The 769,298-nt window shown below is 66.9% G+C and carries 742 protein-coding genes, 16 tRNA genes, 5 pseudogenes and 1 riboswitch; of the genes and pseudogenes, 425 read left to right on the top strand and 338 right to left on the bottom strand.

Going from position 1 to position 769,298, the window contains the following annotated elements:
• The 5 genes from L8951_RS03785 to L8951_RS03765 form a co-directional block, all read left to right on the top strand.
• A partial coding sequence (locus L8951_RS03785; RefSeq protein WP_244381659.1) for a type I secretion C-terminal target domain-containing protein occupies positions 1-2,497 on the top strand: 2,497 nt, incomplete at its 5' end.
• A gap of 63 nt (positions 2,498-2,560) precedes the next feature.
• A complete protein-coding gene (locus L8951_RS03780) occupies positions 2,561-3,973 on the top strand; it encodes a TolC family protein (protein WP_244381658.1) in 1,413 nt (470 codons plus the stop codon).
• A gap of 18 nt (positions 3,974-3,991) precedes the next feature.
• Complete coding sequence (locus L8951_RS03775; RefSeq protein ID WP_244381657.1) at positions 3,992-6,172, top strand: type I secretion system permease/ATPase; 2,181 nt, start codon at positions 3,992-3,994, stop codon at positions 6,170-6,172.
• Positions 6,169-7,209 (top strand): cell wall hydrolase, encoded by a 1,041-nt coding sequence (locus L8951_RS03770; protein ID WP_244381656.1) that lies wholly within the window; start codon positions 6,169-6,171, stop codon positions 7,207-7,209. Before L8951_RS03775 ends, L8951_RS03770 begins: the two co-directional genes overlap by 4 nt.
• Positions 7,209-8,498, top strand: a complete 1,290-nt coding sequence (locus tag L8951_RS03765) for an HlyD family type I secretion periplasmic adaptor subunit (RefSeq protein ID WP_244381655.1) — start codon at positions 7,209-7,211, stop codon at positions 8,496-8,498. The genes L8951_RS03770 and L8951_RS03765 overlap by 1 nt, the downstream gene beginning before the upstream one ends.
• 3 nt (positions 8,499-8,501) lie before the next feature.
• On the opposite strand, the gene L8951_RS03760 is transcribed toward L8951_RS03765, so the two are convergent.
• The gene (locus tag L8951_RS03760) at positions 8,502-9,383 is read right to left on the bottom strand and encodes a transglutaminase-like cysteine peptidase (protein ID WP_244381654.1); all 882 of its coding nucleotides are present in this window, start codon (positions 9,381-9,383) and stop codon (positions 8,502-8,504) included.
• Positions 9,384-9,454: 71 nt separating this feature from the next.
• Positions 9,455-10,225, bottom strand: a complete 771-nt coding sequence (locus L8951_RS03755) for an alpha/beta fold hydrolase (protein ID WP_244381653.1) — start codon at positions 10,223-10,225, stop codon at positions 9,455-9,457.
• A gap of 81 nt (positions 10,226-10,306) precedes the next feature.
• Between L8951_RS03755 and L8951_RS03750 the strand changes: the two genes are divergently transcribed.
• The 3 genes from L8951_RS03750 to L8951_RS03740 all read left to right on the top strand — a co-directional run bounded on the left by L8951_RS03750 (position 10,307) and on the right by L8951_RS03740 (position 12,252).
• Positions 10,307-10,846: a (2Fe-2S)-binding protein gene (locus L8951_RS03750; protein ID WP_244381652.1), complete on the top strand. Its 540-nt coding sequence runs from the start codon at positions 10,307-10,309 to the stop codon at positions 10,844-10,846.
• A gap of 12 nt (positions 10,847-10,858) precedes the next feature.
• Positions 10,859-11,890, top strand: coding sequence for an RcnB family protein (locus L8951_RS03745; protein WP_244381651.1), 1,032 nt, complete (start codon positions 10,859-10,861; stop codon positions 11,888-11,890).
• Positions 11,891-12,024: 134 nt separating this feature from the next.
• On the top strand, positions 12,025-12,252 hold the full coding sequence (locus L8951_RS03740) for a hypothetical protein (RefSeq protein ID WP_244381650.1): 228 nt from the start codon (positions 12,025-12,027) through the stop codon (positions 12,250-12,252).
• A 54-nt stretch (positions 12,253-12,306) separates the two neighbouring features.
• Here the strand turns inward: L8951_RS03740 and L8951_RS03735 are convergent, their stop codons facing one another.
• Positions 12,307-13,905, bottom strand: a complete 1,599-nt coding sequence (locus tag L8951_RS03735; RefSeq protein WP_244381649.1) for a lysine--tRNA ligase — start codon at positions 13,903-13,905, stop codon at positions 12,307-12,309.
• A gap of 101 nt (positions 13,906-14,006) precedes the next feature.
• Here L8951_RS03735 and L8951_RS03730 point away from each other — a divergent pair, with 101 nt between their 5' ends.
• Positions 14,007-14,225: a hypothetical protein gene (locus L8951_RS03730; RefSeq protein WP_244381648.1), complete on the top strand. Its 219-nt coding sequence runs from the start codon at positions 14,007-14,009 to the stop codon at positions 14,223-14,225.
• On the opposite strand, the gene L8951_RS03725 is transcribed toward L8951_RS03730, so the two are convergent.
• Positions 14,222-14,779 (bottom strand): phosphoribosyltransferase, encoded by a 558-nt coding sequence (locus L8951_RS03725; RefSeq protein WP_244381647.1) that lies wholly within the window; start codon positions 14,777-14,779, stop codon positions 14,222-14,224. The two genes, L8951_RS03730 and L8951_RS03725, sit on opposite strands and share 4 nt — an antisense overlap.
• A 10-nt stretch (positions 14,780-14,789) precedes the next feature.
• Positions 14,790-15,812 (bottom strand): adenosine deaminase, encoded by a 1,023-nt coding sequence (locus L8951_RS03720; RefSeq protein WP_244381646.1) that lies wholly within the window; start codon positions 15,810-15,812, stop codon positions 14,790-14,792.
• On the opposite strand from L8951_RS03720, the gene L8951_RS03715 reads away from it, so the two are divergent.
• Both L8951_RS03715 and L8951_RS03710 read left to right on the top strand, forming a co-directional pair.
• Entirely contained in the window at positions 15,769-18,591 is a 2,823-nt protein-coding gene (locus tag L8951_RS03715) for an ATP-dependent DNA helicase (protein ID WP_407696376.1), read from the top strand. The genes L8951_RS03720 and L8951_RS03715 overlap by 44 nt on opposite strands.
• On the top strand, positions 18,584-19,090 hold the full coding sequence (locus L8951_RS03710; protein ID WP_244381644.1) for a SixA phosphatase family protein: 507 nt from the start codon (positions 18,584-18,586) through the stop codon (positions 19,088-19,090). The genes L8951_RS03715 and L8951_RS03710 overlap by 8 nt, the downstream gene beginning before the upstream one ends.
• Before the next feature lie 3 nt (positions 19,091-19,093).
• Here the strand turns inward: L8951_RS03710 and L8951_RS03705 are convergent, their stop codons facing one another.
• From L8951_RS03705 to L8951_RS03675, 7 genes are all read right to left on the bottom strand, one after another.
• Positions 19,094-19,408 carry a MerR family transcriptional regulator gene (locus L8951_RS03705; protein ID WP_244381643.1) on the bottom strand — a complete coding sequence of 105 codons (315 nt, stop codon included), beginning with the start codon at positions 19,406-19,408 and terminating at the stop codon, positions 19,094-19,096.
• Between the two features lie 4 nt (positions 19,409-19,412).
• The gene (locus L8951_RS03700) at positions 19,413-19,745 is read right to left on the bottom strand and encodes an integration host factor subunit alpha (protein WP_244381642.1); all 333 of its coding nucleotides are present in this window, start codon (positions 19,743-19,745) and stop codon (positions 19,413-19,415) included.
• Between the two features lie 128 nt (positions 19,746-19,873).
• The gene (locus L8951_RS03695; RefSeq protein ID WP_244381641.1) at positions 19,874-20,833 is read right to left on the bottom strand and encodes a beta-ketoacyl-ACP synthase III; all 960 of its coding nucleotides are present in this window, start codon (positions 20,831-20,833) and stop codon (positions 19,874-19,876) included.
• Positions 20,833-21,855 (bottom strand): phosphate acyltransferase PlsX, encoded by a 1,023-nt coding sequence (gene plsX / locus L8951_RS03690; RefSeq protein ID WP_407696388.1) that lies wholly within the window; start codon positions 21,853-21,855, stop codon positions 20,833-20,835. Before plsX ends, L8951_RS03695 begins: the two co-directional genes overlap by 1 nt.
• A 57-nt stretch (positions 21,856-21,912) precedes the next feature.
• Positions 21,913-22,092, bottom strand: a complete 180-nt coding sequence (rpmF, locus tag L8951_RS03685; protein ID WP_244381639.1) for a 50S ribosomal protein L32 — start codon at positions 22,090-22,092, stop codon at positions 21,913-21,915.
• Between the two features lie 134 nt (positions 22,093-22,226).
• Entirely contained in the window at positions 22,227-22,898 is a 672-nt protein-coding gene (locus tag L8951_RS03680; protein ID WP_244381638.1) for an MBL fold metallo-hydrolase, read from the bottom strand.
• A gap of 10 nt (positions 22,899-22,908) precedes the next feature.
• Positions 22,909-24,150 carry a dipeptidase gene (locus tag L8951_RS03675; protein WP_244381637.1) on the bottom strand — a complete coding sequence of 414 codons (1,242 nt, stop codon included), beginning with the start codon at positions 24,148-24,150 and terminating at the stop codon, positions 22,909-22,911.
• A 96-nt stretch (positions 24,151-24,246) separates the two neighbouring features.
• Between L8951_RS03675 and pabB the strand changes: the two genes are divergently transcribed.
• Complete coding sequence (gene pabB, locus L8951_RS03670; RefSeq protein WP_244381636.1) at positions 24,247-26,007, top strand: aminodeoxychorismate synthase component I; 1,761 nt, start codon at positions 24,247-24,249, stop codon at positions 26,005-26,007.
• Here the strand turns inward: pabB and pdeM are convergent.
• The 5 genes from pdeM to L8951_RS03645 are packed head-to-tail and all read right to left on the bottom strand — an operon-like array spanning position 25,996 to position 30,097.
• A complete protein-coding gene (gene pdeM, locus L8951_RS03665) occupies positions 25,996-26,658 on the bottom strand; it encodes a ligase-associated DNA damage response endonuclease PdeM (RefSeq protein WP_244381635.1) in 663 nt (220 codons plus the stop codon). The genes pabB and pdeM overlap by 12 nt on opposite strands.
• Positions 26,659-26,666: 8 nt before the next feature.
• Positions 26,667-27,143: a hypothetical protein gene (locus tag L8951_RS03660; protein WP_244381634.1), complete on the bottom strand. Its 477-nt coding sequence runs from the start codon at positions 27,141-27,143 to the stop codon at positions 26,667-26,669.
• Positions 27,144-27,175: 32 nt separating this feature from the next.
• Entirely contained in the window at positions 27,176-27,466 is a 291-nt protein-coding gene (locus L8951_RS03655; protein ID WP_244381633.1) for a hypothetical protein, read from the bottom strand.
• A 37-nt stretch (positions 27,467-27,503) separates the two neighbouring features.
• Positions 27,504-29,918, bottom strand: coding sequence for a ligase-associated DNA damage response DEXH box helicase (locus L8951_RS03650; RefSeq protein WP_244381685.1), 2,415 nt, complete (start codon positions 29,916-29,918; stop codon positions 27,504-27,506).
• A complete protein-coding gene (locus tag L8951_RS03645) occupies positions 29,915-30,097 on the bottom strand; it encodes a hypothetical protein (protein WP_244381632.1) in 183 nt (60 codons plus the stop codon). Before L8951_RS03645 ends, L8951_RS03650 begins: the two co-directional genes overlap by 4 nt.
• 76 nt (positions 30,098-30,173) lie before the next feature.
• On the opposite strand from L8951_RS03645, the gene L8951_RS03640 reads away from it, so the two are divergent.
• A complete protein-coding gene (locus L8951_RS03640) occupies positions 30,174-31,172 on the top strand; it encodes a ligase-associated DNA damage response exonuclease (RefSeq protein ID WP_244381631.1) in 999 nt (332 codons plus the stop codon).
• Between the two features lie 75 nt (positions 31,173-31,247).
• Here the strand turns inward: L8951_RS03640 and pgmG are convergent, their stop codons facing one another.
• Positions 31,248-32,615 carry a phosphoglucomutase/phosphomannomutase PgmG gene (pgmG, locus tag L8951_RS03635; RefSeq protein ID WP_244381630.1) on the bottom strand — a complete coding sequence of 456 codons (1,368 nt, stop codon included), beginning with the start codon at positions 32,613-32,615 and terminating at the stop codon, positions 31,248-31,250.
• Between the two features lie 8 nt (positions 32,616-32,623).
• Positions 32,624-33,415: a division plane positioning ATPase MipZ gene (locus tag L8951_RS03630; protein WP_244381629.1), complete on the bottom strand. Its 792-nt coding sequence runs from the start codon at positions 33,413-33,415 to the stop codon at positions 32,624-32,626.
• A gap of 60 nt (positions 33,416-33,475) precedes the next feature.
• Here L8951_RS03630 and panC point away from each other — a divergent pair, with 60 nt between their 5' ends.
• Both panC and L8951_RS03620 read left to right on the top strand, forming a co-directional pair.
• Entirely contained in the window at positions 33,476-34,309 is an 834-nt protein-coding gene (gene panC, locus L8951_RS03625; RefSeq protein WP_244381628.1) for a pantoate--beta-alanine ligase, read from the top strand.
• A gap of 110 nt (positions 34,310-34,419) precedes the next feature.
• Positions 34,420-34,731, top strand: coding sequence for an SEL1-like repeat protein (locus tag L8951_RS03620; protein ID WP_244381627.1), 312 nt, complete (start codon positions 34,420-34,422; stop codon positions 34,729-34,731).
• A gap of 84 nt (positions 34,732-34,815) precedes the next feature.
• On the opposite strand, the gene pal is transcribed toward L8951_RS03620, so the two are convergent.
• From pal to ruvA, 10 genes are all read right to left on the bottom strand, one after another.
• Entirely contained in the window at positions 34,816-35,325 is a 510-nt protein-coding gene (gene pal / locus L8951_RS03615) for a peptidoglycan-associated lipoprotein Pal (protein WP_244381626.1), read from the bottom strand.
• 18 nt (positions 35,326-35,343) lie between these two features.
• Complete coding sequence (gene tolB, locus L8951_RS03610) at positions 35,344-36,672, bottom strand: Tol-Pal system beta propeller repeat protein TolB (protein ID WP_244381625.1); 1,329 nt, start codon at positions 36,670-36,672, stop codon at positions 35,344-35,346.
• 11 nt (positions 36,673-36,683) lie between these two features.
• Positions 36,684-37,454 (bottom strand): hypothetical protein, encoded by a 771-nt coding sequence (locus L8951_RS03605; RefSeq protein WP_244381624.1) that lies wholly within the window; start codon positions 37,452-37,454, stop codon positions 36,684-36,686.
• On the bottom strand, positions 37,451-37,906 hold the full coding sequence (locus L8951_RS03600) for an ExbD/TolR family protein (protein WP_244381623.1): 456 nt from the start codon (positions 37,904-37,906) through the stop codon (positions 37,451-37,453). Before L8951_RS03600 ends, L8951_RS03605 begins: the two co-directional genes overlap by 4 nt.
• A complete protein-coding gene (gene tolQ, locus L8951_RS03595) occupies positions 37,907-38,563 on the bottom strand; it encodes a protein TolQ (RefSeq protein ID WP_244381622.1) in 657 nt (218 codons plus the stop codon).
• 29 nt (positions 38,564-38,592) lie between these two features.
• Positions 38,593-39,045: a YbgC/FadM family acyl-CoA thioesterase gene (locus L8951_RS03590; protein ID WP_244381621.1), complete on the bottom strand. Its 453-nt coding sequence runs from the start codon at positions 39,043-39,045 to the stop codon at positions 38,593-38,595.
• A gap of 69 nt (positions 39,046-39,114) precedes the next feature.
• Entirely contained in the window at positions 39,115-40,266 is a 1,152-nt protein-coding gene (locus L8951_RS03585) for a DUF3089 domain-containing protein (RefSeq protein ID WP_244381620.1), read from the bottom strand.
• Entirely contained in the window at positions 40,267-41,307 is a 1,041-nt protein-coding gene (ruvB, locus tag L8951_RS03580) for a Holliday junction branch migration DNA helicase RuvB (RefSeq protein ID WP_244381619.1), read from the bottom strand.
• Positions 41,307-41,885 carry a TonB family protein gene (locus L8951_RS03575; RefSeq protein WP_244381618.1) on the bottom strand — a complete coding sequence of 193 codons (579 nt, stop codon included), beginning with the start codon at positions 41,883-41,885 and terminating at the stop codon, positions 41,307-41,309. The genes ruvB and L8951_RS03575 overlap by 1 nt, the downstream gene beginning before the upstream one ends.
• Positions 41,886-42,005: 120 nt before the next feature.
• Complete coding sequence (gene ruvA, locus L8951_RS03570; protein ID WP_244381617.1) at positions 42,006-42,605, bottom strand: Holliday junction branch migration protein RuvA; 600 nt, start codon at positions 42,603-42,605, stop codon at positions 42,006-42,008.
• Between the two features lie 105 nt (positions 42,606-42,710).
• Between ruvA and L8951_RS03565 the strand changes: the two genes are divergently transcribed.
• Entirely contained in the window at positions 42,711-43,682 is a 972-nt protein-coding gene (locus L8951_RS03565; RefSeq protein WP_244381616.1) for a YncE family protein, read from the top strand.
• A 3-nt stretch (positions 43,683-43,685) separates the two neighbouring features.
• Here L8951_RS03565 and ruvC read toward each other — a convergent pair whose 3' ends face one another.
• The 5 genes from ruvC to L8951_RS03540 form a co-directional block, all read right to left on the bottom strand.
• The gene (gene ruvC, locus L8951_RS03560) at positions 43,686-44,174 is read right to left on the bottom strand and encodes a crossover junction endodeoxyribonuclease RuvC (RefSeq protein ID WP_244381615.1); all 489 of its coding nucleotides are present in this window, start codon (positions 44,172-44,174) and stop codon (positions 43,686-43,688) included.
• Positions 44,175-44,212: 38 nt separating this feature from the next.
• Positions 44,213-44,965: a YebC/PmpR family DNA-binding transcriptional regulator gene (locus L8951_RS03555; RefSeq protein ID WP_244381614.1), complete on the bottom strand. Its 753-nt coding sequence runs from the start codon at positions 44,963-44,965 to the stop codon at positions 44,213-44,215.
• Positions 44,966-45,067: 102 nt separating this feature from the next.
• Positions 45,068-45,310 carry a hypothetical protein gene (locus L8951_RS03550; protein ID WP_244381613.1) on the bottom strand — a complete coding sequence of 81 codons (243 nt, stop codon included), beginning with the start codon at positions 45,308-45,310 and terminating at the stop codon, positions 45,068-45,070.
• A gap of 66 nt (positions 45,311-45,376) precedes the next feature.
• Positions 45,377-45,697: a heavy metal-binding domain-containing protein gene (locus tag L8951_RS03545; RefSeq protein ID WP_244381612.1), complete on the bottom strand. Its 321-nt coding sequence runs from the start codon at positions 45,695-45,697 to the stop codon at positions 45,377-45,379.
• A gap of 88 nt (positions 45,698-45,785) precedes the next feature.
• On the bottom strand, positions 45,786-46,028 hold the full coding sequence (locus L8951_RS03540) for a DUF2312 domain-containing protein (RefSeq protein ID WP_244381611.1): 243 nt from the start codon (positions 46,026-46,028) through the stop codon (positions 45,786-45,788).
• 149 nt (positions 46,029-46,177) lie between these two features.
• Here L8951_RS03540 and pyk point away from each other — a divergent pair, with 149 nt between their 5' ends.
• The 11 genes from pyk (at position 46,178) to L8951_RS03485 (ending at position 59,575) form a co-directional block, all read left to right on the top strand.
• On the top strand, positions 46,178-47,635 hold the full coding sequence (gene pyk / locus L8951_RS03535) for a pyruvate kinase (RefSeq protein ID WP_244381610.1): 1,458 nt from the start codon (positions 46,178-46,180) through the stop codon (positions 47,633-47,635).
• A 77-nt stretch (positions 47,636-47,712) separates the two neighbouring features.
• Entirely contained in the window at positions 47,713-49,245 is a 1,533-nt protein-coding gene (locus L8951_RS03530) for an acyl-CoA carboxylase subunit beta (protein ID WP_244381609.1), read from the top strand.
• A 201-nt stretch (positions 49,246-49,446) separates the two neighbouring features.
• On the top strand, positions 49,447-51,534 hold the full coding sequence (locus L8951_RS03525) for a S9 family peptidase (RefSeq protein ID WP_244381608.1): 2,088 nt from the start codon (positions 49,447-49,449) through the stop codon (positions 51,532-51,534).
• Between the two features lie 77 nt (positions 51,535-51,611).
• Complete coding sequence (mce, locus tag L8951_RS03520) at positions 51,612-52,031, top strand: methylmalonyl-CoA epimerase (RefSeq protein WP_244381684.1); 420 nt, start codon at positions 51,612-51,614, stop codon at positions 52,029-52,031.
• A 69-nt stretch (positions 52,032-52,100) separates the two neighbouring features.
• The gene (locus L8951_RS03515; protein WP_244381607.1) at positions 52,101-52,616 is read left to right on the top strand and encodes a methanogen output domain 1-containing protein; all 516 of its coding nucleotides are present in this window, start codon (positions 52,101-52,103) and stop codon (positions 52,614-52,616) included.
• Entirely contained in the window at positions 52,609-53,655 is a 1,047-nt protein-coding gene (locus L8951_RS03510; protein ID WP_244381683.1) for a sensor histidine kinase, read from the top strand. The genes L8951_RS03515 and L8951_RS03510 overlap by 8 nt, the downstream gene beginning before the upstream one ends.
• A complete protein-coding gene (locus tag L8951_RS03505; protein WP_244381606.1) occupies positions 53,652-53,894 on the top strand; it encodes a hypothetical protein in 243 nt (80 codons plus the stop codon). Before L8951_RS03510 ends, L8951_RS03505 begins: the two co-directional genes overlap by 4 nt.
• Before the next feature lie 37 nt (positions 53,895-53,931).
• A complete protein-coding gene (gene scpA / locus L8951_RS03500; RefSeq protein WP_244381605.1) occupies positions 53,932-56,058 on the top strand; it encodes a methylmalonyl-CoA mutase in 2,127 nt (708 codons plus the stop codon).
• 82 nt (positions 56,059-56,140) lie between these two features.
• Entirely contained in the window at positions 56,141-56,587 is a 447-nt protein-coding gene (locus L8951_RS03495) for a hypothetical protein (RefSeq protein ID WP_244381604.1), read from the top strand.
• A gap of 83 nt (positions 56,588-56,670) precedes the next feature.
• Positions 56,671-57,513, top strand: coding sequence for an alpha/beta hydrolase (locus L8951_RS03490; protein ID WP_244381603.1), 843 nt, complete (start codon positions 56,671-56,673; stop codon positions 57,511-57,513).
• Between the two features lie 55 nt (positions 57,514-57,568).
• Complete coding sequence (locus L8951_RS03485) at positions 57,569-59,575, top strand: acetyl-CoA carboxylase biotin carboxylase subunit (RefSeq protein ID WP_244381602.1); 2,007 nt, start codon at positions 57,569-57,571, stop codon at positions 59,573-59,575.
• Here the strand turns inward: L8951_RS03485 and L8951_RS03480 are convergent.
• Complete coding sequence (locus L8951_RS03480; protein WP_244381601.1) at positions 59,542-60,273, bottom strand: CPBP family intramembrane glutamic endopeptidase; 732 nt, start codon at positions 60,271-60,273, stop codon at positions 59,542-59,544. The two genes, L8951_RS03485 and L8951_RS03480, sit on opposite strands and share 34 nt — an antisense overlap.
• A 121-nt stretch (positions 60,274-60,394) precedes the next feature.
• Here L8951_RS03480 and putP point away from each other — a divergent pair, with 121 nt between their 5' ends.
• The 8 genes from putP (at position 60,395) to L8951_RS03440 (ending at position 67,045) form a co-directional block, all read left to right on the top strand.
• On the top strand, positions 60,395-61,867 hold the full coding sequence (gene putP / locus L8951_RS03475) for a sodium/proline symporter PutP (RefSeq protein ID WP_244381600.1): 1,473 nt from the start codon (positions 60,395-60,397) through the stop codon (positions 61,865-61,867).
• 64 nt (positions 61,868-61,931) lie between these two features.
• On the top strand, positions 61,932-62,471 hold the full coding sequence (locus tag L8951_RS03470; RefSeq protein ID WP_244381599.1) for a hypothetical protein: 540 nt from the start codon (positions 61,932-61,934) through the stop codon (positions 62,469-62,471).
• Between the two features lie 69 nt (positions 62,472-62,540).
• Positions 62,541-63,644 (top strand): S-(hydroxymethyl)glutathione dehydrogenase/class III alcohol dehydrogenase, encoded by a 1,104-nt coding sequence (locus L8951_RS03465; RefSeq protein WP_244381598.1) that lies wholly within the window; start codon positions 62,541-62,543, stop codon positions 63,642-63,644.
• Positions 63,645-63,656: 12 nt separating this feature from the next.
• Positions 63,657-64,043 carry a VOC family protein gene (locus tag L8951_RS03460; protein ID WP_244381597.1) on the top strand — a complete coding sequence of 129 codons (387 nt, stop codon included), beginning with the start codon at positions 63,657-63,659 and terminating at the stop codon, positions 64,041-64,043.
• Positions 64,040-64,891 (top strand): S-formylglutathione hydrolase, encoded by an 852-nt coding sequence (fghA, locus tag L8951_RS03455; RefSeq protein ID WP_244381596.1) that lies wholly within the window; start codon positions 64,040-64,042, stop codon positions 64,889-64,891. The genes L8951_RS03460 and fghA overlap by 4 nt, the downstream gene beginning before the upstream one ends.
• The gene (locus tag L8951_RS03450) at positions 64,888-65,715 is read left to right on the top strand and encodes a universal stress protein (RefSeq protein WP_244381595.1); all 828 of its coding nucleotides are present in this window, start codon (positions 64,888-64,890) and stop codon (positions 65,713-65,715) included. The genes fghA and L8951_RS03450 overlap by 4 nt, the downstream gene beginning before the upstream one ends.
• Positions 65,716-65,724: 9 nt before the next feature.
• Positions 65,725-66,084 (top strand): cupin domain-containing protein, encoded by a 360-nt coding sequence (locus tag L8951_RS03445; RefSeq protein WP_244381594.1) that lies wholly within the window; start codon positions 65,725-65,727, stop codon positions 66,082-66,084.
• Positions 66,085-66,175: 91 nt separating this feature from the next.
• Positions 66,176-67,045, top strand: coding sequence for a phosphatase PAP2 family protein (locus tag L8951_RS03440; RefSeq protein ID WP_244381593.1), 870 nt, complete (start codon positions 66,176-66,178; stop codon positions 67,043-67,045).
• A gap of 430 nt (positions 67,046-67,475) precedes the next feature.
• Here the strand turns inward: L8951_RS03440 and L8951_RS03435 are convergent, their stop codons facing one another.
• From L8951_RS03435 to glpX, 6 genes are all read right to left on the bottom strand, one after another.
• A complete protein-coding gene (locus L8951_RS03435; protein WP_244381592.1) occupies positions 67,476-67,619 on the bottom strand; it encodes a hypothetical protein in 144 nt (47 codons plus the stop codon).
• A 585-nt stretch (positions 67,620-68,204) separates the two neighbouring features.
• Positions 68,205-68,280, bottom strand: a tRNA-Glu gene (locus L8951_RS03430).
• 65 nt (positions 68,281-68,345) lie between these two features.
• The gene (gene recJ / locus L8951_RS03425; RefSeq protein WP_244381591.1) at positions 68,346-70,094 is read right to left on the bottom strand and encodes a single-stranded-DNA-specific exonuclease RecJ; all 1,749 of its coding nucleotides are present in this window, start codon (positions 70,092-70,094) and stop codon (positions 68,346-68,348) included.
• The gene (locus tag L8951_RS03420; protein ID WP_244381590.1) at positions 70,091-71,737 is read right to left on the bottom strand and encodes a PH domain-containing protein; all 1,647 of its coding nucleotides are present in this window, start codon (positions 71,735-71,737) and stop codon (positions 70,091-70,093) included. Before L8951_RS03420 ends, recJ begins: the two co-directional genes overlap by 4 nt.
• The gene (locus L8951_RS03415; RefSeq protein ID WP_244381589.1) at positions 71,734-72,270 is read right to left on the bottom strand and encodes a PH domain-containing protein; all 537 of its coding nucleotides are present in this window, start codon (positions 72,268-72,270) and stop codon (positions 71,734-71,736) included. Before L8951_RS03415 ends, L8951_RS03420 begins: the two co-directional genes overlap by 4 nt.
• Before the next feature lie 63 nt (positions 72,271-72,333).
• Complete coding sequence (gene glpX / locus L8951_RS03410) at positions 72,334-73,311, bottom strand: class II fructose-bisphosphatase (protein WP_244381588.1); 978 nt, start codon at positions 73,309-73,311, stop codon at positions 72,334-72,336.
• Between the two features lie 117 nt (positions 73,312-73,428).
• Between glpX and L8951_RS03405 the strand changes: the two genes are divergently transcribed.
• Positions 73,429-73,686 (top strand): hypothetical protein, encoded by a 258-nt coding sequence (locus tag L8951_RS03405; RefSeq protein ID WP_244381587.1) that lies wholly within the window; start codon positions 73,429-73,431, stop codon positions 73,684-73,686.
• Here L8951_RS03405 and L8951_RS03400 read toward each other — a convergent pair.
• The 4 genes from L8951_RS03400 to L8951_RS03385 all read right to left on the bottom strand — a co-directional run bounded on the left by L8951_RS03400 (position 73,683) and on the right by L8951_RS03385 (position 76,809).
• Positions 73,683-74,162, bottom strand: coding sequence for a DUF2721 domain-containing protein (locus L8951_RS03400; RefSeq protein WP_244381586.1), 480 nt, complete (start codon positions 74,160-74,162; stop codon positions 73,683-73,685). The two genes, L8951_RS03405 and L8951_RS03400, sit on opposite strands and share 4 nt — an antisense overlap.
• A 32-nt stretch (positions 74,163-74,194) precedes the next feature.
• The gene (locus L8951_RS03395) at positions 74,195-74,782 is read right to left on the bottom strand and encodes a L,D-transpeptidase family protein (RefSeq protein ID WP_244381585.1); all 588 of its coding nucleotides are present in this window, start codon (positions 74,780-74,782) and stop codon (positions 74,195-74,197) included.
• Between the two features lie 163 nt (positions 74,783-74,945).
• Complete coding sequence (locus L8951_RS03390) at positions 74,946-76,118, bottom strand: LL-diaminopimelate aminotransferase (RefSeq protein WP_244381584.1); 1,173 nt, start codon at positions 76,116-76,118, stop codon at positions 74,946-74,948.
• A 55-nt stretch (positions 76,119-76,173) separates the two neighbouring features.
• Positions 76,174-76,809, bottom strand: coding sequence for a trimeric intracellular cation channel family protein (locus L8951_RS03385; protein ID WP_244381583.1), 636 nt, complete (start codon positions 76,807-76,809; stop codon positions 76,174-76,176).
• A 69-nt stretch (positions 76,810-76,878) separates the two neighbouring features.
• On the opposite strand from L8951_RS03385, the gene L8951_RS03380 reads away from it, so the two are divergent.
• Positions 76,879-78,585, top strand: a complete 1,707-nt coding sequence (locus L8951_RS03380) for a PHA/PHB synthase family protein (protein ID WP_244381582.1) — start codon at positions 76,879-76,881, stop codon at positions 78,583-78,585.
• Between the two features lie 37 nt (positions 78,586-78,622).
• Here L8951_RS03380 and L8951_RS03375 read toward each other — a convergent pair whose 3' ends face one another.
• Complete coding sequence (locus L8951_RS03375; RefSeq protein WP_244381581.1) at positions 78,623-78,844, bottom strand: hypothetical protein; 222 nt, start codon at positions 78,842-78,844, stop codon at positions 78,623-78,625.
• Positions 78,845-78,881: 37 nt separating this feature from the next.
• Complete coding sequence (gene rarD / locus L8951_RS03370) at positions 78,882-79,781, bottom strand: EamA family transporter RarD (RefSeq protein WP_244381580.1); 900 nt, start codon at positions 79,779-79,781, stop codon at positions 78,882-78,884.
• A 114-nt stretch (positions 79,782-79,895) separates the two neighbouring features.
• Between rarD and L8951_RS03365 the strand changes: the two genes are divergently transcribed.
• The 5 genes from L8951_RS03365 to L8951_RS03345 are packed head-to-tail and all read left to right on the top strand — an operon-like array spanning position 79,896 to position 83,061.
• Positions 79,896-80,258: a ribose-phosphate pyrophosphokinase gene (locus L8951_RS03365; RefSeq protein ID WP_244381579.1), complete on the top strand. Its 363-nt coding sequence runs from the start codon at positions 79,896-79,898 to the stop codon at positions 80,256-80,258.
• A 10-nt stretch (positions 80,259-80,268) separates the two neighbouring features.
• Positions 80,269-81,456, top strand: coding sequence for an RluA family pseudouridine synthase (locus L8951_RS03360; protein ID WP_244381578.1), 1,188 nt, complete (start codon positions 80,269-80,271; stop codon positions 81,454-81,456).
• Positions 81,453-82,151 carry an HAD-IA family hydrolase gene (locus L8951_RS03355; RefSeq protein ID WP_244381577.1) on the top strand — a complete coding sequence of 233 codons (699 nt, stop codon included), beginning with the start codon at positions 81,453-81,455 and terminating at the stop codon, positions 82,149-82,151. The genes L8951_RS03360 and L8951_RS03355 overlap by 4 nt, the downstream gene beginning before the upstream one ends.
• Complete coding sequence (locus L8951_RS03350) at positions 82,148-82,375, top strand: hypothetical protein (protein ID WP_244381576.1); 228 nt, start codon at positions 82,148-82,150, stop codon at positions 82,373-82,375. The genes L8951_RS03355 and L8951_RS03350 overlap by 4 nt, the downstream gene beginning before the upstream one ends.
• Entirely contained in the window at positions 82,372-83,061 is a 690-nt protein-coding gene (locus L8951_RS03345) for an ATP12 family chaperone protein (RefSeq protein ID WP_244381575.1), read from the top strand. The genes L8951_RS03350 and L8951_RS03345 overlap by 4 nt, the downstream gene beginning before the upstream one ends.
• A 13-nt stretch (positions 83,062-83,074) precedes the next feature.
• On the opposite strand, the gene gmk is transcribed toward L8951_RS03345, so the two are convergent.
• Both gmk and L8951_RS03335 read right to left on the bottom strand, forming a co-directional pair.
• Positions 83,075-83,707 (bottom strand): guanylate kinase, encoded by a 633-nt coding sequence (gene gmk / locus L8951_RS03340; RefSeq protein ID WP_244381574.1) that lies wholly within the window; start codon positions 83,705-83,707, stop codon positions 83,075-83,077.
• Positions 83,708-83,873: 166 nt separating this feature from the next.
• A complete protein-coding gene (locus L8951_RS03335) occupies positions 83,874-84,146 on the bottom strand; it encodes a hypothetical protein (protein WP_244381573.1) in 273 nt (90 codons plus the stop codon).
• On the opposite strand from L8951_RS03335, the gene L8951_RS03330 reads away from it, so the two are divergent.
• The 3 genes from L8951_RS03330 (at position 84,130) to murA (ending at position 86,402) form a co-directional block, all read left to right on the top strand.
• Complete coding sequence (locus L8951_RS03330) at positions 84,130-84,597, top strand: phasin family protein (RefSeq protein WP_244381572.1); 468 nt, start codon at positions 84,130-84,132, stop codon at positions 84,595-84,597. The genes L8951_RS03335 and L8951_RS03330 overlap by 17 nt on opposite strands.
• 129 nt (positions 84,598-84,726) lie before the next feature.
• Positions 84,727-85,074, top strand: a complete 348-nt coding sequence (gene clpS, locus L8951_RS03325) for an ATP-dependent Clp protease adapter ClpS (RefSeq protein WP_244381571.1) — start codon at positions 84,727-84,729, stop codon at positions 85,072-85,074.
• A gap of 44 nt (positions 85,075-85,118) precedes the next feature.
• Positions 85,119-86,402, top strand: coding sequence for a UDP-N-acetylglucosamine 1-carboxyvinyltransferase (gene murA, locus L8951_RS03320; RefSeq protein ID WP_244381570.1), 1,284 nt, complete (start codon positions 85,119-85,121; stop codon positions 86,400-86,402).
• Here murA and L8951_RS03315 read toward each other — a convergent pair.
• The 3 genes from L8951_RS03315 to L8951_RS03305 are packed head-to-tail and all read right to left on the bottom strand — an operon-like array spanning position 86,399 to position 92,325.
• Positions 86,399-87,667, bottom strand: a complete 1,269-nt coding sequence (locus L8951_RS03315) for a DUF445 domain-containing protein (RefSeq protein WP_244381569.1) — start codon at positions 87,665-87,667, stop codon at positions 86,399-86,401. The genes murA and L8951_RS03315 overlap by 4 nt on opposite strands.
• A gap of 42 nt (positions 87,668-87,709) precedes the next feature.
• A complete protein-coding gene (locus L8951_RS11605) occupies positions 87,710-91,132 on the bottom strand; it encodes an efflux RND transporter permease subunit (protein ID WP_244381568.1) in 3,423 nt (1,140 codons plus the stop codon).
• Between the two features lie 11 nt (positions 91,133-91,143).
• Positions 91,144-92,325 carry an efflux RND transporter periplasmic adaptor subunit gene (locus L8951_RS03305; RefSeq protein WP_244381567.1) on the bottom strand — a complete coding sequence of 394 codons (1,182 nt, stop codon included), beginning with the start codon at positions 92,323-92,325 and terminating at the stop codon, positions 91,144-91,146.
• Between the two features lie 217 nt (positions 92,326-92,542).
• Here L8951_RS03305 and L8951_RS03300 point away from each other — a divergent pair, with 217 nt between their 5' ends.
• Complete coding sequence (locus L8951_RS03300; protein ID WP_244381566.1) at positions 92,543-92,803, top strand: GlsB/YeaQ/YmgE family stress response membrane protein; 261 nt, start codon at positions 92,543-92,545, stop codon at positions 92,801-92,803.
• Positions 92,804-92,892: 89 nt separating this feature from the next.
• The gene (locus tag L8951_RS03295) at positions 92,893-93,636 is read left to right on the top strand and encodes an SIMPL domain-containing protein (RefSeq protein ID WP_244381565.1); all 744 of its coding nucleotides are present in this window, start codon (positions 92,893-92,895) and stop codon (positions 93,634-93,636) included.
• Between the two features lie 106 nt (positions 93,637-93,742).
• Here L8951_RS03295 and L8951_RS03290 read toward each other — a convergent pair whose 3' ends face one another.
• The 3 genes from L8951_RS03290 to L8951_RS03280 all read right to left on the bottom strand — a co-directional run bounded on the left by L8951_RS03290 (position 93,743) and on the right by L8951_RS03280 (position 94,800).
• The gene (locus tag L8951_RS03290; protein ID WP_244381564.1) at positions 93,743-94,015 is read right to left on the bottom strand and encodes a GlsB/YeaQ/YmgE family stress response membrane protein; all 273 of its coding nucleotides are present in this window, start codon (positions 94,013-94,015) and stop codon (positions 93,743-93,745) included.
• A gap of 194 nt (positions 94,016-94,209) precedes the next feature.
• Positions 94,210-94,509: a CtrA inhibitor SciP gene (gene sciP / locus L8951_RS03285; protein WP_244381563.1), complete on the bottom strand. Its 300-nt coding sequence runs from the start codon at positions 94,507-94,509 to the stop codon at positions 94,210-94,212.
• Between the two features lie 93 nt (positions 94,510-94,602).
• On the bottom strand, positions 94,603-94,800 hold the full coding sequence (locus tag L8951_RS03280) for a hypothetical protein (protein WP_244381562.1): 198 nt from the start codon (positions 94,798-94,800) through the stop codon (positions 94,603-94,605).
• A gap of 75 nt (positions 94,801-94,875) precedes the next feature.
• Between L8951_RS03280 and mnmA the strand changes: the two genes are divergently transcribed.
• On the top strand, positions 94,876-95,982 hold the full coding sequence (gene mnmA / locus L8951_RS03275; RefSeq protein ID WP_244381561.1) for a tRNA 2-thiouridine(34) synthase MnmA: 1,107 nt from the start codon (positions 94,876-94,878) through the stop codon (positions 95,980-95,982).
• On the opposite strand, the gene L8951_RS03270 is transcribed toward mnmA, so the two are convergent.
• The 4 genes from L8951_RS03270 to pdxH all read right to left on the bottom strand — a co-directional run bounded on the left by L8951_RS03270 (position 95,979) and on the right by pdxH (position 99,152).
• Positions 95,979-96,629: a hypothetical protein gene (locus L8951_RS03270; protein WP_244381560.1), complete on the bottom strand. Its 651-nt coding sequence runs from the start codon at positions 96,627-96,629 to the stop codon at positions 95,979-95,981. The genes mnmA and L8951_RS03270 overlap by 4 nt on opposite strands.
• Before the next feature lie 164 nt (positions 96,630-96,793).
• Positions 96,794-97,606 carry a PhzF family phenazine biosynthesis protein gene (locus L8951_RS03265; protein WP_244381559.1) on the bottom strand — a complete coding sequence of 271 codons (813 nt, stop codon included), beginning with the start codon at positions 97,604-97,606 and terminating at the stop codon, positions 96,794-96,796.
• Positions 97,603-98,577, bottom strand: a complete 975-nt coding sequence (locus L8951_RS03260; protein WP_244381558.1) for a cation diffusion facilitator family transporter — start codon at positions 98,575-98,577, stop codon at positions 97,603-97,605. Before L8951_RS03260 ends, L8951_RS03265 begins: the two co-directional genes overlap by 4 nt.
• Positions 98,574-99,152, bottom strand: coding sequence for a pyridoxamine 5'-phosphate oxidase (gene pdxH, locus L8951_RS03255; RefSeq protein ID WP_244381557.1), 579 nt, complete (start codon positions 99,150-99,152; stop codon positions 98,574-98,576). The genes L8951_RS03260 and pdxH overlap by 4 nt, the downstream gene beginning before the upstream one ends.
• A 69-nt stretch (positions 99,153-99,221) precedes the next feature.
• Between pdxH and L8951_RS03250 the strand changes: the two genes are divergently transcribed.
• The 5 genes from L8951_RS03250 (at position 99,222) to L8951_RS03230 (ending at position 102,736) form a co-directional block, all read left to right on the top strand.
• Positions 99,222-100,181 carry a DnaJ C-terminal domain-containing protein gene (locus L8951_RS03250; RefSeq protein ID WP_244381556.1) on the top strand — a complete coding sequence of 320 codons (960 nt, stop codon included), beginning with the start codon at positions 99,222-99,224 and terminating at the stop codon, positions 100,179-100,181.
• Between the two features lie 94 nt (positions 100,182-100,275).
• Complete coding sequence (locus tag L8951_RS03245) at positions 100,276-101,220, top strand: YihY/virulence factor BrkB family protein (RefSeq protein ID WP_244381555.1); 945 nt, start codon at positions 100,276-100,278, stop codon at positions 101,218-101,220.
• A complete protein-coding gene (gene fabI, locus L8951_RS03240) occupies positions 101,217-102,020 on the top strand; it encodes an enoyl-ACP reductase FabI (protein WP_244381554.1) in 804 nt (267 codons plus the stop codon). The genes L8951_RS03245 and fabI overlap by 4 nt, the downstream gene beginning before the upstream one ends.
• A gap of 96 nt (positions 102,021-102,116) precedes the next feature.
• A complete protein-coding gene (locus L8951_RS03235; protein ID WP_244381553.1) occupies positions 102,117-102,386 on the top strand; it encodes an acylphosphatase in 270 nt (89 codons plus the stop codon).
• Positions 102,383-102,736, top strand: coding sequence for a YkvA family protein (locus L8951_RS03230; RefSeq protein WP_244381552.1), 354 nt, complete (start codon positions 102,383-102,385; stop codon positions 102,734-102,736). Before L8951_RS03235 ends, L8951_RS03230 begins: the two co-directional genes overlap by 4 nt.
• Here the strand turns inward: L8951_RS03230 and L8951_RS03225 are convergent.
• Positions 102,733-103,470: a class I SAM-dependent methyltransferase gene (locus L8951_RS03225; protein ID WP_244381551.1), complete on the bottom strand. Its 738-nt coding sequence runs from the start codon at positions 103,468-103,470 to the stop codon at positions 102,733-102,735. The two genes, L8951_RS03230 and L8951_RS03225, sit on opposite strands and share 4 nt — an antisense overlap.
• Positions 103,467-104,756 (bottom strand): adenylosuccinate synthase, encoded by a 1,290-nt coding sequence (locus L8951_RS03220; protein ID WP_244381550.1) that lies wholly within the window; start codon positions 104,754-104,756, stop codon positions 103,467-103,469. Before L8951_RS03220 ends, L8951_RS03225 begins: the two co-directional genes overlap by 4 nt.
• A gap of 125 nt (positions 104,757-104,881) precedes the next feature.
• On the opposite strand from L8951_RS03220, the gene L8951_RS03215 reads away from it, so the two are divergent.
• Entirely contained in the window at positions 104,882-105,703 is an 822-nt protein-coding gene (locus L8951_RS03215) for an aldo/keto reductase (RefSeq protein ID WP_244381549.1), read from the top strand.
• A 44-nt stretch (positions 105,704-105,747) separates the two neighbouring features.
• Here L8951_RS03215 and serA read toward each other — a convergent pair whose 3' ends face one another.
• Both serA and L8951_RS03205 read right to left on the bottom strand, forming a co-directional pair.
• On the bottom strand, positions 105,748-107,334 hold the full coding sequence (serA, locus tag L8951_RS03210; RefSeq protein ID WP_244381548.1) for a phosphoglycerate dehydrogenase: 1,587 nt from the start codon (positions 107,332-107,334) through the stop codon (positions 105,748-105,750).
• Between the two features lie 96 nt (positions 107,335-107,430).
• Entirely contained in the window at positions 107,431-108,546 is a 1,116-nt protein-coding gene (locus L8951_RS03205; RefSeq protein WP_244381547.1) for a phosphoserine transaminase, read from the bottom strand.
• Between the two features lie 450 nt (positions 108,547-108,996).
• On the opposite strand from L8951_RS03205, the gene L8951_RS03200 reads away from it, so the two are divergent.
• The 3 genes from L8951_RS03200 (at position 108,997) to xth (ending at position 110,998) form a co-directional block, all read left to right on the top strand.
• Complete coding sequence (locus tag L8951_RS03200; RefSeq protein ID WP_244381546.1) at positions 108,997-109,827, top strand: M23 family metallopeptidase; 831 nt, start codon at positions 108,997-108,999, stop codon at positions 109,825-109,827.
• A gap of 68 nt (positions 109,828-109,895) precedes the next feature.
• Entirely contained in the window at positions 109,896-110,219 is a 324-nt protein-coding gene (locus L8951_RS03195; RefSeq protein ID WP_244381545.1) for a HesB/IscA family protein, read from the top strand.
• On the top strand, positions 110,219-110,998 hold the full coding sequence (gene xth, locus L8951_RS03190; RefSeq protein WP_244381544.1) for an exodeoxyribonuclease III: 780 nt from the start codon (positions 110,219-110,221) through the stop codon (positions 110,996-110,998). The genes L8951_RS03195 and xth overlap by 1 nt, the downstream gene beginning before the upstream one ends.
• Before the next feature lie 25 nt (positions 110,999-111,023).
• Here xth and L8951_RS03185 read toward each other — a convergent pair whose 3' ends face one another.
• The gene (locus L8951_RS03185) at positions 111,024-112,160 is read right to left on the bottom strand and encodes an N-acetyltransferase (RefSeq protein ID WP_244381543.1); all 1,137 of its coding nucleotides are present in this window, start codon (positions 112,158-112,160) and stop codon (positions 111,024-111,026) included.
• A 139-nt stretch (positions 112,161-112,299) separates the two neighbouring features.
• Here L8951_RS03185 and L8951_RS03180 point away from each other — a divergent pair, with 139 nt between their 5' ends.
• Positions 112,300-113,424, top strand: a complete 1,125-nt coding sequence (locus L8951_RS03180; RefSeq protein ID WP_244381542.1) for a fatty acid desaturase family protein — start codon at positions 112,300-112,302, stop codon at positions 113,422-113,424.
• Between the two features lie 13 nt (positions 113,425-113,437).
• Here the strand turns inward: L8951_RS03180 and lptG are convergent, their stop codons facing one another.
• Together lptG and L8951_RS03170 are read right to left on the bottom strand one after the other, a co-directional pair.
• A complete protein-coding gene (gene lptG / locus L8951_RS03175; RefSeq protein WP_244381682.1) occupies positions 113,438-114,532 on the bottom strand; it encodes an LPS export ABC transporter permease LptG in 1,095 nt (364 codons plus the stop codon).
• Positions 114,532-115,773 (bottom strand): LptF/LptG family permease, encoded by a 1,242-nt coding sequence (locus L8951_RS03170; RefSeq protein WP_244381541.1) that lies wholly within the window; start codon positions 115,771-115,773, stop codon positions 114,532-114,534. The genes lptG and L8951_RS03170 overlap by 1 nt, the downstream gene beginning before the upstream one ends.
• A gap of 125 nt (positions 115,774-115,898) precedes the next feature.
• Here L8951_RS03170 and L8951_RS03165 point away from each other — a divergent pair, with 125 nt between their 5' ends.
• Positions 115,899-116,411 (top strand): DUF2141 domain-containing protein, encoded by a 513-nt coding sequence (locus L8951_RS03165; protein ID WP_244381540.1) that lies wholly within the window; start codon positions 115,899-115,901, stop codon positions 116,409-116,411.
• Between the two features lie 16 nt (positions 116,412-116,427).
• Here L8951_RS03165 and L8951_RS03160 read toward each other — a convergent pair whose 3' ends face one another.
• The 6 genes from L8951_RS03160 to L8951_RS03135 form a co-directional block, all read right to left on the bottom strand.
• Positions 116,428-118,401, bottom strand: a complete 1,974-nt coding sequence (locus L8951_RS03160; RefSeq protein ID WP_244381539.1) for an ATP-binding protein — start codon at positions 118,399-118,401, stop codon at positions 116,428-116,430.
• Positions 118,402-118,439: 38 nt separating this feature from the next.
• The gene (gene spt, locus L8951_RS03155; protein ID WP_244381538.1) at positions 118,440-119,681 is read right to left on the bottom strand and encodes a serine palmitoyltransferase; all 1,242 of its coding nucleotides are present in this window, start codon (positions 119,679-119,681) and stop codon (positions 118,440-118,442) included.
• On the bottom strand, positions 119,678-119,920 hold the full coding sequence (locus L8951_RS03150; protein WP_244381537.1) for an acyl carrier protein: 243 nt from the start codon (positions 119,918-119,920) through the stop codon (positions 119,678-119,680). The genes spt and L8951_RS03150 overlap by 4 nt, the downstream gene beginning before the upstream one ends.
• A gap of 49 nt (positions 119,921-119,969) precedes the next feature.
• Positions 119,970-120,899, bottom strand: a complete 930-nt coding sequence (locus L8951_RS03145) for an NAD-dependent epimerase/dehydratase family protein (protein ID WP_244381536.1) — start codon at positions 120,897-120,899, stop codon at positions 119,970-119,972.
• Positions 120,896-121,963, bottom strand: a complete 1,068-nt coding sequence (gene obgE / locus L8951_RS03140) for a GTPase ObgE (RefSeq protein ID WP_244381535.1) — start codon at positions 121,961-121,963, stop codon at positions 120,896-120,898. Before obgE ends, L8951_RS03145 begins: the two co-directional genes overlap by 4 nt.
• A 164-nt stretch (positions 121,964-122,127) precedes the next feature.
• Positions 122,128-122,703 carry a TetR/AcrR family transcriptional regulator gene (locus tag L8951_RS03135; protein WP_244381534.1) on the bottom strand — a complete coding sequence of 192 codons (576 nt, stop codon included), beginning with the start codon at positions 122,701-122,703 and terminating at the stop codon, positions 122,128-122,130.
• A 66-nt stretch (positions 122,704-122,769) separates the two neighbouring features.
• Between L8951_RS03135 and L8951_RS03130 the strand changes: the two genes are divergently transcribed.
• On the top strand, positions 122,770-123,645 hold the full coding sequence (locus L8951_RS03130) for a metal-dependent hydrolase (protein WP_244381533.1): 876 nt from the start codon (positions 122,770-122,772) through the stop codon (positions 123,643-123,645).
• An 82-nt stretch (positions 123,646-123,727) separates the two neighbouring features.
• On the opposite strand, the gene L8951_RS03125 is transcribed toward L8951_RS03130, so the two are convergent.
• The 5 genes from L8951_RS03125 to L8951_RS03105 form a co-directional block, all read right to left on the bottom strand.
• Positions 123,728-124,264: a GNAT family N-acetyltransferase gene (locus L8951_RS03125; RefSeq protein WP_244381532.1), complete on the bottom strand. Its 537-nt coding sequence runs from the start codon at positions 124,262-124,264 to the stop codon at positions 123,728-123,730.
• A 184-nt stretch (positions 124,265-124,448) separates the two neighbouring features.
• On the bottom strand, positions 124,449-124,718 hold the full coding sequence (gene rpmA / locus L8951_RS03120; RefSeq protein WP_244381531.1) for a 50S ribosomal protein L27: 270 nt from the start codon (positions 124,716-124,718) through the stop codon (positions 124,449-124,451).
• A 2-nt stretch (positions 124,719-124,720) separates the two neighbouring features.
• A complete protein-coding gene (gene rplU, locus L8951_RS03115; protein WP_244381681.1) occupies positions 124,721-125,191 on the bottom strand; it encodes a 50S ribosomal protein L21 in 471 nt (156 codons plus the stop codon).
• Between the two features lie 139 nt (positions 125,192-125,330).
• Positions 125,331-125,666 (bottom strand): heat shock protein HspQ, encoded by a 336-nt coding sequence (gene hspQ / locus L8951_RS03110; protein ID WP_244381530.1) that lies wholly within the window; start codon positions 125,664-125,666, stop codon positions 125,331-125,333.
• Positions 125,667-125,749: 83 nt separating this feature from the next.
• Positions 125,750-126,442, bottom strand: a complete 693-nt coding sequence (locus L8951_RS03105; protein WP_244381529.1) for an SDR family NAD(P)-dependent oxidoreductase — start codon at positions 126,440-126,442, stop codon at positions 125,750-125,752.
• A gap of 126 nt (positions 126,443-126,568) precedes the next feature.
• On the opposite strand from L8951_RS03105, the gene L8951_RS03100 reads away from it, so the two are divergent.
• The 14 genes from L8951_RS03100 (at position 126,569) to L8951_RS03030 (ending at position 146,809) form a co-directional block, all read left to right on the top strand.
• Positions 126,569-126,658 (top strand) — tRNA-Ser (locus tag L8951_RS03100).
• 452 nt (positions 126,659-127,110) lie between these two features.
• Entirely contained in the window at positions 127,111-127,935 is an 825-nt protein-coding gene (locus L8951_RS03095; RefSeq protein ID WP_265535893.1) for an outer membrane protein, read from the top strand.
• A 215-nt stretch (positions 127,936-128,150) separates the two neighbouring features.
• Positions 128,151-129,668, top strand: a complete 1,518-nt coding sequence (locus L8951_RS03085; protein WP_244381528.1) for a tetratricopeptide repeat protein — start codon at positions 128,151-128,153, stop codon at positions 129,666-129,668.
• 24 nt (positions 129,669-129,692) lie between these two features.
• Positions 129,693-131,642 (top strand): asparagine synthase (glutamine-hydrolyzing), encoded by a 1,950-nt coding sequence (gene asnB, locus L8951_RS03080; RefSeq protein ID WP_244381527.1) that lies wholly within the window; start codon positions 129,693-129,695, stop codon positions 131,640-131,642.
• Complete coding sequence (locus tag L8951_RS03075) at positions 131,639-134,683, top strand: glycosyltransferase (protein ID WP_244381526.1); 3,045 nt, start codon at positions 131,639-131,641, stop codon at positions 134,681-134,683. The genes asnB and L8951_RS03075 overlap by 4 nt, the downstream gene beginning before the upstream one ends.
• A gap of 2 nt (positions 134,684-134,685) precedes the next feature.
• A complete protein-coding gene (locus tag L8951_RS03070; RefSeq protein ID WP_244381525.1) occupies positions 134,686-135,903 on the top strand; it encodes a hypothetical protein in 1,218 nt (405 codons plus the stop codon).
• Positions 135,904-135,911: 8 nt separating this feature from the next.
• On the top strand, positions 135,912-137,747 hold the full coding sequence (locus L8951_RS03065; protein ID WP_244381524.1) for a hypothetical protein: 1,836 nt from the start codon (positions 135,912-135,914) through the stop codon (positions 137,745-137,747).
• Between the two features lie 173 nt (positions 137,748-137,920).
• A complete protein-coding gene (locus L8951_RS03060; RefSeq protein WP_244381523.1) occupies positions 137,921-139,915 on the top strand; it encodes a glycosyltransferase in 1,995 nt (664 codons plus the stop codon).
• 53 nt (positions 139,916-139,968) lie between these two features.
• On the top strand, positions 139,969-141,027 hold the full coding sequence (locus L8951_RS03055) for a polysaccharide biosynthesis/export family protein (RefSeq protein ID WP_244381522.1): 1,059 nt from the start codon (positions 139,969-139,971) through the stop codon (positions 141,025-141,027).
• Positions 141,024-141,857: an ABC transporter permease gene (locus tag L8951_RS03050; RefSeq protein WP_244381521.1), complete on the top strand. Its 834-nt coding sequence runs from the start codon at positions 141,024-141,026 to the stop codon at positions 141,855-141,857. Before L8951_RS03055 ends, L8951_RS03050 begins: the two co-directional genes overlap by 4 nt.
• Entirely contained in the window at positions 141,854-142,552 is a 699-nt protein-coding gene (locus tag L8951_RS03045; protein WP_244381520.1) for an ABC transporter ATP-binding protein, read from the top strand. Before L8951_RS03050 ends, L8951_RS03045 begins: the two co-directional genes overlap by 4 nt.
• 20 nt (positions 142,553-142,572) lie before the next feature.
• Positions 142,573-143,862, top strand: coding sequence for a KpsE/RkpR family capsule polysaccharide export protein (locus L8951_RS03040; protein WP_244381519.1), 1,290 nt, complete (start codon positions 142,573-142,575; stop codon positions 143,860-143,862).
• 5 nt (positions 143,863-143,867) lie between these two features.
• Entirely contained in the window at positions 143,868-145,682 is a 1,815-nt protein-coding gene (locus L8951_RS03035; RefSeq protein WP_244381518.1) for a tetratricopeptide repeat protein, read from the top strand.
• Positions 145,682-146,809 carry a glycosyltransferase family 4 protein gene (locus L8951_RS03030; RefSeq protein ID WP_244381517.1) on the top strand — a complete coding sequence of 376 codons (1,128 nt, stop codon included), beginning with the start codon at positions 145,682-145,684 and terminating at the stop codon, positions 146,807-146,809. The genes L8951_RS03035 and L8951_RS03030 overlap by 1 nt, the downstream gene beginning before the upstream one ends.
• A 20-nt stretch (positions 146,810-146,829) precedes the next feature.
• Here the strand turns inward: L8951_RS03030 and L8951_RS03025 are convergent, their stop codons facing one another.
• Positions 146,830-148,077 (bottom strand): pectate lyase family protein, encoded by a 1,248-nt coding sequence (locus tag L8951_RS03025; protein ID WP_244381516.1) that lies wholly within the window; start codon positions 148,075-148,077, stop codon positions 146,830-146,832.
• Between the two features lie 150 nt (positions 148,078-148,227).
• Here L8951_RS03025 and L8951_RS03020 point away from each other — a divergent pair, with 150 nt between their 5' ends.
• The 9 genes from L8951_RS03020 (at position 148,228) to eda (ending at position 158,937) form a co-directional block, all read left to right on the top strand.
• Positions 148,228-149,409: an autotransporter outer membrane beta-barrel domain-containing protein gene (locus L8951_RS03020; RefSeq protein ID WP_244381515.1), complete on the top strand. Its 1,182-nt coding sequence runs from the start codon at positions 148,228-148,230 to the stop codon at positions 149,407-149,409.
• A 190-nt stretch (positions 149,410-149,599) separates the two neighbouring features.
• Positions 149,600-150,508 (top strand): sulfate adenylyltransferase subunit CysD, encoded by a 909-nt coding sequence (cysD, locus tag L8951_RS03015; RefSeq protein WP_244381514.1) that lies wholly within the window; start codon positions 149,600-149,602, stop codon positions 150,506-150,508.
• Positions 150,508-152,442 carry a sulfate adenylyltransferase subunit CysN gene (cysN, locus tag L8951_RS03010; protein WP_244381513.1) on the top strand — a complete coding sequence of 645 codons (1,935 nt, stop codon included), beginning with the start codon at positions 150,508-150,510 and terminating at the stop codon, positions 152,440-152,442. The genes cysD and cysN overlap by 1 nt, the downstream gene beginning before the upstream one ends.
• 30 nt (positions 152,443-152,472) lie before the next feature.
• A complete protein-coding gene (locus tag L8951_RS11475; protein WP_265535895.1) occupies positions 152,473-153,207 on the top strand; it encodes a TonB family protein in 735 nt (244 codons plus the stop codon).
• A gap of 181 nt (positions 153,208-153,388) precedes the next feature.
• Positions 153,389-154,843, top strand: coding sequence for a glucose-6-phosphate dehydrogenase (gene zwf, locus L8951_RS03000; protein WP_265535896.1), 1,455 nt, complete (start codon positions 153,389-153,391; stop codon positions 154,841-154,843).
• The gene (gene pgl, locus L8951_RS02995; protein ID WP_244381511.1) at positions 154,836-155,537 is read left to right on the top strand and encodes a 6-phosphogluconolactonase; all 702 of its coding nucleotides are present in this window, start codon (positions 154,836-154,838) and stop codon (positions 155,535-155,537) included. Before zwf ends, pgl begins: the two co-directional genes overlap by 8 nt.
• Positions 155,538-155,546: 9 nt before the next feature.
• A complete protein-coding gene (gene edd / locus L8951_RS02990) occupies positions 155,547-157,355 on the top strand; it encodes a phosphogluconate dehydratase (RefSeq protein WP_244381510.1) in 1,809 nt (602 codons plus the stop codon).
• Positions 157,352-158,326, top strand: a complete 975-nt coding sequence (locus L8951_RS02985) for a glucokinase (protein ID WP_244381509.1) — start codon at positions 157,352-157,354, stop codon at positions 158,324-158,326. The genes edd and L8951_RS02985 overlap by 4 nt, the downstream gene beginning before the upstream one ends.
• Positions 158,323-158,937 carry a bifunctional 4-hydroxy-2-oxoglutarate aldolase/2-dehydro-3-deoxy-phosphogluconate aldolase gene (gene eda / locus L8951_RS02980; RefSeq protein ID WP_244381508.1) on the top strand — a complete coding sequence of 205 codons (615 nt, stop codon included), beginning with the start codon at positions 158,323-158,325 and terminating at the stop codon, positions 158,935-158,937. Before L8951_RS02985 ends, eda begins: the two co-directional genes overlap by 4 nt.
• 22 nt (positions 158,938-158,959) lie before the next feature.
• On the opposite strand, the gene L8951_RS02975 is transcribed toward eda, so the two are convergent.
• The 9 genes from L8951_RS02975 to L8951_RS02935 form a co-directional block, all read right to left on the bottom strand.
• Positions 158,960-160,534 (bottom strand): MFS transporter, encoded by a 1,575-nt coding sequence (locus tag L8951_RS02975; RefSeq protein ID WP_244381507.1) that lies wholly within the window; start codon positions 160,532-160,534, stop codon positions 158,960-158,962.
• An 84-nt stretch (positions 160,535-160,618) separates the two neighbouring features.
• On the bottom strand, positions 160,619-161,671 hold the full coding sequence (locus L8951_RS02970; RefSeq protein ID WP_244381506.1) for an NAD(P)-dependent alcohol dehydrogenase: 1,053 nt from the start codon (positions 161,669-161,671) through the stop codon (positions 160,619-160,621).
• 91 nt (positions 161,672-161,762) lie between these two features.
• Positions 161,763-162,605, bottom strand: coding sequence for an HpcH/HpaI aldolase/citrate lyase family protein (locus L8951_RS02965; RefSeq protein ID WP_244381505.1), 843 nt, complete (start codon positions 162,603-162,605; stop codon positions 161,763-161,765).
• Entirely contained in the window at positions 162,605-163,054 is a 450-nt protein-coding gene (locus L8951_RS02960) for a MaoC family dehydratase (RefSeq protein WP_244381504.1), read from the bottom strand. The genes L8951_RS02965 and L8951_RS02960 overlap by 1 nt, the downstream gene beginning before the upstream one ends.
• Before the next feature lie 16 nt (positions 163,055-163,070).
• Entirely contained in the window at positions 163,071-163,373 is a 303-nt protein-coding gene (locus L8951_RS02955) for a hypothetical protein (RefSeq protein WP_244381503.1), read from the bottom strand.
• A 25-nt stretch (positions 163,374-163,398) separates the two neighbouring features.
• Positions 163,399-165,720 carry a transketolase family protein gene (locus tag L8951_RS02950; protein WP_244381502.1) on the bottom strand — a complete coding sequence of 774 codons (2,322 nt, stop codon included), beginning with the start codon at positions 165,718-165,720 and terminating at the stop codon, positions 163,399-163,401.
• Positions 165,721-165,730: 10 nt separating this feature from the next.
• The gene (locus L8951_RS02945; RefSeq protein WP_244381501.1) at positions 165,731-166,678 is read right to left on the bottom strand and encodes a calcium/sodium antiporter; all 948 of its coding nucleotides are present in this window, start codon (positions 166,676-166,678) and stop codon (positions 165,731-165,733) included.
• A 58-nt stretch (positions 166,679-166,736) separates the two neighbouring features.
• Positions 166,737-167,885, bottom strand: coding sequence for a GGDEF domain-containing protein (locus tag L8951_RS11600; protein WP_244381500.1), 1,149 nt, complete (start codon positions 167,883-167,885; stop codon positions 166,737-166,739).
• Positions 167,886-167,943: 58 nt separating this feature from the next.
• Positions 167,944-168,354, bottom strand: coding sequence for a winged helix-turn-helix transcriptional regulator (locus L8951_RS02935; protein WP_244381499.1), 411 nt, complete (start codon positions 168,352-168,354; stop codon positions 167,944-167,946).
• 110 nt (positions 168,355-168,464) lie between these two features.
• On the opposite strand from L8951_RS02935, the gene L8951_RS02930 reads away from it, so the two are divergent.
• Positions 168,465-169,022 carry an FMN-dependent NADH-azoreductase gene (locus L8951_RS02930; protein ID WP_244381498.1) on the top strand — a complete coding sequence of 186 codons (558 nt, stop codon included), beginning with the start codon at positions 168,465-168,467 and terminating at the stop codon, positions 169,020-169,022.
• Here the strand turns inward: L8951_RS02930 and L8951_RS02925 are convergent.
• The 7 genes and pseudogenes from L8951_RS02925 to L8951_RS02900 form a co-directional block, all read right to left on the bottom strand.
• A complete protein-coding gene (locus L8951_RS02925; RefSeq protein ID WP_244381497.1) occupies positions 169,019-169,783 on the bottom strand; it encodes a response regulator in 765 nt (254 codons plus the stop codon). The two genes, L8951_RS02930 and L8951_RS02925, sit on opposite strands and share 4 nt — an antisense overlap.
• A 493-nt stretch (positions 169,784-170,276) precedes the next feature.
• Positions 170,277-170,591 (bottom strand): annotated as a pseudogene (locus L8951_RS11705) (GAF domain-containing protein); the annotation flags it as partial.
• A gap of 243 nt (positions 170,592-170,834) precedes the next feature.
• Positions 170,835-171,638, bottom strand: coding sequence for a hypothetical protein (locus L8951_RS11700; protein WP_407696379.1), 804 nt, complete (start codon positions 171,636-171,638; stop codon positions 170,835-170,837).
• Entirely contained in the window at positions 171,638-172,909 is a 1,272-nt protein-coding gene (locus tag L8951_RS02915; protein WP_244381495.1) for a dihydrolipoamide acetyltransferase family protein, read from the bottom strand. The genes L8951_RS11700 and L8951_RS02915 overlap by 1 nt, the downstream gene beginning before the upstream one ends.
• The gene (locus L8951_RS02910; RefSeq protein WP_244381679.1) at positions 172,909-173,913 is read right to left on the bottom strand and encodes an alpha-ketoacid dehydrogenase subunit beta; all 1,005 of its coding nucleotides are present in this window, start codon (positions 173,911-173,913) and stop codon (positions 172,909-172,911) included. Before L8951_RS02910 ends, L8951_RS02915 begins: the two co-directional genes overlap by 1 nt.
• 8 nt (positions 173,914-173,921) lie before the next feature.
• Positions 173,922-175,181, bottom strand: a complete 1,260-nt coding sequence (locus L8951_RS02905; RefSeq protein WP_244381494.1) for a 3-methyl-2-oxobutanoate dehydrogenase (2-methylpropanoyl-transferring) subunit alpha — start codon at positions 175,179-175,181, stop codon at positions 173,922-173,924.
• 144 nt (positions 175,182-175,325) lie between these two features.
• Positions 175,326-178,634: an amidohydrolase family protein gene (locus L8951_RS02900; RefSeq protein ID WP_244381493.1), complete on the bottom strand. Its 3,309-nt coding sequence runs from the start codon at positions 178,632-178,634 to the stop codon at positions 175,326-175,328.
• Between the two features lie 117 nt (positions 178,635-178,751).
• On the opposite strand from L8951_RS02900, the gene L8951_RS02895 reads away from it, so the two are divergent.
• Positions 178,752-179,024: a DUF3297 family protein gene (locus L8951_RS02895; protein WP_244381492.1), complete on the top strand. Its 273-nt coding sequence runs from the start codon at positions 178,752-178,754 to the stop codon at positions 179,022-179,024.
• 60 nt (positions 179,025-179,084) lie between these two features.
• Here L8951_RS02895 and L8951_RS02890 read toward each other — a convergent pair whose 3' ends face one another.
• Positions 179,085-179,333: a hypothetical protein gene (locus L8951_RS02890; protein ID WP_244381491.1), complete on the bottom strand. Its 249-nt coding sequence runs from the start codon at positions 179,331-179,333 to the stop codon at positions 179,085-179,087.
• Between the two features lie 244 nt (positions 179,334-179,577).
• Here L8951_RS02890 and L8951_RS11465 point away from each other — a divergent pair, with 244 nt between their 5' ends.
• The 5 genes from L8951_RS11465 (at position 179,578) to L8951_RS02870 (ending at position 183,514) form a co-directional block, all read left to right on the top strand.
• Positions 179,578-179,712 (top strand): hypothetical protein, encoded by a 135-nt coding sequence (locus L8951_RS11465; RefSeq protein WP_265535899.1) that lies wholly within the window; start codon positions 179,578-179,580, stop codon positions 179,710-179,712.
• Positions 179,705-180,520 carry a PspA/IM30 family protein gene (locus L8951_RS02885; protein ID WP_244381490.1) on the top strand — a complete coding sequence of 272 codons (816 nt, stop codon included), beginning with the start codon at positions 179,705-179,707 and terminating at the stop codon, positions 180,518-180,520. Before L8951_RS11465 ends, L8951_RS02885 begins: the two co-directional genes overlap by 8 nt.
• A complete protein-coding gene (locus L8951_RS02880) occupies positions 180,517-180,975 on the top strand; it encodes a PspC domain-containing protein (RefSeq protein WP_244381489.1) in 459 nt (152 codons plus the stop codon). Before L8951_RS02885 ends, L8951_RS02880 begins: the two co-directional genes overlap by 4 nt.
• Positions 180,975-181,205, top strand: a complete 231-nt coding sequence (locus L8951_RS02875; RefSeq protein ID WP_244381488.1) for a hypothetical protein — start codon at positions 180,975-180,977, stop codon at positions 181,203-181,205. The genes L8951_RS02880 and L8951_RS02875 overlap by 1 nt, the downstream gene beginning before the upstream one ends.
• A 179-nt stretch (positions 181,206-181,384) precedes the next feature.
• A complete protein-coding gene (locus L8951_RS02870; RefSeq protein WP_244381487.1) occupies positions 181,385-183,514 on the top strand; it encodes a TonB-dependent receptor in 2,130 nt (709 codons plus the stop codon).
• Positions 183,515-183,625: 111 nt separating this feature from the next.
• On the opposite strand, the gene L8951_RS02865 is transcribed toward L8951_RS02870, so the two are convergent.
• The 3 genes from L8951_RS02865 to L8951_RS02855 all read right to left on the bottom strand — a co-directional run bounded on the left by L8951_RS02865 (position 183,626) and on the right by L8951_RS02855 (position 185,888).
• Positions 183,626-183,698: transfer RNA gene (locus L8951_RS02865), tRNA-Thr, on the bottom strand.
• Positions 183,699-183,719: 21 nt separating this feature from the next.
• Positions 183,720-184,571 carry a hypothetical protein gene (locus L8951_RS02860; protein WP_244381486.1) on the bottom strand — a complete coding sequence of 284 codons (852 nt, stop codon included), beginning with the start codon at positions 184,569-184,571 and terminating at the stop codon, positions 183,720-183,722.
• A gap of 3 nt (positions 184,572-184,574) precedes the next feature.
• Complete coding sequence (locus L8951_RS02855) at positions 184,575-185,888, bottom strand: mechanosensitive ion channel (RefSeq protein ID WP_244381485.1); 1,314 nt, start codon at positions 185,886-185,888, stop codon at positions 184,575-184,577.
• Positions 185,889-186,046: 158 nt separating this feature from the next.
• Between L8951_RS02855 and L8951_RS02850 the strand changes: the two genes are divergently transcribed.
• Positions 186,047-186,226 (top strand): hypothetical protein, encoded by a 180-nt coding sequence (locus L8951_RS02850; RefSeq protein WP_244381484.1) that lies wholly within the window; start codon positions 186,047-186,049, stop codon positions 186,224-186,226.
• A gap of 3 nt (positions 186,227-186,229) precedes the next feature.
• Here the strand turns inward: L8951_RS02850 and L8951_RS02845 are convergent, their stop codons facing one another.
• Positions 186,230-187,564 (bottom strand): replication-associated recombination protein A, encoded by a 1,335-nt coding sequence (locus tag L8951_RS02845; RefSeq protein WP_244381483.1) that lies wholly within the window; start codon positions 187,562-187,564, stop codon positions 186,230-186,232.
• A complete protein-coding gene (locus tag L8951_RS02840; RefSeq protein WP_244381482.1) occupies positions 187,557-188,708 on the bottom strand; it encodes a glycosyltransferase family 4 protein in 1,152 nt (383 codons plus the stop codon). Before L8951_RS02840 ends, L8951_RS02845 begins: the two co-directional genes overlap by 8 nt.
• A 79-nt stretch (positions 188,709-188,787) precedes the next feature.
• Between L8951_RS02840 and L8951_RS02835 the strand changes: the two genes are divergently transcribed.
• Positions 188,788-189,138: a hypothetical protein gene (locus tag L8951_RS02835; RefSeq protein ID WP_244381481.1), complete on the top strand. Its 351-nt coding sequence runs from the start codon at positions 188,788-188,790 to the stop codon at positions 189,136-189,138.
• Here the strand turns inward: L8951_RS02835 and L8951_RS02830 are convergent.
• From L8951_RS02830 to L8951_RS02815, 4 genes are all read right to left on the bottom strand, one after another.
• A complete protein-coding gene (locus L8951_RS02830) occupies positions 189,135-190,064 on the bottom strand; it encodes a phytoene/squalene synthase family protein (protein ID WP_244381480.1) in 930 nt (309 codons plus the stop codon). The genes L8951_RS02835 and L8951_RS02830 overlap by 4 nt on opposite strands.
• Entirely contained in the window at positions 190,061-191,524 is a 1,464-nt protein-coding gene (locus L8951_RS02825; RefSeq protein ID WP_244381479.1) for a phytoene desaturase, read from the bottom strand. Before L8951_RS02825 ends, L8951_RS02830 begins: the two co-directional genes overlap by 4 nt.
• On the bottom strand, positions 191,521-192,672 hold the full coding sequence (gene crtY / locus L8951_RS02820; RefSeq protein ID WP_244381478.1) for a lycopene beta-cyclase CrtY: 1,152 nt from the start codon (positions 192,670-192,672) through the stop codon (positions 191,521-191,523). Before crtY ends, L8951_RS02825 begins: the two co-directional genes overlap by 4 nt.
• A 73-nt stretch (positions 192,673-192,745) precedes the next feature.
• A complete protein-coding gene (locus tag L8951_RS02815; RefSeq protein WP_244381477.1) occupies positions 192,746-193,807 on the bottom strand; it encodes a S1C family serine protease in 1,062 nt (353 codons plus the stop codon).
• 165 nt (positions 193,808-193,972) lie between these two features.
• On the opposite strand from L8951_RS02815, the gene L8951_RS02810 reads away from it, so the two are divergent.
• The 3 genes from L8951_RS02810 (at position 193,973) to L8951_RS02800 (ending at position 196,177) form a co-directional block, all read left to right on the top strand.
• The gene (locus tag L8951_RS02810) at positions 193,973-194,791 is read left to right on the top strand and encodes a sterol desaturase family protein (RefSeq protein ID WP_244381476.1); all 819 of its coding nucleotides are present in this window, start codon (positions 193,973-193,975) and stop codon (positions 194,789-194,791) included.
• Positions 194,721-195,170 carry a DUF2141 domain-containing protein gene (locus L8951_RS02805; protein ID WP_244381475.1) on the top strand — a complete coding sequence of 150 codons (450 nt, stop codon included), beginning with the start codon at positions 194,721-194,723 and terminating at the stop codon, positions 195,168-195,170. Before L8951_RS02810 ends, L8951_RS02805 begins: the two co-directional genes overlap by 71 nt.
• A 92-nt stretch (positions 195,171-195,262) precedes the next feature.
• Complete coding sequence (locus L8951_RS02800; RefSeq protein WP_244381474.1) at positions 195,263-196,177, top strand: mechanosensitive ion channel family protein; 915 nt, start codon at positions 195,263-195,265, stop codon at positions 196,175-196,177.
• Here L8951_RS02800 and wecB read toward each other — a convergent pair.
• The 6 genes from wecB to L8951_RS02770 all read right to left on the bottom strand — a co-directional run bounded on the left by wecB (position 196,134) and on the right by L8951_RS02770 (position 203,177).
• Complete coding sequence (wecB, locus tag L8951_RS02795) at positions 196,134-197,246, bottom strand: non-hydrolyzing UDP-N-acetylglucosamine 2-epimerase (RefSeq protein ID WP_265535926.1); 1,113 nt, start codon at positions 197,244-197,246, stop codon at positions 196,134-196,136. The two genes, L8951_RS02800 and wecB, sit on opposite strands and share 44 nt — an antisense overlap.
• A gap of 85 nt (positions 197,247-197,331) precedes the next feature.
• Positions 197,332-197,613, bottom strand: a complete 282-nt coding sequence (locus L8951_RS02790) for an NADH dehydrogenase ubiquinone Fe-S protein 4 (RefSeq protein WP_244381472.1) — start codon at positions 197,611-197,613, stop codon at positions 197,332-197,334.
• 32 nt (positions 197,614-197,645) lie between these two features.
• Positions 197,646-200,078 carry an ATP-dependent helicase HrpB gene (gene hrpB / locus L8951_RS02785; RefSeq protein WP_244381471.1) on the bottom strand — a complete coding sequence of 811 codons (2,433 nt, stop codon included), beginning with the start codon at positions 200,076-200,078 and terminating at the stop codon, positions 197,646-197,648.
• A 9-nt stretch (positions 200,079-200,087) separates the two neighbouring features.
• A complete protein-coding gene (locus L8951_RS02780) occupies positions 200,088-201,104 on the bottom strand; it encodes a polyprenyl synthetase family protein (protein ID WP_244381470.1) in 1,017 nt (338 codons plus the stop codon).
• 11 nt (positions 201,105-201,115) lie between these two features.
• Entirely contained in the window at positions 201,116-202,435 is a 1,320-nt protein-coding gene (locus L8951_RS02775; RefSeq protein ID WP_244381678.1) for a sensor histidine kinase, read from the bottom strand.
• A gap of 64 nt (positions 202,436-202,499) precedes the next feature.
• The gene (locus tag L8951_RS02770) at positions 202,500-203,177 is read right to left on the bottom strand and encodes a response regulator (RefSeq protein WP_244381469.1); all 678 of its coding nucleotides are present in this window, start codon (positions 203,175-203,177) and stop codon (positions 202,500-202,502) included.
• Positions 203,178-203,288: 111 nt separating this feature from the next.
• On the opposite strand from L8951_RS02770, the gene L8951_RS02765 reads away from it, so the two are divergent.
• Positions 203,289-203,921 carry a TetR/AcrR family transcriptional regulator gene (locus L8951_RS02765; RefSeq protein WP_244381468.1) on the top strand — a complete coding sequence of 211 codons (633 nt, stop codon included), beginning with the start codon at positions 203,289-203,291 and terminating at the stop codon, positions 203,919-203,921.
• Here L8951_RS02765 and L8951_RS02760 read toward each other — a convergent pair.
• Together L8951_RS02760 and L8951_RS02755 are read right to left on the bottom strand one after the other, a co-directional pair.
• The gene (locus tag L8951_RS02760; protein ID WP_244381467.1) at positions 203,893-204,615 is read right to left on the bottom strand and encodes a CPBP family intramembrane glutamic endopeptidase; all 723 of its coding nucleotides are present in this window, start codon (positions 204,613-204,615) and stop codon (positions 203,893-203,895) included. The genes L8951_RS02765 and L8951_RS02760 overlap by 29 nt on opposite strands.
• Positions 204,616-204,763: 148 nt before the next feature.
• A complete protein-coding gene (locus tag L8951_RS02755) occupies positions 204,764-205,042 on the bottom strand; it encodes a PepSY domain-containing protein (RefSeq protein ID WP_244381466.1) in 279 nt (92 codons plus the stop codon).
• Between the two features lie 169 nt (positions 205,043-205,211).
• Between L8951_RS02755 and L8951_RS02750 the strand changes: the two genes are divergently transcribed.
• Positions 205,212-206,996, top strand: coding sequence for an ABC-F family ATP-binding cassette domain-containing protein (locus tag L8951_RS02750; protein WP_244381465.1), 1,785 nt, complete (start codon positions 205,212-205,214; stop codon positions 206,994-206,996).
• Here L8951_RS02750 and prsR read toward each other — a convergent pair.
• Positions 206,993-208,363 (bottom strand): PEP-CTERM-box response regulator transcription factor, encoded by a 1,371-nt coding sequence (gene prsR / locus L8951_RS02745; RefSeq protein WP_244381464.1) that lies wholly within the window; start codon positions 208,361-208,363, stop codon positions 206,993-206,995. The two genes, L8951_RS02750 and prsR, sit on opposite strands and share 4 nt — an antisense overlap.
• The gene (gene prsK / locus L8951_RS02740; protein WP_244381463.1) at positions 208,360-210,444 is read right to left on the bottom strand and encodes an XrtA/PEP-CTERM system histidine kinase PrsK; all 2,085 of its coding nucleotides are present in this window, start codon (positions 210,442-210,444) and stop codon (positions 208,360-208,362) included. The genes prsR and prsK overlap by 4 nt, the downstream gene beginning before the upstream one ends.
• A gap of 77 nt (positions 210,445-210,521) precedes the next feature.
• Here prsK and L8951_RS02735 point away from each other — a divergent pair, with 77 nt between their 5' ends.
• Positions 210,522-211,436 carry an aldo/keto reductase gene (locus L8951_RS02735; protein ID WP_244381462.1) on the top strand — a complete coding sequence of 305 codons (915 nt, stop codon included), beginning with the start codon at positions 210,522-210,524 and terminating at the stop codon, positions 211,434-211,436.
• Here the strand turns inward: L8951_RS02735 and L8951_RS02730 are convergent.
• The 4 genes from L8951_RS02730 to L8951_RS02715 are packed head-to-tail and all read right to left on the bottom strand — an operon-like array spanning position 211,433 to position 214,966.
• Positions 211,433-212,206 (bottom strand): TonB family protein, encoded by a 774-nt coding sequence (locus L8951_RS02730; RefSeq protein WP_244381461.1) that lies wholly within the window; start codon positions 212,204-212,206, stop codon positions 211,433-211,435. The two genes, L8951_RS02735 and L8951_RS02730, sit on opposite strands and share 4 nt — an antisense overlap.
• A gap of 3 nt (positions 212,207-212,209) precedes the next feature.
• The gene (locus L8951_RS02725) at positions 212,210-213,532 is read right to left on the bottom strand and encodes a M20 metallopeptidase family protein (protein WP_244381460.1); all 1,323 of its coding nucleotides are present in this window, start codon (positions 213,530-213,532) and stop codon (positions 212,210-212,212) included.
• A 4-nt stretch (positions 213,533-213,536) separates the two neighbouring features.
• On the bottom strand, positions 213,537-214,166 hold the full coding sequence (locus L8951_RS02720; protein WP_244381459.1) for a DUF4893 domain-containing protein: 630 nt from the start codon (positions 214,164-214,166) through the stop codon (positions 213,537-213,539).
• A gap of 11 nt (positions 214,167-214,177) precedes the next feature.
• Entirely contained in the window at positions 214,178-214,966 is a 789-nt protein-coding gene (locus L8951_RS02715) for a 3-hydroxybutyrate dehydrogenase (RefSeq protein WP_244381458.1), read from the bottom strand.
• A 103-nt stretch (positions 214,967-215,069) separates the two neighbouring features.
• On the opposite strand from L8951_RS02715, the gene ypfJ reads away from it, so the two are divergent.
• The 3 genes from ypfJ to L8951_RS02700 are packed head-to-tail and all read left to right on the top strand — an operon-like array spanning position 215,070 to position 217,451.
• Positions 215,070-215,936 carry a KPN_02809 family neutral zinc metallopeptidase gene (gene ypfJ / locus L8951_RS02710; protein WP_244381457.1) on the top strand — a complete coding sequence of 289 codons (867 nt, stop codon included), beginning with the start codon at positions 215,070-215,072 and terminating at the stop codon, positions 215,934-215,936.
• Positions 215,937-215,988: 52 nt separating this feature from the next.
• Positions 215,989-216,984: an endonuclease/exonuclease/phosphatase family protein gene (locus L8951_RS02705; protein ID WP_244381456.1), complete on the top strand. Its 996-nt coding sequence runs from the start codon at positions 215,989-215,991 to the stop codon at positions 216,982-216,984.
• Positions 216,985-216,995: 11 nt separating this feature from the next.
• Positions 216,996-217,451: an SRPBCC family protein gene (locus L8951_RS02700; RefSeq protein WP_244381455.1), complete on the top strand. Its 456-nt coding sequence runs from the start codon at positions 216,996-216,998 to the stop codon at positions 217,449-217,451.
• Here L8951_RS02700 and L8951_RS02695 read toward each other — a convergent pair.
• On the bottom strand, positions 217,448-218,272 hold the full coding sequence (locus tag L8951_RS02695) for a patatin-like phospholipase family protein (RefSeq protein ID WP_244381454.1): 825 nt from the start codon (positions 218,270-218,272) through the stop codon (positions 217,448-217,450). The genes L8951_RS02700 and L8951_RS02695 overlap by 4 nt on opposite strands.
• A 110-nt stretch (positions 218,273-218,382) precedes the next feature.
• On the opposite strand from L8951_RS02695, the gene L8951_RS02690 reads away from it, so the two are divergent.
• Positions 218,383-218,964, top strand: coding sequence for a hypothetical protein (locus tag L8951_RS02690; RefSeq protein ID WP_244381453.1), 582 nt, complete (start codon positions 218,383-218,385; stop codon positions 218,962-218,964).
• On the opposite strand, the gene L8951_RS02685 is transcribed toward L8951_RS02690, so the two are convergent.
• The gene (locus L8951_RS02685) at positions 218,961-219,959 is read right to left on the bottom strand and encodes an NADP-dependent oxidoreductase (protein WP_244381452.1); all 999 of its coding nucleotides are present in this window, start codon (positions 219,957-219,959) and stop codon (positions 218,961-218,963) included. The two genes, L8951_RS02690 and L8951_RS02685, sit on opposite strands and share 4 nt — an antisense overlap.
• A 128-nt stretch (positions 219,960-220,087) precedes the next feature.
• Positions 220,088-220,987, bottom strand: a complete 900-nt coding sequence (locus L8951_RS02680; RefSeq protein WP_244381451.1) for an SWFGD domain-containing protein — start codon at positions 220,985-220,987, stop codon at positions 220,088-220,090.
• Between the two features lie 185 nt (positions 220,988-221,172).
• Between L8951_RS02680 and L8951_RS02675 the strand changes: the two genes are divergently transcribed.
• Positions 221,173-221,248 (top strand) — tRNA-Ala (locus tag L8951_RS02675).
• 93 nt (positions 221,249-221,341) lie between these two features.
• Here the strand turns inward: L8951_RS02675 and L8951_RS02670 are convergent.
• The 8 genes from L8951_RS02670 to L8951_RS02635 all read right to left on the bottom strand — a co-directional run bounded on the left by L8951_RS02670 (position 221,342) and on the right by L8951_RS02635 (position 231,707).
• Complete coding sequence (locus tag L8951_RS02670; RefSeq protein ID WP_244381450.1) at positions 221,342-222,187, bottom strand: universal stress protein; 846 nt, start codon at positions 222,185-222,187, stop codon at positions 221,342-221,344.
• Between the two features lie 12 nt (positions 222,188-222,199).
• A complete protein-coding gene (locus L8951_RS02665) occupies positions 222,200-223,681 on the bottom strand; it encodes a SulP family inorganic anion transporter (RefSeq protein WP_244381449.1) in 1,482 nt (493 codons plus the stop codon).
• 161 nt (positions 223,682-223,842) lie between these two features.
• Positions 223,843-226,821, bottom strand: coding sequence for a YfaP family protein (locus L8951_RS11460; protein WP_265535903.1), 2,979 nt, complete (start codon positions 226,819-226,821; stop codon positions 223,843-223,845).
• Between the two features lie 79 nt (positions 226,822-226,900).
• Positions 226,901-227,329 (bottom strand): DUF411 domain-containing protein, encoded by a 429-nt coding sequence (locus tag L8951_RS02655; RefSeq protein WP_244381448.1) that lies wholly within the window; start codon positions 227,327-227,329, stop codon positions 226,901-226,903.
• Positions 227,330-227,446: 117 nt separating this feature from the next.
• Positions 227,447-229,771 (bottom strand): polyribonucleotide nucleotidyltransferase, encoded by a 2,325-nt coding sequence (gene pnp, locus L8951_RS02650; RefSeq protein WP_244381447.1) that lies wholly within the window; start codon positions 229,769-229,771, stop codon positions 227,447-227,449.
• 168 nt (positions 229,772-229,939) lie between these two features.
• Positions 229,940-230,209: a 30S ribosomal protein S15 gene (rpsO, locus tag L8951_RS02645; protein ID WP_244381446.1), complete on the bottom strand. Its 270-nt coding sequence runs from the start codon at positions 230,207-230,209 to the stop codon at positions 229,940-229,942.
• 20 nt (positions 230,210-230,229) lie between these two features.
• Positions 230,230-231,114 (bottom strand): tRNA pseudouridine(55) synthase TruB, encoded by an 885-nt coding sequence (gene truB, locus L8951_RS02640; protein WP_244381445.1) that lies wholly within the window; start codon positions 231,112-231,114, stop codon positions 230,230-230,232.
• Positions 231,114-231,707, bottom strand: coding sequence for a thymidine kinase (locus tag L8951_RS02635; RefSeq protein ID WP_244381444.1), 594 nt, complete (start codon positions 231,705-231,707; stop codon positions 231,114-231,116). Before L8951_RS02635 ends, truB begins: the two co-directional genes overlap by 1 nt.
• Before the next feature lie 57 nt (positions 231,708-231,764).
• Between L8951_RS02635 and L8951_RS02630 the strand changes: the two genes are divergently transcribed.
• Positions 231,765-232,328 (top strand): YceI family protein, encoded by a 564-nt coding sequence (locus L8951_RS02630; RefSeq protein WP_244381443.1) that lies wholly within the window; start codon positions 231,765-231,767, stop codon positions 232,326-232,328.
• On the opposite strand, the gene L8951_RS02625 is transcribed toward L8951_RS02630, so the two are convergent.
• The 6 genes from L8951_RS02625 to rimP all read right to left on the bottom strand — a co-directional run bounded on the left by L8951_RS02625 (position 232,325) and on the right by rimP (position 238,769).
• A complete protein-coding gene (locus L8951_RS02625) occupies positions 232,325-232,873 on the bottom strand; it encodes a GNAT family N-acetyltransferase (protein WP_244381442.1) in 549 nt (182 codons plus the stop codon). The two genes, L8951_RS02630 and L8951_RS02625, sit on opposite strands and share 4 nt — an antisense overlap.
• Complete coding sequence (gene rbfA, locus L8951_RS02620) at positions 232,870-233,292, bottom strand: 30S ribosome-binding factor RbfA (RefSeq protein WP_265535904.1); 423 nt, start codon at positions 233,290-233,292, stop codon at positions 232,870-232,872. The genes L8951_RS02625 and rbfA overlap by 4 nt, the downstream gene beginning before the upstream one ends.
• A 98-nt stretch (positions 233,293-233,390) precedes the next feature.
• Positions 233,391-235,889, bottom strand: coding sequence for a translation initiation factor IF-2 (infB, locus tag L8951_RS02615; RefSeq protein WP_244381441.1), 2,499 nt, complete (start codon positions 235,887-235,889; stop codon positions 233,391-233,393).
• Between the two features lies 1 nt (position 235,890).
• Positions 235,891-236,601, bottom strand: coding sequence for a DUF448 domain-containing protein (locus L8951_RS02610; protein WP_244381440.1), 711 nt, complete (start codon positions 236,599-236,601; stop codon positions 235,891-235,893).
• Positions 236,588-238,237 carry a transcription termination factor NusA gene (nusA, locus tag L8951_RS02605; protein ID WP_244381439.1) on the bottom strand — a complete coding sequence of 550 codons (1,650 nt, stop codon included), beginning with the start codon at positions 238,235-238,237 and terminating at the stop codon, positions 236,588-236,590. The genes L8951_RS02610 and nusA overlap by 14 nt, the downstream gene beginning before the upstream one ends.
• On the bottom strand, positions 238,230-238,769 hold the full coding sequence (rimP, locus tag L8951_RS02600) for a ribosome maturation protein RimP (protein WP_244381438.1): 540 nt from the start codon (positions 238,767-238,769) through the stop codon (positions 238,230-238,232). Before rimP ends, nusA begins: the two co-directional genes overlap by 8 nt.
• 189 nt (positions 238,770-238,958) lie before the next feature.
• Here rimP and L8951_RS02595 point away from each other — a divergent pair, with 189 nt between their 5' ends.
• Positions 238,959-240,188, top strand: coding sequence for a PQQ-dependent sugar dehydrogenase (locus L8951_RS02595; protein ID WP_244381437.1), 1,230 nt, complete (start codon positions 238,959-238,961; stop codon positions 240,186-240,188).
• A gap of 66 nt (positions 240,189-240,254) precedes the next feature.
• Here L8951_RS02595 and L8951_RS02590 read toward each other — a convergent pair whose 3' ends face one another.
• The 3 genes from L8951_RS02590 to trmB all read right to left on the bottom strand — a co-directional run bounded on the left by L8951_RS02590 (position 240,255) and on the right by trmB (position 242,778).
• Positions 240,255-240,911, bottom strand: coding sequence for a peroxiredoxin (locus tag L8951_RS02590; RefSeq protein WP_244381436.1), 657 nt, complete (start codon positions 240,909-240,911; stop codon positions 240,255-240,257).
• A gap of 12 nt (positions 240,912-240,923) precedes the next feature.
• Complete coding sequence (locus tag L8951_RS02585; protein ID WP_244381435.1) at positions 240,924-241,964, bottom strand: cysteine synthase A; 1,041 nt, start codon at positions 241,962-241,964, stop codon at positions 240,924-240,926.
• Positions 241,965-242,070: 106 nt separating this feature from the next.
• Complete coding sequence (gene trmB / locus L8951_RS02580; protein WP_244381434.1) at positions 242,071-242,778, bottom strand: tRNA (guanine(46)-N(7))-methyltransferase TrmB; 708 nt, start codon at positions 242,776-242,778, stop codon at positions 242,071-242,073.
• A 182-nt stretch (positions 242,779-242,960) separates the two neighbouring features.
• Here trmB and L8951_RS02575 point away from each other — a divergent pair, with 182 nt between their 5' ends.
• On the top strand, positions 242,961-244,091 hold the full coding sequence (locus L8951_RS02575; RefSeq protein WP_244381433.1) for a GGDEF domain-containing protein: 1,131 nt from the start codon (positions 242,961-242,963) through the stop codon (positions 244,089-244,091).
• 11 nt (positions 244,092-244,102) lie between these two features.
• Here L8951_RS02575 and metK read toward each other — a convergent pair whose 3' ends face one another.
• The 21 genes from metK to L8951_RS02470 form a co-directional block, all read right to left on the bottom strand.
• A complete protein-coding gene (metK, locus tag L8951_RS02570; protein WP_244381432.1) occupies positions 244,103-245,317 on the bottom strand; it encodes a methionine adenosyltransferase in 1,215 nt (404 codons plus the stop codon).
• Between the two features lie 41 nt (positions 245,318-245,358).
• Positions 245,359-246,981 (bottom strand): apolipoprotein N-acyltransferase, encoded by a 1,623-nt coding sequence (lnt, locus tag L8951_RS02565; RefSeq protein ID WP_244381431.1) that lies wholly within the window; start codon positions 246,979-246,981, stop codon positions 245,359-245,361.
• Positions 246,981-247,865: a hemolysin family protein gene (locus tag L8951_RS02560; protein ID WP_244381430.1), complete on the bottom strand. Its 885-nt coding sequence runs from the start codon at positions 247,863-247,865 to the stop codon at positions 246,981-246,983. Before L8951_RS02560 ends, lnt begins: the two co-directional genes overlap by 1 nt.
• Positions 247,846-248,367: an rRNA maturation RNase YbeY gene (gene ybeY, locus L8951_RS02555; RefSeq protein WP_244381429.1), complete on the bottom strand. Its 522-nt coding sequence runs from the start codon at positions 248,365-248,367 to the stop codon at positions 247,846-247,848. The genes L8951_RS02560 and ybeY overlap by 20 nt, the downstream gene beginning before the upstream one ends.
• On the bottom strand, positions 248,364-249,359 hold the full coding sequence (locus L8951_RS02550) for a PhoH family protein (RefSeq protein ID WP_244381428.1): 996 nt from the start codon (positions 249,357-249,359) through the stop codon (positions 248,364-248,366). Before L8951_RS02550 ends, ybeY begins: the two co-directional genes overlap by 4 nt.
• On the bottom strand, positions 249,359-250,687 hold the full coding sequence (miaB, locus tag L8951_RS02545; protein WP_244381427.1) for a tRNA (N6-isopentenyl adenosine(37)-C2)-methylthiotransferase MiaB: 1,329 nt from the start codon (positions 250,685-250,687) through the stop codon (positions 249,359-249,361). The genes L8951_RS02550 and miaB overlap by 1 nt, the downstream gene beginning before the upstream one ends.
• Complete coding sequence (locus tag L8951_RS02540; RefSeq protein WP_244381426.1) at positions 250,684-251,466, bottom strand: lysophospholipid acyltransferase family protein; 783 nt, start codon at positions 251,464-251,466, stop codon at positions 250,684-250,686. The genes miaB and L8951_RS02540 overlap by 4 nt, the downstream gene beginning before the upstream one ends.
• Positions 251,429-251,860: a Fur family transcriptional regulator gene (locus tag L8951_RS02535; protein WP_244381425.1), complete on the bottom strand. Its 432-nt coding sequence runs from the start codon at positions 251,858-251,860 to the stop codon at positions 251,429-251,431. Before L8951_RS02535 ends, L8951_RS02540 begins: the two co-directional genes overlap by 38 nt.
• Before the next feature lie 85 nt (positions 251,861-251,945).
• The gene (locus L8951_RS02530; RefSeq protein ID WP_244381424.1) at positions 251,946-252,368 is read right to left on the bottom strand and encodes a Ros/MucR family transcriptional regulator; all 423 of its coding nucleotides are present in this window, start codon (positions 252,366-252,368) and stop codon (positions 251,946-251,948) included.
• Positions 252,369-252,469: 101 nt separating this feature from the next.
• Complete coding sequence (locus tag L8951_RS02525; RefSeq protein WP_244381423.1) at positions 252,470-252,955, bottom strand: GNAT family N-acetyltransferase; 486 nt, start codon at positions 252,953-252,955, stop codon at positions 252,470-252,472.
• Positions 252,956-252,957: 2 nt separating this feature from the next.
• On the bottom strand, positions 252,958-253,566 hold the full coding sequence (tsaB, locus tag L8951_RS02520) for a tRNA (adenosine(37)-N6)-threonylcarbamoyltransferase complex dimerization subunit type 1 TsaB (RefSeq protein ID WP_244381676.1): 609 nt from the start codon (positions 253,564-253,566) through the stop codon (positions 252,958-252,960).
• 105 nt (positions 253,567-253,671) lie between these two features.
• Complete coding sequence (locus tag L8951_RS02515) at positions 253,672-254,250, bottom strand: NifU family protein (protein ID WP_244381675.1); 579 nt, start codon at positions 254,248-254,250, stop codon at positions 253,672-253,674.
• A 31-nt stretch (positions 254,251-254,281) separates the two neighbouring features.
• Positions 254,282-255,184, bottom strand: a complete 903-nt coding sequence (mmsB, locus tag L8951_RS02510) for a 3-hydroxyisobutyrate dehydrogenase (RefSeq protein ID WP_244381422.1) — start codon at positions 255,182-255,184, stop codon at positions 254,282-254,284.
• A 10-nt stretch (positions 255,185-255,194) separates the two neighbouring features.
• Positions 255,195-255,665, bottom strand: coding sequence for a hypothetical protein (locus L8951_RS02505; protein WP_244381421.1), 471 nt, complete (start codon positions 255,663-255,665; stop codon positions 255,195-255,197).
• The gene (locus L8951_RS02500) at positions 255,662-256,438 is read right to left on the bottom strand and encodes an enoyl-CoA hydratase (RefSeq protein ID WP_244381420.1); all 777 of its coding nucleotides are present in this window, start codon (positions 256,436-256,438) and stop codon (positions 255,662-255,664) included. The genes L8951_RS02505 and L8951_RS02500 overlap by 4 nt, the downstream gene beginning before the upstream one ends.
• Complete coding sequence (locus tag L8951_RS02495; protein WP_244381419.1) at positions 256,435-257,493, bottom strand: enoyl-CoA hydratase/isomerase family protein; 1,059 nt, start codon at positions 257,491-257,493, stop codon at positions 256,435-256,437. Before L8951_RS02495 ends, L8951_RS02500 begins: the two co-directional genes overlap by 4 nt.
• A 1-nt stretch (position 257,494) precedes the next feature.
• Positions 257,495-258,637, bottom strand: a complete 1,143-nt coding sequence (locus L8951_RS02490; RefSeq protein ID WP_244381418.1) for an acyl-CoA dehydrogenase family protein — start codon at positions 258,635-258,637, stop codon at positions 257,495-257,497.
• A 41-nt stretch (positions 258,638-258,678) separates the two neighbouring features.
• Positions 258,679-259,107, bottom strand: a complete 429-nt coding sequence (locus L8951_RS02485; protein WP_244381417.1) for a hypothetical protein — start codon at positions 259,105-259,107, stop codon at positions 258,679-258,681.
• Entirely contained in the window at positions 259,104-259,487 is a 384-nt protein-coding gene (locus L8951_RS02480; RefSeq protein ID WP_244381416.1) for a RidA family protein, read from the bottom strand. Before L8951_RS02480 ends, L8951_RS02485 begins: the two co-directional genes overlap by 4 nt.
• The gene (locus L8951_RS02475) at positions 259,484-259,936 is read right to left on the bottom strand and encodes a hypothetical protein (RefSeq protein WP_244381415.1); all 453 of its coding nucleotides are present in this window, start codon (positions 259,934-259,936) and stop codon (positions 259,484-259,486) included. The genes L8951_RS02480 and L8951_RS02475 overlap by 4 nt, the downstream gene beginning before the upstream one ends.
• 47 nt (positions 259,937-259,983) lie before the next feature.
• Positions 259,984-261,483 carry a CoA-acylating methylmalonate-semialdehyde dehydrogenase gene (locus L8951_RS02470; protein WP_244381414.1) on the bottom strand — a complete coding sequence of 500 codons (1,500 nt, stop codon included), beginning with the start codon at positions 261,481-261,483 and terminating at the stop codon, positions 259,984-259,986.
• A 306-nt stretch (positions 261,484-261,789) separates the two neighbouring features.
• On the opposite strand from L8951_RS02470, the gene L8951_RS02465 reads away from it, so the two are divergent.
• The 5 genes from L8951_RS02465 (at position 261,790) to L8951_RS02445 (ending at position 267,572) form a co-directional block, all read left to right on the top strand.
• Positions 261,790-262,926, top strand: a complete 1,137-nt coding sequence (locus tag L8951_RS02465; RefSeq protein ID WP_244381413.1) for a S8 family serine peptidase — start codon at positions 261,790-261,792, stop codon at positions 262,924-262,926.
• A 102-nt stretch (positions 262,927-263,028) separates the two neighbouring features.
• Positions 263,029-264,414 (top strand): M20/M25/M40 family metallo-hydrolase, encoded by a 1,386-nt coding sequence (locus L8951_RS02460; protein ID WP_244381412.1) that lies wholly within the window; start codon positions 263,029-263,031, stop codon positions 264,412-264,414.
• Between the two features lie 42 nt (positions 264,415-264,456).
• The gene (gene rnr, locus L8951_RS02455) at positions 264,457-266,709 is read left to right on the top strand and encodes a ribonuclease R (protein ID WP_244381411.1); all 2,253 of its coding nucleotides are present in this window, start codon (positions 264,457-264,459) and stop codon (positions 266,707-266,709) included.
• Between the two features lie 55 nt (positions 266,710-266,764).
• A complete protein-coding gene (locus L8951_RS02450) occupies positions 266,765-266,941 on the top strand; it encodes a YegP family protein (RefSeq protein WP_244381410.1) in 177 nt (58 codons plus the stop codon).
• A 109-nt stretch (positions 266,942-267,050) separates the two neighbouring features.
• The gene (locus L8951_RS02445; RefSeq protein WP_244381409.1) at positions 267,051-267,572 is read left to right on the top strand and encodes a redoxin domain-containing protein; all 522 of its coding nucleotides are present in this window, start codon (positions 267,051-267,053) and stop codon (positions 267,570-267,572) included.
• Between the two features lie 123 nt (positions 267,573-267,695).
• Here L8951_RS02445 and dcd read toward each other — a convergent pair whose 3' ends face one another.
• Entirely contained in the window at positions 267,696-268,250 is a 555-nt protein-coding gene (gene dcd / locus L8951_RS02440; protein WP_244381408.1) for a dCTP deaminase, read from the bottom strand.
• Between the two features lie 170 nt (positions 268,251-268,420).
• Here dcd and L8951_RS02435 point away from each other — a divergent pair, with 170 nt between their 5' ends.
• Positions 268,421-269,920, top strand: coding sequence for a replicative DNA helicase (locus L8951_RS02435; protein ID WP_244381407.1), 1,500 nt, complete (start codon positions 268,421-268,423; stop codon positions 269,918-269,920).
• Between the two features lie 3 nt (positions 269,921-269,923).
• On the opposite strand, the gene astD is transcribed toward L8951_RS02435, so the two are convergent.
• Positions 269,924-271,345, bottom strand: coding sequence for a succinylglutamate-semialdehyde dehydrogenase (gene astD / locus L8951_RS02430; RefSeq protein WP_244381406.1), 1,422 nt, complete (start codon positions 271,343-271,345; stop codon positions 269,924-269,926).
• A 45-nt stretch (positions 271,346-271,390) separates the two neighbouring features.
• Positions 271,391-272,785 carry a protein adenylyltransferase SelO family protein gene (locus tag L8951_RS02425; RefSeq protein WP_244381405.1) on the bottom strand — a complete coding sequence of 465 codons (1,395 nt, stop codon included), beginning with the start codon at positions 272,783-272,785 and terminating at the stop codon, positions 271,391-271,393.
• 37 nt (positions 272,786-272,822) lie between these two features.
• On the opposite strand from L8951_RS02425, the gene L8951_RS02420 reads away from it, so the two are divergent.
• Positions 272,823-273,695, top strand: a complete 873-nt coding sequence (locus L8951_RS02420) for an alpha/beta fold hydrolase (RefSeq protein ID WP_244381404.1) — start codon at positions 272,823-272,825, stop codon at positions 273,693-273,695.
• A 48-nt stretch (positions 273,696-273,743) separates the two neighbouring features.
• Here L8951_RS02420 and L8951_RS02415 read toward each other — a convergent pair whose 3' ends face one another.
• Positions 273,744-274,346 (bottom strand): SCO family protein, encoded by a 603-nt coding sequence (locus L8951_RS02415; RefSeq protein WP_244381403.1) that lies wholly within the window; start codon positions 274,344-274,346, stop codon positions 273,744-273,746.
• Positions 274,346-274,783 carry a copper chaperone PCu(A)C gene (locus L8951_RS02410; protein ID WP_244381402.1) on the bottom strand — a complete coding sequence of 146 codons (438 nt, stop codon included), beginning with the start codon at positions 274,781-274,783 and terminating at the stop codon, positions 274,346-274,348. Before L8951_RS02410 ends, L8951_RS02415 begins: the two co-directional genes overlap by 1 nt.
• Positions 274,784-274,988: 205 nt before the next feature.
• On the opposite strand from L8951_RS02410, the gene L8951_RS02405 reads away from it, so the two are divergent.
• On the top strand, positions 274,989-276,140 hold the full coding sequence (locus tag L8951_RS02405; RefSeq protein ID WP_244381401.1) for a GGDEF domain-containing protein: 1,152 nt from the start codon (positions 274,989-274,991) through the stop codon (positions 276,138-276,140).
• A gap of 281 nt (positions 276,141-276,421) precedes the next feature.
• Here L8951_RS02405 and L8951_RS02400 read toward each other — a convergent pair.
• Positions 276,422-276,495, bottom strand: a tRNA-Cys gene (locus tag L8951_RS02400).
• A 145-nt stretch (positions 276,496-276,640) separates the two neighbouring features.
• On the opposite strand from L8951_RS02400, the gene L8951_RS02395 reads away from it, so the two are divergent.
• The 8 genes from L8951_RS02395 to L8951_RS02360 all read left to right on the top strand — a co-directional run bounded on the left by L8951_RS02395 (position 276,641) and on the right by L8951_RS02360 (position 286,959).
• The gene (locus L8951_RS02395; RefSeq protein WP_244381400.1) at positions 276,641-277,288 is read left to right on the top strand and encodes a protein-L-isoaspartate O-methyltransferase family protein; all 648 of its coding nucleotides are present in this window, start codon (positions 276,641-276,643) and stop codon (positions 277,286-277,288) included.
• A 23-nt stretch (positions 277,289-277,311) separates the two neighbouring features.
• Positions 277,312-278,772, top strand: coding sequence for a TolC family outer membrane protein (locus L8951_RS02390; RefSeq protein ID WP_244381399.1), 1,461 nt, complete (start codon positions 277,312-277,314; stop codon positions 278,770-278,772).
• Between the two features lie 42 nt (positions 278,773-278,814).
• Entirely contained in the window at positions 278,815-279,237 is a 423-nt protein-coding gene (locus L8951_RS02385) for a DUF2497 domain-containing protein (protein WP_244381398.1), read from the top strand.
• A 110-nt stretch (positions 279,238-279,347) separates the two neighbouring features.
• Entirely contained in the window at positions 279,348-281,408 is a 2,061-nt protein-coding gene (locus tag L8951_RS02380; protein ID WP_244381397.1) for a S9 family peptidase, read from the top strand.
• A gap of 55 nt (positions 281,409-281,463) precedes the next feature.
• On the top strand, positions 281,464-284,148 hold the full coding sequence (locus L8951_RS02375; protein ID WP_244381396.1) for a valine--tRNA ligase: 2,685 nt from the start codon (positions 281,464-281,466) through the stop codon (positions 284,146-284,148).
• Positions 284,145-285,125 (top strand): porphobilinogen synthase, encoded by a 981-nt coding sequence (gene hemB / locus L8951_RS02370; RefSeq protein ID WP_265535906.1) that lies wholly within the window; start codon positions 284,145-284,147, stop codon positions 285,123-285,125. Before L8951_RS02375 ends, hemB begins: the two co-directional genes overlap by 4 nt.
• A complete protein-coding gene (locus L8951_RS02365) occupies positions 285,122-286,384 on the top strand; it encodes an APC family permease (protein WP_244381394.1) in 1,263 nt (420 codons plus the stop codon). Before hemB ends, L8951_RS02365 begins: the two co-directional genes overlap by 4 nt.
• The gene (locus L8951_RS02360) at positions 286,381-286,959 is read left to right on the top strand and encodes a GNAT family N-acetyltransferase (protein WP_244381393.1); all 579 of its coding nucleotides are present in this window, start codon (positions 286,381-286,383) and stop codon (positions 286,957-286,959) included. Before L8951_RS02365 ends, L8951_RS02360 begins: the two co-directional genes overlap by 4 nt.
• Before the next feature lie 3 nt (positions 286,960-286,962).
• On the opposite strand, the gene L8951_RS02355 is transcribed toward L8951_RS02360, so the two are convergent.
• Positions 286,963-287,457 (bottom strand): hypothetical protein, encoded by a 495-nt coding sequence (locus L8951_RS02355; RefSeq protein WP_244381392.1) that lies wholly within the window; start codon positions 287,455-287,457, stop codon positions 286,963-286,965.
• 107 nt (positions 287,458-287,564) lie between these two features.
• On the opposite strand from L8951_RS02355, the gene L8951_RS02350 reads away from it, so the two are divergent.
• A tRNA-Arg gene (locus L8951_RS02350) sits at positions 287,565-287,641 on the top strand.
• Positions 287,642-287,719: 78 nt separating this feature from the next.
• Here L8951_RS02350 and L8951_RS02345 read toward each other — a convergent pair.
• From L8951_RS02345 to L8951_RS02320, 6 genes are all read right to left on the bottom strand, one after another.
• Positions 287,720-287,896: a hypothetical protein gene (locus tag L8951_RS02345; RefSeq protein ID WP_244381391.1), complete on the bottom strand. Its 177-nt coding sequence runs from the start codon at positions 287,894-287,896 to the stop codon at positions 287,720-287,722.
• A 183-nt stretch (positions 287,897-288,079) separates the two neighbouring features.
• Positions 288,080-288,421: a hypothetical protein gene (locus tag L8951_RS11595; protein WP_322597126.1), complete on the bottom strand. Its 342-nt coding sequence runs from the start codon at positions 288,419-288,421 to the stop codon at positions 288,080-288,082.
• Positions 288,422-288,498: 77 nt separating this feature from the next.
• Positions 288,499-289,758: an N-succinylarginine dihydrolase gene (locus L8951_RS02335; protein WP_244381390.1), complete on the bottom strand. Its 1,260-nt coding sequence runs from the start codon at positions 289,756-289,758 to the stop codon at positions 288,499-288,501.
• On the bottom strand, positions 289,755-290,771 hold the full coding sequence (locus L8951_RS02330; RefSeq protein WP_244381389.1) for an arginine N-succinyltransferase: 1,017 nt from the start codon (positions 290,769-290,771) through the stop codon (positions 289,755-289,757). Before L8951_RS02330 ends, L8951_RS02335 begins: the two co-directional genes overlap by 4 nt.
• A complete protein-coding gene (locus L8951_RS02325) occupies positions 290,768-291,979 on the bottom strand; it encodes a hydrolase (protein WP_244381388.1) in 1,212 nt (403 codons plus the stop codon). The genes L8951_RS02330 and L8951_RS02325 overlap by 4 nt, the downstream gene beginning before the upstream one ends.
• 10 nt (positions 291,980-291,989) lie before the next feature.
• Entirely contained in the window at positions 291,990-292,472 is a 483-nt protein-coding gene (locus tag L8951_RS02320) for an RNA pyrophosphohydrolase (RefSeq protein WP_244381387.1), read from the bottom strand.
• Positions 292,473-292,555: 83 nt separating this feature from the next.
• Between L8951_RS02320 and L8951_RS02315 the strand changes: the two genes are divergently transcribed.
• From L8951_RS02315 to L8951_RS02290, 6 genes are all read left to right on the top strand, one after another.
• Entirely contained in the window at positions 292,556-294,418 is a 1,863-nt protein-coding gene (locus tag L8951_RS02315) for a 2-oxoacid:acceptor oxidoreductase subunit alpha (RefSeq protein WP_244381386.1), read from the top strand.
• A gap of 110 nt (positions 294,419-294,528) precedes the next feature.
• On the top strand, positions 294,529-295,539 hold the full coding sequence (locus L8951_RS02310; RefSeq protein WP_244381385.1) for a 2-oxoacid:ferredoxin oxidoreductase subunit beta: 1,011 nt from the start codon (positions 294,529-294,531) through the stop codon (positions 295,537-295,539).
• Positions 295,540-295,555: 16 nt separating this feature from the next.
• Positions 295,556-296,470 carry a metal-dependent hydrolase gene (locus L8951_RS02305; RefSeq protein WP_244381384.1) on the top strand — a complete coding sequence of 305 codons (915 nt, stop codon included), beginning with the start codon at positions 295,556-295,558 and terminating at the stop codon, positions 296,468-296,470.
• Positions 296,467-297,852 carry a cryptochrome/photolyase family protein gene (locus L8951_RS02300; protein ID WP_244381383.1) on the top strand — a complete coding sequence of 462 codons (1,386 nt, stop codon included), beginning with the start codon at positions 296,467-296,469 and terminating at the stop codon, positions 297,850-297,852. Before L8951_RS02305 ends, L8951_RS02300 begins: the two co-directional genes overlap by 4 nt.
• Positions 297,853-297,855: 3 nt before the next feature.
• Positions 297,856-299,103, top strand: a complete 1,248-nt coding sequence (locus L8951_RS02295; RefSeq protein WP_244381382.1) for an SAM-dependent methyltransferase — start codon at positions 297,856-297,858, stop codon at positions 299,101-299,103.
• Positions 299,100-299,720 (top strand): protein-L-isoaspartate(D-aspartate) O-methyltransferase, encoded by a 621-nt coding sequence (locus tag L8951_RS02290; RefSeq protein ID WP_244381381.1) that lies wholly within the window; start codon positions 299,100-299,102, stop codon positions 299,718-299,720. Before L8951_RS02295 ends, L8951_RS02290 begins: the two co-directional genes overlap by 4 nt.
• Here L8951_RS02290 and L8951_RS02285 read toward each other — a convergent pair.
• Both L8951_RS02285 and purF read right to left on the bottom strand, forming a co-directional pair.
• On the bottom strand, positions 299,717-300,424 hold the full coding sequence (locus L8951_RS02285; RefSeq protein ID WP_244381380.1) for an SDR family NAD(P)-dependent oxidoreductase: 708 nt from the start codon (positions 300,422-300,424) through the stop codon (positions 299,717-299,719). The genes L8951_RS02290 and L8951_RS02285 overlap by 4 nt on opposite strands.
• 6 nt (positions 300,425-300,430) lie before the next feature.
• Positions 300,431-301,876 (bottom strand): amidophosphoribosyltransferase, encoded by a 1,446-nt coding sequence (gene purF, locus L8951_RS02280; protein WP_244381379.1) that lies wholly within the window; start codon positions 301,874-301,876, stop codon positions 300,431-300,433.
• Positions 301,877-302,009: 133 nt separating this feature from the next.
• On the opposite strand from purF, the gene L8951_RS02275 reads away from it, so the two are divergent.
• The 4 genes from L8951_RS02275 (at position 302,010) to L8951_RS02260 (ending at position 304,945) form a co-directional block, all read left to right on the top strand.
• Positions 302,010-302,255: a DUF7218 family protein gene (locus tag L8951_RS02275; protein WP_244381378.1), complete on the top strand. Its 246-nt coding sequence runs from the start codon at positions 302,010-302,012 to the stop codon at positions 302,253-302,255.
• Between the two features lie 2 nt (positions 302,256-302,257).
• Entirely contained in the window at positions 302,258-302,686 is a 429-nt protein-coding gene (locus tag L8951_RS02270) for a hypothetical protein (RefSeq protein WP_244381377.1), read from the top strand.
• A gap of 67 nt (positions 302,687-302,753) precedes the next feature.
• Positions 302,754-303,146 carry a MerR family transcriptional regulator gene (locus L8951_RS02265; RefSeq protein WP_244381376.1) on the top strand — a complete coding sequence of 131 codons (393 nt, stop codon included), beginning with the start codon at positions 302,754-302,756 and terminating at the stop codon, positions 303,144-303,146.
• Positions 303,147-303,148: 2 nt separating this feature from the next.
• Positions 303,149-304,945, top strand: coding sequence for an acyl-CoA dehydrogenase C-terminal domain-containing protein (locus tag L8951_RS02260; RefSeq protein ID WP_244381375.1), 1,797 nt, complete (start codon positions 303,149-303,151; stop codon positions 304,943-304,945).
• Between the two features lie 67 nt (positions 304,946-305,012).
• On the opposite strand, the gene L8951_RS02255 is transcribed toward L8951_RS02260, so the two are convergent.
• Both L8951_RS02255 and L8951_RS02250 read right to left on the bottom strand, forming a co-directional pair.
• Positions 305,013-307,688 carry an EAL domain-containing protein gene (locus L8951_RS02255; protein ID WP_244381374.1) on the bottom strand — a complete coding sequence of 892 codons (2,676 nt, stop codon included), beginning with the start codon at positions 307,686-307,688 and terminating at the stop codon, positions 305,013-305,015.
• A 205-nt stretch (positions 307,689-307,893) separates the two neighbouring features.
• Positions 307,894-309,141 (bottom strand): MFS transporter, encoded by a 1,248-nt coding sequence (locus L8951_RS02250; protein ID WP_244381373.1) that lies wholly within the window; start codon positions 309,139-309,141, stop codon positions 307,894-307,896.
• Positions 309,142-309,207: 66 nt separating this feature from the next.
• On the opposite strand from L8951_RS02250, the gene radA reads away from it, so the two are divergent.
• The 5 genes from radA to L8951_RS02225 are packed head-to-tail and all read left to right on the top strand — an operon-like array spanning position 309,208 to position 314,670.
• On the top strand, positions 309,208-310,575 hold the full coding sequence (radA, locus tag L8951_RS02245) for a DNA repair protein RadA (protein WP_244381372.1): 1,368 nt from the start codon (positions 309,208-309,210) through the stop codon (positions 310,573-310,575).
• Positions 310,576-310,614: 39 nt separating this feature from the next.
• Complete coding sequence (locus L8951_RS02240) at positions 310,615-311,121, top strand: CvpA family protein (RefSeq protein WP_244381371.1); 507 nt, start codon at positions 310,615-310,617, stop codon at positions 311,119-311,121.
• The gene (gene cysS / locus L8951_RS02235) at positions 311,118-312,434 is read left to right on the top strand and encodes a cysteine--tRNA ligase (protein WP_244381370.1); all 1,317 of its coding nucleotides are present in this window, start codon (positions 311,118-311,120) and stop codon (positions 312,432-312,434) included. Before L8951_RS02240 ends, cysS begins: the two co-directional genes overlap by 4 nt.
• Positions 312,419-312,847, top strand: coding sequence for an iron-sulfur cluster assembly scaffold protein (locus L8951_RS02230; RefSeq protein ID WP_244381369.1), 429 nt, complete (start codon positions 312,419-312,421; stop codon positions 312,845-312,847). The genes cysS and L8951_RS02230 overlap by 16 nt, the downstream gene beginning before the upstream one ends.
• The gene (locus tag L8951_RS02225; RefSeq protein ID WP_244381368.1) at positions 312,847-314,670 is read left to right on the top strand and encodes a monovalent cation:proton antiporter-2 (CPA2) family protein; all 1,824 of its coding nucleotides are present in this window, start codon (positions 312,847-312,849) and stop codon (positions 314,668-314,670) included. Before L8951_RS02230 ends, L8951_RS02225 begins: the two co-directional genes overlap by 1 nt.
• On the opposite strand, the gene aroB is transcribed toward L8951_RS02225, so the two are convergent.
• Entirely contained in the window at positions 314,644-315,723 is a 1,080-nt protein-coding gene (gene aroB, locus L8951_RS02220; protein ID WP_244381367.1) for a 3-dehydroquinate synthase, read from the bottom strand. The genes L8951_RS02225 and aroB overlap by 27 nt on opposite strands.
• Positions 315,720-316,259 carry a shikimate kinase gene (locus L8951_RS02215; protein WP_244381366.1) on the bottom strand — a complete coding sequence of 180 codons (540 nt, stop codon included), beginning with the start codon at positions 316,257-316,259 and terminating at the stop codon, positions 315,720-315,722. Before L8951_RS02215 ends, aroB begins: the two co-directional genes overlap by 4 nt.
• Before the next feature lie 48 nt (positions 316,260-316,307).
• On the opposite strand from L8951_RS02215, the gene L8951_RS02210 reads away from it, so the two are divergent.
• The 5 genes from L8951_RS02210 (at position 316,308) to L8951_RS02190 (ending at position 321,716) form a co-directional block, all read left to right on the top strand.
• On the top strand, positions 316,308-316,472 hold the full coding sequence (locus tag L8951_RS02210; protein WP_244381365.1) for a hypothetical protein: 165 nt from the start codon (positions 316,308-316,310) through the stop codon (positions 316,470-316,472).
• The gene (locus tag L8951_RS02205; protein ID WP_244381364.1) at positions 316,456-318,264 is read left to right on the top strand and encodes a hypothetical protein; all 1,809 of its coding nucleotides are present in this window, start codon (positions 316,456-316,458) and stop codon (positions 318,262-318,264) included. The genes L8951_RS02210 and L8951_RS02205 overlap by 17 nt, the downstream gene beginning before the upstream one ends.
• Positions 318,261-319,154: a tyrosine recombinase gene (locus L8951_RS02200; RefSeq protein WP_407696383.1), complete on the top strand. Its 894-nt coding sequence runs from the start codon at positions 318,261-318,263 to the stop codon at positions 319,152-319,154. The genes L8951_RS02205 and L8951_RS02200 overlap by 4 nt, the downstream gene beginning before the upstream one ends.
• A 37-nt stretch (positions 319,155-319,191) precedes the next feature.
• Positions 319,192-320,133, top strand: a complete 942-nt coding sequence (locus L8951_RS02195) for an acetyl-CoA carboxylase carboxyltransferase subunit alpha (RefSeq protein WP_244381673.1) — start codon at positions 319,192-319,194, stop codon at positions 320,131-320,133.
• 113 nt (positions 320,134-320,246) lie between these two features.
• Entirely contained in the window at positions 320,247-321,716 is a 1,470-nt protein-coding gene (locus L8951_RS02190; protein WP_244381363.1) for a M48 family metalloprotease, read from the top strand.
• A 53-nt stretch (positions 321,717-321,769) separates the two neighbouring features.
• Here the strand turns inward: L8951_RS02190 and L8951_RS02185 are convergent, their stop codons facing one another.
• Positions 321,770-321,949: a Flp family type IVb pilin gene (locus L8951_RS02185; protein WP_407696384.1), complete on the bottom strand. Its 180-nt coding sequence runs from the start codon at positions 321,947-321,949 to the stop codon at positions 321,770-321,772.
• An 86-nt stretch (positions 321,950-322,035) separates the two neighbouring features.
• Complete coding sequence (locus tag L8951_RS02180; RefSeq protein WP_244381362.1) at positions 322,036-322,827, bottom strand: methyltransferase domain-containing protein; 792 nt, start codon at positions 322,825-322,827, stop codon at positions 322,036-322,038.
• Between the two features lie 167 nt (positions 322,828-322,994).
• Here L8951_RS02180 and L8951_RS02175 point away from each other — a divergent pair, with 167 nt between their 5' ends.
• From L8951_RS02175 to L8951_RS02130, 10 genes and pseudogenes are all read left to right on the top strand, one after another.
• Positions 322,995-323,579: a ComF family protein gene (locus L8951_RS02175; RefSeq protein ID WP_244381361.1), complete on the top strand. Its 585-nt coding sequence runs from the start codon at positions 322,995-322,997 to the stop codon at positions 323,577-323,579.
• Between the two features lie 39 nt (positions 323,580-323,618).
• The gene (gene grxC / locus L8951_RS02170) at positions 323,619-323,876 is read left to right on the top strand and encodes a glutaredoxin 3 (protein ID WP_244381360.1); all 258 of its coding nucleotides are present in this window, start codon (positions 323,619-323,621) and stop codon (positions 323,874-323,876) included.
• Positions 323,877-323,880: 4 nt separating this feature from the next.
• Positions 323,881-324,705, top strand: coding sequence for a carbon-nitrogen hydrolase family protein (locus tag L8951_RS02165; protein WP_244381359.1), 825 nt, complete (start codon positions 323,881-323,883; stop codon positions 324,703-324,705).
• A 33-nt stretch (positions 324,706-324,738) separates the two neighbouring features.
• Positions 324,739-324,815, top strand: a tRNA-Arg gene (locus L8951_RS02160).
• A gap of 70 nt (positions 324,816-324,885) precedes the next feature.
• Positions 324,886-325,500, top strand: coding sequence for a GTP cyclohydrolase I FolE (folE, locus tag L8951_RS02155; protein ID WP_244381358.1), 615 nt, complete (start codon positions 324,886-324,888; stop codon positions 325,498-325,500).
• 47 nt (positions 325,501-325,547) lie between these two features.
• Positions 325,548-327,083, top strand: coding sequence for a PAS domain-containing protein (locus L8951_RS02150; protein WP_244381357.1), 1,536 nt, complete (start codon positions 325,548-325,550; stop codon positions 327,081-327,083).
• A 182-nt stretch (positions 327,084-327,265) separates the two neighbouring features.
• A pseudogene (locus L8951_RS11695) lies at positions 327,266-327,706 on the top strand (DUF2793 domain-containing protein); the annotation flags it as partial.
• A 102-nt stretch (positions 327,707-327,808) separates the two neighbouring features.
• Positions 327,809-328,669, top strand: coding sequence for an outer membrane protein (locus L8951_RS02145; protein WP_265535907.1), 861 nt, complete (start codon positions 327,809-327,811; stop codon positions 328,667-328,669).
• A 121-nt stretch (positions 328,670-328,790) separates the two neighbouring features.
• A complete protein-coding gene (locus L8951_RS02135) occupies positions 328,791-329,264 on the top strand; it encodes an OmpA family protein (protein WP_244381356.1) in 474 nt (157 codons plus the stop codon).
• 36 nt (positions 329,265-329,300) lie between these two features.
• Entirely contained in the window at positions 329,301-329,879 is a 579-nt protein-coding gene (locus tag L8951_RS02130) for a superoxide dismutase family protein (protein WP_244381355.1), read from the top strand.
• 54 nt (positions 329,880-329,933) lie between these two features.
• On the opposite strand, the gene uvrA is transcribed toward L8951_RS02130, so the two are convergent.
• Positions 329,934-332,870: an excinuclease ABC subunit UvrA gene (uvrA, locus tag L8951_RS02125; protein WP_244381354.1), complete on the bottom strand. Its 2,937-nt coding sequence runs from the start codon at positions 332,868-332,870 to the stop codon at positions 329,934-329,936.
• A gap of 102 nt (positions 332,871-332,972) precedes the next feature.
• Positions 332,973-333,506: an RNA 2',3'-cyclic phosphodiesterase gene (thpR, locus tag L8951_RS02120; RefSeq protein WP_244381353.1), complete on the bottom strand. Its 534-nt coding sequence runs from the start codon at positions 333,504-333,506 to the stop codon at positions 332,973-332,975.
• Positions 333,507-333,639: 133 nt separating this feature from the next.
• Here thpR and L8951_RS02115 point away from each other — a divergent pair, with 133 nt between their 5' ends.
• Positions 333,640-334,383 (top strand): Bax inhibitor-1/YccA family protein, encoded by a 744-nt coding sequence (locus L8951_RS02115; RefSeq protein ID WP_244381352.1) that lies wholly within the window; start codon positions 333,640-333,642, stop codon positions 334,381-334,383.
• 85 nt (positions 334,384-334,468) lie between these two features.
• Here the strand turns inward: L8951_RS02115 and L8951_RS02110 are convergent, their stop codons facing one another.
• The 4 genes from L8951_RS02110 to L8951_RS02095 all read right to left on the bottom strand — a co-directional run bounded on the left by L8951_RS02110 (position 334,469) and on the right by L8951_RS02095 (position 339,495).
• Positions 334,469-335,098, bottom strand: a complete 630-nt coding sequence (locus L8951_RS02110; RefSeq protein WP_244381351.1) for a glutathione S-transferase family protein — start codon at positions 335,096-335,098, stop codon at positions 334,469-334,471.
• Between the two features lie 27 nt (positions 335,099-335,125).
• On the bottom strand, positions 335,126-336,778 hold the full coding sequence (locus tag L8951_RS02105; RefSeq protein WP_244381350.1) for a M28 family peptidase: 1,653 nt from the start codon (positions 336,776-336,778) through the stop codon (positions 335,126-335,128).
• A 78-nt stretch (positions 336,779-336,856) separates the two neighbouring features.
• Complete coding sequence (clpA, locus tag L8951_RS02100) at positions 336,857-339,226, bottom strand: ATP-dependent Clp protease ATP-binding subunit ClpA (RefSeq protein ID WP_244381349.1); 2,370 nt, start codon at positions 339,224-339,226, stop codon at positions 336,857-336,859.
• 74 nt (positions 339,227-339,300) lie between these two features.
• Positions 339,301-339,495: a DUF1192 domain-containing protein gene (locus tag L8951_RS02095; protein ID WP_244381348.1), complete on the bottom strand. Its 195-nt coding sequence runs from the start codon at positions 339,493-339,495 to the stop codon at positions 339,301-339,303.
• A gap of 68 nt (positions 339,496-339,563) precedes the next feature.
• On the opposite strand from L8951_RS02095, the gene L8951_RS02090 reads away from it, so the two are divergent.
• From L8951_RS02090 to queA, 7 genes are all read left to right on the top strand, one after another.
• On the top strand, positions 339,564-340,553 hold the full coding sequence (locus L8951_RS02090; RefSeq protein ID WP_244381347.1) for an NAD(P)H-quinone oxidoreductase: 990 nt from the start codon (positions 339,564-339,566) through the stop codon (positions 340,551-340,553).
• Between the two features lie 95 nt (positions 340,554-340,648).
• The gene (locus L8951_RS02085; RefSeq protein WP_244381346.1) at positions 340,649-341,359 is read left to right on the top strand and encodes a DUF1013 domain-containing protein; all 711 of its coding nucleotides are present in this window, start codon (positions 340,649-340,651) and stop codon (positions 341,357-341,359) included.
• A gap of 32 nt (positions 341,360-341,391) precedes the next feature.
• Positions 341,392-341,643, top strand: coding sequence for an exodeoxyribonuclease VII small subunit (locus L8951_RS02080; protein ID WP_244381345.1), 252 nt, complete (start codon positions 341,392-341,394; stop codon positions 341,641-341,643).
• A 4-nt stretch (positions 341,644-341,647) separates the two neighbouring features.
• A complete protein-coding gene (locus L8951_RS02075) occupies positions 341,648-342,550 on the top strand; it encodes a polyprenyl synthetase family protein (protein ID WP_244381344.1) in 903 nt (300 codons plus the stop codon).
• A 2-nt stretch (positions 342,551-342,552) separates the two neighbouring features.
• The gene (gene coaD, locus L8951_RS02070) at positions 342,553-343,044 is read left to right on the top strand and encodes a pantetheine-phosphate adenylyltransferase (RefSeq protein ID WP_244381343.1); all 492 of its coding nucleotides are present in this window, start codon (positions 342,553-342,555) and stop codon (positions 343,042-343,044) included.
• Between the two features lie 91 nt (positions 343,045-343,135).
• On the top strand, positions 343,136-343,798 hold the full coding sequence (locus tag L8951_RS02065) for a peptidylprolyl isomerase (RefSeq protein ID WP_244381342.1): 663 nt from the start codon (positions 343,136-343,138) through the stop codon (positions 343,796-343,798).
• A complete protein-coding gene (gene queA, locus L8951_RS02060) occupies positions 343,798-344,829 on the top strand; it encodes a tRNA preQ1(34) S-adenosylmethionine ribosyltransferase-isomerase QueA (RefSeq protein WP_244381341.1) in 1,032 nt (343 codons plus the stop codon). Before L8951_RS02065 ends, queA begins: the two co-directional genes overlap by 1 nt.
• A gap of 3 nt (positions 344,830-344,832) precedes the next feature.
• On the opposite strand, the gene lysM is transcribed toward queA, so the two are convergent.
• Positions 344,833-345,288 carry a peptidoglycan-binding protein LysM gene (lysM, locus tag L8951_RS02055; protein WP_244381671.1) on the bottom strand — a complete coding sequence of 152 codons (456 nt, stop codon included), beginning with the start codon at positions 345,286-345,288 and terminating at the stop codon, positions 344,833-344,835.
• A 107-nt stretch (positions 345,289-345,395) separates the two neighbouring features.
• Between lysM and L8951_RS02050 the strand changes: the two genes are divergently transcribed.
• The 3 genes from L8951_RS02050 to L8951_RS02040 are packed head-to-tail and all read left to right on the top strand — an operon-like array spanning position 345,396 to position 348,995.
• A complete protein-coding gene (locus tag L8951_RS02050; RefSeq protein WP_244381340.1) occupies positions 345,396-346,316 on the top strand; it encodes a DUF481 domain-containing protein in 921 nt (306 codons plus the stop codon).
• Between the two features lie 36 nt (positions 346,317-346,352).
• Positions 346,353-347,483 (top strand): tRNA guanosine(34) transglycosylase Tgt, encoded by a 1,131-nt coding sequence (tgt, locus tag L8951_RS02045; protein WP_244381339.1) that lies wholly within the window; start codon positions 346,353-346,355, stop codon positions 347,481-347,483.
• A 36-nt stretch (positions 347,484-347,519) separates the two neighbouring features.
• A complete protein-coding gene (locus tag L8951_RS02040) occupies positions 347,520-348,995 on the top strand; it encodes an ArnT family glycosyltransferase (RefSeq protein WP_244381338.1) in 1,476 nt (491 codons plus the stop codon).
• 66 nt (positions 348,996-349,061) lie between these two features.
• On the opposite strand, the gene L8951_RS02035 is transcribed toward L8951_RS02040, so the two are convergent.
• Both L8951_RS02035 and L8951_RS02030 read right to left on the bottom strand, forming a co-directional pair.
• Positions 349,062-350,447: a DEAD/DEAH box helicase gene (locus L8951_RS02035; RefSeq protein WP_244381337.1), complete on the bottom strand. Its 1,386-nt coding sequence runs from the start codon at positions 350,445-350,447 to the stop codon at positions 349,062-349,064.
• A 114-nt stretch (positions 350,448-350,561) separates the two neighbouring features.
• Positions 350,562-351,017, bottom strand: a complete 456-nt coding sequence (locus tag L8951_RS02030; protein WP_244381336.1) for a hypothetical protein — start codon at positions 351,015-351,017, stop codon at positions 350,562-350,564.
• A 196-nt stretch (positions 351,018-351,213) separates the two neighbouring features.
• Between L8951_RS02030 and L8951_RS02025 the strand changes: the two genes are divergently transcribed.
• Positions 351,214-352,002 (top strand): SapC family protein, encoded by a 789-nt coding sequence (locus L8951_RS02025; RefSeq protein WP_244381335.1) that lies wholly within the window; start codon positions 351,214-351,216, stop codon positions 352,000-352,002.
• An 80-nt stretch (positions 352,003-352,082) separates the two neighbouring features.
• Here L8951_RS02025 and L8951_RS02020 read toward each other — a convergent pair whose 3' ends face one another.
• The gene (locus tag L8951_RS02020) at positions 352,083-352,958 is read right to left on the bottom strand and encodes an N-formylglutamate amidohydrolase (RefSeq protein ID WP_244381334.1); all 876 of its coding nucleotides are present in this window, start codon (positions 352,956-352,958) and stop codon (positions 352,083-352,085) included.
• Between the two features lie 60 nt (positions 352,959-353,018).
• Here L8951_RS02020 and cpdR point away from each other — a divergent pair, with 60 nt between their 5' ends.
• The 6 genes from cpdR (at position 353,019) to L8951_RS01990 (ending at position 356,348) form a co-directional block, all read left to right on the top strand.
• Entirely contained in the window at positions 353,019-353,396 is a 378-nt protein-coding gene (gene cpdR, locus L8951_RS02015) for a cell cycle two-component system response regulator CpdR (RefSeq protein ID WP_244381333.1), read from the top strand.
• Positions 353,397-353,538: 142 nt separating this feature from the next.
• Positions 353,539-353,613, top strand: a tRNA-Val gene (locus L8951_RS02010).
• A gap of 143 nt (positions 353,614-353,756) precedes the next feature.
• A complete protein-coding gene (locus L8951_RS02005; RefSeq protein ID WP_244381332.1) occupies positions 353,757-354,692 on the top strand; it encodes an MBL fold metallo-hydrolase in 936 nt (311 codons plus the stop codon).
• An 11-nt stretch (positions 354,693-354,703) separates the two neighbouring features.
• Positions 354,704-355,150 (top strand): YeeE/YedE family protein, encoded by a 447-nt coding sequence (locus L8951_RS02000; RefSeq protein ID WP_244381331.1) that lies wholly within the window; start codon positions 354,704-354,706, stop codon positions 355,148-355,150.
• Positions 355,150-355,566 carry a DUF6691 family protein gene (locus L8951_RS01995; RefSeq protein ID WP_244381330.1) on the top strand — a complete coding sequence of 139 codons (417 nt, stop codon included), beginning with the start codon at positions 355,150-355,152 and terminating at the stop codon, positions 355,564-355,566. The genes L8951_RS02000 and L8951_RS01995 overlap by 1 nt, the downstream gene beginning before the upstream one ends.
• 5 nt (positions 355,567-355,571) lie before the next feature.
• Positions 355,572-356,348 carry a sulfite exporter TauE/SafE family protein gene (locus L8951_RS01990; protein ID WP_244381329.1) on the top strand — a complete coding sequence of 259 codons (777 nt, stop codon included), beginning with the start codon at positions 355,572-355,574 and terminating at the stop codon, positions 356,346-356,348.
• Here the strand turns inward: L8951_RS01990 and L8951_RS01985 are convergent, their stop codons facing one another.
• The 9 genes from L8951_RS01985 to L8951_RS01945 all read right to left on the bottom strand — a co-directional run bounded on the left by L8951_RS01985 (position 356,349) and on the right by L8951_RS01945 (position 364,532).
• Positions 356,349-356,729: a response regulator gene (locus L8951_RS01985; RefSeq protein WP_244381328.1), complete on the bottom strand. Its 381-nt coding sequence runs from the start codon at positions 356,727-356,729 to the stop codon at positions 356,349-356,351. It lies immediately after the preceding gene.
• Positions 356,730-356,816: 87 nt separating this feature from the next.
• A complete protein-coding gene (locus L8951_RS11590; RefSeq protein WP_244381327.1) occupies positions 356,817-357,143 on the bottom strand; it encodes a TraR/DksA family transcriptional regulator in 327 nt (108 codons plus the stop codon).
• Positions 357,144-357,146: 3 nt separating this feature from the next.
• The gene (locus tag L8951_RS01975; protein ID WP_244381326.1) at positions 357,147-357,974 is read right to left on the bottom strand and encodes a class I SAM-dependent methyltransferase; all 828 of its coding nucleotides are present in this window, start codon (positions 357,972-357,974) and stop codon (positions 357,147-357,149) included.
• Between the two features lie 145 nt (positions 357,975-358,119).
• Positions 358,120-359,631 carry a TadA family conjugal transfer-associated ATPase gene (locus L8951_RS01970; protein ID WP_244381325.1) on the bottom strand — a complete coding sequence of 504 codons (1,512 nt, stop codon included), beginning with the start codon at positions 359,629-359,631 and terminating at the stop codon, positions 358,120-358,122.
• Between the two features lie 159 nt (positions 359,632-359,790).
• The gene (locus L8951_RS01965; protein ID WP_244381324.1) at positions 359,791-360,048 is read right to left on the bottom strand and encodes an ATP synthase F1 subunit epsilon; all 258 of its coding nucleotides are present in this window, start codon (positions 360,046-360,048) and stop codon (positions 359,791-359,793) included.
• A 4-nt stretch (positions 360,049-360,052) separates the two neighbouring features.
• Complete coding sequence (atpD, locus tag L8951_RS01960) at positions 360,053-361,525, bottom strand: F0F1 ATP synthase subunit beta (RefSeq protein ID WP_244381323.1); 1,473 nt, start codon at positions 361,523-361,525, stop codon at positions 360,053-360,055.
• Between the two features lie 19 nt (positions 361,526-361,544).
• Positions 361,545-362,426, bottom strand: coding sequence for a F0F1 ATP synthase subunit gamma (locus tag L8951_RS01955; RefSeq protein WP_244381322.1), 882 nt, complete (start codon positions 362,424-362,426; stop codon positions 361,545-361,547).
• Positions 362,427-362,436: 10 nt separating this feature from the next.
• Positions 362,437-363,966 (bottom strand): F0F1 ATP synthase subunit alpha, encoded by a 1,530-nt coding sequence (gene atpA / locus L8951_RS01950; RefSeq protein WP_244381321.1) that lies wholly within the window; start codon positions 363,964-363,966, stop codon positions 362,437-362,439.
• Between the two features lie 20 nt (positions 363,967-363,986).
• A complete protein-coding gene (locus tag L8951_RS01945) occupies positions 363,987-364,532 on the bottom strand; it encodes a F0F1 ATP synthase subunit delta (protein WP_244381320.1) in 546 nt (181 codons plus the stop codon).
• 471 nt (positions 364,533-365,003) lie between these two features.
• On the opposite strand from L8951_RS01945, the pseudogene L8951_RS11690 reads away from it, so the two are divergent.
• Both L8951_RS11690 and L8951_RS01935 read left to right on the top strand, forming a co-directional pair.
• Positions 365,004-365,288, top strand: a pseudogene (locus L8951_RS11690) (methylated-DNA--[protein]-cysteine S-methyltransferase); the annotation flags it as partial.
• Between the two features lie 49 nt (positions 365,289-365,337).
• Positions 365,338-366,567 carry a sulfotransferase family protein gene (locus L8951_RS01935; RefSeq protein ID WP_244381319.1) on the top strand — a complete coding sequence of 410 codons (1,230 nt, stop codon included), beginning with the start codon at positions 365,338-365,340 and terminating at the stop codon, positions 366,565-366,567.
• Here the strand turns inward: L8951_RS01935 and L8951_RS01930 are convergent.
• Genes L8951_RS01930 through purC form a run of 3 tightly spaced genes read right to left on the bottom strand, consistent with a single transcriptional unit; the run spans position 366,564 to position 371,109 of the window.
• Positions 366,564-368,114 (bottom strand): cryptochrome/photolyase family protein, encoded by a 1,551-nt coding sequence (locus L8951_RS01930; RefSeq protein ID WP_244381318.1) that lies wholly within the window; start codon positions 368,112-368,114, stop codon positions 366,564-366,566. The two genes, L8951_RS01935 and L8951_RS01930, sit on opposite strands and share 4 nt — an antisense overlap.
• Before the next feature lie 39 nt (positions 368,115-368,153).
• Positions 368,154-370,313 (bottom strand): primosomal protein N', encoded by a 2,160-nt coding sequence (locus tag L8951_RS01925; protein ID WP_244381317.1) that lies wholly within the window; start codon positions 370,311-370,313, stop codon positions 368,154-368,156.
• Positions 370,314-370,317: 4 nt separating this feature from the next.
• The gene (gene purC, locus L8951_RS01920) at positions 370,318-371,109 is read right to left on the bottom strand and encodes a phosphoribosylaminoimidazolesuccinocarboxamide synthase (protein ID WP_244381316.1); all 792 of its coding nucleotides are present in this window, start codon (positions 371,107-371,109) and stop codon (positions 370,318-370,320) included.
• Between the two features lie 314 nt (positions 371,110-371,423).
• Here purC and L8951_RS01915 point away from each other — a divergent pair, with 314 nt between their 5' ends.
• The 7 genes from L8951_RS01915 (at position 371,424) to L8951_RS01885 (ending at position 377,998) form a co-directional block, all read left to right on the top strand.
• Positions 371,424-371,924 carry a DUF2939 domain-containing protein gene (locus tag L8951_RS01915; protein WP_244381315.1) on the top strand — a complete coding sequence of 167 codons (501 nt, stop codon included), beginning with the start codon at positions 371,424-371,426 and terminating at the stop codon, positions 371,922-371,924.
• Between the two features lie 228 nt (positions 371,925-372,152).
• Positions 372,153-374,417 (top strand): DNA topoisomerase IV subunit A, encoded by a 2,265-nt coding sequence (parC, locus tag L8951_RS01910; RefSeq protein ID WP_244381314.1) that lies wholly within the window; start codon positions 372,153-372,155, stop codon positions 374,415-374,417.
• Between the two features lie 83 nt (positions 374,418-374,500).
• Positions 374,501-376,288 (top strand): putative bifunctional diguanylate cyclase/phosphodiesterase, encoded by a 1,788-nt coding sequence (locus L8951_RS01905; RefSeq protein WP_244381313.1) that lies wholly within the window; start codon positions 374,501-374,503, stop codon positions 376,286-376,288.
• Entirely contained in the window at positions 376,278-376,559 is a 282-nt protein-coding gene (locus L8951_RS01900) for a PilZ domain-containing protein (protein ID WP_244381312.1), read from the top strand. The genes L8951_RS01905 and L8951_RS01900 overlap by 11 nt, the downstream gene beginning before the upstream one ends.
• A 53-nt stretch (positions 376,560-376,612) precedes the next feature.
• A complete protein-coding gene (locus L8951_RS01895) occupies positions 376,613-376,936 on the top strand; it encodes a PilZ domain-containing protein (RefSeq protein WP_244381311.1) in 324 nt (107 codons plus the stop codon).
• Between the two features lie 94 nt (positions 376,937-377,030).
• The gene (locus L8951_RS01890) at positions 377,031-377,627 is read left to right on the top strand and encodes an RNA polymerase sigma factor (protein ID WP_244381310.1); all 597 of its coding nucleotides are present in this window, start codon (positions 377,031-377,033) and stop codon (positions 377,625-377,627) included.
• Positions 377,624-377,998 (top strand): DUF6768 family protein, encoded by a 375-nt coding sequence (locus L8951_RS01885; RefSeq protein WP_244381309.1) that lies wholly within the window; start codon positions 377,624-377,626, stop codon positions 377,996-377,998. Before L8951_RS01890 ends, L8951_RS01885 begins: the two co-directional genes overlap by 4 nt.
• Here L8951_RS01885 and L8951_RS01880 read toward each other — a convergent pair.
• Genes L8951_RS01880 through L8951_RS01870 form a run of 3 tightly spaced genes read right to left on the bottom strand, consistent with a single transcriptional unit; the run spans position 377,995 to position 380,350 of the window.
• A complete protein-coding gene (locus L8951_RS01880) occupies positions 377,995-379,212 on the bottom strand; it encodes a CCA tRNA nucleotidyltransferase (RefSeq protein ID WP_244381308.1) in 1,218 nt (405 codons plus the stop codon). The two genes, L8951_RS01885 and L8951_RS01880, sit on opposite strands and share 4 nt — an antisense overlap.
• Complete coding sequence (locus L8951_RS01875) at positions 379,209-379,790, bottom strand: CoA pyrophosphatase (RefSeq protein WP_244381307.1); 582 nt, start codon at positions 379,788-379,790, stop codon at positions 379,209-379,211. Before L8951_RS01875 ends, L8951_RS01880 begins: the two co-directional genes overlap by 4 nt.
• On the bottom strand, positions 379,787-380,350 hold the full coding sequence (locus L8951_RS01870; RefSeq protein WP_244381306.1) for a DUF1285 domain-containing protein: 564 nt from the start codon (positions 380,348-380,350) through the stop codon (positions 379,787-379,789). The genes L8951_RS01875 and L8951_RS01870 overlap by 4 nt, the downstream gene beginning before the upstream one ends.
• A 104-nt stretch (positions 380,351-380,454) precedes the next feature.
• Between L8951_RS01870 and L8951_RS01865 the strand changes: the two genes are divergently transcribed.
• From L8951_RS01865 to L8951_RS01840, 6 genes are all read left to right on the top strand, one after another.
• Positions 380,455-381,177 carry an SDR family oxidoreductase gene (locus L8951_RS01865; protein WP_244381305.1) on the top strand — a complete coding sequence of 241 codons (723 nt, stop codon included), beginning with the start codon at positions 380,455-380,457 and terminating at the stop codon, positions 381,175-381,177.
• On the top strand, positions 381,174-381,581 hold the full coding sequence (locus L8951_RS01860) for a dihydroneopterin aldolase (RefSeq protein ID WP_244381304.1): 408 nt from the start codon (positions 381,174-381,176) through the stop codon (positions 381,579-381,581). Before L8951_RS01865 ends, L8951_RS01860 begins: the two co-directional genes overlap by 4 nt.
• A 193-nt stretch (positions 381,582-381,774) precedes the next feature.
• Positions 381,775-382,458 carry an energy transducer TonB gene (locus tag L8951_RS01855; RefSeq protein WP_244381303.1) on the top strand — a complete coding sequence of 228 codons (684 nt, stop codon included), beginning with the start codon at positions 381,775-381,777 and terminating at the stop codon, positions 382,456-382,458.
• 42 nt (positions 382,459-382,500) lie between these two features.
• Positions 382,501-383,304, top strand: a complete 804-nt coding sequence (locus L8951_RS01850; protein ID WP_244381302.1) for a MotA/TolQ/ExbB proton channel family protein — start codon at positions 382,501-382,503, stop codon at positions 383,302-383,304.
• 115 nt (positions 383,305-383,419) lie between these two features.
• Positions 383,420-383,911, top strand: coding sequence for an ExbD/TolR family protein (locus L8951_RS01845; protein ID WP_244381301.1), 492 nt, complete (start codon positions 383,420-383,422; stop codon positions 383,909-383,911).
• Between the two features lie 18 nt (positions 383,912-383,929).
• Complete coding sequence (locus L8951_RS01840; protein WP_244381300.1) at positions 383,930-384,361, top strand: ExbD/TolR family protein; 432 nt, start codon at positions 383,930-383,932, stop codon at positions 384,359-384,361.
• Between the two features lie 337 nt (positions 384,362-384,698).
• Here the strand turns inward: L8951_RS01840 and L8951_RS01835 are convergent, their stop codons facing one another.
• From L8951_RS01835 to L8951_RS01825, 3 genes are all read right to left on the bottom strand, one after another.
• On the bottom strand, positions 384,699-386,414 hold the full coding sequence (locus L8951_RS01835) for a cytochrome c biogenesis protein DipZ (protein ID WP_244381299.1): 1,716 nt from the start codon (positions 386,412-386,414) through the stop codon (positions 384,699-384,701).
• Positions 386,414-386,902, bottom strand: a complete 489-nt coding sequence (gene msrB, locus L8951_RS01830; protein WP_407696389.1) for a peptide-methionine (R)-S-oxide reductase MsrB — start codon at positions 386,900-386,902, stop codon at positions 386,414-386,416. The genes L8951_RS01835 and msrB overlap by 1 nt, the downstream gene beginning before the upstream one ends.
• A gap of 81 nt (positions 386,903-386,983) precedes the next feature.
• A complete protein-coding gene (locus L8951_RS01825; protein WP_244381297.1) occupies positions 386,984-388,750 on the bottom strand; it encodes an ABC transporter transmembrane domain-containing protein in 1,767 nt (588 codons plus the stop codon).
• 139 nt (positions 388,751-388,889) lie between these two features.
• On the opposite strand from L8951_RS01825, the gene L8951_RS01820 reads away from it, so the two are divergent.
• Positions 388,890-390,119, top strand: a complete 1,230-nt coding sequence (locus L8951_RS01820) for a polyhydroxyalkanoate depolymerase (protein ID WP_244381296.1) — start codon at positions 388,890-388,892, stop codon at positions 390,117-390,119.
• Positions 390,120-390,191: 72 nt separating this feature from the next.
• A complete protein-coding gene (locus tag L8951_RS01815; RefSeq protein ID WP_244381295.1) occupies positions 390,192-391,184 on the top strand; it encodes a hypothetical protein in 993 nt (330 codons plus the stop codon).
• On the opposite strand, the gene L8951_RS01810 is transcribed toward L8951_RS01815, so the two are convergent.
• Positions 391,181-391,780, bottom strand: a complete 600-nt coding sequence (locus L8951_RS01810; protein WP_244381294.1) for a DUF4126 domain-containing protein — start codon at positions 391,778-391,780, stop codon at positions 391,181-391,183. The two genes, L8951_RS01815 and L8951_RS01810, sit on opposite strands and share 4 nt — an antisense overlap.
• 151 nt (positions 391,781-391,931) lie before the next feature.
• Here L8951_RS01810 and L8951_RS01805 point away from each other — a divergent pair, with 151 nt between their 5' ends.
• Positions 391,932-393,215, top strand: a complete 1,284-nt coding sequence (locus L8951_RS01805; RefSeq protein WP_244381293.1) for a metal-dependent hydrolase family protein — start codon at positions 391,932-391,934, stop codon at positions 393,213-393,215.
• 250 nt (positions 393,216-393,465) lie between these two features.
• Here the strand turns inward: L8951_RS01805 and L8951_RS01800 are convergent, their stop codons facing one another.
• The 4 genes from L8951_RS01800 to L8951_RS01785 all read right to left on the bottom strand — a co-directional run bounded on the left by L8951_RS01800 (position 393,466) and on the right by L8951_RS01785 (position 397,701).
• The gene (locus L8951_RS01800; RefSeq protein WP_244381292.1) at positions 393,466-394,647 is read right to left on the bottom strand and encodes an acetyl-CoA C-acyltransferase; all 1,182 of its coding nucleotides are present in this window, start codon (positions 394,645-394,647) and stop codon (positions 393,466-393,468) included.
• An 11-nt stretch (positions 394,648-394,658) separates the two neighbouring features.
• The gene (locus tag L8951_RS01795; RefSeq protein WP_244381291.1) at positions 394,659-395,114 is read right to left on the bottom strand and encodes a MaoC family dehydratase; all 456 of its coding nucleotides are present in this window, start codon (positions 395,112-395,114) and stop codon (positions 394,659-394,661) included.
• Positions 395,115-395,292: 178 nt separating this feature from the next.
• Positions 395,293-396,621 (bottom strand): mechanosensitive ion channel family protein, encoded by a 1,329-nt coding sequence (locus tag L8951_RS01790; RefSeq protein ID WP_244381290.1) that lies wholly within the window; start codon positions 396,619-396,621, stop codon positions 395,293-395,295.
• A gap of 39 nt (positions 396,622-396,660) precedes the next feature.
• Positions 396,661-397,701, bottom strand: coding sequence for a DNA topoisomerase IB (locus tag L8951_RS01785; RefSeq protein ID WP_244381289.1), 1,041 nt, complete (start codon positions 397,699-397,701; stop codon positions 396,661-396,663).
• 71 nt (positions 397,702-397,772) lie between these two features.
• On the opposite strand from L8951_RS01785, the gene L8951_RS01780 reads away from it, so the two are divergent.
• The 4 genes from L8951_RS01780 (at position 397,773) to L8951_RS01765 (ending at position 405,125) form a co-directional block, all read left to right on the top strand.
• Positions 397,773-398,318: a DJ-1/PfpI/YhbO family deglycase/protease gene (locus L8951_RS01780; protein WP_244381288.1), complete on the top strand. Its 546-nt coding sequence runs from the start codon at positions 397,773-397,775 to the stop codon at positions 398,316-398,318.
• Positions 398,319-398,573: 255 nt separating this feature from the next.
• Entirely contained in the window at positions 398,574-398,783 is a 210-nt protein-coding gene (locus L8951_RS01775) for a hypothetical protein (protein ID WP_244381287.1), read from the top strand.
• 94 nt (positions 398,784-398,877) lie between these two features.
• Positions 398,878-400,920 carry an autotransporter assembly complex protein TamA gene (locus L8951_RS01770; RefSeq protein ID WP_244381286.1) on the top strand — a complete coding sequence of 681 codons (2,043 nt, stop codon included), beginning with the start codon at positions 398,878-398,880 and terminating at the stop codon, positions 400,918-400,920.
• The gene (locus tag L8951_RS01765; RefSeq protein WP_244381285.1) at positions 400,920-405,125 is read left to right on the top strand and encodes a translocation/assembly module TamB domain-containing protein; all 4,206 of its coding nucleotides are present in this window, start codon (positions 400,920-400,922) and stop codon (positions 405,123-405,125) included. The genes L8951_RS01770 and L8951_RS01765 overlap by 1 nt, the downstream gene beginning before the upstream one ends.
• A 66-nt stretch (positions 405,126-405,191) precedes the next feature.
• Here L8951_RS01765 and L8951_RS01760 read toward each other — a convergent pair whose 3' ends face one another.
• From L8951_RS01760 to map, 6 genes are all read right to left on the bottom strand, one after another.
• The gene (locus tag L8951_RS01760; RefSeq protein ID WP_244381284.1) at positions 405,192-406,148 is read right to left on the bottom strand and encodes a PilZ domain-containing protein; all 957 of its coding nucleotides are present in this window, start codon (positions 406,146-406,148) and stop codon (positions 405,192-405,194) included.
• A 148-nt stretch (positions 406,149-406,296) separates the two neighbouring features.
• Entirely contained in the window at positions 406,297-407,706 is a 1,410-nt protein-coding gene (gene glnA / locus L8951_RS01755; protein ID WP_244381283.1) for a type I glutamate--ammonia ligase, read from the bottom strand.
• A gap of 93 nt (positions 407,707-407,799) precedes the next feature.
• Positions 407,800-408,195, bottom strand: a complete 396-nt coding sequence (locus tag L8951_RS01750) for a hypothetical protein (protein WP_244381282.1) — start codon at positions 408,193-408,195, stop codon at positions 407,800-407,802.
• A 3-nt stretch (positions 408,196-408,198) separates the two neighbouring features.
• Positions 408,199-408,417: a helix-turn-helix domain-containing protein gene (locus L8951_RS01745; RefSeq protein WP_244381281.1), complete on the bottom strand. Its 219-nt coding sequence runs from the start codon at positions 408,415-408,417 to the stop codon at positions 408,199-408,201.
• Between the two features lie 9 nt (positions 408,418-408,426).
• Positions 408,427-408,765 carry a P-II family nitrogen regulator gene (locus tag L8951_RS01740; RefSeq protein WP_244381280.1) on the bottom strand — a complete coding sequence of 113 codons (339 nt, stop codon included), beginning with the start codon at positions 408,763-408,765 and terminating at the stop codon, positions 408,427-408,429.
• Positions 408,766-408,788: 23 nt separating this feature from the next.
• Positions 408,789-409,616, bottom strand: a complete 828-nt coding sequence (gene map, locus L8951_RS01735; protein ID WP_244381279.1) for a type I methionyl aminopeptidase — start codon at positions 409,614-409,616, stop codon at positions 408,789-408,791.
• A 61-nt stretch (positions 409,617-409,677) separates the two neighbouring features.
• Between map and L8951_RS01730 the strand changes: the two genes are divergently transcribed.
• Together L8951_RS01730 and L8951_RS01725 are read left to right on the top strand one after the other, a co-directional pair.
• The gene (locus L8951_RS01730; RefSeq protein ID WP_244381278.1) at positions 409,678-410,154 is read left to right on the top strand and encodes a GFA family protein; all 477 of its coding nucleotides are present in this window, start codon (positions 409,678-409,680) and stop codon (positions 410,152-410,154) included.
• Between the two features lie 50 nt (positions 410,155-410,204).
• The gene (locus L8951_RS01725) at positions 410,205-410,960 is read left to right on the top strand and encodes a competence/damage-inducible protein A (protein WP_244381277.1); all 756 of its coding nucleotides are present in this window, start codon (positions 410,205-410,207) and stop codon (positions 410,958-410,960) included.
• A gap of 25 nt (positions 410,961-410,985) precedes the next feature.
• Here the strand turns inward: L8951_RS01725 and L8951_RS01720 are convergent, their stop codons facing one another.
• Positions 410,986-411,309: a hypothetical protein gene (locus tag L8951_RS01720; protein WP_244381276.1), complete on the bottom strand. Its 324-nt coding sequence runs from the start codon at positions 411,307-411,309 to the stop codon at positions 410,986-410,988.
• 44 nt (positions 411,310-411,353) lie between these two features.
• On the opposite strand from L8951_RS01720, the gene L8951_RS01715 reads away from it, so the two are divergent.
• Both L8951_RS01715 and L8951_RS01710 read left to right on the top strand, forming a co-directional pair.
• Positions 411,354-413,312 (top strand): cation:proton antiporter, encoded by a 1,959-nt coding sequence (locus L8951_RS01715; RefSeq protein ID WP_244381275.1) that lies wholly within the window; start codon positions 411,354-411,356, stop codon positions 413,310-413,312.
• A complete protein-coding gene (locus L8951_RS01710) occupies positions 413,309-413,944 on the top strand; it encodes an OmpA family protein (RefSeq protein ID WP_244381274.1) in 636 nt (211 codons plus the stop codon). Before L8951_RS01715 ends, L8951_RS01710 begins: the two co-directional genes overlap by 4 nt.
• A gap of 35 nt (positions 413,945-413,979) precedes the next feature.
• Here the strand turns inward: L8951_RS01710 and L8951_RS01705 are convergent.
• Positions 413,980-414,053, bottom strand: a tRNA-Gly gene (locus tag L8951_RS01705).
• A 248-nt stretch (positions 414,054-414,301) separates the two neighbouring features.
• Between L8951_RS01705 and L8951_RS11685 the strand changes: the two genes are divergently transcribed.
• A complete protein-coding gene (locus tag L8951_RS11685; RefSeq protein ID WP_407696390.1) occupies positions 414,302-414,589 on the top strand; it encodes a universal stress protein in 288 nt (95 codons plus the stop codon).
• A 7-nt stretch (positions 414,590-414,596) separates the two neighbouring features.
• Here the strand turns inward: L8951_RS11685 and L8951_RS01700 are convergent, their stop codons facing one another.
• The 5 genes from L8951_RS01700 to L8951_RS01680 all read right to left on the bottom strand — a co-directional run bounded on the left by L8951_RS01700 (position 414,597) and on the right by L8951_RS01680 (position 421,816).
• Positions 414,597-416,309, bottom strand: a complete 1,713-nt coding sequence (locus L8951_RS01700; protein WP_244381273.1) for a cation:proton antiporter domain-containing protein — start codon at positions 416,307-416,309, stop codon at positions 414,597-414,599.
• 7 nt (positions 416,310-416,316) lie between these two features.
• On the bottom strand, positions 416,317-416,757 hold the full coding sequence (locus tag L8951_RS01695; RefSeq protein WP_244381272.1) for a universal stress protein: 441 nt from the start codon (positions 416,755-416,757) through the stop codon (positions 416,317-416,319).
• Between the two features lie 196 nt (positions 416,758-416,953).
• Positions 416,954-418,471, bottom strand: a complete 1,518-nt coding sequence (locus L8951_RS01690) for a PAS domain S-box protein (protein ID WP_244381271.1) — start codon at positions 418,469-418,471, stop codon at positions 416,954-416,956.
• Positions 418,472-418,570: 99 nt separating this feature from the next.
• The gene (locus L8951_RS01685; RefSeq protein ID WP_244381270.1) at positions 418,571-420,730 is read right to left on the bottom strand and encodes an amylo-alpha-1,6-glucosidase; all 2,160 of its coding nucleotides are present in this window, start codon (positions 420,728-420,730) and stop codon (positions 418,571-418,573) included.
• A 21-nt stretch (positions 420,731-420,751) separates the two neighbouring features.
• On the bottom strand, positions 420,752-421,816 hold the full coding sequence (locus L8951_RS01680; RefSeq protein ID WP_244381269.1) for a glycosyltransferase family 4 protein: 1,065 nt from the start codon (positions 421,814-421,816) through the stop codon (positions 420,752-420,754).
• A gap of 767 nt (positions 421,817-422,583) precedes the next feature.
• Here L8951_RS01680 and L8951_RS11445 point away from each other — a divergent pair.
• Both L8951_RS11445 and L8951_RS01675 read left to right on the top strand, forming a co-directional pair.
• Positions 422,584-422,811, top strand: a complete 228-nt coding sequence (locus L8951_RS11445) for a GDCCVxC domain-containing (seleno)protein (protein WP_279614674.1) — start codon at positions 422,584-422,586, stop codon at positions 422,809-422,811.
• Between the two features lie 57 nt (positions 422,812-422,868).
• Positions 422,869-423,198 (top strand): hypothetical protein, encoded by a 330-nt coding sequence (locus tag L8951_RS01675; protein ID WP_244381268.1) that lies wholly within the window; start codon positions 422,869-422,871, stop codon positions 423,196-423,198.
• A gap of 647 nt (positions 423,199-423,845) precedes the next feature.
• On the opposite strand, the gene L8951_RS01670 is transcribed toward L8951_RS01675, so the two are convergent.
• Together L8951_RS01670 and L8951_RS01665 are read right to left on the bottom strand one after the other, a co-directional pair.
• Entirely contained in the window at positions 423,846-424,034 is a 189-nt protein-coding gene (locus L8951_RS01670) for a DUF3008 family protein (protein WP_244381267.1), read from the bottom strand.
• 35 nt (positions 424,035-424,069) lie between these two features.
• On the bottom strand, positions 424,070-424,939 hold the full coding sequence (locus L8951_RS01665; protein WP_244381266.1) for an SDR family oxidoreductase: 870 nt from the start codon (positions 424,937-424,939) through the stop codon (positions 424,070-424,072).
• Between L8951_RS01665 and L8951_RS01660 the strand changes: the two genes are divergently transcribed.
• Both L8951_RS01660 and L8951_RS01655 read left to right on the top strand, forming a co-directional pair.
• Complete coding sequence (locus tag L8951_RS01660; RefSeq protein ID WP_244381265.1) at positions 424,938-425,552, top strand: MgtC/SapB family protein; 615 nt, start codon at positions 424,938-424,940, stop codon at positions 425,550-425,552. The genes L8951_RS01665 and L8951_RS01660 overlap by 2 nt on opposite strands.
• Before the next feature lie 244 nt (positions 425,553-425,796).
• Positions 425,797-426,177, top strand: a complete 381-nt coding sequence (locus tag L8951_RS01655) for a DUF6616 family protein (protein WP_244381264.1) — start codon at positions 425,797-425,799, stop codon at positions 426,175-426,177.
• A 156-nt stretch (positions 426,178-426,333) separates the two neighbouring features.
• On the opposite strand, the gene L8951_RS01650 is transcribed toward L8951_RS01655, so the two are convergent.
• A complete protein-coding gene (locus L8951_RS01650) occupies positions 426,334-426,966 on the bottom strand; it encodes a tyrosine-type recombinase/integrase (protein ID WP_244381263.1) in 633 nt (210 codons plus the stop codon).
• A gap of 676 nt (positions 426,967-427,642) precedes the next feature.
• On the opposite strand from L8951_RS01650, the gene L8951_RS01645 reads away from it, so the two are divergent.
• From L8951_RS01645 to L8951_RS01625, 5 genes are all read left to right on the top strand, one after another.
• A complete protein-coding gene (locus tag L8951_RS01645; RefSeq protein ID WP_244381262.1) occupies positions 427,643-428,281 on the top strand; it encodes a hypothetical protein in 639 nt (212 codons plus the stop codon).
• 76 nt (positions 428,282-428,357) lie between these two features.
• Positions 428,358-429,263 carry a porin family protein gene (locus L8951_RS01640; protein WP_244381261.1) on the top strand — a complete coding sequence of 302 codons (906 nt, stop codon included), beginning with the start codon at positions 428,358-428,360 and terminating at the stop codon, positions 429,261-429,263.
• 193 nt (positions 429,264-429,456) lie between these two features.
• Entirely contained in the window at positions 429,457-430,923 is a 1,467-nt protein-coding gene (locus L8951_RS01635; protein ID WP_244381260.1) for a S8 family serine peptidase, read from the top strand.
• Positions 430,924-430,989: 66 nt separating this feature from the next.
• Positions 430,990-431,544, top strand: a complete 555-nt coding sequence (locus L8951_RS01630) for an RNA polymerase sigma factor (protein ID WP_244381259.1) — start codon at positions 430,990-430,992, stop codon at positions 431,542-431,544.
• On the top strand, positions 431,541-432,302 hold the full coding sequence (locus L8951_RS01625; protein ID WP_244381258.1) for a hypothetical protein: 762 nt from the start codon (positions 431,541-431,543) through the stop codon (positions 432,300-432,302). The genes L8951_RS01630 and L8951_RS01625 overlap by 4 nt, the downstream gene beginning before the upstream one ends.
• A gap of 256 nt (positions 432,303-432,558) precedes the next feature.
• On the opposite strand, the gene L8951_RS01620 is transcribed toward L8951_RS01625, so the two are convergent.
• A tRNA-Gly gene (locus L8951_RS01620) sits at positions 432,559-432,630 on the bottom strand.
• Between the two features lie 306 nt (positions 432,631-432,936).
• Between L8951_RS01620 and L8951_RS01615 the strand changes: the two genes are divergently transcribed.
• Both L8951_RS01615 and L8951_RS01610 read left to right on the top strand, forming a co-directional pair.
• Entirely contained in the window at positions 432,937-436,050 is a 3,114-nt protein-coding gene (locus L8951_RS01615; RefSeq protein ID WP_244381257.1) for an ATP-binding protein, read from the top strand.
• Positions 436,047-438,071 (top strand): response regulator, encoded by a 2,025-nt coding sequence (locus tag L8951_RS01610; RefSeq protein WP_244381256.1) that lies wholly within the window; start codon positions 436,047-436,049, stop codon positions 438,069-438,071. The genes L8951_RS01615 and L8951_RS01610 overlap by 4 nt, the downstream gene beginning before the upstream one ends.
• Positions 438,072-438,074: 3 nt before the next feature.
• Here L8951_RS01610 and L8951_RS01605 read toward each other — a convergent pair whose 3' ends face one another.
• Complete coding sequence (locus L8951_RS01605) at positions 438,075-439,469, bottom strand: WecB/TagA/CpsF family glycosyltransferase (RefSeq protein WP_244381255.1); 1,395 nt, start codon at positions 439,467-439,469, stop codon at positions 438,075-438,077.
• A gap of 280 nt (positions 439,470-439,749) precedes the next feature.
• Here L8951_RS01605 and L8951_RS01600 point away from each other — a divergent pair, with 280 nt between their 5' ends.
• From L8951_RS01600 to L8951_RS01585, 4 genes are read left to right on the top strand one after another with little or no spacing between them, the layout of a single operon-like run.
• Positions 439,750-441,045 (top strand): oligosaccharide flippase family protein, encoded by a 1,296-nt coding sequence (locus L8951_RS01600; protein ID WP_244381254.1) that lies wholly within the window; start codon positions 439,750-439,752, stop codon positions 441,043-441,045.
• Positions 441,042-441,971: a glycosyltransferase family 2 protein gene (locus L8951_RS01595; protein WP_244381253.1), complete on the top strand. Its 930-nt coding sequence runs from the start codon at positions 441,042-441,044 to the stop codon at positions 441,969-441,971. The genes L8951_RS01600 and L8951_RS01595 overlap by 4 nt, the downstream gene beginning before the upstream one ends.
• A 23-nt stretch (positions 441,972-441,994) precedes the next feature.
• Positions 441,995-442,984, top strand: coding sequence for a glycosyltransferase family 2 protein (locus L8951_RS01590; protein ID WP_244381252.1), 990 nt, complete (start codon positions 441,995-441,997; stop codon positions 442,982-442,984).
• Complete coding sequence (locus L8951_RS01585) at positions 442,975-443,958, top strand: glycosyltransferase family 4 protein (RefSeq protein WP_244381251.1); 984 nt, start codon at positions 442,975-442,977, stop codon at positions 443,956-443,958. The genes L8951_RS01590 and L8951_RS01585 overlap by 10 nt, the downstream gene beginning before the upstream one ends.
• A 49-nt stretch (positions 443,959-444,007) precedes the next feature.
• On the opposite strand, the gene L8951_RS01580 is transcribed toward L8951_RS01585, so the two are convergent.
• From L8951_RS01580 to L8951_RS01570, 3 genes are read right to left on the bottom strand one after another with little or no spacing between them, the layout of a single operon-like run.
• The gene (locus tag L8951_RS01580) at positions 444,008-445,291 is read right to left on the bottom strand and encodes an O-antigen ligase domain-containing protein (protein ID WP_244381250.1); all 1,284 of its coding nucleotides are present in this window, start codon (positions 445,289-445,291) and stop codon (positions 444,008-444,010) included.
• Positions 445,246-446,652: a GumC domain-containing protein gene (locus L8951_RS01575; RefSeq protein ID WP_244381249.1), complete on the bottom strand. Its 1,407-nt coding sequence runs from the start codon at positions 446,650-446,652 to the stop codon at positions 445,246-445,248. Before L8951_RS01575 ends, L8951_RS01580 begins: the two co-directional genes overlap by 46 nt.
• Positions 446,652-447,875, bottom strand: a complete 1,224-nt coding sequence (locus L8951_RS01570) for a polysaccharide biosynthesis/export family protein (RefSeq protein WP_244381248.1) — start codon at positions 447,873-447,875, stop codon at positions 446,652-446,654. Before L8951_RS01570 ends, L8951_RS01575 begins: the two co-directional genes overlap by 1 nt.
• A 290-nt stretch (positions 447,876-448,165) precedes the next feature.
• Here L8951_RS01570 and L8951_RS01565 point away from each other — a divergent pair, with 290 nt between their 5' ends.
• From L8951_RS01565 to L8951_RS01530, 8 genes are all read left to right on the top strand, one after another.
• On the top strand, positions 448,166-448,702 hold the full coding sequence (locus tag L8951_RS01565; protein ID WP_244381247.1) for a heme NO-binding domain-containing protein: 537 nt from the start codon (positions 448,166-448,168) through the stop codon (positions 448,700-448,702).
• A gap of 1 nt (position 448,703) precedes the next feature.
• Entirely contained in the window at positions 448,704-450,140 is a 1,437-nt protein-coding gene (locus tag L8951_RS01560; RefSeq protein WP_244381246.1) for a sigma-54-dependent transcriptional regulator, read from the top strand.
• 36 nt (positions 450,141-450,176) lie between these two features.
• A complete protein-coding gene (gene galE, locus L8951_RS01555) occupies positions 450,177-451,208 on the top strand; it encodes a UDP-glucose 4-epimerase GalE (RefSeq protein WP_244381245.1) in 1,032 nt (343 codons plus the stop codon).
• 326 nt (positions 451,209-451,534) lie between these two features.
• Complete coding sequence (locus tag L8951_RS01550; protein WP_244381244.1) at positions 451,535-452,437, top strand: OmpA family protein; 903 nt, start codon at positions 451,535-451,537, stop codon at positions 452,435-452,437.
• 259 nt (positions 452,438-452,696) lie between these two features.
• Complete coding sequence (locus L8951_RS01545; RefSeq protein ID WP_244381243.1) at positions 452,697-455,747, top strand: GAF domain-containing protein; 3,051 nt, start codon at positions 452,697-452,699, stop codon at positions 455,745-455,747.
• Between the two features lie 43 nt (positions 455,748-455,790).
• Positions 455,791-456,768: a calcium/sodium antiporter gene (locus L8951_RS01540; protein WP_244381242.1), complete on the top strand. Its 978-nt coding sequence runs from the start codon at positions 455,791-455,793 to the stop codon at positions 456,766-456,768.
• Between the two features lie 84 nt (positions 456,769-456,852).
• On the top strand, positions 456,853-458,844 hold the full coding sequence (locus L8951_RS01535; protein WP_244381241.1) for a BCCT family transporter: 1,992 nt from the start codon (positions 456,853-456,855) through the stop codon (positions 458,842-458,844).
• A 30-nt stretch (positions 458,845-458,874) separates the two neighbouring features.
• On the top strand, positions 458,875-460,125 hold the full coding sequence (locus tag L8951_RS01530) for an MFS transporter (protein WP_322597127.1): 1,251 nt from the start codon (positions 458,875-458,877) through the stop codon (positions 460,123-460,125).
• Here the strand turns inward: L8951_RS01530 and L8951_RS01525 are convergent.
• Complete coding sequence (locus L8951_RS01525; RefSeq protein WP_244381239.1) at positions 460,122-461,129, bottom strand: sensor histidine kinase; 1,008 nt, start codon at positions 461,127-461,129, stop codon at positions 460,122-460,124. The genes L8951_RS01530 and L8951_RS01525 overlap by 4 nt on opposite strands.
• A gap of 279 nt (positions 461,130-461,408) precedes the next feature.
• Between L8951_RS01525 and L8951_RS01520 the strand changes: the two genes are divergently transcribed.
• From L8951_RS01520 to gntA, 11 genes are all read left to right on the top strand, one after another.
• Positions 461,409-464,495: an EAL domain-containing protein gene (locus L8951_RS01520; protein ID WP_244381238.1), complete on the top strand. Its 3,087-nt coding sequence runs from the start codon at positions 461,409-461,411 to the stop codon at positions 464,493-464,495.
• Between the two features lie 167 nt (positions 464,496-464,662).
• The gene (locus tag L8951_RS01515; protein ID WP_244381237.1) at positions 464,663-466,969 is read left to right on the top strand and encodes a bifunctional salicylyl-CoA 5-hydroxylase/oxidoreductase; all 2,307 of its coding nucleotides are present in this window, start codon (positions 464,663-464,665) and stop codon (positions 466,967-466,969) included.
• Positions 466,966-467,715 carry an SDR family NAD(P)-dependent oxidoreductase gene (locus L8951_RS01510; protein ID WP_244381236.1) on the top strand — a complete coding sequence of 250 codons (750 nt, stop codon included), beginning with the start codon at positions 466,966-466,968 and terminating at the stop codon, positions 467,713-467,715. The genes L8951_RS01515 and L8951_RS01510 overlap by 4 nt, the downstream gene beginning before the upstream one ends.
• Complete coding sequence (locus L8951_RS01505) at positions 467,712-468,521, top strand: enoyl-CoA hydratase family protein (RefSeq protein WP_244381235.1); 810 nt, start codon at positions 467,712-467,714, stop codon at positions 468,519-468,521. Before L8951_RS01510 ends, L8951_RS01505 begins: the two co-directional genes overlap by 4 nt.
• A gap of 3 nt (positions 468,522-468,524) precedes the next feature.
• On the top strand, positions 468,525-469,676 hold the full coding sequence (locus L8951_RS01500; RefSeq protein ID WP_244381234.1) for an acyl-CoA dehydrogenase family protein: 1,152 nt from the start codon (positions 468,525-468,527) through the stop codon (positions 469,674-469,676).
• Positions 469,676-470,095, top strand: a complete 420-nt coding sequence (locus L8951_RS01495) for an acyl-CoA thioesterase (RefSeq protein WP_244381233.1) — start codon at positions 469,676-469,678, stop codon at positions 470,093-470,095. Before L8951_RS01500 ends, L8951_RS01495 begins: the two co-directional genes overlap by 1 nt.
• Complete coding sequence (locus L8951_RS01490) at positions 470,092-470,487, top strand: RidA family protein (RefSeq protein ID WP_244381232.1); 396 nt, start codon at positions 470,092-470,094, stop codon at positions 470,485-470,487. The genes L8951_RS01495 and L8951_RS01490 overlap by 4 nt, the downstream gene beginning before the upstream one ends.
• Complete coding sequence (locus tag L8951_RS01485; protein WP_244381231.1) at positions 470,484-472,076, top strand: AMP-binding protein; 1,593 nt, start codon at positions 470,484-470,486, stop codon at positions 472,074-472,076. Before L8951_RS01490 ends, L8951_RS01485 begins: the two co-directional genes overlap by 4 nt.
• A 313-nt stretch (positions 472,077-472,389) precedes the next feature.
• Positions 472,390-473,247, top strand: a complete 858-nt coding sequence (locus L8951_RS01480; protein WP_244381230.1) for a DUF2391 family protein — start codon at positions 472,390-472,392, stop codon at positions 473,245-473,247.
• Complete coding sequence (locus tag L8951_RS01475; RefSeq protein ID WP_244381229.1) at positions 473,244-473,774, top strand: hypothetical protein; 531 nt, start codon at positions 473,244-473,246, stop codon at positions 473,772-473,774. The genes L8951_RS01480 and L8951_RS01475 overlap by 4 nt, the downstream gene beginning before the upstream one ends.
• Entirely contained in the window at positions 473,761-474,510 is a 750-nt protein-coding gene (gene gntA / locus L8951_RS01470) for a guanitoxin biosynthesis heme-dependent pre-guanitoxin N-hydroxylase GntA (RefSeq protein WP_244381228.1), read from the top strand. The genes L8951_RS01475 and gntA overlap by 14 nt, the downstream gene beginning before the upstream one ends.
• Positions 474,511-474,600: 90 nt before the next feature.
• Here gntA and L8951_RS01465 read toward each other — a convergent pair whose 3' ends face one another.
• Positions 474,601-475,098: a YciE/YciF ferroxidase family protein gene (locus L8951_RS01465; protein WP_244381227.1), complete on the bottom strand. Its 498-nt coding sequence runs from the start codon at positions 475,096-475,098 to the stop codon at positions 474,601-474,603.
• Between the two features lie 261 nt (positions 475,099-475,359).
• On the opposite strand from L8951_RS01465, the gene L8951_RS01460 reads away from it, so the two are divergent.
• Entirely contained in the window at positions 475,360-475,974 is a 615-nt protein-coding gene (locus tag L8951_RS01460; protein ID WP_244381226.1) for a DUF421 domain-containing protein, read from the top strand.
• Positions 475,971-476,558 (top strand): DUF1989 domain-containing protein, encoded by a 588-nt coding sequence (locus L8951_RS01455; RefSeq protein ID WP_244381225.1) that lies wholly within the window; start codon positions 475,971-475,973, stop codon positions 476,556-476,558. The genes L8951_RS01460 and L8951_RS01455 overlap by 4 nt, the downstream gene beginning before the upstream one ends.
• Before the next feature lie 78 nt (positions 476,559-476,636).
• Here the strand turns inward: L8951_RS01455 and L8951_RS01450 are convergent, their stop codons facing one another.
• The gene (locus tag L8951_RS01450) at positions 476,637-476,924 is read right to left on the bottom strand and encodes a GNAT family N-acetyltransferase (protein WP_244381224.1); all 288 of its coding nucleotides are present in this window, start codon (positions 476,922-476,924) and stop codon (positions 476,637-476,639) included.
• A 20-nt stretch (positions 476,925-476,944) separates the two neighbouring features.
• Positions 476,945-477,634 (bottom strand): queuosine precursor transporter, encoded by a 690-nt coding sequence (locus tag L8951_RS01445; RefSeq protein ID WP_244381223.1) that lies wholly within the window; start codon positions 477,632-477,634, stop codon positions 476,945-476,947.
• Between the two features lie 139 nt (positions 477,635-477,773).
• On the opposite strand from L8951_RS01445, the gene L8951_RS01440 reads away from it, so the two are divergent.
• Genes L8951_RS01440 through L8951_RS01420 form a run of 5 tightly spaced genes read left to right on the top strand, consistent with a single transcriptional unit; the run spans position 477,774 to position 482,496 of the window.
• Complete coding sequence (locus tag L8951_RS01440) at positions 477,774-478,766, top strand: adenosine kinase (RefSeq protein ID WP_244381222.1); 993 nt, start codon at positions 477,774-477,776, stop codon at positions 478,764-478,766.
• Positions 478,763-479,347: an LOG family protein gene (locus L8951_RS01435; RefSeq protein ID WP_244381221.1), complete on the top strand. Its 585-nt coding sequence runs from the start codon at positions 478,763-478,765 to the stop codon at positions 479,345-479,347. Before L8951_RS01440 ends, L8951_RS01435 begins: the two co-directional genes overlap by 4 nt.
• 43 nt (positions 479,348-479,390) lie before the next feature.
• A complete protein-coding gene (locus tag L8951_RS01430; protein ID WP_279614696.1) occupies positions 479,391-480,680 on the top strand; it encodes a NupC/NupG family nucleoside CNT transporter in 1,290 nt (429 codons plus the stop codon).
• 46 nt (positions 480,681-480,726) lie between these two features.
• Complete coding sequence (locus L8951_RS01425) at positions 480,727-481,668, top strand: isopenicillin N synthase family dioxygenase (protein WP_244381219.1); 942 nt, start codon at positions 480,727-480,729, stop codon at positions 481,666-481,668.
• A 39-nt stretch (positions 481,669-481,707) separates the two neighbouring features.
• On the top strand, positions 481,708-482,496 hold the full coding sequence (locus L8951_RS01420) for an acyl-CoA thioesterase (RefSeq protein WP_244381218.1): 789 nt from the start codon (positions 481,708-481,710) through the stop codon (positions 482,494-482,496).
• Here L8951_RS01420 and L8951_RS01415 read toward each other — a convergent pair.
• Together L8951_RS01415 and L8951_RS01410 are read right to left on the bottom strand one after the other, a co-directional pair.
• On the bottom strand, positions 482,493-483,275 hold the full coding sequence (locus L8951_RS01415) for an SDR family NAD(P)-dependent oxidoreductase (RefSeq protein WP_244381217.1): 783 nt from the start codon (positions 483,273-483,275) through the stop codon (positions 482,493-482,495). The two genes, L8951_RS01420 and L8951_RS01415, sit on opposite strands and share 4 nt — an antisense overlap.
• Positions 483,276-483,319: 44 nt before the next feature.
• A complete protein-coding gene (locus tag L8951_RS01410) occupies positions 483,320-483,763 on the bottom strand; it encodes a cytidine deaminase (protein WP_244381216.1) in 444 nt (147 codons plus the stop codon).
• Between the two features lie 49 nt (positions 483,764-483,812).
• On the opposite strand from L8951_RS01410, the gene L8951_RS01405 reads away from it, so the two are divergent.
• Entirely contained in the window at positions 483,813-485,543 is a 1,731-nt protein-coding gene (locus L8951_RS01405; protein ID WP_244381215.1) for a bifunctional metallophosphatase/5'-nucleotidase, read from the top strand.
• A gap of 6 nt (positions 485,544-485,549) precedes the next feature.
• Here the strand turns inward: L8951_RS01405 and L8951_RS01400 are convergent, their stop codons facing one another.
• From L8951_RS01400 to L8951_RS01370, 7 genes are all read right to left on the bottom strand, one after another.
• Positions 485,550-487,001, bottom strand: coding sequence for an AMP nucleosidase (locus L8951_RS01400; protein WP_244381214.1), 1,452 nt, complete (start codon positions 486,999-487,001; stop codon positions 485,550-485,552).
• 82 nt (positions 487,002-487,083) lie between these two features.
• Entirely contained in the window at positions 487,084-487,464 is a 381-nt protein-coding gene (locus L8951_RS01395) for a hypothetical protein (RefSeq protein ID WP_244381213.1), read from the bottom strand.
• 107 nt (positions 487,465-487,571) lie between these two features.
• Complete coding sequence (locus L8951_RS01390; RefSeq protein ID WP_244381212.1) at positions 487,572-488,966, bottom strand: serine hydrolase domain-containing protein; 1,395 nt, start codon at positions 488,964-488,966, stop codon at positions 487,572-487,574.
• Between the two features lie 126 nt (positions 488,967-489,092).
• The gene (rpsI, locus tag L8951_RS01385) at positions 489,093-489,650 is read right to left on the bottom strand and encodes a 30S ribosomal protein S9 (RefSeq protein WP_244381211.1); all 558 of its coding nucleotides are present in this window, start codon (positions 489,648-489,650) and stop codon (positions 489,093-489,095) included.
• Complete coding sequence (gene rplM, locus L8951_RS01380; protein WP_244381210.1) at positions 489,650-490,129, bottom strand: 50S ribosomal protein L13; 480 nt, start codon at positions 490,127-490,129, stop codon at positions 489,650-489,652. The genes rpsI and rplM overlap by 1 nt, the downstream gene beginning before the upstream one ends.
• Before the next feature lie 147 nt (positions 490,130-490,276).
• Entirely contained in the window at positions 490,277-490,624 is a 348-nt protein-coding gene (gene cutA / locus L8951_RS01375) for a divalent-cation tolerance protein CutA (RefSeq protein WP_244381209.1), read from the bottom strand.
• Positions 490,621-491,667 carry a COX15/CtaA family protein gene (locus tag L8951_RS01370; protein ID WP_244381208.1) on the bottom strand — a complete coding sequence of 349 codons (1,047 nt, stop codon included), beginning with the start codon at positions 491,665-491,667 and terminating at the stop codon, positions 490,621-490,623. Before L8951_RS01370 ends, cutA begins: the two co-directional genes overlap by 4 nt.
• Before the next feature lie 131 nt (positions 491,668-491,798).
• Between L8951_RS01370 and L8951_RS01365 the strand changes: the two genes are divergently transcribed.
• From L8951_RS01365 to L8951_RS01300, 14 genes are all read left to right on the top strand, one after another.
• Positions 491,799-492,167: a MerC domain-containing protein gene (locus L8951_RS01365; protein WP_244381207.1), complete on the top strand. Its 369-nt coding sequence runs from the start codon at positions 491,799-491,801 to the stop codon at positions 492,165-492,167.
• A 72-nt stretch (positions 492,168-492,239) separates the two neighbouring features.
• Positions 492,240-492,707 (top strand): Fur family transcriptional regulator, encoded by a 468-nt coding sequence (locus L8951_RS01360; protein WP_244381206.1) that lies wholly within the window; start codon positions 492,240-492,242, stop codon positions 492,705-492,707.
• An 82-nt stretch (positions 492,708-492,789) separates the two neighbouring features.
• A complete protein-coding gene (gene dxs / locus L8951_RS01355) occupies positions 492,790-494,712 on the top strand; it encodes a 1-deoxy-D-xylulose-5-phosphate synthase (RefSeq protein ID WP_244381205.1) in 1,923 nt (640 codons plus the stop codon).
• The gene (locus L8951_RS01350) at positions 494,709-495,092 is read left to right on the top strand and encodes a diacylglycerol kinase (RefSeq protein WP_341848502.1); all 384 of its coding nucleotides are present in this window, start codon (positions 494,709-494,711) and stop codon (positions 495,090-495,092) included. The genes dxs and L8951_RS01350 overlap by 4 nt, the downstream gene beginning before the upstream one ends.
• A gap of 13 nt (positions 495,093-495,105) precedes the next feature.
• Positions 495,106-495,705, top strand: coding sequence for a hypothetical protein (locus tag L8951_RS01345; protein WP_244381204.1), 600 nt, complete (start codon positions 495,106-495,108; stop codon positions 495,703-495,705).
• A 40-nt stretch (positions 495,706-495,745) separates the two neighbouring features.
• Entirely contained in the window at positions 495,746-496,486 is a 741-nt protein-coding gene (locus L8951_RS01340) for a TlyA family RNA methyltransferase (RefSeq protein ID WP_244381203.1), read from the top strand.
• Positions 496,483-496,992: a TspO/MBR family protein gene (locus L8951_RS01335; protein ID WP_244381202.1), complete on the top strand. Its 510-nt coding sequence runs from the start codon at positions 496,483-496,485 to the stop codon at positions 496,990-496,992. The genes L8951_RS01340 and L8951_RS01335 overlap by 4 nt, the downstream gene beginning before the upstream one ends.
• Before the next feature lie 16 nt (positions 496,993-497,008).
• Positions 497,009-497,299, top strand: coding sequence for an accessory factor UbiK family protein (locus L8951_RS01330; protein ID WP_244381201.1), 291 nt, complete (start codon positions 497,009-497,011; stop codon positions 497,297-497,299).
• Between the two features lie 2 nt (positions 497,300-497,301).
• Positions 497,302-497,808, top strand: a complete 507-nt coding sequence (locus L8951_RS01325; RefSeq protein WP_407696385.1) for a type III secretion system chaperone family protein — start codon at positions 497,302-497,304, stop codon at positions 497,806-497,808.
• Positions 497,805-498,620, top strand: a complete 816-nt coding sequence (locus L8951_RS01320; RefSeq protein ID WP_244381200.1) for a pyrroline-5-carboxylate reductase family protein — start codon at positions 497,805-497,807, stop codon at positions 498,618-498,620. The genes L8951_RS01325 and L8951_RS01320 overlap by 4 nt, the downstream gene beginning before the upstream one ends.
• A gap of 64 nt (positions 498,621-498,684) precedes the next feature.
• Positions 498,685-499,557 carry a branched-chain amino acid aminotransferase gene (locus L8951_RS01315; RefSeq protein WP_244381199.1) on the top strand — a complete coding sequence of 291 codons (873 nt, stop codon included), beginning with the start codon at positions 498,685-498,687 and terminating at the stop codon, positions 499,555-499,557.
• Positions 499,558-499,694: 137 nt separating this feature from the next.
• Positions 499,695-502,046, top strand: coding sequence for a putative bifunctional diguanylate cyclase/phosphodiesterase (locus L8951_RS01310; protein WP_244381198.1), 2,352 nt, complete (start codon positions 499,695-499,697; stop codon positions 502,044-502,046).
• A gap of 67 nt (positions 502,047-502,113) precedes the next feature.
• Positions 502,114-502,188 (top strand) — tRNA-Gln (locus L8951_RS01305).
• 103 nt (positions 502,189-502,291) lie between these two features.
• On the top strand, positions 502,292-504,280 hold the full coding sequence (locus tag L8951_RS01300; RefSeq protein WP_244381197.1) for a tyrosine-type recombinase/integrase: 1,989 nt from the start codon (positions 502,292-502,294) through the stop codon (positions 504,278-504,280).
• A gap of 139 nt (positions 504,281-504,419) precedes the next feature.
• Here L8951_RS01300 and L8951_RS01295 read toward each other — a convergent pair whose 3' ends face one another.
• From L8951_RS01295 to L8951_RS01280, 4 genes are read right to left on the bottom strand one after another with little or no spacing between them, the layout of a single operon-like run.
• Complete coding sequence (locus tag L8951_RS01295) at positions 504,420-505,364, bottom strand: ImmA/IrrE family metallo-endopeptidase (RefSeq protein WP_244381196.1); 945 nt, start codon at positions 505,362-505,364, stop codon at positions 504,420-504,422.
• A 25-nt stretch (positions 505,365-505,389) separates the two neighbouring features.
• Positions 505,390-505,830 carry a helix-turn-helix domain-containing protein gene (locus L8951_RS01290; RefSeq protein WP_244381195.1) on the bottom strand — a complete coding sequence of 147 codons (441 nt, stop codon included), beginning with the start codon at positions 505,828-505,830 and terminating at the stop codon, positions 505,390-505,392.
• A gap of 32 nt (positions 505,831-505,862) precedes the next feature.
• The gene (locus L8951_RS01285) at positions 505,863-506,477 is read right to left on the bottom strand and encodes a GNAT family N-acetyltransferase (RefSeq protein WP_244381194.1); all 615 of its coding nucleotides are present in this window, start codon (positions 506,475-506,477) and stop codon (positions 505,863-505,865) included.
• 23 nt (positions 506,478-506,500) lie between these two features.
• Positions 506,501-506,713 carry a transcriptional regulator gene (locus L8951_RS01280; RefSeq protein ID WP_244381193.1) on the bottom strand — a complete coding sequence of 71 codons (213 nt, stop codon included), beginning with the start codon at positions 506,711-506,713 and terminating at the stop codon, positions 506,501-506,503.
• A gap of 155 nt (positions 506,714-506,868) precedes the next feature.
• Here L8951_RS01280 and L8951_RS01275 point away from each other — a divergent pair, with 155 nt between their 5' ends.
• From L8951_RS01275 to L8951_RS01265, 3 genes are read left to right on the top strand one after another with little or no spacing between them, the layout of a single operon-like run.
• Positions 506,869-507,123, top strand: coding sequence for a multiubiquitin domain-containing protein (locus tag L8951_RS01275; protein ID WP_244381192.1), 255 nt, complete (start codon positions 506,869-506,871; stop codon positions 507,121-507,123).
• Positions 507,098-508,291 carry a ThiF family adenylyltransferase gene (locus L8951_RS01270; RefSeq protein ID WP_244381191.1) on the top strand — a complete coding sequence of 398 codons (1,194 nt, stop codon included), beginning with the start codon at positions 507,098-507,100 and terminating at the stop codon, positions 508,289-508,291. Before L8951_RS01275 ends, L8951_RS01270 begins: the two co-directional genes overlap by 26 nt.
• Positions 508,281-508,676, top strand: a complete 396-nt coding sequence (locus L8951_RS01265; RefSeq protein ID WP_244381190.1) for a ubiquitination-like system serine protease family protein — start codon at positions 508,281-508,283, stop codon at positions 508,674-508,676. Before L8951_RS01270 ends, L8951_RS01265 begins: the two co-directional genes overlap by 11 nt.
• Before the next feature lie 656 nt (positions 508,677-509,332).
• Here the strand turns inward: L8951_RS01265 and L8951_RS01260 are convergent.
• Positions 509,333-509,947 carry a hypothetical protein gene (locus L8951_RS01260; RefSeq protein WP_244381189.1) on the bottom strand — a complete coding sequence of 205 codons (615 nt, stop codon included), beginning with the start codon at positions 509,945-509,947 and terminating at the stop codon, positions 509,333-509,335.
• A gap of 145 nt (positions 509,948-510,092) precedes the next feature.
• Here L8951_RS01260 and L8951_RS01255 point away from each other — a divergent pair, with 145 nt between their 5' ends.
• The 6 genes from L8951_RS01255 to L8951_RS01230 all read left to right on the top strand — a co-directional run bounded on the left by L8951_RS01255 (position 510,093) and on the right by L8951_RS01230 (position 515,909).
• Complete coding sequence (locus tag L8951_RS01255; RefSeq protein WP_244381188.1) at positions 510,093-510,725, top strand: hypothetical protein; 633 nt, start codon at positions 510,093-510,095, stop codon at positions 510,723-510,725.
• 127 nt (positions 510,726-510,852) lie between these two features.
• Positions 510,853-512,205: an ankyrin repeat domain-containing protein gene (locus tag L8951_RS01250; protein WP_244381187.1), complete on the top strand. Its 1,353-nt coding sequence runs from the start codon at positions 510,853-510,855 to the stop codon at positions 512,203-512,205.
• Positions 512,206-512,277: 72 nt separating this feature from the next.
• Positions 512,278-513,249 carry a hypothetical protein gene (locus L8951_RS01245; RefSeq protein WP_244381186.1) on the top strand — a complete coding sequence of 324 codons (972 nt, stop codon included), beginning with the start codon at positions 512,278-512,280 and terminating at the stop codon, positions 513,247-513,249.
• Positions 513,250-513,315: 66 nt separating this feature from the next.
• Positions 513,316-514,719 carry an ankyrin repeat domain-containing protein gene (locus tag L8951_RS01240; RefSeq protein WP_244381185.1) on the top strand — a complete coding sequence of 468 codons (1,404 nt, stop codon included), beginning with the start codon at positions 513,316-513,318 and terminating at the stop codon, positions 514,717-514,719.
• 61 nt (positions 514,720-514,780) lie between these two features.
• Positions 514,781-515,728, top strand: coding sequence for a tetratricopeptide repeat protein (locus L8951_RS01235; RefSeq protein ID WP_244381184.1), 948 nt, complete (start codon positions 514,781-514,783; stop codon positions 515,726-515,728).
• Positions 515,729-515,735: 7 nt separating this feature from the next.
• Positions 515,736-515,909 carry a hypothetical protein gene (locus L8951_RS01230; RefSeq protein ID WP_244381183.1) on the top strand — a complete coding sequence of 58 codons (174 nt, stop codon included), beginning with the start codon at positions 515,736-515,738 and terminating at the stop codon, positions 515,907-515,909.
• A gap of 191 nt (positions 515,910-516,100) precedes the next feature.
• Here L8951_RS01230 and L8951_RS01225 read toward each other — a convergent pair whose 3' ends face one another.
• Positions 516,101-516,472: a BLUF domain-containing protein gene (locus L8951_RS01225; RefSeq protein ID WP_244381182.1), complete on the bottom strand. Its 372-nt coding sequence runs from the start codon at positions 516,470-516,472 to the stop codon at positions 516,101-516,103.
• Positions 516,473-516,733: 261 nt separating this feature from the next.
• Here L8951_RS01225 and L8951_RS01220 point away from each other — a divergent pair, with 261 nt between their 5' ends.
• The 6 genes from L8951_RS01220 (at position 516,734) to L8951_RS01195 (ending at position 524,260) form a co-directional block, all read left to right on the top strand.
• Complete coding sequence (locus L8951_RS01220) at positions 516,734-517,792, top strand: 3'-5' exonuclease (RefSeq protein ID WP_244381181.1); 1,059 nt, start codon at positions 516,734-516,736, stop codon at positions 517,790-517,792.
• A 461-nt stretch (positions 517,793-518,253) separates the two neighbouring features.
• Positions 518,254-521,091 carry a MobA/MobL family protein gene (locus L8951_RS01215; RefSeq protein ID WP_244381180.1) on the top strand — a complete coding sequence of 946 codons (2,838 nt, stop codon included), beginning with the start codon at positions 518,254-518,256 and terminating at the stop codon, positions 521,089-521,091.
• Between the two features lie 145 nt (positions 521,092-521,236).
• Positions 521,237-521,773 (top strand): hypothetical protein, encoded by a 537-nt coding sequence (locus L8951_RS01210; RefSeq protein ID WP_244381179.1) that lies wholly within the window; start codon positions 521,237-521,239, stop codon positions 521,771-521,773.
• On the top strand, positions 521,773-522,363 hold the full coding sequence (locus tag L8951_RS01205; protein ID WP_244381178.1) for a MobA/MobL family protein: 591 nt from the start codon (positions 521,773-521,775) through the stop codon (positions 522,361-522,363). Before L8951_RS01210 ends, L8951_RS01205 begins: the two co-directional genes overlap by 1 nt.
• 414 nt (positions 522,364-522,777) lie before the next feature.
• Entirely contained in the window at positions 522,778-523,245 is a 468-nt protein-coding gene (locus L8951_RS01200) for an MASE1 domain-containing protein (protein WP_244381177.1), read from the top strand.
• A 25-nt stretch (positions 523,246-523,270) separates the two neighbouring features.
• Complete coding sequence (locus L8951_RS01195; RefSeq protein WP_244381176.1) at positions 523,271-524,260, top strand: hypothetical protein; 990 nt, start codon at positions 523,271-523,273, stop codon at positions 524,258-524,260.
• A 455-nt stretch (positions 524,261-524,715) separates the two neighbouring features.
• Here L8951_RS01195 and L8951_RS01190 read toward each other — a convergent pair whose 3' ends face one another.
• Positions 524,716-525,309 (bottom strand): hypothetical protein, encoded by a 594-nt coding sequence (locus L8951_RS01190; RefSeq protein ID WP_244381175.1) that lies wholly within the window; start codon positions 525,307-525,309, stop codon positions 524,716-524,718.
• A gap of 163 nt (positions 525,310-525,472) precedes the next feature.
• Between L8951_RS01190 and L8951_RS01185 the strand changes: the two genes are divergently transcribed.
• Positions 525,473-528,532, top strand: a complete 3,060-nt coding sequence (locus tag L8951_RS01185) for an ankyrin repeat domain-containing protein (RefSeq protein WP_244381174.1) — start codon at positions 525,473-525,475, stop codon at positions 528,530-528,532.
• 198 nt (positions 528,533-528,730) lie between these two features.
• Here the strand turns inward: L8951_RS01185 and L8951_RS01180 are convergent, their stop codons facing one another.
• Positions 528,731-529,630 carry a hypothetical protein gene (locus tag L8951_RS01180; RefSeq protein WP_244381173.1) on the bottom strand — a complete coding sequence of 300 codons (900 nt, stop codon included), beginning with the start codon at positions 529,628-529,630 and terminating at the stop codon, positions 528,731-528,733.
• Positions 529,631-529,686: 56 nt separating this feature from the next.
• Between L8951_RS01180 and L8951_RS11680 the strand changes: the two genes are divergently transcribed.
• Positions 529,687-529,908, top strand: a complete 222-nt coding sequence (locus tag L8951_RS11680; protein ID WP_425262469.1) for a 7TM domain-containing protein — start codon at positions 529,687-529,689, stop codon at positions 529,906-529,908.
• A gap of 237 nt (positions 529,909-530,145) precedes the next feature.
• Here L8951_RS11680 and L8951_RS01175 read toward each other — a convergent pair whose 3' ends face one another.
• On the bottom strand, positions 530,146-532,146 hold the full coding sequence (locus L8951_RS01175) for a putative bifunctional diguanylate cyclase/phosphodiesterase (RefSeq protein WP_244381172.1): 2,001 nt from the start codon (positions 532,144-532,146) through the stop codon (positions 530,146-530,148).
• Positions 532,147-532,627: 481 nt separating this feature from the next.
• On the opposite strand from L8951_RS01175, the gene L8951_RS01170 reads away from it, so the two are divergent.
• Complete coding sequence (locus L8951_RS01170) at positions 532,628-534,427, top strand: GGDEF domain-containing protein (protein WP_244381171.1); 1,800 nt, start codon at positions 532,628-532,630, stop codon at positions 534,425-534,427.
• Positions 534,428-534,777: 350 nt separating this feature from the next.
• On the opposite strand, the gene L8951_RS01165 is transcribed toward L8951_RS01170, so the two are convergent.
• Positions 534,778-535,149 carry a BLUF domain-containing protein gene (locus tag L8951_RS01165; RefSeq protein ID WP_244381170.1) on the bottom strand — a complete coding sequence of 124 codons (372 nt, stop codon included), beginning with the start codon at positions 535,147-535,149 and terminating at the stop codon, positions 534,778-534,780.
• A gap of 403 nt (positions 535,150-535,552) precedes the next feature.
• On the opposite strand from L8951_RS01165, the gene L8951_RS01160 reads away from it, so the two are divergent.
• From L8951_RS01160 to L8951_RS01150, 3 genes are all read left to right on the top strand, one after another.
• On the top strand, positions 535,553-535,771 hold the full coding sequence (locus L8951_RS01160) for a hypothetical protein (protein WP_244381169.1): 219 nt from the start codon (positions 535,553-535,555) through the stop codon (positions 535,769-535,771).
• 172 nt (positions 535,772-535,943) lie between these two features.
• A complete protein-coding gene (locus L8951_RS01155; protein ID WP_244381168.1) occupies positions 535,944-537,203 on the top strand; it encodes a glycosyltransferase family 2 protein in 1,260 nt (419 codons plus the stop codon).
• Positions 537,200-538,105 carry a hypothetical protein gene (locus tag L8951_RS01150; RefSeq protein WP_244381167.1) on the top strand — a complete coding sequence of 302 codons (906 nt, stop codon included), beginning with the start codon at positions 537,200-537,202 and terminating at the stop codon, positions 538,103-538,105. The genes L8951_RS01155 and L8951_RS01150 overlap by 4 nt, the downstream gene beginning before the upstream one ends.
• Before the next feature lie 529 nt (positions 538,106-538,634).
• Here L8951_RS01150 and L8951_RS01145 read toward each other — a convergent pair.
• The 6 genes from L8951_RS01145 to L8951_RS01120 form a co-directional block, all read right to left on the bottom strand.
• Positions 538,635-539,045, bottom strand: a complete 411-nt coding sequence (locus L8951_RS01145) for a hypothetical protein (protein WP_244381166.1) — start codon at positions 539,043-539,045, stop codon at positions 538,635-538,637.
• A 136-nt stretch (positions 539,046-539,181) separates the two neighbouring features.
• The gene (locus tag L8951_RS01140; RefSeq protein ID WP_244381165.1) at positions 539,182-539,724 is read right to left on the bottom strand and encodes a hypothetical protein; all 543 of its coding nucleotides are present in this window, start codon (positions 539,722-539,724) and stop codon (positions 539,182-539,184) included.
• A 126-nt stretch (positions 539,725-539,850) separates the two neighbouring features.
• Positions 539,851-540,957 (bottom strand): hypothetical protein, encoded by a 1,107-nt coding sequence (locus L8951_RS01135; protein WP_244381164.1) that lies wholly within the window; start codon positions 540,955-540,957, stop codon positions 539,851-539,853.
• A gap of 2 nt (positions 540,958-540,959) precedes the next feature.
• Positions 540,960-543,134 carry a GumC family protein gene (locus L8951_RS01130; protein ID WP_244381163.1) on the bottom strand — a complete coding sequence of 725 codons (2,175 nt, stop codon included), beginning with the start codon at positions 543,132-543,134 and terminating at the stop codon, positions 540,960-540,962.
• Positions 543,135-543,140: 6 nt separating this feature from the next.
• Entirely contained in the window at positions 543,141-543,848 is a 708-nt protein-coding gene (locus L8951_RS01125; RefSeq protein WP_244381162.1) for a polysaccharide biosynthesis/export family protein, read from the bottom strand.
• A gap of 83 nt (positions 543,849-543,931) precedes the next feature.
• A complete protein-coding gene (locus tag L8951_RS01120) occupies positions 543,932-545,299 on the bottom strand; it encodes an O-antigen ligase family protein (protein ID WP_244381161.1) in 1,368 nt (455 codons plus the stop codon).
• Positions 545,300-545,754: 455 nt separating this feature from the next.
• Between L8951_RS01120 and L8951_RS01115 the strand changes: the two genes are divergently transcribed.
• The 15 genes from L8951_RS01115 to rfbA all read left to right on the top strand — a co-directional run bounded on the left by L8951_RS01115 (position 545,755) and on the right by rfbA (position 561,002).
• On the top strand, positions 545,755-546,915 hold the full coding sequence (locus L8951_RS01115; protein ID WP_244381160.1) for an exopolysaccharide biosynthesis polyprenyl glycosylphosphotransferase: 1,161 nt from the start codon (positions 545,755-545,757) through the stop codon (positions 546,913-546,915).
• Position 546,916: 1 nt separating this feature from the next.
• Positions 546,917-547,471, top strand: coding sequence for a transcription termination/antitermination protein NusG (nusG, locus tag L8951_RS01110; protein ID WP_244381159.1), 555 nt, complete (start codon positions 546,917-546,919; stop codon positions 547,469-547,471).
• Between the two features lie 151 nt (positions 547,472-547,622).
• Complete coding sequence (locus L8951_RS01105; protein WP_244381158.1) at positions 547,623-547,988, top strand: MarR family EPS-associated transcriptional regulator; 366 nt, start codon at positions 547,623-547,625, stop codon at positions 547,986-547,988.
• 175 nt (positions 547,989-548,163) lie between these two features.
• On the top strand, positions 548,164-549,483 hold the full coding sequence (locus L8951_RS01100; RefSeq protein ID WP_244381157.1) for an MATE family efflux transporter: 1,320 nt from the start codon (positions 548,164-548,166) through the stop codon (positions 549,481-549,483).
• 11 nt (positions 549,484-549,494) lie between these two features.
• Positions 549,495-550,313 (top strand): phosphotransferase, encoded by an 819-nt coding sequence (locus L8951_RS01095; RefSeq protein WP_244381156.1) that lies wholly within the window; start codon positions 549,495-549,497, stop codon positions 550,311-550,313.
• Positions 550,314-550,393: 80 nt separating this feature from the next.
• Entirely contained in the window at positions 550,394-551,431 is a 1,038-nt protein-coding gene (locus L8951_RS11585) for a glycosyltransferase (protein WP_341848501.1), read from the top strand.
• Positions 551,432-551,535: 104 nt separating this feature from the next.
• Complete coding sequence (locus L8951_RS01085) at positions 551,536-552,873, top strand: nucleoside/nucleotide kinase family protein (RefSeq protein ID WP_244381155.1); 1,338 nt, start codon at positions 551,536-551,538, stop codon at positions 552,871-552,873.
• A gap of 443 nt (positions 552,874-553,316) precedes the next feature.
• Positions 553,317-554,054: a glycosyltransferase family 4 protein gene (locus tag L8951_RS01080; protein ID WP_244381154.1), complete on the top strand. Its 738-nt coding sequence runs from the start codon at positions 553,317-553,319 to the stop codon at positions 554,052-554,054.
• A 106-nt stretch (positions 554,055-554,160) separates the two neighbouring features.
• Positions 554,161-555,435, top strand: coding sequence for an O-antigen ligase family protein (locus tag L8951_RS11580; RefSeq protein WP_244381153.1), 1,275 nt, complete (start codon positions 554,161-554,163; stop codon positions 555,433-555,435).
• A 282-nt stretch (positions 555,436-555,717) separates the two neighbouring features.
• Entirely contained in the window at positions 555,718-556,545 is an 828-nt protein-coding gene (locus tag L8951_RS01070; RefSeq protein ID WP_244381152.1) for a glycosyltransferase family 4 protein, read from the top strand.
• Positions 556,546-556,557: 12 nt separating this feature from the next.
• Positions 556,558-557,634 (top strand): DUF1972 domain-containing protein, encoded by a 1,077-nt coding sequence (locus tag L8951_RS01065; protein WP_244381151.1) that lies wholly within the window; start codon positions 556,558-556,560, stop codon positions 557,632-557,634.
• A 20-nt stretch (positions 557,635-557,654) separates the two neighbouring features.
• Entirely contained in the window at positions 557,655-558,224 is a 570-nt protein-coding gene (gene rfbC / locus L8951_RS01060; protein WP_244381150.1) for a dTDP-4-dehydrorhamnose 3,5-epimerase, read from the top strand.
• The gene (rfbB, locus tag L8951_RS01055) at positions 558,221-559,282 is read left to right on the top strand and encodes a dTDP-glucose 4,6-dehydratase (protein ID WP_244381149.1); all 1,062 of its coding nucleotides are present in this window, start codon (positions 558,221-558,223) and stop codon (positions 559,280-559,282) included. Before rfbC ends, rfbB begins: the two co-directional genes overlap by 4 nt.
• On the top strand, positions 559,279-560,127 hold the full coding sequence (rfbD, locus tag L8951_RS01050) for a dTDP-4-dehydrorhamnose reductase (protein WP_244381148.1): 849 nt from the start codon (positions 559,279-559,281) through the stop codon (positions 560,125-560,127). The genes rfbB and rfbD overlap by 4 nt, the downstream gene beginning before the upstream one ends.
• On the top strand, positions 560,127-561,002 hold the full coding sequence (gene rfbA, locus L8951_RS01045) for a glucose-1-phosphate thymidylyltransferase RfbA (protein WP_244381147.1): 876 nt from the start codon (positions 560,127-560,129) through the stop codon (positions 561,000-561,002). Before rfbD ends, rfbA begins: the two co-directional genes overlap by 1 nt.
• Positions 561,003-561,375: 373 nt before the next feature.
• Here rfbA and L8951_RS01040 read toward each other — a convergent pair whose 3' ends face one another.
• Both L8951_RS01040 and L8951_RS01035 read right to left on the bottom strand, forming a co-directional pair.
• Positions 561,376-562,050: a tyrosine-type recombinase/integrase gene (locus L8951_RS01040; RefSeq protein WP_244381145.1), complete on the bottom strand. Its 675-nt coding sequence runs from the start codon at positions 562,048-562,050 to the stop codon at positions 561,376-561,378.
• Positions 562,051-562,059: 9 nt separating this feature from the next.
• On the bottom strand, positions 562,060-562,314 hold the full coding sequence (locus tag L8951_RS01035) for a hypothetical protein (protein ID WP_244381143.1): 255 nt from the start codon (positions 562,312-562,314) through the stop codon (positions 562,060-562,062).
• A gap of 305 nt (positions 562,315-562,619) precedes the next feature.
• Between L8951_RS01035 and L8951_RS01030 the strand changes: the two genes are divergently transcribed.
• Positions 562,620-562,976, top strand: a complete 357-nt coding sequence (locus L8951_RS01030) for a VanZ family protein (protein WP_244381142.1) — start codon at positions 562,620-562,622, stop codon at positions 562,974-562,976.
• Between the two features lie 38 nt (positions 562,977-563,014).
• Here L8951_RS01030 and L8951_RS01025 read toward each other — a convergent pair whose 3' ends face one another.
• The 3 genes from L8951_RS01025 to L8951_RS01015 all read right to left on the bottom strand — a co-directional run bounded on the left by L8951_RS01025 (position 563,015) and on the right by L8951_RS01015 (position 566,438).
• The gene (locus L8951_RS01025) at positions 563,015-563,689 is read right to left on the bottom strand and encodes a DUF5681 domain-containing protein (RefSeq protein WP_244381141.1); all 675 of its coding nucleotides are present in this window, start codon (positions 563,687-563,689) and stop codon (positions 563,015-563,017) included.
• A gap of 350 nt (positions 563,690-564,039) precedes the next feature.
• A complete protein-coding gene (locus tag L8951_RS01020) occupies positions 564,040-565,971 on the bottom strand; it encodes an EAL domain-containing protein (RefSeq protein WP_244381140.1) in 1,932 nt (643 codons plus the stop codon).
• Between the two features lie 155 nt (positions 565,972-566,126).
• The gene (locus L8951_RS01015) at positions 566,127-566,438 is read right to left on the bottom strand and encodes a hypothetical protein (protein WP_244381139.1); all 312 of its coding nucleotides are present in this window, start codon (positions 566,436-566,438) and stop codon (positions 566,127-566,129) included.
• Between the two features lie 278 nt (positions 566,439-566,716).
• Here L8951_RS01015 and L8951_RS01010 point away from each other — a divergent pair, with 278 nt between their 5' ends.
• From L8951_RS01010 to L8951_RS00990, 5 genes are all read left to right on the top strand, one after another.
• On the top strand, positions 566,717-567,262 hold the full coding sequence (locus tag L8951_RS01010; RefSeq protein WP_244381138.1) for a hypothetical protein: 546 nt from the start codon (positions 566,717-566,719) through the stop codon (positions 567,260-567,262).
• A 48-nt stretch (positions 567,263-567,310) separates the two neighbouring features.
• Positions 567,311-567,790, top strand: coding sequence for a hypothetical protein (locus tag L8951_RS01005; protein WP_244381137.1), 480 nt, complete (start codon positions 567,311-567,313; stop codon positions 567,788-567,790).
• Positions 567,791-567,792: 2 nt separating this feature from the next.
• On the top strand, positions 567,793-570,213 hold the full coding sequence (locus L8951_RS01000; protein ID WP_244381136.1) for a TcfC E-set like domain-containing protein: 2,421 nt from the start codon (positions 567,793-567,795) through the stop codon (positions 570,211-570,213).
• A complete protein-coding gene (locus L8951_RS00995) occupies positions 570,204-570,899 on the top strand; it encodes a fimbrial biogenesis chaperone (RefSeq protein WP_244381135.1) in 696 nt (231 codons plus the stop codon). Before L8951_RS01000 ends, L8951_RS00995 begins: the two co-directional genes overlap by 10 nt.
• Positions 570,900-571,086: 187 nt before the next feature.
• Complete coding sequence (locus tag L8951_RS00990; protein WP_244381134.1) at positions 571,087-571,695, top strand: response regulator transcription factor; 609 nt, start codon at positions 571,087-571,089, stop codon at positions 571,693-571,695.
• Here the strand turns inward: L8951_RS00990 and L8951_RS00985 are convergent.
• From L8951_RS00985 to L8951_RS00950, 9 genes are all read right to left on the bottom strand, one after another.
• Positions 571,692-572,144, bottom strand: a complete 453-nt coding sequence (locus L8951_RS00985; RefSeq protein WP_244381133.1) for a hypothetical protein — start codon at positions 572,142-572,144, stop codon at positions 571,692-571,694. The genes L8951_RS00990 and L8951_RS00985 overlap by 4 nt on opposite strands.
• 106 nt (positions 572,145-572,250) lie before the next feature.
• Positions 572,251-572,964 (bottom strand): sigma-70 family RNA polymerase sigma factor, encoded by a 714-nt coding sequence (locus tag L8951_RS00980; RefSeq protein ID WP_244381132.1) that lies wholly within the window; start codon positions 572,962-572,964, stop codon positions 572,251-572,253.
• Positions 572,961-575,063, bottom strand: coding sequence for a flagellar biosynthesis protein FlhA (locus tag L8951_RS00975; protein ID WP_244381131.1), 2,103 nt, complete (start codon positions 575,061-575,063; stop codon positions 572,961-572,963). The genes L8951_RS00980 and L8951_RS00975 overlap by 4 nt, the downstream gene beginning before the upstream one ends.
• Before the next feature lie 26 nt (positions 575,064-575,089).
• On the bottom strand, positions 575,090-575,908 hold the full coding sequence (locus tag L8951_RS00970) for a transglycosylase SLT domain-containing protein (protein ID WP_244381130.1): 819 nt from the start codon (positions 575,906-575,908) through the stop codon (positions 575,090-575,092).
• An 87-nt stretch (positions 575,909-575,995) separates the two neighbouring features.
• A complete protein-coding gene (locus L8951_RS00965) occupies positions 575,996-576,322 on the bottom strand; it encodes a hypothetical protein (protein ID WP_244381129.1) in 327 nt (108 codons plus the stop codon).
• Between the two features lies 1 nt (position 576,323).
• Complete coding sequence (gene flgM, locus L8951_RS00960) at positions 576,324-576,611, bottom strand: flagellar biosynthesis anti-sigma factor FlgM (RefSeq protein WP_244381128.1); 288 nt, start codon at positions 576,609-576,611, stop codon at positions 576,324-576,326.
• Between the two features lie 88 nt (positions 576,612-576,699).
• Positions 576,700-577,089, bottom strand: a complete 390-nt coding sequence (locus L8951_RS11675; protein ID WP_425262468.1) for a flagella basal body P-ring formation protein FlgA — start codon at positions 577,087-577,089, stop codon at positions 576,700-576,702.
• 147 nt (positions 577,090-577,236) lie between these two features.
• Positions 577,237-577,644, bottom strand: a complete 408-nt coding sequence (locus tag L8951_RS00955; protein WP_244381127.1) for a hypothetical protein — start codon at positions 577,642-577,644, stop codon at positions 577,237-577,239.
• Positions 577,644-578,324, bottom strand: coding sequence for a MotA/TolQ/ExbB proton channel family protein (locus L8951_RS00950; protein ID WP_244381125.1), 681 nt, complete (start codon positions 578,322-578,324; stop codon positions 577,644-577,646). The genes L8951_RS00955 and L8951_RS00950 overlap by 1 nt, the downstream gene beginning before the upstream one ends.
• Positions 578,325-578,476: 152 nt before the next feature.
• Here L8951_RS00950 and flgB point away from each other — a divergent pair, with 152 nt between their 5' ends.
• The 13 genes from flgB to L8951_RS00885 are packed head-to-tail and all read left to right on the top strand — an operon-like array spanning position 578,477 to position 587,931.
• Positions 578,477-578,824: a flagellar basal body rod protein FlgB gene (gene flgB / locus L8951_RS00945; RefSeq protein WP_244381124.1), complete on the top strand. Its 348-nt coding sequence runs from the start codon at positions 578,477-578,479 to the stop codon at positions 578,822-578,824.
• Positions 578,821-579,231 carry a flagellar basal body rod protein FlgC gene (gene flgC, locus L8951_RS00940; RefSeq protein ID WP_244381123.1) on the top strand — a complete coding sequence of 137 codons (411 nt, stop codon included), beginning with the start codon at positions 578,821-578,823 and terminating at the stop codon, positions 579,229-579,231. The genes flgB and flgC overlap by 4 nt, the downstream gene beginning before the upstream one ends.
• Complete coding sequence (locus L8951_RS00935; RefSeq protein WP_244381122.1) at positions 579,228-579,491, top strand: flagellar hook assembly protein FlgD; 264 nt, start codon at positions 579,228-579,230, stop codon at positions 579,489-579,491. The genes flgC and L8951_RS00935 overlap by 4 nt, the downstream gene beginning before the upstream one ends.
• A gap of 16 nt (positions 579,492-579,507) precedes the next feature.
• Complete coding sequence (locus L8951_RS00930) at positions 579,508-580,320, top strand: flagellar hook-basal body complex protein (RefSeq protein ID WP_244381121.1); 813 nt, start codon at positions 579,508-579,510, stop codon at positions 580,318-580,320.
• Between the two features lie 9 nt (positions 580,321-580,329).
• Positions 580,330-581,070 (top strand): flagellar basal body rod protein FlgF, encoded by a 741-nt coding sequence (locus L8951_RS00925; RefSeq protein ID WP_244381120.1) that lies wholly within the window; start codon positions 580,330-580,332, stop codon positions 581,068-581,070.
• Positions 581,071-581,084: 14 nt separating this feature from the next.
• Positions 581,085-581,873 (top strand): flagellar basal-body rod protein FlgG, encoded by a 789-nt coding sequence (flgG, locus tag L8951_RS00920; RefSeq protein WP_244381119.1) that lies wholly within the window; start codon positions 581,085-581,087, stop codon positions 581,871-581,873.
• A gap of 2 nt (positions 581,874-581,875) precedes the next feature.
• On the top strand, positions 581,876-582,532 hold the full coding sequence (locus L8951_RS00915) for a flagellar basal body L-ring protein FlgH (protein ID WP_244381118.1): 657 nt from the start codon (positions 581,876-581,878) through the stop codon (positions 582,530-582,532).
• A complete protein-coding gene (locus tag L8951_RS00910; RefSeq protein ID WP_244381117.1) occupies positions 582,532-583,635 on the top strand; it encodes a flagellar basal body P-ring protein FlgI in 1,104 nt (367 codons plus the stop codon). The genes L8951_RS00915 and L8951_RS00910 overlap by 1 nt, the downstream gene beginning before the upstream one ends.
• Complete coding sequence (locus L8951_RS00905) at positions 583,635-583,943, top strand: rod-binding protein (RefSeq protein ID WP_244381116.1); 309 nt, start codon at positions 583,635-583,637, stop codon at positions 583,941-583,943. Before L8951_RS00910 ends, L8951_RS00905 begins: the two co-directional genes overlap by 1 nt.
• 3 nt (positions 583,944-583,946) lie before the next feature.
• Positions 583,947-585,284: a flagellar hook-associated protein FlgK gene (gene flgK, locus L8951_RS00900; protein WP_244381115.1), complete on the top strand. Its 1,338-nt coding sequence runs from the start codon at positions 583,947-583,949 to the stop codon at positions 585,282-585,284.
• 3 nt (positions 585,285-585,287) lie between these two features.
• Positions 585,288-586,199 carry a flagellar hook-associated protein FlgL gene (gene flgL / locus L8951_RS00895; protein WP_244381114.1) on the top strand — a complete coding sequence of 304 codons (912 nt, stop codon included), beginning with the start codon at positions 585,288-585,290 and terminating at the stop codon, positions 586,197-586,199.
• Positions 586,200-586,225: 26 nt separating this feature from the next.
• On the top strand, positions 586,226-587,089 hold the full coding sequence (gene motA / locus L8951_RS00890; RefSeq protein ID WP_244381112.1) for a flagellar motor stator protein MotA: 864 nt from the start codon (positions 586,226-586,228) through the stop codon (positions 587,087-587,089).
• A gap of 5 nt (positions 587,090-587,094) precedes the next feature.
• Complete coding sequence (locus tag L8951_RS00885; RefSeq protein ID WP_244381111.1) at positions 587,095-587,931, top strand: flagellar motor protein MotB; 837 nt, start codon at positions 587,095-587,097, stop codon at positions 587,929-587,931.
• Positions 587,932-588,755: 824 nt separating this feature from the next.
• On the opposite strand, the gene L8951_RS00880 is transcribed toward L8951_RS00885, so the two are convergent.
• On the bottom strand, positions 588,756-589,583 hold the full coding sequence (locus L8951_RS00880; RefSeq protein WP_244381110.1) for a flagellin N-terminal helical domain-containing protein: 828 nt from the start codon (positions 589,581-589,583) through the stop codon (positions 588,756-588,758).
• 239 nt (positions 589,584-589,822) lie between these two features.
• On the opposite strand from L8951_RS00880, the gene L8951_RS00875 reads away from it, so the two are divergent.
• The 20 genes from L8951_RS00875 to L8951_RS11670 all read left to right on the top strand — a co-directional run bounded on the left by L8951_RS00875 (position 589,823) and on the right by L8951_RS11670 (position 606,283).
• On the top strand, positions 589,823-591,106 hold the full coding sequence (locus L8951_RS00875; protein ID WP_244381109.1) for a sigma-54 interaction domain-containing protein: 1,284 nt from the start codon (positions 589,823-589,825) through the stop codon (positions 591,104-591,106).
• Positions 591,103-591,459: a flagellar hook-basal body complex protein FliE gene (fliE, locus tag L8951_RS00870; RefSeq protein WP_244381107.1), complete on the top strand. Its 357-nt coding sequence runs from the start codon at positions 591,103-591,105 to the stop codon at positions 591,457-591,459. Before L8951_RS00875 ends, fliE begins: the two co-directional genes overlap by 4 nt.
• 4 nt (positions 591,460-591,463) lie before the next feature.
• Positions 591,464-593,101, top strand: a complete 1,638-nt coding sequence (fliF, locus tag L8951_RS00865; RefSeq protein WP_244381106.1) for a flagellar basal-body MS-ring/collar protein FliF — start codon at positions 591,464-591,466, stop codon at positions 593,099-593,101.
• Positions 593,101-594,129, top strand: coding sequence for a flagellar motor switch protein FliG (locus tag L8951_RS00860; RefSeq protein WP_244381105.1), 1,029 nt, complete (start codon positions 593,101-593,103; stop codon positions 594,127-594,129). The genes fliF and L8951_RS00860 overlap by 1 nt, the downstream gene beginning before the upstream one ends.
• On the top strand, positions 594,116-594,682 hold the full coding sequence (locus L8951_RS00855; protein WP_244381667.1) for a FliH/SctL family protein: 567 nt from the start codon (positions 594,116-594,118) through the stop codon (positions 594,680-594,682). The genes L8951_RS00860 and L8951_RS00855 overlap by 14 nt, the downstream gene beginning before the upstream one ends.
• Before the next feature lies 1 nt (position 594,683).
• Positions 594,684-596,021 carry a FliI/YscN family ATPase gene (locus L8951_RS00850; RefSeq protein WP_244381104.1) on the top strand — a complete coding sequence of 446 codons (1,338 nt, stop codon included), beginning with the start codon at positions 594,684-594,686 and terminating at the stop codon, positions 596,019-596,021.
• Positions 596,008-596,400 carry a hypothetical protein gene (locus L8951_RS00845; protein ID WP_244381103.1) on the top strand — a complete coding sequence of 131 codons (393 nt, stop codon included), beginning with the start codon at positions 596,008-596,010 and terminating at the stop codon, positions 596,398-596,400. The genes L8951_RS00850 and L8951_RS00845 overlap by 14 nt, the downstream gene beginning before the upstream one ends.
• A 128-nt stretch (positions 596,401-596,528) precedes the next feature.
• A complete protein-coding gene (locus tag L8951_RS00840; RefSeq protein ID WP_244381102.1) occupies positions 596,529-597,743 on the top strand; it encodes a hypothetical protein in 1,215 nt (404 codons plus the stop codon).
• Between the two features lie 21 nt (positions 597,744-597,764).
• Complete coding sequence (locus tag L8951_RS00835; RefSeq protein WP_244381100.1) at positions 597,765-598,331, top strand: flagellar basal body-associated FliL family protein; 567 nt, start codon at positions 597,765-597,767, stop codon at positions 598,329-598,331.
• Positions 598,328-599,206: a FliM/FliN family flagellar motor C-terminal domain-containing protein gene (locus tag L8951_RS00830; RefSeq protein ID WP_244381099.1), complete on the top strand. Its 879-nt coding sequence runs from the start codon at positions 598,328-598,330 to the stop codon at positions 599,204-599,206. The genes L8951_RS00835 and L8951_RS00830 overlap by 4 nt, the downstream gene beginning before the upstream one ends.
• A gap of 10 nt (positions 599,207-599,216) precedes the next feature.
• Positions 599,217-599,528, top strand: coding sequence for a flagellar motor switch protein FliN (gene fliN, locus L8951_RS00825; RefSeq protein WP_244381098.1), 312 nt, complete (start codon positions 599,217-599,219; stop codon positions 599,526-599,528).
• Positions 599,528-599,806, top strand: coding sequence for a flagellar biogenesis protein (locus tag L8951_RS00820; RefSeq protein ID WP_244381097.1), 279 nt, complete (start codon positions 599,528-599,530; stop codon positions 599,804-599,806). The genes fliN and L8951_RS00820 overlap by 1 nt, the downstream gene beginning before the upstream one ends.
• A complete protein-coding gene (gene fliP, locus L8951_RS00815) occupies positions 599,803-600,558 on the top strand; it encodes a flagellar type III secretion system pore protein FliP (RefSeq protein ID WP_244381096.1) in 756 nt (251 codons plus the stop codon). The genes L8951_RS00820 and fliP overlap by 4 nt, the downstream gene beginning before the upstream one ends.
• Before the next feature lie 4 nt (positions 600,559-600,562).
• On the top strand, positions 600,563-600,832 hold the full coding sequence (locus L8951_RS00810; protein WP_244381095.1) for a flagellar biosynthetic protein FliQ: 270 nt from the start codon (positions 600,563-600,565) through the stop codon (positions 600,830-600,832).
• Positions 600,832-601,617: a flagellar biosynthetic protein FliR gene (gene fliR, locus L8951_RS00805; protein ID WP_244381094.1), complete on the top strand. Its 786-nt coding sequence runs from the start codon at positions 600,832-600,834 to the stop codon at positions 601,615-601,617. The genes L8951_RS00810 and fliR overlap by 1 nt, the downstream gene beginning before the upstream one ends.
• Positions 601,614-602,744 (top strand): EscU/YscU/HrcU family type III secretion system export apparatus switch protein, encoded by a 1,131-nt coding sequence (locus tag L8951_RS00800; RefSeq protein ID WP_244381093.1) that lies wholly within the window; start codon positions 601,614-601,616, stop codon positions 602,742-602,744. Before fliR ends, L8951_RS00800 begins: the two co-directional genes overlap by 4 nt.
• Positions 602,745-602,774: 30 nt before the next feature.
• Entirely contained in the window at positions 602,775-604,187 is a 1,413-nt protein-coding gene (fliD, locus tag L8951_RS00795; RefSeq protein ID WP_244381092.1) for a flagellar filament capping protein FliD, read from the top strand.
• Positions 604,180-604,581: a flagellar export chaperone FliS gene (locus tag L8951_RS00790; RefSeq protein ID WP_244381091.1), complete on the top strand. Its 402-nt coding sequence runs from the start codon at positions 604,180-604,182 to the stop codon at positions 604,579-604,581. Before fliD ends, L8951_RS00790 begins: the two co-directional genes overlap by 8 nt.
• A 46-nt stretch (positions 604,582-604,627) precedes the next feature.
• On the top strand, positions 604,628-605,263 hold the full coding sequence (locus L8951_RS00785; RefSeq protein ID WP_244381089.1) for a PilZ domain-containing protein: 636 nt from the start codon (positions 604,628-604,630) through the stop codon (positions 605,261-605,263).
• A gap of 102 nt (positions 605,264-605,365) precedes the next feature.
• Entirely contained in the window at positions 605,366-606,283 is a 918-nt protein-coding gene (locus L8951_RS11670) for an arginine deiminase-related protein (protein ID WP_425262467.1), read from the top strand.
• A gap of 444 nt (positions 606,284-606,727) precedes the next feature.
• Here L8951_RS11670 and L8951_RS11665 read toward each other — a convergent pair.
• Positions 606,728-607,153, bottom strand: a pseudogene (locus L8951_RS11665) (PAS domain-containing protein); the annotation flags it as partial.
• 170 nt (positions 607,154-607,323) lie between these two features.
• Here L8951_RS11665 and L8951_RS00770 point away from each other — a divergent pair.
• Entirely contained in the window at positions 607,324-608,511 is a 1,188-nt protein-coding gene (locus L8951_RS00770; protein WP_244381087.1) for a CaiB/BaiF CoA transferase family protein, read from the top strand.
• Here L8951_RS00770 and L8951_RS00765 read toward each other — a convergent pair.
• Positions 608,508-609,314: an EAL domain-containing protein gene (locus L8951_RS00765; protein ID WP_244381085.1), complete on the bottom strand. Its 807-nt coding sequence runs from the start codon at positions 609,312-609,314 to the stop codon at positions 608,508-608,510. The two genes, L8951_RS00770 and L8951_RS00765, sit on opposite strands and share 4 nt — an antisense overlap.
• Positions 609,311-609,703 carry a response regulator gene (locus tag L8951_RS00760; protein ID WP_244381081.1) on the bottom strand — a complete coding sequence of 131 codons (393 nt, stop codon included), beginning with the start codon at positions 609,701-609,703 and terminating at the stop codon, positions 609,311-609,313. Before L8951_RS00760 ends, L8951_RS00765 begins: the two co-directional genes overlap by 4 nt.
• A gap of 145 nt (positions 609,704-609,848) precedes the next feature.
• Here L8951_RS00760 and L8951_RS00755 point away from each other — a divergent pair, with 145 nt between their 5' ends.
• Complete coding sequence (locus L8951_RS00755) at positions 609,849-610,556, top strand: PilZ domain-containing protein (protein ID WP_244381080.1); 708 nt, start codon at positions 609,849-609,851, stop codon at positions 610,554-610,556.
• A 70-nt stretch (positions 610,557-610,626) separates the two neighbouring features.
• Positions 610,627-611,178 carry a peptide-methionine (S)-S-oxide reductase MsrA gene (msrA, locus tag L8951_RS00750; RefSeq protein WP_244381079.1) on the top strand — a complete coding sequence of 184 codons (552 nt, stop codon included), beginning with the start codon at positions 610,627-610,629 and terminating at the stop codon, positions 611,176-611,178.
• Here the strand turns inward: msrA and L8951_RS00745 are convergent.
• A complete protein-coding gene (locus L8951_RS00745) occupies positions 611,150-612,076 on the bottom strand; it encodes an L-threonylcarbamoyladenylate synthase (protein WP_244381078.1) in 927 nt (308 codons plus the stop codon). The two genes, msrA and L8951_RS00745, sit on opposite strands and share 29 nt — an antisense overlap.
• Positions 612,077-612,120: 44 nt before the next feature.
• Between L8951_RS00745 and L8951_RS00740 the strand changes: the two genes are divergently transcribed.
• The gene (locus L8951_RS00740; RefSeq protein ID WP_244381077.1) at positions 612,121-613,800 is read left to right on the top strand and encodes an acyl-CoA dehydrogenase family protein; all 1,680 of its coding nucleotides are present in this window, start codon (positions 612,121-612,123) and stop codon (positions 613,798-613,800) included.
• Here L8951_RS00740 and L8951_RS00735 read toward each other — a convergent pair.
• Positions 613,797-614,147: a GntR family transcriptional regulator gene (locus L8951_RS00735; RefSeq protein ID WP_244381076.1), complete on the bottom strand. Its 351-nt coding sequence runs from the start codon at positions 614,145-614,147 to the stop codon at positions 613,797-613,799. The two genes, L8951_RS00740 and L8951_RS00735, sit on opposite strands and share 4 nt — an antisense overlap.
• Before the next feature lie 50 nt (positions 614,148-614,197).
• Positions 614,198-614,761 carry a nitroreductase family protein gene (locus L8951_RS00730; protein WP_244381075.1) on the bottom strand — a complete coding sequence of 188 codons (564 nt, stop codon included), beginning with the start codon at positions 614,759-614,761 and terminating at the stop codon, positions 614,198-614,200.
• A 140-nt stretch (positions 614,762-614,901) separates the two neighbouring features.
• Between L8951_RS00730 and L8951_RS00725 the strand changes: the two genes are divergently transcribed.
• The 4 genes from L8951_RS00725 to L8951_RS00710 all read left to right on the top strand — a co-directional run bounded on the left by L8951_RS00725 (position 614,902) and on the right by L8951_RS00710 (position 620,029).
• On the top strand, positions 614,902-616,554 hold the full coding sequence (locus L8951_RS00725; protein WP_244381666.1) for a peptide MFS transporter: 1,653 nt from the start codon (positions 614,902-614,904) through the stop codon (positions 616,552-616,554).
• A 108-nt stretch (positions 616,555-616,662) separates the two neighbouring features.
• The gene (locus L8951_RS00720) at positions 616,663-618,051 is read left to right on the top strand and encodes an amidohydrolase (protein ID WP_244381074.1); all 1,389 of its coding nucleotides are present in this window, start codon (positions 616,663-616,665) and stop codon (positions 618,049-618,051) included.
• A complete protein-coding gene (locus L8951_RS00715) occupies positions 618,048-619,352 on the top strand; it encodes an amidohydrolase family protein (protein WP_244381072.1) in 1,305 nt (434 codons plus the stop codon). The genes L8951_RS00720 and L8951_RS00715 overlap by 4 nt, the downstream gene beginning before the upstream one ends.
• Complete coding sequence (locus L8951_RS00710; protein WP_244381071.1) at positions 619,349-620,029, top strand: NnrU family protein; 681 nt, start codon at positions 619,349-619,351, stop codon at positions 620,027-620,029. Before L8951_RS00715 ends, L8951_RS00710 begins: the two co-directional genes overlap by 4 nt.
• Here the strand turns inward: L8951_RS00710 and L8951_RS00705 are convergent.
• A complete protein-coding gene (locus L8951_RS00705) occupies positions 619,998-621,407 on the bottom strand; it encodes an alanine/glycine:cation symporter family protein (RefSeq protein WP_244381070.1) in 1,410 nt (469 codons plus the stop codon). The two genes, L8951_RS00710 and L8951_RS00705, sit on opposite strands and share 32 nt — an antisense overlap.
• Before the next feature lie 123 nt (positions 621,408-621,530).
• Between L8951_RS00705 and glmM the strand changes: the two genes are divergently transcribed.
• From glmM to folP, 5 genes are all read left to right on the top strand, one after another.
• Positions 621,531-622,868 (top strand): phosphoglucosamine mutase, encoded by a 1,338-nt coding sequence (glmM, locus tag L8951_RS00700; protein WP_244381069.1) that lies wholly within the window; start codon positions 621,531-621,533, stop codon positions 622,866-622,868.
• Entirely contained in the window at positions 622,865-624,079 is a 1,215-nt protein-coding gene (gene thiD, locus L8951_RS00695; RefSeq protein ID WP_244381068.1) for a bifunctional hydroxymethylpyrimidine kinase/phosphomethylpyrimidine kinase, read from the top strand. The genes glmM and thiD overlap by 4 nt, the downstream gene beginning before the upstream one ends.
• Before the next feature lie 39 nt (positions 624,080-624,118).
• Entirely contained in the window at positions 624,119-624,715 is a 597-nt protein-coding gene (locus L8951_RS00690) for a ribonuclease HII (RefSeq protein WP_244381067.1), read from the top strand.
• 184 nt (positions 624,716-624,899) lie between these two features.
• Positions 624,900-626,048: a site-specific DNA-methyltransferase gene (locus L8951_RS00685; protein ID WP_279614672.1), complete on the top strand. Its 1,149-nt coding sequence runs from the start codon at positions 624,900-624,902 to the stop codon at positions 626,046-626,048.
• 3 nt (positions 626,049-626,051) lie between these two features.
• The gene (gene folP, locus L8951_RS00680; protein ID WP_244381066.1) at positions 626,052-627,134 is read left to right on the top strand and encodes a dihydropteroate synthase; all 1,083 of its coding nucleotides are present in this window, start codon (positions 626,052-626,054) and stop codon (positions 627,132-627,134) included.
• Here folP and L8951_RS00675 read toward each other — a convergent pair.
• Both L8951_RS00675 and L8951_RS00670 read right to left on the bottom strand, forming a co-directional pair.
• Positions 627,131-627,826 carry an SDR family NAD(P)-dependent oxidoreductase gene (locus L8951_RS00675; protein ID WP_244381065.1) on the bottom strand — a complete coding sequence of 232 codons (696 nt, stop codon included), beginning with the start codon at positions 627,824-627,826 and terminating at the stop codon, positions 627,131-627,133. The genes folP and L8951_RS00675 overlap by 4 nt on opposite strands.
• A gap of 20 nt (positions 627,827-627,846) precedes the next feature.
• On the bottom strand, positions 627,847-629,283 hold the full coding sequence (locus tag L8951_RS00670) for a sigma-54-dependent transcriptional regulator (RefSeq protein WP_244381064.1): 1,437 nt from the start codon (positions 629,281-629,283) through the stop codon (positions 627,847-627,849).
• Between the two features lie 143 nt (positions 629,284-629,426).
• Here L8951_RS00670 and L8951_RS00665 point away from each other — a divergent pair, with 143 nt between their 5' ends.
• Positions 629,427-629,573: an aa3-type cytochrome c oxidase subunit IV gene (locus L8951_RS00665; RefSeq protein WP_244381062.1), complete on the top strand. Its 147-nt coding sequence runs from the start codon at positions 629,427-629,429 to the stop codon at positions 629,571-629,573.
• Positions 629,570-630,733 carry an NAD(P) transhydrogenase subunit alpha gene (locus tag L8951_RS00660; protein ID WP_244381061.1) on the top strand — a complete coding sequence of 388 codons (1,164 nt, stop codon included), beginning with the start codon at positions 629,570-629,572 and terminating at the stop codon, positions 630,731-630,733. Before L8951_RS00665 ends, L8951_RS00660 begins: the two co-directional genes overlap by 4 nt.
• Positions 630,734-631,328: 595 nt before the next feature.
• Here the strand turns inward: L8951_RS00660 and L8951_RS00655 are convergent.
• Positions 631,329-633,626 carry an EAL domain-containing protein gene (locus L8951_RS00655; protein WP_244381060.1) on the bottom strand — a complete coding sequence of 766 codons (2,298 nt, stop codon included), beginning with the start codon at positions 633,624-633,626 and terminating at the stop codon, positions 631,329-631,331.
• Between the two features lie 189 nt (positions 633,627-633,815).
• Between L8951_RS00655 and L8951_RS00650 the strand changes: the two genes are divergently transcribed.
• The 7 genes from L8951_RS00650 (at position 633,816) to apaG (ending at position 640,546) form a co-directional block, all read left to right on the top strand.
• The gene (locus L8951_RS00650; protein WP_244381059.1) at positions 633,816-634,103 is read left to right on the top strand and encodes a proton-translocating transhydrogenase family protein; all 288 of its coding nucleotides are present in this window, start codon (positions 633,816-633,818) and stop codon (positions 634,101-634,103) included.
• Entirely contained in the window at positions 634,100-635,557 is a 1,458-nt protein-coding gene (locus tag L8951_RS00645) for an NAD(P)(+) transhydrogenase (Re/Si-specific) subunit beta (RefSeq protein ID WP_244381058.1), read from the top strand. Before L8951_RS00650 ends, L8951_RS00645 begins: the two co-directional genes overlap by 4 nt.
• 163 nt (positions 635,558-635,720) lie before the next feature.
• On the top strand, positions 635,721-636,437 hold the full coding sequence (locus L8951_RS00640) for an aspartate/glutamate racemase family protein (protein ID WP_244381057.1): 717 nt from the start codon (positions 635,721-635,723) through the stop codon (positions 636,435-636,437).
• 59 nt (positions 636,438-636,496) lie between these two features.
• The gene (locus tag L8951_RS00635) at positions 636,497-637,405 is read left to right on the top strand and encodes a glycoside hydrolase family 16 protein (protein WP_244381056.1); all 909 of its coding nucleotides are present in this window, start codon (positions 636,497-636,499) and stop codon (positions 637,403-637,405) included.
• Positions 637,406-637,445: 40 nt separating this feature from the next.
• Positions 637,446-639,383, top strand: a complete 1,938-nt coding sequence (gene uvrC, locus L8951_RS00630) for an excinuclease ABC subunit UvrC (protein ID WP_244381055.1) — start codon at positions 637,446-637,448, stop codon at positions 639,381-639,383.
• A complete protein-coding gene (gene recO / locus L8951_RS00625) occupies positions 639,380-640,117 on the top strand; it encodes a DNA repair protein RecO (protein WP_244381054.1) in 738 nt (245 codons plus the stop codon). Before uvrC ends, recO begins: the two co-directional genes overlap by 4 nt.
• Before the next feature lie 9 nt (positions 640,118-640,126).
• Positions 640,127-640,546, top strand: coding sequence for a Co2+/Mg2+ efflux protein ApaG (gene apaG / locus L8951_RS00620; protein WP_244381052.1), 420 nt, complete (start codon positions 640,127-640,129; stop codon positions 640,544-640,546).
• A 4-nt stretch (positions 640,547-640,550) separates the two neighbouring features.
• Here apaG and L8951_RS00615 read toward each other — a convergent pair whose 3' ends face one another.
• Positions 640,551-641,855 (bottom strand): UDP-glucose dehydrogenase family protein, encoded by a 1,305-nt coding sequence (locus tag L8951_RS00615; protein ID WP_244381051.1) that lies wholly within the window; start codon positions 641,853-641,855, stop codon positions 640,551-640,553.
• 135 nt (positions 641,856-641,990) lie between these two features.
• Between L8951_RS00615 and L8951_RS00610 the strand changes: the two genes are divergently transcribed.
• Positions 641,991-642,731, top strand: a complete 741-nt coding sequence (locus L8951_RS00610; protein WP_244381050.1) for a metallophosphoesterase family protein — start codon at positions 641,991-641,993, stop codon at positions 642,729-642,731.
• A gap of 1 nt (position 642,732) precedes the next feature.
• Here L8951_RS00610 and surE read toward each other — a convergent pair whose 3' ends face one another.
• Positions 642,733-643,497: a 5'/3'-nucleotidase SurE gene (gene surE / locus L8951_RS00605; RefSeq protein ID WP_244381049.1), complete on the bottom strand. Its 765-nt coding sequence runs from the start codon at positions 643,495-643,497 to the stop codon at positions 642,733-642,735.
• Between the two features lie 282 nt (positions 643,498-643,779).
• Here surE and dksA point away from each other — a divergent pair, with 282 nt between their 5' ends.
• Entirely contained in the window at positions 643,780-644,247 is a 468-nt protein-coding gene (dksA, locus tag L8951_RS00600) for an RNA polymerase-binding protein DksA (RefSeq protein ID WP_407696386.1), read from the top strand.
• Positions 644,248-644,327: 80 nt separating this feature from the next.
• Here dksA and L8951_RS00595 read toward each other — a convergent pair whose 3' ends face one another.
• Complete coding sequence (locus L8951_RS00595; RefSeq protein ID WP_244381047.1) at positions 644,328-644,483, bottom strand: YdcH family protein; 156 nt, start codon at positions 644,481-644,483, stop codon at positions 644,328-644,330.
• A gap of 163 nt (positions 644,484-644,646) precedes the next feature.
• On the opposite strand from L8951_RS00595, the gene L8951_RS00590 reads away from it, so the two are divergent.
• Positions 644,647-644,844 carry a YdcH family protein gene (locus tag L8951_RS00590; RefSeq protein ID WP_244381046.1) on the top strand — a complete coding sequence of 66 codons (198 nt, stop codon included), beginning with the start codon at positions 644,647-644,649 and terminating at the stop codon, positions 644,842-644,844.
• Positions 644,845-644,935: 91 nt separating this feature from the next.
• A complete protein-coding gene (locus L8951_RS00585) occupies positions 644,936-645,424 on the top strand; it encodes a DUF1465 family protein (protein WP_244381044.1) in 489 nt (162 codons plus the stop codon).
• 7 nt (positions 645,425-645,431) lie between these two features.
• On the opposite strand, the gene L8951_RS00580 is transcribed toward L8951_RS00585, so the two are convergent.
• Genes L8951_RS00580 through L8951_RS00570 form a run of 3 tightly spaced genes read right to left on the bottom strand, consistent with a single transcriptional unit; the run spans position 645,432 to position 647,811 of the window.
• A complete protein-coding gene (locus L8951_RS00580; RefSeq protein WP_244381042.1) occupies positions 645,432-645,869 on the bottom strand; it encodes a cupin domain-containing protein in 438 nt (145 codons plus the stop codon).
• Positions 645,862-646,806, bottom strand: a complete 945-nt coding sequence (locus L8951_RS00575) for an NAD(P)H-dependent flavin oxidoreductase (RefSeq protein WP_244381040.1) — start codon at positions 646,804-646,806, stop codon at positions 645,862-645,864. Before L8951_RS00575 ends, L8951_RS00580 begins: the two co-directional genes overlap by 8 nt.
• Positions 646,807-646,815: 9 nt before the next feature.
• Complete coding sequence (locus L8951_RS00570) at positions 646,816-647,811, bottom strand: NAD-dependent epimerase/dehydratase family protein (protein WP_244381039.1); 996 nt, start codon at positions 647,809-647,811, stop codon at positions 646,816-646,818.
• Between the two features lie 80 nt (positions 647,812-647,891).
• On the opposite strand from L8951_RS00570, the gene L8951_RS00565 reads away from it, so the two are divergent.
• On the top strand, positions 647,892-648,902 hold the full coding sequence (locus L8951_RS00565) for a mechanosensitive ion channel family protein (RefSeq protein ID WP_244381038.1): 1,011 nt from the start codon (positions 647,892-647,894) through the stop codon (positions 648,900-648,902).
• 60 nt (positions 648,903-648,962) lie between these two features.
• Here the strand turns inward: L8951_RS00565 and L8951_RS00560 are convergent, their stop codons facing one another.
• Positions 648,963-651,329, bottom strand: a complete 2,367-nt coding sequence (locus tag L8951_RS00560; RefSeq protein ID WP_244381037.1) for a DUF305 domain-containing protein — start codon at positions 651,327-651,329, stop codon at positions 648,963-648,965.
• A 111-nt stretch (positions 651,330-651,440) separates the two neighbouring features.
• Positions 651,441-652,646, bottom strand: a complete 1,206-nt coding sequence (locus L8951_RS00555; protein ID WP_244381036.1) for an SDR family oxidoreductase — start codon at positions 652,644-652,646, stop codon at positions 651,441-651,443.
• A gap of 110 nt (positions 652,647-652,756) precedes the next feature.
• On the opposite strand from L8951_RS00555, the gene tviB reads away from it, so the two are divergent.
• From tviB to L8951_RS00530, 5 genes are all read left to right on the top strand, one after another.
• Positions 652,757-654,034, top strand: coding sequence for a Vi polysaccharide biosynthesis UDP-N-acetylglucosamine C-6 dehydrogenase TviB (gene tviB / locus L8951_RS00550; protein WP_244381034.1), 1,278 nt, complete (start codon positions 652,757-652,759; stop codon positions 654,032-654,034).
• 449 nt (positions 654,035-654,483) lie between these two features.
• Entirely contained in the window at positions 654,484-657,504 is a 3,021-nt protein-coding gene (locus tag L8951_RS00545) for a S8 family peptidase (RefSeq protein ID WP_244381032.1), read from the top strand.
• A gap of 102 nt (positions 657,505-657,606) precedes the next feature.
• The gene (locus tag L8951_RS00540) at positions 657,607-660,165 is read left to right on the top strand and encodes an EAL domain-containing protein (protein WP_244381031.1); all 2,559 of its coding nucleotides are present in this window, start codon (positions 657,607-657,609) and stop codon (positions 660,163-660,165) included.
• Between the two features lie 463 nt (positions 660,166-660,628).
• Positions 660,629-660,862 (top strand): hypothetical protein, encoded by a 234-nt coding sequence (locus L8951_RS00535; protein ID WP_244381030.1) that lies wholly within the window; start codon positions 660,629-660,631, stop codon positions 660,860-660,862.
• Position 660,863: 1 nt separating this feature from the next.
• The gene (locus tag L8951_RS00530; RefSeq protein WP_244381029.1) at positions 660,864-661,859 is read left to right on the top strand and encodes a sensor domain-containing diguanylate cyclase; all 996 of its coding nucleotides are present in this window, start codon (positions 660,864-660,866) and stop codon (positions 661,857-661,859) included.
• 222 nt (positions 661,860-662,081) lie between these two features.
• On the opposite strand, the gene L8951_RS00525 is transcribed toward L8951_RS00530, so the two are convergent.
• On the bottom strand, positions 662,082-662,714 hold the full coding sequence (locus L8951_RS00525) for a hypothetical protein (RefSeq protein ID WP_244381027.1): 633 nt from the start codon (positions 662,712-662,714) through the stop codon (positions 662,082-662,084).
• A gap of 188 nt (positions 662,715-662,902) precedes the next feature.
• Here L8951_RS00525 and L8951_RS00520 point away from each other — a divergent pair, with 188 nt between their 5' ends.
• The gene (locus L8951_RS00520; RefSeq protein WP_244381026.1) at positions 662,903-663,709 is read left to right on the top strand and encodes an alpha/beta hydrolase; all 807 of its coding nucleotides are present in this window, start codon (positions 662,903-662,905) and stop codon (positions 663,707-663,709) included.
• A gap of 34 nt (positions 663,710-663,743) precedes the next feature.
• On the opposite strand, the gene L8951_RS00515 is transcribed toward L8951_RS00520, so the two are convergent.
• Both L8951_RS00515 and L8951_RS00510 read right to left on the bottom strand, forming a co-directional pair.
• On the bottom strand, positions 663,744-664,829 hold the full coding sequence (locus L8951_RS00515) for a copper resistance protein B (protein ID WP_244381025.1): 1,086 nt from the start codon (positions 664,827-664,829) through the stop codon (positions 663,744-663,746).
• The gene (locus tag L8951_RS00510; protein ID WP_244381024.1) at positions 664,829-666,541 is read right to left on the bottom strand and encodes a copper resistance system multicopper oxidase; all 1,713 of its coding nucleotides are present in this window, start codon (positions 666,539-666,541) and stop codon (positions 664,829-664,831) included. Before L8951_RS00510 ends, L8951_RS00515 begins: the two co-directional genes overlap by 1 nt.
• 68 nt (positions 666,542-666,609) lie before the next feature.
• On the opposite strand from L8951_RS00510, the gene L8951_RS00505 reads away from it, so the two are divergent.
• Together L8951_RS00505 and L8951_RS00500 are read left to right on the top strand one after the other, a co-directional pair.
• Positions 666,610-666,882 (top strand): metal-sensitive transcriptional regulator, encoded by a 273-nt coding sequence (locus tag L8951_RS00505; protein WP_244381023.1) that lies wholly within the window; start codon positions 666,610-666,612, stop codon positions 666,880-666,882.
• Positions 666,883-666,920: 38 nt separating this feature from the next.
• On the top strand, positions 666,921-667,493 hold the full coding sequence (locus tag L8951_RS00500) for a DUF2231 domain-containing protein (RefSeq protein ID WP_322597136.1): 573 nt from the start codon (positions 666,921-666,923) through the stop codon (positions 667,491-667,493).
• A gap of 9 nt (positions 667,494-667,502) precedes the next feature.
• On the opposite strand, the gene L8951_RS00495 is transcribed toward L8951_RS00500, so the two are convergent.
• The 7 genes from L8951_RS00495 to L8951_RS00465 all read right to left on the bottom strand — a co-directional run bounded on the left by L8951_RS00495 (position 667,503) and on the right by L8951_RS00465 (position 674,086).
• On the bottom strand, positions 667,503-668,123 hold the full coding sequence (locus tag L8951_RS00495) for a DUF305 domain-containing protein (RefSeq protein ID WP_244381021.1): 621 nt from the start codon (positions 668,121-668,123) through the stop codon (positions 667,503-667,505).
• 196 nt (positions 668,124-668,319) lie between these two features.
• Positions 668,320-668,395, bottom strand: a tRNA-Lys gene (locus tag L8951_RS00490).
• Between the two features lie 111 nt (positions 668,396-668,506).
• The gene (rodA, locus tag L8951_RS00485) at positions 668,507-669,634 is read right to left on the bottom strand and encodes a rod shape-determining protein RodA (protein ID WP_244381020.1); all 1,128 of its coding nucleotides are present in this window, start codon (positions 669,632-669,634) and stop codon (positions 668,507-668,509) included.
• Positions 669,634-671,568, bottom strand: coding sequence for a penicillin-binding protein 2 (gene mrdA / locus L8951_RS00480; protein ID WP_244381018.1), 1,935 nt, complete (start codon positions 671,566-671,568; stop codon positions 669,634-669,636). Before mrdA ends, rodA begins: the two co-directional genes overlap by 1 nt.
• 9 nt (positions 671,569-671,577) lie before the next feature.
• A complete protein-coding gene (gene mreD / locus L8951_RS00475; protein WP_244381016.1) occupies positions 671,578-672,117 on the bottom strand; it encodes a rod shape-determining protein MreD in 540 nt (179 codons plus the stop codon).
• The gene (locus L8951_RS00470) at positions 672,117-673,028 is read right to left on the bottom strand and encodes a rod shape-determining protein MreC (protein ID WP_244381014.1); all 912 of its coding nucleotides are present in this window, start codon (positions 673,026-673,028) and stop codon (positions 672,117-672,119) included. Before L8951_RS00470 ends, mreD begins: the two co-directional genes overlap by 1 nt.
• Positions 673,029-673,042: 14 nt before the next feature.
• Positions 673,043-674,086 (bottom strand): rod shape-determining protein, encoded by a 1,044-nt coding sequence (locus L8951_RS00465; protein ID WP_244381012.1) that lies wholly within the window; start codon positions 674,084-674,086, stop codon positions 673,043-673,045.
• A 154-nt stretch (positions 674,087-674,240) separates the two neighbouring features.
• Here L8951_RS00465 and mutL point away from each other — a divergent pair, with 154 nt between their 5' ends.
• The 3 genes from mutL (at position 674,241) to L8951_RS00450 (ending at position 677,145) form a co-directional block, all read left to right on the top strand.
• Positions 674,241-676,067, top strand: coding sequence for a DNA mismatch repair endonuclease MutL (gene mutL, locus L8951_RS00460; RefSeq protein WP_244381011.1), 1,827 nt, complete (start codon positions 674,241-674,243; stop codon positions 676,065-676,067).
• 163 nt (positions 676,068-676,230) lie between these two features.
• The gene (locus L8951_RS00455; RefSeq protein ID WP_244381010.1) at positions 676,231-676,833 is read left to right on the top strand and encodes an outer membrane beta-barrel protein; all 603 of its coding nucleotides are present in this window, start codon (positions 676,231-676,233) and stop codon (positions 676,831-676,833) included.
• 111 nt (positions 676,834-676,944) lie between these two features.
• Positions 676,945-677,145 (top strand): hypothetical protein, encoded by a 201-nt coding sequence (locus tag L8951_RS00450; protein WP_244381009.1) that lies wholly within the window; start codon positions 676,945-676,947, stop codon positions 677,143-677,145.
• Here the strand turns inward: L8951_RS00450 and ilvC are convergent.
• Together ilvC and miaA are read right to left on the bottom strand one after the other, a co-directional pair.
• On the bottom strand, positions 677,094-678,092 hold the full coding sequence (gene ilvC, locus L8951_RS00445) for a ketol-acid reductoisomerase (protein WP_244381007.1): 999 nt from the start codon (positions 678,090-678,092) through the stop codon (positions 677,094-677,096). The genes L8951_RS00450 and ilvC overlap by 52 nt on opposite strands.
• A gap of 9 nt (positions 678,093-678,101) precedes the next feature.
• Positions 678,102-679,031: a tRNA (adenosine(37)-N6)-dimethylallyltransferase MiaA gene (gene miaA, locus L8951_RS00440; protein ID WP_244381005.1), complete on the bottom strand. Its 930-nt coding sequence runs from the start codon at positions 679,029-679,031 to the stop codon at positions 678,102-678,104.
• Here miaA and serB point away from each other — a divergent pair.
• Positions 679,024-679,872 carry a phosphoserine phosphatase SerB gene (serB, locus tag L8951_RS00435; protein ID WP_244381004.1) on the top strand — a complete coding sequence of 283 codons (849 nt, stop codon included), beginning with the start codon at positions 679,024-679,026 and terminating at the stop codon, positions 679,870-679,872. The genes miaA and serB overlap by 8 nt on opposite strands.
• A 6-nt stretch (positions 679,873-679,878) precedes the next feature.
• Here the strand turns inward: serB and L8951_RS00430 are convergent, their stop codons facing one another.
• A complete protein-coding gene (locus L8951_RS00430; RefSeq protein WP_244381003.1) occupies positions 679,879-680,889 on the bottom strand; it encodes an SPOR domain-containing protein in 1,011 nt (336 codons plus the stop codon).
• Between the two features lie 186 nt (positions 680,890-681,075).
• On the opposite strand from L8951_RS00430, the gene L8951_RS00425 reads away from it, so the two are divergent.
• From L8951_RS00425 to L8951_RS00415, 3 genes are read left to right on the top strand one after another with little or no spacing between them, the layout of a single operon-like run.
• Positions 681,076-681,807 carry a ParA family protein gene (locus tag L8951_RS00425; RefSeq protein ID WP_244381002.1) on the top strand — a complete coding sequence of 244 codons (732 nt, stop codon included), beginning with the start codon at positions 681,076-681,078 and terminating at the stop codon, positions 681,805-681,807.
• Between the two features lie 21 nt (positions 681,808-681,828).
• Positions 681,829-683,190, top strand: coding sequence for a hypothetical protein (locus tag L8951_RS00420; protein ID WP_244381686.1), 1,362 nt, complete (start codon positions 681,829-681,831; stop codon positions 683,188-683,190).
• A gap of 29 nt (positions 683,191-683,219) precedes the next feature.
• Positions 683,220-684,698 (top strand): SPOR domain-containing protein, encoded by a 1,479-nt coding sequence (locus L8951_RS00415; protein ID WP_244381000.1) that lies wholly within the window; start codon positions 683,220-683,222, stop codon positions 684,696-684,698.
• 69 nt (positions 684,699-684,767) lie between these two features.
• Here the strand turns inward: L8951_RS00415 and L8951_RS00410 are convergent, their stop codons facing one another.
• From L8951_RS00410 to L8951_RS00400, 3 genes are read right to left on the bottom strand one after another with little or no spacing between them, the layout of a single operon-like run.
• Positions 684,768-685,670: an aspartate carbamoyltransferase catalytic subunit gene (locus tag L8951_RS00410; RefSeq protein ID WP_244380995.1), complete on the bottom strand. Its 903-nt coding sequence runs from the start codon at positions 685,668-685,670 to the stop codon at positions 684,768-684,770.
• An 11-nt stretch (positions 685,671-685,681) separates the two neighbouring features.
• A complete protein-coding gene (gene ruvX, locus L8951_RS00405; RefSeq protein ID WP_244380994.1) occupies positions 685,682-686,152 on the bottom strand; it encodes a Holliday junction resolvase RuvX in 471 nt (156 codons plus the stop codon).
• Positions 686,149-687,342, bottom strand: coding sequence for a DUF3089 domain-containing protein (locus L8951_RS00400; RefSeq protein WP_244380992.1), 1,194 nt, complete (start codon positions 687,340-687,342; stop codon positions 686,149-686,151). The genes ruvX and L8951_RS00400 overlap by 4 nt, the downstream gene beginning before the upstream one ends.
• 77 nt (positions 687,343-687,419) lie before the next feature.
• On the opposite strand from L8951_RS00400, the gene gatC reads away from it, so the two are divergent.
• The 14 genes from gatC to L8951_RS00330 all read left to right on the top strand — a co-directional run bounded on the left by gatC (position 687,420) and on the right by L8951_RS00330 (position 701,585).
• Positions 687,420-687,722 carry an Asp-tRNA(Asn)/Glu-tRNA(Gln) amidotransferase subunit GatC gene (gene gatC, locus L8951_RS00395; RefSeq protein WP_244380991.1) on the top strand — a complete coding sequence of 101 codons (303 nt, stop codon included), beginning with the start codon at positions 687,420-687,422 and terminating at the stop codon, positions 687,720-687,722.
• A complete protein-coding gene (gene gatA / locus L8951_RS00390) occupies positions 687,722-689,206 on the top strand; it encodes an Asp-tRNA(Asn)/Glu-tRNA(Gln) amidotransferase subunit GatA (RefSeq protein ID WP_244380990.1) in 1,485 nt (494 codons plus the stop codon). Before gatC ends, gatA begins: the two co-directional genes overlap by 1 nt.
• Positions 689,203-690,669, top strand: a complete 1,467-nt coding sequence (gene gatB / locus L8951_RS00385; protein WP_407696387.1) for an Asp-tRNA(Asn)/Glu-tRNA(Gln) amidotransferase subunit GatB — start codon at positions 689,203-689,205, stop codon at positions 690,667-690,669. The genes gatA and gatB overlap by 4 nt, the downstream gene beginning before the upstream one ends.
• A gap of 10 nt (positions 690,670-690,679) precedes the next feature.
• Positions 690,680-692,335 carry an alkaline phosphatase family protein gene (locus L8951_RS00380; RefSeq protein WP_244380988.1) on the top strand — a complete coding sequence of 552 codons (1,656 nt, stop codon included), beginning with the start codon at positions 690,680-690,682 and terminating at the stop codon, positions 692,333-692,335.
• 275 nt (positions 692,336-692,610) lie between these two features.
• Positions 692,611-692,695, top strand: a tRNA-Leu gene (locus tag L8951_RS00375).
• Between the two features lie 61 nt (positions 692,696-692,756).
• Positions 692,757-694,325 (top strand): trigger factor, encoded by a 1,569-nt coding sequence (gene tig, locus L8951_RS00370; RefSeq protein WP_244380987.1) that lies wholly within the window; start codon positions 692,757-692,759, stop codon positions 694,323-694,325.
• A 3-nt stretch (positions 694,326-694,328) separates the two neighbouring features.
• Positions 694,329-695,291 carry a glycosyltransferase gene (locus tag L8951_RS00365; protein WP_244380986.1) on the top strand — a complete coding sequence of 321 codons (963 nt, stop codon included), beginning with the start codon at positions 694,329-694,331 and terminating at the stop codon, positions 695,289-695,291.
• Between the two features lie 53 nt (positions 695,292-695,344).
• Positions 695,345-696,007, top strand: a complete 663-nt coding sequence (locus tag L8951_RS00360; protein WP_244380985.1) for an ATP-dependent Clp protease proteolytic subunit — start codon at positions 695,345-695,347, stop codon at positions 696,005-696,007.
• A gap of 88 nt (positions 696,008-696,095) precedes the next feature.
• Positions 696,096-696,503, top strand: a complete 408-nt coding sequence (locus L8951_RS00355) for a J domain-containing protein (protein WP_244380984.1) — start codon at positions 696,096-696,098, stop codon at positions 696,501-696,503.
• Between the two features lie 215 nt (positions 696,504-696,718).
• Positions 696,719-698,002, top strand: a complete 1,284-nt coding sequence (gene clpX, locus L8951_RS00350; protein ID WP_244380983.1) for an ATP-dependent Clp protease ATP-binding subunit ClpX — start codon at positions 696,719-696,721, stop codon at positions 698,000-698,002.
• Positions 698,003-698,015: 13 nt separating this feature from the next.
• Complete coding sequence (locus tag L8951_RS00345; RefSeq protein ID WP_244380982.1) at positions 698,016-698,561, top strand: CPBP family intramembrane glutamic endopeptidase; 546 nt, start codon at positions 698,016-698,018, stop codon at positions 698,559-698,561.
• 49 nt (positions 698,562-698,610) lie between these two features.
• On the top strand, positions 698,611-701,013 hold the full coding sequence (gene lon / locus L8951_RS00340) for an endopeptidase La (protein WP_244380981.1): 2,403 nt from the start codon (positions 698,611-698,613) through the stop codon (positions 701,011-701,013).
• A gap of 148 nt (positions 701,014-701,161) precedes the next feature.
• Positions 701,162-701,437 (top strand): HU family DNA-binding protein, encoded by a 276-nt coding sequence (locus L8951_RS00335; RefSeq protein WP_244380980.1) that lies wholly within the window; start codon positions 701,162-701,164, stop codon positions 701,435-701,437.
• A gap of 73 nt (positions 701,438-701,510) precedes the next feature.
• Positions 701,511-701,585: transfer RNA gene (locus tag L8951_RS00330), tRNA-Val, on the top strand.
• Positions 701,586-701,865: 280 nt separating this feature from the next.
• Here the strand turns inward: L8951_RS00330 and L8951_RS00325 are convergent.
• Positions 701,866-702,570 (bottom strand): Crp/Fnr family transcriptional regulator, encoded by a 705-nt coding sequence (locus tag L8951_RS00325; RefSeq protein ID WP_244380979.1) that lies wholly within the window; start codon positions 702,568-702,570, stop codon positions 701,866-701,868.
• A 249-nt stretch (positions 702,571-702,819) separates the two neighbouring features.
• Here L8951_RS00325 and L8951_RS00320 point away from each other — a divergent pair.
• The 9 genes from L8951_RS00320 (at position 702,820) to L8951_RS00280 (ending at position 708,807) form a co-directional block, all read left to right on the top strand.
• Positions 702,820-702,896, top strand: a tRNA-His gene (locus L8951_RS00320).
• Between the two features lie 40 nt (positions 702,897-702,936).
• On the top strand, positions 702,937-703,989 hold the full coding sequence (locus tag L8951_RS00315) for a Glu/Leu/Phe/Val family dehydrogenase (RefSeq protein WP_244380978.1): 1,053 nt from the start codon (positions 702,937-702,939) through the stop codon (positions 703,987-703,989).
• 39 nt (positions 703,990-704,028) lie between these two features.
• Positions 704,029-704,763, top strand: coding sequence for a heme ABC transporter permease CcmC (gene ccmC, locus L8951_RS00310; RefSeq protein WP_244380977.1), 735 nt, complete (start codon positions 704,029-704,031; stop codon positions 704,761-704,763).
• Complete coding sequence (gene ccmD, locus L8951_RS00305) at positions 704,760-704,900, top strand: heme exporter protein CcmD (protein ID WP_244380976.1); 141 nt, start codon at positions 704,760-704,762, stop codon at positions 704,898-704,900. Before ccmC ends, ccmD begins: the two co-directional genes overlap by 4 nt.
• Entirely contained in the window at positions 704,897-705,346 is a 450-nt protein-coding gene (gene ccmE / locus L8951_RS00300; RefSeq protein WP_244380975.1) for a cytochrome c maturation protein CcmE, read from the top strand. The genes ccmD and ccmE overlap by 4 nt, the downstream gene beginning before the upstream one ends.
• Entirely contained in the window at positions 705,343-707,283 is a 1,941-nt protein-coding gene (locus L8951_RS00295) for a heme lyase CcmF/NrfE family subunit (RefSeq protein ID WP_244380974.1), read from the top strand. The genes ccmE and L8951_RS00295 overlap by 4 nt, the downstream gene beginning before the upstream one ends.
• Positions 707,277-707,795, top strand: a complete 519-nt coding sequence (locus L8951_RS00290; RefSeq protein ID WP_244380973.1) for a redoxin family protein — start codon at positions 707,277-707,279, stop codon at positions 707,793-707,795. The genes L8951_RS00295 and L8951_RS00290 overlap by 7 nt, the downstream gene beginning before the upstream one ends.
• The gene (locus L8951_RS00285; RefSeq protein ID WP_244380972.1) at positions 707,792-708,175 is read left to right on the top strand and encodes a cytochrome c-type biogenesis protein CcmH; all 384 of its coding nucleotides are present in this window, start codon (positions 707,792-707,794) and stop codon (positions 708,173-708,175) included. The genes L8951_RS00290 and L8951_RS00285 overlap by 4 nt, the downstream gene beginning before the upstream one ends.
• A complete protein-coding gene (locus L8951_RS00280; protein ID WP_244380971.1) occupies positions 708,172-708,807 on the top strand; it encodes a tetratricopeptide repeat protein in 636 nt (211 codons plus the stop codon). Before L8951_RS00285 ends, L8951_RS00280 begins: the two co-directional genes overlap by 4 nt.
• On the opposite strand, the gene ald is transcribed toward L8951_RS00280, so the two are convergent.
• The gene (gene ald / locus L8951_RS00275) at positions 708,786-709,895 is read right to left on the bottom strand and encodes an alanine dehydrogenase (protein ID WP_244381663.1); all 1,110 of its coding nucleotides are present in this window, start codon (positions 709,893-709,895) and stop codon (positions 708,786-708,788) included. The genes L8951_RS00280 and ald overlap by 22 nt on opposite strands.
• Before the next feature lie 77 nt (positions 709,896-709,972).
• Between ald and L8951_RS00270 the strand changes: the two genes are divergently transcribed.
• Together L8951_RS00270 and L8951_RS00265 are read left to right on the top strand one after the other, a co-directional pair.
• Positions 709,973-710,635 carry a PRC-barrel domain-containing protein gene (locus tag L8951_RS00270; protein ID WP_244380970.1) on the top strand — a complete coding sequence of 221 codons (663 nt, stop codon included), beginning with the start codon at positions 709,973-709,975 and terminating at the stop codon, positions 710,633-710,635.
• Positions 710,632-711,150 carry a 2'-5' RNA ligase family protein gene (locus L8951_RS00265; RefSeq protein WP_244380969.1) on the top strand — a complete coding sequence of 173 codons (519 nt, stop codon included), beginning with the start codon at positions 710,632-710,634 and terminating at the stop codon, positions 711,148-711,150. Before L8951_RS00270 ends, L8951_RS00265 begins: the two co-directional genes overlap by 4 nt.
• Here the strand turns inward: L8951_RS00265 and L8951_RS00260 are convergent, their stop codons facing one another.
• The gene (locus tag L8951_RS00260; protein ID WP_244380968.1) at positions 711,151-711,564 is read right to left on the bottom strand and encodes a DUF3775 domain-containing protein; all 414 of its coding nucleotides are present in this window, start codon (positions 711,562-711,564) and stop codon (positions 711,151-711,153) included.
• 140 nt (positions 711,565-711,704) lie between these two features.
• On the opposite strand from L8951_RS00260, the gene L8951_RS00255 reads away from it, so the two are divergent.
• Positions 711,705-711,781 (top strand) — tRNA-Met (locus L8951_RS00255).
• Here L8951_RS00255 and L8951_RS11660 read toward each other — a convergent pair.
• Positions 711,738-712,097 carry a VanZ family protein gene (locus L8951_RS11660; RefSeq protein ID WP_425262466.1) on the bottom strand — a complete coding sequence of 120 codons (360 nt, stop codon included), beginning with the start codon at positions 712,095-712,097 and terminating at the stop codon, positions 711,738-711,740. The genes L8951_RS00255 and L8951_RS11660 overlap by 44 nt on opposite strands.
• Positions 712,098-712,553: 456 nt before the next feature.
• Between L8951_RS11660 and L8951_RS00250 the strand changes: the two genes are divergently transcribed.
• Positions 712,554-714,074 (top strand): hypothetical protein, encoded by a 1,521-nt coding sequence (locus L8951_RS00250; RefSeq protein ID WP_244380967.1) that lies wholly within the window; start codon positions 712,554-712,556, stop codon positions 714,072-714,074.
• A 38-nt stretch (positions 714,075-714,112) separates the two neighbouring features.
• On the opposite strand, the gene proB is transcribed toward L8951_RS00250, so the two are convergent.
• Positions 714,113-715,270, bottom strand: a complete 1,158-nt coding sequence (gene proB / locus L8951_RS00245; RefSeq protein WP_244380966.1) for a glutamate 5-kinase — start codon at positions 715,268-715,270, stop codon at positions 714,113-714,115.
• A gap of 279 nt (positions 715,271-715,549) precedes the next feature.
• Here proB and L8951_RS00240 point away from each other — a divergent pair, with 279 nt between their 5' ends.
• Together L8951_RS00240 and L8951_RS00235 are read left to right on the top strand one after the other, a co-directional pair.
• Complete coding sequence (locus tag L8951_RS00240; RefSeq protein ID WP_244380965.1) at positions 715,550-716,329, top strand: pyrroline-5-carboxylate reductase family protein; 780 nt, start codon at positions 715,550-715,552, stop codon at positions 716,327-716,329.
• 53 nt (positions 716,330-716,382) lie between these two features.
• Positions 716,383-717,654, top strand: a complete 1,272-nt coding sequence (locus L8951_RS00235) for a glutamate-5-semialdehyde dehydrogenase (RefSeq protein ID WP_244381662.1) — start codon at positions 716,383-716,385, stop codon at positions 717,652-717,654.
• Positions 717,655-717,843: 189 nt separating this feature from the next.
• On the opposite strand, the gene L8951_RS00230 is transcribed toward L8951_RS00235, so the two are convergent.
• Positions 717,844-718,473, bottom strand: coding sequence for a GNAT family N-acetyltransferase (locus tag L8951_RS00230; protein ID WP_244380964.1), 630 nt, complete (start codon positions 718,471-718,473; stop codon positions 717,844-717,846).
• Positions 718,474-718,850: 377 nt separating this feature from the next.
• On the opposite strand from L8951_RS00230, the gene L8951_RS00225 reads away from it, so the two are divergent.
• The gene (locus L8951_RS00225; RefSeq protein WP_244380963.1) at positions 718,851-720,458 is read left to right on the top strand and encodes a winged helix-turn-helix domain-containing protein; all 1,608 of its coding nucleotides are present in this window, start codon (positions 718,851-718,853) and stop codon (positions 720,456-720,458) included.
• On the opposite strand, the gene L8951_RS00220 is transcribed toward L8951_RS00225, so the two are convergent.
• From L8951_RS00220 to L8951_RS00205, 4 genes are all read right to left on the bottom strand, one after another.
• Positions 720,445-721,149: a TfuA domain-containing protein gene (locus L8951_RS00220; RefSeq protein WP_244380962.1), complete on the bottom strand. Its 705-nt coding sequence runs from the start codon at positions 721,147-721,149 to the stop codon at positions 720,445-720,447. The two genes, L8951_RS00225 and L8951_RS00220, sit on opposite strands and share 14 nt — an antisense overlap.
• Positions 721,146-722,273: a YcaO-like family protein gene (locus L8951_RS00215; RefSeq protein WP_244380961.1), complete on the bottom strand. Its 1,128-nt coding sequence runs from the start codon at positions 722,271-722,273 to the stop codon at positions 721,146-721,148. The genes L8951_RS00220 and L8951_RS00215 overlap by 4 nt, the downstream gene beginning before the upstream one ends.
• Before the next feature lie 12 nt (positions 722,274-722,285).
• A complete protein-coding gene (locus tag L8951_RS00210; protein WP_244380960.1) occupies positions 722,286-722,555 on the bottom strand; it encodes a hypothetical protein in 270 nt (89 codons plus the stop codon).
• 82 nt (positions 722,556-722,637) lie between these two features.
• Entirely contained in the window at positions 722,638-723,006 is a 369-nt protein-coding gene (locus tag L8951_RS00205; RefSeq protein WP_244380959.1) for a DUF1622 domain-containing protein, read from the bottom strand.
• Between the two features lie 311 nt (positions 723,007-723,317).
• On the opposite strand from L8951_RS00205, the gene proS reads away from it, so the two are divergent.
• From proS to dnaE, 5 genes are read left to right on the top strand one after another with little or no spacing between them, the layout of a single operon-like run.
• Positions 723,318-724,637: a proline--tRNA ligase gene (proS, locus tag L8951_RS00200; protein WP_244380958.1), complete on the top strand. Its 1,320-nt coding sequence runs from the start codon at positions 723,318-723,320 to the stop codon at positions 724,635-724,637.
• On the top strand, positions 724,634-725,884 hold the full coding sequence (locus L8951_RS00195) for a lipoprotein-releasing ABC transporter permease subunit (protein ID WP_244380957.1): 1,251 nt from the start codon (positions 724,634-724,636) through the stop codon (positions 725,882-725,884). Before proS ends, L8951_RS00195 begins: the two co-directional genes overlap by 4 nt.
• A complete protein-coding gene (locus L8951_RS00190; protein ID WP_244380956.1) occupies positions 725,877-726,566 on the top strand; it encodes an ABC transporter ATP-binding protein in 690 nt (229 codons plus the stop codon). Before L8951_RS00195 ends, L8951_RS00190 begins: the two co-directional genes overlap by 8 nt.
• Before the next feature lie 11 nt (positions 726,567-726,577).
• Positions 726,578-727,096 carry a hypothetical protein gene (locus L8951_RS00185; RefSeq protein WP_244380955.1) on the top strand — a complete coding sequence of 173 codons (519 nt, stop codon included), beginning with the start codon at positions 726,578-726,580 and terminating at the stop codon, positions 727,094-727,096.
• 60 nt (positions 727,097-727,156) lie between these two features.
• Positions 727,157-730,624 (top strand): DNA polymerase III subunit alpha, encoded by a 3,468-nt coding sequence (dnaE, locus tag L8951_RS00180; RefSeq protein ID WP_244380954.1) that lies wholly within the window; start codon positions 727,157-727,159, stop codon positions 730,622-730,624.
• Between the two features lie 215 nt (positions 730,625-730,839).
• Here dnaE and mtgA read toward each other — a convergent pair.
• A pseudogene (mtgA, locus tag L8951_RS00175) lies at positions 730,840-731,508 on the bottom strand (monofunctional biosynthetic peptidoglycan transglycosylase); the annotation flags it as partial.
• A gap of 52 nt (positions 731,509-731,560) precedes the next feature.
• On the opposite strand from mtgA, the gene alaS reads away from it, so the two are divergent.
• Positions 731,561-734,215, top strand: a complete 2,655-nt coding sequence (gene alaS / locus L8951_RS00170) for an alanine--tRNA ligase (RefSeq protein ID WP_244380953.1) — start codon at positions 731,561-731,563, stop codon at positions 734,213-734,215.
• A 7-nt stretch (positions 734,216-734,222) separates the two neighbouring features.
• On the opposite strand, the gene L8951_RS00165 is transcribed toward alaS, so the two are convergent.
• The 3 genes from L8951_RS00165 to L8951_RS00155 all read right to left on the bottom strand — a co-directional run bounded on the left by L8951_RS00165 (position 734,223) and on the right by L8951_RS00155 (position 738,986).
• Complete coding sequence (locus tag L8951_RS00165; protein ID WP_244380952.1) at positions 734,223-735,974, bottom strand: cation:proton antiporter domain-containing protein; 1,752 nt, start codon at positions 735,972-735,974, stop codon at positions 734,223-734,225.
• A 152-nt stretch (positions 735,975-736,126) separates the two neighbouring features.
• Positions 736,127-737,737: a bifunctional GNAT family N-acetyltransferase/carbon-nitrogen hydrolase family protein gene (locus L8951_RS00160; RefSeq protein ID WP_244380951.1), complete on the bottom strand. Its 1,611-nt coding sequence runs from the start codon at positions 737,735-737,737 to the stop codon at positions 736,127-736,129.
• Between the two features lie 28 nt (positions 737,738-737,765).
• Positions 737,766-738,986, bottom strand: coding sequence for an NADP-dependent isocitrate dehydrogenase (locus L8951_RS00155; protein ID WP_244380950.1), 1,221 nt, complete (start codon positions 738,984-738,986; stop codon positions 737,766-737,768).
• 136 nt (positions 738,987-739,122) lie between these two features.
• On the opposite strand from L8951_RS00155, the gene L8951_RS00150 reads away from it, so the two are divergent.
• Complete coding sequence (locus tag L8951_RS00150) at positions 739,123-739,866, top strand: phosphatidylserine decarboxylase (protein ID WP_244380949.1); 744 nt, start codon at positions 739,123-739,125, stop codon at positions 739,864-739,866.
• A complete protein-coding gene (locus L8951_RS00145; protein ID WP_265535921.1) occupies positions 739,863-740,675 on the top strand; it encodes a CDP-alcohol phosphatidyltransferase family protein in 813 nt (270 codons plus the stop codon). The genes L8951_RS00150 and L8951_RS00145 overlap by 4 nt, the downstream gene beginning before the upstream one ends.
• Here the strand turns inward: L8951_RS00145 and L8951_RS00140 are convergent.
• Entirely contained in the window at positions 740,623-740,829 is a 207-nt protein-coding gene (locus L8951_RS00140) for a hypothetical protein (RefSeq protein ID WP_244380948.1), read from the bottom strand. The two genes, L8951_RS00145 and L8951_RS00140, sit on opposite strands and share 53 nt — an antisense overlap.
• Positions 740,830-741,075: 246 nt before the next feature.
• Between L8951_RS00140 and rpsB the strand changes: the two genes are divergently transcribed.
• The 11 genes from rpsB to fabZ all read left to right on the top strand — a co-directional run bounded on the left by rpsB (position 741,076) and on the right by fabZ (position 751,726).
• The gene (gene rpsB, locus L8951_RS00135; protein WP_244380947.1) at positions 741,076-741,828 is read left to right on the top strand and encodes a 30S ribosomal protein S2; all 753 of its coding nucleotides are present in this window, start codon (positions 741,076-741,078) and stop codon (positions 741,826-741,828) included.
• 111 nt (positions 741,829-741,939) lie between these two features.
• Positions 741,940-742,860 (top strand): translation elongation factor Ts, encoded by a 921-nt coding sequence (gene tsf / locus L8951_RS00130; RefSeq protein ID WP_244380946.1) that lies wholly within the window; start codon positions 741,940-741,942, stop codon positions 742,858-742,860.
• A gap of 136 nt (positions 742,861-742,996) precedes the next feature.
• Complete coding sequence (gene pyrH, locus L8951_RS00125; RefSeq protein WP_244380945.1) at positions 742,997-743,719, top strand: UMP kinase; 723 nt, start codon at positions 742,997-742,999, stop codon at positions 743,717-743,719.
• 3 nt (positions 743,720-743,722) lie between these two features.
• A complete protein-coding gene (gene frr / locus L8951_RS00120; RefSeq protein WP_244380944.1) occupies positions 743,723-744,280 on the top strand; it encodes a ribosome recycling factor in 558 nt (185 codons plus the stop codon).
• A gap of 74 nt (positions 744,281-744,354) precedes the next feature.
• The gene (gene uppS / locus L8951_RS00115) at positions 744,355-745,023 is read left to right on the top strand and encodes a polyprenyl diphosphate synthase (RefSeq protein ID WP_244381660.1); all 669 of its coding nucleotides are present in this window, start codon (positions 744,355-744,357) and stop codon (positions 745,021-745,023) included.
• Positions 745,020-745,652, top strand: coding sequence for a phosphatidate cytidylyltransferase (locus tag L8951_RS00110; protein ID WP_244380943.1), 633 nt, complete (start codon positions 745,020-745,022; stop codon positions 745,650-745,652). The genes uppS and L8951_RS00110 overlap by 4 nt, the downstream gene beginning before the upstream one ends.
• On the top strand, positions 745,649-746,806 hold the full coding sequence (locus L8951_RS00105) for a 1-deoxy-D-xylulose-5-phosphate reductoisomerase (RefSeq protein ID WP_244380942.1): 1,158 nt from the start codon (positions 745,649-745,651) through the stop codon (positions 746,804-746,806). The genes L8951_RS00110 and L8951_RS00105 overlap by 4 nt, the downstream gene beginning before the upstream one ends.
• Complete coding sequence (rseP, locus tag L8951_RS00100) at positions 746,803-747,921, top strand: RIP metalloprotease RseP (RefSeq protein ID WP_244380941.1); 1,119 nt, start codon at positions 746,803-746,805, stop codon at positions 747,919-747,921. Before L8951_RS00105 ends, rseP begins: the two co-directional genes overlap by 4 nt.
• Positions 747,922-748,017: 96 nt before the next feature.
• Complete coding sequence (bamA, locus tag L8951_RS00095) at positions 748,018-750,639, top strand: outer membrane protein assembly factor BamA (protein WP_244380940.1); 2,622 nt, start codon at positions 748,018-748,020, stop codon at positions 750,637-750,639.
• Positions 750,639-751,241, top strand: coding sequence for an OmpH family outer membrane protein (locus L8951_RS00090; RefSeq protein ID WP_244380939.1), 603 nt, complete (start codon positions 750,639-750,641; stop codon positions 751,239-751,241). Before bamA ends, L8951_RS00090 begins: the two co-directional genes overlap by 1 nt.
• 5 nt (positions 751,242-751,246) lie before the next feature.
• Positions 751,247-751,726 (top strand): 3-hydroxyacyl-ACP dehydratase FabZ, encoded by a 480-nt coding sequence (gene fabZ / locus L8951_RS00085; protein ID WP_244380938.1) that lies wholly within the window; start codon positions 751,247-751,249, stop codon positions 751,724-751,726.
• Here fabZ and L8951_RS00080 read toward each other — a convergent pair.
• Genes L8951_RS00080 through L8951_RS00065 form a run of 4 tightly spaced genes read right to left on the bottom strand, consistent with a single transcriptional unit; the run spans position 751,723 to position 755,984 of the window.
• The gene (locus tag L8951_RS00080; protein ID WP_244380937.1) at positions 751,723-752,421 is read right to left on the bottom strand and encodes an ATP-binding cassette domain-containing protein; all 699 of its coding nucleotides are present in this window, start codon (positions 752,419-752,421) and stop codon (positions 751,723-751,725) included. The two genes, fabZ and L8951_RS00080, sit on opposite strands and share 4 nt — an antisense overlap.
• Positions 752,418-753,362: a FecCD family ABC transporter permease gene (locus L8951_RS00075; RefSeq protein WP_244380936.1), complete on the bottom strand. Its 945-nt coding sequence runs from the start codon at positions 753,360-753,362 to the stop codon at positions 752,418-752,420. The genes L8951_RS00080 and L8951_RS00075 overlap by 4 nt, the downstream gene beginning before the upstream one ends.
• Entirely contained in the window at positions 753,359-754,096 is a 738-nt protein-coding gene (locus L8951_RS00070; RefSeq protein ID WP_244380935.1) for an ABC transporter substrate-binding protein, read from the bottom strand. Before L8951_RS00070 ends, L8951_RS00075 begins: the two co-directional genes overlap by 4 nt.
• Positions 754,080-755,984, bottom strand: a complete 1,905-nt coding sequence (locus L8951_RS00065; RefSeq protein ID WP_244380934.1) for a TonB-dependent receptor — start codon at positions 755,982-755,984, stop codon at positions 754,080-754,082. The genes L8951_RS00070 and L8951_RS00065 overlap by 17 nt, the downstream gene beginning before the upstream one ends.
• 101 nt (positions 755,985-756,085) lie before the next feature.
• Positions 756,086-756,228: riboswitch (cobalamin riboswitch) on the bottom strand.
• Between the two features lie 102 nt (positions 756,229-756,330).
• On the opposite strand from L8951_RS00065, the gene rpmE reads away from it, so the two are divergent.
• Positions 756,331-756,561 carry a 50S ribosomal protein L31 gene (rpmE, locus tag L8951_RS00060; protein WP_244380933.1) on the top strand — a complete coding sequence of 77 codons (231 nt, stop codon included), beginning with the start codon at positions 756,331-756,333 and terminating at the stop codon, positions 756,559-756,561.
• Positions 756,562-756,573: 12 nt separating this feature from the next.
• Positions 756,574-757,131 (top strand): GNAT family N-acetyltransferase, encoded by a 558-nt coding sequence (locus tag L8951_RS00055; RefSeq protein ID WP_244380932.1) that lies wholly within the window; start codon positions 756,574-756,576, stop codon positions 757,129-757,131.
• Positions 757,132-757,133: 2 nt separating this feature from the next.
• On the opposite strand, the gene L8951_RS00050 is transcribed toward L8951_RS00055, so the two are convergent.
• The 3 genes from L8951_RS00050 to L8951_RS00040 are packed head-to-tail and all read right to left on the bottom strand — an operon-like array spanning position 757,134 to position 760,879.
• On the bottom strand, positions 757,134-759,059 hold the full coding sequence (locus L8951_RS00050; RefSeq protein ID WP_244380931.1) for a DUF2207 domain-containing protein: 1,926 nt from the start codon (positions 759,057-759,059) through the stop codon (positions 757,134-757,136).
• 4 nt (positions 759,060-759,063) lie between these two features.
• Positions 759,064-759,624 (bottom strand): LemA family protein, encoded by a 561-nt coding sequence (locus tag L8951_RS00045; RefSeq protein WP_244380930.1) that lies wholly within the window; start codon positions 759,622-759,624, stop codon positions 759,064-759,066.
• Positions 759,625-759,676: 52 nt separating this feature from the next.
• On the bottom strand, positions 759,677-760,879 hold the full coding sequence (locus L8951_RS00040; protein ID WP_244380929.1) for an acyl-CoA dehydrogenase: 1,203 nt from the start codon (positions 760,877-760,879) through the stop codon (positions 759,677-759,679).
• Between the two features lie 65 nt (positions 760,880-760,944).
• Here L8951_RS00040 and otsB point away from each other — a divergent pair, with 65 nt between their 5' ends.
• From otsB to L8951_RS00025, 3 genes are read left to right on the top strand one after another with little or no spacing between them, the layout of a single operon-like run.
• On the top strand, positions 760,945-761,709 hold the full coding sequence (gene otsB / locus L8951_RS00035) for a trehalose-phosphatase (protein ID WP_244380928.1): 765 nt from the start codon (positions 760,945-760,947) through the stop codon (positions 761,707-761,709).
• The gene (locus L8951_RS00030) at positions 761,706-763,508 is read left to right on the top strand and encodes a glycoside hydrolase family 15 protein (RefSeq protein WP_244380927.1); all 1,803 of its coding nucleotides are present in this window, start codon (positions 761,706-761,708) and stop codon (positions 763,506-763,508) included. Before otsB ends, L8951_RS00030 begins: the two co-directional genes overlap by 4 nt.
• Positions 763,505-764,881 carry an alpha,alpha-trehalose-phosphate synthase (UDP-forming) gene (locus L8951_RS00025; protein ID WP_244380926.1) on the top strand — a complete coding sequence of 459 codons (1,377 nt, stop codon included), beginning with the start codon at positions 763,505-763,507 and terminating at the stop codon, positions 764,879-764,881. The genes L8951_RS00030 and L8951_RS00025 overlap by 4 nt, the downstream gene beginning before the upstream one ends.
• A 6-nt stretch (positions 764,882-764,887) precedes the next feature.
• On the opposite strand, the gene L8951_RS00020 is transcribed toward L8951_RS00025, so the two are convergent.
• The 4 genes from L8951_RS00020 to L8951_RS00005 all read right to left on the bottom strand — a co-directional run.
• Positions 764,888-766,270 carry an HlyD family type I secretion periplasmic adaptor subunit gene (locus tag L8951_RS00020; protein ID WP_244380925.1) on the bottom strand — a complete coding sequence of 461 codons (1,383 nt, stop codon included), beginning with the start codon at positions 766,268-766,270 and terminating at the stop codon, positions 764,888-764,890.
• Positions 766,267-768,036, bottom strand: a complete 1,770-nt coding sequence (locus tag L8951_RS00015; protein ID WP_244380924.1) for a type I secretion system permease/ATPase — start codon at positions 768,034-768,036, stop codon at positions 766,267-766,269. The genes L8951_RS00020 and L8951_RS00015 overlap by 4 nt, the downstream gene beginning before the upstream one ends.
• The gene (locus L8951_RS00010) at positions 768,026-768,328 is read right to left on the bottom strand and encodes a response regulator transcription factor (protein ID WP_244380923.1); all 303 of its coding nucleotides are present in this window, start codon (positions 768,326-768,328) and stop codon (positions 768,026-768,028) included. The genes L8951_RS00015 and L8951_RS00010 overlap by 11 nt, the downstream gene beginning before the upstream one ends.
• Positions 768,329-768,668: 340 nt before the next feature.
• The coding region (locus L8951_RS00005) for a hypothetical protein (RefSeq protein ID WP_244380922.1) at positions 768,669-769,298 on the bottom strand (630 nt) is incomplete at its 5' end.

Raw genomic sequence — 769,298 nt, 5'->3', positions numbered from 1 at the left:
CTCCGACGCCGACGGCGACAGCGTCGTCGCCGCAGACGGGGCGTTCGAGATCACCGTCGACGACGATACGCCGGTGGGCTTCACCCCCGACGCGATCGCCGCGCTCGACGGCGACACCGCGCCGATCACCGCCGACCTCAACCTCCAGATGGGGGCGGACGGGCTGCGCTCGGTCGACGGGCTGGTGTTCGACATCGTCGACAACACCATCGCCACCGACAAGGACGGCAATATCCTGCGCGTCGGCGATGATCCGATCTACCTGTCGGGCGACGGCACCAACCAGATCGTCGGGTCGACCGCCCCCGACGGCGGGGGCACGATCGCCTTCACCGTCACGCTCAACAGCGACGGGACCTATACCTTCGACGTCGAGGCGCTGATCAGCAACGGCACCGCCACCAGCTTCACCGACCTCACCTCGACCAAGGCGGGCAACGTGAGCTACGCGGCGATCGGGGCCAACAACTCGTCCAACAACGACGGCAATATCGATGTCATCGTGTCTGCGGTGAACGAGAGCGGCGGGGCCGCGACGGTCAACACCAACGTCGACCAGATCGGCGCCGACTCGCAGTCGATCGAGGCGGGTTACGTGGTCCGTTTCGACCTCGTCGAGAACGCGACCTCCCCGGGCAGCCCGCCGAGCGGGTTCGACTTCACCAGCTACGAGGGCACCGACCGGTTCGAGCAGGAGATCCCGCAGGTCAACGGCAACCCGAACAGCACCATCGCGATCCGCGTCGGGGCGCTGTACGAGAAAGTGCAGGACCAGACCTTCTCCTACGACCTCGACAATCTCGCCGATGCGAACGAGGTGATCCGCCCGATCACGTCGGTCACGATCTACGACTTTGCCAAGGCGGGCAATTCGAAGGTCTTCGTCGCCGAATTTACGGTCAGCGATCCGGGCAACGACACCCCGGTGAGCGTCAACGGCGGCCAGTATTTCGTCACCTTCCACGATGACGGGACGGTCACCATCAGCGGGCTCGGGGCGCGCGACGAATATGCGATCGAGACCGCCGAGAACTTCAACTCGGTGGTGGTCGAGGCCGATGCCGGCAACACGACAAGCTTCGACCTCGGCATCTTCACCCTCGGTCGCGAGAGCGCGGGGATCCCGATCGACCAGGACTTCGACGTGATCGCCACCGATGCCGACGGCGACAGCGTCACCGGCACGATCGAGACCACCATCGTCCAGCAGTTCGCGGGCAACCAGGTCGGCACCAACGGCGATGACGTCCTGGTCGGGAACGGCGACGGCGACTCGATCGCGGGCAATGCCGGCAACGACACCATCAGCGGCCTTGCCGGCGACGACTTCCTCTACGGGGGTGCCGGTAACGACATCATCTCGGGCGGCAGCGGCAACGACGTGATCCGCGGCGGCAACGGCGATGACACGGTCACCGGCGGGACGGGCGACGACACCTTCATCATGTCGAACAGCTCGGTCACCGACGGCAGCGCCGATGCGATCACCGATTATAACAACACGAGCGAGAGCGACGTCATCGACCTCAGCCTGCTGCTCAACGTCGCGGGCGGCACCGACCTCTACGCCGAGGGCTATGTCCGCTATCTCGACGACGGCACGCTGCAGGTCGACGTCGATGGCGGCGGCAACGACTGGGTGACCGTGGCGACGGTGGAATCGAGCCCGGGGGTCCACCCCGCCTCGGTCGATGTCGTGGTCGACAGCCAGGGGGGCAGCCCGGTCAACATCGTGGCCGAACCCGCGCCGCTGTCGCTGTCGCTGAGCGCCGCGCTCAACGCGCCGACGCTGACCCTCGCCGACAATGACCAGGCGGGCGAGACCTCCAAGTCGCTGATGATGGGCTCGGCGGTCGCGATCGGCTTCGGGCTCGCGGCGATGGGCCCGAGCGTCACCGTCGGTGCCGCCGCCCGGTCCGACCAGCCGGACGACGGCGCGATCATGGCGCCGCGGATCGACAGCATGATGGTGCGCGACAACGCCGCGCCGAGCCTCGAGGCGGCAAACGGCCCGCAGGTCGAGAGCAAGGTGGCGATCACCGCCGAGCCGAGCGGCACGGTGGCGGGGACCGACTGGGATATCGGCACGCTCGAAGGCCCGCAGGACGCGGCCACGGCGAGCGCCCCGATGGTCGCCGACAAGGCGCCGCTCCCGACCCCCGACGTCGCCGCTACCTTCGAGGGCGCCGACCTCGTGATGCCCGGCGGCGATGCGCTGGCGGTGCTCGCGCTGGCGCACGGCAAGGGGGCGCCCGATCTCGCGGCGGTCCTCGGCGACGCGCTTGTCGGCGGCGAGGGCAGCGACCCGCTCGAGACCGCGCTGGCGGCGCTCGGGCAGGGCGAGACTGCGCTCGATCAACTGGCCCAGTTGCCGGCCAATGATGCTGTTTCGCTTTGGGACAGCATGAATTTTGGTGGATTTACCGCCGAAATTACCACAAATACGGATGCTGAAGCACTGATGCTTCAACCCGATGCGGGGCTGGCCAACGGCTAGTCCCGCCCGGGCGGGGCGCCCCGGACCGGCGCCCTGCATGCGATGACCAGAGAGGGGCAAGACATGAAGAAGCACTTGATCACCGTTGCATCGGTCACCATGGCCGCGATCCTCGGCAGCCCGGCGCAGGGTGCCGACCTGCGCGAGGCGATCGCCTATGCGTTGCAGACGAGCCCGGAAATCCGCCAGGCGGTGCACAATCGAGAAGCGACCATGTACGAGCGCAAGCAGGCCGAAGGGCTCTACTTTCCGCGCATCTCGGTCGAGGCTTCGGCGGGGATCCGCGAACTCAGGAACCCGACCCGCCGCTCGCTCGGCATCGCCGACGACACGCTCTACCCGCGCGACGTCGCGCTGACCGTCGACCAGCTGTTGTTCGACAGCGGCGCGCGCGAGGCCGAGATCCGCCACCAGGAGGCGCGCACCGATGCCGCCGCGGCCCGGATCGAGGAACGCTCCGAATTCATCGCGCTCAACATCAGCCGCGCCTATATCGACTATCTGCTCCAACAGCGGCTGGTCGCCATCGCGCAGGACAATGCGCTGTTCCACCAGGGGCTGGTCGACGACCTCCAGGCGGGGGTCGACGCGGGCTCGATCTCGATCGCCGACCTGCAGCAGTCGCAGGAACGGCTCCAGTCGGCGCAGGCGCGGGTGGTCGAGGCGCAGGAGGAACTCGACCTCGCCGCGATCAGCTTCGAGCGGCTCGCGGGCATGCCGATCGGCAACGTGGCGATGCCGCCCGACCTGTCGAACGCGATGCCCGAGAGCCTCGGCGCCGCGATCGAGCTGGCGCGGATGGACAATCCGCTGGTCGAGGAAGCGGTTGCCGACTATGCCGCCGCGCGCGAACTGATCAAGAAGGCGAAGGGCGAGATGGGCCCGCGCTTCAATCTCGAGGGCCGCGCGCGCTACGGCGAGGATATCGACGGGTTCGACGGGATCACCGAGGATTACCAGGCGCGCGGGGTGGTGCGCTGGGACGTCTTCACCGGCGGCACCAACGCCTATAACGTGCGCGAACAGCAGTCGCGCGCCGACGAGGTCCACGCCCGCCTGTTCGAAAAGCAGCGCGATGCCGAGGAACTGGCGCGCGCGGCCTGGTCGCGGCTCGCCAACCAGGGACGGCTGGCCGAGGAGCTTGCCGAGCAGAGCCGGATCACCGACGAACTGCTGCTGTCCTATCGCGAACAGTTCAACGTGGGTCGGCGCTCGCTGCTCGACGTGCTCGACGCGCAGAACACGCGCTACAACGTGCAGGCGCAGCTCGAGACCGCGCAGCTGGCGCAGCTCTACGCCCAGTATCGCGTGCTCGCCGCCGTCAACCGCCTCGTCGAGGCGATGGGGGTCGACATGGCGCGCCCGGCCTACCAGGCCGATCGTGACCTCTACTGGACCAACACGGTTCCCGCGTCGGATCGCGCCGAGGACAGCTTGCGCTACCCGGTGATGGGACCGCCGGTCGCCGAAGAATAGACATGAATGGGACGGGGTATGAGTTTTGCGGCATGGCTAACCGATGAGCAGTCCCACGCGCTCGACCCCGTCCTAGACTGTCTTGCCCATGTCGCCCGGATGGGCGACCGCCCGAGTTCGCCGGTCCTGCTTCGCGCGGGGCTGGCGCTCGACGAACAGGGGCTGCTGCCCTTCCACCAGATCGAACCCGCGCTCGAGCAGGCCGGGATGCGCGGCACCCCGGTCGAGCATCGCGCGCTGCGCCGGTGGCGCGCCGAGGCGCTGCCCGCGATCCTCGAGCTGGCCGGGGGGCGCGCCGCGGTGCTGCTCGAGCTCGAGGGGAGCCAAGCGCTCGTTTACGCCCCGGGGATCGAGGAGCCGCTGTGGATCGAGCGCGGCGAACTGGCCGCGGCGATGACCGGGCGCGCGGTCGAGGTCGAACCCGACCCGACCCGCGAGCGGGAGGGCGAACGCCCGTGGGACAAGGCGAGCAAGCGCCACTGGTTCTGGTCCGAGGTGTGGAAGGCGCGCAAGGATTTCCGCCCGGTGCTGCTGGCGGCGATGGTGATCAATCTGCTCGCGCTCGCGGTGCCGCTGTTCACCATGAACGTCTACGACCGGGTCATCCCCAACGAGGCCGTCTCGTCGCTGTGGGTGCTCGCCGCCGGGGTCGGGCTCGCGCTCGGGTTCGACTATGCGCTCCGGCTCGCCCGCTCGCGGCTGGTCGACGAGATCGGCCGCAAGCTCGACGCACGCTATTCGCAGCGCATCTTCGAGAAGGTCATGAACCTGCCGCTGGCCGAGCGGAAGGGCTCGACCGGCGCCTTCGCCCGCCGGGTCTCCGAATATGAGCAGGTGCGCGACTTCTTCGCCTCGACCAGCGTCGTGCTGCTCGTCGACATCGCCTTCATGGGGATCTTCCTGGTCTTCATCGCGCTGCTCGCGGGCTGGCTCGTGTTCGTGCCGATCACGCTGATCGCGCTCATGCTCGTCGTCGGGCTGTCGCTGCAAAAGGCGATGGGCCGGACCGCGCTCGATGCGCAGGCCGACGCCTCGCTCCAGCACAGCGTGCTGGTCGAGGCGATCGGCGGCGCCGAGACGCTCAAGGCGGCGCGCGCCGAAGGGCAGATGCTCGGGCGCTGGCGCCGGTTCGCCACCATGTCGGCGACCACGCAGGAGCGGATGCGCCGCCTCACCGCGATCGCCACCAACCTCGCCGCGGTGACCCAGCAGGCGATGAGCGTCGCGCTGATCATCGGCGGCTTCTACCTGTTCCACGCGGGCGACATCACGATGGGGGCGATCATCGCGATCGTCATGATCGCGGGCCGCGCGATGGCCCCCGTCGGGCAGTTCGCGCTCCTTATGACCCGCGCCAAGCAGGCGGCCGCGACGCTCGACAGCCTGCAGGAAATGATGGAGGCGCCCGACGAGCGCGCCGCCGCGAGCCGCTCGATCGTGCCCGAGGTGCGCGAAGGGGTGGTGGCGATGGACCGCCTCTCGTTCCGCTACCCGGGCGCCGCGGTCGACAGCCTGTCCGAGGTCTCGCTGCGGATCGAACCGGGCGAGCGGATCGGCATCATCGGCCGCGTGGCGAGCGGCAAGTCGACCTTCGGGCGGGTGCTGTGCGGGCTCTATCCGCCCAGCGAGGGGGTGATGAGCGTCGACGGGCTCGACAGCCGCCAGTTCCACCCGCACCAGCTGCGCGAGGCCTTCCGCTATGTCGGGCAGGATGCCGAGCTGTTCTCGGGCACGGTGCGCGACAACCTCCTTCTCGGCGCGGCGCGCGCGAGCGACGAGCAGCTGATCGACGCGGTGCGCCGCGCAGGCGCCGACCTGTTCCTCGCGCAGGGCGCGGCGGGGTTCGACCTCGCGGTGGGCGAGCGCGGCGGGGCGCTGTCGGGCGGGCAGCGCTCGCTGCTGGTGCTCGCGCGCGCGTTGGTGTCCGACTGCAAGCTGCTCTACCTCGACGAGCCGACCGGCGCGATGGACACGCAGACCGAGCGCTATTTCATCGCCAAGCTCAAGGATGCGCTGCGCCCCGAGCAGACGCTGCTCGTCTCGACCCACCGCCACCAGATGCTCTCACTCGTCGACCGGCTGCTGGTCATCGACCAGGGGCGGATCATCGCCGATGGCGCGCGCGACGAGGTGCTCGCCAGCCTCGGGGCGGCCGCCGAAAAGGCGGGCGCGCCGACGGACGGGAAGGGCGCCGCGTGAGCGCGCTCAACGCCTCTGCGCGCGTCCGCGTCGCGTTCGCGCTGCTGGCGCTGCTCGCGCTGACGATCGGCATCGCGTTCCTCCTGCCGCTCGGCGCGACTGCGCCTGCGAGCACGACCGCCCGCGCGCAAGTCGTCGCGCCGCTGCCCGCCCCCGAAGCGGTGATCGAGGCGGCGACGGGTGCGGCGGTCACCGACCTGCGCGCGCTCGGCCAGAGCGCCGAGGTGATCAACGCCGCGATGCCCTTTGCCGCCGGTCCCAAGCCGGTCGCGGCCAGCTTCGCCACGATCGCGCCGGGCTCGCTGTCCTACGAGCGCGCACACCTGTGCCTCACGCAGGCGGTCTATTACGAAGCCGGCTTCGAGCCGCTCGCGGGGCGGCGCGCGGTCGCGCAGGTGGTGCTCAACCGGGTGCGCCACCCGGCCTTCCCGGCGAGCGTGTGCGGGGTCGTCTACGAGGGGGCCAAGGCCCCCGTCTGCCAGTTCAGCTTCACCTGCGACGGCGCGCTCGACCGCCGACCCGCGGCGGGGGCCTGGGCCGCGGCCGAGGCGGTCGCCGCCGAGGCGCTCGCGGGGCGGGTCGAGCCCAGCGTCGGGATGGCGACCCATTATCACGCCCATTATGTCGCGCCGCGCTGGGCGCCGATGCTCGACAAGGTGGCCAAGCTGGGGGCGCACATCTTCTACCGCTGGCCGGGGGGCTGGGGACGCCCCGCCGCGTTCCGCGACGCCTATCGCGGCGAGCCGGTCTCGATCGCCTCGCTGCGCCGTCGCGCGCCCCCCGCCGGCAGTGCAGCCGAGAGCGCGCTGGCCGAGCGCGCCCCGCCCGCGCCCAAGCCCTTCCCGACGCGCGAGGAGGATCCGACCATCCGCCGCGCCGCCAACGACGTCGGCGGGCTCGTCGACGTCACCAAGGGCTGGCGTCCGAGCCTGCCCGACCCGGTGCGCCGCGCGGACTTGGGGGCGAGCGCGCGCGTCGCGCACAACCAGACCGCGCGCGCGCTGGCGCCCGCAACGACCAGCGAGGGGCAGCCCTGATGAACGCCTTTTCCTTCATCGACCGCGATCGCGCCGCCGCCGGCCCGCCACGCAGCGCCGCGCGGACCACCATCCTGCTCATCGCCGGGGCCTTTGCCGCCTTCCTCCTGTGGGCGGGCCTCATTGCCGAGGTCGACGAGGTCACGCGCGGGCCGGGGCAGGTCATCCCCTCCTCGAAGGTGCAGCTGATCCAGGCCTCCGAGCCCGCGATCGTGGAGGAGCTGCTGGTACGCTCGGGCGAGCGGGTCGAGGCGGGGCAGTTGCTGGCGCGGCTCGACGATACGCAGAGCGCCAGCGCGCTCGGCGAGATCGCCGCCGAGACGCGCAGCCTCGAAGCGCGCGAGGCCCGGCTGCGCGCCGAGGGCACCGGCGCCGCGCTCGGCTGCGAGGGGGCCGACTGCCAGATCGAGAGCGAGGTCATCCGCGCGCGGCGTTCGGCGCTGAACAGCCGCGTCGCCGCGCTCAACGCGCAGGCGCGGCAGGCGCAGGCCGACGCGCAGGAAGCCAGCGCCACCATCTCGAGCCTGACCTCGAGCCTGCGGCTGGCTCGCGAGAATGTCGGGCGGCTCGAACCGCTCGCGGCGCGCGGGATCGTGCCCCAGACCGACCTTGCCGACGCGCGCCGCGAGGTGATCGATCTCGAGGGGCGCATCGCCGCCGCGCGCGAACAGCGCAGCCGCGCGCAGGCGGCGGTCGCCGAGGCCAATGCACAGGCCGCCGAAGCGCGCGCCGATTTCCGGCAGCAGGCGCTCGACGAGCGCAGCCAGGTCGCGAGCCGGATCGCGGTCAATCGCGAGAGCCTGCGCGGCGCCGAGGGGCGGCTCGCGCGGACCGAGCTGCGATCGCCTGTCGACGGGGTCGTCAACAACCTCGCGGTGACGACCATCGGCGGCTTCGTCCAGGCCGGCGAGAGCGTGATGGAAGTGGTGCCGGTCGGCGACAAGCTGCTCGTCGAGACCCGCGTCAAGCCGTCGGACATCGCCTTCGTCGCGGTCGGCGACAAGGCGCTGGTGACGGTCACCGCCTACGACTTCTCGATCTACGGGGGGCTCGACGGCAAGGTGGTCGAGATCAGCGCCGACAGCATCTACGACGAGGTCGAACGCGAGGCCTATTTCAACGTCATCGTCGAGACCGAGCAGGCCTATCTCGAAAGCGGGGCGACGCAATTGCCGATCACCCCGGGGATGATGACCGACACGCAGATCATCACCGGGCGCAAGAGCGTGCTCGCCTACCTGCTCAAGCCGTTCAACAAGGCGCGCTCCGAGGCGCTGCGCGAACGCTAGCGCCTAGTTGGCGGCGACCGCCGCGACCCGGACCGGGTGGAAGCGCGGCGCCGGGGCAGGCGCGCGCTGGTAGCCGTGGACCCACGCCTTGCCCGCCGAATAGCTGAACACCGGCTTGTAGTCGCGCACCGCGTCCGAATCGAGGACCCGGTCGGTGCCGTTGTCGAGCACGAGGAAGCGGTCCTCGTGGCGCACGACCAGCACCGCGTGGTCGGCGCGGCGGACGAGGTCCTTGAGCACGACGAGATAGAGGTCCTCGTCGGCAACCCCCGCGGCGCGCAGCATCTGCATCTTGGCGATCGCATAATCCTCGCAATCGCCCCGACGCGACCCGAGCGTCTCCGCCGCCGCGTTCCAGCGGTCGGCCGCCCCGTGCTGGCGCGCATCGTCGGTGAAGCTGACCTGCGCATTGACGAAGGCGTTGATGCCGTGGATCGCCGCGAGGCGATCCGCCGCGGCGTAGCGGCGGGCGACGGCGTGGGCGGCGCCGAGGTCGCGGCGGGCGAACACGCGGGCGAACTGCTCGTCGAACGCGGTGGTTGAGACCGCGAGCGCGGTCGACCCGAAGACGTCGGGGCGGTCGGCATGGGCGGGGCGAAGCCGCGGCGCGACGCGGTGGGCGGGGCGCAACCCGCCGAGCGTCGGCGTCGACGCCGCCAGCGCGGCGGCGGCCAGCACGGGCAGCCCCGCCTGCTGGCTGCGGATCGCGGCGAGCGCGGTAGGGGCACCGAGGCTAGCGCCGGCCTGCGTCGCGCTCGGCGCGGCGAGCACCAGCCGCGGCGGCGGCGCGTTGCGGTCCACGCTCATGCTCGCGGCCAGCGCGGGGCTGGCGCCGAGGAGCGCGGCGAGCGCGGGAAGCAGGAAGCGGGGGGCACGGTTGATCATGCCGCCCAACCTGCCGGGGCAAGGCGAATATCTGGCTAAACGTTAAGGTTAAGAACGCGGTAAGCTTGGGATTATGTGTCCAGTTCGGCGAGGAAATCCTCCACCAGCGCGTTGAACTCGCCGGGGCGCTCGGCATTGGCGAGGTGCCCCGCGCCCGCGATGTCGGCGCGGCGGGCGGTGGGGAGGAGCGCGGCCAGCGCATCGGACAAAGCGGGCGGGGTGACCGCATCCTCGCTCCCGCACAGGACCAGCGCGGGGTGGGGGATCCGCGGCGCCGCCTCGCGCAGGTCGGCGCACCAGACCGCGCGCGCGCCGAGCCGGTAGGCGGCGGGGTCGATCGCGGCCATCGTCTCGATGACCTCCTCGCGCAGCCCGGGCGGGGGGTCGCTGCCGAGCAGGTGGTCGACCCGCGCCGCGGCGAGCGCGGCCATGCCGATCGTCGAGGCTGCCTCGACCGAGCGGTCGTAGATCGCCGTCCCGTCGGGATGGCGCGCGAAACTGTCGGCGATGACCAGGCCGGCCACCCGTGCGGGCGCGTGGCGGGCCATCTCGAGCGCGATGATCCCGCCGAGCGACAGCCCGCAGACATGCGCGCGCTCGATCTCGAGCCGGTCGAGCAGGTCGACCATCGCCTCGGCATAGTCGGTACGCGTCGCATCGGCCACGAAGGCGCTGTCGCCATAGCCCGGATAGTCGGCGGCGATCGCCCCGCGGCGCGGCCCGAAATGCGCTAGCTGCGGCGCCCAGACGCGCTTGTCGGACCCCACCCCGTGCAGGAACAGGACCGGCAGGCGGGCGCCGTTCAGCGACCCGCCGGTGATCGCGCCAATGCGTTGCGACATCGTCTTCCCCCTCGCTGGTCCGCGCAGCATGGGCATCACGCCAGTGCTTGTCACCCCGCGCCGAGGACCTAGGGTCGGTTCATGACCCAAATGACCGTCAATGGCCAGCCGATGGCCTTTTCGCTCGATCCGGCCACCCCGCTGCTCGAGGCGCTGCGCGAGGCCGCCAACCTGACCGGGACCAAGCGCGGGTGCGACGACGGCGGCTGCCACGCCTGCACCGTGCTCGTCGACGGGGTGGCGGTGCGCGCCTGCGCGCTGAGCATCGCGCGCGCCGAGGGGGCGGTGGTGACCACGATCGAGGGGCTGCCGCCGAGCCACCCGCTGTTCGCGGCGTGGCGCGCCGAACAGCCCAGCATGTGCGGCTTTTGCGATCCCGGCTTCCTCGTCGCGCTCGCCGGGCTGTTGCAGGTGAACACGGCGCCCAGCGAGGAGGAACTGGCGATGCTCCCCAACCGGTGCGCCTGCGGCGCGGGGCCGCGGATCCTGCGCGCGGCGAGGGCCGCCGCCGCGGCGCTGCGCGCGGCCGCGACGCCCGATGAAGCCCGCCCTACGAGCGCGTTCAGCTTAGGGTCACGCGTTAGCGCGGATACGGAAATGGAAAGTAACCGTAACGACTGAGAGGAGCGTCCCATGCGCACCGCTTTGACCTTGACGATCGCCATGGTGCTCGCAGTGCCGACCGCCGCGCAGGCGAGCGGCACGGGTGCCCATGGCGCCGCCGCGCTCGGCGCCGGCACCGAGGCGCAACCCGAACTGAGCCGCGAGGACCGCCGCGAGGCCCGCCAGAAGATGCAGCGGGCCCAGCGCGAACGCCGCCAGGAAGCGCGCCGCGAGGCGCGATCGGAACCCCGCGCGGCAACGCGCGAGGACATCGGCCGCCGTCCCGGCGCGCGCCAGCACAACGAACGGCGCTTCGACAACGAGCGTGCCAACCGGGCGCTCGAGCGCGCGGCGCGACGGGTCGAGCGGGCCGAGACGCGCGAACGCGCCGCCGACCGCCGGCTCGAGCGCGCGCAGCGGGTCGAGCGCCGCACCGACCGCCGCGCCGAGGAGGGGCGCCGCGCCGATCGCCGGGCCGAGCGCCGCGCCGATCGCCGGGCCGAGCGCCGCGCCGATCGCAACCTCGACCGTGCCCGCGCGGCCGAACGCCGCAGCGATCGCAACCTCGATCGCGCGCAGCGGATCGAGCGGCGCCTCGACGACCGGCTCGACCGCGTCGACAACCGCAGCGCGCATTCGCGCGAGCGCTATCGTGATGGCCAGGACCGCTATCGTGACGGGCGCGAGCGCCGCGCGCGCGAGGCGCGGCGCGATGCCGATCGCTATGTCCGCTACGACGGGCGCGACTATCGCCGCTGGCACCGCCACCACTGGCGCGGCGACCGCCGCTACGACTGGCGCCGCTATCGCGATCGCAACCGCTCGACCTTCCGGCTCGGCTTCTATTACGACCCGTTCGGCTGGCGCTATCACCGCTATGCGGTCGGCTACCGGCTGCGCCCCGCTTTCTATGCGAGCCGCTACTGGATCAGCGATCCGTGGCGCTACCGCCTGCCCCCCGTCTACGGGCCCTATCGCTGGGTGCGCTATTATGACGATGCGCTGCTCGTCGACATCTACTCGGGCGAAGTGGTCGACGTGATCTACGACTTCTTCTGGTAGCGCGTCAGTCACGCACCGGTCGTCACCGCAAGGAGGGCGCCCTCGTCGCACGGGGGCGCCCTTGGCGTGCCGGGGGCGGGGGAACGCGACTCGCCGGCCATGCTTTGGTGGGGCAAAGCAAGGAGGATTTTCCCATGGCCGATGTGAACAGCAACCCCGCGCAGGGCAACAACGGCGGTCCCTCGATCGCCTCGACCGGACCGCAGGACCAGGTCAACCGCCCCGACAGCCAGAAGGGGGACGCCGCCAACCCGATCGGGGCCTACGACCATGCCGAGAAGGCGCGCGGCGCGCCCGACGTCGAGCAGTCGGGCGGCCGGCAGCCGAGCGACCCGGTGCAACGCGCCGACGAAGAGGAATAGCGCCGCCGACACGGCGCGCGATCATCGGGCCCGCTCGACCGAGCGGGCCCTTTTTCATGCCGCGGCGGCGAGCGCCTCGGCGATGAGCTTGCGGGTCTCCGCGATCCCGTAGAGCGCGATGAAGCTCCCCATCCGCGGCCCCTGCGGCGAACCGAGCAGCGTCTCGTAGAGCGCCTGGAACCAGTGGCGCAGGCTCTCGAAGGGGAAGGCCTTGCCGACCTCGAAGACGATGTTCTGGATGTCCTCGGCGGGGGTGCCCGGATCGAGCGCGGCGAGCTGCTCGTCGAGCTTGCGCAGCGCGTCGACCTCGTGACCGACGGGCGCGCGGCGCTGCAGCCCCGGCACGACGAAGTCGCGGGCATAGTTGACCGCGAGGCCGATGAGACGGTCGAGTTCGGGATCGCTCTCGGGGGTGGCGCCGGGGGCGTAGCGGTTGACGAATTTCCACGCCACCGCCTTGTCCTGCAGCCCGGGCAGGCTGACGAGGTTGAGGAGCAGCCCGTAGGTCAGCGGCAGCGCCTTGTCGGGCACCGCGCCATTGTGGATGTGGTGCACCGGGTTGCCCAGCTTCTTGTCGAGCGGCTGTTCGGGGTAATTGCCGCGGAACTGCCAATATTCGTCGACCGCGCGCGGGACCAGCCCGAGGTGGAGGTTCTTCGCCTTGCGCGGCTCGCGGTAGATGTAGAAGGCGAGGCTCTCCTCGCTGCCGTAGGTCAGCCAGTCCTCGATCGACAGCCCGTTGCCCTTCGACTTGGAGATCTTCTCGCCCTTCTCGTCGAGGAACATCTCGTAGATGAGCCCCTCGGGCTTGCGGCCACCGAGCACCTTGGCGATGCGCCCCGACTGGACGCCGCTGTCGGTGAGGTCCTTGCCGTACATCTCGTAATCGACCCCGAGCGCGACCCAGCGCATCGCCCAGTCGACCTTCCACTGGCACTTGGACCGGCCGCCCAGCGCCGACTGCTCGACGCGGCTGCCGTCCTCGTCGGTGAAGGCGATCATGCCGCTGTCGGCATCGAGGATCTCGACCGGCACCTGCAGCACGCGGCCCGTCGCCGGCGAGATGGGAAGGATGGGCGAATAGGTGGCGCGGCGCTCCTCGCGCAGCGTCGGCAGCATGATGTCGAGGATCGCCTGGTTGCGCCGGAGCACGGTGCGCAGCGCCTCGTCGAAGGCGCCCGAATTATATTTGTCGCTCGCGGCGGCGAATTCGTAGTCGAAGCCATATCGGTCGAGGAAGCGCTGCAACAGCGCGTTGTTGTGCGCGGCGAAGCTGTCATGCTCGCTGTCGAACGGATTGGGGATGCGGCTGAGCGGCTTGCCCAGATTGTCGGCGAGCAGCTCGGGATTGGGGACGTTATCGGGGACCTTCCTCAGCCCGTCCATGTCGTCGGAAAAGGCGATCAGCCGGGTCTTCCCGTCCTCGGGCCGCCAGCCCATCAGCGCCTCGAAGGCGCGGCGCACCATGGTGGTGCGCAGCACCTCGGTGAAGGTGCCGATATGCGGCAGCCCCGAGGGGCCGTAGCCGGTCTCGAACACCACCGGGCGCCCGGGGTCGCCGTCGGCGAAGCGTTTGGCGAGGCGCTTGGCTTCCTCGAAGGGCCAGGCCTTGGAATTGCGGGCGGCGGCGGCAAGCGTCTGGGGATCGGTCATGGCTGAGGCGGTTATCGCCATTTGTGCGTCGCATCAACCACTTGGGGAACCGTACGCCGCGACGCGCGTCTCCTGATCTCCAATGGAGAAAGGTTCGGACGATGAACAGTTCGATGGTCTATTTCCTCGGTTTCCTCCTCGTGATCGCCGGGCTCGCCTATGGGGCCATCATGCTGGGGGTCCCCTCGCTGTGGGTCGGCATCGGCGCGCTGGTGCTGGTCGGCATCGCGCTGATGAGCACGGTGACCAACACCAAGCGCCCGAGCGCGGCCGACGGCGAGGTCACCCGCACCACCACCACGGTGACCGAGGAAGCCTAGTCGCGCCCGAGGATGGTCGCCGCCTGCGGCTTGTGGGCGGCGATCTCCTCCTCGCTCAGCCCGCAGATCTCGTGCGGGAAGACGAGCCAGTCGTCGCATTCGTGGACATAGAAGTCGGGCACCAGCGCGGTCTGGTTGCGCCGCGGCTTGTAATAGACCGTCGCGATCCGCGTCTCGCGCGGCATGTTGTGGCGGCACCGCGCCTTCAGTTCGGCGAGGAAGGCCTCGATCGAGCGACCGCTGTCGAACACGTCGTCGATTACCAGCAGGCGGTGCTCGGGGTCGAGGTTGTCAATGAGATAGCCCAGCGCGAAGACGCGCACCTCGCGGTCCTGCTGGTCGATCCCCGAATAAGACGAGGTGCGGATCGCGATATGGTCGACCTCGTGCCCGTGGAAGGCGAGCAGTTCCTGCACCGCGATCCCGACCGGGGCGCCGCCGCGCCAGATCCCCACGAGGTGGGTCGGGCGAAAGTCGCTGTCGAGGATCGCGCGCGCCAGCTTGAAGCTGTCGGCGAGCAGCTGGTCGGCGTTGATCCAGATCTTGTCGGTCATGACCCGTCCCTCACAGGGCGTCGATCGCGGCGAGGTGCCGCGCGCGTTCGGCGGGCGCGAGCAGCGAGCCCTCGATGGCGTTGCGCCCGAGCTGCAGGATCTCCTCGCGCGAGAGGTCGAGCGCGTCGGCCACGGCATGGTAATTGTCGGCGATATAGCCGCCGAAATAGGCCGGGTCGTCGCTGTTGACGGTGGCCTTGAGCCCCTTGTCGAGCATCGTCTTGAGCGGGCTGTCGGCGATGTCGTCGATCACGCACAGCTTGAGGTTGGAGAAGGGGCAGACGGTGAGCACCAGCCCCTCGCGCGCGATCCGCTCGGTCAGCGCCGCATCTTCGAGCGCGCGGTTGCCATGGTCGAGCCGCTTGACCCCAAGCAGGTCTAGCGCCTCGCGGACATAGGCGGGGGGGCCTTCCTCGCCCGCGTGCGCTGTGGGAAACAGCCCCATCGCGCGCGCCTCGGCGAAGACGCGCTCGAACTTGGAGGGCGGATGGCCGACCTCCGAACTGTCGAGCCCGACGCCGTCGAGGCGATCGAGCCACGGACGCGCCTGTTCGAGCGTGGCGAACGCGCTTTCCTCGTCGAGATGGCGCAGGAAGCACATGATCAACCGGTGACTGATGCCCAGCCGCCGTTGGCCCTCGTCGAGCCCGCTGGTGATCCCCTTCATCACCGTGTCGAAGGCGATCCCGCGCTCGGTGTGCCCCTGCGGGTCGAAGAAGATCTCGGCATGCACCACCCCGTCGGCGTGGACGCGCTCGAGATAGGCCAGCGTGAGGTCGTGGAAATCGCGCTCGGTGCGCAGGACGCTCATGCCCTGGTAGTAGATGTCGAGGAAATCCTGCAGGTTGGAGAAGTCATAGGCCGCGCGCACCGCCTCGACGCTGTCGTAGGGGATCTCCACCCCGTTGCGCTTGGCGAGCTCGAACAGGAGCTCGGGTTCGAGCGAACCCTCGATATGGAGGTGGAGTTCGGCCTTGGGGAGCGCATCGATGAGCGCGCGGCGCTCGGCGGGGGAAAAGCGGGGCTGGGTCATGGCGCGCGAGGCTGGCGCAAGCGATCGCCGCGGTCAATCGCGCCGCCGCCATGTTGCCCTTTCGTTCGCCTCGCGGCATCAGGGGCAAGTGAGCCTCGTTCCCGACCTCCCCGCGCTCCACGCGACCCATGCCGGCATCTGGATCGCCGCGGCGGGCGAGGTGCGCTCGGTCGGTCGCGGGGAGGCGATCGCGCGCGCCGCCGAGAGCCCGCACCTGCTCCTCAACGCGCCGATGATCGGTGGGCGGCTCGGCACCCCCGACCTGTCGGGGCTCGACCTGCTCGAACTGTTCGCCTTCGTCCATCCCGCGCGCTTCGCCGTGCCGACCGTGTCGGGGCTGGCGCGCGCGGTCGGGCTCGCCCCGCCCGAGGAGGAGGATGCCGCGGCGCTGCTCCTCCCCGCGATCGCGCAACGGTTGCTCGAAACCATGCAGGCGGACGACTGGGCCGAGCGCGAGGGGGCGTGGACGGTCAACCGGGCGCTGGCGCGGGCCGGTTGGCCCTGGGCGCCGCTCGCGGGGGCGCGGCTGCCGACCCCTGGCAGGATGGAGCGCAGCCTCTTCACCCGCCTGCCCGAATGGGACGAAGGCGCGGGGGTCAGCCCGCCGCGCACCGTGCATGTCGACGAGGACGAGGCGTTGAAGCGGCTCGATACCTTTACCGGCAAGGGCGCCGAGCGGCGCGAGGGGCAGCGCGCGATGGCCACCGCCGTCGCCCCCGTCTTCGCCCCGCGCCGCGCCGAGCGCGAACCCAATCTGCTGCTCGCCAACGCGGGCACCGGGATCGGCAAGACGCTCGCCTATCTCGCGCCCTCGACGCTGTGGGCGGAGAAATCGGGCGGGACGGTGTGGGTGTCGACCTATACCAAGGCGCTGCAACGCCAGCTCGATGCCGAGGGGGCGCGGATCGAGCCCGACCCCGAACGCCGCAAGCGCCGCATCGTCGTGCGCAAGGGGCGCGAGAATTATTGCTGCCTGCTCAACCTCGAGGATGCGATGCAGGGCGGCTTTGCCGGGCGCGCGGCGGTGCTGGCGCAACTGGTGGCGCGCTGGGCGGCCTATACCAAGGATGGCGACATGGTCGGCGGCGATTTGCCCGGCTGGCTGCCGAGCCTGTTCCGCCGCGCCGGCGCCACCGCGCTCACCGACCGGCGCGGCGAATGCGTCTATGCGGGCTGCGCGCATTACCGCAAATGCTTCATCGAGCGCGCCGAACGCGCCGGGCGCGAGGCCGACCTCGTGATCGCCAACCATGCGCTGGTGCTGATCGGCGCCGCGCGCGGGCGCGAGGGCGGCCCGAGCCGGATCGTCTTCGACGAGGGACACCATCTGTTCGACGCCGCCGATTCGACCTTCGCCGCCGCGCTCACCGGGCGCGAGGCGATCGAACTGCGGCGCTGGATCATCGGCCCCGAGGGCAAGCACCGCGGGCGGCGGCGGGGGCTGCAGGCGCGGTTGATGGACCTTGCCAGCTACGACGAGGCGGGCAACGAGGCGATCGCCCAGATCGTCACCGCCGCGCAGGCATTGAATTCGGACGGCTGGCTCGGGCGCATGCAGGAGGGCGACCCGTGGGGGCCGCTCGAGAAGTTTTTCGCCGCGATCCGGGCGATGACCTATGCGCGGGCCAAGGCGCAGGACGCGGGCTACGGGCTCGAGACCGAGCTCGCCGACCCCGACCCCCCGCTGGTCGAGGCCGCGGCGAGCGCGCTCGAGGCGATGGAGGCGCTCGCGCAGCCGATGGCGGCGCTGTCGCGGCGCCTCGAAGCGGTGCTCGAGGACGCCCCCGACTGGCTTGACAGCCAGGCGCGCGCGCGGGTCGAGGGGGCGATCAACTCGCTCGGCTGGCGGCGCGAGCAGGTCGCGGGGTGGAGCGCCATGCTGGCGCGGATCGGCGGGCCCGCCGATCCCGATTTCGTCGACTGGCTCGCCTGCCACCGCGTCGAGGGGCGTGACTATGACATCGGCATGCACCGCCACTGGCTCGACCCCACGCGCCCGCTCGCCAAGGCGGTGATCGAACCCTCGCACGCGGTGGTCGTGACCTCGGCCACGCTCAAGACCGGGGGCGATTGGGACGAGGCCGAGGCGCGCACCGGCGCGGCGCACCTCGAGCATCCGATCCGCCATTTCGAGGCGGCGAGCCCGTTCGATTATGCGGGGCAGACGCAGGTGCTGGTGGTCAACGACCTCGGGCGCGACAACCTGCCCGCGCTGGCGGGCGCCTATGCCCGGCTGATCGAGGCGGCGGGGGGCGGCACGCTCGGGTTGTTCACCGCGATCAAGCGGCTGCGCAGCGTCCATGCCCGGATCGCCGACCGGCTGGCGCGCGCGGGGCTGCCGCTGTTCGCCCAGCATGTCGACCCGATCGACACGGGCACGCTGATCGACATGTTCCGCGACGACCCCAAGGCGAGCCTGCTCGGCACCGACGCGCTGCGCGACGGGGTCGACGTGCCCGGTGATTCGCTGCGGCTGGTGGTGATGGAACGCATTCCCTGGCCGCGCCCCACCGTGCTGCACGGCGCGCGGCGGCTGGCGGGCGGGGGAACGGCCTATGACGACCAGGTGGTGCGCGCCAAGCTCGCGCAGGCCTACGGGCGGCTCGTGCGGCGCGCGGGCGACGGCGGCCATTTCGTGCTCCTCTCGGCGGCCAGCCCGTCACGGCTGATGACCGCCTTCCCCGAGGGCGTGAGCGTCGAGCGCGTCCCGCTCGAGGAAGCGGTGGCACGGGTCGGCGACCGCCGCGCGGTCGCACAGGGCGCGCGCACCGATGCCTGACCTGCTCCTCCTGCGGCACGCCAAGTCGGACTGGCACAGCGCGGCGCGGCGCGATCTCGACCGCCCGCTCAACCCGCGGGGGCGCGCGGCGGCGCGCGCGATCGGCGCGCACCTCGCCACCCTCGCGCCGATCGACGAGGTCTGGGCGAGCCCCGCGACGCGGGTCGCCGAGACGCTCGAGGAGGTGCGCGCCAGCTGCCCCGCGCTGCCCCGGCCCGAGGTCGTGCCCGCGCTCTACGGGGCCGACCCGGCGACGCTGCTCGAGCTCGCGGCGCACGCGCGCGCGCCGCGCCTCCTGCTGGTCGGGCACAATCCGTCGATGCAGGCGCTCGCCGCGCTGCTGACGCGCGGGGACGAGGGGCCGCTGCGCGACCGGCTGGCCGACAAATATCCGACCGCGGCGCTCGCCGAAATCCGGCTCGAGGCGGACTGGTCGGCGCTGGGCCCGCGGGCCGCGGGCCGGCTGGTGCGCTTCGTGCGCCCGCGCGACCTGGGCTAGCCCCTAGTCCTCGAGCGCGCGCGCGAGCCGGTCGCGCACCGCGCGCAGGCGGTCGAGATCGGCGGGCGGCGCGGCCGGCCCGCGCAGCGCCTTCTTGGCCCCCGCCATCGTATAGCCCTCGCGATTGAGCAGCCGATCGATCCGCCGCGCGAGGTCGACGTCGGCGGGGCGGTAATAGCGGCGGTTGCCCGCGCGCTTGAGCGGCTTGAGCTGGGGGAACTTGGTTTCCCAGTAGCGCAGCACGTGCTGCGCGACCCCGAGTTCCTCGGACAATTCGCCGATGGTGCGGAAGGCGGCAGGATCCTTCGCGCTGGCCAAGACGCTATCCGGCGACCCGGTCGCGCATGATCTGGCTGGCGCGGAAGGTCATCACGCGGCGCGGCGCGATCGGCACCTCGACCCCGGTCTTGGGGTTGCGACCGATGCGCTCGCCCTTGTCGCGCAGGATGAAGCTGCCGAAGCCCGAGATCTTGACGTTCTCGCCGTTCGACAGCGCTTCGCACATGTGCGCGAGCAGCCGTTCGACCACCGAGGCCGATTCGGCGCGGCTCAGCCCCAGCTTGACGTGGACGACATCGGCAAGGTCGGCGCGCGTGAGCGTCCCGGCCTCGTCGGTCACGTGGTTCTGGCTGCGTGCTAGTCCGGCGTCCGCCATCGATCTACTCCCGCCCCTCGCGGCACCGCCCCCTGCGACGATGCGAATAATTCGTTACGCATCAGGCCCGATTGGCAGGATGCGTGCGAATCCTTGCCTAATTTTCAAGCAAGTTCAAGGGCAAAGCGTCAATAACGCAGCGCCGCGGCACCCCAGGTCAGCCCGCCGCCCATCGCCTCGAGGAGGACGAGGTCGCCGCGCTGGATCCGCCCGTCGCGGACCGCCACGTCGAACGCCAGCGGCACCGAGGCGGCCGAGGTATTGGCGTGGCGGTCGACCGTGACCACCACCTTGTCGGCGTCGAGCCCGAGCTTCTTGGCGGTGGCATCGAGGATCCGCGCATTGGCCTGGTGCGGCACCACCCAGTCGACTGCGGCGGGGGTGAGGCCCGCCGCCTCGAGCGTCTCGCCGAGGACATCGGCGAGGTTCTTGACCGCATGGCGGAACACCTCGCGTCCGCGCATGCGCAGGTGGCCGACGGTCTGCGTCGTCGACGGTCCGCCGTCGACGTAGAGGAGGTCGTGGTGCTGCCCCGCGGCGTGGAGCTTGGCGGCGAGGATGCCCTGCCCGTCGGTCTCCTCGGCCTCGAGCAGCATCGCGCCCGCCCCGTCGCCGAACAGCACGCAGGTGGCGCGGTCCTCCCAGTCGAGGATGCGGCTGAAGGTCTCGGCGCCGATCACCAGCGCGCGCTTGCCCATGCCGGTGCGCAGCAGCGAGTCGGCCACGCTGATCGCGTAGAGGAAGCCGGTGCACACGGCGGCGACGTCGAAGGCGACGCAGTCCTCGATGCCGAGCGCGGCCTGCACCTTCGTGGCGGTGGCGGGGAAGGTTTCGTCGGGCGTCGCGGTGGCAAGGACGATGATGTCGACGCCCGACGCCTCGACCCCCGCCGCCTCGAGCGCGCGGCGCGCGGCATCGGTGGCGAGCGAAGCGGTGGTCTCGGTGTCGTCGGCGATATAGCGCTGGCGGATGCCGGTGCGCTCGATGATCCACTCGTCCGAAGTGTCGACCGTCTCGGCCAGCTCGTGATTGCTGACGCAGCGCCGTGGCAGCGCGCTGCCCGAACCCTTGACGACCGAACGGATCATTATTTGGCGGCCTCGTTGAGCTTGTCGAGCGTGTGACTGCGGAAGGTCTCGAGATCGTCCGCGATCTTCTTGGTGATGTCGTTGCGCACCATCGAGCCGGCGACGCCGATCGCGTTGGCCACCCCCTTGGCGCTGGCCCCGCCGTGCGACTTGACGACGATGCCGTTCAACCCGAGGAAAACCGCGCCATTATGGTTGTTGGGGTCGAGGTGCACCTTGAGCAGCCGCATCGCCGGTTTGGAGATGAGGAACCCCATCCGGCTGCGCAGCGAGGACTTGAAGGCGCTGCGCAGGAGGTCGGTGACGAAGCGCGCGGTGCCCTCGGCGGTCTTCAGGGCGATATTGCCCGAGAAGCCGTCGGTGACGACCACGTCGACATCGCCGCGCGCCAGCTTGTCGCCCTCGGTGAAGCCTTCGAAATGGAAGGGCAGATAGTCGGCCTCGCGCAGCAGCTGCGCGGCATCCTTGAGCTCCTCGGTGCCCTTGAGCTCCTCGGTACCGATGTTGAGCAGGCGCACGCGCGGGCGCTGGTTGTCCATCACGGTGCGCGCATAGGCGGCGCCCATCACCGCGAACTGGACGAGGTTCTGCGCGTCGCACTCGGTATTGGCCCCGAGGTCGAGCATGACGAGGTCGTCGTCGCGCACGGTCGGCAGGAGCGCCGACAGCGCGGGGCGGTCGATCCCCTCCATCGTGCGCAGCGCGAGCTTGGCGATCGCCATCAGCGCGCCCGTGTTCCCGCCCGACACGGCGGCATGGGCGCGACCGTCCTTCACCGCGCGCACCGCCTCGCCCATCGAAGTGCCCTTCGACTTGCGAATCGCCTGGCTCGGCTTGGTGTGGCCTTCGATCACGCCATCGCAGCGATGGATCGTCGAGACCGCCGCCAGCCGGTCGTACTTCCTGAGCTCGGCGGCGATCCGGTCCTCGTCGCCGTACAGGTCGAAGCGCAAGTCGCGATCGCGCCGCCGGGCGAGGGCGGCGCCCTCGACCATCACCGACGGCCCGACGTCGCCGCCCATGGCGTCGATCGCGATCCGTGGGTTGGCGGTCACCGCTAGCTGCGCCTCGTCCGAGACTTAGTCTTCGGGCGCGACGATTTCGCGGCCGTTATAGTGACCACAGGCGTCGCACAGGTTGTGCGGACGCTTGAGTTCGCCGCAGTTCGGGCATTCCTGGAACGCGGCGGGGGTCAGCGCGTGGTGGCTGCGACGCATGCCCTTCTTGGAGGGCGTAGTTTTTCTCTTCGGGACGGCCATGACGGCACCTTCATCTATGGGGTCTTAAAGTAAACAGCGACCCACCGCGTCCCGATGAATGCGGACGCCGGGAGGTCGCTCGTGGCGGCTCCTATAGCGAAACTGCCCGAGGATGCAAGGCCCGCGCGCATGCCTCAGCCACGCGCGAGCACGGCATCGCCGACGAAGGGATTGGTGGCGCGTTCGTGCCCGAAGGTGCTCATCGGCCCGTGACCGGGCACGAAGGCGGTGTCGTCGCCCAGCGGCCAGAGCTTGGTGGTGATCGCGTCGATGAGGTGCTGGTGGTTGCCGCGCGGGAAATCGGTGCGCCCCATCGAGCCCTTGAACAGCACGTCGCCGACGATCGCCAGCTTCGATTCGGCGTTGTGGAAGACGACATGGCCCGGCGTGTGGCCGGGGCAGTGGTAGACGTCGAATTTCAATTCGCCGACGGTGACCTCGTCGCCGTCATCGAGCCAGCGGTCGCTCTCGAAGCTGTGCCCCGGGATGCCATATCTGGCGCCATCCTCGGGCAGCCGGTCGATCCAAAACTTGTCGTCGACATGCGGGCCCTCGATCGGCACGCCAAGCTCGTCGGCGAGCACCCGCGCCTGCCCGCAATGGTCGATATGGCCGTGGGTGAGGAGGATCTTCTCCACCTCGACCCCGGTCTGGCGAATCGCCGCCTTCAACTTGTCGAGATCGCCGCCCGGGTCGCTGAGCGCGGCCTTGTTGGTCCGCGTGCACCAGAGCAGCGTGCAATTCTGCTGCAGCGGCGTCACCGGGATGATCGCGGCCTTGAGCGGGGGCAGGGGGGTGTCGGTCATGGCGCGCTGGCTAGTCCGCGAGCGGCGCCTTGTCGAGCGCGGGGGGCGCATCGCGCATCGCCGCCGCCACCATTTCGGCCTCCAGCATGACGCGCAGCACGTTGCCGCCCGCGAGCTTGGCGAGATTGTCGTCGGACCAGCCGCGCCGCGCCAGCTCGGCCAACAGGTCGGGATAATCGTCGACCGAATCGAGCCCCTCGACGGTCATCGAGATACCGTCGAAGTCGCCGCCGATGCCGATATGGTCGTGCCCCGCCACGCGCGCGACATGGTCGATATGGTCGGCGACGTCCGCGAGCGTGGCCTTGGGTGCGGGGTTGGCCTCCTGCCACGCTTCCCAGGCGGCGCGCGCCTCGGGCCGGGGTTCGCCGTCGATCGGGGGGTAGAGCGCTTCGAGGCGCTCCTGCTCGGCGCTGCGCGCCTCGCTCCACGCCTTGACCTCGGCGCTGACGAACTGGGGGACGAAGGTGACCATCACCACCCCGCCATTGCCGGGCAGGCGGGCGAGCACGTCGTCGGGCACGTTGCGGACATGATCGGTCACCCCGCGCGCCGAGGAATGGCTGAAGATGACGGGCGCGCGCGTCACGTCGAGCACGTCGTGCATCGCCTCGGCGGTGACATGGCTGAGGTCGACGAGCATGCCGATGCGGTTCATCTCGGCGATGACGGTGCGCCCGAAATCGGACAGGCCGCCGTGGACCGGATCGTCGGTCGCGCTGTCGGCCCAGCCGGTGGTGCGGCTGTGGGTCAGCGTCATGTAGATGGCGCCGAGCCGCTTGAACTGGCGCAGCGCGGCGAGGTTGCCGCCGATCTGGTGGCCGCCCTCGATCCCCGCCATCGCGGCGATGCGCCCGTCGGCGAAGACCTCGACCAGTTCGCTGGCGTCATGCGCCCAGCCCAGCGTGTGCGGATAGGAGCGGACCATGCGGTCGACGATGTCGATCTGCTCGATGGTGGTGCGGATGGCTTCGTCGCCGGTGGTCGCGGCTGGGATGTAGACCGACCACATCTGCGCGCCCACCTGCCCCTCGCGCAGGCGTTCAAGGTCGGTCATGAAGGGGGTGCCGGCCTCGATGTCGTCGACCGCGCCGTCGGCGGCGCGGGCGAGCGCGTAGGGCAGGTCGTTGTGCCCGTCGATCATCGGGGTCTGTGCCAGCACGCGCGACACGCGCGCCTCGATGTCCGGGTCGGGCGTCGCGGCGGCGGGCTGGGTCGCGGCGAGCGCGGCGGCGAGAGTGAAGGTCAGCATCGAAAACAATCTCCTTTGCCCCTTTCGTGCCGCAGGCGGGGGCGCTGCGTAAAGGCCATCTTTACGCGAGCCCGCGTGCCGTTCATTGCATGGCCCATGCGGATCCTGTTCGACGATGCCCGCCCGGGCGGCGAGGCGACGAGCCTCCTGTTCGAGCAGCCCGCCGCGATCGTTCGCGCCGATAGCGAGGCCGAGGTGCGCGGCGCGCTCGACGCGCTTCGCGCCGCGCTGGCGGCGGGGCAGCATGTCGCGGGCTATCTCGCCTACGAAGCGGGGTTCGCGCTCGACCCCGCGCTCGAGGGGCAGGCGCGCGCGGGCGAGGGGCCGCTACTTCTATTCGGCGTTTTCGAGGCGCCGCGCCGGGTGAACCGCGCCGCCTTGCTCGCCGGGGCGGGCGAGGCGCGGGTCGACCCGCCGCGGCCGCTGGTCACGCGGGCCGCCTATCTCGAGGCGGTGCGCGCGGTGCACGAGGCGCTGCATGCGGGCGACTATTACCAGGCCAACCTCACCTTCCCCTGCGACCTGGGGGTGACGGGCGACCCGTTCGCGCTCTACGCGCGGCTCGCCGCGGCGGGAGGGGGCGGCTGGGGGGGCGTGCTCGAGCATGACGCGGGGGCGCTCGTCTCGCTCTCGCCCGAACAGTTCTTCCGGCTCGAGGACGGGGTGCTCACCGCGCGCCCGATGAAGGGCACCGCGCCGCGCCGCGCCGATCCCGCCGCCGATGCCGCCGAGGCCGCCGCGCTGGCGCGCGATGCCAAGCAGCGCGCCGAGAACCTCATGATCGTCGACCTCCTGCGCAACGACCTGGCGCGGGTGGCCGAGACCGGGACGGTCGATGTGCCCGAGCTGTTCAGCGTCGAGACCTATCCCACGGTGCACCAGATGACGAGCCGGGTGACGGCGCGCCTGCGCCCCCGATTCGACGCGGTCGACGTACTCGAGAAGCTGTTCCCCTGCGGCTCGGTGACGGGCGCCCCCAAGATCGCGGCGATGCAGGCGCTGGTTAACCTCGAGCCGCATCCGCGCGGCGCCTATACCGGCTCGATGGGCTGGATCGCCCCGCCCGGCGCCGAAGGCGCACCGGGTAACGCCGCGTTTAACGTCTTAATCAGGACAATCGAGATTGTAGCGCAAAGGTCACGCGCGCGGCTCGGTTTGGGTTCGGGGCTTGTGGTCGATTCGGCGGGCGGCAATGAATGGCGCGAGTGTTTGCTTAAGGGACAGTTCGTGACCAGCGTTGCCGATCCTTTCGATCTCATCGAGACCATGGCCTACGACCCCATCGACGGCATCGTCGATCTCGAGCGCCACCTTGCCCGGCTCAAGGGCACGGCGGCCGACCTCGGCTTCGTCTTCGACCGCCACGATGCGCGCAACGAGTTGCAGGCCGCCACCTTCGGCCACCGCCGGCCCGCCTTCGTGCGACTGCTCGCGGCGCGGGGCGGGGGCGTGGCGATCGAGCTGCTGCCCCTGCCCGACAGTCCCGAGGAGCCGGTCAGCGTCCAGGTCAAGCCGCTCCCCGTCGACCCCGACGACCGACGACTCCGGCACAAGACCAGCGACCGCGCCTTTTACGACGAGGCGCGCGACCCCGCGATCGCCTTCGAGACCATCTTCGAGCGCCCCGACGGCCAGCTGACCGAGGGCAGCTTCACCAACATCTTCGTCGAGAGGGAGGGAAAGCTGGTGACCCCGCCCGCCGCATTGGGGCTGCTGCCCGGGGTGCTGCGCCAGCGGCTGATCGAGGAGGGCCGCGCGGTCGAGGGGCACCTCACCCGCGCCGACCTCGAGGGGGGGTTATTTATCGGCAATTCGGTGCGCGGGCTGGTCGCCGCGCGGCTCGTCTCAGGCGGCTAGCGGGAAGCGCAGCACGCGGTCCGAGACCGGCACCAGCGCCGCCGCGCCGCGCCCCATCGCGCGCAGGATCGCGGGATGATCGGCGTCGAGCCCGCCGGTCAGCGCCCCGTAGGCGGGCAGGATCATCTTCTTTTCGGTCGCCACGAAACAGCGCCGCGACACGCGCCGTCCGCGCGCCTTGATCCGCAGCTTGGGATGGAAGTGCCCCGACAGTTCGGGGCGCGGCTCGTGCGCCTCGGCCTCGTGCCGCAGCACCAGCCCGTCGACGATGCTTTCGACCACCACCTCGCCGCCGCAATGGTCGATCATCCCGGCGTCGTGGTTGCCGGTGATCCAAACCCAGCGCACCGCCTGCGTCAGCGCGGTGAGCTTGGCGCGCGCGTCCTGCGGCAACCGGTCGCAGCCGAAGCGGTCGTGGAAGCTGTCGCCAAGGCAATAGACCGCGCGCGCGCCCGACAGCGCGACATCCTCGGCCACCGCGTCGATCGTCGCCTCGCTGTCATAGGGCGGGAGCATCTGCCCGAAGCGCGCGAACCAGCTCGCCTTTTCAAGATGCAGGTCGGCGATCAGCAGCGCCTCGTGCGCCTCCCAGTAGAGCGCGCCCGAGGGGAGCACGGCGAAGTTTCGGGAGGCGAACGAAAGGGGAACCATGGGCCCTCCTAACCAGCGCCGTCGATTCCCTCCAAATGCTTTGTGACATGCTCGCGCAGCGCGCGCGCATCGTGCAGCGCATTGTGCGGCACCGCGCTGTTGGTGGCGGTCGAGAAGCCGGTCATGTCGAGCAGCCGCAGGGTGAAGGGGGGCACGCGCACCATCACCCCCGGCCCGGTCACCAGCAGCCGCGCGAAATGGGCGAGGTCCTCGGGCCAGTCGGCGCAAATCTCTGGGGCCGCGTCATGGGCGAGATAATGCGCCAGCGCATGGGCGGCGTCGCCCGGCGACATCGGCGCTTCCTTCAAGCCCTCGGGGACATGGTGGAGATAGGGGATGACGTTGCGCCCGACCCAGTCGCTTTGCGCCTCGGCGGGCGCGAGGATGACATAGAATTCCTCGTCGCCCTCGTCCTCGGGGACGAGCGCGAGGCTGAGGAGGCGGCCGCCGAAGCCGTCATATTCGGTGTCGAGGAAATAGCGCATGTCCCCGCCATGGGGCGCGCGCGGCCACCTGTCTAGGCGGGGGGCTCGAAGGCGGGGCGCTCGGGGCAGGGCGCGTTGGCCTCGATCGCCTCCTCGCACTCGCGTTCCCAGCGGGTCAGCGCGCGGCCGTATTGCGCTTCCGCCTCGCGCATCTTTCGCCCGCGCCGCTGGTCGGCCTCGGCCTGGCTAGTGGTGGCGAGATCGACCGTCTTGGCGGCTACCTTGACGGGCAGGGTGGCGACCCCGACGGCGGTCTCGGCGACATCGACGACGATGCAGCCCGAGAGCGCGAAGGCGACGGCGGGGAAAATGAGGATACGCATGATGGGGCGGGTATAGCGGGCGAAGCTTAAGCGGGGCCTAATCGATCCGCATCGCGGCGTCGATCAGTGCCTGTTCGGCCTCGACCAGCAGCGCCTCGTCGGCGGCCCCGCCGGGCGCCTGTTCGCGCCCGATCACCACCATCAGCGGCACCGCCAGCGGGGTGACGCGTTCGGCCTCGACGTGGACCATCGTGGCGGCGGCGCGCTCGACGAGGCGAGCGAGCCGCCCGAGCTCGGTCATCCGCGCCTTGGCGTCCTCCCACGCCGCGCGCATCAGCAGGTGGTCGGGCTCGTAGCGCTTCAAGACGTCGTAGATGAGGTCGGTGGAAAAGCTCACCTGCTTGCCCGTCTTGCGCTGGCCCGGATGCTGGCGCTCGACCAGCCCGCCGATCACCGCGACCTCGCGGAAGGCGCGCTTGAGGAGGTGCGATTCCTCGACCCACTGGCGAAATTCGTCCTCGAGGATGTCGGCGGAGAAGAGCGCGCGCGGATCGGTGACGGGGGCGAGCGAGGAGACCGCGAGCGCATAGTCGTTGGCGACCCAGTTGAGGGGTTTGAGCCCCGCGCGCTCCATCCGGTTGGTGATCAGCATGCCGAGCGACTGGTGCGCGTTCCAGCCGTCGAAGCTGTAGGCGACGAGATAATGCCGCCCCTCGTGGGGGAAGGTCTCGACCAGCAGTTCGTGCGGCTCGGGCAGGATCGAGCGGCGCGACTGGACGTCGAGCCATTCGCGCACGTCGTCGGGAAAACGCGTCCATTGGGTTCGGTCGGCGAGGAACCCGCGCACGCGCGCGGCTAGGTGCGTCGACATGCTCATCCGCTGCCCGCCGTAGCTGACGATGCGCCCGTCCTTCTTCGAAGCGCGCACGATGATGTCGGCATCCTTGAACCCCTCGACCTCGAGGCTGAGCCCCGAGAAGAAGAAGGCATCGCCGATGGTGAGCGTCGAGCCGAAGCCCTCCTCGACGCGACCGATCTTGCGCCCGTTCCTGAACCGCACGTCCATCATCACATTGTCGACGATGACCCCCGCGTTGAGCCGGTGCTTCTGCGCCACCGCCGGCTTGGTGATGCGCCACAGGCCGGGCTCCTGTTCGACCAGCCGGCGATACTTGTCATAGGCCTTGAGCGCGTAGCCGCCGGTCGCATTGAGCTGGAGGATCGCCTCCCATTCCTCGTCCCTGAGCCCCGCATAGGGCGCCGCCGAGCGCACCTCGGCGAGCAGCTCGTCCGAGCGGAAGGGGCCCGCGCAGGCCACCCCCATGACGTGCTGCGCGAGCACGTCGAGCGCGCCCGGGCGGAATTGTTCGGGGTCGAGCTCGCCATCGTCGATCGCATCGAGACAGGCGCGCGCCTCGAGATATTCGAAGCGGTTGCCGGGCACGATCATGCCCTTCGACGGCTCGTTCAACCGGTGGTTGGCGCGCCCGACGCGCTGGAGCAGGCGCGAGGAGCCCTTGGGGGCACCCATCTGCGCGACCAGGTCGACATTGCCCCAGTCCAATCCCATGTCGAGCGAGGCGGTGGCGACGAGCCCGCGCAGTCGCCCCTCGGCCATCGCCAGTTCGACCTTGCGCCGCGCCTCGCGGCTCAGACTGCCGTGGTGGACGCCGATGGGGAGCTGCTTGTCGTTGGCGCTCCACAGGTCCTGGAAGATGAGTTCGCAAAGGGACCGCGTGTTGCAGAAGATGATGCTGGCGCCGTGTTGGTCGATCAGGTCGAGCACCTGGCTCGCGGCATAGCGCCCCGAGTGACCCGACCAGGGGACCCGCTCCTCGGGGGTGAGGATCGACAGATCGGCGGGCGCCCCAGGTTCGCCCTCGACAAGGCGCACCGCGTCGATGTCGCCATCGGGGGCGAGCCAGGCGCGATAGGCGTCGGGATCGGCGATGGTGGCGCTCAGCCCGACGCGGCGCATCCCGGGCGAAAGCTTTTGCAGCCGCGCCATCGCGAGGCTGAGGAGGTCGCCGCGCTTTTCCTTGGCGAAGGCGTGGACTTCATCGACGATTATCGTGCGGAGCCCCCCGAACAGCCGGTCGGCGTCAGGATAGCTGAGCAGGAGCGACAGGCTCTCGGGCGTGGTCAGCAGCATCTGCGGCGGCCTCGAGCGCTGGCGCTGCTTCCGGTTCGACGGCGTGTCGCCCGAGCGCGTCTCGACGCGGATCGGCAGCCCCATCTCCTCGATCGGGGTCAAGAGGTTGCGCTGGACATCGACCGCGAGGGCCTTGAGCGGCGAGATATAGAGCGTGTGCAGCCCCTCGCTCGGCGTCTCGATCAGGTCGACGAGGCTGGGGAGGAACCCCGCCAGCGTCTTGCCCGCCCCGGTCGCGGCGACGAGCAGCGCATGGCGCTCGTCGCGCGCCGCCTTGAGCATGCCCGCCTGGTGGTCGCGCAGCCGCCAGCCGCGCTGCGCGAACCAGTCGTCGATGACCGCGGGAAGGCTGGCGCTCAGGCGTCGCCCTCGCGCTTCTCGGCGGCCTCATGCTCCTCCTCGTAGAGCTCGCGGGTGGCGCGTTCGGAGCGCTCCACGGGGATGTCGCTATCCTTGTTCTTCTTGATCACGAACAGGTAGATGACGAACAGCGCGGCGACGCCGATGATGGTGACGAGGCCCCATTGCAGTTCGGGCATGGCGGGTTCCTTTCGGGCTTGGTCCTTTGCGTAGGCGCCGGAACGAACCGACGGTCTCACCCACTATAACCCCGCAATGCCCCGCTTGGGTTCCTGGATCGAGCCGCACCCGGAAGGGATCTACGTGAAGCCGGCCGATGCATGGGTCGATCCCATGCAACCCAAGGCGCGCGCCCTCGTCACCCATGGCCATGCCGACCATGCGCGCTCGGGCCATGGCGCGGTCTGGGCGACCCCCGAGACGCTGGCGATCATGGGGGTGCGGTACGGCCCGCAGACCGAAAAGCCCGTCGCCTATGGCGAGACGGTGCGGCTCGGCGAGGTCGAGGTCAGCTTCGTGCCCGCGGGCCATGTCCTCGGCTCGGCGCAGATCGTGCTTGAGCATGCGGGCGAGCGGGTGGTGGTGTCGGGCGACTACAAGCGCCGCCCCGACCCGACCTGCGAACCCTTCGTGGTCACCCCGTGCGACATCTTCATCACCGAGGCGACCTTCGGGCTGCCCGTCTTCCGCCATCCCGATACCGGCGCCGAGGTCGACCGCGCGATCGCGCGTCTCCACGCCGAGCCCGGGCGCTGCGTGCTGGTCGGCGCCTATGCGCTCGGCAAGGCGCAACGGGTGGTCAAGGAAATGCGGCTGCGCGGCCACGCCGACCCGATCTATTACCATGGCGCGATGGAGCGGTTGTGCCGGCTCTACGAGGAGCTCGGGGTCGACCTTGGCGAGCTGCGCCCCGCCACCGGGGCCTCGAAGGACGAATTGCGCGACCGCATCATCATCTGCCCGCCGGGCCAGTTGAACGACCGCTGGGCGCGGCGGCTGCCCGACCCGGTGACCGCGATGGCGTCGGGCTGGATGCGGGTGCGCCAGCGCGCGCGGCAGCGCAATGTCGAGCTGCCGCTGGTGATTTCCGACCATGCCGACTGGGACGAGCTGACCACCACCATCCGCGAGGTCGCCCCGCGCGAGGTATGGATCACCCACGGGCGCGAGGACGCGCTCAAGCATTGGTGCGAGACGCGGCAGATCAAGGCGCGCGAACTGCGGCTGCTGGGGCGCGAGGAGGAGAATGAATAGCGGCCGGGCGCGCCGGCGGCCGCCCTTGACGGGACGCGGTCGCGGTGGCGTGGCGCTGCCGCGATCCGCTCCTCTTTAAGAGCGGCTGACCCCCAGCTTGCCGAGTTCGGCGTCGATCTGCGCGACCAGCCGGTCGAGCCCGGGTTGGTCGCTCGCCTCGGCGCGCGCGGCGAGGACGTCCTGCGTGTTCGAGGCGCGCAACAGCCACCAGCCGTCGGCGGTGGTCACCCGCGCCCCGTCGGTGTCGTCGATCTCGGCGCCGTCGGCGCGCAGGTTGGCGAGCAGCCGGTCGACCACCGCGAACTTGTCCTTGTCACCGACCGCGAACCGCATTTCGGGGGTCGCCACCGTCTGCGGCATCGCGTCGACCAGCGCGGCGAGGCTGCGCCCCGAGCCGTGCACCGCCTCGATCAACCGGACCGCGGCATAGAGCGCGTCGTCGAACCCGTACCAGCGATGCTTGAAGAAGATATGCCCGCTCATCTCGCCCGCCAGCGGGGCGCCGGTCTCGCGCATCTTGGCCTTGATGAGGCTGTGCCCGGTCTTCCACATCAGCGGCGCGCCGCCGAGCTGCTCGATCCGCTCGAAGAAGGTCTTGGAGGCCTTGACGTCGGCGATCACCGTCGCGCCCGGCGCTTCGGCGAGCACCGGGCCGGCGAGCAGCATCAGGATCTGGTCGCCCCAGACGACGCGGCCCTTGCCGTCGACCGCGCCGATGCGGTCGCCGTCGCCGTCGAAGGCAATCCCGAAATCGAGCCCCTTCTCGGCGACCAGCGCCTTGAGGTCGGCGAGATTCTTCTCGACCGTCGGATCGGGATGGTGGTGGGGAAAGCGCCCGTCGACCTCGGTGTAGAGCGTGTGGTGCTCGCCGGGCAGCCGCTCGACCAGTCGCTCAAGCGCGGGGCCGGCCGCGCCGTTGCCCGCATCCCAGCCGATACGGAAGCTGCCGCCGCGAAAATCGGCGACGAGCCGGTCGACATAGGCCTCTAGGATATCGGTCTCGCGATACCCGCCCTTGCCCTCGCTCCAGTCGCCCGACGCCGCGATGCGCCCGAGCTCGGCGATCGCCTCGCCATGCACCGAGGCCTCGCCGAGCAACATCTTGAAGCCGTTATAGTCGGCCGGGTTGTGGCTGCCGGTGACCTGGATGCCGGCATCGACCCCGAGCGTGGCGGCGGCGAAATAGAGCATCGGCGAGGGGCCCATGCCGACGTCGACGACGTCGAGCCCGCCCGCGCGCAGCCCCGCGATCAGCGCCTTTTGCAGCCGCGGGCTATGCTCGCGCCCGTCGCGCCCGACCGCCACGCTCTTGGCGTCGCGCGCGCGCGCCATCGTCGCGAAGGCGCGGCCGAGCGCGGTGGCGTCGGCCTCCTCGAGCGTCTCGCCCACCACCCCCCTGATGTCATATTGGCGCAGGATCGAGGGGGCGAACTGGTGGCTCATGAAGGCTCCTAGCTGGCTGCGGCGATCGGTTGGGCCGCGGGGTCGGGCAGGTCGAGACTGGCAACCATTTCGCGCAATTCCTGCCGCGCCGCAATATGGCCCAGCCCGACCTCGGGCAGGTGCTTGAAATCGAGCAGCGTGAGGCCCTTGGGGAACAGCTCGCGGAAGATCACGCGTTCGCCGAGCCCCGGGATGGTGCGGAAACCCACCCGCTTGGACAGTTGCGACAAGGCGGCAGTGACGCGCGTCTTGTTGTGGCTGTCGATATGCTGGAGCCGGTTGCGGAGCACCACCCAGTCGACGCTGCGCCCCAGTTCCTTGGCGCGGCGCTGGCGCGACTGCCAGATGAGGTCGGCGTAGAAGCTGGGGCGCGCCACCTCGTAGGTCTCGGGATCGACCTGCCCGATGAGGTCGAGGTCGACGAAGCTGTCGTTGATCGGGGTGACCAGCGTGTCGGCGAAGAGGATCGCGGTGCGCGCGAATTCGTCGTCGCGACCCGGCGTGTCGATGACGACGAAATCGTTGTGCGCGGCGAGCCGGGTCAGCGCGGCGTCGAAGGCGGCCTCGCTGCGGTCGGCGAGCACTTCGTGCTGGACCATCGGCAGGGCCGCGCCGAGCCGCCCCGCGGTGGTCGCGCGATTCTCGAGATAGCGGTCGAGCGTGCGCTGGCGCTGGTCGAGGTCGAGCGCGCCGACCCGCGCGCCCGCGGCGGCGAGCGCGATGGCGGTATGCACCGCGGTGGTCGACTTGCCCGTCCCCCCCTTCTCGTTGGCGAAGACGATGAAATGCGGCTGGCCCATTGGCTCCCTGCCCCCTAGGTAATTCTCTCGAGCGAGATTCTAGTCCAAGGGACAAGTCCTGTGCAAATCATTAAGGGCAAGAAGGAGTTGGCGGGCGCGATCGCGGGGCTGCGCGCCGCCGGGCGGCTGGCGCTGGTGCCGACGATGGGCGCGCTCCACGACGGGCATCTCGCGCTCGTGCGCGAGGCGCGCCGCCGCGCCGACAGCGTGCTCGCCTCGATCTTCGTCAACCCGCTGCAGTTCAACGATGCGGGCGACCTCGATCGCTATCCGCGCGACGAGGCGGGCGATGCCGCCAAGCTCGAGGCGGCGGGTTGTGAGGCGGTGTGGCTGCCCACGCCGGGCGACCTCTACCCGCCCGGGTTCGCCACCAGCGTCCATGTGGCGGGCATCACCGAGCGCTGGGAGGGCGCGCATCGGCCGGGTCATTTCGACGGGGTGGCAACGGTCGTCACCAAGCTCTTCACCAACGTGCGCCCCGATATCGCGCTGTTTGGCGAGAAGGACTGGCAGCAGCTGGCGCTGATCCGGCGGATGACCCGCGACCTCGACCTCGGGGTCGAGATCGTCGGGCTGCCCACGGTGCGCGATGCCGACGGGCTCGCGCTGTCCTCGCGCAACGCATTGTTGTCGCCGGCAGAGCGCGCGGTGGCACCGACCCTCAACCGCACGCTCGACGCCATGCGCACGGCGATCCGGGAGGGGCAGTCGGTCGCGGCGGCCGAGCAAGCGGCGCGCGACGCGCTGGCCGCGGCGGGGTTCGGGCCGATCGACTATGTCGCCCATGTCGATGCCGACAGCCTCGAGCCGCTGGCGCAGGCCGGCGACAACAGTCGGATCATCGCCGCCGCCACGCTCGGCAAGGTGCGACTCATCGACAATCGGGCGGGCTGATCGATCCGTTGCGGACATGGTGTGCGCCGCGTTAACCATTTGTCAGGACCGAATCGCGATCACTGTAAGCATCGACGGGGCAAACGCCCGCAGCAACAGGGATCAAGATCATGGCCATCAGCCAAGCGAGTGCCGATTTCCTCACCAAGAGCCGCATCGCCGATGCGATGCACGGCGACGTGGACGCCTTGTTCGAACTGGGTGTCGCCTATTCGACCGGTCGCGGCGGCTGCGCGGTCGACCTCATCGAGGCGCACAAGTGGTTCAACCTCGCCGCCTTGAACGGTGACAAGCGCTCGCAGCAGTGTCGCGCCGAAATCTCGGTCGAGATGACCGCGCGCGAGATCGCCGACGCGCAGAAGGCGGCGCGCGCCTTCCTCGCGATGGGCGGGGCCGGCGCCGCGGGGCGCTACGCCGCCTAAACGCAAGGCGGGGCGGCATCGCTGCCACCCCGCCCGCGCGGTTGCTTGGGTCCGGCTCGGCTCGAGGCCGACCGGGGACGGATATCAGCGAACGATCACCGTCACGGCGCGCCGGTTCTGCGCCCAGGCCTGTTCGTTCGACCCGAGCGCCACCGGGCGCTCCTTGCCCCAGCTGACCACCGTCAGGCGGTTGTTGGGGACCCCCATCGAGGCGAGATAGTCGCGCGCCGCATTGGCGCGCCGTTCGCCCAGCGCGAGGTTGTATTCGCGCGTGCCGCGCTCGTCGGCATGGCCCTCGATCGAGGCATTGACGGTGGGATTGTCGATCAGCCAGCGCGCCTGCGCCTCGAGCGTGGCGCGAGCGTCCATCTCGAGATTGTACTGGTCGGTGGCGAAGTAGATCGTGTCCGACCCCGCCGCCGCGATCATCGCGGCCTGCGCGTTGGGCAGTTCGATGAGGTCGACATCGTCGTCGGCGACCGTGGTCGAGGGCGCGTCATAGGCGGTCTCTGAGGGCGCGATGACAGCGTCGTCCTTGGTGCCGCAGGCGGCGAGCACGAGGGTCGCCGCGGAAATGAACAGCAACTTCTTCATTGGATAACTCCTTCGTCCCTAGTCTTGAAGGGGCGACCAGCTGGGATCGGAACCTCCCAGCGGGGTCGGCATCACACGCGCCCGGCCACCATTGACCGGGACTGCGTAGAGGGTGGCGTTCCCCGAACCGCGCTCGGTCCGGTGGAACATGACGAACTGGCCGTTGGGGGCCCAGCTGGGGCCCTCGTCCTGCCAGGCCGAGGTGAGCAGGCGTTCGCCCCCGCCCGTGGGGGCCATGACGCCGATGCGGAACTGGCCGCCACCGATCTTGGTGAAGGCGATGAGGTTGCCGAGCGGGCTCCACGTCGGGCTGGCATATTGCCCCCCGCCGAAGCTGATCCGCCGCTGGTCGGAGCCGTCGGCGTTCATGACGTAGAGCTGCTGCGAGCCCGAGCGGTCGCTCTCGAACACGATCCGGCGGCCGTCGGGCGAGAAGCTCGGGCTGGTGTCGACCCCGGGCATGGTGGTGAGGCGTCGCGGGGTGCCCCCGTCGGCGGCGACGACATAGATGTCGGTATTGCCCCCTTCGGCCATCGAGAAGACGATCTGGCGCCCGTCGGGCGAATATGAGGGGGCAAAGGTGAAGGCGGTGCCGGGCACCAGCAGCCGCGAGCGGCCGGTGGCAAGATCGTAGACGTAGGAACGCGGGCGGCGGCCCTTGTAGCTCATGTAGACGAGCTGGTCGCCGCGCGGGGAGAAGCGCGGGGTGAGGACGGTTTCCTGCCCCTCGGTCAGGTAGCGATGGTTCTGCCCGTCCGAATCCATCACCGCGATCCGCTTGACGCGATTGTCCTTCGGACCCGTCTCGGCGACGTAGACGATCCTTGTGTCGAGGAAGGGCGCCTCGCCCGAGAGGCGCGAATAGACGGTGTCGGCGCACTTGTGCGCGGCGCGGCGCCAGTCGGCCGGATCGACCGCATAGCCCTGCCGGACCAGTTCGCGCCCGGTCACCGTGTCGAACAGGTAGCAGGCGAGCGTGAGCCGCCCGTTGGCGCCATATTCGACATAGCCCGCGACCAGCGCCGAGGCGCCGCTTCGCTGCCAGTCGGGAAAGATCGGATTGGTCACCTCGCTGTCGCGCAACCGGCGCAGGCCGACCGGGCCGATCGGGGTGATCACCCCGGTCGAGCGCAGGTCGGAGGCGATCACCAGCGCGACATTGTTGGCCACCGTGTCGATGTTGCCGATCGGGGTCGTCACCGGCCCGCGCGCGGCCATCTGCGGCACCGCGACGGGCTGCGCCGCCTGCTGGCCGCCGACGACGTCGACGGTGAGCCGGTCGTCCTCCTGCGCCTGCGCCACGCCCGGGACGAACAGCGCCAGCATCGTCAGCAATTTGCGCAGCATCAAGCCTCTCCTCATGGCAATTTGTAGGTCATGTCGAAATCCTTCCAGCGGTCGTAGAATTCCTCCGGAAGGCCGGTTAGCGGGGAACAGCCCTGATAGGCGGCGATGGCAAGGTCCTTCACGCGCTGTTCGTAACGTTGGTTGTCGGCGGTGACGCCGGTCGTACCCGTGACGCGCGGGGGACGGATAAGGTTGCCGCGGCGGTCGAGCCGCAGGTTGAGCGTGACCACGATCTCGTTGGCCCCGGGGCCGGGATCGATCTGGCGGTTGGCGCAGGGCTGGATCTGCCGCCGGATCGACTGGACGATGCCGGCCTGCGCCTGCGCGCTGAAGGCCGGCGCCGATGGCGCCGCGGTCTCGGCCGGCCCGGTGCGGCTGTTGCCCTCGCGCACCCCGGCAAGCAGGTCATCGCCGAGGCGCCCGGTCGCGCGCGGCCGCGGGCGCGGGCGCTCTCGCGGTGTCGCGGGTGCGGGGGTCGCGCGCTCGCGCGGCGGGGTCGGGCGGGGCTCGGCGCGCGGCGGTTCGGGCGCGGCCTCGGGCTCGGGCGGGGGCGGGATCGCCTCGTCGATCGGGTCGGGGGTCGTCGCCTGCGGGGCCTCCTGCGGCACCTGGCTCGGCGCGGCCGCCTCGAGGCCGACGTCGTCGACGAACTCGACGAACACCGCGGGCGGCTCGGCAGGGATGGGGTGCCGCGCGAGGTTGAGGCTGAGCGCCGCGACCAGCGCGACATGGAGCCCGAGCGCCATGCCGTTGCCGGCCCATTCGGCGCGGTCGAGCCTCACTCCGCCCCCTCTCCGACCGAGACCAGCGCGACGCGGTTGAGCCCGGCGGCGTTGAGTTCGCCCACCACCCGCATGACGCGGCCGTAATCGAGGCGGCGATCGGCGCGCAGGTAGATGCGGCGCCCCTCGGGCGGGGCGGGTTCCTCGGCGATCGCGGCGAGCCGGTCGGCCAGCGCGTCCTCGGGCACCACGAGGTCATCGATGCTGATCACCCCGTCGCGGTCGATCGACAGCTGCACCGGCTCGGCGCTCTGGTCGAGCGTCTCGGCGCGGCTCTCGGGCAGGTCGACCGCGACCCCGGCGACGAGCAGCGGGGCGGTGACCATGAAGATGATGAGCAGGACGAGCATGACGTCGACGAACGGGGTGACGTTGATCTCCGCCATCGGCGCGCGGCGCGCGCGTCGGCCGCGCCGCCGGCCGCGACCGCCCGAGGCCAGCCCCATCGCCATTCAGGCGCGCTCCAGCTGGCGGCTCAGCGTGGCCTGGAAGCGGTCGGAGAAGCGCGTCAGCTCGTTCTCGAAGGCGTCGAGCCGGTGGGTCAGCCGGTTGTAGGCGATGACCGCGGGGATCGCGGCGAACAGCCCGATCGCGGTGGCGAACAGCGCCTCGGCAATCCCCGGCGCGACGACCGCGAGGCTGGTGTTGTTGGCGCCGGCGATCGCGGTGAAGCTGCGCATGATGCCCCAGACCGTGCCGAACAGCCCGACGAAGGGGGCGACCGAACCGATGGTGGCGAGGATGTTGAGCCGGTCGGACAGCTTCTCCAGCTCGCCCGCCATCGCATCCTCGGCGGCGACCGCGATCCGGTCGCGCGCGGCGGCGCGGTCGGCGAGCCCGGCGCGGGTCGAGCGATGATATTCCTCGACCCCCGCGCGCAGGATCCGCGCGGTGGCATTGCCATCGGCGCGGTGCGCGTCGACGAAGCCGTCGATGTCCTTGGCCTTCCAGAAGGCCTCGGCGGTGCGCCGCGCCTTCACGCGCGCACGCGTAAGCCGCGCCGAATGGGTGAAGATGATCCCCCAGGTCCAGATCGAGGCCAGCAGCAGCCCGACCATCACGACCTTCACGACGATGTCGGCCTGCAGGAACAGGGTCAGCGGGCTCATCAGATGTTCGTTGGCAGCAACCCCAGCAATCACGTGTTCATCCCCTCTTCGGCGACGGCCTTGAACTTTTCCACCCAGTCGGCGGGCTGGCGGCGTGGCCGGCCCTCGGGGGTCAGAAGCGCAGCCGTCACCTGCGCCTCGGCGAGAATGGCATCCGCGCGCCTTACGCGTTGCTGAATGGAACAGCTGGCGGCGCGAACTTTCGTGACCCGGCTCTCGACGACGAGTTCGTCGTCGAGTTTCGCGGGGCGCTTCCAGCGGATGTCCATCGCGGTCACCGCATAGGCGCCGAACCCCTCGTCATGCGCGCCGCGCTGATCGATCCCGACCCGCGCCAGCATGTCCGAGCGGGCGCGCTCGAAATAGCGCAGGTAGTTGGCGTGATAGACGATCCCCGACAGGTCGGTGTCCTCGAAATAGACGCGGACGGGGAAGGAGTGGAGCGTGCCGTCGAAGCGGCCCGTGGGCGGGGTCAGGATCATTACGGCCCCAATAGCGCAGCCTTTTGGCGCTGCAAAGCAGGGTTGGCGGGGTCGTGGGTGGAGCGGCCGCTATCTGCGACCGGCGGCGCTCGCCTGCTGCTGTCGACCCAGCCGATCGACGAGGCGGATGAGCTCGTCCTGCGCGATCGCGATGTCGGCGAGATGCTTGCCCCAGCCGGGGAAGAAGAAGCCCCCCATGCCGGGTTCGCCGCCGATGCGGTCGGTGCGGCTGTCGCCCGCCCCGCGCGCGGTGGCGCGCACCTCGAGATAGCCGCGCCGGCCCGCCGAGATGCAGCGCGCCTCGACGAGGTCGTCGCTGGTGGCGAAGGGACCGGGCGGCGGCCCCTCGGCGCTCCAGCGGATGGGGCCGCCCTTCACCGGGTAGCGCGACCTGGCGAACCAGAAGCCGTCGAGGCTCGTCCAGCCGCCGTCGGCGGGCCGGTCGGCGGGCACCGTGCAAAGGGGCCGCAGCCCGGTCACCTGCGAATAGCCGAACAGCGCGCCGGCGCCGGGGGCATCGCCCGCGCCGAAGGTCGACCAGCTCATCACGCATCCGGTCTGGGCCGCGCTGGTGCAGCCGGGCACCGACGTGAAGCTGCCGCCGACGACCTCGCCCTCGGGCACCATGATGTTCCAGCCGGGCAGGATCGCGCGCAGCAGGAGGTCCTGCGCGTCCGATCCTTCGATCTCCTCGCGGATCAGCTGCTCGAGCATGATCGAGCCCTGGCTGTGGCCGATGAGGACGAAGGGGCGGCCCTTGTTGTGGGTCTTGAGATATTCGCGAAAGGCGGCGCGCACGTCGCCATAGGCGATCGCGCCATAGGGGGTCATGTCGGCGCCGGTGGCGGCGAGCGCGATCGCGGTGACGGTCATCTGCCGATAGACGGGGGCGAAGGGACGACAAACGCTCGCAAAACGCGCGAACTGCTGCTGCGCGAACAGGATCTCTTCGGAGCGCGAGGGAGTCATGTCGCTGTTCATCCCGCTGTCGCGGCTGACGGTGGGATAGACGTAGAAGCAATCCACCGGCGCCCGCGGATCGGGCAGGGTGGTGACCGGGTTGCCCCAGCCCGAGGGGCGCAGCTCGTGCGCGGTCACGGGCCAGGCGCAGACGTCCTCGCGCCCGGGCAGGCACAGCCAGTTGGCGGGGTCGCGATAGTCGGGAGGGACGGGAACGGCCTGCGCGGCGGCCAGCACGGCGGCGGCAAGGGCGAGGCTCATCTACTTTTCTCCGTCGAACAAGCCGTCCTGCGCGTTGGCGGTGCGGGGCGGCGTGAGGCCGAGATGCTGCCAGCCGCGGCCGTTCAGCACGCGCCCTCTTGCGGTACGCGCGATGAGGCCAAGCTGAATGAGATAGGGCTCGATCACGTCCTCGATCGTGTCGCGCGGTTCGGACAAGCCCGCCGCGAGTGTCTCCACCCCCACGGGACCGCCGCCATAAAGGTCGGCGATCATGGTGAGGTAGCGGCGGTCCATCGCGTCGAGGCCGAGCGCGTCGATCTCGAGCCGGGTCAGCGCGCGGTCGGCGCAGGGGGCATCGATGCTCTCCGCGCCCTCGGCCTGCGCGAAATCGCGCACCCGGCGCAGGAGGCGCCCGGCCACCCGAGGGGTGCCGCGCGAGCGCTTGGCGATTTCATGCGCACCGTCGGGGGCGAGCGGGGCATCGAGCAGGCGGGCGGCGCGGGAGACCACTTGTTCAAGCTCGCTCACCTCGTAGAAATTGAGCCGCACGGGGATGCCGAAGCGATCGCGCAGCGGGGTGGCGAGGAGGCCCTGCCGGGTGGTGGCGCCGACGAGCGTGAAGGGGGGCAGGTCGATGCGCACCGAACGCGCGCTCGGGCCTTCGCCGACCATGATGTCGAGCGCGCGGTCCTCCATCGCGGGGTAGAGGATTTCCTCGACCGCGGGATTGAGGCGGTGGATCTCGTCGATGAAGAGGACATCCCCCTCCTCGAGGTTGGTCAGCAGCGCGGCAAGATCGCCCGACTTGGCGATGACGGGGCCCGAGGTCGAACGAAAGCCGACGCCCAGTTCGCGCGCGATGATCCCGGCGAGCGTGGTCTTGCCGAGCCCCGGCGGGCCGAAGAAGAGGACATGGTCGAGCGCATCGCCGCGCTTCTTGGCGGCATCGATGAAGATGCGAAGATTTTCGCGCGCCCCCTTCTGGCCGACGAATTCGTCGAGGCTCTTGGGCCGCAGCGCGGCGTCGGCGTCTTCGGGGCGACGCTCGGGCGTGGTGAGGCGGTCGGGGTCGGTGGCCATCAGTCCGCGGTGACTGCGGTGGTCAGGAAACTTGCGTCGGGGCGCGCGCGGCACCGCTCGATCGAGGTCGCGAAATGGGCGCCGAACGCCTTGTATCGCGCCGCCTGCTTCTGCGGCGATCCGTGATCGATCGTGCCGATCAGGAGGAGCCCGCTCAGCATGCGATAGATGCTGCTGTTCCTGGGCGTGTTCTGGTCCGAGAGAGACTGCCACCATGTGAGGTCGCGTGTGGCTTGCCGACAGCTATACTCTCGGATGTTGTCCTGATCGAAGGGCAGGTAATCGACCTCGATATCGACGATATCGCCCACCTCGCTGCCCCGGACCGAGCCACCTTCCAGATCCGCCAATGTCGCGGCATCCAGCAGGTCCGACCCACTCGATTTCGCCACGCGAAGGTCGTTAAGCTGTCCTCCTTCGGCAATGCGCGAGCGAACGGTCAGGCGCCCGTAGTGGCCCAGCACCATCGCTTCCTCCGGCCGTGCGGCAATGAACTCCATGGTTCGGTTCACCGCTTCAGGCGCAGGAGGCTGCGCTTGGACGGCCGTCAGCAGAAGGAGGAGATTGGCAATCGTCATGGGTGTTCCGGTGCTAGGGCCTCGCGGCGTCGTGTTCTCGTAGGTTAGCGCCTGTTCAGGGTCACCGCGAGGGGTAAGTTTGCGCCTGTTCGCCCGCGATCGAGCTGCCTGTGGTGGCGGCTACTTCGCCGCCTTCTTGAGCGCGACGCGGACGAGGGCGTCGAGGGTGGCGTCCTCGCCGACCTCTTCCTGCGCGGCGGCGACGGCCTTGGCGGCGACGGCGGGCTTGAAGCCGAGGTTGGCGAGCGCGCTGAGCGCGTCCTTGGCGGTGCCGCCCTTGGGGGCGACGTTCGCGCCGGCGGCGGGGATGCCGGCGAAGCCCTCGAACTTGCCCGCGAGCTCGTTGCAGATGCGCGCGGCGAGCTTGGGGCCGACGCCGTTGGCGCGCGCGATCATCGCCTTGTCGCCATTGGCGATCGCGCTGCCGAGCTCGTCGGGGCCGAGCGTCGAGAGGATCGCGAGCGCGACGCGGCCGCCCACCCCCTGCACCCCGGTCAGCGCGTGGAAGCTGGCCTTTTCCGCCGCGCTCTTGAAGCCGTAGAGCGTCATCGCATCCTCGCGCACCTGCATCTCGGTGAGGAGCATGACCTCGCCGCCGACCTGCCCCACGGCATCGAGCGTGCGGGTCGAGACATGGACGAGATAGCCAACCCCGCCGACGTCGAGGACGAGGGTGTCGGGGCCGATTTCGGCGAGGGTTCCGGTGAGACGCGCGATCATTCGTCGGACTGTGGCGACCGCCTGCCCGTCTGTCGAGGGGTTGGTGACGGGCACGGCGCGGGGGGCGTAGAAGGGGGCGCGACCCTGTTATCGAAGGACGCGATCATGCGCAGCCTCTTCCTCGCCACGCTCATCCTGTTCACCGCCTGCAACACGACCGGCGAACCGCTGCGCTACGGCACCAGCGCCGACACGCTCGTGGTCGGCAACAAGGACGAGAACAGCGTCAGCTTCATCGACCTCGACAACGGCACCGAGGTGGCGCGGATCGCGACCGGCGCGATGCCCCACGAGGTCGCTGCCTCGCCCGACCGCGAAACGGTCGCGGTGGTGCATTATGGCGCGAGCGCGGTCGAGCTGTTCGCGGTCGACGCGCCCGCCTCGCTGCGCACGATCGCGCTGGGCGACAATGCCGCGCCGCACGGCATCGCGTGGACGCGCGATGACCGGCTGGTCATCACGACCGAGCGCAGCGGCACGCTGTCGATCGTCGATCTTGCCGATGACAGCGTGGCGGCGATCCCGACCGGGCAGGAGGTCAGCCACATGGTCGCGCTGTCGCCCGACGAGGCCACCGCCTTCGTCAGCAACATGGGGTCTGGCACGGTCAGCGTGATCGACCTCGAGCGCGGCGAGACACGGCGCGACATCGCGGTGGGCGAGACCCCCGAGGGGCTCGCGGTCTCGCCCGACGGGCGCACCCTGTGGGTCGCCGACCGCGCGCGCGATACGCTGATCGCCTATGAGATCGGCAGCTATCGCGAGGTGCGGCGCTACGCCACCGGCGGCTTTCCCATCCGCGTCGCGGTGAGCCCCGATGGCCGCCGCGTGCTGACCTCGGACTATGCCGACGGCGCGCTGACCTTGATCGAGGATGGCGATGCCCCGCGCAGCATCCCGGTATCGGGCAGCCGCAAGGCGGGGCAGGTGACGATCCTGTTCGCCGAGGACAGCCGCCATGTGTTCGTCGCCGAGACGGGGCGCGCGACGGTCGCGCTGGTCGATCTCGACACGGGCAAGGTGGTGCGGCGGTTCAACGCGGGTGCGGGCGCCGACGGACTGGCGCTCGCCGACTAGGGCTCAGCCCAGGCCGCGGGCGCTGCTCGCGGCATGGTGGGCGTGGGTGATGGCGACGGCGAGCGCGTCGGCGGCGTCGGCGCCGGCGATGCGGGTGCCGGGGAGCAGAACCCTGACCATCGCGTGGACCTGCTCCTTGCCGGCGCCGCCGGTGCCGACCACCGCCTTCTTGATCACGCTCGGGGCATATTCGCCGATGGTGATGCCGCGGCTGGCGGCGATGCACAGCAGCGCGCCGCGCGCCTGCGCGAGCTTGAGCGTCGAGCGCGGGTTCTTGTTGACGAAGATCTCCTCCGCCGCCGCGCCTTGCGGCCGGTGATCGGCGATCAGCGCCTCGAGCTGCGCGGCGAGGTGCGAGAGCCGCTGCGCGAGTGGCTCACTGGGGTCGGTCTTCAAGTGGCCGTTGGCGAGGTGGCGCAGGCGATTGCCCTGCGCCTCGATCAGCCCCCAGCCGGTGGTGCCGAGGCCCGGATCGATCCCGAGGATCCTCACGGCACGCTTGCCAAGGTCGGCTGGGGGACCTGCACCCGTCAGTCGGCCTGGCCGAGCCGCTCCAGTTCGGCGTCGGAGAAGGTGTAATTGCCCCACACCGTCTGGACGTCGTCGTCATCCTCGAGCGCGTCGATCAGCTTGACCAGCGTATCGGCATCCTTGCCCGAAACCTCGGTTTCCATATGCGGGCGCCAGGCGAGCTTGGCGGTCTCGGGTTCGCCGAGCACCTTCTCGAGCGCGCTGGCGACCTCATGCAGCTGGTCGGCCTCGGTCCAGATGGTGTGCGTTTCCTCGTCCGACTGGATGTCGTCGGCGCCCGCTTCCATCGCCGCCTCGAGCACCTTTTCCTCCGACAGCTCGTCGGCCTTATACTCGATCAGGCCGAGCCGGTCGAAGCTGTGCGCGACCGCGCCCGAGGAGCCCAGGTTGCCGCCATTCTTCGACAGGATGGTGCGCACGCTGGTGGCGGTGCGGTTGCGGTTGTCGGACAGCGTCTCGATGATCAGCGCGACGCCCGCGGGGCCATAGCCCTCGTAGCGGATTTCCTCATAATCGTCGCCTTCGGCGGCCGAGGCCTTGTCGATCGCCTTCTTGATATTGTCCTTGGGCATCGACTGCTTGAGCGCGGTGTTGACCGCGAGGCGCAGGCGCGGGTTCATGTCGGGATCGGGCAGCCCCATCTTGGCCGCGACGGTGATCTCGCGGCTCAATTTGGAGAAAAGCGCCGAGCGCTTCTTGTCCTGCGCGCCCTTGCGATGCTTGATGTTGGCGAATTTGCTATGGCCGGCCATGATATCCTCGAAAACTGGCAATTTTCGAGGGCCCCGCCGCGGCGAAACCCCCGATTGATCTGATGAATCGATGGGGCCTTATAGCAACTGGGGAGCGGCTTTCTAGGCGGGAGGTCGCAGCGGCGCGACGGTGCCCCCTTGCGGCTGGCCCTTGGTGCGGCCGAGCGACCAGTTGGCCTGGAGCCGGACCTGCGGATTGGGCACCGACCAGATCTCGCCGCCCTCGTCCATGCCGACCACCCAGAGCAGGTGGTGCTCGGCGCCATAATCGATGACCGCAAACGCCTGCCCGGGGCCGCGGTCGACGACGTGCATGGGGATGGGGGGATCGAGGCGCGTGAACATGGAGCGGTCAACCCGCGCGCGCGACCGGTCGTTCCCGACCGCGCGCCGAAGCCTTGCGCGGCCTGCTCAGCCGAGCTTGACCGCGGTGCCGCTGGCGGTGACCATCAGCATCGAGCCATTCTGCCCGAGCACCTCGTAATCGAGGTCGATACCGATCACCGCGTCGGCGCCGAGTTCGCTCGCCTCGCCCTGCAGTTCGGCGAGCGCCTGCCGGCGCGCCTGGTCGAGCGCCTTTTCATAGGCGCCCGAGCGCCCGCCGACGATGTCGCGGATGCCCGCGAACAGGTCCTTGAAGATGTTGGCGCCGATGATGACCTCGCCATGGACGATGCCGAGATAGGTCGAGATGTCGCGGTTCTGGATGGTCGCGGTGGTGGTCAGGATCATGGAAAACGGCTCCCCGGTTTGTCAGCTGGTCGGAGGACCAACACCGGGGAGCCGTCAATGTTTCCGACCCGAAACGGGAAGCGGCGGGCTACGCCATGCCAAGCGCGGCGCGGTAGGTTTCGAGCAGCGCGTCCTGCTCGTCGAGCTGGTGCTTCTCCATCTTGCGCATGCGGACGATGGCGCGCATCGTCTTGGTGTCGTAGCCGTTGGCCTTGGCCTCGGCATAGACGTCCTTGATGTCGTCGGCGATCGCCTTCTTTTCCTCTTCGAGGCGTTCGATCCGTTCGATGAGCAGGCGAAGCTGGTCGGCTGCGATGGCGCCGTCGGCCATGGTGCGATTCTCCTATGTGGGGGTGAATAATTCTCGGCTCCCGGTTAGGCGCTGGGGCGTTCGGGCTCAAGCCGGTTGCGATAAAATTCGGGCGCGCTATGGCACGCGGGCAACGTATTGATCAGCCAAAGGAAGACGAGGGCGCGCCGATGAGCGAGATGATGAAACCCCGCGGTCGCAAGGTGAAGATCCTCACCACGCTTGGGCCCGCCTCCGACAGCCCGGAGATGATCGAGCGGCTGATGCGCGCGGGCGCCGATGCCTTCCGCATCAACATGAGCCACGGCGAGCAGGCCGACAAGGCGGCGCTGGTCCGGCACATCCGCGCGCTCGAGAAGACGCTGAAGCGCCCGACCACCATCCTGTTCGACCTGCAGGGTCCCAAGCTGCGCGTCGGCGCCTTCGCGGGCGGCAAGGCCAGGCTCGAGAAGGGCGATACCTTCACGCTCGACCGCGATCCCGCGCCGGGCGACGCGACCCGAGTCTGCCTGCCCCATCCCGAACTGTTCGAGGCGATCACCGCGGGCTCGCTGCTGCTGATCGACGATGGCAAGATGCGGCTCAAGGTCACCGAGGCGCATGACGACCGCATCGTCACCGAAGTGCGCGTGTCGGGCACGATCCGCGATCGCAAGGGCGTCAACGTCCCCGACGTGCTGATCCCCATTCCCGCGCTGACCGAGAAGGACCGCTCGGACCTCGACTTCGCATTGGAGCAGGGGGCCGACTGGATCGCCTTGAGCTTCGTCCAGCGCCCCGCCGACGTCGAGGAGGCGCGCGAACTGGTCAAGGGGCGCGCCGCGATCCTCGCCAAGATCGAGAAGCCGCAGGCGGTCGACAGCCTCGATGCAATCCTCGAGGCGGCCGATGCGGTGATGGTGGCGCGCGGCGACCTCGGGGTCGAACTGCCGCCCGAACAGGTGCCGGTGGTGCAGAACAAGATCGTCGCCACCGCGCGCCAGCACGGCAAGCCGGTGGTGGTCGCCACCCAGATGCTCGAGAGCATGATCCAGAGCCCGACCCCGACCCGCGCCGAGGTCAACGACGTCGCCGACGCCATCTACGACGGCGCCGATGCGGTGATGCTGTCGGCCGAGAGCGCGGCGGGCGACTATCCGGTGCAGGCGGTCAAGATGATGGACCGGATCGGTCATGCGGTCGAAGCCGACGAGCGTTATGGCGACCGTGTCCACTTCACCGAGACCGCCCCCGAGGCGACCACCGCCGACGCGCTCGCCGAGAGCGCGCGCGGCATCGCGCGCACGGTCAGCGCCAAGGCGATGGCCTGCTACACCTCCTCGGGTTCGACCGCGCGGCGGATCGCGCGCGAGCGCCCCAACGTGCCGATCATGGTGATGACCGCGAGCCAGCATGTCGCGCGCCGCCTCGGGCTGCTGTGGGGGACCTATGCGGTGCACACGCGCGACGTCTCGAGCTTCGAGGAGATGGTCGGCAAGGCCAAGCGCATGGCGCTGCGCCATTCGATCGCGGGCGGCGGTGACCGCCTCCTCATCATGGCCGGCGTGCCCTTCGGCGTGTCGGGCTCGACCAACGTCGTCCACATCGTCAAGCTGGTCGGCGACGAGCTCGAGAATTACGGGCTGTAAGGCCGCGTTCGCCGCTCCAGGCAATTGACCATCGCTGCTCTCTTGTGCCACCCGCGCTGGCCAAGGAGAGAGACGTCATGGGCACCACGATCGAGGAACTGGAACGCCGTCGCCATGCCGCGCGCATGGGGGGCGGGCAGAAGCGCATCGACGCGCAGCACAAGAAGGGCCGCCTGACCGCGCGCGAACGCCTCACCGTGCTCCTCGACGAGGATTCGTTCGAAGAACTCGACATGTTCGTGGAGCATAATTGCACCGACTTCGGGATGGACGAGGTGCATTATCCGGGCGACGGGGTGGTGACCGGCTCGGGCACCATCAACGGGCGCCTCACCTATGTCTTCGCGCAGGATTTCACCGTGCTCGGCGGCTCGCTGTCGGAGCGGCACGCCGAGAAGATCTGCAAGATCATGGACGCGGCGATGAAGGTCGGCGCGCCGGTGATCGGCCTCAACGATTCCGGCGGCGCGCGCATTCAGGAGGGCGTCGCCAGCCTCGGTGGCTATGCCGAGGTGTTCCAGCGCAACGTGCTCGCCAGCGGCGTCGTGCCCCAGCTCAGCGTGATCATGGGGCCGTGCGCGGGCGGGGCGGTCTATTCGCCCGCCATGACTGACTTCATCTTCATGGTCGAGGATACGAGCTACATGTTCGTCACCGGCCCCGATGTCGTGAAGACCGTGACCAACGAGGAAGTCACGCAGGAAGAGCTGGGCGGGGCGATCACGCATACGCAGAAATCGGGCGTCGCCGATGCGGCGTTCGAGAATGACATCGACGCGCTGCTCGCGACGCGCGAGTTCTTCTCCTACCTGCCCTCGTCCAATCGCGACGAGGTGCCGCAGGTGCCGACCGACGATCCGTGGGACCGGCTCGAGGAGAGCCTCGACAGCGTCATCCCCGCATCGGCCAACCAGCCCTACGACATGCACGAGGTGATCAAGAAGGTCGCCGACGAGGGGCGCTTCTTCGAGATCCAGCCCAAGCATGCCGCCAATATCATCGTCGGTTTCTGCCGCATCGAGGGGCGTACCGTGGGGGTGGTCGCCAACCAGCCGATGGTGCTGGCGGGCGTGCTCGACATCAATTCGTCGAAGAAGGCGGCGCGCTTCGTGCGCTTCTGCGATGCGTTCGAGATCCCGCTGCTGACCTTCGTCGACGTGCCGGGCTTCCTGCCAGGGGTGGGGCAGGAGCATAATGGCATCATCAAGCATGGCGCCAAGCTGCTGTTCGCCTATGCCGAGGCGACGGTGCCCAAGATCACGGTGATCACCCGCAAGGCCTATGGCGGGGCCTATGACGTGATGGCGTCCAAGCATCTGCGCGGCGACCTCAACTATGCCTGGCCCTCGGCCGAGATCGCGGTGATGGGCGCCAAGGGCGCGGTCGAGATCATCTTCCGCAAGGATCGCGACAACCCCGACAAGATCGCCGAGAAGACGGCCGAATATGAAGAGCGCTTCGCCAATCCCTTCGTGGCGGCGAGCAAGGGGTTCATCGACGAGGTGATCATGCCGCATTCGACCCGCAAGCGGGTGGCGCTGGGCCTGCGTAAGCTGCGCGACAAGCAGCTCGAGAACCCGTGGAAGAAGCACGACAACATCCCGCTGTAGCGCGGGCTGGGGGGTGGCGCCGCAGGCGCTGATGCTCGCCGCGCTGAGCGCTTACTCCCGCCGGGGGGCTGTCCGCGGTGGTCTGATCGCGCTGGGCGATGGTAGGCCGTGCCAGCTGTCATAGCCCCGTAGCACACCACTGGACAGGTCATTGACGCGGGTTTAGCGTGGCTCCCGATCAACGAAGGGGAGTCTCGGGACATGTCACCTTTTTCCAAGCTTTTGACGACGGTCGCGGCGGCGGGGCTGCTGGGCGGCTGCACCACCCACGAGGCCGAGCCGGTCGCAATGGCGCCCGCCACCACCGCGCAGGAGACGGCGATGTATGACGTCAACCAGTATCCGCTGATCGAGCGCGCGGCGCTGTTCGGCAATCCCGAACGCGCGCAAGGGCGGATCAGCCCCGATGGGCAGTGGGTCAGCTGGCTCGCCCCCGACGAGGGGGTGATGAACGTGTGGGTCGCGCCGATGGGCGACATGGGGGCGGCGAGGGTGGTCACCGACGACCGCCACCGCGGTATCTCCAACCACCAGTGGACCGTCGACAGCAAGTATCTGCTTTACCTGAAGGACAATGACGGCGACGAGAACAACCATGTCTTCGCGGTCGACCCGGCCACGGGGGCGACGCGCGACCTGACGCCCTACGAGGGGGCAAGCGCGCAGTTGCAGGGGGTGAGCCGCGACCGCCCGGGGGTGATCCTCGTCGGCCTGAACGACCGCAATCCGCAGCTGCACGATCTGTACGAGATCGACCTCGAGACCGGCGAGCGCACGCTCGTGCTCGAGAACCCGGGCTATGCGGGCATCGTCAGCGACAATCTCTATCGCCCGCGCATGGCGGCCGCGATGCAGCCCGACGGCAGCCTCAACATCGTCTGGCTCAAGGACGACCTGAGCCCCGGCGAGCTCTTCGCCTCGGTGCCTTCGGAGGACGTGCTCAACACCAACATCACGGGCTTCAGCCGCGACAACAATGTCGTCTACATGACCGACAGCCGCGGGCGCGACATCGCCGCGCTGACCGCGATCGACCTGACCAGCGGCGAGGCCGAGGTGATCGCGACCGGCAGCAAGGCCGACATTAACGGCATCTTCTCCGACCTCGAGACCTATGCGCCGATCGCTTATTCGAGCAACTACCTCAAGAACGAGTGGACCGCGCTGACCCCCGAGGCGCAGGCCGAGCTTGATTTCCTCCAGTCCAACCTGGCGGGCGAGATCGCGGTGACCAGCCGCACCGACGATGATCGCTACTGGGTGGTGCACCAGAGCGCGGCCGAGGCGCCGGGGGTCTACCACCTCTACGATCGCGAGACCGACACGCTGACCGAATGGTTCGGGACCCGCCCGGCGCTCGCCGACGCGCCGCTGCAGCCGATGCACCCGCTCGAGCTCAAGGCGCGCGACGGGCGCACGCTCGTGTCCTACCTCACGCTGCCCCCCGGCAGCGATGCCGACGGCGATGCGCGCCCCGAAGCCGCGGTGCCGATGCTGCTGTGGGTCCATGGCGGGCCGTGGGCGCGCGACAGCTACGGCTACAACACCATCCACCAGTGGATGGCCAATCGCGGCTATGCGGTGCTGAGCGTCAACTATCGCGGCTCGACCGGCTTCGGGAAGGAGCATGTCAACGCCGCGGTCGGCGAGTTCGCGGGCAAGATGCACGACGACCTCATCGACGCGGTCGACTGGGCGATCGCCGAGGGGATCACCGAGCCCGACAGCGTGGCCATCGGTGGCGGCAGCTATGGCGGCTATGCCACGCTGACCGGGGTCGCCTTCACCCCCGACCGCTTCGCCTGCGGGGTCGATATCGTCGGCCCCTCGAGCCTCGTCACGCTGATCGAGAGCTTCCCCGAATATTGGAAGCCGTTCCTCGCCGGCACCTGGTTCCGCTATGTCGGCGATCCGAGCGACCCCGAACAGCGCAAGGACCTGCTCGCGCGGTCGGCGATCAGCCGGGTCGACGACATCTCGGTGCCGCTGCTGATCGGGCAGGGGGGCAACGACCCGCGCGTGACCAAGCAGGAAGCCGACAATCTCGCCGCCGCGATGCAGGCCAAGGGCTTGCCGGTGACCTACATCAACTTCCCCGACGAGGGCCACGGCTTCCAGAAGCCCGAGAACCGGCTGGCCTTCTTCGCGGCGATGGAAGGGTTCCTCCAGACCTGCCTGGGCGGACGGGCGCAGCCGATCGGCGATGCCTTCGAGGGCAGCTCGGCCGAGATCATCGCCGGCGCCGAATATGTCGACGGGCTCGATGCGGTGGCGGGCGGTCGCGAATAATCGCGCCGCTGCTTGACGAGAAGGGCGGCGCCGGGCGATTCCGGCGCCGCCTTTTTCTTGGCCAAGGGAGAATGATGGTGAAACTGGGACGGCTCAACCATGTCGGGGTGGCGACGCCCTCGATCGAGAAGAGCATCGCGCATTACGAGGCGACGATGGGGGCGAGCGTCACGATGGAGCCCTTCGACCTGCCCGCGCAGGGGGTGAAGGTGTGCTTCGTCGATACCCCCAATTCGCAGATCGAGCTGATCGAGCCGCTCGGCGATAATTCGCCGGTGATGAAGTTCCTCGAGAAGAACCCCCTGGGTGGCCAGCATCACGTCTGCTTCGAGGTGCCCGACATCGAGGCCGCGCGCGCGCATTTCGAGGGCATCGGCAAGCGCATCCTCGGCCCGACCCGCACCGGGGCGCACGGGACGCCGATTTTCTTCCTGCATCCCAGGGACATGGAAGGGGTGCTCACCGAGATCATGGAAAGTCCCAAACAGCGGCATTAGCTTGCCAAGCGGCGACAATGCGCGCATGGCCGGCGTCGGGGGGACCGCCGTCGCTGGAAGGGGTGTCAAATGGCGATCCAAGAGCTTGACCTGCCGCTCGAACGCGATCTCTTCTTTCGCCAGATCATCCGCGCGCTCGCGGGGTCGCTCGAGGAGACGGTGGGTCTCGACGAGGCGTCGGGCTATGTCGCGCTGGTCGGCGCCGAAATCGGGCGCTGGATCGAGCAATGCTATGTCGAGGCGGCGGGCAAGACGCGGTTCGAGCCCGCCGAGCTGGCCGAGATCCTCGTCGATCTCAAACGCCGCATCGGCGGCGACTTCTACGTCGAGGAAGTGGCGCACGACCGGATCGTGCTGGGCAATCGTCGCTGCCCGTTCGGCGAGCTGGTCAAGGGGCGACCCTCGCTGTGCCAGATGACCAACAATGTGTTCGGGCGAATCGCGGGTGACCAAGTCGGCTATGCCAAGGTCGATATCCTGAAGGCGATCGCGCTCGGGGACGATTGCTGCCGCGTGGTCATCCACCTGCGTCCCGACCCCGATGCCGCGGTCGCGGGCAGCGAGTTCTTCCGTGTTGATGGCTAACCGCGCGGGGCCCCCTGCCGGGATCGAGACGCGGGTCCTCGATCGGTTCGATGAAGCAGTGGTGGTGATCGACCAGGCCGGGCGGCTGGCCTATGCCAATCGCGCCGCGCTGGCGCGCTTCGGGCTGGCGGGCGAGGGCGCCGTGCTGGCCGACTGGTGCGCCGAGCCCGACGCCGCGCTCGATCGCCTGCGGCGGCTCGCCGGCAGCGGGGTGCGCCAGCCGCTCAACCTCACGCTCAAGACCGGCGAGGTCGCCAAGTTCCGCGGCACCGGGCTGCTGGTTGACCCCGAACGCCCCCCCGCGCTCCTCCTCGTGGCCGATCGCCAGCGCGATGCGGGGTTCGAGAAACTGCGCCAGCTGGTCGAACGGCTCGACATCGAACTGACCGATCGGGCCCGGCTGCTGGTCAAGCTCGAGGAGACGCTCGAGCGCGAGACCAAGCTGCGGATCGAACTGGCGCATCGGGTGAAGAACAACCTCGCGCTGCTGGTCGCGCTGATCAACCTGCGCCGTCGCGACGCGCCGTCCCCCGAACTGGCCGACTTCCTGACTGCGCTCGAAGGGCGGATCATGGCGATGGCGGCGGTGCAGGAGCTGGCCGAGGGCGACGACGGGGTCGACAGCGCCCGCGCCGACCTGTTGATCGAGGCGCTCTGCACCCATTTGCGCCAGTCGATCATGCCCGACAACGTGACGCTCGAGGCCCGACTCGAGCCGATGCTGCTGGGGTTGCGCGACGCCCAGTCGATCGCGCTGCTCGCCAACGAATTGCTGACCAACGCGCTCAAGCATGCGTTTGGCGGGGTCGCCGCGCCGCGGCTCGAGATCGCGCTCGAGAGCGACGGGGACCAGCTGCTGCTGACCGTCGCCGACAATGGCCCGGGGTTCGAACGCGACGACGCGCGGCAGGGCACCGGTAGCCGCCTCATCGACAGTTTCGCGCGCCAGCTGCGGGGCGAGTTGCGCTGCGACAGCGGCGTGCACGGCACGCGCTGGCAGCTGCGGATGCGCCGCGCGCAGGGGCAGGGGCAGGGATGATCGGCGAAGGTCGCCCCGAGGAAGTGCTGGTCGGCATCGTCGCGGGGGTGCTCGCGCTGCTGGTCGGCACGCGGCTGCGTACCGCGCTGCGCGAGGGCGTGATCCCGCTCTACAAGGTGCGCAAGACCCGCGCCGAACTGGGGCCGGCGCGCTTCGGCGCGCTGGTCGCGATCAACGCGGGCGCGATGCTGCTGCTCGCGTGGATCGCGCTCGACCTCGTCTGGTTGCAACGCGGCTGATTGCGCGAGGCGGGGGTTTGGCGCTAGGGAGCGCGCCATGACCGACAAAAGCGCCTGGGAAGAGAAAGCCGCCAAGGAAGCGCGCGGCAAGGACCTCACCGTCACGACCCCCGAGGGGATCGAGCTGAAGACCGTCTACGGCCCCGCCGACGCGCCGGACCGCGATCCGGGGTTTCCCGGGCTGCCGCCCTATACGCGCGGGCCCTATGCGACCATGTATGCGGGGCGGCCGTGGACGATCCGCCAATATGCGGGCTTCTCGACCGCCGAGGAATCGAACGCCTTCTACCGCCGCAACCTCGCGGCGGGGCAGAAGGGGCTCTCGGTCGCCTTCGACCTTGCCACCCACCGCGGCTATGACAGCGACCATGAACGCGTCGCCGGCGATGTCGGCAAGGCGGGGGTGGCGATCGACACCGTCGAGGACATGAAGCTGCTGTTCGACGGCATCCCCCTCGACGAGATGAGCGTCAGCATGACGATGAACGGCGCGGTGCTGCCGGTGATGGCCTTCTACATCGTCGCGGGCGAGGAGCAGGGGGTCGAGCGCAAGCAACTGTCGGGGACCATCCAGAACGACATCCTCAAGGAGTTCATGGTCCGCAACACCTATATCTATCCGCCCGCGCCGAGCATGCGGATCGTGTCGGACATCATCGGTTACACCAGCCGCGAAATGCCGCGCTTCAACTCGATCTCGATCTCGGGCTACCACATGCACGAGGCGGGCGCGACGGCGGTGCAGGAGCTCGCCTATACGCTCGCCGACGGGGTCGAATATGCGCGCACCGCGATGAACGCGGGGATGGACCTCGACAGCTTCGCGCCGCGCCTGTCCTTCTTCTTCGGCATCGGCATGAACTTCTTCATGGAAGTCGCCAAGCTGCGCGCCGCGCGCACGCTGTGGGCCGAGCTGATGACCGACCTCGGGGCGAAGAGCGAGAAGTCCAAGCTGCTCCGTACCCATTGCCAGACGTCGGGCGTCTCGCTGACCGAGCAGGACCCCTACAACAATATCGTGCGCACCACGATCGAGGCGATGGCGGCGACGCTGGGGGGCACGCAGTCGCTCCACACCAACAGCTTCGACGAGGCGATCGCGCTGCCGACCGATTTCTCGGCGCGGATCGCGCGCAACACGCAGCTGATCCTCGCCGAGGAAAGCGGGATCACCGCGGTCGCCGATCCGCTCGGCGGCTCCTATTATGTCGAGGCGCTCACCGCCGAGCTGGTCGAGAAGGCCAAGGAGCTGATCGCCGAGGTCGAGCAGGCGGGCGGCATGACCAAGGCGGTCGCCGACGGGCTGCCCAAGCGGCATATCGAGGAAGCGGCGGCGATGCGCGCGGCGAAGGTCGACACGGGCGAGACGGTGATCGTCGGGGTCAACCGCTACCGGCTCGAGGACGAGCCCGAGATCGACATCCTCGACATCGACAATGCCAAGGTTCGCGCCAGCCAGATCGCGCGGATCAACGCGGTGAAGGCGAGCCGTGACGAGGCGAAGGTTTCGGCGGCGCTGCAAGCGCTCGAGGAAGGCGCGAGGGGCGACGGCAACCTGCTCGAACTGTCGGTCGAAGCAGCGCGCGCGCGCGCGACGTTGGGCGAGATCAGCCAGGCGCTGGAGAATGTCTTCGGGCGCTACGACACCAGCCCCACGCCGGTCAGCGGCATCTACGGCCAGCGCGCCGACAAGGCGTGGACGCTGGCCAAGGAAGGCACGGGCGCGGTCGAGCAGCGGCTCGGACGCGCGCCCAAGATGCTCGTCGCCAAGATGGGGCAGGACGGGCACGACCGCGGCGCGAACCTCGTCAGCTCGGCGTTCGGCGACCTCGGGTTCGAGATCGTCGCGGGGCCGCTGTTCCAGACCCCGCTGGAGGCGGCGAGGCTGGCGGTCGAGGAGGGGGTCGACGTGGTCGGCGCCTCGAGCCTCGCGGCGGGGCACAAGACGCTGATCCCCGAGCTGATCGGGCACTTGAAGGACATGGGGCGCGGCGACATCAAGGTCGTCGCGGGCGGGGTCATCCCGCCGCAGGACTATGCCTTCCTGCGCGAGAAGGGCGTGCAGGCGATCTTCGGGCCGGGCACCAACCTTGCCGATGCCGCGCGCGACGTGCTGAGCCTGTTGGGGCACAACATGCCGCCGGTCGACGAGGCCGCCGAGTGAGCGGCGGGCGGCCGCGGCTGCCCGACTCCCCTTAACCTGCGTTAACTGCTATGTGACTCGGCTCCAACAGGGGAGTTGAGACATGAAAGCCATTTGCTGTGCGGCCGCGCTGGCGGCCCTGTGCGTTCCTGCCACCGCGATCGCGCAAGACGCGCCGCAACCCGAACGGATGGGCGATGAGGTCGGCTGGGCGCGGGTCAGCTATGTCAAGTTCCATGCGGGCAAGCGCGAGCGCGGGCTCGAGATCATTCGCGATTATTTCGCCAAGGCCGACCGCATGACCGGCAACGACAGCGGGGTCCATGGCATCCACTTCAATTCGGGCGAGTGGGACGCGATGTACGTCTTCCCGATGAAGGGCGGGCCCAGCGACATGACGTGGCTGACCAGCCCCGAGGACATCGCGTGGATGGGCAAGATGGCCGAACTGGCCGGCGGCATGGAGGCCGCGGAGGCCATCCTCGGCGAATGGGACAGCCTCGTGGCGCGCGAGGAAACCGACATCGGGCATTACCACCCCGACTACTGAGCCGGGGCGATCGGTCGCGCCGGGCGCGGCGTGGACAGGCCCCTGCCGGGCGCCTGCCCATCCCGCTAGCCCGGAGCCTTGCCATGATCCTCGCCGCCCTTCTCGCGCTCGGCCAGCCGCAGCCGCAGCCGCAGCCGCAGCCGCTGGTCGTAGGCGAACAGCATCTCGTCGAGGCGCTCGGCGCGCGGCGCGAGGTCAATGTCGTCCTGCCCCGCGGCTACGACGAGGAGCCCGACCGGCGCTGGCCGGTGGTCTACCTGCTCGACGGTGGGGTGGCGCAGGACATCATGCTCGGGTTGGGGATCCTGCGCTGGAACGCGATGTGGGGACGCAGCGAGGAGGCGATCCTCGTCGCCCTCGAGACCCGCGACCGGCAGCGCGAAATGCTCGCCCCGACCCAGGTCGCCGAGGAGGCCGGGCGCTGGCCGACCGCCGGCGAGAGCGCGCGCTTTCGCGACTGGATCGGGCGCGAGGTGATGCCGATGGTCGCGGCCGCCTATCGCACCGACGGGCGCGACCTGCTCGTCGACGAGAGCGCCGCGGGCCATTTCGTGGTCGAAAGCTGGCTCGAGGCGCCCGCGATGTTCGATGGCTATGCCGCCATCTCGCCCAGCCTCTGGTGGAACGACCAGGCGCTGAGCCGCCGTATCGCCGCGACCCCGACCCCGCCGGTTCGCCCACCGCTCTATCTCAGCCTTGCCGACGAGGGCGGGGCGTTCGAGGCGGCGGTGCTGCGGGTGGCGGGCAGCCTCGATGCGGCGCAGCCCCATTGCTTTTCCGACCGCCGCGCCGAGCTTGGCCACGGCACCAGCCTCCACGGACTGCTACCCGAGGCGCTCCAGTATCTGCTGCCGACCGGGGCCGACTGGCTCGACGATTACGGGATGACGCTCCGCTGCGAGCGCGGCGACCCCGCCTTGCCCTGAGCCGCGCGGCGCGGCATAGGCGGTCGGTCAGTTGAGAGGCCCCTTAGGAGACCGCATGTTCAAGAAGATCCTGATCGCCAATCGCGGCGAGATCGCCTGCCGGGTGATGCGCACCGCGAAAAAGATGGGGATTGCCACGGTCGCGGTCTATTCGGACGCCGATGCCAAGGCGCCCCATGTCACGATGGCCGACGAGGCAGTGCATATCGGTCCCGCGGCGGCGGCCGAGAGCTATCTCGTCGCCGACAAGATCATCGAGGCCTGCAAGGCGACCGGCGCCGAGGCGGTCCATCCGGGCTACGGCTTCCTCAGCGAGCGCGCCTCCTTCGTCAAGGCGCTCGACGAGGCGGGCATCGCCTTCATCGGCCCGCCGGCGGGTGCGATCGCGGCGATGGGCGACAAAATCGAGAGCAAGAAGCTGGCGCGCGAGGCGGGGGTCAATGTCGTCCCCGGCTATCTCGGCGAGATCGCCGACACCGAAGAGGCGGTGAAGATCGCCGCCGACATCGGCTATCCGGTGATGATGAAGGCGAGCGCCGGCGGTGGCGGCAAGGGCATGCGCCTCGCCTATGGCGAGAAGGACGTGCGCGAGGGCTTCGAGGCGACCAAGCGCGAGGGTTTGAACAGCTTTGGCGACGACCGCGTCTTCATCGAGAAGTTCATCGAGGAACCGCGCCACATCGAAGTCCAGGTGCTCGGCGACAAGCATGGCAACATTGTCTACCTCGGCGAACGCGAATGCTCGATCCAGCGGCGCCACCAGAAGGTGATCGAGGAAGCGCCCTCGCCCTTCGTGACACCCGAGATGCGCAAGGCGATGGGCGAGCAGGCGGTCGCGCTGGCAAGAGCGGTGGACTACCATAGCGCGGGCACGGTCGAGCTGATCGTCTCGGGCAAGGACACGACCGGCGAGAGCTTCTACTTCCTCGAGATGAATACCCGCCTCCAGGTCGAGCATCCGGTCACCGAGGAGATCACCGGGGTCGACCTCGTCGAGCAGATGATCCGCGTCGCGGCTGGCGAAAAGCTGCCCTTCGCGCAAGACGACATCAGCTACAATGGCTGGGCGATCGAGGCGCGCGTTTATGCAGAGGACCCCTATCGCGGCTTCCTCCCCTCGACCGGGCGGCTGACGACCTATGCGCCGCCCGCCGAGGAGCGCGACGGCGACGCGGTGATCCGCGTCGACGACGGCGTCGCGGAGGGCGGCGAAGTCAGCATGTTCTACGACCCGATGATCGCCAAGCTGATCACCCATGGCGCGACCCGCGAGGAGGCGATCGAACTCGCGGTCGAGGCGCTCGACGCGTTCGAGATCGACGGGCTGGCCGACAATATCGATTTCCTCTCGGCGCTCCTCCAGCACGAGCGCTTCCGCTCGGGCGCGCTGACCACGGGGTTCATCGCCGAGGAATATCCCGACGGGTTCGCGGGCGCGCCGACCGATGCCGCGCTGCGCACCGATCTCGTCGCGATCGCCGCGATCGTGGGCATGACCCATGCCACGCGGATGAGCCTGATCGACGGCCAGCTCGGCGAGCCCGTCTTCCCCGCGATGGAGCAGGCGGTGCTGCTCGACGGCGAACGCCATGACGTGACGGTCGACCCGCAGGACGGCGAGACGCTGGTCAGCGTTGGCGAGGAGACGATCGAGGTCATCGCCGATTTCACCCCCGGCCAGCGGCTGCTCGTCGCGCAATGCGACGATCGCCGCCGCATCGTGCAGGTCGCGCAGCAGGGGCGCGGCTTCAATCTGGTGACCCGCGGCGCGCAGCACCATGCGCGGGTGCTGCCCCGCCACGTCGCCGACCTAATGGTGCACATGCCCGAAAAGGTGGCGCCCGACCTGTCGCGCTTCCTGATGGCGCCGATGCCGGGGCTGCTGACCAAGCTCCACGTCGGCGCGGGCGACCATGTCGAGGCGGGCCAGCCGCTCGCGGTGGTCGAGGCGATGAAGATGGAGAATATCCTGCGCGCCGAGAAGGCGGGGACGGTCAAGGTCACCCCCGTCGCCGAGGGCGCGAGCCTTCAGGTCGACGAGGTGATCGTCGAGTTCGAATAGCCGGGCGAGGGCGCGGCGGCGAACCAGCCGCGCCGCGCCACTATCGCCGCGACCGCGAGCCCCCCGACGACCAGCGCATAGCGGTCGAACAGCAGGCGCTCGGCCGCCGCCGGCATGACCGCCGCCTGCGCGATGGCTGCGTTGATGCTGCCATGGACGAGCGCGGCAAGGCCGATGCCGCCGCCATGGCGTGCATAGGCCAGCACGAGGAGGACCGACAGCCCGACCGCCAGCAGCAGGAGCCCGGGGAGCATCACCAGCTTGGGGCCGTGCCAAGCCCCCCAGATCAGTCCGGTCGCGAGGCCCGCCACGATCGGGCGATGGCGCGTCAGCAGCCGGTCGGCGAGCCAGCCGCGCCAGCCGATCTCCTCGGGCAGCGCGATGAAGACGGTCTGGATCAACAGCGCGATGACGAACGCGCCCGGGTCGACCGGCGCCCCGAGGGCAGCGGCGAGACCGAGCGCGGCCACCGGCACCGTGAGCCACCACCAGCGCACCGTACCGGCGCGCTCGCGCAGCCAGTCCGCGAGGCTCCCGCGCTCGCGGCGGACCATCCACAAGGCGGCGAGCGCGGGGCCGAGGACCGCGATATGGTTGACCCCGCCCGATCGGCCGAGCGGCGGATGCAGCGCGATGGCCCCGAAGACGAGCCCGTAGGACAGGAAGAAGGCGAGCAGGACGAAACGCACGATGGTCATGGGCGGGGCGCTAGCCGCTTACGGCCGCCGCCGCCAGCGCGATGGCAGGCGGCGCGGCGGCAAAGGGGGACCGGAAGGCGCGGGTTTACGCGGCGGTCGCACATCCCTAGCTTCCGCGACCATGCAGACAGGAACGCTCATTTCGCTCTTCGCCTATTTCGCGGGGATGATCGCCATCGGCCTGTGGGCCTATCGCAAGTCGACCGATACCAGCGAGGGCTATCTCCTCGCGGGGCGCAACCTGCCCCCCGCGGTGGCGGCGCTCTCGGCGGGCGCCTCGGACATGTCGGGCTGGCTCCTCCTCGGCTTGCCCGGCGCGCTCTATGCGGCGGGGCTGGTCGAGGCGTGGATCGGGATCGGGCTGTTCCTCGGCGCGCTGGTGAACTGGATCCTCGTCGCGCCCCGGCTGCGCCAGCAGACCGAGGCCTATGGCAATGCGCTGACCATCCCCGAATTCCTCGCCAACCGCTTTCCCGGCAAGGCGGTGGCGTTGCGGGTGACGAGCGCGCTGATCATCGTCACTTTCTTCTCGGTCTATACCGCCGCGGGGCTGGTCGGCGGGGGCAAGCTGTTCGAGACCAGCTTCGCCGGGCTGCTGCCCGGGCTGGGCCTGAGCGACTATATGACCGGGATCTGGATCACCGCGCTGGTGGTGCTCGCCTATACCATGGTTGGGGGCTTCCTCGCGGTCAGCCTGACCGACTTCGTGCAGGGGCTGATCATGGTCACCGCGCTCGTCGTCATGCCGCTGGTGGTGATGTTCGGGTCCGGCGGCGAGGGGGGCGGGTCGATCGCCGAGGTGCCGGTCGAGGGCTTCCTCGACATGACCAAGGGGCTGACCCTGCTCGGCTTCATCAGCCTGATGGCCTGGGGACTCGGCTATTTCGGCCAGCCGCACATCATCGTGCGCTTCATGGCGATCGACACCGTGGCCAGGGTGAAGACCGCGCGCAACATCGGCATGAGCTGGATGGGGGTGGCGCTCGCCGGCTCGATCGGGATCGGCATTGCCGGGCGCGCCTATGTCGAGCGCAACGCGCTGGTGGTCGATGACCCCGAGACGATCTTCATCGTCCTCGCCAACCTGCTCTTCCACCCGCTGATCACGGGCTTCCTGCTGGCCGCGCTGCTGGCGGCGATCATGTCGACCATTTCCTCGCAGCTGCTCGTCGCGTCCTCCTCGCTCACCGAGGATTTCTACAAGCTGTTTCTGCGGAAGGAGGCGTCCGAGCGCGAGAGCGTCAACGTCGGGCGCGTCTGCGTCGCGCTGGTCGCGCTGGTCGCGATCGTCATCGCCAGCGATCCCGACAGCCAGGTGCTCGGCCTCGTCGCCAACGCCTGGGCCGGCTTCGGCGCCGCCTTCGGGCCGCTCATCATCCTGTCGCTGACGTGGCGGCGGATGACGGGGGCGGGCGCGCTGGCCGGGCTGGTCACCGGGGCGGCGGTCGTCATGGCGTGGATCGCCTTCGATGTCGGGATCGTCTACGAGATCGTGCCCGGGTTCATCGCCGCGTGGATCGCGATCTGGGCGGTCAGCCGCGCCACCGGACGCGAGGGGGAGGCCCCGGGGCTGCGGGCGAGCGAAGCCGCCTGACCCTCGCGCCGGGCGCGCGCATCGGCTATAATGCGCGCGCATCCGACCCGAGGGAGGAACCGCCATGACCGTTGCGATCGCACTCGCGCTGCTGGTCCTGGCGCCGCAGGCGCAGCAGCAGCAGAGCGACATGGAATTTCTCGGCGAGCGGGCGCGCACGAGCGCGCTGCTCGAGATCGAGGGCGAGGGCGAAGGGCGCATCCGCCTGCGCTTCCCGTGGGACGAGACCGCGCCGCAGCGGCTCTCGCTGCCCGCCGCGACATCGCCGCGCGGCGCCGCGGAGACCCGGCTGCCCGTGATCCTGCGCCATCGCGAGCGCGCGGCGAGCGCGACCGCGACCTGCGGTCCCGCTGCCACGCGCGAGGCGGCGACGCACAACAAGTGCCTCGACAGCCTGCGCCCGGCGCTGGCGCCCGATGCGGCCGCGGCGCGCGACTATCTCGACGCGCGGTGCGCGCTCGGGGCGGGGCTGGGCGCGGTGCGCCTGAGCGTGGGCGACACGGTGATCCTCGACCTGCCGCGCGCGCGGCTGGCGTGCGACGATGAGGGGTTCACGCTGCTCGGCCCCGCCGGTTCGGCGAGCCGGCTGCGGATCGAGCGCTAGCCCCGCTGGCGGCGGCGCGGCCGAGCCGCTAGAAGGCGGGCTCCAGCGCCAGCAGGGGAATCAAGCGCCATGAAGACACGAGCCGCCGTCGCCTTTGCGGAAAAGCAGCCGCTCGAGATCGTCGAGGTCGATCTCGAGGGCCCGAGGGAGGGCGAGGTGCTGGTCGAGATCATGGCGACGGGGATCTGCCACACCGACGCCTATACGCTGGGCGGTCACGACAGCGAGGGGCTGTTCCCGACCATTCTCGGGCACGAGGGCGCGGGGATCGTGCGCGAGGTGGGGGCGGGCGTCAGCTCGGTCGCGCCCGACGACCATGTCATCCCGCTCTACACCCCCGAATGCCGCCAGTGCAAAATGTGCCTGTCGGGCAAGACCAACCTGTGCAGCGCGATCCGCGAGACGCAGGGCAAGGGGCTGATGCCCGACGGCACCAGCCGCTTTTCCTACAAGGGCGAAACCATCTTCCACTACATGGGCTGCTCGACCTTCTCGAACTTCACCGTGCTGCCCGAGATCGCGGTGGCGAAGATTCGCAAGGACGCGCCCTTCCAGTCGGCCTGCTATGTCGGTTGCGGGGTCACCACCGGGGTCGGCGCGGTGGTCAACACCGCCGCGGTCAAGCCGGGCGACAATGTCGTCGTGTTCGGGCTCGGCGGGATCGGCCTCAACGTCATCCAAGGCGCGCGGATGGCGGGCGCCGACCGCATCGTCGGGGTCGATATCAACCCCGACAAGGCGGGCTGGGGCGAGCAGTTCGGCATGACCGACTTCATCGACGCGCGCGAGGGCGGGGTGGTCGAGAAGATCGTCGCGATGCTCGACGGCGGCGCCGATTACAGCTTCGATTGCACCGGCAATGTCGAGGTGATGCGGCAGGCATTGGAATGCTGTCACAAGGGCTGGGGCACCTCGATCATCATCGGGGTCGCCGAGGCCGGCAAGGAGATCGCCACCCGCCCGTTCCAGCTGGTAACCGGGCGCAACTGGCGCGGCACCGCCTTCGGCGGGGCGAAGGGACGAACCGACGTGCCGCGGATCGTCGACTGGTATATGGACGGCAAGATCGCGATCGACCCGATGATCACCCACGTCCTCTCGCTCGACGAGATCAATCGCGGGTTCGAGCTCATGCACGAGGGCAAGTCGATCCGCTCGGTCGTGGTCTACTGAGGAGAAAAGACAATGTTCAGCCATGTGATGGTCGGCGCCGACGACCTCGACCGTTCCAGAGCCTTCTATGACGCGCTCTTCTCGGCGATCGGGGGCAAGCCCGGGATCACCGACGAGAAGGGGCGCACCAGCTGGCTCCACAAGGGCGCGGTCTTCATGCTCGGCAAGCCGCTCGACGGCGGGCCCGCGAGCTGCGGCAACGGCATGACGATCGGCTTTGCCTGCGACAGCAAGGAGCAGGTCGACGCGTGGCACGAGGCCGGGGTGGGCGCGGGCGGCACTGCGGTGGAAGACCCGCCCGGCATCCGCGCCAACCCGTTCGGCGAACTCTACCTCGCCTATCTGCGCGATCCCGCCGGCAACAAGCTGTGCGGGCTCTACCGGGTGCCGCGCAAGTGACCCTCGAGACGGTCGACGGCTGGGTCAGCCATGGCGGACGCCAGGGGGTGTATCGCCACGCCAGCACCTCGACCGGGACCGACATGACCTTTTCGGTCTTCGTGCCGCCGCACCGCGAGGGCACGCGGCTGCCGGTCCTCTATTACCTGTCGGGGCTGACCTGCACCCACGCCAACGTCACCGAGAAGGGCGAGTATCGCGCCGCCTGCGCCGCGCAGGGCATCGTCTTCGTCGCCCCCGACACCAGCCCGCGCGGCGAGGGCGTCCCCGACGACAGCGCGGGGCATTGGGACTTCGGCCTCGGCGCGGGCTTCTATGTCGACGCCACGCAGCCGCCCTATGCGCGCAACTATCGCATGTGGAACTATGTCAGCGAGGAGCTGCCCGCGCTGGTGGCCGAGCATTTCCCGGTCGATCCTCATGCCAGCTCGATCATGGGGCATTCGATGGGCGGCCATGGCGCGCTGGTCGCGGCGCTGCGCGAGCCGGGCAAGTGGCGGTCGGTCTCGGCGTTCGCGCCGATCGCCAACCCGATGGCCGCGCCGTGGGGGAAAAAGGCGTTCGAGCTCTATTTGGGCGAGGACGAGGCCGACTGGCGCGCCTATGACGCGGTCGCGCTGATCGAGGACGGGGCGCGGCGCGGCGAGATCCTGGTCGATGTCGGCACCGAGGACCCGTTCCTTCACGAGCAGCTCTGCCCCGAGGCGCTCGAGGCGGCTTGCGGCGGCGCCGGCATCCCCCTTAACCTGCGCCGCCAGTCGGGGTACGACCACAGCTATTATTTCATCTCCAGCTTCATGGCCGACCATGTCGGCTGGCACGCCGATCGCTTGAAAGGAACCCAATGAAAACCATCCTCCTCCACGTCCAGGCCGACCCGATGGTGAACAAGCGGGTCGAGGCCGCGCTGGCCATCGCGCGGGCGGTGGGGGCGCATCTCGAAGTGCTCCACGTCACCTCGGAGGATGCCGCGGCGGTGTTCCAGAGCTTCGGGGGGATCGACCCCGACCGCTCGGGCCAGCGCGCCTTCGACGCGGCCGAAAAGGCGCTCGAGGAGGCGGTCAAGAAGGAGCTGTCGAACGAGGATGTCGGCTGGGACTACCAGCGGGTGACCGGCTCGACCGCCGGCTCGATCGTCGCCAAGGCGGCGCTTGCCGATCTCATCGTGGCCGGGCGCGTGCCGCGCAACGGCGACAGCAAGGGGGCAGCGCTGACCGTGCTCGGCGATGTGCTGATGAATTCGGCCTCGCCCGTGTTCCTTCGCGGCGATGACCAGGATTGCTTCGACCCCAAGGGCGTGGCGGTGATCGGCTGGGACGGCAGCTTCGAGGTCGCCAACGCGGTGCGCGGGGGGATGGACCTGATCGCGCAGGCGAGCGAGGTGCATGTCGTGCGCGTGACCGAGCGCGGCGAGGCGTCCGAAAACGGGCTCTACCCGGTGACCGACGTGCTCGAATATCTCAGCCGCAACGGGGTGACGAGCGAATATCACTGCATCGACGAGGTCGATGGCAAGGTCTCGCGCGCGCTGCTCGATTTCGCCGAGGACAAGGGCGCGGGGCTGCTCGTGGTGGGGGGCTATGGACGCTCGCGCCTCGGCGAGAAGCTGTTCGGCGGCACCACCCACAGCCTGCTCAAGGGCTGCCCGATCGCGCTGATGGTCGCGCATTAGGAGGCGCATATGAGCCTGCTCATCGCGCTGTTGTCGGCCCCGCCCGCGCCGCTGCCCGACCCGCTCGCGGCGGGGTGGCAGGGCGCGCCGGTGTGCGAGGTGCTGCACGAGGATGCCCGGCAGCGGGTCCTGCGCTGTCGCTTCGCCCCGGGGGTCGGGCACGAGCGGCACTTCCACGCCCCCCATTTCGGCTATGCGCTGTCGGGCGGGCGGATGCGGTTGACCGATGCCTCGGGCAGTCGCGAGGTGGAGCTGGCGACGGGCAGCCATTTCGCGAGCGAGGGCACCGAGTGGCACGAGGTGCTCAACGTCGGCGAAACGGAGGTCGCCTACCTCATCATCGAGCCCCGCGACCGCGCCGAGCGCTGAGCCCGCGGGCGAGCGCGCCACTGCCGGCTTTTGCGATCGCGGGCGAACTGTGGCAGCATCGCTCCCGCGTTCCGCTGGCGACGGGGGAAGAATGCGCGTCTGGCTACCGATTGCGATCCTGTGCATCGCGCCGAACCTGATCCTCGGCTGGGACCATTTCGGGGTTGGCGGGATGCTGTTCTGGATCGGGATCGCCTGCCTCGCGATCGCGCCGTTCACGCTCTATTGTTACCTGCGGCTCGAGACCCTGCGACCGGTGTTCACGGTCGCCGTCCTGTCCTTCATGGCGGGGCTGGGCATGTCGGCCTACAACGGCGTGAAGATGACCATCAACGAGCGCGGCATGTGGGCCGACCGGCTGCTCGCCGATCTCGATGCGCTGCTCTTCTTCGGCGACCCGTGGCCCTACGTCAGCTGGCTCCATTTTCCCGACTGGCATTTCGTCTATCACTGGGCGTGGGGATTGTTCATCTGCTTCGCCCTGTTCAAGGCGCGCGAGGACGTGCGCGCGATCAGCGGCTGGTTCATCCTGTGGGGGCTGGTGGCGCCGGTGGTGCAGTTCCTCGTGCCCGCGGCGGGGCCGGTGTTCTACGACGACCTCGGGCTCGGCGACCGTTTCGCGGCGATCCCCGAGCCGGTTTATGCCGACTATCTGTGGGCGCTCTACACCAGCCAGGGAACGGCGGTCGGTGGCGGCATATCCGCGATGCCGAGCATGCATATCGCCGCGGTGACCTGGGCCGCGATCATGCTGCGCCACTGGACGGCATGGGCGTTCGCCTTCGCGATCCTCGTGCTGTCGGTGGTGACCGGCTGGCATTATGCGGTCGACGGGCTGGTCGGCGGGGCGCTGGCCTGGGCGGTGATGGCGCTGGTCAAGCGGGTCCGGCTCCCCGGCACCGGCGCGACCAGCGCGCGCCCCATCGGCGATCGCGCCGGGGCGGCGGGGGCAAGGTTGTAAGGGGAGCAAAAGACACCGACGGATGGTGACCCCTACGGGCCTCGAACCCGTGTTTTCGCCGTGGAATTAGAATGTGCTTCGTTTTCAAAGCCCATTCCCTCCCCCCCCCCCAAAGCGCGAATTCTGTCCCGTTCCGTTTCAAGGGGTTAGCGCCCCGGGGGGAACCTGTGAGGCGCACCCCCCTGTAGAGTGGAGCGGCCCGTGTGGGTTGCGCGCGCATCTCGCCCGGGGATGCCGGGTGCGTCCCATGGACGAGCCGCGTCAGGCTTGGGAAAAGGGATCTGCTTCATTTTGCACCCACGCGCGAAACGCGGCGCCATAAAAAGATATAGCGCGCACCTGTGAAGGCGCCCGCGTCATCATGGATTTCTGATGGAACTCGAAGTCTGACTCCCAGAAGGATGCGCTGTGCTCGTCAAAATTTCGCGCTCTAACGGTCGAGCAGCACCGCCGCACCTTCGGGAGCGCTGAGCAGCAGCGCGGCGCCGGCGAGGATGAAAAGCAGCGCGAGCACCATCGCCCCGGCGAGCGCGAGAGTCCGCCGCCTCGTGGTTTTGATCGGTTGATATTTCATGGTTCGGGTTCCCGATACGCTGAAAGCCGAGTGGGGCGAGGGTTAGAGCTCAAGCGTCAAAAGTAAAGAGCAGGAGGACTTTCGTCGAAATTAAAAGCTCCCCTATAATGTCACTGGCTTGAGAAACATTGGTCGTCAGCAACTCTGTTTGGAACGAAACTACTTGTCAAAACAGATCAACAAAGACATACGGCGGCCCGATTTTTCCTTCGACGGCCGCAGGTCGCGGTACCATCGTTAAGCGGGTGGCGGAAAAGGGGTATATCAACGATCTGTGGCAGTACCTAGACTAGTGCGGTGACCAGTTTTACCTCTAGGGAAGGGCGCGTTTCTGGTTGGGATGACCGGTTCACACGACGAGGCGCGACCGCGAGGTCCTGCCAGTTCGTTCTTGTCTAGAAACCCGGCAGTTCCGCTGTCCTTTATGTTTGGCGCGGCGGTCGGCGGGGCGCTGGCCTGGGCGGTGGTGGCGCTGGTCAAGCGGGTCCGGCTCCCCGGCACAGGTGTGACCAGCGCGCGCCCCATCGGCGATCGCGCCGGGGCGGCGGGGGCAAGGTTGTAAGGGGAGCAAAAGACACCGACGGATGGTGACCCCTACGGGACTCGAACCCGTGTTTTCGCCGTGAAAGGGCGACGTCCTAGACCGCTAGACGAAGGGGCCACACCGTCGGTGTGGGGGCGCATCTATAAGCGGGCGCGGGACACGTCAAGCGCCTTTTGCAGCATTTATGCGTAGGCCGCATCCTCGAGGTGCATTTCGGCGGCATCGCCCCCGGTCCACTCGTCGCGTTTGAGCACCCCGGCGAGCCAGAAGCGCTGGTCGGGACGCGCGCCCAGCAATGCCTGCCCCCATTCGCGGTCGGCGGCGCGAAAGGCGATCGCCTTGAAACCGCGCTGGTCGTCGCCCACCGCGCGAAGCCGGACATGGCCCTGCCCCACCACCCCGACGTTGAGCAGCCGCACCGGGCCGACCGCGACGCGCGGGGCGGGCCAGCCCGCGCCATAGGGACCCGCGGCCTCGATGCGGTCGCACAACGCGCCCGCCACCCCGCCCGCGGCGAGCACGGCGTCGATCACCAGCGCCTGCCCCGCGCGCGCGGCGGCGACTTCGTCCGCCAGCCGTTCGGCGAGGAAGGCGTGCAGCGCCTCGGTCCCGCCCGGCGCCACCGTCACCCCCGCCGCCATCGCATGCCCCCCGCCGGCGAGGAGCAGCCCCGTGTCGCGCGCCGCGAGGATCGCGGCGCCCAGGTCGACCCCGGAAATCGAGCGGCCCGAGCCCTTGCCGACGCCGTCCTCGTCGAGCCCGATGACAAGCGCGGGGCGGCGAAAGCGTTCCTTGAGGCGGCTGGCGACGATGCCCACCACCCCGGGGTGCCAGCCCGCCCCGGCGACGCACAGCAGCGCGCTGTCGGCCTGCGCCTCGGCGGCCTCGAGCGCGGCCTCGGTCACCGCCGCCTCGATCGCGCGGCGTTCCTCGTTGTAGCGATCGAGCCGCGCCGCGATCTCCTCGGCTTCGGCGGCGTCCTCGGTGGTGAGGAGGCGGACCCCGAGGTCGGCCTCGCCGACTCGCCCGCCCGCATTGATGCGCGGGCCGAGCGCGAAGCCGAGGTCGCGCGCGGCGGGTGCCTTCTTGAGCCCCGCCACCCGCGCGAGCGCGGTGAGCCCGACGTTGCGCTGGCTCGCCATGACCTTGAGCCCCTGCGTCACGAAGGCGCGATTGAGGGTCTGGAGCTTGGCGACATCGGCGACCGTGCCGAGCGCGACGAGGTCGAGCAGCGGCAGGAGGTCGGGCTCGGGGGCGCCGTCGACGAAGCGCCCGCGGCGGCGCAATTCGCGCAGCAGCGCGACGCCGAGCAGGAAGGCCATGCCGACCGCGGCGAGGTGGCCGTGCGCGGCGCCCAGCTCGCTCTCGTCGAGCCGGTTGGGGTTGATGACCGCGCAGGCGGTCGGCAGCGTCGCGTCGCACTTGTGATGGTCGCAGACGATCACCTCGAGCCCCGCCGCCGCAGCCTCGTCGAGCGCGGCGAAGGCCTGCGCCCCGCAGTCGACGGTGATGCACAGGCCCGCGCCCCGGCGCTTGAGCTCGACGAGCGCGGCGCCCGAGGGGCCATAGCCCTCCATCAGCCGGTCGGGGATATAGAGCATCGGCTCGGCCCCGAGCTGGCGCAACAGCCGGGCGAGCAGCGCGGCCGAGGTGGCGCCATCGACGTCGTAATCGCCGAACAGGGCGATCGTCTCGCCCGCCTCGATGGCATCGGCGACCCGCGCGGCCGCCTTGTCCATGTCGCGAAAGGTCGAGGGGTCGGGCAGGAAGTCGCGCAGCCTGGGGCTGCGGTGGCGCGGCAGGTCGGCCTGCGTGATCCCGCGCGCGAGCAGCAGCTGGTCGGTCAAATCGCGCGTCAGGTCGTCGCCGCCCTGGTAACGCCAACGCCACGGCTGCCCCGAGAGCGAGCGCTCGATGTCGAGCCGGCTCATCGCACTGGCTCGAGCAGCGCGTTGCGCAGCGCATAGGCCTCATCGCTGCGCAGCGCCTCGATGCGGTGCGCGGCAAAGCCGCTGCCGCCCGCGACCCCGAAGCGCAGGTCGGCGATGCCGAACCAACGCTTCCAGAACGGGCGCCGCAGGTCGACCGACTGGATCCGGTCGAGCGGCAGGATGACGAGGCCGCGGCGCCACCAGCCGCGGCGGACATAGAGGCGTGCGTCGGCGATGCAGTGGCGGCGGTGACGCCAGTCGAGGATGCGCAGCAGCGACAGGAGCGCCATGGCCCCGAGCCAGAGCCCGGCGGCCAGAAGCGAGAATTGGGTGGGCCCCGCACCCCCGAGCGCGGCGGCCCAGTCGTCGCGCCCGAGGATGATCGCGGTGACCACCACCGCGGGGAGCAGGAGGAAGATCGCCGCGGGGACGAGCCCGCTGGCGATGAAGGCGCGGCTCGGGCGCTGCCACGGGGCGCCCTCGTCGGGCAGCGCGGGCCAGCCCATCGCGGCGATGATCCGCTCGATCTCGGGGCCGGTGGCGAGCGGGGCGATGCTGTGGTCGCCCGACCCGCTGTCGCGCGCGAGGCTCTGGATCGTCAGCTTGGCGAAGTCGAAATGCCGCCGCACCGGCCCGCTCGCCACGATCGCCGCCTGCACGCGCTTGAGCGGGAGCACCACGTCGGTCAGCGTGAGCAGCCCGCGGCGGCGGCGAAAGCCGGTCTCGGTCCGCGTCAGCGTGAACCCCCATTCGCGCGGGACAGTGCGGACAAAGCCGGTGAGCAGCCCCGCCAGCAGCAGCGTCACGATGCCGAACCCGGCGGTCACGGCGCGGTTGGCGAGGACGAGGTTCTGGAGCGGCCCGACGCGTTCGAGGTTGGCGCGCCAGAAATCCGGGTCGAACGGGTCGAGCCCGAGCGCGTCGCCATAGGTCTGCGCCACGCCGAACAGCGCGCCGACGATCGCCAGCGAGAAGCTGAAAACCGAGAGCTGGAGCAGCCGCCGCGGGGTCATGGCGAAGATCGCCTCGGTCTCGGCGTCGGCGTTGGCCTCGGCGGTGGACGCGGCAGCCGAGGAGGCGGGCGCGAGCCCGGCGCCGGGGGCGCCCGCGCGGTGCGCGCGGATGCGGTCGCGCAGCGCCTCGGCGCGCGCCAGGGTGATCGAATCGAGTACCCCGTCCTCGTCCTTAGCGCCCGCCGAGGCGCCCGTCTCGAGCTTGACCCGCGCCAGCCCGATCAGCCGCGCGATCGGGTTCTGTTCGATGTTGACGTCCTGCACCCGATCGAACGGGATCGACCGTTCGTTGCGGTTGATGATTCCGCTGGCGAGGTCGATCTCGTCGACGTCGATGCGGTAGGAAAAGGACAGGAGGCGCACGGCGATCGAGCCCAGCGTCCCCAGCGTGGCGACCCCGACCAGCAGCAGCGCGAACCCGGTCTGCCCCTGCGCGGCGAGGAAGATGCCCCCCGCGAGCGCCGCCCACGCCTGCTTGAACACCGTCCCGAGCCCCGCGACGAGGCTGAGCGGGTGGAGCCGCTCGCGCGGGGGCGGGGCCGCGGCGTCGGCGTGCGCGGGCGCGGGCGCGCCCGGGTTGGCGTCGGCGCCCGTGATCGGCCCGGGGATCGCGCCCGGCTCGCCGCTCATTGCCAGTCGGTCTTGATCTGGGCGCGGATGCGGTCGCGCAACTCGATCGCGCGCGGCGGCGCGAGCCCGGGAAGGGTCACGACGCTGTTGTGGGTGCCCGCGGTATGGATGATCAGGCTGGCGGTGCCGACCAGCTTGTCGAGCGGCGCGCGCGCGACGTCGAGATGCTGGACCCGCACGAAGGGCACGATCGTGTCGACGTGGAACAGCCAGCCGCGCACGATGCGCAATTCTCGCTCGCCCAAGGCATAGCCGAGCCGGCGCCAGATCCGCTGCGGCCCGATGACCACCGCGGCCAGCCCGACGAGGGCGACGACCCCGCTGGCCAAGCCGCGCAGCGGCGCGCCCTCGAGCGCGACGCTATCGAGCACCAGCGCGCCGATCAGCAGCGGCAGCCAGCCCAGCATCAGCCGCAGCCGCAGCGCCCAGCGATAGGACGGCTCGACCGGCTCGAGACCGGGGGGCAGCACCGCGCGGCGGGGATCGAGCGTGGCGGGCAGGTCGGAATCGGTGGGGAGGGTGGCCTCGGTCATCGCCCTACCTTAGCGCATGGGCCCGGTTCACAAAGCGTTTCTTCGCCCGCGCGAGCAGGCGGATCAGGCCACGCCCTTGCGATGCTCGCCGCGGATATAGCGGACCGTTCCCGAGGAGGCGCGCATGACGATGCTCTCGGTCTCGATGCACCCCGACTTGCGGCGCTTGACCCCGTCGAGGAGCGAGCCGTCGGTGACCCCGGTGGCCGCGAAGATGCAGTCGCCGCTGGCCATGTCCTCGAGCGCATAGACGCGGTCGAGGTCCTCGATCCCCCACCGCCGCGCGCGCGCGCGCTCGTCATCGTTGCGGAACAGGAGCTTGCCCTGGATCTGCCCGCCCACGCAGGCCAGCGCGGCGGCGGCGAGGACCCCCTCGGGTGCCCCCCCCGAGCCCATGTAGATATCGACCCCGGTGTCTTCGTCGGTGGTCGCGATCACCCCCGCGACATCGCCGTCGGGGATCAGCTTGATGCCGCAACCGAGCCGGCGCAGGTCGGCGATCAGCTCGCGGTGGCGCGGGCGATCGAGCACGCAGGCGTTGATCTCCTCGATCGCGCAGCCCTTGGCGGCGGCGAGGCGGCGGATATTGGTCTCGACATCGTCCTCGAGCGCGATCGTGCCCTCGGGATAGCCCGGGCCGATGGCGATTTTCTGCATGTAGACGTCGGGCGCGTTGAGCAGGCAGCCATGTTCGGCGATCGCGAGGACCGCGAGCGCGTTGGGCCCCGCCTTGGCGGTGATGGTCGTGCCCTCGAGCGGATCGAGCGCGATGTCGATCCGCGGGTCGTCGTCGCCCGCCAGCCCGACCTTTTCGCCGATATAGAGCATCGGCGCCTCGTCGCGCTCGCCCTCGCCGATGACGACCGTGCCTTCCATCGGCAGCAGGTTGAGCGCCGCGCGCATCGCCTCGACGGCGGCGGCATCGGCGGCCTTCTCGTCGCCGCGACCGACCAGCTTGGCGGCGGCGATGGCGGCGGCTTCGGTGACGCGAACCATTTCGAGGACGAGGACGCGATCGAGGGCGGAACTGGCGCTGGACATCACATTGATCCCTTGCATGCTGTGGGTTGGCGCCCCCCTTGCCAAGGCCGCACGCCCTTGTCGAGGCGCGGCGTTCGTGAAACAAGGGCAAGGACTGTGATCGGCGGGGGGAAAGCGATGTTTCATGCGGTGATGAAGGCGATCACGATCCTCTTCGGCTTGCTCTACGTTTTCGCCCTGGGGCTCTACGGGATCGTGCGGCTCAACATGTTCAGCCAGGAGCAGGCCGACCTGTCGCTGCTGATTCTCGAGCCGCTCGGGCTGCCGTGGAGCGACTGGTTCCGGCTCCAGCTCGACGTGTTCGGCGCGCCGTTCGTCAACCTGATCATCCTCGTCCTAATCACCAAGCTGGCCCGGCGCCGCAAGCGCGGCTAGTCGCGCCGCTGCTCCTCCATCACCCGGTGCTCGAGAAGGTCGCTCGAGACGTGGATCCAGCGGCTGGCGATCCGGGTCTCGACGAGGAACAGCGCGATCCCCGCCGCGATCGAGAACATCGCCAGCGCGAACAGGATGGCGATCGGCCCCGACAGCGCGACGTCGCTCATCTGCGCCGCGAACATGAGGATGACGACGAGGCAGATCAGCACCGCGGCGAGGACGACCAGCCCGATCGCGGCATTGACCAGCCCGATGCGCCGATCGATCGAGCGCAATTCCTCCTTGATCGTCTCGTGCTGGTGGCCGCTCGCCTCGAGCAGCAGCGGGCCGCGGGTGCGGGCGCGATCGACGATGCGGTGGAGCCGCCCCGCGAGCACGTTGAGAAAGCCCCCCGCGGCGACGAGCAGGAAGACGGGCGCGATCGCCAGCTGGATGGTCTGGCCGAGCGCGGTGACGTCGTTGGGATCGGTCATGCCGCGCTTGTGGCAGAAAGGCGGGCGGGCCTCTAGCCCTCGACGACGACCTCGTCGCCGATGGCGGTCAGCGCGAACAGCTTGGCGGCGAAGCCCTCGGGCAGCCGGATGCAGCCGTGGCTCGCCGGATAGCCGGGATTGTGGCCGCCGTGCAGCCCGATCCCGAACCGGTCCATGCGCTGGAAATAGGGCATCGGCGCATTGTCATACTTGCGACTGCGGTAATGGCGATGCTTGGTCAGGATGGGCCAGAAGCCGAGTTGGGTCTCCTTGCCCGCCTTGCCGGTGGAGACCGAGGCGGCGCCGACCAGCACCTCGCCCTTGTAGGCGTAGGTCATCTGCTCCTTGAGATCGACGATGACGCGCGCCTCCCCCGTGTCGGGCAGCGTGTCGGCCCAGACGAATTCGTTGGGGGCGAGCGTGTCGATGCCGAAGGTCTCGCGCATCGCGGCCGCCGCCGCCGGCGCGAGACCGTGGCTCCAGCGATAGCCCTCGGGCATGACGAACCCCGCCGGCTCGGGGGCGGCGACCACGACCGGCGCGGGCTCGGGCGCGGGGGTCGCGGCACAGGCAGCGAGCCCGAGCGGCAGGGTGATGAGCAGGAGGCGGCGCAAGGTCATGATGGAATTCCGGCAACAGCGAGTGGAGCGGCGCCAGCATAAGCGGGCGGAGCCGCGATTGGGGCGCCGCCTAGCCGCCCCGGCGCGGATAAGCAACGGCCGGGCGTGAACGGGGTGCGGTGCTGGGTGGGGGGCCTGCGGCAGCCGGGGACGGGGCGGGCTCCTAGCGCTCGAGCATCTTCTTGATGCCGCGCGCGGCCTGGCGCAGCCGCTGCTCGTTCTCGACCAGCGCGAGGCGCACGAAGCCTTCGCCCTCCTCGCCGAAGCCGAGCCCGGGGGCGAGCGCGACCTGCGCGGTCTCGAGCGCATGCTTGGCAAAGCCCACGCTGCCCATGCCGCGAAAGCGTTCGGGAATCGGCGCCCAGGCGAACATCGAGGCCTCGGGGACCGGGATATCCCAGCCCGCCCGGGCGAAGCTTTCGACCAGCACGTCGCGGCGCTTGCGATAGAGCCGCCGGTTCTCCTCGACGATGTCCTGCGGGCCGTTGAGCGCGGCGACCGCGGCGGCCTGGATCGGCGTGAAGGCGCCATAGTCGAGATAGCTTTTGACGCGCTTGAGCGCGGCGATCATCGCCGGGTTGCCGACCGCGAAACCGATCCGCCAGCCGGCCATCGAATAGGTCTTGGACAGCGAGGTGAATTCGACCGCGATCTCGCGCGCGCCCTCGATCTGGAGGATCGAGGGGGTGGGCTGGTCGCCATAATAGATCTCGGCATAGGCGAGGTCGGAGATGACCTTGAGCCCCGCGTCGCGCGCGAAGGCGACGATCCCCGCGTAGAAGTCGAGCCCGACGACCTGCGCGGTCGGGTTGGAGGGATAGCCGACCACCAGCACCTTGGGACGCGGCACCGAATAGCGCATCGCCTTCTCGAGCTTGTCGAGGAAGTCGGGGCCGGGCGCGGCGGGGATCGAGCGGATCGCGGCGCCCGCGATGATGAAGCCGAAATGGTGGATCGGGTAGCTCGGATTGGGGGTGAGCACGACGTCGCCGGGCGCGGTGATCGCCTGCGCGAGGTTGGCGAACCCCTCCTTCGAGCCGAGGGTCACGCAGACCTCGCGGTCGGGGTCGAGCCGGACCCCGAAGCGGCGGGCGTAATAGTCGGCCTGGGCGCGGCGCAGCCCCTTGATCCCCGCGCTCGCCGAATAGCGATGCGCGTCGGGCTTGCGCGCGACCTCGCACAGCTTGTCGATGACATGGGCCGGCGGGGCGCCGTCGGGGTTGCCCATGCCGAGATCGACGATGTCGATCCCGCGCGCGCGCGCCTCGGCCTTCATCGCGTTCACCTCGGCGAACACGTAGGGCGGCAGGCGTTCGATCCGGTAGAAGTCCGACATGCCCCAGATGTGCCGCGATCCGCGCCCGGCGGCAACGGCAAAAGGGCGGGGCGGCTTAGTCCTTGTACGCGGGCAGGCTGAGCCCGCGCGAGATGGCCGCACCGCGCAGCGAGAAGCCGAGCAGCCCCGCGACCACCGCGGCGAGGAGGCTCGGCACCCCCGCGGTCACGAGCACCACGAACAGCCCCGAGGCGAAGGCGGCCGCGGTCACGTAGAGCTCGGGGCGCATCAGGATCGAGGGTTCGCCCGCGAGCACGTCGCGGATGATGCCGCCTACGCAGGCGGTCATGATCCCCATCACCACCGCGGGCAGCGGCGCCACCCCGTAGCGCAGCGCCTTGGACGCGCCATAGACGCTGTAGGCGGCCAGCCCGAGCGCGTCGAACCACAGCAGCGGGCGCTCGGAGGTGCGCAGCGCCTTGATGAACCAGGCCGCCATCGTCGCGGCGATGATGACCAGCAGCGTCTCGTTGTGGCGGACCCAGAAGACCGGCGCGCCGATCAGGAGGTCGCGCAGCGTGCCGCCGCCCACGCCGGTGACCAGCGCGAAGAAGAAGAAGGTGACCAGCGTCTGCTGTTTCTTGGCGGCGAGCAGCGCGCCCGACACCGCGAACACCGCGATCCCGACATAGTCGAGCGCGACCAGCGGTCCGGGCGGGATGGGCGGCAGGGGAAGGTCGATCGTCTGCATCGTTTTCATCGCCTAACCGAAAGCGTATGGCTGCACATCAACAATCTTGGGGCGCGAAAGGCGGCAGCGATGACGGACAAGCCGGGCGAGGACTGGGCAGCGGTGATGGCGCGGACGCAGAAGATGTGGATGGACGCGTGGGCCGAGACCTTCGCGGGCGCGGCCAAGGCCCCGGGGCTCGGGGTCGGCGCGGGCGGCGAGGAGGCGGGCGATCTTGCCGACGCGGGCGCGCGGGCGTGGGCGCAGGGGCTCGAGGCCTGGACCAGGATGCTCGGGCAGATGGAGGCGGCGGGGCACCAGCGCGACCGCCGCTTCGCCTCGCCCGAATGGTCCGACAACCCGCTCTTCGCCGGGATCAGGCAGGCCTATCTCGGCTGGAGCGCGCAGATGCTCGAGACGGTCGACCGGATCGAGGGGCTGGGCGAGGAGGAACGCGAGAAACTGCGCTTCGCCTGCCGCGAGATGGTCGATGCGATGAGCCCGGCCAATTTCGCGCTGACCAATCCCGAGGTGCTCGCCGAGGCGGTCGAGACGGGGGGTGACAGCCTTGCCAAGGGGATGAGCAACTTCTTCGCCGACCTGGCACAGGGCCAGCTCACGCAGAGCCCCGAGGGCGCGTTCGAGCTCGGCCGCAATCTGGCCACCACCCCGGGCAAGGTGATCTACGAGACCGAGCTGTTCCAGCTGATCCATTATGCGCCGACCACCGCGACCGTGCTCGAGACACCGCTGGTCGTCTTCCCGCCATGGATCAACCGCTTCTACATCCTCGATCTCACCCCCGAGAAAAGCTTCGTCAAATGGGCGGTCGACCAGGGGGTGAGCCTGTTCATGGTCAGCTGGAAGTCGGCCGACGCGAGCATCGCCGACATCGCCATGGACGATTATGTCGCCGCGCAGGTCGAGGCGATCGACACGGTGCGCGACCTGCTCGGGGTCGAGCGCGTCCATGCCATCGGCTATTGCGTGGCGGGCACCGTCCTCGCGATGACGCTCGCGCTGCTCGCGGCGCGCGGCGAGGCCGACAAGGTGGCGAGCGCCACGCTGTTCACCGCGCAGGTCGATTTCGAGGACGCGGGCGATCTCAAGATGTTCGTCAACGAGGAAACGATCGCCACGCTCGAGCAGCTGTCGGCCGAGACGGGGGTGACAGACGGGCGCGTGCTGGCGGCGACCTTCAACGTGCTGCGCGGGCGCGACCTCGTCTGGAACTATGTCGTCAACAATTACCTGATGGGCAAGGACCCGCGCCCGTTCGACCTGCTCCACTGGAACGGCGACGTCACCAACCTGCCGGCGCGCTGGCACATCGACTATCTCAAGCGGCTCTACCGCGACAACCTGCTAGTCGAACCCGGCGCGATCAGCATCGATGGCCACCCCATCGACCTGACGATGATCGAGACCCCGCTCTATGTGCAGGCCGGCGAGCAGGACCATATCGCGCCGCCGGGAAGCGTGTGGAAGATCAACGAACATGTGCGCGGCCCGGTGCGGTTCGTGCTCGCGGGGTCGGGCCATATCGCGGGGGTGGTGAACCCGCCGGCGGCGGGCAAATACCATTATTCGGTGCTCGCGCCGGGGGTCCCGGCGAGCGACCTCGCCGCGTTCCGCGAGAAGGCCGAGCGGCACGAGGGCAGCTGGTGGCCCGACTGGATCGACTGGCTCCGCGGGATCGATGCGGCCACGGTCGAGGCGACCGGCGCGCGGGTGCCCGGCAAGGGGCGGCTGAAGCCGATCGAGGACGCGCCCGGGCGCTACGTCAAGACGCGCTGAGCGCGCCGAGCGTTTGGCCCGGGCCGCGGAGTCGAGGTCAGAGCACACCGCCGCCGAAGATCAATCGCACGACCATTACCGCGCCGACGAACAGGTTGAGCCGGAACCCCGTGCGGCCCCGGCTCAGGAGCCCGAGCCCGGCGCCGATCACCGGGACGATGAGCCAGATCCAGTTGGTCCAGCCGAGGAAGGGCACGAGCCCGATCAGCGCGAGGACGAGACCGACGATGCCGAGGATGACGGAGAGAATGTTGAGCATGGCTCCGCTATAGGCGGCGTCCAGCTGTATTGCAAGACTAAGACGGCTGGCGTCGGCGGCGGCGCTCCTGCACCAGCGCTACGACATACAGGCCGATCGCGCTCCAGATGCAGGCGAAGGCCAGCGCGCGCGCGGTGGTGAACAGCTCGCCGAACAGGAAGACGCCCATCAGGAACTGCATGGTCGGGGCGAGGAACTGGAGGATGCCGAGCGTCGAGTAGGGCAGGCGGCGCGCCCCCTCGGTGAACAGGAGGAGCGGTACCGCGGTCACTGCGCCCGACACCAGCAGCAGCGCCATGTGCCAGTCGCTCGGCCCCCACAGCGGCTCGCCCGGGTCGCGCAGCCCCCACAGCCAGAGGATGGTGAGCGGGGCGAGGATGATCGTCTCGAGCAACAGCCCGGGGGCGGCGCCGACATCGACCTGCTTACGGAAATAGCCGTAGAAGCCGAAGCTGAAGGCGAGCGTGAGGGTGATCCACAGGTCGGTGAAGCTTGCCCCCGCGGCGAGGATTGCGATGCCGATGGCGGCAAGCCCGAGCGCACCCCATTGCAGCCGACCGAGTTGCTCGTGCAGCAGAAATCGGCCGATCAGCACGTTGATCAGCGGGTTGAGATAATAGCCGAGGCTGGTGGCCAGCACATGGCCCGAGTTCACCCCGAGGATGTAGACCAGCCAGTTGACCGCGATCAGCGCCGCGGTGAGCAGGAGGGTGGCGCGAACCCTGGGGTTGCGCAGCGCCCGGGCCAGCTCGTCGAGCCGGCCGCGCGCCCACAGCAGCAGCGCCAGCGGGGGGATCGCCCACAGGATGCGATGGGCGACGATATCGAGCGAATCGACCGGGATCAGCGCCTTGAAGAACAAGGGGATCAGCCCCCACAGCGCGAAGGCGGACAGCGCATAGGCGTAGCCGGCGCGGGACGGGTCGGACGAGGTCATCGGCGATGCGCGCTGCTGTGCCGCGGCGCGAATGTCAATCGCCGAGGTCCCCGCGGGCCGGGTGCGCGCCGATCGAACTGGTGCCCGAGCGCGATCGGTCCTAGGTTGCGAAGGATGGCCGGCGATGATCCCCTGCATGATCCCGACGAGGTGCGGGCGCATCTGGTCGGTGCGGCGCGCGCGCGGACCGCGCTGACCTATTCCGAATTGCTCGCGCACCTGGGGCACCGCTTCACCCGCCCGAAGATGCGCGCGCTGTGCAAGACGCTCGAAGCGGTCGACGCCGAGGCGCGCGGGCGCGGCGAACCCGAACTGGCGGTGCTGGTGGTGCGCGCCGCCGACGGCCTGCCCGGGCAGGGCTGGTGGGTCGGCGGCCAGAAGGGCTCCTACGCCGGCCCGTGGGAGGGGCCCGCCGCGGCTCGCCTGATCAAGCGGTTGCAGCGATTGGCCTTCGACTATTGGGCCGCGCGGGGCTAAGGGGCGAGCCATGAGTGACGATGTTCGCAATTTCACCGTCGAGGACGAGGATGACGGCATCCGCCTCGACCGCTGGTTCAAGCGGCACCTGCCGGGCGTGAGCTTCGGGACGATCGCCAAATGGGCGCGCACCGGTCAGCTGCGGCTGGATGGCGGGCGCACGACCCCGGGCGACCGGATCGCGACGGGGATGCAGATCCGCGTGCCCCCCGACAGCGACGCCGCCCCCGCCCAGCGCGAGAAGCCGACGGTCGACCTGAGCGACGACGAGATCGACGCGGTCGAATCGATGGTCATCGTCAAGACCCCCGACGCCTTCCTGCTCAACAAGCCGCCGGGGCTGGCGACGCAGGGGGGGACCAAGACCAAGCAGCATCTCGACCGCCTGCTGCACGGGCTCGACCAGGACGGGATGGGCAAGCCCAAGCTGGTCCACCGCCTCGACAAGGATACCTCGGGCGCGATCCTCGTGGCCCGCGGCCCCCGCGCCGCCGCGCACTTCTCCGCCGCCTTCCAGAACCGGTCGGCGCGCAAGGTCTACTGGGCGATCGTCACCGGGGTGCCCGAGGTCGCCGACGGGATCATCGACCTGCCGCTCGCCAAGCAGCCGGGGACCGGCGGCGAGAAGATGCATGTCGACATGGAAGAGGGCGCCCCCGCCAAGACCAAGATCCGCGTGATCGATCGCGCGGGCAGCCGCGCCGCCTTCGTCGAACTGCAACCGCTGACCGGGCGCACGCACCAGCTGCGCGCGCACATGGCGGCGGTCGGCCACCCGATCATCGGCGATGCCAAATATGGCGGCGCCGACGCGATGCTGACCGGCGGGATCAGCCGCAAGCTGCACCTCCATGCGCGGCGCCTCAAGATCGGCGCGCCCAAGGGCAAGGTGATCGATCGCACCGCCGACTTGCCCGCGCATTTCGCCGAGAGCCTTGCCAGCCTCGGCTTCGAGCCGCGCGATGGCGACAACCTCCCGCTCTCGAGCCCCGACCCGGGCAACAGCCTCGAGGCCAAGATCCGTCGCAAGAAGAATATCGCGAAGGATATTCGCAAGGGCCGCAAGGGCGAACGGCGCGCGCGCGCCGCGGGGCCGGATGCGCGCAAGGGCGGCAAGCCGGGGCGGCCGGGCAGGCCGGGCGCCAAGCCGGGGGGCAAGCCGGGGCGCAAGGGGCCGCCCAGGGGGCGCGGGCGATGAGCGTCAAGCTGGCGGTCTTCGATTGCGACGGGACGCTGGTCGATTCGGGCGCCACGATCCACGACGCGCTCGATACGGCGCTGCGCCACCACGGCCATCGCTGCCCACCGCGCAACGAGGCGCAGAAGGTGATCGGGCTCAGCCTCGTCGAGGCGATGCAGGCGCTGGTGCCCGAGGCCGATCACGACGCGCTCGCGGCGACCTACAAGCAGGCCTTCGTCGACCTGCGCGCCTCGGGCGCGGCGGCCGAGGATCCCTATGAGGGGATCGCGGAGCTGCTCGGCGCCTTCGAGGCGGCCGGCTGGCTGCTCGCGGTGGCGACGGGCAAGTCCGACCGCGGGCTTGCGCATATCCTCGAACAACACGGCTGGCGCGAGCATTTCATCAGCCTCCAGACCGCCGACCGCCACCCCTCCAAGCCGCATCCCTCGATGCTGCTCGAAGCGATGCGCGATGCCGGGGCCGAGCCGCCGCACACGGTCATGATCGGCGATACCGGGCACGACATGCGGATGGCGCGCAACGCCGGGGTCGGGGCGATCGGGGTGGCCTGGGGCTATCACGACGCGCACGAGCTGGCGGGGGGCGGGGCACATGCGATCGCGGCGCACGCCGGCGAGGTCCTCGCGCTGAGCGAGGGCTGGCGGCGGCACGGCTTCGCGGCGCCCGCGCCATGTCGGGACGCGCGACCATGACGCCGAGCGAGGACGATGCGCTGTGGAAGCGGCGCTTCGAGGCGTTCGCGCTGGTGCGCCTGTCGGGGCTCGTCTTCCTGTTCGGCGGCCTGATGGTCGCGCTGAAGAACCCGTTCGGCGAGGAATTCCCGGTGATCGGGACGCTGCTCGCCATCTCGGGCGCGGCCGACCTGCTGTTCGGCCCCCGGCTGTTGAAGAAGATCTGGGCGGAGGAAGACCGGTGAAACGTTTCTGGAAGGCGGTCGAGGTCGAGCGCGTCGAGGGCGGATGGACGGTGCGGCTCGACGAGCGCGTGCTCAAGACCCCGGCGCAGCAGGACCTCGTGGTACCGAGCGAGGCGCTGGCGCAGGCGATCGCGGCCGAATGGCGCGCGGTCGAGGACAAGGTCGATCCGCGCGCGTTGCCGATGACCGGGCTGGCCAATGCCGCGATCGACCGGATTGCGCCCGACAAGGAACGCTTTGCCGCCGAGCTGTCGGCCTATGCGGCCAACGAGCTCTTCTGCTATCGCGCCGACTATCCCCGCTCGCTGGCCGAGCGCGAAGAGGCCGAATGGGACCCGCTGCTCGACTGGGCGCGCGACCATTATGAAATCGACTTCGTCACCACCGCGCGGGTCATGCATGTCGAGCAGCCCCCCGAGACGATCGCCACCCTGGCGGCCGCGGTCGCGAACGAGGACCCCTTCGTGCTGGCCGGGCTGTCGCCGATGGTTCGCAACGGCGGCTCGCTCGTGGCGGCGCTCGCGGTGCGGCACGGGGCGGTTGCACCGCCCGCGGCGTGGGCGGCGACCGACTGCCATCGTCGCCACCAGGTCGAGCAATGGGGGGACGATCCCGAGGGCGAACGCGCGAGCGCGGCCAGGCGCGTGGACTTCATGACGGGGGCGCGCTTCCTCGAGCTGCTGTGAGCGGCGCCCCGTCCTAGTCGTTGGGGCGTTCAACCAGCTGGCGCACGAAGCGCGGCAGGTCGGGGCGGCGGATCTTCTTCAACCGCTCGGCCTCGATGATCTTCTTCACCTCGTCGAGGCACTGCGCGAAATCGTCGTTGACCAGCACATAGTCGTAGCTGAACCAGTGGCCGATCTCGCGCTCGGCGCGATGCATGCGACCGGTGATCACGTCCTCGCTGTCGGTGTTGCGCCCGCGAAGGCGTTTCTCGAGTTCGCCCATCGACGGCGGCAGGATAAAGATTGGCACCAGCTCGTGCCCGAAGGCGTAGACGAGCGCCTGCGTGCCCTGCCAGTCGATGTCGAAGAGGATGTCCTTGCCCTGCCGCAGCGCCTCCTTGATCGGCTCCTTGGGGCTGCCGTAGCGATGGTCGAAGACATAGGCCCATTCGGCGAATTCGTCCTGCTCGACCATGCGGTCGAACTCGGCATCGGAGACGAAATGATAGTGCTTGCCGTCGATTTCGCCGGGGCGCGGTGGCCGCGTGGTCGCCGAGATCGACATGGTGATGTTCGTGTCGTCGTGCATCAGCTGCCGACTGATCGAGGACTTGCCCGCGCCCGAAGGGCTCGACAGCACGATCAGCAGGCCGCGCCGGTTTTTCATCGCCAATTCCATCTTCGCGCCATGGCGGATGGGGCCGGGATGCGTCAACCCGTGGCGCTGCCGCGACGGGTGTTTGTGCATCGCAACAAAATCGCTTGAACCTTGCTGCGATGCAATATATATTGCGATGCAACATCACACGGAAAGGTGGGGTTATGGCAAAGGATCACGCGACCAAGGCGAAGGCTGCCGACACGGCGCCGACCGACAAGCAAGCGACGCCCGAGCCGGCCGAGAAAACGGCGGCTCCGGTCGATCCCTCGCCGGTGAAGAACGAAGCGGTTGCGACCCCGGCCGAGCCGGTCAAGGCCGCCGCCAGCAAGATCAATCGGAAGGCGGCCAAAGCGGCGGCCTCCGCGAAGAAACCGGCGGTGCGCAAGGCGGCATCCAAGCCCGCGCCCGCCGCCAAGAAGGAAGACACGATGACCAATTTTGACATGACCAAGTGGTTTGCCGGTTACGACATGCCCAACGCCGACAAGGTCGAGGAACTGTTCGCCAAGGCGGGCCAGCAGGGCGAGGAACTGTTCGCCAAGACCCGCGCCGGTGGCGAGGAACTGGCGCACATCGCCAAGGCCAATGTCGAGGCGATGATCGAGGCCTCGAAGATCGCTGCCTCGGGCGCCAAGGATATCGGCACCGAGCTGATCGAGGACGGGCGCACCCAGTTCGAGAGCGCCTCGGACAACCTGCGTCGGCTGGCCGAGGCCAAGAACCCGCAGGAATATGTCGCGATCCAGTCCGAACTGGCCAAGTCGCAGTTCGACCTGATGGTCGCCGAGACCGCCAAGCTGACCGAGAAGATGGTCAAGCTGGCGGGCGAGGCGATGCAGCCGGTCTCGAACCGCGCCAGCCTCAACGTCGAGAAGGTGAAGTCGATGATGGCCTAACGGCCGCTCGATTTTCGACCGAAAAGGAGGGCCGCCATCCCAAGCCGGGACGGCGGCCCTTTTTCATTTGCCACAAAGCGGAGCCTTGGTGGTTGCGACGCGTTCGCCGGTTGCCATATGTGGAGCATCATGAGTGACCTGAAGATCATTGTTGCGGGGCAGGACCATGTCGACGACACCGACGGCGAAGCCGGCGTCGCCACCGCCACGCGTCCCAAGACCAAGAAGCCGTCGAACTACAAGGTGCTGATGCTCAACGACGATTACACGCCGATGGAATTCGTCGTGCTCGTCCTCCAGCGCTATTTCAACATGGGGATCGACGACGCCACCCGGGTCATGCTCCAGGTCCACCAGCAGGGCGTGGCGGTCTGCGGGGTGTTTCCCTACGAGGTCGCCGAGACCAAGGTCAGCCAGGTGATGGATTTCGCCCGCCAGAACCAGCATCCGCTGCAATGCACGCTCGAGAAAGCGTGACCGCCCGACCTTGCGCTGCGCGGTGCGGGCGCTAAAGCCCGGTCATGGACTCTATCTGGATCGAAGGCGGCAAGCGGCTCGAGGGGAAGATCCCCATCTCGGGCGCGAAGAACGCCGTGCTCACGCTCATCCCCTGCGCGCTGCTCACCGAGGAGAAGCTCACGCTGTCGAACCTGCCGCGGCTCGCCGACGTCGACAGCTTCTCGCACCTGATGAACGAGCTTGGCGTCGGCACCGCCTTTGCCGGCAAGAAGGCGGGCGACAGCAACCGCACGATCACGCTCGATGCCAGCGAGATCGCCTCGACCGTCGCGCCCTACGAGCTGGTGCGCAAGATGCGCGCCTCGATCCTCGTGCTCGGCCCGATGCTGGCGCGGATGGGCGAGAGCACCGTCAGCCTGCCCGGCGGCTGCGCGATCGGCGATCGCCCGATCGAACTGCACCTGCGCGCTCTCGAGGCGATGGGGGCCGAGATCGAACTGGCCGAGGGCTATGTGAAGGCGGTGGCGCCGGGCGGCAAGCTGCCGGGGGGTGAATATACCTTCCCCGTGGTCTCGGTCGGCGCGACCGAGAATGCGGTCATGGCGGCGACGCTGTGCACCGGCACCACCCAGCTGTTCAACGCCGCGCGCGAGCCCGAGATCGTCGACCTGTGCAACTGCCTCGTCGCGATGGGTGCGTCGATCGAGGGCATCGGTTCGGGGCATCTCACCATCACCGGCGTCGAGGCGCTGCACGGCGCCGACTATGCGGTCATGCCCGACCGGATCGAGGCCGGCAGCTATGCCTGCGCGGCGGGGATCACGGGCGGCTCGATCGAGCTGGTCGGGGCGCGCGCTTCGGACATGCTGGCGACCACCAACGCGCTCGCCGCCGCGGGGCTGCTCACCGAATTCACCGACGCGGGGCTCAAGGTGTCGGCGACCGGCAGATTGCGGCCGCTCGCCATCTCGACCGCACCCTATCCCGGCTTCGCCACCGACATGCAGGCGCAGTTCATGGCGATGATGACGCTGGCCGACGGCGACAGCTATCTCGAGGAGACGATCTTTGAGAACCGCTACATGCACGTCCCCGAGCTGCGCCGCATGGGCGCCGAGATCGAGACGCGCGGGCGCAGCGCCATCGTGCGCGGGGTCGAGGGGCTGACGGGCGCCAAGGTGATGGCGACCGACCTTCGCGCCTCGATGAGCCTCGTGCTCGCCGGGCTCGCCGCCAAGGGCGAGACCGAGGTGCTGCGCGTCTACCACCTCGACCGCGGCTACGAGCGGCTCGAGGAGAAGCTGGCGGGCGTCGGCGCGACGATCGAGCGCCGCTCGGGCGGCTAGATCCCGACCTTCCCCAGCGCGTGCAGCCCGGTGCCGACGAGGCCGCCGACCAGCGTGCCGTTGATGCGGATATATTGGAGATCGCGCCCGACCGCGCCCTCGAGCCGCTCGGTGACCGTCGTCGCGTCCCACGAGCGCACCGTATCGGATACGAGCGTGACGATATTGTCGCCGTAGCTGGCCGCCATGCCGGCGGCGGCGCGGCGGGTGAAGCGGTTGATCGCGGCCTTGAGGCGCGCGTCGGTCTCGAGGCTGTGGCCGATCGAGCCGAGCACCTCGCCCAGCTGCCCCGCCATCGCGCCGTCGGGGTTGTGCGCGCCCTCGATGATGCCGGTGCGAAAGCGCTGCCACAGGTCGTCGAGCCACAGCGCGACCGACGAGTTCTCGATCGCGCGCACCTTCCATTGCTCGACCTTGGCCATCAGCGCGGGGTCGGTCTGCAGGTTGTTGGCAAGGTCGGCGAGCTGGTGCTCGATCTTGACGCGCACCGGGTGCCCGGGGTCGGCCTCCATGTCGCGGAAGAGCTTGCGCAGCCCCTCGACCAGCTGGTCGGCGATGCGCTCGTCCACGGTGGCGAGGCGCAGCAGCCAGCTGGTCCGCTTGTAGACCATGTCGCGGATCATATGCTCGTTGTCGTCGAGCGCGTTGGCGAGATAGGCGATGGCCTTTTCCATCGCCGGCAGGTGGCGATCCTCGTTGATCGCGACCGCGAGCGCGCGGCCGATCACGGGCGAGACGTTCATGCGCTTGAGGCGGGCCTTGAGCGCGTCCTTGGCGATGCCGCCGAGGCGTTCGTCATCGAGCCCCTCGAAGGCGTCGGCAATGAGGCGGCTCGCGCCGCTGCGCATCCGCGTCTCGCCCCCCGAGGGATGCGCGAGGAAGCGGCCGATCGCGCCCGCGACGTCGGTCTTGCGCATGCGCCGGGCGATCACCGGGGCGACGAGGAAATTCTCGCGGATGAAGCGCGACAGCGCGGTGCCGATGCGATCCTTGTTCTTGGGAATGATCGCGGTGTGGGGGATCGGCAGCCCGAGCGGGTGGCGGAACAGCGCGGTGACCGCGAACCAGTCGGCCAGCGCGCCGACCATCGCCGCCTCGGCGAACGCCTCGACCCATTCGAGCCAGGGATAGGCGGGCTCGAGCTGGCGCGAGCTGAAGTAGAGCAGCGCCATCAGCACGAGCAGCCCGGTCGCGAGCCGCTTCATCCCGCCTGCGCCCGGCTGGTCGGAGGAAAAACGCGAAAGGGGGACGGGGCCGCTCGCCATATCCTGCCCTAACGCACGATCGGGGAAAAGGTCACCCGCGCGCTATTCGGCCGGGAGCGCGGCGGGCGGCGGTTCCTCGCCCCCGGGTAGCCGCCGGGCCTCGTCGCGCGGATTGACGAAGCCGCCGAACTTGGCCGCGAGCCGTTTTTCCATGTCGATCGCGAGGCTGTAATAGGCCGGCACGAGGAGCAGCGTGAGCGCGGTCGAGAAGATCAGCCCCCCGATCACGGCATAGCCCATCGGCGCGCGCCACGAACTGTCGCCGTGCAGCGACAGCGCGATCGGGATCATCCCCGCGACCATCGCCACCGTGGTCATCACGATCGGCTGCGCGCGCTTGTGCCCGGCTTCGGCGATCGCCTCGTCCTTCTCCATCCCCTGGTTCATCATCTCGAGCGCGAAGTCGACCAGCAGGATCGAGTTCTTGGCGACGATGCCGAGCAGCATCAGCAGCCCGATGAACACCGGCAGCGAGATCTGCATGCCCGCGAGGTTGAGCGCCACCGCCGCGCCGAGCGGCGCGAGCAGGAGCGAGCCCATGTTGACGAAGGGCGCGAGGAAGCGGCGGTAGAGCAGCACCAGCACCGCGAAGACGAGCATCACCCCGGCGGCGACCGCGACCACGAAGTTGAACAAGAGCTCCTGTTGCCATTTCTGTTCGCCCAGATCGAGCCGCTGCACCCCGCGCGGCAGGTTCTGGATCGTCGGCAGCTGGTTGACGATCGCCCATGCCTCGCCCTGCTGGAGTTCGGGCACGAAATCGGTGCCGACCGCGATGCGGCGCTGCTGGTCGGTCCGCTGGATCGAGGTCGGCCCCGCGCCGAAGCTGATGTCGGCGACCGATTTGAGGGGCACCGAGCCGCCCGACTGGGTCGGCACCGGCAGGTTGAGCAGCGTATCGATATTCTCGCGCTCCTGCTCGGACAGCGAGACGGTGACCGGGATCTGGCGATCCGACAGCGAGAATTTGGCGCTGTTCTGCTCGACCTCGCCGATCGTGGCGATGCGGATCGTCTGGCTGAGCGAGGCGGTGGTCACCCCGAGGTCGGCGGCCAGGTCGAAGCGCGGGGTGATCTGGATCTCGGGGCGAATGTCGTCGCCGACGACGCGCGGCCCGACCAGTTCGGGGCGCTGCGCCATTTCCTCGGCGATCTGGTAGGCGGTCTGTTCGAGCAGTTCGGGATCGCTCGAGCCGAGATAGAAGGTGATCGCCTGCCCCGACCCCCCGGGGCCGCCGCCGCCCTGGCTCTGGAAGTTGACGCGGGCATCGGGGATGCGCGCGAGCACCGGGGCCAGTTCGCGTTCGTAGACGAAGCTTTCCTCGGGGCGGTCGTCCTTCCACACGATGTTGACGTTGCCGCTGGTGGTGAAGATCCGCTGGAAGACATTTTCCACCTGCGGATGGTCGTCGACCTCGTCGGCGACCCGCTCGATGATCGCGGCGGTCTGCTCGATCGTCGCGCCGGGAGGCAACGAGACGTTGATGCGCGAGCTGTCGCGATCCTCCTGCGGCGAGAATTGCATCGGCAGCTGCGCGAACAGGATGACGGTGAGCGCCAGCGTGAGGAAACCCCCGCCGACGGCGGCCATGCGATGGTCGCGGAACCGCGACCCCAGCCGCTTGAGCCGGTAGCGCGCGCGCGCCGCGAACGGGCTGTCGTCGAAACCGCGCAGCTTGCCCCACAGCCAGCCGACCGTCATCGTCAGCAGGCTGAGGATGCCGAGCAGGACGAGGAACTGCACCGAGCCCATCAGGATGGCGGCGACCGGCCCCATCGGCTCGGGCGCCTGCGCGGACTGCGAGACGATCAGCAGCGAGGACAGGACGAAGGCGAGCACGGCGGGAACGATCCGCGCCGCGAGCACCGGCGGCGCCTCGACGAGCGAGCCGCGGATGGCGCGCATCTTCTCCGACGAGATGGTCCAGCGCAGCACCTTCATATAGGCCTGCATGATCCGCCCGTTGGCATGCTCCTGCTCGCCGTGGGCGCGCAGGAAATAGGCGGCCATCAGCGGCGTGATCATGCGCGCCACGAGCAGCGACATGATCACCGCGAGGACCACGGTATAGCCGAAATTCTTGAAGAACTGGCCCGAGATGCCGGGCATCAGCGCGACCGGCAGGAACACCGCGACGATGGTCGCGGTGGTGGCCAGCACGGCGAGCCCGATCTCGTCGGCGGCGTCGATGCTGGCACGCCACGCCGACTTGCCCATCCGCATGTGGCGCACGATGTTCTCGATCTCCACGATCGCATCGTCGACGAGCACCCCGGCCACCAGCGCGAGCGCGAGCAGGCTGAGGAAATTGAGGTTGATCGACATCAGGTCCATGAAGAAGAAGGCGGGGATCGCCGACAGCGGGATCGCGACCGCAGCGATCACCGTGGCGCGCAGGTCGCGCAGGAACAGGAAGACCACCAGCACCGCGAGCAGCGCGCCTTCGATCAGCGCCTGCATCGAGCTGGTATATTGGGTCTTGGTGTAATCGACGTTGTTCGAGATCTCGATGAAGTCGACCCGCGGGTCCTCCTCCTCGATCTGCGCCAGCACGTCCCACCCGCTGTCATAGGCGGTCACGTCGGACGCGCCCTTGGCGCGGCTGAAGTTGAAGACGACGACTTCCTCGCCGTTCATCCGCGCATAGCTCGTCTGTTCGGAGGCGGCATCGCGCACGGTGGCGATGTCGCGCAGCCGCACGACCCGGCCACCCCCGGTCGCGATCTGCGTCTCGCCGAGCGCGGCGGCGGTCTCGGCATTACCGAGCACCCGCACCGACTGTTGCGAGCCGGCGATCTCGGTGCGCCCGCCGGCGGCGTTGATGTTGAGCTGGCGCAGCTGGTTGTTGACCGCCGCCGCGGTCAGACCCTGCGCCTGCAGCGCGCGCGGGTCGAGCGTGACGCGGATCTCGCGGTCGACCCCGCCGAAGCGCTGCACCTCGGCGATCCCCTCGACCCCGAGCAGCCGCCGATTGACGTCATTGTCGATGAACCACGACAGCTCCTCCAGCGTCATGTCGGTGGTGCGCGCGGCGATGAAGGAGAGGCTGTCGCCCGAGATGTCGATGCGGCTCACCCGCGGCTCGAGGATGCCCTGCGGCAGCGACCCGCGGACCTGGCTGATCGCATCGCGCACGTCGTTGACCGCGCGGTCGGTATCGGTGCCGATCTCGAACTGGACGAAGGTGTTGGACGAGCCTTCGTTGATGCTCGAGTTGATCTCGTCGACCCCCTCGATCCCGCGCACCGCGGCCTCGACCCGCTGGGTGATCTGGTTCTCGATCTCCTCGGGCGCGGCGGAGGGCAGGATGATGGTGACGTTGGCGGCCGGGAAATCGATGTCGGGGTTGTTGGTGACTTCCATCCGCACGAACGCGATGATCCCCGCGATGAGGAGCACGGTGAACAGCACGATCGGGGGCACCGGATTGCGGATGCTCCACTCGGAAATGCGGCGGAAGTTCACGGTCTTCTCTCCTAGCGCGCGGATTCGCGGACGGGCGAGACTTTGCGCCCTTCGGTCAGGAACGAGCCGGCGCGGCTGACCACCTGTTCGGTCCCGTCGATGCCGCTCGCGATCGTCACGCCGCGATCATCGACACTGGCGACGGTGACGTCGCGACGTACGACCTCGTTGTCGGCATTGACAATATAGACGAAATTCCCCCTCGCGTCGGCGAGCACCGCCGACTGGGGCAGGAGCGGGGCGGTGGTGGCACCGGCGCCGATCCGCGCCTCGGCGAACCCGCCGGGGCGGATCGCGGGATCGTAGGGGATGGCGATGCGCACCTCACCCTGGCGGCTCTGCGGGTCGATCACCGGGGAGACCTGCCAGACGCGGCCATCGAACTGGGTGTCGGTACCCGTCGGCACGATCAGCGCGGGCATCCCGACGCTGACCGCCGAGAGGTCCTCCTGGCTCAGCCGTGCGCGCATCTCCATCTCGCCCCCGCGCGCCATGCGGAAGGCATAGGGGGTGCCGGGGCTGACGACCTGCCCGACCTCGATGTTGCGCTCTAGGATGAGCCCCGCGGTGGGCGCGCGGATGTCGAGCAGCCCGATCGAGGCGCGGGTCTGGTTCAATTGCGCCTGCGCCACCGCGACGCGCGCGCGCGCGGCGTCGTAGGCGGCCTGCTTGCGATCGATGTCGGCCTGGCTGACGAAGCCGCGCTCGACCAGCGCCTGCGCGCGCTCGAGCTCGCTCTTGGCGAGGTCGGCATCGGCCTGCGCGGCGGCGATCTGCGCGCGCTGCTGCTGCGCGGTCTGCGTCTGCACCGAGCGCTCGATCGAGGCGAGCAGCTGGCCCTGGCGCACCCAGTTGCCCGCTTCGGCGAGGACGCGGGTCACGCGGCCCGATCCGGCCACGCCGACGGCCTGGTCGCGGCGCGCGGCGAGCGTGCCCGCGGCGATGATGGTGCGCCCGATCTCGCTCGTGCCGGGCACGATGACCGACACGCTGGGCGCCTGCCCGCCCCCTGCGGCGCCGGCGGCGCGCGGCCCCGTCGCGCCCTCTTCCTCGCCCGAGGAAAAGGCGAAATAGGCGGCCAGCAGCACCGCGAGCACGATCAGCCCGCCGATCAGGAAAGCCCGCCGCTTGCGCCGGTGGCGGGCCTGGTCCGCGACAGCGAGGCCGTCATCGAGCGCGAGTTCACGATTCATCGTCATATCCCTAAAATTTCCTCACGGCGGCCGCGGTCGCCCCGCCGTATCATACGGGTAGCACAGTTGCACCGCAAAAACATCGCGATCCTCCCGGCGGTCGAGGCGGTTCGACGAACGGTTGGAACCTTGTGCGCGGCAAATGATACTCTATCGTAACGATGCCCGGTAGCGGGCGCCCGCAAGCGGGTCCAGCACGATAAGGGAGAAGAACGCGATGTTGGCGGAATATAGCTGGTTCTGGTGGATCGTCATCGGCCTGATCGCGGGAGCGATCGCCAAGCTGATCATGCCGGGCAAGGATCCGGGCGGGTGTTTCGTGACCGTCCTGCTCGGGATCGCGGGGGCGCTGCTCGCGGGCTTCCTCGGCAAGGCGGTCGGCTGGTACGACGAGGGCGAGGGCGCCGGCTTCATCGCCGCGATCATCGGCGCGCTGATCATCCTCGGCGTCTATCGCCTGATCCTCAAGAAGCGCTGATTGCGTTCAGCCAGCGTTGCGGCGCGCCCTGCTCGACTGCGCGCGGGGCGGGCCGACGCTCGTGGCCCAGCAGAAGGAGGATTGCAGTGATGAGCAAGCGACTTGGAATGGTGCTGGCGCTGGCCGGCGCGGGGCTGGCCGGGGCCGCGGGGGCGAGCGCGCCCGCGGCGGCGCAGGAGGCCTATGCGATCGAGGTCGGTGCCGACCAGACCGTGCTCGACCTCGTGGTGCGGGGCACGACGACGCGCGTGCCCGACATCGTCACCATCTCGGCCGGGGTGACCAGCGAGGCGGGCAATGCGAGCGAGGCGCTGCGGCTCAACAGCGCGTCGATGCAACGGGTGGTCGAGGCGCTGCGCGACCTCGGGGTGGCGCGGCGCGACATCCGCACCCAGCAGATCAACCTCAGCCCGATCTACGAGGACCGTCGCTACGGCGGGGTGGCCAAGATCAGCGGCTATCGCGCCAGCAACATGGTGAGCGTGCGGTTCCGCGAGATCGAGCAGTCGGGACGCGTGCTCGACATCCTCGTCGGGGAGGGCGCCAACCAGATCAACGGGCCAAGCTTCGAGCTCGACGATCCCGACGAGGCGCTCGACGAGGCGCGCCGCGACGCGCTCGAGCAGGGGCGCGAGCGCGCCGAACTCTACGCCAAGGCGCTCGGCAAGCGGGTGGTGCGGCTCGCGCATTTCTCGGAAGGGCGCTCGCGCATGCCCTCGCCGATCGTGGTGACCGGGGCGCGCATGGAGATGGACGCGGCCGCGGCGCCGCCGATCGAGGCGGGCGAGCAGGAAATCGGGGTGAGCCTCGAGATGCGCTTCATCCTCGAGTAGCCGGGCGACCGGGCGCGCGGGCGCCGCGCGCGTCGCCCGGGCTGGCCACGAAAAAGGGCCGGGCGCCACGCGGCGTCCGGCCCTTTCGTTGGGGTCGGGGTGCGCGCTAGCGAACGCGACCGCGGCGCACGAGGTTGACGATCGCCAGCAGGATGATCGCGCCGAGCAGCGAGACCAGCAGGCTCGAGATCGAGAAATCGCCGGTGGTGATCGACCCGCCGCCGATGATCGGGGCAAGCAGCAGCCCGCCGAGGATCGCGCCGACGATCCCGACGACGATGTTGAGCAGGATGCCCTGCTGGGCGTCGGTGCGCATGACGATGCTGGCGAGCCAGCCGAGGATGCCGCCGACGATGATGATCAGGATCCAGGTAAGCATGATTTCTCTCCCTATGAACGGACGCCCGGCTTCTGTTGTCCGGTTGCGCCGAATCAAAGGCCCAAGGTCCGGATTGTTCCGCCCGCGACATCTTTCGCAAGCCGCGAAGAAAAACGGCCCCGTCAGGGAGATGACGGGGCCGTTCCAGGGAAGACGTTAAGTCTCGGGTACGCGGTTACTGTCGCTGCGGCGTCCTAGAAACGCTGCTGGCGCTCATACTGGTCGCGATACTGCTTGAGCCGGGTGACGCGCAGCCCGGGCATACCCGAGCGGTCGACCGCGCGCTGCCAGCTGGTGAATTCCTCGAGGCTGAGATCGTAGCGCTCGCACGCCTCGTCGACGGTCAGCAGGCCGCCCGCGACCGCGGCGACCACCTCGGCCTTGCGGCGCACCACCCAGCGCGTGGTCGAGGCCGGGGGCAGGCTGTCGAGCGTCAGCGGTTCGCCGAGCGGGCCAATCACCTGTGCGGGGCGGATTTCCTGGTTTTCGAGCATCGAATTCCTCAACTTGAAATGTCTCTCGTCACGGCCTTGATGTTTATTCGTGCCCCTTGAACAATTGGTCATGGGGGAAGGTTAACGACCCGCTTAACTATCCTTGCCGTGCGTTAACCGTGCGATGTCGGCGAACGCCCCCGACAGCTTGCCCTCGACCTTCTCTCCCGAGAGGAATCGCACCCGGTCGAGGTTGCGCCGGATGCGCGCCTCGAACCCGGGCAGACCCGCCTCGATCGTCTCGAGCGTGATCGGGGTCGCATCGTCGAAATCCCGTTCATGTCGCGCCAATGCCGGCCCCCTATTTTCGCCTCGTGGTTCGCAACCCCTATGCGAACAGGGTGAATTTCCGGTAAAGAAGCAGTCATGTCCCCCACTTTCGACCTTCCAGGCGCGCCCGCCGATGCGCGCATCGTCGTCGCCATGTCGGGCGGCGTGGATTCGAGCGTCGTCGCCTGCCTCGCCGCCCGCACCGGCGCCGAGGTGATCGGCGTCACGCTCCAGCTCTACGACCATGGCGAAGCGATGGCGCGATCGGGCAGCTGCTGCGCGGGGCAGGACATCTATGACGCCAAGATGGTGTGCGACCGCCTCGGCATCGCGCATTACGTGCTCGACTACGAATCGCGCTTCCGCACCGGCGTCATCGACAAGTTCGCCGACGACTATGCGGCGGGGCGCACGCCGATTCCCTGCTCGCAGTGCAACCAGGGGGTGAAGTTCGTCGACCTGCTCGCCTTCGCGCGCGAACTGGGCGCGACCTGCCTCGCCACCGGCCACTATGTCCGCCGCGTCGTAGGCGATGACGGCAAGCCGCAACTGTGGAAGGGGCGCGACCCGCGCCGCGACCAGAGCTATTTCCTCTACGGCACCACGCTCGACCAGCTCGATTTCCTGCGCTTCCCGCTGGGCGACCTGCCCAAGCCCGAGGTGCGGCGGCTGGCCGAGGAAGCGGGGCTCGAGGTCGCGGCCAAGCCCGACAGCCAGGACATCTGCTTCGTCCCCGACGGCGATTACGCCCGCCTCGTCAAGACGCTGCGCCCTGAGACGCAGGCGCCGGGCGAGATCGTCGGGCTCGACGGCGAGGTGCTCGGCGAGCATCCGGGCACGGTGCATTACACCATCGGCCAGCGCCGCGGGCTCGAGATCGGCGGGCAGCCCGAACCGCTCTATGTCGTGGCGATCGACGCGGCGGCGCGGCGCGTGGTGGTCGGCCCCAAGGCCGCGCTCGCGGTCGCGGGGGCGATGATCGAGGAGCTGAACTGGATCGGCGAGACGCAGGCGCTGGTGGACACCAAGGTGCGCAGCCTCGCGCCGCCGGTGCGCGCGCGGCTGTCGGACGGCGCGGTCCGGTTCGAGGCGCCCCAGTTCGGGGTGGCGCCGGGGCAGTCGGCGGTGTTCTACGAAGGCGAACGGCTGCTCGGCGGCGGCACCATCGCCGCCACCGAGCCCGCCGAGATGCTACCCGCCTAGTTGGAGGCGGGGCGGTCTTCGCTGCCGCCCTTGAGCGCCATGTAGCCGATCACCGCCTGCGTGCCGAGGACCGCGACCGTGTCGCCGGTAACCTTGAACCCGCCGGCGGCGCCGGTCGCGAGCGCAGTGCCGCTGGTGCTCGTCCCGCCGGCCATCGTGCCGCCTGTGGTGGTGACGCCATTGGTCGCGCCGCTCACGGTCGTTCCGGTCGTGGTCCCCGTCGTGGTAGGGCCAGTCGTGGTCGTGGCGCCATTGGTCGCGCTGCCCGCGGTCGTGCCGGTCGGGGCGTTTGCGGCGACGGTGTTGGTCGGAATAATTTTCGGCGCACAGGTGCCGCGACCCCCACCTTCCTTGGCATCTGCCGCTTTCTGAGCCTCTGTTCGCGTGTCGGGGTCTTCTGCGGCTTCGTCCATCTTGGCGGCCCAGAAAGCGATGGCTGCCTGGTCCTTAGCCAGCACGGCGTCGGAAAGGCGGTCCTGTATCCCCTGTGCGGTCGCATACCGTTCCCCGACAGGGCAAAGCCGTTCGGCGTGCGGGCGCGGGTCGTCGGCAGGCATTTTTTGGCAGACGACCGTTTGTTTTTGATAGGCGCCGTAGACCGTCTCGGGCGTCGACCGCCCGGGGACGTGCGCCCCGCAAGCCGTCATTCCCCCCTCGCTTGTCATCTGCGTAGCCGCGCCTCAAGGACAAACTGCCCGACGGCGGCAAGAAATTGCCCGGCGTGGCAATGGGGTCACGACATGGGGGGGCACGGCCATGGGAGCACGGCCATGGGAGCCCGGGGGGTCGCCGCAGCGCCCGCGCCCGGGCGCTACAGCAGGAATCGGCCCTCGATAACGGTGAGCGCGCGCCCGCCGAGCCGGAGCCGCTCGCCGTCCAGCGTGCAGGCAAGCGCGCCGCCGCGCGCGCTCGCCTGGTGCGCGCTGAGGGATGTCTTGCCGAGCCGTTCGGCCCAATAGGGGGCGAGCCCGGCATGCGCGCTGCCGGTGACCGGATCCTCGTCGATCCCGTAGGCGCTGGCGAACACCCGGCTGACGAAATCGAGATCGGGTGCCGCGCCCGGCGCGGTGACCATGACGAGCCCCGGAATGGCGCGCAGCGCGGCGAAGTCGGGGGCGAGCGCGCGCACGGCTTGCTCGTCCTCCAGCGCGGCGATGAACAGCGGCTCGGGGCCGGCGCGAAGCACAACCTCGGCCTCGGGGGCGCGCAGCGCGGCGCGCACCTCGTCGGCGCGCTCGGTCGGCGCGGCGGGCGCGAGCGGCAGGTCGAGCGTGAGCCGGTCGCCGCGGCGCGTGACGGTCAGCACGCCGGCCTTGCGGGTGCGGAAGCGGATCGCCTCGCGCTCGCCGATCAGGACATGCGCGGCGGCCAGCGTGGCATGACCGCATAGCGCGACCTCGGTGGTGGGGGTGAACCAGCGCAGCTCGAAATCGGCCTCCGCGGCGGCCGCGCAAGGCCAGGTGAAGGCGGTCTCCGACAGGTTGTTCTCGGCGGCGATCGCAAGCAGCTGGTCATCGCGCAAGGCAGGCCCGTCGAGCGGCATGACCGCGGCAGGATTGCCGGTGAAGCGCTGGTCGCCGACGGTGAAGGCGTCGACCTGATAGAAGGGCAGGGCGCGGGTCATGGCGAGGGCTCCGTCTCGTGGCCGGGGGTCTCGGGGCGCATGTCCTGTCCCGGCTCCTCGAGCCCCTTGGGGTCGGGGTGGATCAGCAGGTCGACCCCGGGGAACTCGGCATGGATGCGCGCTTCGATGTCATCCATCACGTCATGCGCCTCGGCCACCGTCATGGCGGGATCGAGCCAGATGTGGAACTGGGCGAAATCATGCCCTCCCGAGGTGCGGGTGCGCAATTCGTGGATGCCGTGAAGCTCGGGATGCGCGTTGATCATGGCGATGAAGCGGTCGCGCTTTTCATCGTCCCATTCGCGATCCATCAGCTGGTCGATGGCATGGCTCGCGCCGCGCCAGGCCCCGCGCAGCAGCCAGAGCGCGATGAGGATGCCGAAGACCGGATCGGCGAGCGGGACCCCGCCCAGCTGGTCGAGCGCGAGCGCGGCGATCACCGCGAGGTTGAGCAGGAGGTCCGACTGGTAATGAACGTGGTCGGTCTGGATCGCGACCGACCGCGTCTGGCGGATGACGTGGCGCTGGTAGGCCAGCAGCCCGAGGGTCACGAGGATCGCCACCGCCGAGACGCCGACCCCCAGTTCGAGCTCCTGCGTGCGCGCCCCCGAGCCGAAGCGCGCGATCGCGCGCCAGGCGATGCCGATCGCGCTGACCGAGATGAGGATGACCTGGAACAGCGCGGCGATGGCCTCCGCCTTGCCATGGCCGAAGCGATGCTCCTCGTCGGCGGGCATGGCGGCGTAGCGCACTCCGAAGAAAGTGACGAGGCTGGCGATGAGGTCGAGGGCGGTGTCGGCGAGGCTGCCGAGCATGGCGACGCTGTCGGTCGACCAGCTCGCCCAGACCTTGAGCGCGACGAGGAACAGCGCGACCGACACCGAAAGGATCGCGGCGCGGCTCGTCAGGCTGGCGCGCGCGCCGTGATGGTCGTGGCCATGGTCGTGCCCGTGCCCGTGCACCCCGCTCATGGGTAGAGGAGCCCCTCGTCCCAGCCCTCGGCGCTGCGGGTGAAGAGGATGCGGTGATGCATCCGCTCGGGCGTGCCTTCCCAGAATTCGATCCGCTCGGGCACAAGCCGATACCCCCCCCAATGCGCCGGGCGCGGCAGATCCCCCTCGGGATAGCGCGCCTCGAGCGCGGCGATGCGGTCGAGGAATACCTGCCGCGAGGGCAGCGGGCGGCTCTGGTCCGACGCGGCGGCGGCGAGCTGCTTGTCGCGCCCGCGGCTCTGGAAATAGGCATCGGCGGTGGCCGCATCGACCGGCTCGACCCGCCCCTCGATGCGCACCTGCTTGTAGGTCGATTTCCAGTGGAACGCGAGCGCGGCGCGCGTGTTGGCGGCGAGTTCCTCGCCCTTGCGGCTGTGCTGGTTGGTATAGAAGACGAACCCGTCGGGGCCGTGATCCTTGAGCAGCACGATCCGCACCGAGGGCGCCCCCCCGGGAGTCGCGGTGGCCAGCGCCATGGCATTGGGATCGGCGGGCTCGGCGGCGCGCGCCTCGGCGAACCAGTCGTCGAACAGGTGGAACGGATCCATGGCCATGGCGTAGGGGGCAGAGGAAAGGCTGGCAAGGCTGGCATTTTGCGCGCGGATCGGCTTTAGGACTGTTCTATGGACCTATATCAGCAACTGGGCATCTCGCGCGGGGCGAGCGAGGCCGAGATCAAGAAAGCCTATCGCAGCCTCGCCAAGCAGCTGCATCCCGACCGGAACAAGGACAATCCGGGCGCCGCCGAACGCTTCGGCAAGGTGACGGCCGCCTACGATATCCTGTCCGACAAGGACAAGCGCGCGCAATATGACCGCGGCGAGATCGACGAGAATGGCGACCCGCGCTCGCCCTTCGGCGCCGGCTTCGGGGGCGGCCACCCGTTCGGCGCGGGAGGCGGGCGACGCGCGCAGGGCTATCCCGGCTCGGGCGCGGGGCAGGCCGGGTTCGAGGAAGCCGACCTGTCGGACCTGTTCGAGGGCATCTTCGGCGGCGGGCGCCAGCGCCAGTCGCAGTCGCAGGCGGGCGGCTTCGGCGGGTTCGGGCGCCGCGGCCCCCCGCCCAAGGGGCAGGACGTCAGCTACCGATTGAGCGTGCCGTTCATCGACGCGGCCACGCTCGAGCCGCAGCGGGTCAAGCTGGCGGGCGGCAAGACGCTCGACCTGAAGCTGCCCCGCGGGGTCGAGGACGGGACCAAGATCCGCCTCGCCGGGCAGGGCGAGGACGGCCCCGGGGGCAAGGGCGATGCGATCGTGACCATCGCGATCAGCGGCCACAAGCATTTCAAGCGCGACGGCGACGACATCCGGCTCGACCTGCCGATCACGCTCAAGGAAGCGGTGCTCGGCGGCAAGGTGAAGGTGCCGACCGTCACCGGCGCGGTGACCATGACCATTCCCAAGGGGACCAGCGGGGGCACCGTGATGCGGCTCAAGGGGAAGGGTTTCTCGAAGAAGTCGGGCGGCCACGGCGACCAGCTGGTGACGCTCGAGATCGCCATTCCCAAGGGCGATGCGGCGCTAGAGGCCTTCGCGGCGCAATGGGACCATCCCGGCAATCCGCGCGCCGGGATGGGCGGGTGAGGCACTGATCAACCGATCGCCCCAGTCGCCCGAGGCGCGGCGGCGCCGGCTGGCCGCGCTCAAGGCCAGGTTCGGCTCCGAGGCGATCCGCCGGTTGCGCGACAGCGACCGCCCGTGGGAAGTGACCAAGCGCGTCGTCATCGGGGTCTATTCGGACGGCTTCATCCACGCCGGCAACCTTGCCTATATCTCGATGCTGGCGATCTTTCCCTTCATCATCCTGGCCACCGCGGTGGCGGTGCTGCTGGGCGAGGGCGGGGCCAGCGAGGGCGCGATCCTGACCGTACTGTCGCGCCTTCCCCCCAACGTCGCCGAAGCGCTCGCGGGGCCCCTGTTCGAGGTCTCGGCGCGCCGCCCCGGGCCGCTCCTGTGGTTCGGGGCGCTGGTCGGCCTGTGGACCACGGGCAGCTATATCGAGACGATCCGTGACGTGCTGCGCCGCGCCTATGGCGTGCGCATGGTCGCGCCCTTCTGGGAATATCGGCTTGCCTCGATCGGGCTGATCGTCGGCTCGGTCTTCCTCCTGATGATCGCCTTTGCCTCCTCGCTGACGCTGTCGAGCGTGCAGGCGCTGATCGAGACCTGGTTCCCGGTCACCCGCGAGGGCGCCGGACTGATCGCGCTGTTGCGGATCGTCCCCGCGCTCACGCTCTACGTCACCATCTACCTCGTCATCTGGGCGCTGACCCCGCTGCGCTACCGCAAGAAGAGCTGTCGCATCTGGCCTGGCGCGCTGGCGATCACGCTGTGGTGGCTGGTCACCGTGGCGCTCCTGCCCGAGGCGGTGCAACTGTTCGGCGGCTATGGTCGCACCTACGGCAGCCTCGCCGGCGCGATGGTCGCGCTCATTTTCTTCTACATCATCGGCTTCGGGGTGGTGATCGGCGCCGAACTCAACGCGGCCCTAGCGTCATCGGGCGACAAGGCGCTAAAGGGCGAACGCTATTCGGGGCCGCATGCGGACGAACTCGAGGTCGAGGACCCGGGCGAGGACGAGGCGGCGGACGAAGACGAACCGATCGATGAGGGGATCAAATGACCGGGTTGATGAAGGGCAAGCGCGGGCTGATCATGGGGCTCGCTAACAACAAGTCGCTGGCATGGGGCATCGCGCGGCAGCTGGCCGACCAGGGCGCCGAGCTGGCGTTCACCTATCTCGGCGATGCCCTGAAGAAGCGCGTCGGCCCGCTCGCCGCCGAACTCGGCAGCGACATCCTGATCGATTGCGATGTCGCCGACATGGACAATCTCGACCGCGCCTTCGCCCAGCTCAGGGAGCATTGGGACAGCCTCGATTTCGTCGTCCACGCGATCGGCTTTTCGGACAAGAACGAGTTGCGCGGCGGTTATGTCGATACCAGCCTCGAGAACTTCCTGATGACGATGAACATCTCGGCCTACAGCCTCGTCGCGGTCGCCAAGCGCGCGCGAGAGATGATGTCGGCCGGCGGCTCGATCGTGACGCTCACCTATTACGGTGCCGAAAAGGTGATCCCGCACTATAACGTGATGGGGGTCGCCAAGGCCGCGCTCGAGACCAGCGTCCAGTATCTCGCCGCCGACCTCGGCCCCGAAGGCATTCGCGTCAACGCCATCTCCGCCGGCCCGATCAAGACGCTCGCGGCGAGCGGCATCGGCGACTTTCGCTACATCATGCGCTGGAACGAGCTCAACGCGCCGCTGCGCCGCAACGTCACCATCGACGATGTCGGCGGGGCGGGGCTGTATTTCTGCTCCGACCTGTCGAGCGGGGTGACCGGCGAGGTGCACCATGTCGACGCGGGCTATCATGTCGTCGGCATGAAGGCCGAGGACGCGCCCGACATCGCGCTCGACTGAGCGCCGGGCGCGGCGAGCGGGTCGGCACGGCGCGCGCGGCGTGCCGTTCACCGCGCGCGCGGGCAACGCCCAGGCGGGTCCGCGCGTTGTCGCGCCATGGTCGCACGACATCTTCATATCACCGGGAAGGTCCAGGGGGTCTTCTACCGCGCCACCACCAAGCAGGAGGCCGAACGCCGCGGCGTGGCCGGCTGGGTGCGCAATTGCGAGGATGGCAGCGTCGAGGCGCATGTCGAGGGCAGCCGCATCGCGCTCGACGAACTGGTCGACCGGCTGTCCGACGGCCCCCCCGCCGCGCGTGTCGCCGCGGTGGAAGCCGAGGATGTCGATCCGCAGGGCTGCGAGGGCTTCTCCATCAAGCGATGAAGGACTGGGCGCGCCGGCTCAAGCGCGAGGCGCTGGTATTGTGGGTGGCCGCGCGGCACCCGGGCGTGCCATGGCTCGCCAAAGGGGTCGCCGCGCTGGTCGCGGCCTATGCCTTCAGCCCGCTCGACCTGATCCCCGATTTCATCCCCGTCATCGGGCTGGTCGACGACCTGCTGATCGTTCCGGTGGGGGTGTGGGTCGCGCTCAAGCTGGTGCCCAAGGCGCTGCGGGCGCAATTGCGCGCCGAGGCCGCGCTCCTCGCCGAGCGCCCGGTCAGCCAGACCGGGCTGGCCATCGTGATCGCCTTGTGGCTCGCGCTCGCGTACCTCGGCTGGCGCGCGCTCGGCTAGCCGCGTTTGCGCCCGACCAGCGTGCCCTTCTCGCCGCCCTTCCAGAGGTGGAAGTCGATCTCGGGATGCGCCTTTTTCCATCGCCGCGCGACGAGCCGCTCGCCCGGGCGCGCGGCATCGTCGAGCAACACCGTGGCCCCCGGGGCGAGGTGCCCGAACAGCCGCGCGGCGCCGCCGCGGGTCATCGGGTGGATCGTCCAGGGCGGGCCGTCGATGATCATCAGCTCGACCCCGTCCTCGAGCGCGCCGGTGTCGTAGAACAGCCCGGGCCAGTCGTCGTCGATCGGCTTGAGCGCGGCGTGGCGGATCTCGGCCTCGAGCCCGTGCTCGCGCAGCCAGCCGCGGGTCTGGTCGACGAAATCGGCATGCTGGTCGAAGCTCAGGTGGGGGGGGCAGCCGACCTGCTTGAGCGCGGCGGCGATGACGAGGCTCGAGGCGCCGCAACCGAACTCGACTACGCGTTGCGGCCGATGCTCGAGGATGTGGTCGACGATGAGGTGGAGGAAACCGGTATCGGCCTTCCACGAGCCGAGGTTGGGGAGCGCGTCGGGGGCCAGGTCTAGCCGCCGGCACAGTCGCTGCTTCTCGTGCTTCGCCCCGCCTCGCAGGCTCTTGAGAAGGAAGGGCGCGGTGAAGGGGGCGAGCAGCGCGACCGCGGCCCGGTCGGCCCAGCCGACATGGGCGTTGGCGGCATGGTCCCTCGGCAGGAGCCCGGTGGTCTCGCGGCTCGTCACTGGCTGAACGGGTCCGAGACGAGGATCGTGTCGTCGCGCTCGGGGCTGGTCGACAGCAGCGTCACCGGGCAGCGCACAAGTTCCTCGATGCGGCGGACATATTTGATCGCGTTGGCAGGCATGTCGGCCCAGCTGCGCGCGCCCGCCGACGTCTCGGACCAGCCCGGCATCTCCTCGTAGACCGGCTCGATCCTGGCGGTCAGCTGCGCCGAGGCGGGAAGATAGTCATAGTCGGTGCCGTCGATCCGGTAGCCGGTGCAAATCTTCACCGTGTCGAGCCCGTCGAGGACGTCGATCTTGGTCAGCGCGATGCCGTTGATCCCGGTGACCGCGACCGACTTTCGCACCAGCACCGCGTCGAACCAGCCGCACCGGCGCTGGCGGCTGGTCACGGTGCCGAATTCGTGCCCGCGCTCGCCCAGCCGCTGGCCGATCTCGTCGTGCAGTTCGGTGGGGAAGGGGCCCGAGCCGACCCGCGTCGTATAAGCCTTGGTGATGCCGAGCACGGTGCCCGCCGCGTTGGGGCCCATGCCGCTACCCGCGCCGACCGTCCCCGACACGGTGTTGGACGAGGTGACGAAGGGATAGGTGCCGTGGTCGACGTCGAGCATCGTGCCCTGCGCGCCCTCGAACAGGATGCGCTTGCCCGCGCGGCGCGCCTCGTCGAGGTCGCGCCAGACGGGGCGCACGAAGGGGGTGACGAAATCGGCGATCTCGCGCAGCTGGGCCAGCAGCTCGTCCCGGTCGATCGGCGCCTCGCCGAACCCCGCGCGCAGGTGGTCGTGATGCGCGCACAACCGCTCGAAGATCGGCGCGATATGGTCGAGCTCGGCAAGGTCGCAGACGCGAATCGCGCGGCGGCCGACCTTGTCCTCATAGGCGGGGCCGATGCCGCGCCGGGTGGTGCCGATCTTGCCCTTGCTCAATGCATCCTCGCGCAGCGCATCGAGGTCGCGGTGGATCGGCAGGATGAGCGGGGTGTTCTCGGCGATCCACAGGTTCTCGGGGGTGATGTCGACCCCTTGCGCCGAGACCTTCTCGATCTCCGCCTTGAGCGCCCAGGGGTCGAGCACGACGCCATTGCCGATGACGCTCGGCGTGCCACGCACGATCCCGCTCGGCAGCAGCGACAATTTGTAGGTGGTGCCGCCGACGACCAGCGTGTGCCCGGCATTGTGCCCGCCCTGGAAGCGGACCACGAGGTCGGCGCGACTGGCGAGCCAGTCGACGATCTTGCCCTTGCCCTCATCGCCCCACTGGGCGCCAATGACGGTGACGTTGGCCAATTGGCCCTCCCCAAGACTGTTCGGCCCGTGACTAGGGGGGGAAGCCAGCCGCGTCCAGCGACGATTTCGCACAGGGTCGGCGGAACGGACGCGCCGCTCGGCCCTTGTCTGGCACAGGAGGATCGATGACCGACGACCAGCCCATGCTCACCCTCAATGACGGCCGCCGGATGCCGCAGCTCGGGTTCGGCACCTACAAGATCGCGCAGGACGCGGCGCAGGCGGCGGTGCGCACGGCGCTCGAGGTCGGCTACCGGCTGGTCGACACCGCCGCCATCTACGCAAACGAACGCGGGGTGGGCGCGGGGCTGGAGGGTCGCGACGACGTCTGGCTGACCACCAAGATCTGGAACGACGACCAGGGCCATGCCGCCGCCAAGCGCGCCCTTGGCGACTGCCTCGACCGGCTCGGGCGCGCGCGGGTCGACCTCCTGCTGATCCACTGGCCCTGTCCCGACAAGCACCGGTTCCTCGACACCTGGAAGGCGTTCATCGAGCTGCGCGAGGAGGGACGCGCGCGCTCGATCGGCGTGTCCAACTTCCGCGCGCAGGAGCTTGAACTGATCGTCGGCGAAACCGGCGTCGTGCCCGCGCTCAATCAGGTCGAATGCCACCCCACCTTCCAGCAGCGCGAACTGCGGGCGCTTCACGAGGAGCTCGGCATCTGCACCCAGAGCTGGTCCCCGCTCGGGCGCGCGCGTTATTTCGACGATCCGGTGCTGTCGTCGATTGCGAGCGAGACCGGCCAGCCGGCGGCGGCGGTGGTGCTGCGCTGGCATCTCCAGCACAAATTGTCGGCTATCCCCAAGGCCTCGGGGCGAGCGCATATGGCGGACAATTTCGCGGCCACGCGCCTTGCGCTGAGCGAAGAGCAGATGGTGCGAATCGATGCGATGGACCTTGGCGAGGACGGCCGGATGGGACCCGATCCGGCCGACTTCTGCTGAGGCCTCTAGCTGCCGCGCAGGGCGCGCGACCGCGCGGCGGCTGATCAGTCGAAGCGCAGCGGGACGACGCGCTTGACGTCGGGGATCTGGCGCAGCGCCTTGAGCAGCCGGTCGGTCGGTTCGCTGTCGATCGCCACCAGCGCGAGCGCCTCGCCGCCGATGTCGCGGCGCCCCAGCGCGAAGGTGGCGATATTGACCTCGGCATCGCCCAGCGTCGAGCCGAGCGAACCGATGAAGCCGGGTGCATCTACATTGACGAGGTAGAGCATCGGTCCGGTCAGCTCGGCCTCGACGATCACCCCGAACATCTTGACCAGCCGCGGGTTGTCGGCGCCGAACAGCGTCCCCTCGACGGCGCATTCGCTGCCGTCCTTCAAGGTCGCCTTGACGCGGACGAGCGTGTGATAGTCGCCCTCGTGGCTGTGCCGGACCTCGGACACGTCGAGCCCGCGATCCTTGGCCAGCACCGGCGCATTGACCATGTTCACGCTGTCCGAATAACTGCCCATCAGCCCGGCGAGCACGGCGCCCGAGATCGGGGTGATGTTGAGCTCGGCGGCGGCGCCCTCGACCTCGACCGCGATAGCGCAGACCTCCTCGCCGAGCACCTGCCCGACGAGGCGCCCGAGGTTGGTGGCAAGCCCCATGTAGGGGCGTACACGCGGCGCCTCCTCGGCGCTGATCGAGGGCGAGTTGAGGGCGTTGGTGATGCCGCCGAGCAGCAGGTAGTCGGCCATCTGCTCGGCGACCTGGATGGCGACGTTGACCTGCGCCTCGGTGGTGGCGGCGCCAAGGTGCGGGGTGGCGATGAAACCGGGGGTGCCGAACAGCGGGTTGTCGGTCGCCGGTTCCTCCTCGAAGACGTCGAGCGCGGCGCCCGCGACATGCCCGCGCTCGAGCAGGTCCTTGAGGGCTTCCTCGTCGACCAGCCCGCCGCGCGCGCAATTGACGATGCGCACCCCCGGCTTGGTCTGCTCGAGCCGCTCGCGCGACAGGATGTTGCGCGTGTCGTCGGTCAGCGGGGTGTGCAGCGTGATGAAGTCGGCGCGCTTGAGCAGGTCGGCGAGTTCCACTTTCTCGATCCCGAGATCGAGCGCGCGTTCGGGGGTGAGGAACGGGTCGTAGGCGATCACCTTCATCCGCAGCCCCTGCGCCCGGCTGGCGACGATCGAGCCGATGTTGCCGGCACCGATGAGCCCGAGCGTCTTGCCGCTCAGCTCGACCCCCATGAAGCGCGATTTTTCCCATTTGCCCGCCTGCGTCGAGGCATCGGCGGCGGGCAGCTGGCGGGCCAGCGCGAACATCAGCGCGATGGCATGTTCGGCGGTGGTGATCGAATTGCCGAAGGGGGTGTTCATGACGACGATGCCGCGGCCGGTGGCGGCGGTGACGTCGATATTGTCGACGCCGATGCCGGCGCGGCCGATCACCTTGAGGCGGTCGGCGGCGGCGAGGATCCTGGCGTCGGGGCGGGTGGCCGAGCGCACGGCGAGCCCGTCATAATCGCCGATGATGCGCTCGAGCTCGTCGGGCGACAGGCCGGGCTTCTCGTCGACCTCGATTCCGCGCTCGCGAAAGATCGCGGCGGCACGGGGATCCATCTTGTCGGCGATGAGGACTTTGACGGTCATGCAGCGTCCCTTTCCCTGTGGGCTTGGCTCCGCATGCGAGGCGGAAACGGGTGGTCGGTCAGCGAGCGAGCGGGCCGGGGCCCGGTCGCTTATCCCCTAGGCGGTCTTGGCCCAGGCCCAATCGAGCCACGGCCCGAGCTTGTCGATATCGGCGGTGTCGACGGTGGCACCGCACCAGATGCGCAGCCCCGCGGGGGCGTCGCGATAGGCTCCGAAATCATAGGCCACGCCCTCGTCCTCGATCAGCTTGACGATCGCCTTGGCGCGTTCGGGCGGACCGTCGACGGTCAGGCAGACACCGGTGCGGCTGCGGATCGCGGGGTCGGGGCACAGGTGGTGGAGCCAGTCGCGCGCCGCGACCAGCCGGTCGACCGCGGCGGCGTTCGCCTTGGCGCGTTCGATCATCGCGTCGAGACCGCCGATCCCGCGCGCCCATTCGAGCGCGACGATCGCATCCTCGACGCACAGCATCGAGGGAGTGTTGATCGTCGCCCCGGTGAAGATGCCCTCGTTGAGCTTGCCGCCCTTGGTGAGGCGGAACAGCTTGGGCAGCGGGCGCTCGGGGCGGAAGCTCTCGAGCCGTTCGACCGCCCGCGGGCCGAGGATCAGGACCCCGTGCGCCGCCTCGCCGCCGAGGACCTTCTGCCAGCTGAAGGTGGCGACGTCGATCTTGGCCCACGGCAGGCGGTGCGCGAACACCGCGCTGGTCGCATCGGCGAAGGACAGCCCCTCGCGATCGTCGGGGATCCAGTCGCCGTCGGGCACGCGCACCCCCGAGGTGGTGCCGTTCCAGGTGAACAGCACGTCGGTCGACCAGTCGACCTCGTCGAGGTGCGGCAGGTCGCCATAGTCGGCCTCGATCGCGATCGGGTCGAGCCGCAGTTGCTCGATCGCGTCCTTGACCCAGTCCTTGCCGAACGCTTCCCAGCCCATCGCGGTGACGCGCCGCGCCCCGAGCATCGTCCACATCGCCATTTCGAAGGCGCCCGTGTCCGAGCCCGGGACGATGCCGATGCGGTGGCTGTCGGGCAGGTCGAGCAGGTCGCGCATCATCGCGATGCAATGCGCGAGCCGCGCCTTGTTGTGCGCGCTGCGGTGCGAGCGCCCGAGCCCCTCGAGCGCGAGGCGGTCGGGGCGCCACCCCGGCGGCTTGGCGCAGGGGCCCGAGGAAAAATGCGGGCGAGCCGGGCGGACGTCGGGCTTGTTCATCATGTCACTCCCCTTACAGAGAGAAGCGCCGCGTTGGGGCGGCGTGTCCCGACCCCTCGATAGGCTGCTTTAGGCGGCAGCGGAACCCGGCAAAACGAACGGGTGAATCTTTGACAAAAACCGCAGTTTGCTCCGTTTAATCGACATTAAAAAATTAATCTAACGCAAATGGTGCCTCAACTCGTCGCTTCGTCTCAACAACTCGTCCGGGAATAGGGAACGATGACTTGAGTTTCTTAACCAAAGCGCGACAGGGTCAGCCTCGACAAAGCGCTGTGATCCATCACGGCGAGAGCGGGGAAGCATGGGGGCTTCCTGACATGATAGGGCGGTTCCTCCTTGGGGGGAGGGAGCGCATGAGGAACTGGAGCGGGCGGAACAATGGCTTTCAAGTCGATTCGAAAGGGCGGGCTTTTTCGCGATCGCGAAATTTTCCTGCGCGATGGTGACAAGGTGTCGCGGCTGAAGGTCTCGGCGATCTCGCAGATCTTCGCCATCGCCATGGTGTTCGGGCTGACCAGCTGGTCGGGCTTTGCCACCGCGCAGCTGCTCAACGAGCGCGAAGAGGTGATGAGCCTCGAGCAGGAACTGGCCTTCCACGAGCGCGTCGAGACCCGCCAGCGGGTGCTCGCGGCGATGGCCAACCGGCTGCTCGACGAGCGCTACGCCGCGCAGGTCAAGGAACTCGAGGAACTGGGCGTGGCCGACCGCGTCGATGGTGTCGGCGGCCCGCTCGAGGCGGCGGCCGAGGGCGACGAGACGTTCGCGCAGTTGTTCCAGAGCTGGAAACGCCTCGACAATCTGCAGGACGGGGCGATCGCCGTGCCGTCGGCCAAGCCCGTCGAGGCGGCGCGCCTGACCTCGAGCTACGGGACGCGTACCGACCCCTTCAAGAAACGTCGTGCCCGCCACGCCGGCATCGACCTTGCCGGTCCGATCGGCACCCCGATCCTCGCCACCGCCGACGGGGTCGTGAAGCGCGCCGGCTGGAACTCTGGCGGCTACGGCAACCTCATCGAGATCGACCACGGCAACGGCATCATCACCCGCTACGCCCACCTGTCCAAGGTGCAGGTGCAGCGCGGCGAGCGCGTGACCCGCGGCGAGCAGATTGGCAAGATGGGCTCGACCGGCCGCTCGACCGGCAGCCACCTCCACTACGAAGTCCGCATCGACGGGCGCTCGGTCAACCCGATCCCCTTTATGGAATCGACCGATTACCTGATCGCCATGCGCGATGGCGGCGACGGCGAGATGATGCACGCCATCGGCGGCTCGAAGTAAGCGCTTCGACCATCACGAAATCGCGAAGGGCGGTTGCCGGGGGCAGCCGCCCTTCTTACATCGGGGCCATGGATACACCGCTTCTCACTCCCAAGGCGGCCGCGCGCGTCAAGGCGATCGCCGACAAGCAGGGCAAACCTGCGATGCTGCGGCTCGGCGTCGACGGCGGCGGCTGCGCGGGCTTTACCTATCGCTTCGAACTGGGCGAGCCCGAGGAAGGCGACGTGACCAGCGAGACCGACGGGGTGACGCTGCTGGTCGACGCGGTCAGCCTCGATTTCCTCAAGGGAAGCGCGGTCGACTATGTCGAGAATCTCGGGGGCGCGAGCTTCCAGGTGACCAACCCGCAGGCGGCCTCGGGCTGCGGCTGCGGCTCGAGCTTCTCGATCTGATGCCGAGCGTCGTTTCGTTCAACATCAATGGCATTCGCGCGCGGCTCGAGCGGCTGACCGAATATCTCGCCAAGGAACAGCCCGACATCATCTGCCTGCAGGAGCTGAAGTCGGCCGACGAGACGCTGCCGAAAAAGGCGTTCGAGGAGGCGGGCTACCCCGGCGTCTGGCACGGGCAGAAGGGGTTCAACGGGGTCGCGATCCTCGCCCGGGGCGAGGCGCCCGAGCTGGTGATGAAGGGGCTCCCCGACGATCCCAACCCCGACCAGTCGCGCTACATCGAGGCCAAGGTGAAGGGGATCACGGTCGCGTCCATCTACCTGCCCAACGGCAACCCGATCGGCACCGAGAAATTCACCTACAAGCTCGACTGGATGGAGCAGCTACGCCGCCGCGCCGCCGACCTGATGGCGAGCGAGACCCCGGTGGTGCTGGCGGGCGACTACAATGTCATCCCCGAGGACCGCGACACCTTCTCGCGTTCGGCGATGAAGAACGACGCGCTGTTCCAGCCCGAAAGCCAGCAGGCGTTTCGCCGCATCGTCCACCAGGGCTGGACCGATGCGCTGAGGAGCTTTCACCCGCACGAGCCCAAGCTCTACACCTTCTGGGACTACCAGCGCGGCGCGTGGCAGCGCGACGCGGGATTTCGCATCGACCACCTGCTGTGCAGCCCGTCGGCGGCCGACCGGCTGACGGGCGCGGGGGTGCACAAATGGGCGCGCGGCGAGGAAAAGGCGTCCGATCACGCCCCCGTCTGGGCCACGCTGGCGGACTAGGGGCGGGCTAGGGTCAAACGGGGCGCTAGAGCGCTTTTTGGTAGACGCGGTAGGTATGGTTGGTGCCCGCGCCGGGCAGTTGGGCAATGCTCATCATCCCCTGGTTGTCCTCGAGCACCCAGCCGAATTCGCCGAAGTTGATGCCATATTTGTTGACGCAAACGCGGCGCGTATATTCGATCATCATGAAGGCGAGCTGGCTCGCCATGCGCCCCTTCTGGTGCGACTTGCGCACCCCCATCAGCGGCACGCGCACCCGGCGCGTATAGGGCTTGCGCAGCCGCCACAGCAGCTTGGCCCAGCCAAAGGGGAAGAGCCTGCCGTCGAGGTCGGCGATTAGTTCGTTGATGTCGGGGATGGTCAGCATGAAGGCGACCGGTTCGCCGTCGACCTCGGCGATCTTGACGAGGTCCTCGACGATGATCGGTTTCAGCTTCTTGCCCGCCTGGGCGATCTCGGCATCGGTCAGCGGGATATAGCCCCAATTGTCCGACCAGGCGTCGTTGAGGATATCGAGGATGATCGCCGCTTCCTCGTCGAACCTCGACTTGTCGACGTCGCGGATGACGATGCGCGGGTTCTTCTCGCCCAGCTTGATGAGCTTGTCGATCACCGGGATCATGTCGATCCGGATGTCGAGCGCGAAGGTGAGGAGGTCGCGGATCTTCGCATAGCCCGCGGCCTCGACCCAGCGCTGGTAGACGGGTCGGTGATGGCCCATCATGACCATCGGGGGTTCCTCGAACCCCTCGATCAGCAGGCCGGGTTCGTCCCAGATCGACAGCGAGAAGGGGCCCACCACGCTCGTCATGCCCTGCGCGCGAAGCCAGTCCTCGGCGGCGGCGATCAGCGCGGCGGCGGTCTCGGCGTCCTTGGCCTCGAACAGGCCCCAATGGCCCTGCCCCGGATAGCGCTCGGCCCACAGGTGGTCGACATGCGCGCTGATGCGCCCGACCACCTCCTCGCCGCGGCGGGCGAGGAAGAGCTGCAGGTCGCCGTGCGCGAACCAGGGGTTGGCCCGCGGATCGAGCAAGGCCCGGACCTCGGCCTTCAGCGGCGCGACCCAATGGGGGTCGTCGGCGTAGATCGCCCATGGCAGGTCGATGAAGGCGGCCCGATCGGCGCGGCCGCGAACGGGAGTGACGGAAAGGCTCTTCGACATCGCTTCCTGCGCTACCGCTCCGCAACGACTTTGTCATCCTAGCTTCAGGTTGGTTTCGCTAAAAAACGCACCGATCGCGCGCCCGCCATCATGGTGCCGCATTTGGCGAAGAAAGGCGCGAGGAAGCGACAGAAGCAGCATGACGTTCGAGACCAAATCCTTCGCCCCCGACGAGACGGGCTTCATCGCGCTGGGCGCGCCCTCGCGTACGCGCGTGCGCGCGAGCAAGGCGCCGGCCGGCAACGACGACAAGGCGATGCTCAAGGCCGCCGCGCAGCTGACCCGCGATCTCAACCGCCCCGATGCGCGCATCTACTGGGCCGATCTCCTCGCCTCGGTGCTGCTCGGCTATGGCGCGCTGGTCGCCGCGATCCTTGCCGGGCCGATCGGGTTCAAGCTCGCCTTTGGCGCGGTGGCGACGCTCGCGCTCTACCGCGCCGGTAGCTTCATCCACGAGATCGCGCATATCAAGAAGGGCGACCTGCCCTATTTCCGGCTGGTCTGGAACATGCTCGTGGGGGTGCCGCTGTTCGCGCCCTCCTTCATGTACGAAGGCGTACACAACCAGCATCACGCCAAGACCAAGTTCGGCACCATCGACGATCCCGAATATCTGCCGCTGGCCTCGATGAAGCCGTGGAGCCTGCCCGTCTTCATGCTGTTCGGCACGCTCGCGCCGGTGCTGCTCCTGTTCCGCTTCGCGCTGCTCGCCCCCTTGAGCTTCTTCTCCGCCGCGCTGCGTCGGCAGGTAGTCGAGAAATATTCGGGGCTGCAGATCAATCCCGATTTCCGCCGCGCCTGGCCCGAGGGCGAGTTCGCGCGCCAGTTCACCTACCAGGAAGTGGGCGGGGTGCTGTGGAGCTGGGCGCTGATCGGCGCCGTTGTCGCCGGGCTCGTCCCCGTCTCGGCGTTCGTGACCTTCATGCTCGTCGCCTGCGCGCTGATGGGGCTCAACCAGCTGCGCACGCTGGTCGCGCACCTGTGGGAAAATGACGCGCGCCAGCCGGTCAGCGTGACCGAGCAGTATCTCGACAGCGTCAACGTGCCGCCGCCCAACATGCTTTCGGCGCTGTGGGCGCCGGTGGGGCTGCGCTACCATGCGCTCCACCACCTGCTGCCGGGGGTGCCCTACCATAACCTCGGCAAGGCGCATCGCCGGCTGAGCGAGGAGCTGGAGGCGGGCTCGGCCTATCATCGGACGAGCGCGACCGGGCTGTGGCCGCTCGTCGCCAACCTCGCGCGGCAGACCTTCGCGCGCCGCTAGGGCGCGCTGCCTGTCATTCTTCCGATCGGATGAGGATCGCTTCGCCCAGCGCGGCGAAGAGGATCACCGGTCCCCACGTCGCCAGCATCGGCGAATAGACCCCCGCATTGCCCATCGCGAGGCTGAAGTTGTCGGCGACGAAATAGGCGAAGCCGAGCGCCATCCCGATCACCGCGCGCAGCAGGAGCTGGCCCGACCGGGCGAGCCCGAAGGCGGCGACCGCGGCGAGCAGCGGCATGAGGATGGTCGAGACCGGACCGGTGATCTTGTGCCACCAGCCGGCCCGCGCCGCGGTGGTCGACAGTTGCGCCGCCTCGAGGTCGGCGATGGTGCGCCCGAGGGTGACGATGTCGAGCGCCTCGGGGTCGACCTTGGCGAGCCGGAACTGGGCCGGCCCGATCCCCGGCAGCGCGGTCTCGCGCGCCGTCTCGGTGACAAGGTTCATCCCCGCGTCGTAGCGGCGCACCCCCTCGAGCATCCAGCGGTCGCCATGGGGCAGCGCGCGATCGGCCTCGACGATCCGCGCCACCGTGCCCGCCTCGCGCTCGTAGAGGGTGAGGTCGGTGATCTGGAAGTCGGGCCCGCGCCCCGAGGCCTGCCGGGCGTGGACAAGGGTGCCGTCCTGCGCGAGCCAGACATTGGTGTAGACCCCGGTATCGGGGGGGATCGGCTCGTAGTCGCTGTCCTTCCAGGCGTTGATGACGCGCGCGGAATCGACCACCACCGCCTCGTTGAAGGCGAACAATAGCGCGCCGAGACCGGCGGCGGCGATGATGAGCGGGGCGAGGATCTGGTGCGCCGACAGCCCCGCCGCCTTCATCGAGATCACCTCGCTGTGCTGGTTGAGCCCGGCAAAGGCGATGAGGCAGCCGAGCAGGACCGAGAAAGGCAGGAAACGGCTGACCAGCATCGGCAGCCGCAGCCCCGCGTAGCGCCACAGGTCGGCCTCGCCATTGCCCTCGACCGCGAGGATCTTCCCGCTCTCGCCGAGGAGGTCGAGCATGAGCAGCACGAGCACCAGCGCGACGAGCACGGCAAGGCTGCGCGAGACCATCAGCTTGACCATGTAGAGCGCGAGCCGGCGCGAGGGCATGAAGTCGAGATTGATCACGAGGCGGCGGCCTCCCGCGCGTCACGCGCCGCCTGCCGCCGCGCCAGCGCTCGCGCGCGCGGGTTGGGGAGCAGCTTCTTCACGCCCTTGGCGACCTTGGCGAAGGCGGCCTCGAGCGCGCCGATCGGCTGCCCGCCGGGGCGGTGCGCGATGACATGGTACATCCAGCCGATCAGCACGACGAAGACGACAAAGGGGACATAGAGCGCGAGCTCGGGGTTGAGCCGCCCCTGCGCGCCCGCGCCCTGCGCATATTGGTTGATCTTGTGGTAGGTCACCACCATCACGATCGCCACGAAGATGCCGAGCGAACTGCTCGATCGCTTGGGTGGGACCGCCAAAGCGATCGCCAGCAGCGGCAGCATTAGCATCATGATGACCTCGACGAGGCGGAAGTGGAGGTTGGCGCGGGCCGCCAGTTGCTGCTCGGGATCGGCGCCCGCGGTGAAATAGGCGAGCTGCGCCAGTTCGGGCAGATAGAGTTCGCGGATCTCGTCGAGCCCGCGCGATCGGAAGGCCCCCACCTCGGGCAGCCGGATCGGCAGGTCGTAGCTGTCGAAGGCGAGCGTGCGCGGGGTGGCGAAGCTGGCCTCGTCCTGGATGAGGCGCCCGTCGCGCAGCCGGAAGATGATCGTGTCGGGGTCGTCGGTGGCGAGGAACTCGCCGCGCGCGGCGGTGGCGGCGATGTCCATCTCGTCCGATTTGAGCGCGACGAAGATGCCCGACAGGTCGCTGCCCTCCTCCTCCGACTTGTCGATCCGCAGCGTCAGGTCGTCACCCAGCCGGTTGAACTCGGCGACCTTGATCGAGGCGCCGAGCGTGCCCGAGCGCAGGTCGAAGCGCAGCCCCTCGTAATTGTAGCGCGCATAAGGCTCGACATAGCTGACGATGAAGAGGTTGAGCAGCAGCAGGGCGATCGCGTAGAAATAGGGCACGCGCAGCATCCGCCCGTAGCTCACCCCGATGCCGCGCAGCGCGTCGAGCTCGGACGACAGCGCGAGCCCGCGAAAGGCCAGCAGGATCCCGAGCAACAGCCCGATCGGGATGCCGAGCGCGAAATATTCAGGCAGCATGTTGGCGAGCATCTGCCACACCACGCTGACCGGCCCGCCCGCCGACACCACGAAATCGAACAGCCGCAGCATCTTGTCGAGTACCAGCAGCATCGCGGCGAGCAGCAGGGTGCCCAGCAACGGGATGAAGATGGCCCGGGCCAGATATCGGTCGATCAGCGCCATTTATCTCCCGTTCATCAACCGACCATGAAATTGCCCAATTGGCGGTCATATAGGGCAGCCGGGGCGGGTTCGCGACCCCGCCGAAACGCGCCCCCTGTGCCCATAGCCCGAAAGCCGAGTCAATCATGTCGAACAAGCTTTTTGCCCTCCACGCCGCGGCCGCCTGCCTGGTGGCGGGGCTGGTGTCGGCCGCCCCCGCCCGTGCCGCGGGGGTCTATGGCGATGTCGATGCCTGCGATGCCGGGCGGCCCTCGGTGCTCGTTCGGGTGTCGGGGTTCAAGGCGCAAACGGGGACGCTGCGGCTCTCGCTCTACGACGGCAATCCCGACAACTGGCTGGTCGGCGGGCGCAAGATTCACCATCTCACGGTCGCCGTGCCGCCGCGCGGCGATGTCGACCTGTGCGTGGCGGTGCCGCGTCCCGGCACCTATGCCTTCGGGCTCCAGCACGACCTCGACGGCGACAAGGAAATCGGTCGCCGCGACGGCGGCGCCTTCTCGAACAATGCGTCCATCACGCTGTTCGATCGTAAGCCCGAGCATGACGAAGTGGCCTTCCGGGTCGGCAACGGCACGCGGCGGATGGGCGTCCGGTTGCTCTATCTGAAGGGGCTGTCGATCGGGCCGTGGACCCGCTGAGGCGAGGGGGGCGAGGCTAGCTCGCCACCGCGGTCGGCGCGCCGCCGCTCGCGCGGCGCAGCGCCTCGGCGACCGCCTTCGACAGCGCGCCCACGGTGAAGGGCTTGCGCAGGAGTTCGTGATCGGCGAGCTCGTCGCTTTCGTCATCGCCGACGTAGCCGGTCACGAACAGCACCGCGAGCCCGGGCTCGGCGGCGGTGAGATGGCGGACCAGTTCGGTGCCGGTCATCTCGGGCATGATCACGTCGGAGATGACGAGGTCGAAGCGGCCGGGGGCGAAGAGCGACAACGCCTCGGCGCCGCTGCTGCAGCTGACCGGGTCGTAGCCGAGGTCCTCGAGCGCGCCCACGGTGGCGGTCCGCACCCGCGGGTCGTCCTCGACCACCAGGATGCGCGCGTTGGCGCAGACGATGCCATCCTCCTCCTGCGCGGCCGCGAGCGGGGCGACCGGCTGGGCGGTCGCCGCCACGTCGGTACGCGGCAGATAGATCGCCACGGTGGTGCCCTTGCCGACCTCGGTGTCGATGCCGATCTCGCCGCCCGACTGGTGGGCGAAGCCGAAGATCTGGCTGAGCCCGAGCCCGGTGCCCTTGCCGACGTCCTTGGTCGTGAAGAAGGGCTCGAAGGCGCGCTCGCGCACCTCATCGCTCATGCCCTTGCCGGTATCGCGCACCGCCACGCGCAGATAGTCGCCGGCGCGGATGTCGCCAACCTCGCCCGCCGCCAGCGTGACATTGTCGGCGCGGATCTCGAGCTGGCCCTCGCCGGCCATGGCGTCGCGCGCGTTGAGCGCGAGGTTGAGCAGCGCGTTCTCGAACTGGTGCGCGTCGACGAACACCGGCCAGGCATCCTCGGCAATCGCATAGGTGATGCTGATCTGCTCGCCCAGCGTGCGGTCGAGCAGCTCGCGCATCGAGCCGATCATCTGCTTGGCCTCGACCCGCTCGGGCAGCAGCGGTTCGGCCCGCGCGAAGGAGAGCAGGCGACGGGTCAGCGCGGCGGCGCGGGTGGCGCCCTCCATCGCGTTGCCGAGGTGGCTCATCAGGTCGCGGCGCGGCCCGTCGATGTGCCGGCGTGCAAGGTCGAGCCCGCCGACCACCACCGCGAGCATGTTGTTGAAGTCGTGCGCGATGCCGCCGGTGAGCTGGCCGACCGCTTCCATCTTCTGCGCTTGCCGCAGCCGCGCCTCGGCGGCCTCGCGTTCCTCGGCCTCGGCACGCAGCGCCTCGTTGGCGGCGCTAAGTTCGGCGGTGCGCTCGGCGACCGCTTCCTCGAGCGCATAGGCGCGTTCGCTCTCCTGCTCGGCTTCCTTGCGGGTCAGCGCATATTGGCGCAGCACCTCGAAAGAGAGCGCACCGAGGAAGAGCGCGATCAGCCCCGAGATGGCTCCCAGCCAGATGAGATAGTCGTTCAGGCGGTTGGCGCGCGCGGCAAACAATTGTGTGCGGTCGATCGACTCTTCGAGCGCCTCGCGTTCGGCCTGCGCGATCTCTTGCAACTGGCGGCGCATCAGCGGGCCGGTATCCGAACGGCCGGCGGCATAATAGAGGCTGATGCCGCCTTCGCGGCGCTTGGCGGCGGCGGCGCGGGCGGCGGCGGACAGCTCCTCTTCGCGAATGTTGAACAGGTTGACCAGCGTCTCGACCCGCTGGCGCTGCTCGGGACGGTCGCGGGTGAGGCGATAGAGTTCGTTGAGCTGCTGCCGGGCGAGCCGCCAATTGTTGTAGTAGAGGTTGCCGCTTTCGGTTTCCTCGTCGAGCACAAAGCGGCCAAGCGCGGCCTCCGAGCGCGACATGCTGGCATCGAGCGTGCGGGTCAGCAGCGTGACGTCATAGGCGCTGCGCTCGCGCTCCATCGCCGCGTCGCGCATCTGCGACGAGCTCGAGACGAGCCAGATGGTGCCGAGCAGCGCGAGCATGGCCAGGAGGCCGATGATCGCCGCGCCGGCCCGTCGCCAGTCGGCGGTGCGCTGTTGGTCCCCACCCGTCATGCGCTCGAGCATAGGCAAAGCGGTCGATGGTTAAAAGGTCAGATGCACCCGGTTTTCCTGCCGGCGCGCTCGAACATGCCGAGAATGTCGCCGACCTGCTCGTCCGAATGGCGCGCGCACAGCGAGCAGCGCAGCAGCGTCATGCCCGCGGGCGTCGCCGGCGGGCGCGCGAGGTTGACGTAGAGCCCCTCGTGGAGGAGCGCCTCCCACATCATCGCCCCGCGCTCGAGGTCGGGCATGATCACGCTGATGATCGCCGACTGCGGCTCCTTGGTGCCGAGGATGAAGCCGAGGTCGGTGAGCCCCTTGTGGAGCCGGCGCGAGTTTTTCCACAGGTGCTCGCGCTTGTCCTTGGCGGTCATGATCTTGCGGATCGAGGTCGCGGCGGTGGCCACCACGCTCGGGGGCAGCGAGGCGGTGAAGACATAGCCCCGGCTGACGAGACGGAGGATCTCGAACTTGGGATGGTTGGAAACGCAATAGCCGCCGACCGTGCCGACCGACTTGGAGAAGGTGCCGATGATGAAATCGACATCGTCGATCACGCCCTGCGCCTCGCAGACGCCGCGTCCATGGTCGCCGATGAACCCCATCGAATGCGCCTCGTCGACCAGCACCATCGCGCCATATTGCTTGGCGAGCGGGACCATCTTGTCCAGGGGCGCGACGTCGCCGAGCATCGAATAGACGCCCTCGAGGATGACGAGCTTGCCCGCCTCCTTGGGCAGCCGCTTGAGCCGCTTCTCGAGCGCTTCGATGTCGTTGTGGCGGAAGGGGACGACCTGGGCGTTGCCCATCGCGCAGCCATCGAAGATCGAGGCGTGGCTGTCGACATCGAGGATGATGTAATCGTCCTTGCCCGCGATCGTCGAGATGATGCCGGTGTTGGCGAGGTAGCCGGTGGAAAAGACCATGGCGCCCGACATGTCGAAGAATTCGCGCAGCGCGGCCTCGACGTCCCTGTGGCCGGCATAGGTGCCGTTGAGGACGCGGCTGCCGGTGGTGCCCGAGCCGAATTCCTCGAGCGCCTGCTTGCCCGCCGCGATCACGTCGGGGTCGAAGGTCATGCCCATGTAATTGTAGGTACCGAGCAGGATCGTCTCGCGCCCGTTGCAGATCGCCACGGTCGGCGAGATCACCTCTTCCATGACGAGGTTGAAGGGATCGGTGATCCCGGTCGACAGCAGCGCCTCGCGCTGATCGATCAGCGGCTGGAACTTGTCGAACAGGTCGGGCGAGGCGGGGGCGGTCCCCGCCAGGTTGGCGCCGGTACCGCTCACTCGGCCATCTCCACGACGGCGTCGATCAGCTGCCCGACCTTCTCGATCTCGGCCTGCTGGTTCATCGTGATGAGGATGTCGAACTCGTCCTCCACCTCGGCGACGAAGTCGAGGACCGTCAGACTGTCCCATTCGAGGTCCTGCGCGAAGCGGGTCTCTTCGCCGACCTCCACGCCCTTCTTGTTATACTGGTCGATGAGGCCGAAAAGCCGGGTTTTCACGTCTGCGCGGTCAGTCATGTCTCAAGCCCTTATGTTCGCCCGCCGCCATTGGCAATGGAAAGCGGCACTATTGGGGCAGGTCGAGCCAGCCCTCGCGCGCATACCAGGCGGCCGTGTCGCGCAGCCCCTCGGGGGTCGCGACCGCAGGCTGCCAAAGCGCAGGGTCGGGACGATGTTCCGCGGCCACCGTCCAGTCGGGATGGCAGAAATAGGCGGCCCGGTCGGGGGTCAGCTTGGCGCTCTCGCCGCGGACCAGCCGATCGAGCTGGGCGCCGAGCCGCACCAGTGGGCGCGGCATCGAGAGCGTGCGCACCCGCTCGCGCCCGACCGCGCCGGCGATGGCCTGCGCGAACTGCTCGTGGGTCCAGCCGCCCGGTCGCCCGTCGTCGGGTTCGAGCAGCAGCCCGGCGCGACCGCGGCCCTCGGCCAGCACCAGCAGCAGGTCGACGAGGTCGTCGGCGTGGATGAGGCTAAGCCGTCCCTTGGGGGGCAGCGGGACGAAACCGCGCGCGGCGAGCCGGAAGAGTTCGAGCGTCTCGCGGTCGCCGGGGCCGTAGACCGCGGGTGGGCGCACGATCTGCTGGTCGAGCGCGCTCGTCCGGACCGCGCTTTCCGAGCGCGCCTTCGAGGCGCCGTAGAGCGAGAGCGAGGGCTCGCGCGCGGCCAGGCTCGAGACATGGACGAACCGCCCCGTGCCCGCGCGGGTCGCGGCGGCGAGCAGGTTGCGGGTGCCCTCGACATTGCCGCGCTCGAAACCCGCCGCGTCGGAGGCGTTGATCACCCCCGCGATGTGGATGACCGCGCGCGCGCCCTCGCACAATTGCGCGAGCGCCGGCGCGTCGTGCAGGTCGCCCTGGATCCACCGCACCCCGGGGCGCTCGGGCTGGAGGCGACGGGTGAGACAGGTCAGCGTGAGCCCGCCCCGCGTCGCGATCTCGAGCAGCCGCGAGCCGACGAAGCCGGTGGCCCCGGTCACCGCAAGCGGCGCCGCGGTCATAGCGGTGACCAGTCGCCGTCGGGCTCCTCGCCCGCACCCTCGTGCGGGTCGGTGGCGGCGGGTGCCGCCTTGCGCTCGGGCAGGATGGCGATGATCCGATCGAGCAGGGCGTCGATCCCCGTGCCCGTCATCGCGCTCAGCTCGAGCACGTCGGTGACGCCGAGCGCGGCGAGTTCGTCGCGCGCGATCTGCCGCACTTCCTCATCGACCGTGTCGACCCGGCTGAGGCAGACGATCTCGTCCTTCTCGTCGAGATCGGCGCCATAGGCCTCGAGTTCGCCGCGCACCGTCGCATAGGCCTTGGCGGGGTCGCCCCCGTCGGCGTCGATCAGGTGGACGAGCAGCTTGGTGCGCTCGACATGGCCGAGGAAGCGATCGCCGATCCCCGCGCCCTCGGCGGCCCCCTCGATCAGCCCGGGGATGTCGGCCATCACGAAATCGCGCTGCTTGTGCTGGACCACCCCGAGCTTGGGATGGAGCGTGGTGAAGGGGTAGGCGCCGGTCTTGGCGCGCGCGTTGGTGACCGCGTTCAAGAGCGTCGACTTGCCCGCGTTGGGCAGCCCGACGAGCCCGACGTCGGCGAGCAGCTTGAGGCGCAGCCAGACCCAGGCTTCCTCGCCCGGTTCGCCCGGCTGGTGCTGGCGCGGGGCGCGGTTGGTCGAAGTCTTGTAGCTCATGTTGCCACGCCCTCCCTGACCGCCGGTCAGGAGGCGTACCTCCTGCCCCTCGGTAGTGAGGTCGGCGATGAGCGAGCGCTGCTCGTCGTCGGCGAGGATCTGGGTGCCCACCGGCACGTCGATCACGAGGTCGCGCCCGGCCGCGCCGGTTTGGTTGCGCCCCGCGCCACCCTTGCCGCGCGGGGCGCGGAAATGCTGGGTGTAGCGAAAGTCGATCAGCGTGTTGAGCGCGGGCACGGCGCGAAAGACGATGTCGCCGCCCTTGCCGCCATTGCCCCCGTCGGGACCGCCGAATTCGATATATTTTTCGCGCCGGAAGCTGACGGCCCCCGGACCGCCCGCGCCCGAGGACACGAAGATCTTCGCCTGATCGAGAAAATGCGCCATGGCGCGCCCCTAGCGCAGTTCGCCGCGCAGCGCGAGGGGGTGCGGGAAGGCGGACATAATGCCGGACTTTCAGGCACGGGGGGCGATCTGAAAGGCGGCCCCACCCGGGCAAGGAGGGCTATGTCGGGCGCGAACCCGCGGCGGGGCTCGAACCCGGCTAGGGCTCAGCGCAATTCGCCGAGCACCGCGAGGATCTGCTTGACCGCGATCTCGTGCGCCACGTCATGGGGCAGGTTGCAGGCGCGCGCGACTTCCTCGCCCACGAGCGCATCGCCGATGGCGACGAGGACCAGTCCCATGGTGGCGCGGTCGAGCGGGCGATCGTCGCCTGGCGGGGTGATCTTGGTGATCACCCCCGCGATCGCATGCTCAACGGGAGCGAGCGCCTCGCGGCGGCGCTGCAGCACCACCCACGCGATGAGTTCGCCGAAATGCTGTTCGCGAAAGGCGGTGAACATTTCCTCGACGACGCGGCGCAGCTTGACCTTGCCCGCCTGGTAGCGACCGATCGAGCCGGCGATCGAATCGGCGACCTCGTGCGCGATCTCGTCGGCGAGCTGGGCGTGGAGCCCGTCGACCGATCCGAAATGGTGGAGCAGCGCGGCATGGGTGCGCCCCATCCGTCCCGCCACCGCCTTCAACGTCACCGCCGCGGCGCCTTCCTCGCGCAGGATGTCGCGCGCGGTGGCGACCGCCAGCCGGCGGCTCTCCTCGGGGCTCATCCGTTTACGTTTGTGCAACGTTGTTGACATATTTGTCAGTAAGATCCAGTCTTCGCTTCAACGCGTCTCTTTAGGAGCAGCCTCGTGGCCACTGCAACCGTTACGCCGCCCGACCTCAGCATCACCCCGCGCGATCGCGAGTTCGGTCGCGAGGGGGCGACGCCGCGCTGGTGGCACGGTGGCAATCCCTATGCGACCGCGATGTACAATGCGCTGTCGGCGACCTTTCCCGACGGCGAGGCGTTCTTCGTGCGCTCGGTGCGCGCCTTCGCCAAGGACTGCCCCGAGGCACTGAAGAAGGACATCAAGGCCTTCACGACGCAGGAAGCGATCCACAGCCGCGAGCATGACGCCTTCAACAAGCGGGCAAGCGAGAGCGGCTACGACATGGAGCCGCTCTACGACCGGGTGAAGGAGCGGATCGCGCTGCTGCAGGACAAGCCGCCGATCGCCAGCCTCGCCGCGACGATGGTGCTCGAACATTATACCGCGATCCTCGCGCACGAGATCCTCGCCGACCCCAAGCATTTCGAGGGCGCCGAGGAGGCGACCGCGATGCTGTGGAAATGGCATGCGGCCGAGGAGATCGAGCACAAGGGGGTGGCCTATGACACCTGGCTCCACGCCACCCGCGACTGGTCGCGCTGGAAGCGCTGGCAGGTGAAGGCCAAGGTGATGCTCTATGTCACCAGCCACTTCTTCCCCGACCGGTTCAGGGGGGCGCTCACCCTGCTCAAGCAGGACGGGATCAGGGGCTGGAAGGCGAGGTGGGGGCTGATCCGATACGGGCTGATCGCGCCCGGCATGTTCCGCAAGATCCTCGGCGCGTGGCTCGAATTCTTCCTGCCCGGATTCCACCCGTGGAACGAGGACGATCGCGCGCTGATCGCGGCATACGAGGACGCCGAGGGGCATCGCTTCATGCGCAACGGCAAGAAAACGGTGCGCGCGGCGGCCTGATCGGCCTCGAGATCCGGCAAGACGAAGGGGCGGTACCGAAGGTCGGTGCCGCCCCTTCCTTTTCCCCTTCCAGGAGCCGCGATCAGGCGGCGGCGGTTGCCGCCTGCTCGCAGCCGTTGAGGTCGAGCCGGTAGAGCCGGCTCATCGCTTCCTCGCCGCGCCCGCAGCTATGCCGCATGGCGTGGGCGCCGGTGGCGACGAAGCCGAGCTTCTCGAGCACCCGGCCGCTCGCCGGATTGTCGAGGAAATGGCCCGCCTCGATGCGGCTCCAGCCCAGCGTGCGCGCGATCTCGAGCGCGGCGCGCGCGGCCTCGGTGGCATAGCCCTTGCCCCAGTGCTCCTCGGCGATCCAGTAGCCGATCTCGATCTCGCCCGAGGGCGCGTAGCCGAACCCGACCACGCCGATGACCTGCGCATCCCGGCGTCGGGTGATGAGCATGGTGGGCAGCGGCATCGCCTCGAGCTGGGCGAGGAAGGCCTCAGCCTGCTCGAGCCCGTAGGGCCACGGCGCGCTGGCGAGATTGGCGACGATTCGCTTCGAGCCCATCGCCTTGGCGAGCGCGGGCGCATCGCAGCTCCAGCCGGGCCGCAGCAGCAGGTTCTTCGTCACGGCAAACATCGCATACCTCCCTTGCCGCCGCCCCCGAGGGGGTCGGTGACAGTCGAGGGAGAAGTGGCGGACGCGGCCCTTGCAGACGTCAGTTCATCGGGCACAAAAAAGAGAAGGGACCTGGAGCGGTCCCTTCTCCCATTTGTCTTGTTGTCCGGACCGTCCCAGGGGGATGGCCCGTTATCGACCAACCCTATTCGGCTGCTTCGCCCATCGCTTCCACGTGGACATATTTGCGGCCGAGTTTGCCGTCACGGAAGGTGACGCGGCCGTCGATCAGCGCGAAGATGGTGTGGTCCCTACCGAGGCCGACATTGTCGCCCGGGTACCACTTGGTCCCGCGCTGGCGCACGATGATGTTGCCGGCCACGACGCTCTCGCCGCCAAACTTCTTGACGCCGAGATACTTCGGATTGGAATCGCGGCCGTTACGCGACGAGCCGCCTGCCTTCTTATGTGCCATGGTTACTTCTTCTCGGTCTTCTTGGCCGCGGGCTTCTTCGCGGCGGTTTTCTTCGCTGCCGGCTTCTTAGCAGGTGCAGCATCCTTTGTCGACTTGGCGGCGGCCTTCTTGGCCGGCGCGTCGTCGTCGCCCTTCGCGGCGGCCTTCTTGGCGGGCGCCTTCTTGGCCCCCCCCTTGCCGCCGATCGACACGATCTCAAGGATCGTATGCTGCTGGCGATGCCCGCGCTTGCGGCGATAGTTGTGGCGGCGACGCTTCTTGAAGACGGTCACCTTCTCACCCTTCGCCTGGGCGACGATGGTGGCCGCGACGGTCAGGCCGTCGGTCGACTGAAGGTCCGAACCCTCGCCGGCGAGCAGGACATCATCGAGGGTCACCGAATCGCCCGCTTCACCAGCGAGTTTCTCGACGACGATCTTGTCTCCGGGGGCAACGCGATACTGCTTACCGCCGGTGCGCACGACTGCGAACATAAGCTCTTCTCTTCGGTCTAGAATTTGTGTCTCTTGCCCACGGCAAAGCGACGCCGAAAACGGCACCTGCGCGAGGGGATGGGGCCAACTATGGAACGCAGCCCCTCCTGTCAACCGATTTGCCGCAACTATTCGGCGGTCAGTGCCGCCGTTCGGGCCGCAGATGATAGCGCCCGGGCTCGAAGCGATCGAACATCGTCGCGATCGCGGGATGGACCACCTCTTCCTCGTCATCGTCGGCCACGAGGTTCTGCTGGCTGACGTAGGCGACGTAGCTCGTCTCCTCATTCTCGGCGAGCAGGTGGTAGAAGGGCTGGTTCTTGGCCGGTCGGATGTCCGCGGGAATGGCCTCGTACCATTCCTCGGTGTTGGCGAACTCGGGGTCGACGTCGAAGATCACGCCGCGAAAGTCGAGCAGCCGGTGGCGGACCACCTCGCCGATCGCGAAGCGCGCGGTCTGAATCGCATTACTCATGGCGCCTATGTAGGCGTCCTGCCGCCGCGCACAACCGGGCGAGGGGGGCGGCCTCGGGGCGGGGGTGCGGGCAGGGGACCTGGTCAGGCGGGCACCGGCTGCCCCGCCCAGTCGAAGTGACCGCCGCTCTCGGCGGGGGTGAGCCCGGCGAGCACGTCGAGGAGGTGGGTCGCGCTCTGCGCCGGGGTGAAGAGGCGGCCTTCGGGCACGTTGGACTGGAAGGGGGCCGACAGCGCGGTATCGACCGTGCCGGGGTGGAGCGCGACCGCGACCGCCTGCGGATGGGTGCGCGCGAGCTCGATCGCCAGCGTGCGGACCAGCTGGTTGAGCGCCGCCTTCGAGGCACGATAGCCGTACCAGCCGCCGAGCCGGTTGTCGGCAATCGACCCCACCCGCGCCGACAGGGCGGCGACGAGGCAGCGCTCCTTGCGCGGTAGGAGCGGGAGGAAATGCCGCAACGCCAGCGCGGGGCCGATGGTATTGACGAGGAAGGTCTGTTCGAGCGGTCCGGGCGCGAGCGCGCGCCAGCTTTTCTCGGGGCCCCAGTCGCTGCCGTGCAGGATCCCGCTGGCGATGATCAGCGCGTCGTAGGGCGCGCCGTCGGCTAGCGTCGCGGCGGCCTGGGCGAGGGTCTCGGGGCGCGCGTAGTCGACCGCCGGGGTGGTGGTGCGGCCGAGCCGCGTCACGCGGCCCCCGCGCGCCTCGATGGCATCGCCGAGCGCGGCGCCGATCCCGCCCGACGCGCCGATCAGCAGGCTGTTCGAAAAATCGCTCATGGGGCGCCAATCCGCGAACCCCGGCGCGGGTTCAGCGGGGCGCGGCGACATTAGGGCTTTTCAATATCCCCGCGCGTTGCTAGAGGCGCGCTCCGACCAGAGGGCAGCGCCCTCGAACATCCCCGCGGAGAGGTGCCGGAGTGGTCGAACGGGGCGGTCTCGAAAACCGTTGTGCGGGCAACCGTACCGTGGGTTCGAATCCCACCCTCTCCGCCATTTTCCCCGACATCGCCCCGCCACCCGCGCCGACCGCTCGGCCGTCCCCGCCCTAACCGCGCGCTGGTCCCCGAGGCCGCCGCAGCGGCGTCGCGCGCCGCCGCGCCGACGCGCGCGAGCCTGGTCTGCGGCCCCCGTTCCTTCGCCCATTTGCGTCGATTTTTGCATTTGCTGCACCCGCGCACGCCGCGGCAAGATTAACTGTCAGCTGTGTCCGCCATGCAACAGCCGGGGGCTAAGCGGGCATAATCGCGGCATATATTCGGGCTCGGCTGGCGGGGTGCGACGGCGGGCCGGCAACAGGGCGGGAAAAAACCGTTTGCCCGGAGGAACCGCTTACTGGGATGGTCGTTGCTGGGTCTCTAGCCGCCGAACGAAAAAGGGGGCAGTCGGAACCTTACCGGGACGACTTGTTTTCGTCGTCGCCACGAATTTGAAGGAGAAAGGACTCCATGAAGCATTTCTTGATGGCCTCGGCGGCGTTGGCCGCCGTATCAACCCCGGCATTCGCCCAGGACACGGGTCCCTATGTCGGTCTCGAGGGGGGCGTCGCGCTCTTCAACGACACCGATGACATCGACTCGCCGACGCTCAACGCCGACGACGTGCTCGAGCTCGAGCACGACCTCGGCTACGACGTCGACGGCGTGATCGGCTACGACTGGGGTGCCGTGCGCACCGAGCTCGAGCTGGGCTATCGCACCGCCACCATCGACCAGGTGCTGATCTCGGGCGCGGGTGCGTTCGATGCCGGCACGTCGGATGTCGACGTGTGGTCGGGCATGGTCAACGTGCTGTTCGACCTGGCCGAAACCGACACCAGCCGTTTCTATCTCGGCGGTGGTCTCGGTCTCTGGTCGGTGACGCATGACGTCAGCGCCCTCGGCGCCGGTGCCAACCTCAACTCCTCGGACGAAATCTTCGCCTTCCAGGGGATCGCCGGCGTGAGCTTCCCGCTCAGCGACGCGATCGAGGCGGGGCTGAAGTATCGCTATGCGCAGAACTTCGGCAACATCGTCCAGGAAGACCAGGACCTTCGCGTCAGCGACGTGACCGTCAAGTCGCACAGCCTGCTGGCGAGCCTGATCTACAACTTCGGCCGCGCTGCGCCGCCGCCCCCGCCGCCGCCCCCGCCGCCGCCGCCCCCGCCGCCCCCGCCGCCTCCCGCGACGGTGACGTGCCCGGACGGCACGGTGATTCTGGCGACCGAGGAATGCCCGCCGCCGCCGCCGCCGCCGCCGCCGCCGCCGCCGCCGCCCGAACCCGAGCGCGGCTAGGCCACGGGCCAGAAAGGGAAGGGCCGGTCGATCGACCGGCCCTTTCTTTTCGTGCGCTGGGCCCATGCGGGTCGACGCGGCGGGCTTGAAGGGGTAGGGGCCCCTCGATAGAAAAAACCGGGTCCGACAGGCGCCAGCGCGGCGCGGCGGAACCCGTCGGCCCGTCAGGCGATAGGGCTGATTGTCCAATCGTTTGTCCAGGAACCAGAAGCGACATGTCCGACGTCTTTCAAAGCAGTGATCTCATCGACCGGCGGCAGGAGATGGCCGCCGTGTACCGCGAGGGCGATCTCGACCGGCTCGAGACGATGGCGCGCGCGCTGCTGGTCGAGCATCCGGACGACATCGAGGCGCATCGCTATCTCGCCCGCATCTACACCAACCGGCACGAGCCCGAGCAGGCGCAGCCGTTCTGGGAGCGGCTGACCGAGCTGACCCCCGAGGAGCCGGAACCCTATCTGCAATTGGCCCGGATCGAGCGCCGCAAGCGCAACTGGGAGCCGGCGCTGCGCCACGCGCAGGAACTGCTCGCGCGCCAGCCCGACAATACCGAAATCCGGACAATCGAACTGGAAGCGCTCGTCAACCTCAAGAAGGGCGATGCGATCGGCGAGGCGATCGCCCGGCTGGTCGAGGCCACCCCCGAGGACGCCATGCCCTTCTTCCGCAAGGCCTTCACCGTCGATCTCGGCGATGCCGTCGCCGCCCCCTTGCGCGCCCTGGCCGACAGCGGCGACGAGGAAGCGATCAAGCTGTGCGCCGAACAGAGCGAGGCGCAGCGCACCGCCGCCGCGCGCCACGAGATCCAGCGCAATCCCTTCCGCGCCGCCGCCTGCTACCGGGTCATGCGCACGCTCGACCCCTCGTCGGGCTTTGGCACCTCGGCATTGCTGCGACTGCGCAAGCCCTTCCTCGAACGCGCCCGCGAAGCCTATGCCGAAGGCGACGACAAGCGGGCGATCAGCCATGCGCGCAACTCGATCAAGATCGAACCGCGCGAGGAAGAGCCCTATCTGATCATCGGGCGCAGCGCGCTGCGCACCGACGAGCCGCAGATCGCCTACGAGGCGCTGCGCGAGGGCTTGATGGCCAACGAACATACGGTGTGGCTGACCCTCAACTACGCCCGCGCCGCCGAGCGCTCGGAGCATCTGCTCGAGGCGTTCGAGGCCTATTCGGCGGTGCTGGCGAGCGATGATCCCGAAGCCGCCAAGCATGCCGAGGAGGCGCAGCGCTCGGTCGACCGGCTGCCCGGCAAGCTGGTCAGCGCCGCGGTCAGCGACATCCGCGAAGGCAATCCCGTGGCGGCGATCGAGACGGCGCTGACCCTCCAGCAGTCGGGCGTGCTCGATGAGAAGGCGGCGGAATATCTGCGCAACAACGTGGTCACCCACGGCCAGCGCAAGCTGCGCGAATTCTACGATGCCGGCGACCGCACCGGGCTCGCCCTCGGGCGCGGGCTGATGCGTTTCGCGCCCGACGAACCCTACGCGTTCCGCGTCGTCGGGCGCATGCTCCTGCGCGACCGCAACTATGGCGAGGCGGCCGAGGTCTGGGGCGCGCTCGTCGACCAGGATGGCGAGAATGTGGAATTTCGCCTCAACCTCGCGCGCTCGCTGCAGCGGATGGGCGACAAACCGGGGGCGGCAGCCGCCGCTACCGAGTTGCTGCGGCTCGATCCCGAGCACGCCGAGGGCAAGCAGATCCTCGAATCCGCCACGGTCGCGGCCTGAACCCCCAGCGTTAGGAATGTCTCTATGTGCGGATTAGTTGGTGTCCTCAATCGCAACGGTTCGGTCGAGAAAGGCCGGATGGAAGCGGCGCTGCGCACGATGTCGGACCAGATCGTCCATCGCGGACCCGACGGATCGGGGACCTGGACCGACGGGACGGTCGGGTTCGCCCATCGCCGCCTCGCGATCATCGACCTCAACGAGCGGTCGGACCAGCCGATGCACACGGCCGACGGGAAGCTCACCATCGTCTACAACGGCGAGACCTATAATTTCATGGACCTGCGCGCCGAACTCGAGGCGCTCGGCCACCGCTTCCAGACCGAGAGCGACACCGAGGTGCTGCTCTACGGCTATCGCCAGTGGGGCGATGACCTGCCCTCGAAGATGCGCGGCATGTTCGCCTTCGCGATCTGGGACCATGACAAGCAGGAACTGTTCCTCGCCCGCGACCGCTTCGGCAAGAAGCCGCTGGTCTATGCGTGGTGCGGCGATGCGCTGCTGTTCGGATCGGAGGTCAAGTCGCTGCTCGAATGGCCCGGTTTCGAACGGCGCACCGACCTGCGCGTGATCCACGACTACCTCTCGTTCGGCTACACGCCCGGCATCGATACCGCCTTCCTCGGGGTCAAGCGCCTGCCGCCCGCCCATCACCTGCGGGTGACCCCGCGGCACGGCCCGGGCAACCCGCCCTCTCCGCAGCGCTACTGGCGGCTCGCCGAGGTCGATCCCGCCAAGGGCGAGATGACCCGGGACCAGGCGGCGGGCGAATTCCTCGAGCGCTTCGACGAAGCGCTGCGGATGCGGCTGATTTCCGACGTGCCGCTCGGCGCCTTCCTGTCGGGCGGGGTCGATTCCTCGGCGGTGGTCGCGCGCATGTCGGCCTTCGTGCGCGAGCCGATCAAGACTTTCAGCGTCGGCTTCGACGTGGCGGGGTTCGACGAGACCGCCTGGGCCCGCGAGGTCGCCGAGCGCTACGAGACCGAGCATCACAGCTTCAAGATGGACTATGGGCTGATCGACACGCTGCCCGAGATCATCTGGCATTATGGCGAGCCCTTCTCGGATTCGAGCGCGCTCGTGAGTACCGCGCTCAGCCACAAGATCCGCCAGCATGTCACCGTCGCGCTGACCGGCGACGGGGGCGACGAGATCTTCCTCGGCTATTCGCGCTACGATCGCTTCCAGACGATGATCGCCGGGCTCGGCGATCGTGGCGAGAGCCTGCGCCAGAAGATCGTCATCGACCCCGAAGGCACCTTCGGGCGCCCGACCATCCGCGACCGCTATATCCCCTTCATCGACAAGTTCCGCGACCGCCACAAGCAATGGGGCTACGGGCCGGCGCTGATCGACTATCTGCTGGCGCCCTCGTCGGATCGCCTGCCCGCCTATTTCGAGCTGGCGGACGACCATAATGCGATCGACATCGCCGCGCGAGCCGAGGTCGACACTTATTTGCCCGACGACCTGCTGATCAAGGCGGACATCGCGACGATGGCCGCGAGCGTGGAGGGGCGCAGCCCGTTCCTCGATCACGAGCTGGCCGACTGGGCGGCCTCGCTGCCGCAGCACCTGCGCGTGTTCGAACGCAACGGCCGCCTCGAGATGAAGGCGCTGCTCAAATATGCGATGGAGCCGCAGCTGAGCGAGGACGTGCTCTACCGCGACAAGCAGGGGTTCGCGGTGCCGGTGCAGCACTGGCTGCGCTACGAGATCCGCGACCTCGTCGGCGACCTGTTGACCAGCAAGGCGTTCCGCGAGCGCGGCTACCTGCGGCCCGAATTCACCAACTGGATGCTCGACCAGCATTTCAAGGGGCACGAGGACCATGGCACGAGGCTGTGGAACCTCCTGTGTCTCGAACTGTGGCACCGCACCTTCACCGATCGCCGTGAAAGCGGCCCGCTCGACATCGACGTCGGCGCGCCCGACGCGTTCGAGCAGGTGAAGGCCGAAGGAGTGGCGGCATGACCTTCATGATCAAGCGACCGCTCAAGGGCAAGCCGACCCCGCCGCCCGCGCTGGTCGACCGTCGCGACAAGCTCATCAACCAGGCCTTCGATGCCTATCACGAAGGCGACGAGGCGCGTGCGCTCGCCAAGTTCGACAAGGTGATCCGCGAGGGCGAGCGCGACGTCGCGATCATCGAGGCGGCGGCCTTCGTCGCCAACCAGGCGCGGCGCTGGAAGGAAGCGGCGCGCTACTGGTTGATGCTGCACGAGATGAGCCCCAAGCGTCCGGGGCCGATCAACCAGCATGTCAACGCGCTGATCCAGCTGCGCCGCCACGACGAGGCCGAGGCCTTCTGCACCGAGCGCGAGGCGCTGCAGGAAGAGGACATGGCGCCGCTGCGCGACAGCCTCCTCATCCGCATCAACCTGGCGCAGGGCAAGGTCAACGAGGCGCATGCGCTCGCCGATGCGCTCCACCAGAAGGAAGGCGACGACAATCGCGCGATGTCGATCGCGCAGGCCTTCATCGACCAGGGCTTCACCGGGCTGGCCGAGATGTGGCTCGACCGGATCGATCCCGATGGCCCGCTCGCCAAGGAGCGGGTGCTGGCGCGCGCGCGCCTTTTCTATTCGCAGGGCAACTGGCAGCGCGCCGACAAGGAATATGCCGAGGTCGAGCGCATCTTCGAGGGCAAGAACGCCCGCGACGCGCGCATCTTCCTCGCGCGGATCGCCTTCAATCGCGGCGACCTTCGGCTCGCCGAGGATCGCTATGGCGCGGTGCTGAAGGACACCCCCGACCATGGCGAGGCCGCCATGTTCTTCATCCGCCAGGCCATCAACGACAATGATTATGAGAAGGCGCGCGAGCTGCTCGAACTGTACGGCCACTGTCTCGATGCGGTGACCCGGATCAACTTCCAGGCGCGCGTGGCGATGCGCGAGGACCTGTCCGACAGCATCGGCTATTACGAGCGCGGGATCGAGGAGAATGAGGACAATATCAAGCTGCGCCTCGGCTTCGTCGAATTCCTGATCAGCGTCGAGAAGCTGGATCAGGCGCGCACCGAGCTCGACAAGGCGCTGGCGCTCGATCCCGACAATTTCCTGCTCAACCGGACGCTGGCGCGGATCCTGCGCAAGCAGGGTGCCCCGTTCCTCGCGCAATTGGCGCAGGTCGAACGCGCGCTGTCGTTGCAGCCCTCCGACGTCAACATGCTCAACGATTACGGCAACCTGCTCGCCAGCTGCAATCGTCGCAACGACGCGATCCGGCACTTCGAGGAAGCGGTCGAGAAGGTACCCAAGGAGCCGATCCTCTGGCTCAACGGCGCCCACCATAAGATGCTCGACAACCGGCTCGAGGAGGCCGCCGACTTCGCCCGCCGCGGGGTCGAGACGCTTGGCGCGGAGACCGCCGAGGAACTCGCTTATGCTTCGCGCATCTTCCTCGCCGCGGGCCTCGAGGACGAGGCGCTCAAGACCACCGAGAAGGCGCTGGCGGTCAACAGCCGCTCGGGCGTCGCGCTCCGCACCGCGGTGCCGCTGCTGATGGTCACCGGCAATTACAAGCGGGCCTGGGAATTGTGCCGCTTCTACGACGAAATTCACTATCCCCGCCGGGACGAGCGAATGCTCCACGCGCAGGCACAGTGCATGGCGGCGTTCCGCGAGGTCGCGCGCGCCGAGCGCGGCCCCGACGCGCTGCCGGTCGATGCCGACAATGCGATCGAACCGGTCGAGGGCCTCTTCCCCGAACTGCTGCTCGATGCGCTGGTCAAGCATGCCGAACCTGACCACAGCCCCGACCGCAAGGGCGTCATCCAGTTTACCTCGAGCCTCGGTTCGGGGGGTGCCGAACGGCAGGTCGCCTATGTGATGCAGGGGTTCGCGGACTATCCGCTCGAGGGCGAGGAGATGGCGCTAGCGGTCAACGCGCTCAACCCCAACGTGCGCGAGGATTTCTTCCTGCCCGAGATCGAGGCCACGGGGGCCACGCTGTATCACTTCTCCGATGACCGCCGCAACGCGCTGATCCGTGACGTGATGGCGCGCCACCCCGAGCATCTGCACACCGTGCGGGCGCTGGCCGCGATGCCGCCCGAGGTGGCCAAGATGGCGATCAGCTTCTTTGCCCGGCTGGTGCAGGAGCGGCCGCGCGCGGTGATGCTGTGGCAGGACGCGGTCAATATCGCGGGCGCCATCGCCGCGATCGCCGCCGGGGTTCCGCACATCATCATCTCGACCCGTTCGACCCGTCCGGTCGAGATCCGGCGTCACCGCCGGTACCTCCACCACGGCTATCACGCGATCCTGCGTTACAAGGGCCGCGTCACGGTGCTCAACAACAGCGCCAACGGCGCGCGCGACTACGAGGACTGGCTGGGGGTCGACGAGCCGTTCATCGAGACCTTCTACAACGGCTATGATTTCGACGCGATCGCGGCGCGCACCGAAGCCGATGCGCGCGAGCGGATCCGCCGCGAGCATGGCATCCCTGAAGATGCGCTGGTGATCGGCGGGGTGCTCCGCTTCTCGACCGAGAAGCGCCCCGACCTGTGGACCCGCACGCTGATCGAGGCGGCGCGCAAGGACGACAAGGTCTACGGGCTCGTCGCGGGCGACGGCCCGATGCGCGGCGACCTGCTCGAACTGGTCGAGAAGGAAGGGCTGTCGGATCGCATCCACATGGTCGGCCGCCAGTCGCCGGTCGAGCCGTGGATGCAGGCGATGGACGTCCTGTTCCTGTCCTCGGAGACCGAAGGGCTGCCCAACGTGTTGATCGAGGCGCAGTCGATCGGGCTTCCGGTGGCGTCGATGAACGTGGGCGGCGCCCCCGAGGCGATGGCCGCGGGCGAGACCGGCATCCTGATCGAGGAGGGAACCCCCGCCGCGATCGCCGACCAGCTGGTCGAGCTGCTCGAGGACGGGCCCCGGCTCGACGCGTTCCGCCGCGCCGCGCCGCAATGGGTGCGCGAGCGCTTCAGCCTGGCGACCATGGTCGAGCGGCTCAAGGGGATCCTCGCCGACAAGCCGACCGGCGACGCGGCGGCCGCCTAGCCATGCTGACGATCACGCCGATCGGATCGTGCCGGGTCGCCACCCCCTTGCGGCTGTGCCGTGAGAGCCACGGCTTCCGGATGAACATGACGCGCATCTGGGGCTACACCCACAGTTCGTCGGAAGCGGTCCAGCAGATGCGTTACCTCAAGGGCGAGTTCGAGCCCGACGAGCGCGTCTGGCCGCTGATCTCGCCCAAGTGGCAGACCAACCCGCGACTGCGCGAGCCGTTCGAGCCCAGCGACCTCTACATTGTCGAGATCTCCTCGCAAAAGCAGATGCAGCTCGATGGCGCGGCGATCCAGCTCAACTATCTTCGACAGGCCTATGCCGACTTCTTCGCCGACCCCGAGCGCGCCAAGGCGTTCAACCGGCTGACGCTCCATGGCAGCGAGGCCGAGCGCCGCGCCTTTCTCGCCGAGCATTGGGGCAGCGACCCCCGGCAGCGCGAGGAGGCCGACCTGCTCGCGCGAATCGAGATGACCCGGACCGACGAGGCAGCGCTGATCCGCGACATGGAGGCACTCGAAGCCGGGCTCGGCGAGGTCCTCTTCGTCACCCATGTCAACGCGCGCGACAATATGGGCGAGCGGCTCGCCGGCCGCGATCGCTTCATCGAGACGGTCAAGGCGGCGGGGCGCAAGATCGGCGCGCGCGTCTACGACCCTACCGCGCTGATGGAGCAATTCGGGCAGGAGCGCGCGATCGAGGACCATTCGACCGCGCTGGCGCATTTCACCGAGCCGTTCAGCGAGGCGGTGCTCGACGACTGGTACGAACGCTTCATCCACGACCAGATCGCGGCGATGGTGAGCGAGAACCCCGAGGATGCGATCGAACGGGTGGTGGTGCCGCATGCCGAGGCGTTCATCGCCACCGGCGACGCCGACAAGCGCGACGAGGTCAAGCTGCTGCTCGAAGCGGTCGAGAGCTATTTTCCCGCCAATCCCGAGGCCAAGCGCCTGCGGCTCGAGCTGGCGATCGTCGACGGCTCCGAGGCTGAGGTGAAGCGCGCCTTCTTCCAGGTCGCGATGAACAGCGACCTGTCGGCGCTGGGCAAGCTGGGGGAGCTGCTCGCCACCCTCCCGATGATCGAGGAGTGGGCCGAAGAGCTGAAGGAGGCCCCGGTGCTCAATGCGGGTTCGGCGGGATGGCTCGCCCGAATTCTGCGCGGCCAGGGTCGCGAGACGCTTGCGCTCGCCTTGGAAAATCGCATGTAAGGCACGTCATGAGTGAAGTTGGAACCAGCCAGTCCCCCGAAGACCTCGCTGCGCGTTTAGACGCGTTCGACCTGAACGATGACGACCAGTTCGAGCGCGCACGCAACACCGTCCTCGGCCCCGCCATCGAGGCGCGCGACTATGACCAGATCGACCGCTATTTCGCGGCGCTGATCGAGCGCCGGCCCGACCGCTACCGCGAGAAGATCGACCGGATCGACTATGCGCTGATGGGCGGGCGGAAGGCGCAGGCGAGCGCGTTGCTCGACCAGCTCGGGGTGCGCTGCGACACCAAGGACGCGACGGTGCCCGGGTGGGTGCATGGGGCGGTGCTGCGGATCCTGCTCCAGCTCGATCGTTATGACGAGGCCTGCCAGCTGGCGCGGCTGTACCTGCCCGATTTTCGCGCCGACAAGACGATGGCGCTGATGGCGCTGCGCGCCTTCGAGCGCGCGGGCGAGGAGAGCGAGGTGCTTGAGACCGCGCGCGCGGTGCGCAACCTGGCCGAGGACGACCATGACGCGCTCGGCGAAATGGCCTTCTACCTGGTCAATCGCCGCCGCGCCAACCTCGTGCGCGACCTGCTCGGCGGGATCGCGGTGCCGGACAGCGACAATTTCCGGTTACTGAGCGAATATGGCCGGGCGATGTTGCAGACCCATTCGACCGATCCGCAAATCGTCGACATCCTCGAGAAGGCGGTGGCGCTCAAGCCCGAGGACCGGCAGGCGCGTCTCCAGCTGTCGCGCGCGCTGGCCCGCCTCGGTCGCGACGCGCGCGCGCTCGAGGTGCTCGAATATGATCCCGAGACCATCGATGATGAGCAGGAGAGCTTTCGCGCGCAGGTCGCCGAAGCGCTCATGCTGAACGATCGCAACGAGGATGCGATGCGGCTCTATCGCCGCCTCGTCGAGGACAATCCGCACCATGGCGGCTGGCGGCGGGCGCTGGTCAGTGCCTCGCTGCGCGCCGGGCACGAGGACGATGCGAAGACCCACTACAAGGAGGACCTCGCGAGCCGCGATCTGTCCGGCTATGCCGATTTCGAGTCGGCGCTGCGCGGGCTCGACAACCGCATCGAGCGTGGGTCGATCCCGGCCGCGCGGTTCGAATGGGCGTGGCGCAAGCTCGACCAGATCGGCTGCCGCCCGGCCGACCGCGAGGCGTGGGAGCGCGCCAACATCCGCAACAACCTCGCCGACCATCTCACGCTCAACTGGATCGAGACGCGGCCGCAGGACGCGGGCCAGATCCTAGAGCGGATGGACGGGCTCGAGGAGGCGATCGACCGGCTGCGCGAGGAGACCCGCGACGGCATGGGGGTCTTCCTCGCCGCCGCGCACATCGGCGCGCTGTTCGCGGGGCCGGTCGGGCTGGCCAACAGCGATCTCGACTATCGCTGGGTGGCCTCGACCCCGTCGGTCTCGAACGCCCCGGGCGCGAAGAACCTGCTCTCCACCTATTCGCAAAATCGCATGCGGCTGGCCAAGAAGATCTTCGGCGCGGTGCGCGAGGGCGCGGTCGTGAGCCTCGCCATCGACGGCAGTTCGTCGGTCGCGGCGCGCCCGATCGATTACGAGGGCGACCACATCCTGCTGTCGGACTTCGTGCCGCGCGCGGTCTACCAGCTGGGCGTGAAATGCTTCTTCCCGCAGGTCGTCTGGGTCGGGGACCGGGTCCAGGTGCGGCTCGAGGAAATGATCATGCCGCGCCCGATCGACACGCTCGATGCCTTCATTCCGGTGTGGTTCACCGATTTCACGCGGATCCTGTCCGAGACCTTCTGCAGCTATCCCGACAGCCTGCGCCTATCGGGCGGCTTCTGGCGCGAGATCGCGCTCTAGCCCACGGGGCGGGAACGCGGCGCTGGGGCCCGGCGGACTTTTCTGCTACGGGGCGAGAACGACCAAGAGGGGGGCTCGATCCGACCGACTGTCACATTCTGGCACCAGTACGGCGACGTTCTGGAGGCCCCCGAGGAACCTTCTGCGTCCTCTTCGGTAAACGAGTAACGATCATGGCAAGCAGCGGGACCACTCTCCAGCCTCTCAAGGCGCGCACCGACATGGCCTCGGCCAGTCATGAGGCTTGCCGCCACGCCGAAGCGGTGCTCAAGGCTCGGCTCGAGGAACTGCTGGCTCGCTCGCGCAGCGTCGCCACCGCCGGCGAGCAGCTGGCGATCGCGCGCCAGCTGACCGAGGGGCGCGCCATCGGCTACCAGAACATGTCGCTGCTGCTCCAGATCCAGGAGCGCGCGCGCAAGCTCGAAGGGCTCGCCGAGGGCTGGCAACAGCTGTTCGAGGTGATGCCCAACGACCGCACCGTCCTGCGGCACCACCTTCTCTGGCTGACCCGGCAGGGACGCGGCGATCTCGCGCTCGAACTGCTCGATCGCTGGCTGCCCGAGAACCTCGAGCGGCGCGATATCGCCTTCACCCGCGCCCAGATCCTCGACGAGATCGGGCAGGCCGAGGCCGCCGACGCGCTCTTCGCCCGGCTCGTCGAGCGCTACCAGAACCGGCATGCCATCCGGATCGACGCCGCCAAGCGGCTGCTCAAGCGCGGCTGGATCATCGAGGCGCGCGCGATGATCGCGCCGTCGGCGCAGGGCTCCTCGGCGGCGGGGCGCAAGCTGGCCGCCGACATCGAGCAGACCTGCGCGATGATGCTCCGCTACGAGCCGGAAGAGGCGCTGCGCGGCACCGATTACCGGCTCTTCGCGCTTAAGCATGCGATCCGCCATTTTCGCGGGCGCGACCGCCGGCGCGAGGTGGCGCACGAGCATGAAGGGGTGGCGCTCGTCACCGGCAGTCTCGGTCCCGGCGGGGCCGAACGGCAGATGACCCGGCTCGCCTGCCACCTGCAACGCGACTATCTGAACGAGCGCAAGCGCATCGAGGGCCCCGTCGAGGTCATCGTCAAGTCGCATCGAAAATCGATCCAGGCGAGCTTCTTTTTGCCCGACCTCGCCAAATGCGGGGTCCCCGTCTCCGAGCTCGACCAGCGCACCCCGGTCGCGGCCCGCAAGCAGGCGCTCGCCGACCCCGAACTGGTCGAGTTGCTCGGCCACATGCCGCCGCAGGTGCATTACGGGGTGACGCGCCTCGCCCCCCTGCTGGCCGAGCGCCCGCGCGAGGTGGTGAGCCTGTGGCAGGACGGCGCCTGCCTTATCGGGGCGCTCGCCGCGTTGATCGTCGGCACCCCCAACATCCAGCTGATGTTCCGCGGCCTGCCGCCCAACATCCGCCGCGACCGCTTCAAGCCCGAATATGTGATCCTCTATCGCGAGCTGGCGCGGTTGCCGGGGGTCCAGTTCGTCTCCAACAGCCGCGCCGCCGCCGCCGCCTATGCCGAATGGCTCGACCTGCCGCTCGACCGTTTCCACGTGCTCTACAACGGCGTCCCGCCGCTCTCGACCGACGGCAGCGAGGCCGACGAGCGGGCATGGGAGAGCTTCGCGGCCCGGACCGCCGATGCGACCGAGACGATCGGCGGGGTGTTCCGCTTCGAGAGCGACAAGCAGCCCTCGCGCTGGATCGACCTGGCCCACCGCTATCTCAAGCGCCGACCGACCGCGCGATTCGTCATCGTCGGCCACGGGCGGCTGTTCGATACCGTGCGGGACCGCGCGATCCAGCACGGCATCGCCGACCGCATCCTGTTCGTCGGCCATTCGACCAACATCGGCTTTTGGTACTCGAAGATGGACGTCAAGGTGCTGCTCTCGCGCTACGAAGGGCTGCCCAACGTGCTGATCGAGGCGCAGTATCTGGGGATCCCGGTGGTGACCACGCCGGCGGGCGGGTCGGCCGAAACGCTGCTCGAGGAGCGTAGCGGGGTGGTCCTCGGCTCGGCCGACGAGATCGACTATGACGAGGCCTGCGCGGGGATCGAACGGATGCTCGCCTCGCGCGACGACCCCGAGCGGGGCGAGGCCATGTCGCATGTCGCGCTGCGCTTCTCGGTCGCACAATTTGTCGACAATTTCGCCGCACTTGCTGTAGGCAGGTAGCCGCACGAGGCGAGGGAAGAGGCGACAGGATGATCTCTAGGCGTTTGGGGTGCGTGCTGGCGCTGGCGCTGGCAGTCGGTGGCTGCACGCTGCCGCGCAGTGCGCCCACCACGGCCGAATTCGTCGGCAATAGCGCGGATAGCGGTCTCGTCATCACGCCGATCGACGCGGCGGATGCGCAGGCCTATCGCGCGAGCCCGGGCCAGGGTTTTCCGGCGGCGATGCTGGAAGCCGAGCCGATCGACCTCGAGCGCGTGTCGGTCGGTGACGACCTGCGCCTGTCGATCATCGAGGGGACCGGGCTCCAGAGCAGCGCGCTGCCGGGCGGCGCGCTGACGATCGAGCGGCTCGTCGTCGATGGCGACGGTTCGATCTTCGTGCCCTTCGCCGGCAGCGTGGACGCGGCCGGTCGGACGCTCGACGAGATCCGCGCGACGATCGCCGCGCGGCTGCGCCGCACGCTCTTCCGCCCGCAGGTCGACGTCCAGTTCCTCGAGCGCGCGCAGCGCACGGTGGCGATCTATGGCGATGTCGCGACCGGCGGCTCGCTCGCGCTCGCGCCCGGCATGCGCCGGCTGTCCGACCTGCTCGGCCGGGCCGGGATCCAGACCGAGACCAGCCGCGCCACGCAGGTCGAGGTGCGCCGCGACGGGATGGTCGGGCGCGTCTCGCTCGCGCGGCTGCTCGCCGACCCCGCCGAGGATATCGCGTTGCGGCCGGGCGATGTGGTGATCGTGTCCGACGCCGACCAATTCGTCACGGTGATGGGGGCGGCCGGCGTCCAGAGCCGGGTGCCCATCCTCGGCGACCGCTTCAGCCTCCTCGACGCGCTCGCCTCGAGCCGCGGGCTCGCCGACGACCAGGCCGATCCCGAAGGCGTCTTCCTGTTGCGCCGCCAGCCCGACACGCCGGTGCCGGGCGCGGCCGAGCTCGCCATCTACCAGCTCGACGTGCGCAACCCGGCCCAGCTCTTCGCGGCGGGCGAATTCGCCATGATCGATGGCGACATCGTGCTGGTCTCGAGCGCGTCCTTCGCGCAGACCCGCAAGATTCTCAGCGCGATCTCGGCCACCTTGACCACGGCATCGCGGACCAACCAGGCCATCCCATGACCGGCCCCGAGGCGATGCGGGCCGGTACTGGCCGGTCCCCCGGGCGGTTCGCGCGGCATGTGCAGACGATCATCGCCCGCGAGGTCCGCTCGCGCTACACCGGCGATCGGCTCGGCTATTTGTGGACCTACGCCACCCCGCTCGCCTGGGTCGCGATCGTCTATTTCGTCTTCCTGTTCTTCGGCAGCAGGGTTCCGATCGACACCGACATCCTCAGCTTCATCCTGTCGGGGATCATCCCCTATGCGACCTTCCGCTACGTCATCAACGCCTTCATCCGCGCGCGCATGGCGTTCAAGCAGATCATCGCGCTGGGGACGACAAGGCCCGCCGCCATCTATACCGCGGTCGGGGTGGTCGAGACCTACAACGGCCTGTTCGTCTCGGCCGGGCTGCTGGCCTTCAACTATCTGTTCTTCGGCTATTTCGAGATGCACGACGTGCTCACCGCGCTGTTCGGCTTCGCGATGGCGGCCGGGCTGGGGGCGGCGTTCGGCTACATGATGGTGGGGCTGGGCACGCACAGCGAGGCCTTCCCGCGCTCGCAGGGGATCGTCCTGCGTCCGATGTTCTACATCTCGGGCATCTTCTACATCGCCAACGAACTGCCGTTGCGGGTCCGCGAGATCCTGTCGTGGAACCCGCTCTTCCACGCCATCGAGACGCTGCGCGAGGGGATGTTCGCGGGCTATGTGAGCGTCATGGCGACCCCGCTCGTCCCTTTCGCCTGGATCGCCGCGATGACGAGCATCGGCTGGGTGGCCAAGCACGGCGGGTTGGGGCGCGCCGCCGAGGGCGACGACAGCGCCGCCAGCGAGGCCCTGATGTGATCGGCTTCGAGAACGCGCACAAATATCATCACGGCGAGTATGAGACCAAGGTGGTGCTCTACGATGTCACCTTCCTGTTCGAGCCCTCGGACCATGTCGCGGTGCTGGCCGAGGGCGGGGCGGGCAAGTCGACGCTGGTCAACCTGCTGTCTGGGCTGGACCAGCCGACCAAGGGGACCGTACACCGCGACGCCGACATGAGCTGGCCGCTCGGTTTCGCGGGGCCCTTCCACCCCGCCATGACGGGCGAGGAGAACGTGCGCACCATCGCCGCCCTCGCCGATCACGACCCCGACGAGATCGCCGCCTACGTCCGGCTGTTCACCGAACTCGGGCACCATTTCTTCGAGCCCGTCCAGACCTACAGTTCGACGATGCGCGCGCTGCTCGCCTTCGCCACCAGCATGGCAATCCCCGCACAGGTCTATCTGAGCGACGAGAAGGTCGCGGTGGGCGAGGGGGACATGCGGGCCAAGTGCGAGGCGGCGCTGCGCCGCAAGATCCGCGACGCGGGGCTGTTCCTCGTCACCCGCAACGCGCGCATCGCCCAGAGTTTCGCCGACAAGTTCGCGGTGCTCCGACACGGCCGGATCATCGCCTGTCGCGATTTCGAGGATGCCAGGGCGCTGTTCGAAGACACGACGAGCCGCCTCGACGAGATCGCCGACATCATGTCGGGTTTCCACACCGCATGAGCTTCTATAGGTAATTTCGCATGAGCAACGACGACCGACTGGCGGCATGGCGCAAGCAGCAGGCGATCGAGCCGCCGACGTCCAAGGACAAGAAGGCGGCCGATGCCGCCGAGGAAAAGGCGCGCGAGGAAGCGCGCAAGCAGGAGGCTGCCGAGGCCTTGCTGCCCAGCGCCGCCGAGCTCGAGGCCGAGCAGGCCGAGGCCGAATTGCGCCGCGCCGAACAGCGCCGCGTGCGGCGGCGGCGGATGATCGCCTTCGTGGCGCTGCCCACGCTGCTGCTCGCGCTCTATTATGCGGTGATCGCCCGCCCGCTATACGAGGCCGAGGCGACCTTCACCATCTCGACGGTCGCGGGGAGCAAGGCGGCGGGGGGCGTCGGCCTGCTCGCCGGGGTCACGGGTGGGTCCGAACTCAACGACGATTATCGCGTGCGCGAATATCTGCTCTCGCGCGAGGCGATGCTCGCCATGCAGCGCGAGCATGGGTTCCTCGACCACTTCGCTGGCAGCGGGGTCGATTTCTTCGGCGCCCCGCGCGAGATCCCGCTGCTCGGGATCGACGCGCACGACTTCTACCTGCGCCGCATCGACCTCACGGTCGACATGCAGGAGAGCCTGCTCCACCTCAAGGTGCGCGCGCTCACCCCCGAGAAGTCGGCCGAATTCGCGGCCGAACTGCTCGAACTGGGGGCCGCCAAGGTGGCGTCGATGTCGGACCGCCTCAACCGCGACCAGATCGAGGCGCTCGAGCGCGACTTCGCCGAAGCCGAGGGCAATGTCCGCGAGGCCAACGCCCGGGTCGCCGCGATCCAGCGCCGGCGCGCCGATGTCGACCCGGCCGCCAGCGCCGCCAACGCCTACTCGATCATCGCCAATTTCGAGGTCCAGCTCGCCGAGGTCGAGAGCGAGCGCCAGTCGCTGCTGGCCAACGGGCTGACCGAAAGCCCGCTGCTGCCGCGGCTCGACGCGCGCGCCAGGGCGCTGCGCCAGCAGATCGCGCGCCAGCGCGAGCGGCTGGTCGGGGGGCGCGACGGGTCGGTCCAGCGGACGCTCGTCGATTTCGAGGCGGCCACCGCGCAAAAGCAGCTGGCGGAAAGCAACCTGGAATCGATCCTGCGCACGCTCGAGGCGGCGCGCCTGCGGGCGCTCGAGCAGCGCCGCTACCTCCTGGTGATCGCCCGCCCGGTCGCGCCGAGCATCGCCGAGCTGCACCGAGTGCCGCGTTTCGTGCTGACCGCCGCGCTGCTCGCCTTGCTGGCCTATGGGCTTCTCGTCATCGGGCGGCGGCTTCGAGCGCTGCGGACGGCCTGAGGCCGATGTCCGGCGCGAAGGATGGGCCGCCGCGCGACGAGGCGGCGCTGGCCGACCGTCTCGAGGCGGCGCGCGAAGCCGCGCGGCGGGGCGCGTTCGGTCCCTTGCTGGCGATCGACGACTGGTCGGCCCCGAGCGCGCTCGAGGCATTGCGCGACTGGGGGATCGCGGCCTGCGAGGCGCACGCGGCCTGGCCCGAACTGCGCACCGTCCTGAAGCGCGCACTGGGATCCCACGGCGAGGAGATCGACCTGCTGGTCGCGCTGGCGCGCGCGCACGCCGCCGACCGGCGCGATGACGAGGCGCTCGCGATCCTCGAGCGGGCCGATGTCGACGACCCCGACGATCCGCGCCTACTCGCGGCCCGGTTCGGCCTGCTGCTGCGCGTCGGCCAGCGCGCGCGGGCCGAGCGGCTGCTGCGGAGCCGGCTCGCGACGATGGCGTTGCCCGGGGGGCTGTTGTCGGAGCTGCTGCGGCACCTCGTCGCATCCGCGTATCACGCCGAGGCGGTGGCGCTCTATGACCGCAACGCGTCCCGCGCGGAGGCGGCGGCGGACGAACTCGCGATCGATGCCGCGCGCGCCCTCGGCGACGACGCGCGGGCCGAGGCGATCGCCGCCGCCGCCGCCGCGGCGGGGCGCCAGAGCCTCGCGGCCACGCTCGTCCAGGCGCGCGGCGAGCGCGCCGCGGGGGCGTTCGAGGCGGCGATCGACCGGCTCGAGGCGGCGCGCGAGGTGCATGGCATGTCCGCACCGCTGGGGGCCGCGCTGGCCAAGGCGCAGCTTGCGGCCGGCCGGGTCGAGGAGGCCGAGGCGGGGCTGCGGGCGGCGGTCGCGCAGGACCCCGAGGATGCGCGCCTGCGGATCCTGCTCGGGCAGGCCTCGAGCGCTGCCGGCAAGTTCGAGGACGCGATCGAGCAGTTTCGCGACGCGACCCGGCTCGCGCCCGCCGAGATCGACGCGCATCGCCAAATCGTCGCGCTGCTCCACCGCCTCGGCTATCGCGACCGGGCGGCGATGCGGATGGCGGTCCTGCGCGGCGCGCTGGCCGAAAAGGTGCCCGCCGACCTCGACGCGGCACTGGCCCGCGACGACCTTCCCCTTCCCGCGCCGGAGCGCGTCGCGTGGGCGCAGCGCCTCTGCCCGGGCGCGGATCGCGCCGCGCTCGAGCGGGGCCATCGGGTCGCGCTCGGTCTCGAGCAGTGGCTCGAGGTCGTGCCCGACGCGCCCGCGCATCTCGCGGCGCGCACCACGCTGGCCGCGGCCGATCGCGAATTCCTCCTCGAGGCGCTCGCCAAGGGGCGGGGACTGGTGCTCGCCACCGCGCACCTGGCGGGGTTGTCCGGGCTGCCGCTGCTGTTCGACATGCTCGGGGTCGAGGGGCGCGCGGTGGTCGACCGACCCTCGGCGCTGCATCCCTTCGAACCGCAGGTCATCAGCGCCGCGCAGCAGAGCGACGGCGAGGTCGCCCGGGCCGCGCTGGCGACGCTCGAGCGGGGCGAGGCGCTGCTGCTCGCGGTCGACCGCCGCCCCGTGGTGCGCCCCTCGATGGTCCGCGTCGGCGATCACCACCTGCCCTACCAGTCGGTGGCGGCCCGGCTCGCCCACCACCGCGGGGCGCCGAGCGCCTTCGTCTCGCTCACGACCGCCGATCCGGGCTTTCGCTTCCTCGTCGAGCCGCTGCCGCGCAGGGGCGAGGACGAGCCGCTCGACCCGTTCCTCGATCGCTGGCGCGACGCCTACCTCGCCAGCCTCGAGCGCCGGCTCGCCGGGCCGCCGGTCGATCTCGGGCTCGAGGGCGGGATCTGGGAGGCGGGTTGATGCGCATCTTCGTGGCCACGCGCGGCTATCCGAGCGGGGAGAAGATCTACAACCACGGTTTCGTTCATCGCCGCGTGCTCGCTTATCACCGCGCCGGGCATGAGGTCGCGGTATTCGTCATCCGCCATCGCCAGCCGCATCGCACCTATGCGTGGGAGGGGGTGGGGGTCGATGTCGGCTCGGCCGAGATCGCGATCGAGCATCTTAACCGCTTCGCCCCGGACGCGATCGCGGCCCATGCCCCCGCCGACGATTTCGGGCCGCTGCTCCGCGCCTGCGCGGGCGCGATCCCGACGACCGGCTGGATCTACGGCGCCGAGCTCATCCCCTTCCACCGGGTGACCGAACGCGCCGACGACGACCCCGAGCGCGCCGCGCGCGCCGCGGCGATGTTCGAGCGGCGGCTCGCCTTCTGGCGGCGGTTGACCAACGACTGGCCGGCACGGCTCCGGCTGGCGTTCGTCTCGGCGCATGCCCGCGCCGCAGCGCAGGCCGCGTTGGGCCGGCCGGTCCCGCATGCGGTCGTCTCGCCGACCCCGATCGACACCGACCTGTTCGCCTATGAGCCCAAGCCCGCGACGCAGCGCTATCGGGTGCTGAGCATTCGCCCCTTCAGCGACTGGCGCTACGCGAACGACCTGTCGGTCGCGGCGGTGCAACGGCTGCGCGCGCGCGCCGATTTCGACCGCTTCGACTTTCGGTTCGTGGGGGAGGGGCGCCTGTTCGAGCGGCTGCTGGCGCCGATCGCCGGACTGCCCAACGTCCGCGTCGAGGAGCGTTTCCTCACCCAGTCCGAGGTCGCGGCGGCGCACCGCGAGGCCGGCCTCTTCCTCTGCCCGAGCCGCGAGGACGCGCAAGGGGTGAGCCGCGACGAGGCGATGGCCTCGGGGCTGGTGCCCGTGACCACCGCGGTGGGCGCGGTGCCCGAATTCGTCGATGCATCGTCGGGTGCGTTGGTGCCGCCCGAGGATGCCGACGCGCTGGCCGCCGCGATCGGCGAGATGGCCGACGATCCGGTGCTGTTCGCGGCGCGCTCGCGAGGGGCGGCCGAGCGGGTGCGCCGGACCATCGGGATCGAGCGGATGATCGCGCGCGAGATCGAGCTGCTCGCGACCGCCCCCTGCTGAACGCCGCCCCGGCGCGGGGTCTAATTGGTCAGGTAGATGTCGTTGGTCTCGGGCTTCCACCCGGCCTGCGCGCGCAGGTAGCCGATCGCCGCGCCATAGGACATGGCGGTGATGTCGCGGATCGGCGCGTCCTTCGCCGCATCCTCGTAATAGGAGAGGTAGCTGACCCCGCTCACGGCGGGGAAATCGTCGTCGAGATCGAGCGCCCCCCCGGCATAGACGTTGTTCTCGGCCCACAACCGCGCCCCGCTCTCCGACCCGGGGCGGATCCAAAAGGCGCGGTAGGTTCGATCCTTGGCGCGGAACAGGTTCTGCTCGATGAACACCCGCGCGGGCCCGCGCACGTCGACCCCGACGCTCTTCCAGTTCTCGTAGACGTTGTTCCAGACATGCCCGTACATGCCCTGGAACAGCGGGTTGCGCTGCTGCACGTCGGTGAAGCGATTGTGGTAGACCGACACGCGCAACCGGTAATTATATTGCGGCTGGTCGGTGTTGAAATTGCCGAGCAGCATGTTCTTGTAGGTCTGCGAGAAGCGGTTGCCCGAGATCGTGATGCGCGCGTGCTGGTCGTCGGTCGGATCGGTGATGTCGATGCAACCATCAATGCAATTGCGGAAATCGGACCGGTTGATCCAGATGTCGTCGTAACCGATCGCGCTGGCCTTGGAGTGCGCGGGATTGAAGATGGTGATCACGTCGCCGAGGCAGTCGGGTTCGACGACATTGGCGGGCCGGGTCCCATGCACCTCCTGATAGAAGGCGATGTGGCTGACGATGATGTTGCGCGCATCGCTGATCAGCAGGATGCCGTCATAACCCGGGGCGATCTTGCGGCGGCACCCGACATCGCCGTCATGTTCGTATTCGGACCAGCGATAGTTGCGTTGGAACACGACGCGGCGCGGGGTGCCGTCCTTTTCGAAGCCCGCGCGTCCGTCGATGGTGAGATTACCCTTGGTGATGCGAAGGGGCGCGCGCAGGTCGATGATCGCGTCCTTGGTCCCGAGCGAGCCGTTGTCGCGCTCGAACAGGCCTGGGTGGAAGACGATCCAATAGTCGCCGCGTTCAACCGCATAGCGCAGCGAGCCGGGTTCGCCGGTGTCGCGCGTGGTGGTGACGAAATAGAGCGGCTTGCCCAGCCCGCCGGTGGTCGCGCGGCCATAGCCGTAGAGCCCGTCGAGCAGGCGCGTTTCGGTCACCGTGGTCTGCGCCGCGACGGGGGCGGCGGCCAGCGCGGCGAGGAGGAGCAGCAGCGAGCGTATCATACGCGAATTCTTGCCCGTCCCAGTAAAGATTGGCAAGTCGCAAGGGGCTGGTCGGAACACCATCGGCCATTAACTCTGGATTTTATCGGCTAACCTAGATAAGCATTATGCGACTGTCGCGATTGCGCGATACGCCAAGGGGGTCTTCCAATGTCGAGAATTTGCAAACGGCTGTTGCTGGCATCGAGCATGATCGGGACCGGGCTCGCCGTGCCGCAGCTGGCGATGGCACAGGTGGTCGATGGCTCGACCTATGCCGGGCAGGCGCAGCTCCAGGTCGCGCAAGGGGTGCATACCAACGCGCTCCTCACCGACATGTCCGAATGCGAGGTCGCGCTGTTGTGCGAGGCGCGCCAGAAGGTGACGTGGATCGGGACCCTCGACTATGTCGACGGCGGGCAGGACGGCGACTTCCTGTCGGCTCCCTATGGCTATGACCGGATCACGGGCATGGTCGGCGCGCAATTCGCGCTGTCGGACGAGGCCTTCGCCGGAATCGCGCTTGGCTATGCCAACCGCAATCTCGACTTCGAGGACACGGTCAGCGACAGCTTCGACCTGTCGGGCCCGACGATCGGCGCCTATATCGGCTTCGACGACGGCGTCGGCCCCTATGCCAAGGCGGTCGGCAGCTACAGCTGGTGGGGCGGCGATGCCGAGCGCGCCACGACCTCGGGCGATGTCGACATGACGCAATGGACGCTCGGCGCGCATGTCGGCTATCACTGGGCCTTCAGCGATACCGCCTCGGCGACCCCTTACATCCATGTCGACCACAGTTCGCTCAGCTTCGACGGGCTGAGCGAGGATGGCGCGACCAGCGACGCGCTCGTCTTCGTCGACAAGGACGAGGCCCGCACCTATTCGACCATCGGTGCCAAGTTCGGCGCCGACATCAACTGGGTGATCGCCGAGATCGACCTTGGCTGGCGCCACATGTTCGGGCCGCAACGCGCGCGGCTCGACACCGACTGCGTCGGCTGCCCGAGCTCGCTCTATTCCAACTGGGAGGAACGCGACAGCGCGCTGATCGGGCTGTCGTTCGGCGGGATGGTCGGCAATGCCGACGTCAAGCTCGGCTACCAGGCGCTCTTCAACGGCGCGCGCGAGGAACATTCGGGCGGCATTCGCATCCGCTTCCCCTTCGGCGAGCGCCCGGTGTCGGTCATCGTGCCGCCGAGCCCGCCCGCCGACCTGCCGCCGCCGCCGCCGCCGGCGCCGGCGACGATCACCTGCCCCGATGGCACCGTGATCCTGGCGACCGACCCGTGCCCGCCGCCGCCGCCGCCGCCGGCACCGCCGCCGCCGATGCCCGAGCCCGAGCGGGGGTGATCCCCCGGGGCTAGGTCGCACCGATCGACATGAAAGGGTCGCCCGCCAACGGCGGCCCTTTCTTGTCGAGCCTTGCCCTTTCGTGCATGGCTTGGCAGCCCGGGGGCAACGACCCCGCGCGCCGCCCGTCGCCGGACCGGCCGCGCGGGGCGCCGCCTCGCCCGATCGAAAGTCGCAACCGCCCACGCCCATGTCCCAGACCGCGCTGACCCATCTCGAACGGCTCGAGGCCGAAAGCATCCATATCCTGCGCGAGACCGTGGCCGAGACCGAGCGCCCCGTGATGCTCTATTCGATCGGCAAGGATTCGGCGGTGATGCTCCATCTCGCCCGCAAGGCCTTCTACCCGGGGTCGCTGCCCTTCCCGCTGCTCCATGTCGACACGACGTGGAAATTCTCGGACATGTACCGGATGCGCGAGCGGATCGCCGAGCAGGCGGGGATCGAATTGCTCGTCCATCGCAATCCCGAGGCGGCCGAGCGGGGGATCAATCCCTTCGACCATGGCGCGCTCCACACCGACCTGTGGAAGACCGAGGGGCTCAAGCAGGCGCTCGACTTGCACTGTTTCGACGCGGCCTTCGGCGGCGCGCGCCGCGACGAGGAGAAGAGCCGCGCCAAGGAGCGCATCTTCTCCTTCCGCTCGGCCTCGCACCGCTGGGATCCGCGGCGCCAGCGCCCCGAATTGTGGAACCTCTACAACGTCCGCCACGCCAAGGGGGAGACGATGCGGGTGTTCCCGCTGTCGAACTGGACCGAGCTCGACATCTGGCAATATATCCTCGCCGAGGGGATCGAGATCGTCCCGCTCTACCTCGCCGCGGAGCGCCCCGTGGTCGAACGCGACGGGATGCTCCTGATGGTCGATGACGACCGCTTCCGGCTCGCCGAGGGCGAGGTGCCGCAGTTGCGCTCGGTGCGCTTTCGCACGCTGGGCTGCTACCCGCTGTCGGGCGCGGTGGAGAGCCAGGCCGATACCATCGAGAAGGTGGTGCAGGAAATGCTGCTGACCGCGACCAGCGAACGGCAGGGGCGCCTCATCGATCGCGACGCGGGCGCCGGGTCGATGGAGAAGAAGAAGCAGGAGGGGTATTTCTGATGGCCCGGCCCGGCGACCTCGACCGCGCGCTGATCGAACGCGACATCACCGCCTTCCTCGAACGCCAGCGCACCAAGCAGCTGCTGCGCTTCATTACCTGCGGCAGCGTCGATGACGGCAAGTCGACGCTGATCGGGCGGCTGCTCCACGACAGCCGGCAGATCTTCGAGGACCAGCTCGCCAGCCTCGCGGCCGACAGCCGCAGCGTCGGCACGCAGGGCGACCGCATCGACTTTGCCCTGCTGGTCGACGGTCTCGCCGCCGAGCGCGAACAGGGCATCACGATCGACGTCGCCTATCGCTTCTTCGCGACCGACCGCCGCAAGTTCATCATCGCCGACACGCCCGGGCACGAACAATATACGCGCAACATGGTCACCGGCGCCTCGACCGCCGACCTTGCGGTACTGCTGGTCGACGCGCGCAAGGGGGTGCTCCAGCAGACGCGGCGGCACAGCTACCTGGCGCATCTGGTCGGCATCCGCCACCTCGTCCTGGCGGTCAACAAGATGGACCTCGTCACCTACGACAAGGCGGTGTTCGACAAGATCGTCGACGATTATGCGCGCTTTGCCGACACGCTCGGAATCGAGGGGGTCGTCGCGATCCCGGTCTCGGGGCTCGAGGGCGCGAACATCACCGCGCACGATCGCACCAACATGCCGTGGTACGAGGGCCCCACGCTGCACGAGTATCTGGAGCGCGTGCCCGTCGCGAGCGCGGTCTACCAGGACAAGCCGTTCCGCATGCCGGTCCAGTGGGTCAACCGGCCCGACCAGCATTTCCGCGGCTTCGCGGGGCAGGTCGCCGCCGGGCGCATCGCGCCGGGCGAGCGGGTGCGGCTGCTGCCCTCGGGGCGGACCAGCCGGGTCGAGCGGATCGTGACGATGGACGGCGACCTCGAGGCGGCGGTCGCGGGCCAGTCGGTGACGCTGACGCTGGCCGACGAGGTCGACTGCGCGCGCGGCGACGTGATCGCCGCGGCGGACGACCCGCCCGCCAGCGCCGACCAGTTCGAGGCGACCATCGTCTGGATGGACGAGGAGCCGCTGCTGCCCGGGCGCGCCTATTGGCTCAAGCTGGCGAGCCAGACCGTCTCGGCCACGATCCAGCCCCCCAAGCATCGCGTCGACGTCAACACGCTGGCACAGCTCGCCGCCAAGACGCTCGACCTCAACGATATCGGGGTCGCGCAGCTCACCACCGACCGCGACATCACCTTCGAGCCCTATGCCGACCCCGACGGCGCCAGCGCCAATCGGACGCTCGGGGGCTTCATCCTCATCGACAAGCTGACCAACGCCACGGTCGGGGCAGGGATGCTCCATTTCGCTCTGCGGCGCGCGCAGAACATCCATCCGCAGGCGCTCGACATCTCGCCCGGGACGCGGGCGCGGGCGCTGGGCCAGCGGCCCGCGATCCTGTGGTTCACCGGCCTGTCGGGCGCGGGCAAGTCGACCATCGCCAACCTCGTCGAGAAGAAGCTGGTCGCGCGCGGGCGCCATACCTTCCTGCTCGACGGCGACAATATCCGGCACGGGCTCAACAAGGACCTCGGCTTCACCGATGCCGACCGGATCGAGAACATCCGCCGCATCGGCGAGGTCGCCAAGCTGATGACCGAGGCGGGGCTGATCGTGCTGACCGCCTTCATCAGCCCGTTCCGGGCCGAACGGCAGATGGTCCGCGACATGTGCGCCGAGGGCGATTTCATCGAGATCTTCGTCGACACCCCGCTGCGCATCGCCGAAGAGCGCGACGAGAAGGGGCTCTATGCCAAGGCGCGCGCGGGCAAGATCAAGAATTTCACGGGGATCGACAGCCCCTATGAAGCGCCGCTCAAGCCCGACTTGCGGATCGATACCACCAAGCTCGATGCCGAGGCCGCCGCCGAGGCGGTCGTCGCCGCGCTGCTCGAACGGCTCGAGGGTTGAACCGCAAGCGCGCGACCGCGTTGCCTCGCCATGTACCGTGAAACGCGCAGCCGCAAGGCCAAGGCCGGGACGATCGGGGCGATCGCGCTCCTCCACGGGGTGGCGATCGCCGCGCTGATGACCGCCGGCGGGGTCGAGATGCTGGTCGAGCGCCAGCCCGACCTCGTCACCTACGATGTCGAACTCGAGCCCCCGCCGCCGATCATCGAGAGCCTGCCCGAGCCGAGCGAGGCGCCCCCGCGCGAGGAGGGCGAGGCCTCGGCCAAGCAGGTCGAGAGCGCGGCCACCGAGGTGGTGCGCCCCGAGATCACGCCCCCCATCCCCGTGCCGCCCCCCGTCGTCGCCGCGCCGCGGGCCGGCGAGGGCGCCGAGGCGACGCAGGGGGCCGCCGAGGTCGACGAGGGCGGCACCGGCGCGGGCGGGATCGGCAGCGGCACCGGTTCGGGCGGGGCCGGCGACGGGCTCGGCGGGGGCGGGGGTACGCGCCCCAGCGTGATCGCCCGCACGACGCTGACCCAGCGCGACTATCCCAAGGACATCCGCCGCCGCTGGCCGGTCGGCGGCGCGGTGCTCGTCGCGGTCCGCGTGCAGGTCGACGGGCGGGCGACCGACTGCAGGGTCAACCGCTCGATCGGCGACCCCGAGATCGACGCGCTGACGTGCCAGCTGGTCGAGCGCAAGGTGCGCTTCAACCCGGCACGCGATGCCGCCGGGCGACCCTATGTCGCCTGGTATGGCTACATGCAGCGCTGGGTCGGGCGCTGACCCGCGTCGCCGCGCTGCGCGCGAATGGCCCGGGACCGGGGCTTTGCGCTCGGCGGCGAAGCGCAGTAAGGCGGGGCGAGGGGAACGATCAGGGGGTTTTCAGCGCTGCCCGAGGGTGGCAGGAAGACCCCCGTGTGAACGTTCCCACGGACGCGGTGTCCCGGGACTGAAGGAACTCCTCTTGAGCGACAAGGCCTCGACCCTCCTCCTGTTCGGCGCGACCGGCGACCTGTCGCGGCGCATGCTCCTTCCGTCGCTCTACGGCCTCTACGCCGACCGGCTGCTGCCCGAGGATGTGCAGATCATCGGCACCGCACGCAGCGAACTGACCGATGCCGAATTCCGCGAGACCGCGGTGACGGCGCTGCGCGAGCGCCTGCCCGCCGATTTCTACAACGAGATCACCGCGCGCAAATTCGCCGCGCAATTGTCCTACCTGCCCGTCGATGCCACCACCCCCGAGGGCTATGACGAGCTCGCCGCGCGGATCGAGATCGACCGGGGGGTCGCGATCTTCCTGTCGACCGCGCCCTCGCTGTTCACCACCGTGATCGAGAACCTCGAGCGCGTGGGGCTGGCGGGACCGACCGTGCGGCTCGCGCTCGAGAAGCCGATCGGCACCGACCTTCCGAGCTCGCAGAAGATCAACGATGCCGTGGCCGCCGCCTTTCCCGAGGAGCGCATCTTCCGGATCGACCATTATCTCGGCAAGGAGACGGTCCAGAACCTGCTCGCGCTGCGTTTTGCCAATTCGCTGCTCGAGCCGGTGTGGAACGCGGGCCATGTCGATCATGTCCAGATCACCGTCGCCGAGACGGTTGGGCTCGAGGGTCGCGCGGGTTATTATGACGATGCCGGCGCCAGCCGCGACATGCTCCAGAACCACATGCTCCAGCTGCTCGCGCTGGTGGCGATGGAACCGCCCGCCGACTATGACCCAGAGGCGGTGCGCGCCGAGAAGGTCAAGGTCTTGAAGGCGCTGCGCCCGATCGAGAAGGACGATGCGCCCGACAATGTGATCCTCGGCCAATATGGCGAGGGCGAGTTGGGCGGCGAGGCGGTGCGCGCCTATGCCGATGAACTGGGCGAGCCGAGCGAGACCGAGACCTTCATCGCGCTGCGCGCGCATGTCGACAACTGGCGCTGGTCGGGGGTGCCCTTCTACCTGCGCCACGGCAAGCGCATGGCCACCCGCAAGACCGAGATCCTGATCCAGTTCAAGTGTGTGCCGCACTCGATCTTCTCGAACGTCAACGCGGTGCCCCAGCCCAACGAGCTGATCATCTCGATCCAGCCCGAAGAGAATATCCGGCTCAAGATCATGACCAAGACGCCCGGGCTCGATCGCGGCGGGATGGCCTTGCGCGAGGTCCCGCTCGACATCACGCTCGACAAGGCCTTTTCGGATTATCGGCGGCGGATCGCCTACGAGCGGCTGCTGCTCGACCTGATCGAGGGCGACCCGACGCTGTTCGTGCGGCGCGACGAGATCGAGGCCCAATGGCATTTTATCGACCGGCTGCGGGCCAGCTGGCTCGAGGCGGGAATGACCCCCGAACCCTATGCAGCAGGAGGCTGGGGACCCGCGTCCTCGGCGGAGCGGATGACCAAGGATGGAAGGCAGTGGAATGATTGAAGCCGAATGGTGGGATTATGACGACCGCGAGGAAATGGCCGATGCGGTCGCGGGCGATATCGGTTTCATCGTCGAGAGCGCGATCGACGCGCGCGGCGAAAGCCTGCTCGCCTTCCCCGGCGGCTCGACGCCCAAGGCGGTGTGGGAGCGGCTGGCGGAGAAGAAGCTGCCGTGGAAGCGGGTGACGATCATCCCGGGCGATGACCGCCTCGTTCCCGTCGACAACGAACTGTCCAACGTCCGTGCCATCGCGCAGGCGATGATCTCGACCGGCGCGCGCATCTACCCGATCGCCACCGAGAATGACGATTATGTGATGGCGGGCCATGCCGCCAACGCGCGGCTCAAGGACCTGAAGTGGCCGCCCGACCTCGTCTGGCTGGGGATGGGCACCGACGGGCATACCGCCTCGATCTTCCCCGGCCCCGACCTCGACAGCGCGCTCGATGCGCCCAAGGCGAACCTGGCCATCGGCGTGCGTCCCGACCCGATGCCGCCCGAGGCCCCCGTCGACCGCGTGACGCTGACCCGCGCCGGGATCCTCCAGGCGCGCACGATCATCGTCACCATCACGGGCGAGGAGAAGAAGCGGATCCTCGAGGAAGGTCTCGCGGACGGCCAGTCCTCCAAGCTGCCGATCGTGCGCGTCCTCGCCGAATCCGAATTCCCGATCGACATCCACTGGGCTCCCTGAAGACGCGTCATGGCCACCCTCGACCCCCGCATCGCCGCCGTCACCGACCGGATCCGCGAGAAGAGCCGGGCCTCTCGCGAGGCCTATCTTAAGCTGATGGATGCCGAAGGCGAACGGGGGATCGACCGCCAGCGGCTGTCGTGCGGCAATTTCGCGCACGGCTTTGCGGCGGCGGGCGATGACAAGAAGGCGATCCGCACCTTCGCCGGGCCCAACATCGGCATCGTCACCGCGTTCAACGACATGCTCTCGGCGCACGCCCCTTACTATCGCTACCCCGAACAGATGAAGATCTGGGCGCGCGAGGCGGGGGCGACCGCGCAGGTCGCGGGCGGGGTGCCCGCCATGTGCGACGGGGTGACGCAGGGGCAGCCCGGCATGGACCTGTCGCTGTTCAGCCGCGACAATATCGCGATGGGCACGGGGATCGCGCTGTCGCACGGGATGTTCGAGGGCGTGGCGATGCTCGGCATCTGCGACAAGATCGTGCCCGGCATGCTGATCGGCGCGCTGCGCTTCGGGCACCTGCCGGTGCTGCTGGTGCCCGCGGGGCCGATGCCCTCGGGGCTCGCCAACAAGGAAAAGCAGCGCGTGCGCCAGCTCTATGCCGAGGGCAAGGCGAGCAAGGAGGAACTGCTCGCGGCCGAGAGCGCGAGCTACCACGGGCAGGGCACCTGCACCTTCTACGGCACCGCCAATTCGAACCAGATGATGATGGAGATGATGGGGCTGCACGTGCCCGGCGCGGCCTTCGCCAACCCGGGCACCAAGCTGCGCCAGAAGCTGACCCGCGCCGCCGTGCACCGCGTCGCCGAACTCGCCAAGGCGAAGAGGCGGCTGTGCGACACGGTCGATGAACGCGCCATCGTCAATGCGGCCGTGGGGCTGATGGCCACCGGTGGTTCGACCAACCACATGATCCATTTGCCCGCGATCGCGCGCGCGGCGGGGATCGTCTTCGACTGGCAGGACTTGGCCGACATTTCCAAGGCGGTGCCGCTGATCGCGCGCGTCTATCCCAACGGCTCGGGCGACACCAACGACTTCCACCATGCGGGCGGGATGGCGTTCGTGACGCACACGCTGCGCGAGGCGGGGCTGGTGCATGATCACCAGCCGGCGGGGCATGACGATTTCGCCGCCTATGCGACCAACCCGGTCGAGGATGGCGAGGGGCTGCGCTGGGAAGCGGTGACGGCGTCGTCGAACGACAGCATGCTGCGCCCCGCGAGCGACCCGTTCCAGCCCGACGGGGGCATGCGGCTCCTTGCCGGCAACCTCGGGCGCGCCTGCTTCAAGACCAGCGCGGTCGAGAAAGAGCGCTGGACGATCGAGGCGCCGTGCCGGATCTTTGCCGACCAGAAGAGCGTGGTCGACGCGTTCGAGGCGGGCGAACTCGACAAGGATGTCGTGGTCGTCGTGCGTTTCCAGGGACCGCGCGCCAACGGCATGCCCGAATTGCACAAGCTCACCCCGCCACTCGGCGTGCTGCAGGACCGCGGGCACAAGGTCGCGCTGGTCACCGACGGACGGATGAGCGGTGCGTCGGGCAAGGTGCCCGCCGCGATCCACTGTTCGCCCGAAGCGCTCGGGGGCGGACCGCTCGCCTTCCTGCGCGATGGCGATGTCGTCCGCGTCTGCGCCGAGACCGGCGCGCTCGAGGCGGTGGGGGTCGATCTGGACAGCCGCGAGGCCGCCGATGCGCCCCCGCCGCCGGTCGGCACCGGGCGCGAGCTGTTCGCGCTGTTCCGTCACCACGCCGATGAAGCCGAAAAGGGCGGATCGGCCATGCTGCACGCCATGGAGACCTCGCTGTGACCCGCACCATCGCCGTTGCCGATGTCGGCGGCACGCATGCCCGTTTCGCTATCGCCGAGCTCGATGGCACCCACGTGACCTCGCTGTCCGAGCCGGTGACGCTCGGCACCAACGATCATGCCAGCTTCCAGACCGCGTGGCGGCATTTCTGCGAGATCAACCCGGGACCCGAGCCCAAGGACCTGTCGATCGCCTTTGCGGGGCCGGTCGACGGCGAGGTGCTCAAGCTCACCAACAACCCGTGGGTGATCCGCCCCGCGCTCGCGCAGGAAAAGCTGGGCGTCGATCATTTCACCATCGTCAACGACTTTGCCGCGATCGGCCATGCGGTGGGCGAACTGGGCGACGAGGACTTCCTCCACGTCACCGGGCCCGAGGGCCCCTTCCCGCGCCACGGCGTCACCACCATCGTTGGCCCCGGCACGGGGCTCGGGGTGGCGCAGGTGCTCAAGACCGAGGACGGCCACAACCACGTCATCGCCACCGAGGGCGGGCACGTCGATTTCGCGCCCCTCGACAGCCTTGAGGATCGCATCCTCCAACGGCTGCGCAAGCGCTACGTCCGCGTCTCGGTCGAGCGCATCGCCTGCGGCTCGGGGCTGGTGAACATCTACGAGGCGCTCGGCGCGATCGAGGGCAAGCCGGTGCGCGAGGTCGAGGATATCGAATTGTGGACGATGGCGATGGAGGGCAGCGATGCGCTCGCGGCCGCCGCCCTGGACCGCTTCTTCCTGTCGCTGGGCGCGGTCTCGGGGGACCTCGCGCTGGCGCATGGCGCCAATGCGGTCGTGCTCGCGGGCGGGCTCGGCTATCGGCTGCGCGACCGTTTCGAGCGTTCGGGCTTTGCCGGCCGCTTCGTCGCCAAGGGGCGCTTCGAACGGCGCATGCAGAACATCCCCGTCAAGCTCGTCACCCATCCGCAGCCGGGCCTCTATGGCGCGGCGGTAGCCTTTGCCAAGGAACATCCATGACCATCGACGACATCATGGGGCGCGCCCCCGTCATTCCCGTCCTCGTGCTCGACGATGACGCGCCCGACCCGGTCGCGCTCGCCGAGACGCTGGTCGAGAACGGGCTCCCCGTGATCGAGGTCACGCTGCGCACCGAGGGGGCGCTCGAGGCGATGGAGAAGATGAGCCGGGTCGAGGGCGCGATCCTGGGCGCGGGAACGGTGCTCAACCCGGTCATGCTCTACGAGGCGGTCGACTATGGTGCCCAGTTCATCGTCTCGCCCGGTCTCACCGACTGGGTGGTGCGCGCGGCGCACGACAAGCAGGTCCCGATCCTGCCCGGCGTGGCCACCGCCAGCGAGGTAATGCGCGGGCTCGACATGGGGCTCGATCGGTTCAAGTTCTTCCCCGCCGAGGCCAATGGAGGGCTGCCCGCGCTGAAGGCCATTTCGGCGCCGCTGTCGATGGCCAAATTCTGCCCCACCGGGGGCATCCGCGAGGAGACCGCCGCCGACTGGCTCGCGCATGACGCGGTCCTCTGCGTCGGCGGCAGCTGGATCCTGCCCAAGGGCGAGACCGACCTCGACAAGGTCGCGCGGCGCGCGCGCGCCGCCGCCGACCTCGCCCGCTAGGCCCGCACCCCCATAGCCGCCGCTAGTGGAGCGGCTGGCCGTGACGCTCCTTCCAGAAGACTAGCGCGCAGACGACGCTGAGCGCGATGAAGAAGACGGGGTACCAGAGCCCGGCATAGATATCGCCGGTCGCGGCGACGATCGTGAAGGCGGTGACCGGCAGGAACCCGCCGACCCAGCCGGTGCCGACATGGTAGGGCAGGCTCATCGCGGTATAACGGATGCGGGTGGGGAACATCTCGACCAGCGCGGCGGCCATCGGGCCGTACAGCGCGGTCGCCGCCACGGTGAAGACGAGCATCCAGAAATAGAGCGTGGTCCAGTCGACCTCGTCGAGATCGGCGGCGAGCGGGTAGCCGGCGCTGCGCAGCGCCGCGTCGAGCCCGGCCATGTCGACGGTGCCCGCCTCGGCGACCGCGATGGCGGTCTCGCCGATCGTGATCGCGGTGGTGCCGTCATCGCTCGCGACCCGCTGGTAGCCCACCCCGCTGTCGATCACCGCCTTGGAGGCGATGTCACAGGCGGTAGTGAATTGCGCGGTCCCGGTGGGGTCGAACTGCGAGGAACAGGTGGCAAGGTCGGTCACGATGACGACCGGGCTTTCGGCCTGCGCCCGGCTGAGCTGCGGATTGACCGCATCGGCGATGGCATGGAAACCGGGGAAGAAGGCGACCAGCCCGATCAGCATGCCGCCGACCATCACGGGCTTGCGCCCGAGCCGGTCCGAGAGCCAGCCGAAGAAGACGTAGAGCGGCGCCGACACGATGGTGACAATCAGGATGATCCAGTTCACCTCGGCGCCCGGTATCCCGAGATTCTTCTCGAGGAACACCTGGACGTAGAAGAAGGCACAATACCACAGCGCTCCCTGCGCGGCCATGAAGCCGAAGAAGGCGGTGAGCACCTTCTTGGCGCTCTTCTTCTCGGCAAAGGCTTCGCGCAGCGGGGTCGAGGTGACCGCGCCCTCTTCCTTGAGCTTCTGGTAGGCGGGGCTCTCGTTGAGCTTGAAGCGCATCCAGACGCTGATCGCCAGCAGCAGGATCGAGACGAGGAAGGGCACGCGCCAGCCCCAGTCGAGGAAGGCGTCCTCGCCGATGCTGGTGCGGGTGAAGTAGATGACCAGCAGCGCGGCGATCAGGCCGAAGGCCGCGCTCGCCTGGATCCAGCCGGTCGCGGCGCCGCGCTTGTCGTCGTCGGCATGCTCGGCGACATAGATCGCCGCACCGCCATATTCGCCACCGATCGCCATGCCCTGGCAGATGCGCAGGATGATGAGGAGGATGGGGGCGACGAGCCCCGCGCTCGCATAGGTCGGCAACAGGCCGATCGCGAAGGTCGCGCCGCCCATCAGCGAGACGGTGATGAGGAAGGTCGCCTTGCGCCCGATGCGGTCGCCCATCGCGCCGAACACGATCGCGCCGAGCGGGCGGAAGGCAAAGCCCGCCGCGAACAGCCCGAGCGCGGCGATCACGCCCATCGTGTCCGAAAGGCCGGAAAAGAAGACCTGCCCGATCACGCTCGCAAGCGCGCCGAAGATGAAGAAGTCGTACCATTCGAACGCGGTGCCCGCGGACGATGCGGTGACGACCTTGGCCATCGACCAAGGCTTGGACTGAGACATCAATTCCCCCCGAATTCCGTTCGCCGCCAGCCTTAGCGCCTCGCGGGGGAGGTTCAAGCCCTAGCCCGACCGGCTGCCCGCGACGTCGATCACGAAGCGGTGCGCGATGTCGCCCTGCTCAAGGGTCGACCAGGCCGACGCGATGTCCTCGCCCTTGATCAGTTCGATCTCGGGAACGATGCCGTGCTCGGCGCAGAAATCGAGCATCTCCTGTGTTTCGGCGACCCCGCCGATGGCCGATCCCGCCACCGCGCGATTGCCGAAGATGAGGTTGAAGCCCGACACCCCGGGCAAGGGTTCGAGCGCGCCGACGACGACCATCGTGCCGTTGGGTCGCAGCAAGGTGACGTAGGGGTCGATGTCATGCGTCACGGGAACCGTGTCGATGACGAGGTCGAAGGAGGCCGCCGCCGCTTCCATCGCCTCGGGATCGGTCGAGACGACGACGTCGCTCGCCCCCATCGCGCGCGCCGCCTCGGCTTTTTCGGGCGAGGTCGTCACCACCTTCACCTCGGCGCCCATCGCCAAGGCGATCTTCACCGCCATGTGCCCGAGCCCGCCGAGGCCGACGACCGCGACCTTGGTGCCCTTCCGCACGCCCCAGCGCTTCAAGGGCGAATAGGTGGTGATGCCCGCGCACAGCAGCGGCGCCGCCTTGGCCATGTCGAGGCCGTCGGGGATGCGGCACACGAACTCCTCGCGCACCAGCAGGTGATCCGAATAGCCGCCTTGGGTGAGCTCGCCGTTGCGATCGGGCACGCCATAAGTGAAGGTCGGGCCCTCGACGCAGAATTGCTCCTGCCCGCCGGTGCAATATTCGCACTGCAGGCAGCTGTCGACCATGCAGCCGACGCCGACGCGATCGCCGACGGCGAACGTCGTCACCTCGGGGCCGACAGCGGTGACCGTGCCGACGATCTCGTGGCCGGGGACCATCGGATAATTGCTCATCCCCCAGTCGTCATGGGCGAAGTGAAGGTCGCTGTGGCAGATGCCGCAATGGCTGATCGCGATGGTGACGTCGTCGGGACGCGGGTCGCGGCGTTCGAATCGCAGCGCATGGATCTCGTCGTCGGGGCTCTCGACACCCCATCCGAAGGCTTGGGTCGGCATGGCAAACTCCTGCGACCCCCCCGGGCGATGACGATAGCGCAGGTCGGCGGGCCGAGGCAACGCCGGTGCCGGGCGCGGCGCGGGCGCGGGCTCAGCGCTTGGCGCGGGCGAGCAGCGCCTTGGCCTGCGTGAGGTGGGGGCGATCGACCATCCGCCCACCCACGTCGAGCACGCCGGCGTCGGGGTGCGCGGCAAAGGCATCGACGATCGCCTTGGCGCGCGCCACCTCGGTATCGGACGGCGTGAAGGCGGCGTTGATGATCGGCACCTGCGCGGGGTGGATCGCGAGTTTGCCGGTAAAGCCCTCACTCGCCGCAGCGCGCGCCTCTTCCTTCAACCCCTCGTCGTTCCTGAAATCGGTATAGACCCCGTCGACCGGCTGCGCGCCCGCCGCGACCGCGCCCGCGAGGCACAGCGATCGGGCGAGCTGGTAGGTAAAGGCGAGCTTGCCGTCGGCGGCATATTTCGACCGCGCCCCGAGCGCCGACGACAGGTCCTCGGCGCCCCAGCTCATCGCCGCGAGCGGCGCCTGCGTGCCCTTGTAGGACCCGAGGTTGAAGAGGCTCGCGGGGGTCTCGGTGACGATCGCGTGGATCGGGATCGAGCCGGTCGAATGGGCGAGGTGGACAAGGTCGTCCTCGCTCTCGGCCTTGGGCAGGACGATGCCCTCGAACTCGGCCTTGGAAAACAGCTTGAGGTCCTCGCGATGCTCGGGCGCGAACATCGGGTTGATCCGGACCCACCAGCGCGGGCCGCCATGGCGCGGACCGAGCTCCTTGAGGAGGTCGCGCGCGAACGCCTTGGCGGCGGGCGCGACGCTGTCCTCGAGGTCGAAGATGATCGCGTCGGCTTCGGAGCCCAGCGCCTTGTCGATCTTCTTCTCGCTATCGGCGGGGACGAACAGCCAGCTGCGCGGCGGGGGCAGGTCGGACATCAGGCGGACTTCTTGAGGAGCGCCGAGCGCTTGAAGGAGAGGACGAGCGCATCGGCCTGGTTGTAGGCGCGATGTTCCCAGGTGACGATGCCCGCATCGGGGCGCGACTTGCTCGGCCGCACGCCGAGGCACTCGCTCTCGATCCGCAGCGTGTCGCCGACGAACACGGGCTTGGGGAACTTGAGCTCGTCATAGCCGAGGTTGGCGACCAACGTGCCCAGCGTCGTCTCGCCGACCGAGATGCCGACCGCGAGGCTGAAGGTGAAGCAGCTGTTGACGAGCGGCTTGCCGAATTCGGTCGCCGCGGCGGCCTCATGGTCGAGGTGAAGCGGCTGCGGGTTGTGGGTGAGCGTGGTGATCAGGATGTTGTCGGTCTCCGTCACCGTGCGGGTGATGGGATGGCGCACGACGTCGCCTACCGACCACTGATCGAAATATCGTCCGGACATGATCTGGGACTAGGGTCTAGGCCGCGCGTTCGCAAGCGGCGGCTTTGCGCGCCGCGTCGATGGCCGCGGGCAGCAGCTTCATCTTGAGATCGTGCATGCCGATCGCATCGACCGCATCGCGCCGGTCGTCCGAGCGCACCACGTTGGCGATATGGCCGAGGATCTGCATGACGATGTCGATCGTCTGCAGGCTCGTGCAGTGCTTGGTGATGATGTCGATATCGGCGGCCAGTTCATCGCCCATCACCTCGAGCAGCTTGCGCGCTTCCTCGATTTCGTGGGCGAGGCTCTGGTCGAGCATGTCGGGCGATCGGGTCATGACAACCGCGATTAAGCCGAGAGGGTTAAGATCGGGTGAGGAGGATTTCGGCCATCGCTTCGGTGATCGCCCGCGCGTCGAGGCGGTAGGTCGCGTAGAGATCGGCCAGGTTGCCGGTCTGGCCGAAGCGCTCGACCCCGAGCGGGGCGACCCGCTGGCCGCACACCCCGCCGAGCCACGACAGCGAGGCGGGCGCGGCGTCGCACAGCGTGACCAGCCCAGCGCCCGGCGCCAGCCGCCCCAGAAGCGTCTCGACATGGCTCGGCGCCCGGTTCCCCGCCCAGCGCGCCGCCTGCGCCGCAGTCCAGCCGCGATGGAGGAGGTCGGGGCTGGTCACCGCGAGCAGGCCGAGGCCGGGAATGTCGGCGCTCAGTTCGGCGTGCGCGGCGAGCGCCTCGGGCATCAGCGCGCCCATCGCCACGATCGCCGCCTCGGCGCCCTCGGCGGGGGGCTTGAGCCAGTAGCCGCCGGCCAGCGCGCCCGCCTTCCAGTCCTCGTCCGCGTCCGCGCGCGTGACCTGCGCGACCGGGCGCGTGGAGAGCCGCAGGTAGGTGCTCTCGCCGTCGGGATCGTCGATCAGCCGGAACGCCTCCTCCATCATCGCCGCCAGTTCGTCGGCGAAGGCGGGTTCGTAATGCCGCAGCCCCGGCTGGCCCAGCGCGATGAGCGGCGGGTTGATCGACTGGTGCGCGCCGCCCTCGGGCCCCAGCGTCAGCCCCGACGGGGTGGCGACGAGCAGGAAGCGCGCATCCTGGTAACAGCCGTAGTTGAGGCTATCGAGGCCGCGCGCGATGAAGGGGTCGTAGAGCGTGCCGATCGGGAACAAACGCTCCTGCCAGTGATCGCCCGCGAGCCCCGCCGCCGCGAGCATCAGGAAGAGGTTCGATTCGGCGATCCCCAGCTCGATATGCTGGCCCGCTTCGTCGCCCGCCCATTTCTGCGCGCTCGGGATTTTGGCCTTGGCGAAGACGTCCTCCATCGCGCGCCGCTTGAACAGCCCGCGGCTGTTGACCCAGCCGCCGAGGTTGGTCGAGACGGTCACGTCGGGCGAGGTGGTGACGATGCGGTCGGCCAGCTCGCCCCCGCGCTTCGACAGCTCCATGAGGAGGCGTCCGAAGGCGGCCTGCGTCGACTGTTCCTCGCCCTCGGGGGCGGGCAGATCGGGGATCGGCACGCTGCCGAAGCTGCGCGCGCGCTTGTCGCGGCGGATGCGCGTCGCCTCGAGCAGCGCCTCGACCTTGGGGCGCATGTTGCCCGACAGCCCGGCGAGGGGTTCCCACTCCTCGCCAGGCGCGATCCCCAGTTCGTCGCGCCACGCCGCGACCTGCGTCGGGTTCATCAGCCCGGCGTGATTGTCCTTGTGCCCGGCGAAGGGCAGCCCGAACCCCTTGACCGTCCACGCGATGAAGAAGGTCGGGGTGTCGTCGCGCTTGGCCGCGTCGAACGCCTCGACGAGCGTCTCCATGCAATGCCCGCCAAGGTCGGTCATCAGCGTGCCGAGCGCGGCATCGTCGCGGTGCGCCGCGAGGAAGGGGGCCGCCGCCTTGCCGAGGTCCGCCTCGAGCCGCGCCCGCCACGCCGCCCCGCCCTGATAGTGGAGCGCCGCGAAATCGGCGTTGGGCAGCGCCTCGAGCCAGTCGCGCACCGCCTTGCCGCCCTTGCCCCCGAGCGCTTTCTCCAGCTTCTTGCCGAAGCGCAGCTCGACCGTGCGCCAGCCGCACGCCGAGAAGATGTCGTCGAACCGCTCGAACATCCGGTCGGCGCTGGTCGCATCGAGGCTCTGGCGGTTGTAGTCGACGATCCACCACAGGCCGCGCACGTCATGCTTGGCCCCCTCGATGATCGCCTCGTAGATATTGCCCTCGTCGAGCTCGGCATCGCCGATCAGCGCGACGAAGCGGCCGCGCTCGGCGGCGTCGATCCGCCCATGCGCGTGCAGATAGTCCTGGACGAGGCTGGAGAAGAGCGTGATCGCCACGCCGAGCCCGACGCTGCCGGTGGAGAAATCGACGGGGATCGCGTCCTTGGTGCGGCTCGGATAGCTTTGTGCCCCGCCGAGGCCGCGAAAATTCTCGAGCTGGTGGCGGGTCTGCGTGCCGAGCAGATAGTGGATCGCGTGCAACACCGGCCCGGCATGCGGCTTGACCGCGACGCGGTCGTTGGGGCCGAGCGCGTGGAAGTAGAGCGCCGCCATGATCGCGCTGATCGAGGCCGAGGACGCCTGATGTCCCCCGACCTTGACCCCGTCGGCCTTGGGGCGGACGTGGTTGGCATGGTGGATCGTCCAGCTGGCGAGCCAGCGCAGGCGGCTGTCGAGCGCGTCGAGGGCGGCAAGGTCGGTGGTCATGGGCTGCCTCTTAGGCGGGCGTGACGAGATAGGCCAGATAGGCGGCGTAGGAGAGCAGCAGCACGCCGCCCTCCCAGCGCTGGATGGTGAGCCCGGTCCGCAGGAAGACGAGCAGCAGCGCGGTCGTGACCGCGAGCACCCAGATGTCGAGCGCCGCGATCTCGGGGGGTACGCCCAGCGGTTGCACCACCGCGGTGAGGCCGAGGATGCCGAAGATGTTGTAGATGCAGCTGCCGACGACATTGCCGAGCGCCACATCGGGCTCCTTCTTGAGCGCGGCCGCCAGGCAGGCGACCAGTTCGGGCAGGCTGGTTCCGATCGCCACCACCGACAGCCCGATCACCGCCTGCGAGACTCCCATCTGCGTGGCCAGCTCGACCGCCCCCTCGACCAGGAAGCGCGCGCCGAAGATCACCCCGCCGATCCCCGCCAGCGTGATGCCGCCAAGGAGGAACGCGTTCTGCGGCGCGGCAACGGCGGCATCGACCTGCTCGGTCACGCTGTCGCTCGCGGCGTTCTTCTCGGAGAAATAGGCGTAGACGATATAGGCGACGAGCGCGGCGAACAGCCCGACCCCGATCGCGCGGCTGACCCCGCCCGCCAGCACCGCGCCGACCGCGGCCAGCGCCGAGAGCGCGAGCACCAGCCCGTCGCGGCGGAAGGCGGGGCGGGTGATCGGGATGGCGATGACCAGCGCCGAGGCGCCGAGGATGAGGAGGATGTTGGCGATGTTGGAGCCGATGACATTGCCCACCGCGATATCGGGCGATCCGGTGAGCGCGGCGCGCAGGCTGGTCACCAGTTCGGGCGCCGAGGTGCCGAAGCCGACGATGGTGAGCCCGGCCAGCAGCGGCGAGATCCCGAGCTTGCGGGCAAGCCCCACGGTGCCGCGGACGAGGAATTCGCCGCCCGCCGCGAGCAGCAGGAGACCGAGGAGGAGGGCGAGCCAGGTCGGCATCTGGGTGGGCTAGCGAAACGCCCGCGCATCGCAAGCTCTTTTCGCCCGCGCGGCACGCTCAGGCGCTCTGCCGCGTGTCGGGGCGCTCGAACTCGTTGGTGCCGTAGAGGCAGACCATGTCGCGCCCCAGCCCCTTGGCGCGATAGAGCGCGCGGTCGGCCTCGACGAGGCTCGCCTCGAGCGGGCGGCGGCGGTAATAAGGCGCCACTCCGAAACTGGCGCTGAGGCGCTCGTCGGGGGCGAAAGCCTCGTGGCGATAGGTGGCGAACTCACCGCGCAGGCGCTCCGCCAGTTCGGCGGCGCGGGCAATCGAATGGCCCGGCAGCGCGATCGCGAATTCCTCGCCGCCGAACCGCCCCGCCACCGGCGCGGCCGACCCCAGCAGCGCGGCGAAATGGCGGATGACATCGTCGCCGACCCCGTGCCCGTGACGGTCGTTGACCTTCTTGAAGAAATCGATGTCGGCGAGCACGATCGCGCCGAAACCCGGCTGCTCCTCGCGCAGCGCGGTGGCAAAGGCGCTGCGCGTGAGCAGCTCGGTCAGCCCGTCATGCTCGGAGCGGTGGCGATAGAGGCGCAGCTGCTGCTGGACCACTGCGGCGATGATGAAGCCGACCACGGCGGGTACCGCGAAGGCGTTGGTGACGAGGAGGAATTCGGGCAGCCAGGCGGGGCCGGCGAACAGGTCGGTGCGCCCGGCATCGAGCAGCGAGGGGAAGAAGGGCAGCCGCACCAGCGCGGTCAGCATCATCACCCCCAGCGACACGAGCAACCCGGTGCGGATGGTGCTGCGTCCGCGGCGCCACAGGAAGCGCAGCCCGTCGACATAAACCAGGAGGCTCGCACCGAGCGCGGGCAGATATTCGATCGCGATGGGGGCGCCCGCGGCGATCAGCAGCAACGACAATGCAATGCCGCCGAGGATGAGGCGCATCAGCCAGCGCCCCGCGCGCGCGCCGCCCAGCGAGAGGCGAACCGACTGCACCGCCGCCCACAGCCCGAGCGGGTCGAGCGCATAGAGCGCCGCGCGCGTCAGCGGTGCCTCGCCACCCTCGAAGAACAGCATCGTGCTGGCGCCGCCGAGCAGGAGCCCGCCCGCCAGATAGAAGGTGGCGGCATGGCGTTGGGGGCCCACCTGGACGAGCACCACCACCACCGCGAGCGCGGCGATGATGACCAGCATCAGGACGTAGAGATCGATCTGCACGGCGACGGCTTAACAACGCGGTGAAGGGCAGGAAAGAGCAAAAAATGGCCCAATTTGGTTAACGGGCATTGGCTTCGTCCGCCTCGCGCCGGTCATAGCTCGCCTGCGCCGCCCGGATGCAGTCGATATGCGCGATCGCCCAGTCGCCGAGCGCCCGCACCGGCGCGGTCAGCGATCGGCCGAGCGGGGTCAGGGCATAGTCGACGCGCGGCGGGATCGACGGGGTCACCGTCCGGCTCACCAGCCCGTCGCGCTCGAGCCCGCGCAGCGAGCGGGTCAGCATGCGCTGCGAGATGCCGTCGATCTCGCGCTTGAGCTCGCTGAAGCGGCGCCCCCCGGTGGCGAGCACCATGACGATCAGCATCGACCATTTGTCGCCGACCCGGTTGAGCACGGGGGCGACATTCTTGCAGCCGGCCAGATGGAGGTCCTCGAGCGGTGCTTCGGGCGGCTGGTCGTCCGGTCGCATGGTTCCCTCCTTGTGCCTCATCCCCAACCTTGTGCCGTCTTGCGGGCGAAAGCCGTGGGCACGATATGCGTCCAGGTATCAAACCGTAACCAAGAAAGCGAGTCCGACCGATGACCACCCTCCTGCATATCGACAGTTCCACCCAGGGCGCGGACAGCGTGACCCGCGCGCTCACCGCGCATGCGGTCGAGCGGCTGGCCGACGGCGCGACCACGGTCGAGCGGCTCGACCTCGTCGCCGACCCGATCCCGCATCTCCTCGGGCGCCCCGAGGACAATCGCTGGGTGCGCCAGTTCATGGCGGCCGACACCATCGTCATCGGCGCCCCGACCTACAATTTCACCGTCCCGACCCAGCTCAAGGCGTGGTTCGATCGCATCGCGCTGGCGGGGACTACCTTCCGCTATGGCGACAACGGCCCCGAGGGGCTGGTCGGCGACAAGCGCGTCATCGTCGCGATCGCCAGCGGCGGCAATTACGAGGACGGGTCCGCGTTCGAGCACAACAAGAGCTATGTGCAGGCCTTCTTCCAGTTCCTCGGGGTCGAGCCCCGGATCGTCGCCGCGCGCGGCGTCGCGCTCTCGCCGACCGCCAAGGCCGAGGCGATCGCTGCGGCGCGCGCCGAGATCGACCAGCTGGCGGCGGCGCTCGAGCCAGTGCGCGCCTAGCGAGCGGGCAGCACGCTCTCGATCGCGGTGGCGAGCTGCGCCTCGGTGAAGGGCTTGCCGAGCCGGTAGTCGACCTGCGGCAGCGGCGCCTGCGGGTCTTCGGCATAGCCGGTGTTGAGGATGATCGGCAGGTCGGGGTGGTCGGCGCGCACGCGCTCGGCCAGTTCGGTCCCGGTCATCCCCGGCATCGCCTGGTCGGTCAGCAGCAGGTCGAACTCGGTCTTGGCGAGCAGCGCCAGCGCTTCGGTCGCGGACGAGGCCACCGTCACCTCGAGCCCGAGATCCTCGAGCATCCCCTCGGTGCCCATCAGCACCAGCGCATCATCGTCGACCGCGAGCACGCGGCGCGAGGCAAAGCCGGGCACCTCCGGCTCGCGCTGGCGGGTCGTGTCCCGCGCGGGGGCGATCGCGCCCTGCGCGATCGGGAGCAACAGGCGCACCGTCGTGCCCTTGCCCGGCGCGCTGTCGAGCTCGAGCCGCCCGCCGAGTTGCTCGACCAGCCCCTCGACCATCGACAAGCCGAGCCCGGTCCCGAGCCCCGGCCCCTTGGTGGTGAAGAAGGGCTCGGTCGCGCGCGCGATCGTCTCCTCGTCCATCCCCGCGCCCGTGTCGGTCAGCGACAGGGCGATGAAGGCGCGTTCCGCCGCCACCTCCTCGGCGCGGATCGTCAGGCGACCGCCACCCTCCATCGCATCGCGCGCGTTGACGGCAATATTGAGGGCGGTCGCCCAGCGCGCAGGGCAGCGCGGACGGCAGGTCAAGCTCGAGCCTGATCTCATGGCCGAGCGAGGAATGCAGCAGATCGCTCATGTCCTCGAGCATCGCCGCGACATCGACGGCTTCGCGCGCGAGCTGCTGCTTGCGCGCGAAGGCGAGCATCCGCTGGGTCAGCGCGGTACCGCGCCGGACCCCCTCGCGCGCATTGTCGAGCAGGCTCATAACCTGCGCATCGGGCGCGGCCAGCCGCTTGTCGACAAGGTCGAGGCTGGTCTGCACCGCCATCAACACATTGTTGAAATCGTGCGCGACCCCGCCGGTGATCTGGCCGAGCGCTTCCATCTTCTGCGCCTGGAACAGCGCCTCTTCGGCGGCGAGCAACTTGGCGGTGCGCTCGGCGACGCGGCGCTCGAGCGTAGCGTTGAGGCGACGCAGCTTGTTCTGGCTGTCGCGCAGCCGGCGGTCGGACAAGTGGCGTTCGAGCGCCAGCGCGACCGTCTGGGTGATCCCGCTGATGAGCGCATGCTCCTCTTCCTTCGCCTCGCGCGGCTCGCGAAAATAGATGGCGAAGGTCCCCAGCAGGCGACCATCGGCGGCGCGGATCGGGGTCGACCAGCAGGCGCGCACCCCCGCTTGGGCGGCCAGGTCGCGAAAATTCTCCCACAAGGGGTCCTGCTCGATGTCGACGACATGGACCGCGCTGCCCCGCGCCGCCGCCGTCCCGCACGAGCCGATGCCCTCGCCGATCGCGATCCCGTCGATCGCGGCGTTATAGTCATCGGGCAGGCTTGGCGCGGCGCCGTGCCGCAGGTGTTCGCCGTCGTCCGACAACAGCAGCACCGAGGTCAGCATCGCGGGATCCTCGGCCTCGACCGCGCGCAGGAGGTCCTCGAGCACGGCGTGGATCGAGTGGCCGGCCGCGATCGCGGCCAGAACCCGTCGCTCCTGCTCGACGAGCGCCATCACCTTATCGGCGCTGCGCTGGAGATCGCTTCCGGCCATCCCACGAACATAGGTGGGCAGCCCGCGTTCACCAACCATTTTGTCCGCCTCGGCGCGGTACGCGCCGCGCGGCCTCGATGCCCCCGCTACGCCTCAGCCGGCCGTCGCCTCGCCGCGGCTTGGCGAAACGCGCCCTGGCAGCGACAGGAACAGGCCGGGCATGGCGCTGGCGGACAAGCCGATCAACGGGGTCGGATAGGGGCCGAGCAGCGAAGCCAGCAGCGCGCCAGCCCAGAAGACGGCCGCCGGCGCCGCGTCGGGGCGCCGCAGGAGGGCGAGCGTGCCGAGGAACAGGGAAAGCAGATACAGCGTGATGGCGGCGATCGGTAGGCGCGGGAGGTCCTCGATCACATGTTCGACGAAGCGGACGGTCGTCGCCTCTCCGCGGGCGAAGAGGGAGACCGCGACGATCGCGATCGCACCGACGGCGTAAACCTGCTTCCGGGTGCCCGGGCCGCCCCAAATGAAAAGGAGCGCGGTCACCAGCGCTAGGAGCGTGCCCGCGTCCGGCTGCACCAAGAGGGCGGCACCCGACAAAAGGATGGCCGCGCTGCGCCATCCGCTGGGCCCCGCGCGCAGCAGGAGGGGGAGCAGGATGAGCGCGGGTTGCACGCTCACCGGCCCGATCCGGAGCCAGCGTCGCGCATTCTCGACCTCGGGACCGAGCAGTAGCGGTAGGGCCAGCAGCAGCGGGACGAGGATCGCAACCCAGCGCGGCACCGTCGCGGCCGACAGGCGCAGGACCAGATGCAGGGCCAGGCCAATCCCCAGCGCGGCGGCATAGGCCGCCACCAGCCCGCGCGGGGCGCCCGCGATCGCCGCCGCGCCCAGCGTCGCCAGCCCGGCCAGCACCATCAGGGCGGCCGGCCGCAGCGGCGCCGACCGCGTCAGCGCCATCAGGCGCTGAGCAGCCGGATCGGGTTCTCGATGAAGCCGCGCAGGTGCTGGAGGAAGCTGGCCGCGTCCCAGCCGTCGACGACGCGGTGGTCGCACGACAGCGAGAGGTTCATCTTCTTCCGTGCGACGATTTCGCCATCCTCGATGACGGGCAGTTCCTGCATCTTGTTGACCGCGATGATCGCCACCTGCGGGGGGGTGATCACCGGGGTCGAGGTGATGCCGCCCATCGGGCCGAGCGAGGAGAGCGAGATGGTCGCGCCCTGGAGATCGGCGCGATCGATCTTGCCCGAACGCGCCTGCTCGGCGAGGCGGTTGATGTCGCTGGCGAGCTGCCAGACGCTCTTGCCGTGCGCATCCTTGATGACCGGGACCATCAGCCCCGCGTCGGTCTGCGCCGCCATGCCGAGATGCATAGCCCCGTGACGGGTGATGACATTGGCCTCGTCGTCATAGGTCGCGTTGAGCATCGGGAAATCGGGCAGCGCCTTGGCCATCGCGGTGATGAGGAAGGGCAGGACGGTCAGCTTGGGCTGGTTCCCGCGATCCTTGTTCATCATCGCGCGCGTTTCCTCGAGCGCGGTCATGTCGAATTCGTCGACCAGCGTGAAATGCGGGATCTTGCGCTTGGCGGCCTGCATGTTCTCGGCGATCTTGCGGCGCATGCCGACGACCTTGATGGTCTCGTCGGCGCGCGGCGCACCGCCGCCATGGCTGACGCTGCCACCGTTGTAGAGAAGATAGGCGTCGAGGTCGGAATGGCGGACGCGGTCGGACGTCGTCTTCACCTGGCTCAAGTCGATGCCGAGATCGCGCGCGCGCTGGCGCACGGTCGGCGAGGCGAGGACCTTTTCGCCCCTGGCTTCGGCGTGGGTTTCGGGTTCGGGCGCCGGAGCAGGCGCGGTCTCGGCCTGGTCGACGACGGGAATTTCCTCTTCCTGCGCCGGAGTCGGGTCTTCGGCGCCGTCGCCAAGCGGCATTTCCTCTTCGGCGGCGGGGGCGGAAGCTTCCTCGGCCGCGGGCGCGTCACCCTCGGTCTCGATCTCGACCAGCACCGAGCCGATGGCGATCATGTCGCCGACCTCGCCCGCGAGGCTGACGACCTTGCCGGCGACCGGGCTTTCCATTTCAACCGTGGCCTTGTCGGTCATCATGTCGGCGAGATGGGCGTCCTCCTCGATCATGTCGCCGACCGCGACATGCCATTCGACGATCTCGGCCTCGGCGATGCCTTCACCGATGTCCGGCAGCTTGAACTTGTAAGTACCCATCAGTCTGCCATCACTTTCTTGAGTGCGTTCTTGATGCGGGCGGGGCCCGGGAAATAGGTCCATTCATAGGCGTGGGGGTAGGGGGTGTCCCACCCGGTCACCCGCTCCACCGGCGCTTCCAGGTGATAGAAGCAGCGCTCGGTCACCAGCGCCGACAATTCGGCGCCGAAGCCCGAGGTGCGCGGGGCTTCATGGACGATGAGGCAACGACCGGTCTTCTTCACGCTCGCTTCGATCGTCTCGATGTCGAGCGGGACGAGCGTGCGCAGGTCGACGATCTCGGCGTCGACATCGGCTTCCTCCATCGCCGCGGCGGCGACATGGACCATCGTGCCATAGGTGAGCACGGTGAGCGCCTCGCCCTCGCGGACCACCTTCGCCTTGCCGAGCGGCACGGTGTAATGGCCCTCGGGCACTTCGCTATTCCCGGCCTTCGACCAGGGCACGACCGGCTGGTCGTGATGGCCCGAGAAGGGACCGTTGTAGATGCGCTTGGGCTCGAAGAAGATCACCGGATCGGGATCCTCGACGGCGGCGAGCAGCAGCCCCTTGGCGTCATAGGGGTTGGAGGGCACGACGACCTTCAGACCCGCGACATGCGTGAACAGGCTCTCGGGGCTCTGCGAGTGCGTCTGGCCGCCGTAGATGCCGCCGCCATAGGGCGAGCGAATGACCATCGGCATCGTCCATTCGCCCGCGGTGCGATAGCGCATCTTGGCGACTTCGCTGACGATCTGGTCGTAGGCGGGGTAGATGTAATCGGCGAACTGGATCTCGATCAGCGGCTTCAACCCATAGGCGGCCATGCCGACCGCGGTGGCGGCGATGCCGTTCTCGCTGATCGGCGCGTCGAAGGCGCGGCTCTTGCCGAATTCCTTCTGGAGCCCCTCGGTCACGCGGAAGACGCCGCCGAAATAGCCCGCATCCTCGCCGAAGACGACGACGTCCTCGTCGGCGCGCATGGCGACCTTGTGCGCATCGTTGAGCGCCTGGATCATGTTCATGACGGGCATTATTCGCCCTCCTTCAGCGCCGCTTCGCGCTGTTCGGCGATATGCCAGGGCATGTCGGCATAGACGTCCTCGAACATGCTTTCCTTGCCCTCGTCACCCTGGTCGGAGAGGACGCCGAGCTTCTCGGCTTCCTTCTGCGCGGCGCGGACGGTGGCGGAGAGTTCTTCCTCGAGCGCCTTGTCCTGTTCCTCGTCCCATGCGCCGAGGCGCACGAGATGCTGCTTGAGGCGCAGGATCGGATCGCCGAGCGGCCAGGCCTGGCTCTCTTCCTTGGGGCGGTAGCCGGTGGGGTCGTCCGAGGTCGAATGGCCCTCGGCGCGATAGGTGAAGAATTCGATGAAGGTCGGGCCATTGTTCGAGCGCGCGCGCTCGGCGGCCCAGCGCACCGCGGCATAGACCGCGAGCACGTCATTGCCGTCTACGCGCAGGCCCGCGATGCCGTAGCCGACCGCGCGGCTGGCGAAGGTCGCCTGTTCGGCGCCGGCGATGCCCGAGAAGGAGCTGATCGCCCACTGGTTGTTGACGCAGGCGAGGATGACGGGGGCCTGGTAGACGCTCGCGAAGGTCATCGCCGCGTGGAAATCGCCCTCGGCCGTCGCGCCGTCGCCGATCCAGCCCATCGCGATGCGGCTGTCGCCCTTGATCGCGCTGGCCATCGCCCAGCCGACCGCTTGCGGAAATTGCGTGGCGAGGTTGCCCGAGATGGAGAAGAAGCCCTTCTCCTTGTCCGAATACATGATCGGCAGCTGGCGACCCTTCATATGGTCGCCCGCGTTCGAATAGATCTGGCACATCATCTTCACCAGCGGGTAGCCGCGGCTGACGAGCAGGCCCTGCTGGCGATAGGTCGGGAAGTGGATGTCCTCGGCGTCCATCGCGGCGGCGGCGCTGGTGGCGATCGCTTCTTCGCCGGTGCACTTCATGTAAAAGCTGGTCTTGCCCTGCCGCTGCGCGCGATACATGCGGTCATCGAAGATGCGGACCGTGACCATGTCGCGGTAGATCTTTTTCAGCACTTCGACGTCGAGCTTGGGATCCCACGGGCCGACCGCGCGCCCATCGTCGTCGAGGACGCGGACGAGGTGGGTGGTGAGCGGGATCGTTTCCTTGTCGTCGCAGGCGCTGTCGGGGCGCGGCGCCTCGCCGGCGGCGGGCACCTGGACATGCGAATAGTCCGGCGTATCGCCCGGGCGATAGGGCGGTTCGGGAACGTGCAATTTCAGCGCAGGCCGGTTGGTCCGCGTCTCAGATCGAGCCATTCTTATACCTCTCCTGGCGCCAACGCGTTTGCACGCGCCGACGATCCTCTCGCCGCGCCCTCTAACGATTGATTGGCAAAAGGGGAAGGGGAGGCGGTGCGGGGCGGTGGTTCCGTAAGGGAAGCCGTCCCGCCGCCCGCCGCCTCAATGCTGGTGCGAACCTTCCGTCTGCGCGCTGCTCATCGAATAGGCGCTGCCCGCGTCGGTCTGGAACCAGAAGGGGTCGAGCCCGCCCGAGCCGCCGGCGACGACCTGCAGGTCGCGGTCGTAGAGCTTGCCGTCCTGCATGACCATCGCCACGCTCGCCGACTGGCGGATATCCACGAGGGGATTGGCCTCGAGAATCACCAGGTCGGCAAGCTTGCCCGGCTCGATCGATCCGAGGTCGGAGGCAAGGCCCAGGGTCCGAGCAGGATAGATGGTGGCGCTGCGCAGCGCGTCGTGATTGCTCATCCCGCCCAGCGCGAAGCTCCAGATTTCCCAATGCGCGCCGAGCCCCTCGCGTTGGCCGTGCGCGCCGATGTTGGTAAGCACGCCGAGCGCTTCGAGCTGCGCCGCCGCCTCGGCCACCTGCGCAAGGTTGTTCTCCTCCTCGGGGAAGAAGGTGCCGCGGCGGCTGGCCGCATCGAGCAGCCCGCGCGGCACCCATTTGTTGAGCACCGGATCGGCCCACACCGGGGTGGTCTGGTACCACCACATCTCGCCCCACGGCCCGCCATAAGCGACGTTGAGCGTCGGGGTATAGGCGGTCTTGGGAGCCTCCTTGCCGCCCCAGAACTGCTTCACGTCGTCGTAGATCACCTGCACCGGCAGCGCATGTTCAATGGTGGTGTGCCCGTCGGCGACCATCGTCATGTTGTGCTGGAACAGGCTCCCCCCTTCGGGGACGACATCCATGCCGACCTCGCGCGCCGCCTCGATCACCATCTGGCGCTGGTCGCGCCGCGGCTGGTTGTAGCTCTTGACCGACCACGCCCCGATCGACCGGAGGCGGCGCAGGTGGCTGAGCGCATCCTCCTTGTCGTCGATCGCGGCGGTGAAGCCCGTGGTCGCGCCGTAGAGGATCGTCCCGGTGGAGAAGATACGGGGTGCGATGATCCGCCCCGCGCGCTGATATTCGCCCGCCGCGAAGACGGTGTAGCTGTTGTTCGACGGATCGTGAACGGTGGTCACGCCATGCGCGAGGCTGGCGGCATGCGCCCAGTTCTGCTGCGGGATAACGAGCCCCGCGCCCATCGGGCCGTGCCAGTGGGCGTCGATCAGCCCCGGGATGATCGTCTTGCCGGTGACGTCGATGACCCGCGTGTCGCGCGGCCAACTCATCGCGGCGAGCGGGCCGACCGCGGCAATCCGCCCGTCGGCCACCATGATCGCGCCCTGCTCGATCACCTCGTCGCCGCGCATCGTCACGATTCGCGCGCCCGACAGAACATAGCGCTCGTCCGACAAGCCCGCCTCGACCGTCATCGCCAGATCGGCGATGCGGGTCGGCTCGACCGCATCGGCCTCGTCCTCGGGCGCCTTGAGATCATCGATCCGCGCGAGCGTGCGGCCGTAGAGCGTCGGGCCCTGCGACCAGTAGAGCGTCTTGCCGTCGCCCGACCAGTGCACCCAGTCGCCGACGTCCTTGGTAACCCGCGCCTGCGGCAGCGCCTTGCCCTCGGGCGACAGCTCGACAGGGCGCCCGGTCATCGGCACCGGGATGACATAGGTCTGGAAGCGCTCGGTCCAGGCGACGAAGGTGCCGTCGGGCGAGAGCTCGAAGTCGGCCGCGAAGGCGGAGCTGAAATGATCCTGTCGTTCGCGGGTGTCGAGCCGGACCGACTGGAGGATGCTCTTGTCGTCGCGTTGCGTCAGGTAGAAGAGGCGGTCAGGGTCGGCGCCGAACTGGGGCCGGGTGCCGCCCGGGGCGACGCGCTGTGGTTCGCCCCCCGAAAGGTCGACGACGTAGAGCCCCGGCTCGCGGCTGTAGAGCGGGCTGGTGAGATAGCCCCCGCCGGTCCGGCGATAGGCGATCGACCGGCCATCGGGGCTGAAGGCGGGCTCGACATAATGGCCGCGCGGCAGGTCGAGCGCGCGGGCGCGGCTGCCGTCGGCGCGTGCGAGCATGATCCGGCTCAACGCCTCGTCGTCCCACTCGACCCAGGCGAGCTGGCGCCCGTCGCGGCTGAAGACGGGGTAGGACTGGAAGGCATCGGTCGGCCGCGTGAGAGGGCGCGTCGCGCCGCTCGCGAGGTCGCGCAGGTAGAGCCGCCCGAGCGCCTCGAAGACGATGCGGTCGCCCGCCGGGCTCATCGTGGTGAAGCGCAGCGCCCTGGTCTCGAAGGTGGGATCGCCGATCCGCTTTTCATGGCGCACCGCGTCGGCGACCCAGCGCTCGCCCTGCACGCGGAAGGGGATCTCGCTGACCGCGCGGGTGGCGGTGTCGATGCGGTGGATGCCGCCCTTGGCCCAGAAAATGATGTCCTGGCTATCGGGCGTCCAGGCGATGTGCGGATAGACACCGTGGACGGCCCAGGTCTCCTGCATGTCGCGGTCGAGCATGTCGGTCAGCGGCGTGATCCGCCCGCTCTCTAATTCCATCCGCATCAGCACGGTCTTGCCGCGCACGCGGCGGATGAAGGCGAGGCTCTTGCCATCGGGCGAGGGGGTGGGGCGGATCGCGCCGCCCGCGCCCGAGACGAGCGTCTCGATCTCGCCCGTCTCGCGGTCGAGCCGACGGATGACGTAGATCTGCCCGTTGACGTCCTTGCTATATTCGAAGGTGTCGCCCGGCGTCGCATCGTCCGAATAATAGAGGTAGCGCCCGTCGGGGCTGAAGGCGGGCTCGCCCGTGTCCTTCTGATCGGTGCGCTTCTCGGTCATCTGGACGCCGCCGCCCACGCCCGACTTGTGATAGAGCCACATCTCGCCCGCGCCCAATGAGCGGTCGGAAGTGAAATGCTTGCGCCCGACGATGAATTCGCCGTCGGGGGTCCAGGCGGGCTGGTTGAGGAGGCGGAAGCTTTCGTCCGAGACCTGCCGCGGTTCGCTGCCGTCGCGCTTCATCACCCACAGGTTGTCGCCGCCGCCGCGATCGGAAGTGAAGGCGATCTCGCTGCCATCGGGCGAGAAAACAGGCTGCATGTCCCACTGGTGGCCGGTCGCGATCGGGCGCGCCTCGCCGCCGCCGATCGGGAGGAGGTAGAGGTCGCCGAGCAGGTCGAAGACGATCTCGGTGCCGTCGGGCGAGATGTCGAGGCTGATCCACGTCCCTTCGCTGGTGTCGAGCGGCACCATCTCGCCCGGACCGCGAAGCTCGGTGACGTCCCAGTCGCTGCTCTCGCTCTCGGGCGCCTCTGCCACCGCCTCGGGAACGATGACCGGATCGTGGCTGTGGCCATGCTCGTCCTGCGCCCAGGCCGGGGCGGCGACGAGCGCGGTGGAAGCCAGCAGCGAGAGAAGCGTCTTCATACGGATAGTCCCCTGAGAGTTTGCGCGCGACTATGGGCAGGGGATCGGGGCTTGGCAATCGCTCCTTCGACCGGCGGCGATTGACGCCGCGCGCGTGGGGGCGCTAAGCGCGGGACCATGAGCGAGAACCAAAAGACCGAACTGCCCGACCGGCTGTCGATGGACCCCAAGAGCCCCTATTTTGACGGCGACCTCCTCGCCAAGGGGATCGGCATCCGCTTCAACGGTGCCGAGAAGACCAATGTCGAGGAATATTGCCTGTCCGAGGGGTGGATCCGGATCGCTGCCGGGCGCAGCCGCGACCGTTACGGCAACCCGATGACCATCAAGCTCAAGGGCAAGGTCGAGCCCTATGTCGAGGGCGAGGACGACGCCCAGCCCGAGGGCTGACGACCGGCGTGTGCCCGGGGGCGCTCACGTGCCCCCCGCGGTGCCGCGCCTCGCGCCCGATCAGGCCGGCGGCGGCGTGACGGGCACGCGGGCGTCGGGATAGGCCTGCTCGCGCAGCCGGCGGTTGCGCCGCCATTCGAGCCCCTTGCGGACCGCCCAGCCCGCGGTCAGCGCGGCCCCGAGCGGCCCCAGCCCGCGCTTGGCGACAAAGGGCAGCGCGGCAGCGGCCACGGTGCCGAGCGTCCCGCCGCCGAGCGCGCGCGAGACCTGGCGACCGGCAAGTCCGGTGGCGATACGACGAAAGAACATGACCGATCTCCTCGATAGTCGCCGCGATGGGCGACGGTTTTGGGGGGAACGCACGAGCCCGCCGTGCGGGTCCGCTTGGCACGGTGCCCCATTCCATGGTGGCAAATCCCACCACCCCCGCCGCGCCGCCGGCAAAAACCCCCGGTTTCCAACGAAAAACAAATTGGCACGCCTCCTGCATAGTATGGGGCAGGCGGTTCGCAGCGACGATCCCGCCGCAACGCCAAAGGGGAGTTTGAAGATCATGTTCGGAAGCAATTTCCAACGCCACCTCGTGGCTGCCGTCGCCTCGATCCTGATGAGTTCGATCGCGATCGGCGCCGCCGTCGCCCCGAGCGACCTGTCCGCCAGCCCGATCGAGATGCCTGCCCATGCCTGACCTGACCCCGATCCACGCCCAGCCGAAAAAGCGCGTGCGCAACCTCGAGCCGCTGGGGCGGAGCGAGAGCGCGGGCGCCGGGGAGGGGCGTGCGCTGCCCCCGCTGAAGGCGATGCTGTCGGGACCGATCTTCACGCGTGCCCGCGACATCATCGCGGCCAACGTCAACGAACTGCTCGAAAAGAGTGCCGACCCCGCCAAGATGATCCGCATGATCATCATGGAGATGGAGGACGTGCTCGCCGAGACGCGGGCCACCGCCGCCCGGGCGATCGCCGACCTCAAGGAGATGCGCGCCGCGCATGGTCGGCTAGAGCGCATGGCCGGCGACTGGCAGGACCGCGCCGAACTGGCGCTCGCCAAGGGCCGCGAAGACCTGGCCAAGCAGGCGCTGATCGAACGCAGCCGCGTCGATGACATGCTCGGCAGCCTCGCCAGCGAGATGGCGGGCATCGAACGGGTGCTCAAGGGCTATGAGGCCGACATCCAGCGGCTCCAGTCCAAGCTCAACGAGGCGCGCGCGCGGCAGGCCTCGATCGCCAGCCGGATCGAGAGCGCGATGAGCCGCGCCCGCGCCCGCGAACTCCTCTACGGCGAGCGGACCGAGGAAGCCTTCGCGCGCTTCGACCAGCTCGAACGCCGCGCCGACATGGCCGAAGGTCATGCCGACGCGATGGGGCTGGGCGCGCGCAGCCTCGAAGACGAATTCGCCGAACTCAAGGCCGAAGAACGAGCGCTCGAGGCGCTCGAGGAAATGAAGAAGGCCCGTGCCGCCAGGGGCGCGGGCGACCAAGGGGAACCCGAATGAGCAACGCCAAGCACTATCGCTACAGCCTCGCGCGCGAAGACAAGAAGCTCGCGGGCGTCTGCGCCGCCGCCGGGCGTCGCTTCGGGACCGACCCGACCTTCCTGCGCCTCGCCTTCCTGTTCGTGTTCCTGTTCATCGAATGGGAGCTGGCGGTCGGGGGCTATATCGCCGCCGGGTTGGCGCTGACCGTGATGCGCGCCCGCGAAATGGGCGGCGACCGCCGCGGTGCCGGCCGCGGCAGCGAGACCCGCGCCGCGCGCGGCTCGCTCCACGACCTGCGCACCAAGCTCGATGCGCGCGATCGGCAGATGATGGCGATCGACCACCACCTCCATAGCCACGACAGCGAGCGGCTCGCCCGCGAGATCGAGGAACTGCGCACCAAGGTCGAAGCCAAGAAAGCAAAGACGGCACCCGCCGACGAGGCGCGTGCCGCGAGTGAAGGAGACGCCTGATGACCGATCCGCTGAGCATTGCCCTTGTCGGCCTGTCGGTGCTCGCCGTGGCTGCGCTGGCCGCCTTTGCCGGACTGCGGGCCTTCGCCGGCTGGCTCGAATTGAAGCGGGCCGAACTGGACGGGCAGATCGATGCCGATCTCGCGCCGGCGGGCGGGATGATCGAGATCGCCGACCTGCGCGAGCGGGTGCGCAAGCTGGAGGCGATCGCGGCGGGGATCGACCCCTAGGCGCGTCGCCCCACCCACCGCTCGCCGCTCCCGACAAGGGGTCCCGCCGCGCCCGGCGGGGTCCCTTTTTGCCGTTCATCGCCGGGCGAGGTGATTTCGTCCAAGGACCCTCTTGCCGCGCTCCGTCCTCAACCCTAGGCAGGGCGCTCGTGATACATTGTTACTTTTGAAGGACGTCCATGCTCGGTCTCACGCTTTCCTCGACGGCAATCGCGCTGGTGCAGGCCGCCGCCCCCCTCGCCCAACCCGTGCCCTCGGACCAGGACGACGCGGAGGAAGACCGGATCGTCATTACCGGCCACGTCATCGAGGGGCTCGACCTCCTCGCCGGCGCCTCGGTGGTCGAGGGCGAGGAACTCACCCGCAACCTCGAACCGCAAGTCGGCGACATGCTGGCCCAGCTGCCGGGCGTCAGCGCGACGAGCTTCTCGCCGGGCGCCTCGCGCCCCGTCCTGCGCGGCTTCTCGGGCGAGCGCGTGCGCGTCCTCAACGACGGCCTCGGCTCGATCGACGTGTCCAACACCTCGGCCGACCATGCCGTGACCATCGACCCGCTCACCGCCGAGCGGATAGAGGTGCTGCGCGGCCCCGCGGTGCTGATCTTCGGCGGGCAGGCCATCGGCGGCGCGGTCAACGTGATCGACCGCCGCATCCCGCGCACCGACACCGGCGAACCCTATCATTTCGACGGTTTCTTCCAGCTGCGGAGCGCCGATGATGGCAGCGCGCTCGGCGCATCGCTCGATGTCGAACTGACCGATGGCCTCTACGCTCACCTCGACGGCAGCTGGAACCGCGGCGAGGATCTCGAGGTCGGGGGCTTCGTCCTGTCCGACGCGCTGCGCGCCGAGGCGCTCGAGGAATCCGCCACCGAGCGCGCGGAAGGCAATATCGAGGAAGCCGAGGAACTTGCCGAACTCGCCAACCTTCGCGACGTCCTGCCCAACAGCGGGTTCGAACAATGGTCGGCTGCAGCCGGCCTCGGCTATGTCGGCGATCGCTTCGAGCTCGGCGCTTCGGTCAGCCTCTTCGATACCGATTATGGCGTGCCCACCCGCCCCGGGGCGCATCATCCCCACGAGGGTGAGGAAGGCGATGAACATGGCGACGAGGAAGGCGCAGAAGAAGAGGGCGAGGAACTCGTCTCGATCGGCATGCGCCAGGAGCGTTTCGATGCTCGCGCGCGGGTCTATCTCGACGGCTTCTTCGAAAGCGCCACGCTGCGCCTTGCCGCCGCCGATTACACCCACACCGAATTCGAGGGCGAGGAAGTCGGCACGGTGTTCGATTCGAACGGGGTCGAAGGCCGCCTTGAACTGAAGCAGCGTGACCGCGACGGCCTCCACGGGGCCTTCGGCGTGCAATATTACCATCGCCACTTCGACGCGGTCGGGGAGGAAGCCTTCCTGCGCGACAACAGGTCGTCGAGCATCGGCCTCTTCGCGGTCGAGGAATATCAGCCGGGTGCGCTCGGCGTCGAGGGCGCGCTGCGTCTCGATTTCACCGATCACGAGAGCGGTTTCTTCGACATCCGCCGCGACTATACCGCCGTCTCGGGCGCGCTCGGCGCCAATTACGAGGTCGCCCCCGACGGCACCGTCGGCGCCAACCTGTCCTACACCGAACGCGCGCCGAGCCCCGAGGAGCTCTTCTCGGTCGGCCCGCATATCGCGACGCAGGCATATGAGGTCAGTAATCGCGATCTCGAGGTGGAAAGTAGTGTCGGCGGCGAACTCTTCGCCCGCTACGAAGGGCGTGGTGTGGCCGTGCGGGCGGCGCTCTGGGCCAACTGGTTCGACGATTATATCTATCTCGCCGACACCGGGCTCGAGGAAGAGGAAAGCGAGCTCCCGCTGTTCGAATATCGCCAGCAGGGGGCCGATTTCTGGGGCGTGGAGTTCGAGGCCAGCGCACCGCTCTGGCAGGACGGCCGCTGGAGCCTCGAGGGCGATGTCGTGGCCGATTATGTCCGCGCCACGCTGGCTGACGGCGCGCCGGTCCCGCGGATCCCGCCGCTGCGGATCGGCAGCGGGCTGACGCTATCGCGCGACGCCCTGTCGCTGCGCGGCGAGGTCGAGCATGTCACGACGCAAGATCGCATCGCGTCCTTCGAGACCCCGACCGACGGCTTCACGCTCGTCAATGCCTCGCTGAGCTGGAAGCCGCTGGGCGAGCGGTCGGAGATGGTGTTCATCCTCCAGGCCAACAACCTGTTCGATGTCACCGCGCGGCGCCACGCCAGCTTCACCAAGGATTTCGTCCCGCTTGCCGGGCGCGACCTGCGCGTCTCGGCGCGGCTCAACTTCTGAGCGCGATGGCGCGGGCGCCGCGGCCGCGATCGTCTGGGAGGACGAAGGGCGCGCCGTCTTCGCGGCGGCGATGCCGTCGCCCGTCCCCCGGACGGGCTTGGGGCATCGCGGTGCCGGCTGCAGGGGTCGAACCCGCGACCTTCGGTTTACAAAACCGCTGCTCTACCAGCTGAGCTAAGCCGGCGACCGCGCGCTCGCCTTAGGCTCAAACCACGCCGAAGGTCCAGCCCTCGGCGCTGGCGATCGCGGGGGTCAGGCCGGGCGGCGCGAAGGGCGCCGCCTCGGTCGCCAGCACCTGCGCCATCCCCGCCGCCGTCACCAGTGCGTCGGTTTCATGGTCGCTGGGGTCGTGATCGAGCCCGGCGGGGGGGCTGCCGAGCGCGACCAGCGCCGCGTCGAGCGCGGCGGCACTGCGCAGCTTGGTACCGCGTCCTCCCGCGCGCCGCAGGTAGAGCCGCCCGTAGATCTCGACCACCACGCTGCCGGTCTCGGGGAGCGGGTCGAACGGCCAGACCGGCACCTGCCCGACGAGCCGGTGGAGGAGCCGCATGCCGGCAAAGCTCGCCTTGGCGACCTGCGCCGCGCCGATCGCGTCATAGACGGTCGCGGCCTTGCCACCCCCGGCCGCGTTGAGCCGCTTCTCGACCTCGCGAAACCACATGAATCGCGCCTTGTCGCCATCGGCCTTGCCGAAATAGAAATGCTCGCGGTGGAGTTGCTCGAGGAACGAGGCGGCGCCGAGATCGGGGTCCGCGCACACCGCATCGACATAGGCCCAGAAGGCCTTGGCGCTCGTCGGTACGTCGGCGCCGGGCAGGTAGCTGCCCCGCTCGAGGAGCGGCGGGGCGAAGGAGAAGTCGAACCCGAACAGGGTGGGCGCGCGGCAGGCCTCGCGGCGCAGCCAGTCGAGCACCTCGGCGCGCGACCAGACGTGCCCGGGCCGGACCAGCGCGGGGGCGCGGCCGCGCTCCTTGCGCGCGACCGCGATCCCCTTGTGCCGCTCGCCCTTCGCCCCCGACCAGTCGATCGCGACGGTCTGGGCAAAGCGCGCGGGCATCGCTCAGACGAGCGGCGGCTGGCTGCCGTCGTCCCCGCCAGAGCGGTCCGCGCGCGGCAGCTTCTTGGGCCGCGCCGGTGGTTGCGGCGCGCCCGCGCGCTCGCTCTGCCAGCGTTCGAGCATCCGCCCCGCCGCGTCGCGCCCGCCGAGCCCGAAGGCCAGCGCGGTGGCGACCGCGGCCGAGCCGAGGATCAGGCCGAAGGCGAGGATCACGATCTCATTGGCCAGCCCCATGAAGGTCAGCCCGATTGCGGTGAACAGCGCGATGATCGCATATTTGACGATCGTCTCGGCATAGCTGCCCTCGCCCGCGCCCTGGCCGACGATCCGCGCGATCAGGCGCGACAGGAACAGCCCGACGACGATGATCACCGTGCCGAAGATGACCTTGCCGCCCAGTTCAGTGATCTGGAACAGGAGCGCGGCCACGCTGTCGCCGCCGATCGAGCGCATCGCCTCGATCGCGGCGGCCAGCATCACTGCCACGAAGGCGACCGCGCCGACGATGCGCGAGGGCTGGGCGCCCTCGTTCATCACCCCGATCGAGCGCATCGCCGCGTCGAAGCCGAGGCTCGGGAGGATGGTCTCGATCAGCGACTTGACCCAGCGCCCGATGACGAAGGCGATGGCCAGCCACAGCAGCCCCGCGATCACCTTGGGGATGGCGAGCGCGATGACCTCGAGCATGTCGGTCGCGGGGCCCGAGATCGCTTCGATCTGCAGCGCCTGCAGGGCCGCGATCGAGGCCGAGACGATGATGATGGCGCTGACCGTCATCCCCGCCGCCTTGGCGATCGAGTGACGCGCCGGCGCTGCCCCCTCGCTCGCCTCGCCCTCGGCGGTCACGTTGACCGGCTTCTCGCCCATCGGCAGCCCGGCGCGCGCCGCCCAGTCCTCGATGTTGAGCGCGCGCAGCGCCGCCTCGACGATATGGCGCGCCACCTTGGCGATGATCAGCCCGACCGCGAAGATCACGACGGCGCCGATGAGGTTGGGCAGGAAGCCGAAGACTTCGTTGGTCATCCGCGTCACCGGGGTCAGCACGTCCGACAGGCCGAGCGGCTCGAGCGCGGCGACGAGGCCGACCAGCCACACCAGCCAGTAGCCCAGCCGCCCCAGCTCGGTACCGATCGAGGAACCGTCCTGGTCGGGATCCTTCTGCAGCGCGGGCACCTTCTCGACGAGGCGCTTGATCGCCCATTGCACCGCCTTGGCGATGAAGTGGGTGGCGACGAGAATGAGCAGCGCGACGAGGAGACGCGGTCCCCATTCGGCCAGCTGGCCCTGCCAATAGGCGGGCAGGTCGGAACGATACATGATGGATCCCCTGTTCAACGTTACGCTGCCGATATTACGCCGTTGCGCGGCATTGGGGAAGGGGGTGGAAGTCGCGTCGGCCCAGCACCGGAAATGTCCGATTTTTGCGATTTTTCGGCGGTCATGCTATGACCGAGGCTTATGCAGGAAGGCACCCAATGATCCACGGCAAGACGACGATCGGGCGCGCTTTCGAACTGGCGCGCGTTCATGACAGCATCGAGGAAATCCGCACACAGCTGAAAAGCGAGGGCTATTTCCAGATCGATGCCCACCTCAGCGGGCCGCAGATCAAGAAGGACCTGCGCCGCGTGATCGAGGAACAGTCGGACCGCTAGCGCTCAGTCCGCCTCGTCGGCGCGCGCGCGCCGGTCCCGCCGTTTCGCCTCCCACCAGTCGAGCCGCTCCTTGAGCCGCTGTTCGAACCCCCGACCGGTCGGTTCGTAGAAGCGCTGCGGCTCCATCGCCTCGGGCCAGTAATCGTCGCCCGAGAAGCCGTCCTCTGCGTCATGGTCGTAGGTATAGCCCTTGCCGTAGCCGACCTCCTTCATCAGCTTGGTCGGCGCGTTGAGGATGTTCTTCGGCGGCATCAGGCTGCCGGTGTCCCTGGCGCTGCGGAAGGCGGCTTTGTGCGCCTTGTAGGCCGCATTCGATTTGGGGGCGGAGGCGAGGTAGAGCACTGCCTGGACCAGCGCCAGTTCGCCCTCGGGGCTGCCAAGGAAGTCATAGGCATCCTTGGCCGCGAGGCACTGCACGAGGGCGTTGGGGTCAGCGAGGCCGATATCCTCCGACGCCATGCGCACGAGGCGGCGGCACAGATAGAGCGGATCCTCGCCCGCGGTGAGCATGCGCGCCAGATAATAGAGCGCGGCCTGCGGGTCCGAGCCGCGCACCGATTTGTGCAGCGCGCTGATGAGGTTGTAATGCCCCTCGCGATCCTTGTCGTAGACCGCGACGCGGCGCTGGAGCAGGTCGGCGAGCCCCTTGGGGTCGAGCGGTTCGGTGAGCCCGAGATCGAACAGCGTTTCGGCCTGGTTGAGAAGGAAGCGACCGTCGCCGTCGGCGCTGGCGACGAGCGCGGCGCGGGCATCGTCGGTCAGCGGCAATCTTGCCTCGACCAGCGCCTCGGCCTTGTCGAGCAGCCGGGACAGCGCCGCCTCGTCGAGCCGGTGGAGGATCAGCACCTGCGCGCGGCTCAGGAGCGCGGCGTTCAATTCGAAACTGGGGTTCTCGGTGGTCGCGCCGACGAGCGTGACGGTGCCGTCCTCGACGAACGGCAGGAAGCCATCCTGCTGGGCGCGATTGAAGCGGTGGATCTCGTCGACGAAGAGGAGCGTGCGCTGCCCCGCCTGCGCCATCTTCCTGGCATCGGCAAAGGCCTTCTTGAGGTCGGCGACGCCCGAGAAGACCGCGCTCAGCATCTGGAAGCGGAGGCCCACCGCGTCGGCGAGCAGCCTGGCGATGCTGGTCTTGCCGGTGCCGGGCGGGCCCCACAGGATCATCGAGGACAATTTGCCCGCCGCGACCATGCGTCCGATGGCGCCCTCGGGGCCGGTCAGATGCTCCTGCCCGACCACCTCGTCAAGGGCGCGCGGGCGCAGCCGGTCGGCGAGGGGCGCGCCCTCGGCGGGAAGGTCGGCGGCCTGTTCGGGCTCGGCGCCGAACAGGTCAGCCATGATGCTCGGCGATCACCCGCTTGTAGGTATCGACCACGACGCTGTTGATCGAGTCCCAGTCCATCGTCTTGGCCTTGGCGAGCCCGGCCGCGCCATGCGCCGCGCGAAGCGCGGGGTCGGCCTGGTAGTCGGCGAGGTTCTGGGCCAGCCCCTCGATGTCGCCGGGCGGCGAGACGAGCCCGGTGACGCCCGGGGTGACGAGGCTGTTGGTGCCGGTGGCGGCGATGGCGACGACGGGCAGCTGGCAGGCCATCGCCTCGAGCGTGACGTTGCCGAAGGTCTCGGTGATCGAGGGATTGAGGAAGACGTCGGCGCTCGCCAGCGCGCGGGCGAGGTCGGGTCCCTCCTGATGGCCGACGAACACGGCGTTGTCGGGAAGATGCTCCTCGAACCAGCCGCGCGCGGGGCCATCGCCGATGACGAGGACGCGGTCCGGCAGCCCCTTCTTCTCGAGTACTTCGATGGTCTCGGAAAAGACGTCGAGGCCCTTTTCCATGACGATGCGGCCGAGGAAGGCGATGGCCATCTCGTCATCGCCGATGCCGAGCCCGCGGCGCCACTCCATGTCGCGCCGCTCGGGGTTGAACTGCTCGCGGTCGACCCCGCGCGCCCAGATGGTGATCGCCTCGTTCATGCGCTGTTCCTTGAGCACGTCGGCGGTCGACTGGGCGGGAACGAGCAACGCGTCGCACTTGCCGTAAAGGCGGCGCAGCCAGCTTTGCAGCACCGGCTCGAGGAAGCCGAGGCGATAATATTGGAGGTAGGTCTCGAACCGCGTGTGGACCGAGGCGACCGCGGGAATGCCGCGCGCGTTGGCCCAGTTGACCGCCTTGACCGAGACGAGGTCGGGCGAGGAGATATGGACGACATTGGGGCGGAAGGCGGCAAGGTCGTCGCGTACCTCGCGCGACAGGTTGAAGGCGAAGCGATATTCGCCGCGCCCGGGAATGGCGAAACTGGGCACCGAGACGAGGTCGCCTGTCGGCTCGAAGGCGGGTTCGTCCACCGTGGGCGAATAGACGCGCAGCTTGACCCCCTGCCGGAGCAGGTAGCCTGCAAGGCGATTGAGGGCCTGGTTCGCGCCATCGCGAACGTAATTATAGTTGCCCGAGAAAAGGGCGACGCGAATTTCTTCGGGCTTCATGGGGCTAGGCTCTAGCGAAGGACGGGGCCGCCGCCAAGTTGGGCGTTGCTTTTGCCTTTGAGAGGCGCATGGTGGGGGCATGAGCGAAGAGGATCTGGAGGCCCCCAGCGCGGGCGAAGGCGACGCCGAGGCCGAGGCCGAGGGCGAGGGCGAGAGCAAGGACCAGCGGCTCAGCATGGTCGACGAGGCGCTGGTCGCCTCCTCGATCGCCAACACCAACGGGCTGCTGGTCATCCTCGCGCGGCTGGTCGCGCGCGGGGTGTTCGACCAGGAGGACCTGCAGGCGTTCAGCGAGAGCTATTCCAAGCCGCTCGATCACGAGGGCATGCGCGAGAACGAACTGATCAGCCAGATGCAGGACCAGATGGAAAACACGCTGGCGCAGCTGATGACCTATCTCTCGGGCCCGGCCGGGGGCGGCGAGGGCTAGGCGAGCGAGGGCCGGGTCCACAAGCCGCGGCGTTCGACGGCCGGCGGCGGCAGCAGCGCATCGCCGAGCGCCCATGCCACCAGCCGCAGTTTCTCGCGCTTGGCGACGATGATGCGGCGATCCCACGCCCGCGGCCCCGCCGCGCGCGCGCGTTCGGCGATGCGGCCGTAGATCCGCGCCGCCGCGAGCACCGCCCAGCGGCTGCGCAGCGGCAGCCGCGCGGCGCCCACGCGGGCGCTGGCGCGGTAGCGATCGGCGAGCGTGGCGAGGCGGTGCGCGAGCGGCGCCAGCCGCGCCCGCTGGTCGGGGTCGTCGGGGTCGATCTGCTCGATCGCCACCTCGGCGAGCCATTGGCGCGGCAGGTAGCAGCGCCCGACGCGGGCATCGTCGATCACGTCGCGCGCGATATTGGCGAGCTGGAAGGCGAGCCCGAGGTCGCTCGCGCGGTCGAGCGTATCGACGTCCTCGGCAGGCACGCCCATGACCTGCGCCATCATCACCCCCACCGCGCCCGCGACCTGGTAGCAATAGCTGAGCAGGTCGTCCTGCGTCTGCGGCTGCCAGCCGGCGGCATCGCGCGCGAACCCGGCGAGGTGGTGGTCCGCGAGCGCGGGATGGATGGCGCACTCCGCCGCCACCTGCCCGAGCGCATCGAAGGGGACGAGTCCGGTGGCCTCGCCGGCGAGTGCCATCGCCGTCTTCTCGCGCACGAAGTCCAAGCGCGCCATCGGGTCGGCGGGGGTCGTCGCGTCATGGCCCAGCGTCTGTCCGTCGGTGATGTCGTCGCAGGCGCGGCACCAGGCATAGAGGAGCCAGGCCCGCTCGCGCGTCGGCTCGTCGAACAGCTGGCTGGCGAAGCGAAAGCTCTTCGAGCCCTTGGCGATACTGTCGCCCGCGGCCGCGACGAGGTCGGCGCGGCGGGTCATCCGATCATCAGCTCGGCGGTCGCCTGCGCCGAGCCGACCACGCCCGGGATGCCCGCGCCCGGATGCGTGCCCGCACCGACGAAATAGAGGTTGGAAATCTTGTCGTCGCGATTGTGCACCCGCATCCACGCCGACTGGGTGAGGATCGGCTCGAGGCTGAAGGCGCTGCCGAGGTGCGCGAACAGGTCGCTCTCGAAATCGGCGGGCGAATAGCAGAAGCGCGTGCGGATGCGGCTGCGGATGTCGGGGATCAGCCGCTCTTCGAGCGTGTCGAGGATGACCTCGGCATAGTGATCGGCATCTTGCTCCCAGTCGACCGGCGCCTTGCCCAGGTGCGGGACGGGGGCGAGCGCGTAGAAGGTCGAGCAGCCCTCGGGCGCCATCGACGGGTCGGTCCTGGTCGGGTGGTGGAGGTAGAGCGAGGGATCGGACGCGAGCGTGCCGCGCTTGTAGATGTCGTCGAGCAGCCCCCGGTAGCGCGGGCCGAACAGGATCATGTGGTGCGGGATCTCGGGGAAGGTGCCCTCCAGCCCGAAATGCAGGACGAACAGCGAGGGACTGAAGCGCTTTCGCTTCAACGCCCTATGTTGCTTTTTTCCCCGCTTGTGGTCGAGCAGGCCGTAGGTCGCGACGACGTCGCCGTTGGAGGCGACCGCATCGGCCTTTGCGTGCCAGCCGCTCCTGGTGGTGACGCCCGTCACCCTGTCGCCGCTGGCGTGGATCCGCGTCACCGGATCGCCGAGCCGGATCGTGCCGCCCAATCGCTCGAACAGCGCGACCATTCCGGCGATGAGCCTGTTGGTGCCGCCCATCGCGAACCAGACACCGCCGTCGCGTTCCAGCTTGTGGATCAGCGCGTAGATCGACGAACAGGTCATCGGGTTGCCGCCGACGAGGAGGGTGTGGAAGCTGAGCGCCTGCCGCAGATGCTCTTCCTCGACATATTCCGACACGATCGAATAGACGCTGCGCCATGCCTGATAGCGCGCCAGCGCGGGCGCGGCCTTGAGCATGTCGGACAGCTTGAGGAAGGCCTTGGTGCCGAGCTTCTCATAGCCTTCGCGAAAGACGCCTTCGGAATAGGCAAGGAAGCGCTTGTAGCCCTCGACGTCGCGGGGGTTGAGCTTCTCAATCTCGGCGAACAGCGCCTCGTCGTCGTTCGAATAATCGAAGCGCGTGCCGTCGGGCCAGTCGAGCGCGTAGAAGGGGGTGACGGGGACGAGGTCGACGTCGCTCGCCATGTCCTGCCCCGACAGCGCCCAGAGCGCCTTGAGGCAGTCGGGATCGGTGATGACGGTCGGGCCGCCATCGAAGACATGGCCGTCGCGCTCCCAGTAATAGGCGCGCCCGCCGGCACGATCGCGCGCCTCGACGATGGTGGTCTGGATGCCGGCCGACTGGAGCCGGATGGCGAGCGCGAGGCCGCCGAACCCCGAGCCGATGACGATGGCACTATTCAAGGACGCACTCCGATCAGGGCTTCGAGCGCACGGGAAATGCGCACCGGGGGCTTGCCGGCGAGGATGCGAACCTTGTCGGCGAGCGTGGTGTTGCCCGCATAGAAGCGGGCGATCAACCCGGCGGGAAGGCGGTAGAAACGCTCGAGCACGCGATAGCGCTCGGGCGGGTCGGCGGCGTGGAAGAGCATCCGCGCGAGCATCCGTTCGAACCGCGAGGCGCGCCAGTGGCGGGTGGCGGCCTTGCGCGTTGCCTGCGCCAGCGCGGTGCCGTCCAGCGCTGGCTGGCGCGCCAGCCAGCGGGCGAACCGCGCCGCCTCGGGGAGCGAATAGCTGGTCAACTGGTGGAACAGCCCCGCGCGCACCCCGGCGCGCGCGACCGGATCGTCTTCGGGCCAGAAACGGTCCCATCGGCCCCCGGTGACCACGGGCAGCACCCCCTGCTCCTCCTGTTCGACCACCGCCCCGACCCAGCCTTGCGCGGCGGCATAATCGGCAATGCGCGCGGCAAGGCGGTCGCGGTCAAGGTCGGGGTCGAGCCGGTAATAGGTGTCCTCGACGAACACCTGCTCCTCCTCGAAGGGCAGGCAGTAGACGAAGCGATAGCCCTGCGCCTGGTCGACCGTGGCGTCCATGATGACGGGCTCGGCAAGACCGTGGCCGCCGGGAACGCGCAGCATCTGGCCGACGAATTTCTGGTAGCCGCAGTCGAGCCCTTCGGGCGGCCCCCCCAGTCCGCGCGCATCGAGGGTGGCGCGCGCGTCGAGCCGGCGCCCGTCGGCAAGCACGACGTGGTCGGGGCCGATCCGGGTCACCTCGCCCTCGATGATGCGGTCCCCGAGCGCGGCGCGCAGCACGCGGTCGAGCCGGGCGGAGGTGATGCTGTTGTACCCCTCCGCGAAACCCCGCGCATGGGCCGGGAACCGCACCGCATGGCGCGGCCAGCGCGCCACCACCAGCGGGGCGAGGAGGTCGCGTTCGGCCGCCGCGACGTCGCTGTCGAAGAAGGACCAGACATGGTTGCCGCCGAGCCGGGGCTCGCGCTCGACGAGGAGGATCGAGCGTTCGGGTCGGCGCGCCGCGAGCGCCAGCGCGCACAGCCCGCCCGCGAGGCCGCCGCCGGCGATGATGAGATCGGGATGCTGGTCCATCGGGGGGCGACTATCGGGGCTGGGGGCGGTCACGACAAGCCGGATGTCGCGCCGCGCCGCGCTGCGGCGACGCTCAGCTGTCGGCCTCGAGCGCGAGGCTGACGGTCCGGCGCCTGCCGTCGCGCAGCAAGGTGACCTCGACCCGCTCGCCGATCCGGAAATCGTCGAGGCGCGCGAGCAGCTCGCCGACCCGCGTGACGGGCTGGCCCTCGATCGCGGTGATCACGTCGCCCGCGACCACCCCGCGCCGGGTCCGGCGCGCGGGCTCGATCCCCGCGCGCGCGGCAGGCGAACCGGGAATGACTTGGAGCACGAACACGCCCTCCACCCCCGAGGCGCGCTTGAGCCGCGCGTTGAAATGCTCGTCGCTCTCGATCCCCAGTGCGGGGCGAACGTAACGACCCTCGGCGATGAGCTGGGGGACCACCCGCATCACCGTGTCGACGGGGACCGCGAAGCCGATCCCCGCCGAGGCCCCCGACGGGCTGTAGATCGCGGTGTTGATACCGATCAGCCGGCCCGCGCTGTCGAGCAGCGGACCGCCCGAATTGCCCGGATTGATCGCCGCGTCGGTCTGGATCAGCGCGCGGATGTCGGCGCCATTCTCGCGCGGGAGCGAGCGGTCGAGCGCCGAGACGATGCCCCGCGTCAGCGTCCAGTCGAGCCCGAACGGATTGCCGATCGCGAACACGCCCTGCCCGACCTGGAGATCCTCGCTGGTCCCGATCGGGATGCGCGCGGGCGCGGCGAACCCGGCGCCGCCGATGCGCAGCACCGCGAGGTCGTGCTGCGGGCTCGCCCCGATCAGCCGCGCCGACAGCTCGCGCCCGTCGGCAAGCTGGACCTGCGCTTCGGAAGCACCCTCGATCACGTGCCAGTTGGTGACCACGTGCCCCGCCTCGTCCCAGATCAGCCCCGAGCCCGACCCGCGCGGGACGCTGTAGACATTACGGCTCCAGACATCGGCGACCCGCTGGCGGGTGGCGATCGACACCACCGATTCGCGCGCGCTGCGGAACAGGTCGATCGTCGCCTGCTCGTCGCTGCCGAGCGCCCCGCGGGGGGTCACGAGTCGGGTCTCGCCCTGGTCGGCGGGCTGGGTGAAGAGGAGGGCGGCAACGGCAAGAAGGAGCATGACATTCCCCACGATCAACAGGACGAGCAGAACAGCGGATGTCTTTACCGGGGCTGAAGCGGGCGCGTTCATCCCCCCCGACCTAGGGGGAATGACGGCGGTTTCAATGGATAGGGGCCGGCGGCGCTCATCTTCCCTTCATTGTCCTCGTCTATGGCAAGTGGCATGAAGTCCGCCATGCTTCCCGACACGCTCCTCGCGATCATTCTCTCGGCGCTGGCCATGAGCGCGATCGTGGCGGTGCGCTACCTCGTGACGAGCGGGCTGTTCGCGGCCTGGACCGCGCGGCGCTTCCCCGGGCGGCTGGCGGGGCAGGGCGCGCAGGTGCGGATGGAACTGTTCTATTCCTTCCTCAGCGCGGCGATCTACGGCGTGCCCGCCGGGGTGATCGCGTGGGGCTGGGACCAGCATGGCTGGACCGCCATCTATACCGACCCGCAGGCGTTGCCGCTATGGTGGATGCCCGTCAGCCTGTTCCTCTACCTCTTCCTCCACGACAGCTGGTTCTACTGGACCCACCGCGCGATGCATTGGCCGCCCTTGTTCAGGAAGGTCCATGCGGTGCACCATGCGAGCCGCCCGCCGACCGCCTGGGCGGCGATGAGCTTCCACCCGTGGGAGGCGCTGACCGGCGCGATCGTGATCCCGCTGCTCGTCTTCCTCATCCCCATCCACGTCGGCGTGCTGGGGCTGGTGCTCGCGATCATGACGCTGATGGGGGTGACCAACCACATGGGCTGGGAGCTGTTCCCGCGGCGCCTCGTGCGCGGCCCGCTCGGGCGCCATGTGATCACCGCCAGCCACCACGAACTCCACCACCAGAAATATCGGTGCAACTATGGTCTCTATTTCCGTTTCTGGGATCGCCTCTGCGCGACCGACGCGGGGCTGGGTGAATTCCAGCTGCCGCGTCATGCTCGGCGCGATCGCGCTGCTCGGGCTCGCCGCGGCGAGCCCGCCGCCGCCGGCAGCGCCCGCCGCTGAGGCGCCGGCATCGCTGACGGTCGAACTCGAGAATGTGCGCAATTCGCGCGGCGAGATTCGCGTCTGCATGACGCAGGACGTCGCGGGCTTCCTGCGCTGTCGCGACGATCCGGGGGCGGTCAAGCACCGGGTGCCGGCGGTCGCGGGAACCAGCGAGATCCGGATCCCGGGGCTGCGCGAGGGGCGCTGGATGCTGCTGGTCCTGCACGATGAAAACGGCAACGGGCGCATGTCCAAGTCGCTCGGCATCCCCAAGGAGGGCTTCGGTTTCTCGGGCAACCCGGCGATCCGCATGGGGCCGCCGCGCGCCGGCGACGTGGTGTTCGACCTGCCGGCGGGGCCCAGCCGCCAGCGCGTCCGGCTGAAATATATCCTCTAGACCGCGCCTTGCGCGCTCGGCGGGCGGGCGGGCCGATGGGCCCGACGCGGAAAGGTTCGACTTTCCCGCAAAAGCGCGCTTAAGTGTCGCGCATGGCCCAAGCACAAGCCGAGGAACTCGCCGAAGAAGCCGTCGACACGACGGTCCAGCTGTTCGGCAATCTCGACGAGATCGCGATCGCGATCGGCGACTATCGGATCAGCCTGCTCGAGGTGCTGACGGTGGTCGTCACGGTCATCCTGATCTACGTCATCACGCGGGCCGTGCTGTGGGGGGTCAAGCGGCTGATCAAGCGCACCAGCCGCTTCGATCCCGCGCAAGGGCTGCTGGCCGAGAAGCTGGCGACGATCGTCACCATCGCGCTCGCCTTCCTCGTCGGGGTCGACCTGCTCGGCTTCGACCTGTCGGCGCTGGCGGTCTTCTCGGGCGCGGTCGGGCTGGCGGTCGGCTTCGGGCTGCAGAAGACCTTCGGCAACCTGATCGCGGGGATCATCCTGCTGATGGATCGTTCGGTCAAACCGGGCGACGTCATCGTCGTCGGCGATACCTTCGGCGCGATCAGCAAGATCGGCACGCGCGCGGTGAGCGTGATCACCCGCGACGGGAAAGAGCATCTCATTCCCAACGAGTTGCTGATGACCGAGCCGGTCGAGAACTGGTCCTATTCCTCGCGCAACGTGCGCGTCCAGATCCCGGTCGGCGTCAGCTATGCCTGCGACATCGACCGGGTCGAGCAGATCCTGATCGAATGCACCACCGCCTGCGAACGCGTGCTCGAGGCTCCCAAGCCCAACGTCTGGCTCAAGGAATTCGGCGACAACAGCGTCAATTTCGAGATCCAGGCCTGGATCCGCGACCCCGAGGCAGGGGTCGGCAACGTCCGCTCGGCCGTGCTCAAGAAGGTATGGTGGCGATTCAAGGAAGAAGGGATCGAGATCCCCTTCCCGCAGCGCGACGTCTATCTCAAGACGGTCCCGGCGGCGCTTGGCGCGGAGGCGTCGCGCTAGTCGCGGCCCGCAACCGCCGCGCGATGATCGCGGCGATGCGCGGGGCGGCGCGCCCGTCGCCATAGGGTTCGGCCGCGCTGGTCATCGCCGCGGTCGCGTCGGCATTGTCGAGAAATCGCGTGACCTCGCGCACGATCGCCTCGCGTTCGATCCCGATCAGCTTGAGCTGCCCGGTGTCGATCCCCTCGGGGCGCTCGGTCCGACGGCGCAGGATGAAGAGCGGCGTGCCCAGGTAGGGCGCCTCCTCCTGCATCCCGCCCGAATCGGACAGGATGAGGTCGCTGTCGCGCATCGCGAGCAGCATGTCGCGATGGCTCATCGCCTCGAGCAGCCGTACCCGCGCGGTGCCCCCCAGCGCCGCGGCCCAGGCCTGGGCGATCGACGGGTTGGGATGCAAGGCGACGTCGATGCGGATCGCGCGGTGGCGCGCGGCCAGCGTGCCGATCGCGGCGGCCAGGTCGCCGAGCGGCCGGCCCCAATTCTCGCGGCGGTGGCAGGTGACGAGCAGGCGCCGCGTCGCGTCCTCCCGTCGCTGCGGCGGGGGCAGGGTGGCGAGCATCGCCTTGAGCGCATCGACCCCGCTGTTGCCGGTGACATGGACCGAGCGCGCATGGCCCTCGTCGGCGAGGTTGGCGGCCGCCAGCTCGGTCGGCGCGAAATGCAGCGCCGCCATGCGGTCGATGGCGCGGCGGAAATCCTCCTCCGGCCAGGGATTGGCGCGATCGTGACTGCGCAGCCCCGCCTCGACATGCGCCAGCGGCACCCCGAGCCAGCCGGCCGCCAGCGCCCCGCCATAGGCGCTCGCGGTGTCGCCCTGGACGAGGATCATCGCCGGTCGCGCCGCGCAGGTCTGGGCATAGGTCGCCGCGCAGGCGCGCGCATAGGCGAAGGGGTCGTCCCCGGTGACGCAGCCCAGCGAGCGGCGATCGAGCGCGCCGAACCCGACCCCGGCGCGGGGCAGGTCGGCGTGCTGGCCGGTCTCGACCAGCCGGACCGCGAGGCCCTCGGCGTGGAGCGCGGCGGCCACGGGCGCGAGCTTGATCGCTTCGGGGCGGGTGCCGAAGACCAGATCGACGCGATGATGATGCAGTGGTCCCCCTAGCTCGGCAGGGGACGGTGTAACCTAGGTTAAACGGTTGGGCAACCGTAACGACCTATTTGAAATTGTCGGCGTAGGCCTGGATCTTGAGCCGGTGCGGGGGCGCCTTGACGACATGGTAGGGCACGCCGCGTTCGTCGCAGTAGCGCTGCGCTTCCTCGAGGCTGGGGAAGGTCAGGCGAAGCTGCGTCTCGGTATCGCCCGAGCCGGCCCAGCCGGTGAGCGGGTCGGGGACCATTTTCTCGTCGCGTTCGAACAACAGGGTCCAGCGGCCGGCCTGCGCCTTGCCCGACTGGGTGGTCTTGCGAACGTTCTCGATGATGCGCGCGGTGCTCATGGTCCGCGATTTGGCGGCTCGACGCGCCGCGGTCAAGAGCCTCGCTGGGCGCGCTTGGTCCGCAGACTGGCCACCGCCCGCCGCGGGTCGTCGGGCCAGTGATGCTTGGGATAGCGCCCGCGCATCTCCTTGGCGACCTCGGCCCAGCTCCCGTCCCAGAAGGCGGGCAGGTCGGTGGTCGTCTGGATCGGGCGCCCCGCCGGGCTGGTCAGGCTGAGGACGAGCGGGGTCGTGCCGACCGTCGGGTGCCGGTCGAGCCCGTAGAGCGCCTGCGCGCGCACCGTCACGGTGGGGCCGGCGGGGGCGTCGTAATCGATCTCGTGGCTGGTGCCCGCCGGGCTGGTGAAGCGCGCCGGCGCGATGCGGTCGATCGCCTGCATCGCGGCATAGTCGATGCGGTTGGCGAGCGCGTCGTGCAGTTCCCCCGGCTGCAGCGCGTCGAGGCGGCGACGGCCATGGAGCAGGGGCAGTAGCCAATCGTCGAGGCAGGCGAGCAGCGCCTCCTCCGACAGGTCGGGAAGCGACGGGTCGCGCTGGCGCGCATAGGCGGCGCGGCGACGCAGCCGCGCGGTGGCCTGGCCCCAGGGCAGCAATTCGAGCCCCTCGCGCGCGACCGCCTCGAGCAGCGCGCGCGCGACCGCATCGGGGTCGGGGTCGGCGGCCTGCCCGCGCTTCAGCACGAGGCGCCCGAGCCGTTCGCCGCGGCTCGCGTCGACCGCCTTGCGCGCGGGGTCGTAGCGCACCTCCTCGAAGGGCTCGATGTCCGCTTCGAACAGCGCGCGCACCTCTTCCTCCTCGAGTGGCGCGGCCGAGAGGATGCGCGCCCCCGCCGCGGCCCCCGCGACTTCCGCGACCGCGAGCCAGTCGGCGCTGGCCAGCGGGCTGGCGGGATCGAGCGAGAAACCGCGGCCGCCGACCGAGGCCCAGCGCGCGCCCTCGCCGTCGCGGGCGCGCGCGACGCGGTCGGGAAAGGCGAGGGCGAGGGCGCGTGCGGCATGGTCGGGCCGGATCGGTTCATCGGCGCCGACGCGCCGCGCCCAGCCGGCCGCGAGCGCGCGGGCCTGCCGGGCGCGCGGGCTGCGATCGGCGAGGAAGCGGCGCAGCCGCGCCTCCATGTCCTCGCCGCGTCCGCCGAGCCCGCGCTCGCCGAGCAGCAGCGCGACCGCCGCCGCGGTGGCGCCGAAACCCTCCGTGGCGGACCGCAGCAGCATGTGCGCGAGGCGGGGCTCGAGCGGGAGCGCGGCGATCCGGCGACCGTGCGGGGTGAGCGCACCCGCCGGGTCGAGCGCGCCGAGCCGTTCGAGCAGGCGCCGGGCCTCGGCGAGCGCTGGCGCGGGCGGGGTGGTGGGGAGCGGCAGGTCGGTCGGATCGCGCGCGCCCCACAGGCGGCTGGCGAGGAGCAGCGGGGCGAGGTCGGCCTCGACGATCTCGGGCGGGTCGTGCGCGGGCATCGCCGCATTGGCCGCCTCCTCCCACAGCCGGATCGCGACCCCCGGGCGTTGCCGCGCGGCGCGGCCCGCGCGCTGGGTCACCGCGGCGCGGCTGGCGCGCTCGGTAACGAGCCGGGTGAGACCGGCGCCGACATCGTAGCGCGGGCGCCGCGCGAGCCCGGCATCGACCACGATCCGGACATCGTCGACGGTCACGCTCGTCTCGGCGATCGCCGAGGCGAGGACAAGCTTGCGGGTGCCGCGCGCGGGGGCGCGCAGCGCGGCGCGCTGGGCCGCCGGATCGACCTGTCCGTGGAGCCGATGGAGCACGACATCGCCGGGCAGCGCGCCGAGCGCGGCGGCGGTGCGCTCGATCTCGCGCACGCCGGGCAGGAAGGCGAGGAGCGAGCCCTCCTCGGCGGCCAGCGCGCGGCGGATCGTGCGCGCCATCTCGGCCTCGATCGGGGCGGCGGCGTCGCGCCCGACATGGCGCAGCTCGAGCGGGTGCGAGCGCCCTTCGCTCTCGATCAGCGGGGCATCGCCGAGCAGCGGGCGGAAGGCCTCGACCTCGAGCGTGGCCGACATCAGGAGGAGCCGCAGGTCCTCGCGCAGCCCCGCCTGCGCCTCGAGCGCGAAGGCGAGCGCGAGGTCGTTGTCGAGGCTGCGTTCGTGCACTTCATCGAACAGCACCGCGCTGACGCCGCGCAGTTCGGGATCCGACTGGATGCGCGCGAGGAAGACACCATGAGTCATCAAAGTCACGCGGCGGCCCGGGCGGCTGTCGAGGCGGGTGGCATAGCCGAAGCGTTCGCCCGGCTTCTCGCCCGCCTCCTCGGCGATGCGTTCGGCCGCGGCGCGCGCGGCCAGCCGCCGCGGGACGAGGAGCAGCACCTCGCCGGTGCACCAGTCGGCCTCGAGCAGCGCGGGGGCGACGTGCGTCGTCTTGCCCGCCCCCGGCGGCGCGACCAGCAGCGCGCGCGGCTGCGCGGCCAACGCCGCTAAAAGGTCGGGCAGGACGGCGTGGATCGGCAGCATGGGCGCGCCTCAGTAGGCGCGGGCCACCGCGAAATGCGCCGCCTCGGTCATCGCCCGGCGCGCGGCGCCGTCGGGGAAGACCGAGAGCGCATCGACGGCGCGGCGGGCATAGCCGCGCGCCGCTTCCATCGTGTCGTCGAGCGCGCCGGTCGCGCGCATCAGGCCGATCGCCCGCGCCAGATCCTCGTCGCTGGTGCGCTCGCCCTGCATCGCGGCCTTCCAGAATGCGCGGTCCCCGGCGTCGCCGCGCGCATGGGCGAGGATCACCGGCAGCGTCATCTTGCCGTCGCGAAAATCATCGCCGAGCCCCTTGCCCATGGTCGCCTCGTCCGAGCTGTAGTCGATCGCATCGTCGACCAGCTGGAAGGCGATGCCGAGGTTGCGGCCATAGGCCTCGAGCGCGGCTTCGGCCTCCTCGCCCGCTTCGGCGACGACCGGCGCGACCTGGCAGGCGGCAGCGAACAGCGCGGCGGTCTTGGCGCCGATGATCTTGAGATAGTCCTCCTCGCTGGTCTCGATCCGGCGCTGGGCGGTGAGCTGGTCGACCTCGCCCTCGGCGATCACCGCGGAGGCGTGGCTGAGGATCTTGAGGACCTTGAGGCTGCCGTCCTCGACCATCAGCTCGAAGGCGCGGCTGAACAGGAAGTCGCCCACCAGCACGGTGGCGGGATTGCCCCAGATGAGGTTGGCCGCGCGCTTGCCGCGGCGCATCTGCGAGCCGTCGACGACATCGTCGTGGAGGAGCGTGGCGGTATGGATGAACTCGACCGCGGCGGCGAGCTTGTGGTGACGCGCGCCGGGATAGTCGAGCAGCCGCGCGGCGGCCAGCGTGAGCATCGGACGCAGCCGCTTGCCGCCCCCGGCGATGAGGTGCCCGGCCAGTTCGGGGATCAGCGCGACCTTCGACTGCATGCGGTCGAGGATCAGCGCGTTGACCGCGTTCATGTCCTCGGCGACGAGGCCGATCATCGGCTCGAGCGAGGGGGCGGGGTCGGGTCGAAGCGGGGTGACGTTGCTGCCGGTCATGGGCCTTGCCCCTAGACGTTCTCGAGCGCCGCGGGAAGGGATAGTCGCGCGAGCAGGCCGCCGAGATCCTCGCTGTCGGACAGCGCCACCGCGCCACCGTAGATTTCGGCGACGTCGCGCACGATCGCGAGCCCGAGGCCCGAGCCCTGCTTGCCGGTGGTGTCGAGCCGCGCGCCGCGCGCGAAGATCGCCTCGCGCTGCTCGCGCGGGATGCCGGGGCCGTCGTCCTCGACGAGGATGTCGACCATCGGCGCCGAGGCCTCGATCGTGACGAACACGCGCCCGCCCCCATATTTGGCGGCATTCTCTACGAGGTTGCCGAGCATCTCGTCGAGATCCTGCTTCTCGACCCGGACGCACGCCTCGCGGTCGCCCGCCACGTCGATGGTCACGCCCGCGTAGAGCCGGGTCACCGCGCGCTCGATGGGGTCGAGGCTCTCGGCGACGTTGGCGCGCGCCTGCGCCGAGGCCCGCCGCCCAATGGCGCGCGCGCGAGCGAGGTGGTGGTCGACCTGGCGCCGCATCACCGTGGCCTCGCGGCAGACGATGTCGTGGAGGTCGGGCTCGTGCGCGGTGGCGGCGTTGGTGATCACGGTGAGCGGGGTCTTGAGCGCATGCGCAAGGTTGCCCGCGTGGCGCCGCGCTTCCTCGGCCTGCGCCTCGTTATGCGCGAGCAGTTCGTTGATCTCGTCGACCAGCGGGGTGATCTCGCGCGGGAATTCCTCGTCGATCCGCTGCTTCTCGGCGGTGCGGATCGAGACCACCGCGCGACGCACCCGGCGCAGCGGCCACAGCCCGTAGACGGTCTGGATCGCGGCCATCAGCAACAGCCCGAGCCCGAGCACCGCGAAGGATCGGATGAGGGTGGCGCGCAGTTCCTCGATCTGCTCGTCGAGCTCCTCGCGGCTCTCGGCCACCTGGAAGCGCCAGCGCACTTCGCTGTCGGGCAGGATGATGTCGCGCTCGACGATGCGCAGCGGCTCGCCCTCGAACTCGAAGCTGTCGCGCACATGGATGTCGAGGTCGTCGTGCTGGACGTTGGGCTCCAGCCGCCGGTCCCACAGCGAGCGCGAGGCGAAGGTGTCGGCACCATCGCCCGAAATCTGGAAATAGCGCCCCGAATAGATTTCGAGGAAGCGCTGGTCGGCGAGCGGGCGGTTGAAGCGCACCTCGCCGTCGGGGCCGATCTCGGAGGCGGCGACCATCGCGTTAAGGATATATTCGAGCTGGCTGTCGAAATTCTCGACGATCGACCGGGTGAGGATGCGGTCGAGCGCATAGCCGCCCGCGAGCAGCAGGAGCGCGATCCACAGCGCCGCGATCCCGATCATGCGGCGGGTCAGCGAGCCGCGGCGGTCGCGGCGGCGGGAGGGGAGGATGGCCTCCGCCGGAGGCTCAGCCGTCGTCACGATCCTCGGGGTCCTCGAGGCTGTAGCCGAGCCCACGGATGGTGGTGATGGTGTCCGACCCGAGCTTCTTGCGGATGCGGGTGACGAACACCTCGATGGTGTTCGAATCGCGGTCGAAGTCCTGGTCGTAGATATGCTCGATCAGCTCGGTCCGACTGACGACCTTGCCCTTGTGGTGCATCAGATAGCTGAGGAGCTTATATTCCTGCGCCGTAAGCTTGACCGGCTCGCCCCCCTTGGAGACCTTGCCCGAGCGGGTGTCGAGACGGATGTCGCCCGCTTCGAGCACCGAGGAGGCGTGGCCCGCCGAACGACGGATGAGCGCGCGCAGCCGGGCGATCAGTTCCTCGGTCTGGAAGGGCTTGGCGAGATAGTCGTCGGCGCCGGCGTCGAGCCCGGCGACCTTGTCCGACCAGCTGTCGCGCGCGGTCAGGACGAGCACGGGCATGTCGCGCCCCTGCTGGCGCCACTTGTTGAGGATGGTGAGCCCGTCCATCTCGGGCAATCCGAGGTCGAGCACGACCGCGTCATAGCTCTCGGTCTCGCCGAGAAAATGCCCGTCCACGCCATTGGTGGCGAGGTCGACCGCATAGCCCGCGCCCTCGAGGGTGGAGCGCAGCTGGCGCCCGAGATTGGGTTCATCTTCGACGATCAGGATACGCATCTTTGTCCCGTTTTTCCTATTGCACCTGCACCAACCCCTCATGGCATGAACGGTTGCTTGACGCTACCGTAACGATTGCCGCGGGGGCGGTCGGAGGGCTAGGGAAGAGGCATGCGATCCAAGCCCGCGCTCCAGGCCCGTTCGAAGGAAACCCGCGACAAGATCATTGCCGCGCTCGACCGGCTGCTCGAGCGGCACGGGTTCGATGACATCACCGTCGCCCAGCTTGCCGCCGAGGCGGGCATCTCGGTCGGCGCGGTCTATCGCCGGTTCGAGAACAAGGATGCGCTCGTCCCCGTCATCTTCGACCTCTACCGCGGCAAGCTGGAGAGCGATTTCCGCTTCGAGCCCGATGTCGGGCAGGGGCTGCGCGCGGCGCTGCGCGAGCTGATGGTCGAGAATTGGCGCAGCATGGAGCGCCATGGCCACCTGCTGCGCGCGGTGCACCTGCTGTCGCACCAACATCCCGAACTGATCGGCGACGAATGGGCGCCGATCGTCGAGGCCTCGCGCGGCGGGGTGGCGGCGCTGCTCGACCTGTTCAAGGAGGAAATCCGTGTCACCGACCGCGAGGCGGCGGTGGAGGCGGTGACCTATTTCCTCTCGAGCGCGCTGATCGAGGGCGGGCTGTACGGCGAGGTCGGGCTACCGCTAGCCGAGGTACTCAAGGGCGAGCGGCTGGCCGAGGAAATGGCCGACTTCGCGGCGGGCTATCTCACGCTGCGGCGCGCGCCTTCGACTTGACCACCTCGTAGATCATGAGCCCGCCGGTCACGTCGACGACGATGTGCAGGACGATGACCGGCCACAGCGAGCCCGAGATGACGAACAGGACGGTCAGCACGGTGCTGATCGGCAGGATTGTCAGCATGCCGCGCCAGCCCTGGTAGCTGTGCGCGAGAACGAAGAGCGTGAGCGACAGGAGGGCGGCGGCCCAGAGCGGCATGACCAGCGCCAGCGTCATGATGAGGAAGCCGCGGAAGACGATTTCCTCGGTCACCCCGGCGGTGACCGAGAGCGCGAGAAAGCCCTTCAGCTGCCCGGGGCTCTCGGGGCGGACGAAATCGATATTGCCGCCCGCGTCGATCTGCCGCTCGAGGCTTTCGCGGGCCTTGTCGTGGCGCCGCACCTGGACCGTCGACCAGGTCGAATAGAGCGCGAGCAGCGCGGTGACCCCCCAGGCGATGGCGAGCCCGGTCGACGGCTCGTGGGCGAAACCGAGCGTCTCGAGGCGCTGGCCCGCGGCGACCCAGCAGGCGACGACGATCCCGGCGACGGGCCACATGTAGGCAAGGAATTCGCGGTAGATGAAATCGCGATAGGCGGCGCCGCGTGCGGCCAGCCGGCGGCGATGCACGCGGTCGCGCAGCGGGCCGAGCGCGACCAGCGCGACGATCAGGAGCAGGGGCGGGGCGAGCCAGGACGACAGGTCGGGCATGGTGGACTCCATTGAGTAATGCGAACCTGTATTCGCATGACTGCGCGCACCTGTCAATGAATGCGAACCGGAATTCGCATCAGGATGGCGGGCAAGGAAAAGCCGGGGAGCGACCCCGGCTTGTGGTGATCGACGGTGAGGAGTGGGCCTACCGGCCCGAGGTTCCGACGACGCGGCCGGTGCGCGGATCGACGTCGATCCAGACCAGCCGCCCGTCGCGCACGAACTTGAAGCGGTAGGTATTGCCGCGCAGTTCGGGGCCGAGATACTGGTAGCCGTTCATCCGCGGCACGATCCGCCGCTCGAGCTGGGGCAGCGCCATCGCATTGCCGCTGCGCGCGCGATCGTAGGCGCGATCCTGGTCGCGCTGCAGCCGCGGCGGTTCGGGCTGGAACGCGCCAACCGCCGCCGCGGGGGTCGCGAGCATCGTGGCCGCGCCCAGGGCGGCAAGAAGGGAAGTCGGTACACGCATCACTGTCTGTCCTCGGCTTCCGCTTTATGACCGGCGCATTGAATAAGTCATGAATGCCACGCTCGCGGCGGGTTCAGGAACAAAGATGACGCGGGCGGGCAGAAAGGCTAGGCGCTGTGGCATTATGGCACCACCGATTCTCAGCCTCGAGGATGTCCGCCTCCACCATGGCGACGGCATCCTGTTCGAGGACCTCACGCTCCATGTCGGCCCGCGCGACCGGCTCGCGCTGATCGGGCGCAACGGGGCGGGCAAGACGACGCTGTTCCGCACCATCATGGGCAATGTCGAGCTGGACGCGGGCAGCCGGACGGTGATGCCGGGGGTCAATATCGTCTGGCTCGAGCAGGATCCCGACATGAGCGGGCACGCGCGGCTGATCGACTGGGCGCTGAGCGGCGAGCGCGCCCCGCCCGCGCATGCGATCGAGGCGATCGCGCAGCAGATGGGGGCCGACCTCGACCGCGACGCGGCGACCGCGAGCGGGGGCGAGCGCCGCCGTGCCGCGCTGGCGCGCGCGCTGGCGAGCGAACCCGACCTGCTGCTGCTCGACGAGCCGACCAACCATCTCGACCTCGGCGCGATCGAGTGGCTCGAGGATTGGCTCGGGCGCTATAGCGGCGCCTTTATCGTCATCAGCCACGACCGCGCCTTCCTCAAGCGGCTGACCACCAGCTGCATCTGGCTCGACCGTCGCACGCTGCGCCGCGCCGAGATCGGCTATGGCGGGTTCGACAAGTGGACCGAGGAGGTGCTCGAGGAGGACCGCCGCCGCCTCGAGAAGCTCGACGAGAAACTGCGGCAGGAGACCGAGTGGCTCCACAAGGGCGTCACCGCGCGGCGCAAGCGCAACCAGGGTCGCCTGCGCGCGCTGTTCGAGCTGCGCGCTCAGCGCGCCGCGATGATCGGCATGCAGGGCACCAGCGCGCTCGGCCTCGCCAAGGACGAGGTGAAGACCAAGACCGTCATCGATGCCGAGAATGTCACCAAGCGCTTTGGCGAGCGCACCATCATCGACGATTTCAGCCTGCGCGTGCAGCGCGGCGACCGCATCGGCATCGTCGGCGCCAACGGCGCGGGCAAGACCACGCTGCTCAAGCTGCTCACCGGCGAGCTCGAACCCGACGCGGGCAAGGTCAATCTCGCCAAGACGCTGTCGGGCATCGTCGTCGACCAGCAGCGCAAGCTGCTCGACCCCAGGAAGAAGGTGCGCGACATCCTCGCCGAGGGCGGCGACTGGATCGAGGTGCGCGGGGTCAGGAAGCACATCAAGGGCTACCTCAAGGACTTCCTCTTCGACCCCGGCCTGTCCGAGGCGCTGGTCGGCACGCTGTCGGGGGGCGAGCGCCACCGGCTGCTGCTGGCGCGCGAATTCGCCCGCGAATCGAATCTCCTCGTGCTCGACGAGCCGACCAACGACCTCGACATGGAAACGCTCGACCTCCTCCAGGAGGTGATCGCCGACTATCAGGGGACCGTGCTGCTGGTCAGCCACGACCGCGACTTCCTCGACCGCACCGTGACCATCACGCTCGGGCTCGACGGGTCGGGCACGGTCGACGTGGTGGCGGGCGGCTATGAGGATTGGGCCAAGCGGCGCAAGGAGAAGACGAGCGGGGCGAGGAAGGCGAAGAAGGCCAGCGCGCCAGCGAAGCCCGCGCCGACGACCCGCCCCGCCAAGCTCAGCTACAAGGACCAGCGCGACTACGACCGGCTGCCGGGCGAGATCGAACGGATCGAGGCCGAGATGAGCGAGATCGAGGCCGCGCTCGCCGATCCCGAGCTGTTCACCGCCGACCCCGACCGCTTCGCCGCGCTGACCCAGCGGCTCGAGGACAAGCGCGCCGAGAAGGACGCCGCCGAGGAGCGCTGGCTCGCGGTCGCCGAAAAGGCCGAGGCGCTCGGCTAGGCGCTGAGCTGATACTGTTTCATCAGGTCGTAGAGCGTCGGGCGGCTGATCCCGAGCAGCTTGGCGGCGCCCGAGATATTGTTGTCGGTCCGCGTGAGCGCCTGGCGGATGGCGCGGCGATCGGCGATCTCGCGCGCGGCGCGCAGGTTGATCGGGCTCGCGCCCTCGCCATCGCAGCCCGCCTGCAGGTCGAGATCGCCCGCGGTGACCAGCTTGCCGTCGGCCATGATCACCGCGCGCTTGATGCGATTTTCGAGCTCGCGCACGTTGCCCGGCCACGGATGCTCGTCGATCGCCTCGACCGCATCGGGCGCTAGCCCGTTGATCGCGCGCCCCAGCTCCTTGGCATATTTGCCCACGAAGAAGCGCGCGAGCAGCACGGCATCGCCGGTGCGTGCGCTGAGCGGGGGGATCGGCACGACGATCTCGGCGAGCCGGTAATAGAGGTCTTCGCGAAAGCTGCCCTCGGCGATCATGCCTTCGAGGTCGCGGTGCGTGGCGCAAACGATCCGCGTGTCGACTTCGATCGTCCGGCGCCCGCCGATCCGCTCGATCACCCGCTCCTGGAGGAAGCGCAGCAGCTTGACCTGGAGCGGGAGCGGGATGTCGCCGACCTCGTCGAGGAAGAGCGTGCCGCCTTGCGCCAGCTCGATCTTGCCTGGGGTCGTCTTGACCGCGCCGGTAAAGGCGCCGCGCTCGTAGCCGAACAATTCGGCCTCGAGCAGGCTCTCGGGGATCGCCGCGCAGTTGATGGCGACGAATTCGCCGTCCTTGCGCGGGCTCTGATCGTGCACCGCCCGCGCGAGCAGTTCCTTGCCGGTGCCCGAGGCGCCGAGCAGCATCACCGAGACATCGGCGGTGGCCACGCGCTCGATCGTGTGCGCGACCTTGAGCATCTCGGGGCTGGCCGAGACGATCGAGCCGAGGACGGTGCGGCTGTCGTTGGCGGTGGCCTCGAGGCGGCGGTTCTCGGCCTCGATCGCGTGCAGCTGGAAGGCGCGCTTCACGATATGCCCGAGTTCATCGATGTCGACCGGCTTGCGATAGAAGTCGTAGGCGCCGTTGGCGATCGCCTTCAGCGCGCTCTCGCGCGCGCCGTGCCCCGAGGCGACGATCACCTTGGTGTCGGGCTTGAGGCCGAGGATCTCCGACAGGGTGGCGAACCCCTCGGTGACCCCGTCGGGGTCGGGGGGCAGGCCGAGGTCGAGCGTGACCACCGCCGGCTCGTGGAGCCGCAGCAGCTCGATCGCCTGCGTCCGGTTCGTCGCGGCGACGACCTCATAATCCTCATAGGCCCATTTCAACTGGCGCTGCAGCCCTTCGTCATCCTCGACGACGAGCAGGATCGGACGGGTCGGCTTGGTCATGCGGATTTCCTCTCGGCCACGGGGGGGGCGGCGGGCAGTCGGATGGTGAAGCGGGTGCCGGCGCCGGGTTGTGATTGGACATCGAGCCGGCCGCCCATCGCGAGCACGAGCTCGCGCGCCTCGTAGGCGCCGATGCCGAACCCGTTGTCCTTGGTCGAGGCGAAGGGCTCGAACAGCCGCGAGCGGACGAACTCGGGGTCCATCCCATGGCCCTCGTCGACAATCTCGATGACCACCTCCTGCGCATCGCCGTCGACCCGCACGAACACCGGCTTGTCGGACGGGCTGGCATCGATCGCGTTCTGCACGAGGTGGCCAATCGCCTGTTCGAGCCCGGCCGCATCGGCGATCGCGAAGCGCTCGCGGTTGCCGAACAGCCGCACGTCATGGTCGGCGCGCTTGGCCGCGACGGCGAACGACAAGACCTCGTCGAGCCGGGTGGCGCGCGCGCTCCTGTCGGTGCGCGCGCCCTGCGGGGCGAGCCGCGCAAGCAGGTCGTTCATCTTCTCGACCGAGCTCTTCAGGGTGGCGACCATGTCGGCGCGAAACTCGGGATTGTCGGCGTGGCGCTCGGCGTTGCGCGACAATAGCGAGAGCTGGCTCACGAGGTTCTTGATGTCGTGCATGATGAAGGCGAAACGGCGGTTGAACTCCTCGAACCGCTGCGCCTTGGCGAGCGCTTCCTGGCTGATCTTCTCGGCGAGCGCGCTGGCCGCCTGCCGCCCCGCGGTGCGCAAGAGGTCGAAATCCTCCCAGTCGAGCGGGCGCGGGAATTCGGGCTGGCCGAGCAGGACGAGGCCGACCAGCTGGCGTCCGGCCAGCAACGGGATGGCGACCGCGGCCTCCTCGCGCTCGAGCAGCCAGCGCGGCGGGCCGGCGGCGCGGTCGCGCGGATCGCCCCAGCCGCCGCGCAGCCCGTTGAGTTCGAGGATCCGCCCCTCCTCGACGACATGTTCCCAGAACCGCGCTTCCTGCTCGTCGGCGAAGACCGCGGCGGGCGGGTCGACCAGCCGCGCTCCCCAGTTGAACACGCCGCCCGCGCGCAGCCCGTCATGATCGTCGCGCACGAGCAGCACCCCGCCCGGCGCATCGAGCATGTCGGCGAAGGCGCGAACGATCCGCGCGCCGAGCGGCCCGCGCTCGCCCTCGTCGCCGCCGACCGTTGCGGTAAAGCGCAGCCATTCGGTGCGATAGTCGTAGCGATGCTCGAAGAAATGCTTGGCGATCTTGACCTTGGCCCAGGCGCGCGCCCGGCTCGAGGGCAGGATCACCATCGCCCCCACGACGAGGATGGTGAGGAGCGTCACCGCCACCGCGCCGACCACATCGCCGCCCTGCGCGCGCAGCACGGTGGCAAGCACCGCCATCACCGCGAAATAGGCGCAGATCCCCAGCAGCGAAAGCGACTGGAAGGTCGCCGCGCGGCTCATCCGGAAGCGCCAGCCGCGATCGGAGCGCGCACCGAAGGCGAACAGCGGGGCGGCGATCGCCACCGCCAGCCCGCGCCACTGCCCGACCAGGTCGCCATGCACCGCCGACAGGTAGGTCACGGTGTAGAAATTGAGGTCGTAGAGCCAGATCCACGCCAGCGCGAGCATGGCGAGCCGGAGCGAGGATCGGCTGCCGGGTTCGGCCTGCCCGTAGAAATTGTGGACCAGCACCAGCCCCCCCGCCGCGGCGAGGATGTGGAGGATGTTGAGCGTGACCCCGATGGTCGCGAAGTCGGTCCCCTCGGGCGCGAGCGGCCCGATCGCGCGCACGATCAGCAGCATCCCGAGCACCGCGGCAACCGAGGCGTAGACGAGCTTGAGCCCCTTCTGGCGGTGATCGGGGTCGCCGTGGGTGGCCAGGCTGTGGAGCAGCCCGATCCAGACCAGGTTGCGCAGCACCTCGGCGAGCCCGGTCAGCAGGCTGCCCGGTCGGATCGCCTCGAGCCAGGCCCAGATGCTGGTCAGCGCGAAGGCGGCGATCAGCGTGCGCTGCCCCGACGAGCGCGGCCCGCGCCAGAGCTGCCACGCGACGAGCAGCCCGAACAGCGCCGCCGCGAGATAATGGCTCAGCAAGGGTTGCGGGAACGACATGGCGCGGCCAAACCTTCTGTCAACACATCCGACACCCGCGCACTGTCGGAAAAATTTACAAAGATATGGTGAACGGCATGGCGATACATCCCCGCGAGGTCGCGCCGCTGGCGCTGGGAGGCAATGTGTTCGGCTGGACCGCCGACGCGGCGACCAGCTTCCGCCTGATGGACGCCTTCGTCGCGGCAGGCGGGCAGATGATCGATACCGCCGACAGCTATTCGGCCTGGGTCCCGGGGCACGCGGGCGGCGAGAGCGAGCGTGTCATCGGTGACTGGCTCAAGCGGTCGGGCAAGCGCGACGAGGTGGTCATCGCGAGCAAGGTCGGCTTCCTCGAGGGGCTCGCGCCGGCGGCGATCCGCAAGGCGTGTGCGGGCTCGCTCGATCGGCTCGGCACCGAGATCGACCTCTATTATCTGCACACCGACGACCAGCAGGTGCCGCTTGCCGACACCCTCGGCGCGGTCGATGCGCTGGTGAAGGAGGGGAAGGTGCGCAGCATCGGCCTGTCCAACTTCACCCCCGAGCGGATCGACGCGGTGATGGCGACCTGCGCGGCCGAGGGGTTGACCCGGCCGGTCGCGCTCCAGCCGTGGTACAACCTGGTCGAGCGCGAGCGCTACGAGGCGGGGCTGCGCGCGGCGGCGCAGCGGCACGACCTCGCGGTGTTCCCCTATTACGCGATCGCCAACGGCTTCCTCGCGGGCAAGTATCGATCGAAGGACGACCTGTCGAAAAGCCCGCGGGGGCTGCGCAACATCGCCTATCTCGAGGGCCGGGGCCCGCGCGTGCTCGAGGCGATGGACGAGGTCAGTGCCGAGACGGGGGCCCCGCTCGCCAGCATCGCGCTGGCCTGGCTCGCCGCGCAGCCGACGATTACCGCGCCGATTGCCAAAGCCACCTCCCTCGCGCAACTGTCCGAACTGACCGCCAGCCTGACGCTGCGCCTGAGCGCGGCTCAACTCGACCGGCTCGCTGCGGCCAGCGCCTAGTCGCCGATTTGCCAGCGGATGACGGTCCACGCGCGGGCAGGGATCGCGCGCCCCGCGGCATCGCGCGCGGGGTCGTAGCGCAGCCGCCGCTCGGCGAGGCGGCAGGCGGCAACGTCGAGATCCTCGCGCCCGCTCGGCCGGGTCACGCGGCAGTCGCGCGCGCGCCCGTCGGGGGCGATCGTCCAAGCGATGGTGCTGTTGCCCTCGACGCCGTCGCGCAGCGCGCCGATCGGATAGTCGATGCCGCGGATGAAGGCGCGCTCGGACAATAGGTGCGGGGCGAGCGGGCCGACCCCGTCGACCGGTGCCTCGAGGCTGGCCAGCCGCTCCGCCTGCTCGTACGCGACGCGAATCCGCGGTGCGCACGGATTGTCGCCATACCGCTCGAGCACGACGCGATATTTCTCGATCGTTCGCCACTGCAGCGCCTCGCGCACCGCCCCGGCCTCGCGATCGAGCCGCATGGCGTCGAGATAGGCATCGCAGGCCGCGGCCTGCGCCGCGCTTTCGCGCGCCCGGTCGGGGGCCAGCGCCGCGAGCGCGGTCCGCGCCGCCTCGGCCTGCTCGCCGTCGGGAAAGCGCCGCAGGTAGAGGTCGTAGGCGGCCGGATGATGCGCGCGCTCGGCCATCGCCCAGACGCTCGCCGCGCTATCGACGGGCGGCGCCTCGTGCGCGATCGGCCGCGAGGCGACCGGCGGCACAACGGAAGGCGTGGTCGCGGGCGGCGCCGCGACGCCGGCCTGCGCGATCGCGACGGCCAGCCCGAGCAAACCTCAGCTCCCGAGGATATCGAGCGCGAGCGTGGTCAGCGCTTCGGTCGCGGTGGCGACCACGGCTTCGGCGTCGGGCGCCCAGAAGGGGCTGTGCAGGCTCGGCAGCTTGGCGGGATCGCCGCCCGCCGCCTGCCACTTGTCGAGCGGCTGGCCGCCGACCCAGAAGATCAGGCTCTCGATGTCGTTGTTCTCGCGATAGAAGCGCCCGAAATCCTCGCCCCCCATCACCGGCGGCACCATCCGCACCCGCTCGGTGCCGAAGGTCCGCGTGAACAGGTCGTGTGCATGCTGGGTCAGCGCCGGGCTGTTGTAGGTCGAGGGGGTGTATTCGGCCTCGCGGATGGTGACGATCGGCATGCGGTCGGCGGGCACGTCGGCGGCCATCGCCTCGGCGCGCGCGATGCGCTCGATCGCCCCCAGCAGGTGCGCGCGGGTCTCGTCCGAATAGCTGCGCACGGTGAGCAGCAGTTCGGCCTCGTCGGGGATGATATTGTGCTTGGCGCCGGCGTGGAAGCTGCCGACCGTGACCACCGCGGGCTCCTGCGGGTCGAGCTCGCGCGCGACGATGGTCTGGAGCGTGGAGACGATACGGCTGGCGATGACGATGGGGTCGCGGGTGGTGTTGGGATAGGCGCCGTGCCCGCCGACCCCGCGCACCGTGATGTCGACGCTGTCGACATTGGCGAGCGCATAGCCCGACGACAGACCGATGAACCCGGCGGGCCCCGCCGCGGCATCGTGGAAGGCGATGGCGTGGGTGGGCATGGGGAAGCGGGTGAACAGCCCGTCCTCGATCATGGCCTTGGCCCCTTCGCCGGTCTCCTCGGCGGGCTGGAGGATCATGACGAGCGTGCCCGACCAGTCGTCCTTGCGCTCGACCAGCTGGCGCGCGGCGCCGACCCAGGCGGTCATGTGGGTGTCGTGCCCGCAGGCGTGCATCACCCCGGTCTCGACCCCCGACTGGGGGGCGATCGCGGTCACCTTGGAGGCATAGTCGAGCCCCGTCTGCTCGGTCACCGGCAGCCCGTCCATGTCGGCGCGCATCATCAGCACCGGCCCGGCGCCATTTTCCATCACCGCGACCACCCCGGTGCCGCCGACCCCCTCGGTCACCGCGAAGCCGAGCTCGCGCGCGATGCCGGCGAGCTTGGCGGCGGTCTCATGCTCGGCGCCCGACAGTTCGGGGTGCGCGTGGAGGTGGCGGTAGAGCGCAAGCAGCTCGGGCATGTCCGCGGCCACCTCGGCGCGCAGGTCCTGCGACTGGGCCGGGGCGGAAACGGTGACGGCGAGCGCGGCGGCGGCGGCAAGGAAGGCGTGGCGCATGGGATCAGTTCTCCGGTACGAGGTCGATGATGTCGAGGCGGCTTTCGAAACGGGGCGAGGGGACGAGGAGCCGGTAGCGCGCCTTGCCGACGCGCTGGAGCGCGCCGATCATGTCGCGCCCGGGGTCGGCACCGTAGCGCATCGCGCGATCCTCGTCGCCGAGCACCAGCGTGCCGAGGAAGACCTCGCGATAGGCATCATCGGGGAAGAGCAGCCCGACGGGGCGCTGCGACCCGGTCAGCTTGGCGAAGCCGTACAGCCCGCCCTCGGGGCGGATCCGGCACTCGAACGGGGGGTAGGCGACATAGGCGCGGTCGCCGCGCCCGTCCTTGGTGCCCAGCTTGATCGTGCGGCAGCGCAGGCGCCCCGTCGGCACGCGCTCGAGCGGCAGGAGCAGGTCGGGGTCGGCGAGCGGCCCGAGCGCGTCGATCTCGGCGCCGAAGCCCTTGTCGCGCGCTTCGGCCAGCGCGGCCGCGAAGGTGGCGCGGGTCGCGCGCAGCCGGTCGGCATCGGCATCGCTCGCCACCGCGCGCCAGTCGCGGCTGTCGAGAGTCTCGATCGTGGGGGCGCCCGGCAAGCTGGTGCAACCGGCCAGCGCGAGCAGCGGCGCGAGGAAGGAGAGGAGGCGCGTCATCGGGGTCGACCCTATTGCGCGGTCCAGCCGCCGTCCATGCTGATATTGGCGCCGGTGATCGAGGCGGCGCCGTCCGAGCAGAGGAACAGCGCGCAGGAGGCGACCTCCTCGACGGTCACGAAGCGGCGCGTCGGTTGCGCCTTGAGTAGCACCTCGTTCATCACCTCCTCGCGGCTCAGCCCGCGCGCCGCCATGGTGTCGGGGATCTGCTGTTCGACCAGCGGCGTCCAGACATAGCCGGGCGAGATGCAGTTGGCGGTGATGCCCTCCTCGGCGGTCTCGAGCGCGATCGTCTTGGTGAACCCCGCGACCGCGTGCTTGGCGGCGACATAGGCCGACTTGTTGGGACTGGCGACGAGGCTGTGCGCGCTCGCGGTGTTGATGATCCGCCCGAACCCCGCCTTGCGCATCATCGGGATGACCAGTCGGCAGCTGTGAAAGACCGCCGACAGGTTGAGCGCGATGATCTTGTCCCACTTGTCGACCGGAAATTCGGCGATCGGGGCGACATGCTGCATCCCGGCGTTGTTGACGAGCAGGTGCGGGCTGCCGATCGCCGACACGCAATCGGCGACCATCGAGGCGATCGCCTCGGGGTCGGTCAGGTCGGCATCCGAATGCACCGCCTCGGCGCCCGACCGCTTGCGCAGGTCGGCGAGGATCGCGTCCACTTCATGCTCGGGCCCGAAGCCGTTGATCATGACGCTCGCGCCGGCATCGGCGAAACCGCGCGCGATGGCCAGCCCGATCCCCGAGGTCGATCCGGTGACCAGCGCGCGCTTTCCGGTAAGGTCGGTCATTGTTCGGTCTCCCTTGCCAATAGCCATGACGCGCGCGCAACGAGGATGCAACCGCGGCGGCGCTAGGGCCGTTGGGCGAGGACAAGAGGGAGAGGTAGCGACCATGCGCATCGGCGATCGCGACAGCGACAATTTCATCGACCGGACCGGGCAACGCGGTGGCGGGATGCGCGGCGGCGGCATGTCGGCCGGGCTGTTCGCGCTGCTCGCCCGCTTCGTCTTCAACAAGTTCGGCATCGTCGGCGTGCTCGTCCTCGCGCTCGGCTATTGCGCGCTGTCGGGCGGGCTCGGCGGGCTCGGCGGCGGCGGCACCCCGCAGGGCGCGTCCTCGAGCGGGCAGAGCACGCTCACGCAGGAGGAGCTGGCGCTCCTTCGCGGCACGCTCGAGAGCACCGACGACGTCTGGACCAGCCTGTTCGCGCAGGCCGGCGCCACCTATCGCGAGCCCGAACTCGTCGCCTACGAGGGCGGGACCCAGACCGCCTGCGGCTTCGGGCAGGAGGTGATGGGCCCCTTCTACTGCCCGGGCGACCAGCGCATCTATATCGACCCCGATTTCTTCAGCGAGCTGTCGCAGCGCTTCGGCGCGCCGGGCGACTTCGCCGCGCGCTACGTGATCGCGCACGAGGTCGGGCACCATATCCAGAACCTCGAGGGCACGCTGTCGAGCGTGCAGCGCCAGCAGCAGCGCGCCAGCCGCGCGCAGGGCAACCGGCTGCAGGTCGGGGTCGAGTTGCAGGCCGATTGCTACGCCGGCGTCTGGGCCGCGCGGACCGGCGCGATGGAGCCCGGCGACCTCGAGGAAGGGCTGCGCGCCGCCGAGGCGATCGGCGACGATGCGCTGATGCGGCAGGCGGGGCAGGCGGTGCGCCCCGAAAGCTTCACCCACGGCACCTCGGCGCAGCGGATGGAAGCGCTGCGGCGCGGGCTGTCCGACGGCAACCCGGCCGACTGCGACTATGCGCGCTAGCCACCGGCCCCCCGCGCCCTACCGACACCCGATTCCCAGCGGAGATGATGCGATGAAGACCTTGGGCACACTGCTGCTTGGCCTGGCGAGCCTCCTCTTGCTCGCCGTGCTCGCCTCGCTCCTGCCGACCGACTACTGGCTCGTCCGCACGGTCGACCTGGTGCGCGAACCGTTGATCTATCTCGCCACCGGGCTGCTGCTCCTCGCGCTGTTCCTCGACACCCGCTGGCGCGGCGCGACCATCGCGCTGCTCGGGGTCTCGATCCTCGTCAACCTGGCGCGCATGTGGCCCTATCTAGCGATCGCGGGGACCGAGGTCGCGCTCGACGAGGAGGCGGCAGCGACGCCGGGGGCGCGTTGCTTTTCGGCCATGTCGGTCAACGTCAAGGTGAAGAACGAGGATTACGACCGGATCGCCGCGCAGGTCGCGCGGATCGACCCCGACATTCTTTTCCTTATGGAAACCGACGCGCGCTGGGTCGAGCAGCTGCGACCGCTGCTGTCGTCCTACGACCATGTCGAGGCGCATCCGCAGCCGGAAGCCTTCGGGCTGGTCTTCGCCACGCGGCTGCCGGTCGCCAAGACGAATATCATCGAGAACACGCATCGCGACACGCCGACCCTCTACGCCACGCTGGCGCCCGAGGGCGGCGCGCCGTTCGAGTTCATCGGGCTCCATCCCAAGCCGCCGCTCCCCGGGTGGAACACCGAGCTGCGCGACGAGAATATCGTCAATGCCGCGACGCAGACCCCCGACCGGCTGCCCGACGCGATCGTGATGGGCGACTTCAACGACGTGCCCTGGTCGCGTACCACCAGCAAGTTCCGCGAGGTCGGCGACTGGCGCGACCCGCGCGTCGGGCGCGGCGCCTACCCGACCTTTCCTGCCGACCTGCTGTGGCTGGGTTGGCCGCTCGACCAGCTGATGGTGAAGGGCGACCTCGAGCTGACCGGCTTCGAGGTGCTGCCTGACAACGGTTCGGACCACCGCGCGCTGCTCGGTCGGTTCTGTCGCCCGGCCGCGACCCCGGCGGCGGGCGCGCGCTAGGCTTGCCTGCGATGGGCACGGCCATCGCCCGGCCCGACCTGTCGAACCGCCCGCTGTCCTGCAGCTGCGAGCGGCTCATGGCCGCGCCTGCGCGCACCTTGTTCGAGGCCTGGACGACCGGGTTCGATCGCTGGTTCGCGGCGCCGGGCACGTTGCGGTTCACCGCCGCACCGGGTGCCCCCTTCTTCTTTTACAATCGCATCGAGTGGGGTCGCCATCCGCACTACGGCCGGGTGCTCGCGCTCGTCCCCGACCGCTCGATCGAGCTCGCCTGGGTCACCGGCAACGGCCGCGCCGAAGGGACCGAGGGCGCCGAGACGATCCTCACCATCACGCTCGAGCCGCAAGCCGCGGGCACGCTCCTCAGGCTCGACCATCGCGGCTTCGTCAACGAGGCGTCGCGGCGCGCGCATGCGGACAACTGGCCGCTGGCGCTCGACGAGCTGGCGGCGCGGGTCGGCGCCTAGGCCTGCTCGGCGAGGAAGCCGCGCGCGTCCTTGCACCCCTGCGCCCATGTCTCCTCGATCTGCTCGCGCCCGGTGAAATCGATCTTGTCCGCCTCGACCGGGCTCGATGGCGTGGCGAACAGCTTGTCGTCCTGCGCCGGCAAGTCGCGATAGGGGCTGGTCATGAGGACGAGCGTGCGCCCCGCGTCGGGGTCGGGATAGGCGGCCTTGGTCGCCATGCCCGCATCGATCACGTCGCGCCCGTCCCACCGGGGGATGTCGAACACGGGGGGGATGGTGGCGGCCGCGACGATCAGGTCGACGAGCCGGCCATCGCGCGCGGCCTGCCGCGCATCGACGCGGATCAGCTCGAGCCCGAGCCAGCGCGTGAACCGCAGCCGGGGGCTGCCGGTCAGCTTCTCCTCGAGCGAATAGCCCACCGCGCAGATGGCCGCGAACAGGCGCGAGGACAGCCCCCGCGGCGGGGTGGCGAGCGCGATCTGAAAGGCGGGGCCCTCGGCGATCGTCGCGATCGCCGTGTCGGGCAACGTGCCCTCGACCGCCTCGCGGTAGAGCTGCTCGTGCGGGGCGATCCCATCGCCCTCGATCGCGAGGTTGCGCTCGTTGCGCTCGAAGATCTCGCCCATCACCTGCTTGCAGCGCTCGTCCTGCCCGCTGATCCAGGCCGCGCCCGAGAGCGCGCCCCCCGACAGACCGCACACGCGCTCGGGGCGGATCGTCGCGATGGTGCCGACCTGCGACATGAACCCGCCGTGCCAGAAGCAGCGCGTCCCGCCGCCCGAGAAGACGACCTGGGCGAAGGAGGCGGGGTCGAAAGACATGGCATGACAATGAGCACGGCAGCATCGGGATTGCATCGCCGCTCCCGCGACCGGCGCGAACGCTGGCCGACGCGGTGGTCAAGCGCCGCCCGCGCCCTTATGCTGGCGGCATGCAAAGCGTTCGCCCAGCGCGATGGCGGCCGATCGTCGTCCTGCTCGCCCCGCTCCTCGTGCTCGTGCTCGCCCGGGCGATGACCCATAGCGACTGGGCCGCGGCCAACGCCTCGCTTGCCGCGCTGCTGTTCGCCTGGCTGGTGGCCGACACGCTCGGGCTGCTGGTCCTCGCCAAGGCGCCGCGCGACCGCCATGGGCTGCGCGCGCTGCTCGGCGCGCTGACGCTGGCGAGCCTCGTCATCCTCGTCGGCGCGTCAGCGCCGGTGCGCGCGGCGCTGCTCGCCATGCCGCCGCTCCTCGTCGCGATGGCCGCGATCAGTGCGCTCTGGCTCGGCTGGAGCGCGGCGCGCTTCGTCGCGGCGCGGCGCGACGGCGCCGACCTCGAGGCGGGGTTCGCCACGATCCTGCTCGCCCGGCTGGTGCATGCGATGGCGCGCGAGGCGGCGGCAATGCGGCTCGCGCTGTTCGGCTGGGGGCTCGCTCCCGACGTGCCCGCGGGGGCAAGCGCGCACGCCTATCACCGCTATCTGCCGAATTGCGCGAGCGCGCGCCGTCGGTGGCCGGCTGAGCCCGCCTAGAGGCGGACCAGCATCTTGCCCGTATTCTCGCCCGAGAAGAGCCCGAGAAACGCCTCGAAGGTCGTCTCGAGCCCATCGTGCACCGTCTCGCGGCTCCTGACCTGCCCGCTCATGATCATCGGCCCCATCGCGGCGTAGAATTCGGGCATCCGCTCCATAAAGTCGGTGAAGATGAACCCCTTGAGCTGGAGCCGCTTTCCGATCACGTACATGATGTAGCGATAGGCGTAGGGATCCTCGTGGTTGTAGCCGTCGATCATCCCGCATTCGGCAAAGCGCGCCTCGTTGTTCGCCACCGCGAAGGCGGCGTCGAGATGGTCGCGCCCGACATTGTCGAAATAGACGTCGATGCCCTTGGCGCCGATCTCCCCGAGCGCCCCCCGCAGCCCCTTGAGGATCGGCCCCGCCTTGTAGTCGACGCAGGCATCGGCGCCGAGGCTCTTCACGAAATCGCACTTGTCCGCGCCGCCCGCCGAGCCGATCACGGTCATGCCCTTGGCCTTGGCGATCTGCACCACCGCCGATCCGACCGCGCCCGCGGCGGCGGACACGAAGACGGTATCGCCTGCCTTCGCGCTCGCCACGTCCATCAGCCCGAACCAGGCGGTACCGCCGGTCAACCCGAGGTTGGCGAGGAAATGATAGGGCTCCACGCCCAGCTCGGGCAGTTTGTTGGCCGCCTTGGCCGGGATCACCGCCTCGTCGCGCCAGCCCGCCATGTGCAGCACCTTGTCGCCTTCGGCAAAGCCGTCGGCCCTGGAGGCGATGACGGTGCCGACCGCCCCGCCTTCCATCGGCCGGTCGAGCCCGAAGCTCTCGAAATAGCTTTCGGTGTCGTCCATCCGCGCGCGCATATAGGGGTCGACCGAGAGCCAGTCGTTGCGGACATGGATCATGCCCTCCTCGAGCGGGGCGAGGTCATAGTCCTTGAGCGCCACGTCGGCGGCGGTGGGCTTGCCCTGCGGGCGCTGCATGAGGTGCCAGGCCTTGGCCATGATGATCTCTCCTCGAGGGTCGCGGTTCCAACCGGGGGAGGTAGGCGCTCGCCCGTCATAAGGAAAGGCCCGACGGTCGCCGCCGGGCCTTCCTCGGCCGACATCAGGTCGGCACGCGGGTTCGCGGGCTAGCCATCACCAGCAGCGCTGCGCTGGCCCGGGCGATGATCGTCGCCGAACGGGGCTTCGTCACGCAGCCGGCGGCGGACATCGTCGCTCGACAGCGTGAGGCGGACCTGCCGGTCGCCGACCTGGTCGACGTGACGCAAGCTGAACACGCAGCGCCGATCGTCGCCATCGTCCTTGAGGATCATGCGGTCGCCGCGGATGCTCGAGATCGTGCCGATGGGTTCGCCGTCGGAGCCGACCACGGTCGCCTCCTCGCCGAGCTGGCGCAGCTGGTCGCGCTTGTGCTGCCGCGCCTCGCGCCACGAGGTGAACTCCTCGTCGAAGCGCGCCTGGTTTTCCGAACGCCATTCTTCATAATCGCGGTCGAGCGCCTCGATCTGGCGGGTGCGCCATTCGGCATAGTCGCGGTCGCTCGTATATTCGGCCTGCGTCTGCGGGCGACCCCAGCGATTCTGGGTATAGCCGCGGTCATAGTCATAGGTGTCGACGCGATCGAAGTCGCCCGTCTCGCCGCGCTCGCGGCGTCGGCGGCGGCCATCGTCGATTTCCATGCCCGGCCGGCGCGCACGGTAGTCATCGTCGTCATAGGCACGGCGATAGCCGTGGTCGACATTGCGCCAGCCGCCGGCATCCGTGAAATCGTCCTCGAAATCGAAATGCTGGTTCTTGTAGCCATCGCCCGCGAGCCCGTCGCGCTCGTCGCGCCGGCGGCGGCGCTGGGCACGCTCGTCGCCGAACCAGCTGCGTACCTCATCGCTGGCGCGGTCGAAGAAATCGCGCTCATCGTGGCGCGCGTCGTAGTGATCGTCGCGGCGCATCCGGCCGCGCGGGCGATCGCGGCGCTCATCCTCGCGCCAGTCCATCCGATGCCTCATCCGCTCATCTCGGTCGTAAACCATTCGATCCTTCCCTTCACTGCAGGAATTTCGAGAAGGGCCGATTGCCCAACTCTTTGAAAACCAATGGATTTCAGGGAAAAATCGTTCCGTTTGAGCGCGCCTCGACGGATGAGAAGTGCATGGGGGCAGACAGGTTGTTGCAATGGACGAAAAGCAGCGCTAAAGACCCCTCCACCCGAGGGTGCGGGGCTGTAGCTCAGTTGGGAGAGCGCTGCAATCGCACTGCAGAGGTCGGGGGTTCGAATCCCCCTAGCTCCACCATCCTCGGGTCTTTAGAAAGGGCCCCCGCTGCCAGCTTGGCGACGGGGGCTTTTTGCATCGTTAGGCCCAGCGCTGCGTGCCCACCGGGCGCGCCTAGCGGAACAGCAGCATCGGCTTGGTCAGCGCGCGCATCATCGCGGTCGTGGTCGACCCCACGATCATGGTGCGCAGCGGCCCGTGCCCGTAGGCGCCCATCAGCAGGATGTCGGCGCCAATGCGCTCGGCTTCGGCCACCAGCGCGCCCTCGACATCGCCGTGCACGCGCTCGCAGCCGCCGAGCCGCTCGCCCAGCGTCTCGCACGCCCAGTCGAGCGCGCTGGCGCCCTTGGCATCGTCGTGACCGACCATCACCACATACGCCTTCACCCCCTCGAACAGCGGCGAGGTCGCCGCCATCGCCACCGCCTTGCGGCTGGTCAGCCCGCCGTCGAAGGCGATGAGCGCGGTGTCGATGGGCGAGAAGGCGCGGCTCGCGACCAGCACCGGCTTGTCCGACTGGCGCACGACGCGCTCGATCTTGCTGCCGAGGTGGCCGCGCGCGAAATCGGCGCCCGCGCCGCGCTTGCCGATCACCACCATGTCGGCCTCGGCCTCGCGTTCGATCACCGTCTCGACCAGGTCGCCGTGGCGCTCGAGCAGGGTGACCTTGCTCACGCCCTGCTCGGCCAGCCGCGCGCGCGCGGTGTCGAGCAGCGCGTCGGCCTGCGCCTTGGCGAGGCGGCTCTGCGTTTCCTCGATCGAGACCAGCTCCTTCATCAGCGCCGACCGGGCGCCGAGCCCGAGCGCGCCCGACAGGTCGTGGCGCTTGGTCACCACGTCGCGGCGCTGGATGACGTGGAGCAGTTCGATGCTGCCGCCCAGCGCCTTGGCGATCCAGCCGGCATGGTCGGTGACGCTGTTGGCGTAAAGCGAGGCGTCGAGACAGGCGAGAAGCTTCATGGAAGACAGGTCCTACTTGCTGGCCGCGGTCGCGGCATCCTTGTCATCGCGCTCGGCGAAGCTGCGCACAAGGGTGGCGCTCGCCTCGTTCATGCCGACGATCTCGACCGCGGTGCCCTCGCGGCGGAACTTGAGCACCACCTTGTCGAGCGCACCGACCGCGCTGATGTCCCAGAAATGCGAGCGGCTGACGTCGATCACCACGCGGTCGAGCACCTCCTTGTAGTCGAAGGCAGCGACGAAGCTCTGCGCGGAGGCGAAGAACACCTCGCCCAGCACCCGGTAGGTCCGCGTCCCGCCATCGGCCGACAGGCTGCTGTCCATCCGCGACAGGCTGGTGACCTTGTGCGCGAAGAAGATACCCGAGAGCAGCACCCCGACGAGCACGCCCTTGGCAAGGTCGTGGGTGGCGACGACGGTCACGACGGTCGCGAGCATCACCACCGAGCTGTGCCACGGGTGCGAGGCGATGTCGCGGATCGAGGACCAGCTGAAGGTGCCGATCGAGACCATGATCATCACCGCGACGAGCGCGGGCATCGGGATCTTGGCGACCCAGGGGGTGACCAACATCAGGAGCGCGAGGAGGAACAGGCCCGCGGTCAGCGTCGACAGCCGGCTGGTGCCCCCCGACTTCACGTTGATCACCGACTGGCCGATCATCGCGCAGCCGCCCATGCCGCCGAAGAAACCGGTGACGAAGTTGGCGATGCCCTGCCCGCGGCTTTCCTTGGCCTTGTCGCTGTCGGTGTCGGTGAGATCATCGACGATCTGTGCGGTGAGCAGGCTCTCGAGCAGGCCGACCGCCGCCATGGTGAGCGAGTAGGGCAGGATGATCCGCAGCGTCTCGAGCGTGAACGGCACATCGGGGATGAGGAAGGGCGGCAGGTCGCTGGGCAGCGCGCCCATGTCGCCGATGCGGTTGACCGGCAGGTCGGCATAGAGCGCGATGATCGTCAGGATGACGATGGCAACCAGCGGGGAGGGGATCGCCCTGGTGAGCCGCGGGAAGAGGTAGATGATGCCGAGCCCCAGCGCGACCATCCAGTAGGTGTGGATGCTGACGTCGATCAGCTGCGGCAATTGCGCCATGAAGATGAGGATGGCGAGCGCGTTGACGAAGCCCGTGATGACGCTGCGCGAGACGAACTGCATCAGCTTGTCGACCCGCAGCAGCCCGCCGAGGAACTGGAGCACGCCCATCAGGATCGTCGCGGCGAACAGATATTGGACGCCATGATCGCGCACCAGCGGCACGACGAGCACCGCTACTGCCGCGGTAGCCGCCGAGATCATGCCCGGGCGCCCGCCAACCAGCGCGATGATGATCGCGATCGAGAAGCTGGCGTAGAGCCCGACCGCCGGGTCGACCCCGGCGATGATCGAGAAACCGATCGCCTCGGGGATGAGCGCGAGCGCGACGACGATGCCGGCGAGGATATCGGCGCGGGGGTTGGCGAGCCATTCGCGCCGGAGCTTTTGCGTGTCGATCATAAGCGATAGCGACCGTCGCGGTCGGGGCGCGGCCATCGGTCCTTGGAAATCTTACGAAAAAGGCAGCCGACGGCGACCTGCTGGCCCGCCTCTTAATGGTTTCGGAAGGAAACGCAAGGGCTTGGCGCCGGGGCGGCGGGGGGGCGCGCGCCGCAGCGCGCCTAGCGGCCCCCCTCGTCCGCCGCTGCCATTGCCTCGGCGGGGCCGATCCGCAACCGGCCCAGCGGCACCCGATCGCGCAGCTGCCCGTCCATCGCGACGTCGACATAGTCGACCCGCTCGGTCGGGCGGCCGAAGTCGCGGATCAGCCGCGCGCGCAGCCACGGCGCGCCATTGGGGTCGATGCGGTCGCGGCGGAAGACCGAGGAACTGACCTTGAAGCTGCCTCCCGGGGCCTTGCGGATCCAATATTCCTCGGGGCCGAAGCCTTGCATCATGTCGTTCGACATCCAGCCGCCCGAGAAGCTCTGGCGATGGCCGTAGAAGACATGTTCGCCGGTCGGCTCGTCGACGTGGAGGTCGAGATCGGTCGCATCGGCGGTCCATTCGATCGTCACCCGCAGGTCGCTGTCGAGGTTCTTCACGATCCGGGGGTCGAGCGTGTGCTCGCCGCCGAGCGCCTCGAGCCGCGGGATCAGCGCATTGGCCTCCTTCAAGGCGATCATGTCGATCCCGTTGAAGCGTGGATCGAAGGGCCGCAGCGCGACGTCGGCGAGCAACGCCACGGCACGCGCATAATCGCGGCGCGCGCCGTCCTCGTCGCCCGCCGCGGCGCGCGCCTTGGCGCGCTCGGCCAGCGCGAGGCCGAGGAGGCGATCGGGCTGCGGGCGGTGCGTCACCATCGCCGCATGGCGCGCGCGCAGGTCGACCGCGAGGTCATGCTCGCCCCACGCCTCGAGCCGCGCCGCGACCATCGCGAGGGTGGTCGAATCGGCGAGCGGCAGGTCGAGCGCGGAGAGGAGCACGCGCCGCGCCTTGTCGGGCTCGCCAGCCAGCCACAGCCAGTTCGAACTCTCGAGGTAGAAGCCGGGCAGGGTGCCCACCTTTTCCTGCCAGGCCGCGAAGGTCGCGTCGAAGGCGGCGGGGTCGGCGTCATAGGCCGCGATCCACTCGCTGTCGGGATATAGCGCGCCGATGGCGATGCGGATGCCGCTGTCGGGCGAGCGAGCGGCGGCGGCGTCGCCGACGGCGAGCGCGTCGGCTTCCATCGCCATTAAGGGGGCCGCGCTCTCGGCCGACGCGCGCGGTCGCCGCTGCGCGGTGACCACCAACCGTTCCTCACCCCCGTCGCCCCCGTCGACCTGCGAGGGCGGCCGGGGCGAGGCCGGCGCGGACGGGACGGGAGCGATCTCCGGCGGCGGCGATGGCGGCGGCGGGGGCGGAGGCAGGATATTCCCGTCCTTGTCCTGCCGCTCGGCGAAGCGCGCGGGATCGTGCTCCTTTTCCCACCACGCGACCTCGCGGTTCCAGCTGGCGATGACCTGCGCGAGCCTGTCCTCGCGCGCCTCGGCCGCGTCGAGGTCGGCCTCCCTGCGCAACCGCTGGAAACGGGCAAATTGCGGGTGGTCGACCTGCGGCGTGACGTCGAAGCGGACATAATCCTCGACGCTTTCGAGGACGAGGAAGGGCAGGCTCTGCGAGGCGATACCATAGGTGCGGGCATGCTCGACGAACGCGGTGCGGTCATCGCCCGCCTCGAGGATGGCGTTGCGCGTCGCCTCGAACAGGATCGCGTCCTGGTCGGTCTCGGTGATGTTCCTCGGCGGGCCGAAATTCTGGATCTGGCCGTGGGTGGTATAGCCGATCCGCGCATCGACCGGCGCCTTGACGATGGCGTGCAGCATGCCCTCGGGGGCGGGCAGGCGGCGGTGGGGCAGGGTGACATTGTCGAAGGACGTGAAACGCAGCCCGTCGAGCAGCGCCGGGCCGGTCTCGCCCGCCGCGATCAGCGCGCCGCCGCTGCGATCCGCGATGGCGCCGAGCACTTCTTGCGAGGCGCCCGCGCGGGTGGCGATGACGAGAGTGGGGCAGTCGGGCACCACGTCGAGCGCGCCGAGCGTCGCCTGCCCGTCGCTCACGAGGATGCAGCGATCGGCGCCTTCCGCCTCGCCGAGCCAGTCGAGCCGGCTCGCGCCGCCATAGCGGACCGCGCCCACCGCTGCGCGCACGTCACCGATATCGCCGAGCCGCTGCGGCTCGTGCCGCAAATGGTTGAAGGCCGTGAACTGGACCGAACGGGGATCCCATTGCTCGAGCGTGGAGATCACCGACGCGATCGCCGCATCGTGATCATCGTCGAGCCGCGAGCGCGAGGCGTCCCAATAGACGTGGACGCGGGGCGGGTCGGTGCGTGCGCTCGGGGCGCGAAGCGGGGTGCTGACCTGCCAATAGGTTTCGCCGGTCCCGGGATGGCGGCTGGCGAGGACCTGCGTGCGCTGCTCGGGTTCGGCCACGCGAATCTCGGTCTCGAACGCGCCGCGTCCGCTGATCGAGGCGAACCCCTCGCCACTCTCGAGCCGCCGGTTGCCGACGAACACCCCGTCGCCATCTTCGCCATCGAAGCGGATGGTCCAGTCGCCGCTCTGCGCGCCGAGCCGGATCGGCAGCGCGAAATTCTCCGTCACGGGCGCGACGAAATCGACCCGGATGGTGCGGCCTTCGCGGCCGACCGGGAAGACGCGGGTGTTGAAGGTACCGTCGCGCGTCACTTCGGCGAGACCGGGATCGACCTGGCCGCGGACCAGCGTGTTGAACGCTTCGCGCGCCTGCGCCTGGTCGACCAGCGCGCCCGCGATCATCTGACCCTCGACATCCAGCGCATAACCGGTGACCACCGCGCCTTGCGGCAAGTCGATCGACAGCCGACCCTCGGTGCCTTCCTCCTCGGCGGAGAAAGTCATCAGGTAGCGGACCGCGATGGTGGCACCGTGGCGGCGGGCGGTGACCTTGAAATCGTCGAGCGCGAGGTCGCGCACCATGCGCTCGTCCTCGACGCCGCGCGCGCGGGCGGTGAGCGAGGGCGAGAGGGGCGGTGCTTCGATCCCCACGCCGGCGGTGGGTCGTTCAACCTGGGCGTTGGGCGCGGCAACCGCCGCCGACCCCGCCAGAAGCATGATCGCCGCAAAACGCATCGCCGTCATCTGCACTCTCCCACGAAGGACAGCGCAAATGGTACATTGTCACATCGACTTGGCAACCCCCGGTGATCCGGGGCCGTGATCAGCCGTGGCTGGCCCAGATCTCGTAGGTGCCGTCGGCCTTGAGGAGGAGGACATTGTAGGGCTGGACATGGTCGCCATGCTCCATCCCGGGCGAGCCCATCGGCATCCCCGGCACGAACAGCCCGACCGCCTCGGGCTTCTCGGCGAGCAGCCGTTCGATGTCGGCGGCGGGCACATGACCCTCGACGACATAGCCGCCGACCAGAGAGGTGTGGCAGCTCGCGAGGCCCATGGGCACGCCATGCTTCGCCTTGAAGGCCATCAGGTCGGCCTCGTTGACGACGTCGACCTCATGGCCCGCCTCGACCATTTTCTCGACCCATTTCAGGCAGCAGCCGCAGCCGGCGCTGCGATGCATGACGATGTCGGCGGCCTGCGCGGCCGTCCCGGACAGGGCAAGGGTAAGGGCGAGGATAGTCTGGCGCATGGGGGCACTCCCGATAGGTTTGTCGCTGGCTAGGATAGCAGCGCTTTCATTGGGGTGAACGAAAAACCCCCGATGCCGCGGGGCACCGGGGGTCTTCGTTGGTTGGGGGCTTACGACCTATTCGTCGTCGCCGCCGGTGAGGAAGGCGGGCTTGTGCTCCATCTCACCGCCGTCGTTGCCCTTGTCCTCGCGATCGCGGCGCGGACCGCGGCCACGGCCCCCATCGCGACCACCGTCACGACCGCCGCCGCGCGGACCGCGACCGCCGTCGCGACCACCACGGCCACCGTCGCGACCACCGTCACGACGCGGGCCCTTTTCGCGCGGCGGGCGCGTGTCCTCGAGCTCGTCGCCGGTTTCCTGGTCGACGACGCGCATCGACAGGCGGACCTTGCCGCGCTGGTCGATCTCGAGAAGCTTGACCTTCACTTCCTGGCCTTCCTCGAGGACGTCGGTGACCTTTTCCACGCGCTCGTTCTTGATTTCCGAGACGTGGACGAGCCCGTCCTTGCCCGGCATGAAGGTCACGAAGGCGCCGAAATCGACGATGTTGGCGACCTTGCCGGTGTAGATCTTGCCCACTTCGGGCTCGGCCACGATGCCCTCGATCCACGCCTTGGCGGCGTTGATCTGGTCGACGTCGGAGGACGAAATCTTGACGATCCCTTCGTCGTCGATGTCGACCTTGGCGCCGGTTTCCGCGACGATTTCGCGGATGACCTTGCCACCCGTGCCGATGATGTCGCGGATCTTGTCCTTGGCGACCTGCATCGTCTCGATGCGCGGAGCGTGCGCGGACAGTTCGGTGCGCGCTTCGCCCAGCGCCTTGTTCATCTCGCCGAGGATGTGCGCGCGGCCTTCCTTGGCCTGGCTCAGCGCGGTTTTCATGATCTCGGGGGTGATCCCCGCGACCTTGATGTCCATCTGGAGCGAGGTGATGCCCTCTTCGGTGCCCGCGACCTTGAAGTCCATGTCGCCGAGGTGATCTTCATCGCCAAGGATGTCCGACAGGACGGTATAATCATCGCCTTCGAGGATGAGGCCCATGGCGATGCCCGACACCGGACGGGTAATCGGCACGCCGGCGTCCATCATCGACAGGCAGCCGCCGCAGACGGTGGCCATCGAGGACGAACCGTTCGACTCGGTGATGTCCGAGAGGATGCGGATCGTGTAGGGGAAGTCCTCCGCGCTCGGCAGCACCGGGTGCAGCGCGCGCCAGGCGAGCTTGCCGTGACCGGTTTCGCGGCGGCTGGTGAAGCCGAAGCGACCCACTTCGCCGACCGAATAGGGCGGGAAGTTGTAGTGCAGCATGAAGGGCGAGTAGCTCAACCCCTCGAGCCCGTCGATCATCTGCTCGGCGTCCTTGGTGCCGAGCGTGGTGGTGCAGATCGCCTGCGTCTCGCCGCGGGTGAACAGCGCCGACCCGTGGGTGCGCGGCAGGAGGCCGACCATCGCCTCGATCGGGCGAACCTCGTCGGTCTTGCGCCCGTCGATGCGCTGGCCGTCCTTGAGGATGGCGCCGCGAACGATCTCGGCCTCGAGCTTCTTGACCGCCTTGTTGGCGACCATCTGGGTCTGCGCCTCTTCCTCGGCGAACGCTTCCTTGGCCTTCTCGCGCGCGGCATTGAGCGCGTCCGAACGCGCCGACTTGTCGGTCAGCTTGTAGGCGGCGGCGATGTCGTCGCCGACGATCCCGCGGAGCTTCTCCTTGATCGCCGACGTGTCGTCCGACATGTCGATTTCCCACGGCTCCTTGGCGGCCTGTTCGGCCAGCTCGATGATCGCGCCGACGACCTTCTTCGAGGCCTCGTGCGCGAACTGGACCGCGCCGAGCATCTCGTCCTCGCTCAGCTCCTTGGCTTCGGATTCGACCATCATGACGGCGTCATGGGTGGCGGCGACGACGAGGTCGAGACGACCCTCTTCGAAGATGCCGTCGAGCTTGGGGTTGAGAACATATTCGCCGTCGACGAAGCCGACGCGCGCGGCACCGATCGGGCCCATGAAGGGCACGCCCGAGATGGTGAGCGCGGCGGAGGCGGCGATCATCGCGAGGATGTCGGGCTCGTTCTCGCCGTCATAGCTCAGCACCTGGCAGATGACGTTGATCTCGTTGTAAAAGCCCTCGGGGAAGAGGGGGCGAACGGGGCGATCGATCAGGCGGCTGGTCAGCGTTTCCTTCTCGGTCGCGCGGCCTTCGCGCTTGAAGAAGCCGCCGGGGATCCGCCCGGCAGCCGAGAATTTTTCCTGGTAGTGGACGGTGAGCGGGAAGAAGTCCTGCCCTTCGCGCACGCTCTTGGCGGCGGTGACCGCACACAGCACCACGGTTTCACCGAGCGTCGCGAGCACCGCGCCGTCGGCCTGGCGGGCGATCCGCCCGGTTTCGAGCTTGAGGGTCTGGCCGCCAAGATCGATTTCTACAGTTTTCACATCGAACATAATTTTCTGTCACCCGGGGCCGGATGCCCGCGGGGCCTCTTCTTGCTGCGGACTGTCCCGTCCGCGTGGGTTCGGGGGCTTTTCGTTTCGCCCCCCATCTTGCCCTCCGCCGGATTGCGAGGGGCCGGATAAGCGAAGGGCGCCCGGTGGGCGCCCTTCGGAAACTGGTTACTTGCGCAGGCCGAGCTTCTTGATGAGGTCGGCGTAGCGATCGTGATCCTCGCGCTTGAGATAATCAAGCAGGCTGCGACGCTTGTTGACCATCATCAGAAGGCCACGACGCGAGTGGTTGTCCTTCTTGTGGGTCTTGAAATGCTCGGTCAGCGTGTTGATGCGATCGGTGAGGATGGCAACCTGCACCTCGGGCGAACCCGTATCGCCTTCGCCGCGACCATGTTCCTTGACCAGCTCGGCCTTGCGTTCGACAGTAATCGACATCGGTTCATTCCTTCCAAAGTCTATAGATTGAACCCGCGCAGAACGGCGACCTCGCCATCCTCCACCTCGACCAGCGCGATGGGGGTGTCACCCTCCATCGCCAGATGCTGCCCGGGCGGTGCGGGGTGCCCTTGGAGCCGCTGTCCATGTTTCAGGATGCGTGCCTCCTCGGGCGAGACGGCGAGGGCCGGGATGTCGTCCAGCCCCGCGACAAGCGGGAGCACCTCGTCGTCCAGACAGCGCGCCTTAGAGAGTTCTTCCAATTTGTCCAGCGAAATCGCCTGTGACAGGTCGAAGGGACCGGCGCGCGTTCGCCGCAACATGGTGACGTGACCGGCGCTGCCAAGGGCGCGCGCGATATCCCGTGCGAGAGATCGGATGTAGGTGCCCTTGGAGACGGTGGCGGAGAGGGTGGCGCTCCCCTCGTCGTAAGCGAGGAGGCGCAGGTCATGGATGGTGACGGTGCGGCTTTGCAGGTCGACCAGCTCGCCCGCGCGGGCGAGGTCGTAGGCGCGCTTGCCCTCGACCTTGAGCGCCGAGAACGCGGGCGGGACCTGCTCGATCGTGCCCGTGAAGCCGGGGAGGATCTCGAGCACGTCCTGCCCGCTCGGGCGGATGTCGCTCTGGAGCGTGACCTCGCCCTCGGTGTCGAGGGTCGTCGTTTCCTCGCCGAAGCCGATCGTAAAGTCATAGGCCTTGGTCGCATCGAGCATACGCCCCGCCAGCTTGGTTGCCTCGCCCATCGCGATGGGAAGCACCCCGCTCGCCAGCGGGTCGAGCGTACCGCCATGGCCGACCTTGGGCTTCCGGAAGCCCATGTCGCGCAGCGCGCGCTTGACCTTGCCGACACAGGGGGTCGAGCCGATCCCGACCGGCTTGTCGAGGACGATCCAGCCGTGGAGCATCAGGCGGCCGTGGCGGCGGCGCGCAGGCGGTCGTTGAAATGGCGGCGGCACAGCGCGACATAGCGGTCGTTGCCGCCGATCTCGGTCTGGGCCCCTTGCGCGACGGCGCGGCCCTCGGCGTCGACGCGCAGGTTCATCGTCGCCTTGGCGCCGCATTCGCATACCGCCTTCAACTCGATCAGCTTGTCGGCGATCGCGAGCAGCGCGGCCGAACCGGGGAAGAGCTCGCCCTGGAAATCGGTGCGCAGCCCGTAGCAGAGCACCGGGATCTTCAGCCGATCGGCGACCTCGGCGAGATCGCGCACCTGTCGGGGCGAGAGGAATTGCGCCTCGTCCACGAGAAGGCAGCCGAGCGGGCGCCGGCGCTGCTCGTCGGCGATGCGCTCGTAGAGCGGGGTACTGGCCTCGAAGCGGTGCGCCTCGGCAGCCAGCCCGATGCGGCTACCGATCCGGCCTGCCCCCTGCCGTTCATCGAGGGCCGCGGTCCACAGCATGGTTTCCATGCCGCGTTCGCGATAGTTGAAGTCGGCCTGCAGGAGCGTGGTCGACTTGCCCGCGTTCATCGCGGCGTAGTAGAAGTAGAGCTTGGCCATGCCGGGCACCTTAGCGGCAACCCCCGGCGTGGCAATCGGCTTCGAAAAGGAAGTCTCATGGTCCAGCTTCTCGCAGCGGTGCTTGCCGCGTTCATGGCCCTGGGCAGTCCCGCCTACGAGCCCGATGCGAGCGCCAGCCGGGTCAGCGCCAAGGTCGCCTTCCTCGGGCTGGCGAGCAAGACGGCCCGCTTCCCGGCGATGGAAGGATCGATCCTGGTCGACCCCGCCGATCGCTCGCGCGTCGACCTGCGGGTCGACCTCGATGCCCGGCACCTCGAGGCATCCGACGGGGTCACGCGGCGGCGACTGAAGGGAGAGAAGTTTTTCTGGGTGGAACGCTACCCGATGGTCCGCTTTCACGGCACCTCGCTGCAGCTCGACGATGACCGGCGCGGGCGCATCGCGGGGACGGTCACCGCGCGCGGCGTCACCCGCCCGGTGACGCTCGAAGTGGCCTTCGACCGGCCGGTCGCGGCGCTCGACGACGGCCAGCCGGTGCGGCTCGCCGCGCGCACGCGGATCGACCGGCGCGACTTCGGCATGACCGGCTATCGGCCGATCGTCGGCAACAAGGTCAGGATCCGGATCGAAGCGAGGATGGTGCCGATCGTCGCGCGCTAGGCGGCGGGGCAGGGGGCCGTCCACTCCTCGCGCAGGATCGAATAGAGCACGGTGTCGCGGCGGTGCCCGGTCCAGGTGGTCCGGTCCTGCCGCATGACGCCCTCGCGCACCGCGCCCAGCTTGGCCATCGCCGCCTGGCTGCGCAGGTTGCGCGCATCGACGCGAAATTCGATCCGGGTGAAGCCGTGGTCGAAGGCATGGCGCAGCATCATGTCCTTGATCGGCCGGTTGACCCCGGCCCCGCGAAAGGCGGGGCGGTAATAGCTATTGCCGATCTCGAGCAACTGGCGCTCGGGCTCGATGTTGAGGAAGCTCGACATGCCGATCAGGCGCCCGTCCTCGTGGAACAGCGCGAAGGGGACGAGGGGCGCGGCGAGCAGCGCGCTGAACGATGCGTCGAACGCGCGCGGGCCATAGTCGACCGCGTAGATCTGCCAGATGTCGAGGTCTTCGGCGCAGGCGCGGCGCAGCGCGTCGCGGTGCGTCTCGCCCAACGGTTCGCCGCGCACGCCTCGACCCGTGAGCGGGGCGCGCAGCGGGCTCATTCGAGCTGGTCGTCGTCGCCGTCCTCGGTGTCGGCGGCGAGGTCGCGCGCGACATGGGCGGTCCGCAGGAGGCTGTCGATGTGGCTGCCCTCGTCGAAGCTCTCGTCGATCTTGAACTTGAGGCTGGCCGAATATTTGAGGTTGACCCGCCGCGACACCTCGCCGCGCAGGTAACGCACATTCTTCTTGAGCGCGGTCAGCACCGCTTCCTCGTCGCCGCCGAGCAGCGGCTTGACGAAGACCATCGCGTGGCGAAGGTCGGGGCTCATCCGCACCTCGGTTACCGAGATGGGGGTCGAAGACAGCGCCTCGTCATGCACGTCGCCGCGGCTCAAGACCTCGGACAGCGCATGGCGAACCTGCTCGCCGACGCGCAGCATGCGCACCGAGGGTTCGGAGGAGGAGGCCTTGGCCTTCACCTATTGCAGCCTGCCGGTCAGCGCGCCGGCGAAGAGGAAGGCGAGGGCGGCCGCGCCCGACAGCGCGACCAGCCCCCACAGGATGGTGACGGGATCGATCAAAGCGTGCGCGCCCGTTCCTCGACCTCGAAGATCTCGAGCATGTCGCCCGCCGCGATGTCGTTGGTGTCCTCGAGCACGGCACCGCATTCGGTCCCGGCCTCGACCTGGTCGACATCCTCCTTGAAGCGCCGCAGCGAGGCGATCGTCGTCTTGGAGACGATGACATCGTCGCGCGTGAGGCGGGCATGGAGGCCCTTCTTGATGACGCCTTCGAGGACGAGCAGGCCGGCGGCCTTGTCCTTCTTGCCCGCGGGGAAGACCTGCTTGACCTCGGCCTTGCCGACGATCGTCTCGATGATCTCGGGGCCGAGCTCGCCCGCCATCGCTTCCTTCACCCAGTCGGTCAGGTGATAGATGACGTCATAGTAGCGGAATTCGACCTGGTCGCGCTTGGCGATCTCCTTGGCCTTGGCATTGGGGCGCACGTTGAAGCCGATGATCGGCGCGCCCGAGCTGGCGGCGAGGGTAACATCGCTTTCGGTGATCGCGCCGACCCCCGAATGGATGACGCGGACCTCGATCTCGTCGGTCGAGATCTTCTTGACCGCATTGACCACCGCTTCCGAGGTGCCCTGCACGTCGGCCTTGATGATCAGCGGGAACATGATCGTCGAGGAGCCCTTCTTGTCGAACATCGATTCGAGGCTCATCGGCGCCGCGGTGGTGCGCTTCTTGTCGATCACGCCCTGGCGATATTCGGCGACCTCGCGGGCGCGCGCCTCGTTCTCGACCACGGTGAACTGGTCGCCTGCGCTGGGCACCGCCGACAGGCCGAGGACCTCGACCGGGAAGGCCGGACCGGCCTGCTTGACGCGGCGGCCATGGTCATCGATCAGCGCGCGCACCTTGCCCGCCGCGGCGCCCGCGACGAAGGTGTCGCCCACCTTGAGCGTGCCGCGCTTGATGAGCACGGTGGCGACCGGGCCGCGACCCTTGTCGAGCTTGGCCTCGACCACCGTGCCGTCGGCATCGCGGTCGGGATTGGCCTTGAGCTCGAGCAGTTCGGCCTGGAGGTTGATCGCCGAGAGGAGCTTGTCGATGTTGGTCTTCTTCTTGGCCGACACCTCGACGTCCTGCACCTCGCCGCTCATCGCCTCGACGATGATCTCGTGCTGGAGCAGTTCCTCGCGCACCTTCTGCGGGTTGGCGCCGTCCTTGTCGATCTTGTTGATCGCCACGATCATCGGCACGCCGGCCGCCTTGATGTGGTTGATCGCCTCGACCGTCTGCGGCTTGAGCCCGTCGTCGGCGGCGACCACGAGGACCGCGATATCGGTGACGGTCGCGCCGCGCGCGCGCATCTCGGTGAACGCCTCGTGCCCCGGGGTGTCGAGGAAGGTGATGGGATCGCCCTGCTTGGGTTGCACCTGGTAGGCGCCGATATGCTGGGTGATGCCGCCGGCTTCGCCGGCCGCGACGTCGGCACCGCGAATGGCGTCGAGCAGCGAGGTCTTGCCGTGGTCGACATGCCCCATGATGGTGACGACCGGCGGACGCGGCTTGAGCGTTTCGGGCGCATCGACGTCCTCGGAGGTGTCGATGTCGACATCGCTCTCGCTGACGCGCTGGATGTTGTGCCCGAATTCGGTGACGAGCAGTTCGGCGGTATCCTGGTCGATCGGCTGGTTGACCGTGACCATCATGCCCATGTTGAAGAGCGACTTGACGAGGTCGGCCGCCTTCTCGCCCATGCGCTTGGCGAGGTCTCCCACGGTGATGCTGTCGGGGACCTGGACGTCGCGGACCTGCTTTTCGCGCGGACCGCTCTGGCCCCGCTGGGCACGCTTTTCCTTCTCGCGCGCGCGCTTGAGCGCGGCGAGGCTGCGCGCCCGGCCACCCTCGCCCCCGCGCAGCGCGCGGTTGACGGTGAGCTTGCCCGAGCGGCGATCGGGCGCGGGGCGCCCCTTGCTGCGATCGTCGCGCTTGGGCGGGGCCTTGGCGGGCGCGGGCTTGGCGCTGCGCGGTGCGGGCTTGGCGGCCGCGGCCTTCTCGGCACTGGCCTGCGCCTTGGCTTCCTCCTTGGCGCGGCGGGCTTCGTCCTCGGCCTTCTTCGCGGCGGCTTCCTCGGCCTTGCGATTTTCCTCGGCGCGGCGTGCTTCCTCCTCGCTCGCGCGGGTCTTGGCCTGGTCTTCGCGGCGGCGCGCTTCCTCGAGCGCGGCCATGCGCGCTTCCTCGGCCTGGCGTTCGAGTTCCTTGACCTGTTCGCGACGCTCGGCCGCGGTCAGCGGGCGCGCCGGCTTGGCGGCGGGCTTGGGCGCGGGCGCGGCCTTCTTGGGCGCGGGCGCCTTCTTGGGGGCCTCGGCAGCGGGCGCCTTGGTCTCTTCCTTCGGCGCGGCGGGCGCGTCGCCCGGCTTGAGGATCCGGCGCTTCTTCACCTCGACCACCACCGTGTTCGAACGGCCATGGCTGAAGCTCTGCTTCACCTGTCCGGCCTCGATCGTCTTCTTGACACCGAGGGGTGCGCGGGTCCCGAGCTTTTTCTTGTCGTCGCTCATTCTAATCCTTCGTCCTCAAATCTTCCGTCGTCACGGGCTCGGTCCCGCCAGCGTCGTGGCGGTCTACCTTAGCATGCTTCCCAAGAAAAGCTTGGTATCGGGCGAGCGCGTGGGAAACGCGTCGTGCCGCCCCGGCGTCCACCAGCGCGATATGGACCGCGTTGCCGCGTCCCAGTGCCGTAGACAATGTGGTGCGATCGAACGGCAGAACAAGCCCCCCGTTCCGCCCGCGCGCCGCGCCGCCGCCCATCCGCCAGCCCTGCGCCAGCTTGGCGATCCCGTCGGGGCTCGCGTCGGCGGCGTGGAGCAGCAGCATCGCCTCGCCCTTGCGGCAGGCGACATCGACCTTCTCGGCGCCCGACAGCAGCATGCCGCCGCGGGCCTCGAGCCCGAGGCGGTCGAGCACGGCGCGCGCCAGCGCGGTCTCGATCCGTTCGCCAAGGTCGTCGGGGAGGTCGATCTGGCCGGTCTTGAACGCCCGTGCGAGCGCGCCCTTGAGCTTGCCCTTGGCCTGCGCGGCTTCGAGCTCGGGCCGGGACACGCCGACATAGGCGCCGCGGCCGGGGGCCTTGGCGCGTACGTCGGGCAGCACCCGGCCGTCGGGGCCGAGCGCGAGCCGGACGAGCCGATCGCGCGGCCCGGCCTCACGCGTGAGGACGCAGGTCCGTTCGGGCGCGTGCTTCTCGCCTAGCAGATGCTCATTGGTTCCCATCCGCAGCCGCGTCCTCCTCGGATGCGGCCGGGGCGGTCGCCTCGGCCTCGTCTTCGTCCTCGAACCAATGGGCCCGGGCCGCCATGATGATCTCGTTGCCCTGCTCTTCGGTCAGGCCATAGTCGCCGAGCACCCCGCCCTTCGAGTCCTCGCTCGCGCGGCGGCTGTCGCCGCGGCGGCGATTGTCGGCGCGCTTCTTCTGGATGAGCTCGTCGGTGGCGAGGTCGGCGACGTCGTCGAGCGTCTTGAACCCCGCCTCGCCGAGCGTCACCGCCATCACCTCGGTCACATGCGGCAGCTCGGCGACGGCATCCTCGACGCCCAGTTCGCGGCGCTTCTCGCGCGCCGCTTCCTCGGCGCGCTCGAGCGCTTCCTTGGCGCGGCTCTGCAGCTCCTCGGCGATTTCCTCGTCGAGCCCCTCGATGACCGAGATCTCGTCCTGCGGGACGTAGGCGACCTCCTCGAGGCTGGTGAAGCCCTCGGCGACCAGTAGCTGCGCGAGCGTCTCGTCGACGTCGAGCTCGTTCTGGAACATCTCGGTGCGTTCGGTGAACTCGCGCTGGCGCTTCTCCGAGGCATCGGCCTCGGTGAGGATGTCGATCTGGCTGTCGGTCAGCTGGCTGGCGAGGCGCACGTTCTGGCCGCGGCGCCCGATGGCGAGGCTGAGCTGGTCATCGGGCACGACAACCTCGATGCGGCCTTCTTCCTCGTCGATGACGACGCGGCTGACGGTCGCGGGCTGGAGCGCGTTGACGACGAAGGTCGCCAGATCTTCCGACCAGGGGATGATGTCGATCTTCTCGCCCTGCAGTTCCTGGACGACCGCCTGGACGCGGCTGCCCTTCATCCCGACGCAGGCGCCGACCGGGTCGATCGAGCTGTCGTAGCTGATCACGCCGATCTTGGCGCGGCTCCCGGGATCGCGCGCGGCGGCCTTGATCTCGATGATGCCGTCGTAGATTTCGGGTACTTCCTGCGCGAACAGCTTGCGCATGAAATCGGGGTGCGCGCGCGACAGGAAGATCTGCGGGCCGCGGACCTCGCGGCTCACGCGCATGATCAGCGAGCGGATGCGGTCGCCGACGCGGACCATCTCGCGCGGGATCTGCTGGTCGCGGCGGATGACCCCCTCGGCGCGGCCGAGGTCGACCACCACATGGCCGAACTCGACGCGCTTGACGACACCGGTGATGACTTCGCCGGCGCGGTCCTTGAATTCCTCATACTGCCGCTCGCGCTCGGCGTCGCGGACCTTCTGGAAGATCACCTGCTTGGCCGCCTGCGCGGCAATGCGGCCGAATTCGATCGGGGGCAGCGGATCGACGATGAAATCGCCGACGCTGGCGCCGTCCTGCAGCTTCTGCGCCGCCTTGGGGTCGATCTGCTTGAAATTGTCCTCGACCTCCTCGACGACCTCGAGCACCCGCCACAGGCGCAGGTCGCCGGTGTTGGGGTCGAGCTTGGCGCGGATGTCGTTCTCCTGGCCATAGCGGGCACGCGCGGCGCGCTGGATCGCATCTTCCATCGCCTCGATGACGATGCCCTTGTCGATCAGTTTCTCGCGCGCAACGGCGTCGGCAATGGCAAGGAGCTCTGCCTTGTTGGCCGTGGCTGCGGGAGGAGGCGTGCTAGCCATTGTCGGTACCCTCTTCTTCGTTGATCTCTTCGGCGCCCTCGGTCGAGAGCGGCTGGGTTTCCTGGAGGAGCTTGTCGGTGAACAGGAGCTTGGCATCCTCGACCATCGCGAAGGGGACGCGATGCTCCTTGCCATGGTCGTCGGTGAGGAGGATGGTCTCGCCGTCCACCCCGTCGAGCGTGCCCTTGAACTTCTTCTGCCCGGCGAGCTTTTCCTCGAGCGTGATGCGAGCAAGGTGTCCCGACCAGTCGACAAAGTCCTGGAGGCGCGTCAGCGGCCGGTCGATGCCGGGCGAGCTGACCTCGAGCCGATAGGCGTGCTCGATCGGGTCGGCTGCCTCCAGCGGCTCATCGAGGGCGCGCGAGATTTCGGCGCAATCCTCGATGGTGAGCTGGCGCGTGTCGGGGCGCTCGGCCATCACCTGGAGCGTGGGTTCCTCTTCGCCGCCAAGCATCTTCACGCGCACGAGGTCGAAGCCCATGGCTTTCACCACCGGTTCGATAATGCTCGCGATCGTGTTCATGTCGGCCAAGCCGGCGCTCCTTGCATCAAATCCATATCCCTTCGGTGCCGCGTCCGGTGCCCCGGAGCGGCCCATGGCACCTCGCGATGTCTTGGGATGAAGCGCATATAGGCGCAGGGTGGGCTTTGCGCAAGCGGCGATGCACCCTAAGACAAGATGGTTCGTTGCCGAAACAGACAAACCCGAGGAGAGAGCCCGATGCGCCTTGTCACCCTGATCCTTGTCCTCGCCGCCACCGCGGGGTGCAATGCCAACGGGCCGGACCGCGCCGCCGGCGCCACCGACGGGGCCACGACCGCGGGGAGCGCGCGCTCGACCGACACCCCGCCCTTGCCCCGCAGCGCGCCCGTCGCGCTCGCCGACGCGCCCTTCACGGTCGAGGAGCTGGGCGAGTTCGACGAGCCGTGGGGGGCCGAGTTCATGCCCGGCACCAACCTCCTGTTCATCACCGGCAAGAAGGGGGAGGTCTGGTTCAAGGACGTCGTCACCGGCCGACTGGGTTCGATCGAGAGCGGCTTGCCCGAGGTGGACTATGGCGGGCAGGGCGGCATGGGCGATATCGCCTTCGGTCCCAACTGGGCGGCGCCGATGGGGCAGGGAGGCGACCTCTACCTGAGCTGGGTCGAGGCGGGCGAGGGCAACAGTCGCGGCGCCGTCGTCGGCAAGGGCAAGCTCCTGTGCCAGAGCGCCGATGCCTGTCGGCTGACCGGCCTCGAGGTGCTGTGGCGGCAGGACAAGACCGAGGGGCGGGGCCATTATTCGCACCGGATTCATTTCTCGCCCGACGGGCGATATATGTTCGTGACCAGCGGCGACCGGCAGGAGCAGGACCCCGCGCAGGACAACTCGAACAACCTCGGCACGGTGCTGCGCCTCAACCTCGATGGCAGCGCGGCGGAGGGTAATCCCTTCTACGACCAGGGCGGGTCGACCGCCGAGATCTGGAGCTATGGCCACCGCAACCTGCTCGGGCTCGACTTCGCCCCCGACGGGCGTCTCTGGGAAATCGAGATGGGGCCCAAGCATGGCGACGAGCTCAACCTCGTCACGGCGGGGGCGAACTATGGCTGGCCCGAGGCGAGCTATGGCGACAATTACAACGGCGTCCCGATCCCCGATCACACCCCCGACGATCCCTATGTGAAGCCCGCCGCCTACTGGGTGCCCGCGACCAGCCCGGCGAGCCTGCTGATCTACTCGGGCGAGCTGTTCGCCGACTGGCGGGACGATGCGTTGGTGCCGGGGCTGTCGGGCCAGGAGCTCAATGTGGTCGCGCTCGAGGGGGCGCGGGCGCGCGCGATGACGAGCTACGATTTCGGCGTGCGCCTGCGCGAGGTGGTCGAGGGCCCCGACGGTGCGGTCTACCTGCTCGAGGACGACCGGGGCGAGAGCGACGGGACGCTCCTGCGGCTCACCCCGAAGCGCTGAACGTGAAAGGGGGCGGCGCCGGTCAGGCGCCGCCCCCTCGCGGTCGATCGGTGGATCGGCGAGCGCCTATTGCGGCTGCGGGATGCGGCGCAGGTAGGGCTTCACCGTCTCGAAGTCGCCGAACTTCGCCTTGGCGTCTTCGTCGGACACGGTCGGCGGGACGATGACGTCTTCGCCGTTCTTCCAGTTCACCGGCGTGGCGACACCCTTGTTCTCGGTCAGCTGGACGCTGTCGAGCAGGCGCAGCACCTCGTCGAAGTTGCGGCCCGAGCTCATCGGGTAGAGCAGCATCGCGCGGATCTTCTTGTCGGGGCCGATGATGTAGACGGTGCGCACGGTCGCATTGTTGGCGGCGGTGCGCCCTTCGGCGGTCCCGCTCTCGTCGGCGGGGAGCATGTTGTAGAGCTTGGCGACATTGAGGTCGCTGTCACCGATCACCGGATAGTCGACCTTGTTGCCCGACACCTCTTCGATGTCCGGGAGCCAGTTCTTGTTGTCCTCGCTGCTGTCGACCGACAGGCCGATGATCTTGGTGTTCCGCTTGGCGAACTCGTCCTTGAGCCCGGCCATGTAGCCGAGTTCGGTGGTGCACACCGGGGTGAAGGCCTTGGGATGCGAGAAGAGGATCGCCCAGTCATCGCCGATCCAGTCGTGGAATCGAATCTCGCCTTCGGTGGTCGAGGCGGTGAAGTCGGGGGCGGTCGAGCCGATCGAGAGGGTCATGGGTCAGGTCTCCTATTCGGTGGGAAGGTAGGGAATGTCGATGTCCACCTCGCGGGTGAGGAACGCGGGCACGCGAAACCCCTTTTCGCGCAGGAAATCGGGGTTGAAGAGCCGCGACTGGTAGCGCGTGCCGGGATCGCACAGGACCGTCACGATGGTGTGACCGGGGCCCATCTCGCGCGCGAGCCGGATCGCGCCGGCCACGTTGATGCCCGAGGACAGGCCGAGGTTGAGGCCCTCTTCCTCGAGCAGCGTGAAATTCACGTCGAGGCTTTCCTGATCCTCGACCCGGAAGGCGTGATCGACGCTGAGGCCCTCGAGGTTGCCGGTGATCCGGCCCTGCCCGATGCCCTCGGTGATGCTGTCGCCCTCGGCGCGCAGTTCGCCCGTGGTATAATAGCTGTAGAGCGCGGCCCCGGGCGGATCGACCAGACCGATGCGCACGTCGCGCCTGCGTTCGCGCAGCGCATGGGCGACGCCCGCAAGCGTTCCCCCGGTGCCGACCGCGCAGATGAAGCCGTCGACCTTGCCGTCGGTCTGCTCCCAGATCTCGGGGCCGGTGGTGTCGACATGCGCCTGCCGGTTGGCCCGGTTGTCGAACTGGTCGGCGAACATCGCCCCGCCATCGCGGCTCTCGGCCAGCTGTTCGGCGATACGCGCGGCGACCTTCACATAGTTGTTGGGGTTCTTGTAGGGGACCGCGGGCACCTCGACCAGCTGCGCGCCGAGCATCCGCAGCGTGTCCTTCTTTTCCTGCGTCTGCGTCTCGGGGATGACGATCACCGTCTCCATGCCGAGCGCGTTGCCGACCATCGTGAGCCCGATCCCGGTATTGCCCGCGGTGCCATCGACGATCGTGCCCCCGCGCGCGATACGCCCTTCGTTGACCGCGTCGAGGACGAGGCTCCTGGCGGCGCGATCCTTGACCGACTGGCCGGGGTTCATCCACTCGGCCTTGCCCAGGATGGTACAGCCCGTTTCCTCCGAGGCGCGGCGGAGCTTGATCAGCGGGGTGTTGCCGATGGCGTCGAGGACGTCGGTGCGAATGGTCATGTCCGCCTAGCTAGGGAGCGCCGGGGCGAAACGAAAGAGGGGGCGTGCTGGCGAGCGCATGCGATGGCGCTCAAGCCCTTGATTCGACGGACTTCTTTTCTGCGCTTCAGCCCTTGCGGCGATAGCGAAGATAATAAGGGCGACGGCCTTCACGACGCGCCTTGGCCGCGTAACGCGTGTCGATCCATCCGCCGGGCTTTTCAAGGAACCCCGAGCTGTCCTCGATCAGCCAGTCGAACCGGGCGCGATGCTGGTCGCGTTGCATCACCATCAGCGCCCAGTCGAGATAGACCGGGTGGTCGGTCGCGACGCGGAACTCGCCCCCGGGCTTGAGCTTGGCGGCGATGATATCGAGCGGGCCGTCATTCATCATGCGGCGCTTGGCATGGCGCGCCTTGGGCCAGGGGTCGGGATGGAGAAGGTAGACGAAGGACAGGGCCCCGTCGGGAACGCGGCGCAACTGTTCGAGCGCGTCGCCCATATGCAGCCGCACGTTGGCGAGCGCCTGCTCCTTCACATGGGTGAGCGCCTGCGCGACCCCGTTGAGAAAGGGCTCGCAACCGATGAAGCCATGGTCGGGCAGAAGGTCGGCGCGATAGGCGAGATGTTCGCCGCCGCCGAACCCGATCTCGAAATGCAGCGGTCGATCCTCGCCGAACAACCGCGCGGCGGTGAGCGGGCCGTCCTCGGGAAGCCCGATCTGCGGCAGCAGCTGGTCGACCAGCGCCTGCTGGCCCTTGCGCAGCCGGTGCGTGCTCGAACGGCCATAGAGCCGGTTGAGGGTGGTGGGATCGCCTTGCTTGTTCGCGCTCATGCGCGCTCCCCTAGAGGCTCGCGCGGGGCGGGTAAAGGCCGGTCGGGTCGGCTGTCCGACAGCGCCCGATTGCAACTTTTCTTTTGCCGGCCAATCGGTTAGGCGTGCTGCCTTTCCGGGGGCTGCGGGGAGCGGGACGAGCGATGTCCGACGCGCGAATCTTTTTCTTTCTGGTACCGAGCATGTTCGTGCTGTTCGGGGGCTTTCTCATCGCCCTGTCGATGGCCGACCGTTCGCTCAAGGCGGCGCGCTGGGGCGCTGCCGCCTTCCTCGTCGGGGCGGGCGGCATCCTGCTCGACGCGCTGCGCCCGATCGGCGAAGAATGGTGGCGCCACCTCGCGCTGACCCTGCATTTCATCACCGTGGCGTTGTTCATCCAGGCCTTTGCCCGGCGCCATGGCGAGGACCTCCCGACCGCGGCCCTCGGGATCGCGGCGATCGCCAGCCTGCTGTTCCTTCCCTACCAGCCGCTGGCCCCCAGTCCCGAGGCGCGGCTGGTCATCGTCCAGCTGGTCGCCTTCTCGATGTTGGCCACCGTGCTGCCGCGCGCGGTGCGCTGGCGCGACGGGCGCGCGATCGGGCGGCTCGTCGTCGGCGCGCTGGGACTCGCGGCGCTGTCCTATCTGGTCCGCGCCGGGCTGTTCGTCATCCGACCCGATACCGCGCCGGTGACCGACTTCTTCGCCAGTTTCTACAACGTCGCCTTCCACCTCACGACCGCGGTAGTGGGGCTGGCGCTCGGGCTGGTGCTGCTGGTGGCGCTGGGCAGCGACGCGGTGCGCCGCGAGAACCGCGAGTCGGCGATGGACCCGCTGACCGGCCTGGGCAACCGGCGCCGGCTGCACTGGGCGATCAACTCCGACGAGGAGGGCAAATGGACCTGCGGCAGCGTGATCGCGATCGACCTCGACCATTTCAAGGCGGTCAACGATCGCTATGGCCATGACGGTGGCGACCGGGTACTGATCGCGGTGGCCGACGCGCTCAAGTTCGTGTTTCGCGGGCAGCGCATCTGTCGGCTCGGGGGGGAGGAGTTCGTCATCCTCCTGCCGCGCGACATGACCGGCCAGCTGTCGGCGCTGGCCGCGCGCGCGCTCGCCGCGATCGAGGCCTTGCGCTTCGAGGCGCCGCTCGACAATTGCCGCGTCAGCGCCTGCGTCGGCACCGCGATCCGCCAGCAGGGCATGGGGATCGACGAGATGCTGCGCCGCGCCGACAAGGCGGTCTATCGCGGCAAGGCGCAGGGTCGCGGGCAGGTCAACAGTGCGGACGCCGCCAATGACGGCACCCGCCCCGCCGATCGGCGCGCCTGAAGCCTCGGGCCTCAGCCCTCGAGCGCGGCCTTCAGTTCAGCGATCAGGTCGGTGCGCTCCCACGGGAAATGGTCGCCCTCGGGCTGACGCCCGAAATGCCCGTAGGCGGCGCTCTTCTCGTAGATCGGCCGGTTGAGCCCGAGACAGGTGCGGATGCCGCGCGGGGTCAGGCCGCCGAGCCGCGGGATGGCGAAGATCGCCGCCTCGAGCGCGTCGTCGGGCACGCTGCCCGTTCCATGGGTGTCGACATAGAGCGAGAGCGGCTGGCTCACCCCGATCGCATAGGCGAGCTGGATGGTGCAGCGCCGGGCCAACCCCGCCGCGACGATATTCTTGGCGAGATAGCGCGCGGCATAAGCAGCCGAGCGATCGACCTTGGTCGGATCCTTGCCCGAGAAGGCGCCCCCGCCATGGGGCGCGGCGCCGCCATAGGTGTCGACGATGATCTTGCGCCCGGTCAGCCCCGCGTCGCCGTCGGGGCCGCCGATGACGAAACTGCCGGTCGGGTTGATGTGGTAGACGGTGTCCTCCGACAGGAGCCCCGCGGGCAGGATGGCGGCGACCACGTCCTTCACATAGGCCTTGAGCTCGGCTTCCCTGTCGCCCTTGTCATAGCCTTCGACATGCTGGGTCGAGACGACGACCGCGGTGCAGGCGGCGGGGCGGCCGTCCTCGTAGCGCAGCGTGACCTGGCTCTTGGCGTCGGGCTCGAGGAAGGGGGCCTTGCCCGCATGCCGGTCGTTGGCGAGCCGCTCGAGGATCTTGTGGCTGTAGTCGATCGCGGCGGGCATGAGATCGGGGGTCTCGTCGCAGGCAAAGCCGAACATGATCCCTTGATCGCCCGCGCCCTCGTCCTTGTTGCCGCTGGCATCGACCCCTTGCGCGATGTGCGCCGACTGGGCGTGGAGGAAATTCTCGAAGGTCAGGTTGTCCCAGTGGAACCCGTCCTGTTCGTAGCCGATCCGCTTGACGGTCGCGCGCACCTTGTCCTCGATCTCGCGCTTGATCCCGGGCGACCATTCGCCGGTGGGGGTCATCACGCCCTGCCCGCGGATCTCGCCGGCGAGGATGACGCGGTTGGTGGTGACCAGCGTCTCGCACGCGACGCGGGCCTCGGGATCCTTGGACAGGAACAGGTCGACGATCGCGTCGGAGATCTGGTCGGCGACCTTGTCGGGATGGCCTTCGGAAACGCTTTCCGAGGTGAAAAGATAGCTCTTGCGCATGGAAATCCTGTTTGTCGTGCCGAACGGCTTGGCGAGAAGGTCTAACGGGGGCGCCGGGCAAGGGCAATGCCGAGCAGGGCGAGGACCAGAGCCAGACCGAGCGGGAGCGCGTTGCCGAACCGCGAGAACAGCGTCGGCGTGCGCGTCGGCGGTGGCAGGCCGGCGTCGATCACGCCCCGTTCGCCAAGGCCGATCCGGGCCGCCACCATTCCCTCGGCGTCGATCAGCGCGCTGATCCCGGTGGGGGTCGAGCGGATCACGGGCAGCCCTTCCTCGAGCGCGCGCAGCCGGGCCTGCGCGAGATGCTGGGGCGGCCCCCAGGCACCGAACCAGGCATCGTTGGAGGGGTTGAAGATGAAGTCGGGCCGCGCGCCGGGGCGCGCCACCCGCCCCGAGAAAATGATCTCGTAGCAGATCTGGACCCCCATCCGCAGGCCGGTGCCGCGCAGGCGGAGCGGGCGCGGTCCCGGGCCGGGGTCGAAATCGAAGGCGCCGGGGGCGAGCCGCGAGAGACCGAGCGGTTCGAGCAGCCAGCGCATCGGGAGATACTCGCCGTAGGGCACCAGATGCGCCTTGTCGTAGCGCCCCTCGACACCCGCCTCGGGCGTCAGGACATAGGTGCTGTTGACCGCCGCCGTGACCGTCGCGCCATCGTCGCTGAGCAGGCCAATGCCGCCGGTCACCAGCGTCTGCCCCGGGACGAGGCCGCGCAGCGCGCGCGCGCGTTCGAACAGCACCGACGAGGCGGCGCTCGCGCGTTCATCGGAAAGCGGGCGCGTGACCGCGGCCTCGGGCCAGAAGACGATATGAGCCGGGCCGCGAGCGCGTGGCCCGAGCGTCAGGCCCGACAAGCGGTCGGCGGCGACCTGGTCGAACCCGCCGCGCCATTTGTCCGCCTGTCCGATATCGGGCTGGACGATGCGGATCTCGACCGGGCGAACGATGCCGGGCGCGGCGGGTGGGGGCGCGGCAGGCGGCGCTGGCGGTGAGTCGGCTTCGGTGCGGAGGAGGGCCGCGGTCGCGCCCGCCTCGGGTCGCGGGACGAGCAGCCCGAGCAGCACGACCGCAGCGGTCAGGAATGCAGGCCGCCAGCGCCGGTGCGCGAGCCACCACGCGATCGCGGCCAGGAGGATCGTGACGGCGGACAGCCCGTAGGTGCCGATCCAGACGGCGATCGGGGCGAGCGGGGTGTCGATCAGCGCCACGCCGAGCGGGTTCCAAGCAAAGCCGGTGAACAGGATGCTGCGCAGCCATTCGCTCGCGGCCCACCCGCCGGCAAGAAGCAGGGGAAGGGCGAGGCGGCTGCCGCGCGCCGCCCACCGCGCGAGCAATGCGGCGAGCAGCGGATAGAGCGCGAGAAAGAGGCCCAGGAGGAGAACCGCGACCCAGCCGAGCCAGGCGGGCATGTTCGACTGGAAGGTGAAGGCGGTGGCGATCCAGTTGAGCCCGAGCATGAACTGGCCGACCCCGTAGAGCCACCCGATGAGCGCGGCGCGTTTGAGCGTCCGGGCGGCGTCGAGCAGCGCGAGCAGGCCGGCGAGCGACAGGAGAAGCAGCGGCCACAGGCCGAGCGGGGCGAAGCCGGTCGCGCCGACCAGTCCCAGCAGCAGGGCGAGCCACGGCGCGGCGCGCGGACCCGCGAGCAGGGCGCGAAGGCGTTGCATCAGTCGGTCGGGTCGGGCGCAACCGGTTCGGGCGCGTGGATGCGCAACCGGGTCATTCGTTTGGGTTCGGCCTCGATGCACTCGAGCCGCCAGCCCGAGGGATGCTCGACCGACTGGCCCGGCTCGAGGATCCGGCCGGCCAGCAGGAACGCGAGCCCGCCGAGCGTGTCGACCTCGTCCTCCTCCCACGCGAGCGCGGGATCGACATGCTCGATCACCTCTTCCATCTCGACCCGCGCATCGGCTTCCCAGACGCCGTCGTCGAGGATCACCAGCGCGGCCGCGGGGGCCTCGTCATGCTCGTCCTCGATCTCGCCGATGATCTCCTCGACCACGTCCTCGATGGTGACCAGACCCTCGGTCCCGCCGAATTCGTCGACCACGACCGCCATGTGGACGCGCTGCGAGCGCATCGAGGCGAGGATGTCGATCACCCCCATGGTCGTCGGCACGAACAGCGGTTCGCGCATGATCTCCTCGATCGCTCGCGGCTTGCTGCCGACCTTGGCGGCGAACAGGTCCTTGATGTGGATCATGCCGACGATCTCGTCGAGATTGTCGCCGGTCACGGGCAGCCGGCTATGTTCGGCCTCGGCGAAATGCTCGACGAGGGTCTCGAAGTCGCTGTCGCGGCTGACCGCGATGATGTCGCCGCGCGGCACGCAGATATCGCCCGCGGTGCGATCGGCGAAATGGAGCAGGTTGCGCAGCATCGTGCGCTCGTGCGGGCTGAGGTCGCCGACCTTGGCGGGTCCGGCCTCGTCGGCCTCGTCGATCGCCTCCTCGATCTGGTCACGCAGGCTCTGCTCGGCATCCTCGCCGAAAAACAGCGCGCGCATGCCGCGCCATAAACGCGAGCCTTCCTCAGGCTTGGTGGCCATCATGGTCTCCATAGGGGTCGGCGATCCCGAGACGGGCGAGCGCGCGGGTCTCGCGCGCTTCCATGTCGGTCGCCTCTTCATCGTTCAAATGGTCGTAGCCGAGGAGGTGCAGCATGCCGTGCACCATCAGGTGGCGGGCATGGTCCTCGAGGCTGATCTTCTTCTCGTTGGCCTCGCGCGCGCAGACGCCATGCGCCAGCGCCATGTCGCCGAGCATCAGCGGCGGGCCGGGGCGGTCGGCCTCGTCCAGTTCGCCGGGCTCGATCATGGGAAAGCTGAGGACGTTGGTCGGCCTGTCCTTCTCGCGCCACTGGCGGTTGAGGTCGTGGACGTCGGCGTCCGAGAGGAGCGCGAGGCTCACCTCCACCTCGCGCGCGGTGTCGGCAAGTCCCGGATAGGCGCTCTCGGCAATGGCGGCGCGCAGCGTGGGGTCGGCAAGCTCGCTCAAGCGAGCGCTGCTACTGTCCCAGTCGTCGTCGGCGTCGATATTGATGGTGAGGCTCATTGCGGCCCTTCATAGGCGTCGACGATGCGTCCGACCAGTGGGTGACGCACGACATCGGCCGCGGTGAAACGGGTCATGGCGATCCCGTCCACGCCCTCGAGCTTGTCGACCGCATCGGCAAGCCCCGAACGGCTGCCGTCGGGAAGATCGACCTGCATGGGGTCACCGCACACGACCATGCGGCTGCGCATGCCGAACCGGGTCAGGAACATCTTCATCTGCGCGGGCGTGGTGTTCTGCGCCTCATCGAGGATGATGAAGGCGTCGTTCAGCGTGCGCCCGCGCATGAAGGCGATCGGCGCGATCTCGATTTCCCCGCTGGCGATGCGGCGCTCGACCTGCTCGGCGGGGAGCATGTCGTAGAGCGCGTCGTAGAGCGGGCGCAGGTAGGGATCGACCTTTTCCTTCATGTCGCCGGGCAGGAAGCCGAGGCGTTCGCCGGCCTCGACCGCGGGGCGCGAGAGGATGAGGCGTTCGACCGCGCCGGTGATCAGCATCGACACCGCCTGCGCGACGGCGAGATAGGTCTTGCCGGTCCCGGCGGGGCCGAGGGCAAAGATCATGTCCGACTTGGCCAGCGCCTTCATGTAGACGGTCTGGTTGGCGCTGCGCGGGGCGATCGTCTTCTTGCGGGTGCGGATCAGCACCTTGGGCGGGTCGGCGACTTCCTTGTCGATGATGCCGTCGAGCTGGGGCTGGTTGGCCATGCCGATGACCGCCTCGATCACCTCGGCGTCGACATCCTGCCCCTGGTCGAGCCGTTCGTAGAGGCCGAGAAGGACTTCGCGGGCGCGATTGGCGCTGTCCGCTTCGCCCTCGATCATGACCTTGTTGCCGCGCGCCGCGATATTCACCCCGAGCCGGTCCTCGATGATGACGAGGTGGCGATCGTATTCACCGAACAGGGGACCGAGCAGGAAGGGCTGGTCGAATTCCAGTTCCAGACGGGCGCGGTCCTCGTGGACGGCGGCGACAGCGTCGCGTTTTGCCATTAAGCGGCGGCCTCCTTGGGCTTGACGATTCCCGCTAGACTATTGGGCAAAGCATCGAGGATGTCGACGGTCAAAATGTCGCCGATCGCGGCGTCGGTCTGGGCGAACACCGATTGCAGCCAGGGCGACTTGCCGATCATCTGCCCGGGCTTCTTGCCCTTGCGATCGACCAGCACGTCCATCGTCGTGCCGATCTTCGAGCGATTGAAGGCGAGGCTCTGCTCGGCGAGCAGTGCCTGCAGCCGCTGCAGCCGGTCGTTCATGACCTCTTGGGGAACCTGCCCGTCCATGGCGGCGGCAGGGGTGCCCGGACGCGGCGAATATTTGAAGCTGAAGGCGGAAGCGTAGCGCGCGTCGCGCACGACCTGGAGCGTCTCCTCGAACTCGGCATCGGTCTCGCCGGGGAAGCCGACGATGAAATCGCCCGAGATAGCGAGGTCGGGTCGCGCGGCGCGGAAGCGTTCGATGAGCTTCAAATAGCTTTCGACCGTGTGATGGCGGTTCATCGCCTTGAGGATGCGGTCGCTACCCGCCTGCACGGGAAGGTGCAGGTAGGGCATCAGTTTCTCCACCTCGCCATGCGCGGCGATCAGCCCTTCGTCCATGTCGGCGGGGTGGCTGGTGGTGTAGCGAATGCGCTCCAGCCCGTCGATTTTCGCGAGGCGTCGGACGAGCAGTTCGAGACCGCCGGAGCGGCCCTTTTCGTCCTCGCCGCGCCACGCCGAAACATTCTGGCCCAGCAGGGTGATTTCCCTGGCGCCGCCATCGACCAGCGCATGGGCTTCATCGACGATGTCGGCCCAGGGGCGGCTGATCTCGGCGCCGCGGGTGTAGGGCACGACGCAATAGGTGCAGAATTTGTCGCAGCCCTCGGCGACGGTGAGGAAGGCGCTCGGCCCCGACTTGCGGCGCTTGGGCATGGCGTCGAACTTGCTGATCGCGGGCATGTCGGTGTCGACCGGACGCTCGCCGCGGCGCGCCTGTTCGACCAGCTCGGGAAGCCGGTGATAGGCCTGCGGACCGACGACGACGTCGATCATCTTGGACCGGCGCTGCGCCTCGGCGCCCTCGGCCTGCGCGACGCAGCCGGCGAGCGCGATCGTCGGGCGGCTGCCGTCCTCGCGCTTGAGGCGGCCGACGTCCGAATAGGCCTTCTCGGCGGCCTTCTCGCGGATGTGGCAGGTGTTGAGCACGACGAGGTCGGCGTCTTCGCCTTCCTTGGCGGCGCGCATGCCCTTGTCGGACAAGAGTTCGCCCATGCGCTCGCCGTCATAGACGTTCATCTGGCAGCCGAAGCTCTTGATTCGGTAGGTTTTCGTCTCGGTCATGATGGCGCCGCCATAGCCGAAGGTGCCGTCCTGCTAAAGCCCAGAGCGTCGGCGATCCGCGCCTGCGCCTCGCGAGCCATCGCCTTGCGATCGTCGCTGATCTCGATCGGATCGAGCATCCGCACCGTGACGCGCACCGGGCGCCAGCGCGACAGCACCCGCTTGACGTTGTCGATTCCGGGTTCGCCGGCATGCCACGCGATCGCCGCCGCCTCCTCGAAATCGAGCGCCACGGGGATGAGATGGGCGCCCGGGGGCGCTGGGGTGATCGCCTTGAGGAGCGGCGAGCGGAAGGGCAGCAGCCGGGTGCCGTCGCTGGTCGTGCCCTCGGGGAAGAGCGCGAGGGGGAGGTGGTGGTCGAAGCGGCGCCGGATGGCCTCGATCTGCGCATCGACGCTGCGGCGGTTCTGCCGCTCGATGTAGAGCGTATCGCGCTGGTCGGCGAGCCACTTGGTCAGCGGGTGGTCGCGCACCTCCACCTTGGACACGAAGGCGCAGCCCGTCGCGCTGCCCATCGCGAGGATGTCGAGCCAGCTGACATGATTGACGAGGAGGAGGCTGCGGCGCGGCGGGGCGGGGCCGACCCGCTTGACGCGCAGCCCCATGATGAAGCCCGCGCCGCGCAGGAACCAGCGCGCCACCGGGCCACGTCCGCCGAGCCCGCGCACTACGACATGGAGCGGGGCGAGCAGCGCGAGCAGGAGGACGAGGAGGACGAGCCGGAGCCCGATGAGCGGCCAGTTAGTCGCCGGATTTTTTGCGGTCGAGGGCGACGCCATAAAGCTCCATTCGGTGATCGACGAGACGGAAGCCGAGCCGCTCGGCGATGCGCTTTTGCAATTCCTCGAGCTCCTCGTCGACGAATTCGACGACCGTTCCCGTCTCGACGTCGATCAGATGGTCGTGGTGGGCATCGGAGGCGGCCTCGTAGCGCGAGCGACCATCGCCGAATTCGTGGCGTTCGAGGATGCCCGCTTCTTCGAACAGGCGCACGGTGCGGTAGACGGTAGCGATCGAGATGTTGGGATCGATCGCATTGGCGCGTTCGTGGAGCATCTCGACATCGGGATGGTCCTCGCTCTCGCCCAATACCTTGGCGATGACGCGGCGCTGCTCGGTGATGCGCAGCCCCTTTTCGGCGCAGACGGCCTCGAGATCGATCTTGCGGGTCATGGAGCCAGAGGTAGACGCGCGCGCGCGCAAAGAAAAGAGGCCGCGCCCGCCGGACGCGACCTCGATTTCACCAGCACGCGCGTCGTTACTTGCGCTTGCCGCGCTTGGCCTTGGTGCCGAGCCCGATTTTCTTGGCGAGCTGGCGCCGCTGTTCGGCATAATTGGGCGCGACCATCGGATAATCGGCGGGGAGCCCCCATTTCTGCCGATAGTCGTCGGGGGTCATGTCATAGTGCGTCATGAGGTGGCGCTTGAGCATCTTGAGCTTCTTGCCGTCCTCGAGGCAGACTAGATAGTCGGGTTTGACCGAGGCGCGGATCGAGACCGCCGGTTCGGGCTTCTCCTCCGCCTTCGCACCGCCACCGTGCAGCTTGGACAGCGCGCCGTGGACATTCTCGATCAGTTGGGGGACATCGCCGACCGCGACCATGTTGTTGCCAAGGTGCGCCGCGACGATATCGGCGGTCAGCGTGATCAGCGTTTCGTCACGCAGGGTTTCTTCATCCATTGTCTAGTCTTTCCGAGCAATCAAAACGTTCAGGGGTTCACGCCAACCCCGACGCTTTAGGTTGCTCGCAAGTATCTGGCAAGGGCGGGCGCGGCGTATGACTAGACGATCATCGAATAGGTGAGCGCGTCATGGCGTTCGCCATGCAATCCACGATAATATTCGCGCCGACGACCCGCGATCCGAAAGCCCGCGCGTTCGTAGAAGTGGACCGCGGGATTGCCGTCGCGCACTTCGAGGTGGAGCCGGTGCGCCCCTGCCGACTTGGCGTGATCGATGAAACGGTCGAGGAGCAACTTGCCGAGCCCCTTGCCCTGGTGCGCGGGATCGATGGCGAGGAGGAGCAATTCGCTTTCATCGAGCAGAGTGCGCCACAGCGCAAAGCCCGCGACCGGTGCGGTTTCGTCGGCGCGCACGAGGAAGAATTCGACCCCGCGCATCGGCAGGATGCCACCGCATTGCGACCGGTTCCACGCCTCGCCATTGGCCGGATCGAAGGCGGCCTCCATCACCGCCATCGCCGCGTCGAGATCGTCATATCCTCCCCGCTCGATCCAGATCGTCCGAGGGTGGGGGATGCTGGCCACGCTCAGGCGGCTTTCGGCTTGGCGTCGGGGGCCCGGACGTAAAGTGGCGCGACGGCGAGCGCGCCGAGCGCCGAAGGCAGGAGCGCGGCCTGCGCGGCGAGGGGGGCAAGCTCGATCGCGGGGGCCGGCGCCCCGGCCTCGACGAGCGCAGCGGCGGCGGGACCGGCGACGAGGTCGCTCGACGTCTCGGCGGCGGCCGCGATGGGAGGCAGGCTGCGCGGCGCTCCGAGCGCCTTGAGCGTACGGCCTCCATAGTCCTGCAAGAAGAGTTCGCCATGCCCCCCCGGCATCGCCGCGGTGATCGTCGAGGCCTCGGGATGCTCGGCGCGCGCGGCGGCGGCGATGGCGGCGAGCGAGGAGAATCCCGACAGCGGGACATTCCAACCGATCGCCAGCCCCTGCGCGGCGGCGATGCCGACGCGTACGCCGGTGAAGCTGCCGGGGCCGACCGAGACCAGGATGCGGCTTGGGACGCGGCGGTCCAGCAGGTCCTCGATCATCGGCACGAGACGCTCGGCATGGCCGCGACCGATCCGTTCGGCCCGGCTGTCGACGACCTTGCCGCCGTCGAGCAAGGCCACGCTGCACATGCCCGTCGATGTCTCGATCACGAGGATCAAGGCGTTTCTCCCGATCCGCCCCCCGAGTCGGGATGACGACATAGAAATGACCTCAGCGCAACCCCGCGGGGCGCGCCTGCACTGGTGAAAATATTGCTAGATCGCCTCGACGCTGACGACCTCGGGGACATAATGCTTGATCAGTCCCTCGATCCCGTTCTTGAGCGTGATGGTCGACGACGGACAGCCCGAGCAGGCGCCCTGGAGCGCGAGGAAGACATGACCGTCCTTGTAGCCGCGATAGACGATGTCGCCTCCGTCCTGCGCCACCGCCGGACGCACGCGGGTCTCGATCAGCTCCTTGATCTGGGCGATGATGTCGGCGTCCTCGGGATCCTCCTCGATCGTCATGTCGGCGTCAGCGGCGACATGGATATCGGCGGCGCTGCCCGGCTTGAACAGCGGCGCGTCGGTAAGGAAATGATCCATCAGTGTCTCGAGCACGATCGGCTCGAGCTGCGCCCATTCGACCCCGGGGGCGGCGCTGACCGAGACGAAATCGCGGCCGAAATAGACCCCGTCGACCATCTGGCTGTCGAACAGCGCTTCGGCGAGCGGGCTCGCCTCCGCGCTTTCCAGGGTCGGGAAATCGCGCCCGCCCGTTTCCATGACGGTGCGGCCCGGCAGGAACTTGCGGGTCGACGGGTTGGGGGTCTTTTCGGTCTCGATCAGCATGGCGCCCATGTGGGGAGCAATTCGGACCGGATCAACCCTTTTTGTCGGCGTCCCAGCTATCGTCGATCATCTTGATCAGCCCCGAGAAATCCGTGGCCGCCCCCCCAAGATCGACAAAGCGCTGGTAGAGCTCCTCGGCTTCGCCGCCCATCGGCGTATAGGCCCCCGCCTTGTCCGCCGCTTCCATCGCGAGCTTGAGGTCCTTGAGCATCAGCGCCGCGGCAAAACCGCCCTGGTAGCCACGGTCGGCGGGCGTCTCGGGACCGACGCCCGGCACCGGGCAGTAGCTGGTCATCGACCAGGACTGGCCCGACGCCTTCGAGGAGATGTCGTAGAAAACCTGCGGGTCGAGCCCGAGCTTCTGCGCGAGCGCGAAGGTCTCGCAGGTCGCCGCCATGGTCGCGCCGAGCAGCATGTTGTTGCAGATCTTGGCGGCCTGACCGGCACCCGCGTCCCCGGCGTGGATCACCGCCTTGCCCATTTTCTCGAGGATCGGCCGGGCGCTCTCGAACCCGTCGGCCGAGCCGCCGACCATGAAGGTCAGCGTGCCCGCGTCGGCGGCCGCGATGCCGCCCGAGACGGGCGCATCGACCATCGTGAGGCCGGCCTCCTTGGCCTTGTTCTCGACCTCGCGCGCGGTGGCGACATCGATGGTCGAACAGTCGATCAGGATCGCCGACTTGTCGGCGTTGGGAATGACGCTGTCGGCGTAGACCGAAGCGACATGCTTGCCGGCGGGCAGCATGGTGACGATCGCCTCGGCCCCGGTCACCGCGGCCACGGCATCGTCAACCGGGCTGCAGCCATGGCCGCGAGCGCGCTCGAGCGCGTCGGCGCTGAGGTCGAAGGCGCGGACCTCGTGCCCCGCCTTGGCGAGGTTCGCGGCCATCCCGCCGCCCATGTTGCCAAGGCCGATGAAGCCGATCACTGCCATGCTCTGTCTCCTAGTCCTGAATAGCCCGCGCGGGCTGGCCGAGATAGCGCTCGATGTCCAGCCCGTCGGCGCCGGTGGCGAGGACGAAGGCATCGCGCTCGGCGATGATGATATCAAGGTCCCAGACGCACAGCGACTGGCGCTCGCCGGCGGGCGCGAAGCGCGCCGACCCGGGCGGGGCGACCCAGACCGGCAGCTTGAGCTCGTTGCGATTGTCCCAGCGGCCGAGAACGAGATAGTCGCCGATCGCGGCCTGGTGGAAAATGACGAAGCCGACCCCGGGGCGCAGCGCGTCGCGCGCGGGGCTGGGGAGCGCGGGCGCGACCGCCGCGTCCCAGTCGGCAAAGCGCGCGCGCTCGAATGTCTCGCCGGGACCCTCGATCGCATAGGTCTTGAGAAGATAGTCCCTTGCCGCCTCGACCCCGAGCCACCGCGTCGGGCGCGGCGCGACGGCAGGGTTGCCGAGCGCGGCGAGGGTCATCTGCCGGTCCAGTTCCCCGGGCGCTTTTCGACGAAGGCGGCCATGCCTTCCTTCTGGTCCTGCGTCCCGAACAGCCCGTGGAACAGGCGGCGTTCGAAGAGGATGCCGTTCGACAGCGTCATCTCGTAGGCGGCGTTGACCATCTCCTTGTTGGCGATGGCGGCAAGCGGGGGCATGGCGGCGATCTCGGCCGCGGTCTTGAGCGCTTCCTCGAGCAGCACCGCCGCGGGCACGACGCGCGCGACGAGGCCCGCGGTCTCGGCCTCGGCGGCATCCATCATCCGCCCGGTGAGGCACATCTCCATCGCCTTGGCCTTGCCGATCGCATGGGTGAGCCGCTGCGAGCCCCCCATCCCCGGGGTGACCCCGAGTTTGATCTCGGGCTGGCCGAACTTGGCATTGTCGCCGGCGATGATGAAATCGGCCATCATCGCCACCTCGCAACCGCCGCCGAGCGCATAGCCCGACACCGCCGCGATCCACGGCTTGCGCGTCGCGGTGACCTTTTCCCAGCCGCCGAAATAGTTGGAGGCGAACATCTCGGCAAAGCCCTGGTCCTGCATCTCCTTGATGTCGGCCCCGGCGGCGAAGGCCTTTTCCGAGCCCGTCAGGACGAGGCAGCGCTGGCTGTCGTCGGCGTCGTAGGCGGCAAAGGCGTCGATGAGGTCGGCGAGGACCTGGCTGTTGAGCGCATTGAGCGCCTTGGGGCGGTTGAGCGTGACCAGCGTCACCGCGTCCTTTTTCTCGACGAGAATGGTGTCGTACTCGCTCATGCTTGCGTCTCCGGGAAAGGGGTCCAGGACTGGTCGGCGGGGAGCGGGGCGAACAGGTCGTCGACCATCGCCTCGCTCACGCCGGCCGGGGTGGCGGGATCGAACTTGGGCTCGTTGTCCTTGTCGACCAGCAACGCGCGCACGCCCTCGATGAAGTCGTGGGTGCGCACGACCTTGGTGGCGAGCGCATATTCGGCCTTCATCTCCTCGGCGAAATCCTCGCGCGTCGCGCCCTCGCGCACGAGGCGGAGCGACACCTTGAGGCTCAAGGGCGACTTGGTGCCGATGGTGTCGCGCTCGGTCGCCGCCCAGTCGCTCTCGCCATTTTCGAGGCTGGCGCAGATCTGCTCGACGGTCTCGTGCTGGAAATGCTTGGCGATACGCGGGAGGTTGGCCTCGATGCGCGCTTCGGGCGGGGTGGTCGAGGCGGTGCCGAGCGCACCCTGGACGCGGGCGGGGGCGGCGATGATCCGCTCCTTCAGCTCCTCGAGCCCGGCACTGTCGACATAGTGGGTGGCGAGACCGAGATAATGGCATTCGGCACCGTCGAGGCGCGCGCCGGTCAAGGCCATGAACTCGCCGACATGGCCGGGAAGGCGCGAGAGATAGCGCCCGCCGCCGACGTCGGGAAAGAGGCCGATGCCGGTCTCGGGCATGGCGAGGCGGGTGTTCTCGGTGGCGACGCGATAGGTGCAGGGCAGGCTGATGCCGACCCCGCCGCCCATGGTGATGCCGTCCATGATCGCGACCACCGGCTTGTCATAGGTGAACAATAGGTGGTTCAACCGATATTCGGCATGGAAGAAGGCAGCGGCTTCCCTGCCGTCCGACTTGCCCGATTTGTAGAGCGCCACGACATCGCCGCCGGCGCAGAACCCGCGGCCCTCGGCATGATCGATCATGACCGCGTCGATGTCGGGGTCGGTGCGCCATTGCAGCAGCGCCTCGCTCATCTTCTCGCACATGGCGTGGGTGAGCGCGTGGATCGCCCGGGGGCGATTGAGGCGGAGGCGGCCGAGGCGGCCTTCGCGAAGGACCAGGACGTCGTCGGTCATGCTACTGCCTCAGCATGTCGCGGCTGATGATCATCCGCATGATCTGGTTGGTGCCCTCGAGGATCGAGTGGACGCGAAGGTCGCGCCAGAAGCGCTCGATCGGATAGTCCTGGAGATAGCCGTAGCCGCCGTGCAGCTGGAGCGCGCGATCGACGACGCTAGAGCCGGTGTCGGTGGCGAGCCGCTTGGCCATCGCCGCGAACTTGGTCTTGTCGGGCGCGTTCTCGGTGACCTTCACCGCGGCGGCGTAGAGGAGGACGCGCGCGGCCTGCAGTTCGGTCTCCATGTCGGCGAGCATGAACTGGGTGTTCTGGAAGTCGGCGATCGCCTTGCCGAACTGCGAGCGCTCCTTGGTGTAGGCGACCGCCTCGTCGAGGCAGCGCTGGGCGCCGCCCAGCGAACAGGCGCCGATGTTGAGGCGCCCGCCGTCGAGGCCCATCATGGCGATCCGGAAACCCTCGCCCTCGCCGCCGAGGCGGTTGGCGACGGGCACCTTCACGCCATCGAAATTGACCTGCCGGGTCGGCTGCGAATGCCAGCCGAGCTTTTTCTCGTTGGCGCCGAAGGAGACGCCGTCCATGTCCTTTTCGATGACCAGCGCGGTGATGCCCTTGGGGCCGGGCTCGCCGGTGCGCGTCATGACGACATAGACCTCATTCTCGCCCGCGCCCGAGATGAAGGCCTTGGAGCCCGAGACGACATAATGATCGCCCTCGAGCACCGCCTTGGTCTTCAAGGCGGCAGCGTCCGAGCCCGAGGACGGTTCGGTCAGGCAGTAGCTCGCCATCCGCTCCATCGGGATGAGGTCGGGAAGGTAGCGATCCTTCAATTGCTGGTCGCCGAAGCGGTCGATCATCCAGCTGGCCATGTTGTGGATCGAGATGAAGGCGCTGGTCGAGGGGCAGCCATAGGCCATCGCCTCCATGATCAAAGCGGCCTCGAGCCGCCCGAGGCCGATGCCGCCGCTTTCCTCCGATACGTAGATCGAGCCGAAGCCGAGCTCGGCGGCCTGCCGGATCACGTCCTTGGGGAAGATATGCTCCTCGTCCCACTTGGCGGCATGGGGAGTGATCTCTTCGGCGGTGAATTTCTGCGCCATTTCGAAGATCTGGCGCTGATCGTCTGTCAGGTCGAACTGGGTCATGGGCGGGGCACTAGCACCCTCGGCGATGATGGCAAAGGGGGTCAGCGACAGCGCTGGTAGACGGTACGCCGGGCCCGGTCGTCGGGCCAGCGCAGCAAGTCGCCGTCGGCAAAGGCGAGCGTCTCGCGGGCGCCGTCGGACGAGGAGAAAGTGAAGCGCGTGTCGCTGTCGATACTGTGGAGCGTGTTGAGCTCGCCGCGATAGGCGAAGCCGACATCGGCCACCTCGATATATTCGGTCATGTAGCGATTGTCGGGATCGCAATCGGCGGCGCTGACGCCATAGCGACCGGCAAAGGCAGCGAGCGCGCTGCGATCGCTGAGGTCGTTGATCTCGGTCGACAGCTCGAGCTGCGGCGCGATCTCGGCGGGACGGTCGTAGCCGATGGTCCCGCCCTCGTCCTCGGAGGGCAGTTCGTTGCAGCCGGCCAGCAGGGCGAGCGGCAGCAGGGGGATGAGGCGGATCATCATGCTTCTCCGACTAGCGCCTCGGCCTCGATCTCGACCCGCCATTCTGCGCGCAGCAGGCTCGCAACGACGACCATCGTGGCAGCGGGGCGAACGTCGCCGAAGATTTCGGCATGGACCTTGCCGATGGCGTCGGCATCGACGGGATCGGTGATGTACATGCGAGTGCGCACGGTATCGTCGACCCGCCCGCCGAGTTCCTCGATCGCGGTGACGGCGATGGCGAAGCAGCGACGTGCCTGCGCGGCGGCGTCCCCGCGGGTCGAGCTGCCGTCCGCTTCGACCGGGCCGGTGCCCGCGACGAGGATGCGATTGCCCGAACGCACGGCGCGCGAGAAGCCGTAGAGCGCCTCATAGGGGCTGGCACCGCCGGCGCGCTTCATCGGCCGCACCTCTTGTGGAGATCGATGTCGCGCGCGCCGCCGGCGGGGTCGCTCATGGTGAGGCGACCATCGTCGGACAGCGAGAGGCGCTGGCTCGCGCTCCAGCGATCGGTGGCATCCTGGAGCGCGAGGTCGATGATCACACTCTGGCCGACCGCACGGATGTTGCTCGCGCGCCCGACGGTGTCGCGCCAGGTGATGCGATCGGCTCCGATGGTGATGAAATTCTCCGACCCCGGATCGCATTCGCCGCGGTGCCAGTCCCACTGCCCGTGAAAGCGGGCGGGAATGGTCGCGGCCGCCGAAGGGGCGGCCGAGGGCGGGGGCGGGGGCGTCGCGGGGGCCGTCCCCGCTTCGTTCGCGAACTCGACCGTGACCAAGTCGTCGCCGGTCGCCACGTCATCGCTGCTGCCACAGGCGGCGAGGGCGAGGACGAGCGGGAGCGCCATGAGTGCGCTCCCGCTCCCTCTCATTTCGCACCACGCCGGCGTCATGTTCAGCCCATCGTCGGGATGACGAAGGCTTCCTTATGGTCGCCCGCCGCGCTGCCGTCGGGCCAGCGCTGGGTGACCTTCTTGGCCTTGGTCCAGAAGCGGATGCCGTCGGGGCCGTGCTGGTCGATGTCACCGAAGCCCGAGCGCTTCCAGCCGCCGAAGGTGTGGTAGCTCACCGGCACCGGGATCGGCACGTTGACGCCGACCATGCCGACATTGACGCGCGCGGCGAATTCGCGCGCGGCGTGCCCGTTGCGGGTGAAGATGGCGACGCCATTGCCATATTGGTGGTCGGAGGGAAGGCGCACGGCTTCCTCGAAATTATCGGCGCGGACCATCTGCAGGACGGGGCCGAAAATCTCTTCCTTGTAGCTCTCGAAATGCGGCTTCACATGGTCGAACAACGTCGGGCCGACGAACCAGCCGTCGGTGCCCTGCAGTTCGAGCCCGCGCCCGTCGACGACGAGCTCGCCGCCCTCCTCGGCGCATTTGGCGATCCAGTTCTCGACCGTCTGCTTGTGCTGCTCGGTCACCACCGGGCCGTAATGCGCCTCGGGGTCGTTGGAGACGCCGACGCGCAGCCCCTTGATCGCGGGGACGAGCTTTTCGCGCAGCCGCTCGGCGGTGTCCTCGCCGACGGGCACCACGACGGGGAGCGCCATGCAGCGTTCGCCCGCCGAGCCGAAGGCCGCGCCGGTCAGATCGTTGACGACCTGGTCGAGGTCGGCGTCGGGCAGGACGATGCCGTGGTTCTTGGCGCCGCCGAAGGCCTGCACACGCTTGCCGCGCGCGGTACCGCCCGAATAGATATATTCGGCGATGGCCGAGGAGCCGACAAAGCTGATGCCCTTGATGTCCTCATGCTCGATGATCGCATCGACCATTTCCTTGTCGCCATGGACGACGTTGAGGATGCCGTCGGGCAGCCCTGCTTCGGTCATCAGTTCGGCGAGGCGAACGGGGACGCTGGGATCCTTTTCGCTCGGCTTGAGGATGAAGGCGTTGCCGGTGGCGATGGCGGGGCCGAACATCCACATCGGGATCATCGCGGGAAAGTTGAACGGGGTGATGCCCGCGCCGATGCCGAGCGGCTGGCGCATCGAATAGACGTCGATGCCGGGCCCCGCGCCCTGGGTGTATTCGCCCTTCATCAGATGCGGGATGCCGCAGCAGAATTCGATCACGTCGAGCCCGCGCTGGACGTCGCCCTTGGCATCCTCGACGACCTTGCCGTGCTCGGACGAGAGCAGTTCGGCCAGTTCCTGGTGATGCTCTTCGACGAGCGCCTTGAACTTGTAGAAGATGCGCGCGCGCTTTTGCGGGTTCATTGCCGCCCAGGCGGGCTGCGCCGCATTGGCGGCGTCGACGGCCTGCTGCAGCGCGTCCTTGCCGGCGAGGCCGACCTCGGCCTGCTGCTTACCTTCCGACGGGTTGAAAATGGGGTGCTTGCGGCTGCCGGCCTCGACCGCCTTACCGTTGATGTAATGCTTCACGCTCCGCATGAACAATCCTCTCTACTGATCCTTGGCCCGCGTCCTAGCGAGCAGCGCGGCCAATGAAAAGCGGGGCGGAGACGAGCCGCGCGATGCGAGGGATCGACGCCGCTCGTCGCCGCTTTGCGATGGGAGCGCTCTCACCGTCCCGAAGCGGTACAGGCTTGTTGCATTTGTGTAACAGCGAGCGCTTTATTGCGCTAATCCAACTCTTTGTCGGGTACCGCACTTGACCGTGCGCGGGCTTGCCGGGAGCGTGTCGCCTTCGGAAACAAGCGGAGCGTGGGGCTTCGCCCGACACGGGGAGTACGGAACTTGAAAAAATTTGCATATCTTGCCGCCGCGGTTTCGGCGGTCACGCTTGCTTCGGCCGCGCATGCGGCACCGGCCAAGCCGATCGCGGGCCAGTATATCTGCACCTTCGACGCTGCCGTGTCCCCCGGTCAGGTGCGCGCCCAGTCGCAGCGCGCCGCCAATGGCGCGGGCGGGCAGCTGACCTTCACCTACCAGAACACGGTGCGCGGCTTTGCCGTGAAAATGCCCGCGGGGGCGAGCATGCGGGCCGATGTCGCCAACCTGCGCGCGGCCAACGCGAGCATCGCCTCGTGCGAACAGGACAAGCTGGTGACCCTGTCGGTGATGGCGCCTCCGCCGGGCAAGGGCCCGGGTGGCGGCGGCGGCGGTGACGGCGGCGATCCCACCCAGACGGTCGACTGGGGCGTCCAGACGGTCGGCTCGGGCGCGCCGGTTTCGGGTCGCAAGGCCTATGTCATCGACAGCGGTATCGATCTCGACCACCCCGACCTCAATGTCGTCGGCCCGCACTTCTATGCGGTCGGCAAGAACGCCGATGACCAGAACGGTCACGGCACCCATGTCGCGGGTACCATCGGCGCGGTCGACAATGCGATCGGCTACAAGGGCGTCGCGCCCGGTGCCCCGGTGACCTCGGTGCGCGTGCTCGATCGTCGCGGCTCGGGGTCGATCTCGGGCGTCATCGCGGGCGTCGACTGGGTCGCCGCCAACGCCAGCTCGGGCGATGTTGCCAACATGTCGCTCGGTGGCGGCGTGTCGCCGACGCTCGACGCTGCGGTCGAGGCCGCTGCGGCCGGCGGCGTGTGGATGGTTCTTGCCGCGGGCAACGAATCGATGGACGCCAGCAATACGAGCCCGGCGCGTGCCGACGGACCGCGCGTGCTGACCATCAGCGCCGTCGATTCGTCGAACAAGCTGGCAAGCTTCTCGAACTACGGGTCGGTGATCGATTATGCCGAACCGGGTGTCGGCATCGGTTCGACCTACAAGTCGGGCGGCTATGCCACGCTGTCGGGGACCTCGATGGCGGCGCCGCATGCGGCGGGCATCCTGATGACCCAGAACAGCATCAACAATGGCGGCGCCATCAACGACACCTCGGGTGACGGCACCGCCGAGCAGCTTGGCATCCGCTAGGCGCTTCGACAGTCCGAAAGGGAAGGGGCCGGTGCCGCGAGGTGCCGGCCCCTTCTCTTTTGACGCGCTTCCTGCAAGGCTCCGCGCCAAAGGAGACTCCGCATGCTTTTGACTGCCATGACCCTCGTCCTCGCCGCCGACAATCATCACGGGGCGCACCATCACGAGGACCATCACCAGGCGGTCGCGGCGCGGCTGGAGGCGCTGTCGGCGGACGTGTCGGAGGCGCGGCTGCGGGCCGACCTCGACGCCATGGTCGGGTTCGGGACGCGGCACACGCTGTCGAGCCAGACCGATCCCGAACGCGGCATCGGCGCGGCGGTGAACTGGGTGCTCCGCGAAATGGAGGCGTTCGGGCTCGAGCCGGTGCGCGTCTGCGATACCGCGACGGGGCCGCGCATTCCCGAGCCGACGCTGGTTTGCAGCGCGGTCGGGATCAAGCGGGGGACCGAGCGACCCAACGACGTGGTCATCTATACCGCGCATCTCGACAGCCGGGTCAGCGAAGTGATGAATTCCACCGACGATGCGCCGGGCGCGAACGATAGCGCATCGGGCGTCGCAGGGGGGCTGGAGGCGGCGCGGCTGCTTGCCGAGGAGCAATTCCCCGGCACGATCATCATCGCCGCGCTGGCTGGCGAGGAGCAGGGTCTAGTGGGGGCACGCATCCTCGCCGACTATGCCAAGGCGCAGGGCTGGAACGTCATCGCCAATCTCAACAACGACATGATCGGCGCCAATTGCGGTTCGGACGGCTATTGCGAACCCGACGTCATCCGCGTCTTCTCCGAAGGGCCGAGGCGGCAGGGCAATGACGCGGCGATGCGCGCGGCGATGCACCGGCTCGGCGGCGAGAATGACGCGCCGAGCCGCAACCTGTCGCGCTGGCTCGACGCGCTCGCCGACCGTATGCCGGGGATCGGGCTCGACGTGCGGCAGGTATGGCGCACCGATCGCTGGGGGCGGGGCGGCGACCATATCCGCTTTCTCGAGGCGGGCTATCCGGCGGTGCGCGTGACCGTGCCGGTCGAGGACTACGACCACCAGCACCAGGACCTGCGAACCGAGGACGGCGTCTTCTACGGCGACGTGATCGAGGAACTGGATTTCGCCTATATGGCCAAGGCGACGCGGCTCAACACGGCAGCGCTGGCCGCGCTCGCGAGCGCGCCGCCGCCGCCGATGGGGGTCGAGGCCGAGGGCGCGGTGCAGACCGACACGACGCTGCGCTGGCAGCCGGTGCCGAGCGCCGATCATTACAAGGTGACGTGGCGGCGCACCGACGCCGCCAATTGGGGCGCAGACCATCGCCGGGTCGATCCCGCCGATTGCAGCGCCGAGATGTGCGAGGTGGTGCTCGAGGGCATTCGCGTCGACGACTGGATGTTCGGGGTGGCCTCGGCGAGCACCGAGCATCTCTACAGCCCCGTCGTCTCGGCGGTCCCTGGCGGCGATTTCGCGCCCATCGTCGAAGAGCCGCGGGAATAGCGGGCTTTTCTTTTGACGGTGCCGCCCCCATCTTGGCGGCCAATGGCAAATAATCACAAGACCAACAAACCACGGCGGCCCCATCCGGGCGTGCCGTCCAAGCAACAAATTCTCGATTTCATCAGCGAGGCCGACGAAAGCGTCGGCAAGCGCGAGATCGCCAAGCATTTCCGTCTCAAGGGACAGGACAAGATCGCCCTCAAGAAGGTCCTCAAGGACATGGCCGACGAGGGGCTGATAGATCATTCGCCGGGGCGCGCCTTCCACAAGATGGGCGGCGTTCCGCGGGTCACCGTGCTGCGCGTCGTCTCGACCGAGGACGGCGAGGTTTGGGCCGAGCCCGAGCAGTGGCAGGGCGAAGGCGCCAAGCCGCGGCTGCGCGTCATCGAGCGCGGGCGCCGCTCGGCGCTTGGCGTCAATGACCGGCTGCTCGCGCGCACCGAGGAGCGCGGCAAGGGCCATGTCGCCCATGTCATGAAGAAGCTCGCCTGCTCGGCCGAAATGCTGATGGGGGTGGTGCGCAAGGAGGGCAGCCGCTTCTTCCTCGCGCCGATCGACAAGAAGCAGCGCACCGTCTTCGCGCTCACCGATCTGGGCGAGGCCGAGGTCGGCGACCTCGTGCTCGCCGAACCGGTCGGCAAGGGCCGCCGCAATCCGACCGCCAAGGTCGACGCGGTGCTCGGCGACCCGTTCGCCCCCAAGGCGTTCAGCCTGATCGCGATCCACAAATATGGCATTCGCAACCGCTTCCCCGACGAGGTGGTGGCCGAGGCCGAGAAGGTGGCCAAATGGGACCTCGGCGAGCGCGAGGACCTGACCCACCTGCCGATCGTCGCGATCGATCCTGTCGACGCGCGCGACCATGACGATGCCATCTGGGCCGAACCCGACGATGCCAAGGACAATCCGGGCGGCTACAAGGCGGTCGTCGCCATTGCCGACGTCAGCTATTACGTCCGCCCCGGCAGCGAGCTCGACCGCGAGGCCCTCAAGCGCGGCAACAGCGTCTATTTTCCCGACCGCGTCGTGCCGATGCTGCCCGAGGAATTGTCGGCCGGCATCTGTTCGCTGAAGGAGGGCGTCGACCGCGCGGCGATGGTCGCGCATATTCGCGTCGACAGCGGCGGCAACATCAAGGATTTCCGCTTCAGCCGCGCCAAGGTGCGGATCGCCGCGAACATCGCCTACGAAGACGCGCAGGCCGCGATCGACGGGGAGAAGGATCGGGTCGATCCCGGCATTGTCAAAGGTTCGCTCGAGCCGCTGTGGCAGTGCTGGAAGGTGCTGTTGCAGGCGCGCGAGGCACGCGAGCCGCTCGATCTCGACCTGCCCGAACGGCGCGTCCAGCTCGACGAGAAGGGGCGGATCATGTCGGTCGCCCCGCGCGAACGGCTCGATGCCCACCGGCTGGTCGAGGATTACATGATCCTTGCCAATGTCGCGGCGGCCAAGGCGCTCGAGAAGAAGAAGCGCCCGGTGATGTACCGCATCCACGAAACCCCCGGGCGCGAGAAGCTGGTCACGCTCAAGGACTATCTCGCCACCTTCGAGATTCCCTTCGCGCTGGGGCAGGTCGTGCTGCCCAAGACCTTCAATGCCATCCTCGAGAAGATCGGCCCCGATCACGATAACCGGATCGAGATTACCGAGCAGATCCTGCGATCGCAGATGCAGGCGCGCTACGGTCCCGAGCCGCTCGGCCATTTCGGGCTGGCACTCGGCTCCTACGCGCACTTCACCTCGCCGATCCGCCGCTATGCCGACTTGCTCGTCCACCGCAGCCTCGTCGATGCCTACGGGCTCGGCAAGGGGGGGATCAGCGCCAAGGAGGCCGAGGATTTCGCGCGCGTCGGCGAGCTCATCTCCGCGCTCGAGCGCCGCGCGATGGAGGCCGAGCGCGAGACGGTCGACCGCTATGTCGCCGCCTACCTGGCCGATCATGTCGGCCAGCTCGTTGAGGCCCGTATCACCGGGGTCCAGCCCTTCGGCTTCTTCGCCACGGTGCAAGACCTCGGGGGCGACGGGCTGGTGCTCGCCAAGACGCTGGGGCGCGAATATTTCCACTATGACGAGAAGCGACAGGCGCTGGTGGGCGAGCAGTCGAGGGACGAGTATCGCGCCGGGCAGAAGCTCAAGCTCAAGCTCGTCGAGGCCGATCCCGCCTCGGGCGCGCTGCGCTTCGAACTGCCCGAGGGCAGTTACGGAGGCGACGCGGGCGACGGGCCTCGCCGCCGGCGCGACGGACGTGGGCGCGGCGGGGGCAAGAACCGGCAGAAGGGGCGAAAACGCGGTTGACGCTCGGCGGGTCGGCGGTCAGGCTGGCCGGGAATCATCAACAGGGAGAATGCCGATGCCGCATCGTTTCCACATCACCAAGGACAAGAAGGGCGAGTATCGCGTCTCGTTCAATTACAATTCGGAAAAGATCTTCTGGACCGAGGGCTACAGCTCGAAGGCCTCGGCGAAGAATGCGATCGACTCGATCCTCAAGAACGGCCCCGGTGCCGAGGTGGTCGACGAAAGCTAGGCCGCGACCATTCGACGATGAAGAAGCCCCGGTTCGCGCCGGGGCTTTTTTCTTGGCCAGGCGGAGCGTGCGCGCCGGCGGTGCGTAGGTCGGGCAAAGGAGACATGCCATGACCCAGCTCATCCCCAACCGCAAGGTGCCCGCGCTCGACCTGCCGCTGGTGCGGGAGGGACGCTTCTCGATCCACGAGGCGCGCCCCGAATATCTCACCGGCATCGGTTTCTATCGCGGGCTGCACTGCCCGATCTGCAAGGACTGGCTCGAGCAGCTGGACGGGCTGGTCGAGGATTATGGCGCGCTCGGTGTCAGCGTGGTCGCGGTATCGATGGACGAGCCGGCGCGCGCGCGAAAGACGCGGATGGACTGGGACATCGGCCGCGTGCCGATCGCGCATGACATGAGCGAGGAGACGGCGCGCGCATGGGGCCTCTACATCTCGACCCGGCGCGAAGGGTCGGAGGAACCCGAGCGTTTCTCCGAACCCGGCCTCTTCCTCGTTCGTCCAGACGGCACGTTGTTCGGCTGTTCGGTGCAGTCGATGCCCTTCACCCGTCCCGACTGGAATGACCTGCTCGGGGGGCTGAAGTTCATCAAGGAGAAGGATTATCCGGCGCGCGGCGCGGCGACCTGAGGCCGGCAGCGATCAGAGGAGGGTGACGAGCCCGGCGAGCAGCAATGCCGCCGCCGCCGCGGGCGCGATGGGCGCGATCAGGAGCGGCAGGATGGTGAGCGAGAGCGAGACCATCCGCGTCTCCTACAGCTTGGGGAGCGTCACGCCGCGCTGCCCCATATATTTGCCGGCGCGGTCCTTGTAGCTGGTCTCGCAGCGCTCGTTGCCCTTGAGGAAGAGGAACTGGCAGGCGCCTTCGTTGGCGTAGATCTTCGCCGGCAGCGGGGTGGTGTTGGAAAATTCCAGCGTCACATGGCCCTCCCAGCCGGGCTCCAAGGGGGTGACGTTCACGATGATCCCGCAACGCGCATAGGTCGATTTGCCAAGGCAGATGACGAGCACGTCCTCGGGGATGCGGAAATATTCGACCGTACGCGCGAGCGCGAAGCTGTTGGGCGGGATGATGCAGACGTCGGTCTTCTTGTCGACGAAGCTCTGCGCCGAAAAGTCCTTCGGATCGACCACCGCCGAATCGATATTGGTGAAGATCTTGAATTCGTCGGCGACGCGCGCGTCATAGCCGTAGGAGGACAGGCCGTAGCTGATATTGCCTTCGCGGCGCTGGGCTTCGACGAAGGGTTCGATCATGCCGTGGTCCTGGCTGTGCTGCCGAATCCACTTGTCCGAGAGAATGCTCATGGATGAAGGCGTAGCGCGCTCCCGGGTCTTCGTCATCCCTGCTGATGGCGGACCCGATTTCTCCACCCCGATCGCGCATTCGCGCGCCTTATGAGAGGTTTTCCACAACTAATCTTCGACCTGTGGATGGGTCGGGTGAAGTGCCTAATGGATTTTGCTATTCAAGCGACATGGCGGAAGTGGTCCAGATAGCCGAGAGCGGGGGCTCCGGGGATGAAGCGCAGCAGGTGCTGCCGGCGAATGTCGAGGCGGAGGCCGCGCTACTGGGCGCGCTGATGATCGACAACCGGCTGGTCGAGGACGTGCAGATGCGGCTGCGGCCGGAGCATTTCTTCGAGCCGCTGCACGCGCGCATCTATGAACAGATCCTGCGCCTCACCGACCGCAACATGATCGCGACGCCGGTGACGCTGAAGCCCTTGTTCGAGGCCGACGAGGCGATGAAGGAGGTCGGGGGGCCTGCCTATCTCGCCAAGCTGACGGGCTCGGGGGCGAGCGTCATCGGCGCGCGCGACTTTGCCGCGCAGATCTACGACCTCGCGCTGCTGCGCGCGCTCGTGGGCGTGGGGCGCGACATGGTCGAGGGCGCGCTCGATACCTCGGACGACGTCGCCCCGCTCGACCAGGTCGAAGCGGCCGAGACCGCGCTCTACCGCGTCGCCGAGGAAGGCGGGGCCGAGGGCAAGGCGAAGAGCTTCGGCGATGCCTCCAAGCTGGCGCTCGACATGGCCGAAAAGGCGCTCAATTCGGGCGGGCACTTGTCGGGGGTGACGACCGGGATCGAGGGCATCAACGCCAAGATCGGCGGCATGCACAAGTCGGACTTGATCATCCTCGCGGGCCGTCCCGGGATGGGCAAGACCTCGCTCGCCACCAACATCGCCTTTGCCGCCGCGCAGCGCTGGATCCAGGACGAGCGCGACGGGATCGAAGAGAAGAAGCGGGTGGGGGCCCCGGTCGTGTTCTTCAGCCTCGAAATGTCGGCCGACCAGCTGGCGACGCGTATCCTCGCCGAGCAGTCGGGCATTTCGGGCGAGAACCTGCGCATGGGCAAGATCTCGAAGACCGAGTTCCAGAGCCTCGCACGCGCGGCGAGCGACCTGGCCAGCCTGCCGCTCTATATCGACGACACGCCGGGGCTGACGATCGCGGCGATGCGCACGCGCGCGCGGCGCCTCAAGCGCCAGAAGGGGATCGGCGCGGTGGTGGTCGATTACCTCCAGCTGCTGTCGGGCTCGGGGCGCAACTCTTCGGACAACCGCGTGCAGGAAATCTCGGAGATCTCCCGCGGCCTGAAACAGCTCGCGAAGGAACTCGACGTGCCGGTGCTGGCGCTGTCGCAGCTTAGCCGTGCGGTCGAGCAGCGCGAGGACAAGCGCCCCTTGCTTTCCGATCTTCGCGAGTCGGGCTCGATCGAGCAGGACGCCGACATGGTCTGGTTCGTTTTCCGTCCCGACTATTATGTCGCGATGAAGCAGCCGTCCGAGGACCATCCCGACTTCGCCATGTGGCAGGAAGAGATGGAGCGCGTCTACGGCACCGCCGAGCTGATCGTCGCCAAGCAGCGCCACGGCGCGACCGGGCGCGTGAAGATGCTGTTCGACAGCAAGACCACGCGCTTCACCGACGCGCCGATGGACGAGGGCTATACCGCCGAGAGGCGGGGTTAGGCCCTAGTCCTCGAGCATGACCGGATCGGCCAGCCCGGTGTCGATCTTGGCGCGGCACAGGTCGCTTTCGACACTGGTCACCGGATAAGCGCAATAGTCGGCGGCGTAGAAGGCACTGGGACGGTGGTTTCCCGAGATGCCGATGCCGCCGAAGGGCGCGGTCGAGGGGGCGCCGTTGGTCGGCTTGTTCCAATTGATCACGCCGGCGCGGCCTTCGGCCCAGAAGCGCTCATATTGTTCGGGATGCTTGGTCAGGATCGAGGCGGCGAGCCCGAAGCGGGTGTTGTTCGCCTCGGCGATCGCGGCGTCGAAATCGGGCACGCGGATCAGCTGGAGCACGGGGCCGAAGATTTCCTCGTCGAGCCGGTCGCGCGCCCCCGTCACGTCGACGATGGCGGGGCCGAGCAGCGGCTTGTCCTCGGCAAGGCGCTTGAGCTGGCGGATCGCCTTGCCCCCCTTGGCAAGCAGCGCGATATATTGCGCCTGGATGAAATCGGCGGCGTCATTGTCGATCACCGGGCCCATGAACGGCGCCGGCTTGGCGAAGGGCTCGTCGACGATGATCCGGTCGGTGAGCTTGAGAACCTTTTCGAGCAGTCGCTCATGCTTGCCGTCCTCGACGATGAGGCGGCGCGCGCAGGTGCAGCGCTGGCCCGCCGAGAGGAACGCCGACTGGACGATGATGGCCGCCGCCGCATCGAGATCGGGGAGGTCCCAGGCGATCAGCGGGTTGTTGCCCCCCGCCTCGATGGCGAGGATCTTCTGGGGCTTGTCGGCAAAGGCGCGGTGGATCAGCCGCCCGGCCTTGGCCGAACCGGTGAAGAGCAGCCCGTCGATGTCGTCGGAGGCGGCCAGCGCCTTGCCGACCTCGGGACCGCCCTGGACGCACGCGACGAGGCGTTCGTCGATGCCCGCGTCATGGAAGCACTGGGCCAGCATCTCGCCCACCGCGGGAGTCTTCTCCGAGGGTTTGAAGACAACCGCATTGCCCGCCAGCAGCGCGGGTACGATATGGCCGTTGGGCAGGTGGGCGGGGAAATTGTAGGGCCCGAGCACCGCCATCACGCCATGCGGCTTGTGGCGCACCGCGATCTTGGTGTTCATCGCGCCCTCGGCCTTGCGCGAGGGCGTGCGCTCGTTGTGCGCCGTGACCGAGATATCGACCTTGCCGATCACCGCGCCGACCTCGGTTTTGGCTTCCCAATGCGGCTTGCCGGTTTCCATCGCGATCAGCCTGGCGAGGTCGTCCTCGCGCTCGCGCACGATATTGGCGAAGCGGCGTAGCGCCTCGGTGCGATAGGCCAGCGGCTGGCGCGCCCATTCGGGCTGGGCCTCGCGCGCGGCGGCAATGGCGGCGGCGGGATCGCCTTCCTCGCCGCTCCAGATCTCTTCGCCCGAATAGGGCGTAAAACTCTTCATCGACATGCTTGGCTGGCTCGCAGCCTCGGGCGGTGCGGTCAAGGTTTTCGTTTACTCGACGCTAACCGCCATGGCCTCGCCCATGTGGCGAATCTCGGTGATCTTGGCCTCAAAAGGCTTCCAGTCGTCGCGCTCGGCAATCGCGGCCCAGCGCGCCTCGACCTCCTCGATATGCATCGAACAGGGCGCTTCGCCCGACCAGTAGGGATGGGCGAGCGCGGCCTCGTTCTCGCGGCCCTCGAGCGCCTTGGCGAGGGCCAGAAATTCCTCGCTTTCGTAGCGCTTGTCGTCACGACGCCGCCCGCCGCGCCAATCGAAGAAGACGCGGTCGATGGTCACGGTCTCGGTGGCGAGCGCGGCGACGAGCCTCTTGGCGAGCTCGCGGTCGTCGTCTTGGTGGCCGGGTCGGATGCCGAGCCGGGCAAGGAGGAGCTCGATGGTCGCCTCGTCGAAGCGGCGGCCCCAGTCGTTGAGGATCGGGTTGAGCTTGCGCTCCGAGGTGAGGAGCCCGAGGCAGCCGCCGAGCTGCGCGAGGTCCCACTGGATCGCCTCGGGCTGGCGCGCGAAGCTGTAGAGCCCTTCGCCGTCGAAATAGGCGGCGGTGAAGCGCGGGTTCCAATAGGGAGCGAAGCGCCAAGGGCCATAATCGAAGCTCTCGCCCGTGATGGCGATATTGTCGCTGTTGAGCACGCCGTGGACGAAGCCCGCCGCCATGTAGGAAGCGGCGAGCCGGGCGGTGGCGCCGGACACGAGGTCGAAGAGGCGGACGGCGGCATCCTTGTCCTGTTCGGGCGGGGTCTCGCCGTAGAGATGTTCGAGGCAGTAGCGGGTCAGCGCCGCGATCGCGGGCTTGTCGCGGTGGAAGGCGTAGCGCTGGAAGGTGCCGATGCGGATGTGACCGTGGCCGAGCCGGGTCAGCACCGAGGAACGGGTGGGCGAGGGCTCGTCCGAGCGCCACAGTGCCTCGCCGGTCTCGAACAGGGCGAAGCTCTTCGAGGTGTTGACCCCGAGCGCCTCGAGCATTTCGGTGGCGAAGATCTCGCGTACCCCGCCCTTGAGCGTGAGACGCCCGTCGCCCAGCCGGCTATAGGGGGTTTGCCCCGAGCCCTTGGTGCCGAGATCGAGCAGCCGCCCGTCGCCATCGCGCAGCTGCGCGAAGAGGAAACCGCGCCCGTCGCCGAGGTCGGGGTTGTAGCTGCGGAACTGGTGCCCGTGATAGCGCAGCGCCAGCGGACGAGGCAGGTTGCGGGGGAGCGGCTCGAAGCGCGCGAAATGCTTCTCCCATTGCGGGCGCATGAACTGGCCGAGCCCGATCGCCTTGGCCCAGCGGTGGTTGGCGAATCGCAGCTTGGCCTCGGGGAACTCGGCGGGCGCCACTTCGTCATAGAAGTCGGGTCCGAGCTCGAGGATCCGCGGATCGGGTGTATAGGCTGGCGTCTGATCCATGGCCCGGCGATAGAGAAGCCGCGAAGAAGGGGGAAGCGTGTTGGCGGAAAAAGGTCCGACGTACCGCGATCGCTATTGGAACAGCCCGGAGGGCCTCAAGCTCCACTATCGCGATTATGAGGGCCCGCTCGAAGGGCCGCCGATCCTGTGTCTCCCCGGGCTCACCCGCAACGCGCGCGATTTCGAGCCGGTCGCCGCCGCCTTCGCCGGGCGCCATCGCGTCATCGCGGTGGATTTTCGCGGGCGCGGGCTGTCCGACCATGATCCCGATCCGACCCGCTACCATCCGCCGACCTATGTCGCCGACCTGCTCAAGCTGCTCGACCAGCTGGGCATCGCCGATGCGATCTTCGTCGGCACGTCGCTCGGTGGCATCGTCACCATGCTGCTGGCCGACGAAGAGCCCGAGCGCATCGCCGCGGCGCTCCTCAACGACATCGGGCCCGAGCTGGTCGAGAGCGGTCTCGACCGGATCCGGGCCTATGTCGGCAAGGGGGTCGAAGCGGCCGACTGGGCCGAGGCGGCCGCGCTCTATCGCGCGGGGATGGGGCATATCTACCCCCGCTGGGGCGAGCCCGAATGGGATCGTTTTGCGCGGCGGATGATGCACGAGGAGGGCGGGCGGCTGACCTCGAGCTACGATCGGCGCATTGCCGACAATGTGGTCGCCGGCGCATCGCAGCCGCCGCTCGATGCCTGGCACCTGCTCGATGCGCTCAAGGATAAGCCGGTGACGATCCTGCGCGGCGAGCGCAGCGACCTGTTCAGCCAGGAAGTGGCGGGCCGGATGCTCGACCATCTCGACCACGCCGACCTCGTCAACGTTCCCGACGTCGGGCACGCGCCGAGCTTCGACGAGCCCGAATCGATCGCCGCGCTGGCCGCGCTGATCGACCGCACCCCCGACTAGCGCCGGCGCGCGCGGCGCGCGCGTACGGGCCACCGCGGCACCAGCCGTTCAGCCGATCAGTCGCTCGAGCTTGGCGCGCGCGGCCGCCGCGCTTTCCTCGGGGCTGATCGTCGACTGGAACGCGCCGTCGGCATCGATCAGGAACACATTGGCGGTGTGATCGACCTGGTAGCTGCCGCCCTCGCCCGGGGCACGGATGGCGGCGACGCCGAACTGCTCCATGACCGTCTCGATCTGCGCCCGGCTGCCGGTAAGCCCGATCACGTCGGTTCCGAACAATTCGGCATAGCGCCCGACCTCCTCGGGGCCGTCGCGTTCGGGGTCGACACTGATGAACAGGATCTCGAACGCCTCCTCGCCGCCGAGCGCCTCGCGCAGCCGCACCAGCTGGGCAAGCGTCGTCGGGCAGACGTCGGGGCAATGGGTGAAGCCGAAGAAGACCGCATGCGGACGCCCCGCGAGTTGGCGGCTCTCGAACGGCTCGCCCGCCGCATCGACGAGGGTGAAGTCCCCGCCGATCGACAGGACGGCGTCGGGATCGGGGCGGCTGGTGCTGCGCGGGGCGTCTTCGCCCGCCCGCAGCGCGAGCAGGCCATAGCCGATGGCGGCCAGCGCGACGGCAGCCCAGAGGAGGAGGCGCAGCCGACGCATCAGCGCTCGCCCGGCGCGACGACGTGGATGTCGATCTCGCGCGCGCCGGCTTTCTCGAACTGCAGGGTGAGGGTGAAGCGCTCGCCGGCGCGCAGCGGCGCGTCGAGGTCCGTCAGCATCACATGGTCGCGCTGCGGCTCGAGCGGATGGCGCTCGCCCGCCGGGAGCGCGAGCCCCTCGGCCAGCGGGACCATCCGCGCCATGCCGCCATCGATCGTGGTGCGGTGCAAGCTGGCGCTGCCGCGCTCGCTCGTCACGGCGACGAGCCGGTCGTCGCTCGGGCCCCGATTGTCGATGGCGAGATAGGCCGCGGCGCTGCCCTGCCCGGGCAGGGAGGCGCGCGCCCAGCCGTCGTCGAGAAGGATTTCGGGCGCGGCGGGTGGGGAGCAAGCGGCAAGCGCAAGCGCGGCGATGCCGGTCGGGAACAGCTGTTTCATTGGCGCCGGCTCTAGCAGCGCTGCCGCGGCGGCTCAATCATGTCGTTAGCACGGGTTTGGATCAAATTCGCCTTTCCCTTGCCGGTCATAACCCTTTAAAGGCATTGGTTTTTCACCCGCCGAGCGCTGACCATTGATCCCCTCGTCATTGCAAGATTGCCCACAATCGCACCGCCAGCAGTCCGACCGCGCGCTGGTACGGGCGATGACGATGCGCGCGCTGGGCTCGCTCAAGATCAACGTCGCCGCGCTCGCGCTGGCGGCGGCGGTGGCGACCGCGGTGCATTACGGCCCCTTGCTCGGGCTCGCGATCCTCGCCCGGGTGGCGGCGCTCCTGACCAACTACGTCCTCGGCGTCAAACTGCGTGCCGCGCTCGAGGCCGGCGACGACTATCAAAAGCCGATGGCGCGGTGGGTCCGGGGTGCCGCGCTGGCGGGCTTCAGCTGGTCGCTGCTGCTCTGGGCAGTGCCCGCGTCGGAAGTCGGGTCGCTCGGTGCCCAGGGCCTGTTCTCGATTGTCCTGCTGGGCGTCGCCAGCGCGATCAACACGGTCATCGGCGAACGCCGGGCGATCCTCTACTTCACTATTCCCTTCGCCCTCAGCGCGGGCGCCTATTTCGTGTGTCTCGCGCCGCTCGTCGGCTGGCTCCCGCTGCTCATCGCCACGCTCGGCATCGTCATCATCTTCCTGTTCGCGCTCAATCTGGAATCGCAGCATCAGCACCTCGCCGCCAGCTTTGCCGCCAATGCGATGCTCGCCCAGTCGCTGCACCAGGCCAATGTCGAATTGTCCGAGGCGCTCGAGATTGCCGACCGGCTGGCGCATTACGACCAGCTCACGGGGCTGCGCAACCGGCGATGCTTCGAACAGGAAGCGCAGGGCATGGCGTCCGCGCGGGCCGAGGACGGGCGGCGGCTCGACATGCTCCTCGTCGACGTCGATCACTTCAAGTCGCTCAACGACCGCTTCGGGCATGCGTTCGGCGACCGCGTCCTTAAACGGGTGGGCAAGGCGCTCGACGCCTTCGCCGAAGCCCATCCCGAGACCATCGCCGCGCGCATTGGCGGCGAGGAATTCGCGGTCGTGCTCGACGGGGCAGGCAGCGATGCCGAGGCGCGCCTGTACAGTGAAGACTTGCGGGCGCGGATCGAGGCGGCCTCACCCACGGCGCGCGGCAGCGACCAGCCCAGCCGCATTACCGTCTCGCTTGGCCTGACCCGCTGGCGCGTGGGCGAGACGCTCGACCAGGCGATGCGCCGCGCCGACCGCTTGCTCTATGCCGCCAAGGAGGCGGGACGCGATCGCAGCTGCAACGACTTTGATGGCAAGGCGCCCGCGCGCGTGGCGGACCGGTAGCGCCTCGCCGGTCGGCGTCGAGCGGAAGGGGGCGGGCGCGCGGGCACATTGTGCCGCCTCCCGCCTCCCGACTCCCGTATCTTGATGCAGGTTAGGAATCGGGGCCGGACTATGCTAGCCTCGCGCCGCAACCAACGAGGGGGGGGGGGGGACCCATTTCGATCAACCGCGATCTGGCCGCGCTCTCGATCGATCGCACGCCGCCCGGCCGCGTGGGCGGGGGACGGATCGATCGGTCGCTGCCTGCCCCCGGGGCGGGGGTCGGCCGGCTGCGAGGGAAGTGGAGGTCCGAGCCGGAATCGAACCGGCGTACACGGATTTGCAGTCCGCTGCGTCACCACTCCGCCATCGGACCTCGCGTGGTGAAGGCGTCCATTGGCGTAGGCGCGGGCGGCTTGTCAACGCCGATCTTTCGACGAACGACCGCACCGCGGCTTGGCGTTTGGACGCATTGCGACTAGAGAGCGGGAAGGATATGGCTGTATTAGGATGATGAGACAGTGAGTGCGACCGTGATCGACCATGATGACATGGATGCCGCCCGGCAGGCGATGATCGATAGCCAGCTTCGTCCCAATGGGGTGGTGGACAAGCTGTTGCTCGACGCGATCGGCGACGTTCGCCGCGAGCACTATCTGCCCGAAGCGCGTCGCGCCGTCGCCTATCGCGACCGGTCGATCGACCTTGGCGGGGGGCGCTTCGCCATGGCGCCGACCCCGCTGGCGCAGCTGATCGATCATGCCGCCCCCAAGCCGGGCGAGCGGGCGTTGGTGGTCGGTCCGGTGGCAGCCTATGCGGCCGCGCTGCTGACCGAAATGGGGCTCGACGCGGTGGCGCTCGACAGCGCGGCTGGCGAGGAGCCCGTGAGCGACGGCGTGACCGTGCGCAGCGGTGCGCTCGACCAGGGGGTCGCCGAACTCGCACCCTACGATCTCATTCTCGTCGTCGGCGCGATCGAACAGCTCGGCGAGGCGCTGACCGCTCAGCTTGCGCCGCACGGCCGGGTCGCCGCCCCGGTGATGGTCGATGGCGTGAGCCGGCTCGCGATCGGCTCGCGGGTCGGCGACGAGATCGCCTTCCGCAGCTTCGCGGATGCGCAGGTGCCGCGTCTCGCCTGCTTCGAGCGACCCAAGTCGTTCCAGTTCTAGACCAGCAAACAGGGGAGGTGTCGATGCGCGTCGGGTTTCTTGCTTTTGGAGCGGCGCTGGTCGCCATCGCCTGTCCTGCCGCCGCCTCGGCGCAGGATCGGGAGTCGCTGAGCGAAGCGCTGGTCGACGCCTATCGCACCAACCCGACGCTGACCGCCCAGCGCGAGGCGCTGCGCGGCACCGACGCAGGCGTGGCGCTGGCGCGTGCAGGCAGCCGCCCCACCCTGAGCGCGATCGCCGGGCTCGATCGCGAACTGTCGCGCCGCGGCGCGCTCGGCTCTCAGGCGCAGGATTTCAATCTCTCGGTCGGCGCCGACCTCAGCCTGCCGCTGTTCCAGGGCGGCCGGGTGAAGAATGACATCCGCGCCGCCAAGGCCCGCGTCGAGGCGGGGCGCGCCACGCTGCGCGCGGTCGAGGGCGATGTGTTCACGCAGGCCGTCGCCGCGTACATGGACGTGATCCGCGCGCGCGCCGTGGTCGATCTGAGCGCCAACCAGGTGGAGGTCCTCACCACCAACCTCGAGGCCACCGAGGATCGTTTCGAGATCGGCGACCTTACCCGGACCGACGTGGCGCAGTCGCAGGCGCGGCTCCAGCTGGCCCAGTCGCGGCTCGCTGGCGCGGTTGGGCAGCTCGCCGCGGCGGAGGAAATCTACCGCCAGGTGATAGGCGATGACCCGGGCGAACTCGCCCCGCCGCCGCCGCTGCCGCCGCTGCCCGAGACCCCCGAGCAGGCGGTGCGCATCGCGCTCGTGGACAATGCCGACCTCGAGGCCGCGCGCGAGCTGGCGCAGGCCGCGGGTTTCGACGTGCGCGTGGCGCGCGCGGCGCGGCTGCCGACGCTGTCGGCGGTGGGCTCGGGGACCTATGTCAACGCGCTCGGCAATGCCGGCGAAGATGTGTTCGGCTCGCCCTTCCCCAACGACGGGTCGGTGACCAGCGTCGGGCTGACCTCGCGCATCCCGCTCTATCAGGGCGGCGCACCCGCCGCGCGCGTGGCGCAGGCGCAGGCCTTCGCGGCGCAGCGGCTCGAACTGCTCGTCGCCGCCGAACGCGCGGTGATCGCCGAGGCGCGCTCGGCCTTTGCCGCCTATGAAGCCGCGCAGCGGGCGATCGAGGCCAACCAGGTCGCAGTCGAGGCCAACGAACTCGCGCTCGAAGGCGCGCGCCTCGAAAATTCAATCGGGACCCGCTCGGTGCTGTTCGTGCTCGATGCCGAGCAGGAGCTGCTCAACGCGCGGGTCGACCTGGTGACCGCCGAGCGCGATGCCTATGTCGCGGGCTTCCGCCTGCTCAACGCGATGGGACAGGCCGAGGCCGACGACCTCCAGCTCGACGGGGGCGCGCTCTACGACCCGGTCGGCGCCTATCGCGAGGTGGCCGGGCGCTGGACCGACTGGGGCGATCGCGACCTCGACGGCCCGGTCGCGACCAGCACCGCGACCCCCGAGGAGCGTCCGCAAAGCGTGACAGAGCGTCAATAATCGGTAAAGAGGGCGGGTATGGCAGGACCTAACGAGCCCTCGATGGAAGACATTCTCGCCTCGATCAAGAAGGTGATCGCGGAGGAAGACGCCCCGCGCGAACCGCAGGAACGGCGCGCCAAGCGCGCGGTGACGCTCGCGGCCGAACCCGAGGAAGAGGACGACGTTCTCGACCTTTCGAATGCGGAGGCGCCCGCCGGCGCGGGGCACGATCCCGCAGCGCCGCCCGCCGAGGCCGCCAATCTGATGGCCGAGGACGCCGCGGGCTCGACGCGCTCGCGCCTCGAGGAACTGGCGAACGTGGCGGCGAACGCACCGCCGGGCGCCAACGTCAATCCGCTCGAGGAAGTGGTCCGCGACATGCTGCGGCCGATGCTCAAGCAATGGCTCGACGAGCGGCTGCCCGGCATTGTCGACGAGCATGTGCGCCGCGAGATCAGCCGCATCACCGGTCGCAAGCTCTAGCGACCGGACCCGGTCCGGCCTGCGGGTTCCTTTTTCCGCGTTCGTTGCCGTTTCCCGTTCCGCGAGCGGGCCGGCTTGCGCAAACCGCAGGCGGCGCTAGCTTCGCGCGCATGAAAACGACTCTCGCGCTGACCGCGCTCGCCACCGTTCTCGCCGCGCCCGCGCTTGCCGCCGCGCGTCCGATGACCGCCGAAGACCTCGTCAAGCTGCACCGCGTCGGCGGGCCCTCGGTCTCGCCCGACGGGCGCATCGCGCTCATTCCCGTTTCGGTCGCCAAGGACGACCTGTCGGGGCGCAGCACCCATTATGCGCTGCACGGCCTCGCCAGCGACGTCACGGTGCCCGCGCTCTGGCTCAGCCTTGACGATTGGAGCCCGCGCGGGGCGCGCTTCGGCGGCGACGGGATGATCTGGTTCGTTTCCTCCAAGTCGGGCAGCGACCAGGTCTATCGCGTGGCGTGGGACTCGACCGAGCCGATGGCGGTGACCGACCTCGCAGCGGGCGCGATCGACGACTTCGTGCTATCGGGCGATGCCAGCAAGATGGTCGTGCTCGCCACGCGCGATCTTGGCTGCGAGGATCTTGTCTGCGCCAATGTCGAGGCGGTCGAGGCGATCGGCAACGCCAAGGCCTATGACGAGATTTTCGTGCGGCATTGGGACACGTGGCTCACCCCCGGCGAGAAGGCGCAGCTCTACGGCTTCCAGGTCGTCGATGGTCAGGCGCTGGGCACGGGGGCGCCGATCAGCGCCGCGCTGACCGGCAACACCCCCTACAAGCCCTTCGGCGGGTCGGAGCAGGTGTCGGTGTCGAATGAGGGCATCGTCTATTTCGCGCAGCGCGCGGGCGGCCCCGAAGAGCCGACCACGACCAATCTCGACATCTATGCCGCACCGGTCGATGCCAGCACCGCGCCGGTCAACCTGACGGAGGCCAATGGCGCCTATGACGCGCAACCGGTGCTGTCGCCCGACGGGCGCCACCTTGCCTATGTCGCGATGGAACGCCCCGACTACGAAAGCGACCGGCTGCGGCTGATGGTGCGCGATCTGGCGAGCGGCGACACCCGCGAGGTCTCGCCCGGCTGGGACGTCAGCATCGGTTCGATTGCCTGGGCGCCCGAGGGCGACAGCCTCTATGTGACCGTCGGCGAGGTGATGGAACGCCCGATCTATCGCGTCGATCTGGCGTCGGGCGCGCGCGAGCGGCTGACCGGCGAGGGCAGCGCGGGGGGCGTGACGCCGCTCGCAGGGGGGGATGTCCTCTTCACGATGAACGACCTCGCCGCCCCCAACGAGGTCTATCTGCTCGATGATGGCGAGATCGAGCAGCGGACCCATTTCAACCGCGAGCTGCTGGCCGAGTTCGACCCGGTGTCGTGGGAGAAATTCAGCTTCGAGGGCGCGGGCGGCGATACCGTCTGGGGCTTTTCGCTGAAGCCGGGCAATGTCGAGGAAGAGCTGCCGATCGCCTTCGTCGTGCATGGCGGTCCGCAGGGCAGCTTCGGCAACAGCTGGTCGACCCGCTGGAACCCGCGCGCGCTGAGCGCCGGGCGCTATGCGGTCGTCTCGATCGATTTCCATGGTTCGACCGGTTACGGGCAGGATTTCGTCGACAGCATCAACCAGGACTGGGGCGGCAAGCCGCTCGAGGACCTGCAGCTGGGCCTCTCGCATGCGCTCGAGCAGGACGCGCAGCTCGCGGGCGATCGCATCTGCGCGCTCGGCGCCAGCTATGGCGGCTACATGATGAACTGGATCGCGGGCAATTGGTCGGACCGGTTCGACTGCCTGATCAACCACAACGGCCTCCTCGACATGCGCAGCTTCTACTATGCGACCGAGGAATTGTGGTTCCCGCGCTGGGACATGGGCGGGAGCTACGCCGAGGCAGCTGAAACCTACGAGCGCTGGAACCCGGTCAACTATGTCGAGAATTGGCAGACGCCGATGCTCGTCGTGCTCGGGCTGAAGGACTTCCGCGTGCCCTATACGCAGGGTCTGGGCGCCTTCACCGCGCTGCAGGAGCGCGGCATTCCCTCGCGTCTCCTCGTCTTCCCCGAAGAGAACCACTGGGTGCTCAACGGCGAGAATTCGATCCGCTGGCACCATGAGGTGCACGACTGGATGGACCGCTGGACCGCGCCCGAAACCGGGCAGGCGGGCGAATAAGCGGCGGCTATAAGTGCTTGAAGGGAAGGGCGGCTGTCTCTAGTCGCTCTTCCCCATGACCGAGCTCGCCAAGACCTTCGAACCCGGCCCGATCGAGGCCAAATGGTACCAGCATTGGGAAGAGACGGGCGCCTTCCGTCCCGAGCGCCCCGATGCCGAACCCTATACGATCGTCAATCCGCCGCCCAACGTGACGGGCAGCCTGCATATCGGGCACGCGCTCGACAACACGCTGCAGGACATCATGATCCGCTACGAGCGGCTGCGCGGGAAGGATGCGCTGTGGGTGGTCGGCACCGACCATGCGGGCATCGCCACGCAGATGGTGGTCGAACGCCAGCTCGAGGCCAACCAGGACAAGCGCACCAACTATTCGCGCGAGGAATTCGTCGCCAAGGTCTGGGAGTGGAAGGAAGAGAGTGGCGGGCAGATCACCCGCCAGCTACGCCGCCTCGGCTGCTCGATGGACTGGAGCCGCGAGCAGTTCACGATGGACCCGCATTTCTCCGAAGCGGTGCTCAAGGTGTTCGTCGATCTCTACAATGACGGGCTGATCTATCGCGACAAGCGGCTCGTCAATTGGGACGTCAAATTGAAGACCGCCATCTCCGATCTCGAGGTCGAGACGATCGAAATCAAGGGCGGCTTCTGGCATTTCAAATATCCGCTCGCCGACGGGGTGACGACCGCCGAGGGCAAGGATCATCTCGTCATCGCGACGACGCGTCCCGAGACGATGCTCGCCGACATGGCGGTCGCGGTGCATCCCAACGATCCGCGCTACAGTAGCGTGATCGGCAAGGAGATCGTCCAGCCGATCACGGGGCGGCGCTTCAAGGTGATCGCCGATGAGCATGCCGATCCCGAGCTGGGTTCGGGCTGCGTGAAGATCACGCCGGGGCACGATTTCAACGATTTCGACGTCGGCAAGCGCGCGGGGATGAAGCCCGCCGAAATGCTCAACATGCTCGATGGCGACGGCAATGTCTGCCAGACCGAGGACGGGCTGGTGCCGGACGAGTTCATCGGGCTGCATCGCTTCAGGAAGGATGGCGTCGACGGGGCGCGCGAGCTCGTCGTCAAGCGGATGAAGGAGGGGGGCTTCCTCATCCCGCATGTCGACAAGGATGGCGAGAGCCACGACTTCGAGCCGCGTACGATCCAGACGCCGTTCGGCGATCGCGGCGGGGTGGTCATCGAGCCGTGGCTGACGGATCAGTGGTATGTCGATGCGGAGAAACTGGCGCAAAAGCCGATCGAGGCGGTGCGTTCGGGCGAGATCGAGATCGTCCCCGCAACCTGGGAAAAGACCTTCTTCAACTGGATGGAGAATATCCAGCCTTGGTGCGTGAGCCGCCAGCTGTGGTGGGGTCACCGCATCCCGGCCTGGTACGACGCCGACGGCAAGGCCTATATGGCGATGACCGAGGAGGAGGCGCAGGCGCAGGCGGGCGAGGGCGTTGCGCTCAAGCGCGACGATGACGTGCTCGACACTTGGTTCTCCTCGGCGCTGTGGCCCTTCGCGACGCTCGGTTGGCCCGAACAGACCGAGCTGCTCGACAAGCATTACCCCAACGACCTGCTCGTCTCGGGCTTCGACATCCTGTTTTTCTGGGATGCGCGGATGATGATGATGGGGCGCCAGCTGACGGGGCGGAACCCGTGGCCCAAGCTCTATCTCCACGGCCTCGTGCGCGCGGCCGACGGGCAGAAGATGTCCAAGTCGAAGGGCAATGTCGTCGACCCGCTCGGGCTGATCGACAAATATGGCGCCGATGCGCTGCGCTTCTTCATGGCGGCGATGGAAAGCCAGGGCCGCGACATCAAGATGGATGACAAGCGAGTCGAGGGCTATCGCAACTTCGCGACCAAGATCTGGAACGCCGCGCGCTTCCTGCAGGCCAATGGCATCGGCGCGTCGAAGAGCCTCGCCGCGCCCGAGGCGAGCAAACCGGTCAACAAATGGATCATCGGGGAGGTTGTCGGCACGCTGGCGAAGCTCGAAAAGGCGTTCGACGAGCTGCGCTTCGACGGCATGGCCGATGCCATCTACCATTTCGCGTGGGGGACCTTCTGCGACTGGTATGTCGAGCTCATCAAGGGCGAGATGGACGAGGAGACCAAGGCGGTCGCGGGCTGGGCGTTCGACCAGATCCTCGTCATGCTCCACCCCTTCATGCCCTTCATCACCGAAGAGCTGTGGCACAGCATGGCCGACCCCGCCCGCCCGCGCCCCTACGACATCATCCACGCCAAGTGGCCCGCGCCCGAAGCGGTGGTCGACGCCGAGGCGAAGGCGGCCATCGACTGGACGGTGGCGCTGGTGACCGAGGTGCGGGCGCTGCGCGCCGAGTTGAACATCCCCTGGTCCTCGCGGCTGACGCTGCACCCGCTGGACGGCGGGTCCACCGAGGCGGCCGAGGCGCTTGACCGGATGGGCAAGGCCGAATGGGGAGCAGAGATGAAGACCGCGCCCGCGGGCTCGGCACAGATTGTGGTGGCGGGCAAGAGCTATGCGGTGCCGCTCGCCGACGCGATCGACCTCGACGCCGAACGCTCGCGGCTCGCCAAGGCGGCCGAGGCGGCGGACAAGGAAGTGAAGAGCCTTCAAGGCCGGCTCGGCAATCCCAATTTCCTCGAGCGCGCCAAGCCCGAGGCGGTCGCCAAGGCGCGCGCCGACCATGAAGCGCGCGCCGAGGAAGCGAGCCGGTTGCGCGCCGCGCTGGAGCGACTGGGGTGAGCTATCCCGCGACCCGCATGCGCCGCCGCCGGCAGGCGCCATGGATGCGCGAGATGCTGCGCGAGCATCGGCTGCATCCTAGCGACTTCATCTGGCCGCTCTTCCTCTGCGAAGGAAAGAACGAGACGCAGGCGATCGGCAGTCTTCGCGGCGTGTCGCGTTTCTCGATCGACCTGATCGTGGAGCGGGCGAGGGAGGCGGCGGCGGCGGGCATTCCCGCGATCGCGCTTTTCCCCAACACGGCGGACAAGGATCGCAGCGAGACCGCCGCCGAAGCGCTCAACCCAGACAACCTCATCTGCCGCGCGGTGCGTAGCGTGAAGGAGGCGGGCGTCGAGATCGGGGTCATGACCGACGTCGCGCTCGATCCCTATACGAGCCATGGCCATGACGGGCTGCTTGCCGAGGACGGCAGCGTCGACAATGACGCGACGGTCGAGATCCTCGCGCGCCAGGCGCTGGTGCAGGCCGAAGCAGGGGCCGATATCGTTGCGCCCTCGGATATGATGGACGGACGCATTGGCGCGATCCGCGACACGCTCGAGGATGCCGGACGGCACAATACGGCAATCATGGCCTATGCCGCCAAATATGCCTCCTCGCTCTATGGCCCGTTTCGCGAAGCGGTGGGCTCGGGCGATCGGCTCAAGGGCGACAAGCGCGGTTACCAGATGGACCCGGCGAACGGGCGCGAAGCCTTGGAGGAGGTCGAACTCGACCTCGCCGAGGGCGCCGACTTCGTCATGGTCAAGCCCGGCATGCTCTATCTCGACGTGATCGCGCGGGTCGCCGACCAGTTCGACGCGCCGCTGTTCGCCTATATGACGAGCGGTGAATATGCGATGGTCGAGGAGGCCGCAGCAGCAGGAGCGGGAGATCGCGACAAGATGCTGATGGAAGCGCTGACCGCGTTCAAGCGCGCCGGCTGCACCGGTATCCTCAGTTATCACGCGCTCGAGGTCGCGCACTCGCTATGAGCGAGGCGGGGGGCAAGTATCGCCGCGACATGGGGACGCTGGGCGTTCTGTTCATCGTCGTCAACGGGCTGATCGGGGCGGGCATCTTCGGGCTGCCCGAGCTGCTGCATGGCGCGGTCGGCGGCTTTGCCCCGTGGCTGCTGCTCGTGGGCGGGCTGCTCGTGATGAGCATCGTCCTGTGCTTCGCCGAGCTGACGCGGCTGACCGACCGCTCGGGCGGGCCTCAGCGCTTCGTCACCGATGCCTTCGGGCGCTTCGCCGGGTTCGAGGTCGGCTGGACCTTCTACGCCGCGCGCATGCTCAGCCAGGCCGCCAATAGCGCGGTGCTGATCGCCTATGCCGCCGCGATCTGGCCGGTGCTCGGCGACGGGATCGCGCGCGGGACCGCGATCGTGACCGTGCTGGCCGCACTCACGATCATCAATATCGTCGGCATCCGCCGCGTGGTGGCGGCGCTCGGCGCGATGACCGCGCTCAAGCTGGTCCCGCTCATCCTGCTGGCGCTCGTGGCGCTGGTGGCCAGCGCGGCACCGGGCGAGGTCGCGCTGCCCCGCCTCGAGGCCGTCGAGGGCATCGCGCTGGCCACGCTTTACGCGTTCGTCGGGTTCGAGAATGCCACCATCCCGGCGGGCGAGACCAGGGAGCCCCGCCGGGCGATGCCGCGGGCGCTGCTGATCGGGCTCCCGGTCGTCACCCTCCTCTATTTCGCGCTGCAATGGGCCTATAGCGCCTCGCCTATCGCGGGCAGCGGTCCCGAGGCCCCGGTGGTCGAACTGGCGCGCCTTCACTGGGGCGATGTCGGCGCGCTGCTGATCGCCGCTACCGTGGTGATGAGCGTCCTTGCCAACATGACCGCGGGCCACACCTCGGCCAGCCGGATGACGCCGGCGATGGCCGACGACGGACTCCTGCCCGGCTGGTTCGGCCGGGTATCGCGCTGGGGCACCCCGGCCAACTCGATCGCCTTCTTCGGGGTGGGGTCGGCGGCCTTCGCGCTGAGCGGGACCTTTGCGGGGCTGGCGGCGATCTCGACGCTGGCGCGGCTGCTTGCCTATATCGGCTCGATCTTCGCGCTGCCGCGGCTGCGCCGGGGCGCGGGTCTGACCGCGCTCACTCCGACGATCGTGCTGGCAGCCCCGGTGGCGCTGGGGCTGAGCCTGTGGGCGACGTTCCAGACCACGGCGGTCATGTGGCAGACGCTGGCAGCGTTCGCGCTTGTTGGCGCCGTCCTGTTCGCGCTCGCGCGGCGCGCGCGATGACGTTCCGGCACGAGACCGAACGGCTCGTCCTGCGCGATTGGGACGAGGCCGACAGCCGCACCTTCTGGGAGATCATGAACACCCCCGCCGTGATGCAGTGGCTCGGTGGGCCGCAGCCCTTCGAGGAGTGGCAGGAGGGGTTCGCGCGGCTGCAGGGCTATGCCCGCGACTACGGACATTGTTTCTGGCTGGTCGAGCGCAAGTCGGACGGCGAACTGCTCGGCTTCTGCGGTCTCAAGCGCATCAACTACGAGGGCGCGCCCAACCCGGGCATGCCCGAGATCGGCTGGCGCTTTCGCGAAAGCGCGTGGGGGCATGGTTACGCCAAAGAAGCCGCGATCGCCTCGCTCGACCTCGCCTTCGACCGCTTCGGCTATGACGAGGTGACCGCGGTGACGGTGAGCGGCAACGCGCCGAGCTGGGGGTTAATGGAGCGGCTGGGGATGATCGAACGGCCCGAGCTCGCTTATCATGACGGCAAGTATAGCGCGCAATATGGGCGCGCACGGCAGTGGGTGATCACCGCCGCGCAATGGCGCGAGCATCGCGCCCGGCTTCTCGCCTCGGGAGACTGATGCCTAGCGCGCGATGCGCGCTTCGAGGCGGGCGAGCGCGGCGGCCTGCGCGCGATCGAGGTCGCTGGCGTCGGCGAGCAGGGCCTCGAGCGCGGCGCGGTCGCGAGGGCTTGCCCAGCCGTCGCGCGCGATTTGCCCGGTGGCCAGTTCGGCCGCGTCCGCAAGAACGCGCGCGACGCCTTCGCGGCTGCGCACAAGCAATCCCATTTCCTCCTGCGCGCGAACCCAGCTCTCGCTGCCACGGGCGCCGGCGGCGCTGGCGGCGGCCTCGGCGCTCGGCCATTGCGCGGCGAAGGCATCGCGCCCCTCGGACAGGCGTGCGGCGAGCGCGGCGATGGCCTCGCCGACGGTGAGCTCGCCGGGGGGCGGGGTGGTCGAGCCGACGGGCAGCCGCGGGTCGAGCGCTTCGGCGGGACGTGCCGACAGGGCCGGGACCGTCCGGTCCGCGTGACAGGCTGCGAGGGGGAGCAGGAGCAGAAAGGAAAGGGCGCTGCGCATAGTCGTCGGACTAACCAGCTGGGCGAGGCGAGGCAATCTTTTCCGATTTTGTCCAAAAAACGTCTTGAAAGGCGCGCGAGCCCTCTCTATTGCCCCCGTCAACCCAAGCGCCCGTAGCTCAGCTGGATAGAGTACCTGACTACGAATCAGGTGGTCGGAGGTTCGAATCCTTCCGGGCGCGCCACTTATAGGAAAGGCCGCTGTCTCCCCGGAGACGGCGGCCTTTTTCCTGCTGATATGGCAGCCGGTCGGAAAGCGGCGATCAGGCGGTTTGCGCCTGCATCTCGCGCGCGCGATCGTGGAAACGGGCGGCCAGCATCTCATGGCGTTCGCGCGCCGCATGGGTGACCGCTCGAGCCGCCGCGAGCCGCTCCTGCGCGGCGCGCCGCTGGTAAAAACGCAAGTCGGATTCGACGCGCAGCATGTGATCCCCCGCCATGACCCAATTCTCCCAAGCTTATCGTCGCGGGAGATGGTGCGATAGAATGGTAAAGCAGCGGTGAATTGCAAGGCGGCAGCGAGCTCACGCTTAACCCGCTTTAAGAAAACAGGGCTTTCGTCCTGTTTTGTTCGCACATTGGGTCGGCCGGATTGGCCGCGCGCGGCGCGAGTTCGCGCGCGGTCAGGGGCGCCGGGCGCGAATCGGCGGCGCGAGTCGCGGCGTCCGGTCGGACGCGCGCCGCCGCCGATGGTGACGCCGACGATGACCGCGATGACGCGCCGGCGTGCGCCAGGGACCGCGCGAGATCGCGGGCGGGGCGGGGCGCACCGCGTCGAACAGCTTGGCTCCCGCCAGAAAGACCACGCCCAGGCAGGCGAGGAACAGCAGATTGCCCAGCAGCCCGGGGAATTGATGCGCATAGGCCTGCCCGCGCATGACCGCGCCGAGCGCGATCGCATAAGTGATCAGCGCCGCTTCGAAGCGGGTCTTGATGGTGAACAGGCGAGCGATCTTGCTGAGCATCGACATAGGTTAAGCAAACGCCGTGCCAACCAAGCCGTTCCGCCAAAAAAACGTTAAACGCTTTGCTTGACTGTCTGTTAATCCGACAGGTCGAGCGCGCCGAGGTCGAGCAGGTCGAGCATGGCGCGGCGCGCGGCCGTGACGGTGGCGACCAGCGTTTCGCTCTGGACCTCGCGCGCATCGATGGTCTCGGGCCATGTCCGCGCGACGACCTTAGCCATGGCGTCGAGCTTGGCCTGGTCGACGAGGAACCGCGGGTCGACCGTCGCGGGATCGCAGGCGACCCGCAAGCGGAGGCAGGCCGGGCCGCCGCCGTTGGCCATCGACTGGCGGACGTCGACGACCTCGACGCGGCGGATCGGGCCGTTGGAGGCGAGGTGCGCCTCGAGCCAGCGCCAGACAGTCGGGGTCTCGCGGCACTCGCTCGGCACCACCAGCGTCTGTTCGCCGCTCGGCAGGGTCAGCAACTGCGCGTTGAAAAGATAGGAGGAGATCGCATCGGCGAGCGGGACGTCGGCATCGGCCACCTCGACATAGTCGAGGCCGGGGAAGCGCTCGGCGATACGCGAGATGGTATCGTCACGATCCGCGAAGGCCTTTTCATGCGCGAAGAGCGTGCGTTCGTTGGCGACCGCGACGACGTCGTTGTGGAAGGCCCCGGCGCTGATCGCTTCGTCGGATTGCTGGACGAACAGGACGCGTTCGGGATCGAGGCGATGCAGCCGGGCGACGGCGCGGCTGGCCTCGATATGCTGGCGCGCCGGGAAGGGACCGCCCGAGACGCCATAGACGAAGATTTCCAGTCCCTTGTCGGCGTGGCGGTCGGCAAGGCGCATGAAATTGGCGGCGCCCTCGTCGCCGAAGACGGGGGGGACCGGGGAATGGACCGCAAAGGCCTCGTGGGCGAAGGCGAGGCGGAGCTGGGCCAGCGTATCGGGCCATTCGTGGCTGCGATGCGGCATCGTCTTGAGATTGGCCACGGTCAGGTGGCAGCGGCCATCGGCGGTATCGGGCGCCGGGCTCACGGTGGCGGCATTGGCCGCCCACATCGAGGAGGCCGACATGGCGTTGGCGGCCAGCGCATGGTTGCACTCGAGATAGTCGGCGCCGAGCGCGCGCAGCCAGCCGCCATTAGGGCGCGGCAGCGGCATGAAAACACCCTGCACCAGCCCCAACTCGAGATTGGCGCGCATCTTCTCGATCCCCTGCAACGCCGCCTCGCGCGGGCGCGAGATGTCGCCGGCATGGCGCGTCGAGGCGAGGTTGCCGAGGCTGAGTCCGGCGTAATTGTGGCTCGGGCCGATGAGGCCGTCGAAGTTGATCTCGCGAATGGTCATCGCCGGCTCACCGCGAGCACGCGGTCCCCGGGCTCGACGTCAAGCGCGGCCATCGCCGTCGCGTCCATGCGAAGTTCACCGTCTTCGAGGCTGCCGCGCGCGTGACAGCAGCGGAAGTTCTTGAGGCGACCGGCGGCGACGATCATCTGTTCGCCTCCCTTGTCGAGCGGCTTGCCGAGCAACTGCCATTCGCTGTCGCGGATCGAGGCGACCTGGTCGGTGGTGCCGACCATCGTGGGACCGCCGTCGAAGATGTCGATATAATGTTCGAAGGTCAGCCCTTCCTTCTCGAGCATGCGCATCGCGGCGCGGCCCGAGGGATGCGGCTGGCCGATTACCGAGCGGGCGGCTTCGGGGAGCATGTTCACGTAGATCGGCGTCTTGGGGAACAGGTCGGCGATGAACTGGGTCCCGTGGATCGCGTTGAAGCCGTCGGCTTCGGGAAAGGTCATGCCGAAGAAGCGCCCGCCGATCGCGTCCCAGAAGTGCGAATGGCCACCCTCGTCGATGACGCCGCGCAACTCGGCGAGGATCTTGTCGCCGAACCGCGGGCGGTGCTGCTTGATGAAGAGATAGCGCGAACGGGCCAGCAGCAATCCCAGCCCGCCGGCGCGCGCCGCGGGATGAAGGAACAGGCCGCCGACCTCGCTCGCCCCCTCGAGGTCGGTGCAGAGCGAGAGCAGGCGGTTGCGAAAGATGCGGTCGAGTTCGGCCGATTTCTGCGTGATGGTCGAGATGCGGTAGCTGTAGAAGGGCTGCTCGACCCCCACCTTGCCGAACACCTGGCAGGTGCCGCGAATCCCGCCGCTCCCTACTTCCTCGAGCATGAAGATGTACAGGTCGTCGTCGGGGGACTCGCCCTCGCGGGCGAAGCTGGCATCGGAGCGCTCGAGACGCGCGGTGAGCGTCTCGCGGTCCGCGGGCAGGTTGGTGAACCCGCCGCCGGTCAGTTTCGACAGGTCGTAGAGCGCATCGAGATCCTCGATGCCGGCAGCACGCAGGACATAGGTCATGGGGTGATCAATCTCGCAATCGATAGGGCCGAGAGCGCGGCGCGTTCGCCGATGCTCTCGACGAGGAGAAATTCGTCGGGGCTGTGGATGGCGCCGCCGCGCACGCCCATCGTGTCGACGACCGGGATCCCGGTGGCAGCGATATTGTTGCCATCGCAGACCCCGCCGGTCGCCTTCCAGCCGATCTCGAGGTCGAGATCGGCGCCGGCGCGCTTGACGAGGCCAAACAGCGTTTCCATCGCCGGGGTCATTGGCTTTGGGGGGCGACCGAACCCGCCGTGGATGTGCGGCCGGACCTCGTGCGCGCGCGCGACCGAGGCGACGGTATCGGCGACCAATCGTTCGGCGCGGGCCTGGTCCTCGAGCGTGGTGCACCGGAAATTGACCCGCAGGATCGCAAGGTCGGGCACGACATTATTGGGACCGCCGCCGTCGATCCGCGCCGGGTTGACCGTAAGGCTGTCGTCCATCGCCGCCTTGAGCTGCAGCGCGAGGTCGGCGGCGGCGACCAGCGCGTTGCGTCCATCGCGCGGGTTGCGCCCGGCGTGCGCCGACTTGCCATGCAGGGTGATCGAATAGTTGCCCGAGCCCGCGCGGGCGCCGGCCAGCGTGCCATCGGGCAGCGCGGAAGGTTCGTAGGTGAAGGCGGCGCGCTTGCCTGCGGCCGCCTGGCGGAGCAGCGGCTGCGACGAGGCCGATCCGATCTCCTCGTCCGAGTTGATCACCACCTCATAGCCGAACGCGGGGGCCAGCGGGCTCGCCTCGAGCGCCTTGAGCGCGGCCAGCATGACCGCGATCCCGCCCTTCATGTCGGTGATGCCGGGCCCATTCAACACCTTGCCCTCCTCGAGCCAGGTCAGCGACTGGAACGGGTGATCGACCGGGAAGACGGTGTCCATGTGCCCGGTGAAGAGCAGCTGGACGGGGGCCTCGGGGCGCACCGTGAGGTGCAGGTGGCGGCCGTGGTCGAGCGCGACCTCGTGCCCCGCCGCATCGACCGCGCTGACGGGGGCGGGGTCGACCAGCTCGAGCCCGCCGGGCAGCACCGCGAAGGCGTCGGCAATCTCGCCCGCGACCGTCGCGAGCCCGTCGAGGTTGCGGCTGCCCGAATTGATCTCGGCCCAGGCCCTGGTCTGCGCGAAGGCCTCGTCATGCCCGCTCCTCGCCGCATCGACGATCGCCGTTTCCTGTGTCGACAAGCTCCCCATGGACAGCCTCCTAGCGCGGGCCGATCCAGTCGGCAAACCCCGCGAGGATGTCGCGGTACATCTGGCGCTTGAAGGGCACGATGAGGTCGGGCAGCCGCTGCGGTTCGGCCCATTGCCAGTGCGAGAATTCGGGATGCTCGGTGGCGATGTCGATGTGGTGGTCCTCGCCGGTGAACCGCATCAGGAACCAGTGCTGGCGCTGGCCGATCCAGCGCCCGCCCCAAAGCTTGCCGCGCAGCGGTTCGGGCAGGTCGTAGCGAAGTTCGAGGCGGGGGCTACCCTCGATGCGGTGAACGAGCTGGGGGATGATCCCGGTCTCTTCTTCCAGTTCGCGCAATGCGCCCTGCCAGCTGTCCTCGCCGCGATCGATGCCGCCCTGCGGCATCTGCCAGGCCTCGTCGACGTTATCGATCCGGCGTCCGATCCAGGCGTGGCCATGGTGGTTGAGGAGCATGACGCCCGCCCCGAAGCGGTATCGATCGTCGTCGGACATGGCATCTGTCTCCTCAAAGCACTAGATTAGCGGGGCGGGCATCCGTAAGGGCAGCCCATAAGCGCAATGACGGACGGGAAACAATGGTAACAGCGACCCAGAAACTGACCCCTGTAGAGGCGACGGCGGCCGATCGCGCCGAGGCCGTGGTGGTCCGCTTTGCCGGTGACAGCGGCGATGGGATGCAGCTGACCGGCGGCCAGTTCACGCTATCGACCGCGCTGGCGGGGAACGACCTTGCCACCTTCCCCGACTTTCCCGCCGAAATCCGCGCCCCGCAGGGGACGACCTTCGGCGTCTCCGCCTTCCAGATCAATTTCGGCTCGGCCGCGATCGAGACCGCGGGCGATGCCCCGGACGTGCTGGTGGCGATGAACCCGGCCGCGCTCAAGGTGAACGTCGCGGCCTTGAAGGAGGGCGGGCTGATCATCGCCGATACGGGCGAGTTCTCGGCGCGCAACCTTGCCAAGGCGGGCTATGACGACAACCCGCTCGAGAACGACAGCCTTGCCAGGTACAAGGTGATCGCCTTCGACATTTCGGCGCGCACGCTCGAGGCGGTCAAGGAATTCGGCCTGTCGAACAAGGAGGCGCTGCGGTCCAAGAACATGTGGACCCTCGGCCTCGCGCTGTGGATGTTCGACCGCGACCGCCAGCCGGTGGTCGACTGGCTCAAGGCCAAATTCGCCAAGAAGCCCGAGATCGCCGAAGCCAACATCGCCGCGCTCAACGCGGGTCACGCCTATGGCGAGACCGCCGAGATCGGCGGGCAGGTGCGCCAGCATCATATCGACCCCGCCCCCGCCGAGCCGGGGCTCTATCGCACGGTAACGGGCGCCGAGAGCCTGTCGATCGGACTGGTCGCGGGCGCCCAATTGGCCGGGCTGCCGATGTTCTTCGGCTCCTACCCGATCACGCCGGCCTCGCCGCTGCTGCACCACCTGTCGCGCCTGAAGCAGTTCGGGATCACGACCTTCCAGGCGGAGGACGAGATCGCCGCCATCTGTTCGGCCATCGGCGCGAGCTATGCGGGCAGTCTCGGGGTGACCTCGTCGTCGGGTCCGGGGATCGCGCTCAAGGGCGAGGCGATCGGGCTGGCGGTGATGACCGAACTGCCGCTGGTGATCGTCAATTCGCAGCGCGGCGGCCCCTCGACCGGGCTGCCGACCAAGACCGAGCAATCGGACCTGTACCAGGCGGTCTACGGGCGCAACGGCGATGCGCCGATTCCGGTCATCGCCGCACGCTCGCCCGCCGACGCCTATGATTGCGCGATCGAGGCGGTGCGGATCGCGGTCCAGTACATGACCCCGGTAATGCTGCTCACCGACGGCTATATCGCCAATGCCGCCGAACCGTGGAAGGTACCCGACGCGAGCAGTCACGTGCCCTTCGCGGTGCGTTTTGCCGAAAAGGACGTCGAACCATACCAGCGCGATGCGCGGGGGTCGCGCCCGTGGATCAAGCCCGGCACCCCGGGGCTCGAGCATCGCATCGGCGGGATCGAGAAGGCGCCGGTGACGGGGCACATCAGCTACACGCCCGAGCATCATGCGCAGATGACCGAGGAGCGTTTCGCCAAGGTCCGCAACGTCGCCGACAGCATTCCCGAACAGGATGTCTGCCTCGGCTCGACCTCGGGACGGCTGGCGATGGTCGGCTGGGGCTCGACCTTCGGTCCGATCCACCAGGCGGTCCGCCGCGCCCGCAAGCGGGGGATGGACGTCAGCCACATCCACATCCGCCACATCGCGCCTTTCCCCAAGAACCTCGGCGCGCTGCTCAAGGGGTATGACAAGATCATCGTGCCCGAGATGAACGCGGGGCAATTGAAGACCATGCTGCGCGACCAGTTCCTCGTCGATGCGCGGCCGATGAACAAGATTGCCGGGCAACCCTTCATGATCGCCGAGATCGAGGCGGCGATCGAGGAGGCGCTGGCATGACCCAGCCCGAAGACATGAAGCCGATAAACGTCTGGCCGTTGCTCGTGATGGCGGTCGTGATCGGGTATATTGTCGGGGCCGCGAACGGCTGGTGGTAAGGACAGGTTGAGATGAACGAACAAGTGAAACTGACCGCCAAGGACTGGGCCTCCGAACAGGAAGTGCGCTGGTGCCCCGGCTGCGGGGACTATGCGATCCTGAAAGCGGTGCAGCGCACGCTGCCCGAGCTGGGATCGGATCCCGCCAATACGGTGTTCGTGTCGGGCATCGGCTGCTCAAGCCGCTTTCCCTATTACATGGCGAGCTATGGCTTTCACACCATTCACGGCCGCGCCTGCGCGGTCGCGACGGGGGTGAAGCTGGCCAATCCCGAGCTCGACGTGTGGATCATCACCGGCGATGGCGATGCGCTGTCGATCGGCGGCAATCACACAATGCACCTGCTGCGCCGCAACCTCGATTGCCAGCTCCTGCTGTTCAACAACGAGATTTACGGGCTCACCAAGGGGCAATATTCGCCGACCAGCCGGGTCGGCACGCGCAGCCCCTCGACCCCGTTCGGGTCGGTCGATCGGCCGGCGCTGCCCGCGAGCTTCGCGCTCGGCGCCGGCGCGCGCTTCGTGGCGCGCGGGATCGACGTCAACAAGAAGCTGCCCGAGGTGCTCAAGGCAGCGCATGCGCACAAGGGCGCAGCGTTCGTCGAGATCTTCCAGAATTGCATCGTCTACAACGACGACGTGTTCGGGCCCTTCACCGACCGCAAGGTGGCGGCCGAGAAGCAATTGTGGCTCGAGGCGGGCGAGAAGATGCTGTTTGCCGGCGGCGAGAAGGGGATCGGCTTCGACCAGTCGACCAAGACGCTGAAGGTGGTCGCGGGCGACAGCGGGGAGGTGCTGGTGCACGATCCCGCCAATCGTGCCATCGCGCTGCTGCTCGCCGAAATGCCCGCCGACCTCTTCCCGGTCGCGCTCGGCGTCCTCTACGAGGATCCGGCTCCGACCTACGAGAGCGCGGTCGTCGAACAGAACCGCGCGGTGTCCGAAGGCAAGGTCGCCGACCTCCAGGCGCTGCTGCGGCAGGGGCAGACGTGGCAGGTGACGAAGGAACCGCGCGTCGAATAGTCCCGTTCAAGGGGCGATGGACAATATCACGCACAGCCTCGCTGGCGCGCTTCTCGGCCAGATGGGGCTGAAGCGGTTGACCCCGCGGGCGATGCCGACGCTGATCATCGCGGCCAACCTGCCCGATATCGACGCGCTCGCGCTGTTGCTCGGGACCGAGCATCTGGCGATCCGCCGCGGGCTGACGCACGCGCCGCTGGCGATGCTGGTCCTGCCGATCCTGCTGACGCTGGCGGTGTGGGGTTGGGACCGATGGCGCCCAGGGCGCGAGCGCGTGCGCCCCGGCTGGCTCTATCTTTGCGCGCTCCTCGGCACGCTCTCGCATCCCCTGCTCGATTGGCTCAATGTCTACGGGATCCGCTGGCTCGAGCCGTTCTCGCATCGCTGGTTCTACGGCGACACCTTGTTCATCATCGACATCTGGGTGTGGGCCATCCTCGTCCTGGGGGTCTGGACCTCGCGGTCGATCGAGCAGCGCGGCGGTCGTCACTTCCCCCGACCCGCCTGGCTGATGTTCGTGCTGCTTTGCGCCTATATCGCGGGCAATGGCTGGATCACCGGGCTGGCCGAACGGCAGGGGCAGGAACTGGTCGGCAAGCAATGGAGGATCGAGCCGGGGCGTACGGTCGCGGCACCGGTTCCGATCAAGTTCTGGCAGCGCGAGATCCTTTGGCGCGGCGGCGGGCTCTACGGCTTCGGTGACTATCACTGGCCCGAGGGGGTGCTATTGTCGGGACAGCCGCAGTTCGTCGGGCTCAACCACCCGCTGCTGCAAGCGGCGCGCGGGCGCGACGATGTCGAGGCATATCTGTTCTGGTCGCGGTTGCCGGTGATCATCGAGCGCGACGGGCGGGTGCTGCTCGCTGACCAGCGCTTCCTCGACGAGCGCGTCTCGTCGAGCTTCACGATCGACCTGGGAGCAGCCCAATGAGCAAGGACCCCGTGATCCTCTGGTTCCGCCGCGACCTGCGGCTGTCGGACCAGGCGGCGTTGGCCAGCGCAGCCGACGAAGGACCGGTCGTCCCCGTCTTCGTCCTCGACGACGAGACGCCGGGCGACCGCAAGCCCGGCGGTGCCTCGCGCTGGTGGCTGCATCGCAGCCTCGAGAGCCTTGCGGGCGCGCTGGCGGCGAAGGGCTCGCGGCTGATCCTGCGACGCGGGCGGGTCGACCACGTCCTTCCGCAGCTGTGCCAGGAGACCGGCGCGACCCGGGTGCACGCCCTGCGTCATTACGAGCCGTGGTGGAAGGAGGCCGAGGATCGCATCGCCGATCAGGTCGACCTGTGCTTGCACGACGGCAACTATCTCGAGCCGCCGGGCGCGGTGACGACGGGGGCGGGCGAGCCCTACAAGATCTTCACCCCCTTCTGGCGCGCGCTCAAGGAGCGGATGCCGCCGCCCGAGCCGCGTCCCCGGCCCCGGCGCATCGAGACGCCGTCGGATTGGCCCGAGAGCGACGACCTCGAGGCTTGGGGCCTGCTGCCGACGCATCCCAACTGGGCGAGCGCGATGGAGCAGGAATGGGAACCGGGCGAGGAGGGTGCGCTCAAGCGCCTCCGCGCCTTCGAGGACGAAGCCTCGCGATACGAGGGACAACGCAACTGCCCCTCGCTCGAGGGGACCTCGAAGCTGAGCCCGCACTTGCATTGGGGCGAGATCTCGCCGGCACGGGTCTATGACCGGGTCAAGGATGCCGGGGGCTCGGTGGGCACCTTCCTGTCCGAGCTCGGGTGGCGCGATTTCTCGCAGAATGTAATCCATCAATTCCCCAACTATCCCGACCGCAGCTACCGCGATTTCGACGCGTTCGAGTGGCGCGACTTCCGCTCGTCCACCGCCCGAGAGGATTTCGAGGCGTGGAAGGCCGGACGGACCGGCTACCCCATCGTGGACGCGGGAATGCGGCAGCTCTGGGCGATCGGCTGGATCCACAATCGCGTGCGGATGATCGTCGCCAGCTTCCTGATCAAGCACTTGCTGATCGACTGGCGCGAGGGCGAACGATGGTTCTGGGACACGCTGGTCGACGCCGACTACGGGTCGAACGGGACCAACTGGCAATGGGTCGCGGGGACGGGGGTCGACAGCAACATGTTCGTACGGATCATGGCCCCGCTCAGCCAGTCGGAAAAATATGCCGCGGGCGACTATATCCGCCAATGGGTGCCCGAACTGGCCGACCTACCCGACGCGGCCATCCATGACCCCCACGCCGCCGGCTGCGCACCTTCGGACTATCCTGAAAAGCGGATCGGGCATAAGCAGGCACGCGACCGTGCCCTTTCGGCATATCGGGAAATGAAAGCGGGATAGACCATGGCGAGCCGGGGCGATCATCTGTTGCAGGGCGACCGGGTTTTCGCGACGGGCGAGGGCTGGCTCGCCCGGCTGGTGGCGCCGGCCTTCAAGCCGTTGCTGCACCGGCTCGATGAACGGCTGGTGCGGGGCGGCATCCACGGGACGCTGCCCGACGGCACCGCGCGCGACATCGGGTTCAACGCGCCCGGACATGTCGCCATCGTCCACCTCCACAGCTACATGGCGCTGGTCCGGCTGGCGCTGGCGGGATCGGTCGGGTGGTACAAGGCGTGGGAAAAGAACGAATGGACGTCGCCCGACCCGGTACCCCTGTTCGCGCTCATCATGGATAACGCCCTCGCGCTCGGCGACACGGCGCGGGCCAAGGGACCGATGCGCTGGATCAACGCGCTGGCGCACCGCTTGCGCGACAACGGGTTGGTGCGGGCGCGAGAGAATATCGCCGCGCACTACGATCTGGGCAACGATTTCTACAGCCAGTGGCTCGACCCGACGATGAGCTATTCCTCGGCGATCTTCGCACCGGGGGACGGGCTCGAGGCAGCGCAGCACCGCAAGATCGAGGCGTTGCTCGACCGGCTCAAGCTTGCCGAAGGCGACCGGCTGCTCGAGATCGGCTGCGGCTGGGGCAGCCTGGCGATCGCGGCGGCGCGGCGCGGGGCCCGGGTCGTCGGCCTGACGCTGTCGACCGAGCAGAAGGCCTGGGCCGATGACCGGATCGCCGAGGCGGGGCTGTCCGACCGGATCGAGATCAGGCTGCAGGATTATCGGCAGTGCAACGAGCACTTCGATGCGGTCGCGTCGGTCGAGATGGTCGAGGCGGTAGGCGAGCGCTGGTGGCCCGCCTATCTCGACTGCATCCGGCGCAATCTGCGGCCCGGCGGGCGGGCGGCGCTGCAGTTCATCTCGATCGACCATCGCCTCTTTCCGGCCTATCGGACCAGCGCCGACTTCATCCAGACCTACATCTTCCCGGGCGGCATGCTGCTCGACGAGCCCGCCTTCAGCGCGCTGGCGCGCGAGCGCGGGCTCACCTGGGGCGATCGACACGGGTTTGCCGCCGACTATGCGCGCACGCTTCGACACTGGCGCGAGCGGTATGACGCGGCGGTGGCGCGCGGCGAGTTGGACGGGTTCAGCGAGCGTTTCCACGACCTGTGGCGCTTCTACTTGATGTATTGCGAAGGCGGGTTCGCCGGGCGCGGGATCGATGTCGCGCAGGTGACGCTGACCCGGACCCGATGACCAGCCGGGCCGAGATGGTCGAGCGGCAGCTGCGCCGCCGCGGCATCTCGGACCCGCGGGTGCTCGAGGCGATGGCGGCGATCCCGCGCGAGCGGTTCATCGCCGACTCGCTGGCGAGCGAGGCCTATGCCGACCGACCGCTGCCGATCGGCGCGGGACAGACGATCTCGCAGCCCTATATCGTGGCCTATATGCTCCAGGCGCTCGAGCTCGCGCCCGACGACCGGCTGCTCGAGGTCGGCGCGGGATCGGGCTATGCGGCGGCGGTGGCGAGCCGGCTGGTGGCGAGCGTCCACGCCATCGAACGGGTGGCGTCCTTCATCGAACCGGCGCGGGCCCGGATGGCCGCGCTGGGCATCGAGACGGTCCGATTGCGCGCAAGCGACGGCAGCGCCGGCTGGCCCGAGGCCGCCCCGTTCGACGCCATCCTCGTTTCCGCGGCGGCGGCGCGCATTCCCCCCGCCCTCGTCGCCCAGCTGGGGGAGGGGGGGCGAATGATCGTGCCCGTGGGATCGCCCGCCCAGCACCAAGAGCTCGTGCTGGTCCGCCGCATTGGCGAGAGGATCAGCCAGCGCGCGCTGTGCGCGGTGCGCTTCGTCCCCCTGATCGAAGGCTAGTCGACGCGAACCGTCTGCCCGGTCGGCGCATCGGACTGCAGCCGCTCGACGAGCGCCTCGGCGACGACCTCGGGCGGCTTGACCTCGGCGGGATCCTCCCCCGGGAAGGCGCGCACGCGCATGGTCGTGCGGGTGGCGCCGGGGTCGAGAAGGTGCACCCGGATCCGGCCCGGGTTCTCATTCTCGTCGGCATAGGCCTTGAGAAGCGTGTCGAAGGCCGCCTTGCTGGCGCCATAGGCGCCCCAATAGGCCCGCGGGTTGGCGCCCACCGAGCTGGTGACGCCGACGACCTCCGCGCGTTCCGCCTTCACCAGCATGGCGTGGAACGCGGCGATCATCGCCTGATTGGCGAGGAGGTTGAGGCTCATGACCCGCACGAATTCGTTGCCGTCGATCGCCTGGACACTGGTCAGCGTCCCCAGCGTCGCGGCGTTGAGGACGAGGATGTCGAGGGCCTCCCAGCGACTGGCGATGGCCTGGCCGAGCTTGCCGATATTGCCATTTTCGAGCAGGTCCATCGGCGCGATCGTGGCGCTGCCGCCGGCGGCATGGATGCGTTCCTCGACCTGTTCGAGCGCGGCGGCATCGCGCGCGACGAGGATGACGTGGGCGCCATTCGCGGCGAGCGCTTCGGCGATGGCAGCACCGATGCCGCGGCTCGCGCCGGTCACCAGCGCGGTCTTGTTGTCAAAAGGCTTGGTCATGGGATCCTAATCGTTCGCGACGAGGTCGAGCTGTTGCGGTTCTTCGCGGTCGCGGTCGGTGAGGGTGGTGGGATAGTCGCCCGAGAAGCAGGCGTCGCAGCGCTGCGGATGGGCCGCATCGCGGTGATCGCCCAGCGCGTTGTAGAGCCCCTCGAGGCTGATGAAGGCGAGGCTGTCGGCCTGGATATGCCTGGCCATCGCCTCGACATTCATCTGCGCGGCGAGGAGCTTCTCGCGGCGCGGGGTGTCGACGCCGTAATAGCAGCTGAAGCGGGTCGGCGGCGAAGCGATGCGCATATGCACCTCGGCCGCGCCGGCATCGCGCATCATCTGCACGATCTTGAGGCTGGTGGTGCCGCGCACGATGCTGTCGTCGATGAGCACGATGCGCTTGCCCTTGATGAGGGCGGAATTGGCGTTGTGCTTGAGCTTGACGCCGAGGTGACGCACGCCATCGGTGGGCTGGATGAAGGTGCGCCCGACATAGTGCGAGCGGATGATGCCGAGCTCGAAGGGGATGTCGGCGGCCTGGCTGTAGCCGATCGCGGCAGGGACGCCGCTGTCGGGCACGGGAACGACGAGATCGGCCTCGACCGGCGCCTCGCGCGCCAGTTCGGCACCGATCGCCTTGCGGGTATGGTAGACGCTGGTGCCCTCGATGATGCTGTCGGGGCGCGAGAAATAGACATGTTCGAAGATACAGGGGCGGGGCTTCTGCTCCTCGAAGGGGTGGAAGCTCTGCAGCCCGTCGTCGTTGACGACGATCAGCTCGCCCGGTTCGACATCGCGGATATATTGCGCGCCGATGACGTCGAAGGCGACGCTTTCGGACGCGAAGACATAGGCGTCGTTATATCTGCCCATGACCAACGGGCGCACGCCGAGCGGGTCGCGGCAGGCGATGAGGCCGTCGGGCAGGAGGCAGACGAGGCTGTAGGCGCCTTCGACCTTTCTGAGCGCCTTCTTGAGGCGCTTGACCGCGGTCGGCTTGGTCGAGGTGGCGACAAGATGGATGATGACCTCGGTGTCGCTGGTCGACTGGAAGATCGAGCCGCGGGCAATGAGCTGGTCGCGGAGCGTCATCGCGTTCGACAGATTGCCGTTGTGCGCCACCGCGAACCCGCCGGTGGCAAGGTCGGCGAACAGCGGCTGGACGTTGCGCAGCGCGGTCTCGCCGGTGGTCGAATAGCGCACGTGCCCGATCGCGGCCGAGCCCGCGAGCTTGCGGATGATATCGTCGCGATCGAAATTGCCGGCGACATGCCCCATGGCGCGGTGGGCATGGAAATTGTGCCCGTCGTGGCTGACGATCCCGGCGGCTTCCTGGCCGCGGTGCTGGAGGGCGTGGAGCCCGAGCGCGACTACCGACGAGGCGCCGTCGGCGCCCCAGACCCCGAAGACACCGCATTCCTCGCGGAGCTTGTCGTCGTCGAACGGATTGGTCGTCAGCATGGCCTTGCGAATCCTCTCCCCACCCACGGACACGCATATAGGAGCGCGAACGCCATTTGTCTCCCTCCTGTCACGAGGGAGCCGCGGGGTTCGCTCGATCATTGGAAGAGGGGAATTTGCGAAAGGACGGCGCATGGCCAAGGACCACGGCGACAGCATCAAGGACGACAAGCTCTACGAAGACCTGCGCGAGGAGGGCTATTCGAAATCGAAGGCGGCAGCGATCGCCAATGCCAGGGTGAACGACAATATCGATCATGACTCGCGGCCCTATGAGGAGCGTACGAAGGAGGAGCTTTACGATCTCGCGCAGGAGCGCGATATCGAGGGGCGGTCGGATATGACCAAGGACGAAATGATCGAGGCGTTGAGGGACTGAGCATGCGGATCATCTGGGGCGGGGCGCTCGTGCTGGCCCTCACGGGCTGCGCGAACGAAGCGGACGATGGCGCGCCGGAAACGGCGGCGCTGGAGGCGGCGCTCTACGCCGCGCAGGATGGTCGCTCGGGCCTCTGCGTCGGCGCGGGCAACGCGGCGAGCTTCATCCTGTATGCCGATGAGGGCGATGCCAATTGCATGGCGGAAGGGCGCGTCGAGGGGGATGGCGACGAACTCGCCTTTGTCCCCCGGGGAGACGAGCAGTGCCGTATCCCGCTCTCGATCGAGGGAAAGGTCGCCCGGCTCGATGCAGGCAATGCCGCTTGCGATTATTATTGCGGCGGCGATGCGCGCCTCGACGCGCGCGAGCTAGTCGCCGATCATGACGCGGCCGTCGATCCGGTCGATCCGGCGGGTGAGGCGATCTGCTGAGCGCAGGGCGTGGGTTGTTCATCGCAACCTCATTGACCTTTACGGAAGCGTCAACTAGCTTACCTTCATGTCAGCTAGCCATGCCGATTCCGACGCCCAATATTCGATCGGGCAGATGTGCGAGGAGTTCGGGGTCACCGCCCGCGCGCTGCGTTTCTATGAAGACGAACGACTGATCTCGCCCAAGCGGGTCGGCACCCAGCGGCTCTATTCCGAACGCGACCGCGCCCGAGTGGCGTGGATCCTGCGTGGCAAGCGCGTCGGCTTCAGCCTCGCCGAGATCGGCGAACTGCTCGATCTCTACGACCTCGGCGACCAGCGCCGAACGCAGCGGCAGGTCACGCTCGACCGCTGCCGCGAGCGGATCGACGCGCTGACCCGTCAGAAAGCCGATATCGACGAAACCATCGAAGAACTGGAAGGCTTCGTGCGCCTTCTCGAAGACAATAGCGAGGACTGAACATGCCCGTCTACGACGCCCCCGTTGCCGATACCAAATATGTGCTCGATCACCTGATCGGGCTGCAGAATTACGCCAACCTTCCCGGTTTCCAGAATGCAGATGCGGATGTCGTCGAGGCGATTCTGACCGAAGGCGGCAAGTTCGCCGCCGAGGTGATCGCGCCGCTCAACCGGTCGGGCGACGAGGAGGGCTGCACCCGGCATGATGATGGCAGCGTCACCACGCCGACGGGTTTCAAGGAAGCCTTCGACCAGTTCCGCGAAGGCGGGTGGGGGACGCTCAGCTTCCCCGAGGAATATGGCGGGCAGGACCTGCCGCACGTGCTGTCGACGGCATTCAGCGAATATGTCGTCGCCGCCAACCAGGCGTTCGAGATGTACAACGGGCTGACGCAGGGCGCGATCGCCGCGCTGCTGGCGGTCGGCTCGGAAGAGCAGAAAGCGACCTACGCCCCCAAGATGGTGTCGCTCGAGTGGACCGGCACGATGAACCTCACCGAACCGCATTGCGGGACCGACCTCGGGCTCATCAAGACCAAGGCCGTGCCGCAGGACGATGGCACCTACAAGATCAGCGGGACCAAGATCTTCATCTCGGCCGGCGAGCACGACATGAGCGAGAACATCATCCACATGGTGCTCGCCAAGATGCCCGACAGCCCCGACAACGTGCAGGGCATCTCGATGTTCATCGTGCCTAAGTATCTCGTCAACGAGGACGGATCGCTGGGCGAGCGCAACGCGGTCAGCTGCGGCTCGATCGAGGAGAAGATGGGTATCCACGGCAATTCGACCTGCGTCATGAACTATGACGAGGCGACGGGCTATCTCATCGGCGAGAAGGAAAAGGGCCTTGCCGCCATGTTCATCATGATGAACGCGGCGCGTCTTGGCGTCGGGCTCCAGGGCCTCGCGCAAGGTGACGCCGCCTATCAGAATGCGGTGGCCTATGCGAAGGACCGTCGCCAGGGCCGGGCCTTGAAGCCCGAGGGGCGCGACGAGGGCGCCAAGGCCGACAGCATCATGGTGCACCCCGACGTGCGCCGCATGCTGATGGACACCAAGAGCTTCACCGAGGCGGCACGCGCGCTCGTGCTGTGGGGCGCGCTCCAGGTGGATCTCGCCCACAAGGCGCAGACCGAGGAGGAGCGTCAGCAGGCCGATGACCTGATCAGCCTGCTGACCCCGGTCATCAAGGGCTACCTCACCGACAAGGGGTTCGAGGCCGCGGTGCAGTCGCAGCAGGTCTTCGGCGGGCACGGCTATATCCGCGAATGGGGGGTCGAACAGTTCGTGCGCGACGCGCGCATCGCGCAGATTTACGAGGGCACCAACGGCGTGCAGGCGATGGATCTCGTCGGGCGCAAGCTGGGCCAGAATGGCGGGCGGGCGATCCGCGCCTATTTCGAGCTGCTCGCGGAGGATATCGCGGCGGCCAAGCAGGCGGGCGACCCCGCTGGGATCGCCGAGCCGCTCGAGAAGGCGGTCGGGCACCTGCAGGGCGCGACCATGTGGCTGGCCCAGAACGGCATGGCCGACCCCAACAATGCCGGCGCGGGCGCCTATGCCTATATGGAGCTGATGGGGCTCGTCACGCTGGGCTGGATGTGGCTCAAGATGGCGGGCAAGAGCGCCGAGCTGAAGGACCAGGCGGGCGAAGATGCCGCCTTCCACGAGGCCAAGCTGCTCACCGCGCGCTATTATGGCGAACGCCACCTGCCCGAGGCGAGCGGGCTGCGTCGCAAGGTCGAGGCGGGGGCGGAAACGCTGATGAAGATGCCGGTCGACGCCTTCTAGGTAGGCGATCGCCTTCGGATGGACCAGGCAAGGGCGGTCGCTTCCAGCGGTCGCCCCTTGTCGTGAATCAACCGGTGCGGCGATCGACGTAGAAGGGCGAGTTCAGCGGTTCGATCCCCGGTGATTTCTTGCGCGGCGGCGCGAGCCGGGTGAGGTTGAAGGTCTCGTCGAACTGGACCCCGAAGCGCCCTGCCTGCGCCCAGCGCACGGTGCCCACGACCGGCCCGGTGCCGATGATGTCGATCGTCAACTCGGTGCCCGGGGCGACCGGGACCGAACATTCGATCAGGGCCCCCATCGCCGAGATGTTGCGTAGGCGGATTTCCACCGGCTGGTTGTTGAGCATGATGAGCCCGCGGCGCATGAGGCGGTGACGCGGTTCGCGCGTATTCTGGTGGCCCTCGGGGGACACCGAGGCGCGCTTGACCATCTCAAACGCGCGGTCGGCGTTGCACGGCTTGCCGAAGATGTAGCCCTGGACCTGGCTGCAGCCGAGTTCGCGGATGAGATTGAGGTCGTCGTGGGTCTCGACCCCCTCCGCCGTGGTGTCCATCCCGAGGCTCTCGGCGAGCGCGACGATGGCGCGAATGATGGCGCTGTTGCGGCTGTGAGGGTTCGAGGCGCCGCGCACGAAGCTCTGGTCGATCTTGATCTTGTCGAATGGCGCGGTCTTGAGATAGCCGAGCGAGGAGTAGCCGGTGCCGAAATCGTCGAGCGCGAGGCGCACGCCGATATTCTTGAGGCGCTGGAACGTCTCGTCGGTGGCCTGGCCTTCGGCGAGGAACACGCCCTCGGTGATTTCCAGCTCGAGCCGCTCGGCGCGCATCCCGTTAGCGGTCAGGAGCGTGGCGATCTTTTCGCAGATCTTAGGATCGTTGAACTGGATCGGGGAGAGATTTACCGCGATGCGAATATTCTCGGGCCATTGCGCGGCGGTGGCGATGGCGGTCTCGAGCACGAAATCGCCGAGGCGGCCGATCAACCCGCATTCCTCGGCGATCGAGATGAACAGGTCGGGCGAAATCGGGCCGCGGACCGGGTGGATCCAGCGCACCAGCGCCTCGAAGCCGATCAGATCCTCGCACGAGGCGCGCACGATGGGCTGGTAGTGGACCTCAAGTTCATGGCGTTCGAGCGCGCCGCGCAGGTCGTTCTCGAGGCGCTGGCGATCGGTGGCCTCGGAGTGCATCGAGGGTTCGAAGAAGCAGTGCTTGCCGCGCCCAGCGGCCTTGGCGGCATAGAGCGCGAGGTCGGCATTGCGCGTCAGGCTGTCGGCACAGGCGCGCCCGGGGTCGCCGATGGCGATGCCGATCGAGGCGCCGATGGTCACGCGGTGGCCTTCGATCTGATAGGGCTGCGAGACCTGTTCGATCATCAGCGTGGCGAGGCGTTCGAGCAGCCCTGTCTCGACCGCGCCGGGCAGCACCGCCTTGAATTCGTCGCCGCCGAGGCGGCCGACCTGCCCGTGGTTGCCAAGCACGCGGGTAAGCCGCTGCGCGACCTGCCGTAGCAACTTGTCGCCGACCGGATGGCCGAGCGTGTCGTTGACGTTCTTGAAGCGGTCGAGATCGATGAGAAAGAGCGCGCACCCTTTCTGGCGGCGCGCCGCGTTGCGCAGCGCTTCGTCGAGCGTCTGGCGCATCATGGCGCGGTTGGGCAGGCTCGTGAGGCTATCGAAGCGCGCGAGGCGACTGATTTCCTGTTCGTTGCGACGCTGTTCGGTCAGGTCGGCGCCGATACCGCGAAACCCGATGAACTTGCCATTCTCGTTGAAGATGGGGTTGCCGGAAAGCGACCAGAGCACATCCTCGTCGCGCGCGGCGCGCACCACGACATCGGCGAAGGGGAAGCGCGCCGAGAGGTGGAAGCCGAGGGTGCGCTCCTCGCGCAAATGTTCCTCGTCGGTGGCGGTGTCGATCGACAGCAGGTCGGTGAAACGGCGACCGAGTAGATCCGATGGATCGCAGTCGAAGTCCTCGGCGAGCTGGCGGCTGACATAGGACAGCGTGCCGGTCGCGTCGGTTTCCCAGAACCAGCCGCGTCCCGAACTTTCAAACTCGGTGACGAAGCGCAGCGCCTGGTGCGCTTCACGATCGAGGATCAGCCGGCGACGGGCGGTGGCGATCATCGTGCGCGCGGAGAAGGTCGCGTATGCGGTGACGACGATGATGGTCAGCGACAGGCCGAGGATGACGACCTCGTCCACCTTGAACACAGCTGCCGACACGGTCGCCGACAGGCCCATGAGGATCGCCAGCGCGGGCGCCCCGATCGCCGCGATCGCCATCGCCACGACCCCGCCGCCGATCACGATGGCGGCGACCAGCGGACTGCCGCCATTGAGGTCGTGGAAGACGCAGGTCGCCAGATAGGCCCAACCCGCCGCACAGAAAGCGGCATAGGCACCGAGCAGCTGGATCGCGCGTGATGGCGCAAGGCTGATCCGCCGCTGGAAGAGCAGCACGCCGAGCGCGATGATGTCGGCGCATAGCAGGCCGATGAGGATGGCAAGGTGGAGCCGGGGGTCGCGGCTCACCCCCTCGATGAAATAATGGACGAACCCGAACAGGTGGGTCAGCCCGAGCAGGAGGGGGATATGGCCGAGCTGCTGCACGCGCTGCTCGGCGATCATTGCCTCGCCATCGTCATGGGCCGGGCGCACGTCGAACGACAAAGCCTCGCGAATGGTCGCGCTGGCGTTGATCTCTTTCGACTGATGCAAGGCCATTCGCTGGCTGCGCATGTGATGCCACCCCTTTCGCGGCGCACCATAGGGCAGCAAGGGTTAACGAGCCGCTATACGGCGCCGGTTAGCGCTGTGTTAGCCATAGGCGTTTGCCTGCGCTGGCGCGCAGAAACGGCGGGAGAGCGGCGCGGGCGAGGTCGATGTTCGAGGCTTTATCGGCGGGGTTAACTCCGCCTTTGGCAACCTGGATCAGCCATCCACATCACCTGCTGTCGGGTGGCTCGAAGGTCTTGGCGCGGCGCAGTTCGGGAAACACGACTGCCCAGACAGCGACGACGATAATCGCGCCAAGACCACCGACGAAGGCGGCGGTGGTCGGCCCGAACAGGCTCGCCATCAACCCGCTTTCGGCATCGCCCAGCTCGTTCGAGGCCGAGATCGACAAGGTCGAGACGGCGCCCACGCGGCCACGCATCTCGTCGGGCGTGTAGAGCTGGATGAGCGAGGAACGGACATAGACGCTGAGCATGTCGGATGCCCCGATCGCCACGAGGAGCCCGAAGGTGAGGATGATCGACCGCGAGAAGGCGAAGCCGATGGTCGCGAGCCCGAAGATGCCGACCGCGATCAGCATCTTGACGCCGACGTCGTGCCGGAGCGGGCGAACCGCGAAGTAGAGGGCGGCAGCCACCGCGCCGACCGCGGGGGCGGCGCGCAGGTGGCCGAACAGGTCGGGCCCGCCGTTGAAAATGTCGGTGGCGAAAATGGGCAACAGCGCGACCGCGCTGCCCAGCAACACGGCGAACAGGTCGAGGCTGATAGCGCCGAGGACGAGACGGTTTTCGCGCACATAGCGGATGCCGGCGACGACCTGGGCGATGGGCCCGTTGCGGCGGTCGGACTTTTGCTGGTCGACATGGCTGATGAGGAACAGCGCGATGATCGCGAGGAGGAAGAGCGCGACGGCGAAGAAATAGGCGGTCTCGATCGACACGGCGAGAAGGTAGCCCGCGATGGCGGGTCCGGCGATGGTCGCGCCCTTCCAGGCGATCGAGGACAGCGCGATCGCGCTGGGCAGGAGGTCGCGGGGCACGATGTTCGAGGCCAGCGCCCCCATCGAAGGCCCCATCAGCACCCGACTGATGCCGACGAAGATGGCGACGAAGTAGATGATGGGCAGGCTGATGATCCCCGCGGCCGTCGTCAGCCCGAGCGCCAGCGCGCTGCCGATCTCGATGACGATGGCCAGCCGGGCGATGGTGCGACGGTCCATCGTGTCGGCGGCCCAGCCCGAAAAGGGCGTGAGGAAGAACAGCGGGACGAACTGGATAAATCCGATGAACCCGAGCCGCAGCGCGGCGGCCTCGATGCTCATGGTTTCACGCGCCAGCGTATAGACCTGATATTCGATCGCGGTGACCATCGCCAGCTGGGCCAGGGTGGCGAGCAGCCGGGCAGACCAGAAAGCGCGGAAATTTGCGATGCGAAAAGGGTCGGGAAGCCAGCTCATGCGCTTGGCGTTAGGGGCCAAATTGGCGCTCGACAAGGGCGCTGGCGGGTGGCTAGCGTGGCGCCGATGGCCAAACCCAAGAAGAGATATGTCTGCCAGGCTTGCGGGTCGGTGACCTCGCGCTGGCAGGGACAATGCGTCGATTGTGCCGAGTGGAACACGCTGGTCGAGGACGCCGAGGTCGTCGCGACGACCTTCGCCAAGAAGCATAATCTGCAGGGGGGCGGTCGCCGGATCCAGCTGGTGGGGCTCGACGACGAGGTCACCATCCCCGAGCGGATGCGGACGGGGATCGCCGAATTCGATCGTGCGCTCGGCGGCGGGCTGGTCCCCGGCTCCGCCACGCTGATCGGGGGCGACCCGGGGATCGGCAAGTCGACGCTGCTGTTGCAGGTCGCCGCGCGGCTGGCGAGCAGCGGGCGTGAGACGATCTATGTCTCGGGCGAAGAGGCCGCCGACCAGGTGCGGCGGCGCGCGCTTCGGTTGGGGCTCGGCGAGGCACCGGTACGGCTCGCCGCGGCCACCTCGGTCCGCGACATCCTGACAACGCTGGGCGAGGGCGACCCGCCCGCGTTCCTCGTCATCGATTCGATCCAGACCATGCACTCGGACATGATCGAAGGGGCGCCGGGAACGGTGAGCCAGGTCCGCGCCTCGGCCCACGAACTGGTCCGTTTCGCCAAGGAGAAAGGCTGCGCGCTGATCCTGGTGGGGCACGTCACGAAGGACGGAAATATCGCGGGCCCGCGCGTGCTCGAGCACATGGTGGACACGGTGCTCGGCTTCGAGGGCGAGCGCAGCCACCAATATCGCATCCTCCGGGCGATCAAGAACCGCTTCGGCGGGACCGATGAGATCGGGGTGTTCGCGATGGAGGCCGAGGGGCTCGAGGAGGTGGGCAATCCCTCCTCGTTGTTCCTGACCGAACGCGGCGAGGAAGTGTCGGGCACGACCGTCTTTCCCGCGCTCGAGGGGACACGGCCGGTGCTCGTCGAACTGCAGGCGCTGACGGTACGGCTGGCGAGCGGGGCCACCCCGCGTCGCTCGGCAGTGGGGTGGGATTCGGCGCGGCTGGCGATGCTGCTCGCGGTGCTCGAGGCGCGTTGCGGCATCAGTTTTGCCAATGTCGAAGTCTATCTCAATGTGGCGGGCGGCTATCGGTTGAACGACCCGGCGGCCGATCTCGCGGTGGCCGCCGCGCTCGTTTCCGCCCTGTCCGAACGGCCGCTGCCGGCGGGAACGATCACCTTCGGCGAAGTCGCGCTTTCGGGCGAACTGCGCCCGGTCGCGCATGCCGGGCTCAGGCTCAAGGAAGCCAGCAAGCTCGGATTCGAGCGGGCCTGGGTACCCGGCGGGGTCGATCCGGCGGGGGGCATGGCGTGCGACGGCTTCGCGCGGCTCGGCGCGCTGACCGACAAGCTGCTGGGCCGTTAGGGCTGGCGCACTGGGGCACGACGGGCTAGCCGGGGCGCGATGACAGCACTCGACATCCTCATCCTGATCCTGCTGGGCGGCGGCGCGTTGCTCGGTTTCGTGCGCGGATTTGTGCAGGAAGTGTTCTCACTCGGCGCCTGGGTCGCCGCGGTCCTGGCGGTGAAGTTCGGACACGCGCCGGCGAGCGCGCTGCTCGCGCCGCACATGGACAGCGAAAGCGGCATCATGGTCGCCGCCTTCGTGCTCCTGTTCCTGCCCGCCTATCTCGTGGTCCGGCTGCTCGCGCAAAAGCTGGGCGGACGCACGCGGCGATCGCTGATCGGGCCGGTCGACCGGCTGCTGGGCGGGCTCTTCGGGATGCTCAAGGGGCTGGTGACCGCGACGGTGCTGTTCCTCATCGCGAGCTTCGCGACCGATATCTTCTACGGTGCCGATGCACCGCGCCCCGAATGGATGCGCGAGGCACGGACCTATCCCTTGCTCAACGCCAGCGCGCGCGCGACGGTGGATCTCGTCGAAACGCAGCGCGAGGAAGGACTGCTGTGACCATTCGCCTGCACGACACGATGGCGCGCGAGAAGCGCGAATTCGTACCCGCCGACCCGACGCGCATCACGATGTACGTGTGCGGCCCCACCGTCTACGGTCGCGCGCATATCGGCAACATGCGCCCGCCCGTGGTGTTCGACACGCTGGCCCGCCTCATCCGCCACGACTACGGCGCCGACAGCCTCGTCTATGCGCGCAACGTCACCGACATCGACGACAAGATCATCGAGAAGGCCGCGGACGAAGGGGTCGAGCCGGCGGTCATCACCGCCCGCAACGAGGCGCACTATCTGGAAGATACCGGCGCGCTCGGCGTGACGCCGCCCGACCTTGCGCCGCATGCGACGCATGAAGTCCCCGTGATGGTGGCGATGATCGAGCGGCTGATCGCCGAGGGGCACGCCTACGAGGCCGAAGGGCATGTATTGTTCGCGGTCGACAGCGACCCCGATTACGGAGGCTTGTCGAGGCGCGATCGCGACGCGATGATCGCCGGGGCACGAGTCGAGGTGGCACCCTATAAGCGCGATCCGGCCGACTTCGTCCTCTGGAAGCCCTCGGCCGAAGATGTCATCGGCTTCGACAGCCCGTGGGGCCGCGGGCGACCCGGCTGGCATATCGAATGCTCGGCGATGATCGCCGCGCATCTGGGCGAGACGATCGACATCCACGGTGGCGGGCTCGACCTCGTCTTCCCGCATCATGAGAACGAGATCGCGCAAAGCCGGTGCGCGCATGGCGGCGCGCCGCTCGCGCGTTACTGGATGCACAACGGCTTCGTCGACATGGGCGCGGAGAAGATGTCCAAGTCGCTCGGCAACATCATCACCCCCGAGCAGCTCCTGAAGGAGCACAAGGGAGAGACGCTGCGCTTCGCGTTACTGTCGGCGCATTATCGCCAGCCGCTGCCGTGGAGCGGGAAGCTGGTGGAGCAAGCCAAGGCGACGCTCGACGGGCTCTACCGCAAGGTCGGCGACGCGACGGCCACGGCGCCCGACCCGGCGGTCATCGACGCGTTGCGCGATGACCTTAACACCCCGCTCGCGCTGGCGCGGCTGGGGCAGGTCGACGATCCCGGCAGCCTCAAGGCCTCGGCCATGCTGCTGGGCGTGCTCGAGGGCAGTGCGGACGAATGGTTCCAGGGCGCGGACGCGGCGCAGGCCGCCGCGATCGAGGAGCAGATCGCCGCGCGCGCGGCGGCCAAGCAGGCGCGTGATTTCGCGACCGCCGACCGGATCCGCGAGGAGCTGGCGGCCGATGGCATCGTCCTCGAGGACGGTCCCGAGGGAACGACATGGCGGCGGGGGTGAAGCCGCCGGCCTATACCAAGGAAATTCTCAGGCTGGCCGCCGGGCTGCCCGACCTGCCGCCCATCGCCGCGCCCGACGCCAGTGCCAGCCTGCGCTCGCCGACCTGCGGGGCGACGATCGCCCTGACGCTGCGCGCCGAGCAGGGCCGCGTCACCGAGATTGCCGCGCAGGTCTCGGCCTGTGCCTACGGGCAGGCCGCCGCCGCGTTGATGCTGGCGCATGCGCGCGGATGCGACCGGGCCGCGGCCGAGGGTGCGCTGATCGCCATCGAGGACTGGCTCAACGGCTCCAGCGCGCTGGCGCCCGACTGGCCGGGGATGGCAGCGCTCGCTCCGGCGCGCGAGCGGCCCGGTCGGCATGGCGCGATCCTTTTGCCCTTCAGAGCGTTGGCGAGGGCAATGGAGGACTTGTAATGGCGGCACCGAGCGGGGGTGAAGAGGGCGGCGCGCACGCCTTTACCGGCGAATTGCTGCTCGATGGCGCGATCATGCTCGGCGCCGCGCTCGTCTTCGTCACACTGTTCCGGCGTCTCGGCCTGGGGGCGACGCTCGGCTATATCGTCGGCGGCGCGATGATCGGGCCGTTCGTGCTCGGTTTGGTCGGCAATGCCGAAAACATCATGTCGATCTCCGAATTCGGGATCGCCCTTCTCCTCTTCATCGTCGGGCTCGAACTCAATCCCAGTCGATTGTGGCGATTGCGCCGGGACATCTTCGGGCTCGGGGTGGTGCAGGTCCTGAGCTGCGGGCTGGCGCTGTCGGCGCTGGCGCATCTCGTGCTCGGCTTCAGCTGGGAAGCGGGGCTGGCGATCGGGATGAGCCTGTCGCTGTCCTCCACCGCGCAGGTCCTGCCGATGCTGCGCTCGACGGGGGAATTGCACCAGCCGCATGGCGAACGCGCCTTCTCGGTCCTGCTGCTCCAGGACATCTCCATCGTCCCGCTCCTCACGCTGATTGCGGCGCTGAGCCGGGCACCGGCCGATCCGAGCGACCCGGGCGGGGTGACCCTCGCCCTCTACACGGTCGGGGCGATCATCGGCCTGATCGTGGCGGGGCGCTTCGTCATCAACCCCTTCTTCCGGGTGATCGGGCGGCTGGGCGAGCGCGAACTGTTCGTGGTCGCGGCGCTGTTCACCGTGGTCGGTGCGGCCGCGTTGATGAGCTGGCTCGGCCTGTCGACCGCGCTCGGGGCCTTCGTCGCCGGGGTGATGCTCGCCGAGAGCCCCTACCGACACGAGCTCGAGAGCGACGTCGAACCGTTCCGATCGATCCTGCTCGGCTTCTTCTTCCTGTCCGTCGGCATGATGCTCGACCTCGGGGTGATCGCGGCGCGGCCGGGCACCGTCATCCTGTGCGCGGTCGGGATCGTGGTGGTGAAAGGGGTTATGATCAGCGGCCTCGGGCGCGCCTTCGGGCTCAACCTGTTCGGCGCGTTGCGGCTCGGATTGCTCCTGAGCCAGGCCGGCGAATTCGGTTTCGTCCTGCTGGCGCAGGCGATGCAGGCGCAGCTGGTCGCGCCCGAGGGCGTGTCGCTGTTCGGGGCGGTGATTACGCTCACCATGGCCACGACTCCCCTGCTGATGATGCTGATCGACCGCCTCGAAGCGCGCCATTCCCAAGGGGCGGGAGAGCGCGAAGGGCCCGAGGCGGCGCCCAAGGGGCAGGTCATCGTGGTCGGCTACGGGCGCTTCGGGCAGACCGTGTCGCAGATGCTCATGGCGAAGAAGATCGGCGTCACGCTGATCGACAAGGACGCCGATCAGATCGATATCGCCGAAGAGTTCGGTTTCAAGGTCTATTACGGCGACGGGATGCGGCTCGACCTGCTGCGTACCGCCGGCGCGGAAAATGCGCGCGCGATCCTGTTCTGCAACGATCGCGACGACGTCGCGAGCGAAGCGCTGGAGGCGGTCGCCGAAGCCTTCCCGCAAGCCGCGCTGATGGTACGGAGCTACGATCGACGGCACAGCATGGCGCTCGACGGGCTCGACCTCGCCTTTTGTGTCCGGGAGCTGTTCGAAAGCGCGGTCCTCATGGGCAAGGCCGCGCTGACCGAGCTGGGGTTCTCGCAGGACGAGGCCGAGCGGGTCGAGCGCGAATATCGCAACCTCGATGCCGAGCGGCTCGAACGCCAGAGCAAGACCGGCGACCTGCACGCCGGGAAGGAACGCATGTTCAAGGAAGGCCAGCCGATGGGCCCCGACGGCAAGCTAAAGCCGAGCGAGGAAGGCCGCTAGCGCGTCTTCGGCCACGTCGCGGGCGAGGAATGCCTCGCCAATCGCGCGCAGGAGGACGAGCGTGAGCCGACCGTCCTCGTTTTTCTTGTCGTGACGCATCGGGGCGAGGAGATCGCCCCCGCGCCCGTCGAGCCCGGCGTCGCCCAGATGGGTCGGCAGCCCGAGGGCGGCAAGATCGCGGGCGATCTGGTCGGCGGTGGCGGCGGGGAGGTGACCACTGGCGACGCTGAAGCTGGCGGCGAGCACCATCCCGATCGCCACCGCCTCGCCGTGCAGGATGGAACCGAGTCCAGCGAGCGCTTCGATCGCATGCCCGAAGCTGTGCCCGAGATTGAGGAGCGCCCGGCGCCCAACGCGGTCCTCGAGGTCGCCGGCGACGAGGTCGGCCTTCATCGAGACCGCAGTCGCGATCGCATGGCTGGCGGCAGTGCTGTCGAGGGTTTCGAGCCGCCGAGCGCCGCCATCGACCAGCCAGGCATAGAATTCGCTGTCGCCGATCAGCCCATATTTGACGGTTTCGGCAAGCCCCGCACGCCACTGGCGCGCATCGAGCGTGCGCAGGACCTCGGGATCGATGATGACCGCTTGCGGCGGATGGAAGGCACCGACGAGGTTCTTCTGTCCCTCCGCGTCGATCGCAGTCTTGCCGCCGACGCTGCTGTCGACCTGCGCGAGCAGCGTCGTGGGGAGGTGGATCACCGGGACGCCGCGGCGGTAGAGCGCGGCGGCGAGCCCCGCTAGATCGCCCACCGCACCTCCTCCGAGCGCGAGGATCGGGTCCGATCGCTGGTGGTTGCGCGCGGACAGGAAGCCGATGACCCGCTCGAGCTCGTCCCAGCATTTGGCCGCCTCGCCTTCGGGGAGCAGGAAGGGGTCGAGTGCGACAAGTTGCCCGAGGCGATCGCCGTGCAGACCGAAGACCCGCGCATCGGACAAGCAGGCGAACGGACGTTTGGCGGCGTCCAGCCCGAGCGCCGCGACCGCCGAGGCCATCGGCCCGATCAGGACCGGATAGCGGTCGTCGTCGCGCGCGGGGGCCTCAATGCGCTTCATGCCAGATGCTCTTCCAGGGCCGCGATGATGCGATCGACAACGTCGACATGCGCGCTCTTGCTGCTCTCGATGCGCAGATGGGCCTCGGCATAGAGCTTACGCCGCTGCTCGAGCAATTGCCGCAATTTCTGCTCGCGCCCGCCCCCGCGCAGCAGCGGACGCGTATCGCGCCGACCGGTGCGCTCGGCAAGGATCTCGATCGGGGCATCGAGCCAGACGGTGATGCAGTCGCGGTTGAGCAATGTGCGCGTCTGGGGGTCGACGAAGGCGCCGCCCCCGGTCGCAATTACGCAAACGGGGCCGCCCGCCAGTCGCGCCACGAGGCGACGTTCGCCATCGCGAAACTCGGTTTCCCCGAACCGCTCGAATACTTCGGCGGCCGAATAGCCCGACGCATCGGCAATCGCATCGTCGCTGTCGACGAAGTCGAGACCGAGGCGACGGGCAAGCCGGCGCCCGACCGTCGACTTGCCCGCACCCATGAGGCCGACGAGGACGACCGAGCGGTCGAGACGGGAGGCGAGACGATGTGTCATCGAGAAGGGGCTATACTGTCTGCGCGCGCTAAGGCAAAAGCCTGTCTCATGAACCTTGCCGGACCCAAGAAACGCCGCCCCAAGGGGCCGTTCATCCTCGCCCTCGTCATCGCGCTGATCGTCGGCGCACTCTTTCTGTTCTCGAGCATGGCTTCGGAAGAGCCGGTGCAGACCATCGAGGAAGAGGTCGTTCTCGGTGGCGATGTGCAATAGCGGCTGGCTGTTCGCGGGCGCGGGCAGCCTCCTCGCGCTGAGCGCCGCGGTGGCAGCACCCGAAACCCCCGAATCGCTTCTGCCACCAGGTTTCGAGACGCCGCCGCCGGCTCCGACGAGCCCGCCGCGCCCGGCGCCCTCCCGCCCCGTGCCCGAGCCGCGCGACCGGTCGGTCGCCGGGTCCGACCCCATCGCCGATCCGATCGAGGAGCCGAGCGTGCAGGCGCTGGAAGGGGAGGCGCGGGCCGACACCGCGCCGACCACCGAGGAGGCGCCCGACGCGCTCGAGACCGCCGGCGTGTTCGCCGCCTCGAATGCCGCCTTTGGCTTTGCCGGCGAGGCGCCGTGGGGGACGGTCGAGGGGCTGTCCCACAAGACGCTGATGCGCCGCCTCGATGTGCCGCTGGCCTCGCGCTGGGGGCATATCGCGCTGCGCAACGCGCTGCTTGCCGAAGCGCCCGCCCCGCGCGAGGTAGAGATGCAGGACTGGCTGGCCGAGCGCGCGTGGTTGTTGCTGCGCATGGGGGAAGCCGACGCGGCGCGACTGCTGCTCGCGGGGACGGACCCCGATCGTTTTTCCGCCAAGCTCGCGCAGGTCGCGCTGCAGGTGGCGCTGGCGACCGCCGACCCGGCCGCGGCCTGCCCGGTGGCGCCCCGGCTCGACGATGCCGAGCCCGATGCCGAGCCGCTCGTCCGGGCGATGTGCGCGGCGCTGTCGGCGCAACCCGAAATCGCCTCCGACGCGATCGCGCGCGCGCGCCGCGGCGGCGAGGCCGATGCGATCGACCTGGCGCTGGTCGACAAGCTGGTGGGCGCCGGTGCCGGCACGGGGCGGGCGGTGACCCTCGAGTGGGACAGCGTCGATCGCCTCAACAGCTGGCGTTTCGGGCTGGCCGGCGCGACCGGGCTGTTGCCCCCGGACCGACTGATGCAGGGCGCGAGACCGCGCGTGGCCGCGTGGGCCGCGAGAGCCCCGCTGCTCACCTCGTCGCAGCGGCTCCCATTCGCCCGTACCGCCACCGGGCTGGGCGTCTTTTCGGGACAGGCGTTGGTCGATCTCTACGCGGTCGACTATGATTATCTGCCGCCTGAGGAGAGAGGTGCGAGCGAGGCATTCCAGTTGCGGCGGACTTTCGTCGCGCGCAGCGAGGCCGACCGCATTGCGGCGATGCGCGACTTCTGGTCGATCGGCGAGGGTCCGCACGAGCGGCTCGCCTCGCGCGCGGCGACCGCGCTGGCGGCCGCGCAGATCACGCCGTCCGATCGTCATGCCGATGCCGCGAGCGACCTGATCGCCGCGATGCTCACTTCCGGCTTTGTCGAACAGGCCGCAGCTTGGGGCCCGACGATCGTGGCGATGGACGAGGCCGAGGCCGATTCCGCCTGGGCGCAGCTGGTGCTGGCGCTGCCGCAGGTCGACGGGCTGGGGCTGGGAGCCGACCGGCTGCGCGACTTCGTCGCCCGCGACGAGGCCGACGGCAAGCCGCGCAGCGCGATGCTGGTCGCGATGCTCGCAGGACTCGGTCGGATCGATCCCGCGCTCGCCAGCCGGATCAGCGACGACGAGAAGTTCGGTCTCGATGGCGAGACCCGCCTCACGCGGATGCTCGATGCCGCCGCAGCGCGCGGCGAGGGTGCGACGGTGATCCTGCTCGCCGCCACCGCGCTGCAGGCGGCCGACATCGATGGCATTCCCCCGCTCTACCTCCGGCACATCGTCGCCGCGTTGGTGGCGGTGGAGCAGGACTTCCTCGCGCGCATGATCGCAGCCGAGGCGATCGCGCGGCTGTGAGCCCCGACGACCGCGCGCTGGTCGATCGCTTCTGCGACATGCTCGCCGCCGAGGCCGGCGCCTCGCGCCACACGCTGGCGGCCTATCGCGGCGACCTGGCGGCAGCGGCGGCGGTGCTCGGGTCGCTCGGCGCGGCCGATGCCGAAGCGCTCAAAGCGCTGGGGGGGCAGTGGACCGCGCTGGCCGCCGCAACGGTGGCGCGCCGGTCAAGCGCCCTGCGCCGTTTTTACGGCTTCCTCGTCGAGGAGGGGCTGCGCGCCGACGACCCGTCGGATGGGTTGCCGCGGCCCAAGGTCAAGCGACCGCTCCCCCGATTGTTGTCGACCGAGGAAGTCGCGGCGATGCTCAGTGATGCCGCCGAGCGCGCCGTCGCGGGCGCGCCGCTCGCACGGCGCAACCACGCGCTGCTCGAACTGCTCTATGGATCGGGGCTGCGGGCAAGCGAGCTCGTGAGCCTGCCGCGGCGCTCGGTGCGGCGCAGCGACCCCTTCCTGATCCTGCGCGGGAAGGGCGAGAAAGAGCGGCTCGTGCCGATTTCCGACGCCGCGCACCGGGCGATCGCGAACTGGCTCGACGGGGCGGACGATTCGCCGTGGCTGTTCCCGGGCGGCAGGGGCCCCCTTTCGCGGGTGCGGCTGTTCCAGATCGTCCGGGCGATGGCCGCGCGCGTCGGCATCGCGCCCGAGCGGGTCAGCCCGCACGTGTTGCGTCACGCCTTCGCCACGCACCTGCTCGAGGGCGGCGCCGATCTGCGCACGCTACAGGCGCTGCTGGGGCACGCCGACATCGCCACCACGCAGATCTATACCCATGTCGACAGTCGGCGGCTGGTCGAACTCGTCAACGAGCGCCATCCGCTGGCCCGGCGGCATCGCGGCGAGAGCGATTGACGGCGACAAGGCAGGGGCGCTAGGCGCGAAGTCGATGATGAGCAGCTATCTCGATTTCGAGCGGCCGATTGCCGAACTCGAAGCCCGCGTCGCCGAATTGCGCGAGACCGCCACCAAGAGCGATGTCGACCTGTCGAGCGACATCGAACGCCTCGAGGGGAAGGCCTCGCGCCTCCTGCGCGACACCTATTCGAAGCTTTCGCCGTGGCAGAAGGCGCAGGTCGCGCGGCACCCCGAGCGCCCCCATTTCAAGGACTATGTCGCGGGGATCGCCGAGGACTTCGTCCCGCTCGCGGGGGACCGGGCGTTTGCCGAGGATGCCGCCATCGTCGGCGGGCTGGCCCGGATCGAGGGGCGCCGGGTGATGCTGATCGGGCACGAGAAAGGGGCCGATACGGCGAGCCGGCTCAAGCATAATTTCGGGATGGCCAAGCCCGAGGGCTATCGCAAGGCGATCCGGATGATGCGGCTGGCCGATCGGTTCGGGCTGCCGGTGGTCTCGCTGGTCGACACGCCGGGTGCCTTTCCCGGGGTGCAGGCGGAGGAGCGCGGGCAGGCCGAGGCGATCGCCCGCGCGACCGAGCAGTGCCTCGAACTCAAGGTGCCGATGGTCGCGACGATCGTCGGCGAGGGCGGCTCGGGGGGCGCGATCGCGATTGCGGCCGCCAACCGCGTGCTGATGTTCGAGCATGCCGTCTATTCGGTGATCTCGCCCGAAGGATGCGCCTCGATCCTGTGGCGCACCGCGGACAAGGCGGCCGAGGCGGCCGAGGCGATGCGGATCACCGCCAATGACCTCGAGCGGCTGGGGGTGATCGACCGGATCGTCCCCGAACCCGAAGGCGGGGCGCACCGCAATCCCTCTCGCGCGATGGAAACGCTCAAGCGCGCGATCGCCGAGGAATTGGCCACGCTCGGGACGATGAGCGCCGAGGAACTGCGGCGACAGCGCCGGCTCAAGTTCCTCAGCATGAGCTGATCGGGCGGCACGTTCGAGCAGCCGAGGAACCAAGGCTTTCCGATTTAGGTTGATGCGTCAGAACCGGCGCCCGGATAGGGCGCGCGGATGACGGTCCATGTCGGAGAGTGTCGATGCGCCTTTTTGCAACTATCCTGACCAGCGCGAGCAGCCTCGCCCTTGCCTCCTGCGCCACGCCGATCGCCGACCCGGCGATCTCGCCCCAGGAAGCGCAGATTGCCGAGCGCCAGCATGACGCCGTCGTCGCCGAATTCGGTGGCGCGCTCGGCGGATCGCTCGGCGCCTATGTCGAGCAGGTCGGCGACACCGTGGCGGTGCGATCGGCGACCCCCAACGCCGCTGCGGCCTATCGCTTCACGACGCTCAACGCGCCGGTCGAGAACGCCTTCGCGGTGCCGGGCGGCCGGATCTATGTGACCCGCGAGTTGCTTGGGCTGATGGAGGACGAGGCCGAACTGGCCTTCGTGCTCGGTCACGAGGTCGGGCATATCGCTGCCGACCATAGCCAGGCTCGGCAGGCGCGCGCGCAGCGCAATTCGGTGCTCGGGGTGCTCGGCGCGATCGCGGGCAGCGTGATCGGCGGCGATAGCGGGCTTGGCAACCTGCTTGCGCAGGGCGCGCAGCAATATGCCACGCTGAACACGCTGAGCTACAGCCGCGAGCAGGAATATGAATCGGATACGCTCGGGATCGGCTACATGTCGGCGGCAGGCTATGACCCGCTCGCGGCCGCCTCGATGCTCAACTCGCTCGGCCGCGCATCGGCGCTCGAGGCGCGGCTCCAGGGCAATGACACCCGCTCGACCCCCGAATGGGCGCGCACGCACCCCCTGAGCGAAAACCGGACCGCGCGCGCCATCGAGTTGGCGCGGCAGACCGGGCGCGCCGGGAGCGGGATCCGCGATCGCGATGAGTTCCTGTCGCGCATCGAGGGGATCATGGTCGATGACGACCCCGCGCAAGGGATTGTCGACGGGCGAACCTTCACCCACCCCGACCTGCGCCTGCAATTCCGGATCCCGACCGGTTTCCGGATGCAGAACGGGACGCGCGCGGTGTCGATCATGGGCCAGTCGGGACAGGCGCAGTTCAGCCTTGCTCCGTTCAACGGCAATCTCGACACCTATATCGCCGGGGTCATTCGCGGGATCGTCGGGCAGCAGGCGCCGGTCAGCATTCCGCAGCCGCGCACGACCACGGTCAACGGCATTCCCGCCGCCTATACCACCACGCGGGTCAATAGCGGCAACGGGGCAGTCGACCTGTCGGTGATGGCCTATCGCTGGGACGCTGACACCGCCTACCATTTTGCGATGCTGACCCCGGCCGGACAGGGTATCGGGCCGTTTTCGGGAATGGTCGGATCGCTGCGACCGATCAGCGCGCAGGAAGCGGCCGCGATCCGTCCCCGCGTGATCGACATTGTGACGGTCCAGCGCGGCGACACCCCCCAGTCGCTTGCGCGGCGGATGGCCTACAACAACTACCAGCTCGAGCGGTTCCTCGTGCTCAATTCGATGGACAGCGGCAGCACACTCACCCCCGGACAGAAGGTGAAACTGGTGGTTTACGGCCGGCGGTAGCGCCGACGAGAGCGGATCGGTCGGGTTGCGCCCCGGGCGCGGCCTACCGGGCTTTAGAGGTGTTCGTTGGCGATATCGCCGAGGTCGCCCCACATGCCGCCCGAGCCGCCGCCGAGCGCGCTTAGCCCGCCCATCACAGCAATGACGATCAACGCCGCGATCAGGCCATATTCGATGGCCGTCGCACCGCGCTCACTAAGCGTGAGGGTGCGAAAAAGCTTTCGGATAGCCACCGCCATCCTCCTTCTGGTCTGGTCCACGCGGCGATGTTTACCCAGAAAGGGTTAAGGAAGTGTCGGGGCGGGGTGGTTAACCCGGGCTAGAGCACGGTGTCGGCCGCGCCCGGGCTCCAGCCGTGGAAGTGGAGCAGCTCGAAGGTCTCGACCGTTCGTCCCGATGCGTCCGCTTCCTGCGCGAAGGCGTCCGATGCGGCGCGGTAGGCAAGGCGGTCGAGCGCCTTGCGATCGCGTTCGGCAAGAAGGTTGGTCGCGCCCGCCGCGCGCAGGTCCCTCAGCAGCGCGCCAAGCCCGCGATAGGCAAGCCGGAGACGGTCGATATCGACCACGGGCATGACCAGCCCGGCTTGCGCGAGCAGGTCGGCCAGCGCGGCGGGTTCGATCCGCGGATGGACGTGCGGACTGGCGCGCCCGGTGACGCGGTCGGCAGCGCGCATGACGCGCCGCAGCACCGGCAGCGTCTCGCCCCCGGGCATGACCCCGAGCAAAGGCCGATCGGGCTTGAGCAGGAGCCGCAGGCGGGTCAACGTCTCGGGCAGGTCGGCGACGGTATCGAGCGTCCCAAGCGCGATGACGAGGTCATAGGTGCCGACCGCGTCGAGCGCGTCCTCCGCGATGGCGCGAGCGTCGGTGTGTTCGGCAACGAGGGCGCTGGGATCGACCCGATCGAGCCGATCGACGAACGGCGCGAAGCGGTCGAGCGCGGCGCCGGCGAGCGTCCCGATGAGCAGCGCCCGGGGAAACGGGCGGTTCATCGCCGCCAGCCGGTCGGTCATGTCCTCGATCACGCGATCGGCGAGAAAGGCGGGGGGGCCAAGTCGCCACGCGCGGGCACGCCGCAGGGCGCGAAGGTCGGAATCGAACAGGTTCGGCATGGGCGGCTTGTGCAAGATGGGCGCGCGCGCGACAAGGGAGCGATGACGGACCTCGCCTTGCCACGTCTGCTGCTCGATCTCGTGTTGCCGCCGCGCTGCGCCGGCTGCGGGGACATCGTGCCGGGGTCGGGGAGTTTTGCGCGTCCTGCTTTGTCAGTGTCGACTGGTTGACCGAGCGGTGCTGTACGCGGTGCGCGCTGCCGCTCGAGCCGACCGACGCCGAGGATTGCGCCGCCTGCCTTGCCGCGCCGGGACCGATCGAGGCCTGCTGGGCGGCGACGACCTATGGCGAGGTATCGCGGCAGCTGGCGATGAAATTGAAGCATGGGCGGCGCGTCGCGCTCGCGCGGACGATGGCCTCGGCGATGGCGCGGCGCCTGGCGGCGGGAAGGACCGACGCGCCGCTGCTCGTCCCCGTGCCGCTGCACCGCTGGCGGATCTGGCACCGGGGGTTCAACCAGGCGGGGCTGCTGGCGGCCGCGCTGGCGGCGCGCACGGGCCATGAGTGGTCGAGCCGCGCGCTCGAGCGGACCCGGGCCACCCGCCCGTTGCGCCAGATGACCGTGCGCCAGCGCCAGGCGCAGGTCCGCGGCGCCTTCGTGGCCACCCGCTCGCTGGTCGAAGGGCGTACGGTCATCCTCGTCGACGACGTGCGGACCACCGGGGGGACGTTGAATGCTTGCGCCAGTGCCCTACATCGCGTCGGGGTGCGGCGGGTCGAGACGATCGTCTGGTCGCGCGTGGTGCGATAGCCGCGACGGTGCGTTGGTCGCGAAAGTGAAGAGGATTACATGCCAAAAGTCGAAATCTATACCAAGGCGACCTGCCCGTTTTGCATCCGCGCAAAGCGCCTCCTCGACATGAAGGGGATCGATTATGAGGAATACGAGATCTCCCGCGACGAGGCCAAGCGCGCCGAAATGATCGAGCGCTCGGGTGGCGGGACCACGGTACCGCAAATCTTTATCAACGATGAGCCGATCGGCGGGTGCGACGACATGTTCGCGCTCGAGCGCAAGGGCGAACTTGACGAGCGGCTCGCGGCCTGAGGCCATGGCCCGCATCGCGCTGTTCCAGGCCTGCAGCGGGATCGACCCCGACCAGAATGCCGCCGCGCTCGCCGAAGCGATCGGCGCGGCCAGCGGGCTGGGAGCGCGCATCCTGTTCACGCCCGAGATGACCGGGCTGCTCGATCGCGATCGCCGCCGCGCGGCCGCGACGATCCGCACCGAGGACGCCGACCCGACCCTCGCGATCGCCCGCCGTCTTGCGCGTGAAAGCCGTATCTGGATCCAGCTGGGCTCGCTGGCGCTTGACCGCGGCGATGGCCGCTGGGTCAATCGCGCCTTCGTGATCGACGAGACGGGGGAGATCAGGGCGCGCTATGACAAGTTGCACCTGTTCGATGTCGATCTCGAGACCGGCGAGAGCTGGCGCGAAAGCGCGGTCTACGCCGCCGGCGAGCGCGCGGTGCTCGCGCGGGAGACGCCGATCGGGGCGCTGGGGCTGACGATCTGCTATGACCTGCGATTTCCCGCGCTGCACGCGCGGCTCGCCGATGCCGGCGCGGTCTCGCTCTCCGTGCCGGCCGCCTTCACGGTGCCGACGGGACAGGCGCATTGGGAAGTCCTGCTGCGCGCGCGCGCAATCGAGAACGGGCTGTTCGTCATCGCGCCGGCGCAAAGCGGCAAGCATGAGGACGGGCGCGAGACCTACGGCCATTCGCTGGTCTGCGATCCTTGGGGCGAGGTCCTCCTCGACATGGGCACCGATACGGGCGTGGCGGCGTGCGAGATCGACCTGTCGCAGGTCGAGCGGTGTCGCGCCGCCATCCCGTCGCTGCGACATCGACGGACGATCCCGGCGATCGACGATTGATCCCGAAGGCGCGCCTCCGTAAGGGGAGGGCGTGGCTCCGTAGCTCAGCAGGATAGAGCAACAGTTTCCTAAACTGCAGGTCGCAGGTTCGAATCCTGCCGGGGCCACCATTCGACCTCATCGGGCGTGGCAGCCCTTCGCCCACTGGCGGAGGCGGCGCGGAGCCGTTATGCACCCGCCATGACCGACCCGAGCCCGACCGCTGGCGACCTCGTCAGCGCCCCGACCAAGATCGACGTTCCCGAGACTGTCCAGGAGGCCGTCCGGACCCTGCTGCGCTGGGCCGGCGAGGACCCCGACCGCGAGGGATTGCTCGATACGCCCCGACGCGTGGCGCGCGCCTGGGCCGAATATGCAAGGGGGTACAACGAGGATCCCGCCGTGCATCTGTCGCGAACGTTCGAGGAAGTCGGCGGATATGACGAGATCGTGCTGCTGCGCGACATTCCCTTCCAGTCGCATTGCGAGCACCACATGGCGCCGATCATCGGGAAGGCGTCGATCGCCTACCTGCCGGAGGACCGCGTGGTCGGCATTTCCAAGCTGGCGCGGGTGCTGCACGGCTATGCCCGTCGGCTGCAGGTCCAGGAACGGCTGACCGCGCAAATCGCGGACTGCATCTGGGAGCATCTCCAGCCCAAGGGCGTGGCGGTCGTGATCGAGGCCAGCCACGCCTGCATGACCGCGCGCGGGGTCAACACGCCAGGGGTGATGATGACGACCAGCCGCATGATGGGCACGTTCCGCAAGGATGAACGCAGCCGCAAGGAAGTCCTCGCGCTGATGGGCTATTGAGGTGTTCCCTTCCCTGCCTGCCCAAGACGCGGTAGCCGAACCGCGTCATGGTTGCGTCGCTCGATCCCTTTGTCTGCCAACCCGCCTATCGCGGCGACGATGGCGAAGCGGCACGCCTCGGCATGTTGGCACGCTATGATGCGGATAGCCTGGCCGATGATGACGAACTCAATGCGCTGAGCGGGTTCGCGGCATCGCTTTGCGAGGCGCCGATCGCGCTGGTCACGCTGGTCGAGGCCGAACGCCAGCGCTTCCTGTCTCGGCAGGGCGTGGCGCTCGAGGAGACAGCACGCGAGGTGAGTTTCTGCCAGCATGCGATGGTGGAAGGGGGAATCTTCGAAATTCCCGACGCCACGCGCGACGCGCGGTTCGCTGACAATCCCCTGGTAACGGGCGAGCCCCAAATCCGCTTTTACGCGGGCGCGCCGCTGGTCTCCGCCGAAGGGGCCCCAATGGGGGCGCTGTGCGTGATCTCGCCCGAACCGCGCAGCGGGTTGACGCCGCTCCAGCGAGAGAGGCTGCTCGTCCTGGCGCGAGCGGTGATGCGACGGCTCGACGCCCGGCGCCGCGAACTCGAGATGACCGCGGGTCGCGCGGAAGCCCAGCGGCTGCTGCGCGAGAGCCAATTGCAGTTCGACAGTCTCGCCGACGCCCTGCCGCAGATGGCCTGGTCGACCAACGCCGAGGGCGCAGCCGACTATTTCAATCGGCGCTGGTACGAATTTACCGGAGTCGCACCCGGATCGCATGATGGAGACCGCTGGATCGACGCGGTTCATCCCGACGATCGCGGGACCGCCGCCTCGGCCTGGGCCGACGCGGTCCGGCGCGGCGAGGCCTATGAAACCGAATATCGGATCCGGCGCCATGACGGGGAATATCGCTGGACCCTGGCTCGGGGTCTGCCGGTCCACCGCCGCGATGGCGCGGTGATCCGCTGGTTTGGCACCAACACCGACATCGACGACAATCGCCGGCTGGTCGAGAGCCATGCGTTGTTGACGCGCGAACTGAGCCACCGGATCAAGAACATCTTCTCGGTCGTCACCGGGCTGGTGAGTTTCGCGAGCCGGAAGAATCCAGAAATGAGCGAGGTCGCGACCTCGATTGGGGATCGGATCAACGCGCTCGGGCGTGCGCACAATTATGTCCGCCCCCTGTCGAGCGTCGCGGCCGAACCGACCAGCCTGCGCCAAGTGCTGACCGACCTGTTCGCGCCCTATGCCGAGGCCGATCAGGACCGCGTGCGCGTGCACGGCGACGATGTGGCGATCCGCGAGCAAGCCGTGACCCCGATCGCGCTGGCGTTCCACGAATTGGCGACCAACGCGGTCAAATATGGTGCGCTCAGCGAGGAGACGGGACAGGTCGACCTGGTCATCGAGCGGCATGACGACCAATTGACGCTGCGCTGGCGAGAGCATGGCGGGCCGGCGGTGTCGGCGCCCGAGCAGGAGGGCTTTGGCAGTGACCTGCTCGCGACCAGCGTCGAACGCCAACTGCACGGGACTTTCGAGCGCGACTGGCGGGCCGAGGGCCTGCAGGTGAACATGAGCTTGCCGCTCGCCAAGGTAACCAAATAGGCAAAGACTGCTCGACATCGTCACGCTGTGTAGGTATCTAAAAGTCATCGTCAACGAATCGGTCCCCAGCGGACTGTCGAACCCGCCGCGAGGCGGCTTTCTGTTGTCCCATCACGGCAGGAGGTCTCCCATGGGCGGGGTCACGGTCGCGAGGCGGTCGCGGATGAACGCACAATGAGGCGCTCCTGCTGCTTAATCTCTTCGTCCAGCCTGTCGTCGATGCCCAACCGCTGGCAGCACCGTCAGCCACGCCGCAGGCGGGAAGCTGCTACCTCGTCGCTACCGGAGCCACGAACGACTTTGTATTGATGGACGGGGCGATGGCGCTCTACACCGCCGGCGGCTGGCGCTTCGTCATGCCAGCAGAGGGGTTCCACTCCCGGCGAAGCGATGCGCCCGGCGCCTTCGTCCTTCGTGCGGGACAATGGCTGGTGATCGGACCTTGGCCCTGCCGCCGGGGCGATTGCCGACGTTTCGGGCGGGAGCGTGATCGACGTCGAGGTCCGTGCCGCGGTGACCGCGATCCTTGCCGCCTGGCGCGACCATCGGATCATCGCCGAATGAGCGTGCCACGCTCGGGCGCTGCACGCATGAGTGCTTTTGCCAGCATGGTGATGCGTTAGGGCAACAGCTACGCGAGGTCGCGCTTGCACTCGCTCGTGGTGGTTCCTAATGTGCAGACGCGTTTTCACAGAGAAATGCGTATCTGAAAGGGGACACCTACAATGCGGAAGCTAGCCATTTCGATGGTGCTCGCTTCTTCGATGCTGGCCACGCCGGCGCTTGCGCGCGACAAGGCATGGTATGTCGGCATCGAAGGCGGCGTGATGAAGGTCGAGGATCTCAAGCTCGACCTCGGGATTACCGACAACAGCGATCCGGCTTCGCCGGACGTGATCGCGCTCGAGGATGCGGTCGACAACGACTACGGTTCGGGTTTCGATGTCGACTTCATCGCCGGCTATGATTTCGGTGCCGTGCGCGCCGAGGTCGAGGTCGGCTACAAGAAGAGCGATGTCGAGGCGACCACGATCGCCGCGCTCGATGCGACCTTCGCCGATCCCGGCGAAGTGTCGGTCTATTCGGCGATGGCCAATCTCCTCCTCGACTTCGGGGGTGACGAGGGTCTCGGCGGTTTCGTCGGTGGCGGTCTGGGGATCGCGAGCGTCAATCATGACCTCGATCTTTCGGGCCTCACCAGCTTCAGCGAGAACGACAGCACCTGGGCATGGCAAGTCCTGGCCGGAGTTCGCGCGCCGCTCAGCAATGCAATCGATGTCGGGCTCAAGTATCGCTACTTTTCCACCGGCGACATCGACTATGCGCCTTCGGTTGCCGCGCCTTTTGCGGATGCCTCGCTCAGCGATGGCAAGCTTCAGTCTCACAGCCTCCTGGCGAGCCTGATCTACAATTTCGCGCCGCCGCCGTCTCCGCCTCCGCCGCCTCCGCCCCCGCCTCCGCCGCCGCCGCCGCCCGCGACGGTGACGTGCCCGGACGGGACGGTGATCCTGGCGACCGAGGAATGCCCGCCGCCGCCGCCGCCGCCGCCGCCGCCGCCGCCGCCGCCCGAACCGGAACGCGGTTAAGCGCTAGTCGGCTCGGCCGACCAACAGAAGGGAGCCTGCGTGTTCGCGGGCTCCCTTTTTTGCATTGCCAGCGCGTCGGCTTCGCTCTTAGTCTGCCGACATGTCGGAAGAGGAGTGAGGCATGATCGCGACGCTGATGGTGGGAGCGGCGCTGGCCGCTCAGAATGTCACGGCTGCCAATGAGCCGGTGCGATGCGCCGACGACCGGATCGTCGAAACGCCCGAGCGTTGTCTCGAGCCCGATCCGGCACCCGGCCCTTACATGGTCTTCTTCCGTTGGGGCGGGTCGGTGATCGATCGCGACGGCGCCGCCATCCTCGATCAGGTCGTGGCGGTGCTCAACTCGCAGGAAGTGCCCTATCGCTTGGTATTGCGTGGTTTCAGCGATCGATCCGGTCCTGCCGGGGTGAACAAGCGGATCGCCCAGGAGCGCGCAACGCTCGTGCGCGCGCAACTTGCGGCGCGCGGAGTGCCATCGGGCTCCATCATCCTCGAGAAAGCGGGTGGCGAGGAAGACCCTCTCGTTGAAACTGCCGACGGAGTCCGTGAGGCGCAGAACCGTCGGGTGGAAATCCTCTTCGATCGGATCGACTAGGCGACGCCGTCGTTGATCGCGCGAAAGGAATTTGAGATGAAATATTCTCCGTTGCTGGTTGGCGCCGGCCTCATGCTCTCGTCCTGCGGTGAGGCGGGCAGCGACGCCGGCGATACAGGCGAGACAGCGGTCGAGCCGTCCGCGGTGGCCCAGCCTTTCAGCGCAGATTTGCTAGCGCCTGCAGCTACGAGTGTCGGCACGGTCAGCGTCCGCGAGGATGCCAACGGCATTACGGTCACGGTCGAAGCCGCAGGGCTCGAACCCGGTATGCACGCGGTCCATCTGCACGAGACGGGCGTATGCGAGGGACCCGAATTTGCATCGGCGGGAGGCCATTGGAACCCGTCTGGCGCGCAGCACGGACGGGATAATCCGATGGGCTCGCACCTCGGTGATCTCGCGAACATGGAAATCGATGAAGGCGGCACTGGGCGCAGCGATTACCTTGTTCGCGAAGCCACGATTTCGGGCGAGGCGCCGACGCTCGCGGATCAAGACGGGACCGCCCTCGTCGTTCATGCCGGCGCCGACGATTATCGCACCGATCCGTCTGGTGCTGCCGGTGCCCGGGTGGCCTGCGCCGTCCTCGCCGCGCCGCGCCAGCCGGCCGACTAGCCGGCAACGCGCGCGCGGTCCGATCGCAAGCACCGGCGCAACCGCCGGCCAATATCAGTCCGCTGTAGCCATCGCCGCCGACACGCCGGTCGCGCGCTTGCGCGACCCGAGCAGCGGCGCGAGATAATGGCCAGTATAGCTCTGGGGCGTCTTGGCGACCTTCTCGGGCGTCCCCTGCGCGACGATCGTTCCCCCGTTGACACCGCCTCCGGGGCCGAGGTCGAGGATATAGTCGGCGGTCTTGATGACGTCGAGATTATGCTCGATGACCACGACGGTGTTTCCCTGCTCTACGAGCGCATGGAGCACTTCGAGCAGCTTGCGCACGTCTTCGAAGTGCAACCCGGTGGTCGGTTCGTCCAGGATGTACAGGGTGCGTCCGGTGGCGCGGCGCGACAGTTCCTTGGCGAGCTTGACGCGCTGGGCTTCCCCGCCGGACAGGGTGGTCGCCTGCTGGCCAACCTTCACATACCCCAACCCGACCCTCTGGAGCATTTCCATCTTGTCGCGGATCGACGGCACCGCCTTGAAAAAGTCGACCGCGTCTTCGACCGTCATGTCGAGGACGTCCGCGATCGACTTGCCCTTGAAGGTGACTTCGAGCGTCTCGCGATTGTAGCGCTGCCCGTGACAGACGTCGCAGGTGACATAGACGTCGGGCAGGAAGTGCATCTCGATCTTGAGCAGCCCGTCGCCCTTGCAGGCCTCGCAGCGCCCGCCCTTGACGTTGAAACTGAAGCGCCCGGGCTTGTAGCCGCGCGCCTTGGCTTCGGGCAGCCCGGCAAACCAGTCGCGGATCTGGGTGAAGGCGCCGGTGTAGGTCGCCGGGTTCGAGCGGGGCGTGCGCCCGATCGGCGACTGATCGATATCGATCACCTTGTCGAGATGTTCGAGCCCATCGAGACGATCGTGCTTGCCCGATAGGATGCGGGCGCCGTTCAGCGCACGCGCCGAAGCGGCATAGAGCGTGTCGATGGTGAAGCTCGACTTGCCCGATCCCGACACGCCGGTGATGCAGGTGAAGGTGCCGAGCGGGATCGAGGCGGTGACGTCCTTGAGGTTGTTCGCGCGCGCTCCCTTCAAGGTGAGCTTCTTGCCATTGCCCTTGCGCCGCTTGGCCGGCACCGCGATCTCGCGGCGGCCCGACAGATAATCCGCGGTGAGGCTCTCCTCGCAGGCCATGATTTCCTCGAGGGTCCCGGCGCACACGACCTCGCCGCCGCGGACCCCCGCTCCAGGCCCCATGTCGATGACATGGTCGGCGGTGCGGATGGCGTCCTCGTCATGTTCGACCACGAGCACCGTGTTGCCGAGCTCGCGCAGCCGCTTCAGCGTTTCCAGCAGCCGGTCATTGTCCCGCTGGTGCAGGCCGATCGACGGCTCGTCTAGGACGTAGAGCACCCCCGACAGACCCGAACCGATCTGACTGGCCAGGCGAATCCGTTGGCTCTCGCCGCCCGAGAGCGTCCCCGAGGTCCGGTTGAGGTTGAGATAGTCGAGCCCGACATTGTGGAGGAAGCCGAGGCGTTCGTTGATCTCCTTGAGGATCGGGGCGGCGATTTGGCGCTGCTGCTCGGTCAGGCTGTCTTCAACCGAACCGAACCATTCCACCGCGTCGGCGACCGACCGGCGCGCCGACATGGAAATGTCCTCGCCAGCGATCTTGACGCTGAGGGCTTCGGGTTTGAGCCGCGCGCCGCCGCACGTTTCGCACGCATGCGCGGCCTGATATTTGGTCAGTTCCTCGCGCATCCACGCGCTTTCGGTGGTGCGCAGGCGGCGCTCGAGGTTGCCGATCACGCCTTCGAAGGGCTTCTTGACCTCGTAGCTCTTCTTGCCATCGACAAAACGCAACGTGACAGGACGGCCCCGCGTCCCGCGCAGGATCACCGTCTTTGCCTCGTCGGACAGGTCCGCCCAGGGCGTCTCGAGGTCGAACCCGAAGGCGCGCGCGAGGCTGCCGAGCACCTGCATGTAGTAGGGCGAGGGCGGCTGCGACTTGGCCCACGGCACCACCGCTCCCTTCTTGAGCGACAATCCGTGGTTGGGCACGACGAGATCCTCGTCGAATTCCATCATCTCACCGAGCCCGTCACACGCCGGACAGGCGCCCTGCGGCGCGTTGAAGCTGAAGAGGCGGGGTTCGATCTCGCTGATCGTGAACCCCGAGACCGGGCAGGCAAAGCGCTGCGAGAAGACGATCCGTCCGGGCACGCCATGGTCGAGCTTCATGCCCGACTTGGCCGTCGTCTCGGTCGCCTCATCGGGGGCATCAACGGGGTCGAGATAGGCGAGCCCGTCAGCCAGTTCGAGCGCGGTCTCGAAGCTGTCGGCAAGCCGCGCCTCGATGCCCGGCTTGATGACGATGCGGTCGACGACGATCTCGATATCATGCTTGTATTTCTTGTCGAGCGTGGGGGCCTCCTCGATCGGATAGACCTCGCCGTCGATGCGGACCCGGGTAAAGCCCGCCTTCTGCCATTCGGCCAGCTCCTTCTTGAATTCGCCCTTGCGCCCTCGCACCACGGGCGCGAGCAGGATGTGCCGCGACTTTTCGGGCAGGCGCATCGTCCGGTCGACCATCTGGCTGACCTGCTGCGCCTCGATCGGCAAGCCGGTGGCGGGCGAATAGGGCACCCCGACGCGCGCCCACAGCAGCCGCATGTAATCGTAGATCTCGGTGACCGTGGCGACGGTCGAGCGGGGGTTGCGGCTGGTCGTCTTCTGCTCGATCGAGATGGCGGGGCTGAGCCCGTCGATATGCTCGACGTCAGGCTTCTGCATCATCTCGAGGAACTGCCGGGCATAAGCGGACAGCGATTCCACGTAACGGCGCTGCCCCTCGGCATAGATGGTGTCGAAGGCCAGGCTCGACTTGCCCGAGCCCGACAGCCCGGTGATGACCGTCAGGCTCTCGCGCGGGATGTCGACGTTCACCCCCTTCAGATTATGTTCGCGCGCGCCGCGCACGCTGATATTGGTGAGCGCCATCGGGTCCTCGATATTCTCGTTTTGTTCCGGCGTGATTGCTAGCCTATAGGGGCCAACGGGCCAAGCCCCGATGTGGGTTCCCTTGCCGGTCCGGGCAAGGGGTCAGCCGAGCCGCACGCTCGCGACTTCGTGATAGGTGGGGCCATGCCGCCCGAGCTGGCTTTCGAACAGGACGAACCGTTCGAGCCGCACGGCGGGGCTGGCGAGCCCCGCCCAGCGCTCGGTCCAGCCGCGCGGGTCGAGCGCCCCGCCCGACCAGCGCGCCAGCGTGACATGGGGAAGGTAGGCGCGGCGTTCGGGCGGCAGGCCACAGTGCTGCAGCGCCCGGTCCACTTTCTCGTGCAGCGCCTTGAGCGGGGCCTTGGGCACCAGCCGGGCCCAGAGCGCGCCGTGCCGCCGGTGATCGAACACCCCCACTCCCTCGACCCGCACCTCGAGCGGCGCCGCGACGATATCGACCAGCGCCCCGGCGGCCATCTCGGCGAGCGGCCGCTCGACCTCGCCGATGAAACGCAGCGTGCAGTGGAGATGGTCTTCGGGGACCCAGCGCAATCCCTCGGGACCGCCCTCCATCGCCGGGGCGAGTGCCTCGACCAGCGTGTCGGGCAGGGGCAGGGCGACGAACAGGCGGTGCATGCTTTCCTCCCCTAGTCGAGAACCGAGGCGCGGCGCGACCGCTTTTGCTTGAAATCGGCGCGCTCACCCACGATATTCACCGCACGAGTTCGACATGTTCAGCCTTCTTAAGGGAAGGCGGAGAGGAGAAAGAATGGCAAACCAGTTCGACGAGCGCACGCGCATGGGGTTCGACCCCGCCGCGACAACGAGCGTTCCGCGCGCCGCGCGCGACGCGGGGCTGCGCAAGTATATGCTCAGCGTGTACAATTACATGGCCTCGGGCGTCCTGCTGACCGGCATCGTGGCGATGCTGTTCTACAGCTCCGGCATGGCGGCGAGCGTGTTCATGGGTGGGGGGATCCTGCCTTGGGTCATCATCCTCTCCCCGCTCGCCATCATCTTCGCGATGAGCTTCGGGCAGAACCGCATGTCGACCGGCACGCTCCAACTGATGTTCTGGGGTTTCGCCACGCTGATGGGGCTGTCGATGAGCACCATCTTCCTGCGCTACACCGGCATCTCGATCGCGCAGACCTTCTTCGCGGTAACCGCTGCCTTCGCGGGGCTGTCGCTGTGGGGTTATACCACCAAGAAGGACCTCAGCGGCTGGGGCACCTTCCTCATCATGGGGGTCGTCGGGCTGCTGGTCGCCATGCTGCTCAACGCCTTCGTCTTCCAGTCGGGGGCGATGAGCCTCGCGATCAGCGCGATCGGTGTCCTGATCTTCGCCGGCCTCACGGCCTACGACACGCAGAAGATCAAGAGCATCTACAATTATGTCGCGCGCGACGCCAATCTCATGCAGCGCGCGATCATCATGGGTGCGCTCAACCTGTATCTCGACTTCATCAACATGTTCCAGTTCCTGCTCAGCTTCATGGGCAGCCAGGAATAGGATTTCCGATCCCGGAACGAACGATGGCCCGGCGCGACGCGCCGGGCCATTTTTTTTGGGCGTATCTCGCGGCGCCGCCGCCCGGTCAGCCGGGGGTCGGCGACTGCTCGATCAGTTCAAGGTCGATCGCCTTCGCTTCCTTCCAGGCGGCGCGCGCGGTCAGCCGGTCGGCATAGTCCCGGAAGGCCTCGCGTTCGGGCATGGTGCCGAACTGCAGCCCCCAGGCCACGTGGCTGCCGAGATAGACGTCGGCCATGGTGAAGCGCTCGCCGCACACATGGTCGTGCGCGGCGAGCCAGCCCTCGAGCACGTCCATCGTCAGCTCGAAGTCGCCATAGCCGAGCATGCCCTGCTTGGACGGGTCCTCGGGCGGCGCATAGCCCATCGAGCGGTTGGTCACCGCCTGCTCGAGCGGGCCGGCGGCAAAGAACAGCCAGCGAAAATAGGCGGCCCGTTCCTGCGCGGTGGGCAGGAGCCCGGCCTGCGGGTGCGTCTCCGCAAGATAGTGGCAGATCGCCGCGCATTCGGTGACGACCTGCCCGTCATGGTCGATCGCCGGGACCTTGCCCATTGGGTTGACCGTGCGTTGATACGCCCCCTTCATCTCCTCGCCATAGGCCACGATCCGCTGCTCATAGTCGGCACCGACCTCGTGCAGCGCCCAGCGCGCGATCTGCCCGCGGCTCTTCGGGTTGGTATAGAAAAGGAGGGTCATGGAGGGTCTCCCGGCTAGGCGCGCTGTTCAGTCGCGCTGGTCCGCGCTGGCATCGCGCAGCGCCTTGAATTCGCTCCCCTCCGCCCAGTTGGGCCACATCGCGCCCCCGGCGAGCGCTTCGCCGACGCGGTGAAGGAGGGTGAGGTCGGCGACGATGCCATCGAAGCGCCAGTCGGGCGACCATTCATCGCTCGCCTGGTGATAGTGGTTGGCGACATATTCGCGCGCCAGCTCGCTCGCGCGCTCGGCGCCGCCCTCGGTCAGCTGCTGGCCCGAGCGGAAGCTCACCGCGGGCACGCCGACCTGCGCGAAGGCGAAATGGTCGGAGCGGAAGAAGCCTCCCGCCTCGGGACGCGGGTCGGGCGCGAAGCTGCGCCCAAGCGCGCTGCCCTTCTCGATCAGGAGGTCGAGCAGCCCGAGCCGCGCGGTCCCGCTGATCGAAAAATCGCTCGCCGGGCCGAACACCCCGAGGCTGTCGGTGTTGATGACCCCGACCGTCTTCTCGAGCGGGTAGAGCGGGTTGGCGGCATAATATTTGGAGCCCAGCAGCCCCTTTTCCTCGGCGCCCACGGCGAGGAAGACGAGGCTGCGCTCGGCGCCGCCCTTGTCGGCGAAGGCGCGCGCCTGTTCGATCAGCGCGGCGGTGCCGGTCGCATTGTCGAGCGCGCCATTATAGACCGCATCGCCGTGCTCGGCGGGGTCCTCGACGAGCCCGAGATGGTCGTGGTGCGCGGTATAGATGACATATTCGTCGGGGCGCTCGCGGCCCGGCAGGATGCCGACCACGTTCTTGGCCGCGATCCGCTCCTGCCGCGCCAGCAGCGTGGCGTCGATCGTCGCGCCCATCGGCATCGGCGCGAAATCCTTGCGCTGCGCCGCCGCCTTGGCCGCCGCATAGCTCGAGCCCGCCGCGGCGAAGAGCCGCTCGGCGAGGTCGAGGTGCATCCAGCCCTGCAGCCCCGAATGCGCCGCCTTCGGGTCCTCGCGGACGATGTCGAAGGTCTGGTCGTTGCCGTTGGCGACGACCCCCCACGGGTAGCTCGCGGGGGCTTCGTCGTGGATCACCAGCACCCCCGCCGCGCCGCGCCGCGCGGCTTCTTCATATTTATAGGTCCAGCGGCCGTAATAGGTCATTTCCTTGCCGCCGAAATCGCCCTCGCCGCCCTCGAAATCGGGGTCATTGACGAGCATGACGAGCACCTTGCCCGCAAGGTCCTGGTCCTTGTAGTCGGACCAGCCGCGTTCGGGCGCATGGGTGCCGTAGCCCACGAACACCAGTTCGATGTCTTGCAGCTCGACATGCGCATCGCCGTTGATCGGCGCGCGCACCGCGAGGTCCTCGTTTTGCGCCAGCTCGACCCGTTCGCCGCCGATCGTCATCGCCAGCAGCGGCTCATCGACCATGGTCGAGCGTGCCAGCACGACGTCCTGCGTCCACTTGCGGGTGCCGTCGGCGCGAAGGTCGCCGCCCGGCTCGAGCCCTGCGGTGGCAAAGGCCCCCGTCAGATAGGCGACCGTCTTGTCCTCGCCCGGGGTGCCCGGCGCGCGGCCCTCGAACCAGTCGTCCGACAGGGTGCGGACATGGGTCGACAGCCGCTCGGCCGAGAAGTCGGGGTCATGGGCCAGCGCGGGGCTGGAGAGGAGGGCCAGCGCCGAGGCGCCGAGAAGCAAACGGGTCATGGGTCGGGTCACTCCGATCTGATGGTGTGACCCGACCATAGCCCGTCGCCGCGATTTGGGAAGGCGAAGCGTGGGCGATCAGCCCTCGGGCTTGTCGCCCTCGCTCTTGTCGGCGGGCTTCTTCGATGGCGCCTTCTTGGCCGTGGCCTTCTTCTTGGCGGGCGCCTTCTTCTTGGGCTTGGGCGGGGAGGGGACGATCTCGAAGGCGGGCGCGCCCTCCTTGATGTGGACCTTCACCTCGCCGCCATCGACGAGCTTGCCGAACAACAGTTCCTCGGCGAGCGGCTGCTTGATCTTCTCCTGGATAAGCCGCGCCATCGGGCGCGCCCCGTAGAGCTTGTCATAGCCCTTCTCGGTGAGCCACTCGCGCGCACCCTTGTCGAGTTCGATGGTGACCCCGCGATCCTCGAGCTGCATCTCGAGCTGGAGGATGAACTTGTCGACCACGCGCGCCACTACCGCGGGCGGCAGGTAGCCGAAGGGCACCACCGCATCGAGGCGGTTGCGAAATTCGGGGGTGAACATCTTCTTCACCGCCTCGTCCTGCGCGTCCTCGCGGCTGAGGTTACCGAAGCCGATCGATTCCTTGGCCATGTCGGCAGCCCCGGCATTGGTGGTCATGATCAGGATCGTGTTGCGGAAATCGACCGTCTTGCCGTGGTGATCGGTGAGCTTGCCGTTGTCCATTACCTGGAGGAGGATGTTGAACAAATCGGGATGCGCCTTCTCGATCTCGTCCAGAAGCAGCACGCTGTGCGGGTTCTGGTCGACCGCGTCGGTGAGCAGCCCGCCCTGGTCGTAGCCGACATAGCCCGGGGGCGCGCCGATCAGGCGGCTGACCGCGTGGCGTTCCATATATTCTGACATGTCGAACCGCTGCAGCGGGATGCCCAGGATGCTCGACAGCTGGCGTGCCACCTCGGTCTTGCCGACCCCGGTGGGGCCGCTGAAGAGGTAGTTGCCGATCGGCTTGTCGGGATCGCGCAGCCCCGCGCGGCTGAGCTTGATCGCGCTCGACAGCTTCTCGATCGCGAGATCCTGCCCGAAGACCACGCGCTTGAGGTCCTGCTCGAGATTCTCGAGCACGCGCTTGTCGTCGCTCGACACGCTCTTGGGGGGGATGCGCGCCATCGTCGCCACCACCGCCTCGATATCGGCGACGTTGATCGTCTTCTTGCGCTTCGAGGGCGTCTTAAGCATCTGCATCGCGCCGACCTCGTCGACCACGTCGATCGCCTTGTCGGGCAGCTTGCGATCGTTGATGTAGCGGTTCGACAATTCGACCGCCGACTTAATCGCGTCGGGGGTGTACTTGACCTTGTGATGCTCCTCGAAATTGGAGCGCAACCCCATCAGGATCTGGATCGTCTCGTCGACCGAGGGCTCGTTGACGTCGATCTTCTGGAAGCGCCGCAGCAGCGCGCGATCCTTCTCGAAATGGTTGCGGAATTCCTTGTAGGTGGTCGAGCCGATGCAGCGGATCGCGCCCGACGACAGCGCGGGCTTCAACAGGTTGGAGGCGTCCATCGCCCCGCCGCTCGTCGCGCCGGCGCCGATCACGGTGTGGATCTCGTCGATGAACAGGACCGCGTGGGGCAGCTTCTCGAGTTCGTTGACGACCTGCTTGAGGCGTTCCTCGAAATCGCCGCGATAGCGGGTCCCCGCGAGCAGCGCCCCCATGTCGAGCGCGTAGATGGTCGCTTCCTTCAAAACCTCGGGCACGTCGCCCTCGATGATCTTGCGCGCGAGCCCCTCGGCGATCGCGGTCTTGCCCACGCCGGGATCGCCGACATAGAGCGGGTTGTTCTTCGAGCGCCGGCACAGGATCTGGATCGTGCGGTCGACCTCGTCGCCGCGCCCGATCAGCTGGTCGATCTTGCCATCGCGCGCCTTCTGGTTGAGATCGACGGTGAACTGCTGGAGCGCGCTTTCCTTCTTGTCGCCCGCGGCCTTGGTCTCGGGGGTGTTGTCCTCGCCCTCGCTGTCGGGCTCGGCCCCGCCCGAGGGTTCGCCCTTGCCGACACCGTGGCTGATATAGGTCACCGCATCGAGCCGGCTCATGTCCTGCTGCTGAAGGAAATAGACGGCGTAGCTCTCGCGCTCGGAGAATAGCGCGACGAGCAGGTTGGCCCCGGTGACCTCGTCACGGCCCGACGACTGGACGTGGAGGATGGCGCGCTGCACCACCCGCTGGAACCCGCTCGTGGGGTTGGGGTCGGTCGCGCTGTCGGAGACGAGCGCGCCCAGCTCGGCGTCGAGATACTGCTTGACCGTCGCGCGCAGTTCGTCGCGCTCGACCCCGCAGGCGGTCATCACCTGCGCGGCGTGATTGTCGTCGATGAGCGCGATGAGCAGGTGCTCGAGCGTGGCATATTCGTGGCGACGCTTGCTCGCCTCGCCCAGTGCGTTGTGCAGCGTCTGTTCGAGTTCGCGGGCGAAACTGGGCATGAAATTCTTCTCCTTACCCGACCAACATCGGGACGTGGGGGAGGGGGTTCAAGGGCGGGGCGCGCACGGCGGCATCATCGCTTCGCGAACAGCGCGTCGGCGGCCGACATGTGGCCGGTCTTGCCCGCCTTGTGCGCCTTGACGCGCTCGATCTCGGCCTCGAGGCGGCGGATCCGGGCATCGAGCTCCTCGACGCTCAGGGGGTCGAGATCCTCGCGCGCCAGCTCGACGATCGGCTCACCCGGCTGGAAATCGTCTTCATCGTCCATCAGCCTAGCGTTGACCCCCGCGTCCGCGCTGTCAATAAGGCGACTCAGGCCATTTTGGGGGTGTGACGATGGCGAGTGACCTGCCCGAGACGATGCGTTGCGTGGTAAGCCCCGAGCCGGGCCAGCTGGAACTGGTCGAGCGCCCGCTGCCCCGACCCGGGCGCGGCGAGTTGCTGGTCAAGGTCGCCGCCGCGGGGGTCAACCGGCCCGACCTGCTCCAGGTCAAGGGGGTCTATCCGCCCCCCGAGGGCGCGAGCGACGTGCTCGGGCTCGAGCTGGCGGGCGAAGTGGTCGCGCGCGGCGCGGGGTGCGAGACGCCGGTCGGCACGCGGGTCTGCGGCTTGGTCGCTGGCGGCGCTTATGCCGACTATTGCCTGCTCCCCGAGGGCACCGCGCTGCCGGTGCCCGAGCGGCTCGGGCTGGAGGAGGCGGCGGCGCTGCCCGAGACGCTGTTCACCGTCTGGATCAACCTGTTCGAGCGCGGCTTCGCGGCCGAGGGCGATCTCGTCCTCGTCCACGGGGGCACGAGCGGGATCGGCACGATGGCGATCAGGCTGTGCCGTCTCTACGGGATCACCATCATCGTCACCTGCGGGTCGGAAGAGAAGGTGGAGGCCGCGCTCGATATCGGCGCGCACGCCGCGATCAACTACCGGACCGAGGATTTCGTCGACCGCGTCAAGGACATCACCGAGGGATGCGGGGTCGACATCGTGCTCGACATGGTCGGCGGCGACTATGTGCCGCGCAACCTCGCCTGCATGGCCGAGGAGGGGCGCCACGTCTCGATCGCCTTCCAGCGCGGCGCCGAGGCGTCGCTGCCGATCGTCCAGGTCATGCGGCGTCGCCTGACGCTGACTGGCTCGACGTTGCGCGCGCGCTCGCTGCGCTTCAAGACGATGGTCGCCGACGAATTGCGCGGCACCGCCTGGCCGTTTGTCGAGGGCGGGCGGCTTCGTCCCGTGATGGACCGGAATTTCGCGCTTGCCGAGGTCGGGGCCGCGCATGCGCGGATGGCGGCGGGCCAGCACGTCGGCAAGATCACGCTCACGCCGTGACTTGAACCGCGCGCCCAAAAGGCGTAAATCGCTGCCCGACATAACCGGCCGCTCCGAAAAGGGGCGGCCCTTTCTATTTTAAGAGGAAGCCGACCATGGCCGAACAGCCCAAGCCCCTGATGCCCAGCGCGACCGCCAGCTGGCTGGTCGAGAACACCTCGCTGAGCTTCCGCCAGATCGCCGATTTCTGCGGGCTCCACGCGCTCGAGGTGCAGGCGATCGCCGACGAGACCGCCTCGACCAAGCTGACGGGGCGCGACCCGGTGCGCGCGGGCGAACTGACCCACGAGGAGATCGAGAAGGGCCAGGCCGACGAGAATTACGACCTCAAGATGCACAAGGCGCCCGACCCGATGACCCGCACCAAGGGGCCGCGCTACACGCCCGTGTCCAAGCGGCAGGACAAGCCCGACGGCATCGCGTGGATCATCAAGAACCACCCCGAGGTGAGCGACGGCCAGATCTCCAAGCTCATCGGCACCACCCGCAACACCATCTCGAACATCCGCGATCGCACCCACTGGAACATGGCCAACATCCAGCCCAAGGACCCGGTCACGCTCGGGCTGACCACCCAGCGCGAGCTCGATGCCGCGGTGGCCAAGGCGCAGAAGGAAGCGGGGACCGCCGAGGCGGCCGCCGATCCGACGCTGTCGCACGATCGCGAGGCGCTGATCGAGCAACTGCGCAAGGAGCGCGAACAGGCCGCCGCCGATGCCGAGGCCGCGCTGAAGGCGCAGAGCGGCGAGGCCGAAGACGACCGCCCCGAGATCGTTCCCGGCATCAAGGACCCGTTCAAGCATTGATCGCGGGCGCTCGAACCGCCATGGTCGCGTCCATGACCGACGCCGAACACAAGCCGGTGGCCGACATGGCCTTCGAAGAAGCCCTCGAGGAGCTCGAGACGATCGTCCGCAAGCTCGAAAGCGGCGAGGAACAGCTCGACGCCTCGATCGCGCTGTTCCAGCGCGGCGAGGCGCTGAAGAAACATTGCGAGGCGCGGCTCGACGATGCCCGCGTGCGGATCGAGAAGATCACTGGCGGCGCGGCCGGCCAGCCGGCGGGGACCGAACCCTTCGATGCCGGCTGAGCCGATGTCTCAATCCCCCTCCAGCCTCGGCGAGGAAGCGCATCACACCGCCGCCGCGATCGACGCGATCTTCGACCAGTTGCTCGTGCGACCCGGCGACAGCCGCGACCCGCTCTACGCCGCGATGCGCCACGCCGCGATCGACGGCGGCAAGCGGATGCGCCCGCTGCTGGTGCGCGCCGCCGCGCGTTTGTTCGGGGTCGACGAGAAGCGCGCGTTGCGCGTCGGCGCGGCGATCGAGGCGATCCACGTCTATTCGCTGGTCCACGACGACTTGCCGTGCATGGACGATGACGACCTGCGGCGCGGCAAGCCGACGCTGCACAAGGCCTATGACGAGGCCATCGCGGTGCTCGCGGGCGACAGCCTCCACGACCTCGCCTTCGCCATCCTCGCCGACGAGGCGACCCACCCCGATGCCAAGGTCCGCTGCGACCTCATCGCCGAACTCGCGCGCGCGGCGGGACCCGCGGGCATGGCGGGCGGGCAGGTGATGGACCTCGAGGCCGAGAAGGCGGGCGACCTCGACCTCGACGACATCACCCGGCTCCAGCAATTGAAGACCGGCGCGCTGATCGAATATTGCATCGAGGCCGCGTGCATCCTGGGCGGGCGGCTCGAGGGCGAACGCACCCCCTATCGCGGCTATGCGCGCAACGTCGGGCTCGCCTTCCAGATCGCCGACGACCTGCTCGACGTCGGGGGTGACGAGGCCAAGGCGGGCAAGCGGCTGCATAAGGACGAGGAGGCGGGCAAGGCCACCTTCGTCAGCCTGATGGGCGAGGACCGCGCGCGCGAACAGGCGCAGGTGCTCGCCAACCAGGCGATCGAGCATCTCGCCCACCATGGCGAGGAGGCCGGCCTCCTGCGCGCGATCGCCCGCTTCGCCGTCGAAAGGGATCGTTAGTCATGCGCATCGGCGTCTATCCCGGCACCTTCGACCCGATCACGCTCGGGCATCTCGACATCATCAAGCGCGGCGCGCGGCTGGTCGACCGGCTCGTCATCGGCGTCACCACCAACCCCGCCAAGAGCCCGATGTTCGACCTCGACGAGCGCGTCGCCATGGTCGAGCAGGCCATCTCCGACATCGCCGGCGCCAGCGTCGTGACCTTCGACGCGCTGCTGATGGATTTTGCCGCCGAGCAGGGCGCCTCGGTGATCCTGCGCGGGCTGCGCGCGGTCGCCGATTTCGAATATGAGTATCAGATGGCGGGGATGAACCAGCAGCTCAATGACGAGATCGAGACCGTCTTTCTGATGGCCGACGTCTCCTTGCAGCCGATCGCCTCGCGGCTGGTCAAGGAAATCGCCCGCTACGGCGGCCCGATCGACAAGTTCGTCACCCCCGAGGTCGCGACCCGCGTCGCCGCGAAGGTGGCGGGCGAGGGGCGCCGCTAAGCGCGGGTTCACCTGCGCGCCGCTAACGGGTCTTTCAAAATTTCATCGCGCTCGCTAGACAGCGAACGGCCCTTGGGGAGGAATTGATAAGATGTTCAAAAGCCTTGGTAATGTTTGCGTCGGCCTTGCCGCCCTGTCGCTGCTGGCGAGCCCGGCGTTGGCGCAGGACCGCTCGAAGATCCAAGGTTATGTGCCCGAGCTCAGCCACGGCCGGGTGCCTGAGGCGATCGCCAGCGATCCCGCGAACACGCTCACCTTCACGCTCGACAATGGCGGCATCATCGATGTCCAGCTGCGCCCCGATGCGGCGCCGCTGCACGTCCATCGTATCCAGACGCTCGCCGCCGAGGGGTTCTACGACGGGCAGGTGTTCCACCGCGTGATTCCCGGGTTCATGGCGCAGGGCGGCGACCCGCTCGGTAACGGCACCGGGGGCTCCGACCTGCCCGACCTGCCCGCCGAATTCTCGACCCTGCCGCACCTGCGCGGCGTGTTCGCGATGGCGCGCTCGGAGGACGAGAACAGCGCCAACAGCCAGTTCTTCATCATGCTTTCGCCCAATTTCGCGCTCGACGAGAAATATACCGTGGTCGGCCGCGTCAAGCGGGGCATGAACACCGTCGACACGATCGCCCCGGGCGAGCCGCCGGTCGCGCCGACGCGGATCGTCAGCGCGCGCATCGGCGGTCCGGTCCCCGCCGCCCCCGCGACCAAGGAAGCGGCCAGCCGGGCCGACGAGCTGCCCGAGGGCTGATGAAGGTCGACGCCTTCGATTTCGAACTGCCGCAGGACCGCATCGCGCTGCGCCCCGTGCGCCCGCGCGACGCGGCGCGGATGTTGCTGGTCGAGGGTGAGGCCATCAGCGACCGGAAGGTCCTCGACCTGCCCGACCTGCTGGACCCCGAGGATTGCCTCGTCTTCAACGACACCAAGGTCATCCCCGCGCAGCTCGAGGGCCGGCGCGGCGACGCCAAGGTCGGCGCCACCCTGCACAAGCGCGAGGGGCCGCGCGACTGGCGCGCCTTCATCCGCAACGCCAAGCGCGTGCGCGAGGGCGACCGCATCGATTTCGGCGCGGGCGTCAGCGCCATCGCCGCCGATCGCGCCGAGGACGGCAGCATCCTCCTCAGCTTCGAGGGCGAGGAACCGGTCGAGCTGCTGCTGACGCGCGCGGGCACCATGCCGCTGCCGCCCTATATCGCCTCCAAGCGCGGGATCGACGAGGCCGATGCCGAGGACTACCAGACGATGTTCGCGCGCGAGGAGGGCGCGGTCGCCGCGCCCACCGCCTCGCTCCACTTCACCGAGCGCCTTATAGACAGGATCGATGCCGCCGGCATCCAGCGCGAGACGCTCACGCTGCACGTCGGCGCGGGCACCTTCCTGCCGGTCAAGGTCGAGGACACCGACGATCATCGGATGCACGCCGAATTCGGCCGCATCGATGCCGACACCGCCGCGCGGCTCAACGCGGTGCGCGCAAACGGCGGGCGCCTCATCGCCGTCGGCACCACCGCGCTGCGGTTGCTCGAAAGCGCCGCCGACGAAGAGGGCGTCATCCATCCCTTCGCCGCCGACACCGACATCTTCATCACCCCCGGCTATCGCTTTCGCGCGGTCGGCGGGCTGATGACCAACTTCCATCTGCCGCGCTCGACCCTCTTCATGCTGGTCAGCGCGCTGATGGGATTGGATACGATGAAAGCCGCCTACGACCATGCGATCGCAGGCGGCTATCGGTTCTACAGCTATGGCGACAGCTCGCTGCTGCTGCCCAAGCGCTAGGCCTCAGGCGACCGCGCCCTCTTCCTGCGGGATGCGCAGCACCTGTCCCGGATAGATCTTGTCGGGGTCCTCGAGCATCGGCTTGTTGGCCTCGAAGATGCGGTGGTAGGCGTTGGGATCGCCATAATGCTCCTTGGCGATGCCCGAGAGCGTGTCGCCGCTCTCGACCCGGTGCCACTTGGCGGCGGTCCCGCCGCGCGTCGCCGCGAGCCCGTCATCGTCGACCCGGGCGATATGCTTGGTGTTGCCCGCGATCGCCATCAGCTTTTCCTTGGTCGCCTGGTCGGGCACCTTGCCCGAGATCTTCACCTTGTCGCCCTCGACCCGGACCTTGATGTCGCCCTCGAGCCCCATGCGATCGATCTCGCGGCGAATGCTCTCGGCCTTCACCTCGGCATCGGAGGCTTCGTCGAACAGTTCCTTGCCGCTGTCTTTCTTGAAAATGTCGAACAGTCCCATGGTCACGCTCCTCTTCTTGGTACTGCAAGGAAAACAGGGCGCGCGCGCCGCCGTTCCGGGTGACGCGCCGAAGCGCCCCTGCTAGGAGACCGGCGAAGGGGACCATCATGACCTGCCGTTTCGTCGCGCTCGCCGCCGCGGGCCTCGCTCCTGCCACGCCGCTCGCCGCCGCCCCGCCCGAGGGGGTCGCGCAGCTGGTCGAACAGGCCGCCGACAGCGGTGACGCACAGAAACTCGACACCGTTCTCGACCTCGCCCGCGCCGCCTATCCGGGCGAGGCCGCGGCGATCGCGAGCCTCGAAACCCAAGCGCGCGCCCGCCTTGTCGAGGTGACCGCCGCCAAGGCCGCCAAGCGCACCGACGACCTGCGCGCCGCCGGCCTGTTCGACCACTGGTCGGGGCGCGGCGAACTGGGGGGCTATTACGCCACCGGGTCGAGCGAGGAGAGCGGGCTGTCCGCCGGGCTCGGGCTCGAGCGCACCGGCATCGACTGGCGCCACGCCTTTCGCGTCCATGTCGACTGGCGCCGCTCCGATGGCGACACCACGCGCGAGCAGCTGCTCGCGGGCTACGAGCCGCAATATGACGTCACCGACCGCCTCTTCACCTATGGCCTCGTCGAGGGCGAACGCGATCGCACGCAGGGCATCGACAATCGCCTCTCGCTCTCGGGCGGCGCGGGCTATCGGCTGTTCGATCGCGACACGCTGCAATGGTCGGTCAAGGCGGGGCCCGCCTGGCGCCGCACCGACTGGCTCGACCGCGAGGATACATCGCGCCTCGCCGGGCTCGCCGCCACCACGCTCGCCTGGCAATTGAACGGCCGCCTCGCGCTGACCCAGGACGCCGACGCTTATGTCCAGGCAGGCGGCAACAGCTACCGCAGCGAAACCGGGCTCGAGGCCGATCTCGGCGGCAACCTCCTCGCGCGGCTCGCCTTTCGCGTCGATCATGAGAGCGACCCGCCCGCCGACCGCCCGGCCACCGACACCTTGAGCCGCATCACTCTCGTCTACGATTTCGAATAGTGGAAATGCGTGTCCCTTCCCGCTAAGGGCGCGGCCATGTCTCGCTTTTCCTTAAAAATTTCCGCGACCGACGGGGCCGCCCGGCGCGGCGCGATCAGCATGCGGCGCGGGGTCATCCAGACCCCTGCCTTCATGCCCGTCGGTACCGCCGCCACGGTCAAGGCGATGCGCCCGCACGAAGTCGCCGCCACCGGCGCCGACATCCTGCTCGGCAACACCTACCACCTGATGCTCCGTCCCGGCGCCGACCGGATGGAGCGCCTCGGCGGGCTTCATAAGTTCATGAACTGGGACAAGCCGATCCTCACCGACAGCGGCGGCTACCAGGTCATGAGCCTTGGCGACCTTCGCAAGATCACCGAGGAGGGCGTCGCCTTCAAGTCGCACCTCGACGGCTCGCGGCACATGATCACCCCCGAGCAATCGATGGCGATCCAGCGCAAGCTGGGCTCCGACATCGTCATGGCCTTCGACGAATGCACGCCATATCCCGCCACCCACGAGGTCGCGGAGAAATCGATGCTCATGTCGATGCGCTGGGCCAAGCGCAGCCGCGACGGCTTCGACAGCGGCGAGGAACATGCCTCGCGCGCGGCGCTGTTCGGAATCCAGCAGGGCTCGATGTTCGAGGACCTGCGCCGCGTCTCGACCGACAAGCTGCTCGAGATCGGCTTCGACGGCTATGCGGTCGGCGGGCTCGCGGTGGGCGAGGGACACGAGAAGATGTGCGCCACGCTCGATTTCGCCGCCCCCATGCTGCCGCACGACAAGCCGCGCTACCTGATGGGGGTCGGCAAGCCCGACGACCTGATCGAGGCGGTGCGCCGCGGCATCGACATGTTCGACTGCGTCCTGCCCAGCCGCTCGGGGCGCACGGGCCAAGCCTTCACCCGCGACGGGCCGATCAACATTCGCAACGCCAGGTTCGCCGAGGACGAGGCGCCGCTCGACGCCGAATGCGGCTGCCCGACCTGCACCGACTTCAGCCGCGCCTATGTCCACCACCTCGTCCGCTCGGGCGAGATCCTCGGCGCGCAGCTGATGACCGGGCACAATCTGCATTTCTACCAGGACTGGATGCGGGCCATGCGCGAGGCGATCGCCGAAGGGCGGTTCGAGGCGCATGCCGACGCCGCGCTCGCCCGCTACCGCGCGCGCGCGTCTTAACGCGGCTTTCACCATCTTCGGGCCAGATCGGGCGCGATGAAGATGGAAACCGTCCCGGTGCCTGCCGACGAGGCGGGAAAAGCACGCCTCGCCCTTGGACTCGCGGCGCTGTTCGCGCTCGGCTGCCTGTGGCTCAATCCCGTCGGCTATGTCGGCGGCGGGGCGGATGACGAGCAGTATCTCGCCGCCGCGCGCTGCTGGGTCGAGGCGAGCGGCCCCTGCCTGCCCGCCGATCACTGGTGGAGCCGCTGGCCGGTCATCGCCCCCGTCGCCACCGCGCTCGCCCTCCTGGGCGACAGCCGCGCGGCCGTCGCCGTGGGGGCGAGCCTGTCGTGGGGGCTCCTGCTTTTCGCGATGGGCTCGCTCGGGACTCGCTGGTTCGGCTGGCGCGCCGGGGTCACCGCGCTCGTCGCCATTGCCGCCACCCCCGTCGTCACTGCTTATGCGCTGACACCGAACCCCAATGTCACCGAGCTCGCCTTCCAGCTGCTCGCGCTGCTGGCGGCGACCATCGCCTATCGCACGGGCGCGGCGCGCGCGGCCTTCGTCGGCGGGCTCTTCGCGGGACTCGCCTTCGCCACCCGCAGCACCTCGATCCTCTTCCTCGCCGCCAGCGCGCTGACCTGGCTGTTCCTCGATCCCGACCGCCGCAGGCCGCTATTGTGGGCCATCGCCGGGCTGGCCGTGGTCCTGCTGGGCGAGATGGCGGTCTATGCCGCCGCGACCGGCGATCCCTTCTACCGGCAGGCGCTGGCGCTGTCGCACACCGGCATTCCCTCAGCCGAACTGCCCGCCGGCTTCGACACCAGCCAGTCGCCGCTGTTCAACCCCGCCTATATCGCCGCATGGCGCCGCGAGATGGGGATCGCGCTGTTCTGGCCCGTCGATGGCTGGATCAATGTCCTCCTCGGCCCGCGGCTGGGAACGCTGCTCCTCGCGGCGGCGCTGGGAGCGATCCTGCTGCGCCGCACGCTGCCCGGGCCCTCGCGCACGATCCTCAAGCGCGCCGCGCTCGGCGTGGCGTTACTGGTCGTCCTGCTCACCTGGGGGCTGGCGATCGACCCCAAGGCGCGCATGTTCCTGCCCGCCGGCGCCTTGGCGGCACTGGCGCTGGGCGCGCTCGTCGCGGCGCGGCCCGACGGGCGCCGCTCGTCGCTGGCGCTGGGGCTGGTGGGGTTCCAGCTCATCATCGGCCTGTCGGTCCTGGCCGTCTATCCCAACAGCCATGAGGGGGAGCGCAAGGCCGCGCGCTGGATCGCCGACCATGGGGGCCGCATAGAGATCCTTCCCGGCGCGCGCAGCTACCTGACCTTCGTCGCTGGCGCCGAGGCACTTCCGGACCGGGGCGCGGGGCGTCCCCTGCTGATAGCGCTAACCGGCGGGCCTTGCGAAGAGGCGATCGGCAATGCCCCGGGGGGTGGCCCCACCGGGCGCGTCGTCGACAGCGCCGCGCAAGGGCCCACGAGCCGGGCAAGGCTGTGCCTTTTCGAATATGCCGAGGCCAGCAGGTAGCGTTCGCCGCCCCGCCGCGGCGCCTTCGACCGCGCCGCCGACGGCGAGCGCTGACCCGCGGGGCGGCTAGCCCTTGGTACCGACGTGCAGGAAGTCGGGCAGCGGCCCGTTCCAGTCGTTGTTGTAGGTCGGCACGACGCTGGTCGACGGGGCCGGGGGCTCGCCCTCGTCCTCGTCCTTCGCCTTTTTCGCTTCACGCCGGGGTGCGCGTTCCTTCTTCGGCGCGTCCTTTTCCGCCGCCTTGCGGCGCGGCTTGCTGGGCGCTTGCTCGTCCTTCGAGGGCGCCTTGTCCCGCGCCGGCTCTTTCTGCGAAGTCGCCTGGGCCTTGGCCGCCGCGGCCGATCCGCCGACTCGCTTGATCTTGTGCTGGGTCAGCTTCTCGATCATGTCGATCAGCTCTTCGTCAGCCGGGGTGACCAGCGTATAGGCCGTCCCCGTGGCCCCCGCGCGACCGGTCCGGCCGATCCGGTGGACATAGTCGTCGGGATGGAAGGGGACGTCATAGTTGACGACCGTCGAGACGCCCTTGACGTCGAGCCCGCGCGCGGCGACGTCGCTCGCCACCAGCACGTTGATCTCGCCCGCCTTGAAACGATCGAGCTCGGCGATGCGGTTAGCCTGGTCCATGTCGCCCTGGATCTGTCCGACGTTGAACTTCGAGCGCTTGAGGCTGGTCGCCAGCTCGCGCACCGTGGTCTTGCGGTTGCAAAAGACGATCGCCGTCTCGGTCTTGGGCAGGCGCAGGATCTCGCGCAGCGCGGCGCGCTTGTCGCGCGGGGTCACCGGCACCACCACCTGTTCGATATTCTTGTTGGTGGTCGCCGCGCGCGCCACCTCGACCGTCTTGGGATCGGTCAGGAAGCGATCGGCGAGCTTCTTGATCGGCGGCGGCATGGTCGCCGAGAACAACAGGGTCTGGCGTTGCTTGGGCAGCTTCAGGCAGATGCTCTCGATATCGGGGATGAACCCCATGTCGAGCATGCGGTCGGCCTCGTCGATGACCAGCAGGTCGCAGGCGGTGAGCAGGATCTTGCCGCGCTCGAACAGGTCGAGCAGCCGGCCCGGGGTGGCGATCAGCACGTCGACCCCGCCATCGAGCGCCTTGACCTGGTCGCCCATCTGCACCCCGCCGATGAGCAGCACCATCGAGAGATTGTGATACTTGCCGTATTTCTCGAAATTCTCCGACACCTGCTGCGCCAGTTCGCGGGTCGGCGCGAGGATCAGGCTGCGCGGCATCCGCGCCCGGGAGCGTCCCTGCGCGAGGATATCGATCATCGGCAGCACGAAGCTGGCGGTCTTGCCGGTCCCCGTCTGGGCGATCCCGATCAGGTCCTTGCCCATCAGCGTCGGCGGGATCGCCTTGGCCTGGATCGGCGTGGGTTCGGTATAGCCGCTGTCCTCGACAGCGCGCAGAAGTTCTTCAGAAAGGCCGAGTGCGGCAAAACCCATGGAAATATCCGGAAAAAATCAAAGCAAGACGCGGGGTTGGACCCGCTGGCGCGACTTGCCCGTAAATCCGGCAAAGGTCAAGAATGGCGACCGGGCAGGCCGTCCGAAAACGGGCTAGGGGGTGTCCGTGTCCTCGCCCTGCATCGGGCGCAGCCGCTGGAAGCTCTCGATCCGGCACGAGCCCCCCATCCGCGTGCGGATCACGTCGCGCCGCGCGCACAGGCGGTCGTCGTCGGGCTGGACGTAGAAGCCGCCGTAGAAGTCGAGGCTGGGGCAGCGGTCGTCCATCTCGACCCGGATCCGGCTCTGGTCGGCAAGCAGGAAGTCGATGCTGCGCGGGCCGGCCAGCCTCGCGCCCGCGATCCGCGTGCTGTTGAAGCAGCGCGGCCCGCGCTCGATCGAGAATCGCTGCGGCTCGGAGCGCTTGGGGCGGATCGGGACGCGGATGACGAGCTGGTTGCGGATGACCATGCGCCGCACCTGCGGCGCCGGATCGGGCGCCGCGCGCATCGCGCGCGTCGGCTGTTCGGCTGCCGCCAGCATCAGCGCGCCCAGCGCCGTCAGGATCATTCGCTTGCTCTCATCTCGACGAGGGCGATTGCCACTTGGCGATTGAACCGTAAATGAATTTCTTGGCCCCTCGGGCGCGCGCGGGCTGCTTGCGCCGCGCGCCGTTTCCCCCTAGATGGCGGGTCGATGTCTATCGCAGGCGGGCCGGGGCATTGGCCGGGGGCCGCCGATCAACACTTCCAGGAGATTACGCAAAATGGCGAGTGAAGCGCCCAAGGGTGTTCTGCCGGTCATGTACAACGACCTCGAACCCATCACCAAGGAAAAGCACGGCAAGCTCAAGATGAAGAGCTTCGACAAGATGCCGTTCGCCGCGAAGATCCACGCCGTCCCGGTGACGGTCGAGGAAATCCCGCTGCTCCAGCGCCATTTCCCGATCGTCTTCACCACCGGCGACAACATGCTGCCGATCGCGCTGATGGGGCTCAACGAGGGCGCCAACGCCTTCTTCGACGCCGAGGGCAACCTGCTCGACAAGAGCGTCTACCTGCCCGCCTACCTGCGCCGCTATCCCTTCATGCTCGCGCGGCTCAAGAAGGATTCGGACGAGCTGTCGCTGGTCGTCGACCCGACCTCCGACGTGTTCGACGAAAAGGACGGCGACCCGCTGTTCGACGGCGACCAGCCCTCGCAGCGCACGCAGGACATCCTCAAGTTCTGCGAGCAGTTCGAGACCTCGGCGCAGCGCACCGGCGTGTTCGTCGACGAGCTCAAGAAGCTCGACCTGATGATGGACGGCGAAGTGGCGATCCAGCCCGACGGCATGGAAAAGCCCTATCTCTACCGTGGTTTCCGCATGGTCGATGAAAAGAAGTTCCGCGAGCTCAAGGGCGACCAGCTGCGCAAGATGAACCAGAGCGGCATGCTGCCGATCATCGTCGCGCACCTCTTCTCGCTGGGCCAGATCCGCGACGTGTTCGCGCGCCAGGTTCGCGCCGGCAAGGGGCCGGTCACGGTCGAGGAACTCGAAGGCAAGAAGGCGTAACGTCGCTGCCGCCCGCTACCGTCCGGTAGCAGGGCCGAGAGGAAACGGGCCTCGCTCCCTTGCGGAAGCGGGGCCCTTTTTCATTCGGCCGCCCGCGCCGCGCGTTCGCGCAGCGCGCCCTCGAGCGCGGCGACAACGCGTTCGATCAGCCGCCGCGCGCGCGCCATCCCCGGTCCCGGGCGCCGCAGCGCGCGGTCGAGATAGAGCGACCGGTCGACCTCGAGCTGGAGCGCGTGGATCCCGTGCGCGGGCCGCCCGTGGCGGCGCGCGATCTCGCCGCCCGCATAGGGGTGGTTGATGCCCGCCTCGAGCCCCGCGCCCGCGACCGCGCGGCGCGCGGCATCGACGAGGAAGGGGGCCGCGCTGGTCCCGTCGCGATCCCCCAGCACCACGCGCTGCAGGCCGCGCTGGCGCGGCGGCATCGAGTGACAGTCGAGGAGCACCGCGATCCCGTGCCGCGCGCGGACCTGCGCGAGCATCGCGCCGAGCGCCGCGTAATAAGGGGTCCAGCCGCTCGCCAGCCGTTGCTCAAGCGCCTCGGGGGCGAGCGGCGCGCGCCACAGCGCCCGCCCGCCCGGCCCCCGCGCGATCACGATGCCGAGCCCGTTGGCGGCCTTGCTGCCCGGTGGCGGCGGCGGCGCGCCCGGGTGCAGCGCGGGGACCCGCTCGCCCGGGGCGCGGTTGAGGTCGAGCGCGGCGCGCGGCGCGCGCGCCACTACCGCGCCGTGCCCGGCCTCGACCAGCCCGGCCACCAGCCGGTCGACATAGGGGTCGGCGAGCGCCAGCACCGCCGCCCGCCCCCCGTCGGCCAGCCGCGCCAGCCAGTCGGGACAGTCGCGGCCCGAGTGCGGCACCGACAGCACCAGCGGGCTGTCGCGGCGCGGGGCGATCACCAGCGGGGCGGGCAGGGGGGGCTCGGGCAGCATCGTGCGATCGGGCGTACCACTTTGCGACACTCGCGTCGCGAAGATCGTTAACGACTAGCAAATCGGGCCCGGCGCGCGCATATAGGATGCATGTCGAGGATCCTGCTAGCCGAAGACGATACGTCGATGCGCGAATATCTCGCCCGCGCCCTCGAGCGCGTGGGCTATGAGGTGGTCGCGGTCGATTGCGGCACCAAGGCGCTGCCCTTGCTCGAGGCGGGGCGCTTCGACCTCCTGCTGACCGACATCGTCATGCCCGAGATGGACGGAATCGAGCTGGCGCAGAAAGCGAGCGCGCTCGACACTGAGATCCGGGTGATGTTCATCACCGGCTTTGCCGCGGTGGCGCTGCAGGCGGGGCGGACCGCGCCCGAGGCGAAGCTATTGTCCAAGCCCTTCCACCTCAAGGATCTCGTCGCCGAGGTGGATCGCATGTTCCAGACCGAGGACCAGCACGGCCGCCTCTGAGCGGCGCGGGCGATGCGCCGATGGCGGCCCGCGGGACGGCTGCCGCCGCGCGGTTGTGGCGCGGGTCGGGGGCGAACCGGCATTTTGTCGAAAAAGGGGGTTGGCAAGGCGGCGATCCTTTCCTAAATGCCGCCTCCGTCATGGGCGTGTAGCTCAGTGGTAGAGCACTATGTTGACATCGTAGGGGTCGCAAGTTCAATCCTTGCCACGCCCACCATGACCTTCCCCGCTAGGGGCATCAAAAAGGCGGCTCCGGCTTCGGTCGGGCCGCCTTTTCGCATTGCGCGCGACTGCTTGACCTTGGCACCTATGTAACTATGTAACATGGAGAAACTCGAACAAGGACCGCGTTCTCGCCCCATGCAGACCACAACAGACCAAGCGCTCGATACCGCGCACTCGATCATCGAGGAGGCCCGCGCCGACGCGCGGCGCCGTCCCACCATCGCCGGCTTGTTCGACGAGGCCACCAACACCGTCAGCTACGTCGTCCACGACGCCGCCACGAAGAAGGCCGCGATCATCGACAGCGTGCTCGACTATGACGCCGCCTCGGGACGCACCGCGACCCGTTCGGCGGGGCTCATCAAGGACTATGTCGAGCAGAAGGGGCTCGAGGTGCAATGGGTGATGGAGACCCACGCCCATGCCGACCATATCTCGGCCGCGCCGTGGCTCCAGCAGCAGCTCGGCGGCAAGCTGGCCATCGGCAAGGACATCATTCGCGTCCAAGACGTGTTCGGCAAGATCTTCAACGCCGGCACCGATTTCGAACGCGACGGCTCGCAGTTCGACCACCTGTTCGTCGACGGTGAGCGCTTCGCCATCGGCGAGCTCGAGGCGGTTGCGCTCCACGTGCCCGGTCACACCCCCGCCGACATGGCCTATGTCATCGGCGATGCGGCCTTCGTCGGCGACACCATCTTCATGCCCGATTTCGGCACCGCGCGGACCGACTTCCCGGGCGGGAGCGCGAGCGAGCTCTACCGCTCGATCCGCCGCTTGCTCGAGCTGCCGCGCGAGACGCGCATTTTCCTGTGCCACGATTACAAGGCGCCGGGACGCGACGACTATGCGTGGGAGACCACCGTGGGCCAGCAGCGCGACGAGAATGTCCACGTCCGCGACGGCGTGACCGAGGAGGAGTTTGTCGAGATGCGCACCACGCGTGACAAGAACCTCGCCATGCCCGAGCTGATCATGCCCTCGGTGCAGGTCAACATCCGCGGCGGGCGGCTCCCCGACCCCGAGGACAATGGCGTGTCCTACATCAAGATTCCCCTCAACACGCTTTGACAGGGACCACCATGACCATCCCGGGTTTTGAACATGCCCAGCCCCTCGAGGGGCTGGTCGGCGGGCTGATGATCGGGCTCGCCGCCGCCATCATGCTGCTCGGCATCGGCCGGATCGCCGGCGTGAGCGGGCTGACCGCGCGCGCGACCGGCATCGCCGACAGCGGGCCGCCGCGCAGCCTTGCGGTCACCTTCGTCATCGCGCTGGTCGCCGGCGCGGTCCTCGTCGAGCTGGTGACCGGCACCATCGAGGCGCGCTTCCCGCCCGAGCTGTGGATGCTCGTCGCCGCCGGCCTGTGCGTCGGTTTCGGGACCCGCATGGGCTCGGGTTGTACCTCGGGGCACGGCGTATGCGGGATGAGCCGCCTGTCGCAGCGCTCGATCAGCGCCACGCTCACCTTCATGGGCGCGGGCATCGCCACCGTCGCCGTCATGAACGCGCTCGGAAAGGGCTGGTAATGCGTCAACATCTGCTCACGCTGGTCGCCGGCGCGCTGTTCGGCGGCGGCCTCGCCATCTCGGGGATGATGGACCCCGCGCGGGTGCGCGGCTTTCTCGACCTGTTCGGCAATTGGGACCCGACGCTGGCCTTCGTCATGGGCGGCGCGCTCGCCGTGATGGCGATCGCCTGGTTCCTCCAGAAGGGCATGACCCACCCCTTCGCCGATGCGCATTGGCACCTGCCGGGCACGCGCACGCTCGACCGCAAGCTGCTGGGCGGCAGCGCGCTGTTCGGAATCGGCTGGGGCCTCGGCGGCCTGTGCCCGGGGCCCGCGATCGCCTCGCTGGGGGTCAATTTCGGCCAGGTCGCGAGCTTCGTCCTCGCCATGCTGGTCGGCATGGTCGGTCATCGCCTCCTGCTCGAGCGCCGCTAGCCCTGATGGACCTCCTCTACCTCTTCACCGGCGCCTTTTCGGGCGCGCTCGTCGGCTTCAGCCTCGGCCTCATCGGCGGCGGGGGATCGATCCTCGCGGTGCCGCTGATGGTCTATCTCGTCGGCGTCTCCGAACCGCATGTCGCCATCGGCACGAGCGCGCTGGCGGTGGCCGCCAATGCCGCGCTCGGTCTCGGCGGCCATGCCCGCGCGGGCACGGTGAAGTGGAAGATCGGATTGCTCTATGCGGGCGCCGGTATCCTCGGCGCGTTCCTCGGTTCGAGCGCGGGCAAGGCGTTCGACGGCCAAAAGCTGCTGTTCCTCTTCGCGCTCGTCATGATCTTCGTGGGCGTCCTGATGCTGAAGGGGCGCAAGGCGGTCGGCGACAGCGAGGCCCGCCTCCACCGCGGCAACGCGCCCAAGGTCGGCGCCTATGGGGTCGGCACCGGGGTCTTCTCGGGGTTCTTCGGCATCGGCGGCGGCTTCCTCATCGTCCCGGGGCTCGTCGCCTCGACCCGCATGGCCATGCTCAACGCGGTCGGCACGAGCCTCGTCGCGGTGACCGCCTTCGGGCTGACCACCGCGCTGAACTATGCGCGCAGCGGGCTCGTCGACTGGGGGCTGGCGGGCATCTTCGTCGTCGGCGGCGTCCTCGGCAGCCTCGCGGGCACCCGGATCGCGCGCCACCTGTCGAGCAAGGGGCAGCTCACCAGCGTGTTTGCCGGCCTCATCTTCGTGGTCGCCGCCTACATGCTCTACAAGTCGGGCACCGCGGCCTTCTGATCAGCCCGCTTTCTGGCGGATCATCTTTTCCAGCTTCTTGAGCAGCGCCTCCTGCTCGAAGGGCTTCTGGAGCCGCGGCCGTTCGATCCATTGCTCGGGCATCGTCCAGTCGGCGTAGCCCGAGGTCAGGATGAAGGGCACGTCGCGCTTCTCGAGGATCTCGAGCACCTGGAAGCATTTCTCGCCGCGGATGTTGAGGTCGACGATGGCCGCATCGATCTGCTCGCGGTTCGACAGGTCGAGCGCGGCGGCCATGTCATAGGCGGGGCCGACCACGAAATAGCCGTGGTCGCGCAACGCGTCCTCGGTGTTCAGGGACACCACCGGGCTGTCCTCCACCAGGAGGATCCGCGCTCCGTTGGAGACCTTGTCGTCACTCATGCAATAATCACCCCTTCAGCGCGCCAGACCTAGCACTGGCCGACGCCGTCGTGGCAACAATGGGGGAAGGGGGCTCCGGGTTCCTTGTCAGGACGCGCATTTGATGCAGTGCGACACGCTCGGGTCGTGCACCAGTCGTGGGCGCGCGATCTCGTCGCCGCAGGCCACGCAATAGCCCCATTCGCCGGCCGCGAGCCGGTCGAGCGCGGCATCGATGCGCGCGCGTTCGGCCTTGCGGCGCTGTTCGAGCGCCCGGGCCATTTGCTGCACCTGCATTGCGTCCATCCGCGACAGGCGCCCGACGCTTTCCTGGTCGAGCTCGACCGGCGCGCGCGCCTGCTCGTCGACCCGATCCTCGTGGAGGAGCGCGGCGCGGCGCTGTTCGAGCGCCGCGCGGGCGTCCTCCGGGTCCACCGCTCAGCTCGGCTTGCGGAACTTCAGCGTCATGCGGTCACTCTCGCCGATCGCGAGATAGCGCTCGCGGTCGGTATCGCCCAGCCGCAGCACCGGGGGCAGCGTCCATACCCCCTCGGGCCAGTCGGCGCTGTCGTTCGGATTGGCGTTGATCTCGCTCGCCTCGACCAGCTCGAAGCCGGCCGCCTCGGCCATCGCGATCACGCTCGAGGTCTTCATATAGCCCGAGACCGCCTCGCGCTCGGCGGGGGCGTCCTCGGGGAGGCGATGCTCGACCACCCCCAGCGTGCCGCCGGGCTTGAGCATGGCATACATCTGCGCGAAGGCCTCGGCGCCGAAGGGCGTCTCGCCCATCTCCCAATTGTGGACGTTGCGGAAGGTGAGCACGACATCGGCCGAACCGGCCGGGACCATCGGCTCGCCCGCGGCGGCGGGGAAGCGGGCATAGTTGACCGTGCCGACCGCGTCAGGATGCGCCGAAACGAAGTTTCGCACCCCGGTCAGCCCGCGCTCGCTCGCGACCGCGTAATAGGTGCCCTCGCGCGCCAGATAGGGGGCGAGGATCTGCGCATAATAGCCACCGCCCGGCCAGATCTCGACGACCGTGTCGTCGGGTTGCACCCCGAAGAAGGCGAGCGTCTCGACCGGGTGGCGATAGCGGTCGCGCGCGACGAAGCCCTCATCGCGAAACTCCATCCCGACCGCGTCCCGGATGAGGTCCTCGAGCACCGCCCCGGCCAGCGTGCGGCCGAGGTCGCCGGTGCCATAGCCGTTGCAGGCGCCCAGCCCGAGCATGGCGAGGCCGGCGGCCCCGGCAATCAACATGCGCATGATCATCTCCCTGTCTGTGCAATCCGTCCGTGTCATTCGATACGCAGCGCTAACGATTGCGCGCCCGACATCGTTGCGCAACGAAAAAGGCCGCGCCGACAATCGGGTCGGCGCGGCCTTTGTCCTGTGGATTGTCCCGGTGGCATTAGAGACAGGCCTCGAGATAAGGCTGGTCGAAGCCGAACTGCTTGGCCTTTTCCATCGTGTAGGGCCGCAGGCCCATCGAGCGATAGTCGCCGATGATCTTCCCGTCGGGCGTCTCGTCGTGATATTCGAACTTGAACAGTTCCTGCGTGACGATGACATCGCCCTCCATCCCGATCACCTCGGTGATATTGGTGGTCCGGCGCGAGCCGTCGCGCAGGCGCTTGACCTGGACGATGAGGTCGACCGAATCCGCAATCTGGCGCGAGATCGCATCCTTCGGGATCTTGATGTCGCCCATCATCACCATGTTCTCCATACGCGCGAGGCATTCGCGCGGGCTGTTGGAGTGGAGCGTCGCCATCGAGCCGTCGTGGCCGGTGTTCATCGCGGCGAGAAGGTCGAAACATTCCTGCCCACGAATTTCGCCGAGGATGATGCGGTCGGGACGCATGCGCAGCGCGTTGATGACGAGGTCGCGAATGGTGATCGCACCCTGCCCCTCGAGGTTGGCGGGACGCGTTTCCAGCGGCAGCCAGTGCGGCTGCTGCAAGCGCAGTTCGGCGGCGTCTTCGATGGTGATCACGCGCTCGCCAGGGTCGATCATCTTCGACAGCGCGTTGAGCATGGTCGTCTTACCCGAGCCCGTACCGCCCGAGATGACGATGTTCATGCGGCTCGCGCCGGCGATCTTGAGGCAGGTCGCCATTTTCTCCGACATCGAGCCGAACCCGCGCATCATGTCGATGGTGATCGGCTTGTCGGAGAACTTACGAATGGAAATCGCCGTGCCCTTGAGCGAGAGCGGCGGGATGATCACGTTGACGCGCGAGCCGTCCTTCAAGCGGGCATCGGCCAGCGGGGTGGTCTGGTCGACGCGGCGGCCGACCTGGTTGACGATGCGCTGGGCGATCTGGAACAGGTGCTCCTCGTCGCGGAACTGGATCTTGGCGAGCTCGAGCTTGCCCTTGCGTTCGACGAAGGTCTGTTCGGGGCCGTTGACCATGATGTCCGAGACCGCCGGGTCCGCGAGCAGCTCCTCGAGCGGGCCGAGGCCGAGCAATTCGTCGACCAGCACCTTCTCGAGCGCGAACTGTTCGCGGCGGTTGAGGGTGATCTTGAGTTCGCCGAGGACCTCCGAGATGATCGGGCGGAATTCCTCCGCCAGTTCATCCTTGCCGAGGGTGGCCGCGGCCTCGGGGTCGACGCGTTCGAGCAGGCGGGGGAGCACCTGGTCCTTGATCTTGTTGACGCTGGCCTCGAAGCCCTCCGAACGGTCCTCGGGCTTGTGGTCGTCGTTCATGCGGCTGTTGAGCTTGTCCATCGCCGACAGGCTCGCCGCCCCGCCGCCGCCGGGGGCGGGCGCGGGTGCCTCGGCCTTGTCGACCGGCGGGAACTGTTCGCTCTCGGTGTCGTCGCTGGGGGCCGGCGCGGGGCCGCCCTTCATCGGGCGGGCCACCCCGAAACTCGGGCGCGCGCCTCCGACATTTCCTCGCTTACCGAACGCATTCATCGCCTGATCCCCACTGAGAGTCGTCTAGCTTCGGAAATGGTGAATGGCATGCAAACTTTTAGAAAAGACTAATGCGCATCTATTTCGGAGCGAAATGCGAAGGGGCCGCGACCCGTTCGGATCGCGGCCGCCTCGCATGGGATCGGCAGGGCGGGGGGACTAGCCCTCGACCTTCTCCGTCAGCACGGTCAGTCCGTTGGCGCCGACCTCGGCGAACCCCCCCGACACGGTGACGCGCTCGGGCTCGCCGCCCGCGCTCGTGTGGATCTCGAGCTGGCCGTTCTTGAGCGTGGTCATGAAGGGCGCGTGGCCCTCCATCACGCCGAAGTCGCCCTCGACGCCGGGGACAACGACCATATGGGCCTCGCCCGAGCGCTCGAGCCGTTCCGGCGTGACGAGTTCGAAGTGCAGCGCCATTGTCCTAGGCGTCCTGCGCCATCTTCTCGGCCTTGGCGACCGCTTCGTCGATCCCGCCGACCATGTAGAAGGCGCTTTCGGGGAGGTGGTCATACTCGCCGTTCACCACCGCCTTGAACGACTTGATGGTGTCCTCGAGCTGGACGAACTTGCCGGGGATGCCGGTGAAGACCTCGGCGACGTGGAAGGGCTGCGAGAGGAAGCGCTGGATCTTGCGCGCGCGCGCGACGGTCAGCTTATCTTCTTCCGACAGTTCGTCCATGCCGAGGATGGCGATGATGTCCTGCAGCGACTTGTACTTCTGGAGGATTTCCTGGACCGCGCGGGCGGTCTCGTAATGCTCCTGCCCGACGACGCGCGGCTCGAGGACGCGGCTGGTCGAGTCCAGCGGGTCCACCGCCGGATAGATGCCGAGTTCCGAGATGGCGCGCGACAGGGTGGTGGTCGCGTCGAGGTGGGCGAACGAGGTGGCGGGCGCCGGGTCGGTCAAGTCATCCGCGGGAACGTAGATGGCCTGGACCGAGGTGATCGAGCCCTTGTTGGTCGAGGTGATGCGCTCCTGCAGCGCGCCCATGTCGGTCGACAGGGTCGGCTGGTAGCCCACCGCCGAGGGAATACGGCCGAGCAGCGCCGACACTTCCGAACCCGCCTGGGTGAAGCGGAAGATGTTGTCGACGAAGAACAGCACGTCCTGGCCTTCCTCGTCGCGGAAATATTCGGCCTGGGTGAGGCCCGAGAGCGCCACGCGGGCACGCGCGCCCGGCGGTTCGTTCATCTGGCCGAAGACCAGCGCCACCTTCGAGCCCTCGCTCGTCGGGTTGCCATCGGCGTCCTTGGCGATGACGCCCGCGTCGAGGAACTCGTGATAGAGGTCGTTGCCCTCGCGGGTGCGTTCACCGACGCCCGCGAAGACCGACACGCCGCCGTGGCCCTTGGCGATGTTGTTGATCAGTTCCTGGATGAGCACGGTCTTGCCCACGCCGGCGCCGCCGAACAGGCCGATCTTGCCGCCCTTGGCGTAGGGGGCGAGAAGGTCGATGACCTTGATACCCGTGACGAGGATCGAGGCTTCGGTCGACTGGTCGACGAACTTGGGCGCCTCGGCGTGGATCGGCGCATGCTTGTCCGACCCGATCGGGCCGCGCTCGTCGATCGGCTCGCCGACGACGTTCATGATGCGACCGAGCGTCTTGGGACCGACGGGCACTTCGATCATCGAACCGGTGGCGGTGACTTCCTGGCCGCGGGTCAGGCCCTCGGTGGCGTCCATCGCGATGGTGCGCACGATATTCTCGCCGAGGTGCTGGGCGACCTCGAGGACGAGACGCTGGCCGTTGTTGTCGGTTTCCAGCGCGGCGAGGATCGGCGGCAGTTCGCCGTCGAACTCGACGTCGACGACGGCGCCGATGACCTGCGCGATGCGCCCGGCCTTGGTGTTGCCCGTTTTGGGGGTTGCGGTCTTTGCAGCGGTAGCCATGAAAGTTGTTCCTCGGCTGTTAGAGCGCTTCGGCGCCCGAAATGATTTCGACAAGTTCGGTGGTGATCGCCGCCTGGCGCTGGCGGTTGTACTGGATGCTCAGGCGATTGATCATGTCGCCCGCGTTGCGCGTGGCATTGTCCATCGCGGTCATCTGCGAGCCGTAGAAGCCGGCCTGGTTCTCGAGCATCGCGCGATAGATCTGGATCGCGACATTCTTGGGCAGCAGGTCGGCGAGGATCGCTTCCTCGTCGGGCTCATATTCGACCGCCGCGCTCGCGCCTTCGGTCTCCTCGCCCGCGTCCGCCGGCTTGACCGGGATCAGCTGGTCGACCTGCGGCACCTGGCTCAGCGTCGACTTGAACTCGGCATAGGCAAGGTGCGCGACGTCGAAGCGACCCGAGTTGAAGCGGTCGATGATGTCGTCGGCGATCACCTGCGCGGTGTCGTAGGAGGGGTTCTTCTCCTGCGACGTGTCATGCTCGCCGATGATCGTGTCGGGGAAGACGCGGCGCAGCACCGGCTTCGACTTGCGCCCGACGAGGTAGAAGTAGACCGTCTTGCCCTCGGCAATCAGCTCTTCCGCCTTGGCGCGCGCGGCCTTGGTGATGTTGGTGTTGAACGCCCCCGCCAGGCCACGATCGCCCGAGGCGACGATGATCAGGTGGGTTTCGTCCTTGCCCGTGCCCGCGATCAGCTTGGGGCTCTGCGGCCCCACGGTGATGCGGCTGGCCAGCGACGAGACCACGTCCGACAGCCGGGTCGCATAGGGACGACCCGCCTCGGCATTGGCCTGTGCGCGGCGCAGCTTGGCCGCCGCGACCATCTTCATCGCCTTGGTGATCTTCTGGGTCGACTTGACCGAGTTGATCCGGCCTTTGAGCGCCTTGAGGCTGGCCATGAGTTACTCCTTAGGCGAACTGCTTGGAGAAGTCGGTGAGCGCGGCGCTCAGCTTCTCGGCGGTGTCGTCTTCCAGCTTCTTGGTCTCGCGGATCGTGACGAGGATGTCGTTGTGATCCGAACGCATGTAGCTGAGCATCGCGCTCTCGTAGCGGGTCACGTCCTCGACCTTGACGTCGTCGACGAAGCCCTTGGTGCCGGCGAAGATGCTGGCGACCTGCTCCTCGACCGGCATCGGCGAGAACTGCGGCTGCTTGAGCAGCTCGGTCAGGCGAGCACCGCGCGCCAGCAGCTTCTGGGTCGAGGCGTCGAGGTCCGAACCGAACTGCGCGAACGCCGCCATCTCGCGATACTGCGCGAGCTCGAGCTTGATCGAGCCGGCGACCTTCTTCATCGCCTTGGTCTGCGCGGCGCCACCGACGCGGCTGACCGAGAGGCCGACGTTAATCGCGGGGCGGATGCCCTGGTAGAAGAGGTCGGTCTCGAGGAAGATCTGACCGTCGGTGATCGAGATCACGTTGGTCGGGATGTAGGCCGACACGTCGCCCGCCTGCGTCTCGATGATCGGCAGCGCGGTCAGCGAGCCGCCGCCATTGTCCTCGTTCATCTTCGCCGCGCGCTCGAGCAGGCGCGAGTGGAGATAGAAGACGTCGCCCGGATAGGCTTCGCGGCCCGGCGGGCGGCGCAGCAGCAGCGACATCTGGCGGTAGGCGACGGCCTGCTTCGACAAATCGTCGTAGCAGATCACGGCGTGCATGCCGTTGTCGCGGAAATATTCGCCCATCGCGCATCCGGTGTAGGGCGCGAGGAACTGCAGCGGGGCCGGCTCCGAGGCGGTCGCGGCGACGACGATCGAATATTCCATCGCGCCATTTTCCTCGAGCGCGCGGACGATCTGCGCGACGGTCGAGCGCTTCTGGCCGACAGCGACGTAGACGCAGTAGAGCTTGTTGCTCTCGTCGTCGCCCGCGTTGACGCCCTTCTGGTTGATGAAGGTGTCGAGCGCGACCGCCGACTTGCCGGTCTGGCGGTCGCCGATGATCAGTTCGCGCTGGCCGCGGCCGACGGGCACGAGCGCGTCGATCGCCTTGAGGCCGGTCTGAACCGGCTCGTGCACCGACTTGCGCGGGATGATGCCGGGCGCCTTGACCTCGACGCGGCTACGCTCGGTCGCCTCGATCGGGCCCTTGCCGTCGATCGGGTTGCCGAGCGCGTCGACGACGCGGCCGAGCAGCCCCTTGCCGACGGGCACGTCGACGATGGTGCCGGTGCGCTTGACGGTCGAGCCTTCGCGGACGCCCTGGTCCGAACCGAAGATGACGACACCGACATTGTCGTGCTCGAGGTTGAGGGCCATGCCCTGCACCCCGCCTTCGAACTCGACCATTTCACCGGCCTGGACCTTGTCGAGGCCATGGACGCGGGCGATGCCGTCGCCGACCGACAGGACGCTGCCGGTTTCGGTGACTTGCGCCTGGGCGTCGAAATTCTCGATCTCGTCGCGGATCACACGGGAAATTTCAGCGGCACGGATATCCATGTTCAGCCTTTCATCGAGCCTTATTGGGCGGTGCCCGCCATCTTGGCGGCGAGCGAATTCAACTTGGTTTGCACGGAAGCGTCGATCAGCTCGGAGCCGAGCTGGATGCGGACGCCGCCGAGAAGGGCGGGGTCGACCTGGGTGTCGAGCGTGACGGTGAGACCGGCACGCTTGGAGAGCTTGTCCTCGAGCGTCTTGACCTGCGCGTCGGTGAGCGGGCGCGCGCTCGTCACGGTGGCGCGGGCCTCGCCCTTGTGCGCGGCGACCAGCGCGTCGAACACGCGAATGGCATCCCCGAGCTTCGACAGGCGGCCGTTGTCGGCCAGCACGCCGAGGAAATTCTTCGACAGCGGGTCGAGCTTCAGTTCGTCGGCGATCTTGCCCATCGCGCGGGTCGCATCGTCGCGGCCGACGGCGGGCGATTCGATCATCGCGCCGAGGTTGGGCGCCTGTTCCAGCGCGCCGCGCACACGGGCGAGGCTCGCCTCGACGGTGTCGATCACCGACTTGTCACGCGCGAGTTCGAACAGTGCAGTCGCATAGCGTCCTGCCAAGCTGGCCTTCATGCCGCTGCCAATATCCACCTGGGGTAAGCTCCGGGTTAGCGATCGATTTTCCATGCTAAAAGGAGGCAGGCGAGCGATTCCCGCAAAGGGAAAAAGCCGCTGCCCCCGCATGGGTTGGCGCGCCCCTAGCAAGGGGTGGGCGATGATGCAAGGCGTGGGGCCACGCTTATGCGACGAGGCGCGCAAATGCGCGTCGCGGCGCGCGCCCCGACCCGCTATCCTCGCGCCATGTCCGCGCCCGAATCGATCCGCCTCGTCCCCGGCCACTGCCGCCACGGCGCTTTCGTCGGGGGCATCGCCGGCGGCGCGCTGGTCGGCCTCTCGTTCGGCGACGGGACGCACCGCTCCGACCGCTGGCAAGAGGGCGCCATGGCCACCGAAGACACGGGCGAAGACATGGGCATGGCCGAGCGGCTTGCAAAGGCGCTCGACACCCCCGGCGCGGCCAGCCCGCTGCCGCTGCGTCCGGCGGGGACGCCCTTCCAGCAAGCGATCTGGGCCGAACTCCAGCGCATCCCGCTGGGGCAGACGCGCAGCTATGCCGACATCGCCGCCGCGCTCGGCAAGCCGGGGGCCGAGCGCGCGGTCGGCACCGCCAACGGGTCCAACCCGATCGCCGTCTTCATCCCCTGCCACCGCGTGATCCGCGCCGACGGCGAGCTCGGCGGCTACGCCTATGGGCTGGCCATCAAGGAGGCGCTGCTCGCCGCAGAGGGCGCGCTGGCCGGGCTCGAGCAGCCCCGCCTCGCGCTGTGAGGTGGCGATAGGGCTTCGCCTTTGGCCGCGGCGGCGGTAGGACGGCCCCATGGCCACGCTCGCCCCCGATGTCGCCGTCGCCGACCGTCCCGCGCGCGCGGGTGACAGCCTCGCGGCGGCGCGGTGGCTCGACCGGCTGCTGTGCACGCTGTGGCGGCAGGGGGTGACCCCGCGGCCGAGCCTCGCGCCGGGCGCGCTGATCGACCATGCGACGCGGGCCGAGGGCAGGGCGCCCGCGCCCGGCGACTGGGAGGAGCGGCTGGCGATCCTCACCCGCAGCCTCGCGGGCGAGGCGCGTCTGTCGCCGCTCGGGCGCGCGATCGCCTTCGGCCAGATCGTGCGCAAGCTGCGCTGCCGGATCCGTGCCGAGGCGCAATGGGCGCGCGATCCCGCGATCCTCTCGCGCCCGGTGACGCGCCCGCTGGTCATCGTCGGCCAGATGCGCTCGGGCACCACCCGGCTCCACCGCCTCCTCGCGCAGGACCCGGGGTTCGCGCACACCCGCGCCTACGAGACGATGATCCCGGTGCCGACCGGCGGCCCGCTCGAGACGCGGCCGCTCACCGCCACCGCCAACCTGCTCTTCCTGCGCGCCTTGAACCCGCTGCTCGCGGCGGTCCACCCGACCGGCCCGTTCCAGGCCGAGGAGGAATTCGGCTTTCACGCGATGAGCATCTTCGGGGCGCAGTTCGAGGGTCAGTGGCAGGTCGGCGCGTTCGCGCGCCACTGCGAGAATTGCGACCGCGCCCCCGTCTATGCCGAGTTTCGCAGGACGCTCCAGACCATCGCCACCGTGCGCGACGAGCCGCCGGGCAAGCCGTGGGTGCTCAAGGCGCCCCAGTTCACGCAGGACCTCGACGCGCTCCACGCGGCCTTCCCCGACGCGCGCTTCCTGTTCCTGCACCGCGACCTCGCGCAGGTCGTCGGCTCCTCCGCCAGCCTCGCCTACCAGCAGGCGCGGGTGCAGTCGCGCCACGTCGATCCGCACGCGATCGGTGCCGAATGGCTGCGCAAGACAAGGCTGCGGTACGAGCGAGTCCATGATTTCCGCGTCCGCCACCCCGGGCTCGAGGCGCTCGACATCTGTTTCGACGAGGTCGGGCGCGACTGGCGCGGGCAGATGCACCGCCTCTACGACTTCCTCGGCCGCCCGCTCGAACCCAAGGTCGAAGCGGCGATGGCCGCTTTCCTCGGCAAGAGCAAGGCGCACAGAAAGCACCGGTACGACCTCGAAGACTTCGGCCTGTCGCAGGCCGCCGTGCGCGCCGCCATCGGCTAGCGCGCCCAGCCCTCGTCGGCGGGGGTCAGCGTCTCGAGGAACGCCTTCGCGCTGTCGCGATATTCGTTCCGGCGCTCCTCGCTCATCCGGTCCCAGGTCGCATAGATCCGCCCGATCCGGTGGTTGCCCTCGAGCTTGTCGCGGTTGCGGTCGAGAAAATCCCAGTAGAGCGCGTTGAACGGGCAGGCGTCCTCACCCGTCTTCTGGCTCACCTTGTAGCGGCATCGGCCGCAATAGTCGGACATCTTGTGGATGTAGTTGCCGCTCGCGCAATAGGGCTTGGAGGCCATGTCGCCGCCGTCGGCGTAGAGCGCCATCCCCACCACATTGGGCTGTTCGACCCACTCATAGGCGTCGGCATAGACGACCAGGTACCAGTCCTGCACCTGGCGCGGGTCGATCCCCGCGATCAGCGCGAAATTGCCGAGCACCATCAGCCGCTGGATATGATGCGCATAGGCGTGCTCGCGCGTGGTGCGCACCGCTTCGGCGATGCAGTGCATGTCGGTCTCGCCGGTCCAGTAGAAGTCGGGCAGGTAGCGGCGGTTGCCGAAGAAGTTTGCCGCGCCATAGTCGCGATCCTCCCACCAGTAGATGCCGCGGATATATTCGCGCCAGCCGAGGATCTGGCGAATGAAGCCCTCGACCGCCGCGATCGGTGCGGCGCCGTCGCGATAGGCCTGTTCGGCGCGCCGGCAGACCGCGAGCGGGTCGAGCAGCCCGCAGTTGATGCTGGTCGAGAGGAGCGCATGGTTCATGAAATCCTCCCCCGTCAGCATCGCGTCCTGCGTGGCGCCGAAGCCGGGCAGCCGCTTGTCGATGAAATCGTCGAGCGCTTGCTGCGCTTCCTTGGCCGTCACCGGCCAGGCAAATTGGTCGAGGTCGCCGAAATGGTCGCCGAACCGCTCGGTGACGAGGTCGAGCACTTCCTTGGTGATGGCGTCGGGTTCGTAGGTCGGGCGCTCGGGAAAGTCGGTGTCGGGATCGGCGCTGTCGCGGTTCTCCTTGTCGAAGTTCCAGCGCCCCTCGACCGGCTCCTCGCCGTCCATCAGCAGCCCGGTCTTGCGGCGCATCTCGCGATAGAAATTCTCCATCCTGAGGCCGCTGCGCCCCTGCGCCCAGGCGCAGAATTCGTCGATCGAACAGATGAATCGCGTGTCGGGCAGGATGGTGACCGGCAGGGCGAAGCGATGCTCCCAGCCCGCGATCGCGTCCATCACCCGCCGCTCGCCCGCCTCGACGATGCGGATCGCGTCGACGTCGTGCCGCGCCAGCGCGCGCTCGACCTCGCCGGTGAAGCTGCCCGTGTTGCCCTCGTCGTCGAGCTGCACATAATCGACGCTGAACCCCTTCTCCTCGAGCTCGGCGGCGAAATGTCGCATCGCCGAGAAGAGCAGCGCGATCTTCTGCGGGTGGTGTTTGACGTAGGTCGCCTCGTCCCACACCTCCATCATCAGCACGACGCAGCCCGACGGGTCATCGTCGGGCAGGCTGGCGAGGTCGTGGCTCAGCTGGTCGCCGAGGACGGGGACGAGGGTCTTGGCCATGGCGCCCCAGCGGCTGGGTCACGCCCACGGTTCCGGCCCCTAGACGAAGGAATAGGGGTCGACGTCGACCGCCACGCGCACTTTTTGCGGCCAGTCGACCTTGGCGAGCCAGTCGCGGATCGCCGCCTGCACGTGGACGCGGCGCTCGGCATGGACGAGCAGCCGCTGGCGGTGGCGCCCGCGCAGCATGGCGAGCGGGGCGGGGGCGGGGCCGTAGACCGCCACCCCTTCCATTTCGGGCCGCGCGCGCCCGAGCTTCTGCGCGATCAGCTTGGCGGCCTCCTCGTCCTCGCTCGAGACGATGATCGCGGCGAGGCGGCCGAAGGGGGGCATGGCGGCGGCGCGGCGCGCCTCGGTCTCGGCGGCGACGAAGGCCGGGCCGTCCCCCGCGACCAGCGCTTCCATCACCGGGTGGTCGGGCTCGTGGGTCTGGATGAACACGCGCCCCGGCTTGTCGCCGCGCCCGGCGCGCCCCGCGACCTGGCTGACCTGCTGGAAGGTGCGTTCGGCGGCGCGCAGGTCGCCGCCCTGCAGCCCGAGGTCGGCATCGACCACCCCGACCAGCGTGAGGTTGGGAAAGTGATAGCCCTTGGTGACGAGCTGGGTGCCCACCACGATGTCGATCTCGCCCGCCTCCATTGCTTGCACGAACTCGGCGGCGCGCGCCGGCGACCAGATGGTGTCGGAAGTGACCACCGCGGTGCGCGCCTCGGGGAACAGCGCGCCGACCTCGTCGGCGATCCGCTCGACCCCGGGGCCGCAGGCGACGAGGCAATCCTCCTCGCCGCACTCGGGACAGGCGGCGGGCGGGGGCATGACATGGCCGCAATGGTGGCAGGCGAGCCGCGCCATCAGCCGGTGCTCGACCATCCACGCGGTGCAATTGGGGCACTGGAAGCGGTGCCCGCAGTTGCGGCACAAGGTCAGCGGCGCGAAGCCGCGGCGGTTGAGGAACAGCAGGCTCTGTTCGCCCGCGTCGAGGTTGGCCTCGAGTTCGCGCACCAGCCGGGGCGCGAGCCACTTGCCCCTGAGCGGCGGGTCCTGCGTCAGGTCGATCGCCTCGATCGTCGGCAGCGTTGCGCTGGCGTGGCGCTCCTCGAGCCGCACCTCCTCATAGCGCCCCACCTCGACCATGTGCCGGGTCTCGATCGCGGGGGTGGCGCTGGCGAGGATGATGGGGAAGCCCTCGAACTGGCCGCGCATCACCGCCACGTCGCGGGCATGATATTGCACGCCCTCTTCCTGCTTGAAGCTGGTCTCGTGCGCCTCGTCGACGATGATGAGCTTCAGGTCGCGATACGGGAGGAAGAGCGACGAGCGCGCCCCCACTACGACCTTCGCCGTGCCCTCGGCGATGCCGCGCCACGCGCGCCGTCGTTCCGATCCGCGCAGGTCCGAGTGCCACGCAATGGGCGCCGTGCCGAAGCGGCGTTCGAACCGCTTGAGGAAGGGCTCGGTCAGCGCGATCTCGGGCAGCAGCACGAGCACCTGCCCGCCGTGGCGCAGCGCCTCGGCGAGCGCCTCGAAATAGACCTCGGTCTTGCCCGAGCCGGTGATGCCGTCGAGCAGGATGGGGGCAAAGCCGCCGCCGATCGCGCCGCGCAATTTTGCTGCCGCCTTAGCTTGCTCCGCGCGCAGTTCGACCGGTGCGAAATCGGGGTCGGGCTGAGGGAAGGGGGCGTCGGCGTCGACCTCGACGGCTTCCAGGGCACCCGCCTTCACCAGCCCGCGGATCACCGCGTCGGACACGCCGGCCTGCTGGCTCAGCTCGCGAACGCTGCCCTGCCGCCCCTCGAGCTCGCGCAGCGCCTTTTCACGGGTCGCGGTGAGGCGCGGCGGGACGAGGCCGGTGAGGCGATATTCGATGAGCTGGCGGGGGCTGGCGAAGGCGGCGCTCGGCAGCATCATCCGCAGCACGGCGGCGGGCGGCGAGCAGTAGTAGGTGGCGGTCCATTCGGCGAGGCGGCGCAGCGCGGCCGACAGCGGGGGCACGTCGATCACCCCGAGGAGGGGGCGCAGGCGATTGTCGCCGACTTCCTCGGTCGGCAGCCGCTCGGCTTCCCAGACGACGCCGGTCAGCTGGCGGGGGCCCAGCGGCACCGTGACCAGCGTACCGGGCGGTGCCGCAACGCCGTCGGGCAGCCGGTAGTCGAGCGGCCCCAGTGCGGCGTTCAGCGTGACGACGCGAACGCGCTCCACCCCGCTAGTCCCGGGCTTCGCGCTTCTTCTTGGCGCTGTCGAAATCGAGCACCGCGCTCTCCTCGCCATCCTCGCGCTGGAGCAGCCCGAGGCGGCGGGCGACTTCCTGGTAGGCCTCGGCTTCCTCGCCGAGGTCCTGGCGGAAGCGGTCCTTGTCGAGCTTCTTGTTCGACTTGACGTCCCACAGCCGGCAGCTGTCGGGGCTGATCTCGTCGGCGAGGATGATGCGGCTGTAGTCGTTTTCCCAGATCCGGCCGAACTCCAGCTTGAAGTCGACGAGGCGGATGCCGATGCCCGCGAACAGCCCGCACATATAATCGTTCACGCGGATCGCCATGTCGGCGATGTCGTTCATCTCTTCTTGGCTGGCCCAGCCGAAGCAGGCGATATGCTCCTCGGTGACCATGGGATCGCCGAGCTTATCGTCCTTGTAATAATATTCGATCACGGTGCGCGGCAGCTGGGTGCCTTCCTCGATGCCGAGGCGCTTGGTCATGCTGCCCGCCGCGACGTTGCGGACGACGACCTCGATGGGGACGATCTCGACCTGGCGGACGAGCTGTTCGCGCATGTTCAACCGGCGGATGAAATGGGTCGGCACGCCGATGGTGTGGAGCGAGGTGAAGATCTTCTCCGAGATGCGGTTGTTGAGCACCCCCTTGCCCGCGATCTGCCCCTTCTTTTCGGCGTTGAAGGCGGTGGCGTCATCCTTGAAATACTGGATGATCGTGCCCGGTTCGGGACCCTCGTAGAGGATCTTCGCCTTGCCTTCGTAGATCTGCCTGCGCCGTGCCATGCTTCCCCGCCTCAACTGGTTGAAATCGGCCTATAGGAGGTTGGGCGGGACGGGGCAATCGGGGTTTGGGGCAGGAGCGTGGGGACGCGTCTCCTGTCGGGATGAAAGAGGGGGGGTATTGTCCACTTTGTCCACTTCGGGAACTTCGCGGCGCGGGCCGCCCCCGCCCGGGGGCGCGCGGCGCGGGCGCGGGAACGGCGCGGGGCGGCAGGAGGCGGGCAGGGCACGGGGCATGCGGCGGGGCGCATCGTAACGGGCGGCGGGGCTGTAGGACAGGGTGGCGCGCGGGGCGCCGATGGGCCAGAAGGGGCGGCATGAAACGGCTCCTCCTGCTCATCGCGCTCGTCGTCGGCATCGTCCTTGCCTGGTATTTCGCCTCGCCCTGGTGGACCTTGAAGCAGATGCGCGACGCGGCGCGGGCGGGGGAGGTCGAGGCGCTCGGCGAATATGTCGACTGGGAGGCGCTGCGCGCCGACATCGCGGGGGATATCGCCGACGACATCGTCGCGGGCCGGTCGAGCGGCAATGCCGAGCTCGACCGAATCGCGGGGGTGATGATCGAACGCTCGGCGCGCGAGGCGGCCGAGCGGCTGGTCACCCCGCGCGCGCTGGCGATGGCGTTCTCGAGCGTGGAGCAGGCGCAAAAGCTCGGCATCCCGCTCCCCGCGCTCAAGGCCGAGGGGCTGCCCGCCATCACCTACCGCAGCCTCGACCGCGTCGAAGTCCGCGCCAGCGGCGAGGATAAGGGCGCGGACGCCCCCGCTTATGTCCTCACGCGCAGCGGGCTGGGGTGGAAATTGAGCGGGTTGGAGTAGGCGCGGCGCCGAGCGCAGCGACGCCGACCCGCAGGGTCGCCGGAGCAGCGTCGAGGCAAGCCCAAAGCCCGTCCGGGGGACGGGCGACGGCTTTGCCCGCGCCACGGACGGCCTGCGCGCGGCTGCGCGGCAGGACCGACGGGGTCAGGCCGCCGATACGGTTCAAAGTTTCAGGATGGCCGCAAACCCCATCGACACCCATAGGGCACCCAACCTAAGCTTCGCGCCATGACCACCGAATCCGTCCCCGACCAGATCATCGACGAACCCTTTTCGAGCGCCCTCTCCGAACGCTATCTCGTCTACGCGCTCTCGACCATCACCGCGCGCTCGCTGCCCGATGTGCGCGACGGGCTCAAACCCGTGCACCGCCGTCTCCTGTGGGCGATGCGCAAGCTCAAGCTCGATCCCACCGGCGCCTACAAGAAGTCGGCGCGCGTGGTGGGCGATGTCATCGGTAAATATCACCCGCATGGCGATGCGTCGGTCTATGACGCGATGGTGCGCTTGGCGCAGGACTTTTCGCTGCGCTACCCGCTGGTCGAGGGGCAGGGGAATTTCGGCAATATCGACGGCGATAATGCCGCCGCCTACCGCTATACCGAGGCGCGGCTGACCCGGACCGCGATCCGGCTGATGGCGGGGATCGACGAGGGCACGGTGCCCTTCCGCTCGACCTACAATGGCGAGGAGGACGAGCCCGAGGTGTTCCCGGGGCTGTTCCCCAATTTGCTCGCCAATGGCGCGGCGGGGATCGCGGTGGGGATGGCGACCTCGATCCCGCCGCATAATGTCGGCGAGCTGTGCGACGCGGCGGTGCACCTGGTCGGCACGCGCGATGCGCGCGACGAGACCTTGATGAAGTACGTCAAGGGGCCCGATTTTCCTACCGGCGGGGTGCTGGTCGACGACGAGGGGGTGATCCTCAAGGCCTATGTGACGGGGCGGGGGAGCTTCCGTATCCGGGCGAAGGTGACACGCGAGGATTTGAAGGGCGGGGCGTGGCAGCTGGTCGTCACTGAAATCCCCTATGGGGTGGCGAAGGGCAAGCTGATCGAGCAGATCGCGGGGCTGATCGGGGACAAGAAGCTGCCGATCCTCGCCGACGTGCGCGACGAGAGCGCGGAGGATATCCGCATCGTGCTCGAGCCGCGCAGCCGCACGGTCGACGCGGCGCTGCTCGAGGAGAGCCTGTACAAGCTGTCGGACCTCGAGAGCCGGTTCAGCCTCAATTTGAACGTGCTCGAGCATGGGCGCACGCCGGGGGTGATGAGCCTGCGCGAGGCGCTTTTGAGCTGGATCGACTTCCAATATGACGTGATGCGCAACCGCGCGCAGTGGCGGATCGGCAAGATCGACGATCGGCTCGAGCTGGTGCGCGGCTACCTCATCGCCTTCCTCAACCTCGACCGGGTGATCGAGATCATCCGCACCGAGGACGAGCCCAAGGCGGTGATGATGGCCGAGTTCGAGCTGACCGACCGGCAGGCCGAGGCGATCCTCAACATGCGGCTGCGCTCGTTGAGGAAGCTCGAGGAGATGGAGCTCAAGGGCGAGGAGGAGAGCCTGCTCGCCGAGAAGTCGGAGCTCGAGGCGCTGCTGGCCAACGAAAATGGCGAGCAGGAGAAGGCGCTCAAGGACGCGCTGCGCGCCTTGAAGAAGGAGTATAAGGACGATCCGCGCCGGACGGCGGTGCGCCCCGCGGCGGTGACCGCCGATGTCGACTGGACCCAGATGATCGACAAGGAGCCGGTGACGGTGATCCTGTCGAAGAAGGGCTGGATCCGGGCGATGAAGGGGCATGTCGACCTTTCCACCGTGCCCGACATGAAGTTCCGCGAGGGCGACGAGGCGGATCATGCCTTCCACGCGCAGACGACCGACCGCATCCTCGTGGTGGCGGAGAACGGGCGGATCTTCACCGTGGGCGCCGACAAGCTGCCCGGCGGGCGCGGGTTCGGCGAGCCGCTCAAGCTGATGATCGACCTCGAGGGCGAGGGGGAGATCGTCACCGCGCTGCCGCTCGACCCCAAGGCGCGCTACCTCGTCGCGGCCTCCGACGGGCGCGGGTTCGTGGCGCTGGGCGAGAACCTCTCGACCGAGACGCGCAAGGGCAAGCAGCTCGTGAACCTACGCAAGGGCGCGAAGGTGCGCCTGCTCAAGCCGCTCGCCCCCGAGGACGATGCGGTCGCGGTGGTGGGCGAGAACCGCAAGCTGCTCGTCTTCAGCCTCGAGGAGCTGCCCGAACTGGCGCGCGGGGCGGGGGTCCAGCTCCAGCGTTATCGCGACGGCGGGCTGGGCGATGCGATCGGCCTGCGCCTCGCCGACGGGCTGAGCTGGGCGATGGGCGGGGGCACGCGCAACCGCACCGAGCCCGACATGACCCCGTGGAAGGTGGCGCGCGGCGCCGCCGGGCGGATGGCGCCGCAGGGCTTCCCGCAGAGCAATCGCTTCGTGCCGCCGGTGCGCAAGGAGGACGAGGCAGCGGGCTGACGCGGCCCCGCCGAACGGGGCGGCAGCGCGAAAAACGCGCGCTGCATACCCCGCGTTAACCCTTGGCGGTTAAGCGAAACGGCATGCAGGCCTCGATGCCCCATGTCCCGGCGCCCGCCGCGCCCCCCGCCTCGCTCGTCGATCCCGGCGTGACGGGCGACCATGAATTGCTGTGTGCGCTGCCGATCGCGGCCGCGGTGGTGAGCCGCACCGCCGACGGCACGCTGGGGCTCGACGCGTGGAACCCGCGCTTTGTCGAGACGATCACCGGGGGCAACCCCCATCTCGACCGATGCGCCATCCTGCGCGCCGCCGCCGACGGGCCGATCGGTGCCTTCATCGACCGCTTCCTCGAACATCCCGGGACCGCCCCCGACGAGATGGAGCGGCAGGACGGCTCGGGGGTGCGCACCCGCTATTTCCGGCTCAAGATGGCCCCGCTGCCCGATCACGAGGGCCGCGGGCGCGGGCTCCTCAGCCTGGTCGAGGAGACGCAGGAACGTCGCGCCCAGCAGCACCTCAAGGACCAGATGCTGCAATGCTCGCTCACCGGGCTGCCCAACCGCCTCGCCTTCACCGACGCGATCGAGGCGATCGCGAGCGATCCCGCGCGCGCCGAGGGCTATGCGGTCCTGCTCATCGACCTGCTGCGCTTCTCGCGGATCAACCAGTCGATGGGCTCGGTGGTCGGCGACGAATTGCTGATCAGTTTCGCCAGCCGCCTCGTCGGCGGGCTGCGCGAGGGCGACATGCTGGCGCGCGTCGGGGGCAACGAGTTCGGCATCCTCTTCTCGCTCAAGGGCGGGGCGAGCGACGCGATCGCCGCCGCCGAGCGCGTCGCGCGGCTGATCGAGGAACCCTTCACCCTGTCCGACCTCGACATCCGGGTCGACGGCGCGATCGGGCTGGCGCTGCTCGACTTCGGCGAGGACGGCGAGGAAATCTTCCGCCACGCCCAGTTCGCGGTCAAGCAGGCCAAGGCCAACCGCCGGCCGACCCTCTACGAGCCCGAGCAGGCGATCGCGGCGCGGCGGCGCTTCTCGATCGAGACCGAGCTGCGCCGCGCGCTCGAGCGCGACGAGCTCGACCTCGCCTACCAGCCGCTGGTCGAGCTGGAGACCGGGCGGGTCACCGGGTTCGAGGCGCTGGCGCGCTGGCACCACCCCGACCGCGGCAACATCGGGCCGAGCGAATTCATCCCGGTGGCCGAGGAAAGCGGGCTGATCCTCGACCTCGGCCGCTGGGCGATGGACCGCGCCGCGCGCACGCTGGCGAGCTGGGACGATGCCGAGGGCGACGCGCTGCCGCTGTCGCTGTCGGTCAACCTGTCGGCGATCCAGGTGGCGCGCGACGATGTCTCGGCGATGGTCGACGGCGCGTTGCGCGCGCACCGGCTGGGCGGCGAGCGGCTGACCATCGAGCTGACCGAGAGCGCGATCGTCCAGGACCCGATGCGCGCGACCCGCGTGTTCGAACAGATCAAGGGGCTCGACGCCAACCTCGCGATGGACGATTTCGGCACCGGCTATTCGAGCCTCGCCTATCTCCAGCGGCTCCCCATCGACCTGCTCAAAATCGACCAGCGCTTCATCAAGGGCATGCTATCCGATGCCGACAGCATCGCCATCGTACGCGCGATCCTCGGGCTGGCGCACGCGCTCGGGATGAAGACCACCGCCGAGGGGATCGAGAGCTGCGAGCTGGCGACCACGCTGGCCACCCTCGGCTGCGCCCACGGTCAGGGCTTCTATTTCTCGCGCGCGGTCGATGCGCGGCGCGCGCTCGCCTTCTGGCGCGCGCGCGAGGAAATGGCGCTGCGCGAGGGGCGGATCGACAGCAGCCCGGCGCGACGGGTGCGGCATGGCCGATAGCGACTTCGCCGCGCCCCGCGGCCCCGCGCGCGCGGTCCGGATCGACCTCGCCGCGCCCGCCGAGCTCACCGATAGCGATGGCGGGCGGGTCGCGGTGGTCGTGCGTGACTTGTCGAAGGACGGGTGCCGGCTGTCGACCGACGGCTCGCTCATCGCGGGCGAAGCGGTCAGCCTGCGGGTCGGTCGCGAAGCCCCGCTCGCGGGCGTCGTGGCGTGGGTGCAGGGGGACGAGGCGGGGGTGCGCTTCGCCACCCCGCCGCGGCTCGACTGAGCGGTCGTTGCTGTTCCGAAATTAACTGATCCAGTTTAATTAAGAGTTGCGTGATGCTCAAGTTTCCGGCAGATTTTCCCGAAGCACCGATGGGGGAACGCCACATGCGCCGCAAACCAGGCGAGGTCAAAAGGGCCAAGCGGATCGAAGTCAATCACGACGGCGTGCTGGTCGCCAGCGACGGAGTCGAAAGCAAAGTGACGGTCATCGACCTGTCGGCCGATGGCTGCCGGCTCAAGACCGACGGCACGCCGATAATCGGCGAAGAGGTCCGGCTCCGGGTCGGTCGCTCGGGCGATTATCCCGCGCAGGTGCGCTGGGCGCTCGGCGACGAGGCGGGGTTGCGCTTCACCGGCCCCGCCGAACCCCCGGCCTGAGCCGCCGCGGCACCTCCCGGCGCCCGGGGCCCGCGACCTGGCGCCCCCGACAGGCGACGTAGCGCCCTCGACAGGCGATTTTTTTGGGGCTCGATTGAACCGCCGCGCGGGTTGGGGGCACCATCTGGTCATGCAGGGTGAGGATCGTCTCGAGGGCCGCGCGCTCGACGGCTGGCTGGTCGCCGGCGCCCGCGCCGGGGAGGCGCGGCTAGCGAGCGCGCTGGTGCGCCGCTGGCAGCCCCGACTGCTCGGCCACGCGCGGCGCCTGCTCGGCGCCGACCCGCGCGCCGGCGATGTCGTGCAGGCCAGCTGGGCGGCCATCTGGCAGGCGCTGCCGAGCCTGCGCGAGGAGCGCGCCTTCGGCACCTTCGCCTATCGCATCGTGACGCGGCAGTGCGCGCGGGCGATCGATCGCGCGCAGCGCCGCCGCGCGCTCGATGCGGCGATCGCCGCCGTGCCCGCGCCCGAGCCCGCGCCCGCCGCGGCGGGTGCGGGCGATGACCGCGCCCGGCTGGTCGCGGCGCTGGGCGCGCTGTCGCCGGGCAAGGCGGCGGCGCTGCGACTATTCTATTTCGAGGACATGAGCGTGATCGAGATCGCCCATGCGCTCGGGGTGCCGCCGGGCACCGTCAAGACCCGGCTGATGCATGGCCGCGCGGCGTTGCGCGCGGCGCTGGAAGGAGAAGAATGATGACCGATCTCGATCGCAGAATCGCGCATCTCCTGCGCGAGGAGGAAGACGAGCTGATCCGGCAGTGGGAGGCGAGCGAACCCGGCTATGTCGCGCAGGCGATGGCGCTGTTTCGCGGGCGCACCGGCTGGCCGAGCATGGTACTGCTGGTGAGCCAGCTGATCATGTTCGTCGCCGGGGTGTGGATGGCGCTGAACTTCTTCGCCGCGGACGACGTGCTCGAGGCGCTGCAATGGGGGCTGCCCGCGGCGGTGCTGCTGCTCGGCTCGCTGGTGTCGAAGATGGCGCTGTGGCCGCAGATGCACATCAACCGCGTGATGCGCGAACTCAAGCTGATCGAATATCAGCTCGCGGCCAAGCGCGGCGACTAGGCCTCGCGGCGCGCGTTCGCGAGGTGGCGCTCGACGATGGCGTCGAACGCGCTGTCATCGGCGAAGTCGTGCTCGATCCATTCGTTCTCGATGGCGCGCAGCGTGCGCGCGACCGCGGGGCCGGGGGCGAGCCCCATGGCGATGAGGTCGCCGCCCTTGACCGGCAGCCGGGGCACCTCCCAGCGCTCGATGTAGCGGACCGCGTCGGCGCGGCTGCGCCCCGAGGCGCTTTCCCACCACGGGGTCAGCGCGATGCGGTCGATCGCGTAGAGCGGGCCGAGGCGATAGGCGAGCTCGCGCGCCGACCCCTCGGCGGGGACCGCGGCCGAGGACAGGCGGTCGCGCTGCTCCTTGGAGAATTTGAGGCGGCTGGCCACCTCGCGCGCGACATCGGGATCGCGCGGCAGCAGCGCGGCAAGCCGGCGAATCGGGCGGAACTTGCGCCCTGCCTCGCGCTCGAAGGCGAGGAGCTGCCTGAGGCGCTCGACCCCGGCGGCGTCGATCTCGGGGAGGACGGGATCGAAGATGCCGTGGTCCTGCATGACCGCGACGGTGGCGTGGGGGTCGGGCAGCGCGAGCAGCTTGAGCAGTTCGTCGGCGATGCGCTCGCGCGAGAGCGACTTGAGCGTGTTGGCCATCTCGGCGCAGGCGGCGAGCCCGTCGGCATCGGGGGCGCCCTCGGCGAAGCGCGCATGGAAGCGGAAGAAGCGCAGGATGCGCAGATGGTCCTCGGCGATGCGCGCGTGCGGGTCGCCGATGAAGCGGACGCGGCGCGCCGCCAGATCGTCGAGCCCGCCGTGGAAGTCGGCGACCTCGCCGGTGCGCGGATCGGCGTAGAGCGCGTTGATCGTGAAATCGCGCCGCGCCGCGTCCTGCGCCCAGTCGGTGGTGAAGGCGACGGTGGCGCGCCGCCCGTCGGTCTCGACATCGGCGCGCAGCGTGGTGACCTCGACGACGGTGCCCTTGGAGACCGCGGTGATGGTGCCATGCTCGATCCCCGTGGGCACCGCCTTGATGCCCGCCTCTTCGAGATAGCCGATGACGCGCGGCGGTTCGAACACGGTGGCGACGTCGAGGTCGGACACCGGCGCGCCGAGGATCGCGTCGCGCACGGCGCCGCCGACGAAGCGCACGCCGTCGGCCTCCACCTTGAGCGCGGCGAGCAGTTCGGGAACGCCGGGACGGGCGAGGAACGGGGCAGGATCGAACGTCATGGCGTGAGGCGGCGCGTGAGGTTCACGATCATCGCCGCGGTGGCTCCCCAGATGTCATAGTCGCGATAGTGAATGCGCCAGTAGCGTCTTTGGCGCCCACGCCAAGCACTTTCTTCCTCGCGCTGGCGCGCGGGGTCGAGGAGGACGCGCATCGGCACCTCGAACAGCTGCTCGACCTCGGCGGGGTTGGGGACCAGCGGCAGGTCGGGGGGCACCAGCCCGAGCACCGGGGTGACGACATAGCCGGTGCCGGTGACATAGGCGTCGAAGGCGCCGACGAGGCGCACGTCGGCGCGGGGCAAGGCGATTTCCTCCTCGGCCTCGCGCAGTGCGGCGGCGACCGCATCCTCGCCCGGATCGATCCGCCCGCCGGGGAAGCTGACCTGCCCGGCATGGGTCCGCATCGCGGCGTTGCGGCGGGTGAGGAGGATGCCGGGGTCGTGCGCGCGCTCGACGACGGGGACGAGGACGGCGGCGGGGCGCGCCTCGGGCCATTCGTGCGGGTCGAGGTCGGCCGCGCGCGTGAGGTCGGGCGCGGGGCGCGCGAGCGCGGCGGCAAGGCGGTCGTAGAGGCTCATGCCAGCGCGAAGAAGGCGCCGTCCGACCAGATGCCGGGCGGGTCGGCCCCCTCGGCGAGCGCCAGTTCGGCGAGCTCGTAATAGACGGGGCGCGCGATCTCGGCCTCGAGCCGCCCGCGCACGAGGAGGCGCGGCGAGGGGCCCTCGGGCGTCGCCTCGATGCGGAGCGGATGGTCGGGGCCGGCGATCACGGTCTCGCCGGTGTCGAGGCGGAAAGCGAGGGTGCGGTCCTTGCCCTCGCCCTCGCTCTTCATCGCGACGGCGCGAAAGGGGGTGCGCTCGACGGTGATCGCGAGCTTCTCGACCGGAGTGACGAGGACGTAGCTGCCGTCGTCTTCGCGGCGCAACACCGAGGCGAAAAGGCGGACCATCGCGGGGCGGGTGATCGGGCGGCCCTGGTGGAGCCAGGTCCCGTCGGCGGTGATGACCATCTCGCTGTCGCCGCAATGGGGCGGGTCCCATTGCTCGACCGGGGGCGGCGACCCCGTCTCCTCGAGGCGGGCGGCGAGCGCGGCGAGGCTCGAGCTGTCGAAGTCGGCGGGAGGGCGGGTCTCGGGCATCGGCTCCCCCCTAGCGCCAAGAGCGCGCTGTTGCCTAGGGCGTTGCCGCTGCGACCTTGGCCCATGGTTGCGCCGCGCCCGGGTGGCGGCTAGCTGCGAAGGCGATGACCCGAACCGCCCTCGTCACCGGCGCGCGCCATCGCATCGGCGCCGCCATCGCCGCGCATCTCGATGGCGCAGGCTGGCGCGTGTACGCGCACGTGCGCGAGGAGAACGACGCGGTGCCGGACGGCTGCCTCAAGGTCAGCGGCGATCTTGCAAGACCCGATATCGGCGAGAGCTTGTTCGCGCAGCTCGAGGGGGGCTGCGACCTGCTCGTCAACAATGCCGCGGCATTCGACCATGACGACCTCGGCGCGCCCGATGCGGCGATGTTCGAGCGCATGATGGCGATCAACGCGCGCGCGCCCTACCTGCTGTCGAGCGCCTTCGCGAAGGCGGGCGGGGCGGGCGACCGGTCGATCGTCAACATCCTCGACAACAAGCTGGCCGCGCCCAACCCCGACCATGTAAGCTATACGCTGTCGAAGGCCGCGCTCGCGGGACTGACCGAGGTCGCGGCGCGCGCGCTGGCGGGGCAGGGGATCAGGGTCAATGCCATCGCCCCCGCGCTGATGCTGCCCTCGGGCGACCAGGACGGCGAGGAATTTCGCCGCGTCCATGCGCTCAACCCGCTCGGGCGCGGGGTCGAGCCCGCGCAGCTGCTCGCCGCGCTCGACGCGCTGGTCGACAACCCGGTGCTGACCGGGCAGACGCTCTGGCTCGACGCCGGCCAGCGTTTCATGGCCCTGCCGCGCGACGTGGCATTTTTGGGAGAATTCTCTTGAGCGACCCGATCGAGGGGCTGGTCCAGCACCACCCCCGGCGCCTGCGCATCTTTCTCGATTCGCTCGAGGTCATGGCCGACATCGGTTTCCACGACTTCGAGATCGGCCACCCGCAGCGGTTGCACGTGTCGGTCGAGGTCTGGGTGCCGATCGAGCGGCTGCCGCCCGAGGACGAAGAGGTTCATGCCTGGAACTACGACCGGCTGCGGCGCACCGTGGTGGAGCTCGCCGCAGCGCGCCGCTACAACCTCCAGGAAGCGCTGGTCCAAGCCATTTTCGAGGCGATTGCATCCATGGCCGGGGTCGAAGCGTTGAGAGTGCGTTCGGTGAAGCCCGACATCTACCGCGACGCCGCGGGGGTGGGGGTGGAGGTCGCCAGCTTCGGCGGACCGTGGCCTGAGTGAGATGACTTGAACCCACCGAGGTGTCGCGCACGGAACAATTACCTTGCGGGGCTGGTGGGGGAGCGATAGAGAAGCGCGCTGTTGTCGATGATACGTTAGTACACGGCAGCGCCGAATCAGTGGGCCGTGCGGTTTGATCGTGGGCCCGGTCCGTGCACCCCGTCACGGATAAACCGAGGAGACGAGCGACTTAATGTCCTACGCAAACAGACGAGAAATGGGCTCGGGCAGCAAGACGGGGACGATCGTCATCGTCGCCCTGATCCACGTTGCCTTGGGCTACGCGCTGGTCAGTGGGCTGGCGCTGCGGGTCGTCGAGAAGGCGGCGGAGGATCTCAAGACCTTCGACGTCGAGAACGAGCCGCCGCCCCCGCCCGAAGAGCCGCCGCCCCCGCCGCCGGAGCCGCAGCAGGTGCAGACTCCGCCGCCGGTCGTGGCCCCGCCGCCGATCGTGCGCGCCAACCCGCAGCCGCCGCAGATCTCGACCGTGCAGGTGGCCCCGCCGCCGCAGGTGACGACGACGGCGCCGGTGACGCCGCCGGCCCCCACCCCGCCGGCCCCGCCGCCGCCGCCGCGCATCGAGCCGGCCGCGCCGCGTGGTGACGTGCGCGGGCTGTTCTCGGCCGACGATTATCCGAGCCGGGCGCTGCGCAACGAGGAAGAAGGATCGGCCCGTGCGCGGCTGACGATCGGCACCAACGGTCGCGTGGCCAGCTGCCAGATCATCCAGTCGACCGGTTCGAGCAGCCTCGACGATGCGACCTGCAAGGTGCTCCAGCGTCGGGCCCGCTTCACCCCGGCGACCGACAGCACCGGGGCGAAGGTGCAGGGGGAATATACCACCCCGACCATCGTGTGGCGCATCCAGACCCGCTAACGTTGAACCCACATAACGATCTCATCATAGGAACATCGACCCATGACCATTGAACTTCTTTTGGCCGCTGCGGCCGGCGAAAACCCCTACGGCCTCAAGGCTGCCCTCGAAGAAGGCGGCCCGATCGCGATCAGCACCTTCGCGGTGCTGGTGATCATGTCGGTGGGGACCTTCTACATCCTCTTCACCAAGTTCATGCAGCAGCAGAAGATCATCAAGCAGGGCAATGCCGTGCGCGCGGCCTTCTGGAATGCCGGCAGCCTCAAGAGCGGCGCCGACAAGCTCGAGAAGAAGAGCGCCTATCGCGCCATCGTCGAGGACGCGCTCGTCGCGCAGGAACAGCATGGCAAGCTGACCGACCCGGTCGACCAGCACGAGTGGATGCACGGTTCGCTCGAGCGTTCGAAGACCTCGATCGGCAACCGCCTCGGCGAAGGCCTCGCCTTCCTCGCGACCGTCGGTTCGACCGCGCCGTTCATCGGCCTGTTCGGGACCGTCGTCGGCATCTATCGCGCGCTGGTGAAGATCGGTGCCTCGGGGCAGGCCGACATCTCGGTCGTCGCCGGTCCGGTCGGTGAAGCGCTCATCATGACCGCGGTCGGCCTGATCGTCGCGGTTCCCGCGGTGCTTGCCTACAACTGGCTGATCCGTCGCAACAAGGGCATCATGGAAGACCTTTCGGCCTTCACCACCGACGTCCACGGCTACCTCATGTCGGGCGGCAAGGTGAAGCCGGTGATGGCGATGGGTTCGACCGGCACCGCCGGCAAGCCCGCCGCCGCGGCCCCGCCCAAGCCGGGTGTCCAGGCAGGCGGTGCGCCGGTCAAGCCGACCGTTCGCAGCTAAGCCTGCCCGTGGAGCCGGGGCGGGTCGTACCGCCCCGGTTTCCCGCCCCCGCCCGGCGCCGGTGTCGACCGGCTGAGGCGAGGGCCCCGAAGACGAAGTAGAAGGAAACACGCCCATGGGCATGAATGTTGGGATGGAGCAGTCGGGTGACGATATCCCGATGTCCGACATCAACACGACGCCGCTCGTCGACGTCATGCTGGTGCTCCTCATCATCTTCCTGATCGCCGTCCCTGTCGTGCTCGAAACGGTCCCGGTGCAATTGCCCACGGTCCAGTACGAGCCGACCGAGTCGAAGCCTGAGAACGTCAACCTGTCGGTGCGCGGCGCGCCCGACGGCACCTGCGAGGTCTATTGGAACGTCCAGCCGGTCGCGAGCGATGAACTGCTCGACCGGGCGGTGGTCCACCTCGAGCAAGCCATTGAGGCGGTTGGCGGCGTCGACAATCTGACCGACGAGACTATGCCCGAAGTGCATATCCGCGGTGACGTCGACACCCCCTACAAGTGCATCGGCGGCGCGATCTTCACCATGCAGCGCGCGGGCTTCGCGCGGGTCGGGTTCATCTCCGAACCGCCGGCCGGTACCGCGGTCAAGCGTCTCTAGACCTAAGGAGCAAGTCTCATGGCAATGTCCTCGACAGGCGCCGACGACGATCAACCGATGATGGATATCAACACGACGCCGCTCATCGACGTCATGTTGGTCATGCTGATCATGTTCATCATCACCATCCCGGTGCAGACGCACGCGGTGAAGCTCGACCTTCCGCAGGACGACGGGTCGACCACGCCGCCGCCGGTCGACCCGATCAAGAACAAGATCGTGGTCACCGAAGCGGGCGAGGTGCTGTGGAACGGCAGCCCGGTCAACCTGATCCAGCTGCGCCAGTTCCTCGACATCTCGCAGCAGCTCCCGGTGACCCCGGAACTGCACCTCCAGCCCGAGCCGAACGCGCGCTACGCGCTGGTCGACGAGGTGCTCGCGGTGACCAAGCGCGCGAGCGTCGAGAAGATGGGGTTCGTCGGTAACGAAGCCTATGTGAGCGAGTTCTAATAAAGAACCCGGTCACGACCGAACGATCAGGGGGCGGCCTTCGGGTCGCCCCTTTTTCGTTGCCCGCGCTGCCGCCAGGGTGCGGCTGCCGCTACCGCTGCCGCTGCCGCTGCCGCTGCCGCTGCCGCTGCCGCTGCCGATGATGCTGTGGGCGGGCCGCTCGCCCGCCGGTCGGATCGGCGTCGCCCCGGTCATCGCCGGGCGCGGGGTCGGCGCGCTGGGCTCCTTCGCGGTGCGGTCGCGGCGATGCGCCCTAGCCGACGGTGTTCGCCACCGCGCCGTGCCGGCCGCGGGCGCTGCCCGGGGGCATCGCCGTTGCAGGGGCGCGGCGCGCGGCCTAGCCGAAGGTGAAGGCGTAGGCGGCAGCGCCGGGGCGATCGAAGGTGATGGTGAAATGGCGTGCGCGCGGCGCGCCCGCCTGGCGGACGAGCTGGTAGAGCCGCTCCTCGCGCACCTCGCCGCGCCCGTCGGCGTCGGTATCGACCCCGGCATCGGCGCCGGGGCGCGCGCCGTCGATGCGGACGGTGAAGCCGATCGGGCGACCATCGGTGCTGCCGAGCACGAGGTTGAGGTCGCGCGCCTTGAAGGTGAAGGCGATCGTCGCCGCGCGCGCCTGCGCCACGCTGCGCCGCGGCGCGATCGTCCAGCGCCCTCCCAGCGCCCAGTGGTTGAGTGCGAGCTCGGCGGGCAGCGTGAAGGCGGCGGGCGCGCCGGTGACGAGCCCCTCCGGCGAGGCGAAATTCTCGGTGCGGCGGCTGCCCAGATAGGTCTCGGGGCTGTCGACCAGCGCGAAATCGGCCTGCCGCTCGGTGGCCGAGAGCTCGGGCGCGCGGGTGCGCGCGCCGAGATCGGCGGTGCCCGCCTCGGCCAGCAGCGCGCGGATCGCGGCCTCGGTCTTGTCGTAGCTGCCCTCGCCGAAATGGTGGTAGCGGATCCGCCCGCGGGCATCGATCAGGTAATGGGCGGGCCAGTAGCGGTTGTCGAAGGCGCGCCAGATCGACCAGTCGTTGTCGAGCGCGACCGGATAGGCGATGCGCGCGTCGACGACCGCGCGTTCGAGATTGGCGCGCCGCCGTTCGAAGGCGAACTCGGGGGTGTGGACCCCCACCACCACGAAGCCGTCGTCGGCGTAACGCTCGTACCAGGCGCGCACATAGGGGACGGCGCGGATGCAGTTGATGCAGCTGTAGGTCCAGAAATCGACCAGCACGACCTTGCCCGCAAGGTCGGCGGCCGCGAGCGGGGGGCTGTTGATCCAGCCGGTTGCGCCGGGCAGCCCGGGAAACCCGCCCTCGACCGGGAGCGGGCCGTCGATCTCGGTGGTGAGTTCGGGCGCGTCCATCCCGAGCAACCGGGCGAGCCGGTTCTCGAGCTGGAAGGTCTGGCCCGCCGACAGCGTGGCGAGGACGCGGGTGTCGAGCCCGAGCGCGATCGCCCCGACCCCGCCGAGCACGAGCAGCCCGAGCAGCCGCCGCAGCGTCTCGCCCGCGCCCAGCCCCCGCTTCATCGCGGCGAAGACGCGCCCGCCCACCAGCAACGCGAGCGCGAGGCTGGTGGCGGCGCCGGCGGCATAGGCGAAGAGGAGGAAGGCGGTCTGCACGCTCGCGCCCGACAGCGCCGCGCCGGTCAGCACGAGCCCGAGGATGGGGCCCGCGCAGGGCGCCCAGAGCAGCCCGGTGGCGACCCCGAGCACGAGGCTCGCGACGAGCCCGCCGCGCCCTTCGTGGCGGGCGTTGAGCCGCTCGCCGAGCGCGACCAGCGGGCGGGTCAGCGGCGCGGCGAGGCGGGGCAGCAGCAGCATGAGCGCGAACAGCCCCATAACCGCCAGCGCGAGCCCGCGACCCGCGCTGTTCGCCGCGCCCGCCCACTCGCCCGCCACCGCGGTCAGGGTGGCGACCAGCGCGAAGGTCGCCGCCATGCCGAGCAGCATCGGCAGCCCGTTGGCGAGGAAGGGGCGGTCGGCGCGCGCGAAGACGAAGGGCAGGACGGGCAGGATACAGGGGCTGAGGATGGTCAGCACCCCGCCGAAATAGGCGAGCAGGAGGACGAGCATCAGGCGGCGGGCCGGAAGCGCAGCGCGAGGCCGTTGATGCAGTGGCGCTTGCCGAGCGGGGGCGGGCCGTCGTCGAACAGGTGCCCGAGGTGGCCGCCGCAGCGCGCGCAATGCTCCTCGGTGCGGATCATGCCGAGCGAGGTGTCGCGCGCATAGCCGATGCGCGCGGGCGCGATCGGCCGCGTGAAGGCGGGCCAGCCGGTGCCGCTGTCATATTTATGGCGGCTCGCGAAGAGGGGTTGGTCGCAGCCCGCGCAATGGTAGGTGCCCGCGCGCTTCTCGGCATGCAGCGGGCTCGAGAAGGGGGGCTCGGTCGCGGCCTCGCGCAGGATGCGATAGCGGCGCGGGCCGAGCCGACGCCGCCACGCGGCGGGGCTGCGCGCGACGGGAAAGGCGTCGCGCGCGACCCGCGGCCCGCGGGTGGCCAGCGCATAGGCGCTGCCCGCCGCGGCAAGCGCGGCCGAACCGAGAAAGGCGCGGCGGGTCATCATCGGCGCGATCCTAGCATGGCGGGGCGGGCCGCCGAAGCTGGCCCTTCATCCCCCCCTTCGCGCGCGCGGCGCCAAAGGTTACGCGGCGACGCTGTCGAACTGCAGCTTGGCGAGGCGAGCGTAGAGCCCGCCGCGCGCGATCAGCTCGTCGTGGGTGCCCTGTTCCACGATCCGCCCCTCGTCCATCACGAGGATGCGGGAGGCGGCGCGCACGGTGGCGAGCCGGTGCGCGATGACGATGGTGGTGCGCGAGCCCATCAGCGCGTCGAGCGCGGCCTGGACGCGCGCCTCGCTCTCGGCGTCGAGCGCGCTGGTCGCCTCGTCGAGGAGCAGGAGCGGGGCGTCCTTGCGCAGCAGCGCGCGGGCGATGGCGAGCCGCTGGCGCTGCCCCCCCGACAACCGTGCCCCGCCCTCGCCGAGATAGGTATCGAGGCCCTGCGGGAGCGCGCGGAGGAAGTCCTCGGCATGCGCGGCACGCGCGGCCTCCCAGATCTCCTCGTCGCTGGCGTCCCAGTGCCCGTAGCGCAGGTTGTCGCGCGCGCTGGCCGCGAAGATCATGACCTCCTGCGGCACCATCGCGATGCGGCGACGCAACTGCTCGGGATCGACGCTGGCGATGTCGACCCCGTCGAACAGGATGCGGCCCGCATCGGGGTCGTAGAAGCGCTGCGCGAGCTGGAAGATGGTGGTCTTGCCCGCGCCCGAGGGGCCCACCAGCGCCACCATCTCGTCGGGCGCGATGTCGATCGACAGCGCCTCGAGCGCCTTGTCCTGCGGGCGGGTGGGATAGCGGAAGGTGACGTCCTCGAAGGTGAGCCGGCCCTGCGCGGGGGTGGGCAGCGGCACCGGGCGCGCCGGGGCCACGATCGTCGGCTCGACCGCGAGCAGTTCGGCCAGCCGCTGGCTCGCCCCCGCCGCGCGCAGGAGGTCGCCATAGACTTCCGAGAGCGCGCCGAAGGCGCCCGCGACCAGCCCGCCGATGAGGACGAAGGCGGCGATCGTGCCCCCCGTCATGGTGCCCTCGGCCACGTCGTGCGCGCCCGACCAGATGATCCCGGTGATGGCGATGAACATCGCGGCGATGAGGAAGGCGGTGAGGATCGCGCGCAGCCGGATGCGCCGCTTGGCGACGGTGAACACGGTCTCGGTCGCCTCCTCGAAGCGCGCCGCCTCGCGCTCCTGCTGGCCGAAGGCGAGGACGATCTTCATCGCCGCGAACACCTCGGAGGTGATGGTCGAGACGTCGGCGATTCGGTCCTGGCTGTCGACCGAGACCGCGCGCACCTTGCGCCCGATGAGCGTTAGCGGGACGATGATTACGGGAATGCCGAGCAGGATCATCGCCGCCAGCCCCGGGGCGAGCAGGAACATCACGACGGTGCCGCCGAGCGCGATCAGGACGTTGCGCAGCGCCACCGAGAGCGAGACCCCGACCACCTGCTGGATCACGGTGGTGTCGACGGTGATGCGACTGGTGATCTCGGCGGGGCGGTTTTCCTCGAAATAGCCGGGCGACAGCCGCAGCAGGTTGCGATGGACCGCGAGCCGCAGGTCGGCGACCACGCGTTCGCCGAGCCAGGTCACGAAATAGAAGCGCAGCGCGGTCGCGATCGCCATCACCACCACCAGCAGCATGAGATACTGGAACCAGCGGTCGATGTCGCCGCCACCCGAGAAGCCGCGGTCGATGATCAGCTTGAAGGCATAGGGAATCGCCAGCGTGGCCGCCGCCGCGGTCAGCAGCGCCGCCGCGGCGGCGAGCAGCTGGAGCGGGTAGTGCCGCAGCCGCGCGAACACGAGGCCGAGGTTGGACAGGCTTTTCTTGGGGGGCGGGTCGGCTTTCATCTTGCCTTGAGCGCCTAGCAGCGCGGCGCGGGGGTTCCAAGCGCCACGGCGCTTTTGCGGCGCACAAATTTGGGGTTGGCAACGGCACAAAGGGCGCTAGGCTGCGTTGCCAATCCAGATCCCTCTTTCAGGAAACTCAATGCTTTACGACGCCTATGAGGTGCAGCGCACGCTGATGGCCGGAGCCAGCAAACTGGCCGGTCTCGGGGCCGGCTGGCTCAACAATCCCGCCAATCCGTTCGGCTATGGCTCGATGGGGCCGGTGGTCGCCGCCGGGCTCGACGTGTTCGCGCACGCCGCCGCGCCGCGCGGCAAGCCCGAGTTCGGGCTGCACGAGGCGATGGTCGAGGGGCGCGCCGTCGCGGTCGACGAGGACGTGCTGGTGCGCAAGCCGTTCGGCAACCTCCTGCATTTTCGCAAGCAGGGGATCGAGGGGCAGGAACCGCTGCTGATCGTCGCGCCGATGTCGGGCCATTTCGCCACGTTGTTGCGGGGCACGGTCGAACGCATGCTGCCGGGGCACGAGACCTACATCACCGACTGGGCCGATGCCAAGCTGGTGCCGCTCTCCGACGGGCATTTCGACCTCGACAGCTATATCGACTATCTGATCGAGTTCTGCGACGCGATCCTTGCCGAGACGGGCAAGCGCCCGCACCTGCTCGCGGTGTGCCAGCCGAGCGTGCCCGCCTTCGCGGCGTGCGCGATCATGAACCGCGACGACCATCCCGCGACTCCCAAGAGCCTGACCATGATGGGCGGGCCGATCGACACGCGCGAGGCGCCGACCGCGGTCAACACGGTCGCCACCCAGCGCCCGCACGCCTGGTTCCAGCAGAATGCGATCGCCACCGTGCCCTATCTGTATCCCGGCGCGGGGCGCAAGGTGTACCCGGGCTTCCTCCAGCTCGCGGGCTTCATGACGATGAACCTTGGCAGCCACCTCAACAGCCACTGGGAGATGTTCAAGCATCTCGTCGTCGGCGACGAGGAAAGCGCCGACAAGACGCGCGAATTCTACGAGGAGTATCGCTCGGTCGCCGACATGACCGCCGAATTCTACCTGCAGACGGTCGACGTGGTGTTCCAGCGCCACCTGCTGCCGCGGGGCGAATTCACGCACAAGGGCGAGGTGGTCGATCTCGTCGCGATCGACGAGACCGCGCTGCTCGCGATCGAGGGCGAGCGCGACGACATCTCGGGGATCGGCCAGACCAGGGCGGCGCTCGACCTCGCGACCGGGCTGGCGCCGGACAAGAAGCGCTACCTGCTCGCCAAGGAGGTCGGCCACTACGGCATCTTCAACGGCGGCAAGTGGCGCGACCGGATCGCCCCGGTGGTCGAGGAATTCATCGCCACCCACGCCTGACCCCCCGCGGCGCTTGATCGGCGCCCGGCGGCGCGACTAGGGTCCTCAGGAGCGATAGAAGCGGGGGATTGCATGGGACGGTCGATGTTGGGCGCGGCGGCGGCGGCGGCGGCGCTCGCGAGTGGGGCCATGCCGGCGCCGGTGGCGGCGCAGGAGGCCTATTTGCCGTCGACCCGCTGGCAGGTGGATTTCGGCCAGGACGGTTGTGTCGCGCTGCGCGATTTCGCGGTCGGCGAGCAGACCTACCACCTCGTCGTCAAACCCAATCTCATCGGCGAGCGCTACGAACTGGCGCTGATCGAGCCGGGGTGGCGCGGCAAGACGCAGTCGCGTGCGGCAACCATCGGATTCGACGGGGCGGCGCAACAGGTGCCCGCGCTGCGCTACGCCGACCAGCAGGCGGGGCGCGTGGTGACGAGCTGGTTTGCCGAGGACCTGCGCGACCTCGCGGGGGTCGAGCGGCTCGACCTGCAGTTCGCGGGGCAGCGGATGGCCTTCGCACTGACGCAGACGGGGCCGGTGGTCGAGGCGCTGTCGGCCTGCCGCGAACAGCTCGCCGACTATTACAACATGGGCGAGGGGAGGCTCGCCGAGGGGCCCAAGGGCGACGGCATGGTCTTCCACGCGCGCAACTATCCCAAGTTCCTCGGGCTCGATGGCGAGGAGGGCATCATCCGCGCCATGCTGCTGCTCGACGAGACCGGCGCGGTGGTCGATTGCTCGCTGCTCAGCTTCGCGGGCGATGCGATCTTCATGGCGCACAGCTGCGGCATGCTGCGCGAGCTGGCGCGCTTCGAACCCGCCATCGGGCACAACGGGGCGCCCGCGCGTTCGGTCCATATCACCCCCGCCATCCACTGGCGCATCGCGGGCAACAAGAGCGACGCGCTGAGCGAGCAATTCCTCGCCCGTGACGCCTTGCTGTGGGGCGGCGTGCGCGAGGAGGAGCCGCTGCTGCTCGAGAGCCGCAAGGTCGGCGATGCGCGCGAGGGGGGGCGCAACGATGCGGTGCGCGGCGGCGACGACCATGGCGGGCGGCTGCTACGCCCGCCCGGCAAGCGCTAGCGGGACGGCGCGCGGCCGCTCCCGAAGAGGCGCGCCAGCACGCGGCGCGCGGCGAGGACCAGCCAGGCAGTCAGCCCGAGCAGGAGCAGCGCGATCACCAGCGCCGCGACGGGGTTGAGGATGGCGAGCGCGAGGAGCGACCCGGTGGCGATATCCTCGCCCGCCGAGACGACGACGTTGGATACCGGCTCGGGGCTCAGGTTGACCGCCGCGCGCGCGCTGGCCTTGCCCGCGTGGGCGGCGAAGGCGGCGCCGCCGCCGAGCAGGAAGGCGGCGACCTGGAAGGCGGGGTCGCCGGCATCGACGATCGCGAGCGCGAGCAGCGCCCCGCCGAGCGGGCGCAGGAGCGCGTGGATCGAATCCCACGCGCTGTCGACCCAGGCGATCTTGTCGGCGAAGAATTCGGCGAAGGTCCCCCCCGCGGCGATCGCCAGCACCCAGTTGTTCGACAATACCTGGAGCATCTCGAGCTGCTCGGGCAGCGGGACCCAGCCGAACTTCATGCCGAGCCCGGTGATCAGCGTGACGAGATAGAGCCGCCAGCCCGCGAGCAGGCTGGTCGAGGCGGCGAGCGCGACGAGATCGACGGGGGTCATGCCCGGTGCAACCCGCGGCGGGGGCGCGGGGTTGCGCACGCCCCCCACCGCGCGCCCCCCACCGCACGCCCCACTGCGCCCGGCGCCGCGCGTGCGCGCTTGCCAGCCGCGCCGCCGCGCGCAAGGGTGCGGGCAGACCAGGGAGAAGCTCATGATCGTCCGTACCGCCGCCATGCTCGCTGCCGCCACCGCGCTTGCCGCCCCGGCGCTCGCCGCCGACACCATCCTCGCGGGCAACCTCATCGCCGATGCGGGCGAGGGGGGAACGGGGCCGGCGACGATCGTCATCGACGAGGGCCGGATCCTGTCGGTCACCCCGGGGCACGAGGCGCCGCGCCACGGCACCGTGTACGACTGGTCGGACAAGACGGTGATGCCGGGGCTGATCGACCTCCACGTCCATCTCACGGGCAATCCCTCGGGCAATTTCTGGGAGGGCGCGACCACGCCGACCGAGTGGAACGTGATTCTCGGGGTGGTCAACGCCGAGACCACGCTCGAGGCGGGGTTCACCACGGTCCGCGACGTCGGCTCGCGCGGGAACCAGAGCGTGCACATGCTGCGCCGCGCCACCGCCGAGGGGGTGGTGCCGGGGCCGCGCATCGTCTCGGCGGGCAATTCGATCGCGATCATCGGCGGGCACGGCGACGTCAACGGCTTTCGCGAGGAGGTCAACGAGGCGCTCGACAGCGGCTATACCTGCACCGGGCCGGTCGAATGCGCGGCCAAGGTGCGGCTCGCCAGCCAGAATGGCGCCGAGGTGATCAAGATCACCGCCACCGGCGGGGTGCTCTCGCAGCAGGGGCGTGGGCTCGAGGCGCATTTCACCAGCGCCGAGATGGAGGCGATCGCCGAGACCGCGCACAGCCTCGGGCTCAAGGTGGCGGCGCACGCGCATGGCGCGCGCGGGGTCGAGGTCGCCGCGCGCGCGGGCATCGACACGATCGACCATGGCACCTTCGCCGACCGCGCCGCGCTGTCGGCGATGGCCGAGCATGGCACTTACCTGGTGCCCACGCTGCTCGCCTTTCGCGGGGTGTCCGAGATGATGGCCGAGGGGGCCTATACCGAGGTCGTCAACATGAAGATCCGCGAGGTAATGCCCGAGGTCGGCAAACCGATCGCGCTGGCGCTCGAATTGGGGGTGCCGATCGCCTTCGGGACCGACGCCGGGGTGTTCGCGCATGGCCGCAACGCGGAGGAGTTCGAGATGCTCGTGCAATATGGGATGACCCCGCGACAGGCGCTCGAAAGCGCGACGACGATCGCGGCGCGCGCCCTCGGGATGGAGCGCGAGGTCGGGCGCATCGCGGCGGGGATGAGCGCCGATCTCATCGCCTTCGAGGGCGATCCCTATGCCGATGTCACGGTCCTCCAGGACATCGACGCGGTCATGGTACGCGGCCGGCTCCACGCGGGTAACGCCGCACGCTGAGCCGGCGATCGATCAACGGGGCGCCCGCGTCGACCGGCGGACTGGCGCGCGCCCGGGCGTTCGATTACATCTGTAGTCGTCGCACCGGAAGGCAGTGCCGCAAGGCGGTGTCGATCGGCGAGGCGACGAGGTCGGTTCGGCGCGGGGGAGCCGTCGCGGGCGCCCCGCCCGGATCGGCGTGGAGAGAGGGGGGGGGCGGCGGGCGACCGTCGCTCCCCCTTTGTCCGGCGCGCCGCGCCGCCGCGCGCGGCTAGAAGACCTCGAACAGCCCGGCCGCGCCCATGCCGCCGCCCACGCACATGGTGACGACGACATATTTGGCGCCGCGGCGCTTGCCTTCGATCAGCGCGTGGCCGGTGCAGCGCGCGCCGGTCATGCCATAGGGATGGCCGATCGAGATCGAGCCGCCGTTGACGTTGAGGATGTCATTGTCGATGCCCAGCTTGTCGCGGCAGTAGAGCACCTGCACCGCGAAGGCCTCGTTGAGTTCCCACAGCCCGATCTCGTCCATCTTCACCCCGGTCTGCTCGAGCAGCTTGGGGATGGCGTAGACGGGACCGATGCCCATCTCGTCGGGCTCGGTGCCCGCGACCGCCATGCCGACATAGCGACCGAGCGGTTCGAGCCCGCGCCTCGAGGCTTCGCCCGCTTCCATGACGATGCAGGCCGACGAGCCGTCCGAGAGCTGGCTGGCGTTGCCCGCGGTGATGTGGGTGCCCGGGCCGAGCACCGGCTGGAGCTGCTGGAGCCCCTCGAGCGTGGTGCCGGGGCGGTTGCCCTCGTCCTTCTCGATGGTGACTTCCTGCGTCGAGATCTTGCCGGTTTCCTTGTCCTTCACCCCCATGGTGGTGGTGACGGCGACGATCTCGTCGTCGAACTTGCCCGCGTCCTGCGCGGCGGCGGTGCGCTGCTGCGACTGGAGCGCATATTCGTCCATGGCCTCGCGGCTGATGCCGTAGCGCTCCGCGACCGTCTCGGCGGTCTGGAGCATCGGCATGTAGGTCGCCGGGTGCATCTTGACGAGCTCGGGGTCCATCGCGACGCGCATCTCGGGGGTCTGGACCATCGAGATCGAATCCTGCCCGCCCGCGGCGACGATCTGCATCTTGTCGGTGATCACCTGCTTGGCGGCGGTGGCGATCGCCATCAGCCCCGAGGAGCATTGGCGGTCGATGGTCATCCCCGCGACCGAGACGGGGCAGCCGGCGCGCAGCGCGACCTGGCGGCCGATGTTGCCGAACTGGGTGCCCTGCGTGAGCACCGCGCCCCAGACGACATCGTCGATCTCGCCCGCCTCGATCTTGGCGCGCTCGATCGCGGGGGCGAGGCTGTAGCTGCCCAAGGTGGCGCCGTGGGTCATGTTGAAGGCGCCCTTGTAGGCGCGGCCGATGGGGGTACGCGCGGTCGAGACGATAACGGCATCGCGGGACATGGTTTCTTCTCCTAGATGATGATGAGGCCGAGCCAGTCGGCGATGAGGGCGGGCTTGTCTTCGCCGTCGATCTCGACGGTGACATTGTAATGCATGAGGAGCTGGCCGGGGGCCTTTTGCGTCATGTTCGTGAGAACGAACCGGCCGCGCACTTTTTTCCCTGCGGCCACGGGGGCGAGGAAGCGGACCTTCTCGAGCCCGTAATTGACCGCCATCCTGGTGGTGGCGGGCACGAGCATGACGTCGGCACCCATGCGGCTGAGGAGCGACAGGCTGAGGAAGCCGTGCGCGATGGTGCCGCCGAAGGGGGTCTGCGCGGCGAGCGCGGGGTCGGTGTGGATGAACTGCCGGTCCTCGGTCGCCTCGGCGAAGGCGGTGATACGCTGCTGATCGACGGTGATCCAGTCGGACGTGCCAATCTCGCTGCCGACGGCGGCGCGGATGTCATCGATGGAAGCAACGGGCATGGGCGCACTCTCCTCGGGCTGGAGGGCTACCTTAACGTAAACGTCAACACAAGTGGGTTTCGCGGTGAAACTGTTGCCGGGCGCCCGACGGGGCGGCAGGGCCGGGACCGCACGCGCGCCCGGGTCGCGGGGGCGGGGCGGTCGCTCGGCGGCAGCGCCAAGCCCGAACGCGCTATGCTCAGCCCTCGCTGCCGCCGGTATCGCTGGCGCCCGGTCCCTCGATGTCGCCGTCGCCGCGCGGCGGCGCCTTCTTCACGCTGGTCGCGGCCGACGGGAGCGGGCGGGACGGGGCGGGCGCGGCCTCTTCCTCGACCAGCCGGAAGCCGTTTTCGGGATAGGGCATGATCATCGTGCCGTCGGGCGCCGAGGTGAAGGTGGTCTGGGTGGGATAGGCGAACTCGATGCCCTGCTCGGCGAACAGCCGGGTGATGGCGATCAGGACGAGGCTCTTGGCGCCGACCAGCTCTTCATAGTCGGTGGTGTAATGGTCGTAGATGAAGAGGAAGTCGATCGATGAGTCGCCAAAGCCCGTGCAGATGGTGCGCACCGGGGTGATGTCCTCATGGTCGGCGATGGTGCTCTCGACCAGCGCCTTCATCCGCCCGAGCAGCTCGGGCGGGGTCTGGTAGATGACGCCGAAGGGGATCTCGACGCGGCGGCGCTCGGCCAGCGCGATATTCTTCACTTCCTGCTCGAGCAGCTGGGTATTGCCGATGACCACCAGCTCGCCCGAGGGGGCGCGCAGGCGGGTGGTCTTGAGCCCGATCTTCTCGACCGTGCCGAAGGTGCCGGCGGCGCCGCCGTAATTGATCACGTCGCCGCGGCGGAAGGGGCGGTCGAACACGATCGAGAGCGCGGCGAAGAGGTCGGAGAAGATGCCCTGCGCGGCAAGGCCGATGGCGATACCGCCGATCCCCAGCCCCGCGACCAGCGTGGTGACGTCGACCCCGAGGTTGTCGAGGATGACGATGATGGCGATGGCGAAGACCGCCACGTTGACCAGCACGCGGATGATGTTGAGCGCATTGCCCAGCGTGCTGTCGGGATCGTCCTCCTCGGTCGCGGCTTTCGATTTGATCACCCCGATGATCAGCTCGCGCGCCCAGATCGCGCCCTGCAGCGTGGCCGAGACGATGAAGGCGATCTCGAAGATGCGTTCGAGGTTGGCGGGGATCTCGGTGTGGCTGACGACAATGAAGAAGCTGGTGACCAGCATGAAGGTGAGGGTGGTCTTGGCGAGCACGCCCGCCACGATCCCCTTCCAGCTGGTGCGATCCTTGGTCGCCTTGCGATAGCGCCGTCCGAGCGAGCGCAGGATCAGCAGGATCCCGGCAAGGCCGAGCGCCACGACGCCGCCGATCAGCAGCTCTTCCCAATAGTCGACGAGCCAGTCGATCGTGCCCGACACCGGGCGTTCGAGGCTCTCGACCGTCTCCTCGAGGGAGGCTTCGTCGGCGGTCAGGATCTCGGCGGCGTGGTCGAGCGTGTTCTGCGAAGTCTGGGTCATCGCGGCCTTGTGTGGCGGGGATGGCGCCAAGTTTCAACCTCAGCGGCCGAGGAAGCGGCGCGCGAGCCGCCGCTGCCAGCTCGGCGGCGGCCCGTGCGCGTCGAGCATGGCGAGGAGCAGGCTTTCCTCGCGGCTCATGCGGCGGCGCGCGCGGCGCGGGCGGCGGATCCCCGCGAGCGGGTCGGTCGGGCGCTCCTTGATTGCCTCGAGGATGGCGGGGTGGATATAGGAGGCGCGGGTCACCGCGGGGGTGTTGCCGAGCGCCTGCGCGACCGGTTCGACGATCCGCTTGAGCGTCACCGGCCCCTCCTCGCCCAGCGCGGCGAGCAGTTCCTCGACCGCCATCGCGCTCGCGCCCCAGGTGCGGAAATGCTTGGCCGTCACCGGCGCGCGCGCGGTCGCCTTGAGGAAGTCGTTGACTTCATTGCTGTCGACCTGCCGCGGCGCGCCGTCCTCGCCGACATATTGGAATAGGTGCTGCCCCGGCAGCTCGTGGCATTCGCCGACGATGCGCACCAGCGCGGGGTCGGTGATGGTGATGTCGCGCACGGTCCCGTGCTTGCCGCGATAGGACAGCTTGAGCCGGGTCTTGAGCCGCTCGACATGGCTGCTGGTCAGCGTGGTCGCGCCATAGCTCCGGTTCGAGCGCGCATAGCGCCGGTTGCCGACCCGCAGGTGGTTCTCGTCGATCAGCCGGACCACCGCCGCGACGACCGTCTCGCGATCGAGCGTGCGGCGGCGCAGCGCCTTCTCGACGCGCTTGCGGATGCGCGGCAGCCGCCGACCGAAATCGGCGAGCCGCGCGAATTTCTCGGCCTCGGCGAGCGCGCGGAAATCATCGTGGTAGCGATATTGCTTGCGCCCCTTCTCGTCATAGCCGGTGGCCTGGACATGGCCGTTGGCATCGCGGCAGTACCAGACGTCGCGGTAGGCGGGCGGGACCGCGAGCGCGTTGAGCCGCTCGATCGTCGCGGCGTCCTTGACGCGGCGGCCGTCGGGATGATGGTAGCTCCACCCCTTGCCGCGGCGCACGCGCGTCAACCCGGGTTCCTCGTCGCTCGAATGCCGCAGTTGGCGCACGCTTCGTCCTTCACTATCGGATACGCAAAGCGCGGGCTCGCGTTGGCGGTTCCAAAGAGGAGAGACGAAAGATGCAAGACCTGACCGGCAAGCGGGTGCTCATCATGGCCACCGAGGGGTTCGAGGAACTCGAGCTGACGGGGCCGCGCGACCGGCTCGGCGCGGCGGGGGCGCAGGTCGTCATCGCCTCGGTCGATCGCAACCCGTTCCGCGGCCGGGTCAAGGACGAGCCGACCATCTGGGTCCAGCCCGACCTGCTGATCGGCGAGGCCGACGTGGCGGACTTCGACGCGCTGGTGTTGCCCGGCGGGGTGATCAACCCCGACCAGCTGCGCACCCATGCCGAGGCGATCGACCTGATCAAGGCGTTCGACGCGGCGAGCAAGCCGGTCGCGGCGATCTGCCACGGGCCGTGGCTGCTGGTCGAGGCCGACGTCGTGCGGGGGCGCAAGGTGACCTGCTGGCCCTCGATCCGTACCGACCTGCGCAACGCCGGCGGCGAGGTGGTCGATCGCGAATCGTGCACCGACGGGCATCTCATCACCAGCCGCAATCCCGACGACGTACCCGCCTTCTGCGCCGCGATCGCCGCGGCGATTGCCGAGGTAAGCACTTGACCTGTCGCGGAAAATCTTCTTCTCAACCGCGCTCCGGGGCCGTGTAAGAGACTTTTCAACCAAAAGGCGTTGGGGAAGAGCGTCACGATCCAGTCGGACAACCCCGCCTATATCGACTTTCCCGGCTGCGCGCTCGACGAGATCGACCTCGTCGGCCGGGTGCTGTGGATCGCGCGGCGGCTGCGCTGATCGGCGAAGCGCGTTAACCCTGTTCGGTAGCCGGATCCTTCACGCTTTGCCGGTATCGCCAGCGCCATGGTCCCGTTGTTCATCGCCGACCGCGACGCGCTCGCGGACGCCACCCTGCTGCTCGACGATTTCGGCCCGCGTGCGGGCGAGGAAGCGCGCGCGCGCGCCGACCGTGCGCGCGCCAGCGACAATGTGCTGCGCTTCTGCCACTGGCGCCAGATCGAGCGGCTGGTCGGCCACCTCGTCGACCCCGACGTGGTCGGCACCGTCCACTAGCGTCGCGCCCGCCAGAGGCGCGCGCGCGACGAACAGTCCGCTGACGTAACGAAAGCGCTGGCGAGCGGGGTTTTTCGCCGCTAGGCTCGCCCGCATGAAAGGGATCGCGGGTCGCGGCGTTGCAGCTCTCCTGATGTGCGGGATGGGCTTGTCGCCCGCCTGGGCACAGGACGCCGTGCCCGAACCCGCCCGCGCGCCCAGCGGCGAGCCGCCCCCCCCGATCGACGCCGATGCCACGGTCGAAAGCGACGTCGATGTCGATGTCGAGGCGCCGCTCGCGCCGCTGCCCGAACTCGACCTGCCATGGCCCGAGATCGAGGGCGCCGAAGGCGACCCCGTCTTCGCCCCGCTCGCCGAGCTGATCGAGGGCGAGGCCGAGGAGGAGGGCAGCGAGGCGCAGCTGTTCGAGACCGACCTGCGCGACTATGATTGGACGCTGGTCGGGCTACCCGAGGCGGTGGCGGGCGAGATCGAGGAGGAATTCGAGGCGCTGTCCGCGCTCGCCGCGGGCGACGGCGAAGCCGACAATGCCGCGCAGATCGATCGCCGCGCCAAGACCGATGTCGCGCTGCTCGAGCAGATCCTCGATGCCAAGGGCTATCATGCCGCCACCATCGCGCTCGACTATGTCCCGCAGGGCGCGGAACTGCTGGTCCGCTTCGAGGTCGAGCCGGACGCGCAATTCGTCTTCACCGAGGTGCAGCTGCCCGGCCTCGCGGCGACCGGCGAGAACGAGGCGGCGCTGCGCGAGGCCTTCGGGGTCGAGGTCGGCGACCCGGTCCGCGCCGCCGAGGTCATCGCCGGCACCGCCGACCTGCTCACCGCGCTGGGCGAACGCGGGTACCCGCAGGCCGAGCTGGGCGAGCGCCAGGTGATCATCGACTATGACAGCGCGACCGCCACGCTGCTCCAGCCGGTGGAGGCGGGCCCGCTCGCGGTCTATGGCGAGATCCGGGTCGAGGGCGAACCGCCCTTCCCGGCGCGCCACGTCGCCCGGCTGGCGCGCTTCGCGCCGGGCGAGATCTACGACCGCAGCGAGATCGTCGACCTGCGCCGCGCGCTGATCGCCACCGGGCTGGTCTCGAGCGTGGTGATCGAGACCGAGCCGCGCGCGGGGGGCGAGGTGGTCGACGTCGCGGTGACGCTCCAACCGGCCAAGCTGCGCACCATCGCGGGCGAGGTCGGCTACGGCACCGGCGAGGGGTTCCGCATCGAGGGGCAGTGGCAGCACCGCAATTTCTGGAACCCCGAGGGCGCGCTCACGCTCGACGGGGTGCTCGGGACGCAGGAACAGCTCGCCGCCGCCACGCTGCTGCGCTCGAACTGGCTGCGCCGCGACCAGCGCCTGTCGATGCAGTTGCTCGCCAGTTCGATCCGCCGCGACGCCTATGAAGCCGACCTCGCGCAGGCGACGGTGCGCGTCGAACGCGTCTCCGATTTCCTCTGGCAGAAGGAATTCACCTGGGGCGCGGGGATCGAGCTGTTCGCCTCGAGCGAGCTCGATCGCGATCCCGACCTCGGGCTCGAACGCCGCCGCGCCTTCTATATCGGCGCGCTGCCGCTGGTCGCCGAGATCGACCAGTCGAACGACCTGCTCGACCCGACCCGGGGCTGGACATTGGAGGGGTTCGTCAGCCCCGAGATCAACCTCAACAACAACGGCGACACCTATGTCCGCGCGAGCGTGAAGGGCACGCTCTTCCGCCCGTTCGGCGAGAAGGTGGTCGCCGCCGCCAAGGTCAAGGTCGGCACCATCGCCGGGACCAGCCGCGACGCGGTCGCGCCGACGCGGCGCTGGTATGCGGGGGGCGGGGGCTCGGTGCGCGGTTACGGCTTCCAGGCGCTCGGCCCGCGCGACATCTTCGGCGACCCGATCGGCGGCCGCTCGCTGAGCGAGTTCGCGCTCGAGGCGCGGGTGCGCGTCTGGGGGCCGTTCGCGGTGGTGCCCTTCTTCGACGGCGGGCGCGTGGGCGAGGAGCCGTGGCCGGGCACCAGCGACTGGCAGTTCGGCACCGGGATCGGGCTGCGCTACCACAGCAATTTCGGCCCCATCCGGGTCGATGTCGGCACCCCGCTCAACCCGCGTGAGGGCGACAGCCCGGTCGCGGTGGTGGTCGGGCTGGGGCAGGCCTTCTGATGGCGGCGGCGGGGCGCAAACAGGGCACCGGGCGCAAGAGCCTTCCGCGGCGCGCCGCACGGCGGTTCGGCAAGGAACTGCTCACGCTGGTGCTGATCCTCGTCGGGCTCGCCGCGATCGGGCTGCTGGTGCTCGACAGCGGGATCGGCCATCGCTTCATCGCCGACCGCATCGCCGCGATGGAGCGCGAGGACTGCCTCGAGATCCGGATCGGCCGGATCGAGGGGTCGATCTATGACGAGATGGTGCTACGCAACGTCGAACTGCGCGACCCGCAGGGCGAGTTCGTCACCATCAGCCGCGCCGAGGTCGACTGGTCGCCGCTCGCCTGGCTCTACAACGACCTGCACATCGACCGCCTCCACGCCGACCTGCTGACGGTGCGGCGACTGCCCGAACTGTGCCCGGTCGAGCGCGACCCCGACCAGCCGCTGCTGCCGGGGTTCGACATCCATGTCGGCGACCTTGTCGTCGAGCGGCTGCTGGTCGAGGAAGCCGTCACCGGCACCGCGCGCGAGGGCCGCGTCGAGGGCGCGGTGACGGTCCGCTCGGGGCGGGCGCTGGCGCGGCTCGAGGCCGCGCTCGAGGGCGGCGACCGGGTCGCGCTCGACCTCGATGCCGAGCCCGATGCCGACCGCTTCGACCTTTCGCTCGTCGCCGAGGCACCCGCCGACGGGCTGCTGCCCCAGCTGCTCGGGCTCGACGCCCCGCTCGCGCTCGAGATCGCGGGCGAGGGCAGCTGGACCGACTGGCGGGGGCGCGCCAGCGGGGGGGTCGGGCAGGCCGAGGCGATCGATCTCGCGATCGCGCTGTCCGCGGGGACCTACCGGCTCGAGGGGCGGGTCGACCTGTCCGGGCTGGTCGAGGGCGTGCTCGCCGAGCCGGTCGCGGGCGGGGTCGGGGTCGAGGCGGCCTTCACCTTCGAGGAGGGCGTGATCGCGGGCGAGGCGATGCTGACCTCGCGCGCCATGCGGCTGGTCGCCGACGGCGGGGTCGACCTGCGCGACAACCGGTTCGAGGGGCTCGACCTCGGGCTCGACCTGCGGCGCCCCGAGGCGCTGTTCGACGGGCTCGGGGGCGAGCGGCTTCGGCTGGTCGCGCGTCTCGACGGAGGATTTTCGTCCTTCGCCTACGATTATCGGCTGACCAGCCCCGAGCTGCGGGTCGATGCGATCACTCTGTTCGCGCTCGCTGCCGAGGGCAGCGGTCGCTGGTCGCGGCCGCCGCGCCGGGTCCCGCTCACTGCCTCGGCGCGCCGCGTCGTGGGGCTCGGGCTCGAGTTCGAACAGATTCTAGAGAACTTCTCGCTCGAGACCATGCTCGTCGTCAGCGATACCGGGCTGCGCAGCGAGAACCTGCGCTTCCGCTCGGCCAAGGGCAGCGGCACCGGCGAGCTGGTGGTCGATTTCGACACCGGCGCGATCGACTTCGCGCTCAACGCCCGGCTCGATCGCTACCTCGTGCCCGGGTTGGGGCTGGTCGATGTCGAGACCGACCTAGCGCTGCGCCCGGGCGGCGGCGGGCTCCAGCTCGACGGGCGCGCCACCGCCACCGTGCGGCGGCTCGACAACAGCTTCTTCGCCGGGCTGCTCGGGGGCAACCCGGTGATCGAGACCCGGATCGCGCGCGGTGCCGACGGGGTGATCCGCTTTGCCGACACGCGGCTCGAATCGCCGCTGCTCGCGCTGAGCGGCTCGGGGCTGCGGCGCAACGACGGGACCTTCCGTTTCGAGGCCGAGGGGACGCACGAGAGCTACGGGCCGCTGTCGGTGATCGTCGACGGGCGGATCAGCCGCCCCAGCGTCGAGCTTTTCCTCGAAAGCCCCAACGCCGCATTGGGACTGCGCGACGTCACCGTCACCCTTGATCCCAACGATCGCGGGTTCGCTTATGCCGCCGAAGGGATGAGCCGGTTCGGCCCCTTCACCAGCGAGGGCGACATCCTGCTGCCCGCGGGCGAGGGGCAGGCGGCGATCGACGTCGCCGCGCTGCGCGTCGCCGGCTCGAGCGGTTGGGGCCGCCTCGGCATCGTGCCCGGCGGGTTCGACGGCACGCTCGCGCTCGCCGGCGGCGAGATCGCGGGCACGCTCGCCTTCTCGGTGCCCGCGGGCACGCCCGCGGGGGTCTCGGCGCAGCGCATCGCGATGGACCTGGCCTTCGACAACGCCGCCTTCCCCGGCCCGCCCGCGATCGCCGCGCGTTCGGGCCGGCTCGACGGGGTGGTGCTGCTGACCGAAACGGGGATCGGGTCCGATTTCGACTTCGCGCTCGAGCGCGCGACGATCGCCGGGCTCGATTTCGAGCGGGTGAGCGGCAGCGGGCGGCTCGAGAATGGCAAGGGCGTGATCGACGCCGCGCTCGAAGGGCGCGGGCGCTCGGACTTCAGCTTCGACCTCGCCGCGCAGATCGACATGGAGGTTATCGAGGACCCCGGGCAGTCGATCGTGCTGTCGGGCTCGGGGAGCCTCGACGGGCGGCGGCTCGCCTTCGTCCGCCCCGCGCGCTTCGAGATGGTCGACGGGCAATGGGTGCTCGGCGAGGTCGACCTTCGCTACGGGCGCGGTCGCGCGCGCGTGTCGGGACTGACCGACGGCGGGCCCGTCGAGATCGCGCTGTCGGGACTGCCGCTGCGGCTCGCCGACCTGTTCGCGCCCGACCTCGGGTTGTCGGGCACGCTCAGCGGGACCGCGAGCTACGATCCGCGCACCCGCGACGGGGAGGCCAGCCTCCAAGTCCGCGGGCTCAGCCGGGCCGGGCTGCTGCTCGCCTCGCGCCCGATCGACATGGCGGTCAACGCGCGGATTGCGGGCGATGTCGCCGGGGCGCGGATCGTGATGGAACATGAGGGCGAGTCGATCGGGCGCGCGCAGGTGCGCTTCGCGCCGCTGCCCGAGGGACCGATCGCCAGCGCGTTGCTGCGCGCACCCTTGTTCGCGCAATTCCGCTTCGACGGCCCGGCAGGCACACTCTGGCGGCTGTCCAACGTCGAGCTGTTCGACCTAACGGGGCCGATACGCGTGGCGCTCGATGCGCGCGGCTCGCTGCTGCGGCCGCGGATCAGCGGCACCCTGCAGCTGTCCAACGCCCGGCTCGAGAGCCCGGTGACGGGCACCGAGGTGACCGGGCTCGAGGCGAGCGGGCGCTTTCGCGGCTCGCGGCTGATCATCGACCGGATGAGCGGGCGCACGCGCGACGGCGGGCAGGTGCGCGGCAGCGGCGATTTCGTCTTCCTGCCGGGGGGGATCGGCATCGACCTCGGCATCACCACCGAGCGCGCGCGGCTGCTCAATCGCGACGATATCGCCGCCACCGTGTCGGGGCCGCTGCGGATCCGCTCGGCGAGCGGCACCGGGGGCACCATCTCGGGCGACCTCACGCTGATCGAGGGGCGCTACCAGCTGGGGCAGGCGGGGCGCGTCGCGGCGGTCCCCTCGCTCGAGGTGATCGAGCGCGGGGCCGACCCCGACAGCATCATCGAGACCGCGCGGATCGCGCCGTGGCGGCTCGACGTCGGGGTCAGCGGCGGGCCACTGTTCGTCAAGGGGCTGGGGCTCGATTCGCGCTGGACCACCGACGTGCGCATCGGCGGCAGCGTGCTCGAACCGCGGATCCGCGGCTCGGCCGACCTCCAGTCGGGCGAATACAGCTTCGCCGGGCGCCGCTTCCGGGTCGAACGCGGCGACATCGATTTCACCGGCAACTCGCCGCCCAACCCCAGCCTCGACATCCTCGCGGTCGCCGACGGGGTGGGGATCGAGGCGCAGGTGCGGGTCACCGGCAACGCGCTCGCCCCCAACATCGAATTCGCCAGCCCCGGCATCGCCGATCAGGACGAGATCCTGTCGCGGCTCCTGTTCGGGACCTCGGCGGCCAACCTCTCGGCGGCCGAACTGGTCCAGCTGGGGGCGGCGGTCGCGAGCCTGCAAGGCGGGGGCGGCGGGCTCGACCCGATCAACGCGGTGCGCTCGGCCATCGGGCTCGACCGGCTGCGCATCCTGCCCGCCGACGTCACCACCGGGCAGCAAACCGCGATCGGCGCGGGTAAGTACATCACGCGGCGGCTCTATGTCGAAGTGATCACCGACGGGCAGGGTTATACCGCCACGCAGGCCGAGTTCCAGGTCACCCGCTGGCTGGCGATCCTCGCCAGCGTCAACTCGCTCGGGCGCGCGGGGGTCAACGCGCGCTTCTCGCGAGACTATTAGCCCGGCGCGCGGGGCGGCGCAGGCGGAGGCCAGGGCGCGGACGGCGGCGATCCGCGACGGCCCGACCTAATATTTGAGATAGCCCTCGAGTTCCTCGCGCAGCGCCTCGACGCTGGGCGAATCCCAATGCGAGGACCAGGGGCTCTCGTCGCCATCGCGGCGCGCGCGCTCCTCGTGCCGCTTGAGATAGTCGGGCTGCTTCCAGCCCGAGGCGACCTGCGGCTTGCTCTCGGCCAGCTTGGAGACGTTGAACGGGGTCTCGAAGTGGAGCCCGGCCTGCCCGCCGCGCGACCAGCTGACATGCGCGAAGATGGTGCCCGCGGCATCAAGGTCGAGCAGCAGTCCGGCCCCGCGCGGCAAGCTGGTGCGGGTCTCGATCATCGCCCCCGTCTCGGAGATATTGCGTAGCCGGACCGGGTGGGTGTCGTGATCGTAGTGGACGTGGCCTCGCCAGATCAGCGGGTGGCGGCGGGCCGACCGCGGCTGGCGCGGCGTCTCGTCTTCCTCGCCCTCACGCTTTTCGAACGGCGAGGGGCCATGGGCCATGCCGGCGATGTTGGCGTCGGGGAAGCTCTTGCGAATGGTATCGAGGAGAAGATTGTCGCGGGTCGCCGCATCGCAGCCGATCTGCGTTTCCTCGACGAATTGCAGCCCGACGCGGCCGCCCTTGACCCAGCGCACCGCGGCCTCGATCTCGCCGCCGTCGCCAAGGTCGAGGAACATCGGTTCGAAATGGTCGGGGGCATAGTCGGTGGCGATCATCGCGCCCCCGCCCGACAAGTTGACCAGCTCGACGACGCGGCGCTCCCCGTCGACGGTGGTGACCATCGCTTCCTCGGCTTTGAGGCGGTGGCGCTCGTCCTCGCGCATGTTCTTCCAGCGCGATTCGCCGCGCGGGATCGAGACCGAAAGCAGGTCGTCCTCGCGGGTCGTCGGGCGCTTCTCGCCAGCGGGACGCAGGAGCGGCACGGGGCGCTTGTTCCCCGGTTCGGGCAGCCGCAGCCGCTCGCGGAAATGCTTCATGGGACGTTCTTCTGCCATCAGGAGAAGCGGGGTAGGCGATATTGGTTACGCTCGCCTTATGGTTGCTGGTTAACGCAGCGTACGGAGGCGAGACAAAATCGGGGGCCGCGTGGCCCCCGATCCCGTCGTCGCGGCAAGGCGCGAACGCTCAGGCGCTGTAATACATGTCGAATTCTACCGCGCTCGGGGTGGTTTCCCAGCGCATCACCTCTTCCCACTTGAGATCCATATAGGCGTCGATTTGGTCGTCGGTGAAGACATCGCCCCTGGTCAGGAAAGCGCGATCCTGGTCGAGCGCGACGAGCGCCTCGCGCAGGCTGCCGCAGACGGTCGGCACGTCGACCAGCTCGGCGGGCGGCAGGTCGTAGAGATTCTTGTCGATCGCCTCGCCCGGGTGGATCCGGTTCTCGATCCCGTCGAGCCCCGCCATCAGCAGCGCGGCATAGGCGAGATAGGGATTGGCGGTGGCGTCGGGGAAGCGGAACTCGACGCGCTTCGACTTCTCGCCGGTCCCGTAGGGGATGCGGCACGAGGCCGAGCGGTTGCGCGAGCTGTAGGCCAGCAGCACCGGCGCCTCGAAGCCGGGAACCAGGCGCTTGTAGCTGTTGGTCGAGGGGTTGGTGAAGGCGTTGAGCGCGCGCGCATGCTTGATCACGCCGCCGATGAAAAACAGCGCGGTCTCGGACAACCCGGCATAGCCGTCGCCCGCGAACAAGGGCTTGCCGTCCTTCCAGATCGACATATGGACGTGCATCCCCGAGCCGTTGTCCTTGGCGATCGGCTTGGGCATGAAGGTCGCCGACTTGCCATAGGCATGCGCCACCATGTGGACGACATATTTGTAGAGCTGCATGCGGTCGGCGGTCTCGACCAGTTCGCCGAAGGTCAGCCCGAGTTCGTGCTGCGCCGGCGCGACCTCGTGGTGGTGCTTGTCGCACGGCAGCCCCATCTCGAGCATGGTCGAGACCATCTCCGAGCGGATGTCGGAAGCGCTGTCGACCGGGGCGACGGGGAAATAGCCGCCCTTCTCGCGCGGGCGGTGGGCCATGTTGCCCTGCTCATATTCGGTCGCGCTGTTCGAGGGTAGTTCGACATCGTCGAGCTGGTAGCCGTTGCCGGCATAGCCGTCGTGGAAGCGCACGTCGTCGAACATGAAGAACTCGGCCTCAGGGCCGACGTAGATGGTGTCGCCGATGCCGGTCGACTTGAGGTAGGTCTCGGCGCGGGTCGCGGTCGAGCGCGGGTCGCGCGAATAGAGTTCGCCCGAGCCGGGATCGACGATGTTGCAGAAGACGACCAGCGTCGAGGTGGCCATGAAGGGATCGACATAGACCGCGTCGAAGTCGGGCTTGAGGATCATGTCGCTCTCGTTGATCGCCTTCCAGCCGGCGATCGAGGAGCCGTCGAACATGAAGCCGTCCTCGAGCTGGTCCTCGTCCAGTGCCGAAGCGACCATCGAGAGGTGCTGCCACTTGCCCTTGGGGTCGGTGAAGCGCAGCTCCACATACTCGATCTCTTCTTCCTCGATCCGGGCGAGGATGTCCTTGGCGCTGGTCATGAAAGTCTCCGTTGGATGCGAAAAGGGCGAGTCGCGCTCGCCCGGTCACCGGTCCCTATGTTCGGGCAGGGGGCCGCGTTCCGACAAGCGCGATCAGCCGTGCGGTGAACAATTCAACAGGCGTAAGGGGAGCGGATGGAGCACCCCGTGGAGCCAGTCGGCAAGGCGCCACGGCGCGGGCGCGCGCCGGAACTCGAGGCGGGCACGCGGAAGCGGCGGGGGGCGTTCGCCATGCCCCTCGAGGCGAAGGCGGCGCAGCCTCCTTGCACCGCGGCCGGGCACCTCGAACGCGCCGACCGGGTCGCCATCGACGAGCACGGCCCAGCGGCTACCGCCGCGAATGCAGGGGAAGAAACCCCCGCGCGCGAGCTGCCGGACCATCGTCTCGAGCCCGCGCGGGTCGGCGCGCTGCGCCGGGGACGGCAACGGCAGGCGGCAGCGGTTGTCGAGATCGGCGGCGTGCACGTCGTCGCGCAGGACGTCGATCATCGCCTAATAGGCGCGACGCTGGGCACCGTGGAGCATGCGCAGCAGCATCGCGACGGGGCGCGGCACCCCGACCTTGCCGTCGAGCCAGAGCGAGACGCTCGAGCGCGAGACGCCGATCGCGTTGGCAAGGTCCGACTGGGTGCGATAGCCCAGCGCGCGCATGATCCGGCGCAGTTCCTCGGGCGGCATCGAGGCGAGGCGGGGGTCGCGCTCGGACACCATCGTCACCGCCTAGAGCGCGTCGGCGTCGCGATCGCCGGTGCGGATGCGCACCGCCTGGTCGATGGTCGAGACGAAGATCTTGCCATCACCGATCCGCCCCGTGCGTGCGGCATTCTCGATCGCCTCGACGGTGCGCTCGAGCTGGTCGTCGGTGACCACCACCTCGACCTTGAGCTTGGGCAGGAAGTCGACGACATATTCGGCGCCGCGATAGAGTTCGGTATGCCCCTTCTGGCGCCCGAACCCCTTGACCTCGGTGACGGTCAGCCCCGAGACCCCGACGTCGGACAGCGCGTCCTTCACGTCGTCGAGCTTGAAGGGCTTGATGATGGTCTCGATCTTCTTCACGCGCGGTCCCCCGTCTCGATGGCTCAATAGGGCGGTTTATGCAGCCCCTTGGGGCTTTCGGTAAAGATCTCGATGCCGTCCTCGGTAATGCCGATCGAATGTTCGAACTGCGCCGACAGCGAACGGTCGCGGGTGACCGCGGTCCAGCCGTCGCCGAGGATCTTCACGTCGGCGCGGCCGATGTTGATCATCGGCTCGACGGTGAAGAACATGCCGGGGCGCAGCTCGGGGCCGGTGCCCGCGCGGCCGGCATGGACCACTTCGGGGCTGTCGTGGAACAGGCGCCCGAGCCCGTGCCCGCAGAAATCGCGCACCACCCCGTAGCGATGCTTCTCGGCATGTTGCTGGATCGCGTGGCTGATGTCGCCGAGGCGGTTGCCGGGGCGCGCCTGCTCGAGCCCGAGCATGAGGCATTCGTAGGTCACCTCGACCAGCTTCTTGGCTTTCACATTGGGTTCGCCGACGAAGAACATGCGGCTGGTATCGCCGTGCCAGCCGTCGAGGATGGGAGTGACGTCGATGTTGACGATATCGCCGTCCTTCAACACCTTGTCGCCCGGGATGCCGTGGCACACGACATGGTTGATCGAGGTGCAGCAGCTCTTGGTATAGCCGCGATAGCCGAGCGTCGCGGGCACCCCGCCGCCCGCCAGCGTCATGTCGAAGACGATGCGGTCGATTTCCTCGGTGGTGATGCCGGGCACGACATGCTGGGTCAGCGCATCGAGGATCTCGGCGGCCAGCCGCCCCGCCTTGCGCATGCCCTCGAACCCGGCCTCGCCGTGCAGCTTGATGACCCCCGACTTGGGCTCGACGCGATCCTCGGGGCCTACCTTGATATATTCGGTCATGGAGGGCGATATAGGCTGCCCGCCGGCAAAAGGCGAGGCGCAAGCGAAGGGGACGGCGAGCATGGACGAGGCACGGGCAAGGAGCGGGCGCTGCGCCTGCGGGGCGGTGCGGATCGCGGTGACGGGGCCGCCGATCATTACCCACGCCTGCCACTGCACCTATTGCCAGCGCGAGAGCGGCTCGGCGTTCGGGCTCAACTGCTTGCACGCGGCCGACGCGGTCGCGATCGAGGGGCCGGTGGAGCGGGTGGTGACCCCCTCGGCGAGCGGCAAGGACCAGTGGATCCTGCGCTGCGCCGAGTGCCATGTCGCGGTCTCGGGGCATTACAGCCATGCGCGCGAGAAGATCCATTTCGTGCGCGCGGGCGTGCTCGAGGACAAGGCGGGGATCGCCCCCGACGTGCATATCCACACGCGCGCGAAGATGGACTGGGTCTCGCTCGATCCCGAGGTCCCCGCGTTCGAGGACTTCTACGACGCGCGCGATTTCTGGAGCGAGGAGCAGATGCGGCGCTGGAAGGCGGCGGCGCGCGGCTAGCGGGCAATGCATGGCTATCGCCCGCGCGCGCGGCGTGGCATGAGGCGCGCATGACCCGTATCTATACCGCCGCGCTCGTCATCATCGGCGACGAGATCCTCTCGGGCCGCACGCAGGACAAGAATGTCGCGCAGATCGCGCAATGGCTCAACGTGCAGGGGATCCGGCTGCAGGAAGTGCGGATCGTCGCCGACGTCGAGGCGGCGATCGTCGAAGCGGTCAATGCGCTGCGGGTTCGCAACGACTATCTCTTCACCACCGGGGGCATCGGCCCGACGCACGACGACATCACCGTCGATGCGATCGCGGCGGCGCTCGGCGTGCCGGTGGTGGTGCACCCGCGCGCCGAGCAGATGCTGCGCGACTATTACGCCCGGATCGGCAAGGAGCCGACCCCGGCGCGGATGAGCATGGCGCGCGTGCCGCAAGGCGCCGACCTGATCGACAACCCGGTCTCGGGCGCGCCGGGGATCAAGGTCGGCAACATCTTCATCATGGCGGGCATCCCGCACATCACCGCGGGCATGCTCGAGGGATTGACGGGCACGCTCGAGGGGGGACGCCCGCTGGTCAGCGTGACGGTCGGCGCCTATTCGCCCGAGAGCGAGGTCGCCGACCTGCTGCGCGAGGTGGTCAAGGCGCACCCGCAGGTCGCGCTCGGCAGCTATCCCTTCCTCAAGGAGGGGCGCTACGGCTCCAATTTCGTGATGCGCGCGGAGAGCAAGGACGATGCCGCCGCCTGCGCCGAGGCGCTCGCCGAGAAATTGCGCGGCGCGGGCTACGACCCGATCATCGGCGGTCTGTAGCGACCGGGCGCGGCGCGATGTCGCGCTAGCCGGTCTCGTCGAGCGCGGCCGCCCAGTCGGCATAGGGCGTGTTCCTCGCCAGCTTGCGATTATAGTCGGGCGCGCCGTCGTCCCACCAGACGGGGCCGCGCTCGCCCAGCGCATGCTTGGCCGCATCGACCCGTTGCCGCGCCTCCTCGCGCGCTTGCGCATCGCCCGCGCGCATTGCGCGCCCCTTGACCGAGCGCGCCGCCATCAGCGCGCGCACCAGCTCCTCGCGCCGCGCGGGGTCGAGCGCGGGATCGCTCATCCGCCACAGCCGCCCGCGCACGAGGAAATAGCGTTTGTCGGGGGTGACCGGGTATTTCATGCCGGTTGTGGAACCATCGGCGGGGCTTTAACGCTCCCGATCCAATGATCGACGCCCTCGCGCCTTTCCTGCTCGCCGCCGGCGACAACCATGTCGTCATCTCGATCGCGCTGATCGGGCTCGCCGGGATGGGGGCGCAATGGGTGGCGTGGCGGACCGGGCTGCCCGCCATCGCGCTGATGCTGGTCGCGGGCATCCTGCTCGGCCCGGTGACCGGGCTGGTGCGCCCCAACGAGGATTTCGGCGAACTGCTCGAGCCTGCGGTCGCGCTCGCGGTCGCGATCATCCTGTTCGAGGGCGGGCTCCAGCTACGCTTCAACGAACTCAAGAAGACGGGCGGCGCGGTGCCGCGGCTGGTGCTCATCGGCGTGCCGGTCGGCTGGGCGCTGGGCGCGCTGGCGCTGCACGAGGTGGCGGGGCTGACGCTCGCGGTCTCGGTGCTGTTCGCGGGGATCCTCGTGGTCACCGGCCCCACCGTGATCATCCCGCTGCTGCGCCAGACCAACCTGGCGCAGCGCCCGCGCGCGATCCTCAAATGGGAAGGCATCGTCAACGATCCGCTCGGCGCGCTGGCCGCGGTGGTGACCTACGAATTCCTGCTTCAGCAGCAGCAGGGCACCAGCTTCATCGACAATATCATCGGGCTGGTCATCGCCAGCCTGGCCGCCGGCGCGGTCGGCTGGGGCGCGGCCAAGGCGGTGGCCTTCAGCTTCCCGCGCGGCATGGTTCCCGAATATCTCAAGGCGCCGATCCTGTTCGTCACCGTGATCGGGACCTTCGTCCTGTCCAACCTGGTGCAGCAGGAGACCGGGCTGCTCGCGGTCACGGTGATGGGGATCGCGCTCGCCAACATGCACCTGTCGAGCGCGCGCACCTACCTGCCGTTCAAGGAGAATATCACGATCATCCTCGTCTCGGGGGTGTTCGTGACGCTGTCGGCAAGCCTCGACTGGTCGATGATCGAGCAGTTCCAGTGGCGCTGGGCCGCCTTCCTCCTCGTCCTGCTGTTCCTCGTCCGTCCGGCGACGGTGCTGATCAGCCTCGCTTTCTCCAAGGTGCCGTGGAAGGAGCGCCTGTTCGTCGCCTGGATCGCCCCGCGCGGGATCGTGCTGGTCGCCATCTCGGGGCTGTTCGCGCTGCGGCTCGACGAGCTCGGCTATTCGGGGGGCATGCTGCTCATCACCCTGTCCTTCGCGGTGGTCGCCGCGACCATCGTCGCGCACGGGTTCACCGCCGCCCCGCTCGCTCGGCTGCTGGGGCTGAACGGCCCCGACAGCAACGGTGTGCTGATCGTCGGCACCACGCCCTTCTCGCTCCAGCTCGCCAAGACGCTGCGCGAACTCAAGGTGCCGGTGATGATCGCCGACACCAGCTGGCAGCGGCTGGGGGCGGCGCGGGCCGAGAAGCTGCCGACCTTCCACGGCGAGATCCTCGCCGAGGCGACCGAGGAGGATCTCGATTTCAACCAGTTCCAGGTGCTCGTCGCGACCACCGGCAACGAGGCGTATAACGCGCTCGTCTGCTCCGAATTCGCGCCCGAGATCGGGTCCGACAACGTCTACCAACTGGGCGATGCCAGCGGCGACGACCCGCATGCGCTGCCGACCTCGCTGCGCGGCCGTTCGCTGTTCGATACCGGCCACGGGGTCGAGGATGTCGCCGACCATGTCGCGCGCGGCTGGAAATTGATGCCGATCGAACTGACGCTCACGCTCGATACCAACCTGATGCGCAGCCACCTGCCCGAAGAGCACCTACCGCTGTTCGTCCTGCGCGAGGACGGGCGGCTGCGCTTCTACACCCACGCCTCGCGCCCCGACGGGCGACCGGGCGACACGATCGTCGCCTATGTCCCGCCGGGCACCCGCCATCCGCTCGACGAGGTGCTGCCCGACCGAGAGGAGGAGCGGCGCGAGGAGGCGGCGACAGAGGCCGGGGCGGCGGCCGCCCGGCCCGACGCGCTGCCGGACCCCGGCGACGAGGAAGAGGAGAGCAAGCGATGACCCCCCGCAACCGGCCGGCCTCTCCGCGCCTTGCCCTGTCCCTGCTCGTGCTGGGCGCGCTGGCGGGGTGCCGCGAACCCGCCCCCGCCGGCCCCGAGCCCGAGGTCGAGGACCCCGCGCCGCCGCTGCGCTCGATCATCCGCGAGGACATCGCCTCGACCGTGCCGGTCGAGGCGGCGATCGAGGTGCCGATGGAGATCACCGTCGGCGTCGGCGCGGTGGCGGACGGGCTCGATCCCGCCGCGAGGGAAGCGATCGATGCCTTCCTCGGCGACCAGCGGATCGCGAGCGAGGAGCCCATCACCCTGTTCGGGCATTCGGATTCGGTCGGTTCGGACGCGGCCAACGCGCGCGCCAGCCGGGCGCGCGCGCAGCTGGTCGCCGACTATCTCGAGGCGCGGGGGGTGGACCCCGAGCGCCTGACCATCGTCGCGCTGGGCGAACATAATCCGGTCGCGCCCAATTTCACGCTAGCGGGCGAGCCCGACCCCGAGGGGCAGGCCCGCAACCGCCGCGTCGAGATCGCGATCGGTACGGTCGAGGCGGTGATCGAGCGGCGCGCGCTGGAGGCGCAGGAAGCGGCGGTCGAAGCCGAAGCCGCCGCGGCGGACCAGGCACGCCCCGCGGGCTGAGCCGCGCCCGGCGGCGCGGTCGAAATGGCGGAAAATGGAGCGGGTGAAGGGAATCGAACCCTCGTCTTAAGCTTGGGAAGCTCCTGCTCTACCATTGAGCTACACCCGCACGGATGGCGGTTTTCCGCCGAATTTCCTAACAATCGTTCGCCGTGATCATTCCGGTTTACAGTTCCGGTTTACACCGCGTGCGATCCGCTGGCCGATTGCCACGACTGTTGCGCGCTCGTCAACATACACTTTTCGAATTCGCGCAACTTCGTCGGGCGACCACCCCATAACGCCCGCGATCTCAACATCGGTGAGATCGGTTTCTGTCATCAAGAAGGTAGCGAAGGTGCCTCTCGCATCGTGCAAATGCTTCTTGCGTACCACCCTGCAGTCGAACGCGAACTCCGAGCCGAGGCTGAGCAGCGTATGACTAAACTTGTGAATAAGATCGGCGAGGGTGACCGGCTTACCAGCAATGTCGTAACCGATCGCCTATATGTCGCAGTGACACAGGAGGCGGAGAAGCATAACGCCAATCTCGTAGTGCTCGGCACTCATGGCGCAAGCGGAGTGAAAGCGGCTACGATTGGTAGTTCTAGCGAGCTGATAGACTCTTTGCCTATCGACACGCTGGTTGTCGACCCGCGCGGCTGAAGGCGGCTCAGTCGGCGCGCTGGCCTGCCATCCAGCGTTCAAGAGTTGGCTCGTCGCGGCCATATTCAGACAGAACGCGCATAGCGAGGCGCAGGCTTCCTTCAAAGGTCTCCGGTACCGCGGTATGCGCGCCCTTCGCGAGAAGTGCCTCGGCGTCGGCGGCGGTACGCGCCCGGGCAAAGATGGGTAGGCCTGGGGCGATTTGTCGGATTTGCTCGACCAGTGCTTCTGACGCTTCGGGGTCACCAAGCGTAACGACAATGGCCCCCGCTCTATCGAGACCGACTTCTTTCAAGAAGTCGACTCGGGCCGCGTCGCCGACATGTACCATCGGCCCAGTGTCCGATCGCCTGACGGATGCGGCATCCTTTTCGATTGCGACATAAGCAATATCATGTTCGTCGAGGACTTCGGCAACGTGACGCCCGACGCGGCCGAAGCCCGCGATGAGGACATGACCCTCGAGATGGCTTGGTAAAGTTATGCGCTCGGCCGCATCGTGATAATCGTCCCGATGCTCGAGTTTCAGCCCGACGACGCGGGAGAGCCATGCAAGTCCGGGGGTTGCGAGCATGGTGATGCCTACCACGATCAGCATGAACTGCCCAACTTCCGCATCGAGCAAGCCCACACTGGTCGAAAGGCCGATGATCAAGAACCCGAACTCACCCGCTTGGCCAAGAAGGATGGCGACCTCGATCGCGCGTGCTCTTGGAAGCTTCCATAGGATGGCGATTGGGCAAATTACCGCGACCTTGAGGAGGACGAGGCCCACGGCTGAGGCGAAAATCCAAAAGGGGTTCTCGATGACCCATCGCCAATCGATCCCCATGCCAACGGACATGAAAAAGAGGCCAAGCATGAGGCCCTTGAAGGGTTCTATATCGACTTTCACCTGATGGCGAAATTCGGTCTCCGCGATGAGCAGTCCGGCGAGAAAAGCGCCGAGCGCCATCGAAAGACCGGCGACCCCGCTCAGCGCTGCCGTGCCGACCGCAATAAGCAGGATCGCAGCCACGAAGGCCTCGCGACTATGCGTGTCGGCTACGAGACGCAGGAGAGGTCGGATCGCCAGGCGACCGACGAGGTAGATGACGAGTATGGTCAACAGCGCCTCGCCCAGCGCGATCCCGAGGCCGATAAGAAGATTATCGACGGCAAGTGCACCGAGTATGCTGACCGCGAAAAGGATGGGCACCACCGCCAAGTCCTGCATCAGCAGGATGGAAAAGGTGGCGCGGCCCGAGGTTGAGCCTAGTTGACCGCGGCTGACAAGTATCTCAGTGACGATCGCGGTCGAGGAAAGGGCTAGGCAGGCGCCCAGAATGATCGAAGTGGCGAGGGGGTTGCCCCAGGACATCGCGATGATGGCAATAACCGCCCCAGTGGCAATGATCTGTGCGCTGCCGAGCCCGAAAACGAGCCGTCTCATTGACCATAGACGTGCGAAGGAGAGTTCCAGCCCGATGACGAATAGGAGGAAGATAACTCCTAGTTCGGCAAGCGCCGTTACGCCTTCCAGATCGTCGATTACGAGCCATTGGAGGGCGTCAAATTCACCTGCCAAGAGCCCCAGTCCGAAAGGCCCTATGAGACCGCCGACGATGAAATAGCCAAGAACAGGGCTGATCCGTCGTTGAAGCATCGGCACGACAATCCCTGCTGTGGCAAGAAACAGCAGTACTTCCCTTAGATGAGGGATGTGGGCGTGGGCTTCCACGTTCGGTCTAGTCGTTCGAAGCGGTGAAACGAACCAGCAACACGTCAACGGTCGAATGGCGCATGATCGAGTTGCTGTTCGACCCGATAAACAATCGGGCAAAATTCGATTGCTGAGCACCGAGGATGATGAGATCACCCTTCAATTCTTCCACGGCATTGAGGATTTCATCCGAAACCGAGCCTTGGGGGGAGGTGAAATCGGAGTCGGTGATATTCAGTTCAGCCACTTCACCCGCTTCGATGAGCTTTTGGAGTGCTTCATCCTGTCGGATCGCTTGGAAGTCGTCAGGCACGAGCATCATGTATCGTGCTGGCAGTTTCGGTCTCACGAAGACGATGTGAAGTGCGGTGCCAAACGCCTCGGCGAGGTGTTTCGCCTTGCGTAGGGTTTGCGTCGTTCCGGCTTCGTCATAGACATCGACGGCAACTATGGCGCGCTCATACATGATCCATCTCCGACGGCAGGTACGACGACAAGACTGTCTTCGACAATTTACTCGCGTAGTCGATCGGTCAAGGGAGAGAAGGCGCTAACGCGTCGCAAGCCGATCCTCGTGGGCGGATTGGAGGTGGGTCCTGAACGCCCGGCCGGGCCTCCTGGCGCATCTCACTCGGGCTACCCGGGCGGCAGACGTGTGACGATCACTCCGTCTCGTTGTCCTTCCTGCTAAGTGGAGACGTAAAGCGAGCGCGAAACCCCGCCGGGTCGAAAATCAGGTCGACCTTACCACCTAAGCTCTTCGAAAGACCGCGCTCGAGCAGTCGCGATCCGAAACCCCTTTTCGTCGGCGGACTGACCGGAGGGCCGTCGAACTCAGCCCACCTGAATAGAAAGGTAGGGGCATCGGCCTCTGGTGCCAACGTCCAGCGAATTTCGACGTGCCCCTCGGGCACGGAAAGCGCCCCATACTTATAAGCGTTGGTGCACAATTCGTGGATGGCGAGCGCTATCGACACGGCTATCTCGGGCCGAACATCAAAATCGCGACCGGTAATGCGAATCCGGTCGAGCGCACCGCCGCATCCTTCGATCGCGTGCGCCACGATGTCGGTAATCGATGCGTGCTTCCAGTTCTCCGACATGAGCAGCTGGTGTGCGGAGGCCACCGCATTGAGCCGTCGCATGAAGATTTCGCGCGCTTGGTCCATCGGGGCGCCGTCCACGAAGGTCTGGTGAGCTATTCCCTGGACGATCGAGATCGTATTCTTCACTCGGTGATTGAGTTCGTTCACTAGGGTCTTCTGGCGGTCCTCCTGGCGTTTTCGCTCGATCACAACGCCCAGTTGCTCACCCAGCACCTTCACGGTCTTCAGGAGCTCCTCGGGGGGGCGGGTAGCCGAGTTTGCGAAGAACTCCAGCACCGCGATCACGATGCCTTCCGACTTCAGCGGAAACCCGAACGCGCTCCCGAATTCGTGATCCTGACGAATAAATTCGGGATATCGCTCGATGTTCTCGATCCACATCGGCTCTCCCGTGGCGAGGATCTTGCCAGGCATTCCCACCCCAATGGGGAAAACCGCATCCTTCGTCGCGGCCTTGAGTCGAGCGCAATCGGCATCACGTTCGACCCACACCCCCGAGGAGACGAGCACCGGGTCGGGATTAGGACGAATGAAGGCATGACCGACTGGCCACTCGGTGAGTTGAAGAATTGCATCGAGGCTGCGGGTGAGGGCGCTTTCGAAATCGCGGGCGTTGGCGACTTCCCCCGACATGGTGGCGATGGATTCCGCCTCAACGGCTCTTCGGGTTAAAGCGTCCTCGTATTTCTTCCGTTCGGTGATGTCGCGCAGGAAGCCGATGAAGAGGTTGTTGGGGTTCTTGCCAATCTCGGTAATCGCCATCTCGACCGGAATCTCCTCGCCCGACCGGTGACGGGCCATCAATTCCAGCCTGCGATTCAGGATGCGTGCCGGCGCGCCATTCTTTAGACGCGCCATTCCGGCCGCGTGGCTTTCACGATGGCATTCGGGGACGATAGTGCGCTTCAGCGTCTTGCCGATGATGTCCTCGCGCTTCCAGCCGAGCGTCGTGGTGGCTTGTTGATTCCATTCGACAATTTTGCCGTCGGCATCCGAGACGATGACGGCGTCAAGCGCCGTCGCCAATATGCCCTCGAGGATAGCTGGATCGATATAATGGCTGACGCGCTTCATAGCCCCGCCTTATATCGATATCATCGATCCGTCCACGAAACGAAAAAACGAAGCGCAGAAAAAACGCTGAGCCAAGACCTGATGGGCCGTTCGGGAAACTTAATGAAAAATGACTACTTCAGTCTCGCCGCGGTGCCGGCTGGCCGAACATGTCACGCTCTCAGCGCTTCGCCGGATTCGTAGCGAAACCAGACTTTCTCCAACAGTAATCCTGTTTATGTGCAATTCTGTTAGGAAATCCGGAAGTGTTGGTCTCTGAAGGGTTATGCGATTGGTGAGGCAGTCGATATTCAACCCGAGACTTGCTTTCAGCATCGCGAACGGTGCCGCGGCGGCCCAAGCCTGCGGCGAACAAGCCACGGGATAGGAGGTTGGTCCGCGGCCGGGTTCGCGGCTAAAGCCACAGAATAGCTCGGGCAGGCGCCGGTTTTCGTCATATCTGGCGACGTCCACCATGCTGGTGAGAAGTCGTGCGGCCTTGTCCTGATGGCCATAGCGGGACAAACCCCACGCGATCAGACTATTATCATGAGGCCATATCGAGCCGTTATGATAGCTCATGGGATTGTATCGGGCTTCTTCACACCGGATCGTGCGTATTCCCCAACCTGTGAAAGAGTTTTCGTCGAAGAGGGTCGCAGCGACCCGATCGGCGCGATCCCTCGAAACAATGCCCGTAGCGAGACATTGGCCGGCATTTGAGGATACGACGGTGCATGGTCTCTTCTGACCATCGAGCGCGAGAGCGTAGGTACCCAGACCGTCCAGCCAGAATGCCTCTTCAAATGTTTCACGGAGGTCTGCCGCCCGCTTGCGTAGCGTTGTGCTGCGATCCGTGTCCCCAAACACTTCGGCGAGAGCCGCTGCTCCTTTGAACGCGGCAAATGCATATCCTTGGACTTCGCAAAGCGCGATGGGGCCAATCGCCAATCGTCCATCGTCGTGGAAGATAGCGTCTCCGCTGTCTTTCCAGCCTTGATTGGACAGGCCGCTATCCTTGGCGCGGGAATATTCGATAAACCCATCGCCGTCGACGTCACCAAATTCTTCCATCCAATCGATGGCAGATAAGATGTTGGGCCAGATGACTTCAATCGTGCGAAGGTCGCCGGTTCTCTCGTAATAAAGAGCGGCGAGCCACACGTAGAGCGGGGTAGCATCGACCGTGCCGTAATATCGGCGGAATGGCACTTCGCCGAGGCGCGCCATTTCCCCGGATCGTGTTTCATGAAGGATTTTGCCGGGCTCGGAATCGGCGCTCGCATCGATTTCGGACGCCTGGGTTGCGGCCAGTGTTATTAAGACGCCACGGGCGAATTCGGGGGCAAGCCAGAGCGACTGCATGGCCGTAATGATGCCGTCTCGACCAAAGACCGTGCTGTACCAAGGTATGCCTGCATAGGGATACCAACCATGTTCCGTTTCGCTGGCAAGCATGCGCAGATCCGACGCACTGCGCTTCGTCAAACGATTGAAATCGGTATCGTCGCCTTCGATCGATGGCCAATATCGCTCAAACTCCTGCTGCTCGCCGCGGCACAACGCTAGCGCTTCGTCAAAAGACCGCTCGGTAGCTTCCTGATCGCCGAGGCGACAGCCGATTGCGATTTCGAGGACAATCTCGTTCGCCTCGTCGAAGTCGAGGTCCCATTGGACGGCGTTCTTATCGAGCCGGTCCGGGGGTGGTGAGAAGGTCAAAACGGTTTCGCGCAGGATCGCGTCCAACCCGCGATATTGCATACGCACCGCGTTCTTTTCCACACGAACTCGACGTTTGCCGCGGCGATCGCGCCTTGCACCTCGCACCTCGAATAGGTCGGCGAAATCCGCATCGAAACGCACTTCAACCGGGACAGGTCGGCCTATCGGATTATAGCTGCGTATGTGCAAACGCTCGTAAGCGACTTGATCTCGTATGAGTTTCATTCGCGATATGTGAAGCGTATCGCTGTGGAGCCAAGGATGCCGCGAACTCCCGCTGCCGACGTCGGCATTGGTGAGATCCACCACCATTACGATATCATCGTCGCTCACCACAGCGCCCAGATGAAGCGGTTCGCTACCGGCTATTCTGAGCTGATAGCGCGACAGGAATCTGGTATCGAGAAAGAACAGCCCGTCCGCGCCCCCGTGAAAATTACCCTGTTGATCGAAGATCGCGAAAACATCGCCGGACTTGAGGGTCCGCAGAGGTTGATCGACGAGGGATGCCGTGGCCTCGACGTGGTAATCCAGCTGTTCGAAATCTGCGTCGTTCATCGCAATGTTCGTGCGCTCCATTTACCGGAATAATAGTGATTGCCCTTCAACCGAAGGACTCGTCGTCTCCACTAATGCTCCTCGAAACAGGTCCGCGTAATTTGCGGCCATGATATCCGCAGTGAATCTTTGGTCAAAACTTTCCCTCACCTTCGAACGAGATAGCGAGGCGCATTTTTCCACCGCCTCGACCGCTTCTTCGATAGTCTTCACCAGAAGTCCGCTTCTTCCATCCCGGATGACCTCTGGCGTCGAACCGTTGCGCCAGCCGATAACCGGTGTACCAGTCGCCATGGCCTCGATCATGACAAGTCCGAAGGGCTCAGGCCAATCGATGGGGAACAACAAGGCGATCGCGCCGCCCAGAAATTCGGCTTTTTCGCGATCGTCGATCTCGCCGATGAATTCTATAAGAGGGTGGTCCAGCATCGGTTTGATTTCGCGCTCGAAATAGTCGCGATCGGCATTGTCTACCTTGGCGGCAATCCTGAGTTTACGGCCGGCCCTCTTCGCAATCTCGATTGCGCGATCTGGGCGTTTTTCCGGCGATATTCGACCGAGAAAGGCAAGGTAGTCCCCGGATTGAGGCGAGTAGGGCAGCAAATCGGCAGGCATGCCGTGATAGATCGTTCGCGAGAAATTGGCATTCGGCATCGGCCGGCGTTGGTCATCTGAGATACTTACCAGCCGCATCCTGTCGAAATGCTCGTAGGCGCAAAATGTGTCGGGAAGATCCAGGCGCCCGTGAAGAGTCGTGAAACAGCGTTCGACGTAGGGCTGGAATACAGGGAAGTGGAAAAAATCGGTGTGGAAATGGAGGATATCGAATTCGTCCACCCGTTCGCGGACTTTATCGAACATGCAAAACATGTGCGGTAAGTGATCATCGATATTCTTTAGGCGAAGACCTTCCTCCGCGCACGGATGGAGTTCTGCCTTCGTGCAACTATCCCCGCTGGCGAAAAGGGTGACGTCTAAACCTCGATCTACAAGCGCGTCTGCGAGCCATGCGACGACGCGTTCGGTGCCACCGTAAAGCCGCGGCGGGATGGACTCGGCGAGGGGGGCGACGAGAGCGATGCGCATCTGATGACTCCAGTGTGAAGCGCGATCCGTCCCCGGAGCGATTCTTCCTCGTTAACTATCCAGCGGTCCAAAAAGCTCCCCTGATGAGCGCTGCGCCCAAGACCGAGATGATCGAACCGGCCGAAGACGTCTTGCGCGTCGCGGAGCTAGTCGCGCTCAAGCTCATCGCTGATCGTTCTGCGCTGGCTCCTCCAAGCTTGGTTGGGTGCAAGTCTTTCTGACCGAACTTGGGCCGATAGCTGACTGCCCGCTTCCAGCGCCGAGAACTGGGCAAACAGACACTCGGCACGCCCGTGCCGCCAACGACGGCCACCAACCCGTTGCGGGCGTTTCGTTGACCCCATTCATTCCATAACGCATGTGGCGATGATGATTAGTGAGACTTCAAATCCGCCCAACTCTTCAACCAAGCGCGAGCAATCCGTCATGGCGGTCGGCTTTGCAGCAAGCGTTGGAGCTGTTTTCTCCGCTGCGGCCTGCTGCGTCCTTCCCGTCGCGCTCGCGCTTGCCGGAATGAGTGCGGGCGGATTGGCCTTGGTCGTGCCCTACCATTGGCCGTTGACTATCATTGCTGGTCTAGCGGTCGTCGTGGGGTGGGCGAGTTATTTCGCTAGGCAGCGGCGATGCAGCATCGAGGGCGATTGCTTTGCTACGAAACCAAGTCGACGCACGTTCGCACTCCTTAGCGCGGCAACCGCATTCGTGCTGCTATCCCTAGCGTGGAAAAGCCTTTTCGAAGGGCCGATCCGGTCTTGGTTGCTCCAACAATGACCGAACTTCGCTCAACTATCACCTGCCCAACTTGTGGCGGTGTCTCGACAGAAACAATGCCGACAGATGCCTGCCAGTTTTTCTACGACTGCCGGCATTGCGGTGAGATCCTACGCCCTAAGAAAGGCGATTGTTGCGTGTTCTGCTCCCACGCAAATGTGCCTTGTCCGCCTATCCAAGAAGCTCGCGCTGCCGGAAACTCCGGCGGTTGCTGCGGTAGTTGATTGGGGGACGTTGAACTCACGTCCGCTTACTACTCCAATTGCGGACAGGCTGGTTGGATGGGGGGGCGTCGTGCAGATGGACGCCAGAACGCCGTGATGAATGGGGTCAGGGATATGGAGAAGCCAAGGATTGAATTTTCGGCGCGGATACTGCGGAAGCGTACCGATCTTCCCCGTTACATTGTGATCAAGCCTGAGGACCTGCTTGGGGCAAAACAAGCGTTCGAGGCGTTAATCAGCTTAAACGGTACTCCCCAATTCAAGGGGAATATTCGACCTTGGGGAAAAGGCTCTGACGTTTTCTTTTTCAATATTCCCAGCTCACAATGCCAAAAGGCACGATTGGAAACCGGCGACCACTGTCTCGTAACCATCACGCCTGTTTGACTATAGCCTCGCCAAGACCCGCGTTTTTGGGCCGACAGCCGACTGTCCGATAACGCCCGGCGCTGAGCCCTAAACGGAATCTCTGTCGAACTCCGTGCTCGCGATCATGAACCAAATCTGTGCTATTGAGAGATGGGTTAAGCGTTATGGAGGAAGCAACGATGGAAGAGAGCAATTCATCTGGGCAGGGACGAAATGCGCATAATTCCACTCCGTCAGCGCAAGAGATTGCCAATACCCTTAAAAAGCCATCTGCAAAGGAAAGTGTTTATTTCGCTCGGCGGCGAGAGCTGGGCGTCGGTGTAGGTTTGGACGACAGTGGTCGGATTGTGACAGATAAGTCACCGCGGACGTGATTGGCGCATCCAGAAGAACAGTCTCGTGGTGATTTGATAGATAGCGGATGCTTGGCACATAAAGCCAATGTCGTTTGCTGGGCCGGTAGCAGGCGGTCCGCTCTTGGTTTCGCCCTCGATCACAGCAGCCTTTGAGCAAGAGCCAGGCCTCAACGTCCGCTAACGACCCCATAGCGGTCGTTCGCCGAAGCATTGGTGACATTGAGAGGGTTGAGAGCGCCTAGGCGGACAACCTTTTCCGCACTGCGGCGAGCAGGAGACGATTCCGGCGCTCCGAGCGGTAAGGACCGCTCAGGTCGACGATTTGTGCTCCGGTTTGCCTTTCCGGGGGGTGCTCGCAAATTCCTCCAGTTCGCGCTCTGCCATCGAATCGTACATCTCGCGCGACGCCCCCTCGAGGTCACTGACCTTTGTCTCCCCGCGCTTCGCGGACAGAGCGGCCCCGGCTGCTTTCTGCTGGGCCTTCGACTTGGCAGGCATTGGGCTCCTCCTTCGTTTGTTATAGCGGCAGGGCTTCAACTCCCGACGACGATACCGCCATTTGGGTGCAGGACCTGACCTGACATGTAACTCGAATCCTCGCACGCAAGAAACAGGAAGGCTGGGGCGACCTCGTTTGGCTGGCCCGGCCGACCCATCGGCGTATCCTTGCCGAAATCATCCATCTCCTCGGGAGGTTGGCCTCCACAAGGATTGAGCGGCGTCCAGATCGGTCCGGGAGCCACGGCGTTGACCCGAATGCCGTCGCCAACCAGAGCTTCGGACAGCGAACGGGTAAAGGCCGTGATGGCCCCCTTCGTCGCGGAATAGTCGAGGAGATTGTCCGATCCCTTGTACATCGTAACGCTCGTGCAGTTGATGATCGCGCTGCCGCGTTCGAGATGGGGGCGCGCAGCCTGAACCAAATAGAACATCGAGAAGACATTGGTTTGGAAGGTACGGCGAAGTTGTTCGTCGGTAATTGCTCTGATTTCGTCGTCGGGATGCTGCTCTCCCGCATTGTTCACCAGCACATCGAGCCGCCCGAATTGCCTGACCGTGCGTTCGACCACTTCACGCGCAAACATCTCGCATCCCAGGGCGCCTTGCAGCAGGATAGCTTCCTGCCCTTCGGCCTTAATGGCTTCTTGGGTCGTGCGCGCATCTTCGGTTTCTTCGTCAGCCAGATACACGATGGCGATATCCGCGCCCTCGCGAGCAAAGAGCGCGGCCACGGCACGGCCGATCCCGCTGTCGCCACCCGTGACGATGGCGACCTTGCCCTCGAGCCGCTTCGACCCGCGATAACGCGGTTGCCAGTTGGGCTGTTCGTCGAGTTCGGCTTCGGCACCCGGCAGATCGGGTTCTTCATCTATTCGGGATTGGAAAGTCTGGTCAGTCGCCATGAGTTTCCTTTCAAGCGCAGACACGCCCCCAAGCGCCTCAACGGTACACCGCCTTCAAGGTTTCAACAGCGCACGGCGCCTGCAACCATCGAAGCCGCACATTCATTACTCGGCCATGGAGGCTTTTTCCCCGAGTGCATTAAGCTGGAGCGAGTCATTTCTGCGCCTTGGAGCCGCTACGGTCTTACCGTTCCTGATCGGGCTGGAACGCTTCTTCAGAAAGAAGCCGATCGATTTCCGCCCTTTCATCATCATCTCGGTAGGCTCGTGCGGGCTTCTTATCGCGTCGATCGAAATGCTGGCTGCCACGTCCGATCCGCAAACGCGCATCGACCCGACCCGCGTAGTCGAGGGCGTCATCACCGGGATCGGGTTTCTGGGAGCGGGTGCAATGTTCCGACAGGGCGGGTTCGTCCAGGGCGCTGGTTCGGCGGCGGCAATCTGGAGCGCCGGAGCGATCGGGCTGGCCTGCGGCATGGGGGAACTTTGGCTCGCAATCCTGATGGCCGCCATTGTGCTCATCACGCTGGTTGCAAGCGGCCCTTTCACGTCTCAGTGGGACGCTCACACGAGCGACGCCGATGAGACCGATAATGCCGATATGCATTCCTGACGGTCGAATTACCGCGATCAAGCGCAGTCGCGAGGGCCTGAGCTCAGCCAATGAATTGCGCTACCTCGAGCGGGCGGACGATGCCGCACCGTGAGGACGGGTTCAAGCATCCCGAAAGCGACACGGCTGCGATCGACCCCATCGCGGAATGGGCATCGATGCTTCGAAGCCAAGATTACGAACGGGATGGCTCCTGTTGACCTACAGCCTATGACCAATAAATTGGGTAGTCGGGACTGAGCTAATGCTCGATCTAAAATGGGGAGACTGGGAAACGATGTATATTTATGTCGAACTATGGAAAGCCAAGCAGAAATGGCTAGATATGGAGCACTCTGACAGAAAGAACTATTTGTCGCGAGTTCAAGAGAGCATCGGTAACTTGGTAAGTTTGGGAATAGAGCCTCTTCACTTCGCGCTGCTTGATAAAGATGTCCCGCATTCAGTCGATTACCGCTATCTCGCTGTTTGGAAAATGCCAGACCGTCGTGCTGCTGAGACCCTGGAACGAGACGTCGAAGCGGCGGGGTTTCATGACCTGTTCGAACAGGTCAACGCCAGGGGCGAAGAGACTACTCCGGAGGGTTTGTTCGAGGACATGGCGGCACTCAAGACGACGGGTTGACCGCCAAACCACCAGAAGATTGCAGGAGGGGGCGGACAAGTAGGCTGATCAATGTCCGCTTCCCACCCCTAATCGGTCGCTGCTGAAGCGCTCAAGATCAAATGAAAGCGGCCGCTTGGTTGGTGCGCCAGCCTCCTAAGGAGACTGGCGCGGTCCTTAGATCTCGATTTTCTCCGACAACGTGAGGGCGTCTTCGATGTCGACGCCGCGGTAGCGCACGGTGTTCTCGATCTTGGAATGACCGAGCAGGATTTGAATGGCTCGGAGATTGCCTGTCGCTTTGTAAATGATCGACGCTTTCGTGCGTCGCAGTGAATGGGTGCCATAATCCTTTCGTCGCAGCCCGACTGCGGTGACCCATTCATCGACGAGCCTAGCGTACTGGCGCGTACTCAGATGCCGATCGTGATCGACCCGACTGGGGAAGGCGAAGTCCTCGACGCTGCCTCCGCGAAGCTCGAGCCAGACCAAGAGGCTCGCTCTAGCGTCCTGAGCGATTTCGAACTGCACCGGTCGCTTCGTTTTCCGTTGAATGATCGTGGCTCGGTGTCGGATCTCGGCGCCTGCAACCAAGTCGCCGATCTTCAGCTCGACGAGATCGCAACCTCGTAGCTTGCTGTCGATCGCGAGATCGAACAGCGCCCTGTCACGAAAGCGTTGCTTACGATCGAGGTGAAAACGGATCGCCCATATTTGCTTCTGCGTCAGCGGTCGCTTTAAGCCAACCTGTGTGCCTACATTCCAAGGACGAATCGAACGCGCGCGCGGATCGAATTCTGACATTCCCATCTGACTTCTCCTCTGGCCGGCATGGCCAGGAAAGAAACGGCCGCGCACGGGAAGGCGGATAGGACCGAGGTGGTTCGCTAGGCTTTGTATCCGAACCGGTCCGGCGGCCTACGGCGAAATGTCTCGGACGTTCGAAAGGCCGGAATGGGGCGCATAGCAGACGCTTGACGGTGGTGGAGGCGAGGGCAGAGGACTGCTCAATCCAGTTTACAGGCCATCTGTAAACTATTGATCTGAAACGAGCGATTCTCGCGCAGTTTACAGCAGCGATTACGGAAAACTGCCATTTCGGGTAGCTTGGGAAGCTCCTGCTCTACCATTGAGCTACACCCGCATCGCGTTGAAGACGCTCATAGATTTCTTAGTTTCGGCGTCAAGGTCGAATGTAAACCGCACTCATTTGAGCTTAAGGCGATCCCGTACCTTTGCATGAAAAAACAATGCCTTACTCACCATTCCATGCTTTTTAGCGTGTAAACTGCGAGGGGCAGTAGGCATGCAATCTGAGCCTCCGAGCCATGCTCGGCGACCCAGATCTTTGGGATGGATGGTCGTTTCGAGATCCGCTCGACACATCTTGAACGCTAGCGGGAATAAACCCGCGACCCTGATCGTCTTCGGTGAGACTGCGCAGATGACGGCGCATGAGATGGCTTCAATCCTGAAGGAACGAGACATGACGACGATCAAGAACACCACTTCCCTGATAGCGCTTGCTGCGGCGGCCGGCTGGATGAGCACCCCGCTTGCCGCGCAGGTAATCGCGGACGATGAGTCCGTGGAGATCCAAAGCGAACATGACGCCGAAGCGGACGAGGCGCAGGCCGAATATGAGGCGGATGCAGCCAACGCTCTCGCGGAATTCGATCATGAGGTCGCCGACATCGAAGCAGAGCGGGCGGAGGCCCAGCGTGAGTTCGATGCCGTGCTGAACGACCCCGACGCGACCGCCGACGATATTGCCAACGCACAGGCCGACCTTGACGAGAAAATGGCCGAACTCGACGAGGAGCTCGCCGAGGAAGAGGCCGAACTCGCCGAAGAGCTGGCTGATTTGGAGAAGGATCTCCAGGAGGACCTCGCCGACATCGAAGAAGATCGCCTCGAGGATCTGGCGGATAATGCCGATGACGCTGCGAGAGAAGCCCGTGAGGCTGCCGAGGAGGCCGAGGAGGAAGCTCGCGAGGCCGCCGAGGAAGCCGAAGAAGAAGCGCGCGAGGCCGCCGAGGAAGCCGAAGAAGAAGCCCGCGAGGCCGCCGAAGAAGCTGCAGAAGAAGCAGCCGAGGAAGATGCCGAGGATGAGGTCGACGACTAAGTCGAACCGATAAGGAATATCGGAGAGCGCGCACCATCGGGATCTGGCGCGCTCTCCTCTTTTAAGGAGTAATAGTATGAGAATTTCCGGAGTTGCGCGGTTCTTGGCTTGCGCGACGCTACTGGCCCCGGCCAGCGCCCTCGCACAGGACGATTTCTCGCTCAAACTCGAAGCGGGCGCGGTGTATGACAGTCAGCTGGTCGTCGATGAAATCGACCTTGAACAGGCGGACGGGGATGTCGCTTTCCGGCTTGGCGCAGACCTCGAATATCAACCGGTCGATACCGACGCATTCGAGCTCGAATTCGGCTACGATTTCGGTCAGTCCATCTACCTCGACTTCGACGAATTCAATCTTCAGTCGCATGTCGCTGATGTGAATGCCTCGACACGCATCGCCGGCGCTCGCCTGGGCGCGCGCTATGCTTTTTCGCACTATCGATTGGGCGGTGACGCGCTGTTCGATATGCAGTCGATTGCGCCGAGCATCTCGGGGTTCGTCGCTGACGGTGTGTTCGCGCGTGCATTCTATACCTATAACGACAAGGACTTCTCGGTCCTCGACGGACGCGACGCGACCGGAAACCAGCTCGGCGCGAGCGTGTTCAAATTCTTCAACAACAATGCCGGGTTCGTCTCCGTCAGCGGCCGGTGGGAAGAAGAGGATGCGGTCGATCCAGCGTTCGACTATGATGGCTTTGTTGTCGGAGCCGACCTGAAACTCCCGATCGCAGGCGGTCGTGACGGACCCCACGTGCAGTTCGGTATCGATTATCGGGATCGCGATTACAAAGCGATCACCCCGTCAATCGGCGAAATCCGTACGGAGGATCGTTTTCGCGGCGAGGTCGAACTTTCGGTGCCTGTCGGCGCGGGCCTCAGCGCGGAAATTGGCTATCGCTACACCAATCGCAGTTCGAACCTGCCCTCGGCCGATTACACCGAAAACCGCCTGAGCGCTGGTATGGTATTGGAGCTTTAACGCCAACGGCAATTGCGACGATGCTTGGGGGCGGATTGGAAAGGAATGCTTTCGCCATGCTCCGCCCCCTTTCGCTTCAAGCCGTCGCTGGGTCCAAGCGACATATCCAATTTGACGATGGCTCGCACCAGAACCTAGAAAGTCTCCAGCGTTCCGGCTCCAAGGGCTGGACAGGCCAACGAGTAGCAAAGTGATGAAAACGCCCTTCCCCCTCTTCGCAGCCATGCTGTTTGGGGCCGTGTTGACGGCTCCCGTCGGCGCGCAGGATTTTGACGAGGACGCCGCAGAAGAAGCTGAAGAAGCTGCGGAAGAGGCGGCAGAAGAGGCGGCTGAAGAAGCGGCCGAAGAGGCGGCGGAAGAAGCTGTCGAGGAGGCTCAGGAGGCCGCTGAACAGGCTGCGGAAGACGCTGCAGAGGAGGCGCAGGAGGCCGCCGAGGAAGCAGCCGAGAACGCCGAGGAGCAATTCGATGAAGGAGCCGATGAGCTAGAGGAACGTCGCGACCGCGAGGCCGACGAGGACGAAAGCGATATCGACGATCGTGGGAAGCGGCTCGGGAGCGTTTCCGTTCCGGAGCTCGAAATCGGCATTGACGATGAAGGCCATGAGATCCGGCTTGGTGAAAAGCTCTTGCTGGTCGAAGCCAAAGACGTCGCACGATTGCAGGATAGCGGTTTTAAGCTGGTTGACAGGAACGATCTGGAAGGCATCGGCCTGGTGCTGGTCAAGATTGCTACGACCGGCACCGATTTCGACCGCGATTTGGAGCAATTGATTCCCGAAAATTCAAGTGTCCGAGTAGATGACAATCACGTCTATCGCCCCGACGCGTGGCAGCGCGGAAAGGTCGCGGACAGCGCCGTCTATCGACCTGCCTCCTTCATGAGCCGTCGCGATGCCTCAAAAGTAGCGAACCGTCGGATCGGCCTGATCGACAGCGAGATCGATTTGGCCCATCCCGCCTTTGAAGAGAGCAATATTGCAACCCGTAACTTCACCAGCGGCGATGCAGCCAGGCCACGCGCGCACGGAACGGCTGTTGCATCTATCCTGGTGGGGCGTGATCGGAATTTCGAAGGCCTGATTCCCGACGCGAGACTCTATTCCGCTTCCGTTTTCGTTTCTTACCGGGAGTCAGGTGTCACGACGACCGCCGCAGATCTGGTGCGCGCCATCGACTGGATGATCGAAGCGCGGGTGCCGGTCATCAACATGAGTCTTTCAGGCCCCCCAAATGCTATTTTGCACACCGCGATTAAGCGAGCCCAGGCACGAGGGGTGGTGATCGTCGCAGCCGCAGGCAATGGAGGGCCGACTGCAGGACCCGCTTACCCCGCAGCCTATCCCGGAGTGATTGCGATTACGGCCATCGGGCCAGAAAATCGCGTCTATCGACTGGCCGGGCGCGGAAGCCACATCACCTTCGCGGCTCCGGGCGTTAATGTCCAAACCGCGATGGCGGGCACGCAAAGCTATGACCTCCAAACAGGAACATCCTTTGCCTCCCCTTTTGTGGCCGCAACGTTCTTGTTGCGATGCGGTGCACGTTCGGGACGTTGCGACAATCTGCATCGCCATTACCGGGACTTGGCAAGTCAGGCAATTGACCTGGGCGAACGGGGACGCGACGAGGTTTATGGCCACGGCCTGATCCAGCCATGATTTTTGCGTGTGGGCAACAGCGCTGGTCAGCTGGAATAAAGCCGCTCCCTCACACGTCCATTCGACATGCAACGTAAGAATTCCGCCGGATTTCGCGCCGAGTTGGTCGAGGTGCTAACGCCGCTCAGGCGCTACTGTTACTCGCTCACCGGCAACGCACATGACGCGGACGATCTCTTGCATGACACGCTCGAGCGATTGCTGCAGCGTGGAGCGGCAGGCGTCGACGACATTCGCCGCTGGGCGTTCCGCATCTGTCGCAACAGATGGATAGACGAAGTGCGGTTTCGGAATGTGAGAACGGCTCAAAATATCGATGACGTGCCTGATGCAGCAGTCGTTGATGGTGAGGCATCGATCGAGCGTCGCATCGAATTGTCGCAGGTGGAACGGGCAATCGCCTCGCTATCGCAAGAGTATCGAGAGGTACTGATGCTCATCGCGGTCGAAGGAATGAAATATCGGGAAGCCGCTGAACTCATCGGCATCCCTATTGGAACTGTAATGAGCCGTGTTGCCCGCGCGAGAGACCAACTCGCGGCCTACGGCTCGCTAGGTGGCGATGCCTGCGACCAAGGTGAAAGCGCAAATGTTGTCCCGATCAATCGAGGTGGAAAATGATGACAGTCACAGATGAAATGCTTTCCGCCTTTCTAGACGGCGAACTGGGCACATCGCAGACCGATGAAGTTCGGGCAGCGCTGGACAATGATCCGGCTCTCCGGGCTCGGCTGAACCAATTCAGGCAGGCGGATAGGTCGATGCGGCAGGCAACTTCCAAGGCCGCGGACCGTCGATTGCCTCAATCCGTCATGGCACTGATGGCCGGCGACAGATATGCGGCCAATGATCTGGAAGGCCATCGGCGTCATCGCGGGGACGGCGGGCGTTTTCGGCCAACGGCAATGGCCGCGTCGATTGCGCTCGTGGTGGGACTGACCACCGGTGCGCTCTATCAGGGTGCATTATTGGGAGATCCACCTTATGGCACTCCAGCGATTGCCGCTCGCATCGTACCTGGCGAACCCTTGTTCGCGGCGCTCGAAACGTCGCCTAGTGGTGCAACAGTGGACCTCGAGGACGTCGCTTCAAAGGTGCAACCTGTGCTTAGCTTCGCGAGCGTGAGCGGAGAGCCGTGCCGCGAGCTCGAATTCACCAATCCGAACGACGTCGTGCGTGCCGTAGCCTGTCGAGAACAAAACGCATGGCGCATTGATTTTGCCGTTCGGACGAAGAAGGTTCGCTCAAATGTTGGCTACCAGACCGCCTCGGCATCCGATGATCGCTTGGTGAGCAGCTATGTGAGCGATGTGATGAACGGGGATGCTTTTGGTCGTGAAACTGAGGCGATGTTGATCACCAACGAGTGGCGTAGATGATGGGGGCTGTTCAAGATTTGGGCTGACGGTGGAGACCGGTTCCCATCTCTGTCCGAAAGTCAGACCTCAAATCAACTCAGGCCAGATGCTGCCTGGCAGCATTTTGCTTCTCAACGAACGCCATGCCGGAGGACCGAAATGGGGCGCTGACCAGACGCTTGATGGTCCTTAGGGCGAGGGCAGGGGATTTCGCGATTTGGTTTACAGGCCATCTGTAAACTGTTGATCTTAAACGATCGATTTTTGCGCAGTTTACAGCAGGGATGGCGGAAAACCGCCATTTTGGGTAGCTTGGGAAGCTCCTGCTCTACCATTGAGCTACACCCGCATCGCGTTGGGACGCTCATAGATTTCTGGATTTCGGCGTCAAGGTCGAATGTGAATTGCGCCCATTTACACTGGGCAAAAACCTGTCGGGCAGCATCAAGCCAGCCAGCGGTGCCGGTCACGCGTAGGCGCGCGCAACCCTGTTTACCAATTATTGGTAAGATCGTGTTCACCTGTTAAAGTCGGTGGCGGGAGGCGAGATCGCGGTTCCCGCTAGGGCCGGGCAAGGGGCAGACTGGACCGGCGCGCGTGCCAGCCATTGCGCGGGCGTGCTTTGTCGGAGGTGGGGTTGAGGTCTTTGCCACTGTTGCCAGCGACCATCAGCCGCCGTGCGATCGTCATTCTCCTGCCCTTCGCGCTGCTCGTCTTCGGGCTGCTGACATGGCGTGCCTATTCGGATGCGATCGACCGCGAGATCGACGCCGCCACGCGCGCGCTCGAGGTCGACCGCACCGAGACCGCGATGGCGCTGAGTGCGCGGATCGACGAACTCGAGCGGGTCGAGGCCCGCGCGGCACGAATGCTCGCGGCGCGGCTGGCGGCGGGCGAGGGCGACCTCGCGCGGTTCGACCGGCTATTCCCTCGACGCGGCGATGGCACCCGGCGCGGCGCCGATGCGCTGTGGGACGGGACGCTATCGGCGGCCGAGGGGGTCCCACCGCGGGGGTTCGGTGCCTTCATCGGGTCCGAGCGCGTGTCGCCCGAGCGCCAGCGTCGCCTGCTCGCCGCCTTTGACGTCATCAAGGCGATGTCTGAAGGCCTTCCCGCGGTGGTGCGCAACCTCTATTTCTTCACCCCCGAGAACGATCTCGTCATGTACGCGCCCGAGCGTTCCGACGAGCTTGTCTTCTATCGCAGGGACGCGCCCGCCTCGCTCGACTTCCAGCAGGAGGAATTCACCCTCGTCACCCAGCCGGAGGCCAATCCGGACGGGGGCATGCGGTGCACCAGCCTGCAACCGATCCTCTATGACGAGACCCGGCGAACTTGGACCACCGGATGCATGAGACCGGTGCGCCTCGAAGGGCGCCAGGTCGGGGCGTTCGGCAGTAGCATCCCGCTCGAGCAGCTGATCGGGGACCCGCCGATGGCGGCGGGCGACAATGTGAAGCGTATCGTCATCACCGCCGAAGGCAGGCTTGTCCGCCACCCCGACTATACCATCCAGTCGCGCGCCGAGACCGGAGAACATCTCCAGCTCAAGGAGACGCGCAATCCCGAACTCGCGGCGCTCTGGCGGCTGGTCGCGGGGGCGGGCACCCGCGCGGGCGGGGGTTACGCCCCGGGGCTCGACGCCTTCTATTCGCTCGAGCGGCTCGAGCAACCCGAATGGTTTGTCGTGTCGCTCCTCCCGGCGCGCCAGGTGCGGGCCAACGCGCTCGCCGCCGCGCGCCCGATCCTCATCGGGGGGATCGTCGCGACGCTCGCCTTCGTCCTCGTCAGCGGCCTGTTCCTGCGCCACCAGGTCGTGCAGCCGCTTCGCCGCCTGGCGGCTCGCGCCGATTCCATCGCCCTCGACGGTGAGGCGCCGCCGCTCGACGGTCCCGAGGGCTCGGAAATCGAGCGGCTCAACAAGGCCTTCGACGCGATGGAAGTCCGGATCGAACGCGAGCGCGAACGGCTCGCACGCTCGTTCGACCTGTTCGCCGACGCCCTGCCCGATCGGGCGATCATGTTGCTTGACCCGGACCGCCGGCTGTTGCGCGGCAATATCGGCGTCGAGCGCATCCTCGGCTGGAATCCGCGCCGGGGTGCGCGGGTCGACTTCCTTTTCGCTCCCGGAGCGGAGGGGGCGAGCGAGGCACCGCGCCATTTCGCGCAGGCGCGCGAGGGCAAGCTCGGTGGGGAGGATCGCCGGTATCGCCACGACGGGACGGGGTTCTGGGCGCTCGAGTTGCTCGAACCCATTCACAACGCCGAGGGGGAACTGGCGGGATATGCGCTGATCATCGAAGACCGCACGGAGGCTCGGCAGCAGCGGCTCGAGCTCGAGGAGAGGCTCCGGCTGCAGCAGCTTGCCGAGGACATCGCGGAGATCGGCTATTTCGTCATGAACGACGCCGGCGAGGTCACGCTATCGCGCTCGATCCGCGATTTCCTCAATCTCGGCGAGTGCCGGTCGGTGCCGATCGACGACCTCGTCGGGCTGCTCGACGCCGACCGGCGGGCCGAGGTGCAGGTGGCCGCGCAGGAGGCGCTCGAGCAGGGGAAGGGCTTCCAGATGGTGGTGCCCGTCTCGCGCGATGGCAGCGAGCGACGCGTGATCGAGATCAAGGCGGGACTGCGCGCCCACGAGCCCGGGGCGAGGCGCATCTTCGGGGTGGTGCGTGACGTCACCGAGCAGCGCGAGAGCGAAATGCGGATCAGGAGCGCGCTCGAGGAAGCGCGCGCCGAGGCCGAGCGGCGGATGCGGCTGATGGCGACGGTGAGCCATGAGATCCGAACCCCGATGACGGGCATACTGGGCATGATCGACCTGATGCGACACGACCAGCGGACCGTGAGCCGGGCGCGCGCGCTGACCGTGATCGAACAGTCGGCCGAGGCGCTGATGCGCGTGCTCGACGACCTGCTCGAACATGCCCGCGCGGAAAGCGGAACGCTGCAAATCGAGCGCGCTCCCTTCGAGACCGACGCGTTCATCGGCCGCGTCGCGGAACTGTTCCGCCCGCTGGCCCGGCGCAAGGGGCTCCAACTCGTCGAACGGGTCGAGTGCCGCCTGTCGCTGCTCGGCGACACCAACCGGATCCAGCAGATCCTTGCCAATTTCCTTTCCAATGCGATTAAGTTCACCGCCAGCGGCAAGGTCGAGCTGGTCGTGTCCTGCGAATCGACGAGCGACGAGGAAGCGGTGGTGCGGTTCGCGGTGCGCGACAGCGGGATCGGCATTCCCGCCGACCGGGTCGAGCAATTGTTCAACCCGTTCGAGCAGGCTGACACCTCGACCGCGCGCAAGTTCGGCGGCACCGGGCTCGGGCTGTCGATCTGCCGCAGGCTGGCCGAGGCGATGGGGGGCACCGTCGGGGCCAGCAGCGTCGAAGGCGAGGGCAGCGAATTCTTCCTTTCCGTGCCGCTCGCCATCGGGGCCTCGAGCGGCGACCAGCAAATCGGACGCCATCGGCGCGCGCTGGTGCTTGGGGCGAGCGCGACGGGACGAATCGCCGCCGAGGCACAGCTTGCCACGCTGGGTTTCGCCGCGGTCGCGAGTATCGACGAATTGCAGAAGGGGGACGTGATCCTGTTCGACGGTGACAATCTCGAGGGCGAGCCACCCGTAGCACCGGACATCCATCTCCTGGCCCAGGTTGCCGAACTGCGCGGCGCGGCAGCGGCCCGTGCCGATGCGGTAGGGGCTCGCATCCTCTCCAAGCCGCTCGATGCCGATGCGCTGCGCGAGGCGCTCCACGCGGCGCTGCGGTGACCCGGCTCGAGGACCTGCCGCCGGCCGACCAGGTCGCTTTCTGGCAGCGCCGCCATGCGCGGGCGCAAAAGGCGCTCGAGGAAGTCGAGGTCGCGCTCGAGCGTCGCATGCGCGAGCTGCACGAGGCCAATGTCGAACTCAGCCGCCGCGAGGAGGAACTGGCCGAGCGGCTCGACCTCGAGAGCAGCCGGCTCGTCGCCGCGCAGCGCACCGCGGGGTTCGCCACCGTCTATTTCGAAAAGGGCAAGGAACCGCGCAGTTCGGCCGAATTGAACCGGATGCTGGGGCTGCCCGCCGGGGCGCGGATCCAGCTCGACGACATCTTCACGATGATCCACCCGCTCGACGCCGCGCGGGTGCTCGACCAGCAGCGCCGCTTCTATGCGGAGGAGGATTATGGCGTCGACCTGAGTTACACCCATCGCATCATCCGCGGTGACGGCGAGCTTCGCTGGCTGCGCTGGTCGCTGCGCAAGCTCCGCGCCGCCAACACGCGCGCGGCGGCGGTGCTCGGGACCGTCCAGGACATCACCGAGGAGCGAGCGACCGAACGCCGCATGCGGGCGCTGCAGCTGCGTGCCGAGCGTCGCGCGGCGCAGCTCGATCGGCTGAGCCAACATCTCGCCGAAGCCAAGGCCGAGGTCGAAGCCGCGATGCGCACCCGCACGCGTTTCCTGTCGCAGATGGCGGACCAGCTGCGCACGCCCCTCAACACGCTGGTTGGCACCCTCGACCTCCTGTCGATCGAACCGCGGACCCCCGAGGACGCCAAGCGACTGCGCGCCGCCGCGCGAGCGGGCGAGCAGCTGAGCCTCCTGATTGGTGACATGATCGAACAGGCGGGGGGCGATACGATCGAATATCAGCTCGCCACCGAGCCGCTCGATCTTGCCGCGATCCTGTCGGGCACGGAGGAATATTGGCGGCTGACCCGCCCCGAACTGGGCGATCGCCTGCGCTTCGACATCAAGGGGGGCTTTCCCCCCGCGGTCCTGAGCGACCCGATGCGCCTGCGCGAGCTGCTCGACCAACTGCTCGAGGCGGCTGTCGCCGGCGGTGCCGAGCAGGAGGTCCGCTTCGCGGCCTCGTGGGACGATGGGTTGCGGATCGAGCTGGCGGGCGCGGGCGCGCCCCCCACGCTTGATGTGCCGAGCCCGCTGATCGCGGCCTTCGAAGGGCGTTCCAAGATCGCCGAGCGGCACGTCGAGGTGCGGGTGCCGCTGGCACCGACCGAACGGGCGCCGACCACCAAGGCGACGCCCGAGCAACTGCGCACCGCTACCGGCGAGCAGCCGCTCGTGCTGGTGGTCGATGATACCGAGACCAACCGCCAGGTCCTCGGCGGGTTGCTGCAGTCGATCGGGTGCCAGAGCGAGATCGCGGTCAACGGCGCCGAGGCCGTCGAGGCCGCTGCCGCAACCCGCTTCGATGCCATCTTGATGGATGTCCGGATGCCCGTCCTCGACGGCGAGGCGGCGACACGCGCGATCCGCGCCTCGGGCGGTCCCCATTCGCAGACCCCGATCATCGGGGTCACCGCGCATGGCCTCCAGGCCGAGCGCGATCGCCTGCTGGCGGCGGGCATGTCGGCCTGCCTCGCCAAGCCGATCGAGCGCGACAAGCTCGTGACCGCGCTCAAGACCGCGTTCGCGGCGGGGACCGCGCAGGGCGGGGCGCAGGCGCTGTTCGACCTGACCCGCTTTCGCGAGGCCTTTTCGGACCTCCCCGGTTCCTATCGCGACCGTTTCCGCGGCGCGCTGAAGAGCGACCTGCGCGCGTTCGGGGACGATCTCGCGCGCGCCGTGGGGGAGGGCGACGAGGAAGCGACCCGGCGCGCCGCGCACGCGCTCAAGGGCGTCGCGGTCAATGCCGGGGCGGTGGCGATCCTCGACGCGCTCGCGCAGTTGCGCGAGCAGCCATTCGCGCTCGCTGCGCAACACCTCCCCCTCGTCGAGGAACGGATCGAGCGCAGCGTCGGCTCGATCGACGAGCTCTACGGCACCTTCTTCGGCGACGGCTAGCGATCAGTAGGCGCCTCGCCCCGAGACAATCGCGGGGATGGTCCGCAGCATCAGCTGGAAATCGAGCCACCAGCTTCGCCGCGTCAGATAGTCGATGTCCATCAGCACCTGTTGGTCGAACGGGATCTCGGCCCGGCCCGACACCTGCCAGATGCAGGTGATCCCCGGTTTGCCCCCGAGCCGCCCCCAGCTACGCTCGCGATAGGTCTGCACCTCCGCGGGTAGCGCCGGGCGCGGGCCGACCAGCGACATGGTCCCGCCGAGGACATTGAACAGCTGCGGCAGTTCGTCGATCGAGAAGCGCCGGATGAGGGCCCCGACGCGGGTGATGCGCGGATCGCGCTTCATCTTGAAGCAGACGTCGTCGCGCTCGGAGCGCGCGAGCAGCGCGGCGCGGCGGGCCTCCGCGTCGGTGACCATCGAACGAAACTTCCACATCCGGAAATTCTTGCCGTTGCGGCCGACGCGGACCTGCCCGAAGAGGATCGGCCCCCCGTCCTCGCACCGGATCGCGAGCGCGACGAGGAGCAGCAGCGGCGCCAGCAGCACCAGCGCGACGAGGGCCCCGACGCCATCGGTGAGGCGCTTGAACAGCCGGCCGAACAGGCGATGCTGGCGGTGGGTGACGAGCGCGTGGCGCAGGGTGTGCGCGAGGAAGCGGACGTTGCCAACGAGATAGCGCCGCGCCAGTCGCCGCGGCTCCTGGGCCAAGCGCCACATCCATTCGCAGCGCGCCGCGCGCACCCAACGGGGGGCGCGCGCGATCCGTCCCGAGTAATAATCGAACAGCCCGCCCACGCCGAGGATCACCGGCACGGAGATGCGGTGGCGGTTGCGCGCGATCCACCGTTCCTGGTGCGGGACCCCCATGCCGACCAGCAAGATGCCCGCCCCGCTACGGTTGATCCGCTCGATGACCACGGCGTCGTCGCAGGCGCGAAAATAGCCGTGCATCGTTCCCGCGATCTTGAGGCTGGCGAAGCGCTCCTGCATCGCCGCGCCCGCCTCGCTCGCGATCCCGTGCTCGCCGCCGAGCAGGAACAATCCGACGCCCTCGCGCGCGGCATGGCGACAAAGGTCGGGATAGAGGTCGGTACCGTTGAGGTTCTCCCCGAGGCTCTTGCCCGCGAGCCGCGCCGCAATCGCCATGCCCACGCCATCGGGCAACAGGAGGTCGCTGCGCCGCAGGCAGTCGCGATAGGCCGCATCGTCCACCGCGGTATTGATGCAATGCGCGTTGACGAAACTCACGACCGTGTCGCGTCGCTCTGCGGCGCGTTGCACGAGCGCGGCGGCGGCGGTTCCCCGCCCGGCGTGGACGAGCTCGATCCCGAAGATCGAGGTGCGTTGGGCCAGCACCGGCGCGGGCGTCGCTGCGGGGGATGGAAGGGCGTGCATCGAGAATCCTCCTGGTCGGCGCCGCATCACGAGCGATGGCGGCCTCGGCCCGAGCAATGCAGCGATCGTGCCAAGCCGGCCCCCGCTCCCTGCGCGCGAGACCCCTGCGGCGGTTTCGCGCGTCGATCCCGCGCGGCCCCGTTGCATCCTGCATGGCAATTTGCGGCGATGCATTGCGAAATGCGAATGCCGCCTCTTCGCGCGGGCCGAAGGAGCAAAGCGAAATCGCGCTTTTCCGGGCTTCGGGCGGGTTTGGCACGAGGGTTGATGAGGGGAGGGCATGATGATCGCCCGTCTCTTCCCCCTTGCCGCGATGCCGTCCCGGCGGTCGGTGGCCCCGCTGGTCGCCGGCCTGTCGGCCCATTTCGCGGGGGAAGCGAGCGCGCGTGTCGCGCGGATCCTCTCGGTCGTCGTGATCGCGCGCCAGATCGATCCCGCGATGCTCGGCGTAGCGGCGCTCGCGCTCAGCCTGTTCGAGCTGGTGCGCGTGCTGGCCAACGTGGGGATCGGGCAGCAGCTCGTCCGCGCCGGGGCGGACGAACTGCCCGCGCTCTGCCGTACCGCGCACCGGCTGTTCGGCCGCTGGTGCTGGGGGGTGGCGGCGGTGCAATGCGCGGTCGCGGGGGGGCTTGCCGCAGTGGACGCCACCGAGGCGGCCCGGATGCTCCTGGTGCTGGCGCTCGTCTATCCGCTGATGGCGCGGGCGCTGGTCCACACCTTTCTGCTGCACCGCGAGCAGCGCCAACCCGCGATCGCGCGGATCGCCGCGACCCAGACAATCGCCGACCACCTCCTGACGCTGCTGCTCGTGCTGGCATGGGCATCGCCGTGGGCGCTGATCCTGCCCAAGCTGCTGACGGTCCCGCTGTGGGTGACGCTCACCCGGCGCGCCCGCCCGTGGCGCCCCGACCGGCGCGCCGACGTCGTGCCGGCGGCGCGGTTCCTCGGCTTCGGCGCCGCCGTGCTGGCGGGCGAATTCGCGGCCGCCGCGCGGTTGCACCTCGACAAGCTGCTGGTCGGGGCGCTGCTCGGGGTGGAGGCGCTGGGCCTCTACTATTTCGCCTTCCACGCCGGGCTGGGCATCTCGCAGGCGCTGGTCACCGCGTTCGGCAACACGCTGTTTCCCTTTCTTTGCGCCGCCGAGGGGCGTGCCGAACGCACGGCACGGCTCCGGATGGCGGCGCTCTTGGGGGGAGGGGTCTTCCTTCCCCTGGTGGCGGCGCAGGGTTTCCTTGCCCCGTGGTACGTGCCCCTTGTCTTCGGGGCGGGATGGGCTTCGGCCGTGCCCTACGTCGCCACCCTTTGCCTCGCCGCGCTGCCGCTCCTCGCGGGCGCGCTCGTGACCGCCGCGCAGCGCGCCGCGATGCGCCCCGGGCGCGATGCCTGGATCACCGCCGCCGCCGCGACCTGCGCGCTGGGCGGACTGGCGGCGGGGGCCCTGCATTCGCTCGACCGCGCCATCCTCGCCTATGTCGCCGGGCTGGCGCTGGTCCTCTTCCCCGCCGCGCTCGCCCAGCTGGCAGCGCCCCGCCGCGATCCTCGCATCCCTCGCGCCAACCAAGGAGCCTATCAATGAAAACGCCCTATTTTTCGGTAATCCTGTGCGTCTACAATGGCGCCCGGACCCTGTCCGCGGCCCTCCACAGCATCCGCGCGCAGGAAGAGCGCGACTTCGAGTTGATCGTGATCAACGACGGGTCGACCGACGACAGCCTCGCCATCATCGAGGGCCATGCCGCGGTCGATCGACGCATCCGCAGCTTCTCGAGCCCCAATCGGGGGCTGTCGTCGTCGCGCAATTTCGCGCTCGCCAACGCTCGCGGTCGCATGATCGCCCTGATGGATGCCGACGACATCTGGAGTCCGCAAAAGCTCGCCGTCCATCGCCGCTTCCACGAGGAGGATCCGACGCTCGACGCCAGCTTCGCCCGGATCGCCTTCTGCCCCGACGAGGATGGCTTGATGGGCGGCCCGAGCACGGTGTCGAACGTTCCCAAGGGCTATCTCGGCCTCGAGGACGTGCTGGGCGAAAATCCGGTGTGCGCCTCGTCCAACCTCGTCGCCCGCGCCGACAGCTTCGGCACCATCGGGGGGTTCGACCCCCGGCTCTCGCACAACGAGGACCAGGACTGGATCGTCCGACTGGTCGCCTCCGGCGGCAAGCTGGCGGGGATCGACCGGACGCTGCTTTACTATCGCACCAGCCCGGGCGGCCTGTCCGCCAACCTCGACCGTATGCGCGAATGCTGGAGCGGGCTGCAGGAGCGCTACACGGATAAGGTCGACCCGCGCCGGATGAAGGCGATCTACTACCGGTTCCTGAGCCGCCGCGCGCTGCGCACCGGGGCGGCAGCGGGGACCGCCTTGTCCTACGCCTTGCAGGGCGTGGCCGCCTCGCCGCGCGCCTTCTTCAACAGTCCTCGCCGTGGCGGTCTGACGCTGGCCGGGGCGGTCGCCGGTCTCGCCATGTCCCCGCGCCTGCGCGCGCGCCTGTTCGCCTGAGCGCGACCTAACGGAGATTTCGCATGAAACAGCCCATCTATTCGGTCGTGATGCCCGTCTACAATGTCGAGGCCTATGTCGCCGAGGCGATCCAGTCGGTGCTCGACCAGAGCCTCGAGGATTTCGAACTGCTGGTCGTGGTCGACGGCAGCACCGACGGCTCGCTCGAGATCTGCCGGTCGTTCGAGGATCCGCGGATCCGGATCATCGAGCAGGAGAACCGCGGTCTGGCGGGTGCGCGCAACAGCGGCATCGCCGCGGCGCGGGGGTCCTTCTTTGCCTTTCTCGACAGCGACGACCGGTTCCACCCGGAGAAGCTCCGGCTGCACTATATCCATCTGTGCGCCAACCCCGAGGTCGGGGTGAGCTATGCCGGGTCGCGGCTGATCGACGGCGGCGGGCGCGTGCTCGGGGTGGCGATGCGGCCCCGGCTGACGGGCATTACCCCGGGGCATGTGCTCAAGCGCAATCCGGTCGGGAACGGCAGCGCGGCGGTGATCCGCCGGGAAGTCTTCGACCTCGTCCGGCACGAGGCCCCCGAAGGGCACCCCGCCTGGTTCGACGAGCGGTTTCGCCAGTCCGAGGACATCGATCTGTGGGTCCGGCTCGCCGGCGGGCACGGGGTTCGCTTCGAGGGGATCGAGGGACAGCTCACCGATTATCGCATCGTCGCCGGGGGACTGTCGGCGAACATCGTCCGGCAGTATCTGAGCTGGGAACGGATGCTGCGCAAGGCAGAGGACTATGCCCCGCTGCTGGTCGATCAGCACGGCGCACGGGCGCGCGCCTACCAGCTGCGCTATCTCGCGCGCCGGGCGATCCAGATGGGCGACCCCTGCGCGGCGCGCAAGCTGTTGCGCGAAGCGCTCGGCAACGCGCCCGGCATCCTCCTGTCGGAGCCGCGCAAGACGCTGACCACCATGCTCGCCACGCTCGCCGCGCTCGCGCTCGGGCCGCGGCTGTTCGGCCGTCTCTCGCAGCCCTTCCTCAAGGGAGCCGCGACATGCGCCTGATCAACATCCTCGAGGATCGGGCCGAGGGCGGGGTGCTCGCCTCGATGGGGATCTTCGAGCATCCCTTACTGCTCCATCGGCCCGAGGTCAGCGCGCGTTGCCTGACGACGAAATTCCGGACCGCGCCGCGGCTGGCGGGCGACCTGCTCGTCACCAACATGCCGCCGAGCTGGGCGCGAATGGGGTTTTTCCGCACCCTCGGGCGGCGCAACCCGCATGCGCGGTGGGTGCATGTCGAACACAGCTACACCCGTGCCTTCGAGCGGCGCCTCGTGGCCAACCGGCCGCGCTTTCGTTCGATGCTCACCCTCGCGCTGGGGAGAGCCTTCCGGATCGTCTGCGTCTCGCATGCCCAGCGCGATTGGCTGGTCGAGGCCTCGGGGCTGCCGTCCGACCGCTTCCGCATCATCCACCCGTGGACGGGCAGGGACGAGCTGGGCGAGCTGCCCTTGCCGCGCCGGCCCCGCGGCGCGCCGCTCAGGATCGGTGCGATCGGCCGGTTCGACGGGGCGAAGAACTTTGACGAGCTCATCCTTGCATTCGGCCATCTCGCGTCGCGCCGGTTCGAACTCCACCTCGGGGGCTTCGGGCCGCGCGCGCCCTGCCTGGCGGCGCTCGCCGACCGTGTTCCCAACGTCCATCTGCACGGCAAGGTCACCGACCTGCGCGCCTTCTTCGCCGATGTCGACGCACTCGTCATCCCCTCGCGGCACGAAAGCTTCGGGGCGGTCGCTACCGAGGCGCGTCTGGCGGGCCGCCCGATCCTCGTCGCCGATGTCGACGGGCTTGTCGAACAGGCGCGGCAGGGAGGGATGGTCGCCGAGATGGGCGATGCCGCCCAGATCGCGCGCGCGATCGAACAGTTCGCGCAGCGCCCCCTCGACAAGCTCGCCGCGGCAGCCCGCGCCTCGGTCCGGGGCTTCGAACAGCGCGTGGTCGAGGGCTGGGACGGGATTTTTTCCGAGGCCGCCTGAGCGGGGACTTGGGCAGGGGGTCGCGCCGTGCGCCGGGCGCGGCCCCTTCTTATCGTCGGGCGCCTCCCGTGCGGGGGGGAGTGGCACCGCGCGGCGGGCGGCGCAGTGCGACCCCGAGCAGCACCAGTCCCGGCCACACCAGGTAGCCGAGCACCTCGAGGTTCTCCCCGAAACTGTAGAGGAGGAGCAGGACCGCGACCGCCAGCGCGGCGCGCGTTTCGCCCCCGCCGGATGCCCTCGCGAACAGGATGACCAGCGTAGCCGCGAGCGGCAATGCGAGCAGCACCGCCCCGACCAGTCCCTTAACGAAGAGCAGGCCGTACCAGCTGTGGTGGCTGCCGATCGGCATATATTCGACATAGTGGGGCCCGTTCTCGACGATGCCGTGCCCGAACCAGAAGGCTTCGGCTTGCCAGCGGTCGATCGCGATCCGCCCGAGGGCCGAGCGGACCCGCGTTGAATCGGCGCGCGCCGCCTGCAGGTCGCCGACCAGCTGCGCCGCTCCATCGAGGATGGGCAGCGCCGCGAACCCCGCGAGCAACACGGCGCCGGCGATCAGGAACCACGTCCGTGGGGCCGCGACATGGCGCACGAAGACCGCCATCGGCCCCAGGAACAGGAGCGCGGCGAGCGCGAGCCGCGATTGCGAAAGCAAGGCCATCGCCACTCCCCCCGCGACCCCTATCACGCGCCAGCCCCGGGAGGGATCGCGAAGGGCGAGCAGCGCCAGCATCACGCCGACCATGCCGGCGGCGGGCGACCAGGGAGCGAAGAATTGCCAGCGCGGGCGCCCGCTGCCCGGGTCGATCGAGTAGATGGTGGCCGAGAAATATTCGGGTCCCGACCCGCCGATCACCTTGAGCGGCGAGACCCACAGGGTGCCCGGCAGGCCGAGCATCGGGGCGGCGAGCAGGATCGGTAGGAGCAGGAGCGTGTGCAACGCGACCCGGTTGAGCGCGCGCACCACCGGGGCTTCGCGCACGGGCAGGCTCGCGGCGGCGAGCGGGAAGAGCGCGAGCAATGCCCAACCCTTGGCCCAGCCGACGGTCGATTTCAGCGTCTTGGCAGCGCCAAGGTCGAAGTTGGCATGCCCGATCCACAGCACTGGCAACATCGCCAGCATCGCCCCACCCCAGAGGAGGAGGACCGGGTGCGGGCGGAACGCGGCGCGGCCGCCATAGGCGCCGAGCGCCGCGATCCCGCCGAGCAGCCAGCCGAGCAGCGGCCCCACCGCGTAGAGCGCGCCGAGCAGCCACAGGACCCAGGTGGCGTGGATCGCGGAGACGATCAGCCGTTCGGGAACAGATGCCGGATGATGGGCTGTCGTAGCCATAGCAAGCCGAAGGCGAGGAGGGTGAGGATGGTGGCGCCGAGGGCGCCGGCGATGGCGAGCTGGGGCGAGGGCGCGGCGCGACGCTCGGGCAATTGCGGCGTCTCGAGGGTCTGCACCAGCGGATAGGAGGCGAAGGGATCGGTCTTGTTGGTGTCGAGCCGGGCCAGCGCCGAGCTGAACACCGCCTCGGTCACGCGCAGGTCGCGGACCAGCCCGGCAAGCGTCGATGCCTGGCGGACCAGCCCCTCGGCGGCGGTCGCCTGCTCGCCGATCTGGCGCTGGATCTCGTCGAGGGCGGCTGCCGAACCCGCGCCTTCCGTGTCGCGCTGCACCAGGGCCTGCATCAGCGCCGAGCGGCCGTCACGCACCGCGAGGTCACGGAAACGCAGCACCGCGGCCCGGTCGAGCCCGGTCAGCCGCGCGCCACGGGCGGCCATCCGGTCCTCGAGCGCGAGCCGCTCGGCCTCGAGCTCGGCGAGGCGGGGATGCGCCTCGCCCAGCGTGCCCGCGATCTCGCCCGCCTCGCCCGCGATCCGCGCGTAGCGTTCGAGCCATTCCTGGAACAGCGGGTCGGCGCGCAGCAGCATGGCGTGGCGGGCGGTGGCGACGTCGGCGTCGAGCGCGCCCGACAGGCGCGCGGTGGCGACACCGCTCCGCGCGACCTGGGTGCGGGCCTCGCGCTCGCGATCGCGCAGCGCGTCGAGTGCCGCGATGCGATCGGCGAACTGGTCGAGCGACACCAGCCCGGTCTCGCCCTGGAACACGAGCAGCGCGCGCTGTGCCTCGTCGACCTTCGCGGCGAGCCCGGCGATGCGTTCGGCCTCGGCCCGCTCGCGCCGCTCTACCTCGTCGTCGCGCAGGGCATCGAGTGCCGCCTGGAAGGCCCCGCGCAGCGCCTCGGCGCGTTGTCGCGCGGTGCGCGCCTCGCGCGCCGACACGCGGACCTCGATGAGGTTGGTCTGGTCGGTCAGCTTGACCAGCGGCGAGGGCATTTCGTCGGGGTCGATATCGAGCCGCGCCGCCGCCGCCGCGCGGACGCGGTCCGATAGCAGCAGGCGCTTGTAATTCTCGGTCGGGCTGACCGAGCTCGAGGCGAAGGGCGAGGCGGTCGAGGTCGAGGCCTGCCCGATCGATTCGAGATTGAGCGAGGCGCCCATCCCGGTGCCGGGGAGGATCAGCGTGAAGCGGCTGTCGTAGCGCGCGGGGGCAAGCGCGAGATAGGCGATGGTGAGCAACCAGATGGCGAGCACCGGCGCGACGACGAGGGGGACATAGCGCCGGACCCGGCCGCCGCCGCCGCGCGGACGCATCAGGTCGCCCACCCAACTGCGCCGGCGCCGCGCGAGGATCGGCCGGGTCATCAGTCGATCGTCTTCGACAGCGCGATGGCGGGCAGCGCAGGATTGACCGCCCGTCCGACCATCCCGAGCGCCTCGGAGAAATTGGTCCAGCGGCTGTCGTAGCAGGCGATGGCATCGCCCGGCATCAGGTAGGGATCATAGCGATCGCGATCGGCGTGGCGCACGAGCCCCTCGATATCGCGCTCGACCACGATCGACTGGCGCGTCACCGGATTGCGCGAGATCAGCACCGCGCGGCGGTCCGAGTTGAAATAGGAGCCGCCGATGCAGTTCATTGCCGCGAGCGCCTGGAGGAGCCGCGATCCATAGGGCAGGGTAAGCGCCTCGCCGTCGAGCGCGGCCCCGGCATTGTTGGTGGCAGGCTGGGTCAGGTTGGAGGCGTAGATGCTGACCCCCGGGGGACTGAGCGGGCCGGGCCGCACCAGCAGCTCGTCGAAACAGCCGCGGCTCGGGACATGGATGCGGTCGCCCGCCGCCAGCCGCATCTCGGTTCCCGCGGCGGGCCGGGTGGGCGCGCGCAGGTCGAGCTTGGCGTAGCGTCGGCCGCGCAGCACATGCACCGCGGAAAGGTCGGCATCGGGCCGGATCCCGCTGGCGGCGCGGATTGCCGCGGCCAGCCCCCGACCGGGGTTGTCGTCCCCCGAACGATCCTCGTCGCGGGTGGCTCCGAGGGATTCGGGACGGCGATCGCCGACGCGCACGGCCCCCGGCGCGAACACCGCGCCCTCGACCGTCACGTCGATGCCCGCCTCTTCGCGCCGCGACACGGTCACCGCGCGGGCGACCGGACGAACGATCCGGTCGGCGACCAGCCGGGCCTCGAGCGCCCGCTCGAAGCGCGCCGGGGACAGTCCCGCGGCAGGCTGGGGCGCGAGCCCGGGCAGGGTGACGGTGCCGTCGCTGCCGACGACATAGGTCCCGGTCAGCGCGTCGACGTCGCCGAGCAGCGCGATGTGCAGCCGGTCGCCGGGCGAGAGCGGCGCGGGCGCCGCGGTGAAGGCGGCGGCATCGACGGGCTCGAGCCCGTGCACCAGGGCGCTGGTCGCCGGCGGCTGGCACGCCGCGAGGGACCATTCGGCCGCGGCCGCGGGGTGGCGGCTGCCATCGCCATAGTGGTGCGCCATCCAGCCCGCGCCGGGAAGGTTGCGCGGTGCGGGGCCGGCCGCGCAGCCGGCGAGGAGGCTCGCCGCCGCGAGGGTCGTGAAGAGGTTGCCGTGCGCCACTGGGGGTCTCCTGCAGGGATGCTGTCGCCCTCGAGGTTTCAAGAAGCATGCCAATCGCATCTTGGGAGGCGCGGCGGGGCGCGAGGGCGACCCCGCCAACGCGATCCTCACGCTCTTGCAGAATGCGAATACTCTCGCAATTTGCATTGAAATGTTGCATTTTGCGGGAGAATGGAGCGGCGCGCCTGGGGTGTCGCCGAGGCGCGCCGAGTTGGCATGCATGTTGCACTCTTGGGGGCAGGAAGCAGCCGCGGCGGTGATCGCGCGGGTTTATCGGAAGGGGCTAGGCCATGAAGGGTGTGATCTTTGTCGAACTCATCAATTATCTCGAGGAATCCGGGGGCGCGCTGTTTGCCGAGGAGGTCATCGAGGCGGCCAAGCTGCCCAACGCCGCCGCCTACAGCGCCGTCGGCACCTATCCGAGCGCGCAGGCGCTGCGGATGGTCGAGATCGCGAGCGAGCGCACGGGGACCCCGAGCGAGGAGCTTTGCACGGCCTTCGGGCGCTGGCTCTTCGAGCGCTTCACCGTGCGCTATCCCGATATCGTCGGGCGCTACGACGATGCCGAGACGATGCTCGAACATGTCGGCAGCCACATCCACCGCGAGGTCGTCGTGCTCTACCCCGATGCGGTGCCTCCGCAGGTCACCGGGCGACGCGAGGGCGACGCGTTGGTCGTCGACTATCGCTCCTCGCGCCCGCTGGCGCATATCGCTTACGGGCTGATCGCGGGGTGCCTCGCGCATTTCAACGATCCGCGGACCGTTCGCTGGAACGACCGTTCCGACCCCCGCCAGGCATCCTTCCGTATCGCGATGGAGAAGTAGCATGAGCGCAACGCGTGTCCTGATCGTCGAAGACGCGACCAGCTTGGCGCTCGGTTACGCCGGCCAACTCGAGGAGCAGGGCTTCTCGGTCGAGATCGCGGCCTCGGCCAATGAGGCGAGGTCCATCCTCCAGCGCGCCGCGTTCGATGTCGTGCTGCTCGACCTGCAACTCCCCGACGGCGATGGGCTGGAGCTTTATCGCGAGCATGAGCGCGAGCTCGCTCGCAGCAGCGTGATCGTGATCACCGCCGACGGGTCGCTCGAGCGGGCCATCACCGCCATGCGCTGCGGCGCGTACGACTTCCTCGTCAAGCCGGTGCCGGGGCAACGGCTGGCAACGACCGTGCGCAACGCGGCGGAGCGGCACCGGCTGCGGCGCGAGGTCAAGGCCGTGCGCGCCGGGCGCCACCGCGAGCAGTTCCACGGCTTCGTCGGTCGTTCGCCCGTCATGCAGGCGGTCTATCGCTCGATCGAGAACGTGGCCGGCAGCAAGGCATCGGTCTTCATCACCGGGGAGAGCGGGACGGGCAAGGAGGTCGCCGCCGAGGCGCTCCACAAGGCCGGGGACCGCCGCGAGGGGCCGTTCGTGCCGCTCAATTGCGGGGCCATTCCCGAGAGCCTCGTCGAATCCGAGCTGTTCGGGCATGTGAAGGGCGCGTTCACCAGCGCGCTCGACCATCGCGAGGGGGCGATCTCGGCCGCCCACGGCGGGACGCTGTTCCTCGACGAGATCTGCGAGATGGAGCTCAAGCTGCAGGTCAAGCTGCTGCGGTTCCTGCAGACGGGGCTGGTCCAGAAGGTGGGATCGAACAAGCTGGAGCCGGTCGACGTGCGGGTGGTCTGCGCCACCAACCGCGACCCCGTCGTCGAAGTGGACGCCGGCCGTTTCCGCGAGGACCTCTACTATCGCCTCAACGTGATCCCGATCGAACTGCCGCCGCTGCGCGAGCGGGGCGATGACGTGATGTTGCTCGCCAAGGCCTTCCTCGAGCGCTACGCCGCCGAGGAGGGAAAGCGGTTCGACGGGTTCAGCGAGGACAGCGACTCCTTCCTCATCGCGCACAGCTGGCCGGGCAATGTCCGCGAGCTCCAGAACGTCATCCGCCGAGCGATCATCCTCCAGGACGGGGGGCCGCTCGAACTCGACCGCGTCGGGCGCGCACGCCCCGTGCCCGCAGGTCGCGCCGACCTCCCCGAGGCGGGGGCCTCGCGCGCGGCGATGAACGGCTGGGGCGACCCGCTGCGGGACGCCGCGCTCGAACTGCTCGAGGGGCGCAGCTTTGCCGAGGTCGAGCAGATCCTGATCGAGGCTGCGATCGCCAAGGCCGACGGCAACATCACCCGCGCGGCGCGCGCGCTCAACGTCAGCCCTTCGACCATCTACCGCAAGCGCGAGCGTTGGGAAGCGCTCGACGGTGGCGGACGGATCGCCAGCTGAACCCGCCGACCGATGCCCGCAGACCAAGGAATGACCATGTCCCAGACGATCCTTCTCACCGGCGGTGCCGGCTTCATCGGCTCGCATTGCGCGCTCGCCCTTCTCGAGGCGGGGCACCGGGTCGTGATCCTCGACAATTTCGCCACCTCCGACCGGTCGGTGGTGGCCGCGATCCGCGCCCTCGCGCAGGCCGACGTGCCGCTGGTCGAGGCCGATATCCGCGACCGGTGCGCGGTCGCCGAGGCGCTACGCGCGCACGGCGTCGACGCCGTCGTTCACCTCGCAGCGCTCAAGGCGGTCGCCGAATCGGTCGAGCGCCCGCTCGCTTACTATGACAACAACGTCGGGGGCATGGTTTCCCTGCTCGCGGCGATGGACGAGGTCGGGGTGCGCCAGCTGATCTATTCGAGCTCGGCGACGGTCTATGGCGAGCCCGAGCAGCTCCCGCTGCGCGAGGATCACCCGCTGCGCGCGACCAATCCCTATGGCCAGACCAAGCTGGTCGGCGAGCAGCTGCTGGCCGACCTCGCAGCGGCCGATGAGCGCTGGCGGGTCGTGTCGCTTCGCTATTTCAACCCGGTCGGGGCGCACCCCTCGGGGCTGATCGGCGAGAACCCCAAGGATCGTCCCAACAACCTGATGCCCTTGCTCGTGCGCGCGGCGCGGGGTCGGCGCGACGGGGACAATGAGGCGTGCCTGTCGGTGTTCGGCACCGACTATCCGACACCCGATGGTTCGGGGGCGCGCGACTATCTGCACGTCATGGACCTGGCGGCAGGGCATTGCGCGGCGCTCTCGGCGCTGCGGGCGGACCGCCCCCCGGTGCAAGCCTTCAACCTCGGGACCGGGCGCGGCACCAGCGTGCTCGAACTGATCGCCACCTTCGAGCGGGTGACGGGTCATCACGTACCCTATCGGCTCGCCGAGCGGCGCCCCGGCGATGTCGCCGAACTGGTGGCCGATCCCGCCGCGGCGCGCGACGCCCTCGGCTGGGTCGCGAGGCGCGGGGTGGAGGCCATGTGCCGCGATAGCTGGCAATTCGCGACGCGCGGCGAGGCCGCATCGTGAGCGTCCGCTTTCCACCCCCGGTCCGGGCGCCGCGCGCGCGGGGGCGCCGCGAGGATTCCCGTGGCGTTGCAGCTTATCGCTGCCTTCGTTCGTCGCGGCGGAGGCGTTCATCGTCCGGGCGCGGTGTCGATCTCGCGCTTGCCGCGCGCGGGGGCGCAACGGCTCACCGCGCTCCTCGCCCGCGCTGCCCGTATAATTAACGAGCGCTAAACAGCGCGCGAATTCGTTCATCTGGCAGCAAGGCTTCGACCAACAGTCGGCAGGCCGAAGGGGGCGGGAACCGGGTTGCCGAGCCGGCAGGACGGTCAATTCAAGGAGCGAAATCAGTGAACATCTTCAATCGAGTGACAGCATCGCTGCTGCTGGCGGCGGTGGCGATCCCGGCGAGCGCGGTTTCGGCGCAGAAGCCCGGGGCAATGGACCCGATCACCGTCACCGGCCAGTTCCCGGCCACGCTGGAGGGGCTGCCCGAAGGCCCCGAGGTCAAGGGGTTCATCGCCGCGCGCCGCGGCGCGCAGGTGCAGGTCGCCAGCGCCGATGGCGCCAGCACCTCGGTCCTCGTCGTGCCCGACACCGAGATCCGCTCGCGCGGCGGTTTCCTCGGGCTCGACAAGGACAAGCTGGCGGCGGACGCGCTGTCTAACGGGCTGCCGGTCACGATCAAGACGGTGCAATGGGGCGACGGGCTGGTCGCCACGCAAGTCAAGCTCAAGGGCAAAGACCTCAAGACCGCGGCGATGATCCGCAACGGCACCGCGCAGCGCTTTGGCGAACATGACACCGCCATCGCCCAGAATGCGGCGGCGACCGAAGCGCTTCGCGGGCGCTTCGGCGACATCGACCAGTACAATATCAAGCGCACCACCAACGTCTATTTCGACACCGGCAAGTGGGCGATCTCCCGCGAGGAGCAAGTCCTGCTGTGTGACGCGGCGACCGAGGCCAAGAACATGGACAACGCGCTGCTGCTGGTCGTCGGCTATACCGATTCGGTCGGCGACGAGGACTATAACCAGGTGTTGAGCGAGAAGCGCGCCGGCAAGGTCGTCAACCACCTCCAGCAGAAGTGCGGCTGGGCGCCCTACCGCATGCTGACCCCGACCGGGATGGCCGAGGCCGACCCGGCGGCGGACAATGCGACCGAGGAAGGCAAGGCGCAGAACCGCCGCGTGGCGGTCAACATTCTCGTAAGCAAGGCCGTCGACGGCATCGACCAGCCCGGCGGTTGACATCGTGACGCCCTGCGGCGGCACCCGGCCCATGCCCGGTGCCGCCGCAGCCATCTGATGCGCTTTCGCCCGCGCGCTCGAGCGGCGCCGACGCGGTCCAAAAACCGATCGGCGAAATTGAACTAACGGGTCCGCAACGAGTTTCAGCGGAGACACGTTTGTATGGGCGGAGGCACGGGTGGCGAGCGTTGCGGGTGGGGATCTGGACAAATCGCGCGAGGCGGGGCCGGCGACCGGCACCTCGCCCCGGAACGCGGAGGTGCTCGCGCTCCTGCGAACGCTGGGCGGGATCGGCGGTTTCGACTACGACATCGCGCGCGACGAGGCGACGTGCACGCCCCACTGCTATGACATTCTCGGGATCGACCCGGGCGATCCGCTGTCGCTCGAGGCCTGGTCCGACCTGCTGCATCCCGATGACCGCGAGCAGGTGGTGGCGCAGGTGCGCCACTGCATCGAGAACCAGGAGCCGGTCGAGCAGAGCTATCGCATCATCCACCGCAAGAGCGGGCAGACCCGATGGGTGGCCAGTCGCTCGGCGATCGTCTGCGACGAGCAAGGGCGGCCCGCGCGTTATGTCGGCGGCATGGTGGATATCAGCGCCAGCCGCCGCGTCCGCGACGACCTGCACGAGACCTCGCGCCGGCTCGATGCCATCCTCAACAACACGCAGATGGCGATCTTCATGATGGATGCGCGCCAGCATTGCGTGTTCATGAACCGCGCGGCCGAGCAACTGACCGGATATACGCTCGCGGAGACGTTGGATCGTCCGCTGCACGACGTCATCCACCACACGCACCCCGATGGCCGCCCCTATCCGCTCGAGGAATGCCCGATCGACCGCGCCTTCCCCGAGCGCAACCAGATGCAGGGCGAGGAAGTGTTCGTGCACAAGGACGGGCATTTCTACCCGGTCGCCTTCACCGCCTCGCCGATCCGCGACGACGACGGCGAGCCGATCGGCACGATCATCGAGGCGCGCGACATCTCGCAACGCCGGCGCGAGGAACTGCTGCGCGACACGCAGAACCGGGTGCTCGAGCTGGCGATCGCGAATAGCCCGGTCGAGGAGCCGCTGCGCGAGCTCATCCTCGCGGTCGAGCAGAGCAGCACCAATGCGATGGTCGGCTCGATCCTGCTGCTGGACCGCGACGGCAGGCTGCATCACGGCGCGGCGCCCAACCTCCCGGCCTCCTACATCGAGGCCATCGACGGGCTCGAGATCGGCCCCGAGGTCGGTTCGTGCGGGAGCGCCGCCTATCATGGGCGCGAGGTCCATGTCAGCGATATCGAGCACGATCCCAAATGGGCGCCGTTCCGCGATCTCGCGCTCGAGCACGGGTTTCGCGCCTGCTGGTCCACCCCGATCCTGTCGGGCGACGGCGAGGTCCTCGGCACCTTCGCGATCTATTATCCCGAACCGCGCGAGGCCTCGGACGGGGATCGCGAACTGGTCGAGTTCGTCTGCCGCGCCGCCTCGCTGGTGATCGCGCGCGACCGGGCGGAGCGCGAGCGCAGCGAGCAGGCGCAGACGCTCGAGACGCTCAACCGGGTCGGCGCGGGGCTCGCCGCCGAACTCGATCTCGAGAAGATCGTGCAGATGGTCACCGACAGCGGGGTCCGCTTGAGCGGCGCCAAATTCGGGGCCTTCTTCTACAATGCGACCGCCGAGCAGGCCTATATGCTCTACACCTTGTCGGGGGCGAAGCGGTCCGATTTCGAGCGTTTCCCGATGCCGCGGATCACCGAGGTGTTCCATCCCACCTTCTCGGGCTCGGGCGTGGTGCGCTCGGCGGATATCCAGGCCGACCCGCGCTACGGCCGCAACGCGCCGCACGACGGCATGCCCGAGGGCCACCTGCCGGTGCGCAGCTATCTCGCGGTCCCGGTGGTCAGCCGCGGCGGCGAGGTGATCGGCGGCCTGCTGTTCGGGCATCCCGACCCCGGCCGCTTCTCGGCGCGGCACGAGGACCTGCTCGTCGGGCTGGCCGGGCAGGCCGCGATCGCGATCGACAATGCGCGGCTCTTCGCCGACGCGCAGCGCGAGATCGCCGAGCGCCGCGGCGCCGAAACGGCGGTGCGCGAACTCAACGCGACGCTCGAGGAGCGCGTCGAGGCCGCGGTCGCCGAACGCGAGAAGGCCGAGGAAATCCTGCGCCAGTCGCAGAAGATGGAGGCGGTCGGGCAGCTGACCGGGGGGATCGCCCACGATTTCAACAACCTGCTCACCATCATCTCGGGCAACCTCGACAGCGTGCGGCGGCGGATCGGGGACGCGGCCGACCCCAAGGTCCGGCGGGCGCTCGACCATGCCGCGCTCGGGGCCGAGCGCGCCTCCACGCTGACCCAGCGGCTGCTCGCCTTTTCGCGGCGCCAGCCCCTGTCACCGCAGGCCACCGATCCCAACCGGCTGATCGGCGACATGAGCGACATGCTCCACCGCGCACTGGGGGAAACGATCGAGATCGAGACCGAATTCGCGCCGGAGGCCTGGCCCATCCTCGCCGACCGCAACCAGCTCGAGAGCGCGCTCATCAACCTGGCGGTCAATGCGCGCGACGCGATCTTCGCCAAATCGGCGGACGGGGCGGGAACGCTGTCGATCGCGACCGAGAATGTCACGCTGGACGAAGACCATGCCGCGCGCCTCGATGCCCGGTGCGGCGACCATGTCCGCATCGCGGTGCGCGACACCGGCGCGGGCATGGACGCCGACGTCAAGAGCCACGTGTTCGAACCCTTCTTCACGACCAAGGAGGTGGGCAAGGGCACCGGGCTCGGCCTGTCGATGGTCTACGGGTTCGTAAAGCAATCGGACGGGCATATCGACGTCCAGTCGGAGCCGGGGGTGGGGACCTGCATCGAGATCTACCTGCCCCGCCACGACCAGGCCGAGGACGCTCCCGGCGAGGATCGCAGCGGCGGGCAGGCGACCCTGCAATCGGACGCGCACGTGCTGGTGTGCGAGGATGATGCGGGGGTGCGCGCCTATACGGTCGAGCTGCTGCGCGAGATCGGCTGCACCGTCCACGAGGCCGCCGACGGGCATGCGGCGATCCGGATCCTCGAGGACGATACGAGGGTCGACCTCCTGTTCACCGACATCGTGCTGCCCGGGGGGATGAACGGGGTCGAGGTGGCGCGCAAGGCGCGCGCGGTGCGGCCGGGGCTCAAGATCCTCTACACCACGGGCTATGCGCGCGATGCGCTGAACGACGAGGAATTGAAGCAACAGGGGGTCGAGGTCATCACCAAACCCTTCTCCTTCGCCGAGTTGACGCGCCGCCTGGGGCAACTGCTGGCGTAAGCCCCAAGGCCAGCAGATGGCCGCGCAACAGGGAACCTTGCTCATGACCTACCTCCTGCTCCTCGGCGGTCTCGCGCTGTTGATCGTCGGTGGTGACCTGCTCGTGAGGGGCGCCGTCCGGATCGCCGAGCGGATGGGGCTGTCGCCGATGCTGATCGGGCTCACGATCGTCGGGATGGGCACGTCGATGCCCGAGCTCGCCGCGAGCGTGCAGGCCGCGCTCGCCGGGTCGCCGGGGATCGCGCTCGGCAACATCGTGGGCTCGAATATCGCCAATTCGCTGTTGATCCTGGGGGTCGCGGCGGCGGTATCGCCTTTCGTGGTGCCGCGCGGCGTGCTGTGGCGCGACGGCGGGATGGGGGCGCTCGCCGCGCTGGCGCTGCTCGTGGCCGGCCATGTCGCCGGCCTGAGCCGCCCGGTCGGGCTGGCGCTGGTGCTGGCGATGATCGGCTATGTCCTGCTCGCCTACCGGCAGGAGAAGGCCGCGACCGTTCACGGCGCGGTCTACGACAAGGCGGCGGCGTTCGAGGGGGTGGACCCGGCGGTCGGAGCCGTTCCCGACCGGTCCGGCCATCCCGCCGTCGCGGCCGTCCAGTTCATCGCCGGGCTGGGGCTGATCATCGGTGGGGGCAGCCTCCTCGTCGATGCGGCGATCACGATCGCCTCCGACCTCGGGGTGGGCGACGATGTGATCGGGCTGACGGTGGTCGCGGTCGGCACCTCGCTGCCCGAACTGGTCACTTCGGCGATCGCCGCGTTCAAGCGGCAGGGCGAGATCGCGCTCGGCAACGTGCTCGGCTCGAACATCTACAACATCCTCTTCATCGGCGGGGTGACCGGCATGGTCGCGCCGACCAAAATCCCTGCCGGCATCCTGGGCTTCGACCTGCCGCTGTTGCTGGGCATCGCGCTGCTGGTGATGGTTTTCGCCTATACCGGCGGGCGCCTGCGGCGGAGCGAGGGGGCGGCGCTGGTGGCGGGCTATGCCGCCTATACGAGCATCACTGCGGGGCTGGTCTAGCCGCAAGATCGCGAGGACCGCCGGGGTCGTTCGCCCCATCGGGCACCATTCGACCGCGCGGGCCGTTGGGGGACTGACGCGGCCATGACGAGAGGGCAGATGGGCGAGCAGCAACCGGCGATCGAGACAGGCGCGCGGCGCGCGCGGATCAACCCTCCCGTCTTCTTCACCTCGGCGGGGCTGATCCTCCTGTTCGTCCTGCTCGGGGCGCTGTTCTCCGAGCAGGCGGGGTCCTTTTTCGATCGCCTGCAGGCGCAGATCGTGAGCAGCTTCGGCTGGTTCTACGTGCTCGCGGTGGCGGGCTTCCTGCTGTTCGCGCTGTTCCTGCTGGTGAGCCGCCATGGCGACATCAAGCTCGGCCCCGACGATGCCGACCCCGACTATAGCTACCTTTCCTGGTTCGCGATGCTGTTCAGCGCGGGCATGGGGATCGGGCTCGTCTTCTTCGGGGTGGCCGAACCCGTCCTCCATTATGTCTCGCCGCCGGTCGGGGAGGGCGAGACGGTCGCCGCCGCGCGCGAGGCGATGACGCTGACCTTCTTCCACTGGGGGCTGCACGCGTGGGCGATCTACATCGTGGTGGCGCTGGCGCTGGCCTATTTCGCCTTCCGCCGCGGGCTGCCGCTGACCGTCCGCTCGGCGCTCTACCCGCTGATCGGCAACCGCATCCACGGGCCGATCGGGCATGCGGTCGACATCTTCGCGGTCCTCGGCACGATGTTCGGGGTCGCGACCTCGCTCGGGCTCGGCGTCCTGCAGGTCAATGCGGGGATTGCCTATCTGGTCGGGGTGCCCGTCAGCGCCGCGGTGCAGGTGATGCTGATCGGCGCGATCACCCTGTTGGCGACGGGGTCGGTCATCATGGGGCTCGATCGCGGCATCCGCCGGTTGAGCCAGCTCAACATCATCCTCGCGGTCGGGCTGCTATCGTTCGTGCTTGTCGCGGGCCCCACGCTGTTCCTGCTGCAGGCCTATGTCCAGAATATCGGCGCCTACCTCGGCAGCGTGGTGCCGCGCACCTTCCGCATGTACGCCTACGAGCCCAATGCCTGGCTCGGCGACTGGACGCTATTCTACTGGGGGTGGTGGATCGCCTGGTCGCCCTTTGTGGGCATGTTCATCGCGCGCATTTCGAGGGGGCGCACGATCCGCGAATTCATCGCCGGGGTGCTGCTGGTACCGGTGCTCTTCACCTTCCTGTGGATGACCGTCTTCGGCAACAGCGCGATTTCGCTCGACCTGTCGGGACTGGCGCCGATCGCCCAGGTCGTGGCCGACGACCTGCCGGTCGCGCTGTTCGCGATGCTCGAGCAGTTCCCGCTGTCGGCGCTGACCTCGGGGATCGCGACCCTCCTCATCATCACCTTCTTCGTCACCTCGGCCGATTCGGGCGCGCTGGTGATCGACACCATCACCTCGGGCGCGGCCGATTCCTCGCATGTCTGGCAGCGCGTCTTCTGGGCGGTGTCGGCGGGCGTGGTCGCCGCCATCCTGCTGCTGGCAGGGGGGCTGCAGGCGCTGCAGACCGCCGCGATCGCGAGCGCGCTGCCCTTCGCGCTGGTGATGGTGCTGATGTGCTACGGGCTGCTGCGCGCGCTCCAGAAGGAGGGCGAGCCCTCACGAGGCGACGTGCCCCCCGCCTATATCGCCGCCGCCGCCACGCCCAACTGGCGCCAGCAGCTCCAGTCGATCGTCCGCCTCCACCGCCGCGAGGACGTCGCCGCCTTCATCGACGAGCGGGCCGTGCCGGCGTTCGAGCAGGTGCTGCGGCAACTGGACGAGCCCGGCATCAGCCACTGGCTCGATTCCACCGCCGGCGGGGTCGCGGTGCGGATCGCGCATGGCGAGCTGGGCAGCTTCAGCTATTGCCTGCGGGTGCGCGCCTTCCGCTTCCCCAGCTTCGCGTGGAGCCAGAGCGACACCGAGGCGCAGGCCGAGCGGCGCCATTATCGCGTCCTTGCGCATTCCTCGGAGGGCGATGCCGAGCATGACGTCACCGGCTACAGCCAGGACCAGCTGATCGGCGACATGCTCGCGCGCTATGCGCATTTCCGTCACGCGCGCCGAATGGACTGAGCCATGCTATCGGTTCTGGCACCGGTCAGAATGCTGCTGTTCGCCATCTTCCTGCTGGCTAGCGGGAGCGGCGGGCTCGCCACGCTGACCGCGGTGCGGCTTGAGGGCGCGGGGGTCGACACGACCGTCATCGGGCTGGTCGCCACCGCCTATTTCCTCGGCCTTACCATCGGCTCGACCATCGCCTTCCGGCTGATCGCCAAGGTCGGGCATATCCGCGCCTTCGCCGCCTTCGTCTCGGTGCTCTCCGCGCTCGCGCTCGTCTATGCGATCCACGTCTTCGCTGCCACCTGGGCGCTGGCGCGCCTGCTCGAGGGGTTCTGCATGGCGGGAGTCTATATCTGCCTTGAGAGCTGGCTGGCGGCGCGCTCGGGCACGGCGAGCCGGGGGTCGGTGCTCGGCGCCTATATGGTCGCGCTCTATGCCGGTCAGGCGCTCAGCCAGTTCCTCCTGACGACGGGCGGGGCGCAGTCGCACTGGCCCTTCATCGGCGCCTCGATGCTCCTGTCGCTGTCGGTCATCCCGATCGCGCTGACCCGGCGCGAGCAGCCGGTGCTTGCCGCGGTCGTGCCCTTCGGGCTCAAGCGGCTCTACGCGATCTCGCCGCTCGGGGTCGCCGGGGGCATGGCCAGCGGCCTCATCCTCGGCGGATTTTACGGGATCGCCCCGATCTATGCGCGGCTGATCGGGCTCGACGTCGCCGCCACCGCCTCGTTCATGAGCGCCGCGATCGTCGGCGGCATGCTGCTCCAGATCCCGGTGGGACGTTTGTCCGACGCCTTCGACCGTCGCAAGGTCCTGCTGCTGGTCTATGCCACGGTAGCGGCAGTGAGCATCGCGCTGGCGCTGAGCGAGGCGCGGGGGCTCGCGCTGTTCATCGCCATGGCGCTGTTCGGCGGAACGGCCTTCGCGCTCTATCCGCTGTGCGTGGCGCATGCCAACGACCATGTCGATAACGCGGATCGGATCGCCACCAGCGCGGGGATGGTGCTCGCTTATTCGCTCGGCGCGATCGCCGGGCCGCTGCTCGGCTCGCTGGCGGTCAGCGCGGCGGGGCCGTCGGGGCTGTTCCTCTACACCGCGGCTTGCGCCGCCGCGATCTTCGTCTTCGCGCTCTGGCGGCTGCTCGATCGGCCTCCGGTGCCCGACGAGGAGCAGCGCGCCTTCATCGCGATGCCGCGCACCTCGCCCGCCGTCGCCCCGCTCGATCCGATGTCGGGGGCGGGAGAGCGCGAGCGGGCCGACGCGGCGGCCCCGCCGGACCCGGCCGACCCGGCCTAAAAGCGGACGGGGTCGGCGCTCCGGCGCCGTGTCCGCTCGCGATCGAGCTCGATTCTGCAGACCAGCCCGTCCTTGTGAAAATCGAGCTGCGCGCGGCCCGATGGCCCCAGCGCGCGGCCGATCAGGTTCGACCCGAGCCCGTCCTCGCGCACCTCGGCGACCGGGGGGCCGCCCGTCTCGCGCCACTCGACCCGCGCCTGCGAGGGCGTGGTCGCAATGGTGATCGCCACCCGGCCGGCGTCGTTCGAAAAGGCGCCATATTTGATCGCGTTGGTGATCAGTTCGTGGATGATGACGGCAAAGGCCTGCGCATCCTTGGGCGCCAGCACGATCACGTCGTCTTCCTGCAAGTCGACCCGTTCGCGCAGCGACGGGAAGGCGGTCAGTTCGCGCTCGAGGATTTCGCCGAGCCCGAGGTCGCGGTCGGTCTCGCCGAGCAGCAGGTCCTGTGTGCGGGCGAGCGCTTCGACCCGGCCGGAAAGCGCGTTCACGAAGGCCGGATCCACCTTGGCGCTGCGGCCCGACAGGCTGATCAGCGCCTTGACCATCGTGAGCATGTTGCGAACGCGGTGATTGAGTTCCTGCGTGACGAGCGAGAGCCGCATCTCGTTGCGCTTCGTCTGGGTGATGTCGATGACGTTGCCGATGAGCGCGGTGATCGAACCGTCGTCGTCGAAGATCGGACGCCCCGCGGCATTGATCCAGCGTTCGACCCCATCGGCGCGCACGATGCGGCAATCGAACAGCCATTCCGTCTGCTGCTCGAGCGCCTGTTGCTGGAGTTCATCGACGCGCGCCCGGTCCTCTTCGACGACATGATCGAGGAACATCTCGTAGGTCCATTCGGCCAGCCCGTCCGGATAGCCGAAGATCTCGTCGTGCCGCCGGTTCCTCCAGGCGTGGCCCGTGGCGACATCGAGCTTCCAGATCCCGATATGCCCGGTCTCGATCACGAGGCGGAGGAGGTCGGCGCTCGAATTTTCGAACTGTTGGATATCGGGCATCAAGACGGCCTAGCCCGCGCGCCCCTCGCTGTCACCTCGACTTTGCTTCAATCTGCACGCGGCTCGCGCCCCCCGATGGCCATGGCTTGCCCGGCGCGTGCGACCTCCTCGGAATGCGGCACGCGCGAGGCGGGGCTCGAGCCCGACAGGTATCGTCTGCCCGAGGACGTCTGAGCGTCGCGCTGAGCGGCCGGTCTTCGGGGGCGGGATTAACGCTTATTCAACGTCGTAGGGGCACAACCTCGCGCTGACGCCACGTCACGGGGTTTTGGATCGGACATGAGGTTCTGGGCAAGGAATGAGACCACGGCGGCCGGCGCGGCCGGTCAAGAGGGTGGGGCGCCGCGCGCGGCGATCGCGCGCCCGCGGCGCGGATCGCGCGACCACGCCGCCGCGCAGCGGCTGCTGCGGACCTACGAGGAGACCTCGGTCGGCTGGTTCTGGATGACCGATGCCGAGGGGCGCCTGTCCTATCTGACCCGCGAGGTCGCGGCGCAGTTCGGGGAACCCGATGCCGCGCTGGGCGCGCCGCTGTTCGATTTCTTCGAGGCGGCCGACGACAGCGACAGCGGCAGCCGCGGGCTGCGGTTCACGCTGGCGCGAAAGAAGAAGTTCCAGGAACTGACCGTGCGCGCGCGGTTGCCCGGATCGACCCGCCTGTGGTCGCTGTCGGGCGTGCCGCAGGAGGATGCGGCGGGCCGCTTCAGCGGCTATTGCGGCTCGGCGATCGACGTCACCGACCAGGTGCAGGCGACCCGGGCGACCTCGCGGCTGGCCATGCACGACCCGCTCACCGGGCTGCCCAACCGGCTGCGCATGCGGCACGTGCTCGAGGCCGAACTCGAAGCCGCGCGCGCCACCACCAGCCGCTGCGCGGTGCTGACCATCGATCTTGATCGCTTCAAGCAGGTCAACGACACGCTCGGGCATCCGGTGGGCGATGCCCTGCTCGTACAGGTCGCCGACCGCATCGTCGGCATCGTCGGGGACAAGGAGCGTGCCTTCCGTCTCGGCGGCGACGAGTTCCAGATCGTCCACCGCGGCGACTGCAGTGCCGCCACGCTCGAGGCGCTCGGGCGGCGGCTCATCGCGAGCCTCTCGCAATCCTATTCGATCGAGGGCACGCGCTGCACCATCGGCGCCTCGGTGGGGATCGCGATCGCCCCCGACGACGGCCAGACCGTCGAGGATATCGTGCGCAACGCCGATCTCGCGCTCTATGACGCCAAGGGGAGCGGGCGCGGCCGGGTCAGCTTCTTCACCCGCTCGCTGCTCAAGACCGCCGAGCGGCGGCGGATCCTCGAGAACGACCTGCGCGATGCGCTCGCGGCGGGGCAGATCGAGGTCCATTACCAGCCGGTGGTCAGCACCCAGTCGGACCGCATGACCTGCGTCGAGGCGCTGATCCGCTGGCCCCATCCCGAATATGGCTACATCTCGCCCGCGCAGTTCATTCCCGTCGCCGAGGAAGCCAACCTGATCGTCCCGCTCGGCGACTGGGTGCTGCGCAAGGCGTGCGAGGATGCGGCGAGCTGGGAGGGCGAGGTGCGCGTGGCGGTCAATGTCTCGCCGCTGCAATTCGATTCCTCGCTGATTGCGAAGGTGACCAACGCGCTGGCCGCGAGCGGGCTCGCGCCCGAGCGGCTCGAACTGGAGATCACCGAGGGGGTGTTCCTCGATCCGTCCGCCTCGGTCGACAATGTCTTCGATGGGCTCAAGCATATCGGGGTGCGGCTCGCGCTCGACGATTTCGGCACCGGCTATTCCTCGCTCGGCTATCTCAAGACCGCGCCCTTCGACAAGATCAAGATCGACCAGAGCTTCGTGCGAGCCGCGACTCTGCCGGGTTCGCGCAACCAGGCGATCATCGCCGCCATCGTGGCGCTCGCCGGGGCGCTGCGCATGGAGACCACCGCCGAGGGGGTTGAGACGCTCGACCAGCTCGACCTGGTGCGCAACCTCGGGGTGAGCCACGTGCAGGGCTACGTCTACAGCAAGCCGCTCGAGGTCGAGGAGCTGGCCCGCCGGATCGGCACGGGCGAGCTGACGATCACGCCCAAGGGGCCCTCGCGCCAGCGCAGCGAGCGCGTCTCCATGTACCGCACGGTGCGGGCGATCTTCGGCAACCACAGCCGCGAGCTGCTGATCCGGAACCTGTCGGAGACGGGGGCGCTGGTCGAAGGGCTCGACGACGTGCCGCCGCAGTCGCCGCTCATCGTCGATTTCGGCGAGGGGTTCCTCGCCTTCGCCAAGGTGGTGCGGCGGCGCAACCGGCAGCAGGGGCTCGAGTTCGAGGAGCGACTGGTCAGCGACGAGGCGGGCGCCTACCGCCCCGCCCAGGCGGTGTCGACCTATGCGCTCGAGGCGGCGCGATTGCCCGCGCTGTCGCCCGCGGCAGCGCTGCCCGCGCCGGGCGATTATGATGATGACGCGCTCGAACGCTATCGCGCGCGTCTCAAGATCCCCGGGTCCGCCGCCGGCGCCGCCGGCGCCGCCAGCGCGCGGGCCGGGGCGGCCGAGCGCGCGGGCGAGCCGCGCGGCGGCGACCAACGTGCGGGCGATCCGGCGGAAAAGTGGCGGCGGCTGCCGGCGATCGTCGACCTCGTCTCGAACGCCGACGAGGCCGCCTATTCGGCGCGCGATCGCCAGCTGCTGCGCGAGCATATCCTGCCCGCCTTCGGGCACCTGAGCCCCGACACCATCTCCGCCTCGCGGATCGGCGAGTGGCTCGTGGCCAAATCGCGGGAGGAGGGGCTCGATCCCGCGCTGGTCGACCGGCTCGAGCGTTTGATGGGGCAGATCTATCTCGGCGCGATCCAGCTGGGGCGCAACGGGACCGTCGGCGCGCCGGCGCAGGTGGTTGCGGGCGGCACCGGGCGCAACGTCCACGAGCGGCCGCTCTCGAAGGAGGAGGTCGCGCGGATCGAGGAGGCGGTCGAGGCCAGCCCCAACACGCAGCTCAAGCATGTCGTCGCGCTCCTCATTCACAGCAAGGTGCGCGAGCGCGACATCCTTCAGGCGAGGTGGGACGACATCGATCTGGCGCATGGGACGTGGACGATCCCCACCGCCGAGGGCAGCCGCGACCGGGTGGTCCCGCTGACCGCGGCGGCGCGGCGGGTGATCGATCGCCTGCCCCGCTTCGAGGACTGCTCCTACCTGATGCCCAACCCGACGACCCGCAAACCCTACAAGTCGCTGGCCTCGAGCTGGGACACGGCGCGGCGCAAGGCGGGGCTGCCCGACGTCGAGATCGACGACCTGCGCTTCTGTGACGAGGGGGCGAGGGCCGAGGTCGCGCCGCGCCCCGGCCATATCGGCGCCGCCGTCGGGCGCTTCGTCGAGGCGATGCGGGCGGCCGAATAGGCTCGGCGGCGCCTCGCCCCGCCCGGGCTGCGGGCGTTACTGCCGGGGGGCGGGGCCATGGCGCGCCAGCAGCGCGCCGAAGGTCGGCGCGAGGTCGTTCGCAGCCTCGCCGCGGATTGCCACGCCGGAGCGAATCTCCTACGCCTCGGCTGGTCAGGGGAGGCGTCATGAAGATCGCGGTGCTGGGCGGCGGGCCGGCGGGGCTCTATTTCTCGATCTCGATGAAGCGGCGCGATCCCGACTGCACGATTGAGCTGTTCGAGCGCAACCGGGCCGACGACACCTTCGGCTGGGGCGTGGTCTTTTCCGACCAGACGGTCGACAACCTGATGGCCAACGACCCCGTGAGCGGGGCGGTGATCCGCGACGAATTCGCGCATTGGGACGACATCGACGTGCACCTGCGCGGGGAGTGCATCCGCTCCTCGGGGCACGGGTTCATCGGCATCGGGCGCAAGCGGCTGCTCGCGATCCTGCAGGAGCGCGCGCGCGCGCTCGGGGTGGTGATGCACTTCGAGCACGAGGCCTCGAGCGATCTTGCCGATTGGGCCGACTATGACCTCGTCATCGCCGCCGACGGCGCCAACAGCCGCATCCGGCGCCGCTACGAGGAGCATTTCGGGGTCGATATCGACCGTCGCCGCAACAAATATTTCTGGTTCGGCACGCCGCGCACCTTCGAGGCCTTCACCTTCGCCTTCGAGCAGCTGCCCGAGGGGTGGGTGTGGGCGCACGCCTATCGCTTCGACGAGGGTTGCTCGACCTTCATCGTCGAGATGGCCCCCGAGACGTGGGACGCGCTCGGCTTCGGCGAGATGAGCCAGGCGCAGGCGATCGCGCGCTGCGAGGCGATCTTCGCGGCGCAGCTGGACGGCGCGCCGCTCTTGTCGAACGCGAAACATCTCGAGGGGCCCGAGGCGTGGCTCCGCTTCCCGCGCATCATCTGCGAGCGCTGGCACCATGAGAACCTCATCCTCATCGGCGATGCCGCGCATACCGCGCATTTCTCGATCGGGTCGGGCACCAAGCTCGCGCTCGAGGACGCGATCAAGCTTGCCGAGGTGCTGGGTCGCGAGGGGCTGGCGCTCGGCGACGCGCTCGAGGAATATCGCGCCGAGCGCCATCTCGAGGTGCTCAAGCTGCAGAACAGCGCGCGCAATTCGACCGAATGGTTCGAGACGCTCGATCGCTACCTGCATTTCGAGCCGATCCAGTTCGCCTATTCGCTGCTCACGCGCTCGCAGCGGGTCAGCCACGAGAATTTGCGGCTGCGCGACCCCGCGTTCGTGGCGCGGCTCGAAGAATGGTTCGACCGGCGCGCGGGCGGGGCGGGGGAGGCGGTGCCGCCGATGTTCGCGCCCTTCCGGCTGCGCGAGATGGCGCTTGCCAACCGCGTCGTGGTCTCGCCGATGGCGATCTACATGGCCGAGGAGGGCCTGGTCGGCGACTATCACCTCGTGCATTATGGCGAGCGGGCGAAGGGCGGGGCGGGGCTCGTCCATAGCGAGATGACCTGCGTTAGCCCCGAAGGGCGCATCACCCCCGGCTGCCCCGGCATGTGGACCGACGAACAGGCCGCGGCGTGGCGGCGCATCGTCGATTTCGCGCATGCCCACAGCGATGCCAAGTTCTGCCTCCAGCTCGGCCATTCGGGTCCCAAGGGATCGACCCGCGTCGGCTGGGAGGGCTATGACGTGCCGCTGGAGGCGGGCAACTGGCCGATCATGGCCGCCTCGGACGTGGCCTGGCGCCCCGACAACCAGGTCCCGCGGCCGATGACCCGCGCGGACATGGACCAGGTGCGGGACGACTTCGTCGCGGCGACGCGGCGCGGGGTCGCGGCGGGGTTCGACATGCTCGAGCTGCACGCCGCGCACGGCTACCTGCTGTCGAGCTTCATCACCCCGCTCCACAACAAGCGGACCGACGCCTATGGCGGCAGCCTCGAGAACCGGCTGCGCTTCCCGCTCGAGGTGTTCGCGGCGATGCGCGCGGCCTGGCCCGCCGAGCGGCCGATGTCGGTGCGCATCTCGGCCAACGACTGGATGGGCGAACAGGGGGTGACCCCCGACGAGGCGGTCGCCATCGGGCGCGCCTTTGCCGAGGCTGGCGCCGACCTGATCGATGTCTCGGCGGGGCAGACCTGGGCCGATTGCAAGCCGGTCTACGGGCGCATGTTCCAGACCCCCTTTTCCGACCAGATCCGCAACGAGGCGCGGCTGACGACCATGGCGGTGGGCAACATCTTCGAGACCGACCATGCCAATTCGATCCTGGCCGCCGGGCGCGCCGACCTCGTCGCGCTGGCGCGGCCGCATCTTGCCGACCCGCACTGGACGCTGCGCGCGGCGGCGGCGCTGGACTATGAGGGCGTGCGCGTGCCCAAGCCCTATCGGGCGGGGCACGAACAGCTGGCGCGCAACCTGCAACGGGCGGCGCAACTGGCGCAGGCGGCGGCGGAGGCGCGATCGTGAGGCTGCAAGGCGCCCATGCGCTGGTCACGGGGGGCGGCACCGGCATCGGCGCGGCGATCGCGCGCGCGCTGGCCGCCGAGGGCGCCCGGCTGAGCCTGGTCGGGCGGCGGCTGGCGCCGCTCGAGGCGGTCGCCGAGGAGACCGGGGGAACCGCGATCCGCGCCGACCTCGTGGAGCCCGAGCAGATCGCCCGCGCCGTCGCCGAGGCGCGCGCGGCCAACGGGCCGCTGACCATCCTCGTCAACAATGCGGGGATTGCGCCGTCGGCCCCCTTCGCGCGCACCGATGCCGCGACGTGGCGCGCGGTGATGGCGACCAACCTCGATGCGCCCTTCCACTGCTGCAAGGCCGCGCTCGGCGACCTGCTCGCCGCCGAGGCGGGGCGGATCGTGACCATCGCCTCGGTCGCGGGACTCGAGGGCTTCGCCTATGTCGCGCCCTATGTCGCCTCCAAGCACGGGGTGGTCGGGCTGATGCGCGCGATCGCCGCCGAATATGCGGGCACCTCGCTCACCGCCAATGCGGTCTGCCCGGGGTTCGTCGATACCGACATCGTCGCCAACGCCGCCGCGCTGATCGCCGCCAAGAGCGGGATGGGCGAGGAAGAAGCGCGCGCCCAGCTGGCCCGCCAGAACAAGGGCGGCACGCTGCTCACCCCCGAGGATGTCGCCAAGGTGGTCGCCGAGCTGTGCGACCCGTCGAACCGCACCAACGGCGCCGCCATCACCATCGAGGACCGATCATGAACCCCGAGACCTTCGCCCCCGACCATTTCCGCTGGACCCTTGCCGACGGGGTGGCGACGATCACGCTCGATCGGCCCGAGAAGAAGAACCCGCTGACCTTCGACAGCTATGCCGAGCTAGTGGCGACCTTCCGCCAGCTGCGCGACACGCCCGCGGTCAAGGCGGTCGTGATGGCGGGCGCGGGGGGCAATTTCTCGAGCGGCGGCGATGTCCACGAGATCATCGGGCCGCTGACGAAGATGGACATGCCGGGGCTGCTCGCCTTCACCCGCATGACGGGCGACCTCGTGAAGGCGATGCGCGGCTGCCCGCAGCCGGTCATCGCCGCGCTGAAGGGCGTGTGCGCGGGCGCGGGCGCGATCGTGGCGATGGCCTCGGACATGCGGCTCGCCGCGCCCGATACGCGCACCGCCTTCCTCTTCACCCGGGTCGGGCTGGCGGGCTGCGACATGGGGGCCTGCGCGATCCTGCCGCGCCTGATCGGGCAGGGTCGGGCCTCCGAGCTCCTCTACACCGGCCGGTTCATGAGCGCCGAGGAAGGGCTCGCCTGGGGGTTCCACAATCGCATCGTCGAGGAGGGGAGCGTCCTCGAGGCCGCGCAGGCGCTGGCAGGACGCCTCGCCGAGGGCCCGACCTTCGCGCATGGCATCACCAAGACCCAGCTGTCGGCGGAGTGGAACGTGAGCCTCGAGACCGCGATCGAGATGGAGGCGCAGGCGCAGGCGATCTGCATGGCGACCAACGATTTCCGCCGCGCCTTCGAGGCCTTCGCCGAGCGCCGCACGCCCGCGTTCAAGGGGGACTAGCCGATGGATCTCGACTGGCCCTTCTTCGATGACCACCACCGCGAGCTGGGCGCGCGGCTCGAGGCGTGGTGCAGCGAGCATCTCGGCGCGGTCGACCATCGCGACACCGACGCCGCCTGCCGCCGGCTGGTCGGGCAGCTGGGCGCGGGCGGGTGGCTGCGCTACTGCGTTCCCGCGAGCCATGGCGGGGTGCACGAGACGATCGACGTGCGCAGCCTCGCGATCCTGCGCGCGACGCTGGCGCGGCACGACGCGCTCGCCGATTTCGCCTTCGCCATGCAGGGGCTGGGGTCGGGGACGATCAGTCTGTTCGGCTCCGAGGCGCAGAAGGCCGCGATCCTGCCCGCCGTCGCCGCGGGCGAGAAGATCGCCGCCTTCGCGCTGACCGAGCCGCGCTCGGGCTCGGACGTGGCCAATATCGAGACCAGCGCGGTCGCGACCGGGGAGGGCTGGAGGGTCGACGGCGCCAAGAGCTACATCTCCAACGGCGGGATCGCGGACTATTACGTACTGTTCGCGCGCACCGGCGAGGCGCCGGGGGCAAGGGGGCTGTCGGCCTTCCTCGTGCCCGCCGACACCCCGGGACTCGACGACAAGGAGCGCATCGAGGTGATCGCGCCGCACCCGCTGTCCACGCTGCGCTTCAGCGCGATGGCGCTGCCCGCCGAGGCGCTGATCGGCGAGCGCGGCCGCGGCTTCCAGCAGGCGATGGCCACGCTCGACATATTCCGCACCAGCGTTGGCGCGGCCGCGCTGGGCTTTGCGCAGCGAGCCTATGCGGAGACGCTCGATCGGGTGACGCGCCGCGCACTGGGGGCGGGCACGCTCGCCGACAGCCCGGTCACGCAATCGACCCTTGCCGAGATGGCGCTGGGGATCGACAGCGCGGGGCTGCTCATCGCCCGCGCGGGTTGGGTGCGCGATGTCACCGGTCGGCGCAACAGCCGCGAGGCGGCGATGGCCAAGCTGGCCGCGACCGAGCAGGCGCAGGCGATCATCGACCAGGCGGTGCAGCTGCACGGCGGGCTCGGCGTCACCAAGGGCGTGGCGGTCGAGGCGCTTTATCGCGACATCCGCGCGCTGCGCATCTACGAGGGCGCCTCCGAGGTGCAGAAGCTGGTGATCGCAAAGTCGATCCTCAAGGAGCGCGGCTGATGGCCTATGCCGCCTCGCGCAAGGTGCGCTTCGGCGCCTGCGATGCCGCGGGGATCGCTTATTATCCCGCGCTGTTCGAGCTGTGCGACGGGGTGATCGAGGACTGGACGGCCGAGGTGCTCGGGGTGCCGCGGCGCGAACTGCACCTGGAGCGCGGACTGGCGTTGCCGACGGTCGACATGCGCGCCACCTTCGCCAGCCCCGCGCGCCTCGGCGACCGGCTCGACATCGCGCTGCACGTGCGCCGCGTCGGCACGTCCTCGGTCGACCTCGCGCTCGCCGCTGCGGTCGGGGGGCGCGACTGTTTTTCGATCGTCTATCGGCAGGTGCTGATGGAGATGGAGGGAGCGTGCTCGCTCGCCTGGCCGGGCGAGTGGCGCGAGCGGCTCGAGGCCGCGATCGAGGGGGGAGACCAATGAACCAGTTGTTGCAGCCGCCGGGCTGGCCGCGTCCCAAGGGCTATGCCAATGGCGTGGCCGCGAGCGGGCGGATGATCTTCACCGCGGGCGTCGTCGGCTGGAACGCGGCGGAGGAATTCGTCGCGACCGACCTGGCGGGGCAGTTCCGGCAGGTGCTCGAGAACACCCGCGCGATCCTCGCCGAGGGCGGCGCGGCGCCCGAGCATATCGTGCGCATGACCTGCTATGTCACCAGCCGCGACGACTATGTGGCCAGCCTCGAGCAAATCGGGGCGGGCTGGCGCGCGGTGCTGGGCAAGGTGTTCCCGGCGATGGCGGTGGTCGAGGTGTCGCGGCTGGTCGAGCCGGCCGCGCTGGTCGAGATCGAGACGACCGCGGTGGTGCCGCAATGAGCGCGGACCCGTTCGTCGTCGACCGGCTGCCGCCTGCCGAGCAGCAGCCCGAGTTTCGCTTCGACCTGCCCGAACTCGACTATCCCGAGCGATTGAACGCGGCGGTCGAACTGCTGCGCGGCGGCGCCCCCGAGGATATCGCGATCCTCAACGCGGCGGGGCAGTGGAGCTATCGCGAGCTCGATGCGCTGTCGGACCGCATCGCCCACGTGCTGGTCGAGGAGGAGGGGCTCGTGCCCGGCAACCGCGTCCTGCTCGCCGGGCGCAACGGGGCGATGCTGTTCGCCTGCTGGCTCGCGATCCTCAAGGCCGGCGGCATCGTCGTGGCGCTGATGCCGATCCTGCGCGGCAAGGAGTTCACCACCGTGTGCCGCAAGGCCGCGATCAGCCACGCGCTCGTCGATGCGCCCTGCCTCGAGGCGCACGCCGAGGCGGCGGCGGCGTGCGACAGCCTGCGCTCGCTCATCACCTTCGACGGCGATACCGGCGGGGACGAGCTCGCGCGGCGCATCGCGCGCGCGCCCACGAGCGGCTTTGCCGCGGTCGATACCGCGCGCGAGGATCCCGCGATCATCGCCTTCACCTCGGGCACCACGGGCGAACCCAAGGGCTGTGTCCACGATCACCGCGCCATCCTCGCGCCCTGCGACACTTTCGCGCGACACGTCCTGCGCCCCGCGCGCGGGCAGCGCTGGGCCTGCACCGCGCCGCTCGCCTTCACCTTCGGGCTGGGCATGCAATATCTCTTCCCGCTGCGCTTCGGCGGCACCGCGGTGACGCCCGCCGCGCCGGGGCCCGAGGGGCTGCTCGAGGCGATCGAGGCCTTCGAGGTGAACATCTGCGCGACCGCGCCGACCGCCTATCGCGCGCTGCTCGGCCAGCTCGACGGGCGCGATATCGGTTCGCTCGTGACCTGCGTGTCGGCGGGCGAGCACCTCCCCGCGGCGACCTGGCACGCGTGGCACGAGGCCACCGGGCTGGCGATCGTCGACGGCATCGGGGCGACCGAGCTGATGCACATCTTCATCGCCGCGAGCGGCGCGGACATCCGCCCCGGCGCCACCGGCAAGGCGGTGCCCGGCTATACCGCGACCGTGCTCGACGAGGACGGCGCGCCGCTCGCGCATGGCACCGGGCGGCTGGCGATCAAGGGGCCGACGGGGTGCCGCTATCTCGATGACCCGCGCCAGGCCGACTATGTCGTCGCCGGCTGGAACGTGACGGGCGACACCTATCGCAAGGACGAGGACGGCTATTTCTGGTACCTCGCGCGCTCGGACGACATGATCATCTCGTCGGGCTACAACATCGCCGGGCCCGAGGTCGAAATCGCGCTCGGCGAGCATCCCGCGGTGCTCGAGTGCGCGGTGATCGGCGCGCCCTGTCCCGAGCGCGGGCAACGCGTCGAGGCGCATGTGGTGCTGGCCCCCGGCCATGCCGCCGACGCCGCGCTGGTCGAGGCGTTGCAGGCGCATGTGAAGCGCACCATCGCGCCCTACAAATATCCGCGCGCGATCCACTTCGTCGACAGCCTGCCCAAGACCCCCACCGGCAAGCTGCGCCGCGCGGCGCTGCGCGCGGGCGACTGACTCGCGCTCGCCCGGGACGGCGCGCTGCATCAAACCGGCTTTTGCCGAGGGAGGATTTTCGAGGAGCAAGTCACAACCGATGCGCGGGGGGGGGTGCCGGCGGTGGTTGGAAAAAATGCCGGGAAATTGGGAAAAAATGGCTCGGGGTGGACCTAGGTCCAGTGGGGCGAGGGGGAACATGGCCTTGGCTCCGTGCGTAGGCGGGGCAAGTTATCACGGGAGCCCAACGTTCCATGTCCTCGCGTTGCCACATGATCCACCGCCCGCCTGTTTGCCCGTCCCTGGGGCGGTGCCGCCACGAAGGCTGCCGCTCATGATCGCCGTCACCCCGTGGCGCACCATGATCCTCGACGGGCAGCAATGCTGCGAGGCGGGAGAGGTCGAGATCCGCGACCTTGCGCGCGGGTTGGCGGGGGCGTTGTTCGTGTCGCTGCCGCTCCTGTTCACGATGGAGATGTGGCAGATCGCGCGGCGGATCCCCGACACCGTCCTGCTCGCCTTCCTCGCCATCGCCTTCCTCGTCGTGCGCCTGTTCATCAACTTCTCGGGCTATCGCCGCAAGGCGTGGCAGCGCTCGAAGACGTGGGACGCGCTGGTCGCGATGGGGCTGGGGGTCGTCGCCAGCGTCATCACATTGTTCGTCGCGGGGATCATCTCGCTCGAGCTCGACTATTATATCAGCGCCAAGATCATCGCGCTCGAGGCCGTGCCGACCGCGATCGGCGCGGCGGTCGCGATGAACCAGCTGGGCGGCGGCGATTCGGCAAAAGACGACGGCTTTTCGCCCGACGTCACGATGGTGCTCGCCTCCTTCCTCGGCGGCGTGCTCTTCGCCTTCAACGTCGCGCCGACGATCGAGCCCAAGGTCATCGTCCTCAAGCTCGGATGGTGGCAGATCGGTGCCACCTTCCTGCTCTCGCTCGGCATTTCCTACATGATGGTCGCGATCGCCAATTTCGAGACGCGCGACCTGTCGACCCGCAAGATCATCGACAGCGAGTGGCTCGAGGCGGCGATCGCCTACATCATCGCCTTCCTCGTCTCGATGCTGCTCCTTTGGGTATTCGGGTACGCCACGATCACCGACCCGCTTGAGGTGTGGCTGCCGCAGACCATCTTGCTCGCTTATGCAACGACGCTGGGCGGCGCAGCCGGGAGATTGGTGCTATGAACATGGAACGCAACGCGATGTCGGCGCGGGCCGGCGCAACGGGAGGCGCATCGAGCAGCGCTTCGGACAGCGCAGGCGACAAGGCCGGCGAGCGGCAGCGCGGCGCCAAGGACGGCGGCGATAGCCAAGACGATTCGTCCGACAACAGCCAGGAGCAGGAAGCGGTCGATCGCCCGCCGACCTGGCTCGGCTGGGTGTCGCGCATCGTCAGCCTCGGCTTCCTGCTGATCCTCAGCGGGCTCATCGTCTGGAAGATGATCACCAGCGACAGCGAGGTGACCTTCCGCACCGAGGTAGAGACCGACAAAATCCGGCAGGAAGGCAGCCAATGGCTCATCCCGGTCGATATCAGCAACGAGGGCGGCTATACCGCGCACAAGGTCCAACTCGACGTCACGGTCGGCGCCACCACGACGCCGGTCGAGATCGAAATGATCGGCGCCAAGGAGACCGTGCGCTTCTTCATCAGCGCCGATGCGCCCGTCGCCACCGCCACGCACGAGGTGAAGAGCTATGAACACCCGTGAGGTCGCGCTCGCCGACCGCGGGGTCGACACGCTCCTCGCCGCGCCCCCGCCGCGCGTCGGCGACGAGGAGGCGATCCGCGCCGGGGTCGCGGTGGCGGTCCGTTTTCGCGACTTCATCGCCGCGCGCAGCTATCCGTGCGTCGGCGCCAAGAGCGCGCTCGCGCGCAACCAGATGACCGCCTATGTCGGTACCGACCTGACCTCGGCGTGGGACGATGTCGCGCTGGCGCGCCAGCTCGTCGGCTTTGCCCGTGACTATGCCCGCCACCGCGAACTGTTCATCACCTTCGTGGCCTTCTTCCCGCAGACCCCGCGGCTCGACGAGGAGGCGTTCGAACAGGCGATCTGGCAGCGCATCGCCTCGCTCCAGGCCAAGGACGAGTGGCTCGGGCAGCCGTATGACGAAGCCGTCGACCCCGATCCGACGAGCCCCAATTTCTCGCTGAGCTTCGGCGGCCAGTCCTTCTTCGTGGTCGGCATGCACCCCGACGCCTCGCGCCCGGCGCGGCGGTTCGAGGTGCCCGCGATGGTCTTCAACCTCCACGACCAGTTCGAGCGGCTGCGCGCGGAGGGGCGCTACGAGAAGCTGCGCGCCTCCATCCTCGCGCGCGACGAGCAGCTCGCGGGGTCGGTCAACCCGATGCTCGCGCGGCACGGCGAAGCGTCCGAGGCGCGGCAATATTCGGGCCGGATCGTAGGCCCCGAGTGGACGTGCCCGTGGCCGGGCCGCGGTTAGACCCGGCGAGGAGCGAATATTCGCTACGGTGGAGCCGCCGCAGCGCGCGTGAGCTGATTGTGCAACGCGCGCTGCGGAAGCGGGCAGCCGTCAGGCCTTCGCGGCAAGGTTGACGCAGCTCTCTGCGACCTTGGTCATTTCCTCATCGGAACCGTAAATGTCGGCAGTGATCTGGTCGAGCTTGTCGGCGTGATCCGACTTGCATAGGCCCTCGGCGAACGCAGCGGCACTGCCGAACCCGCAGATGCCGTAATGGCACATTCGCTGATACTGGGTGAGGATTACCACGTCCTGCACCGCGTTGAGATGCGGTGCTTCCTCGAGCGCGTGCTTGCGCGCTTCCTTCACCAGGCCTTCCATGCCCTTGCAATGTTCCTTGCCGCTCTCGCCGCAATCGGCGAGCAACTGCTCGGTCGTCTGGGTGTGCTTCTCGATACCGTCGATGGTCTTCTTGAGCATCGACTTGAGGTCATCGTTCTCAGCCGCGTCATGAAGGTCCTTGACCACCTTCTTCATCTGGTCGTTGGCCGAGATGAGGTCTTTGAGCTCGTGGGTATAGCAGTCCTCGAGATTCTTTGGTGCGGACATACGACATACTCCTGTTGATGGGATGCCAGTTGACGCTCGCTGACCGGAGCCCGTTCCCTTTGCGGACCTGGGTATCGGCTCAAACCCAATTAAGACGCGACGAGGCGAGCGCCGGGTGGGGGTTGCGCCAACTAACGGCATTGGATGGTGCCGGGACGCCGATACCTCTCGCTGCTCGAGTGGAACGCTCCCTGCCCCGTCACGTTGGCGGTGGGATGACCCAAGAAATTTTACAGCGGGGCGGCCAGCGGCGCCGAGCGAATGATGTTTAGCGACCAGTTCTGGATTCCCGACGGCCAGCGGCTGTACCAGATCGCGATCTCCGGGGTCGCGCTCTACCTGTTCACCGTGCTGTTCGTGCGCATCCTGGGCAAGCGCGCGACCGCGCAGATGAACAATTTCGACTGGCTCATCGCGGTCGCCACGGGGAGCCTGCTCGCGAGCGGGATCCTGCTCAAGGACGTCAGCGTCGTCAGCGCGCTGGTCGCGATGGCGGTGCTGGGACTGTGCCAGTTCGTGGTGACGCTGGTCTTCGCGCGGCACGAGCCGGTCGCCGACGCGCTGCGCGCCGCGCCCACGCTGCTCACCCACAAGGGGCACTGGCTCGACGAGGCGCTCAAGCGCGAGCGCGTGTCGCGCGCCGAGGTGCTCGCGCGCATCCGCTCGGAAGGGATGTACGGCATCGACGAGGCCAATTGGGTCGTGCTTGAGATGGACGGGCAGCTCTCGATCCTGCCCCGCGCCGACGTGGAGATCGAGGACATGCCCGCGCTCGAGGACGTGGCCTGCGACCGCGAGGCGCTCGCCGGGCTCGAGCCCAAGCCGGTCCCCGACCATGTCCGCGTCCGGGGCGCCGGCCGGGACGATGCGGCATGACCCACCATCGGATCGACCCGCGCAGCGGCACCGCCTTCACGCTCGACAAGGGCCAGAAGCTCGTCGTCATCGACCCCGAAGGCCAGCAGGTCGCCGACCTCCTCGCGTTCAACCGCGACGACGTGCGCGAGGTGATCAGCAACGGGCGCACCTTCGATTATGCCGACACCATCTACCTGACCACGGGGGCGCTGCTCTATTCGAACCGTTCCAACCCGATGCTCGAGATCATCGAGGACGAGGTCGGGCGGCACGATTTCCTCCTCACCCCGTGCAGCAAGGACACCTTCGCGCTGCTCTACGAGAACGAGCCCCCGCATCGCGGCTGTTTCGGCAACCTGGCCGCCGCGCTCGCGCCGTTCGGGATCGAGGAGGACGACATCCCCTGCGCGTTCAACTGCTTCATGAACGTACCGGTCGATGGCGCCAGCGGGCGGTTCAGCGTCGACCCGCCGCTGTCGAAAGCGGGCGACCGGCTGATGCTCGAGGCGAAAATGGACCTCGTCATCGGGTTGACCGCCTGTTCGGCGCCCAAGTCCAACGCGGGCAGCTTCAAGCCGATCGACTATCGCATCGAGGGGTGAGGCGGGCGCGGTGCCCGCGCCATCGCATCGAGGGGTGAGGCAGGCGCGGTGCCCGCGCCAAGGAAGCGCGATCGCGCGCTAGTCCTCGATCACGTCGGCCCAGTCGCGATGGCGCTGCGCCTCGGCCTTGAGGAAGGGGCAGACGGGGACGATCTTCCACCCCTCGCGGCGCGCGTGCGCGACCGCCGCCTTGGCGAGCGCGGCGGCCAGCCCCTGTCCGCGCACGGGCGGGGGCACGAAGGTGTGATCGACGAGGATCAGCGTCGCATTGCTGCGACTGAAGCTCATCTCGGCCTCTTCCTCGCTGCCCTCGGGGGTGCCGTACCAGCGCCCGCGCCCGTCGCGTTCCTCGAAATGGATCTCCATGGCGGGAACAACCCGCGACCTCAGGCCGGGGTTGCCTGTCGGCGCGGTGCGTCGAGCCGGCGCGCCAGCGCGACCATCGCGTAGATGAGCGGCGGGAAGAGCACCGCCGAGAGCACCACCTTGGCGAGCATCTGCCCGAGCATCAGGTTGGCGATCGGGAACACCCCGTAGAAGGCGATGGTGACGAAGATCAGCGTGTCGAGCGCCTGGCTCACCATCCCCGCGACCGCGCTGCGCAGCCAAAGGAGGCGCCCGCCCGGGCGCCGCAGCTTGTCGAAGATCCACACGTTGAGCAGCGTGGAAATGCCGTAGGCGACGATGCCGCCGAGCCAGATCCGCGGGGTCGAGGACAGCAGGAGGTTGAACGCGTCGAGCCGTTCGGCCTCCATCTCGGAGGCGGGCGGCAGCGCGAGGATGAGAAGCGTGAGCGCCGAGGAGACGAGCAGCGGCACGAAGCCGAACAGCACCATCCGCCGCCCGGTCCCGGCGCCGAACAGCTCGGTCACCGCCGAGCTCGTCACCACCAGCATGAGGAAGGCGAAGATCCCCGCCTCGACCGCCAGCATGCCCACGCCCGGCAGCGCGAACAGTTCGACCTGCTTGTTGGCGAACACCCCGGCGATACACACCATCCCGCCGTAGAAAACGGCGAAGGCGAAGAGGGAGAGGGGGATGGCGGGGGGCGCTGCGCGCGTGGTCGTGTCGGTCATGACGCCCGTTGCTGCCCATTTTCAAGCCCAAAGGAAAGGCTTTTCATTGACGCTTTGCGACGAGCGCTCTAGGCGGGGCGCCGATCCGTGAGGCCCCCGGTGCGGCCTCCGCCCCTTTCCTGCGCGCGCGAAAGACGAGATGCCCGAGACCCGTTTCGATATTGTCGCCATGGGCGATGCGATCGTCGACGTGATCGCCCCCGCGACCCCCCGGTTCCTCGAGGAGCACGGGCTGCCGGTCGGCTCGATGCAGCTGCTCAGCCCGCGCGAGGCCGACGATCTCTATGCCCGCATGGGGGTGGCCGAGGAGCATTCGGGCGGCTCGGCCGCCAATTCGATGGCGGGGGTCGCCGGGCTGGGCGGCAAGGTCGCCTTCATCGGGCAGGTCGCCGACGACCAGTTCGGCAAGATCTTCCGCCACGACCTGACCGCGATGGGGGTGCATTTCGACACCCCCGCGTTCGAGGCGACGGCGGATCGCCCGACCGGGCGCTGCCTCATCCTCGTCACCCCCGACGGGCAGCGGACCATGAACACCGCCCCGGGCGCGAGCCACGAGCTGGTCGCGGGGGCGGTCAGCCAGGACCTCGTCGCCAAGAGCCGCATCCTCTACCTCGAGGGCTATCTGTTCGGTCCCGACAAGCCGCGCAACGCGATGCTCGCGGCGCGGCGGATCGCCCATGCCGCGGGAAACGAGACCGCCTTCACCCTGTCCGAGAGCGTGATCATCTCGGACCGGCGCGACCGCTTCACCGCGCTGATCGAGGAAGGCGGGATCGACCTCCTCTTCTGCAACGACCACGAGGCCAGGCTCCTCACCGGGCACGAGGACGTGCTCGCCGCCGAGGCCGCTCTGGCGGCCAAGGTCCGTACGCTGGTCGTCACCCACGGGGCCGCGGGCGCGAGCGCGACGGTGGGCGGGACGCGCACCAAGGTCCCCGCCGCGCCGGTCGCCGAGGTGGTCGATACCACCGGCGCGGGCGACCTGTTCGCTGCGGGCTTCCTCGCCGCCTACGTCAAGGACCGCCCGATCGAGCGCTGCCTCGAGACCGGCGCCGTCGCGGCGGCCGAGGTGATCGGCCATTATGGCGCCCGCCCCGAAGTCGACCTGAAGGAACTGGTAAGCCTATGAGCAAGAGCGAGATCGGCCGGATCGCCATCTATTGCGGCCACCAGGCGGGGGCCAATCCCGCCTATGCCGAGATGGCGGTGCAGCTCGCCACCGAGATGGCGAACCGGGGCATCGACCTCGTCTATGGCGGGGGCAAGCTGGGGCTGATGGGGATCGTCGCCGACACCGTGCTCGAGGCCGGCGGCAAGGTCTATGGCGTCATCCCGCAGAGCCTCGTCGACGTCGAGGTCGCGCATCCCGGCCTGACCGAGCTGCACCCGGTGCCGGGCATGCACGAGCGCAAGGCCAAGATGACCGAACTCACCGACGCCTTCGTCTGCCTGCCCGGCGGGATCGGGACGATGGACGAGTTGATGGAAGCCTGGACGTGGAACGCGCTGGGCTATCACGCCAAGCCCTTCTGCCTCTTGAACGTCAACGGCTTCTGGGACGGTTTCGCGCGCTTCTGCGACCGCGTCGCCGACGAGGGCTTCATGTCGGCCGGCCGCCGCCAGCAGCTGCTGATGGCGCACGACCCGGTCGAGGCCATCGAAAAACTGGACGAAGCGTCCAAGGCCCGCCAACAAGGCATGGTCTGGTAGGCACCAACACGCCGGGGGAGGGCGACCAACAGTGCAAATTCTCATGAGCCTCGCGGGGATCGCGCTGATCCTGCTCCTGGCCTTCCTCCTGTCGGACGACCGCCGGGCGATCCGGCTGCGCGTCGTCGGTGCCGCCTTCGCGCTGCAGGCGGGGATCGCCGGGCTGGTGCTCGGCACCGACGGCGGCGCCGCGGTGCTCGGCTGGATGGCGAGCGGCGTGTCCTCGCTGCTCGGCTATTCGGCGGCCGGGACCCAGTTCATCTTCGGCCCGATCGCGAGCCCCGAGATCGGCGGCAACAGTTTCGCCATCGCCGCGCTGCCGGTGATCATCTTCTTCGCCGCGCTGATCAGCATCCTCTATTATCTCGGGGTGATGCAGCTGGTCATCAAATGGGTCGGCGGCGCACTCCAGAAGATCACCGGCATCTCGAAGGTCGAGAGCCTCGCCGCCGCCGCCAACATCTTCGTCGGCCAGTCGGAGAGCCCGCTGGTGGTCAAGCCCTATCTCGCCGCGCTGCCCCCGCAGAAGATCTTCACCATCATGTCGGTCGGCATGGCCGGCGTGGCGGGCACCATCCTCGCCGCTTATGCGGCGATGGGGATCGACATCGAATTCCTGCTCGCCGCCGCCTTCATGTCGGCGCCCGGCGGCATCCTGATGGCCAAGATCATCATGCCCGACCCGCGTCCCGCGCTGGCGGCCCCGGCCAACGGCGAGGCCGACGTGACGCTCAAGCGCGCCCCCAGGGACGCGATCTCGCAGGCGCTCGACGACGACCATCTCGAGGATGTCGACCCGCATGCCGACGAGGACAAGCCCGCCAACATCATCATGGCCGCCGCGATGGGCGCGCAGACGGGCGTCAAGCTCGCGGTCGCGGTCGCCGCGATGGTGCTCTCCTTCGTCGCGCTGGTGGCGCTCGCCAACGGCATCCTCGGCGGGGTCGGCGGCTGGTTCGGGCTCGAGGACCTCACCTTCCAGAAGATCGTCGGCTTCGTCTTCCAGCCGATTATGTACCTGATCGGGGTGCCGTGGGAAGAAGCCAATATCGCCGGCGGCCTGTTCGGCACCAAGGTGGTCTTGAACGAATTCGTCGCCTTCATCGATCTCGGGGCAATGGAAGGCTTGTCGACGCGCACCGTGGCGATCGTCACCTTCGCGCTGTGCGGGTTCGCCAACTTCAGCTCGATCGCGATCCAGATGGCGGTGACCGGCGGGCTGGCGCCCAACCAGCGCCCGGTGATCGCCAAGCTGGGGCTGCGCGCGCTCGCCGCGGGCAGCCTTGCCAACCTGATGAGTGCGGCGCTCGCGGGGCTGCTGCTCTCCTTTTGAGCCGCGTCGATTGAACCCCAAGTGATTGAGGGCTAAAGGCCTGCCCATGACCAAGACCATCACCAGTGAGAGCGTCGCGACCGTCAGCCTCAAGGACGATCCCGATACGCTCGCCCGCGACCTCGGCAACAGCTTTGTCGAATATGGCTTCGCGATCGTGCGCGACCACGGCATTCCGCAGGACCTCATCGACGAGGCGCATGCGAAGGCCGCGGCCTTCTTCGCGCTGCCCGAGGACGTGAAGCGCAAGTATTACATCGAGGGCGGCGGCGGGGCGCGCGGCTACACCCCCTTCGGCATCGAGACCGCCAAGGGCGCCAAGGCCTACGACCTCAAGGAATTCTACCATGTCGGGCGCGACCTGCCGCCCGGCCACAAGTTCCGCGATCATATGGGCGACAACATCTGGCCCGAGGAAATCGAGAGCTTCGAGACCACCTTCAAGAAGCTCTATGCCGAGTTCGATCATGCGGGCGAACGGCTGCTGCGCGCGGTCGCGCGCTTCCTCGACATCGAGGAGGAATTCCTCGTCGACGCGATCCGCGACGGCAACAGCGTGATGCGCATGCTGCACTACCCGCCGATCCCCGCGCAGCCGGGCGAACATATTCGCGCCGGCGCGCACGGCGACATCAACGCGATCACGCTGCTGCTCGGCGCCGAGGAAGCGGGGCTCCAGCTGCTCACCAAGGAAGGCGAGTGGCTCGACGTCAAGCCCAAGGAAGGCGAGCTCGCGATCAACATCGGCGACATGCTCGACCGGCTGACCAACGGCTACCTGCCCTCGACCCAGCACCGGGTGATCAACCCCACCCCCGAACGCGCGAGCAATTCGCGCTACTCGATGCCTTTCTTCCTGCACTTTCGCAGCGATTTTTGCATCGAGGCGCTGCCGAACTGCGTGCCCGAGGGCGAAGAGCCCAAATATCCGCCGATCACCGCGGACGACTATCTCCAGCAGCGGCTGGCGGAGATCAAGCTCAAGTAAATCGGTAGCGCGTCGAAACTGTCCTGCTAGGGTCGGTTCATGGCCGTGCTTTCAGACAGTTTCGACGCGTTCGTCCGTGACGGCGATCGCTTTACGAGCACTGCGCCCGAGGCGTGGGCGCAGGGGCGCACGCTTTATGGCGGGATGACGCTGGCGCTCGCGCATGAGGCGGCGCGGCGCTATTTCGACGAGCTGCCGCCGCTGAGGAGCGCGCAATGCCTGTTCGTGGGGCCGGCGGCGGGGCGAGTGCATTTCCTGCCCGGCATGTTGCGCAAGGGGCGCTCGACGACGATGGTGGCGGTCGAGGCGGTGAGCGATGACGGGCCGGTGCTGCGCGCCAGCTTCGTCTTCGGGGCGAGCCGCGACAGCGCGGTGGCGGTCGAGCCGCCGGGGCTGCCCGATGTCGCCAAGCCCGACGAAGCGATCCCCTTGTTCGCGAGCGGCCACGAGCGCGCGCCCGGCTTCACCGCCAATTTCGACATGCGGCTGGGCGGCGGTGCGCAGGGCGTCTCGGGGGGCGAGCCGATGATGGCGACCTGGGCGAAGTTTCGCGAACCGCCGGGGGGCGATCCGGTGTCGGCGCTGCTGGCGCTCGCCGATGCGCCGCCGCCCGCCGCGATCACCCGGTTCCCGCGGGTCGCGCCATTGTCGAGCGTGACCTGGCACATCGACCTCGTCGCGGAGCCTACGGACGTTGACGGCTGGCACCTGCTCGCCGCCGAGGCCGAGCATGCGGGCGAGGGGCTGACGACACAGGACATGAAACTGTGGCGCGAGGACGGGCAGTTGCTCGCCATCGGGCGCCAGAATATCGCGATCTTCGCCTAGCCCCTCTTCTTCTGTCCCGCCGCGACCATCTTGAGGAGCGTCTTGCGCGGCACGAAGGGGATGATGCGCTTCAGCAGGATCGAGAGCTTCTTCTCGTTGATGGTGATCAGCTTGCCCTTCATCATCGCGTCATAGCCATGCTTGGCCACCGAGCGCGGCGAGGCGCCGCCCTGCTTGACCATCTGCGTGTCGCGAAGGTCGGCGACGTCGGCGAACTCGGTCTCGACATAGCCGGGGGCGAGCGCGGTGACGGTGACACCGGTGCCCTTCAGTTCCTGTGCGAGCGCCTGGCTGTAGCTGTTCACGAACGCCTTGGTGGCGAAATAGACCGCCTGCCCGGGGCCGGGCACGAAGCCCGCGGTCGAGCCGACGTTGAGGATCCGCCCCGAGCCGCGCGTCACCATGTCGCGCGCGACGAGCCAGCTGAGCGTGACCAGCGCCTTCACGTTGAGGTCGATCATCGCCATCTCGGTGGCGAGGTCGCGCGCGAGATGCTTGCCGCCGCCGCCAAAGCCCGCGTTGTTGATGAGGATGTCGGGGGTAAGGGCCGCGCTGGTGACTTTCTCGTAGAGCGCCCTGGCCTCGGCATGGCCCGCCAGGTCGTGCGCGAAGACATGGACGCTGACGCCGTGGCCGCTCTCCAGTTCGGCCTTGAGTGCCTGCAGCTCCTGCTCGCGCCGCGCGGTGATGACGAGGTCGCCGCCCCGGGCCGCGTGGAGGCGGGCGAATTCGCGGCCGATGCCGGCCGAGGCACCGGTGACGAGGGCGAGGTTGGGCATGTTCTTCTCCGCTCTTTGCAGCCGGTGAACGGCGGGCGCGGCGGTTAGGCTCCGTCCTCGAGGTTCTTGGGCCCGAAACCGTGCGGCAGGATCGCCTCGATGGTCAGCCGTTCGACCGCCTCGCCGTCGCCGCTCGCGGCGAGGATCACGATGTCGCGGCCCGCAAGGTGCGCGGCCTCGAGGATGGCCTGTCGGCAGCCGCCGCAGGGGGTGACCGGCGCCGCGCCCGCGAGCGCGTCGCCGCTGCCGTCGCCGCCCGCGACCGCGATGCGCTTGACCTTGTCGAGCCCGAAGGCGTGCTGCGCGGTGGTCAGCGCCGACTGCTCGGCGCACAGCCCGAGGCGGTAGCAGGCGTTCTCGAGGTTGGCGCCGGTGACGATCTCGCCATCGACGCTCTCGATCGCGCAGCCGACCGAGAAGCCCGAATAGGGGGCGTAGGCCTTGAGCGCGGCACCGCGGGCGCGGGCGATCAGTTCTTGTTCGGTCATGACATTGTCTCTAGTCGCGGCTAGCCAGCCCGCAAAGGAGTTTTGACCCATGCGCCTCGTTCCCGTTTCGCTGCTGGCCCTCGCGGTCGCGGCCTGTTCCTCGACCCCGCCGGTCGAGACCGCCCCCGTCGCGACCGAGATCCAGCTGCTCGCGCTCAACGACCTGCACGGCCGGCTCGAGGCGCCCGAGGAAGTGGTGCCGGTGACGATGGCCGACGGCAGCGTCATCCGCGTGCCCGCGGGCGGCGCGGCGATGCTGGGGGGGGCGCTCAAGGCCTATCGCACCGACAACAGCATGACGGTCGCGGCGGGCGACCTCATCGGCGCCACCCCGCTCGCCTCGGCGCTGTTCCTCGACGAGCCGACGATCGAGGCGCTCGACCTCATGGGGCTCGACTATTCGGCGCTCGGCAACCACGAATTCGACAAGGGCGTGCCCGAACTGCTGCGCATCCAGAACGGCGGCTGCGAACAGTTCACCGCGCGCACCCCCTGCGCGCTCGACGGCAGCTTCGACGGCGCCGACTTCGACTATATGGGCGCCAACGTCTTCCTGCCCGACGGGACCAACCTGCTGCCCGACGCCTTCGTGCGCGACTTCGGCGCGGTGCAGGTGGGGATCATCGGGCTGCCGCTGGTCTCGGTCCCCGGGCTGGTCGCCCCCAACCTCGTCGACGGGCTGGTCTTCACCGACGAGGCCGAGACCGCCAACGCGTTGGTCCCGTCGCTGCTCGAGGCCGGGGCCGACACGATCGTGCTGCTGATCCACCAGGGCGCGCGCGGGGTCGAACGCTGGGACGACAAGGGCTGCGAAGGGCTGTCGGGCGAGATCCTGCCGATCGTCGAGCGGCTCGACCCGGCGATCGCGGTGGTCGTCTCGGGGCATACCCACGCCGCCTATACCTGCCGGCTGCCGATGGCGGACGGCGCGGGCGAGCGGCTGCTCACCAGCGCCGGGCGCTACGGCGCCTTCTTCACCGACATCCGGCTCGCCTTCGCGGGCGAGCAACTGGTGGCCACGCGCGCCGACAATGTCGTGGTTCAGGGCGAGAGCTTCGTCGGGCGCGACGGCGAGGTGGTGGCGGCCTCGCCGCGGCTGCCGCTATTCACCCCCGACCCGGCGGTGGCGGCGCTGGTCGAGCGCACGCTGGACAAGGCGCGCCCGCAGATGGAGCGCGTGGTCGGCCGGCTGTCGGGCCCCGCGCCCGATCATCCCGACGACCTTGAAAGCCCCGCCGCCAACCTGATCGCCGACGCGCAGCTCGCCGCCACCCGCGCCGCCGACCGGGGCGGGGCGCAGCTCGCCTTCATCAACGGCGGCGGGGTCCGCGACGCGCTGGTGCCCGGCCCCGACGGGGCGGTTACCTTCGAGCAGCTCTTCGCGGTCCAGCCGTTCGGCAACACGCTGATGACCGTCACCCTCTCGGGCGCCGAGCTCAAGGCGCTGCTCGAGCAGCAGTTCGTCACCGCCGACGGGCGCGACCGCGAAAGCCACCTCATCCCGAGCGGCAACTTCACCTTCGCCTACGACCTGTCGCTTCCGGCGGGCGAGCGGGTGGTGTCGATGCGGCTCGACGGCGTGCCGATCGACCCGGCCCGCGACTATCGGGTCACGACCAACAATTTCGTCGCCAACGGGGGCGATGGCTACAGCGTCTTCACCCGCGGGCGCGGGCGCACCGGCGCGGGGCTCGACCTCGATGCGCTGGTCGACTGGATCGCCGAGGGGCGCGCGGTGCCCGCGGTGGGGCGGATCGACAACCGGACGCCGGCGCGCTGAGCGGGCTCAGCGCAGCGGCGGCTCGTCGAAGCTGCGCAGCTTGCGGCTGTGCAGCCCGTCGCCCTCGTGGCGGAGCTGGTCGAGCGCCTCGATGCCGATCCGCAGGTGCTGGCTGATCGCCTTTTCGTAAAAGGCGTTGGCCTGCCCCGGCAGCTTGAGTTCGCCGTGCAGCGGCTTGTCCGAGACGCACAGGAGCGTGCCGTAGGGCACGCGGAAGCGATAGCCCTGCGCGGCCACCGTCGCGCTCTCCATGTCGATCCCGACCGCGCGGCTCTGGTTGAAGCGCTTGGCCGAGAGCGTGTAGCGCAATTCCCAGTTGCGATCGTCGGTGGTGACGACGGTGCCGGTGCGCAGCCGCTTCTTGAGCTGCTCCTCGCTCTCGCCAGTGACGTCGAGCGCGGCGCGGTACATCGCGGTCTGCACCTCGGCGATGGCGGGAATGGGGATCTCGACCGGGAGCATCTCGTCGAGCACATGATCATCGCGCAGGTAGGCGTGGGCGAGGACATAGTCGCCGATCGTCTGCGAGGGACGCAGCCCCCCGCAATGGCCGATCATCAGCCACGCCTCGGGGCGCAGCACCGCGACATGGTCGCAGATCGTCTTGGCGTTGGACGGGCCGACCCCGATGTTGACCAGCGTGATGCCCTCATTGTCCTCGGCGATCAGGTGATAGGCGGGCATCTGGTGGCGCCGCCACGTGCCCGCCGCGATCTGCGCCTCGGCATCGGCGAGCTGGCCGCGCTCGTAATAGCCGCCGGGCACCGAGAAGGCGGTGAAGCGGCTGTCGGGCTTGCGCAACTCGTCGATCGCCAGCCGGACGAATTCGTCGACATAGCGGACATAGTTGGTGAACAGCACATAGCGCTGGAAGTGCCACGGCGAGGTGCCGCTGTAATGCTTGAGCCGCGCGAGGCTGAAATCGGTCCGCGGTCCGTCGAACAGCGCGAGCGGGCGGGTCGGGTGAAGCGAGAAGTCCCACACCCCGTCGGCCACCTCGTCGCCGATCGCCTCGAGCTCGGTCGAGGGGAACCAGCGCGACAGTTCGGCCGAGCTCAGCCCGTCGAGATCGAGGTCGGCCTGGTCGAGCACGAAGGGGTAGGGGATCTCGCTGTGGCTGCGACCGACGGTGACGGTCACGTCATAGTCGCGCATGATGTGGCTGAGCTGTTCGCGCAGGTACGGGCGGAACAGCTTGGGCCGCGCCACCGAGGTCGAATAGGTGCCGGGGATGTTGAGCCGCGCGAAGGCGCGCCCGGGGACCGCGACATCGCCCTTGGGGTCGTGCACGATCCGCAGCTCGGGATAGGCAAAGCGCCCCTCGGCGCGCGCCGCCTCGTCGGGGCGGCTGCCGTCGCCGGCATAGGCCGCCAGATCGGCGTGGAGGTTGGCTACGCTGGTCTCGTAAATGGCCTCGAGGTCGTCGAGGAGGCCGTCAATCCGTTCTTCTGTCGTCATGGCCCAAGCGCTTGGCGCAAGGCGGCGCGGCTGGCAAGGGGGCAGACGCCGCGCGCCCGCCTTGGCCCGGCGCGCCGCGCGCTCAGTCGGCGGGTTGCCAGTCCGACCCGGCGAGCGTGAGCGGCAGGCGCATCGCCCCCTGGCTGAAGCTGCCGACGAAGGCCTCGCCGTTCCAGGTGCCCTCGTAGCTCGCGCCCACCGTGGGGATCGTCACGGTCAGCACGTCGTCGGCCAGCGCGACCCCGCCGACGGGCAGCGGCATGTCGGTCTGGTCGGGGCTGTAGGCGATCCCCTCAAGCGTGCCGTCCTCATCCTCGTCGCTGAACACGAAGATCACGCGCAGCGAAGTATCGCCGACCTCGAGCGTGCCCGCCCAGGTGCCGATCGCCTCGTCATGATCGTCGGCATGCGCGGGCGCGGCGAGCATCATGGCGGCAGCGGCGAGCGGGGCGAAACGGGTCATCGGCATGGTCTCCTCAAAGTGTCCGGTCGATGTGGGAGCCGCGGCGCGCGGCGCAAGGGGTGCTCGGTCGATTTCGACGAACGGCCTGCCACGCGCGGGCGGGGCGATCAGGGAAGCGGGCGCCCGGTGAGGAGATGGACGGCAAGATGGTCGGGGTTGATCCCGGCATGGCTGTTGACCATCACCACCACCGCCTCGCCGCGGTCTGGGTCGAGCGCCATCATCGCGCGCGAGCCCCCGGTGGCGCCATTGTGCCAGACGATCTCGCGGTCGCCGAAGCGGCGGCGGAACAGCCCGAGCCCGTCGGCGTCGCCGCCCTCGAACAGGAGGGCGATCGCCTCGGCGAAGGCCGCGGGGCGCTCGAGGTAGAGGCGGGCGAAGCGGGCCATGTCGGCGATGTCGGCGCGCACCCCGCCCGCGGGGGCGAAGGCGCCGAGATCCCAGTCGGACTGGGGTTGGTGGAGCCTGCCGTGCGGCTGCGCGAGCGTGCCCTCGGAGCTGTTGCCGATCACCGCCTCGAGCCCGAGCGGGACGAACAATCGCTCCTCGAGCAGCGCGGCATAGGAGGTGCCGGCGGCCCGGGCGAGCGCCGCGCCGAGAATGGCGGCACCGAAATTGCTGTAGGCGACGGTCTCGCCCGGCTCGCTCTCGAGCGTGCTGGTCGCGGCGATCGAGGCGTGGAGCGCGTCGATGTCGTAATGCGCGTAGGGATCGAAGGGCTGCGAGGGCGAGAAGTCGGCGGGGAGGCGGGGCAGGCCGGCGCGATGGCGGGCCAAGTCCGCGAGCGTGATCGCGCGCCCGTCGGCGCCGTCGGGCAATTGCGCGGTCTCGGGCAGGTAGCGATTGACCGGGTCGTCGAGCGCCACCGTTCCGTCGGCCGCCAGCGAGGCGAGGAGAAGGCCGGTCATGCTCTTGGTGATCGAACCGATCTCGAAGCGCGTGTCGCCGTCATAGCCGGTCGCCGGATCGGCACGCACGATGAGATCCTCGCGGCCCAGGGCGATCAGCGCGACCGCGACCGCCATGCCGTCATGCTCGGCGACGACCGGGTCGAGCAGCGCCGCGACCGTCTCGGGCGCGGGCAGGACATGGTCGGCGGGCAGCGCCGCCTCTTCCGGCAGCTCCGCCTCGGGGTCGAGCGTCAGCGTGAGCGGCAGCTGCGCCCCGCCCTGCCGGAAGGTGCCGACGAAGCGGCCCTCCTCGTAGCGCCCCTCGTAAGAGGCGCCGACCATCGGGATGGTGAGCGTGAGGATCCCGTCGGCCAGCGCGACCTCGCCGAGCGGCAGGGGCTGGTCGCTCTGCGCCGGGCTGTAGGCATTGCCATCGGGGTTGCCGTCGCCGTCGGCATCGCCGAGCGCGAAGATCAGCGGCAGCGCGCCGCCCGGCGTGGTCAGCGTGCCCGTCCACTTGCCCGCCAGCCCGGCGCTGTCGATCGTCTCCTGCGCGCCTGCCGGGCTCGTGGTGGCAGCGAGGAGGGCGGTGAAGGCGAGGACGAGGCGCATGACGATCTCCTGGTCCTGGACGGCTCGGGGGCAAGGCTAGGCCGCGCGGGCTGCGAAGGAAAGGAGCGCGCAAAGAAAAAGCCGCCCCGGACGGGACGGCTTTCTCCTGGTCGCGGTTCGCGAAGCCTAGCGCTTCGAGAACTGGAACGAACGACGTGCCTTGGCCCGGCCGTACTTCTTGCGCTCGACCACGCGGCTGTCGCGGGTCAGGAAGCCCGCGCGCTTGATGGTGGTGCGCAGCGCCGGCTCGTAGCGGGTCAGCGCCTGGGCGATGCCGTGCAGCACCGCGCCCGCCTGCCCCGACAAACCGCCGCCCTTGACGGTGGCGATCACGTCATACTGGCCGGCGCGATCGGTGATGCCGAACGGCTGGTTGATGACGAGGCGCTGGGTGGGACGCGCGAAATAGACCGCCTGGTCGCGACCGTTGACGGTGATCTTGCCCGAACCCGGCTTGATCCACACGCGGGCGACCGCGTCCTTGCGGCGACCGGTGGCGTAGGCGCGGCCATACTGGTCGAGCTCCTGCTCGCGCAGCGGGGCTTCTTCCTCGACCGGCGCCTGCGTCTCGACGTCGGCATTCTGCTCGGCGTCGGGGGCGGTGACGGTTTCTTCCTTGGTCGTGCCCTGCTGGCCCTTGGTCAGGTCCTTGAGGTCTTCGAGACCCTTCTTTTCGTCAGCCATTACGCACCCACCTTGTTCTTGCGGCTCATCGACGCGACGTCGAGCGTTTCGGGGTTCTGGCCACCGTGCGGATGCTCGGTGCCGTTGTAGAGATGAAGGTTCTTCATGACCGCACGGCCGAGCGGCCCGCGCGGAACCATGTTCTTGACGGCCTTCTCAAGCACGCGCTCGGGGAACTTGCCTTCGAGGATCTTCGCCGGCGTGGTTTCCTTGATGCCGCCGGCATAGCCGGTGTGCTTGTAATAGGTCTTGGTATTGGCCTTGTCCGAGGTGAAGCGGACCTTGTCGGCGTTGATCACGACGACATGGTCGCCGCAATCGACGTGCGGCGTGAAGCTCGGCTTGTGCTTGCCGCGGATATGGTTGGCGATGATCGCGGCGAGACGCCCGACGACCAGCCCTTCGGCATCGATCAGATGCCATTTCTTTTCGACCTCGGCCGGCTTGGCCGGCTTGGTGGTCTTCATCAGCGCCTTCATGGCCTGATCTCCCGTTGAAAAAGACGAAAGGCACGGGACGAACCCATGCCGTTGGGCGCGCTATTGGCGACAGGCGGCGGGAAAGTCAAGCAATCCGGGCGGTTGCTGGCGGGTATTATGATACCGCCCCGCGTTGCGGGCGACCACTCAGGCGATCGAAACGTCGCCGCGCGGCCCCGAATTCTCGACAAGCCAGTCGTGATAGTCGCCCGGAAGCTTGGCGATCGGCCAGACGGTGATCGCGGGCACAGAGAAGCCGTGCAGGTCCTTCACCCGGGCGATGAGCGCGTCGGTGCAGTCCATGGTGGTCTTGGCGATCACCGGGAATTCGGCGCCGGTCTCGATCTGGCCTTCCCAGCGATAGATCGACTTGGCCTGGCCGAGGATGTTGCAGCAGGCGGCGTGGCGTTCCTCGACGAGGGTGCGGGCGATTTCCTGCGCTTCGCCGAGCGAGGAGCACATGATGAAGACGCTGACCGCCTGCTTGTCGCTCATCGGGCCCTCCCGAGCACATGCGCGCCCCAGGCGAGGCTGGCGACGACCAGCGCGCCGACCGCCTGGTGGAGGACGGCGAGCGTGATGTTCATGCCGCTCATCACGGTGGCGATGCCGAGCAGGATCTGCGTGCCGATGGTGGCGTGGAGCGCGATTCCGGCGCGGCGGTCGAGCGGTTTGACGCGGATCGCGAGCATGATGATCGCGGCGGCGGCAATAAAGGCGAACCAGCGGTGCATCCAGTGGATGAGGAAGGGGTCGTTGGTGAGCGTCGACCACGCGCCCCCCGACCAGTCGACCGCGCCCGCGGGATAGGCCTTGTCGGCCATCAGCGGCCATTCGGTGGTGATGTAGCCCGCGTTCAACCCCGCGACCCAGGCGCCGAGCAGCAGCTGCACGAAGAGGATCAGCGACACCGGGAGCGCGAAGCTGCGCATCGTCGCGGGCGTCAGGTTGCCGCGCGCATGCTGGCGCAGGTCGAGCGCGGTCCAGATCAGCCCGGCGAGGATGAACAGCGCGGTGAGGAGGTGCGCGGCGAGGCGGAAGTGCGACACGTCGGTCCGCCCGACCAGCCCCGACTGCACCATGTACCAGCCGAGCGCGCCCTGGCTGGCGCCCAGCAGGAAGAGCGCGACGAGGCGCGGCTTGTAGCCCTCGGGGATCGCCTTCTTCACCCAGAACCAGGCGAGCGGGAGGAAAAAGGCGAGCCCGACCATGCGCGCGAGGAAGCGGTGGAACCACTCCCAGAAATAGATCAGCTTGAACTGCGCGAGGTCCATCCCGGCGGGGCCGTTGACCTCGATATATTCGGTCGTCTGGCGATAGAGCGCGAACTCGCTCTCCCATTGTGCCGTCGAGAGCGGGGGCAGAGTGCCGGTGACGAGATCCCAGCGCGTGATCGACAGCCCGCTTTCGGTCAGCCGGGTGATGCCGCCGACGACGACCATGACGAAGACGAACCCGGCCACGGCGAAGAGCCAGTTGGCGAGCGCGAGCGGCCGCGCGGTAACCGGGGACGCGGCGACGGGGCGATCCATGTTCATGGCGCGGGGCTATGCCGCGATCGGCGTGCTTTGGGAAGGGGCACCAAGGGCTTAGGGGCCCGCCGCGGAAAAATCACCGTGGATGCGATGTGATATTGTCACGTGGGCGCGATGCCCCTATATGCCGCCGCATGAACGCGATCCTGCGCCAATCCGCTGCCCTCGACCGGCTGGCCATCGGCCTGTCGGGGCTGTGCCTCGTCCACTGCATGGCGACCGCCGTGCTGGTGGCGACGCTGGCGAGCGCGGGCGGGTTGCTCGGCGCCGAGGTGGTGCACGAGGCGGGGCTGGGAATCGCGATGCTGCTCGGCGCGCTGTCGCTCGGCCGCGGGGTGCGCGCGCATGGCTACATGATGCCGAGCGCGGTCGGCGGGCTCGGGCTCGGGGTCATGGGGGGCGCGCTGACGCTGCCCCACGACGGCAGCGAACTGGTCGCCACGATGGTCGGGGTCGGGCTGCTCGCGCTGGGGCACCGGCTCAACGCGATGGCGAACGACTAGCTGGCGCATCGGCACGCCGAGCGCACCGCCGGATTGCTTGTCTGGCCCCGGCGCGGCGCCTATAAAGACGCTATGGCCGAGCCCAACCACCACCATCACGCCCACCAGGGCGAGGCGCTGCGCGATGCCGCGCGCGCCCAGATGCTCGAGCGCGGCGAGCAGTGGACCGACATGCGCGCCGCGGTGTTCGACGCGCTCGCCACCTTCGACCAGCCCGCCTCGGCCTATGACATCGCCGAGAAGGTCGGGGCCGCGCGGGGCAAGCGGGTGGCGGCCAACAGCGTCTATCGCATCCTCGACCTGTTCGTGAATGCCAACCTCGCGGCCCGGGTCGAGAGCGCCAACGCCTATGTCGCCAACGAGCATCCGGGCTGCCTGCACGACTGCATCTTCCTGATCTGCGATGCCTGCGGGAAGGCGACCCACCTCGACGACGATTCGATCGCGGGCGGGGTGCGCAGCGTGGCGCGCGACGCGGGCTTCTCGCCCAAGCGCCCGGTGATCGAGGTGCGCGGCACCTGCGGCGACTGCAACGACTGAGCGCGCCGCGCGCGCCGATCGGTCGCGCCATTGCAACCGAAGTGTGATGACACCGGGCACCGGGGGCGTTAGGGTCGGCGCCATGACGACACGCCCCGAGACGCCGCTGCTGGACCAGGTCCAGTTCCCCTCCGATATCCGCCAGCTCGACAAGAGCCAGTTGCGCCAGTTGTGCGACGAATTGCGCGCCGAGATGATCGATGCGGTCTCGACCACCGGCGGGCACCTCGGCGCGGGGCTCGGCGTCGTCGAACTGACGGTCGCGATCCATTATGTCTTCGACACGCCCGAGGACCGGCTGATCTGGGACGTCGGCCACCAATGCTATCCGCACAAGATCATCACCGGGCGGCGCGATCGCATCCGCACCATCCGGCAGGGCGGGGGGCTCTCGGGCTTCACCAAGCGCGCCGAGAGCGAATATGACCCGTTCGGCGCGGCGCACAGCTCGACCTCGATCTCGGCGGGGGTCGGGTTCGCCACCGCCAACAAGCTGGCGGGGCGGCCGGGGCGCGCGATCGCGGTGATCGGCGACGGCGCGATGAGCGCGGGGCTGGCCTATGAGGCGATGAACAATGCCGAGGGTGCGGGCAACCGCCTCGTCGTCATCCTCAACGACAACGACATGTCGATCGCCCCGCCCGTGGGCGGATTGTCGCATTACCTCGCGCGGCTGGTGTCGAGCGATGCCTATCTCAAGGTGCGCGACTTCTCCTCCAAGCTCATCCGCCGCGTCTCCAAGCGGGTCCACAAGACCGCCTCCAAGGCGGAGGAATATGCGCGCGGGATGGTGACCGGGGGCACGCTGTTCGAGGAACTGGGCTTCTATTACGTCGGCCCGGTCGACGGGCATGACATCGAGACGCTGGTCGACATCCTCGAGAATGTCCGCGACGCCGAGGAAGGGCCGATCCTCGTCCATGCGCGCACGGTCAAGGGCAAGGGCTACGAACCCGCCGAGGCCGCCGCCGACAAGTATCACGGGGTCGCCAAGTTCGACGTCGTCTCGGGCGAGCAGAAGAAGAGCTCGGGCGGGCCGCCGAGCTACACCAAGGTGTTCGCCAACGCGCTGATCGCCGAGGCCGAGCGCGACGACAAGATCGTCGGCATCACTGCGGCGATGCCCTCGGGCACCGGGATGGATGCCTTCGAGAAGGCTTTCCCCGAGCGGATGTTCGACGTCGGCATCGCCGAGCAGCACGCGGTCTGCTTCGCCGCCGGGCTCGCCGCGCAGGGGCACAAGCCCTTCTGCGCCATCTATTCGACCTTCCTCCAGCGCGCCTACGACCAGGTCGTCCACGACGTAGCGATCCAGAACCTCCCGGTGCGCTTCGCGATGGACCGCGCCGGGCTGGTCGGGGCCGACGGCTGCACCCATGCGGGTAGCTTCGATCTCGCCTATCTTTGCACGCTGCCCAATTTTGTCGTCATGGCCGCCTCCGACGAGGCCGAGCTGACGCACATGGTCCACACCATGGCGCATTATGATGAGGGGCCTATCGCGGTGCGCTATCCGCGCGGCGCGGGCACCGGGGTGGCGATCCCCGAGACACCGCAATTGCTCGAGATCGGCAAGGGACGGATCGTCAAGGAGGGCAAGACCGTCGCCATCCTCAACCTCGGCACCCGGCTCGAGGAATGCCGCAAGGCCGCCGACCAGCTCGAGGCGAGGGGGCTGAGCGTCACCATCGCCGACCTGCGCTTCGCCAAGCCGCTCGACGAAGCGCTGATCCGCGACCTGCTCTCGCGCCACGAGGTCGCGGTGACGATCGAAGAAGCCGCGGTCGGCGGGTTCGGCGCGCACGTGCTGACGATGGCCTCCGATGAGGGGCTGACCGACGCGGGCCTCAAGATCCGCACCATGCGGCTGCCCGACACGTTCCAGGACCAGGACGCCCCCGACAAGCAGTATGAGGAAGCCGGGCTCACCGCCCCCGACATCGTCGAGACGGTGCTCAAGGCGCTCAAGCGCAACGACGTGCGCGACGAAGGCGTGGTCGCCTGAACGACCTGCGGTTCAGCCTGCGCGGGCGGCTCAAGGCCTTCACCTTCGCGCTCGCGGGGCTCAGGACGCTCTGGCGCGAGGAACCGACCACGCGGTTCCACGCCGTCGGCAGCGTGGCCGCGCTGGTCGCGGCGCTCGCCGTCGGGCTCGAGCGGTGGGAGTGGTTCGCGACCCTCACGCTGATTGCCTTCATCTGGTTCGCCGAGGCGGTGAACACCGCGGTCGAGCGGCTCGCCGACGCGGTTACGCTCGAGCATCACCCGCTGATCGGCAAGGCCAAGGACGTGGCCAGCGCCGCGGTGGTGATCGCCAGCCTTGCCGCACTGGCGGGCGTGGTCATCGTCTTCGGGCCCCACGTCGCGGCGTTCCTCGGCGCCTGACCGACCGCGCACGATGAGCGAGCGCGAGCCGAGCGAACCGATCGTCCTCCAAGCCCGGACGCGGCGCCGCCATCCGCGCTGGCATTTGCCCGCGATGCTCGCGCAGGTGGTGCTCGCCGCCTGGCTCGCGGGGCTGCTCGGGCGCCCGCCGGTCAGCGGGCTGATCCTGTGGGGCTGGCTCGCCCTGCCGGTGGTCGTCATGGCCAGCCTCGCGCTACTGCTGCGCCCGAGCGGGCGCACGCTCGGGCTGCGGATCGACGGCGAGGGGATCGTCTATCCCGCCTACCACCCCGATCGCATCGACTGGCAGGCGGTCGAGGAAATCCGCACGCTGGGCGCGGGCGAGGGCGAGGCGGTGCTGTTCGACCTCCGTGACGCGCCGGCCGGCGGGGGCAGCCGCCCGGTCGGCATCAGCCGCGTCTTCGGCTTCGGCAATTTCGGGGTCCGCACCGACGACCTCGACTGCACGCTAGACGAGGTGGCGACCGCCGCGCAGCGCAATTTCCGCCTCGCCCAGCGCACCGGGCGCTTCAAGCCGCGCGAGGTCCGCCGCGATGCAGAAGGCCGGCGGCGCACCGTCGGCTTCGGCAAGGGGCGGGGACTGCGCCTCTGAAGGGTTTGACAGCAACCGCCACGGACGCAAGGGAAGAGCAATGGGGAAAATCCGCGCTGACCAGTTGCTCGTCGCCCGTGGCCTCGCCGAGAGCCGGACCAGGGCGCAGGCCTATATCCTCGCCGGCGACGTCTTTTCGGGCGAACGCAAGGTCGAGAAGGCGGGCGAGCAGTTGAAGGAGGATGCGCCGCTCGAGGTGCGCGGCAAGGAGCATCCGTGGGTCAGCCGCGGCGGGATCAAGCTCGACCATGGGCTCGACTATTTCGGCATCGAAGTCACGGGCATGACCGCGCTCGATGTCGGCTCCTCGACGGGCGGGTTCACCGACGTGCTGCTGACCCGCGGCGCGGCGAAGGTGTTCGCGGTCGACGTCGGCACCAACCAGCTGGCATGGAAGCTGCGCTGCGACGAGCGGGTGAGCGTGCACGAACAGACCAATGCACGTTCGCTCACCAGCGAGATCGTCACCGAGACGCCCGATATCGTCGTTTGCGATGCGAGTTTCATCGCGCTGCACAAGGTGCTCGACGCCGCGCTCGACCTCGCGAAGGGCGGGGGCTGGCTGGTCGCGCTCGTTAAGCCGCAGTTCGAGGCGGGCCGCGCCGAGGTCGGCAAGGGGGGGGTGGTGCGCAACCCTGCGGTGCACGCCCGCGTGTGCGACGAGGCGGCGGCATGGGTCGAAAGCAAGGGCTGGCGCGTACTGGGCATCGAGCAAAGCCCGATCACGGGCCCCGAGGGCAATGTCGAGTTCCTACTCGGCGCACGAAAGGATGGCGAATGAGCGCGACGAAGAGTGACAAGGGGATCTGGAAGCGGGCGCTGTGGCTGGTGCCGCTGGTGGTGATCGGGGGCAGCCTGTCGGGCGTCGGGTTCGGGCCCGACGCCTGGTATGCCGCGCTCGAGAAACCGAGCTTCCAGCCGCCCGCCTACCTATTCGGGATCGTCTGGCCCGCGCTCTACACGATGATCGCGCTGGCGCTCGCGACGGTGCTCAACGAACCGCGCACCCCGGCGCGCGATGCGGCGGTGGGGCTGTGGGGCATCCAGCTGCTGCTCAACTTCAGCTGGAGCTATGTCTTCTTCGGCGCGCATGCGATCGCCTTCGCCAAATGGCATCTCGCCGCGATCCTCGTCGTCGCCGCGCTCGCGGCGGGGCGTTTCTGGCGCATTCGCCCCCTAGCCGGATGGCTGATGGTGCCCTATCTCCTATGGCTGATCTTCGCCTTCATGCTCAACAGCGCGATCGTGGAGCTGAACCCCGGGGTCTCCGAGCCCCTGTTCGGATAGAAAGAGACGACAGCCGATGCAGAGCCAGAACAAGTTTTTCGACGATCTCGCCAAGGTAGTGAACGGCATGGCCGGCACCGTTGCCGGGATGGGCCGCGAGGCTGAGGCGGGGATGAAGGAGAAGCTGCGCGACCTCGTCGGCTCCGACGAGATGGTGAGCCGCGAGGAATTCGAGGCGGTCAAGGCGATGGCGATCAAGGCGCGCGAGGAAAATGAACTCCTGAAGGCGCGGCTCGACGCGATGGAGGCGAGCAAGGCGCCCACCAGGAAACCCGCTGCCAAGAAGAAGCCCGCCGCGAAGAAGTGACGATGATGGCCGAGGACCGCCAGATCACCCCCCGCGAGGAGGACGCGCCGGTCGAGATCTTCGAGGCCTATTTCAACGCGCGCGGCTGGGCCTGCGAACGCGTCGGCGAAGGCGAGGCGATCGCCAGCGCGAGCGGGTCCTGGTCGCAATATGAGCTGCGCGCGGTGTGGCGCGCCGACGACAGCGTACTCCAGTTTCTCGCCTTTCCCGACATCAAGGTCGTCACCGACAAGAAGGCGGCGATCTACGAGACCATCGGGCTGATCAACGAGCAGCTGTGGATGGGGCATTTCGAATATTGGCAGGGCCCCGGCGTGATCGCCTTTCGCCACGCCATCCTGGTAGACAATTCGGGCCAGCTGAGCCTCGAGGAGGCCGAGGGGGTGAGCGAGGCCGCGCTCGAGGAATGCGAACGCTTTTTCCCCGTCTTCCAGTTCGTGCTGTGGGGCGGCAAGTCGCCAAGCGAGGCGATCGAGGCGGCGCTGATCGACACGGCGGGCGAGGCATGAGCCTCGGCGGTTCGGGCAAGGCGATGCCGCCGGGCTGGTTCGTCGGCTGCGGCAACATGGGCGGGGCGATGGTCGCGGGCTGGGTCCGCGCCGGGCGCGACCTGTCGGCGCTGACCGCGATCTCGCCCTCGGGCCGCGAGGTGCCCGGGGTCAAGGTCGCGACCGAGCCCCCCGACGCGGCGCCCGAATGGGTGTGGCTCGGGCACAAGCCCTACCAGGTCGAGGACGTCGCCAGCTCGCTCGCCCCCAAGGTGGAGGGGGCGGTGATCCTCTCGATCCTCGGCGGGGTCGAATGCGCCAGCCTGCGGCGGCTGTTCCCGGGGGCGCGGGCGATCGTGCGCCTGATGCCCAATCTGCCCGTCAGCCATGGCGAGGGGGTGACAGGGCTCTATTCCGACGATGCCGACGAGACGCTCCGCGCCGAAATTTCCGACGTCATCGCCGACCTCGGCCTGGCCCCCTGGGGCGAGCAGGAAGACGACATCACCGCGATCAGCACGGTCGCGGGGTCGGGGCCGGCCTATGTCGCTCGCTTCATCACCGCGCTCGCCAAGCAGGCCGAGGCGCTCGGGCTCGACGCTGCGACGGCGCAGGCGATCGCGCTGCAGACGGTCGCGGGCACCGGGCTGATGGCGCGCAGCACTGGCGAGGGGATGCGCGGGCTGGCCGTGCGCGTGGCCAGCCCCGGCGGCTCGACGCAGGCGGGGCTCGACGTGCTCGACGCGGCGGGCGGCGTGGAGGAGCTGATCGCGCGCACCGTGGCGGCGGCGCGACGCCGGACCGAGGAAATGGCGGCCGAAGCAAGGGGCTAGCGGCTGCGCGGTTGACCAAAATGCGTTCGCTATCCTAGGCGGTCGGCCAAGGAGAGAATGTTCCATGGTTCAGCCCTATAACGATCGCGACGGTTTCATCTGGATGGACGGGGGCCTGCGCCCGTGGCGCAAGGCCGAGGTCCATATCCTCACCCATGCGCTGCACTATGGCTCGAGCGTGTTCGAGGGGCAGCGCGCCTATGGCGGCAAGATCTTCAAGCTGACCGAACATTCCGAGCGGCTACACAAGTCGACCCAGATCCTCGGCTTCACGCTTCCGTGGAGCGTCGCCGAGATCGACGCCGCCTGCGAGGAAGTGCTGAAGGCCAACGACCTCACCGACGCCTATGTCCGCCCGGTCGCGTGGCGCGGCTCGGAGCAGATGGGGGTGAGCGCGCAGCAAACCAAGCCGCACCTCGCCATCGCCGCGTGGCAATGGGGCAAGTATTTTGACGAGAAGAAGGCCAACGAGGGCATCCGCCTTGACATCGCGCCCTATCGCCGTCCCGCGCCGCACACCGCGCCCGTCCACGCCAAGGCGGCGGGGCTCTACATGATCTGCACCATCTCCAAGCACGAGGCCGAGGCCAAGGGCTATGACGATGCGATGATGTTCGACTGGGAAGGCCGCGTCGCCGAGGCCACCGGTGCCAATATCTTCTTCATCAAGGATGGCGCGATCCACACCCCGATCGCCGACGTCTTCCTCAACGGCATTACCCGTCGCACCGTGATCGACCTGGCGAAAAGGCGCGGGGTCGAGGTGATCGAACGGCGCATCTGGCCTGAGGAACTGGGCGGGTTCGAGCAGTGCTTCCTGACCGGCAGCGCGGCCGAGGTCACCTTCGTCAAGGAAATCGGTCCGTGGCGGTTCACCCCCGGCGAGCTCAGCCGGCAGCTGCGCGGCGACTATGACGACCTCGTCCACGGGCGCTGAATAATTACCAAATAAATCCAGTAACTTGCGATTGTAACCAAATGTTGATAGGGCGCAGCCGATAAGACATAGGTCGCGTATCTAGCAACAGGTGGTCGGGCGCAGTGGGTGGGAAGACAAAGGGCAGCGAAGGGGCGGTGTCGCGTCGCGGCTCGCCGTCGCACGCCCCGCATCTGCCCCCCTCGTCCTTCTCCTTCGGCGACCTGCTCAAGGTTGATAGCGGACGCCAGGCGCTGATCCGCGCCGTACGCTGGCGGCAGGTCAACCAGTTCACTCGCATCAGCCCCAAGGTCATCATGGGCAACCTGTTCATGGCGGCGGTTCAGGCCACCGTTATGGCGCCCTATGTCTCGGCGCTCGAACTGAGCATGTGGCTGGGGACCTGTACCATTCTGTGCGGGCTATTCGCGATGCGCCACCACCGGCTCAACCACGACGCCGACTATCGCGCCCGGCAGCCCGCCACCTTCGCCTCAGCCACGCTGGGGACGGTCGCGACCACCGTCCTGTGGTGGGCAGTGCCCTTGCTCTGGTTCGGCGAGCTGCCGCCCTCGCAGCAGCTGGTGATCGCGGGCATGGGGGTGATCCTGATGAGCACTGGCGCCTTCATGCTGGTCTACGTGCCCCCGGCCGCAGTGGCCTATACCGTGCTGATGTCAGTCGGGGGCTTCATGATTGCGGCCCAGCATGGCAGCCCCGCGCTCGCCGCGCTCGTCCTCTTCTATTGCATGGCGCTGGTGCTGGCCTCGCTGGTGATCGGGCGCGAATTGTTCGTCCAGACCCGCAGCCAGATGGAATTGTCCGAGATGGGCGAGCTGGTCGAGCTGCTGCGCGAACTCGACGCGCCCGGCTCGGGCGGGCTGTGGGAGCTCGACGCCGATCTCAATTTCACCAAGATGAGCCAGGCGCTGACCGCTGCGATCGATCTGTCCGCTGAGAAGGTCCGCGGCCGGTCGGTATTCAAGATGATTGATCCCGACGGGCGCTATCGCAACATGAGCTCGGGCGTGCGCCAGCTCTTCAGCTATTTTCGCGAGGAGCTGCCCTTTCGCGACGTCGTCGTGCCGCAGGTGTTCACCGACCGCTGGTGGTCCCTGTCGGGGCGCCCGCATTATGACGACGACGGCAAGCTCATCGGCTGGAAGGGGGTCGCCTCTGACGTCACCGAATCTCGCACAGCCAATGCCGACGCGCTGGGCGCGGCGCGCTCGGACCCGCTCACCGGTATCGCCAATCGCCTGCTGATCCGCGAGCTGCTCGAACAGGCGCTACTCGGGCAGATGAACAGCCATGGCGGCTGCGCGCTGCTGCTGGTCGATCTCGACCGATTCAAGCTGGTCAACGACACGCTCGGTCATGCCATCGGGGACAAGCTGCTGTGCGCGATCGCCGAACGGCTGGCGCATGTCGTCGGGGATGGTGGCCATGTCGGGCGGCTGGGGGGCGATGAATTCGCGATCATCTGGCACGGCGACATCGACCGCTATTCGCTTTCGGGGCTAGCCGAGCGCGTCGTCGCCGAGGTCAGCCGCGGGGTCACCATCGGCGCGGCCAACATCAATGTCGGCGCGACTATCGGCATCGCGATCGGCCCCGACGACGGCAATCGCGAGGATCGGATGATGCGCTCGGCCGACCTTGCGCTCTACAGCGCCAAGCGCTCGGGGCGCGGCGGCTATGCCTTCTACGATCGCGCCATGCTTGAGGCGGCGGAAGACCACCGGCTGCTCGAGAACGACGTGCGCGAGGCGCTTAAGAACGACGACATGCGGCTCGCCTATCAGCCGATCGTCGATGCGCGCACTGGCAAGATGGTGGGACGCGAGGCGCTCCTGCGTTGGCGCCACCCGACGCGCGGCGAAATCGCGCCCGACCGCTTCATCCCGATCATCGAGGATTCCGGGCTCATCCACCAGATCGGCGACTGGGTGATCCGCGAGGCCTGCAACGAGGCCGCCAACTGGGACGACCAGGTCCGGGTCGCGGTCAACGTCTCGGCGGCGCAACTTAGCGGGGCGGGGCTGGCCAAGACGGTCGTCAACGCGCTGGCGTTGTCGGGGCTGCACCCACACCGGCTCGAGCTCGAGGTTACCGAGAGCATCTTCCTCGGCGATGATCCAGACACGCTCGCCTCGATCGAGCGGTTGCGCGGGCTCGGCGTGCGGATGGTGCTCGACGATTTCGGCAAGGGCTACTCCTCGTTCGGCTACCTCAGCCGCGCGCATTTCTCCAAGGTCAAGATCGACGCGAGCTTTGTGCGCGCGGCGGCGGCGGGCGACCAGCAGTGCGTGGCCATCGTCAACGCGATCCTCGCGCTCGCTACCGGGCTAGGGATCGAGACCACCGCGGAGGGGGTCGAGACCACCGCGCAGGCCGATGTCATGCGCGAGTTGGGGGTCGGCAGCCTGCAGGGCTTCCTGTTTGGGCGCCCCGAGATCCTCGGGGTTAATGTGGTCGACATGGCGCAGCACCGCCGCGACATCGCCTGATCCCCGCGCGTTTGTTCACGCGCCCCTTTTCAATCGCGTCCCACGCGCTATAAGCGCGCCCGGCTCATGGGGTGTAGCCAAGTGGTAAGGCAGCGGTTTTTGGTACCGCCATGCGCAGGTTCGAATCCTGCCACCCCAGCCATTTTTCAAACAAGTCGTTGAAACATCTGGAAAAGCCCCACCGGCCGGTGAGGAGTGTGCCCCAGGTTGTGCCCCTCACTGTGCCCCTACCTTGGGCCAGACCAATGACGACACTCCCCAACATCTATCTTCGCGGCCGAATTTTCTGGTGGCGCAGAAAAATTTCAACTTCCGCTTTTCGACCCCTCGATCTGCGTATATCCTTGAGAACATATCAAAAACAGGAGGCGGTCTGCCGGGGGGCTTTTCTGACCGCGTCCACGGGGGAAGTGCAGCTGATGCTCGAACAGAGGATCCGTGCGGCAGACGCGCGGCTAACGGAAAGCGAGGTCCAGGCGATCGCGCGCCAGGCCTATGACGAACTTCTGGGACGGTTCTGCGAACAGCAAAGATGCTCGCCGCAGCTCGTCGATACGCATGCGATCGCGAACCGTGCCTTTGCCGACCATTATGAGCGCTGCCGTGAGCGCGGTGGCCCGGCGCCGCTGACCGACGCCGAGCGCGAGGTATTGGTGGCGAAGTGGGGCGTTCGCCGCGTGCAAGAACTCGAGGCGGTGATTGCGCTCGAAGAGCAGGGACATGTGTTCATCAAGCCCCGCTTCATCGACGCGCGCCTTCGCGACATGGGCATCGAGCCGCATGACGGTCACCGACGACAGGTCACGGCGGCGATGTATGAGCCCTATCGCGATGCCTGTCAGGATGCAGACGCCATTATGCGCGGATACCCACCGCGGTCACGCTATGCGCAGCAGCCGGTGTATCCGCCGGTTTGGCCGTCACCGGTGCAGCCGGTTTGGCAGACTCCGACGTCACCGGAGCCTGTCAGTCCTTCTGCGTCCCCCGCACAAGCTGCATCAGACGCCGAGGCAGTCGATACCTCCCCAGACCTATATGAAATCGCTCAGCGAGCCGCGGAGGCGAAAATCGCCGATGGGGAATGGTCCCCGAAGACGGGGCGCCAACGCCGAACGCTGGCGAAGCTCTTCACGCTGTTGATGGGGGAGCTTCCCGTCTCCTCGATTACGCAGCAGCATATGGCGACCTTCATGAAGAAGCGCCGCTTCATCAATCGCAAGCTCAGCCCTCGAAACGAGAAGGAGGCGAAGATTATCCTCGAGCTCGTCGAAGCTGGCGAGCGGTCGAACGAGTCAATCGAGAACGCACCGAGCGCGACCACCATCAATCGTGACGTCACCGGGCTGAGCACGCTCTTCGAGTGGGCTGAAGGGCAGGGCTATTCGATCGATGCGGGGCTGAAGTTAAAAAGGCTTCGCATCAAGAAAGGCGCGCGTGCCAAGCGAGCGCGCGATGAACGTCCGCCGACCAGCGTGGAGGATCTCGAAAAACTGTTCGCGCTTCCCACCTTTACGGGTTCGCTCAAGCACAACGGGGGGAAGGGGGCGGTCGTCCTCAAGAAGCGCTTCACACCGGGCAAGACCATTGTTCACGACGCCTTCTACTGGTGTCCGATCATGATCCATTATCTCGGGTGCCGGCGCGAGGAGATTTGCAAGCTCTGTGCATGCGATTTCGTCCTGGATGCGCGGATCCCCTACGTGCATATCCGCGAAAATCACAACGGGAAGATCAAGACAGCGGCCTCCGACCGGCGACTTCCTCTACACCCCGAGCTCATTAGGCTTGGCCTCGTCGACTATGTCCGCGAGATCGCCAAGCGCGATTGCAAAGCACTCTTCCCCGAGCTTCGACCGACCAATTCCTCCGAGAGCTTGGGAGATCAGTTCTATGATCTAGCCTGGTCGCACATGCGCAAGCGAGGCGGCTTATCGCCGGAGAGCGATATCCACGGCTTCCGGCACGGCTTCAACGCAAAGCTGCGACGTGAACGGGTCAGTAAGGAAGAGCGCGCTGACATGATGGGTCATGCCGGAGAAGGCGAGACCGATGAGCGCTATACGCTCGCGACGAGGTTGGAGGAGATGTTGGAGAACATAGAGCATCTTCCAAATCTGACGGCACATCTAAAGCCGGCGCCGCTTAACATGCCGATCTTTCGTGGAGTGGTCCCCGACGTCGAATGCGAGCAAACCGACCCCAATGGTCGCTGGTTGGGGGGGGCGTCCGCTTAGCGCCCGATATCGGACATTCGCTCTCGACGGCGCGGATGCTGATAACGGACTATTTATGCCCTCTAGTTCTTAGCTGCTGGGATGTGGTCCGCGCACTTGCAGACGAACCGGTAGTGAACAGGATCCCTTGCTCGACCGACTAGAAAATCGAAGCCGATCCGCAGATCTTAATGGGTTCCGGCTTCAGATATGAGCCAAGCGTAAGAGCGTCATAACGGTTGAAGAAGGTTTCGAAGAAAAAGCGGTGCTGAGCGCCATTGTCATCAGTCAGAATTAGCTCACTCTCTCCGAGCGGGCCGCCTCCCTGAGAGCCACAATAGCTGGCTATGGTTCGAAATACTTCAACCTCCGATTGACGGCTGAACTGGTCAGCAAATGCGGGCGACTGAATAAAATGTCGGCAAGGCTTTGCTGGATCAAAATTCGCTGGACGCCTTGATTGATGTGGGTGGGCGCTAATCATCCCGACCATCGGTACTTCCCGGCCACGAAGCTCAACGAACCGGTACAGCGTAGTCGAAAACGTATTGCCAAACGTGCCCTTGAGCTCCTTCACATTGTCGAGCGTTGGTGCGAGGTCCAAGGCTTCGTTGGCGAAGCGACCCTGAAGGAACAGCAGCTGACCGGCCGCGTAGTTGGCTTCCGTTTCGATCTGATCGTGGCAATCATGAGACAAGGTAAAGCCATTGTCGCCAAGCATGACGTCATGGTGCCACGGCAGCAAACTATGGCCAATTTCGTGACCCTCGTTCCATCGATGCTTCAACTTAGGCTCGTTTTCATCGAGCAGGATCCGGCGTTGGTCTGGTAGGTAGAGTGCCTTTAGCGACATCTTCCGAATAGCTTCGAGGAGGAGCTTAGGCCGCTCGTAGATTTGGACTGTTGCGACCTTTATTCGACTGACAGTCTCTCGAACCGCACCTGTGTCGTCAGCTGTGTAGAATTGTCTATCTAGCCGCAGAAGCTGGCGAACATCGGACAACTCCAAAGGGGGCTCCGGGTTACCAAGGCCATCCAACACCTTCGCAACCCGGCGGTCGATATCTGCTGTAGTTCTTTCCGAGAGAATTCGGTTCTTTGCCAATCATGCCCCCTTTGGCGAGTGTCTATCATTTGTCCAAACTTAGTTGCGCAACGAAATCCTCTAAAGCCGCGCGTTCTTCATCTGTCAGGTCCGCCATAGGGTCAGAGCGTGCGGCAAATCGTTCCATGTGACGCTCAAGATTGTCGTTGCGAGCCTTGGCCAGGCCGGCAACATGCATGAGCTTTGCGCTGGGGAGCTTGAACACGCGTGATAGCTGATAGACGGAGCGGATATCCGGCTTATGCCTTACATCGTCCTCGATCTCGATAAGCTCTTTAATGTCGATATCTGCTTGCTCGGCGAGCTGCTCACGCGACATCCTTCGCGAACGACGCATGAGTCGCACAAAGCGGCCGAATGCAACATTGGCCTCATCTGCATCAGCCACAGCAGGCGCTTCCTCAAAAACGGGGTCAAGCGCTAACGCGCCTGCAGCGATCGAAGCGTTGCCCTCGAGCTCTGCCATTCTAAGGCACCACTCCATGGTCATATGAGTGCTCATCGATTATTTCCTTTCGCGATGAACGCTTCTGCTTGTGCAGCCGTCATCTCATAATATCGTAATCCCTGTTTTGTGTCGTCGCGTCCGAGGTCACTCATGCCACAGGTAGCGCTGTAGAAAGGCTCAGCCTGCGGAAGAGCGTGTAGGCCGATACGGCCCTTGAATTCTTCGGCGATACTGCGTTCAATCGCGGCGCCTACCAGAATGCTGCCGATGCCACGGTAACGGGGCACCTGTTCTAGCTCCGGCCTATTCCAAGGCGCGCTCTCGACATAGTCAATGTAGACCAAGTTTCGCTTCTCGTTTTCGGGCAAACGACAGCGATAACTGCTCGTATCGATCAACATCAGCCCCTCAGTCATGCCTTGGCAGGTCAGGCAATAGCCGTCATGCGAAAGCAATCCTTGCAGCTTCTCAACTTTTTGACGCCAATCCCAATGCTTATTCTCGGTGCCAGGCCACTCGGTCGGCGGCTTACCCGCGCGATTGAATTCACGAAAGCGGTCATAGAGGGCCGGCTTCCACTCGCCTTCTACATCAGTCAATTGCTTCTCGGTGATTGACGACAGCAGCTCGGCCTCGCGAGGCTCTCCTGTTGCGGTATCAAGCAACGTTACCCTTAGACCATTTTCACTCATACCATCATGATCTCGGCTTTGTCCTTCGTAGCTTCATTCTCGACGTAGAGTTTGTCGCCCTTTTCGACACGAGCCTCAAGCAGCTGGTAAAGGCGCAGAGCCTGCCGCAAGACCGCGGTTTTGCTCATGTCCTTTCGTGCGCTGAAGTCCTCAACCACCGACATTTCCGCGTCAGTAAGGTTGAGTGTCATTGTTCGTTTGGTTGCCATGTCCTCTCTCCATTCGGGGTCGCCAAAATACGATTCAAAGCCAAAATGTCAACACCTCATGGCTATTGACTAGCTACTGTCCAGCCATTATATAGCTAATTATTGATGAAGCGGCGCTGAACGTAGTGGCGTGTGACAGCATGAAAGGCAGCCCCATGGCTAAGAATGAAACGAAAGAAGTGACAATTTATGTAGAGGGCACTCCGCATCCGTGGTCGAAAGATGAGATCAGTTACGAGGAGGCCGTGACGCTGGAAGAGCCCAGCTACGCCGATAACCCCAACATCACCTATTCGGTGACCTACAAACGGGGTCAGGGCAACAAGCCGGAAGGCACGTTGGTCGCTGGCGCTTCGGTGAAAATCAAGGATGGGATGCGGTTCAGTGTTTCAGAAACTGGTCAGTCGTAATCAGGACCTCGCTCGACTTGTCGAGCGAGGTTACGCCGTCGCTTTCGATCAAGGTCACCTGATCGTGAGGGATATTCCCTATCTCGACTCCGCCGGGAATTTGCAGTCGGGCGCAATCGTTTCCAAGCTTGTGTCGGTCGATGGCGAAGTGATGCAGCAGCAGGATCACCAAATCTATTTCGCGGGATCGCATCCATATGATCTTCAAGGTCGGCAGATTCTGAATTTGGGTGGGGGGGCAACTTCCATCGCGCTGGCTGCTGAGCACTCGGACGTTGTTGTGCAGCGCTCGTTCTCCAACAAACCCAAAGCCACTGGAAAATTCGCCGACCACTTTGAAAAGATCGAGAGTTACGTAGCCATTATTTCGGGGCCGGCCATCGAGAAACATATGGTCACGCCATACACGTACAGAGCGGACAAGACTGAAGTTAAGGATGCGATATTCAAACTCCAGGATACCTTGACGAGCCGAGCCGGCATTGCTGAACTCAATGCAGGGTTCGCCGACGAAAAGATCGCGATTATCGGACTGGGTGGTACTGGCGCCTTCCTCCTCGATTATGCGGTTAAGGCGCGCATTCCAAACATCGTTGGCTTCGATGGCGACGACTTTCACGTCCACAATGCCTACAGATCGCCAGGAAAACTCGACGAGGCAGAGCTCGGATGCAAAAAGGCGGACGTCTATCAAGCGCGGTACGAGCCATTCCGCCATGGCCTCTCGCTAAGAGCTAACTACATCACGAGTGAGTCAGCTGAAGAGCTCGAAGGGGTGACGTTTGCTTTTGTTTGCGTCGATAAGGGTTCGGCCCGAAACGAAATCTTTGATCTATTGATCGAGCTCGGCATCCCATTCATCGATGTCGGTATGGGCCTAAAACGGAAGGATGGACCCATCAGCGGAATGATGAGGGCCACCTATTTCGAGCCAGGGATTGCAAGGGAGCTAAAGGCGAAAGGACTTGCCGAGACAGCAGATGGAGCGGACAATCTTTATCGCGATAATATTCAGATTAGTGAGCTCAACGCACTGAACGCATGTCTTGCCATGATCCGCTACAAGCAGCTTCGCGAATTTTACCGAAGCGCTGAAGCGAACATCAACAGTCTCTTCGAAATAGCAGATCTGAGCGTCATTAATGTGAGAACGATCGATGAACTTTGAGGTTGAGCGCGTCCATTTCATGCCGAAGCAACTCGAACCGGGGGTACTGTATGTGTCTGACGAGTTCGAGACCGCTGCGCATTTATGCGCGTGTGGCTGCGGTTCGAAGATACGTACGCCCATACTTCCGACCGAATGGCGTTTGGCCGGCTCGGACAAAAATCCGACGTTGCGCCCTTCAGTCGGCAATTGGCAGAGGCCATGCCGTTCGCACTATTTCATCACGAACGGTCGGGTAAAATGGTGTGCCCAGTGGACGGAAGAGGAAATCATGGCGGGTCGAAGAGCCGAACAGCTTCGCCGTGAGCGCTACTACGATGATCTCAATGCTCCATGGTGGAAGCGTTTTTGGAAGTGGATCGCGCGAAAAATCAGAAAGGCCTAGTCGCTAATGCTTCACTCCGCACAATAGTCGCGCAGAGTTCTAGATTTTGCGAAGCAAAGCCTCGGCAATGAAGCCATACTCCTAACCTTGGCGTTGTTCGCGTAGTGCCGGCACCTCAACAATGAGAGATCACGCGGTCCTAGCCAATCCGCCACCCCGCCCAGCGTCTGCTTTCCCAGCCTGCCATTTTACAACCGGACAGTCAGCTTACGGCCCAGAGGCGGTCGTTGGTGCCCACATTCGATATTTCGCCTGCCAGAAGAATGGCTTGATATTGAGGTTTTTGAGAAATGGTGCGCCCGGCGTAACAAAGATGGGCACTCAAATCATTGGGAAATTCAAGTCTGGAGGCGAAATTGATGTCCGCTTAGCGCCCGATTTCGGTGGTTCAGGGACGGGTGAGAGGCGCACCATATCGGTCATTCGCGAATGAAGGACGGGGCTTCCCGGGCGTTTGTCCCTTGCTGCTCTGATCCATTTGCAGGTGAAAGCAGATTTCTTTGCTAGGTGACGGGTCAAAAGTTCGAAGACGTTCTGTGCTAACGGCAGGTGCCCGCACGGCTCGTGCGATCCGAAAATACGAACGAATATGGCGCTGGCTAAAGGTCGGGTCTGTCCTCCTGCAAATACTGCCGGGCTCCATATCGTGCTTGAACCTACATCTCTCGTTCATGCAGCGCGAACCCACACTGCGTGGCAGCGTTCTTCAAAATTGCGATGAGTGGTTGCGTTTGAATTTCACCAGTTATGTCCGCCGTGATCGCCCTGTCATAAACGAAAAACCCTGGCTCAGTCGGATCGTCAATCAACTCCCGCCCACTAAAATATGTTTTTTTGCTCGTGATTATTTTCGGTTTCCCTTCCGAATTCTGCACTGCAATGACAAGATTTTTTGGAAAGTCTGCTGCCAGCGGTTCTTCCCCGTTCGTCTGAAACGGAAGTGTTATGAGCAGAAAGTCATCACCATCTTCGACGGTGAAATCAGCGACTTTCCAAGTTTCGGTCAGAGACTTGTTATTTTCTGGGACGATCGCACTGCTCTGCTTTGAAAAAGAAAATCGACAACGCCCGTCGTCATCGCGAGCGATGGCTACGCTGCCGACGATTTCAGTGTATAAATAGTCTTGGTGATAAGTGAGCTTGTAGCCATCATTAAAGCTCGCAACGTCCGCTTGCAGAGTGGCCCAGTCACCTCCCCTGTCTTGCGCATGGCCTGAGGAGCCAACCACGCAGAACAGACCGGCCAACAGCAATCCAGAATATTTCATCATGCCCCCTTGCATCTCTTTCCTTCGAGAAAGGCCTACTTAAATGTTGCCATTCTCACCGGTCAATCGCCATAGCCCTGATTATTGATGTTTCCATACTTTTCGACGAAAGTCGGTGACTGAATTAACCAGGATACAAGGGGTCGAAATGTTTATTTCTGTGGTCGCGGCGTCGATTTTAGTTGGCAGTCAACCTTACGATTCCGGTCCGAGGTGGAGGCAATTGCAGTCTCAAATAGAGGACATCAATCGAGATTGGAATGTCTCGTCAATTCACGAGAATGGCTACAAAGGACATTGGCGAGGTGAAATCAGTCTCGAAAGATATGCGGACAACCAGTGCATTGTTGAAATCTCCGGAAGATACGTTTACGATGACAAGCCCTCTAATCCGCCTTTTCTGCTAGAGGCTTATTCCGCAAACATTTCCGCTAGGCCAGGGGATACGATTTACTTGTTGGAGATCCCGTTCGAGCCCATAGCAGAGGAGCCGTTGCCCGCTGATTTTCCGAGAAACCTCTATGTTGGACATAAGAAATCAGATGGAGGACTTAACTACATAGTAATTAGGAATAAATATTTAAGTGGGCGCGAGGTGATCGCCGATAATAGTTTTCAATGGATGCCGATTTACTATAGAAAACTAGACGGTGATAACAAAGGCGATGTTGACACCCAAAAATATACGGATCTGTTCAGCTCGATCGGGCGAGAGTGCGGCTTCGACATAATTTCGAAAAGGCCCGGGCAGGCGGCGGAGCCCTCAGCAGCGAATCATTGATGCAATTCTCCGACGCTTGTGAGTGCTCAAGTCGTGATCTATGCTGAAAGACTGCAATCTCGATTATTGTATTGGGTCGAATGATGTGAGAGGTTGTCACGTCTAGATTCAAACTGGGATCAGTGTGATGCGGCTAAGCTTTTTCACCATTCTTGCACTCGCGAACGGAGTTTTTTTTGTTCAGCAGGATTCCATTCCGTCAGAGGAGATAGCGTACCTCAAAACCGTCAAGAACTCTGACGGTCGTTATATGCAAGTCTCGGTCGACGACGACACTACCTATTGGATCGAGGTCGCCAGTAACAAGCCTGTAGGCCGTTTTATTCGCTTCGACGAAGAACAAGGCTTCAGTACTGGGAAGTTCTCTGGTGGGGGTGCGAGAGTAACTCCGGGGATGCCCCCTCTTCTTATTGCGGTTCGATGGGAAGACCTATCGGTCTTGGAACAGGTGCTGGCAAAGAAGCCCGATCTCAATTGGGTGGATAATAATGATCGAACCGTGCTGTTTTACGCACTTAAGAGCCGTGACGAGGATATTTCCGAGACGCGTTTAGCCATCGCTCATGCGCTTATCTCTGCGGGCGTCGACGAAGATCATGAAGATGTATTCGGGAACACTGCCTATACGTCGTACGAAGCGAGCCGGAAAAGTTACAAGGCTTGGCAGGAGCGCCAACGCGGGCGGATCGAGGAGCAAGACCGAAAGCGGGCGGCCTACGAAGAGGAGCGTCGTCGACGCGAGGCGGAGCGCGAACGGGAGCGCCTAGCGGCAAAAGCTTGGGAGCAGGAGGAAGAGCGCCGAAAAGCTCAGGCTGAACGCCAAATGTGGGCAGGGATAGCGGGAGCTGTCGCCCAAGGCGCCGCGCGGATTGAACGCGCGTCGCGCCCTCCGCGGATACCAGGCGCTCCAACTTCTCGAAACGAGCGCTGGGAGCGCATACGTGAGCAGGGAAGGCAAAAAGCGCGATCGGAAGCAATCGTAGAGGCGGATATCGCTCGGGCGCGCGCCAAGGAGCGCCGGCGTGACCGCGTTCGCTCTGCACGCAAAAATGCTTCTCGCGACGCCGCCATGAGAACGGAATGGTTCGTCGATAGCCCGAATTGCCAATTTTCAGATACGTACGATGACGGTCGGACAAAGAAGACCTTCATGCGGCAATACGAACCAGCGGTATATGAGGTAACTTCGAGCTCTCCTCGTGCCGATTATGACGAATGGCGCAAAGGTATGTTGGAGAGCATCCAGCGTAGTTTTGAACAAGCGCACAACCTCGAGCGTCGTGAGGTCGCCAGCTTTGGCTCTTACTGTAAGGCTGAAACCAATTACCAAGCGTCTCTTTCAGGCGCATTGGAAGCCCTTCGAGATCGCAATGTTCAGAAAGAAAGCTGGTTGAGCTCGCACCGTCCGCGTGACGACTGGACGATCTTCGAATGGGATCCGATTTCCATCGATCTTAAGGGCGGCAAACGAATTCGCTAAACTGCGCGAACCTCGCGGTCAGTCTGGCGAAAGAGGTGGATCGTCGTAAATCTGACATAAATGGAGCCAAAAATGCGTATCCTTGCTCTTGCAGCCTACCTTAATTTGACGGCGGCCACCTCATCTGCGTTTGCACAAGTCGCAGATAATTCCGATCGAACTCATTGGGAAACGCAAGCGAAACAACACTATCTAGACAGTGTCGCCGCCCTAGAGGCCGAAAGGTATAAAGAAGCCCTATCGCACTTGATCAGCGCTCGTCGGGACTACCAAAAGTTCTCCGACAAGGCTTCCAATGCGCGATTAGAGCTTTTGCGAGCCGAAATCTTTTTGGGCCTAGAAAAGCCTTGGTACGTATCTTCTATATTGAGCTCTATCCCACAGTACTATGCAATGTCTGATCAAGCTCAAAAGGAATTGGTACGCTTAGAAGCGAAAGCACAAGCTCAGAAGGAACACCTTTTCCCCGAGCGCCTAGAATCAATCAATAAGAAGTTAAAAATTGCTCTCCGGCCCTTTAATTTTACAAGTAACATCAAAAGGCTCGACAAAAAAACCAAAGGACGCACAAAGAATCATGTAGGTATCTCGATTGTTGAACCCCATACGTCTGAATATAAATGCAAAATCTTTTACTCTCATCAGGCAAGCAAGCAATACTCGCGTCTCTCAGGAATTTGGGATAGTTATACCAGGGCTACCTATAATGGGTTTTTCTACACCGAGCCGGGAGATGGAATTGTATTTAGCTTCGAGAAAAACCCCAAAAACTCGCACCCCCTGTTTCGCGGAAGTCCTTGGTTCGGATTGTCTTCGAAAGGCGGGCCGCCGAAAACGATAAAAGTAATTGGGTTTGCTGACGAACGGCCTCAAGGCAAGCGGACAGGCTATTCGGGCGAATCTGGGATGCTCCCAATTTATACCGCTTTTCAAGAAAGCCCGCAGGTCGGAATTGAGCAACACTTCCCTCTTATCAATGAAATTTTCGAAGAGATTGCTGAAGTGTGCGATCTGAAAAAGTCTACGATCGGACGCAGAGAGTAGTTAGACGCTGATGAGACTTCGCTAGCGTTGTCTTTAGGCTAATAGATGCTTTTGGAGGGTTTGGGCATGACACCTTATAAGCGATGGAAAACAATGCTGCTATTCGGGTCTACTGTCTTGGCGGGGCCCGCGCTCGCACAAGATAATTTTTGGGAAGGTGGTGGTGCCGAAGGGCTAAAGGCGGGAGAGGACGAGGCCAAGCTTGAGATATTGCCTCAACTCGTTGGCAATCGTGATTCTCAGGGGCGCCGGTGGGGAGTGGTTGGTGAGCGACATTCCACTGGAGCGTACATCCATTACAAACGTTTCGCTGCCGACAAAGAGGAAGGGTACAGTCTCCGCGTTTGGGCTGATGGCAGGATTGAGCCTCTTATGCGTAAAGGGGGCAGCTATTCACCCTTTGAGACTCCTCTTATACATCAGGCCGCGCGAATGGCTTCTCCCGAGTTAATTGATTTCGTTTTGGCCAATGGAGCTGATCTTCATGAAGCCCCCGAAGGCGTCACCGCGCTTTTCGTCGCTTACCCCGATGAAGGGGCCATTCCCGATTATCGTCTTGCAACGATCGACAAACTTATTGCTCTCGGGCTCGACCCAGAGGCAGAGATATATTTTGCCCCTGATGAAAGAAGCTATACCGCCGAGACATGGTTTATGAGGTGGTCGGATAGCGCTAAGGCCTCGCGGGAACAGTTCGCGGCGGACCGAGCCGCAATGCGAGAGAGACGTCTTCGCGCAGACGAAGCTCATGAGCGAGCCAAGGAGGCCGAGCGACGCCGTAAAGCGGAAGCTGAGCGCCGGATGTGGGCCGGTGTTGCCGAAACGATTGTGCAAGAAACCGCGCGAGGCGCCGCGCGGATTGAACGTGCGTCGCGTCCTCCGCGGATACCAGGCGCTCCAACTTCTCGAAACGAGCGCTGGGAGCGCATACGTGAGCAGGGAAAGCAAAAAGCGCGATCGGAAGCAATCGTAGAGGCGGATATCGCTCGGGCGCGCGCCAAGGAGCGCCGGCGTGACCGCGTTCGCTCTGCACGCAAAAATGCTTCTCGCGACGCCGCCATGAGAACGGAATGGTTCGTCGATAGCCCGAATTGCCAATTTTCAGATACGTACGATGACGGTCGGACAAAGAAGACCTTCATGCGGCAATACGAACCAGCGGTATATGAGGTAACTTCGAGCTCTCCTCGTGCCGATTATGACGAATGGCGCAAAGGTATGTTGGAGAGCATCCAGCGTAGTTTTGAACAAGCGCACAACCTCGAGCGTCGTGAGGTCGCCAGCTTTGGCTCTTACTGTAAGGCTGAAACCAATTACCAAGCGTCTCTTTCAGGCGCATTGGAAGCCCTTCGAGATCGCAATGTTCAGAAAGAAAGCTGGTTGAGCTCGCACCGTCCGCGTGACGACTGGACGATCTTCGAATGGGATCCGATTTCCATCGATCTTAAGGGCGGCAAACGAATTCGCTAGGCCCGACACGCTAGTTCGTGCGCACTTATAAAGCGCTAATATGTCACTCGAGGATTATCTAATGAAAGCTGCTGATTGGTCCGTTTTATGCGCGCTGGCCATCTTTCTGGTACCAGGCACGCAGGCTGCTGCTCACGCGCAGCTTGGCGATCTACGTCAGCACGACACCGGTCAGTCCAGCGAAAACGATGATCTTTCGCAGGCGAGCGAACTTTACCGCGTAGGCGATCTCATGGGGGCAGCAGAGATATATCTGAGTATCTATCAGGAAAACCAGGAAGACCCTCACGCCACCGAAAGCCTAGTGAGACTTAGCGAGATTCTTAACGAGTTGGGTCGGGAAGTCCAAACTTGCAAGGTAATTGAAGAGCTCGAAGAGGTTTACAGCTCGGCGAGTCTCTCAAGTTTTCGTAGTCGCATTGACTCTGAACGGCAGCAGGCAGGATGCGCCTATCTCAACCTAAACCCCTCCAGTAGCTGGACGGCTATCCAAGCGGGCATCAAGGCATTCAACCATCACTACAAATTAACGTACCATGATGAATTTTTAGATCATCAGGTGAAGGGATCAATATCCGTCACGCGCAACGACGATGGAGACTGCCAGTTCGAATTCGCAAGAAAGAGTGACTCTTTTACCTCCGATGATGGTTCCCACCTCGTAGGCACGAGTAGTCTCGCCAGATTTGAGATCGTGGAAGGGGAGGAGCTTCATTTGATTAATCTACCGTTCCAGAATGCCGCCGAAGAGCCTTTGCCAGCTGACTTCAAGAGGAATCTGGCAATAGCTGTTGTGGGACATGGAGGCGCACCAAGAGTGATCACGAGCGAAAGAACTAATATGAAGGGCCGGGAATTGCTCGATGATCCAGCAGATCGAATATTTTATCTATTCGATCCATCGATTACACCGGAAGTGGACGGGAAGATTAGGACTTTGGCCGTCAGGAAAATCTTAAAGAGTGCTGCCCCACTTTGCGGAATCACTGTGAAGGAAGTCAAACTCTGAGCTGGCGATGAGTACCAGCATGATTTTCCGGACCTACATGATCGGCATCACCGCGCTCGCATTGCCAAAACCCGCGCTTGCCTGTTCGATCGACGAGCTTCAGATCGCAAAATTACATATGAAAGTGCGGAAGAGCATCGCGCACGCGTTGAGCGCATCGGCGAGAACGACACGCTACTGATGGCATACCGGAAGCAGTTACGCGCTTTTGAGCGCGCGGACGATGTATGACTAGAGAAAGTCATCAGGTCCGAGCCCTAGGATCATTATCACGCGCGGAGAGTCACTGTACCCAGCTCCGGACACTGGATGCGGACGGTCGGCTACCGGCCCAATGGCCGACTAAGTTATAAGTTGGCCGTCATCTACCAGCTAGGCCGCTTTAGCGACGGGAAGCGAGTTCAACATTCGTATCATTGATTGAACCACAACATCGTTCGCCGTCGGACTGGGGTTATCCTCAAACCCCATCTCCCAATCCGGGAAGGCTCGAAATGCTGAGCGTCTATCATGAATGATCTTCATTGAGTGGTGACGAGGATCGCATTCAATTTTGCGCAGGAGATCGTTGACAGCGTGTGAGGGCCCTTCGAAGATCTGAATAAATCGAGACTTGGAGTGAATGAGCAGGCCGGTGATCTCGTTGGTCTCGTTTGCCCGGCGCGCTTTGCGCAGAAGAAGTTCGATCGACGTCGGTGACATCGGGCTGGTCGCGTAACTCGAATACATGATCTGTCGCAGCATCTTTTTCCCTCTCTGCAATAGGACTAAGAACGGCCACTGAGAGGAGAAATGAAGGCATCGAGGTCCTCAGCGAAGCGCATCGAATGTCTTCAATCCGGGCTGGGCATGACGGACTCGGGCAATCGCATTGGGGGGGAGGTCGCGGCGGTCGTTTGTGGCTCGCTTGGCCACGAATTCATATAATGCCGACGGTCCGTTATCGGCCCAAATTACGACTATCTAGTAAGTCAGTGACGGGCCATCAGAAATGCTCCTTTGCCATTGGCCGAAAACGTGAACGTCTCCAGTGGCAACTGCCACGACGCTATCTCAGCAGCTGTGAGGTCTGGCCATGGCGCAGGGCATACGACCGACTTCCTGTTCGAAGAATGGGAAGAGGTTGTCGATGCCTGGGGGGTGGTCGACCCCGATGACTACCAGAAGGTTCCCCGGCTCGGTCGGAAGATCAGGCTAGGTCAGAACCAGCGCGAGACGGCCTGGGAAGTATTTTCCTCTGTTCGTTCGCACCTCATGGAAAGCGGCTTGGTCACATGGGCTGATGCCTATGCGGAGCTTAGCCACCGTCTCCAGGCAGGCGAGGCCTTCCCTTACACGCACGTCGTTGTCGATGAAGCGCAGGATCTGTCGGTTGCTCAAGCGAAGTTTCTCGGCAAGCTAGGTCAAGCGCAAGACGATGCGTTGTTCTTCGCCGGGGATCTAGGCCAGCGCATATTTCATCTTCCGTTTTCCTGGTGTCGGCTCGGCATCGATGTTCGCGGACGCTCTAAGGTCTTGAAGGTCTGCTATCGCACGTCCCATCAGATTCGTTCTGTCGCTGATCGGCTTCTCTCAAACGAGATTGTCGACCAAGATGGTGTCACTGAGAGTCGGCGGGGAACGGTGTCCGTGTTCGATGGCCCCGCACCTGACGTGGATCTCTTTGAATCGCTCGAAGACGAGCGAGTAGCCGTCCGGGATTGGCTATCAAGAATGACCGAGCTCGGGATCGATCCCATCGAGATTGGTGTCCTCGTCCGCGATGCCCAGCAGCCTGATCGAGCCAAGGCGGCGGCATCCGAGGCGACGGGAGTGCAGGTTATGACCATGCACGATGCAAAAGGGCTTGAGTTCCGAGCCGTGGCCGTAATGGCGCTCGATGAGGACGTGGTCCCCTCGGCGCACCGTCTTGCCGAAGTGGGCGACCTCGCTGATCTTGAAGCGATCCACGATACTGAGCGTCACCTTCTCTACGTTGCTGCGACCCGCGCGCGCGACCACCTCTACATGAGTGGCCTTCGCCCAGGATCGGAATTCCTCGACGATCTTGATCTCTCCGGGTGACGCTTTGAGCCTCCAGCGGAGGCGCCACTCGCAGCTCAGGACGTTGCGCGTACCTTCAAGGGTAAGCGCGCGGGCACCGTTCGACCGGTCCTCGATGCGCTCACCGGCATCGGCATGGCTCGCCGACTCAAGGACGGACGCTACGCCGCCTGACGGCTTTGCCACCACCGCAAGAAGGAAAAGAAGGGAATCGGCACTCCTCGGTCGATCGAACATGAAAGAAGCGCAATTCCGTAAAGCTGAACGCATCAGTTTTACGGTGATTTTTGCACCGTACGCCCCCATGGTCAGCCGTTCACTTTTACGGCTTAAATATGCTGGCGTCGGCGACCGCGGCGGTGCGCTGGTCGGGACTGATCGATCGATCAGGGTTAACAGCTAAGTAACTTAATTTTATTTTAAAATCGGCTTTTCGAGGCCCTTGGGCGACTGATACAATTCGGTCTCGAGGGGGAAGTCGAGTGACTGAAGAGGAGATCGAACGCGATCGGTTGTTACGGCGGATGGCACGCAAGGCGCAGCTCGAGGAAGAAGAGCTCATTCGGAGCGTGGTGCGCATCCGGCCGCTGGTCGATGATCAGGAGAAGAAACGCGGCGGCGCCTATTCGCTGCCTGCCGACTTTCGATACCCGGTTGCCTATGACGGTCGTCCGATCAGTGCGTCTGGCAAGACGACTTTCCATTTCAACCTGATCAGCGTGTCTAAGACGGCAACCTACGGGGACGACAAGCGAGCCTTCGTTACCGTCATCAACTCAGGCACCGGAAGCGGCGAAGTCTCGGATCCGGGTGCCCATGAAGACTATATCGGCCGCGAAAGCGCTGTCATGGAAGTCGAGGCCGATGGCTATAGTGAATATATCGAGGCCGGTGCATCGAGTGCCCACGCCATCATCAGCAATATTTCCGACGACCCGGCGGCACGAAAGCGTTTTTGGGATGCGGTAGTACGAATGGAGCGCACTCCCCGACGGGATCGCGTGACCATCAACCTCGCAAAGATCCCTTCACAGCGGAGGGAGAGTTCCATCGATATGCTCGCCAAATGCAAGGACCTGTCGCAGGAGGATCGCGGGAAGCTGCAAGAGGTTCGCGAATGGAGATGGCCGGAGCCGACCGTCGAGATCGATATTCCGCGCAAATATTTCTATCAGTTCCGAGATAAACTGAAGCGCCAGGCCATCTGGACGGACGACCTTGCCAAGCTCCGCCGGGGGCGAGGTGGTCGCGTCCAGTATCGCATCGTTGCCGAGCTTCCCGATGGCATATCTGATGGCGCGCGTCTCGAAATTTTACAGGCCTTCGCGGCGCGCCTAGAAGCGCTCAAGGTGATGTACACGGCGGTTATTCACGAGCCTGACGAGCATAACGACCGCCGGAATTACCATCTCCACATCGCCTTCTACGACCGGCCCTGCAAATATCTTTTCGAAGAGGAATGCTGGGACTTCGAAATCCGCACGCCCGTCCCAGGGCAGCGAGGTCGATCGAAGGCGTCCAAACGCAACAATAAGAGCGTAGGCGTCGCGCAGCCTGCAGAAGGTCAATCTCCGAAGGAGCATGGGCGCGAATTCGTGAAGACCCTTCGATCGGACTACGCCTCGATCTGTAACGAGTTGCTCCGAAAGAGCGGCAGTAATCGCCTCTTCGACCCACGATCCTTTGAAGCGATGGGGATCGACCAAGAACCGACAGTACATCTAGGTCGGGCTGAGAAGCTCGACAGCGCGGGCGTCACGACCGAGGGTGGCATCCTGAACGCGCAGCGCACTTGGCAAGGTGCATTCAACCGTGCCGAGGAAACGCTCAAAGCCTTGATCGCCGAGCGCACGAGAGCCCTTAAAAGCGGAGATGCGGTCATCGCCGAGCTAAAGGCGCAAAATGCAACGCACACTAAGGCGGCCGATCTGATGGGCTCGATGTCGAGCCTCCGGGAGGTGGCGGACAACCTGTCGCGCTGGGAACGACAAGCGATGCAACTCCACTTGACGAAGGGCATGCTATATTCACGGGCCCACAAGACGGAGCAAAGATGCCGCAGACTGCAAGGCGGCGACGCGAGTAAAAAAAGCGAGAGGCAGCAGGATCAGTACGCTCGGCGGCTGGAGGAAGCCCAGCAATATCGAGAAATGCTCGATCGTGAATTCCTGAACGATCTCCAGCGTACGGAAATCGATCATGCTCGGCTCGAAGCCCTGCAACGCAAAGCAACGAAACTGGTAAGGGAAATTGATGCTTTGGCCCAGGCGATCGGCGAGACGCCATCGACCAAGGAAAGAATGATCGAGCCCACCAAAGAAAGTGAAGCCAAGGCAAAAAGTCGCTTCACTCAACGCGAACGCGCTCAAGTGAGCAACATGCACAAGGACCCTCCCGTCTACGAGCAACAATGGAACGAGATCATTAAGAAGATTGAGCGTGAGCTTCTGATCCAAGCGCCTTCCGGTCCCGCGGGCCTTTTCAAGGTACCGGGGATCTCGAAGGCAGACTTGGATGTGCTGATGAACCCGATCCTCATGGCGCGAACTCAGGGGCGTCTGAGAGCGATTTTCGAGCGTCGCAATGAGCGCGGCGAACCTGACGGCATTGACCGTACAGCTGGCGCGGTCGCGCAAACTAAATCGCCTCGAACGGTTGAGGCCCAACCGAAGCAGTTACCTGCGTCCGTGGATGGCAAATGGGGGCAACTCAAGGATCAAGCGCTAGCGAAGCACGCACAGGATCGCGAAGCCGCGCTCAACGGTTTCATGAAGCGCATCAAGTTCGCCCAGAATGACAATTTCGAGGTGGCTTTTCGCGATGGTGTCCCGCGCTTGGCACTTAGTGCGTTCAAACGCCTGCATCCTGACGACCGGTATTTCGCGAAATTTATGAAGGGCCCGATAGATGAGCGCGCCACCTCATTTCTGATCGAGTGCCGTGATCGCTTCAGCGAAATCCTGACGAGGAATCCCGACGCCTGCAAGGTCAGTGGGCAACAGGTATTGGCTCTGATGAAGAACTTCCCCGAGGACCTTCATCCTCACTTGCGTTGGTTGGAGCAGGATCCCGCGCTGAAATCGGAATTTGACCGCATTCGTGAGAGGGATCGCGTGGCTCGGGAGCGCGCAGCCGCCGAGCAGGACCACGAACGATCACGCGACCCTAGTCGGCAGCCGACAATCGAGAAGAGCGAGCACGACATGGCTCAGGATGCCGAGCCTCAGGCGGAAGACATCGAACGATCCAACGAGCTTGACGGTCATGACTTGATCAACGCGGAGATCCTTCGTCGCCAGAAGGGAGGGCGGGGGCGCTAGCGGTGCTTGCGCATCCACAACGCTATTGAAGGGAATGGAAGTCGGGCTTTTGACTAAGCCAGAATGAATGAAAGAATTTGGCAGACGCGACCTTGGGCTTGGTCGTCGCGGCTGCCGTGCAACCACCATCTCAAGGACCAAGCCAATGAATACTTTACCGCAAGAACTCGCTCGCCTGAAGCTCGAACCGACGCCTGAGCCATGCGCGCAGGCCAAACGGCTGATGCTCGCCACAGGGTCGATCATCGATGGGTTTCTCGACCAGGATCCGACAAGCCTCTCGCCGCTTCTCGAACACAACTATTTCCTGCCCGAAGCCAACCTGCTGATTGTCGGCACTGGTTGCCGGCGGCCGCTAGTGACGCGCGAGGCCATCCTCGTGTCGTCAGCAGTGGAGAGCGATCTCCTCATCGTTCGAGCCAATGACCGACCGGGGCGGGCCACGTTCGACGTCAAGCTGCTCGCGAGCGAGCTTGTGCTCTTTGCTTATCAGCTCTGGATCCCGCAACCCACAGGCACAGCGTGGCTGGTGCCTAGTGTCGGCGAGGGGCCATGCGTCCGGCTCGAGCAGGAAGGACTCATCGTGGAGCAACATCCGCCATATCTCGACTGGGCTGACCGTCATCGCGGCATCCTGTTCGGCGCCGAATATCTGTCGATCGCGGCGCAGGGGTGGTTCTGATGACCAATCGCAAGGCCACCAAATCGAAAACAATCGCGCTCAAGCCGTTCTGGGAGGGCGATGCCGACGACCCGTTCAGTTTCGCCCGCTTCAACTGGGAAGAGGGATTGGGCGAACGGGAGAGCATCGCGCCGATGTTTCTCGCGAAGCGCCGACCGGGAGCGAAGGAGGGGAATGTCGACACCGCAGAGCGGGTCGAGCTGCTCCTGCCCGCTGATGCCCCCGAAATCTACGCAGATCCTGACTTCCTCGTCAGCGATTATGAAAAGTCGCTTTCGGCGAAAGACCGGCTAGCCTTCGCGCAGGTCACCATGCGCTTCGCAGAGGCGATGAACCTCCACGGGCCCTATGAAGTCGCGAGGCAGTGGCTGCGCGAGCAATATGTGAAGGGCAGGGGCCTTCCGCTCCTGCTGGTGCTCCATGCACCATTTCGCATGGGCAGCGACAATGCGCCGCACGTTCATGCGATGGTGCTGCCACGAAAGCTGACCAGGTTCGGGTGGAGCAAGGTCGATCGCCGGCTGGGCTCGGATGGTGATCGGGCCACCGCGCGCGAGGCCTGGTTGGCAACCGCCGCCGAGCAGCTATGATGCCGACAAGAGGTGCGAATGGGTCGCAATAACTGTGCCCCTAAGTGTGCCTCTAGCTGTGCCCCTAGGGCGTAGCGCCCCATGCTGATCCGTTTGTTTTCAGTGACTTAGAAAGATTATGGCTGGGGCGTAGAATCCTGCCACCCCAGCCATTTTTCATTCAAGTCGCTGAAACATCTGGAAAAGCCCACCAGCCGGTGAGTGGTTTGCCCCAGATTGTACCCCTCACTGTGCCCCCTAACCTTGGGCCAGACCAATGACGACACTCCCGACCATATTCTTCGCGGCCCGCGGGTAACCGGGAATTCTAATCGAAGCGTTAACCCTTTTTGCCTCCATGAGTTGGCAATGCTTGGTCCCACCTTTCCATTTTACCCCAGTCTGCGGTCTGTCGCGATCTCTGGTGCCGTAGGGTTGGCCTACTACCTCAGCGCGTATTTTTCGCTCGAATTCACCCAGTCGACCAACGGATTGGCTACCATTTGGCCGGCAAGCGGAATCTTCGTCGCCGCGCTCTTGCTCGCGAAACGCGTTGCCAAGTTACCAATCATCGCGACGGTCGCGGCGGCGAGCCTGATTTCCAATATCCAGTTCGGGGCATCGCTTATCGAAGCGGCGGGGTACACGGTTGCCAACATCGTCGAAGGCGTCGTGATTACGCAACTCGTGCACCGAGGTGCCAACGCGTCGCGCGACCTCGACAATACCGGATGGCTCATGACGTTTCTGGCTGCGACCGTGTTCGGAAGCTTGGTCAGCGGCGCGGTAGCCAGTCTACTTGCTGGGCAGTTGAGCCTTCCCTTTTTCGTATCATGGTCGCTAACGGTTTGCCTGGGCACGCTGATCGTCGTGCCGCAATCATGCGTTGCTCGGGCTCGGTGATCTCTTGGGATACAATGAGCAATTGATGTTGGATGACATGGATTGCACCCAGGCTCGTCAACAGGGCGATGTCTCAGGCGCGATCGATGCCAACGAAGTGCAACAGAATGCCAATATCCGCTTCAACGACGCGCTTTCTTCCTGTGGTCGAAGCCTGCGAGCGATGGTGGATGCGGGTGCGACCTTCTCGCGATTTGATGGCAATAGCAGGGTTCGTGGCTTTGCAGCGCTGCGGATCGAGAAGACTGTCGACGAGGATATCGCACTTGGCATTTCGGCAATCGGTTCGACTGCTTCAAATCGCATTGGCGGGTTTGAGGACAGTCAAGTCGCGGATGTCGGTGCGAACCTTCAACTCTACGGCCGTGCTCGTTTGGATGAACAGCTGATTGGCGGTGCATTCGTTGGGATCGGTCATAGCTGGTACGACTTTGATCTTCGTGAGGGTGGTCTCGCCATCGACGGCAACTTTGCTGGTGATCGGATACTCGCGGGGGCACTGCTTCGTGGCGAGTTTGAGCTAGGTGGCCGGCCTGCGACCGTTGATTTCGCCATTTCCCATGCAAGCGAGAGTCTCGGGACAGCCAGCTTCGACGCTGCATTCGAGGATGAGACCGCAAATGGTGTCGAACTCTTGCTCGGAAATGTGAGCTGGACCCGTATCAGCCTTCCGATCACTTATTCGCCCTTTGGCCCTGAAAACGCTGAAGAGGGGACTGGCCTCGACACTGCCGTTGGCCTGCTGTGCGAAGATCTTATCTTGGCGAATGGCATTGGTTGCGGCGTTCAGGTTGGTAGCCGGCTTTGGCACCGCGACGAGAATGGAGATCTGCTGTTTATCGACGCGGACTTCGAGCGAGTATCCGACATCACCCGTCTTCGGGTCCACGCTGGCTATAGCTTCGAAATCGGCCTCGGTCCTGATATCCGCATGGACGCGGGGATGGGGGCAGCACCGGGCGGTGAAGCTCGAGCCGACTTGACGGGCATGCTCTCGTTGCGCGTAGGTTATTGAGCAAGGATGCGGAGATGGTCGGGTCGCGAATACCGGCCCGACCATTTCTACCAGTCCTCTGCCCATTGGCCGACAAAGGGCATCGTTGAGGCCCGAGCGCCGATGAAACACTTTGCCATCAGCTCCGAGATCAGGAGCCCATAACCGAAGGCGCGCGAGGCGGATACTCTAAACCGCGATCTGCTTTGGCTAGCAGGGGCATAAGACGGGCTTGATCGCAGTCGCTATTCCATCGCGGTGCGATCAAGGCGGCCATCAATCGTCTGGGCCGTTTAGGCCAGCGATACACGCCGAGTTGGGTTCGCCAGAAAAATGGCACGACGTTAAGGTGCCTTGGTCACGCATTTCTGCAACATCAACGTCAGCTTTGCGAAGCTTCTGCGTGATATCCGATTAAGCATCGCCGACGCTTTAAGGCGGCGGCGATGCTTCTCGGCGATCGCTATCCCCCTTGCCTAGAGACGAGCGACCGGTGCCGCGTCGGGCACGATGGTAAGGCTGATCTGGAGGCCATCGCCCGCCCCGGATTCGGATCCGAGCTGATCGACGAGGCGGTGCATGAAGGAGATGATATTGGCGCGGATGGCCCCTTCCATCGCCTTGCTCAGCCGTTTTTCGCCGATCAGCGCGGAGCCGAAGCTCGCGGTGTAATCGGCCTCGACAAGTTCATCCATCAGGAGCTCGCCCGTCTTCGCGTCGGTGAGCTGGTAGCGGACCTCGGAAGCGACCTTCATGTTGAAGCCCCCGATCGGCTTGCGGATCCGCAGGACCTCGGCGGTCAGTATCAGGTCGCCCGCGCCCGGGGCGAGCAGGCCGTTGTTGGCGAGCGACTGGCGCAGCGCTTCCGCGAACGCCTCGTTGGAGACCTGCGAGGTGTGCGTCGTCTTCTTGCCGCCCTCGACCTGCGCGACCGTGATCCGCTCGCTCAGCGGCGCGGCCCGCTCGGGCTCGGCGACGACGGCCCCCACCGTCATGTTGACCGGCTTGGCGGCGCACGCCGACAGCGCGATGGCGCTGCCGATGACAATCATGGTGGTCGTGTTCTTCATGAAAGCCCCCCATTTGCTGTGACCCATCCATCGCTAGCCAAGAGATGCCGACTTGTCACCCGCCGATTTACCCCGCGCGGCAATCCAGCTTGATAACCGATGTTTAACATTGCCTGGGTCTATGCTAGGCGGGTCGAACGGTTAGAGTCGGGGGGGTATTTCAGTGCACGATCGTCTCGCGGGTGTTTCCCGCCTCCATCGCCTGCAGGCCCGCGTCACGGCAGCGATTGCCGGATTGCTCGTGACGCTGGCAGCGATGGCCGCGCCGGCATCGGCACAGTCGCTGGTCGAGGCGCGCAACGATGCGCAGAACCTCTTCGGCCTGTCGGTTTTCGAGACGATCGATGCGCTCACCGCCGCCTGCGACGCGGGGGAGGCCAAGGCCTGCGAACGCGCGGCCGAGGTCCGGGCGGGCGAGCATGTCACGGCAAAGAAGGCCTTGTCGAGCCTGCGCGCCGCCTGTCGCTCGGGCGATGGCCTGTCCTGCCTGGCGCAGGGACTGTGGACGCGTCACGGCATCGTCGGTAAGCCCGACCCCGACGAGGCGGCGGAACTGTTCGCGCAGTCTTGCGCCAGCGGCTTTGCCCCCGGCTGCTATTTCAACGTGCTCGCCAGCGCGTCCCCGGCGCGGGGCGCGGCGGTTCGCAGCCAGATGCAGGCGCTCTGCGACGCCGGGCTCGACGCGGGTTGCATGGGCACCACCTATGCCCTTGGCGCGCGCGAACTGTCGGATGTCGGCGCCGCCAGCAGCGCCCTCGATCCCTTCCTCGCGGCCTGCGAACGGCGCGCGGGGGTCTGCGACTTCGGCCATGTTATCGGCGCGCTCGACGATGCCGGCGCCAAGGCGGGCGCGGACTATCTGGCGCGCAACGCGGGCGCCAACGCCCGGCGCGGCATCGAGCGCGAACTGCTCGAGCGGACCAAGCATGCGGCCCAGCACGGGCGCGAGGCGCCCGAAGTGGTCGCCGCGCTCACTGCCTTCCAGGCCGCGGGCAAGCCGCTCGATGCCTCCGCGCTGAGCGAGGTCGCAGCGCGCACGCCCGATGTCCTCGCCGCGCTTCTCGCGAGCGGTGGCGGGGAGGTCGGCACCGAACAGCTCCGCCTGGCGCTGCTCCACGCGGCCAAGGCGGGCAATGCCGACAGCGTCCGCCGCCTCCTCGAGCAGGGGGCGAGCCCCGATGTCCGCTCCAACGGTGAGCCGGGCTGGACCGCCCTGCAGGTCGCCATCATCGAAAATCATGATGCGGTAGTCGATGCGTTGCTGGCGGGCGGCGCCGATCCTCGGTTTGCCAATGACGCCGGCTCCGATGCGCTGATGTCGGCGGCCAAACGCAACCGTCTCGGCGCGATGCGCGCGCTCCTCGACGCGGGCGCCGACGTGTCGGCCCGGTCCTCCGGCAACAATGGCGTCAGCGCGCTTCATTTTGCGGCGGTCGCCGGGCATGGCGATGCGATCGAGCTGCTCGCGCGCGCGGGGGCCGACCTCGACATGGCCGATCGCGATGGCACGCTGCCGCTGCACTATGCGATCAACGAAGGGCATCATGACGCGGCAAAGCGCTTGGTCGAATATGGCGCCGACGTCGACGTTCCTTTCCCGAACAGCGGGCGAACCCTTCTGGCCCGCGCGGTGTCGCAGGGCGATGCGGCGCTGACCGACTGGCTGCTGGCATCGGGCGCCAACCCCAATATCGCCGACCCCAAGGGCGAGACGCCGCTGTTCGCCGCGATCCGGGCGGAGAATGACGCGCTGGCGGAGACGCTGCTCGATGCCGGGGCCGATCCGCGGCACACCAGTCTCGCGGGGGTCACGCCGAGTCAGCTTTACGCCGAGCTTGCGCAGCAGCGCGCCGCAGCCGAGGCCGAGCGTCAGCGTCAGGCGCGACTGGCCGAGGAACGCCGTCGCCGCGCCGAACAGGAGCGGCTCGCGCAGAAGAAGAAGAGCAATGGCTTCCTCGGCGCCATCGTCGGGATCGCCGCGGGCGCGGCGATCGGCGCGGAAATGGGACTGGAGGCCGAGCAGCTCGGCCAGTTCGCCTCGACCATGGGCGAGATCGGCATGGCTGCCGAGAAAGGCACGCCCGAAAGCTTCCAGCAGGCGCAGCGCTCGGTGAACAGCCTCGAGCAGCGGCTCGCGGCCACCGCGCCCTCCACGCTCTCGGCGCTCGGGGGCAGCGGCATGGCGGGGGGCGGCGCCAGCACACCGCCGCAGGTCGACCCCGCCGAGGAATATGCCCGTCGGATGCGCGAGCTGGCGCGGCAGAGCGGTGATCCCATCGCGATGGCCATGACCGACAGTGCGCTCGAGGCGGGGGAGCGGCTCGGTCAGGCGCTGGTCGACCAGCGTGAATTCGAGAACGAACTGGCGCGGCGGCAGGCCGAACTTGCGGCCGCACAGGCTGCGGTCCGCGAGGCCGAGGCGCGCCAGCGTGCCGCCGCCAGCGCGGTGTCGGCCGGCAACGCCCCGATGAGCGCGCAGCAGCGCCAGGCCATGCGGCGCCAGCAGCGCGCCGGGGGCGGTTCAGGCCGCCAGCCGCACAAGCAGATGACGCTCAACTTCACCATGCCCGAGCTGCGCAACTGCATGATCGAGACCGGCGACGACCCCTTCTACGTCAAGCAGCACGGCGACTGTGCGCCCGGCGCGGGCAACGGCAATGGCTCGGGGCCCAACGCCGGGGGCGGGCCGGGCGACCAGTTCGCCGCCAATGGATCGGGCAACGGCGGCGGGGCCGGCCCCGGTGGCGGCCAGTCGCCCTCGGGCGATGGCGCGAGCGGCGGGGAGGGCTCGGGGCTCAACCATCTGGAAGGCAAGGCGAAGACCGTCATTCGCGGCAGCTATCCCCCGCTGACTTGGGAGGAGCATGCCGGCCTGCAGAAGCGCAACGGCTGCTACCGCCCGGCCGCGGGCTGCGTGGTGCTGGTCGAGATCGCCTATGATTCGGCGTCGGGACGGATGCGGTTCAAGTTCCGCAACGATTGTTCGGGGGTGGTCCACTATCGCTATTCGATGCCCACCCGGACGGGCACGACCGAGGGGTCGTGGCACCTCAACCCGGGACGCACCGTGTGGGTCGAAAGCACGCCGGGTCGCGAAGTCCCGTGGCACCGCGACCTCGTCAAGTTCTACGGCGCGCGTTCGTCGACCGGGGCGCTGTGCACGAACGAGATCTTCCGCACCGACGTCGCGGGAATCGCCTCGGCCAAGCGCACGCGGCGATAAACCCGCTCGCCGCAGGCCGCCGCGCGCCGGTGATGATCGAGCGCCCGCGCGTCCTGCTTCGCGCTGGACCGGCGGTCACCGCGGCGCGGGGGCGGCGCTGGCGAGCGATCGTTGGAGAGGGCGGGGGCGATCGCGCCCGGATGGCGCGCTGCGCGGTCCTCCTTGCCGATGGTCGCCCGCATCAAGCGGGCGGGCACGTCAACCGCGCGTGCCGATCGCCGCCGTCAGGGTGAATTCCGCTTCCTTGCGGCACTGGAGCGGCTTGCCACCCCGCTCGACGCAGCGGTCGTAGTCGCGCCGGACCCACGACTTCATGAACGTGGTGATCCGGTCGATGATCGAGGGCCCGGCCTTGGGTTGGCACACGCCGGCGACGAGCGCGTCGAGCCGGCTGCTGACCGCCGCGCCGCCGGCCTCCCCGCGGAACAGCTGGCGCGTGTGGAAGCGCAGCAGCGTGCCGTTGTCGTGGGTGATCTGGACCAGCCCGCGGCCCTTGTCTTCGACGGTCGCGCTGCCGCCATCGCGGCACGGGTAGCGCTGCACGCGGGCGGTCATGACCGGTTCCTCGATGGCGTCGCGCATGAAATTCTCGAAACTGCCGCCGCCGGCCCCCTCGGCGCGGGTCGGCCTCTCCGCCGGGGTGGCATTGGTGACGTAGCGGCCGCTGGAGAGCTTCAGGCGCCAGTCGTTGCTGCCGCTCGGCGCACCGACGCACTCGACCTCGATGATTTTGTAGTCGGAATCGGCAAAGCGCTTGGCGGCGGCCTTGGCATCGTCGAGCGACCCGTGCCCCGCGTTGACGTTGAAAGTGCTCCGTCCGGTCGGCTCGTCGCGCGAGGAGAAGACATAGCATTCGGGCTGCGCTACCGCGCGCGATGAGATGTAGGCGTCGGGGTACAGCGTCTTGAGTTCGCGGCGCAGCTGCGTCTCGCCGCCATCGCTCCATCGCGACTTGGTCGTGTACAAGATCGCAAAGTCGAGCGTTTCGCCACCATCGCCGCGGATCGCGCTGAACACCCGGTAGCCAGGATCGGCCTGCGCGGCGGGAACCCAGAGGAGTTGCGCGGCCAGGGCCGACAGACATAGGGGCGTTTTCATCGCTCGATCCCTTCCGCGTGACAGCTACAGGAAGGGGAGCCTAGCCAACCGTCGCCCTGTCATCAACGGCGGCTTGGAAGCTCAAGGGTCAGGAGCGTATCCTGACCCTGCCCTTCGGGACCTGCGTCGTCCTGCTTACGCGTTCGATCCTCGGGATTGATACCTTCGGTGTTTACACCCCGATGCTGATGAGCCTTGCCTTCATCAAGCTTGGTCCGGTTTTGAGCCCGATTGTCTCAGGTGGGGCCGTCCTGCTCGCGCAAGAAACGCCTGCGTAACAAACCCAAGCAAGCTCCGGCGGCTCTTTGAACAGACGTCGACGCCTTATGACGCGGGGGAGTTGGCCGTTGCTGCGGTAGGGTGAGGGTCGCCACCCGCGGCGGGGAATACTCAGTCATATCTAAATAATCGCAGGGCTCGCCAAACCATCGCTATGCTTCGGTTCTGCAGATCCGACGGTATAGCTGCCCTTTCGGGCTTATGGGCGGCAGCCGACCATGCGGAGCGCTATATGCTTAAGACGCTTTACGTTGGCGATCTCGATCAGATCCCCATTCATCCCGCTCGGGCAAGGCGAGCATGCTTGCTGAGGCAAGGGCGAGCGCATCGCGAGCGCTAAGCTCACGCTGGAGAGCATAACCCTGACCGAACCGACATCCGAGTTGACGTAGGATCGCGAGCTGGTGTTCAGTTTCCATATGCTCGGCCACACATTGCTGCCCAATTGCCTCACAGAGCGCGATCACTCCTCTGACTAGCTCGATCGAGTGGGGCTCCTCTCCGATCGGCCGAATGAGCGACCCGTCGATTTTGATTAGATCAAAGCGCATCTCGCGCAGATAAGAGATAGCCGCATAACCTGCCCCGAAATCGTCCAGCGCGACCCGAACACCGGATTTTCGAAGTGTTGTGAGACAGCGCTGTGCCGAAGGGATGTCGCGCATTAGCGCGGTCTCGGTAACTTCGACCTGGAAGCGCTCCTGCGCAAGCCCGTGGGCGGCCAAGATTTTCAGGATACGCTCGGCCGCATTGGGACGGCAGATCTCGACAGGGCTCAAGTTGAATGACAGGCGCACCCGATCGGGCCAATGGCGGGCGGCGTCACAGGCGCGAGAGAGGAGCGTGTCGCTAAGCCGTTCGATAACGCCGAGCTGTTCGGCGATAGGAATGAACTCGGCCGGGGATATCCAACCCAATTCTGAATGGCGCCAGCGGGCGAGCGCTTCGAACGAGCGAAGTTCGAGGGTGTCGAGCTTGAAGACGGGCTGGAAGACAATCTCAATCTGGTCAGCGGCCGTCGGTTCGCGGAGCGCCTGCTCAATCAGGGTCCGGCGCTCGACGTCACTCCGCATTTCGTCCGAGAATGCCTCGACTTCGCCACGTCCATTCGATTTGGCGAGATAGAGCGCAAGATCGGCTTGTCGCATCGTGTCGGAGCCTTGCGCTCCTGGTTCAGCTCCGGCCACGCCGGCACAGGCCGACACGTTCATGGCCCGTCCCTCGGTCCAGCATGGAGCCTCGATCGCCCGCACCGCGTTCTGGGTGATCGCAAGCAGATCGGCACAGGTCGAACCGTGGTGCAGGATGGCGAACTCGTCGCCGCCCAATCGACCGACGCACCCATCAGCGCCCACCACCTCGCGCAGTCGGCGCCCCACTTCGACCAGCAGCGCGTCGCCGGCCGGGTGACCGAAAGTGTCATTGATCGGCTTGAACCCATCAAGATCAAGGATTGACACAGCATAGGGTTGCCGCGCTTCGGTGGTAGCTTGCAGTGCCGCGATAAATCCGCGCCGGTTACAAAGGCGGGTAAGCGGGTCGATGTTCGCGATCTCAGCGATTTTGGTCTTCTCACGCAGGGCAGTGTTCTCGGATGCGATTGCGCGGGAGCGTTCAATCTGAACGTTGTATCGCGTCCGCACCAATCGGACGAAGGACTTGTCGTGGGCCCGAATGATCCGGGCAATGAGGAAGCAGAGCACGAGCAAACTGAGCCCAACCGCGAGGCTGATGCCATCTCTGGGAATGAGCTGAGCGGCGATCATCGGCGCGAGGATCAGGTAGATGGGGACCTGCGCGACCGGAGGAAAATAGACCATTGCAGCGCAGATACCTACCGCTGTTGTGCTAGCGAATAACAGGACGATGCGCGTCAGAGCTTCGGGCAGAGTAAGTAGGGCAAAGAGCGACCAAGCCGAAAATAGGCCGGTGACCGCGAGGGCGACGAGGAAAGTGCGCTGGAGGGCAGCGCGAATTTGAGAGTCGGGGACGTGGCCCCCAATTTGCTTCCAATACAGTGCCCGCAGAGCAAAGATTGCGAGAACGAGCGGACCGGGGCTAAAACCCGAATAGCCGCTGCTGCGAAGCGCAACTTCGAGCCCGATTAGGCTCGAAAGAAGCACGCCGTATACCCAAGGAAACTGTTTTTTGATGGCCACGAAACGCTGCCGCAAGAGCAGCCGCCCATACGGCGAGTGATCGTCTAGGCCGAGTGAGGCGTGCGACAGGAAGCGCATCACGGAACCGTTAATCACAGTTTACTAAGAAGGGGCTACCTTCAGACCTAGTGTGAACCCGTACAGCAAGTCCAAGTTCGCTCCTTGCGTCACTCGTGGTCTTGATCCGTCGAAGCACCGGTCTTTCCTTTCGCGTACCATCAAGGACGACCGTCTGCGCGAACAATGAAGAAAAGGTGCGATGCTGGCAGCGGCCGATCGGTGAAAAGGCCGTTATTCAGCCTCCCGAATAGCTAATCGATGGACGTTAGACAGCAACCTCAGAAGAAGCTGTTACCGCCGTGACCTCCGATCCATTCACGGGACGCTCGAGGTAAGCGGTTTGGAGGCGAGGCCACCGCCGGGGCTGAAAAGACCTGAAATCCGGTCAATATGATCGATGACCTAAAAAGGTGAGTTGATCGAGATCAAGCCCCCTAAGTGCTCTCACCTAGGTGCGGTACCTTCAAAAGGTAACCGTGACGGTCCACAGCGATGGGACATGCTCAAATCGTCCAAATTTAGCGCCCTGCTGCACCCGCGACAGATTGGGTTTTTTGTCGCCTTCTTTGTGGTGACCGCGCTGACTATCTTCACCACACGCTATGGCGGAGGGTTGGCCTTGGTGTGGCTGGGCACGGGCCTTATTGCCGCAAATTTACGAAATCTGCCCTTCAAGAAATGGTGGCCGATCGTCCTAAGCTTCGGGATTCTGAGTGCTATTGCGACAACCATCTTCGGGTTCGGATTGAAGGGTGCCTTTCCGCTGGCGGTTCTGAATCTCGCCGAAGCCGCACTCATCGCCACCCTTCTTCGGGTCCACCGTCCTCAAGGCGATTATCTCGAGAGCATTCCCGGCTTTCTTTCGATGCTGGTTATCGCAGGGCTGATTGGTCCGCTCGCCCTGAGTGTACCTGCGGGCTTCGTGGTCCATTGGCTCGTCGACGGGGCTTGGGGGCTCCATAGCTTCCAATGGCTGGCTGGCCACGGCCTGGGAACGATCATCTCCATGCCGATCGCCATCATCTTCGCTCGATCGAAGCCACAGGACGCCGACCTGCGCGCTAAGCTATTTCGGAACGATGTCGTGGCGCTTGTCGCGGCGCTGGCGCTGATCAGCATGGTATCATTCTATCAGGAAGTGGTGCCTCTTCTCTTCTTGCCGCTGATTGCGTTGGCCGTTCTGACCTTTCGTGTCGATCGAGCGGGGGCCGCGGTCGGGTCCATTGCGGTGGCCGTTGTTGCAATCACAGCGAACTTCCTTCCGCACAATGCGTTCGCCGGCTTGGATCTCGGGCCAGTGGCAAGGTCGCTATACGTCCAGTTCTACCTGGCGACGCTTTCAATCGTGACGGTGCCTTTGGCGGTGATCCTCTATCAGCGCGATGGACTTCTGGGCCAGGTGCGCCGTCGGGAGGCGCTCTATCGTGTCATTTCCGAGTATTCCGATGACGTGTTTCTGACCTTGGACGCAGAGCAGAATATCACCTTCTACTCTTCGTCTGACCTTTTCAGCGAGAGAGAGGGGCAAGGGAAACCGGGGAATATTCGGACCGCCTTTCCCCAAGAGTTTTTCCAGCCAATTCAGATCGCGCTTAATGAAGCGGCGGCTGCACACGGTCATACGGTGATGAGGGAAATCCGGATCGACGAAGGATTGGAGACCAGATGGTTGGAGTTTCGCGTCTGTTCTATCCGCGAGGAGAGGGAAGCCGAGATAAGCTACGTCGTATCCCTCCGCGATACGACCAAGACCAAGCTGGAGCAGATTTCTGCGACTGAGCTCGCCCATACGGATTCGTTGACACAGTTGCCCAATCGACGCGCGTTCATGCGGGCAATCAAGCCATCACTTCTCCAGAAAAAACCTCTTTCGGTCGCGATCATCGATTTCGATCATTTCAAGTCTATCAACGACACGTTTGGGCATGCGGTGGGAGACCGTGTACTGGCCCGTTCGGCGGACGTGCTGAAAAAATACCATACCGATCGTCGCTTTTTTGCTCGTCTCGGGGGCGAAGAGTTTGGTGTCATTTTTGAGGGTGGGGATCAGCAGCATGTGTTTCACTTTTGCGAGTGGCTGCGTGAGGAGATCTCCAATTTGGTCTTCTACGACGATGAGGCGCAATCGTTCTCAACAACCGTAACCATTGGGTTGGCGGCAAGTTGGGATGATGCATCTCCCACTGACGTGCTGCGCAAGGCTGACGAGGCGCTTTATCGCGGGAAACGAAACGGACGAGACACCGTCGTGTGTCAGGGCCTCATGATTGACTCATCTGGATTTGCGAAGGCCGGCTAACATCTCAGCGGTGCAGCGGAGTGAGCGTCGAGCTTGAGACCCTCTGCGTATGGTGGGGCTATGCTTGCGGATAACGGCGAAGACAGCCCTACCGAGACGCCCTACAAGCGGACCTATGAAAGGCCACGCGCATATTCATGCGATTAGTTGCGACGTGAGGACCGCGGTCGATCAGGTATCCGGAGTTAACAACTGCTCGAACAGGCCGGGCCCAAGGAGGCTGGCTTGCTGAGGATGGGCACCAGTTCGCTAAGGGCAGCGGGGACGGGACGATTTGGCCCGGGACAAGGCCAGGCGCACTGTCCGTCGAAGCTCGAACGAGAACAATTTACTGCTGTTAGCCGCCCGACTTAAGCTACTTTGTCGATCGGGATATGGTTCATCATACGGATCAACGATTTCAAAACGACGTCATTGGTGTTGGGGTTGGGGTTGTCCTCGAAGGCCATCTGCCAATCAGGATATGCTCTGAATGCAGTGTGTCGATCATCGATAAGACGCAGCGAATGATGACGCTTATCTTCTTCAATCTTCGCGTAGAGCGCAACGACTGCGTCATTGGGGCCTTCGAGGATTTGAAGAAATCGCGAGTTTGAATGGATGAGGAGGCCGGTCACATCAGACAACGCATTGGCGCGACGCGCCTTCAAGAGTAGCAATTCGATCGCCGCGGGAGTCAACGGGCATGTGACCAAGCTTGTGTAAACAATCTGACGAAGCATGAGCCGTCCTTTCTCTTCTTAAAGGACGGTCTCGAGAGGCCGAAATTAATGCCGAGCGCGCTGATCGGGAACACCAAAAGTGCCCGACCCTTCAGTTCGGCCTGGGCCGAACGCGATTAGAAGCAACGGCCGATGTCACCACCTCTTAGCTGCGCGACCGAGAAATCAAGTTGGAGCCGGCCAGCGTCGATCGCTTGGCACGAACCGGTTCGGCAGAGGGCAATCCATCGATGAACCCGGCCCATTTCGTGAGAATAGGCCTAGCTACTGCTGGCGGAGATAGGATGCGAAGTTGGATCGCGCGCGCTTCAGGAAGCCGCTGCACAGTGCCATCTGGTGGGGGCGACGCCGATCTCAGACGCGGTTGCTAGCGATCGAATGACATCTATTGGGGCAGGCCAAAATGAAAGATGGCGACCTGAACGCCAAAGAAACTCGCCATCAGCACCCAATCGATAAGATCGGAGAAAATTCGCCGCATCACGTGTTGATCTCCAAGGCGTCCGTAGAGACAACCGTGGAGCCAAAGGGTTGTGGAAACCCTAGGGTGATTGGTAACGGCTTTTTTAACCATTTCGTCTACCGCTTGAATGGCTTAACGGCTGCGAGCGAAAGAATCTGAAAGCGTCGAAATGAATGTAAGATGGGCTGCCAAATCGGCTCCCAACGAAAGAGTTGTCCTCGTTAACCAAAGCGAGGGCCAAGGGTTGTCCGACGGTCGATCCGACCGTCGGCGGCTATACATTTCCGTACCCGCTAAGTTCATGCTCGCAACCTCGATTGCCGCGGCTTGGATGTTTTTCAGCATTTGGATTTCTCAGTATTGGCTGAGTGAATTGGCTGCGCTGGTTACCTATCCGATCGCGCTCCTCTGCCTTGTTTTCATCGCCTATGTGCCGGGTTTCATGAACGCGTTTCTCATCGTCTCGCTTCTGTCGGACAAGCGACCCAAGCGCAGAACACCCGAGACATATCCCGGCCTCTCGATTCTCGTCGCTGCGTATCAAGAGGAAGCGACGATCGGCGGCACCTTGGCTAGTATCGCGAAGGAAACCTATCCTGGTGATGTTGAGGTCCTCGTCCTCAACGATGGTTCTACCGATGGGACGGCCGCTGCAGCGGAGGCCGCATGTGCATTACTCTCATTTCCGAACAACATAAAAGTGCGGGTTCTGGATTACGCGCAGAACCGTGGGAAAGCCGCCGTTCTCAACGCCGGGCTTGAAGCGGCGGTCCACGATCTGATTGTGACCATTGATGCGGATACACGACTGCGGTCCGACAGTCTGACCCGCTTGGTCGAACGCCTCTTGTCCGACCCCGAAAACACCCGCGCGGTTGCAGGCGCAATTCTTGTCGGCAATTCACGCGCGTCATTGATGGCGGGGCTTCAGGAATGGGACTATTTCCACGGGATTGCCGCCGTCAAACGCATGCAATCGCTCTACCACGGCACGCTGGTCGCCCAGGGTGCCTTCAGCATCTACCACAGGGATGCGCTTCTCGAGGTCGGGGGGTGGCCCGAGACCGTTGGTGAAGACATCGTTCTCACTTGGGCGTTGCTCGAGAAGGGGTGGCGCACCGGCTACGCCGAGGACGCGATTGCGTTTACCAACGCGCCGACCACCTACCGCCAGTTTGCACATCAACGGCGGCGTTGGGCGCGGGGACTGATCGAGGCGTTCCAGCACCAGCAGAAGCTCCTCGTCAAACGTCGCCTTTCGACGATGTTCATCTGGTGGAACATGCTGTTTCTGCCGATGGATGCTGTTTTCACGATCGTCTTTATCCCCGGCGTCGTGGCAGCGCTGTTCGGCTACTATTGGATCGCGGGACCGATGACGCTCCTGACGCTGCCCCTCGCAGCGTTCTGGAACCTGGTCATCTTCCGTATCCAGAATCGAATGTTCCGTGAGCAAGGCATGAAGGTTCGCCGTCATTACGGTGCGCTGGTGTTGTACATTTTGTTCTATGCGGTCCTCATGCAGCCCGTTTCCTTGTGGGGCTATGTGTCCGAGATCCTGGGCCGGAAGAAGAATTGGGGGACCAAATGATCGAGCTGTGGCTTATAGTCGCTGCGCTTGGCGCTTCGTTCGAGGAAGGCGAGGAGGAACGGAATGCGTCCTTCGCCGTCGGGGGAGACGTCACCTATTCGAGCGATGCGGACGGGACCGAGGTCCTGAGAAGCGGTCTTCTTGTGGCGCCGCATTACCGGTCGTCCAAGGATTTCGCGGGCCTCAGGCTCGAAAAGGTCCGGTTCGACCCGGCTGGGTCAGATGGCGGCGAGAGCGAGCGGGTCTATCTTCAGGTCGCCAAGCCCATCGCGGATTGGCAGCTGAACGCCCAAGTGGGCAGCGATGGACACACTGTCTTGGGAGCGGCCTCGGTCCACAACGATGCACCCTTGCGGATTGAAGCCTTTGTCGAGCGAGATCAGCTTGAGACCCCACTGGGCGTCTCGCAGCGCCTCTTTGCGACCTTTGGCGGGGCGGCCATAGATTTCCCGCTAGGCGATCACTTCCAACTGACGATCCTTGGAGGCCTTCAAGGTTTCGACGGGACAAACGTGCGCACCCACGCACGGGCCAATTTCATCCAGGTCATCAAGCCGGACTGGGGACTGAGTGCGCAGCTGAGAACTCGCTACTCGCATAACAGCGTTCCCAATGAAGCCGATTATTTTTCGCCCGATTGGCATGTCGAGATCCTGCCTGTCATCCAGCTGCGTCGTTTTTCGGGCGGCTGGCAGTATCGAGGTGCGGTTGGCTGGGGCGCGCAGCAAGATTCCCGGTCCGATTGGCGCTCATCCCGCTATCTCGATCTTCGCGTGACAAGCCCGACCGACCGGCGGGGCTGGGGGATTAGCGCATCGTTGACCTATACCAACCAGCCCATCACCAGTAGTGAAACCTATGACTATTTCCGCTCGCAGGTTGGCATCGTCCGCGCCTTCTAACTGGGCGTCCATCGAAGAAGGCCAGCCTCGCGCCATTCGATGAGAGTCGTTCTGCTGGATCAATAGTGGTCATGGACGCTTGGGCTCGGCTCAGGCCTGTCTCGAGTGAAAAAGCGTCACTCGACAGAGATAATTCTGAGTATTTCGCCGTCGCGAAGCATTTCTCGCGTCAAAAGGCGGCGGGACGCGTTGCGATCTTGCACCGGCTGCCGAAGCTCTCGGGTATTTGGCGGGCGTAGTCGGACCGTGATCTTCACGCTTCCCTGTTGCTGATGCGCAAAGCCTGCAGCCATAGGGTGAGAGTCGGGGGCGGCTTGCGGGGAAGCCGCCAAAACTAGGGCTGCAAGAGCGAACATCGCCATACGGCAGTGAACCTGCTGCGCTGATGGATTCACCCATGCTTATAACCTATGTTGTGTCAGTATCAAAATTCAAACATTGGCGGAGGGCCTATTCTCGGAGCACCGGGAAACAAAAAGGGCGCCCTCTCGACGAAAGGGCGCCCTCATTTGTGGAATCGTTAGGCTGTTTACGGGCTAACCGGGGCATCCTTGCCCGACGCCACTGCCGCGACGACGCCGCCCACAGCACCAGCAGCCAACAGCCCCGCTACCGCCGGGGGCATGCCCCCCGCCTTGACACCAGAAAGCTTGGCCAGCTCCATCTGCGACACCGAACGCGGCGTTGCCTTGGGAGCCGAGGCGCGCTTCGCGCACTCGGCATAGAAGCTGTCCGACGGCTTGTAGTTGATGACGGTCACCGGCGAGGCTTCGCCGACTTTGAAGACGCTATATTCGCAGATCGTCCCGCCGTTGCCGTTGACACCCGTCAGGAGACGGAATTGGTCCTGCACCTGGACCATCTGCGCCTGCGCGAAAGCCGGGGTGGCGGTGGCCACGGTCATCGAAGCCGCGGCAGCGATAAGAAGATGCTTTTTCATGAGAACCCTTTTTACTTTACGCGTATCGACTACCGGCCGCGCCTACACTTTTCAACCCTTTAACAGCAACTGCCGAGAGTAGGGGCTCAAGGGATTGTCCCGAGCCTTTTGTCCTCCCTCGCCGGGAGATTATTCCTTAGGGGCTAACTGGAGTGTCGTCGTCTGAATTAGCAATGATCGCGGCGGCCACACCGACCGCTACTGCGCCGATAACGACAGACGATGTCGAAATGCCGCCAATCGGTGAAGAGCTGCCGGTGGTCGTGCTTTTCGAGTTGAGCGCAAAAGCGTTCGGGCAGACATTGCGCGCCGCGGAAAGCGGGGTCCCGCCCACGACCGTACCGCCGGGGAGGGCCGTCGAACATGGCGGGAGATCGCTCAGCGAAACCGTCCGAGGGGTCGGCTGCGACGAACTCGCTCGCTTCTGACACTCGGTGAAAAACGCGTCGGTGGGTTTGTAATGGAGCACCGTGATCGCTGCCGGATTCCCGACCTGGAAGACGCTATATACACAGATCGTCGCAACGCTTCCACCCGTGGCGGGGAGCATGCGGAACTGGTCCTGCACCTGCACCATCTGGGGCGAGCCGGTGGCCGGCTGATTGGCGGTGGCAAGCGCGGGGGAGGTCGACAACGCGAGCATCGAGGCCGCGGCCGCGAAGGGAAGGGATTTTTTCATTAGGTACCCTTTTGACACTTTGTCATTTGCCTACGGTCGGACGCCGAGTCTTGCAATCGCCAAAAAGAAACATTCTTCTACACGTGGAGATTGGATCGTGGCAACGGCCGACACGACAGGCGTAGATTAAGAGCGATAAAGTTGCAGGTCTCTTAAGGTTGCCTCGAAGGGGATCGAGCTTTCCCACGCGGATCCGCGAAGGCGGAGCCAGCCATAATCGCAAGTCTTCTCTTTCACGATCCAGACGGCCTCCCCATCGAAGGATTGCGTCCCGAAGTCGTGTCCGTCTCGTCCGGCACAGGTGAGTTCAACTTCGAGCGTTCCCCGGCCTCGAAGCTGGCTGAGACGTCCCTCGAGCCGAAGCTCACCGGGCGACAGCTTCACCAGGCGTTGTGCCAACCGGCCCGCGGTCCCGTCGTTGACGAAAAGCTTCCATGTGCCGGGCGCGGTCTCGCGGGCATTTGCGTCGCGTCCCTTATCAACCTGCCAATCGAGCGGAGGGTAGGTGTCTCTCTCGGCGCTGCCACCTCGCTCGATACTCCGAAGAGCACGGTAAAAAGCAAAGGCGTCGTCGAAACGCTCGTTCGCCAGCAGTTTTCGCAGGAGCGCCGCATTGCCATGATAGTCGCTGCCCTGCACTTGCTGCATCCGGAGCGAGAAGAAGCGGTCCAAGGCACCAGGAGTGTCGGGAGGACTGCGCCAAAATGATCTCGACCAGCTAGGGTCATGCCTGAGCGCGCTGCCAAGCCAGACCGCCGTGGCCTCGTCTTCGATGCTAGCGGCGAGGCTTTTCCCGAATTCACTTGCCAGCTGGGGGCGTAGCCGTCCCAGTTCATCGAGAAGCGGACCCATCGCCTCGAGGTCGCCCTGTCGCGCCCGCGAGTCGAGCAACGCCAGACTGGTTTTGACATGGCGCCGGTCTAGCGCGCGCGCATGCTCCCACACGTCTTCCGGGTCGGTATTCGCCCCTCCGGCGATGACGTACAGGGCATCGGTCGAAAGGGGCTCCTTGGCATAAGCGCGCGTGGCGGCCGAAACCAGCTCATCGGCGACCGACACGCCCGGGCGCGGGTCAAGGAGCTGGGTCTCGGCGCGTTCAAGCACGGACTCGGCGGAACGAAAGCCACTTCGCTCGATCGCCCAGTCGGGTGCTTCCCCTCCGCTATTGACAGCAGCCTGCAGCGCGAGGAGCGGCGCGGATGTGAGGGCAACCAATGCGAACAGGTAGCGCATGGCTACGAGGCTAGCGCGCGCGGTTCTTCAATGTCGTCGGCGCCGTCGGATGAGCCATATCCATAGCCGTAGCCATAGCCGTAGCCGTAGCCGTAGGAGGCGTTGCGCTCGTCGAGCTTCGTCACCACCGCACCAAAGATCTGTCCGCCACTGTTCTCGAGACGGTCGAGCGACTGCGCTGTCATCCGGACCTTGCCGCGATTGGCCTCGATCACCATCACGACCCCGTCTGCGACCGAAGCGATCAGCGGCGCGTCCGCGAGCCCGAGAACCGGAGGAGAGTCGATAATGACATGGTCATAGTCGGCACCGACGGCATCGAGGATGCTCGCGAAGCGCTCACCCGCCAACAGCCCCGCGGGGTTGGGGGGTTCGCGCCCCGCCGGAATGACGTCAAAAGCGAATGGCTCAGCCGTCTGCACACAGGCGCGCCAATCGTCCTCCCCGCGCAGCAGATTGCTGAGACCCTTGCCCACCTTGAGGTCGAGATACTTGGCAAGCCCCGACTTTCGCATGTCGGAATCCACCAACAGCACGCGCTTACCCTGCTGGGTAAGAATATTGGCCAGGGCGACGCTCGAGAAGCTCTTGCCCTCGCCGGGCTGCGTGCTGCTGAACATCAAACGCTTGGGGAAACCCTTCTCTGTGAGGAAGCCGAGGTTAGTGAACAGGCTGAAATAGGGCTCATAGAGCAGGAAGAACCTGTTCGAGACGTCGGTCTCATCGCTGCCATCGCGCGCCATCGGAATGCTGCCGAGCAGGGGGACCCCGAACAGGTCGGGGACATCAGCGGGGTCGCGAAGGCTTTGATCGAGCTTTTCGCGTAGCAGCAGGATCCCGCCTGATGCGGCGGCGCCGATCAGGAAGGCGAGGACGAGGTTGCGAAGCATGCTGGGCTCGCTCGGGAACGAGGGCACATCCGCCGGGTCGATGATCGCGATATTGTTCTCGCCTACGCCCGCCACGCCAATCTCGCGATAACGCTGCAACAGCGCATTGTAGAGCGATCGGTTGGTATCCACCTCGCGCTGCAAGATATTGTACTGGACGCTGCTGAAGCGCTGCCCGACAAACTCTTCGCGAAGAGCATTGACGCGATCACGGAGTAGCCGCTCGGTCTCGGCCGCCTGCCGGTAGCGCGCGCGGACGTTTTCCCCTGACCGGGCGACTGCCGTCGCGATCTCGCTGTCGAGTTCGGCGATCTGCTCGGTCAAGGCACGCACCGTCGGATACTCCTCACCCGCGGTGGTACGAAGACGCGCGCGCTCGCTCGCGAGCTCGGCGCGGCGCTGGCGCAACGGCTGGATGGTCGCGTCGTCCTCGAGGCCTGCCGCCTGGAGCGCGCTCTGCGCGGCGATACGCTCGGCGGTCGCTTCGGCCAGCGCAGCGTTGAGGGCCTGGAGGTCGGTAGCAACCAAGGTCTGCGATGCGGTGTCATTGCTGCCGCCATCGGAAGGAGTTTCGACCGTGAAGAGATTGCGCGCCGCGGCGTAATTGATCAATTCGCGCTCGGCGCTCTCGAGGCGAGTGCGCAATTGCTCAAGCCGGTTTTCGAGGAATTCGCGCGCTTCGTTGGTCGCCCCGAACCGGCGATCGAGGTTGCTCGCGATATATTCCTCGGCCCAGATATTGGCGATCCGTGCCGACAGCGCCGCGTCGGGACTGACAAAACTGATGTCGACAAGGTTCGACACGCCGACCGGGTCGATCCGGATATTGTCAAGGAGGATCGCGGTGATTGTCTTGTCGAGCTGTCCCGGGAGCACGTCCACCTCGAATGCCTCGAGGAATTGCTCGTCCGAGGCGAGCTCGGCCTCGCGCATGACCTGCTCGGCGAGCGATCGCGCGCGCAGCAATTCATACTGCGTCTCATAATATTGCGCGTCGAGGATGCTGTCCTGCGTTTCGACGCCCTCGACGGTGGTGACATTCTTTTCCGCCCGGCTGATCTCGATCCGCGCGGTCGCTTCATATTTGGGCGTGATCAGCAGCGTGATAACCACCCCGGCCACGAGGCTGGCAGCCATCAGTGCGGCGATCAGCCACTTGTTGTTCTTGGCAATTTGCCACAGCCGCTCGACGGGCGGGACCTCGAAGGCCGTCGCCTCGGGGCGATCTCCGATAAACCCGTCATGCGGTTCGGCGCGCAGCACCTCTTGAGCCGGTCTGATATTCATTTCTTTTTACCGCAGCAGGCGTTCGATGAGGATGATCGGGGTCGTGATCAAAGGCGAAAGCGTTGCGATCCGCTTGATCCGGCGAAGCGCGGGCGAATCCCCGACCTGGATGATGTCGCCGACAAAAATCTCGGGGTCTTCGTAATTGCCCCGCTGGATCGCGCCCAGATTGTAGGCACCGACGTAGCGCTGCCCATCGATCGTGCGAAGGATCACGACGTCGGCGAGATTGGCGGTCTCGGTCGTCCCGCCGCTGGTGGCGACGGCCTCGAGGAGCGTCATCGGTCCAACGAGGTCATAGCGGCCGGGTTTCTCCACCTGGCCCCCGACGGTGTAAAGCCGCCCGCTCTGCTCGAGGATGTCGACCGTCACCACCGGATTGACCACATAATCGCCGGCGAGTTCCGCCTCGATCTGCTGCGCGATGTCGAATGGGTTGCGACCCGCAGCCTGGATGAGCCCGATCAGCGGAAACTGGAACTCGCCCGTCGGCCCCACCAGCAGTTCGCGGCTCAGGTCCTCGAAACCGAGCACCGAGATCTGGATCTTGTCGCCCGGATGCACCAGCGCGCTCGCATCGGTGGCGGGCTTGGGCAGCTGGTTGAACTCGGCGACGCGAATGTCGGCCGCGGTGCCCACCGGGGGCGGGGTCGAGGCACAGGAGGCAAGAGCGGTGCTCGCGAGCGCGAGCAAGGCAAGACGCGGGACAGGCATGGATTTGACTCGTCGGAAAATCGAGACTTAGCCCCGATTTCTCGGCAACCTCTTGAATATTGATGTGAAAATGCAGCTTTCGCTTATGACCGCCTTACGAGAGGTCGGGTGAACATGGCAAGCGCTAAAACGCCCAACGTCATCAACGCCGGCGTCCGCAACGGATAGTCAACCGTGCTCGCGGCACCGAGGATGAGAATCAATCCGAAGCCGAGCCAGCATTGCTGATCATGCGAGCTTTCCGTGTGCCGCCGCCGCCACAGGCTGACAAGGCGAACAAGCAACGCGACCAGCCCGGCGATTAGGAGCAGGAGCGCAGGCGCGCCGCCCTCGATGATGAATTGCAGCCAGTCATTATGCGCCTCGTTCACATAGGCAGAACTCAGCAGCTCGGTCGGTTCGCGCATCCGATAGGCATATTCGAACGCCCCTATGCCCGCGCCCCACGGCTGAAAATCCACCCCCATCTCGAACAGGATCGGTAGGATCTTGGCACGCAGTTCGGCGGTGGCGTCGGTCGCAACCAGGCGGTCCCACGCCGGGCTGCGCCCGGTGAAGATGAACGCCACGACGAGCAGGCTCGCGACACTAGCGATCAGCGCGGGAGCGATATACCGGTGTCGCGGTCGCTGACCCGGCGTGGGGGGCGACCAGCGCGCTTTTTCCGCCAGGTAGGCGCCCACCGCCACCGCCAGCAGCAGCGCGACGAGCCCGGCGCGCGACCCGTTGGCGATGACCGCGACACTCATTAGTCCTGCAGCCGCCACCCCGCCGATCCTGTGCCAGCCAGACGTGGTCAGCCTTGGCCGCGACGCCAGGAAGAGGGCAATCAGGACCGAGCAGGCGAGAAAGACGGCATGGTGGTTGCGGTTGGCAAAGAAGCCGACCGCGCTCCCGCGGTTGGTGATGTCATAAAAGAAGAGCGGGCTGCTGGTCGGCGAAAACTGCTGGACGATCCCGAGAAGCGCGCTCGCACTACCAATCGCAGTGATAAGGCCGAGCATCCATTCTGGGCTTCTCAGCTTCGCCCACAGGAGCAAGGCGGCAAGAGGCACGACCAGGCTCGCAAGGCTGTTGAAAGTGCTCGCCGGCGACAGGCTGATTGGGCGCCACGCCTCGAGCCCGATCAGCTGGTCGAGACGCGCGATCGGTGCGCGCTCGGGAAGCGCCTGCCACCAGTGCGGAGGCAGCGGGACGAGTTGGACGGCCGCGACCAGCGCGACCGTGAGCAACAAGCACAGGGCAATCCGCACCGATCCGAGTTCTTCCCGATCGACCCCGAGGAAGAGCGCGGCAATCGCGATCGCGGCAAGGGGACGGAGCAGCGCCAGGCTCGACACGTCGGCGCGCGAGCTGCCACCGAAGGTGAAGATCGCGAGGACAAGCAGGGCACCAAAGACGGCCCACCCAAGGGACGCATCGAATGCAGGAGAGGGGGCGCGCAACTTCACAGTCATCTTCTCGGTAATCGAAAGCGCTCATCCCGATGCCGCGAGCCGCAATCGACGTCACGCTGGAGGAGCCTTGTCATTGACGGAATCGGCCACAAGGCGGCGGGCCGAGATGGTCGAATTGGCGCAGAAAGTAAACTGGCAATTCCAGTCCCTTGGCGTTTTCGTCTCAATAGTGGATCATTAACCTCTTTGTAGTTGTAAAACCGATTTGAATCGGTCTAACGGTGCTCGACCACACGCCGGGCGGTCCCGTCCGGCATCCTCAATTTTGATGTAGTTGGGCGTAAAGTAGCGTGTTTCTCAGTCGCGTGCCTCGCATCGCGAGGAAGAATAGCATCTTTCATTCGCTTCGGTTTGAAGTCGCCTTCGTTCTCGCGATTGGAATCGTTGCGCCCGTACTCGGCGCCGCGCTGGTCCATGTTGTCGGGGGGCGGCACGGTCTCACCGTGGGGATGTCGCTCGCGAATTGGGACACGAGCCCGGCGATCATCAATTCTCTCATTGGCGCCGCGGCGAGCGCACTTATCTCGATCCTCGTCCTGCGTCGGCTTCGGCTCTTCCCCGGCGCGCCGCTGGCGCGCTCGATCCTCCCCGTTGTCGGGGGTGTATACGCGGGCTTTGTCAGCCTGCTGCTCATCGCGCGGCTCGAATATTCCAGCTATATCCTCGTGCTTGCCTTTGTCGGCACCCTCCTCGCACGGTTCGCGATCGAGACGCTCCACGTCCGTGTAGAGCAGTTGGTATTTTATGTCGTCCCCGGCGGGCGCGCTGCGCTCGTCCATGAACTTGAGCGAACCCCGACCGCACCGCTGCTCGAACCGTGCGACGACGGCGTCCCGGGGCACGCGATCGTCGCCGACCTCCACGCCGAAATCGGCCCCGAGTGGGAGCGCTTTCTCGCCGAGGCCGCCATCTCGGGAACCCCCGTCTATCATTACAAGCAGATCTGGGAGGCCGAGACTGGGAAGGTCGAGATCGAGCACCTGTCCGAGAATAGCTTCGGCGCGCTCGTCCCGAGCCTCGTCTATGGCAAGATCAAACGGCTGGTCGATGTCGCCCTGTGCGTTGTCGCGCTCCCGCTGGTGCTTCCGCTCCTCGCGATCTGCGCAATCGCGGTCAAGCTCGACAGCCGTGGCCCAGTCTTTTTCCGCCAGCAGCGGCAGGGATTTCGTGGCAAGCCCTTCAAGGTCGTCAAGTTCCGCACGATGACCGAGGTCAACGACGGCTCCGATCGCGAGGCCGCGGTCACGCTGACCGACGACGAGCGGATCACGCGCGTCGGGCGCTTTCTCCGCCGCTACCGGATCGACGAGCTGCCCCAGCTCTTCAACGTCTTGTGGGGCGAGATGAGCTGGATCGGGCCGCGTCCCGAGGCGGTCGGGCTGTCCAAGTGGTACGAGGACGAACTGCCCTTCTACCGCTACCGCCACATTGTCCGGCCCGGGATCACCGGCTGGGCGCAGGTCAACCAGGGGCATGTCGCCTCGATCGACGAGGTTCGTCACAAGCTCCATTACGATTTCTATTACATCAAGAACCTGTCCTACTGGCTCGACATCATCATCGCCTTCCGCACCGTTCGCGTCGTGCTGTTCGGCTACGGGGCCAAGTAGAATGAGGGCTCCCGAGCACCTCGCCGCGACGGTCGATCGCGGCCCGTGCGAGGACGCGGCTTTGTCGCGCTGTTGCTGGGCCGCAGTCCAGGTCAAGCCGCGCCGCGAAGCGCTCGCGCTGACCAACCTCGAACGCCAGGGCATGACCACTTATTGCCCGCGCGTCGTCCGCCTTCGCCGCGTCCGCGGCAAGGCGATCGAGGCACACGAGCCGCTTTTCCCGGGCTATGTGTTCGTCGTCCCCGACGCCGGCCGCTGGCGCTCGATCAACGGCACGCTCGGCGTGCTGCGGGTGATCAGCTTTGGCGAGGGGCCCGCGTTGCTCCCACCCGGCTTCGTCGAGGCGCTCGAGGCGATGGCGGGCGAGGAGGGGGCGATCCGTTTCGACGATGAGCTCCGCAAGGGCGATGCGGTGCGGATCGTCGGTGGCCCGTTCGACGACCTCTGCGGGGCGCTCGCGAGCAGCCCCGGCGCCGATCGCGTCGTCGTCCTGCTCAAGCTGCTCTCGGGCGAGACCAAGGTGACGCTCCGGCGCGACCAGCTGATTGCCGCCTGAGCGCCTTCGAAAAAACGCTTTAGTTATTGCGTTGGCATGCAAATTTTGCCACGCGTTCATTATTGAACGGGCCGGGGGGCTCGAGCTGCGCGAGGGGGGTGATTCTCGCGCAGTGCGGTAGCCGTCCAGCGCCCGTTCCCCTAGATTTTCCATGACCCGCGACCTGATCGACCAGGACCGGCGCTTCCGCATGTTGCGGAGCATTGAGGCCAATCCCCGCATCTCGCAGCGCGAGCTCGCCCGCGAAGTAGGCGTGAGCGCGGGCGCGGCGAATTACCTGTTGAAGGCGCTGGTCGCCAAGGGGTGGGTCAAGCTCGGCAATTTCCGCGCGTCCTCGACCAAGCGCCGTTATGCCTATCTGCTCACCCCCAGTGGGATGGCCGAGAAGGCGGCGATGACCCGCGCCTTTCTTGCCCGCAAGCGCGCCGAACATGCCGCCTTGAAGGCCGAGATCGCGGCGCTCACCGCCGAACTCGAGCAGCGCGGCGGGGCGGGGGAGGGTGGCGATGCGGCCTGAGGCGCGTCAATCGGTGTTATCGCGCATGGGGACTTGCGCAGCCACGAAACTCAATGGGAACTAATGGCATGAAAATTCTCGTTACACGTGGTGCAGCGTATATCGCTAGCCACACCGTTCTGGAGCTTGTGCCGCCGGCCATGGCCGCGCAGTTTTGCTAGCCGGTGGCGGTCGAATGATCGGAAGTCTCAAACGTATTGTCTACAACCCCATGTCGCAGAAAGGCCGTATCTCGGGACAAGCTGTAGTCCTTGGGTCAGTGCTCTCGCTAAGTGCTATCATTTTAACGCTCTCGAACGTTATTTTAGCCAGAAGTCTTTCCCAAGTCGATTTTGGAATGTTCTCTGTCGTGGTGTCTCTATCGGCAGTACTATCCGTCCCAACTTCAGGAGGTATGCAGTTATTACTAAATCGGGAAGTTTCCAAACGAGTTATACACCAAGAATTTGAAAGTATAAGGGGAACAATAAGATTTTCCTACGCTTGGGCGGTGACAATTTTTTGCGTCGTGTTTCTGGCTGCGATTGTTTACGACGTCAATTCCTCTGGCATTAGATCCTTGCGAGTCGCCGATTACAAAGTTGCTAGTGCTGCGATATTAACACTTCCGATGGCGCTAATCGCGATTAATGCAGGGGTACTTCGGGGGTTTGATAGGCCGGTGATTGCGGCGTTACCACCTCAGCTCGTGCAACCAGCTCTTCTCCTAACTATCGTTTGCGCAATAAGCCTCCTTGGAACCTTGAACCTTGAGTACACCCTTGCGGCGCAGTTTCTGGCGCTAATCTCTGCTGCCACCATGGCCACTTTTTTTGCGCGCAAGGTGATCGGAGCTCTCCCGCGCGGGTCTTTAGGAAGCTTTGATGCTGGCAGCTTGGTTCGCTTAACTCTCACGTTCAGTGCCTTGAGTGCCATTATTGTGTTGAGCGCCAACATCGCGATTATATATCTTGGCTTCGAGGGTCTTCACAAGGCAGCAGCTGAACTCCGCGTCGCGGAACGGGGAGGGCAGCTGGTGGCGTTTCCTATATTGATGTTGGAATCTATAATCGTGGCCAAGTTCGTTGCCTCGCTAAAAACAGAGCCCTCAAAAAACTTGAAGCAGTATTCGAAACAGTCTTCCCGAATTTCGTTTTCGTTGGCGATCATTGTCGCTGCGGTTCTTCTCCTACCTGGCGAAAAACTCCTCGAATTTGTGTTTGGATCAGATTATGCGTTTTCGTACCAGCCTATGATTATATTGGTCGCCTTCTACTTGTTCCATGCTGCGACCGGTCCGGCAGCATTGATCCTAGTAGCCGATGGCAGGGAAAAGCAGGTGGCGCTAGTTAACTTAGTTTCTGTGCTCGTTATTCTTATGGGGTGCACGGTGTGGGCAGAAAAGTATGGATCCATTGGGGCCGCAAGCTCTATAGCACTTGGATTACTGTTGGCAAAAATTCTCCTGCTAATAATTATAAAGAAAAAACATAACATCTTCCCCGGGATATTTTAGTCTCAAAGGTCATGAAAGATTCCCCGGAATTGCATACAAGACTCGTTGATAATTCTACGGTACACTACTTTCCAACTAAAAGAAGCCCGCGTTGGGTTGTTCGGCATGGATTTGAGGGTGTCTTTTGGAGGATATTGCCCGCAAACGGCTTGAGAGGATTGGCGCGTCGTGGATTTGCCAGATGGATCTTCCCACGCTTTTCCAGAGGCGTGATTGAGAGCGCCCATGAATTGGGTGGCTATGAGTTCCTGTATCTGGGGGTTCCAGATGGAAAGCGAACTGAACTCAAGATGAAGTTTGAAGGTGACAGCGTGTTGATCGAGAAATACGCTGTAGAAGTCGCCGCCGAAAAGTATCTAAAGAACGAGGCGGCGACTCTGGAGAGGCTTCAGGCGGCTAATTCGGCAAATTTTCCTTGGCTTATATCGCATGGTTATGGCTCCCTCAAATTGAGGGGAAGGCTGCCAAAAAGAGGTTTCGATCCTCGGAAAAGAAAGGATCGCTACAATTTAATCAAAGCCTTGACTTCGATGTATTCCATACTTGGCATACAAACTAACGCTGAGGGATGCTGCAAAGTAATCGGCCACGGCGACCTAAACAAATGGAATATGTTTATAGACATGGCGGATGATGTTCACATATTTGACTTTGAGAACGCTACTTTACAGCTTCTGGGGTATGACCTTGTTACTGCCTACCGAATGGAATTAACCAAAGCGCGATTGCATGATGCATTGAAGGAGGGCCTGCTGGCCTTCTCTAAGCACCCATCTTTCCAGTTTCTCGATGTTCAACGTCAGTTCGAAATGTTATTAAGGACAGAATAGTAGTGAAGGTGTATCATCTTACGGTGGGTGCCGTGGGTTCCCAAAACCAGAACGGAGTTTTGGGAGTTGTGGAGTGCTTGATGCGTCATCCGGCACCTACGGTCGAAGCTCAAGCGATCTGTATCACGAAAGATAGCAAGTTCTCGGCATCCCGCCCAATTGCTTACCATCGTTTTGGGATAGCGCTATTCCGTAGTTTACGAAATATTGCGAGCGAAGGATCGCACTGTATTTTTCACCTCCATGGTGGGCTCAATGTGCACTTGCATATAATTGCGCTCTTCCTTCGAGCGCTCGGCGTTAGATACTGCGTCTCCCCACATGGCGCGTTCTCGCGTAGACCACGTGAGTTGCCACGGATAAAGAGGATGTATTGCCATCTTGTGGTGAAGCCGTATCTTGAGGGAGCTGAGTTCGTTCAAGTTTATGGCAGTTACGACGCGTATATGATTAAATGTCTGCGAGCCAATGTGCGTCTGCAGCGAATACCAAATGGCGTCCCTACTCAACGCTCAACTTTGCGAGAATTCAATTGTACCCGGTCCGGCAAGGTATTGAGGCTCGGCTACTGTGGTCGAGTATCTTTCCAGGAGAAAGGATTAGAACTCTTACCATGCGTATTGGCACTGCTTCGAGACCGCGGCGTGGCCTTCGAGTTCCACCTGATAGGGTCCGGAGAAGACCTTCCGCGGTTCAAGGCGCTGATCGCCGATCAGGAACTTTGTGATCGGACCGTGTATCGTGGACCAATCTATGGGGACGCCAAGTTCAAAGCTCTTTCTGAAATCGACATCTTTTTTCACCCTTCACATTTTGAGGGGATGCCTTTGGCACCTCTGGAGGCCCTAGGGGCCGGTTCAAGACTGGTCCTGTCGCCAGAGACTAACTTGGAAAGCTATCTGAATGAAATTCGAGGTGTTACTTTCGTCAATTCGCGTGAGCCAGAAAAGTGGGCTGAAGCGGTAATCAAACTCAAAGATGAGTGTTTGGACTATTCAGCGGCGTGTCAGGCAATCGGGGGGGAACTAGACTGGAGCTCCATCTCGAAAAAATTCGCCGCAGCGTATCTTGGAGAGCCAAGCAAGCAACGTCGTATGCACAACCATGACATCACCTAAGGTTTCCCTGCTTCTATGCGGAAGTGAGTGAAGGCCGATTCTTCAACTTAGCCATAGTCAGGTACAGAGATACTTGGCGAAGGGCCTGCAGTGACCAAATCTATATGAGCGAGACTTTCCAATTTGGATTGAAGTTTGTCCTCTGGGCCAAAGATGCTGGCATACCGTTCGCAGTCGTGCGCGGGTTAGAGGATGAGCATGCTCCTCCTGGGGATGTTGACCTTATTACTACAGATCCGAAGCTGCTTCGGAAGGCGATCAAGAAGTTTTGCAAACAAAACAATGCTTCTGTGATACGGCCGGTGAGACGACATTACGTTGAAATTTACCGCATTGTCTTCAAATCAAAGTCGGGCGCACTCTGTTGCGCAAAATTTGATGTCCATAATGGCGAGCAGTGGCGTGGCGCCACTTATCTAAAGGCCGAAGAGGCCGTTCAGCAATCAAACGTCGTCGATAGGATCCCGAGACTGAATCCCCGCCATGCGCTGATCGCAAATATATTTCAGGCCAGCCTTGCGGGCTTGCCAATGAAGGAGAGCCGAATAGCGCGAATACAAAATAGACTTGAGCAAATTACTGTGGAGGATAGGGTCAGACTGAAACAAGAGATATCCTCTCTTATAGGCGTTGACGTTCAAAGCAGCATCGAAAACATCGGCCACATTGGAAGTCTAGTTAAAACGCGTCGGACAGCATTTTGGTTTATTTCCTTAAAGGGAATGCCAATGGCAACGATTTATAATATTTCTGTTACAATCTACAGAAAGATAAAAAACTTCATCTTCCCGCCTGGAATCTATATTTCGATCATTGGACCGGACGGCGCTGGGAAATCGACATTAGTGAAAGCTCTTTCTGAAAAGATGGGCGTTTTTTGTGCCGGTGAGCACTTCATTGTGCAGCACTGGCGACCGGGGGTCCTGCGGCCACTCGCGACGTTCAGGCGTGGCGTAGGCTCGCCTGATGGAGTATCATCACGCGGCTCGGAGGTACAAAGCGCCTCAGGAGTGACGAAGGCTAGACAAATTTCGAGCCTGATACGGTTTATCTACTATCTTGGCGACTACTTAGTCGGATACTGGTTCCGTACACGACCAGCTCTAGTAGCTGAAGGGGTCGTTATTTGCGATCGTTATGTGGACGATTTCGTCATTGCGCCTGCAAATCGATCAAATGTGTTTTTGCCCAAGACATGGAAAAGCGTCTTGGCAATTATAGTACCTCAGCCGCCGATTCGTTTCTACCTTCGAGGAGAACCATCTCTTCTCCACGCCCGCAAATCAGAGGAGACATTGGAAGAGTTGCAATACTTGGTATGTGCATACGATCGGCATAGTGCTGAATCCGATATAGAGATTTTGGACGCGACCAAGAAGCCGCAAAATATTGTCAGTCAGGTTCTCACGCGAGTGTCAGGAGGGAATCGATGGGCAGAATAGCTATCATAGCATACAGCTGCGAACCAGGAAGAGGATCTGAGCCCGGTGTTGCTTGGGATTTTGTCAAGGAAATGGGGCAACGAGGTTACAACCTTACAGTTTTCACTAAATCCGACAAGGAACATTTGGTTCGCAGAGAGCGCTTGCCTTCTAACGTCGAGTTTGAGTTTGTTAGATCACTAAATGTCCCCATGAAGCGAAAATTCGGGGCGGCAAGGGCGTTTCATTATCTGCTTTGGAATCTGTCGTGCTGGCGTCACTTTTGGAGAATGAAGAACCGAAAGGATTTTTCCTTTGTTCACCACGTTACGTTCGTAAATGACTGGCTCCCTAGTGCGGGAGCATTTTTGAAGCTTCCGTTCGTTTTGGGTCCTGTGGGGAGACACCCAAGGCTTCCCAAGACGTACCTTAGCGAGTTGCCATTTCGCTCGAGATTTTCCGAAATGGCCCGTTCTGCGCTTCGAGAGGTCGCGGACAACTTAAATCCGTTTCTCTGGTACACGCATCAGAAAGCCGCAAAGATTTTCGTCATCTCAGATGAACTCATCCGAGAAAAGCACCGACACAAAACGAATGTATTGCCAGCTGTTGCCATAGACTTAGACCCAATCGCCCATACGCTCAGTCGGAGACCAGCCTCCCCGGCAAGAAAATTCTATTGGGCCGGAAACTTCATTTATTGGAAAGGGCCGGAACTAGCCATACGCGCATTCCTTTGCGCCAAGGAGCAAGAGAAAGGTCTCGAGTTGCATATGTTTGGGGATGGGGCGGACTATCCTCATCTTTCGGCGAAATACGCCACTGTGGAGAACCTGTTCTTCCATGGCCGCGTCTCACAGGCTGCACTTTTCAAGCAAATCGAAGCCATGGATGCCTTTCTTTACCCGTCTTTCGAAGGGGGAGGCATGGTGGTCTTAGAGGCCATGGCGCGAGGCAAACCCGTCGTTGGGGTGAATTATGGAGGCCTTTCACAGATGGTCGATGAACACTCTGGTATTCTTATTCCGTTTAGCGATACGGTTTCGACCTCCCGAAACCTTGGCGATGCTATCCTCGAACTTACGACGAGACCGGCAATGTTTAGCAAGCTCTCTGATGGCGCCCGTAGTCGTGCAAGCAAATTCTCGATCTCAGCAAAATGCGCAGAGATCGAACGTCACGGCTATGAAAACTATTTGTAGGGGTGAGTAGGCTCACACCCAAAAATATCTAAAGCACGAATGTTACTTCCTACATCTTTGAATATCGGGCGAAGGTGTGCGGCGCAATGAGGGGCAGGGTCATTAAGTGAAGATCGGTTTAAAATTGGCGCTTGCAATTTCGATCGCGCCCCAATTCTATGTTTATCCTTCTGAAGTCCCGTTCGATATTTATCTAAAGTTCTTTTTCAGAATCATATCGTTGGCTCTTCTGATGTACTCCTCGCTGAGTCTTCCAGAGAGGTATTTTCGAAAATCAGTATCAATGTGGTCTGGGGCCTTGTGGGGTACATGTGCCGCTGCCCTCGTCTCTACTGTTTATAGCCCTGATCCTTATTTCAGCGCTATGCGCGCACTCGACCTAATTACTTTTTGCGTGATGGGGTTCTTAATCGCGGCCCACATCCGCAAAACTGAAGATCTTATTCTATTTATAAAGATAGCTCTCTACACTTTTATTCTAGGGGCTTACGCGATCGCATCGACTTTCGATCAGCCCCTCTATCGTTACATGGGTGCTGACGGCGTGCCACGACTCGGGGGAGGGGTGCTCAACCCAAATATATTAGCATATTGCTTACTTGGGCTAATTGTCATGGAGCTTGTTTCATCGAGCTTCCGCCCCTTAGTATTGAGGTCGATTTTAATCGCACTTCTGGTTATGGGTTTTGTACTTTGCTATTCGCGATCTGCGTTGCTCGTGGCCATCGTAATATTTATGGTTGTATGGCGACCCCGTAGTGAGGCGGGCGGCACGGCACTACTAATAGCTCGTTTTGGAGTCGTTTTTCTAGCAATGTTATTCGCCGATTACCTGTGGACGTACTTCGAACGAGGTCACGGGTCGGGCAATCTCGTCTCGTTGGGCGGGCGGACTACAATTTGGCAGGTGATGGTCGGGGCGGCTCGTTTCGAGGAAGACATACTTTGGGGGTACGGTTATCAAATGCTATCTGCTCAGGGCCAGGCAGTTTCCGACGGTGAGATCACTGTTACGATGGCCCACAATACATTTATCCAGACCTATTTGGGGCTCGGCGGCATTGGCCTTCTGCTGCACATAATTTTCTGGTCGTCCGCGATGTGTGAACTACTGAGGCGAGGGGGCGATTTGTGTGCGGAGGTGAATCTTTACAGAAGCTTCGCTGTCATGATGCTTGTATATTCTTTGGTTGAGTTCGGAATTTTTGGACCGCCGACAGTGCTAGCGCCAATTTATCTCGTCATTTTATTTCATCGCTCGCAACTCAGTTTGAGCCGGCAAATGGAAGGAGCTCGGCTTGCAATGAAATCCGCTGGGTTTAAGAAACAAACAACAGTGCGATCATCGAAATTAATGACCGTTAATCAGCGGCTGGACTAAAGAATGGCCTACGTCTTTTGTCATTTGTTGAACGATAACTCAGGTAGCCCGAGGGTCCTGCGAGAGGTCATTAAGGCCCTGCGAGGAGAAGAGGGGCGGAGTATTCTCTTCGTTGGTAGCCGCGGGCAAGGAGCACTAGATCACGTTGGTGTAGACGTCAGGCAGTATTGGTATAAGCGGAGTCGCTATCGTTCACTAACTCTAGTAAACTTTTTGGTAAGCCAGTTGCTTTTATGTATAGAGCTTGGGAGGGCAGGTATTCCGAAAGGGTCCACTATATATGTGAACACATTGCTTCCGTTCGGAGCGGCGATTTGGGCGCGCTTGAACGGGCATCGTGTCGTTTATCACGTCCATGAATCTTCCCTGTCTCCCGCTTTACTGGGGCGTTTTCTCACGTGGGTCGCGCAGGCGTGTTCAGATCTGGTAATCTACGTTTCTGAAGATAATCGTAGGCGGGTCCCCATAGAGACCGTGAAATCGGTGGTGGTGCCAAACCCTGTTTTAGGTTCTATTGCAGATGCCGCAGCAAAACTGCCTTTTAGAGAACGAAGGTCCGGTTCCTTCCGAGTTCTAATGCTGGCATCCCCTCGCGATTACAAAGGTGTCCCAGAATTCTTTGCGCTTGCTCAGAAATTATCTTCTGAAACCGATATAGAATTCGATATTCTATTTAATGCCGAATGGCCAGAGTTGAACATATATTTAAAGAAGCTTGAGTTCAGGTCAAATGTTAATGTGTATTCCCGTTCTGAGAAGCCTGAAAACTTTTACGCCCGCGCGAATTTGGTGTTGAACCTCACTAGGGTTGATCTTTGTGTCGAGACATTCGGTTTGACGCTAGTGGAGGCAATGTCTTTCGGTATCCCAGTAGTCGCACCTCCTGTGGGGGGGCCCGCCGACCTAATCGCTGATGGACAAGAGGGTTTTCTTGTCGATTCTCGTGATATCGCCTCTTTGGAACGAAAGATCCGTCTTCTAAAGGACGATCCTGAATTGATGCTGCAAATGTCAGTGAATGCGAGGCGCCGCGCAAGCGAGTTCAGTCTCGAGAGCTTCTATACGCGTCTGCGCGAAGCGTTGGCGTCAATAGAATTCGCCAAGGCTTGAAGCCACAGACCAATGAAAATAGCGATTATAGGAACGGTCGGGGTGCCAGCCCGTTACGGCGGCTTCGAGACACTAGTCGAAAGGCTTGTCCGTTATGCACAGTCGAGAAAACAGCCGATCGATCAGCTGACAGTATACTGCTCGCGGCAGGCCTACCTTGAGCGGCCTTCCCACTATTGCGGGGCTAGGCTGCGATATTCTAGCTACAATGCTAACGGCATACAGAGTATCATTTATGATTGTGTGACGGCGCTCGACGCGATCTGGCGACGGCATGATCGGCTGCTGGTTCTAGGGGTGTCGGGAGCGATTGTATTTCCCCTGATTAGGCTGATCTCTCGCGCAAGGATCGTTACAAATGTGGATGGGATCGAGTGGCGTCGCCCGAAGTGGAAAGGTTTAAGCCGCTGTTTCCTGAAGTGGTCGGAATGGCTGGCTGTTCGGTTCTCACACGAGATTGTCGCCGACAACCAAGGTATCGCTGACTATCTCAAAGAAACTTACAAGATCCAAGCTCGCGTTATCGCTTACGGCGGCGACCACGCAGTTCGGACGATTGCCGAAGAATCGATCGACGCATCACAACCTCGAGGTCCATACGCCTTAGCTTTGTGCAGGATTGAGCCTGAGAACAACGTGTCGATGATCCTCGAGGCATTCGAAGACTCATCGCTTCCGCTCGTGTTCGTCGGTAACTGGAACAACAGCGAATTTGGTCGAAAGCTGAGGTCGCAATATGACCGCTCGCCGAATATAGAAATGCTCGATCCAATATATGAGCCCGCAGCGCTTCAAAGAATTCGCCAGAAGGCATCGGCCTACATTCACGGTCACTCAGCGGGGGGCACGAACCCTGCGTTGGTCGAGATGATGCACGTCGGCCATCCGATCCTTGCTTTTGATTGCAACTTCAATCGCTACACCACGGAAGATTGCGCTGCCTATTTTACGACTGCGAGGGAACTGACGGATCTCGTCGGCAAAGTTTCACAGCACGAAAATGGTGCGTCGATGAAGGAAATCGCGAACCGCCGATATCGTTGGGATGTCATCGGCGCCGACTATTTCTCGCTTCTACAAGAGGCATAAATTTTCCAACAAGGGTAAAGATGATGAGAGTTGAGCAGACCGACCTTGCCGGCGTCATTTTGCTTGAGCCAAAAAGGTTCGGCGACACCCGAGGTTTTTTCGCTGAGACCTATAATTTCCGAGCTTATCGAGACTTGGGGATTGAGTGTGAGTTCGTCCAGGATAACCACTCGTTATCAGACAAGGTGGGCACCGTCAGAGGTCTTCATTTTCAGAAGCCTCCGGCGGCTCAAGCCAAATTGGTCCGCTGTGGTCGCGGTTCTATCTTCGATGTTGCGGTAGACATCCGTGTCGGAAGCCCGACCTATGGAAAGTGGGTTGGCTTTGAGCTGAGCGCGGATAATGGCCTGCAGCTCTTCATTCCTGCCGGCTTCGCGCATGGTTTCATGACGCTAAGGCCGGGCAGCGAAATCGTCTATAAATGCTCGGATTATTACGCTCCCGAGACCGAGGGCTCGGTGCGCTGGAATGATCCGGATCTCAGCATCGAGTGGCCGAAGGCAGAGGAACCGGTCCTCAGCGAGAAGGACGCCGTGGCGCTTCCTCTTTCAAAACTTCAAAGCCCTTTCCACTGGAAGGATTCACAATGAAAATTCTCGTTACCGGTGGTGCCGGTTTCATCGGCTCTGCCGTAGTCAGGCTCGCTATTGAGCGAGGCCATAAGGTATTCAATCTCGACGCTCTTACTTATGCGGCTTGCCTAGAGAATCTGAGCGAAGCAGAGGCCAGTGCTTTTTATCAGTTCAAGCGGTGTGACATTCGGAATCGCGAAGCCGTTCAGGAAGCAATCAACGAGTTTGAGCCTGATATCATCATGCACCTTGCGGCGGAATCCCACGTAGATCGCTCGATCGATGGACCTTCCGATTTCATCGAGACCAATATCAACGGGACCTTCAATATGCTGGAGGCAGCTCGGAAATATTGGGAAGTAGCTGGGCAGCCCGAGAGTTTCCGCTTCCATCACATCAGCACTGATGAAGTCTATGGCTCGCTACCTGCCGATCCGGAAATCAAGTTCACCGAGGACACTCCTTACGATCCGCGGAGCCCTTATTCTGCTTCCAAGGCGAGCTCTGACCATCTGGTTCGAGCATGGCACGAAACTTATGGCCTCCCGGTGGTGATCACCAACTGCTCGAACAACTACGGGCCCTATCACTTCCCTGAAAAGCTTATCCCGGTCGTCATCCTCAATGCCCTCGCGGGCAAGCCGCTGCCAATCTATGGCGACGGCTCGAATATTCGTGACTGGCTTTACGTCGAGGATCATGCCGAGGCACTTCTCTTGGTTGCGGAACGAGGCGAGCTCGGTCGGAGCTACAACATCGGCGGCGATAATGAGCGCACCAATCTCGAGCTTGTACGGACGATATGTTCGATTCTCGATCGCCTTCAGCCACGAAGCGAGGGTCTCTATTCCGATCTCATAACCTTCGTGACTGATCGCCCGGGACACGATGCTCGCTACGCAATCGACGCCTCGCGGATACGGGACGAGCTGGGGTGGAAGCCCTCGGTGACCGTGGAAGAAGGTCTGGAGCGGACCGTTACCTGGTATCTCGAACACGAGGCGTGGTGGCAGCCCCTGTTGGAGCGTAAGGGCGTTGGTGTGCGGCTCGGCACTGGAAAGGCAAAGGCCGCATGAGCGTACTCGTTTTTGGAAAGACGGGGCAGGTGGCTCGAGAGCTTCAAGCCTTAGGAGATTTCACGTGCCTAAGTCGTGACGAAGCGGATCTCACGGATCCAGTGAGCTGCGCAGAGGCAATCCGCAAACATTCGCCGAGCGGAGTAATCAATGCCGCTGCATACACCGCTGTAGATCGCGCAGAGGATGAGACGACTGTTGCCGCAAGGGTGAACGGTGAGGCACCTGCGGCAATGGCAAAAGCATGCGCGGAGCTCGATATTCCATTCGTCCATATTTCGACTGACTATGTTTTCGACGGTAGCGGAGAGAAGGCCTGGAGGCCTGACCAGCCGACAAACCCGAAAAACGCCTATGGGTTGACCAAGCTTATTGGAGAGGAGGCGGTTCGCGAGGCCGGCGGACGCTACGCAATCCTTCGTACCTCGTGGGTGTTTTCGAGCCACGGAAGCAATTTCGTGAAGAGTATGCTGAGGCTTTCCGAGGACCGCGAGCAGCTCAACATCGTTGCAGACCAAGTCGGAGGTCCAACTCCGGCGAGCGATATCGCGCAGGCCTGCCTCAACCTCGTAGAACAGCTGGCGAATGACGCTTCGAAAGAAGGCACCTACCATTTCAGCGGGGCGCCCGATGTCAGTTGGCAGGAATTTGCCGAGACAATCTTTGCGCAGGCCGGACGTGATGTGACAGTGAAGGGCATCCCCACAAGCGAGTATCCGACCCCGGCCACGCGACCGCTTAATTCGCGGCTCGACTGCAGAAGTCTCGAGCAGACTTTCGGCATCGCTCGCCCCGACTGGCGGCGCGGCCTTGAACAGGTCCTCAATGAACTGGAAATCTGGTAATGACCGCCCGGAAGGGAATCATTCTCGCAGGGGGATCAGGCACGCGCCTCTATCCCGTGACCACCGGCGTATCGAAGCAGCTTCTTCCCATCTACGACAAACCGATGATCTATTACCCGCTAAGCGTGCTCATGCTCGCAGGTATCAGGGAGATATTGATCATCACCACCCCAGAAGATCAGGCCCAATTCAAGCGTACACTTGGGAATGGGAGTCAGTGGGGAATTGCGCTTTCTTATACGATCCAGCCGAACCCCGACGGTTTGGCGCAGGCTTTCATCCTCGCAGAAGATTTCCTCGATGGTGCACCTTCGGCGATGGTTCTGGGCGACAACATCTTTTTCGGGCACGGGCTGCCCGACATGCTCTCTGAAGCGAGCGGTGCCAACGGAGCCACTGTCTTTGGCTATCACGTGAAAGACCCTGAGCGATACGGCGTCGCTGACTTCGACAAAGACGGGACGGTGCGGGCGATCGTCGAAAAGCCAGAAGTTCCACCGTCCAGCTATGCCGTAACCGGTCTCTATTTCGTTGATGAGACCGCGCCGGAGCGAGCTCGCCGCGTGAAGCCGTCGGAGCGTGGAGAGCTGGAGATCACCTCACTATTAGAAAGCTATCTTGACGATAACCTCCTGTCAGTGAAGCTGATGGGACGCGGTTACGCGTGGCTGGATACCGGCACTCATGCCTCGCTGCTCGATGCAGGCAACTTCGTCAGGACACTCACCGAACGCCAAGGACAGCAAGTGGGCTCGCCGGATGAGATCGCATATGGACTGGGATGGATCAGCCGCGAAGATCTGACCGCCCGGGCATCACGCTTTGCGAAGAACGAATACGGAGAATATCTTGGCGCTCTAGCGAACGGTTCCTAGCGGCTGCCCATCTGTGAGCTAACTCTGTGCGATAACAGGGGGTGGCCTTCAAAAACAAAAACAAATTTTGAGGGCGCGCCGTCGAGACTTCCCATCTGACCCTCCTTCTTCCGCGCGCCGGTGGAATTGCCGTACTACAGGAGCTGGTCGCTGCAGGAAGCGGCATCCGGATCGAGGCGGGAGATGAAATCCGGTCGGGCGAGAGGGGCCTCATACATTCTGGTCGAGAGGGTCGCGCTGGGATAGCTGCCGCGCCTGGCCGCCGTTCGAAGCGAAAGCTAAGGTCTGCTGTCGCATTTGAGGTCCTGATACGCGCTGGCCCGCGAACGTGTGCAGTGACGAGGTCAAAGGGCTATCGACCTCTTTGGCTGAGCTAAGTTTCTAACCGGGCCGACCGCTTCTCGTGCATGCGCTCAGCGGCGGCATGCTCGACATAGCGTCCGAGCACCTCGTGGCTTTTCCATCCGCCCGCCTGCATGATCGCCACCGTGTCGATCCCCGCAAGCATCATGTCTTGCGCGGCTCCCATCCGCATCGAGTGACCCGATAGCGCGTTGGCAAGATCGGGATCGATTCCCGCCTGCATCGCGGCTCGCTTGATCAGCCGGCGTGCCGACGACGTGCGAAAGGGGCCGGGAGAAACGCACCCCCTCGCGAGCCCTCGAAACAGCGCGCCGTCTTCTAATTTCGAATGCTCAAGCCAGCGGTCGAGCCGGTGCCGCGTCGGTTTCGAGAGGTAAGCTGTCCGCCCGTCGCCGAAGGGATCGCTTTTCGAGCGGGGAACGTGCACCGTCGCGAACGCTGCGCCGAGGTGCGCGACTTGCATCGCGACGAGTTCATGGCTGCGACATAGCGTGTCGTAGCCGACGCTCAGCAATGCCGCGTCGCGGTACCCCGCCAGCGTGTCGGGGCATGCCAAGACGATATGCTCGAGCAGCTTCGCGGTGAGCCCGACCACCTGGTGGGGCCGGCGAACGCGCAAGCGTCCGGCACGGCGGAGGGCGAGCCTGACCTCGCTATGGTCGGCGGGGTTGGGAAGGTCGGCCATCCGGTGCACCTACTTGATCGCCTCGACCCGCCGCTTGATCGTCGCGATCGCCAGCGCGGGCGCCTGGGCGTCGATGGACGCGGCGAGCGTGGTAGGGGACGCGGGGAACCACTCGCGTCCATGCGTCGCGCACCAGTCGCGGAATTGCTCGATGTCGCTGCGGTAGCCGCGCAGCGTGATCGGGGCATAGGCGCCATGGCACCGCGAAAGGATCCGCTCCAGCACGTCGCGCTGGCGGTCAGGGTCACAAATTTTGGGGTTCACAAAAGGTCTTATAAGCCCTTAGGTGAAGAAATGCAAATCTCGGCTGCACAGATCCGCGCGGGAAGGGGACTCCTGGGGCTGACCTCGCGCCAGCTCGCCGCGCGGGCCGGGGTGAGCTGGACGACGGTCAAACGCTTCGAGGCGGTAACGGGAATACCGCCGTCACGCCGCGGTACGCTCGCCAAGGTCGGGGCCGCGCTCGAGCACGCCGGGGTCGAATTTCTCGGTGACCCGATTACCAGCCCGGGCGTGCGGCTTCGCAACGTCCCGTCGTCACCTTCTTCTAACTCTTCCGGCCCCCCATCGTGACCATCCTCTTTCGCCTCGCTTTTGTTGCCGCGCTCGTCGGGGTGGTCGTGTTCGCGAGCCTTCCCCATCCCGCGCCGCTCCCGGGTAACCCTGGCGACAAGCTCCAGCACTTCCTTGCCTTTGCCACGCTCGCGCTGCTCGCCGCGCTCGCCTATCCGCGCGCGGGGCTGGTGACGCTGCTGGTCGTTCTCAGCGGCTTCGGCGCGCTGATCGAGCTCGTCCAGGCCATCCCCGCGCTCGGGCGCCACCCCGATCTGGCCGACTGGGCAGTCGATACGCTCGCCACCGCGATGATGCTCGGCCTCATCGACGTGACCCGTCGTCTCCAGCGACGCGGCCTCGCGCAGGGCTGATCCGCCGAGGGCGTCGCACGCGAGCGCTCGAGGAGCGGCTAGCCGCGTCGCCGCCGACGGATCGAGCGCTCGGCTTCCGGTGCATCGCCGCTTTTATCACCGTCGCCGCTGCGCGGTCCGTCCCGATCTTGATCGGGGGCGCAACCCGCGTCGGCGTCATCGTTCGCCACCACGTCGTCGGCGTCGATGTCGCCCGCCCCCGGCTTGGTGCTGAGGAATTCGTAGATCATTCCGCGCAGCATCTCTGCCCCGCGGGTGTGCTCGTCGACGGGCTCGGGCAGTCCGCCGATATCGCGCAACCGCAGGAGCGCGTCGAGTTGCTCCTTGGGCTTGGCATCTTCGAGCCCGCTCAGCATTCGCTCGACGACCATTTCGTAACGGGTCATCGTCCGTTTCTTGCCATTGCGTTCGCGCACCTCCACCTCCTCGGCGAGCGCGGCGGCGAACTGCGGTCCGAGCGGCAGGATGTCGCGCGGTTCGGCGCGCGGGCGGCCGCGCGGATTGCCGCTGTGCCCGGGTTTGAAGCGCCCCTTTGCATCGCGCGCGGGAGCGGCGTCGGGATCGGTGTTGAGCGGTGGAGAAACGAAGCGGGGTTTGTTGGACATGGGAGTGACTTTCATCGGCGCGCCGGGGACGCAGGCGACCCGGCGCGAGGACCCGTCAGTAACCGCGGCGGGCGTCCGGTTTCTCCCTGCCCCTACATATCGCGCCACCCGCCAGCGCGCCTAGCCCCTGATTTTCATCACATTATGCACCCGGGTGCACGAAACTCGATTGGCGGTCGCCGGGCAGTGGACCTGGTGGGAGCAGCGCGCCGACCTGCTGCCGGCCAGGTGCCCGCCTGTTCTTTGCCTGATCGCGCCCTGTTACTTCCCTGTTCGCGCCCTGCCGCGTCGCCCCAAGCGGGGCGATGCGGCGATCCCTAAGCTATTGAAATAGCAAGCCGATTGCGCGCGATAAGACCAGTTGTCGGGCGCTCCATTCGATCAGAGGTCTTGCGTGCGCTGGCCTCCACGCTGCTGAGCACAGTCGAAAAGGTGCGGTTCAACAGTGGCTTAGACGCTCAGGATGCGTATGCGGTGGGGTCGTGGAGGACCGTATTTCGGGAGGCGCGGCCACCGGGCGTCTCGAACTGCAGGTCGATGAGATAGCCTTGAAACTTCTCTACGCCGATGCTCTTCAGAAGCTCGAATTGCGCCTGGCTTTCGACGTTGGTTGCGACGCAATCCACCTGGATTGCGCGGCAGAATGATACCATGCCGTGAAGCAACTTGCGGTCCAATTCGGACGTCACGATATTCGAAGTCCAACGCCCATCGAATTTGATGATGTCGAACGACATCTCTCGCAGCACGTCGAGCGATATGTCGTTGGCGCCAAAGCGATCCAGCGCGACCTTGTAGCCATGAGATCTCAGCTTCGCCATCTCGGCTTTGAAAAGCTCAAGGTCGGGAAGAATGGTGTCATGCGCAACCTCGATTGCGACGTGACGGGGATCGAGACGGTTTTCGGAGAACGCCCTGAGCAGCTGCGAGCCTGCCGACCGTTTGCTCAGCTGCTTGCCATCGAAATTCAACGTAAGCGGAATTTCCAGCGGCAGTGCAGCCGCCAACTCTACGACTCGTTTCTGGAACACGGATGAGAGTTCCAGCTTCTCTCCGATCTCGAACAGTTCTTTTGCACGGACTTCGCCGGCATTCGGGCTGTTCCAGCGCAAATGCGCCTCACGGGCGACGACCTTTTCACGCGAACAGGACCAGATAGCCTGCGTAGCCAAGCGTAGCTCTTCCTCGAAGTCGCCTTTCGAGAGTTCACGTTCGATCAGATTGGCTCGGGTGCTCTCGGCCCGCATCTCGTCATCGAAGATGCACCAGCTCATGGTCGGTGCGTCCTTCGCCTTGTAGAGAGCCTGGTCGGCATTGGCCAAAGCGACCTTGGCCGGCGTCGCATTGTCCGTGATGATCGATACGCCGCAGCTGGCTTTGACTGTCAGCTCTTTCTCACTCCAATCGATCGGCTGGGCGATAAGCTCTTCCAGCTCACCAACTACGAGTTGGGGATTGAAGATGTCCTTTTGCTTCCAGACGAGGGCGAACTCGTCGCCCCCCATGCGGGCAACAAAGGGCGAGCCGGCAATCTCATTCCTGAGGCGCGCTGAAACCGCCACCAGAACCTGGTCGCCTGCAGCGTGACCGTAGGTGTCATTGATCGGCTTGAAGCCATCGAGGTCAATGGTCGCGATGACCACGCAATTATGCGTCTTCCCAATATTGAGGATGGCCTTGTCCAAGTAGGGGAAAAGGGCTCGGCGGTTTGCAGCTCCGGTCAAAAAGTCAGTCTCGGAAAGTTTCTTTGCATCGCTCTCGGCTTTCTCTGCGCGTGAGCGCTCATGACGCTCGGAAATGCGTGTTGAGACCACGCGGCGCAGGTTCTTGTAGTGGGCCAGCAAAAGTTTCCCGATTGCGATCAGCGCAATCAGCACGCTCACACCGACGACTTTGTAAAGCGGATCTTGCAAGGCAATGAGCCGAATCGCGATTGGTACACCCATGATCACGAGGGGCATTGCTGCGGCTTGAGGCAGGCTGCTCAGCCCATAGGAACATCCTACAGCTGCGAGCGAGCCAAAGATCACGACGTAAAGCGTGTACTCGGGCATCGAGGAAATGAGGCTCTGCGCCCATACCGAAAAGCCGAATGAGAGGATGGCTGAGAAAATGATAGTCTTGCGGAGTTCCCGTCGGATCTGAGCGATTGGAAGCGTGGGTCGCGCAAGGAAAAGCCAATGCGCCATTCGCCAGAGCAAAAGGGCGGTTACGGCATGAATGGGGTGAAGTTCGAACGGCTGACCACGCGTGGACACCACCTGCATGCCCAGCAGATTCACGATCGCCACAAAGTAGAGCAGAGGAATCTGCTTCTTGAGCGCAATGTACGAATCCAGAGAGAGCGCACGTTTCACCTGCATGCTCTCTGTTTTGCGTTCAGTCGTCACTAACTCATCCTCAACTGGCCGATCCGAGGCTTCGCTCAAAATCCTTAAAATGGCGTTAACTTTTCGATGGAGCGTGACGGCACGGAGTGAGCCGCCTTATCGCTGTCGCCTAAACCGAACAGCTCCTGACATTCCCTCAACGGCTGACACGCATATTACTCGGGAGCGATGATCAAGATCTGCGTCTCGTCGAATGTTTCAAGACGCGATCTCACCGCGGCGCCTCGTCGGATTTGCAGTTCGCGCACCTCGTGAGGGGTGTCAGGAGAGGGGCGGGGGGGGCGAACGGAAGCGCGTATCTCGATCGCCGCCTTCGCGGTGGGCAGCGAAGGGCTGAAATTTTGGAGAACGTAAATTGTATGGCTTAGGAAAACGACGGCCAGCAGTCTCTTGATTTCGCTTGTCTCGTGCATCTCGTTTGCCGCTTCCTGCGAGGTAAAATTGGCTTCGCAGAGAAGGACGGTCACTGAGCACTGAGATTTAGTGCGCGATGGATGGGAAAAGGAGAGCTGGACCGGTGCGCGAGGGGCAACGATCTCACAGCGCGCACTCGGATTGGCAGGCGTCAACCTCGCGAAGAGCCTCTCTGCATAAAACGCGCTTTTCCGACATTCTCGGCCCAAGAGCCATAACACCTTCGGTTAATTGCGCTTAACGCGAAGGCGATAATTAGATGGATTTACCTAATCTTTACCCCAGTTGCTTCATTAAGGGTTTTCCATATAAAACAACGTTGGGGAAAACGATGTTCAAAAAAGCTTTTGTGGGGCTCTCGGCGGCCATGTTTTCGGCCACCGGATTTTCGTCGGCTGCCATGGCCGCTCCTGTCCAGGGCCAATTTGCGGCTCAGAGCGAAGGAAGCCTGCTCGTCAGTGCGCGCGTTCCGGCTCGTGTCAGCATTCGTGGCCTTGAAGATGTTGAGCTTCTCGATGTCGAGCCGGGTGTCGCCGCGAATAAGTGGCAGAACGTCTGCGTTTATAGCAACAATGCTGGCGGTGCCTATAACATCACGGCTACCGGGACCGCGGATGGCTTCGTGATCACCGATGGCACCGACAACATCGCTTATACCGTTGCTTTCAACGACGCTCCGGCGCAGACGTCGGGTACCGCTCTCACCTCGGGTGTGGTCGAAACTGGCCTGGCGAGCACTGCCAACAACGTGGCCTGTGGCGGCATGGCGAATGAGTCCGCGAGCCTTGGCATCTCGATTGCTCCCAGTGAGCTTCAGAAGATGGCTGCGGGCGTAACTTACTCGGGGACGTTGACGCTTCTGGTTGCGCCCAACTAAACACTGGCGTGAAGTAACACGTGCATTGCATGGGGGCCAGGGCGGACAATGATGAGGTTTCTTACCATTTCGTTGACCACCCTGGCCCTTTGTTTTGTAACAGAGGGCTCAGCCCACGCCCAGAATAAGGGGCGAGCTTCCGGTTTTCAGGATCTTAATTTTGGGCTGATCTCGAACCCCGCCATCGATGCCGTCCGGTCACTCGATCTGTGCGTGTACAGTTCGACCTCGCGATACAGCGTGATGGCTTATGGCTCAGCCGGAGACGGAGCCTTTGCGCTTGCGGGCCCAGGAGCCGATCTTCCGTTTGAAGTGGAGTGGGCTCAGGCTGGTGGCGTGTCGAGCGGCACGACGCTCTCACCAAATGTGCCGATGGGAAATCAGTTCAGCGAGGCTGACCACAAGCATTGTAAGAAGTCATCTCCCTCTACAGCGTCGCTTATTGTTCGCCTGCGCAGCACGGCCTTGAAAGCCGCTCCGGCCGGAGACTATTCCGGTACGTTGAGCGTCGTTGTCGCAGTTGAGTAGATATGAGTTTGCCAGTCCGGTCGGCAGGCCTGATCGGCCTTTCCATCCTCATTCCTAACCAGGCGCAAGCGATCCAGCCAACCCAGGTGCCGCCCGGGTTCGAAGAGCTCGATGCCCCTCGAGTAGTGGTCCTTGATATTTATTATCGTGGCCGCCCGCTTGGGGCCGTAGCGGTCTATATCGAGGGTAGCAGAATACGGTTTGAGGACCCTGACACTGTCAAATCGCTCCTTCCCATGGTGCAGGAAGAATTCCGATCCGAATTACACGGCTGGTTTGAAAGCAATTTTGACAAGGTTTGTTCACGGCTATCGGATGACCGATGCGGCTTCGTGAGCACCGACAGCATTGCCTTCATAGTGGATGAGGGCAAATTCCGCCTCGACACATTTGTCGCAGAAAACGCGTTAATTCAGTCTCAGGAAGATCCGTTCCTGATGCCTTCGCACGAGAAGGCTTCAGTGACCGCCATCCTCGACGGGTCCGTGGCCGGTAATGACGGCGATCTCGACTATTATTTCCAGACCGATCTCGTAAGTTCATTTGGCGACGTCCGGGCGACCGCGGTAGCTGGCGTCTCCTCGACCGATGATTTCGTACTTCAGGAGGCGTTCTTCGAGGGCGACCACAAGGGTTTGCGCAGTCAGGCTGGAGTGTTCTGGTCGCCCACCATCACCCCGGTGGGACGGCGCCGTATCTTGGGTGTCGGTACGCAAACGCAATGGGACACGCGGGTCGATCGTGAGACGCGGTTCGGCAGCATTTTGGATGTGTCGCTCTCAGAGAGATCCCGTGTCGATGTCTTCGAGAGTGGACGCCTTCTTTGGACTGGGTTTCTCGACGTCGGTAACTCAAAGATCGACACCAGAAACTTCCCGCAGGGCGCTTACACACTTGTCCTCACGATTACCGGGGCTTCAGGGCAGGTCCGTGAGGAGCAGCGCTTCTTTGTTAAGGATCGCGACCTCCCGCCGGTTGGACGCAATTCCTTTCATATTTTTGCCGGTTTGCCGACAGACAACCTCAAGGGCGTCGGCCAGTTGGATACGCCAATACTCACGGCTTCCCTTATCAATCGTCCGCTCAATTCACTTGCAGGGGGAGCGAGTTTTCTAATCGCCGATGGCACTGCCCTTGGTGAGATCTCGGCCTACTACATCAGCGACGCCTTCCGTGTGAACGGAACAATGATGCGGGGCGCTCGCGGCGAGACCGGAAGTTCGCTTAGGGTCAATTTCAAACCGACCAAGCGAATTTCGGTCGATCTCAGTGCACGACGGAACGATCTAGGGGAGGGGGTTCTTCCCCTTTCCATTGCAGACTTGGTGCCGCTGGTTCCGGGTGAGGAAAGGCAACGCCAGAGGCTGCAGGGAAATTTCACGCAATTGAATTTCAATCTTGGTGCAGCGGTCGGCAAAGGGGCCTTGAGGCTCCACGGCTCAGCCTATTCGTCTCCGTCGACCGAGAAAAGCGTCGTTTACGGGGCGACATTTGACTACCCCATTTATGCCGGAAGAACTGGCTCGCTGAGGCTTTCAACAAGCTTGCTCGAAGCGAACCGCACAATGTCGGCATATGTAGGCATTCGTTTTATAGGTTCGTTCGGTAGAACCTCTTTGAGCGCCTCTGGCGGTCATCGATTTGTACACAGCAGGAATGGTGCGAGCTCCTTCGAAGAGACCGGCGGATTCCTCGGGGACATCGCGCTCGATCACATGAGGCAGGTCGGATCGGGCGATCTGAGAGGCACGCTGGGGCTCACGAAGGAAGCCTATGGCTTCGATAGCCGTGCAGAGTTCGAATTCATTGGAGAGGAATTTGCAGCTCAAGGGGGCATCCTCCAAAATCTGAGCGGCAATAGCGGACAAACCCAATACTCGGCTTCGTTCCGCTCGGCTCTCGGGCTTGCGGACAAAGCTGTCCTATTTGCTGGAAGTAGCTTCGCTACCGCGGCCGTTAGTATAGACGTGAATGCGCCAGACGACGCCGAGTTCGAGATATATCTCGATGGCCAAAGCTTTGGCATTCTTAAACCGGGTCGCCCGCTTTCTGCCTTTTTGGAGCCTTATCGAGAATATCAGATTTCGCTCCGTCCGCGGGGCGGTCGGCAAATTCATCTGTCGGAAACGGAGAAAAAGGTGACCCTGTTTCCCGGTGGCGTGGTTACCTTGGAATTTGAAGGCGCCGAGCTTACGACGGTTTTTGGTCGTCTGCTGTCCGCTGATGGCGAGGTGCTTAAGGACCAGGTAATCCGGAGTGGTGATAACATAAGCGTATCCGACGCTCAGGGATATTTCCAAATCGATGTCGTTGGACGTAATAACCTTTTGGTGGGACCGGAGGCTTCGGTCAGTTGTCCGTTGCCCCCCACCATGGACACGCAATTTTCATTTAGGAACGTCGGAGATCTAGTATGCGAGTGACGCGCTTCGCCAACCTCATTTTGGCGTCTGCCTTGGTCGCCTTCGCTTCAACGCCGGCCCAAGCCGAACTCCTCCTCGAAAAGCTCGTGGTCGAGTTTAATGATGGCCGTCGGGTGGACGATATTGAAGTGTCGAACGAGGGATCGGAGCGCATGTTCGTTTCGATCGAGCCGGCGCGTATCCTTAACCCTGGCGCATCCGCTGAGCGCATCGTAAACCCCAATCCCGAAGAGCTTGGCTTGTTGGCATCACCTAGCAAAATGATTCTGGAGCCGGGCCAGCGTAAACTTATCCGGATTGTCGCTCTCACCACAGCCCAAGAGCGCGAAGAAGTCTTTCGGGTCCTCGTGCGGCCGGTCTCTGCTCCGGACGAGCCCGAAGCTACAGGGCTGCGCATCATGGTGGGATATGACGTCCTTGTGCTGGTGCGCCCGGAAAATCCCTTGCGGCGGGTCGAGGGGCACTTTGAAGACGGGAAGCTGCATGTTTCCAATCATGGAAACACGAGCATCGAAATCCTCAGCGGTGAGCAATGCGCTGTGAAAGGAAGCGACGACTGCGTCGCTCTGCCGGGCAAACGACTCTACGCCGGTCAGGCGCATATTTTTGAGCTCGAGAACGATCAGCCCGTTCGGTTCAACGTTAAATATCCTGACGGGGTGCAGCAAATCGAATTTAAAGGCTGAACCGAGGATCTAGGTTTCCGTAACGTCAATTCCGCGGCTCGCATTAAATTTTTATTTAACGGCTTAATGCTGCTTTATCTCGTTAAAAAAGTTCCGCCACCATCTCATAAATTATTGATCCTAAAGGGGCATTTTGCTACATCGATCTTGCTCGGTCAGGTTAAATTTTTGGCTCAAGTGGTGATCGATGGTCCACAATCAGAAAATTTCTCAGGTGTTCGTGGTCGATCAATGTTTCGATCGTAGAACGGAAATCTGTCGTTCACTCATTAATTCGGACCTCGTGCCGCAGCCCTTGGAAAATCTCCGGGAGTTGCTGGGCTGTTGGCCGCAATCGGGTTGCATCTTGATCGGCAATGGGGAGGAAGAGGCCGTCGCTGCTCTGAAGGAGGCCGCCGCCCACGAACAAGTTCTTCCCGTCTTTGTGCTATTTGACCATCAGTCGATCGAGGCGATTTCTGACCTCATTCGAATGGGCGCGGCGGGTTTTGTTACGTGGCCCTCTAGCGGCGAAGGGCTTGCGAGGACTCTGAAGGCACTTTTGTCCATCAGCGAACCGCACCTAGCTCAAATGAAAGACGTCGGAAGCGCACGTTCCAGGATCAATTCTTTGAGCAATCGAGAAAGAGAGGTGCTGAGGGGTATCTCTGAGGGGCTATCGAGCAAGGAAATCGCCCTGCAGCTTGGAATTAGCTACCGGACGGTGGAAATTCACCGCGGTAATATGCTCGGGAAGGTCGGCGCAAAGAATGCGATCCAGGCGGCAAAGCTCGCGTGGAAAGCCTCTGGAACCTAAACCGCCGGTTCGGCCGCCCGTTCGCCCAAAATCAGCCCGCACGCTCCAATAAGCGCCAAGCTTAAGGTGGGCGCCGCAAAATGCGTTTCCTTTGCCGGGCCTACTGGCGCAATCGACACATGGGCGTCGCCATGAAGAGCTTTCGAAATCATGTAGCCGGAATAGCTCTCTAGCTTTTTGAGCAAAAAGCTTACGATCTCTCCCGGGCTGGAAATGATCCCACGAATGTCATCTTGGTATTGAATGGCGAAAGGGTGTGGCCCGAACAGCCTTTCCCTCTGAGATGCAAGCTCGCACAAGCGATGAAATTGACGTGTCTCGTCGCCTTGAGATTCTTGGCGACATCCGTTCGCCAATTCCAAGCATGCCGTGTGCCATTCGCTAATTTCGGTCGCGGCATGAAGCGATTCATTGGCCTGTGCCAGCCAAGGCCCCTCTTGATGATCCATTCTCTATCCCCGGTTATTTGTGCGCGTCGCTAAACCGGGGCACGGGCAAGAGACAAGGCCCGTAAAAACACGTGGTTGTTCGATAGTGGGACAAAGCGAGGCCGCTTCAGTCGAACCGCTCGCGGAGGGTCTTGAGAGCCTTTGCCTTGAGCTGGTGGACGCGTGGAACGCTCACTTCAAGGATCTCTGCGATCTCGTTCAAATTCATCTCTTCGACAAAATAGAGCTGGACCACGAGTTGCAGTCGCTCGGGTAGCCCGGTGATCGCCTCGGTGAGCGCTTCTTTCGCGTCCCCGGCCAATACTTCGCTTTCGGGATCGGCGATATCTGACTGGAATTGTAAATCCGTGTCGCAATAGTTCTCGTCGATCGGGTCAACTTGTCCTGCGGCGAGATTGGCGCGGAGCTCAAAAAGCTCGTCGAGCGAAATACCCAATGATTTACTGAGCTCGGGGGAGGTGGGTTCACGGCCGAGTTCCTGACGAAGCCGGTCTTGGTGCTCATAAAGAGCTTTGGACCGGGATCGTGTCGTCCGGCTGATCGTCGAGGAGGCTCGCATCAGGTCGACCATGGCTCCTCGGACCCGCATTTTTACGTATGCCGCGAAACCATCCTCGCTGTCATTTGAGTGCCGTTGCACGCATTCGGTCAGAGCCACCAGTCCGGCCTGCATCAGATCATCCATGTCGAAACTGGACGATGCTGAAGAACTAAACTGCCAAGCATACTTTCGTACCAGTGGGAGGTACCGGGCAACCTTCTCACCGGCATCGTCCTGATAGGCGCGTGCGGCGGCAAAGCGGGTGTAAGAGAAGGTCATACCACTTCCTTCCGGGTACTGGGCTCGTTTGCAGGTGTTTGAGGCGCTGCGATCATGGGAGGCGTCTGCACCTCGTTTTGCTGTCCAACCACGGCGATGACATCGATCGGTTGGCTTTGAGGCAACTCGTTGATCGAGATTACGCGACCTTGAGGGCAGCGAAGTTTGAGTAGTTCGGCGAGGGCGCGCCGCACGGCGGGCTGCACAATCAACGCAGGGGAGGGGTGAGCTGCATCCCGGCTCGCGACGATCTCCGCGATTTCATCGCCGATGGCTCCCGCCAATTCCGGCGCGAGAAGCAATTTTCCGTTAGCCGGGTCTCGCGGTCCCTCGGCAACCATGCGTTCCAGCTCTGCAGCGAGCGTGATCACGGGGAGCTTTTCGTATGGGCCGCAGATTTGCCCCACCAGCATGGAGCCCAGGTCAGCGCGGACCAGGTCGATCAGCGTAACATGATCTGTAGTCTTTTGAGCTGCTTGCGAAAGGCTCATCAAGATCGGCAACGGATGGGCGAGGGTGAAGCCATCCGAAAGAAGATCGCGCAGGACATGCGTGAGCGCCGCCAATGTCAGCGGGGCCGGAGTGAGAGTGTCGACCAGATGCTCGTTCCGAACTCGAATTTCATCGAGCAATTCGCGAACTTGGTCTGGCCCCAGGAGCGCGGCGGGGCGCTCGGCGATCAGTTCCTTCAGATGAGTGCTGAGAACAGTCTCGGCATCGACAACTAGGAACCCTTCAGCAACTGCACTGTCACGCTGCGATGGGTCGATCCAGAGCGCAGGGCAATTGAAACTTGGATCCGTGGTCGGCTCCCCTGGAATGCCATGATCGTTGGCGGCCTCGCCCGTATTGATGGCTAGGAGCCTGTTTGCGCGTAGCTGCGCTTGGCCAAGGGCAACCCCGCCAAGGGTAATCCGGTAATCACTCGGCCCCAAGTCAAAGGTGTCCCTGATACGGAACTGGGGGATCACGAACCCCAGCTGGGCACAGAGCTGCTTGCGAAGCCCAGTTAGACGGGAAGCGAGCGGAGCACCTTTCTTCTGATCGGCCAGATGCACGAGGCCGAAACCGAGCTCCACTGTGACGAGAGCGGTCTCGGAAATGTCGGCTACCAAGATCTCCGAGGGATCGCGCTCGGCTTCAGCGGGCTTCTCGTCGGTTGGCTTCGACCGGGCTTTCTTGTCGAGTAAGAACCAGATCCCCAGAGCGGCTCCTGCCATAGGAAGGAAGATCGATTGAGGCATGGCCGGAATCAGGCCGAGGATTCCGAGAATGAGGCCGACCGGAAGCCAGATACGAGCGTCCGCAAACTGTCCCCCGATTTGGCCCGTAAGGTTACGACTATCCGACACGCGGGTAACAATCACGGCAGCAGCAATCGAAAGCAGCAAAGCGGGGATCGAGGCGACCAGCGCATCCCCCACGGCAAGGGTTACATAACGCTCGCCGGCTTCGCTGAACGTGAGGTCATGGCTAGCCATGCCCATCGTGAAGCCAGCGATGACGTTGATGGCGAGGATCAAGAGCGCCGCGATAGCGTCACCCTTCACGAACTTGCTGGCACCATCCATCGAGCCGTAAAAGTCTGCTTCGGTGGCTACTTCGCGGCGCCGTGCCTTGGCTTCTTCTGATGTGACGAGACCGGCCGCAAGATCCGCGTCGATCGCCATTTGTTTGCCTGGCAGCGCGTCGAGGGTGAATCGGGCCGACACTTCTGAAACGCGACCGGCGCCCTTGGTGACCACCACCAAATTGATGATCATGAGAATGAGGAAGACGAAAAGCCCGACAGCAAAGTCGCCGCCGATTAGAAATGCGCCAAAGGCCTCGATGACCATACCTGCCGCAGCTTCACCCTCATGTCCCTTAAGAAGGACAATGCGCGTCGAGGCGACATTTAGAGCCAGCCGCAGCAGCGTTGCGAACAGCAGCACCGTAGGGAAGGCGGAGAAATCGAGCGGCTTCTCGGCATTCATTGCTGCCATGAGCACGGCGACAGAAAGCGCGATGTTCACCACGAAAAAAATATCGAGAAAGATCGCCGGCATTGGAACGACCATCAAGAAGATGATCGTCAGGATGCCCGCGGGGAGCAGCATGGCGGAGGAGAAGAGAGGGCTCTGTCTCACAAGCCAAATGCCTCAAACTTTGCATAGGCCTTTTTAACCAAGCTCGACGAAGTCTCGTTTCCGCGTTGGCTTCCAAAGGTCTGCGAAATCGTAGCCGCCATCGATGGAATGTCGGGAGAGGGTGCCATCACTCTTAGGCCCGGCAGCCGACTAACGTTCATCGGCTGACCGGAAATTGAATAGTGATGTTGCGACGGTACCGCGGCACTCGAAATGTAGTCCGTTTTCAACTTCAAGTCGTTGGACGAGAGCGCCCTCGACATCCTTCCGTCGATTAATTCAAAAACCTCACCGACCGAACGCTCTCGCCCGGCTTCAAGGAAGATTGCCGGATTGGCTTGCGCCGCGCGGGGGAGCAACGACGTGGCGTTTTGGTCGGGGTGTTCATTCAAAGAGTGGAAAAAAGTTTGCGCATCGCTCGCTCCGAGGAAGTGGGCGACATATAGTTCAGTTGCCGTCGGCGACCGACCGAACGATTTTTCCAGTAGCGAACCGTTTTCGTTCGCGAGTTCGGCGGCCATCAGCGCTGCGGAATGAGGATTGAACCTTGCAGAGAGATGTTGGCCACTATCGGACGACAAGCCGTGTCGATTGCCATAACGAGCCACGAGGGTCTGCCAGGTCGAGGGAATGAATTGGAACAGCCCGGCGGCGTTAGACGTGCTGGCCTTTGCAGAGGGGTCGAGGCCAGACTCCATTTTTGCCTGCGCGTAGAGATAGTCGAAGTCTACGCCAGTCGCGCGAGCAGCATCTGCAATGGCCCGGAGGGCGGCAGCGCTTCTAGGGGTGTGACCAACAGCGTTTACGACAGTCATTGCCTACTCGATCTTTCAATCGGCCATCGGGCCTCTTTCCAGATGAGTAATAAGCAATAAGCGTGCCAGTTTTTGAGATCGGTCGTTCTAGGCCGCAGTCATGGGCTGAGGCGAGCTGCCAACGGAGTAACTATGGTCCCGGCCAGTGATCCGCTGCAGGCGCTCTTGGACATTGCTAGCCAGAATATTGCGCATTCGACGGTTAATCTCGTTCTGACGACGTGCAGCGTGAAGGAGTTCAAGAGTTTCCTCGTTTAGCTCGTTAGCCTGAGCGCCCTCGAGCAGGTCGCACGAAGAAACCTTATCATCGACGCACGCTGCCATCAGATCAATGTCGAGGGTGGCAAAAGCTTGCCGCTCTCGGTCGAGCAGGGCAAGAATATGCCGGAGGGCGGCTTGAATATCGGCCGACATTTTATTCTTCGCCCTTCCAAAGGACGTCCAGCTCAAGCATTGCATCTGCGACCTTCGCAGGATCGAGCTTATACTCACCCTTGGCGATCGCTGCGCGCAGTTCTTCAACACGATTGGCGTCGCGAGGGGCACTGAGTTGCTCGGGAAGTTGTGTCACGCTCGTGAAGGAAAGATTCCGCTTTGGCACCGGATGCACTCCTGCTTTCGCCTCAGCGTCCTGCGCGGCTGAATTGCGCTTAGCTTCCGGGCGTAGCGAGTACACATTTCCAATGTTGTCGAGGGGTTTCATCGACAATCTCCTAAGTGGTTCACTGAGTAGAACGACCGCTCATCAAAACTTTATAGAGGCGAGGCTTCCGATCAATCTTCTTGATCGATCAAGGCTGGATTACGGCTTTCCCGCCTCTCACGACTTTCGCCATGACGGGCTCGCTGTTGCGGTCCCCAAACCGCACTTTGATCCAATCCCCGACCTTCCCACTCTCGAGGGCTTGGCCCTTGCGGGTGAGGGTGTAACCTTTTCCGTCAATGCTGACGCTAATATGGTCCCCTCGCTCGATTGCGGGCGCTTCGCTTTCAACCGATGCAGGAGTGCGGGAGACGGGCACAAATAGTCTCCAGCTGCCCGGCTGCGGACATCTGACCAGAACGCTGGAACGGTCTCGCCCATACCAGGAAAACTCTGTGGGCACGGGGCAAGACGTCAGCCGGAGGCGTCGGTCGATGGGGCTCAGTGGTCCACCACTCTCGCCGATCCCTGCGCCCATGAACTGAATGACCTCGGCTTCGAGGGAAGCGAGATCAACGTGAGGCGCCGCATTGGTTGGGGCCAATGTCGTTACGGACAGGGCTACCGCTTCGATAATGGGGGTCATGGTCACTCACCGGTCTCCCGATACTAAAATTTGCTCCCCTCAATTATGCAAACAGTGTGCCAGTTTTCTTTCGCTGCAGTCGTAACTGAGCGATGCGCGAGTTCGAGTATCCTTGTCAGGAATCATCTTGATCGAAATAGCGCGACCTTCCGCCGGTAGGTTTAGCATCGCGTTTGCGACGAGGTCCGCAGCCTCGTTGGCCTCGCCGGGGGCGTAACTTTGCTCGATGTCGAGGCTCAAACGCGGATCGCCACCTTGCTCCTCTAGCCACGCGTTCAGCGACTGAGTGGTGTGGGCGGAATCAAAAAAGGCCTGAGCAGGGGCCTCGCTGGCTTCGTCGTTGGAAAACTCAACTGTATGCGTGAAGGTGGCTCCCGCAAGGAGCGTCAGAGAGAGGATCAGCGAGAAGTCGGTAAGGGCCATTTGCCAGCTTTTGGATGCCATCATTATGCGACCTGCCTAATTGCTTGGAGGGTCGGGGGCGAGGCGCGACTTAGGCTATCTATAACCCACGCGGCCGCCTTAGTGCGGGCCGCATCTTCGTTTTCAGCGCGGCGGTACGCGAAGGCCCCGAGGGGGGTGAAGAAGAGGCTTGCCGCGATTAGGCCGCAGAGAGTGGTGCTTACTGCGCTCGCCAGAATCTCGGGCATCACCCCATTGCTCGGCGCGGCGTCGAGCCTAGCCATTGCCAAGAGGGTTCCGACCAAGCCGAAGACCGGGGCCATTTCTGCCGCATAGGCAAACATGTCGCGAACCTGTGATGCGCGCGCTAGTCTCCGCTTTCGAAGCGTATCGTACCGCTTTCTTGCCGCGTCAAAGCTGCGTTTGTGGACCAGCACAATCAACAGTTCGTCGAGTTCTCGATCCCCTACCGACTGCACGTTGGCTCTCAGAAGCCCGTCCCTTTCTAGAATTTGTACCTGGCTAGCCAGCTTGGCTCGAACCACCTTCCAGGCGCGTTCACTAAAGCGAATGCTCCGAAGACACGAAGGTGCGTCTCGCAAGCCTTCCATTCCAAACCGGAGGATGGTTGCAAGCACGGTGCCCCCCAAAACGAGGGCTACAGCCGCCGGATCTGTGCGGGCAAAGAGTTGTGAAGCCAAATCCATGTCTTGGAAGACGGACATATTGCCGGCTTCTTAAGGGTGCGGCAAATTGCCGGAAGGCGGCAAAATCTAGCCGCCTGACCGACGCAACGGGCAAATCCGCCTCTTTTTAAGTGCGGCCGCCAAAATTGGCACGAGCCTTGCAGATGACTGCCCAGACAATGGAGACTGTCATGAGCAATGGAATTTTTGGAGTCCATGGGGCAGCGCTTGAAATCAGAAGCCAGCGCATGGCCGTTCTCGGCGCGAATATCGCAAACGCGGGGACCCCTGGATATAAGGCGCGCGACATAAATTTTGCGGAGGCGCTGCGTTCGCGGCTGGATGGCAACGAAGCGCAACAAGCCACAGCGAATGCCGTCGAATATCGCGTCCCCGTGATGCCCAGCCTCGACGGCAACACCGTCGAGATGTCGACGGAGCAGGTAGCCTTCTCCGAAAACGCTGTCGCCTACAGCGCGACCCTCAATTTCATCCGCGGCCGTGTCGAAACCCTCACTCGTGCAATCCGAGGAGAATGAGCGTGGGCGACCCAATGAACTTCTTTCAAATCGGTCAGCGAGCCATGTCGGCTCAGCTCGTTCGGATGAATGCCGCAGCATCGAACTTGGCGAACGCGGGTAGCGTGGCAGGAAGTGAAAACGAGGCCTATCGGGCACTGCGTCCCGTCTTCGCCGAAAAGCTTGGCGAGCTTCCTGGTGTGAGTTCGGTGTCGGTGGACGCGATCCTGCGTTCCGAGGAGGCGCCCACCCAACGGCACGATCCCACGCATCCTTTGGCTGATGAAGACGGAAATGTCTGGATCGCGGCGGTCGATGAGCAAGCTGAAATGGTCGAGATGCTCGAAGCGTCACGCCAGTACCGCAACATGGTCGAGGCCCTCTCGACTGCCAAACAACTCACTCTCGAAACGATGAGGTTGAAATGAGCATTCCTGCACTCTCACCCTTGGCGACAGTAGGCGAACAGCAAACCAGCGGCCGCGGATTTTCTGGCCTTGGTCATGGGGACTTTCTCCGTCTTCTGACGACCCAGCTCCAGCAACAGGACCCGCTGTCGCCGGTCGATAACCAGCAGATGCTCGCGCAGCTGGCACAGTTTTCGTCGCTCTCGGCAGCCACCGAAACCAACGCGACCCTGGAAGAAATTTCTCGGAAACTCGACGCTCTCGGCGCGCAAAAAGCCTGATTTTAGGAGAATATCGATGTCGTTTTACACTTCTCTCAATGGCATGAAAAACGCCCAGACCGACCTGGGGGTCATCTCGCACAACATCGCGAATAGCGAAACGCACGGCTTTAAGCGCAGCCGGACTGAGTTCGCCGATATCGTCGTCGGATCTACTCTGAGCAACCCGAAGATGATCAAGGGCATCGGTGCCCGCGTCGAAGCTATCACTCAAAATTTTGCGCTCGGTCCGATTGAACAGACTGGCTCAGCGCTCGACTTGACGATTGCCGGTCCCGGCTTTTTCACTACGCGCTCTCCCAGCAATTCCAATACGCTGTTCACGCGTGACGGGTCGTTCCGGATTGATGGCTCTGGCTTCGTCACTGACGGATCGGGCCATCGCCTCCAGGTTTTCCCGACGGACGTGAGCGGGAACACCCTCTCGACCACCCCGACTGACGCCCAGATCCCAGCGACCAACGCAGCTGGCGCCGATTTTGTCGGTGTGACTGTAAACAACGACGGCAATGTCGTTGCGACTTATGCTGATGGCACCGGTGATAGCATCGGGAAGGTCGCGCTTGCCAATTTCATCGCGCCAAACGGCCTCAAGCAGGTGGGCTCCGCAAATTGGGAAAGCACCGGCCTTTCGGGCAACCCGAGCTACGGGGAGCCGGGAACCGGCACCCTCGGCGGTCTCCTTTCCGGGGCTCTTGAGCGCTCGAACGTCGACCTCGCCGAAGAACTGGTTGGTCTGATTACTGCTCAGCGCAATTTCCAGGCCAATGCCAAAGCGATCGATACGGCCACGCAGCTGTCGCAGACGGTCATCAATCTCCGGACCTAGGACTGAACCATGGACCGCTTGATCTATTCAGCCCTCTCGGGGATGCGTTCGTCCACCCGGCACCAGACCGCTCTCGCCAATAATTTAGCAAACGCCCAGACGATCGGCTTCCGTCGAGAAATATTCGATAGCCGCCCGGTTTCGCTCGATGGCGAACAGTTGAACGTGCGGTCAATGCAACAAGGCGAGGTCCGGACGGCGGACCTTACCCAGGGTGAAATCATCGAGACCGGACGCAACCTCGATGTGGCCCTCTCGGGCAAGAGCTTCCTGAGTGTGCAACTGCCTGACGGTTCTGAAGCTTACACTCGGCGAGGTGACCTGCAGATTGATGCAAGCGGTGTCCTTTCGACCGGAGATGGCTACCCCGTGATGGGGCAGGCAGGCCCGATTACCGTGCCGCTCGATGGCACGGTGACGATCAACCCTTCAGGGGGGGTCGAGATCCTGGACCCCGCACAACCCGGTCAGCCCGCCATCGAGGTGGCGCAGATCAAGCTGGCAAACTGGGAAGGCAGCTCGGTGGGGAAGGGGATCGACGGCCTCTTTCGGGTGATTGGTGGTGGTGTTCTTCCGATGGATGAGGCCGCTGAGCTGAAGCCCGGTTTTCTCGAGAAATCGAACGTGAATTCGACGGAAATCCTGGTTGAAATGATCGACTCCCAGCGCCTCTTCGCCATGCGCGCCAAGCTTATGAACACCGCGCGAGACATCGATGAGAGTGGCTCGCAATTGATGCGGCTTGGGTAAGAAGGAGAAAGAAGATGAGTAGTAGTGCTCTTCGCGTAGCTCGGACCGGGCTCGAGGCCCAAGACGCTCGGATGCGTGTGATTGCCAACAACCTCGCGAACGTCGGGACCACCGGTTTCAAAAAGGACCGGGCCAACTTTGCTACACTTGCCTACCAGGATCAGCGCGTGGCGGGGCAGCGCTCTAGTGGAGAAACGGCATATGCAACCGGGATCAACCTCGGTACCGGTGTGGCGGTTCAGTCGACCAGCCAGATCGTCACCCAAGGCACGTTGGATACAACCGACAACGGGCTGGACCTAGCTCTCGATGGCGACGGCTATTTCCAAGTAGAGCTCCCAGGCGGGCAACTCGCCTATACGCGCGCTGGCAACTTTGCTCGCTCGGCCGAGGGAATGCTCGTGACGCAACAAGGCTACGCTGTGCAGCCCGCCATCAGCATCCCTGAGGATGCTGGTACAATCTCGATCGGTACCGATGGTACCGTGACTGCTCAAATCCCGGGGCAGTCCGAGCCGGCTGAACTTGGACAAATCCAAGTCGCTCGCTTTGCAAACTCCGCTGGCCTCCAAGCGCTTGGCGACAACTTCCTTGGTGAAACGGCCGCTAGTGGGCCTGTTCAGCTCGGGGCCGGCGGTGAAGGCGGGCGGGGACAGGTTCGTCAGGGCATGCTCGAAGCGTCTAACGTGAGCATCGTCGAGGAACTTGTCGAAATGATCGAGGCCCAGCGTGCCTACGAAATCAACTCGAAGATGATTTCGTCGGTCGACGAGATGCTTCGAAATGCCAATCAGGTTCTCTAGCGATGAATGGTAAGACCATCCTATGCGCCGCGATGGGGGCGCTAATCGTGAGTGGCTGCGGCGCTAAGCGGTCAGCAGAATATGCGCCAACTCTTCCGCCGCCTGTCTATGCGACTTCCAGCCCGGCGAACGGTGCTATTTTCCAGGCAGATGCTGGCTATGCTCCGCTCTATCATGGTGAGCGTGCGCGGCGCGTGGGAGACCTTCTTACCATTGTTTTGGTTGAGCGCGTCCGTTCTTCAAAATCCACCAGCTCGTCGACCAGTCGAGATGGCAGCATCGATGTCGCGCCACCGGCAGTGGGGCCGTTCTCGTTCAACCCCGACTCCCTTAATTCTGGTTCCGGATCGTCGTTCACTGGACAGGGCAGCGCTGACCAATCGAGTTCGCTGCGGGGCGACATTACGGTCACGATCGCAGAGGTCCGCCCCAACGGAACGGCATTCGTCCGAGGGGAAAAGCTGATGCAACTTAGCCAGGGCGAAGAGTGGGTCCAGGTGTCGGGTATCGTCCGCTTTGCGGACATTGATCAGGACAACCGCATCGCTTCTACCCGATTGGCGGATGCTCGAATTGTTTATTCCGGACGAGGCAGCGTGCAACAGGCTAGCCGATCAGGCTGGCTCCTTCGCTTCTTCAATGTGGTGAGTCCATTCTGATGAAACTCGCAAACCCATTCTGGTTCCTGGCCCTTCTTTCGCTCGTGTTTTGGTCTCCACCCGCTTCAGCGGAACGGGTTCGTGATCTTGGTAGCTTCGAGACCAGTCGGAGCAACCAGCTCACGGGCTACGGCATCGTGGTCGGCCTCGACGGAACAGGCGATGATAACTTCGCATATCTAACCCAGGCGATGCGAGGTGTGTCTGGTCGTCTAGGCCTGCAGCTCCCGCCAGGCGTCAATCCGGCCCTCAAGAACGCTGCAGCGGTCATCATCACAGCTGACCTGCCGGCTTATGCTAAGCGTGGACAACGGATCGACGTGACCGTTTCCACCATGGGTAAGGCAAAGTCTTTGCGGGGCGGAGCGCTCATCCTGACGCCATTATACGGGGCGGATGGTCAGATCTATGCCATGGCTCAGGGTAACTTGGCCGTCGGCGGATTGGGGGTTTCCGGAGCAGACGGTTCAAAGTTGACTGTCAACGTCCCGACTGTTGGGCGGATCTCAGATGGAGCTAGCGTCGAGCGGGAAGTTGGAAACGACTTTGCAGCAAGCCCCATCCTGAATTGGAACTTGCATCGCGCAGACTTCCTGACCGCCTCGCGGGTTCGTGATGCCATCAATGCAAAGTTCAGCGGCGTCGCGCAGGTAGTCGATGGCGTGACATTGGCGCTGCGTCTCCCGCCTGGCGCGGACCAACGTGCAGATCTCATTGCCGCAATCGATATGATCGAGGTGGCACCGGCTGAAAGTTCCGCAAAGATCATCGTGAATAGTCGTACCGGCACGGTTGTCATTTCTAGTGCCGTGAGGCTCGCGCCTGCAGCAATTAGCCACGGCAGCCTCGTCGTACGGATCGACGAAAATCCGGCCATCGTACAACCGGAACCTTTTTCGGATGGCGAAACTGCGCTCGAGCCGAGTTCTAGTATCTCCGTGGGACAGGGCATGGGAAGCATCGGTCTTATGGAGGGCGGAGCCTCGCTTGCCGAGGTCGTTGACGCGCTAAATCAGTTGGGGGCCAGCCCGGCTGACCTTGTGGCCATTCTCGAAGCATTGAAGCAAGCCGGGTCCCTCACGGCCGAAATGGTGATCCTCTGATGGTGCCGGTCTCCTTCAGGGCGCCGGAAGGTGTGTCGATTAAACGGAGCTTCGACGAGGCTGGCACGACCCCGCTGCGTGACCTTAAAGCTGCCAGTCAGCAATTCGAGGCTATCTTTCTTCGGCAGCTTCTCGCCACAGCACGCGCAAATTCAATCGACGACGGCGGCCTGTTCGAGGGGGAGGGTCTCCAGACATTCACGGAGATGCGCGACAAGGTCTTTGCGGACCTTGCCTCGCAGTCTGGCCAGATCGGTCTCGCAAAGAGGCTCGAGACGCACCTGTCAGCTCAGCGACCAAAGGAATAAGCGATGGCTTCCGATCTACTTTCGATCGCATATAGCGGTACGCGGGCCGCCCGCAGTTCTCTTGAAGTGACTGCTCAGAATATCGCTAACGCGGACACTGACGGGTATGTTCGGCGGTCAGCCAACATCAGGGAGGTCGCGGCCAGCCCGGGGTTCCCCTACCAAGACCGCCTGACGCTTGCTGGCTCGCGAGTTGCCGGTGTTGAACGAAACATCGATCCACTACTTGCTGCAGAGGCTCGGCGCTCTTCGAGTGAATTTGAGGGCGCGAAGACGCTTCTTTCGGGCCTCAAGGCAATCGAGGGAGCAATTGAAGCCGCAGACCCGTTCGGAGCGATCGTCGGGTTTGAAGAGAGTTTGCAGGCACTTCAGGCTGATCCTGTGAACACGGCCTTGCGCATTGCTGTGATCGGCAAGGCTGAGACAGTTGCGAATGCCTTCCGTCATGTGTCGGGTGAATTGGGCGCGCAGTCGGTCGCGGCCGCCGAACGCATTTCATACGCCGTTGATGAAGTTAATCAGTTTGCGGGCTCCCTTGCTAAGTTGAACGAGAAAATTGCGCGAGCTGGCTTAGAAAGCTCGGGCCGTGCCCACCTGTTAGATCAGCGGGACCTTCTCCTGAGCCAACTCAACGAGCGTGCCGATATTGCTGTCAGCTTTGAAAGCAATGGCACGGTCAAAGTGCAGATTGGTGACGATCGGTCCTCGGCGCTGGTCTCGGGTACTCGTGTCGGGACCTTCACCTGGGCGGCCGATGCTAGTGGCGTCGCTACGTTCCAGGTGAACGGCGCGAACACGAATCTCCGCTCAGGCGCAATCGATGGGCTGCGACAGACGCAATTGGAGATCGGTGATGCTTTTGTCAGGCTCGACCAGCAGGCAGATAACCTGCGCCAGCTTGTCAATGCCAGCCAATCGGCTGGATCGGATCTCTCCGGCGCGCCGGGCAGCCCGCTATTTGGTGGCAGCACCGCAGGAACGATGTCGGTCGTTATTACCGGAGCCGACAAACTAGCGACAGCGCCAGCGGGCGCGAGCCCGATGAGCCGAGATACGTCCAACCTAGACAATCTGCGGGCCTCTCTTTCGCAAAAGGGGATAGCACAGGCGTCGAACCAGCATCTCTTCGACGTCTCCACTAAGGTCGTCAAACAAGACGTGACGGTCCAGGCAGTAGGAGCTGTCTCGAACGCGGCGCGGGCCGCTCTCCAGCTGCAGGCCGGCGTGGACCTCGAGCAAGAGGCCGCAAATCTCGTTCGTTTCCAGCAGGCTTTCGAAGCTTCCGCCAGGGCCATGCAGACTGCGACCGAGATTTTCGACACTCTGCTGGGGATCGGATGAACGATGATTAATCTCAGTACTAATGACTTCTACGCCCGGGCGACCGGCCAACTGGCGAAACTACGAGAATCGGCCGAGAAGCTCCAAGGGCAGATCGCCACAGGAGAGCGTATCGAGCGTTCGTCGGATGATCCGGTCGGGGCGGCTCAGCTGCGTTCACTTGATCGGCAGAAGCGCCTTGCGGGCGTCGATCAACGCAACGCCGATCTCGTGGCTTCAGACTTGCAACTTGCAGATGACGCTCTCGGCGAGATGGCGAATTTGGTAATCCGCGCGCGCGAATTGGCGGTCAGCGCGGCGAATGGCACAGCCAGCGAGCAAGATCGATTGATTATTGCGGTTGAGTTGGAGTCGCTTCGCGAAAGCCTTCTGACGGTGGCGAACAGCCGCGATACTGCAGGCCACGCCCTCTTCGGTGGTACCACAACGGGCATGGCCTTCGAGAAGGTCGGGAATGTTGTCAGCTATTCGGGCACTCAGACATCCTCGGAAGTCGAAATCAGTCCGGATGTAAATGTCTCGCGTGGCATTGTCGGCCAGAACATTGTTCAGTTCTCCCATGCCGGATCCGCGACGGACCTATTCGCCGTGATCGAAAATCTCGTTGCCCAGATACGGGCGGATCCGGCTGCAGCAGCTGCTGGGGCTCGGGACGCAACCGAGGCATTTGGTGCCGCACTCGAAAAAGTGACCGTTGCGCAGACCGATGTCGGGGCGAAATTGGGGCTAATCGGCGTGGTCGGGGAGCAGCGGCAATCGACGCTTAACAGCATCGCCGAGCGAGAGAATCAGGTTGGCGGAGTGGATCTGGCCACGGCCGTGTCCAATTTGCAGAGCCTCATGACCGTCCTCGAAGCAAGCCAGGCAAGCTTCGTGCGTCTTTCCAGCCTTACCCTTTTCAACCGTCTGCGTTGATCAGCTTCTTGAAATAGGATTTCACCGTGCTTCCCATCATCGGTATCATAGTTCTGCTTGTAATGGTGTTCGGTGGCTTCGTTCTGGCTGGCGGAGCACTCGGACCGGTTTTTGCCGCCATGCCATTGGAACTAATGATCATTGGCGGCGCCGCACTTGGCGCCTTGCTGATCGGGAACTCGAGCCACGAGCTGAAAGGTGTGGGGGCCGCGTTCAAGAAGATTTTTAAAGGTCCCTCGCATGACAAGCAGGACCATATTGATGCCATCTCGTTGACCAGTCGACTGATGAAGCTGTGGCGTTCCGAAGGACCCGTCGCTGTCGAGGCGCACGTCCAAGATCCGCAGAATTCATCTCTTTTTGCAGAGTATCCAAAGCTGTTGGCTAACAAGCCTCTTGTAGCTGTCATCGCGGATACTTTGACGCTGATGGTGGTCTCGTCGGGCACCTTGTCGCCGCATGCGGTAGAGGACGTGATCGACAATGCCCTGAAGACGCACTTTCATGAGCAGCACGAAGCCCAGCACGCACTTCAAAATCTCGCTGACGCATTGCCGGCTCTGGGCATTGTAGCGGCCGTGCTGGGAATCGTGAAAACCATGGGCTCCATTGATGAGCCGCCCTCGGTTCTTGGGGGAATGATCGGGGCCGCGCTCGTAGGAACCTTCTTGGGCGTCTTTCTGGCATATGGAATTGTCGGACCGATGGCCTCTCGGCTCAAACAAGTGCTCGTGCAAGACGAGATGATCTTCCACGCTGTAAAGCAGGTGATCATGGCCAACCTCCATGGGCACCCCCAAGCCCTCATTATTGAAAGCGCACGGTCCGGTCTGGGGCACGCGGTTCGCCCCGGGCTGACTGAATTGCTTGATGCAACGCGCGGGAAGTAACGCCGATGTCTGCTGGTACTCTTGACGGCGAGGGCGAAAAGCCGGCCCCGATCATCGTCAAAAAAGTCATCGTCGATGGCGGCGACGGGCACCACGGTGGGGCATGGAAAGTTGCGTACGCCGACTTCGTGACAGCGATGATGGCCTTCTTTCTTATGCTCTGGCTGTTGGGCGCAACGACTGAAGATCAGCGCAAGGGCCTGGCCGACTATTTCACGCCGACCCTGGTAAAGATTCGGCAGCAAAGTGCCGGCTCAGACGGGCTGCTTGGTGGGGCATCGCTCACCGACGTTGACAATTATCAGCATGCTCAAGGGCAAACAGGCACGGAAACGATTACGATCCCCCTGGATACGGTGGGTGGTCCCAAGGAAGGGGCTGGCAAGATCAAGCGCGTTCGAAAGAGCCTCGAAGAACAACTCGGTGACCGTCCAGGCCTTGAGACGCTCCTGCGCCAAGTGCGCATGGTGGAGACAACCGAAGGTATTCGGATCGACCTTGTCGACGATGCCGATTTCTCGATGTTTTCACTAGGCACGACGGTGTTGACCGATAGCGCGCGCTCGTTGGTCGAGGCTCTTGCCAAGTCTTTGTCCGCTGAAGATGGAAACCTCGTTGTTCGTGGCCACACTGACGCAGTCCGGTGGAAGGAGGCCGCACGTGCCAACAACTGGTCGCTCTCGACCAGCCGTGCCGAAGCTACCCGGCAGGCGCTAATGCGGCACGGTCTCCCACAGACCCGCTTCACCCGAATTGAGGGCGTTGCGGACCGTGAGCCCCTGATCCCTGATAATCCGACCGATCCCCGAAATCGTCGGATTTCGATCTTCATCGCGAACTAGCACGGCGTAGCTCCAGCTGCGGACCCTCAGCCTCTCGCTAGGGCCCTCTTGACCGCGCCACCGCCTCGCCGTCTAAAGTGCTGTGGCTAGGGCTGCCCGAAAAGTCTGGGGACGATGAAATGCGGACTGTAGGTCGCCGCGCATCGGGGCGCAGCTCATATCACCGCATCGAAACTCCGAAGGGCACCGCCGCTAGCTTCGTAGTTCCCCGCGAAGCTCCAATAAGACATGTGCTGCAGGCCGACCCAACGCGATTTGTGTAATGGAGCGCCTCTAATTGGATGGGGCTTCGGGGGAGGGGGCTCTGACCAATGACCATATGCTTTGCCACCTCTGTTATCGAGGTGATCAACTGGATGAGGCCACTTCATGTGGTAAGTTGAGCCAGCTTGCGGGAAGAACGTGAGCAGTCCGAGTGGCGATCTCGCGATGAGTTTTCGTTTTGGATTTCCGTAATGAAACTAAGGCTCATCTGGTGGAGGCGGTCGAAAGAGCAATCAAGTTCCTGCCACCCGTGTCGCCCGATCCATCGGTCGAACTGGAATTTGAACGCTAGCAATCGATGGGGCACCGGCCTCGCTGCTGTGAGAATGGGAACCTCCAGCTCGTAGGCACGAGAGCTGCGTGACGGATGAGCCGCAGAAGGAGGCTTGCTGGTCAAGTCCTGATTGTCATCACCCCGGGAGGCTGCGGTTTCACGCCCACCCTAGATATCTGTGAGATCGATAGGCCCATGTTGGGTAAAGATTGGTTCTTCCAATCTACGCGAAACAAACCCCCCGACGCTGAAAGCGCCGGGGGGCCGTTGGGGAACGTAAAGTTCTTTAGCGGAGCAGCGACAGAACGTTCTGCTGGCTCTGGTTCGCCTGGGCGAGCATCGCCGACGAGGCCTGCGACAGGATCTGGGCCTTGGCGAGGGCGGTCGATTCCGCGCTATAGTCCGCGTCTTCGATCCGCGAGCGGGCGTCCGAGAGGTTCGTGACATTGCTGGTGAGCGTGTTCACGGACGATTCCAGGCGGCTTTGACCGGCGCCGAGAGTGGCTCGGGCACTCGAGATCGAGTTGAGTTCGGTGTCGAGCGTCGCAAGAAGCGTATTCGCCGAGGCGGCAGTAGACACGTTGTACGAGCCAGCAAGACCACCGTTGGCCGAAAGCGTGGTCAGGTTGGCCATCGCAAGGGCCACGGTATCCGCACCGTTGGCACCGGTCTGGATGGTGACCGATGCAGTCGAGCCATCAAAGAGGGTGACGCCGTTGAATTCGCTGTTCGTGATGACCTGGTTGATCTGCGAGGTCAGCTCGTCAACTTCAGCCTGCATGTACGAGCGGTCGGTGGCGTCCTGATAGGTCCCCGAGGCCGACTGCACAGCGAGTTCGCGGACACGCTGGAGCATGTTGGTCACTTCCGAGAGCGCGCCTTCAGCAGTCTGCGCCATCGAAATGCCGTCGTTCGCATTGCGGATACCCTGATTCATGCCACGAACCTGAGAAGTCATCGTGGTCGCGATAGCGAGGCCAGCGGCATCGTCTCGGGCGCTGTTAATGCGCTTACCAGTCGAGAGGCGCTCCATGGCCGACGACAGCATGTTGCTGGCGGTGGTCGAGGCATTCGAGGCGCGCAGGGCACTAATGTTCGAGTTGATAACGGTCATAATGATCTATCCCTTCGGTTCATTTCTGAACTGCCTCGATAGCTGCGGGCAGTTGCTACTCAGACCGGACGGATAGATCGGTATTTAACCCCGAATGTAGGATCGCGATGGCGGATAGTGCCGAATTAGGTGTTCCCCCTTAAGTGCCTATGCCTAGGCTGAAATTAATACCCATTTAGCCGTTAGAGGGGCATATCGCTTCAAACGACTTAGGTTAATGCCAAAGAGGGTGGGGCGCGATGATCGAGATCACTGAGAAAGCAAAAAACGCTAATCCAGTGCTCTGCGCTCGTCTCGCCGGCGTTGCGAGTGCGCTGCAGCTTTCGAAAAACGCGACTATCGCAGCACCCGGTGAGGTGATCGAAGGCGACACCGCACGGATTTTCATTGATCACCGTGCGGGCGAAGCGTCTGAATGGTCGTCTGAGCGCGTTCGGGGGACGCTGACCTATGATGATCCGACAGGTCAGGCCACCTTTGGCGCTTTGGTCGCTCTCCTTCACCAGCGGCGCGGGCCCATTGCGGCGGATCCGGACTCCCTTGCGGTGGTCAATCTGGCGGTACGCCTCGCGGGTTCTGACGTCCCGGTTCTGATCAATGGGCCTACCGGTACAGGGAAAGAAGTGCTTGCTCGCTTCATTCATGAAAGCAGTGACCGGGCCGACAAGCCGTTTGTTGCTGTAAATTGTGCCGCAATCCCCGAGACCATGCTCGAGGCATTGCTTTTCGGTCACGTGAAAGGTGCCTACACCGGGGCGAGTGCTGGGGGAGAAGGCTTTTTTCGCGCAGCAGATGGCGGGACGCTTCTTCTCGACGAGATTGCGGAAATGCCATTGGCACTCCAGGCCAAGCTTCTGCGCGCGCTTCAGGAAGGTGAAGTTGTACCAGTGGGTGCCACAGCTCCTGTCAAAATTGACGTGCGTGTGCTTGCATGTGCCAACCGCGACCTGCCTACAGAAGTGGCCGAGGGACGTTTCCGGGCCGACCTTTATTATCGTCTGAACGTCTTTCCCCTGTCGTTGGCGGCATTGCGTGACCGTGCGGAAGATATCGCGCCGTTGGCTTTTGAGATGATCGCGCGCCACACACCTCGCTCGCAATCGGTTCCTTGGATCGACGAGTATGCGATGTCGGCACTTTTGGCGCATGGTTGGCCGGGAAACATCCGCGAACTCGAAAACGTGATGCGCCGCGCCTTGGTTCTCCTTGGGAGCGAGAAGGTCATCAAGCTGCAGCACATCGTCTTCGACCAGCCTGCTCGGCTCGTCAGCGCCAATCGGGATGATAGCCAGCTGTCGGCTCAACTGATGAGCAATGAGAGCCATCAAACCGACGGTGCCGTCGCAGCTAACCTAGCCGATGTAGTCAAGATCTCAGAAGCTCGGGCAATCATCGAGACGCTCGATTCAGTGGGCGGGAAGCGGCGGGAAGCGGCTCAGAAACTGGGGATCAGCGAGCGCACATTACGCTATCGGCTCGCCTCGTTTCGTGAAGCTGGTCTGATGCAAGGAGCGGGTCGATGACCCCGGTCGGTGGTGTTGGAGGCGGCGTTCAATCGGTGATGCAGCTGCGTCAGCAACTCATCGAGCAATCGCGCGCTCTTCAGGAACTGCAAGCAGGCAAACCCACAGCCACCCCCGCGACTGACGAGCCTGCGGGGGGCTTTGCGGGAACGCTCAAGACGGCCCTGTCAGAGGTCAACGATAGTGCGCAACGTTCTGCAGAATTGAGTGCGGCGTATGAGCGCGGTGAAGTGACCGACATAACCTCCGTGATGCTGGCCCGCCAAGAGTCGAGCATTGCCTTCGAAGCTACGCTCCAAGTCCGAAATAAGCTGCTGTCCGCTTATCAGGAAATTATGCGAATGGGGGTCTAACTAGGTGACCGAACTGGTGCCGACTATGTCTGAGAAGACTGCAACTGTTCTACCGGGAAGCAAGCTACTGCCTCCCGGTATTTCGGACGTGGTGAACCAGCCAGCGATCCGAAAGGCGCTGCCCGCCTTCGTCGGGATCGCTGGTCTGGGCTTGGCGGCTTTAGCTTGGTCGGTTGTCTCCGAGCCTCCTCAGCGCACCTTGTTCTCCGCTTTGAACGATGCCGACAGGGCCGCTGTTGCAGCCGCGCTTGATAGTGCGGCGATTGATTACTCCATTGACCCTGGTACCGGCAGCCTCACGGTGGGCGAGGACGATTATCATCGAGCGCGTATGTTCGTCGCATCCAATGGGGCATTGGCTACGCCAGAGACGGGGACTGACCTGATCAATTCGCTCCCCATGGGTGCTAGCCGGACGCTGGAAGGGGACCGTCTTCGCGTGGCCAAGGAGCGCGAGCTGACGCTTACGATCAAGGAAATCGATGGCGTCCAGGCGGTGCGGGTCCACCTTGGCCAAGCTGAGAAGTCTGTATTCGTTCGTGAAAAACTGCCGCCGAGTGCGTCAGTTATGGTCCGCATGGCTCCGGGGCGTAGTTTGTCCAATGATCAGGTTCGTGCAATCGCCAACTTGGTCTCGGGCTCAATCCCCGGCATGCCCAACGACGCCGTTCGCATCGTGGATCAGCATGGGCGCCTTTTGACCGGCGCTGAAAGCAGTGATCACGACAGCCTCGAACTGCAGTCCCGGATGGAAGAAAAGATCCGGCTTCAGTTGGCACAGCTTCTCACTCCAATGTTTGGAGCAGGCAACTTCTCCTTCGAGGCCCAGGTCGAGCTCGACATGGCGGAGGTGACCGCGGCGCGTGAGCAATACGATCCGCAAGGTGCGCTCGTGAGCGAAACTGAGCAACGACGTCAAAGCGCTCTGGCGAACGCGCGGGGTGTTCCAGGTGCAACGTCGAATATGCCCCCCGAGAACGCCGCGACAGTAGACGGCCCACCGATCGCAAACGAGGGCGTTGTCGATCAGGAGTTGATCGGAGATCGTAGTTCTTCGCGACAATATCAGGTCGGCCGTGAGGTTAGCGTTTCTAACTCCGCGCCGGGCGCAATCGATCGCCTATCGGTCGCTGTAGCGCTCGACCAGAATGCGCTCGAGGGTTTTAGCGAAGAGGATTTGCAAAAACTCGAAACCCTGATTTCTGCAGCAGTCGGTGCGAACCCGGAGCGAGGAGATCAGGTGGCGGTGATGGTGCGTCCGTTCGATCAGCCGGTGGAAGAAGAACTAGCCGTTTGGGAGCGTAGTTGGTTTTCCTCCGCCTTACGCACGGGGGCGGCGCTACTGGCTGTGCTTCTGACAATCCTCTTGGTCATTCGACCCGCGATGAAAATGATCGGGAAACGGACGTCCGAACCCGACGGGGCCGACGCTCCGTCAAAACCAGCGCTACTGGCAAACGCCGATAATTCGACTGCGCCGCGTGCTGCTTCAAACGAAAGCCATGAGGTCGCTCAGGGCGGTTCCCGGCTGAACGAGCAGATCGATCTGGCACAGCGACTGGCGCGGGAGAGGCCAGAAGACGCCTTGGTGGCTTTGCGTCGCATGCTGGTTTCGCCGCCCACCCAACAGGGATCGCAGTGATGCAGGAAGCTACGGTAGACAGCTCGCACAAAGATGCGATTCTCGAGAACGCGGCTATCCTTGTAACGCTTTTGGGAGAGGAGGAGTCGCGCTGGATACTCTCTCAACTGGAGCCCAAGGAGCTTCAGCGGCTTGGCAGCGCGATGTGCGCGCTCAACGAGATTGGCTCCGATGCTATCGAAGCCGCTATCCGGTCTTTCGCTGAGAATGCTAATCGCGTGGGCCCGCCGCCCGGTGATAGCCATCGTCGCGTCGAAGCGATGATGACGGGAGCCCTGGGAGAAATGAAGGCGCAGGCTGTGATGAGCCGGATTGGAAGCGCCGAGACGGCATTGTCTACTCCAGCAATCGAACTGGCCAAGTGGCTGCAGCCGAAGACCATTTTGCCGCTTGTGGCGGATGAACACCCGCAAATGATTGCGCTTCTCCTGGTGCAGCTCGAGCCTGAGGATGCAGCGGTGGTTCTTTCGCAGCTGCCAGAGGATCTGCAAACGGAAGTAGTCCACAGGATTGCGCGCTTGGGCCCGGTGAGCAAAGAGTCTCTCGAAATCCTAAATGATACGCTTCAGGAGCGTATCGAAAAGAACCACGGAGCGGTCCCTGTGACCGTTGGTGGCGTCTGCGAAGCCGCTCGCATCATCAATGCTGCCGCCAGCGCTGTTGAGAAACGGATTATCCCGGCCATTGGGAAAATCGACCGGGCGTTGGCGGACGACCTCGAAAGGGAGCTCTTCCGCTTTGAGGATCTTTGTTCGCTTGACGCTCAGTCCATGGGGCAATTGCTGCGCGAAGTTGAGAATGAGACGCTTATCAAGGCTTTGAAGGGGCTTAATGAACCGCTCCGAGAGCCCTTCTTCGCCGCCATGTCGACGCGAGCTGCCGATGGCGTACGAGATGAGATCGACTCCTTGGGACGCATTCGCCGGGATGAGGCGCAAGAAGCGCAGCGCGACGTAATCGCCACCGCAAAGCGTCTTATTGAAAACGGTACTCTTGCCCTCGGCGGGGGTGACGATGACTTCGTCTAGCATCCGGCTGACCGACCTGTCCCTCAGCGGGCAGTTCGTGCCGAGGCAAATCTGTGACGGAATGCAGGCGTCGCCGCCGATCGACTTGGAAGCTCGGGGCTATGAGCGCGGCTATTCCGACGGCTTGGAAGAAGGTATCGCCCAAGCGCGCGCCGATCATGACGCCCTTGTAGGTGAAAAAAGCAAACTGGAAGTCTCCTTTCGGCGCCTTGACGATGAGCTTACAGCTCAACTGCAGGACCGCATTCTTCAGGTCGTGATGGTTCTTTGCGAGGATCTGATCGAAACGACCTCCAGCCAGCCGGAAATGATTGCGGCGCGCGTGGAAAAGGCTGTCGGACTTTTGCGACGGCAGGAAGACGAGCGCGAAGTCTGCCTCCATCCCGATGACATTGAACTTGTTCGCAAATCGATCGGGCCGGACCTCAAGCTGAAATCGGACGCCAGCCTTCCGCGCGGTCATCTCAGGATCGATACGCCAGACGGAGGCATTGAGGATGGTCCCCACTTGTGGCGTCAAAAATTGATCGAGGCATTGCAAAGTCAGGCCTGATATGAGGACGCAAACAATCGAAGGCCTCTTGGACGGCATCTGCCAATCAAAACCGGACTTCAGTCCGCAGCGATTTGGCCATGTGGCAGCCTGCGACAGCGGCCTGTTGGAGGTTAGCGGCTTAGCAATACCGGTAGGTGCGATCGCTCGTATCGACGATGGTAAAGGTCGACAGCTTGCAGCGGAAGTCGTGGGCTTTCGGAATGGCCGTACGTTGATGATGCTGCTCGGTGACTCGGTATTGCTACGGCCAGGCATGCGAGTTCGACCTGAAGGTTGGCCCGGGATGGTTCGGGTCGGTGAAGCCAACCTTGGCAGGGCTGTTGACGGTCTAGGTCATCCGATCGATGGGGGGGCACCGCTTGCCCGACAGACTCTCTGGCCAGTTGGTGGGCAAAGGCATGGCGCGCTGGAGCGCACTCAGGTCGATGAACAGTTTCACTCAGGTATCCGGGCGATCGACGGCCTGACGACCTTGGGGGTTGGTCAACGTGTTGGCCTGATCGCAGGATCGGGCGTCGGTAAATCAGTCCTAATGGACATGATCGTTGCGGCCGCAAGCGCGGACGTCGTGGTTGCAGGCCTTATTGGCGAGCGTGCTCGTGAGGTTTCAGACTTCGTCGCCCACCATATGGAAGGTGAGCAAAAGGAGCGCCTCGCCGTGGTCGCCGTGCCGGCCGATCATGCCCCAAATCTTCGCCTTCGCGGCGCGATGCTTGCTACAGGCCTCGCCGAATACTTCCGAAGTCAAGGCAAGCGCGTGTTGCTCGTGCTCGATAGTCTTACTCGCGTGGCTCACGCCTCCCGAGAGATCGGTCTCATGCTTGGAGAGCCTGTCGCTGCCCGGGGCTACCCACCCTCTGCATTGGCGACAATTACGAAGCTAGTCGAACGAGCAGGTAGATCTCGCTCGAGCAACGGGTCAATTACCGGCGTTTACACGGTATTGGCAGATGGCGATGACACCAATGACCCGGTGGTGGACACCGCGCGCGCCATTCTCGATGGTCATATCGTACTTTCTCGCGAACTCGCCCAACGCGGTCATTACCCAGCGATTGACGCGACTGTGTCCCTTAGCCGCGTCATGGACGATATCGTAGGCGAGGATCACAGCCTCATGGCTCGAGAACTCCGGGGGCTAATCGCTCATTATGAGAGCAATAGAGATTTGCTGCTGATGGGAGCCTACAAGGCGGGCGCAGATCCCCGTCTGGATTTGGCAATCGCCATGAGGCCGAAGATCGAAGCGTTCTTGACCCAAGCCCGTGGCCAGGCCGTGAGCCCCGCGGAGGCGCGTGGTCAGCTCGAGCAGATTTTCGCTGATGTCGAAGGTTGATCAGGCCAAGTTGAAACGAGCATCACTGCTTGTTCGGATGCGTGAAATTGATAAGCGCAACGTAGCTACTCAATTGTCAGAATCTGTGGTGCGCCTCCAAAATATGGAGAAGCTCTCAGCGCGTCTCGAGGAGCTAACATCCTCTTATGGGCAAGCATCCAGGGCAAGCGACGGGCTTACGCTGCGCAATCAGTCTGCTGTCGCCGCCAGCGTTCTCGAGCACCGATCCAGATTGCGCTCTGAACTTGCCAAGGAAGAATTACAGCTCGCTGCGAAAAAAGCGGATTTGGCCTTGAAAGAGCGACGCCGAAGCGACGCGGTCGAGCATCTTGAAGGCATTGCAAAGACGCTAGCGCTAAGGGGCATTCATGCGGATTGATTGAGCAGTTGGCACGCTTCTTGAAAGATTGAAAGCCTCGAACTGATGAGGATTTCGTCGTGGCTTCTGCAAGTCTGAATATCATGGCAGCTCTAGGAGCTTCGGGGCCTGCCCAGGGGCTGAAGCAGATGAAGGCTCCGACAGGGGAAAGCGGCAGTTTTGAGAGTCTCCTTGCGGATGCCGAGGGGCTACTGCCTTCTCAGGCGCCGCATCCTACCCCGGAAATTCTCGAGGTGGCGAATGAGGCGGCGCCCGCGAGCGGAGGAGGCTTGCCGGTTGAGCGGCAAACCTTTGCCGCTCTCGGAATGTCGGTGCCGGTGTCGGTTGTAGACGTTAGCCAGTTGGATGCCTCGAATGTCACGGTGCCGCCGGCAGCGGGCGCCACTCTTGTTCCCGACAAGGGCCAGGCGGCTGACCTGACTGAGAATCTGGAAGGTGTTGAGGAACAGGTAGTCTGTCTGGTCCCGATGCGGGATAGCGTGACGATCGGAGTGGACGTCGAGAAGCCTAGCTCCCAAGATCCCAAGTTCTTGCAGGCGATTTCGCCCGCGCCCCGGCAAGGCCTCGCTCCCTCAGCAGTAGAACCACTCCTTATCGGCGAGGAAGGCGCGAAAAAGCTGCACCTTCCCACAGTGATCGGACAGGATGGGCGCGCGTCTGAAGGAAAATCGCTCAACATACGAGTTGGCGACTTCCCTCTGCCTGTTAGCAAGAACTTCGCGATGCCCCGACGCCAGCTTAGCGGCGAGGCGCTGGCCGCCACGAATGCGGCAATCCAACATGAGGACGTGGTTTCCCCCGCGGCAACCTTTGCGAAACTCAATGAGATCCCCATTCAGTCTGGCGGCCCGTCAGATACCTTCCTTTCGACCGCTATCGCAGGCGGTAGTCCTGCCTCGACAATAGGACCGGTTGGGATTGCCGCGACCACCAGCCTGATCGCGGTGCGAGATTTGATGGTCCAGTTGCAAAGCCAAAACCTCGGGGCCGCAACAACCGATAAGGCGGAAGCCGAGATTACCCTCAAGCACCAGGAACTCGGCAACCTTGTTGTCCGGATTGAACACGGGCGCGAAAGAGAGGTCAGCGTCGAGCTTGCCGGCGCGGACGCATCCAGTCACCGGGCTCTGAAGGCCGCCCTGCAGGAAGCCGGGCAGGAGCGCTCCGACAATTCCCACTCCTTCCAAGATAAAGGCCATCCGAGCACCGCTCAGGATGGGCGGCGAGGCCGGGCAAACAGCGGACCGCAACACCGATTTGACGACGACAGCGCTCGGACGCTTTCGATCAGAGAAAACGCGATGACAGACGAGCAGGATCTGCGGCGCGGAATTTTGGCGTGAAACGATTGAAGTAGAGGACGAATGGGCAAAGAAAACGAAACCGATAAGCCCGTTAAGAAGGGCGGCCTGATTGGGAAGGTAGTGCTTGGGCTGGTGTTGGTGTCGCTCGGGGGGGGCGGAGCGCTGGCTCTTGTCGCGACGGGAACGATCGACAGCGTCGAAGCCAAGGAAACCGGGCCGGCCCAGATCCTGAAAGGCGAAACAGACCCTTACGCTCTTCCGGCGGGCAAGGATGAAGTCACAATCGTCTATGGCGACGGCGGCAGCGAATACCGGCGTGCATATTTCGATTTCGGCGAAGTTTTCACGACCAACCTGAAGAATTCGGATTCGCTGGTCCAGGTGAAACTGGCTGCATCCACTACCTATGATGGCCGGGTTCTGATGTGGCTCCAGGAGCACCAGATCGCACTGCGTTCACGTATTCTTGTTGAATTGGCTGCCACGCCTGCCACCGATATCCATTCCATTGCCGGGAAAAAAGAGCTCCAAGGCCGATTGACGGCTGCGATCAATGATGAGCTGGAAACCCTCGAGGGGTTCGGCGGGGTGGATGATGTCCACTTTCAGAGCCTCATCGTCCAATGAAGCCTGAGGGGGATATGGTGGCTGCTGGGCGGGCAGCCAATCATTGCAAGGAATTGCTGAAGCTCGTTGATGAAAGGGCAGGGGAGCAGGCTAGCCTTGACCTCTTCGCGAAGAAGGTCGCACCCATTATCGCCTCTGCTTTCGGCATGCGTGAAGCCGATGTCGAGCCTCATCCCCTTGAGCGCGTAGACGAAAAGGACTTTCGCGAAACAGCGAAAGCGGGGCGCTGCAATCGTGTCCTGTGGTTGATTCCCGAAAGAATTTCGATCGTTTTGTCGATCGATTGCTCGCTCCTTCTGTCCAAATTCGATCGCGCTTTTGGCGGTGATGGCTCCGTGGCGAAGAACGTAAATGCCTTTTCCGCGTCGGTTGATCGCTATTCACAGAAGATCGAAGCAATGATTGAGCGCGATCTTGGCGAGATCATCGCTCCTGGCGTTAGCGATGTGTGGCGCGTGGGCGAGCGCGGTACCCACTTCGATACCTATCCATTTGCGATGGGCTCCGACCTCTTGAAGATCGCATTCAGCATCGGAGCGGAAAAGAACGAAGATTGGCGTCTGGAACTTGTGATGCAGGAGAAGCACACGGCAAGTCTTTGCGATAAGCGCAACAAGGCCACTAAGCCCGCAGGTCCGATCAATCCTCTCAAATCACCCTTTCGTCACGTCCCTCTCCCGGTCTCAGCTTCGCTCGCCTCTGCCAGCATCACGGTCGGTAAGCTGTCCCGCCTGACGCCCGGAGATGTTCTTCCGGTATCCCTTAACGCGACCGTTCCCTTGCTCCTCTCGGGAGAGGAAATCGCTCGCGGAACGATTGGCGAATGTGACGGGCGCGTCGCTCTCCAGGTGACCCACTCCATTTTCGGACAATAGGAAAAGCAAAATGACGATCTCGCATTCCATGGGAATTTTCGAAAACATCGACGTGCAAATGAACGTCGAGCTGGGACGCACGTCCATGTCGTTGCAAAAGCTCATGACGCTTAACGCCGACAGCATCGTTACGCTGGACAGGTTGATCGATGAACCTGTCGACCTGATGGTGAACGGAAAGCGCGTGGCTCGGGGCGAGGTGGTTCGCCAGGGAAATCATTTTGGCGTCCGCATTCTCGAAGTCGATGGGCAAGCCGATGGCCTTTTGGGTGGTAAGTCCACGATGGGTGCGGTGCCTCCCACTGGCGTGGGAGCCGACTAATGACCTGGTACCTTGGCAAGTTAATCCTGATGCTTGCCCTGACCGTTGGCCTTATCTGGGGCTCCTATCGTGCAATGCGGTTCCTTCAGGAAAAGCAGAGTGGATCTAACTCCCGACAGCGGATCGTCACCATCCGGGAAACCCAGATGGTCTCGCCAGGCCTCCGTCTTGCGGTGCTGCAATTCCATGGGCGAGACATTTTGGTGAGTCATTCGAAGGCGGGATTTGTGCGGTTGGCCGAAGCCCCCTCTGCGCAAGAACCGGTGCTACCCGAATGAGAAATTTGGTCCTCACCGCAGCATTACTCGCTTTCTCGCTAATCTCGCCAGGGGAGGCCTATGCGGCAACGGAAGCCGGTACGGTCGACCGAGTGATTGAGAATGTGACGGGTTCAGGGGGGCAGCCCCTGGCCCTCTCGCTCCAGCTGTTGCTGATCATGGGCCTGATGACCTTGCTGCCAAGCTTGGTCCTCATGATGACGAGTTTCACGCGGGTCCTCGTCGTACTGGCTATTCTCCGACAAGCCATCGGACTTCAGCAGTCACCGCCAAATCAGGTGCTGATTGGCCTGTCGCTATTCCTCAGTTTCTTCATCATGTCTCCAACGCTCGAGCGCGTGAACGACAACGCGATCGCGCCTTATGCGGCCGGCGAGATGGGGGCGGATCAGGCGATTTCTGCGGCCGGGGATGAATTCCACGGTTTTATGATCCAACAGACACGCGAGAGCGACCTCGAGATGTTCGCTGACATCGCGGGTGTAGGTGGGTTTGAAAGGCCCTCCGATGTTCCTTTCTCAATCCTGTTGCCAGCTTTCGTCACGAGTGAACTGAAAACGGCATTTCAAATCGGTTTCATGCTTTTCCTGCCATTTCTGGTGATCGATCTAGTCGTTTCCAGCGTGCTCATGTCGTTGGGCATGATGATGATGTCACCAATGTTGGTCTCGCTCCCGTTCAAGCTGTTGCTATTCGTCCTAGTAGACGGATGGGCAATGCTGATGGGATCGCTCGCCGCGAGTTACAGTTAGGGTTATGGATGACCTCAACGCCCTGCTGGCCATCGCGGACCGCATGCTTTGGACAACGGCCTTAGTCGCTGCGCCTGTTTTGCTCGGTAGCCTGGGTGTGGGCCTGTTGATCGGCCTGATTCAGGCTGCCACGTCCGTCAACGAACAGACGCTCACCTTCGTCCCGAAGCTTGCCGCGACAGCGCTAATCTTGGTGCTTTTTGGCGCAGGTATGACGACGCTTGTGACCGATTTTTTTCAAGACATTTTCCATGAGATAGCAAGCATCGGCTGATGTCTGAATCGGTGTTCGCTCTCGGTGAGCTGGAAAATCAATTCTGGCAATTAGCCTTCCTGATGATCCGGGTGGGGGCGGCACTGGTGGTCGCGCCGTTTTTTAGTGCAGCGGCGGTGCCTGCGTTGGTACGAGTGAGTGTCGCCGGAGCTGTTGCGATATTCATTCTTCACTGGGTACCAGTCGTCGGTCTCCCAAGCGACCTTTTCAGTGTTCCCGGTATGATCGTAGTCGTAGGCGAAATCCTGGTAGGGCTCTGCCTGGGGTTCGTGCTGCAGATAGCCTTTGCCGCGCCGCTTATTGCAGCCGAGATGATATCCGGGGCGATGGGGATGAGCATGGCAATCACCGGAGACCCGGCCTCAGGGGGCCAGACGACCGCTTACGGCCAGTTCTTTTCGGTCGTCCTTGTCCTGATATTTCTAACGCTGGGCGCCCATGTTCAGTGGCTCGGATTGGTCATCGAAAGCTTTCGAGCTTTTCCACCAGGCGAAACCTGGCTTGGTGCTGATCGCATGGCCGAGGTCGCAGCCTTCGGTGGAGTCATGTTCGAGACTGCGGTGCGGATCGCGCTGCCAGTCACCGTGATACTTTTTCTCGTTCAGGTGATCACCGGCATTCTTAGCCGATCGGCACCATCGCTGAACCTCTTTTCGCTGGGGCTTCCCGCTGGGGTTCTGGCGGGCATCTGCGCACTGCTTCTATCGACGCCACTCATCTATCAGCACCTTAGTGATCTGATCGCGACGGCACTTCTAAAGACTGAGAGCTTGGTGATCCGATGAGTGAGAGCGATAGCGGCGAGAAGACATTTGCGCCGACACCCAAGCGCATCCAAGACGCTGTCGAGAAGGGAGATGTCCTAAGATCAAAAGACCTTGCTGCGGCGGTGACGGTTATTCTGGGTTGCGTCTGGCTGTGGATTGCAGGGCCCTGGGTGCTCAATCTTTGGCGTGATGAGTTTCACCAAGCGTTCAATTTCGACCGCCAATCGCTCGAGGAATTTGATTTTAGTTCCCTGCTCCTTTCAGGCGGGGAGGCCGTCCTCCTCACTGCACTGACGATCGCTCTGCCAGTCATGGTTGCCGTCGTTATTTCCCAGTTTGTGTTTGGGAAAGGTCGCTGGGTAACGAAAAATCTGGCTTTCAAGGGTAAACGCATAAATCCGGGGGCGGGCTTGAAAAGAATGTTCGGCCCTACAGGTCTGATCGAGATGGGGAAGGGGATCCTGAAGCTTGGATTGCTCGGCTCCATAGCGGGCTTCTGGGTGGTTAGCTGGCTCGAGCCAATCTTCGGCCTCGGTCAGGGAAATCTTTCACAACAACTACAGGTAGCTTTCGATGCCTTGATCAGTCTGCTCATCAGTCTCTGTGGGGGGCTGATCCTCATCGCGATCGTCGACGTTCTCATTCAATGGATACGCAGGTCGAAGAGGCTCAAAATGAGCCATCGAGAGATGAAGGACGAGAACAAGAACGCTGAAGGCTCGCCGGAAGCCAAGGCGGCTCGACGACAGCGCCAGAGAGATATTGCCAGCGGCGGCCTTACCTTCGCCCTCAAAGACGCGCAGTTCGTTCTCGCCAATCCGACGCACTTTTCGGTGGCTATTGTCTACGATCCGGAACGGGCTGCTGCACCGATTGTGCTGGCGCGAGGTGCAGGGGATAAGGCCCTGGCAATGCGAGAAATCGCGACGGGGATGGATCTTCCTGTCCTGGAGTTCCCGCAGCTTACACGAGCGGTATATTATACCAGCCGCGAAAATCAGATGATTCACGAAGATCTCTACGCCTCGATCGCAGCGGTGTTGGCTTTCGTTTATTCGCTCAAGCGGGGCGACCGGGTCGCGCCTCCCTCGATCGAGGTGCCGCATAACCTTCGGTTTGATAGCGAAGGGAGACGCAGCGCTTAACAAGAGTATCCCAATGCCGTTCTTCGGGATATGACTAGCAGCAGCTCCATTATCTCTGCCCTTGGTGCCGGTAGTGGCATCGATATGGTCGGTCTCGCCGAGAGCCTGGCGAACGCGCAGTTCCAGCAGCGCAACGATCGTTTGGAAATGCGCCAAGAGGACCTCGAGGCCAAAATTTCCGCCGCGGCCGACCTGAGAGGTAACCTTAGCCTCTTGGCATCAGCATTTGGTGATCGCATTCGCGCTGGCGACTTGGCCATCAAGCCGGAGCTCTCGGGCCTTCAGGTCGCAACACCGTCCAGCCCTGCTGGCCGCACAGGCAGTGGGACCTACTCGCTTGAAGTGCATCAGTTGGCAGCTGCGCAATCGCTGACCTCGACGGCATTTACCAGCAAGGATGATGTCCTCGGAGAGGGGACGCTTCGCCTGCGTTTCGGCGCGGTCGATGGGACCTCTTTCTCCGCTTCCAGTGCCGCACCCATTGAAATTCAAATCGCCGCGGGTGCCACCCTGAATGACGTTGCCGCTGCGATCAATGGCGCCAATGCAGGCGTGTCAGCATATCTCGCGGATACCGGGAATGGCGTCCAGCTTGTACTCAAGGGCAGTGAGGGGCGCGAAAGCGGTTTCGTTGTAGAGGTCGATGGGGCCGGGGGGGACCTGGGCACGCTGGCTTGGAATCCAAATAGTGCGGGGGATCCCAGTCGGCTCGTCAACACTTCGAGAGATGCATTGTTCGAGGTCGATGGTGTCGCTTACCAGCGAAGCAGCAATAACACGGGGGAAATAGCTCCCGGCTTGCAGCTCAACCTTCTTGGCACCAACACCGGGCAGCCGTCGACGATCAGTTTTTCCAAGCCGGTCAAGGCAATTGCGGATGCCATGGCTGACTTCGTCAGTGCACTCAACGAGATCGCCAGCAAGCTGGAGGCCGCTACAGCGCCGATCGGGGGAGAACTGGCAAGTGACCCTGGAGCGCGGGCACTGAAGCGCGCGCTTTCGACCTTTGCAGGGCAAGTCGTCATGCCGACTGCCGCGAACGATTCCCCTCGAACCTTGGCGGACATTGGTCTGGCAACTGAAAGGAAGGGTGGTTTCCGGCTCGATTCCGCTCAGCTCCAGAAGATGCTGGATAAGGATCCCGCGGGCGTGGCAGCAATGTTCACCACGGGCATCCACGGCGTTTATTCGAGCTTGGATCGCCTGTCCCGTGCAATGTCGCGTTCGACTGATCCGGGAAGCTTGGCAGGGTCAATTGCCCGTTATGAAGCTTTGGCGATCGATGCGCGTGAGACTTCATCTGAGCTCGCTGAAAAACAGGAGGCTCTTCGAGCCAGCCTGGTTGCTCGGTTTGCCAAGACGGAAAGCCGCATCAGCGCGGCGCAATCAACTCTGTCCTATCTCCAAGCGCAAATCCGGGTTTGGGAGGGCGGTAATGACTAGTTCATTGGCAGGACGTTGCGCTACCCGCGCCTATAATCAAGTGAGCATCGAGGCACGTATTCTCGGCTGTGATGGGGAGAAACTTGTCCGGTTTTGCTTCGAAGAACTAGACCGGTCTTTGGGCCAATTGATCGCCGCAAAGCAGCGTAACCGACCGGCAATTGCGAGCGAGGCTTTATCCAAAGCTCTGGCAGCCTTGAGCGCTCTTGAAACAGGGATTGACCGGAGTTCGCCGCTGGCTCCTGCGCTTAGCTCATTCTATCTTGGTGTTCGCACCGAATTAGCTCGTCAGGCCTGGTCGAGGCATGGATCTAAGATAGAGGAGTTGCGTAGAGACGTCGCTGACGTTGCTTCAGCAATGGTGAAAGACAGCCCGATGGAAGTGGCTGCTTAAAGGTAGCCAGCCCAACTTCAGCACTTCAGTTAGGACGAATTGTCAAATGCCTCTCAACTCCGAGAACGTCGTAAAAATCGCACAGTCGGAATCGACCGAGCGCAAAGACGAGCGGGTCAACCTATTCTTGAGTGCACTCCTCGAAAGCGCAGGGGAGCGCCTAAGCGTCATCGTTCGAAATATTTCGCCGACTGGAGCATTGATCGAAGCGCCGGGGCTGCCAGCGGTGGGCTCCCATGTCCGTTTGGTTCGCGCGCAAAACCAAGTTTCAGGGGTTATTGTGTGGCAGTCCCGTGGACGTTGCGGGATCAACTTTGATATTCCGATCCTGCCTACGGACTGGTCGCCTAATTCGAAGGGATCAGGGCAGTCACAGGTAGATTGCAAGGTCGCTTCGGCGCGACAAAGCAATCTCTACAGCATCCAAGAAGACAAGAAAAAGAATATCTCCGACATTCGCGTGGCTGAAGAAATAGACTATACGATCCGGTCAATTTCATTTTCACTCGACGAACTGGCGGAGTATCCCATCCTGTTGAACAGGGCGCCTGCTACGCTGCAGCGGCTAGAGAAAGCGACGAACGCCTTGATGCACCTGTCAAAAATCTTGAAATCGGATGACCGTTTCAAGGCGCTTGATGATGTGGGGATGGCAGATTTGGTGCGAAGGCTCACACGATAGGGCAAACACGCGATACGCCGAGACAGCTGCATTTCCCTAAATTTATTTGTTAGCGTTTGCGTTTGTAGACGACTGCCGGAAAGGATTGCGGCAGAGATTATCATGAAGACGACACCCTCATGCGTGCTCATGGTCCGCCCGCACTGCTTCTCGCTCAACCCTGAGACACTAGCAGACAATAGCTTTCAGGTTGGCGCAGGCTCTGCCGATTCAGATGCCGCATTTTCCGAAGCCACCGCTTTGGCGAGAACCCTAGAAGAGGCGGGGGTCGAGGTATTGTTGTTCGAGGATTTGGGGGTAGAGACCCCAGACTCGGTTTTCCCAAACAACTGGTTATCAGCGCATCCTGATGGCACGCTTGTAACCTATCCAATGCGCGCCACCAGTCGCCGGCGCGAACGCCGCGCGGACATCCTCGCCGCGCTCGAGCGCCGCTTCGCGGTGACCCGCCGGATCGACCTTGCGTCGCACGAGACCGAGGGTCGGTCTCTCGAAGGCACGGGGGCGATCGTCTTCGACCATCCGCGTCGCCGCGCTTTTGCCGCGCGGTCGGGGCGCTGCGACGAGGGGCTGCTGCGCGACCTGTGCGCGGCGCTCGACTATGCGCCGACCATCTTCACCGCGACCTGCGCTGACGGTCGGCCGGTCTACCACACCAACGTGATGATGGCGCTCGGTAGTGGCTATGCGCTGGTCGGGCTCGACCTCGTGCGCGACCGCGACGAGCGCGCCGCGCTGCAAGCCGCGCTTGGTGGGCGCGAGATTATCCCGCTCGAGCCGTGCCAGGTCGACGATTTTGCCGGCAACGCCTTCGAACTGGCAGGGCGCGCCGGACCGTGCCTCCTGCTCTCCACGCGCGCAGCGGCTGCGCTGCGCCCCGACCAGCGCTCGGCGATCGAGCAGCACGCCCGGCTCATCCCGGTGGCGGTGCCGACGATCGAGCGCGCGGGTGGGTCGGTGCGCTGCATGCTGGCAGCGGTCGAACTGCCGCCACGACCCGTCGTTTCGGTCGCAACCTAAGCGCCGCGCCGCGCGCTGAAAGGGAAACAATTCACAGACGAGGGGAAAACCGCCATGACGATCGCCAAGCGCGCCGCCGCCGCTAAGTTCGACCCGCCCGCTGAGGAGCCGAAAGAGCCCCTCGCGAAACGCGCTCCCGCCGCGCAGGTCGTGCGCGAGAACGTGCCTCGGATGACCGATTGACGTGGGGTGGGGAGAAGCCGTGGTGCCGACCCCGTAGGCCTTGCCAAGAGGGAAGCGGTGAGACCCGTCAGACCGGGATCGACACCGTTGCCAAGCTAGCGATCGGGCGCCCGACCGCCAGATAGACCTTAAGGGGTAGGGCTCAGATCCCCGCTTCGACCGCGATGCGCACCATCTCGGCGCTCGAGCGCAGACCGAGCTTTTCATCACCAGTCCGCGGTGCATCTTAATCGTCTTTTCGGACAGGCCGAGTTCGTAGGCGATTTGCTTGTTGCGCAGCCCCGAGGCGACCATCTTCATCACCTCGGCCTGTCGCGGGCTCAGCGTTTTGACCAGTTCGATTGCGCGCGCTGACCGGCTCGTCGAGGGACCGAGGTCGTCCGCCTCGAGCTCCACCTGGCTGCCGAGGAAGTAGGTCAGCTCCCCGTCCTCGTTGAACAACGGGGCGATCATCACCGCGTTGCGGAAGGGCGAGCCGTCCTTCTTGTAGTTGAGAATCTCGACCAGCACGGCCTTCTTTTGCTCGACCCCCTCGCGCAGCCGCTGCGACAGGAAGGGCTCGGTGCTCGGACCCGCGAGGAAACGGCAGTTGCGTCCGAGGATCTCCTCGGGCGCATAGCCGGTCAGTGCGCAGAAGGCGTCGTTGACCGCGACCAGCGGATTATCGGGCAGCCGCGGGTCGGACACCACCGAGGCAATCGGGCTGCCCGCGATGAGCTGCACGATCTCGGGAGCCGGATCGAGCGCGTCGAGCGGCACGGTCGGTTGGGGCGGCTCGCGCTCGCCGATGCTGTGTGGCAGTCTTCCCTCGGTCACGCCGCCTATATTGTCACCTGTGCGCAAAAAGGAAAGCCTTGTTGCGCTACCGCACCGATCCTTCGCCCCTCGACAAGTGCGCGGGCGCCGGGCAGGCTCGCGCGATGGACAGGGAGGGGGCAATGCGACCGCTCGATGGTTTACGGGTTATTGAGCTGGCCGGCGTGGGGCCGGGGCCCTTCGCCGCGATGATGCTCGCCGATCATGGCGCCGAGGTGATCCGCATCGAGCGCGAGGGGCGCCTCAGTCTGCCCAGCGACCCGGTCGATCGCGGGCGCACCACCCTTTCGCTCGACCTTCGCGAGGCTGACGAACGTGCGCTACTCCTCGACCTCGTGGCCACCAGCCACGCGCTGATCGACCCCTATCGCCCGGGTCGGATCGAAGCACTCGGGCTCGGCCCCGACGTGCTGCAGGCACGCAATCCCACACTGGTCATCGGGCGGATCACTGGTTGGGGTCAGAGCGGGCCGATGAGCCAGCGCGCGGGCCACGATATCGACTATCTGGCCATGTCGGGGATGCTCGCCAGCATTGGTCCCGCGGAGGCGCGTCCCTTGCCCCCGCTCAATCTCGTCGCTGATTATGGCGGTGGGGCGATGTTGCTTGCCTTCGGAATGCTCGCCGCGCTCATCGAAGTGCGCGGGGGCGCGGCGCGCGGGCGGGTGGTCGACGCGGCGATGAGCGAGGGCGCTGCGCTTCTCGGCACGATTCTCTTCGGGATGCGTAACGCCGGACTCTGGACCGAGGAGCGCGAGGCCAACCTGCTCGATGGCGGGATGGCGCTCTATGGGACCTATCGCTGCTCTGACGGTAAATGGCTCGCGGTCGGCGCGCTCGAGCCACAATTCGCGCAGCAGTTTTTATCGGTGCTCGAGCTCGAGCGTACCGAGCTATTCAGCACAACCCTCGATCCCGCGCGCTGGGAGGCACAGCGCGAGCTGATCGCCGAGCGGATCGAAGCCGAACCGCGCCGCCACTGGCTCGCCGCATTCCAAGGCAAGGATGCCTGTATTGCCCCGGTGCTAACCCCCGCAGAGGCGGTGCGGCATCCACACCATATCGCACGCGGCGCCTTTGCCGCGACCCCTGACGGGCCCGTGCCCGCGCCCGCGCCGCGTTATGATGGGGACCCGTTAGAGCCAGCGCGTAGCCGCCACGCACCGCGCGACCTGCTCGATCAAATGGGGTGCGACCAGAGTCTCGCGGCGCGGATAGTGTCGCGCTAGTCGCCGATCCCCAGCCGCTTCCAGTCACTGGACCACCAGTCGATCCATCCGGCCAGCTCATCGGGTGGTAGCGGGCGCGCTATCCGATAGCCCTGGACGATGTCGCAGTCCATCGCCGCAAGCAGCTTCAGCTGCGCGTCGGTCTCAACACCCTCGGCGGTAGCCGACAACCCAATCTCGTGCGCTAGTGCGATGACCGCGCGTACCACCGCCGCGCTGTCGCGATGGTCGGGCGCGTCGGTCACGAAGAAGCGATCGATCTTGACCTCAGTAAAAGGTAGCTGGCGTAGCTGCATGAGGGTCGAATAGCCGGTGCCAAAATCGTCAATCGCCAGCCCGATCCCCTTAATGCGAAAGCGCGTCAGCGTGTCCATGAGATTGGTCAGCGGCTGAGTGGCGCCCTCGGTCAACTCCAGCACGAGATGATCACTCGGCACCCCATGCTTGGCGCATTTGGCGGTAACGAGATCAGGGAAATCGAGTGCCTCGAGGCTCATCGCCGAGATGTTGAAGGCTAGCCCGGTGTCAATCCCTGCTGCACACCATCGTGCCCATTCGGCAAACGCTGTGTCTAGGCCCCAGTGAGTCAGCGGGTCGATGAGCCCGTGGCGTTCGGCGAGTGGAACGAAGCGGGAGGGCGGCACCGCACCAAATTTCTCGTCGTCCCAGCGCACCAGCGCCTCGACCCGCACCAACTTCCCTGTACGTAGCGATACCTTGGGCTGGTAAACTAGCCGCAGCCGGTCGTTGATCAGTGCCCGCTCAAACCCATCGAGAAGGCCCAAATCTAGCGTGTCGGTCACGCGACGAGGCGCTCGCGAACCTTGGCAAGCAAGCTTTCAAGGGTCGAGAGCCGCGCCGGCTTGTTGAGAGGGCCGACCATCTTGAGCCCCAGTTCGTGGCCCAGACGGAATGCAGTGTCGACCACCCGCGGCTCAAATCCCGAGACAATAAGTACCGGCTGCTTGGCCTCGTGTTCGGCAAGGAAGCGGAGCAATTCTACCCCGTCCATTCCCGGCATACCGAGATCGATGGCCACCATGTCGGGCGGCTCATTCCGGAAGATCTCGCGAAAATCGTGATGGTCGGTGGCGATAACGGGCTCGAACGCGCTCAGACGCGCAGCATCCGCAAGGAAAGCCGCGAGGGCGGGTTCATCGTCGATAAGCAGGAGCCGGGGCCGCCGCGCCATACACTCTCCATTTTGCCGGCGCGGGCCCGAGCAAGCGCCGCCGGTTTGCCAAGTGTAGCGACTATAGCGCTCTCGGGAAACGTCTTTTTAACTCACTGCGATCTAGGGTCTTGGGGACAGGACCTCAGTTCCCAGGGAGAATTGCATGCTCGGCTCGTTCATTCGCCGTCGCCAGAACAGACCTTTCGGGCAGGACAATTTGGCGTTTGAGTCGACCATTTTCTCACTCTCGACCGAGGTGCCGCGCCCGGTCGAGCGTCGCGTCGATGAACGTGTCATGCCGATGCTGCGGGTGGCGAAGCTCGTCGACGCCAATGAAGGTGAGCAGCTTATCCGCGTTCGCAATCTATCGGCTGGGGGGCTGATGGCCGAGACCACGCACCGGCATGAGGTGGGCGACAGCGTCATGATCGAGCTCAACTCGCAACAGATCCCGGCTAAGGTCGTCTGGACGCGCGAGGGCAACGCGGGGTTCAAGTTCGACGCCAACATCGACCTTGGCGAGATGCTCGCCGGGCGCAAACCGCGCCATGGCTTCCGCCCGCGCCCGCCGCGGCTTCAGGTCAATTGCAAAGCCAACGTGCGCGTTGGCAAGCTCTATTACTCGGTCGATGTCCACGACATCTCGCTCGGCGGCATGAAGGTCGAGCCGATCGAGGAATACTGCCTCGGCCAGAAGGTCGTGGTGGTGGTCGAGAGCCTGCGCCCGATCAAGGGCGAGATCCGCTGGTATTCGGAACGCCGCGCGGGGATCGTGTTCGACCGCCCGCTCCAGTTCGAGGAACTGGCCGAGTGGATGGGCAAGCGGCTCGAACTGGCCAGCCTCAAGGCCTCATTCGCCCCCAAGAGATAGGGCTTTTTGCCCCCTTCCATCGCGCCCGCCGCCTCCTATCTCGGAAACAAGAGACAAGGAAACGATCGGCATGGCTGAACAACAGGCAATTTTCGCAGGGGGCTGCTTCTGGTGCACCGAGGCGGTGTTTCTCGACGTCATCGGCGTGCGCGCGGTGGAAAGCGGCTATATCGGCGGGACGGTGATCAACCCCAGCTACCGCGAGGTCTGCGGGGGCGACACGGGGCACGCCGAGGCGGTGCGGCTGACCTTCGACCCCGATGTGATCGCCTATGACGACCTGCTCGACATCTTCTTCGCCACCCACGACCCGACCCAGCTCAACCGGCAGGGCAACGACATCGGCACCCAGTATCGCAGCGCCATCTTCCCGCTGTCGGACGACCAGCGCGCCGCCGCCGAGGCGGGGATCGCGCGCGCCAACGCGGCGCATGACGGCAAGGTGGTGACCACCATCGAGGGGCCCGCGACCTGGTATCCGGCGGAGGCCTATCACCAGGATTATTACGACCAGAACAAGGATTCGAACCCCTATTGCATGGCGGTGATCGACCCCAAGCTGCGCAAGTTCCGCAAGAGCTTCGCCGACAAGCTCAAGGACGGGGCGCGGCAGCCCTCCTGAGGCGGTCGCGGATCGCGGCGGCTAGCCCGTCACCGGCGACGGGCGCCACGGCGATCCGCTCGGCCGCGCTGGCATCGGCTTGATGCAGCAGCGAAAATAGCCGCGCCGCTGCGGTCACGGGCTCGGCGCCGAGATAGAGATCGCCCTCGACCTCGCCATAGCCGATCAGCAATTCGCCCGCTTCGGCTTCGCGCGCGTCGAGCCGGAGCGGTTTGTTCGGGGCATAGTGACTAAGAAGCTGGCCAGGGGCCTCGATCCGCTCGCCGCCGGCCTCGACCGCCGCTGGGACGTGGATCGGGCCGCGGCGCAGGAGCCGCAGGCCCTCGCCGGTGGCGGCGACGATGGTGCTCTCGATCCCCTGTTCGCAGGGGCCGCCATCGAGGATCAGACGGATACGGCCGGCGAGGCTGGCGGCGACATGCGCGGCCTGCGTCGGGCTAATCCGGCCCGAGGCGTTGGCCGACGGCGCCGCGAGCGGCTTGCCGAAGCGATGCAGCAGCGCGCGCATCACCGGATGGGCGGGCACTCGGATGGCGATGGTCGGCAGCCCCGCGGTGACGACGTCGGCGATCCCCGTCGCCTCGCGGCGCGGCAACACGAGGGTGAGCGGGCCCGGCCAGTAGCGCTCGGCCAGCGCGCGTGCCTCGTCGTTGAAGACGCCGAGGGCCTCGGCGGCCTCGAGGTCGAAGACGTGGGTGATCAGGGGGTTGAAGTCGGGGCGCCCCTTGGCCTTGTAGATGCGCGCGACGGCGAGCGCGTCGGTGGCATCGGCGGCGAGCCCGTAGACCGTCTCGGTCGGCACCGCCACGGGGGCTCCCTGCGCCAGAATGGTGCAGGCACGGTCGATCCCCGCGGCATTGGCGGGAATGATTTCGGTCGGTAGTGACGGGGCAGCCATTGCCGCGCTATGCAGCGCCAGAGTGACAGTGACAAGGAATAGAAATGCCCTTTTCGATCCCCGTTTCGGACCAGGCTCGCGTGCTGCGCGATGTTGTCGACCTTCCCGGGCTCGCCAGGCACGAGCGCTTCGAGGCGGCGGACAGCGAGCTGGTCGAAGCGGTGCTAGAGGGCGCCGCCCAATTCGCCACCGGCACGTTCCTCCCGCTCCATCGCACCGGTGACGAGGAAGGCGCGAGACTGGTTGATGGCAAGGTGGTGCTGCCCGACGGCTTCAAGCGCGCCTATGACGCCTTTGTCGAGGGAGGCTGGATGACGCTGTCAGCACCCGCGCGGTGGGGCGGGCAGGCGCTGCCCCTGTCGCTCTCGGCGGCGCTGATGGAAGACCTCAACGCCACCAACATCGCCTTCGCGCTGTGCCCGATGCTGTCGATGGGCGCGATCGAAGCGCTGGAGGCCTATGGGTCCGATGAGCTGAAAGAGCGCTATCTGGAAAAGATCGTGTCGGGCGAATGGCCGGCGACGATGAACCTGACCGAGCCGCAGGCGGGCTCGGACGTCGGCGCGCTGACCTCCAAGGCGGTGCCGACGGGCGATGGCAGCTGGAAGATTAGCGGGCAGAAGATCTACATCACCTATGGCGAGCATGAGCTAACCGAGAACATCATCCACCTCGTCCTCGCTCGGACCCCCGACGCACCCGCGGGCACGCGCGGCATTTCGCTCTTTCTCGTGCCCAAGATCCTGCCCGACGGCAGCCGAAACGACCTCAAGTGCACCAAGCTCGAGGAAAAGCTCGGCATCCACGCCTCGCCGACCTGTGTCATGCAATATGGCGACGAAGGCGGGGCCACCGGCTGGCTGATCGGCGAGGAGCATGGTGGCATGCGCGCGATGTTCGTGATGATGAACAATGCGCGCATCAACGTCGGGCTGCAGGGGGTGGGGATCGCCGAGGCGGCGACGCAGAAGGCGGTCGACTATGCGCTCGAGCGCAAGCAGGGCACCCGCGCCGGCCTCGCCAGCCCGATTGCCGACCATCCCGACGTGCGGCGCATGCTGATGCGGATGCGCAGCCTGACGATGGCGGCGCGCGCGCTCACCTATTACGCCTTCGGCTGCCTCGACTGGGGCGCGACCGGCTATGCCGCGATGCAGCGCCGCGGCGACGTCCTCACCCCGATGGCCAAGGCGTGGGCGACCGATGTTGGCTGCGAGGTCGCCAGCCTCGGCGTCCAGGTCCATGGCGGCATGGGCTACGTCGAGGAGACCGGCGCGGCGCAATATCTGCGCGATGCGCGGATCGCGCCGATCTACGAGGGCACCAATGGCATTCAGGCCGCCGACCTGGCCGGGCGCAAGCTCGACCTCGACGGCGGGCTCGCCTTCGACGGGCTGATTGCCGACATCCGCGCCGAGGCGGTCGACGAGCGGCTGCAAGCGCTGGCCGATGCGGTCGAGCAGGCGGCGGTGATGCTGCGATCGGCGGCACCCGACACCCGGATGGCGGGCAGCTATCCCTTCCTCACCATGTGCTCGGTGTTGGTCGGCGGCTGGCTGCTCGAGAAGATGGCGCAGGCGGTTGACGCCGATGCGCGCACCCGCGCGGCAAGCGCCTTCTTCAACGCCACCATCGTCCCCGAGGCCTTTGGGCTCGGCGCGGCGGCGGGAGTGGGGGCCGAGCTGCTATACGCGCTCGAGACCGAGGCGCTCGGCGCGGCCTAGGACCCGGGAACGAGCTGCGCGGGATCGATTCCGAGCCGCTCCATCCGGGCGCGGATCTCGGGCCATTCCTCCTCGAGGAAGCGCATCCGCTCGGCACTCGTCAGCCGCTCGCGCGCGCCCTTGGCGACGAACATGCCGACCCCGCGCCGGACCGTCACGAGCCCGTCGTCCTGGAACCCCTGGTAGGCCTTGGCGACGGTCAGCGGATTGGCGCCCATCTCGGCGGCCAGCGCGCGCACCGAGGGCAGCGCATCGCCGTCGCGATAGCGTCCGGCGAGGATCGCGTTGCCGATCTCCTCGCGGATACGGACATAGATGGGCTTGGCGGGCGTTTTGGCGAGCGTCATGGTGGCTTAATACAGCGGTGCAGGTGCGCTGGCAAGCGGGCGGTCCGGGATCAGGCCGTCGTGACGATCGCGTCCATGTCGGGACGCTCGCGCTCGGTGAGCGCGAGCGCGGGCGTGCCGATGTAGAAGAAGCCCGCGATGCTTTCGCCCGGCGCGCACAGCGCCTCCACGACGGCAGGCATGGTCGCCTGCGCGCCGGTGATCCAGCCGCCGACATAGCCATGCGCATGCGTGGCATGGAGCAGGTTCATGCCGACCGAGCCGACGCACAGCTGCTGCTCCCATTCGGGGATCTTGTGTCCCAAGGTGGGCGAGGCGACGAGCGCGACGAGGGTGGGGGCCCAGAACGCCTTGGCGCGGAATTTCACGATCTTGGCGGCGTGGCATTCGGCCTCGGCGCGGCACCCCGCCTCGAGCCGGTCGGCGAACGCGGCGCGATCCTCGATCACGACGAACCGCCACGGGACGAGCTTGCCATGATCGGGGGTGCGGCTGGCGAGTTCGAGGATGCGCGCCAGCTGCGCGGGCGAGGGGCCGGGGGCGACGAGGTCGCGCGGGCGCGCCGAGCGACGGCTCGCCAGATGGTCGAGAAGGCTGGTTCGGTCGTTCACCATGCCGTTCCGTGTCCTTTGTGCCACAGCTTTCGTCAAGCGCCCTCTTCACAGCGAGCGAATCGCCGCTAGGGTGCGGCGGTCTTTTACCGTGCAGCGGCTCCCGGGGGGGCCGCCCTCCATTGGGAGAAACATTCGTGGAAATGCTTGGACTCGTCTTCGACAGCGCGTTCGAGATGTGGGCATTCTGGGCCGCCGTGCTGGCGCTCAGCGTGTTCCTCTTGGGCGGTCTGTTCATCATCACCCGGCCGCAGCCGGAAGTCATCGGGCACCCCAAGGGGCTGTTCCTGCTCTTCCTCGCCGAAATGTGGGAGCGCTTCTCCTACTACGGCATGCGCGCCCTCCTGATCTTCTATCTGGTGCAGCATTGGCTGTTCACCGATAGCGAAGCCTCGATCATCTATGGCGCCTATACCGCGCTCGTCTATATCGCGCCGGTCGTCGGCGGCTATCTGGCCGACCGTTACCTTGGCCAGCGCAAGGCGGTGCTGTTCGGCGCGATCCTGCTCACCTTCGGCCACTTCTTCATGGCCTTCGAAGGTACGGGCGGACAGGATGATCCTACGATCAACATCTTCTGGCTCGCGCTCGCGCTGATTATCGTCGGTTCGGGCTTTCTCAAGGCGAACATCTCGGTGCTCGTCGGCCAGCTCTATCCGCGCACCGACGTGCGTCGCGACCCCGCCTACACGATCTTCTACATGGGGATTAACGTGGGCGCCGCGACCGCCTCGATCATCTGCGGCTTTCTCGGCCAGACCTATGGTTGGGAATATGGCTTCGGTCTTGCCGGCATCGGCATGCTGATCGGCACCGTCTTCTTCGTGCTCGGCAAGCCGCTGCTGCTCGGCAAGGGCGAACCCAAGAACCCCGAAGCCCTGAAGGGCGGCAAGGAGTTCGGCATCTACGGCGCCGGCCTCGCGATGGTCGCGCTGTGCTGGCTCGCGATCCAGTACCAGGATCTCGTCGGCTGGGTGCTCGCCGTCTTCGGCCTTGGGCTGGTGAGCTACGTCCTCTACATTGCTGTGGCGCGGCTGCCGCGTGACGAGCGCGACCGCATCTTCGCGGCGATGTTCCTGATCTTCGTGTCGATCGTCTTCTGGGCGCTGTTCGAACAGGCGGGCAGCTCGCTCAACCTGTTCACCGACCGCCATGTCGACACGCAGGGCGTCAACGCCTCGATGTTCCAGTCGATCAACGCGATCTACATCGTGCTCCTGGCGCCGGTGTTCGCGATGATCTGGCAGGGCCTCGCGCGGCGCGGCAAGGAACCCTCGACCCCGCTGAAGTTCGGCCTCGCGGTCGTGCAGGTGGGCCTGGGCTTCCTCGTCCTCGTCTGGGGCGCGGGCACGGTGGGCATCGATGTGCCGACCCCGGTCATCTTCATCTTCCTCATCTACCTGCTGCACACCACCGGTGAGCTGTGCCTCTCGCCCGTGGGCCTTTCGGCGATGAACCGCCTCAGCCCCGCGCACATGGCGAGCCTCGTCATGGGCACGTGGTTCTTCGCCTCGGCGACCGGCAACTTCGCGGCCGGCCTGATCGCCGCCGCGACCGGTGCCGAAGGCCTCGACGAGGCCGCCGGCAAGCAGGTCGTGCTCGACGTCTATTCGACCGTCGGCTGGACCGCGGTGGGGATCGGCGTGGTCGTCATGGTCATCAGCCCCTTCGTGAAGAAGCTGATGCACCTCGACACGATCGTCGATGAGGACACCGCGCTCGAAGGCGAGGCCGGTGCCGGGATCGAAGCGCAGGAGGCCGGGGTCCACCCGACCACCAAGCCGACCCACGGCTAAGCGTCGAAATCCTTCGACCAACGGAAGGGCGGGCCTCAGGTCCGCCCTTTCTTTTTCGTGCCGCGCCCGTATCAGTATCTCAGACCATCCGTGACACAGGGGACCTTCATGCGATCCATCCTCCTTTGCTCGGCCGCGCTGGCGACCAGCGCCTGCGCCACCGCCGGTGCCAGCGATACGAGCGAGGCGCCGCGCCTCTTCGACCCCAACCCCTATGCCTCGACCTACGCCGCCTATCCGGGGGTGCCGACGGTGATCACCGGCGCGACCGTCTTCGACGGCAATGGCGGGCGGATCGACAATGGCGCGGTCTGGATCGAGGACGGCATCGTGCGCGGCGTCGGCAGCGTCGACGACATCCTCGTCACCGGCGAGATGAAGGTGATCGACGGCACCGGCATGTATGTCACCCCGGGCATCATCGACGTGCACAGCCACCTCGGCAATTATCCCAGCCCCGGCGTGTCGAGCCACTCAGACGGCAACGAGGCGGTCGATCCCAACACCGCCTATGTCTGGACCGAGCATAGCGTCTGGCCGCAGGACCCCGGCTTCAGCCGTGCGCTCGCCAATGGTGGGGTGACCGCGCTCCAGGTGCTGCCGGGCAGCGCCAACCTTTTTGGCGGGCGTTCGGTGACGCTCAAGAACGTTCCCGGCCGCACGGTGATGGAGATGAAATTCCCCGGCGCGCCCTACGGGCTCAAGATGGCCTGCGGCGAGAACCCCAAGCGCGTCTACGGCGACAAGGGCGGGCCGGGCACGCGGATGGGCAATATCGCCAACACCCGCTCGGCGTGGATCGCAGCGCGCGCCTATGACGCGAAGTGGGACAAATATGAGGCCGAGGGGGGCGACCGCCCCGACCGCGACCTCGCGCTCGACACGCTTCGCGGCGTGCTCGACGGCGACATCCGCATCCACAACCACTGCTACCGCGCCGATGAAATGGCGATCATGCTGACGATGGCGGAAGAATTCGGCTATTCGGTCGCTAGCTTTCAGCATGCGGTCGAGAGCTACAAGATCACCGACTTGTTGCGCGAGGCGGGCACCTGTTCGGCGATGTGGGCCGACTGGTACGGCTTCAAGATGGAGGCCTATGACGGCATCCCGCAGAACGTCGCCTACGTCCACGATGCCGGAGCCTGCGCCATCGTCCATTCGGACGACCCCGACGGCATCCAGCGCCTCAACCAGGAGGCCGCCAAGGCGCTCGCCGCGGGGCGCCGGATGGGGATCGAGATCAGCGAGGCCGAGGCCTGGCAGTGGCTGTCCGCCAACCCCGCGAGGAGCCTCGGCATCTTCGAGCAGACCGGCAGCCTCGAGCCCGGCAAGATGGCCGATGTCGTGCTGTGGAACGGCAATCCTTTCAGCGTCTACACCCGCCCCGCCAAGGTCTGGGTCGACGGCGCGCTCCTCTATGACGCCGAGGATCCGGCGCGGCGTCCGGTGAGCGATTTCGAACTCGGACAGCCGGGGATGGGAGACGTCAAATGAGCCGCTTCGCGCTGACCGCGCTCGCCGCCGCGCTTGTCGCCGCGAGCCCCGCCATCGCCCAGCCCGTCGCCATCACCGGGGGCAAGCTCGCGCTCGGCGACGGCTCGGCCCCGATCGATAACGGGGTGGTGATCCTCGAGGACGGGCGCATCGTCGCTGCCGGTCCTGCGGGCAGCGTCGCGGTGCCCGCGGGCGCGGTCATGCTCGATGCCAGAGGCAAGTGGGTCTCGCCCGGCCTCGTCGCGCCCTTCAGCCGCATCGGGCTGGCCGAAGTCGACCTGTCGGCCGATGGCTCGGACGATGCGAGCATCGGCGACAGCCCGCATTCGGCGGCGATCGACGTCACCTGGAGCGTCAACCCCGCCGCCAGCCCGATCGGCGTCGCGCGCGCCGACGGGGTCACCCGCGCGCTGGTCGCGCCGGGCCCGGGCGACCGCATCTTCTCGGGCCAGGGGGCGGTGATCGACACCGCAACCGACTACGACCCGATCACGCGCGCGAAGGCGTTCCAGCTCGTCTATCTCGGCGAGGCCGGCGCGGGCATGGCGGGCGGATCGCGCTCGGGCAGCGTGCTCGAACTGCGCGAGGGGTTGCGCCGCGCGATGGGCGAGGGCGCCTATCGCGACCTGCCCGACGACAGCCTGCTGACCGCCGCCGACATCGAGGCGCTGGTCCCGGTGGTGAAGGGCGAGGTGCCGCTGATGGTGGTCGCCAATCGCGCGGTCGATATCGTCAACCTGCTGCGGCTCGCGCAGGAATATCGCGGCCTCGACCTCATCCTGATGGGCGCTGCCGAGGGGCACCTCGTCGCCGACCGCATCGCCGCCGCGGGCGTGCCGGTGATCGTCGAGCCCACCCAGAACCGCCCCGGCAGCTTCGAGGCGCTCGCCGCGACGCAGAGCAACGCGGGCCGGATGGTCGCCGCCGGGGTCGAAGTCGCGGCTGCGCAGATCAACGACTTCCTCACCCGGTCGGCGCAGAACAATCGCCAGCTGGCGGGCAACCTCGTCGCGCTGACCCGAGTGCCGGGGCATACGGGGGTGAGCTGGGGGCAGGCGTTCGCGATGATCACCTCCACGCCCGCCGCGATGGTCGGGCTGAGGGGCGAGATCGGCGTCCTCGCGCCGGGCGCGCGCGCCGATGTCGTGCTCTGGTCGGGCGACCCCCTCGAGCTGACCAGCCATGCCGAGCGCGTCTGGATCGACGGGGTCGAGCAGAGCCTCGAGAACCGCCAGACCGCGCTGGCGCGGCGCTACCGCTATCCGCAGCGCGAGGCGCTGCCCAAGGCCTATCGCCGATGAGCCCCGAGGGGTGGCTCGCGCTCTGGGCGGCGGCCTTCGCGGGCAGCCACCTCGTCATGAGCCACCCATTGCGTGCCCCGCTCGTGCGCACCCTGAGCGAGCGCGGGTTCCTCGGCACCTATTCGCTCGTCAGCCTGTTCACGCTGGTGATGACGGTACGCGCCTATGGCAGCGCGCGCGCGGCCGGCCCGCCGATGCTCTGGCAGCCGGGCGAGGTGCTCTGGGCGCTGGTCAGCCTCGTGATGTGGGGCGCGAGCGTCCTGCTCGTCGGGGCCTTTCGCCGCAATCCCGCGTTGCCGCATCCCGGCGCCGCAGCGCTCGCCCGCGCCCCCGCCAAGGGGGTCTATGCGATCACCCGCCACCCGATGCTGTGGAGCTTCGCGCTGTGGGCGCTGGCGCATGTCGCGATCAACCCGACCTTGCCGAGCCTCATCCTGTCGACCGCGATCCTCTTCCTCAGCCTGGTCGGCGCGGCCGGGCAGGACGTGAAGAAGCGCCGGCTGATGGGCCCCGCCTGGGCCGACTGGGCGGCGCGCACCAGCTTCGTGCCCTTCGGCCGCCAGCTGGCCGCGCCCGACGGCTTCGCGCTGATCGGCGGCACGCTCCTCTTCCTCGCCGCGACCTATGGCCACGGCCTCATGGGGGCTAGCCCCGCGGGGGTGTGGCGCTGGCTTTGACCACCCGGCGCCAATAATCGTCGACCAGCGCCTTGAGCTCGGGGGCGAACCAGTAGAGCGCGATCACGTTGGGCAGCGCCATCAGGAAGAAGGCGCTGTCGACGAAATCGAGCACCGCGCCGATGCTGAGCATCGCCGCCACCGGCATCGAGCCGAGGTAGAACAGGCGGAACAGCCACACCTTGTGCGGGCCCTCGCCGAACAGGTAGCCCCACGCCTGCAACCCGTAGAAGCCCCAAGCGCACAGGGTCGAATAGGCGAACAGGAACACCGCGAGAGTGAGCAGCCAGGGCATGACCGGGCCGATCTGCGCGAAGGCCGCGGCGGTGATGGCGATGCCCTCGGCACCGGGCTCGGTCCAAGTGCCCGCCACCACCAGCGCGAGCGCGCCGAGCGAGCAGATGACGACGGTGTCGATGAACGGTTCGAGCAGCGCGACCATCCCTTCGGCGACGGGTTCGTCGGTGCGGCTCTGGCTGTGCGCGATCACCGCCGAGCCGATCCCCGCCTCGGTCGAGAAGACCGCGCGGCGCATGCCGATGACGAAGGCGCCGAGCGCTCCCCCGGCCGCCGCTTCCCCGGTGAAGGCGTCGGCGACGATCAGGCCGAGCGCGGCGGGTACCTCGCGCCAGCCGATCAGGAGGATCGCGGCGACGCCGGCGAGGTAGACCACCCCCATCGCCGGCACGATGGCGGCGGTGACCCGCCCGAGGCGCCGCGCCCCGCCGAAGATCACCGCACCGACCAGCACCGCCATGCCGAGCCCGTAGAGCGTCGCATGAGTCGGCGTGTCGGCGATGCCGAAGGCGCTCGTGGTGAGCTGGTAGCTCTGGTTGACCTGCAGCATCGGCAGGCCGCCGAAGAGCCCGAAAAAGGCCCACAGGCCGCCGAGCACGAGCCCGACGCGGGGCCAGCCGCGCGCCGCCAGCCCGTTCTTGAGCGTGTACATCGGGCCGCCGCGCACCTCGCCGTCGCGCCCGATCTCGCGATATTTGAGCCCCAGCGTCACCTCGGCGAACTTGAGGCTCATCGCGAACCAGCCGATCACGAACATCCAGAAGGCGGCGCCCGGCCCACCGGTGGCGATCGCGATCGCCACCCCGGCGATATTGCCGAGCCCGACGGTGCCCGACAAAGCGGTTGCCAGCGCCTGGAAGGGCGAGAGCGCGCCGTCGGCCTTCTCGTCGACGAAATGCCCGCGCACCACCGCCACCGCATGCGGCAGCCCGCGCAGGTTGATGAACCCGAGCCCGACGGTGAAGAGCACCATCGGCAGCGCCAGCCACATCACGATCAGTTCGACCGGCTGGCCGAACAGGACGACCTGGGCAAAGACGATGCTCGAGATCGTCGCGATCACCTCGGCGAGCCATTCCATGCGTGTTTTCCCCCCGCCTGCTTGCGGGCACGAACCTAGGGCAATGCCGCAAAAAGGAAAAGCGCGCCAGCCGGTCGGCTTGGCTCTCGCATCTTGCGGGAGGGCGCGTTATGGCGCTGCCCCATGAAAAGACAGTATTTTGGCACCGACGGGATTCGCGGGCGTACCAACGCGCAACCTATGACCGCACTCATGGCCCTCAAGGTCGGACAGGCCGCGGGCGCGCATTTTCAGCGCGGCGACCACCGCCACCGCGTCGTCATCGGCAAGGACACCCGATTGTCGGGCTACATGATGGAAAGCGCGCTGGTCGCGGGCTTCACCTCGGTCGGGATGGACGTCGTCCTCCTCGGGCCGATGCCCACCCCCGCGGTGGCGATGCTGACCACCTCGATGCGCGCCGACATGGGGGTGATGATCTCCGCCAGCCACAATCCGTTCGAGGACAATGGCATCAAGCTGTTCGGCCCCGACGGCTACAAGCTGTCCGACGAGGACGAGGCCGCGATCGAGGCGCTGATCGTTGACGAGCCCGAGCTGGTCGACGCTACGCATATCGGGCGCGCCAAGCGGATCGACGATGCGATCGGTCGCTATGTCCATTTCGCCAAGTCGACCTTCCCCGACCGGCTGCGTCTCGACGGGCTCAAGATCGTCCTCGACTGCGCAAATGGGGCCGCCTACAGCGCCGCCCCGCTCGCGCTGTGGGAGCTGGGCGCCAACCTCATCACGCTCGGGGTCGACCCTGATGGCACCAACATCAACAAGCAGTGCGGCTCGACCGCGCCCTCGCTGATGCAGGAGACCGTCGTCGCCTCGGGGGCCGACATCGGCCTCGCGCTCGACGGTGATGCCGACCGCCTGATCGTGTGCGACGAAAAGGGCAAGATCATCGACGGCGACCAGCTGATGGCTCTCATCGCCTTGTCCAAGAAGGAACGCGGCGAACTGCGTGGCAATGCGCTCGTCGCCACGGTTATGTCGAACCTCGGGCTCGAGCGCCACATGGCCGCCAATGGGCTCGACCTGCTGCGCGCCAAGGTCGGCGACCGCTATGTGCTCGAGATGATGAAGGAGCGCGGGTGCAACGTCGGCGGCGAGCAGTCGGGGCATATCATCCTGACCGACCACGCCACCACCGGCGACGGGCTGGTGGCCGGGCTGCAGGTGCTCGCCGCGATGGTTGATGCTGGGCGTCCGGCCTCCGAGATGCTTAACCAGTTCGACACCATTCCCCAGCTACTCAAGAACGTGCGCTACTCGGGCGGTAACCCGCTCGAGGACGCGCGCGTGAAACAGGCAATCAGCGATGCCGAGGCCGCGCTCGCGAAGGATGGCCGGATGGTGATCCGCATGTCGGGCACCGAACCGCTCGTCCGGGTGATGGCCGAAGGCGAAGACGCCGCCAAGGTCGAGCAATGGGTCGACCATGTCTGCGCGGCGGTGAAAGAGGTGGCATGAGCAAAAGGGCAACACCGGTGATCCTCACGATCGCGGGGTCGGACAGCGGGGGCGGCGCAGGCATCCAGGCCGACGTGCGCACTATCACCATGCTCGGCGCGCATCCGTGCACCGCGATCACCGCAGTCACCGCACAGAACACGCAGGGCGTCCACGCCATCCACCCGGTGCCCGCCGAAACCGTGCTCGCTCAGATCGACGCGGTGCTTGCCGATTTCACGGTGAGCGCGATCAAGGTTGGGATGACTGGGAGCGCCTTCACCACCCGCGCCATCGCACAGCGGCTGCGCGCGCTCGACGGCAAGGTCCCAATCATCGTCGACCCGGTCATCGTCGCGACCTCGGGCGATGCGCTTGCCGATGAGGCCACGGTGGCCGCCCTAGGCGATTTGTTCGAGATCGCCGCGCTGGCCACCCCCAACATGCCCGAGGTCGTCCAGTTGACAGGCGAGGAAGACCCGATCGCGGGCGCGCTCCAGCTCGTCGGCAAGCACGGCGCGCCGGTTCTGCTAACCGGCGGGCATGAGGAGGGCGAGGCGCTCGCCGACGCGCTCATCGAGGACGACAATATCACCAGCTGGCAGGGCACCCGGATCGATACCCGGCACGACCATGGCACCGGCTGCACGCTCTCGGCCGCGATCGCTGCCTTCGTCGGCGGCGGGGTCGGGCTCAACGAGGCGATCGATCGGGCGCGCATGGTCGTGCGCATGGGGCTGCACGAGGCGCCGGGGCTGGGCGAGGGGCACGGCCCGCTCGGGCTGTCGCGCATCCGCATGGATGTCGGCGCCACTGGGCGCGACGTCGCGCCGCGCCTGAACCAGCTTACCGTAACCGGCACCGACTATGACAAGATGGTCGAATTCTATAATCGCATCGGGCTGCGCCAAATCGTCGACAGCCCCGAGAACCAATATGCGCGCTTCGAGACGGGCGGGGGCGCGACCTTCTCGGTGCAATGCGATCCCGATGCCCCGGTGGCGGAGAATTTCGCGGTCTATTTCGAATGCGACGACCTCGACACGCGGGTCGAGCGGCTCGCGCGCGAGGGGCTGCCCTTCGAACATGGCCCGCGCGCCCAGCCGTGGATGTGGCGCGAGGCGCGGCTGCGCGATCCGGCGGGCAACACGATCTTCCTCTACAAGGCGGGCGAGAACCGCCGCTATCCGCCGTGGCGGATGGGCGAGGGCGCTGACGAGATGCCCGCCTAGGCGCTCGACAGCATCGGCTCGGGGCGGCAGGATGGCGTCATGATCGTCGGGGTGGATGAAGCGGGCCGGGGGCCCCTTGCGGGACCGGTCGTCGCCGCGGCGGTGCACCTGTGCGGCACCCCCATCCGCGGGCTTGACGACAGCAAGAAGCTGAAAGCCGAGAAGCGCGCCGTGCTGGCGGGGCGCATCCGCACCCGCTGCAAGGTCGGGGTTGGCGTGGCCTCGGTCGAGGAAATCGACGAATATAATATCCTCAACGCCACCATGCTGGCGATGGCCCGCGCGGTGGAGGAATGCTGCGCCGCGCTCGGCTGCGATCCCGCCGAGATCCTCATTGACGGCAATCTCACGCCCGAGGGACGCCGCCCTGAATGGCGCTGGGCCGGCGCCCGCGCGATCATCGGCGGCGATGGGCGCGAAAAATGCATCGCGGCCGCCTCGATTATCGCCAAGCAGACGCGCGACGCGATGATGGCCAACTATGAGGTCGTCCATCCCGGCTACGGCTTCGGCCAGCACAAGGGCTATGGCACGGCGGCGCACATGGCGGCACTCAGGGAAAAGGGCCCGAGCCCGCTGCATCGCCGCAGTTTCGCGCCGGTCGCGCAGCTCTGGCCTCATTTAATCGACGATTGAGTCTTTCAGGGCACACCACAAGGGGTTGAGTCCCGTCGATTCCGACGGACTCAACATCTTGTGGTTGAGCTCTACTTGAGTCCGATCAACCTCCCCGTGCTTTAAAAGCCTGATTCTCCGCCGAATCTTGACCGCGAATCATGGTTGATTCAGGGGTCGAGGTCCGTTGTGAAAAGGACCGGGCATGAACGAACTGACCCCCATCGAGGCCTTCTGCGACCCCGACCTGGCGCGCATCACGCGCAAGCGCGCGCCCAAGAAGGTGCTGCCGCTCGACCAGATCGTCGAGGGGGACTGCATTGCCGCGATGGCCAAGATGCCCGACAAGTCGGTCGACCTGATCTTCGCCGACCCGCCCTACAACCTGCAACTGGGCGGCAACCTGCTGCGTCCCGAAGGCGGCAAGGTCGATGCCTGCGACGATGAATGGGACCGCTTCGAGAGCTTCCAGGCCTATGACGATTTTACCCGCGACTGGCTCGCGGAGGCGCGGCGGATCCTCAAGGATGACGGCTCGATCTGGGTGATCGGCAGCTATCACAACATCTTCCGCTGCGGCGCGATCCTCCAAGACATGGGCTACTGGATCCTCAACGACATCATCTGGCGCAAGACCAACCCGATGCCCAACTTTCGCGGCACCCGCTTCACCAACGCGCACGAGACGCTGTTGTGGTGCGCCAAGTCGGAGAAGTCGAAGTACAGGTTCAACTATCGCGCGATGAAGGCCTTGAACGAGGACGTGCAGATGCGCTCCGACTGGACGCTGCCGATCTGTTCGGGGGGCGAACGGCTGAAGGACGAGGCGGGCGACAAGGTCCACCCGACGCAAAAGCCTGAGGCGCTGCTCTACCGCGTGCTGCTCGCCTGCACCCAGCCGGGCGATGTCGTGCTCGACCCCTTCTTCGGCACGGGGACGACGGGGGCGGTCGCCAAGCGCTTGCGGCGGCGCTGGATCGGGCTCGAGCGCGAACCCGACTATATCGCCGCCGCCCGGGCCCGCATCGAGAGCGAGATGCCGCTCGATGAAAGCCAGATGCAGACCATCGCCGAGAAGCGCTCGGCGCCGCGCGTCGCCTTCGGCCAGCTGGTCGAGAACGGGATGATCGCGCCGGGCACCACGTTGCAGGACGCCAAGGGGCGCTGGCAGGCCAGCGTCGGGCTCGACGGCTCGCTCCGGTGCGGCGAGCATTCGGGGTCGATCCACCAGGTCGGCAAGGCGGTGCAGGGTGCCCCCAGCTGCAACGGCTGGACTTTCTGGAAGATCGAACTCGACGGCGACTGGCGCGACATCGACGTGCTGCGCCAGCGCCATATCGCCACGCTCGGCTAGGCCATGACCCGGACGATCCTGCGCCCCACCGGCTTCGTCGACGCGCCCTTCGGCCACGACGGCAAGGTCGCGCGGCTCGCCTGCGGCATGCGCTGGTTCTCGCAGGTCGAGCTCCTGCAGCTCGACGATGCCAACCGGCGCGTCGGCAGCGAGCTCGTGCCCGTCGCGGGGCTCGAGGAACGCTGCGATGCCGACATGGACGCACAGTGGCAGGCGATCACCGCGGCGCGCGCGCCGCTCGCGCTCGGCGAGCGCACGATCCCGCTCGACCAGCCGCGCGTGATGGGCATCCTCAACTGCACCCCCGACAGCTTTTCCGACGGCGGCCGGCACGACGACGTCGATGCCGTCTGCCTCGCCGGCGCCGACATGGCGGGCGCGGGGGCCGCGATCCTCGATGTCGGCGGCGAGAGCACGCGCCCCGGCGCGCGCACCGTCTGGGAAGGCGACGAGATCGAGCGCGTCGCCCCGGTGATCGAGCGGCTCGTCAAGGGCGGCAACGCGGTCTCGGTCGATACCCGCAAGGCCGCCGTGATGGAGCGCGCGCTCGCGCTCGGGGCGCACATCGTCAACGACGTCTCGGCGCTCGGCTGGGACGAGCGCTCGGCCGAGGTGGTGGCGGGCGCGCATGTCCCGGTGGTGCTGATGCACGCGCAGGGCGACCCGCAGGTGATGCAGGACAATCCCACCTACGACGATGCGCTCGTCGACATCTGGCTGTGGCTCGAGGAGCGCATCGGCTGGGCCGAGGCGCGCGGCATTGAGCGCTCGCGGATCATCGTCGATCCGGGCATCGGCTTTGGCAAGACGGTGCCGCACAACCTGGCGCTCATGAACGGTCTCGCGGCGTTCCACGGGCTCGGCTGTCCGCTGCTGGTGGGTGCGAGCCGCAAGCGCCTGATCGGCGCACTCGCGGGCGAGGTGCCGGCCGACCAGCGGCTCGCCGGCAGCCTCGCGCTCGCGCTCAAGGCCGCCGACCAGGGCGCGCAGATCGTGCGCGTCCACGACGTGCCCGAGACGGTGCAGGCGTTGAAGGTCTGGCGCGGGCTTCGCGACGAGGCGCTCACGCCGCGGCTGCCGCTCTAGAGGGTGAAACCGCCATCGCTGGCGAGCACCGCGCCGGTGATGGTGGCGGCGTCGTCGGACAGGAGGAAGGCGACCTGCCGCGCGATTTCCTCGGGGCGGGCATAGCGCCCCAGCGGCACTGCCTTGCCCATCGCCGCGATCTGTTCGCCCCGGTCCTTGCCCGCGTCGAGCATCGGGTCCCAGATCGGCGTGTCGACGCCGCCCGGGGCGAGCGCGTTTACGCGGATGCCGCGCGGCGCGGCCTCGGCGGCGGCGACCTTGGTGAGATGGAGCAGCGCGGCCTTCGACGTGCCATAGGCGGCGGTATGGGGCAGCGCCCGCAGCGCGCTGGCCGAGCTCATGGTGACGATGCTCCCGCCTTCGCGCATCGCCGCGAGCGCGGCCTTGAGGGTGAGGAAGGCGCCGTCGAGGTTGACCGCCATCGTGCGTCGCCATTCCTCGAGGCTCAGCGTGGCGATGGGGGCGGCGGTGCCGATGCCGGCGTTGACGATGGCGCCGTCGAGGGTGCCGAGGTCGGCTGCGTCCCAAAAGGCGGGATCGGCGACATCGCCCTGCAACACCTCATGATCGCCCGCTGGCGGGGTGATGGGGTTGAGGTCGGTAAGGGCGAGGCGCGCGCCGGTGGCGGCCAGATGCGCGGCGCAGGCCTTGCCGATACCGGAGGCGGCGCCGGTGATGAGGATGCGGGTCATGGCCTCAAGGGCTAGGCCGCTCAGGCGGCGGTGTCGATCCCGAGATCGCCGAGCTTGCGGTAGAGCGTCGAGCGGCCGATGCCGAGCCGGCGCGCGACCTCGGTCATGCGCCCGCGATAATGGCCGATGGCGAGGCGAATGAGGTCGGCCTCGATGTCGCTCAGCTGGCGGATGTGGCCATCGTCGTCGAAGATCGTGACCGGCCCCGCGCCCGCCAGCGCCTGGTCCGAACTGGCCTTCGACAGCTCGGTGCGCGCGTCGGACTTGCGCCCGGTGAAGCGCGACTGGATCGCGATATGCGGGAAGTCGTCGGCGGTGAGGCTGTTGCCCTCGCAGGCGACCGCGGCGCGGAACAGGACGCTGCTCAGCTGGCGCAGGTTGCCCGGCCAGCCGTAGCGCATCAGCACCGCGAGCGCGTCATTGCCGATCGACAGCGGGCGCATCCCGGGCTGCTCGGCGATCCGCGCGAGGAAGTGGCGCGCCAGCGCGGGAATGTCGGAGGACCGTTCGCGCAAGGGGGGCAGGATCACTACCGTATGCTCGACCCGCTCCTTGAGCCGGCTGTCGAAATCGGCGGGCAGCAGTCGACTGGTGGTCGCGATCAGCCGCACGTCGACGCTCGAGGACCCGTTGCACCCGACCGGGCGCACCTCGCCGGTGGCCAGCGCGCGGTCGAGCGCATGCTGGGTCTCGGCGGGCAGCCGCGCGATATTCTTGACCAGCAGCGTACCTTCGTGGGCCTCGCACATCCGCCCCTGCTTTTCCGCGAACGCGCCCGGGAAGGCGCCCATCACATGGCCGAACAATTCGCTGTTGATCGAGGCCGCCCCGACCAGCTTGGCGTCGAGCGAGACGAGCGCCCCGCGCGCGCGCAGGCTGGCGTGGTGGATGGCGCGGGCGAAGCTTTCCTTGCCGCTGCCCGGCTCGCCGACGATCAGCACCGGCAGCCGGTTGCGCGCCGCCTTGGCCGCGACCGCCAGCGCCGAGCGGAACTGCGGCGCCGCCCCGACCAGCTGCTCGAGACTGAGATCGACGTCGAGCTTTTCCGACAGGGGCGCGAGTTCGCCCCCGGGGCGGCGACGGTCGGCGTGGGTGTTGAGCGCCTCGAGCAGCCGTTCGGGGGCCACCGGCTTGGACAGATAGTCGGAGGCGCCCGCCCGCATCGCATCGACCGCCAGCTCGACCGAGCCCTCGTCGGCGAGCACGATGACCGGCAGTTCGGGGCGTTCCTCGCGCAGCGCCTCGAGCAGGCGCGGCCCATCGCTCGCGGTCCAGCTCGATAGGATCGCGGCACGCACCTCGCGGCCGTGGGGGCCCTGGAGGAGCCCGATCGCGGTCTCGAGGTCGGCGGCGCCGACCACCATCCAGTCAGCCCGCTGGGCGACGGTCGAGACGAGCCGCCGTTCCTCAGCGTTCGAATCAACCAGCAGCAGCGATCGGACCGTGGGTTCGCGCATGACTTCTCTCCCGTTTCCGCTCTAGCCTAGGGTGAGACGGTGAAATTGCGGTTAAGGCCGCGCCAAGGGGCTTGTCGGCCCCCGCGCGCGGGGCTTAGAAGACAGGCGAAACAATCCGCCCACTGCCGCGACAAAGGGACATCATGGCCGACAAGAAATATCCGACCGCGACCGAAATGGACTATCCGGCGCACCGCAAGACGTGGAGCAACTTCTTGACGCTGCTCAAGTGGTCGATGATTCTCGTCGCCCCTATCGTCATCCTCGTGCTGATCGTCATCGCCAATTGACGAAGGTCGCCGTCCTCAAGGAGGGCGCGGCCGAGCCGCGCGTTGCCGCCATCCCCGAGACCGTCCGCAAGCTGGCGGGCAAGGGATATGAGCTCCTCGTCGAGCGGGGGGCGGGCGAACGCGCCGGGTTCGAGGACACCGCCTACGAGGCCGCGGGCGCGCGGCTCGTCACCCGCCCCGCGGCGGTGAGCGAGGCCGACGTGCTGCTCGTGGTGACGGGTCCCGACCCGTCCGATCTCAAGGGAGCGAAGAAGGGCGCGCGGCTGGTCGGCGCGCTATCGCCGGCCACGCGCGGCGCCGAGGTCGGCGGTTATGCCGGGCTTGGGCTCGAGGCGCTGGCGATGGAGTGGATGCCGCGTATCACCCGCGCGCAGTCGATGGACATTTTGTCCTCCCAGTCCAACCTTGCGGGCTACAAGGCGGTGATCGATGCCGCCGCTCTCTACCAGCGCGCCTTCCCGATGATGATGACCGCTGCGGGTACGGTGAGCCCCGCCAAGCTGTTCGTCATGGGGGTCGGGGTGGCCGGGCTCCAGGCCATCGCCACCGCCAAGCGGCTCGGCGCGCAGGTCAGCGCCACGGACGTGCGCTCGGCCACGCGCGAACAGATCCTCTCGCTCGGCGCCAAGCCTATCTTCGTCGAGGCGGTCGAGGGGATCGAGGGCGAAGGGCAGGGCGGCTACGCCGGCGAGACCTCCGAGGAGTATAAGAAGGCGCAGGCCGCGCTGGTGTCCGAGCATATCGGCAAGCAGGACGTGGTCATCACCACCGCGCTCATCCCCGGGCGCCCGGCGCCGCGGCTGATCAGCGATGCCCAGCTGGCCACCATGAAGCCTGGCAGCGTGATCGTGGATCTCGCTGCCGAGGCGGGGGGTAATGTCGAGGGCTGCGTGGCGGGCGAGGTGACCGAGCGGCACGGGGTCCGGATCATCGGCGCGGTGCAGCTAGCGCGCAGCCTGGCGGGCGATGCCGCGGCGCTCTATTCGCGCAACATCGCTAATTTCCTACTCGCTTTCACCGCCGAGCCCGACAACGCGGAGAGCGATTCGCCCGCGACGGGCGGCTTGTTGTCGCTGCCCGATGACGACGAGATCGTCGCCGCGATCCGGCTCACCCGCGACGGCGCGATCGTACACGAGCGGCTGCGCGCGATGGGATGAGCCGCCCCGCGAGGGGCGGCGTCGTTGCGCGCCACAAATGATGGCGCGTCATTCTAAAGAACTGCAAGGCAAAGAAAAACCCGGCCGAAGCCGGGTTAGTCTTGGTTCGTATCCGGGTGGCTTTTAGCCAGCGCCGCCGGTGCTGCCATTGCCGCCGCCGACGAGTTCACGCCAGAAATCCCAGATAACCCAGCCGCGAGCCGGCTTGTTCTTCTTAGTCATTCTAAGTCCCCTTCGAAAAAGGCGCGAAATGCCGCGCACAGACCGTCCTGTTAACCTTAATGGAAACGGTTAGCAAGCAATTTACCATTTTATAGGGACGATGTTGGCACGGAGGCGAAGTAATTCGCCCGGCAGGTCAAGAAGATAAGGGTTAATCGGCCTCCGTCGGCGGGGGGGCAGGCTGCGCCGCGTGCCCGTCGGTGGCCGCGTGCCAAGTTGCGGGCAGCGCTGTTGGGCCCGGCGGGGAGACTGATACGCCAGAAGGTGGCGGATAAGGGGAGGAAAGGGGGGGCAGCGATCCGGCGGGGCGGGCGGGCTCGGAGGCAGCCTTAGCGGCACTCTCGGCGGCGGCGGGGCGGCCTTGGCGCGCGGCTCAGGCGACGCGACGCGTGCTTTTGCGCTCGAGCCGGTGCTGCATCTCCTCGAGCGTCATCGGGCGACCGATGGCGAAGCCCTGCGCAAGATCGCAGTCGAGCATGGCAAGCTGTTCGAGCACCTGTCGGTCCTCGACCCCCTCGGCGACCACCTTGCGCCCGAGCGAGTGCGCCAGCGCGATGGTCGACTGGACCATAATGAGGTCCGAGCGGTTCTCACGCATCGAGCGTACGAAGCTCTGGTCGATCTTGATCTCGCTCGCAGGCACCTTCTTGAGATATTCGAGCGTCGACAGTCCGGTCCCGTAATCGTCGATCGAGATGTTGATGCCGATCGCGCGCAACTGGCTGAGCAATTCGATATCCGCACCCGAGCCAGCCAGCGCAGCAGTCTCGGTCAGCTCGAGCGTGAGCGCCGCGGCCGGCAGGTCGTGGCGGTCGAGCATCGAGAGAACCGAGCCGACCAAGTGGTGGTCGGTGAGCATCCGCGCCGACAGGTTGACCGCGATCGCGAAATCGTGATCGGTCCGGCGCAGGTGGGTAACCGCCTTACACGCCTCATCGAGGACGAAGTGGGTCAACTTGGAGATGCGGTTATTGCTTTCCGCCGCGGCGATGAATTCGATCGGGCTGATCGGCCCCTTCTCGGGGTGGGTCCAGCGCGCCAGCGCCTCGGCGGCGACGATGCGCTTGGTTCGCAGGTCCTGCTTGGGCTGGAGCGCGATCCACACCTCGCCCTTTTCGATCGCCTCGTCGAGTTGCGAGAGGAGCGAGAGCTTCCACGGGGTGCTCGCGAGGCGGGCCGGGTCGTGATATTTCCACTTGATCGCCTCGTTCTCGGCCTCGTCGGCGGCGACCAGCGCCGAGCCGAGCCGGCTCGCAGCGCTGCGCCCTGATCCCATCTCGACCCCGAAGCTGATCGCGATGTCATAGGGCTGCTGGTTGATCCGTACCGGGGTGCGGAACAGCGCATGCAGCGCCTCGAGATGGTGCGAGATGGCGATGTCACCGTCGACGAACCACGCGAAGATGCCCTCGTCGCCCTGGTAGAGGCGGAAGCCATTCTGCCGCCCGAGCGCGAGCCGCGCGACGATCTGCTCGACCAGCCGCTTCTCGCCCGCGGCGTTGAGCGTCGAGGCGATCTCGGCGTAATTGTGCACCTTGGCGGCAATCAGCGGCTTGCTCTTGCCCTCCTTGTCGGCGCGCAGCGCGGCGAGGTTGGGCAGGTCGGTGAGGGTGTTGACGAACCCGCGCGCCTTGAAGAAGCGGTAGATCAGCACCCCGCCCGCCACCAGCAGCGCGGTCAGCCCGGGGACGATGTCAAACACATGCTGGCGGGTCTCGAGCACGAAGGCGAGCGCGGGCAGCGCGCTCACGCCGATCACGAGCGCGCCGAAGCGATAGCGCGCCTTGGGATGGAAGCAGGCGACGCCAAGGAGCAGGACGGCGATCCCCAGCCCGGGCAGCCAGCCGAGGTCGGTGGGGATGCCGCGCAGCAGCGTCTCGGCGCCGATGACCTGGACGAACACCCCGCCGCGGCGGCCGATCCCGGGGATGAACACCTGGTCGCCCAGCTGCATCGGGGTGATGCCGACGATCAGCTTCTTGCCGCGCACCGCGGCCTCGGGCACGCGCCCCTCGATCAGGTCGATGCTGCTGATGACGGGGATGCTGTCGTAGCGGATCGAATAGTCGAGCGGGAAGGTCTTGTCGGCCGCGCCGTCGACCTCGGCGAGGCTGGCGGCGAAGGTCGGCACCTTGCGCCCCCCGATCTCGTGCGCGAAGGCGAGGTCCCAGACCGCCGTCTGGAAATTGAAATAGGCGTTGATCGACCCCAGCCGCGCGGCCTCGCTGAACTGTTCGTCGGGCAGCAAGAGGAGGTTGTCTTCGTCATCGCGCGCGCTCTGGCGATTGGCGGCGATGACGACGTTGCCCGCCTCGGCCAGCGCGCGCTCGAGCGCGGCATCCTCCGCCGGGGTCGAGCGACCGGCGAAGACGAGATCGAAGTAGATTTCCTCGGCCCCGCGCGCATTGGCCTGTTCGATCAGCCGCGCATAGGTGCTGCGCGGCCACGGCATGGCGCCGATCTTCTCGACGCTCTGCCGGTCGAGCGCGACGACGACGATGTCGCCGCTGGCATCGGTCGGGTGGAGGTTGTTGCGCAGCGTGCGCGCGACGTCCTCGAGCGGTTGCCCGAGCCCGAGCAGCCCGAACAAGAGCCCGAGCACCACCGTCCAGCCGAACAGCTTGGGGGCCTTGCCCCGACCCGGTCTTGCGCTGTCGATCGCGCGGTTCATCGTTCGGCTCCCGTGACGGTTGCCGCTTGATAACGCACGAAAGGTTATCAAATCGGAAACCTTGCTCCGGTTAACCCTCCGAAGCGGAGCAATGGGGGCGCGGGCGGGGGCCCAGAGGGCGCGACCATCACGCCCCTCGACAGTTGCCATCCGGCTTGCCATGGTCGGCGCACCATAAGGGGGAGGGCCATGGACTTCATTTCCATCCTGTCGATTTTCGTGCTCGCCTGTTTCGTCGGCTATTATGTCGTCTGGTCGGTCACGCCCGCCCTTCACACCCCGCTGATGGCGGTGACCAACGCGATTTCCTCGGTGATCATCGTCGGCGCGCTGATCGCTGCCGCCGCGGCGGGCAGCCCGCTCGCCAAGTGGCTCGGGCTCGCCGCGGTGGCGCTCGCCAGCGTCAACATCTTCGGCGGGTTCTCGGTCACCCAGCGCATGCTGGCGATGTACAAGAAGAAGGAGCGCAAGGGATGACCCTGCCGCTGCTCCTCGCCGCCGGCGGCGCCGCCGCCGCCACCCCCGACTGGGTCCGGCTCGCCTATCTCGTCGCCGGCATCTGCTTCGTGCTCGCGCTGCGCGGCCTGTCGTCGCCCGCGAGCAGCCGCCGCGGCAACGCCTATGGCATGGCGGGCATGGGCATCGCGGTCGTCACCACGCTGGTCACCCACGATCTCGCCAGCCTGCCCGAGATCCTCGTTGCGATCCTGCTGGGCGGGGCGATCGGGCTGACCGTGGCGCGCCGCATCGCCATGACCGCGATGCCGCAGCTGGTCGCCGCCTTCCACAGCCTCGTCGGGCTCGCCGCGGTGCTTGTCGCGGCCGCCGCCTTCGTCAACCCCGGCGCCTTCGGGCTGCTCGATGCGGGGGGGCAGATCCTCACCGTGAGCCGGATCGAGATGGCGCTCGGCGCGGCGATCGGCGCGATCACCTTCTCGGGCTCGGTCATCGCCTTCGCCAAGTTGAACGGCAGCATGTCGGGGGCGCCGATCCTGCTGCCCGCGCGGCACCTCATCAACCTCGGCACGATCGCCGCGATCATCGCGATGACCATCGCCTTCGCGCTCTCGGGCGCGGGCGGGGCGGGCGAGAGCCCGCTGTTCTGGATCATCCTCGTCGCCGCCTTCGCGGTCGGCTTCCTGCTGATCATCCCGATCGGCGGGGCGGACATGCCGGTCGTCGTGTCGATGCTCAACAGCTATTCGGGCTGGGCCGCCGCGGCGATGGGGTTCACGCTCGGCAACACCGCGATGATCATCACCGGCGCGCTGGTCGGCGCCTCGGGCGCGATCCTGTCCTACATCATGTGCCGGGCGATGAACCGCAGCTTCATCAGCGTCATCGCCGGCGGCTTCGGGCAGGACGGCGGGGGCGGGGGCGACAAGGGGCCCGCGCTCGACCGGCCCTACAAAGCGGGCAGCGCCGACGATGCCGCCTTCCTGCTCGGGCAGGCCGACAAGGTCATCATCGTGCCCGGCTACGGGATGGCGGTGGCGCAGGCGCAGCACGTCCTGCGCGAGATGACCGACCTGCTCAAGGGCAAAGGGGTCGAGGTCAAGTTCGCGATCCACCCCGTCGCCGGGCGCATGCCGGGGCACATGAACGTGCTGCTCGCCGAGGCCAACGTGCCCTATGACGAGGTGTTCGAGCTCGAGGACATCAACTCCGAATTCGCGCAGGCCGATGTCGCCTTCGTGATCGGTGCCAACGATGTCACCAACCCCGCCGCCAAGACCGACAAGAGCTCGCCGATCTACGGCATGCCCGTGCTCGACGTGGAGAAGGCGCGCACCACGCTGTTCATCAAGCGCTCGATGGGGGGCGCGGGCTATGCCGGGGTCGAGAACGAGCTGTTCTACAAGGACAAGACGATGATGCTCCTGGCCGATGCCAAGAAGATGGTCGAGGAAATCGTCAAGGCGCTCGACTGAGCCGGCGCGGTTCGTCGCATCCACGGCTCGCCCCGTCGTCATGGTGAAAAAAGCCTTGCCGGACTCGGGGCAGGTCGCGAATAAAGAACGCTCGATCAACTGCTTACTGGGTTAAAGCCCCCAGCCGGTGCCCCCGGCTGTCGGGGCAGGGGAGGGCGTCAACTTGCGCAAGCTGGGCATCATCGGCGGGACGAGCTGGAATTCGACCGCGCTCTACTACCGCCACATCAACGAGGGCATCGCCCGCGCGCTGGGCGGGCTGCATTCAGCGCGGCTGATGGTCGAGAGCATCGACCTTGCCCCCTATGCCGCCGACCAGCGCGCGGGGCGCACCGCCGCTGCCGAGGCGCGGATCGTGGCGGCGGGCGAGGCGCTCGCGGCGGGGGGCGCGCAGGCCATCCTCATCGCCTCCAACACCACCAACCGCTACGCCCCCGCGGTGGCCGCCGCGACCGGGCTGCCGCTGCTCCACATCGCCGATCCGACCATCGCGCAGCTCCGGGCCGACGGGCGCCGCCGCATCGCGCTGTTCGGCACGCGCTACGTCATGACCGAGGGTTTCGCGCGCGACCGCTACGCGGCGGCGGGACTGGAGGTGATGCGGCTGCGCGAGGACTGGATCGAGGAGATCGACCGGATCATCTTCGACGAGCTGGCGATGGGGCAGGTCAAGCGCTCGAGCCAGCGCGCGCTCAAGACGATGATCACCGAGCTCGACAAGCAGCGCGCCGACGCTATCGTGCTGGGCTGCACCGAGCTGTGCCTCGCGGTCGATAGCCGCGCCAACGTGATGCCAGTCTACGACACCACCCAGCTCCACGCGCGCGCCGCGGTCGACTGGCTGCTCGAGGACGAGGAGACGGCGAGCGCGGCGGCCTAGCCAGCGCGCGAAAAATCCGGCATGACGGCGCGGTGTGAACGTTCACAGGAGACGCGCCCATGATCCGTACCCTCGCTGCCATCACCCTCGGTGCCGCCGTTCTGGCGGGCTGTTCGACCTCGCCCGCGACGCCGCCCGCCAGCGCGTCGGGCGACGCGGCGACCACCGCCCCGGGGACGCGGGCCGCCGCGCTGTTGTTCGAGGATGGCTTCGACGAGGGCGCGCTCGACCGCAGCAAGTGGAACGTCGAGGGCCCCGATTTCTGGGTCAACGACGAGCTCCAGGTCTATGTCGACGAGCCCGGGGTGATCTCCTTTCGCGACACGATGGAGGGCGCCGAGGGCGGGGTGCTCGTGCTCAAGCCCGAATGGCGCGAGGGCGCCGAGGATTCGGACCGGCGCAAGGCCGATTTCGTCTCGGGGCGGATCAACAGCAAGGGCCATTTCGACTTCGCCTACGGCCGCGCCGAGGCGCGCATCCGGATGACCGACCATGTCGGCGTCTGGCCCGCCTGGTGGCTGCTCGGCAACGGGCGCTGGCCCGACACCGGCGAGATCGACATCCTCGAATATGTCGGCGAGAAGGATTGGATCGGGGTGGCCGTGCACGGCCCCGGCTATTCGGGCGAGGAGGCGCCGGTGAAGCGCTACTACTTCCCCGAGGGCGAGGACGTGACCGGCTGGCATGTCTATGCGGTCGAATGGGAGCCGACTGAGATCCGCTTCTACGTCGACGATGCGCATTATTGGACAGTCACCAAGCCCGAGATCGAGCAGCTGGGGCGCTGGTCCTACGACAACCCCAAATATCTGATCCTCAACTTCGCGGTCGGCGGGGTCTACCCGTGGAAGGTCAATGCGATCACCGAGCCCTATTACGGGCTGCCGCAGGCGACGGTCGAGGCGATCCAGCGCGGCGAACCGGCGATGTATGTCGACTGGGTCCGCGTCTGGGGCGAAGAGGACTGACCGCTCGCCAAACCGCTGCCGACGGCCTATTGATCGGGGCGTGAGCAAGGCCGACCGTCCCGATAGTCCCAACGCCCGTACGCGCTTCGACGAGGCGGCGGCGACGCAGGCCGTCAAGGGGGCGGGCAAGCCCGACATCGAGGCCGGGGTGGCGGCGATCCGCAACGTGGTGAAGACGCTGCCCGCGCGCCCCGGGGTCTATCGCATGCTCGACGCGCGCGGCGAGGTGCTCTACGTCGGCAAGGCGCGCGCGCTCAAGAACCGGGTCACCAATTACACGCAGGTCGCGCGGCTCACCAAGCGGCTCCAGCGGATGGTGGCGCAGACGCGCTCGATGACCATCGTGACGACGCGCACCGAGGCCGAGGCGCTGCTGCTCGAGGCGCAGCTGATCAAGCGTTTCCGCCCGCCCTACAACGTGCTGCTCCGCGACGATAAGAGCTTTCCCTTCATCCTGCTGCGCGAGGACCACGACTTTCCACAGGTCCGACTGCACCGCGGCGCGCGCCGCACCAAGGGGCAATATTACGGCCCCTTCGCCAGCGCGGGATCGGTTCGCAACACCCTCAACGCGCTGCAGAAGCTGTTCCTGCTGCGCAGCTGTTCGGACGGGTTCATGCGCGGGCGCGACCGGCCCTGCCTGCTCTACCAGATCAAGCGTTGCTCGGCGCCCTGCGTGGGGCGGATCAGCGAGGAGGATTATGCCGAGCTGGTCGAGGACGCGAAACTGTTCCTCGCGGGCAAGTCGACCGGGGTGCAGAAGAAGCTCGGGCAAGCGATGGCCGAGGCCGCCGAGAAGCAGGATTATGAGCTCGCCGCCATCTACCGCGATCGGCTGCGCGCGCTGACCTACATCCAAGGGTCGCAGACGGTGCATGCCGAGGGGCTGGGCGATGCCGACGTCTTCGCGCTGGCGAGCAAGGCCTCGAGCATCTGCGTCCAGGCCTTTTTCATCCGCGGCGGGCAGAATTGGGGGCATCGAAGCTTCTTCCCGACCCATGTCGAGGGGTTGAGCGAGGAGGAGGTGCTCGCCGACTTCCTGATGCAGTTCTACGAGGACGTGCCGCCGCCCAAGACCATCCTCGTCGACCGCGACCTCGAGGAATCCGACCTCATGGGCGAGGCGCTTTCCGAACGCGCCGAACGCAAGGTGGCGCTGTCGCGCCCCCAGCGCGGGCCGCGCCGCAAGCTGATGGAGCAGGCGCAGCGCAACGCGAGCGAGGCGCTCGAGCGGCGCATGGCGGAGACCACGACGCAGGCCAGGCTGCTGCGCGAAATGGCCGAGACCTTCGAACTGCCCGAGCCACCGCAGCGCATCGAGGTCTATGACAACAGCCACATCATGGGCACCAATGCGGTCGGCGCGATGATCGTCGCGGGGCCCGAGGGCTTCAGGAAGAACAATTATCGCAAGTTCAACATCAAGTCTGACATCACCCCGGGTGATGATTTCGGCATGATGAAGGAAGTGCTGACGCGCCGCTTCGCGCGGCTCGCCAAGGAGGATCCCGACCGCGACAAGGGCGACTGGCCCGACCTGCTGCTGATCGACGGGGGCAAGGGGCAATTGTCGGCGGCGCTGGAGATCATGGAGGAGGCCGGCGTCGAGGACGTGTCCGTGGTCGGGGTCGCCAAGGGGCCCGATCGCAACGCCGGGCGCGAGATCTTCCACCTGCCCGGCGGGCGCGAGATCAGCTTCCCGCCCAACGCGCCCTTGCTCTTCTACCTGCAGCGGCTGCGCGACGAGGCGCATCGCTTCGCCATCGGATCGCATCGCGCCAAGCGCGCCAAGAGCTTCACCGGCTCGACCCTCGACGAGGTGCCCGGCGTGGGGCCCGCGCGCAAGCGCGCCCTGCTGATGCATTTCGGCACCGCCAAGGCGGTCAAGTCGGCCGCGCTCGACGACCTCGAACGCGCCCCCGGCATCAGTTCGGCGATGGCGCGCCAGATCTACGACTATTTCCACCCGCGCGGATGAGGCGGCGGGTCGACGGCATCCTCGTCGCGGTGCGCGCGCATGGCGAGCGCGGCGCGGTGGTGCGGCTGTTCACCGTCGACGAGGGGCTGCTCGCCGCCTATGTGCGCGGGGCGCACGGGCGGCGGCTGGGGCCCGTCCTGCTCGCGGGCAACGAGGTCGCCGCCGAATTGAGCGCGCGCAACGACAACGAGCTTCCGCAGGCGCGGCTCGAGCTGCGCGTCTCGCGCGGCGCGCTGCTCGGCGAGCCCCTGCCCGCCGCCGCGATCGAGTGGCTCAGCGCGCTGACCGCCGCCGTGCTGCCCGAGCGCCAGCCCTATCCCACGCTCCACGCCGCGCTCGGGGCGCTGCTCGCGGCGATCGAGCGCGCCGCGAGCGCGCGCGACTGGGCCAGCGCGCTGGTGCGCTACGAACTCACGCTGCTCGCCGAGCTGGGCTACGGGCTCGACCTGTCGGGCTGCGCGGTGAGCGGGGACAACGACCACCTCGTCGCGGTCAGCCCGCGCTCGGGACGCGCGGTCGGGGCCGCGGCGGCCGGCCCCTATGCGGGCAGGCTCCTGCCGCTGCCCGCGTTTCTGCTTGAGGGGGGACGCGGCGACTGGGGCGCGGTGCTCGACGGGCTCGCGCTGTCGGGGCACTTTCTCGAGCGCGACTTGCTGGTCGATCGCGCCGCCGCCGCGCTGTCGGCACGCGAACGGTTGTTATCGCGCTTGCGCCGGGCCGCGGGTCTCGCCTAGCGTTCGTGCATGACCGACCTGCCCACCAGCGGAATGCTCGAAGCCTTCTTCGCCTATGCGGCGACCACGGGGGGCATCACCGTGCGCGTGGCGGTCAACTACATGCCCGAGCAGAGCGCGCCCGCCGACAAGCGCTGGTTCTGGGCCTATCATGTCCGGATCGAGAACCATGGCGACAAGCCGGTCCAGCTGATCAGTCGGCACTGGGTGATCGAGGACGGCGACCACGTCACCGCCGAGGTGCGCGGCGACGGGGTGGTCGGCGAGATGCCCGTGATCGCGCCGGGCGAGAGCCACGACTATGTCTCGGGCTGCCCGCTCGATACCCCGCGGGGCACGATGCAGGGCAGCTACCAGATGATCGATGCCGACGGGCGCGGTTTCGAGGTCGCGATCCCGCTGTTCGACCTGTCGGCGCCGCGCGGCTGACGCGCTAGCGGCCGATCGGGAGGTAGTCGAAGCCCGCGCGTTCGGCTTCGGCGCGGCTGTAGATGTTGCGCAGGTCGATCAGCAGCTTGCCGTTCATCGCCTGGGCCACCGCATCGAGGTCGAGCGCGCGGAATTCGTCCCATTCGGTGACGATCACCAGCGCATCGGCGCCCGCGATCGCGTCATGCTCGTCGCGGGCCCAGTGCAGCCCCTCGGGCATGTGCGGCTTGGCCATCTCCATCCCGACCGGATCGAAGACGCGCAGCTTGGCGCCCTTGTTGGCGAGCATGTTGACGAGCGGGATCGAGGGCGCGTCGCGCATGTCGTCGGTGTTGGGCTTGAAGGTGAGCCCGAGCACCGCCACCGTCTTGCCGTCGGCCGAGCCGCCGAGCGCTTGTTCGACGCGATCGGCCATGGCGTTCTTGCGGTCGTCATTGACCTTCACGACCGCGCTGACGATCTGGTTTTTAACCCCCGCTTCCTCGGCGGTGCGCAGGAGCGCCAGCGTGTCCTTGGGGAAGCAGCTGCCGCCATAGCCGGGGCCGGCGTGGAGGAACTTGGGGCCGATGCGATTGTCGAGCCCGATCCCGCGCGCGACGTCCTGGACGTCGGCACCGACCGCCTCGCACAGGTCGGCCATCTCGTTAATGAAGCTGATCTTGGTCGCGAGGAAGGCGTTGGCGGCATATTTGGTCAGCTCGGCGGTGCGGCGCGAGGTGAACAGCATCGGCGCGCGGTTGAGGAACAGCGGGCGATAGATTTCGCGCAGGACCTCGCGCGCCTTCTCGTCATTGGCACCGATGAGGATGCGGTCGGGATGCTTGAAGTCGGCGATCGCCGCGCCCTCGCGCAGGAATTCGGGGTTGGAGGCGACGGTGCACCCCTCGGGCGCGCCATTTTCCTTGAGGATCTTCGAGATCTCGTCACCGGTGCCCACGGGGACGGTCGACTTGGTGACGACGACGACCGGATGGTCGAGCGCGCCCGCCAATTCCTTCACCGCGGCGAAGACATAGGACAGGTCGGCATGCCCGTCGCCGCGCCGCGAGGGCGTGCCAACCGCGATGAACACCGCCTCGGCCCCCGCGAGCGAGGGCGCGAGTTCGGTGGTGAAGTGGAGGCGCCCCTTCTTGACGTTGGACTCGACGAGGCTGTCGAGCCCCGGCTCCCAGATCGGCATTTGTCCCGCCTCGAGCATCTCGATCTTCTTGGGGTCCTTGTCGACGCAGGTCACATGGTGGCCGAAGTCGGCGAAGCAGGCGCCCGAGACGAGCCCCACATAACCGGTACCGATGACGACAATTTTCACAAAGATCCTCCTTGGCTGGCGGGCGGGCCACGGGCGCCCGCATAGGCGCTCGGGTGGCGAACGGCAAGACAGGGTCAAGGGTTGCGCAATGACCGGCGTTGCGTTGCCGGCGCGCTCGCACCATGTTCAATCTCGATGACCCGTTTCAAGCGTTTCTCCCGGGCGGGCAAGCCGTCCGGCCCGGTCCCGCTCAAGCCCGGGCGCCGCGTCTATGCGATCGGCGACATCCACGGCTGCCGCGCCGAGCTCGACCGGCTGCTCGATCGAATCGCCGCCGACCTGGCCGGGCACGACGGCAAGTCAACGCTGATCTTCCTCGGCGACTATATCGATCGCGGCCCCGACAGCGCGGGGGTGGTCGACCGGCTGGTCGGCGGCGCGCTGCCCGGCAGCAACCAGCATTTCCTCCTCGGCAACCACGAGGCAGCGATGCTCGAAGCCGCCGAGGGCAAGGCGCTCGGCTGGCTCGCCTATGGCGGGATCCAGACGATGGAAAGCTATGGCGTCACCAAGCGCGAACTGTTCAAGGTGCCCTCGGTCAAGAAGCTGATCGCCGAGCATGTCCCGCGCGCGCACCTCGACTTTTTCCGCGCGCTCAAGCCCTACAAGAAGATCGGCGATTATCTATTCGTCCACGCGGGCATCCGGCCGGGGGTGTCGCTCGACAAGCAGAAAAAGCGCGACCTCGTCTGGATCCGCGAGGAATTCCTCGAGTCCAAGGCCGACCATGGCATGGTCGTCGTCCACGGGCATACGATCACGTCCAAGCCGCAGCACAAGAAGAACCGCATCGCGATCGACACCGGCTGCTATGCGAGCGGCAAGTTGACCGCGGCGCGGTTCGAGGGCGATCGCGTCGACTTCCTGACAAGCTAGGCTAGGCGAAGCGCGCGCCGAGCGCGGCGAGCTGCTCGTCGCCGGTCAGGTCGAGGTGGAGCGGGGTGACCGCGACGAAGCCGTCGGCGATCACCTCGAGATCGGTGCGATGCCCCGGCGTCTCGACTGTCTCGCCGGTGCCGAACCAGTAATAGCGGAACCCGCGCGGGTCGGTGCGCTCGACGATCTTGAGCCGCGAATAGTCGCGAAAGCCCTGCCGGCAGACCTTGATCCCGCGCACCTCCTCGGCCGCCAGCGGCGGGAAGTTGACGTTGACGAGGCTGCGCGCCGGCATCGGCGTGCCGACCAGCCGCGCGAGCACCTCGCCGCCGCGCGCCTCGGCGGCCTCCCAGCGCACCCCGTCGCGCGTTCCCGGGGCGGCCGAGCACTGACCCAGCGCGATCGCGGGCACCCCCGCCAGCGCGCCTTCCATCGCCGCCGACACTGTGCCCGAATAGGTGACGTCCTCGCCCAGGTTCGCGCCGCGATTGACCCCCGAGAGGATGACGTCGGGGCGCGCCTCCTTCATCAGATGGCCGAGCGCGAGCATCACCGCATCGGTCGGAGTGCCCGTCACCGAGAAGCGGCGCGGGCCGTGCTTGCGGATCCGCAGGGGACGGGTGAGGGTGAGGCTGTGTCCCGCCCCCGAGGCCTCCTCGGCAGGGGCGACCAACCAAAGTTCCTCGGCGAGCGGGGCGGCGAGTCGTTCGAGCAGTGCGAGCCCGGGGGCGTGGATTCCATCGTCGTTGGTGAGGAGGATGCGCATATCGCCTTGTTCCCGCTCGTTCGCCGCTATGCAAGCCGCAACTCCTTGCAAACGGCCAGAAATCTGCCTGTTGCGCGAAGGCCACAGCGGTCCCCCAAGCGCGTTGGGCGTACGCCGCCAAGCCTGTCAGTGCTTGTTAATCCATGCAGGTTTATGTACATGGCCCTCGGGGCTGAGGCATTCCGACTAACTATCAGGAATGCCAAAGGATTTTGCTCTCGCCTGTCGTGATGGGTGGCCTGTCGCGACAGCGACAGCTAGTGGATTTGCGGGAGGGACATTTTGGCTACAGCGCTTCACGATCTGAACGGCGAACCGAAGTTCGACACGCTCGTTCTCGACGATGATTATCGGCCGAGCGACGCGGAGGAATTCATGTGCGCCAAGCACAAGGCCTATTTCCTCGGCAAGCTGCGCGCGTGGAAGGAATCGATCGTCGAGGAGAGCCGCGCGACGATGGCGCAGCTCCAGGTCGACAGCCTGCGCGAGCCCGACCTCGCCGACCGCGCGTCGAGCGAGACCGACTGGAGCCTCGAACTGCGCACCCGCGATCGCCAGCGCAAGCTCATTGCCAAGATCGATGCCGCGATCCGTCGGCTCTACGCCGACGAATATGGCTATTGCGACGTGACCGGCGAGCCGATCTCGTTGCCGCGTCTCGAGGCACGGCCGATCGCGACCATGACGCTCGAGGCGCAGGAACGTCATGAGCGCACCGAGCGGGTCAGCCGCGACGAACGCACCGACTAGCGCGCGCGCCCGCGCGCCATGCGAAAGGGCCGCTGCTCCCCGGATGGGAGCAGCGGCCCTTTGCTGTTCGAAGAGCGGGCCTAATGGCCCTTGATCTCATCCTTCAATCGAAGCTTCTCGCGCTTGAGACGCTGGATGAGGGCCGTGTCGGGCTGCGGTCGATGCTCCTCCACCTCAATCTTGGCGGCGAGCTTGTGATGTTTTTGGGTGAGCGCCTCGACATGGGCTTGTTCCATCGAACGTCCTTTCCTTGAGTCGTTGAGGAACCCCCAACAAACCACATCCTCAGCGCTTTGTCGCCTCCCGCCGCCTCGGCTCGTCGAGATCCGCGCCTCGGGTGGGCGATAACCGCGCGCGGCAGGTGACAGCAGCCGCGCCGCGCGGCTACGATCAGCGGCGATGAACGATGATGACCCCCGCCTGCTCCTCGACGCGCTGCGCGCCGAGCATCGCCGTCTCGACGAGGAGGTTGAGCGCCTTGAGGCCGAGAGCGAGGTCGACAGCCTCGAACTGGCCCGGCTCAAGAAGGCTAAGCTCCGGCTCAAGGACGAGATCGCCGCGGTCGCCGACGAGACCACCCCCGACATCATCGCCTGACCCGCGCGGGCTGTGCCAAAACGGTGCGCCGCGGACCCCGCTCGCGGCTGCCCCGTTTATACCGCGGGCATTTGCTGGCATGATGGGACCGATGACCGACACACCCGACCCGATACCGGAGGTGGCCCACGGCCCGCGGATCACCCCGCGGCTGGTCGACGCGCTCTATCGCGAGGCGATGCTGCTGGCCGACGAGGCGCGCGCCTATTTCGACGTCGAGGGGCGCCGCGACCGCGCCGAACTGCCCGCGGCCGCGCGGGTCGCTTTCGCCGGCGAATCGCTCAAGGTGACGACGCGGGTGATGCACATCGTCGCCTGGCTGTTGACGCAGAAGGCGATCGAGGGCGGCGAGATTGCGCGCGGCACCAGCGCGGTGCAGGAACGGCGGCTCGGGCACGCCAACCCGCCCGAGGCCGACCTGTTGCCCGCGCTCCCCGCCGAGGCGCAGCGGCTCATCAACCTGAGCACCGACCTCTACGAGCGGGTCAAGCGGCTCGACGAGAACGAACATGATCCCGCGCCGGTGGAAAGCCCCGCGCGCGCGCTGCTCGGGCGCCTGCAGCGCGACCTCGGGGGCTGAGCCCGCTTTAGTCGTCGCAGCGCCCGCCGGGCAGCGCGCGGTCGCCGCGCGCGACCGGCGTCGTCACCGCCTCGGCGCGCGGATGCCAGCGCACGACCACGAAGTCGGCGCCCTCGCGCCCCGCTTGCGCCGCATGCACCGTTCCCGCCGCCAGCGTCGCCCATTCCCCGGGGCGCAGGCAGCGCGGCGCGCGCTCGCCAGCGACGCGCAGCTCGAGCGCGCCGCGGACCAGGCGGAGCGCTTCGTCGCCGGCATGCCGGTGGGGGGGCACCGCTTCCTCGCGCCCGAGCGTGATCTCGGTGACGATGATCGCGTGCGCGGGGTCGAGCTGCGAGGCCAGCCGCGCCTCGAGCGCCGGGGGCGGGGGGGTGCCGCCCGACCCGCCGGGTCCGGCACAGGCGCCGAGCAGCGCCAGCGGGGCGAGGAGGAGCGCGCGGCTAGTCACAGAGCTTCGCCTTGGCCGCCGCATATTCCTCGGCCAGCCGGGCCACGCGCTCGCCAGCGCCGACGATCTCCTTGACCGTCCCGATCCCTTGGCCCGATCCCCAGATGTCCTTCCACGCCTTGGCACCGCCGAAGTTCATGCTCGAGGGGTCGGCCTCGGGCAGCGCGTCGGGGTCCATCCCCGCCTTGGCGATCGAGCCCTTGAGATAATTGCCATAGACCCCGGTGAAGAGCGAGGAGCCGACGATGTCGTCGGCTCCGCTGGTGACGATTTCCTGCTTGTAGGCGTCCATCGCGCGCGCCTCGTGTGTGGCGATGAAGGGCGAGCCGATATAGGCGCCGTCGGCCCCCATCGCCTGCGCCGCAAGCACCGCGCCGCCATGCGCGATCGCGCCCGACAGGAACAGCGGGCCGTCGAAATAGTCGCGGATCTCCTGGATCAGCGCGAAGGGCGAGAGCTTGCCCGCGTGCCCGCCCGCGCCCGCGGCCACCGCGATCAGCCCGTCGGCCCCCTTGTCGAGCGCCTTGCGCGCGAAGCGGTTGTTGATGATGTCGTGGAGCGTGATCCCGCCCCAGTCATGGACCGCGTGGTTGAGCTCCTCGCGCGCGCCGAGCGAGGTGATGACGATCGGCACCTTGTATTTCTCGCAGGTCACGAGGTCCTCCTCCCAACGCGTGTTGGTGGGATGGACAATCTGGTTGACCGCGAAGGGCGCCGCGGGCCGGTCGGGGTTCTCGGCGTCATGCTTGGCGAGCGCCTCGGTGATCTCGGCGAGCCATTCGTCGAGCTGGCTCTGCGGGCGCGCATTGAGCGCGGGAAAGCTGCCGACGATCCCCGCCTTGCACTGCGCGATCACCAGCGCGGGGTGCGAGATGATGAACAGCGGCGCGCCGATGACGGGAAGGCGCAGGTTATCGAACAGGGGCGGCAGGCTCATCGCGGGCTCCTAGCTGAGGTCGTGATAGTCGGCATACCAGCGCACGAATGCGCGCGCGCCGGTCTCGAGCGGGGTGGTCGGGGAAAATCCGGTCGCGGCCTGAAGCGGCGCGATGTCGGCGAAGGTGGCGGGTACGTCGCCGGGCTCGATCGCCGCGAGTTCGGTGCGCGCCTTGCGCCCGGTGGCCTCCTCGAGGATCGCGACCAGCGTGGCGACCTTCTCGGGCTGGTGGTTGCCGATGTTGAAGAGCGCATGGGGGGCCTTCGACCCGCCCGGCTTCTCGCTGCCATCATCGGCGGGCGGGCGCTCGAGGCAGGCGAGGATGCCGCCCACGATATCGTCGATATAGGTGAAGTCGCGCCGCATCCGCCCGTGGTTGAACAGCCGGATCGTCTCGCCCTTGTAGAGCGCCTCGGTGAACAGCCACATCGCCATGTCGGGGCGGCCCCACGGACCGTAGACGGTGAAGAAGCGTAGCCCCGTCATCGGCACGCGGTAGAGATGCGCATAGCTCTCGCTCATCAGCTCGCCCGCGCGCTTGGTCGCGGCGTAGAGCGACACCGGGTGGTCGACCCGGTCGGCGACCGAGAAGGGCATCGCCTCGTTGCCGCCATAGACCGAGGAGGAGCTGGCGTAGACGAAATGCGCGGGCTCCTGCGCGCGCGCCAGCTCGAGCAGGTTGAGGTGCCCGACGAGGTTGGCGTCGGCATAGTCGTGCGGCTGCCTGAGGCTGTGCCGCACCCCGGCCTGCGCGCCGAGGTGGATGATCCGGTTGAAGCGGTGGCGGCGCCCGAGGTCGGCCATCGCCGCCCGGTCAGCAAAGTCGATCTTCTCGAAGGTCAACCCCGAGGGCGCGCCGATCCAGTCGAGCCGCGCGCGCTTGAGCGCGGGATCGTAATAGGCGTTGAGATTGTCGATCCCGACCACGCGTTCACCCCGCTCGAGCAGCGCCTTGCAGGTCGCGGATCCGATGAAGCCTGCCGCCCCGGTGACGAGAATGGTCATGCGCCGCTCCTAACCCGCACCGCGCCGCCCCGCCACCCCATATTCGGAACCGCCGCGCCTACCCGGGCTTTCAAGCCCCCATGAACCTTCTCGCTTCCGCAACGATCGAACAGGTCGACGCCGACTTCAACGAGAGCATGGAGACCATCAACGGGCTGGTCGACGGCTTCTTCGCCGCGCTGCCCAAGATGGCGATCGCGCTGGTCGTTTTCCTCATCTTCTGGGTGATCGCCGGGATCGTTCGTAAGGTGATCCGGCGCGCCTCCTTTGGCGACGGGGGCTCGGCGCTTTCGACGGTCTTTTCGCGCATCGCTTACTGGGTGCTGTTGATCGTCGGCCTGTTCGTGGCGCTGACCATCGTGCTGCCCTCGCTCACGCCGGGCCAGCTCATCGGCGGTCTCGGGATCGGCGGCCTCGCCATCGGCTTCGCCTTCCAGGACATCTTCCAGAACCTGCTTGCGGGCATCCTCATCCTCATCCGCCAGCCATTCAGGGTGGGGGACGAGATCGAGAGCGGTGATTTCACCGGCCGGGTCGAGGCGATCGAGACTCGCGCAACCTTCATCCGTACCTTCGATGGGCGCCGCGTCATAATCCCCAACAAGCAGATCTATTCGGATCCGCTCAAGGTCGTCAGCGCCTTCGACCATCGTCGCAGCCAATATGACATCGGCATCGGTTACGGCGACGATATCCGACAGGCGAAGGCGATCATCCTCGAGACATTAGAGAACACCGAAGGGGTGCTCGGCGAGCCTGCTCCCGACGTTCTGGTCGAGGACCTCGCGGCGAGCTGGATCACGCTGCGCGCGCGTTGGTGGCACGACAGCGTGCGTTCCGACGAGGTCAGGACGCGCAGCCGCGTGATCGAGAATGTCGCCTACGCGCTGACCGAGGCGGGGATCGACCTGCCGTTCGAGACCAACGTGCTGCTGTTCCACGACCAGACCGAGGAAACCGACGGCGACCGGTCGGCGCAGCGCGAGGGCTGGCCGAGCCAGGACGACAATCCGCGCCCGCGCTACAGGCTCGACCGCCCGGGCGACGGCGATGCCAATCGCGGGCGCGCGGGCACCATCGAGGAGATCTGACGGCAGCCGCGAGGGGCAGGGCGCTCGCCCGCGCCTGCCCCCGCGACGCTGCCGCGCCGATCAGCCCGCGAGCGTCTCGAGCAGCGCGGCCAGCGCCGCCTTCCGCGCCGCATCCTCGCCGCCCTCGAGCACCGGGATCAGGCGCTTAACCAGTTCCATGTCGCCCGCCTTGAGCGCGGCGCGCAGCTGCGCGATCCGCGCCGGATCGAGGCTCTTGGCGCGCTCGAGCTGGTCGAGATAGGCCAGCGCCACTACGGGGTCGGCCTGCCAGCGCAGCTCGCGCTGCTGCTGCGGGTTGAACGGGCCGTCCGCGATCGCGAGCCCCGCCGCCGCGATCTCGTTGACCGACAGGAAATCGCTCGGTTCGAGCGCGAAAACGTCGAGCCCGCGCGTGATCTCGGTGCCGTAGAGCCGCCCGTTGTAGAAATAGGTCGACCAGTAGCCGCCGAAGCTCATCCGCTCGTCGAACACCGGGCCGCGGTCGAAATAGGCGATTTCGACCGGGTTGTCGCTGTCGGTGAAGTCCATGATGGACAGTCCGCCCTGGTACCAGGCCTGCGCGAACAGGTCGCGCCCGGGCACGGGGATCGCCGAACCGTTGTGCGCGACGCAATTTTCCTCGTCCGACTGCGGCGCGGGCAGCTTGTAGTAGCTGCGGAAGACGAGCTTGCCGTCGACGATGTCATAGATCGCGTCGGCACCCCAGGTGTCGGGGTCCGAGGCGCGGCAGCGCGGCCGCCCGCCGCCGCCCCACTCGTCGGTGAAGACGACCTTGGTGCCGTCGTTGTTGAAGGTGGCCGAGTGCCAATAGGCGAAGCCCTTGTCGGTCACCGCGTCGATCCGCACCGGCTTCATCGGGTCGGAGATGTCGAGCAGGATGCCGTTGCCCGAACAGGCTCCCGCCGCGATCTTGCGCTCGGGAAACACGGTGATGTCGTGGCACTGGTTGGTTTGATAGGTCGTCTGCGTGCCCTCGCCATGGTCGCCGCCGCGCCACAGGCCGGCGATATTGCCCTCGGCATCGGCGAAGATGCGGGGGCTGTTGACGATCCGCGCCGCGGCGGGATCGGCCACCGGGATCTCGACCACGTCGATCGAGAACAGCGCGGTGCGCGTGTCGCCCGGCACAAAGCCGATACATCCCGCCAGCTCCTTCTCGTCGCGCACCCCCGCGGTGCCCGAGACATAGACGATCACACGCTCGTCGTTCGCATCGACGATCGAATGGGTGTGGCTGCCGCGGCAGGTCTGAACGAGGCCCACTTGGCGGGGCATCGCGAGGTCGGAGATGTCGAAGATGCGGATGCCGCGAAAGCGCTCCTCGCTGACGTCCTCGCTGACTCCCTCGAGCCCGCAATCGACCCGCCCGCGACCCTGCTCGACGCTCATGATCAGGAGGTCGCCGACCACCGACACGTCGCCCTGTCCGCCCGGGCAGACCACCGAGCTGAGCAGTTCGGGCACCCCGTCCTCGGCGAGCCGGTACATGTTGAAACCGTGATAGTTGCCGACGAACAGCTTGTCCTTGTCGAATGCCATATCAGTCTGCGCGAAGCTGAGCAGCGGCGAGCGCGCGTCCCACACGCGGTCGGGTACGCCGTCGCCGTCCTCGTCGCTGTCCGACAGGGGCGGCAGTCCCGAGGGGCTGGCGGGGTCGAAGAACCCGACTGGCTTTTTGAGGCTGGCCACCTTGCGCAGGTTCCAGATGGCCTCGCCCGCGTCGTACAACCCGGGGGCGAGCCCGACGCGGGGGTCTTCCGACAGCCCGGCGAGCAGCAGGTTCATCTTGGCGATCTCGGCGCGCTGGTCGGCGACCACGTCGTTGGCGAACTCGGCGAGCAGCGGGTCGCGCGCGGTGCCGGGAAGGTCGAGCAGGTCGCGCACCATCGCGAGCGCGCCCTCGTGGTGGGCGATCATTAGCTTGAGGAAGCGGCGGTCGAAGTCTTGTCCCTCGGCGGCGGCGAGCGCGGCCATCTCGGCGGGGCTGGCCATGCCCGCCATCGTCGCCATCGCCTCGGGGCTCATGCCGTGGTTGTCATGGTCCATCGCGCCTTCGGCCTTCGCCGCATGGGTCATAGGGTCGGGAGCATGTTCGCCGCGCTGTTCAAGCCACGTGCGCATGAAAGCGATTTCGTCATCCTGGCTCGCCGTGATGCGCGCGGCAGCCTCGAGTACTGCGGCATGAGCGCTCCGCCCCTCGGCAAGATCAGCCATTAGGGTGGCTTGGTGATGGTGATGGATCATCGCCTGCATGAATGCGACATCGGCCTCGGTGTAGCTGGTGTCGGCGATGGCACCTGCTTCCTCGGGACTAATGATCCGGGAGGGTTCGCCCGGCGCGCCAGGAAGGATGATCTGCTGCGCCGCGGCGGGGGCAGCAAGCGCGATCAGGCTGGCGCAGCAGGTCAGCCGCTGAAGATTGGTCATCGGGTCACTCCTCGTGGATGCTTATTTGCGCGCATGTTGAAGGGTGCGGAAGGAAAAGCAATCGAGCTTTTGACACACGGGCGCCCCCTGCCGACGACGGGCGGAATCAAGTCAAACTTTAGCGTCAGCCGTTGCGCGAGCGATGTAGTAGGGCAAAGCGGCTTCGATGCCCGCCTCAACCCTATGGCTCGGGGCGTAGCCGAGCGCATCGATCGCCTTGCTAGTATCAGCGCGCGAGTGGCGCACATCGCCCTTGCGAAAGGGGCCATACTCAGGGTCGTGAGGATAGTCGTGACCGAGATTGCGCAGTTTGTCGCGCAACATCGCGAAAAGCTGATTGAGGCTTGTTTGGTCGCCGAGCGCGACATTGTAGACTTGATGAAGAGTATCGTTGTCGGTGATCGCAGCGCGCAAATTCGCCTGAACCGCATTGGCAACGAAGCAGAAGTCACGGCTGGTTTCGCCGTCACCGTTGATTTTGACCTGCGCCTTGTCCAGCATCGCCGCAACCCATTTCGGGATGACTGCGGCATAGGCGCCGTCGGGGTCCTGCCGTGGACCGAAGACATTGAAATAGCGCAGGCCCACCGCCGGCTGCTCGTAAACCCGAGCCCAAACGTCCGCGTAAACCTCATTCATGAATTTGGTCGCGGCGTAGGGGCTCAAGGGATTACCGATCCGGTCCTCACGCTTGGGCAGATTAGGCTCGTCGCCGTAGGTCGACGAGCTCGCAGCGTAAACGACGCGCTCGACCTTCGCGTGGCGTGCGGCGTCAAGCATATTGATGAAGCCCGTCACATTGACGTCGTGGCTAGTCAGCGGGTCAGCGATTGAGCGCGGTACCGAACCCAGCGCTGCTTGGTGAAGAACGTAGGTCACACCCTCGACCGCCCTGGCGCAGGTTTCGCGATCGCGGATGTCGCCCTCGATAAAGGTGAATCGGCTCGCTGCCTCGGATGGAAGCACCTCAAGAACCTCATCCAGATTGCGCCGATGGCCCGTAGAAAAATTGTCTAGCCCGACGACTTCTTGCTCTGCAGCGAGCAACGCCTCCACGATGTTCGAACCGATGAAGCCGGCCGCACCGGTCACCAGCCAGCGATGTTTTTGATTTTGAAGGAGTTCGCGGGCGAATTCGTACATGTTAAAGTCCAAGCCACCTGTTGGGAATTTCGGATGGCCTTCCTTCAGTTTTGAAACGCGACTGTCAACGGCTTTGCAGGTCGCCTGCTGGCAGGTGGGCCGGTCGAAGCTTGGCGCAGGCGAGCGGGATTGCGTTCGCAGGAAAAATCGATCAAGCGGGCCTGCAATCTGCAAGGGTGCTGCGCTATGGGATCGGGCGTCCTGCACTTTTGTCAGGTTAAGGAACTACGAGGGCCGAAGGCCTTTAGGAGCGCAGTAGCAAAGTAGCTAGGGACTGAATTGTGATGTTGAAATTGGACGAAGTGCGGATTGCGGTCATCGGTCTCGGCTACGTGGGCCTGCCGCTGGCGGTTGAGTTTGGTAAGAGCCGACCGGTAATTGGATTTGACATCAACGAAGCCCGAGTGGCGCAGCTGCGCGAGGGACGTGACGATACTCTGGAAGTGTCCAGCGAGGAGTTGTCAGAGGCTCAGCACCTCTCGTTCACCAGTGATCGAGCGGACCTTTCAGGCGCAAATGTCTATATTGTCACTGTCCCCACGCCAATTGACGCTCATAAAAAGCCTGACCTTGGCCCTCTCGTTTCTGCGAGCCGGATGATCGGTCCATATTTGTCGGACGGTGATATCGTTATTTACGAGTCGACCGTTTATCCAGGCTGCACGGAAGAGGACTGCGTCCCGGTTCTCGAGCAAACGTCGGGGAAGAAACTCAACGAGGATTTTTACGTCGGCTACAGCCCCGAGCGAATTAACCCTGGCGACAAGCAACATCGCCTTCCTGACATCAAGAAGGTTACGGCCGGGTCGACGCGGGAGGCCGCAGACCTAGTCGACGCCCTGTACTCCACGATTATTCGAGCCGGCACCCATAAGGCTTCTGCGATCAAGGTGGCGGAAGCGGCCAAGGTCATCGAGAACACTCAGCGCGACCTCAATATCGCGCTCGTCAACGAGCTTGCGATCATCTTCTCGAAGTTGGGCATCGATACCGAAGCCGTTTTGGAAGCGGCCGGTACAAAATGGAACTTTCTTCCGTTTCGGCCCGGCCTGGTTGGCGGCCACTGTATCGGTGTCGATCCATATTACCTCACCCACAAAGCAGAGGCGATCGGTTATCATCCCGAGATCATTCTTGCTGGTCGGCGCCTCAACGACGCGATGGGGAGTTACGCCGCAAGCGCGCTCGTGAAAGCGATGTTGAAGCGGCGCTTACACGTGCAGGGTGCTCGCATTCTGATCCTCGGTCTAACATTCAAAGAAAACTGCCCGGATCTTCGGAATAGCAAGGTCATCGATCTGATCGCCGAGCTCAAAGAATTCGGGGCTCAAGTGGACGTTCACGATCCGTGGGTGGATCCCGAAGAGGCACGCCGCGAATACGGGGTCGAACTGGTGGCTGATCCTGGCACTGGAACCTATGATTCAATCGTGCTCGCCGTGGCGCATGATGAATTCAAGGAAATGGGTGTCGCAAAAATTCGTCAAATGGGCCGTGATCATGCGGTGCTATTTGACCTCAAATCACTCTTCCCCGCCGACGAAACCGATCTTCGCCTCTAGGTAAGACATCCGACGGGGGAGTGTGGTCCTGCGTGGCGCGCTCGGCACGGTCGCTCTTGGCCGTGTCGCTAGACCGTTGTGCGTAGTAGCATCGCTTCGCTCCCAGCCTACCCGCTTTCGCGAGCCATCGACATTCTTCGGGTCACCGCGGCCCGCAGCAGCGGCATGAGGTGGCGCAGTGTCGGCAAGATCTCATAGTGCCTTGCTGAGGTAGTCACTTAGCTCGATCGGCTTCAAAAGTCTTAACGTTTGGTGAAATTTTCGGCCGACATTTGCTGTCTATTCCCTGAAATACCGTCTTCGGGGGGAAGAAGAAGCCCTGAAATGCCCGAGTTTTGATATTAAATTCGTATTAACGGCTTCCAGTCACCCCTGCGTTAGTGCGGCTGAGTTAATAGCTTTCGGTGTGAGCCCCAAAAGCGGGGTCCGAAGGTGAAGGGGTAACAGCCATGAAAACCAAGTACGCCATCAGTGTAGCAAGTGCCGCTATCATGGTATCAGCAAGCCACGCTGCGTATGCTCGGGACAAGGTTGAACCTACGATCCAGAGCGGTCGTCAAACTGCGGTGGTTACACCGCAGTCCCTCCGTCATGGCGTGGTTGAAACTGCCGGGGGCACGGTTGATCCGCTCTACGGAACGATCGATCCCTTTTACGGGACGATTAATCCTTTCTACGGCGATATTCAGGCGTTCTGGGGAACTATCAATCCGTTCTATGGTACCATCAACCCCTTCTATGGCACCATCGAACCCTTCTATGGGACCATTCAGCCATTCTATGGAACCATCAATCCATTCTACGGTGATATCCAGGCCTTCTGGGGCGATATTCAGGCCTTTCACAACGGCACCCAAGCCCTGAATTCAACTTATCTGACGGGCGTCGGAGAGTTTTGGGCAGAGACGACCGCTGCCTGGAGCGATATTGATCAGCAGTGGGCGGCAGTTCAGGTTTCGGATGTTGCTCTTCTCACTGTGGCAGATGCTACCGCGTTGAATTCCGTTCATCGTCAGCTTCTCGCGCTGATGGATAAATCGAAGGCAAAATGGGGCAGTCAGGTCGCCGAAAAAACCGGGAAAAGTTTTGAAGAAGCGTTTGCCAACGTAATTTTCGCGCGGCACGGAATTGATATAAACGATCCCAATAGCCTTGCCAATCTAAACGCAATTGATCGCGCGCGTTTTTTCATGGACTGGCATGACAGCTTGATGACCTATTCTGGGTTCGACCATGTCGATCATTGGATGGGGGCAATCAACTGGACGCCCGCAATTACTCAGCAGCAGGGATCGGGTGCGGATACGGTGATCGGCATCATCGATAGTTCGATTGTTTCAAGCGCGGACCTTGCTGATAACGTCCTTTGGTCTGGCGGTAATGAGGTCGACCTTGGGGGACATGGCGCTGGTGTCGCCAGCCTCATCTATGCCGCCCATGACGGTGAAGGCGTGATGGGCATCGCGCCGAACGCGAAGATCACCGCGTATAATCCCTTTGGCGTGGACGGTACGGCAGAGTGGTCCGACGTAACGACGGCCATCGTTGCGTTGAAAACGCTGCAACTTTTCGGTCTCGATACGGATCCTAGGGCCAGTATCATTAACCTCTCTCTCGGCGAGAGTGGCTGGACGCTCGCGCCTGGTACGAACGACGTTTTCTCAGATCCTCTTGTGGCTGCCTTCAAGGACGATACAGTCTATGTGGTCGCTGCCGGCAACGACGGTGTGGCTCAGACTCAGGATATCGAATGGAACTTCGCAACTGACCCCTCGCTGATCGTCGTGGGATCGGTGAATCCGAGCGGCTCTATCTCGCAATTTTCGAATAAGCCAGGCAATGCCTGTCTGCTCGATAATGGCGTTTGCTACGAAGAAAACCTACTGCAGAACCGCTTCATCGTCGCCCCGGGTGAGATGATCCTTGTTGCTGATGGGCAGGGGGGTTTCGTCCGCCGGTCAGGCACGTCGTTTGCAGCCCCGCTTGTCTCGGGGGCCATCGCGCTCATTCATGACCGTTGGCCTTGGCTTGCCCAGCATCCAGACGAGACGGTCGAGATTATTTTCCGTTCGGCTCGTGACCTCGGCGACCCAGGTGTCGACCCAGTTTATGGCTGGGGAATGCTCGACGTGATTGCTTCGCAATCACCTCTCGATTTCGGCGCCCTTCAATTCACGCTTTTTGAAAAGAAAGGGCGTTTTTACCACAGCTACAACGCGCGAGCGCAAGACATTGTGGCTTCTGGAATTCCCTCGACGTGGGAGACCTCGGAGGTCTTCTTCCACATGCTTGAACATATCGGTGACACCCACCGAGATTTCAGCGTGCCCATGTCGACCGTTCTCTATGGCAAGAGCACCAATGTGAACGGTAGCTGGCAATACCTGCAAAGCTATATCAGCAGCCGATTTGCCGAGTGGATTCTCAGTGGGGGCACCGATTCTGATGGCGATGGCCGGGCTGGATTTAGCGATATCCAATCGATGGAGCGGCCTCGGATTGGCAGTTGGGGGCTTCGCTACGATGCAATCTTGCCTCGACTGACCCATGATGGAATTCTCACGCCTACGCACATGGCTGCCACCATGGAAGATCCTACCAACCGCATCCAACTGACAGTGGGATCCGGGCAGGGTGCGCTGGCGCTTAATGGTCGTCGCTTTAACATGGTCAGCGACCATGACCGGCACCTGGGGGGCGTCAATCCAGTTCTTGGGTTTGCCTCTGGCGATGCCTTTGCCGCGGCGCGCTACCAGCTAAGCGAGCACACGGGCGTAAAGGTGGGGCTCAGTCACGCGCGTACGGGCGCTGACGACATGGTGGGCTTGGACCCGATCGAATTTAAACTGCGTGACCGCCTTGAGGACCATCGGGCGAGTGCGCTTTCTGTCAAAGTGGACCACCAGCTTGCCAGCGGCTTTGGGCTGGAATTGGAATACACAAGACTCAATGAGGGTAATGCTCTCTTTGGGACTCAATCGACGCTTCCTGCTCTTATTGGGTCGGGTTCGGCTACTGAGTCCGTCAGTCTCTCGGCTGGATTAGACTTAGCTGGCGGATTCTCGATAGATGCCTCTGCAACGCTAGCGCGGAGCGAAATGGAGGAAGGGCAGGCGATTGCAGCGACGTCTCCCATCCTCAGTTCGGCCTCGCAATTAACCGTTAAAAAGAGCGGTCTCCTGGCGAAACGGGATGCGATCCGTATCTCTGTTGCCCAGCCACTCAACGTCGAGCGCGGGGAGATGGAACTTGTAAGTCTCGGGGTGACTGATCGAGAGACGGGTGACCTCGGAGAGGTTGTTCAGACCTTCAGTATTAAGGGCAAGCGACGTCTTGTAGGCGAGGCTGCTTACCTCGTGCCAGTCAGTCAACGAGGCGAACTATCGCTGTACGCTCGGTACGAAGCGGCCGGCGCGGAAAACATGCCGCAAAGCCATGTTCTGGGCGGAAGTTTGAATATCGGCTTCTAATCAGCACATCCACAAAAAAAATTAATCAATCTAAGCGATGTCTTGGATAATTGAGTAGTGTCTCGGGGGCAAAAAATAGTGTCGGACAATTTTCGAAAAGGCTTGGCAGTCGCATTCACAGCGTTGACTGTCGTCGCTGCCACTCCTGTTTCCGCAAGCACACCCGAGGAATTTGATCAAAAGATCGAGTTTGCGAAGAATAACATGATGGCTGACAGCGCGTCTGCTCTTGAAGCGGCGCGTGAAGCTCATGACCTGGCGAGTGGCAATGGCCAGCGTCTATCAATGGCGCGCTTGACCGCGAAGTGGTTGGAAGGCGAGGCGCTGATGCGCCTCAACCGCGGCACGGAGGCTGCGGAGATTATCGAGGCCTCTCTGCGTGACGTCGAACGCATCGCGCCTGATAGTAAATTGCATGCGGACCTTCTCCGCTCACGAGCATCAAATAGTGCGTACCGTGGGGAGTATGGAGACGCCCTTGCAGCTTACACCGATGCTCATCAGCGGTACGAAGCTCTCGGTGATGATCGAAGCGGTGCGATCGTCCTGCAAAACATTGGATCTTTATATGCGGACGCGCGCGATTATGAGCGCGCGCTCGGCTACTATGAGCAGGCCAGTGCGGCGTTTCCGGAGGACAAGGCCCTAACCTTGTCCGCTAAGAACAATCTCGGCAATGCGTTTAAGGAGTTGGGCCGATACGATGATGCCGAAAGCGCGTTTAATGAGGCATTCGAAATTGCATCTTCCATGGAGAGTCCGCTCCTCGAGGCGCGGATCCTTACTAACATTGCCTCAACGCTTTATCTGAAGGGCGAGTTGGATAACGCTGAAGCAACTTTGATGCGCGGCCTCGGCCTCGTGGACGCAGGGGCAGAGCAATGGGCACCTTTTCTTTATGGCGTCAGAGCTCAGATCGCGGTCGACCGCGGTAACTTTAAGCTTGCAGAGCGATACATCGCACGCACATTCGACGGGTTGGACCTGGCCACGACGCCGAGCTACTTCCGCGATTTCCACGAAACCGCGTTTAACGCACTTTCCGCACTTGGCATGTACGAGCGCGCCAATGCCCACCTCTTGGCGTTCAACCGATTGGAGGGGCAGGCACGCGATCTGTCAGCCAAAGCAAATAATGCCCTTCTCGCAGCCCGCTTCGATGCCGCCAATCGCGAACTACGCATCTCACGTTTGTCGGCTGAAAAGGCTGCCAATGCGGTGCGCCTCACTAAGGCTCAGAACCAAGTCTATCTTCTGAGTGCCGGGATTGCGTTCGCAATTATCGCTTTCCTGGGCGCACTTTTCACCCTTCGAACGGTCGCACGCAGTCGGCGCGCAATTGCGGCAGCCAACGATCGGCTAGTCTACGTGTCGCAGCATGATGGTCTTACCGATCTTTATGCGCGAGAGCACTTCCGCACACTCCTTGAGAAATATCAGGCGTGCGCGACGGAAGCGGGCCAGCAAGGCGTGCTTATGCTAATTGACCTCGACAGGTTCAAACAGGTGAATGACATATACGGGCACGTTGTAGGCGATCACCTCTTGGCCAACGTCGCCAAGCGTTTCCGTGCGTCAACGGGCGACGCTGCGATCATCGGACGACTTGGCGGCGACGAGTTCGGGGTGATTTTGCCGCCCCCCTCGACTATCGCGGAAGGTGAAGCAATCGCCAAGCGCCTGATCGAGGAGGTCAGCGCGCCATATCGCATCGAGGGTCATGACATGACCATCGGAGCTTCGGTTGGCATTACGGCGTTTGGGGAGAGTGGGGCGACTACGAGTTCGCTACTCACCAACGCAGACTTGTCGCTATATGAAGCCAAGGCTCGGGGTCGCGGTACGCATGTTACCTTCGAGCCTCGTATGCGACGAGAACTGGAAGAGCGGTCCAATCTTGAGGCGGATCTGGAAGCCGCGCTGCAGAACGGCGAGTTGGACATTTCCTACCAACCGATTGTGAGTTCTGACGGTCGCAAGGTTGTTTATTACGAAGCGCTGATGCGGTGGAATCACCCTATCCGCGGCCCGATTATGCCTAGTGTGTTCATTCCGATCGCTGAAAACGCGCTGCTGATTGAGCAGCTAGGGTGCTGGATGCTTCGGTCTGCCTGCGAGGCTGCTACAACCTGGCCGAAGGACGTGAAGTTGACCGTCAATGTCTCTTCGCTGCAGCTGCACAACAACGCATTCCTAGGCACCGTCGTCGACGCGTTGGCACAAAGCGGTCTTGAACCTCATCGCTTGATCCTCGAACTCACAGAGTCGGTCGTTCTTGAGATGGACGAGCAACTGGAAGCACTGCTGGCCAGCCTCAACAAAATTGGCGTGACATTTGCTCTGGACGATTTCGGGCGCGGCTACAGCTCGCTCAACTACATCGAAAAGATGAACTTCTCGATGATCAAAATCGACCGTGATTTTGTTCAGTCGGCAGCGGCAGGTTCTCCTAAAAGTGAGGCAATCATCACTGCAATTGTGTCCTTGGCAGAAGCGCTTGGCATCGCTGTAACCGCTGAAGGCATCGAGCGCGAGGAGCAAATGATGGCTATGTCTGCGCTGGGTTGCACGAGCTTCCAAGGCTATCACTTTGGACGCCCAGCTCCGCTGCTAAAGGCAGCTCTTTCGGAAAGCCGCACGGCCTCCGGGAAAGCCGCCTGAGACTGAATTTTCAACGGTTCTAACGCACCCTCTGTGACCTGCTGAAGATGTAGCTCATCACTCCAGAAGAAGCTGACTCGCGGAGGTGCCCGAGGCGAACCAACTGCGCTATCTTTCGACGCTTAACGTGCTCGCCAGTGAGCACCACAGTCGACCATCGTTTTCTTACGCTAGGACGTTCATCGAGGGGCTGCATGGATCGGAATAGAGGTGCGCTAGGACGACAAATTAGGATGGCGAGGCGCGACCCTCCTGGACGCATTCGATCTTCGGTTGCATCGTGAGAGGCTGGGAGGCTTGCGAGGACCGATTGCATCTCTGGTTAGGTTTCGCGCTGACCCTGGTTCTCATCTATCGACGGCCGCATGTTCGATCCCCATTACGCGAAAGTACGTAGGGGGCGGCAACCCGATGGTTACGAAATTTCGAGATGCTCAGTTAAATCGAGGATGCGAAAGCGATTATGAGCAACTCTGCAACGAAATTTGTAAACGAACTAATCCAACCGCTGGGCGAACGGGATATCCCGGAAGTACTGCGCTCAAAGGTCGAGGATCATCGTCAGAATCTCGAGGGTCTTGCCCTTTCCCTTGCTAGTAGCGGGGCCTCGGAAGAGATGATCCGTCAAGTTGTATCTGGAGCCTTCGCAAGCTTCGAAGCTGAATTTACTCGAACGATTTTGGAGATCCGGGGCTAAAATGCGTAATAAGCTGAAAACCGATGAACAAGGCCGGATCAGGGCTCTCAATCGACTTCAGATCCTAGACACCTCTGTCGAGAAGCCGTTTGAGAATATCGTTTCGCTAGTCAAGCAGACCCTCAACGTTCCTATCAGTGCTGTTTCGCTAGTCGACACCGATCGCCAGTGGTTTAAGGCATCCTGCGGATTGCCGACGAGCGAAACCGCCCGTGACATCTCATTTTGTACGCATACGATTCAGAATGAAGTCCCTTTCATCGTCGAAGATGCCGCTCAGCATCCGTTTATGGCTGAGAGCCCTCTTGTCACGAGCGAACCGAATATCCGTAGCTACGCCGGAATTCCTCTTAAAATGAGCGACGGGTACAATGTGGGCGCTCTGTGCGCGATCGATACCAAGCCGCGGGAATTTACCAAGGCCGAGATCGCCATCCTCGAGAATTTCGCTCGGATTGTTGTAGACGAACTCGAGCTACGCGAAATTGCCTCCATTGATACGCTCACGGGGTCTCTTTCCAGAAGGGCCTGGACCAAAGCTGCCGAGGCGGAGCTTTCGAGGATCTCTAGGTATCACCGAGATTGCGCAATTCTCATCTTGGATATCGACCACTTCAAATCGGTCAATGATGAGTTCGGGCATGACGTTGGCGATGAAGTGCTTGCTCGATTTGTGACGGTCGCTAGTGCACAGCTTCGCGAGACCGATGTGATGGGGCGGATCGGGGGTGAGGAATTCGCAATCCTTCTACCGGAAACTAATTTGGAAGCCTCTGTGGCCCTTGGAAACCGTATTTGTGATGCCCTGCGAGCTACCACGATGAGCTGCTTGAACGGTCGTGCCTGCACCGTCAGTGTGGGTGCCGCAAAGTTGGATGCAGCGATTGGGCTGAAGCGTGCGATGCGTTATGCTGACGAGGCCCTTTACGACGCTAAGTCGCTTGGACGCGACCGTGTGTGCTCCGCCGAGCCCAAGACAGAATCGGAAGCCGCCTGATTGTTTCCGGTTGTACGACTGGTCGTGAGCGTTGCCGCTCAAGCGAGGGGTCGGTCCTTGAGGGACGGCTCCTGGTGAGGGCTGCATCACGGGCCACACCATTGCGCATTTTCTGATCAAAGGCGCGTCCCACTAGCCGCCAATCGGCGGGCACGAAGCGCAGATTGACGCGGATAATGCAGCTCGGTTGATGACGTGTCAGGCGCTGGGCAGGGTGCCGGGCTAGTCGTCCGCTGCCGTGCTGCCCCCCGTCGTCGCCTTGTGGTGATCGCAGGTCACGGCGGGGTTGAAGGGGGTGAAGACCCCGTTGGGGTTGTCGCGAAACACCCAGACATGCCGATCGTAATGCGGTTCGAACATGTGCGCCTCGTCGATGGCGGTCGCGGGGTTATCGGCCATCTCGTCCCACGCCACGCAGTGGAAGGTAGGCGGCCCGGCGTTGCCCGCCGCCAGCCAAGCCGCGCGGAACACGAGGTTCTCGACCCCCACCAGTTCGAGCGAACCGTCGGCCTGCGGTTCGTAGAGCAGCACCGCCGGCTGCCGGAAATCGGTATGCGTCCCATCGCCGTCGACCCGCGGGCTCGGCGGCCCCTTGATCCCGAGCAGGTCGGGGCGGAAATAATGGATGCCCATCGCCCCTTCCTCGGCGGGGCGCCCCATCATCTCGGCAGTCTCGCACTTGTTCATGGGATCGGGGACATAGCCCTCGGCCAGCGCCACCTCGACGTCGGCAAACCGCTCGGCCGCGGCGCGAACCTCCTCGAGGCTGGGTTCCCCCACCGGATGCGCTTGCGTCGAGGCGCTCGCGAGGAGGCTGGCGACCCCCGTCGCCCAGAATAGACCGCAGTTGTGCATCCGCCGTTCCCTCCCCCTTGGCTACAGGCCGGTGATCCTAGGGCGCGAACGACATTAATGCAAGTTAATGACGGCTTGCCCCGGCCGCCACCGCGCCCTAGGCTGGTGATCGCTCGCGCGCGACGTGGCGGGGCGATGCGCAGGGGAGGGGCGACATGGGTGCGGGATGGACGGTTCTGGTCGCGGCGATGCTGTTCATCGGGTCGACCGACGTGGCGCGCGCGCCCGAGACACGGGTCTATCGCCATACCGGGCACGGCGCGCTTGAGGCCCATGTCTTCGATCCCGCGCCGCACGCGCGCACCGACGCGGCGATATTGCTGTTCCATGGGGGCGGCTATTTCACCGGTTCGCCGGCGGCCACCTTCGACACGGCGCGGGCCTTTGCCGAGGCGGGCTTCACTTCGGTCGCGGTCGAATATCGTCTCTCGAACGACCGGATCACGCCGTTGGAGGCGCTGGCGGATGCGTGCGCCGCGCTCGATTGGGTGCGGAGCGACCCTCGCTTTGCCGGCCTCGATCGCTCGAAGGTGATCCTCTACGGCGTGTCGGCGGGTGCCCATCTGGCGGTCAACAGCATCACCCATGGTTGCCGGCCCGACCGGCCGCCCCCGGCCGCGCTGTTGCTCTTCTCCCCCGGGCTCGACGTGCTCGGCCACGCGCCGCGTTTCGCGGCGCAGCTGAGGGGCAGGGCCGATCCGCGTGCGCACGCCCCGCTGGAGACCATGGCGGCGGCGTTGCCGCCGATCGCGATCGTCCACGGGGCCGCGGATGCGATCGACCCGATCGAGACCTCGCAGCGTCTCTGCCGCTTGCAGCGCCAGTTCGGCGGCGTCTGTCGCCTCGACGCGGTACCCGGGCGCGGGCACCTGCTTTCGCGCAGCCTCGATCGGCAGGTTCCGGGACCCGGGTTCGTGCCGGACCGCGAGGCCGCCCGGCGCGCCGATGCCTTCTTCATCCGCTTCCTGCGCGAGCAAGTCCTCGCGCCGCAGTGACCGACGCGCGGACGGGGCGGGATGGACGGCGCGATCAGAACCAGGCGCGCAGGCCGAGCAGGAGCTTGAGCCCGGCGACATCCTCGCCCTCGGCGCGGGCGAGATCGGCGGTGCGGCCGGTTTTCGCCTCATAGTCGAGCCCGACATAGGGGGCGAATTCGGGGACGAACTCGTAGCGCAGGCGAAGGCCCGCCTCGACCTTGCTCACCCCCGCGCCGATCTCCGCCTCGGGCACGTCCTGCGCGGCCAGTTCGACCTCGAGGCGCGGCTGGAGGATCAGCGACTGGGTGATCTTCTGGTCATATTCGCCCTCGAGCCGCGCGGTGAGGTCGCCCCGGTCCGACAGGAAGAGCGCGGCATCGACGTGGAACATGTAGGGGGCAAGCCCCTGTACGCCGAGGACGGCATGGGGCCGCGTCTCGGGTTCGAGATCGAGCCGGACGCCCGCCTGCAGGTCGAAGAAGGGGCCGATCGCGCGGCTGTAGAGCGCCTGCACCTCGGCCTCCTCGAGGCCTTCCTCGAAGGCGCCTTCGCCCTCGGTCTTGGCGACGAAGCGGTTGAGGTCGCCCCCGTACCAGCCCTGCGCGTCCCACAGGTAGCCGGTATCGCCGCCCTCGGTGGGAAGGCGCGCCTCCAAGCGCTCGAGCATGACCATCCCGGTGATCAAGCCGTCATGGCCGGTGTGGAGCTGTTCGCGCGCGGGGGCCATGGCGGCCTCGCCATAGATGAGGTCGGCGGCGTGGCGCGGGCCTTCGAAGGCGCGGGGCGGGACGGCGCTCTCGGGCGCGGCGCCGGGAACCGCCTTGTCGTCGCCCGGCATGGCGTGGCCCGCGTGCGGGTCATCGGCGGCCTGCGGGTCGGGCATGGCGTGCCCCGCGTGGGGGGCGGCTTCCTCTTCGGCCGCCTCCTTGGGCGGGCATTGCTCGGGGGGCAGGTGCCCCATCGCGCAATGATCGATTTCCTCGGAATGCTGCTGCGGCCGCTGCATGGCGTGACCCGCGTGCGGGTCCTCAATCGGCTCCTTGGCATGGACCTGCGGGTGCTGGCCGTGGTGCTGGTGGTCCTGCGCGAGCGCCGGGGTGGCGGCGGTGGCGAGGAGGAGAATGGCGGTCATGCGCATCAGGCGTCACCCTCCGGTTCGGGGAAGGGGCGCACCGTGACCACCTGCATCATGCCCGCGTGCATGTGATAGAGGAGGTGGCAGTGGAAGGCCCAGTCGCCCGGCTCGTTGGCGGTGAGGTCGAAGGTCGCGGTGCCGCCCGGCTGGACGACCAGCGTGTGCTTCAGCGGCTGGTGCATGTGGTCGGCGCCATTGACCAGCTCGAAGAAATGGCCGTGCAGGTGGATGGGGTGCGCCATCATCGTGTCGTTGACGAGCTTGACCCGCACGCGCTCGTCATAGCCGAAGCGGATGGGGTCGTCGGTGACGGCGGAGAATTTCTTGCCGTCGAACGACCACATGTAGCGTTCCATGTTGCCGGTGAGGTGGATCTCCAGCTCGCGCTCGACCGCGCGATGCGGGTTCGCCCGCGCCGCCTTGAGGTCGGTGTAGCGCAGCACGCGGTGGTCGACCGTGTCGAGCCCGAGGCCGGGGAAGTCCATGCGGTCGACCGGCATGGGGGCGATCATGTCGACCCCGGGGCCGACCTTCACGTCGTCGGGCACGAGGCGCTTGTCGCGCATCGAATGGTCCATGCCGTCCGAACTCCCATGCCCCCCATGGTCCCCGCCGCCCACGCCCATGTCGGCCATGGTCAGCGTGACGGGTTCGCGCAGGCGCGGCGGGGTGGCGAGATGGCCCTTGTGGCTGGTCAGCGTCGCGACGCCGAGCCCCGAGCGGTCCATCGCCTCGGCGGTAATCGCGTGGGCGCCGTCGCCCGGCTCGACGATGACGTCATAGGTCTCGGCGGTGCCGATCTGGAATTCGTCGACCTCGACCGGCGCGACCGGCTGGCCGTCGGCCTCGATCACCGTCATCGGCACGCCCGGGATGCGCACGTTGAAGAAGGTCATCGCCGAGCCGTTGATGAAGCGCAGGCGGATGCGCTCGCCGGGGGTGAAGTCGAAAGCCAGCTTGTCGGCGGGGCCGTGACCGTTGACGAGATAGGTATAGGTCGCCCCCGTGACATCGGCGATGTCGCGCGGATTCATCCGCATGCCGCCCCACATGAGGCGCTCGGCCAGCGGCATGTCGCCCTCGGTCGCGGTCTGCATCTGCCGGTTGAAATAATGCTCGCCCACCTTGAGCTTGCGCATGATCTCGTGCGGGTGGATCGGGGTGAATTCGGACAGCAGCACGACATAGTCGCGATCATAGCGCGGATCGGGCTCGGCGCTGTCGATGACGATCGGGCCGTAATGCCCCGCCTGCTCCTGCAGTCCCGAGTGCGAATGGTACCAATAGGTGCCCGCCTGCCGGACCTTGAAATCGTAGGTGAAGGTCTCGCCGGGGCGGATGCCGGGGAAACTGACGCCGGGCACGCCGTCGAACTGGAAGGGCACGAGCAGCCCGTGCCAGTGCACCGACGTGTCTTCGGCGAGATGGTTGGTGACGTGGAGCCGGACCTGCTGGCCCTCGCGCAGGCGAAGGAGCGGGCCGGGCACGGTGCCGTTGAGCGCGATGGCATGGCCGCTGCGCGCCCCGGTGGTGAAGTGGTGCGCGCCGATCGAGAGGCGGATGTCCTCGCCCGACAGCGTGCCGAACCCGTTGGTGGCGTGGGTCAGCGAGCGCCCGCGCGCCCAGGCGGGAACGGGCAGGGCGGCAACGCCGCCGAGCGCGATCGCGCTGGCGAGCAGGCCGCGGCGCGACATCATCATGGAAGCTTCGGTCATGGCCGCGCTTATAGGCATGCATCGCCCGTTCGTATATACCCCCTTAGGGTATGGGAGGTCGAATCGTCGTGGCGAGCGGAAAGCAGGACAGGATTAACCGACTGGCGCGGGTGGCCGGGCAGGTGAACGGGGTGGCACGGATGATCGAACAGGATCGCTACTGCATGGAGGTCCTCGACCAGTTGCAGGCGATCAAGGCCGCGCTCGCCAAGGTCGAGGCGCAGGTGCTGCGTGACCATGCCGCCAGCTGCGTGGCCGATGCCATTGCCAGTGGGGACGCGCGCGATCAGCAGCAGAAATTCTCCGAACTGATCGACCTGTTCGAACGGGCGCGGCGATGAGGCGCGCCTTGCCCCTGCGCTTTGCATCGGCCGTGCTCATGCTGGCCCTGACGATCGCCGCCCCCGCCGCCGCGCATCGCGGCGAGCCGCATGGAGACGAGGCCGCGCCTGCGACCGAGATGGCCATGGCGGCGCCCGAGACGCGGTCGCAAGTGCCCGGCCCGCCGCCACCCGCCGAGGCCGCGCCGCGTCGCGCCGATGCGATGGCGGTTGCGCGAAACCTGCACCCGCTGTCGGTCCATTTCCCGATCGCGCTGCTGCTGGTGGCGGCGTTCCTCGAGGTCGCGGGGATCGCGCGCCGGCGATGGCGCGCCGATGCGGCGGTCCGGCTGCTGCTGGTGACCGGCGCGGCGGGCGCGCTCGTCGCCGCCCTGCTCGGCTGGGTCCATACCGGCCCCTGGCTGGGGGGCGATGCGGTGATGCAATGGCATCGCTGGATGGGCAGCGCGATCGCGCTGGTGGCGGTCGCGCTGGCGTGGCACGCCGGGCGCGCGAGCGAGCGGCGAGTGCTGCTGCGAACGGCGCTGGTCGCGCTGGCGCTGGCGGTGGCGGTGCAGGGCTATCTCGGCGGCGAACTGTCGCACGGCCCGGGGCACCTGTTCGCCGCCTGAGCCGCGGCCTCAGCGATCGACGTCGACCGCCTCGCGCGCCTCTTCGGTGAGCGGGCGTTCGACCGCCTTCCTGGCCTTGTCGTAGAGGTCGGGGGTGAGCGCGGCGCTGCGCGGTGGCAGCGGCGTGCCATCGCCCAACTCGCCCCGCTGCTCGATATCCTCGAGGAGCAGCTTCATCTCGGCGATCTCCTTCACCTGCGCCTCGATGATGGCGTCGGCGAGTTCGCGCACGCGCGGGTCGCTGATCTGCGCGCGGCGGCTGGTCAGCACGGCGATCGAATGATGCGGGATCATCGCCTTCATCCACGCCTCGTCCTCGACCGTGGCCTGGCTGCGCGCGAGATAGAGGAAGAGGAAGAAGCCGAGCACGGCGCCGACGAGCACGAGGATCTTGGTCGCCAGCGTCTTGTACATGCCCCACATGAAACCGAGCATGATGACGATCATCGCCATGCCCATCATCAGCGCCATCCACATGCGGGTCTGCGAGAAGAAGAGGTGCCCGGGTTCGTAGACGTTGGCATATTTGAGCACGAACATCGTCATGATCGACGTCGCGATCATGGCGCCGAAGGTGAGCCACTTGCCCGGCTTGGGCGCGTCCCGGTGCGCGTCGGTTCCAGTCGTCATGCAGGTCTCCTTTGCAAGACCCTACATTTCGGACCCGGTGCCCGTTCCCCATCGCAGCGTCGAGCGCGCGGCGCCCCGCCTCGTCGGGGGCAACGCTCCGGCGCCAATCCGCTGGCGATCAGGTGACTTGTCAGGATGGCGCGCGCTGACTCGTCGGAATGGCGCTTCCGCGTCAGCGCTAAGTCTTTGGGGAAAATGGTGGACGCACTAGGGCTCGAACCTAGGACCCGCTGATTAAGAGTCAGCTGCTCTACCAACTGAGCTATGCGTCCACACTTTTCGAATTGCACCGCGGCGCCGATGGCTCCGTCGATGCGGTGAGCGGGCCTCTAACGGGGCTGGGGGGCGATTGCAACCCAAAAAATGCAGCGCGCCCGAGGGGGCTAGCCGCGCAGCCCGGCGCGGCGCGCGCGTTCGGCGGTCTTGGCCTGCCGGTCGAACGCGATCAGCAGCCCGATCATCAGCATCACCGTCATCACCGCCGACCCGCCGAAGCTCACCAGCGGGAGCGGGATGCCAACCACCGGCGCCAGCCCCATCACCATCATGAGGTTGATGCAGACGTAGAAGAAGATGGTCATCGTCAGCCCCGCCGCCGCGAGCTGGGCAAAGCGCGTTTGCGCGCGGCGTGCCACCCGCATCCCCCACAGGATCACCCCGGCGAAGGCGAGGATCAGCGCCACCCCGCCGACGAGCCCCCATTCCTCGACGATCGCCGAGAAGGCGAAATCGGTGTGCCCCTCGGGGAGATATTGGAGGTGGCTCTGCGACCCGTTCATATAGCCCTTGCCCCACAACCCGCCCGAGCCGATCGCGATCTTCGACTGGGTCAGGTTGTAGCCCGCCCCGAGCGGATCGGCCTCGGGCTCGAGGAAGATGAGGATGCGCCGCTGCTGGTATTCGTGCAGGAAGCTGATCGCGATCGGCAGCGCGGCCGCGGTGGCGGCGAGCCCGCCCGCGAACAGCCACCATGGCAGCCCGGCGAGGAACATCACCACCACCCCGCCGAAGGCCAGCGCGAGCGCGGTGCCGAGGTCGGGCTGGATGAGCGTCAGCCCGACCGGCAACCCGATCAGCAGCGCGGCGGGCCAGATCGCGCGCCACCGGCGGATGTCGCCCGTCGGCAGCAGTTCGTAGAAGCGGGCGAGCATGAGGACGATCACCGGTTTCATGAATTCCGAGGGCTGCAGCTTCATGAAGCCGAGGTCGATCCAGCGCTGCGCGCCCATGCCGACGAAGCCGACGAATTCGACCGCCAGCAGCATGAGCAGCACGGTGACATAGGCGACCGGGGTGAGCCCCTTGACCCAGCTCTCGGGGACGTAGGAGATGCCGATCGCGGCGAGCAGCAGCGTGAAGAAGATCAGCCCCTGGCGCAGCGCCCACGGCTGCACCGAGCCCCCCGCCGCCGAGTAGAGATGCGCGATCCCGAAGCTGCCGATCAGGAGCACCAGCACGATCAGCTTCCACGGGAGCCGGGCGAGCGGCTGGGGGATGATCGAGGACAGCATCAGGCGGTCTCGTCACTCGCCGCACGCGCGGCGGCATTGGCTTGCGCAAGCTCGAGCACCCGGCGCTGGAAGGCGGCCTCGCGCTCGGCGAGCGATCCGCCCCACTGCTCCTCGTAGGCGACCAGTTGTTCCATCGCCTTCTCGCGGTCGAACAGGAAGGTCATCACGTCGCGCGCGATCGGGGTCGCGGCGCCCGAGGTGCCCCCGTGCTCGACCGTCACCGCCATCGCGTAGCGCGGCTGGTCGAATGGGGCGTAACAAACGAAATGGCCGTGATCCTTGTATTTCCACGGCACGTTCTTGCCGTCGCCATATTGCAGCCCGCGCACCTGGCTGGTGCCGGTCTTGCCCGCCACCTCGACCCCCTCGACGGGCACGCGCGCGGTGCCCGCGGTCCCGGCGGCATTGACCACCTGCCACATGCCCTGGCGCGTCACCGCGAGATGCTCCTCGGGGATGTCGAGCGGCGGGGCGCTGTCCGCGTGCACCCCGATCAGCCGCGGCAGGATGGCGCGCCCGCTGGCGATGCGCGCGGTGTGCACCGCGAGCTGGAGCGGGTTGAGGATGACATAGCCCTGCCCGATCGAGGCGTTGAGCGAATCCGCCGCGGTCCAGCGCTGGTCGTACTTGCGCAGCTTCCATTCGCTGTCGGGGATGGTGCCGTAGCTCTGACTGACCAGCGGCAGGTCGTATTTCATCCCGAGCGTGAGCTTGCGCGCCATCTCGGCGACCACGTCATAGCCGGTGCGGTGCGCCATCGCGTAGAAATAGGTGTTGCAGCTCTTCATGATCGCATCGCGCATGTTCATCGAGCCATGCCGCTTGAGACAGCGGAAGAAGCGCCGCCCGAGCTGGTAGCCGCCGTTGCAATGCACCCGCTCGTCGGGGTCGATCCCCGCGGCCTGGAAGGCGAGCGTGTTCATCGGCTTGAGACACGAGCCCGGGGGATAGAGCGAGTTGACCGTCTTGTTGACGAGCGGCCGCCGCTCGTTCTCGGACAATAGCTTCCACTCGGTCCGGCCGATGCCGTCGGAAAAGCTGTTGGGATCGTAGGCGGGCATCGAGGCGAGGCACAGGATGTCGCCCGTCGGCACGTCGATCACCACCACCGCGCCGCTCTCGAGCCCGAGCCGCCGCGCCGCATATTCCTGCAGGTCGACGTCGATCGCCAGCCGCACCGTATTGCCCGAGCGGTCGGGCTTGGGTTCGAGTTCGCGCACCAGCTTGCCGCGCGCGGTCAGCTCGACCCGCTGCCCGCCGGGCTGGCCGCGCAATTGCGGCTCGAGCACCTCCTCGAGCCCTTCCTTGCCGATCTTGAACCCGGGGGTGACGAGCAGCGGGTTCTTGTCCTCGGCGACATATTCCTCGCGGTTGGCGATCCCGACATAGCCGACCAGGTGGCCGACCGCGCTGCCCGCGGGATAATAGCGCGAGAAGCCGCGCTGGGGCAGCACGCCCTCGAGGTCGGGCAGGCGCACCGTGACCGCGGCGTAATTCTCATAGGCGACATTCTCGGCGAGCTGGACCGGCTGGTAGCCCGACTTGGTCGCCAGCTCGGTGCTGATCCGCTCGACCTGGTCGGGGTCAAGGTCGAGCAGCGCGGCCGCCTTCTTGAGGGTGACCTCGACCTGCCCCTCGGGGACCTGGTCGGCGATCATGTCGACGCGAAAGTCGGACCGGTTGATCGCGATCGGCTTGCCGTTGCGGTCGACGAGCCAGCCGCGCCGCGGCGGGACGATGATCATCTGGACGCGATTGTCCTCGGCCATCGTCTGGTAATATTGGTTCTGGCTGATCGACAGGTAGCCGAGCCGCGCGATCAGCGCGCCGCCGAGCACCGTCTGGATCCCGCCGACCAGCAGCGAGCGGCGGCTGAACGCCTCATCGCGCTGGGCCTCGGTGAAGCGGGCGGGTTTCTTGGGCGGCTTGGCCATGGACGGTGCTTATACCCCAGTCTTGCGCAGGCGGTAACGGTCGAGCCACGCTACCAGTTCGCTGACGATCGGGAAGGCGAAGACGGTGATGGCGACCGGCGGCCACAATGCCCCGAGCGGCATTGCCGCGCCCTGAATGGCCGCAACCCACCATTGCAGGAACTCGGCGACGAGGATGAGCAGCGCGGCGAGCAGCCATTCGGTCACCCAGCTGCGCCCGAGCTTGCGCGCGTCGACGATATCGATCGCCAGCAGCGCGAAGCAGAAGGTCACCACCGACAGCCCGATCGGGTGCATCGCCAGCAGGTCGTTGAGCAGCCCGAGCGGGATCGCCCACCAGTTGGGGAAGGGGTCCGAGCGGTGCATCCGCCAGCCGAGCAGCATGATAAAGCCCGCATCGGGCCACCATCCCTTGGTCGAGACGATCGGCAGGATGGCGACGAGGAGGCTGGCGAGCGCGATGCTCGCGGCGGGGACGATCTCGGCGAAGGGACGCGGTCCCTGCGCGAAGCCGGCGGGACGGGGGCGAGGCCGGGCGCGCCGCGCCATTATTGCAGCGCGTCCGGGGGCAGCGTGGCCTCGGCCTCCTCGAGCGGCGCGTCATAATCGGCCAGCGCGACGGGCTCGTAGGGGGCCTCGACCAGCGCGATGCTCGATTGCGCGGGGGTGGCGAGCGGGACCGCGACCGCGCCGTCGTCGTCGAGCCGGACCACCCGCGCGACCGGCAGCCGCGGGGGGTAGAGGCCGCCGGTGCCGCTGGTGACGATGATGTCCCCCGGCTCGAACGGGTTGCGCCCGACTTCGAGCGGACGCAGGTCGACATTGCCGTCGCCCATCCCGCGCGCGATCACGGGCTCGCCGGTGCGCAGGATGCGCGCCGGCACGATCGCCGAGCGATCGGAGATGAGGAGGACCCGGCTCGAGAAGGCGCCGGTGGCGACGATCCGCCCGAGCAGCCCGTCGGGGCTGCGCACGGGCATGCCGTTGCGCACCCCGCTGGCGCGTCCCGCCGAGAGGACCGCGAAGCGGCGCACGCTGTCGTGGCTCGAGCCGATGATCCGCCCCGCGGCGATCGTCTCGACCACCCGCTCGCGCAGCTCGAGCGCGGCCTTGAGCTGTTCGTTCTCGCGCTCGAGCGCGGCAGCGGCGAGCGCCTGGCGCCGCAACCGATCGCGCTGTTCCTTGAGCTCGGCGTTCTGGCTGGCCGCGTCCCAATAATTGCCCGCCCCGGTGAACACCCCGTTGACGGTCGAGCCGATCGCGGCGAGCGCCTCGGCGGCGGGACGGGTGGCGTCGGTGGCGGCGCCGCGCAGCCCGTCGAAGGTGCGCGGCGCGACCACCGAGATGGCGAGCAGGATCAGCCCGAGCGCAAGCCCCGCCGCGAGCGCGACGAAGCTGAAGAACAGGCTGTATTGCGCGCGCCGCGACCACCCGGGGCGACGGAACTTGCTCGCCGCCATCGACTGCCCCTTGGTCAAACGGTCAGCAGCACGCCGCGGAACTGGTCTTCCTCGAGCGCCCGGCCGGTCCCCATCGCGACACAGGTCAGCGGGTCGTCGGCGACGATGACGGGCAGCCCGGTCTCGTCGCGCAGCACGTCGTCGAGCCCCTCGAGCAGCGCGCCGCCGCCGGTGAGCACGATGCCCTGGTCGCAGATGTCGGCGGCCAGTTCGGGCGCGGTGTTCTCGAGCGCGATGCGCACCCCCTCGACGATCGTGCCGACGGGTTCAGACAGCGCCTCGGCAATCTGCCCCTGGTTGATCGCGATTTCCTTGGGCACCCCGTTCACGAGGTCGCGGCCCTTGATGTAGACGGTCTCGCCGATCCCGTCGGCGGGCGGCTTGGCGATGCCGACTTCCTTCTTGATCCGCTCGGCGGTGGCCTCGCCGATCAGGAGGTTGTGGTTGCGCCGGACGTAGGAAGAGATGGCTTCGTCCATCTTGTCCCCGCCCACGCGAACGCTGGTGGTGTAGGCGAGCCCGCGCAGCGACAGGACGGCGACCTCGGTGGTGCCGCCGCCGATGTCGACGACCATCGAGCCGACCGGTTCGGTCACCGGCATGTCGGCGCCGATCGCGGCGGCCATCGGTTCCTCGATCAGGTAGACCGCGCTCGCGCCCGCGTTGGAGGCGGCGTCGCGGATCGCGCGGCGTTCGACGTTGGTCGCGCCCGAGGGGATGCAGATGACGATCTCTGGGAAGCGCCAGGCGCGCATCTTGCCGCCGTGCACCTTCTGGATGAAGTGCTTGATCATCTCCTCGGCCACGTCGATGTCGGCGATGACGCCGTCGCGCAGCGGGCGGATCGCGTCGATCGCCTCGGGGGTCTTGCCCATCATCAGCTTGGCGTCGTCGCCGACCGCCTTCACCCGCTTGATCCCGTTGACCGTTTCGATCGCGACCACCGACGGCTCGTTGAGCACGATGCCGCGCCCGCGCACGTAGACGAGCGTATTGGCGGTGCCGAGGTCGATGGCCATGTCATGGCTCATCCACTTGAACCATTTCGTCCAGAACATATGGGAGTCTTCCACTTTGCTGTTATGGTGGCCGCAACGCACGGGGGCGCTCGCAGTCTCCAATGGTTAAACAAACACTGTTGAAAGCTTCTTGAATTTCCACGGGATTCAGGGGCTTCCAGGCGCTTCGAACAAGTGGGCGAATAAGGTTGATATGTCAATAAGAAGGCTTCCCGATACGCTCGTCGACCGGATCGCCGCGGGGGAGGTGGTCGAGCGCCCCGCGAGCGCGCTGAAGGAGCTGGTCGAGAACGGACTCGACGCGGGCGCCCGGCGCATCCGCGTGCGGCTCGAGGGCGGCGGGACCACCCGCATCCTCGTCGAGGACGACGGGCATGGCATGACCCCCGCCGAGATGGGGCTCGCGCTCGAACGGCACGCCACCTCAAAGCTGCCCGACGAGGCGATCGAGGAAGTCACCAGCTTCGGCTTTCGCGGCGAGGCGCTGCCCTCGATCGCCAGCGTCTCGCGCTTCACGCTCGAGAGCCGGACCGCGCACGGCGAGGGCTGGCGCCGGGTCGTCGACCATGGCGCGCGGGTCGAGGACGCCCCCGCCAGCGTGCCGCCGGGCACCCGCGTCACCGTCGAGGAGCTGTTCGCCAAGGTGCCAGCGCGGCGCAAGTTCATGCGCAGCCCGCGCGCCGAATACCAGGCCGCGCTCGACGTCATGCGGCGGCTCGCGATGGCGCGCCCCGACGTGGCCTTCCGGCTCGAGCATGACGCGCGCACGATCATCGCGGTCCAGCCGCAGTCGGCGCCCGAGCGGGTCGCGGCGCTGCTCACCCCCGACCTCGCCAAGAACGCGGTCGGGGTCGACCACCGGCGCGGCGACCTGTGCCTCGAGGGGGTGGTCAGCCTGCCCACCTTCAACCGCGGCATGGGCGACCAGCAATATCTGTTCGTCAACGGTCGCCCGGTGAAGGACAAGCTGCTCACCGGCGCGCTGCGCGGCGCCTATCGCGACCTGATCGCGCGCGACCGCCACCCGATCGCCGCGCTGTTCGTCAGCTGCCCCGCGCACGAGGTCGACATCAACGTCCATCCGGCAAAGACCGAGGTGCGCTTTCGCGATCCCGCCGGGGTGCGCGGGCTGATCGTCGGGGGAGTGCGCCGCGCGCTCGAGGAGGCGGGGCACCTCTCGGCGGCGCGCGACCAGCATGCGCAGCCCGCCAACTGGCAGGTCGAGGGACAGCCGCCGGCCGCGCCGGGCGCGCTCGCCGCGGCGGGCGCGCACGCCGCGCCGCCCCCCGCGGCGGCGGGCAACGCCGCGATGGTGCGCGAGACCCCCGGCGCATACCGGCCGCCGACCGGGCGCAACGACGGCTTCGCCGCGGTGCTCGCCGCCGCCCCGCTGGCGCGCGCCGAACCCGCCGCCGCGCCCGTCCCCGAGGCGGCGCGCCACCCGCTCGGCGCGGCGCGCGGGCAGGTCGCCGCCACCTATATCGTCGCCGAGGCCGAGGACGGGCTGGTGCTGGTCGACCAGCATGCCGCGCACGAACGGCTCGTGCTCGAGGCGATGCGCAGGGGCCGCGAGGGGCAGGGGGTCGCCAGCCAGCCGCTGCTGATCGCCGAACCGGTCGAGCTCGACGAGGCCGATTGCGAACGGCTCGAGGAAGCCGCTCCCGACCTCGCCCGCCACGGGCTCGAGATCGAGCGCTTCGGGCCGACCACCATGCTGGTGCGCGCCACCCCCGCGCCGCTCGGCGACAAGGTCGAGGCGCCCCGGCTGCTCGCCGACATTGCCGCCGAGCTCGCCGAGCTGGGGGCGGCGCCCACGCTGCAGGACCGGCTCGACCTCGTCGCTGGCACGATGGCCTGCCACGGCTCGGTCCGCGCCGGGCGCATCCTCTCGGTGCCCGAGATGAACGCGCTGCTGCGGCAGATCGAGACGACGCCGCATTCAGGCCAGTGCAACCACGGCCGCCCGACCTGGGTGAAGCTGGCGCTCAACGATGTGGAAAAACTCTTCGGGCGCCACTAGGACACAGCGGTCCGAATTTTCTTTCACCCCGATTCCCCGGCCCATTCCAGCCGCTTGGCGCCTGCCTGTCGCGCCGATGAACCCGCGTCTCAGGGCGCGTTCAGCGCGCGCCGGGGATGGCCGGGACCGGGACACACTCGCAGCATCAGTCCAAGGAGTTACCATGCTGAAACACGGCCTTTTCACCGCCACCGCGCTCGCCGCGCTCGCCGCCGCCACCCCCGCGTCGGCGCAGATCCTCGCGCCCTCGGGGCCGCGCATCGAACTGCAGGCGGGCTTCGAGGGCGACCGTGCCGATTTCACCGCCGCCGACTATCAGTCCGACGGCGCCTATCTCGGGCTCGGGGTCGGCTACGACATCTCGCTCGGGCTGGTCGCGCTCGGCATTGACCTCGAGGCGGGGGAGAGCTCGATCGAGGATGCGGTCGCCTACCAGGATGTCGACGGCTTCGTGACTGGCACCTTCGAGAACGAGCGCGACCTCTATGTCGGCGGCCGGCTGACCGTGCCCGTCGGCCCGCTCGGCGACGTCTATCTCAAGGGCGGCTACACCAACGTGATGTCGATCCAGGACCTCACCATCAACAGCGGGACCGAGACCTTCTACGAGCTGGTCGAGAGCGACGAGGACGGCTTCCGGGTCGGCGCGGGCGGGCGCTTCTACGTCGGTCGCGGGGCCTATCTCGGCGCCGAATATCGCTTCGCCCGCTATGACAGCGAGATCGAGAAGCACCAGGCGCTCGCGGTGCTCGGGCTGCGGTTCTAGGCGGCGTCCACCCGCCGCCGGGCAAGCGCCTCCCCCGTGCGCGTCACGGGGGAGGCGACTTTGCCGCCATTTGCTGCTAAGACTTGTCCCGTCATGTCCCGGGAGGCTGCAATGGCAGAACAGGATCGCTTCTATTTCGCACAACGTGCAGCCGAGGAAATGGAACGCGCGCAGGATGCCGCCAACCCGGCGGTGGTCGACGTCCACCGCCAGATGACGCGGCGCTATCTCGAGCGCGCGCTGGTCGGCGACCGCCCCGGCTACGACGTCGACGAGGACGCGCTCGTCGGCGAAATCTCCTCGAGCCGCTGACGCACCGCCTCGGCGCGATGCGCGCGCGCGCGCTCGCGCGCCTTCGTCAGGAGCGGATAGCCCTCGGCGGCTTCCTGCGCGAGCTGGGCGGCGAACTCGCCGCCCCGCACGCTCGTCATGATGTCTCGCATGCGCGCGCGCACATGATGGTCGATGACCGCCGGTCCGCCGAGCACCGCGCCGAGCTCGGCGGTGTTCGAGATGACCTCGCGCATGCCGGCGATGCCGCGCGCCTCGATCAGGTCGGCGAGCAGCTTGAGTTCGCGCACGCATTCGAAATAGGCGACCTCTTCAGAATAGCCCGTCTCGACCAGCGTCTCGTAGCCCGCGAGCAGCAGCGCGGGGACGCCCCCCCAGACCACCGCTTGCTCGTTGAACAGGTCGGCGACGCATTCCTCCTCGAACGAGGAGGCGATGAGCCCGGCGCGCGCGCAGCCGATCGCCTGCCCGTAGGCGAGCGCGACCTGCCTGGCCTTGCCGCTGCGGTCCTCGGCGACCGCCCAGAGCGCGGGCATGCCCTTACCCTCGGTATGGAGCTGGCGCAGCGCGGTGCCGGGGCCCTTGGGCGCGACGAGCAGGACGTCGAGGTCCGCGCGCGGACGGACATGGTTGAAATGCACCGCGAGCCCGTGGCTGAAGCCGAGCGCGCTGCCCCGTTCGAGCGCGGGTTCGACGAGGCCGTAGATCCCGGTCATCAGTTCGTCGGGGACCAGCATCATGGTCAGCGCGGCGTCCCTCGGTGCCTGCTCGAGCGGCAATGCGGTCAAGCCGTCGGCGCGCACCTGCTCGACGGTCGCGCTGCCCTCGCGAAGACCCACCACCACGTCCATCCCGCTGTCGGCGAGATTGAGCGCCTGCGCACGGCCCTGGTTGCCATAGCCGATGATGGCGATGCGCTTGCCCGCCAAGGGCGCGGGGTCGATGGCGTCGTCGGTGATGATGTCCATGGATCGTCCTTAGGCCGGGGGGGCGAGCAGGGCTAGGGCACGCGCCAGCGCGTCGTCGCTGTCGAGCGGGTCGCTGAAGCGCGGCCAGTCGGCGGGCGGCTGGCGGCGGAACCAGGTATATTGGCGCTTCATATATTGCCGCGTGGCGCGCTGGGCGGCCGCGATCGCGTCGTCGAGGCTGGTCTCGCCCGCAAGATGCGCGGCCAGTTCGGGCACGCCGATCGCGCGCATCACCGGCAGGGCGGGGTCGAGCCCGCGCGCCAGCAGCGCCGTCACTTCTTCGATCGCGCCCGCCGCGACCATCGTCTCGAAGCGCCGGTCGCAGCGCGCGGCGAGCCAGTCGCGCGGGGGCAGGAGGAGGAGCGGGCGCAGCGTGACCGCACCGCCGATCCCGCCTTCCTTTCGCGCCTGCCAGTAGGACAGCGGGTGGCCGGTCGAGCGCACGACTTCGAGCGCGCGCGCGATCCGCAGGCTGTCGCCGGGATTGAGCCGCGCCGCCGCCGCCGGGTCCTCGGTCGCGAGCGCGGCGTAATTGCTCGCCGTGTCGGTATCGCGGACCGCGGCGCGGATCGCGGGATCGATCTCGGGCACCGGGGCGATGCCGTCGAGCAGCGTGCGCAGGTAGAGCCCGGTGCCGCCGACGAGGATGGGCAGCTTTCCTGCCGCCCGTGCGACGGCGATTTCCTGCTTCGCCAGCGCCGCCCAGTCGGCGGCCGAACAGGGCAGGGCGCCATCGCGTACCCCGTAGAGGCGGTGCGGCGCGCGGGCCTGTTCGCCGGGCGAGGGGCTCGCGGCGAGGATCGACAGGTCGGCGTAGATCTGCGCGCTGTCGGCGTTGATGACCACGCCATCCTTCGCCTCGGCCAGCCGAAGCGCCAGTTCGGACTTGCCGCTCGCGGTCGGACCCGCGATGAGGGCGAGAGGAGGATGCATGGCCATTGCGACGCTGATAGCAGCCGCCGCGCTCGATGCCAGCCGGCTCGAGACGCTGGCGGCGCGGCTCGGGGCCGAGGCGCGCTGGCTCGAGGTTGGCCGCGTGGCGCGGCTGGAAAGCGCGCGCCCGGTCGCCGAGCTGCGCGCCGCGCTCGCCGAATTCGAGGGCGTCGACCATGTCGTGCACGATCACGATCGCCCGCCCGCCCTGTTCCTCGCCGACATGGACAGCACGATGATCGGGCAGGAGTGCATCGACGAACTCGCCGCGCTGGCGGGGGTGGGCGCGGCGGTCGCCGACATCACCGAGCGCGCGATGCGCGGCGAGCTCGATTTCGCGCGCGCGCTCGCCGCGCGGCTCGCGCTGCTCGAGGGGCTCGAGGTGGCGGCGATCGAGACACTGCTCGCCACCCGCATCCGCCCCAACCGGGGCGCGGCCACGCTGGTTGGGACGCTGTCGCGCCATGGCGTGCGCACGGTGCTCGTTTCGGGCGGCTTCACCGCCTTCGCCGAGCCCGTCGCGCGCGCGCTCGGGTTCGACCGCGTCGTCGCCAACCGGCTCGAGGTCGCGAACGGTCGCCTCACCGGGCGGGTCGAGGGCGCGGTGGTCGACGGCGCGGTCAAGCGCGCGGTGCTGGTCGAGGAACGCGCAAGGTGCGGCGGGCCGGTGGTCGCGATCGGCGATGGCGCCAACGACCTGCCGATGCTGCACGAGGCCGATCTGGGGATTGCCTATCGCGCCAAGCCGCGGGTCGCCGCCGCCGCCGATGCGCGGCTCGATCACGCCGACCTCGACGCGTTGCTCCACGCCTTCGGGTTCACGCCCGCCGACCCGGGCGCCGACTAGCCGACGCTAATCGCGCAGCGCGAAGCAGGCCTGCCCGCGGGCCTCGAGCGCGGCGCAGGCGCGCTTGGCCGCGGCGGCGCTGGCGAACCCGCCGATCCGCAAGCGCGTCACCCCTGCGCCCTCGATATAGGCGGGCGGCTTGTCCTTGAGCGCGGGCAGGGCCTCGACCTCGTCGTAGAGCGCCTGCGCCGCCCCGCTACGCGAGAAGGCCCCGAGCTGGATCGCCCAGCCGCCGTCCGGTGCGGACGCGGGGACCGCCTTGGGCGCGGGAGCGGGCGCGGGAGAGGGCGCGGTCACCGTCTTGGGCGCGGGCGCCGGCGTTGCGGACGTGGGTGCGGAATCGGGGGCAGGGGCAGGTGCCGGTGCAGGAGCAGGTGCCGCGGCAGGGGGCGCGGCGGCCGCGGCGCTCGCGCTCGCCGTCGGCGCGGGCGAGGGGCCGAGGCTCGCGGCCAGCGCGCGCTCGCCCGAGGCCAGCGCGCGCGCGAGCGCGACGCCCTCGCGCCTCGTGTCGACCGGGAGCAGGCGGTCCATCTCGGCCAGCGTCGTGCGCGCCGCGGCGAGATCCTTGGCGGCGGCGCGGCTGACCAGCGCATAGCCGGTGACCATGTCGCGCCGCAGCGTGTCGCCGTTGAACAGCGCGGTCCCGTAGACCAGCATCGCGCGCGGTTCGCCCGCGTCGGCGGCCTCGCGCAACCAGCGCAGCCCGGCGCTGCGTTCGCCTTCGCCGAACAGCATCAGCCCGAGATTGGTGCGCGCCCCCAGGTGCCCCTGCCGCGCAGCGCGCTCGAACAGCGTGCGCGCGCGCGCCAGGTCGACGGGCACCCCGCGCCCGAGCCGATAGGCCTGCGCGAGGTTGAACAGCGCGTCGCGGTCGCCGGCCTCGGCCAGCGGCGCCCAGATCGCCACCGCGCGGCCATGTTCGCCCGCGCGCCATGCCGCGATGCCCTCGCCGATGCCGTCCGCCGGGGGCGGGGCGGCGAGCGCCAGCAGGAGCGCGGAAAAAAGCGGGTTCGTCATGCTTACCATTTCGCTACCATATCCGTTTGATATCACGACACTAAAGTTGCGCGTCCCTGATGCCAGATCGCTGCCGCGTTGCAAACCGGCAGGCGCGACCGAAGAAGCGTTAACCAGATTTTAGTGCCCTTCAGGCCAATTGGGCCGGATCGAAAATATTCGTCCAATTCCGGCGAGGGGAAAACAATGCGCGTTCTGGCTATGGCATCGCAGAAGGGTGGCTCGGGCAAGACCACCATTTCGGGCCATCTTGCGGTTCAGGCCCAGCGGGCCGGCCACGGTCCGGTCTGTCTCATCGACATCGATCCGCAGGGTTCGCTCGCCGATTGGTGGAACGAGCGCGAGGACGAGATGCCGGCCTTCGCCCAGACCACGGTCGCGCGGCTCGCGTCCGACCTCGAGGTGCTGCGCCAGCAGGGCTTCAAGCTCGCCGTGATCGACACCCCGCCGGCGATCACCATGGCGATCCAGTCGGTCATCGCGGTGGCCGAGCTGGTCGTCATCCCGACCCGCCCGAGCCCGCACGACTTGCGCGCCGTCGGCGCCACCGTCGACCTGTGCGACCGCGCCGGCAAGCCCGCCATCTTCGTCGTCAACGCCGCCACCCCCAAGGCCAAGATCACCTATGAAGCGGCGGTCGCGCTGTCGCAGCACGGCACCGTCGCGCCGGTCACCGTGCACCACCGCACCGATTTCGCCGCCTCGATGATCGATGGCCGCACGGTGATGGAAATCGATCCCGAGGGTCGCTCGAGCCAGGAAATCGTCGAGCTGTGGAATTACGTCGCCGACCGGCTCGAGAAGAATTTCCGCCGCACCGTCTTTGCCGCCCCCAACGTGGGAGGCGTGCCGAGCCAGGGGGGTGCCCCGTCGGCACCGCGTCCGGTCGGTGGCTTCGGTCGCCGGGTCGTCGGTTAAGCGTCGGATAGGAGCGTCACGATGAATGCACCCAAGGCATTCGCGTCGCTCTCCGGGGGCCTCCTTGCTCGCAAGGGCTCGGCCCGTCCGGCGATGCGCCGCCAGAATTTCGGTCAGACCGGCCCCGGGGGTCTCGACGACCTCGGCTGGAACGACATGGGCTTCGAAGCCCCCGCCGCGCCCTCGAACGAGGAAGGCGCGAGCGTCGAGCATATCAACCGCAATCCGCTGTCGGGGCTGACCCCGTCGCAGCCGGTGGTCCACGACCAGCAGGCCAAGCTTGCCGCCGAATATGGCGAGGACGCGGACCAGGGCGAATATGCCGACGACGGCGCCGATCTCGAGGACACCACCGCCGAACTGTGGGATCCCGAGGCCGAGGGCGACAGCCCCAACGTCTTCTCGGGAGCGCGTGTCGAGGCCAAGAAGGCCGATGCCTTCAGCGCCCCGATCCCCGCCAACGTTCGCGAGGAAGCGCCCGCTGAGGACCTGCCCGCCGAGCAACCCTATGCCGGGGAAACGCCCGCCGAGGCCCCCTACGCCTCGGAACCGGTCGCCGAAGAGCCGGTCGCCGAGCCGCTTGCGCACCCCGGATCGCGGGCCACCGTGTTCGATGCGCCGCCGGTCTCGCAGAGCACCTTCGCGGCCAGCCGCGGCGTGCCCGCCGACGAGCCGACCGCGTTCGATGCGGCCCCCGAACCTGCCGCCGAGGCGGCGGACGAGGCGCCCAAACTGATGCGCACCGTTGCCGACCTCGCGCCGCTCACCGCGCAGCAGAAGAGCGAGGGCGGGGCCTGGGGCGATGCCCCCGACGACGCCGAGGCCGCCGAGGCCAAGCTGCCCGCCGCCGATATCGCGCAGGGGCTGTCGCGCCCCGACGAGCCGGGCGAAGTGACGGGCGAGGACGAGGAAGACGTCTTCGGCTGCGAGGAAGAAGCCACCGCCGAGGAAGCGGCGGGCGACGACTTCGACCCCACCGTCAACAACCGTTTCGCAGCGTTCCTCTCGCGCCCCGCCGCCGCGCCGGCGTCGGACGGGGACGATGCGCAGGAAGAGGAGCTTGTCCTCGATGCGGCCATGCGGGTCGACGCGCCCGAAGCGCCGGTCGTTGCCGAGCCCGCCGACGCCGATGCCGATGCCGAGGACGACCTCGAGGGCCATGCGCTCTCGACCCTCGACGTGGCGCAGGCGCGGGCCGGCGCCAAGGACAAGGCCGCCTTCACGCTGCGTCTCGATCGGGAGCGCCATCTCAAGCTGCGGCTCGCCTGTGCCCTTACCGGCCAGTCGGCGCAGAAGATGGTGACCGAGGCGCTCGACCGCCTGCTGGGAGAGATGACCGAGCTCGACGAGCTGGTCGCGCAGGCTGGCGTGGAGACCGAATAGGACCGACAAACCAGGGAAGGGTAGGTCAGATGAGCAAGATCACGATGGGACGCGCAGTCGGCCTTGCGGCCATGGCAGCGGCGCTCGGCGCCTGCGGCATGAGCGATGCCGGCATGGGTGGCTTTGCCGGCAAGATGGACAAGGAAAATATCGGCCTGGCCAGCCGCGCACAGGGCGCGCTGATCGAGGGCAACCATGCCGAGGCGATCGCGCTCGCCGAGCGCGCCGTCGAAGCGAGCCCGACCGATGCCGGGTTCCGCGCGCTGCTCGGCAACATCTATTTCGCCGACGGCCGCTTCGCCTCGGCCGAGGCCGCCTATCGCGATTCGCTCAGCCTGATGCCTGCCCAGCCCAAGATCATCATGAAGAAGGCGCTGGTCGAGATCGCGCAGGGCAAGCGCCACCAGGCGCTCGCCGGGCTCGAACAGGCGCGCGGCTATGTCGATGCCGCCGACCTCGGGCTCGCGGTGGCGATGGCCGGGCGGCCGCAGGTCGCGCTCGAGATCCTCGAGACCGCCGCGCGCAGCCCCGCCGCCACCGCGCGGACCCGCCAGAACCTGGCGCTGGTCCACGCGATGAACGGCAACTGGGAGGCGGCGCGGATCGTCGCCGCGCAGGACGTGCCCGCCGACCAGCTCGACGCGCGCCTCCAGAGCTGGATGCAGATGGCCAATCCCGAGCACCCCTCGCAGCAGGTCGCCGCGCTGGTCGGGGTGACCCCCGCGCCGGTCGATCCGGGTCAGCCGGTGCGGCTCGCGCTCCACGCCGATGCCGACCAGCCGCGCTATGCCAGCCTCGCGCCGCAGCGCGTGGCGTCGCCCACGCCCGCGCCGTCGTCGCTCCCCGCGCCCGCGCCTTCGCCTTCATCGCTCGCCGCGCCGGTGGCGGTGGCCGCGGCCCCCGCGCCGATGCGCGCGCCGAGCGCGCCCGCCCCGGCCGCAGCGCTGCCCACCATCGCCCCCGATCCCGCGCCGAGCGTCTATGCGACCACCGTCGACATCCCGGTGCGCGACATCGAACTCGTCGACGTGACCGCCGAGGCCGCCGCGGCGGACGAGGCCGAGACGCGCCCCGCGCTCGACGTCGACCCGGTCGCCCCGGTGGCGCTACTCGCCGAGGCCGCGCGCACCGCGCGCGAGGCCACCCCGCAGCCCGCGCTGAGCCGCCAGACCACGCGCCTGACCGAATCGGTGCGCAGCATCCGCGCCGAAGCGGTGGCCGCCGAACGGGCGAGCCGCTCGGTGGTCCAGCTCGGTTCCTATTCGCGCCGCTCGAGCCTGCAGCGCGGCTGGGCGCTCGCCACCGCCCGCGTCGACGCGCTCGCCGCCTACCAGCCGATGGCGGCGCGGCTCGAACTCGACGGCAAGACCTTCTATCGCCTCGCCGCGCATGGCTTTGCCAGCGACGCGGCGGCGCGCGATTTCTGCGTCGAGGTCAAGCAGGCGGGGGGCGAATGCTTCGTCCGCAAGATGAACGGCGACGCGCCGACGCGTTTCGCCTCGCGCTAGGCGCGAGGCTCGCCCCAATGGGCTAAACGACGGGCCCTCGATCGGCGGATCGGGGGCCCGTCTTCCTGTTCAGTCGCCGCTGGCGGGGTCGTTGATGGCAAGGTCGAGCACCGCCATGCGCATCGCGACCCCCATCTCGACCTGCGTGCTGATCAGCGAGTGTTCGCTGTCGGCCAGCGCGCCGCTGATCTCCACCTCGCGGTTCATCGGCCCGGGATGCATGACGACCGCGCCCGGCGCCGCGGTCGCGAAGCGCTCCCGGGTGAGCCCGTAGCGGGCGAGATATTCGCCCGGCGCATCGCCGAGATCGGCGGCCAACCGTTCGCGCTGGATTCGCAGCATCATCACGACGTCGGCGCCTGCGACCGCCGCGTCGATCCCGTCGGGGCCGTCATGTCCCTCGGGCAGCAGGGCGGCGGGGCCGGCGAGGGTGACCGCGGCGCCGAGCCGCTCGAGCAGGGCGTGGGTCGAGGAGGCCACGCGGCTGTGGCGGATGTCGCCGCAGATCGCGACCTTCAACCCCTCGACGCGGCCGAAATGATGGTTGATCGTGGCGACGTCGAGCAGCCCCTGCGTGGGATGTTCGCCGGTCCCGTCGCCCGCGTTGACGACCGCCGCGCGGATCGCCGCGGCGACCGTCTCGGGGGCGCCGGGTTCGGGGTGGCGCATCACCAGCGCGTCGACCTGCATCGCATCGATGGTGAGCGCGGTGTCGACCAGCGTCTCGCCCTTGGCGAGGCTCGACTGGGCGGCGGGGAAATGGGTGACCATCGCCCCCATCCGCTGCGCCGCCATGTCGAAGCTGAGCAGGGTGCGCGTCGAATTCTCGAAGAAGGCGAGCGCGATGCTGCGCCCCCCCAGCCGGTCGGCGCGCTTGTCGGTGCCGCGATTGTGCTCGAACCAATGCTCGGCCTCGCGCAGGAGATGGTCGAGCTGCTCGTCCGACAGGTCGCTGGGGCGAAGAAGGTCCATGGCGCGTTTTCCTAGTCGCGGTGGGCGATATTGACCAGCGCGTCGATCGCGCCCTGGAGGATGTGCGCTGCGGCCATCGCGTCGACCTTGTCGGCGCGCTTGGCGCGGCTGACGTCGGCATCGATCATCGCGCGCTCGACCGCCTGCGTCGACCAGCGCTCGTCCCATAGGAGGACGGGCAGCCCCAGGGGCGCGATGTTGCGCGCGAAGGCCCGGGTCGACTGGGTCCGGGGCGAATCGGAGCCGTCCATGTTGAGCGGCAGCCCGACGACGAGGCCGGCGATGCCGTTCGCCTCGACGAAGGCGGTGAGCCGGGCGAGATCCTTCTGGAACTTGGTGCGGCGGATCGTCTCGGCCGGGCCGGCGAAGCTCCAGGCCGCATCGCAGGTCGCCAGCCCGATCGTCTTGGTGCCCACGTCGAGCCCGGCCAGCTTGCCCCCGGGACAGGCCGCGAGGAAGGCGGCGGCGTCCTGCGCGATCACGCGCCCGCGCCCGGCGCCGCGGCGGCCCAGGCGGCGTAGCGCTGCTCGAGGTCGGCGCGCACCGCGCCCCAGAACAGCGCATAGTCGAAGACGTGGTAATTGTTGCCGGGCAGGACATAGGGCCCGAGCGCGGGCACGGTGCCGTTGAGCAGCAGGAGCCCGCGGTCGCAGCGCGCACCGACCGAACCGGGCAGCAACTGCGCGGTGGTCAGCTTGGCATCGGGCACGAGCAGCCCGGGATTGTCGGCGGGCACCGCCTCGCGATCCTCGCCGCCGGTCAGCGGGTTGGTGCAGACCAGCCGGTCGCGGTCGCGGCGCAGCCCGGCATAGCCGTCGGCCTTGAGCCAGTCGCGCAGCACGAGGCTCGCATTGGGGGGGTCGCCGAAGGTGAGCCAGCTCATCAGGCAGCGCGCCTGCGCGGGGCCGCTGCACGCATCGAGCCCGGTCGCGGGAAGGTCGGCCGCGGCGTCGACCGGCCAGCCGACCACATAGGCGGCGACGAGCCGCTCGCCGAGCGCGTCGCGATGGTCGGTGAGCAACCGCAGCGCATGGAGCGCGCCCTGGCTGTGCCCGGCGATGACCACCGGTCTGCTCGGATTGGCCTCGAGGAACACCCCGAACGCCTCGCGCACGTCCCCGTAGGCGACGTCGAGCGCGGCCTGCGCATTGTCCGATTGCGACAGGAAGGTGCCGAACGTCGCCTGCCGGTAGCGCGGGGCCCAGACCTCGCCGATGTTGTTGAACGCGCTCGCCTGGCTCTTCACGAACAGCTCGGCGCGGGTGCGCGCCATGCCCTCGAGCTGCATGTCGGCGTTCCAGCGGTCGGTCTGTAGGTAGGTGGTGGGGTGGATGAAGAAGACCGCGACGGGGCGCTCGGGCGCGGGCCCTTCGCCGGCCGTGGCCGGGCCCTCCGCGCCCGCCGCCGTGTCGGCCGCGACCTCGATCTGCGCCGCGCCCTGATAGGGGTCGGGCTGCCAGTCGGCGAGGCTGTCGGGAAGGTCGGGGCGCGCCCACCAGGCATCGGCGCTCGCATAGGTCGGTTCCTCGGCCTCGGGGGGCGCGACGAATTCGACCTTGGGCATGGCCTGGTCGGCGAGGATGCGGTCGCCGAACTGGAAGAAGGCGAAGCTGCCGGCGACCACGAGCAGCGTGGCGAGGGCGATGAACCACAGGAAGATACGAGCAAGCATCCGCCTCAGGTAGCGATGGCGGGCGCGCGCTTCAACATCGCTTGAAGGCGAGGGGGAGGGCGGCTAGGGAAGCGCGCATGTCTGTCACCATCGAACAGGTGCGCCACATCGCCAACCTGGCGCGCATCCACCTTTCCGACGAGCAGGCGGAAACGCTGCTCCCCGAACTCAACAATATCCTCGGCTGGGTCGAGCAGCTGGGCGAGGTCGACACCGACGGCGTCGAACCGCTCGCCACCGTGATCGACCAGCAGATGCGGCTACGCGAGGACGTCATCAACGCGATCCCCGAGACCGCGGGCAATCGCCGCGACGATGTGCTGTCCAACGCGCCCGAGGCGCAGCACGGCTTCTTCGCCGTGCCGAAGGTGATCGAATAGTGAGCGACATTCTCGACCTGACCATCGCCCAACTGCGCGATGGTTTTCGCAAGGGCGACTTTTCGGCGACCGAGATCGCGACCCGCTACAATGAAGCGGTCGACGCGTCGGATGCGCTGAACGCCTATCTCGAAAAGACCCCCGAACTGGCATTGGAAGCGGCCAAGGCGGCGGACGAGGCCAAGGCCAAGGCCTCGGATAGCCTCAAGCCGCTGTCGGGGATCCCGCTCGGCATGAAGGACCTGTTCGCGACCGAGGGCGTGACGACCAGCGCGGGCTCGAAGATGCTCGGCAACTTCAAGCCGCCCTACGAGAGCACGGTCTCGGCCAATTTGAAGGCCGCGGGCGCGGGCATGCTCGGCAAGCTCAACATGGACGAATTCGCGATGGGCTCGTCGAACGAGACCTGCGCGCACGGGCCAGTCATCTCGCCGTGGCGCCGCGAGGGCAGCAATGCCGCGATCACGCCGGGCGGCTCGTCGGGTGGCAGCGCCGCGGCGGTCGCCGCGCGCATCGCGCCGGGCGCCACCGGCACCGACACGGGCGGCTCGATCCGCCAGCCCGCCGCCTTCACCGGCATCGCGGGGATCAAGCCGACCTACGGGCGCTGCTCGCGCTGGGGCATCGTCAGCTTCGCCTCCTCGCTCGACCAGGCGGGGCCGATGGCGCGCACCGTGCGCGACTGCGCGATCATGCTCGAGGCGATGGCGGGGTTCGACCCCAAGGATTCGACCTCGATCGACGCCCCCGTGCCGCAGTGGGAAAAGGGGCTGTCGAGCGACCTCAAGGGCAAGCGCGTCGGTATCCCGCGGGAGTATCGGATCGACGGCACCCCCGCCGAAATCGACGCCCTGTGGGAGCAGGGAGTCGAATGGCTGCGCGACGCCGGAGCCGAGCCGGTCGAGATCAGCTTGCCGCATACCAAATATGCGCTGCCGACCTATTATATCATCGCCCCCGCCGAAGCCTCCTCCAACCTCGCGCGCTATGACGGTGTCCGCTACGGGCTGCGCGAGAAGGTCGAGGGTGGCGGCCTGCACGACATGTACAAGGCGACCCGCTCCGAAGGCTTCGGCGACGAGGTGAAGCGCCGCATCATGATCGGCACCTATGTGCTGAGCGCGGGCTTCTACGACGCCTATTTCACCAAGGCGCAGAAGGTGCGCGCGCTGATCAAGCAGGATTTCCGCAAGGCCTTCGAGCAGTGCGACATGATCCTCACCCCGACGGCGCCGAGCGCGGCCTTCGGGCTGGGCGAGAAGTCGGACGATCCGATCGCCATGTATCTGAACGACGTGTTCGCGGTGCCCGCCTCGCTGGCGGGGCTGCCCGCGATGAGCGTGCCCGGTGGGGTCGACAAGGACGGGCTACCGCTCGGGCTGCACCTCATCGGCAATGAAATGGACGAACAAAGCGTGCTCAACGCGGGCCTCGCGATCGAGGAACGCGCGCCGAGCATCGAACTTCCGGGGAAGTGGTGGTGAGCGACTATCGGATCAAAGGCCAGAAGGGCAGCTACGAGGTCGTGATCGGCCTCGAGGTCCATGCCCAGGTCACTTCGCAGGCCAAGCTGTTCAGCGGCGCGGCCACCGCCTTCGGCGCCGAGCCCAACACGCAGGTCAGCCTCGTCGATGCGGCGATGCCCGGCATGCTGCCCGTGCCCAACAGGGAATGCATCCGCCAGGCGGTGCGCACCGGCATGGCGATCGACGCGCAGATCAACAAATGGTCGCGCTTCGACCGCAAGAACTATTTCTACGCCGACCTGCCGCAGGGCTACCAAATTTCGCAGCTCTACCACCCGCTGGTAGGCGAGGGCGAGATCGAGGTCGCGCCCGACGAGAAGAACCCCGATGCCACCAAGACCATCGGGGTCGAGCGCATTCACGTCGAACAGGATGCGGGCAAGCTGATGCACGACCAGCATCCGACCATGAGCTACGTCGATCTCAACCGCTGCGGCGTGGCGCTGATGGAAATCGTCTCCAAGCCCGACATGCGCTCGCCCGCCGAGGCGGGGGCCTACCTGCGCAAGCTGCGCTCGATCCTGCGCTACGTCGGGTCGTGCGACGGCAACATGGAAGAAGGCTCGATGCGCGCCGACGTCAACGTCTCGGTGCGGCTCCCGGGCGAGGAGCTGGGGACGCGGACCGAGACCAAGAACGTCAACTCGGTGCGCTTCGTCATGCAGGTCATCGAGCATGAGGCCAAGCGTCAGGTAAAGGCGATCGAGAGCGGGGAGGGGGTCCAGCAGGAAACCCGCCTGTTCGACGTCGCCAAGGGCGTGACGCGCCCGCTGCGCTCGAAGGAAGATGCGCATGACTATCGCTACTTCCCCGATCCTGACCTGCTTCCGCTCGAGCTCGACGATGCATTCCTCGCCGAGTGCCGCGAGAGCCTGCCCGAGCTCCCCGATGCCAAGCTCAAGCGCTACGAGGACCTCGGCATCACGCCCTACAATGCCGCGGTGCTGACCGCCGAGGTCGAGACCGCCAACTGGTTCGACCGCTTGCTCGACGCGGGTGCCGAGGCGAAGGCCGCCTCCAACTGGGCCAACAGCGTGCTGCCCGGCATCCTCAACGCCAAGGAGATCGATTTCTCCGACGCGCGCAACACCCCCGAGGCCTCCGCCGCCATCCTCAAGATGGTCGACGATGGCGACATCTCGAAGGGGCAGGCGAAGGAAGTCATGGAGCTGTATCTGGACGAGGGCGGGTCGCCCGCCGACATCGTCGAGAAGCACGGCATGAAGCAGACCTCGGATACCGGCGCGATCGAGGCCGAGGTCGACAAGGTGCTCGCCGCCAATGCCGACAAGGTCGAGCAGTATAAGGGCGGCAAGCAGGCGCTGTTCGGCTTCTTCGTCGGGCAGACGATGAAGGCGATGCGCGGGCAGGCCAACCCGCAGGTGGTCAACCAGATCCTGCGCGCCAAGCTTGACGGTTAGGGAGAAACACATGCGTCTGACGGCCCCGCTTCTGGCAGCAACCATGATGGCGGGGCTGTCGGCCTGCGCCTCCACGCCCCAGCCGATGGCGAGCGCGCCCGCCGCGGTCGAGCAGGCGGCGCCCGACGGACCGCCCGACCTGCTCGTCGTCATCGCGGTGGATCAGCTGTCGAGCCGGCTGATGGAGGAATATCTCCCGCTGATGAGCGGCGGCCTCAAGCGTATCGCGGGTCAAGGCACCTATTTCGTGAACGGCTACCAGGCGCAGGCCGCCACCGAGACCTGCCCCGGCCACTCGACCATCCTCACCGGCAGCCTGCCCGCGCGCACGGGCATCATTGCCAACGAATGGGTCGAGATGGCGCGCGGCGAGGGCAGCGAGGTCTATTGCGCCGAGGATCCCGACCGCCGCGGCGAGCAGGGCGATCGCGATGTCATCAGCGCCAGGCACCTGCTCGTGCCTACGCTCGGCACCTACATGAAGGCCGCCGATGCGCGCAGCCGCAACGTCGCGATCGCGGGCAAGGATCGCGCTGCGGTCATGCTCGGCGGCCATGACGCCGACCAGCGCTGGTGGTGGGGGCCGGACGGCTGGATGACCGACCTCGCGCCCCCCGCGCCCGACGTCGTCACCTCGGCGACCGTCACCACGCGCAACCTCATCGATGCCGGGTCGGCGGGGCTCACCATCCCCACCGTCTGCGCCGAAAAGCCGGTGGTCACTGTCGGCGACATGGGGCCGATGGGGCGTGACCCGCTCGGCTGGGAAGCGGGCGATGGACGCAAGTTCCGCCGCACCCCCGCCTATGACGGTGCGGTGCTCGCGCTTGGCGGCGCGCTCATCGACGACCTTAAACTCGGCCGCGGCGAGGCGCCCGACCTCATCTCGCTGGGACTCAGCGCCACCGATTATGTCGGTCACGCCTATGGCCCGCTCGGCGGCGAGATGTGCCTCCAGATGTTCGCGCTCGACCAGAATCTCGATGGCTTCCTCAAGTTCCTCGACGGGCGCGGGCTCGATTATGCGGTGGTGCTCACCGCCGACCATGGCGGGCAGCCGATCCCCGAGCGCTATCGCCTGACGGGGGTCGATGCCGAGCGGATCGACGCCGAACTGGTGGCGCGCGTCAACAAGAGCGTCGGCGACCGCCTCGGGCTGGCCGAGGGCTGGGTCGAATATGGCGCCCCCGGCGACGTCTATGTCGATCCCGGCCTCGACCCCAAGATTCGCGACGTCGCGAAGGGCTGGCTCAAGATGGCCTATGAGGCCGAGCCGCAGGTCGAGGCCGTCTGGCACCGCGAGGAAATCATGATGGAGCCGATCCCGACCGGCGATCCGACCGGGTGGACGCTCAAGCAGCGCGTGCGCGCCTCCTTCCACCCCGACCGCTCGGGCGACCTGTACGTTGTCATCAAGGAATATGTGACCCCGATCGCCGAGCCGATGCCCGGCTATGTGTCGACCCACGGCAGTCCCTACGAATATGACCGCCGCGTGCCGGTCGCTTTCTATCGCCCCGGCGCGCCCGCGCTGGCGCGGCCCGATGCGGTGCGCACCGTCGACATCCTGCCGACGCTGGCCGCGCATCTCGGCCTGTCGCTGGGCGATGCCGAGCTCGATGGCGTGTGCCTCGACGGCGTTCACGCGGTGCGCTGCGCGCGCTAGCCGCGCTCGCCTAGACGGGGTCGGGAGGCGGGGGCGCCGCCGGCTCTCCGGGCTGCGGGGGCGGGCGGTCGGTGCGCGGCACCGGCGCGGTCCCGGGATCGGGCTCGGGGTCGGGGTTCGCGGGCGCGACGGGGCGGGGCGGACGGGAGGCCATGGTGCCGCACGAACGCCACACAGGCCGCGCGGTTGCGCCGCCCCGGCGTTTTTTCGCCCGCTATGGCTTGCCCCTCGCGCCTGACTTGCTATAGCGCGGCGCACCTTCGGGCATGTGCCTCGCGGGCGTGGCGGAATTGGTAGACGCGCGTGGTTTAGGTCCACGTATCGCAAGATGTGGGGGTTCGAGTCCCTTCGCCCGCACCACCGCCGACGCTGGATGGCGGCGCATGCCCTTCATTCGAATGATGTGGGACCAGTTGTTGAAATGAAGACCGTTGCAACGGAAAAAGACGGCCTGAAGCGGGCCTATGAGCTGACCATCCCGGCCAAGGATATCGAGGCCAAGGTCGAGGCCGAAATCAAGCGCGTCGCACCGCAGGTGAAGATGCCCGGCTTCCGCCCCGGCAAGGTCCCCCCCAACCTCATCCGCAAGATGCACGGCGAGGCGATCGAGGCGCAGGCGCTCGAGCAGGCGGTGCGCGGCGGCGTCGACAAGCTGATCGCCGATGAGAAGCTCAAGCCCGCGATCCAGCCCGAGGTCGAGCTCAAGGACGGCTACGAGCATGGCAAGGATGCCGAGGTGTCGGTCAAGCTCGAGATCCTGCCCGACGTGCCGACCCCCGAGATCGACGGGCTCAAGCTCGAGCGGCTGACCGTCGATGTCGACGACAAGCAGGTCGACGAGCGGCTCGCCGAACTGGCCAAGAACCAGAAGAGCTGGAAGGACGCGGCCAAGACCAAGAAGGCGGGCAAGGGAGACCTCGTCGTGATGGACTTCGTCGGGTCGGTCGACGGCGAGGAATTCGAGGGCGGCAGCGCCGAGGACATGAACATCGAGCTCGGCTCGGGGCGCCTGATCCCCGGTTTCGAGGACCAGCTCGAGGGCGTCAAGGCGGGCGACAAGCGCACCGTCGAGGTGACCTTCCCCGCGGACTATCCGGCGGAGAACCTCAAGGGCAAGCCGGCCAAGTTCGAGGTCACCGTCAAGAAGGTGCGCGTCGAGGACGAGACCAAGGTGGACGACGCCTTCGCGCAGGCGCTCGGGCTCAAGGACCTCGACCAGCTCAAGGGGCTGATCAAGGACCAGGCGCAGCAGGAACTCAACGGGCTCACGCGCACGCACATGAAGCGCCGCCTGCTCGACCAGCTCGCCGCCGGGCACGACTTCCCGGTGCCGCCGACGATGGTCGATGCCGAGTATGAGAACATCATGCAGCAGCTGCGTCACGAGGCGGGCCACGAGGCCGACGCCGAGGCCGCGCTCAAGGAAATCGAGGCCGACGCCGAGGATTACCGCAAGATCGCCGAGCGCCGCGTGCGCCTCGGGCTGCTCCTGTCGGAAATCGGGCAGCAGCAGGGGGTCGAGATCACCCAGCCCGAGATGAACCGCCTGATCGCGCAGGCCGCGCAGCGTTACCCGGCCGAGCAGCAGACGCAGTTCCTCGAATATATCCGCAACAACCCGATGGCCGCCGCGCAGCTGCGCGCCCCGCTCTATGAGGAGAAGGTGGTCGACTTCCTGTTCGAGCGCGCCGACGTCACCGACCGCGAGGTGACCCGCGCCGAGCTCGAGGAAGACCTCGAGCGCGAGGACGACCTCGAGGCCGAGAACACGAAGGCGAAGGCGCCGGCCAAGAAGAAGGCGGCGCCCAAGAAGGCGGTGGCCAAGAAGGGCGACGCCAAGACGGGCGACGCCAAGAAGCCCGCGGCCAAGAAGCCCGCGGCCAAGAAGGCGCCGGCCAAGAAGGCGGCGGCCCAGAAGGCCGACGACAAGCCGGCGGCCAAGAAGGCACCGGCCAAGAAGAAGGCGCCGGCCAAGAAGAAGGCCGACTAGTCGATGGCGGGGGCAGCAGCACCGCGGGTAGCCGTGCTGCTGCCCTGCTATAACGAGGAAGCCGCGATCGGCGCCACGATCGCGGGTTTCCGCAAGGTCCTTCCCGACGCCACAGTCTACGTCTTCGACAACAATTCGAAGGATCGCACGGTCGAGATCGCGCGCGAGGCGGGCGCGGTCGTGCGTTCGGTGACCCAGCAGGGCAAGGGCAATGTCGTGCGGCGCATGTTCGCCGACATCGAGGCCGACGTCTACCTGATGGCCGACGGCGACCTGACCTACGACCCTGCCGCCGCGCCAGGGATGGTGCAGCTCTTGTGGGATGAACAGCTCGACATGGTGGTGGGCACGCGCCACCACGAGGACGCGGACGCCTATCGCGGCGGTCATGTCCTCGGCAATCGCGCCTTCACCACGCTGCTCGCCAGCCTGTTCGGGCGCAGCTTCACCGACATCTTCTCGGGCTATCGCGCCTTCTCGCGGCGCTACGCCAAGAGCTTCCCCGCCACCTCCGAGGGCTTCGAGACCGAGACCGAGATGAGCGTCCACGCGCTCGAGCTGCGGATGCCGGTGGGCGAGGTGGCGACCAAGTATCTCGCCCGCCCCGAGGGGTCGGAGAGCAAGCTCAACACCTATCGCGACGGGCTGCGCATCCTTGGCATGATCGGCACGCTGTTCCGGGTCGAGAAACCGCGCTCCTTCTATGGTGGCATCGCCGCCGCGATCCAGCTCCTCGCGATCCTCCTCGCGATCCCGCTGTTCGCGACCTTCTTCGAGACGGGGCAGGTGCCGCGGCTGCCGACCGCGGTGCTGGTCACCGGGATGACAATCCTCGCGGCGATGATTTTCTTCGCCGGGCTCAACATCTCGGCGATCACGCGGGGGCGGCGCGAAATGCGGCGGCTCGCCTATCTCGCCCAGCCCGCGCCCAATACGCCCGATACTTTTCCCCACAAACAGGCTTGATCCCGCGCGACCAATGACGATGTTGGGGCGAGACCGAACATAAAGGACCCCGCATGAGCATCGATCACGAAGATATTGCCTCCGCCCTCGTTCCCGTCGTGGTGGAACAGTCGAACCGGGGCGAGCGCAGCTTCGACATCTACTCGCGCCTGCTGCGCGAGAACATCATCTTCGTGACCGGCCCGATCGAGGACAATATGGCCTCGCTCATCACCGCGCAGCTGCTGTTCCTTGAATCGGAAAATCCGAAGAAGGACATCTACATGTACATCAACTCGCCGGGCGGGGTGGTGACGGCGGGGCTCGCGATCCACGACACCATGCAATATATCCGCCCGCGCGTCTCGACGGTGTGCATCGGCCAGGCCGCCTCGATGGGCAGCTTCCTCCTCGCCGCGGGCGAGCCGGGGATGCGCGTGGCGCTGTCGAACAGCCGGATCATGGTGCACCAGCCCTCGGGCGGGGCGCGCGGCATGGCCGCCGACATCGAGATCCAGGCGCGCGAGATCCTGCGCATGCGCACCCGCCTCAACGCGCTCTACTCGCGCTATACCGGCCAGCCGCTCGACAAGATCGAGAAGGCGATGGACCGCGACAGCTTCCTCGAGGCCGACGAGGCCAAGGAATTCGGGATCATCGACCAAGTGTTCGACAAGCGGCCCGAGCCGGGCAAGGACAAGGGCAAGGATGGCGCGGCCGACGTGACGCCGAGCTGAGCATCGCGCTGTTGAAACGCTAGCAGGTCGGGGTAGACTTGGCCTGGGGCTGGGTCCCAGGGCATATCAGGGCGAGAAGGCACGGGCCATGAAGCAGAGCCATTATGCGCTTCTCGGGGTGGCGGAGGATGCGGCCCTTGCCGACATCCGCCGCGCCTATCATGCGAAGATGCGGGCCAACCATCCCGACGTGGCCGCGGCGGGTAACGACCATGTCCGTCCCGACGACGCCTATCGGCTCAACGCCGCCTATTCGGTGTTGTCGGACCCGGCGAAGCGCAAGGCCTATGACCGCGAACTGGCGAGTGAGCGCCACTCGAGCCGCGTGGTCGTCGCCAACACGGGAGGGCGCCGGCACCAGCGGCACAACGGCCCGGTCAACACCGCCGAGCGCTTCGGTGGGCAGCCGCCGCGGATCGTGTGGCTGGTCCTGCTTGCCATCTTCCTCAACCTCGTCCTGCTGACCGGCATCTACCTGCAGGGCGGGTTCGACTGAGCGGGCCCGCCGCGGCAAAGGTTTTGAAATTTCTTGTCTTTCCGCGCGCGCGGCGGGGCGACGGGACTTGCAGCGATCGGGCGATCGCTCCATATCGGGACATGAGGAGCCGGCGCGCGGCGCTGGCGTTAATGATTTTCTGCGCTTGTCTGTGGCATGATATGCCTTAGCATGGATACCCCGCACCACGCGCGATCGAAGGACCAAGGACGAACATGACCAAGCTTTCCGGCGGCAGCACAGACGGCAAGTCGACGCTTTACTGCAGCTTCTGCGGTAAGTCGCAGCACGAGGTGCGCAAGCTCATCGCCGGACCCACCGTCTTCATCTGCGACGAATGCGTCGAGCTGTGCAACGACATCATCCGCGAGGAGACCAAGTCGAGCCTCGTCAAGACGCGCGACGGGGTGCCCACCCCGACCGAGATCAACGAGGTGCTCGACGATTATGTGATCGGGCAGAAGCAGGCCAAGCGCGTCCTGTCGGTCGCGGTGCACAACCATTACAAGCGGCTCAACCATGGTGCGAAGGCGAGCGGCGACGTCGAACTCGCCAAGTCGAACATCCTGCTCGTCGGCCCCACCGGCTGCGGCAAGACGCTGCTCGCGCAGACGCTCGCGCGCATCCTCGACGTGCCCTTCACCATGGCCGACGCGACGACGCTGACCGAGGCGGGCTATGTCGGCGAGGATGTCGAGAACATCATCCTCAAGCTGCTGCAGGCTTCCGACTACAATGTCGAGAAGGCGCAGCGCGGCATCGTCTACATCGACGAGATCGACAAGATCAGCCGCAAGGCCGACAATCCCTCGATCACCCGCGACGTGTCGGGCGAGGGGGTGCAGCAGGCGCTGCTCAAGCTGATGGAAGGCACCACCGCCTCGGTGCCGCCGCAGGGCGGGCGCAAGCATCCGCAGCAGGAATTCCTGCAGGTCGACACCACCAACATCCTGTTCATTTGCGGCGGTGCCTTCGCCGGGCTCGAGAAGGTCATCGGCGACCGCTTGCAGAAGAAGTCGATCGGCTTCGGCGCGCATGTCGCCGCGCCCGAGGAAAAGCGCGTCGGCGAGACCTTGAAGCACACCGAGCCCGAGGATCTGATGAAGTTCGGGCTCATCCCCGAGTTCATCGGCCGCATGCCCGTCATCGCCACGCTCGAGGATCTCGACGAGGAGGCGCTGGTCAAGATCCTGCGCGAGCCCAAGAACGCGCTGGTCAAGCAATATGCCAAGCTGTTCGAGATGGAGAATGTCGAGCTCGTCTTCACCGACGACGCGCTGCTCGCGGTCGCCAAGAAGGCGATCGAGCGCAAGACCGGCGCGCGCGGCCTGCGCTCGATCCTCGAGGGCATCCTGCTCGACACCATGTTCGACCTGCCCTCGATGGAGGGGGTCGACGAGGTCCATGTCGATGCCGAGGTGGTCGAGGGGCGCAAGGAACCGGTCCGCGTCTATGCCAAGAAGGGCAAGGACAGCGCCGCCGGCGACAGCGCGGCCTAAAGGAGCGATCAGGATGAGCGAGACCGGGTCGGCGATCGCGCCGCCAGCGCCGCCCCCCGGGGTTCGCCTGCCCGCGATCGTGCCGCCCTTTCTCAGCCGCCCGACGCGCCCGCTGGTCACGCTCCTGCTGGCCTATCTGACGACGATCCTCGGCTCGCTGATGCTGGCCGCGATCGTGCAGAGTTTCGCGCCGCAGGCCGAAAGCCCCGACTTCTCGCAGCTGTCGGGGGTCACCGCGCTGGTCGCGCTGGTGCTCTTCGCGCCGCTGGTCGAGACGCTGATCATGGGGCTGTTCCTCTCGATCCTGCTGCGCTTCTGCGCCCCCGCCACCGCGATCGCGATCAGCGCGATCGGCTGGGGGGTGGCGCACAGCGTGCAGGCCGCGACATGGGGGCTGGTCATCTGGTGGCCCTTCCTCATCTTCTCCACGCTCTACGTCGTGTGGAAGCAGCGCTCGCTCGCCTGGGGGCTGGCGATGCCCTTCCTCGTGCACGCGATGCAAAACAGCCTGCCTGCGCTCGCGGTGGCCTATCCCGACCGCTTCGCCGCCCTGATCTAAGTCCTTCGACCCGCTTGTGGTCGGGGGCCCCGGCGCCCATATGGGGGGCATGACCAACCGTACCCTTCCCCTGCTTCCGCTGCGCGATATCGTCGTGTTCCCGCAGCGCATCGTTCCCCTGTTTGTCGGCCGCGAGAAATCGGTCGCCGCGCTCGAAGCGGCGATGGCCGAGGACAAGCAGCTGTTCCTCGTCGCCCAGCTCGATCCCGCCGAGGACGACCCCGCGCGCGAGCAGATGTACGACCTCGGCGTGATCGCCACCGCGATGCAGCTCCTCAAGCTGCCCGACGGCACCGTTCGGGTGCTCGTCGAGGGGGCGCAGCGCGCCCGGCTCGTCGCGATCCACGAGGATGCCGACGGGCATAGCCGCGCCGAGGTGGAGATCGTCGAGGAAGCGGTCGCCGACGGCCCAGAGGTCGGGGCGCTGATGCGCTCGGTGCTCGACCAGTTCGAGAATTATGCCAAGCTCAACAAGAAGCTGCCCGCCGAGATGGGGGTGCAGCTGGCCGAGATCGACGATGCCAACCTGCTCGCCGACGCGGTCGCCTCGGCGCTGTTGGTCAAGGTCGCCGACAAGCAGGCGCTGCTCGGCGAGCTCGACCCCGTCAAGCGGCTCGAGATGGTGTTCGCCTTCATGGAGGGCGAGCTCGGCGTGCTCCAGGTGGAGAAGAAGATCCGCAGCCGCGTCAAGCGGCAGATGGAGAAGACCCAGCGCGAATATTATCTCAACGAGCAGCTCAAGGCGATCCAGCGCGAGCTCGGCGACGATGACGAGGGCGGCGACGAGCTGGCCGAGTTGCAGGCCAAGATCCGCAAGACCCGGCTGTCGAAGGAAGCCAAGGCGCGTGCCGAGGCCGAGCTCAAGAAATTGAAGGCGATGGCGCCGATGAGCGCCGAGGCCACCGTCGCGCGTAACTATCTCGACGTGCTGCTGGCGCTGCCGTGGGGCAAGAAATCACGCCTCAAGCGCGACATCGAGGAAGCGCAGGGCGTGCTCGACGAGGACCATTATGGCCTCGAGAAGGTCAAGGACCGGATCATCGAATATCTTGCGGTGCAGGCGCGCACCAACAAGCTCAAGGGGCCGATCCTGTGCCTCGTCGGCCCGCCCGGCGTCGGCAAGACCTCGCTCGGCCGCTCGATCGCCAAGGCGACGGGGCGCGAATTCGTGCGCCAGTCGCTGGGCGGGGTGCGCGACGAGGCCGAGATTCGCGGCCACCGCCGCACCTATATCGGCTCGCTCCCGGGCAAGATTGTGTCGAACCTCAAGAAGGCGGGGACTAACAACCCGCTGTTCCTCCTCGACGAGATCGACAAGCTCGGGCAGGACTTCCGCGGCGATCCGGCGAGCGCGCTGCTCGAGGTGCTCGACCCCGAACAGAATGCCAAGTTCAACGATCACTATCTCGAGATCGACTACGACCTGTCGGACGTCATGTTCGTGACCACCGCGAACAGCCTCGATATGCCGCAGCCGCTGCTCGACCGCATGGAGATCATCCGCCTCGAGGGCTATACCGAGGACGAGAAGGTCGAGATCGCCAAGCGGCACCTCATCCCCAAGCAGCTCGAGCAGCATGGGGTGAAGGAGGGCGAGCTGACCTTCACCGACGAGGGCCTCCGCAGCATGATCCGCCATTACACCCGCGAGGCGGGGGTGCGCACGCTCGAGCGCGAGCTCGCCCAGGTCGCGCGTAAGGCGCTGCGCCGGATCCTTGAGAAGAAGGACGAGGCCGTCACGCTCACCCCCGACAATGTCGCCGACTATCTCGGGGTGCGCAAATATCGCTACGGGGTCGGCGAGGAAGAGGATCAGATCGGCGCGGTCACCGGGTTGGCGTGGACCGAGGTGGGGGGCGAACTGCTCACCATCGAGGCGGTCACCGTGCCAGGCAAGGGGCAGATCAAGACCACCGGCAAGCTGGGCGAGGTGATGCAGGAATCGATCCAGGCCGCGATGAGCTTCGTCAAGGCGCGCTCGCCCTCCTACGGGGTCAAGCCCTCGATCTTCGCGCGCAAGGACATCCACGTCCACCTGCCCGAGGGCGCGGTGCCCAAGGACGGTCCCTCGGCGGGGGTCGGGATGGTGACGGCGATGATCTCGACGCTGACCGGCATCCCCGTGCGCCGCGACGTGGCGATGACCGGCGAGGTCACGCTGCGCGGCCGCGTGCTGCCGATCGGAGGGCTGAAGGAAAAGCTCCTCGCCGCGCTGCGCGGGGGCATCAAGTCGGTGCTGATCCCGGCCGAGAACGAGAAGGACCTCGTCGAGATTCCCTCGAGCATCCGCGAGGCGCTCGATATCCGTCCGGTCGCGCATGTCGACGAGGTGCTCGCGCACGCGCTGACCAAGGAGATGACCGCGATCGAATGGTCCGATGCCGATGAATTGTCGACCGAGCCGCTGGTGCCCCCCGCGACGGCGGGCGACGCGGCTAGCATCCGGCATTGATCTGTTTGACACGCGTGGGGCCAGTTTTGCCACAAAACTGCGCCTTGCCCTTTGACACTGGCCCCCGTTAGCGGTCTAACGGGGGCTTCTGATCACCGGCGGCGGGTGATTCCCTTTGCATCCGCTGCCCCGTTGGGAGGCGATGTGCATGAACAAGCAGGAGCTGATTGGGGAAGTGGCCGAGCGGGCGGGCCTCAACCGAAGCGACGCCAGCAGGGCGGTCGAGACCATGCTCGAGGTCATCACCTCGACGCTCAAGCGCGGCGATGAAGTGCGCCTTGTCGGGTTCGGCAATTTCACCGTGACCGAGCGCAAGGCGTCGACCGGGCGCAACCCGCGGACCGGGGAGCCGATGCAGATCAAGGCCAGCCAGCAGCCCAAATTCCGTCCCGGCAAGGTCCTCAAGGACGCCGTCCAGAAATAATCGGCGGCGGCGTCAAGAAGGGGCTGGACAGGTCGGGCGGGCTTTCCTAAACGCCCGCCACCGACCAAGCGATGGGCGCGTAGCTCAGTGGTAGAGCACACCCTTCACACGGGTGGGGTCGCAAGTTCAATCCTTGCCGCGCCCACCATCCCTCGTCTTCGGCCGGACACCAACGGGCGCCCTTCCGTCACGGAAGCGGCGCCCGTTTCGCGTCCGACCCCCACGGTGGCGCGCCCCGGGGCGCGGGCCATGGCCCCCCCCCCCCGGAAAAGGCGTGGCGGAGCAGGCGGGCTGTCGGTCGGGCCACGCGGGGGCCTGTGCGGGTCCCCGCGGCGCGGGGAGCGCGCGCCGGCTGGCGCCGGGCACGAAAAAGCCCGGGGTCCCGCGGGGGACCACCGGGCCTGTTCGCCGCGCGTGCGCGCGCGCTGCTACTGTTCGAGATAATCGCCGTGGAAGCTGGCGACGCGGCGCAGTTCGCCGGGCTCCTCGAAAAAGATGCGGCGGCCTTCGCGGCGGATCAGTCCTTGGCGCTCGAGGTCGGCGAACACCCGATTGACGTTGACCGACGTCTGGCCGGTGATGTCGGCGATCTGCTGCTGGGTGAAGGGGTTGGGCATGCCCTCGGTCTCGGGGTTGGCCTTCGCCCGCGCGGCGGTCTCGAGCAGCAGGTGCGCGACGCGCGCGGTGCTGTCGCGGCGACCGCAGTTGACCAGCCATTCATAGTTGATCGCGGTTTCGCGCTGGACCAGCCGGAAGAAGAATTCGGCGATCTCGGGGTGCGCCTTGACGACCGGCTCGAGGTCGGCCTGCTTGCCGACCATGACCTTCGAACGGACGATCGCCTGGATCCCGTAATCGAGGCTGCCGGGGCCGGGCAGGATGCCCTCGCCCGGGAAGCGCAGCCCGACGATCTGGCGACGCCCGGCGCCGTCGGACTTGAACTTGCACAGGAGGCCCTGCGTGACGAACATGACTTCGTCGCGCGGGCTGCCCATGTCGCGGAAGGGGCGCCGCGGTTCGACGTCCATCATCCGGTGGGGGATGCCGGTCAGCGCCTTGGCCGCCTTTTGCGACAGTCCGGCCTTTACCAGCGTTTCGAACAGGTCGACCCCGTCGCCATTGCGCATCGCCATCGACGATAATTCCTTCCAGTGCGTGTATCGCGTCGCTATTATAATATGGTTGTGCAAATCCGCGCAACAACCTGCGAATATAAAAATGATAAAATTGGGGTAGCCCGCCCGAGGGGGCTGAGGGGGCCTTATGACCATCGGGTCACGGATTTCAACCGCAAAGTTGGGGTTCGTCCCATTCAGGCGCTTGCCAATGCGTCAAAGCCTGCCTAAAGGGTCCGGCGCGTCCGGCAGGGCGCAGCCTTTGTGGCGATCGTAGCTCAGTTGGTTAGAGCACCGGTTTGTGGTACCGGATGTCGCGGGTTCAAGTCCCGTCGATCGCCCCATTTTTCCTTCCTTGGCAACGATGAGAGGCGGAGCCGGGCGATGACGACCCCCTGGGGCAACCCCCATTTCGACGACCATGAAGCGGTGCATTTCGTCACCGATCGCGCCAGCGGGCTGAAGGCGATCATCGCCATGCATTCGACCGCGCTCGGCCCGGCCGCGGGCGGCACCCGCTTCTGGCATTATGACGACGAGGAAAAGGCCTTGTCGGACGTGCTGCGCCTGTCGCGCGGCATGAGCTACAAGAACGCGATGGCGGGGCTCCCGCTCGGGGGCGGCAAGGCGGTCATCCTCGCCGACGAGGCGCGCACCAAGACCCCGGCGATGATCGCCGCCTTCGGGCGCGCGGTGAACCGGCTGGCGGGCAATTATGTCACCGCCGAGGATGTCGGGATCACCGTCGAGGACATGATCGCGGTGCGTCGCGAGACCGACTTCGTCGCCGGTCTCCCGGTCGAGGACGGCGCCGAGGTCGGTGGCGACCCGGGGCCGCACACCGCGCGCGGCGTCTATCTCGGGCTCAAGGCCGCGGTCGCGCGCCGGCTCGGGCGCGAGACGCTCGCCGATGTCCATGTCGCGATCCAGGGGGCCGGCAGCGTGGCCAGCCATCTTGCCCGCCACCTCGCCGCCGACGGCGCGCGGCTGTCGATCGCCGACGTCAACCGCGCGCGGGTCGAGGCGCTCGCCGCCGAGACCGGCGCGACCATCGTCGACCCGGCCGATATCCTGTTCCTCAAGGCCGACGTGGTGAGCCCCTGCGCGCTCGGCGCGATCCTCAACGAGGAGAGCGTCGGCAGGCTCGACACCGCGATCATCGCGGGCGCCGCCAACAACCAGCTCGCCACCCCGGGCGATGGTCAGCGGCTCGCCGCGCGCGACATCCTCTACGCCCCCGACTATGTGATCAACGCCGGCGGCATCATCAACGTCTCGACCGAATATCTTGCCGACGGGGGCGCCGACCTCGTGCGCCAGCGGATCGACGCGATCCCCGGGCGGCTCGAGCAGATCTGGGACGAGGCCGCGCAGAGCGGGCGCGACCCGGCGAGCGTGGCCGATGCGATGGCGCAGCGGCTGATCGGGCGCGCCTGAGGCTGGCAAGCGGGCGAGGGGAAGGCTAGACAGGCCGCGATGCATCGTTTCGCCAACCCCGCCCGCTTTCTCAGGATCGCCCGTCCCGCCACCGGCTGGACCCTGTGGCCGGGCCTCGTGCTGAGCCTGGCCGGGTTCATCGGCGGGCTTTTCTTCGTGCCCGCCGACTATCTCCAGGGCGACAGCTTTCGCATCCTCTACCTCCACGCCCCCGCCGCCTGGCTCGGCATGGCGGGGTGGAGCGGGCTTGCGATCGCGGGGATCGCCACGCTGGTCTGGCGCCACCCGCTGGCGGCGCTGGCGGGGCGCGCCGTGGCGCCGGTCGGCGCGCTGTTCGCCGCGATCTGCCTCGCCTCGGGCTCGATCTGGGGGCGGCCGACCTGGGGCACATGGTGGGAATGGGACGGGCGGCTCACCAGCATGCTGGTGCTCTTCTTCCTCTACCTCGCCTATATCGCGCTGGCCGATGCCGAGCGCGCGCGCGGCCCCGACAGCGAGGGGCGGATCGCGGCGATCTTCGGGCTGGTCGGCGCGGTCAACCTGCCGATCATCCACTATAGTGTGATCTGGTGGAATACCCTCCACCAGGGGCGCTCGATCAGCATCGTCGAGGGCCGCAGCAGCATCGATCCCTCGATGCTCTGGCCGCTCGGCCTGACCTTCGTCGGGCTGACCCTCCTGTTCGTCGCGATTACGCTGATGCGGATGCGCGCCGACATTGCCCGGATCAAGCTGGCGATGCGGCTGCAACGCCGCGCGGAGGCGGCGCGATGAACCCCTGGCCCTTCGTCATCGCCGCCTACGGCCTCGGGATCGCGGCGATCCTCGTCCTGCTCGTGCTGTCGTGGCGCGGCATGCGCCGGGCCGAGGCGGCGGTCGAGCACGAACGCGAGCGCGAGCGCGCGCGATGACCGCCGCGCCCAAGACCCAGCGGCTGCTGCTGGTCATCCTCGCGATCGCCGCCCTCGCCGGGGCGGCGCTGCTCGCGCTGTGGGGGCTGCAGGGACGCGCCGCCTATTTCGTCACCCCGAGCGAGATCGCCGCCGGTCGCGTCGAGCCGGGGGTGCCGCTGCGGCTCGGCGGGATGGTCAGCGCGGGGTCGATCGCCCCGGTCGGCGACGGTAACAGCTTCCGCTTCCGGCTCGAGGACGAGACGGCGACGACCACCGTGCGCTACCGCGGCATCCTGCCCGACCTCTTCGTCGAGGGCTCGGGCGCGGTTGCCGAGGGGCGGCTGCTGGCCAATGGCGAATTCGCCGCCGACCGCATCCTGGCCAAGCATGACGAGAATTACATGCCGCCCGAGCTGGCCGAGCGCGCCGAACGGGCGACCGCCGAGACGGTCGCGGCCCCATGATCGCCGAACTCGGCCATGCCGCGCTCTGGCTCGCGGCGGCGCTGGCGGGGCTGCAGGTCGTGTTTGCGCTGCTGCGCGGGCAGGCCGGCGCCGCCGCGCTCCCCGCGATCCGCGCCATCGCCGGGGCGCAGGCACTGCTCGCGCTGCTCGCCTTCGCCGCGCTGCTGCACCTGTTCTGGGTCACCGACCTGTCGGTCGCGCTGGTCGCGACCCACAGCCACGGCGACAAGCTGCCCTTCTACAAGCTCGCCGCCGCATGGGGGAACCATGAAGGCTCGATGCTGCTCTGGGTGCTGCTCCTGTCGGGGTTCGGCGCGCTGATGGCGCGCTTCGCCCGCGCGCTCGAGCCCGCGGTGATGCGCGGGGCGCTGGGGATGCAGGGCGCGCTGGCGCTCGGTTTCTACGCCTTCCTCCTCCTGTCCTCCAACCCCTTCGCGCGGCTCGACCCGCCCGCGCTCGAGGGACGCGGGCTGAACCCGCTGCTGCAGGATCCCGGCCTCGTCTTCCATCCGCCCACCCTCTACGTCGGCTATGTCGGGCTGTCGGTCGCCTTCAGCCTCGCCATCGGGGCGATGCTCGGCGGGCGAGTCGACGCGGCGCTGGCGCGGGCGATGCGCCCGTGGGTGCTGTTGTCGTGGACCTTCCTCACCGCGGGCATCCTCGGCGGCTCCTACTGGGCCTATTACGAGCTCGGCTGGGGCGGCTACTGGTTCTGGGACCCGGTGGAGAATGCCTCGCTCCTGCCGTGGCTCGCCGCCACCGCGCTGCTGCATTCGGTCTCGGTGCTCGCCGCGCGCGAGGCGCTGCGCGCCTGGACGATGGCGCTCGCGCTGATCGGCTTCGCCATGTCGATGCTCGGCACCTTCCTCGTGCGCTCGGGGCTGCTGACCTCGGTCCATGCCTTCGCGGTCGACCCCGAGCGCGGCACCTTCATCCTCGTGCTGATGGCGCTCTATGTCGGCGGCGCGCTCGCGCTGTTCGGCGCGCGCATCGCGCAGGTCCGCGAGGGCGCCCCGTTCGCGCCCGCCAGCCGCGAGGGCGCGCTGGTGGCCAACAACCTCCTGCTTTCGGTCATCCTCGCGCTGGTGCTGTTCGGCACCTTCTACCCGCTCGTGGCCGAGGCGTTCGGGGCCTCGATCTCGGTCGGCCCGCCCTATTTCAACCTGGTGGCCGGCCCGCTCGCGCTGCTCCTCGTCGCGCTGCTGTTCGTCGGGCCTCTCCTGAGCTGGAAGCGCCAGTTCCGGCCGCTGTCGAAGGGCGCCGCGCTGGCCGGCTGCGGCGCGCTCGCGATGCTGGTCGCCACCATCGCGCTGGGCTGGTCGATGAGCCTGCTCGAGCGGCTCGGGCTAGCGCTGGGCGCGGGGCTGGTGATCGCCAGCCTCGTGCCGCTGCTCACCCGCAAGCCCTGGCGCGCGCCCGCGCCCGTCTGGGGGATGGTGCTCGCGCATCTCGGGGTCGGGCTGCTGACCGTCGGAATCGCCAGCGAGAGCGCCTTCACCAAGGAACGGCTCGCCATCGTCCAGCCGGGCGACCAGGCCAGTGTCGGGCCGTGGCTCGTCGAGTTTCGCGCCGCGGTCCCGGTCGCCGGGCCCAACTGGACCGCGATCGAGGCCGACCTGCTCGCCTCGCGCGGGGCCGGCGCGGCGCGGCTCGCCCCCCAGCAGCGGCTGTTCAACCAACCCGCCACCAGCACCAGCGAGAGCGCGCTCCTGACACGTTGGGACGGGCAGCTCTACGCCACCGTGGGGCAGGGGAGCGCTGCCGAGGGCTGGCAGCTGCGGCTGTGGTGGAAGCCGTTCGTCACCTTCATCTGGGCGGGCGGGCTGCTGATCGCGCTCGGCGGGCTGGTCTCGCTGGTCGGGCGGATCGTGCGCGCGCTGCGCGAGGCGCGGCCCGCCCGAGCGAGCGCGCGATACCGGGAGCAACGTTCATGGTAGCCCGCTACCTGCCGCTGGCCGTCGGCCTGCTCGTCTTCGCCTTCATCGGCTGGCGGCTCGCCGATCCCTCCGACCAGCCCGACATCTCGAGCCGCCTCGTCGGCGCCCCCGCGCCCGATCTCACGCTCGCGCCGATGCTGGCGGACAGGCCCGGGGTGACCGGGCTGGCGACCGGCGAGCCGCACCTCGTCAACCTGTTCGGCAGCTGGTGCAACCCGTGCATCGCCGAGGCTCCGCTGCTCGACGCGCTCGCCGCGCGCGGGGTGCCGATCACCGGCATCGCAGTGCGCGACGAGCCGCAGGCGGTGACCCGCTTCCTCGAGGAGCATGGCGACCCGTTCGCGGTGATCGGGAGCGATCCGCAGAGCGAGGCGGTGTTCGCGCTCGGGGCCACCGGGGTGCCCGAAACCTTCCTCGTCGACGCCGAGGGGGTGATCCGCGCGCATGTCCAGGGGCCGCTCGCGCCCGGCGACGTCGATCGGCTCGCCGCCGCGTGGGAGGCGTTGCGATGATGGCCTTGCTCGTGCCGCTGCTGCTCGCCGCCGCGACCCCCGATTACGCCTACGCCCAGCTCGAGGATCCGGCGCGCGAGGCCGCCGCGGTCGCGCTGATGCGCGAATTGCGCTGCCTGACCTGCGAGGGACAGTCGATCGCCGACAGCGATGCCGACATGGCCGCCGACATGCGCCGCCTCGTGCGCGCGCGGATCGCCGCGGGCGAGCGCCCCGAGGAGGTGCGCGGCTGGCTCGTCGATCGCTACGGCGGCGCGGTCAGCTATCGCCCGGTCGGCAGCGACCCGGTGTCGTGGCCATTGTTCGCGGTGCCCGTGCTGCTCCTCCTGCTGGCCGGCTGGATGGTGCGCGGTCGCTTCCGCCGGGACGGCGGGGCATGACCGGCTACCTCCTCCTGCTCGGGCTCGGGGCCGCCTGCCTCGCGTTCCTCTACTGGCGCCGGCTGCGCGGGCCGCACCTCACGCTGGCGGCGGCGGCGCTGCTGTTCGGCGGCGCGGGCTATGCGCTGTCGGGCAAGCCGTGGCTCGAATCGCGCCCGGTCGCGGGCCGCCCCGCCTTGCCCGCGCCGATGTCGCTCAAGGGCGCGCGCGAGGCCTTCTACGGGCGCTTCACCTGGCTCGACCGCTGGGCGGTGCTGTCCGAAAGCTATGCCGCGCGGGGCCGCACCGGCGAGGCCGCGCGATTGCTGCGCTCGGGGCTGCGCGAGCATCCCGGCAGCGGCGCGCTGTGGTCGCTCTACGGCAACGCGCTGGCCGACCATGCCGGCACCGTCTCGCCCGCGGCCGAACTGGCCTATGATCGCGGCATCGCGCTCGCGCCCGACCACCCCGGGCCGCGCTTCTTCAAGGCGCTCGCGCTGCTGCGCAGCGGCGAGCGCGAGGCCGCGCTGCCGCTGCTCGAGGCGCTCGAGCAGGAGGCGCCCGCCGAGGCCGACTGGCGCCCCCTCGTCGAGGGGGCGCTGGCGCTGGCCCGGCAGGACGTCCCGCCGGCTCAGCCCTCGAGCGGCTCGTAGGGCAGGTCGGGGAAGGCCTCGGCCACCGCGCCGTGGCGCAGCTTCCCGTCCGAGACGTTGAGCCCGTTGGCGAGATGCTCGTCGGTCGCCATCGCCAGCTCGGCGCCCTTGTCGGCGATCGCCACCGCCCCCGGCAGCGTCGCGTTGTTGAGCGCGAAGGTCGAGGTGCGCGCCACCGCGCCCGGCATGTTCGCCACGCAATAATGGATGATGCCGTCGACCTCGTAGACGGGATCGTCATGGGTGGTCGGGCGCGAGGTCTCGAAGCAGCCGCCCTGATCGATCGCGATGTCGACGATGACGCAGCCGCGCTTCATTTTCTTGAGCATCTCGCGGGTCACCAGCTTGGGCGCCGCCGCCCCCGGCACCAGCACCGCGCCGATGACGAGGTGGCTTTCCTCGAGCGCGCGCTCGATCATCGGCTTGGAGGCATATTGCGTCTTGATGGTCGAGCCGAAGTGCAGGTCGAGTTCGGCGAGGCGGTCGGGGTTGATATCGTAGATGGTGACATCGGCGCGCATGCCGGTTGCCATCATCGCCGCGTTGATGCCGGCCACGCCGCCACCGATGATCGCGACCTTGCCCGGGTTCACCCCCGGCACGCCGCCGAGCAGCACGCCGCGGCCACCCTTTTCCTTTTCGAGATAATGCGCGCCCGCCTGGATCGACAGGCGGCCCGCGACCTCGCTCATCGGCTTGAGGAGCGGCAGCGTGCCCGCGGGGCTGGTCACCGTCTCATAGGCGATGCAGGTCGCGCCCGACTGGATCAGCCCCTCGGTCTGCGGCCGGTCGGCGGCGAGGTGGAGGTAGGTGTAGAGGATGTGCCGCGGCTCGAGCATGGCCACTTCCTGCGGCTGCGGTTCCTTCACCTTGACGATCATGTCGGCGGCCTCGAACACCGACTTGGCGTCGGGCATGATCTGGGCGCCGGCGGCGATATAGTCGTCGTCGCTGAAGTCGATGCCGCTGCCCGCCTGCGTCTCGACGAACAGCTCGTGCCCGCGCGCGGCGAGATGGGCGACCGACGAGGGCGTGAGCCCCACGCGATATTCGTGATTCTTGATTTCCTTGGGCACGCCGATGCGCATGCTCATGTCTCCTCTACTGACTTGTCGCCGCGCCTATAGACCCGCTGATCGCATTTGTCGCGCCGATTGCGCGAAAGATGCGCGCACCGGGCGCGCCGCGCGCGGGGCGCCCCGCGCACGCGCCGGGCGCCGGGCGATCTGAACGCGGCTCGCCCCTCGTGCATTGTCGCGGGATGGAAGAGATCGCCCGCACCGTCGCGCCCGTCGCGATAACCGTCGCCGCGCTCGTCACCGCCTCCAACCTCGGGGCGCGGATCACGGGGCTCGGCTTTGTCATCTTCACCATCGGCTCGGTCGCCTGGTTCATTGTCGGGCTGGAGAGCGGGCAGGCGGGGCTGATGTGGCAGAACGTCATCCTCTTCTTCATCAATCTGTTCGGGGTGTGGCGCTGGCTCGGGCGGCGCGCGGCGATGGAGGCGGGCGGACGGCGCGCGCACGAGGAGAGCGAGAAGGGGGGCGGCGAGGGGCTGGTGCCGCTGTCGGCGCTGGTGGGGATGCCGATGCGCGATTCGCGCGGGGAGGAAGTGGGCAAGCTGGCCGACGCAATGGTGGGCGAGCGGGGCGGGCGGCTCGTCTATGGCCTCGCCTCCTCGGGCGGGGTCGCGGGTGCGGGCGAACACCTGCGCCGGGTCGACTGGGCGGGGCTGCGGGTCGAGGATGATGCGCTCCGGCTCGCGGAGACGCGCGCGCGCTTCGAGGCGCGCCCGCAAGTCGAGCGCGACGACTGGCCGAGCCGGTGAGCGGGGCGCTGATCATCACCGCCGCCATGGGGGCGGCCGACCACGCGCGGCTGACCGCCGAACGGACCGCGCATTTCCCGCCCGAGCGCAACCATCTCGATGCGCACCTGACCATGTTCCACGCGCTGCCGCCGAGCTGCGAGGCCGAGGCGAGCGCCTTGCTCGCCGGGCTGGCGCGGATGCACCGCCCGCCGCGGGCGCGACTGGCGGGGCTGATGTCGCTCGGCCGCGGCGTCGCCTATCGCGTCGAGAGCGAGGAACTGGCCCGGCTTCGCACCGCGATCGCCGAGCGCTTCCACGGGCTGCTCAGCGCGCAGGACGCCGGCGGCTGGCGCGCACATGTGACGATCCAGAACAAGGTGGCGCCGCGCGAGGCCAAGGCGCTGCTCGCCGCCAAGCAGGCCGGCTTCAACCCGCGCCCGCTGGCGATCGCGGGGCTGGCGCTGCATTACTACATGGACGGGCCGTGGGGCCCCCTCGGGCGCTGGTCCTTTTCCGGGCGCGCGCCCGCCTAGTCAGGTGACCGAGCCGACATTGTCGCAGTCGAGGTCGAAGGCGGCCATCCCCTGCTCGAGCATCGAGGCGAGCATCGGCGTCTCGAGCAGCGTCTCGACGATGTCGCTTTCCTCGGCCGCGGTCTCGAGCGCGTCCTTCCATTCGCTCGCGTCATAGTCGCCGCGCCCGACCATCACGAAGGCGAGGACCTCGGCCTGCTGGTCGTCGGCGAGGTCCTCGATCACCCCGCTCAATTCCTCCTCGACGCTGGTGTTGATGTCGTCGTCGAGGACCGAGAAGGCCTCGTCGTCATCGTCACCGTCGATATTGTCGGCGGACTCGTCGCTGCCATAGTCGGTCGGGATCTGCGCTTCATATTCGCGGGCGCGAATGATGATCCGGCAGAGCGTGTCGATCGGGGTTGCGGGTTCCATGAGGCAGCCACTTTCACTGTGAGCGGATTGCCCATCCAACGAGGCGTATCCCCCCCGGTTCCAAAGCGATTGACGAAGCCCGAAGCCGTCACTATAGGCTCGCATCCGCGCCGACCGAAAGCCGTCGGCAGCCTCTTTGGGGCGGAGTAGCTCAGCTGGTTAGAGCAGCGGAATCATAATCCGCGTGTCGGGGGTTCAAGTCCCTCCTCCGCTACCATCTTCCTCGCCGACCGGCGCGATCGCCATCGCCGCGCCACGATCCTGCCCAGCCGGTAGAAGACCAGCCCCAGCACCGCGGCGCACGCGTCGACGACGATGTCGCGCCAGTCGAAGTGGCGCGTCGCCACGGTCTCCTGAAGGACTTCATCGACCAACCCGACCAGCACGACCGCGACCAGCGTGACCAGCCCTGGCCGGGCGACGGCGCGGCCGCGCATGCCGCGCACGCGCAGCGCCTCGCGCAGCAGGACGGCGACGGCGCAATATTCGATCAGGTGCGACCGCTCGGCGGTGGAGACCAGCCGCAGCGGCATCATCAGGACGAGGAACGCGAGCGCGAGGGCGAAGGCGATCGCCAGCGCGCGGTCATCGCGCGCCCCGCCGCGCGCGATCAGCCCCGTCACGGCGACGAGGGCAAGCCCGAAGATCGCGAAGAGATAGGGAAGGGCGGGGGCGGGAAAGGCGCCCGAGGTCCAGATCGTCGACAGGATCAGCGCCACGAGGAGGGCGAGGCTCGCCCAGAGCCGTCGTTCACGCCGCGCGAGCGCGGTCGGGGGCGATGCAGCGTCGATCATTCCCGCTTCATACCACCGATGTCGCGCGATGTACGCGGCCGCGGGCCGGCAGGCACCGAACCCCCGCCGGCGCGCCATTGGTGCTGGCCGCGGGCGCCGACTTGCCTTACTGCTGGCCCCATGTCCCGGTCCGATCGAGCAGCGCGTCCTTCTGCCTCGGGCCACGCGTGCGGGCGCGAGCGGGCGGGCGCGGCGGTGGCCGCCACGCCGCCTTCGCTCCTTCCGGGCGAACGGATCGCGGGCGTGGCGCTGCTGCTCGCGGCCAGCCTTGCGGTCGTCCTCGTCCTGCCGCTCTACTCGCTCAACCACGATGCCAGCTGGTATCTCGTCGCCACCGCCAAGTTCCTCGATGGCGCCGGGCTGTACAGCGAGATCCTCGAGATCAACCCGCCGCTGGCCTTCTACCTGACCGTGGTGCCGGTCGCGTCGGCGCGTGCACTCGGGATCGATCCCACGCTATCCTACTTCCTCCACTGCGCCGCGCTCGGCCTGCTCGCGGGGCTGTGGTCGCTGCGGATCATCGCCCGTGCCGGGCTTGCCGCGGGCGAGCGACGCGGGCTGTTCCTCCTCGTGCTGGCGGTGCTGTTCGTGCTGCCGATCGCCGAATTCGGCCAGCGCGAGCACCTGACGCTCCTGTTCGCCATGCCCTTCGTGCTGGCGCAGATGCTGCGCGGCGAAGGGCGCGCACCGGGCATCGGCGAACAGGTCGCGCTCGGCCTGTTCGGCGCGCTCGGTTTCCTCCTCAAGCCGCATTTTCTCGCGATTCCCGCCATCATGGGGCTCGCCCGGCTGCTGCGCGAACGCGACGCGGCGGTGGCCCGCGATCCGGCCTATCTCGCGCTGGCCGCAGCGGCGATCGGCTACCTCCTCTTCATCTGGGGGATGCATCCGACCTACCTCGACCGCATCGTGCCGCTCGGGGTCGCGGTCTACGCCTCCTACGGCATGCCGATGGCGGGGGTGCTGGTGCGTCCCGAGCTGGCCGCGGTGGCGCTGCTCGCCAGCCTGCTGCTGCGCGATCGTGGCTGCTCGCGCCCGGGCCTGCCGGTCCTGCTCGGTGCCACCGCCGGCGCGGGGCTCGCCTATCTCCTCCAGTTCAAGGGGTGGAACTACCAAGTGCTGCCACTCGCCGCCTTCCTGCTCATGAGCGCGGGCTGGTGGGGCGTGGCCGCGGCGCGGCAGGGCCGGCGCGAACCGCTCGGGCTGGCGCTGGTGCTGATGATCACGCTGATGACGCTCGGGCCGCAGCTGTGGCGCGGCCCCTATGAGAGCGCGACCACCGCGCGCTTCGCCCCCTTCGTCGATCGCGAGGGGCGTGCCATCCTCGTCCTCAGCACCAACGTCTCGGCGGCTTTCCCCTTCGTCAACGAGGTCGGGGGGGGATGGGCGAGCCGTTATTCGGCGCACTGGCTAATCCCGGGCGCGACCGATCGGCTCGCGCAGGGCTGCGCGGGGGATGGGGCGAGTTGCGCCGAGGCGCGCGCCATCGCGGCCTTCGCCCGCGACACGATCATCACCGATCTCGAACGGTTCGAGCCGCATCTCGTCTATGTCGACGAGCGGCCCCGCAAGGCCTATTTCCGGGATCCGGGGTTCGACCATTTCGAGTTTCTGTCGCAGGACCCGCGCTTCGCGCCGATCCGCGCCTGCTATCGCAAGGTCGGCGACGCGCTGGGATACGGCGTCTACCAGCGCCGGTGCGGCGCGCGCCCCTGAACGCGGTGACCGCGTAACCCTGGACGCGCCCGCCGCGCTCAACCCATGCTGGCCAGTTCGCTTTCGGCGGGTCGGTCCCATGACAGGTTGTGCTCGCCGAGCAGCGCGAAGTCGCGGTCGGCGATGATGTCCGAATGGCTGTCGTAGCCGAGCACGTCGCTCACTTCCTCCTCGCTGCAGCGCACCAGCAGCATGGTTTCGTTGGACGAGAAATTGGTCAGCCCGCGACCGATCTCGGTGCCCTGCTCGTCATAGACGTGGAGCACGTCGCCCTTCTGATATTCGCCGCTGGTGGCCACGAGGTCGGCGGTGCCGATCCCCTGCGTGCCCGCGCGCAGCCCCGCGGCGGCGGCGGCGGTCACCGTCACGCTGCCCGCCATCTGCAGCCGGTCGGTGAGCCAGACGCGCCAGGCCGACTGCGGGTCGCCATGTGCGAGGCAGTGGGTGTGGCGGCGCCGGCCCGACAGCACCGAGCTGATCGGGGCCTCGATGATCCCCTCGGCGATGCGCGCGCTGGCGCCCGCATTCTGCGCCATGTTGGCCGCCTGCATCTTGGTCAGCATGCCGCCCGACCCGAGCAGCCCCTTGCCGGTGGTGGCATCGAGGAAGTCGGCGACATCGGTGACTTCGGGAACGAAGCGCGCGCCCGGCTCGTGCGGCGGGCGATCGTAGAGCCCGTCGATGTCGGTCAGCATCACGAATTCCTCGGCATGGATCATCTGCGCGACCTTGGCGGCGAGCCGATCGTTGTCGCCGACCCGGATCTCCTTGGTCGTCACCGTGTCATTCTCGTTGACGATCGGCAGGATGCCGTTCTTGAGCAGGCGCTCGATCGTGTTCTTGGTGTTGAGGTAGCGGCGACGGTTCTCCATCTCCTCCGAGGTGAGGAGCACCTGCGCGATCCCGATCCCGAACTCGAGCGCGACCTGCTTGTAGGCGTTGATGATCAGCGGTTGGCCGCAGGCGGCGGCGGCCTGCTTGTCCTGCAGCCCTGCGTCCGCCGGTTCGATCCCGATCATGTCGAGCCCGATCGCCGCCGCGCCCGACGAGGTCAGCACGACCTCATGACCTTTGGCGCGAAGCTCGGCGATATCGGCCATGAGCCCGTGCAGGAAGGCGAACCGCGGCGCGCGCGTCTCCTCGCTGACGACGAGCCCGCTGCCGACCTTGATGACGATACGCTTGTTCTTGCTCAAGAAACCCTCCAAATTCCATTTGCCGGAAAGTTAGATGATCTCCGCACCAATTTCAAAGGGCCCTGCGAGGCGTATCAAGTAACCTATCACGCGAACAAGTCCTGATGTAATAGATAGTAAGTCGGGATGTGAAAATTTTACATCACGACTTTGATTGACTTCACTCGCTCCATTTCACCGTCGGCTGCGGTTGAAACCTATGATTTTGGCCTTTACTGTAAGGGAGAAGTTGAAACGAGAACGATACGCAACATCGGTTGCGGGGGAGGATGACGAGCGATGAAGATCCTGATGGCGGGCTGCGGCAAGATGGGCGGGGCGATGCTGTCGCGCTGGACGGGGGGCGAGATGCCCGCGATCACGGTCGTCGATCCCGCCGATGTCGACACCCCCAACCGCATCCGCCACGTGCGCTCGATCGAGGCGCTGAAGGGCGAGAAATATGACGCGCTCATCGTCGCGGTGAAGCCGCAGATGATGGAAGACGTGCTGCCGCCCTATGCGCGGCTGCTGCGACCCGGCGCCTTCGCGTTGTCGATCGCGGCGGGCGTGCCGGCGGAGCGCGTCTCGCGCCTGCTCGGCAAGGTGCCGGTGGCGCGAGTGATGCCCAACCTCCCCGCGGCCTGCGGGCAGGGGATGAGCGCGCTGTTCGCGCAGGACGGGGTGACCGCCACCCAGAAGGTCCTCGTCGGTAAGCTCGTCTCGGCGACGGGAGAGATCGCCTGGATCGAAGACGAGGCGCGGATCGACATGTTCACCGCGCTCGCCGGCTCGGGGCCGGGCTATGTGTTCGAGATCATGCGCGCGCTCCAGCAGATCGCCGAGGAACGGGGGTTCACCCCCATCGAGGCGCGCCAGATCGCGGTCGAGACCGTGGCCGGCGCGGGCGAACTGGCGCGGCGCGACGCGCGCTCGCTCGAACAGCTGCGCGACGACGTGACCAGCCCCGGCGGCACGACCGACGCCGGGCTGACCGTGCTGCGCCGCGATCGCGGGGTGCGGGGGCTGCTCGAGGACACGGTCGATGCCGCCTTCGATCGTGCGGTCGAGCTGCGCTGACGCGCGCCTTCACGACCACTTCCGACAGGTTTAGAATACGGAGAATGACAGACATGGCCGATATCGAGCCGACCAATCCCACCACCTATGTCGGCGAGCTGGCGCGCCGCGCCAAGCGCGCCGCCGCGCGTCTCGCCACCGCGACCACCGAGGAAAAGAACCGCGCCATTCGCGAGGGCGCCGATGCGCTCGTCGAGCGCCGCGACGCGATCCTGCGCGCCAATGCCCGCGATGTCGACAATGCCCGCAATGCCGGGAAGAACGAGGCCTTCATCGACCGTCTCGCGCTCGACGCCGATCGCATCGACGCGATGGCCGAGGGCATGCGCACGGTCGCCGATCTCGACGACCCGGTGGGGCGCGTGCTGGCCCGCTTCGACCGCCCCAACGGGCTCCGGATCGAGCGGGTCGCGGTGCCGATCGGGGTGATCGGCATGATTTACGAATCGCGCCCCAACGTCGGTGCCGACGCCAGCGCGCTCTGTCTCAAGAGCGGCAATGCGGTGATCCTGCGCGGTGGATCGGACAGCCAGCACAGCGCGCGCGAGATCAACGCCGCGATCGCGCAGGGCCTGGCCGCGGCGGGGCTGCCCAGAGAGGCGGTCCAGGTGGTCGGCACCACCGACCGCGCCGCGGTCGGCGCCATGCTCGAGGCGGTCGGCAAGATCGACCTCATCATCCCGCGCGGCGGCAAGTCGCTGGTCGAGCGGGTGCGCGACCAGGCCAAGGTGCCGACGCTGCTCCACCTCGACGGCAACTGCCACAGTTACGTTCATGCGGCCGCCGATCTCGAGAAGGCCGTGCGCGTCGTGCAGAATGCCAAGCAACGCCGCCTCGGGGTCTGCGGTGCAACCGAAAGCCTCGTCGTCGACCGCGACATTGCGACGGAATTCTTGCCCAAGCTGCGCGAGGCGCTCGGGGACTGCGAATTGCGCGGCGACGAGGAAGCACAACGTATCCTCCCCGGCATTGCGCCTGCGAGCGAGGCCGACTGGGACACCGAATATCTCGACAATATCCTGTCGGTGAAGGTGGTCGGCGACCTCGATGAAGCGATCGACTTCGTCTCGGCGCATCACTCCGGTCACACCGATGCGATCCTGACCGAGGACGATCAAGCGGCAACGGCCTTTCTGACCCGGGTCGACAGCGCGGTCGTGATGCACAATGCCTCGACGCAATTTTCGGACGGCGGCGAGTTCGGCATGGGCGCCGAGATCGGCATCGCCACCGGCAAGATGCACGCGCGCGGCCCCGTCGGGCTCGAGCAATTGTGCAGCTTCCACTACCGCGTCCATGGCGACGGGCAGACGCGTCCGGCCTAGGCGTTCGGCATAGGCGTTCGCCATACCGACCAGGAAGGGCCCCGGCTGCGATGTCGGGACTGACGCCATCGCCAAGGCGAAGGGTGCGCCCGCCAATCGTCTTCGGTCACGAAAATGGGGCAGCCCTCACCCAGAGCTGCCCCACCCCCGTTCTTCGCGCCCGAACAGGAAGCTGCGAGCGGTTGCCTCCTAATATTCGCGCGCGAAGAGGATGGCCCGATAGCCGCGGTAGATGCGCTCGTCATAGGCGCGGAACCCCAGCTTGCGGGCGATATGGATCGAGGCCATGTTCTTGTGGTGGATCATCGCCACGGTCCGGGTGGCGATCAGGCGGTCCTCGGTGAATTGCAGCGCGGCCAGCGCGGCCTCATGCGCATAGCCCTTGCCTTGGAAGGGCTTGCGGATGGTCCAGCACGCCTCGGGATGGCCGTCGAAGCCGGACCCGATCTCGCGGTTGAAGTTGCCGAACCCCACTTCGCCGACGAAGTGACCCGTAAATTTCTCGAACACCGCGAACAGGCCATAGTCGAGCAGCGTCCAGTGACCGACCTGCCTGCACAGCCGGGTGAAGGCCTCGTCGGAGCCCATCGGGCCGCGGTCCGAGTAGGTGAAGGCGTCGGGGTCGGCGAGCATCGCCGCATAGGCGGGAAGGTCATCGATCGTGACGGGGCGCAATTGCAGCCGCTCGGTCTCGACGAAACATTCGGCGAAGATGAGGTCCTTGGCGACATCCTTTGAGATGTCGCGCATCGCGGCATGGGCGAGCATGTGGCTCACCTTGCCCTCGACGGCCTCGTTGATCTCTTGGGTGTCGAACATCGTTCGGCTCCTTCACTGTCGGTCAGTCGAAGCGGACGAACCGGGAAAACGGGGCTCGTCCGCTCCGGTCCGGCTCACGCAACGAGCACGTCCTGCGCGGCGGGCGGCTGGGCGCCCATGAGGCTGATGGTGCCGCCGAAGGTGCTGGCGGTCAGAACGATGGCGAGAAGGCCGATGAAGGCTTGGTTGAACATGTCGCGTCTCCCTTTTCTGTCTCGATCCGGGGGCCGGGTGCCGGCTCGGTCTCGACCATTTCCTTCTAGGGTGTCGGGCAGCCGACTTCTTGAGCGGGTCGCCAAAAGAATCTGACTCAGAATCTTTTCAGAGTTGGCGGAACGCTCTAAGAAACGGTCTTTGCTCGGGGGAATCGTTAACCAATGACTGCGGGGCCACGTCCCACGATCGCGATCGGCGAATATCGGATCGACCCCGGTGACGAGCGCGTCACGGGGCCGAGCGGTCCGGTCAAGCTGGGCAACAAGGCGTTCCGCGTGTTGTGCGCGCTGGCCGAGCGCGAGGGGCGCCTGCTGACCAAGGACGCCTTGTTCGAGACGGTTTGGGACGGGATGGCGGTGTCCGAATCGGCGCTGACCACGACGATCCGCGAATTGCGCCGCGCGCTCGGCGATGATCCCCGCCACCCGCGCTATATCGAGAGCGTCTATGGCCGCGGCTACCGGCTCGTCGCCGACGTCCGGCACGAGGCCGCCGCGCGCGAGGACATGGCGGTCGTGCGCGACGGCGCGCCCGCGCCGCCCCCCGTCCCGGCGCGGACCCAGACGCGTGCCGATGCCGAGGTCAAGGGGCTCGAGGCGGGACGCCCGCCGCGCATCGCGGTGGGCGATTTCAGCGACGAGGCGGTCGCCAAGCGGCACCCCTATATCGGCGCCTCGATGCGCGAGGAAGTGCTGCTCGGCCTGTCGCGGTTTCGCGAGATCCAGGCGGTCGATGCCAAGCATATGGACCCGGGTCCAGCGCGGCGGCGCGACTATCGGCTCGATGTCAACTTCCTGCCCGCGCCGCAGGGCTCGAAGGCCAATGTCCGGCTGCAGCGCGCGCAGGACGGCGGCATCGTCTGGGCCGAGATGATGCTGATCGAGGACGAGGGGGTCGGCGCAGGGGTCGAGGCGATCGTGCGCCAGATCGTCGCCGCCGTGCTGCCCGCGCTCGACCAGGACATCTCGATCGGGATCGGCGGCACCACCGGCACGCTGTTCGACCGTTACCTCGCGGCCAAGCGACTAAGCGTCGAGGCGCAGGATCGCGCCACGGCCGAGGATGCGGCGCGCAAGCTCGAGGCGATCGTCGCCGAAAAGCCCGATTTCGCGCTCGCCTATCCGCCGCTCGTGCGGCTCTACAACATCGATTACGGGTACAACGCGCTCGGCGCCTCGGGTCCGGTCGAGCGCAAGCGCGCGCTCGAGCTGGCGAAGGCCGGGCTGGCCGCCGATCGCAGCCACGTCCACGCCTATACGGTGCTCGGCTTCTGCCACCTCTACCACGCCGAATTCGACCAGGCGCTGAGCTGCTTTGAACATGCGCTCAAGCGCAACCCGTTCAACCCCGACCGGCTCAACGAGGTGGCGACGGGGCTGACCTATCTCGGCGACTTCGAACGCGCGCGCGCACTGTTCGAACAGTCCGACGGGATCCAGCCCTTCGCCGATGACAACAGCCAGGAAGACCTCGGGCGGCTGGCGCTGCTCGAGGGCGACATGGACGGCGCGCGCAAATATTTCGCGCGGGTGACGATGGCCTCGCTCTGGTCGCAATTGTGCAGCGCGGTGACCGCGTGGGACAAGGACGCCAAGCGTGGGCGCAAGGCGGTCGCGCGCTGGAAGACGCGGGTTCACGAGGGCTGGCACCGCCCGATCCCCCCGAGCGACGAGGAAATCGTCGCCTGGTTCCGGTTCCACCACCCGTTCCGCGACGATGCCGGCAAGCCCTATGTCGAGCTGGTGACCGCGGCGCTCACCGACGCCTAGCGAGCCCCTCGCGCAGCCGCTCGAGGAACAGCGTCGGCGGCGGCGGCGGCGGCGCGACGGGCGCGGGGGTCTCGTCGGCCAGCGCGGCGGCGACCGCGTGGCGGGCATCGACCTGCTTGAGCCGCAGGTGGCGCCGTTCGAGCGCGGGCATCGCCTCGGGCGCGATCGCGGCGGCGGCCCGCCGCATCACCGGCCATTCTCGATCGACATAATGGATGGCATGGAAGGCGGCGCGCAGGCGGCGCGCGGTCGGCGCGTCGAGCCGCCGCGCGCGCACCGCGGCGACCAGCGTGGCGCGGACCTCGACCATCGGCACGCTGGCCGGACGCCAGCCGAGCCGCGCATCGCCGTGCACCAGCGCGACCTCGTCATCGCCGACCAGAAGCCCTGAGCGATAGGCGGCCGCGATCCGCCCGAGCGGGCGCATCCCGAAGGGCGCGAGTTCGGCCGCGCGCAGCGCGCCCATGCTCGCGGCACCGTAGAGCCGCGTCCCCGCGGCCATCAGCGCGAGCGCTTCCTTGTGCATGACCGCCGCCACCGTGTCGAACAGCCCGTCGAGCAGCAGCACCTTGGCGGGCGCGCGCTCGACCAGCCCGATCAGGTCGCCGGCCATCGCGGGGGGGCGCCAGTCGATCGCCGGCCAGCCTTCCCGGTCGGCGGGCGCGAGCGAGGGGCCGGCGAAGACGATCATGCGCGTCGCGCCTTAGCGAGGCTGCCGAGCCCCGGCGCGAAGGCTCGCTCGATCGCGAACCCCTCGACCTGCTTGATCGGGAGGAAGGCCAGCTCGTCGAACCCCTTGGCCGCGAGCCGCGCCGCCAGCGTGGCAAGATCGCGCGGGCCGGGAGGGATTTGGGCAAAGTCCATCCCGTCGATCCCGACCACCGGCGGCGGCGCCAGCGCGGCGATGGCCGCGGTGCCCTCGCGATAGTGCCACGGGTAGCAATCGTCGCGCGCGCCGGCGATGTAGGTGAGGCGCCCCTGGGCCGCCTCGGCGATCGCCTGGAACAGCGCCTGCTCGGGCTCGGGATGGGCGGCGTGCCCGACGATCGCATGATAGGGCCGCGCGCCCCGGTCGTCCTGCTCGATCGAGGCACCGATGACGGGGGTCCCGGTCAGGCTGGGAAAGTGGAACAGCCGCAACCGCGCGCCGATCGCCTCGAGCACCTCCCTTAAGGCCGCGAACCAGTCCGCCGCGATGCTCTCGGGGCGGATCTCGCAGCCGAGCCGGGTGCTGAAATCGGCCGCCTCGAAGGCGGCGAAGGCATCGCGTTCGATCAATTCGTGCAGCGCCGAGCGCTGCGCCTCCTCGCGGCCCCAGCCGGTCGCCAGCCCGGCGCTGGCGCGTTCGAACGGGGTGCCGATGAGACGGGTGAAATCGAGCGAGACGCATTCGAAGGGCACCAGCAGCGTGCCGCCCTCGATCCGCTCGGCGGGCAGCCAGCGCCCCGCCCTGTCGGGCGCGGGCGGGCGCGCACGATCATGCCCGAAATCGGCGAGCTGGCGGACGCGTTGACGCGGCGCGAGCGCGCGCCAGCTCGCCGCGATGGTCGGGGCATCGAACCGCTCGGCGGCGTCGCTCTCGACCGCCTCGAGCAGCGCGCCGAGCTGCGCCGCCGCGATGCTGGCGCCCTTGCCCTGGTGGACCGAGAGCGCGCGCGAGGCGGGGCGCACGGCCTGCCAGACGGGCAGGCCGATCCGGTCGAGCCGGGTGATGTCGGCGAGCCGGGTCACCCCGGCAAGCGCGGCCGCCCGGCGCGCCGCACCGAGCAGCGCGCCCGCATCGGCGGCGCGCTGCCGGTCGATCGGGTAGGTCATGCGCGGGCGGGGCTAGGCGCTCTCGCCGGTATTGACGGGCTTGAAGTGGGGATCATCGAACCCGACCGCGACATAGGCGGTATGGTCGCTGACGACCTCCTCCTGGAACTTCTTCTTGACCTTCTCGACCCCCTCTTCCTTTTCCTTGCGCTTGACCGGGTCGGGCTCGGCGCCGGCGGCCTTCTTGTCGTAGGTCAAGAGCTTGCCGTCGGTCATGTAGAAGACCCCGTCGACGAGGATGACGAACGTCTTCTTCTTCGGTTTTTCCTGTTCCTGGACCATGTGTTTCCCCTGTTGCTGTCGCTCGCAGTCGGGGACTGTATCAGCTTTATGAGCCCGCGGTTAGCCACAAAGGTCGGCCTTTTCAGCGCACCGATCGCTCGTCGCTTGCGGCGCCGCGGCGCCACGGCACCACCCCCGTGATCTCAGTTTCGAGGCTGAACGACAGGAAGGTGCGGATCAGGATGACGAGCCCGAGCAGCCCGACCGAACGGAAGCTGAGCGGCGCGGTGATCGTGAAGATGATGTCGGCGGCGACCAGCAGTTCGAGCCCGAGCAGGATGCCGCGGCCAAGGTCGGCGCGCAGCGCTTCATAGGCCTGCCGGGTCGCCCCCTCGCGCAGCGTGCGCCGCACGAAGAAGAAGGCGGCGACGAGGATGCCGCCACAGATCACCGCCACGCCGAGCACCTCGATCGCCTCGGCCAGCATTATGAAGAGGAGGTCCCATTGCATCCCGCCCCGAACGCGGCGCGCGCGCGCCGGGTTGCATCGCGGCGGCCCCGACGAAAAACGCCCGGGCAGTGGAGTGCCCGGGCGTCCTTGCGTGACGATTGCTCGTCAGCCCCCGTGTGCCGATCGGAAGAGCGAGTTCGAACCGACCTCCATTGGCTAGGCCCCCGGCGGCGCTTCTGTCACCCCCCAATGTCGTTCCTGCATCAGTTTGCCCGAGGTTGTTGTAACCACGCCACGCTGCATCGTGCGATTGAAAAGCGCTCGCCGCCCCCCTAGAGCGATGCCGACCCATCACAGAAAGACCCGTCGCCGTGCGCCTCTCCCAATCCTTTCTCCCCGTCCTCAAGGAAAGCCCCGCCGGGGCCGAAGTCGCCAGCCACAAGCTGATGTTGCAGGCCGGGCTCATCCGCCAGACCTCGAGCGGGATCTACGCGTGGCTCCCGCTCGGCAACCGCGTGCTGCGCAAGATCGAGCAGATCGTGCGCGAGGAGCAGGACCGGGTCGGGCAGGAAATCCTGATGCCCACGATCCAGCCCGCCGACCTGTGGAAGGAAAGCGGCCGCTACGACGCCTACGGCCCCGAGATGCTCCGCATCAACGACCGCCACGGGCGCGAGATGCTCTACGGCCCGACCAACGAGGACATGGTCACCGCGCTCTTTCGCGACGACGTCAAGAGCTACCGCGAGCTGCCGCGGATGCTCTACCACATCCAGTGGAAGTTCCGCGACGAGGTGCGTCCCCGCTTCGGGGTGATGCGCGGTCGCGAGTTCCTAATGAAGGACGCCTACAGCTTCGATCTCGACGAGGCGGGCGCCAAGATCAGCTATTACCGCCAGCTGCTCGCCTACCTGCGCACCTTCCGGCGGATGGGGATCAGGGCGGTACCGATGCAGGCCGACAGCGGCCCGATCGGCGGCAAGCTGAGCCACGAGTTCGTGGTCCTCGCCCCCTCGGGCGAGAGCGAGGTCTTCTACGACGGCAAGATCGAGGAGGTCGACCTAGAGCGCGAGGGGCTGTCCTACGACGATGCCGAGGCGCTCGAGGCGCTGTTCCGCGAGGCGACCGGCGTCTATGCCCGCACCGACGAGACCCACGAGGAGCGCTACTGGGACGCGGTGCCCGCCGAACGCCAGCGGACCGGGCGCGGGATCGAGGTCGGGCACATCTTTTATTTCGGCATCCGATATTCGGAGGCGATGGGGCTCAAGGTCTCGGGCCCCGATGGCACCATGCTGGTGCCGCACATGGGCAGCTACGGGATCGGCGTCAGCCGGCTCGTCGGCGCGATCATCGAGGCGAGCCACGACGACAATGGCATCGTCTGGCCCGAGGCGGTCGCGCCCTACAAGGTCGGGATCGTGACGATGCGCGCCGACGACGCGGACACGGTGGCTGCCGCCGAGAGGATCTATGCCGCGCTCGGCGAGGCGGGGGTCGAGGCGCTCTACGACGACCGCGACGAGCGCGGCGGGGTCAAGCTCGGGGGGATGGACCTGATGGGGCTGCCCTGGCAGGTGGTGATCGGCCCGCGGGGGCTCAAGGACGGCGTGGTCGAGGTCAAGAACCGCAAGAGCGGGGAGCGCGAGCAATTGACCATCGAGGACGCCATCGCCAAGCTTTCCGCATGATCCTGTCCGCCCATGAGCGCATGATCGCTCGCCGCTACCTCTTGCCGCACAAGGGCGAGGGCTTCATCTTCCTGGTCGCGGGCTTCTCGGTCGTGGCGGTGGCGCTCGGGGTGTTCGCGCTGATCAGCGTGATGAGCGTCATGAACGGCTTTCGCGCCGACCTGTTCGACCGCATCGTCGGGCTCAACGGCCATGCCATCGTGCAGGGCTACGACGGGCGGCTCGACGACTGGCGCGCGATCGCCGACGAGGCGCGCGCGATCCCCGGGGTGGTCGAGGCGACCCCGCTGATCGAACAGCCGCTGATGGCCTCGTCCAACGGGCGCGTCGAAGGCATCCTCCTGCGCGGGGTTCGCCTCGATGACATTCGCTCCAACCCGCTCATCACCCAGAATATCACCGCGGGCAGCATCGCCGAGCTGTCGCCCGGCAGCAACAATGTCGCGATCGGCGCTCGCCTCGCTAACGCGCTCGGCGCCTATCCGGGGGCGGAAATCTCGCTGATCAGCCCCGACGGGCGCCCCACCCCGGTGGGCACGGTGCCGCGCATCGTCACCTATCGGGTCGCCGCGATCTTCGAGGTCGGGGTCTATGATTACGACAAGGCCTTCGTCGTCATGCCGATCGAGGATGCGCAGACGCTCCTGATGCTCGGCGATGCGGTGGCGATGGTCGAAGTCGAGGTGAGCGAGCCCGACCGGGTCGAGGCGATCCTCGCCCCGCTCCGCCCGGTCATCAACGGCAAGGGGGTGCTGGTCGACTGGCGGCAGATGAATTCGGCGCTGTTCGAGGCGCTCGAGGTCGAACGCGTGGTGATGTTCGTCGTGCTGTCGATCATCATCCTCGTGGCCGCGTTCAACATCGCCTCCTCGTTGATCATGCTGGTGCGCGCCAAGCGGCGCGACATCGCGATCCTGCGGACCATGGGCGCGAGCCGCGCGGGGATGACGCGAATCTTCATGAGCGTGGGGCTGATCATCGGGCTGGTCGGGATCATCTTCGGGGCGATCCTCGCCGCGATCTTCCTCTTCTTCCGCCAGGCGGTGGTCGACTTCATCCAGCTCGTGTCGGGCGCCGAGCTGTGGGATCCCAGCGTCCGCTTCCTCTCCGAACTGCCCTCGAAGACCGACCCGTTCGAGGTGGCCGCGATCATCCTGGTGACGATCGTGCTGGTCTTCCTTGCCACCCTGTTCCCCGCGCGCAAGGCGGCGGCGACCGATCCCGTCGAGGTGCTGCGATATGAGTAACCCCGTCCTCCAGACCACCGACCTGCAACGCAGCTTCACGCAGGGCGATGTCACCATCCACGTCCTGCGCGGGGTCGACCTCGTGATCGAGCCGGGGGAGATCGTCGGGCTGCTCGGCCCCTCGGGGGCGGGCAAGTCGACGCTGCTGCAGGCGGTCGGGCTGCTCGAGGGCGGGTTTCGCGGCTCGATCCGGCTCAACGGGCAGGAAGTGTCGCGGCTGTCGCAGTCGCGGCGCACCGCGATGCGCCGCGACACGCTCGGATTCGTCTACCAGTTCCACCACCTGCTGCCCGATTTCGACGCGGCCGAGAACGTCATCCTCCCCCAGCTCATCCGCGGCGCCAGCCGCGCCGACGCCGAGGCGCGCACCCGCGAACTGCTCGAGCGCCTCGGGCTCGGCGAGCGGCTCGACCATCGCCCGTCCAGGCTGTCGGGGGGCGAGCAGCAGCGCGTCGCGGTGGCGCGCGCGCTGGCCAACCGCCCGCCGCTGATCCTCGCCGACGAGCCCACCGGCAACCTTGACGAGGCGACCAGCGAGCGCGTCTTCGCGGCCTTCCTCGAGCTCACCCGCGCCGAAGGCTCGGCGGCGCTGGTGGCCACCCATAACGAGGCGCTGGCGGCGCGGATGGACCGCGTGGTACGGTTGCACGACGGCAAGCTGGGACCGGGACTGACCTTCTAGGGAGACGGACGATGGGGATGATGCTCGCGCTGCTCTTGATCTGGCAGGAAGGGGCACCGCCCGCATCGCCGCCGCCGCCCCCGCAACCTTGCGCGAGCGAGGCGCACGCCGCCTTCGACTATTGGCTCGGCGAATGGGAGGTGTACGCCACCGCCCGGCCGGAGCAGAAGATCGCCGACAGCCGGATCGAGCGGCTCTACGGCGGGTGCGCGGTGCGCGAGAACTGGATGCCGCTGACGGGCAAGGGGGGCGGCAGCCTCAACAGCCTGCGCGCCGACGGGCGCTGGCACCAGCGCTGGATCGGCGCCAACGGCGAGACCGTGGATTTCGTCGGCGGCCCCGACGCCTCGGGCGACATGGTGATGACCGGCTGGTGGGCCGATTATGGCGGTCCGGGGCAGCATCGCTTCGTGCGGATGAGCTTCCTGCGGCAGGACGACGGGTCGGTGCGCCAGCTGGGCGAGATCAGCACCGACCACGGGGCCAGCTATACCAGCGGCTACGACCTGACCTACCGCCCCCGCAATTAGTTGTGGATAAGCGCGGCGGCCCCGCTTGGCGCGCGCGGCCCTCTTCGGCATAGTGCGGCGATGGTCTATGTCCCGCTGCGCAACTTCTCGAGTTTCACCATGCTCGAGGGCGCGATCGAACCCAAGGATCTGGCTGCCCGGGCCAAGGCGCTCGGTTTCCCCGCGGCGGGGCTGTGCGATCGCAACGGCCTCTATGCGGCGATGGGCTTTTCGAAGGCGGCGATGGATGCGGGGGTCCAGCCGGTCATCGGCACGCTGCTCGCGGTCTTGCGTCCCGAGGGGCTGGGGCCCGCGGGGACGATCGACTGGCTGCCGCTGTTCGCGCAGGACGAGGCGGGCTACGACAACCTGTGCCGCCTGGTCTCGGCCGCGCACCTCGACCGCCCGGTCGAACAGGATGCGCATGTCACCTTCGAACTGCTCGCCGAGCGGACCGAGGGGCTGATCGCGCTGTCGGGGGGCGGGGAAGGGGGGATCGCCCGCCTCTTCGCAGAGGGACAGGACGACAAGGCCAAGGCGCTCGCCGACCAGCTGTCGAGCCTGTTTGAGGGGCGCTTCTATATCGAGCTGTCGCGCCGCGGCGACCCGATCGAGCAGGCGGCCGAAGAGAAGCTCCTCGAGCTTGCCTATGCGCGCGACTGGCCGATCGTCGCGACCAACCCGGCGCAATATGACACCCCCGACTTCCACGCCGCGCACGACGCGATGCTGTGCATCGCCAACTCCTCGCAGGTCGACAATCCCGACCGCCCGACCTCCTCGCCCGAGGCGTGGCTCAAGCCCGCCGCGACGATGGCCGAACTGTTCGCCGACCTGCCCGAGGCGCTCGCCAATGCCGGCGTGATCGCGCAGCGCTGCGCGGTCGCCGCTCCCACCCGCCGCCCGATCCTGCCCAAGATGAGCCACGACGAGGACGAGGCGCTGCGCAAGGCCGCGCACGACGGCCTCACCGCGCGGCTCGAGGCCATCGAGGCGGTGCGCGGGCCCCAGCCCGAGGGCTGGCGCGAGCCCTATGTGAAGCGGCTCGACTACGAGCTCGACATCATCGCCAACATGGGCTTTTCGGGCTACTTCCTGATCGTTGCCGACTTCATCCAATGGGCCAAGGACAACGACATCCCGGTGGGGCCGGGGCGCGGTTCGGGCGCGGGCTCGGCGGTGGCCTGGGCGTTGCTCATCACCGACCTCGACCCGCTCGAATTGAAGCTGCTGTTCGAACGCTTCCTCAACCCCGAACGCGTGTCGATGCCCGACTTCGACATCGATTTCTGCGAAACCCACCGCGACAAGGTGATCGCCTACGTCCAGCAGAAATACGGGCGCGACAAGGTGGCGCAGATCATCACCTTCGGGCGGCTGAAGGCGCGCGCGGTGCTCAAGGACACGGGGCGGGTCCTGCAGATGCCCTATGGGCAGATCGACCGGCTCGCCAAGCTGGTGCCCAACCTGCCTGCCGACCCGTGGGACCTGAAGCGCGCGCTCAACGGGGTCAGCGAGCTGGCCGCCGAGGTCAAATCGGACAGCGACGTCAAGCGCCTGTTCGACCTCGCGACCAAGCTCGAGGGGCTGCCGCGCCACTCCTCAACCCACGCCGCGGGCGTCGTCATCGGCGATCGCCCGCTCGATCGCCTCGTCCCGCTCTACCGCGACCCGCGCTCGGACATGCCGGTGACCCAGTTCGACATGAAGCATGTCGAGCAGGCCGGGCTCGTCAAATTCGACTTCCTCGGGCTCAAGACGCTGTCGGTGCTCAAGGAAGGCGCGCGGCTGTGCGCCAAGAAGGGCGTCGAGGTCGACTATTCCACCCTCCCGTGGGACGACGAGGAAGTCTACAAGCTGCTCCAGCGGGGCGACACGGTCGGGGTGTTCCAGCTCGAATCGGAGGGCATGCGGCGCACGCTCGCCGCCGTCCGCCCGACCAATTTCGGCGACATCATCGCACTCGTTTCGCTCTATCGCCCGGGGCCGATGGACAACATCCCGCTGTTCGGCGACCGCAAGAACGGGCGCGCCGAGATCGAATATCCGCACCCGCTCCTGAAGGACGTGCTGGCCGAGACCTACGGCATCTTCGTCTACCAGGAACAGGTGATGCAGGCCGCGCAGGTGCTCGCCGGCTACAGCCTCGGCGACGCCGACCTGCTTCGCCGCGCGATGGGCAAGAAGATCCAGGCCGAGATGGACAAGCAGCGCGCCCGCTTCGTCGAGGGCGCCGCGAAGAACGACATCTCGGCCGCCAAGGCCAACGAATTGTTCGACATCATCGACAAGTTCGCTGGCTACGGCTTCAACAAATCGCACGCCGCCGCTTACGCGCTGGTCGCCTATCACACCGCCTGGCTCAAGGTGCATCACCCGGCCGAATTCTACGCCGCCTCGATGACCTACGACATGAACCTGACCGACAAGCTCGCGCTGTTCGTCGACGATTGCCGCCGCTCGGGCATCGATGTCACCCCGCCCGCGATCAACGAGGCGATGGCCGAATTCGACGTCCAGGACGGCAAGGTTCGCTATGCCCTCGGCGCCTTGAAGGGCGTGGGCGAGAAGGCGATGGAGCAGCTCACGCAAGAGCGCGACGCCAATGGCAAGTTCGAGAGCCTCGAGGATTTCGCCGGCCGCATCGACCCGCGGCTCCTCAACCGCCGCCAATTGGAGGCGCTCGCAAGCGCGGGCAGTTTCGATGCGCTCAACGATGACCGCGCCAGCGTCCATGCCGGCGCCGAGACCATCCTCAAGCACGCGCAGCAGGCGGCGGGCGAGCGCGAGAGCGGGCAGGGGGGGCTGTTCGGCGGCGCCGATGCCGAGCCCGAGGTCGCCGCGATCCGGCTGCCGCACGCCGAGTGGAACCTCGCCGAGCGGATGAACGCCGAGCGCGATGCCTTCGGATTCTATTTCTCCTCGCACCCCGTCGAGGCGCATGCGCACCTGCTCGCCGCGCACAAGGTCAAGCGGCACGCCGAGCTTGCCGGCCTCAAGGTCGAGCCCGGCAGCCGCGCCAACGTACGCATGGCGGGGCTCGTCGAGGAGGCGCGCTGGCGCACCTCGCAGCGCGGGCGGCGCTACCTCATGATGACGCTGTCCGACCCCTCGGGGCAGTTCACCTCGATGTGCTTCGACGAGGAAGCCTCGGCCGCGATCGAGGAGGCCGCCAAGTCGGGCGAGCCCGGGCTGATCACCGCCGAGCTCGACCGCCGCGAGGGCGAGGAGGAGGTCCGCGTCACGGTCAAGGCGTTCAAGCCCTTCTCCAAACTGGAAACCAACAACCGCCTGCGGCTCGACGTCACGCTGACCGATGCCGCGCAGGCGGCGCTGCTCGCGCAGGCGCTGACGACGGGCGATCGCGGCGCGGTCTATGTCACGGTGAGGGTCGCCGACGGGCGCGAGGCCATGTTGCTGCTCGGGCGCGAGTACAGGCTCGATCCCGACCTCGCCGACCGCCTCCAGCGCCAGCTCGGCGAGGACAAGGTCAAGCTCTCGGCGGCCATCAACGAGGGACCGCGGCTGGCCTATTCGGCCGCCGGCTAGAACTCGTCGGGCGTCGTCGAGGGCGGCGCTTCGACGGGGTCGATGCCCGGGGTCTCGTCGGGGCTCGGCTCGATCGGGTCGGGCACCGGCTCGTCGGGCACGGGGGGCACGTCGAGCGGCGCCGGTTCGGGCGTCGAGGGGCGGCTCGGCTGCGGCACCGGCGCGGGGTCGGGTTGCGGCTGTTCGGGCGTTTCTTGGCTCATCGGGGCAACTCCTTCATAGACGCAGGCATCGAGGCGGTCGCGTTCGACCACGTCCATGCGCGCGGCGATCGTGGAACCATAACGCGCGGTGAAGCCGGTCGGGTTGCGCCCCGGTCGTTCCTTGGGCAATGGCAGCACCGCCGCGATCGCCGCCGCCTCGCGTCGCGACAGGCTCGAGGCGTCCTTGCCGAAATAGCGCCGCGCCCCCTCGGTCACTCCGTAGGTGCCGATCCCCGTCTCGGCGACGTTGAGATAGACCTCCATGATCCGCCGCTTGCCCCAGAGCCGTTCGACCAGGAAGGTATAATAGGCCTCGAGCCCCTTGCGGACATAGCCGCCGCCTTGCCACAGGAAGACGTTCTTGGCGGTCTGCTGCGAGATCGTCGAACCGCCGCGGATCCGCCCGCCGCGCGCATTCTGCTCGGCGGCCTCGCGCATCGCTTCCCAGTCGAACCCGGCGTGCTGGCAGAACTTGCTGTCCTCGGCCGCGATCACCGCGCGGACCATGTCGCGGTCGATCGCCTCGAGCGGTTCCCAGTCGCGGGCGATGCCATTGGCATCGCCGAGCATGGTGATCGTCCAATAGGGCGGGACGAAGCGGTAGAAGCCGACCAGCGCGAGGCTGGAGACGAAGAGGAACAGGCCGAGCCAGAGCAGCCATGTGAACAGCTTGCGTACCATGCCTCCTTCTTAATCGCTTGCCGCAATGCAGCAAGATGCATAGATCGGCCCCATGACCTCGACCAACGATATTCGCCGCAGCTTCCTCGACTATTTCCATGGCCAGGGCCACGAGAAGGTGGCGAGCGCGCCGCTCGTCCCGCACAACGATCCCACGCTGATGTTCGTCAACGCGGGGATGGTGCCCTTCAAGAACGTCTTCACCGGGCTCGAGAGCCGCGACTATTCGACCGCGACCTCGAGCCAGAAGTGCGTGCGCGCCGGCGGCAAGCACAACGACCTCGACAATGTCGGCTATACCGCGCGCCACCACACCTTCTTCGAGATGCTCGGCAATTTCAGCTTCGGCGACTATTTCAAGGAGCAGGCGATCAGCCATGCGTGGACGCTGCTGACCAAGGAATGGGGGCTGCCTGCCGAGAAGCTGACGGCGACGGTCTACCACAGCGACGACGAGGCGTTCGCGCTGTGGAAGAAGATCGCGGGGCTGCCCGAGGAGCGGATCATCCGCATCGCCACCAAGGACAATTTCTGGGCGATGGGCGCCGACGGTCCCTGCGGGCCGTGCAGCGAGATCTTCTACGATCATGGCGAGGCGATCGCCGGGGGCCCTCCGGGGAGCCCGGACGAGGACGGCGATCGCTTCGTCGAGATCTGGAACCTCGTCTTCATGCAGCACCAGCAGGTCGATGACGAGATCGTCGGCGACCTGCCCCGTCCCTCGATCGACACCGGCATGGGGCTCGAGCGCATCGCCGCGGTGATGCAGGGGGTGCACGACAATTACGACATCGACCTGTTCAAGGCGCTGATCGCGGCGTCGGAGGAACTGACCAGGACCGACAGCACGGGCGATCGGCAGGCGAGCCACCGCGTCATCGCCGACCACCTGCGCTCCTCGTCCTTCCTCATCGCCGACGGCGTGCTGCCCGCCAACGAGGGTCGCGGCTATGTCCTCCGGCGCATCATGCGTCGCGCCATGCGCCACGCGCACCTGCTCGGCGCCGCGGACCCGCTGATGCACCGGCTCGTGCCCGAACTGGTGAGCGAGATGGGCGGCGCCTTCCCCGAACTGGTGCGCGCGCAGGCCCTGATCGAGCAGACGCTCGAGGCCGAGGAGGTGCGTTTCCGCCGCACGCTGGCCAACGGGCTGAAGCTGCTCGACGAGGCCAAGGCGGGGATGGGCGAGGGCGACAAATTGCCCGGCGAGACCGCCTTCAAGCTCTACGACACCTACGGCTTCCCCTTCGATCTCACCGAGGACGCGCTGCGCCGCGAGGGGCTCGCGGTCGACCGCGAAGGGTTCGATGCCGCGATGGCCAAGCAGAAGCAGGCCGCGCGCGCCGCGTGGAAGGGTTCGGGCGAGCAGGCGTCCGACGAGCTGTGGTACGACCTGGCCGACCAGCATGGCGCGACCGAATTCACCGGCTACACCGCGACCAGCGGCGAGGGGGTGGTGCAGGCGATCGTCAAGGATGGTGCGGTGGTCGACAGCGCCGGCGAGGGCGACGAAGTACAGCTGCTGCTCAACCAGACGCCCTTCTACGGCGAAAGCGGCGGGCAGGTCGGCGATGCCGGCCAGCTGTCGACCAACGAGGGTTTCCTCGCGGTGGTGAGCGATACCGCCAAGCCGCTCGGCAAGCTGCATGCGCTCCGCGCCAAGATCGCCAAGGGCACGGTCAAGCGCGGCGACACGCTCCACCAGGAGGTCGATGCCGAGCGGCGCGACCGGGTGCGCGCCAACCATTCGGCGACGCACCTCCTCCACGCCGCGCTGCGCGGCATCCTTGGCGAGCATGTCATCCAGAAGGGCAGCCTCGTAGCGCCCGACCGGCTGCGGTTCGACTTCGCGCACCCCAACGCGCTCTCCCCCGACGAGATCGCCGCGATCGAGGCCGAGGTGAACGGGGAAATCCGCGCCAACGAGAGCGTGGGTACCCAGCTGATGGCCCCCGACGAGGCGGTCGAGGCGGGCGCGCTCGCGCTGTTCGGCGAGAAATATGGCGACGAGGTTCGCGTCCTGTCGATGGGGCGCCAACGGGCCGACAAGCGCTATTCGGTCGAGCTGTGCGGGGGCACCCATGTCCGCGCCACCGGCGACATCCAGCTGTTCAAGATCATCGCCGAAAGCGCGGTCTCCTCGGGGGTGCGGCGGATCGAGGCGCTGACCGGCGAGGCGGCGCGGCAGTGGCTGCTCGAGCGCGATGCCAAGCTTCGCGCGGCGGCGGCGAGCCTCAAGGCCGCCCCCGACGAGGTGCCGGCGCGCATCGCCGCGCTGGTCGACACGGCGCGCAAGCTCGAGAAGGAGCTGGCCGAAGCCAAGAAGGCGCTGGCGATGGGCGGCGGTGGCGGCGCGGCGGCGGGCCCCGAGGATATCGCGGGGATCCCCTTCCTCGGCAAGGTCGTCGATGGCCTCGAGGCCAAGGCGCTGCGCCCCACGGTCGACGAGATGAAGGGCCAGCTCGGCTCGGGGGTGGCCGCGCTGGTCGCCATCAACGAGGGCCGCGCCAGCGTCGCGGTCGGGGTGACCGACGATCGCAAGGACGATGTCAGCGCGGTCGACCTCGTCCGCGCGGCGGTCGAACAGCTCGGCGGCAAGGGCGGCGGCGGTCGTCCCGACATGGCGCAGGGCGGTGGCCCCGAGGCGGACAAGGCCGAGGCCGCGCTGCAGGCGGTCAAGGACCGGATAGCCAGCGTGAGCGCCTGAACGCGGCTCAGGTCTCGCGGCGCTTGCCGAGGCTCGGTGCCTCGTCGAGCCCGCCGGCCTGCATGATCCGTTCGCGCAGCACGCTGCGCTTCTCGTGGATGCTCGCGATCACCGGGCCCATCGCCAGCCCGATGTCGACCAGCACCGCCTCGGACAATTGCAGCGAGGCCTCGAGCGCCTCGGGCACCGCATCGGTCACCCCGGCCTTGTAGAGCCGCGCGGCATGCTCGCTGTCGCGGGCGCGGGCGATGATCGGCAGGTCGGGGTGGTCGTGACGGATCGCCTTGGTGAGCCGCGCGGTCAGCACCGGATCGTCCATCGTGAGTACCAGCGCGGCGGCGTGACCCAGCTTGAGTTTTTCGAGCATGTCGGGACGCGCCACGTCGCCATAGAGGACGTCGAACCCGCGGCGCCGGTTGAGGCGGACCGCGTCGATGTCATTGTCGATCGCCAGATAGGGGCGGTCATGCTCCTTGAGCATCTCGACGATCATCTGCCCGACGCGCCCGAAGCCGAAGACCACCGTGCGGCCCATCGCCGGATCCTCCTCGAGCTCGGTCGCGGTGGCGCCCTTCTCGACCCGCCGACCGGCGACGCGACCGAGGTCGGCGAGGAAGGGGGTGATCGTCAGCCCCAGCGCGGTCACCGCCGACCAGAAACTCACCGTATCCATCGCCAACACCCCCGCGGTGCCCGCCGCGCCGAGGAGGATCAGCGTGGTCTCCGACGGGCTGGCCATCAGGATGCCCGTCTCGGCCGCCACCCCGCGCCGCGCCCCGGCGATGCGCAGCAGCGAGCCGGTGACCAGCGCCTTGACCCCGATCACGCTGGCCAGCCCGGTGACCAGCAACGGCCATTGCTGGAGGATCTCGGGCACGTTGATGAGCATGCCGATCGAGATGAGGAAGACGCCGAGGCCGAGCCCGCGCAGCGGCGCTATCACGACCTCGACCTCCGAATGATATTCGGTTTCGGCGATCAGCATGCCCGCGAGCAGCGCGCCCATGATCGGCGACAGGCCCGCGACCGAGGTGGCGACCGCCGCGAGGATGACGGTGAGCAGCGAGATGGCGAAGAAGCCCTCGGGGCTCTTGGCGCGCGCGGCCTGCGCGAACAGCGCGGGGAGTGCGAAGCGCCCGACGACGAGGATGCCGACCACCGCGATGGAGCCACTGATGAGGACGCTGCGCAGCCCGTCGACATCGGCGCCGCCGACGGTGCCGAAGACGAACAGCATCGGCACCAGCGCGACATCCTCGAACAGCAGCATGGCGAGCGCGGCGCGCCCGACGGCGCTCTGCGTACCCGAGATGGGCAGGACGAGCGCGGTCGAGGACATGGCGAGCGCGAGCCCGAGCGCGGCCGCGCTCTTGAGCTCCCAGCCGATCGCGAAGAGCAGCACCGCGCCGAAGATCGAGGCGGTGATGATGAGTTCGGCCGCGCCGATGCCGAACACCATGCGCCGCAGCGCCCACAGCCGCCGGAAGCTGAGTTCGAGCCCGATCGCGAACAGCAGGAGGATGACCCCGAAGTCGGCGAAGGGGCGAATGGCCTCGGGATCGTCGATGGTGAAGTGGCGCAGCCAGCGGATCTCGTCGGACATCGCGCCCAGCGCGAAGGGGCCGGTGATGATCCCGACGAGGATGAAGCCGATGACCGGGTTGACCTTGAAGCGGGCGAAGGCGGGGATGACGATCCCCGCCGCGCCGAGGATCACCAGCGCGTTGCCGAGGCCATCGAGTTGGAGTTCGCCCGCCATCAGCCGCTTGTGCCGCAAGAGCGGTGCGCTGTCACCAGCGATGCGGGGGGAGGGGGGGTATTGTCCACTTTGTCCACTTGCGGAACTTCAGGTCGCTCGAGGGGGCTTTGCGCGCCGAGTGTGACAGCGCAAATCCTATTGTTCCAGCGCGATCAGCCGCCCCCCGCCTTGCCGGTGCCGATCGGTTCGGCGCGCGGCCGCTCGGGCGGGTGGCTGTGCTGGGTATCCCACTTGATGTCGTAGAGGTCGAAGCGGCGGTCGGCGAGGTTGCGCACCGTACCCTCCGCGCGCGCCCACGACAGGTCGGCGAGGTTGACGTCGCTGATCGTCAGCGTCTCGACATTCTCGGTCGCTTCGGCCGCAATGCCGTCGCGCGCGAAGGGGAAATCGCAGGGGGTGAGGATGCACGACTGCGCATATTGGATGTCCATGTTGTGGACGTTGGGCAGGTTGCCGACATTGCCCGACAGCACGACGAAGCACTGGTTCTCGATGGCGCGCGCCTGCGCGCAATAGCGCACGCGCAGGTAGCCCTGGCGGCTGTCGGTGCAGAAGGGCACGAAGATGATGCGCGCGCCTTCATCGACGAGGCGGCGGGCGAGTTCGGGAAACTCGCTGTCGTAGCAGATGAGCACCCCGATCGGCCCGCAGTCGGTGGGGATGGTGTCGATGCTGTCGCCGCCCTTGATGTTCCACCAGTAGCGCTCGTTGGGGGTGGGGTGGATCTTTTCCTGTTCGTGCACCGCGCCGTCGCGCAGGCAGACGAAGGCGACGTTCTGGATGTCGCCGTCGGCGGTGCGGGTGGGGTGCGAGCCGCCGATGATGTTGATGTTGTAGCGCATCGCCATGTCGGTCAGCGCCTCGCGGATGCGAGGGGTATACTCGCTGAGCTTCTCAATGGCGTCCTTGGGGCTCAGTTCCTTTTCCTCCGGGCTCAGGAGCATCAGCGTGAAGAGCTCGGGAAAGAGGACGAAATCGGCCTCGTAGTCGGAGGCGACCTCGGTGAAATAGCGGATATTGTCGATGAACTCGTCGAAATCCTTCACCGCGCGCGCCTGCAGCTGGCAGGTGGCGATGCGCACGCTCTCGACCCCGCGCGGCAGGCGGAATTTCTTGGGCTCGTCGCGATCGACATAGGGGTTGCGCCAGACCATGTGGACCGCGTGCCCCATCGAGGCGCTGTCTTCGCGCAGGTACGCCTTGAGGATGCCGATCGGTTCGAAGCCGTTGGCAAGCTGGAAGCGGATGACCGGGTCCATGATCTCGCCCGCGACGACCTTGTCGAGATAGTCCTGCGGGCCGGTCACCTTCTTGCGGTTGCGGCGATAGCGGGGGATGCGCCCACCGAAGGCGATGCCCGAGAGTTCGAGCTCCTCGGCAAGCTTGCGGCGTTCCTCGTAGAGGCGGCGGCCGATGCGGGTGCCGCGCGCCTTGCTGTCGACCACCATCTCGTAGCCGTAGAGCCAGTCGCCGGTGGGGTCGTGGCGCGCGCCATAGCCGCCGCCGGTGATCTCGCGCCAGGTGTGGTGACCGAGCGCCAAGCGTTCGGACAGGCGCATCGAGGCGCAATAGCCGACGATCTTGTCGTCGAGCACGGCGACGAAGCAGCCGCGCGGGAAATTGTTGATCTGCCCGCGGATCTCGCTCGTCGTATAGGGGACGAAATCCTTGTAGGCGCGGGCGGCGAGATCGACGATGCCGGGAATGTCCGCGAGGCGGGCCTCGCGGACATTCAACCGGGCTTTGGCTTTCTGGCTGGGCATCAGCCTTGGCTTACGCCCGAACTCGCCTTTAGCTCCAGCTTTTCATGCGTTCTTCGAAATTCTGCACGATCGCCTCGAAGAACTGCTCGGTGGTCATCCAGCTCTGGTCGGGGCCGATGAGGATGGCGAGGTCCTTGGTCATCTGGCCGCCCTCGACGGTCTTGATGATGACGTCCTCGAGCGTCTGGGCGAAGCGCACGACATCGGGGGTGTCGTCGAACTTGCCGCGATACATGAGGCCGCGGGTCCAGGCGAAGATCGAGGCGATCGGGTTGGTCGAGGTGGCGCGACCTTCCTGGTGCTGGCGATAGTGGCGGGTGACGGTGCCGTGCGCGGCCTCGGCCTCGACGGTCTTGCCGTCGGGGGTCATCAGCACGCTGGTCATGAGGCCGAGCGAGCCGAACCCCTGCGCGACCGTGTCCGACTGGACGTCGCCGTCATAGTTCTTGCAGGCCCAGATGAACTTGCCGTTCCACTTGAGCGCCGAGGCGACCATGTCGTCGATCAGGCGGTGCTGATATTCGATCCCGGCTTCGGCGAACTTGTCGGCGAATTCGTTGTCGAACACTTCCTGGAACAGGTCCTTGAAGCGGCCGTCATAGGCCTTGAGGATGGTGTTCTTGGTCGACAGGTAGACCGGCCAGCCGCGGTCGAGCCCGTAGTTCATGCAGGCGCGCGCGAAGTCGCGGATGCTGTCGTCATGGTTGTACATGCCCATGGCGACGCCCGAGGACGGGAACTGGTGGACTTCCTGCTCGATGACCTCGCCGTCCTCGCCGACGAACTTCATGGTGAGCGTACCGGGGCCCGGGACGAGGAAGTCGGTGGCGCGATACTGGTCGCCGAAGGCGTGACGGCCCACCACGATGGGATCGGTCCAGCCCGGGACGAGGCGCGGGACATTATCGATGACGATGGGTTCGCGGAAGACGACGCCGCCGAGGATGTTGCGGATGGTGCCGTTGGGCGAGCGCCACATCTTCTTGAGGCCGAATTCCTCGACGCGCTGCTCGTCGGGGGTGATGGTCGCGCACTTCACGCCGACGCCATATTTCTTGATGGCGTTGGCGGCATCGACGGTGATCTGGTCTTCGGTCTCGTCGCGCTTGGTCACCGACAGGTCGTAATATTTGAGGTCGATGTCGAGATAGGGAAGGATCAGCCGTTCGCGGATCCACTTCCAGATGATTTGGGTCATTTCATCGCCATCGAGCTCGACGACGGGGTTCTTGACCTTGATCTTCTGCATGGGAGCTCCTGTTGGATGTGCGGGTAGGATTTGGCGCTGGCTCTAAGGCGCTCGGCCCCAATAGGCAACCGCGCCCGCGGTTCAGGCATTGATGACGGGATTGTTTCGGTGAGGAATCGGCCCTAGGGGAGCCTGCATGGCACAAATCGAAAATCCCGACAGCCAGCTGACCGCGGTCAAGTGGCGCTTTCCCGAAGTGCACCCCGAGGGACGCAAGTTCGTCTTCATCGCGGGCGCGGTCACGCTGCTCCTGTTCCTGTTCGATGGCTGGGTGTGGGACGTGCTCGCCTGGCTGTTCGTCGGGCTGACCGTGTGGGTCGCGGCCTTCTTCCGCGACCCGGTGCGCGTCGCGCCGACCGACCCCGCGCTGGTGATTGCCCCCGCCGACGGGCTGGTGACGATGATCAAGCAGGGACCGCCGCCGCCCGAGCTGACGGGCGAGGGGCTGCTCGAGGCGGGAGACTACACCCGGGTGTCGATCTTCATGAGCGTGTTCGACGTCCACATCAATCGCGCCCCCATCGCCGGGCGGATCGCTAAGATCGCCTATGTGCGGGGCAAGTTCCTCAACGCCGATCTCGACAAGGCGAGCGAGGATAACGAGCGCAACCACATCCTCGTCGCGCGCGACGACGGGGTCAAGATCGGCTTTACCCAGATCGCCGGGCTCGTCGCGCGGCGCATCCTCACCCATGTCGAGGAGGGCGACATCGTCGACAAGGGCGAGCGTGTCGGGCTGATCCGCTTCGGCAGCCGCGTCGATGTCTACCTGCCCGCGGGCACGGGGCCGAACGTGCTGCTCGGCCAGCGCACCATCGCGGGCGAGACCGTGCTCGGGCGGCTCGGCAGCGATCCGGCACTCGAGGGTCGCGCGCAGTGAGCGGCGAACCCGTGACCGCCCGCCACGGCGGGCTCCCCTTCCGCGCGCTCGCCCCCAATGCGATCACCGCGATGGCGCTGTGCTTCGGGTTGACCGGGGTGCGCTATGCGATCAGCGCGGCGGGCGCGGGGCCGATCGCGCATTGGGAGATCGCGCTCGCCTGCATCATCATCGCCGGGGTGCTCGACGGGATGGACGGGCGGATCGCCCGGCTGCTGCGCGCGCAGAGCAAGTTCGGCGCCGAACTCGACAGCCTGTCCGACAATATCGCCTTCGGGGTCGCGCCCGCGCTGATCCTGTTCCTGTGGAGCCTGCAATATGCGCCGCGCTTCGGCTGGATCGCCGCGCTCGCGCTGGCGGTCTGCTGCGCGCTGCGGCTGGCGCGCTTCAACGCGCGGATCGACGCCGACGAGCAGCCGCACAAGTCGGCGGGCTTCCTCACCGGGGTGCCCGCGCCCGCGGGGGCGGGGCTCGCCTTCGTGCCGATCTACCTGTGGCTGGTCAGCGGGCAGGAAATCTTTCGCGACTGGGTGGTGGTGATGCCCTGGGCGCTGTTCATCGCCATGCTGATGATCTCCAACGTGGCGACCTACAGCTGGTCCTCGCTGCGCCTCAAGCCGAGCTATCGGATCGTCGCGCTGGCTGGGGTCGGGCTGCTCGCCGCGGCGCTGATCACCAACCCGTGGTTCACGCTGCTCGTGATCTGCGCGGGCTACCTGCTGCTGGTGCCCTTCAGCATCGCCAGCTACGCGCGGGTCAAGCGGCGGCGGCGAGCGACGAGCGCGGGCGCCGCGGACGCTGCCAGCTGATCGTCACGACGCGCGCGGGGGGCAGCGCGACCGGGTCGGGCCGGCTGTGCCCCGACAAGGCGGCGACGATCTTGCCGCCGTCGGTGGCGGCGACATGGCGCACGCCCGCCGCGAAGGCGGCGAGGAGGGCGGCGAAGAAAAGTCCGACGATCATGGCGTTTCCCCTGTTGCTCGGCGCGCTGTTCTCGCTCCGTTCTCGTGCCTAGATCACCTTTTGTTCCGGCCAAGTCAATACCCTTTGGCCCCTTTTTGTTCTCGCGCCGCGCGGGGCCGCGCCTAGGGGGTTGATCGGGGACGCTTTTTCGCCTAGTCCGCGCCCCATCTCGCAGGTGGGACCACCATACCGGTGCTCGCAAGAGTGACAGGACCCACCGAGGCACAACCGGATAGGAGAAGAGATATGACGGCCCCCGTCGTCACCATGCAGCAGTTGCTTGAAGCCGGATCGCACTTCGGCCACCAGACCCACCGTTGGAACCCGCGCATGAAGCCGTACATCTTCGGCGCGCGCAACGGCGTCCACATCATCGACCTGTCGCAGAGCGTCCCGCTGTTCGCGCGCGCGCTCGACTTCGTCAAGGCGACCACCGAGCGTGGCGGCAAGGTGCTGTTCGTCGGCACCAAGCGGCAGGCCTCGGAGCCGATCGCCGAAGCCGCCGCCGCGTGCGGCCAGCACTATGTCAACCACCGCTGGCTCGGCGGCATGCTGACCAACTGGAAGACCATCTCCAACTCGATCAAGCGCTTCAAGAGCCTCGAGGAAAAGCTGTCGGGCGACACCGCCGGGCTGACCAAGAAGGAAGTCCTCCAGCTCACCCGCGAGCGCGACAAGCTCGAGAAGAGCCTCGGCGGCATCCGCGACATGGGCGGGCTGCCCGACGTGATGTTCGTGGTCGACACCAACAAGGAAGACCTCGCCATCAAGGAAGCCAACGTGCTCGGCATCCCGGTGATCGCGATCCTCGATAGCAACTCGGACCCGAGCGGCATCGCCTTCCCGGTTCCGGGCAACGATGACGCCAGCCGCGCCATCCGTCTCTACTGCGACGCCGTCGCGGCCGCCGCCAATGCGGGCCGCGGCGAAGAGGTCGCCAACAGCGGCGTCGACGTCGGCGCGATGGAAAATCCGCCGGTCGAGAACGCGACCGCGTAACGATTTCGTCGCTGGCGCGCGCTGCGTGCGCCGGCGGCCGACACAACTCGGGGGAGGGGCCGGCATCGCCGATCCTTCCCCCTTGCTTCAGCTACTGAAAGGACGTTTCCCATGGCCGTTACCGCCGCCCAGGTGAAAGAACTTCGCGACCGCACCAACGCGGGCATGATGGACTGCAAGAAGGCGCTCGCCGAGACCGATGGCGACATGGAAGCCGCGGTCGACTGGCTGCGCACCAAGGGTCTTGCCGCCGCCGCCAAGAAGTCGGGACGCACCGCCGCCGAGGGCCTCGTCGGCGTCGCCGTCGACGGCACCAAGGGGGCGGTCATCGAGGTCAACTCGGAAACCGACTTCGTCGCCAAGAACGACACCTTCCAGGCCTTCGTCAAGGACGTCGCCGTCCTCGCGCTCGACGCCGATGGCGACATCGAGAAGGTCAAGGGCATGAGCTACCCGGGTGGTGGCACCGTCGAGGAAAAGCTGACCAGCAACATCGCCACCATCGGCGAGAACCAGTCGCTGCGTCGCACCGCCTCGGTCTCGGTCCCGCAGGGCGCCGTCGTCAGCTATGTCCATAACGCTGCCGCGCCGGGTCTGGGCAAGATCGGCGTGCTGGTCGCGCTCGAGAGCGCTGCCGACACCGCCACGCTCGAAGCGCTGGGCAAGCAGATCGCGATGCACATCGCGGCGGCCAACCCGCTGGCGCTGACCGCCGAGGATCTCGACCCCGAGATGATCGCGCGCGAACGCGAGATCGCCAAGGCCAAGGCGATGGAAAGCGGCAAGCCCGAGAATATCGCCGAGAAGATGGTCGAGGGCTCGATCAAGAAGTTCGCCAAGGAAAACGCGCTCCTGTCGCAGCTGTTCGTGATGGACAACAAGACCCCGGTCGCCGACGTGGTCGCGAGCGCGGGCAAGGAAGCGGGCAGCGAGATCAAGCTCGTCGCTTTCGAGCGCTTCCAGCTCGGCGAGGGCATCGAGAAGGAAGAATCGGACTTCGCCGCCGAAGTGGCCGCGGCCGCCGGCGCCTGAGCCGTTCGTTTTCGATGACCAGTCAAAGGGCGGGAGGCTCCGGCTTCCCGCCCTTTTTGATGCCCGCAAAAGACTTGGCTTGGGCTGCCCGGCCCCTTAAGAGCCTTCCCCAACACGCGCCGCGAGAGGAGCCTTCATGTCCCGCCCCAAATTCAACCGCATTCTGCTCAAGCTGTCGGGCGAGGTGCTGATGGGGAAGGGGCAGTTCGGGATCGATCCCGCGACCACCGGCCGCGTCGCGGGCGAGATCAAGCGGGCGCGCGAACAGGGCTACGAGCTGTGCATCGTGGTCGGCGGGGGCAATATCTTTCGCGGGATCGCGGGCGCCGCGCAGGGGATCGATCGCGCCAGCGCCGATTACATGGGGATGCTGGCGACGGTGATGAACGCGCTCGCCATGCAGAACGCGCTCGAGCAGGTCGGGGTCGACACGCGGGTCCAGTCGGCGATCCCGATGGCCTCCGTGTGCGAACCCTATATCCGCCGCCGCGCGGTGCGCCACATGGAAAAGGGCCGGGTGGTGATCTTCGCCGCCGGCACCGGCAGCCCCTTCTTCACCACCGACACCACCGCCGCGCTGCGCGCTGCCGAGATGAACTGCGATGCATTGTTCAAGGGCACCAGCGTCGATGGCGTCTACGATGCCGATCCCAAGAAGGTCGAGGGCGCGAGCCGCTACGACAGCCTCAGCTTCAACCGCGTCCTCGCCGACAACCTGCGGGTGATGGACGCCAGCGCGGTGGCGCTGTGCCGCGACAATGACATTCCGATCGTCGTCTTCAACATCCGCGACGAGGGCAACCTGACCAAGGTGCTCGATGGCGGCGGGACCGCGACGATCGTCAAGAACGAGGAGTAGAACATGGCACAATATGACAAGGGCGACCTGACGCGCCGCATGCAGGGCGCGGTCGACAATCTCAGGAGCGACCTGTCGGGGCTGCGCACCGGGCGCGCCTCGACCGCGCTGCTCGATCCGGTGCAGGTCGAGGTCTATGGCGCCAACATGCCCTTGAACCAGGTCGCGACCGTCTCGGTCCCCGAGCCGCGCCTCATCTCGGTGCAGGTGTGGGACAAGTCGAACATCGGCAATGTCGAGAAGGCGATCCGCGCGGCGGGCCTCGGCGTCAATCCGGTGGTCGACGGGCAGCTCATCCGGCTGCCGCTCCCCGACCTCACCGAGGAGCGCCGCAAGGAGCTCGCCAAGCTGGTCGGCCAATATGCCGAGAAGGCCAAAATCGCGGTGCGTAACGTGCGCCGTGACGGGATGGACGCCCTGAAGGCCGACGAAAAGGGCGGCGAGTTCGGCGAGGACGAGCGCAAGCGCCACGAGACCGAGGTGCAGAAGCTGACCGACGACAAGATCGCCGAGATCGACAAGGTCGCCGCCGACAAGGAAGCGGAAATCCTCAAGCAGTGAGCGAGGCGATCGCCCCCGATGCTGCCGCCACCGCTCGCGGGGGCGGCGCCGTGCCGCGCCATGTCGCCATCATCATGGACGGCAACGGGCGCTGGGCGAAGAAGCGGGGGCTGCCCCGCGTCGCCGGTCACCGCGAGGGCGCCGAGGCGGTGCGGCGCACCCTCAAGGCGGCGGTGGTCGCGGGGGTCGAGTGCCTGACGCTCTATGCCTTCTCCTCGGAGAATTGGCGACGCAGCGAGGAAGAGGTCACCGACCTCAAGGGGTTGATGCGCTTCTACCTCGAGCGCGAGCTCGACGAGCTGGCGCGCGAGGGGGTGAAGCTGCGCTTCATCGGCGAGCCGAGCGCCTTCGGGCCCGAGCTGTGGGAGCGGCTCCAGCTCGCCGCCGCGAAGACCGCCGACAATGACAAGCTGACGCTCAACGTGGCGCTCAACTATGGCAGCCAGCAGGAAATCGCGCGCGCCGCGCAGATCCTCGCGCAGGAGGCGGTCGACGGGGTGATCGACTCGGCGGCGATCGATGTCGCGGCGGTGGAGAAGGTGCTGCAGACGGCCGAGTTGCCGCCGCTCGACCTGCTCGTGCGCACCTCGGGCGAGATGCGGCTGTCCAACTTCCTGCTGTGGCAGGCAGCCTATGCCGAGCTGGTGTTCCTCGACCTCCTGTGGCCCGATTTCGATGCCGACGCCTTCAACGGCGCGCTCGACCAGTTCGCCGGGCGCCAACGCCGGTTCGGCGGGCGATGAACGAGCTGGTGGTCCGCACCATCGCCGGGGTGGCGATGATCCTGATCACGCTCGGGGTGGCGTGGGTCGGGGGCATGCCCTTCGCGCTGCTGGTCGCGGCGGCGGCGACGGCGGTCTATTGGGAATGGTCGCGGATCGTGACCGGCTGGTCCGTCGGCTGGAAGATCGGCGGGTTCTTCTATTGCCTCATTCCCGCGCTCGCGCTGCTGCTGATCCGCGAGCAGTCGGGGATCGGGCTCGCGCTGCTGATCTGGGTGTTTATCGTCACCTGGGCCACCGACATCGGCGGCTATGCCTTCGGCAAGACGATGGGGCGGACCAAGCTGGCGCCGGCGATCAGCCCCAACAAGACGTGGGAAGGACTGCTCGGCGGCATGCTGGCCGCAGGCCTGCTCGGCGGCCTGTGGGCCTGGTCGCAGGGGCTGGCATCGCTCCTTTACTGGCTCGGCCCGCCGATGGCGGTGGCGGCGCAGGCAGGCGACCTGTTCGAAAGCGCGATGAAGCGGCGCGCCGGGGTCAAGGACAGCGGCACGCTGCTGCCGGGGCACGGCGGGGTGTTCGACCGGCTCGACGGATTGCTGGTGGTGGCGACACTGACCGGCGTTGCCGTGTATATGGGGTGGTTGTGACCAAACGCATCGCGATTCTCGGCGCCACCGGGTCGGTCGGCTCCTCCACGCTCGACCTCGTCGAGGCCGCCCCCGACCGCTTCGACGTGGTCGCGGTGACCGCGGCGTCCAATGTCGAGCAGTTGGCGGCCATCGCGCGGCGCACCGGGGCCGCGCGCGCGGTCATCGCCGACCCGGCGCTCCGGCCCGCGCTGGCGCAGGCGCTCGAGGGCAGCGACTGCCGACCCGAGGCGGGCGAGGACGCATTGTGCGAGGCGGCGCGCGAGGCCGACCTGGTGATCGCCGCGATCGTCGGCACCGCGGGGCTGAAGCCGGTGATGGCGGCGCTCGAGGCCGGGGTCACGGTGGGGCTCGCGAACAAGGAAAGCCTCGTCAGCGCGGGCGAACTGATGATGCGCGCGGCGCGCCGCGCCAACGCCACCATCCTGCCCGTCGACAGCGAACACAATGCGATTTTCCAATGTCTTGGCGATGGTCGCTGTGACCATGTCGAGCGGCTAATCCTGACCGCCAGCGGGGGGCCGTTCCGCACCTTGTCGGCAGCCGAAATGGCGGTGAAGACGCCGGCGCAGGCGGTCGCGCATCCCAACTGGTCGATGGGCGCCAAGATCAGCGTCGACAGCGCGACGATGATGAACAAGGGGCTCGAGCTGATCGAGGCGCACCACCTGTTCGGGCTGCCGAGCGAGCGGATCGACATCGTCGTCCACCCGCAGTCGGTGGTGCACAGCTGCGTCGAATATCAGGACGGCTCGATCCTCGCGCAGATGGGGCCTTCCGACATGCGCGTGCCGATCGCGCATTGCCTCGCGTGGCCCGAGCGGATGGAAACGGCGATCGAGCGGCTCGACCTGCCGACGATCGCGCGGCTCGATTTCGAGGCGCCCGATCCCGAGCGGTTCCCGGCGCTGCGCCTTGCCCGCGCGGCGCTCGAGGCGGGGGGCAGCGCGCCGGCGCGGCTCAACGCGGCCAACGAGGTCGCGGTCGCCGCCTTCCTCGACGAGCGCATCGGCTTTGCCGACATCGCCGCGACCGTCGAGGCGGTGCTCGCGGCGAGCGACCCGGGGGCGCCGCAATCGATCGAGCAGCTGCTCGAGATCGACGCCGCGACGCGGGCGATGACGCGCGAGCGCGTGGCGAGGCTGGCGGCATGATGGAGCAGCCCTCCCTGCTGTTCATCCTCGTCGCCTTCGTCGCGGTGCTCGGCCCGCTCGTCTTCTTCCACGAGCTCGGCCATTATGGCGTGGCGCGACTGTTCGGGATCAAGGCCGAGGCCTTCTCGATCGGTTTCGGCCGCGAGATCGTCGGCTGGAACGACCGGCGCGGCACGCGCTGGAAGGTCGGCTGGCTGCCGCTGGGCGGCTATGTCAAGTTTGCGGGCGATGCCGATGCGGCGAGCCGCCCCGAGCGGGGCGACACCGACCCCGATCATTTCCACAACCGCCCGGTGTGGCAGCGCTTCCTTGTCGTGCTCGCCGGGCCGATGGCCAATTTCCTTATCGCGATCCTCATCTTCGCGGCCTTCTTCGCCACCATCGGCACGCTGCAGCCGGCGCCCGCGGTGGTCGGCGGGGTCGAGCCCGACACGCCGGCGGCGAGCGTGGGGCTCGAGGAAGGCGACCGCATCCTGTCGATCGACGGGCGCGAGACGGTCGACTTCAACGCGATCACGCGCACCGTCATCCTGCGCCCCGGCGCCGAGGTGCCGATCGCCTTCGAGCGCGACGGCGCGGTGTTCGAGCGCACCGTGCGGCTCGACGCGCACATCGAGACCGACGCCTACGGGCAGGAGCATGAGATCGGGCGGCTCGGCATCACGCAGGCGCTCGGCGAACGGCGGACGATGGGGCCGCTCGCGGCGCTGGTGCTCGGGGCCGAGCGGGTCTGGGTGTTGCTGGGCTGGATGGTCGACGGGCTCGGGCAGATCATCTTCGGCACGCTGTCGGTCGAGCAACTGGGCGGGCCGATCAAGATGGCGCAAGTGTCGGGGCAGCAGGCCGCGCTGGGGTGGGAAGCTGCGGTCGGGCTGGCCGCGCTCATCTCGATTAATCTGGGCTTCATCAACCTGTTGCCAATCCCGATGCTCGATGGCGGACACCTGTTGTTCTACGCCATCGAGGCGATCCGCCGGCGTCCGGTAAGCGATGCCGCGCAGGAATGGGCTTTTCGCGGCGGGCTCGCGCTGCTGGCGGCCTTCTTCCTGTTCGTGACGCTCAACGACCTCGCCTCGATCGGGCTGGTCGAGCGGATTGGGCGCTTGATTGGATAGGCCGACTAGGGCAGTCAGGCGCGCATGGTTCATGGAGGCGACAGCCAAGGTCGCTAAATCGTTGAAAAAGGGCGGGGACGCGTGAAAGTGAAAAGCATGATGGCGAAACGCCACGGGGCCGCATTGCTGGTCGGAACCTGTTTGTCGGGGATGGCGATGCCGGCGCTTGCGGCGGCGCAGGACGCGGCCGAGCCGACCGCCGCCACCGCGCCCGCGCAGCCGGTCCGCGAGGGCATGATCCGCTCGCTCCAGGTCACCGGTGCCGAGCGCATCGAACGCGAGACCGTGCTTGCCTATTCCACGTTGACCCCGGGGCAGACCTATACCGCCGCCACGCTCGACCAGGCGCTGCGCGCGCTCTACGAGACCGAGCTGTTCGCAGACGTGGTGATCACCGGCGCCGACACCGGCAACATCGTCATCGCGGTCAAAGAAAACCCGATCATCAACCGCATCGTGCTCGAGGGCAACAAGCGCCTCAAGGACGACAAGATCGCGCCCGAGATCCGGCTCGCCCCGCGCCGCATCTACACCCGCTCGAAGGTGCGCGCCGACGTCGACCGCATCATCGAACTGTACAAGCGCGAGGGCCGCTTCGCCGCGGTGGTCGAGCCCAAGATCGTCGAACTCGACCAGAACCGCGTCGACCTGATCTTCGAGATCAGCGAGGGGCCCAAGTCCAAGATCCGCTCGATCAACATCATCGGCAACGAGCAGTTTTCCGACGGCAAGCTGATCAAGCAGATGTACAGCCGTGAAACCGGCGGCATCCTCGGCTTCCTCAAGTCGAACACCAGCTACGACCCCGATCGCCTCGGGGCCGACCAGCAGATGCTGCGCCTGTTCTACCTGACCGAGGGCTATGCCGATTTCCGCGTGGTCAGCGCGCTGGCCGAGCTGACCCCCGATCGCGAGGACTTCGTCATCACCTACGTGATCGAGGAAGGCCCGCGCTACAAGTTCGGGGTGGTCGAGGCCGACAGCGCGCTGCGCGACTTCAACGAAGAGACGATGCAGGCCTTCATCAATATCGAATCCGGCGACTGGTTCGATGCCAAGAAGGTCGAGGATACGGTCACCGCGCTCAACGAGGCGGCGGGCCTCGTCGGCTATGCCTTCGCCGACATCAGCCCCGCGATCTCGCGCAACCCCGACGACCTGACGATGGACATCACCTTCCGCACCAACGAGGCGCAGCGGGTCTACATCGACCGGGTCGACATCAACGGCAACACGGTGACGCGTGACAATGTCATCCGCCGCGAGTTCCGGCTGTTCGAGGGCGATGCCTTCAACGCCACGCTGCTGCGCCGTTCGGAAGACCGCATCCGCAGCCTCGGCTATTTCAACGAGGAACTCGAGATCAAGCAGGTGCCGGTCGGTGACGACCGCGTTGCGCTGACCCTCGACGTCGAGGAACGCCCGACCGGCCAGTTGACCTTCTCGGCGGGCTTCTCGAGCCTCGAGCGCTTCCTCCTGTCGGCGCAGATCAGCCAGAACAACTTCATGGGCAAGGGGCAGACGCTGCTCGCCGGGGTCAACTGGTCGCGCTATTCGCGCAGCGTCCAGTTCGGCTTCACCGAGCCCTTCTTCCTCGGGCGCCCGATCCTGCTCGGCGCCGACCTCTATCGCCGCGACTTCAACAGCTTCAACTTCGTCGGCAGCGACCGCCGCTCGACCTACAGCCAGCTGTCGACCGGCGGCGGGCTGCGGCTCGGCTTCCCGGTGACCGAATTCCTGTCGGCGGGGCTGCGATACAACCTCGTGCTCGACGACATCACGCTCGATCGCGGCACCTTCTACACCGACTTCGACAACAGCGGGTCGCTCGACGACGACGAGTGCGATCCGGTCAAGGCGGGGACGTACCTGTGCAACGAGCTGGGCGAGCGGCTGACCTCCTCGCTCGGCTATACGCTGGCGTTCAACAACACCAACGGGCTGCGCGCCACGCGCGGCATCCGCGCCAGCCTGCGGCAGGATTTCGCGGGGCTGGGCGGGGACGTCAAATATCTGCGCACGATCGGCGACGTGACGCGCTATTTCCGCATGCCCGCCGATTTCGTGCTCTCGGTCAACGCGCAGGGCGGCTACGTCTACCCGCTCGAGGACGACGAGATCGCCTTCCGCGATCCGATCCGCATCTCGGACCGCTTCTTCGGCCCCTCGTTCCGCGGCTTCGATATCCGCGGCATCGGCCCGCGCGTGCTGCGGCGCAATTACGACAACGACGGGGTGTTGTCGGAAGATGCGACGCGCACCTCCAACGCGCTCGGCGGCAAGGCCTATTATTTCGGTCGCCTCGAACTCGAGTTCCCGACGTCGGCAGCGCTGCGCAACTTCGGCGTGCGGCCCTCGGCCTTCGTGGACATCGGTTCGGTCTGGGACCTGACCGCGCCCGACGTCGACGACTTCCTCTTCTTCTGTACCCCCGCGACCGCCGACGGACCCGAATTCCGTCGCGTCGAGCCGGGCGATACGCTCCCCGATGGCAGCCCCATCACCTCGTGCGGCGACATCGCGCCGGGCTATTCGCAGACGCCGGGCTACCAGGAGACGTTCGTCGGCAACAGCCCGAACCCGCGCCTCACGGTCGGGATCGGGGCCAACTGGGTCTCGCCCTTCGGTCCGCTGCGCCTCGACCTGGCGCACGCGCTGATCAAGCAGGAAGGCGATGATACCCGCCTCTTTTCATTCAACGTAGGAACCCAATTCTGATGAAGCATCTTCTTGCCGCCGCCGGCCTTGCCGCCGCGACCGTCCTGCCCGCCGCCGCCGCTTCGGCGCAGGCGCTCCCCGACGCCAAGATCGGCGTCGTCGACGTCAACCGCGTCGCCACCACCTGCACTGCCTGCGCCACCGCGCTGCAGGCGCTCGAGCAGCAGGCTCAGGCGGTGCGCGCGCGCGAAGCCCAGCTGCGGCAGCCGCTGCAGGCGACCGGGCAGGCGCTGCAGGCCGAAATCGAGGCGCTCGGCGATGCCCAGCCCTCGGCCGACCTCCAGCAGCGCGCCACGGCCTTTCAGCAGCAGCAGCAGGCCGCCGCGCAGGAACTCCAGCAGCGCCAGGCGGTGGTCGCGCGCAATCGCAACTACATCCTCCAGCAGATCGGTGCGGCGATCGAACCCGCCTATCAGCAGGTCGTCGCGCGGCGCGGCGTGCACATCATCTTGCCGGTCGAATCGACCCTCGCGCACCAGCCCGCGGTCGACCTCACCGGCGACGTGCTCGCCGAGGTCAACCGCACGCTGACGCAGGTCAACGTCAACGCGCCGGCGCCGCAGCAGCCCGCCGCGCAGACCACCCCGCAGCAGACCCGCTAAGTCACATGGGGGATAGCCACAGCAGCGCCGTCATCGGCCCGCTCGACATCCGCCGGGTGATGGCGGCGCTGCCGCATCGCTATCCGCTCCTGCTCGTCGACCGGGTCAAGCGGATCGAGAAGGACAAGTCGATCACCGCGATCAAGGCGGTGAGCATGAACGAGCAGTTCTTTCAGGGGCATTTCCCCGGCCGCCCGATCATGCCCGGCGTCCTCCAGGTCGAGGCGCTCGCGCAGGCCGCGGGCGTGCTCGCGGTCGAGAGCATGGATCTCGCGGGCTCGAACAAGCTCGTCTATTTCATGGCGATCGGCGACACCAAGTTCCGCAAGCCGGTCGAGCCGGGCTGCCTGCTCACGCTCGAGGTCGAGATCGTGCAGATGCGACGCAACATCTGCAAGTTCGAGGGCAAGGCTTCGGTCGACGGCGAGGTGACCTGCCAGACCAGCTTCACCGCGATGATCGCCGACCCGCCCGCGGACGCCTAGTCTAGGACCATCGTCCCGTCGGGCTCGCGCCGCAGGTCGAACAGTTGCGCGATCTCGTCACTATGCTCGAGTTCGAACCGGGGCGCGTCGGCAACGACGCGCCCTTCGCGCATCAGCACGAGGCGGTCGAAGGCGCCGAGGAGCTGGAGGTCGTGGAGCGCGACCACCACGCCGGTACCCGCGGTGGCTTCTTCGCGCAGCATGTCGCGCATGGTCAGCACCCAGAAGGGGTCGAGGTTGGCGAGCGGCTCGTCGAGCAGCAGGTAGCGCGGGCTGGTGGCGAGCGTGCGGGCAAACAGCACGCGCGCGCGCTCGCCGGTCGAGAGCTGGTTGGCGGCGCGGTCGAGCAGGTCGCCCAGCGACAATCGCTCGATCAACGCCTCGAGACGCTCGGCATCGGGGGCGACGGGGCTCAGGGTGAGCAGGTCGCGCACCGGGATCGCCCAGTGGATCAGCCGCGAGGCGGGCAGGAACCCGAACAGGCGGGCACGCCGCGCCGGCGCGGCCGCCGCGATCGCCTCGCCGTCCACGCGCAGCGCCGCATGCGTGCCGACGATCCCCGCGAGCGCGCGCAGGAGGCTGGTCTTGCCGCTGCCGTTGGGCCCGATCAGCGCGACCAGTTCGCCCGGGTCGACCCGCAGGTCGGTAGGGGCGAGCCGGGGCGGGAAGGCGAGGGCACGAGCGTCGAGGGTCATGCGCTCACGCTCCGCATCCGCATCAGCAGGAGGATGAACAGCGGGGTCCCGATCAGCGCGGTCACCACCCCGATCGGGATCGGGCGCCCCGCGGGCGCGGCGCGCACCGCGAGGTCGGCGGCGAGCAGCAGCGCGGCGCCGAGGATCGCGGCGGGCAGGAGCGCGCGCCCGGGGTGGCCGCGGCTGAGCGCGCGCGCGGCGATCGGCGCGATCAGCCCGACGAAGCCGATCGCGCCGCACGCGGCGACGCACGCGCCGATGGCGATCGCCGACAACAGGATGGTGCGGCGGGCAAGCGGGCGGGCCTCGACCCCGTAGGAGGCGGCGACGTCTTCGCCCAGCGCCGCGAGGTCGTAGCTGCGGCGCATCCGCCACAGCAACAGCCCCGCGATCCCGGCAGGAACCAGCGCCGCGGCGGCGTCGGGCCAGCCGCTGTCGACGAGGCTGCCCATCAGCCAGCGCCACTGGTCGTAGAAGGCGAAGGGGGAGGGCGCGAGCGCGAGGAGCAGCGAGGTCGCCGCCCCGGCGGCGAGCGCGATCGACAGCCCCGCGAGCAGGAGCCGCGCGGGGTCGGCGCCGCGCCCGGCGATGGCGAACAGCCCGACGAGCGCCAGCCCCGATCCCGCCGCGCCGCCGATGGCGAGCGCGAGCGGGCTGGTGAGGAGGAAGAAATGCGCGGTGGCGACCGCGCCGAGCGCCCCGCCGGAAGCGGCGCCGGTGATGTCGGGGGAGGCGAGCGGGTTGGCGAACACCGCCTGGAGCGCGGCGCCGGTGATGCCGAGCGCGGCGCCATAGCCGACCGCGAGCAGCGTGCGCGGGGCGCGCAACTCGAGCATGATGGCGCGCGCCACCTCGTCGTCGAGCGCGAACAGGTCGAACGGCAGCAAAAGGTGGAGCAGCGCCATCAGCCACAGCAGCAGGAAGGGAGCAAGGCGGATCATGGGCGCGCACGCTGCCCGAGCCGCTCGACGACGTCGAGCATCAGCGGGCCGCCGCAGATGAAGGGGCGGCCATCGACGCGGTGGCGGGGGGCGTCGATCCGGCGCACCAGCGGGTGCTCGCGCCAGCGCCCGCCGCGGTGCCACTGGCCTTCGCGATAGCGGCTCTCGAGGATGAGTTCGGGGCGCGCCTCGACGACCGCCTCGACCCTGCCGCGCGCGGTGTCGATCGTCATCGGGTCGACCCCCGCGAGCGCGAGCCAGCCCGAGGCGAGCGTACCGGGGTCGGTACCGCCGGGACCGATGAAGAGCGCGCGCTGCGCGGGGCGGCGCGGCGCGCGCGCGAGGCGATCGAAGCGGTCGAGCCAGTGGCGCGCGCGCGTCGGCGTGCCGAACAGCCGGCCGAGCCGCGCGACCGTGCGGCGGACCTCTCGCGGGCTGGCGGCATAGGGGAGGGTGACGATCTCGATGCCGAGGCGCTCGGCGAGTCGGCGCGCGCCATTGCCGACCGGCCGACTGGTGAGCACCAGCTCGGGCTCGAGCCGCGCGACATCGACGATCCGCCCGTCGTTGCCGGGAAGATCGGCAGCGCGCGCCGCGAGGACATTTTCCTGTGCATCGCGGCCGAGGTGGCTGACACTGACGAGCTGCCCCTCGCGCGCGAGCAGCAACGCATATTCGTCGGCGCACAGGTCGAGGCTCGCGACCCGGAGCGCGGCGCTAGCGAGAAAGGGCAAGGCCGACAAAGAGGCTCCTTCCCGCGGTCGCATAGCCGATCACGTCCTGATAGGCGGTATCGAAGAGGTTCGCACCGCGCACGCTGACCTCGATCCCCCGCCCGATCGCGCGGGCGAGGCGGGCATCGGCGAGGACATGGTCCCCCAGCCGCACGCGCGCGGCGGGGAAGCGGTCGAAATCGAGGTCCTCGCGCGCCCCCGTGTAGTTGAGCGCGACCGACCAGCTCCAGCCCTCGGCGGCGCCGTCGAGCCAGATTGCGGCCTGATGTTCGGGGCGACGCGTCTCGCGCAACAGGAGGCCGCCGGGGGCCAGCTCCTCGCCGGCATCGACATAGGCATAGCTCGCGCCGAGCCCGAGCCCCGGCGAGAGGCGGGCGCGCCCTTCGACCTCGGCCCCGCGGCGGCGGCTGTCGCCCTCGCGGTTGGCGGCGCCGGTGGTGAAGGTCGCGGGGTCGAAGACGCTGACGATCTCGTCCTCGAGCCGCTGCTCGAACAGCGTCAACGCCGCGCTGAAGCGGCCGTCGTCATAGGCGATGCCGACATCGCCGCCGCGACTGCGCTCGGGCGCGAGATCGGGGTTGCCGCGAAAATTCTCGGGGAAGAAGCCGAACAGCTCGTAGAAATTGGGCTGGGCGATGCCTTCGCCGTAGTTGGCGCGCAGCGACCAGCGGTCATCGAGGCGCACGAGCGCGCCCGCCGACAGGCTGCTGGTGTCGGCGAACTGGCCGAACAGGTCGCGGCGCAGCGCGAGGTCGAGCGCGAAGACTTCATGGTCGCCGCGCCACTCGGCGATGAGGCTCGAACGATCGCGTTCGGCCGACTGGCGGGTGGCGCCGCCAAAGTCGCGGTCATCGGCGCGGAACCGCTCGGTCTCATGCTCGATCGCGACGGTGAACTGATGGACCAGCGGGCCGCCGCCCCACCGGCGGGTCGCCTGCGCGTCCAGCGACAGGCGCTCGGCGGCGGTGCGGTTGCGTTCCGCCGCGTCCAGCGCGTTGCGGTTCGACGAGGCGAGGAGGCTGCCGCCCGCCCGCAGGCGCCAGTCGCCGGGGGCGTGGACGAGGCCGAGGCGGACCGCGCCGAGGCGATGACGGGTCTCGTCCGCCGTGTCGGCGCGGGTGAAGGTGGCGGGGTCGAGCCCGTCGAATTCGCTCTTGCCGAGGATGCCGAACGCGGCGGTCTCGACATGGGTGGCGGGGGCGAGCGCGAGCCGCGCGGCAAGGCGCCCGTTGAGCAGCGAATAGCCGTCCTTGTCGCCATCGCCCCCGAGCGCGTCGAAGCCCTCGGCGCGCTGCGCGCCCGCGCTGAGGCGGAGCGAGGCCCGCTCGTCCCCGCTGGCGAGGTCGGCGGCCAGCCGGCCGAAGCCGTAGCGCCCGGTCTCGGTGAAGAGGCGCCATTCGGGCGCGCGGGTCGACGGGCGCGCGCTGCGCAGCGCGACCACGCCGCCGAGCGCCTCGGGGCCCCACAGGGCGGACTGCGGCCCGCGCAGCACCTCGATGCTGTCGGCAAGCCCGGTGGACAGCAGTTCGAAGCGGGCCTCGTTGGCGGCGGCGGGGTCGTTGGCCTTGATACCGTCGATGAAGAGCAGGCTGTGGTTGGCCTCGGCGCCGCGCAGCCGCAACTGGGCCTGGCTGCCCGCGGGGCCGGCCTCGGCGAGCGCGGCGGCGGGGACCCGGCGCAGCAGCGGCAGCAGGCGCGCGGGGGCGGCGCGCTCGATCCGCTCGGCGGCGATCACGGTCGCCGCGTCGCTGGCGCGGGTGCGCAGCCGCGGGGTGCGCGCGGCGGTGACGAGGATGTGCTCGTCGGGCGCGCGATCGTCGATCGGCGCGACCTCTTCATAGGCCTGATCGTCTTCGGGCGGGGGCGGGGGGAGGTCCTGGAACAGCATGCATGTCTCCTTCTCGTCGGTTCGCCACGACGGAAAGGACGGACATGCAGATACGCCACGACCTTGCTCGCGCCCTCCCGCTGACCCCGGCAGGGGGGACGGACGATGGATCGGTTGAGGCCGGTATCTGGCTTGGCGACCGAGGTGGCGGTCGCTCACAGTTGCGGGCACAGCGCCGGATGTTCGCCGGCTTCCCTCTTCGCCGCGGCCATTACGGTCGCGGAGCCTCGGTGATCCGTTTTCGGGGCTAGGCTGGTTTTTCTTGCGCCGCAAGCCGCTTTTGGCTAGGCAGCCGCGACCCTTTCCCAAGGCCGGTCGGAAACCGGCCCAACAATCGGAAAAGACAATGAAAAACGATACCCATCCCGACTATCACATGATCACCGTCGAAATGACCGACGGGACCAAGTTCCAGACCCGTTCGACCTGGGGCAAGGAAGGCGACACGCTCGCCCTCGACATCGACCCCAAGACGCACCCGGCGTGGACCGGCGGCAGCCGCAAGGCGGCGCAGGGCGGGCAGGTCGAACGCTTCAACAAGCGCTTCGGCGGCCTGTCGCTCTCGAAGAAGAAGTAAGGCGCGGCGCCCGTGGACGCGGGCGCGCCCCCATCGACCTTGCGCTCGGCTCCCACGCTGGAGACCGAGCGCTTGGTGCTGCGGCACTGGCAGGCGGCCGACTGGGACGCTTATTATCCGATCATCGCCGATGACGAGACCATGCGCTACGTCGGCGGCAGCGGGATCGGGCGCGAGGACGGCTGGCGCCGCTGGCTCGCCTCGATCGGCAGCTGGCAGATCTCGGGCTTCGGCGGCTGGGCGGTGACCCGCAAGGGCGACGGCGCGGTCATCGGCATGTGCGGCATCTTCCATGGCTGGCGCGCGATCGACGGCGGGTTCGAGCCCGATCCCGAACTGGGGTACATCTTCGGCAAGGACGGGCGCGGCAAGGGGCTGGCGCACGAGGCGTGCCGCGCCGCGCTCGACTGGCTCGATGCCGAGCATGGCGTGCCGATCTGGGCGATCATCGAGGCGGGCAACGCGCCGTCCAAGAGGCTCGCCACCAAGCTCGGGTTCGAGAACCTCGGGCCGAGGATGTACGGCGAGGAGCCGATCGACGTGTGGCGCCGACCCGCGCCGCGCGGCTGAGCCTACCAGCCGCCGCCGCCGCCACCGCCGATCCCGCCGCCCGAAAAGCCGCCGCCGCCCGACCCGCTCGAGGTGCCGGGGGGCGAAGAGGCCGAGGCGATGGTCGAGGTCATCGAGGCGCCGATCGCGGTGGCGAAACCGGTCGGGTTGGACCAGGCGCTGCGGCCGCCCGAATACCAGGCAAAGGCGTGGTTGTCGCGCTCGGCGGGGGCCTGCGCGGCGGCGGCGAGCACGCCTTCGAAGCGCGCCGCCCAGCGGTTCTCCACCCCCAGCGCGATGGCGTGGGGGAGGTAGCGTTCGAACAATCGGAGCTGTTCGCGCGGCGGCTGCAGGCGGTCGAAGCGCTGCTGTTCGGTGGTCGCGAGATATTGCTTGAACCCGGCGATCCGGTCGAGCAGCGCGCGTCCCTTGAGCGTCGGCGCGTCCATCCAGAAGAAGCCCGAGAGCGCGAGGAGCCCGCCGCCGACCAGCGGCAGGAGGAGCGGGACGATGTTGCCGCTGGCGAAGGCCTCGGGGATGAAGGCGATGCCGAGGAGGAAACCCGCGAGCCCGGCAATGAGCGCGATGGTGATGACCGGCCAGCGCAGGGGCTCGCCCTGTTCGGGACGCCCGAAGAAGAAGAGCGCGCCGACGCTCACGCCGGCGACCGAGAGGAGGAGCTGGGTGGGTGAGGCCAGGTCCTCGGCCCACACGACCCCCGCCGCCGCGATCCACACCCCGGCGAGCAGGAAGAGCAGCCCGGCGAAGGCCCAGCCGAGGTTGCGATGGAAGGCCTGCCCCTCGTAGCGGTCCTTGTAGGGTTGCTCGAGCGCCTTGCGCGCGGCGCGGAATCTCGCGTGGTTCTCGTTCTTCATCTCGACCGAGCCGCCGGGCAGGGCGAGGGCGCCCAGCATCGCCTGCTCGCCCGCGTCGAGCGGTCGGAGCTGCCGGGTGTCGGGCAGGCGCACGATCTCCATGGTCGTGCCGGTGAAGAAGCCGCCGCCGTCCTCGCGCAGCTCGACATGCCCCTTGATCGCGCTGTCGACGAGCGCGGCGGTGAGCCCGCGATGATCCATCTGCTGCCGGGTGAGGTAGCGCATCGCGGCGGGGGAGAGGTCGTCGGGCGGGGCGAAGAGGGGGACGACGGTGCCGCTGCGCGGATCGCGCCCGACCGTGCGCCACGCGTGATAATAATAAGCGGCGATGACGAGGAAGCCGATCAGGCCCGCGATCGGCGGGGCGAGGTCGGCGATCTTGCGTTCGAGCTTCTCGGCCTCGCTCAGCGGCGTGATCACCCCCTTGGGGAAGCCGACGGCGACGGTGAGCCCCTCGCGCGGGGCGAGGCGGCGCGCGGCCTCGACGCGGATCTCGCGCGCGTCCTGGCGCGCGATGCGCGCGGGAACGCCGCGCTCGCCCTGCGGCCCCGAATAGGAAGCGACCTGCGTGAAGCCCCCCGCCTCGGGGAGGCGGATGGTCGCGCTGGCGCGTTCGATCGGGAAGTCCCAGCCGTTGCCGGTGACGTTCCAGTAGAGCTCGTCGAAGGTGTCGAAGCGGGCCACTCCGCGCGCGAGGCGGTAGCGCAGGCGGTAGGTGTGCTCGCCGCGCGCGAGCAGCGAGGCGGCGCTGCCGAGACGGATGTTGACGCCATTGGCCTGCCGCTCGACGCGGCTTTCCTCGGTGTGCCCGTTGCGGGTGGCCTCGAGGAATTCGAAGCCGAGGTTGAAGGTCTCCCCGGCATCGCCGCGATAACGGGTGGGGATGGTGCGATAGATGCCGCGCTTGATCTCGCGCCGCTCGGCGCGCACGCGGATCGTTTCGGTGATGACCACCGAGCCGTCCTTCTGCACCGCCGCATGGGCGTGGAAATGGCGGATGACCTCGCGCGCCGCGGACGGGCTCGCGGTGACAAGCAGCGCGAAAAACGCCGCGAGCAACCCCCAAAAGCGCATGACGCTAGCTCGCGAAATCGACCTGCGGGGCCGTCTGGATCGCCGGGTCCTTGTCCTCGTAATAGGGCTCGGTGGTGAAGCCGAAGGGGCCCGCGACCAGATTGTCGGGCACCGACTGGACGCGGGTGTTGAGGTCGCGCGCGGTGGCGTTGTAGTAGCGCCGCGCCGCCTCGAGCTCGTTCTCGGTCGCGGTCAGCTCGTCCTGCAGCTTCTGGAAATTCACGTCGGCCTTGAGGTCGGGATATTGCTCGACCACCGCCATCAGCTTGCCGAGCAGCCCGGTCATGATGCCGTCGGCCGCCGCGGTCGCCTCGACCCCCCGGGCCGCGACCGCATTGCCGCGCTGGGCGATGACCGCTTCGAGCGTGTCGCGCTCATGGGTGGCATAGCCCTTCACCGTCTCGACAAGGTTGGGGATGAGGTCGGCGCGGCGGCGCAGCTGGACGTTGATCCCCGAGAAAGCCTCGCGCACCAGCGCGCGCAGCCGGACGAGCCGGTTGTAGATGCCGATGCCGATGAACAGCAGCAGCGCGAAAACGACAATGGCGATGACGGCAGTAGTCATGAATATCCTCCCCCCGGACGGTCCGGAGGGAGGATAGCTAGCGACCAAAGCTTTAGAAAGCCGAAATCCCGGTGATCGCGCGACCGAGGATCAGCGCGTGGACGTCGTGCGTGCCCTCGTAGGTGTTGACCGTCTCGAGGTTGAGCATGTGCCGCATCACCGGATATTCGGAGGAAATGCCGTTGCCGCCGTGCATGTCGCGCGCGGTGCGGGCGATGTCGAGCGCCTTGCCGCAATTGTTGCGCTTGACGATCGAAATCATCTCGGGGGTGAGCTTGCCCTCTTCGAGTAGGCGCCCGACGCGCAAGGACGCCTGGAGCCCGAGACCGATCTCGGTGACCATGTTGGCCAGCTTGAGCTGCGAGATCTGGTTGGCCGCGAGCGGGCGCCCGAACTGCTTGCGTTCGAGCTGGTAGTTGCGCGCGCTGGCATAGCAGGCCTCGGCCGCGCCCATCGCGCCCCAGCTGATGCCGTAGCGGGCCACGTTGAGGCAGCCGAAGGGCCCCTTGAGCCCCTCGACATGGGGGAGGAGGTTGTCCTCGGGCACCTCGACATCGTCCATCACGATCTCGCCGGTGATCGAGGCGCGAAGCGAGAGCTTTTCCTTCACCTGCGGGGCGGTGAGGCCCTTCATGCCCTTCTCGAGGATGAAGCCGCGGATCCTGCCGCCATGCGCCTCCGACTTGGCCCAGACGACGAAGACGTCGGCGATGGGCGAATTGGTGATCCACATCTTGGCGCCGTTGAGGCGGTAGCCGCCGTCGATCTTCCTAGCGGTGGTGCGCATGCCGCCGGGGTCCGAGCCCGCATCGGGTTCGGTCAGCCCGAAGCAGCCGACCAGTTCGCCCTTGGCGAGCCCGGGCAGATATTTCTTCTTCTGCTCTTCCGACCCGTAGGCGTTGATCGGGTGCATCACGAGCGAGCTCTGCACCGAACAGGCGCTGCGATAGCCGCTGTCGACGCGCTCGATCTCGCGGGCGATGAGGCCGTAGCTGACATAGCCGAGCCCGGCGCCGCCATATTCCTCGGCGACGGTGGCGCCGAGCAGCCCGAGTTCGCCCATCTTGGGCATGATCTCGGGGTCGAACACTTCCTCGTTGAAGGCCTTCTGCACATGCGGGAGCAATTGCTCCTGCGCGAACGCCCGGGCGCTGTCGCGCACCATCCGCTCTTCGTCGGAGAGCTGGTCGTCGAGGTTAAACGGGTCTTCCCAGTCGAAGGGAACAAGCGTCTTGGGGCTGGATTTCTGAAGCATGGGTGGCCCTTTACCCCGGCAGGGGGGCCGGTTCCAGTCAAAAGCGGCGGGAACAGCCTTCGCGCGTGCTGCGTAGAGACAGGCGAACGATCACAGCGGGGGAGCCGATCATCGCGAGCGCATCGACCGCCGGGCAGCGCCTGCCGGACAACGCCAGCCTGTTTCTCGACTTCGACGGCACGCTCACGGCGTTCACCGACGATCCGCGGGCGACCCGGCTCGAGAAGGACCGGCGCGCGCGATTGCGCGCGGTGCACGACCGGCTCGAGGGGCGGCTGGCGATCGTGAGCGGGCGCGCGCTCGACGGGCTGGCCGAGCGGATCGGCGACGAGCGCATCACGCTGGTCGGGTCGCACGGGATGGAGGCGCGCATCGACGGGCAACGCGAAAGCTGGGCATCGCGACCCGACACGCTCGACGAAGCGCTCGCGCGGCTGGCGGCCTTTGCCGAGGCGCAGGACCTCCTGTTCGAGCGCAAGCCCTTCGGCGGGGCGCTGCACTGGCGCACCCGGCGCGAGCACGGCGATCGCGCCGCGCTCGAGGTGCGCGCGCTCGCGCAGCGCTATGCGCTCGATGTCCAGCTGGGCGACATGGTCGCCGAGTTGCGCGCCCCGGGCGGCGACAAGGGCGATGCGCTGGTCCGCCTGATGCGCCGCGCGCCCTTTTCGGCGGGCACCCCGGTGATGGTCGGGGACGACCTGACCGACGAACATGGCTTTGCCGCCGCGCAGGCGCTCGGCGGGCAGGGCATCCTCGTCGGCGCGCGCGCCGCGACCCGCGCGCGGCATCGCCTCGCCGACGTCGATGCGGTATGGGAGTGGCTCGGATGAGGCAGCATAATCTCAACCTCTGGCCGATCGGCAATTGCCAAGTCAGCGCGCTGGTCGACGATGCCGCGGGGATGGTCTGGGGGTGCCAGCCGCAGGTCGACGGCGACCCGCTGTTCTGTTCCCTGCTCGAGCCCAAGGGGGAGGGGCGCCCCGGCATGCCGCGGGGCGAGTGGCGGTTCGTGCTCGAAAAGCAGGTCTCGGCCGAACCTCGCTACGACGGCAACAGCCCGATCCTCGTCACCCGGCTGACCGACGCCGACGGGGGCGCGGTCGACGTCTACGACTTCTGCCCGCGCTTCATGCAGTCGGGACGCCCCTACCGCCCGGTCGCCTTCGCGCGCATCGTCCGGCCCGTCACGGGCGGGCCGCGGCTGTCGGTGCGGCTCAACCCCGCGACCCATTGGGGTGCCGAGGATGCCGACCGCACGCGGGGGTCGAACCATGTGCGCTATCTCACCGCGCCCGCCCCGCTGCGGGTGTCGACCGACGCGCCGGTCGGGCGCGTGCTCGACGGGCGCCCCTTCCGGGTCGAGCGCGACCTCGCCTTCTTCCTTGGCGCCGACGAGAGCTTCTCGGGCGCGATCGGGCCCACCGTGGCGCGGATGATGGACAAGACCAAGCGGCACTGGATGCGCTGGGTGCGCGGGCTCGCCATCCCGCTCGACTGGCAGGATATCGTCATTCGCTGCGCCATCGCGCTCAAGCTGTGCCAGCACGAGGAAACGGGGGCGATCGTCGCCGCGCTGACCACCTCGATCCCCGAGGCCCCGGGCTCGCAGCGCAACTGGGACTATCGCTACTGCTGGATCCGTGATGCCTATTATACGGTGCAGGCGCTCAACCGGCTCGGCGCGCTCGACGTGCTCGAGGGCTATCTCTACTATTTGCGCGACCTCGTCGACGGGGCCGAGGGGGAGGAGATCCAGCCGCTCTACGGGGTGGCGGGCAATTCGCGCCTCGACGAGGGCATCGCCGAGGCGCTCGCGGGGTATCGCGGCATGGGGCCGGTGCGCATCGGCAATGCCGCCTTCACGCAGGCCCAGCACGACGCCTATGGCCAGATCGTGCTGTCCAACGCGCAGGCCTTCTTCGACCAGCGCCTGTTCCGCAGCGGCGACGAGAACGACTTCCACCAGCTCGAGGCGATCGGCGAGATGGCGGTCGAGAAGTTCGATCGCCCCGATGCCGGGCTGTGGGAGTTTCGCACCCGCGCCTCGGTGCACACCTATTCGAGCGTGATGTGCTGGGCGGCGTGCGACCGGCTCGCCAATATCGCCGAGCGGCTCGGCCTTTCCGACCGCCAGCGTTACTGGACCGACCATGCGCGGCAGATTCGCGCGGTCATCGAGGAGCGCGCGTGGAACGAGGACAAGGGGCGGTTTTCCGCCATCTTCGACGGCGACGAGCTCGATGCGAGCCTGCTCCAGCTGGTCGACATGCGCTTCCTGCCCGCCGACGACCCGCGCTTTCGCGCGACCCTCGAGGCGGTCGAGGAGGGGCTGCGGCACGGCGACCAGATGCTGCGCTATGCCAGCGAGGACGATTTCGGGCTGCCCGAGACCGCCTTCAACTTCTGCACCTTCTGGCTGATCGAGGCGCTCCACCGGGTCGGGCGCGACGCCGAGGCGCGCGACCTGTTCGAGGCCACCCTCGAGCGGCTCACCCCGGCCTGCCTCCTGTCCGAAGACACCGACGTCAAGACGGGCGAGCTGTGGGGCAATTATCCGCAGACCTATTCGCTGGTCGGGCTGATCAACTGTGCGGGGCTGCTCTCGCGCCCGTGGAGTAGCGTGCGTTGAGCCGGCTGATCGTCGTCTCGAACCGCGTCAACGTGCCCCGCGGGCGCGAGAATGACGGCGCGCAGGGCGGGCTCGCGGTCGCGCTTGCCTCGGCGCTCAAGCGTTCGGGAGGGATCTGGTTCGGCTGGTCGGGCAAGTCGGCGCCGTCCTTTTCGGGGGCGGTCGACTATCGGCGCCACGGCGGGGTCGCCACCGCCACCGTCGACCTCGATGAAAGGGACGTCGAGGAATATTACAACGGCTATGCCAACCGCACCTTGTGGCCGGTGCTGCACTATCGCATCGACCTTGCCGATTTCGACCGCGAATTCGGCAAGCGCTACGAGGCGGTCAACCGGAAGATGGCGCAAACGCTGGCGCCGATGATCGACCCCGGCGATCTCGTCTGGATCCACGATTACCATTTCCTGCCGATGGCCGCCGACCTGCGCGCCGAGGGGGTGGCCAACCGGATCGGCTTCTTCCTCCATACCCCGTGGCCGCCGCATCGGCTGATGGTCGCGCTGCCCTTTCACGACCGGCTGGTGCGGACCATGCTCGCCTATGACCTGATCGGTTTCCAGGCCGACGAATGGCGCGAGAGCTTCCTGCATTATTGCGAGCGCGAGCTGGGCGGAAAGGTCGACGGCGAATGGCTCACCGTGGGCGACAGGACGCTGCGCTGCGCGACCTTCCCGATCGGCATCGATGCCACCGGCTTCGCCGAGCTGGCGACCGGCCCCGAGGCGCGGGCGAGCTTCACGCGCACCCGCGACAATGTCACCGGGCGGATCATCGTCGGGGTCGACCGGCTCGACTATTCGAAGGGGCTGATCGAGCGCTTCAACGGCTATCGCAAGCTGCTCGAGCGCGAGGAATGGCACAGCAAGGTCTCGCTGCTCCAGATCGCGCCCCCCTCGCGCGGGGAGGTGCCCGCCTATGCCGAGATCCGCGACCAGCTCGACAAGCTCTCGGGGCGGATCAACGGCGAACATGCGCGGGTCGACTGGGTCCCGATCCGCTACGTCAACAAGGGCTATGACCGCACCGAGCTGGCGGGCATCTTTCGCGCCGCGCATGTCGGGCTGGTGACCAGCCTGCGCGACGGGATGAACCTCGTCGCCAAGGAATATGTCGCCGCGCAGGACCCCGACGATCCGGGCGTGCTCCTGCTCTCGCGCTTCACCGGCGCGGCCGCGCAGATGGAGGAGGGCGCGCTGATCATCAACCCGCACAGCCAGATCGACATCGCGCAGAAACTCGACCAGGCGCTGCGGATGGGCTGGGAGGAGCGCAAGGAGCGCTGGCAGGCGCTCTTTTCCGCGCTCAACGCCTATGACGTGCACCATTGGGCGACCGAGTTTCTCGACCGGCTGCGGGGCGAGGCGGACTGAGCGGGCTCAATGCTCGCGGAACGACTTCCAGAACGCGCCCTGCAGCGGCTCGAAGAAATATTCGAGCGCGGTGCGCTTACGCAGCGGCACGAGCACCTCGACGGGCATGCCGGGGCGAAGCTCGAAATCGGCCCCGCGCCGTTCGCGGATGAGCGCGATCTGGTCGGCGGGGACGGTGACCTCGGCGCGGAAGAAGGCGGCGCCGCTGCGCTCGTCCTCGAGCCGGTCGGCCGATAGCTTGGTGACCTCGCCGCGCAGCGCGGGGAGGGTGCGGTCCTGGAGCGCGGAGAAACGCACCTGCGTGTCCTGGCCGACCGACAGGTCGTCGGCATCGGCGGGATCGACCTGCGCCTCGATCACCAGCGGCGCGGCGCGCGGGACCACGTCCATCAGTTTCTGCCCCGGCTGGATGACCTCGCTGGGGCCGGCGAGCGCGAGCCCGACCACGGTGCCGCTGACGGGGGCGCGGATCTCGGTGCGGGCGAGCCGTTCGCGCGCGGCGCGCGCCTTGGGCTGGACATCGCGAAGCGCGGCCTCGACGTCGCGCAATTCCTCGGCGACGCGGTCGTAATGCGCGCTCAGCGCCTGCGCCGCCTGCATCTGCCCCTGCGCCACCGCCGCGCTCGAGCGCGCCGCGCTGGCGGCATAGGCACCGCCTTGGCCGACGAGGTCGGCGCGGGCGCGTTCGAGCGCGCGCAGCCGGTTCTTCGAGACGAACCCCTTCTCGGCGACGGGCGCGAGCGCGGCCAGTTCCTCGTCGAGCAGGCGCTGCTGTTCGCTCGCCGCCTGCATCTGCCGCCGCGCGCCCTCGGCCTCCTGCACCGCCTGCGCCGCCTGCTGGCCAAGCACCGCCTGCGTGCTCGCCAGCATCGAGGCGCGCGTGCGCAGCTGCGCGCGCTGGAGCTGGAGCGCGGCAGCGGCGATCGGCCGGTCCTCGGGCGCGAGCCGGGCGAATTCGGCGGGCGCGACGAGGTCGCTCGCGCCCGCCTGTTCGGCGACCAGCCGCGCGCGCTGGGCGAGCAGCCCGATTTCCTGCGCGGTAAGCGAGCGCTCGGTCGCGGCGACTTCGGCGGCGTTGAGGCGGACGAGGATGTCGCCCTTGCGCACGTCCTGGCCCTCGGTGACGTAGAGCGCGCTGACCACCCCGCCGTCGCGATGCTGGACCGGCTTGCGCTGGCCCGAGACGACGAGTTCGCCGGTGGCATAGGCGGCGGCATCGAGCCGCGCGAAGGCGGCCCAGCCGAGGAACAGCCCGAAGAAGAGGAGCAGCGCGATGAGGCCGACGCGGATGTCGCCGCGCGGATTGTCGTCGGTCTCGGGGCGCGGGGCGACCGCGCCGCCGGGGATCGGCAGCTTGCCCTTGTCGGCGGGGACGACGGGGTGGCTCATCCGACTTCCTCCGCCCGGACGGGGTGCCGCTGGACCCGCGCGCGGGGCTTGCCGATGCGCGCGAGCACCTCTTCCTGCGGCCCGTCGAGCTCGACCCGGCCCGCGCGCAGGAGGATGATCCGGTCGACCACCGGCAGCACGCTCAGGCGATGCACCGCGATGAGCAGCGTGGTGCCCGCCGACTTGGCCGCGTCGAGCGCCTCGATCAGTTGCAGGTCGCCCTCGGCATCGAGATGCGCGTTGGGCTCGTCGAGCAGGAGATAGCGCGGGTCGTCGTAGAGCGCGCGCGCCAGCGCGATCCGCTGGGCCTGCCCCATCGACAGCCCGCTGCCCCCCAGCCCGAGCGCATGGTCATAGCCACCGGGGAGCGCGAGGATCAGCTCGTGCGCGCCCGCCTTCTGCGCCGCGGCGACGACCTTGGCATCGATCTCGGCCGCGCCCTGCCGGCTTGAGAAGCGGGCGATATTGTCGCGCACGCTGCCCGCGAACAGCGTGGGATGCTGGGGCATGAAGCCGATGAAGCGCGCCAGCTGCTCGCTGTCCCAATCGGCGCGTTCGGCCCCGTCGAAGCGGACCGTGCCCTCGTCGGGTTCGAGCGCGCCCGCAACCACCGAGAGCAGGGTCGTCTTGCCCGCACCGCTCGGCCCGATCAGCGCGACCGCCTCGCCCGCGCCGAGCTTGAACCCGACCTTGTCGAGGATGGGGCGCTCCTCGGCCCCGCCGCTGGCGTAAACGGTGATCTTCTCGAGCGCGAGCCGCCCGACCGGGTCGGGCAGCGCGGTGTGGACCAGCGGCGCGCCGGCCGCCACGAGGCTGCGATCGATCAGGTGATAGGCATCGCGCGCGGCCACCAGCTGCTTCCAGCTGCCGACCAGCCGGTCGATCGGCATGAGCGCCCGTCCGACGAGAAACATCGAGGCGAAGATCGCCCCCGGGGTGACCTGGTCGTTGATCGCGAGCCAGGCGCCAAGCCCGAGCGCGAGCGACTGGAGGAGGAGGCGGAGGAACTTGGCGAAGGCGGTCGTGCCGCTGCCCTCCATGCTCGCGCGCGATTGCTCGCCGAGCATCGCGACGCGTTCCTCGAGGTGGCGATCGACCATCGCCTCGCGCATGCCGAGCGCGCGCACGGTGCCGCGCTGGAGCAGCGACTGGTCCTGGCTGGCATAGGTCGCGGCCGCGGCGGCATTGGCGCGCTCGAGCGGGGCGCGGGTGCGCCGGTCGTTGCGCCAGGCCAGTAGCACCAGCACCAGCGCGCCGAATGTCGCGAGCGCGCCCACGGCGGGATGGATGAGGAAGCATACGAGGATGTAGAGCGGGGTCCAGGGCGCGTCGAACAGCGCCAGCATCGCCGGGCCGCTCAGCGCCTGCCGCAGCGTGTCGAACTCGCGCAGCAACCGCCGCGACCCGCCGTCGCGGTCCGAGCGCGTCTCGATCGCGCTGCGCAAAAGCGGCGCGGCGAGGTCGCGGTCGAGCCGGGCGCTGGCGCGCACGAGGATCCGCCCGCGGGCGTAATCGAGCACCGCCATCGTGCCGAGCGCCAGCACGAGGACGATCGTGAGGAAGGCCAGCGTCAGCGCGCCGCGGGTCGGCACCACGCGGTCATAGACCTGGAGGAGGTAGAGCATGGGGACGAGGAAGAGCAGGTTGAAGGCGGCACTGAACAGCGCTGCATATTGCCAGTAGCGACGCCCGGCCCGGAGGGTTTCCCTCAGCCCCGCTCCCGCCGGTGCCGCGAGCGGCGCGCCGGCAAGGCGCTCAAGACGCATGACCCTGTTCCGCGCCCGGTTCGTCGGGGGCCGGGTGCTCGACGATCGCCCCGCGGTCGTCGAACTTGACGAGCCCGGCAGCGATCGCGCGGGCGATCAGGCTGGCACGATTGTGCGCGCACAGCTTGAGCTTGGCGTTCTCGAGATGGGTATCGACCGTCGAGGGCGAGATGGCGAGGATCTTGGCCACTTCCTTCGACGACTTGCCGAGGGCGACCAGTTCGAGGATCCGGCTCTCACGATCGGTGAGGTGCCAGTTGGGCTCATATTGCGGATCGGCGAAGGCATTCACGGTCGGCCCCCTTTTCCTGTTGCCATGACCTGTTGCTGGCATTTCGTCCACCGCTCGCCGGATGCCTACCGCGCACCTGGCCAAAGACGCCACCGAGCCTGTTTGGAGTAAACAAAATATTAACAAAAATCAATCTCGCGAGCGCCCCGAGCGGGCCACCGAGATCTCCTAAGCACTCGGCCCTAGACAATATCACCTAGGGCCGATCACCTAGCCCGTTCGGGGGAGGGCGGGGCGGCTCGCCCAAGGTCGCCATGGACCGGGCACGACGTGCCGGGGCGGCACCCTAGGAGGGTCACTCGGTGTAGCCGCCCCGGCTCTCGCCTGAACGGGGGCATGTTCAGACGAGAATGAGATCCTGGTCGACCCAGTCCTCGCCGAGAATGTGCATCTCGGGCGCGAGCGGCTGCTCGCTCGCCAGCATCGAGCTCGAACTGCTCGCGACGAGCGGGGCGGCGATGCCCGCGACCACGCCGTCGTCGAAGATGCCCGTACCGTCGATCCCGACCGACCAGCTCGCGATCGCGCTGTCGAGGTCGCCATCGGTCGCCTTGGCGGCAAAGTCGAGGACGAGGTCGGGGATCAAAGGCGGCTCCAGCGTGCCGAATGCGCCTATGTCGAATTTGCCAGTGCGCCCAAGGACCAGGACTTGATCGAAGACTTTGCCGTCGACCGCCTCGAATTCAATCCGGTCGCCCTGCTGGACCCCGGTGACCCTATAGCCCTCGGCATCTTTGATCAGCGCGACATTGATTTCGGTCGTGCCGCGGATAATCGTGATCTTGGCTATATCTATCTTATCGCCCACTCCGAGGCCGTTGGCGAAGTCACGGCTTTGATTGTCTGTCGTGACGGCGCCATCAGATCCGTCGATCAGGCTGATCCACATTGACGCGGGCTTGTTGCCCTGGACCTGGACGATGTCGATGAAGGCGGCATCGACCTCCTTGCGGCTGCCGAACTCGATATT

The sequence above is a fragment of the Sphingomicrobium astaxanthinifaciens genome, assembly GCF_022865105.1.
GTDB lineage: Bacteria > Pseudomonadota > Alphaproteobacteria > Sphingomonadales > Sphingomonadaceae > Sphingomicrobium > Sphingomicrobium astaxanthinifaciens.
This window is presented reverse-complemented; position numbering and strand designations above follow the sequence as displayed.

Excerpts from the sequence above, each read along its gene's own strand:
- L8951_RS03655 (WP_244381633.1), bottom strand. The coding sequence starts at position 27,466 with ATGCGTATCCTCATTTTCCCCGCCGTCGCCTTCGCGCTCTCGGGCTGC.
- L8951_RS01695 (WP_244381272.1), bottom strand. The coding sequence starts at position 416,757 with ATGTATGAGCGCGCCATAGTTGCCGTCGATGTCTATGACGAAGCCGGA.
- L8951_RS02695 (WP_244381454.1), bottom strand. The coding sequence starts at position 218,272 with ATGTCTTTCGACCCCGCCTCCTTCGCCCAGGTCGTCTTCTCGGGCGGC.
- L8951_RS03740 (WP_244381650.1), top strand. The coding sequence starts at position 12,025 with ATGGCCGATGTGAACAGCAACCCCGCGCAGGGCAACAACGGCGGTCCC.
- L8951_RS01730 (WP_244381278.1), top strand. The coding sequence starts at position 409,678 with ATGGACGAGGCACGGGCAAGGAGCGGGCGCTGCGCCTGCGGGGCGGTG.
- L8951_RS02800 (WP_244381474.1), top strand. The coding sequence starts at position 195,263 with ATGGCCCAAGCACAAGCCGAGGAACTCGCCGAAGAAGCCGTCGACACG.
- L8951_RS03700 (WP_244381642.1), bottom strand. The coding sequence starts at position 19,745 with ATGGCGGACGCCGGACTAGCACGCAGCCAGAACCACGTGACCGACGAG.
- L8951_RS00430 (WP_244381003.1), bottom strand. The coding sequence starts at position 680,889 with ATGACGAACCCGCTTTTTTCCGCGCTCCTGCTGGCGCTCGCCGCCCCG.
- L8951_RS00195 (WP_244380957.1), top strand. The coding sequence starts at position 724,634 with ATGATCCTGTCCGCCCATGAGCGCATGATCGCTCGCCGCTACCTCTTG.
- L8951_RS01480 (WP_244381230.1), top strand. The coding sequence starts at position 472,390 with ATGATCGCCGTCACCCCGTGGCGCACCATGATCCTCGACGGGCAGCAA.
- L8951_RS00240 (WP_244380965.1), top strand. The coding sequence starts at position 715,550 with ATGAAGATCCTGATGGCGGGCTGCGGCAAGATGGGCGGGGCGATGCTG.
- L8951_RS00840 (WP_244381102.1), top strand. The coding sequence starts at position 596,529 with ATGAAGGCTCCGACAGGGGAAAGCGGCAGTTTTGAGAGTCTCCTTGCG.
- L8951_RS01945 (WP_244381320.1), bottom strand. The coding sequence starts at position 364,532 with ATGAAGGCCAGCTTGGCAGGACGCTATGCGACTGCACTGTTCGAACTC.
- L8951_RS01720 (WP_244381276.1), bottom strand. The coding sequence starts at position 411,309 with ATGAAATACCCGGTCACCCCCGACAAACGCTATTTCCTCGTGCGCGGG.
- L8951_RS02410 (WP_244381402.1), bottom strand. The coding sequence starts at position 274,783 with ATGAAACAGCTGTTCCCGACCGGCATCGCCGCGCTTGCGCTTGCCGCT.
- atpA (WP_244381321.1), bottom strand. The coding sequence starts at position 363,966 with ATGGATATCCGTGCCGCTGAAATTTCCCGTGTGATCCGCGACGAGATC.
- L8951_RS00535 (WP_244381030.1), top strand. The coding sequence starts at position 660,629 with ATGAGCAACTCTGCAACGAAATTTGTAAACGAACTAATCCAACCGCTG.
- L8951_RS03450 (WP_244381595.1), top strand. The coding sequence starts at position 64,888 with ATGAAAACCATCCTCCTCCACGTCCAGGCCGACCCGATGGTGAACAAG.
- L8951_RS02705 (WP_244381456.1), top strand. The coding sequence starts at position 215,989 with ATGAAGACCTTGGGCACACTGCTGCTTGGCCTGGCGAGCCTCCTCTTG.
- L8951_RS02365 (WP_244381394.1), top strand. The coding sequence starts at position 285,122 with ATGAGCGAGGCGGGGGGCAAGTATCGCCGCGACATGGGGACGCTGGGC.
- L8951_RS01905 (WP_244381313.1), top strand. The coding sequence starts at position 374,501 with ATGCAGGCCTCGATGCCCCATGTCCCGGCGCCCGCCGCGCCCCCCGCC.
- uvrA (WP_244381354.1), bottom strand. The coding sequence starts at position 332,870 with ATGGCGCTCACCAATATCAGCGTGCGCGGCGCGCGCGAACATAATCTG.
- tig (WP_244380987.1), top strand. The coding sequence starts at position 692,757 with ATGAAGACCGTTGCAACGGAAAAAGACGGCCTGAAGCGGGCCTATGAG.
- L8951_RS00210 (WP_244380960.1), bottom strand. The coding sequence starts at position 722,555 with ATGGTCCAGGAACAGGAAAAACCGAAGAAGAAGACGTTCGTCATCCTC.
- L8951_RS00755 (WP_244381080.1), top strand. The coding sequence starts at position 609,849 with ATGCTCGGCTCGTTCATTCGCCGTCGCCAGAACAGACCTTTCGGGCAG.
- L8951_RS02735 (WP_244381462.1), top strand. The coding sequence starts at position 210,522 with ATGGCGATACATCCCCGCGAGGTCGCGCCGCTGGCGCTGGGAGGCAAT.
- L8951_RS01970 (WP_244381325.1), bottom strand. The coding sequence starts at position 359,631 with ATGAATGCGTTCGGTAAGCGAGGAAATGTCGGAGGCGCGCGCCCGAGT.
- L8951_RS03065 (WP_244381524.1), top strand. The coding sequence starts at position 135,912 with ATGAGTGAAGTTGGAACCAGCCAGTCCCCCGAAGACCTCGCTGCGCGT.
- flgM (WP_244381128.1), bottom strand. The coding sequence starts at position 576,611 with ATGAAACCCCTCGACAACATTGGAAATGTGTACTCGCTACGCCCGGAA.
- L8951_RS02575 (WP_244381433.1), top strand. The coding sequence starts at position 242,961 with ATGTTCGTGCTGTTCGGGGGCTTTCTCATCGCCCTGTCGATGGCCGAC.
- L8951_RS03145 (WP_244381536.1), bottom strand. The coding sequence starts at position 120,899 with ATGACCGCGGCGCCGCTTGCGGTGACCGGGGCCACCGGCTTCGTCGGC.
- L8951_RS01100 (WP_244381157.1), top strand. The coding sequence starts at position 548,164 with ATGATCGGAAGTCTCAAACGTATTGTCTACAACCCCATGTCGCAGAAA.
- L8951_RS03620 (WP_244381627.1), top strand. The coding sequence starts at position 34,420 with ATGGCCATCAGCCAAGCGAGTGCCGATTTCCTCACCAAGAGCCGCATC.
- gntA (WP_244381228.1), top strand. The coding sequence starts at position 473,761 with ATGAACACCCGTGAGGTCGCGCTCGCCGACCGCGGGGTCGACACGCTC.
- L8951_RS01080 (WP_244381154.1), top strand. The coding sequence starts at position 553,317 with ATGGCCCGTTCTGCGCTTCGAGAGGTCGCGGACAACTTAAATCCGTTT.
- mnmA (WP_244381561.1), top strand. The coding sequence starts at position 94,876 with ATGTCCCCCACTTTCGACCTTCCAGGCGCGCCCGCCGATGCGCGCATC.
- ruvB (WP_244381619.1), bottom strand. The coding sequence starts at position 41,307 with ATGGCCACCGACCCCGACCGCCTCACCACGCCCGAGCGTCGCCCCGAA.
- L8951_RS01210 (WP_244381179.1), top strand. The coding sequence starts at position 521,237 with ATGAATACTTTACCGCAAGAACTCGCTCGCCTGAAGCTCGAACCGACG.
- L8951_RS01040 (WP_244381145.1), bottom strand. The coding sequence starts at position 562,050 with ATGGCCGACCTTCCCAACCCCGCCGACCATAGCGAGGTCAGGCTCGCC.
- surE (WP_244381049.1), bottom strand. The coding sequence starts at position 643,497 with ATGCGCATCCTCCTCACCAACGACGATGGAATCCACGCCCCCGGGCTC.
- L8951_RS01825 (WP_244381297.1), bottom strand. The coding sequence starts at position 388,750 with ATGAAAGCCGACCCGCCCCCCAAGAAAAGCCTGTCCAACCTCGGCCTC.
- L8951_RS01600 (WP_244381254.1), top strand. The coding sequence starts at position 439,750 with ATGATGATCGCCCGTCTCTTCCCCCTTGCCGCGATGCCGTCCCGGCGG.
- L8951_RS02290 (WP_244381381.1), top strand. The coding sequence starts at position 299,100 with ATGACCAGCCGGGCCGAGATGGTCGAGCGGCAGCTGCGCCGCCGCGGC.
- L8951_RS01405 (WP_244381215.1), top strand. The coding sequence starts at position 483,813 with ATGCGCCTCGTTCCCGTTTCGCTGCTGGCCCTCGCGGTCGCGGCCTGT.
- L8951_RS01140 (WP_244381165.1), bottom strand. The coding sequence starts at position 539,724 with ATGAAAAAATCCCTTCCCTTCGCGGCCGCGGCCTCGATGCTCGCGTTG.
- L8951_RS01895 (WP_244381311.1), top strand. The coding sequence starts at position 376,613 with ATGCTCAAGTTTCCGGCAGATTTTCCCGAAGCACCGATGGGGGAACGC.
- L8951_RS02930 (WP_244381498.1), top strand. The coding sequence starts at position 168,465 with ATGACCACCCTCCTGCATATCGACAGTTCCACCCAGGGCGCGGACAGC.
- L8951_RS02425 (WP_244381405.1), bottom strand. The coding sequence starts at position 272,785 with ATGGATCAGACGCCAGCCTATACACCCGATCCGCGGATCCTCGAGCTC.
- L8951_RS01335 (WP_244381202.1), top strand. The coding sequence starts at position 496,483 with ATGAGCGCGACGAAGAGTGACAAGGGGATCTGGAAGCGGGCGCTGTGG.
- L8951_RS02195 (WP_244381673.1), top strand. The coding sequence starts at position 319,192 with ATGAGCAGCTATCTCGATTTCGAGCGGCCGATTGCCGAACTCGAAGCC.
- dcd (WP_244381408.1), bottom strand. The coding sequence starts at position 268,250 with ATGAGCATTCTCTCGGACAAGTGGATTCGGCAGCACAGCCAGGACCAC.
- lnt (WP_244381431.1), bottom strand. The coding sequence starts at position 246,981 with ATGCAACGCCTTCGCGCCCTGCTCGCGGGTCCGCGCGCCGCGCCGTGG.
- L8951_RS00205 (WP_244380959.1), bottom strand. The coding sequence starts at position 723,006 with ATGCAATGGGACCTCCTCTTCATAATGCTGGCCGAGGCGATCGAGGTG.
- mrdA (WP_244381018.1), bottom strand. The coding sequence starts at position 671,568 with ATGGCCAAGCCGCCCAAGAAACCCGCCCGCTTCACCGAGGCCCAGCGC.
- L8951_RS02180 (WP_244381362.1), bottom strand. The coding sequence starts at position 322,827 with ATGCCGAACCTGTTCGATTCCGACCTTCGCGCCCTGCGGCGTGCCCGC.
- L8951_RS00225 (WP_244380963.1), top strand. The coding sequence starts at position 718,851 with ATGACTGCGGGGCCACGTCCCACGATCGCGATCGGCGAATATCGGATC.
- L8951_RS01635 (WP_244381260.1), top strand. The coding sequence starts at position 429,457 with ATGAAAACGCCCTTCCCCCTCTTCGCAGCCATGCTGTTTGGGGCCGTG.
- cpdR (WP_244381333.1), top strand. The coding sequence starts at position 353,019 with ATGTCGAGGATCCTGCTAGCCGAAGACGATACGTCGATGCGCGAATAT.
- L8951_RS02470 (WP_244381414.1), bottom strand. The coding sequence starts at position 261,483 with ATGCGGAGCGTGAAGCATTACATCAACGGTAAGGCGGTCGAGGCCGGC.
- L8951_RS02285 (WP_244381380.1), bottom strand. The coding sequence starts at position 300,424 with ATGACCAAGCCTTTTGACAACAAGACCGCGCTGGTGACCGGCGCGAGC.
- L8951_RS02535 (WP_244381425.1), bottom strand. The coding sequence starts at position 251,860 with ATGACCCGCAAGATCGATCTCGAGGCCGTCTGCGCCGAAAAGGGGCTG.
- L8951_RS03020 (WP_244381515.1), top strand. The coding sequence starts at position 148,228 with ATGTCGAGAATTTGCAAACGGCTGTTGCTGGCATCGAGCATGATCGGG.
- L8951_RS01500 (WP_244381234.1), top strand. The coding sequence starts at position 468,525 with ATGGATCTCGACTGGCCCTTCTTCGATGACCACCACCGCGAGCTGGGC.
- glmM (WP_244381069.1), top strand. The coding sequence starts at position 621,531 with ATGAAAAGACAGTATTTTGGCACCGACGGGATTCGCGGGCGTACCAAC.
- L8951_RS01345 (WP_244381204.1), top strand. The coding sequence starts at position 495,106 with ATGAGCGAGCGCGAGCCGAGCGAACCGATCGTCCTCCAAGCCCGGACG.
- L8951_RS03495 (WP_244381604.1), top strand. The coding sequence starts at position 56,141 with ATGAAAGCCATTTGCTGTGCGGCCGCGCTGGCGGCCCTGTGCGTTCCT.
- ald (WP_244381663.1), bottom strand. The coding sequence starts at position 709,895 with ATGCGCATCGGCGTGCCCAAGGAAATCAAGAATCACGAATATCGCGTG.
- L8951_RS00880 (WP_244381110.1), bottom strand. The coding sequence starts at position 589,583 with ATGACCGTTATCAACTCGAACATTAGTGCCCTGCGCGCCTCGAATGCC.
- L8951_RS00930 (WP_244381121.1), top strand. The coding sequence starts at position 579,508 with ATGTCGTTTTACACTTCTCTCAATGGCATGAAAAACGCCCAGACCGAC.
- L8951_RS01530 (WP_322597127.1), top strand. The coding sequence starts at position 458,875 with ATGCTGCTGTTCGCCATCTTCCTGCTGGCTAGCGGGAGCGGCGGGCTC.
- L8951_RS01165 (WP_244381170.1), bottom strand. The coding sequence starts at position 535,149 with ATGCTTCGTCAGATTGTTTACACAAGCTTGGTCACATGCCCGTTGACT.
- L8951_RS00735 (WP_244381076.1), bottom strand. The coding sequence starts at position 614,147 with ATGACGCTCGCCAAAACGCCCGCCAAGCCCATCTATGTCCGTATCCGC.
- L8951_RS02780 (WP_244381470.1), bottom strand. The coding sequence starts at position 201,104 with ATGACCGGCAGCAACGTCACCCCGCTTCGACCCGACCCCGCCCCCTCG.
- L8951_RS03590 (WP_244381621.1), bottom strand. The coding sequence starts at position 39,045 with ATGATCCTGACCCCGCCCACGGGCCGCTTCGACGGCACGCTCCACTCC.
- L8951_RS11475 (WP_265535895.1), top strand. The coding sequence starts at position 152,473 with ATGTACCGTGAAACGCGCAGCCGCAAGGCCAAGGCCGGGACGATCGGG.
- L8951_RS03585 (WP_244381620.1), bottom strand. The coding sequence starts at position 40,266 with ATGAGCCTCGCCCTTGCCGCCGCCGTGCTGGCCGCCGCGCAGGCCGTT.
- tviB (WP_244381034.1), top strand. The coding sequence starts at position 652,757 with ATGTTGAAATTGGACGAAGTGCGGATTGCGGTCATCGGTCTCGGCTAC.
- L8951_RS03230 (WP_244381552.1), top strand. The coding sequence starts at position 102,383 with ATGAAGGACTGGGCGCGCCGGCTCAAGCGCGAGGCGCTGGTATTGTGG.
- L8951_RS01645 (WP_244381262.1), top strand. The coding sequence starts at position 427,643 with ATGACGACGATCAAGAACACCACTTCCCTGATAGCGCTTGCTGCGGCG.
- L8951_RS00980 (WP_244381132.1), bottom strand. The coding sequence starts at position 572,964 with ATGACCTTCTCTTACACCCGCTTTGCCGCCGCACGCGCCTATCAGGAC.
- L8951_RS00165 (WP_244380952.1), bottom strand. The coding sequence starts at position 735,974 with ATGGCGGGCGAACTCCAACTCGATGGCCTCGGCAACGCGCTGGTGATC.
- L8951_RS03525 (WP_244381608.1), top strand. The coding sequence starts at position 49,447 with ATGTCACCTTTTTCCAAGCTTTTGACGACGGTCGCGGCGGCGGGGCTG.
- L8951_RS01560 (WP_244381246.1), top strand. The coding sequence starts at position 448,704 with ATGAGCGCAACGCGTGTCCTGATCGTCGAAGACGCGACCAGCTTGGCG.
- L8951_RS11685 (WP_407696390.1), top strand. The coding sequence starts at position 414,302 with ATGCTTCTTGCGTACCACCCTGCAGTCGAACGCGAACTCCGAGCCGAG.
- L8951_RS00720 (WP_244381074.1), top strand. The coding sequence starts at position 616,663 with ATGCGATCCATCCTCCTTTGCTCGGCCGCGCTGGCGACCAGCGCCTGC.
- L8951_RS02415 (WP_244381403.1), bottom strand. The coding sequence starts at position 274,346 with ATGCGTCGGCTGCGCCTCCTCCTCTGGGCTGCCGTCGCGCTGGCCGCC.
- L8951_RS01130 (WP_244381163.1), bottom strand. The coding sequence starts at position 543,134 with ATGAATATCAGACCGGCTCAAGAGGTGCTGCGCGCCGAACCGCATGAC.
- L8951_RS01180 (WP_244381173.1), bottom strand. The coding sequence starts at position 529,630 with ATGAAAACGCCCCTATGTCTGTCGGCCCTGGCCGCGCAACTCCTCTGG.
- L8951_RS01690 (WP_244381271.1), bottom strand. The coding sequence starts at position 418,471 with ATGAAGCGCGTCAGCCATTATATCGATCCAGCTATCCTCGAGGGCATA.
- L8951_RS02480 (WP_244381416.1), bottom strand. The coding sequence starts at position 259,487 with ATGAAGCGCGCCGGCGGTGCCAGCCCCTATGAGGCGCTCTACGGCTTC.
- L8951_RS00450 (WP_244381009.1), top strand. The coding sequence starts at position 676,945 with ATGGCAGAACAGGATCGCTTCTATTTCGCACAACGTGCAGCCGAGGAA.
- rpmA (WP_244381531.1), bottom strand. The coding sequence starts at position 124,718 with ATGGCACATAAGAAGGCAGGCGGCTCGTCGCGTAACGGCCGCGATTCC.
- L8951_RS02595 (WP_244381437.1), top strand. The coding sequence starts at position 238,959 with ATGCGCCTTGTCACCCTGATCCTTGTCCTCGCCGCCACCGCGGGGTGC.
- L8951_RS02715 (WP_244381458.1), bottom strand. The coding sequence starts at position 214,966 with ATGACCGACCTTACCGGAAAGCGCGCGCTGGTCACCGGATCGACCTCG.
- L8951_RS11670 (WP_425262467.1), top strand. The coding sequence starts at position 605,366 with ATGAAGACGACACCCTCATGCGTGCTCATGGTCCGCCCGCACTGCTTC.
- truB (WP_244381445.1), bottom strand. The coding sequence starts at position 231,114 with ATGCTCCACGGCTGGATCGTCCTCGACAAGCCGGTCGGGATCGGCTCG.
- L8951_RS00565 (WP_244381038.1), top strand. The coding sequence starts at position 647,892 with ATGAACCTTCTCGCTTCCGCAACGATCGAACAGGTCGACGCCGACTTC.
- L8951_RS03095 (WP_265535893.1), top strand. The coding sequence starts at position 127,111 with ATGAAGCATTTCTTGATGGCCTCGGCGGCGTTGGCCGCCGTATCAACC.
- L8951_RS03600 (WP_244381623.1), bottom strand. The coding sequence starts at position 37,906 with ATGGCGATGGGGCTGGCCTCGGGCGGTCGCGGCCGGCGGCGCGGCCGA.
- L8951_RS01770 (WP_244381286.1), top strand. The coding sequence starts at position 398,878 with ATGAAAGGGATCGCGGGTCGCGGCGTTGCAGCTCTCCTGATGTGCGGG.
- L8951_RS02315 (WP_244381386.1), top strand. The coding sequence starts at position 292,556 with ATGGTAACAGCGACCCAGAAACTGACCCCTGTAGAGGCGACGGCGGCC.
- L8951_RS01395 (WP_244381213.1), bottom strand. The coding sequence starts at position 487,464 with ATGACCCGTTTCGCCCCGCTCGCCGCTGCCGCCATGATGCTCGCCGCG.
- L8951_RS02830 (WP_244381480.1), bottom strand. The coding sequence starts at position 190,064 with ATGACCCGCCGCGCCGACCTCGTCGCGGCCGCGGGCGACAGTATCGCC.
- clpS (WP_244381571.1), top strand. The coding sequence starts at position 84,727 with ATGAGTGACCTGAAGATCATTGTTGCGGGGCAGGACCATGTCGACGAC.
- L8951_RS00425 (WP_244381002.1), top strand. The coding sequence starts at position 681,076 with ATGCGCGTTCTGGCTATGGCATCGCAGAAGGGTGGCTCGGGCAAGACC.
- L8951_RS01795 (WP_244381291.1), bottom strand. The coding sequence starts at position 395,114 with ATGCCCGTTGCTTCCATCGATGACATCCGCGCCGCCGTCGGCAGCGAG.
- L8951_RS01870 (WP_244381306.1), bottom strand. The coding sequence starts at position 380,350 with ATGCCCGAGACCCGCCCTCCCGCCGACTTCGACAGCTCGAGCCTCGCC.
- L8951_RS03485 (WP_244381602.1), top strand. The coding sequence starts at position 57,569 with ATGTTCAAGAAGATCCTGATCGCCAATCGCGGCGAGATCGCCTGCCGG.
- ybeY (WP_244381429.1), bottom strand. The coding sequence starts at position 248,367 with ATGAGCCTCACCATCAATATCGACGCCGACGACGACTGGGACAGTAGC.
- L8951_RS01370 (WP_244381208.1), bottom strand. The coding sequence starts at position 491,667 with ATGAACATGGATCGCCCCGTCGCCGCGTCCCCGGTTACCGCGCGGCCG.
- L8951_RS01125 (WP_244381162.1), bottom strand. The coding sequence starts at position 543,848 with ATGCCTGTCCCGCGTCTTGCCTTGCTCGCGCTCGCGAGCACCGCTCTT.
- L8951_RS02080 (WP_244381345.1), top strand. The coding sequence starts at position 341,392 with ATGACCGACGCCGAACACAAGCCGGTGGCCGACATGGCCTTCGAAGAA.
- L8951_RS01525 (WP_244381239.1), bottom strand. The coding sequence starts at position 461,129 with ATGCCCGATATCCAACAGTTCGAAAATTCGAGCGCCGACCTCCTCCGC.
- recJ (WP_244381591.1), bottom strand. The coding sequence starts at position 70,094 with ATGAGCCGGCTCGACATCGAGCGCTCGCTCTCGGGGCAGCCGTGGCGT.
- L8951_RS02255 (WP_244381374.1), bottom strand. The coding sequence starts at position 307,688 with ATGCGCAGCCAGCGAATGGCCTTGCATCAGTCGAAAGAGATCAACGCC.
- eda (WP_244381508.1), top strand. The coding sequence starts at position 158,323 with ATGACCATCGACGACATCATGGGGCGCGCCCCCGTCATTCCCGTCCTC.
- parC (WP_244381314.1), top strand. The coding sequence starts at position 372,153 with ATGACCACCGAATCCGTCCCCGACCAGATCATCGACGAACCCTTTTCG.
- L8951_RS03730 (WP_244381648.1), top strand. The coding sequence starts at position 14,007 with ATGAACAGTTCGATGGTCTATTTCCTCGGTTTCCTCCTCGTGATCGCC.
- L8951_RS02475 (WP_244381415.1), bottom strand. The coding sequence starts at position 259,936 with ATGGCGCTCCCGCTCGTCCTCGCCCTCGCCGCCTGTGGCAGCAGCGAT.
- L8951_RS01585 (WP_244381251.1), top strand. The coding sequence starts at position 442,975 with ATGCGCCTGATCAACATCCTCGAGGATCGGGCCGAGGGCGGGGTGCTC.
- L8951_RS03735 (WP_244381649.1), bottom strand. The coding sequence starts at position 13,905 with ATGACCGATCCCCAGACGCTTGCCGCCGCCGCCCGCAATTCCAAGGCC.
- L8951_RS00970 (WP_244381130.1), bottom strand. The coding sequence starts at position 575,908 with ATGACTGTCGTAAACGCTGTTGGTCACACCCCTAGAAGCGCTGCCGCC.
- trmB (WP_244381434.1), bottom strand. The coding sequence starts at position 242,778 with ATGAGCGCGAACAAGCAAGGCGATCCCACCACCCTCAACCGGCTCTAT.
- L8951_RS00315 (WP_244380978.1), top strand. The coding sequence starts at position 702,937 with ATGACGACCCCCTGGGGCAACCCCCATTTCGACGACCATGAAGCGGTG.
- flgG (WP_244381119.1), top strand. The coding sequence starts at position 581,085 with ATGAGTAGTAGTGCTCTTCGCGTAGCTCGGACCGGGCTCGAGGCCCAA.
- L8951_RS00725 (WP_244381666.1), top strand. The coding sequence starts at position 614,902 with ATGCTTGGACTCGTCTTCGACAGCGCGTTCGAGATGTGGGCATTCTGG.
- L8951_RS03780 (WP_244381658.1), top strand. The coding sequence starts at position 2,561 with ATGAAGAAGCACTTGATCACCGTTGCATCGGTCACCATGGCCGCGATC.
- L8951_RS02815 (WP_244381477.1), bottom strand. The coding sequence starts at position 193,807 with ATGCTCCTTCTTGCCGTTGCCGCCCTCCTCTTCACCCAGCCCGCCGAC.
- L8951_RS03295 (WP_244381565.1), top strand. The coding sequence starts at position 92,893 with ATGAGCAAGCGACTTGGAATGGTGCTGGCGCTGGCCGGCGCGGGGCTG.
- L8951_RS00965 (WP_244381129.1), bottom strand. The coding sequence starts at position 576,322 with ATGTCGGCCGATATTCAAGCCGCCCTCCGGCATATTCTTGCCCTGCTC.
- L8951_RS02130 (WP_244381355.1), top strand. The coding sequence starts at position 329,301 with ATGAAATATTCTCCGTTGCTGGTTGGCGCCGGCCTCATGCTCTCGTCC.
- msrB (WP_407696389.1), bottom strand. The coding sequence starts at position 386,902 with ATGACCCGCCGCGCCTTTCTCGGTTCGGCCGCGCTTGCCGCGGCGGGC.
- L8951_RS01485 (WP_244381231.1), top strand. The coding sequence starts at position 470,484 with ATGAGCGCGGACCCGTTCGTCGTCGACCGGCTGCCGCCTGCCGAGCAG.
- L8951_RS00530 (WP_244381029.1), top strand. The coding sequence starts at position 660,864 with ATGCGTAATAAGCTGAAAACCGATGAACAAGGCCGGATCAGGGCTCTC.
- L8951_RS02345 (WP_244381391.1), bottom strand. The coding sequence starts at position 287,896 with ATGGCGGGGGATCACATGCTGCGCGTCGAATCCGACTTGCGTTTTTAC.
- L8951_RS03375 (WP_244381581.1), bottom strand. The coding sequence starts at position 78,844 with ATGCTCAACATTCTCTCCGTCATCCTCGGCATCGTCGGTCTCGTCCTC.
- L8951_RS11660 (WP_425262466.1), bottom strand. The coding sequence starts at position 712,097 with ATGCCGCTGCGGCTGGTCTCCACCGCCGAGCGGTCGCACCTGATCGAA.
- L8951_RS03260 (WP_244381558.1), bottom strand. The coding sequence starts at position 98,577 with ATGAGCGGGGTGCACGGGCACGGGCACGACCATGGCCACGACCATCAC.
- flgC (WP_244381123.1), top strand. The coding sequence starts at position 578,821 with ATGAGCGTGGGCGACCCAATGAACTTCTTTCAAATCGGTCAGCGAGCC.
- L8951_RS02840 (WP_244381482.1), bottom strand. The coding sequence starts at position 188,708 with ATGAAGCCCGAAGAAATTCGCGTCGCCCTTTTCTCGGGCAACTATAAT.
- L8951_RS02895 (WP_244381492.1), top strand. The coding sequence starts at position 178,752 with ATGAGCGAGAACCAAAAGACCGAACTGCCCGACCGGCTGTCGATGGAC.
- L8951_RS02965 (WP_244381505.1), bottom strand. The coding sequence starts at position 162,605 with ATGTCCGACCTGCCCCCGCCGCGCAGCTGGCTGTTCGTCCCCGCCGAT.
- L8951_RS03360 (WP_244381578.1), top strand. The coding sequence starts at position 80,269 with ATGAGTGACGATGTTCGCAATTTCACCGTCGAGGACGAGGATGACGGC.
- L8951_RS00850 (WP_244381104.1), top strand. The coding sequence starts at position 594,684 with ATGAGGACGCAAACAATCGAAGGCCTCTTGGACGGCATCTGCCAATCA.
- L8951_RS01680 (WP_244381269.1), bottom strand. The coding sequence starts at position 421,816 with ATGCGCATCGCTCTCGTCGCCCCCCTCGCCGAGTCCATCCCGCCGCGG.
- L8951_RS03445 (WP_244381594.1), top strand. The coding sequence starts at position 65,725 with ATGAGCCTGCTCATCGCGCTGTTGTCGGCCCCGCCCGCGCCGCTGCCC.
- L8951_RS01625 (WP_244381258.1), top strand. The coding sequence starts at position 431,541 with ATGATGACAGTCACAGATGAAATGCTTTCCGCCTTTCTAGACGGCGAA.
- L8951_RS00415 (WP_244381000.1), top strand. The coding sequence starts at position 683,220 with ATGAGCAAGATCACGATGGGACGCGCAGTCGGCCTTGCGGCCATGGCA.
- L8951_RS11585 (WP_341848501.1), top strand. The coding sequence starts at position 550,394 with ATGCGTCATCCGGCACCTACGGTCGAAGCTCAAGCGATCTGTATCACG.
- L8951_RS03170 (WP_244381541.1), bottom strand. The coding sequence starts at position 115,773 with ATGGCGCTGATCGACCGATATCTGGCCCGGGCCATCTTCATCCCGTTG.
- L8951_RS00835 (WP_244381100.1), top strand. The coding sequence starts at position 597,765 with ATGGGCAAAGAAAACGAAACCGATAAGCCCGTTAAGAAGGGCGGCCTG.
- L8951_RS00745 (WP_244381078.1), bottom strand. The coding sequence starts at position 612,076 with ATGGCTGCCCCGTCACTACCGACCGAAATCATTCCCGCCAATGCCGCG.
- L8951_RS00030 (WP_244380927.1), top strand. The coding sequence starts at position 761,706 with ATGAGGCAGCATAATCTCAACCTCTGGCCGATCGGCAATTGCCAAGTC.
- L8951_RS02450 (WP_244381410.1), top strand. The coding sequence starts at position 266,765 with ATGCCGCATCGTTTCCACATCACCAAGGACAAGAAGGGCGAGTATCGC.
- cutA (WP_244381209.1), bottom strand. The coding sequence starts at position 490,624 with ATGAGCGACAAGCAGGCGGTCAGCGTCTTCATCATGTGCTCCTCGCTC.
- L8951_RS00985 (WP_244381133.1), bottom strand. The coding sequence starts at position 572,144 with ATGGATCATCAAGAGGGGCCTTGGCTGGCACAGGCCAATGAATCGCTT.
- L8951_RS02495 (WP_244381419.1), bottom strand. The coding sequence starts at position 257,493 with ATGACCGACGACGTCCTGGTCCTTCGCGAAGGCCGCCTCGGCCGCCTC.
- L8951_RS03540 (WP_244381611.1), bottom strand. The coding sequence starts at position 46,028 with ATGGCCGACGGCGCCATCGCAGCCGACCAGCTTCGCCTGCTCATCGAA.
- L8951_RS03435 (WP_244381592.1), bottom strand. The coding sequence starts at position 67,619 with ATGAAATATCAACCGATCAAAACCACGAGGCGGCGGACTCTCGCGCTC.
- L8951_RS03470 (WP_244381599.1), top strand. The coding sequence starts at position 61,932 with ATGACCGTTGCGATCGCACTCGCGCTGCTGGTCCTGGCGCCGCAGGCG.
- nusA (WP_244381439.1), bottom strand. The coding sequence starts at position 238,237 with ATGGCTAGCACGCCTCCTCCCGCAGCCACGGCCAACAAGGCAGAGCTC.
- L8951_RS00015 (WP_244380924.1), bottom strand. The coding sequence starts at position 768,036 with ATGCGTCTTGAGCGCCTTGCCGGCGCGCCGCTCGCGGCACCGGCGGGA.
- L8951_RS02860 (WP_244381486.1), bottom strand. The coding sequence starts at position 184,571 with ATGCCCGCGCGCTTTGCCCAGACCGTCGCGATCGACTGGTCGGGGGCG.
- L8951_RS00575 (WP_244381040.1), bottom strand. The coding sequence starts at position 646,806 with ATGAGCCTGCCGCCCCTGTTCGATAACCTGCGCCTTCCCGTCATCGGC.
- L8951_RS02025 (WP_244381335.1), top strand. The coding sequence starts at position 351,214 with ATGGCGAGTGAAGCGCCCAAGGGTGTTCTGCCGGTCATGTACAACGAC.
- L8951_RS02770 (WP_244381469.1), bottom strand. The coding sequence starts at position 203,177 with ATGCGTATCCTGATCGTCGAAGATGAACCCAATCTCGGGCGCCAGCTG.
- L8951_RS02090 (WP_244381347.1), top strand. The coding sequence starts at position 339,564 with ATGGCGAGTGACCTGCCCGAGACGATGCGTTGCGTGGTAAGCCCCGAG.
- L8951_RS02405 (WP_244381401.1), top strand. The coding sequence starts at position 274,989 with ATGACGATGCGCGCGCTGGGCTCGCTCAAGATCAACGTCGCCGCGCTC.
- L8951_RS01135 (WP_244381164.1), bottom strand. The coding sequence starts at position 540,957 with ATGCGCTACCTGTTCGCATTGGTTGCCCTCACATCCGCGCCGCTCCTC.
- L8951_RS01790 (WP_244381290.1), bottom strand. The coding sequence starts at position 396,621 with ATGACCCAGACTTCGCAGAACACGCTCGACCACGCCGCCGAGATCCTG.
- L8951_RS00090 (WP_244380939.1), top strand. The coding sequence starts at position 750,639 with ATGAAGCATCTTCTTGCCGCCGCCGGCCTTGCCGCCGCGACCGTCCTG.
- L8951_RS03720 (WP_244381646.1), bottom strand. The coding sequence starts at position 15,812 with ATGACCCAGCCCCGCTTTTCCCCCGCCGAGCGCCGCGCGCTCATCGAT.
- L8951_RS03505 (WP_244381606.1), top strand. The coding sequence starts at position 53,652 with ATGATCGGCGAAGGTCGCCCCGAGGAAGTGCTGGTCGGCATCGTCGCG.
- L8951_RS00290 (WP_244380973.1), top strand. The coding sequence starts at position 707,277 with ATGGTAGCCCGCTACCTGCCGCTGGCCGTCGGCCTGCTCGTCTTCGCC.
- L8951_RS03355 (WP_244381577.1), top strand. The coding sequence starts at position 81,453 with ATGAGCGTCAAGCTGGCGGTCTTCGATTGCGACGGGACGCTGGTCGAT.
- L8951_RS02635 (WP_244381444.1), bottom strand. The coding sequence starts at position 231,707 with ATGGCCAAGCTCTACTTCTACTACGCCGCGATGAACGCGGGCAAGTCG.
- L8951_RS03530 (WP_244381609.1), top strand. The coding sequence starts at position 47,713 with ATGGGCACCACGATCGAGGAACTGGAACGCCGTCGCCATGCCGCGCGC.
- L8951_RS01415 (WP_244381217.1), bottom strand. The coding sequence starts at position 483,275 with ATGCCCAACCTCGCCCTCGTCACCGGTGCCTCGGCCGGCATCGGCCGC.
- L8951_RS01850 (WP_244381302.1), top strand. The coding sequence starts at position 382,501 with ATGACCATTGAACTTCTTTTGGCCGCTGCGGCCGGCGAAAACCCCTAC.
- L8951_RS02295 (WP_244381382.1), top strand. The coding sequence starts at position 297,856 with ATGGCGAGCCGGGGCGATCATCTGTTGCAGGGCGACCGGGTTTTCGCG.
- L8951_RS02550 (WP_244381428.1), bottom strand. The coding sequence starts at position 249,359 with ATGGCAAAACGCGACGCTGTCGCCGCCGTCCACGAGGACCGCGCCCGT.
- L8951_RS01445 (WP_244381223.1), bottom strand. The coding sequence starts at position 477,634 with ATGACCGACACGACCACGCGCGCAGCGCCCCCCGCCATCCCCCTCTCC.
- L8951_RS02275 (WP_244381378.1), top strand. The coding sequence starts at position 302,010 with ATGGCCAAGGACCACGGCGACAGCATCAAGGACGACAAGCTCTACGAA.
- L8951_RS02900 (WP_244381493.1), bottom strand. The coding sequence starts at position 178,634 with ATGAAGACGCTTCTCTCGCTGCTGGCTTCCACCGCGCTCGTCGCCGCC.
- hrpB (WP_244381471.1), bottom strand. The coding sequence starts at position 200,078 with ATGCTGCCGATCCACGCCGTCCTGCCCGACCTTTTAGCGGCGTTGGCC.
- L8951_RS00080 (WP_244380937.1), bottom strand. The coding sequence starts at position 752,421 with ATGACCCTCGACGCTCGTGCCCTCGCCTTCCCGCCCCGGCTCGCCCCT.
- L8951_RS01490 (WP_244381232.1), top strand. The coding sequence starts at position 470,092 with ATGAACCAGTTGTTGCAGCCGCCGGGCTGGCCGCGTCCCAAGGGCTAT.
- tolB (WP_244381625.1), bottom strand. The coding sequence starts at position 36,672 with ATGCTGCGCAAATTGCTGACGATGCTGGCGCTGTTCGTCCCGGGCGTG.
- crtY (WP_244381478.1), bottom strand. The coding sequence starts at position 192,672 with ATGGACCAGCATCCCGATCTCATCATCGCCGGCGGCGGCCTCGCGGGC.
- rpmF (WP_244381639.1), bottom strand. The coding sequence starts at position 22,092 with ATGGCCGTCCCGAAGAGAAAAACTACGCCCTCCAAGAAGGGCATGCGT.
- L8951_RS00800 (WP_244381093.1), top strand. The coding sequence starts at position 601,614 with ATGAGTGAGAGCGATAGCGGCGAGAAGACATTTGCGCCGACACCCAAG.
- pnp (WP_244381447.1), bottom strand. The coding sequence starts at position 229,771 with ATGTTCGATGTGAAAACTGTAGAAATCGATCTTGGCGGCCAGACCCTC.
- L8951_RS03695 (WP_244381641.1), bottom strand. The coding sequence starts at position 20,833 with ATGATCCGTTCGGTCGTCAAGGGTTCGGGCAGCGCGCTGCCACGGCGC.
- L8951_RS03290 (WP_244381564.1), bottom strand. The coding sequence starts at position 94,015 with ATGCTTACCTGGATCCTGATCATCATCGTCGGCGGCATCCTCGGCTGG.
- L8951_RS01330 (WP_244381201.1), top strand. The coding sequence starts at position 497,009 with ATGCAGAGCCAGAACAAGTTTTTCGACGATCTCGCCAAGGTAGTGAAC.
- prsR (WP_244381464.1), bottom strand. The coding sequence starts at position 208,363 with ATGACCAAGCCGACCCGTCCGATCCTGCTCGTCGTCGAGGATGACGAA.
- fliE (WP_244381107.1), top strand. The coding sequence starts at position 591,103 with ATGACCCCGGTCGGTGGTGTTGGAGGCGGCGTTCAATCGGTGATGCAG.
- L8951_RS00495 (WP_244381021.1), bottom strand. The coding sequence starts at position 668,123 with ATGACGACTGGAACCGACGCGCACCGGGACGCGCCCAAGCCGGGCAAG.
- L8951_RS00590 (WP_244381046.1), top strand. The coding sequence starts at position 644,647 with ATGAACGATGATGACCCCCGCCTGCTCCTCGACGCGCTGCGCGCCGAG.
- L8951_RS03350 (WP_244381576.1), top strand. The coding sequence starts at position 82,148 with ATGACGCCGAGCGAGGACGATGCGCTGTGGAAGCGGCGCTTCGAGGCG.
- galE (WP_244381245.1), top strand. The coding sequence starts at position 450,177 with ATGTCCCAGACGATCCTTCTCACCGGCGGTGCCGGCTTCATCGGCTCG.
- L8951_RS03165 (WP_244381540.1), top strand. The coding sequence starts at position 115,899 with ATGTCGAACAAGCTTTTTGCCCTCCACGCCGCGGCCGCCTGCCTGGTG.
- L8951_RS02325 (WP_244381388.1), bottom strand. The coding sequence starts at position 291,979 with ATGGGGAGCTTGTCGACACAGGAAACGGCGATCGTCGATGCGGCGAGG.
- L8951_RS03025 (WP_244381516.1), bottom strand. The coding sequence starts at position 148,077 with ATGATACGCTCGCTGCTGCTCCTCCTCGCCGCGCTGGCCGCCGCCCCC.
- L8951_RS01430 (WP_279614696.1), top strand. The coding sequence starts at position 479,391 with ATGAGCCTCGCGGGGATCGCGCTGATCCTGCTCCTGGCCTTCCTCCTG.
- L8951_RS01775 (WP_244381287.1), top strand. The coding sequence starts at position 398,574 with ATGGTCCCGTTGTTCATCGCCGACCGCGACGCGCTCGCGGACGCCACC.
- L8951_RS02955 (WP_244381503.1), bottom strand. The coding sequence starts at position 163,373 with ATGACCCGATCGCCCGACATGCTCGACCAGAGCCTCGCCCACGAAATC.
- rodA (WP_244381020.1), bottom strand. The coding sequence starts at position 669,634 with ATGCTGTCCTCGATCATCCCCCAGCCGCTCGCCCGGCTCCCGTGGAAG.
- L8951_RS02665 (WP_244381449.1), bottom strand. The coding sequence starts at position 223,681 with ATGATCGACACGCAAAAGCTCCGGCGCGAATGGCTCGCCAACCCCCGC.
- pdxH (WP_244381557.1), bottom strand. The coding sequence starts at position 99,152 with ATGGCCATGGATCCGTTCCACCTGTTCGACGACTGGTTCGCCGAGGCG.
- L8951_RS02215 (WP_244381366.1), bottom strand. The coding sequence starts at position 316,259 with ATGACACATCGTCTCGCCTCCCGTCTCGACCGCTCGGTCGTCCTCGTC.
- L8951_RS00020 (WP_244380925.1), bottom strand. The coding sequence starts at position 766,270 with ATGAGCCACCCCGTCGTCCCCGCCGACAAGGGCAAGCTGCCGATCCCC.
- L8951_RS01275 (WP_244381192.1), top strand. The coding sequence starts at position 506,869 with ATGGCTAAGAATGAAACGAAAGAAGTGACAATTTATGTAGAGGGCACT.
- tgt (WP_244381339.1), top strand. The coding sequence starts at position 346,353 with ATGTCTCGCTTTTCCTTAAAAATTTCCGCGACCGACGGGGCCGCCCGG.
- L8951_RS01010 (WP_244381138.1), top strand. The coding sequence starts at position 566,717 with ATGTTCAAAAAAGCTTTTGTGGGGCTCTCGGCGGCCATGTTTTCGGCC.
- L8951_RS01975 (WP_244381326.1), bottom strand. The coding sequence starts at position 357,974 with ATGCGCATGTTGATTGCCGGGGCCGCCGGCCTCGCCATGCTCGGGCTG.
- L8951_RS02115 (WP_244381352.1), top strand. The coding sequence starts at position 333,640 with ATGGCAAACCAGTTCGACGAGCGCACGCGCATGGGGTTCGACCCCGCC.
- L8951_RS00420 (WP_244381686.1), top strand. The coding sequence starts at position 681,829 with ATGAATGCACCCAAGGCATTCGCGTCGCTCTCCGGGGGCCTCCTTGCT.
- L8951_RS01095 (WP_244381156.1), top strand. The coding sequence starts at position 549,495 with ATGAAAGATTCCCCGGAATTGCATACAAGACTCGTTGATAATTCTACG.
- L8951_RS01865 (WP_244381305.1), top strand. The coding sequence starts at position 380,455 with ATGACCCGAACCGCCCTCGTCACCGGCGCGCGCCATCGCATCGGCGCC.
- L8951_RS01650 (WP_244381263.1), bottom strand. The coding sequence starts at position 426,966 with ATGGGAATGTCAGAATTCGATCCGCGCGCGCGTTCGATTCGTCCTTGG.
- L8951_RS00510 (WP_244381024.1), bottom strand. The coding sequence starts at position 666,541 with ATGACCGAAGCTTCCATGATGATGTCGCGCCGCGGCCTGCTCGCCAGC.
- L8951_RS00220 (WP_244380962.1), bottom strand. The coding sequence starts at position 721,149 with ATGATCGTCTTCGCCGGCCCCTCGCTCGCGCCCGCCGACCGGGAAGGC.
- flgL (WP_244381114.1), top strand. The coding sequence starts at position 585,288 with ATGATTAATCTCAGTACTAATGACTTCTACGCCCGGGCGACCGGCCAA.
- L8951_RS02085 (WP_244381346.1), top strand. The coding sequence starts at position 340,649 with ATGGCCGAACAGCCCAAGCCCCTGATGCCCAGCGCGACCGCCAGCTGG.
- L8951_RS03150 (WP_244381537.1), bottom strand. The coding sequence starts at position 119,920 with ATGACTGACCGCGCAGACGTGAAAACCCGGCTTTTCGGCCTCATCGAC.
- L8951_RS00910 (WP_244381117.1), top strand. The coding sequence starts at position 582,532 with ATGAAACTCGCAAACCCATTCTGGTTCCTGGCCCTTCTTTCGCTCGTG.
- L8951_RS01340 (WP_244381203.1), top strand. The coding sequence starts at position 495,746 with ATGGGGAAAATCCGCGCTGACCAGTTGCTCGTCGCCCGTGGCCTCGCC.
- uppS (WP_244381660.1), top strand. The coding sequence starts at position 744,355 with ATGGACGGCAACGGGCGCTGGGCGAAGAAGCGGGGGCTGCCCCGCGTC.
- L8951_RS01590 (WP_244381252.1), top strand. The coding sequence starts at position 441,995 with ATGAAACAGCCCATCTATTCGGTCGTGATGCCCGTCTACAATGTCGAG.
- L8951_RS03755 (WP_244381653.1), bottom strand. The coding sequence starts at position 10,225 with ATGTCGCAACGCATTGGCGCGATCACCGGCGGGTCGCTGAACGGCGCC.
- L8951_RS03125 (WP_244381532.1), bottom strand. The coding sequence starts at position 124,264 with ATGTTTGCCGTGACGAAGAACCTGCTGCTGCGGCCCGGCTGGAGCTGC.
- L8951_RS11445 (WP_279614674.1), top strand. The coding sequence starts at position 422,584 with ATGACCGAACTTCGCTCAACTATCACCTGCCCAACTTGTGGCGGTGTC.
- L8951_RS02005 (WP_244381332.1), top strand. The coding sequence starts at position 353,757 with ATGCAGACCACAACAGACCAAGCGCTCGATACCGCGCACTCGATCATC.
- L8951_RS02560 (WP_244381430.1), bottom strand. The coding sequence starts at position 247,865 with ATGATGGCCACCAAGCCTGAGGAAGGCTCGCGTTTATGGCGCGGCATG.
- L8951_RS00790 (WP_244381091.1), top strand. The coding sequence starts at position 604,180 with ATGACTAGTTCATTGGCAGGACGTTGCGCTACCCGCGCCTATAATCAA.
- L8951_RS00860 (WP_244381105.1), top strand. The coding sequence starts at position 593,101 with ATGCAGGAAGCTACGGTAGACAGCTCGCACAAAGATGCGATTCTCGAG.
- ccmD (WP_244380976.1), top strand. The coding sequence starts at position 704,760 with ATGAACCCCTGGCCCTTCGTCATCGCCGCCTACGGCCTCGGGATCGCG.
- L8951_RS03545 (WP_244381612.1), bottom strand. The coding sequence starts at position 45,697 with ATGATCCTGACCACCACCGCGACCATCCAGAACCGCGACATCTCGACC.
- lon (WP_244380981.1), top strand. The coding sequence starts at position 698,611 with ATGACCAACCGTACCCTTCCCCTGCTTCCGCTGCGCGATATCGTCGTG.
- L8951_RS03185 (WP_244381543.1), bottom strand. The coding sequence starts at position 112,160 with ATGTCGAAGAGCCTTTCCGTCACTCCCGTTCGCGGCCGCGCCGATCGG.
- L8951_RS00760 (WP_244381081.1), bottom strand. The coding sequence starts at position 609,703 with ATGGCGCGGCGGCCCCGGCTCCTGCTTATCGACGATGAACCCGCCCTC.
- L8951_RS00045 (WP_244380930.1), bottom strand. The coding sequence starts at position 759,624 with ATGACTACTGCCGTCATCGCCATTGTCGTTTTCGCGCTGCTGCTGTTC.
- L8951_RS02110 (WP_244381351.1), bottom strand. The coding sequence starts at position 335,098 with ATGACCCTCCTTTTCTATACCAACCCGAAGAGCCGCGGGCAGATCGCG.
- L8951_RS00650 (WP_244381059.1), top strand. The coding sequence starts at position 633,816 with ATGGACTTCATTTCCATCCTGTCGATTTTCGTGCTCGCCTGTTTCGTC.
- L8951_RS01245 (WP_244381186.1), top strand. The coding sequence starts at position 512,278 with ATGCGTATCCTTGCTCTTGCAGCCTACCTTAATTTGACGGCGGCCACC.
- L8951_RS01750 (WP_244381282.1), bottom strand. The coding sequence starts at position 408,195 with ATGATCGACGTCCTGCGCGACGACGTGCACGCCGCCGATCTCGACAAC.
- L8951_RS03510 (WP_244381683.1), top strand. The coding sequence starts at position 52,609 with ATGGCTAACCGCGCGGGGCCCCCTGCCGGGATCGAGACGCGGGTCCTC.
- L8951_RS01675 (WP_244381268.1), top strand. The coding sequence starts at position 422,869 with ATGGGGGGGCGTCGTGCAGATGGACGCCAGAACGCCGTGATGAATGGG.
- coaD (WP_244381343.1), top strand. The coding sequence starts at position 342,553 with ATGCGCATCGGCGTCTATCCCGGCACCTTCGACCCGATCACGCTCGGG.
- obgE (WP_244381535.1), bottom strand. The coding sequence starts at position 121,963 with ATGGCGCATTTTCTCGATCAGGCGAAGATCTTCGTGTCCTCGGGCGCG.
- L8951_RS03420 (WP_244381590.1), bottom strand. The coding sequence starts at position 71,737 with ATGAGCGGCGAGCCGGGCGCGATCCCCGGGCCGATCACGGGCGCCGAC.
- L8951_RS01260 (WP_244381189.1), bottom strand. The coding sequence starts at position 509,947 with ATGATGAAATATTCTGGATTGCTGTTGGCCGGTCTGTTCTGCGTGGTT.
- L8951_RS01845 (WP_244381301.1), top strand. The coding sequence starts at position 383,420 with ATGGGCATGAATGTTGGGATGGAGCAGTCGGGTGACGATATCCCGATG.
- L8951_RS02950 (WP_244381502.1), bottom strand. The coding sequence starts at position 165,720 with ATGACCACCGACCTTGCCGCCCTCGACGCGCTCGACAGCCGCCTGCGC.
- cysN (WP_244381513.1), top strand. The coding sequence starts at position 150,508 with ATGGCCCGGCCCGGCGACCTCGACCGCGCGCTGATCGAACGCGACATC.
- L8951_RS02250 (WP_244381373.1), bottom strand. The coding sequence starts at position 309,141 with ATGAGCTGGCTTCCCGACCCTTTTCGCATCGCAAATTTCCGCGCTTTC.
- L8951_RS01155 (WP_244381168.1), top strand. The coding sequence starts at position 535,944 with ATGTTTTTCAGCATTTGGATTTCTCAGTATTGGCTGAGTGAATTGGCT.
- L8951_RS00885 (WP_244381111.1), top strand. The coding sequence starts at position 587,095 with ATGTCTGCTGGTACTCTTGACGGCGAGGGCGAAAAGCCGGCCCCGATC.
- L8951_RS03040 (WP_244381519.1), top strand. The coding sequence starts at position 142,573 with ATGAGCAACGACGACCGACTGGCGGCATGGCGCAAGCAGCAGGCGATC.
- L8951_RS02050 (WP_244381340.1), top strand. The coding sequence starts at position 345,396 with ATGACCTGCCGTTTCGTCGCGCTCGCCGCCGCGGGCCTCGCTCCTGCC.
- L8951_RS02040 (WP_244381338.1), top strand. The coding sequence starts at position 347,520 with ATGAAGATGGAAACCGTCCCGGTGCCTGCCGACGAGGCGGGAAAAGCA.
- L8951_RS00155 (WP_244380950.1), bottom strand. The coding sequence starts at position 738,986 with ATGCAGAAGATCAAGGTCAAGAACCCCGTCGTCGAGCTCGATGGCGAT.
- L8951_RS01160 (WP_244381169.1), top strand. The coding sequence starts at position 535,553 with ATGAAAGATGGCGACCTGAACGCCAAAGAAACTCGCCATCAGCACCCA.
- L8951_RS03645 (WP_244381632.1), bottom strand. The coding sequence starts at position 30,097 with ATGCCCGAACTGCAATGGGGCCTCGTCACCATCATCGGCGTCGCCGCG.
- sciP (WP_244381563.1), bottom strand. The coding sequence starts at position 94,509 with ATGCTCGAAAACCAGGAAATCCGCCCCGCACAGGTGATTGGCCCGCTC.
- serB (WP_244381004.1), top strand. The coding sequence starts at position 679,024 with ATGGCCATTGCGACGCTGATAGCAGCCGCCGCGCTCGATGCCAGCCGG.
- L8951_RS03765 (WP_244381655.1), top strand. The coding sequence starts at position 7,209 with ATGAACGCCTTTTCCTTCATCGACCGCGATCGCGCCGCCGCCGGCCCG.
- L8951_RS02305 (WP_244381384.1), top strand. The coding sequence starts at position 295,556 with ATGGACAATATCACGCACAGCCTCGCTGGCGCGCTTCTCGGCCAGATG.
- L8951_RS00345 (WP_244380982.1), top strand. The coding sequence starts at position 698,016 with ATGAGCGAGACCGGGTCGGCGATCGCGCCGCCAGCGCCGCCCCCCGGG.
- pyrH (WP_244380945.1), top strand. The coding sequence starts at position 742,997 with ATGTCCCGCCCCAAATTCAACCGCATTCTGCTCAAGCTGTCGGGCGAG.
- L8951_RS01255 (WP_244381188.1), top strand. The coding sequence starts at position 510,093 with ATGTTTATTTCTGTGGTCGCGGCGTCGATTTTAGTTGGCAGTCAACCT.
- L8951_RS03680 (WP_244381638.1), bottom strand. The coding sequence starts at position 22,898 with ATGACCGACACCCCCCTGCCCCCGCTCAAGGCCGCGATCATCCCGGTG.
- L8951_RS02515 (WP_244381675.1), bottom strand. The coding sequence starts at position 254,250 with ATGCTGATCGAGACCGAAAAGACCCCCAACCCGTCGACCCGCAAGTTC.
- L8951_RS03335 (WP_244381573.1), bottom strand. The coding sequence starts at position 84,146 with ATGTCAAAATTGGTCATCGTGTCTTCCTTCTTGGCGGCGGGCGCGGGC.
- bamA (WP_244380940.1), top strand. The coding sequence starts at position 748,018 with ATGATGGCGAAACGCCACGGGGCCGCATTGCTGGTCGGAACCTGTTTG.
- L8951_RS02935 (WP_244381499.1), bottom strand. The coding sequence starts at position 168,354 with ATGCGACCGGACGACCAGCCGCCCGAAGCACCGCTCGAGGACCTCCAT.
- L8951_RS02265 (WP_244381376.1), top strand. The coding sequence starts at position 302,754 with ATGTCAGCTAGCCATGCCGATTCCGACGCCCAATATTCGATCGGGCAG.
- L8951_RS01520 (WP_244381238.1), top strand. The coding sequence starts at position 461,409 with ATGAGGTTCTGGGCAAGGAATGAGACCACGGCGGCCGGCGCGGCCGGT.
- L8951_RS01670 (WP_244381267.1), bottom strand. The coding sequence starts at position 424,034 with ATGCCTGCCAAGTCGAAGGCCCAGCAGAAAGCAGCCGGGGCCGCTCTG.
- L8951_RS02065 (WP_244381342.1), top strand. The coding sequence starts at position 343,136 with ATGTTCAAAAGCCTTGGTAATGTTTGCGTCGGCCTTGCCGCCCTGTCG.
- rarD (WP_244381580.1), bottom strand. The coding sequence starts at position 79,781 with ATGACCTCGTCCGACCCGTCCCGCGCCGGCTACGCCTATGCGCTGTCC.
- L8951_RS03390 (WP_244381584.1), bottom strand. The coding sequence starts at position 76,118 with ATGTCGGACTTCTACCGGATCGAACGCCTGCCGCCCTACGTGTTCGCC.
- L8951_RS00670 (WP_244381064.1), bottom strand. The coding sequence starts at position 629,283 with ATGCGCGAACCCACGGTCCGATCGCTGCTGCTGGTTGATTCGAACGCT.
- L8951_RS00050 (WP_244380931.1), bottom strand. The coding sequence starts at position 759,059 with ATGCGCTTTTGGGGGTTGCTCGCGGCGTTTTTCGCGCTGCTTGTCACC.
- L8951_RS02335 (WP_244381390.1), bottom strand. The coding sequence starts at position 289,758 with ATGACCATTCGCGAGATCAACTTCGACGGCCTCATCGGCCCGAGCCAC.
- putP (WP_244381600.1), top strand. The coding sequence starts at position 60,395 with ATGCAGACAGGAACGCTCATTTCGCTCTTCGCCTATTTCGCGGGGATG.
- fliP (WP_244381096.1), top strand. The coding sequence starts at position 599,803 with ATGAGAAATTTGGTCCTCACCGCAGCATTACTCGCTTTCTCGCTAATC.
- L8951_RS01085 (WP_244381155.1), top strand. The coding sequence starts at position 551,536 with ATGAGCGAGACTTTCCAATTTGGATTGAAGTTTGTCCTCTGGGCCAAA.
- L8951_RS00585 (WP_244381044.1), top strand. The coding sequence starts at position 644,936 with ATGACCGACACACCCGACCCGATACCGGAGGTGGCCCACGGCCCGCGG.
- L8951_RS03490 (WP_244381603.1), top strand. The coding sequence starts at position 56,671 with ATGATCCTCGCCGCCCTTCTCGCGCTCGGCCAGCCGCAGCCGCAGCCG.
- L8951_RS03415 (WP_244381589.1), bottom strand. The coding sequence starts at position 72,270 with ATGACCGAGGCCACCCTCCCCACCGATTCCGACCTGCCCGCCACGCTC.
- L8951_RS03030 (WP_244381517.1), top strand. The coding sequence starts at position 145,682 with ATGCGCATCTTCGTGGCCACGCGCGGCTATCCGAGCGGGGAGAAGATC.
- L8951_RS02915 (WP_244381495.1), bottom strand. The coding sequence starts at position 172,909 with ATGGGTACTTACAAGTTCAAGCTGCCGGACATCGGTGAAGGCATCGCC.
- L8951_RS00140 (WP_244380948.1), bottom strand. The coding sequence starts at position 740,829 with ATGATCGTCGGACTTTTCTTCGCCGCCCTCCTCGCCGCCTTCGCGGCG.
- L8951_RS00545 (WP_244381032.1), top strand. The coding sequence starts at position 654,484 with ATGAAAACCAAGTACGCCATCAGTGTAGCAAGTGCCGCTATCATGGTA.
- atpD (WP_244381323.1), bottom strand. The coding sequence starts at position 361,525 with ATGGCTACCGCTGCAAAGACCGCAACCCCCAAAACGGGCAACACCAAG.
- L8951_RS03440 (WP_244381593.1), top strand. The coding sequence starts at position 66,176 with ATGCGCGTCTGGCTACCGATTGCGATCCTGTGCATCGCGCCGAACCTG.
- ypfJ (WP_244381457.1), top strand. The coding sequence starts at position 215,070 with ATGCGCATCGGCGATCGCGACAGCGACAATTTCATCGACCGGACCGGG.
- L8951_RS00820 (WP_244381097.1), top strand. The coding sequence starts at position 599,528 with ATGACCTGGTACCTTGGCAAGTTAATCCTGATGCTTGCCCTGACCGTT.
- L8951_RS02630 (WP_244381443.1), top strand. The coding sequence starts at position 231,765 with ATGGTCCAGCTTCTCGCAGCGGTGCTTGCCGCGTTCATGGCCCTGGGC.
- hspQ (WP_244381530.1), bottom strand. The coding sequence starts at position 125,666 with ATGAGTAATGCGATTCAGACCGCGCGCTTCGCGATCGGCGAGGTGGTC.
- L8951_RS01745 (WP_244381281.1), bottom strand. The coding sequence starts at position 408,417 with ATGGTGTCCGAGCGCGACCCCCGCCTCGCCTCGATGCCGCCCGAGGAA.
- L8951_RS00190 (WP_244380956.1), top strand. The coding sequence starts at position 725,877 with ATGAGTAACCCCGTCCTCCAGACCACCGACCTGCAACGCAGCTTCACG.
- L8951_RS03070 (WP_244381525.1), top strand. The coding sequence starts at position 134,686 with ATGCTGACGATCACGCCGATCGGATCGTGCCGGGTCGCCACCCCCTTG.
- pabB (WP_244381636.1), top strand. The coding sequence starts at position 24,247 with ATGCGGATCCTGTTCGACGATGCCCGCCCGGGCGGCGAGGCGACGAGC.
- L8951_RS02360 (WP_244381393.1), top strand. The coding sequence starts at position 286,381 with ATGACGTTCCGGCACGAGACCGAACGGCTCGTCCTGCGCGATTGGGAC.
- L8951_RS03300 (WP_244381566.1), top strand. The coding sequence starts at position 92,543 with ATGTTGGCGGAATATAGCTGGTTCTGGTGGATCGTCATCGGCCTGATC.
- astD (WP_244381406.1), bottom strand. The coding sequence starts at position 271,345 with ATGTCGATGAAGAGTTTTACGCCCTATTCGGGCGAAGAGATCTGGAGC.
- L8951_RS00235 (WP_244381662.1), top strand. The coding sequence starts at position 716,383 with ATGGCCGATATCGAGCCGACCAATCCCACCACCTATGTCGGCGAGCTG.
- L8951_RS00740 (WP_244381077.1), top strand. The coding sequence starts at position 612,121 with ATGCCCTTTTCGATCCCCGTTTCGGACCAGGCTCGCGTGCTGCGCGAT.
- L8951_RS01715 (WP_244381275.1), top strand. The coding sequence starts at position 411,354 with ATGATCGACGCCCTCGCGCCTTTCCTGCTCGCCGCCGGCGACAACCAT.
- L8951_RS11700 (WP_407696379.1), bottom strand. The coding sequence starts at position 171,638 with ATGGCGCTGACGCGGTCGGCGCCGCTGCGGCCGGCCGCCCTGATGGTG.
- L8951_RS00365 (WP_244380986.1), top strand. The coding sequence starts at position 694,329 with ATGGCGGGGGCAGCAGCACCGCGGGTAGCCGTGCTGCTGCCCTGCTAT.
- L8951_RS02880 (WP_244381489.1), top strand. The coding sequence starts at position 180,517 with ATGAGCAACGCCAAGCACTATCGCTACAGCCTCGCGCGCGAAGACAAG.
- infB (WP_244381441.1), bottom strand. The coding sequence starts at position 235,889 with ATGAGCGACGACAAGAAAAAGCTCGGGACCCGCGCACCCCTCGGTGTC.
- L8951_RS02445 (WP_244381409.1), top strand. The coding sequence starts at position 267,051 with ATGACCCAGCTCATCCCCAACCGCAAGGTGCCCGCGCTCGACCTGCCG.
- L8951_RS02300 (WP_244381383.1), top strand. The coding sequence starts at position 296,467 with ATGAGCAAGGACCCCGTGATCCTCTGGTTCCGCCGCGACCTGCGGCTG.
- L8951_RS03660 (WP_244381634.1), bottom strand. The coding sequence starts at position 27,143 with ATGCGCTATTTCCTCGACACCGAATATGACGGCTTCGGCGGCCGCCTC.
- L8951_RS03270 (WP_244381560.1), bottom strand. The coding sequence starts at position 96,629 with ATGACGGCTTGCGGGGCGCACGTCCCCGGGCGGTCGACGCCCGAGACG.
- L8951_RS03710 (WP_244381644.1), top strand. The coding sequence starts at position 18,584 with ATGCCTGACCTGCTCCTCCTGCGGCACGCCAAGTCGGACTGGCACAGC.
- L8951_RS02765 (WP_244381468.1), top strand. The coding sequence starts at position 203,289 with ATGCGATCCAAGCCCGCGCTCCAGGCCCGTTCGAAGGAAACCCGCGAC.
- L8951_RS03630 (WP_244381629.1), bottom strand. The coding sequence starts at position 33,415 with ATGGGCCAGCCGCATTTCATCGTCTTCGCCAACGAGAAGGGGGGGACG.
- L8951_RS01965 (WP_244381324.1), bottom strand. The coding sequence starts at position 360,048 with ATGGCGCTGCACTTCGAACTCGTCACGCCGGAACGGCTCGAGCGCTCG.
- L8951_RS01900 (WP_244381312.1), top strand. The coding sequence starts at position 376,278 with ATGGCCGATAGCGACTTCGCCGCGCCCCGCGGCCCCGCGCGCGCGGTC.
- xth (WP_244381544.1), top strand. The coding sequence starts at position 110,219 with ATGCCGAGCGTCGTTTCGTTCAACATCAATGGCATTCGCGCGCGGCTC.
- L8951_RS01990 (WP_244381329.1), top strand. The coding sequence starts at position 355,572 with ATGGACCTCCTCTACCTCTTCACCGGCGCCTTTTCGGGCGCGCTCGTC.
- pgmG (WP_244381630.1), bottom strand. The coding sequence starts at position 32,615 with ATGAGCCACCAGTTCGCCCCCTCGATCCTGCGCCAATATGACATCAGG.
- L8951_RS01660 (WP_244381265.1), top strand. The coding sequence starts at position 424,938 with ATGAGTTTCCTTTCAAGCGCAGACACGCCCCCAAGCGCCTCAACGGTA.
- L8951_RS03460 (WP_244381597.1), top strand. The coding sequence starts at position 63,657 with ATGTTCAGCCATGTGATGGTCGGCGCCGACGACCTCGACCGTTCCAGA.
- L8951_RS01810 (WP_244381294.1), bottom strand. The coding sequence starts at position 391,780 with ATGACCCCCGTCGATCTCGTCGCGCTCGCCGCCTCGACCAGCCTGCTC.
- L8951_RS01840 (WP_244381300.1), top strand. The coding sequence starts at position 383,930 with ATGGCAATGTCCTCGACAGGCGCCGACGACGATCAACCGATGATGGAT.
- L8951_RS03160 (WP_244381539.1), bottom strand. The coding sequence starts at position 118,401 with ATGACGGGTGGGGACCAACAGCGCACCGCCGACTGGCGACGGGCCGGC.
- L8951_RS01935 (WP_244381319.1), top strand. The coding sequence starts at position 365,338 with ATGGCCACGCTCGCCCCCGATGTCGCCGTCGCCGACCGTCCCGCGCGC.
- L8951_RS01435 (WP_244381221.1), top strand. The coding sequence starts at position 478,763 with ATGAGCAAGAGCGAGATCGGCCGGATCGCCATCTATTGCGGCCACCAG.
- folP (WP_244381066.1), top strand. The coding sequence starts at position 626,052 with ATGACCCGGACGATCCTGCGCCCCACCGGCTTCGTCGACGCGCCCTTC.
- L8951_RS02380 (WP_244381397.1), top strand. The coding sequence starts at position 279,348 with ATGAAAACGACTCTCGCGCTGACCGCGCTCGCCACCGTTCTCGCCGCG.
- L8951_RS03205 (WP_244381547.1), bottom strand. The coding sequence starts at position 108,546 with ATGATGAACAAGCCCGACGTCCGCCCGGCTCGCCCGCATTTTTCCTCG.
- L8951_RS01665 (WP_244381266.1), bottom strand. The coding sequence starts at position 424,939 with ATGGCGACTGACCAGACTTTCCAATCCCGAATAGATGAAGAACCCGAT.
- L8951_RS00675 (WP_244381065.1), bottom strand. The coding sequence starts at position 627,826 with ATGACCCGCATCCTCATCACCGGCGCCGCCTCCGGTATCGGCAAGGCC.
- serA (WP_244381548.1), bottom strand. The coding sequence starts at position 107,334 with ATGACCGTCAAAGTCCTCATCGCCGACAAGATGGATCCCCGTGCCGCC.
- clpA (WP_244381349.1), bottom strand. The coding sequence starts at position 339,226 with ATGCCCAGTTTCGCCCGCGAACTCGAACAGACGCTGCACAACGCACTG.
- rfbA (WP_244381147.1), top strand. The coding sequence starts at position 560,127 with ATGACCGCCCGGAAGGGAATCATTCTCGCAGGGGGATCAGGCACGCGC.
- L8951_RS02530 (WP_244381424.1), bottom strand. The coding sequence starts at position 252,368 with ATGGATGAAGAAACCCTGCGTGACGAAACGCTGATCACGCTGACCGCC.
- L8951_RS03085 (WP_244381528.1), top strand. The coding sequence starts at position 128,151 with ATGTCCGACGTCTTTCAAAGCAGTGATCTCATCGACCGGCGGCAGGAG.
- L8951_RS00295 (WP_244380974.1), top strand. The coding sequence starts at position 705,343 with ATGATCGCCGAACTCGGCCATGCCGCGCTCTGGCTCGCGGCGGCGCTG.
- L8951_RS02610 (WP_244381440.1), bottom strand. The coding sequence starts at position 236,601 with ATGGGAACCAATGAGCATCTGCTAGGCGAGAAGCACGCGCCCGAACGG.
- apaG (WP_244381052.1), top strand. The coding sequence starts at position 640,127 with ATGACCGACCTGCCCACCAGCGGAATGCTCGAAGCCTTCTTCGCCTAT.
- L8951_RS02460 (WP_244381412.1), top strand. The coding sequence starts at position 263,029 with ATGCTTTTGACTGCCATGACCCTCGTCCTCGCCGCCGACAATCATCAC.
- L8951_RS01575 (WP_244381249.1), bottom strand. The coding sequence starts at position 446,652 with ATGACCCGGCCGATCCTCGCGCGGCGCCGGCGCAGTTGGGTGGGCGAC.
- L8951_RS01460 (WP_244381226.1), top strand. The coding sequence starts at position 475,360 with ATGATGTTTAGCGACCAGTTCTGGATTCCCGACGGCCAGCGGCTGTAC.
- L8951_RS02540 (WP_244381426.1), bottom strand. The coding sequence starts at position 251,466 with ATGGCGTCGCCCTCGACCGCAAAAAATCCGGCGACTAACTGGCCGCTC.
- gatC (WP_244380991.1), top strand. The coding sequence starts at position 687,420 with ATGTCTGTCACCATCGAACAGGTGCGCCACATCGCCAACCTGGCGCGC.
- L8951_RS01205 (WP_244381178.1), top strand. The coding sequence starts at position 521,773 with ATGACCAATCGCAAGGCCACCAAATCGAAAACAATCGCGCTCAAGCCG.
- L8951_RS00845 (WP_244381103.1), top strand. The coding sequence starts at position 596,008 with ATGTCGAAGGTTGATCAGGCCAAGTTGAAACGAGCATCACTGCTTGTT.
- L8951_RS01930 (WP_244381318.1), bottom strand. The coding sequence starts at position 368,114 with ATGGCCAAGACCCTCGTCCCCGTCCTCGGCGACCAGCTGAGCCACGAC.
- L8951_RS02700 (WP_244381455.1), top strand. The coding sequence starts at position 216,996 with ATGGGCACGGCCATCGCCCGGCCCGACCTGTCGAACCGCCCGCTGTCC.
- L8951_RS02680 (WP_244381451.1), bottom strand. The coding sequence starts at position 220,987 with ATGGTTTACGACCGAGATGAGCGGATGAGGCATCGGATGGACTGGCGC.
- L8951_RS03400 (WP_244381586.1), bottom strand. The coding sequence starts at position 74,162 with ATGACCGATCCCAACGACGTCACCGCGCTCGGCCAGACCATCCAGCTG.
- rfbC (WP_244381150.1), top strand. The coding sequence starts at position 557,655 with ATGATGAGAGTTGAGCAGACCGACCTTGCCGGCGTCATTTTGCTTGAG.
- L8951_RS00715 (WP_244381072.1), top strand. The coding sequence starts at position 618,048 with ATGAGCCGCTTCGCGCTGACCGCGCTCGCCGCCGCGCTTGTCGCCGCG.
- L8951_RS01835 (WP_244381299.1), bottom strand. The coding sequence starts at position 386,414 with ATGCTCGTCCTCCTGCTCGCCTATTTCGGCGGGGTGCTGACCATCCTC.
- thpR (WP_244381353.1), bottom strand. The coding sequence starts at position 333,506 with ATGCACCGCCTGTTCGTCGCCCTGCCCCTGCCCGACACGCTGGTCGAG.
- L8951_RS02905 (WP_244381494.1), bottom strand. The coding sequence starts at position 175,181 with ATGGCTCGATCTGAGACGCGGACCAACCGGCCTGCGCTGAAATTGCAC.
- L8951_RS02485 (WP_244381417.1), bottom strand. The coding sequence starts at position 259,107 with ATGATGATCCGCCTCATCCCCCTGCTGCCGCTCGCCCTGCTGGCCGGC.
- L8951_RS02500 (WP_244381420.1), bottom strand. The coding sequence starts at position 256,438 with ATGAGCGAGTACGACACCATTCTCGTCGAGAAAAAGGACGCGGTGACG.
- L8951_RS01440 (WP_244381222.1), top strand. The coding sequence starts at position 477,774 with ATGCCCGAGACCCGTTTCGATATTGTCGCCATGGGCGATGCGATCGTC.
- L8951_RS02230 (WP_244381369.1), top strand. The coding sequence starts at position 312,419 with ATGGCGGCGGGGGTGAAGCCGCCGGCCTATACCAAGGAAATTCTCAGG.
- L8951_RS00410 (WP_244380995.1), bottom strand. The coding sequence starts at position 685,670 with ATGGACCTTCTTCGCCCCAGCGACCTGTCGGACGAGCAGCTCGACCAT.
- L8951_RS01505 (WP_244381235.1), top strand. The coding sequence starts at position 467,712 with ATGAACCCCGAGACCTTCGCCCCCGACCATTTCCGCTGGACCCTTGCC.
- L8951_RS02165 (WP_244381359.1), top strand. The coding sequence starts at position 323,881 with ATGGCCCGCATCGCGCTGTTCCAGGCCTGCAGCGGGATCGACCCCGAC.
- edd (WP_244381510.1), top strand. The coding sequence starts at position 155,547 with ATGGCCACCCTCGACCCCCGCATCGCCGCCGTCACCGACCGGATCCGC.
- prsK (WP_244381463.1), bottom strand. The coding sequence starts at position 210,444 with ATGTCGTTCCCGCAACCCTTGCTGAGCCATTATCTCGCGGCGGCGCTG.
- L8951_RS01765 (WP_244381285.1), top strand. The coding sequence starts at position 400,920 with ATGGCGGCGGCGGGGCGCAAACAGGGCACCGGGCGCAAGAGCCTTCCG.
- L8951_RS01580 (WP_244381250.1), bottom strand. The coding sequence starts at position 445,291 with ATGGCTACGACAGCCCATCATCCGGCATCTGTTCCCGAACGGCTGATC.
- L8951_RS01515 (WP_244381237.1), top strand. The coding sequence starts at position 464,663 with ATGAAGATCGCGGTGCTGGGCGGCGGGCCGGCGGGGCTCTATTTCTCG.
- L8951_RS02095 (WP_244381348.1), bottom strand. The coding sequence starts at position 339,495 with ATGGACGATGAAGACGATTTCCAGCCGGGTGAGCCGATCGTCGAGCTG.
- L8951_RS02655 (WP_244381448.1), bottom strand. The coding sequence starts at position 227,329 with ATGCGCCAGACTATCCTCGCCCTTACCCTTGCCCTGTCCGGGACGGCC.
- thiD (WP_244381068.1), top strand. The coding sequence starts at position 622,865 with ATGAGCAAAAGGGCAACACCGGTGATCCTCACGATCGCGGGGTCGGAC.
- L8951_RS03480 (WP_244381601.1), bottom strand. The coding sequence starts at position 60,273 with ATGACCATCGTGCGTTTCGTCCTGCTCGCCTTCTTCCTGTCCTACGGG.
- cysD (WP_244381514.1), top strand. The coding sequence starts at position 149,600 with ATGTCCCAGACCGCGCTGACCCATCTCGAACGGCTCGAGGCCGAAAGC.
- ccmE (WP_244380975.1), top strand. The coding sequence starts at position 704,897 with ATGACCGCCGCGCCCAAGACCCAGCGGCTGCTGCTGGTCATCCTCGCG.
- L8951_RS00955 (WP_244381127.1), bottom strand. The coding sequence starts at position 577,644 with ATGATGGCATCCAAAAGCTGGCAAATGGCCCTTACCGACTTCTCGCTG.
- L8951_RS03750 (WP_244381652.1), top strand. The coding sequence starts at position 10,307 with ATGACCCAAATGACCGTCAATGGCCAGCCGATGGCCTTTTCGCTCGAT.
- flgK (WP_244381115.1), top strand. The coding sequence starts at position 583,947 with ATGGCTTCCGATCTACTTTCGATCGCATATAGCGGTACGCGGGCCGCC.
- L8951_RS03775 (WP_244381657.1), top strand. The coding sequence starts at position 3,992 with ATGAGTTTTGCGGCATGGCTAACCGATGAGCAGTCCCACGCGCTCGAC.
- L8951_RS03515 (WP_244381607.1), top strand. The coding sequence starts at position 52,101 with ATGGCGATCCAAGAGCTTGACCTGCCGCTCGAACGCGATCTCTTCTTT.
- fabZ (WP_244380938.1), top strand. The coding sequence starts at position 751,247 with ATGGGGGATAGCCACAGCAGCGCCGTCATCGGCCCGCTCGACATCCGC.
- L8951_RS00975 (WP_244381131.1), bottom strand. The coding sequence starts at position 575,063 with ATGCTGCTCCCCGCGGGCATCCTGACGATCATCTTCTTGATGGTCGTT.
- L8951_RS02960 (WP_244381504.1), bottom strand. The coding sequence starts at position 163,054 with ATGTCCGGACGATATTTCGATCAGTGGTCGGTAGGCGACGTCGTGCGC.
- L8951_RS03315 (WP_244381569.1), bottom strand. The coding sequence starts at position 87,667 with ATGGCGAGCGGCCCCGTCCCCCTTTCGCGTTTTTCCTCCGACCAGCCG.
- fliD (WP_244381092.1), top strand. The coding sequence starts at position 602,775 with ATGACTAGCAGCAGCTCCATTATCTCTGCCCTTGGTGCCGGTAGTGGC.
- L8951_RS01450 (WP_244381224.1), bottom strand. The coding sequence starts at position 476,924 with ATGGAGATCCATTTCGAGGAACGCGACGGGCGCGGGCGCTGGTACGGC.
- L8951_RS00635 (WP_244381056.1), top strand. The coding sequence starts at position 636,497 with ATGATCCGTACCCTCGCTGCCATCACCCTCGGTGCCGCCGTTCTGGCG.
- L8951_RS01360 (WP_244381206.1), top strand. The coding sequence starts at position 492,240 with ATGGCCGAGCCCAACCACCACCATCACGCCCACCAGGGCGAGGCGCTG.
- L8951_RS00355 (WP_244380984.1), top strand. The coding sequence starts at position 696,096 with ATGAAGCAGAGCCATTATGCGCTTCTCGGGGTGGCGGAGGATGCGGCC.
- L8951_RS02590 (WP_244381436.1), bottom strand. The coding sequence starts at position 240,911 with ATGACCCTCTCGATCGGCTCGACCGCCCCCGACTTCACCGCCTCGACC.
- pal (WP_244381626.1), bottom strand. The coding sequence starts at position 35,325 with ATGAAGAAGTTGCTGTTCATTTCCGCGGCGACCCTCGTGCTCGCCGCC.
- L8951_RS03380 (WP_244381582.1), top strand. The coding sequence starts at position 76,879 with ATGACGGACAAGCCGGGCGAGGACTGGGCAGCGGTGATGGCGCGGACG.
- L8951_RS01115 (WP_244381160.1), top strand. The coding sequence starts at position 545,755 with ATGTCGCTCGCGAATTGGGACACGAGCCCGGCGATCATCAATTCTCTC.
- L8951_RS00595 (WP_244381047.1), bottom strand. The coding sequence starts at position 644,483 with ATGGAACAAGCCCATGTCGAGGCGCTCACCCAAAAACATCACAAGCTC.
- L8951_RS01195 (WP_244381176.1), top strand. The coding sequence starts at position 523,271 with ATGTTGGATGACATGGATTGCACCCAGGCTCGTCAACAGGGCGATGTC.
- mmsB (WP_244381422.1), bottom strand. The coding sequence starts at position 255,184 with ATGGCAGTGATCGGCTTCATCGGCCTTGGCAACATGGGCGGCGGGATG.
- mutL (WP_244381011.1), top strand. The coding sequence starts at position 674,241 with ATGTCAATAAGAAGGCTTCCCGATACGCTCGTCGACCGGATCGCCGCG.
- L8951_RS01425 (WP_244381219.1), top strand. The coding sequence starts at position 480,727 with ATGACCAAGACCATCACCAGTGAGAGCGTCGCGACCGTCAGCCTCAAG.
- L8951_RS00215 (WP_244380961.1), bottom strand. The coding sequence starts at position 722,273 with ATGACCTACCCGATCGACCGGCAGCGCGCCGCCGATGCGGGCGCGCTG.
- rpsO (WP_244381446.1), bottom strand. The coding sequence starts at position 230,209 with ATGTCGATTACTGTCGAACGCAAGGCCGAGCTGGTCAAGGAACATGGT.
- lysM (WP_244381671.1), bottom strand. The coding sequence starts at position 345,288 with ATGGGACTGTTCGACATTTTCAAGAAAGACAGCGGCAAGGAACTGTTC.
- L8951_RS00400 (WP_244380992.1), bottom strand. The coding sequence starts at position 687,342 with ATGCTTGCTCGTATCTTCCTGTGGTTCATCGCCCTCGCCACGCTGCTC.
- L8951_RS01300 (WP_244381197.1), top strand. The coding sequence starts at position 502,292 with ATGACGACACTCCCCAACATCTATCTTCGCGGCCGAATTTTCTGGTGG.
- L8951_RS01175 (WP_244381172.1), bottom strand. The coding sequence starts at position 532,146 with ATGCGCTTCCTGTCGCACGCCTCACTCGGCCTAGACGATCACTCGCCG.
- L8951_RS01780 (WP_244381288.1), top strand. The coding sequence starts at position 397,773 with ATGCAAGACCTGACCGGCAAGCGGGTGCTCATCATGGCCACCGAGGGG.
- rfbD (WP_244381148.1), top strand. The coding sequence starts at position 559,279 with ATGAGCGTACTCGTTTTTGGAAAGACGGGGCAGGTGGCTCGAGAGCTT.
- L8951_RS03745 (WP_244381651.1), top strand. The coding sequence starts at position 10,859 with ATGCGCACCGCTTTGACCTTGACGATCGCCATGGTGCTCGCAGTGCCG.
- L8951_RS02270 (WP_244381377.1), top strand. The coding sequence starts at position 302,258 with ATGCGGATCATCTGGGGCGGGGCGCTCGTGCTGGCCCTCACGGGCTGC.
- queA (WP_244381341.1), top strand. The coding sequence starts at position 343,798 with ATGAAGGTCGACGCCTTCGATTTCGAACTGCCGCAGGACCGCATCGCG.
- L8951_RS03550 (WP_244381613.1), bottom strand. The coding sequence starts at position 45,310 with ATGTTCACGCGCCTCGATCCCCCCATCCCCATGCACGTCGTCGACCGC.
- L8951_RS01290 (WP_244381195.1), bottom strand. The coding sequence starts at position 505,830 with ATGGCAGAGCTCGAGGGCAACGCTTCGATCGCTGCAGGCGCGTTAGCG.
- L8951_RS02775 (WP_244381678.1), bottom strand. The coding sequence starts at position 202,435 with ATGATCGGGATCGCGGCGCTGTGGATCGCGCTCCTGCTGCTCGCGGGC.
- L8951_RS01535 (WP_244381241.1), top strand. The coding sequence starts at position 456,853 with ATGACGAGAGGGCAGATGGGCGAGCAGCAACCGGCGATCGAGACAGGC.
- L8951_RS00260 (WP_244380968.1), bottom strand. The coding sequence starts at position 711,564 with ATGGAACCCGCAACCCCGATCGACACGCTCTGCCGGATCATCATTCGC.
- rfbB (WP_244381149.1), top strand. The coding sequence starts at position 558,221 with ATGAAAATTCTCGTTACCGGTGGTGCCGGTTTCATCGGCTCTGCCGTA.
- L8951_RS01880 (WP_244381308.1), bottom strand. The coding sequence starts at position 379,212 with ATGACGTTCGATCCTGCCCCGTTCCTCGCCCGTCCCGGCGTTCCCGAA.
- asnB (WP_244381527.1), top strand. The coding sequence starts at position 129,693 with ATGTGCGGATTAGTTGGTGTCCTCAATCGCAACGGTTCGGTCGAGAAA.
- pgl (WP_244381511.1), top strand. The coding sequence starts at position 154,836 with ATGATTGAAGCCGAATGGTGGGATTATGACGACCGCGAGGAAATGGCC.
- L8951_RS02725 (WP_244381460.1), bottom strand. The coding sequence starts at position 213,532 with ATGCGCCACGCCTTCCTTGCCGCCGCCGCCGCGCTCGCCGTCACCGTT.
- L8951_RS00270 (WP_244380970.1), top strand. The coding sequence starts at position 709,973 with ATGCGCGCACCGGGCGCGCCGCGCGCGGGGCGCCCCGCGCACGCGCCG.
- ilvC (WP_244381007.1), bottom strand. The coding sequence starts at position 678,092 with ATGGACATCATCACCGACGACGCCATCGACCCCGCGCCCTTGGCGGGC.
- L8951_RS02150 (WP_244381357.1), top strand. The coding sequence starts at position 325,548 with ATGGTTGCGTCGCTCGATCCCTTTGTCTGCCAACCCGCCTATCGCGGC.
- L8951_RS03575 (WP_244381618.1), bottom strand. The coding sequence starts at position 41,885 with ATGACGATTGCCAATCTCCTCCTTCTGCTGACGGCCGTCCAAGCGCAG.
- L8951_RS02210 (WP_244381365.1), top strand. The coding sequence starts at position 316,308 with ATGAACCTTGCCGGACCCAAGAAACGCCGCCCCAAGGGGCCGTTCATC.
- gmk (WP_244381574.1), bottom strand. The coding sequence starts at position 83,707 with ATGAAAAACCGGCGCGGCCTGCTGATCGTGCTGTCGAGCCCTTCGGGC.
- aroB (WP_244381367.1), bottom strand. The coding sequence starts at position 315,723 with ATGAAGCGCATTGAGGCCCCCGCGCGCGACGACGACCGCTATCCGGTC.
- rnr (WP_244381411.1), top strand. The coding sequence starts at position 264,457 with ATGGCAAATAATCACAAGACCAACAAACCACGGCGGCCCCATCCGGGC.
- L8951_RS00150 (WP_244380949.1), top strand. The coding sequence starts at position 739,123 with ATGGCACAAATCGAAAATCCCGACAGCCAGCTGACCGCGGTCAAGTGG.
- L8951_RS02225 (WP_244381368.1), top strand. The coding sequence starts at position 312,847 with ATGGCGGCACCGAGCGGGGGTGAAGAGGGCGGCGCGCACGCCTTTACC.
- L8951_RS00950 (WP_244381125.1), bottom strand. The coding sequence starts at position 578,324 with ATGTCCGTCTTCCAAGACATGGATTTGGCTTCACAACTCTTTGCCCGC.
- fliN (WP_244381098.1), top strand. The coding sequence starts at position 599,217 with ATGACGATCTCGCATTCCATGGGAATTTTCGAAAACATCGACGTGCAA.
- L8951_RS01235 (WP_244381184.1), top strand. The coding sequence starts at position 514,781 with ATGAAAGCTGCTGATTGGTCCGTTTTATGCGCGCTGGCCATCTTTCTG.
- L8951_RS11465 (WP_265535899.1), top strand. The coding sequence starts at position 179,578 with ATGTTCGGAAGCAATTTCCAACGCCACCTCGTGGCTGCCGTCGCCTCG.
- L8951_RS00685 (WP_279614672.1), top strand. The coding sequence starts at position 624,900 with ATGAACGAACTGACCCCCATCGAGGCCTTCTGCGACCCCGACCTGGCG.
- L8951_RS03565 (WP_244381616.1), top strand. The coding sequence starts at position 42,711 with ATGCGCAGCCTCTTCCTCGCCACGCTCATCCTGTTCACCGCCTGCAAC.
- L8951_RS03395 (WP_244381585.1), bottom strand. The coding sequence starts at position 74,782 with ATGACCTTGCGCCGCCTCCTGCTCATCACCCTGCCGCTCGGGCTCGCT.
- L8951_RS03725 (WP_244381647.1), bottom strand. The coding sequence starts at position 14,779 with ATGACCGACAAGATCTGGATCAACGCCGACCAGCTGCTCGCCGACAGC.
- L8951_RS02945 (WP_244381501.1), bottom strand. The coding sequence starts at position 166,678 with ATGCCGACCTGGCTCGCCCTCCTCCTCGGTCTCCTGCTGCTCGCGGCG.
- L8951_RS00995 (WP_244381135.1), top strand. The coding sequence starts at position 570,204 with ATGCGAGTGACGCGCTTCGCCAACCTCATTTTGGCGTCTGCCTTGGTC.
- L8951_RS03465 (WP_244381598.1), top strand. The coding sequence starts at position 62,541 with ATGAAGACACGAGCCGCCGTCGCCTTTGCGGAAAAGCAGCCGCTCGAG.
- L8951_RS02870 (WP_244381487.1), top strand. The coding sequence starts at position 181,385 with ATGCTCGGTCTCACGCTTTCCTCGACGGCAATCGCGCTGGTGCAGGCC.
- L8951_RS01190 (WP_244381175.1), bottom strand. The coding sequence starts at position 525,309 with ATGAAGAACACGACCACCATGATTGTCATCGGCAGCGCCATCGCGCTG.
- L8951_RS00915 (WP_244381118.1), top strand. The coding sequence starts at position 581,876 with ATGAATGGTAAGACCATCCTATGCGCCGCGATGGGGGCGCTAATCGTG.
- plsX (WP_407696388.1), bottom strand. The coding sequence starts at position 21,855 with ATGGGCGGCGACGTCGGGCCGTCGGTGATGGTCGAGGGCGCCGCCCTC.
- L8951_RS01000 (WP_244381136.1), top strand. The coding sequence starts at position 567,793 with ATGAGTTTGCCAGTCCGGTCGGCAGGCCTGATCGGCCTTTCCATCCTC.
- L8951_RS01400 (WP_244381214.1), bottom strand. The coding sequence starts at position 487,001 with ATGACGACAGAAGAACGGATTGACGGCCTCCTCGACGACCTCGAGGCC.
- L8951_RS03385 (WP_244381583.1), bottom strand. The coding sequence starts at position 76,809 with ATGCAGACGATCGACCTTCCCCTGCCGCCCATCCCGCCCGGACCGCTG.
- miaA (WP_244381005.1), bottom strand. The coding sequence starts at position 679,031 with ATGGCCATGCATCCTCCTCTCGCCCTCATCGCGGGTCCGACCGCGAGC.
- L8951_RS00570 (WP_244381039.1), bottom strand. The coding sequence starts at position 647,811 with ATGACCATTCTCGTCACCGGGGCGGCAGGCTTCATCGGATCCGCGACC.
- L8951_RS00855 (WP_244381667.1), top strand. The coding sequence starts at position 594,116 with ATGACTTCGTCTAGCATCCGGCTGACCGACCTGTCCCTCAGCGGGCAG.
- L8951_RS03180 (WP_244381542.1), top strand. The coding sequence starts at position 112,300 with ATGACGTTCGAGACCAAATCCTTCGCCCCCGACGAGACGGGCTTCATC.
- L8951_RS00515 (WP_244381025.1), bottom strand. The coding sequence starts at position 664,829 with ATGCGCATGACCGCCATTCTCCTCCTCGCCACCGCCGCCACCCCGGCG.
- L8951_RS02375 (WP_244381396.1), top strand. The coding sequence starts at position 281,464 with ATGACCGAGCTCGCCAAGACCTTCGAACCCGGCCCGATCGAGGCCAAA.
- L8951_RS01225 (WP_244381182.1), bottom strand. The coding sequence starts at position 516,472 with ATGCTGCGACAGATCATGTATTCGAGTTACGCGACCAGCCCGATGTCA.
- L8951_RS00065 (WP_244380934.1), bottom strand. The coding sequence starts at position 755,984 with ATGCTGTTCCAGGACCTCCCCCCGCCCCCGCCCGAAGACGATCAGGCC.
- L8951_RS02875 (WP_244381488.1), top strand. The coding sequence starts at position 180,975 with ATGACCGATCCGCTGAGCATTGCCCTTGTCGGCCTGTCGGTGCTCGCC.
- L8951_RS01710 (WP_244381274.1), top strand. The coding sequence starts at position 413,309 with ATGACCCCCCGCAACCGGCCGGCCTCTCCGCGCCTTGCCCTGTCCCTG.
- L8951_RS00525 (WP_244381027.1), bottom strand. The coding sequence starts at position 662,714 with ATGCACAACTGCGGTCTATTCTGGGCGACGGGGGTCGCCAGCCTCCTC.
- fliR (WP_244381094.1), top strand. The coding sequence starts at position 600,832 with ATGTCTGAATCGGTGTTCGCTCTCGGTGAGCTGGAAAATCAATTCTGG.
- miaB (WP_244381427.1), bottom strand. The coding sequence starts at position 250,687 with ATGACCGAGACGAAAACCTACCGAATCAAGAGCTTCGGCTGCCAGATG.
- L8951_RS02135 (WP_244381356.1), top strand. The coding sequence starts at position 328,791 with ATGATCGCGACGCTGATGGTGGGAGCGGCGCTGGCCGCTCAGAATGTC.
- L8951_RS01985 (WP_244381328.1), bottom strand. The coding sequence starts at position 356,729 with ATGAGTGACGACAAGGTCTCCAACGGAGCGCGGATCCTCCTGGTGGAG.
- glnA (WP_244381283.1), bottom strand. The coding sequence starts at position 407,706 with ATGACCAGCGCCAAGGACATCCTCGCCCGGATCGAGGAAGAAGAGATC.
- L8951_RS03715 (WP_407696376.1), top strand. The coding sequence starts at position 15,769 with ATGAGCGCGCGGCGCTCGGCGGGGGAAAAGCGGGGCTGGGTCATGGCG.
- L8951_RS00730 (WP_244381075.1), bottom strand. The coding sequence starts at position 614,761 with ATGGTGAACGACCGAACCAGCCTTCTCGACCATCTGGCGAGCCGTCGC.
- dxs (WP_244381205.1), top strand. The coding sequence starts at position 492,790 with ATGACGACACGCCCCGAGACGCCGCTGCTGGACCAGGTCCAGTTCCCC.
- L8951_RS03330 (WP_244381572.1), top strand. The coding sequence starts at position 84,130 with ATGACCAATTTTGACATGACCAAGTGGTTTGCCGGTTACGACATGCCC.
- fabI (WP_244381554.1), top strand. The coding sequence starts at position 101,217 with ATGACCGGGTTGATGAAGGGCAAGCGCGGGCTGATCATGGGGCTCGCT.
- L8951_RS01065 (WP_244381151.1), top strand. The coding sequence starts at position 556,558 with ATGAAAATAGCGATTATAGGAACGGTCGGGGTGCCAGCCCGTTACGGC.
- L8951_RS01605 (WP_244381255.1), bottom strand. The coding sequence starts at position 439,469 with ATGCACGCCCTTCCATCCCCCGCAGCGACGCCCGCGCCGGTGCTGGCC.
- ruvA (WP_244381617.1), bottom strand. The coding sequence starts at position 42,605 with ATGATCGCGCGTCTCACCGGAACCCTCGCCGAAATCGGCCCCGACACC.
- L8951_RS00810 (WP_244381095.1), top strand. The coding sequence starts at position 600,563 with ATGGATGACCTCAACGCCCTGCTGGCCATCGCGGACCGCATGCTTTGG.
- L8951_RS01320 (WP_244381200.1), top strand. The coding sequence starts at position 497,805 with ATGAGCCTCGGCGGTTCGGGCAAGGCGATGCCGCCGGGCTGGTTCGTC.
- L8951_RS02910 (WP_244381679.1), bottom strand. The coding sequence starts at position 173,913 with ATGAACATGATCCAGGCGCTCAACGATGCGCACAAGGTCGCCATGCGC.
- L8951_RS01630 (WP_244381259.1), top strand. The coding sequence starts at position 430,990 with ATGCAACGTAAGAATTCCGCCGGATTTCGCGCCGAGTTGGTCGAGGTG.
- nusG (WP_244381159.1), top strand. The coding sequence starts at position 546,917 with ATGAGGGCTCCCGAGCACCTCGCCGCGACGGTCGATCGCGGCCCGTGC.
- L8951_RS02975 (WP_244381507.1), bottom strand. The coding sequence starts at position 160,534 with ATGGCCAAGGTCGTCACCGCATCGTCCGCGGGCACCGCGTTCGAATGG.
- flgB (WP_244381124.1), top strand. The coding sequence starts at position 578,477 with ATGAGCAATGGAATTTTTGGAGTCCATGGGGCAGCGCTTGAAATCAGA.
- L8951_RS02310 (WP_244381385.1), top strand. The coding sequence starts at position 294,529 with ATGAACGAACAAGTGAAACTGACCGCCAAGGACTGGGCCTCCGAACAG.
- L8951_RS02390 (WP_244381399.1), top strand. The coding sequence starts at position 277,312 with ATGCGCGTCGGGTTTCTTGCTTTTGGAGCGGCGCTGGTCGCCATCGCC.
- L8951_RS01105 (WP_244381158.1), top strand. The coding sequence starts at position 547,623 with ATGACCCGCGACCTGATCGACCAGGACCGGCGCTTCCGCATGTTGCGG.
- L8951_RS00360 (WP_244380985.1), top strand. The coding sequence starts at position 695,345 with ATGAGCATCGATCACGAAGATATTGCCTCCGCCCTCGTTCCCGTCGTG.
- mreD (WP_244381016.1), bottom strand. The coding sequence starts at position 672,117 with ATGGCGCGGCGCGCCCGGCCTCGCCCCCGTCCCGCCGGCTTCGCGCAG.
- L8951_RS00230 (WP_244380964.1), bottom strand. The coding sequence starts at position 718,473 with ATGTTCGACACCCAAGAGATCAACGAGGCCGTCGAGGGCAAGGTGAGC.
- L8951_RS01475 (WP_244381229.1), top strand. The coding sequence starts at position 473,244 with ATGAACATGGAACGCAACGCGATGTCGGCGCGGGCCGGCGCAACGGGA.
- L8951_RS01725 (WP_244381277.1), top strand. The coding sequence starts at position 410,205 with ATGACCCGTATCTATACCGCCGCGCTCGTCATCATCGGCGACGAGATC.
- L8951_RS00280 (WP_244380971.1), top strand. The coding sequence starts at position 708,172 with ATGACCGGCTACCTCCTCCTGCTCGGGCTCGGGGCCGCCTGCCTCGCG.
- glpX (WP_244381588.1), bottom strand. The coding sequence starts at position 73,311 with ATGTCCAGCGCCAGTTCCGCCCTCGATCGCGTCCTCGTCCTCGAAATG.
- L8951_RS03035 (WP_244381518.1), top strand. The coding sequence starts at position 143,868 with ATGTCCGGCGCGAAGGATGGGCCGCCGCGCGACGAGGCGGCGCTGGCC.
- L8951_RS01655 (WP_244381264.1), top strand. The coding sequence starts at position 425,797 with ATGCTCGATCTAAAATGGGGAGACTGGGAAACGATGTATATTTATGTC.
- L8951_RS02355 (WP_244381392.1), bottom strand. The coding sequence starts at position 287,457 with ATGCGCAGCGCCCTTTCCTTTCTGCTCCTGCTCCCCCTCGCAGCCTGT.
- L8951_RS00455 (WP_244381010.1), top strand. The coding sequence starts at position 676,231 with ATGCTGAAACACGGCCTTTTCACCGCCACCGCGCTCGCCGCGCTCGCC.
- murA (WP_244381570.1), top strand. The coding sequence starts at position 85,119 with ATGGACTCTATCTGGATCGAAGGCGGCAAGCGGCTCGAGGGGAAGATC.
- L8951_RS00185 (WP_244380955.1), top strand. The coding sequence starts at position 726,578 with ATGGGGATGATGCTCGCGCTGCTCTTGATCTGGCAGGAAGGGGCACCG.
- L8951_RS02330 (WP_244381389.1), bottom strand. The coding sequence starts at position 290,771 with ATGACCTATGTCCTGCGTGCTGCCGGCATCGAGGATCTCGATGCGCTC.
- radA (WP_244381372.1), top strand. The coding sequence starts at position 309,208 with ATGGCCAAACCCAAGAAGAGATATGTCTGCCAGGCTTGCGGGTCGGTG.
- L8951_RS00500 (WP_322597136.1), top strand. The coding sequence starts at position 666,921 with ATGCTGGCCCTGACGATCGCCGCCCCCGCCGCCGCGCATCGCGGCGAG.
- L8951_RS02755 (WP_244381466.1), bottom strand. The coding sequence starts at position 205,042 with ATGCTCGCGACCCCCGCGGCGGCGGTTGGCGCGTTCCAGCCCGAACCG.
- L8951_RS00705 (WP_244381070.1), bottom strand. The coding sequence starts at position 621,407 with ATGGAATGGCTCGCCGAGGTGATCGCGACGATCTCGAGCATCGTCTTT.
- rpmE (WP_244380933.1), top strand. The coding sequence starts at position 756,331 with ATGAAAAACGATACCCATCCCGACTATCACATGATCACCGTCGAAATG.
- scpA (WP_244381605.1), top strand. The coding sequence starts at position 53,932 with ATGACCGACAAAAGCGCCTGGGAAGAGAAAGCCGCCAAGGAAGCGCGC.
- L8951_RS11675 (WP_425262468.1), bottom strand. The coding sequence starts at position 577,089 with ATGGGCGCAGGGATCGGCGAGAGTGGTGGACCACTGAGCCCCATCGAC.
- L8951_RS00710 (WP_244381071.1), top strand. The coding sequence starts at position 619,349 with ATGAGCCCCGAGGGGTGGCTCGCGCTCTGGGCGGCGGCCTTCGCGGGC.
- map (WP_244381279.1), bottom strand. The coding sequence starts at position 409,616 with ATGACCGAATATATCAAGGTAGGCCCCGAGGATCGCGTCGAGCCCAAG.
- grxC (WP_244381360.1), top strand. The coding sequence starts at position 323,619 with ATGCCAAAAGTCGAAATCTATACCAAGGCGACCTGCCCGTTTTGCATC.
- L8951_RS02240 (WP_244381371.1), top strand. The coding sequence starts at position 310,615 with ATGACAGCACTCGACATCCTCATCCTGATCCTGCTGGGCGGCGGCGCG.
- L8951_RS02435 (WP_244381407.1), top strand. The coding sequence starts at position 268,421 with ATGGCGGAAGTGGTCCAGATAGCCGAGAGCGGGGGCTCCGGGGATGAA.
- metK (WP_244381432.1), bottom strand. The coding sequence starts at position 245,317 with ATGCGCAAGAGCTATCTTTTCACCTCGGAAAGCGTTTCCGAAGGCCAT.
- L8951_RS01150 (WP_244381167.1), top strand. The coding sequence starts at position 537,200 with ATGATCGAGCTGTGGCTTATAGTCGCTGCGCTTGGCGCTTCGTTCGAG.
- L8951_RS02625 (WP_244381442.1), bottom strand. The coding sequence starts at position 232,873 with ATGAGCCCGCTGCGCGCCCCGCTCACGGGTCGAGGCGTGCGCGGCGAA.
- frr (WP_244380944.1), top strand. The coding sequence starts at position 743,723 with ATGGCACAATATGACAAGGGCGACCTGACGCGCCGCATGCAGGGCGCG.
- rpsB (WP_244380947.1), top strand. The coding sequence starts at position 741,076 with ATGACGGCCCCCGTCGTCACCATGCAGCAGTTGCTTGAAGCCGGATCG.
- L8951_RS00465 (WP_244381012.1), bottom strand. The coding sequence starts at position 674,086 with ATGTTCTGGACGAAATGGTTCAAGTGGATGAGCCATGACATGGCCATC.
- L8951_RS00990 (WP_244381134.1), top strand. The coding sequence starts at position 571,087 with ATGGTCCACAATCAGAAAATTTCTCAGGTGTTCGTGGTCGATCAATGT.
- L8951_RS01005 (WP_244381137.1), top strand. The coding sequence starts at position 567,311 with ATGATGAGGTTTCTTACCATTTCGTTGACCACCCTGGCCCTTTGTTTT.
- L8951_RS00040 (WP_244380929.1), bottom strand. The coding sequence starts at position 760,879 with ATGCTTCAGAAATCCAGCCCCAAGACGCTTGTTCCCTTCGACTGGGAA.
- L8951_RS11460 (WP_265535903.1), bottom strand. The coding sequence starts at position 226,821 with ATGACGGCGATGCGTTTTGCGGCGATCATGCTTCTGGCGGGGTCGGCG.
- L8951_RS00655 (WP_244381060.1), bottom strand. The coding sequence starts at position 633,626 with ATGAACCGCGCGATCGACAGCGCAAGACCGGGTCGGGGCAAGGCCCCC.
- L8951_RS00380 (WP_244380988.1), top strand. The coding sequence starts at position 690,680 with ATGCGTCTGACGGCCCCGCTTCTGGCAGCAACCATGATGGCGGGGCTG.
- L8951_RS02000 (WP_244381331.1), top strand. The coding sequence starts at position 354,704 with ATGACCATCCCGGGTTTTGAACATGCCCAGCCCCTCGAGGGGCTGGTC.
- L8951_RS00935 (WP_244381122.1), top strand. The coding sequence starts at position 579,228 with ATGAGCATTCCTGCACTCTCACCCTTGGCGACAGTAGGCGAACAGCAA.
- L8951_RS00830 (WP_244381099.1), top strand. The coding sequence starts at position 598,328 with ATGAAGCCTGAGGGGGATATGGTGGCTGCTGGGCGGGCAGCCAATCAT.
- L8951_RS03265 (WP_244381559.1), bottom strand. The coding sequence starts at position 97,606 with ATGACCCGCGCCCTGCCCTTCTATCAGGTCGACGCCTTCACCGTCGGC.
- L8951_RS03050 (WP_244381521.1), top strand. The coding sequence starts at position 141,024 with ATGACCGGCCCCGAGGCGATGCGGGCCGGTACTGGCCGGTCCCCCGGG.
- recO (WP_244381054.1), top strand. The coding sequence starts at position 639,380 with ATGAGGCGGCGGGTCGACGGCATCCTCGTCGCGGTGCGCGCGCATGGC.
- L8951_RS00325 (WP_244380979.1), bottom strand. The coding sequence starts at position 702,570 with ATGGCGATGCGCAATGGCGACGGGGTCGACCTGTTCGAAACGCTGGTA.
- L8951_RS00905 (WP_244381116.1), top strand. The coding sequence starts at position 583,635 with ATGGTGCCGGTCTCCTTCAGGGCGCCGGAAGGTGTGTCGATTAAACGG.
- L8951_RS01170 (WP_244381171.1), top strand. The coding sequence starts at position 532,628 with ATGCTCAAATCGTCCAAATTTAGCGCCCTGCTGCACCCGCGACAGATT.
- L8951_RS03235 (WP_244381553.1), top strand. The coding sequence starts at position 102,117 with ATGGTCGCACGACATCTTCATATCACCGGGAAGGTCCAGGGGGTCTTC.
- purF (WP_244381379.1), bottom strand. The coding sequence starts at position 301,876 with ATGCTGACGACCAATCCGTTCGACGACGACAAGCTCCGCGAGGAATGC.
- L8951_RS02685 (WP_244381452.1), bottom strand. The coding sequence starts at position 219,959 with ATGGCCAAGGCCTGGCACCTCATGCAGCGCCCGCAGGGCAAGCCCACC.
- L8951_RS03555 (WP_244381614.1), bottom strand. The coding sequence starts at position 44,965 with ATGGCCGGCCATAGCAAATTCGCCAACATCAAGCATCGCAAGGGCGCG.
- rplM (WP_244381210.1), bottom strand. The coding sequence starts at position 490,129 with ATGAAGGCGCTGATGAAGACCACCAAGCCGGCCAAGCCGGCCGAGGTC.
- L8951_RS03075 (WP_244381526.1), top strand. The coding sequence starts at position 131,639 with ATGACCTTCATGATCAAGCGACCGCTCAAGGGCAAGCCGACCCCGCCG.
- L8951_RS02105 (WP_244381350.1), bottom strand. The coding sequence starts at position 336,778 with ATGACCCGTTTGCTTCTCGGCGCCTCGGCGCTGGCCCTCCTCTCCAGC.
- ccmC (WP_244380977.1), top strand. The coding sequence starts at position 704,029 with ATGCATCGTTTCGCCAACCCCGCCCGCTTTCTCAGGATCGCCCGTCCC.
- L8951_RS02885 (WP_244381490.1), top strand. The coding sequence starts at position 179,705 with ATGCCTGACCTGACCCCGATCCACGCCCAGCCGAAAAAGCGCGTGCGC.
- L8951_RS01455 (WP_244381225.1), top strand. The coding sequence starts at position 475,971 with ATGACCCACCATCGGATCGACCCGCGCAGCGGCACCGCCTTCACGCTC.
- L8951_RS01315 (WP_244381199.1), top strand. The coding sequence starts at position 498,685 with ATGGTTCAGCCCTATAACGATCGCGACGGTTTCATCTGGATGGACGGG.
- L8951_RS02260 (WP_244381375.1), top strand. The coding sequence starts at position 303,149 with ATGCCCGTCTACGACGCCCCCGTTGCCGATACCAAATATGTGCTCGAT.
- L8951_RS02970 (WP_244381506.1), bottom strand. The coding sequence starts at position 161,671 with ATGCCGACCCAAGCCTTCGGATGGGGTGTCGAGAGCCCCGACGACGAG.
- L8951_RS00520 (WP_244381026.1), top strand. The coding sequence starts at position 662,903 with ATGCTGTTCATCGGGTCGACCGACGTGGCGCGCGCGCCCGAGACACGG.
- L8951_RS00785 (WP_244381089.1), top strand. The coding sequence starts at position 604,628 with ATGCCTCTCAACTCCGAGAACGTCGTAAAAATCGCACAGTCGGAATCG.
- L8951_RS00690 (WP_244381067.1), top strand. The coding sequence starts at position 624,119 with ATGATCGTCGGGGTGGATGAAGCGGGCCGGGGGCCCCTTGCGGGACCG.
- L8951_RS01145 (WP_244381166.1), bottom strand. The coding sequence starts at position 539,045 with ATGAAAAAGCATCTTCTTATCGCTGCCGCGGCTTCGATGACCGTGGCC.
- L8951_RS03305 (WP_244381567.1), bottom strand. The coding sequence starts at position 92,325 with ATGAATCGTGAACTCGCGCTCGATGACGGCCTCGCTGTCGCGGACCAG.
- L8951_RS01540 (WP_244381242.1), top strand. The coding sequence starts at position 455,791 with ATGACCTACCTCCTGCTCCTCGGCGGTCTCGCGCTGTTGATCGTCGGT.
- msrA (WP_244381079.1), top strand. The coding sequence starts at position 610,627 with ATGGCTGAACAACAGGCAATTTTCGCAGGGGGCTGCTTCTGGTGCACC.
- tsf (WP_244380946.1), top strand. The coding sequence starts at position 741,940 with ATGGCCGTTACCGCCGCCCAGGTGAAAGAACTTCGCGACCGCACCAAC.
- L8951_RS01875 (WP_244381307.1), bottom strand. The coding sequence starts at position 379,790 with ATGAGCCTCTACGACCGCCTTGCCGCCGCGCTCGCGCGCCCCGCGCCC.
- L8951_RS03250 (WP_244381556.1), top strand. The coding sequence starts at position 99,222 with ATGGACCTATATCAGCAACTGGGCATCTCGCGCGGGGCGAGCGAGGCC.
- L8951_RS01855 (WP_244381303.1), top strand. The coding sequence starts at position 381,775 with ATGTCCTACGCAAACAGACGAGAAATGGGCTCGGGCAGCAAGACGGGG.
- alaS (WP_244380953.1), top strand. The coding sequence starts at position 731,561 with ATGACCTCGACCAACGATATTCGCCGCAGCTTCCTCGACTATTTCCAT.
- L8951_RS00925 (WP_244381120.1), top strand. The coding sequence starts at position 580,330 with ATGGACCGCTTGATCTATTCAGCCCTCTCGGGGATGCGTTCGTCCACC.
- L8951_RS01685 (WP_244381270.1), bottom strand. The coding sequence starts at position 420,730 with ATGAACGACGCAGATTTCGAACAGCTGGATTACCACGTCGAGGCCACG.
- L8951_RS02690 (WP_244381453.1), top strand. The coding sequence starts at position 218,383 with ATGCAAAGCGTTCGCCCAGCGCGATGGCGGCCGATCGTCGTCCTGCTC.
- L8951_RS01250 (WP_244381187.1), top strand. The coding sequence starts at position 510,853 with ATGCGGCTAAGCTTTTTCACCATTCTTGCACTCGCGAACGGAGTTTTT.
- L8951_RS01280 (WP_244381193.1), bottom strand. The coding sequence starts at position 506,713 with ATGGCAACCAAACGAACAATGACACTCAACCTTACTGACGCGGAAATG.
- L8951_RS02035 (WP_244381337.1), bottom strand. The coding sequence starts at position 350,447 with ATGGGTTTTGCCGCACTCGGCCTTTCTGAAGAACTTCTGCGCGCTGTC.
- folE (WP_244381358.1), top strand. The coding sequence starts at position 324,886 with ATGACCGACCCGAGCCCGACCGCTGGCGACCTCGTCAGCGCCCCGACC.
- L8951_RS01365 (WP_244381207.1), top strand. The coding sequence starts at position 491,799 with ATGAACGCGATCCTGCGCCAATCCGCTGCCCTCGACCGGCTGGCCATC.
- L8951_RS03195 (WP_244381545.1), top strand. The coding sequence starts at position 109,896 with ATGGATACACCGCTTCTCACTCCCAAGGCGGCCGCGCGCGTCAAGGCG.
- L8951_RS01955 (WP_244381322.1), bottom strand. The coding sequence starts at position 362,426 with ATGGCCAGCCTCAAGGCGCTCAAAGGCCGGATCAACTCGGTCAAGTCG.
- L8951_RS01240 (WP_244381185.1), top strand. The coding sequence starts at position 513,316 with ATGACACCTTATAAGCGATGGAAAACAATGCTGCTATTCGGGTCTACT.
- rseP (WP_244380941.1), top strand. The coding sequence starts at position 746,803 with ATGATGGAGCAGCCCTCCCTGCTGTTCATCCTCGTCGCCTTCGTCGCG.
- L8951_RS03640 (WP_244381631.1), top strand. The coding sequence starts at position 30,174 with ATGCCCCGCTTGGGTTCCTGGATCGAGCCGCACCCGGAAGGGATCTAC.
- L8951_RS02670 (WP_244381450.1), bottom strand. The coding sequence starts at position 222,187 with ATGAAGCTTCTCGCCTGTCTCGACGCCTCGCTTTACGCCAACAGCGTC.
- L8951_RS01885 (WP_244381309.1), top strand. The coding sequence starts at position 377,624 with ATGATGACCGATCTCGATCGCAGAATCGCGCATCTCCTGCGCGAGGAG.
- L8951_RS02750 (WP_244381465.1), top strand. The coding sequence starts at position 205,212 with ATGGCACCACCGATTCTCAGCCTCGAGGATGTCCGCCTCCACCATGGC.
- L8951_RS01640 (WP_244381261.1), top strand. The coding sequence starts at position 428,358 with ATGAGAATTTCCGGAGTTGCGCGGTTCTTGGCTTGCGCGACGCTACTG.
- L8951_RS01595 (WP_244381253.1), top strand. The coding sequence starts at position 441,042 with ATGAAAACGCCCTATTTTTCGGTAATCCTGTGCGTCTACAATGGCGCC.
- L8951_RS02835 (WP_244381481.1), top strand. The coding sequence starts at position 188,788 with ATGAGCGAAGAGGATCTGGAGGCCCCCAGCGCGGGCGAAGGCGACGCC.
- L8951_RS02850 (WP_244381484.1), top strand. The coding sequence starts at position 186,047 with ATGATCCACGGCAAGACGACGATCGGGCGCGCTTTCGAACTGGCGCGC.
- L8951_RS01565 (WP_244381247.1), top strand. The coding sequence starts at position 448,166 with ATGAAGGGTGTGATCTTTGTCGAACTCATCAATTATCTCGAGGAATCC.
- pyk (WP_244381610.1), top strand. The coding sequence starts at position 46,178 with ATGAGCGAGATGATGAAACCCCGCGGTCGCAAGGTGAAGATCCTCACC.
- L8951_RS02855 (WP_244381485.1), bottom strand. The coding sequence starts at position 185,888 with ATGTATCGTTCCGACCTGCCCGCCTATTGGCAGGGCCAGCTGGCCGAA.
- L8951_RS01800 (WP_244381292.1), bottom strand. The coding sequence starts at position 394,647 with ATGTCCCGCGATGCCGTTATCGTCTCGACCGCGCGTACCCCCATCGGC.
- L8951_RS03105 (WP_244381529.1), bottom strand. The coding sequence starts at position 126,442 with ATGAGCGATTTTTCGAACAGCCTGCTGATCGGCGCGTCGGGCGGGATC.
- L8951_RS01820 (WP_244381296.1), top strand. The coding sequence starts at position 388,890 with ATGCTTTACGACGCCTATGAGGTGCAGCGCACGCTGATGGCCGGAGCC.
- L8951_RS02790 (WP_244381472.1), bottom strand. The coding sequence starts at position 197,613 with ATGAGCACCGCGCGCATCATCGAGAACGTTCGCAAGACCACCCAGTCG.
- L8951_RS01265 (WP_244381190.1), top strand. The coding sequence starts at position 508,281 with ATGAACTTTGAGGTTGAGCGCGTCCATTTCATGCCGAAGCAACTCGAA.
- L8951_RS02585 (WP_244381435.1), bottom strand. The coding sequence starts at position 241,964 with ATGACCATTCGCACCGACGTCCTCGACGCCATCGGCAACACCCCGCTG.
- clpX (WP_244380983.1), top strand. The coding sequence starts at position 696,719 with ATGACCAAGCTTTCCGGCGGCAGCACAGACGGCAAGTCGACGCTTTAC.
- L8951_RS00160 (WP_244380951.1), bottom strand. The coding sequence starts at position 737,737 with ATGCCCAGCCAGAAAGCCAAAGCCCGGTTGAATGTCCGCGAGGCCCGC.
- L8951_RS01805 (WP_244381293.1), top strand. The coding sequence starts at position 391,932 with ATGATCGTCCGTACCGCCGCCATGCTCGCTGCCGCCACCGCGCTTGCC.
- L8951_RS00075 (WP_244380936.1), bottom strand. The coding sequence starts at position 753,362 with ATGATCCGCCTTGCTCCCTTCCTGCTGCTGTGGCTGATGGCGCTGCTC.
- L8951_RS02805 (WP_244381475.1), top strand. The coding sequence starts at position 194,721 with ATGCTCGGCGCGATCGCGCTGCTCGGGCTCGCCGCGGCGAGCCCGCCG.
- L8951_RS00645 (WP_244381058.1), top strand. The coding sequence starts at position 634,100 with ATGACCCTGCCGCTGCTCCTCGCCGCCGGCGGCGCCGCCGCCGCCACC.
- L8951_RS01995 (WP_244381330.1), top strand. The coding sequence starts at position 355,150 with ATGCGTCAACATCTGCTCACGCTGGTCGCCGGCGCGCTGTTCGGCGGC.
- L8951_RS03215 (WP_244381549.1), top strand. The coding sequence starts at position 104,882 with ATGACCGACGACCAGCCCATGCTCACCCTCAATGACGGCCGCCGGATG.
- L8951_RS02075 (WP_244381344.1), top strand. The coding sequence starts at position 341,648 with ATGTCTCAATCCCCCTCCAGCCTCGGCGAGGAAGCGCATCACACCGCC.
- L8951_RS03405 (WP_244381587.1), top strand. The coding sequence starts at position 73,429 with ATGTTTCATGCGGTGATGAAGGCGATCACGATCCTCTTCGGCTTGCTC.
- L8951_RS02720 (WP_244381459.1), bottom strand. The coding sequence starts at position 214,166 with ATGACGCGCCTCCTCTCCTTCCTCGCGCCGCTGCTCGCGCTGGCCGGT.
- L8951_RS03760 (WP_244381654.1), bottom strand. The coding sequence starts at position 9,383 with ATGATCAACCGTGCCCCCCGCTTCCTGCTTCCCGCGCTCGCCGCGCTC.
- L8951_RS01915 (WP_244381315.1), top strand. The coding sequence starts at position 371,424 with ATGAAACGGCTCCTCCTGCTCATCGCGCTCGTCGTCGGCATCGTCCTT.
- L8951_RS01495 (WP_244381233.1), top strand. The coding sequence starts at position 469,676 with ATGGCCTATGCCGCCTCGCGCAAGGTGCGCTTCGGCGCCTGCGATGCC.
- L8951_RS02490 (WP_244381418.1), bottom strand. The coding sequence starts at position 258,637 with ATGACCCAGTTCGACCTGACAGACGATCAGCGCCAGATCTTCGAAATG.
- L8951_RS00875 (WP_244381109.1), top strand. The coding sequence starts at position 589,823 with ATGATCGAGATCACTGAGAAAGCAAAAAACGCTAATCCAGTGCTCTGC.
- L8951_RS02190 (WP_244381363.1), top strand. The coding sequence starts at position 320,247 with ATGCGCCTTTTTGCAACTATCCTGACCAGCGCGAGCAGCCTCGCCCTT.
- L8951_RS01815 (WP_244381295.1), top strand. The coding sequence starts at position 390,192 with ATGGGACGGTCGATGTTGGGCGCGGCGGCGGCGGCGGCGGCGCTCGCG.
- L8951_RS02810 (WP_244381476.1), top strand. The coding sequence starts at position 193,973 with ATGAAGTCCGCCATGCTTCCCGACACGCTCCTCGCGATCATTCTCTCG.
- L8951_RS02845 (WP_244381483.1), bottom strand. The coding sequence starts at position 187,564 with ATGGCTGACCTGTTCGGCGCCGAGCCCGAACAGGCCGCCGACCTTCCC.
- L8951_RS00665 (WP_244381062.1), top strand. The coding sequence starts at position 629,427 with ATGGCCGACAAGAAATATCCGACCGCGACCGAAATGGACTATCCGGCG.
- rplU (WP_244381681.1), bottom strand. The coding sequence starts at position 125,191 with ATGTTCGCAGTCGTGCGCACCGGCGGTAAGCAGTATCGCGTTGCCCCC.
- L8951_RS00285 (WP_244380972.1), top strand. The coding sequence starts at position 707,792 with ATGATGGCCTTGCTCGTGCCGCTGCTGCTCGCCGCCGCGACCCCCGAT.
- L8951_RS00610 (WP_244381050.1), top strand. The coding sequence starts at position 641,991 with ATGACCCGTTTCAAGCGTTTCTCCCGGGCGGGCAAGCCGTCCGGCCCG.
- tolQ (WP_244381622.1), bottom strand. The coding sequence starts at position 38,563 with ATGAGCCCGCTGACCCTGTTCCTGCAGGCCGACATCGTCGTGAAGGTC.
- L8951_RS01230 (WP_244381183.1), top strand. The coding sequence starts at position 515,736 with ATGAGTACCAGCATGATTTTCCGGACCTACATGATCGGCATCACCGCG.
- L8951_RS01760 (WP_244381284.1), bottom strand. The coding sequence starts at position 406,148 with ATGAAGCATTTCCGCGAGCGGCTGCGGCTGCCCGAACCGGGGAACAAG.
- purC (WP_244381316.1), bottom strand. The coding sequence starts at position 371,109 with ATGGCACGGCGCAGGCAGATCTACGAAGGCAAGGCGAAGATCCTCTAC.
- L8951_RS00560 (WP_244381037.1), bottom strand. The coding sequence starts at position 651,329 with ATGACCAATCTTCAGCGGCTGACCTGCTGCGCCAGCCTGATCGCGCTT.
- L8951_RS03060 (WP_244381523.1), top strand. The coding sequence starts at position 137,921 with ATGGCAAGCAGCGGGACCACTCTCCAGCCTCTCAAGGCGCGCACCGAC.
- L8951_RS02890 (WP_244381491.1), bottom strand. The coding sequence starts at position 179,333 with ATGTTCTTTCGTCGTATCGCCACCGGACTTGCCGGTCGCCAGGTCTCG.
- L8951_RS11595 (WP_322597126.1), bottom strand. The coding sequence starts at position 288,421 with ATGCTCAGCAAGATCGCTCGCCTGTTCACCATCAAGACCCGCTTCGAA.
- L8951_RS02385 (WP_244381398.1), top strand. The coding sequence starts at position 278,815 with ATGGAAGACATTCTCGCCTCGATCAAGAAGGTGATCGCGGAGGAAGAC.
- L8951_RS01420 (WP_244381218.1), top strand. The coding sequence starts at position 481,708 with ATGGCCGTGCTTTCAGACAGTTTCGACGCGTTCGTCCGTGACGGCGAT.
- L8951_RS00335 (WP_244380980.1), top strand. The coding sequence starts at position 701,162 with ATGAACAAGCAGGAGCTGATTGGGGAAGTGGCCGAGCGGGCGGGCCTC.
- L8951_RS02145 (WP_265535907.1), top strand. The coding sequence starts at position 327,809 with ATGCGGAAGCTAGCCATTTCGATGGTGCTCGCTTCTTCGATGCTGGCC.
- pdeM (WP_244381635.1), bottom strand. The coding sequence starts at position 26,658 with ATGGTTCCCCTTTCGTTCGCCTCCCGAAACTTCGCCGTGCTCCCCTCG.
- L8951_RS01410 (WP_244381216.1), bottom strand. The coding sequence starts at position 483,763 with ATGACCGAACAAGAACTGATCGCCCGCGCCCGCGGTGCCGCGCTCAAG.
- L8951_RS01390 (WP_244381212.1), bottom strand. The coding sequence starts at position 488,966 with ATGCGCCTCGTCCTCGCCTTCACCGCCCTCCTCGCTGCCACCACGAGC.
- dnaE (WP_244380954.1), top strand. The coding sequence starts at position 727,157 with ATGGTCTATGTCCCGCTGCGCAACTTCTCGAGTTTCACCATGCTCGAG.
- L8951_RS02030 (WP_244381336.1), bottom strand. The coding sequence starts at position 351,017 with ATGATCCTGACGGCGCTGGGCGCGCTGATGCTGGCGGCAGCCGAACAG.
- L8951_RS02505 (WP_244381421.1), bottom strand. The coding sequence starts at position 255,665 with ATGACCCTCGCCGCGCTCGGCAACCCTGCCGTCGCGCCGCGCCCGACG.
- L8951_RS02320 (WP_244381387.1), bottom strand. The coding sequence starts at position 292,472 with ATGTCCGACGACGATCGATACCGCTTCGGGGCGGGCGTCATGCTCCTC.
- L8951_RS00110 (WP_244380943.1), top strand. The coding sequence starts at position 745,020 with ATGAACGAGCTGGTGGTCCGCACCATCGCCGGGGTGGCGATGATCCTG.
- L8951_RS02760 (WP_244381467.1), bottom strand. The coding sequence starts at position 204,615 with ATGCCCGACCTGTCGTCCTGGCTCGCCCCGCCCCTGCTCCTGATCGTC.
- L8951_RS01465 (WP_244381227.1), bottom strand. The coding sequence starts at position 475,098 with ATGTCCGCACCAAAGAATCTCGAGGACTGCTATACCCACGAGCTCAAA.
- L8951_RS03675 (WP_244381637.1), bottom strand. The coding sequence starts at position 24,150 with ATGCTGACCTTCACTCTCGCCGCCGCGCTCGCCGCGACCCAGCCCGCC.
- L8951_RS00470 (WP_244381014.1), bottom strand. The coding sequence starts at position 673,028 with ATGGCGGCGAGCAAGTTCCGTCGCCCCGGGTGGTCGCGGCGCGCGCAA.
- rpsI (WP_244381211.1), bottom strand. The coding sequence starts at position 489,650 with ATGGCTGACGAAAAGAAGGGTCTCGAAGACCTCAAGGACCTGACCAAG.
- L8951_RS03365 (WP_244381579.1), top strand. The coding sequence starts at position 79,896 with ATGGCCGGCGATGATCCCCTGCATGATCCCGACGAGGTGCGGGCGCAT.
- L8951_RS01325 (WP_407696385.1), top strand. The coding sequence starts at position 497,302 with ATGATGGCCGAGGACCGCCAGATCACCCCCCGCGAGGAGGACGCGCCG.